The organism is Luteimonas sp. A649, from assembly GCF_054072735.1.
Map to the genome: position 1 here is coordinate 497,149 of NZ_JBSVRQ010000001.1, position 904,027 is coordinate 1,401,175.

Below are 904,027 nucleotides of genomic sequence, written 5' to 3' on the forward strand. Positions count from 1 at the left end.
CCGTGCGATGTCTCCGAACCGGCGCGTGATGGCTTCGGCCAGCACGCCCTGCGGCTCGCCGCCACCGCCACCCGCGGCCGGCTTGAGACAACGCCACTGGAACGCCAGGTTCCAGGCCTGTGCAGCGTGTTGCTGCAGTGCGCCCTGGGCGCCGCGCACGAGGTCTTCGAGGCTGGCCGCGCCCATGCCGGCAGCCGGCGCGAGCGCGTTGACCGCCTCCACGTGTGCGCGGTGATGGCGGCCATGTTGAAGATCGAGGGTGTCACCCGAGATATGGGGTTCGAGCGCGGTGCGGTCCCAGGGCAGGGCGGCAAGTTCGATGGCCATGGACGCTACAATAGCGCGATCCCCATCGTGCGCTGCCGGCTCCCGGCCACGCGCCCAGAACGTCGGAGCAGACATGCCCATCATCGAACGCATCCAGGCCCAGATTTCAGGCCACCCGATCGTCCTTTTCATGAAGGGCACGCCGCAGTTCCCGATGTGCGGTTTCTCCAGCCGCACCGTGGGTGCCCTGCGCGAAGCCGGCGCCGACATGGCGACCCTGCACAGCGTCAACGTGCTCGAGGACCCCGAGGTCCGCGCCAACCTGCCGCGCATCTCCAACTGGCCGACGTTCCCGCAGCTGTTCATCCATGGTGAGCTGATCGGCGGTTGCGACATCACGATGGAGCTGTTCGAGTCCGGTGAGCTGGCACGCATGGTCGCGGAGACGCAGAAGGCGTGAGCACGCCCGCGGCCGCCGCGGGCGCGCCGGCCGCGTTGGCCGGGCGCGTGGTCCTGGTGACCGGTGCCCACGGCGGGCTGGGTGCGGCCGCCGCCCACGCCTGCGCGCGCGCGGGCGCGACCACCGTGCTGCTGGGGCGCAAGGTGCCCAAGCTCAACCGGGTCTACGACGCGATCGCGCGCGACCCGGCGGGCCTGCCGGAGCCGGTCAACTATCCCTTCGACCTTGCCGGCGCGGAGTACGGCGATCATGTGGAGCTGGCGGAGCGCATCGGCGCCCAGCTCGGGCGCCTCGATGGCCTGCTGCACTGTGCCGCCGACTTCGCCGGGCTCACCCCGCTGGAACATACCGATCCGGGCAGCTTCGCCCGGACCCTGCATGTCGACCTTACCGCGCGCTGGTGGCTGACCCAGGCCTGCCTGCCGCTGCTGCGCCGGGCGTCGGATGCCTCGGTGGTGTTTGTGCTCGACGACGACGTACCCGCCGCCTACCGCGGTGCCTATGGGATTGCCCAGCACGGGCAACGCGCGCTGCTCGACACCCTGCACGCCGAGCACGCCAGCGGCCCGGTCCGCTTCCACGGCCTGCGCCCGGGGCCGCTGCGCACGCCGCTGCGCGCGCGCTCGCATGTCGCCGACGAGGACCGGCGCGCCCGTGATCCCGCCGTGGCGGCCGAGGCCTGCGTCACCCTGCTGTCTGCCGCGGGTGCGGCCCACCGCGGCGAGGCCTGGGCGCTGCCGCGATGACCATCGCCTCCGCGGCGCTGCTGCTGTTCCTGATCCTGGATCCGCTGGGCAACATCCCGGTCTTCCTCAGCATCCTGCGCCACCTGCCGCCGAAGCGGCAGCGAATCGTGCTGGCCCGGGAACTCCTGATCGCGCTGGGCGTGCTGATGGTCTTCCTCTGGGTCGGCAAGCACGCGCTCGAGGTCATGCACCTGCGCCAGGAGTCGGTGTCGATCGCGGGCGGCATCGTCCTGTTCCTGATCGGCATCCGCATGATCTTCCCGCCCCCGGAGGGCCTGATGGGCGAAATCCCGGGCGGCGAGCCGTTCATCGTTCCGCTGGCGGTGCCGCTGGTTGCGGGCCCCTCGGGCATGGCCGCCGTCATGCTCATGGGGACCCGGGAGCCGGACCGCCTCTGGGAATGGAGCCTGGCGCTGATGATCGCCTGGGGTGCCACCGCTGCGATCCTGTTCTGCGCCCCCTACCTGTACCGTTTGCTGGGCGCCCGCGCCCTGACCGCCGTGGAGCGCCTGATGGGCATGCTGCTGGTGGCGATTTCAGTGCAGATGCTGCTCGACGGCCTGTCCTCCTACCTGGGCGGCCTGGGGTCGGTTTGAAACAGTCATCCCGCTGTCATACAGACGGGCTACCGTGTTAATCTGTCGTTAACCGCTGCCGCTCTGGCGGTCGCGGCGTGAGTGGGAACCCACCCGAAGTCATCCTCCCGTGCCGCCTGGCGCGATCCGTTTTCCTTGCCAAGAGTCCAGCCATGACCCGTCGCAACGCCCTCCGTGTGTCGAAACTTTCGCTCGGCCTCATCGCCGCGCTTGCCGCCGCACCCGTCCTCGCCCAGAGCGCCACGTCCGCAGGCGTGGGCGGCGTCGTACTGGGTAGCGACGGCCAGCCGGTCACGAACGCAGAAGTCACGATCGTCCACGTTGAATCCGGCACCACCAGCCGCGTGACCACCGACGCCAGCGGCCGCTACAGCGCCCGCGGCCTGCGCGTGGGCGGCCCGTACGAAATCGTCATCACCAAGGCCGGCGCCGGCACGAGGACCGAGGACAACGTGTACCTTGGCCTGAATCAGGCCAACACCGTCAACGCCCAGCTCACCGGCGACGTGACCACGCTCGGCACCGTGACCGCGGTCGGCGTGGCTGGCGGCTCCGAGATCTTCAGCGCCACCAAGATGGGCACCGGCACCAACCTCAACAACGATGCCATCGAAGCGCTGCCTTCGGCCAGCCGCAACATCCAGGACTACATCCGCCTGGATCCGCGCATCTCGCAGGTCAGCAAGGCCGACGGCTCGATCTCGGCCGGTGGCCAGAACTCGCGCTTCAACGTGATCCGCATCGACGGCGTCAGCAACTCCGATCCCTTCGGCCTCGAAGCCAACAACATGCCGACCGAGCGCCAGCCGGTCTCCATGGACGCGATCGAGGAAATCCAGATCGACCTGGCCAACTACGACACCACGATCTCCGGCGGTACCGGCGCGGTGGTCAACGCCGTGACCAAGTCGGGTACCAACGAATTCCACGGCAGCATGTACTACGCGCTGCGCGACGGCGACTGGGTCCGCAGCGAGCTGCGTGGCGTCGAGTTCAACGGCTTCGACAAGGAAGAGACCTACGGCCTGACCTTCGGCGGCCCGATCGTCAAGGATCGCCTCTTCTTCTTCGCCAACTACGAGCAGTTCAAGCGCGCGCGCCCGGGCACCAGCCTGTCGGGCACCCCGTACGGCGATGGCGACATTGACGACGGGCACATCGCACGCGTGGTGGCAGCGGCCCAGGGCTTCGGTTTCGACCCCGGCAGCCTGAACCCGCCGAGCGTTTCCGAGACGGACATCGAGGAATACGCGGTCAAGCTCGACTGGAACATCAACGACAACCACCGCGCGGCCCTGCGCTACAGCAAGACCGAGGAAATCGTGCCCAAGCTGGTGGGCTTCGGCGGCAGCAGCGTCTCCCTGTCGAGCTACTGGTACGACCAGAACAAGACCTTCGAAAGCACCGTCGCCGAGCTGTTCAGCGACTGGAGCGACAATTTCTCGACCGAGTTCAAGGTCTCGCAGCGCGACTACTCGTCGATCGCCGAGACCTACGCCAACCTGCCGACCATCTTCATCGACAACGTCGGCCCGGGCCAGGACAGCATCAACCTCGGCACCGAGCGCAACCGCCACGCCAACGTCGTGGACACCGAGCAGCTGACCGTGTTCGGCGCCGGTACCTGGTACGTCGGCGACCACACGCTGAAGTTCGGCTTCGACTACGAAGACAACGACATCCTCAACTTCTACGGCCGTGACGTGAACGGCGTCTGGACCTTCGACAGCCTCGAGGACTTCGAGGCCGGCAACGCCCTCAACTACCAGCTGCGGGCCCCGCGTCAGGGCGGCAGCATGGCGGACATCCCGGCGGCCTACTCGTTCCAGAACACCGGCCTGTTCGTGCAGGACACCTGGGCGGTCAACTACAACCTGAGCCTGATGTTCGGCCTGCGCGTGGACATGCCGGACTTCGGCAACTCGCCGATCTACAACCAGCGCATCGAGGACATCTACGGCCTGGACAACACCGTCACCGTCGACAAGGAGCTGTGGCAGCCGCGCTTCGGCTTCAACTACACCTTCGACAGCGAGCGCCCGACCCAGCTGCGCGGCGGCATCGGCCTGTTCCAGGGCGGCAACCCGAACGTGTGGCTCGCCGGTCCGTTCCAGAACACCGGCCTGAACTTCGATTCGTACAACATCACCGGCGACGATGTTCCCGACTTCGATCCGACCGTCCCGCCGACGATCCCGGCCGGTGGCGGCGCCTCGGCACCGCGCATCACCGCCGACATCATGGAGCCGGGCCTGGCCCTGCCGTCGATCTGGAAGGCCAACCTGGCGTTCGACCACGAGCTGCCGTGGTACGGCCTGGTGGCGTCTGCCGAGCTGCTGGTCACCAAGAACAAGAACGCGCTGTGGTTCGACCGCATCGACATCGGTGACGCGACCCGCTATGGCCAGGACGGCCGCGCGATGTTCTGGAATGCCGCCGGCTACGATCCGGAAAGCATCTCGGGCAACGGCATCAGCAACGGCCGCAACGGGGCGGGCAACCGTGCCAACCGGCACCCGGAAGTCGACCAGGCGATCGTGATCCGCAACACCGACAAGGGCTCGGCCCGCCAGCTCACCCTGGCGCTGTCCAAGCCGGTCGTCGACCAGTGGGGCTGGACCGTGGGCTACACCCACACGTCCGCCACGGAGTTCAGCCCGGCGACGAGCTCGCAGAACTCGTCGAACTGGAACAACACCCTGGTGATGAACTCCAACAGCCCGGTGGGTTACAACTCCCGCTATGCCATCAAGGATCGCTTCACCGCGGCCCTGACCTGGCAGAAGGCGTTCTTCGGCGACAACATGACCACCGCCGGCCTGTTCTATGAAGGTCGCTCGGGTCGTCCGTTCAGCTACATCTACTACAACGACTTCAACGGCGACAGCGCCGGCACGAACGACCTGTTCTACGTGCCCGCCGGCCCCGGCGACGTCGAGTGGGTGGGCGGCACCGCGATGGAACAGCGCTTCTTCGACTGGATGGCTACCAACGCTCCGGAGCTTGAGCGCTACCGCGGCCAGGTGGCCCCGGCCAACGCCTTCCGCGCCGGCTGGACCAACAGCTTCGACGTCCGCGTGAGCCAGGAAATCCCGATGTTCTTCGAAGGCCACAAGGCCGAGATCGCCCTGGACATCATGAACGTCGGCAACCTGATCGATAAGGACTGGGGCCTGATCGACGACTACGGCTTCTTCTCCACCCGCCGCGTGGCCAACTACGCGGGCATCAACCCGGAGACCGGCAAGTACGTCTACAACTTCAGCGGTTCCACCGACAACTCCGGCATCCAGGAGAACAACGGCGACGGCATCAACACCGCCGTCTCCCGCTGGTCGGTCATGCTGAGCGTGAAGTACAAGTTCTGATCCCACGCGCGAAGCAGTAAACGGAACGGCCGGGCATGTCCCGGCCGTTCCCGTTTCCAGGGCTGGAGGCATTCCCGCAGGCAAGCCGGGGTGCGCTAGAGTCGTTGCCCGAAAACGACGATGACAACAAGAAGAAGAGAAGACAGATGACCCACGCAACAAGCCCCGAAGCCACCACCCTGCCCACCGTCGACGCCCGCATCTATCCCCGGGGCGGACTTGACGTGCTTTCGCGCGAGGAAGTGGCCCGCCTCAAGGACGCCTCGTCCGGTGGCCTGCATGACCTGCTGCGCCGCTGCGCGCTCGCCGTGCTGACCAGCGGCAGCGCCAACGACGACCCGCGCGCCGCGCAGGAGATGTACCCGGATTTCGACATCCAGGTGCTGCAGCAGGACCGCGGCCTGCGCATTGAACTCAAGGCCGCCCCGGCCATGGCCTTCGTCGACGGCGAGATCATCCGCGGCGTCGCCGAGCTGCTGTTCGCCACCGTGCGCGACCTCGCCTACATGTCGATCGAGCTCGGCCCGGAATGCGCGGCCGACCTGGAGTCGTCCGCCGGCATTACCGATGCCGTGTTCGGCCTGCTGCGTAACGCCCGCCTGCTGTACCCGTCCGACCCCAACCTGGTGGTCTGCTGGGGCGGCCACTCCATCAACCGCGTCGAATACGAGTACACCAAGCTCGTCGGCTACGAACTCGGCCTGCGCGGCCTGGACATCTGCACCGGCTGTGGACCGGGCGCCATGAAGGGTCCGATGAAGGGCGCCAACATCGCCCACGCCAAGCAGCGCCAGCGTCGGCCGCGCTACATCGGCATCACCGAGCCGGGGATCATCGCGGCCGAATCGCCGAACCCGATCGTCAACCAGCTGGTGATCATGCCGGACATCGAGAAGCGCCTTGAGGCCTTTGTCCGCGTCGGCCACGGCATCATCGTGTTCCCCGGCGGCGTCGGCACCGCCGAAGAGATCCTCTACCTGCTCGGCCTGCTGCTGCGCGAGGAGAACGCCGAGCTGCCGTTCCCGCTGATCCTGACCGGTCCCGTGGCGTCCGCGCCGTACTTCGAGCAGATCGACAAGTTCATCCGCCTGACCCTGGGCGAAGCCGCCACCGAGCGCTACGAGATCATCATCGGCGACCCTCAGGCGGTAGCCCGCCGGATGTCGGTCGGCGTGAAGCGCGTGCGCGAAGCGCGGATCGCGCACAAGGACTCGTTCTATTTCAACTGGGGGCTCGACATCCCGCTGACGTTCCAACAGCCGTTCGTGCCGACGCACGAGGCGATGGCGGGGCTGGACCTGCACCATGGGCGGAAGCCGCATGAGCTGGCGGCGGATCTCCGGCGGGCGTTTTCCGGGATCGTGGCGGGGAACGTGAAGGAGGACGGCATGCGCCGGATCGAGGCGTATGGGCCGTTCCAGATCCATGGCGACAAGGACATGATGGAGTCGTTGGATGCGCTGTTGCGGGCGTTTGTGGAGCAGCGGCGGATGAAGATCAGTGGGGAGTACAAGCCGTGCTATGAGGTGGTGACCTGAGGGAGCTCAGGCCGGCTGCTTCCGGATGCGGAGCGTCGCGACGAACTCGTCGGGTCTGGACGAGGTTTCCAGCGAATCCCCATCGCCGGTCATCGCCTCGAGCCGTGCGCGCACCGCCGCCAGTCCGATCCTGTGCCCGTGGGGAGAGGGTTGGCCGCCCGAAGGCACGGAGTTGCGTACGGTGACCGTGATGAAACCGCCCGTGGATTCGACGTTGATCCCGATGCGTCCGCCCGAGCCGCCGGACTCGACACCATGCCGGATCGCATTCTCGACCAGCGGCTGGACCGAGAGCGCGGGCAAAGTGGCGGCCTGCAGCTCGGCATCGGTCGCGGAGATCTGCCAGCGCAGGTCCAGGCGTTCGCCGAAGCGAAGCGCCTCGATTTCCAGATAGCGCTGGGCCAGCGACAGCTCTTCACCCAGTGACACCTCGCTACGCCCGGACAGTGCCGCCCTGAAGAGGTCGGATAGATCCAGCAGCAGCCGCTCGGCCTCCTGCGGCCTGCTGTGGACCAGCGCGATACCGGTGTTGAGCGTGTTGAAGAGGAAGTGCGGACGGACCCTGGCCTGCAGGGCCTCCAGTTCCGCCTGCTTCGCGCGCACCGCCATCTGCCGCACGTGCCAGTGGCCGCGGAAGGCGGCCAGCGCGAGCATGCCCACGGTCAGCGCCATGATGGTGAGCTTCAGCGCAATCGCCAGCCAGCCACCCTTGGGCGCCGGCCAGATGTCGTGGAGCACCAGCCAGCCCAGGCCGGTGACCAGCCACGTGCTCAGCAACAATGAACCCAGCGCGATCCGGGCCACCTGCACCGGGCTTGCGCGGGCGAGTCCCCGGCGCCCCAGGAAAAGCAGGCCCATGGCCATCAGCGCGATCCACTGGATCGCGAACGAGGCCATGCCGAAGTAGGCAAGGCGATCGCCCCCCACTCCGGGTGCAAGGGCGAGCACTACCGCCAGGGCCTCGCCTGCGAGCACGATGCGGATGACCGTGCCTGCCTGCCACAAGGTGTCCAGAGGACGGATAGGCGGTGCGTTCGCGGCGGGGCGGGGCGGGTGCATCCGTCGAGTTTAGCCACCCGTGGCCCGGATCGCGCCGCTCGTCCTGAAGTGCTGGAGCCAAGACCCGTCGCGGACTAGCGTATTGCGTCCAGAGGGGGAGCTGCATGTCGAACACTGCAACAATCGCCGCCGGCTCCGTCGCTGGCCCTGGCCGCCAGTGGCGGCAGTCAGGCTTCACGCTGGTGGAGTTGATGGTCACGCTGGCGGTGGTGGGCATCCTGGCAGCCGTGGCAGTTCCGGCGATGACCTCGATGATCAATGGCAGCCGGCTCACCGGCAACGCCAGCGAGCTGACGGCATCGCTGCAGCTGGCGCGCTCGGAAGCCCTGCGCAGGAGCTCGAGCGTGACGATCTGCGGCACCAGCGACGGCACCACCTGCGGCGGCGACTGGAGCCGCTGGATCGTGACCGGCACCGAGAACGTCACCGGGGCCACCGTCGTCGTCCAGGACGCCGGCGTGACTTCGGATTCGGTGCAGGTCGACGGCCCGGTAAACGGCCTGGTCTTCCGTTCGTCAGGCCTGTTGGCGCCGAACCCCGTCCCGAACCAGAACCGGCTGACGGTCTGCGTGCCCACGGATTCGCCCGCGGACAACCAGCGGCGCATCACAGTGATGATCAGCGGCACCGTCATCAGCGAAAAAATGAACGGAGGAGGCGCGTGCCCATGAGTCGAAATGCCAGGACGGGCTGCATCCAGCGCCCGCGGCCGCAGCCCGTGGCGTGTGGCGCCAGGCGCATGCGCGGCGTCAGCCTGATCGAAGTGCTGGTCTCTGTGGTGATCATCGCCATCGGCCTGCTCGGCATCGCGGCCATGCAGTCGATGGCGCTGCGCGGCGCGCAGAGCTCGCTGGAAAGCAGCCAGGCGGTGATGCAGACCAACTCCATCATGGAGGCCATGCGCGCCAACCGGTTCAACGCGGCCCAGTACAACACCGCCGGCATGGAGTGCGACGTTCCGGCCGGCGGAACGCTGGCGCAGAACGACCAGCGCGACTGGATCAGCGCGCTCAAGGATTCGATCGGGCAGGGCGCCGCCGCCGACACCACCACGTGCGGCCAGATCACCGATTGCCCGGATGACTGCGTGGTGACCGTTCAGTGGGATGACGCCCGCGCCGGCGGCGCCCAAACCCGGCAGGTCGTGACGGAGTCGCGCATATGAGGACGGCCACGCACAAGCGGATGGCGGGCCTGAGCCTGATCGAGCTGATGATCGCGATGGTGCTGGGCCTGATAGTGATGGGCGCTGCGTTCGCGGTCTTCATGTCCAACCAGAGAACCTTTGGTGCGAACGAAGGCATCAATCGCATCCAGGAAAGCGCGCGGGTGGCGTTCGAACTCATGTCGCGCGACATCCGCGCGGCCGGCGGATCGGCCTGCTCGAACATGTCGGTGGTGGAAACCGCGACTACGGAGTCGGTGGCGTTCCGGGACACGCCGGTCAGCGGTGGCGCGGACAGCCTGACCGTGGTTTCCGGCGACGACACTGCCTATCGGATCACCGCGTCCAGCGCCACCTCGGTGACGCTGGATCCGCAGCAGGTCGACGATGCGACCGAGGTCTTCAGCACTGACGACCTGCTGCTGCTGTGCAATGCCCGAAAGACGTTCCTGGTCGAAGCCACGGGCGTCAGCACGACCACGGTGACGTTCGCGGAGCTGCCGGGCAGCTACGACCCGATGGACGACGAGTTCGCACCGCCGGCCGCGGTTGTCCTTGCACGGTTCCGCGACGTCAACTGGTCGGTCGGCGCCAACACGCGCGGCGGCAGCTCGCTCTGGGTGAGCCGCGGCGGCGCTGCGGCCGAAGAGGTCGCCGAAGGCATCACGGACCTGGATTTCGAGTACCTGGAGCAGGGCGGCGGCGCCTATACCACCGCCCCCGACTGGGCCAACGTCGTCGCCGTTCGCATCACCATGACCCTGCAGGGCGCGGACATCGACGGCCAGCAGCTGACGCGCACGGCGTCGAACGTGGTCGCCATGAGGAGCCGGACCCTATGAATCCTGTCCTGCGGAAGAACGGGCGCCTGCCCGCAAGGCGCGAGCGCGGCGTTTCGCTGGTTATCGTGTTGGTGTTGCTGGTGGCCACGTCCCTGCTGGGGATCGCGGTCCTGCGTAGCACGGCCATGCAGGAGCGCATGAGCGCGAACCTGCGTGATCGCAGCCTGGCCTTCCAGGCAGCCGAGTCCGCGCTGCGCTATGCGCAGGAAGTGGTGCTGGCCGGCAGCACCTGGGACACGCAGATCCCCACGGATGAGGACTGCACGAACTTCAGCGTCTGCACCCTTGATCCGGACGATCCGGCCACTGTCGATTTCGTGCCGCCGTGGGTGGCCGTCCCGGCCGACCAGTACGATTCCGTGCGTCTGGCGGCTGCTCCGGAATACTGGATCGAGTATCTGGGTACCGGACCCGGACGCAAGGGCAGCTGCGACACGCTGCCGCCCTCTCTGGACTGCCAGAGCCCGATGTTTCGAGTCATTGCGCGCAGCCGCGCCGAAGGCCGTGCCGACGTCATGCTGCAGGCCAACATCATCAGCCGTATCCCGGACCCGGGGACTTGAACATGAAGAACATGCGTACGAACCCTCGTGGAACACGTGCAGCCTCGTCGCAGCGCAAGTGGTGGGCCGCGCCCGCGGGCTTCCTTGCGGCCATGCTGGCCATGCCGGCAACGGCAGGCATCGACATTCCGGATGATCCGCTGACGACGGGCGCGCGGGTACCGCCGAACATCCTGTTCGTCCTCGATGACTCGGGGTCGATGGCCTTCGATGCGATGCCTGCCAGTAGCGTTAGTTCGACCTGGACGACCAGGACGTATGTACACAACGCCGTCTACTACAACCCGGCCAAGACCTACCTTCCGTGGGTCGGCGGTAATGGCAACCTGTTGACCGGAGGCACGTCCTACAACGCGGTGTACGGCAGCTTCAACCTGGTGGGGGGCGGGACGATCGACCTCGGCGATCCTGATAGTTGCCGGAGCTACAACCGTAATCAAAGCCCCAGGAATACCGACAGTGGGACGCAGGTATGTGGCGGTGCGCAGACTTTCTACGTGCCGCGGAATCTCGCAGGCAATCTGTCCAGCCAGTCGAACTATTACCGATACCAGATCGCTGAAGGCGGTACGGATGTCGTGCGCGCCGAATACGGTGCGGTTTCTGGATCCAATCAACAGACCGTACTGGTGGAGGGGCAATCGCAATTTACGGGAGATCTGCAGAATAACAACACGGTCACGCGTAGCCTTGCTTCAGTCTCTGCTGAAGTTTCACTGGATGTGCTCATTCGGAATATTGAAGATGGAAACCAGACGCGTAACTTGCGGTACTGGGTCAACTCTCCGTCTGGGAGAACCATTTGCGATGGTTCACTTTCCAAGAATCAAAGCACAACTTGCACCGTCGCTCCCACCGAGGCCGGCCAGTACACGGTTGTGCTCGAGCGGAGTAACGACAGAAGTACAGAGTATCGTTTGTCAGCCCAAAGGTACGTGAGTACCAGCTGTGACGGGGGGCAGAGCGGCAACGGCTGGATTAACTGCACTCCAGCCACCACGCCGACGGGGCGTTCGGTTGCCGCCGAAAAGATCAACTTCGCAACGTGGTTCTCGTACCACCGCACGCGTATGAAGGCGGCGAAGGCGGGCGCGAGCGCGGCGTTCAACGAGCTTGGTTCGAATGTCCGCGTCGGGTTCCGCACGATCTGGCAGCAAAACGGCACTACTACCTCGGGCAACTGGCCGAGGCAGGACGTGCCGATTCCGGTCCAGTACAACGATGGCCTGTTCGACGATGTGACCGTCGCTGGCGTGACGTACGACAACAGGAGCAAGTGGTACAGCCGGCTGCACGGGTCGATCGGCCAGGACGGCACTCCCCTGCACGGTGCCCTGTACCAGGCGGGAACTTACTACCAGAGTTCCGGCATCAATTCGCCGTATGGTCCGCTGACTGGCAGTGACCAGCTTGCCTGTCGCCAGAACTTCACGATCATGACGACAGATGGTTACTGGAACAACGAAACCCAGAACTATCCTTCGGGAGGTCGAGTGGGGAATGCCGATGGCACGGCCGGCCCTACGCTCACCGAACCGACCACCGGGGCCTCCTTCACGTATGTGGTCGAGGCGCCGTACGCCGACACGCATGGCGGGACGAACGGCACCTTGGCCGACGTCGCGATGCGCTTCTGGAAGAACGACCTTCGTCCGGATCTGCGCAACATCGTGCCGACCACGACGGCCAATCCGGCGTTCTGGCAGCACATGGTCACGTTTGGCCTGAGTATCGGCCTGAGCGGCAACACGGGATACGGGAGTGTCAGCGAAGTTCCCGCCAACTTCGCCAGCTGGCCCAACCCGATGCCGTCGGAGAACGCCTCGCGCATCGATGACCTGCTGCATGCCGCCGTGAACTCGCGTGGCACCTTCGTGGCCGCTTCCGATCCGGACGAGTTCACCGAAGGCCTCAAGTCGGCGCTGGCGGCAATCGTGGAGCGGACCGGGTCGTTCTCGAACGTGGCCGCCAACTCGACCGCGATCGACAGCGAAACGCGCGTATTCCAAGCCAACTATGTTTCGGGTCCGTGGACCGGCGAGCTGAGGTCGCAGCCCATCACCCTCGAAGGAGGCGTGGACGAGGTCAACTGTGCGGGAACCGGCCAGCCCGGTAACGGCTGGTGCGCATCGAAGGGAATCCCGACGGTGGCCAACCGGAACATCTTCACCTCGAACGGCCACAACAACGGTAATCCGCTCAGCCCCGTCGTGACGGGCGGTATCACTGGCCTCGCGTTTCCCTCGCAGGCGACTGCCGACCAGCTCGCCAGCCTGAACCGCCCGGGTCCGTCGATGCATTTCCCGGTGAGCGGGGCGCAAAATGCCGCCTATATCGCCGGCGAGCGCAGCCTGGAGCTGATCCAAGGCGGACACCTCCGTAACCGCATCCATCTGCTGGGCGACATCGTGGGTTCGTCGCCAGCGCATGTCGAAGACACAGACACTATCTACGTCGGGGCCAACGACGGCATGCTGCATGCGATTGATGCAACCAACGGCGACGAGCTGTTCACTTTCATCCCGGGAATCATCAACTGGGCGCATCTCGGGATGCTGAGCCGCCCGGACTACGCGCACCGCTATTTCGTCGATGGATCCATCGTGGTCACCACGCGGCAGCAGACGCCGGATACGAACATCCTGGTGGGTGCACTGGGCAAGGGCGGCAAGGGATTGTTCGCCCTTGACGTCACCACTCCTGGTTCATTCGGAACCACCGACTTCCTGTGGGAGCGCGCCGAAACCCCCGAAGGCAACATGGGGCTGGTACAGGGCCGCCCGATCCTCGGCAAGGTCAAGGATGGCGCGGCGCTGAAGAACGCCGTGATCCTCGGCAACGGCATGAACAGCGCGAGCGACGAGGCTGTGCTGATCGTGCTCGACCTCGATGACGGCAGCGTCATCGGGGAGATCAGCACAGGGGCGGGATCGGCTGCGCTTCCGAATGGGTTGTCATCCCCCACCGGTGTATTCGGTCCCGATGGCAGGACGCTGGCGTACATCTACGCCGGTGACATGCTCGGCAACGTGTGGAAGTTCGACCTGTCGTCCACGAACCCTGCGTCGTGGAGCGTGAGCTTGCTGTTCACCGCGACCAATGCTGGTGGCACCGCGCAGCCGATCAGCGGCGGCGTGACCATTGCGACGCATCCGACGACCAACAAGCGCTGGGTGTTCTTCGGGACGGGGCGCTACATGACCACGGGCGACGTGGCCAACACGGCGGTGCAGGGCATGTACGGTTTCATCGAAGAGGCAGATACGCTTTCGCGGACGGATCTCACGCAGCGCACCGTGGCGGCCACCGGCATAGGCCCGGAACCGCATCTCTACCCGACCAGGGCGTTCGAGGCGAGCGCTGCGCTTCCAGTGGGATCCAAGGGCTGGTTCATTGACCTTCCCGCGTCGGGCGAGCGCATCGTGCAGGATCCGCAGGTCGTGTCCACGTTCCTGATCACGGCCAGCATGATTCCCAGCGGCGACGCCTGTGAGTCGGACGGGTCCGGATTCATCAACGCGCTGAATGCGTTCACCGGGACCAGTGCGGGCGGTTCCTACTTCGACCTGGATGAGGATGGCAGCACCACGGATGAGTATGTGGGGGACATCCCCGTGGGCTCGGTGAACCTTGGCGTCGGCATGCCGACCCTGCCCAACCTGCTGCGCGGAAGGCTGGTGACGGGTGGTACCGGCGGTTCGAGTCCCGGTTCGCCACTGACCTTGCAACCACGCTGGGACCGCGCATCCTGGCGCGAAATCAGGGGGGACTGATCGGTGAATCCGGATATCAAGCGTTTCCAGTCGGCGCGCGGCGCCTCGGGCTTCACCCTGATCGAGGTGATGGTGGTGGTGGCCATCATCGGCATCATCGCCTCGATCGCGCTGCCCAGTTACAACGAGCACGTGCGCAAAACACGGCGTGCAGCGGGCGGGGCGTGTGCTCTGGCGGTGGCGCAGCAGATGGAGCGGTTCTACACGGCGAACATGACCTACACGGGCGTCGTGGCCAACACGGCGATCTGCCAGGACAGCGCGCTGGACTACTACAACATCGTGGTGGTCGCGAACGGCAGGACGTACACGATCAGCGCGAACCCGACGGGGACCCACTCCGGCGATGCCTGCGGCACGCTAGGCGTCAACCAGGCCGGGACCCGCGACGCCGACGGGACCAACTGCTGGTAGCCGGACTGCAGGTACGAAGACGGTGAACAGGAGGCCCGCAACGATCGCGGGCCTTCTGCTCTATGCCCTTCCCATGGAAGGCAGTCGTGCGCCGGTCATCCGGGACAGGGCGTATCGCTCGCCGAGCGCTCGGTGCGTGGGCGACCGGCATTGTTGACCACCACGGCCCCCAGCTGAGCGCCCTTCCTGTTGCAGATACGGATGCTGAGGTTGCTGCCCGCGCTGCGCCCATCCGGCAGGTAGCGGAGGTAGCTGCGTCCCGTGGAACTCTGGATGTGAAGGTGCGTGCTTCTTGGCAACAGGTCGAGCTGCAGCAGGTCAGCAGCCCGCGTCGGCCTGCGCCGGTTTTCACGGTCGACGAACACCATCCAGCCGTTCGACCAGTCGCCGCCGGTGTCGCAGCGCAGGCCATCCGTGGACGGGCAGAGGACGACGGGATGGCGATGTTTAACCGCGGCCAGGCGGGCGTGGCTCATCTGGCTGACCAGCGACGCCATCGCAGCGGAGGTGCGCTGGTGTTCAAGCAGGGCGGAAAAGGCGGGCAGTGCAACGGCGAGGAGGATGGAAAGGACCGACAGCGACGTGACGACCTCGATCAGTGTGAAACCCACGGGGCTGCGTGGCATGGCTGTCTCCATGGCCGGCGTCCATGCCGGGAGGGACAGCTTCGATCGTCGCAGCGGCGGAACCCATCAGTACGGGAAGGCAGCGTAGGTCGGAAAACCCGTGCTCAAGCCCTCGGACTCCGCTCCTCCCGCACCTTCGGCCGCCGATCGCTGAGCAGCACGCTCACCACGATCCCCAGCCCCAGCGCCGAGGCGATCAGGAACATGCCCATCGCCACCGCCGGATAGCCGAACAGTTTCGGTCCGGTGACGTCGCCGCGCATCAGCATGGCACTTGCCAGGATCAAAGCGGCCACGATCACACCGGCGGCGACGCGGTTCGCGATCTTCTGCAGGTTCTCCGTCAGCCGGGATTCCTGCAGACCCACCATCCGCACCTGCAGCCTGTTCTCCGACAGCAGCGACAGGATCGTCGACACCTTCCGCGGCGCTTCCTGCAGCAACGCCTGCAGCTCCATCGCATCGCCTGCCAGCCGCGTCGGCGAAAACGCCTGCCGCACGCGCTGGCGCATCAGCGCCTGCAGGTGGCCTTCCACCACGCGCTTCATGTCCAGCTCCGGGTCCAGCGCGCGGCTGACGCCTTCGAGGTTCAGCAGCGTCTTGCCCAGCAGGTGCATTTCCGGCGGCGAGCGCAGGCCGCAGGCCATTCCCAATCGCGCCAGTTCCATCATCAGGGCGCCTTCGGACAGGGCGTGCGAGCTGCCGTGCGCGGCGTAGCGGGCAACCAGGTGCCCGACTTCGCGCATGTAGCGGACTTCGTCGAAATCTTCCAGAGCAATCGACATCGCGATGGTTTCGGCGGCTACTTCTTCGCCACGTCCGTCAACGGCGGACAGCAGGAGCTTGAGTAGATGCTCGCGCTGGCGTGGCGGTACGTGGGCGACCATGCCGAGGTCGAAGATCGCCAAGCGCTCGTCCGGTGTCACCAGCATGTTGCCGGGGTGCGGGTCGGCATGGATATCGCCATGCACGAACACCTGGTCAAGGTAGCCGCGCACCAGGGCCGTGGCCAGCGGTTCGTAGTCGTGCTCGGTGCGACGCAGGCCACCCAGTGCGGTGACCTTGCTGCCGCGGACCAGCTCCATCGTGAGGACGCGGCGGGTCACCAGGTCGCGCAACGGGGCCGGCACGATCAGCTCGGGATAGCCGGCCAGCCGCTCGCGAAAGCGCTCCAGGTTGTCGGCTTCCAGGCGGTAGTCGAGTTCGGCAAGCAGGGACTTGCGGAATTCGTGGATCCAGTCGGAAAAGCGCAGGCGGCGGCCGATGCGCGTTCCGGCGTCGGCGCGGCGGGCGATGCTGGCCAGGCTGTCCAGGTCGGTGCGCACGACTTCTTCCACGTCCGGCCGCTGCACTTTGACCGCCACTTCGCGACCGTCATTGAGCACGGCGCGATGCACCTGGGCCAGTGAGGCCGAACCCAGCGGGACGTCGTCGAACTCGCGGAAGAGTTTGCCAAGGCGTACGCCCAGTTCGGCCTCGACGATGGCGCGGATGTCGGCGGCCGGCACCGGCAGCACGTCGTCCTGCATGCGTTCCAGGGCAGCGAGATAGGGCGGGGGCACCATGTCATGACGGGTGGACAGCGACTGCCCGACCTTGATGAAGGTCGGCCCGAGGGCTTCCAGGTCGCGGACGAAGGCTTCCGGTCCGCGCTCCCCATCGTCGCTCACGGCAGGGCTCCGCCGCTCATCACTGGCGTCGAAATCCGGGCCGCTGAACAGACCGGCGCCCCGATGCTTCAATGCGAACCGCAATACCTGGGCGCTGCGCGCCATGCTGCTGTTTCCGGCCATGGGTCCTCCTTGTGGCGCCAAGGTAGCCGGGGCGATGTCAAGACGGCGCCGCGGCCACCGCGCCCGCGCGATCCGCTTCCCGCCTGTCGCGGCTTGGTCGCCGCTTCCGCCCGCTCCCGCCTGCCGCGGCTTCGTCGCCGCATCCGCGCTTCCGTCGCAAACCGCTCCAGCCCCGCGGTGGCGCCGGATATGCTCCGTCGCACTCCCACCCGAAACCGACGTCCGTGATCAAGAGCCTCTTCTTCGTCCTCCGCCTCGCCGCCGCATGGTTCCTCGCGGTGCTGCTGGTGGCCATGATGTGGTCCGAGCTGCCGCTGCTGGGGCGCCTGGAGTGGCCGATCGTGCTCCTGGGAATGGCGACAATGGCGCTGGTCGTCGCCGGGGCGCTGTCGCATCTGGGCCGCGTGCGCCTGATCGCGGGGCGGGTGGACAAGGCGGTGCTGTCCAATCGGCAGCGTCGGCAGGTGGAGATCCCCTTCGAGGCCGGGGAGGCCTTCGACCTGCTGGAAGCCGCGGTACGCGAACTCCCGCGGGTGGAGCATGTAGAGGCCGCGCGCGACAGCCTGCAGCTGCGCGCCAAGGTCGGTCGCCCGAAGACCTACGGCGAGCATCCGCTGGGCCGCTGGAACCCGCTGTTGTGGTTCGGCATCCCCCGCAACCAGATCCTGGCCACCGTGACGCCAAGCGACGACAGTGGCAGCGTCACGCTGATCTGCGAGCCCGAGTCGCCGGCATGGAGCGACTGGTTCCTGGTCGACGACGGCACCAACTACGAGAACGCCGAGGCGATCACGCGCGCGATCAGCCGCCGCGTCGCCGGGCATCGTCGCGGCGAGAAAGCCGCTGCAGCACAAACCGCCACCGAGAAGGAACTAGCCGTCGCGCGCCTGAGCCTGCTGCACGCCCAGGTGGAGCCGCACTTCCTCTACAACACGCTGGCCAGCGCACAGCTGCTGGCGGGCAGCGATCCGCCGCGCGCCGAGGAGATGCTCGGCCACCTGATCCAGTACCTGCGCCACTCGCTGCCGCGTACCGAAGAGGAGCTGTCGACGCTGGGCCAGGAACTTGAGCGCGCGGTCGCGTACCTCGAAATCCTCAAGATCCGCATGGGTCCGCGTCTTGCGGTGCAGTTGGACGTGCCGGAGAACCTGCGCGCGACCCCGCTACCGCCGATGATGCTGCAGACCTTGGTCGAGAATGCGATCAAGCACGGCCTGGAACCGCGCACCGCCGGCGGCACAGTGTGGATCCGCGCCCGCCGCAGCGAGGGCGTGGTCGCGGTCACCGTGGCCGATGACGGCGAAGGCTTCAACGCCAAGACCAGCGGGACCGGCATCGGCCTGAAGAACGTGCGCGAGCGCCTGCGCCTGGTCTTCGGTGGCGATGCGGCGCTCGCGGTAGTCGCCAACTTCCCCAACGGCGTCGCGGCGACCATCACCGTGCCCGCGGTCAATGAAGGAGTCCGCAGCCATGTCTGACATCGCGTGGACCTGCGTGGTCGCCGAGGACGAGGCGCTGCTGCGGCGCTCGCTGCTCGACCAGTTGCACCGCGCCTGGCCGGAGCTGCGCGTGGTAGCGGAGTGCGACGACGGCGCCAGCGCACTGGAGGCCATCGCCGAACACCGGCCGCAGGTTGCCTTCCTCGACATCCGCATGCCGGGTCTCAGCGGCCTGGAGGTTGCGTCCGCAACTGCCGAGGCCAGTCCCGGCACGCGCATCGTGTTCGTCACCGCCTATGACCAGTACGCCATCGATGCGTTCGAACGCGGCGCGATCGACTACCTGCTGAAGCCGATCTCGGCCGAGCGCCTGGCAGCCACGGTGCAGCGCCTGCAGGTGCGCGGGGGCAGCGACGCCATGGCGCTCGCGGCACTGCTCGAGCATCTCGGTCCGCTGCGTCCACGCGAGGATGCGCCGCCGCCGTTGACCTGGATCACCGCCAGCGCGGGCCGCGAAACCCGGCTGGTGCTGGTGGACGAGGTCGCCTACTTCCGCGCCGACAACAAATACACGACGGTGATGACCGCCGACGGGGAATCGCTGCTGCGCACGCCGATCCGGGAGCTGCTCGAGGTGCTGGACCCGACGATGTTCAAGCAGATCCACCGCTCGACAATCGTGAACCTCAAGGCCATCGCCGGTATCACCCGCGATGACAGCGGCCGCGGCACCGTCCGCCTCAAATCACGGCCCGAAACGCTAGCCGTCAGCCAGACCTTCATGCCGCTGTTCCGTCACATGTAGCGCGCGTTCGACGTCCAGAACGTATTGCCGCATCACTGCAACCGAGGTGTCCCGTGAACAAGCTCCTTGCCCTGTGCTATTTCGTGCTTTCGCTGTTCGGCTTCGACGGCGGCGGGGCGACGTTCGTGCATCGCGTCGGTGCGGACGGTGGAGACGTGCTCTACAGCAAGGCGCAGGTGCAGGCCGGGGTCGGGCGTTTCGAGTGCCTGCGCAGCGAAAGCGGGCAGTGCCACTACACCGTCTATCCGCGCGACTGCACGCCAGCGACAGCGACAGCGGCGACGGCGCAGGCCACCGGATGCCGCGCGGCCTCCGCGCAACGCTTCGTCATCGCGCGCGGCGACAGCCGCCAGATCAGCGGCCTGCACGACATCCGCCTGTGCGTAAGCACCGACGGCGGCACGCGGGGGCCGGATTGCGAGCCCGGGGCGTCGATCGCGGTGCGCTGACGGCGCCATTCACGCACCTCCGACGGGCGGCACTCTAGTGTCAAACCGGCTCCTTCTCGAGGTGATGCCCATGAACCGCTCCAAGACGATGCTGGCACTGGGTTTCGGCGGCGCGATCCTGCTGTCGGCGTGTGATCGCAGCGATCGGCAGACCGACGCAGGGGACGCCCGCAGCCAGGCGGAAGCCGGCGAGGATCGCGCGCGTGCCGACATGCCGCCGCAACGGCCGACCGGCACCGTGGCTCCCGAGCAGGGAACAGGCGTGCTGGGTAGCGAGAACGCGACGCTTGCGATGTCCGGCACGGCGTCATCGCACTTGGTCGATGGCGCCGGAAGCGCGGTCTACGTGCTGGCCGGAAATACCGACGGCGGCAAATGCGATGCGGCCTGCGAAGAAGCCTGGCCGCCGGTGCTTGCGCTTGAGACGCAGCCTACTGCCGGCACTGGTGTCGAGGGTGCGCACATCGGCACCCTCGTACGTGGTGACCGCACTTATGTCACCTACGCAGGGCAGCCGCTGTATCGCTATGCGGGCGACGCCGGTGCCGAGCGCACAGCCGGCGCCGGCGTCGAGGACCAGTGGGGGAAGTGGTCGCTGGTGGGCCTGGACGGGCAGCCGCAGGCCGATCCGCGGTAGTTCCGGCGGACCGCTGGATCAGTCCTTGGCGGTGTCGCTTTCGGCACCGTCTTCCTTCCAGCGGTCGCTGCGCGCCTCCGGGTCGTCGTCACGCCAGCGGCTGCGTTCGGAGGGTTCGCGCTCCTCCGGGGCATTGCGCGGGTGCGACCCAGTGCTCTCGCCGCGGCCGCGTCCAGCGTGGTCGCCCCTGCCGGGTCCGCGCTCGGCGTAACCACCCTGGTTGTCGTGGGGGAAGTTGTTGTCCTGCTTGCCCATGTCGGCGCCTTCCTGTCGTGCTGCCGCGCCCGGTGCGCGTGGCTCGATAGTCGCAGCGCAGGCGCACACTGGCCGTGAAGCCAATGCGCGGGCAAAGAAAAAGGGCCTGCGGATTGCTCCACAAGCCCTTGAATTCTTGGCGCCCGAAGTTGGACTCGAACCAACGACCCCCTGATTAACAGTCAAGTGCTCTAACCGGCTGAGCTATTCGGGCGGGGACGCACATTTTAGTGACTGTGGCCGTCTGGTCAAGGTCGACGCACCTGTGAGAGTCAGGGACACGCTGTTTCGCGGGTCGGGCGCTCGGTCCGCACCCGCCCCAGGCGGTTCACCACCACCTTTCCGCGCAGCTGGCCGCGGGCGCATGCGTTCACTGTCAGGTTGCTGTGCGCGGCCATGCCGTTGGCCTGGTAGCGCAGCCAGGGGCGGGTCGAGGTCAGGCGAAGGCGGTCAGCGCCGCCGGCGGGGGCCTGGCTGACGCGCAGCAGGTCGTCGGCAGCATCCGGCTGGCGATTGCCGTCCGGGTCCCGGAACACCAGCCAGCCGCGGCTCCAGTCGTGGTCGTTGCTGCAGCCGGCGCCTGGCTGGCCGGGGCAGACCACGACCTGTTCGCGGCGCATGATCGCGCTGCTGCGGGCCATGGCCAAGTCGGCCGAGACCAGGTGCAGGCTGGTGGCCAGTCGCTGCCGCTCAAGCGTTCCGCTGAGCGCGGGCACGCCAAAGGTCAGGCTGATGGCCAGGATCGCCGCCACCGCCATCGCTTCGATCAGGGTAAAGCCGGCGTCCTTGCTGGCCATCGCTGCTCTCCGCTTCCGGCGTCCGTGCCGGTTGCCCCAGAGACTGGACCCGCCATGCAGCCATCGGAATCGGCGGGAACGCGAGGCCGCTGTAGGGGAAGCCGGCAGTGATGTGAAGGGGAGTACAGGAGTGCGCCCGCGCGCACTCCTACAATGGGGGGATGAATCGTCCGGATTACCCGCAGTTCCAGCTTGTCTCCCCCTACCAGCCCGCCGGCGACCAGCCGCAGGCGATCGAACGCCTGATCGCAGGCTTCGAAAGCGGCCTGGCGCAGCAGACACTGCTCGGCGTCACCGGCTCCGGCAAGACCTACACCATCGCCAACGTGGTCGAGGCGGTGCAGAAGCCGACGATCGTGATGGCGCCGAACAAGACGCTCGCCGCGCAGCTCTACGGCGAGTTCAAGTCCTTCTTCCCGCACAACGCGGTCGAGTACTTCGTCAGCTACTACGACTACTACCAGCCCGAGGCCTACGTGCCCTCGTCGGACACCTTCATCGAGAAGGACAGTTCGATGAACGAGCACATCGAACAGATGCGGCTGTCGGCGACAAAGGCGCTGCTGTCGCGGCCGGACGCGCTGATCGTGGCGACGGTCTCGGCGATCTACGGTCTCGGCGATCCGGAGGATTACCTCAAGCTGCGCCTGATCCTCGCCCGCGGCGAGCTGATCGACCAGCGCCAGCTGATCCGGCACCTCACCGAGCTGCAGTACACGCGCAACGACACCGAGTTGCGCCGCGGCACCTACCGCGTGCGCGGCGAGGTGATCGACGTACATCCGGCGGAGTCGGAAGCGGAAGCGCTGCGCATCGAGCTGTTTGATGGCGAGGTCGAAAACCTCAGCCTCTTCGACCCGCTCACCGGCGAGGTGCAGCGCAAGGTGCCGCGCTACACGGTCTATCCCAAGACCCATTACGCCAGCACCCGCGAAAGCGTGCTCAACGCGATCGAGACCATCAAGGTGGAGCTCAAGGCGCATCTGGAGAAGCTGTACGCCGAGAACAAGCTGGTCGAAGCGCAGCGGCTTGCCCAGCGCACCCAGTTCGACATCGAGATGATGGCCGAGGTCGGCTACTGCAACGGCATCGAGAACTATTCGCGCCACCTCACGCGGCGCCCGGACGGCGCGCCACCGCCGACGCTGTTCGACTACCTGCCGCCCGACGCCCTGCTGGTGGTCGACGAGTCGCACGTCACCGTGCCGCAGATCGGCGGCATGTATCGCGGCGACCGTGCACGCAAGGAGACGCTGGTGGAGTTCGGCTTCCGCCTGCCGTCGGCGCTCGACAACCGTCCGCTGCGCTTCGAGGAGTGGGAGGAGCGGGCACCGCGCAAGATCTTCGTCTCGGCCACGCCTGGCAAGTACGAGCTTGAACACTCGGGCGACGAAGTCGTGGAACTGGTGGTCCGGCCGACCGGTTTGATCGATCCCGAGGTCGAGATCCGCCCCGTGGCGACCCAGGTCGACGACGTCCTGGGTGAGATCAACCTGCGCGTCGCCATGGGCGACCGCGTGCTCATCACCACGCTCACCAAGCGCATGGCCGAGAACCTCACCGAGTACCTCGGCGAACACGACGTGCGCGTGCGCTACCTGCACTCCGACATCGACACCGTCGAGCGGGTGGAGATCATCCGCGACCTGCGACTGGGCAAGTTCGACGTGCTGGTGGGCATCAACCTGCTGCGCGAGGGCCTGGACATGCCGGAGGTCTCGCTGGTGGCGATCCTCGATGCCGACAAGGAAGGCTTCCTGCGCTCGACCGGCTCGCTGATCCAGACCATCGGCCGCGCGGCGCGCAACCTGCGCGGCAAGGCGATCCTGTATGCCGACCGGGTCACCGACTCGATGAGGCGCGCGATCGACGAGACCGACCGCCGCCGGGCGAAGCAGGTCGAATACAACCTCGAGCACGGCATCACCCCGCGGTCGGTGGCGCGGCCGGTCATGGACATCATGGAAGGCGCCCGCAGCGACGCCGCCGAGGCCCGCGCCAGCGGGCGGGGCAAGGGCCGCAAGGTCGCCGAACCGGCCGACGATTACGCGCGGATGGACCCCGCGCGGGCCGCCGCCCGGCTCAAGGAGCTGGAGCAGCAGATGTACCAGCACGCCCGGGACCTGGAGTTCGAGGAGGCCGCGGCCGTCCGCGACCGCATCCACCAGCTGAAGGAGGCCATGCTGGCCTTCCGCTGAGACTTGCCGGGACCCCGTCGAGCAGCTAGAATTCGCGTCCCTTCGGGGCGGTTAGCTCAGTGGTAGAGCACTACCTTGACATGGTAGGGGTCGGGGGTTCGAAACCCTCACCGCCCACCACTTTCGTGGACAACAAACCTCCGGCTCCGGGGGTTTTTTGTTGCCCGGCCGGGTCATTACCCGCCCGGCCTGGCGCTTTCGGCCAGGTGCCCGTGCAGGATCCGCCGGATCTCCAGGATCGCCTGCGCGCTCTCCTGGACGCTGTGGCCCGAGATGATCACCTTCTCCGACAGCGCGCCCGGCAGGTGGGCGCTGCGGTAGGGCACGAGGCCGTCATCGGAGGCCTCCAGCGGCAGGGCCGGGTCCGCCTGGGCAATGATGCTGTGGTAGCGCACGCGCGGCGATATCGGCAGGTCCGCGGCGGCCCGCACGAACGGGTCGTTCTCGCTCAGGTTGTCGATGCTGTTGGGCAACACGAAATCACCGGGGGATGCGCCCTCGTCGCCCGTGAAGACTTCGCCCACCTCTTCGAGCACGGTCAGGGGCAGCCGGACCAGCTTCGCGATGAAGCGCCCCAGGCGGTTGCCGGCCACGGCGGTGCCTCGGTGCGGGGCGGCGATGAAGATCACCCGGTCGACGCCCGAAAGCGGTTCGAAGCGCAGCATCCGCTCCAGTCGCGGGCCTGCGCGCTCCAGGCGGCCGTCGTCGAGCTCGTAGTTCTCCAGCATCCAGTTCCACAGCTGGTCGTCGGCCGATGACACCAGCAGGCGCGACAGCACGCCGCCCATGCTGTGGCCGATGAGCACGGTGTCGCGCGAGGCCTGCGCCGTGCCCTGCGGATCGAAGTGCCGCAGCGTGTCGGTATAGATCCGGCGGATCGCGGCCTGGTTCAGCACCAGCGGCATGTTGGTGGGGTAGTAGACCTGCCAGATCTGGAATTCCCGGCGCAGCGTCTCGTCGCCCATCACTTCGTTGGCCACGTTCACCCAGGCTTCCGGGCTGCTGGCGAGGCCGTGGATCATCAGCAGGATCCGGCGGTCCGGATCGTAGGGCTGCATCATGTACAGGTGCGGACGGGTGATGCCGCTTTCGCGGCCGAAGAGGGTCTGCAGCGACTGCCGCGCGAATCCAGACCGCGCCAGCCACAGGCCGTAGCCGGCGGTGTAGTTGGCGGCCAGCGGCACCTGCAGGCCGTGCAGCTCGATGGTGTCCTCGTCGTAGGGGTCGTGCGCGCTGACGATCAGTTCCCGCGTCGCGAGCACCCCGGCGAGGTCTTCGCCGGGGAAGCGGATCAGCAGAGTCAGGGCAGGCGAGGGCATCTCGCTCCAGGCGCGGGGCCGTTCTCCCCTGCGCGGGCGTTCGCCTGCATCCTCGGCGCCGGCCTCCAGGTCATGCAGCGGTGGCGGTGCCGCCGACGTCACCGGGTCGTCGCCCATCACCGCCACCACCTCGGCGCCAAAGCCGTCGCGGCGATAGATGCTGCGCAGGCCGGCGAAGTTCAGCGCGGACGCAGGCACCAGCTCCGCCGGCAGGTCTACTCCCTGGGGCATGCGGATGCCGGACATGTCGCTGTGGATGGTCCATCCGGCGATGTCGAGCGAGGCGCCGCCGTCGGGGACGTCGGCCGCCGATGAGCCTTCGTGGACACCGGCGTCGCCGATGCGTTCCTGCCAGCGCGCGAACATGCCGCTCGCGGCCTGTTGGACGGCGTAGTTGTAGTAATCGCGGACCTGGGTCTGCCGATCTTCGAAGGCGCGCTCGCCCGGCGCGCGTTCGCTGAAGAAGAGGTAGGCATAAGCGTGGCGCGCGGCTTCGAGCCACGCATCAAGCTGTGCATCCGCGGCAGGCACGGTGCCGCTGGGCGTCAGCGCCATCGCCTGCTGTGTCCACAGTTCGGCCAAGCTGGCCAGGCGTCGCTCCCCGGCGATGCCTTCCACCGCGGCCAGCGCCGGCATGCAGCCTGGTGCCGGCGGCGTGGCGCAGGGTCCATCGTCGAGACCTGCCACGCGCAGGGTCGCCTGGGTGGACGCGCTGAGCTCGTTCGCGGTGAGGATGTCGCCGCGCTTGATGGCGATGTATTCGCCGGGACCCAGCGCCTCCGCCTCCACCCGCGGTGCGAACTCCTTGAGGATCGCGCAGCCACCCAGCAGCAGGAGCAGCAACCCCGAGGACAGGAGCCGGACCGGCATCCGCACCTCGGTCATGGCGCAGTCCCGGGTGCCGGGACGCCGGGCACCTGCCGGCGGATCGCGCGGGAGAACGCGGCTGCATCGGGGTCGTCGGCAGGGACCGCCAGCGCGCGCGGGTTGATGTAGCCACGCTCCTGCAGCTCGTCGAAGCTGTAACCGGCCGTCAGTCCGCCCTGGTCATGGGCGTACTCGGCGAAGTGGCCCGACAGCAGCAGGCGATAGTCCATGGGCAACCCCGGTGCGACGTGGCGGGCGATGTCGAAGATGACAGTGGTGCAGTTGCCGGTCAGCGAATTGTAGAAGGCTGGCCGCAGCCGCAGGGCATTGGCGCTGTCCACGAAGCCGAGGAACATCCCGCGCAGCGCCTCCGGCGGCGCATCCAGGCGGTAGAGGAACACGTCTTCGCCGCGGGCGTTGCTGCGGGTGCGGATGATGTCGCGCTCATCCGCGGCCACCAGCACCTGTTCGTAATTGCGGAAGAAGCCGGCCAGCGCCGAGAAGCTTTCCTGCCGCTCCTTGCGGATCTCCGCCGAGAACACCACCTGGCTGCCGTCCTCGAAGCCGAACGACACCAGGGTGTGTGCGATATGCGGTCCCATCCAGTAGGACAGCACCAGGTCGGCCGTGGCCAGCCGGTCGAGGTCGTACTCGCGCGTTTCCCAGCGCTGCGTGTAGTCGGTTTCGCTGCGCCATTCGAAATTGCGGACGTTGCGCAGCACCACCCGGTTGTCCCGCACCTCCGCGTCCAGCAGGCGGGCGACATCGTCCGCCCACTCGCGGTCGTGCGAGGGGGAGAGGGTGAACCACCAGGCGAGCAATGCGGCGAATCCGGCCACGAACGAGACCAGCAGCGGGCGCTGGCGGACGCGAAGGGCGTGCCAGGCGGGAGCCAGGCAGGCGGCGGTGCCAAGCAGGCACCAGGCGACGACCGGCAGCATGCGCAACGGGGCAGATCCCGGGCCATGGAAGTGGAGCAGGAGTCCACCCCACACGGTGGCAGCGGCGATCAGCAGCGACAGCACGCAGCTTGCTGCGATCCGCAAAGCGCGGCAGCCACCCGCTTCTGGCGCGGCACTCTCCTGGTCGGACTCGTACTTGGACACCGCTGCTCCTGCTGCCTGTGACGCGGGAGGCATTGTGGCGCAGCCATTCACATGGGTCACACCGCGGCCCGCATAGCGTTGCCTGCATTGCATCCGCCGCCACAGGAATCGACATGATCAAGTGGGCCATCATCTTCGCCGTCATCGGACTCATCGCCGGCGCGCTCGGATTCACCGGCGCCGCGGGCGCTGCCATGGGTATCGCCAAGTTCCTGTTCTTCGCGGCGATCATCATCGCCGTGATCCTGTTCGTGCTTGGCGTGACCATCTACAAGAAGGTCACCTAGCCCGGGCGCAGGGCTGGCGTCCGGCCGGCGCGCGTGTTTGACTGACCGGTCAATCACAGGCCGGGCGCCGGAATTCCATGAAAACACCTAGCGGCCTGCAGCCGCTGATCGATGACGGCGTGATCGACGAAGTCATGCGTCCGCTCAAGAGCGGCAAGGAGGCCGCGGTCTACGTGGTGCGCGCCGGCGGCGACATCCGCTGCGCCAAGGTCTACAAGGACATGGCGCAGCGCAGCTTCCAGCAACGCGTGCAGTACCAGGAAGGCCGCAAGGTCCGCGGCAGCCGCGAGGCGCGCGCGATCGGCAAGGCCACGCGCTACGGCCGCAAGCAGCAGGAAGCGGAGTGGAAGAACACCGAGGTAGATGCGCTGTACCAGCTGCGCGACGCCGGCGTGCGCGTGCCGGAGCCCTACGGCTATTTCCACGGCGTGCTGGTGATGGAGCTGGTGGTCGACGCCGACGGCCACTCGGCACCGAGGCTGGCCGAGGTCGAGCTGTCGCCGGAGCAGGCACGTGGCTTCCACCGCGTGCTGGTGCGCCAGGTGGTGCGGATGCTCTGCAGCGGGCTGATCCATGGCGACCTGTCGGAGTACAACGTGCTGGTGGCGCCGGACGGCCCGGTGGTGATCGACTTCCCCCAGGTGGTCAGCGCCGCGGGCAACAACGCCGCGCGCACGATGCTGCTGCGCGACGTCAACAATCTCACGGCCAGCCTCGGCGCCTGGGCGCCCGACTTGTTGGACACCTGGTACGGAGAGGAGATGTGGGCGCTGTTCGAGGCGGGCGAGCTGCAGCCGGACAGCGAACTGACGGGTGTGTTCGTCCATGATGAATCCGCGCCGGACATCGACGGCGTGCGCGAAGCGATCAACGACGCGCGCGAGGAAGCACTGATCCGCCAGCAGGGCCGCGAGGCCGCGGCGGAAGAGGACTGAACCCGCGGGCCGGCCGTGCCGGCAGGGCGGCTCAGGCCGGCGAGTGGCGGAGGATGGCCGGATCCCGCATCACTTCCGATGCCACGACTTCGCGCACGAAGCAGGCGCGGTAGGCGGCAAGGTCCGGCAGGCCGATGCCGTAGGGATCGCCCGCGACGTACAGCGTGACGTGCGGCACCCCGCAGTCGAGCGTCAGTCCGCTCTCCTGCGCCAGGCGATAGCGGAACTCGGCGTAGCCGGGCGCCTGCATGTGTTCGATCAGCGACCAGGCTTGCAGCGGGCCGTCCCATTGCTCCTTGGCCTTGTGCAGCAGCGCGTGTCGCCCGGTCCCCCGTGGTACCCACTCGACCGACTCGAACAGGGCGCGCATGCGCGCTTCGCCCAGTTGCGCGCGCAGGGCGATGCCGGCATCGCGGTTGAGCAGGGTCATGTGCAGTTCGCGCTTGCGTTCCAGCACATGGCCGTCCAGGCGCAGGCGCAAGGGCATGCCTGGCGGCAGCAGCGGCTGCGGATCGAGCGGCAGGATGAGGCCGCCATCATCTCGGAATCCAGGCCAGCGCATCGGCAGGCTCCTCCCGTGGGACTCGTCCGCAGCTTACCCTGTGCGCCGCGGGAAAATCCGCTGCTGCGCCGAGCGCCGCCATCGTGCGCGGCTGCTGCCGGCGGCACCGGTCCCCACGCTGTCGACAAGCCTGACGATGTCGTGAACGCAGGTTTGCTGGCGCCTGCGCGCACGCGAGGTCCGGCGTATCGTTGGAGGCTGCTCCCCCACAGCACCCCACGAGGTGACCCCATGAAGCATGTCTTCATCACCGCCGCACTGGCCGCGATGGCGTTCGCCGCCGCCCCGGTCCTGGTCCATGCGCAGGACGAGCCCGAAGAGGCCGCGCGCAGCCGTGCCAAGGACGCGCGCAAGGCCGACGACCGGTTCTGCATCGAGCAGACCGGCTCGCGCATCGTGGCCGCGCGCAACGCACGCTCGAAGTCCGAGCAGAAGGACTGCGTGGCCACCGGTGGCCGCGTCTATACGCGCGAGGACATCGAGCGGACCGGCTCGGTCGATCTGCAGGACGCGCTGCGCCGACTCGATCCGTCGCTGCGCTGATCCCCCGACGCAACTTGTGACGCCCGGTCCAGGCAGGGCGTCCGCGGTTCGGAGGCCCAGCGTTGGCCTCCACAGCGCCCGGCCCCGTGCCGGGCGTCTTCTTTTCAGGCGATGCGATAATCCGGCGTCCAGTCCTGTGTTGATGACGCGCCCATGTCGACCCGCCACGACCCCTCCCGTACCGTCCGCGCGCCCCGCGGCACCACGCTCAGCTGCCGCTCGTGGTTGACCGAAGCGCCGTTCCGCATGCTCCAGAACAATCTGGATCCCGACGTGGCCGAGCGACCGGAGGACCTGGTGGTCTACGGCGGCATCGGCCGCGCCGCGCGCGACTGGGAAAGCTACGACGCCATCCTCGAATCCCTGCGCAACTTGGGCGACGACGAAACCCTGCTGGTGCAGTCCGGCAAGCCGGTCGGCATCTTCCCGACCCACGCCGACGCGCCGCGGGTGCTGATCGCCAACTCCAACCTGGTGCCGGCCTGGGCCAACTGGGAGCACTTCAACGAGCTCGATCGCAAGGGTCTGATGATGTACGGCCAGATGACGGCCGGATCGTGGATCTACATCGGCAGCCAGGGCATCGTGCAGGGCACCTACGAAACCTTCGTTGAGATGGGCCGCCAGCACTACGGCGGCAGCCTCAAGGGCCGCTGGATCCTGACCGCGGGCCTGGGCGGCATGGGCGGCGCGCAGCCGCTGGCGGCGTCGCTTGCCGGCGCAAGTTCGCTGACCATCGAATGCCGCCAGGCCAGCATCGATTTCCGCCTGCGCACCCGCTATGTCGACGAACAGGCGAGCGATATCGACGACGCCCTGGCGCGGATCGCGAAGTACACCGGCACGGGCGAAGCGAAGTCGATCGCGCTCCTGGGCAACGCCGCCGAAATCCTGCCGGAGCTGGTGAAGCGCGGCGTGCGTCCGGACTGCGTCACCGACCAGACCAGCGCCCACGATCCCGTGCATGGCTACCTGCCGGTTGGCTGGACCGTCGAGCAGTGGATGGCGGAGCAGCAAGCCAATCCTGAAAAAGTGCGCGACGCCGCCAAGCAGTCGATGCGCGTGCACGTGGAGGCGATGCTGGCCTTCCACGCCCGCGGCATCCCGACCGTCGACTACGGCAACAACATCCGGCAGATGGCCAAGGACGAAGGCTGTGCGAACGCGTTCGACTTCCCGGGCTTCGTGCCGGCCTACGTGCGGCCGCTGTTCTGCCGCGGCATCGGCCCGTTCCGATGGGTGGCGCTCTCCGGTGATCCCGAGGACATCTACAAGACTGACGCCAAGGTCAAGGAGCTGATCCCCGACGACGAGCACCTGCACAGCTGGCTGGACATGGCGCGCGAGCGCATCGCCTTCCAAGGCCTGCCGGCGCGCATCTGCTGGGTCGGCCTGGGGCAGCGCCATCGCCTGGGCCTGGCGTTCAATGAAATGGTCCGCAACGGCGAGCTGAAGGCGCCGGTGGTGATTGGCCGCGATCATCTCGATTCGGGCAGCGTGGCTTCACCCAACCGCGAGACCGAAGCCATGAAGGACGGCAGCGACGCGGTCAGCGACTGGCCGCTGCTCAACGCCATGCTCAACGTCGCCGGCGGCGCGACCTGGGTCTCCCTGCACCATGGCGGCGGGGTGGGCATGGGCTATTCCCAGCACAGCGGCGTGGTGATCGTCTGCGACGGCAGCGAAGAGGCCGACAGGCGCCTGGCGCGGGTGCTGTGGAACGACCCGGGCACCGGGGTGATGCGCCACGCGGACGCGGGATACGAGATCGCGAAGGAGTGCGCGAAAGAGCAGGGCCTCAAACTGCCGATGGCCTGAGCGTCTTCACGACCGGATGAATGCGGACGCCGCATGATCCGCGACCGCTTACCGATTCACCTGGAGCACCCCTGATGAGCAACGGACAAGGTTCCACCGGCAACGTCATCGCCGCCATCTGCAGCCTTTTCATTCCCGGCCTGGGCCAGCTGGTGCAGGGGCGCGTGCTGTCGGCGATCCTGTGGTTCGTCGCCGGCTGCATCGCCGGCGGGCTGACCTGGATCATCACCCTGTCGCTGTTCCCGTTCGGGTGGTTCGTGGTCAGCGTGTTCTCGTGCATCAGCGCCGCGCTCTACCGGCAGCCGGTGCAGCGCTGAGCGTGACTGCCCTCCAGCGCAGGGCTGGAGGGCGCGTACTGGCCGCGAGTACCTACGAAGCGGCTTCGGCAGCGGGATCGTTGAACAGCTGCTCGTAGTTGTCGATCGTCGCTTCCATGTCGACCACCGGAGTGGTGTCGGCGGGATCCGCGTGTAGGGCCTGGGTGCCGGCCATCAGCCGCGCCAGGATGGCGTGCAGGGCGATGTCGGGCTCGGTATCCAGGCTGCAGTTGGCGAACATGTACTCGATCGCGGCGTCGACGTCGGCGGCGCGCGCCACCACGGTGGCCTCATCCGGATGTTGCGCGGCACCGGCGTGCTCCAGGCCGGCGAGCGCAGTGCGGACGCGCGACATGCCTTCGATCAAGGGTGCATCGGGCTGCCAGCGCTCGTGGTTGTCGGGAACGGGGAAGTCCACGCCCGAGGCCTCGGCGACTGCGTGGGCATGGTCTGCGTCATGCGAGTCGGCGTGCGCGTCGGCTTCAGGGTAGGCGTCGTGGGCGGCGGTCGCGAAGTCCACCGACGGGGCCGGCTGGATATCGTCCTGGGCGCAGCCCGACGCCATCGTGCCGAGCACGAGCGTGAGGGCCAACGCCAAGGGGAGTTGCTTGAGTGTCATGGAAAGCTCCAGGGAGCAGTGGGTCTGCCAACCATGCTAAGGGTGGCCAGGCGCCTTCCCCAATGACCCGGGTCAAGCCACGGGTTATTGCAGCGAAACCTCGGTTCCCTATTCATAAAAGTCAGGATTGTGCTATAATTGGCGCGTTAACTCGTTGTAAACATTGAATTTAATTCTTGGAGGATCAAAATCACCAGTCAAATCAAACACTCAATCCTGTCCCTTTTCTTCCCTCGCCGCCCTTCCCGGACCACGCGCTCCCGCGCCAGGTCGAAGCCGGCCACCAGCCTCACGCGCATCCAGGCCGGCCTGCCGCAGGCGCGCTCCGCGCCCGGCCATCACGTGCCCCGCCGCCGCAGCAGCCCGCACGTCGCCTATATCCACGGCAGCTATCGCTTGCGGCCGCGCCGCGACTCCCACATCGGCCAGCCGATGTTCCGCATCAGCTGACCCGCACCATCCTGTCCATCAGGTGCTCGACGATGGCGTCCATGTCGCCGCAACGGCCCATGTGCACCTGCGAGGTCTGGATGACGGCACTCCGTTTTGCGGTCAGCCAATGAAAGCGTGCGCGCTGAGGGAGCAGGCCGATCGGACCGCCCCCGGGGCCGCCTTCGCAGATGCGCCGGATGGCGTCGAGGTGCGGCCGCAGGGTGGGCAGGTCGATCCGCGGATCCAGTGACCGCAGGCGCACCTCGTCCAGTTCGATGACCGCCTTGAGGTAGCCCGTCTTCTCGCAGGAAGCGATCACGCCGACGTTGATGAACTCGCCGCGCTCCACGCGTGGCACCACCCGGATCACGGCGTAGTCGTAGCTGTCATGCGCGCGCACGGATGGCCTCCTGCACGAAGGCGCGGGGCAGCACGAGACGCTGCTGCAGGTAACTTGCGTAGGCGTCGCGCTGCTGCTGCGGGCTGCCGAAGGCGTCGCCGCCCTGGAGCCATGCATCGGGAACCAGCGCCACGATCTCCGCCAGCCGCTCTGGCGGCAGCAGCGCGCTGAGGCGCGCGTCCGCCTGCCCCAGTTCGCTGGCCCAGGAAAGCAGCACGTGCTCGCGGATGAGCGGGAAGGGCTTCCCGGCGCCCGAGGTGTCGCCGTCCCAGCCGTGGTGGAAGTACAGCGACGCGCCGTGGTCGATCAGGGTCAGCTGCCCGTGCCAGACCAGCAGGTTGGGGTTGCGAACGGTGCGATCGACGTTGCTGGTGAACGCATCGAACCAGACGATCGCCGAAGCGAGCCCGGCCGAGGGCTGTTCCGCCACCGGATCGAAGTTGACCGCGCCCGGAAGATAGTCGAGCGCGATGTTGAGGCCCGCGCTCGCCTTGATCAGCTCCTGGATCTCCGGGTCGCCTTCGGTGCGGGCCAGCTCGGCATCGAGCTCCATGAACACCAGTTCGGGAAACGGAAGCCCGAGCGCCCGCGCGATACCGCCGGAGACCAGCTCCGCCACCAGCGCACGCGGGCCTTGGCCGGCGCCGCGGAACTTCAGCACGTACATGCCGTCGTCGTCGGCTTCGACGATCGCCGGCATCGAGCCGCCTTCGCGCAGCGGCGTGACATAGCGGGTGGCGGAGACGGTTCGCATCGGACAAGCATAGCGCCGGCGGTCGCGAGGGCGCTGTGTCCGGCCCTTTCGGCATTGTCTGGCGCTCGCCGGGCGGCGTAGTCTGCGGATCAACCCGACCGCAACACGAGCCGCGTCCGAATGAGCGAAGCAACGCCCCGGCCCCGCCCCTCGCGAAGCCTCTTCCGCACCAAGTCCATCGAGCAGACCATCGCCGACAGCCGCGAGCCCGGCCGCGAGCTCAAGCGCACGCTCACCGCTTGGGACCTGATGATCCTGGGCGTTGCGGTGGCGGTTGGCGCGGGCATTTTTTCGGTCGGCGCGCGCGCGGCGGGCAGCTTCGCGGGGCCGGCGGTCACGGTGTCGTTCATGCTCGCGGCGCTGGCCTGCGCGCTGGCGATCATGTGCTACGCGGAGTTCGCGTCCAGCATCCCGGTCGCCGGCAGTGCCTACACCTATACGTATGCCACGCTGGGCGAGTTCCTGGCCTGGATCATCGGCTGGGACCTGATCCTGGAACTGCTCACCGCGGGCGCGGTGATCGCCAAGTACTGGGGCATCTACCTGGCGATGGTGTTCGAGCTGATGGATGTCCACATACCCACCACCATCGCCGTGCTGGGCATCGCCGTGGACTGGGGCCCGCTGTTCATCGTGAGCGTGTTCACGGGCCTGCTGATCCTGGGCACCAAGCTGTCGGCGCGGGTCAACAACGTGTTCACCGTGATCAAGGTCGGCGTGGTGGTGTTCGTGATCGTGGTGGGCTTCACCTATCTCGATCCGGCCAACTTCACGCCCTTCGTCCCGCCCTCCGAACCCGCCACGGGTGGCGACGCGGATGTCTGGTCGCAGTCGCTGTTCGCCTGGGCGACGGGTGCGGAGCCGGCGAAGTACGGGCTGGCCGGCGTGCTGTCGGGCGCGGCGCTGGTGTTCTTCGCCTTCATCGGCTTCGACGTGGTCGCGACCTCGGCCGAGGAGGTCAAGGATCCGCAGCGCACGCTGCCGCTGGGCATCTTCGGCGGCCTGGCACTGGTGACGGTGCTTTACATCGGCGTCGCGCTGGCCCTGACCGGCATGGTGCCGTACACGCTGCTGGCCGAGGCGGAGAACCCGTCGCTGGCGACGGCCTTCGTGGCCGTCGGCGCGGGCTGGGCGGCGCAGGTGATCTCGATCGGCATCCTGCTGGGCCTGACCACGGTGATCATGGTGCTGCTGATGGGGCTGTCGCGCGTGCTGCTCGCGATGAGCCGCGACGGCCTGCTGCCGCGCTGGCTCAGCGTCACGTCGAAGACCCGCAAGACGCCGGTGCGCCTGCAGCTGATCACCGGCGCCGCGGTGGCGCTGCTGGCCGGCTTCACCCAGGTCGAGATCCTGGAGGAGATGATCAACATCGGCACGCTGTCGGCCTTCGTGCTGGTGAGCATCGCGGTGGTGGTGCTGCGCAGGAAGCGGCCGGACCTGCCGCGCGCCTACCGCGTGCCGTTTTCTCCGGTGCTGCCGATCGTGTCCGCCGTGCTGTGCTTCTACCTGATGCTCAACCTGACCACGCTGACCTGGGTGCGCTTCGCGGTGTGGCTGGTGATCGGCGCGGCCATCTACTTCGCCTACGGGCGCAGGCACGCGCGCGTGGGCCTGGCGATGCCGGACTAGGGACCGTGGCCCGCGCACCGGGGCCGTGGTCCGTTCGCCGGCGCGGCGGGGTGCTTCAGCGTCGTTCGCGTGCTTCGTCGTCGCCGAGCGTGTCGCTGCGCTTGTCGTCGGCGAAGGAGCGGCCGTCTGCGTCGACATCGCCAAGCTGGTCGTCAAGCGCCACGTCCAGGAGATCGGCGCCGGTGTCGACGCCGATATTGTCGATCGCCGAGACCGCGCGCGGATCCTTCAGCTTCGGCCCGCGGGTTTCGGGCAGGTCGGCGCCGTCGTCGAGGCTGGATTCCTCGGCCGGTGCGTCGGGGATGGTGGGGTTGGACTTGGCCATGGGGGGCTCCAGAGCGTGGAGGGCCCAGTGTTGGCCACGCGGCGTCATGACAGTGGCAACGGAGGAACCGGTATGAACCAGATCGCGATCCTGACCCCGGATCCCGCCGACGACAGCTACCACGGGCTCTGGCAGACCGTGCTGGCCCGGCTGCAGGATGCGCTCGCGGCGCAGGGCATTCCGGTGGTGGCGACCCCTTGGACCGCGCACGTGGACGACGCCGACGGCCTGCGTGGCCATGCGCAGGTCCTGCCCCTGCTGGTGTGGGGCTATCACCGCGACCACGTCCGCTGGCTGCGCGCGTGCGAGACCTGGCGTCAGGCGGGGGTGCCGATGTCCAACCCGGCCGACGTGCTGGCATGGAACTCCGACAAGCGCTACCTGCTGGAACTGTCGGCGCGCGGCGTGCCGGTGCCACCCACGGTGCTGACGCGCCAGCTGACGCCGGAGCAGCTGGAAGAGGCGTTCGCGGATACCGGCGCCGGGGAGCTGATCGTCAAGCCATCGGTGTCGGGCGGTGCCTGGAACACGCGCCGCGTGCGTCGCGGCGAGCCCTTCGCCAATGCGCTGCCCGACGAACCGCGAGCGGATGGCGAAGTCATGGACATGCTGATCCAGCCCTACCTCCCGACCATTGCCACCGAGGGCGAAACTTCGCTGCTGTTCTTCGGCGGTACGTTGAGCCATGCGGTGAACAAGCGGCCACCGGAGGGTGAGTTCCGCGTCCAGGAGCAGTTCGGAGGCTTGTACACCCCGCTGCCGTCGCCGCCAGCCGGCGCGCTGGCCCTCGCCGAGCGCACCCTGGCCGCCATCGGGAAGCCGCTGTTGTATGCCCGTATCGACACCGTGCGCGATGCGGCAGGCCACTGGCTGCTGATGGAAGCCGAGCTGATCGAACCGGATTTCTACCTTGGCGCGGATCCGCGGCGTGGTGCGGGATTCGCCGAAGCACTGCGACGCCTGCTGTAGTCCCTCCACAAGCGAGGAGCGGCGGGCGAGTCGCAGGAGATGAGACCGCTCCGGCCCAGCCTGCGGGTCCCACGCGCCGGAGCCCGCAGTCCTTTGAACGCCATCCTGAAGCCCACCCACGACCTCGCAACTACCGCGGGCGGCACCACGCTGGCCGCGAAGCTGGAGGCCAAGTACCCGGGCCGCGTCACCGGCAGCCTGATGCTGCCGGGGCAGGGGGGCGAGTACGCGCCGTTCCCCGACGACCTGCCGGAACCCTTGGCACGGGCGCTGCGCGCGCGCGGGATCGAGCGGCTGTACAGCCACCAGGCCCGCGCCTGGGCCGCCACGCAGGCCGGCCGCCACCTGGTGGTCGCCACGCCCACGGCTTCTGGCAAGTCGCTCTGCTACACGTTGCCCGTCGTCGCCAACGCGCTGCGCGAGCGCGGCAAGGCGCTGTACCTGTTCCCGACCAAGGCGCTGGCGCAGGACCAGGTGTCCGAACTGCTGGAGCTCAACGCCGCCGGCGACCTCGGCCTGCGTGCTGCCACCTTCGACGGCGATACCCCGGGTGATGCGCGACGCGCGATCCGGGTCAGCGGCGACATCGTGGTCAGCAATCCCGACATGCTCCACCAGGGCATCCTGCCGCACCACACCAAGTGGGCGCAGTTCTTCGAGAACCTGCGCTACGTGGTGATCGATGAAGTGCACACCTACCGCGGCGTGTTCGGCAGCCATGTCGCCAATGTCATCCGCCGGCTGAAGCGGGTGTGCGCGTTCTATGGCACGTCGCCGACCTTCATCCTGTGCTCGGCGACCATCGGCAATGCCGGCGAGCACGGGCGCGCGCTGATCGAAGCCGCGCTCGACGAGGTCGAAGTCATCGAGCACAGCGGCGCGCCGCGCGGCGACAAGCACGTGCTGCTGTGGAACCCGCCGGTCATCAATCCGGATCTCGGCATCCGCGCGTCGGCGCGCTCGCAGTCCAACCGCATCGCGCGGCTGGCGATCAGGGCCGGGCTGAAGACGCTGGTGTTCTGCCAGTCGCGGTCGATGGTCGAAGTGCTGACGAAATACCTCAAGGAAGTCTTCGATCACGATCCGCGCAAGCCGCGACGCATCCGTGCCTACCGCGGCGGCTACCTGCCGACCGAACGCCGCGCGGTGGAGCAGGACATGCGCGCCGGGCGCATCGACGGCATCGTCAGCACCTCGGCGCTGGAACTGGGCGTCGATATCGGCAACCTCGACGTGGTGGTGCTGAACGGCTATCCCGGCAGCATCTCCGCCACCTGGCAGCGCTTCGGTCGTGCCGGGCGCCGGCAGCAGCCGGCGCTGGGCGTGCTGGTGGCGAGCTCCGAAGCGCTGGACCAGTACGTGGTGCGGCATCCGGAGTTCTTCGCCGCGGCCAGCCCCGAGCAGGCGCGCATCGAACCCGACCAGCCGCTGATCCTGCTTGATCACATCCGCTGCGCTGCATTCGAACTGCCGTTCCGCGACGGCGACGGTTTCGGCCCCGTGGACCCGGGTCCGTGGCTGGAGGTGCTGGCCGAAAGCGGCGTGCTGCACCACGAAGGCGAGCGCTGGGAATGGATCGCCGACAGCTATCCCGCGCAGGCGGTGAACCTGCGCTCCGTGGCCGACGGCAACTTCGTGGTGGTCGACCGCACCGACGGGCGCCAGAAGATCATCGCCGAGGTCGACTACTCCGCCGCGGCGCTGACGCTGTACGAGGGCGCGATCCACATGGTGCAGTCCGAGCCCTTCCAGGTGGAGCGGCTGGACTGGGAGGGCCGCAAGGCCTACGTGCAGCGCACCCACGTCGACTACTACACCGACGCCATCGACTACACCAAGCTCAAGGTGCTCGACGATGCCGAGCAGGCGCCAGCGGGGCAGGGCTCCGCGCACCTGGGCGAAGTGCACGTGGTGCGCCGCGTGTCGGGCTACAAGAAGATCCGCTTCCATACCCACGAGAACATCGGCTACGGCCCGGTGACGCTGCCCGATCAGGAGCTGCACACCAGCGCCGTGTGGTGGCAGCTGCCGCAGCGCGTGCTCGAGGATGCGTTCGCGATGCGCCACGAGGCGCTCGACGGCTTCCTCGGTGCCGCGCACGCGCTGCACCTGGTGGCGCAGGTGGCGGTGATGGCGGAGTCGCGCGACCTGCTGAAGGCCGTGGGCAGTGGCGATGGGGCGTGGTTCGCGAGCCGCGATGCACGTGGGCGGGGTCAGCTGCGCGGCCCGGAAGGCGCGCCCTTCAGCGATGGCGACGGCGTGCCTGTGCCGGGTGGCGACGGGGCGATGCTGCTGCCAGCGGCTGGAAGCTTCACTCCGACGCTGTACCTCTACGACAACTATCCCGGCGGCGTCGGCCTGTCGTCGCCGCTCTACGAACGCCGCATCGAACTGCTGGCGCAGGCGCGCGCGGTGGTGGCGGACTGCGACTGCCACGGCGGCTGTCCCGCCTGCGTCGGGCCGATCCTGGCCGTGGACGAGGATGCGGCGCAGACGCCGCGGCAGCTGGCGCTGCGCGTGCTGGACCTGCTGGTGGCCGGATGAGCGCGCTGGCGAAAAGGCTCGCCGGACTGCGCAGACAGGCGGGTTCGACGCCGGCGGCGGCCCCGGCGGCCCCCCCGTCCACAAGCGTTGTTTCGGGCGTTGGGCCGGATCCGGCCCGCGCGCTGCGCGACACGGGGGCCCCGTATCGCGCCGACGCCATCGCCGCGAAGGCGTCGCGCGAAGCCACGATCGCCCAGCTCCGCAGCCTGTTGAAGATCCGCACCGCGGCACCCCCGCCGGCACCGCGCAGTCTCGACCGCGCACTCCCCGGCGAAGAAGTCGCCCCCGGACTGCGTTACCACGAGCAATGGACGCCGTGGCCTGCAGGCGAGGACACCCTGCCACTCCACGGCATAGGCCAGGACGACATCCCGCGCGCGCACCTGCTCGCCTTCGACACTGAAACCACCGGCCTCGCCGGAGGCACCGGCACGCGCGCTTTCATGATCGGCGCCGCCGACTGGCGCGACGGCGGCCTTCGCATCCGCCAGCTGTGCATCACGAAGCTGGCGGCGGAGGAGGCGATGCTCGCGACCTTCGCCGCCTGGATCGACCCGGAGACGGTGCTGGTCAGCTACAACGGCAAGAGCTACGACCGCCCGCTGCTGTCCACGCGCTACCGCCTCGCACGGCAGCCGGATCCGCTGCCCGAGCTGCGCCATGTCGACTTGCTGCATCCGGTGCGGCGCCGCTATCGGGGCGTCTGGGCCAATTGCCGCCTGGCCACCGTCGAACGCGAGCTGCTGGGCGTTCTGCGCGAGGACGACCTGCCCGGGTCGGAGGCCCCCGGCGCATGGCTGGGATACCTGCGCGGCGGCAGCGCTTCCAAGCTGCGCCGCGTCGGCCTGCACAACGCACAGGACCTGCGCAGCCTGTGCGGGCTGCTGGAGGCCATGCAGGACGTGGCCGAAGGCGATTCGACGGTTTGCCCGCTGCCCGTGATCGCTTGAGCAGCCGGCCGGGTCAGTCCGCGCTGGCGGCTTGCCGGCGGCGCAGCAGGAGTCCTGCTTCCCCGACGATTGCCGTCAGCAGGATCAGCGCGTTGGTGACGATGAACACCCAGTTGTCGAGCAGCCAGCTGTAGACCACGAAGCCCGTCGACGCCGCGATCTGCCCCACGAACAGCCAGCGTGAGACGCCCTTGGCGTCCTTGTCCTTCCATTGCGTGACGATCTGGCGGCTGAGGGTGGCGAGCAGGATGGCCGAGGCGGCCCACCCGATGAGGTCCGGATTCATGGATGGGTCTGCCTTCTGAGGTCGCTGGTGGCAGCGATCATCCGGCAGTGACGGTCCGCGGCAGGTGAACCGGCCGGGCGCGACTGCCGGCGTGCGCGCGACGCCAACGTGGCTGTCACCGGGCGGGTGCTTGAATCCAGACCTCCCCCCAATCCGGAGTCCACGATGACCGACCCACGCGATCTTGAAGAGAAGTTCTGGAAGGCGCTGGAAAGCGACCGCACGGTCATGCTCGGCCTGGACGGCATGGAAGACGGACATGCACGCCCCATGACCGCGCAGGCGGAAGACCGCCGCTCTCCGATCTGGTTCTTCACCTCCGTCGACAACGCCTTGGTGCGCACCCTCGCCGAGGGCGGCAGCGGGCGCGCGATTGCCGGCTTCGCCTCCAAGGGCCACGACCTGTTCGCGAGCATCCGCGGCACGCTGCGCGTTGACACCGACCGCGCGGTGGTCGAACGACTGTGGAACCCCTTCGTCGGCGCCTGGTACGAAGGCAAGGACGATCCGAAGCTCCGCCTGCTGCGCCTGGATGCCGAAGATGCCGAAGTGTGGATCGACGCCTCAAGCATGCTTGCCGGCGTGAAGATGCTGCTCGGCATCGATCCGAAGAAGGACTACACCGACAAGGTTGGCGCCGTCGACCTGCGCTGAGTACGCCCCGGCATGCCGCGCGGCGACCTGGTGGTGTCCACGCCGGACGGGCTGTACTGCCCGCCCGGCGATTTCCATATCGATCCCTCGCGCCCCGTACCGCGCGCGGTGATCACCCATGGCCATGGCGACCATGCGCGCACCGGCATGGGCTGCTACCACGTGGCCGAGGAAGGATTGCCGATCCTGCGCTGGCGCCTGGGCGACCAGGACTACCACGTGCATGCACTGGGCGAGCGCGTGCGCATCGGCGGCGCGCTGGCGTCCTTCCATCCGGCGGGCCACGTGCTGGGTTCGACACAGGTGCGGATCGAAGCCGGCGGCGAGGTCTGGGTCGCATCCGGTGACTACAAGCGCGACCACGATCCGACCTGCCTGCCGTTCGAGGTCGTGCCCTGCGACGTCTTCATCACCGAGGCGACCTTCGCGCTGCCGATCTACCGCTGGCAACCGGTCTCGGAGGTCGCGCGCGACATCGTCGCCTGGCGCGAGGAGTGCGAGGCCAACGGCGAGGCGGCGATCCTGTATTGCTACGCGCTGGGCAAGGCGCAGCGGGTGCTGGCCGAACTTGCGGCGCATACCGACCGGCCGGCGTATCTGCACGGCGCGATCGACGCCGGCGTGCAGGTGTATCGCGAGGTCGGCGTACCGATGCTGGATACCCGCCGCGTCGCCGACGAGGCGCGCGGAACCGCCTTCGCGGGCGAACTGGTCATCGCACCGCCGTCGGCCGCGGGCAGTCCGTGGATCCGCCGCTTCCGGCGCGCCCAGCAGGGCTTTGCCTCGGGCTGGATGCGCATCCGCGGCAACCGGCGCCGGCGCAACCTCGACCGTGGCTTCGTGGTCTCCGACCACGCCGACTGGCCCGCGCTGCTGCGTACCGCGCACGAGACCGGGGCGCGGCGCGTGATCGCCACCCACGGCGACACCGATGCGCTGGTGCGGGTGCTCAACGACCGAGGCATCGACACCGGCGTGTTCGCCACCGGCTATGGCGAGGACGACTGATGCGCCGCTTCGCCGCCCTGTATGAGCGGCTCGACCGCCTTGCTGGCACCCTCGACCGTCGCCGTGCGCTGGTCGACTACTTCCGGGATGCGCCGCCGCGCGATGCGGCCTGGGCGCTGTGGCTGCTGTCCGGCGGCAAGGTCGGTGGCGCGCGCGCGAAGATCGCCGGTACCGGTGAACTGCGGGCCTGGATCGGCGAGGAGAGCGGCACGCCGGACTGGCTGGTCGAGGCCTGCCATCACCAAGTGGGTGACCTGGCGGAGACGCTGGCGCTGCTGCTGGACGATCCGCCCCGGGCTGCATGTGATGCAGGTGAGGTAGACCAGGCGGCGGTGGCGGAATATGGCTTGGCCGACTGGATCGAGCTTCGCCTCGCCCCTGTCGCCAATGGCGACCCGGAGGACCGGCGCGCGGTGGTCGTGGCCGCGTGGCGCAGCCTGTGCTTCCGCGAGCGCCTGGTATTCAACAAGCTGCTGACCGGCGCGCTGCGCGTGGGCGTGTCGCAGGGGCTGGTGCAGCAGGCGTTGGCCGAAATGTCCGGCGTCGACATTGCGCTCATCGCCCAGCGCATGCTCGGGCGCTGGACGCCGACCGCGGCCTTCCTCGAAGGCCTGCTGTCACCGGACGCGCAACCGGGCGACGCCGAGCTGCCGTATCCCTTCTTCCTCGCATCGCCGCTGGAAGCAGATCCGGAAACGCTGGGCCCGGTGGGCGACTGGGTGCTCGAGTGGAAGTGGGACGGCATCCGCCTGCAGCTCATCCGGCGGGCCGGTGGCATTGCGCTGTGGTCGCGCGGCGAGGAGCGCATGGATGGCCGCTTCCCGGAGATCGAGACCGCCGCCGCCGCGCTGCGCCGCGCCTGCGTGATCGACGGCGAGTTGCTCGCGTGGGAGCCCGGAGCCGACGAACCCATGCCCTTCAGCGCGCTGCAGACGCGCATCCAACGGCTGAAGCCCGGACCGAAGGCGCTGGCCACGGCGCCGGCACGCGTGGTCGCCTACGACCTGCTTGAACTGGAGGGGGAAGACCTGCGTGCGTGGCCGCTTGAAGCGCGCCGCACGCGCCTTGCCGAGCTGCTTGTGGACGCCGATCCCGATCGGCTCGTGCTGTCCTCGCGCGTGCAGGCCGGCGACTGGGCGCAGGCCGCCGCGCTTCGCGAACAATCGCGTGAACGCGGCGTCGAAGGCCTGATGCTCAAGCGCGCGGACTCGCCCTACCGCCACGGGCGCAAGCGAGGCGATTGGTGGAAGTGGAAGGTCGACCCGCTGAGCATCGATGCGGTGCTGATGTACGCCCAGGGCGGCCACGGCCGGCGCAGCACCCTGTTCACCGACTACACCTTCGGGCTCTGGGACGGCGACGCGCTGGTGCCGGTGGCCAAGGCGTATTCCGGTCTGGACGACGCCGAGATCTTGCGCCTGGACCGCTGGATCCGCGCGCACACGCTCGAACGGTTCGGACCGGTGCGATCAGTGGAAGCAGTGCACGTGTTCGAACTCGGCTTCGAGGGCGTGAACCGGTCTGCGCGGCACAAATCCGGCATCGCGGTGCGCTTCCCCCGCATCCTGCGCTGGCGCGAGGACAAGCTCGCGCGCGAGGCGGACAGCCTCGATGCACTGAAGGCGCTGGCGCGATGAGCGTTCGGGCGCGGAGCCGCCTTGATGCCCCGCTCAGCGCCTGGTTCGCGGCGCAGGGCTGGCGACCGGCCACGTTCCAGCGCGAGGCCTGGCGCCGCTACCTTGCGGGCGAGTCCGGGCTGCTGGTCACGCCGACGGGCAGCGGCAAGACCCTCGCCGCGCTCGGTGGGCCACTGCTGGAAGCGTTGAGCCTGGGCGACGCACCCGCATCCACGCGTCGGGGTGCCTTCGCCACGCCGCGGCTACGCGTGCTGTGGATCACGCCGCTGCGCGCACTCGCGGTCGATACCGTGCGCGCCGCGCGCGGGCCGATCGAAGCGCTCGGCGTGCCGTGGACGGTCGCCATGCGCACCGGCGATGCCGGCGCGCGAGACCGGCGCCTGGCGCGCAAGGGCCTGGCCGACCTGCTGGTCACGACCCCGGAGTCATTCGCGCTGTCGCTGTCGTATCCGGATGCCGGTGCGTTGTTCGCCGGCGTGCGCGCCGTGGTGGTCGACGAGTGGCATGAGCTGCTGGGCAACAAGCGCGGCGTGCTGCTGCAGCTGTGCCTGGCGCGGCTGCGCACGCTGGCGCCCGGCGCGCGCACCTGGGGACTGTCGGCGACGCTGGGCAACCTCGACGAGGCGCGAGACGTCCTGCTGCCGCACGTCCCGGACGCGCCGATCCTCGCGGCGCCACGGCCACGGAAGATGACGCTGGAGACGCTGATCCCGGGTGAGGGCGAACGTTTCCCCTGGGCCGGGCACCTCGGCCTGTCGCAGCTCGAACGTGTTGCTGCCGTGCTGCAGCGCGCACGCAGCAGCCTGCTGTTCACCAACACGCGTTCGCAGGCCGAACTCTGGCACCGCGCGCTGCAGTCGGTCTGGCTGGATGATCCGTCCACGCTGGCCCTTCACCACGGTTCACTGGATGCATCGCTGCGCGCCATCGCCGAAGCCGGCCTGCGCGACGGCAGCGTGCGCTGCGTGGTCGCGACCTCCAGCCTCGACCTGGGCGTGGACTTCCCCGCAGTCGACCAGGTGCTGCAGGTCGGCAGCCCGAAGGGCATGGCGCGGCTGCTGCAGCGCGGCGGGCGGGCGCGTCACCGCCCGGGGGAGGCCGGCCATGTGGTGTGCGTACCGACCCACGCGTTCGAACTGGCCGAATACGCTGCGGCGCGTGCTGCCATCGCAGCCGGCCGCATCGAAGCGCGTCCACCGCCGCGGCTGTCGCTGGACGTACTGGCCCAGCATTGCGTCACCCTGGCCCTTGGTGGTGGCTTCGACGCCGACGCGCTGCTCGGAGAGGTGCGCGGCACCCATGCCTTCGCCGCGCTTTCGGACGAGGCCTGGACGGCCGTACTCGACTTCATCGTGCGCGGCGGCAGCGCGCTCGAGCACTACCCCGATTTCCGCCGCGTGGTGCGCGACGAGGACGGCATTCATCGCGTGCACGACCGCCGCGTCGCCTTCCGTCACCGCCTCTCCATCGGCACCATTACCAGCGACGGCAGCGTGCAGGTGCGCTATCTCAAGGGCGGAGGCCTCGGCGCGGTGGAGGAGGCCTTCGTGTCGCGGCTGCGCCTGCGCGATCGCTTCCAGTTTGCAGGGCGCACGCTGGAGCTCGTGCAGCTGCGCGACATGACCGCCTACGTACGCGTCGCCAAGCGCAACGACGGCATGGTGCCGCGCTGGCAGGGCGGGCGCATGCCGCTGTCGAGCGAGCTCGCATCGGAAGTGGAGGCGATCCTGTCGCAGCCCGCCGACAGTCCGGAGATGCGCGCGCTGGCGCCGCTGCTTGCACTGCAGTCGCGCTTGTCCGCATTGCCTGCGCCGGGCACGCTGCTGGCCGAAGCCGTGAAGACGCGACAAGGCTGGCACCTGTTCCTGTTTCCGTTCGCCGGGCGCGCGGTGCACGAAGGCCTGGCACCGCTGCTGGCCCTGCGCTGGGCGCGCGAGGCGCCGAACACCTTCGCCTGGGCGATGAACGATTACGGGCTGGTGCTGACAGCCCAGGCCGAAGCCGTTCCGGACGAAGTGCTGCTCACATGCATGCTGTCCGTCGAGGGCCTGATGGACGACCTGCGCGCCAGCCTCAACCTGGCCGAGCTCGCGCGGCGGCAGTTCCGCGAGATCGCGCGCGTCGCCGGCCTGCTGGCGCCGTCGCTGCCGGGGCGTGCGATCAAGTCACTGCGCCAGCTACAGGCTTCGAGCAGCCTCCTGTTCGACGTGCTCACCCGCCATGATCCGGAACACGTGTTGCTGGCGCAGGCCGAGCGCGAAGTGCTGGAGGCGCAGCTGGAAGTGCGGCGCCTGCGCGAGGCGCTGGAGCGCTGCGGTGCGCGCACGCTGCTCCTGCATCGCCCGCGCGGACTGACACCGCTGGCCTTCCCGCTGTGGGCGGAGTCGATGCGCGGCCAGCTGAGCACCGAGGACTGGCGTACGCGCGTGACGCGCGCCGCCCTGCAGCTGGAGCAGCGCCATGCCCGGCGCGATTGACCTGCTGCTGGCCGGTGAGCCGATGCGGCTGCTCGCCGATCGTGCGCTGTACTGGCCCGCGCGCGGGCGCCTGCTGATCGCCGACCTGCACCTGGGCAAGGGCGACATCATGCGCGCGGCCGGAATCCCGGTGCCCAGCGGCGGCACCGGGCACGACCTTGCCCGCCTGGACGCGCTGCTGCACGCCACCGGGGCGCGTGAACTGTGGGTGCTGGGCGACTTCCTGCACGGCCGCCGGCACGCGCGCGTCGAAACGGCATGGCGGGCGCTGCTCGCCGCGCATCCGGACTGCGTGGCGAGCGTGGTGGCCGGCAACCACGACCGCGCCCTGGTGGCGGATGCCGCCGGCGTCGTGTACCTGCCCGACGACGTCCGCGACGGCCCGTTCCGCTTCCGCCATTTCCCGCTCCAAGCGCCTGATCCCCCCCGCGGGTACGTGCTTTGCGGCCATGTGCATCCGGTCGTGCGCTTGCCGGGGCTGCCCGGCAGGCACCCCGCACTGGCGCTGGATGCGCACCAGGCGATCCTGCCCGCGTTCTCGGCCTTCACCGGGGGATGGCTGCTTCCGGACGACCAGGCCTGGATCGCGTGCGCCGGCGGTGAGCTGGTGGGTCATGGCGACACGGCGTGGCGCATGGCCACCGCGTCCTGATCCATCCACTGTGTCGGACCCCGGCCGGGCGCACAGGCATACTTCAAGGCTGCCAATGTGCGAAGCGCCTTCGGCCCGCGCAGTCATCCATCACCTCGGAGAGCCCCCGCATGTCCCCAACAGGCCGCTTCCGCCTGCGTTTTTCCACGATCTGCTTCCTGGCGCTGGCGTGCGCGACCACAGGTGTCGCGCTGGCGCAGGCCGGCGCCACGCCGCAGGCCGCCGTGCCTGCCAATGACGCAGCCACGCGTCTGCACGCGCTGTTCGAAGCCGACAGCACATGGCGCCAGCAGGAATACGGCTATACCGAAGTCGATGGCCGCTGGCGGCAGTCGGCGCGCTTGCCATCGAACACGCCCGAAGCCTGGGAGCGCCGCGCGGCGCACTGGTCCGCGACCCTGGCAAAGCTGGACGCAATCCCTGTCGACGCGCTTGCGCGCGAGGACCAGGTCAACCTGGCGGTGTTCCGCACCGCGATGCAGGCCGACCACGAGAACGCCACGCGCCGCACCTGGGAGGCGCCGTTCAACAGCGACACCTTCTTCTGGACCGGCTTCGCGCCGCGCCAGCCCTACCAGAGCGAGCAGGAATGGCGCGATTACATCGGCCGCCTGGGCGAGCTGCCGCGTGCCTTCGGTGAGCACATCGCCAACATGGAGCGCGGCCTGGCGCGCGGCTGGAGCGTCCCGCGCGCGTCGCTCGACAACCGCGACAACACCATCGTGCCGTACACGCTGGATGACGCGGCCAACCCGCTGCTCGCCGCCTTCGACACGATCCCGGCGACGCTGCCCGAAGCGGTGCGCGCGCAGCTGCGCGCGGACGGGCGCAAGGTGGTGCTGGAGCAGGCCGTGCCGGCCTACCGGCGGCTGCTGTCCTATATGCGCGAGGACTACCTGCCGGGCACCCGCACTTCGATTTCGGCCGCCGACCTGCCCGACGGCGCAGCGTTCTATCGCGGCCAGATCCGCGAGTACGTGACCCGTGACATGGATCCGCGCGAGATCCACGAACTCGGCCTGGCGGAAGTCGCCCGCATCTCCGCGGAGATGCGCGAGGTAATGGCGCGTGCCGGTTTCGAAGGCTCATTTGAAGAGTTCCTGGCCTACCTGCGCAGCGACCCGAAGTTCTACGCGAAGACGCCGCGCGAACTGCTGGCCACCGCCGCGTACGTCGCCAAGAAGGTCGACGGCCAGCTCAAGCACGTGCTCGGCACGCTGCCGCGCTACCGCTTCACCATCCTGCCGGTGGCCGACGACATTGCGCCCAACTACACCGCGGGCCGCGGCGGACTGGATGCCTGCTGGTTCAACACCTGGGACCTGCCGTCACGACCGCTGTACAACCTGCCGGCGCTGACCCTGCACGAATGCTCGCCCGGCCACAGCCTGCAGGCCGCGCTGGCGCTCGAAGCGCCGGAGCGCCCGGACTTCCGCCAGCGCACCTACTTCTCCGGCTACGGCGAGGGCTGGGCGCTGTACACCGAATGGCTGGGCACACTGATGGGCATCTACGAGACGCCCTACGAGGACTTCGGCCGCCTGAGCTTCGAGATGTGGCGCGCCGCGCGCCTGGTGATCGACACCGGTATCCACGAGTACGGCTGGAGCCGCGAGCAGGCGATCGAATACCTCGCCAGCCACGCCGCGCTCTCGCGCCCGGACATCGTCAACGAGGTCGACCGTTACATCTCGTGGCCGGGCCAGGCCCTGTCGTACTACATCGGCTACAAGACCATCCGCGACCTGCGCGTGGAGGCCGAGCAGGCACTGGGTTCGGACTTCGACCAGAAGGCCTTCCACGACACGATCCTGCGCCTGGGATCGGTGCCGCTGCCGGTGCTGGAAGAAGAGGTGCGCCGCTTCATCGCGGAGCGCAAGGCCGCCGCCGCCACGTGATGGCAGCGACCCCCGCACCTCGGCTCCGTTTCCTGCGAGGTTCAGGGCGCCGCGTCGAACGGCGGCGCGCCGGGAACAACGCCCGATGGCGGAATCCCCACGCGCAGCGCGTTCTCCACGTCGCGCACGCCCTTGCACCCGTCGGCGAGGTCTTCGGCCAGGCGCTTCATCATGCGGTGCGGCACAGAGCCCGCGAGTCGCACCACGCCTTCCGTCACCTCCACGCTGATGTCGCCGGCGTCGAGCGCATCGTTCTCGGCCAGCACATCGCAGACATCGTCATGGATCCGCGTGTCGTCGCGGCGGTAGCCGCGGGGACCGACGCCGCGATAGCCGTGGACGGACACGTCGGACGTGCCGGCCGCGCGGCCAAGGTTGAACTCTTCGCGCTTTTCGCCCAGCCAGTCGCGCGCGGCGCTGGCACAGCGACCGCCGAGCTTCATCGCATCACGCGCCACATCGCGGAACTCGCCGCTGGCGCTGCCGGTCGTGGATCGGGTCATCGTCTGGCCTCCGTGGGGTTGGCGGGCGTGTGTGCCGCCTGGAGCCAGTGTGGGGCGGGGCGTGTTCAAGCCGCGTCATGCCGGGATGACGCGTGGATCAATCCACCTCCATGGGATACACCGCGCGGATCGGGCATCCGGACTTCGCACCCAGGATCTGCATGCGGTCGGAGCCGGTCATGAGGAATTCCGTCGACCTGCCGTCCGCCAGCGCCAAAGGCTCCCCCAGGCCGCCGCCGATGGTTCCGGTTCCACGGGTGCCGGTGCGGATATCGTCGCCCGGGTTGCCGCAGATCAGGCCGATGCCCACGCCCGAACGGAAGGCGATCTGGACGGGTCCGGCAAGATGCGGACAGGAGCGCACCAGTTCCACGCGGTAGTAGCGGTTGCCACCGGAGCGGCGCGGGTTCACCTCCACCACGACGCCCTTCGGGTCCTCCGACCAGCCGCGCACATGCCTTGGGTTGAAGCAGTAGTTGGGGGACGCCGCGAAGCCGTGCCGGCGCTCACCCTTCACCACCACCGTCGCCAGCGTGGTGCTGCCGTCCGCGCTGGTCTGGCTGGCGCGCGCGTGCTGTGCGTACTCGGCCGAGGTGATCGGGGCGACGGCGGCGACCGGGCACAGCTGCGAGTCCACCGACACGTATTCGTTGCCGGTGCCGCACATCCAGCCGTTGGCGGCCAACATGCGGGTGTTGCTGGCGGCGGTGACCTCGGGGCACTCGGCGCCCAGTTCCACGCGGAAGCGCCTGCCATCCGACTGCACCATGGCCAGCGTGCGCGCGTCGGACTGGAACACCTCGCTGACCTCGCGTGCGTCCAGGCACTGCGGTGCCGGGGGCGTGCGGGACTCCGCGGCCGCATGCCCAGGCATGGCCAGGCCAAGGGCGGTCGCAGCGAAAAGAGTGCGCAATACAGTGGAAAACATGTTGTCACCAGGGTGGCGGTGGGGCCTGCCGGAGTTTACGGTATCGATATGTCCGTCCGGCGCCAGCGTGCGCCAAAGCTGGAGAACTCGATGAAAGTGCCCTTGATGGCAATGCTCGCAGCCTGCGCGGCTTGCGCCTGCAGCTCACCGCCCGCCGCGGTGGACCCGTCTCCGCCGGATATGCGTGAGGTCGCCTTCAGCTGCGACAACGGGGAGTCCCTGTCCGTGCGCTTCCATGCCGCGCAGGAGCGCGCGGTCCTGCTGCGCAATGGCGACGCGATCGAACTCGCGCAGCAGCCGAGCGCTTCGGGTTTCGTCTACAGCAACGGCCCCAACACCATCCGCGGCAAGGGCGACGACCTCACGGTGGAAATCGGCCGTATGGTTCCCATCCAGTGCAAGGCCGGGTGAGTGAACATGCAGCAGACCATTTCCGTTCCCGTGTCGGTCGGCGAGCTGGCCGACAAGATCTCGATCCTGCACATCAAGCACGAGCGCATCGCCGATGCCGACAAGCGCGCGCACGTCGCGGTCGAACTCGAGGGCCTGCGCCCGATCTGGCAGGCGCTGGTGGACGCCAAACCGGAGCTCGACGGGTTCTACGACCGCCTGAAGGCGGTCAATGAACTGATGTGGGACGTGCAGGACGGCCTGCGCGCGAGGGAAGCCGCCAAGGACTTCGACGACGGATTCATCCAGCTCGCGCGCGCGGTGGCCATGCGCAACGGCGAGCGGATCGCGATCAAGAACGACATCAATCGCCTGGCGGGCTCCGAATTCATCGAGGAGAAGCAGTACCAGGGAGGTGCGTGATGCCGGACCTGATGACGGCCATCGCGATCCGGGGCGGCGCGGGTCCGGCGGACGCACTGCACGCGATAGGTCGGCAACCAGGTGGGCAGCGGAAGCGGACGCAAGGTCGCGACGGTGGCCGGTGCCGTGGCGGGCGGCGCCATCGGCCGCAACGTGGACTCGTTGAATCCCGGGACCGCCGGATGTCGCGGTGGTTCCCGGACCGGGACGTGGCGTCAGGATGCCTCGCCCACGTGATAGCCGTTGCGCCCCGCCTTCTTGGCCGCATACAGCGCCGCGTCCGCCGCTTCCATCAGCGTCGCGGCATCGGTGGGCCGCTGCGCGTAGGCGATGCCGATACTGGTGGTCACGATCAGCGGCGTGCCGCCAGCTTCGATGGTCGCGGCGGTGGATTCCAGCACCTTGCGCGCGATCGCCTCGGCCGCTCCGGCTTGCGCATCCTCGACCAGGATCGTGAACTCGTCGCCGCCCAGGCGCGCGACCAGGTCGGTCTCACGCACGCTGTCGCACAGGCGCCCGGCAAAGGCCTGCAGCACGGCGTCGCCGGCGGCATGGCCATGGCCGTCGTTGATGGCCTTGAAGTGGTCGATGTCCAGGCACAGCAGCGCGATCGGGGTGTCGTGGCGGTGCAGCCGCTTCAGCGCCAGCGCTAGGCGCTCGTCGAACTGGCGGCGGTTGGCCAGCTCGGTCAGGGTGTCGACGCGCGTCAGCCGCTCCAGCTCGCGCCGGCTCTCCTCGAGCGCCTGCTCGGCGGCCACGCGGCGGCTGATGTTGCGCGCGGTCAGCATGAGATCGTCCGCATCGCTGCCGTCGTCGGCGGGAATGCAGCGCGACACCGCTTCCACCCAGACGTAGTGGCCGTCCTTGTGCCGCACGCGGTAGATGTCGGTGCGCGGGTTGCCCGTGGCGAGCACGTCGGCCATCGCCTGCTGCTGGGTCGCGCGGTCGTCCGGGTGCACGCTGTCCCACCGCGAACCGAGCATCTCGTCCGGCGTCCATCCCAGCATCTCCAGCGCCGAGGGAGAGACATACAGCCGTTCACCGTCCCCCCGGATGCGGGAAATAACGTCATGCGAATGGTCGGCGAGCATGCGGTAGCGGCGCTCACTGTCGCCCAGGCGCATGGCAAGGCGCTTGCGTTCGGCCATGGCCAGGCAGACAGGGATGGTCATCACGCAGCCGCCAGCCAGGTAGAGCTGCAGGAGCGCGATCCTGCCGCCGTCCCCCAGGTCATGCTGCAGCCACAGCGGACCGTATCCCAGCGTGGTGGCGATGGCGGCGATCAGGGCCAACGCGATCACGCCCAGCGCCACGCCCGCGAACTGGTGGCGCATCGCGGCGAGCAGCAGGGCGGGATAGGTCAGGAACATCACCGGGTAGGCGCTGATGAACACCCCGATGCCCACCGCCACCAGCAAGGTCATGCTGGCCGCGAGCGACCAGCCCCGGCCGCGCGCAATGAACAGGCCCAGCCCTTCGCGCTGCACGACGAGGGTGGTGGTGGCCAGGATCACCATGCCCACGACGTGGGCGGCATACCAGCCTGCAAAGGACCGCACGAATGCCTGGCCGTGCATGGCGTATGCCACGCCCGCGGCCAGCAGTCCGGACAAGGCACAGGCCAGCAGCGTGGCTCCGGTCGCGATGCCGCCCAGGCGCACCCAGTCCCGCGGCTGGCGGATGTCCGGGACGCGGCTGCGCACGAATCCGGCCACCACCAGCACTTCCACGATGTTGCATGCCGCGATCGCGAACGCGTAGACGGGGGTATCGCCGGCGAGCATCCGGGCCGGCAGTTCGCACGCGAACGCGATCGCGATGTAGCCCGGCCACGTCGCGCTGCGCCTGGACAGCAGCCAGCCGGTGAGGATGCCGTTGCCGACCCAGATCGCGGCGAGTTCGCCGGGGCCGCGCGCGAACGTCAGCGAGAGCCAGGCCGTGGTGGCGATCAGGAGGGCCAGGACGGACCGGTCGGCCCAATAGGTCCGGGGCAATCGAAAGCGGTCGAACATGACGGTCTCGAGGTGGGGAACCGGCACTTTAGCCCAGGCAGTGCAAAGGCGAATGACCGCTGCGGTGCGGTGGGCGTCCGGCATTCGCTTCCGCGGCAGCCGGAATCTCCCCGACGTCTTGTCACAACATTTTGCGTTGACGGTTCCTTGGCGCCACGATATGTTGTGGTCGTCGGTTCGCGCGCCGCAGGGCGCGGGATGAAAAGGGAAGCCGGTGCGGTGGGGCGGAGAAACATCCAGTCCCACTCATTCCGGCGCTGCCCCGCAGCGGTAGGTGGAAACGAGGTCGCACTCGCACTGGAACGGTGGTTCCGGGAAGCGGCGACCGAGGCGCGGAGCCCAGCTCCCGGATCCACGAGCCCGAAGACCTGCCGACAGCCGCGCGCAAGCACATCGCGCGGTGCCGGCTGCGGAATCTCCGGGGGGAGATGGCTGGTGAAGCGCGCATGCGCCCGCGATTCGTTGTCGGATCGGGCGTGTCCGTTGCGACGCCGCTTGCCGACCCTGTGATGACGCCGCCCGCCTCCTGCCGCGGGACAGGTGGCCGTGCGTCCCTCATCCAGGAACACACATGGACAAGCACGACGGCATCGCCGCCGTTCCAGCCCCGGCTGCCTTCCCGCGCGACGGCGAAAGCGGATGCGTTGCCACATGGATCACCAAGGAAGCCGGCAACCGCCGCATGCCCTACGACCGCGCACGGCTCGTGCGCAGCATCGATCGCATCCACGCCGAGTTTCCGCAGCTCGATGTCGCCGACTACACGCGCAGCGTGTGCGGGTTCGTCGAACGCAAGGACGTGGTGGACGCGGACGACCTCGTCGACCACCTGGTGCGCGAAGCCGAAGCGCGCGTGGACGTGGCCGCGCCCGAGTGGGAGATGTTCGCCGCACGCCTGTACCTGCAGCGCCTGTACAAGCGCGCCAGTCGCAACCGCTTCTACGACGTCGGCGAACGCTACGGCTCCTACGTCGGACTCCAGGAAAGCCTGGCCGACCGCAACGTGTATTCCAACGACATCCTGCGCGCCTACTCCAAGGAGGAACTCGTTGAAGCCGGGAAGATGATCGATCCGGAGCGCGACAGGCTGTTCGCCTACAACGGCCTGTACCTGCTCGCCACCCGCTACCTGGCGACGGACACCAGCCGCGCGGTGTACGAACTGCCGCAGGAGCGGTGGCTGACGATCGCCCTGTACCTGATGCAGCGCGAAGCCCCGCGCGAGCGCCGCATGCAGCTGGTGGGCGAGGCTTACTGGGCGCTGTCCAACCTGTACATGACGGTCGCCACGCCGACGCTGCAGAACGCCGGCAAGACCGGGGGGCAGCTGTCGTCGTGCTTCATCGACACCGTCGACGATTCGCTGCAGGGCATCTACGACTCCAACACCGACATCGCCCGCGTGTCCAAGGGCGGAGGCGGCGTGGGCGCCTACATGGGCTACGTCCGCGCCTCGGGGGCGGCGATCCGCGGCGTGCCGAACTCTTCGGGTGGCGTGGTGCCGTGGATCAAGCAGCTCAACAACACCGCGGTCTCGGTCGACCAGCTCGGCCAGCGCAAGGGGGCGGTGGCGGTGTACCTGGACGTCTGGCACCGCGACATCGAGGCCTTCCTCGACCTGCGCCTCAACAACGGCGACCAGCGCCTGCGCGCACACGACGTGTTCACCTCGGTCTGCATCCCGGACATCTTCATGGAGGCGGTCGAGCGCCGCGGCGACTGGTACCTGTTCGATCCACATGAAGTGAAGCGGCTCAAGGGCTGGTACCTGCAGGACTTCTTCGACGAATCCCGCGGTGCGGGCAGCTTCCGCGAGAAGTACGCGGAGGTCGTGGGCGACGAACGCGTGAGCCGCAGGACGGTCAAGGCGATCGACATCTTCAAGCGGATCATGGTCAGCCAGCTGGAGACCGGCAACCCGTTCATGTTCTACAGGGACGAAGTGAACCGGAAGAACCCGAACAAGCACGCCGGCATGGTGTATTCGTCAAACCTGTGCACGGAGATCCTGCAGAACATGAGCCCGACGCGGCTCATGCAGGAGATCATCTCCGGCAACCAGATCGTGACCACGCGCCAGGCCGGCGATTTCGTGGTCTGCAACCTGTCGTCGATCAACCTCGGCCGCGCCGTCGTGCCACCGGACGGGCAGGGCGACCTCATCACCGACGTGCTCGAGCGCCTGGTGCCGATCCAGGTGCGGATGCTCGACAACGTCATCGACCTCAACCAGCTGCCGGTGCCGCAGGCCACGATCACCAACCAGAAGTACCGCGCCATCGGCCTGGGCACGTTCGGCTGGCACCACCTGCTGGCGCTGAAGGGCATCGAGTGGAACGCGCCCGGGGCCGAGGATTGCAGCGACGCGCTGTACGAGCGCATCAACCAGCTCGCGGTGCGGGCCAGCATGGCGCTGGCGGAGGAGAAGGGCGCTTATCCGGCGTTCGAGGGCAGCGATTGGCACACCGGCGCCTACTTCCGCGACCGCGGCTACGACAGCCCGGAGTGGCGGGAGCTGTCTACCCGGGTGGCCGCGGGCGGCATGCGCAACGGTTGGCTGATGGCCGTGGCACCCAACATGAGCACCGCGCAGATCGCGGGCTCCACCGCATCCATCGACCCGATCTACTCCGCGTTCTACTACGAAGAGAAGAAGGATTATCGGCGACCGGTCGCGGCCCCGGGTCTGTCGCTCGATACCTGGCCCTACTACGAGAAAGGCGCCTACCGCGTCGACCAGTTCGCAAGCGTCCGCCAGAACGCGCGCCGCCAGCGCCACGTCGACCAGTCGATCAGCTTCAACTTCTACGTCCCCAGCACCATCCGCGCCAGCACCCTGCTTGAGCTGCACATGACGGCATGGCGCGAAGGCCTGAAGACCACCTACTACGTGCGCTCGAACGACATCGACATCGCCGAGTGCGAGTGGTGCAGTAGCTGAAGCGCATTCGCGCTTTCGCTTCCACGGTTCGCGTGGCGAACCGTGGACCCTGCATCACCAGCACCCAGACCCCCGCGCCTTCGGCGCGCCCCCCTGACTCAGGGGGGGCTTTCCTCCAGATCGATTCGTCCCGCGACGCCCGAAACACGAGAAGACCACATGTCCGCCACCGCACCGCTTACTTCCACGCCGCTCGACCGCATTCGCATCCTCGAGCCGCGCCATCCCAACCGCTCGACCGGGATCATCAACGGCCGCACCAGCGGCATCCTCAACTGGAACGACATCCCGTATCCGTCGTTCTACCGCGCCTACAAGGAGCTCTCGACCAACTTCTGGATCCCGGACGAGGTCGACATGAAGAGCGACGCCAAGCAGTACGGCGAGCTGTCGGCACGGGAGAAGAACGCCTATGACTCGATCATCGGGCTGTTGGCCACGCTGGACTCGCCGCAGACGCGCTTCATCTACAACGTCGCCGAATACATCACCGACCCGGCCGCGCACGCGAACGCGGCGATCATCGGGCAGCAGGAAGTCATCCACAACGAAAGCTACAGCTACGTGCTGGCCTCGATCACCGACCTGCAGAACCAGAACCGGATCTTCGAGATCGCGCGCACGCACCCGACGATCCAGAAGCGCAACGCGCCGATCATGAACTCGTATGACGATTTCATGCGCGAAAAGACCGCCGAGACCCTGCTGCGCTCGCTGATCCAGTCCTCGATCCTGGAGGGAATCAACTTCTATTCCGGCTTCGCCTACTTCTATAACCTGGTGCGCCAGAACCGGATGGCCGGCACCGGAAAGATCATCAGCTTCATCAACCGCGACGAGCTTGCGCACACCAAGTTCATCAGCGAGCTGATCCGCGCCATCGTCGGCGAGAACCCGGAGCTGCAGACCGATGAGCTGACCGCCTACGTGCACAGCGCCTTCGAGCACGCCATCGAGCTGGAAGTGCAGTGGACCGGCGAAGTACTGGACGGCATCGACGGCATCGATGTCGACGAAATGGTCCGCTACGTAAAGTACCGCGCCAACAAGATGGCCGGGATGCTGGGCATCGAGAGGCTGTATTCCGAGGCCACCGAGAACGTGATGCCCTGGATCAAGGCCTACGCCGACAACTTCACCGAGACCAAGACCGACTTCTTCGAGATGCGAAATGCCAGCTACAAGAAGACGAATTCCGACAATGGCTTCGACGATCTTTGAGCCGATGCGGATCCTGCTCGCCATCGCATCGCTGAGCGGCAATACCCGCGAGGTCGCGCGCCAAGTCGGCGCGCGCTGCGAGGCGCTGGGCCACGCCGTGACCTGGATCGAGGTGGACATGGATGGCCTGGCTGCCGCGGGGACCGGCCCGCGGCACGATCTGTACCTGCTCGGCTCCTGGACCGACAACGCAGGTCGCACGCCTGCCGAGATGAAGCGATTCATCGCCGAGCTGATGGGTGCGGTCGGCAAGCCCGACCGGCTGGCGGTGTTCGGCACCGGCGAGACGCAGTGGGGCGAGGAGTACTACTGCGGTGCGGTCCGGCGCATGGCGAAGTTCTTCGGTAGCCGCTATCCGCCCCTGGAAATCGAGCAGATGCCGCATGGCGCCGGCGACGCCCTGGCGATCGAACGCTGGACCGACCTGGTCCTGTCCGCCACCACGACACATGAAGGAATCACTGCGCATGCGGATCCTGCACGCCACTTCGCCTGATCACTACGCCGCCATGCTGGCAGCGCATCCACGCCTGCTGGTCGATTACTGCAAGGACGACTGTCCCGGCTGCCGGATGCTCGATGCCTCGCTGCAGAAGGCTGCCGCCTCCGGCCTGATCCAGGACATACCCGTGCTCAAGGTGCAGCTGGAGGTCGTCGGCGAAGCGCTGTTCCGCGGCCTCGGCCTGCGGCAGACGCCGACGCTCTCGCTGTTCGCGGATGGCGTGGAGATCGCGCGCCTGCCCGGATTCCAGGCCCCGGCGCAGATCATGCGCGCCCTCGCCGAGGGTTTCGCGCAGGTTTCGGCATGACGGCATCGCCGGACGGGCGGCCAACCGAGGCCAGGCTGATGGAGATGGTCTTTCCGGACCATGCCAACCACCTCGGCACCCTGTTCGGAGGCCAGGCGCTTGCATGGATGGACAAGGCTGCCTTCATCGCGGCATCCCGCTATGCACGCCGTACCGTGGTGACCGCACGCTCCGAGCAGGTCGACTTCAAGCTGCCGATCCAGCAGGGGCAGCTGGTCGAGGTGCTGGCCCGTGTGAATGGCGTCGGCCGCAGCTCGATCCGGGTGGGGGTGGATCTGGTCGCGGAGGATCTGCTGACGGGCGAACGGCGACTGTGCACGCGCGGGACCTTCGTCATGATCGCGCTCGACGTCGACAGGCACCCTGTCGCGGTGGGTGACGGTGGCGCCTAGCGGGTTCCGGCGCCGCCGGGTTGCGCAGGCCGACCATTCGTCGCCACGTCAATATTTCTCTTGCGCACGTGCATCCCTGCGCGTAAGGTGCGCTCCCGTTGCGGGATATCCGCAGCCCCTTTCCTGACTTCAAGCCGCACTTCGACCATGTCCACGCAGAACCGCATAGCCGACCGCCTGCTGCCATCGCTGCCCAAGCGCGATGCGGGCCTGCGTGCGTGGTTCGCGCATGAAGGCGCACTCCTGAACTGACCGGCTCCTCCACGGGAGATCGGTCACCCCGATCTTCCGAGGCACGGCGAATGCCCTCGGACTCCATGCCGGGGGCATTTTCTTTTACGCGTTCGCAAAGGACGACCAAGCACACGCGTGCACCGTGTTGCCAGCGCATCGGCAGCGGTGGGGCGCGAATTAATTGCCGCTTGGAAAGAAGCGGCAATACGCAGTCGAATCTCGATCGGTGACAGCGGTACGGGCTTGCGTTCCGTCCGGTGCGCGCGGCATTGCCGTGGCGTATGCCGATGCCGTTTCGAAGCGGCTGCGACAACGTTGGCTCAACTGGGAGAGCAACAGCCATGTGCTGTCGATTGCGGGTTCGAGTCCCGCACGTTGACCTCTGGATAGCTCAGACGGGTAGAGCAATGGACTTGTAGTCCATGTGTCGCGGGTTCGAATCCCGCTCCAACGATCGCTGATTGTCATCAGCACAACAGGGCGCAAGCCCGAATCGGGAACGTCCCGTGCCTGTTCCGCCAGGCGTCGCAGTGGATCGCGATGCGCAACGAAGCACGCAGCGGGTACCGCGCCGGCACCGCGTCCTGGCGGTGGCAGACAACGTGGGAAGGCGGTTGCGCGCCGATGCGGGTGCGACCGGGGATCCACGGCAGACGCCACCACCAGCACCGGTCGCCCGCCCGCTACCTGTCAGGGGCGTTCCCACTTCTTCAGTCGGCCGCATCGCGCGTCCGGCACAAGGCGGCAACCGGCTCTCCGCACCCAGCGAGCCGGATCACCAGAGCCATTCACAAGGAGAAAACCCATGATGTTCTGGACCCGAAGGGTCGTGATCGGCGACGCCGAACGCGGCCTGGTGTATCGCAACCGCCGTTTCGAGCGCGTCCTCGCGCCGGGCGTGCATCGCCTGTTCGCGTGGCGCGACCAGCTGGACGTGGTCGTGCACGACATCCGCAAGGCGGAGTACGCCGGCGACGACGTCGAGGCGCTGATCGCCGCGCTCGGCGCCCGGCTGGGCGAGACCTTCGTGCTGGCCGACATCGGCATGGACGAAGTCGGACTGGTGTCGAAGAACGGCCGCCTTGAGGATGTGCTGCCGCCGGGCCTGCGCAAGCTGTACTGGCGTGGCCTGGTGCAGGTCGAAGTCGAGAAGGCTTCGCTTGCCGAAGGCCTGCGCGTCGCGCCGGACGTGACGCGTCGCCTGCGCCAGCTCGGCATGCTGGGCCGCGTGGCCGTGGTGCTCGATGTGCCGGTGGAGTCGGCGGGCCTGGTGTTCGTCGACAACACGCTGGAGCAGGTGGTCGGCGCCGGCAGCTACGCCTTCTGGAACTTCCAGAAGAACGTAGCGGTGGAGACCATCGAGCTGCGCGTGCAGTCCATGGAGGTTTCGGGCCAGGAGCTTCTGACCCGTGACAAGGTCAGCCTGCGCGTGAACCTGGCTGCTTCGCTGCGCGTGACCGACCCGGTCGCCGCGCGTACGCAGGTGGCCAAGTACAGCGACTACGTGTACCGCGAGCTGCAGTACGGTCTGCGCAAGGCCGTGGCCGCCAAGACGCTCGATGAGCTGCTTGGCGACAAGGCCACGCTGGACGCGGAGATCTTCGGCCATGTGCGTGGTCGCGTGGAGGCGCTCGGCATCGAGGTGCTGGGTGTCGGCGTCAAGGACGTGATCCTGCCGGGCGAGATGCGCGAGATCCTCAACGGGGTGGTACAGGCGGAGAAGCTGGCCCAGGCCAACGTGATCCGCCGCCGCGAGGAGGCGAACGCCACGCGATCGCTGCTCAACACCGCGAAACTGATCGAGGAAAGCCCGGTCCTGATGCGTTTGAAGGAGCTGGAAGCCCTGGAAAAGGTGACGGAGAAGATCGACAGGCTGACCGTGTTCGGCGGCCTGGATGGCGTCATCAAGCAACTGGTGACGCTGAAGTAGCAACACCCCGCGCGTCGAATGGACGCGGCGCGTGGGCCCTTCAAGGAATGGAACGCGTGAACACTTCGAACTACGAATGGCTGCACCGGGAAGGCGAGACCCCGATCAAGGGGTGGGTCCGTGGCGTGCAGCTGGAAGACAAGGCGCATGCACAGCTGCGCAACATCGCGAGCCTGCCCTTCGTGGGGCCGTGGGTGGCGGTGATGCCGGACGTGCACCTGGGCATCGGTGCCACCGTGGGCTCGGTGGTGCCGACGCGTGGCGCGATCATTCCGGCCGCGGTCGGCGTCGACATCGGCTGCGGCATGGCCGCGGTGCGTACCACGCTCAACGCGCGCGACCTGCCGGACTCGCTGGCGCGGCTGCGTTCGGCGATCGAGCGCGCGATTCCCGTCGGCAACGGCCCGGGCGGCAACCACCGCAAGACGCCCGACAGCGTCGAGTCGGCCCTGGCCGGCTCCGGCCTGTGGCAGCGGCTCGAACGCATCAAGGCGAAGCATCCGCGGATCCGGCTCGACAAGGTGGAGCAGCAGCTGGGCACGCTCGGCGGCGGCAACCACTTCATCGAGGTCTGCCTGGACGAGAGCGAAGCCGCGTGGGTGATGCTGCATTCGGGCTCGCGCGGCACCGGCAACCTGATCGGCACGTACTTCATCCAACCGGCCCGCGATGAGCTGGGCAAGCGCGTGCTCGGCTACCACGTGCCCGACAGGGACCTCGCCTTCTTCATGGAAGGCGAGGCGCTGTTCGACGACTACGTCGAGGCCGTGGGCTGGGCGCAGGACTACGCACGCGCCAACCGCGAGGCGATGATGCAGCGCGTGCTGCACGCCATGCGCGCGGAGCTGCCGAAGTTCAAGCTGCAGGCCATGGCCGTCAACTGCCACCACAACTACGTGCAGAAGGAAGTGCACGGCGGACAGGAGATGTTCGTGACCCGCAAGGGCGCGGTGCGGGCGGGCAGGGACGAGCTCGGCATCATTCCCGGCAGCATGGGCGCGAAGAGCTTCATCGTCCGCGGTCTGGGTAATGACGACAGCTTCCACAGCTGCAGCCACGGGGCCGGGCGGGTGATGAGCCGGACTGCGGCGCGCAACAGCATCACGCTGAAGCAGCACCGTGAGGCCACGGCGCATGTTGAATGCCGGAAGGACCAGGGCGTGATCGACGAGTCGCCTGCGGCCTACAAGGACATCGAGGCGGTGATGGCGGCGCAGCAGGACCTGGTGGAGGTGATGCATACCTTGCGGCAGGTGGTGTGCGTCAAGGGATGAGGGGTGGTCCCGCGGAGGCGGGGCCATTTCTTTCTCCGGGCACGGCAGAGGCTTTTCTTGGGGGCGTCGCCCGCTGCTGTTGTTGGCGAGCCCAGCGATGGCTAGTCTGGCCTTGCAGGGACAGACAAGGGGGACGACATGCATGAGGATCATCGCAAGTACGCGAAGTTCACGACGCGGGCTCGCCTGGATAAATCAGTGAACTCCCTGTTGGGGATCATTGAAGGCATCTCGATCGACGGGGAGATCAATGAACTGGAGGTGGGGTATCTAGAGCTCTGGCTTTCCGAGCACGAGGAGCTCCGAGATCTCCACCCGTACAACGAGTTCGTCCCAGTCGTCACGGCTGCTGTCGCAGATCACGTCCTCAGCCAAGATGAGCGGGACGACATCGTGTGGCTGTGCGAACGCCTCCGATCGGAAGAGTTCTACGATCGCACCACCGCTGACCTGCAGCGCCTGCACGCAATCCTTGGCGGAATCGTTGCTGACACGCGCATTTCGGAGACGGAGCTCCGTGGTCTATCCGACTGGCTGGGCGAGCACGATCACCTGAAACTTGCTGGCCTTACGACGAGATCGGCAGTCTCATCACATCTGTGCTTCTCGACAAGAAGATTGACGAGCAAGAGCACGAGATGCTCCACGCGTACTTTTCTGAGTTCACCGCCTTGCTAGGTGGACGGACGATCACCAGCGCACCTCTAGCCGAGGCTGGGTCAGTGGTGGGTCTCTGTGCAGTCGACCCCGAGATCACTTTCACTGACAGGGGATTCTGCTTCACGGGTGCGTCGTCTCGATTCGTGCGCACGGAGTTCGCAGGGATTGTCGAGAGACTTGGCGGAACAGCCCATGGGAGCCCCTCGAAGAAGGTGCACTACCTCGTGATTGGAGCCGAGGGAAATCCGTGCTGGGCATTCGCGTGCTACGGCCGAAAGGTGGAGAAGGCGGTCCAGCTTCGCAAGGCAGGATCCCGGGTCGTCATCGTGCACGAGTTCGATTTCCATGACGCGGTAGCCGACTACGGATAAGGGGCGGCAGGTCGGGCAGTCGCCGCCATTCAACCGCAGACTTCCGGAGCGGCGTGGCAACGCGTCTCTTTGCGTGTACCGAAACCTGATGTCCGCTGCTGGCCGCCAGGTGTCCATTCTCACGGATTGGATACGCGGCCGACGATCCATTCGACGATCGCGTCGAACCTCTCCTGATCGAGCGCATGTCCTCGGTCGACGCGGAGCTCGGTGACGAAGTCGCCGGCGACCTTGGCCACGACCTGGTCCGCATCCCGCGAGTACTTGTCCCCGGTACCCGATACGACCAGCGTTGGTCGAGGTCCGATGGCTGAAAGAACATCGTGCGTGTCCATCTGGCGAGCGAGCCCGGGCACGGCCTCGAACAGAGTGATCCCGGTGTTCTCCCGACGTCGCGTCTCGAAGCTGCACACCGCACCGCTGACGCATGCGAACCGGCATCGCGAATCGACTGCCGCGTGGTAGAGCGCCGTGTAGCCACCGTACGAGTGTCCCGCCACGCCCACGAGCCGCTCGTCCAGGTCAGCGGCCTGGAGCAGGACGCTCAGGGCGCGCTGGGCGTCATCCAGGCACTTCCTCATCAGCAGGTCGCCATCCAGCAGCCGGTAGCTCATGGCGCTGTAGTGTTGGAGCCAATCGTAGTAGTCCGGCTCCACCCCCTGGACCGCTCCCCGTCGATCCTCGAACGTGATGGAGTCCGGGGCCAGGACCGCGACGCCCCTGCGGGCGAGCGCCGGCCCAAAGGCCTGGAAGGCGTCGCCCACATCGCCCGCGACCTCGCTCTTGCCGAAGTGGAACTCGCCGTTGTGCTGGTGGAAGACAACCACTCCGCCGAGCGTGTCGCGCCCTCTGGGCGTGAACAGGAAGGCGGGAATGAGATCACCTTCGAGTCCGCGGTACCCGATCCTTTCACGGGCGAATCCGTCGGTCTCTTCGGCCTTGCCTCGCTGGAATTCCATCGGGACAGGGTCCGCCAGGCCAAGGCGCTCGCGAAGCGTCGTAGTGAGGTCGTCCTTCATCGGTGGATGGTAGCCCGCAACGACGATGGGTCGCGGGCCTGGTCTGGAGATCGAATTCACCGGTTCTTCTCGCCCGGCCGTGCAGTCATATGCGCCACCGTATCCCGACTGGAATCGACACCTCGATGGACCTGAAAAGCGGCTACCCCTGGTGGGCGGTCAAGAACGGCCTGATGCACGCCTTCCCGGCGCTGCAGGCGGACCATCGCTGCGACGTGGCGGTGATCGGTGGCGGCATCACCGGGGCGCTGATCGCCGACGAGCTGGCCACGCATGGGCATGACGTCGCGGTGTTCGAGCAGCGCGACGTGGGATGGGGCAGCAGCGCCGCCAGCACGGCGCTGCTGCAGTACGAGATCGACACGCATATGGTCGACCTGGCCAAGCGTTACGGCGAGGACAATGCGGTGCTCGCCTACCGCGCCTGCGCCGAGGCCATTCCGCTGCTGCAGGCGAAGGCGGCGGACGTGCGCGACGTGGACTTCGCACGCGCCGGGAGCCTCTATTACGCCAGCCGGCGCCGCGACGTCCGCGCGCTGCGCGCGGAGTTCGCGCTGCGCCAGCGCCACGGCTTCGACATGGCGTGGCTGGAGGCGGAGGCGGTGCGCGAGCAGTTCGGCTTCGATTCGCCGGCGGCGATCCTCAGCCGGCTGGCCGCGCGCGTGGACCCGTATCGCATGGCCTACCGACTGTTCGCGCGGCTGCGCAAGCGCGGCGGTGCGGTGTTCGACCGCACGACCATCGACACCATCCAGCCGCGTTCGCGCGATGTGCTCCTCACCACCGCCGACGGCCACGCGGTGCGCGCCGGCCACGTCGTGATCGCCGCGGGCTACGCCAGCCAGAAGTGGCTGCGCAAGCGCGTCGCCGCCGATCGCAGCAGCTACGCCATGATCACCGACCCGCTCGGCAAGGACGCCCTGGGCCCGCTGGTCGACACCATGGTCTGGGAGACGGCGCGTCCCTATCTGTACATGCGCACGACCGGTGACGGGCGCCTGCTGGTTGGCGGCGAGGACGACAACGTCGACGTGCCTGCGCGACGCGACGCCCGCGTGGAGAAGAAGTCGCGCAAGCTGCTGGACAAGGCCGCGGCCCTGTTCCCGCACCTGCCGCTGCGGCCGGCGTTCTCATGGGCGGGCACCTTCGCTGAGACCCGCGACGGCCTGCCGTTCTTCGGCCCGCACGCGCAGCACGGACCGCGCGTGCATTTCGCGATGGCCTACGGTGGCAACGGCATCACTTATTCGATGATCGGCGCCGGACTGGTGCGGGCGCTGATCGAGCGGCGCAAGCATCCGTTGGCGGCGCTGTTCTCGTTCGATCGCGGGGAAGGCTGAGCCGTCAGTCCAAGCCGGGCGACCGTGCCCGCGCCATCGGTGTCGAAGCGCAGGGCGATGCCGTGGCGCTCGCCCAGGCGGCGCACGATGGCCAGCCCCAGCCCGAAGCCGGCGCTGGCCTCGCCTTTGACGAAGGGCTGGAATGCACCTGCCGCGATGCCGCCGCCCGGGTTGGCGATGCGCAGCCAGTCGCCGTCCACGTCGATCGCGACCTCGCCGGCAGGGGTGTGGGCGAAGGCGTTGCCCACCAGGTTCGACAGCACGATGTGCAGCACGGTCGCCGGCAGGTGCGCCCGCGTGCCGGCGGCCACGTCGAACCGGACCTCGACCGCACGCCCGTCCAGCAGCGGTGCCTGGTCGACGATCACGCGCTCCAGCAGCGGCAGCACGGCGACCTCGCTGACGGCCTCGGCGCTGTGCTCCTCGCGCGCCAGGGCCAGCAGCGTGGCGACGGTCTGCTCGAGTTGGTATGCGGACTGGCGGACATGGTCGAGCTGCAGCCGCGATTCGACATCGAGGTCATCGCGCGCGGCCAGGCGTTCGCAGGCACTGCGGATCACCGCCAGCGGCGTGCGCAGCTCGTGGCTGGCGTCACGGCTGAACTCCCGTTCGCGTGCAACGAAGTCGTCGATGCGCGCGATCAGGCGCTCCAGCCCGCGCGCCAACGTTCCGACCTCGTCGTCCGGAAACGCATCCGAGAATCCCGCGGGCAGCCGTGACGGCGTGGCCTCGTCCACCAGCGCCGCCAGGCGCGACAGCGGCGCGGTCATCCGCCGGGCCAGCCAGGCGCCGAGCAGCAGCGCCAGCGCCAGCACCGCCAGGCTGGACCAGGCCAGCCACTGCAGGATGCCGCTGCGCATCGGGCGCACCGCCAGCTGCTGGCTGACCTCGGCCACCAGCCACGCCGGTGCGGCCGGCGCCGGTGGCTGCAGCGCCTGCAGGTGGTAGTGGCGGCCGCCGTGGCCGGGGAACTCGCGGCGCAAGGGCTCTTCGGCCAGCCAGGCGTCGAGCCCGTCAGGCAGGGCGGCCGGATCGGCATGCACGGCGACGAAGTGCAGCTGCGGACGCGTCCAGTCGCCGTGCGCGGCGTGGTGTGCCAGCTGCGCCTGTGCTTCCTGCTGCAGCAGGCCATGGAAGAAGCGGTCTTCGACCAGGTAGACGAACAGCACCACGTAGAAGCCGTACAGCGCGGCCACCAACAGGGCGAAGCCGCCAAAGGCCAGCATCAGCCGGTGCTGCAGGCGGCGGCGTGGACGCGTCGTGGTGCTCACGCGTCGGCCTCCAGCCGGAAGCCGACGCCATGCACGGTCTTCAGCATCGGCACTGCGAACGGGCGATCCAGCGCCTGCCGCAGCATGTACAGGTGCGTGCGCAGCGGATCCGAGTCGGGTGGGGCATCGCCCCAGATGTGTTCGACCAGTTCGCTGCGGGTCAGGGTGCGCGGCCAGGCTTCGGCGAGCGCGAGCAGCAGCAGCTGCGCGGTGTGCTGCAGCTGCAGGGTATGGCCCTCACGCTGCACCACGCCGCTGCGCCGGTCGATGCTCAGGCTGCCGATGCGCAGCAGGTGCGGCGTGCCGGCGCGGTGGCGCTGCGACAGCGCCAGGCAGCGCGCCAGCAGCTCGGCGCCGGCGAACGGTTTGACCAGGTAGTCGTCGGCGCCGCTGGCAAAGCCCAGCAGCCTGTCGTCCAGCGCGTCGCGCGCGGTGAGCATCAGCACCGGGATGTGGCGATCGGCCTGCGCGCGCAGGCGCTCGCAGACGCGCAGGCCGTCGAGCCCGGGCAGGCCCAGATCGAGCACCAGCACGTCGGGCGGATCCGCCAGCGCCGCCTGCAGCCCGCTCAGGCCATCGGCGGCGAAGCTGGCGGCGATGCCGTGGCCGGCGAACATCGCCGCCAGGTTGTCGCGCAGCACCGGGTTGTCCTCGATCACCAGGATGCGCAGCGCGGGCAGGTGCATGGCTCAGCCGTCGATCCGCTTCAGGAGGGTGACAGCCTCTTCCATCTGCGGCGCCGCTTCCAGTACCTGGAGGACCAGGGCGCGCGCCTGCACGCGCTGGCCCAGGCGAAGGTGGGCTTCGGCGGCACCGAGCTTCAGCTGCGGCTCGCCCATGTGCGGCAGGGCCAGTTCCATCGTCTGCAGCGCGGGCCGAAGCTGGGCGGCATCGTCGCCGGCGACCTGCGCCTGGTAATAGCCGAGCAGACCGATCAGTTCGACGTGATAGCGCGTGGGGTCCTGTTCCAGCGCCGCGGTCGCGCCGGCGATGTCGCCGCTGCGCAGGCGTTCCACCAGGGCCATGCTCAGCTCGTCGCGCCACGGCGTACGCGCGACCGGGGTGCGGCCCAGGGCACGCACGATCGCTTCGGCCACCGCGGTGGTGGAGTAGGGGTTCTGGCCGGTGACCAGGCGTCCATCCACCACCACCTTGGGCATCATCAGTGGCGCTTCGTCCCACATCGCACCGCGCGCCAGCAGCGCATCCTCCAGCAGCCACGGGAACTGCGACGCCCACTTCTTTCCGAACACCGCCTCCTCCTCGTTGCTGAAGCCGGTCATGCGGCGGCCGGCCACCAGCGCGTTGCCGTCGGCCAGGCGGACGTCGGCGAGGGCGGCCGGGCCATGGCAGACCGCGGCAACGACCGCTCCGTTGTCCCATGCCCGGGCGAGCAGGCCTTGCAGTGCGGCATTCCGCGGCAGGTCGAACATCGCGCCCTTGCCGCCGACCACGTAGACGGCGGCGTAGTCCTCGGCGCGCAGCGCGTCGATACGGCGCGTGTCGGCCAGCTGGCGCATCGCCCCGGCGTCGGCCAGCAGCGCAGCGTTGAAGGGCTCGTCGGGGTTGTACTTGTCGGCCTCGATCGCACCGCCCTGCGGGCTTGCGACTTCCACGGACAGGCCGTTGGCCTTGAAGATCAGCCAGGCCTGGGACAGTTCGTCGAACTCGTAGCCGGGGCGGGTCTTGCCGGCGTCGCGGCCTTCGCCGCTGAGCACGACCAGGACGGTGTCGCGTGCGAACGCGGACGGGAGATACAGCAGCACGACGGCGGCGAGCAGGCAGGTAAGGGGCAGGCGGCGCATGGCGGTTCCAGTGGCATCCAGGGGAGGACAGGATCGCGCCGCCATATCAAGCGGATTTCAAACTTCCTGATTGCCGGGGCTTGGGGATCCAGGAGCAAGTTCGCAGCGCAGCGCCGCGACGTGGGCGCGGCCCACGGGCAGTTCCGCACCGTCGGTCAGTACCAGCCAGTAACGGCTGCCAGATCCGGCATGCAGGGTGCGGATATGGCGCAGGTTGACCAGGTAGGACCGGTGGCAGCGCACGAAATCTGGCGGCAATACGGCGCCCAGGCTGGCCAGGGATTTGTCGTGCAGTTCGCTGCGGCCGTCGCGCATGCGCAACTGGCTGTAGTCGCCGTCGGCGCGGATCCACAGCACATCCGCCAGTTCGACGAGTGCCGTGCCTTGCGCACGCCAGACGCCGAGGTAGCGGGCGCGGCCGGAACGGTAGCGGCCGACATCGAGCAGGCGCTCGAGTGCCTGGCCGAGGCGCTCGCGGGAAAACGGCTTGGGGACGAAATCCAGTACGCCGTGCTCGAAGGCCTGCAGCGCACGCTCGCGATGGGCCGAGACCACGACGCAGTGGTAGCGGCCCGCCACCGCGTTCCGCAGCAGTTCGAAGCCGTCCTCGCCACCCAGGTTCAGGTCCAGCAGCAGCCCGTCGTAGACGCTGCGCTGGAGGCGGTCGCCCGCTGATTCCAGGTCGGCGACGGCGTCGAAGCGTGCACGTGCGCCGGCCAGCTCGGTGCATAGACGCAACAGACGCTGGCGTACCAGCGGCTCGTCCTCGACGATCAGGATGCGCATGCCAGCTCGATCCGGCCGCACCAGTCCGCGCCATCCACGCCCTGGACGAAGCGCCAGCCGCCGGGACAGCTGGCCGCCAGGCTGGCCTCGATGTAGCGCGTGCCGGTTCCATGGCCGCGGTGCGGTGCGGACCCGCGTGCGCTGCGGAGTTCCAGGACCCAGTGGTCGTTCTCGCGACGCACGCGCAGGCGGAACGGATGCTGCGCGCAGGCGGCGGCTCCGGCATGGGTCAGCGCGTTTTCGACCTGGGCGTGGAGAACGCCGGGTGGCAGTGACAGTCCAGTGTCGTCGGCGTCGATCTCGAAGCTGATGGGGCGATTCTGGGCCAGGCCAACGATGTCGAGGTGGCTGCGGCACAGGGCCAGCTCGTCCTCCAGCGGAACGCTTTGGCGGCTGCTGCTCTCGCGCAGGCGATCGAACTGCTCCGCCAGCGACTCGACCAGACGGCTGGCGCGCGGCGGGGCCTGTTCGATCAGTTCCTGCAGGCAGGTCAAGGTGTTCATGAGCCAGTGCGGCTGGATGCCCCGCTGCAGCAACTGCAGCGAAAGGCGGGCGCGCTCTTCGCGCAACAAGGCGTTATGCCGGTCCAGTGCACGCAGCTGCGCCGCGTGGCGCAGAAGCAGGAAACCCATCAACACCGCCAGGAACAGGAAGTACGGGCCGTCGAGGAAGGCGCTGCCAGCGAAGGGCATCGTCAACGCGCCAGCCAGTACCAGCGTCAGGATGGGCCAGCGCTCCTCTTGCTCACGCCGGGCGCGCAGCAACAGCCAGGCCGAAGCGAACAGGCTCAGCAGCAGTACGGCCGCGCCGCGGCCATCGAAGCTCGGCACGAATGCGGTCACCCCCGCGAGCGCTGCGAGGTAGCCGATGCGTGTGTGAAGTGGCACCGCAGCGTCGAAGCGACGCGCGATGTAGGCCGGCAGCAGGACCGCGGCCGCCAGGTGCAGCACCTGCAGTGTGAGCAGGCGTGGACCGTGCCAGGGATAGGCATAGCCCAGCAACGGGCGCCAGGCCTCGATGACCGGCAATGCAAGGCCGACCGCGCCAAGCGCGAGCAGCAGGCGAGCACCGGGCACGCGCAGCCGGCCGCGTTGCACTGCCAGGAAATACAGGAATGCCGCCGCGAGCGCACCCGTGGCGAACGCCGCGATCAGCCACGGCTGGAGGCGATGGCTGTAGATCGCTTCGACCGGCGCCACCTCGACGGCGGCGTCCGCACTATGTGGGCGAAACCACTGGTGGTGACTGGAAGCGAGCACGACCAACTCGTCCGTGCCGCTGGGAGAGGATGGCGGCAGCACGCGGACGATGTCGATGCGGCCGGCTCGTTCCTCCTCTGCTGTACGCCCCACGATGCCGTTGCCTGCCAATGGTTCTCCATTCCAGAAAGGCTGGCTGGCGGCGCGTAGCGACAGGCGCAGTGCACGGTCGGCACTGTGCTGCTCCCTGGGCGCAGGCAATCGCCAGCGCAGCCAGTAGGGATCGCGCCAGCCGGCCAGTTCCCGCTGGTCGAGCGGGCGCCAGTCGAGGTCGTCCGGCGGCGTCTGCGGCACGGTCCCCGAAACGTCGAAGGCGGGAGCCATTTCCGCGGCCAGCACATGCAACGTTGCCGGGTGGCGCGCCGAAACTGACAGCCAGGCCGCGATGGCGGCCAGCAACATGGCGAGTGCGATCAGGGTGCGCGGAAGCTGCATGCGTTCATCGTATCTGCTGCGCGGAGACGCTGGTCCCCCGGCTGGAGCTGTTGGGCGGACGGGGCGGCCTGGACCACAACGCCGGAGGAGATGCTGGCGGCTGTGACCTGTGCCGTGGAGTCCGTCATGTCCGCCGTATCGCTTTCCGTTTCCCGCCTTCGTGGTCGCTGCCTGCACTCTCGGGCAGCGGCCAGGCTGCTGGCGGCGATGTGCCTGTGGCTTGCCGGTGCGATGCCCGTACTGGCGGGCGATGTGCACGCACCGCTGGCGTTCACGCCCTATGCGTTCGAAACCGCACAACACGGCACCATCGCGGCCGAGGTCGCTTTCCTGGATGTGCCGCGTCGGCATGGTGAGCCAGAGGGACCGCGCATGCGCTTGCGGGTGGTGCGCCTGCCGGCCACGGGCGGCGATGGCCGCGCTGCGCCCGTGGTCTATCTGGCCGGCGGCCCTGGGGGATCCGGTGTCGGGACGGCGCGCGGTCCGCGCTGGCCGGTGTTCGACCGGGTCCGGCGCGAGACCGATGTATTGCTGCTCGACCAGCGTGGCACGGGCCTCTCGGAACCGCCGCCGCCATGCCCGCATGTGCATCGTTTCGACGACGCCCAGCCAGTGGTGCGGGACGCCGCGCTGGCGGCGCTGCGCTCCACGGCCGCGCGCTGCATCGCTTACTGGCAACAGGAGGGCATCGATCTGGCTGCCTACACCACCGCCGAGAGTGCCGGCGACATCGAGCACCTGAGACGCGCGCTGGGTGTGCAGCGGATCAGTCTGTGGGGCATGAGTTACGGCACCCACCTGGCCCTGGCCAGTGTCCGCCTGCACGGGGCGGGCATTGACCGCATCGTGTTGATCGGCGCCGAGGGGCCCGACGATACGCTCAAGCTGCCGCTGGCGGCCGATGCCTTGCTGGCCGAGCTGGCCGTCGTCGCCGAAGGTGACGGATTCGATGACCTGGCCGGATCGGCACGGCGCGTGCTTGAGGCGTTGCGCCACCAGCCAGGCCAGGGCCGCAGCCTCATGCATGGCGGCAGGATGGTGACGATCGGCGAGTACGACGCGCAGATGGCAATCGCGGCCACGCTCGGGCGACGCTCTACCCAGCAGTTGTTGCCGTTGGCGCTACGCGACGCCGAGCGCGGCGACTACGGCCTGATGGCGGACATCGTGCTGGCAGTGCGCGAGCAGCTCGGCGAGTTCCGCGCCATGCCGCTGGCGATGGAAGTGGCGTCCGGCCAGAGCCCGCACCGCAGGGCCTTGGTCGAGGCGCAGGCGCGCGACAGCCTGTTCGGCGACGCGATCAACTTTCCCTTCCCGATGCTCGGTGACGGCCTCGGACTCGTCGACCTCGGCGAGGTATTCCGTGCACCGTTGCGAAGCGCCGTGCCGGTGCTGTTCGTCAGCGGCACGCTGGACGGGCGCACGCCGCCGGCAAATGCGCAGGCGCTACTGCCCGGCTTCAGTGACGGCAGGCACCTGCTGGTGCGCGGTGCCAGCCATGACGATGAACTCTGGCTGGGTCAGTCGGAGATTGCCGGACGCATCGCCGACTTTCTCGCCGGCCGCCCGGTACACGACGCCGTGCTGGAGGTGCCGCCGCCAGCGTTTGCCACAAGCAAGTTCGAGCTGCTGCTGCTCGCGCTCGGTATCGGCCGGGGGGAGGCGTTGGCGGCGCTCGCGACCGTGATGGGATTGCCGCTGGCGGTGTGGATGCTCTGGCGGCGGTGGCGTCGCAAGTCTCGGGTTCGCGGTGGTCGGCCTAAGCCGTTGATCTGAAACCGCTCTCACTGTCTGAGACCGCCCGGCGCTGGAATCTTCCGACCGCCGGGCTTGCTTATGTCCGACAAGGTAAATAGATTTTTACCCATGACCGACGACCTCACCCCCCGACAGCGCGACGTGCTCGCCTTCATCCAGACCCATGCCGAGGCCGAGGGCGCGCCGCCCACGCTGCAGCAGATCGCCGACGCCTTCGGCTTCCGCCAGGCCTGCGCGGCGCACAAGCACGTGCGCCGGCTCGAGGCCGCCGGTTACCTGGAAGTGCGGCCGAACGAGGCGCGCGGCATCCGCGTGGTCGGCGGCATGGCGCAGGCCGGTGCGGCGGGACGGGCAGGGCGCGCGCGCCACGTGCCCGGCACGCGGTTGAAGGTCCGCGACGACCGCCTCGAACTGCCGGTGCTCGGCCGCGTGGCCGCGGGCGCGCCGGTCGGCGCCGATGCGGGCGTGGAGCGCATGCTGCTGCTCGACCGCGCGCTGTTTTCCAGCAAGCCCGATTACCTGCTGCGGGTGAAGGGCGACTCGATGCGCGATGACGGCATCTTCGACGGCGACCTGGTGGCGGTGCAGCGCGCCAGCGACGCGCGCAACGGGCAGGTGGTGGTGGCGCGCGTGGAGGGCGAGATCACCATCAAGCGCCTGGAGCGCACGCACAGCCGGATCCGCCTGCTGCCGCGCAATCCCGACTACGCGCCGATCGAGGTGCCGGCGGGCGCGGACTTCGCGATCGAAGGCCTGTACTGCGGCCTGGTGCGCACGGCGTGAGGGCATGGCGATGACTTTGGCGCCCGCGCTTGCTTCGCTGCCCAGCCTCGACGCCATGCTGTCGGCGCGCACCGTGTGGCGCGCAGGCCGTACGCCGGTGCTGGAAGCCGATGGCGAGCCCACCGGTCATGCCGGGCTTGACGCGCTGCTGCCGCAGGGCGGCTGGCCGCGCGCCGCGCTGACCGAGCTGCTGCTGCCGGCCGACGGCGTCGGCGAGCTGGCGCTGCTGCTGCCCACGCTGGCGCGGCTGACGCAGGCGGGCGATGTGGTCGCGGTGGTGGCGCCGCCGTACCTGCCCTACGCGCCAGCCTGGCAGGCGGCGGGTGTGGACCTGCGCCATCTCGAGATCATCGAGGCCGACGCGCGTGGTGCGCTGTGGGCCTTCGAACAGTGCCTGCGCAGCGCGGCCTGCGCCGCGGTAATGGGCTGGCCGCTGCAGGCCGATGCGCAGGCGCTGCGCCGGCTGCAGGTGGCTGCGGACAGCGGCGACTGCCTGGGGTTCGCGTTCCGCGATGCCAAGCACGCGGTCAATCCCTCGCCGGCGGCGCTGCGGCTGGAGTACGCCTGCGGCCGCGAAGGCAAAGGCGCCTGGCACGTGCGCAAGTGCCGAGGCGCCAATCCGCCCACCCGCCCGTTCGCCATCCCCTTGCCTGTGGAAGCAGCTTCTGTGGGAGCAGCCTCCGGGGGAGCAAGCTTTGTGGGGTCGGCGGCTTTTGTGGGAGCGGCTATAGCCCCGATTCCAACATGCAAGGCAGTCGCCTCCATCCCTGACCGTGCAGACAGACGCTCCATCGCGGCTGTAGCCGCTCCCACAGTGTGCCCCTGAGGCCGCCATGCTCTGGGCCTGCATTGCGCTGCCGCGGCTGGCGCTGGACGCTGTCCTCCGCCGTGCGCCGGATCCATCCCGCCCGCTGGCGCTGGTGTCGGGCCCGGCGCAGCTGCGCCATCTGCACGCGGTCAACGCATCGGCGGCAGCCGCCGGCCTGAAATCGGGCATGCGGCTGTCGGCCGCGCATGCGCTGCTGTCCGACGTCGCCATGGTCGAGCACGACCCGGCGTCTGAAGTGCGCTGGCAGTGCTTCCTCGCCGCCTGGGCGTATCGCCACAGCTCGCAGGTCAGCGCGCAGTGGCCGGGTGCGATCGTGCTGGAAGTGCGCGCCAGCTTCCGCCTGTTCGGGCCGTGGCCGCGTTTCGAGGCGCGGCTGCGCGAGGAATTGGACGGCCTCGGCTTCAGCCACCGCATCGCGCTGGCACCGACGCCGCGCGCGGCGTGGGTGTTCGCAGGCCTGCGCGATGGCTTCGCGGTCACCAATGCTGAGGCGATGCGCGAGACGCTGGCGCGGGTGCCGGTGCGCCGCGCGGCGCTGCCCGACGACGCCGGCGAACGCCTGCACCGCATGGGCGTGCGCACGCTCGCTGCGCTTCGGGCGATGCCGCGCGATGGTTTGCGTCGACGCTTTGGCGTCGCGCTGCTCGACCACATCGACCGCCTCCACGGCGACGCCGATGATCCGCTGGATTGCTATGCGCCGCCGGACCACTTCGATGGCCGCATCGAACTCGGCTTCGAGGTCGAAAGCCACCAGGCGCTGCTGTTTCCGCTGCGGCGGCTGATCGCCGACCTCGCCACGTATCTGTCGGCGCGCGATGGTGGCGTGCAGCGCTTCACCCTGCGCCTGGAGCACGAGGCGCGGCATGCGCTGCCTTCGCACGAAGCCGACCAGATGCAGGTGGCGGGGGCTTTGCATACCGACGTCCCGGTCGGCCTGCTGGCCGCCGAGCGCGACGCGACCGTGCTGTTCGACCTCACCCGCAATCGCCTGGAGCAGGCGGCGTTGCCGGCACCGGTGATCGCCGTGCGCCTGCTGGCGCGCGAGCTGCCGCCCTTCGTACCCGCCGCGCGCGACCTGTTCGATACCCGCCCGGCGCAGGCGGTGCCGTGGCCGCAGCTGCGCGAGCGCCTGCGTGCGCGACTGGGCGACGAAGCGGTGCATCGCGTGGCACCGTCGGGCGATCCGCGGCCGGAGCGTGCCTGGCGCCGTGCCGGCGTCGATGACGATGCGGCGTGTGCCGCTCCGGCGCCGCCGCGCCCGCCACGTCCGGCCTGGCTGCTGCCGCGCCCGGTGCCCCTGCGCGATCCGCGGCTGCGCATCGTGTCCGGCCCCGAACGCCTGGAAAGCGGCTGGTGGGACGGCGACGACGCGCGCCGCGACTACTACGTGCTGGAGACCTCGCGCGGGCAGCGCGCCTGGGCCTTCGCGCCACCGGGCGTGCAGGGCGACTGGATGCTGCACGGCTGGTTCGCATGAGCCACGACGACGACCATGGCCTGCCGCCCGGCGTCGCGCCCGATACCCCCGGCGCGCGCGAGCCACGCATCGTGCGCATGCAACGGCGGATGCAGCTGCAGATGCCGCCCGGGGCGGCCAACGATCCCGCCCCCGCCCCGATGCCTCCCTGTGGGAGCGGCTACAGCCGCGATGGCCGTCTGTCCCGGATCGCGGCTGTAGCCGCTCCCACAGGGGCGGGATTGCCGGCCTACGCCGAACTCCACTGCCTCTCCGACTTCAGCTTCCTGCGCGGTGCCGCCAGTGCCGAGGAACTGTTCACCCGCGCCGCCCAGTGCGGTTACGAAGCCCTGGCGATCACCGACGAGTGCTCGCTGTCGGGCATCGTGCGCGCGCACGAGGCGGCGAAGATCACCGGGGTGAAGCTGATCGTGGGTGCCGAGTTCCGGCTCGAGGACGGCCTGCGCCTGGTGCTGCTGGTGGAAAACGCCATGGGTTACACGCAGCTGTGCCGGCTGATCACCACCGCACGCCGCGCGGCGCCCAAGGGCGACTACCGTCTGTCCCGCACCGATGTGGAAACCCTCTGTGGGAGCGGCTATAGCCGCGATAAAAGCACCACCACCCTGGATGGCTCGCCAATCGCGGCTGTAGCCGCTCCCACGGAAGCCAGGGCCATCGCGGCTGTAGCCGCTCCCACGGAAGTCGCGGGGTGCGGACTGTTTGCGCTCTGGCTGCCCGGCCGCGAGCCGGACGTGGAGGAGGGCGCCTGGCTGCGCAACGTGTTCGATGATCGCGCATACCTCGCGGTCGAACTGCAGCGCGAACAGGACGACGATGCGCGCCTCCACCACCTGCTGGCGCTGGCCGCGAACCTCGGGCTCACGCCCTTGGCCAGCGGCGACGTGCACATGGCCACCCGGCGCCAGCGCGTGCTGCAGGACACCGTCACCGCGATCCGCCACGGCCTGCCGCTGGCCGAAGCCGGCGCGCATCTTTTCCGAAACGGCGAACGCCACCTGCGCACGCGGCGCGCGCTGGGCAACATCCATCCACACGGGCTGCTGGCCAATGCGGTGGAGCTCGCCAGGCGCTGCAACTTCTCGATGTCGGAGGTGAAATACACCTACCCGGTGGAGCTGGTGCCCGAAGGCGAGACTCCGGCCAGCCAGTTGCGCAAGCTGACCGAAACCGGCATGCGCAAGCGCTGGCCGGACGGAACGCCGCCTCAGGTCGTCAAGCAGATCGAAGGCGAGCTGGCGCTGATCGCAGAGCTCAAGTACGAGGCGTTCTTCCTCACCGTCGAGGACATCGTCCGCTTCGCCCGCAGCCGCGACATCCTCTGCCAGGGCCGCGGCTCCTCGGCCAACTCCGCGGTCTGCTATGCGCTGGGCATCACCGCGGTCAATCCGACGGAAAGCCGGCTGCTGATGGCGCGCTTCCTGTCGAAGGAACGCAAGGAGCCGCCCGACATCGACGTCGACTTCGAGCACGAGCGGCGCGAAGAGGTCATGCAATACGTCTACGCCAAGTACGGCCGAGAACGCGCCGCGCTGGCCGCCACCGTGATCCGCTACCGGGGAAAAAGCGCGGTGCGCGACGTGGCCAAGGCCTTCGGCCTGCCGCCGGACCAGGTCACCCTGCTCGCGGAGTGCTTCGGCTGGGGCAACGGCGAAACGCCGATGGAGCAGCGCTTGGCCGATGCCGGCTTCGACATCGACAACCCGCTGGTCTCGCGCATCCTTGCCGTCACCACGATGCTGCGCGGCAAGCCGCGGCACCTGTCGCAGCACGTCGGCGGCTTCGTGATCTCCGATGCGCCGCTGTGGCAGATGGTGCCGGTGGAGAACGCGGCGATGGACGATCGCACCATCATCCAGTGGGAGAAGGACGACCTCGAATCGCTGGGCCTGCTCAAGGTCGACTGCCTGGCGCTGGGCATGCTTACCTGCATCCGCAAGGCGCTGGACCTGGTGAAGGCGCACCGCGGCCGCGAACTGGAGCTTGCGACCATCCCGGTCGAAGACAAGCCCACGTACGACATGATCCAGCTCGCCGACACCGTCGGCGTATTCCAGATCGAGTCGCGCGCGCAGATGGCGATGCTGCCGCGGCTGAAGCCGAAGACGTTCTACGACCTGGTGGTCGAGGTCGCGATCGTGCGGCCCGGGCCGATCCAGGGCGACATGGTGCATCCCTACCTCCGCCGGCGCATGCAGAAGGAGGCGGTGACGTATCCATCCCCCGGGATCGAGGAGATCCTCGGCCCCACGCTTGGCGTGCCGCTGTTCCAGGAGCAGGTGATGGAGCTGGTGATCCATGCGGGCTATACGCCCGAAGAGGCCGACCACCTGCGCCGCTCGATGGCCGCCTGGCGCCACGGCGGCGACATGGAGCCGCACCGCCAGCGCATCCGCGCGCTGATGGAGGCGAAGCACTACGCGTCGGAGTTCATCGACCAGATCTTCGAACAGATCAAGGGTTTCGGTTCCTATGGTTTCCCGCAAAGCCACGCGGCCTCGTTCGCCAAGCTGGTGTACGCGAGCTGCTGGCTGAAGCGCCACGAGCCGGCGGCGTTCGCCTGCGCGCTGCTGAACTCGCAGCCGATGGGCTTCTATTCGCCGAGCCAGATCGTGCAGGACGCTCGGCGGGGGAAGGCGGCGCGGGTGGGCGTGGAGGTGCTGCCCGTGGACGTGGCGATCAGCGAGTGGGACTGCACGCTGGAACCCTGCAGGAGCAGCCATGGCTGCGACCCGCACGGGCGACCGTCTCTGCAAGCCCATTCGCAGCCATGGCTGCTCCCACAAAAGCAGTTGGCTATCCGGCTGGGGCTGCGCATGATCCACGGCCTCTCCGAAGCCGTCGCGGACGCCATCGTGGCGGCGCGCGCGCAGCGTCCCTTCCGCGACATCGCCGACCTCTGCCGCCGCGCTAGGCTCGAGGAAAAAGCCCGCACTGCGCTCGCCGAAGCCGGCGCCTTGCAGTCGCTCGCCGGCCATCGCCACGACGCGCGCTGGGTGGTGGCCGGCATCGAACGCCAGCGGCCATTGCTGCCGGGCAGTCCCGACGAAGACGCGGTGGCCTTGCCGGCACCCGGCGCAGGCGAGGACGTGCTGTCGGACTACCGCGCGCTGGGCCTGAGCCTGCGCCAGCACCCGCTCGCACTGCTGCGCGACCAGCTGCGCGCGCGCCGGCTGCTGGCCTCGCACGAGCTGCGCGACCGCCGCCACGGCAGCCACGTGGCCGTGGCCGGCATCGTCACCCAGCGCCAGCGTCCGCAGACCGCCAGCGGCACCATCTTCGTGACCCTGGAAGACGAGGGGGGCATGGTCAACGTGATCGTCTGGCCGCGGGTGGCCGAGCGCCGGCGCAAGGCGCTGCTGGGCGCGACGCTGCTGGTGGTGCGGGGCCGCTGGGAGCGGGTGGATGGCGTGGAGCACCTGGTGGCCGGCGACCTCGAGGACCTGTCGCCGCTGCTCGGCGGCCTGCGCACCGAATCCCGCGATTTTCATTGAAGTTCACCCGGCGTTCCTTTCGCGGGGCCGGGCAGGCCATAGACTGTGGAGCCATGCCCATGCAACCCGCGTCCATGCCGACCCTGCTCCGTGCGCTCGCCCTGTGTGTCCTGCTCGCCGGCTGCGGCGCGCAGTCACCCGCGGCGCCACCCGAGCCAGAGCCCGCGGCGATCGCCGAGGCCAACGGTACGGGCGAATTCATCAGTACGCCCGTCGAAGCGCCGCCCAAGCCCTATGACGTGCGCAAGGGCACCGACTGGCCCGACGCGGCACTGGCCGACGGCACCGCCTCGGTCAGCTGCGAACTCGACTACGCCAACCTGGGCGACGGCACGCCGCTGGCCAACCTCTCATTCCTCGGTGTGGTCGATGCACTGACCCCCTGCAAGGACGTCGGCCTGGTGCGCCTGCGCTACCAGGGCAAGATCAACGCCGGCTTCCACGCCCTGGTCGAGCGCGTGGCCGCGATCGCCGATCGCATGGAGATCGGCAAGCGCGTGCTCGACATCGACTCCAGCGGTGGCCAGGTGGAAGACGCGATCAAGGCCGGCGACGCCATCGGCGCCTCCGGCTGGACGATCTGGGTGCGCGAGGGCGCGAGCTGTCACAGCGCCTGCGTGCTGATCCTCGGCGCCGGCGACGTGCGCATGATCTCGGGCCCCGTCGGCATCCACCGCATCATCCGCATGAGCTCCACCGCCACCTCCCGTGCGCAGCTCAACGAAGAACTGCAGGCGGTCTACGGACGCGTCAAGGAATTCCTGGCGCGCAACGGCGTGGCGGTGGCCGTGGCCGACATGATGATGGCGGTGCCCAACCGCAACCTCCGCCTGCTGACCGCCGACGAGCTGCTGGAATACGGCCTGGACGGCACCAATCCGGCCCAGGACGATCTCGACCGGCTGCAGCTGATGCGCAAGTGCGGCGAAGACTTCGTGCGCCGCCGCGATGCGTTCCAGCGCAACTTCGACCACCAGTGCAAGATGCCCGACCGGGAGCTCGAGGAGCTTACCGACTGCGGTCTGGCGATGCGCGAGCAGTACGGTTTCCCGGACCAGACCTGTCCGGACGACAGTCCGATGAGCGAGTTCGACGTGGTGCGCAGTGCGTTCTTCCAGCGCCGCGCGCCGGCGCGTGAACCGCGCGAGGACGAGGACAGCCGCGGTGGCGATTCGGCTGCTGCACGGGTCGAGTCCACGCCCGCCAATGGCGCGAGTGGTTCTCCCTAGGAAGACCGCGGGGCTGTGGGGCGGCGTGCGGGACGGCGTGTTGGTGGGTACTCCGTGGGCTGACCACGTGGTGGTCTTTATGCCCACTACGTACCCCCCAACCCGCCTCGCAACGCCTTCCCGCGGGCCGCCGGAAACAGCAAAAGCGCGACGCTCTCCCTCCACCCCGCCAACTCAGGCCCGGCGAACTCAGCCCCCGGATTCGGCGAGGAAGCCGCCGGACTGCCGCCGCCAAAGCTGCGCGTAGATGCCGCCGCGGGCCACGAGTTCCTCGTGCGTGCCTTCCTCGACGATCGCGCCGCGATCCATCACCACCAGCCGGTCCATCGCCGCGATCGTCGAGAGGCGGTGGGCGATCGCGATCACCGTCTTGCCTTCCATCAGCCGGTACAGGTTGCCCTGGATCGCGGCTTCGACCTCGGAATCCAGCGCGGACGTCGCCTCGTCCAGCACCAGGATCGGCGCGTCCTTGAGCAGCACGCGCGCGATGGCGACGCGCTGGCGCTGGCCGCCCGAGAGCTTCACGCCGCGCTCGCCGACGTGGGCGTCGTAACCGCGGCGGCCGGCGGAATCGGAGAGCTCGAGGATGAAGTCGTGGGCCTCGGCCTGGCGCGCGGCCTCGATCATCTCGGCCTCGGTGGCGTCCGGACGGCCGTAGAGGATGTTGTCGCGCACCGAGCGGTGCAGCAGCGAGGTGTCCTGGGTGACCACGCCCACGCGCGCGCGCAGGCTGTCCTGCTGCACGCTGGCGATGTCGATGCCGTCGACCCGGATCCGGCCGGACTCGACGTCGTGGAAGCGCAGCAGCAGGTTCACCAGCGTCGACTTGCCGGCGCCCGAGCGGCCGATCACGCCGATGCGCTCGCCCGGGCGTACGTGTAGGTCGAGGTGCTCGATCACGCCCGAGCCCTTGCCGTAGTGGAAGCCGACGGACTCGAAGCGGATGTCGCCGGTGATCGCCGGCAGCTCCGGTGCGTCGGGCGCATCGTCGACCGTCGGCGGCAGCGAGATCGAATTGATGCCGTCCTGCACGGTGCCGATATTTTCGAACAGCGCCGACAGCTCCCACATCACCCACTGGCTCATGCCGACCAGGCGCAGCGCGAGCGCGATGCCGACCGCCAGCGCGCCGGCGCTGATCGCGCCGCCCATCCACAGCCACAGCCCGATCGCGGCTACCGCGAATACCAGGCCCATGTTGAGCGTGTAGTTGCCGGCGCCCACGCGCGTGGCCAGGCGCATCTGCCGGTACACGGTGCCGAGGAAGCCGTCCATCGCTTCGCGCGCATAGGCCTGCTCGCGCCGCGAGTGCGAGAACAGCTTCACGGTGGCGATGTTGGTGTAGCTGTCGACGATGCGCCCGGTCATGTCCGACCTGGCGTCGGCCTGCTCGCGCGAGACGCGCTCCATGCGCGGTACGAAGTACGCCATCAGCAGGATGTAGCCGATCAGCCAGCCGGCGAAGGGCAGCATCAACCGCCAGTCCGCGGCCGCCGCGGCCAGCATCGCGCCGAACACGTACACGAGGATGTATACGCCGACGTCGAGCAGCTTGACCACGGTCTCGCGCACGGCCAACGAGGTCTGCATCAGCTTGGTGGCGATGCGCCCGGCGAACTCGTCCTGGAAATAGCCCATCGACTGCCGCAGCAGGTAGCGGTGCACGTTCCAGCGGATGCGCATCGGGAAGTTGCCGAGCAGCACTTGCAGCTGGACCAGGTTGTCCAGGAACACCAGCAGCGGCAGGCCGATCGCCACCAGCGCCGCCATCCAGACCAGGCGCGGGCCCTCCGCGGCGAGGAAGGTGGCCGGCGTGTGCTCGCCGAGGCGATCCACCAGCGCGCCCAGATAGACATACATGCCCAGCTCGGCCACGGCGATCAGTGCGCCGAGCACGGCCATGAGCGCCAGCCAGCCACCGGTGCCGCGCGTGTAATGCAGGCAGAAGGCGACCAGGCCGCGCGGGGGCTGTCGGGGCGCTGCTTCCGGAAAGGGATCCAGGCGCGATTCGAACCAGCCGAACAGGCCGCGCTGCGGCCGATCTTCAGCGCCCACCGCCACCTCCACCACCGCCACCACCGCCGGAGAAGCCGCCGCCGCCGGCACCCGAGCCGCTGCCCGGCGTCGCGGACGAGGTCGTGATCTGGCTGCTGAGCGCGCTGCCGATCGAGCCGGCAAACCTGCCGATGTCGCCGACGTTCCCGCTGCCGTGGTACCAGGCGATGCCGGCCGTGGCCGCGGCCGCTGCGGCCGAGCCCACGGCGACGGTAAACTTCTTCGTCCAGGCCTCTTCGACGTCAAGGGCGACGGCGTAAGGCAGCAATGCCTCAAAGCGCGTCGCGTCGAGCGGCGGCGGGCGGTCGCCAGTGGGACCCTCGAGGCGCGCGAGGTCGTCCTGCTCGGCGACCTCCAGGTAGCGCTTGAAGCCTTCGATCTCGTCGAGCAGCCGGCGTCCGTCCGGTGTCGGCGCGCCCACGGTGAACGCAAACAGCAGCGCGACCGCCAGCCCGAGCGCGAGCGGCACCAGCGCCCAGGGCATGCCGCCGCCGTTGCTGGCGGCGGTCAGCAGCAGGGTCATCACGGTGGTGGCGGTGAAGATCAGGAAGGCGATCGCGATGCTGCCGCCGTTGTGTCGGAACATCGCGGGCTGGAAGCGCTTGGCCAGCGCCTTGGAGTGCTTGCCGATCGCGGCCTGGATGTGGGCGGCGTTCTCCTTGTCCAGCTCCAGGCGCGGCAGCGAAGGTGGCAGCAGGGCCTCCAGCAGGCGGCGTTCGTCGTCATTGGCAATGGCGGAGGCCGGAACGCCGCTGCGGCGCAGCGTCCATCGATCGCCCAGCAGCCGGTCCTCGTGTTCGATGGACAGCGCGCCCTTCACCGCGCAGGCCAGCAGGTCGGCGGACATGCAGGTGGTGTCGTAGGCGCGGCGCAGCATGTAGCGCAGCGCCGCCGGCGATTCGCCGCGCGGCGGCTCGTACAGGGCGATGACGACGCCGGGCTTCGGGTCGCGACCAACGCGGTGCCAGCGCCTTGCGCAGAAGCCCAGGAGCACCAGCAGGCCCGACAGCGCCGCCACCAGCGACAGGTTGTCGCGCAGCAGCCACAGCACGTTTGCGGCGCGCGAAGGCGCTTCGACGATGCCCTTGGGGAAGGACAGCACGATGGTCAGCCCTTCGCGCGCCTGCAGCGGGTTGGTGAGCGTCCAGCGCACCACGCCGGGGGCCGTGACCGTGGCCTGGTAGTCGCTTCCGCGCACGCCGTAGCGGCCCGAATAGCCTTCGGCGGAGAGCTGGGCCTCGGGCACGGGCTCGGGGAGGCGGACCTCGACGCTGCCCGAATCGATGGTGAAATCCCAGAACTGCCCGATGGCGTTCCAGTACAGCTCGTCGTGGTCGTCGAAGAAGCGCAGCTGGCGCGTGGTCCGGTAGCGCAGGGTGTAGGTGGTGTCGAGCGGCACCGGCAGCATGTCGTCGTTCCCGGTGTTCACGCGCACGGCGTTGTGCAGGCCCTCGGTGAACCAGGGCTCGGGCCGCCCATCGCGTTCGACGCCAAGAACCTCGAATCCGACGACGATGTTGTTGCCCTGCGCGTTCTTGTAGCGGACCGGGAAATCGCGATAGATGCCGCGGCGGATGTTCCGGCCTTCGGCGCGCACGCGGATGCGTTCGGTCACGTCGAGGCTGCCATCGGCCTGGACGTCGACGGTGATGTCGTAGGCCAGGATGCGTTCGGACGCGGCCGCCCAGGCCGGCAGCAGCAGCGCGGCCGCCAGCAGCCAGGCCAGCAGCGCCGCGCGCCGGGGGTTCATTCCTCGAATTCCACCGCGGGCGCCGCGCGGCTGTCGGCGGCGGCCTGGAAGAACGCGGCCTGGCCAAAGCCGAAGGTGCGTGCGACCAGCACGTCGGGCACGCGCTGCACGGCATCGTTGAGGTCGCGCACGGCGCCGTTGTAGTAGCGACGGGCGTACTGCAGCTGTTCTTCGACGTCGACCAGGTCGTCCTGCAGGCGCATGAAATTCTCGCTGGCCCTCAGGTCCGGATAGGCCTCGCGAAGGGCCAGCAGGCGGCCCAGCGCCTGCTCGAGTTCGGTTTCCACCTGGCCCAGTTCGGCCGGGTCGCGCAGGCCGAGCGCGCGGGTGCGCAGCGCGGTGACCGCTTCCAGTACCGCGCCTTCGTGCGTGGCGTAACCCTGTACCGATGCCACCAGCTGCGGCACCAGGTCGTGGCGGCGCTGCAGCTGCACGTCGATGTCCGACCAGGCGGTGGCGGCCTGGTTGCGCAGGCGCACCAGGCGGTTGTAGGCGATCACCGCCCAGGCCACGAACGCGGCGGTGACCACTCCGGCGAGGATCGGTGCGATCACGCGGGCGCCTCCGCGCGGACGTGGACGGCGATGTCGCCCAGCGTCACCACCTGGCCGGCGCGGATCTTGGCGGTCTTGCGCGACTCCACCGCGCCGTCCACCCGCACCGCGCCCGAGGCCACGAGTGCCTTGCCGGCGCCGCCACTGTCGCACAGGCCTGACAGCTTCAGCAGCTGGTTGAGCTCCACGTGTTCACCTTCGAGCTCGAAATCGATCTGTTGCATGGGGGTTCCGTCATCCATCGGTACAGGAGCGTAACCCAGCGCCACGGACCGCGTTAACCTCGGCGCGAGCGTCCCGCCGGGACGCGCAGGGAGACGACCGCGTGAGTACCGAACTGCAGATGCTGGCCTGGGCGATCGCACTGGGCCTGTTCCACCTGATGCTCGACGCCACTCTCAAGACCTCGCAGCGGGGCCTGGCCTGGAACGCCAGCGCCCGGGACGGCGAGCCGAAACCGCTGGACGGGGTCGCGGGGCGGGTCAACCGCGGGTTCCAGAACTTCCTCGAAACGTTCCCGCTGTTCGCCGCGGCGGTGCTGGCGGTGGTGGCCACGGGGCGCGGCGATGCGCAGACGGTGCTCGGCGCGCAGCTCTATTTCTGGGCGCGCCTGGCCTACATCCCGGCCTATGCCTCCGGCGTGCCCTACGTGCGCAGCGCGATCTGGGCGGTGTCGCTGATCGGCGTGGTGATGGTGCTGCTCGCGCTGTTCTGAGTCAGGGGAGCGGGACGCGCACCTGGCGGCCGTCGAGATCCAGCACGACGCCGTCGCGGTCGATGGCGGCGATCGTGGCCTCGCCGACGCGGTCACCTTCGACCTTGCGCTGGCCGTCGATGACCACGAAGCGGCGTGCGGGATCCTCGTTCCACATGTGCATGCTGAGCTTCATCGCCGGCAGGCGCTGGCGCTGCGCGGAGGCGAGCTCGGTGATGCGCGGGATGTCGGCGTCGGGGCGTGTGTCGGGTCGCGGCGCTGCAGCAGTGGAAGCGTCCGTGGTCACGGATCCGGCAGCGGCCCGGGAAGGCGGAGCCGCGGGGGTTGCGGGCAAAGGATCCGCAGCCGCTGCAGCCACGGGTGCAGCGGGCGGGTTGGATGCGGACCCTTCGGAAGGCGCGGGTTCGTCCATGGCAACCGTTCCGGCAGGAGGCGGCGTGGTCGGCGCGATACGTTCGACCCTGGGAAAGGCGTCTCTGACCCCGATTGCGTCAGTGCCGGTGCCCACACGCTCCGCAGGTCCGTCGGCTGGCGGCACTACGGCCAGCATGGGGGCGGCTGGTGTCGTGTCCGCGCGGTCGTCGGCATCAGAGCCGCCATCGCGCGGCCAGAGCGCATACAGCATGGCGGACAACACGACTACCACGCCGGCGATCCACGTCCACGCGGGCACGGCGGGGCGCCTGGACGCCGCCACGGGCGGCAGCTCCACGCGCAGCCCGGGCGCTTCGCCGCGGCGGCGTTCGGCTTCCGACTTGCGCAGGGCTTCGAGGATCAGGGACATGCGCGCGCCTCAGTCCAGGGTCCGGGCCAGGCGTGGTCCGGCATCACCGGCGGCCAGCGCGAACAGGGTTTCCGGGCCGACCACGCCGTCGACCGCGAGGCCGCGCGCGCGCTGGAAGCGGCGCACCGAATCCGTCAGCGCGGGGTCGTAGGGCGCGCCCACGGCGGCTTCGGCAGCCACGCCTTCGCGCACCAGGCGTTCGCGCAGCCAGTCCACCGCTGCGCCACTGTCGCCGCGTGCGGGTGCGGGCACGAGATCCACGGTCGCGCGCCACACGGCTGCATAGCGCCCCGGCCAAGCGCGCTGGAGGGCGCTGCGATCGACATCGACCGTGGCATCGCCAAGCAGCAGGCGCGCGCGATGGCCGTCCGAACCGAGCAGCAGCGCCCAGGTGCGGCCGCCGTCGGCTTCGAGCTGGAGCAGCGCCGGCCGTCCGATGGCGGCCAGGCGGTCGAGGTGCGCGGTGGCGCCCACGCAATAGGTGCCCGACGCAAGCATCGGCGCGCAGCCGCTTGCCGCGCGTGCGTCCTCCGCGGTGTGCGGCAGCGACCAGGCGGCCAGCAATGCCTGCCAGGCGGCATCGCGCGCGGTCGTGCTGGATGCGGCGTCGATGCGTGCGGCGAGGCCGGCTTCGTCCACCGTGATCGCAGGCGACGGGCGCGCATCGCTTCCGTCCGCCGTCGTCGCATCGTCGACGATGCCGTGGCCGTCGCCGTCGCCGTCGCCGCCGCCGATTCCCAGCCTGGTCGCGCTGTCGTGAGCCCCGGATGCGGCCGTGCCATCCGTGGTGCTCCCGCCCGTAAGCGCCACTGCATCGGCCGGCCTGTCCGCACGCGGCCAGAGCGCCGCCGCTGCGATCACGACCACCGCCGTGGCCGCGATGCCGGCGCCCGCCAGCAGCCAGGGCCGCGGCCGGCTGTGCGTGGATGCCAGCGGCTGCAGCGTTTCACGCGCGGCTTCCTCCACCAGCACGGCGTCGATCGTCGCGCGGTCGCGCGCGTAGCCGGCAAGCAGCGCGCGCTCGGCGATCACGTTGACCAGGCGCGGGATGCCGCCGCTGCGCAGGTGGATGCGCTGCACCGCGCCGGCATCGAAGGGGAAGTGCTGGCCACCGGCGATGCGGAACCGGTGGCGCAGGTAGTCGGCGGTGCCGGCGGCTTCGAGCGGGGTGAGGTGGAAGCGGGCGGTGATGCGCTGGGCCAGCTGCCGCAGGTCCGGGCGCGCGAGCATGTCGCGCAGCTCGGGCTGGCCGATCAGGATCACCTGCAGCAGCTTCTGGGTATCGGTTTCGAGGTTGGTGAGCAGGCGCACCTGTTCCAGCGTTTCCACCGGCAGCGCCTGCGCCTCGTCGACCAGCAGCACCACGCGCAGCCCCTGTGCATAGGCTTCAAGCAGGTGGACGTTGAGCGCGTCGACCAGGGCCTTGGCGTTGCCGCGGCGGTCGTCGAGGTCGATGCGCAGCTCCTCGCACACCGTTTCCAGCAGCTGCACCGGATCCTGCCGCGGGTTGAGCACCAGCGCCACGCGGGCGTTGTCCGGAAGCTGCCCCAGCAGCAGCCGGCTGAGGGTGGTCTTGCCGGTGCCGACTTCGCCGGTGAGCTGCACGAAGCCGCCGCCGCCGCCCTGGGTGATACCGAACAGCAGGTGTGCGAGCGCGTCGCGGTGGCGCTCGCCAAGGAAGACGAAGCGCGGATCCGGCGTGATCGAGAACGGTGGCTCGGTGAGGCCGTAGTGCTCGAGGTACATGCGCTCAGTCTGTCACGTCGCGCGCTTCGCCCACCGCCAGGGCCTCGGGATGGGTGATGCGCCGCGGCCGCGCCAGCACCGGGTGCACGAGCACGGCGGCGAGGATGATCGCCACCCCCAGGTAGAACGGCAGGCTCAGCTCCTGCTGCTCGGACAGCAGCACGATGGCCAGCACGATGGCGTAGACCGGCTCCAGGTTGACCGCGAGCTGCGCCGAGAACGCGCTCATGTGGCGCAGCGCCACCAGCGAGAGCGCAAACGGGAACAGCGTGCAGGCGAAGGCCAGCAGCAGCAGGTAGCTGGCGTCCGCCGCGCCCGGCAGGGTGAACAGCGGGCCGGCCAGGGCCGGGAACACGAAGGGCATCAGCGGTGCGAGCAGGGTCAACGCGAGCGTGCCGGCGCCGAGTTCAACGGCGGTCACGACCAGCGGATCGGCATGGTCGACCAGGCGCTTGTTGAGCGAACCGAACAGGGCCACGAACAGCGCCGATACCGCCCCCACCGCCACGCCGATGCGCATGCCGTCGGGAATGCCACCCACGACCAGGGCCACGCCTGGCAGTACCGAAATGCCCAGTGCGAGCTCGGCGCGCGAGAAGCGCCGCTTCGCGAGCCGCGGTTCGATCATCGCCACGAACACCGTGGCCAGCGCCATGCAGGTGGCCGCCACCGAGGCGTTGGCGAGCTTCACCGCGCCGTAGAAGGTCAGCCAGTGCAGGGCCACCAGCACGCCGATGCCGGCGTAGGACAGCAGCAATCGCCGCGGCAGGGCGCGCAGCCCGCGCCAGACCCGCGGCAGCAGCGCCAGCGCTGCGACCACCAGCAGCATGCGCCACCACACCAGCGGCAGCGCCTGCAGCGTGATCAGCTTGCCGAGGATCGCGGTGAAGCCCCAGAGCACCACGCACAGGTGGATCTGCAGCTGGGCCCTGGTTGTCGGGGTCATGGGGTATCGCCAGGAATGGTGAGGCGATTATCGGCGGGGAACGGGCCCGGCGGCGAGGTGGCGTTGGGCCCTTGCAAGCCAGGCGCCGTTGACCGCCCAGACCAGGGCGATGCCGGACCCGATCACCATGGCCACCGCCGGCTGCTGGGCCACCATGTCGATGCCCGTCTTGACCCAGCCGCTGACCGCGTCGGCGCCGCGGTAGACCACGGTGTCGTTGAAGTTCTTGGCCTTGTACTTGGCTTCCGGCGCGACCACGGTATAGAGCATTTCCCGGCCCGGTCGCACGAAGGCGTACTCGCCGGCGCGGCGCACCACCATCACCACCGCAAGCACCGCGAACACCGGCGCGAACGCCAGCCACAGGAAACCCGCGGCCACCACCAGCGGCACCGCCACCAGCAGTACGCCCACGCCCAGCGACTTCGCCACCCGCCCGGTGATGAACAGCTGCGACAGGATGGCCAGCGTCTGCACGAGGGTGTCGATGATCCCGAACACGCGGGTCTGGTCCTTCGGGTCCGGGAACCGCGCTTCCACCAGCGCCGCCTGCTCGAAGTAGAGGAAGGTGGTGACGCTGGCCAGCAGCAGCACGAAGGTGGCGATACCGAGCAGGTAGGGCGAGCGCAGCACGTCGATGGCGCCGGCCAGCGGACTGCCGCCGAGCGGCTGCTGGCGCGGCATGTCGGCGTCGCCGGTCAGGGGGCGCGCGTCGCGCCAGCGGTGCACGCGCCAGGCCGCCATCGCGGCCGCGGCCAGCAGCGCCGCCGACAGCAGCGACAGCCCCGCATAGCCCAGCGGTCCGACCAGGAACACGCCAAGCAGCGGCCCCACCAGGCCGCCGAGGCTGGCGCCGGCCGCCATCAGCGCGAACAGGCGGCGGGACTGCGCAGTGGTGAACACGTCCACCAGCACGCTCCAGGCCACCGAGATCGCGATCATGTTGAACACCGACAGCCAGATGTAGAACGCGCGCGCGATCCAGGGGTCGCCCGGCATCGCCACGAAGCAGGCGGCGAACGCCAGCAGGTTGCTGACGAAGAATCCGTAGACCCAGTACAGGATGTTCCGCCGGCGCACCCGGCCGGCGATCCAGCCGAACAGCGGCATCGCCGCCAGCGTCGCGACGAAGGTGCCGGTGAACAGCCACTGCAGGTTGCGCACGCCACCGGCGATGCCCATCGTTTCGCGCACCGGCCGCAGCATGAAATAGCCCGCGAACAGCAGGAAGAACATGGCGAAGCCGGCCATCACGGCGCCGGCTTCGTCGTCTTCCACGTTGAAGGCGCGCTGCAGCCAGCGCGTGGCGGCGGTGGCCATCGATCAGCTGAACATGGCGATGAGTTCGTCCTGCTGGGACGGCGTCAGCAACTCGCCGTGCCCCGCGCGCAGCTGGTCGGCCTGGCGGTCCGGCTTGCCGGTGGCCGGGATCACCACGGTCACCGCGGGATGGCTGATCGCGAACTTGAGGAACATCTGCGACCACGAGCCGATGCCGGCTTCCACCGCCCAGCCGGGAAGCGCGCGCCCGCCCACGCGGCCGAACAGCCGGCCGTCCTCGAAGGCGCGGTTGACCATCACCGCGACGCCCTGGTCGCGTGCGGCGGGGAACAGGCGCGAGGCGGCGGAGGGCGATGCCACCGAATAGTTGATCTGGATGAAGTCCGGCTGTTCCGCCTGCATCGCTTGCAGCAGCTCGCCGTGCGCGCTGGCCTGGTAGTGGGTGAGGCCGATGTACTTCACCAGGCCCTGTTCCTTGAGTTCGCGGGCGAAGGGCAGGGCCTCGGCCATGTTGCGCAGGTTGTGCACGGCCAGCAGTTCGACGTGGTCGGTGCGGAGGCGGCGCAGCGAGTCCGCCCACTGTGCTTCGAGTTCAGCGCGGCTGTCGGCGGCGAGCTTGGTGGCGAGGAAGCAGCGGTCGCGCCAGCCGCCGCCGTCGAGCAGTGCCCCGACCACGTCTTCGGCGTTGGAGTAGTTGGGCGAGGTGTCGATGACGCTGCCCCCGCCTTCGAAGAAGGTGCGCACCACGTCCTTCAGTGCGTTGAACTCGGGCGAGTCCATCGCGACTTCGTAGCTGCCCGAGGTGCCGGCGCCGATCACCGGCAGCTGCTCGCCGGTGGACGGGATCGCGCGGGTCAGCATCGGGCCGTGGGAGGCTGGCGAAGCGGGAGCGGGGCCGGCGGCCGAGCCGGTGGGCGTCGCGTCGCGACTGCACGCGGCCAGCGGTGAGAGCACGATCCCGGTGGCGGCGAGCGAGGCGACGGACAGGAACTCACGTCGTGACGTCATGGCGAATCCTCCTGCTGGAACGGGCTCGCCACGGGACGCTTGGCGAGCATGGGCCGAAGCATGCGTGAGGGTCGGATCAGCTTCGCACAAGCAGGGCGTGCAGCGCCATGGCGGCGGCCGGATTGCGCTCCTTGGCGGCGGAAATGAAGAAGATGAACACCTCGCGTGGTCCGGCCGGCGAGGCGTCGGGCGGCGTGATGCGGGGCAGGTCGCCGGGTTCTCTGCCGCTGGCCCAGGCGCGGGCCCGTTCAGCCCAGCGCGCAAGCTCCGGCTCTGGATAGCCGGTCGCGATCCCGGCGCGCGAGCGCATCAGGCGCGCATAAACGAAGTCGGCGGTGACATCGGCGAAGGACGGATGCTCGTCGGAGTCCGTGAACACGGTGGCCATGCCGTATTCACGCGCAAGTGCGATGTAGCCGGCATCGACGAACGCGGGATCGCGCACGTCCAGCACGTGCCTGAGCCTGCGTCCGCCGGACTCGCGCGGCAGCAGCGCGAGGAAGGCGGTGAAGTCGTCCCGGTCGATGCGTGTGCCGCGGTCGAACTGCCACACCAGCGGACCGAGGCGGTCGCCGAGCTCGACGATGCCGCCGATGAAATCCTCGACCTGCGGCCCGGTCCTCGCCAGCGTGCGCGACTGCATGATCCGCTTCGGCGCCTTCGCGGAGAACACGAAGTCGGCCGGTGTCTCATCGCGCCACTTGGCGTAGGTCGCCGGTTTCTGGGTGCCGTAATAGGTGCCGTTGACCTCGATCGCGGACAGGTGGCGGCTGGCGAACTCCAGCTCCCGCCGCTGCACCAGGCCCTTGGGATAGAAGTTGTCGCGCCAGGGCGCGAAGGTCCAGCCACCGATGCCGGTGCGGATGCCGTCGACCGGCGGCACTGCGTTGTCGAAGAGGCTGTCCATGGTGCCGATGCCTGCCGCCGGCGGGCCGGCTGGAGGCCGATCATAGCTGCGTGTTCCGATGCGTCGCGTCGTGGCCGATACTGCGCGGCAGTCCAGACAGGTGCCTTGCCCATGCGCAGACCGACCCTTGCCCTTGCCGTTTCGCTGCTGCTGTTCCCGATCGCACGCGGCTCACATGCCGCGGATGCCTTGTCTCCCGCGCCGCTCGCCGGCCTGGATGCGCAGGTCGAGTCGGTCCGCGAAGCATTCAAGGTGCCGGGCATCGCGGTGGCGGTGGTGAAGGATGGCGAGCTGGTGTTCGCCGGCGGCTGGGGCGAGCGCGAGGTCGGCAAGCCGGACCCCGTCGACGCCGACACGCTGTTCTCGATCGCCTCGATCACCAAGGCCTTCACCTCGGCCGCGCTGTCGATCCTGGCCGACGAGGGCAAGCTCGACATGGATGACCGGGTGATCGACCACCTGCCCTGGTTCCGCATGGACGACGCCTACGTCACCCGCGAGATGCGCATCCGCGACCTGCTGGTGCACCGCAGCGGACTCGGCCTGGGCGCGGGCGACCTGCTGTTCTGGCCGCCGAGCGACTACAGCACGCGCGACGTGGTCGAGCGCCTGGCGCGCGTGCCCATCGCCGGCGGCTTCCGCGACCGCTACGCCTACGACAACGTGCTCTACGCCGTGGCCCAGCTGGTGATCGAAGATGCCTCGGGGCAGCCGTATGCCGACTTCGTGCGCGAGCGCCTGTTCCAGCCAGTGGGCATGGGCGACACCCGCATCGACAGCAACGCGCTGCGTCCCACCGACACCAACGTCGCCACCGGCCACGCACGCGCCGGCTTCACCGGTGATCCCGAGCCGGTGCCGGCGATGTCCTGGTCGAACAACACCGCGGCCGGCGGCATCTATTCCAGCGTCAACGACATGGCGAAGTGGATGCGCGTGCAGCTGGACAGCGGTGTGCTGGAGGGTGAGGGCGAGGATGCGAAGCGACTGTTCAGCGAGAAGCGGCACGAGGCGATGTGGTCGCTGGTGACGCCGATCCCGATCCGCGAGCCCGTGGTGCCGGAGCTTGCCGCCACGAAGCCGAACTTCGCCGGCTACGGCGAGGCCTGGAGCCTCAGCGACTACCGCGGCCGCCGGCTGGTCTGGCACACCGGCGGCTGGCCGGGCATGGTCTCGCGCCTGACGCTCGTGCCAGAGCTCGACCTGGGCATCGTGGTTCTGACCAACCAGGAAACCGGCGCGGCCTTCAACGCCATCACCATGCACGTGCTCGACGCCTACATGGAGGCGCCGGCCACCGACTGGGTCGCGGCCTATGCCGCGGCCATCGCCAAGGGTGGCGACAGGGCGGACGAAGACTGGAAGAAGCACGTCGCGGCGCGGGATACGCGGTCGAAGCCTGCGCTGCCGCTGAGTGGCTACGCGGCCACCTACCGCGACCCGTGGTACGGCGACGTGGTCGTGGCCCAGGGCAGCAAGGGCCTGGAGATGCGCTTCACGCGCACCCCGCAGCTGGTCGGCGATCTCGAGCACTGGCAGCACGACAGCTTCATCGTGCGGTGGCGCGACCGCACGCTGAACGCCGACGCCTTCGTCGACTTCAGCCTCGACCACGACGGCAAGGTGCGCGAGGCCAGGATGGAGGCGGTGTCGCCGCTGACCGATTTCAGCTTCGACTTCCACGACCTGCGCCTGGCACCGGTCCCCGCAAAGGACCTGTAGGAGCAGCTATAGCTGCGATGCGCCCTCCGGGGCGCGCGGTGGCAGCAGTCTTCAGCGAGGCTGGATCGCAGCTATAGCTGCTCCCACAGGGGCGTAGCTGTGCTGCACCTACGGGGCTGCTTCTACAGGATGGGTTCGTCGAGGAGCAGCTGGCGGGCGAAGCGGACCGGCGGCGCGCCCGTCGCCAGCACGCTGTCGTGGTAGCGCTTCATGTCGAAGTCCGCGCCTTCCTTCTCTTCCACCGCGCGGCGCATGTCCATGTGCTCCTGCGCGCCAACGAAGTAGGTCGCAAGCTGCGTCGACGAGAGCTGCGCGCGGATCCACTTGCCCTCCGCTTCGCTCTCCTGCTGGAAGGTCTGGCGGACCATGAGGTCCATGGCCTGTTCCTTCGTCCAGTTGTCGACGTGGATGCCCTGGTCGAGGATCGCGTTGCCGACCGAGCGTGCGTAGAACTTCAGCTGCATCAGGCGGAACAGCGGGTCGTTGTCGAGGTAGCCGGCATCGGCGATCACGCGCTCGGTGTAGACCGCCCAGCCTTCAGCGAACGGGCCCGAGCGCAGCGCCGCACGCAGCGTCGAAGGATGCTGTGCCGAATGCGCGCCTTCCAGGTAGTGTCCCGGCATGGCTTCGTGGATGCTGAGGACGTGGATCATGCGCTTGTTGTACTCGCGCAGGAACGAAGTCACCTGGGCCTCGTCCCAACCGTCGGGAATCGGCGAGATCGCGTAGTAGGTGTCCAGGCCCTTGTCGAGCGGCCCCGGCGAATCGCAGTAGGCGACCGAGAAGCCGCGCTGGAACTCGGGCATCAGGATGATCTTCACCGGGTCGTCGGGCACGGTGACGATGTCGTGCTCGCGCACGAAGTCGGTGGCCACCTCGAGCGTGTACTTGGCGAAGTCGACCACCTCGTCGCGGCCGGGTCGGTCCTCGTTGGCCAGCTCCATCGCCGCCTCGATCGCGGCCTGGCGCTGGTCCTCGCTGGGCTGGTCGGGCGTGGCCGGCGCGCCTTCACGGTCCTTCAGCACGACCTTCGCGACGTCATACATCTCGTCACGCACGCGCGCCAGTTCGGCCTCGGCGCGGCGGCGGATCTCTTCGCGACCCAGGGATGAGTTCAGCGAGAAGCGCAGCTTCTGGTCGTAGCGCTCGGCGCCAATGCGGAACTCCCCCTTCGCGTTCGGCACCAGCGTGCCGTCAAGCCAGGCCTGGTGCTCCTCCACTGCGGGGCGCAGCGCGGCGATGGCGGCGTCAAGGCGCTCGCGGTCGGCTCCTTCGAGCTGGTCGGCGTTCGGGGTGATGAAGGTGTCGATCAGGGTGAAGATGCCCTTGTTCTGGCGGGCGACCGTCTCGGCGTGGGTCTTGGGCACGCGCGCCGGATCGAGGTTCTCGCGGGCCTGCGCGAGCAGTGCCGGGATCTTCTCCATGCGCGCGGCGGCGGACTTCATGCGCTCGGGGAGCGGCGCGAACTCGCGCGCCATCAGGCTGTAGATGGCGCCGCCCGCCAGGCCACTGTAGACCTGCGGATCCCAGGCCCAGCTCTGCATGGTTTCCAGATCCCACAGCGAGCCTTCCAGGGCGTTGCGCAGGATCAGCGCATCGACCTGGTTTTCGCGCGAGAGGACGGAGGCGTCGATGGCCTCAAGTTCAGCCAGCATGCCGCGCGTCCAGTCGGCGGACTTCTGCCGCCCCGCTGCGCTGAGGTCGTCGAGCTTGGCGTCGAAGCGGTGGTCGCCGATCTGGGTGGCCGATACCGGTGACAGCGCCAGGCCCTCGTCGAGGAAGCGCGCGGAGAGCGCGGCGAATGCGCGGTCCTGCTCGCTTGCAGCGACGGCGTCGGTCGACGTTGCCGCAGCCGCCGGTGACGTGGGGGCCGTCTGCCCCTGGCAGGCGGCGAGGGCGAGGGTGAGCAGGGATGCGGCGAGCAGCGGACGGGACATGCGGATCTCGGCTTGGTGGGGACGCGGCAGCATATGCCGGACGTCCGCGCCGCGCACGGGTCGATGGGTTACCTTTCGCTGGACTGGGGAGAAGGGGGATCGAAACCATGAATGGACAATCATGTTCCAGACCGCTTGGAGGCGCTGCGCGCACGCTGTGGCTTGCAGCCTGCCTGACCCTGCTCGCTGCATGCAGTGACAAAGTGCAGTTGGACACCGGGTCCGCGCGCGAGGCTGCGGTGGCCGCGGCCGACGCGGGCAAGGCCGGTGGCAACGACCTGGCAGCCTACCTGGCCTATGAGCACACCGTCGGCATCTCGCTGCCGGCGGCCGGCATTTCCCCGCGCGTGGCAGCGCTGCAGTCTGCGTGCGGAGAAGCGCGCTTCGGGCAGTGCGTGGTGCTCAACGTCTGGCAGCAGGGCGGCGACCATCCCGGCGGCAGCATCGGCATGCGCATCGTGCCCGCGGGCGTGGAGCCGATGATCGCGCTGGCCAGTGAAGGCGCTGAAACCGGCAGCCGCTCCACCCGTGCCGAGGACCTGGCCGTGGTCGTCCGCGACAACGCGCTCGCGCAGGAGCGCCTGCGCAAGGAGCTGGAACGCCTGAACGGCTTCCAGGCGCGGCGCGACCTTGCAGTGGCGGACATGATCGCGCTGTCCGAGCGCATGGCCGCCACCGAAGCGCAGCTGGAGTCCGCCGAACGCGACGCCGCCCAGCACCGCCGCCGCATCGATACCCAGCTGCTGACGTTCAACTTCAGCGCCACCCGGACCCAGGAGGCGCAGGGCGAGGTCACCCGCGCGTTCCGTGACTTCGGCGGCATCCTCGCCACGGGCACCGCCTGGATGATCCGGGCCACCGCGTTCCTGCTGCCGCTGCTGGTGGTGCTGGGCGTGCTGGTGGCGCTGGTCCGCCGCTGGCGCAGGCGCCGCCGCGGCTGAGTAGTCGAGCCGACGCGTGGTCGGGGTGACGCGGCTTCAGCCTTCGTCGTCCTCGTCGAACTCGACCAATGCATCCAGGTCGAAGGCCAGCGCCTCCACCGCTTCGCGCACCTTGCGCGCGGTGGAGGCGTTCGGTGCGTCGATCTCGATGGTGTGGCCCTGCGGGCCGCTCACGTCACTGAGGCCGGCGGAGCTGGAGTCGGCGTCGTCGAGCTGCGGCATGAGGTCGTCGACCTCTTCCACGTGCTCGATCCCTTCCAGGCTCTGCAGCAGGTTGATGACGGCGCGCGCGGTGTCGTCGCTGCCGGTGAGTCGGATGCGGAGCATGACCATCGTGGGGTCCTCTGGAAGGTCTGCGGGTCGGCGGGTCGGCGGGGGAGGGGCGAACCCCGCTTGCAGGCTAGGAAGCCGCCGGCAAAGACCGCGTGACGGTTCCGGCGTTCATTCCGCGATGCGCACCGGCACGCTGATGTTGCACAGGTCGATGTGGCCGGCAGGCTGCAGGTACCAGTCGTCGCGACGGTTGCGGCGCGACTCGACCACGGCGTCGAACAGTGGCGTGTCGGTGCGCAGCACGCGGACGTCGCTGCGTTCGCCTTCCGGCACTTCGGATGCCAGGCGCACGGCCTTGATCGGCACGCGCTGCGCCGCTTCTTCATGGAAGCCCAGCGGGCCGGTGCCGCGCGGCACCACGCTCAGCAGCTCCATGCCCTGGAGCACCCGGCCGACCTGGGTGATGTTGCGGTCGAGCTGGCGCGGTGCCTGGCCGATGACCACGTAGAGCTCGGTGCCGTTGCTGGAATCGGCGGCCATGTCGCGGCCGGCGCCGAGGGTGCCGTAGCAGTGCGCCATCCAGGCCTGGCCCGCGCCCGGGTCGCGCGCGGCAGGGAAACCCTCGGCGAAACCGGTCTCCGGCGCCCAGCCGTCGCGATCCGGAAGTGCGTGGAAGGCGAGACCTTCCGTGGGACGTGCGAACTCGGCCGGCAGCGTTGCTTTCGCACTGCCGATCGGCTTCGGCGCCCCGCCCTCGTCGGTGATGTCGCCGAACTGGACCACGAAATTGTCCTGCGAGCGGTAGATCGTCAGCCCGTCCCAGAAGCCTTCCTTCGCCAGGGTCTGGATGTTGGCGACGTGTTCGGGGGCGAAGGCAGGGGCCAGCTCGATCACCACGCGGCCGCCGGCCAGCTCCATGTAGAGCGTGTTGGCCGGGTCGGGGCTGCGCCAGTCGGTGGGGAGCGAGGCGTCGAGCAGCTCCTGCGTGGTCTTCGGGCGTTCGGCTTCGGCCGTGGTGGCGTGGTCCTGGGTCGCGGTCGCCGTGGCGGTGGCGCAGAGCATGGAAATGAACAGGGACAGGCGGCGAAAGCGGTGGTCTGGGCGCACGTCGGAACTCCGGTCGGGTTCCCACGATTGTTGCCGATCCGGTGGGTGGGCTGACTATCGGCACATTCACTATATGCAGGTTCGCAATAGCATCCGTTCCATGAGCGATCGACCGCCCCCGCCGGACACCGAAGCCGCCCTGCGCAAGTTCCAGCGCGAGCTGAGCACGGGCACCGTGGCGCTGGCACTGCTTGCGGTGCTGTCGCGCGCGCAGGAGCCGATGTACGGCTACCAGATCGCCAAGACCCTGGAGCGCTTCGGCGACGGTGTGCTCAGCGGCAAGCAGAGCGCGCTGTACCCGGTGCTGCGCAACCTGGAGGGCACGGGGCTGCTGGCCAGCCACGTCGGACCGTCCGATGCCGGCCCGCCGCGGCGCTATTACGAGATCACCGACGCAGGGCAGGCCACCCTGCGCGAATGGGCCGCCGCCTGGCGCGCCACCCGCGATTCCGTCGACACCGTTCTGGAGGGAACCCCGTGATGAACACACTGCCGCGCACCATCCCCGAGTACCTGGAGCAGCTGCGGCGCTCCCTGGCCGGCGCCGACCCGGCGATGATCCAGGACGCGCTGTACGACGCCGAGGAATACCTGCGCTCCGAGCTTGCGGAGAACCCCGGCAAGTCCGAGGCCGAGGTCATCGCCGCGGTCGCGTCGAGCTACGGCGCGCCGGACGAAGTGGCCGACATCTACCGCGACACCGAGGTGACGGTGCAGACCGCGCTGCGATCCCCGGCACCGCCGCGGCGCAAGTCGGCGCTTGGCCGGTTCTTCGGCGTGGTGGCGGATCCGCGCACGTATGCGTCGCTGTTCTACATGGTGCTGGCGCTGGCCACCGGCATCTTCTACTTCACCTGGGTGGTGGCCGGCTTTTCAACGACGGCCGGCCTGTCGATCACGATCGTGGGCATCCCGCTGCTGATCCTGTTCTTCGGCTCGGTGCGGGTGCTGTCCCTGGTGGAAGGACGGATCGTGGAAGTGATGCTCGGCGAACGCATGCCGCGGCGCCCCCTGTACACCGTGCGCGGGCGCAGCATCTGGCAGCGCATCGGCGACATGTTCACCGACCCGCGCACCTGGAGCACGATGCTGTACTTCCTGCTGATGCTGCCGCTGGGTATCGTCTACTTCACGCTGGCCACGACCCTGCTGGTGACCGGAATCACCCTCGTGCTCGCGCCGATCGCGACCTGGACCGGCGTGGGCGAAACCTGGCTGGAAGCCAATGATGTCGTCCTGGTGGGCATCAACAACGTGCCGATCGACGGCTGGGGGCTGGTGCTGATGCTGGTCATCGGCGTGCTGCTGCTGTTCGCCACCCTGCACCTGGCGCGCGTCATCGGCCGCGGCCATGGGCTGCTGGCCAAGCACCTGCTGGTGAAGACGGCGCAATATTCATGATGGTCAGGGCGGTGCGCGCATGTTTATTCCTCGGCTTGGCACTGGCATGCGGCATCGCGCTGGCATCGGGGCCGCGGTTCGCGTTCACGCTGCCGCCGGATGTCGACGATGCCGGCATCGGGAGGGCGGTTGCCAAGCTGTCGAAAGACGTCCTGTCGGCCCGCGAGGAAGGAAGGCTGCAGGTGTCTGCGACCGGTCTCGCGCACCTGCGCATCGCAGCCGGTCAGGACCACGAGGCGGTAGATGCCATCCGGGACGTGATGGCTGGCCTCGTTTCGCAGGGCGAACACGAGCGCCCGCGACGCTGGGTGCCCTATCTGCTCCATGCACAGGCGCGGGCGGACCGGCGGCAAGGGCTCGACAAGGCGTATTCCACGGCGTTCGAGAGCTACTTCGGGAAGCTGGACGATCTTGAAGCGCAGCGCACCCAGTACTGGTTTGGTGGCTCCCTCGAGCGTGCGAGGGCCGATCTCCGAGAGTCCGCGTCGCAGCTGGGGGATATGGCGGAGGTCACGCTGGACGATGCCCTCGGCCTCGCACGCCGGCAGGCCTTCGTGGACGCACTTGCCGCGGCTGCGACGGCCGGTGCCTTGATCGCCGCGGATGAAGAGGCGCGCTATCTCGTAGACGAGGACGTGCTGATCCATGCGCCGGACGGCGCCACCCTGTCCGCAGTGGTGGTGCGGAGCCGCAAAGCCACGTCGCCACTGCCGGCCGCAATGGTGTTCACGATCTACACCGAGCCCGAATCCAACCGTGCGACGGCCTTGCAGGCGGCCGCGCACGGATACGCAGGCGTGGTGGTGGATGCGCGTGGAAAGCGGTTGAGCGACGACGCGATCCGTCCATACGAGACAGAAGCCGACGATGCCGCCGCAGCGGTCGAATGGATCGCAGGGCAGCCATGGAGCGACGGCCGCGTGGCGATGTATGGGGGCAGCTATTCCGGGTTTGCCGCGTGGGCGGCTGCCAAGCGCATGCCCCGGGCGCTGAAGACCATCGTGCCGTACGCGGCGGCGATACCGGGCCTCGGCCTGCCGATGGAGAACAACGTCTTCCTGCTTGCGAACTATGGATGGCCGTTCCATGTCGCCAACAACCGGCTCCTGGACGATGACACCTACTTCGACCGCGAGCGCTGGCAACGCTTGCCGCTGGCCTGGTACGGGAGCGGGCGGCCATACCGCGAAATCGACCGGGTGGACGGCACGCCGAACCCGTGGCTGCAGCGGTGGCTCTCGCATCCGGCCTATGACGCCTACTGGCAGGCGATGGTGCCCTATGGCGATGAGTTCGCGCGCATCGACATCCCGGTGCTGTCGATCACCGGCTACTACGATGACGGCCAGATCTCGGCGCTGCAGTACTTCAAGGAACACCTGCGGCACCGTCCGGGCGCAGAGCACTACCTGCTGATCGGGCCCTACGACCATTTTGGCGCGCAGGCGCCGATGAAGCCACGCAGCGTGGGTGGCTACGGGATCGATCCCGTCGCGCAGTTCGACACGCACGAAATCACGTTCCAGTGGCTGGACCATGTGCTCCGCGGCGGGCCGCGCCCGGCCCTGCTGCGCGACAGGGTCAACTACCAGCTGATGGGCGCCGACGAGTGGCACAGCGCGCCGTCGCTGGAGGCTGCGGCAAGGGTGAGCGTGTTTCACCTTTCCGGTGCGGCATGCGGACCATACCGGTGCCTGTCGCGCACGGCCGGAGCAACGCTACCGCTGGCGCAGGTCGTCGACTTTTCCGACCGCACGACACAGAACCATGGCTACTACCCGGATCCCGTGGTGCGCGACCAGCTGGAACTCGGCAGCGGCTTCGCCTTCGCCAGCGCACCGTTCGCACGGCCGACCTCGGTGGTCGGCACGTTCTCGGGCGCGCTCAAGGTGCGCATCGACAAGCGCGACTTCGATTTCAGCGTGTCGCTCTATGAGCTGAAACCCGATGGCGCCACCATGCAGTTGTCCTACTACGTCGGTCGGGCGAGCCATGCCCGTGACATGACGCACCGCGAACTGCTGGTTCCCGGCGAATGGACCACGGTTCCGTTTGAACGCACCCGCATGACGGGGCGCAGGATGGAGGTTGGCAGCCGCCTGCTGGTGGTCGTGGATGTGTTGAAGGATGCATGGCACCAGGTGAACCTGGGCACCGGAAAGGACGTCAGTGACGAATCCATCGCCGACGCGGGCAAGCCGCTGACAATCGAATGGCACCCGGACAGCCTCGTCCGCGTGCCGTTGCACGAGCAGCCCGGCGGGTAACGCCGCCCTCCCCGGGGACCGAGTGGCTCGGCGGGATGCGTCAGTGCTTCGAGGACTGCTTGCGTGCCGTCTTGCGCACGACGGGCTTTCCTGCCGGCACTGCATCGTGCTTCGCGATGAAGTCGCGCACCTGCGGATACACCTGCGTGCGCCAGCGGCGGCCGCTGAAGATGCCGTAATGGCCGGCGCCATCGACGGTCAGGTGTTCGCGGTCGCGTTCGGCAACGCCGGTGCACAACACGTGCGCGGCACGGGTCTGGCCGAGGCCGGAGATGTCGTCGAGCTCGCCCTCGATGGTCATCAGCGCGCAGCCCGTGATCGCCGCCGGGTCGACGCACTCGCCGGCCACGTCCCAGGCGCCGCGCGGCAGCAGCTGCTCCTGGAACACCACGCGGATGGTGTCGAGGTAATAGTCGGCGGGCATGTCGAGCACGGCGTTGTATTCGTCGTAGAAGCGGCGGTGCGACGCGGCGTCTTCGAGGTCGCCCTTCACCAGGTCCTGGTAGAAGTCCCAGTGCGACATGAAGTGGCGCTCGGGGTTCATGGCCATGAACCCGGTGTGCTGCAGGAATCCGGGGTACACGCGGCGGCCGCGGCCGGGATAGTTCTGCGGCACCACCTGGATGACGTTGTTCTCGAACCACGACAGCGGCTTCGTGGTGGCGAGGTTGTTGACCGCGGTCGGCGACTCGCGGGTGTCGATCGGCCCGCCCATCATCACCATCGAGCGCGGCACGGATTCGCCGCGCGCGGCCATCAGCGAGATCGCCGCCAGCACCGGCACGGTCGGCTGGCAGACGCTCATCACGTGCAGGCGTTCGGCGCCGATGTGGCGGATGAACTCCTGGATGTAGGCGATGTAGTCGTCGAGCGTGAACGCGCCCGCTTCCTTCGGCACCATGCGCGCGTCGATCCAGTCGGTGATGTAGACCTTGTGGTCGGGCAGCAGGGTGCGCACGGTGTCGCGCAGCAGGGTGGAGTGATGGCCTGAGAGCGGCGCCACCACCAGCACCGTGGGCTGGTCCTTCATGCCGAGGATGTTCTGCGCATCGTCGGTATAGCGCTTGAAGCGCAGCAGGCGGCAGAAGGGCTTGTCGAGCGCCACCTTCTCCACCACCGGCACGTCGTGGCCGTCCTTGACCACCTGGTGGATGGCAAAGGGCGGCTTCTCGTAATCCTTGCCGATGCGGTGCAGGAGTTCGTTGGTGGCGGCCACGCGGGCCGCGCCCGGAAGCGAGGACAGCCAGGTGCCCTCGATGCCGAAGATCTTCGCGTTCGCCTGCGCCAGCTCGGTGAAGGGCGCAAGCAGGTTGCGATTGAATTCGTGCAGTTGGTACATCATCGGCGGAGGTGGCCCCTGTTCCTGACGCGCTGCAGCATAACGCAGCGGGCCGTGAGCAACAGGTGGCCATTGGTCATAGCCTCACGGCCACGTTCAGGCGGGGCCCGCCCCGCCGTGTCAGGCCAGTTCAAGGGCCGTCGCCCCGGCCGCCAGCCCGGGCGAGAGCCAGCAGTGGGACCCGAGGACCCGGAAGCCCACGGCCTCGAAGCGCTTGCGATAGAAGCTGCCCGGGCGGCCGATGAACCCGTGCTCGTCGCCCTCGGCCGCGTCCTCGCGGGCGAAGGTCTCGAGGAAGGCGACGCCGCCGCACAGCTCCGCCAGGCCCGGCAGGCCGCGATCGATCTCGCGCGCCTGCAGGTAGTGCAGGACGTCGCTGCACACCACCAGGTCGGCCGGCGGGCAGGGGCGCAGCTCGGCGAAGTCGGCGAAGCGCGCGTGGTGCAGGTTGCGGCGCGCACCGTGGCGCTCGATCGCGTACTGGCTGCTGTCGAACCCGATGTACTGCGCCTTGGGCCGCAGTTTCAGCAGCGGAGCGCGCCAGGCGCCTTCGCCACAGCCGATGTCGAGCACGGTCCGGATCGGGCGTTCAAGGTGGTACTCCGCGGTGGCCACCGCCAGCGCCACCTTGCGCGCCAGCCGCTGCCGCCCGCCGATGCCGCCGCCGCGGTACCAGCGGTCGAAATAGTCCTGGTCGTAGGTCTTGTCCATGGGCGGGCACGATACCGGCTGCGGCGCCCGCCGTGCGATCCTGTAGACAACTACATAGGGGCGGGAAGCAATGCAGAGCTATATCTGGATCAAGTCGTTGCACATCGTGTTCGTGATGGCCTGGGTGGCCGCGGCGTTCTACCTGCCGCGCATCCTGATCAACATCGTCGAGGACGGCGGCAACGCCGCGGTGCGCGACCGCCTGGTGCTGATGGGCCGGCGGCTGTACCGCTTCGGCCATGTGATGTTCGGGCTCGCGGTGGTCGCGGGCCTGGTGCTGTGGATGGGCTACCGGGTGATTCCCGACTTCCCGACCATGGTCGGCAGCGGCACCGGCTGGCTGCACGCCAAGCTGCTGCTGGTGGCGGTGATGTTCGCGATGTACATCGTCGAGGGTCGCCAGCTCAAGGTCGCCGCACGTGGCGGCGCGATGCCGTCCACGAAGATGCTGCGCATCCGCAACGAGATCCCGGTGCTGATCCTGCTGGTGGTGGTGTGGCTGGTGCTTGCGAAGCCGTTCTGACCCGCTCGGTCGGTGGAGTCACTTTGATGTGATTGTGGTTGTGGGGGCGGCTACAGCCGCGATCGGCCCGGTATCGCGGCTGTAGCCGCTCCCACAGGGTTCCCGCGGATGGATCAGTGGGCGGGGGGCTGCACCTTCGGGAGTTCCACCGGCACGCCTGATGCGTCGCAAACGCCATTCGCGCACAGCTGCCCGCGCAGCGTCGGCGTGGCCTGCACGATCACGTGGTAAATCACGTTCTGCTCCAGCGTGCCGCGGAACGCGGCGCTGCCAGGGCCGCGCGCCCAGATGCCGACGTCTTCGCCGCCGTGGGTTTCCGACGCCAGCGGCACCATCGCTTCCTGCATGTAGTCGGGATCGGTGGTGTCGACGTCGGTGAGGTCGGGGCGGCCGGTGGATGGCCGGGTGTCACGGGCGGCGTGGAAGTGGCGCTTCGGGCCCTGGGGCTGGCTGGCGCTGGCGCCGGGATAGCCGGGGCCGTTGGCATAGCTGAGGGTGGTGTAGGGCAGGCCAAGGGCGTCGCGCGCGGGGCCTTCGCCGCCCTCGTGCACCTTGCCCAGGATCGGGTTGCCGCGCTGCGGATAGCCGACGAAGTTGAGCACGTGCGAGTGGTCGGCGGTGACCACGATCAGCGTGTCGTCGGCCGAGGTCATGTCGACCGCGGCCTGCACGGCGCGTGACATCGCCACGGTCTCGTCCAGGGCGCGGTAGGCGTTGCCTTCGTGGTTGGCGTGGTCGATGCGGCCGCCTTCCACCAGCAACACGTAGCCCTGGTCGTTCCCCGCCAGCGATTCGATCGCGAAGCGGGTCAGGGCTTCGAGATCGGGCTCGCCTTCGGGGCCGCGGTCGCGGTCGTGCTCGTACTGCATGTGGCTCAGCTCGAAGAGGCCCAGCACGGGCGACGTGCCGCGCGCGGCCTCGAACTGCTCGCTGGTGTGGACGAACGCACCCCCGGGATGCAGCTCCAGCCACTCCGCGACCAGGTTGCGGCCGTCCTTGCGCTTGCCGCGCACGCCGGGCATCACTTCTTCGTTGGGCAGGAACTCGCGGGCGCCGCCGGCGAGCACGATCTGCGGACCGCCGCGTTCGCGGGCGAAGTCGAGGAACTGGCTGGCGATGTCGCTGCAGCCGGCCTCGCGCGCGGCGTCGGGCAGCGAGGCGTCGCTCTCCCAGTTGCGGTTGGGCACGTGGGCATAGGTCGCGGCGGGCGTGGCGTGGGTCAGGCGCGCGGTCGTGACGATGCCGGTGCCCATGCCGGCGTCGGCGGCCAGCGCCAGCCAGCCCTGCAGGCGGTTGCCGCGCGACTGGGCGCAGTCGTTGTGGCCGCCGGCGCTGACGCCGATCGCACCGATGTGGGTTTTCACGCCGGTGGCGATGGCGGTCATGGTGCCGGCCGAATCCGGGGTCTGGGCATCGGTGTTGTAGGTCTTGGAAAACGCCGTGGCCGGGAACTGCTCCCAGGCCAGCAGGTGTTCTTCGCCCGGGTTGCCGGCGCGCTGGCCGGCGAAGATCCGCGCCGCGGCCACCGTGGTCAGGCTCATGCCATCGCCCAGGAACACGATCACGTTCTTCGCGCGCCCGTCCATGGCGCCGTTGCCGGCCGCACGCGCGGCGCCGCTGCGGTACCACCAGGCGGGGGTCTCTCCCTCGGGGTGCGCGACCGCCGGGACTTCGACGTGGATCGCGCCCATGGCGGTGGAAGCGGCTGGCGCGGGAGCGCGGGTGGCGGGGACGGCACAGGCTGCGGCAAGGCAGGCGCACAGGACGGGAAGGGACAAGCGGAGCGTGCGGGTCATGGGTCTGTCGAGCGTCCTGCGGCCGGATGAGGTATTCATTATGACCGGCGCACAGCGTCCCGAAGATGACACGTCGGCGTTCCGCCACGGCGGTCGTCGCCACAGCGGCCATCGGCTAAGGTGCGTCATTGCCCCTCCCCTGGACGCCGATGAAGCTCGTCTCCGCGTGGTTGAAGATCCCGTTCTGGCAGCGCGTCGCCGCGGGCTTCGTGCTGGGTGCGCTGGCCGGCTGGGCGTTCGGGCCCGCCGCCGGCGTGTGGTTCAAGCCCCTGGGCGACGTCTACGTCAACCTGATCCGGATGATCGCGACGCCGCTGGTGTTCTTCGCCGTGGCCAGCGCGATTTCGAGCCTGCACGGGCAGAAGTCGATGGCCTCGCTGGGCGGGCGCACCTTCGCCTGGTTCGCGATCACCGCCGTGCTTGCGGTCTGCGTCGGGCTGGGCGTCGGCCTGGTGCTGCAGCCCGGCATCGGCGTGAGCGGCCTGGTGGTGGCGCCGGACTACGTGGTCCGCGACGTGCCCGGCCCGGTGCAGGTGCTGGTGGACGTGGTGCCGACCAACCCGTTCCGCGCCCTGACCGAGGGCAGGATCCTGCAGGTGATCTTCTTCGCGGCGCTGCTCGGCTTCGCGCTGGTCAAGCTGGGCGAGCGCACGCAGCGCCTGCGCGCGCTGATGGCCGAAGGCAGCGAGGCGATGATCCAGGTCACCCGCTTCGTGCTCGAGATGACCCCGCTGGGTACCTTCGGCCTGATCGCCGCGCTTGTGGGCACCTACGGCTTCGAGAAGCTGCTGCCGCTGGGCAGCTACATCGGCGCGCTGTACCTGGCCTGCGCGATCCACATCGTGTTCGTCTACAGCAGCCTGCTGCTGGCGCACGGGCTCAGCCCGCTGAAGTTCTTCCGCGGCGCGGCGCCGGCGATGCAGGTGGCGTTCGCGGCCTCGTCGAGCTTCGCCGCGCTGCCGGCCAGCCTGCGCAGCGCCACCCACAACCTCGGCGTCGACAAGGACTATGCGGCCTTCGCGGTGCCGCTGGGCGCGAGCGTGAAGATGGACGGCTGCGGCGCGATCTATCCGGCGCTGACCGCGGTGTTCGTGGCGCAGTACTTCGGCATCGAACTGGACATGTCGCAGTACTTCATCATCCTGCTGGCTTCGGTGCTGGGCAGCTTCGGCACCGCCGGCGTACCCGGCACCGCGATCGTGATGGTCACCCTGGTGCTGAGCGCCGCGGGCCTGCCCCTGGAAGGCATCGGCTACCTGGTCGCCATCGACCGCATCCTCGACATGATGCGCACGATGACCAACGTCACCGGGCAGGTGCTGGTGCCGGTGCTCGTGGCGAAGCAGACAGGGATCCTCGACGAAGAGGTGTACGCGGCCGCATCAAGCAACGTCGGGCTGGAGTCTCAGACGGAGCGGTAGGGCCGCTGCCTGGCAGCGGAGCGTTGTCGTGTGGGAGCAGCCATGGCTGCGATCGCCGATCGGGATCGCAGCCATGGCTGATCCTGCAGGGGCGGGTTACCGAAGGGCTTCGCGCTCGGCCTGGAGCTGGGCGTCGAAGCTGCGTTCGGCCTGGTCGGCATACCCGGCGCAGTCCATCGGCTTCGATGCCGCGGGATTCACGTAGTCGCGGCCACTTGAGCCCGGGTGCGGCGTCAGCAGCACGTCGCAGGGCAGGGCCCGGACCACGTCGAAGCTGCGGCGATAGTCGTCGACGATGCGCGGGTATCGCGGGTTGTCCACCAGCTGGTAATCCGGCGCGCTCAGGCTGTCGGCATAGGCGATGCGCACGGGGCTGGCGCCCTCGCGGTCGGTCCAGGTCCAGGCCATGCTGCCCGGCGTATGCCCGGGCATGAAGTGCACGGTGAAGCGCATGCCGCCGAGTTCGACGACTTCGCCGTCCAGCAGCAGGCGGTCGACCTGCACCGGCGGGTAGACGATGGCGTCGCCGAAGTGGATGTCGTCGCTGCCACCGCGCGCCAGCAGCACCGCGGACTCCGCGTTGGCGGCCACGCGCGCACCGGTGCGCCGGCGCAGCTCGGCGAGCGGGCCGACGTGGTCGGCGTGGGCCTGGCTGAGGAGGATCAGCTTCAGGTCGGCCGGTGCCACGCCCAGGTCGGCCATGTGCTGCAGCAGCATGTCGGCCGCCTGCGGCATGCCGCCGTCGATCAGCACTGCGCCGTCCGTGGTTTTCACCAGGAGCGCGCTGAGGTTGGCCGTACCGATGTGCCAGGTGTTGTCTGCGATCTTCACCGGCGCGATCGGCTGCCGCCAGCTGTCATGGACGGTATAGGCCTTCAGCTGCGGCAGCGGCGGCTCGGCGGCCGTGGCGCACATCGTGGGCAGGATCCCCAGGGCGAGCGCCAAAGCGGAGACGGTGGGGGCGGACAGGCTGCTTGGGGACATGTGTCTGGATGCTCCGGCGGGGCGTCGAGTATCGCCGATGATCCCTGGCGTGTTCGGCCGCTCCCGGACATGACTTCTGGCCGGCACTGCGCGGAACGGCCCGGGGTAAGGTGATGCGTTGTCCACACGGGAGAGGGCCTCATGAAGCTGTACTGGCACACGGCAGGGCTGTGCGCGCTGCTGTTCGCGGCGCCGTCGTTCGCCGCTGACACCGACCGCTGGGACATCCCGGTGGCGACGAAGGTCCTCGACAACGGCCTGACCGTGGTCGTGTCCGAAGACCGCAGCGCGCCGGTGGTTGGCGTGAGCGTGGTCTACGGCATCGGCATGCGGCTCGAGCCGCGCGACCGCACCGGCTTCGCGCACCTGTTCGAGCACCTGATGTTCGAAGGCTCCGCCAACGCGCCCGAGGGCGTGTTCGACCGCGTGATCACCGGCGGCGGCGGCCGCAACAACGGCTCCACCCGCGCCGACTTCACCAACTACATCGAGATCGCGCCCTCGTCGGCGATCGAGCCCATCCTGTGGCTCGAGGCCGACCGCATGCGCATGCTGGACTTCAGCGAGAGCACGCTGAAAAACCAGCAGGACGTGGTGAAGGAAGAGATCCGCAACAACGTGCAGAACCAGCCCTACGGCGGTTTCATGTGGATCGACATCGGCCAGCACGCGTTCCAGAAGTGGGAGAACAACCACGACGGCTACGGCAGCTTCGAGGACCTGGAAAACGCCGACCTCGATGACGTCAAGGCGTTCCACCGCGACTTCTACGGCCCCAACAACGCGATCCTGTCGCTGGCCGGCGACATCTCTCCGGAAGAGGGCTTCGCGCTGGCCGAGAAGTACTTCGGCGACATCGCCTCGCGTCCCACGCCGCCGGCGCCGGACTTCAGCGAAGGCCTCAACACCAAGGAAACGCGCCTGCAGCAGGGCGACAAGCTGGCGCAGGTGCCTGCCATCGCCGTGGCCTGGAAGATGCCCGACCGCGGCAGCGCCGACCAGGCGCCGATGGCGGTGCTCGGCGCGCTGCTCGCCAACGGCGACGCTTCGCGGCTGTACCAGGGTCTGGTAAAGGGACGCGAGCTGGCGCTCAACGTCGACTCGCTCTACGGCCTGACCAGCGAGTGGGAATATGACGGCCCGACGCTGTTCACCGTGTTCGCGCTGTACAAGCCGACCACCGACGCCGACGCCATGCTGGCCGCGATCGACGAGGAGATCGCGCAGGTCGTCGCCGAAGGCGTCGACGACGCCACGCTCGCACGCGTCAAGACCCGCATGCTCGCCGACTGGTACAACGGCCTGGAGTCCTTCATCTCCCGCGCCGACGCCCTGGCCAAGCTGCAGCTGATGTGGGACGACGCCGAAGTGGTCAATCGTATCCCCGGCTGGATCGACGCCGTGACCTCGGCCGACGTGCAGCGCGCCGCGCGCACCTACCTGACGCGCGACAACCGCACCGTCATCGACCGCAAGCCGGAGGCCATGCTGCAGGCCGCTGCCGCCACAGACGCCACCACTGACGCGACCACGGATTGAAGGAGACGACCATGACCCACTTCAAGCACACGCTGCTCGCCCTGGCCGTTTCCGCGCTCGCCTGCGGTGCCGCCGTCGCCGGCCCGTCGGCCGACCTCCCCAAGGACCTGCCGCCCTACGCGGCCGACAAGCCGCTGCCGGTGCCCGGGATCGAAAAGAAGACCCTGGCCAACGGCCTCGAGGTCTGGGTGGTGCCGCGCGACGGCATCCCGCGCGTGGATTACGTGCTCGCGGTGCGCAATGCCGGCTACGTCGCCGATGCGCCCGATGCGCCCGGCTTCGCATCGCTGATGGCGGGGCTGCTGACCGAAGGCACCGCTCAGCGCGATTCGCGCGAGATCGCCGAGTTCGCCCAAGCCCAGGGCGGCGGCGTCGGTGCCTCGGTCAGCAGCGACGGCGCGCTGGTCTATGGCAATGCCCTGGCCGCCAACGCCGGCCCGATGCTGTCCCTGCTCGCCGAGGTGGTCCGCACGCCGGCCTTCCCCGACAGCGAGGTCAAGCTCGCGCAGGCCAACGCCCTGCAGGCACTGAAGGCGGCCGAAGCGCAGCCGGGCTTCCGCGCCAATCGCGCGCTGCTGTCGGCGGTCTACGGCGACCACCCGTATGCACGCACCCAGCAGACCGAAGCCTCGATCATGGCGGTCACGCCTGCGGCACTGCGCAGCGAGCACCAGCGTCGCTTCCATCCCGACCGCAGCCTGTTGGTGGTGACCGGCCGGATCGACGCCGACGACGCCTTCCGCCTGGCGGAGCAGGCCTTTGGCGATTGGGATGCCTCCGGCGTGGCCGATGTCCCCGCCACGCCGGCCGCGCCGCGCGATGCCAAGGCGCAGCGGCTGCTGCTGCAGCGCGACGGCAGCGTGCAGTCGACGCTGCGCCTGGCGAGCCCCGCGGTCGCGGCCACCGATCCCGACGCGATCCCGCTGCAGCTGGCGGGCACCGTGCTGGGCGGCAGCTTCTCCAGCCGCGTGATGCAGAACCTGCGCGAAGATAAGGGCTACACCTACGGTGCCCGCGCCGGCCTTGCGACCTCGGCCGAGGGCGGCCTCGTCAGCGGATCCGCCGACGTGCGCAACGAAGTCACCGGCGCATCGCTGACCGAGTTCTTCAAGGAATACGCGCGCATCGGCAGCGAACCGGTGCCCGCCACCGAGCTCGACGACACCAAGCGCTACGTGGCCGGCGGCTATCTGATCGGCAACCAGATGCAGGCTTCGGTGGCGGCCACGCTGGCGTCGAACTGGCTGGTCGGGCTGCCGTCGGAATACCTCGGCGAGTTCGTGCCCAAGGTCCGCGCGGTGGGCGCGGACCAGGTGCAGGCGATGGCGGCGAAGTACTTCGCACCGGAGCGCCAGAGCATCATCGTGGTGGGCGATGGTGGGGCGATTGCGGAGCAGCTGGCCGAGTGGGGCGAGTTCCAGAACGTCGAATAGACCCGACCCTCTTCCCTCGCTCCGCGGGGCACCTTCCCCCGCAAGCGGGGGAAGGGAGTCGTGGTGGGCTTACGCGGGCACCGGCACTCCGCGGGGCCGGTTGAGCCAGTACGCGAACGCGCCCGCCGTAAAGAACATCAGCAGGCTGTAGACCGCCGCGGGAATCGACATCGCCGGGTTGCCGAGTACGTTGAGGCCGATGAAGATCGCCAGGGTGCCGTTGTGGATGCCGATCTCCATCGAGATGGCGATCGCCTGCGGCCGCGGCAGCCGCAGGGCCAGCGGCGCGGCGTAGCCGGTGCCCAGGCTGGCGAGGTTGAACAGCAGGCAGGCCAACCCGACCGTGGCGATCGAGGCCAGCAGCACCTCGTAGGACTGCGCCACCGCCACCGCCACCAGCAGCGCCAGCACCAGCACCGAGAGCAGCCGCAGCGGCTTGGTCGAGGCCGCCGCGAACGCCGGCGCGAAATGCCGCACCGTCATGCCCGCGGCCACCGGCAGCAGGATGATCACCGCGACCTCGAGCACCTTCGACACCGGCGGCTGCACGTATTGCCCGGCGCCCATGAAGAATTCCAGCGAGAGGTTGAGGATCACCGGCAGGGTCAGCAGGCAGAGCAGGCTGTTGATCGCCGTGAGCGTGATGTTGAGCGCGACGTCGCCGCGCGCGAGGTGGCTGTAGATGTTGGCCGTGGCACCGCCCGGCGAGGCCGCCAGCAGCATCAGTCCCACCGCGAGTTCCGCTCGCAGGCCCAGGCCCAGCGCCAGGCCGAACGCCACCCAGGGCAGCAGCAGGGTCTGGAGGCCGAGGCCGACGAGGACGGCTTTCGGGTAGCGCCCGACGCGCCTGAAGTCCTCGATCGTGAGGCCCATGCCAAGCCCGAGCATGATCACGCCCAGCGCCAGAGGCAGGAGCAGGTTGGTCAGTAAAGAAGCCTGCATCGGTATCCCTTCCGTCCCGGTATCGAATCTGGTCGAGCTTCGCCTGCCGTCCCCGTGTCGTGCACGCCGCGCTGCAGCGCGGCCGGGCCGGACACGAAAAAGGCCGCCCGGGGGCGGCCTTCGATGCAGCGGCGTGCGAGGGCGTGCCTCAGCTGTCGAGGCCTTCGACCCGGCGCGCCTGCAGGAACCTGCCGGCCCAGTAGCCGGTGTCCAGGCGCGACACGGTGACGTCACGGCCGGTGCGCGGGGCGTGCACGAACTGGCCGTCGCCGACGTAGATGCCGACGTGGTCGACGCGCTTGCCGCGGCGGCCGAAGAACACCAGGTCGCCTGCGATCAACGCCGCGCGATCAACCTTCTCGCCGTTGCTCGCCATCTCGCGCGACACGCGCGGCAGTTCGATGCCCAGGGCGGTGCGGAACACGTAGTTCACCAGGCCACTGCAGTCGAAGCCGGAGTCCGGCGAGGTGCCGCCCCAGCGGTAGGGCGTGCCAAGCAAGCCCTTGGCGCGGCGGAGCAGGGCCTGGATGCGGCTGGGGGGCTCGGTGGCGTCAGACGCGGGGGCCCCGGCCTCGATCAGCTGGTTGACGTCGGCCGCGCTCAGCATGTCGCGGTCGGGCGCCAGCAGGCTGCCCACCAGGGCCAGGCTGGTGGAGCCGCCCAGCATCTGGTCGGCCGAATCCGCTGCCAGCGGGGCCGCCAGTACAGGCGCCGCGGCAAACGACAGCAGGATCGTGAAAAGGATGGAATGCGCCCGTGGTGCGGTGCGGCGGCGATGAGATTCGATGGGTGCGGAAAAAGTCACGCAGTCTTCACAAGTCAGAGCAGCAGCGCAGGATGGTGACCGACCGGGTTGCCTGATTTGTTAACTTTTCGTAAGTTCGACGTGAATCGGCCGTGATCGGTGTCCCCGATTCAGCGCAGGATCCGTTTCGCGCCGCTGTAGTTGCGCCGCCAGTAGCTTCCGTCCAGGTGATCCAGTCGCACGGTGCCACCGGTGCTGGGGGCGTGGACGAAGCGGCCCTCGCCGACGTAGATCCCGACGTGGGACACGTTGCCACCGCTGCCGAAGAACACCAGGTCGGCCGTCGCCAGCTTCTGCGGCTCGATCCGCGGCCCCTGATAGGCGGCGAGGTCGCGGGAAGTGCGCGGCAGCTTCAGGTCGAGCATGTCGCTGTAGACGTAATTGACCAGGCCGGAGCAATCGAAGCCGCCTTCGGGCGTGTTGCCACCGTAGCGATAGGGCGTGCCGACCAGGCTGATGGCGCGCATCAGCACCGCGTTCGCGGCCGCGGGGTCGACCGGCGTGACCTGCGGCCACTCACGCTCGCCGACGACAACGGGCCGGGGCTGGGCGGGGCGGACATCGTCCCGGCCGCAACCCGCTGCAAACAGCATGGCCGCAAGCCCCGCGATCGCGATTGGCGCACGGCGGCCCGTGTCTGGATAATGCGTGGTCTTGCCCATCGGCCGGCATCTTGGCCGACCACCCGCCTTCCTTACAAGCGGCCGCGTGCCGCGCCATCGGATCCACAGCCCATGAAGATCGAGAAAGACCGCGTCGTCCGCTTCCACTACACCGTGTCCGAACAGGGCGGCGAGCCGGTGGAAAGCTCCAAGGACAACGGCCAGCCGCTGGCCATCCTGCACGGCCACGGCAACATCATCCCGGGCCTGGAGAAGGCGATGGAAGGCCACGTCGCCGGCGACAGCTTCAGCGCCGACGTGCCGGCCGCCGAGGCCTATGGCGAGCGCCGCGACGGTCTGACCCAGCGCGTGCCGAAGAAGCACTTCGGCGGCCAGAAGCTGTCCGTTGGCGACCAGGTGGTGCTGAACACCAACTTCGGTCCGCGTGCGGTCACGATCGAGAAGATCGGCATGAGCGTGGTCGATGTCGACCTGAACCACCCGATGGCCGGGAAGGCCCTGCACTTCGACGTCGAGATCGTCGACGTGCGCGAGGCCCAGCAGGTCGAGATCGAGCACGGCCACGTGCACGGCGAGGGCGGCCACGACCACGGCGACGCCGGCCACGGCGAGCCCGCCGCCGACGCGGGCGAAGACGCCGCCAAGGCCGACTGACGGCCAGCGCGCCGCTACACTTTCGCCATGGACGAACGCGTCGATGTAGTGGTGGTGGGTGGCGGCGTCATCGGGCTGTGCACGGCGCTGTGCCTGGTCGAAGCCGGGCGCAGCGTGCGCGTGCTGGAGGCGAAGACCGTCGGCAGCGGCAGTTCGCACGGCAACTGCGGCACGCTGACGCCCAGCCACGCCGCGCCGCTGGCCGCGCCCGGCGCGATCAGCCAGGCGCTGCGCTGGATGCTGACGCCGGACGCCCCGTTCTACGTTGCGCCGCGGCTGGACCCGGGCCTGTGGCGCTGGCTGTTCGGCTTTGCCCGCCGCTGCAATGCCCGCGACTGGCGCACGGCGCTGGTCGCGCGCGCGGCCATCCTCAACGATTCGATCGCCGCCTATCCCGACTGGGTGGCGCGCCATGCCCCGAACGCGGAATACGCATCCGACGGCGTGGACTACCTCTACCAGACCGCGTCCGGGTTCGATGCGGGCGCGCGCGACCTCCCGCACCTGGCCGAAGTCGGCATCGCCGCCGAAGTGATCGACGGCGGCGAATACGAGCGCTCGGATCCCGCCCTGAAGGCGGGCCTGCATGCCGTGATCCGCTTCCCTGGCGACGCCAGCCTGCGGCCCGACCGCTATGTCGAGGGCCTGGCCAGTTCCCTGCGCGCGTCAGGCGGCGTGATCGAAGACGGTTGGGAAGTGCAGCGCATCGACGAGGACACGGACGGCGTGGTGGTGCACGGCAGCCGCGGCACGGTGCGCGCGCGCGACGTGGTCCTCGCCACCGGTGCCTGGTCGCCCACGCTGATGCGTTCGGCGGGCCTGGGCGCGCTGCCGGTGCAGCCGGGCAAGGGCTATTCGATCACCTACGACCGGCCGGCGCTGGTGCCGCGGCGCGCGCTGTCGCTGCACGAACCCGGCGTCTGCGTCACCGCGTGGGGCAGCGGGTACCGGCTGGGCAGCACGATGGAATTCTCCGGCTACAGCACCAGCCTCAACCGCCGCCGGCTCGATGCGCTCGAGCGCGGCGCCGCCAGCTTCCTGCACGAGCCCGTGGGCGCGGTGAAGCACGAGGAGTGGTACGGCTGGCGCCCGCTGAGCATCGACGACGTGCCGATCATCGGCCGCGTGCCGGGGCGTCGTCACGCCTGGATAGCGACAGGGCACGGCATGCTCGGCGTCAGCATGAGCCCCGGCACCGGACAACTCGTCTCCGACCTGATCTGCGGTCGCGAACCGCGGATCGATCCCGCCCCGTACTCCCCGGCGCGCTTCCGGTGAGCGCCGCGCGCCGCCTGCACGTCGACCTGGTCGTGGTGGGTGGCGGCTCCGGAGGGCTGGCCGCGGCTTTCCGCGCCGCCAACCATGGCGCGCGCGTGGTGCTGCTCGAACCGGGCGAACTCGGCGGCACCTGCGTCAACGTCGGCTGCGTGCCGAAGAAAGCAATGTGGCTGGCCGCCGACCTGGGTGCGCGCATCGCGCTGGCGCCGGCGCTGGGGTTTCCGGTACAGCCGGCCTGCCCGGACTGGAAGACGCTGGTCGCAAGCCGCCAAGGCTACATCGCCAACATCCACGCCAGCTACCGCAAGCGCCTGGACGAGGCCGGCATCGCGCTGCTGCCCACGCGCGGCCGCCTGGCCGGCGACGGCCTGGTGGAGTGCGATGACGGCACCCAGGTGCAGGCGGAGCACATCCTGCTGGCGACCGGCGGCCGGCCGGTCAGGCCCGACATCCCCGGCGCCGGGCTGGGCATCGACTCCGACGGCTTCTTCGCCCTGTCGGCGGCCCCAAAGCGGGTGGCGATCATCGGCGGCGGCTACATCGGCGTCGAGCTGGCCGGGGTGATGCAGGGACTTGGCAGCCAGGTGGAGCTGTTCGTGCGCGGGGACGGCCTGCTCAAGGGCTTCGATCCCGACGTGCTCGAACGCCTGCAGGGCAACATGCACCAGTCCGGCATCGCGCTGCATTTCGGCTATTCGCTGGCGGCGCTCGAAGCCGCAGGCAGCGACGACGGCGTGCGCCTGCGCGAACAGGATGGCGACGCGGGCGAGCCCTTCGACGCCGTGGTCTTCGCCACCGGGCGCCGCCCGAATACCGATGGCCTCGGCCTTGATGCCGCCGGCGTGCGCGTCACCGCGGATGCCCGTGTCGAGGTCGACGACTTCCAGTCCACCAGCGCCGAGCGGATCTACGCCGTCGGCGACGTCACCGGTCGCCTGGCGCTGACGCCCGTGGCGATCGCCGAGGGCCGGCGGTTGATGGACCGCGTGTTCGGTGGCGACCCCGATGCCCGCGTCGACCATGTCAACGTCCCCACGGTGGTGTTCTCGCATCCGCCGCTGGGCAAGGTCGGGCTGACCGAGGCGGAGGCGCGGGAGCGCTTCGGAGGCGATGCCGTGAGCTGCCACCGCACCACTTTCCGCCCGATGCTGCACGCGCTGGCCGACGTGCAGCAGCACAGCATGTTCAAGGCCGTCTGCGTGGGCGAAGAGAAGCGCGTGGTCGGCCTGCACCTGGTGGGCGAGGCCGCCGACGAGATCCTGCAGGGGTTCGCGGTGGCGGTGAAGATGGGCGCGACGCTTGCGGACTTCCACGCCACCGTCGCCATCCATCCCACCAGCGCCGAAGAGATCGTGCTGCTGCGCTGAGCGGTTAGGATCGGGGGATGGAGACCTTCACCCTGCACCGCGGCAGCACGCCGCTGCTCGTCAGCCTGCCGCACGACGGCACCCATGTCCCGGATGCGATCGCACAGCGCCTGACCGCCAGCGCGCGCGGCGTGCCCGACACCGACTGGCACGTGGCGCGGCTGTACGACTTCGCGCGCGATCTCGGCGCCTCGATCCTGGTGCCGACGCATTCGCGCTACGTGGTCGACCTCAACCGCGGCGAAGACGACACCTCGCTCTATCCCGGGCAGAACACCACCGGCCTGTGCCCGGTGCGGCAGTTCAATGGCAGCGCGGTCTACCTTGAAGGCCAGGAACCCGCGCCCGGGGATGTCCTGCAGCGCGTCGACGCGTACTGGCGGCCCTACCACGCGGCGCTGCGCGAGGAGATCGATCGCCTGAAGCAGGCGCACGGCCGCGTGGTGCTGTGGGAAGCGCACTCGATCCGCGGCGAGCTGCCCTGGCTGTTCCCGGGCCGCCTGCCGGACCTCAACCTCGGCACCGCTGGAGGCGCCAGCTGCTCACCGGAGCTGGCACAGCGCCTGGCGCTGGTGCTGGCGAAGCAGGACGGCTACGACTGGGTCGCCAACGGCCGCTTCAAGGGCGGCCATATCACGCGCCATTACGGCCGGCCCGAACAGGGCGTGGAGGCGGTGCAGCTCGAGATCGCGCAGCGTGCCTATATGGACGAGGCAACGTTCGAGTGGCTGCCGGAGCGGGCCGCTGCCCTGCAGCCGGTGCTGCGCGCGCTGCTGGAAGCCGCGCTGCGGGCCTGAACCTGGCGCCTTGCCGCCGTCCTTGTGGAAGCTGCTCCCACAGAGTCACGTTTGCTCCTGCGGGGGCCGTGCGCGCGGCGTCAGACCTCCAGCGAAGCCAGGTCGCCCTTTTCCTCCAGCCAGGACTTGCGATCCGACGCACGTTTCTTGGCCAGCAGCATGTCCATCAGCGAGCGCGTCTGGTCGGCGTCGTCGATGGTCAGCTGCACCAGGCGGCGGGTGTCGGGGTGGATCGTGGATTCGCGCAGCTGCGGCGGGTTCATCTCGCCCAGGCCCTTGAAGCGGGTCACGTTGACCTGGCCCTTGATCTTTTCTCGCGCGATCTTCTCCAGCAGCAGGCGCTTTTCTTCCTCGTCCAGGGCGTAGAACACCTGCTTGCCGATGTCGACGCGGTACAGCGGCGGCATCGCCACGAAGATGTGGCCGGCGCGCACCAGCGCGGGGAAGTGGCGCAGGAACAGCGCCGCCAGCAGGGTGGCGATGTGCAGGCCGTCGGAGTCGGCGTCGGCCAGGATCACGACCTTGCCGTAGCGCAGGCCGGAGATGTCGTCCTTGCCCGGATCGCAGCCAATGGCGATGGCGAGGTTATGCACTTCCTCCGACGCCAGCACGCTGGTGGACGCGACCTCCCAGGTGTTCAGGATCTTGCCGCGCAGCGGCAGGATCGCCTGGAAATCCTTGTCGCGCGCCTGCTTGGCGGAGCCGCCGGCGGAATCGCCCTCGACCAGGAACAGCTCGGTACGCGACAGGTCCTGGCTGATGCAGTCGGCCAGCTTGCCGGGCAGGGCCGGGCCCTGGGTGACCTTCTTGCGGGTGATCTGCTTCTCGGTCTTCAGGCGCGCGCTGGCGCGGTCGATCGCGAGCTGCGCGATCTTCTCGCCCAGCTCCACGTGGCTGTTGAGCCAGAGGGTGAACGCATCCTCGGCGGCGCCCTCGATGAAGCCCGCGGCCTGGCGCGAGCTCAGCCGCTCCTTGGTCTGGCCGCTGAACTGCGGGTCGCTCATCTTCAGGCTGAGGACGAAGGACACGCGGTCCCAGACGTCCTCGGGGGCCAGCTTCACGCCGCGCGGCAACAGGCTGCGGAACTCGCAGAACTTGCGCAGCGCGTCGGTGAAGCCCGACCTCAGGCCGTTGACGTGGGTGCCGTGCTGGGGCGTGGGGATCAGGTTGACGTAGCTTTCCTGCACCAGCTCGCCCTCGGGGATCCAGGCCGCGGCCCAGTCCACGATCTCGGTGTCCTTCTTCAGCCTGCCCATGAACAGGTCGGGCGGCAGCGACTCGCGCCCGGTGAGTTCGCCGGCCAGGTAGTCGCGCAGGCCATCGGCGTAGTGCCACTCGTCGCGCTCGCCGCTGGCCTCGTCATGCAGGGTCACGGTCAGGCCGGGGCAGAGCACCGCCTTGGCGCGCAGCAGGTGGCGCAGCGCGCGCAGGCTGAACTTCGGGGTGTCGAAATACTTCGGGTCGGGCCAGAAGCGCAGCCGGGTGCCGGTATTGCGCTTGCCGACCACGCCCACGATCTCGAGCCCGCTGGCCGGGTCGCCGTCGCGGAAGGCCATGCGGTACTCGTTGCCGTCGCGCTTGATGTGGATCTCGACCAGGGTCGACAGCGCATTGACCACGCTCACGCCCACGCCGTGCAGGCCGCCGGAGAACGCGTAGTTGCGGTTGCTGAACTTTCCGCCCGCGTGCAGGCGGGTCAGGATCAGCTCGACCCCCGGCACCTTTTCCTCGGGATGGATGTCGACCGGCATGCCGCGGCCGTCGTCGGAGACCTCGCAGCTGCCGTCCTTGAACATCGTCACCGCGATCGCGCGCGCGTGGCCGGCCAAGGCCTCGTCCACCGCGTTGTCGATGACCTCCTGCGCCAGGTGGTTGGGGCGGGTGGTGTCGGTGTACATGCCGGGCCGGCGCTTGACCGGATCCAGGCCGGACAGGACTTCGATGTCGGCGGCGTCGTAGCGTGAACTCATCGGGCGCGGGGCAGGGACTGCGTGGGGAGGGAAGCCGACCAGAATGGCGGCCTGCCGGAGGCCGGTCAAGGCAGGTGTCACGAGTCAAGGGCATCGCGGCTATAGCCGCTCCCACCGGCCCGCTCCCAGGGGCCAACGGGGCCGGCCGCCTGTGGGAGCGGCTATAGCCGCGATACCCCGCCCGGTGCCCTGTCAAGGTCGCCCCTGCAACCGCCAGCCGCTAGACTATGGCTTTCCTGCGGCAGCATGACCATGACTCCCCTTATTTTCGTCACCGGCGGCGTGGTGTCCTCGCTGGGCAAGGGCATTTCCGCGGCGTCGCTGGCGGCCGTCCTCGAAGCCCGCGGCCTGCGGGTGACGATGATGAAGCTCGACCCCTACATCAACGTCGACCCCGGCACCATGAGCCCGTTCCAGCACGGCGAGGTCTACGTGACCGACGACGGCGCCGAAACCGACCTCGACCTGGGCCACTACGAGCGCTTCGTCAACGTGCGCCTGTCGGGCAAGAACTCGATCACCACCGGCAAGATCTACGAGAGCGTGATCCGCAAGGAGCGCCGCGGCGACTACCTGGGCGCCACCGTGCAGGTGATCCCGCACATCACCGACGAGATCAAGCGCTGCATCGACACCGCCACCCAGGGCTTCGACGTCGCCCTGGTGGAGATCGGTGGCACCGTGGGCGACATCGAGTCGCTGCCGTTCCTCGAGGCGATCCGCCAGATCCGCACCGAGCGCGGCCCGGACAAGGCCCTGTTCCTGCACCTGACCCTGGTGCCGTACATCGCCGCCGCCGGCGAGCTCAAGACCAAGCCCACCCAGCACTCGGTGAAGGAGCTGCGCTCGATCGGCATCCAGCCCGACGTGCTGCTGTGCCGCAGCGAGCAGCCGCTGCCCGACAGCGAGCGCCGCAAGATCGCCCTGTTCACCAACGTCTCCGAGAAGGCCGTGATCTCGGTGGTGGACCTCGACAACATATACAAGATCCCGATGTGGCAGCACCTGCAGGGCCTGGACGCGATCGTGCTCGAGCGCCTGCGCCTGGAAGGCAAGGCCACGGCGGTGGCGGACCTGTCCGAGTGGGAAGCCGTGGTCGATGCCACCGAGCATCCGATCGACGAGGTGAACATCGCGGTGGTCGGCAAGTACGTCGACCACAAGGACGCCTACAAGTCGGTGGCCGAGGCCCTGCGCCACGGCGGCATCCGCCAGCGCACCCGCGTGAACCTGAAGTGGGTGGAGTCGCAGGACATCGAGCGCGACGGCGCGGTGGCCGTGCTGGCCGGCGCCGACGGCGTGCTGGTGCCGGGCGGTTTCGGCGACCGCGGCTTCGAGGGCAAGGTGCTGACCTCGCAGCATGCGCGCGAGACCGGGCTGCCGTACTTCGGCATCTGCTACGGCATGCAGGCCGCCGTGGTCGACGTGGCCCGCAACATGGCCGGGCTCAAGGGCGCGAACAGCACCGAGAACGACCGCAAGACCCCGCACCCCGTGATCGGCCTGATCACGGAATGGCGCACCCAGGCCGGCGAAGTGCAGCGCCGCAGCGAAGAGAGCGACCTCGGCGGCACCATGCGCCTGGGCCTGCAGGAGCAGCGCCTGAAGCCGGGCACCAAGGCGCGCGCGCTCTACGGCAAGGACGTGGTGGCCGAGCGCCACCGCCACCGCTACGAGTTCAACAACCGCTACCGCACCCAGCTGGAAGACGCGGGCCTGGTGATCAGTGCCAAGTCCATGGACGACCTGCTGGTCGAAATGGTGGAGCTGGCCGACCACCCCTGGTTCATCGCCTGCCAGGCGCACCCCGAGTTCCTGTCGACCCCGCGCGGCGGCCACCCCCTCTTCATCGGCTTCGTCCGCGCCGCGCGCGAGCGCAGGGCTGGCGGGAAGCTTCTGAAAGAAGCAACGGCATGAGCGTTTTTGGCCACGGATTGACGCGGATAAACGCGGATCAAGCGAAAACCCGTAGGAGCAGCTATAGCTGCGACCCGGGAGCTAGGTCGTGGGTCGGTGACAGTAGCTATCGCAGCTATAGCTGCTCCTACAAAATCATGGCTTTTGCTCTATCCGCGTTTATCCGCGTAAATCCGTGGCAAAAAAAGGCTTGTCAATGAACCTCTGTGGATTCGAAGTTGGCCTCGACCAGCCGTTCTTCCTGATCGCCGGCCCCTGCGTCATCGAGAGCGAGCAGCTGCAGCTTGATGTCGCGGGTCGGCTCAAGGAGATCACTTCAGCGCTCGGCATCAACTTCATCTTCAAGTCGAGCTTCGACAAGGCCAACCGCACCTCGGGCACGGCCTTCCGCGGTCCCGGCATGGAGGAAGGCCTTCGCGTGCTGGCCGAGGTGAAGCGGCAGATCGGCGTGCCGGTGCTCACCGACGTCCACGAGTACACGCCGATGGACGAAGTGGCGAGCGTGGTGGATGTGCTGCAGACGCCGGCCTTCCTGGTGCGCCAGACCGATTTCATCAAGAAGGTCTGCGCCGCCGGCAAGCCGGTGAACATCAAGAAGGGCCAGTTCCTGTCGCCCTGGGACATGAAGCCCGTGGTCGAGAAGGCCAAGTCGACCGGCAACGACCAGATCATGGTCTGCGAGCGCGGCGCCAGCTTCGGCTACAACAACCTGGTCAGCGACATGCGCTCGCTTGCGGTGATGCGCGACACCGGTTGCCCCGTCGTGTTTGACGCCACCCATTCCGTGCAGCTCCCGGGCGGGCAGGGCACCTCCAGCGGCGGCCAGCGTGAGTTCGTGCCGGTGCTCGCACGTGCCGCGATCGCCGTCGGCGTCGCCGGCGTCTTCATGGAAACCCACCCCGATCCCGCCAAGGCGCTGAGCGACGGACCCAACGCCTGGCCGCTGGACAAGATGCGCGCCCTGCTGGAAACGATGCTCGAACTGGATGCGGTCACCAAGCGTGGCGGCTTCCTGGAAAGTCAGATCTAGAAGCTTTGCCACGGATTTACGCGGATAAGGGCGGATTTACACGGATAGATCAAGAACTGAATCTTCCTTGCTGTAGGAGCAGCTATAGCTGCGACCGCACATGGACCCCAGCTCGGGAACGCAGCTATAGCTGCTCCTACATTCGCAAGATGTTTGCTCTATCCGTGTAAATCCGCCTTATCCGCGTAAATCCGTGGCAAAAAATGCTCTTCCCGTAATCCCACATAAAGCGACAAAGCGAGCCCATGACCAATATCGCCAAGATCCATGCCCGTGAAATCCTCGACAGCCGTGGAAATCCCACGCTGGAAGCCGAGGTGACCCTCGCCGATGGCGGATTCGGCCGCGCGATGGTGCCCTCGGGCGCATCGACCGGTACGCGCGAGGCGGTGGAGCTGCGCGACGGCGACAAGACGCGCTACCTCGGCAAGGGCGTCACGCAGGCGGTGGCCAACGTCAACGGCGCGATCGCGGATGCGCTGAAGGGCTTCGATGCCGCCGACCAGGCGGGCCTCGACAAGCGGCTGATCGATCTGGACGGCACCGACAACAAGGGCCGGCTGGGCGCGAATGCGCTGCTGGGTGTTTCGATGGCGGCGGCGCACGCGGTGGCGGCCTCGCGTCGGATCCCGCTGTGGCAGCTGCTCGCGGGCGACCGCGCGCCCGTGCTGCCGGTGCCGATGATGAACATCATCAACGGCGGCGCGCATGCCGACAACAACGTCGACCTGCAGGAATTCATGGTGCTGCCCGTAGGCTTCGACTCCTTCTCCGAGAGCCTGCGCGCGGGCACCGAGATCTTCCACGCGCTGAAGTCGGTGCTGAAGGGCCATGGCCTGAGCACGGCGGTCGGCGACGAGGGCGGCTTCGCCCCCGACCTGCGCAGCAACGTGGAGGCGCTCGACACCATCCTCGAAGCCATCGGCAAGGCCGGCTACCGCGCCGGCGACGACGTGCTGCTGGGCCTGGACGTGGCTTCGAGCGAGTTCTACGACAACGGGAAGTACCACCTGGTAGGCGAGGGCAAGCGCCTGTCGGCGGAGCAGTTCACCGACTTCCTGGCCTCGTGGAGCGACCAGTACCCGATCGTCACCATCGAGGACGGCATGGCCGAGGCCGACTGGGACGGCTGGAAGCTGCTCACGCAGCGCCTGGGCAACCGCGTGCAGCTTGTCGGCGACGACCTGTTCGTGACCAACCCCTCGATCTTCCGCGAGGGCATCGACACCGGCACCGCGAATGCGATCCTGATCAAGGTCAACCAGATCGGCACCCTGACCGAAACGCTGGAGGCCATCACCATGGCCGACGCCGCCGGTTACGCCGCCGTCATCTCGCACCGCTCCGGCGAGACCGAGGACACCACCATCGCCGACATCGCGGTGGCGACCACGGCCACCCAGATCAAGACCGGCTCGCTGTGCCGCAGCGACCGCGTGGCCAAGTACAACCAGCTGCTGCGTATCGAGGAGTCGTTGGGCGCGGGCGCGCGCTTTGCCGGCCGCGACGCCTTCGTCTCGCTGAAGCGCTGACGGAACCGCCATGCGCACGCTGCGGATCGTGCTGGTGGTGCTGGTCGCGCTGCTGGCGTGGCTGCAGTACCGCCTGTGGTTTGGCAGCGGCGGCAACAACGAGGTTGCCCAGCTGCAGGCGCAGGTCGAGCAGCAGGCGCGGCAGAACGATGGCCTGCGCGAGCGCAACGCCGCGCTCGCCGCCGAGGTCGCCGACCTCAAGTCCGGCGAGGCGGCGATCGAGGAGCGCGCGCGCGCGGAACTGGGGATGATCAAGCCCGGCGAGGTGTTCTATCGGGTGGTCGACCACGCGCAGCCGGCGGCGGACGCGGAGGAAGAGTCGCAATGAACCGGACCGTTATTTCTGGCAACGACGGAGATGCCCAGTGACCTGGGTCGTGGTCCCGGCCGCTGGCCGCGGCGCGCGCTTCGGCGGCGCCGTGCCCAAGCAGTACCTGGAGGTCGCTGGCGAGCCGCTGATCGCGCACAGCTTGCGCGCGTTGTTCGCACACCCCGGCGTCAAGGGCGCGGTGGTGGCGCTGACCGAGGGCGACACCCGCTGGCAGGGCTGGAGCGACGGCAGTGGTCGTCCGGTGATCGCCTGCACCGGTGGCGACACGCGCGCGGAATCGGTGCTGGCCGGCCTCGCCGCACTCCCCGACGACGTGCGCCCCGATGCCTTCGTGCTGGTGCACGATGCCGCCCGCCCGAACCTGCGCCTGCTGGACCTTGCGGCCCTGCTCGAGCGCGGCCGCGAGGATCCGGTGGGCGCCATCCTCGCCAGCCCGGTGCGGGACACGCTCAAGCGCGCGGGCGACGATGGCGGCATTGACCGCACCGAGCCCCGCGACCGCCTGTGGCGCGCGTTGACGCCGCAGCTGTTCCGGCGCCTGCAGCTGGGTCGTGCGCTGGAGGCCGCCGCTGCCGATGGCGTCGAAGTCACCGACGAAGCCATGGCCATGGAGCGCCAGAGTGCGCGGCCGCTGCTGGTCGAAGGCGCCGCGGACAACATCAAGATCACGACGCCAGACGACCTGGCCTATTTCGAATTCCTGCTGGCGAGAAGGTGCGAAGCGCCCGATGAGTGGGCTTCGTCTCGGCGCTAGGCTTGGCCATATAAAACAGATGACGAGAGCCCGGCTGCCAACGTAAGAAGAAACCAAGCCATAGATATATATAGTCGGCGGCGAGTCTTCGTGGCCATGGCTACAATTTCAGCTGGCAGCTTGATGCCATAGAGTTCGTCGCCCTTTACGTTCTGCATGGCTTGATAAGCACCATGAGCCCAACCAAGCCCTGTCCGGGTGCGCAATTTGTTGGCGAGCAGATCGTTGAACTCAATAAATGATGTTCGCAGTGAATGCAACGAAATGAAGTAGATCGGGGCAGTCACAAGCATGCCAAGCCAGCCTAAAACGAGCAGAAAATTCAGCAGAGTATTCAAAGTTCCTTCTCCCAGCCGAGCGTTGCTGGTGGCCGTACAATTAATTCGCCCCCGAGCCCACCGCCTGTGGAGACGTACAAGCTCCCACCACCATGGTCGTTAAATTTGACTACTATTCCGACGGCAAGTCCACCGCCGATCTTTAGTTTTGCGTATCCCATGGGGTTACCCTTCATAGTGATATCCGTTGTTCCCTCTGCATCCCCCCACGAGAACAGCCTGAAGTTTGCGTTGGCACCAACGAATGCTCCAAGTCCGATGACTTTATAGACTCCAACCCGATCGCTTTGCCACGGTCGAGTGGTCTTGATCGCTATCGCTTCAAAACCAACCCCTACTGCGCCTGCGCCACTTGCGGAGAATGAGGTGCGCCTGGCTCCGCGCTCAGTGATGTTGCTCGCAAGTTCCATGACGTTGTTTGCCAGCGGGATCTGCGGCTGGGTCCCCGTTTGACTTCTGGAGACGCTTGTTACTCCCCCCTGTGCACTCATAGCGCCATGCGACAGCATTCCTTTCGCAACCTCACTTCCTCGTAAGTGCGAGCCCGTGGTCTTTTGATCATCCCCATCTACAGCTTGTCGGCCGTCGGGGTCGATCAAGCCGTACGGATTGTTGTTCGCGTACCGATATCGGTGGAACTGCCCAACTGGATTTAAGTGCGCGGACACGGGATCCGTGGACAAGAATAGTCCAACTTCGGGGTCGTAATAGCGCTGAACACTCTGACCCGACGCGGATTCCGCCTGTTGCTGCGATCAACCCCCGACGCCATGCGGCCTGCCGCCGCCAACTGCCCTTGAAGCACCCCTGCCGTTCTCGCCAAAGCTCTTGAAGCGACTTTCGGCTGCCAGCGTCGCAGCGTCAAGGACGCTATCCACCCGTTGCCCCCCCCACGCAAGCCCAACTGTGGGGATGCAATGAGCATCGCCGCCGTTGGTTGCGGGCGCGCAAAAGGCGTGAAGCTGACCCGGTTAGTTGGTCCTCGGTAATCACTTCAATTGTTCGCAGCGAGAATTATAGGAACCAACGGGCTCGATATTTTTCCGGAGAAGTAGCCGCCACCTTCAAGAAAGACGCAAGGCTTCTCATAGCGTTGAAAGCTATTGATAGGCATGGTGCCGTAGACCGTGGTAGGTCTCGCGCTCGGGAAATTGCCGCCCTCAATCCTCTTGCCATCCAAGAATGGCTGCAAGGGAAACTTCTTAGAGTTGTCCGCACACTCAACCACAACAATCGAAAAGTATAACTCCCGTTCTTTGATCACTTGGACATCACGCTGGTCAAGCATAACTTCAACAATTACATTCGCGTCGATAATGCGTGCGCTAGTCGAAGTCGGGTCTGCGCTATGTGTGCACGCGGTCAAAATCAATGCGAACGCGCAAACTGTGATTGTATAATTCGGTCGCATGATTAGGGGTTCCGCTTTTCTTGATAAGAGGCGTCGATGGTCTCCGTGGCTTTGGCCTCGTTCATCATCGTATTGAAATAACCGTGATGTGCGTTGGATGTCTGGGACGTGGTGGCTCCTGACGTGTTAGTCGCTCCGAAAACCGCATGACCAACACTTGCGACCTTGTCTGAGCGATCGCCGGTTCCAGGATCTGCTGCGATGTTCACCCAGTTCTCAGTGTTGGCGGGTTTTACGCCATTGCCGGCTTGCTCACCCACTGGATCAATCGTAACCAGGTTGGTTATCGTCGCACCGGAATCATTGGCGTGCTTAATCGCTTGACTACCACCCAAGCTGTGTCCAATCACATTGAGAGGCTCGCCGTCGGCCAACCCCTTGGACATGGCTTCCGAAATACTTCCAGACTCTCTCCAGCTGAAGTATTGAATGTCGCGGTCTGGGTGCAACTGTTGTTGAGCTGCAGCATACGACTGAACAATCTGCGAACCGTTCTTGTCTCCACCGCCACCGATGTAAATGTCACGACGCCCATCCGGATCAACTCGGGTGTATGGATTGTTGCTGGCGTACCGATATCGATGGAACTGCCCTACCGGGTTTGAATACGCCGTCACCGGATCAGCGGATAGGAACACGCCCAGCATCGGATCGTAATAGCGCTGCTGCATATACACGAGCCCGGTCGCCGCGTCTTCCAAGTGCCCCGTATATCCGGGCCCATCGCGCAACGCCCGGTTGATCACCTGCCCATACGGTTCGTACTCGCTTTCCTCCGCCCTTGAGCGGTCCTGCCGCGTCACCACCACCGGACTGCCCAATGCGTCGGTGTGCTGGTACTTCACCGGTTCCGGGCCTGCGCCGAGCGAAGGCTTCTCGTGGATGGCAACCAGGGTGCCGCCAAGAAAGACGTGATCGGTCTGTAGCGCGGTCTTCTCGCTCTTCTGGTACAGCAGCCTGCCGTCCAGCCCGTACTGCGAGAACACTGTTCCCGCATCGATCTGCATGGCCAACACACGACGGCCATGGCCGTCGTATCGATAGCGTTCCACACCATCGACTTCCCGCAGCCGGTTGCCGAAGTCGAAGCGGTAGGTTTGCGCGGTGCCGCCGGTGGGTTCGCGTGACTGCAGGTTGCCCTGCGCGTCGAACTGCAGCGTGAAGAGTGACGTGCCGCTGCAGCCTCCCGCCCTGATGCCACCAAGCTGGCGCTTGGCGTTGTAGCAGTAATGGTGGTTGCGGCCCGTGGGGCCGCCCACGTTCACCTGCGTGAGGTCGTCAAGCACGTTGTAGACGTAGTTCGCGCCGGTCGGCCCGTACATCTCCGAGGCGACGGACGTCAGCCGGTCCAGTCCGTCGTACGTCATCGTGCGCGACCGGGCGCCGCCCTTGGCCAGGCGCAGGTCGGCGATGGCAGTGACGTTGGCGTTCCGGTCGTAGGCATAGCCGTCGTGCAGAAACTCCTCGGCCCCGTACACCGACGACACCGTGCCCGGCAGCTGGCGCGCGTTCGGCGCCATCGCATGCACGATGCCGTTGCCATAGGTGAAGCCTGCGACCGCGCCGTTGGGGTGGTAGCCGATGCCGCTGGCGTAGGTCGCGCCGGCGCTGGTGATCGCCGTGGGCTGGCCCAGGGCGTTGACCGCGGTCGTGACCACGCGGCCGCTTGGATACGTCAGCTTGATCTCGTGCCCATTGGCGTCGTATGCGTGCCCGACCAGGAACATGTACCAGGCCGGTACCGCGATGGCTTCGGTAGTCAGCAGGCCACGCCGGTGGTAGCCGTACAGGTTGCGGGTTTCCTTGGGATCGCCGCCCTCGACGCCGATGTTCCAGGTACTTATCTGGTGCGGCTTGCCGTCCCGGAAGTAGGTCCACGCCTGGTCGCCATTGCCGTTGCCGTTGCTGTCCTTGGGGAAGGACAGGGTCTTCAGCCGACTGCGCGCGTCGTAGGTGCGGTCCACCCGGCGGGCGCTGATGGTGGGCGTGGTGCCGGCCAGGTGACAGGCCGTGGCCGCCGGCAGGCCCGCGGCCGACCACGCCAGGTTGCCGGTGCCGTCATAGCCCATCAGGGTGGCGCCCGTCTCTGGTTCCACGCTGCGGCACAGCTCCTGATGCGGGTTGTAGGCATAGGTCCGGTCGACCGCCAGCGTTCCGCCGGCAGGATTGGTGTGGTTGCTGCGCCGGAGCAGCGTCGGCTTGCCGAACACGTCTCGGGCGATGTGGGTGAAGGCGCCCTCCGGATGGGTGATATGCACCGGGAGGTCGGTGGTCGGTTGGTCCCAGGCCAGATAGCGGGTCAGCGTCTGCTGGTTCTCCGCATTGGTGACGTGCGTCTGGAAGCCGGACTCGTAGAGCGTGGTGGTGGTCAGCAGGCCCTGCTCACTATCCTGCGAGACCGAGGTCGCGCGGCCCAGCGCGTCGTACTCCGTCCAGGAACCGGAAGTGGGGTTGTGCACGGTGGCCGGGTAGGAGGCGAAGGTGGTGCGCCCCTCGTGGTCGTAGGCGAAGCGCTGGAAGCGCTGGGTCCCCGCCGCGTTGGCCGTGTCGTACTCGCGCGTCACCAGCGGGCGCCACAGGGCGTCGAAGTAGGAGACCCGGCGGCCATTGCCGGTCGCCACCGTTTGCCGCCAATGGCCGGCCGGGATCCCGTATTCGGTGCTGTCGACTTGCTGGAAAGCCTGGGTGGTGGCCGCCCACGTGCTGGTGTTGCAAGTATGGGCCGCAGCTTCGGAGGGGTAGGTGACCTGGCTGATCCGGCCCATGGCGTCGTAGAGATAACAGGTGCGCGAGCCGTTCTCGTCGTCGATCCAGTCGATCCAGCCGCGGTCGTTCACATGCGCGGCGTGCATCGCGCCGGACGGCGCTTCGGGCGTGGCCGGATAGGTGATCAGCTGCGGGATGCCGTGCTTCCAGTCGGCCAGGGTGGTGGCATGACCATTGCCGTCGGCCACGCTCGCGGCGGTGCCGCGCTGGCCGCCGGGTAGCGGTGCGGCCGTGTTCCAGCCCAACGTCTGCTCGATCTTGCCGAAGCGTTCGGTGACCAGGGGCAGGGCGTAGGTGGGGTCGTAGCTGCGCTTGAACATCTCCGTGCCGCCGCCGCAGCCGGCCGGCAGCGCAGTGAACGGACCAATGCAGACCGCGCGGTGGACCTGCCCCAGGACCCACTTGACCATGTTGTCCCAGTAGAACGTCTCCTCCTGGCGAGTCGGGTTGCCCGGAAGGGTACTCGATCTGGTTACGCTCTTCGGCCGGGCGAAGGTGTCGAAGGTGTTGGCCTGCCAGATGAAGTTGATGTCATCCTGCTGGATGGTCCGGTTGGTCACCGGCCGCTGGCGGACGCTGGCGGGGTCGCCGACTCCGCCGAGGTTCGACCCTTGCAACCCATGGAACGGCTGCGCTGCGGCCTGTGCTTCGGTCATGTATGTGCTGGTCTCGCTCCGCGCCACCGTGGTGTTGGCGCGCGCAACGTTTCCACTTTCAGCTGGCGCCCATCGTTGTCGTGGTAGCGCATGCCGAAGGTGTAGCGCGTGGCGCTGGCGTCAGGATGGGTGACGGTCACCGTCTTGCTCGCGGTGCAGGTGGTGCAGGGATACGACGGGGGCTCGGTCGGCAGGCCCCAGAGGCTCTGCAGGTGGGCGGCATAGCTGTACGTCCATTCCTGCGCCTGCAGCCCAGGGCCGCTCAGGGTCTTGCTGTCGATGCTCATCACGTCGAAGAAGTGCGGTACCCGGAGACGGTAGCTGGGATCGTAAAGATCTCCGGTGCGCTCGCATTCGGTGACATGGACGCCGCTGCGGGAGTGCCTGCGGTTGTTGAATTCGAACGTACCCACGGCTCCCGATGGGTGCGTGGAGGTCAGAACCAGGGAGTCTTCCTGCAGCAGAGGGAAGCCGGCGCACCAGGGCAGCGTCGGCACCCCGACGGAGTCGGGCGGCGGCATCAGGTCGTTTGAGTAGGTGTATTTCCAGGTGCTGTGGTCGGGTCGTTCGACTTCTGAAAGACGGGCATTCAGCCCGCTGCCAGTGTGGGTATACCTGTAGTGCCACGTCCGGCCCTGGCTCGCGGCCGTCGCCAAGCGTCCGCCGGTGTAGGTCAGCGTGATCTCGCGGTCGTCGTTGGACCAGATCCGGGTCGGGTGTCCATTCGCGTTGTACTGGAGCTCCACGGTATTGCCGAACCGGTCCTCGATCTTGCTGGCCAGGAGGTACAGCCGGTTGCGCGGTGCGTAGACGGTCAACGGCATCTGGCCGGACCGCTTGACCAGTCCTTCCAGCGTGGCTGCAGTACGCGTGGTCGGAGTATCGAAGTGGTAGCGAAGTCCCGACACGGTGGTCATCCGGAAACCCTGGCCCGTGAAGCCCGGCTTCATCGGAATGCACTCGAAGACGTCGCGGTCGGGTGTGGTCAGCTTGTACGTCGCGCCCCCGGTGGGGCGCGGAAGTTCGGCCAGCATGCCCAGGGCGTTCATGCTGCCCCGGCCCGGGACGTTGACGGTCACGCCCTGCCAGATGTCGCCACGATGGAAACCCTGTGGGGCTCCGCTGGGCACGTATCCGCCATCGCAGCGCAACGCGGCTCCGGCGGAAACCAGATAGGTTGCGGCCATGTGCGGCACGTCCACGTCCCAGTTGCCCATGCCACGGAGCAGGGCGTCGTAGCTGCGAATCAGGTTTTGCGGCTGAAGCTCGACCGAGAAACGTCGGGTCAGCTGCACCGGCAGAGCGTTGTTGCCCGGGACGTCGATGTCGGTGACCGCGAAGGCGGTACTGCCGTTGTATAGGCTGACCTGCTCGCCGAACAGGCCGTGCTCGAGCGGCGAAATGTTCTGGGCAGTCTCGACGCGTTTGCGGTACTCGACGTAGGGCTCGATGGCGTCTTGGGCAAAGAGGCCGGGTGACGCGACCAGCAGAGCCAGCGGGAAGAGCAGTCGGGATGCGACGTTCATGGTCCCCTCCATCTGCCGGCCGCAGTGCACGCCGACCGTGGATGTGGCCCCGATCAACCGGCCAAGCGTTGAGCGGGACGGCGGCGCTCCAATGCAACTCCCCGGGCGCCAACGGTTTCCCTGTAGCACGGTTCGCGGCGAGGAAGAAAATCGCGGCGACGGCGGCGCCTTTGCTACCGGTAGGAGGTGTGCGCTTACTGTGGGAGCGGCCATGGCCGCGATCGCGGCTGTAGCCGCTCCCACAGGGTCTCGGGGGCGGATTGGGCAGGTTCGCTTCATACTTGCCGGCCCCAGTCCCGATCTTCAGGAATCCAGCCCAATGACCATCCGCATCGGCCACGGCTACGACGTCCACGCGTTTGGCGAGGGCGATCACGTGATGCTCGGCGGCGTGCGCGTGCCGCACGACCGCGGCCTGGTCGCGCACAGCGACGGCGACGTGATCCTGCACGCACTTTGCGACGCCATGCTCGGCGCGCTGGCGCTGGGCGACATCGGCGTGCATTTCCCGCCGTCCGACGAGCGCTGGAAGGGTGCCGACAGTCGCGTGCTGCTGCGCCACTGCGCGGCGCTGGCCGCCGAGCGCGGCTGGAAGGCCGGCAACGTCGATGCCACCGTGATCTGCGAACGCCCGAAGGTCGGTCCGCACGCGCAGGCGATGCGCGAGGCGATCGCGGCGGACCTCGGCATCGCGCTGGACGCGGTCAGCGTCAAGGCCACCACCAGCGAGCGCCTGGGCTTCATCGGCCGCGAAGAGGGCATCGCCGCGCAGGCCGTGTGCCTGCTCGTGGCGGCGTGAGCGAAGCGACGCGTCGCATGGAGCTTCCGCGCGCCCACGGCGCGCCGGTGCTGGCCGCGCGGATGCGGGTCACTCCGGAAGATTTCGACGTCACCGAGATTGCCGGCTTCGACGCCAGCGGTGCCGGCGAACACCTGCTGCTGACGGTCGAGAAGCGAGGCATGAACACCGCCTTCGTCGCGCGCCTGCTGGCCGAGTGGGCCGGCGTGGACGAGCGCACGGTCGGCTACGCGGGGCTGAAGGACCGCCACGCGGTTACGCGGCAGCGCTTCAGCGTGCAGCTGCCGGGGCGGGAGGCGCCGGACATCGCGACGCTCGAGCGCAGTGACCCGGCCACCGGGCAGGCGCTGCGGGTGCTCGACCATGCCCGGCATGCACGCAAGCTGCCGCGCGGTGCACTGGTAGGGAACCGCTTCGTGTTGGTGCTGCGCGATGTCGAAGGCGATGCCGCCACCATCGAGGCGCGGCTGCAGGCCATCGCCGCCCGCGGCGTGCCCAACTACTTCGGCGTGCAGCGCTTCGGCCGCGGCGGCGGCAACGTCGACAAGGTGCGACGTATGTTTGCGGGGATGCGCGTGCGCCGCGACGAACGCGCGCTGCTGCTGTCGGCCGCGCGCTCGGAGCTGTTCAACCGGGTGCTGGCCGCGCGCGTGGAATCAGGCCGCTGGGATCGCGGCCTCGAAGGCGAGGCGTGGATGCTCGACGGCAGCCGCAGCGTGTTCGGACCCGAGCCGTGGAGCGACGCGCTGGCGGTGCGGCTTGCCGCGTTCGACATCCACCCCAGCGCGCCGCTGTGGGGCCGCGGCGAGCTGCGCAGCGTGGACGACGCACGGGCGCTGGAACTGGCCACGTTGGCGGACGACGACAGCATGGCGCTGCGTGCCGGACTGGAAGGCGTCGGCCTGAAGCAGGAGCGCCGCGCGACCCGCCTGCGGCCCGACGGACTGGCCTGGCGCTGGCTGGCGGGCGATGTCCTGGAGCTCGGGTTCGCGCTGCCCGCCGGCACCTACGCCACCTCCGTCCTGGCCGAGCTGGGCGCCGTGGCCGATCCGCACGCAGCCTGAGCCGCCGCCTGTCGGAAACCGCTCCCAGGCACTGGCCCGGCGGCACTGCCGGGTATAGAGCTGGGCTGCGCGCCGCGTTGGCGCGCAATGACGGGAGACGATCATGAGAACGCATCTCCGTATGGTCCTGATGGCGATGGCGGCCGTGATGCTGGCAGCCTGCGCCACGGATGGCAGCCAATTGTCGAAAGCCACGCCCCAGCACCAGGGCAGGCTCGTCACCGACACCGAATACGTCGCCTACGTAGAGCGAAAGGCGCTCAGCCGCGGCGTCGAGGTGTACTGGGTGCAGCCGCCGACACGGGCCGTCGCCAGCACCGACACCGACGAATAGTCAGCGCCGGGCCAGCAGCACCAGCACCGCGCCGGTCCCGCCCTGGGCGGGCGGCGCGGAATGGAAGGCCAGCACGTCCGCGCGATGGCGCAGGACACGGTCGACCACGTTCTTCAGCACCGGCAGGCTGTCTGGTGAATTGAGTCCCTTGCCGTGGACCACGCGCACGCAGCCGTGGCCGGCGTCGCGAGCCTCGGCCAGGAAGCGGCGCAGCAGGATTTCGGCAGTGCCGGCATCGGTGTGGTGCAGGTCGAGCTCGTCCTGGGCGGCGTAGAGCCCCTGTGACAAGCGCTTGAGGGTGCGTGGCGGCACCTGGTCGCGGCGGTGCGAGAGCACGTCGCCGCGTTCGATCACGAAGGCCTCGCCGCGGCCCAGCCGGAAATCCTCGCGCGCCTGCGCTTCGTCGCGCTCGGCCATGCGGGCCCGCGGCCGTGGGCGCGGGCGCCCGGGCGGGGCGGGAGCTGCGGGCAGTTCGCGCACCGGGCCGACCGCGGCGCGGAACAGGGCCGCATCGTCCTCGTCGTCGTCGTGTTTTCCGCCCGGTCCAGACATGGTGCAAGCCTAGCGCGAGGGACCCCGGGCGTCGCGTTCCGTTATCATCGACGCAATGAAAATCCTCGTTAGCAACGACGACGGCGTCGACGCCCCCGGCATCAGCGCACTCGCCGAAGGCCTGCGTGCCGCCGGCCACGAGGTCACCGTCGTCGCCCCCGATCGCGATCGCTCCGGCGCCAGCAATTCCCTCACCCTCGACCTGCCGCTGCAGGCGGTGCAGCTCGATGCGTCGACCTGGCGCGTCCACGGCACGCCGACCGACTGCGTCCACGTCGCCATTACCGGCATGCTCGACCACGATCCCGACATCGTGGTCTCGGGCATCAACAACACCGCCAACCTGGGCGATGACGTCATCTATTCGGGCACCGTTGCCGCGGCGATGGAAGGCCGGTTCCTGGGCCTGCCCGCGGTGGCGGTGTCGCTGGTGACGCGCGACCATGTTGGCCGGCATTACGAATCCGCCGCGCGCGCCGCGGTCGAGATCGTCGCCCGCTTGAAGGCTGATCCACTGCCCGCCGACACCATCCTCAATGTCAACGTGCCCGACCTGCCCTGGTCGGAAATCGAGGGCTTCGAGGTCACGCGCCTGGGCAACCGCCATCGCGCGGAAGCCTGCATTCCGGCGAAGGACCCGCGCGGCCGCCACTTCTGGTGGATCGGCGGCGCCGGCGCCGAGGCCGACTCGGGCCCGGGCACCGATTTCCACGCCGTGCGCACGAAGCACATCGCGATCACGCCGATCCAGGTCGACCTGACGCGCTACCAGGCGCTCGAGCAGGTCGCCGCCTGGGTCGGCGGGCTCGAAGAAGCCCTGCGCAACGGAGGCCCGGCGTGACGCCGCGGCTGCGGCTGCAGCCCGAAGCGCTCGGTGTCGGCATGACCTCGCAGCGCGTGCGCGACCGCCTGATCGAACGCCTGCGCGGCAACGGCATCACCGACGAGCGCGTGCTCAACGCCATCCGCGTGGTGCCGCGGCACCTGTTCATCGACGAGGCGCTGGCCACCCGCGCCTACGAGGACACCGCGCTGCCGATCGGCCACGGCCAGACCATCTCCCAGCCCTGGGTGGTGGCGCGGATGACCGAAGCCCTGTTCGACGGCGCCCAGCCCAAGCGCGTGCTCGAGGTCGGCACCGGCTCCGGCTACCAGGCGGCGATCCTTGGCGCGCTCGGGCTGGAGGTGTTCACCGTCGAGCGCATCGGCGACCTGCTGCGGGTCGCGCGCAAGCGCTTCCGCTCGCTCGGGCTCAACGTGCGCAGCAAGCACGACGACGGCCGCATCGGCTGGCCGGAGGAAGCGCCTTTCGACGGCATCCTGGTCACCGCGGGTGCGCCGGCCCTGGTCGAGGCGCTGACCTCGCAGTTGGCTCCGGGCGGCGTGCTGGTGGCACCGGTCGGCGCGGGCGGCGCGCAGTCGCTGCTGCGCCTGCGCAAGGACGCCGAAGGCCACATCACCCAGGACACGCTGGCCAGCGTTGCCTTCGTGCCCCTGCTCTCCGGACTGGTGGACTAGGCATGACCGCATCCGTGCCCCCGTCCGGCCCCGCTGGCGACGCCTCGCTGCGTACCCAGCTCGAAGCGGTCATCGCGCGCCTGCCAACGGGTTCGATGAGCCTGGGCGAACTGCTCGGCGTCATCGGCGACGAAGGCCTGCTGGTGCTGTCGATCCTGCTGACCCTGGTGTTCCTGATCCCGGTATCGATCCCGGGCGTGAGCACGGTGTTCGGCGCGGCGATCCTGCTGGTCGGGATCAGCCGCCTGTCCGGACGCCCGCTGTGGGTGCCGAAGCGGCTGGCGGAACGGCAGCTGCCCGCCGATCGCCTGCGCCCCGCACTCACCGCGGGCATGTCCTGGGTGCGCCGGCTGGAGCGCATCAGCCGTCCGCACCGCATGGCCGCCGTGGTCGACGGCCGCCCGCAGCGGGTGTTCAACAACCTCGCTTTCATTTTCGCCGCGCTGCTGCTGATGGCGCCGTTCGGACTCATTCCGTTCAGCAACACCATCCCCGCGATCGCGCTGCTGCTTTACGCTGTGGGCTTCATCCAGCGTGATGGCGGTGCGGTGCTGCTCGGCCATCTCGCCACGATCTGCACCGTGATCTATTTCAGCGTGCTGATCGGAAGCAGCGGACTGGCCCTGACGCACCTGTGGCAGCATTTCGCAGGTTGAATCCACACACCATGCCCAGCCTGGAGGTTCCCTCGCGCATGCTCCCGATCCGTCGCACCGCCCGCATCGCCCTGGTTCCCGCCGTCGCACTGATGCTGGCACTTGCCGGCTGCGGCACGAGCAAGGTGGTCCGCGAAGGTGGCGCTTCGGCGACGCGCGCGTCGGCGCCGAAGCCGGGGCAGACGGTCACCGTGCGCAAGGGCGACAACCTCTACCGCTTGGCGGTCAACAACGGCATCAGTCCGCTCGACCTGGCGATGTGGAACGGCATCCAGGCCCCGTACACGATCTATCCCGGACAGCGGCTGCGCCTGTATCCGTCGTCGGGCATGGGCGGCAACACGCGCACGGCCGGCACGTCCACCGCGTCGGGTGGCGGCACGAGCGGCACTTCGCGCCCGGTCACCGACAGCCGCGGCAGGGCCGTGCAGCCCACGCAGGCCCCGCCGCAGCCCACGGGCTCGGCGCCTGCGAGCAGCGCCGTGTCCTGGCGCTGGCCTGCCGACGGGTCTCTCGTCAGCCGGTATGTCGATGGCGATCCGACCCGTCAGGGCATCGGCGTGGCGGGTTCGGCGGGGCAGGCGGTGCGTGCCGCCGGCGACGGCGTGGTGGTGTACTCGGGTTCCGGCCTGGTCGGCTACGGTGAACTGGTGATCATCAAGCACGACGAGCAATGGCTGTCGGCCTATGGCCACAACCGCAAGCGCCTGGTGGGCGAGGGCGACCGGGTGAAGGCCGGCCAGCAGATCGCGGAAATGGGCCGCACCGGCGCAGACCGCGACATGCTGCACTTCGAGATCCGCTACAACGGCAAGCCGGTCGATCCGCTGCGCTACCTGCCGCGCCGCTGAGCGCGCGCGACCGCGACGTTCCGGTGCTCAGCTGCCGGAGAGGATGAATCCAGCCACCACGCGCCGGCCTTCGCTGGCCAGCACGTTGAAGGTGCGCGCGGCAGCGGCGTTGGTCATTGCTTCCAGGCCCACGCCGCGCGCAAGGCAGGCGGCCATCGTGCGCGGCGGCGGGAAACCCTGCGTGTCGCCGGTGCCGATCACGAGCACTTCGGGATCCAGTGCGAGCAGCGGCTCGAGCTGTTCCGGCGTGAGTCCGGCGATGGGCGCGGCCGCCCAGTCCTCGACCAGGCGATCGGGCGAGATGATGAAACTGGCGGAGAGCTGGCGATCATTCACCCGCGCCGAACGGCCGTCGGCGGCGCGCAGCACGTAGTCGTAATCCGGGCGTTCCTGGACGAGATCCATCGCGCGGCCTCCCGGGCTCAGCCTCGCGGCAGGACGATCTGGCGCTTCTCGCTGTTGGGGCGGTAGAGCACGGCGACGTGGCCGATGCGGTGGACCAGCACGGCACCGCTGCGCTTGGCCAGCTCGGCCATCAGGGCGTCGCGCGCCTCGCGGTCGGCCGCGGCCACCTTCACCTTGATCAGCTCGTGGTGCCCAAGTGCGCCTTCGACCTCGGCCACCACGGCGTCGGTCAGGCCTTTTCCGCCAAGCTGCAGCATCGCCTTGAGCCCGTGGGCCTGGCCGCGCAGGAAGCGGATCTGGGCGGCGGTAAGGTCGGCGGTCATGTGGGCTGCAGTCAGGTGCGGAGGGCCACGCAGGGTATCATGGCGGCCCGCAATTGCTCCGTCCGCAGGCGATGGCCACCCGCAGTAAAAGCAGCCAGCGCTGGCTCCAGGAGCACTTCGCCGACCCCTTCGTGAAGAAGGCGCAGGCCGAGGGCATGCGTTCGCGCGCGGCGTACAAGCTCGAGGAACTGGTCGCCCGCGACCGCCTGCTGAAGCCGGGCATGACGGTGGTCGACCTTGGCGCCGCCCCCGGGGGCTGGTCGCAATGGGTCCGCCAGGCCCTGGGCGACAGCGGCCGGGTGATCGCCCTGGACATCCTGGACATGCCGCCGCTCGCCGGCGTCGAGTTCCTTCATGGCGATTTCAGGGACGATGTGGTGCTCTCGCAGCTCGAATCGATGCTTGGCGGGGCGCCCGTGGACCTTGTCTTGTCCGACATGGCCCCCAACAAGAGTGGTGTAGCAGCCGTCGACCAGCCCCGGGCCATGCACCTGTCCGAGCTTGCGATGGATTTCGCCGACCGGCACCTGCGTCCGGGTGGCGCCTTCCTGATCAAGCTGTTCCACGGGACCGGGTTCGACGATTACGTGCGCGAGCTGCGCCGGCGGTACGCGAAGGTCGCGGTCCGCAAGCCGGCGGCCTCGCGCCAGCGTTCGCCGGAAGTCTATGCCTTGGCGCAGGGCAAGCTGGAACGGATCAAGTAACCTAGCGGCGTTGCCGCGGAGCGGAATCGAGAATGAACGACCTGGTCAAGAATCTGATGCTTTGGGTGGTGGTCGCCGTCGTATTGATGGTGGTCTTCAACAGCTTCAGCCCCACCGTGCCCGGCAGCCAGGAGGTCATGTACTCGCAGTTCATGACCGAGGTCCGCACCGACCGCATCCAGTCCGTGGACATCGCGAGCGACGAGCGCTCGGTCCAGTTCCAGCGCAAGGACGGCACCAGCGGCATCACCACCGCGCCGCGCCGCGACGAGCGCATGGTCGATGACCTGATGAACCACAACGTCGAGATCAAGCAGGCGCCGCCGGAGTCGGGCATCACGCTGTGGTCGCTGCTGCTCAACTTCCTGCCGGTGCTGCTGATCATCGGCTTCTGGTTCTTCATGATGCGGCAGATGCAGCAGGGTGGCAGCAAGGGCGCGATGTCCTTCGGCCGCTCGCGCGCCAAGCTGCTGAGCGACGACCAGGTCAAGGTCACCTTCGCCGACGTCGCCGGCTGCGACGAGGCCAAGGAAGAAGTGTCGGAGCTGGTCGAGTTCCTGCGCGATCCCTCGCGCTTCCAGAAGCTCGGCGGCAAGATCCCGCGCGGCGTGCTGATGGTCGGCCCGCCCGGCACCGGCAAGACGCTGCTGGCCAAGGCGATCGCCGGCGAGGCCAAGGTGCCGTTCTTCTCGATCTCGGGCTCGGACTTCGTCGAGATGTTCGTCGGCGTCGGCGCCAGCCGCGTGCGCGACATGTTCGAGCAGGCCAAGAAGCACGCGCCGTGCATCATCTTCATCGACGAGATCGACGCCGTCGGCCGCCACCGCGGTGCCGGCCTGGGCGGCGGGCATGACGAGCGCGAGCAGACGCTGAACCAGCTGCTGGTCGAGATGGACGGTTTCGAGGGCGGCGAGGGCGTGATCGTGGTCGCCGCCACCAACCGCCCCGACGTGCTCGACCCCGCGCTGCTGCGCCCGGGCCGCTTCGACCGCCAGGTCGTGGTGGGCCTGCCCGACGTGCGCGGCCGCGAGCAGATCCTGCAGGTGCACATGCGCAAGGTGCCGTTGGCCGACGACGTCGAGCCGATGGTGGTCGCGCGTGGCACGCCTGGCTTCTCCGGCGCGGACCTTGCCAACCTCGTCAACGAGGCGGCGCTGTTCGCCGCGCGCGAGAACGCGAAGGACGTCCGCATGGACCACTTCGACAAGGCGCGCGACAAGATCCTGATGGGCGCCGAGCGCCGCTCGATGGCCATGAGCGAGGAAGAAAAGACCAACACCGCGTACCACGAGGCCGGCCACGCCATCGTCGGCCGCCTGGTGCCCGACCACGACCCGGTCTACAAGGTCACCATCATCCCGCGCGGCCGCGCGTTGGGTGTGACCCAGTTCCTGCCCGAAGGCGATCGCTACAGCTCCACCCGTGAAAGCCTGCACAGCCGCCTGGCGACGCTGTACGGCGGCCGCGTGGCGGAAGAGCTGATCTTCGGCACCGACAAGGTCACCACCGGTGCCTCCAACGACATCGAGCGCGCCACCAAGATGGCCCGCGCCATGGTCACCAAGTGGGGCCTGTCGGAACAACTCGGCCCGATCGCCTACGGCGAGGAAGAGGACGAGGTGTTCCTGGGTCGCTCGGTCACGCAGCACAAGAGCGTGTCCGACGAGACCGCGCGCAGGATCGACGAGGAAGTGCGCGACATCCTCGACAGCGCCTACAACCGCACCAAGGCCATCCTCACCGAGAACATCGAGAAGCTGCACGCGATGGCAAAGCTCCTGCTGGAGTACGAGACCATCGACGTGCCGCAGATCGACGCCATCATGGAAGGCCGCGACCCGCCGCCGCCGATCGGCTGGATCAAGCCGGAGCCGAAGGGTGACGACGATGACAGCGGCAGCAAGCGCCCGCTGCCGCCGATCACCGATCCCGCGCCCCAAGCCTGACCGACATCCACTCCTCCTCGACCACCACCGTAGGAGCAGCTATAGCTGCGACCGGGGCCCGCTCATGCGGGCCCCGTTTCGTTTGCGCCGGGTGATAATCGTTATCTGTCGCCAAGGAGTTCCTGGATGTTCGACACCGTCGCCACCCTCGACTGCGCCGGCCGCCCCCTGCGCCTGGACCGCCCGCGCGTGATGGGCATCGTCAACGTCACCCCGGATTCCTTCTCCGATGGCGGCGATCACTTCGACTTCGACGCCGCGGTCGCGCACGGCCTGCAGCTCGCAGGCGAAGGCGCCGACATCCTGGACGTCGGCGGCGAATCCACCCGTCCCGGATCCGACAGCGTGGGCGTGGAGGAGGAGATCCGCCGCGTGGTGCCGGTGATCGAACGCCTGGCGCGCGAGACACCGGTTCCGATCAGCATCGACACCTGGCGCCCGGAGGTGATGCGCGCCGCGGTCGACGCCGGTGCCGGGATGATCAACGACATCCGCGCGCTGCGCGCCGAGGGCGCACTGGACGTGGCCGCCGCGGCCGGCGTGCCGGTGGTGCTGATGCACATGCTCGGCGAGCCGCGCTCGATGCAGGAGGCGCCGGCGTACGACGACGTGGTCGCCGAGGTGCACCGCTTCCTCGCCGAGCGCATCTTCGCCGCCGAGATGGCCGGCATCCCGCGCAAGCACATCGTGGCCGACCCGGGCTTCGGCTTCGGCAAGACCACCGCGCACAACATCACCCTGCTGGCGCGCTTCGAACGCTTCATCCAACTCGGCGTGCCGGTGCTCGCCGGCCTGTCGCGCAAGCGCAGCATCGGCGAGGTCACCGGGCGCGACGAACCGCGGCAGCGCGTGCACGGCTCGGTGGCCGCGCACCTCATCGCCGCGCAGCGCGGCGCAATGCTGCTGCGCGTGCACGACGTGGCCGCTACCGTCGACGCGCTCAAGGTCTGGGCGGCGGTGGATGCGGTGCCGGTCCCGCGCATCGCGACGCCCGCGCCAGCCATCGCCTGGCCGGACGACGCCTGAGCGCCTGCCGCGGCGCACTGCCGCGGCCCGGTGTGCATCGGCCTGCAGGCCTGCGTTAGGCTGCCCCCGCTGGCGCCGGTGGGGCGGTGGCGTCGACCCGGGGGATTCCAGCACTCATGTTCCAGACCAGCACGCCGCTCATCATCACCTTCCTTGTCTATCTCGCCGGAATGGTGCTGATCGGCGTGTTCGCCTGGCGCTCGACCAAGAACTTCGACGACTACATCCTGGGCGGCCGCAAGCTCGGACCGGTCGTGACCGCGCTGTCGGCCGGCGCGTCCGACATGAGCGGCTGGCTGATGATGGGCCTGCCCGGTGCGCTGTACGCCAGCGGCCTGGCCGAAGCCTGGATCGCGATCGGCCTGACGCTGGGTGCCTGGCTCAACTGGCGCTACGTCGCCGGCCCGCTGCGCGTCTACACCGAGCGCACCGGCAACGCGCTGACCCTGCCGGACTACCTCACCAACCGCTTCAGCGACCGCAACCGCGTGCTGCGGGTGCTGGCGGCGCTGGTGATCCTGGTGTTCTTCGCGGTGTACTGCGCCTCGGGCGTCGTGGCGGGCGCACGGCTGTTCGAGAGCGTCTTCGGCATGTCCTACGCGCAGGCGATCTGGTGGGGGGCGGCGGTGACCATCCTCTACACGATGGTGGGCGGCTTCCTCGCGGTGAGCTGGACCGACGTCGCGCAGGGCACGCTGATGCTGTTCGCGCTGATCGTCACGCCCGTGATGGTGGTGGTGGCCAGCGGTGGCTTCGACGGTAGCGTCGAGCTGATCCGCGAGATCGATCCCGCGCGGCTGGAGTGGGTGGGCGCCGGCGGCATGCTCGCGATCGTGTCTGCGATTGCCTGGGGCCTGGGCTATTTCGGCCAGCCACACATCCTGGCCAGGTTCATGGCCGCCGAGAGCGTGCACGCGATTCCCAAGGCGCGGAAGATCGGCATGACCTGGATGATCCTGTGCCTGCTCGGCTCGCTGATGGTGGGCTTCTTCGGCATCGCCTTCTTCCACCTCCACCCCGATGCCGCCGGTCCGGTGGAGGCCAACCCCGAGCGGGTGTTCATCGCCGCGGTCGAGCTGCTGTTCAACCCCTGGATCGCCGGCGTGATCCTGTCCGCGATCCTGGCGGCGGTGATGAGCACGCTGTCGAGCCAGCTGCTGGTGTGCTCCAGCGTGCTGTCGGAAGATTTCTATCGCGGATTCCTGCGCAAGCAGGCCAGCCAGCGCGAGCTGGTCTGGGTCGGGCGCGCCAGCGTGCTGGCGGTGTCGCTGGTGGCGCTGTGGCTGGCGCGCGATCCGGACAGCCGGGTGCTGGGCCTCGTGTCCTACGCCTGGGCCGGCTTCGGCGCCGCCTTCGGGCCGGTGCTGGTGCTGTCGCTGTTCTGGGGCCGGATGACGCGCGACGGCGCGCTGGCCGGCATGGTGACCGGCGCGGTGGTGGTGATCGCCTGGAAGCAGATCGCGGTCGAGCGGATGGATTTCCAGTTGTACGAGATCGTGCCCGGCTTCGCCGCCGCGACCCTTGCGATCGTCTCCGTGAGTCTGCTGGGGCGCGCGCCGGCGCAGGACATCCGCAGCACCCATGACGAAGTGCGGGCCTCGCTTCGCGAAACCGGTTACTGAGCGCGGGGCCGGAGATGCCGATCGACAGGCGTCCCTGTGCCGTCGCACTGATGGGCCCGACCGCGTCGGGCAAGACCGCGTTCGCGATCGACTGCGCGCGGCGCCTGGGCGGGGAGATCGTCAGCGTCGATTCGGCGCTGGTGTACCGCGGCCTCGACATCGGCGCGGCCAAGCCCACGGCCGATGAACGCGCCGGGGTTCCGCACCACCTGGTCGACATCCGCAAACCCTGGGAGCCGTACTCGGCCGCCGAGTTCGCCGCCGACGCCCGGGTCGCGATGGACGCCATCGCCGCGCGCGGCCGGCTGCCGATCCTGGCCGGCGGCACCGGACTGTATTTCCGCGCGCTGCTGCAGGGCTTGTCGTCGATGCCATCCGCGGATGCGTCGGTGCGCGCGCAGCTGGCAGGGGAGGCGGACGAACGCGGCTGGGCGGCGCTGCACGCAGAGCTCGCGCAGGTGGATCCCGCGGCCGCGCAGCGCATCCATGCCACCGACGCACAGCGGATCCAGCGCGCGCTGGAAGTCCATCGCCTGAGCGGGCGCGCGATCAGCGACTGGCGCGCGGACCCGGCACCGGTGCGTCTGCCGTACCGGGTGCTCAAGCTGGTGCTGGCCCCGCGCGACCGGGCGGTGCTGCACGAACGCATCGTCGGCCGGCTCGACGCGATGCTCGAAGCCGGCTTCCTGGCCGAGGTCGAAGTGCTGCGCGCCTTGCCGGAGCTGCGCGACCATCCCGCACCGCTGGACCTGCCGGCGCTGCGCGCGGTTGGCTACCGCCAGGCCTGGGAATTCCTCGACGGTGCCACCGACGCCCGGGGCTTCCGCGAGCGGGCGATCGCCGCCACCCGCCAGCTGGCGAAGCGCCAGTTCACCTGGCTGCGCGGGGAATTCGACGCGCTCAGGTTCGACCCCACCGTGGACGCCCGCGCCCCCGCCCGCGCGGTCGACGCCTTCCTCCGCTGAGGCGCCCGGGGCCGGATCCGGGCGTGCGCATGGTCACGGCGTCATGCCTTCAACCGTCGGCAGCAGCGCAGGTCGTATAAGATCGGAGCGTTGCCACCGGGGAGCGGTCGGGCAACGTGGCGCGAAGCCGTATTCATCCATAACAACAAGAAACCAGTTGGGGAACACCGAATGTCCAAGGGACAGTCTTTGCAGGATCCTTTCCTGAACGCCCTGCGCCGCGAGCGGGTGCCGGTATCGATCTACCTCGTCAACGGCATCAAGCTGCAGGGCACGATCGAATCCTTCGATCAGTTCGTGGTGCTGCTGCGCAATACCGTCAGCCAGATGGTCTACAAGCACGCGATCTCGACCGTCGTGCCGGCGCGCAACGTGCGCGTGGGCCCGGGCGGCGGCGTCGTGCAGGCCTCCGACGATGCCACTGGCGGCGAAGCGGGCGACGACGAGTCCGAATGACGGTTGCGTCGGCGCCATCCGGCCCCATCTCAGGGCCATGACAACACGCCGCCGACCGCATGCCCACCCAGCTGTTTGAACGTTCCCGCAAGGGCGAGCACGCGCTGCTGGTCCAGCCCCATTCCGGCGGTCCGCCGGACGAGGGCGCGCTGGAAGAGTTCGCCGAGCTTGCCCGCTCGGCAGGCGCGACCGTGGCCCACGTCATGCCCGCGCGCATCGGCCGCCCGAACCCCGCCACCCTGCTGGGCAGCGGCAAGCTCGATGAGATCAAGGCCGCGGCCGACGCCACCGGCGCCGACCTGGTGCTGGTCAACCATCCCCTGTCCCCGGGTCAGGAACGCAACCTCGAGAAGTTACTCGAGCGCCGCGTGGTCGACCGCACCGGCCTGATCCTCGACATCTTCGCCCAGCGTGCGCGCAGCCACGAGGGCAAGCTGCAGGTCGAACTTGCGCAGCTGCGGCACATGGCCACGCGCCTGGTGCGCGGCTGGAGCCACCTGGACAGCCAGCGCGGCGGCTCGATCGGCCTGCGCGGCCCTGGCGAGACCCAGCTCGAGACCGACCGCCGGCTGCTGCAGAAGCGCGTCGAACAGCTGCAGGCGCGTCTGGCCAAGGTCGAAGTGCAGCGCACGCAGATGCGCCGCGCCCGCGTGCGCAGCGAACTGCCGCGCGTGGCCCTGGTCGGCTATACCAACGCCGGCAAGTCCACGCTCTTCAACGCCCTGACCGGCGCCGACGCCTACGCCGCCGACCAGCTGTTCGCCACGCTGGACCCCACCGTGCGCAAGATCACCCTGCCGGGCGGCTACGTGGTGCTGGCCGATACCGTCGGCTTCGTGCGCGACCTGCCGCATGAGCTGGTGGCCGCCTTCCGCTCGACCCTCAGCGAGGCCCGCGAGGCCGACCTGCTGATCCACGTCATCGATGCCTCGGATCCGCTGCGCGACGAGCGCGTGGCGCAGGTGGACGAGGTGCTGGGCGAGATCGGCGCCGGCGACCTCCCGCAGCTGCTGGTCTACAACAAGGTCGACCGCTTGGGCGTGCCCGCGCGCCATGACCAGCCGCATGCCAGCGACCATCCCGACGAAGCCGCCGTGCGCGAGCGGGTGTGGGTCTCCGCGCGCGACCACGACGGCATCGACCTGCTGCGCAGCGCGCTGGGCCGCCGCCTGGGCCTGCGCCGCCTGCAGGGCGAGCTGCGCCTGCCGCCGGATGCCGGCCGCCTGCGCGCGCGCCTGCACGAAGTCGACGCCATCCGCGGCGAGTCGCATGACGAGCACGGCTGGACGCTCGCCATCGACCTGCCGCTGAGCGACGCCCGGCGCCTGGCGGCGCAGGATGACGGCGAGCCCCTGCGGCCGCTGCTGCCCGCGGCCTGAGTTTCCCGGTGTGGGCGGGCAGGACCTGCCGCGCCCGCACCTTGTAGAATGTCCTTATTCGTCGCCGGGCCCCGGCGGCGGGATCCCCAGACTGGAGCCAGCATGGCCTGGAACATCCCCGGCAAGAACAACGACGACCGCGGTTCGGGCGGCGACAGCGGCAATGGCCGCCGTCAGAATCCCTGGCCGCCGCGCCGCAGCGGCGGTGGCCGCGGCCGTGGTCCCTTCGACGGCATCCTCGACCAGCTCCGCGGCCTCTTCGGCGGCGGCGGCGGTGGTGGCAACCCGCTGCGCTGGATCGGCATCGCGCTGGTGCTGTGGCTGGCCTTCAACTGCTTCGTGCTGGTCGGCGAGCAGGATCGCGGCGTGGTGCTGCGCTTCGGCAAGTTCGCCCGCGTCATGCAGCCCGGCCCGAACTTCAAGCTGCCGTGGCCGATCGAAACGGTCACCAAGCTCAACACCACCGGCGTGCGCACCTTCAGCAACAGCCTGCCGGTGCTGACCCGCGACGAGAACATCGTCACCGTGTCGTTCAACGTCCAGTACCGGGTCAGCGATCCGCAGATGTACCTGTTCGGCTCGCGTGATGCCGACCGGGTGCTCGAGCAGATCTCGCAGAGCGCGGTGCGCGAGCAGATCGGCCGCTCGAACCTCGACTCCGCGCTCAACGCGCGCGGCCCGCTGTCGGCCGCCGCGGCGACGTCGCTGCAGGCCTCGCTCGACACCTATCGCACCGGCCTGATCGTGACCGAGCTCAGCCTGCAGGACGCCCGCCCGCCGGAGGCCGTCAAGCCGGCCTTCGACGAGGTCAACAGCGCCCAGCAGATGAACGAGCGCCTGGTGAACGAGGCCCGTGCCTACGCCGCGCGCATCGTGCCCGAGGCCCGCGGCCAGGCGCAGCGCGTGCGCACCACGGCCGAGGGTTACAAGACCGCGTCCGTGGCCCGTGCCACCGGTGACGCCGAACGGTTCACCCTGCTGGTCAACGAGTACGCCAAGGCGCCCGAAGTCACCCGCAAGCGCCTGTGGCTGGAGACGGTCGAAGACGTCCTGGCCGACAACCGCACGGTCGTCGGTGGCGACGGCCAGCAGCTGATCTACGTGCCGATGGCAGGGCAGGGCGCATCGCAGCCGCCCCTGCTGACGCCCGACATCGTCACGCCGCCGCTCGATCCCAGGCCGCAAGCCGAGGCCACCGTGCCCGCCGCCACCAGCAACCTGCCGCGCCCCTCGCGCGATGGAGGCACCCGATGAAGCCGCAGCTGATCGTTCCCATCGTGCTGGTCGTGATCCTCGGCCTGCTCGGCTCGATGTTCGTGGTCCGCGAGGGCCAGGTCGGCCTGGTGCTGAACCTCGGCCGCGTGGCGCGCACGGACCTCGGTCCGGGCCTGCACTTCAAGATCCCGCTGGTGGAAAGCGCGCGCGTGTTCGACCGCCGCTTCCAGGCCAACGAGTTCCCGCCCGAGCGCTCGCTGACGTCCGAGCGCAAGGACATCAGCGTCGACTTCGTCGCCATCGGCTTCATCGTCGACGCCGCTGATTTCTACCGCGCCACCGGCGGCAATGAAGAGCTGGTCACCGCGCGCCTGGCGCCGATCATCAAGGAATCGCTGCGCAACGAGATCAACTCGCAGACCCTGACCCAGCTGGTGTCGGGCAACCGCGCCGAGCTGATCGACCGCCAGCTGCCCGGCATCAACGAGGGTGCCCGCACCCTGGGCATGCAGGTGGTCGACATCCGCTTCAAGCAGATCGACCTGCCCACCGACAGCGAAGTGATCGGCCAGGTCTACGACCGCATGCGCGCCGAGCGCCGCCAGGTGGCCGCCGCGCTGCGCGCCGAGGGCGAGGAGCAGGCGCGCATCGTCCGCGCCGAGGCCGACCGCGAACAGACCGTGCTGCTGGCCGAGGCCGAGCGCGACGCGCAGGTGCTGCGAGGCGAGGGCGATGCCGAGGCCGCGGGCATCTATGCGCTCGCTGCGAACCGCGACCCCGCGTTTTTCGCCTTCCAGCGCAGCCTGGACGCCTATCGCCGCGCCTTCTCTTCCGGCGAGGCGGTGATGGTGCTGGAGCGCAACGACCCGTTCCTGCAGTACATGCGCAGCGACCGCTGAGCAGGCGGGCGCCCCGGTGAAGGATCTCTGGGCCGCGCTGTGCCTGGTGGCGGTGCTTGAAGGCCTGGTGCTGTTCGCAGCACCCGGCGCGTGGAAGCGGGCGATGGCGCAGATGCTGGCCACGCCCGAGCGCCAGCTGCGGACCATCGGGGCCGTGGTGCTGGCGGCGGGCCTGCTGTCGCTGTGGTGGTTGCGGCAGGGCTGAACCTTTCTATTCAGGAGTAGTGGCCATGGGCCAGTCGGTAGTGGTGCTGGGCGCCCAGTGGGGCGACGAAGGCAAGGGCAAGATCGTCGACCTGCTGACGCAGGACATCGGCGGCGTGGTCCGCTTCCAGGGCGGACACAACGCCGGCCACACGCTCGTGATCGGCGGCAAGAAGACCGTGCTGCACCTGATCCCCTCCGGCATCCTGCGCGACGACGCGCTGTGCCTGATCGGCAACGGCGTGGTGCTTTCGCCCGCCGCGCTGATGAAGGAGATCGCCGAGCTGGAAGAAGCCGGCGTGGAAGTGCGCAGCCGCCTGAAGATCAGCCCGGCCACGCCCCTGATCATGCCGTACCACATCGCCCTGGATCAGGCCCGCGAGAAGGCCGCCGGCGGCAAGGCCATCGGCACCACCGGGCGCGGCATCGGCCCGGCGTACGAAGACAAGGTGGCGCGCCGCGGCATCCGCGTGGCCGACCTGCACTATCCCGCGCAGCTGGAAGAATTGCTGCGCACGGCGCTGGATTACCACAACTTCGTCCTGACCCGTTACCTGGGCGTGGACGCGGTCGACTTCCAGCAGACCTATGACGAGGCACTGGAATTCGGCGAGTACGTCGAGCCGATGAAGTCCGACGTCGCCGGCATCCTCCATGACCTGCGCAAGCAGGGGAAAAAGGTGCTGTTCGAAGGCGCGCAGGGCTCGCTGCTCGACATCGACCACGGCACCTATCCCTACGTCACCAGCTCCAATACCACCGTTGGCGGCGCGCTCGCCGGCACCGGCGTCGGCGCGGACGCGATCGACTACGTGCTGGGCATCTGCAAGGCCTACGCCACGCGCGTGGGCGGCGGTCCGTTCCCGACCGAGCTCGACGACGAAGACGGCCAGCGCCTGCGCGACCGGGGCCAGGAATACGGCGCCACCACCGGCCGCCCGCGCCGCTGCGGCTGGATCGACATCGTGGCGCTGAAGCGCGCGGTGGCGATCAACGGCATCAGCGGCCTGTGCATCACCAAGCTCGACGTGCTCGACGGCCTGGACAAGCTGAAGATGTGCATCGGCTACCAGTACCGCGGCAAGCAGACCGAGTACGCGCCGCTCGACGCCCAGGGCTGGGCCGAGTGCGAGCCGGTGTACCTGGAGTTCCCGGGCTGGACGGAAGACACCCACGGCATCACCGAGTGGGACAAGCTGCCGCCGGCCGCGCGTGCCTACCTGCGCGCGCTGGAGGAGCTGGCGGGGTGCCCGCTGTCGATCGTGAGCACCGGGCCGGACCGGAAGCACACGATGGTGCTGCAGGATCCGTTTGCCTGAGGCTTCTTCAGGCGCCGGGTGCCATGGCCCTTGAGGGCTCATGTCCCCCGGCGACGGCCTGCGGCCATCGCCTCCTCCTTGACTTCCCCCTCAAGGGCCATGGCACCCGGTGCGTAGCGGTACGCGGCGTCCCGGGAGCGGCCCGGGATCCCTCGCATCTGCGGGCCGGGAGGGCCGGCGCCGTCATCGCGCAATGATCTGCAGGCTGCTAGCGTGCCGCATCCCTGAATAGGCTCCCGACGCGATGCACCCATTCCTGCGTGCCCTCACCCTCCTGGCCCTCGTTTTGGCCCTGGCCGCCTGCGGGGACGATGCGCCGCCCGAGTCGACGCCCAGCCTGACGGTCAGCCTCGCCACGCCGCAGATGCGCGAGGTTGCGCGCGAGGTCGTGGCCTCCGGGGCGGTGGCGGCGTGGGAAGAGGTGTCGGTGGGCGTGGAGCTCTCCGGGCTGCGCGTGGCGAGCGTGGAGGTGGAGGTCGGCAGCGTGGTGGCCGCGGGCGACGTGCTGCTGCGCGTGGACGACCGCACGCTGGCCTCGCAGCTGGCGCAGTCGGATGCCCAGGTGCGCGAGGCGCAGACCAACCTGGAGACCGCGCGCCGCAAGGCCGCGCGCATCCGCGAGCTTGCCGACTCGCAGATGGTGGCGCTGCAAGATGCCGAGGAGGCCGAGGCCGCACGCGCCAATGCCGAAGCGCGCCTCAACACCGCTATTGCCAGCCGCGATGCCGCGCGCGTGCAGCGGGACTTCACCGTGGTGCGCGCGCCGGTGGCGGGCGTGGTGTCGGCGCGCAGCGTGCAGCCGGGGCAGGTGGTGGGCGCGGGCGCGGAGCTGCTGCGCCTGATCCGCGACGGCCGCCTGGAATGGCGCGCTGAACTTGCCGAGGGCGACCTGCTGCGCGTGGACGTGGGCACGCCGGTGCGCGTGGAGTCGCCGGCCGGGTTCATCGAAGGCAGCGTGCGCACCGTGTCGCCGGGGCTGGATGCGCAGAGCCGCACCGGCACGGTGTACGTGGACCTGCCGGAGCCGGGTGGACTGCGCGCCGGCATGTTCGCGCAGGGGCGGCTGGTGCTTGGTCGCGCGCAGGCGCTGCTGGTGCCGCGTGAGGCGCTGGTGCGGCGCGACGGCCGCGCCTATGTGTTCACGGTGGCCGAGGACAACCGCGTGCGCGAGCTCGGCGTGGTGACGGGCGGGGCGCATGGCGACATGGTCGAAGTGAGCGATGGGCTGACGCAGGGCGATCGCGTGGTTGCGCGTGGCGCGGGCTTCCTCGGCGATGGCGATCTGGTGCGCGTGGTCGATGGCGCTGACGCCGCGACCGGGACCGTCGCCGAATGAACTTCTCCGCCTTTTCGATCCACCGGCCTTTGCCGGCGATCCTGGTCTTCATCCTGCTCACGGCCGCCGGCCTCTTGGCGTTCAACCGGCTGGCCGTCTCCCAGTTCCCCGACCTCACCGTGCCCGTGGTCAACGTCACCGTGCTGCTTCCGGGCGCCAGCCCCAGCACGCTGGAAACCCAGGTCACGCGCAAGGTCGAGGACGCCACCGCCAGCATCCCCGCGCTGCGCAACACGGCATCGATCGTCAACGAGGGCGTGTCGACCACCATCCTCACCTTCGAGATCGAGAAGGACGGCACCCTCGCCAAGGACGAGGTGCGCGACGCTATCGACCGCGTGCGCATCGACCTGCCGGCCGAAGTGGAGCCGCCGATCGTCTCCCTGGTCAACGTCACCGGCGGCGACATGCTCACCTATGCCGTCACCGCCGACGGCTGGAGCGACGAGGAGCTCAGCTGGTTCATCGACGACACCGTGTCCAAGCGCCTGTTCGCCGTGCCTGGCGTGGGCGCGGTGCGGCGCATCGGCGGCGTGGACCGCGAGATCCGCGTCGCCCTGCGGCCGGAAGCAGTGCAGGGCTTCGGCGTCAGCCCGGCGCTGATCAGCCAGCAGCTGGCGCGCATCCAGCAGGAGCAGCCGGGTGGCCGCACCACGGTGGGCGGCAGCGAGCAGGCCGTGCGCACGCTGGGCACCGTCGACACTGCCGCCGACCTCGCCAACTTCCCGATCTCGATGCCCGACGGCCGCAGCGTGCGGCTGTCGACGCTGGCCACCGTGAGCGACGGCAACGCCACCGTCAGCCAGCGCACCACGCTCGATGGCCGTCCCGTGATCGGCTTCGCCGTGCAGCGCACCACCGGCACCAGCGAGGTGGACGTCGGCAACGCCGTGCGCGACAGCGTGGCGACGCTGCAGCAGGAGCAGCCGCGCGTGCGCGTGGTGGAGGTGGCATCCACCACCCAGGTGGCCGAGAACTCGTTCGAATCCTCGATGCACATGCTCTACGAGGGCTCGGCGCTCGCGGTGCTGGTGGTGTTCCTGTTCCTGCGCGACTTCCGCGCCACCTTCATCAGCGCCATCGCGCTGCCGCTGTCGATCATCCCGACCTTCGCGGTGATGCATTGGCTGGGCTTCAGCCTCAACATGATCACCCTGCTGGCGCTGGCCGTGGTGGTGGGCATCCTGGTGGACGATGCCATCGTCGAGGTCGAGAACATCGACCGGCATCTGCGCATGGGCAAGACGCCGAAGCAGGCCGCGCTCGAGGCCGCCGACGAGATCGGCCTGGCGGTGATCGCCACCTCGTGCACGCTGGCCGCGGTGTTCATCCCAGTGGCCTTCATGCCCGGCATCCCCGGCAAGTTCTTCCGCGAGTTCGGCTGGACCGCCGCCGCCGCGGTGATGTTCTCGCTGCTGGTGGCGCGCCTGATCACGCCGATGATGGCGGCCTACATGCTCAAGCCCCTGCCCGAGCACAAGGGCGACTCGAAGCTGATGCAGTGGTACCTGCGCTTCGTCGACAACTCGCTGAAGCACCGCAACCGCACGCTGCTGATCGCGCTGGCGATCTTCATCGGCTCGCTGGCGCTGCTGCCGCTGCTCAAGGTCACCTTCATCCCGCCGACCGACGGCATCCAGAGCAACGTGCTGATCGAACTGCCGCCCGGCACCGCGCTCGCCACCACCGAAGCCGTGGCCGAGACCGCGCGCCAGCGCATCGCCGACATCCCCGAGATCGAGCACGTGTTCGTGACCGCCGGCAGCAACTCCGGCGCGAATGGTCCGGCCGGCGACCTCACCAGCGCCGAGCTGCGCAAGGCCACGCTCACCATCCGCTGGACCGACGACCGCGACCTCACCCAGTACGAGCTGGAAACGGTGGTGCGCGAGCGTCTGGCCGATCTTCCCGGCGTGCGCCTGAGCTTCCAGGGCGGTGAACCCGGCCGCGCGCTGCAACTGGTGCTGGCCGGCGACGACCCGGTGAAGCTCGCCGCCACCGCGCGCGACGTGGAGCGCGAGATCCGCCAGCTGCCGGGCCTCGGCACCGTGGGCTCATCGGCCTCGCTGGTGCGCCCGGAAGTGATCGTGCGCCCGGACCCCGCGCGCGCCGCGGACCTGGGCGTCTCCACCGCTGACATCGCCGCCGCCACGCGCGTCGCCACCCGCGGCGACTACGAACAGTTCCTCGCCAAGCTCAACCTGCCCGAGCGCCAGGTACCGATCCGCGTGCAGCTGGACGAACGCGCGCTGTCGGACCCGTCACTGCTCGGCCAACTGCGCGTGCCCACCGCCACCGGCGGCAGCGTGCCGCTGTCGTCCGTGGCCGAGATCACCACCGCCAGCGGCCCCTCGCAGATCGACCGCTTCGACCGCCGCCGCAACGTCACCATCACCGTCGACTTGAACGGCATGGCCATGGGCGAAGTGGAGAAGCAGATCGACGCGCTGCCGTCGCTGATCAACCTGCCCGTGGGCGTGGACCGCCAGGCCGCCGGCGACAGCGAGATCTTCGCCGAGATGTTCGGCGGATTCGCCATGGCCATGGTGGCCGGCATCTTCTGCGTCTACGGCGTGCTGCTGCTGCTGTTCAACCACGCCAGCCAGCCGATCACGATCCTGGTGGCGGTACCGCTGGCCGCGGGAGGCGCATTTGGCGCGCTGCTGATCACCGGGCTGGATATCTCGCTGTCGGTGCTCATCGGATTGATTTTGCTGATCGGGATTGCGGTGAAGAACTCGATCTTGCTGGTGGACTACGCGGTCATGGCCGAAGAGAAAGGCATGGGCCGCCACGAGGCGCTGATGGACGCCTGCCACAAGCGCGCGCGGCCGGTGATCATGACGACGATGGCGATGGGCGCGGGCATGATGCCGATCGCGCTCGGGCTGACGGCGGATGCGAGTTTCAGGATGCCGATGGCGGTGGCAGTGATCGGCGGGCTGATCACCTCGACGGTGTTGAGCCTGATCGTGGTGCCGGCGGCGTTTACGTTGGTGGATGATGTGGAGGAGTGGGTGGTTTCGAAGGTGCGGCGGGGGAGGGCAGGAAGCATCGCCGAGGCTTAGCGTGATCGTGCGCTGAAGACTCCTTCCGGCCAGAAGCGGACAATCGCATGAGTAGCCACAAACGGCCGCAAGATAGGACCCTTTCGAGTCGCCCTCAGAGAAGTGCATGTCGCTAACCCGAACATCGTTCACCTGGACCCCAGCTACCCGATCACACTCGCCTGACCGCCTGTCGATAGCTCCGGTTCTCTGAGCCCGGGGCCAGAAATCTGCTGCGCCCTAAGCTCGAACGTGATCTGGCATGCCTGGCCTGAATTTGGCAACAGCGGTGGAGGCGGGGCGTACCGGTAGACACTCGATTCAGAACTCAGACCTCGGATCAGCTGATCAACCAGCTGCTGGCCGTGGGCATGCATAAATCCCACCACCAAACGGAAGCGACGATACTTGCTCAAGAACTGCCCAATAACATTGATGCAATGGTCGCATGGCAGTCGTTCGCTAAAAAGATAGATTGCACCAGCTCGACGAAATGCATGTTTTCCCGCGAAATCCAGAACATTTCTAAAGTAGGAGTCTATCGCGTTTATAAGAAGGTATTCAGAATCACTGAATAGATCGCTGCGTCCTCGTCCTCTCGGCCAGTACCGAGCACGAAACTCCAGGTCAGTCTCCCCATATTCTTGGGCCGCAGACGTAATCCCAAAATCGCGCAGACCTTTCATCGACCGCACAAAGTAAGGCGTATTACCGTCGTAGTTCAGGTTGGCCGATGCGTTTTCCACACCATTGTGGCTGGCTGCAACAAAATGCGGCGTCACAGGGATTATTTCGTTCGTTCGAGCACTTTGAAGAGTAGCCGCTGCAACAGCGATATTGCCAGGCAATATGCACTGATCGACTTTGCCGTTAGCTTTGGGTGCAGTTACAGCAGCGGCAATCGATTCAAACTCGCCCCTGTACCGCATCGCCGCTTGGAGGCACTGGCTGAGCATGGATTCATCACTGCCATTCCAATGCGGATTTGGTCGCCTTATCAATCGCATTGACTTCCCCGTGTGGTCTGCTTGACGAACTTCTGATTGCGCCGACCCCATCAAGCGCCTCCCCCAGACACCTTGCAACTTCACCCCGCCGCCTCGGCGCGTCCCTAAAGGGAATCATAGGTCCATTCGCGTCTTTGGTCGCCAGAAGTATTCTTGATCCAATCGATACCCGCCCACCCTGCAGTGACAGGATCACGCAGAGGGTCAGTAAAAGTTATGTCTGCTATGGGTCGGAAGCAGACTTTGCGAATGACGCCTATCTCACGATATGGATGTAACACCCCTTCATCCCCCGGCTCATCAACGTCTTGTAGGTATTGCGCACGATGAGCTCCAACCGGTCGCGCGTGGCGTCCGGGTCTTCCTTGAGTGCTTTCTTGTACCCGCGAACCGTGCGATCCATCGATGACCGCGCCTCAGGGAACATGCTTGGCACACCATCGACCCACTGCAGGTCTGGTCCGATGATTACGCCGACATAGTCCAGTTCCAGCCCTTGGCAGGTATGGATACAGCCAACCTCCTCCACGGAGTCCGGTGCCACGATCCAGAGGCTTCCATCCTTGTCCAGGTTCCATCTCGCCCTGTAGCCGAACTCCGGGAACTCGATATCCCAAGCGTCCGGGTTCCTCTTGCTCTTCCAGTCCCAGCAATACCCCGCGACCACGCGCGCCTTGTTGTTGAGCTTGTTCTTCTCCCGGATCAGGTCATGCAGCTCGACGGGTGAATCAACAATGCGGAAGTCGAACGCGTCGCGGTCGAAGTCGGTGTTGGCGCTCTCGCGGATGCCCAGGAAGTTGTCCAGCCAGGCGATGTATCCGTCCGAGCCTCCGCAGCGAAACTGCGATGCCAGCTCCAGCCGGGTGACCTCCGCGCCCATCTCCAGCGCCCAGCGCTCCAGCTCGGCGATGCGGCCAATGTCCGAAAGCGTCACGATCTGGTCGTCGTCGGCAAAGAACACCGTGCAGCGGGCGCTCCGGATCAGCTCCATGATTTGGTTCTGGCCGAGGTTGCCGTACAGGCCGCTCTTCTCGTTGAGGCGGTGCGCCTCGTCCACAACCAAGGTGTCGAAGGTGTTGGCTTGCGCTTCGTGGAAGGCGCCCGAGCCTCCGAACAGGTTGCCGATCTCGACGCGGCGCAGCGTTCCTGCCAGCTTCTGCGCATAGACCGCCCGCGGCGCGGCGTTCTTGGACACGTACTTGGCCAGCTGCCCGCGCTTGGTCAGCTCGACCAGCAGGTTCACCGCCACCACCGACTTGCCGGTGCCCGGACCACCCTGGACGATCACCACCTGCTTGCGCGCGTCGTTGGCCTGTTGGGCCTTGGCGAGGCAGGTCTCGTAGACCACCTTCTGGTCGTCCACCAGCACGAACTCGCGGTTGCCCTTGAGCATCTTCGCGAGGCTGTCGGCCAGCATCTTCGACGGGCGGATGCGGCCTTCGGCGATCTCGTACAGCAGCTTGCCGCGGTCGCCCTTGCGCACGTGCTGCTTGATGAAGGCGCGGAGCTTGTCCAGCTCGTCCGCGCCATCGAGGAAGACCGGCGCCTTCTCCAGATAGGGCGCGTAGTGCGGATGGCGGATGACGCCGTCATCCCGGTAGTTGTGCAGGTAGGCGCAGGGATTGAGCTCGGTGCCTGACTCGTACACGGCCTCGTTGAAGCCGTTGAGCAGCGCGGCGTACAACCACGCCTGGTAGCTGGGGTGCGGGCCTTCGATCTCGGCCTTACCGCCACGGTTGGCGATGATGATCCCGTCCTTCTCGCTGATGCGCGAGTTGGACCACTGCTTCAGCTCGACGATGACCAGGTGCGGCGTGTCGTCATCGGCGGCGCCTGAGATCACGAAGTCGATTCGCTTGGCGGTCTGGGCGATGCCGAACTCGATGCCCACGCCGATGTCGTCCGGAATGTCGCGGTCGCGCAGCACGCGGGCCATGGCCGCCAGCGAGTGGCGCCAAGACTTGAACTCGCCCTGCGACACGTAATGCCCGACCTTCTTGACGAACGCGCGCTGCACCTCGTCCTCGATCTGCGCGTGATCGTTGTCGTGCAGGAATCGTTGCTTGGTTGCCTGGTAGACGATCACGACAGCCTCCCTCCGTCGTTCGCGGGGTTCAGAGCTCGGTGTACTTCCGGCTCGTGCCCCTGGCCTTGTCGGCGGGGTAGCGCTCGGCATTCAGCGCGAGCTTCTGGCGGGCGGCGTCCAGCGGGTCGATGCCAAGCCTGTCAGACAGCTGCAGCAGGTACAGCAGCACGTCGGCGATCTCGTGGGCGACGGCCTGGCGACGCGCATCGTCGAGGGTCCGGCTCTGTTCTTCGGTCAGCCACTGGAAGTGCTCCAGCACTTCCGCGGCTTCAAGGGAGAGCGACACGGCAAGGTTCTTGGGCGAATGGAACTGGCCCCAGTCGCGCTCGTCGGCGAAGCGGCGCAGCGCGGCCTGCAGTTCCTCGATGTCCTGGCTCACCCGTCTCCCCCGGAGCTGACGTGGGCCGAGTATAGGCGGCGGGTGAGGGTGGAGCCTCGCCAAACCGGCGCGGATTGCAAAACGCGAATCATTCGCATTTAATACGTCCAGTCGCCCCGGTCCACGCCGCCGCGAACCGCCAACCCGATTCGTCCCGCCAGCTGCGGTCGCCAGCGGACACAGGGCTTCATCCCTACGTCCGACAACCAGCGACCCTCAATGCACCCCACCTGCCAGATCCCTTCGCGGCCCTCCCGCGATCGCATCACCGATCCCGCGTTCCGCGCCAGCCCGCTCCGCACCGCCATCGCGCTCGCCCTGCCGCTGATGCTCGCCACAGCTCCCGGCCTGGCCGCGGCCCAGTCCGCCGAGCCCGCCGCGCAACCTGCCGCCGAGGCCCCCGTTACTACCGGCACCCTCGCCGCCACCGACCTCGACACCATCCGCGTCGTCGGCCAGCGCGCCAACCGGGTCAGCAACGGCGCCACCAACCTTGACCTCTCGATCCGCGAGACCCCGCAGTCCATCTCCGTGGTCACCGCCGAACAGATGCGCCAGTTCGGCGCCAACAGCGTCAACGCCGCGCTGCGCCTGGCCACGGGCGTGCGCGTGGACGAGTGGGAGACCAACCGCACCAGCTACAGCGCGCGCGGCTTCGACATCCTCAACACGCAGGTCGACGGCATTGGCCTGCCCAACGGCTGGGGCGTGACCACCGGCGCGGTCGATGCCGCCGGCTACGAGAAGGTGGAGGTGATCCGCGGCGCCAACGGGCTGCTGACGGGCGTGGGCAATGCGGCGGGCACCATCAACTACGTGCGCAAGCGCCCCACCAATGAACGCGAGGGCAGGGTGGGGCTGGCCTATGGCTCCTGGAACACGCTGCGCGCGGAGGTGGACTACTCCACGCCGTTCACCGCCGACGGTACCTGGGCCGGGCGCGTGGTGGCCGCGCACGAGCACGGCGATTCCTGGCTGCGCGCCAACGAGAACAGCCGCGACTTCTTCTACGGCGTGGTCGATGGCCAGGTCGGCGATCGCGGCACGCTGACGCTGGGCTACTCGTACCAGCGCGCGGAATCCGACGGGATCATGTGGGGCGCGCTGCCCTTCACCAACAGCGATGGCACGCAGCGGGTGTGGCCGCGCAGTACCAGCACCACCCAGGACTGGACCTACTGGGACACCACCGCGCACACGGCGTTCGCCGAGTACACGCACGACGTGGCCGACGACTGGCAGTTGAAGCTGTCGTACAACTACCGCCGCAACACCGGTGACGAGCGCATGTTCTACGCCTTCGACGGGATGGGCACGGGCCTGGACCCGGAGACCGGCCTGGGCCTGTCCGGCTATCCCTGGGGCGGCGACGACGAGGCCACGGCGCACCTCGGCACGGCCACGCTCAACGGCACGTTCCAGATGTTCGGGCGCGAGCACGAGGCGATGGTGGGCCTGGCCCGCGCGCGCAGCACCACCGACAACCGCGAGCGCACGGCGGACTTCTCGTCGCCGGCCTGGGGCCCGCTGCCGCCGTTCCCGTATCCGACCAACGCCATCCCCGAGCCCGCCTGGAGCGAGCCCAACCTCTACTCCGAACTCGACCAGGAGCTCACGCGCACCTTCGCCGCGACGCGCATCGCGCTCACAGACCGCTTCAAGGCCATCGTCGGCGCCAACCACGCGCGCTACCGCCGCAGCGGAAATTCCTATGACCTGACCTTCGACCAGACCACGAAGCACACCAGTCCTTACGGCGGCCTGACCTTCGACTTCACCGACCGCGTGCTCGGCTATGTCAGCTACTCCGACATCTACCAGCCGCAGGACCAGGTGAACGCGAACGACCGCTACCTCGATGCCAGCCAGGGCGTGAACTACGAGGCCGGCATCAAGGCCGACTGGTTGGACGCGCGGCTGCTGACCACGGTGGCGGTGTTCAAGGCCGACCAGGAAGGCCTGGCCACGCCGACGGGCCAGTACAACGAGTTCGGCATGGCGATCTATGCGCCGGTGGATGTGCGATCGAAGGGCGTGGAGCTGGAGGCGGTGGGGCGGATCACCGACAGCCTCGATCTCGTGGCCGGCTACACCGCGCTGCGCCTGGACGGCCTCGACGGCCGCGACACCTATCCCTGGGTGCCACGCCGCACGGCCAACCTGCTGTTGAGCGGGCGCTTCCCGGCCTACGAGGCGCTGTCCTGGGGCATCGGCGGGCGGTGGCAGAGCGGGATCTTCAACACCGAGGCCAGCGGCTTCCGGGTGCAGCAGGACAGCTACGCGGTGGCGAACGCGTTCGTCGCCTGGGACTTCGCGCCCGACGCCACGCTGCGGCTCAACGCCAACAACATCACCGACGAGAAGTACATCAACACCCTGCGCTACAGCGGCTACTACGGTGCGCCCGCCAACTACACGCTCAGCCTCGACTGGAGGTTCTGATGTCCGTCACGCCCGCCCTGCATGCCACTTCGCCGCGCCTTGCCCTGGTGGCGCAGATCGCCGCCGCCGTACTCGGCGGCTACGGCTTCGCCTGGGGCCTGGTGGCCGCGTGCACCAGCCTGGCGGTCGCGGCCGGCATGGGCTTCCACGATGCGGAGTTCCTGTCGAGCCTCGTCGGGGTGCTGGCCTTCCTCGCCGCGCTGCTGTGGGCGATCGCGGCGCGGCGGCTGTGGCGCGTGTGGGCGGTGCTGTTGGTCGGCGGCGCGGTGCTGGCCGGCGTGGGCTCGCTGGTGCAGGCGGCCCTGGTCTGAGGAGGATGCAGCCGATGTTCGCCACATTCCGCCAGGCGATGGCCTGGCTCCATACCTGGTTCGGCCTGGTGCTGGGCTTCGTGCTGATGGCCGCGTTCTTCTTCGGCGCGCTGTCGGTGTTCGACCGCGAGTTCGACCGCTGGGCGATCCCGGCAACGCGCATCGAGCCGCAGCCGATGCCGTCCTATGAGGCGGTGCTGCGCCCGGCCTTCGAGCGCATGCAGCCGACGCCCGAGGCCATCGACGCGATGCGCCCACGCGCGAACGGTGAGCTGCCGGACCGCTTCGACACCATCGCCTACTGGAGCGCCTACACCACCCACCGCGACCCGGTGGTGGCGCTGTTCGCCGGTTTCGATGTGCCCAACGCCAAGCATCCCGGCGAGCAGATCTATGCCGAAGCCACCGTCGACCCGCGCGACGGCCACGTGCTGCCCGACGACCGGCTCAAGGTCGGCAGCGGCTTCTTCTATCCCATGCACTACGGCCTGACGCTGGACTGGAAGAACCTCGGCATCTGGATCGTCGGCTTCTCGGCGCTGGTGATGCTGGCGGCGCTGGTGAGCGGCGTGGTGATGCACCGGAAGCTCTTCCGCGAGTTCTTCACCTTCCGTCCGGGCAAGCAGCGGCTGCGCAGCGTGCTCGACCTGCACAACCTGACCGGCGTGGTCGCGCTGCCGTTCCACTTCTTCTTCGCGCTCACGGGCCTGCTGATCTTCGCGGCGACCTACTTCTTCCCGCTCGGCCACACCCAGCTGCATGAGCTGCACGACCGCGCCGCCGCACTTGAAGCGCAACAGACCGGGCTGCCGCACGAGCGCGCCGGCGTGCCGGCCGACCTCGCCAACGTCGACGCGATGGTGGCCGACGCGCGCGCGCGCTGGGAGGCGGCGGGCAAGGCGGGTGACGTCGGCTTCCTGGTGCTGATGCATGTGGGCGACGCCAACGGCTACGTGAGTGTGTACCGCGCCGGCACCGACCGCATCGCGCTGGTCGGCGACGGCATCCACTTCAAGGCCGCGACGGGCGAACTGATCCGCGTCGATCCGCCGCCCACCGCCGTGGGCCGCGTGGCCGAGTTCCTCACCGGCCTGCACCTGCAGCATTTCCGCCACTGGCTGCTGCGCTGGCTGTACGTGTTTGGCGGGCTGGCGGGCGCGGTGTGCATCGCGACGGGCTTCGTGTTCTTCGTCGAGAAGCGCAAGCGGCAGCACGCGGCGCGCGGCGTGCAGGGCGCGCGCGTGGTCGATGCGCTGGCGGTGACCACGGTGACCGGCATGGTGCTGGCGGCACTCGGGATCCTGATCGCCAACCGCCTGCTGCCCGTGGACCTGCCCGCGCGCGGCGACTGGGAGCAGCGCGCGTTCTGGCTGACCTGGGTGCTGGCGCTGCTCCACGCCGGCTGGCGCAGCGCGCCGGTGGCGCGCGGGCTGTCGAACCCGGCGTGGCGCGAACAGGCGTGGGCGATCGCCGTACTCGCGGTCGCGGCCGCGGTGCTCAACTGGGTGACGACCGGCGACCACCTGCTGCGCACGCTGGCCAATGGCTACTGGCCGGTGGCCGGCGTGGACCTGGCGTTGCTGGCAGTGGCCGCAACTGCGGGCGTGGTCGCGCACAGGCTGGGCCATCGCGCGCTCGTGCGGCAGGCGGCTGTCACCGCCACGGAGCCACGCCATGCATGAGCCCGGCGCCACGCTCTGGCTGGTTGCGGCGGCCCTGTGCGCCTTCGTCGGCATGGGCTGGCTGGCGCTGGCGATGCCGGTGCACGCGCTGCAGGCGTGGGGTCGACTGCAGCCGCCCGTGCAACTGACGCGGCTGCGACGCCTGGGCATGGTCGCGGTGCTGCTTGCGCTGTCCTGCTGCCTGGGTAGCGACCACGCGACCATGGCGGTGCTGGTGTGGTTGATGCTGTTGGCTGCCGCGGCCGCCGCAACGGCACTCATCCTTTCAAGTCGACCCCGTCGCCTGCGGCTGCTCGCGCCGTGGGTGCGGCGCCATCCAGCCAGGTGAGATACAGCCGCATGTCGAACTCGAGCCGGTGGTAGTCGGGCTCCATGTGCATGCACAGCTGGTAGAACGCCTTGTTGTGGTCGGACTCCTTCAGGTGCGCGAGTTCGTGCACCACGATCGCCTTGAGCAGGGCAGCGGGCGCGTCCCTGAACACGCTGGCGATCCGGATCTCGCGGCTGGCCTTGAGCCGGCTGCCCTGGATCCGCGAGATGGTGGTGTGGGTGCCGAGCGCGTGCTTCAGCACCTGCAGCCTGCCGTCGTAGAGCACCTTGCCCAGCGGAGCGGACTTCCGCAGGTAGCGGCTTTTGAGCGCCTGCACGTACTCGTACAGCTGGCTGTCGGTGCGCACGGCGTGGGCGTCGGGATACCGGCCGCTCAGGAACGGGCCAAGCCGGTCCTGGTCGATCAGCCCCCGCACCTGCGCCTGGAGGTGCTGCGGGTAGCCGGCGAGGTATTTCAAGGCGTGCATCGCGTGCTGCGGCAGGGATGGGTGCGGGAGCTCCAGTGTATGGCGTACCGCCGCATCGCCGAGAACTTCAAGATCGGCGCCGGCTACAACTTCACCTCGTTCAGCGACGACCTGACCGACCTCGAGTACGACCACCGCGGCTGGTTCATCAACATCGCGGGCTACTACTGGGGCAGGGGCCAGGGCGCAGCGCGGCGCGGACGGTCGCATACTGGCCGCATCCCCGGATGATCGAGGTCGCCATGGCCCTGCCGCCCCTGATGCCCGCCGCCTTCCTCGGCCACGGCAGTCCCATGAACGCGCTGGAGCGCAATCGTTACACCGAAGCCTGGCGCGCGTTCGGTGCATCGGTGCCGCGCCCGCGCGCGATCCTGGCGGTGTCGGCGCACTGGTATGTCAACGCCACCGCGGTCACCGCGATGTCGCGCCCGAAGACCATCCACGACTTCTTCGGTTTCCCGCAGGCGCTGTTCGACGTGCAGTACCCGGCGCCGGGCCTGCCCGAGCTCGCGGAAGAGGTGGCCGATGTCGCGAAGCCGGACTTCGTCGGCGCCGACCATGACGGCTGGGGACTCGACCACGGCACCTGGTCGGTGCTGGTGCATGCGTTCCCGGACGCGGACATACCGGTGGTGCAGCTTTCCATCAATGCGAGAAAGCCGCCCGAGTTCCACATCGAACTCGGCGCGCGCCTGGCTGCGCTGCGCGAGCACGGCATCCTGGTGGTGGGCAGCGGCAACGTCGTGCACAACCTGCACGCGATCGACTGGAAGCAGCCCGACTCTGCGTTCGACTGGAACGAGCGCTTCGACACCGCGGCGAAGCAGGTGCTGGCCGAGCGGCCGGGTGACGCGGCCGCGCTGATGCGGCACGCGGACTTTGCCGCCGCAGCGCCGACCGACGAACACTTCCTGCCGCTGCTGTACTTGGCGGGGATTGCGGCGGCGAGCGGCAAGGGCGCCGACGTGCTGGTGGAAGGCCCGGCCTACGGCTCGCTGTCGATGACGTCGTACACCGTGGGCGCGCAGTGCCCGCCCGACAGCGACGTCACCGCGGGCGCGGCGCCACTGGCGGCCAACGTCCCGGCGGACGAATCCAACCTGTAGCGCGGCGGTGTCACCGCAGGCAGCGGGCCTGACCCGCACGGCCATCGCCCGTCAGGCGTGGCCGATCATCCTCGCCAACGCCGCGGTGCCCAGCCTCGGTCTGGTCGACACCGCCGTCATCGGCCACTACGGCAGCGCGGTGGAGCTGGGCGCACTGGCGCTGGGCGCGCTGCTCTTCAACTTTGTGTACTGGAGCTTCGGCTTCCTGCGCATGGGCACCACCGGCTTCGTCGCGCAGGCATCCGGCGCCGGCGACGAGCCCGAGGTGCGCGCCACGCTTGCGCGCGCGGTGCTGCTGGCCATTGGCCTGGGCATCGCATTGCTGCTGCTGCAGTGGCCGGTCACCTGGCTGTACTTCTCGCTGATGGACGGCAGTGACGCGGTGGAAGCGGTCGCTGGCGAATACTTCCGCGCCCGGATCTGGGGCGCGCCGGCGGCGCTGGCCCTGTTCGCGATCAGCGGCCTGTTGATCGGCTTGGGCCGCAGTCGTGAACTGCTGCTGGTGCAACTGCTGCTCAACGGCCTCAACGCCGGGCTGGACATCTGGTTTGCCGGCGCGCTTGGCATGGGCGCGCGCGGCATCGGCCTGGGCACGGCGATCGCGGAATGGAGCACGTTCGCCGTCGCCATCATCGTGGTGCTGCGCGTGCTGCGTGCGCGCCACGGCGATGCGGCGCCGTTCCTGCCCTGGGCGCGCATCGCCGACTGGCAGCGCATCCGCGCGTCGCTGGCCGCCAACCGCGACATCCTCGTACGCACGCTGTGCCTGCTGCTCGCGTTCGGCTGGTTCGCCAACGCCGGCGCACGCTTCGGCGACGTGACCCTTGCGGCGAACCACATCCTGCTGCAGCTGGTGTCGTTCAGTGCGTTCTTCCTGGACGGCTTCGCGTTCGTGGCCGAAGCCCACGTGGGCGCGGCCTGGGGTGCGCGCGACAGCGGCAGGTTCAAGCGCGCGGTACGGCTGACCAGCGAGCTGGCCGGAGGCACTGCGCTGGGGCTGGCGGTGCTGGTCCTGGTGCTGGGCGAAGCCGCGGTGATGGCCTTGACCAGCCTGCCCGCGGTGCGCGAAGCCGCTGCGACGCACCTGCCATGGGCCGCGCTGTACGTACTGCTCTCGGTGGCGGCGTTCCAGCTGGACGGCGTGTTCATCGGCGCCACCCGCACGCGGGAGATGCGGCAGGCCGGCCTGGTGTCGTTGGGGGTGTTCCTGCTGGCCGCATGGCCGCTGGCGGCCCTCTGGGGCAACCACGGGTTGTGGGCGGCGTTCGTGGTGTACGTGGTGGCGCGAGCCGCGGCGCTGTTGGCCTGGTACGGGGGCCTTGTCAGGCCCGGGGCAGGTGCATCCTGAAGGTGGTCGTGTCCGCGGCGGATTCCGCGCGGATCGTGCCGTCATGCGCTTTCACGATCTGGCTCACAATGAACAGTCCCAGCCCGAGGCTGGCATGTTCCAGGTCGCCTCCAGACACGCCGCCACGCCTGAGGGGTTCGAACATCAGGTCCAGCGCTTCCGGGGGGATGGTGTCGCCCTCGTTGCTGATGGAGAGTTCCACCGCGGAGTTGCCGTCACGCAGCTCCACCCGGATTTCGCCGCCGGAGTCGCCGTACTTGTGCGCGTTCACCACCAGGTTCGCGAGCACTTCGCGCATGGCCCTGGCGTCGAACATGCCGTGCACGGCGTCCGGGCCATGCAGACGGATGCGGGCCCCGGGGATGGACGCCTGCAGCTGCTCGATCTCGTCGCGGCAGGCCTGTGCCAGGTCGACGTTCGCCCGGTCGACCTCGAAGCCCAGGCCCATCTGCGAGCGGTTGTAGACCAGCAGCTTGTCCAGCAGTTCGCGCATGCTTTCGCCACTGCGGAGGAGCCGTTCCGCTGCCCGTGCCAGTGGCACGTCGACCGCGCTTGCCGCAATGAGCTCGGACGTCAGAGCGTGCCGCCGCCGATGGCGTCGAAGCCGAGGGTAGCGCCGGTCGCGGCGACGAAGGCACGATGGCGAAGACCACCAAAGCAACGCTGTCCGCCGATGGCGTGGACGATGGCGACGCGCCAGCACGCAAGCGCTGAACCAGGGTGTGATCAAGCGAGCGCCCGGGATTCCCGGGCGTTTCGTGTTCCTGACCGGGCGCGCCTAGCTTTCCAGTACGCCGAGCAGCTGGTGCAGCCGGTAGGGCTTGGGCAGGAATTGCGCGCCCTCCGGTATCGGTGGCAATTGGGAGCGCTGGTACCCGGACACCAGCACGATCCTGGCCTGGGGCTGCAGCCGGGCCGCTTCCTCCGCAACCTGGAGGCCGGTCACGCCCTTGGGCATGCTGACGTCGGTGACGACGTGGTCGAAGACGGCATCACCCTGCAGCTTCTCGATCGCTTCCTTGCCGTTGCTGGCCATGGTGACGTCATAACCCAGGTCGGAGAGCGCCTCGAAGATGAGGAACCTGAGGTCGTCTTCGTCTTCGACGAACAGGAGGCGGGTCTGGGACATCAGCAGTCCTCGCTTGCGGGGAGGTGGATGGACACGGTGGTGCCGTGGCCCGGCGTGCTGTCGAGTTCGGCGAAGCCACCGGACTGCGCGGCGAAGCCGAACACCTGGCTGAGCCCGAGGCCGCTGCCGCGTCCCACCTCCTTGGTCGTGAAAAATGGCTCGAACACACGGCTCTGGTGCTCGACTGGAATGCCGGGGCCGTCGTCGGTGACGGACGCGCGGATGAACAGCCGGGGTTCGTCCTGCGGAGCGGCCGGAAGCCGCGTCCGGCGCATGGACGTGGACACGGTGATGCGCCCGCCGTCGGGCATCGCGTCCCTGCTGTTGATGACCAGGTTGAGCAGGGCGGCTTCGAACTGGCCGCGGTCGATCTCCGCGGGCGCCGTCCCCGGTACGAGCGCGAGGCCCAGGTCGACGAGGTCGGCGGCCGCGCGGCGCAGCAGGTCTTCGGATTCGCGGACCAGCGCGTTGACGTCGACGCATTCCGTCGCCAGCACCTGGCCGCGGCCGAAGGTCAGCAGCTGCCGCGTGAGCAGCACGCCGCGGTCCGTCGCCCGCATGGCGGTTTCGAGCACCTTGGCGGTCCTCTCGTCCGCGTTCCTGCGTCCGATGAGATCCAGGCTGTTCACCACCACGGTCAGCAGGTTGTTGAAGTCGTGGGCGAGCCCCAGCGTCAGCAGCCCGATGGCTTCCATCTTCTGGGCCTGGAACAGGGCCTGCTGCGCTTCCTGGAGGCGCCGGGCGGCCTCATCGCGCTCGGTGATGTCGCGGGTCACCTTTGCGTAGCCCAGCAGCGAACCGTCGTCTCCCCAGATCGGGTCGATGACCACGCTGGCCAGGAACTGCGTGCCGTCGCGTCGCACCCGCCAGCCTTCGGCGGAGAAGCGGCCGTCGGCTTCGGCGGTCCTCAGGTTGCGCAGCGGAAGGCCGGCCTCGACGTCGGGGGGCGTGTAGAAGCGCGAGAAGTGCGTGCCGATGACCTCGTCCGCGCTGTAGCCCTTGATCCGCACGCCACCGGGGTTCCACGAGCGCACGAATCCGCCCGCGTCCAGCATGTAGATGGCGTAGTCGGTGACCGAATTGAGGAGCAGGGCGAACTGGCGAGTCTCGTCTTCCAGCTCGCTCGCCGGTCGTGTCTGAATAGGATGCATCGATCCCCCTGAGCGGGCACGGTATGGGTTCACCCGTTAATCCTTCGTCAACCGGGGACGGCTGGACCCCACGGTAGGTCACGCGTTGTTGATGGGGCGTCATTGAAGGTGGTTCCCATCGCAACGAACGGAGTTTCACATGACGATTGTTCCTTCCGACGCCTTGGTCGTTGTTGCCGATGGCACAGGTGCCCGCGTGTTCCGCAACCGTGGGGACGAGCGCGCGCCCCTGTTGCACCAGGTCGACCTGCTGGAGCTGATGAACATGGACGACGACGGACCGTCGGGCAGCATGCCGCAGGAGTCCACTGGCCATGACATCGACGAAGCCACCTTCGCCAAGCAGCTGGCGCACGGCCTCAACCAGGGGGCGCTGAAACAGCAGTACGAACATCTGGTGCTGATCGCCGACCCGGCAACGCTGGGCCGCATCCGCCCGCAGCTCCACAAGGAAGTCCAGGCGCGCATCGTGTCGGAGATCGCCAAGACGCTGACCAATGCGCCGCTGGGCGACATCGAACAGGCGCTGCGCGGCTCCGCGGCGTGAGCTACCAGGCGGCCTATGCGGGAGCGGAGCCTGAGCGCGCATCAGTCGACGCCGAATCCAAGCCCGTGCTGCTCGAGTTCGGCGCGCCATGGTGCGGACACTGCATGGCGGCGCAGCCAGCGATCGAATCCCTGCTGTCGGAACTGTCGGGGGTGGGGCACGTCAAGATCGAGGATGGTCGCGGCAAGCCGCTGGGGCGCTCGTTCGGCGTGAAGCTGTGGCCGACGCTGGTGCTGCTGCAGTCGGGTGCCGAACTTGCCCGGGTGGTGCGTCCTGTCTCCGCCGCGGACCTCGCGCCGCTGCGGGCGGCGCTGCCGTCTGCTTGAGCGCCATGTTGCGCCGCAATATACTGGCAGGCCTGCCCGCAGCCATGCCGCGATGACTGCGCCCTGACGGGCCGGGCGTGCGGTCCGCGCGCCTCCGGAGTCCTCCTGATGTCTGTCACCTATCCGCTGCGCGAGCAGTGGTTCGGCAATGTGCGCGGCGACCTGTTGTCTGGCCTGCTCGTGGCCCTGGCGCTGATTCCCGAGGCGATCGCGTTTTCCATCATCGCCGGGGTCGATCCCAAGGTCGGCCTGTACGCCTCGTTCTGCATCGCGGTGGTCACGGCCTTTGCCGGTGGGCGGCCCGGCATGATCTCCGCCGCCACCGGCGCGATGGCGCTGGTGATGGTCGTCCTGGTCCGCGACCACGGCCTGCAGTATCTGTTCGCGGCCACGATCCTCGCCGGGCTGCTGCAGATGCTCGCGGCGGCGTTGCGGCTCAACACGCTGATGCGCTTCGTGTCGCGCTCGGTGGTGGTGGGCTTCGTCAATGCCCTGGCGATACTGATCTTCCTGGCGCAGCTGCCGGAGTTGATCGGCATGCCGTGGACCGTGTACGCGGTCTGCGCGGCCGGTCTGGCCATCATCTACCTGCTGCCGCTCGTCACGCGCGCGGTGCCGTCGCCGCTGGTCGCGATCGTGGTGCTCACCATCGCCTGCATCTGGATGGGCCTGGACATCCGCACCGTGGGCGACATGGGCGAACTGCCCGACAGCCTGCCGGTGTTCCTGCTGCCCGATATCCCGTGGACGCTGGAGACGCTGCGCATCCTGCTGCCCGTGTCCGCGACCCTGGCCGTGGTCGGCCTGCTGGAGTCGCTCATGACGGCGCAGATCGTCGAGGACATGACCGATACGCCCACCGACCGCCGCCGCGAATGCGCGGGGCAGGGTGCGGCGAACATCGTCACTGGCTTCTTCGGCGGCATGGCCGGCTGCGCGATGATCGGACAGTCGGTGATCAACGTGTCTTCAGGCGGCCGCGGACGGCTGTCGTGCTGCGTGGCGGGCGTGGTGCTGTTGCTGCTGGTGGTCTATGCCTCGGAGTGGGTGTCGCGCATCCCGATGGCGGCGCTGGTGGCGGTGATGATCATGGTGAGCATCGGCACCTTCCACTGGAAAAGCTTCATCGAGCTCAAGACCCATCCGAAGACGGCCAACCTGATCATGATCGGCACCGTGGTGGTGACCGTGGCCACCCACGACCTGGCCAAGGGCGTGCTGACGGGCGTGCTGCTGACCGCGCTGTCGTTTACCCGCCGGGTAAGCGCGCTACTCGCGGTGGACGCCCGGGATGCGGACGACGGCAGCCGCGTGTATGCGGTACGTGGACAGGTGTTCTTCGCCTCCGCGGTGCAGTTCGGCAACAGCTTCGACTACCTGCACGCACCGGCGAAGGTGGTGATCGACCTGCGCCACGCGCACTTCTGGGACACCAGCGCCGTGGCCGCGCTGGATCGCGTGGTGCTGAAGCTCCGCAGGCACGGCGCCGAGGTGGACGTGGTGGGCCTCAACCAGGCCAGCGAGTCATTGGTGGCACGGTTGGAGACGCACCGCGCCGCTGGCCCCTGACGGGCAGGCGTCAGGCTGTGCCGCCACTGAGCGCGAGGAAGGTATCGATCTCTGCTGCCACACAGCCGGACTCGCGCGCGGGCAGCTCTGTCTGCGAGCGCCACTCGGGAAGCTCGCGGCCGTCATCGGCGATGCCGAGCCCTCGTGTCCAGTGCGCCAGGTAGCTCAGGCCCTCGTTGCCGGCCTGGCGTGGACCATCGCCGGCCGCGGCATCCTGCGCTCGTTCCCAGTGCCCACGCTGGTCCGCTGACCCGGGCGACGTCGAGGGGCGCGGAAGCGCGAGCAGCATCCTGAGGGCATGTCCGTCGAGTGGACGATAGGCGGCCAGGCGCAGGCGTCCGTCATCGCGCGGGGTGATCGCGGCCAGTAGCAGCTCACCACGCTGCAGGGTGACGACGTCCGCACCCAGGTCGATCGGCCCGATCTCAAGCCACGTTCCGCCACCCGCAGTGACGATTCCAGGCGTGCCTTCCGGTGCCAGGAGTTCCGCCAGCCGCGCCATCGCCGGCGCCATGCGCTGCCAGTCCGCGGCCGGGGCGGCGGCACGCAGCTGCAGTCCGTGCAGCATGTCGGCCAGCGGCAGTTCGCCGTCGTTGGCCACGGCGGCCTGGAAGGCGGGCAGGGCGACGGGATAGGGGATGGCGGGAAGGCCGAGGCCGTGGAGGGCGTCGGGTTTCGGATGGAGTTCGATCATCGATTGCATGGCGCGTATTGTCCCCGCCTTCGTCTCACCCGGCGTGACTGCGGCATGACCCTTTCGTAGCAATCGATGCCGCGCGGGACTTGACACCGGCGTTCAGGCGCGCAAAAGAAACGGCCCCCGAGGGGGCCGTTCCGTGTCATGCCAGCCTGGATCCGGTCAGTGGCCGGAGGCGGCGTCGATCGGCTCGTCGCTGTTGAAGATCGTCGGGTCCGCCGTGCCGTGCACCGTGAGGATGCCGGTCAGGCCCTTCTCGGCGCGGGACAGGGCGTGGTCGACCAGGATGTACTTGCCCGGGTAGTCGACCTTGAACTCGACCATGGTCGCGCCGCCCGGCGGCACCAGCGTGGTCTGCACGTCCAGCAGCGGCGGGCTGGTGAACGAGGCCAGGTTGTAGACCCGGTCGAAGACCTCGCCGATCAGGTGGAAGCTCGAGGTCATGTTCGGGCCGCCGACGCCGAAGAAGATGCGCACCTCCTCGCCGACGTTCGCGTTCATGTCGAAGGTCTTGGTCAGCGCGTCCATCGAGCCGTTGAACATCAGGTGCTCGGGCTTCTCGTCGAGCAGCTTGTCGACCGAGAACTCCTGCAGGCCGCGCGAGCCGTGCTTCTGCGCCGTGTACAGCTCGCCCTGCATGACGTAGTACTCCTTGTCGACCGCGGGCAGGCCGCCTTCGGGTTCGACCAGGATCATTCCGTACATGCCGTTGGAGATGTGGTGGGCGATCATCGGCGTGGCGCAGTGGTACACGAACAGGCCGGGGTGCAGGGCCTTGAAGGTGAAGCTCTTGGTCTCGCCCGGGCGCACCTGGGTCACCGCCGCGCCGCCGCCGGGGCCGGTCACGGAGTGGAAGTCGACCGAGTGGATGTTGATGCTGTCTTCGGCGTTCTTCAGGTTGATGGTCACCGTGTCGCCCTGGCGGATGCGCAGGAGCGGGCCCGGCACGGTGTTGTCGAAGGTCCAGTAGCGGTAGCTGCTGCCATCGGACAGGCGGCCCTCGACCTCGGTGGTCAGCAGGTCGTAGGTAACGTGCTGCGGGGCGCGGTCGCCAACCGGCGTGCCGACCTCGGCCGGGTTCTTGGCCACGTCGAGCGCCGTGCTCACTTCTTCCTTCACGTCACCGACGATCAGGTTGCCGGCCATGCCCGCCAGTTTGTGGCCGGGGATGGTGCAGATGTACTCGAAGTTGCCGCTCTTGGTGGCGCGGAACACGATGGTGGTCGCCGAGCCGACGCCGACCAGCTGGTCGGACTGGGCGCCGAACTCCGGCACCGCGATGTCGTGCATGGCGCCGTCGTTGTTGGTGATGGTGATCGCGACCACCGCGCCCTCGGCCACGCGCAGGTCGGGGTTGACCACGTCCTTGATCGCACCGGCGTTGCCGATGAAGACCATCTGGCCGTTGGTGATCTCGGTGCGCATGCTGAAGGTGACGTCGGCCACCATATCGACCGAGGCCGAGCCCTGCGCAGCAACATCGTGCGGGACGAAGCCGCCGGCGGCGGCCAGTGCGAACAGCAGTACAAGGTTCCTCATTGCGGATTTCCTTAGCGGTTAAAAGAAACTGTGGGGCCGTGGGGCTGTGGAGCGGGCTCCTTCGCCGTTGGGAGGAAAGTTATCCCGCTGCCCGCGTCGCCACCATGATCTGGGTCAAGCGCATACGTTCGCGTATGGAAATCGGATCGGCTTGACCTGGGTCACGGCGGCCGTGCCGGGCGGCGCGGATCATCGACCTCGAAATGAAACGCCCCGCGCCCAGTAGATGGTTCAGCCGGATCGGCTTGACGGCAGTGATGCTCCTGCTGGTGCTGCCGACCGCGGGGCGGATGCTGCAGGCGCCTGGCGCGGCGGCGTCGGTGATTGTTTCAGGGCACGCCGGAAGCGATCACGTCGCCCCGGGGGCCGCCCACGCGCACCACGGCCACCACGCCACGCAGGTTGCGGGCGACGGCGAGCGGCCGGTGCTTCCGCCGGGGCCGGTCGACGGTCCCGACTGCGACTACTGCCCGCTGCTCGCTTCGCTGGTGGCGGTCGCGCAGCCGGGGTTCGTGCTGCCGCGGGGCAGTACGGCATGGGCAGTGTTCCCGGCGTACGCCGCGCCGCGGCTTCCCTGGTTCCACCCGAGCGGGCTTGGCTCCCGCGGTCCGCCACTCCACGGCTGAAGACCGCCCACGCGCGCGGCATCCGCCGCGCGCACATCCCAAGCCTTGCCCGTGGAGTCCCCTGCCATGTCGATCCCGTATTGCCCGGCGATCCGCTCGTCCTGCCTGTTCGTGGCGATTGCCGCCGCGCTTGCCGTCCCATCCGCCTTCGCCGTCGAAAGCGCGAACACCGACACCGCTGCCGATGCCACGCGCACGGTCGACTTCGACACGCTCGTCGTCACCGCTGCGGCACCGGTTTCGGCGCTCACCTGGGAAACCAGCCCGAAGCTGCCGCGCCAGCCGGTACCCGCCAGCGATGGCGCCGATTACCTGAAGACGATTCCCGGCTTCACCGCGGTACGCAACGGCGGCAGCAACGGCGATCCCGTGCTGCGCGGCATGTTCGGTTCGCGCCTGAACCTGCTCACCAACGATGGCGCGATGCCGGGCGCCTGCCCGTCGCGCATGGACAACGCCATGTCCTACATCGCGCCGGAAACCTACGACGCGCTGGTGGTCATCAAGGGGCCGCAGACGGTGCTCTGGGGGCCGGGCGCATCGGCGGGCACGGTGCGCTTCGAGCGCGACCGCGAGTACTACGCGGACCCCACCTGGAAGGTCGCCGGCAGCGCGCTGGGCGGCAGCTGGGGCCGCAACGACCAGGTGATCGATGCGACCTGGGGCGCGCCGCTGGGCTATGCCCGCATCAGCGCCAACCGCTCCGAGTCCGGCGACTACGACGACGGCAATGGCGACCGCGTGGGCTCGGCCTGGAAGAAGTGGAACGCGGACTTCGCACTCGGCTGGACGCCCGACGAGGACACGCTGCTTGAACTCGGCGTCGGCGTCGGCGACGGCCAGGCGCGCTACGCCACGCGCGGCATGGACGGCAGCCGGTTCGATCGTACGAACACCAGCCTGCGCTTCGAGAAGGACAACATCGGCGAGCGCCTGCAGGCCTTCGAAGCCAGCGTGTTCCACAACGTCGCCGACCACGTGATGGACAACTACAGCCTGCGCGATCCGAACCCGGCTGGTCCGATGCCGATGCCGATGGCGTCGAATGTCGAACGCAGCACGAGCGGAGGGCGCGCGGCGGCGACCTGGCGCGGCGCGGAGTTCGAGATGGTGACGGGCATCGATGCGCAGGACAGCCGCCACCGCCGCCGCAGCGCGATGGGGCGCGGCGCGTATCTTGCGGCGCCGTGGGTGGTGGATGCGCGCTTCGACAACCTCGGTGTGTTCGGCGAGGGCACCTGGTTCCAGGGCGACGACACGCGCTGGATCGCCGGTGCGCGCGTGGACCGCGCGGGCGTCGATGATGGACGCGCCACGGTCTCGGGCGGCCATGGCCACGGCGGCCATGCGATGCCCAATCCCACCGCCGGGCAAGGGCGTGATGAAACGCTCAAGGCCGGCTTCGTCCGCTTCGAACGCGACATCGACCGCAAGCTGAGCGGGTACGCCGGCATCGGCCACACCGAGCGCATGCCCGACTACTGGGAGCTGTTCTCCGCCGACTTGGGGCCGATGGGCGCGCCCAACGCCTTCGCGGGCCTGGACACCGAGAAGACCACGCAGCTCGACGTCGGCCTGCAGTACCGCGGCGAGCGCTTCGACGCCTGGATCTCGGCCTACGCCGGTCGCGTGGACGACTTCATCCAGTTCCGCTACATCGACGGAATGATGGGCCCGATGTCGATGGTGACCAACATCGATGCCCAGACCGCCGGGGCCGAACTGGGCGTGGACTACCGCGCCTCGGATGACTGGAAGTTCGGTGGCAGCCTGGCGTATGCGCGCGGCAAGGACCGCGACAGCGGCCGTCCGCTGCCGCAGATGCCGCCGCTTGAAGGTCGCTTCAGCGCCGACTGGGACAACGGCACCTGGTCGGCCGGCGCGCTGTTGCGCGTGGTCGCCGGCCAGGACCGCGTGGCCGAGGGCTACGGCAACGTGGTCGGCCAGGACATCGGCCCCAGTGCCGGCTTCGCCACCATCGCACTGAACGGTGGCTACCGGTTCGCCAGCGGCGTGCAGCTCACGGCCGGCGTCGACAATCTGTTCGACCGTGCGTACAGCGAGCACCTGAACCTGGCCGGCAATGCCGACTTCGGCTATCCGGCGGACGCGGTGCGGATCAACGAGCCGGGCCGCACGTTCTGGCTGCGGGTGGGCTACGCGTACTGATGCGTGCGAGGCGGGGCAGGGTGGCGCAGTTACTTCGGCGCCACCATGCCGCCATCCTCCTTGGTGAACGGCGCGGGGAGCGGCGGCAGGATGTCGAGCACCGCTTCCGACGGCCGTGCCAGCCGAACGCCCTTGTCGGTGCGCACGAAGGGGCGGTTGATCAGGATCGGCTCGGCGAGCATGGCGTCGAGCAGGGCGTCGTCGGACAGCGTGGGATCGGCGAGGCCGAGTTCGGCGTACTTCGCTTCCTTGGCGCGGATCGCATCGCGCACGCCGATGCCGGCGTCGCGGATCAGCGCGGCCAGCTGTTCGCGCGTGGGCGTGTCCTTCAGGTATTCAACGATGTCGGGCTCAATGCCGGCGTGGCGGATGAGCGCCAGCGTGTTGCGCGACGTGCCGCAGCGGGGGTTGTGATAGATCATGGCGTGCATGGGGGTGCTCCTCGGGTGCGTCAGGACTGGGTTTCGATCGCGGCGCTCGCGGCCGCCAGCTGCCGGGCGACCAGGTCGCCCTTGCGCTCACTGTAGCGGTCGGTGAGGTAGTCGCTGCGGCCGCGCACCAGCAGCGTGAACTTGAGCAGCTCCTCGATCACGTCGACCACGCGGTCGTAATACGGCGAGGGCTTCATGCGGCCGTCGTCGTTGAACTCCTGCCAGGCCTTGGGCACGGACGACTGGTTCGGGATCGTCACCATGCGCATCCAGCGCCCGAGCACGCGCAGCGCGTTGACCACGTTGAACGACTGCGAGCCGCCGCAGACCTGCATCACCGCCAGCGTGCGGCCCTGGGTCGGGCGCACGCCGCCTTCCTCCAGCGGCAGCCAGTCGATCTGGTTCTTGAACACGGCGCTCACGGCACCGTGGCGCTCCGGACTCACCCAGACCTGGCCTTCGGACCACAGTGACAGCGCGCGCAGTTCCTGCACTTTCGGATGCTCCGTTTCGACGCTGCCCTGCACCGGCAGGCCGCGTGGGTCGAACACGCGGGTCTCGGCGCCGAAGTGACGCAGCAGGCGCTCGGCCTCCAGCGCGAGCTTGCGGCTGTAGGACTCCGGGCGCAGCGAGCCGTAGAGGATCAGGATCCGCGGCGCGTGCGCGCTGCCGGCTTCCATCGCGAGTGTGTCGCGGCTGGGCGCGTGCATGGCTGCGGGAGCCAGGTTGGGCAGGTCGAGGGGCGTGGTCATGGTTGCTTCGCGCAAAACGTTTCGACTATTCTAGAAAAATGGAAATAGAAAGCGCAACCATCGCCTTGGCCGCCCTCGGGCATTCCACGCGGCTGGCCGTGTTCCGCCTGCTGGTCGAGGCCGGTCCCGAAGGCCGCACTCCCGGGGACATGGCCGAGGCGCTGTCCCTGCCTGGCGCCACCCTGTCGTTCCACCTCAAGGAACTCGCGGCGGCCGGCCTCATCGCAGGCGAGGCGCAGGGCCGATCCATTTCCTATCGCGCCGAATTCGATGCGATGAACGGCCTGGTCGAATTCCTGACCCGCAACTGCTGCGGTGGCGACCGTGGCCGTTGCGCCCCGGCGTCGCGTCCATCGGCCAAGGCCGCCCGCAAAGTGCGCGGAGCCTGAGACGTGCTGCTCGCGCTGCTGATCTTCATCGCCACCATCGTCCTGGTCATCTGGCAGCCGAAGGGGCTGGGGGTCGGGTGGAGTGCCTCGTTCGGCGCGGTGCTGGCCCTGGCCACGGGCGTGGTCGGGCTCTCTGACATCCCGGTTGTCTGGGGCTTCGTCTGGAACGCCACCTTCACGTTCGTCGCGGTGATCCTGATCAGCCTGGTGCTCGACGAGGCCGGCTTCTTCGAATGGGCCGCGCTGCACGTCGCGCGCTGGGGCCGAGGCAGCGGACGCAGGCTGTTCGTCTACCTCGTGCTGCTCGGCGCGGCCGTCGCGGCCCTGTTCGCCAACGACGGCGCGGCGCTGATCCTGACGCCGATCGTGATCGCCATGCTGCTGGCGCTGAAGTTCAGTCCCGCCGCGACCCTGGCCTTCGTGATGGGCGCCGGATTCATCGCCGATACCGCGAGCCTGCCTCTAGTCGTCTCCAACCTGGTCAACATCGTTTCGGCGGATTATTTCGACATCGGCTTTGCCGAATACGCGTCGGTGATGTTCCCGGTCAACCTGGTGTCCGTGGCCGCGACGCTGGCCGTCCTGCTCTGGTTTTTCCGCCGTGACATCCCCGGCAGCTACGACGTCAGCCAGCTCGAAGATCCCGCGTCGGCGATTGTCGATCGCACCACGTTCAACGCAGGCTGGATCGTGCTGGCACTGCTGCTGGTCGGGTTCTTCGCGCTCGAGAGGCTGGGCGTGCCGATCAGCGCGGTGGCCGGCGCCGGCGCGCTGGCGCTGCTCGGCGTGGCGGCGAAGGGGCACAGGATCTCGACCCGCAAGGTGGTGCGCGAAGCCCCCTGGCAGATCGTGGTGTTCTCGCTGGGCATGTACCTCGTGGTCTACGGCCTGCGGAACAATGGATTGACCGACCATCTGGCGACGCTGCTCGACTGGTTCGCCGGCCACGGCCTGTGGGCCGCCACGTTCGGCACGGGCCTGCTGACGGCCTTCCTGTCATCGGTCATGAACAACCTGCCCACCGTGCTCGTGGGTGCGCTGTCGATCGACGCCAGCCAGGCCGAAGGCGCGGTGCGCGAAGCGATGGTGTACGCCAATGTCATCGGCAGCGACCTGGGACCGAAGTTCACCCCGATCGGCAGCCTGGCCACGCTGCTGTGGCTGCACGTGCTGGCACGCAAGGGCATCCGCATCACCTGGGGCTACTATTTCAGGGTCGGCTTTGTACTCACCTTGCCCGTGCTGCTCGCGACGCTCGCGGCGCTCGCCGTGAGGCTGGCGATCAGCTGACAGCCGGCACCACTTCCGCCGGCTCGCGGATCAGGCACTCGCGCAGGCTGCGCACCTCCACTTCAAGCACATGGGGCAGCGGTCCCGGATCGGGCGGGATGCTGTCGTTGCCGACCGCATCCGCAAGTGCGGCCAGGGCGGCCTGCAAGCGCCTGGCGCCGCCATCGGCGAACATCGCCCGGGCCGATTCCATCGCGCTGCGCCCGCCCAGGCCTTCCAGCGCCCAGCAGGCCGACAGTGCGCGATAGGCCAGCCGGTCGGCCGACACGATCGCCGGCCAGGCTTCTTCCGCGGCGCGGGTTTCACTGCGCGAACCGGCCAGCCCGGCTTCGTGCGCGGCGACGAGGGCCATGGCCGCCTGCTGCACCGTGCCGCGGAGGGCGCGTGCCTCCGGCGCGGTGACGTTGCCGCTGGCCAGCGTCGGCACGAGTGCGGCGACGGCAGCGATGGTCCGCCTGAGCTGCTCGGGCAGGGTCACGGTGGCGGGTCGCGGCGGCAGCGCCCGGTACACCAGCAGCGCCACCACCACGCCGAGCAGGGTGTCCACGCCCCGCGCCAGTACGTACTGCGGCACGTCAGGCACCGGATGGCCGCCGCTGGCGAGGGTCAGCGCGGCGCTGGTGATGAAGATCACGGCGATGGCGTAGTTGCGCATCACCAGCATCTCCACCGTGAACTGCAGGGCCACGATCACCAGCACCAGCCACAGGCCCTGCGGATGCCAGGCCAGGATGGCGCCGCCCAGCAGCAGGCCCACCCAGGTGCCGATCAGGCGCTCCGTGCTCCGCTGCACCATGCGCACCCAGTCGAAGCCCTGGAACAGCAGCAGCACCGCCGCCGCCACCGCCCAGTAGGCGCGCTCCAGGTGCAGCAGCGATGCCAGCCCACCGGCGAGCAGCGCCGCGATGGCCACGCGCACAAGGATCCGGCGGGCGCTGGATCCCGGTCGCAGCGCATCCAGCAGCGCCTCGCGTGCGCGGGGATGGCCGGGCGGGACCTCGTCGTGGCCGGTGACCTCCACGTCGTCGGTGGTGTCGATCGCCGAAAGCAGCTGTTGCAGATGCTGTGCGAGCGCGGGGTCGGGCGCGGCGCCCCTGCTGGCGGTGCCCATGGCGTCGGCGAAGGCCAGGTGCAGCCCGCGCACCAGGGTCCGCAGGCGGCCGACCGGGACGCTGCCGCGAACCCGGGGCGGTTGCTGGTTGACCAGCACGTCCCATGCGTTTTGCAGGGCGTATGCGGCCTGGCGCCTTGCGGCCCCTTCACCAGGCGCACCGATCGCGGCAGCGTAGGCGATCACCGCGTTGCCCGCGCCCCGCGCGGCCTTGCGCTCGGGTCCGCGGACGTCGATCAGGGCGCCGGACATGTGCACCAGCCACGAAAAGCCGCCGCCGGCGGCCACCAGCAGCGCGGCAAGCGTCGGTGACAGGGGGCCGGCGGGCATGGCCGTGGCCGCGGCGCAGGCCAGCATGAACATGTAGGCGCCGGGAGGGCCGATGCGCAGCGCGTTGCCGATCCACGTGGCCACCACGGCGACCAGCGCGATCACCGGAAGCGCTACCGACCAGCCACCGGCCGAGCTCCACATTCCAAGCGCGGTGGCCAGCGCGAAGGCGAATGCGATCACGGCCAGCTGCAGCGCGCGGTGCGCGTAGGCCCGCCCGCCGCCGTACAGCGCGGTGAAGCCGCCGATCGCGACCATCATTCCGGCGGAGATGTCGCCGGCCAGCCAGCCCGCCAGCACCGGCGCGCCGATGCAGGCGCCCGCGCGCAGCGAGAAACGCACCCGGTCGGGCGGTGCGGGCTTGAACTGGAACATGCCTTGGAAGGCGGAGGCTGGACGGCTCACTCAGGAATGGTACGCCGCTGGGCGCGCCACTCCCGACGTGCGCGGGAAGCTGCAAGGCCGCCCGGACCCGCATGCGTGCCCCGGTCCGGCCGCCGCGTTGCGCCGCCGGCGGCGCTTGCGCCATGATCGAAGGCCATCCAGGGAGGAGAGCGAACGATGGTGTTGGTCGAGAATGGCAGCGGGGCAGGCGAGTGAGCATGGACATCGTGCCCGTCTGGAAGAACGTGACCCCGGAGCTGGGTTCGCAGCTGATCGCGATGTGGGCGCGCAACAACGCGCTGCCCGACCCGACCAGGGCGGCCGAGCGCGCGCAGCAGGCAGTGGCCGTGGGCCGGGATGACACCGGCGCGCTGTGGGGTGTCGGTACCGCGGTGCTGGGCATCGTGCCGTCGTTCGGCCAGCCGACCTACCTCTATCGCCAGTTCTTCGACGTCGGCGCGCGCGGGCTGAAGCAGACCATGCCCTTCCTCAACTGCATCCGCGACACGCTGGAGGCCTGGAACGCCTCGCTGCCCAAGCCGGAATCGGTGGGCGTGATGATCGAGCTGCAGAACGACGAGATGGCCGTGCGCTACCAGGACATGTTCGAGGAAGAGGCCAGGGCGCATTTCATCGGCTGGTCGCCGCGTGGACGCCAGCTGCGGATGATGTACTTCAAGGGCGCGAAGATCATGCTGCCGCCGAACGCCGTGCCCCGGCAGCGGCCGCAGCAGGCGTCCGCCTGACGCCGCCTGCGCCTGCTCCGCCTCATGCGGGGCGGAGCAGGCGCAGGCCGAACCAGTCGAGCGGGTCGTTCCATCGGGCGGCCACGCGCAGACCCGCGCCCGCGGCCAGCGCGGTGATGCGCGCATCGGTGTACTTCTGGCTCTGCTCGACGTGCATCTGCTCGCCCGTGGTGAAGTGGAAGCCGCGATCTTCCACCGTGACGGTCTGCTCCCGAAGGCTTTCCAGCGTGGTCACGACGCGGCCCTCTTCAGGCACGTAGCGCGCGCGGTGGGCGAACGCCGCCGGATCGAAATCGCTGCCGACATCGCGGTTGAGCCGGTGCAGCAGGTTCAGGGTGAACTCGGCGGTGACGCCGGCGGCATCGTTGTACGCGGCCTCGATGACCGCGGGATCCTTTTCCAGGTCGATGCCGACCAGCGCGGCACCGTTGCCGCCCATCGTGTCGTGCATCGCCTGCAGCAGCCGCACCGATTCGTCGCGGCCGAAGTTGCCCAGCGTCGAGCCCGGGAAGAACACCAGTACCGACGCCGCAGGGCGCGACGGCTGCGGCAGCCGGACCGGGCGGGTGAAGTCGGCCAGCACCGGCAGCACCTCGACATCGCCGAATTCGCGGTCCAGGCGTTCGGCGCTCGCGGTCAGCGCGGAGCGTGAGATCTCGATGGGGGTATAGGCCACCGGATCTTCCAGCGCGTCGAGCAGCAGCCGTGTCTTGCGGCCGCTGCCACTGCCGTATTCCACCACGTGGGCGCAGGGACCGACGGCGGCGGCGATCTCGTGGCCGAGGTCGGCCAGCAGGGCCAGTTCGACGCGGGTCGGGTAGTACTCGGGCTGGCGGGTGATGGCCTCGAACAGCTCCGAGCCACGGCGGTCGTAGAAATATTTCGACGGCAGGCGCTTGGGCGTCGACGCGAGGCCGCGCAGCACGTCGCCGCTGATGTCGTCCGCGCTGGGATGGAGGTCGGTCAACCTGAGATGGGGGCTCAATCGATGTCCTTGGCGAGGCGCAGGCCGGAAAACTGCCAGCGCGCGTGCGGGGGGAAGAAGTTGCGGTAGCTGGCGCGCGCGTGGCCCCGCGGCGTGGCGCAGCTGCCTCCACGCAGCACCAGCTGGCCGCTCATGAACTTGCCGTTGTATTCGCCCAGCGTACCGGCGAGCGGACGGAAGCCGGGGTAGGGCCCGTAGGCGCTGCGGGTCCATTCCCAGGCGTCGCCGAACAGGCCCAGCGGGGGAAGCGGCGTGACGGCGGGGCGCAGGCCGGCGTGGGCCTCCGTGTCAGGGCGCGCGACGGGGTGCAGCGGCGCATCGGCATCGCTGAAATTCCCTTCCACGGGCAGCCCGGCCGCGGCCGCCTCCCATTCGGCCTCGGTGGGCAGGCGCGCCCCGGCCCAGCGCGCATAGGCATCGGCCTCGTAGAGGCTGAGGTGGCACGCCGGTGCGTGCGGGTCGCGCTCGCGCCAGCCGCCGAGGGTGAATTCGCGCGCGCCGTCCTCGTGCCAGTAGAGCGGCCGCGACCAGCCTTCGTGCTGCACGGTGTCCCAGCCGTCGCTCAGCCACAGGCCCGGCGTCGCGTAGCCCCCGTCGGCGACGAAGGCGGCGAAGCCGGCATTCGATACGGGGCGTTCGGCCAGTGCATGCGCGGGCAGCAGCACGCGATGGCGCGGGGTTTCGTTGTCGTACGCGAAGGGCGCAGCGGCGGCCGGCCAGGGCGGCGCGCCGATCTCGATGATGGCCTCGTCGCGTCGCAGCCAGCGCGGATCGCCATCGGCCGTGGGCGTTCCCGTGCGCGCCCGCGGCGTGGGCAGGTCGCTGCGGTATGCGGGCTGCAGCGGATTGCACCACAGCGCGTGCTTGATGTCGGTCAGCAGCAGTTCCTGGTGCTGCTGCTCGTGGTGGGTGCCGAGCAGCAGCACGTCGCGCGTGGCGGCGTCGAGGCGGCCGTCGTCGAGGCCGCGCAGGATCCGTGCATCGATGGCGTCGCGCCAGGCGAGTACTTCGTGCAGCGAGGGTCTCGAGACCAGGCCACGCTGCGATCGCGCATGGCGTTCGCCGGCACCGACGTAATAGCTGTTGAAGAGGTAGTCCCAGCCTTCGGGGATCGCGGCGGGGTCGTCCAGCACGAAGCGTGCGAAGAACCAGGTGGTGTGCGCCAGGTGCCACTTCGCCGGACTGGTGTCGGGCATGGACTGGAGCTGGGCGTCCTCGGGCGACAGCGGCGCGGCCAACGCGCACGTGCGCGTACGGACGTCCGCATAGCGACGGCGGAGGTCGGATATCGCGTCCGCCGTGGGGGGCGCGAGGGCGTCGGCTGCCGGGAGGGCTGGCATGGGCGCAGGGTAGCGCTGCGCGTGTGAAGCGGGCTTTACGGCAGGGGAGTTCCCGAAGCAAATGGGGGCGGCCTCGCGGCCGCCCCCATCGGTTCCTTATGCGACGTCCGGTTCGCTGAACGCTTCCGGCTCATCCTCGGCCGAGCCGATCGGGATGCAGCTGCAGAACACGTTCTTGTCGCCGTGCACGTTGTCCACGCGCGCCACCGGCGGCCAGTACTTCTGGCGGCGCAGCGAGGGCAGCGGGAACACCGCCAGTTCGCGCGGGTAGGCGTGCGTCCACTCGCTGGCGCTGGCCTGCTCCGCGGTGTGCGGAGCGTGCTTGAGCGGGTTGTCCTCGCGGTCCAGCTTGCCGTCCTCGATCGCGCGGATCTCTTCGCGGATCTGGATCATCGCGTCGATGAAGCGGTCGAGTTCGTGCATCGACTCGCTCTCCGTCGGCTCCACCATCAGCGTGCCCGAGACCGGGAAGCTGAGCGTGGGCGCGTGGAAGCCGAAGTCGATCAAGCGCTTGGCGACGTCCTCGGCACCGACGCCGGTGGCGTCCTTCAACGGGCGCAGGTCGAGGATGCACTCGTGCGCCACCAGACCGTTGCGGCCGGTGTACAGGGTCTTGTAGTGCGACTCGAGGCGCGTGGCGATGTAGTTGGCGTTGAGCAGTGCCACCTGGGTGGCGCGGCGCAGGCCTTCGGCGCCCATCAGCGTGATGTACATCCAGCTGATCGGCAGGATGCTGGCCGAACCGTGGGTGGCCGCGGACACCATGCCCACCTCGCCCGTGCCGCCCAAGGCGCGCGGCAGGAACGGCGCGAGGTGCGACTTCACCGCGCACGGTCCGACACCGGGACCGCCGCCGCCGTGCGGGATGCAGAAGGTCTTGTGCAGGTTGAGGTGGCTGACGTCCGAACCCCACTTGCCGGGGCGGGCGACGCCGCACAGCGCGTTCATGTTCGCGCCGTCGGTGTACACCTGGCCGCCGTGGGCGTGGACGATCTCGCAGATCTCGACCACGTCTTCCTCGAACACGCCGTGCGTGGACGGGTAGGTGATCATGATCGCGGCCAGGCGGTCGCTGTACTTCTCCGCCTTGGCGCGGATGTCCTCGACGTCGACGTTGCCGCTGGCATCGCAGCGCGTCACCACCACCGTCATGCCGCACATCTGCGCCGACGCCGGGTTGGTGCCGTGCGCGGATTCGGGGATCAGGCAGATGTCGCGGTGGCCTTCGCCGCGTGACTCCTGCCAGGCGCGGATCGCGAGCAGGCCGGCGAACTCGCCCTGGGCGCCCGAGTTGGGCTGGAAGCTGACCGCGTCGTAGCCGGTGATCTCCGCAAGCATGTGTTCCAGGCCGTCGATCAGCTCCTTGTAGCCCTCGGTCTGGTCGGCCGGCGCCAGCGGATGGATGTCGGCGAACTCGGGCCAGGTGATCGGGATCATCTCGGCGGTGGCATTGAGCTTCATGGTGCACGAGCCCAGCGGGATCATCGTGCGGTCCATGGCCAGGTCCTTGTCGGCCAGGGCGCGCATGTAGCGCAGCAGCTCGTGCTCGCTGTGGTGGGTGTTGAACACCGGGTGGGTCAGGAACTTCGAGCTGCGCGGCAGCCCCGCCGGCAGCGCGTCGGGCGTCGCGGCGTCGAGCGTGTCGATGTCGTCGATGATGGCGTCGAACAGCTGTGCCAGCGCGACCACTTCGTCGCGCGTGGTGGTCTCGTCCAGGCTGATGCCCACCGACGTGGCATCGATCCGGCGCAGGTTGATTCCGGCCTTCGCCGCCTTGACGTGGATGTCCGCGGCGTCGACGCCGGTGACGTGCAGGGTGTCGAAGAAATCGCCGCCGACCTCGATCCCGCACTTGCGCAGCGAGGCGGCCAGCATCGCGGTCAGGCGGTGCACGCGGCGCGCGATGCGCACCAGGCCGTCGGGGCCATGGTAGACCACGTACATGCTGGCCATCACCGCCAGCAGCACCTGCGCGGTGCAGATGTTGGACGTGGCCTTCTCGCGGCGGATGTGCTGCTCGCGGGTCTGCAGGGTCAGGCGGTAGGCGGGGTTGCCCTCGACGTCGACCGAGACGCCGATCAGGCGGCCCGGCATCTGCCGCTTGAACGCGTCGCGGCAGGCCATGTAGCCCGCATGCGGTCCGCCGAAGCCGAAGGGCACGCCGAAGCGCTGGGTGTTGCCGATGACGATGTCCGCACCCCATTCGCCGGGCGCGGCGATCAGGGTCAGCGCCAGCAGGTCGGCGGCCACGGTCACCACGCCGCCGCGCGCATGCACGGCCTCGGCCACGGCGCGGTAGTCGTGGATGCGGCCGAATGTGTCGGGGTACTGCAGCAGCACGCCGTAGCTGTCGACGGTGGCGGCATCGGCGTCGTCGCCGACGTGCAGCTCGATGTCGAGGCCGCCGGCGCGGGTGCGCAGCACTTCGAGCGTCTGCGGATGCACGTTCTTCGACACGAAGAAGACGTTGGACCTGGACTTCGCCGAGCGCTTGGCCAGGGTCATCGCTTCGGCCGCGGCGGTCGCCTCGTCGAGCAGCGAGGCGTTGGCGATCTCCATGCCGGTCAGGTCGGCCAGCATGGTCTGGAAGTTGATCAGCGCCTCCATGCGGCCCTGCGAGATCTCCGCCTGGTAGGGCGTGTAGGCCGTGTACCAGGCCGGGTTCTCGAGGATGTTGCGCAGGATGACGTTGGGCACGTGGGTGCCGTAGTAGCCTTGGCCGATGAAGCTGCGATGGACGGTGTTGCGCTCGGCGATGCCGCGGATCTTCGCCAGCGCGTCGACCTCGGTCATCGGCGGCGGCAGGGCGAGGGCATCGCCGGAACGGATCGAGCCGGGGACGATGGCGTCGGTCATCGCATCGAGCGATTCGTGGCCGACCACGCGCAGCATCTGCGCGATCTCGTCTTCGTTGGGGCCGATGTGGCGTGAAACGAACGCGTCGTGGTGTTCGAGCGAGCGGAGTGAAGGGGACTTGGACATGGCAGGGACCTCGCGGGCGCGGATGGGCCGCGTGCACGCACGCGGGGCGCCCCTCTGTCCTTTTGCCTGAGAGTTCGGGATGGGGCGCGAGCCCCCATCCATGCACCTTCGGCGCCGGGTTTGACCGGTCTCTCCAGAGTTGTCCCCGTCGGCGGTACGTGGGCCTGAGCGATTACGGGCGTTGCGCCTTCGGCAGCCGGTCCGGTGGACTGGGACGGCTTCTCCCGCTGGAGGGTCTTGCCCGGGGATTATAGCCTGTGGGAGCGGCTACAGCCGCGATTGGCCCGTCGCGGCTATAGCCGCTCCCACGCAGGGTAGCGAGGCAGCCGGTATCCTTGGCGGCCGCCTACCTGCGCCTGCCCATGCCCCCGCATCTGCCCAAATCCACCGGCCGGCTGGCCCTGCTGCTGGCGGGGCTGTCGATGTTCGGCCCGTTCTCGATCGACGCCATCTTCCCGGCCTTCCCGGTGATGGGCGAGGCGCTGGGCGCCGACAAGCTGGCGATGCAGCAGACCATCAGCGTCTACCTGGTGGCCTATGCGCTGATGAGCCTGGTGCACGGCCCGATGTCGGATGCCTTGGGCCGCCGCCGCGTGATCCTGGGCGGCCTGATCGTGTTCATCGGCGCCTCGGTGGGCTGCGCGCTGGCTGACGACCTGTTCACCATGCTCGCGTTCCGCGCGCTGCAGGGCCTGTCCGCGGGCGTGGGCCTGATCGTGGGCCGCGCGGTGATCCGCGACGTGCTCCACGGCGACGACGCCCAGCGCCTGATGAGCCAGGTGTCGATGATCTTCGGCATCGCCCCGGCGATCGCGCCGGTGATCGGCGGCTGGATCCTGGGCTGGGGCCACTGGCACGACATCTTCTGGTTCCTGGTCGGCTTCGGCGTGCTGCTGCTGGCGGCGACCTGGGCCTGGCTGCCCGAAACCCATCCGGTGGAGAATCGCAGCGCGCCGGTGCCGCGGCGGATGCTGCGCGACTACGTGCTGATCCTCGCCAACCGGCGTTTCCAGCGCCTGGCGGTGGCGGGCGCGCTCAACTTTGCGGCGCTGTTCCTGTACATCGCCTCCGCCCCCGCGTTCGTGCTCGACCTGCTGCGGCTCGACGAGCGCAGCTTCGCCTGGTTCTTCGCGCCGATGATCGGCGGGATGATGCTCGGTGCCTTCACCTCCGGGCGCGTGGCCGGGCGGATGTCGCACGTGCTGCAGGTCAACCTGGGCTTCGCCTGCTGCGGCCTGGCGGCGGTGGCCAATGTTGCCTACGGCCTGCTGGTGGACGTGCCCACGGTGCCGTGGGCGGTGCTGCCGGTGGCGCTCAACGCCTTCGGCGTGGCCCTGGTGTTCCCGGTGCTGACGCTCGCCATCCTCGACATGTATCCGCGCCAACGCGGCGCGGCCTCGTCGCTGCAGGCCTTCACCAGCCTGGCGCTCAACGCGGTGGTGGCTGGATTGCTGTCGCCGATGGTCAGCGGATCGACCGCCACGCTCGCGGTGGCCGCCGCGGTGTTCACGTTGGCCGGCTGGCTGGTGTGGCGCCTGGAGCGGTATCGGACCAAGCGCCTGCCTGAGGGGCAGTGCGAGCCGGGAATGCCGGACCCTACCGAACACGTGTAGGTTCCCCGCGTGGCTGCCCCATCCCCCGCTGCGCGGGCAGACGGGGCAGGCCTTGCCTTACTCCGCGGCCGCGACCGGCACGGCGGACGCCTGCCAGCCGCAGGTCTTGCCTTCGTTCTGCTCGACCAGCCACTCCTTCAGCGGCGCGAAGTATTCCAGCACCGCCGAGGCGTCCATGGTCTCGCCGCCGGTGAGCTCCTTCATCGTCTGCTGCCAAGGCTGGCTGTTGCCCTTGGACAGCATCGCCCAGAACTTCTCGCCCGCCGCCTGGTTGCCGGCGAAGGTGCATTCGTTGAGCGGGCCGACGTGGCCGGCGGCGTCGCACAGCGCCTTGTAGAACTGGAACTGGAGCACGTGCGAGAGGAAGTAGCGCGTGTACGGGGTGTTGCCCGGCACGTGGTACTTGGCGCCGGCGTCGAAGAATTCCTCGCCGCGCGCGGTGGCGGGGGCGACGCCCTGGTAGCGCGCCTTCAGGTCCCACCAGGCCTTGTTGTAGTTGTCCGGGGTGATCGTCCCGTCGAACACGCCCCAGCGCCAGCGGTCGATCATCAGGCCGAAGGGCAGGAAGGCGACCTTGGACAGCGCCATGCGCATCTGCGAATTGATCAGCGCCTCCTCGCCGGGCACCTGGCCTTCGACCAGTCCGATCGACTGCAGGTACTGCGGGGTCATCGCCAGCTCGATGGTGTCGCCGATGGCCTCGTGGAAGCCGTCGTGCGCGCCGTTCTGGAACAGCGGCGGCAGCTTGCCGTAGGCCAGGTAGTAATAGACGTGGCCGAGCTCGTGGTAGATGGTGGTGAAGTCTTCCTCGTTGGGCTTGATGCACATCTTGGTGCGCACGTCGCTGGCATCGGGGTTCATCTGCCAGGCGCTGGCATGGCAGACCACGTCGCGGTCGCGGGGCTTGATGAACTGGGTCTTCTCCCAATAGCCCTCGGGCAGCGCCGGCATGCCCAGCGAGGTGTAGAACTCCTCGGCCTGGCGGGTCATGGCCTTCGCGTGCTCGAGCTGCGCTCCGCGCGCGACTTCAACCCGGCCGTCGGTTTCAAGCAGCGCGCTTTCGCGCATCAGCCGCTCGTTGAGCGAAGCCTGGTACTGCCGCTCCAGCGCGCCGGTCACGTCCATCTGGCTGGCGTTGGGGTAGGGCGCCACCAGCGACCAGAGGTTGCTCCAGTCCTGCTGCCACATGTTGCCCATCAGGTGCGCGGGCAGCATGCCGTTGATCGAACCCTTGCCCGGATACTCCGCTTCCAGGCGGGTGCGGGTGTAGCAGTGCAGCTGTTCGTAGAGCGGCTCGACCTGGCTCCAGAGGCGGTCGGTTTCGGCGGACAGTTCGGCCGGGGTCATGTCGTAGCCGGCACGCCAGAGCTCGCCGGCATCGGCGAAGCCGAGGTCGCGCGCGCCTTCGTTGACCAGGGTGGCGAAGCGCTCGTAGTCCGCGCGCATCGGCTGCGCGATGGTGTGCCAGCCCTGCCACGCGTCGAGCTGGGCGTCGTAGTCGCGGTCGTTGCGCAGCACGTCCTCGAGCTCGCCGAGCTGGCGGCAGGAGCGCGCGTCGCCTTCGCCGGTGCAGTACTCGCCGCGCGCGTAGATGCCTTCCATCTTCGTGGCCAGGGTGGTGAGCTCCGACAGCTTCGCGGGATCGCGCGGCGGCGGCATCGCGGTGCCGAGCTTCAGCAGGCTGATCGCGCGCTCGGTGGCCGGCGACATCTCCTTGCCCTCGAAGCGGCGCGACTGCTCCACCCACTGCTGGGTACGCGCGAGGAAGCGTTCGTTGCCCTTGGACGCCAGCAGTTCGCTGTCGCCGTTGCTGTAAGTGGCGGCGATCCACTGCGACGCCGTCATCTCCGGCATCAGCTGTGCGAACTCCTCGTTCACGCGGGCGATGAACTCGTCCGCGGTTTCCTTCTCGAGCTGCGCCTGCGACGGCGTGCCGTCGGGGCCGGGCGCGGTGGACGGGCGCGAGCAGGCGGCGAGCAACAGGCTGGCGGCAATGGCGATGGCGATGCGGGTGCGTGGCTTCACTGGTGGATCTCCGGTGGCGCCCGCTCGGGCGCGAAACCCACGCAGGCTAGTAGGCGGGTGGCGCGGCCGCAAGTGGCGGCCGCGTCAGGCCGGGAGCAGGGCGCGCGCCTGCAGCCAGGCGCGGGCGTCCTCGGCGTCGCGTTCGAACCAGGCGCGGGTGGAGCCGAGCCGGAAGCTGTAGCCCCAGGCATCCATGTCGGCCATCAGGCGGTCGCACCCGACGCCGGGCAGGGCATCGGCGAGCACGATCTGCAGGTAGCAGGTGGCGTCTTCTTCAGGTACGGAGTCGGTGGCATCGGTGTGCACGAGCGCGCGGCGCTCGGGCGGCAGCACGATCAGGTGGCAGGCTTCGTGCAGCATGGAATGCACGGGCGTATCGCCGCGCGCGTACACGTGGTTGCCGATGATCCCGGCCTCGGGCTCGCCCCAGTAGCTGCCGGGAATCGGTGCGCCGTCGTCGACGCGTAGCAGTTCGAGCCCGTGCCGCGCAAGCAGCGCGGCGGCATCGCGGAAACCGATGTCGCGCAGCCGCAGCACCTCCGCGGAGGTGCTTTCCCCTGTGGGAGCGGCTATAGCCGCGATGGGGCCACCGGCAATCGCGGCTATAGCCGCTCCCACAGGCCCTGCTTCAACAGGCCCTGCTTCAACGGGCGCGGCCTCCGCTTCCACGGCAGGCTCAGTTGGCCGCGGCCGCGCGCTCGTCGGTCAGGGCCACGCTGATGTCGAGCACGTCGTGGTCGCCATCCTTGATCAGGTCGACCTTGACCGCGTCGACGTCGACGCTGACGTACTTGCGGATGACCTCGAGCAGTTCGCGCTGCAGCAGCGGCAGGTAGTCCGGCGCGCCGCGCGAGCTGCGCTCCTGCGCGACGATGATCCGCAGCCGCTCCTTGGCGATCGATGCGGTGTTCTTCTTCGGCTTCAGGAAATCGAACATGCCCATGCCTCAACCTCCAAACAGCTTGCTGAAGAAACCCTTCTTCTCCAGCTGGATGAAGCGCATCGGTCGCTCCTCGCCCATGATCCGGGCCACGGCGTCGTCATAGGCCTGGCCGGCCTCGGATTCCATGTCCAGGATCACCGGTTCGCCCTTGTTCGAGGCGTTGAGCACGTCGCCCGATTCCGGGATCACGCCCACGGTCTTCAGGCCAAGCACGTCCTCGACGTCGGTGATCGACAGCATTTCGCCATCGCCCACGCGCTGCGGGTTGTAGCGGGTGACCAGCAGGTGCGACTTGATCGGCTCGCCGGCCTCGGCCCTGCGGGTCTTGGAATCGAGCAGGCCGATGATGCGGTCGGAGTCGCGCACCGAGGACACTTCCGGGTTGACCACGACCACCGCCTGGTCGGCGAAGTACATCGCCAGGAACGCGCCCTTCTCGATGCCGGCGGGGGAATCGCAGACGATGTAGTCGAAGCCGTCGGCGTCGAGTTCCTTCAGCACCTTCTCCACGCCGTCGCGGTTGAGCGCGTCCTTGTCGCGCGTCTGCGACGCGGCGAGCACGTACAGGGTCTCGAAACGCTTGTCCTTGATCATGGCCTGCTTGAGCGTGGCCTCGCCCTGGGTGACGTTGACGAAGTCGTACACCACGCGGCGCTCGCAGCCCATGATCAGGTCGAGGTTGCGCAGGCCGACGTCGAAATCGATGACCGCGACCTTCTTGCCGCGCCGCGCCAGGCCGCAGGCCAGGCTCGCGCTGGTGGTTGTCTTGCCGACGCCGCCCTTGCCGGACGTGACTACGATGATCTCGGCCAAAGTCTGTCTCCTGTATGCGCGCTTCAGTCGAGCGCTGCGATTTTCAGCTGGTCGCCATCCAGCCAGACCTGCACGGCCTTGCCGCGGAGGTCCGCGGGGATGTCTTCCAGCACCTTGTAGTGTCCCGCGACGGCCACGAGTTCGGCATGGAACTCGCGGCAGAAGATACGCGCCCGGGTGTTGCCCTGCGCGCCCGCGAGCGCACGCCCGCGCAGCGCGCCGTAAATGTGGATGGAGCCGTCGGCGATGACCTCGGCACCGGCGCCCACGGCGGCCAGCACGGTGAGGTCGCGGTTGTCGGCATAGACCTGCTGGCCCGAGCGCACCGCGGTGGCCTGCATCAGGCCGGGGTCACCGCTGCGCGCGGCAGGCTCGGACGACGCCGAGGTGGCCGGCTTGGCCGAGCGGGGGCGCTCCGCCGCCGACGGCGCGGCCACGGGCGCTTCGGGCGTGGGCGCTGCCTCGGCGGTGGTGCCACCGACGGGTTCGTACTGGGCGCGGAACTTGGCCAGCAGCGGCAGGCCGAGCTCGATCGCCAGCTGTTCGTTATCGCTGTTGCCCCAGGCCAGCGCCACCGGCAGGGCGCCGGCCTCGCGCAGGGCGTCGAGCAGCGCGCGCGCGGTCGCGACGTCGGGCAGCGCGGACAGGCCGCCGAAATCGACCACCACCGCACCGCGGCCGAACAGCTTGGGCGCGCGCTGTACGCGCTCGCGCATCTCGGCTGCGAGGCGCTCGACGTCGAGGCTGCGGATGCGCAGGTTGGCGATGCCGACCTGGCCGATCTTGAGTTCACCGGCGGGCTCGAAGCTCACGACGGGCGCGCCCTGGGCCTTCGCCATCATCGGGTCCCCGTCGCCAGGCGGGCTTCGTCGGCCGGACGCGGCTGCGTGAGCCAGGGTGCGTCGGGCAGGTCCTCGCCGTAGGTATCGCGGACCCAGCCGTAGCTGCACATTTCCTTGGTCAGCATCGAGGCGCGGATCCCGGTGCCCGGCATCACGTGCTGGCCGACCTCGCGGAAGCCGAAGCTGCCGTGGAAGATGCGCGCGGTGTCGCTGTCGTGCTCGACGAACACCTCGCAGGCCAGGACCGGGTAGCGGAGCTCGGCATAACCCTGCACGTCGGCATAGATCGTGCGGCCCACGCCACCGCCGCGGCGGCGGCTGGCGACGACCACGCGGTCGATGTACATGAAGTCCGGGTGGCGCGCGGCGAACCAGTCGAAATTGCTGCTGTCATGGCCGCGGCGCGAGCCGAAGCCGACCAGGAAGCCGGCCAGGGTGCCGTCGCGCTCGGCGACGCGGAAATAATCGGCAGTGTCGAAGAACTGGCGCAGTCGGGCCGAATCCAGCGGCAGGATGGAAGGACCGGCGGCATTGTTCAGGGCAAGGACGGAATCCAGCTCGTGCTCGCGCACGTCGCGGACAACAATCGACATTCCAGACTCCGTGGTGTGGCCAATGACGCCAACGTGGCGCGCGCGGGGCCGGGGCCAGCGCGTCGCGGTCGTCGACTGCGAGCCATTATCGCATGGCCCCGTCGTGGCCGGCGACTGCATGCATGACTTCCGGACCGTAGTCCGGGCGCCGCTTGCGCCTACCATGCAGGCATGCTCCAGCGCTTCGACCACAACCGTCTGCTGCGTTACGCGGGACTGTTCACCTGGGCGGTGATCGGCCTGCCGTTGCTGCTGCTGACCCTGCCCCAGCCCGACCGCGACGGCGTGCCCTCCGCGGTCGCACCAGGGGCGGTCCAGGCCTGGGTGGCGTGGGCGGTCTTCGGGGCCAGCTATGCCTGGCTCACCCGCGGGCTGGGCCGGCAGCGGGTCGGGGCCTTGGACCGGGCCCTGCTGGCGGGGCTGGCCGGCGGCGCGATCGCGATCAGCTACTACAGCCAGAGCGGCCTGGGCAGCATCCTGCTGATGGTGGTGGCCAGCGTGCTGCCCTGGCTGCTGCCGGTCTGGCAGGGCGTGGCCCTGCTGGTGCTGTGCGAATTCGTGATCGTGCCGGTGTACGTGCGCGGATTCGACTTTTCCTGGGCCGAAGCGGTGCTGCAGGCCAGCCTGTACGTGGGCTTCACCGGCTTCGCCTTCGTCACCGGCCTCGTCGCGCGCCAGCAGGCCCAGGCCCGGGACGAGCAGCGCCGCCTGAACGCGGAGCTCCGCGCCACCCGCGCCCTGCTGGCCGAGAGCGTGCGCGTGAACGAGCGCACCCGGATCTCCCGAGAGCTGCACGACCTGCTCGGCCACCACTTGACCGCGCTGAGCCTGAACCTGGAGGTGGCCAACCACCTGACCGAGGGCAAGGCCCAGGAACACGTCGGGCAGGCGCACACGCTGGCCCGGCTGCTGCTGTCCGACGTGCGCGACGCGGTCAGCCAGATCCGCGGCAACGAGACCATCGACATGGCCGCGACCCTGGAACCGCTGGCCGGCAACGTCCCGGGACTGTCGGTGGAGATGCGCCTGCCGCGGCCGTTCCCGATGGAAGACCCCGAGCGCGCCCACGTCCTGCTGCGTTGCACCCAGGAAATCATCACCAACGCCGTGCGCCACGCCCAGGCCAGCGTGCTGCACCTGCAGTACGCGCTGGAGCGCGGCGCGGTGCGGCTGGTGGCCCGCGACGACGGCCGCGGCGCCGACGGCTTCACCGCCGGCAACGGCCTGCGCGGCATGCGCGAGCGGCTGTCGGCGTATGGTGGCGAGGTCGAGGCGGAAACCGCGCCGGGACAGGGCTTCACCCTGCGGCTGCGACTGCCGCTGGACGACATCGCGGACATCGCGGTACCCGTGGCGGAGCCGTCCGGCCCGCCGCAAACCACAACGGAGGCGACATGACGACCCCCGCAACTCCCGCGGATCCCGGCCGCGTGATCCGCGTCTGCCTGGTCGACGACCAGACCCTGGTGCGCCAGGGCATCCGCTCGTTGCTGGCGCTGGACGGCGGCATTGAAGTGGTGGCCGAGGCCGTGGACGGCCGCCAGGCGGTAGAGATGATCCCCGGCATCGCCCCGGACGTGGTGCTGATGGACATGCGCATGCCGGCGATGTCCGGGCTGGAGGCGCTGCAGGCGCTGTCCCAGGCCGGCACGCTGCCGCCCACGATCATCCTCACCACCTTCGACGACGACCAACTGGTGCTGGCCGGGCTCAAGGCCGGGGCCAAGGGCTACCTGCTCAAGGACGTGTCGCTGGAGCAGTTGGTCGGGGCCATTCGCACGGTGGCCGGCGGCGGCTCGCTGGTGCAGCCGGCGGTCACCCAGCGCCTGCTGTCGGGCCTGGAGCACATGCGCAACGATTTCGTCAGCCTCGACCGCCCGGACCCGCTCACCGACCGCGAAACCGAGATCCTGCGACTGATGGCCTCGGGCTTCTCCAACAAGGAGATCGCCAATTCGCTGGGCGTGGCCGAGGGCACGATCAAGAACCACGTGTCCAATATCCTGAGCAAACTCGGGGTGCGCGACCGCACCCGCGCGGTGCTCAAGGCGTTCGAGCTGCAGCTGGTCTGATCGCTGGCGCGCCGCCGGCCCCCGGGCCCGGCCGTCACGCGATGTGGAAAAATGCATGCCGCGGAGGTCGCGGCGACGCCGGCAATCTTGCTAGGATTGCGCGTCTGCGCCCCGGCCTCGGCCGGTCCTGGTCCCGGAGAACCCTGAATGACCCGTTTGCTTGAGCTCCTGATTTCCATGGCGATCGTCGCCGTGCTGTTCTTGATCGTCGGCGTGCTGCTGCCGTCCAGCCGTTACCTGACCGAAAGCGTCGAGACCAATCGCAGGATGGCGATCGTGTTCGACACGATCAACAGCTTCAAGCGGTTCGACGACTGGCACCCCTTTGCGCTGGGCAACGTGAAGCTGAACCGCTCGGGTCCCGACGAGGGCGTCGGTGCGCGCATCGACTACGACTCCGAAGTGTCGGGCGTGGGCAAGGGCAGCTGGGAGATCGTCGAGTCCGACCAGGATTCGCGCGTGGTCTACAAGATCGAGGACAACAAGCGCGGCTCGGACAAGTCGAGCACGTTCACCCTGAAGCCGACCGGTCGCGGTGGCCGCAACATCGAGATCACCCAGGATTTCAAGGTCGACTACGGCTGGAACCTGCTGGGCCGCTACGCCGGCCTGTATGTCAGCCGCAACGTCGGCGACACCATGAAGTTCGGCCTGGGCCGCCTGAGCAGCATGCTGGCCTCGGTGCCCAACTTCGACTACCGCGTGGAGGGCTCGAACCTGACGGGCCTGGAGATCGTGGAGCTTCCCGCCGAGAACCTGCTGGTCGTCAACGCCGGCGCGATCGAGCGCAGCAACGAAGTCATCAAGAAGGCGATGAAGGACAACATCGAGTGGATCAAGCGCACGATGGAGGCGAACGACCTCGAGGCGATCGGCCCGCTGCGCATCGTGACCACCGAGTTCGCGCGTGAGACCTACACCTTCGACGTGGTCCAGGCCGTGCGCCCGAAGGGCACCGGCGCCGCCGAGGCCGGCACCGATGCCGTTGCCGACGCGGACGAGGCAACGGGCGATGCGGCCGAGGGCGAGCAGGCCCCCGTCGTACCCGGCTTCGTGGTGGCAGAGTCGGAGGCGCTGGACGAGGCGTCCATCGAGCTGCTGGGTCCGGTCACCTACGTGCGCAGCGAGCCGACGCGCGTGGTCCGCGCCAACTACAAGGGCTTCATGGCCGAACTCGACGTGGCCCGCAACGCCACCCGCGCCTGGGCCATGACCCAGGGCGAAGAGGCCATCGGTCGCCCGTACGAGTACTACCTCAACGGCGTCGACACCGCGTTCACCGCGGACGGCCAGTTCCAGGTGTTCTGGAACCTCAAGCGCTGAGCCCCGGCCCGCGCGTGTGACATCCCGGAACGCCGCATCGAAAGGTGCGGCGTTTCGCGTTCTGGAGGAGGCGTTTCCGATGGCATCGCAGGTGGGCATCCGATCCGTGGCGGGCCGCCGCCTGCTGGCATCCGCCGGCGCCGTGCTGTCCGCGGCGGCGGTTGCGCTGGCGGCCTACGCCTCGCACGCCGCGGGGCCCGATGCTGGCGCGCGGCTTGGCCTCGCGGCGGCCTTCGCCTTCGGCCACGGCCTCGCCCTGGCGGCGCTGGCACCGCGCGCGGCCGGACGCTTGGCGAAGGCGGCACTGTGGGCACTGCTGCTGGGCGTGCTGCTGTTCGCCGGCTCGCTGGTCGGCGCCCATTTCCTGGATCTTCCGACCCGGCTTGCGCCCACGGGCGGGAGCCTGATGATCCTCGGCTGGCTGCTGCATGCTGCCGCCGCGCTACGGGACTGAGGCCATGCCACGCTACAGCCGCGGGTACGACACGCTTGAAGCCGAGGCCTGGCTGGCCCGCCGGGACCGCCGCCTGGGCACCTGGATCCGCCGCCTGGGCCCGATCGAACCCGACCCGCGCTGGCGCCGCTCCTTCGACCCTGCGGACGCCCTGGCCCGGGCCATCCTCTACCAGCAGCTGAGCGGCAAGGCCGCGGCGACGATCGTGTCGCGGGTCGAGGCCGCCATTGGTGCCGCCCGCTTGCATTGCGACACCCTGGCGCGCGTCGACGACCCCACGCTGCGCGCCTGCGGTGTCTCCGGCAACAAGACGCTGGCGCTGCGCGACCTGGCCGCACGCGAGGCGCGCGGCGAGATTCCGGACCTGCGGCGGATGTCGGTGATGGACCAGGACGCGATCGTGGCGGCGCTGGTGCCGGTCCGGGGCATCGGGCGCTGGACGGTGGAAATGATGCTGATGTTCCGCCTGGGGCGGCCGGACGTGCTGCCGGTGGACGATCTGGGCATCCGCAAAGGTGTGCAGGTGCTGGACCGCGCGGAGGCGATGCCGACGCCGCGGGAACTCGCTGCGCGCGGCGAACGCTGGGGGCCGTTCCGGACGCATGCGGGGCTGTACCTGTGGCGGATCGCGGACTCGCTCAACGTGGGGAAGGCGGCGACGAAACGCTCGCAGGAGTGAAGGCGGGAGGGCTGCGTGGGGCAGGCCAGCGGCACATCACTCCGTGGCCAGCCAGTGGGAAGCCACTGCGTGATGCGCCGCTGGCCTGCCCTTCATCTTTCCCGCGAGGGTGGGAGGAAAAGCTGGCCAGATTGGAGGCGCGGGCGCTTATGGGGTGGTGCGGCTGGGCCGTTGGGGTGCGTGGGCTTGCGAACCCAACCTCGCCGCGAAGGTGGAAGCGGTGGGCAGGCGCGTCACGCAGCGGCTTCCCACTGGCTGGCCGCGGAGTGGCGTGCCTGCCCGCCGCCTCCGCGAAGCCCCCCATTGGCTGGCCGCGGAGTGACGCGCCTGCCCGCCGCCTTCGCAGAGCCCAACACCAACGAAAATGGCCGCCCGGAGGCGGCCATGCGGAGCAGTCCTGGCCGGGGGCTCAGAACCGGAATTCGCCTCCGAGGGCGATGGTGTCGATGTCGAGGTCGATACCGTCGAAGTCCGCCTGGCGGCGGTCCCAGTGCAGGGACAGGCCGAAGCGGCGGTTGAAGTCGTAACCCACGCTTGCGCCGAAGTAGGGCTTGGTGGAGTGCTCGTCGTCGATCACGTCCCAATCGTCCTCGCGCAGCTGCGCGGTGATGCGTGCGATGCCGGCGCGGCCACCGATGAAGAAGCCGAGGCCGTCGGCGCCGAAGTTGTGCTTGGCGGCCACGCCGATGCCGAAGCTGACGAGGTCGAGGTCGGTGTCGTAACCCAGGTACTCGGTGTACAGGGTGCCGACATGGCCTTCGATGGCGAAGTTGCGGTTGAACCAGTAGCCGCCCGACAGCACGGCGGAGGTGTCGTCCTCGCTGGCGGAGATGCCGTCATACGACAGGTCGATGTCGCTCTGGCCGATCTCGGCGCGCAGGAAGCCGGCTCCGCCGTCGACGGCGAGGGCGGCAGGGGCGATGGCGGCAAGCGCGAGGCCGCAGGCGAGAGCGAGGTGGTGGGTCTTCATGTGGTGCGTTCTCCTTGAACGTCGATGCGCCCATTCGTGGGCGCGCGAAGCTTGGAGAGGGGAGGAGTGGGTGTCAATGGCGGGGGCAGGCCAGTGGCACATCACTCCGCGGCCAGCCTGACGCGCGAAGTGGCGTGCATGCCCGCCGCCTCCGCGCGATAAATCAGCCCTTCCCGGGCGCCAGCAAGGCCAGCAGTCCGCGGACGGCCTGCAGGCGTTCTTCCGGCGTCGGCAGTTCGAGCGTGAGGCGCAGGGTGTCGGGGCCGTCCATGCGGTAGCTCTTCGGCTGGGACTGCACGAGCTGGATGATGGCCATGGGATCGACCGAGGGCTTCTCGACGAATTTGACCCGGCCGCCGCTGGCGCCGACGTCGATCTTGCCGATGCCCAGCGTGTTGGCGCGCAGCTTCAGTTCGGCGATGGCAAAGAGCAGCTTGGCCGGGTCGGGCAGCAGCCCGAAGCGGTCGATCATCTCGACCTGCAGCTCGCGCAGTGCGTCCGTGTCGCGCGCCGAGCTGATGCGCTTGTAGAGCGTCAGGCGCGTGTGCACGTCGGGCAGGTAGTCGTCGGGGATCAGGGCCGGTGCGTGCAGCTCGACTTCTGCACCGCGCGCGGCGGTGCCGTCGACGTCGGGGAGTTCGCCGCGCTTGATCGAGCGCACCGCGCGCTCCAGCAGCTCGGTGTACAGGCTGAAGCCGACCTCGGCCATCTGGCCGCTCTGGTCTTCGCCCAGCAGCTCGCCGGCGCCGCGGATCTCGAGGTCGTGGGTGGCCAGTGTGAAGCCGGCGCCGAGTTCGTCCATCGAGGCGATCACGTCCAGGCGCTTCTTTGCATCGGCGGTGATCGAGCGCTTGTCCGGCACCACCAGGTAGGCATAGGCGCGATGGTGCGAGCGGCCGACACGGCCGCGCAGCTGGTGCAGCTGCGCCAGGCCGAAGCGGTCGGCGCGGTTGATGATGATGGTGTTGGCGTTGGGGATGTCGATGCCGGACTCGATGATGGTCGAGGCCAGCAGGACGTTGAAGCGCTGCTTCTGGAAGTCGAGCATCACCCGTTCCAGCTCGCGCTCGGGCATCTGCCCGTGGGCCACGCCGATGCGCGCGTCGGGCACCAGCTCCTGCAGCTGGCGCTGCATGCGGCCGATCGACTCGACGTCGTTGTGCAGGAAGTAGAGCTGGCCGCCGCGCGCGAGTTCGCGGTCGAAGGCCTCGTGCAGCTGGTCGTCGTCCCAGGGCACGACGAAGGTCTGCACCGCCAGGCGGTTGGCCGGGGCGGTGGCGATGATCGACAGGTCGCGCAGGCCGGCCATGGCCATGTTGAGCGTGCGCGGGATCGGGGTCGCGGTAAGGGTGAGCAGGTGCACGTTGGCGCGCAGGGCCTTCAGCGCCTCCTTCTGGCGCACGCCGAAGCGCTGCTCCTCGTCCACGATCACCAGGCCCAGGTCCTTGAAGCGCACGTCCTTCTGCAGCAGGCGGTGGGTGCCGACGATGACGTCGATGGTGCCTTCGGCGACCTTCTCCAGTTCGGCCTTGATCTCTTTCGTGCTCTTGAAGCGCGACAGCACTTCGACCCGCAGCGGCCAGTCGGCGAAGCGGTCGCTGAAGTTGCGGAAGTGCTGTTCGGCCAGCAGCGTGGTTGGCACCAGCACCGCGACCTGCTTGCCGGCGGCCGCGGTGGCAAAGGCCGCGCGCACCGCGACTTCGGTCTTGCCGAAACCCACGTCGCCACAGACCACGCGGTCCATCGGCTGCGAGGACTGCAGGTCGCGCAGCACGGCCTCGATCGCGGAATGCTGGTCGGGGGTTTCCTCGAACGGGAAGGTGGCGGCGAACGGCTCGTACATGCCGCGGTCGATGTCGATGGCCAGGCCGGCGCGGGCCTGGCGCTTGGCCTGGATCTCGAGCAGCTCGGCGGCGACGTCGCGGACCTTCTCGGCCGCCTTGCGCTTGGCCTTCGTCCACTGTTCACCGCCCAGCGAGTGCAGCGGCGCGGTTTCCGGCGAGGCGCCCGAGTAGCGGCTGATCAGGTGCAGCTGCGCAACCGGGACGTATAGGCGGTCGCCCTTGGCGTACTCGATCTCGAGGTACTCGGCGGGCATGCCGCCGGCCTCGAGCTTCACCAGTCCGCGGTAGCGGCCAACGCCGTGGTCCTCGTGCACGATCGGCGAGCCGTCGGACAGCTCGCCCAGGTCGCGGATGATTGCTTCCGGCTCGCGGCCAACGCGCTTGCGCCTGCGCGGCTGCGCGGCGCGTTCCGGGAACAGCTGGCGTTCGGTGAGCACCGCCAGCGGGAGTGCGCCGGCGACGCCGCCGTCCAACGCGAAGCCGTCTTCCAGCGGCGCCACCGAGATCGCGAAGCGCACGTCGCCGGCGGCGAACGCGCGGAAGTCCGGCACGACCTGCGGATGCAGCGCGGCGGCGTCGAGCACTTCCAGCAGCGCCTCGCGGCGACCGGGGCTGTCGGCGGACACCAGGACGCGGCCCGGATAACTGCCCAGGAAGTCCTTGAGCGGCGCGGCGGTGGCGTCGTGGCGGGCGGAGACCGGCAGCTGGGGCGCGGGCTGTTCGCCCAGGCGCGCGGCTTCGGCATGGCGCGGGTGGTCGGCGCCCGCGATCTCGATCCGAGGTGCCTCGTTGAAGCGCGAACGCAGCGCGTCGGGCGCCAGCCACAGCGCATCCGGCGGCAGCACCGGGTGCTCGACGTCGTGTCGGCGCTGCTCGTGGCGCTGTCCCGCCTGGATCCAGAAGTGGTCGGCCGCGGCCGGCGTGCCGTCATCCACCAGCGGCAGCGCGTCGTTGCCGAGGTAGTCGAACAGGGTGGCGGTGGCGCCGTCGGGGAAGAACAGCGGCAGGTAGTACTCGATGCCCGCGGGCGCGGCGCCGGCCTTCAGGTCCTGGAACAGCGCGCTGCGACGGGTGTCGATGTCGAAGCGCTCGCGCAGCGCGTCCAATGCGCGGCCGCGCGAGGCTTCGTCCAGCGGCACTTCGCGGCCGGGCATCAGCTGCACGGCCTGGACCTTGTCCAGCGAGCGCTGGCTCTCCGGATCGAACACGCGGATGGTGTCGATCTCGTCGTCGAGCAGCTCGACCCGGAACGGCGCGGCTTCGCCCATCGGATAGACATCGAGCAAGGCGCCGCGCACGGCGAAGTCGCCGGGATCGTAGACCTGCGGCACGTTGCGGTAGCCGGCGGATTGCAGGCGGCGCTTCTCGGCGTCCAGGTCCAGGCGCTGGCCCACGCACAGGTCGAAGCTGTTGCCGATGACGTACGACAGCGGCGGCAGGCGCTGCATCAGCGTCTGCACCGGCACCGCCAGCACGCCGCGCTTCAGCGATGGCAGCCGGCGCAGGGTGGCCAGGCGCTGGGAGACGATCTCCGGGTGCGGGCTGAAACGGTCGTAGGGCAGGGTCTCCCAGTCGGGGAAGGCCAGCACCGGCAGTGTCGGGTCGGCGCCGACCAGGGTCTGCAGGTCCGCTTCCAGCTGGGCGGCCGCGTGGTTGTCGCGCGTGACCGCCAGCAGCATGCCCTCATGCGCACGCGCGGCCGCGGCCACGAACCAGGCCAGCGCCGAACGGGAGGCGGGCGCACGCCACCAGGCACGCGGCCGGCCGGGACCGGGCAGCGGCGGAGGGGAGGACGGCAGGAGGACGGGGGAAGCTGGGGTCTTGTCGGTCATCGGCACGCAGACAACGGAAGCGCCGGATGCGGTCACGCACCCGGCGCAGGGACGCGCAGTTTAACGCGGGCGCATTGTCGCCACCGCCGCGCAGGGGGACCGTGGTTCAGGCCCCGCCTTCAGCGTCGGCCACCGGCGTCGTCGCGGCCAGCGGCAGCAGGATACGCGTGAAGCCCGGATCCGCGCCGTCCACCTGGCCAAAGCCCATGGACAGTGCGAGATCGAGCAGCGGCCCGTTCGCCTCGGGGATATCGCCCTGCAGCGCATCGAGGCGCTTGCCGCGGGCCCACTTCGCGAGCCGGCGCATCAGATGCCGGCCCAGGCCCATGCTGGCGACGTTGCGGCTGACGAGGATGGAGAACGCCGCGTTGCGACTGTCGGCCGCGACGGCGGCGCGGGCCACGCCCAGGATCATGGCCTCGCCGGGCGGCAGCTGCTCGGCGACCACCAGCGTGAACTCGCTGCGGGTGTCGGGCTGTGACAGCTGGCGGGAGATGTCGGCGTTCATCGCATGGACGCCGCCCAGCATGTGGCTGCGGATCTCATCCGGTTGCAGCAGTTCGAAGCTGGCGCGCAGGACCGGCGCATCCTCCGGACGGATGGGACGGATCAGCACATCACGGCCGTTGCCGAGGCGGATCTCCTCGTGCCACGGGGGAAGGCGGTTTCTGGCGACCATGGGGCGGATGCTGGCACGGTCGAAGTGAAGCCGGCCTCTACATCCTCGGACCCGCTGACCCGGGCAGGCTCAGGGCGGGCTGCGGAGCCAGTGCAGGCGGGATGACGCACCGCGTTCGCCGAGTGCCGTGGCCAGCGCCGCCAGCGCCGGCTTCAGCGCCAGGTCGAACTGCCAGGGCGCGTTGACCACCAGCAGGCCACTGCCGTTCATGCGCAGGGGCGAGTCGTCGGGGCGGACCAGCAGCTCGGCCACCAGCACCGACTTCGCCGGCAGGTCGGCGGCACGGCGCTGGAAGGGGCCCAGCGTGCGCCGCAGCTTGATCGGATACCAGAGCGCGAACACGCCCTGCGGGAAGCGGCGCAGCCCCTCGCGGATCGCGGCCAGCGAGGTGTCGAACTCCGCCATCTGGGTTTCGTAGGGCGGATCGATCAGCACCAGGCCGCGGCCGATGCGTGCTTCGCCGTCGCGCGGCGGCAGCAGGGAGCGAACGGCGGCATAGCCGTCGCTTTCGTGCACGCGCACGCGGCGGTCGGTGGCGAGGGTCGCCGCCAGCACCTTCGCTTCTTCCGGCTGCACCTCGCAGCAAGCGATGCGGTCGACGTCGCGCAATGCGTGCGCGAGCAGCCAGGGCGAACCGGGATAGGCATCGGCGCCGTGCTGCTTGCGGCAGGCCGACACCGCATCGAGGTAGCGGCGCAGCAGCGGGTCGCGCGGCGTTTCCGCGATCAGGCGGGCGATGCCGTCGTCGGCCTCGTTGGTGCGCTGCGCGCTGGCGCCGCCCAAGTGGTAGAGGCCGCGGCCGGCATGGGTGTCGAGCGCGAACAGCGGCGCCGGCTTGGCCACCAGCGCATCGCACAGCGCAAGCAGGACGACGTGCTTGAGGACGTCGGCATGGTTGCCGGCGTGGAAGGCGTGGCGGTAATTCATCGCTGCAGGATACCGGTCCGCCGCCGGCCTGCGGCGCCCGGTATGCTTCCCGCGATGCCTCCCGACGCCGCGCCGACGCCGTCCACCCTGCTGCTGGTCGAGGACGACCCGGCGATCGCCGAGGCCGTGCTCTACGCACTGCGCGCCGACGGCTACGTGGTCGAGCACCGGATGCTGGGCACCGGCGTGGCCGAACGCGTGCGTGCCGGAGGCGTCGACCTGGTGCTGCTGGACGTGGGCCTGCCCGACATCGGCGGCTTCGAGGTCTGCCGCCAGCTGCGCAGCTTCAGCGCGCTGCCGGTGGTGTTCCTGACCGCGCGCGGCGACGAGGTCGATCGCGTGCTCGGGCTGGAGCTGGGTGCCGACGACTACATCGCCAAGCCCTTCTCGCCGCGCGAGTTGGTGGCGCGCGTGCGCGCGCGGCTGCGGCGGCACCCGGCCGCCGACAACGGCGTGCGGCGGCACGGGCGCTTCGAACATGACGCCCAGGCGCGGCGGATCCGCTTCGACGACCAGCTGCTGGACCTCACGCGCAACGAGTACGCGCTGCTGGTCGAGCTGCTGCGGCGCCCGGGCGCGATCCTGGGCCGCGGGCAGCTGCTCGACCGCGCCTGGGCGGATGCGCCCGACAGCGGCGAACGCACCGTCGACACCCACGTCAAGACGCTGCGCGCCAAGCTGCGCCAGCTCGATCCCGCCGCCGACCCGATCCGCACCCACCGCGGCATCGGCTATTCGCTGGACACGGACTGACCCATGCGCATCGGGCTGCGCATCCTGCTCGGCTACTTCCTGATCGTGGCGCTGGCGGCGCTGCTGCTGGGCCAGGTGTTCCTGCGCGAGGTGAAGCCCGGGGTGCGCCAGGCGATGGAAGACACGCTGGTGGACACCGCCAACGTGCTCGCCGAGCTCGCCACCGACGACCTGCTCGCGGGACGGATCGCGGACGGCCAGTTCGCCACCCGCATTAGGGCGCTGGCCGGACGCGACATCGGCGCCGGCATCTGGGGCTTCGAGAAGCGCGAGGCCAGCTATCGCGTCACCGTCACCGATGCCCACGGGATCGTGCTCTTCGATTCCGCCGGGCGCGACGTCGGTGCCGACTACTCGCGGTGGAACGACGTCCACCTGACCCTGCGCGGCCGCTACGGCGCGCGCTCCACGCGCAGCGATCCCGATGACGACGCCAGCTCCGTGATGCACGTGGCGGCGCCGATCCGCGACGGCGCACGCATCGCCGGCGTGCTGACGGTGTCCAAGCCCAACCGCGCGATGGCGCCGTTCATCGCCCGCAGCGAGGGCGTGATCCTGCGCTGGGGCCTGGTGCTGCTGGGCGCCGCGCTGCTGGTCGGCCTGTTTGCCGCCTGGTGGCTGTCGCGGCAGCTGGGCGGGCTGCGCGGCTATGCCGACGCGGTCACCGCCGGGCGTCGCGCGGTGCTGCCCGATTCCGCCGGCGAGTTCGCCGACCTCGGGCGCGCCTTGGAGACCATGCGCGACCGGCTCGAGGACCGCCGCTACGTCGAGCGCTACGTGCACACGCTCACCCACGAGCTGAAGTCGCCGCTGGCGGCCATCCGCGGCTCGGCCGAACTGCTGGAGTCGCCGCTGCCCGAGGCCGACCGCCAGCGGTTCGCCGCCAACATCGGCGCGCAGAGCGAGCGCATGGCGGCCATGATCGACAAGCTGCTGGCACTGGCCGCGGTCGAGCATCGCCAGCGGCTGGAGGATCCCGCACCGGTGGACCTGGCGGCCGTCGCGCGCGAGGTCGCCGAGGCGGTGGCGCCGCGGCTGCGCGCCGGCGGCGTCACCCTGGCGCTGGAGGCCGACGAGCCGCTGCCGTCGCCTGCGGGCGATGCCTTCCTGCTGCGGCAGGCGCTGGAGAACCTGGTCGACAATGCGATCGCGCATTCGCCCGGGGGCGGCACGGTCTCGGTCGCGCTGCGGGCGCAGGATGGCGGCGTGCTGATCGAAGTGGCCGACGGTGGGCCTGGCGTGCCGGACTTCGCCCTCGACCAGGTCTTCGAGCGCTTCTATTCACTGCCGCGTCCCGGCGGCGGTGGCCGCAGCAGCGGCATCGGCCTGACCTTCGTTGCCGAGGTGGCGCAGCTCCATGGTGGCCGCGCCTGGCTGCGCAACCGCGACGGCGGCGGTGCGCTCGCCGGCATCGAGCTGCCGACGGCCTGAGGGCCCGCCACTTCACACCCGCCTCACCCCCGCCCCGCGGTGGCCACACTGGGCGCCCGCAACCTGCCTGCAATTTCCAAGGGAGGTGCGGTCATGCGTCTGTGGGTAAAAATATTGATGGTGGCGGCGATGACGATCGCGATCCTGGTGCCGTTGACGATGGTGCGCGGGGTGATCGACGAGCGCCAGGCGCGGCGCGCCGAAGCGGTGTCGAACATCGCTGCGAGCTACGGCGGGCGCCAGACGGTGTCGGGTCCGGTGCTGGTCGTGCCCTACACCGAGAACGTGCGCGAACAGGCGGCCGACGCGGCCGGCATCATGCGCACCACGGAGCGGCGGCGCACGCGGCACTGGACCTTCTTCCCCGAGACCCTGGTGGTCGACGGCGCGATGGCGCCGGATACCCGCAAGCGTGGCCTGCACGAGGTCCGCGTCTACGAGTGGCAGGGCACGGTGCAGGCGCGCTTCGACGCGCAGATTCCGGACGACGCGCCCGAAGGTGCCGACCGCAGCATCGGGGAGCCCTGGCTGGCCTTCGGCATCGCCGACGTGCGCGGCCTGCGCGAACTGCCGCGCATGCAGGTCGACGGACGCGCGGTCGAGCTGGCGCAGGGCATCGGCCACGACGACGGCCCCGGCGTGCACGCGCGGCTCCGGGCCCCGGCATCGGGCGCGCGGCTGGCCTTCGCGAGTCGCGTCGACCTGCAGTTGCGCGGCACCGAGTCCTTCGCGATGATGCCGCTGGCGCGCGACAACGACCTGCGCCTGCGCTCGAGCTGGCCGCACCCGCGCTTCGAAGGCCTGTCGCCGGTGCACGATCTCGACGTCGCCGGTTTCAGCGCGCAGTGGAAGGTGGCTTCGTTGTCCACCGATGCCCAGCGCCGCTATCGCAGGCAGGCCTCCCTGGCGCGGGACGTGAACCCGTACCAGATGTGGAGTCCCGACCCCGATGCGGCCGGCCTCACCCTGGTCGACCCCGTGAACGCCTACCTGCAGGCGGAGCGCGCGACCAAATACGGGCTGCTGTTCGTGCTGCTGACCTTCGTCGCGTTCTTCATGTTCGAACTGATGCGGCAGAAGCCGATCCACCCCATCCAGTACGGGCTGGTGGGCCTGGCGATCGCGGTCTTCTTCCTGCTGCTGGTCAGCCTTGGCGAACACATTCCCTTCGGCCTGGCCTACCTGTCGGCCGCCACGGCCTGTATCGGACTGATCGGGTTCTACCTGGCGGCGGTGCTCGGCGGCGCGCTGCGGGGCGCGGCCTTCGCGGGGATGCTGGCGACGCTGTACGCGGCGCTGTACGGCCTGCTGGTGTCCGAGGACAACGCCCTGGTGCTCGGCGCCGGGCTGCTGTTCGTGGTGCTGGCCGCGATCATGGTGGTGACGCGCAGGGTCGACTGGTACCAGACGTCGATGCGCCCCGATGCACGCTAGTGGCTCGCCCTCAGGCCTGGAAGGGCAGCGCGGCGCCGAGCCACAGCGACAGCGCCGCAAGGCCGCTGCCGATCAGCGTCGCGGCCAGCACATCGCTGGGCCAGTGCAGTCCGAGCACCACCCGCGACAGCGCCACCATCGCGGTGAACGGCAGCAGCACCCAAGCCAGCTGCGGGTAGTACGCAAGGGCCACGATGGTGAATGAGACCGCATGCAGTGTGTGGCCGGACGGGAAGCTGAACTCGTCCAGCGGCGCGATCCAGGCGCGGATGCGGACGTCGGCGGCGAAGGGCCGCGGGCGCCGCGTCCAGCGCTTGAGGCCCTTGTACAGCAGCAGTGCGATGGCGCCGGTGGCCGCCATGTGGGCGGAGGCCCGCAGGCCGTCGACGCCGTCGAACAGCACCATGGCCGCCATCAGCGCATACCAGGCAAGGCCATCACCAAGGCGGCTGGTGGCGGCGAACATGCGCAGCACGCCGGCGTGCGCGCACCAGTCGTTGGTGCGCAGGCAGAGGAAGCGGTCGGCGCGGTGGCGCTCAGGCGAGTGCAGCGTGGACATCGGCATGGCTCCTGTTGTGGGCAATGCCCTGGAGGATGGCGTCGAAGTCGGCCGCGACCTGCGCCGGGCGCAGCGGCTGCACCGCGCGACGCGCGTTGCAGCCCATGTCGCGGCGCGAGGTGTCCTCGAGCGACAGGCGGCAGGCGGCGTCGATGAAGGCGGCTTCGTCGTGCAGCGCGATGGCGGCGCCATGCAGGCCATGCTTCAGGTGCTCGGCGGCGGCGCCGTAGCGGTAGGCGACGGTGGCCACGCCGCTGGCCATGGCCTCGATGGTGACGTTGCCGAAGGTCTCCGACAGGCTCGGGAACAGGAACAGGTCGGCGCTGGCGAAGTGGCGCGCGAGGGCGTCGCCGCGCTGCATGCCGCAGTAGATGAAGTCGGGGTTGGCATCGCGGATGGCGCCCAGTTCGGGCCCTTCGCCGACCCAGATGAAGCGTGCATCCGGACGCAGCGCCTGCAGGGCGCGAAAGGCATGGATCGCGAGGTCGAGGTTCTTTTCAACGGCCATGCGCCCGACGCAGGCCACGGCCAGGTCGCCCGGCTTCAGGCCCCAGCGGGCGCGCAGGGCCTCGTCGCGGTGCGCGGGATCGAAGCGCCGCGTGTCCACGGCGCGAGGCAGGTGCACCACGTTCTCGAAGCCCAGGCTGTTGAGTTCGCCCTGCAGCTCCCGGGTCGGCACCAGGGTGGCTGCGGAGCGGTTGTGGAAGCGCCGCATCCACGCCAGCGCGACCGGCTGCATCCAGGCCGCGGCGTAGTCACGCATGTACCGGTCGAAGCGGGTGTGGAAGCCGGACGCGACGGGAATGCCGAGCGCCGTCGCGGCGCGCATCGCCGACCAGCCCAGCGGGCCCTCGGTGGCGATGTAGATCGCATCGGGGCGCTGGCGCTGCCACCGGCGTTGCAGCCGCGAGGCGGAGGGCAGGCCGAAGCGCAGGCCGGCGTAGAACGGCAACCGGCCGGCGGCGGTGAGCATCTCGTGGTCGGCGGCGCGGTCGCGGCGGTGCTGGCGCGGCCGCACCACGTCCACCTCATGGCCGCGGCCACGGAGCCCGTGCTCCAGATCCTGCACGGTGAGCGCGACGCCGTTGACTTCCGGCGGATAGGTCTCGGTGACGATCGTGTAGCGCATGCGGGGCTCCGGTTTGACCCAAGCCTGACCGGATGCGGTGTCGCGCCTATTACACTTGTTTGACCGCTGCGTGACGCGCCTACCAGTGCAGCTGGACGCGCGCCTCGACGATCGACGGGTCGTCGTGGACCACCGGCCCGCCGGCCACGGCGCGCCGGCTGGCGACGTCGACGTAGTTCAGCATCAGCTTGGCGTTGTCGCGCCAGTACCAGTTCACGCCCACCGTCCAGGCCTCCATGCGGCCGCCGCGGACGGCACCGTCGTCGAGGTCGAGCGAGTCGTAACGGAGCCCGAACTGCCAAAGGCCGGCGCCTTCGACCGTGGTGCGCGGCAGGCCGCCGCGATAGCCCCAGCTGGTCCCGCCCGGCGTCCAGAGCGCGCTGGCGTAGCCGCCCTCGGTGTCGTAGTTGCCGCTGCCGATGCGGTCGCCGCTGGCGATGAAGTACTCGCCCTGCAGCTTGAGCGGGCCGCGGATCCACATCGCTTCCAGGCCGGTGGTGGCAAGGCGGTCGACGTCGGACAGGGCGCCGCTGTCGACCAGGCGCACGGCGGCCATGTCGGCGTTGGGCCGCGAACGCAGGCGCAGCTGGTCGCTGTCGGTGTCGCGGTCGACGTGGCTCAGGCCCAGGTGCAGCACCTGTCCGTCGTCGCGGATCGGTGCCCACCAGGTGCGCGCGACATAGCCGGGGCCGCCGGCGTCATCGTCGAGGTTGCGTCCGAACCAGCCCAGGGAGGCGCCGTGGCTGCTGGCGTCGTAGCTCCAGGACGCGCCCAGGCGGCGGCCGGTGGCGAAGGTGCCGGTGGCCGAGGCCTTGGCGATGAAATCGTTGGTGCGCGCGGACGAGAGTTCTTCGAGTCCGCTGGCCTGCTTGGACTGGCCCAGCAGCAGCGTGTGCTTGGGCGAACCGTCGCCGCCGAAGCTCCACGACACGTTGTTGTCGAGATAGTTCTCGCCTTCCACGTCATATCCCAGCGCCCATGCGAAACCGCCGGGGCCGCTGCCCTTGAGCGCGAGCTCGAAGCGGCGGATGCCGGTGGCGCGGTCGCGGCCGTCGGGGCGGCCATCGAGGTCCATGACGTCGTTGTCGAACCAGTAGCCGTCAACCTGGAACATGCCTTCGAACGACACGTCGGAACCGGCCACGGTGCCCAGGGGAACCTCGGCGTGGGCGGGGACGAGGCAGGCGGCGGCAAGCGCTATCGGCAGCAACAGAAATTTCATGGATTCGACGCGATCCGGTCATCTTTTCGGGGGAGGCCCAGTCTAGCCCGGGGGGCGTGAGCGGCCCCGCCACATGCGGGGCCGCCCGCGGCACGATGTGTTCCGGGGCCCCGCTTCGACGTTCAGCCTTCGAGCCGGCCCGCGTCGACGCGGCTGAGCCCGCCGGGGGCGGCCTGGAAGCCGGCGGCGAGCAGCACTGCGCGGATACCGGGGTCGTCGCTGCGGGCCAGGGTCTGCAGCCTGTAGCTGCCGTCGGCGTCCAAGGTGAAAGTGGCTTCCAGCACCAGCGGCCCGCCGGTGTCTTCGGAGAGTAGCGCGAGCGTTCCGCTGCGGCCGTCGCAGGCGGGCGTGCCGGCGAGGATCACCGGTGGCAGTGCGTCGCCGGGCAGGCTGACCTCGATCCGCACGCGGCCGCCGGCGCTGCTACAGCCATCGCCGTCGAACAGCATGCGTGCGCCGTCCAGCGACGCGCGCAGCGCCAGGCCCGCCAGCGGCGGCAGCGGCACCACGCCGTGGGCATCGCCGATGCCGCTGGCGCGGCCGCCCTGCAGCGCCAGCCTTGCATCCGGACCGTGCAGCCAGAGCTTCTGTCGGCCTGCAAGAAGTGGCAGCGGCGAGAGCCCCATGCGCAGGTCGCCCAGTGCGGCGCCGCGCCACTGCGCCTGGCGCAGGGTTCCGCGCCAGAGGCTGCCCTCGACGCGGATGGCCGAGAGTCCGGACGGCAGGGACAGCCGGGGCAGCACGAGCTGCAGGGGGAGCGACAGGAGCAGGCCCAGTACGAGACTCCCCGAGAACCACCAGGCCAGGCGTCGAGGGCTCATGGCGCCGCTCCGCCGCCGAAGCCGACTTCGACCCGCAGCCAGCCGTCGGCGCGCTCGACGCGCAGGGACGCGGGTGCGAGGCCGTCTTCGTCGGCCAGGCGGCCGAGCCAGCCGAACAGCGCGGGCGACGCCACGCGCTCGAACTCGAGCAGGAACGCCCCGTCGGCGGCGGTGCGCTGGCGGCTGGGGGCGAGGCCGGCATCGCGCAGGCTGTCCAGGATCACGCGCTGCAGGGCATCACCGGTCGCCGCGTCCGGCAGCGTGGCGCCGGCCGTGGCAAGCGCCGCGACGTCGGCCTGTGCGGCCTGCAGGGCCACGACCGCGCGGTGGTGATGCGCCTGGGCGCCATCGCGCATCGCACGCAGCGGCCACAGCAGGCCGTACCACCAGGCGAAGGCGGCGAGCAGCACGGCCATCGCGGCGAGCATTGCGTGTTCGCGCGGTTCGCGGCGGCGCCACCAGGCTTGGATACGAGTGTTCATGGTCATGGCGCGGGCTCCAGTACCAGACCGGTGTGCAGGCCGCCGGGCACTGCGCTGCTGCCGCCTTCCACCAGCTGCCAGCCGTCCGTGGCGAGCGCGCCGCGAATGGCTTCGATGTCTTCGGGGCCGGGATGGAACAGCACCGCGCGCAGCCGGTCGCCGCGCTGGTAGTCGAGCCCGGCGAGGTGGCTGCCGGCGCGGGCCGCCACGGCGGAAAACAGCGCGCCGCTGGCGGCCGCGAACAGGCGGGGTGCGCGCGCGGCCTGCAGCTGCAAGCGGAGGGCATCCGGGGCGCCATCGCCGGCGGCCGGCAGGACCCCGCGCACGACGGTTGCCGCACGGGATTCGAGCGCGCGCGCGGCAAGCTCCAGGCGCAGGGCCTGGGCTGCGACCAGCACCAGCGGCGAGGCCAGCAACGCTGCGGCAAGCCACGCCAGGCGCCGCCGGTTGGCCGGCTTCGCGCGCGCCGCGGCCGGGGTGAAGACCCCCTGCAACAAGTCGAGTTCCGGACGCAGCGCGCGTCCTGCCAAGCTCTCGATGTCGCCCTCGATGCGTGCGAGCGGGCGGTCCCCGAGCACCTGTGCGGCCAGCGTGGACGGGGCGCTGAACGCCAGGCCGTCGCCGCGTGCCAGCCAGCGGTCCGCGGCGACGAGCAGGTGCACGGTTCCGGCGTCGGCCGGCTCCGGCAGCAGCAGCTGCTCCGGCACCGCGGCGTCGGGATGCAGTCCCAAGGTCGCCGCCTGCGCCACCCATGCGCGCAGCAGGCCGGGCTCCACCGCCGCGACTGTGCGGACGGTCGCGGTGGCGTCAGCATCCAGCACGACATGCGGCTCGCCGGGCATCGCCAGCCGTGTGGCAAGCAGGGCGCGCGCCGCGGCCTGCGCCTGCGCAGGGCTGTGGGCCCGCAATTCCAGGCGGTCGATGCGAATGGCGCCGCCGGGCACGACCATCACGGTGCGCGCAGCGGGTGGCATGCGCGCAGGCGCATCAGGCTGCAGTGTGGAGCGCGACAGCACCTGGCCGAAGTCGTCCACGTCCAGGCAGATGGCCTCGGCGGCGGGGTCGGTGGGCAGGAACAGGATGCGGTTGGTCATTCGTCGTGTGTCCATCGTCTCGCCACCAGGCGCACGGGGCCGTAGGGGTCGCTGTCGAGCAGCGCGCTGAGCAGCACCTCGGCACCGTCGTACTCGACCTCGGTGCGCAGGTTGAAATAGCGCGTGCGCAGCCGGAGCTGTTGCAGCGCGTGATCGGGCAGGATCGCGGCCACGACGGCCGGCTGCGCCGCGAATTCGGTGACGTCGAGCCAGCCAGCGGCCGGCCGCGAGGCGATGATCCGACGCGCGGCGTCGCGGTCGAGCACGTTGTCGCTGAGCATGGCGAGGATCACCGCGTCGTCTTCCTCGAGGGTGTTGATGTTCACCGGCGACAGCGCGTTGTCCGGCTGCGCGCAGACGTGCGGGCGCAGGCGCGCATAGCGCGCGGCGTCGTGGCCGGCGATGGCGCGCAGTTCGCTGGTTTCCGCGAGCAGTGCGCCGGAGGTGCGGTAACCGGGGCCGCGCGTCGCATAGGCCGCGTCTTCGGCGCCGGCCGGCCCGGGCACCTGGTCGCTGTCCATCCAGTCCACCAGGGCGTCGGCCATGGTCGCTGCCTGCGCCGGGGTGAAGTCCAGCGCACGCAGCAGAGCGCGGTACTGGCCCGCGCCGGCCTCGCGCCGCGACCATTGCCCAACGGCGCCCTCGACCACGCTGTTGAGGTTGAAGCACGCGGTGGCGTCGTCGATGCGCACGCGCATCGCGCCGCCGTCGATGGGGAACACGAACGGCTTGCCGTTCCAGCCACCCTGGAGCGTGGTGCGGCCATCGTTGCCATCGAGCTGGTGGATGCGCGCGCGCGCCAGCTCCTCGCTGCCCAGGGCGTACCACTGCGCCTGCGCCAGCGCTTGGGCATTGCCGGTGCGGCGCAGGCCGAAGCGGATGTCGTCGAGCACCACGACCAGCAGCACCGTCATCACCGCGACCAGCAGCAGCACGGTGAGCAGGGCCGCGCCGCGTTCGGTCTTCGGGCGATTCCCGGCGCCGATGCGCGGGCGGTTCACCGCTCGACTCCCGGGAGCAGGAAGCGCTGGCGCACGGTGCCGATGCCGTCGAGGTCGAGCTCGAGTTCGACCGCCGCCGGCAACGAGGTGGCGCCGCCGTGCCAGCCGTCGTTCCAGGTGTCGCCGGACAGGTAGGCGACGCGCGCAAGGCCGATGCCATCGATCAGCACACGCGCCGGCGGCGGTGCCGCGCCATCGACGGCGGCGCGCGCGCTGCGTTCCAGGCGCCCGTCGACGATGCGGTACTCGACGTACTCGAGCGACGCGCGGGCTTCGCCGCCGGGGTTCTCACGGCCGCGGCGGACGAAGGCGAACAGCGGCCCGGAGACATCCGGCCGGCCACCGGTGAAGGCGTCGCGGGTGCTGCTGCCGTCGCTGCGCCGCACCAGCCGCACGGCGGCCTGCGACAGGTCGGCGCGCAGCAGGGCGCGGGTGCGCTGGAACTCGCCTAGCCGCGCCATGCGTTCACGCAGCACCGCCTGGCTGTCGGCGGTATAGGCCATCACGGCAACGCCTGCGGCGGCGATCAGGCCAAAGATGGCCAGCGAAGCCATCACTTCCAGCAGGGTGAAGCCGCGGGCGTTGCGCCGTGGATGCGGGGTGCTCATCGCGGCAGGCTCCGGAACAGCGCGACGTCGGCAGCCACGCGTTCCTCGCCAGGTGGCGACACGCGGATGTCCACGCGCAGCAGCGACGGATCGGCCGTGGGCGTGGTGCGGCGCGTCCAGCGCCAGGTGATGCCGCCGGCGTCCTCGGTGCCGCTCGCTTCGTCGGCCAGCGCGCGGACGTCGAGCGTCGCCGCGTCCACGGCCACGTTGTCGGCGACCACGGCCGCCAGCACCCGCTCCTCGATCGCGACCGCGGTGCGCGTGCTTTCGCCAGCGAGGTTGAGCAGGCCAAGCACGGCCAGCGCGAACACCGCCAGCGCGACCAGCGTTTCGATCAGGGAGAAGCCCGCGTCCGCGTCGCGTGGCCGGCGGACGGCCGCTGTGTCAGCGCGCGATGCCATCGATAGTCACCTCGCCGCCGCCGTCGACCGACACGCGCATGCGCTGGCCCTCGCGCAGCAGCGCGAGGCTGCGCGGCTCCGTGGCGCCGGTCGGGTCGAAGCGGATCGCGATGCGCGCGTCGCCACCCGGAAGCTGCGGCCTGGTGCCCGGTGCCCAGTCGACGGGAGCGAAGGCGCGACCTTCCAGCGGCTGCCAGCCCCCGAAGCGACGCCGCGAAAACGCATAGCCAACCGATGTCACGTCGACTTCAATCGTGCGCATGCCGAGGATGGCCTCGTCGCGCGCGTGGGCGAGGCGCGCCGCAAAGGTCTCCGTCTCCTTGGCCAGCACGTCGTCGGCGGGCGGCAGGGTCAGCGCCACGGCGGCACCAGCCAGCCCGATGACGGCCAGCGCCACCATCAGCTCGACCAGGGTGAATCCGCGCGCGCGCCGCATGGCCGCTGTCAGCGCCAGTTGCCGATGTCGGCGCCGTCGCCGTCGCCGTCACCACCTTCGGTGCCGTCCGCGCCCAGGGAGAACACGTCGAAGCCGCCGCTGCGGCCCGGCTGGCGGTACTGATAGGCGTTGCCCCAGGGATCCTCGGGCAGGCGGCGGATATAGCCGCCCTTGCGGTAGCGCTCGGGGCGCGCAAGGCCGGAAGGCGCATCGAGCAGGGCGCCCAGGCCCTGCGTCGCGGTCGGGTAGGCCATGTTGTCGAGGCGATAGGTTTCCAGCGCTTGCTCCAGCACCGAGATGTCGGCGCGGGCCTTCTCGGCCATGGCGCGGTCCTGGCTGGGCATGACGTTGATCATCACCACTGTCGACAGCAGGCCGATGATCACGATCGCGACCATCAACTCGACGAGCGTGAAGCCGGCGGATCGCCCGCGCGTGCCGTTGCGGCCCGCTACGGATCCCTGCATGCGGGGGCGTGAGGTGGATGTGTGGATGGTGCGGTGGTGCATGGAGGCCTCCGGTCAGCCGGCCACGAGGGCGTTGAATTGCAGGATCGGCAGCAGGATGGCGAGCACGATCACCGCCACCGCCGCGCCGAGCACGATGATGATCAGGGGTTCGAGCAGGCTCATCGCCGCCGTGGTGAAGGTGTTGAACTCGCGTTCCAGGTAGTCGGCCGCGCGGTCGAGCATCGGCGCCAGGCGGCCGCTGTCCTCGCCGCTGGTGGCCATGTAGAGCAGGGTTGGCGGGAACACCGCGGCGCGCTTCATCGCGCCCGACAGGCTGCCGCCCTCGCGGATGACCTCGACCATCGCCTCGGTGGCTTCGCGCAGCACCGTGTTGCCGACCGTGCGCGCGGTGATCGCCAGGCCTTCGATCAGCGGCAGGCCGCTATCGGACATCGTGGCGAGCGTGCGTGCCATGCGTGCGGCGTGGACGTCGCGCAGGATGCGTCCGAGCAGAGGCAGGCGCAGCAGGGCGGCGTCGAAGCGGCGGCGCAGGGCGGGGCGTCGGAGCAGCCGCGTCGCCGTGATCGCGGCGGTGGCCAGCAGCACGGCCATCGGCAGCCACCACGTGGAGAGCAGCTCGGAGATGCCGATCACGATCCGGGTCAGCAGCGGCAGCTCGCGGCCCATGGACTCGAACTGCTCGACCACCTTCGGCACCACGAAGACCATCAGCGCGATCACCACCAGCACCGCGGTCACCGCCAGCGCCGCCGGGTACACGAGCGCCGAGACCAGCTTGCCGCGCACCTGCTGCTCGCGCTCGTTAAGGTCGGCCAGGCGTTCGAGGATGGCGGGAAGCGCCCCGGTGCCCTCGCCGGCGGCGACCATTGCCCGGTACAGCGGCGGGAACGCGCGGGGTTCGCGCGCCATGGCGTCGGACAGGCGGAAGCCCTCGACCACGCGGGCGTGGGTGGCCATCAACACGCGCCGTACGGCCGGGCGCTCGGACTGGCTGCCGATGGTGCGCATCGCCTCCTCCAGCGGCGCCACCGCCACCAGCGTCGCGAGCTGACGCGTGAGCAGGGCCAGGTCCTTGGCGCGGAAGCGGCCGCCCCCGCGCGAGGCCTGCCCGGCGCGCACGGTGGCCGGCTCCACGCGCACGGGCAGCAGCTTGCGGGCTTCGAGCAGACGCCGCGCCTCCGCGGCGTTGCCGGCGTCGATCACGCCGTCGCGGCTGCGCCCCTGCACGTCGAGTGCGGAATACTCAAACGCGGCCATGGTCCTGCAGCTCCTGGCGGGTGACGCGCATGGCTTCCTCGAGCGTGGTCTCGCCGCGCAGCACGGCCGCACGGGCGGCATCACCCAGGCGCTGGCCGCCGGCGAAGGCCGCGGCGGCCAGCGCGTCCTCGTCGGCATTGGCGCCGATCAGCTGGCGCATGCGTTCGTCGATTTCCAGCGCTTCGTGGATGCCCAGGCGGCCGGCGTAGCCGGTGTGGCTGCACAGCGCGCAGCCGGCGGCGCGGTAGAGCGTGGCTTGGGGGTCGACCTCGGTGTCGCTATTGGCGTGGGTGTCGGCACAGGCGCCGGCATCCACTCGGGAGCCGGCCCCGAGCAGTCGCAGCGCGGATGCGCGGGTCTCCCCGGCGACGGGTTCGCGGCACGCGGCGCACAGGCGCCGCAGCAGACGCTGCGCAAGCACCAGCCGCAGGCTCGACGCCAGCAGGAAGGGTTCGATGCCCATGTCGCGCAGCCGCGTCACCGCGCCAGGCGCGTCGTTGGTGTGCACGGTCGACAGCACCAGGTGGCCGGTCAGGCTTGCCTGCACCGCGATCTGCGCGGTTTCCGGATCGCGCACCTCGCCGACCATCACCACGTCCGGATCCTGCCGCAGGATCGCCCGCAGCCCGGTGGCGAAGCTCATGCCCACGCGCGCGTTGACCTGGGTCTGGCCGACGCCGTCGATGGCGTACTCCACCGGGTCCTCGACGGTGAGGATGTTGCGGCGGCCGTCGTTGAGCGAGGCCAGCGCCGAATACAGGGTGGTGGTCTTGCCGGCGCCGGTGGGGCCGGTCACCAGCACGATGCCGTTGGGCTGCCGCAGCGCGCGCTGGAGCGCTTCGAGCACGTGCGGTTGCATGCCCAGGCCCTCCAGCGTGAGCGTGCCCTGGTCCTTGTCGAGGATGCGCATCACCACGCGCTCGCCTCCGCGCGCGGGCAGGGTGGACACGCGCACGTCCAGCGCCTTGCTGCCCATGGCCAGGCCGATGCGGCCGTCCTGCGGCAGGCGCTTCTCGGCGATGTCCAGGCGCGCCATCACCTTCACGCGCGACACCAGCAGCGGCGCGATGCGTCCGGGCAGGCGCAGCGCCTCGCGCATCACGCCGTCCACGCGCATGCGCACGACCAGGCCGGACTCGAAGGGTTCGATGTGGACGTCGGAGGCGCCGATGCGCGCGGCTTCGGCGATCAGGCCGTTGATGAGGCGGATGACCGGCGCGTCGTCCTGGGCGTCGAGCAGGTCGGCGGTGGCGGGGATGTCGCCCGCCAGCGCGTCGAGGTCACCTGGAAGTTCGAGTTCGCCAGCGCCGCCGGCCATCGCGGCATCCGCGTAGAGCTCGGACAGGCGGCGGTCGAAGACGCTGCGCGGCAGGACTTCTACGTCGAGCTCCACCCCCAGGCTGCGCCGCGCTTCCAGCAGCGCGGCCGGGTCGGCGTCTTCGCGCAGGCCCACGCGCGCGCGTTCGCCCAGCGCCAGCAGCAACACGCCCTGGTGCTTGGCGAAGCCGTAAGCAAAGGCAGGCAGGGGCTCGCTCACCGTGCGTCGTCGGCCGTGGCAGGGGCTTCCGCCGGGGCGGCCGGCGGAATCGTGGATATCGGTGCGGATTGCGCGGCGGCCCCCGGTGAACCCGTGGCCGACGGAGCGACGGGCATCACCGGTGGTGTCGTGCGCAGGTACTCGCGCACCAGCTGGTCCAGTGCCGCCTCCTGCTCGCCGGCCACCGGCGCCTGGCTGCGGCGGATGTGGTCCCAGCGCGGCGCGGTCATGGCCTGCGCATCGGCGGCGCTGCGCACGATGGTCGGCCGGATGAAGATCATCAGGTTGGTCTTGTCCCTGGAGCGCGACTTGTGGCGGAACAGGTTGCCGACGATCGGGATGTCGCCCAGCAGCGGCACCTTGTCGACGGTGTTGCGGTCGCTCTGGTCCAGCAGGCCCCCGAGCGCAACGATCGCGCCGTCGTCCACCAGTACGCGGGTTTCGAGCTCGCGCTTGTTGAGCACCAGCTCCGCGAAGTCATCGCTGACGGGGCCGGCGATCGACGACACTTCCTGGCGCAGGGTGAGCGTGATGCCGCCACCGGCGTTGATCTGCGGCGTGACCTCGAGCTGGATGCCGACGTCCTGGCGCTGGATGGTGCGGAAGGGATTGCTGTTGCTGTCGCCCAGCACCTCGCCGGTGGTGGTCGGGACTTCCTGGCCGACCAGGATCCGCGCCTCTTCGTTGTCGAGGGTGAGGATCGATGGCGTCGACAGCAGGTTCGATGCGGTGTCGCTCTTCACTGCGTCGATGATCAGGCCGAAGGTGGCGTTGTCGTTGCTGCCGACGATGCCGCCAAGCGCGCCGTTGAGGCCCAGCAGCGACTGCACCGCGGCGTTGCGCGCGAGGTCGAGCACGCTGTCGTCGTCGCCGGCATCGCGCTCGCGCTGCGCGTAGTAGCCGCCTGCCAGAGGCATGATGCCCGGACGGCTGTTGGGGTACTGGGTGGCGAGGAAGGGCACGTTGCTGCCCTCCTTGCCGGCGATGAGCAGTTGCGTGCCGAGGCGCCGTGCGGCGTTGTCCGAGATCTCGACCACGATCGCCTCCACCAGCACCTGCTCGCGGCGGGTGTCGAGCTGGGTGATGACGTCGGCCAGCAGGCGCTGCGTTTCCGGATCGGCGTTGATGATCAGCGCGTTGGAACCGGGATAGCGCACGATCGTCGGGCGCTTGCCGGGGACGGCAGTGATCACTTGGGCAGTGTCCGCCTCCGGGTTCACGGTGCTCGCGGCTACCGTGCCGGAGGCGTCGCTGCCTTCGGGCGTCTGCCCCACCAGCTGCTGCAGCACCGGCAGCAGTTGCTCGGCGCTGGCGTGCTGCAGGCGGATCACGTGCACGCCATCGGTGCGCTCGGCGCGACGGTCGAGTTCAAGGATGGTCTGCACCACGCGCTGCACGGCCTGCGGCGCGCCGCGCACCACGATCGAGTTGCTGCCCTCCACCGGCAGGATCGACAGCTGCCCGCCGCGGCCGTCCGCGCCGCCGCCGAACAGCTGGTTGACGGTGCCGGCGATCTCGCGCGCCGAGGTGTTGCGCAGGGTCACGGTGTCGATGCCCGCGGTGTCGCTGTCGATCTGCGCCACCAGGCCGCGGATGCGGCGGATGTTGTCGGCGTAGTCGGCGATCAGCAGCGCGTTGCCCTGCGGCGTCGGCACCACCACGCCGCCGCGGCCGATGAGGGGTTTGAGCGTCTCGGCGGCGATGCGCGCGTCCACCGTCGCCAGCGGCAGCACCTGGGTGGTGAACGCGGAACCGCCGCGGCCACCGCCGGGCAGCTGCGCGGCGCTGGTGTCGGGCACCACGCGGTAGGCACCCGGACCGGCGCTGACCGCGACCAGGCCGTTCGCGCGCAATACCGCGAGGAGGACGCCGAGCAGCTCGGCCTCGTCCATCGCGACGTCGCGCGTGATGCTGACGCTGCCCTGCACGGCGGGGTCGATGATGAAGGTGGTACCGGTCGCGCGTGCCACGTCCTGGATGAAGGCGCGGATGTCGGCGTCCTGCGCGGTGACGCTGCTGCCGGCCGCCGCCTGGGCGTGGGCGTAGGGAATCGGCTGGGCGACCAGCGCGAGGACGAGGGCGGCGGCGATGAGTCGCTGTTTCACGGAGTCTTGGCCTGCAGGGTCGCGCTGCGGGTCTGGCCGTCGCGCAGGTAGGTGAGGGTGATGGCGGGTGCGCCGGCGAGGTCGTCCGCCAGCGCGGCGTAGCGTTCCGGCGTGAGCTCCTGGCCGTTGACCGAGAGCAGCACGTCGCCGGCCTGGAGCCCGGCCCGGCGCAGCACGGCGCCGTCGCCGCGCGGGATGACGGTGTAGCCGGTGACGCGGCCGCCGGTTTCAACCGGGCTGAGGCCGGCCTGTGCAAGCAGTTGCGCCGGATCGATGGCGGATTCGCCTGCCTCCGTGGCTGTGGCTGTGGCCGTGCGCGGCGATGCCGCAGGCCGCGACGGAGCGCGCCCTTCCATGGAGGCGAAGCGCAGTTCGCTGCGGCGGCCGTTGGCATCCAGGACGACGTGGTCGGCATGGACCTCGGCCAGGCGCAGGCCGGGTGCGACTTCGCTGCCGACCGCGTGTGCGCGCTGCTGACCCTCGCGGCTGGCGAGGATCGCGCTGCCGCCGGCCTGTGCGGGACGCACCGCGAACAGGCGCAGGCCCGAAACGTCCGCGCCCGCGGGAGCGGGGCCGCTGGAAGGATAGAAGGCGTCGACCAGAAGACGGTCGGGGCGCGGGGGGGCGAGAGCCGCCGCCGTCGCCGGCAGCGTGCCCAGCGGGGCCGGCGGCAACAGCAGCCAGGCCAGGCGCGCGACCTGGACGGCCAGCAGGACGACGATGCAGACCTCCACGGCACCGCGCAGCCCATCGGCGCCGCCAAGCCTGGCAAGCGCAGCACGGGGGGCGCGAATGATCGGGAATGCAGGCACGGGCAGTGGTGTCGTGGCGCGGGGTGTTTCGCCGTTGCGACAGGATGCGAATGTTTCGTGACACCCGTGTTTCAACTGACACATTTCCGTCGCGAAGCGCGCCTGCCGTCGTCATCCGCCCCGGTGGAAAGCAGAAGGCCGCCGGGATGCGGCGGCCTTCCGGATCCGATGTCCCCTTCGATCAGAACTCGGTGGAGATGCTCACCGAGTACGACACGCCGGGGTCGTAGCGGTGCACGTGCACCTTCTGGCCGGCGCGTTCCTGGTACTCGTGGAATTCGGTCTCCAGGATGTTGCGGGCCGCGAATCCGAAGGTCACCGGGCGTTCGCCGAACGTCATCGTCTTGCGCAGCACGAAGTCCATCGTCACGCCCGGCTCTTCCATGTAGTCGGGCTGGCCGGGACGGCCGCGGGCCGAGACGCGCTCGCTGACGTAGTTGGTGATGAGCGTGGCCTGCAGGCCCTTGTCTTCGTTCTCGACGCCGAACTGCAGGTTGGCGATGTGGTCCGACTGGCCCTGCATCCGGCTGCCGTCGCGCACGAACAGGCGGGCCTCGACGGGCGTGGCGAAGCCGTAGGGCTGCACCGTGTCGCCGGCGCCGGCATTCACTTCGGACTCGGTCCAGGTGTAGTTGGTGGCGAGGTAGAGCCGGTTTCCGGTCCACCAGTCGGCGGCGATGCCGGCGTCGAAGTACTTCTTGAACTCGAGCTCCGCGCCATAGACCGTGGCCTCGGGCGCGTTGAGGTAGCTCTGGAAGGTGGTGCCGCCGGCGAAGTTGACGTTCGACTCGATCGGCTTGTCGATCATCTTGTAGAACAGGCCGGCGGTGAAGTACTCGCCGGAGCCGAAGAACCACTCGTAGCGCGCGTCGAGGTTGGTCAGCTCGCTGTCGACCAGGTACGGGTTGCCGGAGAACAGGCGGTCGCTGTCGGGGTCGGTGTACTGCTGCGGCGCCATCTCGCGGAACTGCGGACGGGCGATGGTCTGCGACGCGCCGAAGCGCAGCTGCCGGTTCTCGCCCACGTTCCAGGTCAGGGTCAGTGCCGGCAGGATGTAGTCATTGCGCAGCGGCTCCGGGCTGGCCTGGCGGGCGCCGGTGAAGATGTCATGGGGGTGGACGGCCTGGGTGGCGTCCTCGTAGCGGAGACCGAAGGTGCCGCGCAGGTTGGACGTGAGCTCGGTCTCGACCTCGGCGTACACCCCCAGCACCTTGAGCGTGGCGTCGTAGGCGGCCGCACCGAAGCCGCCGGTGGTCTCGCGCAGCGTCAGCAGGTCCTGGCTCAGGTTGTAGTCCGAGAACAGGTAGTCCGGGCGCTGGTAGCGGTTGTAGTGGGGCAGGGGGCCGTCGAGCGCGAGGAACTTGAACTCGCGCGACCATGCGCTGCGGTCGTTGTCCATGTAGGACGCACCGGCGCTCAGGGTCATGTCGCGTTCGACCGGCAGGCGCCAGGTGAGGTCCACGCCGCCGCTGGCAACCTCGTCCTCGACCGCGCTGAAGCGGGTGTAGTTCTGCACGCGCGAGGCGTCGTGGGCCCAGTAGCCGTCGACGTTCTCGTAGCGGATGCCCTTCTCGTAGGGCACGTCGCGCGTGGCCCGGGCCCATGCGGCCCGCCATTCCACCTTCAGGTCGTCGTATTCGCCGAACGCGTGCGAGCCGCGGAGCTGGTGGTTGATCATCTCGCGCTCGAACCACTCGGTGTAGTCGTCGCGCACCTCGAAGCCGGCGAGGTTGTCGAGGCCCGAGCGGCTGCGCGCTTCCTTGATGGTGTCGTGCACGTACAGCGTGGTCAGGCCGATGCTGTTGCGGCCCCATTCGTAGCCCACGCCGAGCAGGGCGTTGGTGCGAGCGTTGTTCTGGGTGGACAGGAACTCGTAGTCGGAGTCGTACTCGAGCACGTCGCCGACGAAGAAGCCCTGCTCCTGGTCGCCATGGCGGGTGCGCCACTCGTTCTCGAAGCCGGCCACCGCGACGAAGCCAATGCGGGCGTCGTCGCCCATGTCGGCGGAGTAACCGGCGCTGAAGCTGACGTTGCTGTCCGGGTCGATGCTGTCGTTTTCCTGCAGCAGGTTGAGGTTGGCGTTCTGGAAGCTGCGTCCGATCCTGCGGATCTCCTCGCGGCCGAAGTTGCCCAGGTCCACGCGCTTGCCGGTGGCGATGGCGTCGCGGAGCTCGCGCGGCATCTTGCGGGTGCCGTCGTCGTAGCCGGACCAGTCGTCCTCGGAGCCGTAGTAGGTCAGGCCCTTCTCGCCGGTGGTGACGCTGTTGGCGCCACCGCCGAGGGTGATCTTGAAGAAGGGCTCGTCGGGGATGGTGAGCGACTCCAGGTCGACGATGCCGCCGCCGAACTCGCCGGGGTATTTCGCGGAATAGGTCTTCTGCACGGTCATGCCTTGCAGGACTTCCGCGGGGAACAGGTCCAGTGGCACCACGCGCTGCATGGGCTCGGGACTGGGCAGCGGCGAGCCGTTGAGCAGCGCCGATGAGTAGCGTTCGCCCAGGCCGCGCACGTAGACGAACCTGTCGCCCACGATGCTGACGCCCGAGACGCGCTGCAGCGCGGACGCCGCATCGGAATCCCCCGTGCGTTCGAAGTCCTCGCGGCTGATGAACGATGCGACCTGGGCGGTCTGCAGCATGGGTTCGGGGATGTGTTCGCCACGCACTTCGACCGCATCGAGCTGCGCTGGCTGGTCGTCGCCGGCCGGCGATGCCGCGGCGGCCGCGGGTGCCGACTGGGCGACGGTGGCGTGCACGATCGTGGCCTGGGACGGGATCGCGGCCTGGCCGCCCGGGGAATCGGGCTGCTGGGCCCACGCGCCCTGGCAGGCGAGGAGGGTGGTGATCGCGACGGCCAGGCCGCTGCGTGTCGGAATGCGCTTCATTGTTTGACCTTGGGCTGTGCGGGTGCGGGGCTGTGCTTCATGCAAGGCGGGGGCGGCCACGTGGGCCGCCCCCGGTCTGGAGCGCCAGCCGGTCAGCAGGGGGTGTCGGCGCTCAGGCCGCAGGTCCAGCCCTGCCACCAGGTGTCGGAGGCGTTGCGCACGCCGCCGATGTAGTCGACCTGCTGGAAGAAGCTGTCGACCGACTGCAGGCCCTGGAACGCGGCCACCGCGGTCTCGTTCGCACCGTTGACGAAGAGGCCGGTCAACGTCGACTCGCCGACCACGTTGCCGGTGCCGGCGTTGAACGCGGCTTCGGCGCGCGCGTCGGCGAAGGCCGTGGGGCAGGAGAAATGCACCGAGCCGAAGGTGCCGGTGGTGTTTTCATCCGAGATGCTCAGGCACTGGGCGCCCGCGCCGGTACCGCCGGTGGGACGGGTGACGACCGTGTTGTAGAACTCGCCCTGCGTGCCCTGGTTGAGGGTGATGGCGGCGCCGCCACCGGCACGGCCGACGAAGGTGAAGTTCGCGACCTTCGGGTTCGACCAGGGCTCGCGGCGGATGCTGGACCACTCGTTCATGCGGTCGCCGCCGCCAGCGCGCTGGACCACGATGCCGAACTGCAGCGAACCGTTCCAGCCGGTGTCGGTGTCGAGGCTGTCGTCGTCGGCGCCGGTGACCACGATGTAGCGGCCGTTGGCCGTGCCGCCGAACCACTCGATGCCGTCGTCGGAGCTGTTGTGCACCTGCACGTATTCGAACAGCGTGCCGTCGCCGACGCCGCCCAGGGTGATGCCGTTGAGTTCGTTGTTGGGCGTGACTTCGAAACCGGAGTGCTTCACGCGCAGGTACTTCACGATGCCGGAGTTGTCGCGCGGGGCGTTGCCGCCGTAGAAGCCGTCGGTGCCCTCGATCTGCTCCTGGCACTCGGGGGTGCCGGACACGGTCTCACCCGGGCAGGCGTTGATCGGCGCGCGGCCGAGCAGCACCAGGCCACCCCACAGGCCGATCGAATCGGCGCCGGTCTGGCCTTCCAGGTCGGCGCGGGCGGTGAGCGTGATCGGGCTGGTGGCGGTGCCCTCGGCATAGATCTGCGAGCCGCGGTTGACGACCAGCAGGTCGGCACCGGCGGAGCCGTACAGCGTCACGCCGGGCTCGATGGTGAGGATGCCCTGCTGGGCGCCGGCGATCGGCGTGTTGGCGTCGCCGCCGCGGTCGTCGCCGACCTCGACGCGGCCGCTGATCGCGTACGCGGTGCCGCTGCGGGCGGGAATCACGAAGTTGCCAACGATCTGCTCGGGCAGGCGGCAGGCGCGGAGGCTGCCATCGGCGATGGTGCCGATGTTGGAGAAGCCGTCGGGGCAATCCGCGGCGGCCTCGCCACCCGGCGGCGGAGGAGGAGGCGTAGTCGGCGGCGGCGGGGGCGGAGTGGTCGGCGGAGGCGGGAACGCGCCTTCGCCGGGCGATGCGACGCGATCGGCGCCACCGCCACAGGCGCTGAGCGCGAGCACGGCACCGAACGTCATGAGAAGGGCCTTGGAACTGTGGCGCATGGACATCTGGTTGGTCTCCGGAGGAATGGACTGCGGACGCAGCAAAGGAACCGCGGCCTTGGGCGCCTGGCTGGGCGGCTCCGCTGCGTTCCGTATGAATCGACGCTGACGATAGGGACCGTCGGTGACAGCTTTCTTGCAGCCGTGCTACGGCTGTGCGTTCCGTCGCTCATGGCGGGTCGATGACATCCGCGCGACGCCTGTCATCCATTTGTCATGTCCGCGGGGCTTGCTGGCGCACTGACACACAGGGTTCGAAGGTGCGTGCATGGACAAGTCCGGTATCGATGACGCCACGTTGCAGTGGTTGCTCGGACAGGTGCAGGCGGGCGCGTCGCCCGAAGACGTGGTCGGGGCCATGGTCGGTCGCGGCTGGTCGGAGGACGGGGCCGTGGCTGCGCTGGAAGATGCGATGCGCGCGCACCTCGCAGCGCATGCGCGTGACCATGGCCTGCCGCCGCCCGAGAAGGTGCCGTCACCCCTGGTGATGAACGGGCCTTCGGTGATCGACGCCGGTGACCGCGAGGTCGTGGTGCTGGCGAACATGCTGCACCCGCGCGTGGTCGTGTTCGGCAGCGTGCTGTCGGACGACGAGTGCGATGCGCTGGTGGCGATGGGGCGGGAGCGCCTCCGGCCTTCGGCGGTGTTCAATCCCGATACCGGCGCCGATGAGGCGCACGAGGCGCGCAGCAGCGAAGGCACGTTCTTCCGCCGCGGCGAGAACGCGCTGTGTGCACGGATCGAGCGCCGCCTGGCGGCGCTGGTCGACTGGCCGCTCGAGAACGGCGAAGGACTTCAGTTGCTGCGTTACGGTCCCGGTGCCCAGTACAAGCCGCACTACGACTATTTCGATCCCGACCGGCCCGGTGCGCATGTCGCGCTGTCGCGCGGTGGCCAGCGCGTGGCCTCGATCGTGATGTACCTCAACACGCCGGTCCGGGGCGGCGCGACGACGTTCCCGGATGCGCGCTTCGAGGTCGCGGCGGTGAAGGGCAATGCCGTGTTCTTCGCCTACGACCGGCCGCATCCCATGACCGGGAGCCTGCACGGTGGCGCGCCCGTGGGCGAGGGTGAGAAGTGGGTGGCCACCAAGTGGCTGCGGGTTGGGAGGCACGCCTGATCGACCGCTTGTCGGCACATTGATACCGTTGGTCAATACCGAAGGTCTTTGTCATGGAGGTGTAACCCACGACATCTGCGGGCGTAGTGTGATCGGTGCATCACCTCTATGCGCCAGCGCGCGGAGCACCACCATGCAGCGGATCGCCCTTCCCGTTTTCCTCTTCCTGGCACTGCCGTTCGCGGCCGTGGCGTCGGACGTCGCGCCGGCGTCCACGCAGCAGGTCTACACCTTCGCCATCGAACTCGGTGCCGATGGCCAGATCGCGGGCCTGTCGCCATACGGCTCTGCCCCGGGCGCCGCCGGCGATGCCCTGGCGTCGGAAATCCGCGGCTGGGTGTTCAACTCCGGCACGCCCGACGACGGCATCGCCAGCACCTACCTGCGCGTGGTGGTCGACGAGACGGCCGGAGGCGCCTATGACGTCGTCTCGGCCACGACCGGTCCGGCCTTGGCGGCCATGACTCCGCCCGACTATCCGATGCGCGACCAGCTGGCCGGCCACGAGGGCATGGTGGTATTGCGGCTCGAAGTCGGCGCCGATGGCGCGGTGCGTGCATCCGACGTCCACGCCGCCACCGGATCGGTCTCGCGTGCGATGGCGGCGGCCGCCGCGGACGTATCGCGGCAGTGGCGCTTCTCGCCGGAGCACGTCGCCGGAAAGGCGGTGCCGTCGACCCTGCTGTGGCCGGTGTGCTACCTCGGCCCGACGTCCGACACCGCGGCCTGCAGCTGGACCGGCCCGGACGCGCTGCGCTTCTCCAGCAAGACCGTGCTGCCGCTGGATCCCAACGTCACGGTGACGTACACCGCGGCGCGCTGAGCCCCGCGAACCGTCCGCCGTTTCAGGCGGCGGGCGGCGTCTTGTCCGGATACGTGCACAGGTCGCGGATCACGCAGGGCCCGCACTCCGGCCGCCGTGCCTTGCAGACGTAGCGGCCGTGCAGGATCAGCCAGTGGTGGGCGTCGTGCAGGTAGTCCGCCGGCACCCGCTTCAGCAGCCGGTCCTCCACCGCGCGCACGTCCTTGCCCTGTGCCAGGCCGGTGCGGTTGGAGACGCGGAAGATGTGCGTATCCACCGCCATGGCCGGCTCGCCGAACGCGGTGTTGAGCACTACGTTGGCGGTCTTGCGCCCCACGCCCGGCAGCGCCTCCAGCTCCGCGCGCGTGCGCGGCACCTCGCCGCCATGCCGCTCGAGCAGCAGCTTGGCCATCGCCACCACGTTGGCGGCCTTGGCGTTGTAGAGGCCGATGGTGCTGATGTAGCGCTTCAGTCCGTCCTCGCCCAGCGCGGCGATGGCGGCCGGCGTGTTGGCCACCGGGAACAGGCGCCGCGTGGCCTTGTTGACGCCCACGTCGGTGGATTGCGCCGACAGCGTTACCGCCACCAGCAATTCGTAGGGCGACGAATACTCGAGTTCGGTGGTCGGCTTCGGGTTGAGCTCCGAGAGGCGCGCGAACATCTCGCGCACGTGTGCATTGGGCATGACCCGGCCGCGGCGTTCACGCACGACGCTCACGATTCGCGCCCCGATGCCCGAGCCTTCGCGCGGGCGAGTGCGGCGGCCGCCGCGGGAGGCAGGGACGGGCTGGGTGCTCGGGTCGGAGCGGCAACGTCCGCGGTCACTCCCTCGTCGACCGCGACCGGGCCGGGCGAAGGCAATCGTGCCCGCCTGCGCTCGTCCGCGATCCGCTCCAGGCGCATCGCGCGCGCGCGGTGGCGTTCGCGCGCAGCCCAGGCCGCGAGCAGGCGATCACGCGCCGCGACCAGCGCGCCGTTGGAGAGGTCGTCGAGCTCGCCCAGGGGCACGAAGCCGGCGAGGCCGGCCGCGATCGCCGCATCGACGTCGTCGCCGCGGAGCAGCGCGAGGATGCGCTGCGCCTGTGCCGCGTCCGGCGCCAACGCGGCATTGGCGGCCGAAAGATCGGGCCCGCTGCGTGGATGGTCCACCACCATGCCCCGGCTCAGCGGTTGTTGAACGCCGGCTTGCGGCGTTCGAGGAAGGCGCTCATGCCTTCGCGCGCATCCTGCGTGGAGAACGCGAGGCCGAACTGCGCGCTTTCGTACTCGAGGCCGTCGTCGATCGCGCACTCGCCGCCGACGTGGATGGCATCGAGGATCCCGCGCATCGCCAGCGGCGCGTTGCCGGCGAGCTTCGTGGCCAGGGCCATGGTCTCCGCCTCCAGTCCGTCGGCGGGCACCACGCGATTGACGAGGCCAAGCGCAAGCGCACGCGCGGCGTCCACCGGCGCACCGGTGAGCGTCAGCTCCAGTGCGAAGGCACGGCCGACCAGGCGCAGCAGGCGCTGGCTGCCGCCGAAGCCCGGCAGCAGGCCCAGGGTGACTTCGGGCAGGCCCAGCTTCGCGGTGTCGGCGGCGATGCGCAGGTGGCAGCACATCGCCAGCTCCAGGCCACCGCCCAGGGCGAAGCCGTTGACCATCGCCACCACCGGCTTGGGCATGCGCTCCATGCGGCGCATCAGGCGCTGGCCGACCAGGGAGAAGTCCCGGGCCTGGACCGCGCTCAGTTCCGACATCTCGGCGATGTCGGCACCGGCGACGAAGGCCTTGTTGCCGCTGCCGGTGAGGACCAGCGCACGCACCGCGTCGTCGGCCGCGGCGGCGTCGAAGGCGGCGTGCAGGGCTTCAAGCGTGGCCCGGTTGAGCGCATTCAGCTTGTCGGGGCGGTTCACGGCGAGGACGCGGACGGCCCCGCGGTCGGTGGTCAGGACGAGTTCGGACATGGGATTCCCGTGGTCGGGCCCGGGGCGGGAACTTCCCGTGCCGGGCGGGGTCGGATGCTGCGGTGTCAGTGGCGGTTAAGCGCTGGGGCCAGTATCCTAACGTGTCCAGACGGGGCGGCCAGACCGCCCCGCCGCGTCTTGGACCCACCCAATCTGCAATTCCGGAGAGTCCCACGAATGAAGTTGCGCCTGCTCGCCGCCGCCCTTGCGGCCACCACCCTGGTCGCCGGTACCGCCGCCGCCCAGGACACCACTTCCGAGAAAGGGAAGCTCAGCTACGCGATCGGCTACAACACCGGCGCGGAGCTTGCGGAGCTGACCGAGCGCGGTGAAGCCATCGACGTCAACACGGTCGTCAAGGCCCTGCAGGACGCCTACGGCAAGAAGGAGCCCACGGTCGCCGTGGACGACCTGCGCACCGCCGTCGAGAACATGCAGAAGCGCCAGCAGGCCAAGATGGAGGCCGAGTTCAAGCGCGTCTCCGACGCCAACAAGGCGGCCAGCGACACCTACCTTGCGCAGAACCGCGCCAAGTCGGGCGTGCAGACCCTGCCCAGCGGCGTGCAGTACCGCGTGATCGAAGTCGGCAACGGCGCCAAGCCGACCCAGGCCAGCGATGTCGCGCTGAGCTACAAGGGCTCGCTGCCCGACGGCACCGTGCTGATCGACACCAACCAGGTGCCGCAGGGCCAGACCCCGGGTCCGATCGAGCTGAAGGTCAGCCAGATCCCGCTGGAAGGCCTGCGTGAGGCGCTGCTGCAGATGCCGGCCGGCTCGCGCTGGGAAGTCGTGCTGCCGGGCAACAAGGCCTATGGCACGGACATCCGCGCCGGCCGCATGGCCAACCAGGCCGTGGTGTTCGACGTCAAGCTGGTCAGCGTCAAGTGACCCCGGGGCGCCGCCGGCGCCCCTTGCACCACCGCGCGGCCACCGCCGCGCACGCGACTGCTCCACGGACGCGCCGGCCCAGTGCCGGCGCGTTCGCGTTTCAAGCCCCCGCAATCATCCGGTGGATGCGATGAGCACCGATTTCCGCGCCGTGCAGAGTCCCTGCATCGGCGTGTGCACGATCAACGACGACGGCCTCTGCGACGGCTGCCTGCGCACCGGCGACGAAATCGCCGGCTGGCTGGCGATGGACGATGCCCAGCGCGAGGCGATGATGGATTCGGAACTCCCCGCGCGCGAGGCCCGTCGCGGCTGATGGTCCCCCGGCCTGCCGACGCTGCGCTGCAAGCCGCGCTGGAACCGCTCAACGCCGTGCCCGCTGGTCCGGCCTGGAACCTGGACGAGCTGCGCGACCTGCTGCCAGGACGCGCCGCGCTGGCCGATGCCGCGGTGCTGGTGCCGCTGGTCGGCCTTCGCGAAACCCGCGTCATCCTGACCCGCCGCGACGACGGGCTGCGCCACCACGGCGGACAGGTGAGCTTTCCGGGTGGACGCGTGGATCCGGGGGATGCCGGCCCGCTGGCCGCGGCCCTGCGCGAAGCGGAAGAGGAGATCGGCCTGCGCCCGGTCGATGCGCATGTGCTCGGCTACCTCGATCCGCTGGCCACGATCACGGGCTTCCAGGTGCTGCCGGTGGTTGCGCGGGTCCCGTCGGGATTCGTACCGCGGCCACGGGCCGGCGAAGTGGCCGAGGTCTTCAGCCTGCCGCTGCGCTGGCTGATGGCGCCGGAGAACCTGGAGCGGATCGCGGTGCGCTACCAGGGCCGCGACCGCGAGGTGTTCGAGTACCGTCGCCATGAGGCCGCTCCCGGGCAGCGCGTCTGGGGTGCGACCGCCTCGATCCTCTACAACCTGCGCCAGCGCCTGCTGGCCGCCGGAGGCCTGCCGTGAACACATTCCCCGACTGGACCACCCTGGTCCCGCCCTCCGACCTTGCCGCGCGCCTGGGCGACCCCTTGCTGGTGGTGCTCGACGCGCGCTTCTCGCTCGCAGATCCGTCCGCCGGCGAAGCTGCCTGGCGTGCCGGCCATGTGCCCGGCGCGCACTACGTGCATCTCGACCGCGAGCTGTCGGGCACGCACGTGCCCGGCGCCGGGCGCCATCCGTGGCCGGACGCCTTGGACTTCGGACGCGTGCTCGGCACGCGCGGCATCACTCCGGCACACCAGGTCGTCGCCTACGACGCAGCCGATGGCGCCTTCGCGGCACGGGCCTGGTGCCTGCTGCGGCTGGCCGGGCACGCAAGGGTGGCGGTGCTGGACGGTGGCTTCGACGGCTGGCGCGAACAGGGCTTGCCCGTCGAGGTGGACGTCCCCGTGGCGGAGCCGGCCGCACCGTATCCGGTGGCATTCGACCACGCGCGGCTATACGACGGCGCACGCGTGCAGGCGCATCTTGACGCCGGCGGCCTGCTGCTCGACGCACGCGGGCGCGAACGCTTCATCGGCGATGTCGAGCCGATCGATGCGCGCGCGGGCCATGTGCCGGGTGCGGTGTCGCGCCCATACGCGCTCAATATCGCCGATGGCCGCTTCAAGTCGCGCGAGGCGCTGGCGCACGAATTCGCGGGGGTGCTGGACGCGCGCTCCCCATCCGACGCGGTCGCCATGTGCGGCTCGGGCGTGACCGCCTGCCACCACCTGCTGGCGATGGCGCACGCCGGGCTCGAAGGCGCCGGGCTTTACACCGGCTCGTGGAGCGGCTGGATCGAGGATCCGGCGCGCCCGGTGGCCACCGGTCCCGGCTGAGCCCCGTCTATTTGCCCAGTCGCGCCACCAGTGCGCGCAGCCCGGCCTGGGTGTCCGGGTCATTCCAGGCATCGACGAAGGTGTCGATGTCGATGCGCTCCGGCGCCAGCGCCGCGTGCAGGTCGGCGCGCGCGATCGCGCGGGTGCGCAGCACGGGCTTCCGCGGCAGCGCCAGCAGCGCTTCAAGCCAGGCGACCGCGCGCGCCACCACCGCGGCGTGCGGCGCGAGTTCATCGACGAGGCCGATCTCGAACGCGCGCGCGCTTTCCACGAGCTCGCCGCCGACCAGCAGGCGCTCGGCGCGGTGGATGCCGACGGTCCGCCGCATCAGGTGCTGGATGCCGTCCGGCGCGACCAGTCCGACCTGGGTTTCGTTGAGGCCGATGCGGAACGGCCCCTCGGCCATCACCCGGTAGTCGCAGCACAGTGCGAGCACGCAGCCGCCGGCGGGCGAGTGGCCGGTGATCGCCGCCACCACGGGGACCGTGGATGCCGCCAGCGCGCGCGCTGCCGAGAAGAAGTCGGACCACGCCGCGCCGATCCCATCGCGCGACTGCAGCGACAGCAGGTGCGGCACGTCCAGCCCGGCGGAAAAGGCTTTCTCGCCGCCCGACAGCACGATGCCTTCCGCACCCGCCACGATGGCCGCCGGCACCGCCTCTGCCAGCGCCCTGCAAAGCTCCGGGTTGAGCGCGTTGACCGGCGCGCGCGCGAGCCTGAGTTCGGTAATCGCGCCATGCGCGATGGTGTCGATGAGTGCAGTCATGCGTCGTCGCGTCCGCGCCTGGGTGGACGGTTATCATAGGTGCATGGGCATCTTTCTTCGCGTCGTCCTTCCCGCCGTGGCGCTGTGTGCAGCGACTGCGGGGGCGTCCGCTTCGGAACCGGCGAGCGCCGGCGCCGATGCCACCTGCATGCCGCGGGTGATCGACGGCTGGCTGCGTTCGCCGCCGATGCCGATGCCGATGATGGCGGGCTTCGCCCGCATCGATAACCCCTGCGCGGCGGAGGCCATCGTCACCGGCGCGCGCAGCGATGCATTCGCCAGCGTCGAACTGCACGAAACGCGGGTGGGGGACGGCGTGAGCCGGATGCGCGAGGTGGCGGAGCTGCCGGTGGTCGCCGGCGGCGATGTCGTGCTGCGTCCTGGCGGACTGCACCTGATGCTGATGCGGCCGGTCTCGCCGCTGGCGGCGGGCGACATCGCGCGCATCGAATTCACCCTGGCCGACGGCCGCAGCGTCGGCGCTGACTTCGAGGTGCGCGCCGCCGACGCGCGCTGAGGGCTCCCGGGACGGCCGCGCGCAGCGGCCGGGGGCTCGATTCCCAGGAATGAAACATCGTGGCAGGGCGCCTCGTGGGCGCGCTGCGCCACGTTTCGTGCGGATCCGGCGCCGCTGCCACGCGGTTCCTGCGCCCCGGCGTGCGGGCGCATGTATCAGCGCTGCAACACTTTCGGCGTCGACGGTGCCGGTGAATACGGGGTGCCCGGTTCGTCGCTCGATCGGCGCTGAAAAAATTCTGCGCGATCAAGCACATGCGCCCGCCTTCCCGGTCTGGCACCAAACCTGCGATAGACAGGTTCGCGCCGGCGTGCCGTACCTCCCCCTTGTGCGCTGGCGCGACATCCCCCTAGGAGAATGACAATGCGCATCCACAAGAGCATGTTGGCCGCGGCAGTGCTGCTCGGCATCGGCCTGTCCGCCCCGGCATGGGCACAGGACCAGACTGAAACCGGTGACGGCGACAACAACGCCAGCAATACCGAAGACAACAGCAGCGGCGACAGCCGCGACAACGCCGGCAGCGCGGCCGGCATCGGACTGTCGAACGCATCCGCGAACAACGGCAGCAGCGCCAGCACGAGCATCGCGAGTTCGTTCAACACCTCCACGGCGGTCGCCGAGACCAACCTCCTCGGCGCGGTCACCGGCAACAGCGTGCTGGTGCTGGGCAACGTCGCGCTCAACGGCGGCAGCGCCGATGGCGGTGACGGTGGTGCTGGCCTGGGTGGCCTTGCCCTGGCCGGTGGTGGAGACGGTGGAGACGGTGGCGACGGCGGCGATGCCGGTGCGATCAGCGCGCGCGACGGCGATGCCGCTGCAGCGGGCCTCGCAGGTGCGCTGGGTGCTGCCGGCTCGGACTCCGGTGACGCAGACGCATACGTCGAGGGCATCGGGGATGCGATCGCGACGTCGGGCGACAGCAGCGCGGCAGCTGATGCCAGCGCCACCGGCGGCGACAGCAGCGCCGACAACTCCGGCAGCAGCGGTGACGCGACGGCCACGGCCGGGACCGGCGGCGACGGCGGCGACGGCTCGGGCGGCAGCGCGACCGGCGGCGACGGGATGGGCGGTGCTGGCGGCGCGGGCGGAACCAGTTGGGCCCACGGCGGCGCCTTCGACATGTCCAACTCGATGGACGGTTCGGCGAACGCGGCGGCGGGCATCATGGTGCTTGCGCAGAACAGCGGCGCATCCTCGCTGATCCAGCAGGGCGTGACCGTGCAGGCCAACCTGAACCTGGGTACCAGCGGTCCGTAGTCCGGGCATGGGCGCGCACCGCGGCATGCTCGCGGTGCGTCGCTTCATCCTGTCAAGGAGGGCGCCATGCCTGCCATTGCGATTCCTGTCCTCGCCAGCGTGCTCGCGCTGGCATCCCCGCCCGTTGAACCGGCAGCCGTCGAAGGCTTCGGACCGGCGGTGGCCGTCCCGGCGCTGGAGGCCATGCGGGGTGGCGAATCCACGGCCATCACCGTGGTCGACGTCGACAACCAGGGCCAGGTCGACGGCAACACCGCCGTCGGGACCGTCGGCGGCCCCAACACCATCACCGGCGGCGCCTTCGGCAACGCCGCGGGCATCAACACCGTCATCCAGAACAGCGGTGCCAACGTGCTGATCCAGAACGGCACCGCGGTCAACGTGCAGTTCGGCGGACCGGGCCCGTGACCCGCGCCCGCGCCGCGCTCGGGACCTGCCTGGCGGCCGCCTGCATGGCGGGGCTGGCGGCGGTTCCCGCCGTGGCGCTGGCAGGGCGGACCGAAGTGCACGTGCCCTACGGTGGCAGCTACTCGCTGCAGGTCACCAGCCTGAAGGCGGCGCGCTACCGCACCACGATCCCGCAGCAGTACGACTACAGCTGCGGCTCCGCCGCGGTGGCCACGCTGCTGACATTCCAGTACGGGCAAGCGGTCAGCGAGGCGGACGTGTTCCAGCACATGTACCTGCGCGGTGACCAGGCCCGCATCCGCCGCGAGGGCTTCTCGCTGCTGGACATGCGTGCGTATCTCGAAGCGCAGGGCTACGCGGCCGATGGTTTCGAAGTGCCGCTCGACCGCCTGCTCGCCGAAGGGCTTCCGGCGATCGTCCTGCTCAACGATCGCGGCTACCGGCACTTCGTCGTGGTGAAAGGCATGCGCCACGGGCGCGTGCTCATCGGCGATCCGGCGCGCGGGACGCGGCTGCTGACACGGCGCGACTTCGATCGCCTGTGGGACAACCGGGTGCTGTTCGTCGTCCACAACCGCCGTGCACTGGCGGCCTTCAATCATCCGCGCGACTGGCGCCTGGCACCTCTGGCGCCACTGGCCAGCGCGGTCCAGCGGCAGGGACTGCAGGACGTGGTCATGCGCCGTCGCGGGCCCGGGGACATCTGACATGAAGAGTCCAACCACGATCCGGATCGGGTGGCAGGTCATCGTCACCGCGCTGCTGGCACTGGCGGCCGTGGGCTGGCCGTCGCACGGCCGGGCCGCTGAAAGCGGGCCGCCGGCAGGATGGACGCCGCTGGATGCGGCCACGCTCGACGCGATGCGCGGTGGTTTCGCGCTGCCGTCGGGGCTGGTGGTCTCGTTCGGCTTCGAACGCATGGCCTGGGTTGACGGCCAACTGGTCGCATCGCTGCGGATCGACATTCCCGACATCGCGCGCATCACGCCCGCGCAGGCGCGCGAACTCGAGCAGCTGCGCCAGCTGCAGGTCGTGCAGGTGGGGCCCGGCAATGCCTTCGATGCCGCCGGCGGCGGCGCGGGGCTGGTCCTCCAGAACACCCTCGACGGCGTGCATATCCGCGTCTCCACCACGATCGATGCGGCCAGCAATACCCTGGGCCTGCTGCAGGCCATCAACTTCAGCGACGCCCTCGGCCGTTCGGGCCTGTCTGCGACCGGGACGCCATGATGCGTGCCGGGGGATGGAAGGGGATCGCACTCGTCGCCGCGGCCCTGGCCGTGCCCCTGCCCGCGTGGTCGCAGGCGGCGCCAGCGGCGGACACGGAAGGCCGCATCAGCGCACTGGAGGCGCGCCTGGATGCGCAGGCGCGCGAGATCGAAGCCCTGCGCAGTTACCTCGAGGGCCAACAGGCCGATTGGGACGGCGGCGACGCGGGCGTCGATGCCTGGCGCCTCGATGGGCTGCGTGCGCGGGGCGGGGTCGCGGGCGCGCTGCCCGCCGCTGCGCCCGCCGCGGTGGCCGTGGCCGTGGCGCAGCAGGCCGGCGAGGCGGTGCCGGTCGGGCAGGCACCGGAGGAATCGACGCGGCCTCCGGAGGTGGCGCAGATCTTCGACCAGCCCGGCGTGCTGACGCCGCGCGGCACGTTCATCCTGGAGCCGTCGCTGCAGACCGGCTACTACTCCAACGACCGTGTGGCACTGATCGGCTACACCGTGATCCCGGCGATCCTGATCGGCCTGATCGACGTCCGCCAGGTCAAGATCACCAGCGCGACCGCGGGGCTGGCCGCGCGCTATGGCGTCGGCAACCGGTTTGAACTCGAGCTCAGGGTGCCGTACATGTACATCCGCAGCGACACGGTGAGTCGCGAGATTTTCACCGGGTCGGCGCAGGACAGCGTGTTCAGCGCCGACGGCAGCGGCGTGGGCGACCTCGAGCTGACCGCGCGCTGGCAGCTGCCGAACAAGGGCGCGGACCGGCCGTTCTACGTGGCCTGGCTGCGCTACAAGACGCGCACCGGCAAGGACCTGTTCGAGGTCGTCACCGACTGCGTCACGCGCTGCGTCGCCAACGCCACCGGCACGGGGCTGCCGCTGGAGTTGCCCACCGGCAGCGGCTTCGCCTCGCTGCAGCCGGGGGTCACCTGGATGTACGCATCCGACCCGGTGGTGTTCTTCGGCAGCCTGAGCTATCTGCACAATTTCGCCCGCGAGGACGTCTCGCGCACCACGCTCAGCGGGGCACCCGAAGGCTTCCCGCAGACCACCACCGAGTTCATAGGCGAAATCGACGCCGGCGACATCCTCGGCTTCAATCTCGGTGTCGGCCTGTCGCTCAACGACCGCGCCGCGATCAGCATCGGCTACGACCACAGCATGGTCCAGCGCTCGCGGCAGAACGGCAGCGACCTGCCGGGCTCGGTGCGCTTGGTGCTGGGCACGCTGATGCTTGGCGGCACCTATCGCATCAGCGATCGCACCAGCATCAACATCGCACTGGGGGCGGGCATGACCCGCGATACCCCGGACGTCACCCTGGTGGCGCGGCTTCCGATCCGCTTCTAAGCGCCTGAGCCCTGTTCAGGCACGCCGGTGTCCGGCCGCTTCGCGGCCCCGCGTTGCTTGGGGTGGACACGGGACGGAGGCCATCCGCAGGGGGCGGGTGCAGCGCAGGCGAATGCCGGGATGCAGCGGAGTGCGCGATTTCATCCACTGGGTGGTGGCGGGTGATCGCACGGATGCGACCCTGCCATCGAGCCTCGGCCAGCGCGGCTGGCAGCCCCTGATGATCTCGGGCGCGCAGGCGGTGCCGCAGCTCTTCGCCGATGGCGGCCGCCACTGCTGTGCCGGATTGGTCGACTTGCGGGGCTGCCATGAGCCGGCGCCGGCGGCGCTGCAGTGCATCCGCGAGGTGCTGGGCCGCGGCGAGCGCGCCTGGGTCGCGGGACTGTCGCCAGGCCAGGTGCGGCTGGACGTCGTGCGCAACCTGGTCCGCGATCTCTGCCACGATTACGTCGTCCTGCCCTGCGAGGATGGCCTGCTGGCCACGGTGCTCGGCCACGCCCACGGCATGGCGCGCCTGGGCAGGCACGAGGACGTCCTTGTGCCACCACCGCCTTCGCTGGACGGGATGATCGGGGACAGCCCCGCGATGCGCCTGCTGTACCGGCAGCTGCGGCGCGTGGCCCTGACCGGCGCGCCGGTTTGCATCGGTGGGGAAACCGGCACCGGCAAGGAACTGGCGGCCGCGGCGATCCATCGCCACTCCACGCGCCGGAACGGAGCGCTGGTGGTGATCAACTGCGGCGCGATCCCCGGCAGCCTGCTGCAGTCAGAGCTGTTCGGTTTCGAACGCGGGGCCTTCACCGGCGCGATCCAGCGCAAGCGCGGCCGCTTCGAGCATGCCGACGGCGGCACCCTGTTCCTCGACGAAATCGGCGACCTGCCCTTGGAATCGCAGGCCTCGCTGCTGCGATTCCTCGAGCAGGGCACGATCCAGCGCCTGGGCGGCCACGATGACATCGCCGTGGATGCGCGCATCATCTGCGCGACCCACGTCGACCTGGGGGAGGCGATGGAACGCGGCCGCTTCCGCGAGGATCTCTACCACCGGCTGCGGGTGATCGAGCTGTGGATGCCGCCGCTGCGCGAGCGCGACGGCGACATCGCGCTGCTGGCCGACTGGGCGCTGGCGCGGCATGCTGGCGAGGGCGGTGGCCGCGTGCGCGGATTCACCCCCGAAGCCCGGCGGGCACTGCATGACCATCCATGGCCGGGAAACGTCCGCGAGGTGGTCAATCGCGTGCGCCAGGCGCTGGTGATGGCCGAGGGATCCCGCATCACCGCCCGCGACCTGCGGCTCGAGGATGCTCCGCCCGTGACGCAGACACTGGTCGAAGCACGGTTGGAGGGTGAGCGCGTGGCCATCGAGCGCGCCCTGGCCCGCAACGGCCGCCGACTGCAGGCTGCGGCGCGGGAGCTCGGCATCTCGCGGGTCACGCTGTACAGGCTGATGAACCGCCATGGCCTGCGTGGCCAGGCCGACGGGGTGGGGACGGGCTGAGCCGCGCGCCTTCAGTCGCCGGCGATCCTGCGGACGGCGTCGGGCAGCGGGGTCGGGCGGCCGCTGCGGCGGTCGATCCAGACCATGACCACGTGGCCGTCGGCGTGCAGCACGGTGCCGTCGGCGCTGGTGATGCGGTGGCCGATGGTGACGCTGCTGGTGCCCACGCGGTCGGCGGTGAGCTCCACCACGATCGCGCCGGGGTAGGGGATCGGATGCCGGTAGTTCATCTGCACCGCCGCAAGCAGCGGAGCGGTTTCATCGGTCACCCAAGGCTCGTCCAGCGACTCGAACCAGCGGATCCGCGCCTCCTCGAGGTAAGTCATGAAGTTGGAGTTGTTGACGTGGTTGAAGGCATCGAGGTCGCGCCAGCGCAGCGCGATGGGCATGCGGTGGAGCAGCTTGCCGTGCTCGGCGGGCTCACGGTTCATGAGGAGATGTCCCTGGCCTTGCGGCGGCGGGTGGGGGTGCCGGTCTTGCCGCGCGAGCGCGGGCGTGGTGCGTCGGCCACCGGAGTCGTGGTCGTGCGCGCCGTCTGTTCCGCGAGCAGTTTCGCGAGGAAGCGCCCGGTATGCGACTGCGGCATCGCCGCGACCTCTTCGGGCGTGCCCTGGGCGATGATCTCGCCGCCGCGGTGGCCGCCGTCGGGACCGAGGTCGATGACCCGGTCGGCGGTCTTGATGACGTCGAGGTTGTGTTCGATCACCACCACGGTGTTGCCGTCGTCGCGCAGCTTGTGCAATACGCCCAGCAGATGGTCGATGTCGTGGAAGTGCAAGCCGGTGGTGGGTTCGTCGAGGATGTACAGCGTACGGCCGGTGTCGCGGCGCGACAGCTCCTTCGACAGCTTCACGCGCTGCGCCTCGCCGCCCGAGAGCGTGGTCGCCGACTGCCCGAGGCGGATGTAGCCCAGGCCGACATCGGCCAGGGTCTCGAGCTTGCGCGCCAGCGCCGGCACCGCGTGGAACAGGTTGAGCGCGGCCTCGACCGTCATGTCCAGCACCTCGTGCACGTTCAGGCCCTTGTAGCGGATCTCCAGCGTCTCGCGGTTGTAGCGCTTGCCGCCACAGACGTCGCAGGGCACGTAGATGTCGGGCAGGAAGTGCATCTCGACCTTGATCAGGCCGTCACCCTGGCAGGCCTCGCAGCGGCCGCCGCGGACGTTGAAGCTGAAGCGTCCCGGCCCGTAGCCGCGGGCGCGCGACTCCGGCACCTGCGCGAATAGCTCGCGCAGCGGCGTGAACAGCCCGGTGTAGGTCGCCGGGTTGGAGCGCGGCGTGCGCCCGATCGGCGACTGGTCGATGTCGACCACCTTGTCGAACAGGTCCAGGCCTTCGACCGAACGGAACGGCGCCGGCTTGTGCGAGGCGCCATTGATCTCGTTGGCGGCCAGCGCATACAGGGTGTCGTTGATCAGCGTCGATTTGCCGGATCCGGAAACGCCGGTGACCACGGTGAACAGCCCGTTGGGGATGACCAGGTCGACATCCTTCAGGTTGTTGCCGGTGGCGCCGAGCAGGCGCAGTTCCAGCTTCGGGTTCGGCGCGTGGCGCGTCGCCGGGATGGCGATGCTGCGCTGGCCCGACAGGTACTGGCCGGTCAGCGATCGCGGTGCGGCCAGGATGTCCTCGTAGCTGCCCTGGGCGACGACTTCGCCGCCGTGCACGCCGGCTCCCGGCCCGATGTCGATGATGTGGTCGGCCAGGCGGATCGCGTCCTCGTCGTGCTCGACGACGATCACGGTGTTGCCGAGGTCGCGCAGCCGGGTGAGCGTACCCAGCAGGCGCTCGTTGTCGCGCTGGTGCAGGCCGATCGAGGGTTCGTCGAGCACGTACATCACGCCAACCAGGCCGGCGCCGATCTGGCTTGCGAGGCGGATGCGCTGGGCCTCGCCACCGGACAGCGAGTCGGCCTTGCGTTCCAGCGTCAGGTAATCGAGGCCGACGTCGACCAGGAAGCCCAGGCGCTCGCGGATCTCCTTCACGATGCGCTCGGCTACCTCGCCGCGCCAGCCGGGAAGCACGAGCTCGCTGAAGAAGCGCAGCGCCTCGCCGATCGGCAGCACCACGATCGACGGCATCGCGCGCTCGGCCACGAACACGTTGCGCGCGGAGCGGTTCAGGCGCGCGCCGCCGCAGTCGGGGCAGGGTTGCTCGCTGATGTACTTGGCCAGTTCCTCGCGCACGGCCGCGGATTCGGTCTCGCGGTAGCGGCGCTCGAGGTTGGGCACGATGCCTTCGAAGCGGTGCCGGCGCTTGCTGCGCACGCCGCTTTCGGTCACGTAGGTGAAGGCGATCATCTCGTCGCCGCTGCCGTAGAGCACGGCTTGGCGGACGTCCTCGCCGAGCTCCTGCCAGCGGGTGTCGACGTCGAAGCCGAAGTGGCGCGCCAGCGATGCGATGAGCTGGAAGTAGTAGTGGTTCCGTCGGTCCCAGCCGCGCACCGCGCCCGCGGCCAGTGACAGCTCCGGGTGGACCACCACCCGTGTCGGGTCGAAGAACTGGCTGACGCCCAGGCCGTCGCAGGTCGGGCAGGCGCCGGCCGGGGCGTTGAACGAGAACAGGCGCGGCTCGAGTTCGGGCAGCGCGTAATCGCAGACCGGGCAGCTGTAGCGCGACGAGAACAGCAGCGGCTCGGCCGCGTCGCCGTCGAGCGCGCGCACCTCGGCCATGCCGTCGCCCAGCTTGAGGGCGGTCTCGAAGGATTCCGCCAGGCGCTGCTGCATGTCCTCGCGCACGCGGAAGCGGTCGATCACGGCTTCGATGGTGTGCTTCTGGCGCAGCGCCAGCGGCGGCACGGCGTCGATTTCATGCACCTCGCCGTCCACGCGCACGCGCACGTAGCCCTGCGCACGCAGCTGTTCGAACACCTGGGCGTGCTCGCCCTTGCGCTCGCGCACCACCGGCGCCAGCAGCATCCAGCGGCGTTCGGCGTTCGCGGGATCGCCGGCGAGCGCCATCACCTGGTCGACCATCTGGCTGACGGTCTGCGCTTCAAGCGGGTACTGGTGGTCGGGGCAGCGCGGCTGGCCGACGCGGGCGTACAGCAGGCGCAGGTAGTCGTAGATCTCGGTGATCGTGCCCACGGTCGAGCGCGGGTTGTGCGAGGTCGATTTCTGCTCGATCGCGATCGCCGGCGACAGGCCTTCGATCTGGTCGACGTCGGGCTTGTCCATCACGCTCAGGAACTGCCGTGCGTACGCCGACAGCGACTCGACATAGCGACGCTGGCCTTCGGCATAGATGGTGTCGAAGGCGAGCGAGGACTTGCCGGAGCCCGACAGGCCGGTAACCACGATCAGGCGGTCGCGGGGCAGGTCGAGGCTGATGTTCTTGAGGTTGTGGGTGCGCGCTCCGCGGATGCGGATGAGGTCCAACGCCATCGGGTGGGGTCCGGAGGAAGGGGAGGGGAGGGTGGACGATCAACCAGCCTACCCAGCCCCATGGATGGGGGCAATCCACCGGATTTACACCACGCCGCGGGCAAAGAAAAGGGGCCCGGCGAACCGGGCCCCTCGTCAGACACCTGCGCCCTGGATCAGCGACGCGCGGAGTAGTTCACCGTGATGGTCTCCGAGCACTCGGTGGTACCCGCGTTGCAGACCTGGTAGGTCGCGCTGCCGGCACCGGTCGAGGCGGCGGTGAAGGTGTGGGTGAACAAGCCGCTGTTCACCGCGGTCGCCGCGACCTCACCGTTGAACTTCACGTCGACCTGTTCACCCTCGCCACCGACCCACTCGAGCTGCGTACGGATGCGCTGGCCCTTGAGCGGGAACACGTGGCGGGCAGCCAGGTCCTGCGGAGCAACGCCGCCGCCCACATCCACGAAGCTGGCGGTCAGCGTGACGCCGGTCGCAGCCTCGTAGCCGTAGATGCGGGCGTACCAGCGGCCGGCATCCGGCGTTGGGTACGAGCACGTTTCCTCGTTGCCGACATCCCACGGGCGGCAATTCCAGTTGGTGTCGGTCGGCTCCTGGCCCATCAGCACGTAGAGGTCGGCATCGCCGGTACCACCGGACATGTCGAAGCTCAGATCGGTCGCGCCCTCGGGCACGTCGATGTAGAACATCGCCTGTTCGGTCGTGCCGACGTCGATGCCGGTCACCGTGACGCCGTTCTCGAGTTCGACGGCGCCCGGCGGCGGCGGCGGCGGCGGGTCGTCACCGTAGGTGCCGGTCAGGCTGTAGCCGCTCGAGGCGCTGTACGCGACGATGCGGACATGCCATTCACCCGCTGCGGGGCTGGTGAAGTTGCAGTCCTCGGCAACCACACCGCCCGTCCAGGGACGGCAGTCATAATCGCTGTCCGTGGGGGCCGAGCCGAAACGCACGTACAGGTCGGAGTCACCCGTCGCGTCGGTGCCCGGAGCCATGGCGAAGGTCAGCGGGGACGCACCCTCCGGCACGTTGAGGACGTAGAACTTCTCGCTGGTGGCGGTCATCGAACCGAGCTCGACCGTGACGCCGTTCTCGAGTTCGACCGGCGGCGGCGGCGGCGGCGGGCCCGGCGGGGTCGGCGGCAGGTCCTCGTTACCCGCAGCGACTGCGGCCGCGTAGCGGGCGTCGATCAGCCAAGCGCACCAGCGCGAGCTCGTATCGCAGTTGGTGACCGTGCCGTTGGACGCATAGCCCGTGTTCTGCAGGATCGTCTCGATCTCGGTCGGGCCGAGGTCGCCTTCGGCGGCTTCCAACATCAGCGCGATGGTGCCGGCCACGTGCGGGGCCGCCATCGAGGTGCCCGCATACCAGGCATACCCGTCACCCGCCTGGACCGTGGTGCCGAGGTTGATCGTCGAAAGCACCTGCGACGTTTCCGGGAAACCGCTGCCGGCGCCCGCGGGAGCGGCGACGCTGATGCCCAGGCCGTAGTTGGACGCGCTGTACTTGGTGTTGTCGGGGCCGGTGCCCGCGATCGCCATCGCGCCGTTGCAGCTCGCGGGGCTGAAGTTGCCCACGTCCGAGTTGGAGTTGCCCGCGGCGATGACCACCGTGGTGCCGTTGCCAACGGCGATGTCGATCGCATCCTGCATGAAGGTCTGGCAGGCAACGCCGCCACCCAGGCTCAGGTTGATGACGTCGGCCGGGGTCGCGTTGTCGGGCACGCCGTCGACGGTGCCGCCGGACGCCCAGATGATCGCATCGCTGACGTCGGTCCAGGCGCCGCCCAGGTTGCCGAGCACGCGGACGTGCTGGACCTTGGCGCCGTGAGCCACGCCTGCACCGCCGATGTTGTTGTCGGTCAGTGCAGCGATGGTGCCGGCCACGTGCGTGCCGTGCCAGGAGCTGTCGTACTTGCTGTCCCAGTCGCCTTCGTCGTTCGGGTCCGCGTCGCGGCCGTCGCCGTCGCGGGCGTTTTCCGGGTCGGTGATGAAGTCGTAGCCGGCGATGAACTGGCCGGTCAGGTCTTCGTGTTCGACCTGTCCCGTATCGAGCACGGCGACGATGGAGCCCGTGCCGTCATAGGTGTCCCAGGCTTCGACGGCGTTCATGCCCATCGGGCCGGGCTGGTAGTGCCACTGCTGCGGGAAGAGCGGATCGTTGGGCTCGAACAGGCGATGTGCGAAGCCGTTGGGCTCGACGGCGCGGATGTCCGAACGCTGCATCAGCACGCCTTCGAGCTGCTTGCGGGCGACGACGTCGATCTCGCGGTCCAGGCGGATGAGCTGCGCGCCCGTGCCCAGGGTGCGCTCGATGTTGATGCGGGCACCGATCAGCTTGCCGACGGCGTCGAGCTGGCGCTGCAGGTCCGCGGCGGGCTTCGCGCCCTTCTGGAAGCTGACGATGAATTCCCGGTAGCTGTCGTCGGCAGGGGCCTTGAGGTTCGCGCCGTAGGCCTGGGCAGGCTTGCCGAACACGGGCTTCTTCACAGCCGCCCTCTGCGGCGGTGCGACCCGGCTGGCCGAGATCCTGCTTGCGTCGACGCTGTCACTTGCGGGCGACTTCAATGCCGCATATGACGGCGCCGCGAAGAGCGCGGCGGTGATCGCCACGGCGAGCGCGGTTGTAGTGGTGTTCCGGATATTGCTTGTCATTTCGGTCCTCTCTCCTTTCGTCGATCCGAACGCCCTAGGGCGTCGGCCCCATCCACGCAGTGGCTGTCGCTACTTCAGTGGAACCTGCACGCGCGTTCGCGGCGCGACCTGGGTCGGCGACCGGCGAACGGGCGAAATGCGATGCGGCGGCGCGATGCGCCAAGCCGGCAGCCGGGCCGCGACGGGCCCGGAAATCAAGATGGGAAGCAGGTGCGCGACCGCACGGCGTGGTGCCAGCCCCGGGGGCTGTCGTGGCCTTGCGCGATGTACCTGGTGCCAGGCAATGCACGTACAGAGGCGCTCCGTAAGAGACCGTCAACGACCCTCCCGGCGCGGTAGCGGCGCCGATGCGGGTAGCTCAACTGCTGTCCTTGCAGCGGACGGTCCCCTGTGACCCGTCCGACCAGGCCGAACCTACCGGATACCGGGTGCGGTGCGCAACAGTAAAGCTCCCATTCAGCCTTGTTTGACCCGAAACCACTGATCCAATTACAATTCCGCTCCTGTCCGCCCTCGATGGCGGCAGGCGACCACAATAACTACAGAGGAAGCTTGGTCATGTACGCAGTCCTGGTAACAGGCGGAAAGCAATACCGCGTGATGCAAGGCGAGACGCTCCGCGTCGAGCTGCTTGACGTCGAGGCGGGCAAGGAGATCACGTTCGACAACGTGCTCATGCTCGGCGACGGCGAAGGCATCAAGATCGGCGACGCCCTCGCCGGCGCCACCGTCACCGCCACCGTCAAGGCCCACGGCCGCGCCGACAAGGTGCGCATCGTGAAGTTCCGCCGCCGCAAGCACCATCGCAAGCAGATGGGCCACCGGCAGCACTACACCGAAATCGAGATCACCGGCATCGCCGGTGGCGACAAGAAGTAAGGAGCAGCAGCCATGGCACATAAAAAAGGCGTAGGTTCCTCGCGCAACGGCCGCGACTCCAACCCGAAGTACCTCGGCGTGAAGATCTATGGTGGCCAGGCGATCGATGCCGGCAACATCATCGTCCGCCAGCGCGGTACCCAGTTCCACCCGGGTTCGGGCGTCGGCCTTGGCCGCGACCACACCCTGTTCGCGCTGATCGACGGCAAGGTCGAGTTCACGACCAAGGGTCCGAAGAAGCGCCGCACCGTGAACGTGGTCGCCGAGGCCTGAGCCCCGCGCCACGCTCCACGAAGGGCCCCGCTCCGGCGGGGCTTTTCTTTGCCGGGGCATCGATCCCGGCACCCGCTACACTGCCCGGGCTCCGGGTGGCGGCGTTCCGGACCAGCTTCGGAGCCCGTGTCCGCATCGCCCAAAACCGCCCCAGACTCCAGGCCACCAACCAATGAAACTCGTAGATGAAGCCGAAATCACCGTGATCGCCGGCAACGGCGGCAACGGCTGCGTGGGCTTCCGGCGCGAGAAGTACATTCCGCTGGGCGGTCCCGACGGCGGCGATGGCGGCAACGGCGGCGACGTCTGGCTGGAAGCCACCCGCAACCTCAATACCCTGGTCGACTTCCGCCACCAGCGCATGTTCCGCGCCCAGCGCGGCCAGGACGGCATGGGCCAGCAGCGCTACGGCAAGGGCGGCGAGGACACGGTGATCATGGTGCCGGTGGGCACCCAGGTGCTGAACATCGATACCGACGAGGTGATCGGCGACCTGGTCGGCGACGGCGACCGCCTGCTGGTGGCCCGCGGTGGCCAGGGTGGCCTGGGCAACATGCACTTCAAGACATCGGTGAACCGCGCGCCCCGCAGGGCCACGCCGGGCAGCGACGGCGAGGAGCGCGCGCTGCGCCTGGAGCTGAAGCTGCTGGCTGATGTCGGCTTGCTGGGCTTTCCCAACGCGGGCAAGTCGACGCTCATCCGCGCGGTCTCCGCGGCCACGCCGAAGGTCGCGGACTATCCGTTCACCACGCTGTATCCGAACCTGGGCGTGGTCAGCGTGGAGCCTGCGCGCAGCTTCGTGATCGCCGATATCCCGGGCCTGATCGAGGGCGCCGCCGACGGTGCCGGCCTGGGCGCGCTGTTCCTGCGCCACATCCAGCGCACCCACCTGCTGCTGCACCTGGTGGAGGTCGAGCCGCTGGACGGCTCCGACGCCGCCGACCAGGTGCGCGCGATCGAGCACGAGCTCGAGAAGTTCGACGCCGGCCTGATGGACAAGCCGCGCTGGCTGCTGTTCAACAAGGCCGACCTGCTGCCGCGCGAAGACGCCCTCGCCCATGCCGAGCGCGTGGTGGCGGCATTGGGCTGGACCGCGCCATGGTTCGTCGTCTCTGGCCTCGCCAGCGACGGCACCCGCGAAGTCATGCTCCGCGTCCAGGCCTTCATCGACGAGCAGGCCCGCGACGCCGCCGATGCCGCTGACGCCGCCCTGGGCTGAGGCGGGCGGGGTGGAAAGGGCAGGAGCGATCTTTTGCCACGGATTTGCGCGAATGGACGCGGATCAGGGGCAAAAGCCAAACCAGAAGAAAAAGCAGGTCCGGAGGCGTGGTCCCTTCGCTTGCCTGGAACCAATCCGCGTGTATCCGCGCAAATCCGTGGCAAAGAAAGCTCTTGCCCTATCCGCGCCCATCCGTAGAGATCAGCGAGAATCCGTGGCTGGAGCTTCTGGTCCCGCCCACGCGAAAAGCCCGGCCAGGGCCGGGCTTTCAGGTCACGCGCTGCGGCTTGCCTCAGGCGGCGGTGGCGAGCGCCTTGATGCGCGCGGCCAGGCGGCTCTTGTGGCGGGCGGCCTTGTTCTTGTGGATCAGGCCGCGGGCGCTGAAACGGTCGAGCAGCGGCTGTGCGGAGGTGAAGGCCTCCTGGGCACCGGTGGCGTCGTTGGCGTCGAGCGCCTTCAGCACTTTCTTGACGGCGGTGCGCAGCTGCGAGCGCTGGCTGTTGTTGCGCAGGTTGCGCACGACAGCCTGCTTGGCGCGCTTCTTGGAAGACTTGATGTTGGCCACAATGGGATCCTGGGAGCGGGTGTAAAGACGGAATTCGGGTCGAGCGAGCAGGAAAGTATGGGGGAATCAGGAGCTTGGGTCAAGAATCACCCGCTCGTGGAGCGGGGCCCGTGAGCGGGGCACAAGGAGGCCGTCGCGGCGGGCTGCTGCGCTCCACCGCGGTCTTCAGCTCCATGACCCTGCTGTCGCGGATCGCCGGCTTCCTGCGCGACGCCCTGCAGTCACGCGTGTTCGGCGTTTCGGTGGCGATGGACGCCTTCGTCATTGCCTACCGGATTCCGAATTACCTGCGCCGGATCTTCGCCGAGGGCTCGGTGCAGATGGCCTTCGTGCCGGTGTTCAACGAACTGCGCGAGCGCGGCGACGAGCGCGCACTGAAGGACTTCCTCGATGCCATGGCCGGCGCGCTGCTGGCGGTGGTGCTCGTGTTCGCCGCGGTGGGAATGCTGGCCGCACCGCTGCTGGCGCGGATGTTCGCGCCAGGGGCCATCGACGAGCCGGAGAAGCTGGCGCTCATCGTCGACATGCTGCGCATCACCTTTCCCTACCTGGTGGCCATTTCGCTGATGGCGCTGGTGGCTTCGGTGCTCAACAGCTTCGGCCGCTTCGCACTGCCGGCGGTGACGCCGGTGCTGCACAACGTGGTGATGATCGTCGCCATCGTCTGGGTCTCGCGCTGGTTCGCCGAGCCGGTCAAGGCGCTGGCCTGGGGCGTGCTGGTGGCGGGCGTGCTGCAGCTGGCGGTGCTGTGGCCGGCGCTCGGGCGGCTCGGGCTGCGGCCGAGCTTCAAGCCGGATTTCCGACATCCCGATGTGCGCCGGGTCGCGAAGCTGATGGTGCCGACCCTGTTCTCGTCTTCGGTGGCGCAGCTCAACCTGCTGGTGGGCACGGTGTTCGCATCGCTGCTGGTCACCGGCAGCCAGACCTGGCTGTATCTGTCCGACCGCCTGGTGGAGTTCCCGCTGGGTCTCTTCGGCGTCGCCATCGGCACGGTCATCCTCCCGCACCTGTCGCGCCGGCATGCGGCCGCGGACAGCGAGGGCTACGGCGCGACGCTGGACTGGGCGCTGCGAATGGCGCTGCTGGCGGGCGTGCCGGCGGCGATCGGGCTGCTCCTGCTGGCCGAGCCGCTGACCGCCGTGGTCTACCAGGGCGGACGGTTCACGCCGCACGACACGCGCATGGCCTCGATCAGCCTGGCGGCGATGAGCATCGGCATCCCGGCCTTCATGCTGACCAAGGTGCTGGCACCGGCCTTCTACGCCCGCCAGGACACGAAGACGCCGATGCGCGCGGCGATCATCACCGTGGTCGCGAACGTGGTGATGACCGTCGCCTTCACCACCCCGCTGTGGCTATGGGACGTGCAGGGCGCGCACGGCGGCATCGCCCTGGCGACCGGGCTGGCGGGGATCATCAACGCGTGGTTGCTGTGGCGGTACTTGAGACGTGCCGGGCTGATGCGGCCGCAGCCGGGCTGGGGCCGGTTCTGGCTGCGCCTGCTCGTGGCCTGCGCGGTGATGGCTGCTGCGGTGCTGGCGCTGCGCGTCTGGATCGGCGACTGGACGGTGATGGAAAGCCTGCTGTGGCGCGCGGCCCTGTTGCTGGTGGTCGTGGCCGCCGGTGCGCTGGCCTACGGCGCCGCGCTGCTGGTGCTGGGGCTGCGTCCGCGCGACCTGCGCCACTGAGCCTGGGCCAGCGGGCCTGGGGCCGCGGCGCGCCGTTATACTGGCCGGCCGTACCCTGTATGGGCGCGCTGCCGCCGGCGGCGCCACACCAACTGGATCCCATGAAGCAGCTGTTCCGCGATGTCGACGGCGGGCCCCTGTGCCCCGAAGGCAGCGTGGCCTGCATCGGCGCCTTCGATGGCCTGCACCTGGGCCATCGCGCGCTTGTGCGCCACGCGGCGGAGCGCGCGCGCCTGCTCGGCCTGCCGCTGGCGGCGCTCAGCTTCGAGCCGCTGCCGCGAGAATTCTTCGCCCATGGCACGCCGCCCCCGCGCCTGATGCTGCCGCGTGCCCGCGCCGAAGGCCTGTGTGCGCTGGGCGCGGATGTGGTGGGCCTGCTGCGCTTCGATGCCGGCTTCACGGCCATGGCGCCGGAAGCGTTCGCGGTGCGCGTGCTGTCCGCGCGCCTGCGGGTGCGCGAGGTCTGGGTGGGCCCCGGCTTCCGGTATGGCCATCGCCGTGCGGGCGACCTGGACACCCTTCGCGAATCCGGCGAGGCCATGGGCTTCCAGGCCGGCGAGATCGCGCCCGTGCTGCTCGACGGTGAGCGCGTGTCCAGCACCCGCATCCGCGCGGCCCTCGGGGCGGGGGATTTCGACGTCGCCGCGCGCCTGCTCGGGCGTCCCTATGCGATCGGCGGGCGCGTGGTGCGCGGCCGCCAGCTCGGGCGCACGCTCGGCTATCCCACGGCGAACCTGCGCTTCGGCGGCAAGACGCCGGCGCTGCGCGGTATCTACGCCACGCGCGTGCACGGCGTGGGCGCCGCGCCATGGCCCTCGGTGTCGAGCTTCGGCACCCGGCCGACGGTGGACGGCGTCGAGCCGCTGCTCGAAGCCCACCTGTTCGATTTCTCCGGCGACCTGTACGGTCGCCGCATCGAAGTGGAGTTCGTCGCGCGCCTGCGCGACGAAGAGAAGTACCCCGACCTGCCGACCCTGGTCGCGCAGATGGACCGCGACGCCGCCCAGGCGCGCCACATTCTGATGCACACCCCGCAGCGAGCGACCGCGTGACCGACGACAGCCAGCGTTACAAGCCGACGATCCTCTTGCCCGAAACCGCGTTCCCGATGCGCGGCGACCTGCCGAAGCGGGAGCCGGACACGCTTGCGCGCTGGGAGGCCGGCGGCCTGTACCAGCAACTGCGCACGCACGCCGCGGGGCGCCCGCGCTTCGTGCTGCACGACGGTCCGCCGTACGCCAACGGCGCCATCCACCTCGGCCACGCGGTCAACAAGATCCTCAAGGACATCATCGTCCGCTCGAAGACGGTCGCCGGCTTCGACGCGCCCTATATCCCGGGCTGGGACTGCCACGGCCTGCCGATCGAGATCGCGATCGAGAAGAAGCACGGCAAGGTCGGCGTGAAGCTCGACGCCGCGGCATTCCGCCAGGCCTGCCGCGAGTACGCGCTGGCGCAGGTCGAGCTGCAGAAGGCGGACTTCAAGCGCCTGGGCGTGCTCGGCGACTGGGACGATCCCTATCTCTCGCTGGACCCGCGCTTCGAGGCCGACGAGATGCGCGCGCTGGCCAAGGTGATCGACAACGGCCACCTGGTGCGCGGCGCGAAGCCGGTGTACTGGTGCTTCGACTGCGGCTCGGCGCTGGCCGAGGCCGAGATCGAATACCAGGACAAGGTGTCGCCGGCGGTGGACGTGGCCTATCCCGCGCGCGATCCGGCGGCGCTGGCGCGCGCCTTTGGCGCGGTGCTGCCCGAGGGCGTCGAGGTCGCGGTGCCGATCTGGACCACCACGCCCTGGACCTTGCCGGCGTCGCTCGCGGTATCGCTGGGCCCCGACATCGAGTATTCGCTGGTCGAGGGCCCGGAACACGACGGGCGCTCGCGCTGGCTGGTGCTTGCCGCGTCGCTGGTAGAGAAGGTGCTGGCGCGCTACGGCGTCGAAGCAGTGGTGGTGCACGGCCATGCCAAGGGCTCGGCGCTTGCGCACATGCTGCTTGCGCATCCCTTCTACGCCGAACGCGACATCCCGCTGATCCTGGGCGGCCACGTCACCGATGACGACGGCACCGGCGCCGTGCACACCGCGCCCGGCCACGGCCAGGAGGATTTCGCGGCCGCCCAGCAGTACGGCATCAACGACCGCTACACCGCCGGCCAGCTCAACCCGGTCGACGGACGCGGCGTCTACCTGCCGTCCACGCCGGCGGCCAATGGCGTCGAACTCGCCGGCACGCACATCTGGAAGGCCAACGACGCCCTCATCGAGGTGCTGCAGGCCAGCGGTGCGCTGCTGGCGCAGGCGAAGCTCGAACACAGCTATCCGCACTGCTGGCGGCACCGCACGCCGGTGGCCTTCCGCGCCACGCCGCAGTGGTTCATCTCGATGGACAAGGCCGGGCTGCGCCGCGACGCGCTGGCCGCGATCGAGGGCGTGGAGTGGTTCCCGGGCTGGGGCGAGGCGCGCATCGCCGGCATGGTCGAGGGCCGCCCGGACTGGACGATCTCGCGCCAACGCACCTGGGGCGTCCCGATCGCACTGTTCATCCACCGCGAGACCGGCGAGCCGCACCCGCGCTCCAGCGAGCTGATGCGCGCCGTGGCCGACCGGGTCGAACAGGACGGCATCGACGCCTGGCAAGCGCTGGATGCCGCCGAGCTCTTGGGTGATGACGCGTCGCAGTACGAGAAAGTCACCGACATCCTCGACGTCTGGTTCGACTCCGGCGTCACCCACGAATGCGTGCTGGCCGCGCGTGGCATCGGCAAGCCGGCCGACCTGTACCTGGAAGGCTCCGACCAGCACCGCGGCTGGTTCCAGTCGTCGCTGCTGACCGGCATCGCGATCGACAAGGCCGCGCCGTACCGGCAGTGCCTGACCCACGGGTTCACCGTGGACGAGCACGGCCGCAAGATGTCGAAGTCGCTGGGCAACGGCATCGAGCCGCAGGAAATCATGAAGACGCTCGGCGCCGACATCCTGCGCCTGTGGATCGCCTCGGCCGATTACAGCAACGAGATGTCGCTGTCGAAGGAGATCCTGAAACGCAACGCCGACGCATACCGCCGCATCCGCAACACCGCGCGTTTCCTGCTCGGCAACCTGCACGGCTTCGATCCCGCCGTGCACCTGCCGGCGCTCGACGACATGCTCGCGCTCGACCGCTGGATCGTGCATCGCGCCTGGGAAACCCAGGAGAAGATCGTCGCTGCCTATGCGCGCTACGACTTCGCCGAGATCGTGCAGCTGCTGCTGAATTTCTGCAGCGTCGACCTGGGTTCGCTGTACCTCGACGTCACCAAGGACCGGCTGTACACGATGCCCGAGGACTCGCGCGGCCGCCGCAGCGCGCAGGGCGCCATGTACCGCATCAGCGAAGCCTTCGTGCGCTGGATCGCGCCGATCCTGGCGTTCACGGCCGACGAGATGTGGGGATTCGTGCCTGGCAAGCGCGAAGGCAACGTCCTGTTCGCCACCTGGTACGAGGGCCTGGCGCCGCTTGCCGACGGTGCACCTTTGTCGACGCGCGAGTTCGACGACCTGCTGCGCCTGCGTGAGCAGGTGTCCAAGGTGCTGGAGCCGATGCGCGCCAGCGGCGAGATCGGCGCTGCGCTGGATGCGGAGATCACCCTCACCTGCGGCGTGGCCGACCAGAACTGGTTGTCGGGCCTGGTCGATGAACTGCGCTTCTTCTTCATCAGCGGCGACGTGGCACTGGTGGCCGACGATGACGCCGAGGCGATCACGGTCACGGCCGCGGCCACGGACAAGCCCAAGTGCGTGCGCTGCTGGCAGCGCCGGGGTGACATCGGCGCGGTGGCGGAGCACCCGGGGCTGTGCACGCGCTGCGTGTCCAACGTCGATGGCCCCGGGGAGGACCGCGAATGGTTCTGAGGCCCAGCCCCAACGCCTTGTCCTGGCTGCTGCTGTCGCTGCTGGTGCTGGTGCTCGACCAGCTGAGCAAGCAATGGGTGCTCACCAGCCTTCCGGAATACACCGCGATCCCGGTGATCGAGGGCTTCTGGAACTGGTACCGCACCTACAACACCGGCGCTGCGTTCAGCTTCCTGGCCGACGCCGGCGGCTGGCAGAAGTGGTTCTTCACCGCGCTGGCCTTCGGCATCAGCGGCCTGCTCGCGGCCTGGCTGTCTCGCACCCCGCGCAGCGACTGGCGCACCGCGCTGCCCTTCGCGCTGGTGATCGGCGGCGCCATCGGCAACGTGATCGACCGCCTGCTGCACGGCCACGTGATCGACTTCATCCAGTGGCACTGGCGCGACCACTACTGGCCGGCGTTCAACATCGCCGACGCCGCGATTGTCGGCGGCGCGATCGGCATCGCCCTGTTCGGCATCCTGGCGCCGAAGAAGCCGCAGGGCTGATCCCTGGCCCGGGAGCCGGCTTGTCCGCGCCTTCCCCCGTGGGAGCGGCTATAGCCGCGATCGGGCAACAGCCATCGCGGCTATAGCCGCTCCCACAACGCCAGGGCCGGCTGGCGCGGATGGCCACTCCCACGAGCGAGGCCCGTCCGGCTGCCGTTCCCCCGGGCGGGGGTAGAATGGCCGGCATGGATATCGTCCTCGCCAATCCCCGTGGTTTCTGCGCCGGCGTCGACCGCGCGATCGAGATCGTCAAGCGCGCCATCGAGACCCTGGGTGCGCCGATCTACGTCCGCCACGAGGTGGTGCACAACCGCTACGTGGTCGACGACCTCAAGCAGCGCGGCGCGATTTTCGTCGAGGAACTCGACGAGGTGCCTGACGGCAACACGGTGATCTTCAGCGCGCATGGCGTCTCGCAGGCGGTGCGCAGCGAAGCCGACCGCCGCGGCCTGAAGGTCTTCGACGCGACCTGTCCGCTGGTGACCAAGGTGCACTTCGAGGTCGCGCGCCATTGCCGCGCCGGCCGTGACGTGGTGCTGATCGGCCACGCCGGGCATCCGGAGGTCGAAGGCACGATGGGGCAGTGGAACCGCGAGCGCGGCAGGGGCACGATCTACCTGGTGGAAGACGTCGAGGACGTCGCGACGCTCGTGGTCGGACAGCCCGACAACTTCGCCTACACCACCCAGACCACGCTGTCCGTCGATGACACCCGCGGCGTGATCCAGGCGCTGCGCGAGCGGTTCCCCGCGGTCCAGGGGCCGAAGAACGACGACATCTGCTACGCCACCCAGAACCGCCAGGATGCGGTGCGCGAACTCGCCGCCGAGTGCGACCTGGTGCTGGTGGTGGGATCGCCCAACAGTTCCAACTCCAACCGTTTGCGCGAACTTGCCGAACGCGAGGGGGTGGAAGCCTACCTGATCGACGGCGCCGAAGAGATCGATCCGGCCTGGGTCGCGGGCCGACGCCATGTTGGCGTGACCGCGGGCGCTTCGGCCCCGGACGTGCTGGTGGAGGGCGTGCTGGCACGCCTGCGCGAACTCGGGGCCGACGGCGTGCGCGAGCTGTCGGGCGAGCCGGAAAGCATGGTCTTCGCGCTGCCCAAGGAGCTGCGGCTGCAGCTGGTGGAGTAGGGGCCGCCGCCAGCCATCCGCGTCGTCGGGCCGGTCGTGGGCTGCGGGCTGCTGAAAACCTGATCCCGTGCTCAAAGCGGGCGGTCCGGGATGGCCTATCCTCGGACGCCGGGTGCGTCGGCCCGGCGGCGTACCCCGAAACAGGAGCAGGACATATGGAAGTGGCCAAACGAATCCCCGTGGCAGGCGTGCTGCTGCTTGCCTTGATCGCGGGCGGCTGTTCGCAGTCCGCGGCGCAGCGGACCGCGGACACCGAAACACCCCGCGACGCCTCCACGGCCTTGGCGACCCTTGCGGCGACACCGGCCCCGGCGGATCTCGGCGGCAACTGGTCCGTCGAGTGGTGCGACCGGTCGCAGCCGGACCTGGACTGTGGCGGCTTCAACGTCACCCTTGTCCAGGACGGCGAAAAGCTCTGCGGTGACTACGGTGGCGCGCTGGTCAACCAGAGACAGGTCGATGAAGGCGATATCGTCGGCACCGTCGTGGGCAACACCGCCGTCCTGGCGGTGGAGAGCGGACGCAACGGCATGATCGCCCTGGTTCGCGCCGAACTGCATGGCGGCGCGCTCCATTGGCGCGAAGTGGACAACATCAGGCGGGGCGATACCGATACCGCGGTCATTGCGACCGACGACACGCTGGCGAAGGTCCAGTCCGAGCGCTTGGACCTGCCCCGCAGGTGCGGCGGCCAGGCCGATGCGACGCGGGGGGGCTGAATGGATTTCAGGGAGCTGACCCAGGACGAGTACGACGCCCGGCTGCGCACCGTGATCGTGGGTACCGAGGGCCTCCACGAGCGTGCGATGGACGTCGGGGACAACCGCGCCACCATCGGCTGGGGATACACCCTCAACCGGAACAACAACGTCGAGATCTGGGAGCGGTCGGGCATCGAGTTGAGCGACGCTGAGTGGGACACGCTCCGGCGTGTCGACGCCGAGCCGACCTTGTCAGGGAAGACGCGCATCGGCCTGACCCTGACTCGCGAGCTGGACGAAGGCGAGGCCGACAGCCTGTTCCGGGCTTCGGTCCAGGAGTACGAAGGCCATGCGATCGCGGCGGGCATGCCGCTGTCGGACGAGCGGATCGCGCTTGTTTCGGTGACCTACAACCGAGGGGTGGGTGCCATGCAGGGCCATGCCGTCCTCGATGCGATCGCCGAGGGCGACCGAGCGGAAGCCTGGTACCAGATGCGCTACAACTGCTGGGGAAGCCGGGAGGACATGGAGGGCGGCCTGCGCAAGCGCCGCTTCGCCGAGTCGGAGGTGTTCGGCCTCTACGATGACCGCGACAGCGTCGGGCTCGAGGAAGCCGCCGACGTATACCGCATGTACCAGTCCAACCGCGAGGAGATCACGCGCGTGGAAGCGGCCTTCGGGGTCACGCTTGACGGCGACGAGGCGCGGTCCAACCGCATTGCCCATGCCAATCGCGACTATCCGGCGATCGTGGCCGACTATGGTTCCGTCAAGACCCTCTCGGAATCGCTGGAGCCTGCGCGTACCGTGCTGCTGGAGCACCTGCAGCAGCAGTACCCGGAGCATGCCGGCGAGTTCACCGAGGCACGCTTCAATGCCGGAAGCATCGATCTCGAGCGCTTCCCGGTGCAGGACGCCCCCGAGCGCGCTGACGCGGCGGGCACGCCCGGACCTCCGGGTCTGGACACGCTGAACGCGGCGCTGAGGGACGGGAATAGCGACCTGCTCGACCGGATCGCCATGACCTTCGCCCGTTCCGAGGAGGGGCAGGAGATGGCGCGTGAGGGCGACCGGCTTGCGCAGCGGGCCGCGGAGCCGGAGCAGCAGGAGCAGGCACTTGCCCAGGCGCGCTGAGGCGAAGGGGGCGGGGCGATGACGCAAGCGGACCTGCAGGAGGCGGTGAAGGCCATCCTCATGCTGCGCTCGGAGATGACGCAGCGCGAGGCGCGGATGAGCGCCGCGCTGGACCGGCACATCCAGGCGCTGCAGCAGGAGGCGCGGGATTTCCGCAGCGACATCGAGGGTCTCGTCGGCGGCGCGGGCAACCGCATCACGGAGGAGGCCAAGGGGGCGCTGGGCCCGCTCGTGGCCGGGTACGACGGTGCCGTCTCCGCGACATCGGCGCGCCTGCGCGGAGCCGGCCAGATGATCTGGCTGTGGTTTGGCGCCTTGGCCGCCACCTTGTTGTTGGTGCTGGTCACCGCCTGGGCGGTGCTGGGCTACCACCGGCGCGAGCTGGCCGGCATCGAAGCCGAGCTCAGGCGCTACGAACAGGCGGTTCCCGTCGTCCAGGCGTTCTACGCGTCGGATGCGGTGATCTGTGGCGGCCGGGTGTGCGTGAACGTCGATCCCGATGGACAGCCGGCCGGCGAGGGGCGCCAGTACAAGCCCGCAAGGGCGAGATCCCCGCGCTGAAGGGCAGGCGCGTTCGCTGGACACCGGAGGCCAGGACGGAAAAAGCCCCGGGAAGCTGGGCTTCCCGGGGCTGGATTACCTTGGTGCCGGAAATAGGAATCGAACCTACGACCTACGCATTACGAATGCGCCGCTCTACCAACTGAGCTATTCCGGCATGGCCGCGCATTGTAGGGCCGTGCCCGCTCTGCGGTCAAAACATCAGATGCCCACCATCTCGAGCTGCGTGCGCAGGCGATCGGCGAGGCGCAGGGCCAGCGCGACGATGGTGAAGGTGGGGAAGGCCCAGCCACCGGTGGGGAACACGGAACTGCCCGCCACGTGCATGTTGTCGATCCCATGCACCTTGCAGTCGCGATCGACCACGCCATCCTCCGGGCGCGCGGACATGCGCGTGGTGCCGATGTGGTGGGCGGTGCCCATCAGCGCGGGGCGCAGCGCCGGGTCGCCGAGCCAGGGTTCGGGCTCGAAGCGGCCACGGGAGCAGCGGGCCGCTTCGTCGCCAAGGATGGTCGCGGCAGCGCGGTAGGACGCGTAGTCGAGCTGGGTGAAGCGCCAGTCCACGCGGACCTTGCGCATGCCCATCGCATCGACCGAGTCGGACAGGGTGATCCTGCTGGCGGGATTGGGCGACTGCTCGAAGAAGGCCATCAAGTCCAGGTGCCGGCAAGTGTCCACCGGGCGGTGGCGAAGCTTGCGTACGACCGCACCAGCGACATGGCCGGCGTTCATGCCCACGCGCAGCGCGAGGCGGGCGCGGCGTACGCCCCCCTGGGGCGTGGGATGGAACACTTTCGGCAGGCCAGTGGCCAGGGCGCGCTCCACCCTGTCCTCGACGCCGTCGTCGTCACCGGTGGCGGCGGGACGGAAGGTGTCGCGCAGGTCGCGCAGCGCCTGCAGCCCGGATGGAGTCGCGCCGGCGACCGGGACCGGCCGCGCGCGCGCATTGAGCAGGCCGAGCTTGCGCTGCGCGGCATCGGCCAGTGCGAACTCACGGTACAGCGAGCGGTTCCTGCGCTGGTCGCCGCTGTCGTACGGGCGCAGCAGCGTATTGAAGTCGCCGTCCACGACCCGGCCCGCGACGCAGCGCGGATGGTCCATGAAGTAGCGCCCGACCTGGTCGTGTCGATTGCCCAGGCCCTGCGGCTCGACGCGGTCGGACTGCAGCAGCAGGCGCGCGTTCTCGATGCCGCCCGTGGCGAGCACGTAGTGGCGCGCATGCACCGTTCCGCGGCGGCCGGCCAGGCTGCCGATCTCCGCGGCCTCCACGTGGTCGGCGCCGGATGCCGCCACCAGCTCCGTGAGGTTGGCGTGGAACAGCAGGGTGATGTTGGCGGCATCCTCGAGCAGCGTCCGGTACCGCGACTGGAACAGCACCGGGCTCAGGAAACAGACGCGCTGGACCGTGTGCTCTTCCCGGAGGGACAGCGACTTGACGAAATCCGCGTTGCTGAAACCGCCATCGCCGGCCTCGTGCCGCGGGTCGATCCCGAACACGTTCCCGGCGTGGTCGCCCCACGCCGCGAGCTCGTCGAAGTCGATCGGCCAGCCGCTTCCAGGCACCCAGTCGCGAGGTTCCAGGTCAAGGCGTGTCAGCGGCACGCAGCCACCGCCCCACAGCCTGGAACTGCCGCCCAGCGCGCGCAGGCGGCACAGGCCGGGATCGATGTCGACCGGGCCGATGGATTCGCCGTCGTTGAGTGCCTGGGTCTCGCGTTCGCTCTCCAGCCCACCGCTTTCCACCACGCACACGCTGAAGCGGCTGTTGGCGAAGGCGCTTGCGATCGCGATGCCCGCGGGCCCGGCACCAATGACGCAGAGATGGCACTGGTAGTCGTTGGGCGCCGATGGATCGAGGTAGTCGAGGATCAAGGCGGCTCCTTCGCGACGGTGCCCCGCCGAAGGTGGCGAGGGCACCGATCAGTGAAACGGAGAGCCCTGCCGGCAACGGACATGTGCATGCGCGCCGCCGACGGGTCTCGCCCCGCGCGACGGGCGGCCGGTATCCTGAGTTTCTTCCTTCCGGGACTCTTTCATGGCCAAAGCACGCACCGCCTACGTCTGCACTGAATGCGGGGCCGACTCCGGCAAATGGCAGGGCCAGTGCGGCGCGTGCGGGGCCTGGGACACGCTGTCGGAAATCGTGCTCGAGTCCGCCGCTTCCGTGAAGGCGGCCTCGCCAGCGCGCCGCGGCGGCTGGGCCGGAAAGGTCGGAGCACCCAAGGTCACGCCGCTGAAGGACGTGCGCCAGGCCGACGACATGCGCGTGTCCACCGGCATCGGCGAGTTCGACCGCGTGCTCGGCGGCGGCCTGGTCGAGGGCGCGGTGGTGCTGGTGGGTGGCGACCCCGGCATCGGCAAGTCCACCCTGTTGCTCCAGGCCATGGCCAGCATGGCGCCGACCCTGCCGGGACTGTACGTGACCGGCGAGGAATCGCTGGCGCAGGTGGCCGGCCGCGGCAACCGCCTGGGACTTCCGCTGGACGGACTCAACGCGCTGGCCGAAACCGGCGTCGAGAACATCCTCGGCCATGCCGCCAAGCTCCGGCCCAAGCTGATCGTGGCCGACTCCGTGCAGACGCTGTGGACGGAAACCCTGACCGCGGCGCCGGGCTCGGTCAGCCAGGTGCGTGAATCCGCCGCGCGGCTGGTGCGCTACGCCAAGGAAACCGGCACCGCGGTGTTCCTGGTCGGACATGTCACCAAGGAGGGCGGCATCGCAGGTCCGCGCGTGCTCGAGCACATGGTCGACGCGGTGCTGTATTTCGAAGGGGACAGCGGCAGCCGGTTCCGCGTGCTGCGCGCGTTCAAGAACCGCTTCGGCGCCGTCAACGAGCTCGGCGTGTTCGCGATGGGCGACAAGGGCCTGAAGGAAGTGCCCAATCCCTCGGCGATCTTCCTGTCCGGCGGTTCGCGCCAGCCTGGCAGCTGCGTGATGGTGACCCGCGAGGGCACGCGGCCGCTGCTGGTCGAGGTGCAGGCGCTGGTGGACTCCTCCCCGCTGTCGAACCCGCGCCGCGTGGCGGTGGGGATGGAACAGAACCGGCTGGCGATGCTGCTGGCGGTGCTGCATCGCCATGGTGGCATCGCGGTGGGCGACCAGGACGTGTTCGTGAACGTGGTCGGCGGCATCCGCGTGCAGGAAACCGCTGCCGACCTGCCGGTGCTGCTGGCGGTGCTGTCGTCGCTGCAGGACCGGGCGCTGGCCGAGAAGACGGTGGCCTTCGGCGAGGTCGGCCTGTCGGGCGAGATCCGGCCGGTGCCCAACGGCGAGGAGCGGCTGAAGGAAGCCGCGACCCACGGTTTCCGGCGGGCGATCGTGCCCAAGGCGAACGCGCCCAAGTCCGGGTCCTACAAGGGGCTTGAAGTGGTCCCGGTGGAGCGCCTGGCCGACGCCATCGAAGCCGCGGGCTAGTACGCAGCCCCTGTGGGAGCGGCTACAGCCGCGATTGCGAGGTGTTGCCGGATCGCGGCTATAGCCGCTCCCACGATTGGAGCGGTCAGACCCGCTGCAGCAACAGCTCCAGCACGAACTTGCTGCCGAAGAACGCGAGCACCAGCAGCGCCATCGCCGCCAGCGTCCAGTGCACGGCGGCGCGCCCGCGCCAGCCGCGGCCCCAGCGGCCGATGAGCAGCACGCCGAACACCAGCCACGACAGCACGCTGAGCACGGTCTTGTGCAGCAGGTGCTGGGCCAGCAGGTCCTCGACGAACAGGGCGCCGGTCAGCAGGGTGGCGGTGAGCAGCACGAAGCCGGTGGCGATGGTGCGGAACAGCAGCGTTTCCAGCTCGACCAGCGGCGGCAGCGCGCGCAGCCAGCCGTGGATCTCGCGCCGGCTCAGGGCGCGTTCCTGCAGCCACAGCATCACCGCCAGCAGGGCGGCCACGGCGAGGGTGGCGTAGGCGAGCAGGGCCATCCAGGCGTGCAGCTGCAGGCGCCAGTCGAGCGGCTCGGGCGGGAGGTGGCCGCGCAGGTGGTTGGCCAGCAGGGCCAATCCGGCGAGCGGGAACACCAGCACGCCGAGCGAAGCCATTCGTCCGCGCGCGCCGACGATCGTGGTCAGGGCCGCCATGCCCAGGATGACCAGGGACAGCGCGGCGTAGAAGTGCATGTCCGCGCCGCCCAGTTCGCGCCAGGCGAGGGCGTGCTCCAGGGCATGCAGCAGCATGGCGACCGTCGCGGCCGCAAGCCAGGCGCGACCGCCGCCACCACGCCGGATCCCGGCCACGAGCAGGCCGCTGGCGACGAGGTAAAGCGCGATCGAAACGAGGACGGGAATCATCCGCGCAGTGTCGCATAGCGCGTGATCGACCTGAACGGGTGGGCGACGTCACGCCCATCGAGCCGCTATGCTGGCGGCAAGCGGGGCTCCGGCGCCCCGTGAACCTCCAAGCCCGGTCGCCTGTGTCCTAGTGATATGGCAACCGGGCCGTGGCTTTCGGGCCACCGGGTCGGACCGGAAACGGGTCGGCCTCCCTGTATCGGAATGGAGCACAACATGGCGTCCCTGGTCGACCGTTTCGGGCGGTCGTTCCCGTACCTGCGCCTCTCCCTGACGGAGGCGTGCAACTACCGTTGCAGCTACTGCCTGCCGGACGGCTATCTTGCCGAGGGGCGCGCGCGCTTCCTCGAACTCGACGAGATCCGGCGCCTGGTCCGCGGCTTCGCCGCCCTGGGCATGAGCAAGATCCGCCTGACCGGTGGCGAGCCCAGCCTGCGCAAGGACCTGGTGCCGATCATCGCCGCGGTGTCGGCGGTGCCCGGCGTGCGACGCATTGCGATCACTACCAACGGCACGCTGCTGCCGCGCCACATCGGGGCCTGGCGCGAGGCCGGGCTGACCGCGCTCAATGTCAGCCTCGATACCCTGGATCCCGTGCGTTTCCATGCCATCACCGGCCACGACCGCTTCGCCGAGGTCACCGAAGGCGTGGAGATGGCGCTGGGCATGGGCTTCGATTCCGTGAAGCTCAACGCCGTGCTGCTGCGCGGCCGCAACGACGACGAGCTGCCGGCGTGGTTCGACTACCTGCGCGAGCGCGACATCGCCATCCGCTTCATCGAGCTGATGCGCACCGGCGACAACCTTGAGTTCTTCGAACGGCACCATGTGCGCGCCGAAGCCTTGGAAGAGCAGTTGGTGGACGGTGGCTGGACCCTGCGGCAGCGCGCACCGGAGGCGGGTCCCGCGCGCGAATATTCGCACCCTGGCTTCCGCGGCCGCATCGGCATCATCGCCCCGTATTCGAAGGACTTCTGCGCCGGCTGCAATCGCCTGCGGGTGACCGCACGCGGGGACCTGCGGCTGTGCCTGTTCGGCGACTTCGGCATCGGGCTGCGCCCGCTGCTGCAGTCCGACGACGATTTCGATGCGCTGGTCGCTCGCATCAGTACCCAGCTTGGACTCAAGGCTGCCGGCCACGGCCTGCACCAGGGCGAGACCGGGCTCACCCCGCACCTGGCATCCATCGGAGGATGAACGACACGATGACGCACGAGCGCGCAGCGGCCTTCCACATGGCCGACATCCGCAACAAGCGACCCACCCGCCGGCGCGCAGTGGCGGTGGGCGAACTGCTGGCGGGGGCCGACGCGTTCCCGCTGATCGTCGAACGCCGCCTGCCCAAGGGCGATGCGCTGGTGATGGCCGAAGTGGCCGGGCTGCAGGGCGCGAAGATGGCTTCGGCCTTGATGCCGCTGTGCCATCCGCTGCCGCTGGAGCTGGTGCAGGTGCGCTGCGTGCCGGTGCCGGAGCGCAACGCGATCCGCGTGTACTGCGAATGCGCCACGGAAGCCCGCACCGGCGTGGAGATGGAGGCGCTGGCCGGCGCCAACGCGGCGCTGCTGACGCTGTACGACCTGACCAAGCCGGTTGAGCCGGCGCTGGGCATTGGTGGCATCCGCCTGCTGTTCAAGGAGGGCGGCAAGAGCGGGCTTTGGCTGCATCCCGAAGGCATGGACGAGAGCGAACTCGCCCACTACCGGCCACGCGATCTTGCGCGCCTGGACAAGGTCGACTGCGCCGTGCTCACGCTCAGCGACCGCGCCAGCCGCGGCGAGTACGAAGACCGCTCCGGACCCGTGCTGGTGGACGGCCTGAGACGCCTTGGCGCGCGTGTGCCGGATGCCGAAGTGTTGCCTGACGGGATCGAACCGCTGGCCGGCCGTCTGCGCGTGCTGGCCGCCGAAGGCGTGCGCATCTGCCTGTGCACCGGAGGCACCGGTCTTGGCGCGGACGACGTCACGCCCGAGGCGCTGCGCTCGGTCGCCGACCGCAGCGTCGACGGCCTCGCCGAGATGTTCCGCAGCGAAAGCGCGAAGCACACGCCGCTGGCCTGGCTCAGCCGCGCCGAAGTGGTGCAGGTCGAACGCATGCTGGTGTTCGCGTTGCCGGGCAGCCGTCGCGCTGCGCAGCAGGGGATGGACATTCTCGCGCCGCTGCTGGCGCACGCCCTGGCGATGGTCGACGGCGAGGGCCATCCGTGACGGCTTACGCGGACGCGCTGGCGGCGATCCTGCGCGAGGCTGCGCCGTTCGCGATCGAACGCCGCACGCTGCCGGATGCGACCGGGCTGGTGCTGGCGGAAACGGTGGTAGCCGATGCCGACCTGCCGCCTTTCGACAATTCGGCCATGGACGGGTTCGCGCTGCGTGCCGCGGGTGAATCGATCGCGGCGGGCACCGAGTTCGACGTCGCCGGGCTGCAGGTCGCGGGCGACGACGGCACGACCGCGGGCGTCGGCGCCTGGGAAATCATGACCGGTGCGCGCATGCCCGAGGGCCTGGACAGCGTGGTGCCGGTGGAGCGCGTGGAGGTGCTGGCGCAGGACGCCGAAGGCCGTCCGCGTCGGATTCGCCTGGCGTTTGAGGTCGGGCCCGGCGACAACGTGCGCCTGGCCGGCGAGGACGTCGCCCACGGTACGGAAGTGCTGCAGCCGGGCACGCGCGTCGGTGCGGCGCAGGTGATGGTGCTGGCCTCGCTGGGCGCCGGCACCGTGGCCGTGCGGCGCCGTCCGCGCGTGGCCGTGCTCAACACCGGCCGCGAACTGGTCGACGATCCGCGCCAGCCGCTGGGCTCGGGCGAGATCCGCAACAGCAATGGGCCGTTCCTGGCCGCTCGCGTCGCGGCCGCGGGCGCGGAGCTGGTGCTGAGGGAAACCGTCAGCGACGAGCCCGAGGTCTTCCTCGCGGCGCTGGGCCGTGCGCTGCAGGCCGGCGCCGACATCGTGCTCAGCACAGGCGCGGTGTCGATGGGCCGCCACGACTTCGTGCCCGACGCGCTGCGCGGGATCGGTGCCGACATCCGTTTCCACAAGGTCGCGATCCGTCCGGGCCGGCCGCTGCTGTTCGCGCGCCTGGCGGGCGGGCAGCTGTATTTCGGATTGCCGGGAAACCCGGTCTCGGCCGCGGTAGGCCTGCGCTTCTTCGCCGAGCCGGCGATGCGCGCGCTCACGGGCATGGCGCCGGAGCGTCCGCTGCGCCTGCCGCTGGCCGCTGCGTACCGCAAGCGCGCGCCGCTGCGCTTCCACCTCAAGGGTCGCGTTGAGCTGGACGGCGATCGCCTGCAGGCGCGCGTGCTGACGGGCCAGGAGTCGTTCAAGGTGCTGCCGCTGCTGCAGGCGAACGCCTGGATCGTGGTGCCTGCGGAGACGATGGAACTCGATGCCGGCGGCATGGTGGATGTCTACACACTGGGGCACGCCGAGGCCCTGCAGATCGACGAGGTGAGGCAGTGAAGGTGGAGTTGAGCCTGTTCGGCGCGTTCCGCAGCCATGATTCCGCCGCGCAGGTGGTACTTGAAGTGCCCGAGGGCGCGCGTGTCGCCGACCTGCGCGAGGCGCTGGACCGCTACGCCCGCGAACACTGGCCGGCCTACCGACCGGAGCTGCTCAAGGCCTCGGCCTTCGCCAGCGAAACCACGGTCCTGCGCGACGCCGAGACGTTGCCCGAGGGCGTGCCGATGGCGGTGCTGCCGCCGGTCAGCGGAGGCTGAGCATGGACCGTTTCCACTGCGCGGTGACCGACATCGCCGATGGCCCGCTCGATCCGGCCGCCGCCATCGACTTCGTCTCCGATCCCGGCTTTGGCGGCATGGCGATGTTCGCGGGCCGCGTGCGCGACCTCAACCATGGCCGCGTAGTCACCGGCGTCAGCTACGACATGTTCGAACCGCTGGCGCTGAACGGCTTCCGCGCGATTTGCGAGGACATGGACACCCGCTTCGGCCCGAAGGTGAAGCTCTACGTGGCACACGCCAAGGGCCGCCTGGCCGTGGGCGACCTGGCGGTGGTGATCGCCGCCGGCACGCCGCACCGCGACGAGGCCTTTCGCGCCTGCCGCGAGCTGATCGAACGGGTCAAGCACACCAGCCCGATCTGGAAGCAGGAGCACTACGAGGACGGTGACAGCGTCTGGAGCGAAGGCTGCTCGCTGTGCGGCGACGACCACGCGCACGCGGACGCAACGCGGTGAAAGTCCAACTGCAGGGCCAATCGCTGCGCCTGCGTATCGGCGAGGACGAACTGGCGCGCCTGCTGGACGGCGAAACCATCGCGAACGAAACGCGGGCCGCAGGCGTGGCGCTGCGGCAGCTGCTGCGGATCGCGCCTGGCGAAGAAGCCCCCACGCTGTCCAGCGATGGCGGTGACTGGATCTTCGCCCTTCCCGAGGGGCCGGTGCGCGACTATGTCGGCCGCTTGCCCTGCCGCGACGCCCTGGAATTCGAGCTTCCGGGCGCGGACGCGACGCTGCAGCTGGCCTTTGAGGTGGACGTGCGCGACAGCGTGCGCCGGCGCGGCCCGCCAGCGCGCCGCGTGCCCCGCGCCGGCTGAACGACCCGCCCCACGTGCGCCGCCGACGTTGGCGCGGCGCGGATGTACCCTTCCGCCCAGCCTCGCCATCCCGGTCCCGTGGGCCCGAAAGCTATACTTGCCGGTCCGCAGTCCCGTCGTTCCCAGGCTCCCGAATGTTCGAATCACTGACCCAGCGACTCTCCGGCACCATCGAGCGCCTGCGCGGCCGCGGCCGGCTCACCGAGGAAAACATCCGCGAGGCCACCCGCGAGGTCCGCATCGCGCTGCTCGAGGCCGACGTCGCGCTGCCCGTGGTGCAGGCCCTGATCGAGCGCATCAAGGTGCGTGCGGTCGGGCAGGAAGTACTGAAGTCGCTGACGCCGGGCCAGGCGCTCATCAAGGTCGTGCGCGACGAGCTGACCGCGGTCATGGGCGCCGCCGCCGCGGACCTCAATCTCAACGTGCCTGCGCCCGCCGTCATCCTGATGGCCGGCCTGCAGGGCGCGGGCAAGACCACGACCGTCGGCAAGCTCGCGAAGCTGCTGAAGGAAAAGCGCAAGAAGAAGGTGATGGTGGTCAGCGCCGACGTTTACCGGCCGGCCGCCATCGAACAGCTGAAGACGCTGGCCGAACAGGTCGACGTGCGCTTCTTCGCATCCGACGCCTCGCAGAAGCCGGTGGACATCGTCCGCGCCGCGGTTGCCGACGCGCGCAAGTCGTTCATCGACGTGCTGCTGGTCGACACCGCCGGCCGCCTCGCCATCGATGAAGCGATGATGGCCGAGATCAAGGCGCTGCACGCCGCGGTCAATCCGGTCGAGACCCTGTTCGTGGTCGACGCCATGACCGGCCAGGACGCGGCCAACACCGCCAAGGCCTTCAGCGAAGCGCTGCCGCTGACCGGCGTGGTGCTGACCAAGACCGACGGCGACGCCCGCGGTGGCGCGGCGCTCAGCGTGCGCTACATCACCGGCCGCCCGATCAAGTTCATCGGCACCGGCGAGAAGGTCGACGGGCTCGACGTCTTCCACCCCGACCGCATCGCCAGCCGCATCCTCGACATGGGCGACGTGCTGTCGCTGGTCGAGCAGGTCGAGGGCCAGGTCGACAAGGAGAAGGCGCAGAAGCTTGCCGAAAAGGTCGCCAAGGGCAAGAAGTTCGACCTGAACGACATGCGAGACCAGCTCGAGCAGATGCAGGGCATGGGCGGCATCCATGGCCTGATGGACAAGCTGCCGGGCATGGGCCAGATCCCCGATGCGGTGAAGAACCAGGTCACCGGCAAGGAAGTGCCGCGCATGGTCGCGATCATCAATTCGATGACGAAGAAAGAGCGACGCAACCCGGCCCTGCTCAACGGTTCGCGGCGCAAGCGCATCGCCGCCGGCTCCGGCGTCACGCCGGCCGACGTCAACAAGATGATGAAGCAGTACCAGCAGATGGAAAAAATGATGGGCAAGCTGGGCCGCGGCGGCATGAAAGGCATGATGCGCGGCCTGCAGGGCATGATGGGCGGCCGCGGCGCGATGCCGTTCCGCTGAGCACGATGGTGGCCGCAATGGACGTGGGCGATCCCGCGGCCGCAGGCCACTTCACCACGATGCAGGTGCGCCACGGCGCGGTGCAGGGCCTTGCCCTGCACCTGGCCCGGCTGCGCGATGCGACCCTCGACATGTATGGCATCGCCCTTGATGGCGACGCGCTGCGTTCGCGCATGCGGGCGGCGCTGGCGGGCAGCGGTGATGCGTGCACGCTGCGTGTGGTGGTCCGGGGTGACGTGGTCGACGGCAAGGCCGGCATCGATGTCGACGTGGAGATTGAACCTTCGCGCGAACCCCGCTCCAGCTCCCTGCGCCTGCGCGCCCATCGCGGACTTCGCGTGCGCCCGGGGCTCAAGCACCTCGCCATCGGTGCCCAGCTCGACGCACGCCGCGCCGCCCAGGCCGCGGGCTTCGACGACGCGCTGCTGGTGGCTGCCGATGGCTGCATCGCCGAAGGCACGTTCTGGAATGTCGCGTTCTGGGACGGTAACGTGGTGACGTGGCCGGACGCGCCAAGCCTGGACGGCGTCACCCGACGCCTGCTGCAGGGTGCGCTGACGGCGGCAGGCGTGCCGCAGCATCATCGACCCTTGGCACTGGATGCGATCTCCGGGATGCGCGCTGCGGTGGCGCTCAACTCCCGTGGCGTACAGGACATCGCGTCGATCGACCGCCATGCACTCGTCGGCGACGCGCACTTCGTTTCCACGCTGCGCACGCTGCTTGCGGACATCCCCCGACACGCGCCCTGAGTGCGACCGCGGGAGCCGGCTCGCAAGCAGGGCGGGTCCCGGCTAGGATGGCCCCGGTTTTAGGGGGAAACCAACATGCTCGAAATCATTCCGACCGCGCCGGAAGACGGCGCGGAGACGACGCACTTGCCTGAAACGGTCTGCCATCGTCCTCAGTTCTCCGGCACCGCCGGTGAGTACTTCGGCATCTGGATCGTCAATGTCGTACTGACCATCCTCACGCTCGGCATCTACTCGGCCTGGGCCAAGGTGCGCACCGAGCGCTACTTCTACGCGAATACCCGCATCGACGGCTCCTCGTTCGAGTACCTCGCCGATCCGATCCGCATCCTCAAGGGGCGGTTGGTCGCGTACGCGGTGGTGGCGGCGCTGGTGGTGAGCTCACAGTCGATGCCGGTGCTGTACATGGTGCTGATCCTTCTGCTGTGGCTGTGCGCGCCGTTGATCGTTTGCCTCGCCGTCCGCTTCCGCGCGCGCTACTCGGCCTGGCGCGGGGTCCGCTTCGGTTTCGATGCCACGGTCGGCAGCGCATACGGACCGTTCCTGGGCTGGGTGGTGCTGGCCGGCGTCACCCTGGGCGTGCTGTCTCCGATCGCCAAGCGCAAGCAGCACGCGTGGCTGGCTCGCGGCCACCGATTCGGCTCCGCACGCTTCGCCTACGACGGGCGCGATGAGTCCTATTACCGGCCGTGGCTGGTGGCGGTGGGCCTGGGCTTCGTGCTGGCCGTGGTGGTGGCGGTGGTCTTTGGAGTCGTGTTCGCAGGCTTGGGGGCCGAGGAAGGCAGTGAACCCGATGTGGCGGCAGTCCAGGCCGCGGTCATGATTCCCATGGCGGTGTTCTACCTCGGGTTGTTCGGACTGCTGACCTACCTGCGCACCCGTCAGGTCAACCTGCTCTGGAACCACAGCACGCTGTCGGGGGTGCGATTCACTTCGACCCTGCGCGTACGCGACGTGGCTTGGCTCTACTTCAGCAACCTGGTCGCGATCCTGTGCACGCTCGGCCTGGCGACGCCGTGGGCGATGATCCGCCTGGCCCGCTACCGGGCCGACCATCTGATGCTGGAAAGCGATGGCGGACTTGCGGCGTTCAGCGCCGCGGTTGGTGGCGAGCGCGGGGCGGTGGGCGCGGAGATGGTGGACGCGCTCGACATGGGTCTCGACATCGGCCTGTGACCGCGATCCCTGCGCAGTGGCATGACGGTCGGAGCACCGCGTCGCAAGCGGTGCGCATCGAGCGCGTGGGTGCGGGGCTGCTGCGCCTGCATGTCGACGGCGGCGGCAGCGTGGACTGGCCGCTGGTCGAGGTGGCACTCGCGCCGCGGCTGGGCTCGACGCCGCGCGTGCTGCGCCGCCCAGGACACGGGCAGCTGGAGTGCGCGCACTCCCCCTTGCTGGAAGCGTGGTTCCCGAGACCGTCCAGTCGGATCGAAGCCATGGCGGACTGGCTTGAGCGCCGGCGCGCGGCGATCGCGGTGGCTGCCCTGGTTGCGGTCGCGTTCGTGGCAGTGTTCTTCAACATCGGCGTGCCGTGGATGGCGAAGCTTGCGGCCGAGCGCGTGCCGGTGGCCGTCGAGCGCGCCGCCAGCGACCAGGCCGACGCGCTGCTCGGGCGCCTGTACTTCGACGACAGCCGGCTGCCGGCGGCCCGGCGCGAGGGGCTGCTGCGGGGCTTCGAGGCGCTGGTCGACGGCGAGCCGCGCAGCGAGCAGATGCGGGTCGCGTTCGTGCATGCGCCGGTGATCGGTGCCAACGCCTTCGCACTGCCGGATGGACGCTTGTACGTGACCGACGCCTTGGTCGAAGTGGCCGGGAGCGATGACGAAGTGCTCGCGGTGCTCGCGCATGAGGCCGGCCACCATGTGCACAGGCACGGCATGCGGCGCGCGCTGGAAGGGGCCTCGGCGATGCTGATGGTGGGCCTGGCCTTCGGCGACGCGTCCGGATCCTCGCTCGCGGTGTCGATCCCGGCCACGGTGATGGGCAGCGCATTCTCGCGTGGACACGAGACGGAGGCCGACGATTACGCGCTTGAGCTGCTGGCGCGGCGCGGTATCGACCCCGGCGCGTTCGCGACGATCCTGGGCCGCATCGCCGGCGAGGCCGGCACCGACGATGGCGTGCTGGGCTATGTCGCCTCGCATCCGTCGACGGCGCGGCGAATCGAGGCGGCACGGCGCGCCGGCCAGGCCGCAGGCCGGGATCCAGGCGTGCCGCCGCCGGGTCGCGGCGGGGAGGGAGGCACGGACGAGAGCCGGTGAATGCCCCGCCGATCCCGGGAGGGTATCGCGCTGCGCCATGGCTTCCGCTACAATTCGCGGCTTACCTCGCCACCCTGGCGACTGGGCAATACGGAAAAACACCATGGTCAAGATCCGCCTCACCCGCGGCGGCGCCAAGAAGCGCCCCTTCTACCACATCATCGTCACCGACTCGCGCAGCGCGCGGGACGGCCGCAACATCGAGCGCGTGGGTTACTACAACCCGGTCGCGCAGGGCGGCGAGCAGCGCGTGGTGCTGGACACCGCCCGCGTCGACCATTGGGTCGGGCAGGGCGCGCAGCTGACCGACAAGGTCCGCGACCTGTACAAGGACGCGGTCAAGGCCTCGGCGGCGGCCGCCGCCTGACGGCCCGGCCGCGCCTCCGGGCGCGGCCATCTCCTTCATGGACACCTCCGGGCGCCGCATCCTGCTGGGCAGGGTCCACGGCGCCTTTGGCGTGCGTGGCGAACTGAAGCTGGAATCGTTCACCGATCCGGCGCGGGCCATCTTCCGCTACCAGCCCTGGATCCTGCGCGACGCACAGGGTCGTGAGCGCGCGCTGTCCGACGTGAACGGACGCGAGGGCGCGAAGGGCCTGGTGGCGACGGTGCCCGGCATCGAGGACCGCGACGCCGCCGAGGCGATGCGCGGCAGCGAGATCTGGGTGCCGCGTTCAGCGCTGCCGCCGCCCGCACCGGGAGAGTATTACTGGGTCGACCTCGAGGGCCTGCGCGTGGTCAACGTGGAGGGTGTCGAATTCGGCACCGTCTCGCACCTGTTCTCCACCGGTGCCAATGACGTGTTGGTGGCGCGTGGCGACCGCGAGCGCATGATTCCTTTCGTGACGCCCGACTACGTGGTGTCGGTCGATTTCGAGGCTGGCCTGGTCACCGTCGACTGGGACCCGGACTTCTAGGCATGGCCGCGGAAGGCGTCACGCAGCCTGCGATGCGCATCGACGTCGTCAGCCTGTTCCCGGACTTCGTGGCCCAGGTCGCCGGACACGGCGTGGTCGGGCGGGCCGGCGAGCGCGGCCTGCTGGCCCTGCACGGCTGGAACCCGCGCGATTACGCCGAAGGCAACTACCGCAGGGTCGACGACCGCCCCTTCGGTGGCGGCCCCGGCATGGTGATGCTGATCGATCCGCTGCGCGCGGCCCTGGCCGCCGCCCGCGAAGCCGATCCGGCCCCGGCGCGCGTGGTCTACATGAGCCCGCAGGGGCGGCCGCTCGACCAGGCCAAGGCCCGCGAGCTGGCCGCGTTGCCGCGCCTGGTGCTGCTCTGCGGACGCTATGAAGGCGTGGACGAGCGATTGCTGGTCGCTGAAGTCGACGAGGAGCTGTCGATCGGCGACTACGTGCTGTCAGGTGGCGAACTGGCTGCGGCGGTGGTGGTCGATGCCGTCGCCCGGCTGCTCCCGGGGGCGTTGAATGATGCGGAGTCCGCGGCCCAGGACAGCTTCGAGCCGCCCGCCGACGGCGAGGACGGGCCGCTGCTGCTGGATTGCCCGCACTACACGCGACCGGTCGAGCACGCGCTCGGGGCCGTGCCGCCGGTGCTCCTGTCGGGCAACCACGCCGGGATCGCCCGCTGGCGCCGGCAGCAGGCGCTCGGGAGGACCTGGCTGCGTCGCCCGGACCTGATCGACCTGGAGGCCCTGTCGCCCGCCGACCGGCGCCTGCTCGATGCCTGGCTGGCCGAAGCCGGCTTGCCGCCCGCCGGGCAGGCCTAAGCCTCTAGCGCGCAAGGGAAAAAGCGCGCTACAATGCGCGGCTAGCTACAACCACGCCAAGACGCGGGTCCACGTGCACTCGCGCTACAACAGCCCACAGGGCACTACCAACAGGCATCCACCATCATGAACAAGCCCTCGCTCAATACGCTGCTGCAGAACTTCGAGACCGAGCAGGTCACGCGCCAGCTCCCCGTCTTCGGTCCCGGCGACACCGTGATCGTCAACGTCAAGGTCAAGGAAGGCACGCGCGAGCGCGTCCAGGCCTACGAGGGCGTGGTCATCGCGAAGAAGAACGCCGGCCTGAACTCGTCGTTCACCGTGCGCAAGATTTCCCACGGCTTCGGCGTCGAGCGCGTGTTCCAGAGCCACAGCGCCGCGATCGACTCGGTCGAGGTCAAGCGCCGCGGCGCCGTGCGCGCGGGCAAGCTGTACTACCTGCGTGAGCTCGAAGGCCGCAAGGCGCGCATCAAGGAAGACCTCGCCGGCAACGCCAAGGCCCGCGCGAAGGCGGCTGCCGAAGCCGCTGCCGCCGCCGCCGAACCGGCTGCGTCTGCCGAGTAAGCGGCACGCGCGCATCACGCGCGCAATGTGTTTCGCCGGACGGCCGCCCCAGGGCGGCCGTCCGCGTTTGCGAGCCTTGGAAGTCCCGCGCCGGCGCTAGAATCCGCGCATGGCAGAGCGATCAGGCGAACCGGGCGCGCTCGACAGCGTCCGCATCGATGTGTGGCTATGGGCCGCACGCTTTTTCAGGACGCGCACGCTGGCACGCCAGGCGGTCGATACCGGCAAGGTCGAGGTCGGCGGGCAGCGGCCCAAGGCCTCGCGAACGGTGCGCGTGGGCGATGCGCTGCGCGTGGTCCGCGCGGACGAGGTGTTCGAAGTCGAGGTGCTTGGCCTGTCGGACGATCGTGGACCGGCACCGGTTGCACGCGGGCTCTACCGCGAGTCGGACGCCTCGCGAAGCACGCGCGAAGAGGCGGCGCTGGCCCGGCGCGCGGCGCGTGACGGCTATCGCGCGCCCGAACATCGTCCGGACAAGCGGGCGCGGCGGTTGATCCGCGCGCTGGGGGATATCGACGCCAGCTGAAGCGTCCAAAAGAAAAGCCGCATCCCTTCGTGAAGGGACGCGGCCGTACTTGGGTGCACGCTGGAACCGTCCTTCCCCGGTCGGCCGGGGAAGGACGCTGGAGCGTTATTCCTGGCCGAGGCTGTTCGGCGACTGCTCCGCGGCGAAGGCGCCCAGCTTGCGCAGCGCGGCAGCGACGCCTGCACCGTAGGCCGGGTCGGCCTTCGTGCAGTTGCCGACGTGGCGCTGCTTGATGAAGTCCGGTGCATCGCCCATGGCGCGCGCGGTGTTGTCGAACAAGACCTGCTGCTGCTCCGGCGTCATCAACCGGAACAGGTCGCCGGGCTGCTTGTAATAGTCGGCGTCGTCTTCGCGGAAGTTGAACCAGTCGGCCACGTTGCCGCTGATCTTCAGCGGCGGCTCGCGGAACTGCGGCTGCTCCTGCCACTGGTTGAAGCTGTTGGGCTCGTAGTGGGGCAGGCTGCCGTAGTTGCCGTCCATGCGCCCGGCGCCGTCGCGGTGGTTGCTGTTGACCGGGCAGCGCGCGGCGTTCACCGGGATCTGGTGGTAGTTCACGCCCAGTCGATAGCGCTGCGCGTCGGCGTAGTTGAACAGGCGCGACTGCAGCATCTTGTCCGGCGAAGGGGCGATGCCCGGCACCAGATTGCCCGGTGCGAACGCGGCCTGCTCGACGTCGGCGAAGAAGTTCTCCGGATTGCGGTTGAGCTCGAACTCGCCGACCTCGATCAGCGGGTAGTCGCCCTTGGGCCACACCTTGGTCAGGTCGAAGGGGTGGTACGGGACGGTGTCGGCCTCGGTTTCCGGCATGATCTGGACATACAGCTTCCACTTCGGGAAGTCGCCGCGCTCGATGGCGTCATACAGGTCGCGCTGGTGGCTTTCGCGATCATTGCCGACGATCTCGGCGGCCTCGGCATCGGTCAGGTTCTTGATGCCCTGCTGGGTGCGGAAGTGGAACTTCACCCAGTAGCGCTCGCCCTGCGTGTTCCAGAAGCTGTAGGTGTGCGAGCCGAAGCCGTGCATGTGGCGGTAGCTGGCCGGGATGCCGCGGTCGCTCATCACCACCGTGACCTGGTGAAGGGCCTCGGGCAGCAGCGTCCACCAGTCCCAGTTGTTGGTGGCCGAGCGCATGTTGGTGCGCGGGTCGCGTTTCACCGCCTTGTTGAGGTCGGGGAACTTGCGCGGGTCGCGGATGAAGAACACGGGGGTGTTGTTGCCCACCATGTCCCAGTTGCCTTCCTCGGTGTAGAACTTCAGCGCGAAGCCGCGGATGTCGCGCTCGGCGTCGGCCGCGCCGCGCTCGCCGGCGACGGTGGTGAAGCGGGCGAACATCTCCGTCTTCTTGCCCACCTGCGAGAAGATCGCGGCGCGGGTGTACTTCGTGATGTCGTTGGTGACGGTGAAGGTGCCGAAGGCACCCGAGCCCTTGGCGTGCATGCGCCGCTCCGGGATCACCTCGCGCACGAAGTTGGCCAGCTTCTCGTGCAGCCACACGTCCTGCGAAAGCAGCGGACCGCGGGGGCCGGCGGTGAGGCTGTTCTGGTTGTCGGGCACCGGGGCGCCGAACTGCGTGGTGAGATGGGTGACGGGGCACTTCTTGCCGGTGTCGGACGGATTGCTCATGGTGCTGGTTCCCCTTTGCTTGGAGGTGGACGGAGCCTGGAATCGACTCTACGTCCCCCTGATAGAAATATGAAATCGAATTAAGGAACTCGATTGATAGCGCAAGGCTATCGTCTTATTTCTTGCCGAAGAGTCCGCCGAGCTTCATCAGGTCGCCGATGCCGAGCTGGCCGTCGCCGTCCTGGTCCAGGACCGCGCCGAGGAGGCCGCCGCCGAGCCCGCCCTGCTGGCGGATCTCTTGCTGTTCCTGGCCAAGGAGGCCACCCAGTGCCTGGGCACCGTTCGCGTCCCGGGCACCACCACCGGCCATCGCGCGCTTGGCGAGGTAGGCCATGACGATGGGCGCCAGCATCTTCAGCAGTTGGCCCGCCTGGCCCTCGCCAAGTCCCGTCGCCTGCGCCACGCCGGTTTCGGCCCGCGCCTGGTTGCCTCCGAAGATGTGGCCGAGGATGGCGCCGCCCTGGCCGCCGCCGCCGAGCACCGCGCCCAGCACGTTGCCGATGTCGGCGCCGGCGTGGTCCTTCTGCAGCGCGCCGAACAGCGACTGCGCGCCCTGCGGCTGGCTGGCGTTCCTGCCGAGCGCGCCCATGATCAGGGGCAGCGCGGCGCTGATCGCCGCGGACGATTGTTCCTGGCTGATGCCGAGTTGCTGGGCGAGCTGGCTGGCGGGCGCGCCGCGAAGCTGGGCGGCGAGGTCGTCGGTGAGGGTGGCCATGGCGGACTCCTGCAGATGGCCCCTGATAGTAGCGCCGGCGCGAGGCGGCGTGGCGCGGCTCAGTCCTGCGGCGGGCCGTCGATGCGTCGCCCCCAGTCCTCGACCTGGCGGGAAGCGAGGCGGTGTTCGAGCAGCTTCCGCCACGACGGCACCAGCGGCAGGTCGAGTGCCTCGCCCAGCTGCGCAGGATCCAGCACGCGCCCGGCAAGGAGATGCGTGAGTCGTCGCAGCGGCCAGCCGGCCCAGGGCCGTTCGACCAGCGTCAGCACATCCCCGGCCTGCGCGTGGCCCGTTTGCAGCACGCGGTAGTACCAGCCGGTGCGTCCGGTGTCCTGGACGCGACGCGCCATGTCCGGCACGCCGAAGCGATCGTTGAGCTTCCAGCACGGTTGCCGGCCCTGGCTGACTTCCAGCATCGCGGTGCCCAGCGCGTAGCGGTCACCGATGCAGACGGTGCCCTCATCGAGACCACGGCTGCTGATGTTCTCGCCGAAGGCGCCGGACGTGGCGAGCAGGGGCAGGTCACCCAGTTCGGCGCGCCAGGCGGCGTAGTGTTCGAAGGGATAGTGGTGCACCGCCTTGTCGATGCCGCCGTGCACGCGCAGGTCGCCCTGTTCGTCGCCATCGAGGCCGAGTTCGCCGATGCGCACAGCCCCGCTGCGCGGTGTCTTGGCGATGCCGCTGCGGCTGCCGGGGCGCGTGTAGGGCACGGCGACGCCCGTCAGCAGGGCGTCCACGCGAACGCTGGCGCCGGGGTCGCTCATGACAGTGCTTTCAGGCGGTACAGCGCTTCCAGTGCCTGCTTCGGCGTGAGTTCGTCTGGATCGATGCCGGCCAGTGCCTCCAGCGCCGCGGACGACGGCGCGAACAGGCCGAACTGCTGCGGCGCATCCAGCATCTCCGCCGACATCGGCGGCGACGCCGCGGGTCCCTGCTGCTCGAGCTCCGCGAGGCGTGCGCGGGCCTGGCCGAGCACGGGTTTCGGCAAACCGGCCAGGGCCGCCACCTGCAGGCCGAAGCTGCGGTTGGCGGGGCCGTCCTTCACCGCGTGCATGAACACCAGCGCGTCGCCGTGCTCCACCGCGTCGAGGTGCACGTTGGCGATGCCGCTGCCCGGCGTCGCCAGCGCGGTGAGTTCGAAATAATGCGTGGCGAACAACGTGTAGCAGCGGTTGTGCGCAGCGAGGTGGCGGGCGCAGGCCTCGGCCAGGGCCAGGCCGTCGTAGGTCGACGTGCCGCGGCCGATCTCGTCCATCAGTACCAGCGACTGCGCCGTGGCGTGATGCAGGATGTGGCTGGTCTCGCTCATCTCGACCATGAAGGTGGACTGCCCGCGGGCGAGGTCGTCGCCGGCGCCGATCCGGGTGAGGATGCGGTCGATCGGGCCCATGCGTGCGCGCGACGCCGGCACGAAGCTGCCGATGTGGGCGAGCAGCACGATCAGCGCGTTCTGGCGCATGTAGGTGCTCTTGCCGCCCATGTTCGGGCCGGTGATCACCAGCATGCGGCGGTCGTCGTCGAGCATCAGGTCGTTGGGCTCGAAGGGCTCGTCGCGCACCGCTTCGACCACCGGGTGGCGGCCGCGTTCGATCTCGAGGCAGGGCGCGTCGACCAGTTCCGGGCGCGACCAGTCCAACGCCTGCGCGCGCTCGGCCAGGCCGGCGAAAACGTCGAGTTCGGCCAGCGCACCGGCGCAGCGCCTGAGTGATTCCAGGTGCAGGTTGAGCTCGTCCAGCAGCTGTTCGTAGAGCAGGCGTTCGCGGGCGAGTGCGCGTTCGCGGGCGGACAGCACCTTGTCCTCGAAGCCCTTCAACTCCTCGGTGATGTAGCGCTCGGCGTTGGTCAGCGTCTGGCGGCGCGTGTAGTGCGTCGGCGCCTTCGCCACGTGCGCCTTGCTGATCTCCAGGTAGTAGCCATGCACGCGGTTGTAGCCGACCTTGAGCGTGGCGATGCCGCTGGCTTCGCGCTCGCGCGCCTCGAGGTCGACGAGGAACTGGTCGGCGTGGGTGGAGAGCGTGCGCAGCTCGGCGAGCTCGGCGTCGTAGTCGTCGGCGAACACGCCGCCATCGCGGGCCAGCACTGGCGGCTGCCCGACGAGCGCATCGGCGAGCAGCCGGGCCTGGGCCTCGTGTTCGCCCAGACCGGCAACCAGCGCCTGCAGCCGCGGTGAATCCACTGGCGCCAGCAGCCGGCGCAGCGCCGGCAGCAGGCCCAGCGCGTCGCGCAGGGTGGACAGGTCGCGCGGCCGCGCCGAACGCAGCGCGATCCGCGAGAGGATGCGCTCGACGTCGCCCAGCGCACGGAACTGCTCGCGCAGGTCGCGCTCGACGCGATCGTCGATCAGCGCGCCCACGGCATGGTGGCGCTGGGCCACCACGGTGCGATCGCGCAACGGGCGGTGCAGCCAGCGGCGCAGCAGGCGTCCGCCCATCGGCGTCACGGTGCTGTCGAGCACGCCAAGCAGTGTGTGCTTCTGCTCACCGTCCACGCGCGTATCGAGCTCGAGGTGGCGTCGCGTGGCGGCGTTCATGGCGATGGCGCCGTCGCTCGCCTCCACGGCGATCGAGGTCAGATGCGGCAGGCGCTGCTTCTGCGTCTCCTCGACGTAGCCCAGGAGCGCGCCGGCCGCGGCGATGGCCAGCGGGCGGTCGTCGATGCCGAAGGCGGTGAGGTCGTGCAGGCCGAAGAAGCGCAGCAGCTGGCGGCGGCCGCTGTCGGCGTCGAACAGCCAGGGCGCGCGCCGGCGCAGGCCACCGCGTGTGGTCGCGAACACCGGCCAGCCTTCCTCGTCGGGCAGCAGCAGCTCCGCGGGATCCAGGCGCGCCAGCTCGGCTTCCAGGGCATCGTCGCTGGTGACTTCGTTGGCCAGGAACCGGCCTCCGGCCAGGTCGGCCCAGGCGAGGCCGTAGCCGGACTTTCCGCGGCTGACGGCCAGCAGCAGGGTGTCGCGGCGCTCGCTCAGCAGCGCCTCGTCGGTGACCGTGCCGGGGGTGACGATGCGCACCACTTTGCGCTCAACCAGGCCCTTGCTCGTGGCCGGGTCGCCGACCTGCTCGCAGATCGCCACCGACTCGCCCAGGGCCACCAGCCGCGCCAGATAGCCCTCCGCCGCGTGGTGCGGCACGCCCGCCATCGGGATCGGCGCCCCGCCCGAGGCGCCGCGCTGGGTCAGGGTGATGTCGAGCAGCTTCGCCGCGCGTCGCGCGTCGTCATGGAACAGCTCGTAGAAGTCGCCCATGCGGAAGAACAGCAGCACGTCGGGGTGCTCCGCCTTGGCGGCGAAGTACTGCTTCATCAGAGGGGTGTGTTCGGGCGTCTTGTCCAGCGTCATCTGTCCGGCGGGCGGGGCGCGCAACGGACGCGCCCGACCCGGGATTGTAGCCGGGCAGGCAGCGCGTTCAGCGCTGCAGTGCGCGGGCGCCCGGCGTCTCCGGCGTGGCTTCGCCGGCCACGCTGACACGGTCGCGACCGCCGCGCTTGGCCTGGTACATGGCCGCGTCCGCACGGACCAGCACACGCTCGTAGTCGGGATGGCCGTCCTGCAGGGCGACGCCGATGCTGGCGCTGAGCGGCAGCTTGCGGCCATCCGACAGGGACACGGGTGAACCCGAGATCGCCTTGCGCAGGCCGTCGGCGATGGTGATCGCCTCGGCTTCGCCCACCGAGCCGAGCACCACCACGAACTCCTCGCCGCCGTAGCGGAACAGGTAGTCGCTGCCACGGGTGTTTTCGACCAGCAGCGCAGCGACGTGCTGCAGGGCGCGGTCGCCGGCCTCGTGGCCGTGGCTGTCGTTGATCGCCTTGAAGTGGTCCAGGTCGATCATCAGCAGCGCGAACTGGCGGCCGGTATTGGCCTGCAGCGCGATTTCGCGGCGCAGGATCGTGGGCAGGAAGCGGCGATTGAGCAGGCGGGTCAGGGTGTCCCGACCGGACTCCAGGTCGCCGATGCCGTCGAACATCATCGAGATCAGGTTGCGGATCGAATCCGCGGCCGCGCGCAGGTCGTCGAGCAGTGCGCGGCGCTCGGCGGCGCTGGCGGCCTGCGGCAGGCGCTCGCGCAGGGCGGTGTCGATGCGTTCGGCGAGCAGGTTCACTTCGCGGGTCTCGGCGCCATCACCGAAGCTGGCCATGCCCTTGTGCAGGAACCACAGTCCAAATTCCGATCGCGAGACCAGCAACGTCCGCGCCGGGCCGGGGTTCTCGTCGGTCAGCGCGTAGATCAGCGCGTTTTCCCAGGCCAGCAGCAGCGCACGCTGGCGTTCGCGCTCGGTACCGATGTTCTGGATCAGCGAGAACAGCCGGAAGGATCCGTCCAGCGCGCCTGCGGCGTCGCGGGAGCGGACGTAGGCCCGGGTCATGGTTTCCAGCGCGATGTCGATCAGGCTGTCGGCGCAGATGACGGCCTCCAGTGCCTGGGCATCGCTGGCGGCGCGGGCGCGGATTCTGGCGCGGAGATCGTCCTTGAGCATGCGTGCGCCACGGCTCACCAGGTCGACCGGGATGTCGATGCGCGCATGCACGTGGCCCACGTGTTCCTGCGTGGCCTGGAGGGTGGCGACGTCGGTGGATCGTGCGGCGAGCAGCTCGCGCAGCCAGCGCTGGAGCGAAGGCTTGAGGCGTTCGGCGACCTGGCCGGGACTGAGGAAGCGCGATGCCCGCGCGTCTTCAAGCATGTGTCCGTAGAAGTGGTCTGCCAGGATGGGGCCCGTGTCGGCGGCCACGGCGACCAGTAGGGTGCGCACGTCCTCGGTCACGGCCTCGAGGCGGCGGACCCAGTCGGCGCTCAGGCGGGGGTCAAGTGGGGCGGTGGGGCCCGGGAGGGCGCTACCCGTGGTTGGGGATGAGGTCATCCCGCTATTGTCTTACGCCGGTCAATGCGAATGCTGAACGTGCCCCGGAAGGGGGCTCCAGCGGCGCACATACGCATGCGTCCGGAATTGTGCTAGCGTCGCCTCAAGGCAGCGGAATCGCCGCCCGGGCCAGTCCCCCCACGCAGGCCCGGTGCGTGCCGCCATGGTGTTCCATGGCGGCGTCCGTGCCGATATCGACGACTGCGCAATCAACATCAGTAGGGGGACACCCATGGTCTCAGGCCATCTGCAACGCCACGCGCTCGCAACCGCACTCCTTGCCATCCTCGCAAGCCCCGCCTTGGTGTCGACGGCGCATGCCCAGGACGCTCCAGCCGCCGAAGAACGCCCGACCACGCTCGCCGGGATCACGGTCACGGCCCAGAAACGCGAAGAAGCGCTGCAGGACGTGCCGGTCTCGGTCACCGTGCTCGACGAGCAGCTGCTCCAGGACACCGGCGTCCGCGACATCAAGGACATGCAGATCCTGGTGCCCGGCCTGACCGTGACCAGCACCCAGAACGAAGCCATCACCACCGCGCGCATCCGCGGCATCGGCACCGTGGGCGACAACGTCGGCCTCGAGTCGTCGGTGGGCGTGGTGATCGACGGTGTCTACCGTCCGCGCAACAGCGTCGGCTTCGGCGACCTCGGCCAGCTGGAGCGCATCGAGGTGCTGAAGGGCCCCCAGGGCACGGTGTTCGGCAAGAACACCTCCGCAGGCGTGATCAACATCGTGACCCGCCGGCCGAGCTACACCCAGAGTGCCGAAGGAGAGATCTCCGCGGGCAACTACGGCGCGCTCGGCATCGCCGGCAGCTACAACGACGCGCTCAGTGAAACGGCCGCCTTCAGCGTCTACGCAGCCAAGCGCAAGCGTGACGGCTGGATGGACGTGGAGACCGGCAACGGCCCGCGCACCGAAGACCAGGACTACGACCAGGACTTCCACACCTTGCGCGGCAAGCTGCTGTTCGAGCCGACGGAGAACCTCGACATCCTGTTCTCCGGTGACTTCACCAGCCGCGACGAGAACTGCTGTACCGCGGTGCAGACGGTGGTCGGCCAGAGCGCCCTGGTGCTCAACGCCGTGGCTGGCCACCAGGCGGTCGCCGCGCCTGGCGACGATCCGTTCGACCGGGTCGCCTACAGCAATCGCCCCACGACGCAGAAGATCAAGGACAGCGGCGTGAGTGCCGAGGTCAACTGGGATCCGGGCTGGTTCGGTGGCGCGACCCTGACCTCGATCACCGCCTCGCGCGAGTGGGAGAGCGTCAACGGCCTCGATTACGACTTCAGCACGGCCGACATCCTCTACCGCAACCCCAACGAGGACGAGTCGTTCACCGGCTTCAAGACCTTCAGCCAGGAGTTCCGCCTGACCGGGTCGACCGACAGCGTCGACTGGATGTTCGGCCTGTTCTATTCGGACGAGGACCTCGACCGCACCGAGACCTACCGCCTCGGCCCCCACTACGAGCCCTACGTGTCCTCGCTGATCAGCACCCTGGTGCTTGGCGCGCTGGCACAGCAGCTCGGGCCGCTGGGCATCCCGGTCGACATGACGAATCCCGCGCTGTTCCTGTCGCAGGTCAGCGGCCAGCCCTTCGGCACGAACTTCGCCGGGCTGGGCGCGAATGACCGCTACGAGCAGAACGCGGAGAGCCTGGCGCTGTTCACGAACAACACCTGGCACGCGACCGACGCGCTCGATCTCACCCTCGGGCTTCGCTACACGCGTGAAAAGAAGGAGCTGAGTTCCGACTACAGCAACCCCAACGGCAGCATCGGCTGCGGTTCGATGCTGGCCAATCCGGCGGCGCGCGTCGGCGGCGCGCTCTACCAGCGCATCCCGGGGCTGGCGCTGCTGCCGCCGGAGCTGCAGGCGCAGATCATCGGCGGCGCGGCCTCCCAGATCATCGGGTACTCCTGCCTGCCGTGGGCCAACGCGCTGCACAACGGGCGTTCGACGCTGCAGGAAAGCGACGAGAAGGAGTGGTCGGGCACGCTGAAGGCCGCGTATCGCTGGAACGAGAACGTGATGACCTACGGCTCGTTCGCGCGTGGCCACAAGGGCGGCGGCTTCAACCTCGACCGCGTGCAGTCCTCTGACGGCCTCTCCGAAAGCGGCGCCGGTATCATTCCGGTCAACGACACCTCGTTCGGCGGTGAGTTCGTCGACAGCTTCGAGCTCGGCGCCAAGACCACATGGGCCGGCGGCACGCTGCTGCTGAACGCCACGCTGTTCCACCAGGAGTACGAGGATTTCCAGCTCAACAGCTTCCTGGGGACCAGCTTCGTGGTGCGCTCGATCCCGGAAGTCACCTCGACGGGCCTGGACGCCGAGATCCTCTGGCAGCCGACCGCGGTGCCGGGACTGATGCTGCAGGGCGGCCTGATGTACGCGAAGACCGAATTCGGGGACAACATCCCCGGTCCGGACTTCGAGGAGCGCACGCCGGCGAGCACCTCCGGGGCCCTGTACAAGCTGACCGGTGCCACGATGCCGTTCGCGCCGGAATGGTCGGGTTCGCTGTCGGCGACCTACGAGTGGGACTTCTCCAGCAACCTGGTTGGCCGCTTCAATATCGGCGCCAAGTACATGGGCGACTACAACACCGGTTCCGACCTGGACGTGGAGAAGCACCAGGACTCGTACACGGTGGTCAACGCGCGCTTCGGCATCGGTCGCGCCGACAATCGCTGGATGGTGGAGTTCTGGAGCACCAACCTCACCGACACCGACTACGTGCAAGTCGGTTTCGACGGTCCGCTGCAGGCCCTGTTCCCCGATCCGGGTAATCCGTTCAACACCTACAACGCGTTCCCCGCCGCGCCCCGTATGTACGGCGTGACCCTGCGCGTACGCTACTGATCCACGCGGCACCCGAAGCCCGCGCATCCCCGGATGCGCGGGCTTTTCAGTGCGTGCCGGCGCGACAGGCCGGAGCGATTGCGGTACAACGGCGGCTTTCCCCCCAGCTGCTCCCGATGCCCACACCGATTCCCTCCGATGACGAGCTGCACGAGCTCGCTGTCCTTGCCGGCGCGCAGCTGCGCGAGAGCCACCACATGCTGGTCACGGCCGAGAGCTGCACCGGCGGCTGGATCGCGAAGGTCGTTACCGACATCGCGGGGTCGTCGGAATGGTTCGACTGCGGCATGGCGGTCTACAGCTACGAGGCCAAGCAGGCGCTGCTTGGCGTGCGCCCGCAGACCCTGGAGGAGCACGGCGCCGTCAGCCGGGAAACGGTGATCGAGATGGTGTCCGGCGCGCTGGTGCACTCCGGCGCCACGTTGGCGGTGGCGGTGACCGGCATCGCCGGTCCCGGTGGCGGTACCGAGGACAAGCCGGTGGGCACGGTGTGGATCGCGTGGAAGCGGCGCGGCGGCTATCCGCGGGCGCAGGCATTCGCGTTCGGCGGTGACCGCGATGCGGTACGCCGGCAGACGGTGGTGGAAGCGCTGCGCGGCCTGGAACAGCTGCTGTGAGCGACACGCGATGAGCATGCTCGACGCCCTGGCCAGCGTCAGGGATCTCGGCCGGCTCCAGGAAATCGCCAGCGTGTTCGTGCGCCACGGCTTCGGCGACCTGGTGCGCCGCAGCGGCATGGCGGGCGTGCTGGAGCGCGCCGGCCGGCTGCTGCATTGGGAGCAGGCCGTGGAGCGGCGTGAGCTGAAGCCGCCGCAGCGCCTGCGCCGCGCGCTGCAGGAGCTCGGACCGACCTTCGTCAAGCTCGGCCAAGTCCTGGCCACACGCGTGGACCTGTTGCCACCCGAGTGGATCGCCGAGCTGAGCCTGCTTCAGAACGCCGTGCCCGCGCTGCCGTGGGAGGACGTGCGGCCGCAGCTGGTGGAGGATCTCGGCGTCGACCCGGAAATCGCCTTCGCCCGGGTGGTGACGGTGCCGGTGGCGGCGGCGTCGCTGGCGCAGGCCCACCGCGCCTGGCTGCATGACGGCACGCCGGTCATCCTGAAGGTACGGCGACCCGGGATCGTCGACGTGGTCGAAGCCGACCTGCGGCTGATGGCGCGGCTGGCGGAAGTGGTGGAGTCGCAGCTGGCCGACCTGCGCCGCTATCGCCTGGTGGAGGTGGTGCGCCAGTTCCGCACGTCGCTGCGGCGCGAACTCGACTTCGCGGCGGAGTGTCGCAGCGCCGAACGCATCGGGGCCAACTTCGCCGACGACGACCGGGTGGTGGTGCCGCAGGTGCATTGGCAGTGGACCTCGGAGCGGCTCAACGTGCAGGACTTCGTCGACGGCATCCCCGCCGGCGATCTGGCCGCGGTCGACGCAGCGGGGCTGGACCGCTCCGCACTGGCGCGCGCGGGTACCGGCATCGTGCTCAAGATGGTGCTCGAAGACGGCCTGTTCCACGCCGACCCGCATCCCGGCAACGTCTTCTTCCTCCGCGACGGGCGCATCGCGCTGATCGACTTCGGCATGGTCGGCCACCTGGGCGAGCGCCGGCGGATCGAGATGGCGCGCCTGCTGCACGGCATGGTGATGCAGGACGCCGAGGCGGTCGCCGACATCCTGCTGGACTGGAGCATCGGCGGCGACGTCGACGAAGAGCGTCTGGAGGCCGACACGGCGGGGGTGGTCGACCGCTACCGCGGCGTGCCGCTGAAGGACCTGCGCATGGGCACGATGCTGTCCGATGCCGCCGGCCTGCTGCGCAGCCACGGCCTGGTGCTGCCGCCGGACCTGGCGCTGGTGATCAAGGCCTTCCTGACGCTGGAAGGGTTCGGCCGCCAGCTCGATCCCGGCTTCGACATGGCCACCGAGGCGCGGCCGTGGCTGGAGCGGGTGATGCGACGCCGGTTCGCGCCGTCCGCGCTGGCCCGCCGCGGGCGCCGCGGACTGGCCGGGATGCTCGAATTCGGGGCGGAACTGCCGCGCGACCTGCGCCGGCTGATACGCGCGGCACGCGGCGGCCGATTGGGCGCGCGCATCGAAATCCCCACGCTGCAGGCGTTTGGCGACCAGGTCGATCGCGCGGCCAGCCGGCTGACCATGGGCGTGATCACCGCGGCGCTGATCATCGGTTCGTCGATCGTGATGAACAGCGTGGGCGGCGGCGCCCGCAATACCTGGTTGATGGCGCTGGGCGTGGCTGGCTTCATCGGGGCCGCGGCCCTGGGCGTGTGGATCGTGTACTCGATCTGGAAGGGCGCACACAGGCGTTGATTCCCGGTGCCGTTAGTAGTATTACTACTAACCATGGATCTCACCGACACCCAGCAGGCCGTCCTTGCCTTGATCGCCGAGCGCATCGCGGAGGAGGGCATGCCCCCTTCACAGGCGGAAATCGCCCGCGCCTTCGGTTTCAGCAGCGTACGGGCCGCGCAATACCACTTGGAGGCGCTGGAAGCCGCGGGCGCCATCGAGCGGGTTCCGGGGCGCGCGCGAGGGATCCGAGTACTGCGGGCACCGGAGCCGCCACAGGGAGCATTCGCTCTTGTGGGAGCAGCTGCAGCTGCGAATGTCCCGGCCGCGCCGGCACCCCCACACGACATCCTCGAGCTCCCCGTCCTCGGCCAGGTGGCCGCCGGCGTCCCCATCGGTGCCGACATCGGCAGCGACCAGATGGTGCTGATGGACCGCGCGTTCTTTTCTCCGGCGCCGGACTACCTGCTGCGCGTGCGCGGTGACTCCATGCGCGACGAGGGCATCTTCGACGGCGACCTGATCGGCGTGCACCGCACTGCCGATGCGCGCTCGGGCCAGATCGTCATCGCCCGCATCGACGACGAGGTCACCGTCAAGCTGCTGAAGCTCGGCAAGGACCGCATCCGCCTGCTGCCCCGTAATCCCGACTACGCACCGATCGAGGTCGCGCCCGGGCAGGACTTCGCCATCGAAGGCCTGTACTGCGGGCTGGTGAGGCCGAACCGGTGAGGGCGGGATGTTCGCCTGTTGCGGCAGGCCTGGCCGCCTTCCCCGGATGGCCCGCGGGCCGAACCCGGTGCGCGGGAATTCCCCACCGGCACCTGCGGCGTCAACCGCTGCCGTGGGCGCGCCGGCAGCACTAGTTTCAAGTGCCCGCCGCGGAGTCGCAGCCCCTGCGACCCCCGACGGACACACTGCACACATTCCCGGATACACGAGCTGAGGACACAACGATGGACGAGAACAAGAAGCGCGCGCTTGCAGCGGCCCTGGGCCAGATCGAGAAGCAGTACGGCAAAGGCTCGGTGATGCGCATGGGCGACCGCGTCGCCGAAGTGGTGCCGGTGATCCCCACCGGCTCGCTGCAGCTCGACATCGCGCTGGGCATCGGCGGCCTGCCGCGTGGCCGCGTGATCGAGATCTACGGTCCGGAGTCCTCGGGCAAGACCACGCTCACCCTGCAGACGATCGCCGAGTGCCAGAAGCTTGGCGGCGTGGCGGCGTTCATCGACGCTGAGCACGCGCTCGACCCCACCTACGCGCAGAAACTTGGCGTCAACGTCGACGACCTGCTGGTGTCGCAGCCCGATACCGGCGAGCAGGCGCTGGAGATCGCCGACATGCTGGTGCGCTCCAACGCGGTCGACATGGTGGTGATCGACTCGGTCGCCGCGCTCACCCCGCGCGCCGAGATCGAGGGCGAGATGGGCGACCAGCTGCCCGGCCTGCAGGCGCGGCTCATGAGCCAGGCCCTGCGCAAGCTGACCGGCAACATCAAGCGCAGCAACTGCATGGTGTTCTTCATCAACCAGCTGCGCCACAAGATCGGCATCATGATGCCGGGCCAGAGCCCGGAGACCACCACCGGCGGCAACGCGCTCAAGTTCTACGCCTCCGTGCGCCTGGACATCCGCCGCATCGGCGCGATCAAGAAGGGCGACGAGATCATCGGCAACCAGACCCGCATCAAGGTGGTCAAGAACAAGATGGCGCCGCCGTTCAAGCAGGTCATCACCGAGATCCTCTACGGCGAGGGCATCAGCCGCGAGGGCGAGGTGATCGACATGGCGGTGGAGGCCAAGATCATCGAGAAGGCCGGCGCCTGGTACAGCTACGGCGAGGAACGCATCGGCCAGGGCAAGGAAAACGCCCGCCAGTACCTCAAGGAGAACGTCGCGGTGGCGCAGCGCATCGAAGCCGAACTGCGCGCGAAGATGGCGCCGGTGGTGGTTGCCAAGGCCAAGGCCGAGGACGCGCCCGAGGCCGATGAAGCCCCGGCCAAGGGCGGCAAGGCCGCGAAGGACGCCAAGGCCTGAGCATGGCGCGGCGGCGTGCCGGCGGCGCCGGGCATGACGAGGGGTCCCGCGAGGGAGCCGCGGATCCGGGCGGGCAGGGCGCTGAGAAGCAGCGCAGGCGGCGGCCGGAGCTGACGCCTGCGCAGCGCGCGATGGGCCTGCTGGTGCGGCGCGAGCATTCGCGCAAGGAGCTCGCACGAAAGCTCGAGGCGCGCGGAGTCGATGGGGACGAGGCCGAGGCCACGGTCGAACGCCTGGCCGAGGCCGGCTGGCAGGACGATGGTCGTTTCTCCGTCGGCCTTGCCCGCATGCGTTCGCAGGCCGGCTACGGCCCGCTGCGCATCCGCGCGGAGCTGTCCACACACGGGCTTGGCGACGACGCCATCCGGGCCGCTTTCGAGTCACTGGCCGAGGCCGGTGACGACGATTGGCGGGCCGTGGCCCGTGACCTGGTCCGGCGGCGCTACGGTCCGGGCGTGGCCGACGACATGGCGCTGCGCCGCAAGGCCGCGGATTTCCTGTTCCGGCGCGGCTTTGGCGGTGACACCGTCCGGGCGGCCACCGCCTTCGATATCGACGAGGACTGACCGCCGGGGGCAGGGTGCTTCCAGCCTGCCGCGTCCTGCTAACCTAGTGGAATCCGAGCGTAGCGCCCGGCACCCATCGCCCGCCCCGGGCGTCTGGATGCCGGTGCATCGCCGCCTCCCACTCTCCAGCAAGCCCCCAGATGCCAGCCCCCGAACAGACCTCCACCCGGCCCACCACGGCCGACATCCGCCGCGATTTCCTCGACTTCTTCAGCAGCCGCGGCCACACCATCGTGCCCTCGGCGTCGCTTGTGCCGGGCAACGACCCGACCCTGCTGTTCACCAACTCGGGGATGGTCCAGTTCAAGGACGTGTTCCTTGGCGCCGAAAAGCCCGGCTACGTGCGCGCGGCCGACGTGCAGCGCTGCCTGCGGGCGGGCGGCAAGCACAACGACCTCGACCAGGTCGGCTACACCGCGCGCCACCACACCTTCTTCGAGATGCTGGGCAACTGGTCGTTCGGCGACTACTTCAAGCGCGACGCCATCGCCTGGGCCTGGGAACTGCTGACCGGCGTGTGGAAGATTCCCGCCGAGCGCCTGGTGGTCACCGTCTACCACACCGATGACGAGGCCCACGCCATCTGGCGTGACGTCATCGGTGTGCCGGAAGACCGTATCATCCGCATCGGCGACAACAAGGGCGCGCCCTTCGCCTCCGACAACTTCTGGCAGATGGCCGACACCGGCCCCTGCGGTCCCTGCACCGAGATCTTCTACGACCACGGCGCCCATATCCCCGGCGGTCCCCCGGGTTCGCCCGACGAAGACGGCGATCGCTTCATCGAGATCTGGAACCTGGTGTTCATGCAGTTCGACCGCCAGCCCGATGGTCGCCTCGACCCGCTGCCTGCGCCCTGCGTGGACACCGGCATGGGCCTGGAGCGCCTGGCAGCGGTGCTGCAGGGCGTGCACGGCAATTACGAGATCGACCTGTTCCAGGCGCTGATCCGCGAAGCGGCCGCGCTGACCGGCACCGCGGATACCGGCAACAAGTCGCTGCGCGTGATTGCCGACCACATCCGTGCCTGCAGCTTCCTCATCGTCGACGGCGTGCTGCCCTCGAACGAGGGACGTGGCTACGTGCTGCGCCGGATCATCCGCCGCGCATTGCGCCATGGCTGGATGCTGGGCGTGCGCAAGCCGTTCTTCCACCGCCTGGTGCCGACCCTGGACGCACTGATGGGCGATGCCTATCCGGAGCTGCGCGCACAGCGCGCCCTGGTCGAGCGCGCGCTGCTCGCGGAAGAGGAGCGCTTTGCCGAAACCCTCGACAGCGGCATGCGCATCTTCGACGACGTGGCCGCGCGCAGCACCGGCACGATCCCCGGCGCCGACGCCTTCCGGCTGTACGACACCTATGGCTTCCCGCTGGACCTGACCGCCGACATGGCGCGCGAGCGCGGCATGGACGTTGACACCGCCGGCTTCGATGCCGCCATGGAGCAACAGCGCGAAACCGCGCGCGCAGCCGGCAAGTTTGGCGGCGGCACCACGCTGCCCGCCGAACTCGTCGCGCGCATGGCACCGACGGACTTCCTCGGTTACGACAGCCTGCAGGCCGGTGGCCTCGAGGTAATCGCGCTGCTGAGCCAAGGCCGTCCGGTGCAGCGCATCGAGGCGGGCGAGGACGCCATCGTGTTCCTCGATCGCACGCCGTTCTACGCCGAATCCGGCGGGCAGGTGGGCGATACGGGCGAACTCGACGAGAAGGACGTGTCATTCACCGTCGAGGACACGCGCAAGTTCGCCGGCCAGTTCCACGGCCACATCGGCCACCTGCGCGCCGGCGTGTTGGCGGTGGGCGACCGCGTGCTCGCCAGCGTCGACGGCAGGCGTCGCACGTCCACCGTGCTCAACCACAGCGCCACCCATCTCCTGCACGGCGCGCTGCGCGGGCAGCTGGGCACGCACGTGGCGCAGAAGGGTTCGCTGGTGGCGCCCGACCGCCTGCGCTTCGATTTCTCCCACTTCGAACCGATCACCGCCGACGCGTTGCGCGCCATCGAACTCCAGGTCAATGACGAAGTCCGCGCCGACCACGGCGTCGAGACCCGTGAGATGGCGATGCAGGAGGCGATCGACGCCGGCGCCATCGCGCTGTTCGGCGAGAAGTACGGCGAGCGCGTGCGGGTGGTGAAGATGGGCGACTCGGTCGAGCTCTGCGGTGGCACCCACGTGGGTCGCACGGGTGAGATCGGCCTGTTCAAACTGGTGTCCGAAGGCGGCGTCTCTTCCGGAGTGCGCCGTGTCGAAGCGCTGACCGGCCGGGCCGCGCTCGATCATGTCGCGGCGGAGGAAGCGCGCCTGTCCGAAGCCGCGCGCCTGCTGGGTGGCACCACGGCGGAAGTCACCGACAAGCTGCGGGCGCTGCTGGACCGCCAGAAGAAGCTCGAGCGCGAGCTCGAGGCCATGAAGGCCCGTGCCGCCAGCAGTGCCACGGCCGACCTCTCCTCGGGCGCGGTGGACGTGGGCGGGATCAAGGTGCTCGCGGCCCGCATCGAAGGCCTCGATGCCCGTGCGCTGCGCGATGCCCTGGACCGCTTCAAGCAGCAGCTCGGCGACGCCGTGGTGCTGCTGGCCGGGGCCAACGACGGGCGTGCGGCCCTGGTGGCTGGCGTCAGCGGTTCGGCGCTGGGGCGGGTCAAGGCCGGCGAACTGCTGTCCCATGTCGCCTCCCAGGTGGGCGGAAAGGGCGGCGGGCGACCAGACATGGCGCAGGGTGGCGGCGACGACGGTCCCGCGCTTGAGGCCGCGCTGGCGGCCGTACCGGCCTGGGTCGCCGCACGCCTGTCCTGAAGCCGGGTGGCTTCCGTTACTTTCTGCATACACACCGCGGGCCAGTGGATCGCTATCATGGTTCACTTGTGTGAACCATCACGAAAAGCCGCCGGCCGGGGCCTTTCACGCGAGACCGGGCGCAAGACCCGGCCCCAGGAGTTCCTTAAATGTTGATTTTGACCAGGCGGGTTGGCGAGACGCTCATGATCGGAGACTCGGTCACCGTGACCGTGCTCGGCGTCAAGGGAAACCAGGTGCGTGTCGGTATCACCGCGCCGAAGGATGTCTCGGTCCACCGCGAGGAGATCTACCAGCGCATCCAGCGCAACGAACCGGCGGCACCTGCCGGTGAACGCGAAGGGGAGTAGCACGCGGGGTTTGCCGGCTGCGGGTCGAGCCGGTATTCTTACGCACCGCGCCGGCCCACAAGTCTCGCGGTAACCGCATCACCCGGAGAGTTGCCCGAGTGGCTGAAGGGGCTCCCCTGCTAAGGGAGTATAGGGTTTATAGCTCTATCGAGGGTTCGAATCCCTCACTCTCCGCCAGTTCCAAGGCGGAACAGGATTGACGGGGCAAAGCAGCCCCTGCATAATTCCGCTTCTGCGCAAACGCGCCCGTAGCTCAGCTGGATAGAGCACCAGGCTACGAACTTGGGGGTCGGAGGTTCGAATCCTTCCGGGCGCACCATCTGTAAAGCAAATGGGTCAACGGGTGAATGCCCGTTGGCCTTTTTTGTTTGCGGACGCATAGGCCCGGCAGGTCCACGCCCACGCCCGGCTTCTGACCGGGTTCCATCCGATGGCGGCGGCTCCCGCAGGCGCCGAGCCAGCTCCCGACGTGCGTGCCCTCGCGGTTCCCCGGTGATCCAAGGCTGCATTTTTGCACTTGGTGGATCAAGGGGACTAGCATGCGCCTTCGGGTTAAGTCAGGCCGTGCAATAGTTGCCCGGCTTGGGCCACGTCGATGCCCTGGTCCATCGCGGCCAGGTATCCATGGTGTCGAGAGGGGACAGGGGGTCGCCTAGAACAACCGCTTCCTGGAGCCGAACGATGCACCGATTATCCACCGCCCTCGCCCTGGCTTGCGCCGGATTGGTATTGCCGTCCGTGGCGCTTGCCGCGACCTACAACGTCGGACCGGGGCGGCAATACACGCAGTTGTCCACCTTGGTCGACAGCGTGGATCTCGGGCCCGGCGACATCGTCCTGGTCGACGGCGGTACGACCTACAACGGCAACATCGTGGTCCGCAGCGCGGATCGTGGCGCGCAGGGCAACCCGGTGACATTCCGCTGGAACCGGTCGGTTGGGGCGACGCGCCCGGTGCTGCAAGGCGGCAGCCACACCATCAAGTTCCAGCAGTCCAACCATGTCGTCTTCGAAGGGTTCGACGTCAGGGGCGGTACGTCCTCATGCCTGTTCAGCGAAGCCCACGACGTGGTCGTCCGCGACACCATCATCCGCGACTGCCCATCCCACGGCATCCTTGGTGCCGACACCAATTCGGGCTCGTTCACGCTGGAATACAGCGAGGTCTTCAATTCGGGCGCGGGCACGCACCGGCACCCGATCTACATGCAGTCCGACCAGGTGGCCTACCCCGGTTCGGTGTTCACGATGCGCTTCAACCATGTCCACAGCGGCAACGGCGGCAGCCTGCTGAAGAACCGGCACGAACGCGCGTTGATCTATTACAACTGGTTCGAAGGTTCGGCCTACCAGGAGCTCGAGCTGATCGGTCCGGACTGCGAGACGCAACAGGCCGGATGGTCACCGGGGCTGCGCCGCGAGGATGTCGACCTGGTCGGCAACGTCATCATCCATACGTCGTCCTGGCGCAATGCCATCCGCACTGGCGGCGACCTCAACGGCCGCAGCTCCGGCCGGCTGCGGATGGTCAACAACACGATCCTGTTCACCCGCCCGGGCATCGCCAATGCGGTCCTGGTGCAGCTGGGGCAGGAATCGCTGGAAATGCACAACAACGTGATCTTCCAGACGGGCGCGGGGGCCGCACCGAACGTCCTGCGCGTGCATGAGGCGTCGGAAGTCGAGACGCCTTACTGTGCGCCGACCAGCCGGGAACCATGGTCGAGCGGCCGCAAGGTTGCGGGATCGAACAACTGGGTCCAGTCGTCGGCGACCCTGGTGCCGGCCGAGTTGAGCAGCACGCTCCGCGGTGCGGATCCCCTGCTGGCGAATATCGCCCAGTTCCAGCTGCGTCCTGCGGCCAACAGCCCGTTGGTCTCTGCAGGTAATGCATCGCCGGCGACGCCTCCCGGGTTCCCCTTCCCGTCACCGCTGACCCTGCCGCTGTTCGACCCGCCCGTGCGCGCCAAGATGGCCATCGGTGCGGAAGTGGCGCGTCTGCCTGGTACCCGGATCGATATCGGTGCGCTGGAGAATGCGAACAGTGCCCCGATGCTCACGCCTCGCAACGGCTCGGCCCCGTTGATACCGCCCCCGCTGAACGGCGCCTCGGCTCCCGTCCGCGCGCCGATGGAGCGGAGTTCCAGCGTGCAGCTGTCGCCAGCCAATGCGGCTGGAGTTGCCAGGGCTGACGCCAGTGCCGCAGCCGGCGCACGGATTGCGAGGAACCCCGCCGTGCGCAACGGGGCAGTCAGGATCACCCCGCCCATCGTGAAGCTGTGGCGAAGGTTCAGCCGCTGGATCCACGATCTGTCCGAAGCGGATGCCACGGCAGCACGCTGAGCCCGTGCTGCTGCTCCGGGATGGTGGTGGGCGCCTCAGTCCCCGCGCTGCGCGAGGAACAGCGGGTAGGGCGCGACGTCCACGATGTCCAGCGCCCTGCCGGCCACTTCGAACACGCCATTGACCAGGTCGGCGATGTTCCTGCGGGCTTCGAACGGCGGGTCGTAGAAGGCGCCCCGCTGCAGGATCGCGAAACCATGGCGCTCAAGCAGTGCGGCGGCGTCAGCGGCGTCGTGATGGCGGATCCCCGGGGCAGGGTGGCGGTCGAGTTCGCGCCGTCCGCTCATGCGCTTCCACAGGCGCGGCAGGAACTGCGAGGTCTTGGTGGCCAGGATCAGCTGGCCGCCCGGCCGGAGCACGCGACGGATCTCGGCCATGTACGCCGCGTCGTCGGGCACGAAGGGCAGCACCACGATCGACAGCACGATGTCGAAGCTGGCGTCGGGGAAGTCGAGGCCATCGGGACGACACAGGTCGAATGGGATCGGGGCGTATTGCCCACGCGCGAAGTCGACGCGACGAGACTCGACGTCGACAGCGTGGATGTCGGGGTGCGTTTTCGCTGCCTGCCAGGCGATGTCGCCCCAGCCAAAGCCGTAGTCGAGCACGCGCCCGGGCGGGAGTTCGCGGAGCAGGGCCAGCACGGCGTCATGGCGCCTGCGCTGGTGCGGGTCCAGTGGCGCGTCGCGGTGGAAGTGCGCCGGGACGTCGGCCAATCCGCCGCAGGCGTAGTCGGGTGTCATGGGTGATCCTTTCCAAGGCCGGGTGGGGGCCATCTACATGCACGCGATCGGCGGGGAAATGCGGCCGTCGAGCGATGAAGGCGGGCCGGTCCCGGCACCGCTTCGCGTTCGATCAGGGTGTGACCTGCCAAGCCGGAATTTCGCGCGTGAACGAATCGAGAAGACAAGGCGGCTTCGCCCCTGTATGAGCTGCGCTTCATTCCGATCCCCCGCAAACCCCATCCTCCCTGCGCCCTCCCTGGCGGATGGACGCTGCCGGCGGTCGCCGCGATGAATGTCCTGCACCTGACCCTGTCCTACAACAACGGCGGCAGGCGCGAGGCGATCGCGGCGCTGGCGCGGGGGCTCCAGGAACTGGGCGTCAGCAGCCATCTTGGATGCCTGGACGAGTTCGGCTCCGGACCGTCCGAGCGCGCCCTGTTCAAGAACAGCTTCAGCCTGGATCGAAAGGGCGTGTTCGACATCGCTGCGCTCCGCCGCCTGGCGGACTATTGCCGCGAGCACGCCATCGACGTGGTGCATGCGCACGACGCTGCCAGCGAGGCGATGGCCGCGCTGGCGATGCCGTGTCGTGGTCCCGTGCTGCTGATGACCTTCCATCGGACCCGCGGATTCGAGTCGGCGCGCCTGCGGGACCGCCTGCGCAATGCCTTCGTGGGCCTGCGCGTGGGCGCCGTGGTCGCGGCATCCCGGGAACGGCGGCAGCACTACATCGACAACAACTATTTCGGTGCAGGCAAGGTGTCGTGCATCCCGCTCGGCATCGATCTCGCCCGGTTCAAGCCCGATCCCGCCCTGCGCGAGCGCACCCGCCGGCTGGCGGGCGCGACGGAGGACACGCTGCTGCTCGGCGCCGTGGGGCATTTCGGCGCCGACAAGGGCGTCGATCTCGCGATTGGCGCGTTCCAGGAGTTCCTGCGGCGCAATCCCGGGCGCGATGCGCGGCTGGCGGTGCTGGGCAGCGGCGACGCCGCCCAGGAATCGCACATCCGTTCGCTGGTCGCGCCGGAGTTCGCCGGGCGCATCGCCTTCTTCGGCTTCCAGACCGATCCCGAATGCTGGTTCCCGGGATTCGACGTGCTGATTCACGGTGCGCGCCGCGAAGCCTTCGGCCTGGTGCTTGCCGAAGCCCAGGCCTGCGGGGTGCCGGTCGTGGCGGCGCGGGTCGGTGGCATTCCGGAAGTGGTGGTGGACTACCGGACCGGAGTGCTGGCGCCGACCGCAACGCTGGAAGCGCTGACCGATGCGCTCGAGGAACTGGCGGCCGACGAGCCACGGCGGCAGGCGTTCGCCCGCGAGGCGATCGAGCACGCGCATCGTCAGTTCAGCCAGCGGCGCTACGCACAGGATTACCTGCAGACCTACGTGCGGCTCTCAGGCGTCCCCTGTCCCGAGCCCCGGGGGGCTGTTCCGCCGGCTGTCTGACGCCAGCGTGTCGGGGTCGCGCTGCGCCCCTTCATCTGCCCCGCCTGTCGAATTCCTGACTTCCAACTGTGATCCCCATCACGGGATGGGGATTGCATTTGCTTGCGGCAGCCGTTGCATTCATATACTGGCCGCTTGGGGAACTGGTTCCATCACCGTACTGCCGTGGGCCGTGAGGCACGCGACGGCTGGAGACACCTACCCACATGCGGTCGTTCCACCATAGCCATGGCATCAGTCGCGCAGTCATCCGCGCACTCTGGCTGTGCGCGCTCGTGGCGCTGCCAGCGCTTGCGAGCTGTCAGGTCACGGAGTCCACGACCATCAGGGCCGGCGCGGCGACGTCCGTGGCCGGGTCACCGCAGGCCTTGCCACGCACGATCGAGCTGACGCCCAACGCGAAGGTTCTCGACCGCGAACTGGTGAGCCTTGGAATTCCGTTCGCGCCCGGCGAGCTGGGTGACGCTGCGCTGGTGCGCATCATCGACGCCGACGGCGCGGAAGTCCCGGCGTTCGTGAAGCCGACGCTGCGCTGGTATTGGCTGGACGACAGCATCCGCGCGGTCAAGGTGCAGTTCTTCGCCGACCCGCGGCGGAACTACGCGTTCCGCACCGACCAGCGGCGCACGGCGTCGATCGACGAGGAGCCGTATGACCGGGGCACGCGGCCCGGCAAGATGGGCGCGCCCGTTCCGCGCGTGATCGCCACGCTGGACCCGCAGTGGCTGGTGCGCTCGCGTATCGCCGGGCATCAGCTGGCGTACGACCGCAAGCAGCCCTATGACCGCTACATCGACCGCCAATGGCAGTGGGCGAAGGATGTCGCCTATACCGGGACCCACGGATTTTTGTTCGATCGCGCGTCGGTGATCGGCTTGCAGTACGTGCGCAACGGGCGTCCGGAGGTCTTCGCCGAGTTCTACAACTCGGCGACGTTCTACCTGTCCGGGATCAAGACCGCAGGGCGCGGTGGCGGCTGGCCCGACTGCACGGGTGGCTGGGAGCTGGACGGCGTCAACGCCTGCGACACCAAGTACAGCTACATCACCCCCCACCTGCTGCTGGTGGCGCTGGCGGGCGACGATACCCGGCTCGGCGCCGCCACCGTGCAGCACATGGTCGACAACCAGGTGAAGGGCGGATGGGGGCAGCCGCTGGGCCCCTACAAGGGCGCCGGCCAGCCATGGACCGAGCGGAACACCGGCCTGGCGCTGGAGCATCTGGTGTCGGCCTACGAGCTCACGGGCTCGCCGGCGACGAAGCAGCACATCGTCGACGTGCTGGACTGGCTGCACGACCACCAGCAGGCGCCGCCCGAAGGCGATCCGGTCACCGGCGCCTGGACCCATTCCTGGCAGGCGCATGAAGGCAGCACCTACGACCCGGCGACGGATGTCCGCGGGGCTTCGCCCTGGATGAGCGCGAACATCGTTGGCGGACTGTGGCGCGCCTGGCTGGTGACGCAGGACGAGCGCATCCCGGTGATGCTGCGCGATTTCGGCCGCTACCTTGACCGCCATGGCTTCGCGCCTGACACGCTGGCCGGCAACTGGCGTTCGACGTGCAACGTCGGCGGCATCGTCGGCTGGTACTTCTCGTCGGGCACCGCGCCGGAAGAGACGATCGTCCGGATCCAGGACAGCGAAGGCTATGGATCCGATGCACACAATCCCGAGCTTCTGATGGCGATCGCCGCGGCGCGCCACTTCGAGACGGACCCGGAGTGGCAGCGCGCGCTGTCGCTGCGGGCCGAACAGCTTTCCCGATATCTCAACCCCGCTTGCGCATCGGTCTCGCACACCGCACGCGCATTCAATTGGCAAAATCGAAACCCGGAGTCCACATGGTTGCTAGTGCATTGAATCAACGCCACCTCTTACCGATCGCGGCTTCGCTGCTGTTTGGCGTCATCGGCGCCAGTACGGATGCGAGGGCCGCGGGACCACTGACATTCACCAATGAAGCGTCGCAGCGGATCGACACGCTGCACGATTCGAACTACCGCTTCGACGCGCTGTTCGTCGACTTCAACAGCGATGGCTGTCCTGATGCGTTCATCGTGTCGCACAGCGACTGGGGCGCGACCACCCGGCTCTGGAACAATCGCTGCGACGGCAGCGGCACCTTCCAGTACGTCCAGAACAGCGACGCCAGGTACTACATCGAAGGCCAGCCCCTCATCTCGGGCTGGGTCACGCGACTCGACTTCAACGGCGACGGCAAGCAGGATTTCTGGGGCCGCCATGGCGGCGCGATGGGCGCCCGCTACCGGAACGGTTCGACGGCCGGCGCCTTCCTGCCGCGCTTCGCCGCGAAGGAGAACGGCTGCGAAGGCTACTGCGCGTTCGCGGACATCACCGGGAGCGGCAACCTCGAACTGATCACCGACAAACGGCACGTGTCGAACATCGCGACGGGCGCCCAACTGCGGCCGGCGACGGGCAACAGCGCCTACCAGGTCGTCGGTGACGTCACCGGCAATGGCTGGCCGGACATCGTGCAGCCGGCGAACGGCGGCTACTGGCGCAACGACGGCGGCGTGCTGAGCTGGGTGGCCGTACCGGCGTTCTCCGGCGGCCAGAACATGCAGATCCTGCTGGCCGACTTCAACAATGACGGACACCTCGACCTGTTCTACCTGGACGGTCCGCAGTTCAGCAACAGCACCCGCGGCGTTCTTTTCCGCAACAACGGCTCCGGCGGCTTCGCCGACGTGTCGGCAGGGTCGGGCCTGGCCAGCGTGTCGGCAAGCGACTACGGCAACATCGTCGCCGCCGACTTCGACAACGATGGCCACCAGGACCTGATGGTCGCCGGCGTGGGCGACTCGGTCAGGCTGTATCGCAACAACGGCAACATGACGTTCACTGCGTCCACCACCACCAACTTCGGGACCTCGTCCGGCGATGGCCCCGGGGGCTGGCAGTCCGGCAAGCCGCGTGCCGACGTCGCCGATTTCGACAACGATGGCCGCCTGGACATCATCAAGACGCAGTTCCAGAGCAACATCGGGCTGTGGAGGAACGGCACCAGCACGGACGGCAACCGCTGGATGAAGGTGCGCGTGCGTGGCGGCGGCGGCAACAGCGACGGCGTCGGCGCGAGCGTGCGCTGGTATCGGCCGGGGACCACCCAGCTGCTGTCGCACCTGCATGTGGTGGCCGCGGAGCAGAATCCGCAGACCCACCTGCATACGGGCCTCGGCGCACTGCAGGCCGCCGACCTGGAGGTCCGCTTCCCGAACGGCGGGCCGGTCCATCGCTTCCCCAATGTCGCCAGCAACCAGGAAGTCATCGTCTACCGCAACGGCTGCATGCTCACCGGATGGCAGCCGGGACATGGCTGGCCGCTGCAGGCGCCGCAGAACTGCAGCCTCGCTCCACCCCCTCCGCCGCCGCCTGCACTGAAGCCGCTGCACGGCTCGGCGCCGCTCATCCCGGGGATTGCGCCGCAAGGCACCATGGGGCCCGGCCCCGCACCGGCGTCTGCGACGGCTCCAGCCATCGTCGACACCGCTACGGGTACTGCGGCGCCGTCGGGTGCCGTGCAGGATGGCGCGGCGATGGCCGGTCGCGTGCTGTGGATCACGCCGAGGGCGCTTGTCTGGTGGCGGGGCTTCCAGCTCTGGCTGCGCAACGTCCTGACCGAACTGCAGTAGCCGGACGGCGTTCCCGCGCACTTGGCACCGTGGCCCGGGATTGAACCCGGGTCCGCATTCCCGGGCGGTTTCCGTTTGTAGCAGGTACGGGGCGGATCCCGGTCGTCATCACCGATCCGCCTGCGTCCAACCTCAGCGGGTGCCGCGCGGGATGCCATGATCGCCACCATCGTGTTCTGGGTTGCCGCGCTGCTGCTCGGCTACACCTATGTCGGTTATCCCGCCCTGGTCCTTGTGCTGGCCCGCGTGCGCCCCAGGCCGGTGGTGCGCGGCAGTGCACTGCCGACCGTGACGGTGGTGATGACGGTGCACAACGGCGCTGCCGATCTCGGCATCAAGCTCGCGAACCTGGAAGCGCTCGACTACCTGGCCGATCGGCTGGATATCGTGGTGGCATGCGATGGCTGCAGCGATGCGTCGGCGGCGATCGCCCGCGCCCATGTCGGACGCGCGGTGACGGTGCTCGAGTTCGCCGAACGGCGCGGCAAGGCGGCCTGCCTCAACGATGCGGTCGTGGCGGCCACCGGCGAGCTGCTGTTGATGGTGGACGTCCGCCAGCGCCTGGAGATCGACGTGCTGCGGCGGCTGGTGGCCTGCCTCGGCGACCCGGCCGTCGGTGTGGCGGCGGGCGAGCTGCGCTTCGAGGAGGCGGCGACGGGCTTCGCCGCCAGCGTGGACGCGTACTGGCGGTACGAGAAGGCGATCCGCCTGGCCGAAAGCGCTTCCGGGTCGGCGATCGGGGTCAGCGGCGCGCTGTACGCGGTGCGCCGCGGGCTCTTCCCGGTGGTGCCGCCGGGCACCGTGCTCGATGATGTCTTCGTGCCCATGCAGGTCCTGCGCGCGGGTCATCGCGTGGTGCTCGAGGCCGGCGCCGTGGCCTGGGACCGGCCTTCGCAAAGCAGCGCCCAGGAACGCGGACGGAAGCTGCGCACGCTGGCCGGCAACTTCCAGCTGGTGTCGCTGGCGCCGTGGCTGCTGGTGCCCGGCGTCAATCCGGCGTGGCTGCGATTCGTCAGCCACAAGCTGCTGCGCCTGCTGTCGCCATGGCTGTTGCTGGCATCGGCGGTCGCCAGTGTTTCGCTGGCCGGCCTCCACGGCGTCTACCTGCTGGCGGCCGCGGGTCTCGCACTGTTCGCCACGCTGGTGGTGCTGGCGCGCGCCGTTCCTTCGATGGCGGCCCTGCTGCCGGTGCGGGTCGCGTCCGCGTTCGCGCACATGAACCTCTATGCCGCACAGGCGTTCTTCACCTGGATCGGGAACCGTAGGCTGCACCTGTGGTGAGGCGCGCCCCGGCGTGCCGCGGCGCCCGGAGTTCAGTGCAGGTCGTGGCTGCGCTGGAGCGGGACGCCGGTGACAAGCAACGGACGTGAGGCGGCATCGGGATCGGGCAGCGGATCCCAGTCCTTGCAGAACAGCTTCTTTGCGACCTGGGTGGCGCGGTTGGCGATGCCGATCGGCGCGCCCAGCCAGCGCGCGACCAGGAAGGCCTTGCGCCGCACGACCCAGTTGTACATCGACTGCTCGGAATAGAAGTTGTAGCCCCAGCGCCGCTCGAACAGGCGCGACGACGGGCTGGTCAGCTTCCGGCCCCAGCGGTAGAAGAAGAAGCGCATGTCCGACAGCGCCATGCGCGTGCCGAGGTTGTCGAAGTGGATCACCGACTTCGGTTCGACCACCATGCTCCGATCCATCGCCGCGACCTGCAGCGAAATGTCGAGGTGCTCGCGGATCACCATCGACGGCAGCTCGATGCGCTTGAAGACGTCGCCTTCGAACAGCACGCAATGCAGCTCGAAGGTGCCGGTCCCCGTACGTTCGTCCGGCAGGTCGGGTACCTCGGTGCGGCGGAAGTGCTTGTGCTCGATGAGGTAGGGCGTGCCCTCGACGTCGACCACGCGCAGTTCGCCGGTATAGAGGTGGTTGCGCAGCGGGGCGCCGCGGTCGACGCCTTCGCGTTCGAGGATCAGTGGCGTGACCACGGCATGGCCGTCGGCCATGGCGTCGAGCAGCGGCGGCAGCCAGCCCTCGGTGACGCGCGAATCGTTGTCGAGCAGGACCACGGCAGGGGTATCGATCAGCGGCTGAGCCTCGCGCAGCGCGTCCATCGGCGTGCGCAGCCCGAGCGCGAAGAAGCGTACTTCCGGTCGCCCCTGCAGCCGCTTGCGCACCGGATCCATGATCGAGGCGGGGTAGTCGAGGTCCATGATCCACAGCCGGAACGGCTGCGGCGTGTGGCGGTAGACCGCATCGACGCACTCGTCGAGCCCCGAGTAGCGGTCGCGGGGCGTGATGATGATGGTGACGTCCTGGTTCATCCGTTTGCTTCCTGTGTGAGTCAGGGCGTCAGGCTCCCCCGAAGTTGCGTCGCCTCAGCCAACGGTACGCGGGCCCGGCCCAGCGCTTCGCAGGCTTCTTCATGTTCCACAGCAGCCACTGCCGCTGTCGTGCGGTACCGGCGCCCTGCGCGAGCGCAGCGACGGTTTCCGCGTCCATGCCGCGCTGGAGCGCATAGCGGCCAATGAGCAGCCCCTGTCCCCGTTTGGCCACGACAGTGGTGGGTTCCGATGTGAAGAGATAACGGATTCCGCAGGCAAGGGCGGACGCCGCGACCGCCGGCGAATAGAAGCCGCCGGGAATCGATGCGACTTCAATGGGCACGCCAAGGACATCGGCGAGGCGATCCACGCTGTCACGCCACTCGGCCGACATCGCCGCGGCGGGAAGGCGCGAGATGTCGGCCGGATGGGTGTGCGAATGGCTGCCGACCACGTGCCCGGCCGCGGCCAGGGCGCGCAGGTCGGCTTCACTGACGAAGCCGGGCGTGCCGATGCGCGTGCTGGTGATGAGGAAGTGCCCGGTCATCGCGTGTGCGTCGAGCAGCCGCGCCGCGGCCAGGCTGCTGGCGCCGCCGTCGTCGAAGGTCAGCAGGCAGGCGCCCGGCTCGAACGCGTCGGCGGCGTCCACGCGCGGGAAGGCGAGTCCGCTGGCGGCGAGGCGAGCGACCTGTGCTTCGAACTCGGGCCACGGCAGCTTGTACGAGGCCGCGGAAGGACCCGGGAAACCGCTTGCGTCGTCCGCGCCCGCGTCGACCACGTCGTGGTACATGAGGCTCGCGACCCTCAAGGCGAGTGTCTTCCGTGGTTCGCCAACGAGGACGGGCGCGTGCTCATGGGGCGTCCGGACCGGCCGCCGCGGACACGCGCCGGTTGGGCGGAGGCGGCAGGATGAAGTCGCGCCAATCGTTCGGGTTGCCGCCATGGCCGGCTTCCGCCGCCTTGACGATATTGAACACCTCGCGGGCGTTGACGTAGTGCAGGACGAAACGTTCACCGTCGTTGTAGTGCTTCCCGAGGTGGCTGAACATCGCGTCCACCGCCGGACCGAGCACGACGTCCGCCTCTTTCTCGGGCGCGCCATGGGTGTGGATCTTGATGAAGATCCACTCGGGACGGCCTTCGACGTGGATGCCGGTCTCGACCCAACCGTCGACGCGCGCCGGCGTGGGCGGGTAGTTGGCGCGGATGTCCGCGTTCTCGACCCGCGGCACGACGCCGTGCCGGCGGTCGCGCCAGTTCAGTCCGACCGGGCCCTGCACCAACAGCAGGTCGCCCGAGGGGGTTCCTCCGGCGCGCACGGGCACGCCACGATCGTGCGACTTCGGCCGCAGCGGATCGTCGGTGGCGTAGTAGATCGAGTTGATCGTGCTGGTCTGCGTGTCGCTGGGCGCCGAGGGCATGGTGAAGTCGGCGTAGCAGCCCAGCTCGCGCAGCAGGATCAGTTCGTTGTCGATCCCGCACCAGCGGCCGTCGGGGCGCGAGTTGTCCAGGCACCAGTTGCCGTGGATGAACCCGAACATGAGTTCACCGGTGCCGGGATGCCGGGGCAGGGCACCGTGGCGATCGTGCAGGAGCTGCTTGAAGCGCGTGATCGACTCGCGGAAGTTGGCTTCGGTGTCGTTGTCGTGGTGCAGGTGCACCTCGAGCTCGCCATAGCCGTCGCGGCACAGCGCTTCCAGCTTGGCCAGGTGTTCCTCGAGGTACTCCTCTTCCGGGTAGAAGAAGCCGTGCTGCGGAGGGCGGCCATCGGCGTCGCGGTGGCGGTCGGCGAGCGTGCGGTAGTCGCGGCACCAGCGGTCGACCCGCGCGCGCTGGGTCTCGAGGTCGGGATTGCCGTGCATCGGTTCGTAATGGTCGACGAAGCAGAACATCACGTGGGTCGGGCCGGCGTGCGCTGGCCGCGCCCTGCGGCGCAGATAGGCCGGCAGCCAGATCTGCATGTTGCGCGCGCGGATGAAGCGCGCCACCACCAGCCCGGCCACCAGGACAGCGACCAGCACGGTGGCAAGCAACGCCGCGGCCATCCAGGACAACGGGGTCATGTCCATCACCGTCCGGCTCCCGGTACCAGCGACAACAGCTGCGTGGCGTTGTTGCGCCAACGTCGCTCATGCTCGATATAGGCGCGCGCCGCTGCGCCCACGCGCCACCGTTCGTCCGCGCGGTCGCACAGATCGATTACCTGGTCGACGCAGGCCTGCACGTCCTTGCGGGGAAACAGCCAGCCGGTTGCGCCGGAGTCGATGACTTCGCCGATGGGCTCGTAGTCGGGCGCGACCACGGCCACGCCCATCGCCATCAGTTCGAACAGCTTCATCGGCGATCCGTACTCGTTGGAGTCGGGCAGGAAGGCGTAGTCCATGCAGGCAATCCATTCGGGGATCTGGTGGTGCGGCACACGGCCGGGCAGGCGAACGCGGTCGCCGAGTCCGCGTGCTTCCACTTCGCGGCGCACGGCCGGCAGGTCGGCGCCGTCGCCGATGATGAGCAGGGTCAGCGCGGGCGCCTCGTGCAGCCGGTCGATGATCGCCTCGACGAACGCCGGCACGCCGTGCCAGCGGGCGAACACGCCCATGTGGCCGCAGACGACGCGATCCTCGAGGCCGTGCCGGCGGCGCAGCGCGTCGCGGTCGTGGCACGCAGGGTCGAAACGGGCATCGACCGCGTTGGGCGACACCACCGACGGCGGCAGCTGCCCGTATTGCGTGGTGAGCAGATCCTTGAAATAGGTGGAGATGAAGACGATGCCCGTGGCGCGGGTCATGCACCAGGCTTCGATGCGCCGGGCCAGCGGCTTCAGCCATAGCGGACGCAGGCGCTGGACCACGGCCGAGTCATTGATCTCGAGGATGACCGGGATGCCGCGCCGTCGCGCGATCCACACCGTCATGAAGAGGAACAGGGAGTAGCGCTCGTAGATGAAGTCGGGCGGATCACGCGAAACCTCCCTGCGGATGCGCCACCAGGTGACGAGGTTGTAGCCGAGCTCGGCGAACTCGAACAGCACGCCCGGAAGGCGGCTGACCAGGCCGGCGAGGCGGCCCTTGTCCTCTGCCGGCGCCGCGGTGGCTCCGGCCGCCGTGGCTGGAACCGTTTCGCTTCCCGGCGCGACCTCCGGATCGGCACCGGGGAACGACAGCACGCTGACCTCGCAGCCCAGCTCGCGCAGCGCGTTGGCCACGCCGCGGATGTGGACGCCTTCGACCCGCCGGCCCTGGGTGCGGTGGTGGTAGAGGACCTTCATCCGCGGCCCTCCGGCATGGCGCGGACCGCGAAACCGTCTGCGTGCCACTGTGGCAGGAGATCGGCCAGCAGCTCCACCGTCGCGGCGGTGTCGTCATGCATCAGCACGGTGTCGCCCGGCCGTGGCGGATCGCTGCGGATCTGCGCCAGCAGGGTCGGCGCTGGCAGCAGCCGGTAGTCGAGGCTGTCGTAGGACCAGAACGCGATGGTGCGGCCGACGCGGGCGAAGTGGAGCAGCAGGTTCGCCGGCAGCGCGCCGCAGGGGGGGCGGAAAGGATGCGTCGGACGACCGTCGAATGCGGACAGTGCGGCGTCGGTGCGTGCGATCTCGTCGATCTGGGCGGACAGCTGCAGCTCGCCCATCCGCGGGTGGCTCCAGGAGTGGTTGCCCAGGGCGTGGCCCTCGTCGAGGATCCGGCGCACGAGCTCGGGATGCCGGTCGATGCGTTCGCCGATCAGGAAGAAGGTTGCGGTCGCGCCGTGTGCCTTGAGCAGGTCGAGCACGGGCGGTGTGAACTCCGGATGCGGGCCGTCGTCGAAGGTCAGGTGGAGCGTCCTGCCACGGGCCGGCGCGCGCGTGGTCACCAGGCGCGCGGGCAGGAGGCCGAGCAGGCGTGTCTTGCGGGATCGGGGCTGCACGGGTGGGCTCATCCGGGGAGGGGGGCGCTGGCCGCATCGCGCAGGATGCGGTCGAGGCGTTGGACATTGTCGTCCCAGCGGAACGTGCCGGCATGTTCGATGATCGCGTCGCGCTGCCAGTCGCGCTGCAGCGCATCGGCGAGGGCAAGGGCGAGTGCCGCCGGGTCGTGCGCGGGCACCAGCACGCCGGCATGCGCGGGCAGCACTTCCGGGATGCCACCCACGTCGCTCGCGACCACGGGCAGGCCGCAGGCCATCGCTTCAAGCACGACGTTGGGCACGCCTTCGTTGTGGCTGGGCAGGCTGAGCAGGTCCGCCGCCTGCATCCAGGCCGGCAGCTCTTCGTGCGGGCGTGCGCCCGCAAGCTGCACCCGGTCGGCGACGCCAAGCTGGCGCGCGCGCCGTTCGAGCACCGGGCCGGCCGGACCGCTCCCGACGAAGGCGAGTCGCGCCCGGGGGTGCCGCGCAAGGACCGCGGGGAACGCTTCGAGCAGGTCGAGGCAGCCCTTGCTCTGCTTGAGGTTGCCGACGTAGAGGACGAGCCGCGCGTCGGACTGGAGGCCCAGCGCATCGCGTGCCGTGGCCTGGTCCCCGGGGCGGAAGCACGCACCGTCGACGCCGTTGTAGAGCAGGTGGACGCGATCCTTCGCGGCGCCCAGGGCGCGCGCCTTGTCGGCAAGCGCGCTGCTGACCGTCACCACCGCCCGCGCGCCACGCAGCGCAGCTGCGATCTGCGGCCGACGCAGGCGATAGTTGGCCTGCACGTTGAGGTCGCTGCCATGCACCTTCACGACGTACGGCAGCCCCAGCGTCCCGGCCAGCCGCGCCGTGCCCACCGCGTCGGGGTAGCCCCAGCTGGCGAAGAGCAGGTCGTAGCGCTCGCGTCGCAGCCTTGCGCCATGCTGCGCCATCAGCGAGGCATACCAGGCCATCCCGTGCAGGCAGCGGCCGATGCGCGGCGGATACCAGAACGTGAAGTCCGAGGTCCGCGCGTGCTCCAGCACGGGCGCCACGCCGCGCGGACCCCGTCGGCGCTCGCGGAAGTCGACCGCGACCATGACCTCGAGGCTGTGCAACCGGGCAAGCCTGTCGAACTGCTGGCGGTTGAAGCTGGCGCGCAGCGGATCCCACGCGCTGGGGAACAGGTTGGTCAGCGCAAGGATCTTCATGCGCGCCCGTTCGCGTACACATCGAGGTAGCGCGACGCCATCACGTCGAAGGTCGCATTCGACAGCAGCCAGTCGCGGCCCGCGCGGCCCATCTCCGCGGCGCGCTCCGGATCGCCCAGGAGGCTGTCGATCGCGTTGGCCAGCGCTCCCGGGTCGCGTGCGGGCACGAGCAGGCCGTTGACGCCGTCGGTGACGATCTCGCCGTTGCCCCCGACCCGCGTCGCCACGATGGGCAGCGCGCAGGCACAGGCTTCAAGCAGCGCGATCGAGTAGCCCTCCGAGATCGACGACATCGCGAACATCGAAAACGCCGGAAGCAGTTCGGGCACGTCGTTGCGGTCGCCCAGCAGGAAGACGCGGTCGCCGATGCCGGCCTGGGCGATCGCGGCTTCCACGAGGGCCCGGTCGTCGCCTTCCCCGACCAGCACCAGGGCCACGTCGCGGTGCCTGGCATGGACCTGGGCGAAGGCGGCGACCATGGTCCCCAGGTCCTTGGCCCAGTTGAGGCGGCCCACGAAGCCCACCAGCTGCGTGTCGGGGGCCAGCCCCAGGCGTGCGGCCAGCTGCGCGCGCAGCCCGGCATCGCGCTCGTGGAAGGCGTGGGCGTGGATGCCGTTGGGCAACACGTGCAGCTTGTGCGGCGGGACCAGACCATTGTCGGCAAGCCGCTGCCCGGCCGCATGCGACACCGCGACCGCGACGTCGGTCCTGCGCATCGACTGCCGGAACAGCCACTCCCTGCGACTGGCCGCGCTGGCATCGCCCATGCCGTGGCGCGTGTTCACCACACGGTGCAGGCCGAGGCCGAGCGCGGCGACCATCGCGTAGTAGTGCGGGACACCGTTGTGGCTGTGCAGGACTTCGGTGCGCTGCGACGCCAGTGCCCGCCGCAGTCGCCAGAGTGCGCGCGGGTCGGCGCCCTTGCGCTTTCCGCATGCGATCACCGGTATGCCGTGCGGGGCGAGTTCCCCTGCCAGCGAACCCGCCTCGAACAGGCAGACGACCTGACAGTCATGCCCCGCGGCCGCCTGCGAGCGCGCGAGATCGATGACGACGCGCTCGAGGCCACCGCGATTCAGGTTGTCGACGATATGGCTGATCCTCACGGCAGCCTCGACACGGTCACGCGGAACTTGCCGGTGGCGGTGAGCGGGATGTCGTCGACGCGCTGGAGGTCGAGGCTGGCATCGTTGCCAAGCACCTTCGAGACCTCGCGCCTCACATAGGCTTCCTGCTCCGCGCCGAATTCGGGGCCGGGCACCACGCTGAGCGTGAAGCGCTCGAGGCTTTCCTGCACGACCTGGAAGCGGCGCACGCCGGCGACATCCTTGAGCATGTGCGGAAAGAATTCGCCCGGCAGCACGCGGCCGTCGGTGGTGCGGATGGCATCCAGGCGCCGTCCGTCGATCCGGCTCAGGCGCGGCAGTCCGCGCCGTCCGGTCGCGTGCCAGGGATCCTTGCGGCTGGCGATGTCGCCGTTGACGTAGCGGATGAAGGGCATGCCCATGTTGTGCAGGTCGGTAATGGCGAGTTCCCCGGTCTCGTTGCCGTCGTCGCCCCGTGCCGCGTTCACCAGCTCGACCACCAGGTGGTCGGCGTTGACCAGCAGCCCGTCGCGATCCTCCGCTTCGCAGGCGATCAGCATGAATTCCCGGCACCCGTAGGTGTTGTAGGCCTTCGCGCCTGGAAACGCGGCTTCGATGACCTGTCGCTGGTAGTCGTGCAGCGCCTCCGCGGCGCCCAGCACCGAAACCACCCCCGGGATGCTGCGGCCCTGCGCAAGCAGCCACTTTGAAAGACGGAAAATCGGATCGACATAGGCCACGATCACGTCCGGTCGCCAGGCCGCGATCGCGTCCGCATAGGCCGCCATGTTGTCCTCGCGCATCAGGAAGCTGTTGAGCATGCGGCGATGGAAGGCGGCGTGGTACAGCCGTTCCTTCAGCTGCGTGGCACGGCCTGGATCGCCGACCGCGCCGCCCCACAGGTAAAGCGTGCGCCGGCCCATCCGCGCGCCTGCCCATCGATAGCCGCGCCACATCACCGCGGTGCGGCGGTCGTTGCTTTCGCGGGTGAAGCCAAAGCGCAGCGGCTCGCCGGTGGAGCCGCCGGTGGCCTTGTACAGCAGACCATCGCGGAACCGGCGCGCCTTCAGGTCGTCGTTGTGGGTGCGGATGTCGGCCTTGGTGAGCACCGGCAGGCGTGCGAAATCATCCATCGACCCGAGGTCGCCCGGCTCGAACCCCTCCGCGCGCCAGCGCTCGCGGTAGAAGGGCACGTCGTCCCAGCAGTGCGCGACCAGTGCCTTGAGCTTGGTCCACTGGATGGCCGCGATCTCTTCCGGGGAGCGCCACTGGTTGGCCTCGTACTCGCCCAGGTAGCGCAGCGTGTGGCGTCCCCGCACCGCCTCGTACGAGGGAAGGAGGGCATGGCGGAACGCGTGTTCGTAAAGGCTCATGCGGCGGTCTCCGCGCGGCGCACGGCCCAGCCCAGGAGGCGGCCGACGAACGCCGGCCGGCCCTTGCCCAGGCGCGCGTGCAGGTGTTGGAAATGATGCAGGTCCGCCGCGCTCCAGAAACCGAGCAATACGGTCCCGGCTGCGTACAGCGCGGAAACCATAGCGCCGCCGATCAACAGCGTAGGCAGGTCCGCAAGGTGGCCCCGTAGGGTCCAGGCCGCGCCGCCCGCGATCGCGGCCGCGGCCACGACCCGTGCGATGCGCCCCCATTGCAGGGTTGCGCCGCTGTAACGCAGCGCAAGGATGACCAGCAGCGCGCCCATCAGCGTGCTGGTCGCGGCGAAGGCGGCCACCGCGCCCGCCAGGCCGAACTGGCGGATCAGGGCCACGTCGAGCCCGACCTTGACCATCGAACAGGCGATGACGGCGATCATGAGCGTGCGTTGCCGGTCCGCGCCCAGGAGGTAGCTGGACGCGCCCTGGCACACCACGCCCACCGCGCCTCCGAGGAGGCAGACGGCGAACATGGGGGCGGCGGGCGAGAACGCGGGGCCGTACAGCAGGCCGATGATCTCGTGCGCGAAGACCATGCCGTAGGCGACCAGCGGCGCCGCCAGCGCAGTGAGGTAGGTGGTCGACATCGACAGGCGCCGGCCCGCGATCTCGCGACCCTGGGCCAAGGCCTTGGCCATCATCGGCAGCAGCAGCGCGCCGAACACGCCGGGGACCAGCAGCAGCGCGCCGTTCGACAGCTGGAACGCGACCTTGAACTGGCCGGCCGAGGCCGTGGAATCGAACAGGGTCAGGAACAGGACTTCGACTTCGCTGGCGGTGATGAAACTGACCGCCACGGTGACCGCGACCAGCGACGTGTAGCTCCGCAAGCGCTTGCGGGTCGCTGCGTCGAGCGGCTCCCGCGCCCCGGGAGGCGGGAGCAGGGGCGCGACCTGTCGGCGCGAGATCCACCAGAACAGGAAGCTCGACGCGGTGAACGACCCCAGAAACCATTCCATCGGTCCGTCCAGCCACCAGACCACGAGGATCATCAGCAGGTTGAGCGGCGCCACGATGACCGCGATCGCGGCGGTTACGCGGAAGTTCTCGTAACCCTTCGCGGTGCTGATGTTGAACATGTACATCGCGCGCAACACGGTCGTTGCGAGCAGGATCGCGAGCAGCACGCCATGGCTGAAGCCGGGCATCAGCCGCTGGCCCTGCAGCATGAACAGCGCCGCTCCGGTCACCAGCACCACCGCCAGGAAGCCCGCCTGCACGCGCCTGGCCCAAGACAGCAGTGCGCGGATCTCTCCATCGCGGCCGGCGCCGCGCAACTCGGCGACGAACTTGATGACCGCGCTGGACACCCCCGAGTTGGTGACCACCACGCCGGTGGCCACCAGCCAGATCACCAGGCTGTAGGCGCCGAAGTCCGCGGGCCCCAGGTGCCGCGCGATGATGATCGATGTCAGCATGCCGAGGAAGTACTCGGTATAGATGCCTACCGACGAATACAGGGTGTTGCGGATGACCTGGCTGCGCGTGCTCATGACGCCGCCATGACGAACAGGACCTTGACCAGCACCCACAGTGCGACCGCGCTGGCAACCGACAACACGCACCACTTCACCCAGTCGCGTTTCACGTCGAAGACCGGCAGGCCGGCCCAGCGCTCCTGCGCGCCGCCATACCAGCCCGTCACCAGGCCCAGCAGGATGTAGAGCAGGATCACGTAGCTGCGGCTCAGGAAGAAGGCGCAGGCGAAGAAGCCGACCATTGCGATCAGCATCGTCATCGCCATGCGCCGCTCTTCCGTCCACAGGCGCTGGTGTTCGGGATCGGCCATGGTCGCGGGCAGCCGCAGCACCATGACCGGCATCAGGAAGCAGTAGCCCACCATCGCCAGCCAGATCGTGTAGCCGATGATCCCGGTTTCAGCGAGCACCAGCACGAACGAGTTGTGCGCCGTCAGCAAGGTGTGCTCGGTGAAGTTGCCGACGCCGACGCCAAACAGCGGGTTGGCGGTGAACATCTGGATGCCGTCGTACCAGCTTTCGATGCGGCCGTAGGCGGACGATTCCCCGGCGTCGAGTTCCTGCATGCGGGTGGGCAGCATCATCAGGCCCGCCATGCCCGCCGCACCCAGGGTGCCGGCGACGACCAGGCCGCGACGCAGCCACAGCCACACGCCCGCCATGGCCATCACGGCGAGGAACGAGCCGCGCGAGTCGGTGAGGTACACGCCGTACAGCAGCAGCAGCGCCACCGACCACCAGAACAGGCGTCGCATTCCGAGTGCCCCGCCGCGACCGGCCATCAGCAGCGCCATCGGGATTGCGATGATGAACAACATGGCCAGGTCGTTGGGATCGCTGAAGATGCCGACGTACTGGATGCGCCCGTCCTGCACGGTCGGCATGCCGGTCCACCCCTGGCCGAGCTTCACCTGTTCGATGCCGTGGATCGTCAACACGACCGCGCACAGCGCGATGACCCACATGATCCGGAAGCAGTTCTTCTGCAGGTAGCTGGCCTGCGCTATCAGCACCAGGGCAAGCAGGGTCGGTAGGAACTGGAAGAAGCGGACCACGGCGCCGCCGGCCCAGCCATTGACAACCACCGTGAACAGGGCCACGACGATGAACGCCGCGAACAGCAGGTAGGTCGGCTGGTTGAACCTCCTCCGCTCGTTGCTGATCACCCAGGTGCCGAGCGCGCCCAGCATCGCGATCGGCAGGATCGGGATCCCGAGATCGACCAGCGCGGGGTACTCTTGGGGGCGGATCAGCACCAGGCCAAGCCAGGTCAACAGGAACAGCATCACCTCGGGTACTTCCTCAGCTTGGACGAATGCGAAAACAGCTCTGGCGCGGCGAGAATGCCTTCGAACCAGGCCGGGTCGATATGGGTTTCCACGGCCGTGCGCAGCAGCTGGTAGCGGTTGCCGGCCTGCGGCACGCTGACGCCGTTGACGTAGCTGAAGGCGACCCGGAACCCCTGCGCGCGGACCGCGTCGATGACCCGCGCATCGAAGGTGTCGGGACCGCCGACCGGATAGGAAATCGCGATCGCAGGCACGCCCAGCTCGGCGGTCAGCCGGGCCTGGCATTCGGCCACCTCGTCGCGCAGCGCTGCGTCGGGCAGCTTCGCGAGCATGCGGTGGTGCACGCCGTGGCCACCGATCTCCATGCCGCCCGCCTGCATTTCGCGCAGCTGGTCCCAGGTCATCGGGCGGCAGTCGAGGTGCCCGGATGTCCGCGGACGACCGCAGTCGCGCTCGAGCCCGCCGATCACGGCCTGCTGGCCGGCATCGTCGAGATACTTCAGCCGGTCGAGCAGCGTGCCGGCGGCCGCGCGCCGCGCGTCGAGGTCCGGCGGCAGCGGAAGATCGATTCCCAGTCCCGGCAGGCGCAGCCGGTCGGCCTCCATCGTCACCACCAGGTGCGCCAGCCAGTCATAGGCGTAGGGCAGGCCGGTGTCGATGTGGCCGGTGGCGACGAAGAACGTCGCGGGGACGCCGAGTTCGCGCAGGATCGGGAAGGCGATCGCATGGTTGTCGTCGTAGCCGTCGTCGAACGTCACCAGCACCGCATCGCGCGGCAGTGCCGGACCACCGTCGAGCGCGGCGACCACGTCGCGGCAGGTGACCGGGTGGAACCGGTCGCGCACGTGCCGCATCTGCTTGCGGAAGTCGACTGGCGATGCGCTGACCAGGGCGGGGTCGAATGCGAAGCCGTGGTCGATGTCGCGGACACGATGGTAGGCAAGCACCCGCAGGTCACGCCGGAACAGGCGGCGCACCGTCTGCAGGGCGGGCAGCAGCCGCCAGGCGCGGACGCGGGCCGCAAGCCGCTGGCGTTGGCCCGTTGCCGCGTGCGGATCGGGTACCGCGGCGGTGGCGGGATCACTCGACATGGGTCGACGGGCGAACCCGGACGCTGGCAAGCCGCTGCCCGCGCCGGGCGCGGCGCACGTGGCTCCCTCTGGTGGCGATTGCGGACAGGATCCGGATCATCGTGCGAGCGTCCGTTCCCCCGCCGTCGTGGCGCGAACGCTGCGTGGGAATATAGGCTGTCGGCGGAAGTGCCGCCATCGCGCGACGTGGTGCCGGGTGGCCGGCAGGCGGCTGCTTTCGCGTACGCTGCCAAGAATCAATCGCCCCTTGAGCCATGCGATGACCGACCAGACAGACTTCATCGTCCTGTACCGCGAGCTGGGCATCGGACCCGACTGCTCGCTGGACGGTCTGAGGCTGGCCTACAGGCGCAGGGTTGCCGACCTGCATCCCGATAGAAGCGGTGATTCGGGCGAGGACGAACTCAAGGCCCTGAACCACGGCTACGCCGCCGCACTCGATTTCCATCGCCATTACGGGCGCCTGCCCGGTGCGCCGCCGGCGCCTTCAACGCAGCGCCGCCGCGATCCTGTCGGGCCGCAGCAATGGATGGAAGAGGATGTGGTGCAGCCGGAGCCGGAGACGCGCAGGCCGCCGAGGATGGTCGTGTACGGCATCTTGTTGCTGGCGGCGTTGCTCGTCTGGTGGCTTTCGCGCACCGACGCTCCACTGCCGGGATTTCCTGATGGTGTTGCCGTAGACAAACGGAAAATGACGCACCCCACGGCCATGGCCTTGCGACTGGGAATGCCCGCGCATGACGTGGTCGCGATCCTGGGCGATCCGGTCAGCCGCGAACTCGGAGACACCCACTGGCACTACGGGTCGTCGTGGGTGCGCTTCGAATGTGCGGAGGTCGTTGACTGGTACAGTTCGCCGCTGCGTCCGCTGAAAGCGTCCCGGTCCCGCCCCTCCGACGCGACGGCCTCGGGGACGAACGCCGGCACGCGCCGTTGCCCGCAGGTCGTCGGCGCGTCGAGCAGCCAGTGGTGAGTCACATGAACCGGTTCAACGCGAAGCTGAGGAAGGCCGTCCGCCGCACGTGGATGAAATACGCGATGCGCGGCGTCGGTGGCGCCGACGATTACGGGCGCCTCGACCTGGCCTACCGGCTCGGCGATCCCTGGGGCATGGAATCCGAGTTGGAGCAGGCGCGGTTCGCCGCGACCAATGCCCTGGCCATGCGCACGTTCGGACGCGTGCGGACGCTGCTGGAAGTGGGCTGCGGCGAGGGCCACCAGACGCTGGCCCTGCGCGAACTGGCCGACGAGGTGCACGGCATCGACGTCAGCCCGATCGCGATCGAGCGCGCGCGCGTGCGCGCCCCGGACGCGCAGTTCGCGGTGGCCGACATCCACCACCAGCCCTGGGGCGAACAGCCGGGGCGCTTCGACCTCGTGGTCGCCTGCGAAGTGCTGTACTACATCAAGGACATCCCGGCGACGCTGGCGCGCATGAACCACCTTGGCCGCGCTTGCCTGGTCACCTTCTTCGCCCCCGCGCTGGCGCGTGTCGGCCCGCACCTGGAAGAGATTCCGGGGCTGCACAAGGACTGGGTGCAGCACCGCGGCGAGACCTGGCTGGTGTGCTGGTGGCGAAACCCGGAATGACTGCTCCGTTGCCACGCGCGGGCCTCGCGCGCAGGAGGGGCTGACGCATGTGCGGGCTGGCGGGTTACCTGGGCCAACCGGTGCGGGGCGGCGACGAACGCGAGTTGCTGCAGCGGATGATCCACACCCTCGCGCACCGGGGGCCGGACGGCTACGGCTTCCATGTCGCGCCCGGCGTGGGCCTTGCGCATGCGCGTCTGTCGATCATCGACCTGGCCACCGGCGACCAGCCGATCCACAACCCGGCGCGCACGGTGTGGACGGTCTTCAACGGCGAGATATTCAATTACGTCGAGCTGCGGGCCGACCTCGAGGCCCGCGGGCACGTGTTCTACACGCGCTCGGACACCGAGGTGATCGTGCACCTGTACGACCGCTACGGTGACCGCTTCGTGGAACACCTCAACGGCCAGTTCGCGATCGCACTGTGGGATGGCGCGCGCCGGCGGCTGGTGCTGGCGCGCGATCGTGCGGGCATCCGGCCGCTGTACTGGACCAGGGCGGATGGCGCACTGTGGTTCGCGTCGGAGGCGAAGGCCCTGTTCGCGGCCGTGCCGGAGCGCGCGCGGCTGTCGGTGCGCGGACTGCTGCAGGCGTTTACATATTGGGCGCCGCTGGATCCCGATACCGCATGGGAGGACGTCCAGAGCCTGCCGCCCGGCCACGTGCTGGCCGTCGAGTCCGACGGTCGCGAAACCCTGAGCCGCTATTGGGACTGGACCTTCCCGGATGCATCTGCCACGCGGCCGGAACGCTTCGTCAGCGTGGAGCAGGCGGCTGGCGAGCTGCGCGAACGGCTCATCGACGCGGTGCGGCTGCAGCTGCGCTCCGACGTGCCGGTCGGGGCTTACCTCAGCGGTGGACTGGACTCCTCGGGCATCGTCGCGCTGGCCCGGGGCTTCACGACAACCCCGGTGCGCACCTTCTCGGTCGCGTTCGACCAGCCGGAGTTCGACGAGAGCGAGCACCAGCTGGCCATGGTCCGGCACCTGGGCACCGACCACTCCATGCTGCGCATCTCGACCAGGGACATCGGCGAGGCCTTCCCCCGCCTGGTCGCGCACGCGGAGACGCCCGTGCTGCGCACTGCGGCCGTGCCACTGATGCTGCTGGCCGATTCCGTGCGCGCCCACGGCTACACCGTGGTCCTGACCGGCGAGGGTGCCGACGAGGTATTCGGCGGCTACGACCTGTTCAAGGAAGCCAAGGTCCGGCGCTTCTGGGCGCGCCAGCCGGACTCGACGCTGCGCCCGAAGCTGCTGTCGCGGCTGTATGGCTACCTGGAGAACTCGCCGGCGGCGAATCCGGCGTTCGCCGCCTCGTTCTTCGGCCAGGGCAGGGAGCACATCGACCGCGCGATTTTTGCGCACGTGCCGCGCTGGACCACGTCGCAGCGCGCCTTCGCCTTCCTGTCGCCGGAGCTGCGCGCGCAGGCCGCGGGCTGGGACGCGCTGGCGTTCGCCGAGTCGCGCCTGCCGGCGAACATCCTCGACTGGTCGCCGCTGGCGCGCGACCAGTACGTCGAAGCCAAGACACTGATGGCTGGCTACCTGCTTGCCGCGCAGGGTGATCGGGCCGCCATGGCCGGTTCCATCGAGGGACGCTATCCCTATCTGGACCACACCCTGATCGAGTTCGCCAACACGCTGCCGCCTTCGTGGAAGATCCGTGGCCTGACGGAGAAGCACATCCTGCGCCTTGCGCTCGCGGACCTGCTGCCCGACGACATCGCGCGGCGCACCAAGCAGCCCTACCGCGCGCCGGACAGCGCCAGCTTCTTCGTCGATGGAAAGCCGCTGGACTACGTGGCGGACCTGTTCGCCGAGGACAACCTGCGCTCCAGCGGCCTGTTCGACGTCAAGGCGACTACGCGGCTGTTCGCCAAGGCGCGCGCGGGCAAGGTCGTGGGGTTCGCCGACAACCAGGCCTTCGTCGGCGTGCTGTCGACGCTGCTGTTGCTGCGCAACTGCCCGCGAGCCGTGTAGGAGCAGCTACAGCTGCGATCGGGACTGCCGGCCATCGCGGCTATAGCCGCTCCTACAAAATCGGGAAAGGCTCGACGGGCTCCAGCCGCAGCAGCTTGCCGTCGGTGCCGTCGGTCAGCAGGTAGATGAAGCCGTCCGGCCCGGTGCGCACGTCGCGGATGCGGTGGCGGCCCTGCAGCAGGCGTTCCTCGTGCACCACGCGGTCGCCGTCGAGCTCCAGGCGGATCAGCGCCTGTCCGGCCAGCGCGCCGACGAAGAGGTTGCCCTGCCACTGCGGGAACGCGTCACCGCTGTAGAACGCCATGCCGCTGATCGCCGGCGAGACCTGCCAGTAGTGAAGTGGCGGCTCGGTGCCTTCGGCGGTGGCGCCGATCGCCCCGTCCACCGGTTGGCCCGAATAGTCGAGGCCATGGGTCGCCAGCGGCCAGCCGTAGTTGTGGCCCGGCAGCGGAACGTTGATCTCGTCGCCGCCCATGGGGCCGTGCTCGTGGATCCACAGCGCGCGCGTGACCGGGTGCAGGGCCATGCCCTGGATGTTGCGGTGGCCGTAGCTCCAGATTTCCGGCCGCGCGCCTGGCTGCCCGGCGAAGGGGTTGTCGTCCGGGATGCCGCCGTCCGGGCGCAGCCGCACCACCTTGCCCTGCAGGTGGTCAAGCAGCTGCGCGGTGCTGCTGGAGCGATGGTCGCCGGTGCCGACGTACATGAAACCCTGGTCGTCGAACACGATCCGCGAGCCCAGGTGGCTTCCGCTCGACAGCTTCGGTTCCTGCCGGAACACGACGTCCAGGCCCTCGAGTCCGCGCTCGCCAAGCCGCCCGCGCGCGACCGTGGTGCCGCCCTTGTTGCCGCGCCAGTTCGGCTCCCCGTAGCTCAGGTAGACGAGGCGGTCCTCGGCAAAGCCGGGCGAGGGCACCACGTCGAGCAGGCCGCTCTGGCCCTGCAGGAACACGCCGGGCACGCCCGCCAGCGGGGCGGAGATCACGCCGTCCGGGCTGATCCGGCGCAGCCGGCCGGGGCGTTCGGTCACCAGCATGTCGCCATCGGGCAGGAAGGCAAGCGACCACGGATGCACGAAACCTTCGGCCAGCACGCGCACGGAAAAGCTGCCGTGCTCGCCTTCCAGGACCTCGGTTTTCGCATCGCCGAGGCTGCGCGGCGCGGACACGATGTCCTCACCACTCTGCGGATCCCGTTCAATTCCACATGCGGCAAGAGCAAGCAGGAGGCAAGCGCCTCCGACGGCGATGCCGGCACGCAGGGCGCGCGTGGAGCCAAGATGCTTGGCGCGCGGATCTGGAAGCTTCATCAATCTGCTCGAACGAGGGAATCGATACACATGGGCCGGCGGCAAAAGATCAAGCAGTTCATCCTCGGTAATTTCCTTTTCACCGACGACGAATCCGCGTTCAGCGATGATACCTCCCTGATCCGGGAGGGCATCGTCGACTCCACCGGCATCCTCGAGCTGATCGGCTTCATCGAGGAGAGCTGGCCGGTGCGGGTTCCTCCGGAGGACATGACTCCGTCCAACTTCGACAGCCTCGGGGCCATCGATCGCTATCTCGACGGCCAGTTGGCTGCCTGAGCGGGCCACGATGCAGGTCCTGGTCGCACGCCTGGAGGACACCGCGGCGGCAATGCCGGCGCGCACGGCGATCCAGCACGGCCCGCGCCGGATCGACTACCGCGAGCTGCACGCCAAGGCGCTGCGGTTCGCCGGTGCGCTGCGCGCGCGTGGCGTGCGGCCGGGTGATCGCGTCGCGCTGGCCCTCCCCAACGGGATCGAGGCCGTCATTGCGTGGTACGGCATCTGGCGCGCGGGCGCAGCGGTCGTGCCCCTGAACCTCCAGGCGCGCGAACGCGACTTCGCGTCCTGGCTCCGGCACAGCGGCGCGGAACTGCTGGTGCACGCACAGGGACATGCCGACGCGGAGCACGCGGCGCGCGACGCCGGCGTCGCCACGCTGGTCCCCGCGTCGGCTGCGGCGCCGGCGGCCGACGCGTTTGCCGCCGCGGAAAGCGGCGCGGGCGTGGATGTCCCCATGCCCGACGCCGACATGCTTGCTGCGATCCTCTACACCTCCGGCACCAGCGGCGCACCCAAGGGCGTGGCGCTGAGCCATCGCAACCTCGCCGCCAACACGGCCGCGATCATCGACTACCTGCAGCTGGCCGCGCACGACAGCACGGTCAGCGCGCTGCCGTTCCATTACGCCTATGGCGCGTCGGTGCTGCATACGCACCTCGCGGTCGGCGCCAGGGTGGTGCTCGAGGACAACCTCGTGTTCCCGCATCTCATCGTCGAAGCGCTCGCGCGCGAACGTGCCACCGGCTTCGCCGGCGTGCCCTCGACGTTCGCGCTGCTGCTCGATCGCGGCCGCATGGATGAGCATGACCTGTCGTCGCTGCGCTACCTGACCCAGGCCGGAGGCGCCATGGCGCCGGCTCTCACCCGGCAGGTGCGTGCGGCCTTCCCGCAGGCGCGGCTGTTCGTGATGTATGGGCAGACCGAGGCCAGTGCGCGGTTGACCCGGCTCGCGCCCGAGCGGCTGGATGACAAGCTGGGCTCCGTTGGCACGCCGATCGCCGGCGTCGAAATCCGGGTCCGGCGCGAGGATGGCAGCGACGCCGCGTCGGGCGAAGGCGGCGAGGTCTGGGCCCGCGGCGACAACGTCATGACCGGCTACTGGAACGCCCCCGAGGCAAGCGCCGCCGTCCTGGTCGACGGCTGGCTGCGCACCGGCGACCTCGGGCACCTCGATGCCGAGGGCTTCCTCTGGCTTGCCGGCCGCCGCAGCGACATGATCAAGACCGGTGCCCACCGCGTGCATCCGCAAGACGTGGAGGAGGTGATCGCCGAACTCCCGGGCGTGCGCGAGGTGGCGGTCACCGGGCTCGACGATGCGCTGCTGGGCCAGGTGGTCGCCGCGTTCCTCGTCAGGGACGGGGATGCGCCCAACGAGATGGCGGTCAAGGCGCACTGCCGGAAGCGGCTGGCAGGCTACAAGATCCCCAGGCAGGTCGCCTTCGTGGCGGAGCTGCCGAAGACCGCGTCCGGAAAGATCCGGCGCACGGCATTGACACAGGGAACATGATGACCACGCTTGATTCGACCGTGCTGGACCTCGACTACGCGACCGAGGCCGATCGCATCGCGCAGCGCCTGCGCCACATCGTCGCGCGCGACCTGCACCGGCGGGGACTGGTGGTGGCCATCTCCGGCGGCATCGACAGCACCACCTGCGCGGCGCTGGCGGTGCGTGCGCTCGGGCCCGAGCGGGTCTTCTGCCTGATCCTGCCCGAGCGCGATTCCAGCGATGACAGTGCCGTGCGCGCGAACCTGCTGGCGCAGCACCTCGGCGTGCGGGTGCAGACCCATGACATCGCGCCGGCGCTGGCCGCGATCGGCTGCTACGAAGCGCGCGACGCCGCCGTGCGCGCGGTGCTGCCGGCCTATGGCGAGGGATGGAAGTTCAAGATCGCCATCGCCGGAGGCACGCAGGGCCTCATCAACCGCTTCCGCATCGTCGCCGAGGATCCGGCCGGCACTCGCCACGAGCAGGACCTGCCGCTCGATGCCTACCTGACCATCGTGGCCGCCACCAACTTCAAGCAGCGCATCCGCAAGACCCTCGAGTACTTCCATGCCGACCGGCTCAACTACGCGGTGACCGGTACGCCCAACCGGCTCGAGTACGACCAGGGGTTCTTCGTCAAGAATGGCGACGGTGCGGCCGACGTCAAGCCGATCGCGCACCTCTACAAAAGCCAGGTGTATGGCATGGCACGGTTCCTCGGCCTGCCGGAGCGCGTGACCTCGGCCACGCCCACCACCGATACCTACTCGCTGGCGCAGGGGCAGGACGAGTTTTACTTCGCGCTGCCCTATGCGCAGATGGACCTAGCGCTGTGGGCGCTCAACCACGACCGCCCCGCGGCGGAACTCGCTGAGGCGCTTGGCCTGGGCGAAGCGCAGGCGCAGGCGATCTACGACGATATCCGCGCCAAGCGCCGGACCACCGCGTACCTGCACCGGCCACCGGTGCTGGTCGACCCGGTGCCCGAACCCCACGGGCACTGATGCATGGCCACGGAGCCTGCCTACAGCGTCCACGAAGCCGACGTCGAGCGCGATCGCGAGCTCATCCTCGGCCTGTGGCGCGGCAACCTCGGCGACGAGGCGCGGATGGCACGCAAGTACGACTGGTTCTATCGCCATTGTCCCTACGGCGCGCCCTTGACGCTCTTGCTGCGCCACGAGCAGAGCGGCGCATGGGTCGGCGTTGCCAGCGCCGCGCCGAGACACCTGCTGCTGGGCGGCCGCGAGGTGCGCGCGGGCGTGTTGGTCGACCTCACCGTGCTGCCCGCGCACCGTTCCCTGTGGCCGGCACTGTCGCTGCAGATGGCGCTGATGGAGGCGGGCGCGAAGCGCTTCGAGCTGCTCTATGGATTCCCCAATCCCAAGGCTGCCGCCGTGTTCAAGCGCGTCGGCTATATACCGCTTTGCAAACTGGTGCGGCACGCGCGCATGCTGCGCCATGGCGACTATGCGCGCCGGCGGGTGCCGGCGCTGCTTGCTGCGCCCGTGGGATGGATGCTGGATGCCTTCGATCGCCTGCGCTTGCGGGCGCGTGGCGCAGGGTTGCGCGCGCAGTGGCAGGAGCGTGCGGACGCCGAGCTGGCCGCGCTGTGGTCTCCCGACCATGCCGGCGACGGTCCGGTGGCGATACGCGACCTGACGTTCCTGAGCTGGCGTTTCGACCAGTCGCCCTTGATCGATGTGCGTTATCTGGTGTTGCGCGATGCCGATGGAGCTGTATTGGCCTGGTTCGCCTGCGAGTCGCGCGGGAACGTCCTGTATGTGCAGGACTTCTGGTCGCGCCGCGGCGTGGCCGGCCCGTCCACGGCGGAAGTCGCAACGCTGCTGCGCAGCGCACGCACGGCGGGCCACGCGTCGGTTTCGATCGAGCTCGGTGCCGCGGCCGCCGGCGGCGGCTGGCATGCGGAGGGGTTTGCCGCACGCGAGGCGCGACCGGTGTTCTGGCGCCCGTCCGGAGCGTCGCTGGAGACGGTCACGGCGGACCAGCTGTGGCTGACCGCGGCCGACGAAGACGAGTAGCGGCCAGGTTGGCACCCACATGATGCAATGATGGAGCGGCTATCCGCAGTGCCGCACGGAGAGGACCCATGGACGCGAGACTTGCCGCCTTGCTTGTGTTCACCGCGCTGTCGCCCGGCTGCGCCGAATCCGCCCCGCCGCCGACGACCGTAACGGCCACGGGCCACGCGGCCATCGGGGCCACAGTCGGTGGCGGTGGAGGCGGCATCCGGATCGAACAGGTCGTCAGGGAAGGCCTGCGGTTTCCCACTGCGGTGGCCAGCCCGCGCGACGGCAGCGGGCGCATGTTCGTGCTCGAGCGCGAAGGCCGCATCCGCGTGCTCGACCGCGACGGCACTCTCCTGCCGGATCCGTACTACACGCGTGCCGTGAGAACCGAAGACATCGAGGAGGGGCTGCTCGGGCTCGCCTTCGATCCGGCGTTCCGCGATAACGGCCGGATGTACATCGCCTACAGCGGCGCGATCGAGGGTGAACGCTACGGCCTGGTGCTGCACAGGCTGCAGGCATCCGATCCGTCCGCCAACCGCTTCGACGGCAAGGAGCATCTGCTGATGCGGGTGGGGGGGCTGGTCGGCAACCACAATGGCGGCGACATCCACTTTGGCCCCGACGGCATGCTGTACTGGGCGATCGGCGCCGGTACCGGCGAACCGGCGGATCATGTCCACGCATCGAAGACCGACAACCTGCTCGGCAAGATCCTGCGGATCGACGTGCGCGATGGCGCTGCCGGGGCAGGGAACGCCTGCGGCGAGAAGGGCCGCGCGCCTTATGCGGTGCCCGCTGACAATCCGTTTGCCGGACAGCGGGGCGAGTGCGGGGAAATCCTGGTCCATGGCCTGCGCAACCCGTGGCGCTTCGGCATAGACGCATCCAACGGCAACCTGTGGATCGGCGATGTCGGCAAGGATCGCGAAGAGATCAGCCTGGTCCCCGCGGCCGCCGGCGGGAACCTGGGCTATCCCGCGTGCCAGGGCAGTCATGCCTATCCCTCAACGGGCGCATCCGACTGTCCGGAGAAAACAGGGACCATCGCGCCGGTGTACGACTACGATCGCGGCGTCAACGACCGCTGTGCGGTCACGGGCGGCCTCGTGTACCGCGGCGCGCTTCCGGGTCTCAAGGGGGCGTACGTGTTCTCGGATTCGTGCTCGAGCGAACTCCTGGTCGGCAGGATGTCCGAGGGCGGCACGCTCGAGGTTGAATCCATCGCCAGCGGCATCGCGCCCGGTTACGGCACCGTGGCGTCGTTTGGCGAGGGCGAGGACAACGAGGTGTGGTTCGTCAACCACGAGAACGGGGGGTTGTACCGCATCCGCGGCGCGGACTGAACGTCGCGGCCGGACTCAGGCGGCGAGCCGTCGTCGCGGCGCGCGGAACAGGTGCAGCGCCAGCCAGTCCGGACGGAAGCGCCCCAGGCGATCGATGATGCCCGACTGCTCGAAGCCGAGGCGGCCGAGCAGCCATGACGGCCTGTCGTCGATGGCGTTCATCACCGGGTTGCTGGTGAAGGCGAGTTCATAGCCGGCGGCCTGCGTTCGCGCCAGCACGGCGTCGTCGTAGCGGCCGTGTGGATAGGACATCGTCACCGGTGCCCCGGTGCCGAGGTGATCGCCGACCATGCGGCGCGCGGTCGCGAGTTCGGCATCGAGGTCCTCGGCGCGCGGCATGGGCGTGTGGGTCTTGCCGTGCACGCCGATGGCGACGCCACCGGCCGCCAGCTCGCGCAACTCGTCAGCCGTCACCATCTGGCGCACGCCGTCATCCATGGCATCGGCGAACGGTGCGAGCACCTGCGTCCGCTCCGACGGCGACAGCGCTTCAAGGGCGGCGATGACTTTGCGCAGGCCGTCGATCGAATCCACGGGAGCCGGAGACAGACGATGTCCGGCATCGGCCAGCGCCGACAGCAGGGCCGGCACGCGGACGCGCCCGAGTCGGAAGGCGGCGACCAGCCGCTCCTGGAAGAAGGGTTCGTTGCGGTCGATGACGTCGGCCACCGCGAACAGCAGCGCCGGCAGGCCGGCCGCGCGGAGGCGGGGCAGGGCGTGCGCGTGGTTGTCGGCCCAGCCGTCGTCGAAGGTGATCAGCAGGGCGCGGTCGGGCAGCGGCGTGCCGTCGCGCCGCGACGCCAGCACCTCGTCTGCGGAGACCACGTTGTAGTGCCGGCCGAAGAAGGCCAGGCAGCGCTCGAGCAGGCCGGCTTCCAGGGTGTAGTCGGGGTCGCAGGATGCCCAGCGCGGATCCTGCTCGGTCAGCACGCGATGGAACATGATCACCGTCAGCGCACGGCGGTTGCGCAGCCGGTGGTACAGCCCCAGCAGGCCGCTGCGATAGAGTGCACGCTTGACCAGATCCGTCGCCATGGCCGACATCCCCGAAACCTCCGTCATCATACCGACCTGGAACCGGCGCGACCTGATCGCACGGGCCATCGATTCGGTGCTTGCGCAGACGCGTGCGGTCGAGGAGATCATCGTCGTCGACGACGGCTCCAGCGACGGCACGCGCGAATACCTCGCCGATCGCTACGGGAAACGCATCGTCTACGTGTACCAGGACAACGCAGGGGTCTCGGCGGCCCGCAACCGCGGCCTCGCACTTGCACGCGGACGCTACCTGGCACTGCTCGACAGCGACGACGAATGGCTGCCGGAAAAGACGCAGCGCCAGGTTGAATTCCTCGAGGCCCATCCGGACATCGGCATGGTGCTGTGCAATGTCCTCCGCGTGAATCCGGACGGCTCGCTCATCGACGTGTTCGACCGGCGACGGCAGATTCCCGACGACGGACCGGCGCTGCGCTGGGTGCTGCGCGACCCTGCGCTGGCTCCGCTCTCGGTGTTGATGAGGCGCGAGGTGTACGACACCGTCGGCGGCTTCGACGAGGGCCTGCGTACCGCCGAAGACCTGGACTTCCACCTGCGCGTCGCCGCGCGGTGGCCGATCGGTGTTGTCGCCGCGCCGCTGGCCCGGGCACTGCGAGGACATGATGGACTCTCTTCGCTGCCGTCCACGGAAGTCGACTACATCCGGGTGATGGAGCGTGCGGCCGAGGCCGCCATCGGTCGGGTTCCCGAAGATCTGCGCAGGCAGGCGCTGGCGACCGCCTACATCAAGAACGCGGAGAGCTGCGTCTGGCGCGGGTGCTATCGTGATGGCTGGTCGCTTGTACGCAAGGCGTGGGCGCTGGGGCCGGACGGCGCGCTGCGGCGACGACTGTTCCGCCTGTTGCCGAGCGCCGGCAAGCGGACCCTGCGCTCGCTGCTACCGCGGTGACCACGCCGCGGGCCCCTGGTCCGCCTCAGCGCACTCCTCGCCCGAAGATCACCACTTCAAACGTCTGCACGAGGATCAGCAGATCGAACAGCAGGTTGTGGTTCTTGACGTAGAACAGGTCGTACTTCAGCTTCTCTTCCGCATCCTGCTTCGACGCCCCGTAGGCGTAGCGCAGCTGCGCCCAGCCCGCGAGCCCGGGACGCACGCAGTGGCGCAGGCGGTAGTAGCGCACCGAGTCGTCGAGCTCCGACACGAACTCGGGCCGCTCGGGCCGCGGGCCGACGATGCTCATGTCGCCCCTGAGGATGTTCCACAGCTGCGGCAGCTCATCCAGCCGCGTGCGCCGGATGAACCGTCCAACGCGCGTGATGCGATTGTCGCCCTTGCCCGCCCACCGGGCGACGCCGTCCTTCTCCGCGTCGGTGCGCATGCTGCGGAACTTGACCAGCTGGAACGCGGTGCCGAGCAGGCCCACCCGCTCCTGGCGGTACAGGATCGGCTGTCCCGGGCCGGAGTCGATCCAGATGGCGGCCGCCGTGAGGAGCAGGAGCGGCCAGATCACCGCGAACATCGCGACCGCGACGAAGATGTCGAACGCGCGCTTGCTGAGCATGCGTAACGGGGAGCCGTTGAAACCACCTGAAAATACCAGCCAGGACGGATCCGCGAGGGCGAGCTTGATCTTGCCCGCTTCGCGTTCGAAGAATGACACCAGGTCGATGATCTTGATGCCGACCTGCCTGCATTGCAGCAGGTCTTCCATGGGCAGGGAGCCGCGCCGGTCATCCGGGCCGAACACGATTTCGTCGATCTGGTGGGCCACCGCCCATTGCGACAGGGGGACGCCGATCGTGAGTATCTTGTCGGCATCCACTGCAGGGCTTTCGGGTCCGTAGGGCACGTAGCCGATGAGACTGAAGCCACGGCGGTCGGCGCGGCGGCGCAAGCGCTGCTCGATCAGCGCGGCCCGCTGTCCTGCACCGATCACCAGCACGCGCTGTTTCAGCGTCTCGACATCGACCAGGCGTGCGGACAGGAAGCGGAATGCGGTGATCAGCAGGAAGCCGAGGGTCAGTGCCAGCGCCAGGACACCGCGGCCTATCTGCACCGTCGGGACGATGTAGTAGAGCACCAGCAGGGCCAGCGTACCCAGCAGGAATGCGACCGCCTGGCGTGCGACCGCACCGAACCAGGTGTCCCGCAGATGGGTCTGGTACATGCCCATGGCGGTCATGCCGAGCATCATCATTGCGGCGAACACGCCTGCCCGCACGGCCTGCAGGGAGAGCGTGGCGTAGGTCTGCAATGGATCGGGGTGCGCGATGTAGCGCAGGTACACGGCCAGGAAGACCGCACAGATGAGCAGCGTCGCTTCGGACAGCACGATCAGCGTGCGCAAGCGTGCGGCGGTGCCGCGCATCAGCCGCGGCATGCGGCCAGCCTGGGCACCCTCTGCCAGCGGCATGGTGTGCGGCAGACTCTTGGATTCTCCCCTGGCCATTTCCCCCCCTGCGTCGAACCGGAACCGGATGAACGGGGACGCTCGGCCTGCACTGCGTGTGCAGCCCATTTCGTCCCTCGTCCATATCGAACGCGAACTGCTGTCCAATCCGGACCGGCCCCGCCGGGATTCCGGAAGGCGGAGGCGTGGCACGGACAAGAAAGCCCAGGCGTGGTGGCCCGGGCTGGTTGCGTGAGCCCCTAGGTCGGGGGAGGAAGGAGCGGCCTTGATCCGTGGCGGATGTCGGGCCCGTTGCCATGGGTCTGCTTCCAGTGGCGCATGAGCGCGTGCAGGGCCTGCGGCTGGTTGACCGGGGCCGGCTCGCCGGCCTGGTTGCGGCTGTTCTCCCCGTGGCAGCCGGCACAGGTCCGGATCTCGCCAGGTTGCATGGTGAGCCACACGCGCTCGCGCACGACCGGCTCTCCATCGGGATCGACCGTCTGCCAGCTCAGTGCGCGCCGTGCGGGCACGAAGGCGGCGGTGGACCCGTCGGCGGCGATCCTGACGCTGCCCGCCGGGCCTCCGGGATTCGCCAGGTTGCCCGGCACCGACATCGGCTGCGCGACCGGGCGGCGCCCGTTGATGTTGTTGCCGTAGGCGCGCACCAGGTTCGCCTGCACGATCTGGTAGTGCGCGATGTCGTAGACCCGGCCGCTGCCGCGGGTCGTGCTTTCACCCCCGGGGACCCGCAGGTTGTATGGCTGCTGGGTATCAGCGCGGTCGCGGCTGGTCTGGTTGCGGGTCACGATCAGGGCCAGGTCGTTGTTCAGCAGCCAGGCGCGCAAGGCTTCCACGTTGATGCCCTCGGCGGCGAGGACCGCGCGCTCGGGCGCGGGGATCTCGGGGAGGGCCGTCGCCGGCGGAGGCGTCCGCGCCACCACCTCTACGGCCTCGATCTCCCAGAGGTGGCCGCTGTACACGCGTGGCGACGCACTGTCCGTCCACCACGAGACCGTCTTGTTGATCCCGGGCGTCAGCGCGGTGCCGGCGACGAACATGCCCGCTGCGTTGGCCTGGAGCTGGTGCAGCCGCAGCGACGAGGAGCCGCCGAACGTCGCGTCCGGCGTGTAGCTGGCCACCATGTCCCCCGAGGTCAGCGGCAAGGGGTTGCGGAAGCGGCCTCCCGGCAGGCCGCCGGTGACGGGCGCGGGGCTGGCGTTGGTGATCACCATCTGCTCGGCGTTGAGCGTCGGTGCGCCGTTGAAGCGCACGATCTGGTTGGTGCTGCCCTCCGCGAATTCACGGGCGTAGATGCCGTAGTAGGTGCCGGGCGAAAGCGGGTCTTCGCGGATGTGATAGATGCCGCCGTCCATGCGGATGTGCTTGCGGTTGGCGAAGTTGGCGAGGTTGACGTTGTCCGACAGCGCGCTGTCGTCCATGAATGCGCGCGGCAGGTAGGTGTAGTCACCCACCAGCTCGTGGCGACCGATGTGGTTGAGCGTCAGCTCGTGAGTGCCGTCCTGCATCATCTGCCAGGGCGTGAAAAGGTTGTAGGTATGCCCCGTGACCCGCCCGTATGGGCCGTTGTTCTGCTGCCTGCGTTCCGGGAACGTGTCGCGGAACAGGCCGAGCCTGGTGGCGTTGGATGCCTCGCTGGAATAGTTGAACGGGTCGAAGGTGTAGCCGAGGTCGATCGAGCCATCCTGCTGCTGGTCATGCTGCAGGTGGTCCCAGCGCGTGGAGATGACGCGGCCGTAGCTGTCGATGGTCGGGCTGAAGACCCCGCTGGGGGCGTGGTTGAGGATGGTCAGGCTGCCCGTGGACGGATCGAGGCGGAAGATGCCGGTGATGGTCGGCGTGCTTTCGTATTCGTCCAGGTTCGGATAAAGGTGGGCTTCCCCGAGGCGTGGGCGGTCCGACGTGAACAGGATGGCGCCGTCGCTCGTATAGAGCGGCGAAACGTTGTTGTAGTTGGCCGGCTGCCCGGCGACCTTGGTAACGCTGGCCGTCTGGTTCTGCCCGAGGCCGGTGACCTCGTACAGCTGCCACTTCCCGCTGGTCGACCCGTAGCGCTGCGTGGGCGCGCCGATCACCATGCTGAAGATGGCGCGGGTGCCGCTCCAGTGGACCGTCGGCTCGCGCACTGCGATGGCGTTCGCACCCTGCAGGCCTTCCATGCCGTAGCCGGCATCCCGGGTCAGGTTGCGCAGCGTGCCGTTGGCGTAGCGGATCATCAGGTCGCCGCCGCGCAGCGTCGAGTTCATGGTCGGCAGGTGGTTCGCAAACGTGGACAGTCGGCTGGCGAACGGGTCGCCGCCCAGCGTGGGAACCTGGGTGACGAACAGGATGGGGTTCGTGACGGCACTGGTGATGACGGGGGCGCCTGCCATCGAAGGTGGAGGTGGCGCGGGAGCCGTGGCTCGGGTCACGCCGGCTTGCGGCGGTTCATCGGATGATGCGGTGTCTGGTTGGAGTTGGGCCGAACAGCCGGCCAGGGTTAAGAGCAGGCCGGCCAGTGCCGGCAGGCATAAAACGCGGAAAACGGGTGTCATGGGGAAGTCCTTCCGGAACGCCTGGGGCCGCCTGCGCGGAGATAAGTCGGCGGCGTCCCTGTCTTCCTCCCGATCGAAAGTGGCCGGCCCGGGCCGTGGTCGCGGCGCGGGTGGACTCCCTCGAACGTGTCGTCTTTCCCCTGACAAGACGGCGCGGAGCATGGGCGACAGGAGCGTCGTCCCGCGAACTACACGCTGAATGCGGCCCGGGAGTCAAGCGCTGGGTGGGAATATCGTGATGTGGCCTCGGGAAACACCGTGTCGAGCGGGGTGGGTTCGGACACGCCACGACCCGGTCCGGGCGGTCGCATCATCCCGTGGGCGACGATGACGCCGGCGTGCCTCAGCGGTTGCGATAGGTCACGGTCAGGTACCACACGTTCTGGCGGCTGTTCCCGACCGGCCCGTCATCGCGCCGCGCGTAGTGCACATAGTCCAGTGCACTGCTCCAGTGGCGCGACCACGTCTTGCCCACGCCGAGGCCGAAGCGCCTGTCTTCCGTCCGCTGGCCCAGGTCCGGGAATTCCGTACGCGCGGCATCCGCGAACGTGCGCAGGTCCCAGGTCGGCGCGAGTCGGTAAGTCAGCTGCATCACCACGCCGCGACGGGTCTCGTCGACGGAAGGCGCATCGATGAAATCGACGCGCTCGTAATAGGGTCCTACGGTGAATCCGACCCGGTCGTGGCGGTAGGCCCACGTGAGCTCGATCCGGTCTTCCTCATAGATCGATGGATCGACCACGAAGGATCCGCCGGACAGGCTGTCTGGCACGGTCGAGGCAACGGAGATACCTCCGATCGCCGAATCCGACGCATCCGTCAGCTGGTGTTCGGCGCTGAGCGACAGGGCGGTACGCGCGCTGATCGCCCACTCGGCATGGGCGCGGAAGAGCGGATGCGAGGTGGAATCGCCGTCTGCGTAATCGACCCATGTGTAGCCCGCGATCAAGCCGAAACCCAGGCGCGAGAGCTGCCTGTCGTAGCGCATGTAGCCGTCATAACGACGATAGTCGCGGGCCATCGTGTCGTTCCTGAAGTCGACGTCCTGGCCGCGCAGGCTCAGCGTCAGGCTGCTGGTCGGATCCAGGGTGCGGATGGCGTGCAGTGCGGCGCTGACCCGCTGCGACTCGAGCGCATCGGCTTCCTCGGCCTGGCTGTCGATCCAGCGCAGCTCGGCCCGCCCGCGAACCGCCTGGTTCCAGTTGAAATCCACGTTGGGCCCAAGCGCCAGCACGTTCACCCGCTGGCGGTTGTCGACCGTGTCGGCCGCGAACCGGTCGATCGGCCGCATCTCGAGGCTGTTCTCGACCGTGAAGCTGAGCGTTTCAGGAAGGATGGACCAGTTCAGGCGGCCGGAGAGAGTGGATTCGAAGGCGTTGGACTGGGGGCCGTCGATGTAGTTCCAGTATTCGAGGCGGCCACCGAAATTGGCCTGGACGGTCGAGCTCTCCTGCGTGACCACGAATCCGAAGCCCGCGCGCAGTGCGCTCGATTCCTCGGGGTCGGTGGATGACATGAGGATATTGTCATTGCGCTCGACGCCGGCATCGAGCGAATAGTCGATGCGGACCGCGTGCGCATGGAAGGACGCCGTGGCAAGGATCGCCGCGCACAAGGCTGAAAGGCGGGTCCTGCGGGTTCTCATGGTGTCGCCTCCGTCACGCGGGACCGGTCAGTAGATGTTGTTGAACACGACGCCCGCGAGCTTGTCGGGATCGAAGTTCGAGGCGGCGTCCTCGATGCGGTCCACCGTGACCTGCCCGTACCCGGCCACCACGATGATCAGGTCGGCGAGGTCGGACAGGATCCTGGCATCGGGCGAGTCCAGCGTCGGCGGGCCGTCCAGGATCACATACCGGTTGGACTGGGTGCCGCGCAGGGAGTCGATCATCATGCGCATGTTGCCGGAGCTGAAATACTCGCCTGTCGTTTCGCGCGGCGTGCCGCTCGGAACCAGGCACAGCCTCGGCAGCCTCGTGTCGTACTGGATGGCGCCGAGGTCGGTGATGCTGCCATCGAGGTAGTCCATCATCCCGCCGCTGGCGACATCGACGCCCAGCGCCGTGTGTTGCGTCGGATGCAGGGCGTCGCAGTCGACGAGCAGCGCGGACTTGGTGTCGTCGAAGGCGAACGCCGCCGCGAGGTTGCGCGCGACGAAGCTGCCGCCGCAGCCGGGCTGCACGGGTGCGACCAGGGTGATGAAGTTGCGATCCTGGCCGAGCGCGAGCAGCTTGGTGCGCAGGCCGCGGAAGGCGTCCGCCTGCGAGCGCACGGAATCGTTGCGGTGGATCAGCTTGCGATCCTCGAGCGCGCGCGATGTCAGCGGCTGAAGGCCCGAGTCGGTGCGGATGATGGAGCGGGAGCCCGCTTCATCCGGCGCCGGAGTGTCCAGCGCATCACGACGTGCATTCACGATCTGCTCCATGGCATTGGGTGTGGTGGCTCTGGTGTCGCTCATCCGTGGGACATCTTCTGGACATAGGTCAGCAGGTACAGCAGCAGTACCGACAGCACCAGCATGGTGCCGATGCCGACGTTGAGCAGCTGCCTGCGGCGCTCGCGCGGCGACGGGTAGGCCGGAATAGTCGCCAGCAGCGGGTAGCGGATCTTCGATTCAAGCAGCCGGGGGTTGCGCACGCGCGGATCGAAGCGCACCAGCAGCCAGAGCAGGCCCAGCGGCACGGCGATCGCCATCAGCAACCCGGCGCCGGCGATATGCATGAAGCGCAGGCCGGTCGGCAGCAGCGGCATCGTCGCCGGATCCTGCACGCGCAGCGTCAGGCCGCGGTTCGCCTGGTCGAGCCCCATCGAGACGCGGGCGTTCTCGCGGCGGCGCAGCAGGTCCTGGTAGATCTCGCGATTGACCTCGTAGTCCCGGGTCAGCTCCGCGAGCGCGCTTTCCGATGCGGCGATCCGGCGGCTGCGGTCGAGCTCGCCGCTGAGCAGGCTTTCCGCGACGGCCATCCGCGAGCGCGTCGCCACCACGTCGCGCTGTGCCTGCGCGAGCTGGCTGCGCAGCTCCTGGTACAGCGGGTTTGCACGGGAGTCCTCGCTGGCGGAGCTGGCCACCCCCGACGCGGCGCGACGGCGCTCCTGCTCGAGCTGGCGCTGCACGTCTTCCATCTGGTGCCGCACACGGACGACGTCGGGGTGGCGGTCGGTGAAGGTCAGCAGCAGCCGATCGAGTTCGGCCTGGAGTTCGATGAGGCGGCTCCGATGCAGGGTCTCGCGCGTCTGTACCGAGGTGACCGCGGATTCACCCGACAGCTGCGAGGTGATGGAGGATTCGCGCGACTCCTGCTCGAGCAGCGCCATGCGCGTCTGTTCCACTTGCGTGCGCAGGGCGGAAATCCGCGAGTTGGCGTCGACCGCACTGCCGGGCTGCGCATCGATGTCGTTGGCCCGGTACTCCTGCAGGTTGTCTTCGGCATCGGTGAGCTTGCGGTGGTATGCCTGCACCTGCTTGTCGATGAACTCGTAGGCCTCCCGGCTCTCGCGTTCCTTGGTGGCCAGTGTTTCCCTCATGAACAGCGAACCCATGGCATCGGCTACTTGATACGCGCGCTCCGGTTCGTTGTCGCGATAGGTGATCTGGACCAGGTCGGGGCGCGGGCTGGTGACCAGGGTGCGTCCGCGGATTTCTTCCAACAGGCGGTCCCTCTGCACCGGGCTCAGCTCGCCCTCGCTGTCCCAGCCGCCGATCGCGACGACTTCCGACAGGACCTTCCGGCTGTAGATGATCTGGCGCGCCATGCCGACGCGATCGGTCACGCCGGTCGGGACGGCACGGCCTTCGAGCAGCGGCCCGATGATGTCGCTTTCCTGCGCGAGGATCGTGACCGAGACCTGGTACTGGCTCCGGATGACGAACATGCCCAGCAGGAACGTCAGCACCGCGATCACGGTGAAAATGAGCGACAGGGGAATGACGCGCCGGCGTCCTTCCTTGAACAGGAGCCTGGCATAGTCGATCGGAAGGACATCCGGGGTGGCGGCCCCCTGGCTGGGGGACCGCTGTGGAACGGGCAGTGTGTTCGGCTGCATCAGAACGCGCGCTCCGGCACGGTGATGACGTCGCCGGGTGCGACCGTGAAGTTGGTCGACAGGTCACCGCGGTTGATGATCCGGTCCAGGCGGATGGCATAGCTCCGGGTTTCGCCGCCGGTCTTCCGGTACAGGCTGGAGCGGTCCGACGCTGCGAACTCGTTGACGCCGCCCGCCGCCAGGACCGCGTCGAGCACGGTCATGCCCTGCCGGTGGGGGATCGAGACCGGCTGGCGCACGGCCCCCGTCACCCGCACCCGCGAGAGGTACTCGTGGCTGCGAAGGTCGGTGAGGATGACCGCGACCTGGGGATCACGGACGAAGGTGCCCAGCTTCTCCTGGATGTCGGTCGCCACCTGGCTCGGCGTGAGTCCGCCCGCCATCACGTCGCCGACCAGCGGGACTGAGATCTTGCCGTCCGGTCGCACCGGCACGACGATCCCGAGTTCCGGGTTGCGCCAGACGGTGACCTGCACCACATCGTCGACGCCGATCGCGTAGTCCTGTACCGAGGCCTGCTGCGGCGCCGGTGGCGCCTCGGCCAGCCCGCCACCGCTGGCGCATGCGGCCAGCGCGACAAAAAGCAGCACCGCGATCACTTGCCTGAACATGCGCATCTGGGGTCCCCGTTTGTTGACGATGCCATGTACAACGTAGAACGGTCGTCGCATGGGTCACGCGGAACGCGATCATCGATGTCCGCGGCAGTGGCCTCGGGTGATGGATAATGGTGCCCTCATCCGGGGACGGGACTCGCATGCGCATTCTGGTCTTCGGCGGTACCGGCTACATCGGCAGCCATACCTGCGTGGTGCTGGCCGGGCGCGGGCACGAGCTGGTGGTTGCCGACAACTTCAGCAACAGTTCGCCGGGTGTGCTTGGACGGCTGCAGCGCATCATCGGCGCGCCGGTGGAATTCCAGCAGGTGGACCTGCGCAGTCGCGAGGACGTGCACAGGCTGCTGGCCGGGGGGCGCTTCGACGCGGTCGTGCACTTCGCGGCGCTGAAGGCCGTGGGCGAATCCTGCGAGCGGCCGCTGGACTACTTCGACAACAACATCGCCGGCACCATCCACCTGCTGCAGGCGATGCAGGCGGCTGGTGTGAACAGGCTGGTGTTCAGTTCATCCGCCACGGTCTATGGCGATCCCGAGCAGGTCCCGGTACGCGAAGACGCCGCGCTCGACGTCACCAACCCCTACGGGCGCACGAAGCTGGTGATGGAGCAGCTGATCGGGGACCTGTGCACGGCCGAGCCCGCATTCAGGGCCGCGCTCCTGCGCTACTTCAATCCCGTTGGTTCCCATGAGTCCGGGCTGATCGGCGAGGACCCGCGTGGCGTCCCCAACAACCTGATGCCCTACATCTGCCAAGTGGCGGTGGGGCTGCGCCCGAAGCTCAGCGTGTTCGGCGGCGACTGGCCGACGGTGGACGGCACCGGCGTGCGCGACTACATCCATGTCATGGACCTGGCGCGTGCGCACGCCGACGCGATCGACGCGCTGGAGCGCCGGGAGCACGGCTTCACCGTCAACCTCGGCACGGGGCGGGGCGTGAGCGTGCTGCAGCTGGTGCAGGCATTCGAGCGCGCGTCCGGGCGCTCCGTGCCCTGCGACATCGTCGCGCGCCGGACCGGCGACGTGGCCGAGGTCTACGCCGATCCGTCGCTGGCGCAAGAGCTGCTGGGCTGGCGGGCGGAGCATGATATCGATGCCATGTGCCGCGATGCGTGGCGCTGGCAGTCGCGCAACCCGCGCGGTTACGAGGACGACACTCCGGCGCCTCCCGCCGTTTAGAGCAGGCTGCCCTGCGTCGGACCGTAGTCCAGGCGCCCGTCGACCACCCGCGCCGCGGAGGAGTACGGGTGCGGCGACGCCTTGCCGGCCGCGAGGATGTGCAACACCTCCAGGCCGCGCAGTTTCAGCACGTCCGAGATCAGCGCGCGGTGGCAGCGCCACCAGACCGCTTCGGCGCACATCAGGGCCGTGCGCTTCCGGGCGGCCAGGGCCAGGGCGATGCCCAGGCCTTCGGCGAATTCCGGACTCTCGAGATGATCGGCATAGCCCTGGAAGGACGCATTGCGCCAGCCGGTGTTGATCGAACCCGGCACGACGCGGCGGCGTCCGCCAAGCTGCGGGATCCATGCGTACTCGATGCCGGCGGCAGGCAGGCTGGTGGCCAGCGCTTCGCTGGCGAACCAGGGATGGCGACGTGAGCCGGGGAAGCGGCGCACGTCGGCGATCGCCCCGACGCGATGCTCCGCAAGCAGGGCAAGGAATTCTTCGAAGGGGCGCGTGGAGTGGCCGATCGTCCAGATCGCCTGCGCGCTGTCGCCTTCAGCGGCCACGGCGCCCGCTTCTCCCCGCAGTTCCCCGCAGGCGATCGAGACAGATGACGATCCGGGTATCCATGCCGGCGCAGGGTAGGGCCGAGGTGGTCGCGCGCCCGTGAGGGCGGAGCGCGTGGCGTCGCGGCGCTACTGGCTGAGCCAGTCGGCCACGCTTGCGGGTGACTTCATCCATTCGAAGTGATCGGCGGGCACGCCCAGCGCGTCGCTGCCCAGGGTCACGACGTCGGCGCCGGCACGTGGAAGCTTCGACAGCAGCTGGTCGAACGAGGAGGCCGGCGCGAACCAGTCATGCTCGAGCAGCGCCGCGCGCACATGTGCATCGGTCTCCGCCATCCCGGGCTCCAGGTCGCCCAGGCCCACCGCGGCGTAGCGACCGCTGGTGGCGGTGCCGGCCCAGTCGCGCATCACGCCGCGTGCTTCGTTGCCGCCAAAGCCGAGGCGTCGGCCGGGCAGGCTGCCGGCGCGTTCGGCCAGCCACGGCAGCAGGCGGTAGACCAGCGGTAGCCACAGCCTGTGCCGCAAAGGGAACGCACGCCAGTACGGCGCGCCACTGCCGACGAGCCACAGTGCTTCGAAGGCATCGGGATCCAGGCCAAGGCGGCAGCACGCGAGCTGCCCGCCCAGGCTGTGCCCGCCGGCGATGCGGGGTAGCCCGGGCGTTGCGGCGGCGACTGCGGCTTCACTGGCGGGAATGTCGCGCGTGAGCAGCTCGCGATAGCCCCAGTCGCACGTGCGGCCGGCACGCAGGCTGCTGCTGCCGTGGCCGCGCCACTCATGCAGGAACACGGCCACGCCGCGCCGTGCCAGCGCCTGCGCGAACGGTTGGTAGTGGCGCGCGGCAACGCCCAGTGCCGGCAGCCAGAGCAGGCTGCGCTGCGGGGCGTCGGGAATGCAGGCCAGCAGTTCGTAGTGGTGGCCGTCGCTGGTCTCCAGCGCGATGGTGGTGTCGGCCAGGCCCGTCGCGTCTTCGGCGCGCGCCTCGGTGCCGGACGTCATGCCGGTCGGCGCGCGGCGAAGTGCCCGAGCACGAGCACGTCGCTGCGCCCCGGGCGCACGCCTTGGCGCAGTGCGTCGCGGATGTAGTCCACGCCTTCGCTGCAGGCCTCGCGCATGCCGCGGCCGCGGCAGAGGTTGGCGGCAATGGCCGACGCCAGGGTGCAGCCGGTGCCGTGTCCGTCCACCCGCATGCGCGGGCCGCGGAAGGCGGTGCGCGTGCCCGCATCGGCATAGCGGTCGACCACCTCGGCGCCCTCGTCCAGGTGACCGCCCTTGAGCAGCACCGCGCCGGCGCCCAGTGCGAGCAGCGCGTCCAGCGCCGCGTCCGCGTCCGCGGCATCGGTGATGCGACAGCCAAGCAGTAGTTCGGCCTCGGGGATATTGGGGGTGAGGATGCCCGCCATCGGCAACAGGCGCGTGCGGAGTGCCTCGAGGGCGTCTTCTTCCAGGAGCCGCGCACCGGAGGTCGCCACCATCACCGGGTCGACCACCAGCTGTGCGGGACGATGTACCTCGAGCGCGTCGGCAACCGCGTGGATCACCTCGGCCGAGGCCAGCATGCCGAGCTTGACCGCGCCGATCGCGAAGTCGTCGAAACAGGCGTCGATCTGCGCGCGCAGGAACCGCACCGGCGGCACGTGCACCGCGGTCACGCCGCGGGTGTGTTGTGCGGTGAGCGCGGTGATCGCCGACAGGCCGTGGACGCCGTGGGCGGCGAAGGTCTTGAGGTCCGCCTGGATGCCGGCGCCGCCGCCGGAGTCGGAGCCGGCGATGGCGAGTGCGGAAATGGGCTGGGTCATGGTGATGGGAGCGGTGTCCTGGAACGTCGTGGGCAAGGATACGGGGGCGCACGCAGCGGTGGGGAGCTGCCAGGGCCTGTGAACCAAGGCTGCAGTACAATATAGCTCAGTTGATATCGTAGATATCATTAAGCATGTTCCAGATTGGAGTCAGCCGATGATCACCTCTGCCCAGATGCGGGCCGCACGGGCCCTGCTCGGCATCGACCAGCGCACCCTGGCGGGCCTGGCCGGCGTGTCCGTGCCCACCATCCAGCGCATGGAGGCGAGCAGCGGCGATGTGCGCGGCGTCATCGGTTCGCTGACGAAAGTGGTCGGGGCGCTCGAGAGCGCCGGTGTCGAGCTGATCGGTGATAACAGCCCGAGCCCCGCCGGCGGCCGCGGGGTGCGCCTGAAGGCGGAGGGCGACGCGTGATCGCCCTGTTGGAAGCCAGGCGCGCCGGCCTGCTGCGTCCCGGCAACTGGCCGCGCAACATCGTCGCCGGCCTGATCGTCGGCGTGGTCGCGCTGCCGCTGGCAATGGCCTTCGCGATCGCTTCGGGCGTGAAGCCGGAGCAGGGGCTGTACACGGCGATCATCGCCGGCATCGCGGTGTCGCTGTTCGGGGGCTCGCGGGTGCAGATCGCTGGCCCGACCGGCGCCTTCATCGTCATCCTCGCCGGCGTGGTCGCCCAGTTCGGCGTCAGCGGCCTGCTGGTGGCGACGCTGATGGCCGGCGTCATCCTGGTCGTGATGGGCCTTGCGCGCCTGGGCGCGGTGATCCGCTTCATCCCGGATCCCGTCATCGTCGGCTTCACCGCCGGCATCGCAATGATCATCTGGGTGGGGCAGTGGCAGTACTTCTTCGGCCTGCCGCTGCCGGGCGAGGGCCCGTTCTACCTCAAGGCCTGGCAGCTGCTGCGCTCGTTCACGCAACTGCACCTGGCGACCACCCTGCTTGGACTCGGGAGCCTGGCGCTCGCGCTCTACGGACCGCGCATTCGCGGCCTGTCACGGGTGCCGGGGCCGCTGCTGGCGATGATCGCGGCGACCCTGGTGGTGTCGGCATTCGACCTGCCCGGCGTCGCCACCATCGAATCGACCTTCGGCGCCATCCCGCGCGCGCTGCCGACCTTCGCGGTGCCATCGATGAGCTTCGATACCGTGATGCTGCTGCTGCCATCCGCGTTCACCATCGCCATGCTCGGCGCGATTGAATCGCTGCTGTCGGCGGTGGTGGCCGACGGCATGGCCGGCACGAAGCACGACTCCAACCAGGAGCTGATCGGCCAGGGCATCGCCAACATCGTCTCGCCGCTGTTCGGCGGCATCGCCGCCACCGGCGCGATCGCGCGCACCGCGACCAACATCCGCAATGGCGGCAACGCGCCGATCGCCGGCGTCGTGCACGCGCTGCTGCTGGTGCTGATCCTGCTCGTGATCGCGCCCTACGCCGGCAGGGTTCCACTGAGCGCACTGGCCGCGATCCTGTTCGTCGTCGCCTGGAACATGAGCGAGGCGCCACGCTTCCTGCGCATGGTGCGCCGCGCGCCACGGGCAGACGTTGCGATCCTGCTGATCACCTTCGGCCTGACGATCCTCACCGACCTGGTGGTGGCGGTGAACATCGGCGTGATCCTGGCGATGATGCAGTTCATGCGCCGGATGAGCCTGGCGGTGGAGGTGGTCGAGCATCACCAGGCCAGCCTGCGGCAGGAACTCGAGGAGGCCGGGCTATCCGCCCTGCCGAAGGACGTGGCGGTGTATTCCATCGACGGGCCGTTCTTCTTCGGCTCGGTCGATTCGCTCGAACGCGCGCTGTCATGGTCACGCGAGGCGCCGCCGCGCTACGTGGCGCTGCGCCTGGAGCGGGTTCCGTTCATCGATGCAACGGGCCTCAAGCGCCTGGAGTCGACGATCGCGAGCCTGCGCGCGCGGGGCGTGACGGTGCTGCTCAACGGCGCCAGCATGGGAGTGTTGCGCAAGCTGGTACGTGCCGACATCGTGGGTCGGGATGATCCGGGCAGTTACTTCAAGACGCTGTCGGAGGCGTTGCTCTACATCGAGGCCCAGCGTGACGCGGTGGAGCCTGCAGTCGACGATTGATTGTCCGGCCTTCGGGGCAGGGACCGTCGCAGAGGCGGCTGTTGTGGGAGCCGCTATAGCGGCGAATGCTTCGGTTCGCGGTTCACGCTCGGCGCGTGACTCACTGCCGCGGCTCGTCTATCGCGGCTATAGCCGCTCCTACAAAAGCATCAGGCGAGGCATGCAGTTGCTCTTGCTGTGGCTTCTGCCTTTGCGTCTGCTTCTGCCTTTGCTGCTGCTCTTGCCTTTGCCCTTCCCCTCCAGCCCGCAGTGTCGATGGCAGCGGAGGGTGTGTGGGTACGCAGCCGGCATAAAGAGCACCACGTGCTCAGCCGGCGGAGTACCCACGCACTCTCCGCCCCCGCCAACCCACGCTCCCAGCCGCAAGGGCTCCTACAGGACTTCGGACGCGTAATCGGCCAGGCGCGAGCGTTCGCCCCGCCGCAAGGTCACGTGCGCGCTGTGCGCCCAGTGCTTGAAGCGGTCGACGGCGTAGGTCAGGCCCGAGGTGGTCTCGGTCAGGTAGGGCGTGTCGATCTGTTCGACGTTGCCCAGGCAGACGATCTTGGTACCGGGGCCCGCGCGCGTGATCAGGGTCTTCATCTGCTTGGGCGTCAGGTTCTGCGCTTCGTCCAGGATCAGCCAGCGGTCGAGCAGGGTGCGGCCGCGCATGAAGTTGAGCGAACGGATCTTGATGCGCGATGCCAGCAGGTCGTTCGTGGCGGCGCGTCCCCAGCTGCCGCCTTCCTTGTTGTGCGGCAGCAGTACTTCGAGGTTGTCGGTCAGCGCGCCCATCCAGGGCGTCATCTTTTCTTCTTCCGTGCCGGGCAGGAAGCCGATGTCCTCGCCCACGCTGATCGTGGCGCGGGTCATGATGATCTCGCGGTAGCGCTGCGCGTCCATGGTCTGCGCAAGGCCCGCGGCCAAGGCGAGCAGGGTCTTTCCGGTGCCCGCGGTGCCGAGCAGGGTGACGAAATCGATCTCGGGATCCATCAGCGCGTTGAGCGCGAAGTTCTGCTCGCGGTTGCGGGCAACGATGCCCCAGACCGCGTGCTGGTGGCTGCGGTAGTCGTCGACGATCTGCAGCACCGCGCGGTCGCCTTCCACCGAGGCCACGCGGAACTCGGCTTCCTCGTCACCCGGCAGGTAGAGGTACTGGTTGGGGTGCCAGTCGTCGTCTTCCTCGTGGCGCAGTTCGTAATAGGTGCGGCCCTTGTCGGTCCAGGACTTGAGGTCCTTGCCGTGGCGCTGCCAGAAATCCTCCGGCAGCGCGGTGGCGCCGGTGTAGAGCAGGCTGAAATCGTCGAGCGCGCGGTCGTTCTCGTAGTCCTCGCTGGGGATGCCGGCAATCGCGGCCTTGATGCGGAGGTTGATGTCCTTGGAGACGAACACCACCGGGTCGTTGGAGTCATCGCGGCTCAGGTCCAGGATCGCGCCGAGGATCCGGTTGTCGGGCGCGACCGCGCCGAACGAGGTCTTGTCCTCCTTGGGCACCGTGGTCTGGAAGCGGAGCACTCCGCTGGCACCGGCACCACGCAGCTGCAGGCCGCCCGGGCGTTCCAGCCTCAGTCCCGAGGCGATGCGGTCGGCGCCCTGGGACTCGATCAGTTCGTTGATGAAGCGGCTGACCTGGCGTGCATTTCGGCTCGCCTCCGTGGTGCCCTTCTTGCCGTTGTCGAGCTCTTCGATCACCTGCATCGGCAGGTAGACGGTGTGCTCCTCGAACTTGAACAGCGCCGTGGGGTCGTGCATCAGCACGTTGGTGTCGAGCACGTAGATCCGCTTGCCGTGGTTCATCGTGGTGTCGGTCCGTCCGGGATGGCGTGGCAGGGGATCACCGGGCGCGGATGTCCTTCAGCGCCTCGAGCACGGCCGCGGCATGCCCCGGGACGCGCACCTTGCGCCATGCGCGCGCGATGCGTCCGTCGGGGTCGATGAGGAAGGTGCTGCGTTCGATCCCCAGCACCTTGCGGCCGTACATGTTCTTCTCGCGGATGACGTCGAAGGCGCGGCAGAGGGCTTCGTCGGTATCGCTCACCAGCGGGAACGCGAAGCCCTGCTTCGCGCAGAAGTTGTCGTGCGACTTCACCGAGTCACGCGACACGCCCAGCACCCCGGCGTCGAGCGATTCGAACTCCGGGAGCAGGGCGTTGAAGTCCAGGCCCTCGGTAGTGCAGCCGGGCGTGGAATCCTTGGGATAGAAGTAGAGGACCAGCCAGCGGCCGGCGTGGTCGGCCAGCGCGGCGGTAGCGCCGCCGGAGAGCTGCAGCGGAAGCTTGAGGATATTGCGGTCGAGCGTGTCGCCTTCGTTCATGTCCATCCCTGCGCGCTCAGAACTTCATCGGGTCCATGATCGCGTCGAGGTTGAGGTGGTCGCAGAACTCGAGGAAATCGTCGCGCAGCGCGGCGATGTGCATGTCTGCCGGCACGCCGATCGTGACCTGGGCCGAGAACATGTCGGCGCCTGTCTGCATCGCGCGGTAGCGCGAGCAGTGCAGGCTTTCGATGGTGATGCCCTGGCGGTCGAAGAAATCGGCCAGCTGGTAGAGGATGCCGGGCTTGTCCGACGCCACCACTTCCACGATGTAGGGCAGCAGGTTTGACTGCACGGGCTTGGCGCCGGTGCGGTACCAGACCAGCTTCAGGCCCTCTTCGCGCTCCAGGCGCGAGAGCATGGCTTCGAGCTTCGCGACCGCATCCCAGGAGCCGGTGGCCAGCGCGGTGACCGAAACATCGCGGCCGACGGTGGACAGGCGGGTGTCGACCAGGTTGCAGCCGCTGTCGGCGATGCGCCGCGACACCGCCAGCAGGGGCGAGCGCGGATGCGTCGTATAGGCGTTGATCAGGAGGTGGTTCTCGGTCGGCGAGGGCCGGGTTGTATCGGTGTCGGTCAAAGCGGGGTCCACGGAGGTGCTGCGATGGCGGGGGAGCCGGGTCCGGCTGCCGTGCGGGCCCTGGACGCGGGTGCTGTGGCCGCCCTGAGGCTGCAGCCAGCATACTTGCCCGTGCTTCGAGGCCGCAAGTAAGATCATGGCGCTGCGCGGACCTCGCGCGGCCTCCCACACGGCTCCCCCAAGCAGGCCCAGATTGCACCTTTCCGGCAGCATCACCGCGCTGGCGACGCCGTTCACGGCCGCCGGCGCACCCGATACCGACGCATGGCTGCGCCTGGTCGACGCCCAGCTTGCGGGCGGCACCCAGGCCCTGGTCGTGGCCGGCTCCACGGGAGAGGCCGCCGCGCTGACCGTGGCCGAATATGAAGCCCTGCTGCGCGCTGCCGTCGAGCACGTTGCCGGTCGCGTGCCCGTGATCGCGGGCACCGGGCAGTCGGGGACCGCCCACACCATCGAGCGCAGCCGCCTGGCCGCCGCCTGCGGTGCCGACGCCGCCCTGGTGGTCACGCCGCCCTACGTGCGCCCGACGCAGGCCGGTCTGCTCGCGCACTACCGTGCGGTGGCCGACGATGGCGCCCTTCCGGTGATCCTTTACAACGTGCCGCCGCGGACCGGCTGCGACATGCAGCCCGACACGGTGGGGGAACTGGCGGGCCACGCCGCCATCGTCGGCATCAAGGAGGCAGTCGCCGACGAAGCGCGCGTGCGCGCGCTCCTGCCGCTGGGCGGGCCGGGCTTCTCGATTCTCAGCGGCGACGACGGCACCGCGGCGCGCTCGATGCTGGCCGGGGCCGACGGCCTGGTGTCGGTGGCTTCGAACGCGGCGCCGGTCGCATTCCGGCGCCTGTGCGATCTCGCCCGGGCCGGCGACGCCGTGGGTTGCGATGCGCTTGTCGCTCGGCTTGCCGACCTGATCGACTTCTGCGGCATCCAATCCAATCCGATCCCGGTCAAGGCACTGCTGGCGCGGCGCGGCTTCGGCCACCGTGACGGCATCCGCCTGCCCCTGCTGCCGCTGTCGGCGGCCCACGTGGCGGCGGCGGACGCGATCGCCGCCGGCCTCGAATCACTCGAACAGACCTGTCGCGACGCGCTTGCGGCCTGAACCGTTTTCCCAGGAGACATCCATGCAGCCTTCCCGTTCCATGCTCCGCCCGGCCATCGCGGTCGCCATCGTCACCGCCCTGATCGCCACCGCCGGCTGCAGCTGGTTCCGCAAGGACAGCGCGCTGTACGCGCCTGCCCCGCAGGACCGCCCGCTCGAGGTCCCGCCCGACCTCGACCGCCCCGACACCAGCTCGGCCATGGCCGTGCCGGAGGCGGGCACGTCCAGCGTGACCCGCTCGACCATGGGGGCAGCGGCGCCCGCGGCGCAGGCCTCGAACAGCGGCTTCAACGTGGCGGCCCCGCGCGACGACGTGTTCCAGCGCGTCGAGCCGCTGCTGGCCGGGATCGAGGGCGTCACCGTGGTCAGCAAGGCGCAGCTGCTGGGCACCTACGACATCGACGCCGGCGACAGCCGGTTCCTGGTGCGGGTGTCACAGTCGGGGGAGGGCGCCTACGTGTCCGCGGTCGATCCGCGCGGTGTGCCCGCGACCAGCGCGGACGCGGTGCGCGTGATCGCAACGCTGCGCGCAGGGCTGGCGCAGTAACGCGCGTCGCGGGCGCAGGACCCCGGAGCGCGGCCCGGACACGGCCGCGTTCCTTTTTTGCGGGCGGGCAACCTGCGCGCAGACGCGCTCCGGCGGCTCAGCGTTCGAGCAGTGGCAGCTTGTTCGGCTTGCCTTCCCACTCCACGGCGTCGGGCGGTCCGTCCTTGCGGGTGGTGATCACCGGCCATTCCTTCGACAGCTCGGCGTTGAGCGCGACGAAGCCCTCTTGGCCGGCGGGGACGTCATCCTCCGCGTAGATCGCGCCGATCGGGCACTCCGGTTCGCACAGCGTGCAGTCGATGCACTCGTCGGGGTCGATCACCAGGAAGTTCGGGCCTTCGTGGAAACAGTCGACCGGACACACCTCGACGCAGTCGGTGTATTTGCACTTGATGCAGTTCTCGGTGACGACGAAGGGCATGGTTCGCGGCGCTGGCTGTGTGAAGGCCGCATATTGTAGCGCCCGCGGGCGCCGCCAAAGCCGCGCGCCGGGGTTCACTGCGTCCCGTGGGCGCCGCAAACGAGCAGGGCCCGCAACCGTTGCCGGTGCGGGCCCTGGGGATATGGCGCTCCCTACGGGATTCGAACCCGTGTTTTAGCCTTGAGAGGGCCACGTCCTGGGCCTCTAGACGAAGGGAGCGGTGTTGCTTTGCCGCCTTCGTGGGGCGACACCGGCTGGACGACCGGACCCGCTGCAGCCAGGCTGCGATGCGGCTTGCTAGTATAGCAACCACAGGCTGCCACTGGGCAACCAGAGCAGGTACTTTTTTGCAGATGCGCAACGACACACCATCCGACACACCGCTGCTGCGGACGATCCCGCGCGAGCAGCACTCCATTTCCCGCAAGGACATCAGCCCCAACGCGCTGCGGGTGCTCTATCGCCTGCGCGAAGGCGGGCATGAGGCCTACCTGGTCGGCGGCGCCGTGCGCGACCTGCTGGTCGACGGGAGCCCCAAGGACTTCGACATCGCCACCGGCGCCACGCCCGAGGAGGTCAAGGCGCTGTTCCGCAACTGCCGCCTGATCGGGCGCCGGTTCCGGCTGGCGCACGTGGTCTTCGGCCGCGAGATCATTGAAGTGGCGACCTTCCGCGCCAATGTCGACGACGGCAGCGGGGACCGCCAGACCCACGAGGACGGCCGCCTGCTGCGCGACAACGTCTACGGCACGGTCGAGGACGACGCGGTCCGCCGCGACTTCACCGCCAATGCCCTGTACTACACGATCGAGGACTTCTCGGTCCGCGATTACACCGGTGGCTTCGAGGACGTGAGCAACCGCGTGCTCAGGCTCATCGGCGATCCGGAGACCCGCTACCGCGAGGATCCGGTGCGCATGCTGCGCGCGGCGCGCCTGGCGGCAAAGCTCGACTTCAGCATCGAGCCGGCCACCGCGGCGCCGATCCGCGAACTGGCACCGCTGCTGTCCGAAGCCGCGCCCGCGCGCCTGTTCGAGGAGTGCCTGAAAATGTTCCTGTCCGGGCATGCCGTGGCCAGCTTCGAGAGCCTCGAGCGCCACGGCCTGCTGGACGTGATGCTGCCCGAGGCGGCCGCGGCGATGAAGGCCAACCGCAGCGGCGCGCTGCGCACGGTGGTGCTGGAAGGCCTGCGCGGGACCGACAAGCGCGTGTCCGAGGACGAACCGGTATCGCCGGCGTTCCTGTTCGCGCTCCTGCTGTGGCCGGCCTACTGCCGCACGCTGATGGCGCTGCAGGCACAGAACATGCCGGCGGCCGAGGCGCAGCGGCGCGCCGCGGACCGGGTCACGGTGCACGAGCTGGCGACGATCGCCGTGCCACGGCGGTTCTCGATCCCGATGCAGGAGATCTGGCTGCTGCAATCGCGCTTCGGCCTGCGCCAGCGCAAGCGCGTGATGCGCATGCTGGCGCACCCGCGCTTCCGTGCCGCCTTCGACTTCCTGCAGGTGCGGCAGGCGGGTTCGAACGAGCATGCCGAGGACATCGCGTTCTGGCGCGAGGCCCAGCTCGATCCCGACATGGCCATCGCCCACACCCCGCACGACGAGGACGACGGCAGCGCGCCCGCCCCGCGTCGCCGCCGGCGCCGGTCCACGGCGACGGGATGAGCGCGCCCGTCCGGGCCTGCGTCGGGCTTGGCGGCAACATCGGCGACGTTGCCGCGGTGCTTCGCGAGGCGCTGGCCGCGCTCGATGCGCTGCCAGGCACGCGCCTGCTGAGCGCTTCGGGCTTCTACCGCACGCCCGCCTGGGGCCTGGAAGCGCAGCCGGACTTCGTGAACGCCGCGGCCGTGCTGGACACCGCGCTGTCGCCGCACGCGCTGCTTGAAGCACTGCTGGGTATCGAGCGCGCCCACGGCCGCGAGCGCGCCGCCGACGGCCGCCGCTGGGGGCCGCGCACGCTCGACCTCGACCTGCTGCTGTATGGCGACGCGGTGATCGACGAGCCCGGCCTGGTCGTTCCGCATCCACACCTGCATGCGCGCGCGTTCGTGCTTGTGCCGCTGGCAGAGGTCATGCCGGACGCTGAGGTACCTGGACATGGCCGCGTCGATGCGCTGCTCGCGACCGTCGACGCCGGCGGGATCCACCCGGCCTGAAGCCTCGACGTCACCGCTGCGGCGTAAGATTGCACGGTCCATCCCCACATTCCGGACGCGAAACCCCATGAGCAAGAACACGCCTGCAGCGCGGGACGACCGCCGGCCGATGACCGTGCCCGGCCTGGCCGAGGCGCGCGCCGCAGGGCGCAAACTTTCGATGCTGACCGCCTACGATTCCGGCTTCGCGCGGGTGTTCGACGCCGCGGGCGTGGAGCTGATCCTGATCGGCGATTCGCTGGGCATGGTGGTGCAGGGCCGCGATTCGACGCTGCCCGTGACCGTCGACGACATCGCCTACCACACCGCCTGCGTCGCCCGCGGCCTCACGAACGCGCTGCTGGTGGCTGACCTGCCGTTCCAGGCCGACGCCACGTCCGAGCGTGCCCTGGATGCGTCCACCCGCTTCCTGCAGGCGGGCGCGAAAATGGTGAAGCTCGAAGGCGCCGGCCCGAAGCTCGACGTCATCCGCTTCCTGGCCGAGCGCGAGATCCCGGTGTGCGCGCACCTCGGCCTGACGCCGCAGTCGGTACTGCGCTTCGGCGGCTTCAAGGTGCAGGGGCGCGAGGAGGCCGCGGCCGAACGCCTGCGCGCCGAAGCGCGCGACGTCGCCGAGGCGGGCGCGGCGCTGATCGTGCTTGAGGGCGTGCCGGCGCCGCTGGCCACCACCATCACCCGCGACAGCACGGTGCCGACCATCGGCATCGGCGCCGGTGCCGGTTGCGACGGCCAGGTGCTGGTGATGCACGACATGCTCGGACTCGACTCCGGTCATCGGCGCCCGAAGTTCGTGAAGGATTTCCTCGCCCAAGGCGGCTCGGTCGAAGGCGCCGCACGCGCCTTCGTGGCCGCAGTACGCGACGGCAGCTTCCCCGACGCGGCCCACTCCTACGCATGAGCGCCGCGATCGAAGTCGCGCACGACATCGCAGCGCTTCGCGCCCGCATCGACACCTGGAAGCGCGACGGCTTGCGCATCGGCTTCGTGCCCACCATGGGCAACCTGCACGAAGGGCACTTCAGCCTGGTCCGGCAGGCGCGTGCGAACGCCGACTGCGTGGTCGCCAGCATCTTCGTCAATCCCACCCAGTTCGGCCCGGGCGAGGACTACGACAGCTACCCCCGCACACCCGAGGCCGACGTGGCCGGCCTCGAGGGCGCGGGATGCGACCTCGCCTGGATGCCCACGCCCGAGCAGATGTATCCCCTGGGCACCGCGCGCGCGGTGCGCGTGCAGGTGCCTGGCATCACCGACGTGCTCGACGGCGCCTACCGCCCCGGCCACTTCGACGGCGTATGCACCGTGGTGGCGCGCCTGTTCAACCAGGTCCGCCCCGACCTGGCCGTGTTCGGCCGCAAGGACTACCAGCAGCTCGCCGTGATCCGCCACATGGTCCTCGACCTCGCGTTCCCGCTGGACGTGCTCGGCGCGGACATCGTGCGCGAGCCCGACGGCCTGGCACGCAGCTCGCGCAACCAGTACCTGTCCCCGGACGAGCGCGCGCTCGCACCGGAGATCCACCGCACGCTGCTCGCCATGCGCGATGCCCTGCAAAGCGGGCAGGACTGGCAGCGCGCCGAGGCCAACGCCACGGCCCGGCTGCAGGCAGCCGGCTTCGCCGTCGATTACGCAGTGATCCGCACGCCGCTACTGGCAGAGCCTTCCGGCGCGCCCACGCCCGGCGCCGACGGCGAGCGCGTCGCACTTGTCGCCGCCCGCCTTGGGCGCACGCGGCTGATCGACAACCTCGAGTTCTCCACCGCAGGTTGATCTTCGTACGGGAGGTGGGCGGCAGCCGGCGGCTAGACGGCGGGCTGGTGGGTATTCCGTGGGCTGTCCCGCTGCGCGGGCCTTTATGCCCACTGCGTACCCCCCAACCCGCCTCGCAGCGCCTCCCCGCGACCCGCCGGGAAAGACAAAAGCACGACGCGTTCCCCTCACGCCTCCGCAGCCACGCTGAACAGTCTTCAAGTGCGGCGCCCCACGGCAAAGCCTCCCGGACGCCATCTTGTAGAATCCCGATTGACGCCGGTTCCCACGGCCCCACGCGGTTCCCCACGATGCTCCTGACCCTGCTCAAAGCCAAGATCCACCGCGCCACCGTCACCCACGCAGAGCTCCATTACGAAGGCTCCTGCGCGATCGACGGCCGCCTGCTCGACCTGTCGGGCATCCGCGAGTACGAACGCATCGAGATCTACAACATCAACAACGGCAAGCGCTTCGCGACCTACGCGATCCGCGGCGAAGACGGCAGCGGGATCATCTCGGTCAATGGTGCCGCCGCCCACCAGGCCGAACCCGGCGACCTCGTGATCATCTGCGCCTATGGCGCCTGCGACGAAGCCGAGGCGGCGAAGTTCAAGCCGAGCCTGGTCTACGTCGACCGCCAGAACCGGATGACCCACACCAACGACGCCATCCCGGCACAGGCCGCCTGAGGCGTGGCCGGCGAAGCGCTCGTCCGGCAGTTCCTCGACCACGCAGAGCGCCTCGCCGGCGCCCGCATTCCCGACCTCGTGGCGGAGGACCCCGCGCGAGCGGGAACCATGGCGCTGCGCGTCGGGCCGGTGTACGCGAGCTTCGCGCGGCAGCGCATCGATGCGCCCACCCTGGCCACGCTCGGCGAGCTGGCCGGACACGTGCGCCTGTCGCTGGCGCTGCGCGCGCTGGTCGATGGCGCCGAGGTCAACGCGTCCGAAGGCCGTCCCGCGCTGCATACCGCGCTGCGCTCAGGCATTGGTCGAGGCGACATCGCGCACGCGGCGCACGCCGCCGCCCTGGCTGCGCGTGAGCGCATGGCCGGACTCGTCGCCTCGCTGCGGGAATCGGGCGTCACCGACATCATCAACATCGGCATCGGCGGCTCCGACCTCGGCCCGCGGCTGGTGGTCGATGCGCTGAAGGACTTCAACGACGGCCGATTCCGCCTGCATTTCGTCAGCAACGTCGATGGCAGCGAGGTGCAGCACGCACTGCGTGGGCTGGATCCGGCGCGCACCGCGGCGATCCTGGTGTCCAAGAGCTTCGGTACCCAGGAAACTTTGCTCAACGGTGCCCTGGTCCGCGACTGGCTGGGTGGCGGCGAGCGTCTGTACGCGGTCAGTGCCAACGTGGCCGCGGCCCAGGCCTTTGGCGTCGAGGCCGGCCGCGTGCTGCCGATGTGGGACTGGGTCGGCGGACGCTATTCGCTGTGGTCGGCGGTGGGTTTCGCGATCGCGCTGGCGGTCGGCATGGATGGCTTCGAGGCGCTGCTGGCCGGCGCGGCGGAGATGGATGCGCATGCGGTCGAGGCGCCGCTGGAGGCGAACCTTCCGATCCGCCACGCGCTGGTGGCGGTGTGGAACCGCAACGCGTTGGGCCTGCCCACGCAGGCGGTGCTGCCCTACGACCAGCGCCTCGCGCACCTGCCGGCCTACCTGCAGCAGCTGGTGATGGAGAGCCTCGGCAAGTCGGTGCGCAGCGACGGCCGTGCACCCGGCGTGGCGACGGTGCCCGTGGTCTGGGGCGGCGCCGGCACGGGGGCCCAGCACAGCTTCTTCCAGGCGCTGCACCAGGGCACCGACGTCGTGCCCGCGGACTTCATCGGTGTCGTGCGACCGGCCCATGGCTATCGCGGCAACCACGACGCGCTGCTGGCGAACCTGCTGGCGCAGGCCGAGTCCCTGGGCAACGGCCACGCTGCGGACGATCCGCAGAAGGCGTATCCGGGCAACCGTCCATCCACGCTCTTCCTGCTGGACGAACTCACGCCGCATTCGCTGGGTGCGCTGCTGGCGATGTACGAGCACAGCGTCTACGCGCAGTCGGTGCTGTGGGGCGTCAATGCCTTCGACCAGTGGGGCGTGGAGCTTGGAAAGCGCATTGCCGGCGAGCTGCTGCCCGCGCTGCGCGGCGAGGGCGAGGCGGGCGACGTGGTGACCCGGGCCCTGCTTGAAGAGATCCGCTCGCGCCGCTGACCGCCGGTTGCTGGCCCGTCACAGTCGACTAAGCATGCGGATCGGACTGGCCCATTCCATGTCCTTCGCCGCACCCCGGTAGGAGCAGCCACGGCTGCTCCTACAGGAGATGCCAGGGGCGCGGAGCTGTGGGAGACGCCGCCGCAGTGCCCAGCAGCGCCGTCGTGCCCAGCCGTCAGCCGGTTCCGTGCTGCGCGATCGCCCAGGCCACGTGCTCGCGGATGACCGGATCGGAATGGTCCCGGCGCGTCTCCAGCGCCTGCAGCACCTCCGCCGTGGTCGGCGCATTGCCCAGCGCGATCGCGATGTTGCGCAGCCAGCGCGCGTGTCCGCTGCGGCGCAGGGCGGTGCCTTCGGTGCGGCGCAGGAACTCGTCCTCTTCCCACGCGAACAGTTCGGCCAGGGTCGCGGTGTCGAGATCGTTGCGCGCGCGGAAGTCCGGCTCATCGCTGCGCCGTGCGAACTTGTTCCAGGGACAGACCAGCTGGCAGTCGTCGCAGCCGAAGATGCGGTTGCCCATCAGCGACCGCAGTTCCTCGTCGATCGCGCCTTCGTGTTCGATGGTGAGGTAGCTGATGCAGCGGCGCGCATCGAGCACATTCGGGCCAAGGATCGCCTGGGTCGGGCAGATGTCGATGCAGCGCGTGCAGCTGCCGCAGTGCGGCGTTGCCGGCGGGTCGGGCGGCAGCGGGACGTCGAGGTAGATCTCGCCGAGGAAGAACCAGGAGCCGCCGTCGCGGTCGATCAGGCAGGTGTGCTTGCCGATCCAGCCCAGCCCGGCGTTGCGCGCCAGTGCCCGCTCCAGCACCGGCGCCGAGTCGACGAAGACGCGGTGGCCGAACGGGCCGATCTCGGCGGCGATGCGGTCGGCCAGCTTCTGCAGGCGGTTGCGCATCAGCTTGTGGTAATCGCGGCCCAGGGCATAGCGGGCGACATAGGCGCGCTCGCCGTCGGCCAGCGTCTCCCAGGCCTCGGTGTCGTCGCGACGGCCGTAGTCGAGGCCCACCGACAGCACGCTGATCGTGCCCGGCACCAGTTCCTGCGGGCGGGAGCGCTTGTCGCCGTGGCGCGCCATCCAGTCCATCGATCCGTGGAAGCCACGCGCGAGCCAGTCGCGCAGGTGTCCTTCGTCGTCGCCCAGGTCGATGCCGGTGATGCCGCAGCGCTGGAAGCCGGCTTCGCGCACCAGGGCACGGATCCGCGCCGCGAGTGCGGTCGGGTCGGGCGGGTTGGCGTGGGCCTGTGGAGGCACCGCGCCGCTGGCGTCGGCGGTGCGCGTGGGCATGGTGGCGCGAGTATAGAATCAGCGCGATGCACGCAACCGGGACCGATGCCGCCACGCCGCTGTACGACGTCGCCGCGATGCGCCGCGTGGAGACGCAGGCGATCGCGCTGCTTGGCGGCGATGCGTCGATCCTGATGGAGCGCGCGGGCCTGGCCGCCTGGCGCTGCCTGCTCGAACACTGGCCGGACGCGCAGCGCATCGTGGTCGCCTGCGGCCCCGGCAACAACGGCGGCGACGGCTACGTGCTGGCCTGCCACGCGCTCGCGGGTGGACGCGACGTGCAGGTGCTGCACGCGCAAGGCCACGCCCCGCGCACGGCGCTGGCGCGGCGGGCGGCCGCGGCCTTCAGCGACGCCGGGGGCAGGGTGGCGATCGCGGATGCGCAGCTGCCGGAGTGCGATGTCCTGGTCGATGCCGTCTTCGGCCTGGGCTTCGACAATCGGGCGGACGATGAAGGCAAGGTACTGCTTGCAGCCATTACGGCCAGCAGCGCCGCGGTGCTGGCGCTCGACCTGCCTTCGGGCGTCGACGCCACCTGCGGCGACGTGCCCGGCAGCGCGGTGCGGGCCACCCGCACGCTGCAATTCATCGGCGACCACGCGGGTCTTGCGACGGGTGCCGCGCTCGACCATGTCGGCGCGCTGCACGTGGCCTCGCTCGATCTGCCGCCCGAAGCGTTCGCCGGGGTGGACCCGGTGGCCTGGCGCCTGCGCGGCCCTGCGCTGGAATCGCTGCTGCCGCGGCGGACGCGCACCGCACACAAGGGCACAGCCGGCCATGTGCTGGTGGCCGGTGGCAACCACGGCATGGGTGGCGCGGTGCTGCTGGCGGCGGGCGCAGCGCTGCGGGCGGGCGCAGGACTGGTCAGCGTCGCCACCCGCACGGCGCACGTGGCGCCCCTGCTGGCCCGCACGCCGGAAGTGATGGCGCACGCGCTCGAGGATCCCGCAGGCATGACGCCACTGCTGGAGGCGGCCGAGGTCTGCGCCGTGGGGCCGGGACTGGGCCGCGACGCGTGGGCGAGTGACGTGTTCGATGCGGCGATGGCCAAGGCCAGGGCCCTGGTGGTGGACGCGGACGCGCTGAACCTCCTCGCTGCCAGCCCCGGGAAGATGCCCGCGACCGCGATCCTGACCCCGCACCCGGGGGAAGCCGCGCGCCTGCTCGGGCGCAGCGTGGCCGACGTCCAGCGTGACCGCATCGCCGCCGCACGCGCGCTGGCCGAGCGCTACGCCTGCGTGGTGGTGCTCAAGGGCGCGGGGACGGTCGTTGTGGCGCCCGGCGCCGGCACCTGGATCATCGATGCGGGAAACCCAGGCATGGCCGTCGGCGGCATGGGCGATGCGCTCACCGGCATCATCGCGGCGCTGCGCGCACAGGGGCTGCCAGCGGCGGACGCGGCCGTGGCCGGTGCGCTGCAGCATGCAGTCGCCGGTGATCGCGCGGCGGCGGACGGGGGTGCCCGCGGCATGCTGCCCAGTGACCTGATCGCGGCGCTGCGCCAGCGGGAGCGGGACTGATGGCCGCGGTACGCAGTGCGGTCCTTCCCGATGCGGAGGCCACGGCCGCCCTGGCTGCAGCCCTCGCGGCCACGGCTCCGGCCGGTGCCGTCGTGCACCTCGAGGGCGATCTCGGGGCCGGAAAGTCGACCCTGGCCCGCGCTTGGCTGCGCGCCCTGGGCGTGACCGGCCCGGTGCGCAGCCCGACCTACACCCTGGTCGAGCGGTATCCGCTCGCGACCGGCGGGGAAGCGCTGCACCTGGACCTGTACCGCATCGGCGACGCCGGCGAACTGGAATTCCTCGGCCTGGACGACGCCGATCCCCGGCTCTGGCTGGTCGAGTGGCCCGAACGGGGCCTGGGTGCGTTGCCGGCACCCGACCTGGAGGTCGGCCTCGTGGTGCTGGGGCAGGGTCGGGCATGCCGCCTGCGCTTCCGGAGCGCCGCGGGCGACGCGTGGGTGGCCGCACTGGACGAGCAGCGACGTTTGCAGGGGCTTCCTGAACCGTAACCACAGGAAGGGCGGGCAGGTGCCGGATTCATAAGGGAAAAACCTGTTGCAAAGAACGCGACTTGGTGCTTGACTAGCGGCCATGCGCGTCCGGGCCATCCATCTCCAGCAAATCCTGCTCGGTGCGGCCCTGCTGGCCGCACTGGTCTGGAACGTGGCCAAGTCGGCTGAGATCAATGACTTGCGATTGAGTGCAGGTCCAACGGGGACCCGGGCAGAACTCGGGCTCGACGCGCAAGCCGAGTACACGCTCATTCCGCTGTCCAACCCCGACCGCCTCGTGGTCGACTTCCCGGGCAGCCGGGTCGCGCCGAAGCTGACGGTCCCGGCCGCCGCCGGCGTCATCAAGGCCGTGCGCACGGGCCAGCCGACGCCCGGAACGACCCGCGTGGTCTTCGACCTGGCGATGCCGGTGGTCGCGCTTGCGCCCCGCTTCGAGACCGGCAGCGGCGGCGTGCGCCTGGTGCTGGAATGGCCGGGTGACCACGGCGCAGCGACGACGGCCGCGGTACCTGCCGCAGCCACGCCATCGCCCGCGTCCACGTCGACGGCCGACCCGATCGCGCAGATCGCAGCCGCCAACCAGGCCGGCGCCGCACAGGCGTCCAACGACGCCACCTCGCGTCTGATCGCAAACCTTCCCGCCGCCGGCGCACGTTCGCCCGCGGCCCCGTCCACGGCATCGCCGCAGCGGCCGCAGCCATCGAGCGACCCGTCGCCGCGGCAGGCGGTGCCGACCACCATCGCCACTGGTGTACCCACGCCGGTGCAGCGCGCGCCCGCCGCGCAGCCGCCCACCCCCGCCAACGCAGTGCAGTCGGCCGCCAGCGGCGCCACGCGTCCGCTGGTGATCGCCATCGACGCCGGCCACGGCGGCCAGGACCCGGGCGCCGTCGGACCCACCGGCAAGCGCGAGAAGGACATCACCCTGGCCATCGCCCGCGAACTCGCGCGTCAGGTCAACGCCACGCCGGGCCTGCAGGCCCACCTGGTGCGGGATGCCGACGTCTTCATCCCGCTCAACCGCCGCGCCCAGCTGGCGCGCGCGGCGGGCGCGGACATGTTCATCTCGATCCACGCCGACGCCGCGGAAAACCGCAATGCCAAGGGCTCTTCGGTCTATGTGCTGTCGCTGAAGGGCGCGTCCTCGCAGCGCGCGCGCTGGCTGGCCGACAAGGAAAACGCGGCCGACCTGATCGGTGGCGGCAAGATCGCCACCTCCGACAGCATGCTCACCAACGTCCTGCTCGACCTCACCCAGAGCGGCCAGATGAAGGCGTCCGAGGACGCGGGCAACCACATCCTCGAAGGCCTCAAGCGCATCGGCAACAACCACAAGCCGCACATCGAACGCGCCAACTTCGCGGTGCTGCGCACGTCCGACATGCCGGCGATGCTGGTCGAGACCGCCTTCCTGTCCAATCCCGAGGAAGAGCGTCGGCTGATCGACCCGGCGTTCCAGTCCAAGGTGGCGCGCGCGGTGCTGGACGGGGTCAACACCTACTTCACCAGCCAGCCGCCCCCGGGCACGCTGTTCGCGACGCGGGCCGCAACCGGCGGCGCATCCTCGGTGGCGGCGAGCGGCGGCAGCCGCTGAGGGCGGCAAGCTCGCTTATCATCGTGGCTGGCCCATACCAGGCCGGCGCACCGCGCCGGACCCCCGCAGCTTCTTGAGCATCCGGCAGCTTCCCGACACCCTCGTCAACCAGATCGCCGCAGGCGAGGTCATCGAACGCCCGGCGTCGGTGGTCAAGGAACTGGTCGAGAACGCGCTTGACGCAGGCGCCCGCCGCGTCGACATCGACCTCGAGGAAGGCGGCGTGCGCCTGGTGCGCGTGCGCGACGACGGCCTTGGCATCACGCCCGATGAACTGACGTTGGCGGTATCGCGGCATGCGACCAGCAAGATCGCATCGCTCGATGACTTGGAAGTGGTGGCCACGCTCGGCTTCCGCGGGGAGGCGCTGCCTTCCATCGCATCGGTGAGCCGTTTCACGATCAGCTCGCGCCGCGTGGATGCCGACCATGGGGCCGCGCTGTCCGTGGATGGCGGGCGGGTGGGCGAGGTCGCGCCCAGGGCGCATCCACAGGGCACGACGGTGGAAGTCCGCGACCTGTTCTACAACGTGCCCGCGCGGCGCAAGTTCCTGCGTGCCGAGCGTACCGAGCTGGGCCATATCGAAGAGTGGCTGCGCTCGCTGGCGCTGGCCCGCCCCGACGTCGAGCTGCGGGTGTCGCACAACGGCCGCGCCTCGCGCCGCTATCGCGGGGGCGAAGGCGTAGGCCTGGCGTTGGACGATGGCGCCGCGCGCCTGGTCGAGACCCTGGGCGAGGGCTTTGCGCAGGCCGCGCTGCGGGTCGAGCACGCGACCCTGCCACGCCCTGTGGACGAAGGCCGCGACGCCGCCCCCGCGCTGCGCCTGCACGGTTGGATCGCGCAGCCGACGTACTCGCGTGCCAGCGCCGACCAGCAGTACCTCTACGTCAACGGCCGCGCCGTGCGCGACCGAAGCGTCGCGCACGCGGTGAAGCAAGCCTATGCCGACGTGCTGTTCCACGGTCGCCAGCCCGCCTACGTGCTGTTCCTCGAACTCGACCCCGCACGGGTGGACGTGAACGTGCACCCGGCCAAGCACGAGGTTCGCTTCCGCGACGCGCGCATGGTCCACGACTTCGTCTATCGCGCCCTGCATGAGGCCCTGGCCGGCACGCGCGCCGGCAACGCGCCGCTGGTGGCCGCGGTCACCACCCAGGCCCAGGTCTCGCGCGAACTGGCCGCGCGCGTGGCCGAGCAGTCGAACCTGTCGCTGCGCGGCGATGGCGTGCGCGATGCCTACGCGCTGCTCTACGGTGCCGCAGGCAGCGTCGTGGACGGCGCCGGTGCGGCGATCGGCGAGGGCGGAACCGCCGTGCCCGGCGCGACGCACGCCGCGTGGGCGCAGATGCCCGCCACGCAGGTGCCCATGCCGGACACCGGCGACGACGGCATCCCGCCGCTCGGCTTCGCGATCGCGCAGCTGCACGGCATCTTCATCCTGGCCGAGGCCGCCGACGGCATGGTCGTGGTCGACATGCACGCCGCCCACGAGCGCATCGGCTACGAGAAGCTGAAGGCCGCGCACGACGGCGCCGGCCTGCGCGTGCAGCCGCTGCTGGTGCCGCAGGCGGTGGCGGTGAGCGAGCGCGAGGCCGACATCGCCGAGCGCGAGACGGCCACGCTTGCCGAACTCGGCTTCGAAGTTTCGCGCACCGGCCCGCAGTCGCTGCTGCTGCGCGGCGTGCCCGCGCTGCTGGCGCAGGGCGACACCGAATCACTGCTGCGCGACGTGCTCGCCGACCTGCGCGAACACGGCGAGAGCCGTCGCGTCCGCGCCGCCCGCGATGAGCTGCTGTCGACCATGGCCTGCCACGGTTCGGTGCGCGCCAACCGGCGGCTGACCATTGCCGAGATGAACGCATTGCTGCGCGACATGGAAGCAACCGAACGCTCCGGGCAGTGCAACCACGGCCGTCCCACCTGGACGCGCATTCCGTTAGCCGACATCGATCGCTGGTTCATGAGGGGACGTTGATGACCAGATCCACGCTGCGCGCGGCCACCGCCGCGACTTGTCTCGTTCTTGCCGCCGTACTCGCCGCCTGCGGCTCCGGTGCCCCATCCCTCGAGGCGGACGACGATGCCGCCCCCGTGCCGGAGGCCAGCCCCGAGCTGCGCGCTGCCGAGCAGCAGTGGCGCGACGAACGCCGCGAAGGCCTGCTGGCCGAAGACGGCTGGGCCAGCGTGGTCGGCCTGCACTGGCTGGAGCTGAGGGCGCACTACATCGGCAGCAGCCAGACCAGCGGCATCCGCCTGGCACACGGGCCGGAGAAGCTCGGCCTGGTACAGCAGGACGCGGGGCGCGTGTACTTCACGCCCGAGCGCGACGTGGCGGTCACCGTTGACGAAGCGCCGGTCAAAGGGCGCATCGAACTGCGGGACGAACCCGATACCGGTCCGGTCGAACTGGTGTTCGACGAAGGCCGCGGCAGGCTGTCGATGATCAGCCGCGCCGGCCGCCGCGCACTTCGCGTGAAGCACGCCGATGCGCCTGCGCGTACCGGCTTCGGCACGATCGCCTACTGGCCCGTCGATGCCGGCTGGGTGCTGGACGCACGCTTCGTCCCGCATCCCGCAGGCCGCACGATCGAGATAGCCAACATCGTCGGCGGCACGGATCCGATGCCCAACCCGGGCGTGGTCGAGTTCAGCCGGGACGGCGTGGACTACCGGCTCGAAGCGCTGGAAGGCAGCGATGGCGGACTGTTCCTGATCCTCGCCGACCGCACCAGCGGCCACGACAGCTACGGTGCCGGCCGCTATCTCGATACCGCGGCCCCCGACGCGCAGGGCCGCGTCACGCTCAATTTCAACCGTGCCTACAATCCACCGTGCGCGTTCACCGACTTCGCCACTTGCCCGTTGCCGCCGCCGGACAACCGCCTCGACCTCGCCGTGACCGCGGGCGAACAGGCCTATGCCAGGCCCGCATCCGCGGCATCCGGCAGCTGACACAACACCACCAAGGACTTCCATGACCAAGACAGGGAATCGGGCGCGTTCGCCCATGTTGATCGTGGCCCTGGCCGCAAGCGTCGCCATTGGCGCCACTGCCGCGGCCGTGGCCGCCCCGCAGGCCGGATCAAAGCCGGTCCCGGCCGCCACCGCCACCGCCAAGGCGCCGCCGGTGCCCCTGCTGTGGAAGGTGTCCGACGACAACAACTCGCTGTACCTGCTGGGCTCGTTCCACCTCCTGCTGCCCGACGACTACCCGCTGTCGCGCGACGTCGACATGGCCTTTGCCGACGCCGAGAAGCTGCTGTTCGAGATATCCCCCGACGAACTGGCCTCGCCGCAGCTCGGCCTGCAGATGGCGCAGGCGGCGTTGCGCACCGACGGCCGCACGCTCAACGATGAACTCGGTCCGGAGCTTGCCGCCAAGCTCGCGAGCTGGGGCAGGGAGAACGCGGCGCAGCTGGCCGCGACCGGCATGAACGTCGAGGTCCTGCAGCGCTTCGAGCCGTGGTTCGTCGGCACGATGATCACGGTGTCGCAGATGATGGCGCTCGGCTTCGATCCCTCGATCGGTCTGGACGCGCACATGGGCGGACTCGCGCAGAACGCGCAGAAGCCGACCGCCGGACTGGAAACCGGTGCCCAGCAGATCACCTTCCTGGACGGCATGGATCCGGCCGAGCAGCTGCAGATGCTGGAGCAGGCGCTCGACCAGGCCGAAGCCGGCGCGGACCTGATGCTTGAACTCCACGGCGCGTGGCGCGCGGGCGACACACAGGCGATCCTCGACGGCACCGTGACCGAGATGCGGCGCGACTTCCCGGCGCTGTACCAGGCGATCAACGTCGGCCGCAACGACGCCTGGCTGCCGAAGCTCGAGGCGCGCCTGCGCGAGGACGGCGAGGACGACACCCTGGTGGTCGTGGGCGCCATGCACCTGCTGGGCGAGGACGGCGTGGTCGAAAAGCTGCGCGCGAAGGGGTATGCGGTCGAGCGCGTGTGCTCGGCCTGCGCGTCGCCCTAGGGCCGGGGCGGCACCATGACGATGCAGTCCACCGGGCAGGCCGGCAGGCACAGCCGGCACCCGGTGCACAGCGGTTCCAGCACCACGTGCATGCGCTTGCTGCCGCCGATGATGGCGTCAACCGGGCAGGCCTGGATGCACTTGGTGCAGCCGATGCAGTCGGCCTCGACCACCAGCGCGAGTTCCGGCGGGCGATGCTCGCCGAGTCCGCGATCGTAGGGCAGGGCCGGCACCGCCAGCAGCTTCGCCAGGGCGCGGGCGCCGGCGTCGCCACCGGGCGGACACCGGTCGGTATCCGCCTGGCCCGCGGCCATGGCTTCGGCATAGGGACGGCAGCCGGCATAGCCGCACTGCCCGCACTGGGTCTGCGGCAGCAGCCGGTCGAGGCGTTCGATCAGGGCGTCGTGGCCGCCCACTGGCCTCAGCGCACCGGCATCCCGGGCGCGGCCGCGGGATCGGCGCCCAGCAGGGCCAGCTCGCCGGCATCGAAGCCCGCCGACAGGATCATCCCCTCGCTCAGGCCAAAGCGCATCTTGCGCGGCGCGAGGTTGGCGATGAAGACGACGTTGCGGCCAACCAGCGCAGCAGGTTCCCCGTAGCTGGCGCGGATGCCGGAGAAGATCTGCCGCGTGCCGAGTTCGCCAGCGTCGAGTTCGAAGCGCAGCAGCTTGTCGGAGCCTTCGACGAACTCGCAGGCGAGCACCTTGCCGATGCGCAGGTCGAGTTTGGTGAAGTCGTCGATGGTGATGGTTGGGGCAGCGGCGTCGGTACCCGTGCCAGTGGCGGGTTTCGCGGCAGGGGTCGCGGCGGCGTTGGATTTCGCGGTTGCAATTCCGGGGGGCGCGATCGCAGCTATAGCCGCTCCCCCCGGGGTAGCGGTGGGAGCGGTCGGCTTGAGGTCTTCCTTGCTGGCTTCGGTCATGGCGGCGATCTGCTTCGGGTCGATGCGGGTGAACAGCGGCTGGTAGGCCTGGATGCGATGGCCGGTCAGCGGTGCGTCGAGGTCCTGCCACCGGGCGAGCGGCGCGTCGAGGAAGGCCTCGATCTGTGCGCTCATTGCCGGCAGCACCGGACGCAGGGCGCCGGCCAGCACGCGGAACAGGTTCAGGCCCTGCGTGCACACGGCCTGCAGTTCGGCGTCGGCGCCGTCCTGCTTCGCGATCACCCACGGTTTGCGCTCGTCGATGTAGCGGTTGGCCTCGTCGGCCAGCGCCATCACCTGGCGCAGCACGCTGGCCGGCTCGTTGCGCTCGTAGGCTTCACGCAACGGCGCCAACGCCTCCACGAAGCGCACGTACATCGCCGGCTCCGGCAGCGCGTCCGCCAGCATGCCGTCGAAGCGCTTGCCGATGAAGCCGGCGCAGCGGCTGGCGAGGTTGACGAACTTGCCGACGATGTCGGAGTTCACGCGTGCCACGAAGTCGGCGAGGTTGAGGTCGATGTCGTCGACGCCGCCGGCCGACTTGGCGGCGAAGTAGTAGCGCAGCGCTTCGGGCGGCAGGCCCGCGTCGAGGTAGCTGCGGGCCATCACGAAGGTACCGCGCGACTTCGACATTTTGGCGCCGTCGACGGTCAGGTAGCCGTTGACGTGCAGCCGCGTCGGCGCGCGGTGACCACTGCCGTGCAGCACCGCCGGCCAGAACAGGCCGTGGAAATTGATGATGTCCTTGCCGATGAAGTGATGCATCTCGGCCTGGCTGTCGGCGCCGGTGAACGCGTCGTAGTCCAGGCCGTCGCGCTCGCACAGCGCCTGGAAGCTGGCCAGGTAGCCGATCGGCGCGTCGATCCAGACGTAAAGGTACTTGCCCGGGTGGCCGGGGATCTCGAAGCCGAAGTAGGGCGCGTCGCGCGAGATGTCCCAGGCGCGCAGGCCGCCCTCGCCGTCGAGCCATTCCTGCAGCTTTGCCTTGACTCCGGGCACGGCCACATCGCCGGCCAGCCATTCGCGCAGGAAGGACTCGAACCGGCCCAGTTCGAAGAAGAAATGTTCGCTTTCGCGCAACTCGGGCGCGGCGCCGCTGACCACCGAGGTCGGGTCGATCAGCTCGGTGGGCGAATAGGTCGCGCCGCAGTGCTCGCAGTTGTCGCCGTACTGGTCGGCGGTGCCGCAGCGCGGGCAGGTGCCCTTGACGTAGCGGTCGGGCAGGAACATGCCCTTGACCGGGTCATAGAGCTGCGCGACCGAGCGCCTGGCGATGTGGCCGGCTTCGTCCAGGCGCGTGTAGATCGCCTCGGTCAGGGCGCGGTTGCGCTCGGAATGGGTCGAGTCGTAGTGGTCGAAGGCGACGCCGAAGTCGGCGAAATCACGTTCATGCCCGGTCTGGATCCCGGCGACGAAAGCCTCCGGTGTGGTCCCGGCCTTTTCCGCGGCCAGCATGATCGGCGTGCCGTGGGTGTCGTCGGCGCAGACGTAGTGCACCGTGCCGCCGGCCATTCGCCGCGCGCGCACCCAGATATCGGCCTGCACGTAACCGACCAGATGGCCGATGTGCAGGGGACCGTTGGCGTAGGGCAGGGCGTTGGTGACGAGCGCGGGGCGGGGCATGTGGGCAGTCGGTGACGGACGGCCGGTGATTATCGCACGCGGTCCCAAGAGTACCTGGGACGCCCGGGAACAGAAAAGGCCCGGCGATTGCCGGGCCCTTGAAGGCGACTCAGCGCGGAGGCCGTGTCACTCGCGGATCCACACCTGCTCGCGGCAGATGAAGGCCACGCAGCCCGAAACGCCGAGCTTGTCGTCGTCGATGAGCTTGAGCTTGGACTTGTAGGTCTTGCCCTTGGCCGGGTCGAGGATGGTGCCGCCCTCCCAGCCGTCACCACCCGGGGCCAGGCCCCAGAGGATGGTCATGCCCTTGATCGGCTTGTCCTTGTTCGCACCCTTGCACTTGTCGCAGGTCGGATTGGGGCCGCGGTCCGACTGCAGGATGTCCACCACCTGGCCCCGCAACGTGCCGCCGGACTCGGTGATCTCCACGATCGACTTCACCTTGCCGGTCTCGTCGTCGATGGTCTTCCAGCGTCCGGTGGGGGCGGTGGTCTGCGCGTTGGCGCCAGTGGCGAAGAGCGCCGCCAGTGCGAACACAAGGCAGGAAAGGTGGGGGGTACGCATTGTTGCCTCCAGTGGGTGCGGCGCCGCCGTGGCGGCTACGCCCGTTATACCCGCTGCGTGGACCGAAGAGAACGGCCTTGAAACAGCTGGCTCGAGGGAATTGCATTTCGCGCTGCGGCGCGCACGCCACGCCGTCGATTGCCACAAAAAAGAAGGGCGACGTTGCCGTCGCCCTTCCGGTCTTGCCGTGTTGCTTGGATCAGAAGCGGTAGGTCACGCGTGCGAACGCGGTGCGGCCGAAGTAGTCGTACTGCGTCGCGAACGCCGGCACGTTGCCATAGCGCGTGGCGGTACCGGTCGACACCTGCGGCGGCTGCTTGTCGAACACGTTGCGGATGCCAACCAGCAGGCTCCAGTCGGTCTGGTCGTAACGCACCGAGGCCGAATGGTAGAACGCGTCTTCCGCGGTGATGTCACGGAAGCTGTTCGGACGGCCCAGGTAGATGAACTCCTCGTTGATGTCGAGGTTCTTGGTCGAGCCGACGTACTCGGTACCCCAGGTGTAGGTCATGTCGCCACGCACCAGCTGCGCGGAGAGCGAGCCCACGAGGCGCGGACGACCGATGTAGCCGAGGTTGTCCGACTTCGACTGGCCGCTCGCGGCAGCGGAGTCGAACAGCTGGGAGACGTCTTCCTTGGTGTAGGTCAGCTGGCTCTCGAAACGCAGCTTGCCGAACGAGAAGTCGTCGTCGTAGTTCACGATCAGGTCGTAGCCACGGGTGCGCTGGCGGTTGACGTTGACGTACTGGCTGTCGATGGTCGTGATCTTGTTCGGCTCGGAAGCGTGGTTGGCCGGGTTGCGCTCGAACAGGTCGCAGAAGTTGTTCGGGTAAACAGGCGAACCGTAGCAGCCGAACAGGATGTCATAGGCGCCCAGCTGCGCGATCTGATCCCGGACATCGATGTCGAAATAGTCGACGGCGATGCTGATGTTCGCGAACTCGGGCGTGAACACCACGCCGACGGTCTTCGCCATCGACGTTTCCGGCTTCAGGATGCCGACACCACCACCCGAGACGACCGTCGCCGAAGACGTACCCAGGCCGGTGTAGGTCGGGGCAATGCCCGCGGCCTGGCAGTTGGCGCGGATGAAGTCGTTGGTGCTGTCACCCCACTCCACGCAGGGATCGACCGCGGTCTGCGCGAGGAAGCCGGTCTGGTTGCCCAGGTACAGCTCGTACAGGCCCGGTGCGCGGAACGAGGTGCCACGAGTGGCGCGCGCCCGCAGCGACGGGATGATCTGCCAGTTGAGGCCCATCTTCCAGACGTTGTCGGTGCCGTCGACCGTGTCGTACTGGAATACGCGGGTCGAACCGTTGAACGTCAGCGACTCGAAGCCCGGGACGCCCTTGAGCACCGGAACCTCGAACTCGAGGACCGCTTCCTTCACCGAGTCCTTGCCCTTCGTGACCTGGGCGGAGCTCTGGCCCCACAGGTCGCCGTTGCGCGACAGGGCGCTCGGCTGGTCGTCGATGCTGTACCGGCGGTACTCGAAGCCGACGGCGGCCGCTACCGGGCCGGCCGGCAGCTCGAACACCTCGCCGGTGACCAGGCCGTTGACGGTGTACTGGTCATAGACGGTGTTGCCGGTGTGCCACTCGCCGATGACGGAAGCCAGCTCGTCCATCCGCTCGCCGCTCAGGAAGCCGGGATCGAAGTAGTCGAGGGTGGGGGCATCGTCGCTCCACTGCCAGTCACCGGTGCGCGAGCCGACGATCGAGAAGGCGCTGTAGTCGCCGTCCGAACGCGAACCCGTGGCGTTGGCTTCCCACGCCCAGGTGTCGGTGAACGACAGCAGGCCGTCGAGCTTGGTGGCGAGGTACATGTAATCGATCGAGATGTCCTGGTCGGACCGGAACGGCATGATGACCTGCGCGAGGCCGCCGGCGAGCGGGTTCACGAAGCCGGGCGAATTCGCATACTGGTACGGGCCGTTCTGACCGCCGACGTAGGGGAAGAACTGGCGGAAGCCACGTGCTTCGGTCTCGCGGTGGTTGTACAGGAACGTCGTCTTCCAGTTGAACGAGTCAAAGCCGAAGTCGGACGACGCGAAGAGGTTGAAGCGCTCCTGGCGGTTGATGATGTCCGCGGTGTTGAGGAAGTCGAAGTTGGTGACGTCCTCGTAGTACGCCTGCGGATTGGTGGCCGTGAAGTTCTGGTTCGTGCGCGGGCGGTAGCCCGGGAACGGACCGATGGTCACGCCGTCGGGCGACGGGATGTAGCGCACGCCCGTGATGGCGTCGTTGATCGAGTTGGCATAGAGGCGCGTGGTGGTGCAGCCGCCGAGCGAGGTGCCGGCGAGGATCGAGCGGTCTTCGCGGTCGATGCGATTGCCGTCCGCGTCCCACACCAGTTCCTGCGGGCAGCGGAAGAAGTCGCGGTCGCCATCCTTGAGGGCTTCGGCCAGGTAGTACTCACCGGCCAACACGATGCTGCCACTGTCGAAGTTCCAGCCGGTGGCGCCGGACACGGTGAAAATCTCGCCGCCGGTTTCGAAGGGAACGCGGGCGTTGACGGTGATTTCCGGACGATCCACCGTCTTGCGGGTGATCACGTTGACCACGCCGGCGACGGCATCCGAACCGTAGATCGAGGACGAGCCGTCCTTCACGATCTCGGCGCGCTGGATGATCGAGGAGGGAATCACGTTGAGGTCGAATGCGCCGACCTGGCCGCGCGTACCGGCAGGACCGGGGCGCTGGCCGTCCAGCAGGACCAGGGTGCGGTTGGCACCCAGGCCACGCAGGGACAGGGACTGCACGCCGGTGCCGCCTTCGACCACGAAGCCGGAGAACTGCTGGCTGATCTGCATGGAGCCCGCCGCAATGCTCGACTTCTGCAGGAATTCCGCGGTGTCAACCTGACCCAGGGCGATGCTCGTATCCGCAGTGATCACCTGAATAGGCGAGGTCGATTCGTACTCGGTGCGGCGAAGCAACGAGCCGGTGACCGTGATCGTGTCGAGCTGGGTGGCATTGGCCCTGGTTTCTTGCGGCTGCTCTTCCTCGGCCGGAGCGGGCTGCTGCTCTTGGGCCTGTGCAGCGGTGATGCTCAGGCCGGCGACAATGGCGACGACCAGCGGAAGGCGACGGAACGCCTGACGGGAACTACGCATGCTTGATGACTCCCCTAGGTGGTTTTAACTGGAACTTAATGACTATATGAGGCAATTAACGGTTACGCAACACACCCCCTGTAACATCGCGCGGGCTTCTTGACCCGCGCCGGCTGGCCTCTCCTCACAGGCCACCTTCCCCGCAATCCTCGCGCAAGAACGAGTCGATCAGCCCCAGCGAGGTCACCTGGTGCCGCGGGTACCAGGGCATCGAGTGGGGCATGTCGGCGATCAGTTCGAACTTGGCATCCACGTTGCCCTTCACGCCGTTGTAGAAATCCTTTGCGTGGAACGCGGGCGTGCGCACGTCACGGTCGCCTACGAACAGGAGGACCGGGATTGCCGCCTGCGTCGTCTGCCGTATCGGATCCATGCCCGTCACCGTGCGGCCTTGCAGGATGCGCTGGATGCGATTTTCGCTCCAGGTCGTGCCGAGCCGGCCGAGATTGGTTACCGGAGCGCCAGAGATGGCGCACTGATACGGAGAGTTCGGCCGGACCACCGCGGCGGCGGCGGCAAAGCCACCATACGAATAGCCGAAGATCGCGATCCGGTCCCGGGCCGCGATGCCCTCCGCTACCATCCATGCGGCCCCGTCGTCTTTGTCGTCCTGCATCCGCAGGCCCCACTGGTTGTCTCCTGCCAGCCAGAGGTCGCGGCCCAAACCCATCGACCCGCGGTACTGCGGACGCAACACGGCGTAACCGCGCGATGTCAGGAAGGGCACCCAGCCCGAGACATCCCAGCCGCCGTAGTCTCGCGCCCATGGGCCACCGTGCGGGTGCACGATCGCCGGAAGAGGCGCGTCGCCCTTCTTCCAACCCGCAGGAAGGTCAAGAATGGCCGGGATGGTGCGACCGTCGCGTGCCTTGTACTTCACCAGGCGCTGCTCGCCCACGCCGCTGGTGTCGAGCCCGGGGCGCTCTTCGCCCAGCGGCATGACCTGCTTGCGGTCGACCAGCAGGTGATGCGAGGGCGGCTTGCGGTTGCTCGACGTCGTGAACAGGACCCTGGAGCGGTCGTCGTTGTAACCGCCAATGCTGACCCGCTGGCCCGGGTAGGCCTGAACGAGGCCGTCGTGGATCGCCTTCATCTCCGGGTCCACGAACACCTGTTCGCGGCTCAGTCCATCGACGACGAACCCCAGGACCTTGTTGAAGTTGCTTGGGGTGTCCCCGAAGATCAGGCCGCCAATCGAGAACTCGGGATGGGCCGCGAGCGGTTCCGGGTCGAAGCGGCGGGATTCCGGGTCGTACATCCGGGCCTGGACCAGGTTTGAGTACTTGTCGGTAAGCACATAGAGCTTTCCAGACGTCTCGTCGATGCCGACGACATCGACCGTGTAGCGTTCGCTCAGGCGCTGGCTCAGCTCCGGATGTGCCACGAACTCGCTGGTCCCGGGCTTGCGGACCGAGACCTTCTGCTCGTACTCGTCCGTGCCGGCCGAGACGAGTTCCACCCGGGTGACCGCCTCGCCGGTGCGCGGATGGAAGAGCCCCGGGCTGGTCCGGCCGCCGGCGCGCAGCAGCAGTTCCGTGGCCCCGGTGCGGAGGTTGTACTTGTAGTAGTTGGCCGACAGCGTCATCTCGTTGGTCTGCGCCACGACCACATGCTCGGGATCCAGCGGCAGCAAGTGCACCAGCGAGGCGGTGCCTGCGATCTCGAGGCAACGCTGCGTCTGTTCGCTCACGCCGATCCGGCGGGTGTTGTCCGCGAAGGCGTCGGCGAACTTGGCGTGCGTGGCGTCGGTCAGGTAGGCCTTGGAAACGAAGGTCCGGGTCGCCCCCGAGACGCTGCCTTCCCCGCAGCCGCCCAGCTGGCCGGTCCATTCCTGCCGTCCCAGGACCAGCAGGCGGTCAGCCTTGAGGGCGCTGGCATAGATGAACTTCATGCGGTCTCCCGAAGGAGTGACTGTTGCGCCCTTGGACATGTCGTCCAGGTTCCAGGTGGCCAAGGCCGTGTCCTGGCGGTCGCTGCCGGGCAGCGCGACGATCGCCACCAGCTGCTTGCCGTCGGCACTCATGGAGGGCGACTGGATCATGGGAACCTGCGCGAGGTCCTGGATCGGAATCGGCTTGGCGGCCTCTGCCGCGCCCGCGAACAGGGTGGCGCAGGCGAGGATGAGGAGTGGCTTCTTTGTCATCTGGCAGTGTCCTGTTGCGTGCGTACGTCGAATGGCGCTGTTCACCCGACGTTAACAGAACTCAAAAGCCCGCAATAGGCCCACTCGTCTCGCCTGCATGCGCGCTTTGGCGCAAGCTAGCCGTCTGTCAAAAAGCGAAGCGGAGAAGGTCGAGTGGCATTTTTCAGGAAGGAGCCGGACACGGCGGCAACGCCCGGCCGCATGCCGGCGCACGCGGTGCAGGGGGACCTCAGGCCCTTGCCGAGGGTGCGCAACATCATCGCGGTGGGTTCGGGGAAGGGCGGGGTGGGCAAGTCGACCACCACCGTCAACCTCGCGCTGGCGCTCGCCGCCGATGGCGCACGGGTCGGCATCCTGGACGCCGACGTCTACGGCCCCAGCATCCCGACCATGCTCGGCCTGTCGGGCCGGCCGGACAGCCCCGACAACAAGTCGATCACCCCGATGCGCGCGCACGGCGTGGAGGCGATGTCGATCGGCCTGCTGGTGGAGGAGGACACGCCGATGATCTGGCGCGGCCCCATGGCCACCTCGGCGCTGACCCAGCTGCTCAACGACACCCGCTGGGGTGGGGACGACAGCCTGGACTACCTGTTGATCGACCTTCCGCCCGGCACCGGCGACATCCAGCTGACCCTGGCGCAGAAGATCCCGGTGGCCGGGGCCATCATCGTCACCACGCCACAGGACGTGGCCACCCTCGACGCGCGCAAGGCGCTGAAGATGTTCGAGAAGGTCGAGGTGCCGGTGCTGGGCCTGGTCGAGAACATGGCGGTGCACGTGTGCTCGAACTGCGGCCACGCCGAACACATCTTCGGTGATGGCGGCGGGACGCGGATGGCCGCGCAGTACGGGCTGCCGCTGCTGGGATCGCTGCCGCTGGAACGCACGATCCGCGAGCAGGGCGACGCCGGTACGCCGGTGGTCATCTCGGCGCCGGACTCGGCTGCCGCCGATGCCTATCGGGAACTGGCGCGCAACGTCGCCGCCGAGCTCGCCAAGCGGCCGCGCGCGCCCGCGACGATCTCGGCATCGCTGCTGTAGCCCGGCGGCAGGCGTTCCCGGTGCGCGGCGGGGTGCCGTGGCGGCGGCGAGTCCCTACAATCGCGGGTCTTGCCCCGGGGCGCCGCGCCGCCGGGACGCCGCATCCGGGAACCGTATGAGCATCAAGTCCGACCGCTGGATCCGCCGCATGTCCGAAACTCCAGGGGGCATGATCGAGCCCTTCGAGCCCGGCCAGGTCAAGCACGCCGGAAACGGCGAGCGTATCGTCAGCTACGGCACATCGAGCTACGGCTACGATGTGCGCTGCTCGCGCGAGTTCAAGGTGTTCACCAACATCAACTCGACCATCGTCGATCCCAAGCACTTCGATCCGAAGAGCTTCGTGGACATCGAGGCGGACGAATGCATCATCCCGCCGAACTCCTTCGCGCTGGCGCGCACGGTGGAGTATTTCCGCATCCCGCGCGACACCCTGGTGGTGTGCCTGGGCAAGAGCACGTACGCGCGCTGCGGGATCATCGTCAACGTCACGCCGCTGGAACCGGAGTGGGAAGGACATGTGACGCTGGAGTTCAGCAACACCACGCCGCTGCCGGCGCGCATCTACGCCAACGAGGGCGTGGCGCAGATGCTGTTCTTCCAGGCCGCGGCCGACGATGTCTGCGAGACCTCGTACAAGGACCGTGGTGGCAAATACCAGGGACAGACCGGGGTCACGCTGCCCCGCACCTGAGCGGGCTCAGGCGACGAGCGCGGCCTGCAGGTCGCGCACGCGGTCGACCAGGGCCTCGGGTGGATAGGGCCGCGAGGCCACCCGGCCCCAGACCGGCGCCGGCCAGGCCGGGTCGCTCTCGAAGCGGGCGATGACGTGCACGTGCAGCTGCGGCACCAGGTTGCCCAGCGCGGCCACGTTGAGCTTGTGCGGCTGGAACACATCGACCAGCAGCTGTTCGCAACGGAGGACCTCCTCCATGAGCGCCGCGCGCTGGGCGGCGTCCAGGTCGAGGAGCTCGCGGGCGCCCGGCACGCGCGGCACCAGCACCAGCCACGGATAGTTGCTGTCGTCCATCAGCTGCAGGTCGCACAGCTCGAACGCGGCGAGCGGGTGGCTGTCCGCGGCGAGCTGTGGGTGCAGGGCATAGGGTTCGGGCTGGGTGTTGCGGTGCCGGGACATGGCGGGTTCCTTTCAGGCGCGGCCTGCGGGCGCGAGTGCACGGTGCAGGAAGTCCAGTGTGCGGGTGTGGGCCAGGCGGGCGCTGGCCTCGTCGAAGTGGCGGGGGTCGACGTCGCGGTTGAAGCCATGGCCGGCGTCATAGACATGCAGCTCGGCCTCGGGCCGGGCGCGGCGATGCGCCTGGACGTCGGCCTCGGGGATGCTGTGGTCGCGGGCGCCGAAGTGGAACAGCATCGGCGCGCGCAGCGGTTCGTCGAGGAAGGGCACGGTGCGGGCACCGTAATAGCTCACCGCCGGAAGGCCCAGGCGCGCGTTGGCGAGGTAGGCCACGCTGCCGCCCCAGCAGAAGCCGACCACCCCGATCCCGGCGTTCCGGTCGAGCGCCTCTTCGGACAGCAGGGTCCGAAGCTGCGCCGCGGCGGCATCCACGATGGCCACCGCGCGGTCGAAGCCCAGGGCCGCGGCAAGCGCGCGGCCACCTTCAAAGCCGGCTTCGTCATAGGCGAGTTCGGCATCGCGCTGGACGGGGTCGAACAGGGCCGGCGCCAGCGCCAGGAACCCGTCGCGGGCATAGCATTCGGTGACCGCGCGCATGTGCGCGTTGACGCCGAAGATCTCCTGGACCACGACCAGTCCGCCGCGAGGCGCCGCTTCGGGGCGCGCCAACCAGCCGCCGACCTCGCCGACTTCCGCGCTGTCCAGCCTGACTCGCGTCCCCATCGTCGCCTCCGGGTGGGCGGCCGGTTCAGGTTCCGGCCCTCGGGTTGATTCTAGCGCCCCGGTATAATCGCGGCGCGAAAACCGCCAGACCCCTCCGCCGCCGCGCGGACCCACGCCGAGCCCGCTGCAGCGCATGAACGATATCGCCACCCCGACCGCCCCCCGCGTGGGCTTCGTCAGCCTCGGCTGCCCGAAAGCCCTCGTCGACTCCGAACGCATCCTCACCCAGCTCCGGGTGGAGGGCTATGCGCTGTCGCCCAACTATGACGACGCCGACGTGGTGGTGGTCAACACCTGCGGCTTCATCGACTCGGCCGTTGCGGAATCGCTGGACGCGATCGGGGAGGCGATGGCCGAGAACGGCAAGGTGATCGTGACCGGCTGCCTGGGCAAGCGCGCAGACGTGATCCGCGAAGCGCATCCGGGCGTGCTGTCGATCAGCGGCCCTCAGGACTATGCCAGCGTCATGGCCGCGGTCCACGCCGCGCTGCCGCCGCGCCACGACCCCTTCGTCGACCTCATGCCGGCCCCGCGGCTGGGCGGCGAGGACTACGCGGACGGCGTGAAGCTGACGCCGAAGCACTATGCCTACCTGAAGATTTCCGAGGGCTGCAACCACCGCTGCAGCTTCTGCATCATCCCCTCGATGCGCGGCGACCTCGTGTCGCGCCCGGTCGACGACGTGCTGCGCGAGGCCGAGCGCCTGGTGCGCGGCGGCGTGCGCGAACTGCTGGTGGTGTCGCAGGACACTTCGGCCTACGGCGTCGACGTGCGCTACGCGGAGCGCGAGTGGCGCGGGAAGGCCTACCAGACGCGCATGAAGTCACTGTGCGAAGGCCTGTCCGAGCTCGACGCCTGGGTGCGCCTGCACTACGTCTACCCGTACCCGCACGTGGACGGCATCATCGAGCTGATGACCGCGCGCCGCGCCGACGGCCAGCCGCGGCTGCTGCCCTACCTCGACATCCCGTTCCAGCATGCCAGCCCGCGCATCCTGAAGCTGATGAAGCGGCCGGGCGCCGTGGAGCGCACGCTTGAGCGCGTGCAGTCCTGGCGCGCCGCTTGCCCGGAGCTGACCGTGCGCTCGACCTTCATCGTCGGTTTCCCGGGCGAGACCGAGGCCGAGTTCGAATCCCTGCTCGATTTCCTGGACGAGGCGCAGCTCGACCGCGTCGGCGCCTTCGCGTATTCGCCGGTGCAGGGCGCGGCCGCGAACGCGCTGCCCGACCCGGTGCCCGAGGAGATCAAGCAGGAGCGCCTGGCGCGCTTCATGGCGCGGCAGGCGGATATCTCGGCCGCGCGCCTTGAAGCCAAGGTCGGCACGGTGCAGCGCTGCATCGTCGATGCCATCGACGGCGACCTCGCGATCGCCCGGTCGATGGCCGACGCGCCTGAGATCGACGGCCTGGTGCAGGTGCAGGACGGCCGCGAAGCAGGGCTGCGCCCCGGCGAGTTCGCCGACATCCGCATCATGGGCAGCGACGAGCACGATCTTTACGGCGAGGTTGAATACAGCGCTTGAGGCGGAGGGTGCGTGGGGTGAGGGGAGAGCATCGCGCTTCTGTTTTTTTCTCTCGGCCTGCAGGGACGCGCTGCAAGGCGGGTTGGTGGGTACGCAGTGGGCATAAAGACCACCACGTGGTCAGCCCACGGAGTACCCACCAACCCGCCGTACCGCGAGCCCACCCGCGACGCTCTCAACCTGCGGGATAGTCCACTGCGACCACGGCGAAAGCGTGGCGCCCGCCGGGCAGTTCGGCTTCGAACTCGTCGTCCACCCGCTTCTTCAGCAGCGCGCGCGCCAGCGGCGAGTCGATGCTGATCCAGCCGCGTACGGCGTCGGTTTCGTCGGGTCCGACGATGCGGTAGCGCGCGATCTCCCCGCTGTCGATGTCTTCCACCTCCACCAGCGCGCCGAAGTAGACCGCCGCGGGATCGCTGGGCACGGTGTCGACCACCCGCAGCGCCTGCAGGCGCTTGCTGAGGTAGCGCACGCGGCGGTCGATCTCGCCGAGCTGCTTCTTGCGGTAGGTGTACTCGGCGTTCTCGGAGCGGTCGCCCTCGGCGGCGGCCGCCGACAGCGCGCGCACCACCTCCGGGCGTCGCACGCGCCAGAGATCGTCGAGCTCGGCCTTCAGGCGCGCGTGGCCCTCCGGAGTGACCAGCGCGGTGGATTTCTCGGGCGGGGGGCGCCAGCGAGACATCGCCGCCTCAGCGCCCGCCAGCATTGCGGGACGGGCTCACTTCTTGCCCGTGATGCCGCCGAAGATCCCGCGCAGGATCTGCCGGCCGATCTGGTTGCCCACCGTGCGCGCGGACTGCTTGGCCATGGTTTCGATCATGCCTTGCCGGCGCTTGGTGCCAAACACCGCGTCCTTGACCGACTGGGCGAAGCCGCCGCCCGATTCCTCTTCGTCCTGCTTCGCGGTACGCGCCTTTGGCGCATCGGCATGTGCGGACAGGTCTTCCGCCTTCTTCGCCAGGATCTCGAAGGCGGATTCACGGTCGACCGCGGTGTCGTACTTCGCGCCCACCGGGCTGCCGGAGCGCACGCGCGCGCGCTCGGCATCGGTGATCGCGCCCATGCGGCAGCGTGGCGGCGCGACCAGGGTCTGTTCCACGGGCATCGGCGCGCCCTTGCCCTGCAGTGTCGACACCAGGGCCTCGCCGGTGCCGAGCTGGCCGATGGCCTTGGCCACGTCCAGCCCAGGATTGGACACGAAGGTCTCGGCCGCGGTGCGCACCGCCTTCTGGTCGCGCGGCGTGTAGGCGCGCAGGGCGTGCTGCACGCGGTTGCCGAGCTGGCCCAGCACGTTGTCGGGCACGTCATCGGGGAACTGGGAGCAGAAGTACACGCCCACGCCCTTGGAGCGGATCAGCCGCACCACCTGCTCGATGCGCTGCAGCAGCGCGGACGGCGCATCACTGAACAGCAGGTGCGCTTCGTCGAACACGAACACCAGCTTCGGCTTGTCGAGGTCGCCGACTTCCGGCAGCGTCTCGAACAGCTCCGACAGCAGCCACAGCAGGAAGCTCGAGTACAGGCGCGGTTTCAGGATCAGGCGGTCGGCGGCCATGATGCTGACCACGCCGCGGCCGTCGGTGGTGGTCCGCATGATGTCGGCCAGCTCCAGCGCGGGTTCACCGAAGAAGGCCTCGCCGCCGTCCGATTCCAGGCGCAGCAGGGCGCGCTGGATGGCGCCGATCGATGGCGTGCTGACCAGGCCGTACTGCGTCGACACTGCCTTGCGTTCCTCGGCCACCAGGCCGAGCAGCGCGCGCAGGTCGGCGAGGTCGAGCAGCAGCAGGCCGCGGTCATCGGCGAGCTTGAACACGATGTCGAGCACGCCCGACTGGGTATCGTTGAGTTCGAGCATGCGCGCCAGCAGGGTCGGGCCGATCTCGCTGACCGTGGTCCGCACCGGGTGGCCGGACTTGCCGTAGATGTCCCAGAACACCACCGGGCTGGCTTCGGGCCCGTAGGCGTCGACCCCGATCATCTCCGCGCGCTCGCGCAGCTTGTCGCCGATCTCGCCGGGCACCGCGAGGCCGGCCACGTCGCCCTTCACGTCGGCAAGGAACACCGGCACGCCGATCCGCGAGAAGCCCTCGGCCAGCGTCATCAGGGTCACCGTCTTGCCGGTGCCGGTGGCGCCGGCAACCAGCCCGTGGCGGTTGCCGAACTTCGGCTGCAGGAAGACGCGGCCGCCGGTTTCGGGGAGCGCGTCTGGCTGGGTGACGGCCTTGCCGACGAGGATCGGGTCCATGGAAGCTCCTGTGCGTGAAGAGCGGATTCTAGCGACAAGGGGCCACGGTGCGGTTGCGGACAAGGGCTTTGCGCTGGCTGCGGGCGGTCGTTACCCTGCCTGCTCGCAGTCGCAGTCCCCGGTCCAAGAATGCCCCCACTTTCCGCTGTCCTGCCGAGGCTGGCGCTCGCCGCGGCCGTCGCGGTGCTCGCCCTCCACGTTCCCGATGCGTCCGCGCAGTCCAGGCGCGACCGCGCCGCCGCCACCGAGCTGACCGAGCGCATGGCTGCCGCCGAGGCCCGCTATCGCGAGTCGCTGGTGAAGGCGGCCAACGCCGACCCCGAAGCCATTGCCCAGGGCGATGCCGCGCTCGAGGACATGGAAGACGTGATGCTGGACTGCGAGAAGCAGCGCGGCTGCCAGGTCTCGACGCTGATGCCGGCGTTCAAGCGCCTGCTGAAGGCGCAGGCGGACGAGGCTTCAGGCGCGGAAGGCGAGGATCTCGATGCCGAGCTCCTTGCCGAAGGCGAGCTGCCCACCGGCGACGTGCCCGAGGGCGCCAACGCCGCGGCCCTGCTCAGCGAGGACGGCCAGCGCTTCGTGCGCATGGTGCAGTTCAATCCCGCGGTGCAGGAAGGCATCCGCCGCTGGCTGACCGACATGCGCGTGTCGCTCATCACCAGCCACGAGAATTATCAGTACATGCGCCATCTGATGGCGCCCGCGTTCGAGGAGCGTGGCCTGCCCGAGGCGCTGCTGTTCGGGATCATGGCCAAGGAATCGACGGGTCGCGTGCATGTGGGCTCGCGCGCCGGTGCCGTCGGCCCGCTGCAGTTCATGCCGGCCACCGGGCGCCGCTTCGGGCTCGGGCCCGATGCCAGCGGCTTCGACACCCGCTACGACCCGGCGCAGTCCGCGGATGCCGCTGCCATGTATCTCAGCGAGCGTTTCGCGGAGTTCGGCGACGAGGTCGAGAAGTGGCTGGCTGCCTACAACGGCGGCGAGGGCCGGGCCAGGCGCATCCACGATGCCAGCGGCGGGCGGCAGTTCTGGGACGCCGACGTCTACAACCAGTTCCCCGCGGAGACCCGCGACTACGTGCCGATGGTGATCGCCGCGGCCTGGCTGTACCTGCATCCCAGGGAGTACGGCCTGAGCTTTCCCAAGGTCGACGCGCGGCCGGCGAACTTCGTGCTGGCGCGCCCGGCCTCGATCTACGAACTCACCGTGTGCATGGGCGACAGCGGCAGCCGGCATGGCTACATGCGCCAGCTGCGCAACCTCAACCCGCGCTTCGAAGCCGACCAGGTGATCCCCGCGGGTGCCGTGCTCCAAGGCACCACGCGCATGGCCGCGCTGTACAAGCGCTGGTGCGCCCAGGGCCGCCGTGCGGACCTCGCCAGGCAGCTGGTGGGCAGCCGCGTCGACGCCGCGCTGGTGCGCACCGGGCCGATCGAGGTGGTGCGGCCCACCGCGACGACGGGCACGCCCGCGCCCGCAGCGGCACGGTCCCCGCGCGAGCACCGCGTGGCGCGCGGTGACACCCTGGTCGCGATCGCGCGGCGTTACGGTTGCGAGGCGCGCCAGCTGGCCCAGGCCAACGGGCTCAAGGCGCCGTCGTATGCGATCCGCGCTGGCCAGCGCCTGCGCCTGGAGGGTTGCGGCGGCTGACCGGCACGGTGCCATCGCGCGGTGCCTGCCACACTGCCCGCATGCACCTGGACTTCGACAACGCGTTCCTCCGCGAGCTGCCCGGCGATCCGGACTCCGGCGCGGACGTACGCCAGGTGCACGGTGCGGCCTGGTCGCGTGTCGTGCCCACTCCGGTGGCAGCGCCCCGGCTGGTGGCACATTCCACTGAGGTGGCGGCGCAACTGGGGCTGGACCAGGCAGCGCTTGCCGCGCCCGCGTTTGCGCAGGTGTTCGGCGGCAACCGCCTGCTGGAGGGCATGGATCCCTGGGCGGCGAACTATGGAGGCCACCAGTTCGGGCACTGGGCCGGCCAGCTTGGTGACGGCCGCGCGATCAGCCTGGGCGAGGCGATAGCAGCCGACGGCACGCGACACGAGCTGCAGCTCAAGGGCGCTGGACGGACGCCATATTCCCGCGGCGCCGACGGGCGCGCGGTGCTGCGGTCCTCGGTCCGCGAGTTCATCTGCAGCGAGGCCATGCACCATCTCGGCGTGCCGACCACGCGTGCGCTCTCGCTGGTGGCCACCGGCGATGCGGTGGTGCGGGACATGTTCTACGACGGCCACGCCGGGCCGGAACCCGGTGCCATCGTCTGCCGGGTGGCGCCGTCGTTCATCCGCTTCGGCAGCTTCGAGCTGCCGGCGTCGCGGGGCGACATCGACCTGCTGCGCGCGCTGGCCGAATTCTGCGTGTGGCGTGACTTTCCCTGGCTGCTGGGCGACCGCGCCGCGCAACCTCTGGCGCGGCTGCGCGCGGACGGCGCTTTTGACGAGACGCTGTTCACGGCCTGGTTCCGCGAGGTCTGCATGCGCACCGCGACGCTGGTCGGCCACTGGATGCGAATCGGCTTCGTCCACGGCGTGCTCAACACCGACAACATGTCGATCCTCGGGCTCACGATCGACTACGGCCCGTACGGCTGGATCGACGACTACGATCCCGACTGGACACCCAACACCACCGATGCCCAAGGCCGTCGCTACCGCTTCGGCTGGCAGCCGCGGGTGGCGCACTGGAACCTGGGGCGGCTGGCCGGCGCGTTGTCGCCGCTGTTTGCCGACGCGGCGCCGCTGCAGGCAGGTCTGGATGCCTACGCCGCGACCTGGGCCGAGTGCGAGCGCGACAACGCCTGCGCAAAGCTTGGGCTCGAGCAGTGCGACGACAGCGACCTGGCGCTGATGCGGGAGCTGCAGGCCTTGATGCAGCGCTCGGGTGCCGACATGACGCGCTTCTTTCGCGCGCTGGCCGATATCGACGTGGACGCCATCGAGCCGTCGCTGGAACCCCTGGAGGGTGCCTTCTACGAGTCGGCACGCCTGGCCGCCAACGCCGATGCCATGGGCGACTGGCTGGCTCGCTACGCCGCCCGCTGCCGCGCCGACGGCCTGCCGCGGGAGGCGAGGGTGGCCCATATGCACGCCGCCAACCCCCGCTACGTGCCGCGCAACTACCTGGCGCAACAGGCGATCGAGCGCGCGGAGTCAGGCGACGAGGCCGGCATCGGCGAACTGCTGGATGTCCTGCGCGATCCCTATGCAGAGCAGCCCGGCCGCGAGGCGTTCGCGGCGCTGCGCCCGGACTGGGCGCTTAACCGCCCCGGCTGCTCGATGCTGTCCTGCAGCTCCTGAACGCGGATCGGGGCGTCCCGCACCGGTAGAATATGCGGATGCCCCTGATGACCCTCAATGCCGTCGACTACAGCGTCGGCGGCCCGCTCCTGCTCGAACGCGTCGACCTCGCGATCGACGCCGGCGAGCGTATCGCTCTGATCGGCCGCAATGGCGCCGGCAAATCCACCCTGTTGCGCCTGCTCGACGGCGAACTCAAACCCGACGACGGCGAGGTCCGCCGCGAAGGCGCGGTGCGCGTGGCGCGGCTGGAGCAGGAAGTCCCGGCTTCGGCCGACGGCAGCGTGTTCGACGTCGTGGCCGAGGGCCTTGGCGGCATCGGTGCGGACCTGGCCGAGTACCACCACCTGATCCACGCCGATGACGTCGACATGGACCGCCTGGCCGCGGTGCAGGAGCGCATCGAGGCCGCCGACGGCTGGAGCCTGGACCAGCGCGTGGTCGAAACCCTCGCGCGGCTGGACCTCGACGGCGATGCTGCCTTCGCTCGCCTGTCCGGCGGCATGAAGCGCCGCGTGCTGCTGGCGCGCGCGCTGGTGTCGGCGCCCGATGTCCTGCTGCTCGACGAGCCGACCAACCACCTCGACATCGCCGCGATCGACTGGCTGGAAGGCTTCCTCAAGGGCTGGAGCGGCGCCTTGGTGTTCATCACCCATGACCGGCGCTTCCTGCGCCAGCTGGCCACGCGGATCGTCGAGATCGACCGTGGGCAGGTGACCAGCTGGCCCGGCGACTGGGACAACTACCTGCGCCGCAAGGAAGAGCGGCTCAACGCCGAGGCGCAGGAAAACGCGCGCTTCGACAAGCTGCTGGCCCAGGAGGAGGTGTGGATCCGCCAGGGCATCAAGGCGCGTCGCACCCGCGACGAAGGCCGCGTGCGCCGGCTCGAGGCGATGCGCAATGAGCGCGCCGCGCGCCGCGAGCAGACGGGCAACGTGCGCATGGACACCGCGCAGGCCGGCTCCTCGGGCAAGAAGGTGATCGAGGCGAAAGAGGTGTCGTTCGCGTTCGATGGCCGCCCGCTGGTGCGCGACTTCTCCACCACCATCATGCGCGGCGACCGCATCGGCCTCATCGGCGCCAACGGCAGCGGCAAGACCACGCTGCTGAAGCTGCTGCTCGGCCAGCTGCAGCCGCAGGCCGGCGAGATCCGCATCGGCACGCAGCTGCAGGTGGCCTATTTCGACCAGTACCGCGCCACCCTGCGCGAGGACTGGAACGCGCTTGAGAACGTGGCCGAGGGCCAGGATTTCGTCGAGGTCGGGGGCAAGCGCAAGCACGTCATCGGCTACCTGCAGGACTTCCTGTTCACCCCCGAACGCGCGCGCGCGCCGATCACCCGCCTGTCCGGCGGCGAGCGCAACCGCCTGCTGCTGGCCAAACTGTTCGCGCAGCCGTCCAACCTCCTGGTGATGGACGAACCGACCAACGACCTCGACGTCGAGACCCTGGAGCTGCTTGAAGAGCTGCTGGGCGAGTATCCGGGCACGCTGCTGCTGGTCAGCCACGACCGCGACTTCCTCGACAACGTGGTGACTTCCACGATCGTGATGCAGGACGGTGGCGAAGGCCGCATCGGCGAATACGTTGGCGGCTACAGCGACTGGCTGCGGCAGAAGCCGCAGGGCGGTCAGGCGACAGGTGCCGGTGCCGGAGCGCCAGCGCGTGTCGACGCCGCCAGCCCCCCCGCCAGCGTTGCGCCCCCGGTCGCGGCGGAGCCGGCGCGACGCAAGCTCGGCTTCAAGGAGGCGCGGGAACTCGAGCAGCTGCCTGCGCGGATCGAGGCCTTGGAAACGCGGCTGGCTGAAATGACCGCGAAGCTGGCCGATCCGGCGTTCTTCCGCGGGGAAGGCGCCGCCATCACCGCACACAACGCGGCGATGGCGGACGTGCAGGCGGAACTCGACGGCGCGTACGCACGCTGGGAAGCGCTCGACGCGTCGTCCGCCTGACGCCGCGGGTCGCAAGGCGAGCAGGGATGGACGGCATCGACCGCAGCAGGAGCGTGACGCAGTTCAGGATTGCGTTCGCGCCTTGGCGCGCGCACTTGCTGGCGGCGCGGATAGCGGCCACCCTGAGATGATGCAATTGTCCGACCCAGCCAACGTGCGCGAGCGTGAACTGCGTTTCGCTGGACGCGTCCACCAGATGCGTACGCTCGGGGGAGCGTTGTCGGCACTGCTGGTGGCCTCCGTGCTTGCATCCAATGACGCAACGCCGTGGATCTGGGCCTTTTGGGCATTCAACGGCTTCGCCTGGCCACTGCTGGCACGCTGGCTGATGCTGCGCTCGGCGGACCCCGCGCATGCCGCGCATCGCCACCTGGTGTTTGATTCCGCGGCCGCGGGCGCCTGGATCGCGATCATGGAGGTCAACCTGGTGCCGAGCGCGGTGCTGCTGGCGATGGTGACCACGGACAAGGTCGCCGTGGGCGGCTGGCGCTTCCTGGGCCGCACCGCGCCCGCGCTGGTGGCGGCCTGCGTACTGGTCTCCGCTGCGCTTGGGTTCCCGGTGCAGCTTCACAGCAGCATGCCGGTGGTCTTGGCCACGCTTCCGTTCCTGTTCGTCTACCCGGTGGCGCTGGCCACGATCGCCTATGCGCTTGGGGGCAGCGTGGCCGCCAAGAACCGCCAGCTCGAACGCCTCAACCGCATCGACGTGCTCACCGGGCTTCGCAACCGCCGTGGCTGGAACGAAGCGCTGATCGCGGAGCTCGCACGCCACGCGCGCACGCGCAGGCCCGCCGTGCTGATGCTGGTGGACGTCGACAACTTGAAGGCGGTCAACGACAACCACGGTCACGTCGTCGGTGACGAGGTCCTGCGCAGCGTCGCCGGCGTGCTGGCCGCCTGCACCCGCGACATCGACACCCCGGCGCGCTACGGCGGCGACGAATTCGGGGTGCTGCTGGCCGAGACCAGCCTGGTGGGCGCGATGCGCGTGGCCGAGCGCGTGCGCATCGCCTTCCTCGACCAGCGGCCGGCCGAAGCAGCGGCGCTGGAGTGCACGCTCAGCATCGGCCTGGCGGAGGTCGACCTCTCAGTCATCACCGCCGACGAGTGGCTCCAGCGCGCGGATGCGGCGATGTACCGGGCGAAGGCCGGTGGCCGGAACCGGGTCGAGCCGGACTGCCCTCAGCGCGGCGCGCTGGCGGTGCGGAAGACGGGGTAGAGGCCGAAGCGCTCGTCCCAGCTGGCGTGGCGGCGGTAGAACCAGTCCAGTCGCGCCCCCGGGCTGGCGGCAAACGCGGGATCCTCCGCGAGCCGGGCCTCGAAGGCGTCGCGTACGGCGCGGTCGCGCAACATCTCGGCGGCGACCGCTTCGGCGACGTACGCCTCCATGTATTCCTTGCGCTCGAACGCGTTGTTGAACCTGCCCCAGGCTGCCATCGAGTCCGGTGCCTGCGGTTCGAGGATCGCCATCGCCAGGCGTGCGCGCGGCTGGGCAATGGGAACGAACAGCGCCCCCGCCGCGAGGTCGCGGGTCTCGGGCCGCCATTCGCCGTCCAGCTCAAGCCGCTGGTGGCCCTCCGTGGAAGCGGCGGCCAGGCGGGTGGCGTCGGCGCGGAATGTTTCCAGTGCCGCGCCGGTGAGCGGTGACTCCAGCCGGCGGTACTGCACCCCGTGCACGTCCAGCCAGCGCGAGGCCAGGTCGGCATGCCGCGCCGGCACGATGTAACCGGCGGCCGGTGCGGTCACGCTGCGGCCGGGCACGATCTCGTCGCGCAGGGGCATCTTCCAGACCTGGGGCGTGGCTTCGTCGTAGCGCGTGGCCGGTGCGCCGGAGATCTCGGACGGCGTCCGCGTCCAGGCGTAGCCCCGGAAGTCGACGGTGCGCACGCGGTCGGTGGCGACGTAGTCCAGCGGCACGTCCTGGCCGGCGAGCGCGCTCGCGCGCGCATCCGCGGCGGCGGCGATATCCAGCCATTCCCGGCCGTGCGCGGCGGTCTGCTCCAGCATCCCGATGACAAGGTTGCGGGTGATGCCCACCCGGACCGGGTACTCCTTCCAGGAATGGGTCTCGACCAGGATCCCGAAGCGGTTGCGCAGCGGGAAATAGCCGTGCGAGAACCGGGGCGGCGAGACGCCGTCGACGATGCCCGAGGCGGGGTCGTCATAGGTTTCGAACGAGGGGTAGAAAGGCAGCGGCAGCGAGCCCTGTGCGGCGAGATCGGCGAGCAGCGCGTCGCGCAGTGCCAGGCCGGCGCCGGCCAGCTCCGCGTCTCCGGAGTGCAGGGGCTCGATCTGGACCGAGATGTCGTGCTCGAACTGGGCGCCGTTGGTGGCGTGCAGGTCGACGGTCGCGATCGGATCCCAGGCCTCCACCAGGGCGAGCATTGCCCGCATCTCCGGTGCGTCGGCCTTCAGGTAGTCGCGGTTGAGGTTGTAGTTCTGCGCCGTGGTGCGCCAGCCCATCTCCTCGGGGCCGCGCTGGTTGGGGCGGTTCCAGGCCCCGAAGCGCTCGTGGCCGTCGACGTTGAACACCGGCACGAAGACCAGCACCAGCTTCTCCAGCGTGCCGGCGGCGGCCTCGCCATCGAGCGCCTGGCGCAGGGCCAGGAAGCCGGCGTCCTTGCCGTCCACCTCGCCGGCATGGATGCCGCCCTGGACCAGCAGCACCGGCAGCCCCGCCGCGCGCGCGGCTTCGGGCGTCAGCGCGCCGCTGCGCGAAGCCACCAGGGCCTTCATCGGTCGCCCCTCGGGGGTGGTGCCGAAGTCGATGCAGCGGACCGCATCGGGGTAGCGCTGCGCGAACGTGGTGCAGAGGTTGGCGACCTCCTCGTAGCGGCCGGTGCGTAGGAATCCCGAGCGTTCCGCGATCGTGGACAACGGCGGCGGGCTCTTGGCGGACGGGGCGGGTGCCTGATGGGCAGCGGCCAGGGGTGCGACCGCGACGGCCAGCAGCAGGACCAGGGGCAGGGCGGCAACGAGGGATCGCGACATGGCGTGGGCATCGGAGGGCGGCAAGGTCGCCCATGATGCCCGGCCCATGGCTTCCGGCCAAAGCGCGGGGGCCATGGATACGCTAGCCTTCACGCTTTCGACCGCAAGACAGCCGACCCGCATGAGCACAGCACCCGTTGCCCCCGACGCCGGCAGGATGCCGCGCCAGATCGCCTACATCATCGGCAACGAAGCCTGCGAGCGCTTCAGCTTCTACGGCATGAGGAACATCCTCATCCCGTTCCTGATCAGCTCGATGCTGCTGGCCTACCTGCCCGCGGGCCCGGAGCGCGAGGGCGCCGCCAAGGACATCTTCCACAGCTTCGTCATCGGCGTGTATTTCTTCCCGCTGCTCGGCGGCTGGCTGTCGGATCGCTACTTCGGCAAGTACAACACCGTGCTGTGGTTCTCGCTGATCTACGTCGCGGGCCACGCCTGCCTGGCGCTGTTCGAGGACAGCCGCAACGGCTTCTACACCGGCCTGTTCCTGATCGCGCTGGGCTCGGGCGGCATCAAGCCGCTGGTGGTCTCGTTCTGCGGCGACCAGTTCGACCAGACCAACAAGTCGAAGGCGAAGGTGGTCTTCGACGCCTTCTACTGGATCATCAACTTCGGCTCGTTCTTCGCCTCGCTGCTGGCGCCGCTGCTGCTGCGCAGCTACGGGCCGGCGGTGGCCTTCGGCGTGCCGGGCGTTCTGATGCTCATTGCCACCGTCGTGTTCTGGCTGGGCCGCAAGGAGTACGTCAACGTGCCGCCGTCTGGGCGCGATCCCGATTCCTTCCTCAACGTCGTGCGCACCGCGCTGCGGGGCAGCGCAGGGCAGGGCGGCTCCGGCACGCTGATCGCGCGCGCGGGCATCACGCTCGCGGTGCTGATGCTGGCCCTGTGGGCGCTGGACGCGATTGGCGTGCCGCTGCCCTGGCCGGACTCCTTCGGCTTCGTCATCACCGCGTGCCTGGCGCTGGGCGTGGTGATCGCTTGCGTCGGCTGGGGCGCGTCGCTCCAGCTCGAGCGCGCGCGGGGCCTGCACCCCGACGCGGCGGTCGACGGCGTGCGAGCGGTGCTGCGGATCCTGATCGTGTTCGCGCTGGTGACGCCGTTCTGGTCGCTGTTCGACCAGAAGGCATCGACCTGGATCATCCAGGGCAACGCGATGCTGATCCCGCACGCCGCCTGGTGGTGGCCGAGCTGGCTGGTGAAGGAAGCGGCGCAGATGCAGGCGCTGAACCCGCTGCTGGTCATGCTGCTGATCCCGTTCAACAACCTGGTGCTGTACCCGCTGCTGCGCCGGATGGGCTTTACCGTCACCGCGCTGCGCCGGATGGGCTGGGGCATCGTGTTCTCGGGCGTCGCCTGGATCGCCGCCGGCGTGCTGCAGCTGTGGCTCGACGGCGGCGCCGAGGTCTCGCTGGCATGGCAGAGCCTGCCCTACCTGCTGCTGACCTTCGGCGAGGTGCTGGTCTCGGCCACCGCGCTGGAGTTCGCCTATAGCCAGGCGCCGCACGCGATGAAGGGCGTGATCATGGCGTTCTGGTACCTCACCAGCACCTTCGGCAGCCTCTGGGTGCTGCTGACCAATGCCGGTGTGCGCAACGATGCGGTGACGTCGGCTATCGCCTCCACGGGGCTCAGCGAGAACGCGTTCCTGATGTTCTTCTTCGCACTGTTCGCGTTCGTGGCGGCGCTGGCGTTCGCGGCCTATGCGCGCAGATACCCGATGCAGGACAACTACCGCGTCTCCGGCGGAGTGGCGGCATGAGCGGCGGGGGCATGGTCACCCTGGCGATCCTGGCGCTGACTGTGCTGGTCTCGTGGCAGGCCTTTGGCAACCGGCGCCTGCTCGACCGGCTGCTGTTGTGGCCGCCGGCGATCGAACGGCATCGCCAGTACGACCGCCTGGTCACGCACGGCTTCGTGCACGCCGACTGGCAGCACCTGTTGTTCAACATGATCACGCTGTACTTCTTCGGGCGCCACGTCGAACGGATGTTCGCGCCCTATATCGGCCCGATCGGCTTCGCGTTGTTCTACCTGTCGGCGATCGTCGTGGCGATCCTGCCGACGTACCTGCGCCACCGCCGCGATCCGAACTACCGCAGCCTGGGCGCGTCGGGCGCGGTATCGGCGGTGCTGTTCGCCTTCATCCTGGTGCAGCCCTGGGCACTGATCTTCGTGTTCTTCATCCCGGTGCCGGCGATCGTCTATGCCGTGCTGTACGTCGGCTACTCGATCTGGATGGATCGCCGGGGCGGCGACAACATCAACCACAGCGCCCATCTCTGGGGCGCGGGCTACGGCCTGCTTTTCACGGTGATGATGGAGCCGCGCGTGGTCAGTGTCTTCCTCGCGCGGCTCATGTCCCCGATGTCCTGACTCAGGAGATCGACTCGCCGCCGCAGCCCAGCCCGCCCTGGTCGCAGGCGTAGGTCTCGAGCAGGCGCGAATAGACCAGTGAGTCGAGCTGGTTGAATTCGACGTTGTCCACGTCCCCGGAACGGACGAGGTCGAACAGGCGGGTGACGGCCTCGTGTCCGGCGCTGGTGTCGGCGATGGGCGGCATGGTGGTCTCCATACGTTGGGTGCGTGCCCGTAGTGCATGCATCAAGCGTGCCAACCGCTCCGGGGCCGTCGGTCCAAGGGCGGCGGGTGACGCGTTTGGTCAGTCGCGCGCACCGTCCGGCGGCAATCGACGCGGGTTGGCGCCGCTCACCGCGCCTGAATCCCTGCCGTGATACCCATTGGCACATCCCCAATATGGAGAGTGCAGATGGCCTTCACCCGTGCCCAAGCGAGCGCCCTGCTCAACAAGTCGGAGATGGCGTTGTTCGACGACAGCCGCGCCAACGCCCTGCGCCGCCTGGATCGCCCTGCGCTGGCCGGGCGGGTCGAACGCACGCGGGCCGCGCGCGACCGGGCGCGCGACCTGCTGAAGCGCCAGCGGCTGGCGGCGCGCAAGCGTGGCGAGGGCAAGGCCGACGGCATCGCCGCGCGCACGGCCCGCAAGGAGGCGCTGCTGGTCGAACTGCTGCAGCGATTCGTCGAGGCGCGCCGCGACGCACCGGCGGTGATGGCGAAGAAGGCGGCGAAGAAGGCGACGAAGGCACCCGCAAAGAAGGCGCCCGCGAAGGTGGCCGGGAAGGCCGCGACAGGAACCGGGGCCGCCACGAAGAAGGCCGCTGCAAAGAACGCGCCTGCAAAGAAGGCGACGGTGGCTGCGAAGGCTGCGAAAGCTGCGTCCGGCAAGTCCGCGTCGAAGAAGGTGGTGGCCAGGAAGGCCGCGACCGGGGCCGGGGCCGCCACGAAGGAGGCCACCACCAGAAAGCCCGCCGTGAAAAAGATACCGGCGAAAAAGCGCGCCTCGCGCCGCGCCCTGACCCCGGAGCGGGCGCTCGAGAACACCCGCAGCCTGCTCGAGGCCAAGCATGAGCGCGACCGCACGCCGCAGCCGTGGCAGTCGCTGGACCCCGTCGCCGACCACACCCCGGAACCCGGCTACCAGTCGCCGCAGGCCGCCAGCAAGGCCAAGGAACTGCACGCGGGCGAGGCGCGGCTGGTCCCGATCCATGGCAGCATCTCCACGCGAGATCGCCGCAACCAGGGCAAGCGCGACCATCGCAATGGCGGCAGCGAGTAAGGAGACACGCAGATGAGCGGACCCGATATCACCCACCACGGCATCCCGGGTCGCTTCGTGACCGAGGTCGAGGGCCACGTCGCCAACCTCGATTACGAGATGGCCGACGGCATCATGCACATCACCCACACCCATGTGCCCGAGGCGATCGGCGGGCGCGGGATTGCCGGAAAGCTGGTCGAGGCGGCCTTCCACCACGCCAGGGCGGAGGGCTGGAAGGTCCGGCCGCTGTGCAACTATGCCGAGGCCTGGGTGAAGCGGCACGCGGAGTACGCCGACCTGCTGGAGTGAACGGCCGGGCGCGCAATCTGGCAGACTTGCGCCCCTTTTCGAGGTCTATCTGCCACCCATGCGCCTGAACAAGCACATCAGCGAGACCGGCGCATGCTCGCGTCGCGAGGCCGACCGCCTCATCGGCGAGGGCCGGGTGACGGTCAACGGCCAGCGCGCCGGGATCGGCGCCGAGGTGGGCGAGGGCGACGAGGTCCTCCTCGACGGCCGTCCCCTGCGCGCGCGAAGCGCCGCGCCCGGCAAGCGCCGCCACGTCTATATCGCGCTGTACAAGCCGGTCGGCATCACCTGCACCACCGACACCGGTGTCGCGGGGAACATCACCGACTTCGTCGACCACCAGGAGCGGATCTTCCCGATCGGCCGCCTGGACAAGGATTCCGAAGGCCTGATCCTGCTGACCAGCAACGGCGACATCGTCAACGCCATCCTGCGCGCGGAAAACAAGCTCGAGAAGGAGTACCTGGTGGCGGTGAACAACCCCGTCACCGACGAGTTCGTGCGCGGCATGGCCCGCGGGGTGCCGGTGCACGGCGAGCTCACCCTGCCATGCCGGACCGGCAAGCTCGGCCGCTATGGAGTCCGGGTCACCCTGGTGCAGGGGCTCAACCGCCAGGTCCGCCTGATGGCCGCGCATTTCGGCTATCGGGTGAAGCGGCTGGTCCGGGTCCGCATCGGTCCGGTCAAGCTGGGGCACCTCAAGCCGGGGGGCTGGCGCAACTTGGGCGACGCCGAACTGGCCGCCCTGCTGCCACGCCACGAGGGGTGGTAGGGGACTGAATGGCCCGGGCTGCCGATGAACGGCCGGCGGCAATTCACATTTGCAATGGAAAGTAGGGTATGGTTCGCCCACTGTTCAAAGCGGGATCACGGTACATCGTGGCTCCGGTGCGGTAGATCAAAGGTTTCAAGGCCGGCAACGGCTGCGTCCGACGATCCGCTCCATCGTTCCTGTGTTACCCCTTGCTTCGCAGTCTCGGATCCGCCGGGCGGACCGTGCCATTTCAAAAACTGTTCCAAGGAGTAACACCATGTCCGATCGTCAGACCGGCACCGTCAAGTGGTTCAACGACGCCAAGGGCTTCGGCTTCATCACCCCCGAGAGCGGCCAGGACCTCTTCGTCCACTTCCGTTCGATCCAGGGCACCGGCTTCAAGTCGCTGCAGGAAGGCCAGAAGGTTTCGTTCAAGGTTGTGCAGGGCCAGAAGGGCCTGCAGGCCGACGAAGTGCAGCCCGAGTAAGGCTCGCACCGCTGGACCAAGAGCCCCGGACGGCAACGTCCGGGGCTTTTTCGTGTGCGGCGCGCGGGCCGTTGCGTGAGCGTCGGCATCACGCGCGGGCCGCTAGCCTGTGCGCCTCGTGCACTGGACAGGGGGAGTTCCCGGATGAGCCGTATCCGCTATCGCATCGTGCCGCTGGCGCTGCTGGTGGCGCTCGCGCTTGCCGGCTGCCGCCGCGAGGCCGAGGTGCCCGGCGATGCCGTCGACGGCAGCGCGCAAGCGCCGCCTTCCGCGGATTCGAAGGCGGACTCCCCCGTGGTGCTTGACGACGTGATGGAGTCCGACCCGCGCTACATCATCGGCATCAGCTATCCGCCGGGGATCAACCGCTATCCGGAACTGGCCGCTGAACTCCAGCGGTATGCCGACGCCGCACGCACCGACCTCATGGAGGCGGTGGAAGCGCGGGAACCCACGTCGACCGATGCCGCCGCTGCCCCCTATGACCTCGCGCTGCCCTTCGACATGGTGATGGAGACGCCCGAGATCGTGGCCGTGCAGGCCACCGGCACCAGCTACACCGGTGGTGCGCATGGCAACCCCCTGGTGGCGCGCTTCACCTGGCTGCCCACCCGCGGAGAGATGCTCCGGGCCGAGGCCTTGTTCCAAGGGCAGGGGGGCTGGGACGACATTTCCGCCTTCGTGCGCGAATCGCTGCACGCGGCGTTGTCCCAACGCCTGGACGCGGACGACATCGACCCGCAGGATCGCGTCCGCCTGATGCGTACCGGTGCCCGGATGATCGACGAGGGCACCGCGCCCGAGGCCGGGAACTTCGCGCACTTCGAGCCGGTGCCGAGCACCGGTGGCCGCCTGCGTGGGCTGCGCTTCGTGTTCCCGCCCTACCAGGTGGGGCCGTACTCGGACGGCGTGCAGACGGTCGAAGTGCCGGCGGCCGTGCTGCTGCCGCATCTGGCGCCGGAATACCGGGCCCTGTTCACCAGCAGCTGAAGCCGGCCCCGCGGCAGGCTGATGACTGCAGGCCCCGAAAAACTTCCCCCGCCGGAGCGGGGGAAGGATATGTGGCTCGTTGTTACTCGGACTGGGTGGCCCCGGCCGGGGGCGCGCCGTCCTCGACGGCGCCGTCCAGGCCCCGCTTCACCAGCAGCGGCTGGATGTCCGGATCCTTGCCCGAGAAGTCCGTGAACAGCTGCAGCGCGTCCTTGCTGCCGCCCTGCGACAGCAGCGTGGCGCGGAAGCGGTCGCCGTTGGCGCGCGTCAGGCCGCCGTTCTCCTCGATCCAGGCCACGGTGTTGGCGTCCAGCACCTCGGACCAGATGTAGGCGTAATAGCCGGCCGCGTAGCCGCCCATGATGTGGCTGAAGTACGTGGTGCGGTAGCGCGGCGGCACCGCGGCGAAGTCCAGGCCAGCGGCCTCGAGCGCCGCGGCTTCGGTCGCCAGCACGTCCTTTGCGGCGGGCAGCTTGTCGGCCGGCAGCTGGTGCAGGTACTGGTCGAGCATCGCCGCGCCCAGGTACTCGGTGGTGGCGAAGCCCTGGTTGAACTTGGCGGTCGCGACCACCTTGTCCAGCAGCGCCTGCGGCATCGGTTCGCCGGTCTCGTGGTGCTTGGCGTAGTTGGCCAGGATCGACGGCCAGTCAGCCCACATCTCGTTGACCTGCGACGGGAACTCGACGAAGTCGCGCGGCACGCTGGTGCCGCTGAAGTACGGGTACTTCACGTCGGAGAACATGCCGTGCAGCGCATGGCCGAACTCGTGGAACATCGTGGTGACCTCGTCCCAGGTCAGCAGGGTCGGGCCAGCCTGCGGCTTCGGGATGTTCTGGTGGTTGGCCACCACCGGCAGGGTGTCCTCGAGGCCCGACTGCGACACGTAGGAGTTCATCCAGGCGCCGCCGCGCTTGGAGTCGCGCGCGTAGGGATCGAAGATGAAGATCGACAGCGGGCTCCCGTCGGCGTTGAACACGTCGTACACCCAGGTGTCGGCGTGGTACTTCGGCAGGTCGGTGCGTTCCTTGAAGGTGATGCCGTACAGCTGGGTGGCGGCGAAGAACACGCCGTTCTCCAGCACGTTCCTCATCTCCAGGTAGGGCTTGAGCTGCGATTCGTCGAAGTCGTACTCGGCCTTGCGCACCTTCTCGGTGTAGTAGGCCCAGTCCCAGGCTTCGAGCTGGAAGGTCGGCTTGCCCTTGGCGGCCTGCTCGGCGTCGATCATCGCCTGCAGCTTGGCGGCCTCGCTGCGGGCGTTGGCCACCGCGGCCGGGGCCAGCTGGCCGAGCATGGCGTTCACGGCGTCCGTGGTCTTGGCGGTTTCACCGTCGAGCACGTAATCGGCGTAGGTGTCGAAGCCCAGCATCTTCGCGCGCTCGGCGCGCAGCTTCAGCACGGTGGCCACGATCTCGCGGTTGTCCCACTGGTTGCCGCGCGCGCCGCGCACGACCGAGGCCTCGTGGATGCGCTGGCGCAGCTCGCGGTTGTTCAGCTGCGGCAGCGGCGGCTGGCCGGTGGTGTTGAGCAGGGTGATGACGTACTTGCCCTCGTGGCCACGGGCCTTGGCGGCATTGGCCGCGACTTCGATCTGCTCGGGCGTCAGGCCGTCGAGTTCGGCCGCGGTATCGACCACCACGGCGGAATCGTTGACCTCGGCCAGCACGTTCTGGCTGAAGGTCGTGCCGAGCTGCGCGAGCTCGCCGTTGATCTCCTTCAGGCGCGCCTTTTGGGTTTCGTCCAGCGCGGCGCCGGCACGCACCAGGTCCTTGTAGTACTCCTCGACCAGGCGCACGCCTTCGGCGTCCAGGCCCAGGTCGGCACGGTTGTCATGCAGCGTCTTGATGCGCGCGAACAGCTTCGGGTCCAGCGAGATCGCGTCGCGGTGGGCGGCGAACTTCGCCGAATAGTCGGCCTGCAGCTTCTTGCGCGCGTCGTTGGTGTCGGTGCCCACCAGGTTGAAGAACACGCGCATCGCGCGGCCCAGCGTCTTGCCGTTGGTTTCCAGCGGCAGGATGGTGTTCTCGAAGGTCGGCGGCTCGGGGTTGTCGGCAATCGCACGCACTTCGGCCAGCTGCTCCGCCATGCCGGCGTCGAAGGCCGGGGCGAAGTGTTCGTCGCGGATGCGGTCGAAATGGGGGTACTGCAGCGGCAGCGTGCTTTCGACCGCGAACGGATTGCCCTTGAGGGCGTCGGCACTGGCGGACATGGCCGGCTCCGCATCGGGGGTGGACTGGGCAAGGGCGGGCGACATGGCGCCGGCGAGGGCGACGGCCAGGGCGAGCGTCAGCGGATGCTTCATCGGGTGGTTCCTAGCAGGACTGAGTCCCCTAGGGTACCCCGCCCGGGCGGAGGCCTCCCGTGACGAATGGCATGGGCGTGTTTCTTCAGCGGACGATGGTGACCGGCAGTTCGGTCTGGGCGATGACCTTGCTCGACACCGAGCCCAGGAGGAGACCCTTCACCGAGCCTCGGCCGTGGGAACCCATCACCACGATGTCCGCCTTGTTGTCGCGTGCGGCGGCGAGGATGGCTTCGGCCGGTTCGCCGACCACGGCCAGTTCGCGCACGTCGGCCTTGCTGCGGGCGAGCGCCTTGCGCACCGGCGCCAGCATGCGCTGGTGGTTCTCGGCGTGGATCCTGTCCATCGTTTCCTTGCCGATCTTGCTCACCACGCCCGGGAACGGTGCCGCGTCCACCGCGACCAGGAAGATCTTCGCCGGCTTGGCGAGACTCCTGGCGAGTACGTTGGCGTGCTTGGCGGCGCGGACGCTGATCTCACTGCCGTCGACGGCGACCAGGATCTTCATGCAGGTGTCCTCAACTCGGTGCGTAAACACGGGATTCTACGCGGTGGCCGGCCCGCGGGCGCGGCGCGCGCGGGCTTACTTCTCGACGAAGGCGCGCTCGAAGACATAGTCGCCGACCACGCCGATGCGCATCGACGGGGTGAAACCGCGGCCGTCGAGCAGGGTGCGGAAGTCGGCGAGCATGGCCGGGCTGCCGCAGACCATGGCGCGGTCGCGGGCCGGATCCAGCGGTTCCAGGCCGAGGTCGGCCATCATCTGGCCGCTGGCCATCAGGTCGGTGAGGCGGCCGCGGTGCGGGCGGCCGTCGAACACGAAGTCCTCGCGGGTCACTGCCGGGTAGTACAGCAGGCGCTCGCCGAGGATGTCGCCAAGCAGTTCGTGGCGCGGCAGTTCGTTGACGATGTAGTCGCGGTAGCAGAGGTCGGCCTCGCGGCGCACGCCATGGCAGAGCACCACGCGCTCGAAGCGTTCGTAGGTCTCCGGGTCCTTGATGATCGACATCCACGGCGCCAGGCCGGTCCCGGTGCCCAGCAGGTACAGGTTGCGGCCGGGATGGAGGTCGCTGATCAGCAGGGTGCCGGTGGGCTTGCGGCCGATCAGCACTTCGTCGCCCGGTTTGACATGCTGCAGGCGCGAGGTCAGGGCGCCTTCGGCGACCTTGATGCTGAAGAACTCGAGCTGCTCTTCCCAGTTCGCGGAGGCGATCGAGTACGCGCGCATCAGCGGTTTGCTGCCGCCCTCGGGGCGCGGCAGGTCCAGTCCGATCATGACGAACTGGCCGTTGTCGAAACGGAAACCGTCGTCACGGGTGGTGGTGAAGCTGAAGTAGTCGTCCGTCCAGTGACGGACGTCCAGCACCGTCTCGGTGCCAAACGCGGAGGACATGCGGCGATCTTGGTCGGGGAGGGAAACCTGCCTATTGTACGCCGCGGGAGCTACCGGTAGCCGGCGGCCTGGAGTTCGAAGAGTTCGGCGTAGCGGCCGCTGGCGGCCATCAGCTCGGTGTGGGTGCCGCTGGCCTCGATCCGGCCGTCGGCCATCACCAGGATGCGGTCGGCCATGCGCACGCTCGAGAAGCGGTGGGAAATCAGGATCGCGGTGCGGTTGTCGGAGAGCTCGCGGAAGCGCTGGAACACTTCGTACTCGCTGCGCGCGTCCAGCGCGGCGGTGGGTTCGTCGAGGATCATCACCTGGGCCTCGCGCATGTAGGCGCGGGCGATGGCGATCTTCTGCCACTGGCCGCCGGAGAGGTCCACGCCGGTCTTGAAGCGGCGGCCGATCACTTGGTCGTAGCCGGCGGGCAGGCCGGCGATGACTTCTTCGGCCATGGCGCGGCGGGCGGCGGCCTGGATGCGGGCGCGGTCGTCCATGGCTTCGATCTGGCCGACACCGATGTTCTCGGCGGCAGTCATGTGGAAGCGCACGAAGTCCTGGAAGATCACGCCGATGTTGGCGCGCAGGTCGTCGAGGTCGTAGTCGCGCAGGTCGCGGCCGTCGAGCAGGATCCGGCCTTCGTCGGGGTCGTACAGGCGCGCCAGCAGCTTCACCAGCGTGGTCTTGCCGGCGCCGTTCTCGCCGACCAGGGCCAACACCTCGCCCGCGCGCAGCTCGAGGTCGACACCGCGCAGCGCCCAGCGCGTGGCCTCGGGATAGCGGAAGCCGACGTTTTCGAACACGAAGCCGGTGGCGATCGGGCGCGGGATCGCCGCGGCGCCCGGTTTCGACACGATTTCAGGCTGGATCTCGAAGAACGAGTACAGGTCGTCCAAGAACATCGCTTGGCCGGCGACTTGCGACAGGCCCACCAGCAGGCCTTCCAGCAGCTGGCGCAGGCGCCGGAAGCTGCCGGCCAGGAAGGTCAGGTCGCCGATGCTGAAATCGCCGTGCACGGTGCGCCAGGCGATATAGGCATAGGCCACGTAATAGCCCGCCGTGCCCAGCGCAGCGAGCAGGGTGCCCCAGAAGGCGCGCTTGCGCGCCAGCTTGCGGTTCGCGACCAGGAAGGCCTGTGACAGCGTGCGGAAACGCTCCACCAGGAAGTGGTGCAGGCCGAAGATCTTCACTTCCTTGGCGGTGTCGACGCTGGCGCCGGTCTGGCGCAGGTATTCGAGCTGGCGCCGCTCCGCCGTCCACTGGAAGTTGAGCGAGTAGTTCAGGGCGTTGAAGTGCGACTCGCCGATGAAGGCGGGGATCAGCGCGATGGCAAGCAGCAGGATCAGCCATGGCGCATAGACCAGCAGGCCGGCCGAGAAGCTGATGATGGTGACGATGTCCTGGGCCTGGCCGAACAGCTGCCCCATCAGGTTCATGCGCCCCATGGTCTGGCGGCGGGCCCGGTCGAGCTTGTCCTGCAGCTCGGGATCCTCGAAGTCCTCGAGGTCGAGCGTGGCCGCGTGTTCCATCAGGCGCACGCTGGCGGCGTTGGTGAACATCTCCGACAGCACCTGGTCGCAATAGGCCACCACGCGGCCGAGCAGGTCGGACAGGATCGCCAGCCCGAACTCGGCCGCCAGCAGCCACGCCAGGTGGTCGAGCTGGCCGCTGGCCCATGCCTGGGCGAAGCCGTCGCCGATCACGCCGGTGCCGACCAGGCGGATCGCTTCGTCGATGATCAGCTTGCCCAGGTACAGCATCGCCACCGGCAGCAGCGCCCGGATCAGGCGGAGGCCCAGGGTGGCGACCGTGAGCGGGCGGCTGGTGCGCCAGATCTCACGCAGGAACGGGGGCAGGTTGCGAAGGGCGTTCAGGCGCTCTCGGAACGAGGGGCGTCCTGCCTGCGGATCGGGGGCGGCTGCAGCGCGGGTGGCGGTCGACATCGGGCCATCATGCCGCGACTGTCGTGCAGGACGCGACTACCCGGCCCGCGGCGCCTGGCCGCGGGCCTCGCGGAGCTCAGTCAAGCAGCAGCTTCACGCTGCCGGAAAAGGTCTCGATGGCGATCGAGCCGCTGCCGGTGCCGTAGCTGTGCTCGAGGCTGGCACCCGGCCCGTAGCGCTTGCGCACCACGTTGGCACCGGGGGCGTCGATGTCGCCGCTGAAGGTGGTGGCTTCCACGCGTGCGGAGGCGTCGGCGGGGAGTGCCAGGCGGATGTCGCCGCTCACGGATTCAAAGCTGAAGCGGGCGCCATCGGCGATGCCGCCGCGGACACCGGTGTCGCCGGACACGGTGCTGACCTCCAGCCGCGCCAGGCGCTCGCCACGGGTATCGATGTCCATGTTCCCGGACACGGTCTCCGCCTGGATGCTGCCGGCGATGCGCCCGCGCAGCGACACCGTGCCACTGACGCTCTCGATGTCGACGTCGCGGCTGTTGAGCGTCAGCTTCAGGTCGCCGCTGACGCTGTCGATGCTGGCCTTGTGCGGCGCCCCGACCGCGACCACGTCGCCGCTGACGCTTTCGATCTCCAGCTCGGCACCGGCCACGCCCTGCACGTCGACGTTGGCCGCGACCGAATCGACGTCAAGGCTTGCGTGGCGGGGGATCTCGAGGATCAGCGAGGTCGGTTCACTGTTGCGGCTGTTTCGCGGGTAGCGCGCGCGGACCACCAGCTTGGCTCCACCGTCCCCGATCTCCAGGCGCTCGACGCCCTCGCCCAGGCTGCCGGTGATGCGCACCTCGTTGCGGTCCCATGTGCGGACTTCGATGTGGCCCTTGAGGTTGGAAACCTCGACTTCGCCGCGGGCGTCGAGCGGGCGGGTTTCGTTGATCGGCGTCGCGGCCAATGCGGGGAAGGCGAGGCCGGCAAGGGCAAGGCCGATGAGATGGCGGTTCATGGATGACTCCTCGGGTCAGGCCTGGCGCAGGCTGAGCGCCAGGCGGTGGGCATAGATGCGCTGCAGCCGGTGGAACAGGTGCAGCGCATCGGGATCGCGGGCGAGCGCGGCGCGGACTTCGACGGCGCTGCGTTCAAGTTCGGCGTCGAGCCCGTCGGGCATCGTCGCGGCGGTCGCGTGGTCATCGCTGGCGCGCGCCGTGCTGCTGCCCGTCGTGGCCTGGACCTCGCGCAGGGCGCCCTGGTATTCGCGGGCCAGGGCATCGGCGGCGCGCAGCAGCGGCGCTTCCCCGGCAGCCGTGGCGGCGGTGGCGACCACGTTGGTGGGGTCGGCGGCGGGGTCGACCGCGGTCTTCACGGGCAGCAACTGCCAGGTGCCGGCGACGGCCAGGACTACCGTCGCCGCAGCGGCATAGCCGGCATTGCGGCGGCGGAAATAACGGCGCCAGTCGCGACGCGCGGCAATCGGGCGTGCCGGGCCGGCCGACGCCGCGATCGTGGATCCGGGCCCGGTTCCAGTCCCCTTTCCGGGCCGGGGCGTGGACCTGGATGTTGACGCGTCCGCCCGCGGCGCTATGCGGGCGGCAATCCGCGGCCACAGGTCGTGGGTGGGCTGGACCTCGCCACGAAGGGCGCGGAGATCGGCAGCCAGGTCCGGGGGCAGGGGCGTGTCGTCGTGGTCGGGGCGGGGGGAGCCGCTGGTCATGGGGTCTCTCCAAGTCGCGCGCGAAGCAGCCCGCGCGCGCGGTGCAGCTGGGCCTTCGAGCTGCCGACCGCCATGTCCAGCGCGGCGGCGATCTCGCCGTGGGTCCAGCCTTCGATGTCGTGCAGCACCAGTACGGCGCGCGCGCGGGGCGGCAGGGTGGCGACGGCCTTGCCGAGGTCCATGGCCGTGGCGGTGCCGTGGCCGGAGACATCGGTAGAGGGCAGGGCGTCCAGCGCTGCGTCGTCATCGCCATCGAGCGTCGGCCGCACGCGCCGCGCACGCAGGTCCATCAGCGCGGTGTTCACCGCCAGCCGATGCAGCCAGGTGCCGAAGGCCGCTTCGCCGCGCCACTGCGGCAGCGCCTGCCAGGCGCGCAGGAAGGCCTCCTGCACCAGGTCCTCGGCGCGGGCACGCTGCCAGCCCGCCAGGCGCAACACCACGCCGTGAACGCGGCCGGCATGGCGGCGGTAGAGCGCCTCGAAGGCATCGGTATCACCGGCGGCTGCCGCCAGCGCCAGGGCGTGGTCGCCGTCCCCGGCATCGGAGGCCGGGGCTTGCGGGCTATCGGTCATGGCGGCATCGAGCATACCCAGTCGGATGCAGCGTCGCGGCAAAAGGTTTAAGCACCCGGGCCGGCGCGGCTTAAAATGGGCGCCTACGCCCGCACTCCGAGCCCGCCGTGACCGAGATCCGCCAGCAGGACTTCATCCAGAGCGTCGCCGACGCCCTGCAGTACATCAGCTACTACCACCCGGTGGACTACATCCGGAACCTCGCGGCCGCGTACGAACGCGAGGAATCCCCGGCCGCGAAGGATGCGATGGCGCAGATCCTGATCAACTCGCGCATGTGCGCCGAGGGCCACCGCCCGATCTGCCAGGACACCGGCATCGTCACCGTCTTCCTCGAGATCGGCATGGACGTGCGCTGGTCGGATGCCACCATGGGCGTCGAAGACATGGTCAACGAGGGCGTGCGTCGCGCCTACAACCTGCCCGAGAACAAGCTGCGCGCCTCGGTGCTGGCGGACCCCGCCGGCAAGCGCCGCAACACCGGCGACAACACCCCGGCGATCGTCAACGTGAAGGTAGTGCCCGGCGCCAAGGTCGACGTGATCGTGGCCGCCAAGGGCGGCGGCTCGGAGGCGAAGTCCAAGTTCGCCATGCTCAACCCTTCCGACTCCGTCGTCGACTGGGTGTTGAAGACGGTGCCGACCATGGGCGCCGGCTGGTGCCCGCCGGGCATGCTCGGAATCGGCATCGGCGGCACCGCCGAGAAAGCGATGCTGCTGGCAAAGGAGTCGCTGATGGAGCCGATCGACATCGTCGACCTCAAGGCGCGCGGCCCGTCGAACCGGCTGGAAGAAATGCGCCTGGAGATCTTCGAGGGTGTCAACGCGCTCGGCATCGGAGCCCAGGGCCTGGGCGGCCTGACCACGGTGCTCGACATCAAGATCAAGGACTACCCGACCCACGCCGCCAACTTGCCGGTGGCGATGATCCCCAACTGCGCCGCAACCCGCCACGCACACTTCACCCTGGACGGCAGCGGCCCGGTGATGCTGGACCCGCCCTCGCTGGAAGACTGGCCGCAGATCACATACGACGCTTCCAAGGGCCGCCGCGTCGACCTCGACACGGTCACCCGCGAGGAGGTCGCCTCGTGGAAACCGGGCGAGACCCTGCTCCTCAACGGCCGGCTCCTGACCGGCCGCGACGCCGCCCACAAGCGCATGGTCGAGATGCTCGACAAGGGCGAGGCGCTGCCGGTGGATCTGGCCGGCCGCTTCATCTACTACGTTGGTCCGGTCGACCCGGTCGCCGGTGAGGTCGTCGGCCCCGCCGGCCCGACCACGGCCACGCGCATGGACAAGTTCACCGAGCAGATCCTGTCGGAAACCGGTCTGTTCGGCATGGTCGGCAAGGCCGAACGCGGCCCGGCGGCGATCGAGGCGATCCGCAAGCACAGGTCGGCCTACCTGATGGCGGTGGGCGGTTCGGCCTACCTGGTGTCCAAGGCGATCAAGGCGGCAAAGGTGCTCGCATTCGAAGACCTGGGGATGGAGGCCATCTACGAATTCACGGTGCAGGACATGCCGGTGACGGTGGCGGTGGATTCCACGGGCGAGTCCGTGCACGAGACCGGGCCGCGGGAGTGGCAGTCGCGCATCGGGATGATTCCTTTGACGGTGGTCGAAACCGCCTGAGCCGCCTGGCTACGGCGGCGGAGGCTATTACGGCTGGGGCTTCGGGCGGCGGAGAGTGCGTGGGGTACTCCGCCGGCTGACCACAGTGGTGGTCCTTATGCCGGTTGCGCACCCCACGCCCCCCCGCTGCGGCCGTTGGGCGGGTTGGCGACGCTTCGCGTCGCAGTCGCGGCCCCGACGCACGCCACAGCGCCAAGCCCAACTACAGTTGGGAGCGAAGCGGCCGAACGAACTTCTCGGCGAGTTTCTCGCGCAACGGACGCTGTTCCCACATCTCGTACGAATACTGCTTTGCGTGCTCGAGGTCGGCCTCGAAGACCTCGGTCATGCGCGCCGCGAAGTCGCGGTTGTAGACGTTGAGGCTGGCTTCGTCGTTGAGACGGAAGGAGCGGATGTCGAAGTTGGTGGAGCCGAGGGAGACCAGTTCACCATCCACGATCAGCAACTTCACGTGCAGCATCGTCGGCTCGTACTCGTGGATCTCGATGCCCGCCTGCAGCAGCGGACCCCAGCTGGCCTTCGACGACAGGCGCACCGTCTCGGAGTCGATGTGCTCGCCCGGTAGCACCACCCGTACCTTGACGCCGCGCTGGCGTGCTGCGATCAGCGCCTTGGTGATCAATTCGTCGGGGACGAAGTACGAAGCAGCGAGGTCGATCGTGTGGTCGGCAGCGGCGATCGCGCTCAGGTACATGAGATGCATGCTCTCGCTGCCGCCCGCGGGCGATGCAATGAAGAGGTGCGCATCCATGTCGCCGGCGGGTTCCAGCGGCGGAAAATAGGCTGGGCCGTTGAGCAGGGTGCCGGTGGTCTTGATCCAGTTGTCGTTGAAGGCCGACTGCATCTGCGCCACGGCCGGCCCCTCGATGCGGAAGTGCGCCTCGCGCCAGTGATCGGGATCCTGGGCGTGGCCGGTCCACTGGTCGGCGATGCCGACGCCGCCGGTGAAGCCGACGCGGCCGTCGATGACCAGCAGCTTGCGGTGGGTGCGGTTGTTCATGCGGCCGAGGTTGTACCAGTGCAGCGGGCGATAACGCTCGACCAGCACGCCGGCGTCCTTCATCTCGTCCAGCATCTCGTCGTCCATCTTGATGCTGCCCACCCAGTCGATCATCAGATGCACGGCCACGCCGGCGCGCGCGCGCTCGGACAGCGCATCGGCGAAGCGCTGGCCGATGTCGCCCGACCAGTAGATATAGGTTTCGAAGGTGATCGTCTGCTGCGCCGAGGCGATGGCTTCGAGCATCGCCGGGAAGATTTCGTCGCCGTTCTCATAGTCGACGACGTGGTTGCCGGGCAGGATGGCCGGGCCGAGCAGCACCGACATCTCGCGCCGGAACTGCGGGTCCGCGATCGCGTGCCGGTGCGCGATCTTGCGCTCGATCTTCTTCTCGGGCGTGGAGAAGTTCATCGCCAGCACCACGGCCAGCGCCGTGATGGCGGCAGTCAGCACGATCGTCCACGCCATGCGCTTTCGGCTCCAGGTTCTGCGGCTCATCGGGATCCTCGGCGTCGAGGCGCCGGAGGTCGCACTGTGCCGCAGGCGCATTCAGCGGCGCGTGAAGCCGGACCGGTCAGAACCAGTCGAGGACCGAGATGCCGAAGCCGACGTAGGTCGCCTTGTGGTCGTAGTCGAGCATGCTCTCGCCGTAACCGCTGAACAGCTGCAGGTGGCCGTGGAGGTGGCTGCTGAGCGGGAAGCCCCAGTCGAACTGCAGGGCGCCGTGGGAGCGGTCGCCGCTGCGCAGGGAGTGCCGCGCCATCAGGGCGAAGGTCTGGTCGCCGCGGGTGTGCACCAGGGTGACGTCGCCACGGCCCAGGTAGTCCTCGATGCCGGGGTTGTCGTCATCGCTGCCGTCGGAGAGGCGGATCCAGGGCCGGAACGTGATCGCCCAGTCCTCGCGGTCGAGGCCGACGTTGAACATCACCCGGTTCCAGCTGCGTGACAGCGGATCGCCGCGGCCGTTGGACTGGTGGTTGATGCCCACTGCGGCCATGCGCCCCTTCCAGCCGCCGATGCTGTAGTTGTTGCGGAATACCAGCAACACCTCGGGCTCGTAATTCGTTTCCCGGAACGGCCGCGAATCCTCGGTGTTGTAGACCTGCCAGCGCGAGCTCTGGGTGTAGCCCAGCCAGATGTCGCCGTTGTCGCCGAACAGGTTCTCCACCGCCTTGGTCTTGAAGCTGAGCTGGAACTTGGTCTCGACGTCGTCCACGCCCTGCAGCTGCAACTCCTGGCCGTCCGCCGAGGACGTCGGCGTGGTGTTCGGGCTGCTGCTCCAGAACGCCGGCAGCAGGTACACGGGCTTGTACGCACGCATGTTGAACGTGCCCAGTTTCGAGTCGCGCGCCAGCTCCCAGCGGCTGTCGAGCAGCGAACCGCGGCCGGCATTGGCCAGCGCGCGGCGCGGGTCGTTGTCGTGGGGAAACACGTCACTGCTGGTGTCGCCGCGGGAACGGGTGGCGTCGCGCACCTCAACCCGGGCCTGGGCGGCCGCCGCATCCGCGTCCTCGGGCGACGGTCCGACGCGCTGCATGGCCTTGTCGTAGCAGGCCAGGCGCTCGGCGGCGGTCTCTATGGCGACGCAGGCTTCGGGCGATGTGGGCGACGCCACCTCATCCACGGCCTGGGCCTGCACGGCCAATGGCAGTGCGCAGAGCAGCGGCAGCAGCGCCTGCTTCAGATGACCTCGGTGCATTCGGTGGCCCTCGTGATCGCGGAGTCGCGGAGTCTAGCGGGTGGCGTGTGGATGCATGGCGGGAACGCACGGCGGGATGGTCGGGTACTCCGCACGCTGAGCAGCTGCGCTGCTCTTTATGCGTGCTGCGTACCCGATCATCCCGCCGTCCCATCGTCATCGCGGGTTGAGGGATGGCAAGACCGGAGATCGCGCTGCGGTTGCGATCGTGGCGCCGGGCGCCGTCAACCTCGCTGCAGCGGTGGCAGCGGAGGGTGCGTGGGGTACGCAGCCGGCATAAAGACCACCACTGTGGTCAGCCGGCGGAGTACCCCACGCGCCCTCCGCCTCCGCCAACCCTCTCCGCCAACCCCTAAAAAATCCAGGCGAGCACAAACAGCCCGATCATCGTGAACGCAAGCGCCAGCTTCAGCACCGTGCCGAACACGATCCCGAGCCAGGTGCCGAAGCCCACGCGCGTCGCCTTGGCCACGTCGCGGCCATGCAGCAATTCACCGGCAAGCGCCCCGATGAATGGGCCCGCGAACAGGCCGAGCGGCCCGAAGAAAATGCCTGCGAAGGTGCCGATCACCGCACCGGCCACCGCCTTGCCGCTGGCGCCGACCCGGCGCGCGCCCAGGGCCGTGGCCCAGAAGTCGATCACCAGCGACAGCAGCGTCAGCAGCCCCAGCACCACCAGGACCGGGATGCCGATGTGCTCGAAGTCGCCCGCCCAGGCGCCCAGCACCATGCCCGCGAACACCAGCGGCAGGCCCGGCAGCGCCGGCAGGATGGTGCCGGCCATGCCGATGACGACCAGCACGGCGGCCACGATGTAATAGATGAGCTGCAGGTCCATGGCGCGAGTCTTCCACAGAAAGACGGCCCGCAGTGCGGGCCGTAAAGAGAGAGATGACGCGGGGCCGAGGGGATCAGCGGATATGGGCGCGGCCGTTGGCGACGTTGACGTAGGAGCCTTCGCGGATGCCGCCAAGGTCGTTCTGTGAGACGACCGTCGTGCGACCGTTGTCCAGGCGCACGTGCACGTCGTAGGTCGACTGGTTCTGCACCCGGTTCTGGATGGCGTTGCCCGCGACCGCGCCGCCCACGGCGCCGGCCACGGTGGCGGTATTGGCGCGGCCGTCGCTGTCGGTGTTGCGCTCGGCGATCTCGCGCGCGGCCACCGCGCCGACGATGCCGCCGATCACCGCACCGGTCGCGTTCGGGGTGTTCGAGGCACGACCACGCTGCTCGATTCGGGTCACCACGCCACAGGTGTCGCAGTACGCGCCCTGCGAACCGCCGTACCCGCTGCCGTAGCCACCGGAGGAATAGCCGGGCGAGGTGCTGGCACAGCCGACCAGGGCGGTGGCGGCGATCATCGCGGCGGCGCTCATCATGCGGATTTTCATGGTTTGGCTCCAGACGACAGGGGGAATGCCTGTGGATGCCGACGTTAGGGCGCGGGCCGTGAACAGCCGATCAATCGCACGCGCCCGCGGCGCCATCACGGCGCCGCGTGCAGGAAGCATTCATCCGCCGGCGCAGGACGCGCCGGCGTGCGCGCTCAGCCCCGGAAGTCGGTGTGGCAGGCTTTGCAGTCCTTGCCGATGTCGTCGAGCGTGCTCTTGAGGCCGGCGCAGTTCATCGGCGGCGCCGTCAGTGCCTTGTCGAGCGTGGCGCGGAAGCTGCCGGTATGCGCGGCGAAGCGCGTGTTGTCGCGCAGGTCGGCGAACGCCGGGTCGAGGTCGTTGCCGAGCGTCCGCAGCGCCTGCAGGTGGGGCAGCACGTCGGTGGCCGCGCAGCGGTTCGCATCGAGCTTCTGCCGCAGCTGGGCGGTGTGCGCCGACATCAGCTGCATGGCCGCCACGGGGTAGTGGTCCTGCCAGCCCTTCCGGTTCTCCAGGGCGCGCAGCAGCATCACCACCGCGACCACGCCGATCACCAGGCCGAGCAGGAACAGGAACAGGTAACGCCCCGCGGCCGACGGCGGCTTGCGCGGCGGACGCGGCGCGGACGGGTCAATCGGCGTGGCTTGGGGCTTGGGCGTCGACATGCTCTGGCTTCCGGTGGATTGGCGAAAGTAGGGATTGTATGCGGCGCCACCGCTAAAATGGTCGGATGGACAGTGCTTGGAACGAACGCTTCGCGGGCATCGACCGCCTCTATGGCCGCGGCGCGGTGGAGCGCTTTGCCGCCTGCCACGTCGCCGTGGTCGGGCTGGGCGGCGTGGGCTCCTGGGTGGCCGAGGCCTTGGCGCGCAGCGCCGTCGGCACCCTGACCCTGATCGACGCCGACGACCTGTGCGTGTCCAACACCAACCGCCAGTTGCCGGCCCTTGACGGCCAGTACGGCCGCGCCAAGGTCGAGGCCATGGCGGAGCGCTGCCGTGCCATCAATCCGGCGATGGTGGTGCACGCAGTGCCCAGCTTCCTGACGCCGTCCAACCTGGGCGAACTGCTTGATCGCGGCTACGACCTGGTGGTCGATGCCTGCGACAGCTTCCGCAGCAAGGTCGAGATGATCGCGTGGTGCCGGCGCCGCAAGCTGCCGCTGGTGGCGGTGGGGTCTGCCGGCGGGCGCGTCGATCCGACGCTGGTGCGCATACGTGACCTGTCGAAGACCGAGCACGATGCCATGCTGGCCCTGGTGCGGAAGAAGCTGCGCGGCGAGTTCAACTTCCCGAAGGGTCCAAAGCGCTACTTCGGCGTGCCTGCGGTGTATTCGCTGGAGAACGTCCGCTACCCGCAGGCGGACGGCAGCGTTTGCGGCCTGCGCCCACAGGTCGGCGGCGAGGACGGCTTCAAGCTCGACTGCGGTGGCGGCTTGGGCGCGGCCACGCATATCACCGGTGCATTCGCGTTCGCCGCCGCGGGCAAGGCGTTGGAGATGCTGCTGGCACGCGCCCCCGTACGCGAGGCCTCCCCGGTGGACCCCGCCGGGGAATCCGCCGGCTGATTGCGCACGCGGCGTAGCCGGCTCAGGCGGGCGTGTCGACGGGGGCAGGCAGCGCGGGCAGGGCGAACAGGCGTCGCGCGTTGGCCGCTGTCGCTGCGGCGACTTCCGCCACGGGCACGTCGCGCAGGGCGGCAATCGTTTCGCAGACCACGGCCAGCCTCGCCGGCTCGTTGCGCTGGCCGCGGATGCCCGAGTCGGGCTGGTCCGGGGCGTCGGTCTCGAGCAGCAGGAACTCCAGCGGCATGGTCGCGGCAAGGGTGCGCAGGCGGTTCGCGCGCTCGTAGGTCACCGGTCCGCCGAGCCCGACCAGGAAGCCCAGCTTCCACAGCGTTTCCGCCTGCTGCCGGCTGCCGGAGAAGCTGTGCACCACGCCGCGAAGGCCGCCGATCCGCCGGATCGCCGCGGTGACCTGGTCCACGGCACGCCGCGCATGGACGATCACCGGCAGGTCGGCGTCGCGCGCGATGCGCAGCTGGGCTTCGAAGAAGTGCGCCTGGGCGTCACCATCCAGGCCCTCGACGAAGAAGTCGAGGCCACATTCGCCGACGGCGACCGGGCATTCGCGTTCGATCCAGTCGCGCAGCTGCGCCAGGTGCGCTTCACGGTGGTGTTCGAGGAAGGTCGGGTGCAGTCCGTAGGCGGGGTACAGGCCGTCATCGACGCAGGCGGCTTCACGCAGCCCTGGCCACTCATCGGCGTGGGTGGCAGGCAGGACCTGCGCATGCACGCCCGCGGCGCGCGCACGCGCCACGACTGCGGCGCGGTCATGCGCGAACTCCCCGGCATCGAGATGGCAGTGCGAATCGACCAGCATTGCGCTCAGCCGCGGCGGGCCTCGCCGTCGATCACCTGGTCGCCAAGCGGCTCCGGCTTGCGCTTGCGTCGGGCGATCATCATGGCGCCGATGCCCAGCAGCACTTCGTCGACGAAGGGCAGGGGATCGGGAATGAACAGATTGACCGTGAACAGCGCCACGGCCACCAGGAACAGCTTTGGATAGCTCAGCCGGCCGAGCCAGCGGAACAGGGGAGCGAGGATGGGATTGGGCACCGCCGGACTCCGTGGATCGCGTTTGCCGGCACGCTATCACGCGGGCAATCGCGACGGGGTTCACGTTCCACTCAGTCCCGCGACCAGTGATCGGGGCGCGTTCAGGCGGCAAGTGTTCGAATCCCGTTACCCCCGAATTTCCAGCAACCGGCGTCCCGCCCCCAGGAGCTCCCCATGAAAAACAACACGCTCGCCATCGCCCTTGCCTCGCTGCTGGTCGGCGGCGTCGCGGTCGCTGCGTTCCAGGGCAACCGTGACGATGCGCCGCGCTCCGACATCGCCAATCCTGCGGCGGTTGCCGGCGATGGCGCGCTCGGATTTGCCGACGATGCCGCGGTTCCTGCCGAGGGCCGCCTCGAGTACGCGCGCGTGCTGGCCATCGAGCCCATCACCGAGCGTGAGCCGCAGTTCGCCACCGTGATCGGCAGCGAAGCCATCCGTGAAACCAGCACCACCAGCTCCCCGCGCGAGGTCTGCAACGACGTTGTGGTGCAGGAGCGCCTGCCCGAGCGCGACGGCAACGTCGGTGGCACCGTGGCTGGCGCGGTCATCGGCGGCCTGGTCGGCAACCAGGTCGGCGGCGGCAACGGTCGCAAGCTGGCCACGGTGGCCGGCGCGGTCGGCGGCGGTTTCGCCGGGCGTGAGGTCGATCGCCGCCACGTTGGTGGCCGCGTGGTCGAGCGCGTCGATCGCCAGTGCCACACCGTCCAGGACAGCTCGCAGTCCTCGCGCGTGGTGGCCTACAACGTGACCTACCGCAACCCCGATGGCACCACCGGGACGATGCGCACCGACAGTAAGCCCGCCAACCGCATCGCCCTGGGCGACGCCGAGGTCACCGTTGGCTATGACGTCACCTACAGCTATGACGGCGTTGAGCGCAGCATCCGCATGGACGAGCGCCCGGGCGACCGTCTCCCCGTGATCGACGGGCAGGTCGTCACCCAGGTCGCCGCGGTCGACGGCTCCACCCAGCGCGGCTGATCGCGCCCGGCCGCCCGGCCGGTCCCTCGCGCTGTCGATATCCCACGGCCGCCCCGGCTCCCCGGTGGCGGCCGTGGCCGTTCCGGGGCCAGGATCATCGACCTGCCCGGAGGCCGCAGGCGCCGCTACAATGCGGGGTTTCCCGCCCACCGGTAGCGAGTCCATGGCCCTGAACCCCTACGATCTTTACGACGTCCGCTCCCTGCTCAGCGAAGAGGAGCGCGCGGTCCAGGACACGGTGGCCCGCTTCACCGACGAACGCGTGCTGCCGATCATCGGCGAGTGCTTCGACGAAGGCCGCTTCCCGAAGGAGCTGATCCCCGAGATCGCAGGCCTTGGCCTGCTCGGCGCGACGCTGCCGGCGGAGTACGGCGGGTCCGAACTCAACTACGTCAGCTACGGCCTGATCTGCCAGGAGCTGGAGCGCGGCGACAGCGGCATCCGCAGCTTCGCGAGCGTGCAGTCGTCGCTGTGCATGCATCCGATCTTCGCCTACGGCACCGAAGAGCAGAAAATGCGCTGGCTGCCCGACATGGCCGCCGGCAAGGTCATCGGCTGCTTCGGCCTGACCGAAGCGCACGGCGGCTCCGACCCCGCCAACATGAAGACCCACGCCAAGCGCGACGGCGACGACTGGATCCTCAACGGCTCCAAGATGTGGATCACCAACGGCAACCTGGCCGACATCGCCATCGTCTGGGCGCAGACCGAGGACGGGATCCAGGGCTTCGTCGTGGAGAAGGATTTCGCCGGCTTCAAGGCCCAGGAGGTCAAGCACAAGATGAGCCTGCGCGCTTCGGTGACCAGCGCGCTGTTCTTCGACGGCGTCCGCGTGCCCGAGGCCAACCGGCTGCCGAACGTGAAGGGGCTGAAGGGTCCGCTGGGCTGCCTGACGCAGGCGCGCTACGGCATCACTTGGGGCCCGATCGGCGCCGCCATCGCCTGCCTTGACGAGGCGCTGGAATATTCCAAGGAACGCATCCTGTTCGGCCGCCCGGTGGCCGCCACGCAGAGCGCGCAGATCAAGATGGCCGACTGGGCGCGCCGCATCACCAGCGCGCAGCTGCTGTCGCTGCAGCTGGGGCGCCTGAAGGACGCCGACAAGATGCAGCCGACCCAGGTGTCGCTGGCGAAGTGGAACAACTGCCGCATGGCCATCGACATCGCCCGCGAAGCGCGTGACCTGCTCGGCGGCGCGGGCATCACCACCGAGCACTGCCCGATCCGCCACGCGCTGAACCTGGAATCGGTGATCACCTATGAGGGCACCGAGACCGTCCACCAGCTGGTGGTGGGCCGCGAGCTGACGGGCATCAACGCCTTCGGCGGCTGACAACACGCGGGGCCGCGCTCGCGGCCCGCGTTCCACGAGATCGAGGTGCGTCCCGATGTCCCTGGCCGGCCCCCGCATTGAAACGAAACGCCTGCTCCTGCGCCTGCCGGAGATCGGCGATTTCGAACGCTTTGCCGAGCTGCTGGGTGACGAAGAGGCGGCGCGCCACATCGGCGGCCAGCAGCCCCGCGCCGCGGCGTGGCGCAAGTTCCTGCAGCAGCCCGGCGCTTGGGCACTGCAGGGCTTCGGCATGTTTTCGATCATCGAAAAGGACAGTGGTCGCTGGCTTGGCCAGGCGGGCCCTTGGAAGCCCGACGGGTGGCCGGGCAACGAGATCGGCTATTCGCTGCATCCCGATGCCTGGCACAAGGGCTATGTGAGCGAGGCCGTGCCGGCGACCATCGACTGGGCGCTGGCCAACTTGGGCTGGGACGACTTCATCCATTGCATCGCGCCGACGAATCTCGCATCGCAACAGGTGGCGAAGCGCCTGGGTTCGACCCTGCGGGGGGCCGGGAAGATCCCGCCGCCCTACGAGGACGCGGCCGTCGACATCTGGGGGCAGACGCGTGGGCAATGGCTGGCCCGGCGTTCGGGAGCCGGCGCGTGATCGCGGTCCACGGCTTCTCGCCGTCGGGCAACTGCCACAAGGTGAAGCTGCTGCTCGAGCAGCTGGGCCGTCCTTACCGCTGGATCGAAACCGACAGCAGCCGCGGCGAGACGCGCACGCCGGCGTTCCTGGCGCTCAATCCCAACGGCCGGGTGCCGCTGATCGAGCTCGAGGACGGGCGCCGCATGGCCGAGTCCAACGCCATCCTGTGCTGGCTGGCGGAGGGTACGCCGTACTTCGCCGGTGATGCGTGGCAGCGGGCCCAAGCCTTGTCGTGGATGTTCTTCGAGCAGTACAGCCACGAACCGTATGTGGCCGTGGCCCGCTTCATCCGCGGCTGGACGCCTGCAGATTCGCCGCGACGGGCCGCCGAGCTTGCGCGCTGCCTCGAGCGCGGCCACCAGGCGCTGGCGGTGATGGAGCAGCACCTGGCCGCGCATGACTGGTTCAGCGGCGAGGGCTACGGCATCGCCGACATCGCATTGTTCGCCTACACCGACGTCGCCGGCGATGGCGGCTTCGATCTCACTTCCTATCCGGCGCTCGGCCGTTGGCTCGCGCGCGTACGCCAGACGCCGGGCTTCGTGTCGCTCCCGCCTCCCACGCCCGACGTCGCCGCGCTGCTGGCGATGCCCTGACCACGGAAACCGAAACACCATGCCGCAGGTAGTTCCCCAGCCCATTCCCGCGCGCATGCGCGGCCTCAACCGCGCCGAGATCTGCGACGTCAATTTCAGCGAGTTCATTCGCGGCTGGAATGGCCACGCGGGCATGCGTCCCGCGGTCGATGACGCCATCCTGCCGGGCAGCGCGCTCGACGCCCGCGGCTTCCGCGAGCTGTTCGAGTCGCAGCTGATCAGCCGCCACCTCGATCTGATGGCGCGCGTGCTGCGTGTGCAGAACAAGGTCTTCTACACCATCGGTTCCAGCGGCCACGAGGGCAATGCGATGGTCGCGCGGCTCACGCGCCATACCGATCCCGCCTTCCTGCACTACCGCTCGGGCGGTTTCATGGCCGAGCGCTTCCGCAAGCTGCCGGGCATGGACCCGGTGATGGATTCGGCGCTCTCGTTCGCGGCCAGCAAGGATGATCCGGCCTCCGGCGGCCGCCACAAGGTCTGGGGCAGCAAGCCGCTGTGGGTGCTGCCGCAAACGTCCACCATCGCCTCGCACCTGCCCAAGGCTTTCGGTACGGCGGTCGCGATCGAGCAGGCGCGTCGCATCGGCCATGCGTTGCCGATCCCCGCCGACAGCATCGCCATCTGTTCCTTCGGCGATGCGTCGAGCAACCACGCCACCGCGCAGACCGCGTTCAACGTCGCCGGCTGGACGGCCTACCAGAAGCTGCCAGCGCCGGTGCTGTTCGTCTGCGAGGACAACGGCATCGGCATCTCGGTGAAGACGCCGGATGGCTGGATCGCGCGCAACTTCGCGCAGCGCCCGGACCTCGACTACTTCGCTGCCGACGGGCTAGACCTCGCCACCGGCTATGGCGACGTGCAGCGCGCGGTCGAACACTGCCGCCGCACCCGTCGCCCGACCTTCCTGCACCTGCGCACCACCCGGATCATGGGCCACGCCGGCACCGACTTCGAGATCGAATGGCGTTCGCTGGAAGAGCTTTGCGCGGTCGAGGCCACCGACCCGCTGCTGCGCTCGGCGGCGATCGCGCTGGAATCGGGACTGATGTCGAAGGACGACGTCCTCGACCTGTACGAATCCACCCGCGTCCAGTGCTTCGCCGCGGCGGAAGACGCCGACCGCCGTCCACGCCTGGACAATCTCGAAGACGTGATGGCGCCGCTGGCGCCGTACACGCCCGACGCGGTGCAGGCCGAAGCCGCGCGCGCCGACTACGCCGAGCGCCGCCTCGAGGTGTTCGGCGGCGAGGCCAAGCTGCCCGAGAACCAGCCGCCAAAGCATCTCGCGGTCCAGATCAACCAGGCCCTGCACGACCTGTTCGCGAAATACCCCGAAGCGCTGCTGTTCGGCGAGGACGTGGCCCAGAAGGGCGGTGTCTACACCGTCACCAAGGGCCTGCAGAAGGCCTTCGGCGCGCGGCGCGTGTTCAACACGCTGCTCGACGAGACCGTGATCCTTGGCCTGGCGCAGGGCTACGCCAACATGGGCCTGCTGCCAATGCCGGAGATCCAGTACCTGGCCTATTTCCACAACGCCTGCGACCAGATCCGCGGCGAGGCGGCCAGCCTGCAGTTCTTCTCCAACGGGCAGTACCGCAACCCGATGGTGATGCGCGTCGCGTCGCTGGGCTACCAGCGCGGCTTCGGCGGGCATTTCCACAACGACAACTCGATCACCGCGCTGCGCGACATCCCGGGTCTGGTGGTCGGTTGTCCCAGCCGAGGCGACGACGCGGTCACCATGCTGCGCACGCTGATGGCGCTGGCGAAGGTCGATGGTCGCGTCTGCGCCTTCCTCGAGCCGATCGCGCTGTACATGGCCAAGGACCTGTACGAAGCCGGTGACGGCGGCTGGCAGACCACCTTCCCGGCGCCGGGCGAGGCGATGCCGCTCGGCGAAGGCCGGGTCTATGGCGAGGGCAGTGACGACTTGGTGGTGTACAGCTACGGCAACGGCGTGCCGATGAGCCTGCGCGCGGCGCGGGCCATCGAGGCCGCACACGGCTGGAAGGTGCGCGTGGTCGACCTGCGCTGGCTGGTGCCGCTCAACGACGATTTCATCCGCGCCCAGGCCGCAGGCGCCAAGCGCATCCTGGTCGTCGACGAGGGCCGCCGCAGCGCGGGCGTAGGCGAGGGCATCATCACGGCGCTGGTGGAAGGCGGCTTCGGCACGACGCCCTTGCTTCGCGTGACGGGCGCGGACACCTTCACCCCGCTGGCGGGTGCCGCCTTCCTGGTGATTCCGTCGGAAGAAGAAATCGTGGCGGCTGCGGGTCGGCTGGCTGCGAATTGAGGTCACAGTAACCGCGGGCGACTGGTGGCCTCCGGGTCGCGGAGTGGCAGGCGGATGGGTACACCTTCGCGGCCGTTGGGAAAAGCGGGGGGCTAGCCGCAGCGGCTCTTGTGGGGGGCCGGCTCTTGTGGGAGCGGCTATAGCCGCGAATGCTTCTTCGGTTAGCGGTTAGCGGTTGAGCGATCGCGGCTATAGCCGCTCCCACAAAAGCTTATGGTCCGGGCGCGGCGCACGGCCGCTGGTGCTGGTGCCTTTGCCTTTGCTTTTAGCCCTCCCCCTCCAGCCCACAGTGCGGATGGCAGCGGAGGGTGTGTGGGTACGCAGCCGGCATAAAGAGCACCACGTGCTCAGCCGGCGGAGTACCCACACACCCTCCGCCCCCACCATCACGCCCTCAAAGCGCCATCACCCTCACTTCAACCCGCCGATTCGGCGCCAGGCAATCGATCAGCGCCTGGCTGCGTTCGCCGTCGCAGCTCGTGATCGGCTCGACGCTGCCCCGGCCCACTGCGGTGACCTTCTCTGCCGGAACCCCGGCGGCAACCAGATGGTCGCGCACGGCCGCCGCGCGCTTGCGCGAGAGTTCGACGTTGGCCGCGTCCTTGCCGATGCGGTCGCTGTGGCCGATCACCCGCACCGCCTCGATGTCCGGCGTGGCGAGCACGCGTGCGGCGAGCGCATCGAGTTCGGCGCGGCCCGCATCGCTCAGGTTCTCGACGCTGGCCTTGCCGAAAGCGAACAGCGCGTCACCCGACAGCGTGTGGTTGAACGAGGCCGGTGGCGGCGGTGCCGGCTCGGGCGCGGGTTCGGGTGCAGGTGCAGTGGCACAGGCCGCAACCAGGCAGGCGGCCGCGAACGCGGCCAGGATCGGCTTCGACTGGCGATACATTGATTTCCCCTTGCGTTGCAGCGGCGCCTGGCCCGATGCCTGGCATCCCCTCCGGATCCCCGCACCGAGCATAGCCAAGGATTGTGTCCGTGCTGCAACCGCGGTCGCGTTTCGGGGCTTCCGCCGGGGACTCAGCGGGCCAAGCCGTCAAGCAGGGGCAGGGGGGTGAGGACTGTCCCGTCGATCCGCAGGTCCGGGGCGTCGTCGGCCCGCTCCAAGGGCAGCACCGCCAGCGCCAGGGCAGGGTGGGTCGCGGACTCGCCCGCCGAGGTGGCTGCGGCCACCACTGTGCCGATGGCGCGGTCCGCTTCCATGACCTGTGCGCCCGGCGCGGGGGCGTCGCTGCAGCCGAACAGCGCCAGGCCGCGCTTGGCCTGGCCGAGGAAGTGGGTGCGGGCCACGATCTCCTGGCCCGGGTAGCAGCCCTTGCGCACGCTGTAGGCGCGCAGGCGATCAAGCGACAGCTGCTGCGGGGTGAAGGCGTCGAGCGTCGCGGTTCCAGGACGGGGCAGCCCGTGGGCGATGTCGTATGCACGCCAGCGGGCGAGGGCATCGGCATCGGTCGGGGCGGTGCAGCCGTGGCACACGCGCAGCGTGCGCGGCTGCGCGCCGTCGCCGAAGTCGAACTCGACCCGGCCCTTCGCGTCAGTGGATGTGGTCGCGTCGGAGGCCTCGGCCGGCGCCGTGAAGGATCCGCATACCGACGCCTCTTCAGGCACCCGAAGCTTGACCTTGCTGCGGAACACGAAGCGTTCCATGGCCGCCTTCAGCGCTTCGGCGTCACCATCGGGCAGCAGCAGCCAGATCGTTTCCGGGCCAACGCGCAGCAGCGCGAACAGCGCCTGCACGCGCCCTTTCGGCGACAGCCAGCCGCTCCACTGCCACTGGCCGTCGGCGAGCGTGGCGATGTCGCTCATGCATTGCGCCTGCGCGAAAGCGATCGCATCGCGCCCTTCAAGCGCAAGCAGGGCATGGTCGGAAAGGGCGAAAAACGGGGCCTTGGGGGCCGTTGGCTTGTCCAAACAGTGCTCCGGGACGTAAACTTCGGCTCGTGCCAGATCCCGCAATCATAGGCGAAACGCCGCCCGACACGGCCCCGGAGACATCCCCGGCCACGCCGGTGGTGCCACCGCCAGCGCCCGAATACGGTGGGCGCGACGGCCCGGATCCCACCCGCTACGGAGACTGGGAGAAGAACGGACGCTGCATCGATTTTTGATGCGCCCGGCTGCAGCTCGCAGCCACCACCTGTCAATGAAGCCAACGCGGCCACACGGCCGCCCAGCGAGAGATGCCCGCCGCGATGACCCACCCCAACCGTCCCCTGTCGCCACACCTCCAGGTGTACCGCTGGCAGATCACCATGCTCACGTCCATCCTGCACCGCGCCACGGGCATCGCCCTGGTCGTGGGCGCGTTCGGACTTGCGTGGTGGCTGCTCGCCGTCGCCGCCGGTGGTGAGGCCTATGCCTCCGCCGCCGCCTGCCTGGCTTCGCCGTTCGGACGGATCGCGCTCTTCGGCTTTTCGCTGGCGCTGGTCTACCACCTGCTCAACGGCATCCGCCACCTGTTGTGGGACATCGGCTGGGGCTTCGAGATCCCGGAGCTCTACCGTTCCGGCTATGCCGTGTTCGTGCTCACCGTGGTGTTCACCGCGCTGATCTGGTTCGTGGCACTGGGAGGTGCGGCATGAGCGAGGCCAAGGCACGTCCTGATTACCGCACGCCGCTGTCGCGCGCGCGCCGCCTGGGTTCGGCCAAGTCCGGCACCGGCCACTTCTGGTGGCAGCGCGTCACCGCCGTGGTGCTGGGGCTGCTGGTGCCGTGGCTGGTGGGCACGCTGGTGTCGCTGGTCGGCGCCGACCTCGGCCGCGTCTACGAGGTCTTTTCCCGTCCGTACAACGCCATCCTGATGGCCCTGTTCGTGATCGCCCTGTTCTGGCACGCCAAGCTCGGCGTCCAGGTGGTGATCGAGGACTACGTCCACAACCGCGCGGTCGAGCTCACCCTGCTGGTGCTCAACCTCCTCCTTTGCGTCCTCGGCGCGCTGGCGTCGCTGTATGCGATCGCCCGCATTGCGCTGCTGGCCTGACGAAGACGCCTGAAATGACCAACGCCTACAAGATCACCGAACACAAATACGACATGATCGTGGTGGGAGCCGGCGGCGCCGGCCTCCGCGCGACCTTCGGCCTCGCCCACAAGGGCCTGCGCACCGCCTGCATCACCAAGGTCTTCCCGACCCGCTCGCACACGGTCGCGGCGCAGGGCGGTATCTCGGCCGCGCTGGGCAACATGGGCGAGGACGACTGGCGCTTCCATTACTACGACACCATCAAGGGTTCCGACTGGCTCGGCGACCAGGACGCCATCCAGTACATGTGCCGCGAGGCCATCCCGGCGGTGATCGAGCTCGAGCACCAGGGCGTGCCCTTCTCGCGCACCGAGGACGGCAAGATCTACCAGCGTCCCTTCGGCGGCATGACCACGCATTACGGCAAGGGCACCGCGCAGCGCACCTGCGCCGCCGCCGACCGCACCGGCCACGCGATGCTGCACACGCTGTACCAGCAGTCGCTCGCGCACCAGGCCGAGTTCTTCATCGAGTACTTCGCGCTCGACCTGATCATGGACGATGAGGGCGTCTGCCGCGGCGTGCTCGCCATCGACATGGCCGAGGGCACCCTGCACCTCTTTCGCGCGCAGGGCACGGTGCTGGCGACGGGCGGCTACGGCCGCGCCTATTTCTCCGCGACCTCCGCCCATACCTGCACCGGCGACGGCGGCGGCATGGCGCTGCGCGCGGGGCTGGGCCTGCAGGACATGGAGTTCGTGCAGTTCCACCCGACCGGCATCTATGGCGCTGGCTGCCTGATCACCGAGGGCGTGCGCGGCGAAGGCGGCATCCTGCGCAATTCGCAGGGCGAGCGCTTCATGGAGCGTTATGCGCCCAACGCCAAGGACCTCGCATCGCGCGACGTCGTCAGCCGCTCGATGACCATCGAGATCCGCGAAGGCCGCGGCGTTGGCGAGCACAAGGACCACATCCACCTCGACCTGACCCATCTCGATCCGGCCGACATCCACGAGAAGCTGCCCGGCATTGCCGAGAGCGCGCGGATCTTCGCCGGCGTCGACGTCGAGAAGCAGCCGATCCCGGTCATTCCCACCGTCCACTACAACATGGGCGGCGTGCCCACCAACTACCACGGCGAAGTGGTGCAGCTGAAGGACGGCAACCCGGACCACGTGATCCCGGGCCTGTACGCCATCGGCGAAGCGGCCTGCGTGTCGGTGCACGGCGCCAACCGCCTGGGCTCGAACTCGCTGCTGGATCTGGTCGTGTTCGGGCGCGCGGTCGCCAACCGCTGTGCCGACACCATCAAGCCCGGCATGCCGCACAAGCAGCTCGCCGGCGACGCCTGCGACGCCTCGCTGTCCAACCTCGACAGGCTGCGCCATGCCAACGGCAGCACGCCGACGGCGGTGATCCGCGACAACATGCAGCGCACCATGCAGGCCGATGCCGCGGTGTTCCGCACCGGCAGCACCCTGGCCGAGGGCGTGGCGAAGATCCGCGAGATCAACGCCTCGTTCGCCGACGTCAAGGTCAGCGACCGTTCGCTGATCTGGAACTCGGACCTGATCGAGACCTTCGAGCTGCAGAACCTGCTGGGCCTGTCGCTGGCCACGATCGTGGCCGCCGAGAACCGCAAGGAATCGCGCGGCGCCCACGCCCGCGAGGACTTCCCCGACCGCAACGACGCCGAGTGGCAGAAGCACTCGCTGACCTGGGTGGACGATGCCGGCAACACCCGCATCGACTACCGCCCGGTGCACATGTACACGCTCGACGACGAGGTCGAAGTCGTCCCGCCCGTTGCGCGCGTCTACTAGGATCGAAGACAGATGGCCGAATTCTCACTTCCCCGGAACTCCAAGGTCCACAAGGGCAAGCACTTCGCCGCGCCGGCGGGGTCCACCCGCGTGCGCGAGTTCAAGGTCTACCGCTGGAGCCCGGACGACAACGAGAACCCGCGCACCGACACCTACGAGGTCGACCTCGACAAGTGCGGCCCGATGGTTCTCGACGCGCTGATCAAGATCAAGAACGAGATCGACCCCACGCTGACCTTCCGCCGGTCGTGCCGCGAAGGCATCTGCGGGTCCTGCGCGATGAACATCGACGGCACCAACACGCTGGCCTGCACCAAGGCCATCGATGACTGCGGCAAGGGCGAGGTGCCGATCTACCCGCTGCCGCACATGGAGGTGGTCAAGGACCTGGTCCCGGACCTGACCCACTTCTATGCGCAGTACGCCTCGATCCAGCCCTGGATCCGCACCCAGAGCGCGCCGCCGCCGGACCGCGAGCGCCTGCAGTCGAAGGAAGACCGCGCCAAGCTCGACGGCCTGTACGAGTGCATCCTGTGCGCCTGCTGCAGCACCGCGTGCCCCAGCTACTGGTGGAACGGCGACCGTTACCTTGGTCCGGCGATCCTGCTCCAGGCCTACCGCTGGATCGTCGACTCGCGCGACGAAGACACCGGCGCGCGCCTGGACGACCTCGAGGATCCGTTCAAGCTCTACCGCTGCCACACCATCATGAACTGCACGCGGACCTGCCCGAAGGGGCTGAATCCCGCGAAGGCGATCGGCGAGATCAAGCAGTTGATGCTGGCGCGCCAGGTCTGATCCACACCGCGCCGGCAGTTGCCGGCGCGATCGTTTCCGGGGATACGTGATGTCAAGCAACCTGATCCTGTGGCCGGGCGTGGCGATGGTCGTCCTGACCTGCCTGGTGGCGGTGGTGATGTACCGCCGGCGCGTGGCCACGATGAAGCGTGAGCGCATCCACCCGCAGTCGGTGGCGCTGTCGGCGCAGATCGCGCAGCGGCTCACCGATACCCGCGCCTCCGACAACTACCGCAACCTGTTCGAACTGCCGGTGCTGTTCTATTTCGCCATCGCGCTCGCGGTGGCGGCCCGCGTGCAGGATCCCTGGGTGCTCGCCCTGGCCTGGGGCTTCGTGGCCCTGCGGATCGCCCACAGCGCCATCCAGTGCAGCTACAACAAGGTCATGCACCGTTTCCAGGTGTTCATCGCGGGCTTCCTGGTGCTGGCGCTGCTCTGGATCCGCCTGGCCTGGTACCTCTTCATCGCATGAGCGCGCACGACGCCGACGAGGCCGAGTTCCGCCGCCTGCGCTGGCGCTGCCGGCGCGGCATGCGCGAACTCGACCAGCTGCTCGAGCGCTGGCTGGAGCGCGAATGGCGGAGTTCCCCGACGGCCGAGCGCGAAGCGTTCCTGCGGCTGCTCGACAGCGAGGACGATAGGCTGTGGAAATGGTTCCTCGGCCACGAAGCTTCCGATGACGCCGGGCTCCAAGCCCTGGTCGAACGCATCCGCGCCCTGCCGCATTGAGTGGCGGCCCTCGCGCTGCCTGACGGCGGCGCTGCTGTTGCTGGCGCTGCTGACCCCCGTTGCGGTGTTGGCGAGCGAGCTGCCGCGCGCCGTGGCCTGGCCGCTGGCGGCGGCCGCGCTGCTGCACGGCCTGTACCTGGCGCGGCGTGAAGGGCGTCGCGCGCGGCGGAGCCTGCTGTTCACCGCCGATGGCCGCCTGCTGGTCGACGATGTCGAGGCGTCCGGCGTGCAGTTGGGGTGGCGCGGACCGCTGGCCTTCCTCACCTGGCACGATCCCGACGGCCGCCGTCACCGGCTCGCGTGGTGGCCCGACACCCTGCCGTCGCGCTGGCGGCGTGAACTCAGGCTGGCCGTCGACAGGCTGCCCGCTGCGCTCGCGGGGCCATCGGTGGCACCATAGCGGCCTTCGAGCCGGCGAGACCCGATGTTCAAACCCCTCCCAGTCGCCATCGGCCTGCGCTACCTGCGCGCCAAGCGCCGCAACGGCTTCATCTCCTTCATCTCGCTGGCCTCGATCCTGGGCATCGCCATCGGCGTGACCGCGCTGATCACCACGCTCGCGGTGATGAGCGGCTTCCAGCGCGAGATCCGCGACCGCATGCTGCAGATGACCCAGCACGCCACGGTCAGCGCCCACGGCGAGCCGATGCAGAACTGGCAGCAGGCGATCGAGGTCGCGAACCGTGATCCGCGCGTGGCCGGCGCCGCGGCCTACATCTCCACCGAGGCGCTGCTGTCGGGCAAGCGCCGCGAACCGGCGATGGTCCGCGGCATCGTGCCCGCCGACGAGGCCAAGGTGTCGATCCTGGGCGAGCGCATGGTCGAGGGCAGCCTCGATACGCTCGCGCCGCGCAGCTACAACATCGTGCTCGGCCGTGAACTGGCGCTGTGGCTGGGCGTGGGCGTAGGTGACAGCGTCGTCGCCACCACCGATTTCCAGGCAACGCCCATGGGCGCGGTGCCGCAGCTCAAGCGCTTCACCGTCAGCGGCATCTTCGAGGCCGGCTACCAGGAGTTCGACAAGGGCCTGGCCGTCGTCAACATCCAGGACCTGCAACGCCTGCTGCGCATGGGCGAGGGCGTCACCGGCGTGCGCCTGCAGATGCACGACATGGACCAGGCCTTCATGGTCGCGCGCGACCTCGCGCTGGCGCTGGAAGGGCCGTACATGGTCAGCGACTGGACCAGCGAGAACGCGCACCTGTTCCGCGCGCTGAAGCTCGAAAAGACCATGATCGCGATCCTGCTGTCGCTGATCATCGCCATGGGTGCGTTCAACCTGGTGTCCTCGCAGGTGATGCTGGTCACCGACAAGCAATCCGACATCGCCATCCTGCGCACGCTCGGACTCACTCCGCGCGGGGTGATGCAGGTGTTCATGGTGCAGGGCACGCTGATCGGCGTGTTCGGCACCGTGCTGGGCGTGATCGGCGGCCTCGTGCTGACGCTGAACCTCGAACGCATCCTGCGCGTGATCGAAGCGGTCACCGGCGCCGAGCTGATGCCGGCCGACGTCTACTACATCACCGGGCTGCCGACCGAGCTCAGCGGCCAGGACATCGCCATCGTGGCCGCGGTCGCGCTGGTGATGGCCTTCCTGGCCACCATCTACCCGGCGCGCCGCGCGGCGCGGACGGCTCCGGCGGAGGCGCTGCGCTATGAGTGAGCAGATCGCGAGCCGCGAGGCCGGGCGCGTGGCCGACGAGGTCGTGGGTGCCGACGGCCTGGGCAAGACCTATGCCGAGGGCGGGATGCGCACGCCGGTGTTCGACGGCCTGGACCTGAGCGTGCTCGCCGGCGAGACGGTGGCCATCCTTGGCGCCTCCGGGGCGGGCAAGAGCACCCTGCTGCACCTGCTGGGCGGTCTCGACACGCCCACCGCGGGCGAAGTGTTCGTCGCCGGCCAGCGCATGGGCTCGCTGTCGGATGCCGAGCGCGGTCGGCTGCGCAACCGCGCGCTGGGGTTCGTCTACCAGTTCCATCATCTGTTGCCCGAGTTCACCGCGCTTGAAAACGTGATGCTGCCGGTGCTGCTGTCGGGCGCGGGCGTACCGGATGCCGCGCAGCGCGCGCGCAGCCTGCTGGAGAACGTGGGCCTCGGCCACCGCCTCGAGCACAAGCCGGGTGAACTCTCCGGCGGCGAGCGCCAGCGCGCGGCGGTCGCGCGGGCCCTCGTCAACCGGCCCGCCTGCGTGCTGGGCGATGAGCCCACCGGCAACCTTGACGAGAAGACGGCCGCCACCGTGTTCGAACTGATGCTCGAGCTCAACCGCGCCGAGCGCACCAGTCTGGTGCTGGTGACGCATGACCGGAGCCTGGCCCGCCGCCTGGACCGCGTCCTCGAACTCCACGAAGGCAAGCTGCGCGAGATCCCCCCCGCGACCGCCTGACCGCCTTTTTTGCGGGAGCGGTGATGCTTTTGTGGGAGCGGCTATAGCCGCGATTCCGGGACATCAATCGCGGCTATAGCCGCTCCCACAATAGAAAGGGTCGCTCCCTAAGCAGGCTGCTGCGTTCTTTTGCGCACAACCCCGACACGGAATCAGGAGCGGGCGCAACTGCCGCCGCGGCCTTGCCCCGTCAGCCTAGTCGCATGCCCAGGCCACGCTCCCGAACCCTTCGCACCGGACGCTGGTCCGAGGCCGGAAACATTTACCTCCTGACCCTCGTCACAGACCGCCGTCGTCCGTGGTTCAACGCCTGGGATCCCGCGTCCCGCGTATCCCGCGCCCTGGCGGATCCTGCCGTCTGGCACGGCTCCAGCCTCCTGTGCTGGGTGTTGATGCCCGATCACTGGCACGGCGTGGTCCAGCTTGGCGGGAATCCGCCCCTATCCCGCAGCGTCGGTCGTGCGAAGGCCCATGCAACGCGGACCTGGAAGCCCGACGATGGCAGCCGGTTGTGGCAGCCCGGCTTCCATGACCGGGCACTGCGAGCCGAGGACGACCTGCTGGCCGTCGCACGTTACATCGTCGCCAATCCCATCCGCGCCGGTCTCTCGCGCAGCTTCGGCGGCTATCCGTTCCGGGATGCCATATGGATCGACGCTGACGCTGGCCGTGCATCGTGAATCGCGACGACGAGCAGGCTTCAATCCTTGTGGGATCGGCGGCACCCGCGGGGCCAGCAGCGCCTGTGGGAGCGGCTATAGCCGCTCCCACAGAAGGGTCTGGGGCTGGAGCTGGAGCTGGGGCTGGAGCTGGAGCTGGGGCTGGAAGTGGGGCTGGGAGTGGGGTTGGGAGTGGGGTTGGGATTAGGGTTGGGATCGGGGCTTCACCGCTGGGGGTCGGGGCGGCGGCTGCGCTTGTAGTCGGGGCTTGGGGCTGCCTGCGGCTGCCGGCACTGCCGTCGATAGCGCTGTTCGCAGTGGTCCTGGTCATCGGACTTGCGGCGTGGTGGCGCATCCGTGGTCGGTGGCGATGGGCGGGGGCGATGCTGGCGGGCTTCGCGCTGTGCGGTCTGCACGCGGCGGCGTCGCTGGGCGCGCAGTTGCCCGCGGAGCACGAACGCGGCGATTTCACCGTGACCGGCCACGTCATCGGTCTGCCGGAGGACGAACCGCGGCGCACGCGCTTCCAGCTCCGCGTCGACGACGATCCGGCGCTGCCTGCATTCCTGCGCGGGAAAAAGCTGCGCCTGTCCTGGTACGAGAACGAGTGGTCGGACGAACCCACGCGGCGCCACGAACTCAAGCCCGGGGCGGCGTGGCGCATGCAGTTGCGGCTGCGCGCGCCACGCGGACTGCGCAACCCCGGCGGCTTCGACAGCGAGCGCAACGCGATGGCCGCGCGCATTGCCGCGACCGGCTACGTGCGTGAGCAGGCCACGGCGGAGCAGCTGCGGCCGGCACGCGGCATCGATGCCTGGCGCGACCGCATCGCCACGCGCATCGCCGCGGCCGTGCCGGGTGCGTCATCGCGCTACGTGCGTGCGCTTGCGCTTGGCGACACCCGCGCGCTGGCCGATGCCGACTGGGAGCTCTTGCGTGCCACCGGCCTCACCCACCTGATCGCGATCTCCGGATTCCATGTCGGCCTGGTGGCCGGCTTCTTCGCGCTGCTGGGTGCGGCCTTGTGGCGGCTGTTCCCGGGGCTGTGCACGGTCGTCCCGCGACCGCAGGCCGCCGCCGCCGCGGCCTTCCTTGGTGCGCTGGGCTATGCCGCGGTCGCAGGCTTCGCGCTGCCCACCGTGCGTACCGTGCTGATGATCGCCGTGGTCGTCGCCGCGCGGCTGTGGCGGCGCCCGCTGCGGATCCCTGAATCGCTGGCGCTGGCGGCGATCGCGATCGTGCTGGTCGACCCATTGGCGCTGCTGTCCGCAGGCTTCTGGCTCAGCTTCGGCGGCGTGGCCTGGCTGCTGTGGTGCCTTCCGCAGGCCGGCGGGCGCCCGCTGCGCGACTTCCTGTCGGCGCAGTGGGTGGCCACCCTCGGACTGTTGCCACTGACCGCCATCCTCTTCGGCCAGGCGTCGCTGGCCGGTCCGTTGGCCAATCTGGTGGCGATCCCCTGGTGGAGTCTGGTCGTGGTGCCGCTGTCGCTGCTCGGCACGGCGCTCGAGGGCCTGCACGCGGGCTGGGGTGGCGGCGCCTGGCGTCTGGCGGCCGCCGCGTTCGACTTGTCCTGGCCGCTCTTTGATCGCCTGGGCGGCAGTCCGCTGTCTCTCGTGTGGCTGCCCCAAGCGGCCGGGTTTGCCTTGCCGATGGCGTTGCTCGCCGCCTTCTGGCTCTTGCTGCCACGTGGAGTGCCGGGCAAGTCGCTGGCGCTGCTGCTGTGGCTGCCGCTGCTGTGGCCCGACCGCCAGCTGCCAGGGCACGGTGAGGTCGAGCTGGTGGTGCTGGACGTGGGGCAGGGCAGCTCGGTGCTGGTCCGGACGGCGAGCCACGCCATGCTCTACGACATGGGGCCGGCGGTCCGCGATGGCTACGACGCCGGCGAGCGCGCCGTGGTCCCGGCGCTGCACGCGCTTGGCGTGCGCCGCGTCGATGCCCTGGTGGTCAGTCACGATGATGCCGATCACGCTGGAGGCCTCGACGCGGTGCGCCGGCGCTTCCCCGGAAAACGCCTGCTGGCGCCGGATGGCGCGGACATCGACGACGCTGCGGACTGCCTGGCGGGCAGCGGCTGGCAGCGCGACGGCGTCACCTTCCGTTTCCTGCATCCGCCGCTGCACTTTCCCTACCTGCGCAACGAATCCAGCTGCGTGCTGCGCATCGAGACCGCGCACGGCGCGATCCTCCTGCCGGGCGATATCGGCGAGGCCATCGAGCAGCGCCTGGTCGGCCGCGTACCCGAAGACCTGCCGGCACACGTGGTGCTGGTGCCGCACCATGGCTCACGGCATTCATCGACAGGCGAATTCGTGGCCGCCACCTCGCCGCGGCTGGCGCTGGTGTCGGCGGGCCACGGCAACCGCTTCGGCCATCCCGATGCCGGCGCGGTCGCGCGCTGGGAGCGATCCGGGGCCGCGGTCGTGGCCACGCCCGAGGACGGCGCGGTGCGGGTGCGACTGACCGGGGAAGGGCTGCGGCACCAGACCGAGCGCCAGCGCCGGCCGCGATTCTGGGACGCTGGTCGCATCAGGTAGCCGCCCTTTTGCTTTTGTTTTTGTGGGAGCGGCTATAGCCGCTCCCACAGAGGCCATGGTGCGGCTCTAGCCGCTCCCACAAATCGCCGCTCCCACAAATAGCGACTCCCACAGACCACGGGCCGCTCCCACAGTATCCTAGGGGTCCTGTTTTCCCGGCGGGCCCCACGGCCCCAGGAGTCGATACGTGCTGGAACTGGTCAAGGCGGGCGGCTGGCCGATGCTGCCGCTGCTGCTGCTGTCGGCGGTGGCGCTGGCAATCATCGTCGAGCGGTTCTGGACGCTGCGCCGCAGCCAGGTGCTGCCTCCGGACCTGGGCCGCGAGGTGCGCGACTGGGTTGGTCGCGGCGGGCAGCTCGATCCTTCCCATGTCGAATCCCTGCGCGGCAACTCGCCGCTGGGCGCGCTGCTGGCCAGCGTGCTCGACATGCGCAACCACCCGCGCGAGGAAATGCGCGAGCGCGTCGAAGACGTCGGACGCCACCTCGCGCATCGCATGGAGCGCCATCTCAACGCGCTCGGCACCATCGCCGGCGTCGGCCCGCTGCTGGGCTTGTTCGGCACGGTGGTCGGCATGATCCAGATGTTCCTGGGCATCATGGACGTCGGCATGGGCGAAATGAACGAGCTTGCCGGCGGCATCGGCAAGGCCCTGGTCTGCGCCGCCGCGGGCATGGTGGTGGCGGTGCCGGCGCTGATGTTCCACCGCTACTTCCGCGGCCGCATCGACGGCTACATCGTGCAGATGGAGCACGAGGCGATCGCGCTGATGGACGCGCTCGATCCGCGCAACCGCCGCGCCGCCGCGCCCGTGCACGGCGGACAGGCCAGCCACGCCCCCGCCACCATCCCCGCCGAGGCCTGAGCCCCGCATGCGCATCCGCGACCGCCGCGCCGAGGACATCCCCGAGATCAACCTCGTGCCGCTGATCGACGTGATCCTGGTGCTGATCATCTTCTTCGTGGTCACCACCACCTTCGACACGCGATCGATGCTCAAGCTCGAGCTGCCGCGTGCCGATGCACGCGCGGCTGACAGCGAAGAGCCCGCGCTGACCGTGCTGGTCAACGCCGAGGGCCGCTATTTCATCGACGACCGCGAGGCCCTGCGCACCGACGTCGAAGCGATCAAGTCCACGATCCTCGAAGTGGCGGGTGAGGATCGCGAGCGCCCCGTGCTGCTGCGCGCCGATGCCCGCACCCCGCATCAGGCCGTGGTCACCGCGATGGACGCGCTCGGCCAGCTCGGCTTCCGCCGCATCTCGATCGCGACCGCGCCCGAAGCCAGCGCGCCGGTCGTGCAGGATCCGGCGCGATGAGTTCCAGCGTCGCGGAACAGCCGCCGCCCAGCCCCTGGCAGACCTACCGCCGCCTGCTCGGCCATGCCGGCCGCTACTGGCCGCTGCTGACCATCGCCATGGTCGGCATGGTGATCGAGGCCGCCGCCGGCGCCGGATTCGTGTGGCTGATGGAGCCGCTGACCAACGACGGCTTCGTCGATCCCAAGCCGGAGATGGCGGTGATCCTGCCGCTGGCGATCATCGGCCTGTTCCTGCTGCGCGGCGCCGCCACCTTCTGCACCGACTACGGCATCGCCCGCGCCGGCCGCAGCGTGGTGCGCGACCTGCGCGAACTGGTGCTCGGCAAGTACCTGCGCCTGCCCAGCAGCCGCTTCGATACCGAAGCCGTGCCGCAGATGGTCAGCCGCCTGAACTTCGACACCGAGCAGGTCACCCAGGCCAGCGCCGACGCGCTGAAGATGATCATCTCCGACGGCCTGACCATCGCCTTCCTGCTCGGCATGATGCTGTACACCAGCGTCAAGGTGACGATGGCGATGATCCTGATCGCGCCGCTGATCGGCGTCCTGGTCTGGTACGTGGGCGGCCGCTATCGGCGCATCAGCCGCGGCATCCAGAGCGGCATGGGCGATCTTGCACACAGCGCCGAGCAGTCGCTGGTCGCGCAGCAGGACGTCAAGGTGCACGGCGCGCAGGGCTTCGAGCAGACGCGCTACTCCGCGCTGGCCAACCGCGTGCTGCGCCTGAACATGAAGGTCGAGGCCACGCGCGCGATGTCCTCGGCGCTGGTGCAGGTGCTCGCGGCGCTGGCGCTGGCGGCGATCGTTTGGGTCGCCATCCACGAAGCGCTCGACGGCCGCCTGGATCCCGGCGAGTTCATGAAGTTGATGACCGCGATGATGGGCATCATCCCGTCGTTGCGCCGCATCACCAACGTGCAGAGCGTGATCGGCCGCGGCGTGGCCGCCGCCGAGCGCCTGTTCTCCATCCTCGACGATGTCGAGGAAGACGATCGCGGCCGCCACGCCGTCGAGCGCGTGCGCGGCGAACTCGTGTTCGACAACGTTGGCCTGCGCTACCAGCGCGGCGACGGCAGCGCGCTGGAGCAGGTCAGCTTCCGCGCCGCGCCCGGCACCGTCACCGCCATCGTCGGCCGCTCGGGCAGCGGCAAGACCAGCCTGGTGCGCCTGGTGCCGCGCTTCTACGAGCCCAGCTCCGGCAGCATCACCCTCGATGGCGTGCCGCTGGGCGACTACCCGCTGGCCGACCTGCGCCGGCAGATCGCACTCGTCGGCCAGCGCGTGGCGCTGTTCGACGACACCGTGGCCGCCAACATCGCCTACGGCGTCGACGCCCCGCGCGAATCCATCCGCGCCGCGGCGGAAGCGGCCAACGCCTGGGAGTTCATTGAACGCCTGCCGCAGGGCCTGGACACGCCGATCGGCGAGAACGGCTCGCTGCTCTCCGGAGGACAGCGCCAGCGCCTGGCGATCGCCCGCGCGATCCTGCGCGACGCGCCGATCCTGATCCTCGACGAAGCCACCGCCGCGCTCGACACCGAGTCCGAGCGCCTGGTGCAGGACGCGCTGCAGCGGCTGATGCCCGACCGCACCACGCTGGTGGTTGCGCACCGCCTGTCGACCATCGAACACGCCGACCAGGTGCTGGTGTTCGACCGCGGCCGGATGGTGGAGCAGGGCACCCACGCCGAGCTGCTGGCGCAGGGTGGCCTGTACGCACACCTGCACGCGATGCAGTTCCGCGAAGGCGGCGCGGCATGAGCCGGCGCCAGGCACCGCGCTGGTGGTACGAGCCCGGGGCGCGCGTGCCGCTGTGGGCGCGCGGGGTATCGCAGCTGTACGCGGCGCTGGTCGCGCTGCGCGTGCGCCTGTACGGCATCGGCCTGCTGCGCAGGCACAAGGTTGGCGTGCCGGTCGTGGTGGTCGGCAACCTGGTGGCCGGCGGCAGCGGCAAGACGCCGCTGACCATCGCCATCGTCGAGCGCCTGCGCGCCGAAGGCTGGACGCCCGGCGTCGCCAGTCGCGGCTATGGCCGCGCCGACGAATCCAGGGCGCTATGGGTCGAATCGACCACGCCCGCGAGCCAGGGCGGCGACGAACCCGTACTGATCGCGCGCCAGGCCGAAGCCCGGGTGCGCGTCGACCGCAACCGCGCCGCCGCCGCCCGCGCCTTGGCCGCCGCCGGCTGCGACATCGTGGTCTGCGACGACGGCCTGCAGCACTACGCACTGGCACGTGACATCGAGATCGAAGTCATCGACGGCCGCCGCCGCCACGGCAACGGCCTGCCGCAGCCCGCCGGGCCGATGCGCGAACCCGCCGAGCGCGGCGCGGGCTGCGATTTCCGCGTGCTCAACGCCGGCAGCGATCCGGACATCGCCGCGGGCTTCGGCGAATGGCCGATGTGGCTCGCGCCCGGCGACGCGGTGCCGCTGCTTGGCGGCCGCAATCGTCCGCTGTCCGCCTTCGCCGGCCAGCGCGTGCACGCGGTCGCGGGCATCGGCGATCCGGAACGTTTCTTCAGCATGCTGCGCGCGCTCGATATCGCGGTGGTGCCGCATGCCTTCGCCGACCACCACGCCTATGTCGCCGACGACCTGCGCTTCGGCAGCGACCTGCCGGTGCTGATGACCGCCAAGGACGCAGTGAAGTGCGCCGCGTTCGTGACCGAGCGGCATTACGCCGTGCCGGTGCGCGCGGAGCTGCCGGAGGCGTTCTGGGTAGCGTTCCTGGCGAAGCTGCCCCAGAAGCAGCTGTTGTAGGAGCAGCTATAGCTGCGATCGCAATCCCTGAGCGGAGCGATGGCTGGCGAGGTCTCAGCGGACCCGGATCGCAGCTATAGCTGCTCCCACAAAGGCTATGGCTGCTCCCACAAAAACAGGGGGATGGCACAATCCGGCGATGACCGCCCCCTTCGTCGTCGCCATCCCCGCCCGCTATGCCGCTTCGCGCCTGCCGGGCAAACCGCTGCGCCTCCTCGCCGGTGAACCGCTCGTGCTCCACGTCGCCCGCCGCGCGCTGGCCGCCGGCGCCGAGGCGGTCTGGGTGGCCGCCGATGATCCGCGCATCGCCGAGGCCCTGGCCGGCAGTGGTGTGCGCATCGCCATGACCTCGCCCGACCATGCATCGGGCAGTGACCGCCTGGCGGAATGCGCATCGATCGCCGGCTGGTCCGACGACACCGTGGTCGTGAACCTGCAGGGGGACGAACCCTTCGCCCCGGCGGCCGGCATCCGCGCCGTTGCCACCGCCCTGGTCGACTCCGGTGCCGACATGGCCACCCTCGCCACGCCGGTGGAGGACGCCGCCACCCTGGCCGATCCCAACGCCGTGAAGCTGGTCCGCGCCGCCAGCGGCGACGCCCTGTATTTCAGCCGCGCCCCGATTCCGTGGCCGCGCGATGCGTGGGTCACGCCGGCCGGCCGCGACGGACTGCCATCGGGCCAGCACTGGCTGCGCCACATCGGCATCTACGCCTACCGCGCCGGTTTCCTGAAGCGCTTCGCCGCGCTCCCGCCGACGCCGCTGGAGCGGACCGAATCGCTGGAGCAGCTGCGGGCGCTGGAACATGGGCACCGGATCGCGGTGGCCCTGTCACCGGAGCCGTTCCCGCCGGGCGTCGACACACTCGGAGACCTTGCCCGTGCCGAGCGCCGGCTGACCGACCAGCGCGGCGAATCCCCTATTCATTGAACGCGCCGGAGCCGGCGTCCGCGTCGACGCACGGCGCGGCCTGTCCGCGCGGCTGCCGGTTTCGCGGAGGTGCAGTAAGATCGCCGCTCATCACCAAACAATGCAGGGGAAGGGAATGGGGAAGGGACTGATTCTGTTGGCGGCATTGCTTTTCGCCGGCCCGGCCTTGGCCAGCAAGGGTGCGTCGATCGACATTGCCGGCAAGGCCAGCTTCGCCGAACAGCGTGAACAGGTGATGGCCGATCTCGCCGATGGTGAGACCTACGCCGAACTCGCGCCGGAGGACCGCGAGAAAGTCGTCGCCGGCCTGGGCCGCATGCAGAGGCTGCTGGGTACGCATGCCTCGGCGAGCGAGCTGCACCCCAACGACCGCGCCACGCTGATGAACGAGCAGGAGCAGGTGAACAACATCCTCACCCAGGCCAGCAAGGACAGTCGCCTGGTCTGCAACCGCGAGACGCCGGTCGGCACCCGCATGCCCACCACGGTGTGCCGCACGGTCGCCGAACGCCGCCGCCTGCAGGACGACTCGCGCCGCAACCTGGAAGCTGCGGGCCGTTCCAGGGCCAAGCTCGGCTTCTGAGCGGATGGAGGCCGTGCCCGCGCCCGAATTCCCGCCAGGCATCGACTGGCTGAACATCACCGAGCCGCTGCGCATGTCGCAGCTGCTTGGCCGTGTCACGGCGCTGGCCTTCGTGAGCTCGGGTTCGGCCTGGTGCACCCAGACCCTGGTCGACCTCGGCCACCTGCGCAACCGTCACCCCGACCGCCTCAACGTGGTCGCGGTGAACGTGCCGCGCTTCGACCATGAGCGCGAGCCGCGGCGCGTGGTCAAGCGCTTCGCCCGCAACAGGTTCGAGTTCCCGATCGGCCACGATGCGGACTGGGCGCTGTGGCAGCACTACGGCATCGAAGCCTGGCCGACCGTGGTCCTGATCGACGCCACCGGCAAGGTGCGCGACCGCTTCGTCGGCGACGGCCAGCTGCGCGACATCGACGCCGCGGTTAGCCGCCTGCAGGCCGAAGCCACCCCGCGCTCCCTCAACGTCGAGCGCGTCGAGCTCCGCCGCGGCGGCGAGCCCATCCTGCCGCTGCGCTTCCCGATCGGCCTGGCGCTGTCGGGCAACTATCTCTATGTCGCCGACAGCGGCCACCACCGGGTGCTCGAGTGCGACCTGAGCGGCCGCGTGCTGCGCCAGTTCGGCAGCGGCGGCGCGGGCTTCATCGATGGCCCGATGGAGCTTGCCGCGTTCAACCGCCCGCAGGGGCTGTGCATCGAGCGCGACACGCTCTACATCGCCGACACCGGCAACCACGCGGTGCGCCGCATCCAGCTGCGCGGCGGCGACATCGAAACCGTGATCGGCGCCGGCCGTCCCGGCACGCCAACCGAAGGCCCGGTGGGCGACCCGCGGATGGTCGCGCTCGACCAGCCGCGCGCGGTCTCGCTGGCCGCCGGCAACCTGTACATCGCCACCGCCGGCGACAACCGCGTCTGGCACTTCGACCTCGGCGCGCCGGCGCTGTCGCTGGTGGCCGGGTCGGGCGAGCTGGCGGTGGTCGACGGCGTCCGCGGCAAGGCGGCCTTCGCTGAACCTTCCTCGCTGGCTTCGGTGCAGCAGGTGGTCTATGTCTGCGATTCCGCCGGCTCCGCGATCCGCTCGGCCAACGCGCGCAGCGGCCAGGTCACCACCGTCATCGGCCAGGATGCCTGGAGCCACGGCAATGCCGACGGCGCCCGCGGCGACGCCCGCCTGCAGCAGCCGCAGGCCATCGCGCTCGATCCCGCGGCGCCGGTGCTGTGGATCGCCGACAGCGGCAACGACTGCCTGCGCTCGCTGCGCCTGGGCGGCGGCGAACTGACCACCATCGAACTGCCGCAGCGCCTGCACGCACCCTGCGGCATGGCCGTGGCCGGTGGCGCGGTGTGGATCGCCGACACCGACGCCCATGCCGTGCTCCGCTACGACATCGGGAACGGCAGCCTGAAGCACGTTCCCATCGGCGAATGACCACGGCCGGCGATGCAGCGGGCCAACCCGCCGCGTCCATCGCGCCCGCCTTCGACGGCAAGGATTTCGTCCGCGGCCTGAGCACCGCGCCCGGCGTCTACCGCATGTACGCGGCCGACGACAGCGTGCTCTACGTCGGCAAGGCCGGGGCGCTGAAGAAGCGCGTGGCCAGTTACTTCAGCGCGAGCCCCAAGAGCGCCCGCATCGCATCGATGCTGGGCCAGGTCGCGCGCATGGAGGTCACGGTCACCCGCACCGAGGCCGAGGCGCTGCTGCTGGAAAACCAGCTGATCAAGTCGCTCAAGCCGCGCTACAACGTGCTGCTGCGCGATGACAAGAGCTACCCGCACCTGCTCATGACGCGCGAGGAGTGGCCGCGCATCGCGCTGCACCGCGGCCCGCAGTCGGTGCCCGGGCGCTACTACGGCCCGTACTCCAGCGTCGTCGCCGTGCGCGAAACGCTCAACCTGCTGCACAAGCTGTTCAAGCTGCGCAGCTGCGAAGACAGTGTTTTCAAGAACCGCAGCCGGCCTTGCCTGCAGTACCAGATCGGCCGCTGCAGCGCGCCCTGCGTGGGCCTGGTGGAGGCCGACGACTACGCCGCCGCCGTGCGCCGCGTGCGCCTGTTCCTGGAAGGCCACAGCGACGAACTGCTCGACGAACTCGGCAACGCGATGGAAGCCGCCAGCGTGCGCCTGGACTTCGAGGAGGCCGCCCGCCTGCGCGACATCCTTGCCAGCCTGCGCGGCATGCAGGCCCGCCAGTACGTCGACGGCCGCGCCGCCGACCTCGACGTGCTCGCCATCGCCATGCAGGGCGTCCATGCCTGCGTGCTGCTGCTGGCCTTCCGCGACGGCCGCAACTTCGGCACCCGCGCCTTCTTCCCGAAGACCAACGGTGCCGATGATCCGGCCGAAGTGCTGGCCGCCTTCGTCGCCCAGTACTACACCGGCCAGCAACCCCCGCGCGAGATCGTGCTCGACCGCGTGATCGAAGACGTCCCACTGCTGGAGGAAGCCTTCGCGCTGACCGCCGGCCACAAGGTCGTCATCAAGACCAGCGTCCGCAGCGAGCGCGCCGGCTACGTGGACCTCGCGCGCCGCAACGCCGAGAATTCGCTGGCCACCATGCTCGGCAGCCAGGCCGCCCAGGCCGCGCGCGTCGAATCCCTGCGCGAGCTGCTGGGCCTGGCCGAACCCGCGAAGCGCATCGAGTGCTTCGACATCAGCCACACCATGGGAGAAGCCACCGTCGCGTCCCAGGTGGTGTTCGATGTCGAAGGCCCGGTGCGCGGCCAGTACCGCCGCTACAACATCACCGGCATCGAGCCCGGCGACGACTATGCCGCCATGCACCAGGCGCTGATGCGCCGCTTCAAGCGCGCCGCCGGCAACGACGACGCCGTGCTCCCCGACCTGCTGCTGATCGATGGCGGGGCAGGGCAGGTGGCCCAGGCACACGCCGTGCTCGACGAGCTCGGCATCCCCGGCATCGTCGTGGTGGGTGTCGCCAAGGGCGAGGCGCGCAAGGCCGGCGACGAAACCCTGCTGCTGCCGGGCGTTGACGGACAGCCCGGCCGCGAACTCAAGCCCGGCGCCGCGTCTCCCGGCCTGCAGCTGGTGCAGCAGGTGCGCGACGAAGCCCACCGCTTCGCCATCACCGGCCATCGCGGCCGCAGGCAGAAGGTGCGCAGCACCAGCCGGCTGGAAGACATCCCCGGCATCGGCCCGCGCCGCCGCGCCGCGCTGCTCAAGCATTTCGGGGGCCTGGGCGGCCTGCGCGCGGCCGGCGTCGAGGAAATCGCGCGCGTCGAAGGCGTCAGCGACGCGCTCGCCGAACGGATTTACGCCACACTGCACGGCCTCGACGCCCCCGCGCCGGGTGCAACGCGACTCCAGAAGGACCCATGAAGCTCACCCTTCCCACATGGCTCACGCTGCTGCGCATGCTGCTGATCCCCATCATGGTGGCGACGTTCTACATGCCCTGGCAGTGGAGCAACTTCGTCACCGCGGGCGTGTTCGGCCTGGCCGCCCTGACCGACTGGCTGGACGGCTGGATCGCCCGCCGCTTCCAGATGTCCTCGGCCTTCGGCGCCTTCCTCGATCCCGTGGCCGACAAGCTGATGGTCGCCACCGCCCTGTTCCTGATCGTGCAGGGGCATCCCACGCCGTGGATGGCGTTCTGGGCCGCGGTGATCGTGGGCCGCGAGATCGCCGTGTCCGCGCTGCGCGAGTGGATGGCCGAGCTCGGCCAGCGCGCCACCGTCAAGGTCGCCGCCATCGGCAAGTTCAAGACCGTGGTGCAGATGGTCGCGCTGCTGTGCCTGCTGTACGCCGTGACCCCCGACAAGAACCCGCCGCGGCCCGAGCCCTGGCTGGGCGGCCCGATCTTCCACATCGGCGACTGGATGCTGGCCGTTGCCGCGCTGCTGACCCTGTGGTCCGCGTTCCTGTACCTGCGCGCCGCCTGGCCGGCCCTGCGCGAAGGCGAACGCGGGTGACACAAGGTGTTGACACTTTCCCTTTAAGCCCTAAAATAGCCGGCTCAACGCGGGAATAGCTCAGTTGGTAGAGCACGACCTTGCCAAGGTCGGGGTCGCGAGTTCGAGTCTCGTTTCCCGCTCCAGATTTTGACAAGGCCCCGGAAACGGGGTCTTGTTGTATCAGCCCATCGGCCTGATGGCAGAGTGGTCATGCAGCGGACTGCAAATCCGCGTACGCCGGTTCGATTCCGACTCAGGCCTCCAGCACAGACCCCGGTCCCACCTGCCATGGCAGGCATGCGGCCGGGGTTTTTGTTTCTGTGGGAGCAGCGATCGCTGCTCACGCAACGGCGAGGTTGGGAACTGTAAAATCTCGGGCTGCCCGGAACCCACCCAGGGAATCACGGCTTTGTATGACCTCCACTGCCACCTGCTTCCCGCCATCGACGACGGCGCCACCGATCTGGCGATGTCGCTGCAGATGGCGCGCATGGCCGTGGCCGATGGCATCACGCTGACCGCCTGCACGCCGCATATCTATCCCGGCCTGTACGAAAACACCGGCCCCGCCATCCGCGAGGCCATCGCCCGCCTGCAGGGCGAGCTCGATCGCGAGGGCATCGCGCTGAAGCTGGTGGAAGGCGCCGACGTGCACCTCGACCAGAACCTGGTCGCCGGCATCCGCAGCGGCCGCATCCCGACCATCGCCGGCTCGCGCTATCTCCTGTTCGAACCGCCGCACCACGTCGCCCCGCCGCGGTTGGAAGAGACGCTGTTCGAACTGCTCGCCTCAGGTTATGTGCCGGTGATCACACATCCGGAACGTCTCACCTGGGTGGAGCAGCACTACGACACATTCGTCCGCGTGGCCCACCGCGGCGCCTGGATCCAGGTCACCGCCGGCGCGCTCACCGGCCGCCACGGCCGCCGTGCGAAGCACTGGGGCGAGCGTTTCGTGGGCGAAGGGCACTGCCACATCCTTGCCACGGACGCCCATCATCCTGAGCGCCGGCCCCCGTTCCTGGCGGAAGCGCGCGAGGCCGCGACCGCCCTGGTGGGCGCCGACGAGGCCAATCACATGGTGAATACGCGCCCTGCAGGCATCGTGGCGGACGCAGCACCCGGTACACTGCCGCCCCTGAAGGCGCCGGAGCCCACGTCCCGTCGCCGTGGCCTGTTGGCGCGGTTCCTGCGCACTGCCTGAGCGCCGTCACGATTTTCCGAGGTACCCCCATGAAAAAAGCCAGCCGATTCCTGATCGCGGCCGTGTTTGCTTTGCTGCTGGGCGCGTGTGCGTCGCCCAACCGCGCCGCCCATCGCGCGCACATGGGCGTGACCTTGCCGCCGCCCGACACCACCTCCGCCTCGGGCGCCTATGAGGGTGCGACCGATTACCGCGTCGGGGCCCAGGACCTGCTCGAGATCAGCGTCTTCGGCGTGACCGAACTCAACCACCAGGCACGCGTGAATTCCAACGGCATGATCAACGTGCCCCTGGTGGGCGGCGTCATGGCCGGTGGCCGCACCGTGCCGGAGCTGGAGAAGGAACTGGCGGCGAAATACGCCGACGGCTACCTGCAGAACCCGCAGGTCAGCATCTTCGTCAAGGAATACACCAGCCAGCGGGTGACGCTGGAGGGCGCGGTCAAGAAGCCCGGCATCTATCCGCTCACCGGCAAGACCACGCTGCTGCAGGCGGTGGCGATGGCCGAAGGCCTGGACGAATTCGCCGACCTCGAGGGCGTGGTGCTGTTCCGGCACGTCAACGGCGAGCGCATGGCGGCCGCCTTCGACCTGGCCGCGGTGCGTCGCGGCGACATGGACGATCCGCAGGTGTATGGCGACGACATCATCGTGATCGAACGTTCCGGCAGCAAGTCGGCCTTCCGCGAGTTCCTGCGGACGGTGCCGGCGCTGGGCCTGTTCTTCGCGCTTTGAACGGAATGACGACGGGGTACCGAACGGATGCATGACGACCAGCTGCCGGTGGCACGAGGCGGAGATGCCGGCGATGACAGGCTGCCTGCACGGCGCGACCAGGCGCTGCAGCCGGCCGGCCAGCGCGCGCTTGCGCTGGAAATGTTCGACGACAAGCGCAGTGGCGACGAGGACGAGATCGACCTGCTCGCCTACTGGCGCATCCTGGTCAAGCGCAAGTGGCTGGTGCTGGGCGTGCTCGGCACGGTGGTCGCGCTGGCGCTGATCGCCACGCTGATGATGCCGCCGGTGTACCGCGCCACCGCCGTGCTGCAGATCGACCGCGAGTCGGTGCAGATCCTGCAGGCGGAAGGCATGGGCAATGCCGAAGCCGCCGCGCCCGACTTCCTCACCACCCAGTACGAGCTGCTGAAAAGCCGCGCCCTGGCCGAGCGCGTCGCCAACGAACTCAATATCGACGGCACCACCGTCGAACGCCTCGACTCCACAGGATGGTGGCAGCGGGCCACCGGCGCCCTGCGGCCGCAGGTGCAGGACACGGCGGACGCGGCGATGGACGGGAGCGAAGGCGAAGTCGGCGATGAGCTCGTCGCGCTGGGCCAGGCGGTCGGCATCGTGCGCAACGGCCTGACCGTTGAGCCGATCCGCAACTCGCGCCTGGTGCGCGTGCACTTCGATTCCACGCTGCCGGCGTTCTCGGCGCGGGTGGTCAACGCCGTGGCCGACGGTTTCATCGCCCACGCCATCGAGCGCAAGTTCGATGCGTCGTCCTACGCCAGCAAGTACATCGAAGAGCAGCTCGCGCTGGCCAAGGGCCGGCTGGAAGAATCCGAGCGTTCGCTGGTCGCCTTCGCCACGAAGGAAAACATCGTCACCAGCGGCGAGGGCAGCCAGAGCCTGGAAAGCCAGAACCTCGGCGCGCTCAACGCTGCGCTGGCCTCGGCCCAGAACGACCGCATCACCGCGCAGGCGGCATGGAGCCAGGTGTCGGGCGGCGGCGCGCTGCCGGCGGGTGCGATCGGCAACTCCATCCTCAACACCCTGCAGCAGCAGCGCGCCACGCTCAATGCGCAGTACCAGCAGCAGCTCAAGACCTTCAAGCCCGACTACCCGAGCATGCAGGCGCTGAAGGGCCAGATCGACGAAGTCGACCGCCAGATCGGCCAGGAGCGCGCCTCTGTACGCGCGTCCATCAAGGCCGAATACGACGCCGCGCAGACCCGCGAGAACATGCTCGTGGCCCAGATCGACGGCCTGCGCACCCGGACGCTCGATGTCGACAGCCGCTCGATCGACTACAACATCCTGCGTCGCGAGGTCGATACCAACCGCCAGCTCTACGACAGCCTGCTGCAGCGCTACAAGGAAGTCGGCGTGGCTGCCGGTGCGGGCGTGGGCACCAACAACATCTCCATCGTCGACCGCGCCATCGCGCCGACCGGGCGCTTCAAGCCAAACCTGCCGCTCAACCTCGCCATCGGCCTGATGCTGGGCCTGATGCTGGGCGTGCTGATCGCCTTCGTGCTCGAGTTCCTGGACGACACCCTGAAGGGCCCGGAAGACATCGAGCAGCATCTGCGGCTGGCGGTGCTCGGCATCATCCCGCACCTGAAGAAGCAGAGCGTCGCCGCCGCCATGGCGGATCCGCGCTCGGCCTTTGCCGAGGCCTACCGCTCGGTGCGCACTGCGCTGCAGTTCTCCACCGACCAGGGCGTGCCCAAGGTCCTGCTGGTCACGAGCCCCAGCGCATCGGAAGGCAAGTCCACCACCGCGCACACGCTGGCGCGCAACTTCGCGCAGCTCGGCAAGCGCGTGCTGCTGATCGAAGCCGACCTGCGCAATCCGTCGCTGCACCGCGTGCTGGGCGTGCGATCCGACACCGGCCTGTCCAGCCTGCTGGCCGGCGCCGCCAGCGCCAACCAGGTGATCATGGACACCGACGACGAGCGCCTGAAGGTGGTGCTGGCCGGCCCGCTGCCGCCCAATCCCGCCGAGCTGCTCTCGGGCAGCAGGCTGCTGTCGATGCTGACCGTGGCCGCCGAGAAGTACGACCAGGTGATCATCGACGGCCCACCGGTGCTCGGTATCGCCGATGCGCCGATCCTCTCGAACGTCGCCGGCGGCACCTTGTTGGTCATCCAGGCCGGCAACACGCGCATCAAGACCGCCCAGGCCGCGATCAAGCGCCTGGCCGCCGCGCGCGCGCGGGTGATCGGCGCGCTCATGACCCACTACGATGCAAAGGTGGCCGGCTATGGCTACGACTACGCTTCGTACTACTCCTACGGGACCCAGCCGAAGCTGGCCGGGAAGTAGCGCGATGGGGTGGGGGCCCGCGGAGGAATGAGGGGAGAGGGCGGCGAAGCACTCGATGTCGCACTGGGCCTGCTGCGCGCGCCCGCGCTGCGGACGGCCCTGCGCGAACGCCCGCTGCCGCCCGGCGTAGGTGAAGTGCTCGCGATTGCGTCCGGTTCCGCCGGAGGCGCCCACAGCGCCGCCGGGCGCACCGGCTACCACGAAGCCGAACTGGTCGAGGCCGCCCGCTTCTACGTGCAGCAGATCCTGCTGACCGAAGACGCCGACGCCTACCGCATGCTCGGCACCGACCGCGGCGCCGACCACGCCACCCTGCGCGACCACCACCGCCTGCTGCTGCGCTGGCTGCATCCCGACCGGAGCCCGGGTGCCCAGTGGGATTCCGCCCTCAGCAGCCGCGTCAACCAGGCCTGGAACCAGCTCCGCACCGACGCCGCGCGCGCCCAGTACGACCAGAGCCTTCCCCCCATTCCTGCCCCCGCTCCTGCCCTTGTGGGAGCAGCTACAGCTGCGACCCCCACACCCCGACCAAAGCGCGCAGCCCACAACGCAGCGCACATCGCAGCCATCGCTGCTCCCACAGGCAGCGGCGCCGCGCTGGCCGAACCCACGCCCCCCTGGCGCGCACACGCCGCACCCGCCTTCGTGGCCGTCCTCGGAATCTTCTGCCTCGTCCTCGCCTGGCTGGCCATCACCCGCCAGGACAGCCTCGAAGACCCCGCCATGGCGCCCCGCGCACAGGCTGCACCGACGCCGGCCCCCACGGCCCACGCCGCGCCCGCTGCGCCGACCCCTGTGGGAGCAGCTATAGATGCGATTCCAACCCCGCTGATTGCACCGGACAGGCCTGTGGAAATGACGGCGATGGAAATGTTGGGAGAGGTCGCAGCTGTAGCTGCTCCTACAAGAGCAGTGGGGCCGAGGGAGTCGGTGCTGGTTGAAGAGATAGGAATCGCAGCCATGGCTGCTCCTGCAAGGGCAGTGGTGCCGGCTGAAGCGGTTCTGTTTGAAGAGAGAGAAATCGCAGCTATAGCTGCTCCCACAAGAGCTGCTCCCACAAGAGTTGCTCCTACAAAGGCAGAGGCGGCCCCGGAAGATCCGATGCAGCTGTTCCTCGAAGCCGAGGACACCATCCGCGGCATCACCGACTACCTGCTCACCACCAGCAGCACCGAGCCCGCCTGGATCGACATGCCCACCCGCCTGGAAGCCGCCGGGCTTCGCAGCCGGCTGCATACGCGCCACGAGGGCAGGGCACCCAGGCGCATGGAGCTCGACGCTCCCAACTGGACGCTCGACAGCGGCGCCGCCTCGATGTCCGCCGCCTACCGCCTCGATGCCCGCCGCGGCACCGTGGAAACCGGCGTGCTGCGCATCGACCTCACCCGTCGCGACCGCCAGTGGCGCGTTGTCGACCTGCACCTGGAGTCGGCACGATGAGCCCCGCCCGCTGGTTTGCCTTCGCGGCCCTGGTCGCTGCATTGATCGCCACCGGCGTGGCCCTGCTCACCACGCGCGGCGAACAGCAGCAGCTTCAAGACGATCTCGTCTCCGCCGACGCCGCGCTTCAACAAGGCGATACCGCGCGCGCCGCCACCATCGCCCGCGACGTACTCGCGCGCGAACCGGCCCTTGGCCGCGCCTTCGGCCTGATCGCCCGCGCCGAGGACGGGCAGGGCGGAGACGCCGCCACCCGCGCCCGCTACGAAACCGCCGCCCGCCGCGCCCCGCGCGATCCCAACGTCCGCGGCTGGCTGGCCACCGACGCCCTGCAGTCGGGCGATTTCCCCGCGGCCGCCGACCATCTCGATGCACTCCTGACCGTCACCCCCGCGCAGCGCAGCGAATTGCTCAAGCTCATCGCCCAGCTGACACAGGATCCGGCCTTCGCCGATGCGCTCGCCACGCATCTCGTGCAGCGCCCCCGTTGGCGCGGCCCGATCCTCCGCGCCGCCACCGCCAGCGGACTGCCCGAGGCCGCCGACAACCTGCACGGCGCGCTCCGTGCGCAGGGCGGCCTGGACGCGGATGAAACCGCGCGCTGGATCGACGGCATGCTCCGCGGCGGTCGCTGGGGTAGCGCATACGCACGCTGGGTCAGCGGGCTCGACCAGACGCCGGACCGCCTGCCTGTCCCGTGGAACGGCGATTTCCGACGCCCACCGTCATCGTCCGGATTCGACTGGCGCGTGCGCCGCACGCCCGGCGTGCTGTTCGACCGCATCGAAACCGGCAACGGCCGCCATGCCGCGCGCCTGCGCTTCCTCGGGCGTTCCGTGGCCCAGCCCGGCTTCGAAGTTCCGATGCTTCTGGCGCCGGGCGAGCACGTGCTCCGCCTGCGTGCCCGCACCTCCGGCCTGCGCTCCGACCAGGGCCTGGAATGGCGCCTGGTCTGCAGCGACGGCCGCACCCGCATCGCCAGCGGCGCCCGCGTGCGCGAGGCGCGCGACTGGGTGGATCTGGAGCTGCCGTTCACCGTTCCAGCGGCGCCGGGCTGCGAAGGCCAATGGCTCCGGCTGGCAAATCCGGCGCCCCGCGGCGTGGCGCAGATCCTCCGCGGAGAGCTTCACATCGCGGACGTCCGCATCGAAAGGTGATTTGGCACGGTTTATGCGTTATAATTGACTGCTGTGCCGGACTGGCACTGCATCCACATCACCCAGGGAAGGAACCGCCTTGCGTACGTTGTCCCGTTTCATCGTTTCAAGCGCCCTGGCGCTCGCCGCGTTCGTGGTCCAGGCGCAAGACACCACCCCGATAGTCGAAGTGGAGCCTGCAGCTGATCCGGGCATCGCGCTCGGCATCGACAGCGGCTCCGTGCTGGTCAGCACCGGTGGCGAGTTCACCCAGGCCGCTCCCGGCCAGGTCCTGGCCGCAGGCGACCGCGTGCTGGTGTCGGAAGGCAGCTCGGCCACGCTCAGCTACAGCGGCGGCTGCCAGAAGGCGCTGGCCACGGCCGGGGTGTACACCGTTGAAGCCGACTGCAGCCTTCCCGGCACCCGCTCCGGTGGTCCCAGTGCTGGCGTGATCGCGGGCGTGGTGGGCGGCGTGGCGGTGATCGCGGCCGCGGCGGGCGGTGGTGGTGGGGGCGGCGGTGGTGGGACGAGCCCTCCGGTTCCACCGATCAGCCCGTAAGCTGAATAGCAGGGCTTCACAAAGCCGTCGCATGCTGCTGATAAAACAGACAAATCCGGCCGAGTACCTGTTGCACCCGAGCACCCTCCTGCGTAGTCTCTATTGCGGTGCAACATTTGCCGGACTTACCCGATATCACTGGAAGGATTCCATGAACAAGCCCCGCACCCTGATCGCCGCTGCCCTGGCCACCGTGCTGTTCGCAGCCCCCGCGTTCGCCCAGCAGGGCGGCGCCACGCTTCGCGTCGACATCGGCAGCGCCATGGTCAGCAATGGCGGCGAGTTCGTGACCGCAACCTCGGGCAGCCAACTCGCCCCCGGCAGCCGCGTCATGCTGACCGAAGGCAGCCAGGCCACCCTGGTCTATCCCAACGGCTGCACCCAGCCGCTGACCGCCGCCGGCGTGCATGGCGTGCCGGCCACCTGCGTCGCCGCTGCTTCGGCCTCCGCGGGTGGCACCGCCACCGGCGTGGACATGGGTGGTGCGGCCATCATCAGCGGCATTGCCGTGGCCGGCGCCGCCGCGCTCAACGCCATGGACGAGACCCCCTACGTGGAGCCGCCGCCGGTCAGCCGCTGATCGCGCCCAAGGCGTAAACTCGGAATCAACGGCGGGACGGGGTAACCCGTCCCGCTTTCGTTTGCAGGGGCAGGACACAGCATGCGCGGCGCAGACGCCGGGGCACACCAACACGACAGCACGCTCGATCTCCAGGCCCGCATGGGCCTGGCGGCCGCATGCGTGCTGGTCGCGCTGTGCGTGATGACCGGGGGCAGCTCGCAGGAGTCCTCGGGCGGCGACTTCGTTGCCCAGCTTCTGGCCCTGCCGCTGCTGGCCTGGGCTGGCTGGCGCCTGCTGCGGCGGCCGGGCAGTCCTGTCCATGGTGCCTGGCTGGCATTTGCCGTGGCCCTGGTCGCCATCCCGCTGCTGCAGGCCGTGCTGCCGGCCTCCGTGGCCGGCGGAGCGGGCAGGGCGGCCCTGGCTGGGGATCTCGCGCAGTTCGGCGCCCAGGCGCCCGCACACTGGTCGCTGGCGCCCGCCGCCACGCGCGCGGCGCTGTTCCACCTGCTGCCTGCACTCGCGGTTTTCGCGATGGTCCTGTCGCTGCCGCACGCCGCCCAGCGACGCGTGGTGCAGCTGGTGGTGGTGCTGGCCATGGCCAGCCTGCTGCTGGGCATCGCGCAGCTCGGCGCGCCGCCGGAAAGCGCGCTCAATCCCTACCCGCAGTGGAAGCCGGCAATGAACGGCTTCTTCGCCAACCCCAACCACCAGGCCACCCTGCTGGTGGTCGCGGCCACGCTGGCCTGTTCGCGCCTGGCGATGGCCATCGGTGCCTGGCCGCAGGACCGCCCGCATCGCGTGGTGCACGCCGTCGTGGCCGCGTTGGTGATGCTGCTGGCGGCCGTGGCCTTGCCGCTGACCGGCTCGCGCGCGGGCGTGATCCTGATCATCCTGGCCAGCGCCCTGGTCGTGGCCGCGCACTGGCCGGCCTGGCGCGGCGGGACCCGCAGCCGCATGGCCCTGGCCGCCACGCTCGGCGTCGCCGCGCTGGCCCTGTTCCTCGCACTGCGCTGGATGCAGGTGGATGCCGTCGACGAGCTGCGCGCCCCGCTGCGCGCCGTCACCGGCGACATCGCCGCACGCTTCGCCCCCATGGGCGCCGGCGTGGGCAGCTACGTGCCGGTGTTCGAGCAGGAAGCACCGCGCGACCTGCTGATGGGGAACTACGTCAACCACGCCCACAACGAGTACTCGCAGTGGTGGCTCGAGGCCGGCGTGCCTGCGATCCTGGCCATGCTGCTGGGCGCCGCGGCATTGGCACTGACCTTGCATGGGCTGCTCAAGCAGTCCGCGCACGCGCGTGGCCTGGGCATGACCGCGCTGGTGGCACTGGGCGCGGTGCTGGCGCACTCGGTGGTGGACTATCCGCTACGCACCCCTGCGCTGTTGGCGGTGGCTGCGGCACTGGCCGCCATCGCCGCGTCGCAGGCCGCAACCGGTGGTAACCGACGTTCGATAGCGAAGCCTTCCGACACGCCGGAAGCATCGCTGACCTTGCATGGGGACAATATTCGATGAACCAGTTTCCTTCACCTCAGGACACCCGCATCGCCGTGGTGGGCCTGGGCTACGTGGGCCTGCCGCTGGCCGTGGAGTTCGGCAAGCAGTACGCCACCGTGGGCTTCGACATCAACGCCGCGCGCGTTGAAGAGCTGCGCGCCGGCCGCGACAGCACGCTCGAGGTCGAGCCAGATCTCCTGGCCAGCGCCACGCGGCTGGGCTTTACCAGCGATCCCGAAGGCATCCGCGACTGCAACGTGTACGTGGTCACCGTGCCCACGCCCATCGACAGCGCCCGCCGCCCGGATCTCACCCCGTTGCGCAAGGCCAGCGAATCGCTGGGCAGGGTGCTGAAGGCCGGCGACACCGTGGTGTACGAATCCACCGTGTACCCCGGCTGCACCGAGGAAGTGTGCGTACCGATCCTGGAGCGCGAGAGCGGGCTGAAGTTCAACGTCGATTTCTTCTGCGGCTACAGCCCCGAGCGCATCAATCCCGGCGACAAGCAGCACCGCGTCACCACCATCATGAAGGTGACCTCCGGCTCCACGCCGGCCGCCGCGGACTTCGTGGACGCGCTGTACGCCAGCATCATCACCGCCGGCACCCACAAGGCCAGCAGCATCAAGGTGGCGGAGGCCGCCAAGGTGATCGAGAACACGCAGCGCGACCTCAATATCGCTCTGGTCAACGACCTGGCGATCCTGTTCAACAAGCTCGGCATCGACACGCTGGAAGTGCTGGAGGCCGCCGGTACCAAGTGGAACTTCCTGCCGTTCCGCCCGGGCCTGGTGGGCGGGCACTGTATCAGCGTGGATCCGTACTACCTGACGCACAAGGCGCAGGAAGTGGGGCACCACCCGGACGTGATCCTGGCCGGGCGCCGCACCAACGATGGCATGGGTGCGTACGTGGCGGGCGAAGTGATCCGGCTGATGGTGCGCAACGGCATCAACCCGGTGCGCGCGCGGATCCTGATCTTGGGTCTGGCGTTCAAGGAGAACTGCCCGGACCTGCGGAATACGCGGGTGGTGGACATCATCGGCGCGCTGCAGGGTTACAACGCGCGCGTCGACGTGTGCGACCCGTGGGTGGATGCGGGCGAGGCGAAGCACGAGTACGGGCTGTCGCTGTGCAAGCCGGGCGAGGGTGAGTACGACGCCATCATCGTGGCGGTGGGGCACGAGGAGTTCCGGAAGCTGGGTGCGGCGGGGATTCGCGCGCACGGCAAGCCGGGGGCGGTGCTGTATGACGTGAAGTATGTGTTGCCGCGGGAAGCGGTGGACGGGCGGCTTTGACAAGGCCGCCATACTTCGTCTCGAACAACAAGACTTGAGAAATAAATGAAGAACTTTGCACTGATCGGCGCAGCCGGTTACATCGCGCCGCGTCACATGCAGGCCATCAAGACGACGGGCAACAACCTCGTCGCTGCCTACGACCCGAACGATTCTGTTGGCGTCATCGATAGCCACTTTCCAGAGGCCGACTTCTTTACCGAGTTCGAGCGGTTCGATCGCCACGTCGACAAGATGCACCGGAGCAAGGGCGACAAGCGCATCGACTATGTGTCGATCTGCTCGCCGAACTACCTCCACGATTCGCATATGCGCTTTGCCCTGCGTGCGGGCGCCGATGCCATCTGCGAGAAGCCACTGGTGTTGAACCCGTGGAATATCGATGGCCTGGTCGAGATGGAGCGTGACACCGGGCACAGGGTCAACACGATCCTGCAGCTGCGCGTGCACCCGGCGATCATGGCGCTGCGGGAGCGCGTGCAATCGGAGCGGCGCGACACGAAGCATGAGGTCGACCTGACCTATATCACTTCGCGCGGCAATTGGTACCTGCAGAGCTGGAAGGGTGACGTCAAGAAGTCCGGCGGTATTGCGACAAACATTGGCGTGCACTTCTTCGACATGCTGCATTTCATCTTTGGCGCACTGCAGGACAACGTCGTGCACCTGGACGAAGACACCAAGGCGGCTGGATACCTCGAATACGAACACGCCCGTGTGCGCTGGTTCCTGTCGGTGGATGTCGAAGACGTCCCGGAAGGTCCGCGGGGCGCCGGCCAGCGGACCTACCGATCGATCACGGTGGATGGCGAGGAGATCGAGTTCTCCGGCGGCTTCACCGACCTGCACGTCCGCAGCTACGAAGAAATACTTGCAGGACGAGGGTTCGGGCTGGAGGAAAACAGAACCGCCATCGCAACTGTGGCTGCTATCCGTGGCGCCACACCGGCGGCATTGACCGGCGACTACCACCCTTTCGTAAGGAGGTAACTAGCATGGGCTTTTACCAGCATCCCAGCGCGATCGTCGACGAAGGCGCTCAGATTGGCGAAGGTTCCCGTGTGTGGCATTTCGCGCACATCTGCGCGGGCGCCAGGATCGGTCAGGGCGTATCGCTGGGACAGAACGTGTTTGTCGGCAACAAGGTCACCATTGCGGACAAGTGCAAGATCCAGAACAACGTGTCGGTCTACGACAACGTGCATCTGGAGGAGGGCGTGTTCTGTGGTCCCAGCATGGTGTTCACCAACGTCTACAACCCGCGGTCACTTATCGAACGCAAGGACGAGTACCGCGACACGCTGGTGAAGAAAGGGGCCACCCTGGGCGCGAACTGCACGATCATTTGCGGCGTCACCATCGGGGAGTATGCCTTCGTGGGGGCCGGCGCAGTGGTCAACAAGGACGTCCCCGCCTATGCATTGATGGTGGGGGTTCCCGCACGCCAGATCGGCTGGATGAGCGAGTTCGGCGAGCAGCTCGATCTGCCTCTGTCGGGGGACGGCGAAGCGGTCTGTAGCCACACGGGCGGCCGCTACCATCTGCGAGGCGGCCAATTGATGAGACAGGAGGCCGCTTGATGGACTTCATCGACCTCAAGTCGCAGCAGGCTCGGATCAAGGACCAGATCGACGCCGGCATAGCCCGCGTGCTGGCCCATGGCCAGTACATCCTCGGCCCAGAAGTGGCGGAACTGGAAGAGAAGCTGGCCGCCTACACCGGCGCGAAGTACTGCATCGGCGTCGCCAACGGGACCGACGCGCTGCAGATCGCCCTCATGGCCCTTGGCGTCGGGCCGGGGGATGAAGTAATTACCCCGGGCTTCACCTATATCGCCACGGCCGAGGCGGCCGCAGTGCTGGGCGCCAGGCCGGTTTATGTGGACATCGACCCGCGGACGTACAACCTCGACCCAGCATTGCTGGAAGCGGCGATCACGCCGCGCACCAAGGCCATCATTCCGGTGTCCCTCTATGGACAGTGCGCCGATTACGATGCGATCAATGCCATTGCCGCCAAGCATGGCCTGCCCGTGATCGAGGATGCCGCGCAGAGTTTCGGTGCGACCTACAAGGGCCGCAAGAGTTGCAACCTGACCACGATCGCCACTACCAGCTTCTTTCCCAGCAAGCCGCTGGGCTGCTACGGCGACGGCGGCGCGGTCTTCACCAGCGACGACGAACTGGCGAAAATCATGCGGCAGGTCGCGAGGCATGGCCAGGAAAAGCGCTATCACCACGTTCGCGTTGGCATGAACAGCCGCCTGGATACGCTGCAGGCGGCGATCCTGCTGCCCAAGCTGGAGATCCTGGATGATGAACTAGCAGCGCGCCAACGCGTGGCGGACGAGTATGCGCGAATGCTGTGCGAAGCCGGTATCGAGACGCCGCATGTCGCGCCGAGCAACACCAGCGCGTGGGCGCAGTTCACCGTGCGGGTAAGGGATAGGCCGAACGTGAAGCAGAGGTTGCAGGATGCCGGCATTCCCACTGCCATCCATTATCCGCTTCCGTTGAACAAGCAGCCCGCGGTAACGGACGACTCGGTCAAGCTTCCGCATGGGGACCTGGCGGCAGAGCAGGTGATCAGCTTGCCGATGCATCCATACCTTGCTGCAGCCGACCTGGCCAGGATCGCCAGGGCCATCGCCTAGGCCTTGGAATGTCGCCGAGTTCTGCATTGAAAGCCATCCGGGCCAAGTTGGGTGCACGGCATGGGTTCGTGCACTCAGTTGGAACTCTGGTCGGAGGGACGGCATTCGCCCAAGCGCTTGCATTACTGGCATTGCCGATCCTGACGAGGCTTTACACGCCGGCCGAGTTTAGTGTGCTGGCGGTCTATGCGTCATTGCTGGCGATTCTGACCGTCGTGGCCTGCCTGCGGCTGGAAATCGCGATCCCGATACCGGCCCGCGATGAGGCTGCTGCCAGCCTGTTGGTGGTGGCGCTTTGCAGTTCGTTCGGCTTTGCGCTCATCGTGGTGCTGGCGCTTGCCTGCTTCCCGGGATGGATCGCCGGCCGCCTCGGGGTGCCCGCGTTCGCGCCCTACCTGTGGATGGTGCCGCTCGGGGTCTGGATTGCGAGTTCCTATGCAGCGGTCCAGTACTGGTCGACGCGGAAGAAAAAGTTCACACGCATCGCGCGCACGCGCATGGTGCAGGCGCTTGGCGGCGTGGGGACGCAGGCTGGGGCAGGCTGGCTGGGTGCAGGACCGTTCGGATTGTTGTTGGGCCACATGATCAGCGGAGGTGCCGGTCTGTTCGGTCTGGCGCGCGATGCTTGGCGCGAGGACCGCACGGCTTTGCGGTCGGTCACGCGCGCGTCTATGACCACCGCATTGCGTGAATACTCGCGGTTCCCCAAATACTCCGCGCTGGAGGCGCTTGCCAACACGGCGGGCAGCCAGTTGCCAGTCATCATCATCGCCGCCTTGGCGATCGGGCCGGAAGCCGGTTATCTGATGCTGGCGACCAGGGTGATGGCGGCTCCGATGGCGCTCATCGGGGCATCGGTTGCACAGGTGTACCTTTCACGGGCCCCTGAGGAATTGCGGCAGGGATCGCTTCCAGCATTCACCGCACGCATTTTCGGTGGATTGGTGAAGACGGGTGTCGGGCCGCTCCTGTTTGCGGGTATCGTCGCGTCTCCGGTATTCGCACTGGTCTTCGGCGAAGAATGGCGAAGGGCCGGAGATTTGCTTGCCTGGATGACCCCATGGTCTGTACTGCAGTTCCTGTCGTCCCCGGTTTCGATGGTGATGCATGTGCGAATGCAGCAGGCAAGAATGCTGCTCCTCGCAATATTCGGCCTTGTCCTGCGTGTTGGCGTAATTCTGCTCGTGGTGAAGTTCACGCCGGATCACATAGTTGAAAGCTACGCTGTCTCGGCGGCGGCTTACTATCTGGTCTTGAGCGTCGTGTTCTACAAGCTATCCGGCTGCGGAGTGCGATCGTTGCTACAACAAGCCCGTAAGACTCTCGTCACCTTGGTCGGATGGGTTGGCTTTGGAGTATTGGTGCGGCTAGGCATGGAGTGGGTTGATTATGCAAAATGAAGTCATCGGCAAGCATCGTCTGGAGGCAACGCAATCCATCTTGCGTCGCATTGTGACGTCGGAATCCAATGTTGTGGAGGTGGGTTCAAATGACGCTTCCTTCAGAAACGACTTCTCCGCGCGGAGTTGGACGACGGTGGACAAATTTGGCGAACCCGACATACGAATCGATATCAACGACCCCCAGGTGCGTCTCCCGTTCGATGACGAAAGCTGCGATGTCGTTATCTGCACAGAAGTACTGGAGCACCTGACCATGGGCGGTCCATTCGTCAGAGAGATGGCGCGTGTGCTCAAGCCGACCGGAGCGGCGGTGATCAGCGTACCTAACATCGCTTCGCTGAAGTCGCGGTTCAAGGTCTTGCTTGGTGGTCTGCCGAACATGGCGGCATCCGGTGATTGCGGGCCGCCGCTCGGCGGGTCGGGTGTTCTTTCGGAAGACGGCAATTGGGTCGCAGGCCACGTTGTCGATTTCAACCGTTCGCGCTTGCGTGGTTATTTGCAGAGAGCGGGGTTCCGCAGTTTCACGTGGCATGTAGTGCCAGTCAGGTTTTCATTGGCTGGTTTCAATTTCGCTTTGCCTCAGTGGCTTCTGTCGGCATCGGTCTCTGATTTCCTTTTAATAGAGGCGAGAGCGGAAGAGGCCTGAAGATCGTCACGATAGTCCGCGCAAGGCCGTAGTCATCAAGGCCGTTGCCGTCTCTCGGGCAATCCGCGTTCATGAAGGTGTGGCGGATGTCATCGTGCATTGTGGGAAGAAACGCGACGCCAATATGCCAGAAGTGCGCAAAGTCCAGGCGCAAGACGTTACGAGAGCAATGTGTTGCGCTTGGATCTTGAGCCTGCCCGCTCAGCTCAGGCGAAGGTCATTCCACACGGATTGCGACTGATTCCAGAAGCGATCTAAGTATCAACTGCAACCATATATGGCGTTATGCCTGCTCTGATTGGGCAGTTGGTAGGTGGTCGTCTCGGCACTTCAAGCGGTAAAAGTATCTGTTTCCACTATGAATCAACCAAGAATCTGCATCGTTACATTTGCTTGGCCGCCGCGCAACTCGATCGCGGCTCACAGGCCGTATAGTTGGGCAAAATACTGGAGTTTGGCCGGCGCCGACGTTCTGGTCGTTACGGCGCGAAAGTATGCATACGATGCTCCACTTGATTTGCAGTTGCCTGACTTGCCAGGGGTTCAGGTAATCGAAATTGATTATGCTTCCAAGGCCAAGAGGGTGGGTGGGTGGCTCCTTGGCGGGTGGTTGCGGCCGTTAGCCAAAAAGGCTCTTAGATCGATTTTTGCGCGAGGCGTCAATGCAGGGAGTCCACGAGAGGGGTGGGTAGCGGCTTGTGCCCCATACATTGCTGAGTGGGCAGACCGAAGCGACTTCGTCGTAAGTACATATGATCCGCGCGGCGTGCATCAGATAGCCGCAGCCATGAAGGCGAAGTGCCCCCGGTTGATGTGGATCGCTGACTATCGCGACTTGTGGAGCTTCAACCATGCCGTTCATTGGTCGGAGGCGCAGCGCCACGCTGAGCGTGATGTTGAGCTGGCCACGGTGGGCGAGCATGCTGATTTCATCACTAGCGTCTCGGATGAGCTTGCCGAGCAGCAGGGGGCCTGGCTTCAGAAGCCATATGCCACGATCACGAATGGCTTTGACGTAGATCCTGACGCGCTGCGCGCCACGCTCAAGCGAAGTCTTGCTCAGCCGACCCTGCCGCTGCGAATCGTCTACACAGGCAAAATCTACCCTGGACTTCAGGATATCTCGCCCCTTCTAGATACGATTGTCGACCTAGAAAGCGCTGGTGACATACCTCGAGGTGTCATTGAAGTTCACGTGTACGGGGGGCAAACAGACGGCCTTGACTCAGTTCGGCGGACCGAACGATTTCGTCATCTTCTTCGAGTTCACGGTCATGTAAGGCGGGACGAAGCATTGGCTGCACAGTCAGGTGCAGATCTCTTGCTTCTGATGGAAAGCCCGCTGCCACAAGCCTCGGGCGTTTTGACAGGCAAGGTGTTTGAGTATATTTCGACCGGCGTGCCCATTCTCAGTCTCGGGAGTCGTCGTTCTTCTGCAATTGGTGCGCTACTGAGAGAGACTCGTACGGGCATTTGCACCGAAGACTCACGTGAGACAATTTCTGTTGCATTGAAAGCGCGCTTGGCTGGCGAAGACTTGGCCTGGTTCTCGCCGTCAGAAGCTGCGATCTTGACGTACACGCGAGAACGGCAGGCCATGGCTCTGTATGACGTGATGCTTGCTGGATCCCGGCGCAAAGATTGGGATCACAAATGAAGCATTTGCTCGTTGTCGCCCTTGTGCTGACATACATTGCCCTCTCTGCATTCCTGGAGGTGGATGACAGTCAGCGTGTAGTGATTTCGGACTTGGTTCTTGTTGGGTTGATGTGCATTGCTGCCTTCAATGCAATCGCAACGAAACGGTTGCTGCTCCCAAGAGTCCATTTAGCGGCTTTTCCGATGGTCGTGGTGTTCTTGTTGGCGACCGTTCTTGCAGTTAACAAAGATCGGGCATTGATGGAGTTGGTTGTCCTGGTCTTTTGCTTGGTTGGGTCGATCGTGATTGTGAACCTGTTGGCGGGATTGCCGGAGGGATGGCTGAGTCGACTCCTGCGATGGTATGTGCTCGTCATTGGTGCACTTGCCTTGGTTTGCGTGACCGATTTTCTGCTATTGCCGGGCTTAATATCGAGCAGAAGTCTAGGCGGTTTACAGGGCCCCTTCAGAAACACGGGGCAGGCAGGGGCGTACTTTGGCCTGCATGTGTTTGTAATCACAGCACTGATAATGTCCGGAATCGTTCCGCGCAGGTTTCTGTACGTGGCGTCCGGCATTGTGACTTTCTTAGCGCTCGTTTTCACGCTAAAGCGCGCCTCTATTCTGGCATTTGCTGTAGGAGTAGTTGTACTAGTCCTGGTTCTGCTTTTTGGCTCGGCCTCGCGACGTGACAAAAGGGCCGCGATCAGTTTTGTCGTTGCCAGTGCGCTTATCGGGACTATCGGCCTTGCGCTCTTTCAGTGGGCGCTGGGTGAGGTCTCAGGTTTAAGATGGCGACTTGAGACAAAGTTCGCAATGTCGGCTCTAGACTCTTTCCAAGATGGTTTTTTGGCGGAGAATATTCAATCAACGATGTCAGCGTTCTCTGATTCCCCTATTATTGGGGTTGGGCTTGACAATGTTAGAGATGTTTATCAGAGCCATGAGATTCATTCGACATACTTAGCCATTGCCGCTTATGGCGGCGCATCGGGGGTTGTTGCTTATAGCTGGTTTATGGTGTCATTTCTAATGGGGATGTATAGGGAATCAAAGTTCCATCTTTCGAATATGTGGGCAAGGCTCCTCTATCTTCTCCTTCCGCTGACTATTGGCTTGATGGTGGGGTGGGGCTATACGTACCATCTCAGAAAGCGCGAGTTCTGGCTGATGGTGGCATTTGTTGCGTTGGCGATCAGGATGAGTCAGAAGCAACGGAATCCATTTCGAGATTCAGTGGAGGCGGATGCAGCCCATGAAGTGCGGGAGGCGGAGGGTGCTCGGGGTCTCATTGATGGACATGCCGATTCACACTACTGATCTTTTGTTTTGCCGACTAGGAGGCTTGGTCGGCCGGCATCATGATTTTGTGTATGCAGCGATGGGCTGCGGGTGCTTACTTTTACTTTCTACGGGATTGGTCGCCAAACCTGCTATACAACATGAATTTTGTTGACTGGAGAGTGCGCCTGTGAGTGGCGTGAAAGATTTAGGTCTCCAATATGCGCCCTACTGGCTTCAGGATGCTGCTGTTGGTTGGTACAACACTCGCCTCTATCGTCAACGCCACGCGGGTCGCTATGGAGAGATGCGAAAGTACTTCTCGCATTGGGAGCGTGCGTCTGCAGGGGACTTGGTCGTTGAGTCCAACAAGCGATTGGATGGATTTTTGGCTCACGCGCGCACCAATTCAGCTTGGTACTCGGGGGCAGGGGGAGGTCTTTCGGAGTTTCCGCTACTTGAAAAGGTCAGCTTGCTCCAAGAGCTGCCTCGGATCTTAACGATCTCGGAGCGGGAAGGGCTGGTCAGCCTAACCGGAGGTACGACTGGCGCTTCAATGAAGGTGATCTACACGCATGAAGACATGCAAGAGCGGTTCGCGCTGCTTGATCACTTCCGGGAATCGCACGGGTACCGTCTAGGTGAGAAGGCGGCGTGGTTCAGCGGGAAATCACTTGCCACGCAGCGCGATGTTGATAACGGTCGATGCTATCGTGATGATCGACGCAACAACATTCGATTTTTCTCTACCTTCCTGATCAATCAGCGCAATTTCGATAGTTACTGGAGTGCGCTTCAAGCGTTCCGGCCTCGCTTCATCGTGGGCTTTCCGTCCAGCGTTCTCGATATCGCAATGGTCGCGCGCGAGCGGGGCCTTGTTGCTGATTGGAAGGTTGAAGTCATGTTTCCAACTGCGGAAACTGTTCTGCCCATCCATCGCGAGGTCATTGGTGAGGTGTTCGGCTGCCGGTTGGTCGATCAGTATGCTTCTTCGGAAGGGGCACCATTCATCCTGGAATGCGCAAAAGGCCGCCTGCATATCCATCCATTAACTGGTGTGTTCGAGGTGCTGGACGGCAGCGGCAACGCTGCGCGCGAAGGAGAGATGGTGGTGACATCGTTTACCACGCACGGCACACCGCTTGTGCGCTACCGCGTGGGCGACAGGTTGCGGCTTGCTTCACGCGATGACAGTTGCGATTGCGGTTGGAATTTTCCTCTCGTGGACTGGATTGATGGGCGGACAAGCGACTTTGTCTACTCGCGCGAGACGGGACGCATCAATCTTGGCAACTTGAGCAACTGCACAAAGGATGTGGATGGGATCCTCAGTTTTCAGGTCGTGCAGGACGTCGAGGATGAGATCACGGTCCGGGTAGTCGGCGACAGGCGTTTTGATTCGAATCAAGCGGATAGATTCCTGGAGGCACTACGTCAACGAACGGGGCAGGGGATGCGCATTCGACTTGAACAGGTCGACGAGATCCCACGCGAGCGAAGCGGCAAATTTCGCTTTGTAAAGAACAGCATCGCGTCGCGGGTGGGTTGATGCAGCCGGACTCAATCGGGATCAATCGGGCTTTGGTCGTCGCGAGCTATCCGGATTCTATCCTCAAGTTCCGAGGTCCTTTGTTGGAGGCGATGGTGGCTGCCGGCTGGGACGTGCACATTGCGGCGCCGGGCGTCGATTCCATGCCTGGACCGCGTGAAGCGCTCGCGTCGATGGGCGTTGCCTTGCATGAAATTCCACTGAGCCGCACTGGAACAAATCCAGTCGCGGATATCGGGCTGGTTCTTGCGCTCCGAGAGCTGATGCGGGAGCTGCGGCCCACGGTGGTGCTGCCGTACACGATCAAACCGGTGATCTACGGCACCATCGCAGCCTGGATGGCAGGAGTGCCCAGGCGCTTCGCACTTGTGACCGGACTCGGTTATGCGTTCACGGGCAATCGCCAGGGCATCGTCAAGCGGGTGGTCAGCGGGCTGTACCGGTTCGCACTCGGCCGCACCCACAAGGTGTTCTTCCAGAATCCCGACGATGAGCGCTTGTTCCGTGATCTTGGTATCGCGCCTCCTGGGATTCCCTCAGTGGTCGTCAACGGTTCTGGCGTGGACGTCGGGGCGTTCCCGGTCACGCCGCTGCCTGACAGTTTCCCCGTCTTCCTGTTGATCGGCCGACTGTTGGGCGACAAGGGTGTGCGTGAGTTTGCCGAGGCGGCGCGGAGGGTCAAGGCCTTGCACCCCGAGGTTCGATTCCACGCCGTGGGCTGGATCGACAGCAACCCGGATGCCATTGACCAGTCGGAACTGGATGAATGGGTCGCCAACGGCACCCTTGAGTTCCTCGGCAAGCTGGACGACGTGCGCCCGGCCATCGCAGCCAGCACGGTCTACGTGCTTCCCTCGTACCGGGAGGGCACGCCACGTACGGTCCTAGAAGCCATGGCCATGGGCCGCCCCATCATCACCACTGACGCCCCGGGTTGTCGCGAGACGGTCATCGACGGCGACAATGGTTTCCTGGTCCCGGTGCAGTCGGTAGATGCACTGGTGGAAGCCATGCTGAAGTTCATCGAAGACCCGACGCTCGCCCATCGCATGGGACGACGCTCACGGCAGATTGCAGAGGACAAGTACGACGTGCACAAGGTCAATGCAGTGATGCTGCGGGAGATGGGAATTACGGTAGCTCCGGAAGCCCGGCGGGGTGTGGCATGAAGGTCGGGAACTTGGACATCCAGGTTTTGGTAGACCACGTGCGAGGCCAGTACGGTGAAGGCTTCATTCCGCTGCACCGTCCCGTCTTCGAAGGCAGCGAGAAGCAGTACCTCGTCGACTGCATCGACTCGAACTTCGTCTCCTCCGTGGGCGCGAAGGTCGTGGAGTTCGAACAGCACATCGCGTCATTCACCGGCGCGAAGTTTGCCGTCGCCACGGTCAACGGCACCGCTGCCTTGCATGTCGCCATGCAGCTGGCGGGTGTCCAGCGCGACGAAGAAGTCATCACCCAGGCCCTGACCTTCATCGCCACCTGCAACGCGCTCAGCTACGCCGGCGCCCATCCCGTCTTCGTGGACGTGGACCGCGACACCCAGGGACTGAGCCCCGAGGCCCTGCGCCGCTGGCTCTCCGAACACGCAGAGCAGCGCGCCGGCCAGGCCTGGAACCGCAGCACCGGCCGCCGCATCGCCGCGTGTGTGCCCATGCACACCTTCGGCATCCCGCTGCGTATCGTCGAAATCGCCGCCATCTGCGCTGAGTGGGGCATCCCCTTGGTGGAAGACGCCGCCGAGTCCCTCGGCAGCTACATGGGCGACCGCCACACCGGCACCTTCGGCCAGTCGGCCACGCTCAGCTTTAACGGCAACAAGGTCATCACCACCGGTGGCGGCGGGATGATCATCACTGATGACGAGGCGCTGGCGAAACGTGCCAAGCACCTCACCACCACCGCCAAGGTCCCGCACCCCTACGAGTTCGTCCACGACGAGATCGGCTACAACTATCGCCTGCCCAACCTCAACGCGGCCCTGGGTTGTGCGCAGATGGAACTGCTGCCGAAGATGCTGCAGATCAAGAGCGAGGTGGCGCAAGGCTACCGCGAGTTCTTCGCCGATACCGATATCCGCTTCGTCGACCCCGTGCCGGGCACCACGGCCAACTACTGGTTGAATGCCATCGTGCTCGGATCGGAGGAGGAGCGCGACGCCTTCCTGCAGTACACCAACAGCCGCGACGTGATGACCCGCCCGGTCTGGCGGCTGATGTCGCGCCTGCCTATGTTCCAGCACTGCCAGCACGACGGGCTGGAGAACTCCCGTTGGCTGGAAGCGCGGGTGGTGAACCTGCCGTCCAGCGTTCCTGAAAGCGAATTCCCGAGGTTGTGTGCTTGAACATTCTTGAATTGATCGGCCGCACCGCGCCGCTCTTCGACACTGACATCCAGCACCACGAAACCGAGCTTTCCGGCCTGGTGCAGTCCAGCCGCTTCCTCGTGATCGGCGGCGCCGGCTCCATCGGTCAGGCCGTCACGCGCGAGATCTTCAAGCGCAAGCCGCGGGCGCTGCACGTGGTCGACATCAGCGAAAACAACATGGTCGAGCTGGTGCGGGACATCCGCAGCACGCTGGGCTACATCGACGGCGATTTCCGCACTTTCGCCATCGACTGCGGCAGCCGTGAGTTCGCCGCGCTGATGGCGGCCGGGCAGGGCTACGACTACGTGCTCAACCTCTCCGCGCTCAAGCACGTGCGCAGCGAGAAGGACCCGTTCACCCTGATGCGGCTGATCGAGGTGAACGTGCTCAACACCATCAGCACCATCGCCCAGGCGAAGGCGGGCGGGGCGCGCAAGTACTTCTGTGTGTCCACCGACAAGGCCGCCAACCCGGTGAACATGATGGGCGCCAGCAAGCGGATCATGGAGATGTTCCTGATGCGCGCCAGCTTGGAGCTGCCGATCTCCACGGCGCGGTTTGCGAACGTGGCGTTTTCCGACGGCTCGCTGCTGCACGGGTTCAACCAGCGGTTTGCCAAGCGGCAGCCGATTTCGGCGCCCAATGACGTGCGGCGCTACTTTGTGACGCCGCAGGAGTCGGGCGAGCTGTGCCTGAGCTCGTGCCTGTTGGGCGGCAACCGGGACATCTTCTTCCCGAAGCTGAGCGAGGAGTTGGACCTGACCCGGTTCTCGGACATCGCTGTGCGCTACCTGCAGTCGCTGGGCTTCGAGCCCTACGAGTGCGCGAGCGAGGACGAGGCGCGCGACCGGGCGGACGAGCTGATCGCCGCTAAGCGCTGGCCGGTGTACTTCTTTGCCAGCGACACCACGGGCGAGAAGGACTTCGAAGAGTTCTTCACCGATGCCGAGACGTTGGACATGGAGCGCTTCGAGAACATTGGCGTGATCCTCAACGTGCCGGAGTTCGATGACGAGCGTTTGGAGTATTTCCTGACCACGATCGAGGCGATCCGCGGGGGCAAGACCTGGGACAAGCCCGAAATCGTCGACCTCTTCAACCACATGATCCCGGACTTTGCCCACAAGGAAACGGGCAAGTATCTCGACGGCAGGATGTGACATGCAGCGATTGCTCGACATTGTGTTTTCTGGCCTGGCCCTGCTGGTGCTTTCCCCCCTGCTGGTGCCGATCGCCATCGCCCTGCGCCTGACCGGCGAAGGCGAAGTGTTCTACGTGCAGCAACGCATCGGCCTCGGCGGCCGCATGTTCGGCCTGTACAAGTTCGCCACCATGCTGAAGAACAGCCCGAGCCTTGGCACCGGCACCGTGACTGTGAAGCACGACCCGCGCGTGCTGCCGCTGGGTCGCTGGCTGCGCAAGACCAAGATCAACGAACTGCCGCAGCTGCTGAACATCTTCAAGGGCGACATGAGCATCATCGGCCCGCGCCCGCAGACGCAGCGCTGCTTCGACGCCTTCCCGGCGCGGTCGCAGGCCGAGATCGTGAAGGTGCGCCCGGGGCTGTCCGGCATCGGCTCCATCGTCTTCCGCGACGAGGAGGACCTGATGCATGCCAGCGCCGAACCCGAGCGTTTCTACGACGACGTGATCATGCCGTACAAGGGCGCGCTGGAAGAGTGGTACGTCGCCAACCAGGGCTTGTGGACCTACTTGTGCAGCATCGCCGTAACGGCGTGGGTGGTGCTGGTACCTGGTTCCGGGATTGCTTGGCGGGTGTTCCATGAATTGCCGGAACCGCCCGCAGAACTGGTGGCTGCGGGTGGGGCAGTGGGCGCGGTGGAAGCTTCGCCGCAATGAGCCCGGCCGAGCGCTACCGACAGGTTGCGCGGCTGCATGTGCGATGCCTGGATCAGGGCTTCCTGGCGACCTTGGGCGAAGGGTTTCTCGCATTGATGTACGAGGCGATCGACGGCGCCGACGAAGCCACGCTGCTGGTTGAGGAAGACGGCGGGCAGGTGCAGGGCTTTGTCACCGGTGGCACCGGCATGGGCGCCATCTACAAGCGGATGCTGCGCAGCCCTGTGCGGCTCGCGCTGGCGATCGCCCCTGCACTCGTCCGTCCCTCCAAGGTGCGACGCATCCTCGAGATCCTGCGCTACTCCGGCGCTGGCGTGCTGCCCGGAGGCCTGCCGGAGGCCGAGCTGCTGAGCATCGCGGTGGCGCCCGAATGGCGTGGGAAAGCGGTTGCCGATCGGCTGTATGGCCGGCTGGTGGAGGATTTCCGGAACCGTCAGGTCGATGCGTTCCGCATCACGGTAGGTGAGGCCCTGGCACCCGCGCATCGGTTCTACCGGCGTATGGGCGCGGAAGTGGCGGGCCAGGTTGAAGTTCACGGCGGCCAGCCGTCGAAAGTCTATGTCCATCGGGTCTGATGCCACGGGTGGGCTCGGCTGATGGGTGCATCCGATCTGTTGCTTGGCGCAATGGCCCTGGCTGTTGGGCTACTGCTGGCGTGGCGTAGCGGCCCCGTCGCGCGCTTGCTCTTGTTCGGGTCCGCGATGGCGGTATCGGCGCTGCTGTTCCTGCCGGGCGAGCAGATCACGGGGTTCCTCGGGAAGGATGGAGTCGGCGCCTTGCGGCAGATGGCTGCCAGTACGCCGTGGGACGTGTCCGAATGGACGCACTTCGTGATCTTCGTCTGGCTGGGGTTGCTGGTGTGGCTGTGCCGCCGGGACCTTCGCGGTTGGCAGGCTTGGGGATTGGTCGCGGTGCTTGCGGTTTCAGCCGAACTTGCACAGGGGTTGGCGCCAGGCAGGGAGCCCCGGCTCGACGATGTGCTGCTGAATATTGCTGGGGGAATGGCCGGCTTGTTGATTGGCCTGGTGATCATTGCGCTGTGTGGCGTCCGGCAGCGAAGGCGGATCTGAGCGACGCACGGCGCGGCGATCCTGGCTATGGGGCGCACCTGGATCGCGACAACGATGGGGTTGGTGCGAGCCGTACCGGGGAAGGTAGTCGAGATCTCTGGTGGAACGATTCGTGACGATTTCGTTACTTCGTTCCATGCGTTGGGACTCCATGTTCTTGGGCGTGACTCACACAACACAGGAGCTCCACTCATGAACAAGACCCACCTTCTTGCCGGTACCGTCCTCGCCGCCGCCCTCGGCGCGCTGTCCTTTGGTGCACAGGCCGCGGAGCCCGTCGGCTTCTATGCCGGCGCCGGCGTCGGCCAGTCGATGATCGACGAGGGCGTGCTGGACGAAGAGGAGACCGGCTTCCAGGTCTACGGTGGCTACCAGCTGCACCCGAATTGGGGCTTCGAACTGGCTTACACCGACTTCGGCAAGATCGAGTACGGCAACGTGGCCTCGCTGGAAGCCGACACGGTGTCCCTGGTCGCGGTCGGCACGCTGCCCTTCACCGAGAACTTCTCGGGCTACGCGAAGGCTGGCGTGCACAGCTGGGACGCGGACGCCCGCGCGGCCGGCATAGGCAGCGCCTCCGACGACGGTATGGATCCGACCTACGGCCTTGGTCTGCAGTACCGCTTCACCGATACCTTCGCGCTGCGCGGCGAGTACAGCCGCTTCGAGATGGACGACGTGGACGTGGACCTGGCACAGGTGCAGGTGCGCTTCGATTTCTGATCCCCACGGGGCATCGCTGCAGGAAAACAGGCCGGGAATTCCCGGCCTGTTTGATTCTGGGCGCCGAGGTGGAAACACGCCCTCGAGAGCGATCTCCATGTGCTAGTCGGCATTGGTCTAGGCGAAGAGCGATTGACGCGCATGGCTGATCTGGTCAATTCACGACCATCGCATCCATCCAGATCGGATAGATCGCCGAGTACGGGACGGGCGTCGTGTAATGCGACATTGGGTCATTGATGTGGAGAAACGCTTCGACCCCCCAGGGTCCTGCTTCAAAATGCATGCCGACGAGCAGGACGACGTGCGTCGTCGACAGACCCGTTGCCAACTGCAGTAGCACCGGCCTCTGTGATAGCAACGTGTGATAGAGCGCCATCGGGTGAGACCAATGCGCATTGGCGCGGTGTGCCGTTGGGTCCAACGCGCCAATGAATGACCTGTTGGGCCACTGCTGCCCAGCACCAAACAGCAGTTTCCTGACGAAGATTAATGATCGGAAGACTGACTGGGGGAGGCAGCGAGGGCAGTGCCTGGGAGTGCCAGAACGGAGCAGGTTGAGCGAAGGCAGAAGGGGCCAGAACGGCTAGAAGGGTGAGGAGAATGGCCAGGATCTTCACTTTAGACCTCCATGAGAGAGCCTCAGGTGGCAGTGCTTATATGGGGAAGAATCTGATTTTCGATAATGAGATCGCACCATCAGTTCTTTCCGCGACGCCGAGGACCAACAAGTTCGCTCCCGGGGTGACTCCGCAAACGCCGTAAACATCGTTCATGGTGGCATGTGTCTGGTTCGATACGACTTCGACATCGCAGGTTGTCGTGCTTGCATCGGAAGCTGTGGGCGGCGCTACTGTCTGCACCTTCCATCCAGCCGGAGGGATTACAGCAGTGCTGCCTGCGGAAGAGATCGAAAAGAGATCTAGAGTTCCTTCAGCGTAGGAGAGATTGATTTCGCTCCAGTCTCGCGGAGCAATGTTGAACCCGCTCAGTCTCCAGGCACCTTCAATAGCATGAAGCTCAACCCGTTCACGCCAGACCATTCCGCTTTCGGTTTCGGCGTCAAAAATGACAAGAGCCGCCGATGGCGTTACGTCAACGCTTACACGCTTTCTTTGGACCGGAGCCTCAACTAGCTGCGTTCTAACCTGGTCTGCTGCTTTCCTAAAGGCCTTTAGGGAGCCGTATTGGGATCTATAAACCTCCAGCCACATGTCGTAGATGTGGCTGTCGTCTCCTCTTCCATAGAACGTGGATAGCGTTCTACTAGCCACAGCTTCGGGGTCCGGCAGCTCTACGATCTCCTTGTCCGGAGATGTGGTGAGAATTGCAAGGAACGCACCCAGAAGAACCAGCGCAAGGAAGCCGATCAGAACAAATTTGTGCACCTGATGCGTTATCCATTGCTTCGCAGAGATATCGGCGGGCAATGGCTGATTCATCTCTATTTCGAGAGTTCGTCGGCGATCTGACTCCGGAAGGTCGCGTAGGCTCCTGCTTAGGATGGCCAGTCGGCGAGTCCGAAGACCGAGCGTGAGTATCGTCGCAAGCAAGGCTACGAACGCCACGAGTCCGAGCGGCGTACGTGCTGCCTCTGGAATTGCAGCAACTAGATTTTCGAGAAGTTTCACAACGCTGTTCTCCTTCATCTGGTCTGCATGCCATCGTGAGGTCGTGTATAGGGGTGGCTATGCGTGCGGGTGCTCATGAAGCTGAGGGGTGCTTTCATGGCTCTGTCTTGCAGGTCTTCACAACGCGCTGTAATCGATAAACCCCTTGTTGACCCCCGCGATCTTCCGCGCGTCCCGCTGGAACACGCCGATGCCCTCACGCGAGCCGCCGTCGTTGGTATTGCCCTCGATCGTCGTCAGCCGACCGTTCGCGACTTCCAGCACCAGTCCGGTGTGTCCCTTCCCGCCGCCGTAATCCATCACGAACAGCTGGCCCGGCTGCACCAGGCCGGGGTCGTTGACTGCGGCCGTGTGGGTGATTCGCTTCGCCGCGCGGTTGTCCCGGGCGCGGTTCCAGTGATCGAGCACGCCAGCCGTACGCACGTGGGGATTCGCACAGCCAAGCCGCCGCGCGGCGGTGTCGAAGCAGAAGTACGTAAACGCCACGCACCAGGCGTAACTGCTGCGGCCGGGTCTCAGGCCCACAGCCTGCAGGTAGAGGTCGACCTCGGGGCCGCGGTTCGAACCCAGCGGCTTCTCGAGCACGCCGATCTGCCGGCGTGCCACGTCCAGGACGTCCCCCAGGAGGCGCGACGGCGGGCCGGCGCTTGCGGGCGTCGTGTCTTCGCCGAACATCGCGCCCCAGCTGAGGCTGCCGATCTTGCCGTCGACCACCAGCGGTTGGCCGGTGACATCGGTGTAACGGGCCTGGAACAGCTTGGCCGCGCGCTCGGTGTGGTCGCGGTCGAATGTTCCGCTGACGCGCAGTGGGCCGCAGCCGGTGAAGTTGAGCCGCTCCTGCACCAGTTTGACGATGGCGCTGTCGGCTTCGCCGAGTTTGATCACGCGTCCCGGGAAGGCCGGACGCGAGGTCCATCCCGGGGGAGGGGAGTTGAAGGACATGGTGGCTACCTCGCTTGTGTGGCCGCAGGCCCGGGCGATGCCACGGTGCGCGGGGGAATCCAGAGTTCGAAGGTATCGGGCGTGCCGAAGCCGATCGGCTGCATGCGGACGGCGTCGCCCATGGCGGCCCGGGCACGCGCCACGCAGGCCGGGCTGGAGTTGGCGGGATAGACCACGGCCGTGCGCGTCCAGACGAAGGGTGGGGCGGTGCCCCTGCGGCTGGCGGTCTCGACCACGTTGTCCACCGGCCGCGGCGGCGCGCCCAGCTCCCAGGCCAGGCGTGCGCCCTCTGCCTGCGCATAGGGAATGCTCCCGGCGTCGTAGGCGTGCAGGAACAGCCGGACGCCGTCGGCGCAGGGGGCAGGTGGTGCGGCGAGTGTGTCTGCCGGTGCGGGCGGCGGGGGCGCGGGGTCGGCCGCCGCGCCAGCCGCTGCGTCTGCTGCCCCCTGCGCCGCGGCCGCAGCGGCGTCCTCGGCATCGCGTGCGGACACCGCATCGTCGTAGGCGAAGCGCTTGTCCGCGAACCAGTAGTCGTAATACGGCTGGGGCCTGTACTTCACCAGCGGCGCCACCTTGCGGTGCAGGGCCACGCATTGCGAAGCGTCATCGGCATCCGCCAGCGAATCGCAGCGTGCAGCGAGCCGGTCGAGCACGACCTGGAAGCGGCCGTCCTCGCGCAGCGCGGAACCGTTTGCGACCTGGGCGAACTCCTCCTCCAGCAGGGCTTCCACCGGTTCGCCCTGGATCCTCTGGCTGAGCACGAGTGCCTGCTCCTCATACAGTCCTTGGGCGTCCCGCCTGGCCTCGCGGTATTGCTCGATGCCCTGCCACGCCGCTACCAGCAAGCTGAGCGACAGGCCGGCGCCCAGGGTGGCGCGTGCGGTCAGGCCGGCGCGCTTGCTGCGGTCGCTCTTGGCCACCGCCAGCGCCGACGCGGCCGACTGCTTTTCGGCGTCTTCCAGGCTCGACGTGGCGAGCTTGTCGGAGCGCACCACGGCCAGCGCGTCGGCGATCAAAGCCGGGGTGACCGCTTCGCCCATGAGCAGGCCCAACTGGTGATAGCTCTCCCACTGCGCTTCGTCGAAGAACTGGTCGCCGGTGGTCTGCTGCGGGAAGTCGGGGGCGCGGTCGGCGTAGGCGACCATGTCGAAGGGCATCGCATCCATGCGGCGCGGCTTCACCACCAGCAGGGCGCCGGTGCCGCCATCGTCGTAGCTGATCCGGCCAAGCACGAGCCACTGCTTGCCAAGCCCGGGCTGGATGGTCTCGGGCGTGCCCAGTATCTGGTCCAGCGGTTCGGGCAGGACGCCGCTGCCGGGCCTGATGAACTCGATCCTGGCGCAGTAGTCGATCTTGGCCTTGCGCACCAGGGATTCGAGGTCGGCGAACAGGTACTTCGGGTCGGCGCCGCAGTCGGCGGCCACGATGACCGGCGCGCGGCGTTTCAGCAGCGCGTGGATGCCGGTGTTGTCGAAATGCCCGCCGTCGGAGAGGTACCAGACCGGGGAGGCCAGGCCGGGGAAGCGGGCGAGCGATTCGGCTACGACCGCGGCCGGCTTGGGCGCCTTGGCGAGCAGCCAGTCCATGGGCCCCTTGGCGGCCTGTTTCACCAGCGAGGGCATCCAGTAGCCGAGGCGGATTCCCGACATGAACAACAGCGCCGCGAATCCCGTGGAGGTGCGCGAGCCCATGCCGGTGCTCGCTGCAGCGCCCGAGATGGCGATCCATTGCGACAGCTTCGCGCGTCGCGCCGTGCCGGTGTCGCCGTCCGGGAAGTTCGTTCCCAGTTCCACGCCCAGGGAACTGACCGCGATGGCCACGCCTTTGCGGTCGGCGTTGTAGAGCCCGGTGCGATCGTCCACTGACTGGTTGATGCAGCAGTTCACCAGATGGATGGGGCCGCCGTATTCGTGCGGACGGTACTCGCCGAGATCGATGTCGTCGCCCGGCACGGCTTCGGTGAGCGGCGCGATGCGGCTGGTGCGCTCGGGGCTGACCGGATCCAGCGCGCAACCGCCGAAGCGCCCGCCGCCGTCCGGACCGCAGTTGCCCGACGACACGTAGGCGCGCTCGATGCGGGCGCGGTAGAAGTTGTGCAGCGAGGCAAGGTTGAGCAGGTCGTAGCTGCGCAGGGTCGCCAGGATGTAGAGCGCGCAGACCGCGCAGACCAGGACGAAGAAGGGAAGCGGCGACCCGTCCCAGAGCTTGCTCCATTCCGCACCCGGCCCCCAGTAGGCCAGCCGTGTGGCCTCCGGGAAGATGAGCACGCTCAGCAGGGCGGTCCACAGCACGGCGAGCAGCAGACCCAGTGCGATGCCGATGATGTTGAGGATGCGCTCGAGGTTGAGACTCGGCCCCTTGCTGGTCGCCATCCAGCGTTGGAGTTCCGGCAGCACCAGCCGGCCGACCGCCGCGACCACCAGGATGGTGCCGCCGAGCCGGGTGACCGCGTGCTGGACGTCGCCGCTCCAGAACAGCCGCGTCAGTTGCCAGGTGGTCCAGTCCAACAGCAGCAGCAGGAATGCGATCGCGAGCGCCCAAAGGCCGTAGGAAAGGCGCTTGGTCCGCACCAGGCGTTGCGTCGAGGGCGGGATGCCGCGCAGTTGCTGCCTGGCGTGCGAGATGGCGGCGGTGACCGGCGCGAGCACCAGGAAGGCAAAGATGAGCTTCACCACGGCGTGCGCATCGCTTGTGGCATCCGCTTGACCCATGGTCTTCGCGGCCTCGGCGGCATCCATGCCCGCCTTGCCCGAGAAAGCGATGCATGCAGCCACGACGACGCCGATGAGCCCGGCGCTGGTCACGGTGTGCGGGTCGCGCGTGTACCAGTAGGCACAGACCTGGTGCACGCAGGCGAACAGCGGCAGGAGCAGCAGCCAGCCCCAGACGCTGGGCATGGTGCTGGCGAGCTCATGGTTCCAGAAGGTGCCGGCGTGGAAGGGCGGGAAGAGCGAGACCAGAAAGTGCGGCAGCAGCACGAGCGCTGCCATCGCAAGGACCAGGATGCCGATCTCCAGATGGGTCGATATCACGCCGCGGACGATGGACGCGGTGGCGAAGCCCAGGTCTTTCGCACCGGCGGGCGTCAGGTAGCGGCCGTTGTTGCGCAGCCACCACAGCCACATCGAATGGTCGCTGGCGACGCCTTCCTCGACCTGCGCCGCATCGGTCTGGCCGCTGTACAGGCGCCCCAGGCTGGCGCCGAGATAGCCGCCGCCGGACACCGTCGAGAGATAGTCGAAGTGCCTGAGCAGGCCCGTGCGCGCGAGGCCTCGGACCAGGCCCAGGCAGAAGGTGGCGCTGCGGATGCCACCACCCGACAGCGCCAGACCCCACGGCCCGGGCGGGTCGTTGCTGACGCCGGCCTTCTGCCTGCGTGCGTCCACATGCGCGTCAAACTCGCGGTGTGCATCTCTGCGCGCTCCGATGCCGAAGACGCGGGGATCCTGTCCTGGTTGCATGCTGGCTGGCTCAGGGTTTCACGGCATGGCGCTTCCGCGCCGGGAGGGCGGTCCGCACTGCATGGTTGAAGCGCGTGGCGAGGGCCTCGAATTGGCCTGGATCGTCTGCAGGCGGTCGAGCACGCGCACGTAGGCGTCGACCACGCGATCGAGCAGCCTCGCGTCGCGGAAGATGTCGAAGGCCGCGGCGGCGTCGATCTTCGGCGGCTTCGTGCCCGGCGCGGTGGTCCACTCGCGGAAGGCCGCGGTGAGGCGGTCGGAGAGGCAGTCGTTGCCGCCGGCACTCAGGCACACCAGGTCGAAGGGGTTGTTGGCCACGCGGTCGCCGATGCGATCGACTTCGCGTGCGCTGAAGAGGTTGGCGGCCAGCGCGCCGGGCTTGCCGATGATCATGCTGAAGCCGTTGATCCGGCGTGCGCTCTGCCGCGCAAGGTTGAGGTAGAGCGGGGTGCTGAACCAGGAATCGCCCCAGTAGAGGATGGCCGGGTGCGTCTCGAGGAATTTCTCGACGTTCCGCCGCTGCCTGCTGCCTTGGGGGCCGATCGCCTTGCGCCAGAGTTCCCAGCTGGTGACCCATGACATGTGGTCGCTCATCGCTGCCCCTCCTGGACCTCAGCCCCGGGTCCGGTATCGGGTCAACGGGCGCGCGGAAGCGGATCGGCCAGATTGCAACGAAGCTCGCCGGAACCGGGCATGCGCGGGGGGCGCCGTTGCAGACCGCCGGTATGATGGGCGGCAGACCCGACGGCGAACCCCACCATGGCCAAGGCCAACCCCCTCCAGGAACAACTTCTCAAGGCCGGACTCGTGAAGAAGTCCAAGGTCGCCGAAGTCGCGCGGCAGCAGAACAAGGCGCGCCACGGGAAGGCGCCGGTCGAGGCCAACGAGATCCAGCTGGAGGCCGAGCGCGCGCGCATCGAGAAGGCCGAGCGCGACCGTGCGCTCGAGGCGGAGCGCAAGGCGCAGGCGCGCGTCGCCGAGCTCCATGCGCAGGCGCGGCAAATCATCAAGGACAAGAAGCTGCCGATCCTTGGCGAGAGCGAGTACCGCTTCACCGCTGACGGCGCCATCCGCACGCTGCTGGTCAACGAGGAGTTGCGCAAGATGCTGGCGTCGGGGGCGGTGGTGATCGTGCGGCTGGGCCAGCGCTATGAGCTGCTGCCGCGCGCGGCGGCGGAGAAGGTGCGCGAGCGGGATGCGGACATGATCGTGCTGGATCATGGGCAGGCGGCGGGGAGTGCGCCTGAAGCGGCCACGTCCGAGGACGATGCGTACTACGCGCAGTTCCAGGTGCCGGATGATCTGGTTTGGTAAGGGGCGCCAGCTGCGATCGCATTCCTTGGAAACTCTCCAGCGCTTCCAGCCGGCTTGCGGGCAGGTCGATGATCGGGCGCTGCGGATAGTCCCCCATCCCCGTTCGATCAGCCGCCGATGCCTCTGGCTGGTCCCGCAACCGGAGGCCGTTGCGGAACCAGACCAGGGCGGTCGGAATGGCCAAGTCGAAGCCGTGCCTCAGCGGCGGTTCCGTACAACTTGCGGGTGTACAGATCAGGTGGATGTGTTCGACCGCGACCTGTCGGTGGCGATCGCCACGCTGCCGGTGCCGGTGCTGGTAGCGCGCGTGGTGGCGCCGCTGCTGCGCGAAGTGGGCGTGCGCTGGGCCGATGGCCGCCTGGCGAACGCGCGCTATCTCGTCGAGGCCTTGGGCGTTGATCGCGTGCGGGCGGTGACCGACCCGGAAGCGCTCGCGCGCATGCGACAGCGCCCACGGGCCCATCGCGTCGGAATCACGAACCCGACGCTAGCGTGAAGCCCCCGAAGGAGATCGGCATGACCGAATGGTTGTTGTCCGGGCTTGGCGAGCGCTTTCCCCGTGCGTTCTACCGCCGCCACCCGGTTGAAGTCGCCCCCGAACTGTTGAACGCGATCCTGGTGCGCGCTGATGGCCGTGCCGGTCGCATCGTCGAGGTCGAGGCCTACGCGGGCAGCGAGGACCCGGCGGCGCACTCCTTCCGCGGACGCACCGCGCGCAACGCGACGATGTTCGGCGAGCCCGGTCATCTGTACGTCTACTTCACCTATGGCCTGCACTGGGGCAGCAATGCGGTGTGTGGCGAAGTGGGCGAGGGCACCGGCGTGCTGCTGCGCGCGCTGGAGCCGCTGCACGGCCTGGACATCATGCGTCCGCTGCGCCCGAAAGCACGCCGCGATCGCGACCTGGCCAGCGGGCCCGGAAAACTGTCACAGGCGATGGGCATCACCGGCGAACTCGACGGCGCGGACCTGGTGAGCGGGGATCGCGGCATCGCCATTGTCTCGGATGGCACGCCGCCGCCCACGGCGCCTGTCATCGGGCCGCGCGTCGGCATCACGCGCGCGGTCGAGCTGCCCTGGCGCTGGCATGTGCCGGGGCATGCGCACGTCTCGGGTCCGCGGCGACGGGGCTGACCTGACCGGCGCACGACGCGAAGCTCACCGGTCCGGGCGCAGGGTGGGCGCTCCCCACTTCCCCAGGAGTCGCCGATGCGAGCACTCACCTACCAGGGCGCGCGCGATGTGCGCGTCGAGACCATGCCCGATCCTTCGCTGGTGGCCGCGGACGACATCATCCTGCGCGTCACCGCCACCGCGATCTGCGGCTCGGACCTGCACATCTACCGCGGCAAGATCCCGGCGATGGAGGATGGCGACATCCTGGGCCACGAGTTCATGGGCGTGGTGGAGGAGGCGGGACCGGCGGTCACGCGGGTGAAGGTGGGCGACCGGGTGGTGATCCCCTTCGTCATCGCCTGCGGCACGTGCTTCCACTGCCTGCTCAGCGAGTACGCCTGCTGCGAGACCACCAACACGGGGCGCGGCGCGATCATGAATGCGAAGTCGATCAAGCCGCCGGCGGCGCTGTTCGGCTACAGCCATCTGTACGGCGGCATTCCGGGTGGGCAGGCGGAGCTGGTGCGCGTGCCGCAGGGCAACGTCGGCCCGCTGGTGGTGCCCGATGTGCTGTCCGATGACCAAGTGCTGTTCCTGTCCGACATCCTGCCCACCGGTTACCAGGCCGCGATCAATGCGGGGGTGGAGCCGGGCTCTACGCTGGCGATCTTCGGCGCTGGTCCGGTCGGGCTGATGACGGCGGCCTGCGCACGCATGCTGGGCGCGGAGACGATTTTCATGATCGACGAAAACGCGCATCGCCTGGACTTCGCGCGGGCGACCTACGGGGTCATCCCGATCAACTTCGACGAGGTCGACGATCCGGCGGAGGCGATCATCGAGGCCACCGCCGGGCGCGGCGTGGATGCCACCGTCGAGGCCGTGGGATTCGAGGCCAAGGGCAGCGTCACCGAGACGGTGCTCACCAATCTCAAGCTGGAAGGCTCCAGCGGCAAGGCCATCCGCCAGTGCATCGCAGCCACGCGCCGCGGCGGCACGGTGAGCGTGCCGGGGGTGTATGCGGGCTTCATCCACGGCTTCCTGTTCGGCGACGCCTTCGACAAGGGCCTGACATTCAAGATGGGCCAGACGCACGTTCAGCGCTTCATGCCTGAGCTGCTGGAGGCGATCGGCGAAGGCCGGCTGGCGCCGGAGGTGATCATTTCGCACCGCATGAAGCTGGCCGACGCGGCCAAGGGCTACGAGATGTTCAACGCCCAGGAAGATGACTGCAGGAAGATCGTCCTGACGCCCTGACGGGCCCGGAAAATTCACGTGCGGTAGACGGATTTCGCGCGATTTTTCACCCGGGCCTATCGCCCTGCGGCGTAGCGTCCACCGCTCCCCCAACCACCGAGGCAATCCCCCATGGCTGTCAAAACGATGGAAGAACTTTTCGTCCACGAGCTTTCGGACATCTACAGTGCCGAGAAGCAGATGAGCAAGGCGCTGCCGCGACTGGCGAAGAACTCCGAGTCCGAGAAGCTCGCTGGTGCATTCGAGGCCCATCTGGAGGAAACGCTGGGCCAGATCGAGCGGATCGACCAGGTCGCCGAGATGCTGGGCATCAAGCTCAAGCGCATCAAGTGCGCGGCCATGGAGGGCCTGGTCGAAGAGAGCAAGGAGACCATCGACGAAGTCGAAGCCGGCCCCGTGCGCGATGCCGCGCTGATCGGCGGCGCGCAGAAGGCCGAGCACTACGAGATCGCCGCCTACGGCACGCTGTGCGCGTTGGCGAAGCAGCTGGGCTACACGGACGCGATCCCGCTGCTGCAGGCGACGCTGGAGGAAGAGAAGGCGACCGACGAGAAGCTCACGATGATCGCCGAAGGTGGTGGCAACCAGAAGGCCGCGAAACAGGCGGCCTGAGCTGGCGCTGTTGCAGGAGCAGCTATGGCTGCTCCTGCAGGGTCAGTCCTTCGCCCAGCGCGCCAGGTTTTGCTTGATGCGTCCGATGTCGGCCCACGGATCCTTGCGCCGGCGCTTCAGCGTGGCGGGGACGTCGCGGATGGTGAAGGCGTCCGCGCGCTTGAGCTTGCCCAGGCTCTCCCACGTGATCGGCATCGCCACAGGCGCGCCATCGCGCGCGCGCAGCGAATACGAGGCCACCGCGGTCGCGCCGCGGCCGTTGCGCAGGTAGTCGATGAAGATGCGCTTGTTGCGGCGGCTCTTGGTGGCGGTCGCGACGAAGCGGTCTGGCTGCGAGTTCGCCAGCGTGTCGGCGAAGCCGTGCGCGAAGCGTTTGGTCAGGTCCCAGTCGCAGCCGGGGTTCAAGGGCACCACCACGTGCAGGCCCTTGCCGCCGGTGACGCGCAGGAATGACTCCAGCTCCATCTGCTGCAGCAGCTTGCGGATGTCGCGCGCTGCCTGCTTCACCTCGGCGAAGGGCACATCGGGGCCGGGATCTAGGTCGAACACGACGCGGTCGGCGACGTCCGGATTGGCCGCATGCGAACCCCAGGGATGGAATTCCAGCGAGTTGAACTGCACCAGTTCGAGGAGGCTGGCTTCGTCTTCGACCACCAGGTAGTACGCGTTGGTGCCGCTTTCCTCCTTCAGCCGCACCGACGACACCAGTTCGAGGCCGGCGGTGTGGTGCTTCTGGAAGAAGCAGGCCTTCGCCGTGCCGGAGGGGCAGCGGATGATCGACAGCGGGCGGCCGATGATTTCCGGCAGCAGGTGGTCCATGACGGCGGTGTAGTAGTCGAAGACGTCCTGCTTGGTGGCGCGGATGTCGGGGAAGAGGATCTTGGTGGGGCTGGTGAGGGTGGGGGGGTCGCGCTTGGCGGCTGTCTTGGGGGTGTTCTTGCTGCTCGTGTCCTTGGTGGTCTTGCCTGGCTTGGCGGTGGCTTTGGTGGTCGATCTGGATTTGGGCATTTTGGCGGTACCAATCGCAGCTATAGCTGCTCCCACAGGAATGGTTGCTCCCACAGGGGAGGGGGTAGTGGGGGAGGAATCGCTGTCGGCGAGGTCGGCGATGTCCTTGTCGCGGCGGACGGCCTTGAGGGAGGGCTGGCGCAGGAGCTGCTGGCGGCCGATGCCGCGGTAGAAGACTTCGACCACGAAACGCGGTGCGAACCAGGTGGCGCTGCGCAGGTCGGTGTCCTGCGTGGGGACGTAGGCGCTGGGGGTCTTGCTGCCGCCCTTGCCGAGCATCTTCGTGACTTCGGCCATCAGCGCGTCGGTGAAGCCGCTGCCCACGCGACCGACATAGAGCCAGCCGTGCTTGGGATCGGGCTTCGCCAGCAGCAGCGAACCGAATCCAGCGCGGCTGCCCTTGGGCGCGGTGTAGCCGACCACCGCGAACTCGTCGCTGGCCAGCAGTTTGGTCTTGCGCCAGTCGTCGCTGCGGCCGCCGTGGTAGGGGCGGTCCATCCGCTTGGAGATGATGCCTTCGAAACGGGTGTCTCCGGCGAGCTTGAACGCGGCGTCGCCATCGCCTGCGATGTGCGAGCTGTAGGCGAGGTGGCCGGGCACGCCTGCAAGCAGCTCCTGCAGCAGGGCCTTGCGTTCGATCAGCGGTGCGGCGGCCACGTCGACGCCATCGATATGCAGCAGGTCGAACAGCGCCAGTGCGAGCGTGCCCTGGCGCTCGCCGGACAGGGTGGCCTGCAGGAGGTTGAAGTCCTCCTTGCTGCCGCTGCCGGCGATGAGTTCACCGTCCAGCGCGCCGGACTCCAGGCCCAGCGCCGCGATGGCGTCGCGGATTTCAGGAATCCTGTCTGTCCACTCGAGCGCGTTGCGCGACCACAGCTGCACCTGGCCGCCGGCAATCGTGGCGAGGATGCGGTAGCCGTCCCACTTCAGTTCGTGCAGCCACTGCTCGCCCTTGGGCGGGGATTTGCCGAGCTTGGCCAGCTGCGGTTCGAAGGGGCCGGTGGGTGCCTTGCCGCGACGGGCGCCGGTCAGGGCCATCGCTTTCTTCGCCCAGTCCTTGCGCCGGCGGCGGCCGGGTGCGGGGGCGGTGGTGAGCTTCTTCTTGACCGACTTGCCGGCGCCGGCACGCTTGAGGTCGGCCGCGGGCGGCGCGGCGACGTCGGCCAGCAGGTCATCGGCCTCGAGCGTGCCCGCATAGGCGTCCTTGTCCTTGAACAGCAGCCACTGCGGCTGGCGCGCGGGCTTGCCGGAGCGCACCAGGTGCCAGCCACCCTTGAGCTTGCCGCCGAACAGTTCGAAGCGCAGGTGTCCCTTCGCCAGCTGCGCTTCCGGGTCGCCGTCGGTGGACCAGACGCCGTGGTCGAAGCGCGCGACGTGGCCGCCGCCGTATTGGCCTTTGGGGATCTCGCCCTCGAAGGCGGCGTAGTCGACCGGGTGGTCTTCGACCTCGACCGCCATCCGCTTTACCGACGGGTCGTAGCTCGGTCCCTTCGGTACCGCCCAGCTCTTGAGGGCGTCACCGACCTGGAGGCGGAAATCGTAGTGGCGGCGGCTGGCGTGGTGCAACTGCACGACGAAGATCGCGCGACGGCCGCGTGGCAGCGGTTTGCCCGGCTCCGGTTCGCGGGTCCGGTCGAAGCTGCGCTTGCGCCGGTAGTCGACGAGGCTCATGCGCGCAATGTGTGGCTGCCGCCGTGGTGCCGCCGTGATCGCGCCCGGGGCAGGCTGTGTGGCGCGGTATCATTCCAGCTTTCCCCGGAGCCACGCACATGAAAGTCCTCGTCACCGGCACTGCCGGATTCATCGGCAGCCACGTCGCGCTCAAGCTGCTGGCGCGCGGCGACGAGGTCATCGGCTTCGACAGCCTCAACGACTACTACGACGTCAACCTGAAGAAGGCGCGCCTGGCCCGCTTCATGGACCAGCCGGGCTACACGCACGTTCAGGCCGACCTGTCCGACCGTGCGGCGGTGGAAGCCGTGTTCGCGCGCCACAAGCCTGACCGGGTAGTGCACTTGGCGGCGCAGGCAGGCGTGCGCTACGCGGCCGAGAACCCGCATGTGTACGTATCGAGCAACGTCACCGGCACGCTGCACATCCTGGAAGGCTGCCGCCACCACGGCGTGCAGCACCTGGTGTTCGCGTCGACCAGCTCCGTGTACGGCGCCAACCTGGCGATGCCGTTCAACGAGCATCAGGGCACCGAGCACCCGCTGACCCTGTACGCGGCCACCAAGAAGGCCAACGAGATGATGGCGCACAGCTACGCGCACCTCTATGGCATCCCGTGCACCGGCCTGCGTTTCTTCACCGTCTACGGCCCGTGGGGACGGCCGGACATGGCGCTGTTCCTGTTCACGAAGGCGATCCTGGCCGGCGAACCGATCAAGGTCTTCAACCACGGCCACCACCGCCGCAGCTTCACCTATGTCGACGACATCGTGGAAGGCGTGGTGCGGGCGCTCGATCGCGTGCCGGCCGCCGACCCGGCCTGGGACGGCCAGGCCCCCGATCCGGGCACCAGCGGCGTGGCGCCGTACCGGATCTACAACATCGGCAACGAAGAGCCGGTGGAGCTGCTGCGCTACATCGAAGTGCTGGAGCAGTGCCTGGGCAAGAAGGCGGTCATGGAACTGCTGCCCCTGCAGGCCGGCGACGTGCCCGATACCGAGGCCGATGTGTCGGCCCTGGTCCAGGACGTCGGTTACCGGCCGTCGGTGGGAGTGGAAGAGGGCGTCGCCAACTTCGTCCAGTGGTATCGCGACTACTACCGGTAAGTCGCTTCTGACGCGTGGCGGTAATTGCTCCCGCGCGCTGCGTCAGCAGGCTGCATCAGCGAGCTCGCTGCATTGCAGCAAAAGCACAGAATAACGCCTGTGCCGCCGCTGTCACCTTGCGTATGCACGTAGCGTGGCAGGGTGTGCCCTCACGGCGCGCGCCGTCCGGTTTGCCAGACGGTCACAAACAGTTGGTACGTTGTTTGCTTGGAAGACTCGCGACCGGTCGCGCGCGTCCCGCCGACTGCCGCGGGAACGAATGGAGTCGTATGGAGTTGTTGCTGGAAATAGGTGTGTTTCATGCGGTGCTCGCGGCCGGACTGGCGTGGGCCGTGCTGAAGCTCCTGCATCCGTGGGCGCCGCGCCTGAACCTGCTCGACTTCCCCCAGGGCCGCAAGGACCACGCGCATCCGACGCCGATCATCGGTGGCCTGGCGATGGTGGTCGGCTTCCTGGTGGTGATGGGCCTGGCCGTGCCGGGACACGCGCCTGCAACGATGCTGTCGTTCACCGTCGCTTCGTTGCTGCTGGTGGGCGTGGGCCTGTACGACGACCGCTATGACCTGCGCTGGTACTGGCGCGTGGTGGCCCAGGTAGTCGCCGCACTGATCATGATCTACGGCGCCGACGTGCGCATCGAGAACCTCGGCGGCGCGTTTGGTATGGGCGACCTGGGCTGGATCTCGGTGCCGTTCACCGTGTTCGCCACGGTGGGCATCATCAACGCCATCAACATGGTCGACGGCGCCGATGGCCTTGCGGGTTCGCTGGTTGCAGCCTGTCTTGCGATGCTGGCCGCTGCCGCGCTGTACGCCGGCAACCCGTCGCTGGCCCGCATCTCGCTGGTGGTCGCCGGCGTGGTGTTCGCCTTCCTGCTCTACAACATGCGCTTCCCGTGGCAGCAGCGGGCCAAGACCTTCATGGGCAATGCCGGCAGCGCCTGGCTTGGCCTGGTGGTGGCGTGGGTGGTGTTCCGCCTGACCCAGAACTCCGGACACCCCGTGAATCCCGTGCTCGCGCTGTGGCTGATCCCGATCCCCGTCATGGATTGCCTGGTGCTGACCGTGCGTCGCACCCGCGAAGGCCGCTCACCGTTCTCGGCCGGTCGCGACCATATCCACCACTTCATGCAGGACGCGGGTTTCGGCCCCACGCAGTGCGCCGTCGCGCTGGCGATCTTCAGCCTGTGCACCGGCCTGGTCACCGGCCAGCTGATGCGCATGGACGTGCCCAACAGCCTGATCCTCGTGGGCTTCCTGGCGCTGTGCGTGGGCTGGTATGCGCTCAGCTCCAATCGCGCGCGCACCCTGCGTTTCTTCGCGGCCATCCGCGCGCTGCCCGTGTTCCCCGCCGTGCGGACACCCGCCCCGCGCGCTGCTGCGGCCCAAGGCGGCGGCGATGCCGCCGATGCCGCCCCGCAGGAGGGCCCGTCCACCGGATCCGGCAGCGGGTCGGCCGACGACGACGAAGAGCGCCCGCGTTTACGCGACGTCGCCTGAGCGTACGAGCGGGGCTTGAAGCCCCGACGCACATGCCCGGGTGGCGGAATCGGTAGACGCAGGGGACTTAAAATCCCCGGGCCGCAAGGCCATCGTGGGTTCGAATCCCACCCCGGGCACCACAGCTTTGCATCCAACCCGTGTGGCGGCCCGATACCGAGGCCGCTGCAACCCGCTTCGTGCGTTTGACCGGGATGCGTGCCTGCAACCAGGCCGCACCACCGGCCCGGGTGGCGAAACCAGGTATACGCAGGAGACTTAAAATCTTCCGGCCGCAAGGCCATGTGGGTTCGATTCCCACCCCGGGCACCACTCGCATTCGCGGCGCGACTGGCTGCCTGGATGCGGTGTGTGTGTGATCATTGGCTCCGCGCCGCCCGGGCGCGTGACCGCCTGTTGTGATCGATGACCTACCGCCATTCCGCCTGGTTTGCCTGCATCGTCGCCACGCTCGCTGGCATCGCGCTCGCGCTCACGGTGTCGTGGCACTGGTGGTGGCTTGCGGTTGTGGCCGGGGCGCTTTCGCTGCTGGGCCTGGCCGATGTCATGCAGCGCACCAGCACGCTGCGGCAGCTGTATCCGGTGCTGGCGCACTTCCGCTACGGGCTGGAGTCGGTGGGGCCTGAAATCCGCCAGTACTTCCTCGAGCGCGATACCGAGGAGGTGCCGTTCTCGCGCGAGCAGCGGGCGCTTGTGTACCAGCGCGCCAAGCGCGAGCAGGACACGGTGCCGTTCGGCACGATCCACGATGTCTACGGCAAGGACTACGAGTGGATCAACCACTCGCTGGTGCCCACGCACCTGGCCGACCATGACTTCCGGATCCGCATAGGCGAGGAGGGCAGTGCGCCCTATGACGCCAGCGTGTTCAATATTTCGGCGATGAGCTTCGGCTCGCTCTCGGCCAACGCCATCCGGGCGCTCAACCTGGGCGCGAAGCGCGGTGGCTTTTATCACGACACGGGCGAGGGCTCGATCTCGAGCTACCACCGCGAACACGGCGGCGACCTGGTGTGGGAGGTCGGTTCGGGCTACTTCGGTTGCCGCGATGCGGAAGGGCGCTTCGATCCGGAGCGCTTCGCGGCCAATACCGCCGACCCACAGGTGAAGATGATCGAGATCAAGCTGTCGCAGGGCGCCAAGCCCGGGCACGGCGGCATGCTCCCGGCGGCAAAGGTGACGGCGGAGATCGCGCTGGCGCGCGGGGTGCCGGTGGGCGTGGACTGCGTGTCGCCGGCGCAGCACTCGGCGTTCGGATCACCGATCGGGCTGCTTGAGTTCGTGGCCGCGCTGCGCCAGCTGGCCGGCGGCAAGCCGGTGGGCTTCAAACTGGCGATCGGCCATCCCTGGGAGTGGTTCGGCGTGGCGAAGGCCATGCGCGAGACCGGGATCCTGCCGGACTTCATCGTGGTCGACGGGGCCGAAGGCGGAACGGGCGCGTCACCGGTGGAGTTCATGAACCACATCGGCGTGCCCATGAACGAGGCGCTGATGCTGGTCCACAACACCCTGGTGGGCGTGGACCTGCGCGACCGCGTTCGCGTGGCCGCGGCGGGCAAGATCACCAGCGCATTCGACCTCGCGCGCACCATGGCGATGGGCGCGGACTTCTGCAACGCGGGCCGCGCCTTCATGTTCGCGCTGGGCTGCATCCAGGCGCGCAGCTGCCACAACGACCTGTGTCCGACCGGCATCGCCACCCAGGATCCGCGCCGCTGGAAGCACCTGGACGTGGAGGCCAAGGCCGACCGCGTGGCCCACTACCACCGCAACACGCTGGTGGCGTTCCGCGACCTGCTGTGCGCGGCGGGCCTGTCGTCGCCGGCCGAGCTGGGTCCCGAGCACATCGTGCGCCGGATATCCGAGATGCACGTGAGCTCGCTGGCCAATGTCTACCAGTTCCTGCAGAAGGGCGAGCTCCTGGCCGGCGTGCCGGAACGGCATGCGGTGTTCAAGAACTACTGGGAAATGTCGCGCCCCGACACCTTCGCGCCACCGCCGAGCGTGCTTGAGATGCGGATGTCAAAGAGCCACTGAGCCGCGCCGCTCTTGTGGGAGCCGCTATAGCGGCGATCAACGCCGCAGCAGCGCCGATAACAACAGGCCACGCAACACCTCGCCATCGCAGCTATAGCTGCTCCTACAACGGCGTGCCGGAATCTTCCATCCGGTTGACGATTGCCGTGGCGGTGAGGTCGGCGCTGACGTTGCCGACCGTCGAGAACATGTCGGGGATGTTGTCCACCGCCAGCAGCAGCCCGAGCGGCTCCACCGGCAGTCCCATCGCCTGTGTCACGGGCAGGTTGTTGGTCATGAAGCTGACCTGCCCGGGCAGGCCCACCGAACCCATGCTGATCAGCGCCGAGAGCACGATGGCGGTGGCGATCAGCACGCCGCCCAGCTCGATGCCGTACATCCAGGAAATGAAGCTCACCACGCCGATGTACTGGACGGGGCTGGTGATGCGGAACAGCGACACCGCCATCGGCAGCACCAGCGCGGTCACGTGCAGCGGGTAGCCCAGGCGGGTGCGCGCGCAGTCGATCATGGCGGGCAGCGAGGCCAGCGAGGACTGGGTGCTGCCGGCGATCACCTGCGCCGGGAAGATGCCGACCATGAAGCGGCGCACGGGCTCCTTCGCGGCAAGCCGCGCCACGCCGTACAGCAACACGGTGACCATGATGTACAGGGTGCACAGCAGCAGCACGTACCAGCCCAGGGCACCGAGCACCGCGAGTCCCACGCGCGCGCAGACCGCGAGCACCAGGGCGAACACGCCCAGCGGCGCCGCCCACAGCACCCAGCGCACGACCACGATCATGGTGTCGGCGATGCCCTGCACGAGTTCCAGCAGGCGCGTGCGGCGTTCGGCATCGATGCGCGTGACGGCGAAGCCGAAGAACAGCGAGAACACCACCAGCGGGAGCATGGCGTTCGCTGCCGCCGCCGCCAGCGCATTGCTGGGAATCACGGTGGTGATCCATTCGCCAAACGAGGGCGCGCGGCCGATGACGGTCACGTCGGCGCCAATGGCGAGGCGGAAGCCGTCGACCAGCGCCTGGTCGCGCGGCACCAGCGACAGCAGGCCCGGCGCCATGAAGGCGGTGAACGTGCCCGACGCGATCAACAGCACCGCGAACACAGCCATTGCCCGGCGCGCGGTGCGGCCCGAGGCCGCGGCGTCGGTGGCGGCGTTGACGCCCAGCACCACCAGCGCCGCCACCAACGGCACCACGGTCATCTGCAGCGCGTTGAGCCAGAGCCGGCCGATCGGCTGCACGAGGTCGGCGGCGCGGGCACCGAGCACCGGATCGTTGTATGAGAGCAGGAGGCCGACGATGGCGCCAAGCGCGAGGGCGATCAGCACGCGGGCGGCGTTGGAGATGCGGGGCATGCTCAGTGGTTCCCGCCGGGCGATGCGGCAATCGCCGCTATAGCGGCTCCCACAAAAGCATGGGCTCCCACAAAAGCCGGGGTTCCTGCAGTTGCGTGGTTTGTGGGAGCGGCTACAGCCGCGATCAACCTTGCGGGGACATAACGTTGGTATTCGCTCATGCCCGCATCATCACTCGATCGGCGCCGCATTTTCCACCAGCATCCGCAGGTGGGCCTCGTCCTCGCACAGCAGCAGGAACACCAGGTCCAGCAGGTGCTGCAGTGCGGCCTGGTAGAGCAGCAGCTCCACCTGCGGCCGCGGGTCGTGGGCGCTCACCAGCAGCGCGATGTCGGCATGCGCGCGCAGGGCGTTCGCGGTGTGGCGGGTAATCGTGACCACGTGGCCGCCACGCTTCCGGAACAGGCGCGCGGTGTGGCACAGCGCTGCCTCCTGCCCGTGCTCGCACAGCACCAGCAGCACGTCGCCGGGCGCGGTGGACGAGGTGCCCACGGCCATCAGCGCCGGGTCGAAGAGATGGATGGCGGTGCGGCCGATCAGCGCCAGCTTGATCGCGATCGCGCGCGCGTAGAGGCCGTCGTGGGCGACGCCGATGGCGTAGACCTTGCCCGCGGCGCGGATCGCCTCGGCCACCGCGGCGATGTCGGTATGTGCGTTGAGCGCCCGGGTGACCATGACCGCCTCGCCCTTGGCCCGCCACAGGGACTCCGCGAGCAGGGCGCCCGGGTCGTCGCCGCGATCGGCTTCGGTGGTTTCGGCGTCGTCGCCGTTGGCGGATTCGCTCCGCGCCAGCGATTCGCCGATGGAGAACTTCAGGTCCGGATAGCCCTTGAAGCCGAGCTTCTGGCTGAACTTCACCACGCTCGACTGGCTGATCCCGAGCGCATTGGCCAGCTGCTGCGAGGAGTAGTCGCGCAGCAGGTGGGCGTTCTCGATCATGAAGTCGGCGATGCGCCGCTCGATGGCGGACATCCGGTCGCGCTCCCCTCTGATCTTCGCCAGCGGCGGCATGGCGCGGTCAGCCTGCCGCCAGCGGCTCGAGTCCGCGGACGGAGCGGATGCCCAGCCCCGGCGCATCGGAGATCGCAATCTCGGACTCGTTGAATTCCACGCCGCCCTCGACCGGATCGAAGGTGCACAGCGAAGGTCCGTCAAGATCGACCTTCGTGATGATGCCGGCCTTGGCCACCGCCAGGTGCACCGCGGCGGCGACGCTGATCGCGGACTCGATCATGCAGCCGATCATGCACTCCACGCCGTGCACGGCGGCGATGTCGGCGATGCGCACGGCGTTGGAAATGCCGCCGGTCTTCATCAGCTTGATGTTGATGATGTCGGCGGCGCGGCGCTGGATCAGGTCGATCACTTCGGCCGGGCCGAACACGCTCTCATCTGCCATCACCGGCGTGTGCACGCGCTCGGTGACGTACTTCAGGCCTTCGATGTCGCGCGCGGGCACCGGCTGCTCGAGCAGTTCGAGGTGGATGCCGGCATCTTCCAGCGCGTGGATGGCGAATACGGCCTGCTTCGGCGTCCAGCCCTGGTTGGCGTCGAGGCGGAGCAGGGCGCGGCCGTCGACCGCGGCGTGGATCGCCTTGACGCGCTCGATGTCCAGGCCGATGTCCTTGCCGACCTTGATCTTCAGCGATTCGAAGCCGCGGTCCACCGCCGCCAGCGAGTCGGCCACCATCTTGTCGATGTAGTCGACGCTGATGGTGAGGTCGGTGGTGACCACGGGATCGCCGCCGCCGCCGAGCATGCGGTAGAGCGGGGCGCCATAGAGCTGTGCCCACAGGTCGTACAGCGCGATCTCGACCGCGGCCTTGGCGCTGGTGTTGCGCTCCATCGCGCCCTGCACCAGCTGCACGTTGCGGTTGAGGTCGGCGATGTCGCGCCCGATCAGCCGCGGGCCGATGACCTTGCCGATGGCTTCGATGATCGAGCCGTGCGTATCGCCGGTGATGACTGCGGTGGGCGCGGCCTCGCCGTAGCCGATGCGGCCGTCGTCGGTGCGGATCATCACCACGATATCTTCGACGGTATCGACGGTGCGCAGCGCGGTCTTGAACGGCGTTTTCAGCGGGACCCGCAGCATGCCGAGCCGGATGTCGGTGATTTTCATGGACGTGTGGGCTCGCTCAGGGGCGGATGCGCTGGATGCTGGTGAGGCGGTCGATCGTGGGCGTGGTCGCGTTGCTCATCATCGGCACGACCGGCGTCACCACCACGCCGTTGAGATGCAGGCGTACGAGCTCGTCGGCGCCTTCGGGCTTCCAGCTCATGCCGCTGGTGTCGTGGATGACGAAGGGCTCGCCGTCGACGTGGCCGATCACCATCATCACGTGGCCCGGCATGTAGACCAGATCGCCGGGGCGCGCTTCACGCAGTGCGTGCAGGCGGGATTCGTGACTGTCGCCAGCAGCGAAGGGCAGCCGGTTGAGCGCCGGACTGACCGCCTGCGCGCTGGTATTGCGCGGAATCAGCACGCCAAAGCTGCGGTAGATCTCGGACGCGAAGCCGCTGCAGTCGCGGGCGTTGTACGAATGCCCCCAGCCATAGCGCTCGCCGAGGAACTTGAAGGCCTGGCGGATGATATTGGCTTCGGTCAGCGGCAGGTAGTTACTGGCGACGTCGGCCGAGCGCGGCAGCAGCGCGGGTGCGAACGACAGCGCGCCGTCCTCGCCGCGCACCGGCAGCTCGATCACGTGCGCGGCCGCGGCCAGCTGGCCGTTGACCTCGTCCATCGCCGGCCAGTCGGCCAGCACGGGCACGCGCACGCCCATTTCCAGCTGCACGTCGGAAACGCCGGGATTCTCGGGCGTGTAGGCGGTGCGCGCGGTGGCGCCGGTCACCACCAGGAAGGGCGCGCGCCGGCCCCATTCGAAGATCGCGTCTTTGTCGCCCTCGGCCACGTACTGCTTTTCGATCCACGCCGCATAGCGCTGGCTGACGACGAAGTACCAAGCGCCGTCGCGGCTTTCGTGCACGACCACCACCGGGTCGCCGGGGAACAGCGCGCTTTCCTGGAAGCGGTCGATGTCGGTGTCGCCGGCGGAGTGGAACACGCGCAGGCGGGTGGGGAAGGCGCGCAGGTCGGCGCGGCGGACGACCATGCCGTAACGCGCCGCTTGGCTGTCAGGCACAGCGTCGAGCGCGAGGTTCGCCTGGATGCGTTCGAGGTCGCCCTGGGTGACGGGCTTGCCGTGCACGTCGAAACGCTCGCGCTCCGACAGCGCGGACAGTGATTCGATCCAGTCGCGCACCCGTGCGCCATCGATCCGGGCAGGCAGCGCCTCGAGGCCATGGATGGACGCATCTTCGGCATGCATGCGCGCGTTCTGCGCCGCGATCTGCGCGGGCGTGAGGATTACCCGGTCAGGCTCAGCGAGCGCGGCGATCCAGTGATCGGGCGTGAGGTGGGCTTCCGCAAGACCGGGAACGGCAAGCGGTGGCGGCGTTGGAGCGGGCTCGCGCGCGGCCGCGGAGGCCGGCAGTGCAAGCAACAGGCTGAAGAGCAGAGCCGTGAATCGCATGGATCGTCCCCTTCCCGGCAGTTCGATGCGGGAAACCATCATGGAATACATCATTCAAGGAAATCAATCGAAAAGAATAAATTATTGACGCTCCATGAAGGCCATGTTACACAGCCCTCAGCAGCACCCCCGGGGCGAGGAGAGACGCTTCTGTGATCGCCGCACGCAAATCCGACCTGAAGGCGCAAAGCGCTGGCCCACGCCGAACGCCACCCGCGTTCGCACGCGCCATCGCCCGCGTTCTTGCAGGAGCCGCTTTTGTTGGAACCGCTTTTGTGGGAGCCGCTATAGCGGCGACATCTCCCACGCCGGTCATGGCTGTTCCGGCATCCGGAGAAAAGCTCGCGGCTATAGCGGCTCCCACAGGAGATGTAGCGGCTCCCACAGAAGGGGATATCGGCGCGGCCGCCATCGACATCGGCGCGCGCCTGGCTGCGCCGGAGGCGATCGTGCAGCTGGTGGATGCCGGTGACTTCAAGGCTGCGGATGCGGCGATCACTGCGGCGCTCGAGGATGCATCGCTGTCGTCGGACCAGCGCATGGGACTGGAGTTCCAGCGCGAGCGCATGCGCCGGATCCTGATGGATTTCCGACTTGACGAAGCGGGCGCCAAGGCGCGCCTGCGCCGCGATATCCCGGACATGACCGACGCCGAGTTCGCGCGCTGGGATGCCGCGGGCCTGGTCGAGGCGCGCGTGATCGATGGCGAGCGCCGCTGGTTCAACCGCGGGCCGTCCAACCTCTATCGGCTGAGCGAGGAGGCGCGTGGGCGCCGGTCCACGCCGCTGAAGTTTTACGACAGTCCGCTGGAAGCCGCGCACCCGCACCATGTCGAGGTGCGCGAGGCCGCGCTGGCCACCGGCGAGCACGCGGTGGCGCCGCGACGGGTGCGGGTGACACAGTCGCTGACGGTGAAGCCCGACGCGGTGCCGGCCGGGGAGACCGTGCGCGCATGGCTGCCGTTCCCGCGCGCGATCCCCGGGCAGCAGGAAGACATCCAGCTACAGGCGACGGTGCCCGCGAGCCACCAGCTCGCGCCCGCATCCACGCTGCAGCGCACCGTCCACATGGAAGCGCCCGCGGTGGCGGGCGAGCCCACCGAGTTTTCGGTCACCTACGAACTCACGATCAAGGCGCAGTACGTCGATATCGATCCCGAGCGCGTGGTGCCTGCAGGGATCACCCCGGAGCTTGCGCCCTACGTGGCCGAGCGCGCGCCGCATGTGTTGTTCAGCGATGCGATGCGCCTGAAGTCGGCGCAGGTCGTTGGGGACGAAACCAATCCTTATCGGATCGCGCAAAAGCTGTTCGCCGCCGTCGACTCGATTCCCTGGGCCGGCGCCCGCGAGTACTCGACCATCACCAACATCGGCGAGCACGCGCTCGAGCAGGGCCACGCCGACTGCGGGCAGCAGACCCTGCTGCTGATCACCCTGCTGCGCATGAACGGGATTCCCGCGCGCTGGCAGTCCGGATGGATCTTCTCCGACGGCGAATACAACAACATGCACGACTGGGGCTGGATGTACCTGGCCCCGTACGGCTGGGTGCCGATGGACGTCACCTTCGGGCGCCTGCCTGGCGCGGACGCCGGGATCGCCGGGTTCTACCTCGGCGGCATGGATGCCTACCGCATCGCCTTCAACGACGATTACTCACGCGAGTTCGTGCCGGCCAAGCGGCATTCGCGTTCGGAGACCGTCGACCTGCAGCGCGGCGAAGCGGAGTGGGAGGGAGGGAACCTGTACTTCGATCAATGGAGTTACGACTTCGAGTGGCAACTGCTGCCACCGGTCACGGATGAGAACGCCTGAGCCAACCATCAGCCAACACCTGTTCCGGGGAGAAATCGCAATGAAGGGCAGCCATACCAAGTTCCGCCGAGCCGCACTGTGTATCGCGTTGGGGGCGTGCCTGTCGGCGATGACGCCGGTGGTGATGGCGCAGAGCGCCACGGGTTCGGTGGCGGGCTATGCCAACGCCGGTGACCAGATCATGATCACGAACACCAGCACCGGACTGACCCGCACCGTGACGGCGGGATCGGATGGCAGCTACCGCCTCGGCCAGCTCCAGGTCGGTGATTACGACCTGCAGGTGATGCGGGGCAGCCAGGCGGTGGGTGATCCGATCAAGGTCAGCGTGTCGCTGGGCGGCACCACCACGGTCAACGTCGGCAGCGAAGGCGGCGTGGCCAACCTGGCCGCGGTGACCGTGATCGGCGAGCGCGTGGTGAACCGCGTGGACGTGCGCTCCACCGAAACCGCCACCAACGTGACCCGCGAGGAGATCCTGCGGCTCCCCGTCGACCAGAGCCTCAGCTCGGTCGCACTGCTCGCGCCGGGCGTCATGGGCGGCAACTCGTCGTTCGGCGGCATTTCCTTCGGGGGCTCGTCGATCGCCGAGAACTCGATCTTCATCAACGGCCTCAACGTCACGGATTTCTATCGCCGCCATGGCTACTCGACGGCGCCGTTCGCGTTCTACCGGGAGTTCCAGGTCAAGACCGGCGGCTACTCGGTGGAGTTCGGACGCAGCACCGGTGGCGTGATCAACGCCGTGACGCGCTCCGGCGGCAATGAGTTCCAGAGCGGCATGGAACTCACCTTCGAGCCCAGCGCGTGGCAGAGCAGCGGCGACGACCATTTCTACGCCGACGGCAGCGTGAACGTGCGCTCGAGCCACGACCGCAGCAGCTTCACCAAGGCCAACGTCTGGGCGTCCGGCCCGATCGTGAAGGACAGGCTCTTCATGTTCGCGATGTACGAGCAGCGCGAAAGCACCTCCGGCTTCACCAATGCGAGCGGCAGCAGCTGGAGCGAGCGCGATGGCAGTAACGGCTTCTGGGGCGCGAAGGTCGACTGGAACCTGTCCAACGACCACCTGCTGGAGCTCCTCGCGTTCTCCGACGAGGGCGATTCGGACACGCTGCTCTACAACTACGACTTCGACACGCGCGAGGTCGACGACGCCGCGCCCACCCTGTCCAACACGTCGAACGGCGGCAAGAGCGGATCGCTCACCTACACCGGGCACTTCGGCGAGAACTTCACCGCCAAGGCCATGTACGGCATCAATCGCAGCACGAGCTTCCTGCGTTCCCCCCAGGACGCGCTCTGCAGCTGGGTCTCCTACAACAATGCCTCCTACGGCGAAGTCTTCCGGGGCATGGGCAGTCCACCGCTCGGCTGCCATCCCGGCTCCAACGTGGTCTCGCACGAGGACGAGCGCAAGGCCATGCGCCTGGACTTCGAGTGGACGCTGGGCGACCACCTGCTGCGCTTCGGCTGGGATGACGAGCTGATGACCACCGACCGGGTGACCTTCTACCCGGGCGACGGCGTGCAGTACGTCGCGTACGGCCGGACCAGTCCCACCCAGGTGCTCGACAACGGCACCCCCCTTCCGGTGGGCGTGGACGCCTTCCTGATGGCGCGCGAACGCGCGGACGGCGGCGTCTTCGACATCGAGGCCAGCGCCTACTACCTGGAGGATGTCTGGAGCATCACGCCGAACCTGCTGATCAACCTCGGCCTGCGCGTGGACACCTTCGACAACAAGACCGCGGCCGGCGACAGCTTCATCAAGATGGATGACCTGGTCTCGCCGCGGTTCGGTTTCTCCTGGGACGTGAAGGGCGACGGCACCACCAAGTTCTTCGGCAACCTCGGCCGGTACTACATGCCGGTCACCAGCATCATCAGCTACAACTTCGCCGGTGGCCTGCTCGACGAGCGTACGTTCTACGAGCTGCAAGGCTGGAGCCCCGCGATCAACCCGGTGACGGGTGCCGACTACATGGCGCCGATCATCGGGCCGCAGATCGGCCCGGTGGACGACCAGTTCAACATCAGTGTCCGCGACTACCGCCAGAGCGTGGACCGCGACATCGACGCGGTGTACCAGGACGAGGCCATCCTGGGCTTCCAGTCCATGATCAACCAGGCCTGGTCGTGGGGCGTCAACGCCACCTACCGGCGCATGCCCAACGCGCTCGACGACGTCCGCATCAACGCGTTGTGCGGCGTGCGGCACGGCACCTTGTGGCCGATCGCGAACCCGGGCGACCAGCTGACGCTCTGGGGCACCACCGACATGGGCTGCGCCCAGGATGGCTGGGTGACGATCGACACCTCGAAGGAGGGTTACATCACCGTCGGCAGCGACCGCGTTATCGGCTACTCCAAGCCGAAGCGTACCTACCAGGCGGTCGAGTTCCAGATCGACCGCGCCTGGGACGACAAGTGGGGCTTCAACGCGTCCTACACCTGGTCGAGGTCCGAGGGCAACCACGAAGGCCCAGTGAACTCCGACACCAACTACGGCGACACCGGCATGGTCCAGCACTGGGACCATCCGGCGAACAACGACCGTTATGGCGACCTGTTCAACGACCGCCGCCACCAGATCAAGATGCGCGGCAGCTACAAGTTCAACGAGATGTGGAGCGTGGGCGGCACGCTGACCGCCATGTCGGGCGGTCCGATCACGGCGTTCGGCGTCACCTGGCCCGACGAGGACTTCGCGGCGGCGAGCTTCACCAGCGAGGGCAGCGGCGGCGGTACCGGCTGGCTGTGCGTGGCCCGCTGCTCCGGCGAGGACGAGAACGGGGTTCCCTATACCTGGCGGGACCGCGTGTTCGAGCGCACCGAGCGCGGTGCCTTCGGCCGCATGCCGTGGACCTACAACGTCGGCGCGAACGTCACCTGGACCCTGCCGGTCGACAACATCGACCTGAAGGCCCGGCTGTCGGTGTTCAACCTGCTCAACGACCAGGAAGTGGTGAACGTGCGGGCCCGCTACGAGGGCAACCCGGGCGAGCGCCGCGACACCTTCGGCACCGGGACGCGCTGGCAGTCCCCGCGCTACACGCAACTGGTGGTCACGTGGAACTTCTGATGCCTGCGTCCGGGCATCGGTGATGATCGGGCGGACCGTCGCCGGCGCAGGCCGGCGGCGGTTTCGTCCGCTGCGGTGGAGTGGTGCAACGTGAATCCCAGGTCGGTCCCCTTCGCGGCCACGCTGTTGGCCGCTTTCTTTTGGCTCCCGGCAGCGGCGCCGGCCGCTCATCCGGCGTCGCCTGCGATCACCGCGGCGGTGGATGATGCGGTCGAGCGTTACGGTTTGCCGGGGATTGCCGTCGGCGTGGTGGGCGGCGGCGAAGTGCGGCAGGTGGAACTGCGCGGCGAGGCGGCCGCCGGGAGCGGCCAGCCGATCACCGGCGACGCGCTGTTCAAGGTGGCGTCCAACACCAAGGCGATGACCGCGGCGCTGCTCGCACGCCAGGTCGATGCCGGCCTGCTGGCCTGGGACGATCCGGTGGTGAAGCACCTGCCCGGCTTCCGCATGCACGAGGATTGGGTCACGCGCGAAATACAGGTGCGCGACTTGCTGGTCCACAACAGCGGCCTGGGCCCCGGTGCCGGCGACCTCATGCTGTGGCCCGAGCCCAACGCGTTCACCCGCGACGAAGTCATCGCGGGACTGGCGCACCTGAAGCCACTCTGGAGCTTCCGGTCGCGCTACGCCTACGACAACACCCTGTACATCGTGGCCGGCGAGGTGGCGGCCGCCGCGGGCGGCGCACCGTTCGACGTCCTGCTGCGGCGCGAAGTGTTCGAGCCGCTGGGGATGGTGGGCTGCCGCATCGGCGAGTGGCGCGTGGCGGAGGCCGGCCCCGTCGCGGCGCCGCACGCATGGCGCGACGGCGCCTGGGTGGCGCGCCCGGACGGCGACGTGGTCGCGGACATGCCGATGGCCGCAGCCGGCGGTGTGCGCTGCGGGCTCGGCGACATGCTGCGCTGGATGCAGGCTTGGCTTGACCCGGACACCCTCGGCGCCGACGGCAAGCCGTGGCTGTCACAGGCGCAGCGCGAGGCCGCCTGGACCGCGCACATGCCGATGCCGCTGTCGCGGCGCATGCGCGAGTGGAACCGCAGCCACTACTCGGCGTACGGCCTGGGCTGGCGCCTGAGCGATGTCGACGGCACCCAGAAGGTGGCCCACACGGGCACGCTGTCCGGGATGTATTCGGCGGTCACCCTGCTGCCGGAGCTGGGCGTCGGGTTCGTGATCCTCATCAATGCCGAGGCCGGCGACGCGCGCACGGTGCTCGAGCAGGCGCTGTCGAAGCAGTTCACCGCCGATGGCATTGGAAGAGATGGGGACACGCCTGGCGCAGCGTCGTCGGGCCTGGTGGAGCACTACGCCGGCCTGCTGGCCGCCGAGCGGGCCAGGGCCGCCGCTGCCACGGCCGACGCGGACGATGTGCCGGCCACGGATCCCGTTCGCCGTCCTGCGACGGCCGTTGAAGCCGCAACCTGGCTCGGCCGCTATCGCGATCCCTGGTTCGGCGAGGCAACGGTCTGCATGGCCGGGGAGGGCGTGCGCTTCGAGTCCATGAAGTCGCCGCGCCTGTCCGGCCCCGTCCTCTTCGCTGGCGAGCGCCTGGTGGTGGATTTCGACACGCTCGGCAGCGATGCCGACGCCTGGATGGACTTCGCCGCCGGGACGGACGGGCGGGCGGTGCGGCTGGCCATGGCCAAGGTGGACCCGGACGCGGACTTCAGCTACGACTACGAAGACCTCGCGTTCGAGCGCATCGGCGACTGCGACTAAGGTCCATACCCGCCTGCGCACCGGTATGTGACAGGCCGCACGGGGTGCCGGAAGGCGCTCCGTTACCATGCTGCATGGCAGCATTACGGATCCGCTGCTTCCATGGAGAGGGAGCATGACGGATATTTCCGAGAGGGGCCGGTACAGCGTGGACGTCGAGGACGCTGCCACACGGCGCGCCGTGACGCTCGACCCGGGCGCCGAACCGGCGAATCCCCTTCCTTTCGACGTGGAAGCGCTCTGCGCCATCGTCGGCGACGAGCCGGCCGTGCTGCTGGAGATCGTCGCGTGCTTCGACACGGTGGCCACCGGCATGCGCGCGGAACTGCTGCGGGCGGCCGCGGATGCCGATGCCGCTGCGGCCGCCATGCTGGCGCACCGCTTGAAATCGTCTTCGCGTTCGGTCGGGGCCCTGCCGCTGGGTGCCCTGTGCGAGACGCTGGATGAGCACGGCGAGGCAGGGCGCAGCGACATGGTCGCGCCGCTGGTGGCGGAGGTTGTTGACGCAATGGACGCGGCGCTGGCCGCGATGCGCTGCTGGCGCGGGGCACAGACCCCCGCAGCGGTGCAGATGACGAGGTACGCGCTTTGAAGATCCTGGTAGTCGACGACGATGATTTCACCACCCGGCTGCTGCATATCCAGCTGCGGGCGATGGGCCTGAGGGACAGCGGCTTTTCAACCATCGAGCTCTGCTCGTGCGGCGAGGACGCGATCGGGCGCCTGTCCGCTGATCCGGGCGGATTCGGCCTGGTGTTCTGCGACCTGCGCATGCCGGGGATGGACGGCGTGGAGTTCGTGCGGCACCTCGCCGCGATGGGCTTCCGCGGCGCCCTGGTGCTGATCAGCGGGGCCGACCCGCGCGTGCTGCAGGCGGTCGAGCAGCTGGCGCGAGGTCAGGGCCTCGACGTGCTGGGCAGGCTGACCAAGCCGGTGCAGCCCGCCGAGCTGCGCGCCCTGCTGCAGGCGCGCGGAGCGGCGGTTGTTCCGGCGCTGGAGGCCGGCGCGCCCGCGCCTCCGTTCTCCGCCTCCGACGCCGCGGCGCTCCAGGCCGCGATCACCGCCGGCGAGCTGTTCAACCTTTACCAACCCAAGGTCGACCTGCGCAGCGGCGAAGTGGTGGGCATCGAGGCGCTTGCCCGCTGGCAGCACCGCGCGCGCGGCATCGTCATGCCCGCCGAGTTCGTGCCCTTGGCCGAGGGCGTCGCGCTGGCGCTCCCACTTGCGCGCGTCGTGCTGGCCAACGCGCTGCACGATGCGCGCCGCTGGAGCGCCTCCGGACGATCGCTGGACGTCGCAGTGAACGTGTCCATGGCCAGCCTGGGCACGCTGGACTTCCCGGACCGCGTGGCCACGCTGGCGGCTGCCGCGGGGTTCCCGCTGGAGCGGCTGGTGCTGGAGCTCTCTGAAACCCGCCTGCCGGCGGAGGCGCACGCGCAGCTCGACATCATGACCAGGCTGCGGCTCAAGGGCGTGCGCCTTGCGATCGACGAATTCGGCACCGGCTTCTCCAACCTGGCGCAACTGCGCGACATGCCGTTCTCGGAACTGAAGATCGACCGTGGCTTCGTGCGCGGGGCGGCGGGGGATCCGTCGCGCCGCGCCATCGTGCAGGCCGCGCTCGCGCTCGCGCGCGAGCTGGACGTACAGGCGGTGGCGGAAGGCCTCGACGCCATCGAAGATCTTGCCTGCCTGCGCGCGCTGGGCTGCCACCTGGGCCAGGGCGCGTTGGTGGGGGAGCCGATGCCGGCTTCGGACATCGCCGCGTGGCTGGAAGCGTGGCCGGGCAGGCGGGACGGGCTGCTCGCCGCGTAGCAACGAAAAAGGCCACCCGCGAAGGTGGCCTTTTTCGTTGGATCTGGTGGGCGGTGCAGGGATCGAACCTGCGACCCTTGCCGTGTGAAGGCAATGCTCTACCGCTGAGCTAACCGCCCGGATTGGCCGCGCAGTATACAGCAGCCAGGCCGGGTCCCCGCAAGCCCCGGAACGCGTTTTTGCAGGCACCGGGCAGGCTTCCGGGCGCTTCACCCCCGTCTCACCGGGCGCCGCTTAGCGTCGGGAATCAGCTCCCCGACGCGAGGCGACCATGGCAAGACCGATCTGGACCGGGACCCTCAGCTTCGGGCTGCTGAACGTGCCGGTATCCCTGATGTCCGGCGAGCGCCGGACGGACATCAGCTTCCGCATGCTCGACTCTCGCGACAACAGCCCGGTGCGCTACGAGCGGGTCAATGCCGAGACCGGCGAGGAAGTGCCCTGGAAGGACATCGTCAAGGCCTTCGAGTACGACAAGGGCAGCTACGTCGTACTCGAACAGGACGACATCAAATCGGCGGCGCCCGAGAGCCACGAGACCGTTGAAGTGGAGGCCTTCGTCGATGCCGACGATATCCCCGCGCAGTATTACGAGAAGCCCTACATCCTGGTGCCGGCCAAGAAGGCGGAGAAGGGCTACGTACTGCTGCGCGAGACGCTGCGCGACACCGGGCGTGCAGGCATCGCGCGCGTGGTGGTGCGTACCCGCGAGTACCTGTGCGCGGTGCTGCCGCAGGGCGACGCCCTGGTGCTGATGCTGCTGCGCTATCCGCAGGAGCTGGTGGATCCCGCCGAGCATCGCCTGCCCGAGGGCGCGACCGGCGAGTACCGCATCAGCGAAAAGGAGCGCGAGATGGCGAAGCAGCTCATCGAGTCGATGAGCGGCGAGTGGGATCCGTCGGGCTACAAGGACGAGTTCCGCGAGCGACTGGAGAAGGTGATCCGCGAACGGATGAAGTCCCAGGGCGTGGTCGCCAAGCCCGATGACGACGACCACGACACCCCGGCGGATGCCGCCACCAACGTGGTCGACTTCATGGCGCTGCTGCAGGAGAGCATCAGCAGCAAGCGCCGCACGCCGGCGAAGAAGGGCGGCAAGCAGGCAGAGACGGCCGCGAAGAAAGTGGTGAAAAAGGTCGTGAAGAAGGCGGCGAAGAAGACTGCCGCGAAGGCCACGAAGAAAAAGACCGCCAAGGCGGCGAAGAGCGCATCTCGCAAGGCGGGTTGACGCGGGGGCGCGGAGCGCGCCGCGTCGGGTCATGCGCGCCCCCGGGTGGCGACGCGACGCCACCCGCACACCGTACGACGGTGCGCCAACGCGGCCGCGGGTAGCGTCGCGGTGAACCTTGTAATGGAGACGTTCGATGGCAACCAAGAAGGCGGGCAAGAGCGATGGCGCGAAGAAGACCGTCGAACGCCAGCGGGACATCCAGAAGAAGTCAGAGGCTGACGCGAAGCGGGCGAAGAAGAACGCTCCCGCCAAGAAGAAGCCCGCCCAGGCCGGATCCCGGCGCCAGCCGACCATCATGCCTGCGCAGCACCTGCCCAAGCCTGGCAACGAGCACGCGCTTGAGCTGGAGCCGCGCTTCCAGGCCCCGGATTACGCGGGCAGCGGCAAGCTGGAAGGCATGGCTGCCATCGTCACCGGCGGCGACTCGGGCATCGGCCGGGCCGTGGCCGTGCTGTTCGCGCGCGAAGGCGCGGATGTCGCCGTGCTGCACCTCGCCGAAGACGCCGACGCCGAGGAGACGCGTCGCCATGTCGAAGCCGAAGGCCGCCGCTGCCTGGTGATCGCCGGTGACGTGCGCGATCCGGAGTTCTGCAAGAAGGCCGTGGGCCAGGTCGCCAAGGCATTCGGGCGCCTGGACGTGCTGGTCAACAACGCCGCCTTCCAGCAGCACGTCGAGCGCCTGGAGGACCTGGACGACCGCCACCTGCAGGAGACGCTGCAGACCAACATCGCCGGCTATTTCCACATGGCGCGCGCCGCGCTGCCGCACATGGAGGAGGGCGCCAGCATCATCAACACCGGCTCCGAGACCGGGATCTTCGGCAACCCGAAGCTGCTCGACTACTCGGCGACCAAGGGCGCGATCCATGCCTTCACGAAGTCGCTGGCGAGCAACCTGCTCGGGCGCGGCATACGCGTGAACTGCGTGGCGCCCGGACCGGTGTGGACGCCGCTCAATCCGGCCGACAAGGCGGCGCCGGACGTTGCGGAGTTCGGCAAGGACAGCGACATGGGCCGGCCGGCGCAGCCGGAGGAGATCTCCCCCGCCTTTGTGTTCCTGGCGTCGCCGGTGATGTCGTCGTACGTGAATGGCGCGATCCTGCCCGTCATGGGCGGGCCACGCGGATAAGCCGCGAAGGGTTCAGACCACGCGCTGGATCAGGTGCACGAGGCCGTACAGGATGCCGCCGATCAGCGCGCCCACCGCGGTGCCGTTGTAGCGGATGAACTGCAGGTCCGAACCCACGGCCAGCTCCAGTTCGCGGGTGAGTTCGTCCGCGCTCCACTGGTGCACGCGCTCGACGATGAAGTCGCGGATGCCTTCCCGGTAGCGCTCGACCTCCGGCAGCACCAGGTCGATGACGCCATCGTTGATCCAGGCGCGCATGTCGTCGTCGGCCGCGAGCCGGCTGCCGAGCTCGGCACCCACGCTTGCGATGCGCACGGAGATGGCTGAATCCTCACGTTCCACGTCCTCGCGGATCCAGGTGGCCAGATCGCGCCACAGGCTGCGCAGGTAGCGCGAGAGGTCCGAGTCATCGATCAGCTGGTCGCGGAAGGCGTTCACGCGTTCGCGCAGCGCCGGGTCGTCTTCGAAGCGCAGGATCAGGCGCTCGAATTCGGCGCCGATGCGCTGGCGCATCTCGTGGTCCCGGTCAGCGGCCATGTCGTTGACCATGCCGGTCATGCCCGCCACCAGCTTGCCGGCCACCTTGTCGGCCACGACACCCTCGAGCTTCAGGTAGCGCAGCACCTTCCACAGTTCGCGCGACGCCATTTCCGATACGCGTTCGTGGGTGCCCGGTGAGGCCAGCACTTCGCCGGCATAGGTCAGGCCGGCATCGACCAGGGCCTGGTGCCGGCCTTCGTCGGTGAGCTGCCGCAGCACCACCGCGACCACGCCCGACAGATCCACCTGGCGCAGCCGGGTGTCGGCCAGGCGATGCAGGAAGCGGTGCAGTTCCTCGCTTTCAAGCGCGTCGAGGATGCGGGGCAGGGCGTTCGCCAGCGCCCGCCCCATGGTCTGCGAGAACGCGGAGTCGGCCAGCTTGCCCGCGATCGAGCCCGCGATGTCCATCGTGCGCAGCTTGTCGGCGACCTGCCGGGTGCCGAGGAAGTGGTCGCAGATGAAGTCGGCAAGGCTCGCCCCGAGCGCGTCCTTCTTCGACGGGATGATCGCGGTGTGCGGGATCCAGCGCATGCCCAGGGGGTGGCGGAACAGCGCCACCACCGCGAACCAGTCCGCGAGGCCGCCGACCAGGGCCGCTTCGAACACCGCGGCCAGGAAGCTGAAGGCCCAGTGCGGATGCGTGGCCTCGAAAACGGAAACCACCGCCAGGCCCAGGCCCGCAAGCCCCAGGAGCCCGAGTGCGATGGCTTTGCGGCGCCGGAGCGCTGCTTCGCGTGGGTCGGGGAAGGGCGGCATCGGGACAGGGTAGCGCGGGCGCAGCAGCGGGCGCGCGATGGCGCCGACACGGGGATTGAAAATCCCCGGGCACAAAAAACCCGCAGCAGGTGCGGGTTCCGTATCGCCTTGAAATCAATGGTGGCCGGGGAGGGAATCGAACCCCCGACACGGGGATTTTCAATCCCCTGCTCTACCAACTGAGCTACCCGGCCACTGGCGAGCCCGCAATGATACGGGAGCCTGCGGCGGCGAGGCAAGACCAACCATTGCCTGAACGGGCATTGCCGGTCCGCCGCGTTTCCAGTTGGACCTGGGCAATGATCGGGACGGGCAATCGAGCCGCCATGCGGCTAAAGGAGGGAGTCATGCAGCACTACAGGATGTTCGTTGTCGCCGCGGCGCTGGCCGGTTCGATCGGACTGTCGGCATGTGCCAGCAGTGGCATGAGCCCGGACCAGAAGCTGGCGACCTATCAGGCAGCCGCGGGCGAGCCCGTCAAGAGCTTCCGCTACTTCGGACGCATCAGCGGCTGGACGTCGCTGGACGATCGCAACATCGCGGTCTGGACCCGGGCCCAGGAGGCATGGCTGCTCTCGTTCAACGGAAGCTGCCGCGACGTGGAGTGGGCATCAGCCATCACCGTGACCCACCAGGGCAACAGCGTGTACGCCGGCTTCGACAAGGTGGTGGCGCTCAACAGCGGATCATCGGGCTTCCCCTGCCGGATCGATGAGATCCGGCCGCTCGACACCGCGAAGATCAAGTCGGCGGAGAAGACCGCCCGCGAAGAGGCTCAGGCCTCGTCTGCGGGCACGTAACCGGCGGGTTTATCGGCCCCACCGCCGAACAGGAACTTTTCCATCTCGCGTTCCAGGAACGCACGGTGCTCGCGGTCCATCGGTGACAGCCGGTTCTCGTTGATCAACATCGTCTGGTGCGCGAGCCACGCGCCCCAGGCGGTTTTTCCGATGCCGGCGAACACGCGCTTGCCGAGTTCGCCCGGCCAGGGGATGAAGTCGAGGCCTTCGGTCTCGCGCTTCTCGTATTCGCAATGGACGATGCGGCTCACGGCTGGTTCTCCTGGGGCGGTCCGAACTGCGCCTGGATGAGCGTCCTCACGGGCGCGGGAATGCCGAGGCCGGCAAGCGCGCCGCGCGGGACCCAGCGCAGGTCTTCATTGTCGCGCACCGTGGCCGCAGTGGCGACCGCGTGCCAGCGCCTCGGGTGCATCTTGAAGCGGTAGTGGCTGAAGGCGTGGGCGATGGTGTCAAGCACCTCCCCTTGCGCGTAGTCGCCATCGATGTGGGCCTTGAACCACGCCCGCGCCGCGTCGCAGTCGTCCGCCTGCGGCAGCGACCAGAGCTGCGCCCAGACGCCGGTGGGTGGTCGGCGCTGCAGGAGGACGCGGCCTTCGGCGTCGCGCAGCAGCAGCAGCGTCGCTTCCTTCGTGGGGAGCGGTTTGCCGGGCTTCGGCGTGGGCAGGTCTTCCGTGCGTCCCTGCGCATACGCCGTGCAGCCGCCCTGCAGCGGGCAGTCCGTGCAGGCAGGCGAATGGCGCGTGCACAGGGTGGCGCCGAGGTCCATCTGCGCCTGGGTGTAATCGGCCAGTCGCGTGGACGGAAGATGTTGTTGCGCCAGCTGCCACAGCTGCTTCTCGACCGTCGCCTGCCCCGGCCAGCCTTCGATCCCGTGGTAGCGCGAGAGCACGCGCTTGACGTTGCCGTCGAGGATCGCGAAGCGCTCGCCCCAGGCCTGGGAGAGGATGGCGCCTGCGGTGCTGCGGCCGATGCCGGGCAGGGCGACCAGGGCAGCAAAGTCACGCGGGAGTTCGCCACCGTGCAGTTCGGCGCAGGTTCGGGCGGCGGCATGCAGGTTGCGGGCGCGGGCGTAGTAGCCAAGCCCGGACCAGAGGCCGAGCACGTCGTCCAGCGGCGCCGCGGCAAGCGCCGCCACGTCGGGCAGGGCGGCAACGAAACGTTGGAAGTAGGGCGCAGCCACGCGCACCTGGGTCTGCTGCAGCATGATCTCCGACAGCCATACGCGGTATGGCGTGCGCGGGTGCTGCCAGGGCAGGTCATGACGGCCGTGGACGTCGAACCAGGCGAAGAGCGGCGCTGCGAAGGTATCGGCCGGTGCCGCAGTCACGGCGCATCCTCCGGTTCGATGGTGATCTCGACGCCTTCCAGCACGCCGCCGGGGATCTCGATGCGCGGCGCGGTGGCACGGGCGCGCAAGGGCGGCAGCGGGGAGCCCGTGGCGCTGGCGTCCATCCAGTCGAGGATCTCGAAGATGCGTGCCTCGGCCTGGGCGCTGACGCTGTCACGCTCCATGCGGAGGACAAGGGGAGTGGACAGGTCGGATGCGCCCGCGTAGGCGAGTTCGATGGCGATGGGTGAAGTGGATGCACCAAGCGGCGACGGAAGCGCGGGCCAGGCTCGCGGCCAGTCCGGCAACGTCCCTTCGAGCTCCAGCAGCAACGCGCGGCCCAGCGCCGCGCGGCCGTGCGCATCGAACATCGGCACGATGCCTTCACCGCGCAGCACCACGGTGGCCGGTACGAGCGTCCATATGCTGTCGCGAAGCCGCAGTGGGCCGTGCGCGCCCAGGGTGAATTGCAGGGGTGTGCCTTCGCCGCGGTACTCGGCCGACGCCCCGAAGCGCAGCGGGGCGACGTGCCAGGCCGCATCGTCGGCACGCAGCGATCCCGAGGCGGTGACGAAGGCGGGAAGCTCCCAGTCATCGTGTTCCACCCGCATGTGGCCGCGGACGCCGACGCCGGCACCGTTGGCCGGATGCGTTGCCGCGAGATGCAGGTCGAAGTGGACCAGCGTGGGCGGTGCCATCGCCAGGGTGCCGCGGATGTCGGCGGCCAGCGGCGCGTCGGGTGCGAAACCGGGGAGTCGCAATGCAAGGCCACGCAGTTCCCAGCCCTCGGCCAGTACGCGACCGTCGCTCACGGTGATGCCGTCGGAGAGGGTCGGCAGGCTGCCGTCGCCCGGCGGGCGGGAGGCCAGCCACGCCTGCAGTCGCGGCAGGTCGAGCACGGGGGCGTCAAGCTGGATGTGCTGCAGTACCAGCGGGGCACGACGGTCGCGCACCGTGGACCAGGGAAGTGACACCAGCACGCGTGCGGCACGGAGCAGTGGCTCGCCGTCTCCCCGATCACGTACGACGACATCGTGCACTTCAAGCATCGGCGTCCCGCGCAGCCGGTACCGGGTGTCGCCTTCGAAATCGATCTCGAGTCCCAAGCCGTTGCCTACGCCGTCCAGCACCAGGCGGGCGAGGCGCTGCGGCTGCATCAGCATTGCCGCCGCCAGCATGGCGAGCAGCAGGACGACAGCGGCGACGCCCGCGGCGAGCGCGAGCCCGCGGCGGAGCTTCACGCCCCCAGCGCCTCCGGCAGCAGGGCGTCGACGAAGGCCTCGGCATCGAATACGCGCAGGTCCTCGGGGCGCTCGCCGATGCCGGCGAAGCGGATCGGGATGCCGAACTCGCGTGCCAGCGCGAACACCACGCCGCCCTTGGCGGTGCCGTCGAGCTTGGTGACCACCAGCCCCGTGACGGCCGCGGCCGCATGGAAGTGGCGCAGCTGGCTGAGCGCGTTCTGGCCGGTGGTGCCGTCGATCACCATCAGCACTTCGTGCGGGGCGCTGCCATCAAGCTTGCCGAGCACGCGCTTGATCTTGGCAAGCTCGGCCATCAGCCCCTGCTGGGTATGCAGGCGGCCGGCGGTGTCCGCGATCAGCACGTCGGTGCCGCGCGCGCGGGCGGCCTGCAGGGCGTCGAACGCCACCGAGGCGGCGTCGGCGTCCTGGCCCTGGGCGATCACGGCCACGCCGTTGCGCTCGCCCCAGGCCTGCAGCTGGGCCACGGCGGCGGCGCGGAAGGTGTCGCCGGCGGCCAGCATCAGGGCGTGGCCTTCGTCCTTGTAACGCTTGGCGAGCTTGCCGATGGTCGTGGTCTTGCCGACGCCGTTGACGCCGACGGTCAGGATCACGAAGGGCTTCACGGCGGCATCGATCGACAGCGGGCGCGCGACTGGCTCGAGCATCGCCACCAGGTCGGCGCGCAAGGCGCTGCGCAGCGCGGGCACGTCGGCGAACTCGCGCGCCTTCATGCGCTTGCGCAGCGAATCCACCAGCGCGGTGGTGGCGCTGATGCCGACGTCGGCGATGAGCAGCGCGGTTTCGATCTCGTCGAGGAGGTCGTCGTCCAGCCGCGGGTTGCGGGAGAACAGGCCGCCGAGGCCGCGGGCGATGCCGCTGCCCTTGAGGCGGTCGCGCCAGCCGGACTTGCCGGGCGGGGCGGGCGGCTTGTCCTGCGTGGTGGTGGCGGTCGTGCTTGTCGCCTGGGTTACTTCCGGCGGTGGCGGAGCGGGCGGCGGCAGCGGCACGGGGGTCGCCGGGAGCGGAGCCGCCATCGGGGGCGGGACGATGGTTTCAGGCGCTGGAGCAGGTGCATCAAGCACTTCGGCCGCTTCAACGGCGTCAACGGCTTCAACCGTTTCAACCGTTTCAACCGCCCCAACGACATCCACATAGGCGACATCAACCGATTTCGCCGCGGCGCCCATCGCCCGTGCCGCCTCGATGGCTTCGGCGGCCGCGCTCAACGAAGTGGTGTCGTCCTTCCCATGCTTGGCCTTGTCGGCGTCGGGTTTCCAGCGGCGGAAGAAGCTGACCATCGCGAACGGACCGGGGATAGGAAAGGGGAGGGTGCGCAGCGTCGCGCAAGCGCGGACAATGCGGCGTCATGGTACCACCGGCCCCAAGCGCGCCTTCCCGATCCACGCCCCCCGGGAGCGTGCGCATCATCGGTGGACGCTGGCGCGGTTCGAAGCTTCCAGTGGCCTCGGTGCCGGGCCTGCGGCCGACGTCCGATCGTGCCCGCGAGACCCTCTTCAACTGGCTGCAGCCGATGCTTGCCGGGTCGCGCGTGCTCGACCTGTTCGCCGGCAGCGGAGCACTGGGCCTGGAGGCGCTGTCGCGCGGTGCAAGCGAGGCGCTGCTGGTCGAGCGCGATCCCGCACTGGCGCAGTCCCTGCGCGACACCTGCGAGCGGCTGGGCGCGGGCGCCGCCGCCAGCGTGCTGCGGGCCGACGCGCTGGAATTGCTTCGCACGCCCCTGCATGGACGCTTCGACCTGGTGTTCCTCGATCCGCCGTTCCTTGCCGGACTGTGGGACGACGCGCTGGCGCGACTTGCACCGTGGCTTGCCGACGACGCCTGGCTCTACCTCGAATCAGCACCCGACGCCCACGTCGCTCCGGGCCCGGGCTGGCGGCTGCACCGCGAAGCCGCCACCCGCGACGCCCGGCACGCGCTGTTCCGGCGCGCGGCCGCGACCTGAAACGGCGCGGCGCGGCGCTGCTACACTCGCGCTGGCTACAGCACCCAAACTACGGCGCAGCCAAGGCATGAGCACAGCTCGAAACAGGATCGCGGTCTATCCAGGCACCTTTGATCCGATCACCAACGGCCATGTCGACCTGGTCGATCGCGCCGCGCCGCTCTTCGAGAAACTCATCGTCGGCGTCGCCGAAAGCCCGGGCAAGAGTCCGGCACTGCCACTTGCGCTGCGGGTGGAGCTGGCGCGCGAGGCGCTGGCCGCCCACGACAACGTCGAGGTCATGGGCTTCGACTCGCTGCTGGCGCATTTCGTGTCCGAAGTGGGGGGCGGCGTCCTGCTGCGCGGCCTGCGCGCGGTCTCGGACTTCGAGTACGAATTCCAGCTGGCCAGCATGAACCGGCACCTCATTCCCGAGGTGGAAACCCTGTTCCTGACGCCAGCGGAACAGTACGGATTCATTTCTTCGTCGCTGGTGCGCGAGATCTCCCGCCTTGGCGGCGACGTTTCGGGGTTCGTGCCGGCTGCGGTGGCCGAAGCGCTGCAGGCCGAATGGCGGCGCGAGCTAGACTGACATCCATCACAACGCAACACTTGGGGAACCACGAATGAAGACGATCTCCCGCCTGATGCTGACCGCCTGCCTGGCGCTGCCGCTGCTAGCGGCCTGCAACAAGGAGGAAGCGCCGGTTGCCGTTGTCGCGGCGCCGCTGACCGCTCCCACCACGGCCGACGACGGCGCCTGGCGCGCCTACGTGTCCGACGTGGTGACCCGCAACATGGAGGGCATCGCCAACCAGCCCTTCGTGTACTACCTGCCCGCGCCCACCGGTGACGAGGCCGCCGACACCGGCAACTACGAGCGCCTCCAGGACAAGGCCGGGCTCGACGTCGCGCGCGGCATCGTGCGCGGCAACATGCTGGCCTACGCCTCGTCGGATTCCGCCAAGATGGCCGACATCGTCGTCGAGTCGTTCGCCGCGGTGGCACCCGACACCATGAAGGGCGTGCGCGTCGTGTTCATCGGCAGCGCCGCCGACCAGGAGCGCGTGGCCACCGCCGTGGCGCCGGCCGGCGTCGAGTTCGTGTTCGTCGAAGCCAAGTAAGCCGCTTCCCCGCCGCCGGCTTCCGGGCCGGCGGCGGACCGCGCGGGCAAGGTCTACAATGGCCGCATGGCCCTGCGCATCAACGAACTCTGCATCAACTGCGACGTTTGCGAGCCTGCCTGCCCGAACGACGCGATCTCGCAGGGCGAAACCATCTACGTGATTGAACCCGCGCGCTGCACCGAGTGCGTGGGGCATTTCGACGAGCCACAGTGCGTGGTGGTGTGTCCGGTCGAATGCATCGATCCCGACCCCGACATCCCCGAAACCCATGACCAGCTGCTGGTGAAGCTCCTGCGGCTCAAGGAGCAGGCTGCTTGAACATCACAAGCCCGTTGCGCCGCCTGGCGCTGCCGCTGCTGATCGCGCTCGTCCCTTTCAGCGCGGCACTCGCTGCCGATGGCCAGGCGGCCACGGAGCCTGCAGCCGCGGTGCAGCCGCTGAAGCCACCGGGCGCGGCGATCGCATCCGCGCACGCCCTGGCCACCGACGCCGGCATGGAGGTCCTGGCCGACGGCGGCAACGCCTTCGACGCCGCGATCGCGGTGTCCGCGGTGCTTTCGGTGGTGGAGCCGATCAGCTCCGGCATCGGCGGCGGCGGCTTCTTCCTGCTGCACGACGCCGCCACCGGTCGCGACGTGTTCCTCGACGCCCGCGAGACCTCGCCGGCCGCGGCCACGCCCGAACGCTATCTCGACGCCGATGGCGAATTCGACCGCGATCGCGCCACCAATGGCGCCTGGTCGGCGGGCATCCCGGGACTGCCGGCCGCCTTCGTCCACCTCCAGGAGAAGTACGGCAAGCTGCCGCTGTCGCGTACCCTGGCGCCGGCGATCCGCGTCGCGCGCGAAGGCTTCCCGGTGTACGCGCGCATGGCCCGCGGCTATGCGGCGCGCAGCGCGGTGATGGAGCGCTATCCCGGCACCCGCGAGGTCTACCTGGCCGCCGGCCGGCCGATCGAGATCGGTGACGTGTTCCGCCAGCCCGATCTCGCCCGGACGCTCGAACGCCTTGCCGAACACGGCTTCGACGGCTTCTACCGCGGTGACGTCGGCGCGAAGCTGGTGGCCGGCGTCAACGCCGAGGGCGGCGCGTGGACCGCGGAAGAACTCGCCGCCTACCGCGTGCGCGAACGCGAGCCGGTCCGCTTCGGCTACCACGACTGGGAAATCGTGACCGCGCCGCCGCCGTCGTCGGGCGGCATCGCGCTGGCGCAGATGCTGCAGATCCTGGCCCCGTACGACCTGGAAGCGATGACGGAGGCCGAAAGCACCCACCTGGTGGTGGAATCCATGCGTCGCGCCTTCCGCGACCGCACCTTCTATCTTGGCGATCCCGACTTCGTGGAGGTGCCGCAGCGCCTGCTGTCCAGCGCCGATTACGCCGCCGGCCTGCGCGCCACGATCCACCCCGGCAAGGCCACGCCCAGCGACCTGCTGTCAGGCGCGCCGACGCCGCTCGAGGATGAAGAGACCACACACTTCTCCATCATCGACGCCGAAGGCAACCGCGTCGGCGCCACGCAGACGGTGAACCTGCTCTACGGTTCGGGCCTGGTGGCACCGGGCACCGGCGTGTTGCTCAACAACGAGATGGACGATTTCGCGCTCAAGCCGGGCACCCCGAACGCCTTCGGCGTGATGGGCTTCGCCGCCAATGCGCCGGAGCCCGGCAAGCGCATGCTGAGCTCGATGGTGCCGACCTTCATGGTCTCCGACGACAAGGTCGCGGTGCTGGGCACCCCGGGCGGCAGCCGCATCATCACCATGGTGCTGCTGGGCGTGCTCGGCTACGACGCCGGACTGTCCGCGGCCGACGTGGCGGCGCTGCCGCGCTACCACCACCAGTGGATGCCGGACGTGGTCCAGGCCGAGACCGGGACCTTCGAGCCGGCCACGGTGCAGGCGCTGCGTGCGATGGGGCACACGCTGCAGCTGCCCGAAGAAGAGGCGAGCCAGGGCCGCCGCTCCAGCGACGTCTGGGGCAACTTCCAGACCGTGGCCTGGGATATCACCGGCAACCGGCTCGAGGCCGGTACCGATCCGCGCAATCCCGTGGGCAAGGGTGAGGTCCGGGCATCGCCGGAGCCGTAAGCGCAGGATCCTGTGCGGGTGCGCGCGCATTTGTGGGAGCGGCTATAGCCGCGATCAACCGGAGCGGGATTCCAATCGCGGCTATAGCCGCTCCCACAGGGGCAGGGGCCTGACGGGTAGCCGCTCCCATAGTCCAAGTGGCGCAGAGAGGAGACGACATGAAGCTCTGGTCGATCGAAGGCAATACCCAGCGGCTTGACGGCGGTTCGATGTTCGGCAATGCGCCGCGCGCGCTGTGGTCGCGCTGGATGGAGCCCGACGAACTCAACCGCATTCCGCTGGCCACGCGCGCACTGCTGGCGACGCCGCTCAACGGCCGCACGGTGCTGTTCGAGGCCGGCATCGGCGCATTCTTCGAGCCGAAGCTGCGCGAGCGCTATGCCATCGGCGGCGGCGGCCACGTGCTGCTGGACTCGCTGCGCGAGGCCGGCTTCGGCCACGAGGACATCGACGTGGTGGTCCTCAGCCACCTGCACTTCGACCACGCCGGTGGCCTGCTGTCGGCATGGAAAGAGGGCAAGGCGCCGGAACTGCTGTTCCCGAACGCGACCTTCGTCATTGGCCGCGAGCAGTGGGAACGCGCGCAGGATCCGCATCTGCGCGACCGCGCCAGTTACATCCCCGAGCTCACCGGGCTGCTCCAGGCCAGCGGGCGCCTGGAGCTGGTCGACGGCGACCGCACACCGGCGCTGGGCGATGAGGTGCGCTTCCACTGGAGCCACGGCCATACGCCGGGAATGATGCTGGCCGAGGTGCTTGGCCCCGAGCTGCGCGACGATGGCCACCATGGTGGCGTGGTGTTCTGCGCCGACCTCGTGCCCGGACTGCCCTGGGTGCACGTGCCGATCACCATGGGCTACGACCGCTGCGCCGAAACCCTGATCGACGAGAAGCAGGCCTTCCTCGACGACAAGCTCGCGCGCGGGGTGCATCTGTTCTTCACCCACGACCCCGGCTGCGCGCTGGCGCAGGTGGGGCGCGGCGAGCGCGGCCGCTTCGAGGGCGTCCACCAGGTCGAGCGCCTGCAGGCGCGCGGCCTGGGCGCATAAACCCCTTTCAGCCGGTGCCTGGTGGGCGCGTCAACAGCAGCCAGGCCAGTGCCGTGGCCGCCAGGGTTGCCAGGGCCGCGATCGCCCAAGGTAGCCACAGCGGCCAGCCGCCCGGCGATGCCCGGGCCAGCCGATGCGGCGTGGGGGAGGGGGGTGCGTTGGCCGTGGGCGGAACAGGCACCGGATCCGGGATGGTCGTGGCCTGCGGCGACGCGTCGTCTCCGGTCCCTGTCCCTGGCGCGGGAGGCAACAGCACCGCCGGCAGCGCCAGCCGGTAGCCCTCGCCGTACACGGTCTGCAGCACGTGTCCGGAATGGTCGCCCAGCGCGGTGCGCAGCCGGCGCATCACCTTGGATACCGCGCTGTCGAACACAGTTTCGGCGCCGGGCCAGGCTTCGGCGATCAGCGTGGCCCGCGGAACCACTTCCTCGGCGTGGTCGAGCAGGCACAGCAGGACCGCGCAGGCACGGGCATCGAGATCCCGCGTCCGGTCATCGGCGTGAAGGCGCTGCTTTGAGGGATCCAGCCGGTAGCGGCCGAACAGCCATTGGCCTTCACACGGCGGGTTGCACGCGGGCGTGCTGCGGCCTGTGGCGGCCGGCGTTGTCGGCGGGAGCGGAGCAGTGGCCACATAGCCGCCAACGCGGGGTGCGGCAACCGCAGGCCAGCGCCGCGTGGATTCAGGCGCGGGTGCCGAAGATCTTGTCGCCGGCGTCGCCCAGCCCCGGAAGGATGTAGCCGAGTTCGTTGAGGCGTTCGTCGATGGACGCGACGTAGACCTCCACGTCCGGATGCCTGGCCTCGAGCACGCGCAGGCCCTCGGGCGCGGCGACCAGGAACAGCCCCTTGATCCGGGTGCAGCCGGCCTTCTTCAGCATGTCGACCGTGGCCACGAGGGTGCCGCCGGTCGCCAGCATCGGATCGAGGACCAGGGCGGTGCGGTCGGCCATGTCGCCGACCAGGTTCTCGTAATACGCCATGGCCTCGAGCGTGGACTCGTCGCGCTTGATGCCCACCACGCCGACCTTGGCCGCGGGGATCAGCTCCAGCACGCCGGGAAGCATGCCCAGGCCGGCGCGCAGGATCGGCACCAGGGTGATCTTGCGCCCCTTGATCCGGCGCACGCGGACCGTGCCGGCCCAGCCCTCGACCTCCGAGTCCTCGCATTCCAGGTCGGCGGTGGCCTCGTAGGTCAGGAGCGCGGCGACCTCGCCGGCCAGCTCGCGGAAGGTCTTGGTGCTGTTGTCGGCGCGGCGCATGAGGCCGAGCTTGTGCTGCACCAGCGGATGGCGGACTTCGACGATCTTCATGCCGCAAGTCTAGCGTGGCCGCAGCGTTCATGACGTCGGTAACCTGCCTGAAACACAACGGAAATATCGTGTGCGGCGTCGACCACACCGAGTCCTGCCGTGTCCAAGCACCATCCGCTGCATCTCGCCATCCTCGCCGGCCTTGCCTTCGGCGCCATCGCGCAAGCCCACGCCCAGGAACCGGCCGCGCCGGCGACCGCGGCCGAAACGGCTTCCGCGCCTCCGACCGGGCCGGTGCAGGCGGTCGATACCACCGAACCCGTCAACTTCGGCGCCATCGAGGTCCGAGGCCAGTTCGAATCGCAGATGCGCGCCATCGACTTCAAGCGGGCCTCGGATGCCATCCAGGACACCGTGTCCGCGGACTCCATGGGCCAGTACCCGGACCAGAACGTGGGTGAGTCGCTGTCCCGCCTGCCGGGCATCAGCGTCACCCGCGACCAGGGCGAAGGGCGCTACGTGGTGATCCGCGGCCTGGACGCCGCGCAGAACTCGGTCACCGTGGACGGCATCGCCATGGGCACGCCGGAAGACAGCAGCCGCGCCGCGCCGCTGGACGTCATTCCCTCCGAATCCACCGAGCGCCTGACGGTCATCAAGGCGCCGACGCCGGACATGCCCGGCGATTCGCTGGGCGGGACGATCATGGTCGAATCCGCGTCGGCCTTCGACCGCGAGGGCCGCAACATGCGCTTCAAGGCCGAAGCCAGCCACCAGAACCTCAGCGGCGAGACCAGCCCCAAGGCCGCCTTCAACTTCAGCGATGTCTACAACGACACCTTCGGCGTGGCCTTCGGCCTGAGCTGGCAGGACCGCGACTACGAGTCGGACAACATCGAGGTCGAGTACGACCTCACCCCGGTCGAGATCCAGCAGCGCAAGTACACGATCAACCGCGAGCGCACCGGCGTGAACCTCAACCTCGACTGGCGCCCCGACAACGACAACCAGTACTACCTGCGCACGCTCTACACCGACTTCACCGACGCCGAGACCCGCCAGAACCACATCATCCCGGTGGGCGAGGGCGACATCGCCGGCTATGACGGCAACAGCTGGACGGTGGAGAACATCTCCGCCGACGACTTCGGCCGCCGGCTGCGCTACCGCACCAAGGAAGAGGACACCTTCACCGTCAGCGCCGGCGGCATGAACCGCATGGGCCACGCGAAGTTCGACTACCAGCTCGGCTACACCAAGGTCCGCGAGCGTGTGGACGATGAGGTCGAGATGCGCTTCGAGTACCTCGGCGACGAGGACATGGCGATCCGCGTCGGTCCTGGCCGCGTGCCCTCGTTCGACGTGATCGATCCCGCGGGCGGCGATGCCTGGCTGCGCAATGCCAACTACGGCCTGGACCGACTGGTGGTGGGTCCGAAGCAGGTCGACGACGAGGCCTGGAGCGCGAAGTTCGACTTCACCTACGCCGGTGAAGCGGTGACCTGGAAGACCGGCCTGCTCGGCCGCTGGCGCGACCGCGACGTCAACGTGGACGAGGCCGAGTTCCGCATCGGGCCCGATATCGACCTTTCGGGCTGGACCACCGGCTCGCCGTCCTACCGCCACGGCAACATGGGTGACGGCCTGTCTTCGAGCGCGATGCGTCGCTACCTGCGCGAGAACCGCCAGCTGTTCTCCGAGCGTCCGGGCGACGTGGCGGAAAACGCCATGGTCTCGCTGGTGGAGGACTACACCGCAAGCGAAGACGTGCTCGCCGCCTACCTCATGGGTACGATGGACTTCGGCAACCTGCGCGTGGTCGCCGGTGCCCGCGTGGAGCGCACTGACTTCGACGCCACCGGCTGGATGGTCGACCTGGACGAGGACGGCGTGCTCACCGCCGCGCCGTCGTCGGCCTCCAAGTCCTACACCAGCGTGCTGCCCGGCCTGCACCTGCGCTACGACACCGACGGCGACTGGGTGCTGCGCGGCGCGGTCACCAAGACCATCGCGCGCCCGAGCTTCGGCGACATCACGCCGCGCGCCAGCATCAACCGCGACGACGAAGAGGTCGACCTGGGCAACCCGCAGCTCGATCCCTACGAGTCGCTCAACTTCGACCTGTCGTTCGAGCGTTACATCGGCGACTCGGGCATCTTCTCCGCCGGCATCTTCCACAAGTCGATCGACGGCTACATCGTCGACACCTGGACCAACAACGATCCCGCCTTCCCGGGCTATGACGTGACCCGCCCGGTCAACGGCGAGGACGCGAGTGTCCTGGGTGTCGAGCTCAACTGGCAGCAGAAGCTCGACTTCCTGCCCGGTGCGTGGAGCGGCCTGCTCGTGGGCCTGGGCGGCACCTGGCTCGATACCGAGTTCGTGGCCGGCACCGAGGACCGCGCGGGTGAGAAGTTCATGCTCCCGCTGTCGTCCGAGCGCCTGTACAGCGCGCACATCGGTTGGGAGAACGACCGCGTCAGCACGCGCCTGGCCGCGGTGTATCGCAGCGAGTACCTGGACGAGATCGGCAGCGACAGCCGCTACGACCTCTGGGTCGCGCCCAATACCCAGCTCGACTTCAGCCTGGACTACAAGGTGACCGACAGCTGGGGCCTGTATTTCGAGGCCTCCAACCTGCTCGACGAGCCGCTGGAGCTCTACCAGGGCACGCCGGCGACCACGCTGCAGAACGAACTCTATGGCCGCGGCTACACGCTTGGCGTCAAGGTCAATTTCTGAGGATGCACATGATGAAGAACCGGACCATCCCGCGCGCAGCCTGGCGCGCGCTTGCCACCAGCGGACTGGCACTGGCGCTCGCCGCCTGCGGCGGGGCCCCGGCACCTGGTGCCGGCAACGCGACGGTTGAAGACGCCGAGGACCGTGCAGACCGCGCCCGCGAGGCGGTACGTGCAGAGGCCGCGGAGGCCGTGACCGTTCCCGAGGCCTTCGCCACCCAGATGACCCCGGAGGACAACATCGACTCGGTCGCCAGTTGGACCGCGCCCGACGGCCAGGTGCTGCTGCTCGCCACCGCCAAGTCCACCCATCGCCTGGTGGTGTACGACGGTGCCACGGGTGCGTTCGTGCGCCATGTCGGCGAGCGCGGCGCGGGTGCGGGGCAGTTCGACCGGCCCAACGGCATCGCCGTCGCCGACGATCTCGCCTTCGTGGTCGAGCGCGACAACCGCCGCGTGCAGGTGCTGCGCCTGCCGGGCATGCAGACCGTCGCCGAGTTCGGCGCCGACGTGCTGAAGCTACCCTACGGCCTGTGGGTGAACGAGGTCGACGGCGGCTACGAGATCTACGTGACCGACGCCTACATGGTGGGGGAAGACGCCGAGGGCGAAGACATCCTGCCGCCGCTGGAACAGCTCGACCGCCGCGTGCACCGTTTCGCCTTCGCGCCGCAGGGCAGCGGCTTCGCGGCCCGCCATGTCGGCGCGTTCGGCGACACCACGCCCGACGGGGCGCTGCGCGTAGTCGAATCGCTCTGGGGCGATCCGGACAACGACCAGTTGCTGATCGCCGAGGAAGACGAAACCTATGCCAACGAGTTCAAGGTCTACGACCTCGCCGGCACCTACAGCGGGCGCACCATCGGCGCGGAGTTCCTGCAGGCGCAGGCCGAGGGCATCGTGCTCAAGACCTGCGCCGATGGCAGCGGCTGGTGGATCACCACCGAGCAGGGCAAGGGCCGCACGGCCTTCCACCTGTTCGAGCGCGGCTCGCTGGAGCACGTCGGCGCGGTGGCCGGTCCCACGGTCGCAAACACTGACGGCATCTGGCTGCACGACGCGCCCGCCAGCGGCTTCCCCGACGGCGTGCTGTACGCGGTGCACGACGACCAGGGCGCGGTGGCCATCGACTGGCGCGAGATCGCGTCGGCGCTGGAGCTGCCTGCATGCGCGCGCTGACCCGCGTCGGCGGGTCGATGGCGCCACTCCACGGCACGACTGCAGCCGTCAGCAAGTCCAGGCCCTGGGCAAGGCCTTGCGGCGCGAGACTGTTGACTGCGGTGCTGCCCGCCCTGCTGCTGGCCGGCACTGCCTTCGCCGATGAAACGTTTGGCCCCGGCATCATCGTGCTGGAGCCCAACACGCTGGTCCCGGCAGGCAATCTCCACTACGCATCTGCGGCGCGCCCGGACCGCATCATCGCCTCGCCCGCGGCAGATCCGGCCCGCGGCTTCCAGGTTTCCTGGCGAACCGCCGATGGCATCGAGGCACCGCGGCTGGAACTCGTGGTGGCGGGTGATTCGCCGGCCGTGGGTCAGCCGCGCAGCCTGCCCGCGCGCAGCATCGTCTTCGCCACCGAAAACGGCACCGGCAGCCAGCACCAGGTAGACGTTGACGGCCTGGAACCCGACACGCTCTACGCCTTCCGCGTGCAGGGCGGCACCGGCTGGTGGAGCCCGTGGCGACAGCTGCGCACCGCCGCCGCACCCGGCACCGCGCTCGAGTTCCTGTACTTCGGCGACACCCAGAACAAGAACGCCAGCCACGGCAGCCGCGTCCTCCTCGAAGCCCTGCGCCACGCCCCGCGCGCGCGCCTCGCCCTGTTCGCCGGCGACCTGGTCAGCGGTGGCGACGGCGAAGACGACAACGAATGGGGCGAATGGACCGACATCACCGCGCCCATCGCCGCGACCATGCTGGTCGCCCCGGTGACCGGCAACCATGAGTACTTCGAAGAGTTCGAGGACACCCCCCAGGAGCGTCGCGTACTTGGCCTGCACTGGGCCCACATGTTCGCGCTGCCCGACAACGGCGCGCCCGGCACCGCCGCCACTACCTATTGGTTCGACATGCACGACGCCCGCTTCGTCGTGCTCGACGGCACCTCGGCCCTGGACCTCGGCACCGCCGCCGCCCAGGCGCAATGGCTGGACGATGTCCTGCGCGACAACCCGCGTGCCTGGAGCATCGTCGCCATCCACCAGCCCATGTACTCCCCCCGCGAAGGGCGCGACAACGCCCTGCTGCGCGAGCACCTGATGCCCGTGCTCGAACGCCACGCCGTCGACCTGGTCCTCCAGGGCCACGACCACACCTACGGCCGCCGCGCCGGCGACGCCGGAGCAGCCACGCCCCAGTACGTCGTCTCGGTGGCCGGCGCCAAGCAGTACCTGCTGTCCCGGGAAGCACGCGACACCATGGCGCCGGTCGCCGAAGACACCCAGCTCTTCCAGGTGGTGCGCATCGACGGCGACACCTTGAGCTACGAAGCGCGCACCGTGACCGGCCGTCTGTACGACGCCTTCTCGCTGGTGGGAGAGAGCCGGGGTGGGCGGAGGATCGTGGAACATCCGGAAGACCGGATCGCCCCCCGCGACTGCGGGCGCACGGCAACGCTCAAGGGCCGCATCGACCGCTGCTGGGAGTAGGGCAGAGCGCCCGTCGCGCACGCCGAGACGACTGGCGACGTCGCCGGATCATCTTTCGGGCCGCGAGGGCGGAGGGTGCGTGGGGTACTCCGCCGGCTGAGCACGTGGTGCTCTTTATGCCGGCTGCGTACCCCACGCACCCTCCGCGCTGCAGCCAAATGAGGCTCAGGCTGCTGCCTTGACCCGCGGGCCTTCCTGCAAGGCGCGCTTGACCATGGATACGACCAGGTCCAGTTCGTCCTCGCCCATTTCGAAGCGCGGAGTGAAGCGCAGCGAGTTCTCGCCGCCGTGGATCACCCCCAGGCCTTGCTCGCGCAGCCACTCCTCGGTGGAGCCCGCGCCGTAACCCTTGAAGCCCGGCGCGAGTTCGCAGGAGAACAGCAGCCCCGTGCCCTGGACCTTCGTGATCAGCCCCCCCAGCTCGGCCTTCAGCGTCTCGAGCTTGTCGAGCGCCTGCTGGCCGCGCGCGCGGATGTTGGCGCGCACCTCCGGCGTCACCATGCCCAGCACCGCCGTGCCGACGTCGGCCGCGCGCGGGTTGGCGGTCATCGTGTTGCCGTAGGTGCCGCGCTTGTACATGGCGGCGGCGCGCGCGTTCATCGCCAGCACCGAGAGCGGGTACTGGCCGGCGTTGAGCGCCTTCGAGTAGGTCTCCATGTCGGGCGCCTCCTGGCCTTCGAAGCCGGGGTAGTCAACGATCGACAGGGTGCCGGTGGCGCGCAGGCCGGCCTGGATCGAGTCGACCAGCAGCAGCGAACCGTGCGCCTTGGTGAGTTCGCGCGCGGCGGCGTAGTAATCGACCGGCACGCTGCGGCCGGGGTCGCCTTCGCCCATCACCGGCTCGAGGAACATCGCCTCGATGAACCAGCCCTTCGCATCGGCGTCGGCGAAGACCTGCTTCAGCGCATCGATGTCGTACGGCGCCACCACCAGCACGCTGTCCTCGTGGCGGTAGCTGGCCAGCGCGCCCTCGTAGGCCTTGCGGGTGGAGTTGGAGTACAGCGCCGGCGCCTCGGTGCGGCCGTGGAAGGCGCCCTTGACCACCAGGCGCTTGACGGTGCGACCGGCGTGGCGGCCGCCGGCGTCGGTCATGGTCTTGGCGTTGGTGTCGGCGATGCGTGCGGCCAGCGACACCGACTCGGAGCCGGAGTTGAGGCACATGAAGGCGGCGAACGGGCAGTCGCGGCCCTGGCCGATCTCGGCGCGCAGGGCGCGGTCCAGGCGCAGCTGCGACAGGCTCGGGGTCATGATGTTGGCCATCGCCTGCGGCCTGGCCATGGCGTCGATCACCGGCTGCGGGGCGTGGCCGAAGCCGAGCATGCCGTAGCCGCCGGTGTCGTACAGCACCGCGCCCTTGAGGGTGATCATCCAGGGGCCGCGGGCGGCGAGGGCGACGTAGGGGTTCACGCCGTCCTGGGGATAGAAGTTGACGTAGCCGGCCTGCACGGCCTGGACCTGGGCGTCTTCGTCGAGGTCGAGCAGCTCGGCGATCTCGGACTCGATGCGCGCGAACTCGTCGGCGGCGGCGTCGATGGCGGCGACCAGCTCGGGATGGGTGGCGGCAAAGCGCGCGATCGTGGCGTCATCGAGGCCGGGGCTGCGGCGCTGGCCCTTGCGTGCGCGGAGCGGGGCGAGGCGGGCGGTCACGTGGTCGGTCATGTCGGTTCTCCTGGTGCGATCCCCTATTATCGGCATGCGTTCGTCGCTTGGTAGGTGCGATCTGCGCTGAAACCCTGCAGTTTTCGGCGGATCGACGATAGAATTGCCGGATGAAGCTGAGCCCCGCCGACGAAGCCCTGCTGTCGCTGCTGCGCGAGGATGCGCGCGCCCCCACCGCGGCGATCGCGCGCCGCCTGCAGCTGTCGCGCACCACGGTGCAGAGCCGCATCGAACGCCTGGAGCGGATGGGCGTGATCTCCGGGTACACCGTGCGCGTCAGCGACGATCACGAGCGCGAACGCGTGCGCGCGCTGATCATGATCACGGTGTTTCCGAAGCAGGCGCCATCGGTGGTCGAAGCCCTGCGGCAGATGCCCGGGGTGCGCGCCCTGCATTCGGTCAACGGCGCCTGGGACCTGGTGGCCATGGTGGTGGTGCAGACCATCGGCGACATGGACGAGCTCACCGACCGCATCGGCGCCCTGGATGGCGTCGAACGCACCACCTCGACCCTGCTGCTGTCGACCAAGTTCCAACGCTGAGGCCGCGCGTGAAGAAGTCCGATTTCCGTTTCGAGCTCCCGCAGGAGCTGATCGCGCAGACGCCGCTGGCCGAGCGTTCCGCCAGCCGGATGCTGGTGGTGCCGCCGGGCGACGGCGGCCTCCATGACCACCACGTGCACGCGCTGCCGGATTTCCTGCGCGCCGGCGACCTGCTGGTCTTCAACGACACGCGCGTGATTCCCGCGCGCCTGTTCGGCCACAAGCAGGGCAGCGGTGGCCGCGTCGAGATCCTGATCGAGCGCCTGCTGCCGGGCAACGAGGCCCGCGCCCAGGTCGGCGCCAGCAAGACGCCCAAGCCGGGCAACCTGATCGAACTCGATGCCGGTGGCGTGGCCGAGGTGGTCTCGCGCGATGAAAGCTTCCACCGCCTGCGCTTCCACGTCGATGGCGAGCTGCAGCCCTGGCTGGAGAAAGCGGGGCGCATGCCGCTGCCGCCCTATATCCAGCGCGAGCCCGGCGCCGACGATGCCGAGCGCTACCAGACCCTGTTCGCGCGGGAGTCCGGGGCGGTGGCGGCGCCGACCGCGGGCCTGCACTTCGACCAGCCCTTGCTCGATGCCCTGCGCGCGCGGGGCGTCGATTCCGCGCACGTGACCCTGCACGTCGGCGCCGGGACCTTCCAGCCGATGCGCGTGGACGACATCCGCGAGCACCGCATGCACAGCGAGTGGATCAACGTCGGCGCCGCCCTGGTCGCCCAGGTGCGGCGCACGCGCGCTGCCGGCGGGCGGGTGGTGGCAGTCGGCACCACGGTGCTGCGCGCGATGGAGTCGGCGACGGTGGAGGGCGAGCTGCATCCCTTCGCCGGCGAAACCTCGATCTTCATCGTGCCGGGCTACCGGATCACCTCGGCCGACCTGCTGCTGACCAATTTCCACCTGCCCGAGTCGACCCTGCTGATGCTGGTCTCGGCCTTCGCGGGGCGCGAGCGGGTGTTGGCCGCGTATGCGCACGCGGTGCGCGAGCGCTACCGGTTCTTCTCCTACGGCGACGCGATGTTGCTGTCGCGGAACGACTGAAACGGAAGTTGTCGAGTATCATTCTCATTTGCGCCAGGCCGCCGGTCTGGCCCCTGGACCAGGAGTTGCACGTGAACATCCGCTTCCGCGCCCCCCGCGCCGCCCTTGCCGCCGCCTGCGCGGCGCTGCTGCTTGCCGCCTGCGGTGGCGAGCGCGCCGAAACCGGCACCGCCGGCACCACCCCCGGCACCGAAACCGCCCCGGCCGCCGCCGGGGAGGTCAATCTCTACACCACCCGTGAGCCCGGCCTGATCCAGCCGCTGCTCGACGCCTTCACCGCAAGCTCGGGCATCGAGGTCAACACCGTGCTGCTGAAGGACGGCCTGCTCGAGCGCCTGGGCGCCGAAGGCGCGCGCTCCACGGCCGACGTGCTGATGGTGGTCGACACCGGCAACATGCTCGACCTGGTCGAGGCCGGCCACACCCAGCCGCTGCAGTCCGACGTGCTGGAATCGGCGATTCCCGCGCACCTGCGCGGCGAGGACGACCAGTGGTTCGCGATGTCGTTGCGCGACCGCGTGCTGTACGCGCACAAGGACCTGGAACTCGAGTCCTTCCACTACGAGGACCTCGCCGATCCGAAGTGGAAGGGCAAGGTCTGCATCCGCTCCGGCCAGCACCCTTACAACACCAGCCTGTTCGCGGCGATGATCGCGCACCACGGCACCGAAGCCACCGAACAGTGGCTGGGCGGCGTCAAGGCCAACCTCGCACGCAAGGCTGCCGGCGGCGACCGTGACGTCGCCCGCGACATCCTTGCCGGCATCTGCGACATCGGCATCGCCAATGCCTACTACGTCGGCCGCATGAAGAACGCCGAGCCCGGCTCCGAGCAGCACCAGTGGGGCGAGGCGATCAAGGTGATCCGCCCGACCTTCAACGTCGACGGCGGCGGCACCCACGTCAACATCAGCGGCGCGGCGCTGGCCCGCCACGCGCCCAACCGCGACAACGCGGTGGCGCTGATGGAGTACCTGGTGTCGGACGAAGCGCAGAGCCTGTACGCGCGCGCCAACTACGAGTATCCGGTGAAGGCCGACGTCGAACTCGATCCGGTGGTCGCGAGCTTTGGCGAACTCACCGTGGATCCGCTGCCGCTCACCGAGGTGGTCGCGAACCGCCGCGAAGCCAGCGCGCTGGTCGACAGGGTCGGCTTCGACAACTGATCCATGACGGTGGCGGCGACTGGAATGGCTGCGGCTGCGCTGCATCCGGCAGCCCGCGGCGGTCCGGGCCGCGGGCTGCGGCGGCTGCTGCCCGAAGGTCCCTGGCAGTGGGCCGCGGTGGCGATCGCGGCCGTGGTGGTGCTGCCGCTGGCCGCGCTGTTCTGGACCGCCCTGCAGGGCGGGCAGGAAGGGCTGTGGAGCCACGTCGCCCGCTACGTGCTGCCCAACGCGGCGCGCAACACGCTGCTGCTGCTCCTCGGCGTCGGGGCGCTGGTGGTCGCGATCGGCACCGGCGCGGCCTGGCTGGTCACGGCCTGGGATTTCCCGGGCCGGCGCACCCTGGCCTGGGCGCTGCTGTTGCCGCTGGCGGTGCCGACCTACATCGTCGCCTTCGCCTACCTCGACCTGCTGCATCCGCTCGGGCCGGTGCAGGGCCTGGTGCGCGACGTGCTGGGCTACGACAGCCCGCGTGACTTCCGCCTGCCCGACATCCGCGGGCTGGCCGGCTGCATCGTGCTGCTGGGCTTCGTGCTCTATCCCTACGTCTACCTGACCACGCGCGCGATGTTCATGACCCAGGCGGCGGGCCTGGTGGAAGCGGCGCGTTCGCTGGGCGCCACGCCCGTGCAGGTGTTCCGGCGCGTGGCCCTGCCGCTGGCGCGGCCCGCAATCGCCATCGGTACCGCGCTCGCGCTGATGGAGGTGCTCAACGATATCGGCGCCTCGGAGTTCCTGGGCGTGCAGACGATGACGGTGGCCGTCTACACCACTTGGGTGACGCGCGCCGACCTCCCGGGCGCGGCGCAGATCGCGTTGGCGATGCTGGCCATCGTGATCGCGCTGCTGGCGCTCGAGCGCCATGCGCGGCGGCGCCAGCGCTACGCCGTCGGCGACCGTCCGCGACCGATGCGCCCGCACCGCCTGCGTGGCGGCAAGGCGGCACTGGCTTTGACGCTGGGGCTGCTGCCGGTGGTGATCGGCTTCGTGCTCCCGGCCGGCTACCTGGCCTGGGAGGCCGTGGCGCGCCTGAGCCACGATGGGGTGTCGCCGCAGCTGCTGGCGAGCGTCCGCAACACCGTGCTCATCGCCCTGGCCGCCACGGTGGTGACCCTGGCCGCCGGCCTGGTGTTGGGCTGGGCGCTGCGACTGGCGCAGGGGCGGCGGCGGTCGGCCGGCGCGCTCTTCGCGATGCGCAGCGGCAGCCTGGGCTACGCGGTGCCGGGCACGGTGCTGGCGATCGGCCTGCTGCTGCCCCTGGCCTGGTTCGACGACGGCGCCAACCTGGTGCTGGGCGCCTTCGGCATGGAACCGCGGATGCTGCTGATGGGTTCGGCGGCGGCGCTGGTGCTGGCCTACGTGGCGCGCTTCCTGGCGATCGCATCGGGCGGCGTCGAGGCCGGACTGGCGCGCATCCCGCCGAGCCTGGACCAGGCCGCGGCCAGCCTCGGCCACGCCCCGGGGGAGGCGCTGCGGCGCGTGCACCTGCCGCTGCTGCGCCCCGCGCTGGCGGCGGCCGCGCTGCTGGTGTTCGTGGATGCGATGAAGGAGCTGCCAGCCACGCTGCTGCTGCGGCCGCTGAATTTCGAGACCCTGGCGACTTGGCTGTACGCCGAGGCATCGCGCGGGACCTATGAAGAGGGCGCCGTGGCGGCGCTGCTGATCGTCGCCGTCGGCCTGCTGCCGGTGGTGTTGCTGGCGCGCGCGGGCGTGCGCTATGGACGGGAGAGGATGTCGTGACGGATGCACTGCTGGACATCGCGGGCATCCGCGTCGGCTATCCGGAACCGCGCGGTGGCAGCCGGGTCGTGGTGGACGAACTGTCGCTGTCGCTCCCCGCAGGGCACATCGGCTGCCTGCTGGGCGCCTCGGGCTGCGGCAAGACCACGGTGCTGCGCGCGGTGGCCGGCTTCGAACCGGTCCTGGCCGGCAGCATCGAGGTGCGGGGCCGCCGCGTGGCTGCGCCCGGGCTGATGCTGCCGCCAGAGCAGCGCAGCGTGGGCATGATGTTCCAGGACTACGCGCTGTTCCCGCACCTGGACGCGGCCACCAACGTCGCCTTCGGGCTGCGCGCGCTGTCGCGCGATGCCCGGCGCGCGCGGGTGGAGGAGATGCTGGAACTCGTCGGCCTGGCCGATCGCGGCGGCGCGTATCCGCACGAACTGTCCGGCGGCCAGCAGCAGCGCGTCGCCCTGGCCCGCGCGCTTGCGCCCGGCCCGGCCTTGCTGCTGCTCGACGAACCCTTCTCCAACCTCGACACCGATACCCGCCAGCACCTCGCCGCCGAGCTGCGCGACCTGCTCAAGGCCTCGGGCGCGACCGTGCTGATGGTGACGCACGACCAGGGCGAGGCCTTCGCCATGGCCGACCAGATCGGCGTCATGGATGGCGGCCGCATCCTGCAGTGGGACGGTGCCGAGGCGCTGTACCGGCGGCCGCAGGACCGTTTCGTGGCTGGCTTCATCGGTCGCGGCACCCTGGTGCCGGCGGCCGCGCTGGGACTGGCCCGCGGCGGCGATGTGCTGCTGCGTCCGCACGCGCTGCAGCCCGATCCGGAAGGCGCGGTGCGGGCCGAACTGGTTGCGCTGGCCTTCCGCGGGCCGGGGCACGTGGCCAGCCTGCGCCTGTCCGGCGGCACCGTGGTCGAGGTCGACCTGGAGGATGTGGCGGGCGTGCAGGGGCTGGTCGCGGGCGCTCCCGTGCGCCTGCGCCTGGCTGACGACGGAATGGTGGCGTTCGACTGAGGAGAGCAGGAGCTTTCTTGCCGCGGATTTGCGCGGATAAACGCGGATCAGGCCGGAGCAAGACTTGAAGATGCTTTGAGGTGTGTTTCTACGCGAACGGCAGCCGGCTCGCAGGAAGCCGCCCTCCATCGCTTCTGCTCTATCCGCGTTTATCCGCGCAAATCCGTGGCAAAAGCTTTTCCCGTCGCGACCCCGTCCGGTCCGCAGGCGCGCGGGCGGAGCGCGGTTCCGCGACAATGGGCGGCCCCGTTCGATGCCAGGATCACGATGTCCCGCATGAAGTTCGAATTGCTCGCCAGCGACGGCGCCGCCCGCCGCGGGCGGCTGACGTTCCCCCGCGGCACGGTGGAAACGCCGGCCTTCATGCCCGTGGGCACCTACGGCACGGTCAAGGGCATGCTGCCCGGCCAGGTGCGCGACCTCGGCGCCGAGATCATCCTCGGCAACACCTTCCACCTCTACCTGCGGCCGGGACTCGAAGTGATCGAAGCCCACGGCGGGCTGCACGGCTTCACCCGCTGGGACGGGCCGATCCTGACCGACTCGGGCGGCTTCCAGGTGTTCTCGCTGGCGCACCGGCGGAAGATCACCGAGCAGGGCGTGACCTTCTCCGCGCCGATCGACGGCTCGAAGGTGTTCCTCGGGCCCGAGGAATCGATGCACATCCAGAAGGTGCTGGGCTCGGACATCGTGATGATCTTCGACGAGTGCCCGCCGGTGCAGGTGGACGGCAGGCCCGTGGACAAGCGCGTGGTCGAGCGCTCGATGCAGCTCTCGCTGCGCTGGGCCGAGCGTTCGAAGCGCGCCCACGAAGGCAATGATGCGGCGCTGTTCGGCATCGTGCAGGGGGGGGTGCACCAGGACCTGCGCAGCCTGTCGGCGGACGGGTTGAAGGCCATCGGCTTCGACGGCTACGCCATCGGCGGCCTGGCGGTGGGCGAAACCGAGGCCGAGCGCAATGCGATGCTCGAGCACACCTGCCCGCAGCTTCCCGACGACCGCCCGCGCTACCTGATGGGCGTGGGCCGGCCGGAGGACCTGGTCGACGGCGTCGCCCGCGGCGTCGACATGTTCGATTGCGTGATGCCGACCCGGAACGCCCGCAACGGCCATTACTTCACCTCCACCGGCACGGTCCGCATCCGCAACGCGAAGTACGAGCGCGACCTGCGGCCGATCGAGGAGGGCTGCGGCTGCGCGGCCTGCAGCGGCGGCTACACCCGCGCCTACCTGCGCCACCTGGATCGCTGCAACGAGATGCTCGGGCCGATCCTCGGCACCCTGCACAACCTCTGGTACTACCAGAAGCTCATGGCCGACATGCGCGCCGCGATCGCCGCGGGAACCTTTGATGCCTTCCGGCGGTCTTTCATCGCAGCACGCACGCCCTGAGCCCCGACGCCATTGCCTTTGTAGGAGCAGCTATAGCTGCGACCACGCCACCGCCGCATGGTTGTTCCCACAGGACCCGGGGGAGTCCCGGGCCGGGATCCGGGGTCCGGGGTCCGGCCCCGGCCACCGTGGAGTTGCCGTGGCATACTATCCAGCTGATTTCCGCCTTGGACCGACCTGATGAACCTGCTCGACTTCCTGATCGCCCCAGCGTATGCCCAGGCCGCCGCACCCGCAGCGCCCAACCCCTGGCAGTTCCCGATCATGATGGTCGTGTTGTTCGCGATCATGTACTTCCTGATGATCCGGCCGCAGATGAAGCGCCAGAAGGAACATCGCGCCATGGTCGAGAAGCTCGCCGTTGGCGACGAGGTGATCACCAGCAGCGGCATCGCCGGCGTGGTGCGCAAGCTTGGCGACAGCTTCGTCACCGTCGAGATCGCCGACAACGTCGAGATCCGCGTGCAGAAGAACGCCGTGGGCAACGTGCTGCCCAAGGGCTCGCTGAAGTCCGCCTGACGCCCGCCGGAGGGATTGCCGCCGGCGCCTGCGCCGGCCGGCCGCCGGCGCCTGCTGCAAAACCCGTCTCTCCCGCCCGCGGGACGACCTCGCGCAAGACCTGACCATGCTCGAATTTCCCCGCTGGAAGTACATCCTGATCCTCATGGTGGTGTTGTTGGCGACGCTGTACGCGCTGCCCAACATCTATCCCCAGGATCCGTCGGTACAGATCACCTCCAACCGCGGCGCCGCCACCGGCGTCGAGCTCGATGCCCGCATCGAGGCCGCGCTGGCGGCGGCTGGAGTGACCCCGAAGTCGGTCGACACCGACGGCGAGGGCGAGCGCATGGTCCGGCTGCACAGCCTCGAAGACCAGACCCGCGCCGCGGACGCCCTGCGCCCGGAACTGGGCGACGAATACGTGGTGGCGCTCAATCTCGCCTCCACCGTGCCGGACTGGCTGACGTGGTTCGGCGCCAAGCCGATGCTGCTTGGGCTGGACCTGCAGGGCGGCGTGCACTTCGTGCTCCAGGTCGACCAGCAGGCGGCGCTGGACAAGCGCCTTGATGCCTACGCCGACGAAGTCCGCGCCGTGCTGCGCGACAACCGCATCCGCTACGACTCGGTCGAGCGCACCGCCGGCGGTACGACCGTGGCCCAGCTCGTCGACGCCGAAGACGCCGACCGCGCCATGTCGCTGCTGGCCGTCGCGCAGCCGACCCTGCTGCGCCAGGCCGTACGCAACCGCATCACCATCCGCGTGCCCGAGACCGAGCTCAACCAGATCTCGGCCGACGCCATCGACCAGAACATCACCACGCTGCGCAACCGCGTCGACGAAGTCGGCGTGGGCGAGCCGGTGATCACCCGCCAGGGCAACGACCGCGTGGTCGTGCAGCTGCCCGGCGTGCAGGACACCGCCGAAGCCAAGCGCATGATCGGCGCCACGGCGACCCTGGAATACCGCGCGGTGATCGACGGCGATCCCTACGATGCCGTCGCCTCGGGCAACGTGCCGCCGGAAGCACGGGTCTATTACGAGCGCCGCACCGGCATCGACGGGAGGCCGATCCCGGTGCTGCTGTCCAAGCGCGTGATCGCGTCCGGCGAACAGATGGTCACGGCGCAGTCGGCGCTCGACGAGAACGGCATGCCGGCGGTGAGCGTGACGCTCAACAACGTCGGCGGCCAGCGCATGTTCGATTTCACCTCGGTGAGCGTCGGCAAGCCGATGGCCGTGGTCTACATCGAGCGCGTGCCGCAGGTCAGCACGAACGCGGCCGGCGAGGAAGTGCGCAGCTTCCGCGTCAGCGAAGAGGTGATCTCGGTCGCCAACATCAACGGCGTGTTCGGCAAGCAGTTCCAGACCACCGGGCTCGAGAAGGCCGAGGCCGACGGCCTCGCGCGCCTGCTGCGTTCGGGTTCGCTGGCTGCGCCGATGGACTTCATCGAGGAGCGCATCGTCGGCCCCAGCCTCGGCGCGGAAAACGTCGCGCGCGGTACCACGGCGGTCCTGTACGCATTCGTGTTCACGCTGATCTTCTTCGGCGTCTATTACCGGATGTTCGGCCTGTTCACCTGCGTCGCGCTGCTGCTCAACCTGTTGATGGTGGTGGCGATCATGAGCCTGTTCAACGCGACGATGTCGCTGCCGGGCTTCGCGGGACTTGCACTGTCGATCGGCATGTCGGTGGACGCCAACGTGCTGATCAACGAACGCATACGCGAGGAGCTCCGGGCCGGCATGCCGGCACGGGGGGCGATCGCCAACGGCTACGACAAGGCCTCGGGCACGATCTTCGACTCCAACATGACCGCGCTGCTGGCGGGCGTGGCGCTGTTCGCCTTCGGCACCGGCCCCCTCAAGGGCTTCGCGGTGACGATGGTGATCGGCATCCTGACCTCGGTATTCACCGCGGTGACCGTCTCGCGCGGCATCGCCACCCTGGTCTACGGCGGCAAGCGCAAGCTCAAGACCCTGGCCATCTGACGCGGGCACACGACACATGAACATTTTTCCCCTGCGCCTCATCCCGGCCACCCCGAACATCGACTTCATGCGCCTGCGCTGGGTGTGGGTGGCGGCGTTCGTGCTCCTGACGATCGCCTCGATCGCAGCGATCGCCGGCAAGGGCTTCAACTACGCGCTCGACTTCACCGGCGGCACCGTGGTCGAGCTGCGCTTCGAGTCCCCCGCCGACGTCGACGGCGTGCGCGAGCGCCTGGAGGATGCCGGCTACGGCAGCGCCCAGGTGCAGACCTTCGGCAGCGGTAGCGACCTGCTGGTGCGCCTGCAGCCGCGCGACGGCGAGACCAGCGCCGATGCCACCACGCGCACCGCGGAAGAAGTGCGCGAGGCGGCTTCGCTCGAGGGCAACCAGGCCACGATCATGGGCAATGCGTTCGTCGGCCCGCAGGTCGGGCGCGACCTCGCCTGGAACGGCCTGTACGCGATCCTGTTCGTGGTCGTGGGCTTCCTGATCTACATCGGCTTCCGCTTCGAGTGGAAGTTCGCGGTCGCGGCCATCGTGACCACGCTCAACGACGTGCTGATCGTGGCCGGCTGGTTCGCGATCAGCGGCAAGGAGTTCGATCTCACCGTGCTCGCCGGCCTGCTGTCGGTGATGGGCTTCTCGATCAACGACACCATCGTGGTCTTCGACCGCGTGCGCGAGAACTTCCGCGCCATGCGTGCGCCGCCGATGGAAGTGCTGAACGCCTCGATCAACCAGACCCTGTCGCGCACGATCATCACCTCCGTGGTGGCGTTCCTGACCGTGCTGGCGCTGTTCATGTACGGCGGCGGTTCGCTGGAAGGCATGTCGCTGGCGATGATGATGGGCATCGTGATCGGAACGCTGTCGTCGATCTTCGTCGCCTGTCCGCTCCTGACCATGGCCTTCCTGAAGGTCACCAAGCAGGACCTGCTGCCGAAGGCCCGCGACGACGCGGAGCTCGCGCGCCGACCCTGAGCGCCGCGCTGTGGCCGCGATACTGTGGCCGGAATGCTGTGGGCGCGGCTATAGCCGCGATCGTGGTCGCGATGATGCCGCAGCCCGGCAAGCGAAATCGCGGCTATAGCCGCTCCCACAGGTGCCAGCGCAGTCGCGGCCGTAGCCGCTCCGACAAAAAACCCCGCAGCGATGCGGGGTTTTTCGTGGTGCCGGGATGGCCCCGGGCTTCAGAACGCCGCGGCGTAGCCGGACGCGACGATGGTCTTCTGCAGCGCCTCGGCGACGCGGATGTTGCCGGCCACGACCTGGCGGCTGTTCATCGCCACGTGCACCGGGCCCATCGGCGCGCCGCGGTAGTCGGTGACCTTGCCACCGGCTTCGCGCACCATCAGCATGCCGGCGGCGATGTCCCAGGCCTGCACGCCGGCCTCGAAGTAGCCGTCGCTGCGGCCCGCGGCGACATAGGCCAGGTCCAGCGCAGCGGAGCCGCTGCGGCGCACGTCCTCGGCCACCGACAGCACTTGGCGCATGCAGTCGAACTGCGCGGCCATGCGCGCGCGCTCGCGCGGGTGGAAGCCGGTGGAAATGGTGGTCCCGGCGAGGTCCTTGCGCTCGGCCACGCGGATGCGCTTCTCGTTGAGCTGGGCGCCACCGCCGCGGCTGGCGGTGAACAGCTCGTTGCGCAGCGGATCGAAGATCACGCCATGCAGCGGCTCGGGACCCTCGCACAGCGCGATCGAGACGCACCAGTGCGGGAAGCCGCGGAGATAGTTGCTGGTGCCATCCAGCGGATCGATGACCCAGGTGTAGCGGCTGGCGCCCTTGCTGCCCTTCTGCTCGCCGCCTTCCTCGCCAAGCACGGCGTATTCCGGATAGGCGCGGCGGAGCTCCTTGACCACCGTGACCTCGGCCAGGCGGTCGACTTCGCTGGCGTAGTCCATGCGGTCCTTCTCGACCACGTTGAGCGCGTCGAGCTTGTGCATGTGCCGAAGCAGGATGTTGCCTCCGGCGCGGGCCGCCTTGACCATGATGTTGACGGCAGGTTGTTGCATCGCAGGGGGCTCCGACGTGGGGAAAGGCAGCAGGGGGAAAGAGCAGTCGGCTCGAGGCCGTCGCGCAGTTTACCATTCGCTTCCATGAACACTGCGCACCCAGCGGGCGAAGTCCGCATCGTCCTCGTCGGCACCCAGCATCCCGGCAACATCGGCTCGGCCGCCCGTGCCATCAAGACCATGGGCCTTGAGCGCCTGGTGCTGGTGGCCCCCGAGCGGTTCCCGCACGCCGACGCGGTGGCGATGGCGGCGGGGGCCGACGATGTCATGGAGGCCGCGACCATCGTCGGCAGCCTGGCCGAAGCGGTGGCCGACTGCGCCCTGGTGCTGGGCTGCACGGCGCGCAGCCGGCGCATCGCGCTCGAGGAGCTGGCGCCACGCGCCGGGGCCGCGCGCCTGCTGGATGCCGCCGGTCCGAAGGCGCCGGTGGCGCTGGTATTCGGCCGCGAGCGCACCGGGCTGGACAACGACGAGCTGCAGCTGTGCCACGCGGCGATCCACATCCCGGCCAATCCCGATTACAGCTCGCTCAACCTCGCGTCCGCCGTGCAGGTGCTGGCCTATGAGCTGCGGATCGCGTTGCTTGAGCGCGCCAGCCTGCCCACCGGCGGGGGCGACGGCCATCGCGAACCGCCGGCCAGCCACGCCCACCTCGAGGGCTTCTTCGCCCAGCTTGCCGACACCCTGGACGCCATCGATTTCCACAAGGGCAGGGCGCCCGATTCGGCGCTGCGCAAACTGCGCCGGATCTTCCTGCGCAGCGCCCTGGACGAACGCGAGGTCCGCCTGCTGCGCGGCGTGCTCGCCGACGCCCAGCGCATGGCGCGCCTGGCCGCGAACCCGGGCACGGACGGAGCGTGACCGTGTGCCCACCTCGGGGTTTTCGGCTACCCTGTGCCGTCATCCGCGCCCAGAGTCCAGACCGAAGCCCGATGTTCCGCCGCCTCCGCCAGCTGCTGGCCGCGATGGCCGCGTCGTTGCTCCTCTGTGGCCAGGTCGCCGCCAGTGAACCTGGCGTGCTGGTGCTCGGCAGGATCAGCGACGACCCGGCAGCGCACTACGACCAGCTCAAGCCGCTGCTGGACTATGTCGTCCCTCGGATGCGCGACGTGGGCATCCGCGAGGGCCGCGTGCTGATGGCGCGCGACGCCAAACAGATGGAGAGCTACCTGCGTCGGGGTCGCGTCGACTGGGTCACCGAAACCTCGGCCGGCGCGATGGCGCTGGAAGCCCGCGCGCACGCGCGTCCGCTGCTGCTGACCGAGCGCAGCGGCGTGGAGGCCTACCACACTGTTTTCATCGCCCGTCGCGACAGCGGCATCAACAGCCTTTCCGACCTGCGCGGGCGCAGCATCGCGTTCCAGAACCCGAGTTCCACCAGTGCGTATTTCGTGCCGGCGATGGAGCTGATCGCGCTCGACCTGCCGATGGAGATCCTGCTGTCGCCCTTCGACCGCCCGGTCGCGGGTTCGGTGGGATACCTGTTCGCGCGCTCGGAATTCAACATTTCCACGTGGGTGCACAAGGGCCTGGTCGACGCCGGCGCCTTCAGCAACCTCGACTGGGAAAGCATGCTGCGCATGCCCGAGAGCTACCGCCGCGACCTGGTCGCCTTCCATGCCACCGATGAGTACCCGCGGGGGCTGGAGATGGTGCGCGGCGACCTCTCGCCGGCGGTCGTGGAGCGCCTGCGCGAAGTGCTGGCCGGGGCCGCCAACGATCCCGCCGCCAGCGAGGCGCTGCAGCGCTTCTTCGGCACGACGCGCTTCCTGCCGATCGACGGCGACACGCGCAGGTCGCTGGACGCGCTCAGCTCGGGCGTGGCGCGTGTCGCCTCGGTGCTCGAATGAAGCCCGGCAACGGCCTCTATGTCCGCTTCCTGGCCGCGCTGGTGGCGGCGGTGCTGGCGGTGCTGGCGGTGGTGGTGGTGGTGCTGCACCGGCAGGAGGTGATGCGCAACGAGGTGCTGGCGCTGGGGCAGGAGTCCATGCATGCGCTGGCCTTCGACCGCCTCGCCGAGCGTTCCGAGGCCGCGGGCGTCGAGCTCGCCACCAGCCTGGTCAATCCGCTCTATTACTTCGACCTTGAACAGATCGGCGTGCTGCTGCGGGCGATGCTCAAGCAGCCCGATGTCGCCTACGCGGTGGTCTACGACAACGACGGCGCCGTGATCCACGACGGATCGCGCGACATCCGCAGCTACGGCCAGGTGATGGACGACGCGATGGCGTTCGAGGTCGTGACCGCGCGCGCGCCGCATATCCAGGCCAGCGACGAGGTGCTCGACGTGGCCGTGCCGCTGTACATCGGCGACGCGCGCCTGGGCGGGCTGCGGGTCGGCTATTCGCTGGCTTCGGTCATGGCGGACGAGCAGCGCGCCGCCAACAGCATGGGCCAGCGCCTGGCGGTCATCGGCCAGCGCCACGCTGGCTGGATCGCGACCCTGATGGCCGGGCTGGTGCTGCTGGCGGTGGGCCTGGGCGTTCTGGTGCAGCGCAGCCTGGTGCGGCCCGTGCGCCAGCTGGCCGACGCCGCGCGCGAGATCGAGTCGGGCAATTTCGTGGCCGGGCTCCCGGCGAGCAAGCGCGCAGACGAAGTCGGCGACCTCATGCGCGCCTTCAGCCGCATGCGCGAGAGCATCGCCCGCCACGACCGCGAGATGCGGCGGATGGCCTATACCGACGCACTGACCGGTCTCGCCAACCGGCTCGCGTTCCGCGAATCACTCGACCGCAGGCTGATGGAGCTGCATGGCGCCAGCCGGCAGCTTGCGCTGCTGTTCGCCGACATCGACGATTTCAAGCGCGTCAACGACACCCTCGGCCACGACGCCGGCGACGAGGTGCTGGTGCAGTTCGCCAACCGCATCCGCGAAACCGTCGACCGCCTGGGGGGCGAGGGCTCGGTGCTGGCGCGCTTCGGCGGCGACGAGTTCGTGATCCTGGTCGAAGCCGTCGGCAGCGACTCGGCCGACATGCGCGAGCAGGCCAGCCACCTTGCCCAGACGCTGGTAGCCGAGCTCAGCAGGCCGATCGTGGTCGGCGGGCGGCAGGTGTTCCTGGGCACCTCGATCGGCGTCACCCTGTTCCCCGACGATGCCGCCGGCGCCACCATGCTGATGAAGAACGGCGACATCGCGATGTACCAGGCCAAGGTCGCGGGCAAGAACTGCCACCGTTTCTACAGCCGGGCGATGGACCAGGCCGTGGAGCGCAGGGTGAGCATGGAGCAGGACCTGCGCGGCGCCTGGGAGCGCGGCGAGCTCAGCCTGGCCTACCAGCCGGTCTACCGCCTTGAGGACCGCAGCCTGGTCGGCGCCGAAGCGCTGCTGCGCTGGCACCATCCCGAGCACGGCATGATCGCGCCGTCAGTGTTCATCGACGTCGCCGAGCAGAGCGGCCTGATCGAAACCATCGGGCCGCAGGTGCTGCGCGCGGCCTGCACGGACGCGGTGGCGTGGCGACGCGACTTCCCGGGTAGCAGCCTGTTCGTCTCGGTGAACGTCTCGCCGCGGCAGCTGCGCAACGGCGACCTGGCCGCGCTGGTGGACCACACCCTTGCCCAGACCGGCCTCCCCGCCGACGGCCTGCACATCGAACTGACCGAAACCGCGGTGATCGGCGACGAGCTGCGCGTGAGCAGCCTGCTCGCGCGCCTGCGCGACGCCGGGGTCAAGGTCTGGCTGGACGACTTCGGCACCGGCTTCTCTGGCCTGAGCCACCTGCGCCGGGTGCCGGTGGACGGGGTCAAGATCGATCGCAGCTTCGTCGCCGACGTGCTGCGAGACCCCGACGACCTGGCGCTGACCACGGCGATCATCGCCATGGCGCACTCGCTGGGCATCACCGTGGTTGCCGAGGGCGTGGAGAAGGAAGGGCAGTACGACGTGCTGCGCGAGCGCGGCTGCGACCTGGCCCAGGGCTACTGGCTCGGCTATCCCATGAACGTGCACGACTTCCGCGGCCTGCTGGGCTGACGGAAGCTGGCCTCAGGCGTCTGGCGTACCGCAGCGTTCGCCCAGCGCCTGCGCGAGCCGGGCGTTGGCGTCCTCGAGGGCACGCGCGAGCGCGGCATAGGCTTCGTCCTCCGTGCCGTTCCAGTTCATCGACGGAAGCTGGGAGCGCACGATGATGGACTCGCCGGCCATACGCGTGCGGTAGACGACCACGGGAACCTTGCTGCCCAGGTTGCGCGCGATGTAGAGGCGCAGCAGCTCGACGTCCACGGCGCGGGCCCGGGCCGCATCGCCTGCGGAAATGCCTGCGCGCGCAAGCGATGCGCGAACCAGCGGCAGCGGATCCTCGAGCGCGAAGCGCTGCCCGTGCAGGCCACCGGCTTCTGCACCGGCCTGGCGGGCGTCGACCAGCGATGCCAGGCGGTACGAGCAGCCGGGGTCGTGGCGCGCGGCCGGCACGAGGCGGCTGGCATCCACGGGGATGTCGCGGGTGGGGCCGACGCAGGCTGCCAGGGGCAGTAGGGCCAGCAGCGTGGCTCGACGCAGGGCGCGCACGTCAGTTCCCGCTGGCTTCAGTCGTATCGTTCCCGGTCGTGGGCACGCTGTCGCCGGGGCCGGCGTCGTCGTGTGCGGATTGGCCGTCGTGCGTGGCGGCAACGGCAGGCACGGTGTCGTCACCGGTTTCGCCCTGCACCACGGTGTCGACCGTGGCGTCGACGATCCTGGAGGCGTCAGGGCTACCGGGCGGGCTCTCGATCGGATCCGCCGACCCGGCATCGCCTACCGCGAGCCCGGCGCCAGGCCCATCCTCGGCCACCGCGCCCACCGCTGACACGTCCGCCTGCACCTCGGTGTCCACGGCCTCGGCCGGTTGCGAGCGCGCCGCGATCAAGGTGGCCTCCGTCGCCGATGGCACGTTGCCGATCGGCTCGAAGCCCGAGAGGCTCTGTGCAATGCCGTTGCCGCTGCGCACCCAGGCCCAGCCGTCGCCTTCGCGCAGGCCGCGGCCGTTGAACTCGAGGCCGCGCGCGCGGGCGGATTCACGCTTGACCTTGGCTTCCGCCTCGGCGCGGCCTTCGGCGGACAGATCGTAGACGAGCATGTCGACCACGTGGTCGATGCCGCGGTCGAGCATGGCCTCCAGTCTCGGGGCGCCCATTTCAAGCCAGCGGCCGGCATCGCCGTCGGCGTCCAGGCCGATGTCGTCGAGCGGGAAATGGAAGGCATAGCGCCGGAAGAACGGTGTCCGGACCTTGATCTTGCCGTTGGCCCTGGGCTCGCGGACAGCGAAGCTTGCCGTCAGGGCGACCGACATCAGTTCGAAATCGTTGCGCATCGCGTAGCGCGGCATCAGCACCAGGCGCTCCACGGGCTCGGAAAGCGTGCCCGTCGCATCCGCCGCCAGCCACGGCGTCGCGCGCAGTTCGAACACCGGCGACGGCGAAATCCCTTCGGACGGCAGCCGTTCGCGCAGCGCCGCTTCCATCCGCGCCTGGAAGGGATAGTCGACCAGGAGGTTGCGCAGCTCGGCCACGCGGCGCTCCGCGTTCTTGACCTGAGTGCTCTCGATCGCGGAGCCGATCAGGGCGCCGAGGAGCCCGAACTGCATGGCCGCGCCGGAACTGTCGGGCACGTCGACCGCCAGCTCCTGCTGCTCCTGCACCAGTTCGACCCCGAGTTCGCCGGCAAGCGGCAGGGGCAACGGCTGTTTCGCGGCCAGGGCCGGCATGGAAATGCACAGCAGGCCGATCCCGATGATCAGGCGAAGATTCATGGATGTGTCCCCCGGTGAAGCGTCCCCGCGGTCCGGCATCCTGCGCCGGGCCGCCCCGTCGCGAGTGTCACCGTGGCGGCTGTGCCTGTAAAGCCCGGACGAGGCTCAGAACAGGCGGTCCATCCATTCCGCGGCCAGTGCGGCCAGGGTGCCGCCGGTGATCCCGAAGACCGTGATCGCGGCCAGGCCTGCACCCCAGGCCACCAGCATCAGCGCACCGTCGCGCTCCACCAGGGCCAGTGCGTAGGCGAGCAGCAGCAGGCCGAACACGTAGTTGGTGAACGGGATCGGCAGCGCAAGCAGGATGCCGAGCAGCACCAGGAGCAGGCCGGTGACCATGGTCGCGGCGGGGTGGTAGATCATCCGCGGCAGGCGCGGCCGCACCACCCGTTCCAGGCGCTTCAGCCACGGCGCAATCCGGTGCTCGAAGCGCGCAAGGGTGCCGCGACGGGGTCCTCGGTCGGCGACCATGCGCGGCAGCCACGGGCGGCGCATGCACACCAGGAGTTGCAGGCCGATCACGCTTACCAGCGGGCCGCTGAGCGCGCCCGCCACGCCGGGGATCGGCAGGAAGGCGGGCAGGGTGGCGATGAACAGCAGCATGCCGAACAGGCTGCCGCCCAGCCCCTCCATCACCGAGCGCAGGGTGACGACGTCATCGGCGGGTCCCGCGGCCAGCGCGGCGAGCACGGCCCGCACGCTGGCCTGCGCGGGCGGGCCGTGGGTGTCTTCAGCCATCGCCCGGCGGGTTGCCGCCCACCCGCTGCAGCAGCAGCTTGTCGATGCGCGGACCGTCGAGGTCGACCACTTCGATGCGCCAGCCGGCCCATTCGAAGTGTTCGCCAACGCTCGGGATGCGGCCGAAGTGGGCGATGGTCATGCCTGCGGCCGTGTTGTAGTCGCGATCGTCGCCGTCGGGCAGGGGCTTGCCGTCGAGCAGCTCGCGCAGCGAGTCGGCATCGAGCACGCCGTCGACCAGCAGCGAGCCGTCGTCGCGCATGACCACCAGCGGGTGGGCGTCGGCGCCTTCGCCGCTTGAGGTGCGGCCGATGACCGCCTCGAGCACGTCGTTGACGCTGATCAGGCCAGTGACGCCGCCGTACTCGTCGACCACCAGGGCCAGCGACTGCTGCTCCTCGCGCACGATCTCCAGAAGCTTCAAAGCGGGCGTCGACTCGGATACGAACAGCGGTTCGCGCAGGTGCTCGAACAGGTCGAACTCGCCCGCCTGGAAGCGTTCGATCAGCGACTTGACCTCGAGGATGCCGACGACCTCGTCATCGTTGCCGCGGTACACCGGGTAGCGCGAGAACGGGGTTTCGCGCATGGTCGCCAGGTTTTCCTCGAAGCTCTCCGCCGCATCCAGCCATGCGATGCGTGTGCGCGGCGTCATCAGGCTCTCCGCGTCGCGGTCGCCCAGCGCGAGCACCCGGTTCATCATGTTGCGTTCGTCGGCGTCGATCACGCCCTGCTCGTGGCTCTCGCTGACCAGCAGGCGGATCTCTTCTTCGGTGACGTGCGCGGCCTGGGTGTCGTTGAGCCGCAGCAGGCGCAGCATGCCGCGCACCGAGGCGCTGAGCACCCACACCGCCGGCGTGGCGATCCTCGACAGCCAGTGCATCGGCAGCGCCACCACGCTCGCCAGCCGCTCGGGCGCGAGCAGCGCCAGGCGCTTGGGGAGCAGTTCGCCGAAGACGATGGTGAAGTACGTGATCAGCCCGACCGCCAGCGTCTTGCCGACGGCACCGGCATGGCCGCCGAGCACCGGCAGCTGCGCAGCCAGCCAGGCTTCGATGATGGCGCCCAGGGCGTCGCCGCCGAACATGCCGGCGAGGATGCCGATCAGCGTGATGCCCACCTGCACGGTGGAGAGGAAGCGCTCGGGATGCTCCGCCAGCTCGAGTGCCTTGGCGGCGCTGCGCTGGTCCACCGCCATCTGCTTCAGGCGGGGCTTGCGCGAGGTCACCACCGACATCTCGGAGAGCGCGAAGAAGGCGTTGCACGCGATCAGCGCGGCAATGATCAGGATCAGTTCGATCATGGCCGGGACCTCCCCGCCATGGCCGGGAGCAGGGGATCGGATTCGGGCTGGTCCCCGCGCTGGCGGGGGGGCGGTCTAGAGTCGTCGTCCATGGGATATGGCAGCGCGTCGGGCGCGGCAAGCGATCATATCAGGTCGTCTTTCCGTCCTGGACGATCGCGATGTCCCCCTACCGGGGCCGGGCCGGAGGTCCGCGGATGGCGACAACGGTCATTAAGCCGTCATAATTCCCCATCTTGGGCCGTCCACTCCACGACGGCGGGGCCTCCCGATGTTCTCGTTGCAAACCATGTTCGGTCAGGGCAAGCAGTTCTACACCCTGTTGGAAGATTCCGCCCAGGCCGCCCTGGATGCCGCCGTCGCACTCCACCAGATGCTGCGCGAAGCCGATCGCCAGCCGGCGCTGGACGCCTTCAAGCTCGCGCGCCTGCGCGAGCGCGAAGCCTCCAACAAGATCAGCCAGGCCCTGGTCGACAGCTTCATCACCCCGATCGAGCGCGAGGACATCGAGGCCCTGGGTTCGGCGCTGTACAAGATCCCCAAGCAGATCGAGAAGTTCGCCGACCGCTATTCGCTGGCAACGGCGCACCTGGAGCACATCGACTTCGCGCCGCGTGCGGCGATGCTGGAGCAGGCCGCCGGCGTGGTGCTGAAGATGGTCAAGCAGCTGCGCCAGCTGAAGCTCGAGCCCATGAAGGCGCTCAACGACGAGCTGCGCGCGGTGGAAAACGAAGCCGACCGGCTGATGCTCGAACTCTACCGCGACATCTATTCGGGCCGGCTCGACGCCCGCGAGATGTTCCTGCTCAAGGAATTCTTCGAGATCCTCGAGAAGGCCATCGACCGCTGCCGCGAGGCGGGCGTGGTGGCCTACGAAATCGTGCTCAAGAACAGCTGAGGCCAGGTCCATGCTCACCCTGGTGCTGGCGGTCATCCTGGTCGCGCTGACCTTCGAGTACATCAACGGGTTCCACGACACGGCGAACTCCATCGCCACCGTGGTCGCGACCAAGGTGCTGACGCCGATGCAGGCGGTGGGCCTCGCGGCAAGCATGAACCTGATCGGCGCGCTGGCCGGCACGGCGGTGGCGAAGACGATCGCGTCCGGCCTGATCGATGCCGGCGTGGTCGAGGTCGGTTCGCAGCTGCTGCTGTGCGCACTGATGGGCGGCATCACCTGGAACCTGATCACCTGGTGGTTCGGGCTGCCGTCGTCGTCTTCGCACGCGCTGATCGGCGGGTTGATCGGCGCCGCACTCGCCGCGACCTCCAACAACTGGGATTCGATCATCTGGTCCGAGCCGGCCGAGCCGGTCTACAACAGCGCCGGCGTGCTGTGGAAGGTGATCGTGCCGATGGTGTCGTCGCCCGTGCTGGGCTTCGTCGCCGGCTTCCTGATGATGGGCGTGCTGTTCTTCGTGATCTCGATGATGGCGCGCGCCGGCGGCTGGCTGGCGCGCATCGCGCGGCCGCGCTGGGTCAACGGCTTCTTCGGGAAGGCGCAGATCGTCAGCGCCGCCGGCATGGGCTTCGCCCACGGCATGAACGATGCGCAGAAGACGATGGGCATCATCGCCCTGGCACTGGTGAGCGCGCAGTCGGTGGGCACGCTGGACGCGCTGCCCGGCTGGCTGGCCTTCCTGCATCCTTCGGAAGGCGCGCTGGCCGACGGTGACATCGACCTGTGGATCAAGATCACCTGCGCGCTGGTGATGGCGGCGGGCACCGCCGCGGGCGGCTGGCGGATCATCAAGACCCTGGGCCACAAGCTGGTGAAGCTGCATCCGATCCACGGCTTTGCCGCGGAGACCAGCGCGGCTACGGTGATCCTCGCGGCGTCGTCGCTGGGCATCCCGGTGTCCACCACGCACAACATCTCGTCGGCGATCATGGGCGTGGGCACGGCCAAGCGGCTCAACGCCATCAAGTGGACGGTGGTCGAAAAGATGATCGGCGCCTGGATCCTGACGATCCCGATGTCGGGCGGGATCGCCTACGCCCTGTACCGGCTGCTGGGCTGGCTCGGCCTGCTCTGAAGCTCCTACAGCAGGTCGCCCTCGGCGTTGAGCATGCGTTCCAGGCGATCGCCCATGCCGCCGATCTCCAGCACCAGGCGGCCGAGTTCGGCCGGGTCCAGGCTGTCGTAGGGGCGGTTCTCGCACAGCTGCAGATACGGCACCTGGTCGAGTTCGCCGATGGCGAGGTAGCCCACGCGGCTGTCCCAGTTGTAGGCCAGCGCGCGGCGCGCATCGATGCCTGTGATCGGCGCCACCGCGGTGCTCACGCGGAGGTAGCAGCGGTGGTCGTCGTCCTGGAGTTCGGAGAGGAAGATCGACTGGTGGCGACGCCCGCCGTCGAGGCTGAGCTCGACGCCGATCACGAAGGCTTCGTTGACGATCGTCTTGAAGCCGTTGGTCGCGACGTGGCGGCGGACCTGTTCGAAGTTCTGCATGGCATACCCGCTGGAGTGGACGGGGTGGCTATCCTAGCGCAATGGCGCATACCGACCCGGCAGCCCGCATCCTCGACGCCGTGCGCGCGATTCCGCGCGGCGAAGTTGCGGGCTATGGGGAAGTCGCGCGCCGGGCGGGGCTGCCGGGACGCGCGCGCTGGGTGGCGCGGCTGCTGGCCGGCAGCGACGACCCGGGGCTGCCCTGGCACCGCGTGCTCCGCAGCGACGGGCGGATCGCGTTCCCGGCCGGCTCTGCAGCCTGCGAAGAACAGGCACGGCGGCTGCGCGCCGACGGCGTTGAGGTGGTCGACGGCCGCGTCCGCATGGTCGCGGTCGTGCGCTCGCTCGATGCCGAGGTCTGGGGACCTGGGTGACGGCGGCGTGCAGCCGATGGCGATGTAAACGCTATCATTGGCGCTGACCGCGCAAGGACCCGGAATGCTGACGAATCTGCCGCCCGCCACCAAGGCCCTGTTGATCGCCAACGTCGCCGTGTTCCTGCTGCAGTGGCTGCTGGGCGGGACCACGCTGGACCCGCTGATGCTGTGGCCGATCGGCGTGGACGCGTTCACGGTGATGGCCGGCGCGCAGCAGTTCGGGCCCTGGCAGCTGCTCACCTACGGCTTCCTGCATGGCGACCTGGCGCACCTGCTGTTCAACATGCTGGCACTGGTGATGTTCGGTTCGCAGCTGGAATACACCTGGGGCCAGAAGCGCTTCCTGACCTACTTCCTGGTGTGCGTGGTGGGAGCCGGCCTGTGCCAGCTGGCGATCGCGAGCTGGGCGGTGGCGCAGGGAAGCCTTCCGTACGCGACGCTGGGCGCCTCGGGCGGCGTGTTCGGCCTGCTGCTGGCCTACGGCATGCTGTTCCCGCACCAGCGGGTGATGCTGCTGATCCCGCCGATCCCGATGAAGGCGCGCACGCTGGCCATCGTGTTCGGCGCGATCACGCTGATCATGGGCCTGACCGGCACGCAGGCGGGCGTGGCCCATTTCGCGCATCTGGGCGGCATGCTGTTCGGCTGGCTGCTCATCCGCTACTGGCGTGGCCAGCCGCCGTTCCGCCGCGGCGGCCCGCGCGCGCGGCGCTTCTGAGTCGACCGCGCCCGGTCGGGCGCGGCCTTGTCGCCGGGGATGGCCCGTGGCGGGTCAGCGCCAGATGCCGATGCGCTCTTCGTCCTTGCGGACCATGGCATCGGCCGCCTTGCAGCCCCAGGTTTCGCTGAAGGCCGGCAGGTTGGACAGCGGGCCGTTGATACGCCACTGCCCCGGTGCCTGCAGCGCGGTGCCGGCACGCTGCTCGGCAACCGCCGGTGCCACCTGCTCGCGCCACAGCCCGGCCCAGGCCTTGAAGAACGACTCCTTCGCGGCCTTTTCGGCCCCGGGCAGGGCCTGGCCAAGGGCGTCCCAGGCGATCTCGACCGCGGCGAGGTCGGCCGCGTTCTCTTCACGCGTCAGGCTGCCGTTGACCTTGCGCCCGGTGATGCCGGGATAGTCGTAATTGCCGAACTGCACGGTCAGTGCGTTGAGGCGGTCGGTCCAGGCGGCGTCGGTGCCCGGCGTCCACCAGTCGCGGATCTCGCCCCGGGCATCGACGTGGCGGCCCTTGCCGTCGATTGCATGGCTGAGTTCGTGCGCCACCAAGGCGCCGAACGCGCCGTAGTGCGCGGCGCTGTCTTGTGACATGTCGAGTACCGGCGCCTGCAACACCGCGGCCGAGACCAGCAGGCGGTTGTGGGCGGGGTCGTAGGCGAGCGCCGGTTCCTGCGGCTGCACGGGCCAGCGTCGCTGGGCATTGCCGCGGCCGATGCGCTTCATTTCCTCGCGGTGGTGCCAGGTGGACGCGATGAGCATGTTGCCGCCGAAGCTGCCGCGACCCATCGGCTGCACCGTGTAATCGACGTTGCGCACTGGTGCACCGACCTCGATCTTCAGCGCCGCGAGCTTGGCGACGGCTTCGGCACGGGTGGCGTCGTCCAGCCAGGGGGCACGCTCGACCGCGCGGCGCAGGGCGTCGCGCACCTCGCCGGCCACGGCTTCGGCGCGGCTGCGGCTGGCCGCCGGCAGGTAGCGGGCGACGTATTCGCGCGCCACCATCTGCCCCGCGGCATGGTTGATGGCATGCAGGACCAGGCGCTCGCGCGAGGGCTGCTCGACCTCGCCCCGCAACACGCGGCCGCGGAAGTCGAAGGCGGCGTCGCGGAAGCTCTTCGAGAGATACGGCGCCATGGCATCGCCGACGTGGAAGCGCAGGTAGGTCTTCCACTGCGCGGGCTTCAGGCTGCCGACCATGCCGTCGAGGGCCGCGAACAGCTCGGGGTTCGAGATCGACACGCTGTCGTCGCTGACGCCCTGGGCCGCCAGGAACTCCGGCAGCTGCAGGCGCTTCCAGGTCTTGCCCAGGCCTTCGGTGGGCACCAGCGCATAGTTCTGGCGCGGGTCGCGCAGCGACGCCACGGGACGCGAAGCGCGCGCGATGCGGGTCTCCAGGTCGATGACCAGCTGTGACTCGGCCGCGAGATCAGCCTCGGCGGTGCCGGTCAGCGCCAGGATCTTCTGCACGTAGCCGTTGTACAGGCCGAGCAGGGCCCGGGCTTCCTCGTCCTCGCGGGTGTAGTAGGCGGGGTCGGGCAGGCCGGTGCCGCCCTGGGCGAAGTAACCGATATGGCGGTCGAGGTCGGCGAGGTCGAGGTCGGCGCTGAAGTTGAACAGCACCGGGATGCCGACCTGGTGCAGGGCGGCCACGGCCGGCGGGATGTCCTTCGCACGCTTGATGCCGTTGATCCGGTCGAGCAGGGGCGCGATCGGATTGGCGCCGTCGGCTTCGACGGCGGCCTCGTCCAGGCCGCTGGCCCAGAAGTCGCCGAGCAGGGTCTGCACGTTGCCCTGCGGCGCATTCATCGCCGTGGACAACAGTTCGCGCTGTTGTTCGAGCACGCGTGCCTGCAGATCGCCCAGGGCGGAGGTCGACCCGGCGGCTGGCACCGGAGTCGCCGCCAGCCAGTCCTTGTTCGCGAAGGCGTGGAAATCGCCGCAGGCGGTGGGGCCGGGCGGTGCCTTCGCGGCGGCGCGGCGCTGGGCGCCGGCGTCGGGAGCGGCAACGACGAGGGCAAGGGTCAACGCAAGGGCGAGCGGGGTGGTCCTGGGCATTGTCGGGTCCAGCGAAAAGTCCGGCGGAGTCTATCAAGGGCGACCGCAGGGAACGGTCGCGACGATGAACGGGGCAGCGAACCGGGACGGCGGTCGCGCAACGAAAAAGGCCCGGCGCGAGCCGGGCCTTTTCGGGGTGCCAGGGCGGGAACTACCAGATCACGACCTGTGCATCGCCCTCGCGGACCATGGCGTCGTCCGGAGTGCACTTGAACGCGGCGGCGAAGGCCGGCAGGTTCGACGGTGCACCCATCGCGCGGAAGTTCGCCGGCGCGTGCGGGTCGGTGGCGATGCGCACCTTGAGCTCCTCGTCGGTGAAGTTCCGGCGCCACACGGTGGCCCAGTTGGCGAAGAAGCGCTGGTCGCGGCTCAGGCCTTCGACCATCGGGTCCTCGCTGCCCTCGGTGGCCTTCTTCATCGCGTCGTAGGCCGTGGCCAGGCCGCCGAGGTCGGCGATGTTCTCGCCCAGCGTCAGCTTGCCGTTGACGTGCAGGCCCGGCGCCGCCTCGTAGCCATTGAACTGGGCGATGAGCTTGTCGGTGCGGCCGAGGAAGCCCTTGGCATCGGCCTCGGTCCACCAGTTCTGGAACTTGCCGGTGGCGTCGAAGCGGCTGCCCTGGTCGTCGTAGCCATGCGTCATTTCGTGGCCGATCACCGCGCCGATGCCGCCGTAGTTGAGCGGATCGTCGGCGTTGGCGTCGAAGAACGGCGGCTGCAGGATGGCGGCCGGGAACACGATCTCGTTGGCCAGCGGGTTGTAGTAGGCGTTGACCATCTGCGGCGGCATGCCCCACTCGGTCTTGTCGACCGGCTTGCCGATCTTGGACAGGCCCCACTTGTAGTTGAATTCGTTGGCGGCCAGCACGTTGGCCAGGTAGCTGTCGCGGGCGGTCTCGAGGCCCGACCAGTCGCGCCACTTGTCCGGGTAGCCGATCTTGGGCGTGAAGCTGGCCCACTTCTCCATCGCCTTGGCCTTGGTCTCGTCGGACATCCAGTCGAGGTTCTGGATGCGCTCCTTCAGCGCCTCGCTGAGGTTGGCAACGAGGGTTTCCATGCGCTCCTTGGACTCCTCGGAGAACGCCACCTTGACGTACATCTGGCCCAGCGCCTCGCCGGTCTGCTGGCCGATGGTCTCGAGCACGCGCTTGCCGCGCTCCTTCATTTCCTTCTGGCCGCGCATTTCGCGCGAATAGAAATTGAAGTGTTCCTCGGCGAAGGCGTCGGCAAGGTACGGCGCGGCGCCATCGACCGTGTGGAAGCGCAGGTAGGACTGCCAGGTCGCCGGCGCAACGTCGGCGAGCATGGTGCTGACCTCGGCGTGGAAGGCCGGGATCGCCAACGAGAACTTCGCCGGTACTTCAAGGCCCTGGGATTCGAAGAACGCGGTCCACGGGAAGTTCGGGGCCAGCGCGTCGGCGTCAGCCGGGCTGACCGGGTTGTAGAACAGGCTGACGTCGCGCGACATCTCCTCGCTGGACTTCGACACATTCGCCAGGCGGGTCTCGAACGCGACCACGTCGGCGGCCTGCGTCGCGGCGTCCGCCGCGGGGACGCCCGAGAGCTCCAGCACCTTCGCCACGTGCAGCTGGTAGGCCGCGAGCTTGTCCTTCTTGTCGGCGTCGAAGTAGTAGGTCTTGTCAGGCAGGCCCAGTCCGCCCGGGAAGGCGTAGGCGATGTTCATGGACGACTCCATGAAGTCGGCCTCGGGGCCGAAGCCGAACACGGTGAACTGGCCCTTGGCGGCGCTGGCACGCAGGTAGTCGGCGATCTTTTCCGGTGCTTCGAGCGCGGCGATCGCGGCCAGCTCGGACTCCAGCGGCGCGATGCCCTGGGCGTTGATGGCCTCGGCGTCGAGGCCGGTCGCCCAGATGTCGCCGACGATCTTGTCGACGCCGGTGGCGCCCTCGATCGCCGCGGCCTGGTCGGCCAGCTGGCGCTGGATGGCCTGCGAGCGCTCGGCGAGCATCTCGAAGGCACCCCAGGAAGTCTGGTCGCCGGGCACCGGGTTGGCGGCCAGCCACGTGCCATTGACGTAGGCGCCGAAGTCGGTGCAGGCGTTGCCGTTGGCGTTGAAGTCGCTGGCCTTGAAGCTGTTGACGCCGGGCAGCGAGGTCTCGTCAAGGGTGAAGGCGGGCGCGGCGGCGGGCGCGGCGGCATCGGCCACGGGCGTCGCGGCATCGCGCTGGCAGCCTGCGACTGCGACGGTGACGGCCAGCGAAAGCAGCAGGAACTTGGGTGCGGACTTGGAAGGATGGCTCACGGCGAACTCCGCCCGGAAGGGCATGGTCGATGGGAAGGGGCCAGCCGCGTTGACGGCCGAAGTGTGGAATCTACGCCTGGCCGCGGCAGGCCGGGGGTGCAGAAGGTCATGCAGCGGGCTTCCCGGAGGCGGGGTCGGTGTCGGCCGGCGCGGCGGCACCGTCGGGTCCGAGCGCGCGTGACTGGCGCCGGGGCGTGGTCAGCGGAGTCGGCTTCGGACCGGTGTTGGTGCGCATCATCCTCGCGCCTGCACCGATGCCCGCCGAGCGCTCCAGCTCGAAGCGTTCGGCCTCGAGCTTGCGCACTTCGGCGGTGATCCGGGCGGCTTCCTCGGGGTCGACGTCGAGCTGGCGCAGCGCGGCCTCGCCGAACATCAGGGCTGCGCCGAAGGTCTCGCGGATGGCGACATCGACCCCGGCGGCCACCAGCTTGAGCTTGTGCGCACGGTCGTAGGCGCGCACCAGCAGCCGCGCCTGCGGGAAGGCGGACCTGGCGAGTTCGACGATGCGGTCGGCCGCGGCGCGGTCGTCGACGCAGACGGCGATCGCGCGCGCGCTGCCGGCACCCGAGGCATGCAGCACGTCCAGGCGGGTACCGTCGCCGTAGTAGACCTTGAAGCCGAAGCCCGCGGCGCTGCGGATCATGTCGACGTCGCTGTCGATGATGGTGACGTCGACATCGCGCGCCAGCAGCGACTGGCTCATTACCTGCCCGAAGCGGCCGAAGCCGATGATCAGCACGCTGCCCGACTGGCCCGACGCCGCCTCCACGCTGTCATCGAGCGCGGCCTCCCGGCGGCGCGTGGCGCGTCGGACCGCCAGCATGGCCAGCGGCGTCAGTGCCATCGACAGCACCACGACCGCAGTCATCACGTTGTTGACCGCGCCGGGGATGACGCCTGCCGACTGGGCCGCGGAGTACAGCACGAAGGCGAACTCGCCGCCCTGGGCCATCAGCACCGCCCGGTCGAGGGCGTCGACGTGGCTGGCGCGCAGCAGGCGTGCGATCAGATAGATGCACGCCGCCTTGGCGAACATCATCAGCGGCACGGCGAGCAACACGAAGCGCCAGTCGGCCGCGACCACGGCCAGGTCGAGCGACATGCCCACGGCAAGGAAGAACAGGCCGAGCAGCAGCCCGCGGAAGGGCTCGATGTCGGCCTCGATCTGGTGCCGGAAGGTGGACTCCGACAGCAGCACGCCGGCAATGAACGCGCCCATCGCCATCGACAGACCGGCCATCTCCATCATCAGCGCCGCGCCCAGCACCACCAGCAGGGCGGCCGCGGCCATCACCTCGCGCGCGCGCGCGGCGGCCAGCAGCCGGAACAGCGGGTTGAGCAGGAACAGGCCCGCGGCGACCAGCGCCGCCAGGGTCGCCGCAGCGGTGCCGATCGCCAGCAGGCGTGAGCCGCCATCACCGGTTTCGTGCGCCGGCGACATGAACGCCACCAGCGCCAGCAGCGGCACGATCAGCAGGTCTTCGAACAAGAGGATCGACACCATCCTCTGGCCGCGCGGGGTCGCGATGTCGCCACGCTCGGCCAGCATCTGCATCACGATCGCGGTGGAGGTGAGCACGAAGCCGAAGGCGGCGATGAAGGCCACCGGCGGCGGCATGCCCAGCAGCAGCGCGATGCCGGTGAGGACCAGGCCACAGGCGCCGATCTGCAGGGGCCCGAGGCCGAAGATCTGCCGACGCAGCGCCCACAGGTGCGAGGGCCGCATCTCCATGCCGACCAGGAACAGGAACAGCACCACGCCCAGTTCGGCGACGTGGAGGATCGCCTGCGGCTGCGAAAACAGGGCAAGGCCGAAGGGGCCGATGGCCACGCCGCCGGCGAGGTAGCCCAGCACCGAACCCAGGCCCAGGCGCCTGAACAGCGGCACAGCGACCACCGCCGCGGCCAGCAGGACGACGACATGGGTGAGCTGCGAGGTATCGGCGATGCCCATTTATCCGTATGATGCACCGGTTGGCGCACGGCAGTCCGTTATCCGGTCATTGCCCAGCCGCGGCCCCGCAAGGCGCCCCGGCCCTTTAACTCCCGCACGTCTCTCGTCGCGCAGACACGGCCCCGGAACGTCCGGCCGCCGTTAAAAAACCATTGCCCGCCGCGCGGATCACGGAAAGCGCCGGGCAAGCTGCGAACCAGGAGTTCCATCCATGTCCGATATCCGGACCTTCGAGGCCCTCGGGCTCTCGTCCGCGCTGCTGCGCACGCTTGAAACGAGCGGCTACACCGTACCCACCCCGATCCAGGAGCAGGCGATCCCGCTGATCCTGGCTGGCCATGACGTGCTGGGCGCCGCCCAGACCGGCACCGGCAAGACCGCCGCCTTCGGCCTGCCGATGCTGCAGCGGCTGGCCAAGGAAACGCCGCCCAAGGGCCCGCGCAAGCCGCGTGCACTCATCCTCGTGCCGACCCGCGAACTCGCGGTGCAGGTCGCCGAGAGCATCAAGGACTACAGCCGCCACCTGCGCCTGAACGTCACGACCGTCTTCGGTGGTGCCGGGATGCAGCCGCAGATCGAGAACCTCCGCCGCGGCGTCGACGTGCTCGTCGCCTGCCCGGGCCGCCTGCTCGACCATATGGACAGCGGCCACGCCAAGCTCGACGCCGTCGAGGTGCTGGTGCTCGACGAGGCCGACCGCATGCTCGACATGGGCTTCATGCCGTCCATCAAGCGGATCCTCTCCCGCGTGCCCAAGGAGCGCCAGACGCTGCTGTTCTCGGCCACCTTCGAGGACCGCATCAAGGCGCTGGCGATCGAGCACATGCGCAAGCCGCGCCTGGTCGAAGTGGCCGCGCAGAACACCATTGCCGAGACCATCGTGCATCGCGCGCATCCCGTGGACGCGGCGCGCAAGCGCGACCTGCTGGTGGACCTGCTGTCCGCGCGCCACAAGGACCAGGTGCTGATCTTCGGCAAGACCAAGCACGGCTGCAATCGGCTGGCCGAGCAGCTCGAGACGTCCGGCCTGCCGGCGGTGGCGATCCACGGCAACAAGAGCCAGGCGCAGCGGCAGAAGGCGCTGGATGCGTTCAAGGCCGGGCGTGCCCGGATCCTGGTCGCGACCGACGTCGCCGCGCGCGGTCTCGACATCCCGAACCTGCCGCTGGTGATCAACCACGACCTGCCGATGGTGGCCGAGGACTACATCCACCGCATCGGTCGCACCGGTCGCGCCGGCGCGACCGGCGAGGCGCTGTCGCTGGTGTCGCCGGAAGAGGGCGGGCTGCTCAACCAGATCCAGAAGATGCTCAAGGCGGCGATCGTGATGGACGTGGTGCCGGGCTATGAGCCCAGTCGCCAGATCCGGCTGGATACGCCGATCCCGCCGCAGGGCGGTCGCGGCCAGCGTCCGGCCGGCCAGCGGCCCGGCGGCCAGCGCCCGGGCGGGCAGCGTGCCGGCGGCCAGCGCTCCGGTGCGGACGGCGCCGGTGAGCAGCGTCCGTCGCGTTCCGCCGGCAAGCCCGGCCACCGCCAGGGCGGGCACGGCAAGGCGCAGCCGGCGGCAGCGCATGCCCATGCCGGGCCGAAGGCCCCGGGTTCGCGTGGACGCGGCGGTCGTGGCCGCGGCGGCAGCAGGAGCGGTGCGAGCGCCTGAGGGCGCTCAGTTTCCGCCGTTGATGTCGCGGACCAGGCGGAAGCCGAGGTCGTCGAAGCCGCGGCTTGATTCGCGCGGCTCCGGTGCGGCGGTGTCGTCGCGCCAGCTCGCGCCGCTCGACACCCGCTGCTCGCAGCTGCCGCTGCAGTCGATGTTCCATTCCGCCAGGCGGCGTTCGCCGCCGGTGCCGGGCAGGCGCGCCCATTCGGATGCGGTGGCCAGGCGGTAGGCCAGGCCATCGCGCGCGCCCAGCCACTTCGCGTACGCGCTGGCGTCCTCCCATGACACGCACACCACCGGCTCGCCTTCGCGCTGTTCGAAGCCCGGCGAGCGCCAGGTACGCGGGGCGATGACCCGCAGCAGCGATGCACGCTCGCGGCATCGCGCGGGCTCGCGCCCGGTGGCCTCGGCGAAGGCCGCGTATTCGTCGCGGCTGACCAGGCGACGCATGGCTCCCAGGCGGATGCCGCCCTGCTGCACCAGCACCATGTCCACCCCCGGGCCGCCCAGGCGCTCGCCGGCAATGGGGATCGTGCGTGCGCGCTGCTCCAATCCTGAAAGCGCGGCGCCATCCAGGCCCATGCGCCGCGCGGCTTCGACGGCTGCAAGTGCCGCTGCGCGATCGAACTCCGTCGCTGCGTGCTCCACGCGGCTGCTGACCGCCTTGGCCATGCGCTTCCTGAGCGCATCCAGTGCGTCGCCGTCCGCGCGCGACGTGCGCGAGGCGAGCTGGTTGGCCTGCATGACGCCGGTGCGCGCCGCGTCGACCCGTCCGGAAGCGAAATCGCGTTCCGCCTTCTCGCCCAGGGCGGCGATCAGCGCATCGATGGCCGGTCCCAGGCGCAGGTGGTTGCGGTCGGCCTGCCAGGCGTCCAGCAAGCTGGTGTACGCGTTGTCACCCGCCGGGGTGGTCAGCCTGCCGGCGCGCAGCTGGCGCTCGGCGGCCACCAGCGAGCGTTCGGCATCCGATGCGGGCGCCGCGCGCAGCAGGGCGTCGTCCGGGTTGCCGAGGGCCGTCGCCGGGCGCGTGGCCAGGGTCGGGGTGGCGGGGGTCGTGGAGCCGTCGGCGGCGGAGGCGCGGTAGAACCCGGGGGCGTCGTCGCGGCGGTCGAGATACAGGCCGCCGGCGATGGAACCCGCGGCCACCACGACCACCATCAGCCAGGCGGCCGCGGGCAGCGTGCGCAGCCGGTCGCCGAGGTCGCGGAGCAGGCCCCCGGCACCGGCCCGGCCGCCGGCGGGGATGCGCTCGAGCGCGGAGAGCATCTGCCCTGCGTCCGCGAAGCGGCGTCCGGCGGACTTGGCCAGCGCGCGGTCGATGAAGGGCTGCCAGTGGCGGAGCCTGCCCGGCAGGCGCGGAATCGGGTCCTGCACGTGCATGACCGCCATCGACAGGGCGTCAGCGGCGTTGTAGGGCAGGCTGCCGACCAGCATTTCCCAGGCCAGCACGCCGACGCTGTAGAGGTCGGCGCGCGCGTCGACGCCTTCACCGCGCGCCTGCTCGGGCGGCATGTATGCGGTGCTGCCGACGGCGAGTCCCGCCGTGGTTACGCGCGCGCCGTAGCCGCGGCGGAGCGCGATGCCGAAGTCGGCCAGCAGCGGCCGGCCGCTGTCGTCGAACAGCACGTTCTCGGCCTTCACGTCCCGGTGCACGATGCCGCGCGAGTGCGCGTACTGCAGGGCCGACAGCAGCCCGCGCAGGATCTCGCGGACCGCGGGCTCGTCGCCCTGGAGGTCGCGCTGGCCGAGGTGGCCGCGCGCCAGGTAGGGCATCGAGTAATACGGGAGGCCGTCGCGCGTGCGGCCGACGTCGTGGATGCCGACGATGTTGGGGTGGTCCAGGCGGGCGACCGTGCGCGCTTCGTTCTCGAAGCGGCGGCGGCTGACCTCGTCGCCCAGGGCCTCGGGGAGCATGACCTTGATTGCCACCTCGCGTCCGAGCGACAGCTGCTCGCCGAGGTAGATGGTGGACATGCCACCCGCGCCCACGGCGTGCGTGAGCCGGTAGCCGGGAATTTCCGGCAACGGATGGTCGGCATCGCGTGAGCTGTACTGCGTCATCCCGGGCCCCCCTCAGGCGCGGATGAGGATAGCCGGACCGCGTTCGAATGGGATGAACGCCAGCGCGACTCCCGTCACGCCGCGGCAATCCCGTCCTGGCGGTCGGGCTTGCGACGCACGTAGACCTGCTTGCGGACGGATGCGACGACGTCGCCGGCCGCATCGTGGATATCGGTGTCGAACCAGTGCAGGTACTTGCCGCCCTCGGCGGTGCCCGCCCGCATGGCGCCGAGCACGTCGTCGCCGAGGTCGAAGCGCGCACGCACGGTGCCGCGTCCCGGCTTGAGGAAGCGGATTTCGCCAGCCTGGTCCCAGACGAAGTAGTCACGCCCCAGGGAGCGCATGGTCAGGAGCATCCAGAACGGATCGGTCATCGCGAACAGGCTGCCGCCGAAGTGGGTGCCGACGTAGTTGCGGTTGTACCAGCGCTGCCGCAGCTCGACGCTGGCATGCCGGAAATCCTCCTCGAGGGCGGTGATGCGGATGCCCGCGAACAGGAAGGGCGGCCACGTGTTCATGCCGCGGCGCAGGATCGAAGCCCGCATGGCTCAGGACAGCAGCAGTGACGACATCTGCCGGCGGTAGCGCGACACGAGCTCGCCGTCGTCGATCACGCGGAAGGCTTCGATCAGGGCCTTGCGCGGCAGACCGTCGTCGAAGCCGCGGTCGCGGCGCAGCATGTCCATGAATTCCTTCAACGCCGCCTCGTGGCGTCCGGCGACCATGTGGTGTGCGCCAAGCAGGTGGCGGGCGCGCAGGTCACCGGGATCGGCGGCGATCGCCGCTTCGAGCACGGGCGCCTGCGGAGCGTCGCGGAGCACGGCGGCGAAGGCCAGTGCGGCGCGGGCGCGCAGGGCGCGGTCGTCGGTCGCGAGGTTGGCGGGGAGGGCATCGAGCAGGCGGCCGGCTTCGTCAGTGACGCCGGTGGCGAGCAGGGCCACGGCAAGGTCGAGCTTCAGTCCGTCGTCATCGGGCGCGGCCTCGCTTTCGCGACGCAGGCGCTGCACTTCGGCATGGGGATCGGGCGGCGGCGCGGCCTCGCTGGCGGGCTCGGCGTCCGCCGGCGCGTCGGCAGGCACGATGCCGTGGCCGGCGAGGAACTCGCGAAGCTGGCCTTCGGGCATGGCGCCGGGAAAGCCGTCCACCGGCTGCCCGTCCTTGACCAGGATGACGGTGGGGATCGAACGGATCTGGAACGCGCCGGCAAGCTGCTGCTCGCGGTCGACGTCGATCTTCGCCAGCACGAAGGCGCCGTTGTAGTCGGCGGCCAGCTTCTCCAGCACCGGGCCCAGGGTCTTGCAGGGCCCGCACCACTCGGCCCAGAAATCCACCAGGACCGGGACCTGCAGCGAGCGCTCGAGGACCTGCGCCTCGAAATTGTCGGCGGTGGCGTCGAAAACGTGCGGCGATGCGTGTTCGGGGGACATTGCTCGATCCGGTATGCGATGGAACCCGAGATTGTGCCAGCGCTTGCCGTTTGCAAGTCCGCGGGGCGAGGATGCGACGTTCCACGGGAGCAACGGGCGCATGGCTGAAGCGGGCGGACATCGACGTACAGGGTGGGTGCGCGTCGCCGGCATCGCGGCCGGCGCATGCTTCGCGCTTGCGCTGTGGGGTTTCGGCGCAGCACTGGATGGCTACAGCCAGATGGCGTACCCGGTGGCGCTGCTCGGTGCGGCGGGTGTGCCGCGCGCGACGCAGTTCAACCTGCTTGCGTTCCTCGTGCCGGGCCTGTTGGCGGCATGCGTTGCCATGGGGCGTCGTGGCGAACTGTCGGCATCGTCGCTGCTGTCGGCGCGCCTGGGCTGGACCCTGGTGCTGCTGTCGGCCCTGGCTTTCGCGACCCAGGGCCTGTTGCCGCTCGATCCCGTCGAACCCGACGCGGGCAGGGGGCGGTTGCACGGCGTTGCCTGGGGGCTGTGGGCGATCGCCTTCGTTGCTGCCGCGCTCGCACTCGCGACTGCGGCGTTTTTGGCAAGGCGCCCCGGGGCGGCCGCTGGCCATCTTGTTGCCGGCGCGCTGGTGTTCACGCTGGCCTGGCTGGTCGGCGACGCCGTTCCCGTCGCGCTGGCCCAGCGCGCCGCCTTTGCGTGCTGGTTCGCGTGGCTGGCCTGCTGCGGATGGGGACGCAGCCGATAACCGCGGACGGTGATCCACGCGTCGCGTGGCGGCGGCAGCGTCCACTACGGTAGGCTTGACGGCCCCCTGTCTGCTGGCCAAACCGACGTGCCCGAACCTATTTCCCCTGCGTCCGATCCGATCTCCTACAGCCCCGCCAAGGCCGAGCGCGCGGCCCAGGGTTACTGGGACCGGACTCGCGCCTGGGAAGTCAGCGAGGACCCGTCGCGGCCGAAGTACTTCTGCCTGGCGATGCTGCCGTACCCGTCGGGTGCGCTGCACATGGGGCATGTGCGCAACTACACCATCGGCGACGTCATCAGCCGCCACAAGCGCATGAGCGGCTACAACGTGCTGCAGCCCATGGGCTGGGACGCCTTCGGCCTGCCGGCCGAGAACGCGGCGATCAAGAACCGCACCGCGCCGGCGAAGTGGACATACGCCAACATCGACCACATGCGCGAGCAGCTGAAGATGCTCGGCTACGGCATCGACTGGTCGCGCGAATTCGCCACCTGCAGCCCGGACTACTACGTGCACGAACAGCGCATGTTCACCCGGTTGATGAAGAAGGGCATGGCTTACCGCCGCAACGCGGTGGTGAACTGGGACCCGCTCGACCAGACCGTGCTTGCCAACGAGCAGGTGATCGACGGCCGCGGCTGGAGATCCGGCGCGCTGGTTGAAAAGCGCGAGATCCCGCAGTGGTTCCTGAAGATCACCGACTACGCGCAGGAGCTGCTCGACGGCCTGGACACGCTCGACGGCTGGCCGGACCCGGTCAAGACCATGCAGCGCAACTGGATCGGGCGCAGCGAGGGCCTGGAGTTCGGTTTCAGGGTCGACGGCGAAGACGAGCCGCTGCGGGTGTACACCACGCGCCCCGACACGCTGATGGGCGTGACCTTCATCTCGATTGCCGCCGAGCACCCGCTGGCGGTCAAGGCCGCGCGCGACAACCTGGAGCTGGCCGTGTTCCTCGACGAGCTCAGGCGCGGCGGCGTGTCCGAGGCGGAGCTTGAAGCGCAGGAAAAGCGCGGCATGGCGACCGGGCAGTGGGCCATCCATCCGGTCACCGGCGAGGACGTGCCGATCTACGTCGCCAATTTCGTGCTGATGGGCTACGGCACCGGCGCGGTGATGGCGGTACCTGCGCATGACCAGCGCGACTGGGAGTTCGCCAAGGCCTACGGCCTGCCGGTGCGCCCGGTGATCGTGCCGGCCGCGGTGCGCGACGCGCTCGACGAACTCGTGCACGACGTCGGGGCGGACACCGACCCCTTCCAGGCGGCGCTGGCCGGCGGCTCGGTCGATGCCTACGATGCCTCGGCGGCGGTTGCCGTGGTGCGCCAGTACCTCGACGGCGTCGAGCGGCAGGGCGCGTATGTCGAGCGCGGCACCCTGATCAATTCGGGCGAGTACAACGGCATGGACTTCGATGCCGCCTTCGCCGCGCTGGCCGCGCGCTTCGAGGCCGAGGGCATCGGCCGCCGCCGCGTCAATTTCCGCCTGCGCGACTGGGGCGTGAGCCGCCAGCGCTACTGGGGCTGCCCGATCCCGGTGGTGTATTGCGACGCCTGCGGCGCGGTGCCGGTGCCCGAGGGCCAGCTGCCGGTGGTGCTGCCCGAGGACGTGGCCGACGCATTCTCGGCCGGCGTGGTGCAGTCGCCGATCAAGGCCGATCCCGAGTGGCGGAAGACCACCTGCCCGACCTGCGGCGGTGCCGCCGAACGCGAAACCGACACCTTCGACACCTTCATGGAGTCGAGCTGGTACTACGCGCGCTACACCTCGCCGGGCGCGGCCGACATGGTCGACGGACGCGCGAAGTACTGGGCGCCGGTCGACCAGTACATCGGCGGCATCGAGCACGCGATCCTGCACCTGCTGTATTTCCGCTTCTACCACAAGCTCCTGCGCGACCAGGGCTTCGTGGACAGCGACGAGCCCGCGGTGAACCTGCTCACCCAGGGCATGGTTGTGGCCGACACCTACTACCGCGAGGACGCCAACGGCGCCAGGGAGTGGTTCAACCCGGCCGACGTCGAGGTCGAGCGCGACGAGCGCGGGCGCATCACCGGGGCCCACCTGGCATCCGATGGCCAGCCGGTGAAGGTGGGCGGCATCGAGAAGATGTCGAAGTCGAAGAACAACGGCGTCGACCCCCAGGCCATGGTCGACCGGTACGGCGCCGACACCGTGCGCCTGTTCTCGATGTTCGCCTCGCCCCCGACCCTGTCGCTGGAGTGGAACGAGGCCGGCGTCGAAGGCATGTCGCGCTTCCTGCGTCGCGTCTGGCGCCTGGTCCACGACCATGCCGCCGCGCTCGCCAATGGCGGCGGAGCGGTCCCGGCCATGCCGCCGCCCGCGTCCCTGTCCCCGGAACAGAAGACCCTGCGGCGCCAGCTGCACGCGGCCATCCAGAAGGTCGATGACGACTACGGTCGCCGCCACAGCTTCAATACCGCCATTGCCGCGCTGATGGAGCTGCTGAACCACGTCGTGAAGTTCAACGATGACGGGGAAGCCGGGCGTGCAGTCCGCCACGAGGCGCTGGAAGCGATGGTGTTGATGCTCAACCCCGTGACGCCGCATGCCTCGCACGCGCTGTGGCAGATGCTGGGCCATGCCGAAGGGGTCGTGGACGACGTGCCGTTCCCGGTCGCCGACCCGGCGGCGCTGGTGCGCGACGCGGTCACCCTGGCGGTGCAGGTGAACGGCAAGCTCCGCGGCACCATCGAGGTCGCCGCCGACGCCGCGCGCGAGGCGATCGAGGCCCAGGCCCTGGCGGAGCCGGGCGTGGCCCGGATGCTCGAGGGATTGACGGTGCGCAAGGTGATCGTGGTGCCGGGCAAGATCGTGAACGTGGTGGCCGCGTGAAGGCCGCCGCGCGCCTTGCCGCGGGTTCCGGCCTCGTCCAGACTCCTCCGATGGACCGCCGCCGCCTCCGCCTCGCCTTGCCCGCGCTGTTCGCGTTGCTCCTGTCCGCGTGCGGCTTCCACCTGCGCGAACCGCTGACGCTGCCGCCCGACCTGACCGGCGTCCAGATCGTGGCCCGTGATCCTTACAGCCCGCTGGCGCAGGCGCTGACGCGTTCGATCGAGCGCGCGGGTGTCGAGGTCCCGGAGCGCCGTGGCCCGGGCGTGGCGCTGCTGCGGATCCTGTCCGAGCGCTGGGACTCGCAGGCGATCAGCGTCGACCAGTTCGGCCGTGCCCAGGAATTCACCCTGCGCTATGCGGCGGTGTTCACGCTGGAGGGCATCAATGGCGAGGAGCTCGTGCCGGAGCAGGTCATCGAGCTGTCGCGGGACTACGTCTCGCTGCCCGAAAACTCCACCGGTTCGGAAAGCGAGCGCGAGATGCTGTCGCGCGAGCTGCAGCGGGAGATGGCCGCGGCCGTGCTCCGTCGCATCGATGCGGTGAACCGCGCCTCGGCGCCGGAAGCCGCGACCACGCCGGCGGCCGGCGGCTGAGCCGCCGCGTCACTTCGCGATGGCCCGTGAACTGAGTCCCGAGCAGCTGGCTGCAGGCGTGGCGCGCGGTGCACTGGCGCCCGCCTACCTGGTGGCCGGTGCCGAGGCGCTGCGCGTGCTCGAATGCGCGGATGCGATCCGCGCGGCGGCCCGCGAACAGGGCTATGCCGAGCGCGAGGTCTTTGAAGTCGAAGGCCGCGACATCGACTGGGACGGCCTCGAGGCCAGCCTGCGCGCGCCCGGCCTGTTCGCAGCGCGGCGACTGATCGAGGTGCGCCTGCCGACGACGAAGCCCGGCAAGCAGGGCGGTGAGGTGATCACCGGCTTCTGCGCGCACCCGCCCCCGGACATCTGCCTGCTGGTGACCGGCGGCGAATGGAGCAAGCGCCACGGCGGCAAGTGGAGCGAAGCGATCGCCTCGGTCGGGTCCATCGCCGCGGCCTGGCCGATCAAGGCGCACGAACTGGAAGGGTGGCTCGAGGCGCGCCTGCGCAAGCATGGCGTGCGTGCCGACCGCGATGCCGTGCGCCTGCTGGTCGAGCGCGTGGAGGGCAACCTGCTCGCCGCGGCGCAGGAAATCGACAAGCTGGCCCTGCTCGCCGGCGACGGCATGCTGGACGCGGCGCGGATGCAGGCGCTGGTCGCCGACGCCGCCCGCTATGACGTATTCCGCCTGGTCGATTCGGCACTCAACGGCCAGGGCGCGCAGGCCGTGCGCATGCTCGCCGGGCTGCGGGCCGAAGGACAGGCCGTGCCCGCGCTGATGGGCATGGTGGTGATGGAACTGCAGCGCACCGCCGCGCTGGCGCGGGTCAAGGCGCGCGGCGGCAACCTCGGCGCGGAGTTCAAGGCGCAGCGGATATGGGATGCCAAGGAGGCCGCCTATCGGCGCGCGCTGGAGCGCCATCCGGTCGCGCGCTGGGAGCGCTTCGTGGCGGTGGCGGGCGAGGTCGATCGCGTTGCCAAGGGCCGCGGCGCCGGCGACGAATGGCTGATGCTCGAACGCCTGCTGCTCGCGGTCGCGGTCGCGGACGCACGCGCCGTACCGCTGCTGGCGGCATGAACCTGCTGGCCTGCTACGGAGGCAGCTTCGACCCGGTCCATCTTGGCCACCTTGCGATCGCCCGCGGCGTTCGCGACGCGCTGGACGCGGACGTTGCCCTGGTGCCGGCCGCCGACCCGCCGCACAAGGATGCGACCCACGTCGCCGCCGGCCTCCGCGCACGGATGCTCGAACTGGCGCTCGCAGGCGAGCCGGGCCTGCGCGTGGACCGGCGGGAGCTGGATCGCAAGGGGCCCTCCTACACCATCGACACCCTGCGCCTGGTGCGCGCGGGGCAGGGCCCACACCGGCCCATTGCGTGGGTGGTGGGCGGCGACTCCCTGCAGCAGCTTGACCGCTGGTACCGCTGGCGGGAGCTTTTCGCGCATGGCCATGTGCTGGCGGTGGCGCGGCCGGGTGCGCTGCTCGACGCCGCCGCCATCGCAGCGTGTGCGCCGGAGCTCCAGGACCAGCTTGATTCCCGGCGGAGGCCCGCGCAGGCGCTGGCGGAGACCGCGGCCGGAGGCTTCGCCGTGCTGGACCTGGGGCAGCTGCGCCAGGAATCGTCGACCGCGGTCCGCGCCCTGATCGCCGCCGGCGGCGACTGGGAGGCGATGCTCCCGCCAGCGGTGGCCGGATTCATCCGCGATCACCGCCTGTATGGATACGGGGCGGACACGGCCCCTTCGCTATAATCCCCCGCCACGCCCACGAGCCCGCACCCCTTGACCAGCCAAGCCCAAGTCATCAAGACCAGCCACCCCGATCCGTCGCCGTCGGTCGACGTGCTGCTGTCCACCGTGCTGGAGGCCGTGGCCGAGCTCAAGGCGGTCGACGTCGCCGAGATCGACGTCCGCGGCAAGACCAGCGTCTGCGACTACATGGTGGTCGCTTCGGGAACGTCGTCGCGCCACGTGAAATCCATCGCCGACGAGGTGGTGAAGTTCGCCAAGCGCCTTGGCTTCCAGCCGCTCGGCGTCGAAGGCGAGCGCGAGGCGGAGTGGGTCCTGGTGGACCTGGGCGACGTCGTCGCCCACATCATGCTGCCGCGCGTGCGCGAGTTCTATGCCCTGGAACGCTTGTGGACGGTCGGCGACGAGCCGCCGGGCGCCGGCGGCGCGGACGGCTTCCACGACCCGACCCGCGACGCGGGCTGAGTCGGGCCACGCGGTGAAGGCACGCCTGGTGGCCGTGGGCGAACGCCCGCCGGGCTGGGTCGCGGAAGGCTTCGCCGAATACCGCAAGCGGCTGTCGCACTGGCTGCCGCTGGAACTTGTCGAAGTCACTCCCGGCCTGCGCGGCAAGGGCCGCGATGCCGTGCGTGCCACTTTCGATGAAGGCCAGCGCGTGCTGGCCGCGCTGCCGCGCGACGTGCACGTGGTGGCGCTGGACGGCCGCGGCCGCGCCTGGGATTCCGAGGCGTTGTCCGGGCGGCTGGAGCACTGGCGCGGTCAGGGCCGGGACCTGGCCTTCCTCGTCGGCGGGCCCGAAGGCCACGCCGACGAGGTACTGGCCCGCGCCGACGAAACCTGGTCGCTGGGCCCGCTCACCCTCCCGCACATGCTGGTGCGGCTGGTGCTGGCCGAGCAGCTCTACCGCGCCGCGGCGCTGCTCGCCAACCATCCCTACCACCGCGCCTGAGCGCGGGGTTCAGCCCCGCTCGAGCGTGAACTCGATCGGGACCAGGCCGATGGCCTGCACCGCGCGGCCATCGCGCATCGCCGGCTGGAAGGTCCAGTTGCGCAGCACGTGCCGGCGCGCGGCCTCGTCGAGCCGGCGATAGCCGCTGCCGGTCTCGACATCGACCTGCAGCGGGCGGCCGTCGACGTCGACCAGCACGCGCAGGGTCACCGTGCCCTGGTGGCCTGCGCGCAGTTCGGTGCTCGGGTAGGGCGGCGCGCTCGCCCGGGCATAGGCCAGGCGCATGCCGACGGCCGGACCCGATCCGGCCGGGGCGATGTCGTCGCCGCCGCTCGCGGGTGGTGGCGACGGATCGGCGGCGATGGTGCCGCCGTCCACAAGCGGCGGCGCAGCCACGGCGGGTTCGGGCGTGACGCTGCGCCGTGCCGGTGCGGTGGGCGCAGCCGGCGTGACCGGCTGCTGCACCGGCACGATCACCGGCGGCGCGGGCGGGGGAACCGGGCGGGGCTCGAACCACTCCGCCTCGATGCCCTTGGGCGCTGCCGGCTCCGTGGCCGGGCGGCTCAAGGGCACCAGCATCAACAGCAACACCGCGCCATTGAACAGAAGGGCACCGGTGATTCCGGTGATGCGTACCGGGTCGGGCCGGTCGGCGCCATGCGGCTCGTGGCGCGCATGCAGGACGGGGAACGGACTGCGGTTTTCGGGCTGCAGGACCATGGACCACCTCCTCGTTGTACCGGCACGGTGCCGGGTGCATCGACGCCAACGCGCGACCGGCGGCCGCGGGGTTTCAGCGTCCCAGTTCGAACACTACCTCAAGGTTCGCTTCCAGGGTGTTCTCACCGGCGGCCACCGGGGTCGAGGCCTGAGCATCCATGGCCATCGCGCGCATGGCGAACATCGGTCGCGGCTGCTGCATGCCGCCGCCTTCGCTGATGCTCACGATCCGGCGCACGCGCAGGTCCAGGGCCTTCGCGTACATGTCGGCGCGTGCGCGCGCCTGGTCAAGCGCCTTGCGTCGGGCTTCGTCGTAGACGGCGTCGGGCTGGTCGATGCCGAAGCTCGGGCCGTTGACGTTGTTGGCGCCGCTGGCGACCAGCGCGTCGAGTACTTCGCCCAGCTTCGCGATGTCGCGCACCTTCAGGTTGACCGTGTTGCTGGCGCTGTAGCCCGAGATCCGCGGCTCCTCGTTGTCGACGTGGCGGTAGGTGGGATGGATGTTGATGCCGGTGGTCTGGATGTCCCGCTCGGCGACGCCGGCGGCACGGATCGCGGCCAGCACCCGCGTCATCTGCGCGGCGTTTTCGCGCATCGCGGCGTTGGCGTCGGCTGCCTGTGTGACCACGCCCGCCGACGCGGTCGCGATGTCGGGCGCGCGGCTCGATTCACCCCGGGCGGACACCGAGAGCAGGGTGCCGTCACTGCTGGCCTGGGGGGCGGGATTCTGCGCGGCTGCGGGCATGGCAAGGCTTCCGAGGGCAAGTGCGAACGCGAGGGCAAGGGACTGGGTGGCGTGGGGCATGGTGGTCTCCGGAAAGGGACAGGGGCAAGGGTTGGTCCGGGGGAGTGAACGGGTCGTGAGCCGGAACGGGGTTGCGACCGGTCGCGCGGATCGGGGCAGCGCCGGCACGGTATCCTTCCGCCATGCTCCACCTTGCCTCCAAATCACCGCGCCGGCGAGAGCTGCTGGCGCGCCTCGGGCTCGACTTCGGCGTTCTCGAAGTCGACGTTCCCGAACAGCGCGCGCCCGGAGAAGCGCCGGAGGACTACGTTGCCCGCGTGGCCCGCGAGAAGGCCGGCGCCGGGCTGCTGCACGTGGTCGCGGTCCCCGGCGCGGTGGTGCTGGGTTCCGACACCGAGGTGGTGCTCGATAACGAGGTCTTCGGCAAGCCCGCCGACGCCGCCGAGGCCGAGGCGATGCTGCGCCGCCTGTCCGGTCGCACGCACCGCGTGCTGACCTCCGTGTCGCTGGTGTCCGCGGGGCGCGAAGTGCGTGCGCTGGTCGCCAGTGAAGTCGCCTTCGCCGCGCTGTCGGATGCCGATATCGCGGACTACGTCGGCAGCGGCGAGCCGATGGGCCGCGCCGGCGCCTATGCCATCCAGGGCGGCGCGGAACGTTTCGTCACCCGCCTTGCGGGCAGCTATTCGGGCGTGATGGGCCTGCCCCTGCACGAGACCGCATCGCTGCTGCGCGAGTTCGGCATCCACGCGCGCACGCCGCGCGCGGATGGCGGCGCATGAGCGAGGAGATCCTGGTCAACGTCACCCCGCGCGAGACCCGCGTGGCCGTGGTCGAGAACGGCATGCTGCAGGAGCTGCACATCGAGCGCGGCTGGCGCCGTGGCGTGGTCGGCAACATCTACAAGGGACGCGTGCAGCGGGTGATGCCGGGCATGCAGGCCGCCTTCGTCGACATCGGGCTGGAGCGCGCGGCGTTCCTGCATGCCAACGACGTGCTGCGCCCCGGGCGCGCCGAGGATCTTGGCGTCGAGGACTCCGCTGGCGCGCCCGGTCCTGCGCAGGGCGCAGCGCAGCCGACGCCGCCGATCAGCGAGCTGCTGCGTGACGGCCAGGAAGTCGTGGTGCAGGTGGTGAAGGACCCGATCGGCGGCAAGGGCGCGCGACTCACCACCCAGATCAGCATTCCCTCGCGCTACCTGGTGCTGCTGCCGCAGTCGCGGGTGATCGGCGTCTCGGCGCGGATCGAGGACGACGCCGAACGCGCGCGGCTGAAGGCACGTGTCGGCGATCTTGCGCAGGCCGGCGGCCATGGCTACATCGTGCGCACGAACGCGGAGGGCCAGCCGGAAGAGGCCCTGGCCGAAGACGTCGCCTACCTGGCGCGCGCTTGGGCGCTGGTCGAACGCAGCGTTTCCGACGCACGCGTGGGCGCCTGCGTCTACGAGGACCTGACGCTGCCGATGCGCGCGGTGCGCGACCTGATCCGCCGCGACGTGGAGAAGGTCAAGGTCGATTCGCGCGAGACCTGCGACCGCCTGAAGGTCTTCGCCGCGCAGTACATGCCGGGGCTGGCCGAGAAGATCGAGCACTACAGCGGCGCGCGTCCGGTGTTCGACCTCTACGGCGTGGAGGACGAGATCGGCCGCGCGCTCGAGAAGGAAGTGCCGCTGAAGTCCGGCGGCTACCTGGTCATCGACCAGACCGAGGCGATGACCACGGTCGACGTCAACACCGGCTCCTTCCTCGGCCAGCGCAACCTTGAAGAGACGGTGTACCGCACGAACCTGGAGGCCGCGCAGGCGGTGGCGCGCCAGCTCCGGCTGCGCAACCTTGGCGGCATCATCATCATCGACTTCATCGACATGACCGATCCGGAGCACCGCCGCCAGGTGCTTCGAACGTTGGAGAAGTCGCTCGCGCGCGACCACGCCAAGACCACGGTCTACGACTTCTCGCCGCTGGGCCTGGTGGAGATGACGCGCAAGCGCACCGTGGAGAGCCTGGAGCGCCAGCTCAGCGAAACCTGCCACGAATGCGGCGGCCGCGGCATGCTCAAGACCACCGAAACGGTGACCTACGAGGTGTTCCGCGAGATCGTGCGCGCCGTGCGCCAGTTCGACGCAGAGCGCCTGCTGGTGATCGCCTCGCCCAAGGTGGTGGCGCGGATCACGGAAGAAGAATCGGCGGCGGTGGCCGAGCTGGAGGAATTCCTCGGCAAGAGCATCCGCTTCCAGGCCGACGAGCAATACCTGCAGGAGCAGTTCGATGTCGTCCTGCTCTGAGCGCTGCGCACGGCGCGCGGGTCGCTGATGTCGGGTCCGCTCCGCCGCGGCCTGCGTCGCGCGCGGCGCGGCGCCTGGTACGTGTTCGCCATCGGCCTGGTGGTGATGGCGCTGGGCGCGGGCATCACCAGCCAGCTGCTGCCCTTGGCCGAGCGCCACCCAGAGCGCATCGCCGAATGGCTGGGCGCCCGTGCGGGGCGGCCGGTGTCGTTCGACAGCCTGGAGACCGAATGGACGCGGCGCGGCCCGCTGCTGCGCCTGGACGGCCTGCGCATCGGCAGTGGTGCCGACGCCATCCCGATCGGCGAAGCCGAGGTGCTGGTCGCGCAGTACGCGGGGCTGCTCCCGGGGCGCTCCTTCACCGAGCTGCGCCTGCGCGGCCTCGAGCTGACGCTCGAGCGCAGCGACGATGGCCGCTGGCAGGTGCGCGGCCTTCCGGGCGAAGCGCAGGCCGACGGCGACCCCTTCGCCGCGCTGGAAGGCCTGGGCGAACTGCAGGTGGTCGATGGCGTGCTGCTGGTGGATGCGCCGGCGCTTGGCATCCAGGCGCGACTCGACGAGGTCGACGTGCGCCTGCGCGTGGACGGCAATCGCGTGCGCGCCGCCGCGCGGGCCTGGATGGTGCCGGGGGTTTCACCGCTGGACATCACTGCGGAGCTGGATCGCGCCAGCGGCGACGCCCGCGCCTGGCTGGCGCTGCGTCGCGCCGATCTTTCCGCCTGGTCGGACCTGCAGGCGGGTGGCATCGGGCCGGTGGCGGGTTCGGGGCGGCTCCAGGCCTGGGCGGACCTGCGCGGCTATCGCATCGATTCGCTGGTCATGCGCGGCGAGCTGGAAGGCCTGCGCCTGCGGGGAAGCGGCGGCGAAGCCGATCTCGGCCAACTTGATCTGGATGCGCGCTGGACCGCACTGGAAGGCGGCTGGCGCATCGACGCGCCACGCCTGCGCCTGGGCGCTGGCGCTACCGCGCAGTCGCTGGATGGCCTGCTCGTGGCGGGCGGGGCGCGGCGCGCGCTGGTCGCCGAACGCATCGATGCCGGGGCGCTGCTTGCACTGGCGTCGCTGGCGCCCGCCATGCCCGAAGGACTCGCCGGCTGGCTGCGCGAAGCGCGTCCCACCGGCTTGCTCCACGACGTGGACATCGCCGGTGCCGCCGGAGGTGCGCTGCGCGCAAGCGCGCGGATCGAAGGCCTGGGCTTCAAAGTGCAGGGCGAAGCGCCCGGACTCTCGGGACTGTCGGGCAGCCTCCGCGGTGATGCAGCCGCGCTGGTGTTCACGCCCGATCCCGATGCGGTGGCCAGCGTCGATTGGCCCATGGGATTCGGTCCGTCGGCGCACGACGTGCGGCTTCGCGGCGAGCTGGTGGCCTGGCACGCCGCCGACGGCTGGCAGGTGCGCACCCCGGCCTTGCGCATCGATGGCGAGGGTTACGGCGCTGCTCTCCGCGGCGGCATGGTGTTCCAGGGCGATGGTACGCGGCCGGGGATCGACCTGGTGGCCGAGGTCGATGAAGCGCGCGTGCCGGTGGCGAAGCGCTTCTGGATCCGTCACCTGATGCCCGGGGCCGCGGTGGAATGGCTGGATTCAGCGCTGGTCGATGGCCGCGTGCTGGAGGGGCGCGCGGTGGTTTCCGGGGACCTCGACGACTGGCCTTTCGAATCCGATGGCGACAGGGCCGGTGCCGGGCGGTTCCATGCCAGCGCCAGGCTCGAGGACGCCGAGGTGCGCTTCGATCCCGACTGGCCGGCCGCCGAAGCGCTCGATGGCCATATCGACTTCATCGCCAACGGCTTCAGCGTCGAGGGCACTGCGCGCCTGGGCGACGTACCCGTGCGTTCGCTGCGTGCCGCGATCACCGACTTCGGCGACGCCCCGCTGCGGGTCGATGCTGTGTTCGCAAGCGACGCCGCGCCCGTGTTGGCGCTGCTAAGGGACAGTCCGCTGCGCGAGGGGCGCGAGGAGATGCTTGACGCGCTGTCGGCCTCGGGTCCGATGCGCGCCACGTTCGGGATGGTGCTGCCGCTGGGTGATGACGATGGCGCCCGCGGCCTGCGCGTGTCCGGCGGCATCGCGCTTGCAGGCGCGCGCCTGGAAGAGAAGCGCTGGGATGTGGCGTTCGACGATGTCCATGGCGACGCCCGCTACGACCAGGACGGCTTCAACACCCAAGGCCTGCGCGTGCGCCGGGATGGACAGCCCGGGCGGCTGTCGCTGCGCGCCGGTGTTGGGCACGTGCGCGGACGCGGCACGGCGTTCGAGGCCGAACTCGAAGCCAGCCTGGCATCTTCGGAACTCGCCGCTCGCGCACCGGAGCTGGCCTGGCTGGGGGCGCGCCTGCACGGTCGCTCGGCGTGGACCCTGGCACTGGCGCTGCCGGAGGACGCCGGTGGCGACGGCGCCGGTGGACGCCTGCAACTGCGATCGGACCTGGTCGGCACCCGCCTGTCGCTGCCGGCGCCATTGGGCAAGACGGCCGCGGAGCCCCTGGCAGCACGTATCGACCTGACGCTACCCATGGGCGAGGACGACATCGACGTGGTGCTGGGCAAGCGCGTCGCGCTGCGCGCGCGCAGCCACGGCGGTCGCACCGGGGTACTTGCGGTGCTGGGCAGCGACCGCGTCGATGCGGCGCCGCCGGATTCGGGCATCCGCATCACCGGTCGCACGCCGGTGCTTGACGCGATGGAGTGGGCGGGGATGTTTGCCGGCGACGCGCAGGACGGCGCCGACGGCCTGGCGCTGCGCGGCATCGATCTCGTCGCGGGCAGGCTGCAGCTGCTGGGCGCCGCGTTTCCGGAGACGCGGGTGGTCGCCCGACAGGAGCGCGGCGCCACGCGCGTTCGCCTGGACGGCGAAGCGCTGGCCGGCAGCGTCGACATCCCGCGCGGCGAGGGAGCGACGCTCTCGGCGGAGCTGCAGCGCCTGTACTGGCGCAGTGCGCGCGCCGGCACGGGCACCGCGGATGCCGGAGCGGCGGGCGTCCCCAGTGTGGAGTCGGCCGCAGGGGCCCACGCGACCGCGGGCGACGCTGCCGCCGATGCAGACATCGATCCGGCGGGCCTTCCCCCGCTGGCGATCGTGGTGGACGACCTGCGCGTGGCCGCGGCGCCGCTGGGGCGGATGGAACTGCGGACGCGGCCCACGGCGGAAGGCCTGCAGGTGGAGTCCTTGCAGCTGCGTTCGAAGGGGCAGGCGATCGATGTCGACGGCGCCTGGACCGGGCGCGGCGCGCAGGCGCGCACGCGGATGCAGGTCGCGGTGCAGAGCGAAGACTTTGGTGCCTTGCTGGCTGGTCTGGGAATGGTCGGGCGCATCGACGGCGGTGAGGGCACGGCGCGCTTCGATGGCGCGTGGCCCGGCTCGCCCGCCGGCTTCACGCTGGGTGCGCTGGAAGGCAGCCTGTCGCTCACGGTCAAGGATGGCCGTTTGGTCGAAGTGGATCCCGGTGCCGGCCGCGTGCTCGGCCTGCTCAGTGTTGCCGAGCTGCCGCGGCGACTGATGCTGGATTTCCGCGATCTTTTCTCGCGCGGCTTCGCGTTCAACCGCGTCGGCGGCACGGTCCGCTTCGCCGACGGTCTCGCGCACGGCGAGGACCTGGTGATCGACGGCGCGGCGGCCGAAATCCATATCCGCGGCAGCGCCGACATGCGCGCGCAGACCTACGACCAGGTGATCGAGGTCTTCCCGCGGACCGGCGGACTGCTCACTGCGGTGGGCGCCATCACTGCCGGGCCGGTGGGCGCGGCGGTCGGCGCGGTGGCCAATGCGGTGTTCGAGAAGCCGCTGGGCCGCATGGGCGCGCGCACCTACCACGTCACCGGGCCCTGGAAGGATCCGAAGGTGGTGGTCGAAGGACGCGAGCTGCCGGCCACGCCCGCAGCCGCGCCGGACCCCGCGGCCGGAGCGGCCAGCGATCGCGATCCCGCGCCCCGACCTTGATCGCCGCGTTGCCGCCCGCACCTTGTAGAACAACGACGTCCACCAGCCGGAACTCTCCATGACCCAAGCCCTCGAGATCGCCGAATCACGCCTGCTGCTGCCCGCGGGCCTCGACGGTGCCGGCCTGGAACGCACGTTCGGAACGCTGCTCGGGCCCGGCATCGACTTCGGCGATATCTATTTCCAGCACGCGCGGCGCGAGAGCTGGACGGTCGAGGACGGCATCGTCAAGGACGGCGCGCATTCGATCGAGCAGGGCGTGGGCGTGCGCGCGATCAGCGGCGAGAAGACCGGCTTTGCCTATGCCGACGACATCGATGCGCAATCGCTGCTGGCCGCGGCCGGTTCCGCGCGGGCGATCGCGCGCAGCGGCACCGAGCACCGCGTGCAGGCGCTGGTGCCGGCCGGCGCGCGCACGCTGTACCCGGCCGAGGATCCGATCGACGGCATGGCCAACGACGCCAAGGTCGAAGCCCTGCGGCGCGTCGACCGCCTGCTGCGCGCCGCCGATCCGCGGGTGAAGCAGGTAATGGTGAGCCTGTCCGGCGGCGTCGACACCATCTTCGTGGCGCGCTCGGACGGCGTGGTTGCCGGCGACGTGCGGCCGCTGGTGCGTCTCAATATCCAGGTGATCGTGGAGCAGGGCGGGCGGCGCGAGACCGGCTATGCCGGCTACGGCGGCCGCTACGCGTATGCCGAGCTGCTTGGCGACGGCCGGCCGGAGCACTTCGCGCGCGAGGCGCTGCGCCAGGCGCTGGTCAACCTCGAGGCCATCGATGCGCCCGCCGGCGTGATGCCGGTCGTGCTTGGCAGCGGCTGGCCCGGCGTGCTGCTGCATGAAGCGGTCGGCCATGGCCTCGAGGGCGACTTCAACCGCAAGGGCACCAGCACCTATGCCGGCCGCATGGGCCAGCGCGTCGCCGCGCCCGGCGTCACCATCGTCGACGACGGCACGCTCGACAACCGTCGCGGATCGCTCAACGTCGACGACGAGGGCACGCCGACGCAGTGCACCACGCTGATCGAGGACGGCGTGCTCACCGGCTACATGCAGGACACGCTCAACGCGCGCCTGATGGGCGTGAAGCCGACCGGCAACGGCCGCCGTGAATCCTTCGCCCACCTGGTGATGCCGCGCATGACCAACACCTACATGCGCGCCGGCCAGGACGATCCCGCCGACATGATCCGTTCGGTGAAGAAGGGCCTGTACGCGGTCAATTTCGGCGGCGGCCAGGTCGACATCACCAGCGGCAAGTATGTGTTCTCGGCCACCGAGGCCTACCTGATCGAGGACGGCAAGGTGACCGCGCCGGTGAAGGGCGCGACCCTGATCGGCAGCGGTCCGGAGACGATGCAGAAGGTGCGCATGGTCGGCCACGACATGGCGCTCGACGACGGCGTCGGCACCTGCGGCAAGGACGGCCAGAGCGTGCCGGTCGGCGTGGGCCAGCCGTCGCTCCTGATCGACGGCATTACCGTTGGCGGCACGCGCGCGTGAACCCGCGACGCGCTGTGGGAGCGGCTACAGCCGCGATTCCGGTGGTGCGGCAATGCGATCGCGGCTATAGCCGCTCCCACAGGGGGCGGTCTTCGCTTTCGATGCGGCGGTGCAATCGCGGCTGTAGCCGCTCCTACAAGGGACTGTCTTCGCTTTCGTCGCTGGCGGGCTGGGCGTTCTCGCCGGCGCCGTCCGCATCCAGCAGGGCGCGGACTTCGCGGTACAGCTCGCGGAAGGCGCGCGGCGGCTTCGCGGCCTTGCGTTCGGCCAGCGCGTTGCGCACCAGCTGGCGGAGGCGCTGGCGGTCGGCGCCGGGGAATTCGTCGAGCAGCGCCGACAGCGCGGCATCGGCGTCGTCGCCCACCAGGCGCTCGCGCCAGGCCTCGGCCCGGTGCAGGCGCGCGGTGTCCAGGCGCGCGGCCTCGCCGTCGACGTCGAGCGCGTCACGCAGCGCATCGAGCGCTTCGTCCTCTTCGCGACGCAGCTGCTTGGCCAGGAAGGCGATCTCGCGCTTGCGCGCGATGTGCGAGCTGATGCGGCGGACCTGGGCGATGTGCGGCAGCAGGTGTTCGCCCAGCGGCAGCTTCGCCAGCCGGCCAGGGTCGAGTTCCACCAGCTGCTTTGCAAGCTCCAGCACGTCCAGCGCCTCGCGACGCTGCGCGCTGCGGCTGGGGCCGAGGAAATCGCCGGTGTCTTCGTCCTTGCCGCGCATGTCGTTCCAGCCGCCTGTTGAACCGTTCAAGAACCCTGAAGGATAAGGCATTGACCACCGCCATCACCGACACGAACCCCATCCACGACGACAGCCGCGAGCGTCTGGCGCGCCTGGAGGGCATCGCCGGCCAGCTGCTTGACCGCTGTCGCGCCGCTGGCGCCAGCCAGGCCGAGGTGTCCTGCAGCGAGGACCGGGGCCTGGAGGTGAACGTGCGCATGGGCGAGGTGGAATCGGTGGAGTCCACCCGCGACCGCGGGATCGCGGTGACCGTGTATTTCGGCCAGCGCAAGGGCAGCGCCAGCACCGCCGACCTGCGCGAGGAGAGCCTGGCGGCCACGGTGGAGCAGGCTTGCGCGATCGCGCGCCACACCGAGGACGATGCCGCCGCCGGCCTGGCCGATGGGGAGCTGATGGCGCGCGACTTGCGCGAGTTCGATGCCTGGCACCCGTGGGCGCTGGATGCGCAGGATGCGGTGGCGCTGGCCCTGGCGGCCGAACAGGCCGGGCGCGACGCCGACGCCCGCATCACCAATTCCGACGGCGCCGGCGTGGGCACAGGCACCTCGCTTGGCGTCTATGCGAACTCGCACGGCTTTATCGGCGCCGAGCGCGCCAGCCACCACAGCCTGTCCTGCGCGCTGATCGCCGGCCGTGGCGAGGACATGCAGCGCGAAGGTTGGTACAGCTACGCGCTGGCGCCCGAAGACCTGGATCCCGCCGCCGACATCGGCCGCATGGCCGCGCAGCGCGCGGTGTCGCGCCTGGCGCCGTCGCCGGTCGCGACCGGCCGCTATCAAGTGTTGTTCTCCGCAGAGGTCGCGCGGTCGCTGATCGGCCACCTGCTCGGCGCCGTGTCCGGTGGCGCGCTGTACCGCGGCGCCAGTTTCCTGGTCGATGCCGCGGGCCAGCAGCTGTTCCCGGACTGGTTTGCGATCCACGAGCGGCCGTTCCTGCCGCGCGGCCTGCGCTCGGCGTCATTCGATGCCGAAGGCGTGGCCACGCGCGAGTCATCGCTGGTCGAAGCCGGCGTGCTGCAGCGCTACGTGCTCGGCAGCTATTCCGCGCGCCGGCTGGGACTTGCGACCACGGCCAATGCCGGCGGCGTGCACAACCTCGACGTGGTGGCGAATGCCGGTGGCTTCGACGACCTGGTGCGCGGCATGGGCGACGGCCTGCTCATCACCAGCCTGATGGGGCAGGGCGTGAACACCGTCACCGGCGACTATTCGCGCGGTGCCGCCGGATTCCGTGTCGAGGGCGGTGCCATCACCCACCCGGTCGATGGCATCACCGTGGCCGGGAACCTGCGCGACATGTTCATGGCGATCGAGGCCGTGGGCAACGATGTCGATCCGCGCTCGCACATCCGCACGGGCTCGATCCTGCTGGGCGGGATGACGGTTGCCGGCGCGGACTGACATGTTACCGTTCGAGCCGGCAAGTCCGCCGGGGAGAGACGCGATGATCGACGAAGACAACAACGACCAGGCGGGGCAGACCGTGTCCGGCGCGGGCGTCATCGATCCACAGCAGCGGCAGTGGGGGATGTTCGCGCATCTGTCCGCACTGCTTGGCGGCCTGCTGACCGCGGCCTGGGGCGGCAGCCTCGGCTGCTTCATCGGTCCCCTGGTGATCTGGCTGGTCAAGAAGGACACGATGCCCTTCGTCGACGACCAGGCCAAGGAAGCGCTGAACTTCAACATCACCGTGGCCATCATCTTCCTGGTGCTGTTCCTGATGACCATCTTCACGCTGGGCATCGGGATCATCATCACCGGGCCGCTGTTCTTCATCGTCGGCATCGCCTGGCTGGTGCTCACCATCGTCGCGGCGATCAAGGCCAACGACGGCGTGGCCTACCGCTATCCGCTGACCCTGCGCCTGATCAAGTAAGGCGTGCCCGGCCGCGGGCTGCTCAGCGCCCGCGGCCTTTGCGCGCCATCGCGTCGTCCAAACGGTCCATGCGGTCCTCCAGCGGCGGGTGCGTGCGGTAGAGCTGCGCCAGCCGTGCCGGCCGCGTGCCGAGCGACGCCATCTTCTGCAGCACCGAATAGAACGCGAGCGGCTCGAAGCCGGCGCGCTGCAGGTAGATGCCAGCCGCGGCGTCCGCGCGGTATTCCGCCTCCCGGTCGAGTCCTGTGAGCAGGACGGCGGCACCGTGGCGGTCGACGTAGTCGCGGGCATAGGCCGCCGCGCCCGGCGTGGCCACCTGCGACAGCACCGCGTCCTTGCCGGCTTCGCGCACCTGCTGCTTGCGGATGACCTCGAAGTGGTCGCGCTGGACCACGTGGCCGAGTTCGTGGGCGAGCACCGCCGCGAGTTCGGCATCGTCGCCGAGCAGTTCGTACAGTCCGCGCGTCAGCATCACGTAGCCGCCGGGTGCGGCATAGGCGTTGACCTCGCCGTCGTCGAGTACGCCGAAGGTCCAGGGCAGGTCGGGACGCGAGGTCTGCGAAGCCAGCCAGCGGCCCACGAGGTTCACGCGGCGCTGCGCGGCGGCGTCGGCCCACAGCGGAGCGACGCCAAGCACGCGGCCGGTCACGGCGGGGCCGAGCGCGCGCTCCTCTTCGGCGACCTCCTTGTCGGACTTGCCCATCGCCCGGTCGGCGACGCGCGTGGCCTGCGAACCTCCCAGTGCCCCGCCGCCGATCTTCGACAGGAGCCCGCGCGCGGAGGCGAGCCCGCGACGCTTGTCGGCCTGGGTGGCCTGCTGTCCCGAGGTGTCGAGCTCCCGGGCTTCGCCGGGCCAGGGCACGCTGCGCGCCTGCCAGCCCTGCGCGTGTGCATGCGCCGATGCGGCGGCGGCATCGACGCGGTGGCCTTCCATGCGTGCCAGGGCGGCAGCGTCGTGGCGGCCGCCGGTGAGATCGCTGGCATCGATGCCGCGGACGGTCGCGGTCTCGGTCACGCGCCCGCGGCCGGCCTGGCCCTGCAGGAGCGCCTGCCGGCTGGTGTCCGGTGTTTCCGCGCCGGCGCTGGCCATGCGGACCTCGTTGACGCGGACGTAGCCGCTGCGCCCGTCGCCCAGCGCAAGCTGATACCAAAGGCCCTGCTGGGCGCTGATATCCACGCGCGCGTCGCGTGCGAGCGTGGTGATGGCCGGCGCCGCGGGATCGGGAGCGTTGCGCACCTCGACCGAGCGCTTGTGCACCACGGCCGGCATCGCGGCCGAGAGGGCAGCCAAAGCGAGGCCGCTGGCGGCGAGGGTGGCGAGCATCGCCAGGCTCAGGGAGCGGATGGTGTTTCGCATGGGGTGTCCTCGAATACCTGTGACAAGGGGAGCAGGGTGTTGCTGGCAGCCAGTGGCCGATGTTCAAGCAGGTCCAGGTCCTGGCCGAGCAGCGCGCGCAGGCGCAGCCGGCGGCCGGCAGTGCCGGTTCCGGCGCCGTCGTCGATCCGCGCGGTGGCCACGCACACCATGACCCGGCCGCGCCCATCCAGGCGTTCGGCGGTGGCGTTGAGCGCGGCATGCAGGGCGTCGAGGTCGCGCGTGGCCTGTGCGCGCACGGCGTCTTCGCTGTCGGCCTTCCAGGTAAGCAGCACGAGGTCATCCAGGATCGGCTGCATCCAGTGCTTGCGCTCGACCAGGCCTTCGATGATCACGATGTCGTCGCTGGTGTAGACGAGCTTGCGCAGCACGCGGCGATATTCGCGCCGCCGGCGTTTGACCTGCGGCATCGGCAACCCTGCGTCGGGCTCCATGCGCAGGCGTGCCAGCAGCAGCCAGGGATGTGCCGCCGGGTCGTACTCGGGCAGGTAATCGGAGTTGCCCGAGGCGCGCCCGCGCTGCACCGCTGCGTAGCCGCGGCACAGCGCGAAGCACAGGGCGCCGTAGCCGAGGCTGGCGAAGATGTCGACGAACCAGCCGAAGAAGGTCAGGCCGGCAAAGGCGGCTGCGAGCAGCGTGAGGTTGGTGGCGACGAAGACCGGGTCGACGTCCTTGTGGGGCTCGCCGCGCCAGAACACGAAGCACGTCAGCAGCACGAGCACGCTGGCCAGCGCGTATTTGAGCCAGCCGGGCGGCATCCTGATCCAGGTGTCGGCGATCAGTGCCTCGGTGGCCTCGGCGAGGATCGCGACGCCGGGCATGGCCATGTCCACGGGCGTCGGCTTGGCGTCGTTGATGCCGGCGGCGGTGTGGCCCACCACGGCCACGGCCCCGTCCAGCGGCGGCAGCCCCTGCCCGCAGACCGGCCTGCCTTCGATGAGATCCGCGGCGCTGGCATAGGGCAGCTGCGAGTGTTCGCGCCAGTTGATGCGCAGGTCGCCGCCGCGCGCGGCCACCGCGGCCCGGGAGTCCGCGCCGGCGGCGTGCGCAAGCCGCAGCGCCAGGGCCGGCATTGCCCATCCACCCGCAGCCTCGTACAGGCGCACGTCGCGCAGCACGCCGTCGCGGCCGCGCTGGATGTTGACCAGGCCGGAGTGGCGCGCCATCGCCGCGCCGTAGGGTTGGAGCAGGGCCACGCGCGGGCCCGGGATCGCGGCATCGGGGACCAGGCGGAACGCGCCCGGGACCGCGTCCACGCGCGTGGACGCCGTGGCGTCGAAATCGGAATGCAGGCGCGTGGCGGCGAAGACGAAGCGGCCTTCGCCTCCCCCGGCCATGGCCTCGAGCAGGGCATCGCCACCGGGATCCGCGGGCGCGCGGTCAGCAAACAGGATATCGATGCCGACCGCACGCACCCCGGCACGGTCGAGCGCATCGAGGAGGTCGGCGTGGCGTTCGCGGCTCCAGGGCCAGCCGCCTTCGCCGAGGGCCCGGTAATACTCGATCGAGCACTCGTCGATCTCGACCACCACGGTGCGCCCGCTCGGCACCGGTTCAAGCGGTCGCAGGCCGATGATCCGGTCGAAGACCGCGTCCTCGGCGGCATCCAGCGAACGCCCGTGCTGCCAGTCCCACGCCAGCCCGCCGAGCATGGCCAGCGCCAGCAGCGGGTAGAACGCGAAGCGCAGCCGCTGCGAGCACCAGGACAGCGGACGCCGATAGCCGCGCTCGAGCACGGCCCACGCGTCCATGAAGCGGACGCTGGCGCCTGCCATGGCCGAATCGATCGCACTGCGCACCCGGTAACCCAGACTGCCCGACACGTTTCCCCCCGGGCTTCGCCCTGTCAGGAGGTAAACGTCCAACCGGGGCGAAAAGCGACAGCCTCAGTGCGAGCGGTGTATCGCCAGCTTGCCCAATGCGGCCAGCGCCGCCGCGCGCGCGCCGAAGGGCGCGAGTGATCCGGCCATGGCGGTGCCGAGCCCGGCCAGTCGCGTGCGCGACGCGTCGATGCCGATCAGGGCGGGGAAGGTCGCTTTGTCCTGCGCGGCGTCCTTGCCCGCGGTCTTGCCAAGGGTGGCGCTTTCGCCCTCGACGTCGAGCAGGTCGTCGCGGATCTGGAAGGCGAGGCCAAGCGCGTCGGCGTAGGCATCCAGGCGCATGCGCTCGCCGCTGTCGGCGTCGGCCGCGATGGCTCCCATGCGCACGGCGGCGCGGATCAGGGCGCCGGTCTTGAGCGCGTGCAGGTGTTCGAGTTCGTCGATGCCCGACGAAGCGCTCCGACCGGTGGCGGCAAGGTCCAGGGCCTGGCCACCGCACATGCCGCCTGCGCCCGCGGCGACTGCCAGCTCGCGCAGCATCGCCACGCGCGCCGCGTCGCTTCCGGCGGCATCGGCCAGCACGGCGAAGGCCAGTGACTGCAACGCATCCCCGGCCAGGATCGCGGTCGACTCGTCGAAGGCGACGTGGACGGTGGGCTGGCCGCGGCGCAGGGCGTCGTCGTCCATGGCCGGCAGGTCGTCGTGGACCAGGGAATAGGCGTGGATCAGTTCGATCGCCGCGGCGGGTGCGTCGAGCAGGGATTCATCGGCGCCGAAGGCCGTGCCGGTCGCGTAGACCAGCAGCGGACGCATGCGCTTTCCGCCAAGCAGGACGGCGTGCCGCATGGCGTCCCCCAGGCGGTGCTCGGCCGCGGGATGGGCCGCGAGGGCGGCTTCGAGGACCTTGTCGATCCGGTGCCTCCAGGCCTCGAGGCGAGCCGCCGTTTCGGCCCCGCCAAGCGCCTCAGGCATCGTCGCCGCTGGCCGGGAACGGCGTGGCCGAGTCGGGCTGCTGCGGGTCGGTGAGCAGGCGGACGCGCAGCTCGGCCTGTTCAAGCGCCTGCTGGCAGCGGCGGTAGAGGCCGACGCCGCGCTCGTAGGCGGCGAGCGAGTCCTCAAGGCTCATGTCGCCGTGCTCCATCTTCTCGACCAGCTGCTCGAGCGAATCGAGCGAGGCTTCGAAGTCGGCGACCGGGGACGTGCTGTTGTCGGATTCGGGCTTGCGTGGCATGCCCTCGAGTTTACGCCAAGTCCCGCCAGTGCAGGCGTGCATCCCGGGCGTCGAGCCAGTCGTCGAGCGGGGCCGCGAGCAGGCGGTCGCCGGCCGCCAGGAGCTGGCCGTGGGCGTCGGACAGCAGTGGCATGCGCGCGCGCAGCCAGGGCGGAAGGCCTGCGTCCTGGAGCAGGTGCTTGAGCGCGTGCGAGTGCTCGCGTCCGCGCAGATGCAGGCGTTCACCGCCGCGGCGGGAATGCGCGTGCATCGGCTGGTCGAAGGCGTCCACGCCTTCCAGCGACAGGCTGCCGCCACCCGGCAGCATCAGGGGCTGGTGGCCGTCCCACTCGACCATCCAGTCCGCAGGGAGCGGCGGTGCCGGTCGCACGGCGTGGAGATGGCCGCGCCATGCGCGGATCAGTGCGCCGGCCCAGCGATACGCGGCATCGCCATCGCCGCGCGCATCGAGCAGCTGGTCGATGGCGGGAAATGCGGGCGCAGGCAGGGGTGGCAAGCACAGGCTTGCGGTCCAGGCGCGGAGCGCGCGTGCGCGTTCGGCTGAAGACAGCGCGCGCAGCGGCTGCATCGGAAGCGGCTGCGTGCACAGGTCCGGCGAAGCACCGTCACCACGGCCGTTTCGATCATCGCTGGCACCGCTGCGGGGGAATAGTGCGTCGAGCAGCTCGGCGTCACGCGTGGCGAGCAGCTCGGAGGCCTCGGCGCACAGCGCGGCGCTGCGCGCGAACGCGGCATCCGCCGTCGGCCAGCGTTCGCGCAGCAGCGGCAGGACGCGCTCGCGGAGCAGGGTACGGTCGTGCGCGGGATCGGTGTTCGCAGGATCCTCGATCCATGACAGGCCTTCGGCTTGGGCCCAGGCATGGATGCGTGCGCGCGGCTGGCCGAGCAGCGGCCGCCACATCCAGCCCGCTGCGAAGCGTCGCCAGGGCCGCATCGCCGCGAGGCCTTCGGGTCCCGAGGCGCGCAGTGCGCGCAGGAGGAAGGTTTCGGCCTGGTCGTCCTGGTGGTGGGCGAGGGCCAGCACGTCGCCTTCGCCGAGCACCGTGGCGAACGCGGCGTGGCGTGCCGTCCGTGCCGCGGCTTCGAGGCCAAGGCCACTGTCGCGGGCGACCGTGACTTCGCGCACCACCAGCGGAACCTCGAGGCGTGCGCAGACGGCAGCGCAGTGGGCGGCCCAGTCGCCTGCGCCGGGATGCAGGCCGTGATGCACGTGGATGGCGCGCAGTCCGCGCGCGCGGACCGGAGGCAGCGCCGCGAGCCGGTGCAGCAGCACGGTGGAGTCGAGCCCGCCGCTCAGCGCAACCGTGACCGCGGTGCCGGCGTCATCCGGAAGGGTGAAGAGACCGTCGGGCAGGTACGGGTCCATGGCGTTGCGCAAGGTGCGGCGCGCGGCGTTGCAGGCCGCCGCGCGCCGCCGGATGCTTACTCCGTTTCGATGCGGATGCCGCCGATGAAGCCAGCTGCCAGGTTGTAGATGAACGCCTGGATCGCGCCGCCGATGAAGCCGAAGATGCCGTACATGATCGGCAGCAGGATGACCGCCATGAAGCCCCCGAACATGGCGAATCCACCACCGTTGCCGGTGCCGGCAATGCTGCCGATCAGCCCGCCGAACAGGAAGATGATGAGGCCCGCAAGGAGGCCGAAGGCCGCGGTGATGATGCCGGCGATCTTCGCGGCGGAAAGGATATCGATACGCTTGATGATCATGCAGTAGTGCTCCCCATGCCGGCGGATTGCCGGCAGGGAGAGTCTATTCGATACGCCGGCGCGCGCTGCGCCGCGGGCGCCTCAGGCGGCTTCGTACGCGCCGTAACCGCGCAGGCGCCGGTAGCGTTTTTCCAGCAGCGTGTCGACGGGCAGGTCCACGAGGGCGTCGATCTCGTTGACCAGTACCGCCTTCAGCCGCAGCGCCATCTGCTTCGGATTGCGGTGCGCGCCGCCGATGGGTTCGCGCACCAGCTTGTCGACCAGGCCCAGGCCGAGCAGGCGCTTGGCGGTGAGCCCGAGCTGCTCGGCGGCATCCTTGGCCTTGCCGGCGTCCTTCCACAGGATCGAGGCGCAGCCTTCGGGCGAGATCACCGAGTACGTGCTGTATTCGAGCATCACCGTGCGATCGCCGACGCCAACGGCCAGCGCGCCGCCGGAGCCGCCTTCGCCGATCACCGTGCACACGATCGGCGTCTTCAGCTCGGCCATTTCCATCAGGTTGCGTGCGATGGCTTCGGACTGGCCGCGTTCCTCGGCGCCGATGCCGGGATAGGCACCGGGGGTGTCGATGAAGGTCAGCAGCGGCAGCTTGAAGCGCTCGGCCATCTTCATCAGGCGCAGTGCCTTGCGGTAGCCCTCGGGGCGCGGCATGCCGAAGTTGCGACGCACCTTGGTCTTGGTGTCGCGGCCCTTCTGGTGGCCGATGATCATCACGCTGCGGCCGTTGATGCGGCCGATGCCGCCCACGATGGCGGCATCGTCGGCATACGCGCGGTCGCCGGCGAGTTCCTGGAACTCGTCGCAGATGATCCGGATGTAATCGTTGGTGTACGGGCGCGCCGGGTGGCGGGCGAGCTGGGACACCTGCCACGGGCTGAGGTCGCGGAAGATCTGCGCGGTGCGCAGGCGCAGCTTGTTCTGCAGGGTGCGCAGCTCGGCGTCGATGTTGACGCCGGGCCCGGAGCTGGCCTGGCGCAGGTCCTGGATCTTCGCCTCAAGGTCGGCGATGGGCTGTTCGAAATCGAGGTAGTTGGGATTCATCGACGGACTACGGTCGGGAAAGCGGCCAGTCTAGCGGAGACGGTCACGGGGGACCGTACGTCCCGGTGTGGGCTCAGCTTGCCCACGGGCGCGCACCCATGGCGACGTGCACGGTGCGGACGCCGGGTTCGACGCGCAGCTGGCCGAGGAGGTCGGGGTCGACGCGGACCGAATGGCTGCCGTCGAGGTCGAGGCTGCCGGCCGCGCCCGAGGGCAGCAGCAGGTCCAGGCGCAGCGGCGTGGCGCCGGGGCGATTCGTGGAGAGCAGTGCCTGGACGCGGTCGAGGACCGCAGCCTGCGCCAGGTCCAGGCGCAGCGACAGGCGTCGCGCCGATTGGCTGCAGACCTCGTGGAAATCCCAGGCGCGGCGCGCGCGCAGCGAAAAGCCGCCGCTGAACTCGTCCTCGCGCAGCCCGCCTTCGACGATCACGATGCGGTTGCCGGCGAGCAGTGGCGCGTGCTCCAGCCAGGCTTCGGAGAAAAAGGCGCATTCGATGCGGCCGCGGCCGTCCTCGAGCACGACGAAGGCCTGGCTCTCGCCGCGCTTGCGCACGGCGCCTACCTGGCCGGCGACGATCGCCGTGACTTCCTGGCGCCAGCCGCCGCGACCGCCTTCGCCGCTGCCGTTCCCGCCCTTGCGCGCCGAACTCCCGGACTCCCACAGGGCATCGAGCTGGCCGAGGTCGGAGCCGACGAGGGCCTTGAGCTCATTGCGGTAGGGGTCGAGCGGATGGCCGCTCAGGTAGTGGCCCAGGGTGTCGCGTTCGCCGGCGAGCTTCTGCGCCAGCGGCCATTCCGGAACCTCGGGCAGGGTGATCTGCGCCGCGGCGGCCGCCGGCTCCGCGAAGCCGCCGAACAGCGATGTCTGTCCGGCCTCGCGCTCGCGCGCCAGCTGATCGGTCGCCTTCAGCACTTCCGGCAGCTGCAGCATCAGCGAGGCGCGGTTCAGGCCGAGGGCATCGAGCGCGCCGGCGTTGACCAGGGCCTCGAGGGTGCGCCGGTTCAGGCGCGCGGCCTCGTTGCGGCGACAGAAGTCGAGCAGGTCGACGTAGGGACCGTTGCGCCCGCGCTCGTCCGCGATCGCGTCGCAGGCGCCATGGCCCACGCCCTTCACCGCGCCCAGGCCGTAGCGCAGCGTGCGCGCGTCGATGGCCTCGAACATGTAGCCCGAATGGTTCACGTCCGGCAGCAGCATCTCGAGTCCGAGCTCGCGCGCCTCGGCGAGGAAGCCGACCACCTTGTCGGTGCTGTCCATGTCGCTCGACAGCACCGCGGCCATGAACTCGGCCGGGTAGTGCGCCTTCAGCCAGGCGGTCTGGTAGGACACCAGCGCATAGGCGGCCGCGTGCGATTTGTTGAAGCCGTAGCCGGCGAATTTTTCCAGCAGGTCGAAGATCGGCCCGGCGACCTTCGGCTCGATGCCGTGCGTCGCGAGCGCGCCGGCCTCGAACTTGGCGCGCTCGAGCGCCATCTCCTCGACCTTTTTCTTGCCCATCGCGCGGCGCAGCAGGTCGGCGCCGCCCAGCGAGTAGCCGCCCAGGATCTGCGCGGTCTGCATGACCTGTTCCTGGTACACCACCACTCCGTAGGTGGGGGCCAGCACCGGCTCCAGGAGCTTGTGGGGGTACTGGACCTCGGCGCGGCCGTGCTTGCGCTCGATGAAGTCCGGGATCAGGTCCATCGGCCCCGGCCGGTACAGCGACACGAGTGCGATCAGGTCGTCGAAGCGGTCGGGTTTCGCGCGCTTGAGCAGCTCGCGCATGCCGCGCGATTCGAACTGGAAGACCGCGACGGTGCTGCCGCGGGCGAAGAGTTCGTAGGTGACGGCGTCGTCCAGCGGCAGCTTGGTGATGTCCACCGGCTGCGTCCCGCCTTCCCCGGCCAGGCGCTTGTTGATCGCCTTCACCGCCCAGTCGATGATCGTCAGCGTGCGCAGGCCCAGGAAGTCGAACTTCACCAGGCCGACCGCTTCGACGTCGTCCTTGTCGAACTGGGTGACCGGGTTGCGGCCGGCGCCGTCGCCGTCGTGCTCGGCGAACAGCGGGCAGAAGTCGGACAGCGGCGTCGGCGCGATCACCACGCCGCCGGCGTGCTTGCCGGCGTTGCGGGTCAGGTCCTCGAGCTGCAGCGCGAGGTCGATCAGGTCGCGGACGTCGTCTTCGTCGTGGTAGCGCGCGATCAGCTCGTCCGAACGCCAGGCGTCGTCCTTGCGCGCCTTCTCGGTGCGGCCCAGCGCGTCCTCGAGCGACACGCCCAGCGTCATCGGCACCAGCTTGGCGATGCCGTCGACAAGGCCGAAGGGATAGCCCAGCGCGCGACCGGCGTCGCGCAGCACGGCCTTCGCGGCCATGGTGCCGTAGGTGATGATCTGGCTGACGCGGTCGCGGCCGTACTTGGCGGCGACGTAGTCGATCACCTCGTCGCGGCGGTCCATGCAGAAGTCGATGTCGAAGTCGGGCATCGACACGCGTTCGGGATTGAGGAAGCGTTCGAACAGCAGGTCGTAGGGCAGGGGATCGAGGTCGGTGATGCCCAGCGCCCAGGCCACCAGCGAACCGGCGCCGGAGCCGCGGCCCGGGCCGACCGGGATGCCGTGCTCCTTCGCCCAGTTGATGAAGTCGGCCACGATCAGGAAGTAGCCGGGGAAGCCCATCCGGATGATGACGTCGAGTTCGGTGTCCAGGCGCGCCGCGTAGCTGGCGCGGTCGTGGCCATCGGCCATCGGCGCCTGTTCGAGCCGGTGCGCGAGCCCGTCGCGGGCCTCGCTGCGGATCCACGAATCCAGGGTGTGGTCGGACGGCACCGGGAACGCCGGCAGGTGGTAGGTGCCCAGGCGCATCTCGAGATTGCAGCGCTGCGCGAGCGCGACCGCATTGTCGAGCGCGTCGGGCACGTCGGCGAACAGCTCCGCCATCTCCTGGCCGGATTTCAGGTACTGCTCGGCGGTGTAGTCGCGCGGGCGGCGTGGATCGTCGAGCACGCGGCCCGAGGCGATGCAGACCCGCGCCTCATGCGCCTCGAAGCCTTCGCGGTCGATGAAGCGCACTTCGTTGCCGGCGACTACGGGGATCGAGTGCAGCGAGGACGCCTGCAGCGCGAAGTCGTTGAATGCCGCCTCGTCGCTGAAGCCGCAGCGGGCCAGGGCCAGGTGCAGGCCGTCATCGAACACGCCGCGCCAGTCCTTCACCCAGGCCTCGGCCAGGTCGTGGCGGCCGGCGGTGACCAGCCGGCCGGCCGGCGACTGGCGCCCGGCCAGGGCGAACAACCCGCCGTGCACTTCACGCAGCCACTGCGGACGCACCACCACGCCGTCGTGCCGCTGGCCTTCCATCCAGGCGCGCGTCAGCAGCCGTGACAGCGACAGGTAGCCGGCATGGTCGCGGCAGAGCAGGGTGAGCGTGGCGGGCGGCTCGTCGCCTTCGGCCACGCTGATATCCGCGCCGGCGATCGGCTTGATGCCGGCGCCTTCGGCTGCGCGGAAGAACTTCACCAGCGAAAACAGGTTGTTGCGGTCGGTCACCGCTACCGAAGGCTGGCCCAGGGCCACGCAGCGATTGACGAGGTCCGGGATGCGGATCGTCGAATCGGCGAGCGAGTACTCGCTGTGGAGGGTCAGGTGGACGAAGCGTCGGGACATTGCGGGACCGCGGGTGCAGCCACGCAGGTTAGGTCCCAGCCCCCGTGCGGACAAGGCTTGACAGCCCGGCCCGCGCGGGGCGGCGTTCAGTGGACGCGGAACAGCGCGGCTTCTGCGGCGGGAACGTAGCTTTCCGCGCCGCGCCTGGCGATGTGTGCGTACAGCGCGATCTCCGCGCTGCGCGCTTCCAGCCAGTCTTCGCGACCGAACGCGAAATGGTCCCGGCGCTCGCCGCGCAGGATGGCTTCCTCCGTGCGCAGGCGGCGGAAGTCGAAGTAGGCCTCGGCGTCGGCGGCCAGTGACGGCCATGCGATGTCGAACAGCACCGCGGTGTCGAGCCCGCCCAGCAGGGGCACGGCGTCGGGCACCAGGCGTTCCTCGCCCTGGGCGTAGTCGGCCAGCAGTGCGATGCGCTGCAGCTGTTCGGGCGCCAGGTGCCAGCCGGGCTCGCGCACCAGCATGCGCAGCGCCTGCAGGCAGCGCCGGCGCTGGCGGATGCATGGCGCCCAGGCATGGCCCGCGTAGCGCTGCGAGAGGCTGCGTGCGGCGCAGGCGATGCCGTCCAGCGCCGGGACCTCGCCGCGTGCGGACAGCGCACGGGCGACCGACTGGAAGCGGTCGAGGCTTCGCGCCTCGGGCTCGCGGCCGGCAATGCGATGACGACGTCCGCCGGCTTGCGCAACCGCTGGCAGGGGCAATGTGTCGAGGATGGCGTACATGGCTGTCTCCGGATCGGGGGCGCCGGACTGGCGCGACTGCAGGATCACGCCGCCGTGGCCGCGATGCTTGAGGGAAAGCGGCGGAACGGGTGATGGATTCGCGATGGAAGCCGGTTTTTCCTGATTCATGCGTTCAACCCGTAGCTCGCTGCTGGGCGGACCCGTCGAAGGGGCTCGAATGCCGGATCAAGCGCGCATCTATCGCTTCGGTGACGTCGAGGTCGACACCGCCGCGCACCGCGTTGCGCGCAACGGGGAGCCGCTTGCCCTTGAGCCGAAGGCCTATGGGGTGCTGCTGGCGCTGCTCGCGCATCCCGGCCACGCGATCGAGCGCGACCATCTGCTCGACCAGGTCTGGGGGCACCGCCACGTCACGCCCGGCGTGCTGAACCGGGTGGTGGCACAGCTGCGCAAGGCGCTGGGCGACGAGGCCGAGCATCCACGCTACATCCAGACCCTGCACGCGGTCGGCTATCGCTTCATGTGCATCCCCGAGGTTTCGATCGTGGAGGACGCGGCGGAGGCGGAAATTTCCAGCCTGCCGACGGCGGAAATTTCACTGCAACCCGGTTCCGTCGCAGAGTCCGGGGATCTCCGTGGCGAACCCGCCGCAGCGGCCATTGGCTTGCCGGCACGCGCCGGGCTGCGACCGGCCGCCATCGTGCTGGTCCTCGGCGTGCTCGCCTTCGCCGCACTCGCCTTCGCCGCGTGGTGGCAGTGGGCGCCGCGCGGGACATTGGCGGCCCCGCAGGTGGCGATCGCCCTGCGCCCCTTCACGACCCTGGGCAGGCCCGGTGACGACGAGTGGTTCGCCGAGGGGCTGGCGGTCGAGATGCACGATGCGCTCGCATCGGTCCCGGGCCTCAAGGTCGCGGCGCTGATGGCAGCCGACGATCCGCGTCGCGACGCGGATGTGCGCGAGATCGGGCGCGAGCTCGGCGTCGACGCGATCCTCGACGCCAGCATCCGGCGTGAAGGCGACCGCGTGCGCATCCACGCCCGACTCAGCGACACCCGCACAGGCTACGTGCTGTGGAGCGAGCGCTACGAACACGCAATGGCCGAGCTCTTCGCCACCCAGGGCGCGATTGCCGGCGAAGTGGTGGAATCGATGCTCGGTGCCATGCCCGACGCGCGGGAGACGCTGCGCCAGCGTCTGGCACCGACCCGGAATGTCGCTGCTTTCGACGCCTACCTGCGCGGGCGGCACCTGGTGCGTTCGTCGCCTGACCGCAAGCGCAACTGGGAGGCCGCGGAGGCCTTCCGGGCTGCGCTCGCCGAGGACGCCGACTTCGGGTTGGCGCAGGCGGCGCTGTGCACCACCGAGACGCGCCGCTTCGAATACTGGAACGACGCCGAGGCGCACGCCCGCGCGCGGCTGGCCTGCAGGCGCGCGGCCGAGCTTGAACCCTCGCCCCCGGAAGCGGCCCTGGCGCTGGGTAACCTGTATCGCGTCGACGGCGCGCTGGAGCAGGCGCAGGCCCAGTTCGAACGCGCGGCGCGCCATCCGGGGACCGCCGCCCTCGCCGCGATCGGCATCGGCAAGGTCGAGGCCGCGCGCGGCGAAGTCGATCGCGCCCGCGAGCAGTTCCGCATCGCGCTGGAACAGGCGCCCCTGGATGCGCTGGTGCGAGCTGAAGTCGGCTTCCAGGCCTATCGCGGCGGCCGCGTGGACGAGGCGATCACGCACTACCGCAGGGCGCTGGAACTGGAGCCGCGGAACGCCGGGACCTGGAACACCTACGGCTTCCTGCAGCTGCTCGTCGGCGACATCGGCGAGGCTGAGCGCGCCTTCGAGCGTTCACTGGCCATCGAACCCACCGCCGACGTACTGGCCAACCTCGGCAACCTCCGGGCGCAGGCGGGCCAGCACGCAGCCGCGGCGGCGCTGTACGGCCGCGCGCTCGAGCTCGACCCGGACGACTACATCAACTGGGGCAACTTGGGCGACGGTCTTCTTGCCAGCGGCGCGGCGCCCGAGCGCGTGCGCGAAGCCTACGGCGAGGCGGCTCGAAGGGTCAGCGACTATCTGCGGCTGGAGGACGGCGACGGCTACGCGCTGGCCGCGCTGGGCTGGTACAGCGCCAACCTGGGCCACCGGTCGAAGGCGCTGGACCTGGTGCGCCGCTCCAGGGCGGCCGTGCGTGGAGATCCCGCCGAGATCGCGCTCTGCAACGCCGAAACGCTCGCCGTGCTCGGCGAGCGTGAGGCTTCACAACGAGAACTGGCACGCGCGCGTGCAGCCGGCATGGGCGAGCCCCGCATCCGCGCCAGCGTGGTGCTGTGACGGACAGGTGTCGCCGCGCAGGGATGTGCGACGGAGCGCCCCGCGACGGGGTAGGCGGAATCGCGACGGAGTCGTCAGGGACCGCAGACGGAGAACGATGATGATGATGACCAAGCAGGGCGGTTTCGGCACGGGTGGAGACGCACCGGTGAAGCAGCCCACACCGCCAGGCGGCGCGCAGAAGACGCAACCGGTACGGCCGGCGCAGGCGCAGCCGCAGCACAAGACGAAGCCCGGAGGACCGGAGAAGATCTAGCGCCAGTGGGCGGGCGCGGTGCCGCGTCGCGGACTCAGGCCGGTCCGAACAGGTCCGCCATCGCGGCGCCGCGCACCGGGGCAAAGCTCCTGCGGTGCTGCGGGCAGGGCCCGTGCGTGCGCAGCGCGGACAGGTGCCCGGGCGTGCTGTAGCCCTTGTGCCCGTCGAACCCGTAGCGCGGGTATTCGTCGTGCATCAGGATCATCGCCCGGTCGCGCGTGACCTTGGCGAGGATCGAGGCGGCCATGATGCTGCGGTCGCGCGCGTCGCCACCGATCCAGGCCTCGGCCGCGCAGGGCAGGTCGGCGGGGATGGCGTTGCCGTCGATGCGCGCGATCCCGGCGACATGGGCGACGGCCTGGATCGCCTGGCGCATGCCGAGCATCGTCGCGTGGTAGATGTTGATGCGGTCGATCTCGTCCACGCTGATCACGGCTACGTGCCAGGCCAGCGCCCGGTCGACGATGCGTTCGTAGAGTTCGGCGCGGCGCGCTGGGGTGAGCGCCTTGGAGTCGTCCAGGCCGTTGATGCGCGGCCGGGTGGGGTCGAAAACCACGGCCGCCGCGACCACGGGGCCGGCCAGCGGCCCGCGCCCGGCTTCGTCGACGCCGGCCACCAGGCCCGACGGCATCACGGACGCGTCGGCAGGCGCCGCGCGGACGCGGACCCGGGGCGGTGGAGGCCGCTGCCTCATGGCCTGGCTCCGGTGACGGTGGCTGCCGCTGCGTGCCGGGGATCGAGCAGCTCGGAGATCGCGGTCGCCGCCTCGCGCGAGGCGTCGCGGCGCAGCAGGATGTGCAGGTCGCGGTACCGCGGCTCCAGCGCCTTCACCGCAGCGGGGTCGGCGAACCACGCCAGGACCGCCTGGGAGAGATTGATCGGCGTGCAGTCGTCCTGCATCAGCTCCGGCGCGATGGTCTCACCCGCGAGCACGTTGGGCAGGGCGTAGCGCTCGACCTTGAGCATGCCCAGGCCCTTGACGATGGCGTGGGTGGTCGGGGAAATCCGGTAGCCGACCACCATCGGGCGCTTGGCCAGCATCGCTTCCAGCGTGGCCGTGCCCGAAGCCAGCAGCACCACGTCCGACGCCACCATCGCCGCCCGCGCCGAACCGTCGAGCAGCCGGATTGCAGGCGCCACCGCGCCGGCCGCCGGCAGCATCGCCGCCAGCGCGTCGCGGCAGGCGGCATTGGCCGCGGGGACCAGGATCTGGAGCCCGGGGATGCGCTCGGCGACCAGGGACGCGGCCTGCAGGAACGCCGGCCCCAGGCGCTCGATCTCGCCCAGGCGGGAACCGGGGAGTACCGCCAGCACCGGCTCATCCTGGTCGACGTCGAGCGCTGCGCGGGCGCCGCGTCGGTCGGGGTTGAGCGGCATGGCATCGGCCATGGGGTGGCCGACGAAGCGCGCGTCGACGCCATGGCGGGCGTAGATCGGCGGCTCCATCGGGAACAGGCAGAGCACGCGGTCGGCGCTGCGTCCGATCTTCGCCGCGCGTCCCTGTCGCCAGGCCCAGACCGACGGGCTGACGTAATGCACGGTGCAGGTGCCGCGCGCCTTGAGCTGGCGCTCGAGGCCGAGGTTGAAGTCGGGCGCGTCGATGCCGATGAAGACATCGGGCTTCCATTCGAGGATGCGGCGGCGCAGGCCGCGACGCAGGCGCAGCAGGCGCGGCAGGTGGGACAGCACTTCGGACAGGCCCATGACCGCCAGTTCGCTGGCGTCGTGCCAGGTCTCCATGCCGGCCGCGCGCATCGTGTCGCCGCCGACACCCGCGAACTCCGCGTCGGGATAGCGTTCCCGCAGGCGCTCGACGAGGTCGCCGCCCAGCAGGTCGCCGGAGGCTTCACCGGCGACCAGCGCGAAGCGCGGCCCGGCGGCCGTCACCGCAGCAGCGGCCGGTCGCCGCCCTCGATGAAATCGAGCATCCGCCGCACGTCTTCGCTGTCCGAAGCCAGGTCCACCAGCTTCGTGCGCGCGTCATCCAGCGTGCCGCCGGACATGTACACCGTGCGGTAGGCGCGCCGGATCGCCGCGATCCGGTCGGCGTCGAAGCCGCGGCGCTTCAGGCCTTCGGCGTTGATGCCACGGGGCCGGCCGTAGCCGTCCTGCGCCACCATCAGGAAGGGCGGCACGTCGCCGTTCACGAACGCGCCCATGCCGATGAAGGCGTGGTCGCCGATGCGGCAGAACTGGTGGATCCCGGCGAAGCCGCTCAGGATCACGTGGTCGCCCACGACGACATGCCCGGCAAGGGTCGCGTTGTTGGAGAAGATGCAGTGGTCGCCGATGACGCAGTCGTGGGCCACGTGGGTGTAGGCCAGCAGCCAGTTGTCGTTGCCGATGCGGGTCACGCCGCCGCCGTCGCCGGTGCCGCGGTTGACGGTGGTGAACTCGCGGATGACGTTGCGGTCGCCGATCTCCAGGTGCACCGTCTCGCCGCGGAACTTCTTGTCCTGCGGCTCGCCGCCGATCGCGGCGTGGCCGTGGACGTGGTTGTCGCGGCCGATGCGGGTCGGGCCCAGGACGCTGCAGTGCGGGCCGATGCGCGTGCCCGCGCCGATCTCGACCCCGGGACCGATGACCGTGAAGGCACCGATGCAGGCGCCTTCGCCGATGCTCGCGGTCGGGTCGACGGCCGCGGTGGCGTGGATCGCCGCGGCAGCCACGTCAGGCATCGACCTCGGCGCAGAGGATGTCGGCGCTGGCGACCTTCGCGCCATCCACGCTGGCGATGCCGCAGTACAGCGTCATGTTGCGGATCTCGCGCTTGATCGTGACCTCGATGTCGAGACGGTCGCCGGGCACCACCATGTTCGCGAAGCGCGCGTTGTCGACCTTCACCAGGTAGGACAGGCGGCCATCGGGACTGGCACCGCCGCGCAGCAGCTGGGTGAGCACGCCGCCGGCCTGGGCCATGGCCTCGATCACGAGCACGCCGGGCATCACCGGGAGGTCCGGGAAGTGGCCCTGGAAATAGGCTTCGTTCGCGGTCACGTTCTTGTAGGCGAGCACGCGCTTGCCGTGGCCGTCGTACTCGACCACGCGGTCGAGCAGGAGGAACGGATAGCGGTGCGGCAGCATCCTGCGGATTCCATCCACGCCGATGGGGAACGTCAGCTTGCCGGCGGTCATTTCTTCTCCTTGTCGAGCGCCTGCACCTGGCGGGCGAGCGCATCGAGTTGCCTGAACCGGGCCGCGCTCCTGCGCCAGCTCCGGGCGTCCATCAACGGCGTGCCAGAAGAGTACTCCCCGGGAACATCGATCGAACTGGTGACCAGCGACATCGCCTGGATGATGACGCGGTCGCAGATGGTGATGTGGCCGACGATGCCCGCGGCGCCGCCGACCAGACAATAGCGGCCGATCACGGCGCTGCCGGCGACGGCGACGCAGCCGGCCATCGCCGTATGCGCGCCGATGCGGACGTTGTGGCCGACCTGGATCTGGTTGTCCAGGCGGACGTCCTCCTCGAGCACGGTGTCCTCGATGGCGCCACGGTCGATGGTGGTGTTGGCGCCGATCTCGCAGTCGTCGCCGATCGACACGCCGCCCTGCTGCGGGACCTTGATCCAGCGTCCGGCATCCATCGCCAGGCCGAAGCCGTCGGCGCCGAGCACCGCGCCCGGGTGGATGAGCACCCGCTCGCCCAGGCGCACGCGGCGCACGAGGGTGACGCGCGCGACCAGGCGGCTGCCGACACCGACCACGCAGTCATCGCCGATGACGCAGCCGGCGCCGACGATGGCGCCGGCCGCGACGCGCGAGCGCGCGCCGATCACCGCGAGGGGTCCGACTTCGGCCGCGGGGTCGATCGTGGCGCTGGCGTCGATCACGGCCGAGGGATGCACGCCGGGGCTGGCCACCGGCGGGGGATCGAACAGCGCGGCGATCCTCGCGAATGCGACGTAGGGGTCGCGCGCCACCAGCAGGGTGCGGTCGAGCCCTTCGGCGTCGTCCTCGTGCACCACGACGATGCCTGCCCCGGAACCGGCCAGCTGGCTGCGATAGCGCGGGTTGGACAGGAACGAAAGCTGCCTCGGGCCGGCGCCGGCGAGCGTGGCGACGGCGTCGATCACGACGCCGCCATCGCCGCGCAACGCAAGGCCGAAGCGTTCGGCCAAGGCCGCCGCTGTCTGCGTGCTGGACTCCATCGCCCGTCCCCGCGGCGGCTAGAACGCGCCGCCGAAGGTGAACTGCAGGCGCTCGAGCTCGTCGCCTTCCTGCTCGCGCAGCGGCATCGCGTAGCTGATCGAGATCGGACCCACCGGTGCCCGCCACATCAGCGCCACGCCGGCCGAGGCGCGGAGTTCACCGGCATCGAACGCGTCGAGGTCCTTGAACACGTTGCCGAAGTCGACGAAAGCCGAAATGCGCGCGGCCGGTGAGTCGAACAGGGTGGGGAAGAACATCTCCAGCGAACCCACGGTCTTCACCGCGCCGCCGATGACCTGCAGGAAGGGACTGTTCCAGGCCGCCTCGCGCGGGCCCAGGGTGTTGTCACGGAAACCGCGCACCGAGCGCGCACCGCCGGCGTAGAAGTTCTCGAAGAACGGCAGGCCGTCGGCAACCGCCTCGCGGGCCTCCGGCAGGTCGTCCGTGTCTTCGGGCGAGTCGGGGTCGTAGACGGTGCCGTAGCGCGCGTCGCCGTAGCTGTCGCCATAGCCGAGCTCGAGCCGGGTGTTGAGCACCAGGGCACGGGAGATCGGCCAGTACTTGGAGAACTCGTAGTTGAGCTTGTAGTACTCGGCGGTCGAGCCGGGCAGGGAGACTTCCGCCGTCACCCGCTGCAGGGTGCCGCGGGTCGGCTGCAGGAAGTCGTTGCGGGTATCGCGCGCCCAGCCCACCTCGGCGCGCCAGGCGTGGAAGGTGCGCTGGCCGATGACGTCGATGTAATCGACAATCGACTGCGGCGAGGCGCCGCGCCAGGCGAAGATCTGGTTGCTGTCGACGCCGACCATCGCCGAGACGGTGTCGTGCTCGGTGATCGGGATGCCGAGCATCACCTGCGCGGCACGGCTGGTCGAGGAGTACTGGGCAGTATTGAATTCGGAGTTGTCGAACTCGCGCCACCAGATGTTGTAGCCCAGCGACAGGCCATTGTCGCTGAAGTACGGATTCATGTACGAGAACGAGTAGCGCTGCAGGTAGACGTTGCGCTGGGCCTCGACCGAGACCCGGTTGCCGCTGCCCAGGAAGTTGTTCTGCGACAGCTGCACCGAGGTCGTCATGCCGGTGAGCTGCGAGTAGCCCACGCCGAACATGAAGCTGCCCGAGGTGGTTTCGGTGACGCTGAACTCGACGTCGACCATGTCGTTGCTGCCGGGCACGGGCTTGCTTTCGACGTTGACGCTGCCGGACTCGAAGAAACCCAGGCGCTGCAGGCGCACCTTCGAGCGGTCGATGGCGGCCTGCGAATACCAGGCGCCTTCGAACTGGCGCATCTCGCGGCGCAGGACTTCGTCGGCGGTGCGCGCATTGCCCTTGAACACCACGCGGCGCACGGTCACGCGCGGGCCCGGCTCGACCTGCAGCTTGATCGCCACCGTGCGGTTTTCGCGGTCGACCTCCGGGATCACGTTGACCTGCGCGAAGGCGAAGCCGATGTTGCTGAGCGTGGCCACGATCTGGTCGGAGCTGAATTCAAGCAGCGCGCGCGAGAAGGTCATCCCGGGCTTGATGAACACCAGGCGCTCGATGTCCTCCTTGGGCAGCACCGTGTCGCCGGTGACATCGACGCTGGACACCGTGTACACCACGCCCTCGACGAGGCCGGCGGTGATGAACATGTCGCGCTTGTCGGGGCTGATCGCCACCTGGATGTTGTCTTCGGTGAAATCGATGTAGCCGCGGTCGAGGTAGAAGTTGCGCAGCTTCTCGCGGTCGCCCTCGAGCTTCTCGCGCGAGTACTGGTCGTCGCGGCGGTACCAGCTGAGCCAGTTGCTCTCGCCGGACTCCCACGAATCGGTCAGGGTCTCGTCGTCGAAGTCGTCGTTGCCGACCAGGTTGATATGGCGGATGCGCGCCGCCTTGCCCTCGTCGACCTTGATGGTGACGTCCACGCGGTTGCGGTCGAGCGGCGACACCGTGGGCGCGATGGTGACGTTGTACTTGCCGCGGTTGTTGTACTGCCGGGTGAGTTCCTGGGTGACGCGGTCCAGCGCCAGGCGGTCGAAGGTCTCGCCTTCGGCCAGCCCGATGTCGGACAGGCCCTTGAGCAGGTCGTCGGTCTTGATGTCCTTGTTGCCGGTCAGCGTGAGCTTGTTGATCGCCGGGCGCTCGGTCACCTGGACCACGAGGATGTCGCCCTGGCGGCCGACGCGGACGTCCTCGAAGAAGCCGGTGTCGTACAGGGCGCGGATGGCGTCGGCCACGCGACCGCCGTCGACGGTGTCACCGCGCTCGATCGGCAGGTAGGTGAACACCGTGCCGGCGCCGATGCGCTGCAGGCCGTCCACGCGGATGTCGGAGACGGTGAAGGCGCTGGCTGTTGGCGTCGGCGCCGGTGCAGGTGCAGGTGCATCGGCAGGCGGGGCCGGGAAGCCGAAGGCGGCCTGGGGGTCGACCGGCTGCTGGGCCCAGGCCGGCGCGGCAAGCGTCGAGGCAAGGGCGATGGCGAGCAGGCGGCGGTTGGGGAATCGCGTCATCAATGGCGTCCGGGTCTGGCGTTGCGTGGGGTTGGGGCGATGGGCTCGGCGGTCGTGCATGCAGGCATCAGCGCACCAGTTGCAGGATGTCGTTGTAGAACGCCAGGCCCATCAGGCCCGCAAGCATGGCCAGGCCGACATATTGCCCGGCGACCATTGCCCGCTCGCTCAAGGGGCTGCCCTTGATCAACTCGATAAGGTAATACAACAGGTGACCGCCGTCCAAGATCGGGATCGGCAGCAGGTTGATGATCGCCAGGCTCAAGGACAGCAGGGCGAGGAAGCTGAGGAACCAGGCGGGGCCCATGCCGGCCGAGGCATTGGCGTAGCGGGCGATGGTGATCGGTCCGGAAACATGCTCCATCGACGCGCGGCCGCTGAGCATGCGGCCAACCATGCCCACGGTATCGCGGGCCAGGCGCCAGGTTTCGGCGCCGGCGGCGGGAATCGCCGCCAGCGGGCCATGGCGCAGCGTGGCGTCGTGCTCCGCGGCCCGGGACGTGTCGGGTTCGATGCCCAGGGCCCAGAACGGCTCGCGGCCCGCGTCTTCGGTCATCCGCGGCGTGATCTCCAGGGCCAGGCGCTCGCCGTCGCGCTCCACCTCGATCATGCCGACGCCGCCCTGGGCGCCGAGTTCCTGCACCAGCGGCCCGATATCGGCGAAGGCATGCACCTGGGCGCCGTCCACGGCGGTGATGCGGTCACCCTCGGCCAGGATTCCCCAGGCGGCGCTGTCTTCGCGCACGACACCGACCTCGGGCGGTAGCAGGAAGGCCTTGGGCACCATGCCGATGGCGGCGATCAGGCGGCGCTGGTCGACGTTGGCCGGCAGCGCGGACAGCCGCAGCGTCCGCGAGGCGTCGTCACCCTGGGCGGTGCGCAGGCGCACTTCCACGTCGTTGCGGTCCAGGGCGGCAGTGGTCAGTGCCATCGCGGCCTCGCTCCAGGTCGGCGTGGAGCGGTCGCCAATCGCAAGCACGGTGTCACCACGGGCAAGGCCGGACTCCGCCGCGATGCCCTGCACCTGGCCCAGCACCGGCTGGTAGTCGGGGCGGCCGATGACGAACATCGCCCACAGCAGGGCCAGGCACAGCAGCAGGTTGGCGATGGGCCCGGCGGCCACGATGGCGATGCGCTGCCACACCGACTTGCGGTTGAAGGCCGCGTCGCGTTCAGCCTCGGGCACGTCGCCCTCGCGCTCGTCGAGCATGCGCACATAGCCGCCCAGCGGAAGCGCGGCGATGACGTATTCAGTCCCGTCGCGGCCGATGCGCGTCCACAGCGGCCTGCCGAAGCCAATGGAGAAGCGCAGCACTTTGACGCCGTTGCGGCGCGCCACCCAGTAATGGCCGAACTCGTGGAAGGTCACCAGCACGCCCAGGCTGACGATCATCCACCACACCGAACCGAGGAACGTAGTCATTGCATGCTGCTCAGTGGACGTGGCGGGCGAGGGCGCGGCGGGTGGCGTCGCGGGCGAGCGCGTCCGCTTCCAGCAGCGTCCCGAGGGACGTGGCGGGGCGCGCCGGCAGGGCGGCCAGCGCATCTTCGACCAGCGCGGGAATGGACAGGAAGCCGATCCGGCCCTGAAGGAAGGCTGAAACCGCTTCTTCGTTGGCAGCGTTGAGCACCGCCGGCGCCGTGCCGCCGGCATCCAGCGCGCCGAAGGCCAGCGCCAGGCAGGGGAAGGCTTCGGTGTCGGGGGACTCGAAATCCAGCCGTCCCTGGGCAAGCAGGTCCAGGCCGCCGACGCCGGATTCGATGCGTCGCGGCCAGCCCAGGCCAACGGCCAGCGCCGTGCGCATGTCGGGCAGGCCAAGCTGCGCCAGCGTGGAACCGTCGATGAACTCGACCAGCGAATGCACCAGGCTCTGCGGATGCACCAGCACGTCGATGCGGTTCGAGGGCAGGCCGAACAGGTGGTGCGCCTCGATCACCTCCAGGCCCTTGTTCATCAGGGTGGCGGAATCGACCGAAATCTTCGGGCCCATCGACCACTTCGGGTGCGCAACCGCCTGGGCGGGAGTCACCGAGGCCAGGGATTCGCGGCTGCGCCCGCGGAAGGGGCCGCCCGAGGCGGTGAGCACCAGCCGGCGCACGTCGCTGCAGGAACCATCGGCGGGCAGGCACTGGAAAATCGCGTTGTGCTCGCTGTCGATGGGGATGATCCGGGCACCGTGGTCGCGCGCGGCGGCCATCACCAGCTCGCCGGCCAGCACCAGGGATTCCTTGTTGGCGAGCAGCAGGTGCTTGCCCGCGCGTGCGGCGGCCAGCGTCGAATCCAGGCCCGCGGCGCCGACGATGGCCGCGACCACGGTGTCGGTGCCGGCGTCGCCTGCGAGTGCCGTGACGGCGTCGGAGCCGGCATGCGCGCGCGTCGGAAGGCCGGCGTCGCGCAGCCCGTCGCGGAGCGCAGGCCATGCGGCTTCGTCGGCGATCGCGGCATCGTCGGGGCGGTGGCGCCGGCAGGCATCCAGCAGTGCGTGGACGTTGCTGCCGGCAGCGAGCACGGCGGCGCGCATCTCGGCGGGATGACGGGCGATGACGTCGAGCGCCGAGGTGCCGATCGACCCCGTGGCGCCGAGGACGGCGACGCGGCGCATCAGAAGCCCAGCCAGATCTTGCCCAGGGCGAACACGGGCAGGGCGGCGAGCACGCTGTCGGCGCGGTCCATGATGCCGCCGTGGCCGGGGATGAGGTTGCCGGAATCCTTCACGCCGACGTGGCGCTTGAGCAGGCTTTCGAACAGGTCGCCGACCACGGAGAACAGCACCGCGAGCAGGGCGACCAGGGCCACCAGCGGCAGCTGCGAGGCCGTGGCGCCGAGGATCCAGGCGCCGACGAGGGCCACCAGCACGCCCAGCACGGCGCCACCGACAAGGCCGGCGACGGTCTTGTTGGGGCTGATCCGCGGCGCGAGCTTGCGCTTGCCGAAGGCGCGGCCGGCGAAGTAGGCGCCGGTATCGGTCGCCCAGACGATCAGCAGCGCCAGCAGCAGCCAGCCGGGACCATCGTTGTGGAGCAGCGCCAGCGCGCACCAGGCCGGGACCACGGCGAAGGTGCCGGCCGCCAGCTTGAACACGCGCGCGTTGGTGTCATGGTCCGACGCGAAGTCGTAATGCACCAGCCACAGCATGGCCAGCAGCCACCAGACCACGCCCAGCACCACCGCGAGCTTGAACAGCACCAGGGTGGCCGCCGTGCCGCCGGTGCCCCAGACCAGGGCCACCATCAGCATCAGGTTGAGCACCAGCAGCGCGCTGCGCGCCAGCGAATCCTCGACCTCGGCCAGCGCGAACCACTCCCACAGCGCGCCGAGGAACAGAATCGCGACGACCAGCATCAGCCAGGGCGTGGGCAGCAGCAGGACGGCGGCGATGGCCGCGGGGGCCATGCAAAGGGCGGCAAGGATGCGGATGCGAGTCATGGCGCCATGGTATCCGTGGAGGACGCCGGGGCGACCTGCTCACCGGTGAGGCCGAAGCGGCGTTCACGGGCGGCAAAGTCGTCCAGCGCCTGCTGAAGGGTGGCCGCGTCCAGGTCCGGCCAGAGGCGTTCGGTGAACCAGAGCTCGGTGTAGGCGAGCTGCCAGAGCAGGAAGTTGCTGATCCGGAGGTCGCCCCCGGTACGGATGAACAGGTCGGGCGGGGGCAGGTCGCCCAGTGCGACACGGCGCGCGATCGCGGCTTCGTCGATGTCCGCGGGATCCAGGCGGCCCTCGGCGACTTCAACCGCAAGCGCGCGCGCCGCGGCGGCGATGTCCTGGCGGCCGCCATAGCTGGCCGCGATCGACAGCGCCAGGCGGGCATTGGCGGCGGTGAGGCGTTCGGCGGCATCCATGCGCGCGGTGATCGCGGCGTCGAAGCGGCTGCGGTCACCGATGAAACGCACGCGCACGCCGCGGCGGTGGAGTTCACCGACCTCGCGGTCGAGGGCGTTCAGGAACAGCTTCATCAGCGCGCCCACCTCGTCGGCGGGGCGGCCCCAGTTCTCGCTGGAGAACGCGAACAGGGTCAGCGCGCCGATGCCGCGCTCGAGGCAGAAGTCGATGCACAGGTTCACCGCGCGCGCGCCGGCGCGATGGCCGATCACGCGCGGCCTGCGGCGACGCGCGGCCCAGCGTCCATTGCCATCCATGATGATGGCGACGTGGCGGGGGATGCTCGAAGTGGCGGACGGGGCGTTCATGCCGACGCCATCAGACCGCCATCAGCTCCTGCTCCTTGGCCTTGACCACCTCGTCGACGTCCTTGATGGCATCGTCGGTGAGCTTCTGCACCTCGCCTTCGAAGCGGCGCTCGTCGTCCTCGCTGATCGCCTTGTCCTTCAGCAGATCCTTGGCCTGCTGGTTGGCGTCGCGGCGGATGTTCCGGATCGCGACCTTCGCCGACTCGCCTTCGGAATGGACCAGCTTGCTCAGCTCGCGGCGGCGCTCTTCGGTGAGCGACGGCAGGTTGATGCGGATGGTGGTGCCCGAGGTGTTGGGCGTCAGGCCGAGGTCGGAGGCGAGGATCGCCTTCTCGACCGCGGCGACCATGGGCTTTTCCCATGGCGTGATGGTAAGCGTGCGCGCATCGCTGACGGTCACCGATGCCACCTGGGTCAGGGGCATGTCGGAGCCGTAGTAGTTGACCTTGAGGTGGTCGACCAGCGCGGTGGATGCGCGGCCGGTCCGGACCTTGGTCAGGTCGTGGCGCAGCGACTCCACGCTCTTGGCCATGCGTGCCTGCGTGTCCTTCTTGATCTCGTTGAGCATCGGCTGCCGGTTCCTGTTCGCAATCGCCGGATTATAGGCGAAGCCGGCCCGCGGCGAGGCGTCCCCGGACCGCTAGTCGTGCGCGTGGCCGCTGCAGGCGTCGCTGCCGCGCTCCACCTGCAGCGTGGCGTGGTTGATGCCGAACTTCGCCTGCAGGGCTTCACCGGTGGCATGCATGAAGGCGTCGTCGTCATCGCCACCAGGCCGCACCAGGTGGGCCGTCATCGCCACGTTGCCGGCCCCCAGCGACCAGATGTGCAGGTGGTGGACCGAGGCCACGCCCGGCTGTCCGGCGATGAAGTCGCGGACCTCGGCGGTATCGATGCCCGGAGGCACCGCATCCATCGCCGCGTTGAAACTGTCGCGCAGCAGGCTGGTCGCGCCCACCGCCACCACCACGCCGACCAGCAGTGCGGTCACCGGATCGAGCCAGGCCCAACCCCAGGCCAGCATGCCCGCGCCCGCCACCACCGTGGCCAGGGAAATTCCGGCGTCGGCCATCAGGTGGAGGTAGGCGCCACGGCGGTTGAGGTCGTGGGCGTGGCCGTGGCCGCCGCCGCGGACCATCAGCGCGGTCCCGAGGTTGACGGCGATCCCGATCGAGGCGACCACGATGACGGTCATGCCGGGGACCTCGGGCGGCGCGCCCATCCGCCGCAGGGCCTCCCAGGCCAGGGCGCCCGAAAGCCCGACCAGCAATACCGCGTTGGCCAGCGGCGAGAGCAGGGTGGCGCGGCGCCAGCCGTAGGTGTGGCGTTCCGTGGGCGGCCACTGCGCGATGACGGCCGCCCCCCAGGCCATCGCCAGGCCGAGCACGTCGCCGAGGTTGTGCAGGGCGTCGGACAGCAGGGCCAGCGAATTGATCATGAAACCGTAGGTCGCCTCGAGCACCGTGTACCCGAGGTTGACCAGGGTGATGATGGCGAAGGTGCGCGTGGCGTTGCCGGCGGCCGGCACGGGAGGGTGGCCGTGGCCATGGTCGTGGCTGTGATGATCGTGCTTGCCGTGGTGCGCGTGCATGTGCAGAGGCTGCCATGCGGGTCGGCCGGACACTATTGCAGTGCCTGCCCCGCCACGAAGACCCTGTGGGAGCCGCTATAGCGGCTCCAACAAGAGCGGATCGGCCAGCTCCCACAAGGGTGGCTCCCGCCATCGCCGCTATGGCGGCTCCCACAAGAGCAGTGCTGCGGCTCAGCTGCGGCCCTGGACCAGGGTGCCGATGGGTTCACCCTGCAGGATGCGCAGCAGCTGGCCGGGATGTTCCATGTCGAAGATGCGCAACGGCATGTCGCTGTCGCGGCACAGCGCGAAGGCGGCGGTGTCCATCACCTGCAGGTTGCGGCCGATGACCTCGTCGTAGGTCAGGCGTTCGAAGCGGGTGGCGTCTGGATTCTTCTTCGGGTCCGAGTCGTAGACGCCGTCGACCTTGGTGGCCTTGAGCAGCAGGTCGGCGCCGATCTCGATCGCGCGCAGGGCGGCGCCGGAGTCGGTGGTGAAGAACGGATTGCCGGTGCCGGCGGCGAAGATGGTGAGGCGGCCTTTTTCGAGATGCCGGATCGCCCTGCGACGGATGTAGTCCTCGCACACGTCGTTGATCTTGATCGCACTCATCACGCGCACTTTTGCGCCGAGCTTTTCCAGCGCGTCCTGCATCGCCAGCGCGTTGATCACCGTGGCCAGCATGCCCATCTGGTCGCCGGTGACGCGGTCCATTCCGCCCGCGGCCAGTCCCGCGCCGCGGAAGATGTTGCCGCCCCCGATCACCAGCGCGATCTCGGCGCCAGCGGCCTGCGCCTCGATGATCTCGGCGGCCAGGCGGTGGATCACCTTGGGGTCGATGCCGTAGTCCTCGTCGCCCATCAGTGCTTCGCCGGACAGCTTGAGCAGGACGCGGCGATAGGCGAGTTGCGACATGGTGGTGACTCCGGCGGAAACGCGTGGAATTCTAGCGGAAAGCGAAGGGCCGCGGATTGCTCCGCGGCCCTTCGTGTTGTTTCAGGTGGCCGCGACGGTCGTCGCGGCTACCGTCATCAGGCCAGGCCGGCCTGCTTCATCACTTCGGCGGCGTAGTCTTCCACCACCTTCTCGATGCCCTCGCCGACGGCCAGGCGCTCGAAGCGCAGGACCTCGGCGCCGGCGGCCTTCAGTACCTGCTCGACGTTCTTGTCGGTGTCGAGCACGTAGGGCTGGCCGTACAGGGTGACCTCGTTGACGATCTTGGCGATCTTGCCGCCGATGATCTTCTCGAGGATGTCGGCCGGCTTGGCCTTGTCCTTCTCGGACATCTTCGCCAGCTCGATTTCCTTTTCCTTGGCAACGAAGTCGGCCGGTACATCAGCCGCCTTGTTGTAGGGCGGGTTCATCGCCGCCACGTGCATGGCCAGGCCGCGGGCGAGATCGGCGTCGCCCCCCTTGAGCTCGATCAGCACGCCGATGCGGCCGCCGTGGACGTAGCCGGCGACGGTGTCGCCGCTTTCGATCGCGACCATGCGGCGGACCTGCACGTTCTCGCCGACCTTGGCGATCAGCGCGGCGCGCGCCTCTTCGACCGTCTGGCCACCGACGGTCGCGGCCTTCAGGGCCTCGACGTCGTCAACGGCCACCGCGGCGTTGGCCACGGTTTCGCAGAAGGCCAGGAAGTTCTCGTCCTTGGCGACGAAGTCGGTCTCGGAGTTGATCTCGACGATGGCGGCGCGGTTGCCCTGCTGGGCGAACGCGACGCGACCTTCGGCGGTGACGCGATCGGCCTTCTTGTCGGCCTTGGCCAGGCCCGACTTGCGCAGCGCCTCGGCGGCGGCGTCGATGTTGCCGCCGGCCTCGGTGAGCGCCTTCTTGCACTCCATCATGCCGGCGCCGGTGCGCTCGCGCAGTTCCTTGACCATGGAAGCGGTGATTTCCATTGCTACCTCTAGAAGATGTGGGGATGCGTGTGCCGGAGGATTACTCGGCGGCTTCGGGCTTCGCGTCGACAACGGCCTCGGGCTTCGCGTCGGCGCTGGCTTCGGCCTTGGCTTCGGCGGGCTTGGCGTCCGCGGCTTCAGGCTTGGCATCGGCCTTTTTGCGGGCCGGGCCGCGGCGCGGCTTGTCGCCGTCGGCGCCGTCGGCGAACTCTTCCTCGCGCACGGTCGCGGCGCTCGGCGCGGCGGCCTTGCCCTCGAGCACGGCGTCGGCGGCGGCGCGGGCATACAGCTGCACGGCGCGGATGGCGTCGTCGTTGCCGGGGATGGCGTAGTCGACCAGGTTGGGGTCGTAGTTGGTGTCGACCACCGCGATTACCGGGATGCCGAGCTTCTTGGCTTCCTTGATGGCGATGTCTTCATGGCCGATGTCGATCACGAACAGTGCGTCGGGCAGGCGGTTCATTTCCTTGATGCCGCCCAGCGAAGCCAGCAGCTTGTCGCGCTCGCGGCGCAGGCCCAGCACTTCGTGCTTGACGAGCTTCTCGAAGCTGCCGTCGGTCTCGCCGGCTTCAAGCGTCTTCAGGCGCGACACCGAACCCTTCACGGTGCGGAAGTTGGTCAGCGTGCCGCCGAGCCAGCGCTGGGTCATGTACGGCATGCCGCAACGCTCGGCCTCTTCCTTGATCGCGTCGCGCGCGCTGCGCTTGGTGCCGACGAATAGGATCATGCCGCGCTTCTGGGCGATGCCGGAGATGAAGTTCATCGCGTCCGAGAACAGCGGGACGGTCTTTTCAAGGTTGATGATGTGGATCTTGCCGCGGGCGCCGAAGATGTACGGCGACATCTTGGGATTCCAGTAGCGCGTCTGGTGGCCGAAGTGGACGCCGGCTTCCAGCATCTGGCGCATGGTGACCTGGGACATTGATGTGACTCCTGGTGTGGAACCCGGCCGCCGGAAGGGTAGGGGCGGCTTGCCTGCGCGGGGGCAGGCGATGGATTCCGGGGTTGGGCCTCCCTGCTGCTTCCGTCTCCGAATCCGGCGTGGCGGGGCTTTCGGCCCCTGCCTTGCTGGACACCCCGGGACGGGCTGTTGCGGCAGGTGTGTATTCGACAGTGACGCCCGTCGTGGGCGGTCCTGGCCGGAATCCGGCTGGGGAACCGGCGAATTCTAGCCCGGGAGCCGCCCAGGGGCAAGGAGCGGACCAGGCGGAGCCAGGATCGGCGATAATGGCCCGATGACCATCACACCCAAAACCCAAGACCAGATCGAGAAGATGCGCGTCGCCGGCCACCTGGCCGCCGAGGTCCTGCAGATGGTGGCCCCGCACGTGGTGCCGGGCGTGACCACCGAGGAACTCGACCGCATCTGCCACGAGCACATCGTCAACGTGCAGCAGGCCACGCCGGCCAACGTCGGCTACAGGGGCTATCCCAAGGCCACCTGCATCTCGGTCAACAACGTCATCTGCCATGGCATCCCGAACGAGGCCAAGGTGCTGAAGGATGGCGACATCATCAATATCGACGTCACCGTCATCAAGGACGGCTGGCACGGCGATACCAGCCGCATGTACTTCGTCGGCACGCCGTCGGTGATGGCCAGGCGCCTGGTCGAGGTGACGCGCGAGGCGATGTTCCGCGGCATCCGCGCGGTGAAGCCGGGCGCGACCCTGGGCGATGTCGGCCATGCGATCCAGAGCTACGCCGAGGCCGAGCGCTTCAGCGTCGTGCGCGAGTACTGCGGCCACGGCATCGGGCTCGTCTACCACGAGGAGCCGCAGGTGCTGCACTACGGGCGCCCGGGCGAGGGCCTGGTCCTTGAAGAAGGCATGACCTTCACCATCGAGCCGATGATCAACGAAGGCGCGCGCCATACCCGGCTGCTGCCCGACGGCTGGACCGTGGTCACCAAGGACCGCAAGCTTTCGGCGCAGTGGGAACACATGGTCGCAGTGACCGCGGACGGCGTGGACATCCTTACGCGTCTGCCCGGCGACGACAACGACTTCTGACGTGGACGCGGCCGCGCCTTCCGACGCGCCCGGCCGCGGGGACGATGCCGGAGACGCGGCCTGGGCACAGGCCGCCCGCGACGCCCTGGCGGCGGCGGATACCGCGTTTGCCGCGCGTTTCGACGCCGGCGCCGATGCCATCCGGCTCGCGGCCGAGCGCGCGGCCGCGGTGGACGCGGCGGTCGCCGGCGCATGGGCGCGCTGCATCGAGGATGGCACCGGCCTGGCGCTGTTTGCCGTCGGCGGCTATGGCCGCGGCGAGCTCTTCCCGCAGTCCGACATCGACCTCCTGGTGCTCGCCGACGATGCGCCCGACGCCGCCGCCGGGGCCGCGCTGGCGCGGCTGTTCGCGCTGCTCTGGGATTGCGGCCTGCCGGCCAGCCATTCGGTGCGCAGCGCGGAGCAGTGCACGGAGGCCGCGGCAGAGGACCTGACCGTCATGACCGCGCTGCTCGATGCCCGGCCGATTGCGGCCGGCAAGCGCGCGGGCGCGGCGCTGGCGCGGGCGATCGCACCCGACCGGGCCTGGCCGGCGCGCGACTTCTTCGTGGCCAAGGCGCAGGAGCAGGAACGCCGCCACGCCCGCTTTGGCGACACCTCCGACAACCTGGAACCGAACCTCAAGGACGGGCCGGGCGGCCTGCGCGACCTGCAGACCCTGGGCTGGATGGCGCGCCGCGCTTTCGGCACCCACCAAATGGAGCCGCTGGTCGCGCTCGGCCACGTCGGCGCCGACGAAGCCGCCGCGCTTGACCGCGAACACCGGGCGCTGGGCCGGCTGCGCTATGGCCTGCACCTGGTGGCGGGCCGTGCGGAGGAGCGCCTGCGCTTCGACCACCAGAAGCCGCTGGCCGCGCGCCTGGGCTTCGCCGATGACGCGCGCAACCTCGGCGTCGAGCAGATGATGCAGGGCTTCTACCGCAGCGCCGCGGTGGTGCGCCGGATCGGCGACCGCCTGCAGCAGCGCTTCGAGGAGCATTTCGACGGCGCGGCCGTGCCGGAGCCGGTGGACGAACGTTTCGAACTCCGTCGCGGTTACCTCGCCGCGCGCGATCACGGCTGGCCCCATGGGGACGTCGGCGAGGTGTTCGCGCTGTTCGCGGCCTGGGCCGGGCTGGGTGAACTGCGCGGCCTGCACACGCATACCGCACGCGCGCTGGCGGAGGCCCTCGATGCGTTGCCCTCGTACAGCGCGGCCACCGAAGCGCAGCGGGCCGCGTTCCTCGGACTGCTGCGCGGGCCCTCTCCGGTGCGCGGCCTGGAGCGTATGGCTCGGCTGGGCGTGCTCGGACGCTGGATCCCGGCGTTCGCGCAGGTCTCGGGACGGATGCAGTTCGATCTGTTCCATGTCTATACCGTCGACCAGCACACGCTGGCGGTGCTGCGCAACCTCGCGTCCTTTGCCACCGGCGAGCCCGACGAGCGCTTTTCACGGGCGCACGAGGTGTGGCAGGGACTGCGCAAGCCCGAGTTGTTGCTACTGGCCGGCCTGTTCCACGACATCGCCAAGGGACGCGGTGGCGACCATTCCGAACTCGGCGCAGTGGATGCGCGCGCGTTCTGCGAGGCGCACGGACTCGGCGAGGCCGACACCGCGCTGGTGGAGTGGTTGGTGCTGCGCCACCTCTTCATGTCGGTGACCGCGCAGAAGCAGGACATCGCGGACCCGGCCGTGATCCACCGCTTCGCCAGTGAAATCGCGGACCGCGAACGCCTGGACTATCTCTACCTGCTGACCTGCGCCGACATCGCAGGCACGTCGCCCAAGCTGTGGAACGCATGGAAGGATCGCCTGCTGGCCGACCTCCGCAACGCAACCCGCCTGGCGCTGCGTCGCGGGCTCGAGCATCCGGTGGCCGCGACCGAGCGTATCGCCGAAACCCGCGATGCGGCGGCGCTTCTGCTCGCGGGGCAGGGCATCGATGCCGCCAGTGCCCGCGCGCTGCTCGACCGCTTTCCCCCGCACAGCTTCCTGCGCGCGCGTGCCGAGCAGATCGCGTGGCAGGCCGGGGCGCTGCACGAGGCCGAAGGGGGAGACCCCGCGCGCACGGTGGTCAAGGCGCGGCTGGTGGCCGCCGGCAGCCAGGCGATGGAAGTGTTCGTGCACGGCGCCGACCGCGACGGCCTGTTCGCGGCGATCGTGGTCACGCTGGACCGTCTTGGACTGGCGATCCAGCAGGCGCGCGTACTGGATGGCCCGGGCGGCATGGTGTTCGACAGCTTCCAGGTGATGCCCGACGACACCCGCGCCGATTGTGATCCGCAGGCGGTGGCGCGCAAGCTTGCCGCGGTGCTGGCCGGTCCGCTGGACCGGGTCCGCCCGGCGCAGCGCACGCAGCCGCGGCACCTGCGCCATTTCCGGATCGTCCCGGACGTGGAGTTCACGACCAGCGGCGACGGCGCGGCCACGATCCTGAGCCTGGTCAGTACCGACCGGCCGGGACTGCTGGCCGACGTCGCGCACGTGTTGCGCAGCCAGGGGTTGCGCGTGCACGACGCACGCATCGCGACCTTCGGCGCGCGCGCCGAAGACGTGTTCCGGGTGACCGGAGATGACAAACAACCGCTCGGCGAGGCGGCGTGCGCGGGCTTGCGCGACGCCTTGCTGGCAAGGATCGACGGAGAAGGACGCAGATGAGTACCGGGAAGAAGTCCGCCGCAAAGAAGGCGGCGGCGAAGAAGGTCGTGGCCTCGAAGGGGGCCGCGAAGAAGGCCCCCGGCAAGAAGGCTGTCACCGCGGAGGGCGCCGCCACGAAGGTTGCCGCGAAGAAGGTCGTCGTCAAGAAGCTTGCCGCGAAGAAGTCCGCCGCGACGAAGCCAGGCATCAGGAAGACCGCCGTGAAGAAGGTCGCTGCCACGAAGGTAGCCACCACGAAGCCCGCCGCAAAAAAGGCCGCGGCGAAGCAGATCGTGCCCGGGGCTCCGGAGGCGAAGCATTCACTGCAGGCCGGGGAGACGCTCCCGGCATCGGTCCCTTCGAACGGCCCCGACGACGAACTGGCCTTCATGATCCACAGCGCCTGGGAACGCCGCTCGATGCTGACGCCCGAAGAGATCGAAGGGTCGACGCGGATGCTGGTCGACCAGGCGATCGAGGGCCTCGAGGAAGGCCGCCTGCGCGTGGCCGAGCCCGACGGCGCCGGGGGCTGGAAGGTCAACGAATGGCTGAAGAAGGCCGTGCTGCTGTACTTCCGCGTGCAGGAGATGGAGACGGGCGAACAGTACCCGGCGCCGTACTGGGACAAGATCCCCATGCGCTTCGCCGATTTCGACGAAGCCGCGTTCCGCAAGCTGGGTGCGCGCGTGCTGCCTGGCGCGATCGCACGCCGCGGCGCCCATGTCGGCCGCGACGTGGTGCTGATGCCGTCCTTCGTCAACATCGGCGCGTACATCGGCGCCGGCACGATGGTCGACACCTGGGCCACGGTCGGGTCCTGCGCGCAGGTCGGCAAGCACTGCCACATCTCCGGTGGCGCCGGCATCGGCGGCGTGCTCGAGCCGCTGCAGGCCGCGCCGACGATCATCGAGGACCACTGCTTCATCGGCGCGCGCTCGGAGGTGGTGGAAGGCGTCATCGTCGGCCACCACAGCGTGATCGGCATGGGGGTGTTCCTGGGCCAGTCCACGCGCATCCACAACCGCATGACCGGCGAAACCAGCTATGGCGTGGTGCCGCCGGGCAGCGTGGTGGTGGCGGGTTCGCTGCCGGCCGCCGACGGCTCGCATTCGCTGTACTGCGCGGTGATCGTCAAGCAGGTCGATGCGAGGACGCGCTCCAAGACCTCGGTCAACGAGCTGCTGCGCGGGCACGCGCTCTGATGCGGGGAGGCATGCAATGACTACTACGCTTCATGGACTCGACAACTGCGACACCTGCCGCAAGGCACGCAAGTGGCTGGACCGGTTCGGCGTCGCGCACGACTTCATCGACTACCGCAAGGACACGCCGGAGCCGGGCACCTTCGCGGAGTGGGCGCGGCAGGCCGGTGGCTTCGAGGCGCTCGTCAACAAGTCGTCCACCACCTGGCGCCAGCTGCCTGACCAGCGCAAGGCCGCCGGCTCCGACGCCGAGTGGAGCCTGCTGCTGCGCGAGTACCCGCAGCTCGTGCGCCGGCCGGTGGTGGTGACCGCTGACGGCGCCATGAGCCAGGGCTTCAGTGACAACGGCTTCAAGAAGCGCTTCGGGATCGGCGGGTGAGCGAGGTGCTTGCCCTGGCCCGCGAGCTGATCGCGCGGCCATCGGTCACGCCCGACGACGCCGGCTGCCAAGCGCTGCTCGCCGCACGCCTGCGCCGCGCCGGCTTCGCCTGCGAGCACCTGCGCTTCGGCGCGGTCGACAACCTGTGGGCGACGCACGGCGAAGGCGGGCCGGTGCTGGTGCTGCTGGGCCACACCGACGTCGTGCCTCCCGGCCCGCGCGAAGCCTGGGCCAGCGACCCCTTCATCCCGGAAATCCGCGATGGCCTGCTTTACGGGCGCGGCGCGGCGGACATGAAGGGCAGCGTGGCCGCGTTCGTGGTGGCGCTGGCGCAGTTCGTGGCAGCGCATCCGGACCATCCCGGCACCGTGGCGCTGCTGCTGACCTCCGACGAGGAAGGCGACGCCATCGACGGCGTGCGCCGCGTGGCCGATGAATTCCGCCGTCGCGGGCAGCGCATCGACTGGTGCATCACCGGCGAACCCTCCTCCACGCATAAGCTGGGTGACCTGCTCCGCGTCGGTCGCCGCGGCTCGCTGTCGGCCGCGCTGACCGTGCGCGGCGTGCAGGGCCACGTGGCCTATCCGGAAAAGGCGCGCAATCCCGTGCACCAGGCCTTGCCCGCACTGGGCGAACTGACTGCGCGGCGCTGGGACGAAGGCTATGACACCTTCCCGTCGACCAGCTTCCAGGTCAGCAACATCAGCGCCGGCACCGGCGCCAGCAACGTCATTCCGGGCGGGCTGCGCGTGGACTTCAACCTGCGCTACAACCCGCACTGGGACGCGCCGCGGCTGGAAGCCGAGATCGAGGCCGTGCTCACGCGCCATGGCCTGGACTTCGAGCTGCGCTGGCACCGCAGCGGCGAACCGTTCTTCACGCCGGAGGGTCCGCTCCGCGCCGCGGCGCGCGAGGTGCTGGCCGATGTCGCCGGCACGGCGCCGGAGGAAAGCACCGGGGGCGGCACATCCGATGCCCGCTTCATCGCACCGCTGGGTGCGCAGTGCATCGAGGTCGGCCCGGTCAACGCCAGCATCCACAAGGTCGACGAACATGTGTCCGTCGCCGACCTGGACGCGCTGCCCGGTCTGTATCTCTCGCTGATCCGGCGCCTGCTCGGCGACTGAGAAGCGCGGGCGAGCCGAAAGCAGTCTCCTTCAGCGCGCCTCCAGCACCAGCGCGTGCACGGCCTCGCCAGGCAGGAACGGCGAGGCGCGCCCCTGCACCCAGTCGTCGTGCCCTGCGCCCCAGAACGGCGACAGCGGATGTCCGCTCTGGCCGCCGGGCTGGTGGATGATGCCCTCGGCCTCGCGACCCGGCGCCACCACCATGCGCTGCGACGCGCCCATCGACGGCGCCTGCACGCGCGGCACGAGGCCATCCCCGGGCAGGGGGTCGGCAGCCATGCACAGCTGTCCACGCAGGAAGGACGGCAGCGCGCCCGCCAACGGGTGGCAGATGCGTGCGGTGTTGGCTTCGCCCCAGCTGCGCTCCGCCAGCGGCCCCAGTGGTGCAAGCGCGTCGCGGACGTCCACTGCCGCGTCTTCGAACAGCGCGTCCCAGGACGCAAAGCGGCGAGGCAGCAGATGCGCGGGCTGCGCGGTCACCATCGGCCAGGCCACGCCCTCGAGCTGCGACAGCGCGGGCATCACGAAGTCATCGCCCAGCGCGACCTGCGCCGGCGCAAGCAATCCCCTGGCGATGCGCTCGTTGACGGCCGTGCGCCACGCGCGTGCCAACCGATAGCCGGTGGAGTCCGTGGAGGCGTGGCCGCTCCAGTCCGCGGCGGCGCCGGCCAGGGCAAGCAGGGCAGGCGCTTGTTGCTCCCGGGCACGTTCCAGCAGGAGCGCATGCCAGCGTTCCAGCAGCACCGCACGGTCGTCGAGCTGGATGGCCAGCAGATCGCGTTCGTCGAAGCGTTCGCCAGCGCGCAGCGTGTCGCGGATCTGCGCGCCGCGGATGCCCAGCGCATAGCCGCCATCGCCAATGAGTCCGAGCGCCGCGCCGTCCACCACCCGGGCGTTCGCGGTCCAGATGCGGTCGGCGGTGGGGGAGGCGATGGTCGGGCCCTGGCGCGTGCTCATCGCCCATGGCGCGCAAGCGTCCGGACCCGTGGTGGCGACCGGCTGGACCGGATCGCAGCCTGCGCCGCGCAGCGGAACCGGGCCGAGCAACCGCCACGCGATGCGTCCGCTGGCATCGCCAACCACCAGGTTCTGGCTGGGCAGGGCCACCGTGCGCGCCATCAGCAGCGCCTGCTCGACATCAGGCGCGCGGGCAAAACCCGCCAGGCCAAGGTTGATCGCACCGGGCAGGTGTGCCGTCCATCTCAGGCTGAGCACGTGGCCATCGTCGCTGCGGTGGAGCACCGGACCCCAGTCGGATTCCTCGACCTCGAGGATGACCGGTTTGCCCCCGGCAACCTCGATGACCTCGCGATGGCGCACCAGGCGCACGCAGGCCCCGGCAGCATCGCCCCCGTCGGCACCCCCGGTGCAGGGACGCTCCAGCGCCCAGTCAAGGTAGTCGCCATAGCTGTTGGTGAAGCCCCAGGCCACGCGGCCGTTGCTGCCCACGATCACCGCCGGCAGTCCGGGCAGGGTGAAGCCGGAGACGTCCACCCGCCCGTTCGCGGCGCGCTCGTCGGCATGGCGCAGGCGCGCGCGGTACCAGATGCCCGGCGCGCGCAGGCCCAGGTGCATGTCGTTGGCGACCAGGGCCGATCCGTGCGCGGTCAGCGTGCCGGCGACCGCGAAGTTGTTGCTCCCGACCGTCTCCGGCTCGATGGCCGCAATCGCTGAGTCCAGCGCAGGTGAGGGCAGCGTGCGCAGGTCGACAAGGTCCGGTCCCGGAAGGACGGCGTCGCCGATCTCCACCCCCACCAGCGGCGCATCCCAGCTCGAGCCGGCGTGGGTGAGCAGTTCGAACAGCGCTGCCGGCAGGTGGGGGCGCGCTCTCCACAGCGCGAGTTCGCGGGCGTTGCTGCCGTCCTGGAGGTCGAAGTACATAGCCAGGCCGACCAGTACCGAATCCTCCGGTGTCCAGGGTTCTGGCGTCGTGCGCAGCAGCAGGTAGGGCCAGGGCCGCACGCGCAGCGCATCGCGTCCGGCATTCACGCCTTCGGCATAGGCATCGAGGAGCCTGCGCTGGTCGGCCGGGGCGGCCTCGACGGTCGCCCGTGCACGCGAGCGCATCCTGTGCACGCGGTGGCTGCGGTCGATGTCCACGGCCGCGGAGCCGAACAGCGCGGCTAGCTCACCCGCGGGCGAACGCCGCATCAGGTCCATTTCGAACCAGCGTTCCTGCGCGTGCACGTAGCCCAGCGCACGCATGGCGTCGGACTCGTTCGCGGCGTCGATGGTGGCCACGCCCAGCGCATCGCGGGTGACCGTGGCCTTGGTGGAGAGCCCGGCCACGTCCACGCGGCCATCGAGCAGCGGCAGGCTACCGCGGAGGGCCCACCAGGCAGCCAGGCAGGCCAGCAGCGCCAGCACCACCAGCAGCGCGGTGATGCGCAAGGTCCATCGAAGCATTGGCAACCCTACCCCCAGGGAGCCGCGCTCAGGCGGCCTTATTCGACAAGTAGCGTATCCACCTTTTGCCAGCCGCGCGGCAGCAGGCCACCGCGGCTGCCGCGGGCACCAATGTAAGCCTCCAGGTCGCGCCAGGACAGCGTCATCGTGCGCGCGCCGGACTGCACCAACAGGCTGCCGCCGTCGGGGACCGAGGCCACGGCAACCACGCGCTCGGTGCCGCGCTTGGCCTTCGGGATCTCGATGACCTTGTTGCCCTTGCCACGGTCGAGCTCGGGCAGTTCGGAGACCGGGAACGCGAGCAGGTGGCCAGCGCTGGTCACGGCAACGATGCGGTCGCTGTCCATGCTCGACACCACGGAGGGCTGCAGCACGCGCGCGCCCTCGGGCAAGGTGAGCATCGACTTGCCTGCCTTTTGCCGGCCGACCAGATTGTCGAAGCGGGTCACGAAGCCGTAGCCGGCCGAGCTCGCCAGCGCGAAGCGCGCCTCGGCATCACCCGTGGCCATCGCGACGAAGGTCGCACCGGCCCCCGGAGAGAAGCGCCCGGTAAGGGGCTCGCCGTTGCCGCGCGCCGAGGGCAGCCCGTGCGCGAGCGTTGAATAGGCGCGGCCGGTGGAGTCGAGGAAGGCCACCTGCTGCGTGCTGCGTCCGCGCACCGCGGCCAGCAGGCCATCGCCGTCGCGGTAGGACATCGTGGAGGCGTCGACGTCATGGCCCTTGGCCGCGCGCACCCAGCCCTTCTGGCTGAGCACGATGGTGACCGGCTCGGCCGCGACGAGATCGGTTTCGGCCAGCGCCTGGGCGGCGCCGCGGGCGACCAGCGGCGAGCGGCGGGCGTCGCCGAATTTCTTTGCGTCCGCCAGCAGCTCGTCCTTGACCATCTTGCGCAGCTTCGCCTTGCTGCCCAGCGTGGCGATCAGGTGGTCGCGCTCGGTGGCGAGCTCTTCCTGCTCGCCGCGGATCTTCATCTCCTCGAGCCGCGCGAGCTGGCGCAGGCGGGTCTCGAGGATGTAGTCGACCTGGTCGTCACTGAGCGCGAAGCGCGCCTGCAGCACGGCCTTCGGCTCGTCCTCGGTGCGGATGATGCGGATCACTTCGTCCAGGTTGAGGAAGGCGACCAGCAGGCCTTCGAGCAGGTGCAGGCGGCGCTCGACCTTGTCCAGCCGGTGCTGCAGGCGGCGGGTGACCGTGTCGGCGCGGAAGGTGAGCCATTCCAGTAGCAGCGTGCGCAGGTTCTTGACCTGCGGCCGGCCGTCCAGCCCGATGATGTTGAGGTTGACCCGGAAGCTCTTCTCGAGATCCGTGGTCGCGAACAGGTGGCCCATCAGCTGGTCCACGTCGATGCGGTTGGAGCGCGGGATCAGCACCACGCGCACCGGATTGGCATGGTCGGACTCGTCGCGGATGTCTTCCAGCCAGGGCAGCTTCTTGGCGCGCATCTGCGCGGCGATCTGCTCGATCACCTTCGACGGCGACACCTGGTAGGGCAGCGCATTGACGACGATGTTCTGGCCTTCCTTCTGGAAGGTGGCGCGCGCGCGCACGCTGCCGTGGCCGGTTTCGTAGATCGCGCGCAGGTCGGCGACGGACGTGATGATCTCGGCTTCGGTGGGATAGTCCGGCCCGCGCACGTGCTCGCAAAGATCCGCCACCGTGGCCTCGGGGTCGTCAAGCAAGCGCACGCAGGCGCTGACGATCTCGTTGAGGTTGTGCGGCGGCACGTCGGTGGCCATGCCCACGGCGATGCCGGTGGTGCCGTTGAGCAGCAGGTGCGGCAGGCGCGCCGGCAGCCAGGTCGGTTCCTCGAGCGTGCCGTCGAAGTTGGGCGTCCAGTCCACTGTGCCGTGGGCCAGCTCGCCCAGCAGCACCTCGGCGATCGGCGTCAGCTTCGACTCGGTGTAGCGCATGGCCGCGAAGGACTTGGGATCGTCCGGCGAGCCGAAGTTGCCCTGGCCTTCGATCAGCGGATAGCGGTAGCTGAAGGGCTGGGCCATCAGCACCAGGGCCTCGTAGCAGGCGCTGTCGCCATGCGGGTGGAACTTGCCGATCACGTCGCCGACCGTGCGCGCGGATTTCTTGGGCTTGGCCGAGGCCTGGAGCCCCAGCTCGCTCATCGCATAGACGATCCGCCGCTGCACGGGCTTGAGCCCGTCGCCGATGAAGGGCAGGGCGCGGTCGAGCACCACGTACATCGAGTAGTCGAGGTAGGCGCGCTCGGCGTACTCACGCAGGGGAATCTGTTCGAAACCGTGGAAGACGGGGCGGATCGGATCGTTCATCGGGACTGCTGTGCCATGGGAACCGATGATTCTACCGGGGCAGGGCGGTCGCCGCCCCGCCCGCGCTCAGTTGATGCCGATGCTGTACAGGCCGGTATCCTCGATGCGGCCCACGGCGGCGATCGCGTCGCGCACTTGGGGGCGTGCAAGCAGGGCGCGCCGGGCTTCGACCAGCGCAAGGCGACCGGGAAGCGGCTCCGACCGCCGCAGGTTCGCGCACCAGTCGAGCGCGTCCACGCGCTGGTCGGCATCGGCGAGCATGCTGACGAGCCAGTCGGCGGCTTCGTCGTCGCGACCGGTCCACAGCAGGGCTTCGAGATAGTGCCCCGGGCTCTCGTCGCGGTTGGCGCGGATGCGATCGAACCACACCGCGGCGTCGTCGGCCTGTCCGAGCTGGCGGTGCGCGCGCAGGCGCGTGGTGGACTGCACCATCTCACCGTAGGGGCTCATGTCCTTCACGCGGGCAACCGCGGCCAGGGCGTCCAGCGGGCGCTCCATGTCGGCCAGCAGGGTGCCCAGGTTGAGCGTCTGGCTGACGTTGGGCTCGCCGGACTCGTCCATCGCCGCGGCCTCGGTGAGGGCCGCCAGCGCCTCGTCCGTGCGGCCTTGGCGACGCAGGGCCACGGCGCGTACGTGCTGCATCCAGTGGAGATCGTCCGTGTCGTCGAAGCGGCCGGGATCGGCCAGCGCCTGGTCCGCCACCGCCAGCGCCTCGCCGGCGTGCCCGCTCCTCAGCAGCGCGTAACCGAGCTCGCGCAGCGGCGGCAGCGTCGCCGGCGAGGCCGCCGCCGTGGCGCGCACCCGCGTGATCCAGGCTTCGGATGCAAGCGCCGGGTCGAAGCGCGGGTCCTTGCGATCGAACAGTCGGTCGAAGCGGCGGTCGCTGCGCATCCAGGCGATGATCCCAGGCTCGGTGATACCGGCAAGTGCGACGCGCGCGCCTTGGGCATCGCCGCGATCGGCGCGCATCAGCGCAAGCTGGGCCCAGGCGTGGTCGACCGGAATGCCATGCGCCGTCCAGTCGGCGGCGAACAGCGCCTCGAGCAGCTCCAGGCGGGCGGGCGACCCGACGTCCAGCCCGTGGACGACAGGATTCACGGACTCGGGCGCCAGGTGCTGGACCAGTTCCGGCCAGCCGCGGGCCAGGCGCGCGAAGGCCGCTGCGGCGTCCTCATCCCGGCCCTGGTTGGCCGAGAGCTGCGCGAACACGTACCAGGCGTCCGGATCACCGTCGCTGGCGTGCACCGAGGCCTCTGCCAAGCGGTGCGCGCGCCCGGGCTCGCCGGCATCGATGGCCAGCTGCGCCGCGCGCAGCAGGATGGCGGCACGACGGGGTCCGTCCAGACGTGCGAAGTCGGCATGGGACGCCACGGCTTCGAACGCCATCGCCGAGGTCGCAGGGTCGCCGCGCGCGGCGACGGCCTCCGCTGCGTTCAGCGCACTGCGCAGCTCGCCCGTCAGCGGCGAAACGTTCTTCTCCGCAGCGGCGGCGGTCGCGATCGCCATCGCCATCGCCATCGCCATCGCCAGCACTGCTGCCGGCGCGGCCTTCAGTACACCCATGTCCTGCTCCGTCTCCCCCAGTGACGACAGCCTAGCCGCGGCGCCGGGCCAAGGCCAAGGTCGCGGACAGGGCGGCAGGCCGACGGGTCAGCGCGTGGCGCGTCCGCACCAGGCGATCACGCGGCTGGCATCGATCACGGCCGTGGCCTTCGCGCCTTCGAGCACCTTGAAGGTGGCTGCCCGCAGGGCGGGCCTGCCGGCCACGGACACGGTCAGTCGCGGACCTTTGCGGGCACGAAGGGGGAGGTGGGGTCGCTGGCGGGGAAGGTTTCTTCCAGCGCCTCGTCCTGGTTCTCGCTTTCCTTGCCCTTGCGACGTTCGCGCTGGCCCGCGCTTTCTGGTGGCTGCTGCGGATCGTGGTCCTTGGGCAGGTCTTTGCGGTCGCGGCTCATGGCGTCTCTCTATAGTGGGGTGCTGGTTTCTTAGCCTTGCCTGCGTTGTCGCGGCGTGACCGGCGTCCGGGGCTGGCGGCGGCACGGCGTGCGCGGGACAGGAAGCGCCGCGCGGCGGATTCCCACTGTCGCGCACCGCTGGCGCGCGCCGCTGCGCGTTCCAGGCTGCCGTCCTGCCAGCCTTCGAACACGCAGGGATCGATGTAGGACTTGCGGCAGACCGACACCGTGTTGCCCAGCATCGCCGCCACCTCGGCGATCACCTGCTGCTGCAAACCAGCCAGGGCGCGCTCGCTGGCGTCTTCCGGCGGCGGCGTCGCGGCCAGCAGGCGGAAGGCCGCCAGCGTCGCGCCCCAGGTGCGGAAGTCCTTGGCGGTGAACGGCGCGCCCATGCGGTCCTGCAGGTAGCCGTTGACCATGCTCGAGTCCACGGGCTGCAGTTCGCCGGCGTCGTCGCGGTACTGGAACAGGCGCTGGCCCGGCAGCTGGTGCATCGACCGCAGCATCCGCGCAAGCCGCCGGTCGTCGATGCCGATGTCGTGCTGCTTGCCGCCCTTGCCGGTGAACTTCAGGCGCAGCGCGCCGCCGGAGGAGCGCGCGTGGCGGCTGCGCAGGGTGGTCAGGCCGTAGGAACCGTTGTCGCGTGCATAGGCATCGTTGCCCACGCGCAGCAGGGTCGTCGACAGGGTCAGGACCACGAGCGCCAAGACCTTGTCGCGTGGGAAGCCCGGCTGCGCGAGGTCGGTGCGCAGCCGACGCCGCAGCCGCGGCAGCGAATCGGCGAAGGCGGGGAGGCGGTCGAACTTGCCGGCATCGCGGCAGCTGCGCCAGCCGGCGTGGTAGCGGTACTGCTTGCGGCCGCGCGCATCGCGCCCGGTGGCCTGCAGGTGTCCGCGGGGCGACCGGCATATCCAGACATCTTGGTAGGCGGGCGGGATGGCGAGTGCGCGGATCCGCTCCAGCGTTGCCGCGTCGCGCACCGCGCTGCCGTCCGGATCGCGGTAGCGGAATCCGCTGCCGCAGCGCAGGCGGTGGATGCCCGGGTCGCGGTCGTTCACGTACAGCAGGCCGGCCTCGGCTGCCTCCACGGCTTCGGCCGGCTGCAGCGCGTCCTTCTGCCGGCGTCCCTTGCTGCGTGCATTGCCCATGGCGGCACGCTACGGACGGGCGGTGATCGCGCGATGAACCCCGCGTCCCCGTCGTGACCGTCCATTGGTTACTGACGTGGGGTGCTCACGCCGCCTTGCCGCGTCCGGTTGCACGGTGCCCGTTCCGAACTCGACCCCGGTCCGATGGGAGCTTCCATGCCGCAGCGCAAGCAACCCGACAGCGACAAGCCCGACCGCGAACAGCGGCCCTATCCGCATGGCAGCGGCGACCGCAACGCGTGGTCGCCCACCCGCAAGGATCCGATGCCCAAGCACGAAGGCGGCACGCAGCGTAAAGCGCCGCCGGAACCCGATCCTCGCGGATGATCGACGTCATCATCGTCGGCGGCGGGCCGGCGGGTCTTACGGCCGCGTCCTACCTGCGCCGTTTCCACCGCTCCTGCGTCGTGCTCGATGCGGGGCAAAGCAGGGCGCGCTGGATCCCGGAGAGCAACAACTGCCCGGGTTTTCCGCAGGGCGTGTCCGGCGAGGCGCTCCTGCAGCGCCTGCGCAAACAGGCGGCCGCCGTCGATGTCCCCATCGAGCAGGCGACCGTGGACCGGATCGCGCGCAGCGGGGAGGGCTTCCAGGTCCATGCGGGTGGGCGCCGCTGGGAGGCGCGCAGGCTCATCCTCGCCACCGGCGTCAGCGACCGCCTGCCGCGCGATGACTGGGTCGAGCCCGCGGTCGCGTGCGGCGCGCTCAGGCTGTGCGCGATTTGCGACGCCTATGAAGCGAGCGACCTGGCCATCGGCGTCTACGGGCCCAGCGACGCGATCGGTGCCCACGCCCTGTTCCTGCGCGCGTATTCCAGTGCCGTCCATGCACTCCCGACCGATGCCGGCGAGGGCGGCGGCGCCGGAGCGGACGCGCGGGCGGCCGGCGTGGCGTGGATGCCCGGCGCCGGGCGCCTGGATTTCGACGGCCGGCGATGCAGCTATGCACCGCCAGGGCAACCCCCGGTCGCGTTCGACACGGTCTATGCCTATCTGGGAAGCGACACGAGCGCGGCCATCGCGGCAGACGCCGGCGCGGAGCTTACGGAGGAGGGCGAGATCATCGTCGACGCCGACCAGCAGACGCGGCTGCCGGGGATGTACGCCATCGGCGACATCGTCAGCGGGCTCAACCAGATCTCGGTGGCGGTTGGGCATGCGGCGATCGCGGCGACGCATGCGCACAACGCGCTGCCATTCGTCGCACGCGCGCCGGGTGAGCGGCCGCGCGGGCAACAAAAAACCCCGCTTGCGCGGGGTTTCGTGTCATCCCTCGGGTCTCAGTGATACCTGCTGAAACCTAATGATGGTGCCCAGAAGAGGACTCGAACCTCCACGGAGTTGCCCCCGCTAGCACCTGAAGCTAGTGCGTCTACCAATTCCGCCACCTGGGCAGGTGGGCGCGTATGGTGCAATGCGGCGGCAGCGCTGTCAACGGTTGACACGCACGGAGCATCGACGGCGCGCGCGTACAATTGCCGGATGACAAAAACCACCGACACGCGCGGCACAGGCCGCGGCAAGACCCCTGCAAAGCCAGGGACAGCCAAGGGTGCATCCGGCCAGCCCGCGAAGGGCACGACGGCTGCGGCGAAACCTGCCGCGAAGCGTGCGCCTGCAGGCAAGGCGAAGGCCGGCGCACTGCCCGCATGGATGCCCGATCCCGGCCTGTTGCGGGCAATGAAGCCGCGTGGCCAGGACGTGCCGGCGGTTGAAGCCGCGGCGCCGCGCAAGGCTGCCGGAAAGAAAGAGTCGCCACAGGGCCCGGGCACTGGTGGACGGAAGCGGCGCGGTGCAGTGGACGATCCGCAGGCCGCGCGCGAGGCCGACCGCTACGAGAATCCGATCGCCAGCCGCGAAGCCATCCTGCAGGTGCTTGCCGATGCCGACGGCCCGCTTGACGCCGAGGCACTGCAGCAGGTCCTCGGCCTGGCCGATCCCGACCGTGCGATGGCGCTGGACAAGCGCCTGGGGGCGATGGTCCGCGACGGCCAGATCCTGAAGAACCGCCGCGGCGGCTTCGTGCCCGCTGCGAAGGCCGACCTGGTGCCCGGCACCGTGATCGCCAACCCCGAGGGCTTCGGCTTCCTGCGTCCGGAAAGTGGCGTCGGCGACGACCTGTTCCTGCCCCCCTTCGAGATGCGCAAGGTCATGCACGGCGACCGCGTGCTTGGCAGCGTGACCGGCGTCGACCGCCGCGGCCGCCGCGAGGGCGCGATCGTGGAGGTGCTTGAGCGCCGGGTCAGCCGCCTGATCGGCCGTTTCGCGATCGAGTCCGGGATCAGCTTCGTGGTCCCCGACGACCGCCGCATCCAGCGCAACGTGCAGATCCCCACCGATGCGCGCGAGGATGCGCGCGACGGCCAGCTGGTGGTGTGCGAAATCGTCGCGCCGCCGGACAACCACCGGCCGCCGATCGGTCGCGTGCTCGCGGTGCTGGGCGACAAGCTGACCGCATCGATCGCGGTCGAGGCCGCGATCCATGGCCACGACATTCCGCACGAATTCCCGGCCGAGGTGCTCGACGCCGCCGCAGCGGTTCCGGTCGATGTCGAGGCCCGCGAGGTGCAGGGCCGGCTCGATCTCCGCAAGCTCGCCCTGGTCACCATCGACGGCGAGGACGCCAAGGACTTCGACGACGCGGTGTACTGCGAGCCCAACCGCGACGGCTTCCGCCTGATCGTGGCGATCGCCGACGTGTCCCACTACGTGCGCCCGGACGAACCGCTGGACGTCGAGGCGCAGAAGCGCGCGACCTCGGTGTACTTCCCGGGCTATGTCGTGCCGATGCTCCCGGAGACGCTGTCCAACGGCATCTGCTCGCTGAAACCGAAGGTCGACCGCCTGTGCTTCGCCTGCGACATGCAGGTCGACCGCCGCGGCAACGTGGTCTCGTATTCCTTCCACGAGGCGGTGATGCACTCGCACGCGCGCCTGACCTACAACCAGGTCTGGAACGCCGTGGGCGATGGCGTGCCCGATGCCGACCGCGAGGCCGCGCTGGCCTTCATCGGCGCACAGATGCCGCAGGTGCTGCAGCTGCACCAGTTGTTCAAGGTGCTGGAGAAGGCGCGCCAGCAGCGAGGTGCCATCGACTTCGAGAGCTCCGAGGTGCGCTTCGTGCTCGGCCCGCAGGGTGAGGTCACCCAGGCCGGCATGATCCAGCGCAACGACGCCCACAAGCTGATCGAGGAATGCATGATCTCGGCCAACGTCGCCGCTGCGCACGCGTTGCTCGCGTCCGCGATCCCGGCGCCGTTCCGCGACCACGACCGCCCACCGGAGGGCAAGTACGCCGACCTGCTCGAATTCCTGAAGGAGTTCCAGCTGCGCCTGCCGACCTGGGCAAAGGTGCGTCCGCGCGATTTCCGCAAGCTGCTCGAGACCGTGCGCGAGCGCCCGGACGCGGCGCTGCTGGAATCGGTGCTGCTGCGCAGCCAGTCGCTGGCGGTGTATTCGCCCGACAACATCGGCCACTTCGGCCTGGCGCTGGAGGCCTACGCGCACTTCACGTCGCCGATCCGCCGCTACGCCGACCTGCTGGTGCACCGCGCGATCAAGCACGCGCTCGTGGGCGGCAACGCCGCGCAGTACAAGTACTCGTCGCACGAGATGGCGGCGCTGTCGCTGCAGTGCTCGGAACGTTCGCGCCGCGCCGACGAGGCCCAGCGTGAAGTCGACGAGCGCTACCGTGCGGCCTGGATGGAAGAGCACGTCGGCCGCGAGTTCGACGGCGTGGTCAGCGGGGTGACGAGCTTCGGCCTCTTCATCGAGCTCACGGAGTCCAAGGTCAACGGCCTGGTGCACGTGACCCAGCTGCCGAACGACTTCTACCACTTCGACCCGATCCGCAAGACCCTGACCGGTCAGCGTTCGGAGCGCGAGTACCGGCTGGGCGACCCCGCGCGCATCGTCGTGCTCAAGGCCAGCGTGGAAGACCTGAAGATCGACTTCCGCCTCGTCGAGGAAGGCCAGCGGCAGAAGGGGGGGGCGACTCCTCCCGCGCCCCGTGGGCAGCCTGCGAAGCGGACGAAGAAGAAGTACTGAGGAACCCGAACGCGATGAGCAACAAGCAGAACCAGTGGATCGTCGGCATCAACGCCGTGGCATCGGCGGTGGAGAACGATGCCGACAACGTGCGCGAAGTGCTGGTCGAGGCGGGCGCGAAGAACCCGCGCATCGGTTCGATCGAAGAGGAAGCGCGGCGCCGCGGCATCGATGTGCGCCGAGTCGCGCAGCAGGCGTTGGACGGCGTCGCCGGCGGGCTGCGCCACCAGGGTGCGGTCGCGCGCTACGCGGCCGCGAAGACGCACGACGAAGACGACCTGCCGGGCCTGGTGGAGGCCGCGGAAGGGCGCGCCCTGCTGCTGGTGCTCGACGGCGTGCAGGACCCGCACAACCTCGGCGCCTGCCTGCGCAGCGCCGCGGCCGCGGGCGTGACCGCGGTGGTGATTCCCAAGGACAAGGCGGTGCAGGTCAACGCCACGGTGCGCAAGACGTCGGCCGGCGCGGCGGACAGCATCCCCGTGGTGCGCGTGACCAACCTCTCGCGCAGCCTGCGCGACCTGCAGAAGCAGGGCGTGTGGATCTACGGCCTGGCGGGAGACGCCGTCGCGTCGCTGTACGGCATCGACCTGCGCGGCAACGTGGCGCTGGTGCTGGGTGGCGAAGGCGAGGGCCTGCGCCGGCTGACGCGCGAGCATTGCGACCAGTTGGTGGCGTTGCCGATGCCGGGTGCGGCCGAGTCCGGCGTCGAGAGCCTGAACGTCTCGGTGGCCGCGGGCGTGTGCCTGTTCGAAGTCGTCAGGCAACGACTCGGCTGATATGGCACGGATTCGCAGGACCGTCCGCTGGCGCGGTCGCCTGCTGCGCCATCACCGCCAGGGACGGCGGTCTTCGCTCCACGATGAATCGCGGGACGGGGCCATCTCCCACGGACCGCCGAGCCCCTTCACCCCGTGCGGCCCGGTGCCGTAGTAGCCGGGGCCATGGAAGTAGCCGGGACCGTCGTACTGTCCGACATGGATGCGCATGTTCAGCGTGTTCACGTTGCCGGCGCTGCCGGCGTATTCCTTGCAGAAATTGATGTCGGCCGCATTCCAGTGGCTGTTGCCGCCGCGCGAGGAATGGCCGATGCCGGTGCTGAAGCTGCCTGTGACGCTACGTTCGCTGCCGTCCGGCGCCGGCGGGCAGTGGGAAGCCGCCGCGACGTCACCGCGGCGCGCCAGTTCGCGTTCGCGCAGCACCCTGTCGTAATCGGTGTCGGGCACACCCGGCGCAGCGGACGCCGCGGCACTTGTGAACAGCGGCGCCCGGGGCAGGTCGAGATCGAGTGCGGTCCCGTCGCCGGACGCCACCGCGACAGCGGACGACAGCAGCAGCGCCAGAGTGGCCGAAGCCGCGGTGAACCGGCTGGAGCGAGTGCGTATCTTCATCATCCGAAGATAGCAGGGAGGGTTTGAACGCACGCTGCGCCGGATTCCGCAACTGTGGAGCCGCGCCTGCGTACTAGGCCGGGAGACTGCCCTGGGGGCCGACGTCGCGCGCGGCCGATGCGCTGCCGCCGTCTGGTCCATGCCCGCTGGTATCCGTTGTGCCGGGTGCCGGTGTCGCATGCCGCCCCCAGCTGTTGGCGATGGTGCAGAACAGCTGTGCCGTGCGCTCGGTGTCGTAGACGGCGGAGTGCGCTTCGTCGCTGTTCCACTCCAGGCCCGCCGCCTGCACCGCGCGTGCCAGCACCGTCTGCCCGTAGGCGAGGCCGGCCATGGTCACGGTGTCGAACACGCTGAACGGATGGAAGGGATTGCGCTTGTGCTCGCTGCGGGCGACCGCGGCGTTGACGAAATTGAGGTCGAAATGGGCGTTGTGCCCGACCAGGATCGCGCGCTGGCAACCGTGCTTGCGCACGGCGGTGCGCACGGCGGCGAAGACGTGGTCCAGCGCTTCGCGTTCGGGCTTCGCAAACCGGAACGGGTGGTCCAGGTCGATGCCGGTGATCTGCAGCGACTTTGGATCGATCTCGGTGCCCGGCGCGGGAATCAGGTGCGCGCTCGCGCCTTCGCCCAGGATGTAGCGCCCGGCATCGTCGAGATCGATCGGCAGCACCGCGATCTCCAGCAGCGCGTGGCGATTCCAGTCGAAGCCCCCGGTTTCCACGTCCACCACCACGGGAAGGTAGCCGCGGAAGCGAGCGGACATGGGGGCGAAGGCGGGCGGGGCCGCGTCGGCCTGGGTCGGGGTCGGGGTAGTCACCGGCGCTAGTCTAGCCGAGTGCTGACACCGGCCTCAGCGGCGTAAGCCGGGAACGATGCCTTCCCGGTGCCAGCGCAGCAGCATGGCCACGCCTTGCTCGACGAAACCCGCATCGGGGACAGCCCCGGCCTCGGTCGCCAGGGCTTCGAGCTGCGCTCGGCCGCTGAGCTCCGGCGCTTCGTCCAGGCGCTGCAGCAGGCGCCAGGCCAAGGGGCTGGGCGCGTGGAAGTGCACCCGGCCATCCTCCCCGCGATGCAGGAGCAGCAGCGTGGGCGAGGCCGGCAGCGTGTCGGGCAGGCAGTCGGGGCCGATGCAGTGCACTGGCCAGGCGTAGGCCAGCGGCCAGGCAAGGGGTGACAGCAGGGGCCGCCCGGCGAGCAGCTTCGTGATGGCGTCGCGGCCGTCGTTGACGTCGGTTGCGGGCAACGGGTCGTGCGCGATGTCGTCCACCCGCGCCTCGCTGACCTGCAAGGCCAGCTCGATCCATTCGTAGTGCGCCAGCTCCGGGAGCCAGGGCTCATGGCCGCCGCTGTCTTCCAGCCAGCGCAGGAACTCGCGCGGCAGCTCCGGAAACAGCGGCGTGCGGCAGCCGTGGTCGCGGTAGAACTCGCGGACCAGGGCTGGCCACCCATCGCCGCGGATGCGCCGGATCACCGGGAAGTTGCCAGCCAGCAGGCGCGAGACGTTGTTGAAGAACAGGTCGCGGTAGACCTGCATCCGGCGCGGGTCGATGCCCGGCGGCGGCGGATGGCGGGCCGGATCGCGGATGTGGGCGCTGAACGCGTCCTGCTGCAGGGACAGCGCATTGGCGGCAGCGAGTCCTTCGGGTGGGGAAGCCTGCACGGGCACGGCGCCACGTACGTGCCCGCCGCCTGGGCCGACCGGGCCGGGAAAATCAGGCGGCACGGCTACGGGCCGGGGCGTCGGCGAGGTGCCCGCGCACGACGCCAAGTTCTCCCAGCAGCTCCTCGAACGGCGGGAAATCGAAGTCGCGTTCGAGCAGCGTCGGCCGCGGGCCGAACAGCGCATAGGCCTCGGCGAGCAGCGCCCAGACCGGGTCGGCCACCGCGGCGCCGTGGGTGTCGATCTTCAGGCCCGGCGCTTCGTCGCGATGGCCGGCCACATGGATGTAGGCGATGCGCGCGCCCGGCAGTCCGCGCAGGAAGTCCCCGGTGTCATAGCCGTGGTTGGTCGCGTTGACCACGATGTTGTTGACGTCCAGCAGCAGGTCACAGTCGGCTTCGTCGAGCACCGCGTTCACGAACTCGAGCTCGCTCAGCGGGCGCGCGCCGGCTGCGGGCGGGAAGCTTGCGTAGTACGAGATGTTTTCGACCGCGATGCGCCGGCCCAGGATGTCCTGCGCGCGGCGGATGCGCGCGGACACATGCCTTACCGCCTCATCGCTGAAGGGGAGCGGCAGCAGGTCGTAGAGATGGCCCAGGCTGTCGCCGCAGGCGCTGAGATGTTCGCTGTAGACCGGCGCGCGGTGCGCGTCGAGGAAGCGGCGGAGCTTGTGCAGGAAGGTCTCGTCCAGCGGCGCCGGGCCACCCAGCGACAGCGACAGGCCATGGCAGGCCAAGGGGTGGCGCGCGGCGAGCTCGGCGAAGGCCTCGCCCGGTGCACCGCCCACGCCGATCCAGTTCTCGGGCGCCGCTTCGAGGAAATCGAAGCTTCCCGCCGGCGCGGCGCGCAGTTCTGCAAGCAGCGCGCGGCGCAGCCCGAGGCCGACCGCGCGCGCGTGCAGCGGGATGTCGATCATCGTGAAACGCCACGCGGCTGCCCGCACGGCCGGTTCAAGCCGCGATCAGGCTGCGCCACCGCAGGCACCGGAACCGCCGCACTTGCCCTCACCACATTTGCCCTCCTGCGCGGCCTTGTCGGCGTCCTTGTCTCCGGACGCGGCCTTCTTCTCCGCGTGGTGGGCGTCGTGCTCGTCCTTGTCGACGAAGCCGTCGCCATTGCCGTCCATGGTCGCGAAGTAGGACGGATCCTTCTCCGGGTGCGCGGCGCTGAACTCGTCCGCCGACATGCGGCCGTCGCCATCGGTGTCCACGCGGGACATGCCGCAGCGGCCTTCGGCGTCCTTGGTCGCGACGGCCGGGTCGGCGGCTTCCTGTGCAGCGACCATGTAGCCGCTGGCGAGTGGAGCCATTGAGAACGCAGCGCCGGACAGCGCGATGCCGCCCAGGGCGGCGGCGACCGCAAGGGCGACGGGCTTGGCATGGGACTTGGACATGCTGGCGATCCTCATCTGCGGCAGGAGGCCGCTCGGGGCACCAGTATGCCGCAGCCCCGTTCACTCAGTGTCGACGGGCCGTGCGGCGGTTTCAGACCGCGGTATTGGTGTCGTCGGCCTTTGCGCGCGGGGGAAGGTTGTCTTCGCCGCGCACCGTGAACCAGATGTTCTCGGCGATGTTGGTGGCGTGGTCGCCGATGCGCTCGAGGTTCTTGGCCATGAACAGCAGGTGGGTGCAGCCGGTGATCGCGCGCGCATCTTCCATCATGTAGGTCAGGAGTTCGCGGAACAGGCGGGTGTACTCGGCGTCGAGCGCAGCGTCGCGGTCGCGCACGGCCTGGGCGGCTTCCGCGTCGTGGTTTCGGTAGGCCTCGAGCACGTCCTGCACCTGGCGCACGGCAAGGGCACCGACGTGGGCGAGACCACCGGCCACCGGCAGCGCCGGCGCCTGGTTGAGCGCGATCGAGCGCTTGGCGATGTTGGCGGCGTAGTCGCCGATGCGCTCGATGTCGGACACGATGCGCAGTGCCGCCAGGATCTCGCGGAGGTCGCGTGCCATCGGGCCGCGCAGCGAAAGTTGCATCACGTCGTGGCTGACCACGCGCTCGATTTCGTCGATGGCCTCGTCGTTGGCGACGATGTGGCCGGCGGCGCGATCGTCGCGGCGCTCCACCACGTCCAGCGCGGCCTGCAGCTGGGCGATGGCGAGTTCGCCCATGCGCACGATCTCGCCGATCAGGCGCTCGCGCTCTTCGTCGTGGCTGCGGACGATGTGCTCATGCGGGGGGGTGTTCATCCGAACCGTCCAGTGATGTAGTCCTCGGTCTGTCGCTTCGAGGGATTGGAGAAGATGGTCGCGGTCGTATCGTGCTCGATCAGGTCGCCGAGGTACATGAAGGCGGTGTAGTCGGACACGCGCGCCGCCTGCTGCATGTTGTGGGTCACGATCACGATCGTGTAGTCGAGCTTCAGCTCTTCGATCAGCTGCTCGATGCGGCTGGTCGAGATCGGGTCCAGCGCCGAAGTCGGCTCGTCGAGCAGCAGCACTTCGGGGCGAAGGGCCACGGCGCGGGCGATGCACAGGCGCTGCTGCTGGCCGCCGGAAAGTCCAAGCGCGCTCTGTCCGAGCTTGTCCTTGACCTCGTCCCACAGCGCGCCCTGCCGGAGCGCCGCCTCCACGCGGTCGTCCATCTCCGCCTTCGACAGCTTCTCGTGGTGGCGGATCGCGTAGGCGATGTTCTCGTAGATGGTCATCGGGAACGGCACCGGCTTCTGGAACACCATGCCGACCTTCGAGCGCAGGCGGTTCATCGGGTACTTCGGCGACAGGATGTCTTCGCCGTCGAGCAGGATGCTGCCGCTCGCCACCTGCCCCGGGTAGAGGGCATAGATGCGGTTGAACACGCGCAACAGGGTGGACTTGCCGCAGCCGGAGGGACCGATCAGCGCGGTGACGCGCTTTTCGGGGATCTCCATCGCCACGCCCTTGATGGCGTGGAATTTGCCGTAGTGGAAGTCGAGGCCACGCACCGAGATCTTCACCGGCGCAGGCTCCACGACCGGTCGGCGCGGGGTGGCGGTGGACAGCGTGGCGCGTCCGTAGTCGATGTGGGCGGGGGCGTCGTTCATCGGCGGGGTCCGGAGGAGGGTAGTCGAGTCAGTCATGGCTGATGCGGTTGCGCAGCAGGAGCGCGCGCGCGCCGAGGCTGATCAAGAGGACGAAGGTGGTGAGCACCAGCGCGCCGGCCCAGGCCAGGTCCTGCCAGCTCTCGTAGGGACTGCCGGCGAACTGGTACATCACGGCCGGCACGCTGGCCATCGGCTGCATGACGTTGCTGTTCCAGTACAGGTTGCCGAAGGCGGTGAACAGCAGCGGCGCGGTCTCGCCGCTGATGCGCGCCAGCGACAGCAGGATACCGGTGACGATGCCTGCCGACGCGCTGCGATACAGCACCTGCACGATCACCTTCCACTGCGGCACGCCGAGTGACAGCGCCGCTTCGCGCATCTGCGTGGGGACCAGGCGCAGCATCTCGTCGGTGGTGCGCAGCACCACGGGCAGCACGATGAAGGCCAGGGCCACGGCGCCCGCGAGCGCAGAGAAGTTGCCGCCGGCATGCATCACGAAGAGCGTATAGACGAACAGGCCCAGCACGATCGACGGCGCCGACAGCAGGATGTCGTTGACGAAGCGCACCACGGTCGCGGTTCGGCTGCCTGCGCCATATTCAGCGAGCCATGTGCCCGCGGCGACGCCGAGCGGGGCGCCGATCAGGATCGCCAGCCCGCACATCACCGCCGAGCCGAACAGCGCGTTGCGCAGGCCGCCCTCGGTCATTGGCGGCGGCGTGTCCTTGGTGAACAGGTCCCAGTTGATGCCGGCAATGCCCTTGGACACCAGGGTCCACAGGATCCAGGCCAGGAACAGCAGTCCGATCACCGCGGCCACGCACGACAGCGACAGCGCGATGGCATTGGTGATGCGGCGACGGACATAAAGGTGCCTGCCGGCGACGGGGTGGGAGGCCGACATCAGTTGCCCTCCCGGCGCGCCAGCCGCGCCAGCATCAGTCGCGCCAGCGCCAGCACCACGAAGGTGACGATGAACAGTACGAAGCCGAGCAGCAGCAGGGCCGAACGGTAGGTATCGGTCGCTTCGCCGAAGTCGTTGGCGATCAGCGCGGCGATCGTGGTGCCGGGTTCGAGCAGCGAGGGCGTCAGGCGCACGCTGTTCCCGACCACGAAGGCGACCGCCATGGTTTCGCCGAGCGCACGGCCGAGGCCGAGGAAGATGCCGCCGATCACGGCCGAGCGGGTATAGGGCAGGACGACGTCCCAGCACACTTCCCAGCGGGTGGCGCCGAGTGCGTAGGCCGATTCCTTCAGCCGCGTCGGCACGGTGAGGAAGACTTCGCGCATCACCGATGAAATGAACGGCACCACCATGATCGCCAGCACCAGGCCGGCGGTGAGCACGCCGATGCCCAGCGGCGGGCCGCGGAACAGCATGCCCAGTCCGGGCACGGTGCCGAGGTGTTCGTTGAGCCAGGGCGTGACATGGGTGGTCATCACCGGCACGAGCACGAACAGGCCCCACATGCCGTAGATGATCGACGGGATGCCGGCGAGCAGCTCGATCGCCGCGCTCACCGGGCCGCGCATCCAGCGCGGCGCCACCTCGGTCAGGAACACGGCGATGCCGAAGCTGACGGGCACCGCCAGCATCATGGCGATGATCGCGGTGACCACGGTGCCGTAGATCGGTGCCAGCGCGCCGTAGCGGTTTTCGACCGGGTTCCACTCGGCCGACAGGAAGAACGACAGGCCTTGGGATTGCAGCGCGTCGCGGCCGCCCCAGAGCATCGAAAGCGCCGCGCTGGCGAGGGCGAGCAACACGAAGGCGACCGTGCCCACGAGGGCATAGCGGAACCAGCGGTCCGCGCGTGCGTCGCGCAGGTCGCGGCTGCTGGGGGCGGTGGCGGTTGCGGGCAGGGCGGTGGCGTTCATCGGTGTCCCGGGGTTCCTTGGCCGCCCGCCGCGCGTGCGGCGGGCATGCGTGCCTTAGTTGAACTCGGCGGCCCAGTAGGCCTCGACCTGCGCCACCAGTTCCTCGGGCAGCGGCACGTAGTGGAGTTCGCTGGCCTGCGTCTGGCCACTCTCGAAGGCCCACTTGAAGAAGTCCAGGGCGGCCCTGCTGCGTGCCGGGTCCTTGGGCTGCTTGGGCATCAGCATGAAGTTGGTGGCGGTGATCGGCCACGAGTCGGCGCCCGGGGCGTCGGTGATCACCAGGTTGAAGTCGGTGGCCGAGGCCCAGTCCGCGGTACGTGCGGCGGCCGCGAAGCTCTCGGCGCTGGGTTCGACGAAGTTGCCCGCGGCGTTCTGCATCGACGCGTAGGGCATGGTGTTCTGCAGCGCATAGGCGAGCTCGACGTAGCCGATCGCGCCCTTGATCTGCTGCACGTACGAAGCCACGCCCTCGTTGCCCTTGCCGCCGACGCCCAGCGGCCAGGAGACCGAGGTACCTTCGCCGACCTGGTCCTTCCACGCCGGGCTGGTCTTGGACAGGTAGTTGGTGAAGTTGAAGCTGGTGCCCGAGCCGTCGGAGCGGTGGACGATGCTGATCTTGCCGTCGGGCAGGGCGAGGCCGGGGTTGAGCGCGGTGATGGCCGGCGCGTTCCAGGTTTCGATCTTGCCGAGGAAGATGTCGGCCAGCACCGGGCCGGTCAGCTTCAGCGCGCCCGGCGCCAGGCCTTCGATGTTGACCACCGGCACCACGCCGCCGATCGCCGACGGGAACTGGCCCAGATTGGCCTCGGCCAGCTCTTCGCTCGACAGCGGCATGTCGCTGGAGCCGAAGTCGACGGTGCCCTGCTTGACCTGGGCGATGCCGCCGCCCGAGCCGATGGACTGGTAGTTCACCTGGCGGCCGGTCGCGGCGTTGTAGTCGGCCGACCACTTCGACACCAGCGGATAGATGAAGGAGGCGCCGGCGCCGGACACCTGGTTGGCGATGGCCTCGCCACCGGCGTCAGTGGCCGGGGCGTTGCCGGAGGGCTGACAGGCGACGGCGAACAGCGCCGACGCGAGCGCGAGCGAGACGAGACGCAGCTTGGGGAGGGTCATGGCGGGGTTCCAATGTGGCGGGGGCCGGGTTGCGGCGTACGCTCATTGGATGATGTTTTTGTGACAGCTTCATGACGGTCATCGCTCCGCGCCCGCCGCGGGTGCCGGAAACCGGGAAAAAGCCGGGCCCGTGCGGGCCCGGAAATGAAGCAGGAATACCAGGAGACGAGGAGGTTCGCGGCTGGCGCAGGACAGCGTCGATCGATGCCTTGTCCAGCCTCGGCGCCATTCAAGCGCTCGCTGGTGACCCGCGGATGTCGGATTGGTGACGCTCAGGTGACAGCGTGCCGTGGCGCCTCAGTAGCTGCGGCACTGCCGGAAACGGACCTGCCTGCCGCTGTCCGCGGGCGGGGTCAGCTGGATGCGCGACGAGGCCAGTGCCGGATAGCGCTCCACGAGCGGGCAGATGTCGGCGAAGGGATCCGCATTGGTGGCGAGCACGAACACCTGAAGCGTCGATGTGCTGGTCCACAGGGCCCTCGACACATCCGGCAGGGTCGACACGCTGCTGGCCAGTTCGCGGCGCTGTGCCTGGAGCGTGGCGGCGTCGGGATCGGCGACGGGTGCGGCCGCATCGCTGGCCGTCTGGCCGGGAGCGGGCGTTGCCATCGGGCCGGGGTTGCCCGCGGCGGAGGCGGGCGGTCGCGGTGCAGGCACCATCGCGAACACGCCCAGCCCGGCGATCAGCGCAAGCAGCCCGCCGGCGAGGACGCGCTCGCGCGCGCGATGCATGGCCGCGTCCAGGATCGGCTGCACCGCTGCGGCGGGCAGCAGTGGCCGCAGTTCGGGCCAGAGCGTGGCGCCGTCGAGAAGCTCGACCGGCTGGCCGCGCGCGGCCTTGCGCGCCTCATCGTCGATCCGTCCCTGGGTGACCAGCAGTCCGCCAGCGGCGCCGGCGACGCCCATCGCGGCGGTCAGTCCCTTCACCGCGGCGCGGCCGAGGACGAAGGCGCTGCCGTGCTTCGCCGACAGCAACCAGTGCTCGCCATCGCGCACCAGCGTGTAATCGCTGTCGCCGGCGTCGGATTCGTGGTCGACCAGGCGGTGGTAGCCGCGTCGCGAGAGGGCCTCGAGCACCACCCGGATGAACGCGCGCCACGACATCGCCGACAGCGCCGCGATGCCGGCGGCGGTTTCGTCACGCCGGCGCAGCGGCCCGCGCGCCAGCCAGGCGACAGTGCCGCCGACGGCGAGCGCGACCACGATTGCAAGCAGCCACTGCAGCATGGATATCGGTTCCCTGTTTCCTGGATGGTTGAAGCATAGACGCATGCCGACGTGCGCCGGCCGCGTCGATCAGGCGAAGCGTTCGTCCAGCACGCGCCGGATCCCGGATTCGATCGGGCCCTGCATCGCCGCCAGCAGGAAGCCCAGTTCGGCGGTGACGTGCACCTCGCCGGGCAGCAGCGCAATGCGGCCGTCGACGCCATGGCGGCTGAACTGCAGCACGTCGCCCTGCCACAGGCAGTCGACGCCGAATTTTTCGACGAGCTTGTCCGCGACCTGTTGCACGGCGTCGCGCGCGCGCTCCGGCGACAGCTGGTGCGGGTGATGGATGTCGATGCCTGCCATGGACTGGTCCGCTTGGTGGGGGCGCTATTCTGGCTGCGTGGCGCGCGCGATCCAAGCGCTGCTGCATGCTAGATTCCCTCGCCAATGGACAAGCTCAGACTCCGCTTCGACCCGGGTGGCGAAGATCATCCCCTTGCCGTGGGCGTGCATGGCGTGGGCCGGACCGCCAATGGCGGCGGCCTCGGGCTGGTCGAAGCGTCGCCGATCGTGAACTTCTGCGTCGACCGCCGCGGTGTCTGGCTGACCGTGCCCGAAGGCACGCGCGGCGTGCACGTCAACGGCCGTCCCGTGCTGCGCATGGCCATGTTGCGCCTGGGCGACGCGGTATTCGTGGATGGCTGCGGCATCCGCCTGGTGTCGGCGCAGCCGCCGCGCCAGCCCGCGGCCGGTTTCGGCGACAGCACCGGCGAGGCCGGTGACGTGCGCGTGGTGCTGCGCGGCGTCGGCGGCCACTACCACGGGCGCAGCTTCACGCTTGAACGCCCACGCCTGGTCGGGCGCGCGCCAGAGGCGGACATCCGCATCGACGAGGCCGCCTTCGCCGAGCGCCACGCGCGGCTGGAGGTGCTGCGCGGTGAAGTCGTGCTGCGCGACCTCGGTTCTGCCGAAGGCAGCCAGGTCAACGGCGAAACCGTGCGCGACGCGGTGCTCCAGCCCGGCGACCAGGTCGTGTTCGATGCCCACCATCGCTTCGTGCTCGAGGCACCGTCGGGTGCGCCGTCGCGTGCCGTTGCCACTGCGCCGGCCCCGGTGTCTGCGCAGCCGCGGGCCGGCGGAGGCGCGATGCGCCTGCCGTGGCTGCTGGTCGCGGCGGCCCTGCTGGCCGGCCTGCTGGCGCTGCTACTGCTGTTTGGCGCCGGTTGAGGGCGGCGCGCGCTTCACGGTTGCCGCCGTGCGACGCCGCCATCGCACGAGGCGCCACCCCAGCAGCGTCGCGAGGATGACCGCATACAGCAGCGGCTCGCGGAGATCGGACTTCACCACCCACCAGAAATGCAGCACTGCCAGCGCCGCGATGGCGTACACGAGGCGGTGCAGGCGGCCCCAGTTGCGGCCCAGCCGCCGCATCCAGCCGCGGGTGGATGTCACGGCCAGGGGCAACAGCAACAGCCAGGCCGCGAAGCCCACGGTGATGTAGGGCCGCTCGACGATCTCGACCAGCACCTGCGTCCACCAGCCGCGCAGGTCGAGCACGAGGTAGGCCGTGAAGTGCAGGCTGGCATAGGCGAAGGCCCAGAGGCCGAGCATGCGCCGGAAGCGCAGCAGCAACGGCTGGTCCAGCATCTGCCGCAGTGGTGACACCGCCAGCGTGATGAGCAGCAGGCGCAGCGCCCACAGCCCGAGTTCGTGTTCGATCGCCGCCACGGCGTCAGCGCCGAGCGCGTCGATGTCGGAGCCGCTGCCGACCTGCCAGGCCTTCCAGCCCAGCAGGGCGAGCGGCGCCAGGGCCAGCGCGTGCACCGCGGCCTTGGCCGCGACGACGCCGCGCCCGCTACGCATGCTCAGTACCAGCGGGCAAGATCCATGCCCTGGTACAGCCCTGCGACCTGATCGGCATAGCCGTTGAAGGGCTGCGTCGGAATGCGATCGGCAAACAGGCGGTTGCCGCTGCCGGCGATGCGACGCTCGGAGGCCTGGCTCCAGCGCGGATGGTCGACCGCGGGGTTCACGTTGGCGAAGAAGCCGTACTCGCGCGGCTGCATGTCGTTCCAGGCCGTGCGTGGCGCCTTGGTGGTGAACTCGATCGCGACGATCGATTTGATGCCCTTGAAGCCGTACTTCCACGGCACCACCAGCCGCAGCGGCGCGCCGTTCTGCTGCGGCAGCGCGTTGCCATACATGCCGGTGGCCAGCAGGGTGAGTGGATGCATAGCCTCGTCAATGCGCAGGCCCTCGCGGTAGGGCCAGTCGATGATCGGCGCGCGCACGCCGGGCATCTGGCGCGGGTCGGCAAGGCTGGTGAAGGCGACGAATTTCGCGTCGGACGTCGGCTGCAGGCGCTTGAGCACGTCGCCCAAGGGGACGCCCAGCCAGGGGATCACCATCGACCAGCCTTCGACGCAGCGCATGCGATAGACGCGCTCCTCGGGCACCAGGCCTTTGAGCAGCGTTTCAAGCGGGATGGTGCCGGGCCTGGCGCACTCGCCGGACACGGTCACCGACCAGGGCGAGGTCACCAGCGTCTTCGCCGCGCGCGAGGGGGCGGCCTTGTCGCTGCCGAACTCGTAGAAATTGTTGTAGCTGGTGGCGTCCTCGTAGCGGGTCAGCGGCTCGTCGGTCGTGAAGCCGCTGGCGCCGGCGGCACGGGGAGCAGCGGCCCTGGCTGCGTCGGCCGCGGGCGGCGGTTCGGCGCCGCGGCAGCCGGCCATGGCCAGGGCCGGCAGGGCCGCAAGCGTGCCAAGCAGGCGGCGGCGCCCGCGGTAGACGGTCTCATCGGTGATGGCGGAGCCGCGTGGGAAGGGAGGTTGGCCGGGGGGCATGCACGTTCTCTTTGCGATCTGCAGTTTGATCCTACGCCGGGTGCGTGCCTGCGCAGGTGCTGCATTGCGGCATACTGGCTTGTCACTGTTGAACGAGATGTCACGATGTCGCGCGCATACAACTTCAGCCCGGGGCCGTCCACGCTTCCCGAGTCCGTACTGCGCCAGGCGCGCGAGACCATGCTCGAGTACGGCGACGCCGGCGCCTCGATCGTCGAGATCAGCCACCGGGGCCCGGAATTCATCGACATCGCGGCCCGCGCCGAGGCCGACCTGCGCAGCCTGCTGTCGATTCCCGACGACTACGCCGTGCTGTTCCTGCCCGGCGGCGCAACCACGCAGCAGGCGCTGCTGCCGCTGAACTTCGCCGCGCACGGGCAGCGTGCCGACTACGTGCTGACCGGCCATTGGGGCCAGGTGGCGACGAAGCAGGCCCGGCCCTATGTCGATCTGCACATCGCTGCCAGCAGCGAAGCCGGGGGTTACCGCAGCATTCCGCCCGCGTCGGAGTGGCGTTTGTCGGCCGATGCGGCCTATGTCCACGTCACCGCCAGCGAGACCATCCATGGGGTGGAGTTCCGCCCCGATGCGCCCGGCGGCCATCCGTTCCCGGATACCGGCTATGTGCCGCTGTTCGCTGATTTCAGCTCCAGCATCGCGTCCGAGCCGATCGATGTTTCACGCTTCGGCGCGATCTACGCCGGTGCGCAGAAGAACCTGGGTCCCGTGGGCATCGGCGTGGTCATCGTGCGCCGCGACCTGCTTGAGCGCGCAGGGCAGCCGCGGGCCGACATCTTCGATTACCGCCGGCAGCTTGCGGCGGACTCGATGCTCAACACGCCGCCGACATGGAACTGGTACGTGGCCGGCCTGACCTTCCGCTGGATGCTCGACGAGGGCGGGGTGGAGGTGTTCGCGCGGCGCAACGCGGCCAAGGCGAAGGCGCTGTACGCGGCCATCGATGCCTCCGGCGGCTTCTACCGCAACAACATCGATCCGGCGGTGCGCTCGCGCATGAACGTGCCCTTCCTGCTGTCTGAGCAGGCGCTCGACGCGGCCTTCCTCGCCGAGGCGCACGATGCGGGACTGATCGGACTCAAGGGCCACCGCGTGGTGGGCGGCATGCGCGCGTCGATCTACAACGCCATGCCCGTGGAAGGCGTCGAGGCGCTGGTCGCGTTCATGCAGGACTTCCAGCGCCGCCATGGCTGAAGGCGAGGGCGCGGGGCAGTCGCAGCCGACGGCACGGTCGCCCCGATGCGGGCGCGACGGTTGGGTGGCGGCGCGAGGTCGTTCGTTGTCAGGCGAGTTCACGCTACCCGGCGACAAGTCGGTTTCGCACCGTGCGGTGATGCTTGCCGCGCTGGCCGACGGCGATTCGCGGATCGACGGCTTCCTGGAGGGTGAGGATACGCGTGCCACGGCGGCGATCTTCGCGGCGATGGGCGTCGGCATCGAGGCCGCGTCACCCTCGTGCCGCATCGTTCGCGGCGTCGGCATCGATGGCCTGCGTGCGCCGGCGGGTCCACTGGATTGCGGCAATTCCGGCACCGCGATGCGCCTGCTCGCCGGACTGCTTGCCGGCCAGCGCTTCGACAGCGTGCTGCTTGGCGACGCTTCGCTGTCGCAGCGACCGATGCAGCGGGTGGCAGCGCCGGTGCGCGCGATGGGCGCGGTGATCGACTCGGATGACGGCGGCCGTCCGCCACTGCGAATCACCGGCAGGCAGGCGCTGCGCGGCCTGGATTACGCGACGCCCGTGGCGAGCGCGCAGGTCAAGTCCGCGCTGCTGCTGGCCGGGCTGTACGCGGAAGGCGAGACCCGGGTGAGCGAACCTCGTCCGACGCGTGACTACACCGAACGCATGCTGTCGGCCTTTGGCTGGCCGGTGGACTTCGCCCCGGGGATGGCCCGTCTGGAAGGCGGCCATCGCCTGCATGCCCGTGATATTGAAGTGCCTGTCGATTTCTCTTCGGCAGCCTTCTTCATCGTGGCCGCGACCCTGGTGCCGGGTTCGTCCCTGGTGCTGCGCTCGGTTGGCGTCGATCCACGTCGGACCGGGTTGATCGATGCCCTGCGCGCGATGGGCGCGGACATCCGTGAGCTTGGTCGGCGTGACGGCATCTGCGGTCCGGTGGCCGACATCGCCGTGCGCCACGCGCCGCTACGCGGCATCGACCTGCCGGTGGCGCTGGTGGCGGACATGATCGACGAGTTCCCGGTCTTTGCCGTGGCCGCGGCCTGTGCGAGCGGCCGCACGCGCATCACCGGCGCGGCGGAGCTGAGGGTGAAGGAATCCGACCGCATCAGCGCCATGGCCTCGGGGCTGCAGGCGCTGGGCGTGGATGTGCGCGAATCCCCGGACGGCATGTTGGTGCAAGGCGGCCCGATGCGCGGCGGTGCCGTCGACAGCCTTGGCGACCACCGCATCGCCATGGCGTTCGCGGTGGCGGCACAGCGGGCCGAAGGCGAGGTGACCATCGGCGATGTCGCCAACGTCGCGACCTCGTTCCCCGGCTTCGAGACGCTGGCGCAGGCCGCCGGCTTCGGCCTGCGCCGCGCCTGAGTCCGCGCGCTACTGCGCGTCGAGGCGGAAGGTCACCGGGACCTCGACCCGCGCTTCGACCTTCTTGCCGTCGCGCATGGCCGGCTGGAAGGTCCACTGGCGCACCGCGTCGACGGCGGCCCGATCGAGCTCGCGGTTGCCGCTGCGGCGCACGACCTCGACTTCGACGGGGCGGCCATTGGCATTGACCAGGATGCCGACCAGCACCGTGCCTTCCGCGCGCTCGCGATAGGCGGTCGCCGGGTATTCCGGCTGGACGCGATTGGTGAGTTCGGGCTCGCTGTCGGGGGCGGCGGTGGCGCGGGGCTGGGCTGGGCGCTCGCGGGACTCGCGGCGTGCGTCATCAGCGGCACGCTCGCGCTCCGCGGCGGCGTCGCGGGCATCACCCATGTCCGCGGCGGGCGGCGGCAGGGGTTCGGGCACGTCGGATACGCCTGCGCGCTGGTTGTAGATGAACCAGCCGAATGCGAGCAGGGCCAGCAGCAGGACGATCCACAGCAGGGGCGAGGAGGACTTGCGTTCAGGGTCCCGGGGCGGTTGCCCGCGCTGGTGGTCGGGGATGTTCGGGTTCGGATCGGACATCGTCGGCTCCTTGTCTGCACGTGCAGTCCGGGGAGCGTTCCACAGGCCGGGTTGAGACCGTGTGTGCGCGTGGGGCCCGCTCAGCCGCCGCTGTCGAAGTTGATCGGTACTGTCACCACGCCCGCGACCGGCGTGCCGTCGCGCATGGCCGGACGGAAGCGCCAGCGCTGCACCGCCCGCTGTGCGGCGCGGTCGAGGTCGCGTGAGCCGCTGCTGGCGGCGATTTCGACCCGGTCCGGCACGCCGCGGGCGTCCACGTGGATCCGCAGCATGACCTCACCGGACTCGCCGCGGCGCAGGGCGCGTGCGGGGTAAGTCGGGCCGGGTGACCTGATGGGGACCGGTGAGCTGGCGGACAGCTCCAGCGGAGGCGCCGCAGTACCGGCGTCGTCCGGGGTGGCCGGTGCTTGGGCCGATGGCACTCCGGGGGCCGCCGGCTCCCACGGCTGCTCGAGCCGGGCGCCGGATGCGGGCCCCGCGGGAATGGCCTCGTCGCTCGCAGCCCCGGACGCAGGCGGCGCGGGCAGTGGCTTGAAGGCCGGGGCGGACGCCGCCGGTGGCTGCTGGTCGGGGCGATACAGGTCCGCGCTGTCGCGCTGGGCGAGCCAGAGAACGAGGAACACGGCCAGTCCGAGCACGACGCCGGCGGCGACGATCCACCAGCCGCGGCCGCTGGGAAGGGGGAGGGTGCTGCGTCTGTGCTCTGCGCTCATGCTCGCCGGTTCAAGTCGCGTGGCCCCGATTCTGCCACGCGCCGTCCGGCAAACGCGTCCGTGACACGCGATAATCAACGGCCCGACACTCCCGTGAAGCGACGCAATGCTCGATCCCAACCTCCTGCGCCATGATCCCGCCGCGCTTGCCCTGCGCCTGCGCCAGACCCGCGGCTTCGAACTCGATGCCGCTGCGCTCGAGCGCCTGGAGTCCGAACGCAAGGCGCTGCAGGTGCGTACCCAGGAGTTGCAGAACCTCCGCAACACGCGCAGCAAGGCCATTGGCCAGGCCAAGGCGCGGGGTGAGGACGCCGCGCCGCTGCTGGCGGAGGTCGCCGGACTGGGCGAGGAGCTGAAGACGTCCGAGGCGCGGCTGGAATGGATCAAGGCCGAACTCGAGGCGATCGCCCTCGGGCTGCCCAACCTGCCCGACGACAGCGTGCCGGCCGGCAGCGACGAGTCGGGCAACGTCGAACAGCATCGCTGGGGCAGGCCGCGCAGTTTTGATTTCGAAGTCCGCGACCATGTCGACCTCGGCGCCCGCCACGGCTGGCTCGATGGCGAAGCCGCGGCACGACTGTCGGGTGCGCGCTTCACCGTGCTCCGCGGCCAGCTGGCGCGCCTGCACCGCGCGCTCGCCCAGTTCATGCTCGACCTGCACGTGGACGAACACGGCTACGCGGAAACCAGCGTCCCGGTGCTGGTGAATGCCGACGCCATGCGTGGCACCGGCCAGTTGCCGAAGTTCGAGGACGACCTGTTCGCGACCATGGTGGGCGAGGGCGAGGCGGCGTCGAAGCGCTACCTGATCCCGACCGCCGAGGTGCCGCTGACCAACCTCGTCGCCGACACCATCGTCGATGCGGATCGCCTGCCGCTGCGCATGGCGGCGCACTCGATGTGCTTCCGCGCCGAAGCCGGTGCCTACGGCCGCGACACCCGCGGCATGATCCGGCAGCACCAGTTCGAGAAGGTGGAGCTGGTCTCGGTCACCGCGCCTGACGCCAGCGACGACGAACACGAGCGCATGACGCGCTGCGCCGAGGTCGTGCTGGAGCGGCTCGGCCTGCCGTACCGCCGCATGCTGCTGTGCTCGGGCGACATGGGGTTTGCGGCACGCAAGACCTACGACCTCGAGGTCTGGTTGCCCTCGCAGCAGACGTACCGCGAGATCTCCTCGTGTTCGAACTGCGGCGATTTCCAGGCCCGTCGCATGCTGGCGCGCTGGCGCGGCGAGGGCGGCAAGCCCGAACCCGTGCACACCCTCAACGGCTCCGGCGTGGCCGTGGGACGCGCCCTGGTGGCGGTGATGGAGAACGGCCAGCAGGCCGATGGTTCGATCACCGTGCCGGAGGCGTTGCGGCCGTACATGGGTGGCCTGGCGGCGATTTCCTGACGCGCGCGGCGAAACGCGCCCCTCGGATTCCCTCTCGCGGATCCTCCCCGGTTCCGCGGCTTCCCGCTGCATTTCGCGGCTGGGCGCCGTTTTGCCGTCTGGCCCGAGGCCGCGCCCTTCGTGCCGACGCTACGCCACATTGGCGGTTTGGCGGTGCGATCCGTGCCGGCTCCGATCCTGGCTCCATCGTTGCATTTGTGCCACTTGCGTGATCAAATACTGCTCCATTGTTCCACTGGAGCCGCAAAGATGCAGGATCTGAACGATCTCTATTACTTCGCGATGGTCGTCGACCACGGTGGCTTCGCCGCCGCCGAGCGCGCTCTGGGCATTCCGAAGTCGAGGCTCTCGCGCCGTATCAGCCAGCTTGAAACCGAGCTCGGCGTCCGGCTCCTGCAGCGTTCCACGCGTCGCTTCGCCGTCACCGACGTCGGCCAGAGCGTGTATCGCCACACGCAGTCCATGCTTGCCGAAGCCACGGCCGCGCGCGAGGTGGTTGACCGCCTCAGCGCCGAACCCCGCGGCGTGGTGCGCGTCAGCGTGCCGGTAGGCCTTGCGCAGCAGCAGATGCCGCAGCTCCTGCCCGAATTCCTCGCCCGCTACCCGCAGGTCCGGGTGCAGATGCACGTCAACAACCGCCGCGTCGACGTCATCAACGAGGGCTTCGACGTGGCCATCCGCGTGCGCAACAAGCTCGATGACGACGGCAGCCTGGTGATGCGCAGCTTCGGGCAGATCCAGGAGCTGCTGGTCGCGAGTCCGACCTACCTCGACCGCGCCGGCCGCCCGACCACGCCGGAGGAGCTCAACGACCACACCACCATGACCATGAACGAGGACGAGGTCCGGCAGCGGTGGGACCTGCAGGGCACCGATGGCGAAGTCCGCCGCGTCGAACTCAAGCCGCGCGTGGCTGGCGGCGACTTCCCGATGCTGATGGCGCTGGCGCGCCAGGGCCTGGGCATCACCATGCTTCCGGAAACGCTGTGCGCCGAAGCGGTGCGCAACGGCGAGCTCGAAGTGGTGCTGCCGCAGTGGCGACTTCCACAGGGCATCGCGCACCTGGTGTTCGCGTCACGCCGTGGCCTGCTGCCGGCGGTGCGTGTATTCATCGATTTCCTGGCGGAGAAGCTGCCGCCGCTGATCGAGGCCTCGCGGCTGGACTGTGAGAACCGCAGCCGCGGGGGCGCCGACGGCCGGTCTGCCGCTGCCTGAGCAGGCGCGACGCGGTGTCGCGTCATGCGACAATCGACGCCGCGGCATCTGCAGGCGTCGGTCCGATCGCAAGTACGCTATAGGACGATGCCGCGCAAAGTCCCCGGAAGAGTGGCCGAGCGGTTGAAGGCACCGGTCTTGAAAACCGGCAATGGGCAACCATTCGTGGGTTCGAATCCCACCTCTTCCGCCATGGATCGGCTGATTTCCTGACTTTCGATCACGGGTTGTTAGCATGGTCACATTGCATCCGGGACTGTGTCGCTACTTCGCTTGCGGCTCCCTTGCGCCGCGGTTAGCCTCCCTCGCAGGGGTTAACGAACGCGTCATGAGGGGACAAGGATGACCATCAGGGTCTACGTGGTGGATGACCACGCACTGGTACGCGCCGGGATGCGCATGATCCTGTCGGCAGAGGCCGACATCGAAGTGGTGGGCGAAGCCGAGTGCGGCGAAGACGCCCTGCCGCAGATCCGTGCGCTCAAGCCGGACATCGTGCTCTGCGACCTGCACCTGCCCGGAGTCAGCGGGCTGGAAGTCACCGAGCGCATCGTGCGCGGCGAATACGGGCCGAAAGTGATCGTGGTATCCGTGCTCGAGGACGGACCAATGCCCAAGCGCATGATCGCCGCGGGTGCCGCCGGCTACGTCGGCAAGGGTGGCGATGCCAGCGAACTGCTGCGCGCGGTGCGCGAGGTGGCTTCGGGACGCCGGTTCCTGGCGAGCAAGGTCGCGCAGTCATTGGCCTTGTCGGGACTGGATGCGACGGAGTCGCCGTTCGATGCGCTGTCGCCCCGGGAAACCGAGGTTGCGATGCTGCTGATCCAGGGCATGCGTCAGGAAGAGATCGCGCGACGCCTGAGCCTCAGCGCCAAGACCATCAATACGCACAAGACGCGGCTGTTCGACAAGCTGCAGGTGCACGACAGCATCGCGCTCGCGCGCCTGGCCAGCCAGTACGGCATGGCCGACCCCGCGCACGCCATCATCTAGCGTACGCGGGGCAGGGCCAGCGATCAGGCGCCGGAGGGCGCCTGGTCGTCGTGCTTTGCTTCTTCTTCCACTTCGGCTTCGGCAGCTGCGTCTGCCGCGGCTTCCGCCGCGTCGGCGATCTCGGCAACGGCCACCTCAGTGACGTCCGCCACGTCAGTGACGGCCGCCGCGTCGTGCGCAGGCGCATCGACCGCCGCTTCCGGCAGGGCCGGCTCGACGACGTCGAACAGGCCGCGCGGCACCTCGGCTGCAGGCGTGGGCTCGGCGGCTACCGGGGGCGGGTCCACGGCTTCCACAGCGCTGCTTGCTCGCATATCGTTCGCCACGGTGGCCGAGGCCGCCGCAGGTTCGGGACGGGTGACTTCGATCTTCTCCACCGCTTCCGGCGCCTCGACCACGGGCTCCACCCGGGGGGGCGGATCCATCGCCACTGCGGCATCAGCTGCCACCACAGCGGGCTCAACCTGCGTAGCGCTCTCCGGCGCTGGTGCAGGCGCCATCGCTGCGGCCGCTGTCTCGGCCGGGTTGGTTCCGGCGGGAATGGACTCACTGGCTGCAGCCGGCGCGCCCTCCGATGGCGGAGCTGCTTCGGGAGCCGGCGACGCGAACGCCGCAGGCACGCTTGCGGGTGCGGCGACAACTGCGGCGGCCGGGGCGGCAACCGGGACGACAGCCGGGGCAGGGCGCGCAGGCGGTGCGTCGTCGGCGAAGTCGAACTCCGGCTGTGAACTGCGTGCGACAGACACCTCGGAAGCGTCTTCGGAGGTCTCGCCGTCGACCGACGATGCGCCTTCGGTAGCGCTGCCTTCGCCGTTGCCACGGCGACGACGACGGCCACCGCGGCGACCGCGGCGACGCTTCTGCGTGCCGTCACCGGCATCCTCGTCGGCAGTGGCGTCCGGGTCGCCGGCGTCAACGCCGGCCGGCCGGGCCTGCTCGGTGCCGTCGGCCGGGGACTGCGCGGGCCTGCTGTCGTGCTGGTTGCCTTCAGCGGCCTGCGGCGCCTGGGCTTCCTGCGTCGCGGTGCTGTCAAGCGCCACAGCTGCGGCGGCCAGGGCTGCGTCTGCTGCCTTGTCTGCCACGTCCTGGGTACCGACTCCGCTGTTGGACGAGGACGCCTGCGGCGACTCGCCGCGGCGCTGGCGGCCCAGCGGGTTGCGCTCGCCTTCCGGGCGTTCCGGACGCTTTTCACGCGCGGGCTTCTCGCGCGGCGGCTTCTGCGCCGCGGCCTCGCCGTTCTGGCCGGCGGGCTTCGGCTGCTTGCCGGCCCCCTGGGCCTGCGCCTGTTCACTGCTGCCGCTGCCACGACGGCCATCGCGACGGCCTCCGTCGCGACCGCCGTTCCGGCCGCCACGCCCCTCACGCTCCTGGCGCGGGCCGCGGTCGCCGCGGTCAGTGCGCTCACCGCGGCGCTGGTCGCTGGAGGATTTCTCCGTCGCCGGCTTCTTCGGCGCATCTGTATCTGGCTGGCCCACGAACAGGCCCTTCAGCCAGCCGACGATGCCGCCACTGGCTGCAAGCGGCGCAGCGACGGGCGCCGGTGCGGGCGCCGGAGCGGGCTCGGGACGCGGCTCGCGCACGGGAGCAGGGCGCGCGTGCTGGACCTTGGTGACCGCGGCTGCGGGCACGTTGAGGTTGGCCTTGGTCAGCGCGATGGTGGCGACCTTGCGTGGTGTGCCGCGGCGGTAGCTCGGCTTCGAGGAGTCGTCGTCCAGCTCGTTGGAGCGCAGGCGGGTGACTTCGTAGTGCGGGGTGTGCAGCTGCTCGTCGGCGACGATCACGATCGGCGCGTCGTGGCGCGCTTCGATCTCGCGCAGGGCGCTGCGCTTCTCGTTGAGCAGGTAATTGGCGATATCCACCGGGGCCTGCACCAGCACCTGTCCGGTGTTGTCCTTCATCGCGTGCTCTTCGGCCAGCCGGATGATGGCCAGCGCCAGCGACTCGACGCTGCGCATGCGGCCGTGGCCTTCGCAGCGCGGGCAGACGATCTGGGTGGATTCACCGAGGCTGGCGCGCAGCCGCTGACGGCTCATTTCCAGCAGGCCGAAGCGCGAGATGCGGCCCAGCTGCACGCGTGCGCGGTCGTACTTGAGCGCGCCCTGCAGGCGGTTCTCGACCTCGCGCTGGTGCTTGTTCGACGACATGTCGATGAAGTCGATCACCACCAGGCCGCCGAGGTCGCGCAGCCGCAGCTGGCGGGCCACTTCGTCGGCAGCCTCGAGGTTGGTGTGGAACGCGGTCTCCTCGATGTCGCCGCCCTTGGTAGCGCGGGCCGAGTTGACGTCGACCGCGGTCAGGGCCTCGGTCTGGTCGATCACCAGCGCGCCGCCCGACGGCAGGCGGATGGTGCGCTCGTAGGCGTTCTCGATCTGCGACTCGATCTGGAAGCGGTTGAACAGCGGCACGTCGTCGGTGTAGTGCTTGAGCTTGCGCAGGTTGTGCGGCATCACCTGCTCGACGAATTCCTTTGCCTCCTCGTACATCTCGGGCGTGTCGACCAGGATCTCGCCGACGTCGGCGCGCATGTAGTCGCGCAGGGCGCGGATGATCAGCCGCGATTCCTGGTAGATCAGGAACGGCGCGGGCTTGCTCAGCGCGGCGTTGGCGACCGCCTTCCAGATCGACAGCAGGTAGTCGAGGTCCCACTGCAGCTCTTCGGCGTCACGGCCGACGCCGGCGGTGCGGATGATCACGCCCATGTCGTCGGGGATCGCGAGCGCATCCATCGCCTTCTTCAGCTCGGCGCGGTCGTCGCCCTCGATCCGGCGCGAGACGCCGCCGGCGGTGGGCGAGTTCGGCATCAGCACCATGTAACGGCCGGCCAGCGAGATGAACGTGGTAAGCGCCGCCCCCTTGTTGCCGCGCTCGTCCTTGTCCACCTGGACCACCACTTCCTGGCCTTCGCGCAGGAGTTCCTTGATGCCGGCCTTGTTGTGGTCGACGCCGGAGGCGAAGTAGTCGCGGGAGATTTCCTTCAGCGGCAGGAAGCCGTGGCGCTCACCGCCGTACTCGACAAAGGCGGCCTCGAGCGAGGGCTCGATGCGGATGATCCGGCCCTTGTAGATGTTGGACTTCTTCTGCTCTTTCGAGGGTTGCTCGATGTCGATGTCGTAAAGGTTCTGGCCATCGACGATGGCGACGCGCAGTTCCTCTGCCTGCGTCGCGTTGATCAGCATGCGCTTCATTGTTGCGTTCCTCGCGCGCTCTCGCACACGGAACGCCGGGGCGTTTCGCCTGGATGTGGCCTGCCGCCGGCGCGTGAGCGCCTGGCGACCGTGGTTGCTTCCAGCGCTGCACACCACGGCGGGCCGCGGGAGCGCTTGTTTCCATATCAAACCGTTTTGGGCCGGCGGCTGCGCAGAACCCTTGTAGGGAGACCTGCGCGCCGCACGGGACATGTTCAGCGCCGGTGCCGTGGCACCGGGCGATCACAGGACCTGCCGCCCAACCGCTAACATGTCTACCCCGAGGGCAGTGGCCGCGCGCTGGAGGGACTCGCGGAAGACCGGCTTTTGGCCGGGGAACTTCCAGCGAAATCAGGGCCTTATCTCGCCGGGCGAGTGTAGCAGAAAAGAATTCAGCCAGGACGTCCCCGGAAGGCGTCCGATCACTGTCCCAGGAAGACCCAGATGACCGAACCAGGCAAGACCGCGGCAACCGGTGGCGTACGCACCGTGCGCATTTCAGACGACCGCGACGGGCAGCGCCTGGACAACTTCCTGCTGGGCTACCTGAAGGGAGCGCCGCGATCGCTGGTCTACAAGATCGTGCGCAGTGGCCAGGTGCGCGTGAACGGGGGCCGGGTCCGCGCCGACCGTCGCCTGGAAGGCGGCGACGAGGTCCGGATTCCGCCGGTGCGGCTCGAGGATCCGGCGGAGAAGGGCAGCCCCGCGCCGGGCCTGCTCGAAGCGATGGCGGCGAGCATCGTGTTCGAGGACGCGCGCCTGCTGGCGATCAACAAGCCCTCGGGCGTCGCCAGCCACGGCGGCAGCGGGATCAGTTTCGGGGTCATCGAGACCCTCCGTGCGCTGCGTCCGAACCAGGAGCTGGAACTCGTCCACAGGCTCGACCGGGACACCTCCGGCCTGATGGTGATCGCCAAGAAGCGCTCTGCCCTGACCGAACTGCAGGCGTTGATGCGCGAGGACGCGGGTGCCGGCCTGCGCAAGCGCTACCTTGCGCTGTTGCTGGGGCGAATGCCCGATGGCGTCATGAGCGTCGATGCGCCCTTGCACGTGGGGCTGCGCCAGGGCGGCGAGCGCCACGTCCAGGTGGATCCCGCGGGCAAGCCGTCGCTCAGCCATTTCCGCGTGCTTGAGCGCCGCGGCGGACAGTCGTACTGCGAGATCCGGATCGAGACCGGACGCACCCACCAGATCCGCGTCCACGCCAGGCATATCGGCCACGCCGTGGCCGGCGACGACAAGTACGGTGATGCCGAGGCGAACCGCCGCCTGCGCGACAAGATCGGGCTGCGCCGGCTGTTCCTGCACGCCACATCGCTGGAGTTCGCGCTCGATGGCGGCCGCGTGCCCTACGTGCTCAACGCGCCGCTGGCGCCGGAGCTGACCGAGGCCCTGGACCGGCTGGGCTGACTCAGGACGCCAGTTCGTCGGTGCGCGCCGCGCAGATGAAGTCGTTTTCGCTCAGGCCGCCGACATCATGGGTGGACCAGCGCACCTCGCAGCGGTCGTAGTGCACGCCGAGGTCGGGGTGGTGGTCTTCGCGATTGGCCATGTGCGCCAGGGCATTCACGAACGACATCGTGTGCCGGTAGTCGGGGAAGCGGAAGGTGCGAACCAGCGCCTTGCCTTCCTCGGCCAGCGTCCATTCCGGGATCTCCGGCAGCAGTTCGCGGACGCGGGCGTCGGCCAGACGGTGCTCGGAACCGCGGCGCGGGAGGCAGTGGGCGCGGGCGAGGGGGATGAGGTCGGACATGGTCGGCTCCTGGTGGATCGCTCCCGGCGGCTGAACGCTGCGTGTCGCGCGGCGCGGAGCCGGCGACCGTTGCCGGCAAACCGGGGCGGGGCGGCTAGAATACCCGGATGATCCAGATCTCGAGTTCCGCCCAGACCCATTTCCGCAAGCTGGTCGAGCGCGAGGCCGTGCCCGGCATGGGCGTGCGCCTGGCCGCGATGCGACCGGGCACGCCGCAGGCCGACGTGCGCCTGGAGTTCGCTGCGCCCGATGAGCTGCATGGCGACGAGTGGGCGGTGGATTGCGAAGGCTTCACTCTGTGGCTTGACGCCGAGAGCGTTCCCTTCCTCGAGGGCGCCGAGATCGACTACACCGCGCTTGCCACCGGCGGCCAGCTGCAGATCCGCGCGCCGCGGATCAAGGGCGTGCAGCCGGACACCGAAGCGTCGCTGGTGGAGCGCGTCCGCTGGACGATCGAGCACGTGGTCAATCCGCAGCTCGCTTCGCACGGCGGCCATGTGTCCGTGAAGGAAGTCAGCGCCGAGGGCGTGGTGGTGCTGAGCTTCGGCGGCGGCTGCCACGGCTGCGGCATGGCGGACGTGACCCTGAAGCAGGGCATCGAGAAGACCCTGCTCGAACAGGTCCCGGGCGTGACCGCGGTGCGCGATGCCACCGACCACGACACCGGCGCGGCGCCGTACATCCCGCGCGCGTCGGCCTGATCCCCAGACGCGCTTCGACTGCGACGGATGTTCACCTCCGCCGAACTGATCGAAGCGCTGCGCCGCCGGATGCGGCGCTCGCTGCGTCCGCCCCCGCCCCCGGGTGAGTTCCCGCCCGCCTGGCGCGACTGGTTCGCCGCGATGGCGGCCCGGCCGGGGCACGTCTCCGGTGCCGCCGCCAGCGATATCGTCGCCGTCGTCGCTGCGCGCGAGTCCGCGGTATCGGCGGACATGGTCCAGGTGCTGGGCCGCTGGCGGGCCTTCACTTCCCTCTGGCGACAGGACTGGCAGCCGGCCAGTCGCGACGAGCGCTGGACCCGCATCGCGTCGATGTCGGCGAGCCTGTTGCTGCACCTGCTGTTCGTGGTCGCGCTGGCGTGGTTGATGTTCACCACCTTCCATTTTCCGGGAGCGGTCGAGGATGCCCGCGATGGCGAGCAGCACGTGCTGCAGGTGGAATACATCGGCGAGGGCACGCCGGCCGAGAGCGGCGGCGGTGCACCGGAGGCGCCGCTGGAGTCGCCCGAGGCGCCTGCGCCCGCCGCTGTGCAGGCTTCGACCGCGAGCGCTGCGCCGGTCGTGCCCAAAGCCGCGCCGGACCCCGTGCAGTCACCGGCAGACGCGCAACCGGACGCAACGACCGACGTCCTGCCTCCGCCCCTGCCCGAACGCACCCTGGCCATCGAGCTGCCGCAGCTCGCGCCGCCGTCGGTCCCTGCGCCGCAGGATTTGCAGGTCACCGAGGTCGATGTTCCCGACAGCCGCTTCGTGGTGCCGCCGCCGCGTGAACTTACGGTCGAAACCCCCGAGGCCGCCGCGCCCGACGTCACCGTGCGCCGCCGCGACATCGACGTCGAAGCGACGACGCGCGTGCAGGTCAGGGCCGCGACGTTGCCGCGCGAACTGGAAACCTCGGTGCGTGATTCCACGCCGCAGGGCGTGGCCGTGGCCGAACGCAGGGTCGAACTGTCAGAAGTCGCCGATGTCTCGGTGGAATCGTCCCGCAACGTGCCGGTCACCGGCATCCGCGAGGCGGTGGTGACGGCGCCGGCCGTGCGCACGCGCGAGGTGCCCATGCCGTCCGCAAGGCCGGCGGCGGCGCCCCGGGATGCTGCGGCCGCTGCCGGGACCCCGGCGTCCGGGCAGGCACCCTTGGCCGCCACGCGCCCGGCGGCCGGCGAGGGCACTGCGGCCAGTCCCGCGGTCCCGCCCGGCGGCCGCCCGGACGCCGGCAGTGGCGCGCGCAGCGCGGGCATCGCGCCCGGCGCTGGGCAACGGCCGGACCAGCCGCCCGGCGCGCAGCCGTCGGCCCGGGCCGCCGACGACTGGGGTGACTCGACGCACAACCTGCCCGGACGCCAGGCAGGCACGCCGGGCGCATCGGGCCTGTTCAACGCCGACGGCAGCCCGCGCCTGGCCGACGGCGGGCGCGTGGGCGGTGGCCTGCCTCCGGGCACCATCACCGAGGACTTCGAGAACATCGATCGCCATGGCACCTGGCTCAAGCGGCCGCCCTACGACTACGAACCGACCGCGTTCGATCGCTTCTGGATGCCGAACGAGAGCCTGCTCGAGGAATGGGTGCGCAAGAGCGTGACCGAGGTGCGGATCCCGATCCCGGGTACGAGCAAGACGATCCGCTGCGTCACCGTGATGCTGGCGCTGGGTGGTGCCTGCGACATCGTGGATCCCAACCTGCAGGAACAGCCTGCGGCTGCGCGCAAGCCACCGGAGGTGCCGTTCAAGCGCGACCTGCAGGAAGACCAGGAGAGCCTGGGTCCGCCCGGATCCTGAGGCCGGACGGCACGAAGCCCGCGCAGGCGGGCTTCGTGAAGGGGTGTCGCCTTGCGTGGCGTGACTCAGTTGATGCTGTGCACGCCGTGCAGGTCGCGGATCTGGGACGGCCGCGAAGCGAAAAACGCGGCGAGGTCTGCGATCTGCTGGTCGTCGAGGTCGCGGGCCTGGTTCGACATCAGCGCATGGTCACGCTCGCCGCTGCGATAGCCCTGCAGCGACTGCGCGAGGTAGTCGCGGTACTGGCCACCGAGCTTCGGATAGCTCGGGTCGAGCGGCGTGTTGCCGTCCGCGCCGTGGCAGTCGACGCAGGACTGGCCGGTGGCGGCACCCTTTTCGTTGGCCTTGAGTTCGCCTTCGGCGATGCGGCCTTCGGGCAGGGCGGACGCGATCGTGGCGCGCGCGAAGCCCGGCTCCGCCGGCGCGGAACCGCCGCAGGCGACGAGGACAAGGCTGGCGCCAAGCGCTACGGCCAGGCTGAGTGCGGACGTCTTCATGGAGCGGCTCATTGCGTCAGGCCCGAGAGGAAGGCGGCGATGTCGGCGATGTCCTGGTCGGAGAAGCTCTGCGCCTGGACCTCCATCGTGGGATGCTTGCGCGTGCCCCTGCGGTACTCGGTGAGCGCATTGACCAGGTATTCGCTGGACTGGCCCCCGATCTTCGGCACGTGGTAGTGCGGATAGGCGTTCTTGTAACCCTCGATGCCATGGCAGCCAACGCAGGTGTAGGTCAGCCCGCGGCCGCTGTCGGCATTGCCGACGGCGGTCTGCTGCGCAAGGGCGGCGGGTGCCTGCACGGCGAAGGCAAGGGCAAGGCAGGCGGCGATCGGCAACGGTCGCATCATGTCGGGTATCCGCGTCCTGTTTCTGGTGGGAGTGGGCTGGTGCCGGCGACTGTTCCCCATCGCAGGCCATCGCCGCAGTATAGCGACGGAGCGAAGCCCTGTTAAAGCTGTGGGTCATCGGGCGCCGGTGCCCGCACCTGTTTCCCGTGCCGTTGGCAGGCATGACCTTCGGCTGATTCATCATCGGTACTGGTGATGTACCTTGCTACCACACCATTCTGGCTCCGCTCCCATGCACTCCAATCCTCGCCTTTCCCGACGTCCCGTCGCTGCAACCGCGGCCGCGATCGTGGCCACCCTGTTCGTGCTTGCAGGCTGTGGCAGCCGTGCCCAGGACGAGGCCGGAAAAGATGACGAGGCACCGCCCGCGGTCACCGTCGAAGCGGTGGCCGCCGAGCCGCGGGCGATGGCCGCGAGCTACAGCGGCAGCGCATCGCTGGAGGCGCGGGCCGAGGCGCAGGTGGTGGCCAAGACGTCGGGCGTGGCGCTCGAAGTGCTCGTGGAAGAAGGCGACGTGGTGCGTGCCGGACAGGTCCTGGTGCGGATCGATGCTGATCGCGCGCGGCTCAATCTCGCCCAGGTCGATGCGCAGGTGAAGAAGCTCGAGGCCAACTTCCGCCGCGCCAGCGAACTGGTGAAACAGCAGATGGTCAGCGTCGGCGACCACGACCAGCTCCGCTACGACCTCGAGAACGCCCGCGCCACCTGGCGCCTGGCGCAGCTCGAGCTGTCGTACACCAACGTGACCGCGCCGATCTCCGGCGTCGTCGCTTCGCGTTCGATCAAGCCGGGCAACTTCGTGCAGATCAACACGCCGATCATCCGCATCGTCGACAACTCCCGCCTGGAAGCCACGCTCAACGTGCCCGAGCGCGACCTCACCACGCTGCGCGAGGGCCTGCCGGTCCGCATGCAGGTCGATGCGTTATCGGGGCGCCAGTTCGTCGGCGTGGTCGACCGCATCGCCCCGGTGGTCGATGCCGGCAGCGGCACCTTCCGCGTGGTCTGCGCCTTCGATCCACACGATGGCGCATTGCAGCCGGGCATGTTCGCGCGCATCGGCATCGACTACGACACCCGCGCCGCGGCGCTGGCGATCCCGCGCGGCGCGCTGCTCGAGGACGATGGCGAGCCGGCGGTGTTCGTGGTCCGCGACGGCAAGGCGGTGCGCACCGCGATCACCACCGGTTACGTGGATGGCGGCTTCATCGAGGTCCGTGACGGGCTCGCGGAAGGCGATCGCGTCGTGACCGCGGGCAAGATCGCGCTGCGCGACGGCAGCACGGTGCAGGTGCTCGGCGACGCACCGGTGGCGGTTGCCGACACGGGCGCCGACGCCGAAGCCGCCGGCGACGAAACGACCGACGGAACGCCCTGATGAGCGACCCGGGGAGGGAACACGACGGCGTGGACGGCACGCTGCGCGCCGACGGCCTGGTCGGCTTCTCGGTGCGCCGCCGGGTGACGGTGGCGATGGTGACGGTCAGCCTGCTGCTGTTCGGCCTGATCGCGCTGGGCAACCTCAAGGTCAACCTGCTGCCCGATATCAGCTACCCGACGCTGACGGTGCGCACCGAGTACACCGGTGCCGCACCACAGGAGATCGAGACCCTGGTCAGCGAACCGGTCGAGGAAGCGCTGGGTGTGGTCAAGGGCGTGCGCAAGCTGCGCTCGGTGTCGCGCACCGGCCAGAGCGACGTGGTGCTCGAGTTCGCCTGGGGCACGGACATGGACCAGGCCAGCCTGGAGGTGCGCGACAAGCTCGACACCCTGGCGCTGCCGCTGGAGGTCGAGCCGCCCGTGCTCCTGCGCTTCAACCCCTCCACCGAGCCGATCCTGCGCCTGGCGCTCAGCGCCGACGACGGCGAGGGCGATGCCATCCGCCAGCTCACCCTGCTGCGCCGCTACGCCGACGACGACCTGAAGAAGAAGATCGAGCCGGTGTCGGGCGTGGCCGCGGTCAAGGTCGGCGGCGGACTCGAGGACGAAATCCAGGTTGAACTCGACCTGCAGGCGCTCGCGCGCATCGGCCTGTCGGTCGACGCGGTGGTGCAGCGCCTGCGCGAGGAGAACATCAACCTGTCGGGCGGCCGCCTGGAGCAGGGCACGCAGCGCTACCTGGTGCGCACGGTCAATCAGTTCGCGAGCGTCGACGAGATCCGCGGCATGCTGGTGGCGACGCAGTCGGCCGGTTCCGGCGGCGGCGGTGCCGACGAGGTCGCGCGCCTTGCGGCCGCGTCCGGCGACGCCTCGGTGCTGGCCGCGGCAATGTCGGCGCAGAGTGCGGCGGCGGCCTCCAATCGCGCGGTGGCCGACGGTCGCGCCGTGCGCCTGGGCGACGTCGCGGAGGTCCGCCAGGGCTACAAGGAGCGCGAGGCGATCATCCGCCTCGACGGTCGCGAAGCGGTGGAGCTCGCGATCTACAAGGAGGGCGACGCCAATACCGTCGCCACCGCCGCGGCGGTGGAAGCGCGGCTGCAGCGCATCCGCAAAGAGCTGCCCGACGCCGTGCGCCTTGATGTGGTGGACGACCAGGCACGCTTCATCCGCGCCGCGATCTCCGACGTGCGCAACGACGCCATCATTGGCGGCACGCTGGCGATCCTGATCATCTTCCTGTTCCTGCGCAGCGGCTGGAGCACCTTCGTGATCGGCGTGTCGCTGCCGGTCTCGATCATCACCACCTTCTTCTTCATGGACCAGATGGGGCTCAGCCTCAACGTGATGTCGCTGGGCGGCTTGGCGCTGGCCACCGGGCTGGTGGTCGACGACTCGATCGTGGTGCTGGAGAGCATCGCCAAGGCGCGCGAGCGCGGACTGGGGATCCTCGACGCGGCCATCGCGGGCACCCGTGAAGTGAGCATGGCCGTGGTGGCTTCGACGCTGACGATCATCGCGGTGTTCCTGCCGCTGGTGTTCGTGGAAGGCATCGCCGGCCAGCTGTTCCGCGACCAGGCGCTGACCATCGCGCTGGCCGTGGGCATCTCGCTGGTGGTGGCGATGACCCTGATCCCGATGCTGAGCGCGCTGAAGTCGGAGGCGCCGATGGCGTTCCCCGAAGAGGCACCGCATCCGGAATGGCGCCCGACTTCGCCCTGGCAGCGGCCGTTCGCGTTCGTGGCGCGCTGGATCGGCACGGCCTTCCGGGCGGTGGCCTTTGGCGTCGCATGGGTGGCTATCCGCACGGGGCGCCTTCTGTCAGTGGTCGTGGGACGTCCCATGGGCGTGGCGAGCCGCATGGCCATGGCGCCCTACGACGGGGCCGAGCGCAGCTACCTGCGCCTGCTGCCTGGCGCACTGGCACGTCCCGGCCTGGTGCTGGGCGTGGCCGCGGCGGCCTTCATCGCGAGCATGGCGATCGTGCCGACGCTGGGCACCGACCTGATCCCGCAGCTCGCGCAGGACCGCTTCGAGATGACCATGCGGCTGCCGCCCGGCACGCCGCTGCGCGAGACCGATGCCCTGATGCGCCGCGTGCAGCAGGCGCATGCGGACGACGAAGGCACGTCCGTGCTGTTCGGCGTCAGCGGCACCGGCACCCGCCTGGATGCGAATCCCACCGACAGCGGCGAGAACATCGGGCGCCTGTCGATCGTGATGGAGGGTGGCGGCAGCGCCGAGGTCGAAGCGCGGCTGACCGAAGGGCTGCGCGGCACCATGGCGGGCGAGCCCGGCGTGCAGGTCGACTTCAGCCGCCCGGCGCTTTTCAGCTTCTCCAGTCCGCTGGAGATCGAACTGCGCGGCCACGACCTCGACGAGCTGGCGAACGCCGGCAGCCGCCTGGCGGCGCTGCTGCGCAAGAGCCCGCACTACGCCGACGTGAAGTCGACGGTGGAGCAGGGCGCGCCAGAGATCCGTATCGTCTTCGACCAGGAGCGCGCCGGGGCCATGGGCCTGACCACCCGCCAGGTGGCGGACGCGGTTGTGAATTCGGTGCGCGGCGAAGTGGCCACGCGCTACGACTTCCGCGACCGCAAGATCGACGTGCTGGTGCGCGCCCGCGAGTCCGAGCGCGATTCGGTGCGCGCGATCCGCGACCTGATCGTGAACCCGGGTTCGGCGCGGCCTGTGCGCCTGTCCGCGGTGGCCGAGGTCGTCGCCACCACCGGCCCGAGCGAGATCCATCGCGCGGATCTCGGGCGCGTGGCGGTGGTGTCGGCGAACCTGCGTGACATCGACCTCGGTGCCGCGGTGGAGGAGGTGCGCACGCTGGTCGCCGCCAACCCGCTGGGCGCCGGCATCGGCATGCACATCGGCGGCCAGGGCGAGGAACTGGCGGAATCGCTGTCGTCGCTGCTGTTCGCCTTCGCGCTGGCGATTTTCATGGTCTACCTGGTGATGGCGTCGCAGTTCGAATCGCTGCTGCATCCGTTCGTGATCCTCTTCACGATCCCGTTGGCAATGGTGGGCGCGATCCTGGCGTTGCTGGCGACCGGCAACACGATCTCGGTCGTGGTGTTCATCGGGCTGATCCTGATGGTCGGCCTGGTGGTCAAGAACGCGATCATCCTGATTGACAAGGTGAACCAGCTGCGCGAGGCCGGCCTGGCCAAGCGCGAGGCGCTGGTCGAAGGTGCGCGCTCGCGCCTGCGGCCGATCGTGATGACCACGCTGTCCACGTTGTTCGGCTTCATGCCGCTGGCGCTGGCCTTTGGCGAGGGTGCGGAAGTGCGCTCGCCGATGGCGATCACGGTGATCGGCGGCCTGCTGGTATCGACTCTGCTCACCCTGCTGGTGATCCCGGTGGTCTACGACCTGCTCGACCGCCGCGGTGACGCGTACTACCTCGAGCGTGGGCGCCGGGCGCGCCTGGCCTCCGGCGAAGACGGCAACGGAGAGGGTGGGGGCCTGCCGGCATGAGCGTCGCCGAGTTCAGCCTGCGGCGTCCGGTCACCACGGTGATGCTGTTCATTTCGCTGGTGGTGATCGGGCTGATCGCGGCGTTCCGTTTGCCACTGGAAGCGCTGCCGGACGTGTCGGCGCCGTTCCTGTTTGTGCAGCTGCCCTATGAGGGCTCGAGCCCCGAGGAAGTCGAGCGGAACCTGTTGCGCCCGGCCGAGGAAGCGCTGGCCACGATGACCGGCATCAAGCGCATGCGTGGCAACGCGAGTGCCAACGGCGCCGGAATATTCCTGGAGTTCCGAGACTGGGAGCGCGACATCGCGATCACCGCATCCGAGGCGCGCGAGCGCTTGGATGCGATTCGTGACGAGCTGCCCGACGACTTCCGCCGCTACTTCGTGTTCAAGTGGTCCAGTGGCGACCAGGCGATCCTGCGGGTACGCCTGGCCGGCGACGTCGACCTGTCCTCGTCCTACGACCTGCTCGATCGCCTGCTCAAGCGCAGGCTCGAGCGGGTGCCGGGCGTGGCGCGGGTGGAGATCAATGGCGCACCGGCGAACGAGGTGGAGATCGCGATCGATCCCGATCGCCTCAACGCCCACGGCGTGGCCCTGAACACACTGGCCCAGCGCCTGCGCACCGTGAACTTCTCGGTGTCGGCGGGGATGATCGAGGATGGCGGCATGCGCCTGCGCGTGCAGCCGCAGGGCGAGATCACGACGCTCGACCAGCTGCGTGAACTGGTCATCGACCCCAGCGGCCTGCGCCTGGGCGACATCGCCGAGGTGCATCTGAAGGCCGAGCGCATGGATTACGCGCGCCGGCTGGACGGCCGCAAGGCGGTGGGCCTTGAGGTCTTCAAGGAGCGGGACGCGAACCTGGTGGAAGTCTCGCGCACGGCGCTGGCCGAGATGCGCGCCGCCGCCGGCGAGTCGGGGCTGGAGGGGATCGACTTCAAGGTCATGCATGACATGGGCGAGGAGGTGACCAGCTCGCTGGTCGAGCTTGCCGAAGCCGGCGCGATCGGCCTGCTGCTGTCGATCGCGGTGCTGTTCTTCTTCCTGCGCCACTGGCCGTCCACGCTGATGGTGACGCTGGCGATCCCGATCTGCTTCGTGATGACGCTGGGCTTCATGCATTTCTTCGGCGTGACTCTGAACGTCCTGAGCCTGATGGGCCTGCTGCTGGCGGTGGGCATGCTGGTGGACAACGCCGTGGTGGTCGTGGAAAGCATCTACCAGGAGCGCGAGCGCGATCCGGGCAATCCGGTGCGGGCGTCGCTCAACGGCACGAAGCATGTTGCGATCGCGCTCTCGGCCGGCACGCTTTGCCACTGCATCGTATTCCTGCCCAACCTGCTGGGCGAGGTCAACGACATCAGCATCTTCATGGCCCAGATCGCGATCACGATCTCGGTCTCGCTGCTGGCCTCGTGGCTGGTGGCGGTGAGCCTGATCCCGATGCTGTCGGCGCGCATGCGCACCCCGCCGGCGCTGGTGGAGAAGGGCGGCATGATCCGTCGCATGCAGGAGCGCTACGCACGCCTGCTGCGCTGGAGCCTGTCGCACCGCGGCTGGAGCGTGTTCGGGATCATCCTGGTCGTGCTGGCGAGCATGGTGCCGGCGACGCAGACCACATTCGACATGTTCGGTGGCGGCGAACAGGGCGAAATCCAGCTGTACTACAAATGGAATGGTGGCTACACGCTGCCGCAGATGTCCGATGAAGTGCAGCGCGTGGAGACCTTCCTGGAGCAGAATCGGAAGGAGTTCCGCATCACGCAGATCTACTCGTATTTCAGCGAGGGCAACGACGCCGGGACGATGATCACCTTCGAAGACGGCATTGCCGACGTCAAGCCGCTTTCGGAGGCGATCAGCAAGGCGCTGCCGAAATCGGCGCGCGCCGAAATCGGTGTGTCCAGCCCCGGAGGGCAGGGTGGCGGCGGTGGTGGCCTGGGCCAGAACGTCAGCGTGCAGCTCGTGGGCGACAGCGCCGCGGTGCTGCGCGAGATCGCCGAGGATGTCGTGCCAATGCTGGAGGCGCGTCCGGAGCTGCGCGACGTCCGCGTGGACGATGGCAACCGCACCGACGAGCTGGCCATCCGGGTCGACCGCGAGCGCGCGGCGGCGTTCGGTTTCAGCGCCGAACAGGTCTCGTCCTTCGTGTCGATGGCGCTGCGTGGCACCCAGCTGCGCGAGTACCGTCGCGGCGACAGCGAGGTCCCGGTCTGGGTCCGCTTCAGCGGCGCCCAGGAGTACGGTCCCGCCAACGTCGCGTCCTTCATGGTGCGCTCGCCCGACGGACGCCAGGTGCCGCTGTCGGCCATGGTCGACATGGAGGTTTCGGCGTCCGCGACGCAGATCTCGCGCCACGACCGCCAGACCGCACTCGGCGTCCAGGCCAACCTCGAGGGCGAGGCGACCATGGAAGCCGCACGCAAGGCAATGGAAGACGTGCTGGACTCGGTGTCGCTGCCCGCGGGCTACGGCCACACCTTCTCCGGCAGCGGCTTCGAGGAGGGCCAGCAGGCGATGAACCAGATGCTGTTCAACTTCGTGCTGGCGCTGGTGATGATCTACGTGGTGATGGCGGCGGTGTTCGAATCGCTGCTGTTCCCCTCGGCGATCATGAGCTGCGTGCTGTTCTCGATCCTTGGCGTGTTCTGGCTGTTCTGGCTCACCGGAACCTCGTTCACCATCATGGCCTTCATCGGCATCCTGGTGCTGATGGGCGTGGTGGTGAACAACGGCATCGTCATGGTCGAGCACATCAACAACCTGCGCCGTCGCGGCATGACCCGCACCGACGCCTTGGTCGAGGGCAGCCGCGAACGCCTGCGCCCGATCCTGATGACGATGGGCACGGCGATCCTGGCGATGGTGCCGATCTCGCTGAGCGAGACGGTGGTTCTGGGTGGCCTGGCGTATTCGCCGATGGCGCGCGCGGTCGCCGGCGGCCTGGCGTTCTCGACCGTGGTCAGCCTGCTGTTCCTGCCGACGATCTACGCGATCCTCGACGACCTTGCCGGCGGGACGTCGCGGTTGCTGCGCAGGGCGCGGCAGCCGCGGGGCGGGGCGGTGGTTGCCACGGCCTGAAGCTCCTGAAGCTATGGAAGCCGGCTGTGGGAGCGGCTATAGCCGCGATGGCCGCTCCGTGCTGGCGCGATCGCGGCTATAGCCGCTCCCACAACTGCTCCCAACGCAGTTCCCAAAGCTGCTCCCAAAACCGCGTCCACACAGGGCGCCTCAGGCGAAAACCTGCCCCAGCATCCTCAGCCCGCCCGTCCACACGCCGATGGCGGTGCCGAGGCTTGTCAGGAAAAAGTTCAGCAGCACGCGTGCGACGCGGTTGCGCCACCAGCCGCGCGCGGTGTTGACGTCCTCGCGCAGGGCCATGAAGTCGTCGTAGGTCGGCTTGCGCAGCGCGGCCTCGACCACGGCGCTCACCGTGCCCGAGGCCAGCGCCGGGTGCAGCGGCGTAAACGGCGAAGCCACGAAGGCGGACAGGATGCTCAGCGGATGGCCGCCGGCGATCGCGCAGCCCAGCGCGCCGAGGCCGCCGGTCACCAGCACCCACTGCAGCATCAGGTCGGCGCCTACGTCGAAGCCGCCACGCCAGAAGCCCCAGGCGAAGCCGCCCACCACCACCGTGCCGATGATGATCTCCATCCATGGCACCCGCGATTTCGGCTTCACGCGCTCGAGTGACTCGCGGACCTCGACCGGGGCCGCGGTGTCTTCGCGCAGATGCGCGGCCAGGCCCTTGAGGTGCCCGGCGCCGACAACCGCCAGCACGTTGCGCGCGCCTTCGGGCAGCTCGCGCAGCTTCGCGGCCATGTAGCGATCGCGTTCGCTGATGATCGCTTCGTAGAGCTCCGGGGTCTGGCCGGCGAACTCGGTGAAGCTCGATTCCAGCACGTCGCCCTGCTTGAGCCGCTCGATCTCGTCCTCGCCGACCTCGTCGCTCGACAGCAGCCCCATCAAGAGGCTGGCACTGACCTTGGCGCGGCCCCACCATCCCAGCCGCTGCATCGCGCGCTTGAAGGTGAGGCCGACGTCGCGGTCGATGAGCTGCAGCGACAGGCCCCGCGTGGTGGCGTCTGCGGCCGCGGCCTTCAGCTCCGCGCCGGGCTCGACGCCCATCTGCTCGGCCAGGCGCCGCTGGTAGGCGGCAAGCGCCAGGTTGGCGGCGAACAGCGGCGTCTTGCCCTCTCGCAGCACCTTGACCAGGTCCAGACGCCCGAGTGCGGCGGGGTCGGTCATCGCCGCGAGGCGCTGCTCGTCGAGCTCCACCGCGATGGTGTCGTAATCACCGGTGGCGATCGCCGCGCGCACGGCGTCCACGCTCGCGCGCGAGACGTGGGCGGTGCCCAGAAGCGTGTAACGCACACCGTCGCGTTCGACGATGGCGTGCGGCTGGGTGGAGAGGTCGAAACCGGTCTCCACCACTGCGGCAAGGTCGGGTGCCGCGGCAGGCGGGGCGGGAGTCTCGGTCATGGGCATCCGGGATGTCGGGCGGCGGGCAGGGCGTCAGTCGCGGTAGCGGCGCAGCAGGTCGCCGTAGGCGTCGATGCGACGGTCGCGCAGGAAGGGCCAGATGCGGCGCACGTGTTCGCTGCGGCCGAGGTCGACCTCGCAGGTGAGGATGGTGGTGTCGCCGCCGGCTTCAGCGATGAACTCGCCCTGCGGCCCCAGCACGTGGCTGTTGCCCCAGAAATCGATCCCCGAAGCGCCGACCGGCGAGGCTTCGTGGCCGACGCGGTTGCAGGACAGTACCGGCAGCCCGTTGGCCACGGCGTGGCCGCGGTGGCTGAGGATCCAGGCATCGCGCTGGCGCTGCTTCTCGGCCTGGTCGTCGTCGGGATCCCAGCCGATGGCGGTCGGGTAGAGCAGCAGCTCCGCGCCGGCGAGCGCCATCAGGCGCGCGGCTTCCGGGTACCACTGGTCCCAGCACACGAGCACGCCCAGGCGACCGACCGAGGTGTCGATCGGCTCGAAGCCCAGGTCGCCCGGCGTGAAGTAGAACTTCTCGTAGAAGCCCGGGTCGTCCGGGATGTGCATCTTCCGGTACTTGCCAGCGGTGGAGCCGTCGGCATCGAAGACCACCGCGGTGTTGTGGTACAGCCCGGTGGCGCGCTTTTCGAACAGCGAGCTGACCAGCACCACGCCATGCTGCTTCGCCAGCGCCGACAGGCGCTCCGTGCTCGGGCCCGGGATGGTCTCGGCGAGGTCGAACTCGTCGACGCTCTCGTGCTGGCAGAAATAGGGCCCGTTGTGCAGCTCCTGCAGCAGCACCAGCTTCGCGCCCTGGCGCGCGGCTTCGGCGACGCGCTGCTCGACGACTTCGAGGTTTTCCGCGGCGCCGCCGTGGTTGCGCTCCTGGACGAGCGCGACGGGAAGCGTGTTGGTTTTCATGGCAGGACCCTGTGGCGGTGATGCGCGTGAGCCGGACATTGTAGGCCGGCCGCGCTGTCCCTCAGATGAGTCCGGCGGGCAGCTGCATCGAGATGCAGTGCAGGCTGCCGTTCTGCCAGATCAGCGAGCGGCATGGCACCTGCACCACTTCGCGGCCGGGGTGGGCTTCGGCCAGCACCGCCGCGGCGACGTCGTCGGCCGGATCGCCATAGGCGGGCATCAGCACGGCGCCGTTGATCACCAGGTAGTTGGCATAGCTCGCGGCAAGCCGGCGCCCATCGTGGATCACAGGCTTCGGCCAGGGCAGCGGGAACAGGCGGTACGGTCGGCCGTCGGTCGTACGCAGGGCGGCGATGTCGTCGCCCATCGCGGCCAGCTCGGCGTGGTGCGGGTCGGCGGGGTCGTGGCAGGCCTGGAAGACGATGGCATCGCCAGGGGCGAAGCGGGCGAGGGTGTCGACATGGGCGTCGGTGTCGTCGCCCTGCAGGTAGCCGTGGTCGAGCCAGAGCACGCGATCCTGGCGCAGCCAGCCGCGGAGTCGGGCATCGAGCTCGTCCCGGGTGGCCTGCGGGTGGCGCTCGTGCAGGCAGCGCCAAGTGGTCAGCAGGCTGCCCTGGCCATCAGTCTCGATGGCGCCACCTTCCATTGCGAAATCAATGGATTGCGTCGAACTGTTCAAGAAGATTCCAGCATCGTGCAGGCGCTGCACTAGCAGGTCGTCCTCGCCGGCCTCGAACTTGCCGCCCCAGCCGGTGAACCGGAAATCGAGCAGCCTGAAGCCGCCGCCCCCCGTCAGCGTGATCGGCCCCGTGTCGCGCAGCCAGGTGTCGTTGTAGGGCAGGGTGATGAAACCCACCCGTGCCATGTCGATGCGGTTGGAGGCCAGGCGGGCGCGCGCGTAGGCCTCGACGTCGTCGTCGGCCACGCAGATGAGCACGCGCTGGAAGCGGGCGATCGCCGCCACGTGCGCGATGTAGGTGTCCTCGACTTCGCCCAGGCGCTCGGCCCAGTCGGTGTCGGCGTGCGGCCACGCCAGGAGGATCGCGGATTGGGGCTCCCACTCCGCGGGGAAACGCAGGGTCTTCTCGGTCATCGTCTCAGCGGATCGGTGGCTTGGGCCCGGTCTCGCCCGGCGCGGCCTGGTTGGCAACGGCGTCGATCACGCGGCTCTTCTCGAAATACACGGTGAAGCCGGGATACACCCAGCGGTTGATGGTCGGCCACTGGCTCTTCTGGCCTCCGCGCGGATCCAGGCGTTGGCTCGGTGCGCCGAAACGCGCCTCGACGTCGGGCATGCTCATGCCGCGGCTCGGCATTGGCGCCGTTGCCTGCTGCTGCACGCGGTCGATGAGCAGGGTGTCGGCGGCGGCACCGCCGGCGGTGGCGAGCAGGGCGGCGGTGGTCAGTGCAAGGAACAGGCGCATGGTGGATTTCCCCGTGGACGCTGCATCGGCTGCAGCCGCAGCGTTTTTAACAGATCGCGCGGGGCACCGGCGCGGGTGGGGCAGCGAACCGGGCGATCGGTCACGCCCACTCGGCCGCCGGAAACGCGGAAGGCCGCATTTCTGCGGCCTTCCGGACGTCCCTCGGCTGCCACCGCGTGCAGGGCACGCGGGACCGCCGCGGTGCGTAACTCAGCGCTGGCGCGCCTTGAAACGCGGGTTGGACTTGCAGATCACGAAGACCTTGCCACGGCGACGAACGACCTTGCAGTCGCGGTGACGGGCCTTCGCCGACTTCAGGGAGGACAGGACCTTCATGACGAACCTCGGAAAATGGTTGGGGCAAACAAGCCGGCAATTCTAGCGGGCACGGGCATCCCGGATCAAGTACCTGCGGGGCGACGTCGTTCGACCGGTCTAGAATGGCGCCCCCTCACGGAGTCCGCCATGACCGAAGCCGCCATTCCCGTCCTGACCATCGATGGCCCCTCGGGCTCGGGCAAGGGCACGATCAGTCGCCTGGTGGCCGGACGCCTGGGTTGGCATTACCTCGACTCCGGCGCCCTCTATCGCGCAGTGGGGGTGGCCGCGGGTTGGGCCGACCTGGACCTCGGCGACGCCGGGACCCTGGTGCGCTGTGCCTTCGACACCGAGATCGGCTTCCGTGACGACGATGCGGGCGAGCTGCGGGTGCTGGTCAACGGCCACGATGCCACCGATGAGCTGCGTACGGAGACGGCCGGCGCGGCGGCTTCGGCCATTGCCGCCATTCCCGAGGTGCGTTCGGCGCTCAAGGAGCGCCAGCGGCTCTTCCGCCGCGCCCCTGGCCTGGTCGCGGACGGCCGTGACATGGGCACCGTGATCTTCCCTGATGCCTGGCCGAAGGTGTTCCTGACCGCAAGTGCCGAGGAACGCGCCGAAAGGCGCTATAAACAGTTGAAGGACAAGGGGGTTTCCGTTACATTGGATGGTCTGCTGCGGGAGATTCTGGCCCGCGACGCGCGCGATGCCAGCCGCGCGGTGGCACCGCTGCGACCGGCCGAAGACGCCGTCCGCATCGATACCACCGGCCTGGGCATCGGCGCCGTGGTCGAACGCGTCCTGGCCCTCCTGCCCGGCCGCGCGGCCTGAAGCCCCTGCAGCAGACTGCCCCGTGCGACATCCGTCGTGCGGATTTTCCTTTCCAACCAGCACTCACGGCAAGGCGCAATCCCGCGCACGCCGACAACGGGTGGACCGGCCACACGCGCTTCCTGGCGCTGCCCGGTCTGTTTCATCAACAGAGTAATTTTCCAATGACCGAATCATTCGCAGAACTGTTCGAAGCCAGCCAGGCGAACCTCGCCAAGCTGAAGCCGGGCTCGATCGTCACCGGCACCGTGATCCAGGTGCGCACCGACGTCGTCGTCATCAACGCCGGCCTCAAGTCCGAAGGCATCGTGCCGATCGAACAGTTCCGTAACGACGCCGGCGAGATCGACGTCGCCGAGGGCGACATCGTCAAGGTCGCGCTCGATTCCCTCGAGAACGGCTTCGGCGAGACCGTGCTGTCGCGCGAGAAGGCCAAGCGCGCCATGGTGTGGGACGAGCTCGAGGAAGCCCTCGAGAAGAACGAGACCGTCACCGGCAAGATCAGCGGCAAGGTCAAGGGCGGCTTCACCGTCGACATCAAGGACGTCCGCGCGTTCCTGCCCGGTTCGCTGGTCGATGTGCGCCCCGTGCGCGACCCGGTGTACCTGGAAGGCAAGGAACTCGAGTTCAAGCTCATCAAGCTCGACCGCAAGCGCAACAACGTGGTCGTCTCCCGCCGTGCGGTGGTCGAGAGCGAGCATTCGGAAGAGCGCGAGCAGCTGATGGAGAAGCTGGTCGAGGGCGCCGTGCTGAAGGGCGTCGTCAAGAACCTGACCGACTACGGTGCGTTCGTCGACCTCGGCGGCATCGACGGCCTGCTGCATATCACCGACATGGCCTGGAAGCGCGTGCGCCATCCGTCCGAAGTCGTGGAAGTGGGCGCAGAGCTGGATGTGCGCGTGCTCAAGTACGACAAGGAGCGCAACCGCGTCAGCCTGGGCCTCAAGCAGCTGGGCGAGGATCCGTGGGACAACATCGCCCGCCGCTACCCGTCCAACACCCGCGTGTTCGGCAAGGTCTCCAACGTCACCGATTACGGCGCGTTCGTCGAGATCGAGCCGGGCGTCGAGGGCCTGGTGCACGTGTCCGAGATGGACTGGACCAACAAGAACGTCAACCCGCAGAAGGTCGTGCAGGTCGGTGACGACATCGAGGTCATGGTGCTCGACGTCGACGAAGAGCGTCGCCGCATCTCTCTGGGCATCAAGCAGGTCACGTCCAACCCGTGGGAGACCTTCGCGGCCATCCACAAGAAGGGCGACAAGGTCGACGGCCAGATCAAGTCGATCACCGACTTCGGCATCTTCATCGGCCTGGACGGCGGCATCGACGGCCTGATCCACCTGTCCGACATGAGCTGGAACACCAGCGGCGAAGACGTGGCGCGCGAGCTGAAGAAGGGCGACACGCTGGAGGCCGTGGTGCTGGCGGTGGACCCGGAGCGCGAGCGCATCAGCCTGGGCGTCAAGCAGCTCGAGCAGGATCCGTTCGGCCAGTTCATGGCGGCGCACCCGCGCGGCACCAAGGTCACCGGCACCGTCAAGGAAGTCGATGCCAAGGGCGCGGTTGTCGAGATCGCCGACGGCGTGGAAGGCTACGTGGCCGCGCGCGACATCTCGGACGAGCGCATCGACGACGCCAGCCAGCACCTGAAGGTGGGCGACACGATCGAAGCCAAGTTCACCGGCATGGATCGCAAGGGCCGCACGCTGCAGCTCTCGATCCGCGCCAAGGACGAAGCCGAAGTGGCCGACACCCTGGCCGAGTACAACCGTGCGGCGGCGGAAGCCTCCAGCGGTACCACCAAGCTGGGCGCGCTGCTGCGCGAGCAGCTGGGCGGCAAGTCCGAGTAAGGACCGCGGCATCCGGGCGGCCTGGCGCAAGCCAGGCCGCTCCGGCTGTCCGGAGCCAGCCACTGCACCATGACCAAGTCCGAACTCATCGAAATCCTCGCCCAGCGCCAGGGGCACCTCAAGGCCGACGACGTCGACCTCGCGGTGAAAACGCTGCTGGAGATGATGGGTGGCGCGCTCGCCGACGGCGATCGCATCGAAGTCCGCGGTTTTGGCAGTTTTTCGCTGCATTACCGTCCGCCCCGCACGGGGCGCAACCCGAAGACCGGCGAGGCCGTTGCGCTGCCGGGCAAGCACGTTCCCCATTTCAAGCCGGGCAAGGAACTGCGCGAACGCGTCAGCGACGTCATGCCGCTGCCCGTCGACGACTGAACGCTCCAGCTGACTGCGGGGCCCGGGCCGGCTAAGCTAGCCGCCCATGCGCCCCATCCGCATTCTCATCGCCATGCTGTGCCTCGTTGCCGGGGTCGCGGTGGGTGCTCTCAATCCCCAGGTGGTCGAAGTCGATCTCGGCCTGGCAATCCTGCGGCCGACGCTTGGCCTGGCATTGCTGGCGAGCCTCCTGCTTGGCGCCATCGCCGGCGGGATGGCGATCATGGCCTCGGTCCTGTTGCCGCTGCGCCAGCGCCGGCGCAGCGAGGCGGCCCGCCCACGCGCCACGGACGCGAACTGACATGGCCTTCATCACCGAGTGGTTCTGGTTCTTCCTGCTCCTGCCAATCGCGGCGCTCAGCGGCTGGGTCATCGGCCGCCGCGGTGGCGAGCGCCACAGCGACAGCCAGGTCAGCAAGCTCTCCACCACCTACTTCCGCGGCCTGAACTACCTGCTCAACGAGCAGCCGGACAAGGCCATCGAACTCTTCCTGCATATCGCGGAGCTCGACAAGGAAACCTTCGAGACCCAGGTTGCGCTCGGCCACCTGTTCCGTCGCCGCGGTGAAGTCGACCGCGCGATCCGCCTGCACCAGGGCCTGGTGCAGCGCCCCGACCTCAACGACCAGCAGAAGGTGCAGGCACTGCTGGCGCTGGGCGAAGACTATATGCGTTCGGGCCTGCTCGACCGTGCTGAAACGGTGTTCACCGAGCTGGCCGCCATCGACCAGCGCGCGCCGCAGGCGCTCAAGCATCTGATCGGCATCTACCAGGCCGAGCGCGACTGGCCCAAGGCGATCGAGAACGCCACCCGTTACGAGCAGGTGACCGGCGAGCCGATGGGCAAGCTGGTGGGCCAGTTCGAATGCGAGCTCGCCGAACGCCTGCGCGCGGCCGGTGATCGCGAGGCCGCGCGCGCCGCGGTGGCGCGCGCCTATGCCGCGGATTCCGGCTCGGTGCGCGCCGGCATGCTCGAGGGCCGCCTGGAACTCGACGCCGGCAACGATGCCGCAGCGATCCGCGCCTACGAACGCGCGGCGCGCCACGATCCCGACTTCCTCCCCGAGATCCTGCCGCCGCTGCGCTCGGCCTACGACCGCGTCGGCGATTCGCCTGGCGCCCGCGCCTTCCTGACCGAGATGAGCGAGCACTACCGCGGTGTCGCGCCGGTGCTTGCGCTGACGCGCCTGGTGGAAGCGGAGGAGGGGGTGTCGGCGGCCCGACGCTTCCTGGCCCAGCAGCTCAAGGACCGGCCCTCGGTCCGCGGCGAGGCGGCGCTCATCGACCTGACGCTCGCCGAAGGCGGCAACGAGGCCGCGACCCTGCACGAACTGCGGCACATCACCGACCAGCTGCTGGTCCGCAACCCCGCCTATCGCTGCAACCGCTGCGGTTTCGGCGCGCGCAGCCACCACTGGCAGTGCCCCTCCTGCAAGGAATGGGGCAGCATCAAGCCGCTGCTGAACTACGCAGTGGTCTGAGCCCCGTGGCCGGCATCGACTGGATCCGTGCGCTGCCCTGGCTGGCGGGCGTGGTGGGTGTGGCTGGGGCAGGGGCCTGGCTGGCCCGCTGGCACGCACTCCGCCTCGGCCTGCTCGACCAGCCGGGCGAGCGTCGCAGCCACGACGTGCCCACGCCGCGTGGTGGCGGGATCGGGATCGCCGTGGCATGGGCGCTGGCCTGCGGCGCGTTCTTCCTTGGCGGAATCCTGCCCGGCACCCTCGCCCTGGCGGCCGTGCTTGGCGTCGCGCTGGTGGGTACTGCAGGTTACGTCGATGACCACCGCCCGCTCTCCGCCTGGTGGCGCATGGTGGCGCATGTGGCCGCGGGCGTTGTGCTGGCGGCGGGACTCCTCGGCGCCGGCGCCGCGCCGTGGTTGGCGCTGCTGGCGCTGGCCGGCGTGCCGGTCATGGTCAACGTCTGGAACTTCATGGACGGCATCAACGGGCTGGCCGCCAGCCAGGCGGCACTGGCCGCCCTGGGCTTCGCGCTGCTGTCGGGGTTGTCCCCGGCAGCGCTGCCAGCACTCGCCTTGGCCGCTGCATGCCTGGGCTTCCTGCCGTTCAACTTCCCGCGCGCGAGGATCTTCCTTGGCGACGTGGGCAGCGGCGTGCTGGGCTTCGCGCTGACCGTGCTCGGGGCCCTGCTACTGCTTCAGGATCCGCCGGAAGGCGGCACCGGCCTGCTCCCGCTGCTCTTCCTGCCGGTCTCCGCATTCCTCATTGACGCGGCCTTGACGCTGGCTGGGCGCATCGTCCGCCGCGAGCGCTGGTGGACCGCCCATGTGGGGCACGCCTACCAGCGCTTGGCCGCGGGGTTCGGGTCGCACGTGCCGGTGACGCTTGCCTATGGAGGGTGGACCCTGGCAGCCATCGCCTTGGCCTGTGCGGTCAACGGGCAGGGTCTAACGGCTAGAATGGCCGCCGCCGGGAGCTGCGGCGCCGTTGGAACATTGGCTTGGCGCATCATCACGAGCAACTGGCCCCCACCAGACAGGAAGTGCGAGTAGATGATCAGCCTGAGTGACCGGATCCGGAACGGCCTGCCGCGCGCGGCAGTGATCGTGCACGATCTGTTCATGGTGTGGGCGGCGTGGGCCGGGCTCAACTATTTCCGGCATTCGACCCTGGATACCACGGCCAGCGCGGCGCTGCTGTCGCCGGAGATGCTGCTGATCCTGATCGTGCAGGGCCTGATCTTCTGGCAGGTCGGTCTGTACCGCGGCGTCTGGCGCTTCGCCAGCATCCCCGACCTCGTGAACATCGTGAAGGCCAGCCTGTTCGGGCTGCTCGCCATCCTGCCCCTGCTGTTCTTCGTGTTCGACCGCGCCGGGCAGGTGCCACGCACGGTGATGCTGGCCTATCCGGTCGTGCTGTCCGCGTTGCTGGGCATGCCGCGCCTGCTGTACCGCGCATGGAAGGACCACGGCAACGAGCGGACCGACAAGTCCGCGCTGCGGGTGCTGATCCTGGGTGCCGGGCAGGCGGGCGAAGCCCTGGTCCGCGACCTGCGACGGGTCGGCGCCTACCAGCCCGTCGGCTTCCTCGACGATGCAGCGAAGCTGCGTGGCAGCTACCTGCAGGGCCTGCCGGTGCTGGGCCGGATCGAGGACGTCAGCCGCATCGCACCGGAAACCGCCGCCAAGCTGCTGGTGATCGCGATGCCCTCGCTGGATGCGACGGAGATGCGGCGCGTGGTCGCGGCCTGCGAGCGCACCGGCCTGCCGTTCCGCACGGTGCCCCGGCTCAACGATCTGCTCGAAGGCCGATCGCTGCCCGGCGAATTGAAGGAAGTCGCGATCGAGGATCTGCTTGGCCGCAAGCCGGTCACCCCCGACTGGAAGGCCATCCGCGGCTGGCTGGGCGGACGCAGCGTGCTGGTTACCGGCGCGGGCGGTTCGATCGGTGCGGAGCTGTGCCGCCAGTGCGCGCGCCACGGTGCCCAGCAGATCACCCTGATCGAGATCGATGAGCTGGCCCTGGCCACGACCCAGGGCGAGCTGCGTCGCGACTTCCCGCAGATCGAATGCGTGCCGGTGCTCGGCGACTGTGGCGATCCGGCGGTCATCCGGCACGCGCTATCGCTGTCGCAGCCCGAAGCGATCTTCCACGCGGCGGCGTACAAGCAGGTGCCGGTGCTCGAATCCCAGCTGCGCGAGGCCGTACGCAACAACGTGCTGGCCACCGCCACCGTGGCCCGCGAGGCACGCGCCGCGGGCGTCGGCACCTTCGTGCTGATTTCCACCGACAAGGCCGTCGATCCGGTGAACGTGCTCGGAGCGACCAAGCGCCTGGCGGAGATGATCTGCCAGGCGATGACGGGGCCCGAGGACACCCGGTTCGTGACGGTGCGCTTTGGCAACGTGCTCGACTCCGCCGGAAGCGTGGTGCCCCTGTTCCGTGCCCAGATCCGCCAGGGCGGGCCGGTGACGGTCACCGACCCGGAGGTCACCCGCTACTTCATGACCATCCCGGAGGCCTGCCAGCTGATCCTGCAGGCGGTCGCGATAGGCTCGCTGCAGGCCGTCTATACCCTCGACATGGGCGAGCCGGTGTCGATCCGACTCCTCGCGGAGCAGATGATCACGCTGGCCGGAAAGCAGCCCGGCCGCGACATCGCCATCGTCTACACCGGCCTGCGTCCCGGCGAGAAGCTGCACGAGACCCTCTTCCACGCCGACGAGCGCTACCGGCCCACGTCGCACCCGAAGATCCTGCAGGCCGATGCGCGCAGCGTGTCAGCGGAGCGGATCGAATTCGCGATCGCCCGGATGCGCGAGGCGGTCGCCGGCTACGACCTGGACACCCTGGGACTGGTGCTCCGGGAATCGGTGCCCGAGTTCGCGCCCCTGGAGGCGTACAAGACCCCCGAGGCCGCCACCGTGGTCGCCTTCCCAGCGAGGAACGCACGCAGGACATGACACGCATCCGCAAGGCCGTATTTCCCGTCGCCGGACTCGGCACCCGTTTCCTGCCGGTCACCAAGAGCGTTCCCAAGGAGATGCTGCCGATCGTCGACCGGCCGCTCATCCAGTACGCCGTCGACGAGGCGATCGATGCCGGCTGCGACACCCTGGTCTTCATCACCAACCGCTACAAGCACGCGGTGGCCGACTACTTCGACAAGGCCTACGAACTCGAGCAGAAGCTCGAGGCGGCGGGCAAGGATGAACTGCTCGAGGTGGTGCGCAACGTGCTGCCGCGGGGCGTGCGCGCAGTCTTCGTGACCCAGGCCGAGGCGCTGGGTCTGGGGCACGCAGTGCTGTGTGCGAAACCGGTCGTGGGCAACGAGCCCTTCGCGGTGATCCTCCCCGACGACCTGATCTGGAACAAGGGCCCCGGCGCGCTGCGGCAGATGGCCGACGTGGCCGAGTCCACGGGTGCCAGCGTGATCGCCACCCAGGCGGTCCCGCATGAACAGGTGTCGAGCTACGGCATCGTGGCCACCGACGCATTCAGCGACCGCCGTGGCCGTATCACGGCGATGGTCGAGAAGCCGGCGCCTGCCGATGCCCCCAGCAACCTGGCCGTGGTCGGGCGCTACGTGCTCTCGCCGCGGATCTTCGACCTGCTCGAGACCACGCGACCCGGCGCGGGTGGCGAGATCCAGCTCACCGACGCGATCTCGGCACTGCTGGCCGAGGAGCCGGTGCTCGCATACCGATTCCAGGGCACGCGCTTCGACTGCGGCACCCATATCGGCCTCATCGAGGCCACGATCCGCTACGCCCTGGACCACGAGAAGCTGAGCGAAGCGGCCCAGGGCTTCATGCGCGAGGCCCTGGCCGAGCTCGGTGTGGTGGATTCATGACCGCCTCCTGCCAGATGGGTGACATCAGCCGGAAGGCAGGGGTATATTCGTTCGGTCAGGAGGGGGACGGTAAGTGTGCCCCGCATCGCTTGACACACATCACCTAGGGAGAGACCGCTTCATGAAGCTTGCAACAACTATTGCGGGCCTGACGCTCGCCGTCGCAGCCGCTTACAGCATCCCCGCCACTGCGCAGGAATACCACGCGAACTCGTCGCAGCCGGCTGCACGCTGCCAGAGCGCGCTGCCCGTGTTCGACACCCTGATCCGCAAGCGTCCGCTCGCGGTCCAGAACGAGGGCGACGCAGCCACCTTCATCACCTGCGCCTTCGCATTCGACGGTGCTGCGGCTCTCAACAATTCGGCGATCCTGCTGGATACGTATTTCTCCAACTTCAGCGGCGCCGACGCCGAGGTCTCCTGCACCGCAGTGACCGGCTACGCCGGCGGCGAAAACGAGTACGTTTCGTTCTCGGTCGTGGTCCCCAACGAAAGCGCCGATCCGGAAGAGGGCAACCTGTTCTGGTACGACACGGACTTCGAAGCTGGTGGCATGGAATACAGCCTGATCGCGATCAGCTGCAACCTCCCGGCGGGCGTCGGCATCAACGACACCTACATCTGGTGGGAAGGTGCCGGCCCGGTCTGATCATCGACCGTCGCGGCTTTAGTTGCATCAAGGGTGCCGGGAGACCGGCACCCTTTTTTTGGCCTCCGGGAAATGCACCGTTGCCGTGCCCGAGCATGCGGTTGCATGATGTGGCGGTGCGCATGGCGCACCTGCCCCTCGCCGGCGGGCCGACGGACAGACACGACTGAACCAGGTAATCCCAGAACATGAAACCAAGCAACAGGATCCCCCTCGTCGTCGCGACGGTCGTGGTGCTGGCCGTGGTGGCAGGCACCTTCGTCCTTCGCGGCCGCGACAAGGCCACGCTGGACGATGCCAACGTGGCCGCGCAGGACGCCCCGGCAGACGCGGCCATCGCGCCGCCACCGGCCCCTCCCGTCTCCCCCGGCGACGCCGGCCGCGGCCAGTCGGCCGAGGACCTGCGCGGTGACCACGTCGCGCGCCGCGCGCAGATGCGGCGCGACCACGAGGCGCGTATCAGCGAGCTGCGCGAACAGTCGGCGCAGCGCTATGCAAGCGAGCAGGTGGACCCGGCCTGGGCGCCGCAGAAGGAAAGCGAACTCAAGGACGTGGCCAACCAGCCGGGATTCGAAGTCGCCGGGGCCCAGCCCAGGAGCCTCAGCATCGACTGCCGCAGCAGCATGTGCCGGATCAACGGCGAGTTTGAAAGCAATGGCAAGGCCGAGGACTGGATCCTCGTCTACATGTCGAGCGTGGGCAGTTCGATGCCCAACTCCGTGGTGTCGCGTAAACGCAATCCCGACGGCAGCATGGGCGTGGAGATCTACGGCCGCGCACGCTGAGCGTGGCGAAAGACGCGACTGCCGCAGTGCGCCGCGGCAGGCAGGGAAGGGGACGCCGTGGCGTCCCCTTCGCCGTTACAGGGCTTCGAATATCCCGGCGGCGCCCATGCCGGTACCGATGCACATGGTGACCATGCCGTACTTCTGCTGGCGACGGCGCATGCCATGGACGATGGTCGCGGTGCGCACCGCGCCGGTTGCGCCCAGTGGATGGCCCAGAGCGATCGCGCCGCCCAGCGGATTGACCTTGTCGGGATCCAGGCCCGAGTCACGGATGACGGCCAGGGCCTGGGCCGCGAAGGCCTCGTTGAGCTCGATCCAGTCAAGCTGGTCCTTCGTGAGTCCGGCCTGCTTGAGCGCCTTCGGGATCGCGGCGATCGGGCCGATGCCCATCACTTCCGGACGCACGCCGGCGACCGAGAACGAGACGAAGCGCGCCAGCGGCGTCAGGCCGTAGTCCTTGATCGCCTGCTCGGAAGCCACCAGCACGGCACCCGCGCCGTCGCTCATCTGCGATGAGTTGCCCGCGGTGACCGAACCTCCGAACTGCCCGTTGCGGAACACCGTGCGCAGCTTCGCCAGGCCTTCGATCGAAGTGTCGGCACGCGGGCCTTCATCGTGCTCGACCAGCAGCTTCTTCAGGCGCACGGCGTTGCCGCCCAGGTCGGGCTGGCGGGAGACCACTTCCAGCGCCGAGATCTCGTCGCGGAACTCGCCGGCCTTCTGCGCGGCCAGCGCCTTCTGGTGCGAGGCGAGGGCGAAGGCGTCCTGGTCCTCGCGCGAGACCTTCCACTCCTCGGCCACCTTCTCCGCGGTGATGCCCATGCCGTAGGCGATGGCGACGTGGTCGTCGCGGAACACGGCCGGGGACAGCGCGACCTTGTTGCCCATCATCGGCACCATGCTCATGCTCTCGGTGCCGCCGGCCAGCACCAGGTCGGCATTGCCCAGGCGGATCTGGTCCGCGGCCAGGGCCACGGCCTGCAGGCCGGAGGAGCAGAACCGGTTGATGGTCTGTGCGGCCACCGTGTCGGGCAGGCCGGCCAGCAGCACGCCGATGCGCGCCACGTTCATGCCCTGCTCGCCCTCGGGCATGGCGCAGCCGATGATTGCATCGTCGATGCGGTTGACGTCGATGCCCGGTGCCTGCGCGACCACGGCCTTCAGCACGTGGGCCAGCATGTCATCGGGCCGGGTGTTGCGGAACACGCCCTTGGGCGCCTTGCCCACCGGGGTGCGGGTGGCGGCGACGATGTAGGCGTCCTGGATCTGCTTGCTCATTGGGTTGTCCTCTTGTCGTCGGTCGCGTCAGTTGCGCAGCGGCTTGCCGGTCTTGAGCATGTGCGCGATACGCGCCTGCGTCTTCTCCTGCTGCGCGAGCTCCACGAAGTGCTGGCGCTCCAGGCGCAGCAGCCACTCCTCGTCGACCAGGGCATTGCGGTCGACGTCGCCGCCGCTGACGACGGTGGCGATGCGGGTGGCGATCTCGTAGTCGTATTCGCTGATGAAGCGGCCTTCGAGCATGTTCTCCAGCAGCATGCGGAAGGTGGCGATGCCCACGTCGCCGACCACGCGCACGCGTCGCGCCGGCATCGGCGGGCGGTAGCCGGCATCGGCCAGTGCGCGCGCCTGGACACGGGCCACGTGCAGCATCTCGTGGGCGTTGAACACCACCTGGTCGCCGGCGCGCAGCAGGCCGAGCTCCTTCGCCTCCATCGCGGAGGCGGAGACCTTGGCCATCGCCACCGTTTCGAACACGCCCTTCAGCTCGGCGAACACGTCACCGTTCGCGCCCGCGGCGTCGGAGGCGCGTACCGCCAGCTCCTTCAGCCCGCCGCCGGCCGGCAGCAGGCCCACGCCAGCCTCGACCAGGCCGATGTAGCTCTCGAGATGCGCGACCGTTCGCGCCGAGTGCATCTGGAACTCGCAGCCGCCGCCCAGCGCCAGGCCGCGCACCGCGGACACCACCGGCACCAGCGAGTACTTGATCCGCTGGCTGGTCGCCTGGAAGTTGGCGACCATCGCCTCGAACGCGTCCGCCTTCCCGGCCTGTAGCAGGCCCAGGGCGCCGGCGAGATCGGCACCGGCGGAGAAGGGCTCCTTCGGCTGCCAGATCACCAGGCCGGCAAAGTCGCGTTCGGCGCGTGCAACCGCTTCCTGCAGGCCGTCCAGCACATGGTCGGAGACGGTGTGCATCTTGGTCTTGAACGAGGCCACGGCGATGTCGTCGCCGTCGGTCCACATGCGGATGCCGTCGTTCTCGAATACCGTCTCACCCTTGGAGAACGTCTCTCCAAGCAGCGGGTCCGGGAAGCGCTGGCGCTTGTAGACGGGCAGGGCGGAGCGGGGCAGGCGGGCGTTCTTGCCGGGGCTGTAGCTGCCTTCGGCCGAGTGCACGCCGTCGCGGCCGTCGAACACCCAGTCGGGCAGCGGCGCGTTGCTCATGGCGCGACCGGCGACGATGTCGTCGGCGATCCATTGCGCCACCTGCTTCCAGCCGGCGGCCTGCCAGGTCTCGAACGGTCCGAGCGACCAGCCGTAGCCCCAGCGGATGGCGAGGTCGACGTCGCGCGCGGTCTCGGCGATGTCGGCCAGGTGGTAGGCGGAGTAGTGGAACAGGTCGCGGAACACCGCCCACAGGAATTTCGCCTGCGGGTGGTCGCTTGCGCGCAGGGCCGCGAACTTCGCCACCGGATCCTTCGTCTTCAGGATCTCGACGACCTCGTCGGCGGCCTTGCGGTCGGCGGGGCGATAGTCCTGCTTCTCCAGGTCCAGGACCATGATGTCCTTGCCGACTTTGCGGAAGATGCCGGCGCCGGCCTTCTGGCCCAGCGCGCCCTTCTCCACCAGGCCCGCAAGCCACTTCGGCGATTTGAAGTACTTGTGCCAGGGGTCGTCGGGCAGGGTGTCGGCCATGGTCTTGATGACGTGGGCCATGGTGTCCAGGCCGACCACGTCGGACGTGCGGTAGGTCGCCGACTTCGGCCGCCCGGCGAGGGGGCCGGTCAGCGCATCGACCTCGTCGAAGCCCAGGCCGGTTTCGGCCGTGTGGTGGATGGTGGCCAGGATCGAGAACACGCCGATGCGGTTGCCGATGAAGTTCGGCGTGTCGCGGGCATAGACCACGCCCTTGCCCAGCGTCGTGGTCAGGAAGGTCTCGAGCCCCTTCAGCACCGCCTTGTCGGTGGTGCGCGCCGGGATCAGTTCGGCAAGGTGCATGTAACGCGGCGGATTGAAGAAGTGCACGCCGCAGAAGCGCGAGCGCAGCTTTTCCGGCAGCACCTCGGCCAGCTTGTTGATGCCCAGGCCCGAGGTGTTGCTCGCCAGCACGGCGTGGTCGGCCACGAAGGGCGCGATCTTCTCATAGAGGTCCTGCTTCCAGTCCATGCGCTCGGCGATGGCCTCGATCACGAGGTCGCAGTCCTTGAGCCGCTTCAGTCCCAGCTCGTAGTTGGCGGGCGTGATGGCCGCGGCCAGCGACTTCGAGGCCAGCGGCGCGGGGCTGAGCTTGCCGAGGTTGGCGATCGCGCGATTGACGATGCCGTTGGGCTCGCCCTCCTTGGCCGGGAGGTCGAACAGCACGGTGTCGACGCCGGCATTGGTGAGTTGGGCAGCGATCTGGGCTCCCATCACACCGGCGCCGAGGACTGCGGCGCGGCGCACAAGCAGTTTCTCAGACATGTTTTGTAACTCCTTGGTACATAAAGTTATTCAGCTCTTGATCCCGGCGGACGTGAAGCGGATCAGCTCTTCCGCCGCGCGCTTGCGGTGGGCGATCTCGCTGACCCCGGCGGGTCGCTTGATCAGTCCGAAATCGGACATGGCATAGGTCAGGGCGCCGGAAAGGAAGTCCAGCCGCCAATACAGCTGCTCCTTGTCCAGGTGGGGCACGCATTCGCCGATGGCACGCGCGAACTCGCGCGGCACGTGGCCGTATTGCTCCGACAGGAACTTGCGCAGCCCGTCATTCTTCTCGGCATAGGCGCGGGCGATCACCCGGATGAAGGCCACGCCGCCCTGGCGGTCGCGGGCCAGCGCCAGGGCCGGCTCGACGAAGGCGGACAACACCGACTCCAGCTCCCCCGGATGGTTCCTGCGGGCCTGTTCCAGCATCGTCAGCCGCTGCCCGCTCATCTCGTCCATGCGCCGGCGGAAGACCTCGTTGATGAGGTTCTCCTTGCTTCCGAAGTGGTAGTTGACCGCAGCGATATTGACGTCGGCGCGGCCGGTCACCTGGCGCAGGGATGTGCCGCCGAAGCCGTGCTGGGCGAACAGCTCTTCGGCGGCGCCGAGGATCCGGTCCTTGGTCGAAAACTGGTTGCTTGCCATGGGGCGGTGCGGCCTGCCTGAATCAAACGCTTGTTTGGATACTAGGGGCAGGCGCGGTCGCCGGTCAACGACGAGTCATTGCAAAAACCCGTGCAGGCAGCGTGTTCGATCCGTTAGAATTACTCCAGCCTTGTCGGCTAAACCCGCGCCCCGGCGTGGGTTTTTCTGTTACCTTGGGCGCCGTGCCCTGGATGGCCGGCCCCGCAATCCGGAGAATCCCATGGCGCTGGAGCGCACCCTGTCCATCATCAAGCCCGATGCCGTCGCCAAGAACGTCATCGGCGAAATCTATTCCCGTTTCGAAAAGGCCGGCCTGAAAATCGCCGCCTCGAAGATGAAGCACCTGTCGCGCGCCGAGGCCGAAGGCTTCTACGCCGTGCACCGCGAGCGTCCGTTCTTCAACGCCCTGGTCGAGTTCATGATCAGCGGTCCGGTGATGATCCAGGTCCTCGAGGGCGAGGGCGCTGTCCTCAAGCACCGCGACCTGATGGGTGCGACCAACCCGAAGGACGCCGCGCCGGGCACGATCCGCGCCGACTTCGCCGACTCGATCGACGCCAACGCCGTGCATGGCTCCGACGCCGCCGAGACCGCCGCCGTCGAAATCGCGTACTTCTTCCCCTCGACCGACGTCTACACGCGTTGATTTTTTTGCCACGGATTGACGCGGATAAACGCGCTCTTGATCCGCGTCATCCGTGGCAAATGCTCTTGACCTTCTGAAGGCCCGTGACCGAAGCAACCCCCAAGCAGAACCTCCTTGACCTCGATCGCGCGGGGCTGGAACAGTTTTTCGCCGACCAGCTCGGCGAGAAGCGTTTCCGTGCGCACCAGGTGATGAAGTGGATCCACCATCGCCACGTCACGGATTTCGACGAGATGACGGACCTCGGCAAGGCGCTGCGCGCCAAGCTGCAGGAGCGCGCGGAAGTGATCGTGCCGCAGGTGCATTTCGACAAACCTTCGACCGACGGCACCCACAAGTGGCTGCTGGGCATGGATGGCAAGAACGCCATCGAGACCGTCTACATCCCCGACAAGGGGCGCGGCACGCTGTGCGTCTCCTCGCAGGTGGGCTGCGCGCTCAACTGCACCTTCTGCTCCACCGCGACCCAGGGCTTCAACCGCAACCTGTCGACCGCCGAGATCATCGGCCAGGTCTGGGTGGCGGCGAAGCACCTCGGCAATATCCCCCACAAGCAGCGCCGCCTGACCAACGTGGTGATGATGGGAATGGGCGAGCCGCTGGCGAATTTCGACAACGTCGTGCGCGCCATGAGCGTGATGCGCGACGACCTGGGCTACGGACTGGCCAACAAGCGCGTGACGCTGTCGACCGCCGGCATGGTGCCGATGATCGACCGCCTGGCGGAAGAGAGCGACGTGTCGCTGGCGGTCTCGCTGCATGCACCCAACGATGCGCTGCGTACCACGTTGGTGCCGCTCAACAAGAAGTACCCGATTGCCGAACTCATGGCCGCCTGCGTGCGCTATGCGCTGCGCAAGAAGGGCGAGTCGGTGACGTTCGAATACACCTTGATGAAGGACGTCAACGACCAGCCGGAGCACGCGCTCGAACTGGTCCAGCTGCTGCGCGCCTTCGATCGCGCGGTACAGATGAAGGACGCCGCCAAGATCAACCTGATCCCGTTCAACCCGTTCCCGGGCACGCGCTACGCGCGCCCCGACGAGGCGGTGATCCGGACCTTTCAGAAACTGCTCAACAGCGCCGGCATGATCGCGCCGGTGCGCCGCACCCGCGGCGACGATATCGATGCCGCCTGCGGGCAATTGAAGGGCCAGGTCGCCGACCGCACCCGGCGCCAGGCCGACTTCCGCCGGACCCTCGAGGCGGGCGGGGAGGGGAGCAATGCGCGGGCGTGACCTCATGGTGGTGTCGATGGTGGCGTCCGCGGTCTTCGCCACGGGCTGTTCGCGGATGACGTTCATCAAGCCCAGCGCCGCGCGTGGTGATTCGGAACAGGTCGCTGCGACCTATGACTTCAGCGGCGGCGACAGCCGCGCCGGTAGCGTGCATGTCCACCTGCTGCGCGGCGAGCAGGCCCTGAACCAGGGCCGAGCGGCGGACGCCGAGGCCGAGGCCCGCAAGGCGCTGAAGATCGACGATCGCAGCGAACTCGCCCACACCCTGCTGGCCCTGGCGCTCGAACGGCAAGGTCGCGCGGGGACCGCCGGGGAGCACTACCGGAAGGCTGCCGAGCTGGCGCCGGCGTCCGGTCCCGCGCTCAACAACTACGGCGGCTGGCTCTGCCTCAACGGTCGCGCGGACGAATCGTTGGCGTGGTTCGACCGCGCGCTGGCCGACCGCAGCTACGCCCACCCGGCCTCGGCGCTGGCCAATGCCGGCGCCTGCGCCGCGGACGGAGGGCAGCCGGGCCGGGCCGAACGCGACCTGCGTGCCGCGCTCGGGCTGGACCCGGTGAATACCGTTGCACTTGAAGCGCTGGCGCGGCATCTTTACGGGCAAGGGGAGTACTTCGAGGCGCGCGCGTTTTCCCAGCGCCGCCTCGATGCGGGTCGGTCCACGCCCGCCGCGTTACTACTTGCGTCACAGATCGAGGAAAAGCTCGGCGACAAGGCTGCCGCCGCTCGTTATGTTCAGCGTTTGCGGACGGAATTTCCGCAAACGCAGGCAGTGCTGCCCGGGGACAGCAGTTCACGATGATGCCGCCAGACCAGAATACGACCGATGCCAACCAAGGCTGCGGCCAACGCCTTCGCGCGGCACGTGAAGCCGCGGGCCTGTCCGTGCAGGACGTCGCCACGCGCCTGAAAATGCCGGTGCGCGTGGTGGAATCGCTGGAAGCCGAGGACTGGAGTCGCCTGGGCGCACCGGTCTTCATCCGGGGCCAGCTGCGCAGCTACGGGCGCCTGCTGGGCCTGGTCACCGACACGGTGCACATCGCATCCGGGATCGCTCCGATCCGCCCGGCCGAGCTCACCCCGCGTACCTATGTTCCGCGGATGCGGATCATTGCCGAACAGTCGGCTCGCCGGCTGGTCTACGTGGTGATCACCGCCGCCATTGCCCTGCCGGTCTGGTTCGGTACCCAGCCGCACCTGACGCAGCAGGACACCGTATCGGGCTCGCTCGACGTGCCCGCGGACATTCCCGGTGCGGCGGTCGTACAAGGCCCCCGCGCGCCCACGCCGCTGGTGGCCTCGATGGCTCCGGTCGCGCAGCGGCCCGCACTCGTCGTTCCGCCGCCGGCCTCCGGGCTGGAGTTGCGGCTTGGCGACGACAGCTGGATCGAGATCACCGCCCCGGACGGCAGCGTGGTGGAGCAGACCCTGCTGCGCGCCGGCACCGTGCGCGCCTTCGGCTCGGGCGAGGTGGGCGGCGTCGTGCTGGGCAACGCCGGCTCCGTGGAAGTGCGCCGCAACGGCGTCGAACTGGACATTTCCCCATACCTGCGGGCGAACGTCGCCCGCTTTACGGTATCCTCTGACGGTTCGCTGGCGCCCCCAGGGCACTGAGCCCGGCGCAGCGGCTGCGGCGGCCCGGACCGGGCCCGGCGCATGAAACCGGCGGCCCGTTCGCGGGCCGTTCCCATTCCGGTGTCCGCCCGCCCCACGGCGGCGCGGCGCCCAGCATGATCGGAAGAACATGGCAGTAGACGAGTTGCTCGACGAGCACGAACAGGGCGAACGCGTACGCGAATGGATCCGCCAGAACGCCGTCGGGGTCATTGCAGGCATCGCCATCGCGCTGGCCCTGGTCTATGGCTACGGAAAGTGGCAGGACCACCTCCAGGCCAAGCGCGTCGCCACCGGCGAAACCTACGCGGCAATCAACGAAAGCATCGCCGCAGGCGAGCTTGACCAGGCGCGGGCGCTGGCCGAAAGCGCCGGGCTCGACGACGGCATCTACGGCACCCTGGTCGCGCTCGATCTCGCGTCCGCCCAGGTCACGGCCGGTGACACCGACGCCGCCATCGCCACGCTGTCCGCGATCGGCGCCGGCGAGTCGACGCTGTCGGCCGTGGTTGCGCGCCGGCTTGCCGTGCTGCTGGTCGATGCCGGCAGGACCGACGAGGCCTTGGCCGCGCTTGGCGACGCCGACGACGCCGGCAGTCTCGAGGTCCGTGGTGATGCGGAACACGCCGCGGGACGCCTGGAGCAGGCGCGCGACGCCTATGCCAGGGCCCTTGCCGTACTCGACGAGGCCGCCGTGACCCAGCGCCACCTGCTCGAGATCAAGCTCATCGACGCCGGCGGCACGCCCGACCGCAGCGAGGAACAGGCCCCATGACCGTTGCACAGCCCATCCGTCAGCCCCGCCACGCACGTATTGCGGGGAGGGCGCTGCTGGTCCTCGCCTGCATTGCCATGGCCACAGGCTGCAGCACCATGCGCGGCTGGTTCGGGAACGACGACGACAAGGCCGACACCGAGCCAGCCAAGCTCGTCGATTTCCAGTCCTCGGCCACGCCCGCGCGCGCGTGGACGGCGAGCGCCGGCAAGGGCGACGGCAATACCGGCGTCGCCCAGGCGCCATACATCGCCGATGGCCAGGTCTACGCCGCCTCGGTGAAGGGCGGTGTCCGCGCCTTCGACCTGCAGAGCGGACGCAGCCTGTGGCACCACGCCTCCGATCTCCGCCTGTCCGGCGGACCGGGCGCCGGCGACGGCCTCGTGGTCGCGGGTTCGCTCGATGGCGATGTCGTCGCGCTTGATGCCGCCACCGGCGCCCAGCGCTGGACGGCCAAGGTCACCAACGAAGTGATCGCCCGCCCGGCGGTGGGCCAGGGCCTGGTGGTCGTACGCTCCAACGACGGCCGGGTCACCGCCCTCGATGCCGCCAGCGGCGAGCGCCGCTGGTTCTGGGTGCGCGACCTGCCGTCACTGACCGTGCGCGGCAACGCCGCGGTCACCCTCGCACCGGGCTTGGCGTTCGTCGGTACCGACGAGGGCAACCTGGTCGCCCTGTCGTTGACCGACGGACGCGTGCTGTGGGAACAGCCGGTCGGCATGGCTGACGGCCGCACCGAGCTCGAGCGCATGGCCGATGTCGACGGCGCACCCGTGGTCGATGGTGGCGTGGTGATCGCCAGCAGCTACAAGGGCAGCACGGTGGCCTTCGAAGGCCCATCCGGGCGACCGCTGTGGGCCGCCGAAAGCGGCGGCGTCGGTGGCGTCGGCGTGGCCAGCGACCGCGTGGTGGTCAGTGACGCCGCGGGCACGGTCTGGAGCATCGACAAGTACGTGGGTACCTCCTATTGGCAGCAGCCGGCGCTCGCGCGTCGCGGCCTGGCCCCGGCCGCCGTCCACGGCGACTATGCGGTGGTCGGTGATCTCGACGGCTACCTGCACTGGATGCGCCTGTCGGATGGCGAGTTTGCAGCGCGCACCCGTGCCAGCCGTTCGGCGATCGCCGGACGACCGGCGGTGGCCGACGGCATCCTCGTGGTCCAGGATGTCGACGGTGACCTGAGCGCCTGGCGCATCGACTGACCTGGCCCAACGCATGCTTCCCCTGGTCGCCCTGGTCGGCCGCCCCAACGTGGGCAAGTCGACCCTCTTCAACGCGCTGACGCGGACGCGCGACGCCCTGGTCCACGACCAGCCCGGCGTCACGCGCGATCGCCATTACGGCGTGTGCCGCATCGACGACGGGCGCCCGTTCGCGCTGGTGGATACCGGCGGCATCGCCGACGGCGGCGTGCACCTGGTCACGGGCGACCTGGCCGGCGCCACCGCGCGCCAGGCCCGCGCCGGCGCCGACGAGGCCGACCTCGTACTGTTCGTGGTCGATGGCCGCGAAGGGCCGTCGGCGGTCGATGACGAGATCCTGGCGTGGCTGCGCAAGGCAGCCCGCCCGACGTTCCTGGTGGTCAACAAGACCGACGGGATCGACGCGCGCGAAGCGCTCGCGGAATTCGCGCGCTATGGCCTCAAGGACGTCATCGCGGTGTCGTCCGCGCACCGGCAGGGCATCGACGACCTGGTCGACGAGATCCGCGCGCAGCTGCCGGAGCAGGGCAGCACCGAGGCGCTCGACAACGACCCGGACCGCATCCGGGTGGCGTTCGTCGGCCGGCCCAACGTCGGCAAGTCGACGCTGGTCAACCGCATCCTCGGCGAGGAGCGGATGATCGCATCCGAAGTCGCGGGCACCACCCGCGATTCGATCTCCGCCGACCTCGAGCGCGACGGCCGCCTGTACCGGCTGGTCGATACCGCCGGCATCCGCCGCAAGTCACGGGTCGACGAAGCGGTGGAGACGTTCTCGATCATCAAGACCCTGCAGTCGATCGAGCAGTGCCAGGTCGCTGTGGTCATGATCGACGCCCAGGAGGGCGTGACCGACCAGGACGCGAGCGTGCTCGGCGCCGTGCTCGACGCCGGTCGCGCACTGGTGATCTCGGTCAACAAATGGGACGGGCTGGACACCTACCAGCGCGAACAGGTGGAAGCCCTGCTGTCGCGCAAGCTGGCCTTCGTGCCCTGGGCCGAGGCCGTGCGCATCAGTGCGCTGCACGGTTCCGGCCTGCGCGAGCTGTTCCGCGCGATCCATCGTGCCCACGGCTCGGCCACCAAGAGCTTCAGCACGGCCGAAGTGACCCGCGCCATCGAGATCGCGGTGGAAACCAATCCGCCGCCGGTGGTGCGCGGCCACGCCGCCAAGCTGCGCTTCGCGCATCCCGGTGGCGAAAGCCCGCCGACGATCATCGTCCACGGCACGCGCCTGCGCACGCTCACCGACAGCTACCGCCGCTATCTCGAGAATTTCTTCCGGAAGCGCTTCAAGCTGGTCGGCACGCCCGTGCGCTTCGTGTTCAAGGAAGGCGACAACCCGTACAAGGACAAGAAAAACGTCCTCAGCGAGCGCCAGGTCGCCAAGAAGAAACGCTTGATCCGGCACTCCAAGCGCGGCAGGTGAACGCCGCGGCGACCACCCTCGGTCTGCTGGCCGGGGGACGCGCCATCCGTCTGGGAGGCCTGGACAAGGCCTGGATGGAGAAGGGTGGTGAGCCGCAGGTGCTGCGCCTGGCTGCGCGCGTACGGGGCGAAGTCGACGCCGTGCTGGTATCGGCCAACCGCGACCTTGAACGCTACGCCAGCCACGGGCTGACCGCGGTGGCGGATCGCCGGCCGGGCCTCGGCCCGCTGGGTGGGCTCGATGCCTTGGCGTGGGCCTGCACGACGCCGTGGCTGCTGACGCTGCCGGTCGACCTGGTCTCGATCAACGACTGCCTGTTGCGCAGCCTGCGTGCCGCTGGCGGCAACGGTGCCTGGGCCGAGGACGACGACGGCCGGCAGCCGCTGGTGGCGCTGTGGCGGACATCGGCGCTGCGCGCGGTCCTGCCGGCCGCGCTGGATTCCGGCGACCTGTCCGTGCAGGCGCTGCAGGCGCGGCTGGATATGGTGGGGGTCCGCTTCGCGGGGCTGCGCTTCGGCAATCTCAATACGCCGGGCGATCTCGCTGCCGCGGGCCTCGATCCGGGCTGAACACTGCTTTCCCGGGCCGTCGCCGCGCAGGCGCCTGCCATGGCGTAACGTAGACCGCAATCGGGGCAAGCCGCAGTCGGCAGGAGTCTTGCGGTGCAAGATAATCGTGGCATGGCGATCATCGAAATCACGCCGCGCGAAGCACAGCGCCGCATGGAGACCTCCGGGGCCGTGCTCGTCGACGTGCGCGAAGAACACGAGCGCGAACTCGGCATGGCGGAAGGCGCGCGCGGCATCGCCCGCGACGAGCTGGAGGGGGACGCGGAGTTCCACTTCCACGACCGCGGCGCCGAGCTGATGCTCATCTGCCAGAGCGGTGGCCGCTCGATGCTGGCCGCCGAGGTGCTGCAGCGCCAGGGCTACCGCAATGTGTGTTCGATCCGCGGCGGCACCCTGCGCTGGGCGGCGGAGGGCCTGCCGATGGCGCGGCCGGAACCGCCAGTGCAGCCGCGCGACCAGGACTTCCACGAACGCTACTCGCGCCACCTGCTGTTGCCCGAGATCGGCATGCGCGGGCAGAAGCGGCTGGCCATGGCGCGGATCCTCATGCTCGGTGCCGGCGGCCTGGGCTCGCCGGCGGCGTTCTACCTCGCCGCGGCCGGGGTGGGCGAACTGCGCATCGCCGACGACGACGTGGTCGAACGCAGCAACCTGCAGCGCCAGATCCTGCACACCGACGCCGACATCGGCATGCGCAAGGTGGACTCCGCCGAGGTGCGCCTGTCCGCGCTCAACCCGCGGATGAAGATCGACGCGGTCGCGGAGCGGGTGACCTCGGCCAACGTCGAGCGCCTGCTCGAGGGCGTGGACGTCGTGGTCGACGGTGCCGACAACTTCCCCGTGCGCTACCTGCTCAACGATGCCTGCGTGCATCTCGGCATCCCGCTGGTCTACGGCGCGGTGCACCGGTTCGACGGCCAGGTCAGCGTGTTCGACGCCGGACGCCACCGCGGCGTGGCGCCGTGCTACCGCTGCCTGTTCCCGGAGCCGCCGCCGGCGGAGGCCGCGCCCAACTGCAGCGAGGCCGGGGTGCTGGGCGTGCTCCCGGGCGTGGTCGGCATGCTGCAGGCCACCGAGGCGCTGAAGCTGCTGTTGCACGTGGGCGAGCCGCTGCGCGGGCGGCTGCTGCACTACGACGCGATGGGCATGCGTTTCCGCGAAACACGGCTGACGCCGGACCCGGACTGCGCGGTGTGCGCGCCGGGCACCGCATTCCCGGGATATATCGACTACGAGGCGTTCTGCGCCGGTTGATCCGCTCCAGCGGCCGCGTGATCGCGGCTTCCACCGGGCTGCGATACGCTCGCCGGCACGACCGGGGAGCAATGCCATGGCGAATCCACTGCACGTGCGGGCCTGTCTTGTCGTTTGCCTGCTGGGCTCCTGGCTTGCGCCGGGAGCGCCCGCGATGGCCGCGGATTCCTGTCCGCTGCTGCGCGCGCAGCAGTCGGCACCGGAGGCGGCCACCCGGATAGCCGCTGCCGCCTGCGAAGAACACCAGGCCTGGTTCCGGCCCTTCATCGGTGGCGACGGTGGCCTTGCGGGTTCGGTCGTGCGCGAGGCTGAAAGCGCGCGCCTGGCCAACGGCCAGCCGGCCTGGCTGCGGGTCACCGACTACTGGAAAGGCAGCGGCCTGCTGTGGCAGGTGATGCAGCGCCCGGGCGCGTCCGACTGCGTGCACGCCGGCGAGCAACTGGCGGCGCCAGCCTGCCGCGCCTTCGTGGTCGACACGCCCTGGTCGGCCGCCTTCGTGTCGTGGGTGATGCGCCGCGCCGCGGTTCCGGGCTTCCGCGCCTCGGCCAGCCATGTCGACTACGTGCGCGACGCCTACCGCAACCCGGAAGGCAGCCCCTACCGCATCGCCGATCCGCGCGCGGCGCGCCCATCCCTGGGGGACCTGCTTTGCTACGTGCGGGTGCCCGGGCGCAGCTACGGCTTCGGTGGCCTGGCGACCCTGCTCAGCTCGGACAGCGGCGGGCTGGGCATGCATTGCGACATCGTGGTGTCGGCCGGGGAGGGCGGTGACCGCGTGGCACGGCTGGTTGGCGGCAACGTGCTCGACGGCGTGACCATGCGCATCCTCCCGCTGACCGCCGGAGGCCATTTCGAGGATCTCCCGCTGCGGCAACCGGAAGGGCTGCAGTGCAGTCCCGATGCCCCGCAGGCCTGCAATGCCAATCGCCAGGACTGGGCGGCGCTGCTGCAGCTGCGGCCCCAGGCTGAACTGGCCCGACTGGCGCCGGCGCCGCCGTTGCAGGGGCCCGCAACGGCGCCCGCCGCGCCCCGATGCTGCGTCTACTGCGTGCTCGGTTCGGGAATTCCCCGCTGCCCGGCAGGGGCGTCGCAACCGCAGGCGGACGGGTCGCAGCCGGTGCGATGAGGCGTGGCGGCAGCGCCGTCGGCTCGCGCGGGCAGGGCGCGATCGGCGACAATGCCGCTTTCCGCGCGCACGATACAGGCATGTCCGAGACACGTTCCACGGCCCGCATCCTCGACGGCAGGCGCATCGCCGACGAGCTCCTGCACTCGCTCAGGCTGCGGGTCGAGGCGCGCACGGCCGCCGCCCATGCACCGCCCGGCCTGGCGGTGGTCCTGGTGGGAGACGATCCCGCATCGCGCTCCTACGTGCGCAACAAACGCCGGGCCGCGGGCATCGTCGGCATCCGCGCGCTCGACTTCGACCTGCCCGAAGGCACCACGGAAGCCGAGCTGCTGGCGCTGATCGACCGCCTCAACGCCGATCCCACGGTCCACGGCATCCTGGTGCAGCTGCCGCTTCCGGGCATCCCCGACGCCACCCGCCTGATCCACCGCATCGACCCGCGCAAGGACGTCGACGGCTTCCATCCGGAGAACGTCGGCCACCTGGCGCTGCGCCAGTTCGGCCTGCGTCCCTGCACGCCGCGCGGCATCACCACGCTGCTGGCCTGGACCGACCGCCCGGTGCGCGGGCAGAGCGCCACCATCGTGGGCGTGAGCAACCATGTCGGCCGGCCGATGGCGCTGGAGCTGATGATTGCCGGCTGCACGGTGACGAGCTGCCACAAGTTCACGCCGCCCGAGGTCGTGCGCCGCCACGTCGGCGAGGCCGACATCCTGGTGGTGGCCGTCGGCAAGCCCGGCCTGATCCCGGGCGACTGGGTGAAGCCGGGCGCGGTGGTGATCGATGTCGGCATCAACCGCCTTGACGATGGCCGACTGGTCGGCGATGTCGGTTTTTCCGCGGCGGCCGAGCGTGCCAGCTGGATCACGCCGGTCCCCGGTGGCGTCGGGCCAATGACGGTGGCGACCCTGATGCAGAACACCCTGGAAGCCGCCGAAGCCCTCGAGGCCTCCGGCACCGACGCCTGAGCGGGACGCCGCATCCCGCCGCCGGGGCGCGCCGGCGCCACTGCGGCCGGGTACAATGTCGTGCTTCACCACCACTGGCACGGCCATGCTGCGCATCCAGGCTGAAGCACTGACCTACGACGACGTTTCGCTCGTTCCGGCGCATTCCATCGTGCTGCCCAAGGACGTTTCGCTCGCCACCCGTTTCACGCGCGACCTGCGCCTGAACATCCCGATCGTGTCCGCCGCCATGGACACCGTGACCGAAGCGCGCCTCGCCATCGCCATGGCCCAGCTCGGCGGCATCGGCATCGTGCACAAGAACATGAGCCCGGAGCGCCAGGCCGCGCACGTGCTGCAGGTCAAGAATTTCGAGGCCGGGGTGATCCGCGAACCCTTCACCGTCAGCCCGCAGACCTCCATCGGCGAAGTGCTGCGCCTCACCCGCGCGCGCAACATCTCCGGTGTTCCGGTGGTCGACGGCGACCAGCTGGTCGGCATCGTCACCGGGCGCGACATGCGCTTCGAGAAGAAGCTCGACGACCCGGTGCGCAACATCATGACCCGCAAGGAAAAGCTGGTCACGGTGAAGGAAGGCGCCAGCGACGACGAGGTCATCCAGCTGCTGCACAAGCACCGCATCGAAAAGGTGCTGGTGGTCAACGACGACTTCCAGCTGCGCGGCCTGATCACGGTGAAGGACATCCAGAAGGCGCAGGACAATCCGGATTCGGCGAAGGATGCCTCCGAGAGCCTGCTGGTCGGCGCCGCGGTCGGTGTCGGTGGCGACACCGAAGAGCGCATCGAGCGCCTCGCAGCGGCGGGCGTGGACGTCATCATCGTCGACACCGCGCACGGCCATTCGCAGGGCGTGCTCGACCGCGTGGCCTGGGCCAAGAAGAGCTACCCGAAGCTGCAGGTGGTCGGCGGCAACATCGTCACCGGCGACGCCGCGCTGGCGCTGATGGATGCCGGCGCCGACGCGGTCAAGGTCGGCGTGGGCCCGGGCTCGATCTGCACCACGCGCGTGGTCGCGGGCGTGGGCGTGCCGCAGATCACCGCGGTCGACATGGTTGCCGAGGCACTGCAAGACCGCATCCCGCTGATCGCCGACGGCGGCATCCGCTACTCGGGCGACATCGGCAAGGCGCTGGCCGCCGGTGCGTCCACGGTGATGATCGGCGGCCTGTTCGCCGGCACCGAGGAAACCCCGGGCGAGACCGAGCTCTACCAGGGCCGCAGCTACAAGAGCTATCGCGGCATGGGCAGCCTGGCGGCGATGGAGAAGGGCTCCAGCGACCGCTATTTCCAGGACGCCGCCTCGGCCGACAAGCTGGTGCCCGAGGGCATCGAAGGCAGGGTGCCGTACCGCGGCCCGCTGAGCGGCGTGATCCACCAGTTGCTCGGCGGCCTGCGCGCGACCATGGGCTACGTCGGCTGCGCCACGGTCGAAGACATGCGCAGCAAGCCGCAGTTCGTGAAGATCACGGGCGCGGGCCAGCGCGAAAGCCACGTCCACGACGTGCAGATCACCAAGGAACCGCCGAACTACAGGGCCGGCTGATGCGCCGCTCGCGATCCTCCCGCACGCAGTCGCCGGCGCGCCGCATCCTGCTGCGAGGCCTCGCGCTGGCCGTGCTGGTCGCGGTGGTGCTCTACGGCTACGGCTTCTACCGCGACTGGCAGCTGCGCGACTCCTGCACCGGCAATGGCGGTGAGTGGAATGCCGAGCTCGAGCAGTGCACGTTCCGCCTCACGCTCCCCGAACAGACGCCCCCGAATCCGACCCCATGACCGACCTGCACCGCGACAAGATCCTGATCCTCGACTTCGGCGCGCAGTACACGCAGCTGATCGCGCGCCGCGTGCGCGAACTGGGCGTGTACTGCGAGATCTGGGCCTGGGACCACGATCCCTCGGAGATCGCCGCCTTCGGCGCCAAGGGAATCATCCTGTCCGGTGGCCCGGAGTCCACAACGGTCGAGAATGCCCCGCGCGCGCCGCAGGAAGCCTTCGACAGCGGCCTGCCGCTGCTGGGCATTTGCTATGGCATGCAGACCATGGCCAAGCAGCTGGGCGGCGAGACCGAGTCCGCCGACGCGCGCGAGTACGGCCACGCCGAGGTCACCCTGGTCGCGGCCGATACCCTGTTCGGTGACCTCAACGACCACGGAAGCCAGCCTGCGCGCCTGGACGTGTGGATGAGCCACGGCGACCACGTCGCCAAGGCGCCCCCGGGCTTCACCGTCACCGCCAGCACACCGCGCGTGCCGGTCGCCGCATTTGCCAACGAAGACAAGCGCTGGTACGGCGTCCAGTTCCACCCTGAAGTCACGCATACGAAGTCTGGCCAGGCGCTGCTGCGCCGCTTCGTGGTCGACGTCTGCGGCTGCGACACGCTGTGGACTGCAGAGCACATCATCGAAGACCAGGTCGCGCGCGTGCGCGAGACCGTTGGCTCGGACGAGGTGATCCTGGGCCTGTCGGGCGGCGTTGATTCGTCGGTGGTCGCGGCGCTGCTGCACCGTGCGATCGGCGACCAGCTCACCTGCGTCTTCGTCGACACCGGCCTGCTCCGCTGGCAGGAAGGCGACCAGGTCATGACGACTTTTGCCGACGCTTCCGACGCGCATGGACTTGGCATCCGCGTGATCCGCGTGGATGCGCGCGAGCGCTACTTCAGCGCACTGGCCGGCGTGACCGATCCGGAGGCCAAGCGCAAGATCATCGGCAACCTGTTCGTCGAGATCTTCGAAGAGCAGGCCGGCAAGCTCGCGAACGCGAAGTGGCTGGCGCAGGGCACGATCTATCCGGATGTGATCGAGTCGGCCGGCAGCAAGACCGGCAAGGCGCACGTCATCAAGAGCCACCACAACGTCGGCGGCCTGCCCGAGCACATGAAGATGGGCCTGGTCGAGCCGCTGCGCGAACTCTTCAAGGACGAGGTGCGTCGCATCGGCGTCGCGCTGGGCCTCCCGCACGAGATGGTCTACCGCCATCCGTTCCCCGGCCCCGGCCTGGGCGTCCGCATCCTCGGCGAGGTCAAGCCCGAGTACGCGGACATCCTCGCGCGGGCGGACGCGGTCTTCATCGAAGAACTGCGCAAGGCGGGGCTGTACGACAAGACCAGCCAGGCCTTCGCCGTGTTCCTGCCGGTGAAGTCGGTCGGCGTGGTCGGCGACGCGCGCGCCTACGAATGGGTGATCGCGCTGCGTGCGGTGGAAACCATCGACTTCATGACCGCGCACTGGGCGCACCTGCCGTACGACTTCCTCGGCCGGGTGTCGAACCGGATCATCAACGAGGTGCGGGGTGTTTCCCGCGTCGTCTACGACATCAGCGGGAAGCCACCGGCCACCATCGAGTGGGAGTGAGCCGGGTCAGAAGGCCCAGGTAAGGAGCAGCGCGGCGCGCCCGTCGGCCAGGCCGGCGTCGCCCACGGAGTCGGACAGGATTTCGCCGTAGCTCGAGGTGTCGCTGTACTGCAGCTTGGCGTTGATCGGGCCGAAGTCGCGGTCAAGCGATACCAGCCAGTCGCTGTAGCTGTCGCCGGCGGCATCATCGAGGTCGTAGTGGCCGGCCTGCGCGCCCAGGGTGAAGCCGCTGTCGCCCAGCGGGAACGCGGCGCCCGCGTAGTAGTACCAGCCCTTGCCGCCAAGGTTGAAGATGTCGGGCGAGTACGCGACGCCGACGTTGTAGTGGTCGGCGAAGCCCAGCACGGCCTGGATCTCGGTGTAGTCGATGTCGTAGTCCGCACCGTTGTGGCCGGGGTAGGCCACCCGGGAGACGAACACGTCCAGCGCGGTGCCTGCGCCCAGTTCACCGCTCCAGCCCACGTAGAGCTCGCGCTCGTAGTCGATGCCGTCCTCCGGGTCGCCGAAGTCGACCGTGGAGGCAAAGGCGCCCACGTAGAAGCCGCTCTGGTGCTCCACCATGGCCTCGATCTGCAGCGCGGGATCCTCCTGGGTCTGGGACACGCCGCGCCAGACGTAATCGCTGGCAGCGACCACCTCGCCACTGAACGACCACGCGGCCTCGGCCTCCTGCGCATGGGCGGGCAGGGCGGTCGAAACCAGGGCCGCGAGCGCGACGCACAGTGGCAACTTGGGCATGTCTTTTCTCCGTGCCCGGGCCCGGGCGAGGCGCGGGACGATACACCCCCGCGGCCTGCGGGTAAATTCGCGTTGACACCGCCCGGACGCACTCCGAACATGCCTGCCTTGCCACCGTTCCGGAGAACCGCCGTGTCCCTGCGCCTCGCCCCGCTTGCCTGCGCCTTGTTCCTCGTCGCCTGCGGAGGCAGCCAGCCCGGATCCGCCGACCCCGACGCTCCCGCGGGCGCCGAGGAAAAGGTGCTGAATGTGTACAACTGGTCCGACTACGTCGCGCCCGACACCATCGCCAACTTCGAAGCGGCGACCGGCATCAAGGTCAACTACGACGTCTATGCCGAGAACGAAACGCTGGAAACCAAATTGACCGCCGGCGGCTCGGGCTATGACGTGGTGTTCCCCTCCGCGCGTCCGTTCGCGCAGCGCCAGATCAGGGCCGGCCTGTTCGCGCCGCTGGACAAGGCGAAGCTCCCGAACCTGGCGCACCTGGATCCGGCGATCATGGACGGCCTGGCCGACATCGATGCGGGCAACGCGCACGTCTTGCCGTACATGTGGGGCACGACCGGCCTGGGCGTGAACGTGGACAAGGTCAAGGCCGTGCTCGGCGAAGACGCGCCGCTGGATTCCTGGGGGCTGCTGTTCGACCCCGCCAACGCCGCCAAGCTGGCGTCCTGCGGCATCAACGTGCTCGACGACGACCAGGAAGCCTTCGGCGCCGCGCTGCTGTGGCTGGGCCGCGATCCGAACGCGGGCGCCGCCGACGAGATCGACGCGGTCAAGCAGGTCTACGCCGCGATCCGCCCCTACGTGCGCACCTTCAACAACGCCGAGTACAAGGACGCGCTGGCCAATGGCGATGTCTGCGTGGCGATGGGCTATTCCGGCGACATCGGCCAGGCGCGCGATGTCGCGGTGGAAGCGGCCGAAGCAACCGGGCGCCAGGCGCCGGACATCCGCTACGTGATCCCGAAGGAGGGCGCGATCCGCTGGACCGACGTGATCGCGATCCCGAAGGATGCCCGCCATCCCGGCAATGCCCACGCCTTCGTCAATTACCTGATGGAGCCGGAGGTGATCGCGGCGATCACCGACAACGTCGCCTACGCCAACGCCAACCTGGCCGCCACCGGCCTCATCGACCCGGAGATCGCCGGCGACGAAGGCGTGTATCCGCCCGAAGCGGTGCGCGCCAAGCTGGTCGATCCCACATCGCTGCCTGAAGACATGCAGCGCCTGCGCGTGCGCGCCTGGACCGCGATCAAGAGCGGTCGCTAGGCGATGTCCGTTCCCGCGCGCAGCGTCGCGTCGGAGCCGTGGCGGGATCCCGCCACGCAGCCCTTCGTGCGCATCGAAGGCGTGACCCGGGCCTTCGGCAAGGTCTACGCCTGCGATGACGTGTCGCTGGACATCTACCGCGGCGAGTTCTTCGCGCTGCTGGGCGGCTCGGGTTCGGGCAAGAGCACGTTGCTGCGCATCCTTGCAGGGCTGGAGGCGCCGGACCAGGGCCGGATCCTGATCGACGGGATCGACGTTACCCACCTGCCGCCCTACCAGCGGCCGGTGAACATGATGTTCCAGAGCTATGCGTTGTTCCCGCACATGACGGTCGAGCAGAACATCGCCTTCGGGCTGCGCCAGGACCGGCTGCCCGCGGGTGAGATCCGCGACCGCGTGCAGGCGATGCTGGAGCTGGTGCGCATGCCGCAGCTGGGCAAGCGCAAGCCGCACCAGCTCTCGGGCGGCCAGCGGCAGCGCGTGGCCCTGGCGCGTGCACTGGCGAAACAGCCCAAGCTGCTGCTGCTCGACGAGCCGCTGGGCGCACTCGACCGGCGCCTGCGCGAGCACACCCAGTTCGAGCTGGTGAACATCCAGGAGCGCGTCGGCACCACCTTCATCATGGTCACCCATGACCAGGAAGAAGCGATGACGATGTCGTCGCGCATCGCGGTGATGGACACCGGCCGCATCGTCCAGGTGTCGACGCCGGCGGTGCTGTACGAGTATCCGGCCACGCGCTTCGTGGCCGAGTTCATCGGCGGCATCAACATCTTCGAAGGCCGGGTGCTCGGCACCGACGAGGCCTCGGGCCAGGCCAGGATCCAGTGCGATGCGCTGGACGCCGAGCTGCTGGCCCGCCACGCCGACCCGCTGCCCGAAGGCACCGCGGTGAGCGTCGCCGTGCGCCCGGAGAAGATCGACGTCCACGAGGCGCCGCCGGCACGCGGCACCGCCGCCACCGAGAACGTGGTGGTGGGGAAGGTGCGTGACATCGCCTATCTCGGCGACGTGTCGATCTACCAGGTGGAGACCGAGGCCGGCGCCATCGTGCGCGTGCAGGAAACGCACGTGGCGCGCAGCTCCGAGCCGCACTACGACTGGGACGACACGCTCTGGCTGTCGTGGGAGGCCGCCAGCGCGGTGCTGCTGACCGCATGAACAGTGTGCGTAACGTAGGGCTCTGGGATTTCTGGTTCGATGTCGTGCGGAACCTGTTCGGCTGGTTCCGCGCGGTCGGCCACGAGTTCCGCACGCGCCGCGGCCGCTTCCTGGTGACCTCGTTGCCGATGCTGTGGCTGGGCCTGTTCTTCCTGGTCCCGTTCCTGATCGTGCTGAAGATCAGCTTCTCGCAGGCGGTGTTTGGCCAGGCACCGCCGTACACCGCGCTGATCGAACACACCGCCGATGGCGCCGCCTCGCTGCGCCTGCACGTGTCGAACTACGCGATGCTGCTCAGCGACCCGCTGTACGTCGCGGCCTACCTGAAGTCGCTGCTGTTCGCCTCGGTGTCGACGGTGTTCTGCCTGCTGCTGGGCTACCCGATCGCCTACGGCATCGCGCGCGCGACGCCGGTGCGGCGCCTGCTGCTGCTGGTGCTGGTGATCCTGCCGTTCTGGACCAGCTCGCTGCTGCGCACCTACGCGCTGATCGGCATCCTCAAGGCCAACGGCCTGCTGGCGCAGGCACTCTCGGCCGTCGGGCTGGTTGATCCCGGGTTCGCGCTGCTGCATACCGACATCGCCGTCTACATCGGCATCGTCTACAACTATCTTCCCTTCATGATCCTGCCGCTGACCGCGACCCTGATGCGGCTGGACTTCACCCTGCTGGAGGCCGCCGAGGACCTCGGCGCCAAGCCCTGGCACGCGTTCCTGCGGGTCACGCTGCCGCTGTCGATGCCGGGCATCATCGCCGGCGCGCTGCTGGTGTTCATCCCTGCGGTCGGCGAGTTCGTGATCCCGGACATCCTTGGCGGCCCCGATGCGCTGACCATCGGCCGCGTGCTGTGGATCGAGTTCTTCACCAACCGCGACTGGCCGCTGGCCGCCGCGGTGACCATCGCGATGCTGGTGATGATCGTGCTGCCGACGCTGGTGTTCGAGTACTTCGAGAACCGGCGCGTGGAGCAGGAGGCCGAGGGGTGAAGCGCACGCCGTTCTTCCTGTACACGGCGATGGCCCTGGGCTACGCCTTCCTGTACCTGCCGCTCCTGTCGGTGATGGTGTACTCGTTCAACGCATCGCGCGTGGCCACGGTCTGGGGCGGCTTCTCCACACGCTGGTACACCGCGCTGCTTGCCAACGACCAGCTGCTGGACGCGGTGCAGCGCAGCTTCACCATTGCCGCCATCACGGCCACCGCGGCGGTCTGCCTCGGCACCGCCTGCGGCCTGGCACTGTCGCGCTTCGGGCGCTTCCCGGGGCGTGGCCTGCTCAGCCTGATGAACTCGGCGCCGATGGTGATGCCCGACGTGATGATGGGCCTGTCCTCGTTGCTGCTGTTCGTCACCCTGCAGCAGGCCTTCGGCTGGCCCGACCGCGGCATGCTGACGATCACGCTCGCGCACATCACCCTGACCGCCTGCTACGTCACCGTCATCGTGCGTTCGCGCATGGCGGGCATGGATGACAGCCTGGAAGAAGCGGCAATGGACCTCGGTGCGCGCCCCTGGCGGGTGTTCTTCGTGATCACCCTGCCGCTGATCGCGCCGGCGCTGCTGGCGGGATGGCTGCTGGCATTCACCCTGTCGCTGGACGACCTGGTGATCGCGAGCTTCACCTCCGGCCCGGGTTCGAGCACCTTGCCGATGGTGGTGTATTCCAAGGTCAAGTTGGGCGTGACGCCGGAAATCAACGCCCTGGCCACGATCATCGTGGTGCTGGTGGCACTGGGCGTGAGCGTCGCGGGGATAGTGATGCACCGCCGGCGCCCCGCAGCCTGAGCCGGAGTCAGGCGACGGGATCGGGGTCGGGGAACACCAGCATCTCGGCGCTCCCGGCGATGTGCGAGGTCGTCAGCACGTCGAGCACGCGGTCGCAGGCGGCACGCACCGCGTCCTCGAGTCCGGCGCCGGCCAGCAGGCGGCCGGCAAGCGTCGCGCTGAAGAGATCGCCCGTGCCCTTGGGCGTGGTGTCCAGGCGCGCATGCTCGATGATCCCGGCGCCGGCGCCATCCACCGCGGCCACCCGCATCGTGCCGCTGCGCCAGCCCGCCGGCGCCGCGCTCGTGGCCACGACCCAGCGCGTGCGTCCGACCAGCAGTGCGCGGGCGGCCTCCACCACCTGGTCGATATCGGCCACGGGCCGACCCGTCAGCAGGCCGAGTTCGAAGGCATTGGGGACCAGGCCGTCGGCCAGCGGCAGCAGGTGGCGACGGTAGGCCTCGACCATGCCGGGGTCGACATAGACGCCGACGTCCTCGTCGCCGATCACCGGGTCGATGAATACCTGGATCTCCGGGCGCGAGCGGAGCAGGCCCTCGATCCAGCGCGCCAGCACCTCGGCCTGGGCCGGGCCGCCGAGATAGCCGACCACCACCGCACGCAGCTCGCGCAGCGCATCGCGTGCCAGCAGATCGTCCAGGTAGCCCCGGAACCAGTCCAGCGGAATGGGGCCGCCGTGCATGGTGGCGTGGTGGGGCGTATTGCTCAGCACCACCGTCGGCACCGCAGCCACGCGCAGGCCCATGGCCTGCAGCGCCGGCACCGCGATGGTGTTGCCGACCTGGCCATAGACGACCTGCGACTGCACCGAGACGACCTCGATCTGCATCGGCTGGAGGGAAGGCGAACCGGATCCCACGATGGATGACCTCGCTGCGTGGCGGCGACCGGCCCGGCACGGTTGCAGGCGGATCGATCCGGGCATTTTACGCCGCGGGTAGCCACTAGAATGGCCGCCATGCCGGAACACACTCCGCCCACCGCCGAGGACGAGCGCGATCAGGCCTGGATGCGCCAGGCGCTCGCGCTGGCCGATCGGGCGGCACGGGACTTCGACGAAATTCCGGTGGGCGCGCTGCTGGTCGACGCTGCCGGCCAGGTGCTGGGCGAGGGCTGGAACCGCAACATCGGCGACCACGACCCCAGCGCTCACGCCGAGATCGTGGCGATGCGCGTGGCGGGCAGGGCGCTTGGCAACCACCGGCTGCTCGGCTGCACGCTGTACGTGACGCTGGAGCCCTGTGCGATGTGCGCCATGGCGATGGTGCATGCCCGCATCGCGCGGGTGGTCTACGGCGCCAGCGATCCCAAGACCGGGGCCGCGGGCAGCGTGTTCGACCTGCTTGCCGACCCGCGCCACAACCACCGCCTGGAGGTCGTTGGCGGCGTCCTGGGCGACGAGGCCGGCAGCCGCCTCCGCAACTATTTCCGCGCCAAACGGGGCCTGGCGCCGGACTGAGGCGCGTTATCATGCGCGTCCTGACAGGCAACGAGGAGCGAGGGTGGGCAACGAAGACCGGCTGGTGTGGATCGACCTTGAAATGACCGGGCTCGACACCGACCACGACACCATCCTCGAGATCGCGACCGTGGTCACCGACGCCGACCTCAACGTGCTGGCGGAAGGCCCCGAGCTGGCCATCGCCCAACCGCTGGCGACGCTGGAAGCGATGGACGAATGGAACCGCAACCAGCACGGCGGCTCCGGGCTGTGGCGGCGCGTGCTGGAGGAAGGCGTGCCGATGGCCGAAGCCGAGGCGCGCACGCTGGAGTTCCTGGAACAGTGGCTGCCCGCGGGCAAGTCGCCGATCTGCGGCAACTCGATCTGCCAGGACCGGCGCTTCCTGCACCGGCGCATGCCAGCCCTGGAGCGATGGTTCCACTACCGCAACCTCGACGTCAGCACGCTCAAGGAACTGGCCCGGCGCTGGGCGCCCCAGGTGCACGCCGGCCTCCGCAAGCAGGCCGCCCACACCGCACTCAGCGACGTCCACGACTCCATCGCCGAACTGCGCCACTACCGCAACGCCATGGGCGCCTTCGCCCCCCACGACTGACCGCCAGCCATCTGCTGGTGTGGGAGCAGCTATAGCTGCGATGGACGCACCTGTACAAGCTCGATCGCGGCCATGGCCGCTCCCACAGAAGATTCGGTGCAAAAAAAGAAGGCCGGGCTACGAAGCCCGGCCTTCCTTGTTTGCGACAGACGGACCCGCCTCAGCCAGCCGACTTCGCCTTCGACTTCGCCAGCTTCAGCCACGTGTCCACCACCGTGTCCGGATTCAGCGACACCGACTCGATGCCTTCCTGCATCAACCACTCGGCCAGGTCCGGATGGTCGCTGGGGCCCTGGCCGCAGATGCCGATGTACTTGCCCTTGGCCTTCGCCGTCTGGATCGCCATCGACAGCAGCTTCTTCACCGCCGGGTCGCGCTCGTCGAACAGGTGCGCGACCACCGCGGAGTCGCGGTCCAGTCCGAGCGTCAGCTGGGTCAGGTCGTTGGAGCCGATCGAGAAGCCGTCGAACATGTCCAGGAACTCGTCGGCCATCAGCGCGTTGGAAGGCACTTCGCACATCATGATCACCTTGAGCCCGTTGACGCCGCGGCGCAGGCCGTTGGCGGCGAGCACCTCGAGCACGCGGCGGCCTTCGTCGAGCGTGCGCACGAACGGGATCATCACCCAGAGGTTGTCCAGGCCCATGGTCTCGCGGACCTTGAGCACGGCGCGGCACTCGAGCGCGAAGGCCTCCGCGAAGGCCTTGTCGACGTAACGGCTGGCGCCGCGGAAGCCGATCATCGGGTTCTCTTCCTCGGGCTCATAGCGCTGGCCGCCGATGAGGTTGGCGTACTCGTTGGACTTGAAGTCCGACATGCGCACGATCACCGGGTTCGGCGCCACCGAGGCGGTGAGGGTGGCGATGCCTTCGGCCAGGCGGTCGACATAGAACGACACCGGATCGGCGTAGCCGGCGGCGCGGGCGTCGATCTTCTTCTTCGTTTCGGCGTCCTGCCGGTCGTATTCCAGAAGCGCATTGGGATGCACGCCGATATGCGCGGCGATGATCATCTCCAGGCGCGCCAGGCCGATGCCGGCGTTGGGCAGCTGGCCGAAGTCGAATGCCCGCTCGGGGTTGGCGACGTTCATCATGATCTTCAGCGGCGCCTCGGGCATCGAGGTGAGATCCGTGGTGATGCGCTCGAAGGGCAGGGTGCCGGCGTAGATGAAGCCGGTGTCGCCCTCGGCGCAGCTCACCGTGACCTCCTTGCCGTCCTCGATCATGTCGAGCGCATTGCCGGTGCCGACAACCGCCGGCACGCCCAGCTCGCGCGCGATGATCGCGGCGTGGCAGGTGCGGCCACCGCGGTTGGTGACGATGGCGGCGGCACGCTTCATCACCGGCTCCCAGTCGGGATCGGTCATGTCGGCGACCAGCACGTCGCCGGGCTGCACGCGGGCCATGTCGTCGAGCGAGCGCACCACGCGCGCCACGCCGGAACCGATCTTCTGGCCGATGGCACGGCCCTCGCAGACCACGTCACCGCGCGCACCGAGAATGAAGCGTTCGATCTGCGTGGCCTTGGCGCGCGACTTCACCGTTTCCGGGCGCGCCTGGACGATGAAGAGCTTGCCGGTGTTGCCGTCCTTCGCCCACTCGATGTCCATCGGGCGGCCGTAGTGTTCTTCGATCGTCAGCGCCTGGCGCGCGAGCTCGTGCACGTCCTCGTCGTTGATCGAGAAGCGGTTGCTCAGTTCGTCGGGCGTGTCCTCGTTGCGGACGCGCTCGCCGGGCTGGTCGGAATAGACCATGCGGATCTGCTTGGAGCCCAGCGAGCGGCGCAGGATGGCCGGGCGATCCTTGCGCAGCGTGGGCTTGTAGACGTAGAACTCGTCCGGGTTCACTGCGCCCTGCACGACGTTCTCGCCCAGGCCGTAGCTGGAGGTGATGAACACCACGTCGCGGAAGCCGGACTCGGTGTCGAGCGTGAACAGCACGCCCGAAGCGCCGACGTCGGAGCGCACCATCAGCTGCACGCCCGCGGACAGGAACACGTCCTCGTGCTTGAAGCCGTGGTGCACGCGGTAGGCGATGGCGCGGTCGTTGTAGAGGCTGGCGAAGACTTCCTTCACCTTCACCACGACGTCGTCGGCGCCCGTGACGTTGAGATAGGTCTCCTGCTGGCCGGCGAAGCTCGCATCCGGCAGGTCTTCGGCGGTGGCCGAGGAGCGCACCGCGACAGCCACATCCTGGCCGCCATTGTCCGCGCACAGCTTGGCGTAGGCGGTGCGGATGTCGGCCTCGAGCGCGGGCTGCAGCGGCGCGTCGATCACCCAGCCGCGGATCTCGCCGCCGGCGCGGGTGAGCGCGGCCACGTCCTCGACGTCGAGCGTGGCCAGCCTGTCGAAGATCCGCTGCTCCAGGGTGTTGTGGGCGACGAAGTCCTTGAACGCGTCGGCGGTGGTGGCAAAGCCGCCGGGCACGGAGACGCCGAGCCGGGCCAGGTTGCCGATCATCTCGCCAAGCGAGGAATTCTTGCCGCCGACCTGGGCCAGGTCGGTGAGGCGAAGGTCGTCAAGCCACAGGATGTTGGCGCTCAAGGCGGACTCCAGGGGAATTTCGGTGTAACGGTGGGGAAGGCTGCACGGGCCTGCGGCGCCGGGCGTCGAGTTTGGCTATTTTAGCAAGCCAACCCGCCGCGGCGCCCGCGGCCCCCAAGGAAAACACGCATGTCGAGCCCGCGTCCGGTCTTCTACGTCTCCGATGGCACCGGAATCACCGCCGAAACCGTCGGCCACAGCCTCCTGACCCAGTTCCGGAGCTCGGCCTTCGCCACCGAGCGGATCCCGTTCGTCGACAGCGTCGAGCGCGCGCACGAGATCGCCGGCCGGATCCGCGATGCAGGCGCGGCCAGCGGCACGCGCCCGATCGTGGTCAACTCCTGCGTCAACGCCGACTTCACCGCCGCCATACAGGGCAGCGGCGCGCTGGTGCTGGACGTGTTCGAGCCCTTCATGAGCCTGCTGGAGGCGGAGCTGGGGGAGACCCGGCAGCCGCGCGTGGGCCAGGCCCACGGCATGGTCGACTTCGACGCGTACCACAAGCGCATCAACGCCATGAACTACGCGCTCACCCACGACGATGGCATGTCGATCAACTACGACAACGCCGACGTGATCCTGGTGGCGGTCTCGAGGGCAGGGAAGACGCCGACCTGCGTGTACCTGGCGCTGCACCACGGGATCGCCGCCGCCAACTACCCGCTGACCGAGGAAGACCTCGAGCACGACCGCCTGCCGCCGCGGCTGCGCGCCCACCGCGCCAAGCTGTTCGGGCTGACCATCGATCCGGTGCGGCTGCAGCAGATCCGCCAGGAGCGCCGGCCGAACTCGCGCTATGCCGAGCTCGAGACCTGTAAGCGGGAAGTGGCGGCGGCCGAGGCGCTGTTCCGCGCCGAGCGCATCCCGGTGCTCAGCACCACGCACACGTCGATCGAGGAAATCTCCAGCAAGGTGATGAGCACCTTGGGCATCCGCCGCGGCATGTTCTAGCGGCCGGGAGACTTCACAGACTGGGCCGCGTGCAGCAGGGCGTCAAGCTGCCCCGTCACGCGCGCGGCGTGTAGCATCGAGGCATGTCGCAACTCGTCGCACGCCGCCTGAAATTCCCCACCCTCAGCCGTTTCGGCTGGTTGATGGCGCTGTACGCCGAGAACCACACACGCCTGGTGCGGCTGCTCGAACCCGGCGACCTGGCCGAGGGCGCCTACGTCTCCAGCATCGGCGACGGGCTCGACCTGCGCCTGGACGTGATCGAACGCCATGCCTACACCAGCCAGCTGCGCCTGGCCTACGTCGGCCTGCCCGACCCGGTGACCGGCGAGCCCGATCCCTCCGCCTACCTGCGCCTGTACCGCGACGCGCGCCAGGTGGAGGCCACCCATTGCTACGTCGGCCGCCGCTGGCAGGACGCGATCGGCATGTTTCCGCCGCCGGCCGAAGTACTCGGCCACCGGCTGCGGATGAACACCTTCCTGGGCAAGTGGCTGCAGTACCTGGCCGAGCGGGGCCACGGCGTGGCCACCCTGCGGCCGCTGCCGCTGTGTCCTCCAGGACCGCCGGTGCTATCGTCGGCGGGCAGTTCCCCCGACAGCACAAAGGTGAACCCATGACGACGAAGCTCGACAAACCACTGAAGCGCGAAGTGCAGATCGGCGACAAGGCCTACACCCTCACCATCGACCCGTCCGGGCTGAAGCTGGTGGAGAAGGGCCATCGAAAGGGCATCGAGGTCGACTGGGCCGAGATCGCCGCGCGCGACAGCAGCGGCTGAACGACCGGAAAGCACGCTGGACGCGCAAAGAAAAAGCCCGCCATCAAGGCGGGCTTTTTCATGTATGGCGTCCCCACGGGGATTCGAACCCCGGTGTCCACCGTGAAAGGGTGGTGTCCTAGGCCTCTAGACGATGGGGACTTGAAACTGTCCGCACTCACGACCGGCCTGGGTCGATGAGTGGTGGAGCCAGGCGGGATCGAACCGCCGACCTCCTGCATGCCATGCAGGCGCTCTCCCAGCTGAGCTATGGCCCCACGTTGGTGAGCTCGAAATTGTAGGGGGCGGCGTAGGTGCCGTCAACACATCGCCGCGAAAGATTTTCGATGGCGGTCGTGGCGGCGATACTGCGCGGCTTCCAACATCCACATGGAGCACCGAATGTCAGATCCCGTAGCCCTGCGCACCGCACTGGTCACCGGCGGCACCAGCGGCATTGGCGAAGCCATCGCCCTGGCCCTGCACGACGCCGGCCACCGCGTGGTCGTGACCTGTTTCGCCGGCGTCGAAGAGCCGTCGACCTGGCGTGATGCGCAGGCCGCCGCCGGCCGCACGTTCCAGGTCGAACCGGTGGACGTGGCCGACTACGACAGCTGCCAGGCCCTGGGCGCGCGGCTGCAGGACGCGGGCATCGCCGTCGACATCCTGGTCAACGATGCGGGCATCACCCGCGACGCCACTTTCCGCAAGATGGACAAGGCGAAGTGGGACGCGGTGCTGCACACGGACCTTGATTCGATGTTCAACGTCAGCAAGCCCTTCGTCGACGGCATGGCCGATCGCGGCTGGGGGCGGATCGTCAACATCTCGTCGGTCAACGGCACCAAGGGCCAGTTCGGGCAGACCAACTACTCGGCGGCCAAGGCCGGCGTGCAGGGCTTCACCAAGGCGCTCGCGCAGGAGCTCGCGCGCAAGGGCGTGACGGTCAACAGCGTGTCGCCGGGCTACGTGGGCACCGCGCTGGTGAAGGCGATGAAGCCGGAGATCGTGGAATCCATCGTTGCCCAGGTGCCGATGGGGCGCCTGGGCAAGCCTGAGGAGATCGCCGCCGTGGTGGCGTTCCTGTGCAGCGAAGGCGCGGCCTACGTCACCGGCGCCAACATCGCCGTCAACGGCGGCCAGCACATGGGCTGACCGCCGGGGCGCTCACTCGCCGTGGCGCGCGTACACCGTAGTGCTGCCGTCGTGCCCCACCAGCTCGACCGCGTAGGGATGCACGGTGCCATCGGGCAGTTCCATCCCGGGCGAGCCCGCGGGCATGCCGGGCACCGTCAGGCCGCGGGCATCCGGGCGCTCGGCGAGCAGGCGCTTCACGTCTTCGGCCGGAACGTGGCCCTCGACGAAATAGCCATCGATCTCGGCGGTGTGGCAGGAGCCAATGGCATAGGGCACGCCGGCACGCTGCTTGATCGGGCCCATGTCCTCGTGGTCGTGCACCTGCACGGCGAAGCCGGCCTCGCGCATGTGGTCGATCCAGAGCACGCAGCAGCCGCAGCTGGCGTTTTTGTGCACGACCAGCAGCGATGCTTCGTCCTGCGCCGCGGGCACCGGGCTGTGGGCCGGGGCCTGGGTCGCGATGGCGGTAGAGGTCGCGGCTGGCGCGCCGTTGCTGGCCGAGCAGGCCGTGACCACGGCGAAGCAGCTGAGCAGAAGCAGGGCAGGCTTATTATTAAGAAACTGCATCATATATTTCCTGTAATAGATTGATTCAAAACCATATCCGTGCGCCAATAACGACGTGCGTGTCGCGTCCCGATTGACCGGACGCCCGTTGCAGCGCGGCGGTGTCACCGAAAGCACGTTCGTGAACCACGCCGACATAGGGCGCGAAGCGCCGGCTGATTTCGTAGCGCAGGCGCAGGCCGGCTTCCACCGTGGACAGGCCGGAACCGACACCGCGCGCCAAGTCATCCTTGCCGTGCAGTGTGGCTTCGAGCACAGGCTGCAGGATGAGCCGGTTGGTCAACAGCAGCTCGCGTTCGACTTCGATACCCAGCATCGTCCGACCGGACGCGCCGACGTAGCCGGTCACCGCGACCTCGACCATCCACGGTGCCAGGCCCTGGACGCCGATGGCGCCCCAGTCCTGCGAACGCCCGGGTGCAAAGTCGTGGCGCAGTCCGGCAACCACGTCCCACCAGGGCGAGACGGCGCGTCCGTACAGCAGCTCCACGTTGGCTGCTTCGGTGCGGCTGGCGCTGCGTTCGCCCTCGGAGCGCAGCCACAGGCGGTGGATGTCGCTGCCGATCCAGCCCTCCGCCTCCCAGGCCTGGCCACTGCCGGGGTCCGTGTCCCAGGCTTCCAGCCGGTTGAAGAGCAGGTAGGTGTTGAGTTCGCGCGCATGCTGCATGTGCGTCTGCAGTTCGGGGAAGGCTGCGGCGCGGTCGGCGTCGGTCAGCGGTGGTGCGTGCGCCCCTGTTTCATGGCGCATGCCGGGCGCGTGCGTTGCGTGCGCCCCGTGCCCTTCGTGCGCGTCGCGGGCGGGAAGTGGTTCGTGCGCGGCATGCGCGTCAGCGGGGTTCGCATCGGGGGCTCCGTGGCTCGTGTGCGCTGCACGGGTCGTGTCTGCCGTATGGGCGCGGTGTCCCGCGTGGTCCTGGGCGACGGCCTGGCCTGTCACGACTGCCGCTATCGCAAGCGCCAGCAGTCCTCGTGTCGTGCCGCTCATGCCGGCTCCTCCACGCGGACTTCCCGCATCATTCCCGCCTCCATGTGGTAGAGCAGGTGGCAGTGGAACGCCCAGCGCCCCAGCGCGTCCGCACGCACGCGGAAGCTGCGCCTGGTGCCCGGCGGCATGTCCACGGTGTGCTTGCGGAGCTGGAAGGCGCCACCCCCGTCCTCGACGTCGCTCCACATCCCGTGCAGGTGGATGGGGTGCGACATCATCGTGTCGTTGACCAGCACGATGCGCAGGCGCTCGCCGTAGGTCATGCGCAAGGGCGCGGCGTCCATGAACTTCTGGCCGTCGAATGACCAGGCGAACTTCTCCATGTGACCGGTGAGATGGAGCTCCACGTCGCGCCCGGGTTCGCGGCCGTCGGGGTCGTCGAACAGGCTGCGCATCGCACCGTAGGTGAGCACCGTGCGTCCGTTGCCGCGCAGGCCGACGCCCGGATCGTCGAGCTTCGGCGCCAACGACATCGCCTGCATGTCGACCAGCGGGTTGCCGGCTTCGGTCGGTGGGTGGCGTTGCATGCCATCGGCCATGGGCGCCATCGGATCCATGCCGTGCGCCGCATGCCCGGCCTGGCCGCCGACACTGCCGTGCCCGGTGCCGTGCTGCATGTTCGAGTGATCCATGCCTGCGTGCCCCATGCCGCCGTGATCCATGTTTCCGTGATCCATACCGCCATGCTCCATGCCGCCATGCCCCATGTCGTCCATGGTCAGCAGCGGGCGCGGGTCCAGCGCGGGCACCGGTGGGGCCAGGCCGTGTCGCGCGGCCAGCGTGCCGCGTGCGTATCCGGTGCGCCCCATGTCCTGGGCGAAGATCGCGAAGGCGTCCGCGCCGGCCGGTTCGACCAGCACGTCGAAGGTCTCCGCCACCGCGATCCGGAACTCGTCCACCGTCACCGGATGGATGTACTGGCCGTCGGCGGCCACCACGGTCATCTTCAGGCCGGGGATGCGCACGTCGAAGTAGGTCATCGCCGAGCCGTTGATGAAGCGCAGTAGCACCTTCTCGCCGGGACGGAACAGGCCGGTCCAGTTCCCGGCCGGCGCCGTGCCGTTCATCAGGTAGGTGTAGGTGTGGCCGTTGATGTCGGAGATGTCGGTGGGCGTCATCCGCATCCGGTTCCACATCGCACGGTCGCGCAGCGTGGCTCCGAAGCCGTCGGCGCGCGCATCGCGGACGAAGTCGCCGACGGTGCGCTGGTAGTAGTTGTCGTACGCGGAATCCTTCTTCATCCGGCGGAACAGCGCGGCCGGATCCATGTCGGTCCAGTCAGACAGCAGCACCACGTGCTCGCGGTCGTGGTGGTACGGCGGCGGCTCGGCGGGGTCGATGATCAGCGCGCCGTACAGGCCGGCCTGCTCCTGGAACATGGAATGGCTGTGGTACCAGTACGTGCCCGACTGCCGGACCTGGAAGCGATACAGCCAGGACTCGCCCGGCGCGATACCGTCGAAGCTCAGCCCGGGCACGCCGTCCATGTTCGCGGGCAACAACAGCCCGTGCCAGTGGATCGAGGACTGCGCATCGCGCAGGCGGTTGGTCACGCGCAGGGTGACGTTGTCGCCTTCGCGGAAGCGCAGGATCGGACCCGGCAGGCTGCCGTTGACCGTGGTGGCCAGGCGCGGACGGCCCGTGAAATCGACGGCGGAGCGGCCGATGGCGAGATCGAAATGACTGCCGGTGAGGACCGGGACCGGCAGCGCAGGCGCCGCGTGGCTGGCGCGGGCACCAAGGCCGAACGCGGTGACAGCGCCGCCTGCCGCAAGGCCCTGCACGAAGCGGCGTCGGGGAAGGCTCGCGCCGGGGCGCGGAGGAGGGTGATGCATGGAATCTCCGGATCACGCAGCGATGCCGGCAGGTCGTGCCGCGGCATCGAGGTTCGGTGGGATCGCCGCCCTGCAATGCGGGCGACAGCCGGGAACAAGCGCGCGAACGCGCTGCGGTCAGGCGATGGGAGGCCGGATCGCGCTCGGCAGCATCGGTGCCGGATGGCCGGAGTCGAGGCGATGCAGGACCGCATCCACCGCCGGCTGGATGACGCCCACCAGCAGGAGCGGTGCCATCGCGACCGACGCATGCATGCAGGCCTGCCGGCACTGAGGGCTGTCGCCGCAATCGGACCCGGTGACGGAATGGCAGTCCGACGCAGGCAGTTCAATCTCTGCGGCGGCAACGCCGCGATCCTGATCGGCGCAATCGGCGTGCTGTCCCGGCTCGACGGGGGCACGATCTACCGCAGCGTGCTGCAGCGACGCCGGCGTCGGCAGCGCGGCGAGCACGCCCGCCATCGCGCCCCCGATCCCGTTCAGGACCAGGGCGAGGGCCAGCAGGATCTGCAGGGGCAGGGCGTGGGTGCGCACGGTCGCCAGTTTAGCGGTTCCCGTCATCCGGTGGCTGCGCGCCACGCGCCATCGGCAGTTGCCAGCCCCAACGCAGCGCCGCCATCCGCAGGCCGAAGCAGACCAGGCCGCCAAGGATGGCGGTCAGCAGCACCGGTGCTTCCAGCATCGTGCCGACCACCACGATTCCGGCCCCTGCAAGCGCCGCCACCGCGTACAGCTCGGCGCGCAGCACCGCCGGCACCTCCGCCAGCAGGATGTCCCGCGCCATGCCGCCACCGATGCCGGTGAGCATGCCCATCAGCGCGGCCATCACCGGACTGAGCCCGAACACCAGCGCCTTCTGCGTGCCGGCGACGGCGAAGAACGCGAGCCCGACGGCATCCAGCATCCGCACGGGATTGCGCAGCCGTTCGACCGCACTCGACCAGTAGAAGGCGATCACGCCCGCCGCCAAGGCGACTGCGAGGTAGCGCCAGTCCTGGAACACCGCTGGCGGCGTGGCGCCGATCAGCACGTCGCGGCTGATGCCGCCGAAGGTGGAGGCCGCGAAGGCGACCACGAGTACACCGAACAGATCCAGGCGCTGGCGCGCCGCGGCCGTCGCGCCGCTGACCGCGAACGCGAACGTGCCGCAGAGGTCCAGGACCAGGACTAGGCTGCGGTGGAACTCGAGCGTACCCTGCAGTTCAAGCGCGATCATGCAGTGGAGTATGCACGGGGCTGGTCGCGCCCGGCATCGCGATCAGTCGCGAACCGGCAGCTTCAGGAACCGCGCCGCGTTGTCGTGGAAGATCGCCCGCTTCTGCTCTGGCGTCAGGAAGCTCGCGCTGTCAACGCCGTCAACAGCAAGGCCGATCGCCTCCGGCCACACCATCTGGTCGGACCCGAACATCAGGCGATCGCCCAGGCCTGCGGTCATCAATGCCTGCAGATAGTCGTGGAACTCCTGCCGCGGAATGATCCAGTTGATCACCGACACATCTGCATGCAACTGCGGATAGACGTACATCAGCGCCTTGGTTTCCTGCAGGTAGGGCCAGCCGGCGTGCATCAGCCACACACGTAATTTGGGATGGCGCTTCAGCATCGGCTCCAGCAGCTTCGGGTTGCCGAGCTCCACGCTGAAGTCCGGGCAGCAGCCGTACGGCGTTGCGGGCGGTCCGAGCCCGGTGTGGATGCCGACGGGAATGTCGAACTCCTCGGCCAGCGCAAGGTAAGGCTCGAACCACGGATCGCTCGGGTTGAGCCCGTGATACTGCGCGCCTATCTCGCCCAGCACCTTCAGATCGCCGCTGGCGAATGCAGCCCGCACGACCTCGGACGAGGGCAGGGGAGTGCGACCGTCATCGAGGAAGGCCCCGGCCCAGATCGCATCGCCGCCTACCTGGCGGAGGGCGGCCATGTGGGGATCGGGTCCACTGGCGAGACCGAGCACGATGTTGTGCTCGCGCATGGCTTCGAGCGTGAGGCGCTGCCGATCGGCATCGGTGTTCGCGGTTGTCGGTTTGCCGGTCGCGGGGTTCGGCGCACCGGGAGCGGCTGGGCCGGCGTGCAGGTGCACGTCGATGATCGGCCCCTGATAGGACTGGGCCAGCACGGGTGGTGGCAGCAACAGCGCGAGCAGAAAGAGTGAGAAGCGCATGGCATTGTTCCCCGCGGTTTCCCGGATAGACGCGGGCGAATCGCACAAGCGGCCAGTTGGCTGGCACGCCCCTGATCCAAGGCTCGCCGCAGCCTGGGCCCAGTGGCCTGACGACGGTCGGCATGTCCCTTGCACGCACCCTTCGGCGTATTCACTCCCAGGCCCATCAACCCGGCAACATGACCCATGAATGCCGAATAGCTCCACTTTTTGCGACTGCTGAAAATGGGGGGGGATTACCGCCGAAGGGGCTGAGGATCGGCAGGATGCATGAAAAAGGCCGATGTGCTGTAGCCAGCCCAATCAATGGCAGTGCAGTTGCGATAGTTCCGCATTCGTCAGAGGAGGCACTTCGGACATAAAAAGCTCCGAAGCAGCAAGGCTCGTACACTGGATTCAGTGGTAACCGACGGTCATCACATAGTCTCGAAGCAGCGATTCCTCGTACTCGACTTCCTGCATGAGCGCTTGCAGCGCATCGCGGGCATTGAGCACTCCCATTGGCCGGGAATCCTCGTCTGTCACCGGAACGTTCTTCAAGCCACGCGTTTTCATCTTCGACCACACTTCGTCCATCCGATCTCCTGGCTGACAAGCAAGAACATCGCGCACCATTACAGATGAAACCGCAGTGGTGCAGCCGCATCCTTGGCATCGGCTGATCTGGTCGACGACGTTGGTCTTGGTCACGACGCCCGCCAGCACACCATTCACGTCGCAAATCACCACAAGGTCGGTCCCGGTATTGCGCAAGAGTTTGGCGGCCTCAATGAGTTGCGCGTCGTCGGCAAGCATGACGAGCCGCTCGCGCGCTACAGGCAGCGATGCTTCAATGAATATCATGGTGCTCCTCCGGGTTCACGCTCGCGTTCATTTGAAGACTATTTGCAGGGTGGCCATGGCACCGGCAACGGCCAATGCGAGACAGGTCAGACGCATCGCTACCAGCACTGCGAACCTGGCACGTGAGTGCATGTAGTCCTCAATGACCACCTGCAGACCGAGTGCAGTGTGATGGAACAACGCCAGCAGCAACAGGATCATTGCAACGGCATTCAATGGTGCCCTCAACCACGCCAGGAAGGTGGCGTGGTCACTGTGGGTATGCGCGATGAGCGACGCGACGAACCAGAGCGTGAGCGGGATGAGCGCCACGGCTGAAACGCGCTGGGCCCACCAGTGCTCGACGCCCGCCTTCGCCGATCCTAGCCCGACCGCACGGGCCACGGGGGATCGCATGTCGTGACTGCCCATGTCCTAGCTCCCTCTCAAGAGCATGGCGAGCACCCAGGCCAACAGCGTCAACACCACACTCGCCACCACCACGGCCCAGCCGGACAGATAGATGAAACGCAGCTCGAATCCCTGCACGGCATCGAAAAGCAGATGGCGGATGCTTCCGCAAAGATGCAAGAAGAACGCCAGGGTGGCTGCCACCAACAGGGCTTGGCCGACCCAGGAGTCGATAACGCTTTGTACGAGGCTATAGGGGCCCGGTCCTGATGCGGCAGCGAGCAACCAGAGCACCAACACGATGGCACACACGCTCAGCATGACGCCGGTGATGCGATTGACGATCGACAGGACCGAAGTCAGCTGCGGGCGATAGATCTGGATATTGGGAGATCGGGGCATCGGTCGTTTCCGCACAGGATTTGACGGTTTTTCCATGAGGTCCGCCGTCAGCCCCTGCGCTCGATCATCTGCCGCTTGATCTCCGCGATGGCCTTGCCCGGGTTCAGGCCCTTCGGACACGTCCGGGTGCAGTTGAGGATGGTGTGGCAACGGTAAAGACGGAAGGGGTCATCGAGTGCGTCGAGCCGTTCATCCGCTGCGTCGTCACGACTGTCGGCAAGCCAACGCCAAGCTTGGAGCAGTACCGCAGGGCCCAGGAAACGGTCGCCATTCCACCAATGACTGGGGCAGCCCGACGTGCAGCAGAAACACAGAATGCACTCGTAAAAGCCATCGAGTTTGCGACGTTCCTCCACCGATTGAAGTCGTTCGCGCTCGGGTTCTGGCGTTCGGGACTTGAGCCATGGCTCGATCGCGGTGTATTGCGCGAACACATGCGTGAGATCCGGAACAAGATCTTTGACGACCGGCATGTTCGCCAGTGGATAGATGGTTGCTGGCGAAGCCAGGTCGGTGATGAATCGCATGCAGGCGAGCCAGTTCGTGCCATCCATGGTCATGGCGCAGGAGCCGCAGATGCCCTCGCGGCATGAGCGCCGGAACGTAAGGGTTGGATCGACCTTGTTCTTGATCCAGAAAAGTGCGTCCAACGTCATTGGGCCGCAGTCGTCGAGATCGACTTCAAACGTATCCAGGCGCGGATTGGCGGTGGAATCTGGATCGTAGCGGTAGATCTGGAACCGTTTGGTTCGCGTCGCGCCGACAGGCACCGGCCACGTCTTGCCGTTCTCGATACGCGATTCGGGGGCTACCCCCATATTGCGGGGTACTGGAAAACGCTTGAGCAGGGTTGCGCGCGGAACCTGATCCGATCCCTCGATGATCATCAGTCGATCCGGGTCACGGGTGGGGGGCACCAGCTGGGTGGCGCGCGGCAAGTCATTGATCGGTTCGCGGGACATGATTTTTGGTTCGTGCCCGGAGTCACCGAGAAAGGTCATGCAAAAGTAGTCCCGCAAGCGGGAGATATCCGTGAAGGTCCTTCAAATGTGCACGATCTGCGTCGCGTTTATTGAAGGTGCTGACCATGTTGAACTCCCAGCGGTCGCAACTTGCGTGCCCGCGGCCAAGCGGGAGAACTCCGAGCAGCACGCCATCTGCCAAGGTTCCCGACCATGCCGCATACCGCGTCGGTCTGTGACGAGCGCTCTGTGACCGCTGACCCTCGGGTGGCGCCTGGCGGGCGGAAAGTACGGGTTCTGACCGAATTGTTCATCGAGTGCTTTGAACAGTCGTCGCTGGTGCCTGAAGCCGCCCCTGTCTGAACGGTGCGATGCACCAGGCCGACTGCGTCGGTGCCGGAGTTGACCTTGGCCGAACTCTGGTGCATGAGGCTGCGGCGCTGGGCGGGCGCCCCGGCGATGACCCGGCATTAACCCGGGGCCCAGTAGCATGGCGGGCGCACCGCACCCAGGACAGGAGTCCGCTTGACTTCCGTTTCCGACGCATTCGTGCTTTTCGGCGCCACCGGTGACCTTGCCTACAAGAAGATCTTTCCGGCATTGCAGGCGCTGGTCGCGCGCGGCCGCTTCGACATGCCGGTGATCGGCGTGGCCCGCGCCGGCTGGACGGTCGACCAGCTGCGCGAACGTGCTCGCGAGAGCCTGGTGCACAACGGCGGTGTGGATGAAGCCGCCTTCGCCCGGCTTGCCGCACAGCTGCGCTACATCGACGGCGACTACACCGACGCCGGCACCTTCGAGCGCCTGCGCAGGGAACTCGGGGCCGCGCAGCGGCCGCTGCACTACCTGGCCATCCCGCCGAGCCTGTTCGGGACCGTGGTCCGCGCGCTGGGCGCCAGCGGTTGCGCACGGGGCGCGCGGGTGGTGGTCGAGAAGCCCTTCGGCCGCGACCTGGCCTCGTCCCGGGTGCTCAACGCCACCCTGCACGAGGTGTTCCCGGAATCCTCGCTCTTCCGCATCGACCACTACCTGGGCAAGGAAGCAGTACAGAACCTGCTGTACTTCCGCTTCGCCAACGCCTTTCTCGAACCGCTGTGGAACCGGGAGTACGTCGACAACGTGCAGATCACCATGGCCGAGGCCTTTGGCGTGCAGGGCCGCGGCGGCTTCTACGACGGCGTAGGCGCGATCCGCGACGTGGTCCAGAACCACCTCCTGCAAGTGGTCGCGCTGCTGGCGATGGACGCGCCGATCGGCGGCGATCCCGAGTCGATCCGGGCGGAGAAGCTGCGCCTGTTCCGCGCCATGCGCCCGCTGGAGCCCGGCGAGCTGGTGCGCGGCCAGTTCCGCGGCTATCGCGACGAGCCGGGGGCGGCGAAGGATTCGGACGTGGAGACCTTTGCCGCGCTGCGCCTGTACATCGACACCTGGCGCTGGGCGGGGGTGCCGTTCTATATCCGCGCAGGCAAGTGCCTGCCGATCACCTCGACCCAGGTGATGGTGGACCTCAAGTGCCCGCCGCTGTCGATCTTCGACGAGAGCCAGCCGGCGCATTCAAACTATTTCCGCCTGCGCCTGAGCCCGGAAGTGGTGATCTCGACCGGTGTGCGGGTCAAACGCGCCGGGGACCTGATGCGCGGCGAGGCCGTCGAGCTGACCGCGCGCCACCAGCACGTCGACGAGAAATCGCCCTACGAGCGCCTGCTGGGCGATGCGGTGCGCGGCGACGCGGGCCTGTTCACCAGCGACGAAGCGGTGGAGGCGGCATGGCGAGTCGTGGATCCGGTGCTGCAGGAGCACGCGCCGGTCGAGTCTTACGAGCCGGGCAGCTGGGGGCCGGCGTCGGCGACCGGAATCGTAGTCAACGACGAAGGCTGGCACGACCCGCAGCCCGAGACGAGCGAGCCGTGCTAGACCGCGAGCCCGCCACCCCTGAACCCGCTACCGCTGAATCCGTATCGACACGACAGGAGTCGTCATGAACCACCTGCAATCCCTGCGCGAGCTCGGCCAGAGCCTGTGGCTGGACAACATCACCCGCGAGATCCTCGATGACGGCACGCTGCAGCGCTACATCGACGAGTACGCGATCACCGGCCTGACTTCGAATCCAACGATCTTCGACCAGGCGATCGGCGACAGCGACGCCTACGATGCCGGCATCGGCAAGAAATCCGCCGCCGGCAAGCGCGACGCCGAGCTGTTCGTCGAGCTGGCGCTGGAGGACCTGCGCCGGGCGGCGGACCTGTTCCGCCCCGTGTTCGATGCCACCGGCGGCGTCGACGGCTGGGTGTCGATGGAGCTCTCGCCGCTGCTGGCCGCAGACACCACCGGCAGCATCGAGGCCGCCAGGCGCATCCACGCGCAGGCCGGGCGCGACAACCTGTATGTAAAGATCCCGGGCACGCCGGAAGGCGTGTCGGCAATCGAGGAATCGATCTTCGCCGGCGTGCCGATCAACGTGACCCTGCTGTTCTCCATGCAGCAGTACGTCGCGGCGGCAGACGCGTACATGCGCGGCATCGAGCGGCGCATCGAGGCCAGCCTGGACCCGGTGGTGGGCTCGGTCGCTTCGCTGTTCATCAGTCGCTGGGACAGGGCCAGCGCGGAGCAACTGCCGGACGAACTGCACAACCGCCTGGGCATTGCGGTGGGGCAGCAGACCTATCGCGCCTATCGCGATCTGCTGGCTTCGGATCGCTGGGAAAAGCTCGCCGCGGCGGGCGCGCGGCCCCAGCGCCTGCTGTGGGCAAGCACCGGCACCAAGGACCCGAAGTCGTCCGACACGCTCTACGTCGAAGCGCTGGCCGCACCCGACACGATCAACACGGTGCCCGAGAAGACGCTGCATGCCTTCGCCGACCACGGCAAGGTGCGCGGCGCGCTGGCCGACGATGGCGGCGACTTCGCCACCACGCTTGCGAAGATCGCCGCGGCCGGAGTCGACATCGATGCGCTGGCCGCGCAGCTGCAGCGCGACGGCGCCGACGCCTTCGTCAAGTCCTGGAACCAGCTGCTGCAGCGCATCGCCGACAAGGCGCGGTCGCTGGCCGGCGGTCGCTGAGCAAGGTGGCCATGGACACGAATGTCAGCCCGATGGCCGGCAGGCCGGCGCAGCCCGCGCAGCTCGTCGACATCGACAAGCTGCTTGCCGCCTATTTCGACGTGAAGCCGGATCCGTCGGTCGCCGCGCAGCGCGTGGCGTTTGGCACCTCCGGCCACCGCGGCAGTTCGCTGGACGGCAGTTTCAACGAGCACCATGTGCTCGCCATCACCCAGGCGATCTGCGACTACCGCAAGGCGCAGGGCGTCGACGGGCCGCTGTTCCTCGGCATCGACACCCACGCGCTGTCCGCACCCGCGCGCGACAGCGCGCTGGAGGTACTGGCCGCGAACGGCGTGGAGTTGCGGATCGCGCAGGGCTACGAGTACACGCCCACGCCCGCCGTGTCGCATGCGATCCTCGTCCACAACCGCGGTCGTGACTCGCGCCTGGCCGACGGCATCGTCGTCACGCCCTCGCACAACCCGCCTGGCGACGGCGGCTTCAAGTACAACCCGGCCAACGGCGGGCCGGCCGACACCGCGATCACCCGTCAGGTGCAGGACCGCGCCAACGCGCTGCTAGAAGCGAGCCTCAAGGGCGTGGCGCGCGTGCCGCTGGCGCAGGCGCACGCCGCGAATACCACGCGCGAACACGATTTCCTCAATCACTACGTCGCCGACCTCGCCAAGGTGCTCGACTTCGACCTGATCCGCGGCTCGGGCATCCGCATGGGCGTCGATCCGCTGGGCGGTGCCGGCGTGCACTACTGGGCGCGCATCGCCGAGCGCTATCGGCTGGATCTCGATGTCGTCAGCGAGCAGGTCGACCCGACGTTCGCCTTCATGACCCTCGACTGGGACGGGCGGATCCGCATGGACCCGTCATCGTCGTACGCGATGCAGCGGCTGATCGGGATGAAGGACCGCTATGACGTCGCCTTCGCCTGCGATACCGACCATGATCGCCACGGCGTGGTGACGAAGGCGGGCCTGCTGCCGTCGAACCACTACATGGCCGCGATGGTCGACGACCTGTTCCACCACCGCCCGCAGTGGGACGCGAACGCCGCCGTGGGCAAGACCGTGGTCAGCAGCAGCATGATCGACCGCGTCGCCAAGCGACTCGGGCGCAGGCTGTACGAAACGCCGGTGGGCTTCAAATGGTTCGCCGACGGCCTGTTCGACGGTTCGCTGGGTCTGGGCGGCGAGGAAAGCGCGGGCGCCAGTTTCCTGCGCCGCGACGGCACGGTCTGGACCACCGACAAGGACGGCATCGCACCGGCGCTGTTCGCCGCCGAACTCACCGCGCGCCACGGGCACGACCCGGCCGAACACTACCGGGGGCTGTGCGAGGCCCTCGGCGAGGTCTTCTCTGACCGCGTTGAGGCGCCGGCCAGCGCACAGCAGAAGGAGCTGCTGGGCAAGCTCTCGCCCGCGCAGCTGAAGGCCGACAAGCTCGCGGGCGCCGACATCCGCCAGGTACTGGACAAGGCGCCTGGCAACGGCGCGCCGATCGGCGGCATCAAGGTCGTCGCCGACAATGGCTGGTTCGCCGCACGGCCGTCGGGCACCGAGGACATCTACAAGATCTACGGCGAGAGCTTCGAGAGCCCCGATCACCTGCAAGCGATCCTCGCCGAGGCGCAGGGCATCGTCGATGCGGCGCTCGCCGAAAGCTGAAGACACCCGCATCCCCCTGTGGGAGCGGCCATGGCCGCGATGCAGTTCGCAAGGCAGGCCATCGCGGCCATGGCCGCTCCCACCCAGTCACCGGAGCAGGATCATGGCACCAGACAAGGCATCCGCATCCCTCGACCAGCGCTGCATCGACACGCTGCGCTTCCTTTCCGTCGACATGGTGCAGAAGGCCGACAGCGGCCATCCCGGCCTGCCGCTTGGCGCCGCGCCGATGGCCTACGTGCTGTGGCAGCGATTCCTGAAGCACAACCCGGCCAATCCGCTGTGGTCGGACCGGGACCGATTCGTGCTCTCCGCCGGCCACGGGTCGGCGCTGCTATACAGCCTGCTGCACGTCACCGGCTACGACCTGACGCTCGACGACATCAAGCAGTTCCGGCAGTGGGGCAGCAAGGCGCCGGGGCACCCCGAGCGCGGCCACACGCCGGGCGTGGAAGTCACCACCGGGCCGCTGGGGCAGGGCTTCGCCAACGCCGTGGGCATGGCGATGGCCGAGGCGCAGCTGGCGGCGCGCTACAACCGCCCGGGCCACGTCGTCGTCGACCACCGCACCTGGGTCATCGCCAGCGACGGCGACCTGATGGAAGGCGTCGCCTCCGAGGCCGCATCGCTTGCCGGGCACCTGAAGCTGGGCAAGCTCAACGTGCTCTACGACGACAACAGCGTGACCCTGGCCGCCGGCACCGACATCACCTTCACCGAGGATCGCGCCGCGCGCTTCGCCGCCTACAACTGGCACGTGGAAAGCGTGGACGACGGCAACGACGTGGCCGCGATCGAACGGGCCCTGCAGCGGGCACACGACGAGATCACGCGGCCGTCGCTGGTGCTGGTGCGCACCCACATCGGCTATGGCTCGCCGGAGCAGGACAGCTACAAGGCGCACGGCTCGCCGCTGGGCGAGGAGGGCGTGGCGGCGACCAAGCGCAAGCTCGGCTGGCCCGAGCAGCCGGCGTTCCTGCTGCCCGACGACGCGATGGCGCACTTCCGCTCCGCACTCGACCGCGGCAAGCGCGGGCAGGACGCGTGGCAGCAACGTTTAGATACCTACGCCGATGCCTATGCCGATGACGCGCGCGAGCTCCGCACCAGCCTCGAAGCGACATTGCCCGACGGCTGGGACGCGGACATCCCGGTGTTCCCCGCGGACGCCAAGGGCATGGCCACGCGCGAAGCCGGCGGCAAGGTGCTGTCAGCGATCGCGCCGAAGCTGCCGGCGCTGACCGGCGGCTCCGCGGACCTCGATCCCTCGACCTACACCGCGGTGAAGGGCCTGGGCGACTTCGACCCGCGCGCCACGCCGGGCGAGGACGAGCAGGGCTCGGCCGGCGGCGGCTGGAGTTATTCGGGCCGCAACCTGCACTTCGGCGTTCGCGAGCACGCGATGGGCACCATCTGCAACGGACTGGCCGCGCACGGCGGCATCATTCCCTACGACGCGACCTTCCTGATCTTCTCCGACTACATGCGCCCGCCGATGCGCCTGGCCGCGTTGATGCGCCTGCATGTGCTGCACGTGTTCACCCACGACAGCATCGCGCTGGGCGAAGACGGGCCGACGCACCAGCCGGTGGAGCAACTTGCAGGCCTGCGTTCGGTGCCGGGGCTGCTGGTGATCCGGCCCGCGGATGCGAACGAAACGGCCGTAGCCTGGCGCGTGGCCATCGAAGCACGCGACCGGCCGGTCACGCTGGCGCTTTCGCGGCAGAAAGTGCCCACGCTTGATCGCGACAAGTACGCATCGGCCGATGGCCTGCGCAAGGGCGCCTATGTATTGCTCGATGCGGAAGGCGGCAAACCCGACGTCATCGTGATCGGCACCGGCGCGGAAACCGGTCTCGCGCTGGCCGCCGTGGAAAAACTGCAGGGCGAAGGCGTCGCCGCGCGCGCGGTGTCGATGCCGTGCTGGGAGCTGTTCGACGAACAGCCGCAGGAATTCCGTGAATCCGTGTTGCCGTCGTCCGTGCCTGCGCGACTGGCGGTGGAAGCGGGGTCGCCGCAGGGCTGGCACCGCTACGTCGGCGACCACGGCGACGTGCTGGGCGTCGACCGCTTCGGTGCTTCGGCGCCAGGAAGCGAGATGCTGGAACGCTACGGGTTCACCGTGGATAACGTCTGCGCACGCGCCGGTGCGCTGCTCGGAAATGAGAAAGTCTGATGGCACACGACTTCATGGTTGGCGACCACGTCACGTGGAACTCCGAGGCCGGTCATGTCAGCGGCAAGATCACCAAGGTGCACGTCAAGGACTTCAACTGGCATGGCTATACCCGGCATTGCAGCGAAGACGATCCGCAGTACGAGATCAAGAGCGACAAGACCGACCACGTCGCGGTGCACAAGGGCGGAGCGTTGAAGAAGAAATCGTGAGGCGTCGCAGGGCGGGGCGGGTGCGCCTATTCCTTCTTCATCGCATGCCCGCCGAACTCGTTGCGCATCGCCGACAGCAGCCGGTCGGCGAACGATTCGCCGTCGCGCGAGCGCAGGCGGGCGATCAGGGACTGGGTGATCACCGGCGACGGCACGTTGAGGTCGATCGCCTCGGCCACGGTCCAGCGGCCTTCGCCCGAGTCGGGCACGAACGGCGCGATGCCGTCCATCGTCGGGTTCTTGCCCAGCGCGTCAGCGGTCAGGTCCAGCAGCCAGGAGCGCACGACGCTGCCAGTGCGCCAGATCTCGGCCACCTGGTGCAGGTCGAGGCCGAATTCCTGCTTGTGCCCGAGGATCGAGAAGCCTTCCGCATAGGCCTGCATCAGTCCGTACTCGATGCCGTTGTGGACCATCTTGGTGAAGTGCCCCGACCCGGACGGCCCGACGTGGCCCCAGCCCTGGTCCTTGCCCGGCGCCAGCGTCTCGAACACCGGCCGCAGTCGCTCAACCGCATCGGCTTCGCCGCCGACCATCATGCTGTAGCCCTCGGCCAGGCCCCACACGCCGCCGCTGGTGCCGCAATCGACGTAGTGCAGGCCTTTGCCGGCGACGGCCCTCGCGCGATCCACGGTGTCCTTGTAGTTGGAATTGCCGCCGTCGACGATGGTGTCCCCTGCCGCCAGCAGCTCGACGAGCGCATCCACCGTGCTGCCGGTGATGGCCCCGGCCGGCACCATCATCCAGGCCACGCGTGGCGACGACAGCTTGCCGACGAGCTCCTCCAGCGAGGTGGCCGACTCCGCGCCGAAGCCCTCGGCCAGTGAGCGCGCCTCGGGTTTCGGGTCGAAACCGACCACGCGGTGGCCGCCGCGCACCAGGCGCTGCGCCATGTTCGCGCCCATCTTGCCCAAGCCGATCATGCCAAGTTCCATGTCTTCCTCCTCGTTGTGCAACCGCGCTGCTCGTCACGCCCCTGGCGACACAGGATGCTCGAGGCACCAGGCCCGCGCCGCCGCGCCGATCGCGGACGACTCGGTGGGGTAAGGGTGGATGACCCGCGCCAGCCCGCGCACGCCGGTGCCGTTGACCATCGCCTGGGTAACTTGCCCGATCAGCTCGCCGGCGCGGCGGGACACGATCGTCGCCCCCAGGATGCGGTCGGAGCCGTCGGCGACGTGCAGCTTGACGAAGCCGATCTCGTCGCCGTCGAGCACCGCCCGGTCCACCGCGTGCAGCGGGATCGTGCTGGTGGAGATGGGGATTCCGCGCAGCATGGCCTCGCGCACGTACAGGCCCACATGTGCGATCTCCGGATCGGTGTACGTACACCACGGAATCACCAGATCGCCCAGGCGCTGCCGTTCACCGCGCAGGGCATTGGCCACCGCCATGCGCGCAGTGGCCACGGCGACATGGGTGAAACGGTGGGCCATGCAGGCATCGCCGGCCGCGTAGATCGCGGGGTTTGCCGTGCACAGGTGATCGTCCACCCGGATGCCCTCGACCGCATCATGTCCAACACCTGCCGCCTCCAGGCCCATGTCGTCGATGCGCGGCAGCCGCCCGGTGCCGACCAGCACGGCATCGGCAACCACGCTTGTCACGTAGTCGTCGGTGCGCAGGTCGGCGTGGATCCCGTCGCCGGCACGGCGCACGGCGGTCACCTCGGTATTCAGGCGCACCTCGATCCCGTCGCGAGCGAACGCCACCGACAGGATCTGCGCCGCATCGCGCTCTTCGTGGGGCAGGAACAGCGGCATGTTCTGGACGATGATCACGCGGCTGCCGAAGCGGCGAAACACCTGCGCCAGTTCGCAACCCAGGGGGCCGCCGCCGATGACCAGCAGCCGCCGGGGCAGGGCGGCGATGCCGAAGATCGTTTCGTTGGTCAGGTAGCCCACGTCGCGCAGGCCGGGAATGTCGGGCACGTCGGGCTCGGCACCGGTCGCGATCAACGCCTTGTCGAACCGCAGCTGCACGCCGTCCAGTTCCAACCGGTCCGGGGCCTTGAACATGGCATGGCCGAAGAACAGGTCGATGCCGGCTTCGCGCAACATCCGCGGCGAGGTGGCGCGGCTCAGGCGCGCGCGCAGCCGCAGCACGCGTTCCATCGCGGCGTGGAAGTCCACCTCGACCCGTGGCGGTGCGATGGCGCCGTACTTCCGGGCATCGCGCATTTCCGCGTACACACGGGCGGTGCGCACCAGGGCCTTGGAGGGCTCGCAGCCGAAGCTGAGGCGGTCACCGCCGAGCAGGTCGCGCTCCACCAGCGCAACACGCGCGCCGGTGGCGGCAGCGTCCTGCGCGGCCGCCAGGCCGGCGGCGCCGGCGCCGACGACGACCAGCCCGTAGCGTTCGGCTGGCCTGGGATTGCGCCATCGGGTCGGGCGCAGATTGTCGCGCAGTTCGTCACGGACGAACGGGTCGACCACGGTGCCGATGCCGGAGTCGCGGTGGTGCATCAGCCTTGCTCCCCGTCGCGCGCGGCGGTATCGAGCCAGCCGCCTTCGAAGCCAGCGCGGCGCAGCCCGTCGACGACGCACCGGCAGCGACGCATCAGCGCCCAGGGCAGGCCGGACCGATGGTTTTCCAGCATCAACACGATGATGCCCTGGTCGAGCCCGAACAGGCCGGGCGATACCCACGCCTTTCCGTCCGTGTCGCGCAGGTCGGCGTTGAAGCCGCTGGTGAAGCCGTGTTCGTGGACGATCTCCGGATGGCGTCGGCACATCGTGCCGATGGCCTCGAGCGCAAGTTCCGGTTCGAACGGCACGCTCGCCAGCACCGCCGGCGGCGACAGGGTGCCGTCGTCCGGCCCGTAGGGCACGCCGCGCGCGGCATAGCCGAACAGGTGCCGCGGCTCCGCATCCACTCCCTGTACTTCGTCGGTCGGTCCCTCGCAGGCGCTCAGGCCCCAGCAATCCTGCCCGTAGCCCCGGTGGCCGCGCGGGTTGATGCAGGCATAGGCGCGCTGCACATGGATGGCGCGACGGCTGTTCTCGAAATAGTCGCAGGCCTTCCCGCGCATGAAGCTGTCGCGGATGCCGCGGAAGTCGATCCACGCGTGCGAGAACTGGTGGATGAACAGCGGGCCGGCGTACAGGAAGCCGTGGCCATAGAGATTCTCCCACTGGTAGGTGCTGGTCCAGGCCCGGTAGCAGTCCTCGCCGATCGGGTAGGTGGGCGAACCCAGGGCAAGCACGTACAGCACGATCGCCTCGCTGTAGCCTTCCCAGCCGTAGTGAAGGAAGCCGCACTCGGGCTTCCAGCCCTGCATGATCGTTTCGCCGCCGTTTTGCGCCCAGCGCCAATCGATGCGGCGGTACAGTCCATCGGCAATGGCGCGCAGCTCCGCCTCGTCGGGCGTGTCGGCATCGAAGTAGCGGCTGGCCATGAGCGCCCCGACGATCAGCAGTGCCGTGTCGATCATCGACAGCTCGCAGCGCCAGACGCGGGTGCCGGTGTCGCGGTCGAGGAAGTGGAAGTAGAAGCCCTTGTGTCCCGTGGAACCTGGACTGCCGTCCTGGTTGCTGTCGCGGAAGAAGCGCAGCGCGGCGGCGCAATGTTCGACCGCTTCGGCCCGCCCGATCCAGCCGCGTTCGACCGCGACCGGGTAGGTCGACAGCGCGAACCCGACGACCGCGATGCTGACCGGCGACCATTCGCGCGAGGTGTCGGCGTACAGGCCGTTGACCGGGTTGCGGTGCCGCAGGAAGTAGCCGAAGGCGGCGCGCTGGTAGTGGTCCAGCAAGGGGTCGCCGGCCTCCGCGATGCTGTTTTGTATCGTCTTCGGCACGTTGGCTGCAGTCTAGGGTCCGCGGTGTTAGCAGGTCATGACGTTGACCCCACCGTGACCGCCAACGTGCAATAAGGGGACGACACCTTCCGGAGTCCTCGTTCCATGCAAGACCAGGCATCCGGAAGCACGCCGCCCGGCCTCCTCCTTCAGGCGCCCCGACTGCAGCTGCTATCTAACGGGTGCTACACCGTGATGCTGACCGCCGCGGGCTCCGGCTACAGCCATCTCGGAAACTGCGCGATCACCCGATGGCGCGCCGATCCGACAGGCGACGACCACGGCTGCTGGCTCTACCTGCGTGACGTCGACAGCGGCGCGACCTGGTCGGCCGGGTTGCAGCCCACCGGGGCCGTGCCCGATACCTATGCGCTGGAATTCACCGATGGCCGCGCGGGCATCCGCCGCCGTGACGGCGACATCGAAACCACCACCGAGGTCGTCGTCGCCGGCAATGCCGATGCGGAGGTCCGGTGCGTCCGCCTGCGCAACAGCGGCGACCGCGAGCGCATCATCGAACTGACCAGCCACGCCGAACTGGTGCTTGCGCCGCAGCAGGGCGATGCCGCGCACCCCGCGTTTTCTAAAATGTTCGTGCGCACCGAGTGGTTGGCCGACCGACGCGTGCTGCTTGCCACGCGTCGCGTGCGCACGCCAGGCGATCCGTCGATCTGTGCCGCGCAGTGGCTGCAGGTCGAAGGCGACGACGGCGGCGAACCGCAGTGGGAGACCGACCGGGCGCGCTTCATCGGCCGCGGCCGCGACGTGCGCGCCCCGGCGGCGCTCGAATCGGAGACGCTTTCGGGTACGGTCGGCACCGTGCTTGATCCGGTGTTCAGCCTGCGGCGCCGGGTGCGCATCGCGCCCGGGGACACCGCCACGCTGCAGCTGTGGACGGTGGCGGCCGCTGGCCGCGACGAGGCGCTCACGCTGGTCGATCGGTTCCGCGGCGCGGATGCCTTCGCGCAGGCGTCCGGGGACGCGTCGAAGCGAGCGCACGCGCTGCTGTCGCGCCTGGGCCTGGATGCGGCGCAGGCGCGGCGCTTCCAGCGTCTCGCGGCCGCGCTGCTGTACCCGGATCCGACGCTGCGCACCGCACCCGCGGCGCTGGGGAAGGGGGAGGGCGGCGCGCCCACGCTCTGGGCCGGCGGCATTTCGGGCGATCGCCCGATCGTTCTGCTGCGCATCAACGACGATACCGGCCTGGCGCTCGCGGATGACGTCCTGCGCGCCGAAGCGTACTGGCGCGCACACGGTCTCGAGGCCGACCTTGTGGCCGTCGCCGGGTCGGCGGCGGCGTACGACGCGCTGCAGGATCGCTTCACGGGGCACGCGACGCGGAATCCGCCGCCGGGCGGCAGGCAGAACCTGTTCGTACTCCGCGCCGACGAGGCGCCAGATGCACTGCAGGCCGGGCTGGCGACGGCGGCCGCGATTGCCCTCGACCAGCGCGACGGTGGCTTCGCGGCACAGGTGGATGCGCTGCCGGCCGCGACAGGGACAGACCTGCCGCACAATGCCGCCCGCCAGCCGACTGCGGCCGCCGGGTCGCCGTCGCGGGGATCGGGCGGCGGCATCGAGGCGACCCTGGAGTTCTTCAACGGCCACGGCGGCTTCGCCGAAGACGGGCGCGAGTACGTCACGATCATCCGCAACGGCGCGCTGCCGCCGATGCCATGGCTCAACGTCGTCGCCAATCCGGACTTCGGCTTCACCGCCACCGAGGCCGGCGGTGGCTACGCGTGGTCGCGCAACAGCCAGCGCAACCCGATCACGCCGTGGACAAATGATCCGGTCTCCGATCCGCCGCAGGACGTGCTCTACGTGCGTGACGACGAGGATGGCCGGCTGTTCACCGCCACCGCGCTGCCGCGCTGCGGCGACGATGGCGAGTACGTCGCGCGCCACGGCCACGGCTACAGCCGCTTCGAGCACGCCGAACATGGCATCGAGCTCGACCTGCTGCAGTACGTGCCGGTCGACGATGGCCTGAAGATCTCGCGCCTGCGGCTGCGCAACCGCTCGGGGCGCACGCGCAGGCTGTCGGTGACCGCCTTCGTACAGTGGGCGCTGGGGCCGAACGGCTCGCAGCCGGCGCCGTTCGTCGCGACCTCTCTGGACCGGGACACCGGCGCGCTGTTCGCCGCCAACGCCTGGCGCGCGGAGTTTGGCGAACGCGTGGCGTTCATGGACCTGCGTGGCCGCCAGCACGCGCACAGCGGCGATCGCCTCGAATTCCTCGGCCGGCGGGGAAACCTGGCCGCGCCGGCGGCACTCCAGGGAGGCGAAGCGCTGTCCGGACGCAACGGTGCCGGGCTGGATCCTTGCGGCGCGCTGCAAACCCGCTTCGAACTGTCCGCCGATGGCGAAGAGGAGATCGTGCTCCTGCTCGGCGACGCGATCAACGCCGGCGCCGCGCGCGAGCTGGTGCGCCGCTACCGCGAGGCGGACCTCGACGCCGTCCTGCAGGCAGCCGTCGCGCAGTGGGACGACATCCTCGGCACCGTGCAGGTGCGCACGCCCGACCGGGCGATGGACCTGCTGCTCAACCGCTGGCTGCTGTACCAGGCGCTGTGCTGCAGGGTCTGGGCGCGCACCGGGTATTACCAGGCCAGCGGCGCCTACGGCTTCCGCGACCAGCTGCAGGACGTGATGGCCACCTGCATCGCACGCCCCGGGGAAGCGCGCGCGCAGCTGCTGCGTGCCGCGGGCCGCCAGTTCGAGCAAGGCGACGTGCAGCACTGGTGGCTGCCGCCGAGCGGCGAGGGCATTCGCACGCGCATGACCGACGACCGCCTGTGGCTGCCGTTCGTCGCCTGTCACTACATGGATGCCACCGGCGACACCGACGTGCTCGATACGCGCCAGTCCTTCATCGAAGGCCCGCAGCTCGAGCCCGGGCAAGACGAAGCCTACTTCCGGCCCACGACCGCGGACAGCGATGCCAGCCTGTACGAACACTGCGCACGCGCCATCGACGTGAGCCTCACGCTTGGCGCGCACGACCTGCCGCTGTTCGGCACCGGCGACTGGAACGACGGCATGAACCGCGTTGGCGAGGAGGGCAGGGGCGAGAGTTCCTGGCTGGGCTGGTTCCTGTGCGCCACCATCGATGCGTTCGCGCCATACGCGAAGGCGCGCGGCGAGCACGAGCGCGCAGCGCGCTGGGAAGATGTCGCGAGCACGGTGCGCAAGGGCCTGGACGACGGCGGCTGGGACGGCCAGTGGTACCGTCGCGGCTACTACGACGACGGCACGCCGCTGGGCTCGCACGAAAGCGACGAATGCCGCATCGACACCATCGCCCAGTCGTGGAGCGTGATCGCCGGTGGCGGCGATCCGGCGCATGCGAAGTCGGCGATGGAGCAGGTCCACCGGCAGCTGATCCTGCGCGACGAGAAGGTCGCGCTGCTGTTCACCCCGCCGTTCCAGCACACCGAGCACGACCCCGGCTACATCAAGGCCTATCCACCGGGCCTACGCGAAAATGGCGGCCAGTACACGCACGGCGCGCAGTGGTCGATCTTCGCCTTCGCGAAGATGGGCGACGGCGACCGCGCGTTCGAACTGTTCTCGCTGATCAATCCCGTCCACCATGCATCCACGCCCGAAGGCGTGGACCGCTACAAGGTCGAGCCCTATGTCGCGGTCGCCGACGTGTATTCGGTCGAGCCGCACGTCGGCCGCGGCGGCTGGACCTGGTACACCGGGTCCGGCGCCTGGCTGTACCGGGCCGGGCTGGAAGCGGTCCTGGGCTTCCACCTGCAGGGCGCGCATCTGCGCCTGGATCCCTGCATTCCACGGGTGTGGCCGGGCTTCTCGATCGAGTACCGCCACGGCGGCAGCCGCTATCTGATCGAAGTCGCCAACCCGAACGGTGCATGCCGCGGCATCACACGTTGCGAACTCGACGGCGGGATCCTGGACGTTGATCCCTGCCTGATCCCGCTGCGCGACGACGGCCAATCGCACCGCGTGGCCATCGAGTTGGGCCGTTGATCGCGGTGCACGAGCAACCCCTGCGCGCCCAACTGTTCAGCGCCGAACAGATGGAGCGGCACGGCCGCGTGCTGGCACAGGCGCACCGGCTGAGCGGACACCGCAGCGCCGACCTGCTGCTGGCGCGGCTGAGCGCCAACGAGGCGGTGATCGAACGCGCCAGCAAGCTGCTCGGCGAGGCCGCGCACGCCAAGCGCAGGCTGACCCCTGCCGGCGACTGGCTGCTCGACAACCTGTATCTGGTCCAGGAACAGGTCCGCATCGCCCGCCGCCACCTGCCCAAGGGTTACAGCCGCGAATTGCCGCGGCTGGAAGGCGGCCCGTCCGATCAGCTCCCGCGGGTCTACGACATCGCCCTCAACGTGATTTCGCACGGTGATGGTCGCGTCGACGTCGAGAGCCTGGACCGCTTCATCGCCGCCTACCAGTCGGTCACGCCGCTCACGCTTGGCGAGCTGTGGGCGATCCCGATCATGCTGCGGCTGGCGTTGATCGAGAATTTGCGCCGGGTCAGCGCGCAGGTCATTGCCGGCCGAATCGACCGCGACCTTGCCGACTTCTGGGCCGACCGCTTCTCGGCGATGGCAGAGTCCGATCCCAAGAGCGTGGTGCTGGTGATCGCCGACATGGCGCGTTCGCGGCCGCCGCCGAGCAGCGCGTTCGTCGCTGAGATCGTGCGCCGCCTGCAGGGGCAAGGCGCGGCGTTGGGCCTGCCACTGACCTGGATCGAACAGTGGCTGGCCGACCACGAGCAGGGCATCGCACAACTGGTGCAGGCCGAAAGCCAGCAGCAGGCCGCCGACCAGGTGTCGATCAGCAACAGCATCGGCAGCCTGCGTCTGCTGGCGATGACCGACTGGCGCAAGTTCGTCGAAACACTGAGCATGGTCGAGGCCACGTTGCGCGACGACCCCGGCGGCACCTACAGGCGGATGGACTTCGCCACGCGCGACCGCTACCGCCATGTGGTCGAGTACATCGCCCGTCGCGGCAAACTGCCCGAGACCGAAGTCGCATCGGCCGTGCTGGAACTGGCGCGCGCAGGCGCGGAGCAAACGGGTAGAGACGACTGCAGCGCGCACGTGGGTTACTACCTGATCGATGCCGGGCGCACGCAGCTGGAACGGGCGCTGTCCCTGCAGGGCAGGCCGTTTGCTTCGCTGCGTCGCGGAACCCGACACGTGCCGCTGCCGGCCTATCTGGTGCCGATCATCGCGATCGTCGCGCTGTTCACCTCCGGGCTGGTACATGACGCTCAGGCGATCCTTGGCGCGCGCGACGTGCTGTGGCTGGTGGGCGTGCTGTGCGTGATTGCCTTCAGCGAGCTGGGCGTGGTCCTGGTCAACTGGTTCGCGACGCTGCTGGTGTTGCCACGGGCGCTGCCGCGACTGGACTTCTCCGCCGGCATTCCGAACGATGCGCGCACGCTGGTGGCGGTGCCGACCATGATCGGGGACGCGTCGACGGTGGGCCCGCTGGTGGACGCCCTGGAGGTGAGGTTCCTCGCCAACCGCGACCGCAACCTGCACTTCGCCCTGCTGACGGACTTCCTCGATGCCGACGAGCAGGCACTGCCACAAGATGCCGAAGCGCTGGCGACGGCGCGCAACGACATCGAAGCGCTCAACCGGCGCCACGCCAGCGGCGGCGACGACATCTTCTTCATCCTGCACAGGCCGCGCACCTGGAACCCGCGTGAATACAGATGGATGGGCCACGAACGCAAGCGCGGCAAGCTTGCCGCGCTCAACTCGCTGTTGCACGAAGGCGATGCCAGCGCGTTCTCGATGATCGCCGGCGAGCCGGGCGTGCTGCGTGGCGTGCGCTACGTGATCACGCTCGACACCGACACCCACCTGCCGCGCGACGCCGCGCGCGAACTGGTCGGCACGCTCGCGCATCCGCTCAACCGGGCGCGGCTGGATCCGCGGCGGCGCGTGGTGGAAGGGGGTTACGGCATCCTGCAGCCGCGCGTCGGCACCCGCATGGGCGGTGAACGCCGTTCGTGGTACGTGCGCCTGTATGGCAGCGAGCCGGGAATCGACCCGTACACGCGCACCGTTTCGGACGTGTACCAGGACCTGTTCGGCGAGGGTTCGTTCGTCGGCAAGGGCATCTACGACGTGGCGGCGTTCGGGCAGGCGCTGGACGCGCGCTTCCCCGACAACCGGATCCTCAGCCACGACCTGCTCGAAGGCTGCTACGCGCGTGCCGGACTGGTCAGCGACGTGCAGCTGTACGAGGACTATCCGTCGCGCTACGCACTCGACGTCAAGCGCCGGCACCGCTGGGTCCGCGGCGACTGGCAGCTGTTGCCGTGGCTGCTGCCGTGGGTGCCTGGCGGCGAAGGCCGCCGCGAACGCAACCCGCTGTCGATGCTCTCGCGCGGCAAGCTGCTCGACAACCTGCGCCGCAGCCTCGTGCCCGCGGCGACGGTGTCGCTGTTCGTGCTTGGCTGGCTGCTCGCGCCTCACCCGCTGCGCTGGACGCTGTGGGTGCTGTCGACGCTGCTGCTGGCGCCGCTGGTGACGGCCATGACCGCGCTGCTCGACAAGCCGGACGAGCTGCCGCTGCGCGCGCACCTGCTGCATCGCGTGCAGGCGGCGGGGCACGATCTTGCGAGGGTCGTCCTGGGCGCGGCGTTCCTGCCGTACGAAGCGTTCTACAGCCTCGACGCCATCGTGCGGACACTGTGGCGGGTGCTGGTGTCGCGCCGGCGCATGCTGCAGTGGAGTCCCTCCAGCGAAGTCGAGAAGACACTGGGCGACGGCCTGGCGGCGTCACTGCGTTCGATGTGGTTCGCGCCCGCGTTCGCGCTTGTGGTGGCGGCCGCGCTCTTCCGCCTGCAGCCGATGGCGTTGCCCGTGGCCGCGCCGCTGCTCGGGCTGTGGCTGCTGTCGCCCTGGCTGGCCTGGTGGACCGGGCGGCCGCGCGCGCGCGCGGCGCACGGACTGTCGGTGGAGCAGGGCAGGTTCCTCGGCCGGTTGTCGCGGCGCACGTGGGCGTACTTCGAGGACTTCGTCACCGCCGCCGACCATTGGCTGCCGCCCGACAACATCCAGGAGCATCGCTCGCCGCCGGTTGCGCGGCGCACGTCCCCGACCAACATCGGCCTGTCGCTGCTCGCCAACCTGTCCGCGCACGACTTCGGCTACCAGCAGGCCGATGCCATGGCCAAACGCGTCGGCAACACCCTTGCGACACTGGAGCTGCTGCCGCGGCATCGCGGCCATTACTACAACTGGTACGACACCGAAACGCTGCGCCCGCTGCCGCCGCTGTACGTGTCCACCGTCGACAGCGGCAACCTCTCCGGACATCTGCTGACCCTGCGCCAGGGACTGCTGGCACAGCCCGATTCGGCGGTGCTGGCACCCGCTACCTGGCAGGGCTTGCGCGATGCCGCGGGGGTATTGGAGGAAGCCGGCGTCGGCGTAGCCGAGGCCTTCCGCGTGAGGATCGATGCGCTGCTCGCCGCATCGCCGGTCACCTGCGGCGAAGCCGTGCTGGCGCTTGCCGAACTCACGGTGCTGGCTGAACCACTGGCCGCGCACGACGCACCGGCCGGCGTGGATTCCGATGCGGATGTGCCGACGGAGGCCACGTACTGGGGGCGGAAACTGCTGGCACAGTGCCGTGCCGCGAGCGCCGCGCTGGCGTGGCTGCCGCCCACGCTGTCGACGTCGGCGATCCCGACCTTGCGCGAACTGTCGCGCACCTCGCCGGACGCGCAGGTGCAGGCCACCGCAAGGGCCCGCATCGTGGAGTTCGAGCGCCTGGCCCACGTCGCCGGCCAGTGCGCGCAGAGCGAACTCGATTTCCTCTACGACCGCAGCCGCCATCTGCTCACCATCGGCTACAACGTCGACGAGCACCGCAGCGACCCCGGCTACTACGACCTGCTGGCGTCCGAAGCGCGCCTGGCCAGCTTCATCGGCATTGCCCGGGGCCAGCTGCCGCAGGAGGCGTGGTTCGCGCTGAGTCGGTTGCTGACCGACATCGACGGCGACCCGGCGCTGCTGTCGTGGAGCGGCTCGATGTTCGAATACCTCATGCCGCAGCTGGTGATGCCCAGCTACGAGGGCTCGCTGCTCGACCAGACCGCGCAGGTGAGCGTGGCCAGGCAGGTCGAGTACGGACGCCAGCGCGACGTGCCTTGGGGCATTTCCGAATCCGGCTACAACGCCGTCGACGCGCGCATGAACTACCAGTACCGCGCCTTCGGCGTGCCGGGACTCGGCCTGCGGCGCGGGTTGGCGCAGGACCTGGTGATCGCGCCCTACGCCAGCATGATGGCGTTGATGGTCGCGCCCGGGGAGGCCTGCCGGAACCTGCAGCAGATGGCCGCCGCCGGCTTCGCAGGACGCTACGGCATGTACGAGGCGATCGACTACACACCTGCGCGCTTGCCGCGCGGACAGCCGCACGCGCTGGTGCGCTCGTTCATGGCCCACCACCAGGGCATGGGGCTGCTGGCGCTGGACTACCTGCTCCACGACCAGCCGATGCAGCGCCGGTTCGTGGCCGACCCCGAATTCAGGGCCACGCTGCTGCTGCTGCAGGAGCGCATCCCGCGCACCGGCGCCTTCCATCCGCACACGACCGAAGTCGCCGGCGCGGCCGTGATGTCCGACACCCCTGAAACCCGCCTGCGCATCTTCCGCAACGCCTCTTCGCCGCGGCCGGCGATCCAGATGCTGTCCAACGGCCGCTACCACGTGATGTTGACCACCGCCGGCGGCGGCTACAGCCGCCTGCACGACATGGCGGTGACGCGCTGGCGCGAGGACGGCACGCGTGATCCCTGGGGGAACTGGTGCTATCTGCGCGACGTGGACAGCGGCGAGTTCTGGTCGGCCTCGTACCAGCCCACGGCCGTGGAGGTGTCCGGCTACGAGGCGATCTTCTCCGACGCCAAGGCCGAGTTCCGCGGCCGCAAGCAGGGCTTCGAAACCCACCTTGAGATCGCCGTGTCGCCCGAGGACGACATCGAACTGCGCCGGCTGCACGTGACCAACCAGTCGCGCACGGCGCGCACGATCGAAGTCACCACCTACGCCGAGGTGGTACTGGCGCCGGCGATCTCGGACGAACTGCATCCGGCCTTCAGCAATCTGTTCGTGCAGACCGAACTGGTGCCCGAGCGGCAGGCGATCCTGTGCACACGACGCCCGCGCGCGCACGACGAGGTGCCGTCGTGGATGTTCCATCTGGTCGCGGTGCACGACGCGGACATCGTGGAAATCTCCTACGAGACCGACCGCTCGCGGTTCATCGGTCGCGGCCACGACGCGCGCGCGCCGCGCGCCATGCTCGAGCCGGCGCCGTTGTCGAACAGCCAGGGCTCGGTGCTCGACCCGGTGGTCGCGATCCGCTTCCGGATCAACTTGGCGCCGGACCAGACCGCGACCATCGACATGGTGAGCGGCGTGGCGGCGGCGCGCGACGATTGCCGGGTGCTGGTCGACAAATACCGGGACCGCCGGCTGGCCGACCGCGTGTTCGACCTGGCTTGGACCCACAGCCAGGTGGTGCGTCGCCAGATCAACGCCTCGCAGGCCGACGCGCAGCTGTACGAGCACCTGGCCGGGCTGGTGCTGCACGGGAACCCGGCGCTGCGCGCAGAGCCATCCTTGCTGCTGCAGAACCGCCGCGGCCAGTCGGGGCTGTGGGGGCAGGCGATCTCCGGTGACCACCCGATCGTGCTGGTACAGATCGAGGACGCGGAAAACATCGAACTGGTGCGGCAGATGGTGCAGGCCTACGCGTACTGGCGACTCAAGGGCCTGACCGTCGACCTGGTGATCTGGAACGACGAGCAGGGCGGCTATCGCCAGCAGTTGCACGACCAGATCATGGGCCTGATATCGGCCGGCGTGGAAGCCCACGTGATCGACCGCCCCGGCGGCATCTTCGTCCGACCCGCACACCAGCTGCCGCAGGAGGACCGCATCCTGCTGCAATCGGTGGCACGCGTGATCGTGAGCGACGCGCACGGCACGCTGGCCGAACAGATCGCGCATCGGCGGCCGCCGGAGGCGGTGATGCCGCCGCTGCAGCCGCAGCCCACCCAGTACGAGCTGATGCCGATGCCCACCGCCGACGAGCACGCCAGCGCCGGCCGCGGCGGCGACGCGGCCTTCGACCCGTGGCCCTTTGACCCGGGCACCGGACCGCTGCGCGATGGCAACGGCATCGGAGCCTTCTCGGCCGACGGTCGCGAATACGTGATCGACCTGCAGCCGGGCGACAACACGCCCGCGCCGTGGTCGAACGTGCTCGCCAACCCGCAGTTCGGCTGCGTGGTGAGCGAATCCGGCACCGGCTACACCTGGGCGGAGAACGCGCACGAGTTCCGCCTCACGCCGTGGCACAACGATCCGGTGGGAGACAGCAACGGTGAGGCGTTCTACCTGCGCGACGAGCAGACCGGGCGGTTCTGGTCGCCGACGCCGCTGCCCTGCCGCGGCGAGGGTGTGTACCGGGTGCGGCATGGCTTCGGCTACAGCGTCTACGAGCACGAGCAGGACGATGTCGCCAGCGAGCTGTGGGTCTACGTGGCGCGCGACGCGGCCGTCAAGTTCAGCGTGCTGCGCGTGCGCAACACCGGCGACCGCACGCGCCGGCTCAGTGCCACCGGCTACGTGGAATGGATCCTCGGCGACCTGCACGCGCGCACGCACATGCACGTGGTGACCGAGCCCGCCACGGAACACGCTGCGGTGCTGGCGCGCAATGCCTACAACACCGAATTCAGCGGCCGGGCCGCGTTCTTCGCCGCCGACGTCGCAACCGGGGGATGGCACGGCGAGGAGGCGCGCCGCAGCGCCAGCGGCGATCGCAACGAGTTCATCGGCCGCAACGGCAGCCTGCGCTCGCCGGCGGCGATGACGCGCGAACGCCTGTCCGGGCGACTTGGCGCTGGACTCGATCCCTGCGCCGCGATCCAGGTGCCGCTGGACCTGGCGCCCGGTCAGTCGCGCGACGTGATATTCCGCCTCGGCGCAGGGCGTACGCGCGCCGAGGCGCTGGCGACGCTGCAGGAGACGCGCGGGCGCGACGCGGCCTGGGACGCCCTCGACGAGGTCCGCGTCGGCTGGCTGCGCACGCTCGGCGCGGTACAGGTGGAAACACCCGAGCCAGCCGTCGACCTGCTCGCCAACGGCTGGTTGCTCTACCAGACCATCGGCTGCCGTTACTTCGCCCGCAGCGGCTACTACCAGTCCGGCGGCGCGTTCGGCTTCCGCGACCAGCTGCAGGACATCATGGCGATGCTGCACGCCGATCCGAAGCTCGCGCGCGACCACCTGTTGCTGTGCGCCGAACACCAGTTCCTGGAAGGCGACGTGCAGCACTGGTGGCACCCGCCGCTGGACCGCGGCGTGCGCACGCGGTGTTCCGACGACTACCTGTGGTTGCCGCTGGCCACCTGCCGCTACGTCGAGGCCACCGGTGACCGTGACGTGCTCAACGAACGCATGACCTACGTCGAAGGTCGCCAGGTCGACCCGGACGAGGAGTCCTACTACGACCTGCCTTCGCGCTCCGGCCTGCGTGAAACGCTGTACCAGCACTGCGTGCGCGGCCTGCAGCGCGCGCTCGACCTGTTCGGCGAACGTGGCCTCCCGCTGATCGGCACCGGTGACTGGAACGACGGCATGAACCGGGTGGGGGAGGGCGGCCGCGGCGAGAGCGTGTGGCTGGGGTTCTTCCTGTACGACGTGCTCAACCGCTTCAACGGACTGGCGCGCGACCGCGGCGACCTGCTGTTCGCCGAACGCTGCCTCGAACGCGCGACGCAGCTGCGCCAGGCGCTGGAAGACCATGCCTGGGATGGCGCGTGGTACCGGCGCGCGTGGTTCGACAACGGGATGCCGCTGGGCTCCGCGCAGAGCGACGAGTGCAGGATCGATTCGATCTCGCAGAGCTGGTCGGTGCTGTCGGGCGCCGCCGATCCGGTGCGCGCAAGGCAGGCGATGGAGTCGCTGGACCAGCGCCTGGTGCGGCGCGATGCAGGCCTGGTGCAGCTGCTCGATCCACCATTCGACAAGACCGGGCAGGACCCCGGCTACATCCGCGGTTACGTGCCCGGCGTGCGCGAGAACGGCGGCCAGTACACCCACGCGGCGGTGTGGGCGACGATGGCCTTCGCCGAGCTGGGCGACCATGCACGCGCGTGGGAACTGTTCCGCATGATCAACCCGATCCACCACGGCGACACCGCAGAACGCATCGCGACCTACAAGGTGGAACCCTACGTGGTCGCCGCCGACGTGTACGCGGTCGAACCGCACGTCGGCCGCGGCGGCTGGACCTGGTACACCGGCTCGGCCGGCTGGATGTACCGGCTGGTCGTCGAATCCTTGCTGGGCCTGCGGCTCGAGGGTGACACCCTGCGGCTGTCGCCCTGCATCCCGCCCGACTGGCCCGGTTACCGCGTGCGCTATCGCTACCGCGACACGGTCTACTGCATCCACGTGCGCCAGGAAGCCGGGAAAGGCATGCCGCCGCGACTGCTGGTCGACGGCATGGAGCAGCCCGGGCTGGTCGTTCCACTGCGCGACGACCATGCGCAGCACGCCGTGGAGCTGTGGCTTCCGCAGCCGGCCCCTTGACAGGCTACAGGGTCATGTCTTCGTAGCTGCGGGGATCGGAGACCGGTTCCAGGTGCCCGGTCACGCGCATGGCCGGGAACTCCGCCACGATCTTCTCCACCAGGTCTTCCATGGCGTCATGCCCGCGCAGCACCGTCCAGTCACCGGGCACCAGCATGTGCATCTCCATGAACTGGCGGGCGCCGGACTCGCGCGTGCGCACGGCATGGAATTCGATCCGACCCGGTTCGGCGTGCGCGTTCAGGATGGCATGGATCCTGGCGTTGTCTTCCGCGGACAGGGTCGCGTCCATCAGGCCGGAGGCGGATTCGGACATCAGCCGGTAGCCGGTGACCAGGATGTTCACGCCCACCAGGATCGCGATCACCGGATCCAGCCAGTTCCAGCCCGTCAGCCACGCCAGCCCCAGGCCCACCACGACCCCGACCGAGGTGTACACGTCGGTCATCAGGTGCTTGCCGTCGGCGCGCAGAGTGATGGAGCGGTGTCGGGTGCCGACCTTGATCAGGATCCGCCCGACGACGCCGTTGAGGACAGCGGCCACGATCGAAATGGCGAGGCCGATGCCGAGTGATCCCAGCGGCCGCGGGTTGAACAGGCGATCGATGCCCAGGTAGATGATCGAGGCCGCGGCGACGAAGATCATGATGCCTTCCAGCGCGGCCGAGAAGTACTCCGCCTTGCTGTGGCCGAAGTGGTGGTCGTCGTCGGCCGGCCGGGCGGCGATCGTCAGCGAGACCAGGGCGACGATCGCGGCCACCAGGTTGACCATCGACTCGGCGGCGTCCGACAGCAGGCCCACCGAACCGGTGATGGCCCAGGCGCTGCCCTTGAGCAGGACCGTCAGCACAGCGGTCACGATGGCCAGCCAGGCGTATTTCCTCAGGTCCGGCGTGGCTTCGGCCGGTCTGTCGTGGGGTTTCATGGTGACTATTGTCCGCTGCGCGCATCGGCGGGGCCAGTCGGAAGCCTGCCGGTGCACGATCGCCAGGAGGCTCGGAACTATGACGTCGCCTGCGCGGGTATACATCGTCGTTCCAGCGCGGTGGGCGGCGCTTGCGCGCAGGTCGATCAAAGAGGAGTCGCATAGCCTGGCAGGCGTCAGGGCCACAGGACGAGAAGGGCGGAGCGCTCCTCTGGCCAGCCGTCCTGAGCCGAGCGAGGTGGGCTGTTCGCTCTTTGCCGGTAGTGGATGTCTGCCCGGGCAGTGGATTAGGGTTGGTTATGGGGGTACGGGACGGCTGTTCCGACCCGCGGCCAACGTTCACTGGTCGAGCAGACGGCGCAGAGATCATCGCGGCCGCAAAGCCGGAGGAGCAGCCGGGACCGACCAAGAACCCGCTGCAGCCCCAGCGATCAAGCCTCAGCCATGGCCAAATGACACCGTTGCCCAGGTGCGCGCCGTGGCCGATATCCTCGCTGCCAGTCCAGTGGCGCTCTCAATCGATGAGATCGCGGCCAAGTGCACTGCACGCGGCCCGCGGAAGAAGCGGCTGCCGAATTGGTGGCGCTGGGGAGAGCGCAGGAGCAGGAGGGTGGCTATGTTGCGGGGGTAGGCCGTTGCCCGGCTTTCCGCAACCCGGGCGTCCATCTATGCTGCCCACCAGCGCAGCTGGGTGCATCTGAGCGACAGCATTGAGAACATCGAGCAGCACAACTAAAACAGGGGGCTTCAAATGCAGGACCAGGAACTGGAGTACGTAGGCTTTTTGGCACGCGTTGGCGCAACCATCATCGACTGGATCATCATCCTGCTGGTGACTCTTCCGCTTACCGTGATGATTTACGGATGGGAGTACTTCACGAACGACGAAGCCCCATTTTTTGCTGGTCCTGCGGATTTCCTGATCTCATGGGTCCTGCCATTCGTCGCAGTGGTCCTGTTCTGGGTCTACAAGCAGGCGACGCCCGGGAAGATGGCGGTTTCGGCGCGCGTAGTAGATGCGCGAACCGGAAATCCGATGAGCGTCGGCCAGGCGATTGGCCGTTACATCGCCTACTTCGTGTCCACGATCCCGCTGTTCCTCGGCATCATCTGGGTCGCTTTTGACCCGAAGAAGCAGGGCTGGCACGACAAGCTGGCCGGCACCGTCGTGGTCCGCGCGCAGAACCGCGGACCCGAGCCAGTTCGTTTCGACCGGGCGTGACGCAGCGTCCGGCATTTTCGGGAACAGGAGTAGCCCGTGGCAAAGTTCCTCAATACCAGCGCGACCAACTACTTCCTTGAAGAGCTCATCAAGGACGCCAAGGATCGCCTGATCCTCATCAGCCCCTACCTGAAGCTCAACGACCGGGTAAAGGAGCTGCTAGCCGACAAGAACCGGCTGAAGATCGACGTGCGGATCGTCTACGGCAAGAGCGAGCTGCAGCCGGCAGAGATCAGCTGGTTGCGCGAGCAGACCTACATCCGCACGAGCTTCTGCAAGAACCTGCATGCCAAGTGCTATCTCAACGAGGAGCTGTGCATCGTCACCAGCCTCAACCTCTACGAGTTCAGCCAGGTCAACAACAACGAGATGGGCATCTTGATCCGCCGTCAGGATGATGCCGAGCTGTATCGCGACGGCTACGAAGAGGCGCAGCGCATCATCCGCATCAGCGATGAGGTGCGAATCTCGATGGAGCGGGTGACGGTCGATGAGCCTGGTGAGGCGGAGCAGGATGGAGGACAGGAGGAGGCCGGCGACACGGGCAAGCTGACCTCATCCAAGCTTGCAAGGAAGCTCGGCATGAAGACGGCTGAGTTGCTCGACAAGCTGGTCGCTCGCGGCTATCTGGAAATCAGGGGCGAGAAGCATTACCTCACCGAGGCTGGAAAGGCCGCCGGCGGGGAGTTCCGGATGGGGCAGCGTTACGGGGCCTATTTCCTCTGGCCTGATTCGTTGGAAGCCTGAACAGACCTCGACACCATGGCCGAGAACAAGACCAAGCCGATCCATCCGCCGGCTCTCCGGTATCGATGCCGATGTATTGGAGCAGTTGGTCTTGGGCTCTGTCGCTGAGCTCGGGCGCCTTCAGGAGCAGGAGAAAACATGAAGATCATTCCGCTCGTGCTTGTCGGGCTGATCTCGGCCCATTCCAGCGCGCTGGCGCAGACCCGCTGCTCCACCGACGCGTATGGCAACACCACGTGCCGCAACAGCGATGGGACCGCGACCCGCGCTTCGTCCAATGCCTTCGGCAACACGACCTATCGCAACAGCGTCGGTACTACCAGGCGCTGCAGCACCGACGCCTAGGCGACACCACCTGCCGCTGAGGGAGGCCTGTCCGGTTCGCGCTGCCTTAGCAGGTGCCGTTTTGCGTCCAGGTGCTTCCGCTGACGCGGAAGCGGGTTCCTCCGATGCACTTCTCGTCTCCGGACAGCGGCTTTGCCTGGTCGGTTGGGCGGCGTTGTACGGGTGCAGCCGGCGTCGGGGTAGGGTAGGCGCTCGGTCCTGCCAGCTCTTGGCCATCAGGCGTCTGGTAGATGACTCGCTCGGTCCTGATCGGCGCTGCTGCGGGCGTAACGGCCGCGGCCTCGGCACGCGCGACGCGCACGTTGTAGAACCACGCTGCATTGGTCAGCGCCAGCAATCCGAGCAGCACGAACGCGAGCGCTTGCCAAGCGGTGGCAGAGAATCCCCACGGCGCGGGATCCGATTGACGGCGTGCCATGCTGCTTTCCCCCAATGAATCACCAGCTGCGACCATAGCGCAGGCCTGAATGTCGCCGCGGTTGCATGCAGCACGGCTTTTCAGCGGTAGGGATGCAAGCGGCTGTGTTGGTACAGCCAACGGTCGAGCAGGTGCGGTGCGACCCAATCGCCGCTTGGGCTGACGAGTCGCTGCCCAGCCATGTGCCATCCGCGCCACGGTCCATGCAGCGCGGTCTGGTTATAGACCACGCGCGCATGGTGGTCGTTGCTTGACTCGGCTTTACAGTGCCAGCAGATGGCCATCCCAGCCTCCGAGAATGAAGCGGGCAAGTCACTGTGCCACCCGCGCCGTCCGTTCTAACACTTCGCATAATGCACATTATGTCAGCCTGTTCATGGCCCTGATCGTTGCAGCAATCGGCCTTGCCGCTTCCCGCCCTCGCCTGCAAATGGATTGAGATCAATCACTTGCAGGGGGAAATGCGACATGGAAACGCTGATCATCGACCCGACGAAGCAACGCATCGAACTCGCCGGCCCCTGGGCCGGTTCGGGCCAAGGTGATCGGCAGCCACATGGAAGCCGTCAATCACGCCATGCAGACGCGCCAGGACCTGCACGACCACATCAAGGCAACGGGCATGGATCCCGAGCGCGTACTGGTTCCGGAAGACGGCGAGTCCTATACCTTTTGAAGAGGTAACGCCTATCTGGCTTGATTGCCGGGATTTGGCGCGCATGTCTGTTATCGACGCGGCAACTCGTGGCAACTGCGGCGAAACATCACAGCGAAGAGGAACCCATCATGCGAAAGGTCTTCATCATCGGCGGCTCGGGCAAAGTCGCCCGCCGCCTCGCCCAACAGCTCGCGGCGCGCGGGCATGAGCCGCGTTCGCTGTACCGCAAGCCGGAGCAGGCCGGCGAACTCGAAGCCCTGGGCGCCGTCCCGGTCCAAGGCAACCTGCTGGAACTCGACGCCGACGGACTGGCGCAGCGCATGGCCGGCAGCGACGTGGTCGTCTTCTCGGCCGGCGCCGGCGGCAAGGGCGGAGCGGAGATGATCGACGCCATCGACGGCCGCGGGCTGGAACTGGCGGTCGCGGCGGCGCAGCAGGCGGGCATCCAGCGCTTCCTGCTGGTCTCGGCCTTCCCCGAGGCCGCCCGCGGCAAGGCGGTGTCGGAGACGTTCGAGCACTACATGGCGGTGAAGAAACTCGCCGACGTGCATCTGGCCGAGTCCGACTTGGACTGGGTGATCCTGCGCCCCGGCACGCTGCTGGACGCGCCCGGCACCGGCAAGGTGCGCACGGGCCTGGCCATTCCCTACGGCGACGTGCCGCGCGACGACGTGGCCGCGACGCTGTTGGGGATCATCGAACAGCCAGCGGTGAGCCGCATCATCATCGAACTGACCGAAGGCGACACGCCGGTTGCAGAGTCCGTGGCGCGGCTGGTGCACGCCTGAGTCGCAGGCTTTCCTCGGCTACCTGAGTTGCCGAAGCAGGCAGAGCGCGTCCTCACGCTTGGCGTCCATCAGGCGGATCTCAGGTGGCAGGTGGAAACCCGCGCCGGCAACGGCAGCCTCGATGTTCTCCCAGGTCCGCGCATCCAGCGCGATGGCGCGGAGCACGTGGACGAGCGCAGCAAGTTCGCCGGCTCCCAATCCGCTCGACCAAAGGCCGGCCACCACGTTGATCAGCGGCACCGTGAGCGGCCTGAACTCCAACCCGTCGCGCGCAAACAGTGTCTGGACCAGATCCTCCCGGTCGCCACCCAGCGTCCGCAGTATCTGGAACACCTGCCCTGCACCTTTCATGCCCAGGGGTTCCAGCCGCGCCGCCAACACCGCGCCCATGCTCGCGGCCCCGTGGAGGTCGAGGCCGCGAGCGAGCGCCCTGGCGGCTTCTTCGGGGTCCAGCCGCAGGTCAGGGTCAAGCAGGCCGTCGACGATCACGACCTGCGCCGGTTCAGCGATGGCATCCAGGTCGCCGCGGACGATGGGCGCGCGGTACTCCGCATCCAGGACCGCGCGCGCCTCCGGTCCGGTGAGGCTCAGGCCCAGGAATACGATTGGCCTCACGCGCTCCCTCGTGGCGCGGGATCGCTGCTCAATTCCGCTGATCAGTTCGGCCAGGCGGAACCGCGGATGATGGAACAGAAGTCGGTCCGCCGGTATCCCGGCACCTTCAGCGCCAGCACGTCCGCCTTCACGTTGCCGAACGCGGTGTCCGGCTTCTTCCTGATGCCATCGGCGAAGTGGTCGATGATGCCTTCCTTGAAGTTCGCCTCGCGGGGATGACAGGCACAGACCTCGTGGCGCTGCTCCTGGCTGAACTCGTCGTAGGCGATGCCGAGCACATCCATCTCGACGCCAGCGGTCACCAAGGCCACGGTCGGCCGCATGTGCCCAGGGATGCCGGGCGTCGTATGCAGTGCGATGGCCGTCCAGACGTCTTCGACGTCGCGCTCGGGCACGTCATAGCCGTTCATGAAGTCGCGCGCCGCGTTGGCGCCGTCGACCTCGAAGCGCAAGTCGGCGCTCGAGTACCGCTGCGTCAGGCCCATGTCGTGGAACATGGCACCCAGGTAAAGCAGCTCCGGATCGTATTCGAGGCCGCGCCGGTTGCCGGAAAGCGCCCCCCATAAAAATACGCGCCGGCTGTGGTTGTAGAGCAGGTCGTCTTCGGTGTCGCGCACAAGCTGGGTGGCGGCGCGCACCAGCGGGCTGTCGGGCACGCGGATGCCGGCGATGGTCTCGGTCATGGAAATCCACTCCTGGAAAATACTGACCTCAAGTGTCGGCAGTTATCCGCCTGGCAACAATCAAACCCTTGCGCCGGATCGTGACAGAACAGCGCGATTTCATGACGCCGGGGATGTTTCTTGGTGCCGGAACCGGGCGCGGTATTGCGCGGGAGTCACGCCGAGGCGTTCCCTGAAGACGATCCGCATGCGGTCCGCGGTTCCGAAACCGCAGTCGTATGCCACGGTCTTCAATGGCAGGTCGCTGCTTTCCAGGACCTTTCGGGCCGCGTCGATCCGTGCCCGCAGGACGAACTCGTGCGGGGTGATTCCGGTTTCCTGGACGAAATGGCGGATCAGGTTGCGCGGACTCATGTCCGCCACGCCGGCAAGCGACTTGAGCGCGTGCCGCTGGGCGGGATGCGCCGCGATGTGTTGCTGGACGAGCGCCACCGACGACGTGGGATCGACGGGAGGCGTGAGATAGGGGCTGAACTGGGATTGGCCGCCCTGGCGCTGCGCCACCACGACGAGCCGCTTGGCGACGGCCACGGCCACCTCCGGCCCATGACGCTGACCGACCAGCGCCAAGGCAAGGTCGATCCCGGCCGTGACACCGGCAGACGTTATGAGTCGGCCGTCGCGGACATAAATCGAATCGGCTTCGACTTTCGCTTCGGGGAACATGCGTGCCAGCTGGGCGGCACTCTGCCAGTGGGTCGTGACCCTCCGGCCATCGAGCAGGCCGGCATGGCCGAGCACGAACGCGCCCGTGCAGATCGAACCGTAGGTCGTCGACCTGCGCGGCGCTTCCCCCACCCACTCCAGCAGTTCGGCATCGGGCAACGTGTCCGGCAGCTCCGGCCCGCCTGCCACCAGGATGATGTCGAAGTCGCGTCGCGCCTCCTCGAACGTCATGTCGGCCACCACCAGCATGCCGCCGGATGTCCGCAGCGGCTTGCGATCCGCTGCAACCAGGACCGTCTTGTAATGATCCCCGGCCGGAACATGACCGTTTGCCTCGGCAAACACGTCGACCGGCCCCGCGACGTCCAGCGCCTGCACATGTTCGTGTATTGCAATCGCGATCGTAAGTATCGCCACGTGACCCCTTTACACCTGCAAGGACGGGTTGATCAGATACTTCTCGCCGGTCGACTTGCGCTCGTACGCAGCCAAAATTTCTGGCTGGAGCGCATCCGTGAGGCTGATGGTCTTCGTGTAGTGGCTGGCGAAAGTCGTTGTCAGCTCATCCACGACACGTTGGCGCATCCGCGCCGCGACCTCCTGGCCCGCCTTCTGCATGAACGGGAAAAGCAGCCATCCGCCGACGTTCCAGGCAAAGCCGAACGTCCGATCGATCACGGTCGGCCCGGTGTCCAGGGCGCCGTAGATATAGACCTGCTTGAACGCATCCGAGCCGTAGCGGTTGTAGGTGGTGACGCCGCGGCTGGCGACCGTTTCCATCGCCTGCAGGATCTGGCCGGCCAGCTTGCCGCCACCAATGGCGTCGAAGCCGATGGTGGCGCGGGTTTCAGCAATCGCTTCCGTCAGCTCGGCCTGGAAGTCGGGCGACGTGCTGTCGACGATGTGGCGTGCGCCGATCTCGCGGAGAATCGCCGCCTGCGCGCTGCTGCGCACGATATTGACCAGCCCGATCCCGTCCGCAAGGCAGATCCTGTTGAGCATCTGGCCCAGGTTCGAAGCGGCGGCGGTCTGCACGATGGCGCTGTGCCCCTCGGCCTTCATCGTCTCGGTGAAGCCAAGCGACGTCAGCGGATTGACGAACATCGACGCGCCGTCCGCGACGTCCACGTCATCGGGCAGCAGGATGCAGTCCTGCGCCCGCAGTTTGCGCAGCTGCGTATACATCCCGCCGCCCAGCATCCCGACTTTTTTGCCAAGGAAATGCTGCACATCGCGACCCGCCTTGACGACGGTGCCCGCGCCTTCGTTGCCGACCGGCAGCGATTGATCCAGCCGACTGCGAATGGCCGCCAGGCGCTGCTGCGGAATGTCGGCGACCAGCACCGGCCGTTCCGGCGCGCCTTCGGCCCGGACGGTCGATACATCGGCAGGGCCGAGCAGGAGCCCAAGGTCGGATGGATTGATGGGCGTGGCCTCGACCCGCACCACCAGCTCATCCGGGCCGGGCTCATCCAGCACGACCATCTCCAGGCTCAGGCGAAGCTGTCCATCGGACGTCGCCAGCGATCGCAGTTCCAGTCCTTTCATCGTCTTGTCCATCTCAGTTGCCTCATGGGAATTCTCGAACGGGAGGAGCGCACGGAATGCGATCGCTCAGCGCTCGATATCGAATACCAGCAGCGTCGACGTGGCCGTCGCACACAAGCGACCCTCGCCGTCATGCAGCGTCGCCTCGGCGAACGCGACGCGCCGTCCCATCGAGACGACGCGGCCGGCCGCGCGCACCGTGCCGCTGCTGTCGGTGAGCGGGCGCAGGTACGACACCTTCAGTTCGAGGGTGGTGTGCCCGCGCCCGGCGTCGAGCTGGCTGTGCACGGCAATGCCGCAGGCGCTGTCGAGCAGGGTCGCCGCATAGCCGCCGTGCACCGAGCCAAGCGGGTTGTAGACGGTCCGGTCGGGCGTGCCTTCGAACACGGCATGGCCGCGATCGACCTCGACCAGCGTGAAGCCGAGCGTTTCGCCCATCGGCGGCTGGTTGGCTCCGGCCACCATCAGGGCGCGAAGCTGCTCGAGGCCGTTGAGCGCGTCGTCTCCCCACGTGTCCACGGCGCTCACCACGGCTCGTGGAAGGGCCGGACTTCGGCGAGGAACGACCAGGCGTCGCGCGGCTGGTGCGCGAGGTGCCAGACCTCGCCCGCGATCGAGGCGGGCGAGATGAAGAAGTCGTCCGCCGCTTCGGGCAGCCGCTCGCGCTGCCAGGGCACGTCGATCACCGCGTCGATGATCAGATAGGCGACATGCACGCCCTTCGGTCCCAGGTCGCGGGCCAGTGATTCGGCCAGGATCCGCTGCGCCGCTTTCGTCGGCGCGAACCCGGCAAAGCCCTCCCTGCCGCGCTGGGCAGAGGTATTGCCGGTCACGATCAACGCGCCCTCGCCGGCCTCCACCATCGCCGGGGCGGTCAGCCGCGCGAGGTTGAACAGCGCCATCGTGTTGATGTCGAAGTTCTTCTGCAGCGTCTCCGCCTCGATCTCCATGAACGTGCCGAACGCACCGCCCACGGCGTTGTGGACGACCACCTTCGGCATGCCGACCTCGGCGATGGCCTGCTCGAGCGCGGCCACGTCAGTCACGTCGCAGGGCACCGCGATGGTGTCGGGGATCTCTGCTTCCAGCGCCGCGAGGCGATCGGCGTTGCGCGCCAGCATCGCCACGCGGTAGCCACCCTCGGCGAAGCGCCGCACCAGGGCAGTGCCGGTGCCGGGGCCGACCCCGGTCACGAGGGCGAGCGGTTTGGTGGTCTTGTCGGTCATGCAGCTTGCTCCAGGTGCGCGAGATGTTCGCGCACGAAATCGAGACGGTCGTTGCCGAAGAACATCGCGTCGCCGACGAACATGGTCGGTGAGCCGAACACGCCGCGCTCGATGGCTTCGCGGGTGTTGGCCTCCAGCTGCGCAATCGTTTCGGGCGCATCGATCCGCGCGGCGATCGCGTCGGCGTCGACATTGATCCCGGTTGCGGCCGCGGCGATGACGGCAAGGATGTCGTCCTTCGTGGCCAGCGCCTTGCCTTCGCTCCAGCACGCGCGGTACAGCGCCAGCGTGATCGTCGCGGCATCCGCGGGCGAGCCCGCCGCCAGCACCGCGCGCGAACAGGCATCGCCATCGTTCGCGCGCATGTCCGACGGGTTCAGAGCGAAGCCGTAGCGCTGCGCCCACCGCGCCAGGTCGTCGCGGGCGTAACGCCTCTTGGCGGCGCAGGTGAGCGTGGTCGGCACGTTGCCGACCGCCTCCATCACCTTCAGCACCATCATCGGCCTGAGCACGAGGTCGACGCCCATCTCGCGTAGCTGCGTGAAGGCAAGGTAGCTGTATGGGCTGCGGAAATCGTAGAAGAGTTCGAGCGGTTGCGTCATCGGGCTGCTCCTGTGGCGAGGTTGTTCAGAAGATGGCGAACGCCGTCGTCGGCACCGGGTCCGGGGCGAAGCTGGATGCGGTTCGTGGGCACGGCCGTGCCGGTCTCGGGGTCGACCAGCGCCAGGCGCAGCGGTCGCCCGGTCTCGCAATCGATCGTCTCCACGGTCGGCGCGCCAACGCCGCTCGCATCCCAGCGGTCGCCCCATTCGCGCAGTGCGACGCTGACCTTCCACAGGTCGCGGCCCTTGGCCGTCAGCTGGTATTCGACCCGTGGTGGTCGCTCCTGGTACCGCGACTGCTCGACGATGCCGTGCTGCGTCAGATGCTTCAGGCGCGCAGCCAGCGTGGCGGTGGGAATGCCCGTGCTCTCGCGCAGCGCGTCATGGCGGCGGAGCCCGAGCGACAGGTCGCGGATCAGCAGCAGCGTCCAGCGATCCCCGATCAGCTCGAGCGCGCCCGCGATGGAACACCGCATTCCTGCGAAAGACTTCACTTTCAATTTGCCGGTACCTATTACTTCAATTATTGAAGTATAGGTGTTTCAGCGCTTTTGTCGACATCCGCCAGGATGACTTCACCGACGTGCGCGTGTTGACCCGCAACATCGTCTTCAACGGTACGCAGCTGAGCATCACCGGTGGACAGCATGGCGATGAATGGAAGCCGTCAATCACGCCATGCAGACGCGCCAGGACCTGCACGACCACATCAAGGCAACGGGCATGGATCCCGAACGCGTGCTGGTTCCGGCGGACGGCGAGTCCTATACCTTCTGAAGTCCGGTGCCAGACTGCGGCCGCGCTCGGCCAGGCTGTACTCCACCTTGCGGATACACCTTCGACACTTGGATGATTCATGTGCATTCTTGCGAAGAACATGCCCATCCATCACATTGATGCGCCCCGCCTTGAAGGACTTCGTCATGCGTGCCGTCGGCTACCAGACCTCGCGACCCATCAACGACGTCGCTGCCCTGGTCGACATCGAACTGCCGCGACCGGTCGCGTCCGGATGCGATCTGCTGGTCCAGGTACGCGCGGTGTCGGTCAATCCGGTCGACACCAAGGTCCGTCGCAACGCGCAACCCGAGGCCGGCACGTGGAAGGTGCTGGGCTTCGACGCCGCCGGCGTGGTGGTCGAGGCCGGCCCCGACGCCAGCCTGTTCAAGCCCGGCGATGAGGTGTTCTACGCCGGCTCGCTCACCCGGCCCGGCACCAACGCCGAGTTCCACGTGGTCGACGAGCGCATTGTCGGCCACAAGCCGCGCAGCCTCGATTGGGCCGAGTCAGCGGCCCTGCCGCTGACCTCGATCACCGCCTGGGAAGCGTTGTTCGAGCGTCTGCAAGTCCGCGATCACCAGGTGCCGGGCGCGGCACCGGCCATCCTGATCGTCGGCGCCGCGGGCGGCGTCGGCTCGATGGCGACCCAGCTTGCACGTCGGCTGACCGACCTGACCGTCATCGCCACCGCGTCACGGCCGCAAACCCACGCCTGGGTCAAGGACCTCGGCGCCCACCATGTCATCGACCACCGCCAGCCACTGGCTGACCAGGTCGCCGCGCTCGGGCTCGGTGCCCCCGCGTTCGTTTTCTCGACGACGCACACCGACGAGCACCTGGCGCAGATCGCCGCGCTGATCGCGCCCCAGGGCCGGCTGGCGCTGATCGATGACCCGGTGACGTTCGAACTCGGCCTGTTGAAGCGCAAGAGCGTGTCGGTGCACTGGGAATACATGTTCACCCGCTCGATGTTCGATACCCCCGACATCGCCGCCCAGGGCGCGGTGCTCGAGGAGGTCTCGCGCCTGGTCGACGCCGGTACGCTGCGCACCACGCTGGCCGAACGCCTCGGCCCCATCGACGCGGCCACGCTGAAACAGGCCCACGGCCTGATCGAAAGCGGCAAGGCGCGCGGCAAGATCGTCCTGGAAGGGTTCGCGGCCCGGTGATTGCCCCAATGACGCGACACCAAGCGCATACGGCCGCTGTGATCTGATCCGGACTCCACACATCGAAGAGGCATTCATCATGCTCAAGGTCTTCATCATCGGCGGCTCGGGCAAGGGTGGCGTGGAGATCGAACACCCGGCGGTGAGCCACATCATCATCGAGCTGCCCGAAGGCGAGGCGCCGGTCGCTGAGTCCGTGGCGCGCCTGGTGCGCACCTGAGTCGCCCACCCCGCTCTATCGACAGGCCGCCCAGACCTCGTCATCGAGCTTCCGCAACAGATCGAATGTCCGCTTCAGGCCCACGCGCCGGAGTGTCTGCTCGCGCCGGTCGCGGGCAGCCTGGCAACGGTCTGATTTGCCGCGCGTCGTCGTCCGGGCCGGACGCGTGGTCCGCGAGCCGGTTCGGGCAGTCGTAGCGGATCGCGACGAAGCGCCGGTCTGTCGCTGCTGTGGGACGGGTCTCGCAGCCGCGGCGTTCGCGGCCGGCTCCGGCACGGCGTCATACGTGTTCGCGAGCAGATGACCGTCCGCACACGCACCGCTGGTGAACGTGACGTGGCCATCCGCGCCCACGCACTTCTGCACGGTCTGCGCAGCGGCTGGAGCGATCGATCCCGGCATCGCCACGCCCACGACCAGCAACAGCGCCAGCCACCCACCCTCCCTGGATGCTTCCCGCATACGGCCTCCTGCCAAACGGGTGAATGCCGGTTCCCCGCGCCAGCGAGGGCGCGGGAACGTATCCGCTAGTGCACCTCCACCGGCGCAAGCGACACCGCCAAACCTTCGCGGAAGCGCACGCGCAGCAGGTCGCCGACCGTGATCTTCCTGACCGCTTCCCGATGCTCGGGCGTCTCGGCCTGCAGGGTGCGCACATTGCCCGTCGGACCCTGGACGGTGAATGCGCCCGCCCCGCCATCGACCTCCACCACAGTTGCCAGCACCGTGACTTCCTGTTCGCCGACGCGCGCGGGTGCGCCGTCAGGGCCGTCGCCCGCGCGACCGTCTTCGGCGATCCAGGCGCCCGGCTCCGCCGTGCCGCCGGGCTGGATGTCGAACAGGATCGAACGGTGGTAACGCACGTCCACGACGTCGCCCACGCGGAGCTTGTCGAGGTCGGCGACGCGCGGGTCGACGGGCAGGACGCGGGAGCCGGTGCCGGTATCCAGGGTCACCAGCCGCTGTTCGAGATCGATGGCGGAGACGGCTCCGCGCACCGCGACCTCTGCCTGCACGATGGTTTCAACCTGGTCTCCGGTGCCCTGTTCCACCTGGTCCGCGTCTGTGGCGACGGCAGCGCTGCAGCCGGTAGCGGCCAGGGCGAGCGCGAGCGCTGCGGCGAAAGGAAACAGGCAAACGGACGGCTTCGCGTTCATCGTTGGCTCCATGTGTGCGTGCATGCCCGGAGGGCGGGTGTGCGCGGATACTAGCCGAAGCGCTACGTGCGGTGCTTGAGGCAGCTCAAGCCGATCGTGTCGGATTAGCCCGCGACCGCCCTGCCCCATGCTTGACCGGAATCAAGGCGTGCCCGCCGCGGCTGCGGCACGATCCCTTCCCATGGACGCTTCCCTCCCCTTCAGCGCCGAGCTCCTGCGCCGCTACGACCGGCCCGGTCCGCGCTACACCTCCTACCCCACCGCACCGCAGTTCAACAATGCGTTCGGCGAGGACCATCTGCGCGACGCCGCTGCCGCCAGCAACGGCGATCCGATCCCGCGCCGGCTGTCGCTGTACGTCCACGTTCCGTTCTGCGTCAGCCCCTGCTTCTACTGCGGCTGCAACCGCATCATCACCCGCGACAAGTCGCGCGCCGAGACCTATCTGGCGCGCCTGTACCGCGAGATCGACATGACCGCTGCGCTCTTCGACCGCGACCGCGAAGTGGTGCAGCTGCACCTTGGCGGCGGCACTCCGAACTTCATGCATCCAGGCCAGATCGGCGAACTGGTCGACGCGCTGCGCCGCCAGTTCCATTTCGGGCGCCCGGAAGAAAGCGACATCTCCATCGAACTCGACCCGCGCTTCGTGTCGCCCGCCGACATCGCCGAGCTGGGCCGGATCGGATTCACCCGTGCCAGCTTCGGCGTGCAGGATTTCGATCCCGTCGTGCAGGAAGCGGTGAACCGCATCCAGTCGGTCGAGGAAACGCGTGCGGTGGTCGATGCCTGCCGTGGCAACGGCTTCCGCTCGGTCAACGTGGACTTGATCTACGGCCTGCCGAAGCAGAATCCGGAAGGTTTCGCGCGCACGCTCGACACCGTGGTGGAGATGCGTCCCGATCGCCTGGCGGTCTACGGCTATGCGCACCTGCCGGAGGTCTTCCGCCCCCAGAACCAGATCAGGGCCGAAGACCTCCCCAGCCCGGAGGAGAAGCTCGCGCTGCTGGAACTGGCGATCACCAAGCTGTCGGGTGCCGGCTACCAGTACATCGGCATGGACCACTTCGCCCTGCCCGACGACGACCTGGCCATGGCCCAGGCGCGTGGCAGCCTGCACCGCAACTTCATGGGCTACACCACCCACGCCGACAGCGACCTGGTCGGCCTGGGGGTGAGCGCGATCAGCCACATCGGCGACACCTTCAGCCAGAACCCGCGCGACCTGCCGTCCTGGCAGTTCGCGATCGACGAAGGCCGCCTGCCGGTGTTCCGCGGCATGCGCCTGGAGGAAGACGACGTGATCCGCGCCGACCTGATCCAGCAGCTGATGTGCCAGGCGGAAGTGCCGATGGACGCGCTGGAGCGCCGGCATGCCATTGTTTTCCGGGAATATTTCGCCGAGGCTCTGGAAAAGATGAAGCCGCTGGAGGACGACGGCCTGGTGCGGATCGAGCCCGGCCGGATCAAGGTGACCGCGCGCGGACGGCTGCTCTTGCGTAACATTGCCATGTGCTTCGATCGCTACCTCACCCCTGCCCCCGCCGACCCCGATACACGGCCCCGCTTCTCTCGCGCGATCTGACGCAAGGGGAGGCGCCGGCGTGGTGAATGACAAGGTCGCGTTCCCACGCGTCGATCCCAGCGTGCTGGCCGACGACGGCGATGCCTTCCACTTCTGCTCCACCTGCGCCTTCTCGCAGGCGTGCATGGCGCAGGGCATGGACAAGGGGTCGCTGGGCGAACTGCACATGCTGGTCGAGCACGTCGGCCCGCTGCATGCCGGCGACCACGTCTTCCGCGTCGGCGACCCGTTCGAGGCCATCGCCGCGGTGCGTGCAGGCACGGTCAAGACCTACATCATCGATCCCAATGGCCGCGAGCACGTGCTCGGCTTCCATTTCCCGGGCGAGGTGATCGGCCTGGACGGCATCGACGGCGACACCTACCCGGTCAACGCGGTCGCGCTCGACACGGTGATGCTGTGCCGCTTCTCGTTCCCGAAGATCTCGGTGCTCGCCGGGCGCCTGCCCGGCCTGCAACAGCACCTGTTCCGCCTGCTCAGTCGCGACATCGGCCGTGCCGCCCTGCTCGCCGGCGACTGGACGGCCGACGAACGCCTGGCGGCCTTCCTGGTGATGATGTCGCGCCGCCTGGCCGCGCGCGGCTTCTCGCCCGATCGCTTCCAGCTGACCATGGCCCGCACCGACATCGCCAACTACCTGCGCCTGGCGCCGGAGACCGTCAGCCGCGTGCTCAAACGCTTCCAGGCCGACGCGCTGCTGCACGTCGACCGCCGCGAGCTCGAGATCCTCGACCAGGCGCGGCTGGGCGCACTCGCTGCACCGGTGCTCTGGAAGCAGTAGCGTCCCGCGGCTTCCGGGCTGGAAGCGCACTCCTGGACTGAGTCGCACGCACTCTTGACCTGCGTCATGGCGGGGTCCCGGCTGCATCCGGAGCATTGCGGCATCCGTCAAACGAGTGCGTCATGAGCAACTATCGCAAGCTCTGGATCGGCCTGGCCGTCCTCCTCGTCTCATCGTTCTCCGTCCTGCTCTGGGCAGGCGGCGAGATCTTCCGCGCAGCGCCACCGGTCCCCGAGCAGGTGGTCTCGGAAGACGGCAGCGTCATCTACACCCGTGCCGACATCGAACGCGGCCGCCAGGTCTGGCAGTCGATCGGCGGCATGCAACTGGGCTCGATCTGGGGACACGGCGGCTACGTGGCTCCCGACTGGAGCGCCGACTGGTTGCACCGCGAAGCGGTGGCCGTGCTCGACGGCTGGGCCAGCGAAGGCGGCACCGCGGCTGCCTGGGCGGACCTGCCGGCGGCCGAGCGCGCCAACCTGCAGGGTCGCCTGCAGGAAATGATGCGCCGGAACACCTACGACCCGGCCACCGGCACCGTCACCCTGGACGCCGACCGGGCCGCCGCGATTTCCCGGGTCGCCGCGCACTACGTGAGCCTGTTCGGCAACGACCCGGCCACGGCGGAGCTGCGCGAAGCCTACGCAATGAAGAACGACACCATCCACGATGCCGAGTACCGGCAGGCGATGACGGCGTTCTTCTGGTGGACGGCCTGGGCGGCGACCACCGAGCGTCCGCTCGAAAGCGGCGACAACATGGTGTCCGACAGGACCGGCGTCGTGCCCAAGCAGGTCACCTACACCAACAACTGGCCGTCCGAGCCGCTGGTCGGCAACACGCCCGCCGCACCGCTGTGGGTCTGGTCGGCGTTCAGCGTGCTGTTCCTGATCCTGGGCATCGCGCTCCTCGGCTGGCACCACGCGGTCACCCACGACAAGGAAGAGCGCGGCCACGCCATTCCGGCGAGCGATCCCTTCGCCGCGGTGCGCATCACTCCATCGATGCGGGCAGTGGCCAAGTACTTCTGGCTGGTGCTGGGCCTGTTCCTGGTGCAGATCCTGCTGGGCGCGATCACCGCGCACTACCAGGTGGAGGGCCAGGACGCCTACGGTTTCGCGCTGTCCGAGGTCCTGCCCTACTCGCTGTCGCGCACCTGGCACACGCAGCTGTCGGTGCTGTGGATCGCGGTGGCATGGCTCGGCACCGGGCTGTACATCGCGCCGCTGCTGTCGGGACACGAGCCGAAGTTCCAGCGCTTCGGAGTGAACTTCCTGTTCTTCTCGCTGATCATCATCGTGGTGGGCTCGTTCGCCGGGCAGTGGTTCGCGGTGATGCAGAAGCTCGGCCTTGAACACAACTTCTGGTTCGGCCACCAGGGCTGGGAATACGCCGACATGGGCCGCTTCTGGCAGTGGTACCTGTTCGTCGGACTGCTGCTGTGGGTGGCGCTGGTCGGGCGCGGGCTGTGGCCGGTACTGAGGAACCGAGACAACGAAACTCGGCACATCGTCGGCCTGCTGTTCATGGCCACTGCCGCGATCGGCCTGTTCTTCGCGTCGGCGCTGATGTGGGGTGAGCACACGCACATCTCCGAGGTCGAGTACTGGCGCTGGTGGCTGGTGCACCTGTGGGTCGAAGGCTTCTTCGAAGTATTCGCGACCGCGGTGATGGCGCTGATCTTCACCAAGCTCGGCCTGTTGAAGACGTCCACGGCCACGGTCGCGGTACTGTTCGCCACGATCATCTTCATGGCCGGCGGCGTGCTGGGCACCCTGCACCACCTGTACTTCGTCGGCACGCCGACGGCGGTGGTCGCCCTGGGCGCCAGCTTCTCCGCGCTTGAAGTAGTGCCGCTGGCCTATATCGGCTTCGAGGGCTACCAGACCTGGAAATACGGCAAGGCGACGCCTTGGATGGCCCGCTACCGCTGGCCGGTGATGTTCTTCATCGCGGTGTCGTTCTGGAACCTGGTGGGCGCAGGCCTGTTCGGCTTCCTCATCAACCCGCCGCTGTCGCTGTACTACATGCAGGGCCTGAACCTGACGCCGCTCCACGGCCACACCGCCTTGTTTGGTGTGTATGGCATGCTCGGCATCGCCCTGATGCTGTTCTGCCTACGCGGCCTGCGCGGGCAGATGGTCTGGGATACGGGAGCGCTGAAGGTGTCGTTCTGGTGCCTCAACATCGGCCTCGCCCTCATGGCCCTGCTCACACTGCTGCCGCTGGGCACGATGCAGCTGCTGGCGGCGATCGAGCATGGCTATGCCTACGCACGTTCGGCCGAGTTCATGCAGCAGCCGATCGTCGACCTGCTGGTATGGATGCGGGTGCCGGGCGACACGATCTTCAGCATCGGTGCCTTCGCGCTGACCTGGTTCGTGCTGCGGCTGTGGATCGCTCCGCGTCGCGAGCCGGTGCCGGGCGCGGAAGGCCGGGAACAGGCCTGAGGCATGGCGGGCAACGACACCCGGCACGGCGGCGCTTCGGCGCCGTTCGTGCAGCTCGCAGCGGCGCCGCACAGGCTGATGTTCTTCGTCGGCGCCGGCAACGTGCTGCTGGCGATGGCGTGGTGGACGGCCTGGCTGGTCGCCGCGCGTTGGCCCGGGCTGCTGCAGATGCCGCAACCCGATCCCTATGCCGGCTGGCTGCATGCGCTCGTCATGCAGTACCAGATGCTGCCGAGCTTCATCTTCGGCTTCCTGCTGACCACCTTCCCGAAGTGGATGGGCCTGCCGGACGCGGCGCGATGGCACTACGTGCCGGTGGGCATCGGCATGTTCGGCGGACAGGTGGCGACCCTGATGGGTGCGCTGGGTGCGCCTGCCGGCATCGAGGTCGGCGTCGCGATGACGCTCGCGGGCTGGACCGCGGGCCTGTGCTTCCTCGGCGACCTGGTGCTGCGCGACCGCAACCGCACATGGCATGCGCGCTCCTGTTTCGCCGCGCTGGCGCTGGGCTGGCTGGGCTTGGCCGCGTTCGGGGGCGCCCTGCTGACCGGGAGCCCGCAGTGGATCTTCGCCAGCATCAAGATCGGCACCTTCGGACTGCTGCTGCCGGTCTACCTCACGGTGGCGCACCGCATGTTCCCGTTCTTCGCCGCCAACGTGGTCCCGGGCTATGTGGCATGGCGTCCGATGTGGCTGCTGGCCACGGCCTGGGCGCTCTGCCTGCTTCATCTGGGACTGGAGCTGGCGCACGCCTACGCCTGGCTGTGGCTGGCCGACCTGCCGCTGCTGGCGCTGTCTCTGCTGGCGCTCGGGCGCTGGTGGCCGCGTGGGCCCAAGCCCGGAATCCTTGCAGTGCTGTTCCTGGGGCTGGCCTGGCTGCCGGTGACCTTCGCGCTCTACGCCGTGCAAAGCCTGGTCTACCTCGCCGGCGACGGATTCATCCTTGGCCGGGCGCCTGCGCACGCGCTGTTCGTGGGCTTCTTCGGCAGCGTGCTGGTGGCCATGGTGACGCGGGTCACCCATGGCCATTCGGGTCGGAAGATCGAGATGACTGGCGTGGCCTGGTTCGCCTTCGCTGCGATCCAGGTGGTGGCCGTGGCGCGCATCCTGGCGGATGTCTCGACGGATGCCGGCGCCTGGTGGGCGGTGGCGGCGCTGGGCTGGCTGCTGGCACTGGCCCCCTGGGTTGCGAGGATCGGCGGGATCTACCTGTCGCCGCGCAAGGATGGGCGCCCGGGGTGAGCCGATGATCGAGTTCTACCCCCAGATCAAATGGGTGCACGTGGCCACGGTACTGGCCAGCGGGCTGCTGTTCGCGCTGCGCGGGCTGCTGGTGCAGGCGGGACGGCCGCGCTTGGCGACGGCGGCGCCGGTGCGCTACCTGAGCTACGCCATCGACACCACGCTGCTGACCGCGGCGCTGATGCTGCTCACCATCCTTCCCGGGGCGATGTTCGCCAACGGCTGGCTGACGGCCAAGCTCGCGCTGCTCGTGGTCTACGTGGTGCTGGGCACGTTCGCGCTCAAGCGCGGGCGGACGCCGCGCGTGCGCGTGGCCTGCTATTTCGCGGCGCTGGCGGTGTTCGGCTTCATGTACACGATTGCCAGGACGCACCACCCGGGCGGGCTGGCATGGCTGCTGACTGCCGCTTGACCCATGTCATGGCCGCGGGCACCCCGCGGCCGGATAATGCACCCATGCACCGGACCACTGCGCCGGCGCACGCAATCAAACCCCCAAGGAGATGCACCATGAAGCGTTTCATCATCGCCACACTCGGCCTCGGACTGCTCGCCTTCGGCGGCGCCGCGGCGGCGTCCAACTGCACGATCAAGCTCAACGGCGACGACCGCATGCAGTTCGACCAGAAGGAGGTCACGGTGTCGGCGTCCTGCAAGACGATCAACATCGAGCTCGCGCACACCGGCCAGCTGCCGGTGGTGGCGATGGGACACAACGTTGTGGTTTCCGCAACGGCCGACGTGTCCGCGGTCAACGCGGCCGGCGCCAAGGCGGGTGCGGCCGCGGGTTACCTGCCCGAGAATGACGCCAAGGTGCTGGGCGCCACCGACATGATCGGCGGCGGTGCAAGCACCAAGGCATCGTTCCCGGGCAGCAAGCTCACTGCCGGCGGCGACTACACCTTCTTCTGTTCCTTCCCCGGCCACGCCGCGCTGATGAAGGGCAAACTGGTCGTCATTCCGTAATAAAAAGCAAGGGTCGCGGCCGGGTGCCGCGGACCTGCATGCCCCAAGGGGCGCGCCCTGGCGCGCCCCTTTCGCATGGCGGCGGCCTATAATGTGCGGATGCAACATCCGCCGGCAGCGTGCTGCCGGCCCGTGCCCGGCAGCACGCTGCCGGCGGGTGGATCCGACGTCCACATTGATCACGATCAATCCCGGGCCGCGCGCCGCGCCGCAGAATACATACCAAGCAACCAAGGTCTCCCGCCCATGTCATCGACCCCCGCCACCGCTTCGGCCCTGGCCGCCAGCGGCCAAGACGCAGCCAGGTCCGGCTACTACAACGACAAGGTGGTACGCCAGTTCACGATCGCGACCGTGGTCTGGGGCATCGTCGGCATGGCCGTCGGCGTGTTCATCGCCGCACAGCTCTACTGGCCGACCATCGCCGAAGGCATCCCGTGGCTGAGCTACGGCCGCCTGCGTCCGCTGCACACCAACGGCGTGATCTTCGCCTTCGGGGTCTGCGCGCTGTTCGCCACCAGCCTGCACGTGGTCCAACGCACCTGCCATGTCCGCCTCATCTCCGACAGGCTGGCGTCATTCGTATTCTGGGGCTGGCAGGCAGTGCTTGTGGCGGCGGTCATCACGCTTCCGATGGGCATGAGCCAGAGCAAGGAGTACGCCGAACTCGAATGGCCGATCGACTGGCTGATCGCCGTGGTCTGGATCGCGTATGCGGTGCTGTTCTTCGGCACGATCGCCAAGCGACGCGTGCAGCACATCTATGTCGCGAACTGGTTCTTCGGCGCGTACATCATCACCATCGCCCTGCTGCACATCGTCAACAACATCGCGATCCCCTCTGGCTGGACCAAGTCCTACCCGGTCTACAGCGGCGCGGTCGATGCGATGGTGCAGTGGTGGTACGGCCACAACGCGGTCGGCTTCCTGCTGACCACCGGCTTCCTCGGCATGATGTATTACTTCGTGCCCAAGCAGGCCGGGCGCCCGATCTATTCCTATCGCCTGTCGATCGTCCACTTCTGGGCGCTGATCGCGGTCTACATGTGGGCCGGCCCGCACCACCTGCACTACACCGCCCTGCCCGACTGGGTGCAGTCGGTGGGGATGGTGTTCTCGCTGATCCTGCTGGCGCCCAGCTGGGGCGGCGCGATCAACGGAATCATGACCCTGTCGGGTGTCTGGTACAAACTGCGCACCGACCCGATCCTGAAGTTCCTGATCGTCGCGCTGTCGTTCTACATGATCGCCACCTTCGAGGGGCCGATGATGTCGATCAAGACGGTCAACTCGCTGTCGCACTACACCGACTGGACCGTCGGCCACGTGCACGCCGGCGCCCTGGGCTGGGTGGCCATGATCACCATCGGCTCGATCTATTCGCTGATGCCGCGCGTGCTCGGCCTCAAGGAGATGTATTCGATCAAGTGGATCGACGCGCACTTCTGGCTGCACACCATCGGCGTGGTGTTCTACATCGTCGCGATGTGGATCGCTGGCGTGATGCAGGGCCTGATGTGGCGCGCGACCAACGCCGACGGCACGCTGACCTACAGCTTCGTCGAGTCCCTCAACGCCACCTATCCCTACTACCTCGTGCGCTTCGGCGGCGGCCTGCTGATCCTTGTCGGCATGCTCCTGATGGCGGTCAACACCTGGAAGACATTCCAGATGGCCAGGAATCCGGCCCCGCAGCCGCTGCTGCCGCCCGACCCGTCCGACGCCCGCGTTCCAGTCCAGGCAGCCTGACATGAGCGAACAGAACAAGATTCCCCCGCCGCCCAACGCGCACGAGAAGATCGAGAAGAACGTCGGCCTGCTGATCGGCCTGGTGGCGATTGCCGTGTCCTTCGGCGGGCTGGCCGAGATCGTGCCCCTGATGTACCAGGCCGAGGCGATCGAGCCCCTGCCCGGCGTCGAGCCCTATCCGGCGCTCGAGCTCGCAGGCCGCGACATCTACGTGCGCGAGGGCTGCGCCAACTGCCACACGCAGATGATCCGTACCCTGCGCTTCGAATCCGAGCGCTACGGCCATTACTCGCTGGCCGGCGAGTCGGTCTACGATCGCCCGCACCTGTGGGGCTCCAAGCGCACCGGGCCGGACCTGGCCCGCGTCGGCGGCCGCTACTCCGACGACTGGCATCGCGTGCACCTGATCGACCCGCGTGCAGTCGTGCCGGAATCGAACATGCCGTCCTTCCCGTGGCTCGCGGACACGCCGGTCGACGGCCGGGCGGTCAGCCGCAACATGCGGCAGCTGCAGCGGCTTGGCGATCCCTACTCCGACGAAGAGATCGCCGATGCCGCCGGGATCGTTGCCGGCAGGACCGAGCTCGACGCGGTGGTCGCCTACCTGCAGGGCCTGGGCCTGCACGCGCCGACGGCCGGCGCCGCCGCCACGGCATCCACGGAGGCCGCGCAATGATGGGCGGGATCATCACCGTGGCCCTGCTGTTGCTGTTCGTCGGCGGCTGGATCTGGATCTGGCGGCCCATGCACCAGGCCGAGTTCGACGCAGCCGCGCAGCTGCCCCTTGAGGACGATTCCGAGGAGCCCCGGGAATGACCACCGGTTGGAGCATCTATGTCATCGTGCTGGTGGTGCTGAACATCGCCGGCCTCTGGGCCCTGCTGGCGTGGACCGCCCGGCGCCGCCCGGGCGATCCCAAGCCCGACGACACCAGCCACGTCTGGGACGGCGACATCACCGAGTACAACAAGCCGCTGCCGCGCTGGTGGATCATCGGCTTCTACCTGACCATGGTGTACGCCGTCGGCTACCTGATCTGGTATCCGGGCCTGGGCAACTTCAAGGGCATCAGCGGCTGGACCTCGGCCGGCGAACACGACGCCGACAAGGCCCGCCAGGACGCCGTCCTCGCCGAGACCTTCCGTCCCTATGACGGCCAGCCGATCTCCGCGCTTGCGGGCGATCCGCGTGCGGTCGAGCTCGGGCACGCGATCTTCGCCAACACCTGCGCGACCTGCCACGGATCCTCCGCGCAGGGCGCGGTCGGCTACCCCAACCTGACCGACGACATCTGGCACTGGGGCAGCTCCGAGGAGCGCATCCTCGAAAGCATCCTCGACGGCCGCCAGGGCGTGATGCCGGAATGGGGCACGGTCCTCACCGGCATGGGCGGCAACAACGCCGTGCTCTCCGTCGCCACCTACGTGCGCGCGCTGGCCGGTGAAGTGCCGGAGAACGACTTCTTCGCCGCCCAGGGCAAGGGCCTGTACGAAGGCGTCTGCGTGGCCTGCCACGGCATCGACGGCGCGGGCAACCAGGACCTCGGCGCGCCCGACCTGACCGACGATTACACCATGTACGGCAACTCCGTCGAGTCGATCATGGAGACCATCAACAAGGGCCGCCACGGCGTCATGCCGGCGCACCGCGACCTGCTTGGCGAGACCCGGTCCCGGCTGGTGGCGTCCTATGTTTGGTCGCTGTCCCGCGGTGAGGGCGACCAGGCGCAGAGCGCGGACACCCAGTGAGCCACGTCCCGGGCCCCGGCTTCGACCACCCGCCGCGCCCCATGGCGCAGCGGGTCGGTGCCATCCTGTGGCCCAGCTTCTTCGCCGCCGGCGTCGCGACGATGGTGTTCTCGGCCTTCGTCGACCCGCTGATGCTGCGCGACATCACCTTCCCGGACGTCGAGATCAGCCGCAGCCTCGGCTATTCGATCGCCTTCTTCATGTTCTGGGTCGCCACGGCGGCCTCGAGCCTTTTCACATGGATCCTGCTGCGCCCGGCAAGCCGGTACAACAAGGCGCTTCCCCCCGACAGATGAACCGTCGTATTCCCCTGGAGCTCGCCGAGGACACCGGCGGCTCGATGTACGTCAGCGAGCGCAAGGTCTATCCGCGCGAAGTCTCCGGACGCCTGAACACCTTGCGCGTGGCCGCCGTGTTCTGGCTGCTGGGCATGTTCTATGTCTTTCCGTGGCTGCGCTGGGACGACCGCCAGGCGGTGCTGTTCGACCTGCCGGCGCGCAAGTTCCACGTCTTCAGCCTGACCTTCTGGCCTCAGGACTTCCTGTTCCTGGCGCTGCTGCTGATCATCGCCGCGCTGGCGCTGTTCTTCTTCACCGCGCTGGCCGGGCGCCTGTTCTGCGGTTATGCCTGCCCGCAGACGGTGTGGACGGAAGTGTTTCTGTGGATGGAGCGCTGGACCGAGGGCGAGCGCAACAAGCGCATCAAGCTCGACGCCGGCCCCTGGACCCGCGAGAAGGTCCTGCGCAAGGGTGCCAAGCACACGCTGTGGCTGGTGTTCGCACTCTGGACCGGCTTCACCTTCGTCGGCTTCTTCACGCCCATCGGCGACCTGGCCGCGCGCCTGCCGCGCCTGGAATGGGGCGGCTGGGAAGTGTTCTGGGTGGTGTTCTACGCACTGGCCACCTGGGGCAACGCCGGCTTCCTGCGCGAGCAGGTGTGCAAGTACATGTGTCCCTACGCGCGCTTCCAGAGCGCGATGTTCGACCGCAATACCCTGATCATCGCCTACGACCCGATGCGCGGCGAGCCGCGCGGGCCACGCAAGCGCGGCCTGGGCAGCGTTGTCCAGCGTGCGCGCGGCCTGCTCGACCAGATCACCGCCTACGACTACGTGTTCCGCGCGGCACTGCACCCGACCGCGGCCGACAACCGCGTGCAGGCCGCGGGCACGATCACGCTTGGCGGCATCGGCGAGGTGGCCGAGCCGCTGCCGAAGTTCGCCACCGACGAGCTCGGCGACTGCATCGACTGCACCCTGTGCGTGCAGGTCTGCCCGACCGGCATCGATATCCGCAACGGCCTGCAGTACGAGTGCATCGCCTGCGGCGCGTGCATCGACGCCTGTGACGACGTGATGGACAAGATGGGCTTCGAGCGCGGGCTGATCCGTTACAGCACCCAGAACGCGATCGACAGCAAGCCCACCCGCGTCATGCGTCCTCGCGTGCTGGTCTACGGCGCCCTGCTGCTGGCGCTGAGCGTGGCCTGGGTGGCGGGCGTGCAGATGCGCAGCCCGCTGATCGTCGAGGTGCTGCGCGATCGCAACGCGCTCTACCGCGTGGTCGCCGATGGCCAAGTGGAAAACGACTACACCATCAAGGTGGTCAACAAGAGCGACGGCGCCAGCACCTATCGCATCGCCATCGAAGGCGGCGCGGCCGGCATCGAGCTGCGCGGCACGGGCCTCGACGCCGTACGCGCGGATGCCCAGCAGGTGATCAGCGTGCCCGTGATCATCGCCGCCCCCGACTCCCTCAAGGGCCGCCACTCCCTGACCTTCCGCGTCGAGACCATCGACGGCGAGGCCAGCGAGACGGTCGACAGCAGCTTCTTCGGACCCATGTGATGACAGACGAGAAAAAGCGCCCCTTCTGGCGCGAACCCATGATGTGGCTGGTGATCGCGCTGCCGCTGGCGTCCGTGATTGCCGGGGTGAGCCTGCTCAGCCTTGCGCTCCGCGATTCGAGCGATTCAGTGGGCGACGTGGTCCAGCGCACCGCGCAGATCCAGGTCTCCGACCTGAGCCCCGACGCCCGGGCGCGCGAACTGGGCCTGAGCGCGATCATCCGCATCGACGAAGGCTATGTCGAAGTGCTTCCCGTGACCGGCGAGTTCAGGCGCGACCAGCCGCTGCGGGTGGTGCTGCGCCATCCCATCGCGGCCGCCTCCGACGTCGAGCTGCGCGCCGAACCCAGCGACAACGGCTGGCGCGCCGAGGCCACAGTGGGTCAGGACAACGACTGGAACGTCGAGCTGATGCCCGAGGGCACGCCCTGGCGCTTGAAGGGCCGCCTGCCCAGGAATCTGCGCGCGGCGCACCTGCCGGTGTCCTCCGGCGAGCAGGAGTGAGGTGAACGCGGGCGCGGTCGTCACGGCCACCGCCGTGCGCGACGCGCAGGGCGTGGGCGAAGGCTGCTTTCACTGCAGTGACGCCCTGCCCCCGGACCCGGCCAGCGCGCGCATCGACGGCGAACAGCGCCGCTTCTGCTGTGACGGCTGCGCCGCCGCCGCGCAGTGGATCCGCGACGCCAACCTCGTCGACTACTACCGCCTGCGCACCGAGCGGGGCGGCCGCGCCGCCACCGACCTCGACGCCCAGCTCGCCGCCTTCGACCGCGACGACGTCCAGGCCGGGCATGTGCGCGACGTCGATGGCGGCCGCGAGATCACGGTGCTGACCGACGGCATGCGCTGCGCGGCCTGCGCCTGGCTGGTCGACCGCGCGGTGGCCCGCGAACCCGGCGTACTCGAAGTCGTCGCCAATGCCGTGACCGGCCGCATCCGCATCGCGTGGGATCCGGCGCGCACCGCGCTCTCCGCCCCTCTGCGGCGCCTGGCCGGCCTGGGCTACGTGCCCTATCTCGCCTCGGGAACCGCGCGCGAGCGCGAGCGCCGCGCGCAGCGCAACCGCGACCTCGTGCGCATCGGCATCGCGGGCCTGGTCTCGATCCAGGCGATGATGTTCGCCGAGGCGCTGTATCTCGACATCTACCAGCAGATGCCGATCGCCACGCGCGATTTCTTCCGCTGGATCACCCTGCTGGTATCGACGCCGGTGGTGTTCTGGTGCGGCTGGCCGTTCATCGCCGGCATGCTGCGCGAGCTGCGCAACCGCCAGCTGGGCATGGACACGCTGATCGCCAGCTCCACCCTGCTGGCCTACTTCGCCAGCGTGTTCGAAACCCTCCGCGGCGGCACCCATGTCTGGTACGACGCCGCGGTGATGTTCGTCTTCCTGCTGCTGGGCGCGCGCATGCTCGAGCAGCGGGCGCGGCGCATCGCCGTGGCCCAGGTCGACACGCTGGCGCGGGCGCGGCCCGAGCTTGCGACGCGCGAGCTGGCCGACGGCAGCCGCGAGGTCGTGCCGACCGCGGCCCTGGTCGCTGGCGACATCGCCTGCATCGCCGCCGGCGACACCGTGCCCGCCGACGGCATCCTGCTCGAGGCCAGCGCACGCTTCGAGGAAGCGCTGCTGACCGGCGAAGCGCATCCGGTGCTGCATGTTCCCGGCGACACCATCTTCGCCGGCACCGTCTGCCGCGAAGCGCCGGCGCGGATTCGCGTCGAGCAGGTTGGCCCCGGCACCCGCCTGTCGGAGCTGGAATCCCTGGTCGAGCGCGCGCAGTCGCACCGCCCCCGCGCGGCTCAGCTGGCGGACGCCTTCTCCAGCCGCTTCGTGGCCGGCATCCTGCTGACCGCGGTCGTGGTCTATCTCGGCTGGCGGGTGTACGACCCGTCGCGCGCGCTCGAGGTCGCCATCGCCCTGCTGGTGATCAGCTGCCCCTGCGCGCTGTCGCTGGCGGTGCCCACGGCGCTCACGGTCGCCAACGGGGCGCTGGCGAAGCTCGGGGTGTTGTCGACCAACCCGGACGCGCTGGGGTCGCTGGCGGCGGCCACCGACATCGTATTCGACAAGACCGGCACCCTTGGCAGCGGACAGCCCACGCTCGCGCGCGTGGAGGCCTTCAGCGGCCTCGATATCGAAGACGCGCTGGGCATCGCCGCGGCGCTGGAACGCGACAGCCTGCATCCGATCGCGCGTGCGTTCACAGGGCAGGACGCCGGCCTGGCCGTCGAGGCGGTGGAGGAGCACCCGGGGCTCGGCATCGCCGGCACGGTCGAGGGTCGCGCCTGGCGGATGGGCCGCGCCGACTTCGCGGCCGGTCGCGCCGATGACGGTGCGCTGTGGCTGGGCGATGGCTGCGAGGCGGTCGCGCGCTTCGTGCTGGAAGAACCGCCGCGCGCCGATGCCGCCGCGGCCGTGACCGCGCTGCGCGAGCTGGGCATCGAGGTGCACCTGTCCAGCGGTGACGCCGCGGCACCGGTGAACGCGTTCGCCGACCAGCTCGGCATCGACCGTGCAGCATCGCGCCAGTCTCCCGAGGACAAGCTGCGCGGCGTGCGCGCCCTCCAGGCCGGGGGCAGGACAGTGGCGATGGTCGGCGACGGCCTCAACGACGCCCCTGTGCTGGCCGGGGCCGACGTGTCAATCGCGATCGGCAGCGGGGCCGCCCTCGCCCACCGCGCAGCGAGCCTGGTGCTGACGGGGCCGTCGCTGCTGCGCGTTCCCGCCGCCATCGGCCTGGCGCGGCGCACGCGTGCCATCGTGCGGCAGAACCTGGCCTGGGCGCTGGGCTACAACGTGGTGGCCATTCCGCTGGCCGCCGCCGGCCTGGTAACGCCCTGGGTGGCGGCCTTGGGCATGGCGCTGTCATCGCTCATCGTCACCGTCAATGCGCTGCGCCTGGCGCGGAGTCCGGCCGCATGACCATCCTGCTGTTCCTCATCCCCATGAGCCTGGTGCTGCTGCTGCTGGCGGTCTGGGCGTTCCGCTGGGCGGTGCGCAAGGGACAGTTCGAGAACCTGGACGCCGCGGCGATCGACATCCTGCGCGATGACGCCGCGGATCTCCCGCCCACCGCCGCTCCGCCAGCCGCATCGGTGCCAACGGACGAGTCGGCAAGGCGACCGCGGGGCGACCGGACCCATGCCGACTGACTGGCTCGCAATCGGCGCGGCGCTGCTGGCCGGCCTGATGGGCGGCGTGCACTGCGCAGCGATGTGCGGCGGCATCGCCACCGGCTTCTCGGCGATGGGCGGACACCGCGGCTGGTGGCCGGCGCTGCAGCCCAACCTCGGGCGCGTGGGTGGCTACGTGCTGGCCGGCGCGGTCGCCGGCGGCATCGGCGGCGGCATCCTCGCCGCGGCGCGCAGCCCCTGGCTCGCTTTCGGCGCGCGCATGCTGGTGGGCGCAGTGCTGGTGCTGGTGGCGCTGCGGCTGCTCGACCGCTCCGGCCGCCTGTCCTTCCTCGGCCGCCCCGGTGCCGCGCTCTGGCAGCACCTGCGCGTGCTGCAGCGGCCCTTGTTGCCTGCCAACACCGCCGCCAAGCGGCTCGCGCTCGGCGTGCTCTGGGGCTGGATGCCCTGCGGCCTCAGCACCACGCTGCTCGCGGCCGCCTGGCTGCAGGCCGATGCCCGCAACGGCGCGCTGACGATGGCCGCCTTCGGCCTCGGCACCTTGCCGCTGATGGTGTCGCTGACCTGGTCGGGCGCGCGCCTGGGGCAGTGGCTTCAACGCGGACCCTGGCGCATGGCCATTGGCGGGCTCGTGCTCGCGGCGGGCGTGCTGACCCTTGCCGCGCCGTGGTTGATGCATATCCCCGCGCTTGCCGGACCGTTGGCGGCACTGGGCTGCCTGCCGCCGCCCTGAGCAGCATGCTTCACCGCACGTCGCACCCGGGCGTGCAGGTGCCGGGCGCTACCCGCCGCCCTTGCGCGCCGCCCGCAGCCGCTCCAGTTTCTCGCGCAGCTTGATCTCCAGACCACGCTCCACCGGGCGGTAGTAGACGCGTTCGCCCATCGCGTCGGGGAAGCCGGTCTGGCCCAGCGCCACGCCGCCCTTCGCGTCGTGGTCGTACTGGTAGCCCGCGCCGTGGCCGAGCTGCTTCATCAGCTTCGTGGGCGCGTTGCGCAGGTGCATGGGCACCTCGGCGCTGCCATATTCGGATACGTCGCGCTTCGCCTCGCCCATCGCCACGTAGGCGGCGTTCGACTTTGCGGTGCTGGCCAGGTAGATCGCAAGCTGGCCCAGCGCGAGGTCGCCCTCCGGACTGCCCAGGCGGTCGTAGGCATCCCAGGCCTCAAGGGCCATGGTGAGCGCGCGCGGATCGGCCAGGCCGATGTCTTCCACCGCCATGCGCGTCAGCCGGCGCGCCAGGTAGCTCGCATCCGCGCCACCGTCGAGCATCCGCGCCAGCCAGTACAGCGCCGCGTCGGGGTTCGAACTGCGCACGGATTTGTGCAGCGCGGAGATCTGGTCGTAGAACTGGTCGCCGCCCTTGTCGAAGCGTCGGCTGCGGTCGGCCAGCACCTGGGCCAGGGTTTCGTCGGTGATGGTGCCGCCCTCGCCCACCAGCTCCACCGCGATCTCGAGCAGGGTCAGCGCGCGGCGCACATCGCCGTCGGCGGCGCTGGCGATGAGCCGCAGCTGTTCGTCGCCGATGGCGATGCCGCGCCCGCCGAGGCCGCGCGCATCGTCGTCGAGCGCACGCTGCATGGCGATGCCGATGTCTTCGGGCGAGACCGCTTCCATCACGTGCACGCGGCAGCGCGACAGCAGCGCCGAGTTCAGTTCGAACGAGGGGTTCTCGGTGGTGGCGCCGACGAAGATGATCGTGCCGCGTTCGATATGCGGCAGGAACGCGTCCTGCTGCACCTTGTTGAAGCGATGCACCTCGTCGACGAACAGCACCGTCCGGTGGCCGCCCGCGAACGTGTGCTCGGCCTCCGCAAGCACCTTGCGGACATCGGGCAGCCCGGTGAGCACCGCCGAGATCGCCCGGTACTCGGCGTCGGAGTACTCGGCCAGCAGCAGCGCCAGCGTGGTCTTGCCGCAGCCCGGCGGCCCCCACAGCACCATCGAGTGCACGCGGCCGGATTCGACGGCGCGACGCAGCGCGGAGCCGGGTGCCAGCAGGCGGCGCTGGCCGACCATCTCGTCGAGCGTGCGCGGACGCATGCGCTCGGCCAGCGGGCGCAGCGCCAGCGCGTCGGTGGCAGGGGGAAGGAGGCCGGGCGTGCCGGCATCCATTGCGTGCTTGCGGGACACGTCGCATCCAAGAGGGAAATGCAGGAGGCAACGATACCAAGGTCGCCGCCGCGGCGATCGAAGTCAGCGGATGGCGGCGGCGAAATCCGGGTTGGCGACGATGTTCGGGCCGAGCGCGTGGTCGACGCTCAGCCAGGCAGAGGCGTGCAGATCGTAGAGGGCGTCGATGCGCGCCGTCGTGCTGCCGCCGGGGCCGAAGTCGGCCAGGCCATGGGCTTCGATGCGGACGAAACGCTGGCCCGACTGCATGCTCGAGATGTCATCCAGCTGCAGGAACACGCGCCCCGCGCCCGGATACGCCTCGAGCTCGGCCCCCACGCGCGCCTCGAGTTCGGCCATCAGGCCGGCGTCGTTGGGGACGAAGTGTTCGCCATCACCCGCGCCATCACCCCCCAGCATGATCTCGGGGTAGCCCGCCGTTGCGAACACGGGGTCGTAGCGGGTGCGGTAGCGGAAGGCGAGCCAGTCATCGCTGCCGGCATCGCCGGTTAAACGCAGCTGGCCGGCGCCATGCACGACGTGGTCGCGGGGGCCGATGATCTCGACATCGGCCTCGCCGAGCCTCAGCTCCAGCACGGCCTCGCCGAATTCACCGCCCAGCGTGGGGACCAGCACCGCGGCGACCGCCGCCTGCACCTGCTCGTCGGCCGGCAACCATGTGGAGTCGGGTTCGGGCGAAGCTGCGGTGGTGGCCGCATCGTCCCAGGCCTGCGCGAATGCCCACGGCGCCGCCGAGGCCAGCAACACGGCCAGGCACAGGATCTTGGCGCGGCGGAGTGCCGGCATGGAACGTTTCCCTGATGCGGGGTACGTCCGGGGTAACGCGTAAACGGCGACCGCGGGGACACCGCGGCCGCCTGACGGCTCGAGCCCTGCGAACCTCAGCCCTCGCCGACCACGTCGACGCCGGCGGGCGGCACGAACTGGAACGTGCCGCGATCAAAGGCCGGGTTCCGCTTCCAGTCGCTGAATACGACGTTCGTGCGCTGGCCCAAGGTATCGACGACCTCCATCCGCACCAGCGCACTGCCCTTGAATCCAAGGCGGGCGCTGCTGAAGCTGGCCTGGTCGGACTGGCGCGGCGACAGCAGCAGCCACGAAAGGCCATCGGCTTCGCCGCCCTCGCGCACGTTGAAGTCGCGCTCGAGCTTCGCGGGGTCGATCAGCGCCGCGAGCGGGCTGTTCTGCTCTTCCACGCCCTGCGGGCGCACGGTCACCTGCTCCAGGTCGGGATCGAACACCCAGACCTTTTCGCCGTCGGCGACGATCAGCTGTTCGTAGGGCGTGGCGTACTCCCAGCGGAACATGCGCGGTGCCGACAGCGCCACGCGGCCGGTGGAGGTTTCCTTCAGGCGGCCGTCCAGGTCGTAGAGCTTCTGTTCGAAGCGACCGTCGAGCCCTTTCAGGCCGCTGCTGAAAGCGGCGAGGTGGTCGCGTGCGCCGGCGGCGAACGCGGTGCCGGCAATCATCGAAAGTGCGGCCAGCGCGGCCAGCCAGTAGCGCTTGCGGATCATCGGTGGGTCTCCTCGGAATGCGTCGCGAGTGTGCGGCCTGGCGGCTGAATGCGGGATCACGCGAAGTGCGGGTTTATCGCCGCTATAGCGGCTTCCCACAAAGGCGGGGGGTGCGAGCGACTCGGGTGTGTGGGAGCGGCTATAGCCGCGATCGCCGCCATGGCGGCTCCCACAGGGGGGGGCTACTGCGGCGGCGGCGGCGCCAGCACGCTGCGGTCGCCGTTGTGCTCCGGCGGAGTCACCACGCCCGCGGCCTCCATGGCCTCGACCAGGCGCGCGGCGCGGTTGTAGCCGATCTTCAGGCGGCGCTGCACGCCGGAAATCGACGCGCGGCGGGTCTCGGTCACGACGCGGACCGCCTCGTCGTACAGCGGGTCGCTCTCGTCGCCGCTGCTGCTGGATTCCGGCAGGCCGGTGGCACCGACCACCACGCCGTCGCCCATGGTCTGCACTTCCTCGAGCACGCCCTCGATGTAGTCCGGGCCGCCGCCCGACTGCTTGAGGTTTTCGACCACGCGGTGCACTTCCTCGTCGGAAACGAAGGCACCGTGCACGCGCTCGGGCATCGCCGTGCCCGGCGGCAGGTAGAGCATGTCGCCATGGCCCAGCAGCGTCTCGGCGCCTGACTGGTCGAGGATGGTGCGCGAGTCGATCTTGCTCGACACCTGGAACGCGATGCGCGTGGGGATGTTGGCCTTGATCAGGCCGGTGATCACGTCCACCGACGGCCGCTGCGTAGCCAGGATCAGATGGATGCCGGCGGCGCGCGACTTTTGCGCCAGGCGGGCGATCAGCTCCTCCACCTTCTTGCCGACGATCATCATCATGTCGGCGAATTCGTCGATGAAGATGACGATGAACGGCAGCGGCTCGAGCGGCTGTGGCACTTCGTTCAATTCCGGATTCGGCTTGAACAGCGGGTCGAGCAGCGGCTGCCCGCTGTCCTGCGCGTCCTTCACCTTCTTGTTGAAGCCGGCGAGGTTGCGCACGCCCACCGCGCTCATCAGCTTGTAGCGGCGCTCCATCTCCGCCACGCACCAGCGCAGGCCGTTGGCGGCCTCCTTCATGTCGGTGACCACCGGCGCAAGCAGGTGCGGGATGCCCTGGTAGACGCTGAGCTCCAGCATCTTCGGGTCGATCATCAGCATGCGCACGTCCTTGGCGGACGCCTTGTACAGCAGGCTCAGCACCATGGCGTTGACCGCCACCGACTTGCCCGAGCCGGTGGTCCCGGCCACCAGCAGGTGCGGCATGCGCGCGAGGTCGGCGACCGTCGGCCGGCCGGCGATATCCTTGCCCAGCGCAAGGGTCAGCGGGCTGGGGGACTTGTCGTACTCCTTCGACCGCAGCAGCTCGCTGAGGTAGATCATCTCGCGGTGCGTGTTCGGCGTTTCCAGTCCGACCACCGACTTGCCCGGGATCACGTCGACCACGCGCACCGACTTCACCGACAGCCCGCGCGCGATGTCCTTGTCCAGCGAACTGATCTGGCTGACCTTGATGCCGGGTGCCGGCTCGATCTCGAAGCGGGTGATCACGGGGCCCGGATAGGCGCCGACCACCTGGGCATCGATGCGGAAGTCCTTGAGCTTGAACTCGATCTGCCGGGACAGTGTTTCGAGCGTGTCCTCGTCGTAGCCCTTGGGCTGCGGCTTGGGATCGTCGAGCAGCGCCAGCGGCGGGATGCCGGTGCCGTCGCCGACGTTGAACAGTGGGATCTGCTGCTCGCGCTTGGCGCGTTCGCTCTTCTCCACCACCGGGGCCGACGGCGGCTCGATGCGCACCGGTGCACGCGTCTTGCGCAGCTCGCTGTCGATCTTGCGCACCTCGGTGCGCTCCTCGCGCTTGGCGCGGGCTTCCTGCCACTCGCTGGCCTGCTTGCTGCCGCGGCGGAAGAACTCGGGCAGCCGCAGCACCCACCGGCCGATCGTGTCCATGACGCCGAACCAGGACAGCCCGGTGGCAAGCGTCACCGACACCAGCAGCAGCGCCAGCAGGAACAGGTTGCCACCGATGCCGCCGAAGCCGGCGTACAGCGAATTGCCCACCAGCCGCCCGAGGATGCCGCCGCCGCCTTCCGGCAGCCCTTCCACGGCGCTGAACCGGAGGAACAGCAGGCCCGTGGCGGAGATGATGAAGCCGACGATGCCGACCAGGCGCAGCGCCGGACCCAGGTCGGCCTGGCCGTCGCCATCGGTGTCCATGCCGAACAGCGCGATCCAGGCCACCGCCCCCAGGATCAGCGGCAGCACGAAGGCGACGTAACCGAACAGGCCCAGCAGCATGCCGGCCGTCCAGGCGCCGACCTTGCCGCCAGCGTTGTGCAGCGGTGCGGTCAGGTTGCCGGAGTTGCTCCAGCCCGGATCCTGGGACGAATACGTCACCAGGCACACCAGCAGGTAGACCAGCAGCGGCGCGATCGCGATCAGTGCGATGTCGCGCAGCAGTTTCTGCCGCCTGGGATTGGGGGCCGAGACAGCCGCGCGCGGCGCTGCTTTGCGCTGGCGCCGGGTGCCGCGTTCGGATGCCGGGCGTGCTGCCACGTGTGATCAGACCTTAAGAAGTTCCCGCAATGGGATGATTCTAAACATATTGCGCGTCAAACAGCCATGCCAAGCAGTGCCGGATGCACCAGCTTGCCATCGGCGACGTTGATGCCGCGGGCCAGCGCCGGATCGGCCTGCCAGTCGCCCCCGGCCGCAAGCCTGTTCGCCCAGGGCAGGATCGCCGCGCAGATGGCCTGCGACGAAGTCTGCGGCACGGCGCCCGGCATGTTGGTCACGCAGAAGTGGGTCGCGCCCTCCTCCACGTAGGTCGGATCCTTCCAGGTAGTCGGACGCGAGGTTTCGAAGCAGCCGCCCTGGTCGATGGCGATGTCCACCAGTACGCTGCCGGGCTCCATCGCCTTGAGCATGTCGCGGGTCAGCACCTTGGGTGCCTTGGCACCGGTCACCAGCACCGCACCGATCACGAGGTCGGCCGCGGCCACCTCGCGCACGACAACGTCGTGGTACGGGTACAACGCAGTGACGTTGTCGCCCAGGCGCATCATCTCGTCCATGCGGTCGGTGCGCATCTCGAACACGGTGACGTTGGCGCCGCCGGCCGCGGCCAGCGCGGCGGATGCACCGCCGGCCTTGCCTGCGCCGAACACCACCACCTTGCCGCGCTCGGTCGAAGGCAGCCCGCCAAGCAGCTTGCCCTTGCCGCCTTCGGGCTGGTGCAGCAGGTGCGTGCCGACCTGCACCGCGATGCGGCCGGCGATGATCGACATCGGCGCCAGCAGCGGCAGGTCGCCGTTGGGCAGCTCGACGGTCTCGAAGGCGATGGCGGTCAGGCCGATGTCGAGCAGGCTGCGCGTCAGCGCAGGCTCGGCGGCCAGGTGCAGGTAGCAGAACAGCAGATGGTCGCGGCGCAGGTGCTGCAGGTCGCCGGCGATCGGCTCCTTGACCTTGACGATCAGTTCGCCCTTTCCGTAAAGCGCGGCGGCGTCGGGGGCGATGTTCACGCCCAGGGCCGCGTAGTCGGCGTCGGTGAATCCGGACTTCAGCCCGGCGTCCGCTTCCAGCCACACCTCATGGCCGTGCTTCACCAGGTCGCCGGCGGCTGCGGGCACGAGGGCAACGCGCCCTTCGAGGGTCTTGGTTTCCCTGGCAACACCGATGCGCATCCGTCGAGTCCTCTTCAGGTCCTGCACAAAAAACGCCGCATGTGCGGCGAGTCATCGTATTGCCAACGGGAACCCTGCGTTGCGGCCGAAGACACTCCCCGCGCCTTGTCATGCCGCGCCGGCGCCGCCAAGCTATGGGCTTCCCAACGCCGTGATTCCATGGCCCGCGAGTATACATGAGCACTTCCAAGCACTGCCGCCTGCTGATCCTCGGTTCCGGTCCCGCCGGCTGGACCGCCGCCGTCTACGCCGCACGCGCCAATCTCAAGCCGGTGGTCGTCACCGGGCTGCAGATGGGCGGCCAGCTGATGACCACGACCGAGGTCGACAACTGGCCCGGTGATGCCCATGGCCTCATGGGCCCGGACCTGATGAACCGCATGCAGGCGCATGCCGAGCGCTTCGAGACCGAGACGATCTTCGACCACATCCACAGCGCCGACCTGTCGCAGCGCCCGTTCCGCCTGAAGGGCGACAACGGCGACTACACCGCCGACGCCCTGGTCATCGCGACCGGCGCCACCGCGAAGTACCTGGGGCTGCCTTCGGAGGAAGCGTTCAAGGGCCGCGGCGTGTCCGCCTGCGCCACCTGCGACGGCTTCTTCTACAAGGACCAGGACGTGGCCGTGGTCGGTGGCGGCAACACCGCCGTCGAAGAGGCGCTGTACCTGTCCAACATCGCCCGCAAGGTCTACCTCGTGCACCGCCGCGACACCCTGCGCGCCGAGAAGATCATGCAGGACAAGCTGCAGGCGAAGATCGACGCCGGCAAGATCGTGCCGGTGTGGCACCACGTCGTCGACGAGGTGCTGGGCAACGAGGCCGGCGTCACCGGGCTGCGCCTGAAGTCGGTGCAGGACGACAGCACCCGCGAGATCGAGGTGCACGGCTTTTTCGTCGCCATCGGCCACACGCCCAACACCTCGCTGTTCGAAGGCCAGTTGGCGATGAACAACGGCTACCTCGAGATCCGCTCCGGGCTGTCGGGTGGGGCGACGGAAACCTCGGTCCAGGGCGTGTTCGCCGCCGGCGACGTCGCCGACCAGCACTATCGCCAGGCGATCACCTCGGCCGGCTTCGGCTGCATGGCCGCGCTCGATGCCGAGCGCTTCCTCGACAAGGATGCCTGAGCCGCGTCGCGCGGCGGGTCGGGCCGGCTGAGTCCGCGCATGCCCGTCGCGCGCATCCACGCTTCGCTGTCCGAAGTCCCCGCCGCCGCCTGGGATGCACTCCATGACGGCGGCAACCCTTTCGTCACGCACGCCTTCCTCGAAGGCCTCGAGTCCAGCGGCTGCCTGCGCGCGGGCTGGGGTTGGACGCCGCGGCACATCACGCTGTGGGTAGGCGACGAACTGGTGGCCGCGGCACCGGGCTACCTGAAGGACAACTCGCACGGCGAGTTCGTGTTCGACCACGCCTGGGCGCATGCCTATGCGCGCTACGGACGCGACTACTTCCCCAAGTGGCTGGGCGCGGTGCCCTACTCGCCGGTGACCGGGCCGCGGCTGCTGGCACGCGACGATGCCGCACGACGCGCACTGCTCGAGGCCATCGTGGCGCACGCCGGCGAACTGGGCCTGTCGTCGGCACACGTCAACTTCCATGAGGCCGGCGAGGACGCCGCATTCGGCGCCGACTGGATGCGCCGCAGCGACATCCAGTACCACTGGCGCAACGACGCCGGATGGCCGGACTTCGCCGCCTTCCTCGGCGACATGGACCATCGCCACCGCAAGAACATCCGCCAGGAGCGGGCCAAGGTCGTACGTGCGGGCGTGAGCTTCCGCGTGCTGCATGGCGACGAGGCCAGCGATACCGACCTTGCGCATATGCATGCCTTCTACCTGGAGACCTTTGCCGATTACGGCAACGCGCCGGCACTGACCTTCGAGTTCGTCCGCCACCTGGCACGCACCCTGCCCCGCGCGCTGGTGCTGGTGCTCGCCGACCTCGACGGCGAAGCCATCGCCGGCGCGCTGTGCCTGCGCGGGCGCGACACCCTGTACGGACGCTACTGGGGCGCCGTGCGCCAGGTGCCCGGCCTGCACTTCGAGACCTGCTACTACCAGGGCATCGAGTACTGCCTGCGCGAGGGGCTCACGCACTTCGAACCCGGCGCGCAGGGCGAGCACAAGATCGCGCGCGGCTTCCTGCCGACGCCGGTGCGCAGCCGCCACTGGATCGCCGACCCCGAGTTCCGCCGCGCACTGGGTGACTGGTGCCGCGAGGAAGAGACGGCGGTCGACGGCATGGCCCGTGCACTGATGCAACGCTCGCCGTTTCGCGACGCGGGACCAGCGACGTGACCCGCAGGCTGCCCGCCCTGCTGGGCGCCGACCCCGGTGCGCCGTTCCCGGATCCGGAGACCGCGCTGCGCGAACCCGACGGCCTGCTGGCGATCGGCGGCGACCTGAGCGCGCAACGCCTGCTCAATGCCTACGCCACCGGCATCTTTCCCTGGTACTCGCAGGGGCAGCCGCTGCTGTGGTGGTCGCCGGACCCGCGCACGGTCTTCGCCACCGACAGCGTGCACCTGTCCTCGCGTTTCCGCCGCCAGCTGCGTCGTTCCGACTGGAACGTGACCGCCGACTGTGCCTTCGACCAGGTGATGCTGGCCTGCGCCACCGCGCCGGGGCGCGGCGGGCACGGGACCTGGATCACCGATGCGATGCGGGCCGCCTACTCCGCCCTGCACGCCCTGGGCCATGCGCACTCGATCGAGGTGCGTGACCGCGAGGGACGCCTGGTCGGTGGGCTGTACGGCGTGGCAGTCGGCCGGATGTTCTTCGGCGAAAGCATGTTCAGCGGCGAGAGCGGCGGCTCAAAGGTCGCGCTTGCGGCGCTGGCCAGGGTCCTGCACGCGTGGGGCTGGCCGCTGCTCGACGCCCAGGTCGGGAACGCGCATTTGCAGCGGATGGGGGCCCAGGCGTGGCCGCGCCCCCGCTTCCTGGCCGAGGTGCGACGGCAGGCCGCGTTGCCGGGACGCGTCGGCCGCTGGGACATGGACTTCGCCCTGCCTGCCGCCAGCCTCGCGACGGCAACCGCGGTGGACGGGCGGTCCGCGCCCGCTTAACGGGAATTTTGCACGGCGCCCCCGTCCATGCGACAATTGCCGTCTTTCGGGCCCCGGCCCGGTCCCTTGAATTGGTCAGACAGTACGCATGGCGAAAGATGATGTCATTGAATTCGAAGGCTCGATCTCCGAGACGCTTCCCAACACGATGTTCCGTGTGAAGCTGGAGAACGGGCACGAGATCATCGCGCACATCTCCGGGCGCATGCGCAAGAACTACATCCGCATCCTCACCGGTGACCGCGTCAAGGTTGAAATGACGCCCTACGACCTGACCAAGGGCCGCATCACCTATCGCATGAAGTAAGGCGCCATTCGCGCCCGAAGAAGAAAGGCGGCCCGCAGGCCGCCTTTTCCGTTTCTGTGGAGCGGGCCTCTTTTTGTGGGAGCGGCCATGGCCGCGATCGCCGCTATAGCGGCTCCCACAAGAGAGCCCACAAGCCCGCTCAGTCGACCGTCGCGGGCAGCAGCTTCTCCGGCTCCGCCTGCACGTCGAGCACCAGCTCGCCGTCCACGGCGTCGATCGACACCCTGCCGCCAGCGACCAGCTTCCCGAACAGCAGCTCGTCGGCCAGGGGCCGCTTCACCTTGTCCTGGATCACCCGCGCCATGGGGCGCGCGCCCATCAGCGGGTCGAAGCCGTGCTGGGCCAGCCAGTCGCGCGCCGCCGGCGTCGCCGCCAGGCTCACGTGCTTCTCGTGCAGCTGCTCCTCGAGCTCGATGATGAACTTGTCGACCACCCGCAGGATGTGCTCGAAGCCCAGCGCCTGGAACTGCACGATCGCGTCCAGGCGGTTGCGGAACTCCGGCGTGAAGCCCTTGCGGATCACCTCCATCGCGTCCGTGCTGTGGTCCTGCTGCATGAAGCCGATCGTGCGCCGTGCCGCCTGCGCCGCGCCCGCGTTCGTGGTCATCACCAGCACCACGTTGCGGAAGTTGGCCTCGCGACCGTTGGTATCGGTCAGGATGCCGCGGTCCATCACCTGCAGCAGGATGTTGAAGATATCCGGGTGCGCCTTCTCGACCTCGTCGAGCAGCAGCACGCAGTGCGGCGTCTTGACGATCTTCTCGGTCAGGAGCCCGCCCTGGTCGAACCCGACATAGCCCGGGGGCGCGCCGATCAGGCGGCTGACCGAGTGCGGCTCCATGTACTCCGACATGTCGAAGCGCACCAGTTCGATACCCAGCTGCAGCGCGAGCTGGCGGGTGACCTCGGTCTTGCCGACACCGGTGGGTCCGGCGAACAGGAAGTTGCCGATCGGCTTGTCCGGACTCGCCAGGCCGGAGCGCGCAAGCTTGATCGCCGAGGTCAGGGTGGCGATCGCCGGATCCTGCCCGAAGATCACCATCTTGAGGTTGCGCTCCAGGTGCTCAAGCACATCCTTGTCCGAAGCACTGACCTGCTTGGTCGGGATGCGCGCCATCCGCGCGACGATCATCTCGACCTCTTCCACGTCGATCAGCGACTTGCGCTTGTCGTCGGGCAGCAGCCGCTGGCGCGCGCCCGCCTCGTCGATCACATCGATCGCCTTGTCGGGGAGCAGCCGGTCGCCGATGTGCTTCACCGACAGGTCCACCGCGGCCTGCAGCGCATCGTCGGCATAGGTGACGTTGTGGTGGGCCTCGTACTTCGGCTTCAGCCCCTGAAGGATCTCGTAGGTCTCGCCGACGGTGGGCTCGACGATGTCGATCTTCTGGAAGCGGCGCGCGAGCGCACGGTCCTTCTCGAAGATGCCGCGGTATTCCTGGAACGTGGTCGAGCCAATGCAGCGCAGCTCGCCGGACGCCAGCGCGGGCTTGATCAGGTTCGACGCATCCATCGTGCCGCCTGACGCCGAGCCCGCACCGATGATGGTGTGGATCTCGTCGATGAACAGGATCGCGCCTTCGTGCTGGCCGACCGCGGCCAGTACCGCCTTCAGGCGCTTCTCGAAATCACCGCGGTACTTGGTGCCCGCCACCAGCGCGCCCAGGTCAAGCGAATAGATGGTCGCGTCCGCCAGCACTTCGGGCACTTCGCCGTCGACGATGCGCTTGGCCAGGCCTTCGGCGATCGCGGTCTTGCCGACGCCGGCCTCGCCCACGTACAGCGGGTTGTTCTTGCGGCGGCGGCAGAGCACCTGGATGGTGCGCTCGATTTCGTCGGCGCGACCGACCAGCGGATCGATCTTCCCTTGGCGGGCGAGCGCGTTGAGGTCGGTGGCGAACTCGGTCAGGGCATCGCCCTTGCCGTCGCCCTCGCCGCCTTCGACCTTGCCCTCGGCCTCGTCCCCGGGGCCGGACTGCGGCTCGTCACCGGTGCGCGCGATGCCGTGGGACAGGTAATTCACCACGTCCAGCCGGGTGACGTCCTGCTGGTTGAGGAAGTAGACCGCGTGCGAGTCCTTCTCGCCGAAGATCGCCACCAGCACGTTGGCGCCGCTGACCTCCTTCTTGCCCGAGGACTGCACGTGGTAGACCGCGCGCTGCAGCACGCGCTGGAAGCCCAGCGTCGGCTGGGTGTCGCGGCCGTCGTCTTCGGCCAGGCGCGAGACGGAGCTGGCGATGGCCTGTTCGAGGTCCGAGCGCAGGCGATGGAAATCGGCGCCGCAGGCCTTCAGGACGGTCTCCGCGGACGGGTTGTCGAGCAGCGCCAGCAGCAGGTGTTCGACCGTCATGTACTCGTCGCGCGCCTCGCGGGCGCGCTTGTAGCACTGGCCGATGCTGTACTCGAGATCCTTGCTGAACATGGGGGGTGTGCCTCCTGGATTCACTGCTTACCAGATGGGGGTGCCCGAGCCACTTTTCCATCCGGCGACTGGTTCCTTGTAGGCCCTTGCCCGCGTCGTTGGCAAGCACCATCCACGGGTTCCAGTATCCCGCCGGGAGCTGTCATCGGGGAGTGAGGCGCCGCGCCACCGGCGGCGCGCGGCTCAGGCTTTTTCGATCGTCGCCAGGAGCGGATGCTGGTTCAGCCGCGCGTATTCGTTGACCTGGGCGGTCTTGGATTCGGCCACGTCGCGGCTGAACACCCCGCACACGCCGCGGCCGCGGGTGTGGACGTGGAGCATCACCTGGGTGGCGTGCTCGATGTCCATGCCGAAGAAGCGCAGCAGCACCTCGACCACGAAGTCCATGGGCGTGTAATCGTCGTTCAGCAGCAGGACGGAGTACAGCGGCGGCCGCGCCACTTCGGGGCGGCCGACTTCGACGGCGACACCATGGTCGCGCTCGTGTCCGGGGTTGTGGCTCATGGCCGTGATTATAGCGACGTGCCCGGTGGACGGCCCCCGCCGCGCAGGGGAAAATGCCGCACTCGCCCAAGGTTTCCACATGCAGCCTGCCAGCCCCGCGATGATCGACTGCGTCCACGCCCCGGTGCGTGCGGGCAGGCGTGGGCGGTGCAGGCCGTGACATATCGACAGGGGCGGTTCTGGCAACCCGACGTGACCGTGGCCACCGTGGTGGTCGACGACGGACGGCTGCTCTGCGTCGAGGAGCATTCCGGCGGGCGCCTGGTGCTGAACCAGCCTGCCGGCCACCTCGAGCCCGACGAAGACCTGATCGAAGCTGCGGTCCGCGAGACGCTCGAGGAATCCGGCTGGACCGTGGAGCCCACGGCCTTCATCGGTGCCTACCAGTGGACCTCCCCCGCCCTGCCCGACGGCAGCCCCGGCCGCCACTACCTGCGTTTCGCCTTCGCCGCGCGGCCGCTGTCGCATGATCCGGCGCGGACGCTGGACCAGGGCATCGTGCGCGCCCTGTGGCTGACACCGGCCGAACTCCAGGCCCAGGCCGACCGCCACCGCAGTCCTCTGGTCTGGCAGGTCGTGGCCGACCACCTCGGCGGCAGCCGGCAGCCGCTGTCGCTGCTGCGCTCGGTGCGCTGATGGCCACCCCCGGGGTCATCGCCGGCATGTCCGGCGGCGTGGATTCATCGGTCGCCGCGCTGCTCCTGCGCGATGCCGGCGAGGCCGTCGCCGGGCTGTTCATGGACAACTGGGCCGACGACGGCAGCGGCCACTGCCGTGCCGACGAGGACCGGCGCGATGCCGTGGCGGTCTGCGGGCGGCTCGGCATACCGATCCATTTCCGCGACTTTTCGCGCGAATACTGGGCCGGCGTGTTCGAACACTTCCTGGCCGAGTACGCCGCCGGGCGCACGCCCAATCCGGACGTGCTGTGCAACCGCGAGATCAAGTTCAAGCATTTCCTGGATGCCGCCCGCGACCTGGGCGCCGCGCGCATCGCGACCGGACACTACGCGCGCGTCGACCACGACGGACGCGACTGGCGCCTGCTGCGCGCGGCCGACCGCGGCAAGGACCAGAGCTACTTCCTGCACCAGCTCGGCCAGGAGCAGCTGGCCGCCACCCTGTTCCCGCTCGGCGGGCTGCAAAAGGACCAGGTGCGTGCGATGGCCTCGGCCGCCGGCTTGCCGACCGCGGCCAAGAAAGACTCCACCGGTATCTGTTTCGTCGGCGAGCGCGACTTCCGCGAGTTCCTCGGCCAGTACCTGCCGGCGCGCCCCGGCGAGATACGCACGCCTGGCGGACAGGTCGTGGGCGCGCATCAGGGCGTGTTCTACTACACGCTTGGCCAGCGTGAAGGCCTCAACATCGGCGGGCGCCGCGGCTTCGACGACAAGCCCTGGTACGTGGTCGGAAAGGACGTGGCCACCAACGTGCTCACGGTTGACCAGGGCCACGACAGCCCCTACCTGATGTCACGGAGCCTGCGCAGCGAATCCGCACACTGGATCGCCGGCGCACCACCATCCACCCGTTTCAGCTGCACGGTGCAGACGCGCTACCGCCAGCAAGAGGAGCCATGCGAAGTGACCGTTGATGATTCCGGGACCCTGCGGGTCGCCTTTGACCGACCGCAGCGCGCCGTGACCCCCGGCCAGTCCGTGGTCCTGTACGCCGGCGACGCCTGCCTGGGCGGTGCCGTGATCGCAGCCACCGACGCGCCTGCGGACCCGAGGGGAGTGCCGGCATGAGCGAGATCCACGACCGCATGCTCGCCCTCGCCGGCCTGGCGCAGGCGCTGCGCCAGGTGCGCCGCGTCGCGGAGACCGGGCAGGCCGAAGGCACCGTGCTCGAGACCGCGCTCGGAAGCGTGTTCCGGATCGATGCCGATTCCACTGCCGAGATCTACGGCGGCGTGCCCAACGTGCGCCCGGGCCTGATGCTGGTGCGCGATTACCTGGCCAACCGTGGCCAGGATCCCCTGCTCCCGAAGCTGGCTCTGGCCGTGACCCAGTTGGAACGCCGCTTCGTGCAGGACGACGACATCGCAGGCCGCGTGCACGAGGGCATTCTTGCGGCACGGATCGACGCCGAGCGCCTGGGCAACGCGCACCCTGACGTACTCGCGAAGCTCGGCACGCTGTACGCCGACACAGTCAGCCAGCTGCGTCCGCGCGTGCTGGTGCAGGGCAATCCGCATTACCTGGGGCAGGCTCCGATCGTCGCCGAGATCCGCGCGATGCTGCTGGCCGCCCTGCGATCGGCCGTGCTGTGGCGGCAGTTCGGCGGCAGCCCCTGGGATTTCCTGCTGCGGCGCGGAGCGATGGCGCAGGCGGTGGAGGACCTGCTGGGCTGAGTGCGGCCGGAACGGGTTGGTACTACTCTGGAGGCGCCGGCCGCACCCTCCTCCAGGAGCCTCCATGTCGACGCAGAACATCCTGTCCGGCCTCGATTCCAACCGGGATACCCGGGAGGCGCTGTACAAGCATTTTCACCGGCACCCCGAGCTGTCGCTGCAGGAATACAGGACCGCCGAAAGGATCGAGGAAGAGCTCAAGGCCTACGGCATCGAAGACGTGCTGCGGATCGGCAAGACCGGGATCGTGGCAATCCTGAGGAACGGCGAGGGCCCGGTCGTCGCGATGCGCGGCGACACCGACGGCCTTCCCATGGCGGAGCGCTCCGGACGTGATTACGCCGCCGAGGGCGTGACCCAGGTCGACGAGGCCACGGGCAAGGAAACACCGGTTGCCCACTCCTGCGGGCATGACGTGCACATCGTGTCCCTGCTGGGCGCGGCGCAGGCGCTGCATGACCACCGCGATGACTGGTCCGGCACCTTCCTGGCGGTATTCCAGCCCGGCGAGGAAAACGCCGCAGGTGCCCGTGCCATGGTCGATGCCGGGATCGTCGACAAGCTGCCGAAGCCCGATGTCTACCTGGGCCAGCACGTGCTGGGCTCGCTGCCAGGCGGCGCCGTGGGCATCCGCAGCGGCCCGCTGTTCTCGGCTGCGGCCTCGATCGAGATCACCCTCTACGGAAAAGGCTCGCACGGCTCGATGCCGAACCTCGGCGTCGATCCGATCGTGCTGGGCGCCGCGATCGTGACCCGGCTGCAGACCATCGTCGCGCGCGAGGTCGCGCCGCGGGAGACCGCCGTCATCACCGTCGGCAGCTTCCACGCCGGCACCAAGTCCAACATCATCCCCGACTCCGCCGTGCTGCAGCTCAACACCCGCGCCTTCAACAAGGACGTCGAGAAGCACCTGCACGAGGCGATCGAGCGCATCGTGCGCGCGGAGTGCGAGGCGGCCAGGTCTCCGACGGAGCCGGAGTTCCGCTATTACGACCAGTACCCGCTGACCGACAACCACGAGGCGCCCACCGTCCGGGTCCGCGCCGCGTTCGACGCGTACTTCGGCGAGGACTCCGTCGACATGTCCCCGGTGCCGGCGTCGGAGGACTTTTCGATCATTCCCGATGCCTTCGGCTGTCCGTACACCTACTGGGGGCTGGGGGGCTTCGCCGACTGGAAGAATGCACCGGGCAACCACTCGCCCTTCTTCGCGCCCGACATCCATCCCACCCTGGACCGCGGCATCGAAGCGATCGTCGTCGCCGCGTCCCCCTGGCTGCTGAAGGACCGCTGATGGCCACCGCGACCGCTTCCCAGCCACAGGCGAACAGCTTCAAGGGCAACGACTCCGCGCTGCTGGGCATCGTCCTGGCGGTGCTGACCTTCTGGCTGTTCGCCCAGACCACCATGAACATCGGCCCGTTGATGGCCGAGGACGTCGGCATGCCGATGCCGGTGATGAACATCGCCATCTCGCTGTCGGCGCTGTTCTCCGGCATGTTCATCGTGGTGCTCGGCGGCCTGGGCGACAGGTACGGCCGGGTGCGCATCGTCTTCCTCGGCAACCTCCTGAACATTGCGGGCTCCCTGCTGATCGCCTTCGCAGTCGATGCCGCCGCGACGCCGATGATCCTCCTCGGCCGCATCCTGCAAGGTCTGGCCGCGGGCGCGATCATGCCCTCGACGATGGCACTGCTGAAGGTCTACTGGGACGGAAAGGACCGCCAGCGGGCGGTGTCGATGTGGTCGATCGGTTCCTGGGGCGGCTCCGGACTGACCGCCATCTTCGGCGGCTTCATGGCCTCCACGGTGCTCGGCTGGCGCGCGATCTTCATCATCTGCGCGCTGGTCTCGGTGGCCTCGATCGTGCTGATGCGACAGATCCCCGAGTCCGCGCCGCTGGCCGGGCGTCCCGGAAAGACCGACTGGACGGGCATCGTCTCGATGGCCGTGGGCCTCGCGGCGCTCCTGATCGTGGTCACCCAGGGCTCCAGCATCGGCTGGGCCAGCCTGCTGACGTGGGCGCTGTTCGCGGTCTTCCTGGTGGCCTTCGGGATCTTCGTCAACGCCGAGCTCAAGGCGGACTACCCCCTGGTGGACTTCAAGCTCTTCAGGAACCCGGTGTTCACCGGCGCGACGATCTCGAACTTCCTGATCAACGGCACCGCCGGCGCGCTGACGGTCTCACTTTGGGTGCTGCAGGGCGCGGCCGGCATGTCCGCGGCCACGGCCGGATACCTCACGGTGGGCTACGCCATCTTCATCATCGCCTTCATCCGCGTGGGCGAGAAGTTGCTGCAGCGCTTCGGCCCGCGCAAGCCCATGCTATGGGGCTCGCTGATCGTGCTCGGCTCGATCCTGCTGCTGATGGCCACCCACACCATGCAGTGGCAGTACGCCATCCTGGCGGTCGTCGCCTACTCCCTGTTCGGCCTCGGCCTGGCGTTCTATGCCACGCCGTCTACGGATGCCGCGCTGACCAATCTCCCGGGCGACCAGGCGGGCGCGGGATCGGGTATCTACAAGATGGCGTCTTCGCTGGGCGCCGCGTTCGGCGTCGCGGCCTCGGCTGCCATCTTCACCGCGCTGTCGGAAACCGGCCTCGATGTCGTGGGCACGGTGATCGAATTCTCCGGCCGGCAGGACAACGTCGCGGTGCGCGAGGCCGGCATGGTGGGACTGGCGTTCAATGCGTTGATGGCGATCGCAGCCTTGATCTCCATCACCATCTTCATTCCGAAGCAGAAGAAGGGTGACGCAACGCCCGGGGCGTGACTGCCGAAAGCAGTCCCCGGCGACGGAACCAGTATTCGAGCGGCAGCGTCACCAGCGGCGGTATCGCGGCGAGCACCGCCATCAGCAAGGCCCACATCGGCCAGCGCAGCCTTGTGCCTGCGACGAACGCGACGACCACGTAAAGCAGGAATGCGCCGCCATGGAGGCGACCGAACAGCCAGACGCCGAGCTCGGTCGTGCCGCTGACGTACTTGAGGTACATGCCGACCAACAGCCCCGCCCAGGTGAAGGCTTCGATCAGGGCGACGACGGAGAAGAGCCTGCCGGTGGGTGACAGGGGGTGCTGTGCTGGATGCATGGGTGGGTCCGGGTTGGGTGAGTCGATCGCGGCTGTAGCCGCTCCCACAAGAACAGGGGCTTGAAAAGGAAGCACCCGGCGATGCCGGGCGCTTCCTGTGCTGCAACGGCCGTCTGGATCAGCCGGCAGAAACAGCCTCCGCGACCTCCCGATACTCCTCGATCTGGTCGAAGTTCATGTACCGGTAGATCTCGGCGCCCTTGTCGCTGATGACGCCGACGCCTGCCATGTATTCCTCGCGGGTCGGGATGCGGCCCAGGCGCGAGCAGATCGCCGCCAGCTCCGCCGAACCAAGGTAGACATTGGAGTTGCGCCCCAGGCGGTTGGGGAAGTTGCGGGTCGATGTCGACATGACCGTGGCGCCCTCGCGCACCTGCGCCTGGTTACCCATGCACAGCGAGCAGCCTGGCATCTCCATGCGCGCGCCGGCCGCGCCAAAGGTGCCGTAGTGGCCTTCCTTGGTCAGCTCGGCGGCGTCCATCTTGGTCGGCGGCGCGACCCACAGGCGCGTGGGGATGTCGCGCTTGCCTTCCAGCAGCTTCGCCGCCGCGCGGAAATGGCCGATGTTGGTCATGCACGAGCCGATGAACACTTCATCGATGGTATTGCCGGCGACGTCGGACAGGGTCTTGGCATCGTCCGGGTCGTTCGGGCAGCACACGATCGGCTCGACGATCTCGGCCAGGTCGATCTCGATCACCGCGGCGTACTCGGCGTCGGCGTCGGGCTCGAGCAGCTGCGGGTCCGCGAGCCACTGTTCCATCTTGGCGATGCGGCGCTGCAGGGTGCGGGCGTCGGCGTAGCCTTCGGCAATCATCCACTTCAGCAGCGTGATGTTGCTGGTGAGGTATTCGATGATCGGAGCCTGGTCCAGGCGCACGGTGCAGCCGGCGGCGGAGCGCTCTGCGGACGCGTCTGCCAACTCGAAGGCCTGTTCGATCTTCAGCTCCGGCAGGCCCTCGATCTCGAGGATGCGGCCGGAGAAGATGTTCTTCTTGCCCTGCTTGGCGACCGTCAACAGGCCGGCCTTGATCGCGTACAGCGGGATCGCGTGCACGAGGTCGCGCAGCGTGACGCCGGGCCGCATCTGGCCCTTGAAGCGCACCAGCACAGATTCCGGCATGTCCAGCGGCATGACGCCGGTGGCGGCGGCGAACGCCACCAGGCCGGAGCCTGCGGGGAACGAGATGCCGATCGGGAAGCGCGTGTGCGAGTCGCCGCCGGTGCCGACGGTGTCGGGCAGCAGCATGCGGTTGAGCCAGCTGTGGATGATGCCGTCGCCCGGGCGCAGCGACACGCCGCCGCGGGTGGAGATGAACTCCGGCAGGGTGTGGTGCGTCTTCACGTCCACCGGCTTCGGGTAGGCCGCGGTGTGGCAGAACGACTGCATCACCAGGTCCGAGGAGAAGCCCAGGCAGGCCAGGTCCTTCAGCTCGTCGCGGGTCATCGGACCGGTGGTGTCCTGCGAGCCCACGGTGGTCATCTTCGGCTCGCAGTAGGTGCCCGGGCGCACGCCCTGCCCCTCGGCCAGGCCGCAGGCGCGGCCAACCATCTTCTGCGCAAGCGTGAAGCCGCGACCGGTGTCGGCGGGCGTCGCCGGCTGGCGGAACAGCGTGACGGCCGGCAGGCCCAGCGCCTCGCGCGCCTTCGCGGTCAAGCCACGGCCGATGATCAGCGGGATGCGGCCACCGGCGCGCACTTCGTCGAACAGCACGTCGGACTTCACCTGGAACTCGGCGATCACGTCGCCGTTCTTCAGCGCCGTGCCGTCATACGGACGCAGCTCGACGACATCGCCGTGCTCCATCTTCGACACGTCGAGTTCGATCGGCAGCGCGCCGGCGTCTTCCATCGTGTTGTAGAAGATCGGGGCGATCTTCGAGCCGAGGCAGACACCGCCGAAGCGCTTGTTCGGAATGAAGGGGATGTCCTCGCCCGTCCACCACAGCACGCTGTTGGTGGCCGACTTGCGGCTGGAGCCGGTGCCGACCACGTCGCCGACGTAGGCGACCAGGTGGCCCTTGTCCTTCAGGTCGAGGATGGCCTGGATCGGGCCGCGCTTGCCGTCCTCTTCAGGAACGAAAGGCGCGTCGGGACGCTTGTTCTTCAGCATCGCCAGCGCATGCATCGGGATGTCGGGACGCGTGGTGGCGTCGGGGGCCGGCGACAGGTCGTCGGTATTGGTCTCGCCGGGCACCTTGAACACGGTGATGGTCAGCGACTCCGGGACCTCCGGCTTGCTGGTGAACCACTCGGCATCGGCCCAGCTCTGCATCACGGCCTTCGCATTCGCGTTGCCGGCCTTCGCCTTCTCTTCCACGTCGTGGAAGGCATCGAACACCAGCAGCGTGTGCTTGAGGCCGTCGGCAGCCGCGGCGCCCAGCGTGGCGTCATCCAGCAGCTCCACCAGCGGCGCGACGTTGTATCCGCCCAACATGGTGCCCAGCAGCTGCGTGGCGCGCTCGCGCGTGATCAGCGCGTTCATCTCGGTGCCGAAGGCGATGGCGGCCAGCCAGCTGGCCTTGACCTTGGCCGCATCGTCCACGCCGGCGGGCACGCGGTGGGTGATGAGGTCGAGCAGGAACGCGTCCTCGCCCGCCGGCGGGTCCTTCAGCAGCTCGATGACGTCGGCGGTCTGCTGCGGCGTGAGCGGCAGCGCGGGGATGCCGAGCGCAGCGCGTTCGGCCACGTGGTGGCGATAGGCTTCCAACATGGTGGGGGTACTCCAGGAATGTCGCGGTGGATATGAAGCGTGGGGTCGATCAGGGGACCTTGGGAACGATGATCTTCAGGCCCTTGAAGTAGTCGCGGAAAAAACCGGCGTCGCGCGTGATCAGTGCCGTGCACTGCAGCAAGGCATGGGCGCCGACGACGAAGTCCGGCACGGTGCGCGGTGATGCCTGCCCGCCCTGTGCGCCCTGCCCGGCGGCACGGCGGCGCTGGTTGAAGCGGCGCTGCATCTCCCCCGCGCGGATGGCCGAGCGGCGTTCGACGGGCACGTAGCGCATGCCCATCTCCTCCACCACGTCCATGATGTCGGTGCCGTGGCCGAGGCCGGCGGTGATCTCGCTGACCACCACGTCGCACAGCACCACCGGACCCTGCGCGAGCGCGTCGCGCACGCACTGCTCGGCGGCGTCGGCCATGCCGCTGTCGTCGCCCAGGAGGTCGATCAGGACGGAGGTGTCGATCGCGATCATCGGCGGGTCAGGGGTCGACCGGGTCGCTCGGCGCTCGCCCGCGCAGCTCGCGCATGACGTCGTCGGTGCTCACGCCTTCGGGCAGCTTGAAGCGGCCGCGGGCGCGGGAGATCGCATCGTCCACGTTCTTGCGCAGGATGATGCGGCCGCCCTCCAGTTCGACCTTCAGCAGCGTGCCCTTGGTCAGCCCGAGGGCATCGCGCACCGCCTTGGGCAGGGTGATCTGGCCGCGTTCGGCAACGGTGGCTTCCATGGGACCTCCTGCGCGGTCGGGTCTGGGTGGAACGGTATGCTGGAATTATACATACTTGCCGATGCATACCCAAGGCCGCATACCGGAACACAGCGGTAACTCATTCATTCGTACACTGGCGGCCTGCCTGACCGCCACGCCATTCGCACAAGGAGCCCAGCCATGGCCGATTCCTTCTCTACCCGCGCCCGCCTCGACGTCAACGGACGGTCCTATACCTATGCCAGCCTGGCGAAGCTGGGGGAGCGGTTCGACCTCGCGCGCCTGCCCTACGCCATGAAGATCCTGCTGGAGAACCTGCTCCGGCACGAAGACGGCGGGGTCACGGTCGGCAAGGAGCACATCGAAGCCGTGGCGCGCTGGGACGCAGCCGCGGAGCCCGACACCGAGATCGCCTTCATGCCCGCGCGCGTGGTGCTGCAGGACTTCACCGGCGTGCCCTGCGTGGTCGACCTGGCCGCGATGCGCGACGCCGTCGCGCGCCTGGGCGGCAGCCCGGAGCAGATCAACCCGCTGATTCCGTCGGAGCTGGTGATCGACCACTCGGTGCAGGTCGACGTCTTCGGCCGTGCCGACGCGCTGGACCTCAACGGCAAGATCGAGTTCCAGCGCAACAAGGAGCGCTACGGCTTCCTGCGCTGGGGCCAGAACGCGTTCAAGGACTTCAAGGTGGTGCCGCCCAACACCGGCATCGTCCACCAGGTCAACCTTGAGCACCTCGCCCGCGTGGTGATGGAGCGAGAAGTTGAAGGCGAGACCTGGGCCTTCCCGGACACCGTCTTCGGCACTGACAGCCACACCACCATGATCAACGGCATCGGCGTGCTCGGCTGGGGCGTGGGCGGCATCGAGGCCGAAGCGGCGATGCTCGGCCAGCCCTCGTCGATGCTGATCCCGCAGGTGGTCGGCTTCAAGCTGACCGGCAAGATGCCCGAGGGCGCAACCGCCACCGACCTGGTGCTCACGGTCACCGAGATGCTGCGCAAGCACGGCGTGGTGGGCAAGTTCGTCGAGTTCTTCGGCGAGGGCCTGCAGCATCTGCCGCTGGCCGACCGCGCGACGATTGGCAACATGTCGCCGGAATACGGCGCCACCTGCGGCATCTTCCCGATCGATTCCGAGGCTACGCGCTACATGCGCCTGTCCGGGCGCAGCGAAGAGCAGATCGCGCTGGTGGAAGCCTATGCGCGCGCGCAGGGCCTGTGGCATGAAGCCGGCCAGGCGGAAGCGACGTATTCGTCGGTCGTCGAGCTCGACATGGGCACGGTCAAGCCCTCGCTGGCCGGCCCGCGACGCCCGCAGGACCGCGTGCTGCTCGAGGACGTGAAGCAGAACTTCCACGACAACCTCGGCCCGCTGGTCGCGCGCCGCAACGGCACCACCGATCGCCAGATCAACCGCTTCGACAAGGACGGCGGCGACCAGCCACAGGCCGAACGCCTGGCTGCGAAGCCGGTATCGAAGATCACCATCGACGATGGCGAACACCATCTCGCCGACGGCTCGGTCGTCATCGCTGCGATCACGTCCTGCACCAACACCTCCAACCCGGCGGTGATGCTGGGCGCCGGCCTGCTCGCGCGCAACGCGGTGGCCAAGGGGCTGAAGCCGGCGCCGTGGGTCAAGACCTCGCTGGGCCCGGGCTCGCTGGTCGTGACCGACTACCTGAAGAAGGCCGGGCTGATGGACGAACTGGAGAAGCTCGGCTTCTTCGTCGTCGGCTATGGCTGCACCACCTGCATCGGCAACTCCGGACCGCTGCCCGAAGCGGTGTCGAAGGGCATCGCCGACAACGATCTCGCGGTCGCCGCGGTGCTGTCCGGCAACCGCAACTTCGAGGGCCGCATCCACGCCGAGGTGAAGATGAACTACCTCGCGTCGCCGCCGCTGGTGGTGGCGTATGCGATCGCCGGCACGGTCGATATCGACCTGACCAACGACCCGCTGGGCCAGGACCTCGACGGCAACGATGTCTACCTGCGCGACATCTGGCCGAGCAACAGGGAGATCGGCGACACCATCGCCGCCGCCGTGGGTCCGGAAATGTTCGCCAGGAACTACGCCGACGTGTTCAAGGGCGACGCGCGCTGGAACTCGATGGCGTCGCCTGAAAGCGAGCTCTATCCCTGGGACGAAGACTCGACCTACATCAAGAACCCGCCCTACTTCGACGGCATGACCATGGAGGTCGGCAACATCGAAGACATCCACGGCGCGCGCGTGCTGGGGCTGTTCGGCGACTCGATCACCACCGACCACATCTCGCCGGCCGGCTCGATCAAGCAGGACTCGCCCGCGGGACTGTTCCTGCAGTCGCGCGGCGTGCAGCCGGCGGATTTCAACAGCTACGGTTCGCGCCGCGGCAACGACGACGTGATGGTGCGCGGCACCTTCGCCAACATCCGCATCAAGAACAAATTCTTCGGGGGCGAGGAAGGCGGCAATACGCTGTATTTCGGCAGCAATCCTCCGGAAAAGATGTCGATCTACGACGCCGCGATGAAGTACAAGGCCGACGGCACGCCGCTGGTCGTTATCGTCGGCAAGGAGTACGGCACCGGCTCCTCGCGCGACTGGGCGGCCAAGGGCACCAACCTGCTGGGCGTGAAGGCGGTGATCGCGGAGAGCTTCGAACGCATCCACCGTTCCAACCTGGTGGGCATGGGCGTGCTGCCGCTGCAGTTCATCGAAGGCGAAAGCTCGGATTCGCTGGGCCTGGACGGCACCGAGACCTTCGCGATCACCGGCCTCGAGAACGGTGCTGCGCGGCGCGCGACGGTGACCGCGACCGCGACCGACGGCCGCAGCAAGGCCTTCGAGGCCGAGGTCATGCTGCTGACGCCCAAGGAAGTGGAGTACTTCCGCAACGGCGGTCTGCTGCACTACGTTCTGCGTCAGCTCGCCAGCGGGCACGGGGCCTGATCCGCGATGCGGCGGGTCACGGGGCCCGCCGCCCGTTCAGCTCAACGCAGCGCCGGCGTCCAGTCGGCGCTGGTCATCAGCCAGTCCCCGTCCACCAGGCGCCAACCGGTATCGACCTGCCAGGCACGGGCGTTTTCGGGGAGCAAGCGCCCGCTCCCGCCCGACAGCACGGCGCTGAAGCGCACGCGGGCATGGGCGTCCTGCAGTTCGAGGTCGAGCGGACCGGGCAATACGCCAACATCGCCATGGCGCATGAAGTGGATTGCGGCCAGGCGCCGCGCACCCTCGCGGTCGAGGCCACCGGGACCGATGAAATCCTCGGCCAGGAAGTCGGCGACATCGCCTGCGTCGCGCGATTCGATCGCCACCTGCAGGCCGTCGAAAGCGTTGCGCAGGGCCTGCTCGGGCGGCGTGCGTGCGCAGCCCGCCGCGATCGCGCACAGCAACACCAATACGCCCGCCAGTCGGAACCACCGCGCTGGGTTTACTTGCCCAACTCCCCGCATGCCGCTTCCCCGCTGCGTATCCGTCCCTGCGCCAGCATAGCTGCACTGCGCCTTGCCGCATGGCGGAGGCCTGTGATCCAATCCAGACGATACGCCACGGCATGGATCGTGGCGGCACACAGCCCGAGGGGGAATGAATGAGCAGTACCGAACGGCCATGGCTGGCGAACTATCCCGACGGAATTCCGGCTGAAATCGACGCGGACGAGTATCCGTCGATCCCCGCCCTCCTGCAGGAAGCCATCGACAAGTACCGCGACCAGCCTGCGTTCTCCAACATGGGTGTTTCGATCACCTATGGCGAACTCGACGAGCTCAGCAACCGCTTCGCGTCCTACCTCCTCGGCGTCCTGCAGCTGAAGAAAGGCGATCGCATCGCGATCATGATGCCCAACTGCCTGCAGTACCCGATCGCCACCTTCGGCGCGCTGCGCGCCGGGCTTGCGGTGGTCAACACCAATCCGATGTACACCGCCCGCGAGCTGCGCCACCAGTTGGTCGACTCCGGCGCGCGCGTCATCCTGGTGATGGACAACTTCGGCGACGTGGTGCAGAAGGTCCTGGCCGACAGCAAGATCGAAAAGGTCATCACCACCGGCCTGGGCGACATGCTCGGCTTCCCCAAGGGCGCCATCGTCAACTTCGTCGTCCGCAACGTGAAGAAGATGGTGCCGGACTATTCCATCCCGGGCGCGACCCGCTTCCGCGACGCCCTCAAGGCCGGCGCGGCGCACCCGGTGCCGCCCGTCGACATCGACCGCGAGGACATTGCCTTCCTGCAGTACACCGGCGGCACGACCGGCGTCGCCAAGGGCGCGATGCTCACCCACCGCAACCTGGTGGCCAACATGCAGCAGGCCTCGGCCTGGGTCAGCAAGCAGGCGACCCCGGGCCAGGAGGTCATCGTCACCGCGCTGCCGCTGTACCACATCTTCGCGCTGACGGCGAACGGCCTGGTGTTCACCAAGTTCGGCGCCAAGAACATCCTGATCACCAACCCGCGCGACATGAAGGGCTTCGTGAAGGAGCTCAAGCGCGAGCCCTTCACCGCGATCACCGGCGTCAACACGCTGTTCAACGGCCTGCTGAACACGCCAGGCTTCGACGAAGTGGATTTCTCGCGCCTGAAGCTGACGCTGGGCGGCGGCATGGCCGTGCAGCGCTCGGTGGCCGAGCGCTGGAAGAAGGTCACCGGTGTCACCTTGGTCGAGGCCTACGGCCTGACCGAGACCTCGCCCGCGGCCTGCATCAACCCGATGGACCTGGCCGACTACAACGGCGCCATCGGGCTGCCGGTGCCCTCCACCGACGCCTGCGTGAAGGACGAAGACGGCCGCATGCTTCCCGTCGGCGAGGTCGGCGAACTGTGCATCAAGGGTCCGCAGGTGATGCGCGGGTACTGGAACCGACCCGAGGACACCGCGGCTGCGATCGATGCCGATGGCTGGCTGCACACCGGCGACATGGCGCGCATGGATGAAGGCGGCTTCTTCTACATCGTCGACCGCAAGAAGGACATGATCCTGGTCTCGGGCTTCAACGTGTATCCGAACGAGATCGAGGACGTGATCGCGATGATGCCGGGCGTGCTCGAGGTTGCCGCGGTGGGCGTGCCCGACGAAAAATCCGGCGAGGCGGTAAAGCTGGTGATCGTGAAGAAGGATCCGTCGCTGACCGCCGACCAGGTCAAGGCCCACGCCCGCACCGAGCTCACCGGCTACAAGCAGCCCCGCTATATCGAGTTCCGTGACGAGCTGCCCAAGACGAATGTGGGCAAGATCCTGCGCCGGGAACTTCGGGATGAGCCGTCCGCCTGACATGTGACCGGGTTCACACTTTTGCCCGCGAGGGGGAGTCCGACTCCCCTTCCTTGGCGCCTCCTGCTTGCCCCGGCGCGGTAAACGGCGCATAGATGCCCGGTATCGGGCATTCATCATTTTTCCAAGGACTCCGCCGGCGGGCCCGGCCGGAGGCGTCCTGCTCGTCAGGGGACCTCCACATGAACGTTGAATTGCTGCACGGCACCACCGCCACCGACCTGGCCACGATCCGCATCTCCCACGATCCGTCAAACGCCTCGCACTGGTGCCATATGCATGCCAGTGAGGCCTTCCGCGACGCCTCCTACCGCCCCTGTTTCTCGCCCCGGCTGCTCCGTGAGCTGCGCCTGTTCGCCCGCGAGGCGATCGAGGGCTGCGAAGCCACGGTTGCCGACGCGACCGGCCCTGCCCCGCCCCTGTCGCACATCGTGATCGGCTCCGACGCGCACGTCTTCAACCTCGGCGGTGACCTGGATCTGTTCGCCCGGCTGATCCGTGAGCGGGATCGCGACGGCCTGCTGCGCTACGCCACCGAATGCGTGGACAGCATCCACCTGCTGCATACCCGCCTGCACCCGACCGCGCACACCATCGCGCTCGTGGAAGGCGACGCGCTGGGCGGCGGCTTCGAACTCGCGCTCGCCTGCCAGACCATCGTCGCCGAACGCGGCGTGCAGATGGGCTTCCCCGAAGTGCTGTTCGGCCTGTTCCCGGGCATGGGCGCCTATTCACTGCTGTCGCCGCGGGTCGGTCCCAAGCGCGCCGAGGCAATGATGCTCGACGGCCTGATGTACAGCAGCGAGCAGCTGCATGAGATGGGCATCGTCGACGTGCTCGTCGAGCGCGGCGAAGGCGTCCGCGCGGTCAACGAGGTGATCCGGCAGAACCGGCGCATTGCCGCCGCCCGGCTCGCCCTGCACCGCGTGCGTGACACGGTCAATCCGGTATCGCACGACGAACTGATGGAAGTCACCCGGATCTGGGTGGACACCGCGCTGCAGCTTGGCGACCGCCAGCTGCGCATGATGGAGCGACTGGTCCGCGCGCAGCTGCAACGCCCCGAGGCGGCAGGAGCGACGGTCGCCCGCGGCGGCCGCTGACCCCGGAATTCCTCAGGCGCTTTCGGGACCGGTCGCGGCCTCACGGACGAGGTCGCCGCGCGCGCGCAGTGCGGTCAGCGCCTGCTCCAGCTGCTGGCGGAGCAGGCGCACCACGCCGGGCCATTCGCGGCCCAGTTCATCACTGTGCATGCGCATCCCCTGGGTTGCGCTTTCCGAAAGCCGCACCGCGCCCATGTTGCCGGCCGCGCCCTTGAGCGCGTGGCAGGCATCGCGGAAAGCGTCCCACTGCCCCCCCGTTCCGGCGGCCTCGAGTTCGGCCAGGCACTTGCGCGCATCGCGCGCGCACTCGCCGAGGAAGCGGTGCACGAACTCCTCGCCCAGCCCCATCTCCCGGAGTTCCTCCAGGATGTGCTGCGAGATCACGCTGCCGTCGCCTTTGTCCGTGCTCGCAGGTTGCAGTTCGGCCATCCCGGCCTGCGGAGCCTCGCCCTCGGCAACCGCCGCAAGACGTTCGAGCAGGCGATCGACGACCACCGGCTTGGTCATGAAGGCGAATGCGCCTGCGCGTTCGCACTCGGCACGGGCCTCTGGCGTGGCATCGGCGGTGAGGACGATGAAGGGCGTGCGCCTGCGGCCGGCTTCCATGAAGTGGGCCTGCTTGAGCACTTCCACGCCGCTGCCGCCGGGCATGTGCAGGTCGATGATCACCGCGTCGAAGGATTGGGCCTCGAGCGCGGCCAGCACGTCCTCGCCGTCGTCGACCACCTGCGCGCGGTGACCCGCCTTTTCCAGCAGGCGCCGCATGACCATGAGGTTGGCGCTCTGGTCATCGGCGACCAGGATGCGCATCGGCCGCACGCGCGCGCGATGGCGGACGAAGGGATCGCTGAAGGCGATGACGTTGCCGTTGTCGACCGCCGGCTCGGCCAGCGCGAAGGGCAGCTCCACCCAGAAGTGCGAGCCGGCGCCGGGCTGGCTCTCCAGCCCGATGCTGCCGCCGAGCTGCTCGACCAACGCCTTGGCGATCGTCGTGCCGAGCCCGGTTCCGCCGAAGCGGCGCTCGCGGCCGCTGTCGGCCTGTTCGAAGGCCTCGAAGATCCGCTGCTGGGCGGACTCGGCGATGCCGATGCCGGTATCGCGCACCGAGAAGCGAAGCCAGGCGAAGCCGTCGTCGCGCGGCATCCGCTCGACCACCAGCGAGACGCGACCGGCGTCGGTGAACTTGATCGCGTTCGACATCAGGTTCACCAGCACGTGGCGCAGGTGGTTGCCGTCGCCGTGCAGGTACGCGGGCACGTTGTCGCCAAGGCGCGTTTCGAACGCCAGCCCCTTCGCCTGGGCACTGGGCTGCAGCATCAGCTGGATACCGCGCGTCAGCTCGGGAAGCGAGAAGTCGGCGTCGGTGCGCCTGAACTTGCCGGCCTCCAGGCTGGAGAGGTCCAGCACTTCGTCCACCACCATCTGCAAGGCGCGGGCCGAGGTGCGGATGACTTCCGCGCTGTCGCGCTGCTCGGCGGAAAGCTGCGTCGCCGACAGCAGTTCGGACATGCCGAGGATGCCGTTGAGCGGCGTGCGCAGCTCATGGCTGATATTGGCCAGGAACCGGCTCTTGGCCCGGTTGGCCGCCTGCGCCGCCTCCGTGGCCTGCACCAGCTTGCGCAGCAGCGAGCTGAGGTACAGCGGCACCGCGGCCAGTCCAAGCAGCAGGCCGTAACCCAGCGGCAGGTTCTCCTGCCAGTACGGCGTGGTGGCCAGCGCCGCGCCGAAGGACACCGCGGCAAAGCCGATCGCGAGGTACAGCCAGCGCGGGCCGTAGCGCAGGCCGTTGCCGACGGTAACCCACAGGATCACCACGTACATCCAGGCCAGCAGGTCGCCCAGCAGGTAGAGCCCGATGCCCATCAGGCTGTAGTCGGCGATCATGCCCAGCACGCGGCGCGGGTACGACACGCCTGGGCGCGCCAGCAGCCAGCCCAGGATCAGGAAGCAGACGCCGAATTCGACTGCCAGCAGTTGCAGCGAAAGCCGCAGCTCCTGCGCGACGTCCGGGCGTCCGCTGACCACCACCTGCAGGTAGAGCACCACCAGCACCAGCATCGCCAGGCGCACCAGCGCCTGTCCGTGCTCGGTGTCGGGGCGGTTCGCCAGGCGTTGCCTGGCCCAGTGCAGGGCGGCGAACACTGCGGTCAGGCCCCGCTGGCCTCGACGGTGGCCACGCCTGCCGCGTAGTGCGCGCAGATCTCCTCCACGCGCGTGCGGCCGGCCACCAGCGCATCGACGCAGCGCGGATCGAACAGACGCCCGCTTTCCCCGGCGATGTAGGCGAAGGTTTCGTCCATGGTCCAGGCGCGCTTGTAGGGGCGCTCGGACAGGAGGGCATCGAAGACGTCGGCCACCGCCACCACGCGCGCCTCCAGCGGGATGGCGTCGCCCACCAGCCCCCCGGGATAGCCGCTGCCGTCGTAGCGCTCCTGGTGGCGCAGGGCGATGCTGGCGCCCATCTGGACGAAACGGTTCTGGCTGTCCTTGAGCAGTTCGTGCCCGATCTCGGGGTGCTTGCGCATGACCTCGAGCTCGTCCTCGGTCAGTGGACCGGGCTTGAGCAGGACGGCGTCGGGGATGGCGATCTTGCCGATGTCGTGCAGCGGCGCCGCCAGTTCGATCGTGCGGACTTCGTCCTCGTTCAGTCCAAGGCCCTCGGCGACGACGCCGGCCACCGCGGCCAGGCGCGCGAGGTTGGCGCTGGTGCCGGCGTCACGGTAGGCGATGGCACGCGCCAGGCGGGTCAGGGTCTCGCGTTCGCGCTCTTCCACCTCGTGCATGCTCGACAGCAGCCGCTGCTCGAGCGACAGCGCACGCTGCTTGACCGACTCCGCCTGCTGGCGCAGTTGCAGCAGGTTGCGGCAACGCGCGCGAAGCTCGCGCGGGCGCACCGGCTTGACGAGGAAGTCGATCACGCCGGCGTCCAGTGCCGCCTGGCGGATGGGCTCGTCGCCGACCACGGTCACCAGCACGATCGGCACGTCGCGGTGCAGCAGCGGGCGCCGGAAGCGGCGCGCGAACTCGAGGCCGTCCATCACCGGCATGCGGTAGTCCAGCAGCAGCAGGTCCGGGCGGTTGGCCTCGCACCAGCGCAGCGCTTCCTGCGGCTCGCTGAAGTCGAGCACTTCGAGCTCGGGACTGATGTCCTCGAGGATGTGCCGCAGCATCGTGCGCGCTGAGGTCTGGTCGTCGACGATGACGATGTTCACCTGATCCTGTCCCCAAGCCCGGTCGGTCGCGGCGCGGCACGCAGGTGCCGCCCGATATGGAGGCACGCATATTCCGTGCCCGACGTGGCCACCGACTGGCGGCCCTTGTATCCGGAGAATACGTCAGAACCGGGACGGATCGGGCAAAGCCTGCCCTTGTGCGTCACTCCTGGACAGCGCCCTGCGGGCGCATGTAAGGAAACAGCAGCACGTCGCGGATCGAGGCCGAGCCGGTCAGCAGCATCACCAGTCGGTCGATGCCGACCCCCAGGCCACCGGTCGGCGGCATGCCCACTTCGAGCGCGCGGATGTAATCGGCGTCGTAGTGCATGGCTTCGTCGTCGCCCCCGGCCTTGGCTTCCACCTGCGCGCGGAAGCGCGCGGCCTGGTCCTCGGGATCATTGAGTTCGGAGAAGCCGTTGGCCATCTCCTTGCCGCCGATGAAGAGCTCGAAGCGGTCGGTGATGCCGGGATCGGTGTCCGACTCCCGCGCCAGCGGCGACACTTCCACCGGGTAATGGGTGATGAAGGTCGGTTGCACCAGCCCCTCTTCCACCGTCGCCTCGAACAGCTCGAGCAGCAGCTTGCCCCAGCCCCAGGACGGCTTCACCGACACCTTCAGGCGCGCGCAATGCCCAGCCAGCGCCTCGCGGTCGCGGCAGTCGGCGGCGCTGATTTCCGGGTTGAGCTCGCGCACGGCATCTTCCATCTTCCAGCGGCGGAAGTCCGGCGCAAGGTCGATCGCGTGGCCGTCCCATTCGAAGCGGGTGCCACCGGTGGCTTCCAGGGCGACGTCGCGGATCATGCGCTCCGTGAGGTCCATGATCTCGGTATACGAGGCGTAGGCCTCGTACAGCTCGAGCATCGTGAACTCGGGGTTGTGGCGGGTGCTCACCCCTTCGTTGCGGAAGTTCCGGTTGATCTCGTAGACGCGCTCGAAGCCGCCGACCACCAGGCGCTTGAGGTAGAGCTCGGGCGCCACGCGCAGGTAGAGCTCGAGGTCGAGTGCGTTGTGGTGGGTGGTGAACGGGCGCGCGGTGGCGCCGCCGGCGATGTAATGCATCATCGGCGTCTCCACTTCCAGGAAGCGGCGCGCGTCGAGCCAGCGGCGCATGGCCGCGACCACTTTCGAGCGCACCACGAACACGTCGCGCGCTTCCGGGTTCACGATCAGGTCGACGTAGCGCTGGCGATAGCGCTGCTCGACGTCGGCCAGGCCATGCCACTTGTCCGGCAGCGGGCGCAGCGACTTGGTCAGCAGCCGCAGCGTCGCGGCCTTGACCGACAGCTCGCCGGTGCGGGTGCGCGTGAGTCCGCCCTCGGCGGCGATGATGTCGCCGACGTCCCAGGACTTGAACGCATCGTAGATGTCGCCCAGCGCATTGGCCTGCAGGAACAGCTGGATGCGCCCGCTGACGTCCTGCAGTTCGACGAACGCCGCCTTGCCCATCACGCGCTTGGCGAGCATGCGCCCGGCGACGGCCACGCTGCGACCCGTGGCCTCGAGCGCCGCGGCGTCCCAGGCGTCCGCATCGGCGTACTCGCCCTGAAGGTCGCCGGCATGGTCGCTGCGCCGGAAATCATTGGGGAACGCGATGCCCTGCCCGCGCAGCGTGGCCAGCTTGCCGCGGCGCTCCGCGACCAGGCTGTTCTCGTCCGCGGGCGCTGCGGGTGCGGGGGTTGGGTCGGTCTTCGTCACGTTCGCCTCGAAAGTACAAACCATCTGTGGAAGCAGCCGGAGCTGCGAACACCGGACCGTGGAACGTCCACGGCCGGTCATGACCCGACGTCAGATCGCGTCAAGCCGCTTCGAACCCGCCTCGAGCCCGGACTTCAGGCTGGCTTCGATGAATTCATCCAGGTCGCCGTCCAGCACGTTCTGCGTGTCCGAGCGCTCGATGCCGGTGCGCAGGTCCTTGATCCGGCTCTGGTCGAGCACGTAGTTGCGGATCTGGCTGCCCCAGCCGATGTCGGACTTGGTGGCTTCCAGCGCGTCCTTCTCGACGTTGCGCTTCTGCACTTCAAGTTCGTAGAGCTTCGCCGCCAGCATCTTCATCGCGGTATCGCGGTTCTGGTGCTGGCTGCGCCCATTCTGGCAGGCGACCACGGTATTGGTCGGGATGTGCGTGATGCGCACCGCCGACTCGGTCTTGTTGACGTGCTGGCCGCCGGCACCGGAAGAGCGGTACACGTCGGTGCGCAGGTCCGCCGGGTTGATCTGGATGTCGATGTCGTCATCGACTTCCGGCGACACGAACACCGAGGTGAAGCTGGTATGGCGGCGGTTGTCGGAGTCGAACGGCGACTTGCGCACCAGGCGATGGACGCCGATCTCGGTCTTCAGCCAGCCGTAGGCGTACTCGCCCTCGACGCGCACCGTGGCCGACTTGATGCCGGCGACGTCGCCCCCGCTGGCCTCCATGATCTCGGTCTTCCAGCCGCGGTCTTCCGCCCAGCGCAGGTACATGCGCAGCAGGATCTCGGCCCAGTCCTGGGCTTCGGTGCCACCGGCGCCGGCCTGGATGTCCAGGAAGGCATTGGCCGAATCCATCTTGCCGGAGAACATGCGCTGGAACTCGAGCTTCTCCACCCGGGAGGTGAAGCCGTCGAGGTCGGCTTCGACCGCCTGGGCCGTCTCTTCGTCATCCTCGGCATCGGCCAGGTCAAGCAACTCGGCCGCGCCCACGAGGCCGTCGGTCAGGTCGCGAATGCCGTTGACGGTCTTGTCGAGCAGCGAGCGCTCGCGGCCCAGGGCCTGCGCCCGCTCGGGATCGTTCCAGATGTCGGGATTCTCGAGCTCGCGCTCTACTTCCTCGAGCCGCTCGCGCTTGGTGTCGTAGTCAAAGAAACCCCCTCAGCGCATCCAGCCGACCCTTCAGGTCGGCGATGCGCTGGCGGACGGGATTGAGCTCCATCATGTGCTGGTAGATCCGCGTGGAAAGAGGCGGATTCTAGCAATTTCCGGCTGCCAGCCGGTTTCCTGCGCTCCGGCTATCCGGAGCGCAAGGCCTCGCCTCAGCGGCGCCGTACCTGCACCTGGTAGCGGCCACCCTCGCCGCCCACCGCAGATGACGCCTCGAGCACGTAGTCACCCGGCTGCAGGGTGTCCTCGATGCGAGCGTCCAAACCACCACCGCTATCGTCGTCCTCGGCAAGCAGTTCGTTGTCGCGGTACAGCCTGAGGTGGGCATCCACGCCGTCGTTCGACCCCATCGTGATCGCGTAGCTGCCTGCGCGCGCGATGCGGAAGGTGTAGCGGTCGGTCACGCCCGGGAGCAGCCTGGCCTCGCGCTGCTGGCCCACCTGGAGGACGCCGCCGCCGGCATCGTGAGGCACCGGGGACAGGCGCGCCGCCAGCGTGAACACGCCTGCGCCACCTTCGGCATCGAATGCCGACGCCTGCACGGTGTATTCGCCGGGTTCGATCACCGAGGCGATGCGGGCGTCCAGGCGCTCGCCGGAGTCGTCGTCTTCAAGCACCACGCCCGCGCCAGCGAGCCGCAGGCGCGAATCAAGCTCGGGGCTGCGCATGTCGAGCTCGAGCAGTTGCCGCTCGTTCACGCTCAGACGATAGGACACCGGCCGACCCTGGTAGAGCGCGGTGATGTCGCTGCCCGGCTCCAGTTCGCCGTCGGCGGCGATCTCGACGCCGGGCGGCAGTTCGCGTTCGGCCACGGAAAGCTCGTACTGCCCTTCCGCCATGCCGCCGAAGCCGGAGGCGACCAGCGTGTACGCGCCCGGCGCCAGCCACGCGGTCAGCTGCGAATTGCTGCCTTCGGCATCGTCGTTGCTGAGCGAGACACCGTTGCCTTCCAGGCCCAGCACCGTGTCGAAGCCGTCGGCGGCCATGCGTAGCGCGTACACGCCTTCGCGTTCGATGCGCAGCGGGATGCGCTTGCTGCCGTCCAGCCAGTCGCTGATCGACGCGCCGGCCGCCAGTTCGCCTCCTGCGTACACCTGCAGTTCGGTCGCGCCGAGGGTGAAAGGTCCGTACGCGGAGCCGTCATGGCCGCTGACCGCCAGCACGTAGCGGCCCGCACGCGGGGCGCGGATCGAAAGGTTCGTGGCCTCCCCGTCACCGGACGAGGCGCGCACCAGCTGGCCATCGAGGAACACCGAGAGCTGCGCGCGCAGCGGGCCTTCGACTGCGAACTGGACGGCCTGTCCGGCGTCGAGCGCGAAGGAGAAGAGTTCGCTGCGGGAGCCGTCACGCCAGTTGATCACGTCCGCGCTGGTGATCTCCCCGCGGACCTGCTGTCCCGGGGTGATGCGCGTTGCCGCGGGCTCGGTGGCCAGTGCCGTATGTGCTCCGCCCAGAAGGCCGAGGGAAACGGCCAGTGCCGCCAGTCGCTTGTGTTCCATGCTGAAGAGGTCCCGAAATGCGGCAGGGCCTGATTGCCCGACCAAGCCGCGGGATTATCCGGGGCTATCGTATTCAGCGATAGCCCTGGACCGGCGTCAGCAGGCTTCGAGGTGTTCCACCACCAGCTGGATGGCATCGCCGCCGCGGTAATCGTCGGGCGTGAGCCGATAGGCGAGTCGGGCGCGGGGCGGTGGCGGCTCCCCCTTCCAGGCGCCGAAGTGGATGCCGGCCAGCGTTGCACGCAGTCCATCCACGCCCAGCGTCAGCCGCAGATGTCGCTCGGCGACCACGCGCCAGTCGCGCACCTCGAACTCGCCATCGAACAGGGGCTCTGGAAACCCCTGCCCCCAGGGACCACCATCGCGCAGCGCCTGGGCGTGGGCACGATCGAACTCGGACGGTGCCAGGGCGCCATCGCTTTCGACGGTGGCCTGCAAGGCAGCGGGATCGAGCGTGGCTTCGGCATGGGCGTGGAAGGCGGCTTCGAACGCCTGCAGCCGCTCGGCGTCGAGGCTCAGGCCGGCCGCCATCGCATGGCCACCGAAGCGCTCGATCAGGCCGGGGTGGCGGGCGTCGACAGCAGCGAGCGCATCACGGATGTGGAAGCCCGGGATCGAGCGCGCCGAGCCCCGCAGGCTGGTGCTGCCCGGTTCGGAGGGCGCGAAGGCCACCACTGGCCGATGCAGGCGTTCCTTCAGCTTGGAGGCCACCAGGCCCACCACACCCGGGTGCCAGCCCGGGTCGAAGGTGCAGACCGCGGCAGGCAGTGCCCCGGTCCGCCCCAGCGCGTCCAGGGCCTGCGTCGACAGCGCACGTTCTGCTTCGTCGAGCATTGATTGCTGCACGTTGCGGCGTTCGCGATTGATGGCGTCGAGCTGGCGGGCCAGCTCGTAGGCGCGCGCGGGTTCGTCGCAAAGCAGGCACTCGATGCCCAGCGCCATGTCTTCCAGGCGCCCGGCGGCGTTCAACCGCGGCCCCACGGCGAAGCCGATATCCGCGGCCACCAGCGACTCCGCACGGCGCCCGGCCACCTCGATCAGTGCCTTGAGCCCGGGGCAGCCCTGCCCCGCCCGCAGCCGGCGCAGGCCTGCGGCGACCAGCGCACGGTTGTTCGCGTCCAGCGGCACCAGGTCGGCCACCGTCCCGACCGCGACGAGGTCCAGCAGCTGCCCGAGGTCCGGACCCTTGCCTTCCAGCCGTCCATCGGCGCGCAGCCGCGCCCGCAGCGCGAGCAGCACGTAGAACATCACGCCCACGCCCGCGAGGACCTTGCTGGGAAAGCCATCGCCGTGCCGGTTCGGGTTCACGATCGCATCCGCCGCCGGCAGGCGTTCGCCGGGCAGGTGGTGGTCGGTGACCAGGACCCGCCATCCCAGCGCCTTGGCCGCGTCGATGCCGGCGTGGCAGGCGATGCCGTGGTCGACCGTGACCAGGAGGTCGGGGCGCGTCGGCGCCAGTTCGCCGACCAGCGCCGGGGACAGCCCGTAGCCATGGATCATGCGGTTGGGTACCGCGTGCAGGACCTCGCGCGCGCCGAGCATGCGCAGGCCCCGCACCGCGACGGCGCAGGCGGTGGCCCCATCGCAGTCGAAGTCGCCGACCACGAGGATGCGCTGGCCCTCGGCGATGGCCGTGGCCAGCAGCTTCGTGGCGCGGTCGAGGTCGAGCAAGCCGTCGGGCGGCAGCAGGCCGGCCAGGCGCGGGCGCGCGGCATCGATGTCCGCGGCGCCGCGCGCGGCGTAGATCCGGCGCAGCAGTGGCGGCACGTCCGCCGGCCACTCGGCGCCAGGCTGCACGCCGGGGACCTGCCGGCGGCGGATGGTACGTGGTGGCGTCACTGCGCGGGCCAGGACGTGGCGCGACGCCAGAACCGCAGCAGGTGCCTGCGGCGGAGCGAAAGCCGCCAGCCGTCGCCGTCGTCGAGCCGCAGCTCAGCGATTTGCCCCCCACGCAGCGCCTCGAGCGCCGGGAGCAGCCACTCGCGCTCGATCCACTCGAGATCGCGCGTGCCCTCGATGTCGTACACGCCGGGCGCGCCGGTGAACCGGTCCGGCAGCGCTTCGCCCAAGCCGCCGACCGCTGCCAGTGCGCGCGCAGTGTCGTCGTCGCTGTAGCCGGTCTCGCCCCCGCCGCCGGCCACCGCCGGGAGGCGACCGCCACCCCAGAACCACAGCGCGTTCACGGGCGCCTGCCCGCGCGCGGCGCGACGCGCGTTGAGCGGATGGTTGTGCAGGGTCACCTGGGCCTCGCTGGCGAGGCTGCGCCAGCGCCGGCCCTCGGGACTGGTGTCGAGATGGTCGAAGAGGTCCTCGCCCAGCGCATCGCCCGGATCGGAGAACGCAGGCACCGTCGTGCCGCCGGGCAGGCGCAGGTACCAGCGCGCCGGGTGCGGCGCGTCGAGCGCGAAGCCGGCATCGCCAAACAGCGGCCGCAGCGCGGGCAGCAGTTCGTCGCAGTCCTCGCGCGTGAGCGCGAGCGCCTCGCCATGCGCGAGCAGCCGCACGCCGTTGATGTCCGGACGCAGCCACACTGGATCGGCGCGCAGCCAGGCCGCGCCTTCGGCATCGCCGACCTCGGCCTGTCGCGACAGCGCCGCGATCGGCCAGCCTTCGCCGCGCAGCGGGAAGTACCGGAGCAGCTGCGCGCGTCGCCCGGGCTCGCCGTCGGGCTGCCGCGTGCCGCGCCCGAGCGCTGTCGCGTTCGCGACGGACAGGCGCTGCCGCCCGAGCCGCGTGGCAGCCGGGAGCAGCAGGGTGATGGTGCTGGGGGCCGGCATCGCCGGATCAGCCGTAGCTGACCTCGACGATCTCGTACTCGCTGGTGCCGCCGGGCGCCTCGATGGTGACGACGTCGCCAGCGTGCTTGCCGATCAGCGCACGCGCCACCGGCGACGAGATCGCGATCTGGCCGTTCTTGATGTCGGCCTCGAGGTCGCCCACGATCTGGTAGCGCTTTTCCGCACCGCTTTCTTCGTCGGCCAGCAGCACGGTGGCGCCGAACACCACCTTGTCGCCCACCTTGAGCGTGGACACGTCGATCACCTGCGCGTGCGAGAGCTCGCCCTCGAGCTGCTTGATGCGGCCCTCGATGAAGCCCTGCTGCTCGCGCGCGGCGTGGTACTCCGCGTTCTCCTTCAGATCGCCGTGCTCGCGTGCCTCGGCGATCGCATTGATGACGGCAGGCCGCTGGACGCTCTTCAGCTCATCCAGCTCCGCGCGAAGCCGCTGCGCGCCCTGTGCCGTGATCGGTGGTCTCATGTCTTCTTCAACTCCTCATGCAGTTCGTGCAGTGCCCACACCGGGCCGCTGCCGCGATAATCCAGAGAATGCAGCAAGGCCTTCGCACCGGCAATGGTGGTCGAATAGGTCACCCGCTGCTGCAGCGCCTCGCGACGGATCGAGAACGAGTCCGCGATCGCCTGGCGCCCTTCGGTGGTGTTGACGATATAGGCGATCTCGCCGTTCTTGATCAGGTCGACGATATGCGGCCGGCCCTCGGCCACCTTGTTGACCTGCTCGCAGGCCACGCCGTTCTCGCCCAGCCAGCGTGCGGTGCCCGAGGTCGCGATCAGGGAGAAGCCGCGTTCAAGCAGCGCATGCGCCACCGGCAGCAGCCGCTTCTTGTCGGGGTCGCGCACGGACACGAAGGCCTTGCCCGGCGTCGGCGCGCGGATGCCGGCCGCTTCCTGTGCCCGCGCGAACGCGGCGCCGAAGTTCTGGCCCACGCCCATGACCTCGCCGGTCGAGCGCATCTCCGGGCCGAGGATCGGATCCACGCCCTGGAACTTGGCGAAGGGGAAGATCGCCTCCTTGACCGAGTAGTAGCCGGGCACGACTTCCTCGGTCACGCCCTGCTCGGCCAGCGTGCGGCCCGCCATGCAGCGCGCCGCGATCTTGGCCAGCGGCACGCCGGTGGCCTTGGACACGAAGGGCACGGTGCGCGAGGCGCGCGGGTTGACCTCGAGCAGGAAGATCGTGTCCTCGCCTTCGTCGTCGGTCTGCACGGCGAACTGGGTGTTCATCAGGCCGACCACGTTGAGCGCGCGCGCCATCGCCGCGACCTGCTCGCGCAGGCGGGCCTTGGTGGACTCCGACAGCGAATACGGCGGCAGCGAGCAGGACGAGTCGCCCGAATGCACGCCGGCCTCCTCGATGTGCTCCATCAGGCCGCCGATCAGCACCTGGCCGTCGGCATCGGCGATGACGTCGATGTCGACCTCGACCGCGTTGTCGAGGAAACGGTCGAGCAGCACCGGCGAATCGTTCGACACCTTCACCGCTTCGCGCATGTAGCGTTCGAGGTCGGCGTCGGCATGCACCACTTCCATCGCGCGGCCGCCGAGCACGTAGCTCGGGCGCACCACCAGCGGGTAGCCGATTTCCCCGGCCAGCGCCAGCGCCTGCTCGGCGCTGCGCGCGGTGCGGTTGGGCGGCTGCTTCAGGCCCAGCTCGTCGACCAGCTTCTGGAAGCGCTCGCGATCCTCGGCGAGGTCGATCGAGTCCGGCGAGGTGCCGATGATCGGCACGCCGTTCGCTTCCAGCGCGCGCGCGAGCTTGAGCGGCGTCTGGCCGCCGTAGTGCACGATCACGCCCTTGGGCTTCTCCAGCTCGACGATCTCCAGCACGTCTTCCAGCGTCACCGGCTCGAAGTACAGGCGGTCGGAGGTGTCGTAGTCGGTGGACACGGTTTCCGGGTTGCAGTTGACCATGATGGTCTCGTACCCGTCCTCGCGCAGGGCGAGCGCCGCGTGCACGCAGCAGTAATCGAACTCGATGCCCTGGCCGATGCGGTTGGGGCCGCCGCCGAGCACCATGATCTTGTCGCGGCCGGTGGGTTCGGCCTCGCACTCTTCCTCGTAGGTCGAGTAGAGATAGGCGGTGGTGGTCGCGAACTCGGCGGCGCAGGAATCCACGCGCTTGTAGACCGGCTTGATGCCGAAGGCGCGGCGCAGCGCACGCACGGCCTTTTCCTCGACGCCGACAAGCTGCGCCAGGCGGGCATCCGAGAAGCCCATGCGCTTGAGCTCGCGCAGGCGCACGGCGTCCAGTGCATCGACGCCCGCGACCTCGGCTTCGCGCTCGGCCGCGACGATGTCTTCGATCTGGTCGAGGAACCAGGGGTCGATCCACGACAGTGCGAACACGTCGTCCACCGTCATGCCGGCGCGGAAGGCGTCGGCGACGTGGAACAGGCGGTCGGGCTTGGGTTCGCGCAGCTCGCGCCGAAGCGCCGCCAGCCCGTCCTCGGAGCCCAGGTCCAGCCCGGTGGGATCCAGTCCGACCTTGCCGGTCTCGAGGCCACGCAGCGCTTTCTGCAGCGATTCCTGGAAGGTGCGGCCGATCGCCATCACCTCGCCCACCGACTTCATCTGGGTGGTCAGGCGCGAATCGGCCTGCGGGAATTTCTCGAAGGCGAAGCGCGGGATCTTGGTGACGACGTAGTCGATCGAGGGCTCGAAGGACGCCGGCGTCAGGCCACCGGTGATGTCGTTCTTCAACTCATCAAGCGTGTAGCCCACCGCCAGCTTGGCCGCGACCTTGGCGATCGGGAAGCCGGTCGCCTTCGACGCCAGGGCCGACGAGCGCGACACGCGCGGGTTCATCTCGATCACCACCACGCGCCCGGTCTCGGCGTTGATGCCGAACTGGACGTTGGAACCGCCGGTATCGACGCCGATCTTGCGCAGCACGTCGATGGACGCCTGGCGCAGGCGCTGGTATTCGCGGTCGGTCAGCGTCTGCGCCGGCGCGACGGTGATCGAGTCACCGGTATGCACGCCCATCGCGTCGAGGTTCTCGATCGAGCAGACGATGATGCAGTTGTCCGCGGTGTCGCGGACGACTTCCATCTCGAACTCCTTCCAGCCCAGCACCGACTCCTCGACCAGGATCTCGCCCACCGGCGAGAGCTCCAGGCCGCGCTTGGCGATCTCCTCGAACTCCTCGCGGTTGTAGGCGATGCCGCCGCCGCTGCCACCGAGCGTGAAGCTGGGGCGGATGATGGTCGGATAGCCGACGCGCGTCTGGATGTCGACCGCCTGCTCGAAGGTCTTCGCGACCTCCGCCTTCGGGCACTCCAGGCCGATCTCGGCCATTGCCACGCGGAACAGCTCGCGGTCCTCGGCCATCATGATGGCCTCGCGCTTGGCGCCGATCAGCTCGACGCCGTACTTCTCCAGCACGCCGTGGTCGGCGAGATCCAGCGCGCAGTTGAGCGCGGTCTGGCCGCCCATGGTCGGCAGCAGCGCGTCGGGGCGCTCCTTCTCGATGATCTTCTCGACCATCTGCCAGGTGATCGGCTCGATGTAGACCGCGTCCGCCGTGTCCGGGTCGGTCATGATCGTGGCCGGGTTGGAGTTCACCAGCACCACGCGGTAGCCCTCTTCGCGCAGCGCCTTGCAGGCCTGCGCGCCGGAGTAGTCGAACTCGCAGGCCTGGCCGATGACGATCGGGCCAGCGCCGATGATGAGGATGGTCTTGAGATCAGTGCGCCTGGGCATCAGTGCGCCTCCATCAGCGCGATGAAGCGGTCGAAGAGCGGGGTCACGTCCTGCGGGCCGGGCGCGGCTTCCGGGTGGCCCTGGAAGCTGAAGGCCGGCGCGTCGGTGAGCGCGATGCCCTGGTTGGTGCCATCGAAGAGCGAGCGGTGGGTCACGCGCACGGTGTCCGGCAGCGTGGCCTCGTCGATCGCGAAGCCATGGTTCTGCGAGGTGATCATCACCCTGCCCGTTTCCAGGTCCTGCACCGGATGGTTGGCGCCGTGGTGGCCGTTGGCCATCTTCATCGTGCGCGCGCCCACCGCCAGGCCCAGCAGCTGGTGGCCGAGGCAGATGCCGAAGGTCGGGACCTTCGCGGCCAGCACTTCGCGGATCGCCTCGATCGCGTAATCGCAGGGCTCCGGATCGCCGGGACCGTTGGACAGGAACACCCCGTCGGGCTTCAGCGCCAGCACCTCGGCGGCGCTGGTGTGCGCGGGAACCACGGTGACGTCGCAGCCGCGGTCGGCCAGCATGCGCAGGATGTTGCGCTTGACGCCGTAGTCCCAGGCCACCACGCGGAAGCGCGGCGCGACGGTGCGGAACGTGCCGGCGTCGAGGTCGAGGTCGCCCTCGCTCCACTGGTAGCGGCTGTCAGTGCTGACCATCTGCGCCAGGTCCATGCCCTTGAGGCCGGGGAACTTGCGGGCGGCCTCGAGGGCGCGGTCGACGTCGATGTCGCCGGCCATCACCGCGCCGTTCAGCGAGCCGCGCTCGCGCAGCAGGCGGGTCAGGCGGCGGGTGTCGATGCCGGCGATGGCAACCACGCCGCGATCGGCCAGCCACTCGGGAAGCGCGGCGCGGCTGCGCCAGCTGCTGGGGCGGCGCGGCACGTCGCGCACCACCAGGCCCGCCGACCAGACCCGGCCGGACTCGTCGTCCTCGCCGGTGCAGCCGGTGTTGCCGATGTGGGGATAGGTCAGGGTGACGATCTGGCGCGCGTACGAGGGGTCGGTCAGGACCTCCTGGTAGCCGGTCATCGCGGTGTTGAACACGACTTCGCCGACGGAGAGGCCGGGCGCGCCGATGGATACGCCTTCGAAGACAGTGCCGTCTTCGAGCACGAGGATTGCAGGTGGGGTCACTGGCGGTCGCCTAGGTGGGGTTGCAAGACACCGCCGGCCCGGCATCGGCCGGCCCGGAGGCAAGTGGTTCAGGCGAGCGGGAATGATACCGGCGCGGCCCCGGCCGCGCCAGCTTGGGACGTGAACCGATGCTGTTAAAGCAGGTCGCGGAGCCGCCAGGCGCCCGCTTCGCGACCGCGCAGGCGCATGGCGGCGTGCAGGGCCCCGCGTGCGAACACATCGCGGCTGGTGGCACGGTGGATCAGCTCGATCCGCTCACCCGCACCGGTGAACTGGACCAGGTGCTCGCCGACCACGTCGCCGGCGCGGAGGCTGGCGTAGCGCGCCTCCGCCCCACCCCGCCCGGCCGCGGCGCCAAAGGCCAGCGCGGTCCCCGAGGGCGCATCCTTCTTGTGCACGTGGTGGGTCTCGACGATATCGCAGTCCCAGCCGGCCAGGCTTGCGGCCGCGCGCTCCACCAGCTCCTCGAGCACGGCCACGCCGAGGCTGAAGTTGGCCGCCCAGAGCACGGGAATCGCCTCCGCGGCGTCGGCGAGGGCCTGACGCTGTCCGTCGGACAGCCCCGTGGTGCCAGACACCAGGGCTGCGCCGCGCTGCCGGCAGAGCGCGAGCAGCGGATCGAAACCCTCGGGCAGGCTGAAGTCCACCGCGACGTCGAACGCGGGTACGCCCGCAAGCTCGCTGGCGGCGAAGTGCGGCACGCCGTCGACCACGCGCTGGGCGGGCCGGCGGGAGACGGCCGCGACCACGGTGCAGTCGCCGGCCGCGCCTTCCGCGCACAGGCGCAGCAGTGCATGGCCCATGCGACCGCTGGCACCGTGGATCAGGATTCGCGTGGATTCGCCCATGCGCGCAAGGCTAGCCGCGCGCACCGGTCCCGACAAGGAAGATCGCGCGCATCTCCGCGCCCGCTCAGGACGTCATACGCTCCCAGAACCCTCTCACGCCGTCGACGAAGGTGCTGGATTTCGGCGAATGGCGGCGCGCGTTGTCGCCCACGAAGGTCGCCTCCAGCTGGTCCAGCAGCTCGCGCTGCTCGTTGGTCAGGTTGACCGGCGTCTCCACCACCACCTTGCAATAGAGATCGCCCGGGGCGCGGCTGCGCACCGACTTCACGCCCTTGTCGCGCAGGCGGAAGACCTTGCCGGTCTGGGTCTCGGCGGGCACGCGGATCTCCGCTTCGCCGCCGAGCGTGGGTACGCGCACGGTGTCCCCCAGGGCAGCCTGTGAAATCCGGATCGGGACCTCGCAGTGCAGGTCGTCGCCGTCGCGCTGGAAGATGTCGTGGTCGCGGACGCGGACCTCGACGTACAGGTCACCGGGCTGGGTACCGGACGGGCCGGCCTCGCCCTCGCCGGAGAGGCGGATGCGGTCGCCGTTGTCGACGCCCGCAGGCACCTTCACCGACAGCACCTTCTCCTCCTCCACGCGGCCGTTGCCGCGGCAGGCCGGGCATGGCGACTTGAAGGTCTTGCCGCGGCCATGGCACGACGGGCACGGCTGCTGCATCGAGAAGATGCCGCGCTGGAAGCGCACCTGGCCGTGGCCGTGGCAGGTATCGCAGGTCTCGAGCACGCTGTCTTCGGAACCCGTGCCCTTGCAGGGCTCGCATTCCACCAGGCTGGGCAGCTCGATCCTGCGTTCGACGCCGGCCACGGCGTCCTCGAGGTCGAGTTCCATCACATAGCCGATATCGGCCCCGCGGCGCGGGCCACGGGGCCCGCCGCCACCGCCGAAGATGTTGCCGAAGATGTCGCCGAAGATGTCGCCCATGTCGGCGCCGCCAAAGCCCGGGCCGGCGTTGCCGCCGCCCATGCCGTGCTCGAACGCCGCATGGCCGTGCTGGTCGTACATGCGGCGCTTGCCGCCGTCGGACAGCACCTCGTAGGCCTCCTTGCACTCCTTGAACGCGGCCTCGGCGGCACCGTCGCCGGGGTTGCGGTCAGGGTGGTGCTTCATCGCGCAGCGGCGATAGGCCTTCTTCAACTCGTCCTCGGTGGCGGTACGGCCGACACCGAGGACGTCGTAGTAGTCGCGCTTGCTCAAGGTCAGGCCTTCTTGTCGTCGTCCTTGACCTCGGTGAACTCGGCGTCGACGACGTCGTCGGCCTGACCGCCTTCGGCCTGGCCCGCGTCACCGGCACCGGCACCGGCCTCGCCCTGGCCGGCGGCTGCGACAGCGGCGAACAGCGCCTGCGCAACCTCTTCCAGCGCCTTGGTCTTCGCTTCGATCTGGCCCTTGTCGTCGCCCTTCATCGCGGTCTCGACCTCGGCGATGGCGGACTCCACGCGGCCGATCACATCGCCCGGGACCTTGTCGCCGTTGTCCTTGATCGCGCTGCGCGTGCCGTGCACCAGCGCGTCGGCCTGGTTGCGGGCACCGACCAGTTCATGGAACTTCTTGTCGTCCTCGCGGTGCGCCTCGGCGTCGGCGACCATCCGCTGGATCTCGTCGTCCGACAGGCCTGAGCCGGCCTTGATCTCGACCTTCTGCTCCTTGCCGGTCTTCTTGTCCTTGGCGGTGACGTGCACGATGCCGTTGGCGTCGATGTCGAACGACACTTCCACCTGCGGCATGCCGCGCGGCGCGGCGTCGATGCCGCTGAGGTCGAACTTGGCCAGCGACTTGTTGTAGCGGGCCTGCTCGCGCTCGCCCTGCAGCACGTGCACGGTGACCGCGGACTGGTTGTCCTCGGCGGTGGAGAAGGTCTGCGAGGCCTTGGTCGGGATGGTGGTGTTCTTCTCGATGATCTTGGTGAACACGCCACCCAGGGTCTCGATGCCCAGCGACAGCGGGGTCACGTCGAGCAGCAGCACGTCCTTGACGTCGCCGGCGAGCACGCCGCCCTGCACCGCGGCGCCGATGGCGACCGCCTCGTCGGGGTTGACGTCCTTGCGCGGGTCCTTGCCGAAGAACTCGGCCACGGCCTGCTGCACCTTGGGCATGCGGGTCTGGCCGCCAACCAGGATCACCTCGTTGATGTCGCTGGCGCGCAAGCCGGCGTCGTTGAGCGCCACGCGGCAGGGCTCGATCGTCTTCTTGACCAGGTCCTCCACCAGCGCCTCGAGCTTGGCCCGGGTCAGCTTGATGTTGAGGTGCTTCGGGCCCGAGGCGTCGGCGGTCACGTAGGGCAGGTTCACTTCCGTCTGCTGCGCGGTCGAGAGCTCGATCTTCGCGCGTTCGGCGGCATCCTTCAGGCGCTGCAGGGCGAGCGGATCCTTGCGCAGGTCGATGCCCTGGTCCTTCTGGAACTCTTCGACCAGGTAGTCGATGACGCGCTTGTCGAAGTCCTCGCCGCCAAGGAAGGTGTCGCCGTTGGTGGCCAGCACCTCGAACTGCTTCTCGCCGTCGACTTCGGCGATCTCGATGATCGACATGTCGAAGGTGCCGCCGCCGAGGTCGTACACGGCGATCTTGCGGTCGCCGCCGTCCTTGTCCAGGCCATAGGCCAGCGCGGCCGCGGTGGGCTCGTTGATGATGCGCTTGACGTCGAGGCCGGCGATGCGGCCGGCGTCCTTGGTCGCCTGGCGCTGCGAGTCGTTGAAGTACGCCGGCACCGTGATGACTGCTTCGGTGACCTTCTCGCCCAGGTAGTCCTCGGCGGTCTTCTTCATCTTTTCCAGGATGCGCGCGGAGACTTCCTGCGCCGACAGCTTCTTGCCGTCGCTGGTCTCGACCCAGGCGTCACCATTGTCGTGCGCGACGATGGAATATGGCACCAGCTCGAGGTCCTTCTTGACTTCGGCATCGGTGAACTTGCGGCCAATCAGGCGCTTCACCGCGTAGAAGGTGTTCTTGGGGTTGGTGACGGCCTGGCGCTTGGCGGACGCGCCGACCAGCACTTCGCCGTCCTTGGTGTAGGCGACGACGGACGGGGTGGTGCGATCGCCTTCGCTGTTCTCGATGACGCGGGCCTTGCCGCCGTCCATGATCGCCACGCACGAATTGGTCGTGCCGAGATCGATGCCGATGATCTTTGCCATGGGTTTGCCTCTGGGTTCGTGTCTGGGGCGGCGGCGCCGCCGATGACTGCTATCTGGGGATGGTCGCCGGCGCCTTCAAGCGCCGGTGGCCGTGGGTTCAGTCGGCTTGGGCGACGGCCACCATGGCCGGGCGCAGCAGCTGTTCGTTGAGCCGGTAGCCCTTCTGGAACAGCTGGGCCACGGCACCCGGACCAACGTCCGGGGCTTCGACCACGCTCATCGCCTGGTGCAGGTCGGGGTTGAAGGCGTCGCCGGCAGCCGGTGCGATCTCGAACAGGCCGTGGTTGCCGGCCACCCGGCGCAGCTCGCGCAGGGTCAGCTCGACGCCGTCGTGCAGCGGGCCGGCGGCCCCGGCGACCAGCGCCGCGTCCAGGCTGTCGAACACCGGCAGCAGGTCGCCGAGGATCTGCTTGTTGGCGAAACGGCAGGCGTTCTGGACGTCACGCTCCATGCGGCGGCGCTGGTTGTCCAGGTCGGCGCGGTCGACCAACGACTGCGCGCGCACCTGCTCCAGTTCGGCGCGGAGGGATTCGATCACGTCTTCCAGGGGACGGTCTTCTGCGGGCGCCTCGGCGGCGTGGTCGGGCGTGGGTTCGGTGGTCATCGCTCTCGTGGGTCCGGAGTGTCTCGGTCCGGACTGAGTGGGGATGCGGGCTCGGGTTTCAAGGCGGCGCCCAGCACTTCGGCCGTCGCCTGCACCACCGGGATCACCCGGTCGTAGGCCATGCGGGTCGGGCCGATGACCCCGAGCACGCCCAGCACCCGGCCGTTGGCACCGTAGGGCGCGGTCACCAGCGACATCCCGGCCAGCGGCGCGATCCCGGTTTCCTCGCCGAAGAACACCCGCACGCCCTGGGCCTTCACCGTGCGTTCGAGCAGCTGCAGGATCTCGCGCTTCTCGGTGAAGGCGTCGAACAGCTCGCGCAGGCGGTCGAGGTCGGCCAGGTCCTGCAGGCCCAGCAGGCGCGCCTGGCCTGCGACCACCATGTCCTCGCCCCCGGGCACCAGCACCTGCTCGGCGATCTCGGTGGTGGCGCGCAGCAGGCCTTCCATCTCGCTGCGCGCGCTCTTCAGCTCGCGCAGCAGGGTGGCGCGGATGCCCGCCAGCGGCTGCCCGGAAAAATGGGCATTGAGGTAGTTGGCCACGCGCTCCAGCTCGGCGGCGTCGTAGGCACGCCGGGTCTGGACGATGCGGTTCTGCACCTCGTTGTCGGCGAACACCACGATCGCCATCACCCGCTGCCCGTCCAGGGGCACGAAGTCGATCTGGCGGAACGCGAACTGCTCACGGCCCGGCACGCTGACCACGCCGACGAAGCGGGTCATGGCCGAGACCAGCTCCGAGGCGCTGCCCAGCAGCGACTGCGTGCCGCCGCCGGGCGCGAGGCTCCCGCGCAGGCGCTCGAACTCGCCCTCGCCCAGCGGGCTGAGCTGCAGCAGCGAGTCGACGAACACGCGGTAGCCGCGGGCCGTGGGCACGCGCCCCGCCGAAGCGTGGGGCGCCGACAGCAGCCCCACCTCCTCCAGGTCGGACAGGATGTTGCGGATGGTCGCCGCGCTCACGTCCAGCCCTGCGTGGCGCACCAGGGTCTGCGATCCGACCGGCTCGCCGTCGCGGATATGGCGGCCGATCAGGGTCCGCAACAGCTGGCGCGCGCGCGGGTCGAGGGGATCGGAAGGGTGTCGGGACATGCCGCGGGTATACGTCCGCGCGGCACTTGTCGCAAGCGACGAGATCCGTCGATGACAGACTTCGCGTCCACGCGTCACAATTCGCAGACCATGCTCAAGCGCCTGTCGATCAAGGATTTCGCCGTCGTCTCCGCCACCGAACTCGAGTTCGGACCGGGGCTGACCGTCGTTTCGGGTGAAACCGGCGCCGGCAAGTCGCTGATCGTCGACGCCCTGGGCTTCCTGTCCGGGCTGCGCGCCGACAGCGGAGTGGTCCGCCATGGCGCCCAGCGTGCCGAGCTCGACGCCGAGTTCGACCTCGCCGACTCGCCCGCCGCGCTCGGCTGGCTGCGCGAACAGGAGTTCGACGACGGCCAGGCTTGCCAGCTGCGGCGCACCCTGCGCGCGGACGGCGGCTCGCGGACCTGGATCAACGGGCGTCCGGCCACGCTGTCGCAGCTCAGCGCACTGGCCGCGCTGCTGGTCGAGATCCACGGCCAGCACGAGCACCAGGCGCTGCTGTCACGCGGCAGCCAGCTCGCCCTGCTCGACGCCTTCGGCCGCCACGAGGCCGAGCTGGCGGCCGTGGCCGCGGCGGCACGCGCCTGGGCCGCGCTGCTGCACGAGCGCGAGCGGCTGAACGCGGCCGGCGACGTCTCCGACCGCATCGATTTCCTGACCCACCAGCATGCCGAGCTCGAGCGCGAGGCACTGGAGCCCGAGGCGATCGAGGAGCTGGTGGCCGGACACCGCCGCCAGGCCCACGCCACCGACCTGGTCGAGGCCTGCGACACCGCGCTCGAGCGCCTGGGCGGCGACGCCGATGCGCTGCCGGGGGCCGTGCAGCAGTTGCGCGGCCTGCTGGCGCGCATGCAGGCGCATGAGCCCCGCCTGGGCGAGGTCGACAGCATGCTCGAGGGCGCGGCGATCCAGCTGGACGAGGCCGCCGTGCTGCTCGACCGCGTCCGCGCCGACCTGGATATCGACCCGGACCAGCTCCAGGAGCAGGAACGCCGGCTCTCGCGCCTGCACGAGCTCTCGCGCAAGCACCGGGTTGCGCCCGAGGAGCTGGCGACACATCGCGACGCGCTGGCCGCCGAGCTGGAGACACTGGTCGGTTCGGCGGCACGGCTGTCGGGCCTGGAAGGCGAAATCGATGTCGCCGCCGCCACGTGGCGCACCGCCGCGACGCGCCTGGGCAAGGCCCGCGCCAAGGCCGCCGCCGCACTCGGCAAGGCCACGACCGCGCTGATCGCGGAACTCGGCATGGGCGGCGGCCGCTTCGAGATCGCGCTGGAGCCCACTGGCGCCGATGCTCCGGATGCACAGGGCGCCGAGCGCGCCGAGTTCCTGGTCACGGCCAACGCCGGTCAGCCGCCGCGGCCGCTGCGCAAGGTGGCATCGGGCGGCGAGCTCTCGCGCATCTCGCTGGCGATCGAAGTCGCCGCGCTCGGCCTGGACGCCGTGCAGACCATGGTCTTCGACGAGGTCGATTCCGGCATCGGCGGCGGCGTGGCGGGGATCGTGGGGCGGAAGCTGCGCGACCTGGGCAGCCGGCGCCAGGTGCTGTGCGTGACCCACCTGCCGCAGGTCGCGGCGCAGGGCCATGCCCACTACCGCGTCAGCAAGGCCGAAAGCGCGGGGATGACGCAGAGCTCGGTGCGCCTGCTCGACGCCGCCGGCCGCCAGGAAGAACTGGCGCGGATGCTGGGCGGGATCGAGGTCAGTCGCGAAGCGCGTGCCGCGGCGCGACGGCTGCTGCGCGAGGCCGATGAAGCGCCAGCCGGCTGAAGAACGCGCGGTCGAGCGCGGGCTCAGCGCTTCTTGCGCACGTAGAGCACCAGCGAGTGCTCTTCCAGGATATAGCCGTACCTGTCCGCGATCTGGTGCTGCAGCTCCTCGATCTCCGGGCTTTCGAACTCGATGATCTTGCCGGTGTCGACGTCGACCATGTGGTCGTGGTGGCCGCCCCGGTCGATCTCGTAGACGGCAGTGCCGCCCTCGAAATTGTGCTTCAGCACGAGGCCGGCGGCTTCGAACTGGGTGAGCACCCGGTAGACCGTGGCGAGGCCGATTTCGTCACCGCCGTCGAGCAGCTGGCGGTAGATGTCCTCGGCGGTCATGTGGTGGTGCGCGGTCTTCTGCTCGAGCAACTGCAGGATGCGCATGCGCGGGTGCGTGACCTTCAGCCCGGCCTTGCGCAGCTCATTGGTTTCCATGCGTATTCCGTTCATTGGCGGTTGCGGCGCCAGCTGCCGTGGTTCGGTCGCGGCGGCCCGGCGAGTGTATCATCGCGTCATGTCCGCCCTGCCCTGGCTCCCGATGCGCAAACTGATCGTTCCCGTCCTCACCGCCTGCCTCGTCACCGGCTGCGGCGTCATCTACAAGCAGCCGATCTACCAGGGCACCCTGGTGACGCAGGAGCATGTCGAACAGCTGCAGGCCGGCATGAACCGCCAGCAGGTGTCGGCGCTGCTCGGCACGCCGTCGATCCAGGATCCGTTCCACCACGAGCGTTGGGACTACACCGCCACCGAGCGCGTCGGCCGTGCCGGCAAGACCGAGGTCCACAACCTCGTGCTGTTCTTCGAGGGCGACTCGCTCGCTCGCTGGGAGGGGGATTATTTCCCCGACCGCGACAAGGAGCTGATCGGCAACGTGCGCCGGCAATTCGGCCCCAACCTGCCCCGCGACAAGGGCAAGCGCGGCCGCTGAGCACCCGCGAGCCTCAGCCGCCCGCGCGTGCGGCGCGGCGCCTCCGCGCTTCTTTGGGATCGAGCAACAGCGGACGCAGCAGCTCCACCCGGTCGCCATCGCGCAGCCCCTGACCCGCCGCGGCGCGCACGCCGTGGATCGCGTACCCGTCGATGCCCTCCAGCGGCAGTCCGCTCGCGGCCACGGCATCATCGACGGTCGCCGGCGCCGCCAGTTCGACGACCACCGCGCGATGGTCGCGGGGCAGCGCCAGCACCACCTCCACCCGCACCGCTCAGCCCCCGGCGTCGGCGACGCGCACGAAGTCGTCGACCATGCGGTCGGCCAGGCCCTGCAGCCCGAGCTTCAGGGCCGGCACCAGCAGGCGGCTGCGCGGCTCGAAATCGAGGCTCAGCGTGACCTTGCAGGCCGATTCGTCGAGGGCGCGGAATTCCCAGCGCCCCTGCAGCCTGCGGAACGGACCGTCGCGGAGGTTCATGTCGATGTGGTGCGGCGGTGACAGCTGGTTCTCGGTGGTGAACCAGGTGCTGATGCCGCCGATGCCGAGCTCCAGGCGCCCCAGCATCCGGCTGTCGTCGGACTCGATCACCTCGGCACCGCTGCACCACGCGAAGCGCCGTGGATAGGCTTCGACGTCGTTGACCAGGAAAAACATGCGTGCTGCCGAGTGCGCGACCAGCGCGGACCGTGTGATGGTGGGCATGAGGGACGTGCTTCCATTACCTGTCGCGCCCGGCGCCGTGGGACAATGGCGCAATGGGCAAGAGCGCAAAGGATAAGGGAAAGGCCAAGGCCGGGGGCACGATCGCGCTCAACAAGCGCGCGCGCCACGAGTACGAGCTCGGGGACCGCTTCGAAGCCGGACTCGCCCTCCAGGGCTGGGAGCTGAAGTCGATCCGCGCCGGCCGCGCCAACATCGGCGAGAGCTATGCCGTGGTGCGCGGCGGCGAGCTGTTCCTGTTCGGCGCCCAGGTCACGCCACTGACCCAGGCCTCGAGCCACGTCGTCGCCGACGAGCGGCGCACGCGCAAACTGCTGCTGCACCGCCACGAGATCGACAAGCTGGTCGGGCTGGTGCAGCGCGACGGCTACACGGTCGTGCCCACCGCGCTGTACTGGAAGGGCAACAAGGTCAAGGCCGAACTGGCGCTGGCCAAGGGCAAGCAGGCGCATGACAAGCGCGAGGCCGCCAAAGACCGCGACTGGCAGCGCGACAAGCAGCGCCTGATGCGTCGCCACAACCCCAACGCCTGAACACCTGATAGCGCGATCGCTGCGCCTGGGGGAGCCGCTATAGCGGCGATCGCGGCCATGGCCGCTCCCACAAACTCAGGCTGGCTCGTCGGGCAGCGTGAAGCGGAACCGCGCACCCGCGCCTGGCGCGCCCTCGCCGCTGATCACGCCGCCGTGGCGCTCCACGATCCGCTTCACCGAAGCCAGGCCCACGCCTTCGCCTGCGAACTCGTCGGCGGCGTGCAGGCGCTGGAACGGACGGAACAGTTTCGAGGCATAGGCCTGCTCGAAGCCGATGCCGTTGTCGGCGACCTCGAACCACGCTTCGCCCGCATGCTCGACGTGCCGGAACGTGATCCGCGCCGGGTCGGTGTCGCGGGTGAACTTCCATGCGTTGCCCAGCAGGTTGCCTAGCATGTTGCGCACCAGGGTGCTGTCGCCCGAGGCCTCGAGGCCCGGCTCGATATCCAGCTCGACCTTCCGCGCGGAGTCGCCCTGCTGCAGCTCGGCGATGATGTCCTCGGCCATCGCCGAAAGGTCCAGCGATTCGCGCCTGAGTTCACCGCGCGACACGCGCGACATCTTCAGCAGCGCGTCGATCAGCTCGCCCATGCGCGCGGTCGCTGCGCGGACCCGGGCCAGGTAACCGGTACCGACATCGTCGAAGGCGTCGGCATGCCGCTCGGCGACCATCCGGCTGAAACCGTCGATCGCGCGCAGCGGCGCGCGCAGGTCATGGGAGATGGTGTAGGCGAAGGATTCAAGCTCTTCGTTGGCGCGCGTGAGCTCGCGCGTGCGCAGCGCCACGCGTGCTTCCAGGGTGCGGTTGAGCGCCAGCACCTGGGCCTCGGCGCGCAGCCGGTCGGTGATGTCCTCGACCTGCACCAGGCTGGCCAGGTGATGCCCGTGTTCGCCCGGCACCTGGGCGTAGGTCAGGTGCACGTGGCGGATGTCGCCATCGTCGCGATGCAGTTCACGGGTGACGCGATACACGCTCCCCGACGCCGCCCGTGCACGTGCTTCGGCCTCGTCGCCGCCGCCGGTGACCAGGCTGCCGAAGAACCGGCCCATCAGCTCTTCCGGTGAAGCACGCAGGATGTCGGCCAGGGCCAGGTTGGCGTCGATGATGCGGCCGTCGCGGTCGAGCAGCGCCTTGCCGATCGCCGAGAAGCGGATCGCGCTCCGGAAACGCAGCTCGCTGCGACGGAAGGAGTCGCTCATCCGCGCCGCGATGCTCTGTGCGCGCGACTGCGTGCGCGCCAGGATCATCGCCAGCGCGAACAGCAGCAGCGACGCCAGCACACCGACGTAGATCGTGCCTGCCGGGCCGAGAAGCCCGGCACCCCCGCCCTGCGCCGGTGCCTGGTGGAAGTCGAGCCGCCAGCGCCTGCCGTACACGTGCTCCACCCTGCTGTGGCGCACGCCTTCGACCTCGGCGCCGGGAAACGTCGCGGGATCGATCGGGAACATCGGCAGTTCGGCGCCTGCACCTTCACCTTCGCCGATGTCGACGATGCGCAGCGACAGGTCTCCGCCCGGGAGCGCCCTGGCAACGAACAGGTCGAGGCGGAACGGCGCGCAGACCCAACCCGCCAGCGCCGCCGTGCGAGCCATCGGGTTACTGGGCACGATCCCGTTGCGATACACGGGCGCATAGATCACCAGCCCCGGCCCTGCGCCCTCCCGCATCCGCGACAGGGGCGCGGTGATGCGTGCGGACGCGTTGGCACGCGCGGCCTCCATCGCCGCGGCCTGCGCCGGCACGGTCAGCATGTCGAAGCCGATGAAGTCGATGGTGTCCAAGGTCTGTGGCTCGAGCAGGACCACCGGTCCGTACTCGGGTCGCGCGCCGGGGGGATCGATCCGGAACAGCGTGCCCGTGGCCTGGCGCTGCTCGAGCTGGAAGTCCTGCAGCTGGGCCGGTGACAGCGCCGCCGCGTAGCAGAGCCCCAGCATGGCCGGGAACCGCGTCGACAGGTCCAGGCCGTCCGCATAATTGCGCCACTGCCGGGCGCTGGGCCGGTCGACGGCGGCAAGCAAGGACACGCCACCACGGGTGATCAGCTCGTACGTCAGCAGTTGCTGGCGCAGCCGCGCGGCCACCTGGTCGGCCTCCGCGGCCAGCCGCGCCTCCGCCAGCGCGAGCTCGCGGTTGCCGGCACCGGTTGCATAGACCGCCACCAGGGTCAGCGACGCCACCAGGACCAGGACAGCCAGCGCGTAGCCCTGGCGCGCGGGCAGCGGTTCGCCCGAAGGCATGTCGTGGTCAGGCGTGGCCATGGGGGCGGAGCATAACGCGTGCCCGCCGGCGGGCTGCGCTCAGCCAGCTGAACCCTTGTGCAGCCAACGCGACCGGATCGCTTGCAGGGGCTGCCGCCACGCCTATACTGGTCCGGTCGCGCGTGTTCACTGCCACCCGGCAGGCGCCAGGTTTCCCGATCAACGGGGGTGTACTGGCTTCGACGGGGGTTGCGAAATCGCCTGGCGCATGCCGAGGGGGTAGCTTTCCTCGTAAATCCAGCTGCAAACTTTTAGTTGCCAACGACGACAACTACGCTCTCGCCGCTTAAGGCGTAAGCCCCGAACCCACTTGTGCCCGTACTCGTGGATGTAGGGTCATCATTACGGGAATCCAGCCGCGGCGGCCGCCTGTCTGCCACGGTTGAACTCACAGGCTGGTTCCCTGGTGCGCTTCGCACGCCGTGCTGTCGGGGAACGAGATCCAACGGCGAGCTAAGCATGTAGTGCCGGGGATGGAGTGCCTTCGGACGCGGGTTCAACTCCCGCCACCTCCACCAAACAAGTTCCACGCAAGTCAGGACAGGCCGGAATCCACTTGGATCCCGGCCTTTTCCTTATGGTCCGCCGGTGCGCGGCGCCGAGGTGATGCAGGATGCGGCATCCTATGCGCATGACGCGGCGCCTCGCCTCCACTGCTGACCGCCCCACCGCCACCGGCAACGTCCTGCGCCCGGTCGAGCGCTGGCGCGACGGCGCCGTGCAGCTGCTCGACGACCACGTCGCCGAAGAAGTGCCGGTGGCCTTCGTCTACAACGACGAACCCTTCGCCGTGATGATGGCCACGCCCGTGGACCTGGCCGATTTCGCCACCGGCTTCGCGCTCAGCGAGGGCATCGTGGAGCGCGCCGACGACGTGGCCATCGAGCACATCCGGGAGTTCATCGAAGGCATCGAGATCCGGCTGCGGATCCCGGCCGGACGCGCCGAAGCGCTGGCCCTGCGCCGGCGCAGCATGAGTGGGCGCAGCGGCTGCGGAGTCTGCGGCAGCGAGCTGCTGGAGGCGGCGCTGCGCTATCCGCTGCCGGTGGCGTCCGAAGTGGAGGTCACGACCGCGGCACTGCGACGGGCGCTGGGTGGACTGCGCGCGGCACAGGAGATCACGGCGCTCACCGGCGCGGCGCACGCGGCCGGCTGGGCCGCGCTGGACGGCGAGCTGCTGCTGGCGCGCGAGGACGTGGGCCGGCACAACGCGCTCGACAAGCTGATCGGGGCGATGCATGCGGCAGGCCACGATTCGGCGAATGGCTTCCTGGTCGTCACCAGCCGGGCGAGCTATGAGATGGCGATGAAGGCGGCCAGCGCGGGCATCGGCTTCATGGCCGCGATTTCGGCGCCGACGGCACTGGCGATCTCGCTGGCGGAGCGGGCAAACCTGACGCTCATCGCCTTCGCGCGCGACGATGGGCAGGCGGTGTACGCGCATGGGCGGCGGCTGCTGGCGGCGACCGATGGCGACGGGACCGGCGCGGCATGAGCAAGGGCCCCATTCGCAGCTACGACGGCCCCGCCGGCGGTTGGGACGCGCTGAAGAGCGTCGCACGGCAGCTGGTGAAGGAAGGCGTGGGCGTTGGCGGCGCGAAGACGCTGCTGCGCACCAACCAGCCCGACGGCTTCGACTGCCCCGGCTGCGCCTGGCCCGACCGCGACCACAGCTCGACCTTCGAGTTCTGCGAGAACGGCGCGAAGGCCGTCGCCGCCGAAGCCACCCGGCATCGTGCGGGTCCGGAGCTGTTCGCCCGATACAGCGTCACGCAGCTGGCGGAGTACAGCGACCACTGGCTCGAGAGCCAGGGCCGCCTGACCACGCCGCTGCGCTATGACGCGGCCACCGACCACTACGTGCCGGCCACCTGGGACGAGGTTTTCGCGCTGGTCGCCAGGCACCTCAATGCCCTGCCCTCGCCGGACGAGGCGGTCTTCTACACCTCGGGACGCACCTCGAACGAAGCCGCGTTCCTGTATCAGCTGTTCGTGCGCGAATACGGCACCAACAACTTCCCCGACTGCTCGAACATGTGCCACGAGTCGTCGGGCACGGCCTTGAGCAAGCAGGTCGGCGTCGGCAAGGGCACGGTGTCGCTGCAGGACTTCGAGCAGGCCGACTGCATCCTGGTCTTCGGCCAGAACCCGGGCACCAACCATCCGCGCATGCTCGGAGAACTGCGCGACGCGGCGAAGCGCGGCTGCAGGATCGTGGCCTTCAACCCGCTGCGCGAGCGCGGGTTGCAGCGCTTCGCCGATCCCAAGGACACGCTGGAGATGGCGCGCGGCGGCTCGACGAAGATCGCCTCGGACTATTTCCAGCTGAAGATCGGCGGCGACCTGGCCTTGCTCAAGGGCATGGCCAAGCACCTGCTCGGGCGCGATGCGGAGGCGGTCGCGCGCGGCGACGCGTCGCTGCTGGACCACGACTTCATCACCGGGCACACCACCGGATTCGACGCCTTCGCCGCCGACGTGCACGCCGAGACCTGGGACACGATCATCGCCGAGTCCGGCCTCGACGAAGCCCAGCTGCGCCACGCCGGCGAGATCTACCTGCGGTCCGAGCGCGTCATCGCCTGCTGGGGCATGGGCATCACCCAGCACAAGCACTCGGTGGCGACCATCCACATGATCGCCAACCTGATGCTGCTGCGCGGGAACATTGGCCGCGCGGGCGCGGGCCTGTGCCCGGTGCGCGGACACAGCAACGTGCAGGGCGACCGCACGATGATGATCTGGGAGCGGCCGCCCGCGGCGTTCCTCGACCGGCTGCAGCAGGTGTTCGGATTCGAGCCGCCGCGCGCGGACGGCTACGACACCATCGGCGCCATCGAGGCGATGGTCGACGGCCGCGCGAAGGTGTTCTTCGCCATGGGCGGCAACTTCGCCGCGGCGACGCCCGACACCGACGCCACCGCGCGCGGGTTGCGCAACTGCGCGCTTACCGTGCATGTCGCCACCAAGCTCAACCGCAGCCATCTGGTGCATGGCCGCGAAACGCTGGTCCTGCCCTGCCTGGGCCGCACCGAGATCGACATCCAGGCCGCCGGGCCGCAGGGCGTGACGGTCGAGGATTCGATGAGCATGGTGCACATGTCCGCGGGCCTCCGGCCGCCGGCATCGGACACGTTGCTGTCGGAACCCGCGATCGTTGCCGGGCTGGCGCAGGCGACGCTGGGCGCACGCTCGAAGGTCGACTGGGCGTGGCTGGTGGAGGACTACGACCGCATCCGTGACCTGATCGCGCAGGTGTTCGACGACTTCCACGACTTCAACAACCGCGTGCGCGTGCCCGGGGGCTTCCGCCTGTCCAATGGCGCGCGCGACCGCGTCTGGAAAACGGACAGCGGCAAGGCCCGCTTCATCGCCGCCGGCGTGCCGGTCGACAATCCGATCCACCGCGCCCGGCGCATGGGCGGCACCCGCCCGGTATTCACGCTCACCACCCTGCGTTCGCACGACCAGTACAACACCACCGTCTACGGACTCGATGACCGCTACCGCGGCGTGTTCGGCGAGCGTCGCGTGCTCTTCATCCATGCGGACGACATCGCCGCGCTGGGCATGCGTGCCGGCGACCGGGTGGACCTTGAAAGTCTGTGCGACGACGGCGTGCGCCGGCAAGCCATGGGCTTCCTGCTGGTGGACTACGACATCCCGCGCGGCTGCCTGGCGGCGTACTACCCGGAGACCAATCCGCTGGTGCCGCTGTCGAGCTTCGCAGACGAGTCACGCACGCCGACCTCGAAGTCGGTCCCAGTGGTGATCGTTCCGCACCTCGCCGATGGCACCGCGCCGCGCCATCGCGACATCCCGGCCAGCGTCGTTGGTTGACGAGGCTCTCGTCCGCGCCCTGCTCGCCGAACTCGAAGGCGAGCCCGGAGGCGTGTCCCTGCCCCGCCTGTGCAAGCGCCTGGACGTGCGCATGAGCGTGCTGCTGCGCACGCTCGCGTGGATCGGCGAGGACGACGTCGGTGGCGTCACCGGCACCGGCTGGGTGCGGACGGTGGAGGACGGTGCGCGGACGCTCGCGGTCCTGACCGATGCCGGACGCGCGCTCCCGTAACCACGCCATCCGGCATCCGCCTCCCGCGGTCGCGTATGCGATCCTGTGCCGCCCCGCTCCGTCCGCGAACGCCGCCCCTGCATGGCCCACGACTCCACCGCTTCCCTCTCCGCAGCTTCGTCCCGCCCCAAGGTGCTGGTGGTTGACGATGACGTCGACATCGTCGCCCTGATCGAGCGCTACCTTGGTGCCCACGGCTTCGACGTCGACGCGGCGCACAGCGGCGCCGCAATGCAGGCGGCGCTCACCAGCGGGGTCCCCGACCTGGTCCTGCTCGATCTCGGCCTGCCCGACGCCGACGGCCTGTCGCTGCTGCAACAGCTGCGCACGCACTGGCACGGTCCGGTGATCGTGGTCAGCGGACGCGGCGAAGCGGTCGAGCGCGTGGTCGGGCTGGAGCTCGGCGCCGACGACTACGTCGCCAAGCCCTTCGACTTCCGCGAGCTGCTGGCCCGGATCCGCTCGGTCATGCGGCGCGCCGCGCCCGTGGAGCCTCCGTCCGCTCCCGAGCCGCCCCGCCGCCTGGCCTTCGCCCACCTGGTCCTCGACCTGGCCGCACGCCGGCTGCACGGTGCCGATGGCGAGGAGATCCTGCTCACCACCGGTGAATTCGACCTGCTGCGCGCGCTGCTCGAGCGGCCCAACGAAGTACGCAGCCGGGACGACCTGATGAGCGCGCTCTATGGCCGCGAAGCGGGCCCCTTCGACCGCGCCATCGACGTCGGCATCGCACGCCTGCGGCGCAAGGTCGAACCCGATCCTTCGGCGCCCGGGCTGATCCGCTCGGTACGCGGCACCGGCTACCTGCTCGCCACCGAGGTGCGGCCGGCATGAGTGGCCATCATGCCGATGGCGAGCACGCACTGCCGCCGCTGGGCATCCCCGGCCTGTTCGAGGCCGTGCCCGACGCCCTGGTGGTGATCGACAAGGACGGCCGCATCGTCCACGCCAACGCCCATACCGAGGCCCTGTTCGGCTACGCCCGCGGCAGCCTGGAAGGGCTTGAAATCGAGGAGCTGGTGCCGACCGCGGCACGCGCGCGCCACCGCGACTACCGCGACCGCTACATGGAACACCCGCACGTACGGCCCATGGGGGCGACCGGGCAGACCCTGGTCGGGCTGCGCAGCGATGGCAACGAGTTCCCGATCGAAATCGCGCTCAGCCCGCTGCAGTCCGATCACGGGCCGCGCTACCTGGCCTCGGTCCGCGACATTTCCGGCACCCAGCGCGTACGCCAGGCGCTGGCCCGCGCGCGCTACGACGCGATCGCCGCCCACATCGGACAGCTCGCGCTGCAGGCCCCCACCGGACCCGAGTTCATCGACACCCTGCCGCCGCTTCTCGTCGAGGCGCTCGGGGTCGAATCGGTGGCCGTGCTCGCGCCCGCGCATGGCCACCAGCGCGCGGAGGTCCGTGCGACCGCGGGGCCGGCCTGGCAGGTCGGCGCGACCACGCCGCGCCCCTTCGCCGGCGAACACCGCGACGCCTGGAACATCGACGACATCGCCGCCGACCCCGCCGCGTCCGCACTGTTTCCCCTGCCGCTGCCCAATGCCGGCAGCGCGGTGATGGTGCCGGTCCTCGAGCGCCACCAGGCGTCCGGCGCGCTCATCGCCGTGGCCCGCGAACTGCAGCGCTTCGACCACGACGCGCGACACCTGCTGCAATCGGCCGCGGCCACGCTGTCGGCGTTCGTGCAGCAGCGTCGTGCCGAGGAACAGCTCGCGCATGCGCACCGCCTTGATGCCATCGGGCAGCTCACCGGCGGCGTCGCGCACGATTTCAACAACCTGCTGACGGTGATGTCAGGCAGCCTGCAGCTGCTCGAAACCGAGGTCGACAGCGCGTCCGGCCGCGAACTGCTGGGCAGCGCCCTGCGCTCGGTGGGTCGCGGCGCCGAGCTCACCGCAAAGCTCCTGGCGTTTGCACGCCGCCAGCGCCTGGTACCGCGGGAAACCGACGTGCCGGCATTGCTGCAGGACGTCGAGCAGGTGCTGCGCCGCACGCTGGGCGATTCGGTGCATCTGCGCCTGGAGCTGGCTCCGGACCTCTCGACCGCGCATGTCGACGCCGGCCAGCTTGAAGCCGCGCTGCTCAACCTGGCGCTCAACGCCCGCGACGCCATGCTCCAAGGCGGCGAGATCGTGGTCGCCGCCGCGATCGCCGAGATCGGGGGCGACCGCTCCGGCACCGGACTCGCAGCCGGTCGCTACCTGCGCCTGGCCGTGCGCGACAGCGGCAGCGGCATGCCGCCCGAGATCCTGGCGCGTGCCATGGAGCCGTTCTACACCACCAAGGGCCGCGAGCGCGGCAGCGGGCTCGGCCTGAGCATGGTCTACGGCTTCGCGCTGCAGAGCGGCGGCAACCTCGAGATCGACAGCGCCCCGGGCGCCGGCACCGAGGTGACGCTGTACCTGCCCGTGGAGCGCCCGCCGGCGCCGATGTCCGCCAGGACCATCGCTCCGGACAAGCCTCCGCAGGGATCCGGCGGCCGGGGCGAACGCGTACTCGTCGTCGAGGACGACGGCGCCGTGCGCGCGATCGCCGTGGCCTTCCTCAGCGCCGCGGGCTACGCGATCGAGGCCGTCTCCGACGCCGAAGCGGCGCTCGAGCGGCTGCTGGCCGACGCCGGCTTCGCCCTGCTGTTCACCGACGTCATGCTCGGCCCGGGCATGGACGGCAAGACCCTGGCGCGGCAGGCGCGCGAACTGCGCCCGGGCCTCGCGGTGCTGCTGACGTCCGGCGACGAAGAGCACGCTGCCGGGGCCGAAGGCGATCCCGACCTGCGCCTGCTGCGCAAGCCATGGCGGCGGGAGGAACTGCTCGACGCGGTGCGTGGGGAGCTTGCGGCGCGAGCCTGAGCTGCACCTGCGCGATCAGCTCAGTAGGAGCGTTCCTCGTCACCGGCAAGCACTGCGCGCAGGCCGGCTTCGTCGACGATACGGATGCGGCGGCCGTTGACCTCGATCATCCCGCGGGCCTGCATGCGCGACAGCGCGCGGGTCACGGTTTCCAGGGTGAGGGCAAGGAAGTTGCCGAGTTCGGCGCGCGTCATGCGCAGTTGCAGCAGCTGCGGGTCCAGGCCCATCGCCGCAAAGCGCGCCGACAGGTCGAGCAGGAAGGCCACCACGCGCTGGTCGGCGCCCAGGGTCCCCAGCGCCAGCATCCAGCGCCAGTCGCGACGGATCTCGCCGGCAAGCATGGCGGTCACGCGCTCCTGGAGCTCGGGCAGCATGTCGTGCAGCTTCACGCAGGGCAGCTCCCAGACCTCGGCGGCGTCGAGCGCCACCGCGTCGCAGGCGTGCGCCGGCATGTCGACCGAGTCGAGCCCCAGCAGGTCGCCGCGCATGCGGAAGCCGGTGATCTTCTCCCGCCCGTCCTCGCTCAGCACGCTGGTCTTGAAACAGCCGGCGCGGACATAGAACAGCGAGTGCCTCGGCTGTCCCGCATGGAACAGCGATTGCCGCGGCTCCAGCCGATGCACCCGCGGCGGCCAGCGCAGCAGCAGTGACTCCAGCGCCGGCGCCGCGCGCTGGCGCTGGTCGGCCGACCAGTCACCGGCTGGGCCGCGATGCACGAGCGGGTTGGACAGGGCGTTCTGGAACATGGTGGCACTCCGTTGACACGATGCCGACCACTGTATGGATGCGCGTCTCCCGAACGGGCAGCGCACGGTAACCGTTGGTAACGGTATGTAACGACACGCCACGCGGGGTCGCCTGAAAGAAGAAGGGCCGCTTTCGCGGCCCTTCTTTTGTATCCACGATTTGCGCCGTTCAGCTGCGCAGCGGCACCACGCGAACCTCGACGCGACGGTTCTGGGCACGGCCCTGCTCGGTCGAGTTGTCGGCGATCGGCATGGTCTTGCCGAAGCCCACCACCTCGAAGCGTTCGCGCATCAGGCCCTGGCCGACCAGGTAGTTGGCGACCGACGAGGCGCGCTGCTCGGAGATGCGCTGGTTGACCGCATCACCGCCGACGTTGTCGGTGTGGCCGGCCACTTCCACGATGGTCTGGTCGAACTCGGCCAGCGTGCGCGCGACGTTGTTCAGCGCCGGATAGAACTGCGGCTTGAGCTCGGTCTTGTTGAAATCGAAAGTCACGCCGTCGGGCAGGTTGAGCTTGATGACGTCGCCTTCGCGGTCGACGACGATGCCCGTGCCGGCGGTCTGGCGACGGAGCTCGGCTTCCTGGCGGTCCTGGTACACGCCAACCGCACCGCCGGCCAGGCCACCCACGCCGGCACCGACCAGCGCGCGCTGGCGGCGCTCGGTGGCGTCGGAGCCGCTCAGCAGGCCGGCGACCGCACCGATACCGGCGCCGATCAGCGCGTTGTTGCGGGTGCGATTGGGATCATTCGGGTCGCTGGTCTGGCCGGTATAGGTGGCGCAGCTGGTGAGCATGACAGCACCCGCGACCGCGGTGGCAAGAAGGATTCGGGGCGAATTGCGCATCGTGGGGACTCCTGTGGGGCGGCGTGCGCCCGGTTAATGAACGCCGCCAAGCTACCCGCGATTGCGTCCCTGCAGGGTGACGGCGCCGCGCCCTATTCAGGCTCCAGATAGCCGGCCCCGCGATATTCGCGCGGGATCCTCTCGTTGAGACCCACCAGCACTTCGTAGGGAATCATTCCCGCGGCATGCGCCACGTCTTCCGCACGCAGCCGGCGATCGCCCTGGCGCCCGACCAGCACCACCTCATCCTCGTTCCACGCGCTGTCGTGGCCGATGTCGACCATGAACTGGTCCATGCACACCCGGCCCACGATCGGGTACTCGCGTCCACGGATAAGCACCGTGCCGCGCGAGGAGAGCGCGCGCGGATAGCCGTCGCCGTAACCGGCGGGCACGGTGACCACGCGGGTGTCGTCCCCGGGCGCCCAGGTGCCGCCATAGCTCACGGCGTGGCCGGCCTCCACCACCTTGAAGTAGACCACCCGCGAGACCAGCGACAGCGCCGGCTGCACGGCCACCGTCGACCGCGACTGCGCGCCCGGAAGCACGCCATAGAGCAGGATGCCCGGCCGCACCATGTCCAGCCGCGCCTGCGGGAAGTGCAGGATGCCGCCGGAGTTGGCGATGTGCCGCGGCGGCACCGGCGCGCCGATGCGCCCGAAGTGCGCGCAGGCGGCTTCGAAGCGTTCCAGCTGCAACGCCGTCACCGGTGAATCGGGCTCGTCCGCGCAGGCCAGGTGGGAGTAGATCCCGGCCAGCTGGATCCATCGTGAGGCCACTGCGGCCTCGATGAAGGGACCGGCCGTCCAGGCATGCACGCCGATGCGCTCCATCCCGGTGTCGACCTTGAGGTGCACGGTGGCACGGCGGCCCAGTGCCTCGGCCGCAGCTTCGACCTGGCGCAGTTTTTCCAACGATGAGACCGTGACCTGCAGGTCGTGGACGATGTACTGCGCCACCTGCGGGCCGTAGATGCCGCCAAGCACCAGGATCGGCACGGTGATGCCGGCGCGGCGCAGCGCGATGCCCTCTTCCGGAAACGCGACGCCGAGGTGCTCCACGCCCTGCGCCTGCAGGTGGCGCGCCACCTGCACCAGGCCGTGGCCGTAGGCGTTGGCCTTGACGATGGCCATCACCGGTACGCCGACGTGGGCGCGGATGGCACCCAGGTTGCCGGCGATGCGGTCGAGATCGACCAGGATCCGCGTGGGGCGCTCGGCGGCGTGCAGGCTCACGCCGCGCTACTCGAAGCTGCCGACCGAATCGTGGGCGAGGTTGTCGAAGCGCGTGTACTCGCCGAAGAACTTGAGCTTCACCGAGCCGGTCGGGCCGTTACGCTGCTTGCCGATGATCACCTCGGCCAGGCCCTTGTCCGGCGAGTTTTCCTTGTTGTAGTAGTCATCGCGGTAGATGAAGACGATCACGTCGGCGTCCTGCTCGATGGCGCCCGACTCGCGCAGGTCGGCCATCACCGGGCGCTTGTCGGTGCGCGTTTCCAGCGAGCGGTTGAGCTGCGACAGCGCGACCACCGGCACGTTGAGCTCCTTGGCCAGGCCCTTGAGCGAGCGCGAGATCTCCGAGATCTCGGTGGCGCGGTTCTCGCTGTTGCCCGGCACCGCCATCAGCTGCAGGTAGTCGATCACGATCATGCCCAGGCCGTGCTCGCGCTTCAGGCGCCGCGCCTTGGCGCGCAGCACGTCGGGCGACAGCGCCGGAGTGTCGTCGATGAAGATCTTGGTTTCCTTCAGCAGCCGGATGGCGCTCGAGATCCGGCTCCAGTCCTCGTCTTCGAGCTGTCCGGTGCGCAAGCGGGTGGCGTTGACCCGGCCCACGGACGAGATCAGGCGCAGCGCCAACTGGCTGGCCGACATTTCCATCGAGAACACGGCCACCGGCTTCTTGGTCTTCATGGCCGCGTACTCGGCCATGTTGAGCGCCAGCGTGGTCTTGCCCATGGCCGGACGTGCCGCGAGGATGATCAGGTCGGTCGGCTGCAAGCCGGCGGTCATCTCGTCGAATTCCGTGTAGCCCGTCGGCAGGCCGGTGATGCCGCCGCCGTTGGCGTAGCGGGTCTGCAGCACGTCGAAGGCTTCGGCCATGGCCTGGTTGACCGCGGTGAAGTCGGTGCGCCCGCGGCTGCCGGCCTCGGCAATCGCGAACACCTCCTGCTCGGCCTTGGCCAGCAGCTCCGCGCTCTCGCGCCCCTCGGGCTGGAAACCGTCATTGACGATCCCGGTGCCGACCTCGATCAGCTGCCGCAGCACCGCCTTGTCACGCACGATCTCGGCATAGGCGACGATGTTCGCGGCCGAAGGCGTCGTGCTGGCCAGCTCCACCAGGTAGGCACCGCCCGCGACCAGCTCCGACTGGCCCAGCGACTCGAACCATTCGCCCAGCGTCACCGCGTCGAAGGGGCGGTTGCGTTCGGCCAACTCCTTGATGGCGCGGAAGATCAGCTGGTGGTCGCGGCGGTAGAAATCGCCCTCCACGAGCTGGTCGCCCACGCGATCGTAGGACTCCGGCGACAGCATCAGGCCACCGAGCACGGCCTGCTCCGCCTCCACCGACTGCGGCGGCACCCGCAGCTGCTCGACCCGGGCCTCGCCGCGCTCCTGGAAATCGCGGCCTTTTTTCTGGAAGCCCGGTCGTAGGCTCATCGGTATCGGAACTCCCCTGGCAGGACCGTCGCGGCGGCCCCTGATGATGTGTCGGACTGTCATCCTAATGGCCTCCGGGGGGGAAGCGTTGCAGACAACCCTGTGGATAACCGGTGGGCATCTCAGGAATCGAGACGGGCCACCGGAAACGAAGACGGGCGCCCCGAGGCGCCCGTCAGAAGCCCTGCCTGGATGGATCAGGCTTCGGCTTCAACCACCACCTTGACCGTGGTCTCGACGTCGGCATGCAGGTGCACGAGGACGTCGTACTCGCCGACGGTGCGGAACGCACCCTCGCCCATCACCACCTCGGACTTCTCGACCGGGGTGCCGGCCTTGGTCAGCGCTTCGGCGATGTCGCGCGGGCCGACCGAGCCGTACAGCTTGCCCTCGGTGGAGGCGTTGGCGTAGATGGTGACGCTGGCGTCGGCAAGCGCGGCGAGGCGCTTGTTGGCGTTGTCCAGCGAACCCTGGGCCTTGGCCTCGTACTCGGCGCGACGCGCCTCGAAATCGGCCAGGTTGGCAGCGGTGGCCGGAACGGCCTTGCCCTGCGGCACCAGGAAATTGCGGCCGTAGCCCGGCTTCACGCTGACCTTGTCGCCAAGGTTGCCGAGGTTCACGACTTTCTGCAGGAGGATCAGATCCATGGGTTTGCTCCGTGTTCGTTAGCGGCGCACGTGCGCGCCGCAACTTGTGGCTGTCCGAACGGACGATGCCGCGCCGCCCGCTGGGGCGGCCGCGGGATCAGACGTTGTGGTTGTCGGTGTACGGGATCAGGGCCAGGAAGCGCGCGCGCTTGACGGCGGTCGCGAGCTGGCGCTGGTACTTCGACTTGGTGCCGGTGATGCGGCTGGGAACGATCTTGCCGTTCTCGGTGACGTTCTGGCGCAGGGTGTTGAGATCCTTGTAATCGATCTCCTTCACACCCTCGGCGGTGAACTTGCAGAACTTGCGGCGGCGGAAGAACTTGGACATGTCGGTGATCCTCAGGCGGCTTCGGAGTTGTCGTCGGACTCGGTGGCGGCGGGCTTCTCGCCCTCGCCCTCGGCCTCGTCGTCACGGCGGCGGCGCTCGCCACGCTCCGGACGGTCGGTCTTCTCCGGCTTCTCGTCCTTGTTCTTCATGATCAGCGACTGCTCGGTCTCGGCCTCTTCGCGACGGATCACGATGTGGCGCAGGACGGCGTCGTTGAAGCGGAAGCCCTCGACCAGCTCGTCGAGCACCGGCTGGCCGACCTCGATGTTGAGCAGCACGTAGTGGGCCTTGACCAGGTTGTCGATCGGGTAGGCCAGCTGGCGGCGGCCCCAGTCCTCGAGGCGGTGGATCTTGCCCTCGGCACCTTCGATCAGGGTCTTGTAGCGCTCGACCATGGCCGGCACCTGTTCGCTCTGGTCCGGATGGACCAGGAACACGATCTCGTAATGACGCATGTGTTGTTCCTTCTGGATATCGGCCGCGGCAGCGCGCCGGGGCCCGGATAGCCCCCGGCAGGTCCGTGGCGGACGCCGTGGGGCAAGGTCTCCCGCAAAACGGGAGCCGCACAGTATTGCACTGGCACGGGGCTCCGGCAAGGCGCATGGCTGGCTGAAGGCCGGGCATGGCCGGCGCTGGCGCGGCGGACTGGTGGGGCTGCTTACGCTGGCGCGCGGAACGGCGGGCTGGTGGGTACTCCGTGGGCTGTCCCGCTGCGCGGGCCTTCATGCCCACTCCGTACCCCCCAACCCGCCTCGCAGCGGTTTCCCGCGGCCCGCCGGGAAAAGCGGAAGCCCGACGCCCTTCCCCCACCCCGCCTCAGCGCTGGCAGCCAACGCAATCCCTCAGACCTTGTCGGCGTCCGTCGTGAAGCTCTCGCCGCAGCCGCAGGCGGCGGCGGCCTTGGGGTTGCTGAAGGTGAACTGCTCGTTCAGGCCCTGCTTGAGGAAGTCCATCTCGGTGCCGTCGACCAGGGGCAGGCTGTCGGCGTCGACGAAGATGCGGACGCCGTCCTGCTCGAACACCGTGTCGTCGGCGCGCTCGTCGCGCGCGAGGTCGACGGCGTAGCCCCAACCGGAGCAGCCGGTGCGGTTGACGCCGAAGCGCAGACCGAGGGCCGCGGGAGAGGATGCGAGATAGCCCTTCACGCGTTCGAGGGCGGCGGGTGCAAGGGTGATGGCCATGGCGTCATTCTACTCCGTGGGGGCGCCGCGTCCGGCGGCGTCCGGTAAACTGCCCTCCTTCTATCTGTCCCTTCCCCTGAGGATTCAAGGCATGACGGTGGTCAGCGTCGAACACGCGCTCGCGGGCAGGATCCCCGCCGGCGGCGAAGTCACGGTCCGCGGCTGGGTGCGCACCCGCCGCGACTCCAAGGCCGGGCTGAGCTTCGTCAATGTCAGCGACGGCTCGTGCTTCGCGCCGATCCAGGTGGTCGCGCCCAGCAGTCTCTCGAACTATGACGACGAGGTGAAGCGCCTCACCGCCGGCTGCTCGGTGGTCGCCACCGGCACCCTCGTACCCTCCCAGGGCCAGGGCCAGGGCTTCGAGATCCAGGCCTCGACGATCGAAGTGGTCGGCTGGGTGGACGATCCGGAGACCTATCCGATCCAGCCCAAGGCGCATTCGCTCGAGTTCCTGCGCGAGGTTGCCCACCTGCGGCCGCGCACCAACCTGTTCGGTGCCGTCACCCGCATCCGCCACTGCCTGGCACAGGCCGCGCACCGGTACTTCCACGAGAACGGCTACTACTGGGTCAACACGCCGATCATCACCACCTCCGACGCCGAAGGCGCGGGGCAGATGTTCCGCGTGTCCACGCTCGACCTCGCCAACCTGCCGCGCGGCAAGGACGGCAGCGTGGACTTCGACCGCGACTTCTTCGGCAAGGAAGCCTTCCTGACCGTGTCGGGCCAGCTCAACGTCGAGGCCTTCTGCCTGGCGATGAGCAAGGTCTACACCTTCGGTCCGACCTTCCGCGCCGAGAACAGCCACACCACGCGCCACCTGGCCGAGTTCTGGATGATCGAGCCGGAGATCGCCTTCGCCGACCTGGCCGAAACCGCGCGCATCTCCGAAGAGTTCCTCAAGTACCTGTTCAAGGCGGTGCTCGACGAGCGCGGCGACGACATGGCCTTCATTGCCGAGCGCGTGCAGAAGGACGCGATCACGCGCCTGGAATCCTTCATCAACGCGCCGTTCGAACGCATCGAGTACACCGACGCGGTGGAGCTGCTGCAGAAGTCCGGCCACAAGTTCGACTTCCCGGTCGAATGGGGCCTGGACCTGCAGACCGAGCACGAGCGCTGGCTGACCGAGCAGCACGTCGGCCGCCCGGTGGTGGTGACCAACTATCCCGAGCACATCAAGGCCTTCTACATGCGCCTCAACGACGACGGCAAGACCGTTGCCGCGATGGACGTGCTGGCCCCGGGCATCGGCGAGATCATCGGCGGCTCGCAGCGCGAGGAGCGCCTGCACGTGCTCGATGCGCGCATGGACCAGTTCGGGCTGGATCGCGAGCTCTACGACTGGTACCGCGACTTCCGCCGCTACGGCACGGTGCCGCACGCCGGCTTCGGCCTGGGCTTCGAGCGCCTGATCGTCTACATCTGCGGGCTGTCCAACATCCGCGACGCCATCCCCTACCCGCGTGCGCCGGGCACGGCGGAGTACTGAGGCCGTGCCGCTGTTCTTTGCCCTGTGCTTCGTCGGCGTCGCCATTGCCGGCGCCTGCGCGTACATCATCTTCTGGCCGCTGTCGCTGGTGCAGCTGCGCGACCTGCATCCGGCCGTGCGCGAGCGCCTGGGCGAAGGCGCGTTCCTCAAGCCTCGGGTGATGTGGTGGCTGCTGTCGGGCGGCTATCGCGAGACCGCCGATCCCGCGTTCACCGGCCTGGCGACGCCGGCCCGCGTGGCGCTGTCGACGGTGATTTTCGGGCTGTCCGGCGCCGCGATCATGTGGCTCTGGTCGGTGGCGCTGTCATGACCTTCGACGACGGTCGCCAGCGCGACGAATGGTGGCTGGCCACGCTTGGACGCATGGTCATCTGGGCGCGGTTGCGCGTGCGCGAGGGCGGCACCGCCGAGGTGCTCGACAGCGATGGCAACACCCTGGGCTACGACAGCGAGGACACCGCGCGCGCCATGCTGATGGACGCCGAGTTCGTGGCCTTCGACGGCCTGGACGACGCGGATGCCGCCGAGCGCGGCTTCCTCCCCGGCGAACTCACCCCGCCCCAGGGCGACGACGACGGCGTGCTGCAGGCCGGCATGGTCCAGACCTTCGGCGGCAACGCCTGACGGGGCCACGCCCCACCCCAGCAAGGAGACAGCCATGGACCTCGACCTCACAGGACGCCACGCACTGGTCTGCGGTGCGTCCGAAGGCATCGGCCGCGCCACGGCGATCGAGCTGGCCGCGCTTGGCGCCAGCGTCACGGTGCTCTCCCGCCGCGAGGATGCGCTGCGCGAGGTGGTGTCGGCGCTGGCGGGCGGTGGCTCCCGCGAGCATGCGTTCGTGGCGGCCGACAGCGCAGACACCGACGGCCTGGCCAAGGCCGTGGCCTCGGTGGTCGCGCAGCACCCCGTGCACATCCTGGTCAACAACACCGGCGGTCCGCCCGGTGGCCCCGCGGCCGACGCGCCGCTGGACGCTTTCGAAGCCGCCTTCCGCCGCCACCTGCTCGCCAACCAGGTGCTGCTGCAGGCCGTGCTGCCGGGCATGCGCGAAGCGCGCTGGGGCCGGGTGGTGAACGTGGTCTCGACCTCGGTGCGCGAGCCGATCGCGGGCCTGGGCGTGTCCAACACCATCCGCGGCGCAGTGGCGGCCTGGGCCAAGACGCTGTCGCGCGAGCTGGCGCCCGAAGGCATCACCGTCAACAACGTCCTGCCAGGCTTCACCGAGACCGGGCGCATCCGCCAGATCATCGGCGACCGTGCGAAGAAGGAACGCCGCAGCGAGGACGACGTCCGCCGCGAGATGGAGGCCGCGATCCCGGCCCGCCGCTTCGCCACCGCGGACGAGACCGGCGGCGTGATCGCCTTCCTGTGTTCGCCGGCCGGGTCCTACGTCAACGGCGTCAGCCTCGCGGTCGACGGCGGGCGCATGGCCTCGATCTGAGGCCGTGCCCGAAGGCCCGGAGATCCGCCGCGCCGCCGACCGCCTTGTCGAGGCGGTGGCGGGCGAGCCACTGGTCCGCGCCTGGTTCGCATTCCCCGCACTGAAGCGCTTCGAAGCCGGCCTTGCAGGCCGCCGCATCGAATCGATCACCTCGCGGGGCAAGGCGATGCTGGTCCGCTTCGAACACGGCTGGACGATGTACAGCCACAACCAGCTGTACGGCGTCTGGAAGGTGGCCGCGCCCGGTGAACGACCTGGGACGAAGCGATCGCTGCGCGTTGCGCTCGAGACCGCACACGGTGCGATCCTGCTGTACTCCGCATCGGATGTGTCGATGTGGCGCAGCGACGAGGTCGAGTCGCACCCGTTCCTGCAGGGTCTCGGGCCCGATGTGCTCGACCCGGCGCTGGACGCCGCCGCGGTCGCCGCGCGACTGCAGTCCGCACCCTTCCGCGGCCGTGCGCTGGGCGGCCTGCTGCTCGACCAGGGCTTTCTTGCGGGCATGGGCAACTACCTGCGCTCGGAAGTGCTGTTCGCCGCGGGGCTGCGGCCGGCACGGCGACCGAAGGACCTGGAGCCGGAGGCGACGGCGCGGCTGGCACGGGCGCTGCTCGACATCCCGCGCCTGAGCTACGCCACCCGCGGCATCGCGCCGGCCGACCGCATGCGCGACGACTACCTCACCGATACGCCCGACGCCTTCCGCTTCCAGGTCTTCGGCCGCGAAGGCCAGCCCTGCCCCGCCTGCGGCACCACGATCGAGCGCATGAGCGTCGGATCACGCCGGCTCTACGTCTGCCCGGCCTGCCAGTCCTGACGGCTCGGGCCGGCGCGGGTAAGCTTGCGGGATGCGACGCTACGCACACGTCATCGGCAGCGCCAGCCGCGAAGCCGCCAGCGGTCGCTGGCGCGATGTCTTCGAGCCGGCGACGGCCAAGGCGTACGCCGAGGTCGCCGATGGCGATGCCGGCGACGTCGAGGCCGCGGTCGCAGCCGCCAGCGACGCCTTCCCGGCCTGGGCCGGCCTGCGCAACAGCGAACGTTCGCGGCATCTGGAACGGTTCGCAGCCGCGTTGGAAGCGCGCATCGACGACTTCGCCCACGCCGAGGCCCGCGACGGCGGCAAGCCCTTCGCCCTCGCCCGCGACGCCGAGATCCCGCGCGCGGTGTCCAACCTGCGTTTCTTCGCCCACGCCGCCACCCAGTTCTCCAGCGAATCGCACCACGGCGAGGCCGGGCTGAACTACACCCTGCGCCAGCCGCTGGGCGTGGTCGGCACGATCTCGCCCTGGAACCTGCCGCTGTACCTGTTCACCTGGAAGATCGCGCCGGCGCTCGCCGCGGGCAACACCGTGGTGGCCAAGCCTTCCGAGGTGACGCCGGCAACCGCGACGATGCTGGGCGCACTGGCGCTTGAAGCCGGGCTGCCGGCGGGCGTGCTCAACGTGGTGCACGGCGGCGGCCCCGAAGTCGGCGAAGCCATCGTGCGCCACGACGCGATCAAGGCGATCTCGTTCACCGGCAGCACCGCGGTCGGCAAGCGCATCGCCGGCATCGCCGGGCCACTGCTGAAGAAGGTCTCGCTGGAACTGGGCGGCAAGAACCCCACCCTGGTATTCGCCGATGGCGACTGGCGGGACCACCTCGACACCATCGTCCGCTCCGCGTTCCAGAACAGCGGCCAGATCTGCCTCTGCGGCTCGCGCATCCTGGTCGAACGCAGCGTGCATGCCGAATTCCGCGAGGCCTTCGTCGCACGCACGCTGGCGCTGCGCCCGGGTGATCCGATGGACAGCGACGCCAACTTCGGGCCACTGGTGTCGCAGGCGCACTTCGACAAGGTGGTCGCGGCGATCGCCCGCGCCCGCGACGAGGGCGGCAGCGTGCTTTGCGGCGGCACGGTGCTGGAGCGCCCGGGCTGGTTCGTGGCGCCGACCGTGATCGAAGGCCTCGGCCCCGACTGCGCCAGCAACCGTGAAGAGATCTTCGGCCCCGTCGCCACGCTGCAGGCATTCGACGGCGACGACCACGCGCTGGCGCTGGCCAATGCCGGCGACTACGGCCTGGCCGCTTCGGTCTGGACCCGCGACCTGGCACGCGCGCACCGCTTCGGCGCGCAGCTGCGCACGGGCATCGTCTGGATCAACGCCTGGCTGATGCGCGACCTGCGCACGCCCTTCGGCGGCATGGGCCAGTCCGGCCTTGGTCGCGAGGGCGGACTGGAAGCGATGCGCTTCTTCACCGAACCGCGCAACGTCTGCATCGCGACCTGAACGCCCGACCCCCTTTCCCCCAAGCACGACGGAATCCCATGCACCGAATGCACGACCTCCTCGAACGCAACCGAATCTGGGCCGAACGCGTCGAAGCCGAGGATCCCGGTTTCTTCACGCGCCTGTCGAAGATCCAGAAGCCGAAGTACCTCTGGATCGGCTGCTCCGATTCGCGCGTGCCGGCGAACCAGATCATCGACATGGCCCCGGGCGAAGTCTTCGTGCACCGCAACGTCGCCAACGTGGTGGTGCACACCGACCTCAACTGCCTGTCGGTGATCCAGTACGCGATCGACGTGCTCGAGGTCGAACACATCCTCGTGGTCGGCCACTACGGCTGTGCCGGCGTGGGCGCGGCGCTCGACGGCCAGCGCGTCGGCCTGGCCGACAACTGGATCCGCCACGTCAAGGACGTCAAGCACAAGCATCGCGCGATCATCGAGGAGCTCGACGACGACGCCATCCGCCACGACCGCCTGTGCGAGCTCAACGCGCTGGAGCAGATGATCAACGTCGCCGAGTCGACCGTGGTCCGCGAGGCCTGGGCGCGCGGGCAGAAGGTCGCGTTGCACGCGTGGGTGTATTCGCTGCGCGACGGCCGCGTGCACGACCTGGGCCTGTCGATCGATTCGCCCGCGGCGCTGCCTGCACAGTACGAGCCGGCGGTCGAGCGCATCCGCGACGACCGCGAGGACCGCTGAGATGGACGGCCGCATCGTCCGCACCGACACCGCGCCCAAGCCGGTCGGCGCCTATCCGCACGCACGGCGCGTGGGCGACCTGTTGTTCCTGTCAGGCATCGGACCGCGCGACCCGTCCACCGACGCCATCCCGGGCAACGAGCATGACGGCGGCGGCCGCCTGCGCGCATACGACATCACCGCCCAGGCCCACGCCGTGTTCGCCAACGTCCGCGCGGTGCTCGAAGCCAGCGGCGCGCGCTGGGAGGACCTGGTGGACGTGACCGTCTACCTGACCGACATGGCGCGCGACTTCAAGGCCTACAACGCGGTCTGGGCAGCCCATTTCCCCGACCCCGCCACCGCGCCCTGCCGGACCACGCTCGGCATCACCGCGCTGCCAACGCCGATCGCGATCGAACTCAAGTGCATCGCCGCCTTCCAGGGAGACCCGCCATGATTCCCGCGCCGCTGAACTTCCAGAAGTGGATCGAGGACCACCGGCATCTGCTCAAACCGCCGGTGGGCAACAAGTGCATCTACGACGGCGAGTTCATCGTCATGGTGGTCGGCGGTCCCAACGCGCGCACCGACTACCACTGGGAGGAAGGCCCCGAGTGGTTCCATCAGCTGGAAGGCGAGATGGTCCTGCGCATCCAGGAGGACGGAAAGGTCCGGGACATCCCGATCCGCGCCGGCGAGACCTTCCTGTTGCCGCCGCGCGTGCCGCACTCGCCGCAGCGCGCCGAAGGGTCGATTGGACTGGTGATCGAGCGCCGCCGCCTGCCGCACGAGGACGACGGCCTGATGTGGTTCTGCGACAACTGCAACGAGAAGGTCTACGAGGAGTTCTTCCACCTCGAGGACATCGAGCAGGACTTCTTCCGCGTGTTCGAGAACTTCTACCGCAGCGATGCGCTGCGCACCTGCAAGGCCTGCGGGCATCTCAATCCGCGGCCGACACGCTACGAGATGCAAGCCGACTCGCAAGCCGACATCACCTGAGGGCGACATGCTCAAGATCGACATCCATGCCCACTACCTGCCCCGCGACTGGCCCGACCTCGCGCGCAAGTACGGCGACGACCGCTTCCCGGTGATCCACCACACCGAGGACGGCCGCCACCGCATGTACAAGGACGGCCGATTCTTCCGCGAGATCTGGTCCAAGACCTGGGACCCGCAAGAGCGCATCGACGACTACGCGCGCTTCGGGGTGCAGGTGCAGGTGATCAGCACGGTGCCGGTGATGTTCAGCTACTGGGCCAAGCCCAACCAGGCGCTGGAGCTGCACCAGGCACTCAACGACCACATGGCGGAAACCTGCCGCGCGCATCCGCGCCACTACGCCGGCATCGGCACGGTACCGCTGCAGTCGCCGCGGCTGGCGGTGCAGGAGCTCGAGCGCTGCATGGACGAGCTTGGCCTGCAGGGCGTGCAGATCGGTTCGCACGTGCAGGTATCGGCCGACACGCACTGGAACCTGGACGCGCCCGAACTGTTCCCGTTCTTCGAGGCCGCGGCCGACCTGGGCGCGGCGATCCTCGTGCACCCCTGGGACATGATGGGCACCGACACCATGCCCAAGTACTGGCTGCCCTGGCTGGTCGGCATGCCGGCCGAGCAGTCACGCGCGGCCTGCTCGCTGGTCTTCGGCGGCGTGCTTGAGCGGCTGCCGAAGCTCAAGATCTGCATGGCGCACGGCGGCGGCAGCTTCCCCTACACCATCGGCCGCATCGAACACGGCTTCAACATGCGCCCCGACCTCGTGGCCACCGACAACCCGCGCAATCCCCGCGAGTACCTGTCGCGCCTTTACTTCGACTCCTGGGTCGCCGACTCGAAGGCACTTGAATACCTGATCGACACCTGCGGCATCGACCGCGTGATGCTCGGCACCGACTACCCCTTCCCCCTGGGCGAACAGCAACCTGGCGCCGGCATCGACGCACTGGGCCTGGACGACGCGGGCCAGGCGCGCCTCTACCACGGTACTGCGCTCGAATGGCTGGGCCTGCCGAGGTCGAGGTTCGCGTGAAGAGCATTTGGCCACGGATTTACGTGGATAAACGCGGATCAGAAGCGAAGAGCTTTTGAAGTTGGCCTCTACATCTGTTCGCTTCTGCTTTATCCGCGTCTATCCGCGTCAATCCGTGGCAAAAGAGGCTTCTTCTCCATGACCGAGCTGTACACCGACCAGCACGCTGCAACCCTTGACGCCGCCGATCCGCTGCGCGGACTGCGGGCTGAGTTCCATCTGCCGCGGCATGGCGAGCGGGAGCAGGCGTACTTCTGCGGCAATTCGCTGGGGCTGCAGCCGAAGTCGGCGCGCGCGCACGTGGTCGATGTGCTCGACAAGTGGGCCGCCGAAGCCGTCGAAGCGCACTTCACCGGCACCACGCAGTGGATGCCCTACCACGCGCTGCTGCGTGAGCCGCTGGCACGGGTGGTGGGTGCCGAGCCTTCAGAGGTGGTGGCGATGAACTCGCTGACCGCCAACCTCCACTTCATGATGGTCAGCTTCTACCGGCCCACGCGCGAGCGGCCGGCGATCCTGATGGAGGCCGGGGCGTTTCCGTCGGATCGCTATGCGCTGGAATCCCAGCTGCGCTTCCACGGCTTCGACCCGGCCACCGACCTGATCGAGCTCGAGCCCGACCTGGCCGAAGGCACGTTCTCGATGGAGGCCATCGCACGCGCCATCGAAATGCATGGTCCGCGCCTGGCGCTGGTGCTGTGGCCGGGCGTGCAGTACCGAAGCGGCCAGGCGTTCGACGTCGCGGAGATCACGCGGCTGGGGCACGCCGCAGGTGCGGTGGTGGGTTTCGACCTGGCGCATGCCGCCGGCAACCTGCCGCTGCGGCTGCACGACGACGATCCGGACTTCGCCGTCTGGTGCCATTACAAATACCTGAACTCCGGGCCGGGCGCGGTAGCCGGCTGCTTCGTGCATGCGCGCCATGCGCGCACCGACCGCCCGCGCTTTGCCGGCTGGTGGGGACACGACGAGGCCTCCCGCTTCCGCATGGCGCCGAGCTTCGAGCCAACGCCCGGCGCGGATGGCTGGCAGCTCAGCAATCCGCCGATCCTGGGCCTGGCGCCGCTGCGCGGCGCGCTGGAGCTGTTCGATCGCGTCGGCATGCAGGCATTGCGTACGAAGTCCGAATCGCTCACCGGCTACCTGGAGGCGCTGATCGACGCGCGGCTGTCGGACACGCTGCGCATCGCCACCCCGCGCGACTCCGCGCAGCGCGGCGCGCAGCTTTCGCTGCGGGTGCTCGAGGGCCGCGGCCTGAGCGGTCGTGACGCCGGACGATCTCTGTTCGAGTCGCTGTCGGCGCAGGGCGTGGTCGGCGACTGGCGCGAGCCCGACGTGATCCGGATTTCGCCGGCGCCGATGTACAACAGCCACGCCGACGTGCTGCGCTTCGTGCGCGCCACCGAAGCCTGGCGCGAGGACCAGGCATGAGCTCGGCGGCAACCACGGCGGGAGCGGGCGCCCAACGCGAAGCCACCATCGTCGGCGCGGGCCTGGCCGGCGCACTGATGGCCGCCCTGCTCGCCCAGCGCGGCTGGAAGGTCGAGGTCTATGAAAGCCGGGGCGACCCCCGCATCCACGGATTCGCCGGTGGCCGCTCGATCAATCTCGCGCTGGCCGAACGTGGCCTGCACGCCCTGCGCGCCGCCGACGCCGACCGCGACGTCCTGGCGCAGGCGGTGATGATGCGCGGGCGCATGGTGCATCCCCTCGACGGCGCGCCGCAGCTGCAGCGCTACGGTCGCGACGACAGCGAGGTGATCTGGTCGGTCAGCCGCGGCGAACTCAACATCACCCTGATCAACGCCGCCGAGGCCGCGGGCGCGGTGCTGCACTTCGACCGGCGGCTCGAGGCCGTGGACTTCGCCGCACGGCGGGCGTTCTACCGCGGCGACGGCGAGCTGCACCGTGTCGGCTTCACCACCCTGATCGGCTGCGACGGCGCCGGCTCCACGCTGCGCGCACAGATGGGGCAGCGCGGCGACCTGGGCGAGCGCACCGACTGGCTCGGCCATGGCTACAAGGAGCTGGAGATCCCGCCGGCCACCGACGGCGACTTCCGCATCGAGCCCAACGCCCTGCACATCTGGCCGCGCGGCCGCTACATGTGCATCGCCCTGCCCAATGACGAGCGCACCTTCACCGTGACCCTGTTCATGGCGATGCGTGACGAAGGGGTGGGCGACCCGAGCTTCGAAACGGTACCGACATCCGTGGAGGCGCGCGCGTTGTTCGAGTGCGATTTCCCGGACACGCTGCCGCTGATCCCCGAGCTGGAGCACCATTTCGACTCCAACCCGATCGGCACCCTCGGCACGCTCTACCTCGACCGCTGGCACCTCGACGGCGACGCCGTCCTGATCGGCGACGCCGCGCACGCGATGGTGCCCTTCCACGGCCAGGGCATGAACTGCGCGTTCGAGGACTGCGTGGCGCTTGCGAAGCAGCTGGACGCATCGGTTGACCTGGCGACGGCCTACGCCGCCTTCGAAGCGCAGCGCATGCCCGATGCCGCGGCCATCCAGCGCATGGCCCTGGACAACTACATCGAGATGCGCGACCTCGTCGACGACGCCGACTTCCTTCTCCAGCGCGAACTCGAACTGGCCCTGCAGGCAAGGCACCCCACGCGCTTCATCCCGCACTACGCGATGGTCACCTTCATGCGCATCCCCTACTCGCTCGCGCTGGAACGCAGCGAAGTGCAGCGGCGGATCCTCGAGGACGCGACCCGCGGGCTGTCAACCTTGGAGCAGGTCGACCTCCCCGCCCTGGACCCGGTGGTTGAACAGGCACTCCCCCCGCTGGAGAACACCCCGTGACCCGGTCCACCCCCACCAGCGGGAGCCGCATTTGTAGGAGCGGCTACAGCCGCGATGACGTGCCCTGCCGGGCAATCACGGCTGTAGCCGCTCCCACAATGTGCGCAGCCGCTTCCACAATGTGCGGGGCGGCGCCAACAATGTGCACAGCCGCTCCCACGATATCGGGCGAGGTCGCCAGGGCATGAGCGACAGCTTCCTCTTCTACGACCTCGAGACCTGGGGCATCGATCCGCGGCGCACCCGGGTCGCGCAGTTCGCCGCCATCCGCACCGATACCGAACTCCGCCAGCTCGGAGTTCCGATCGAGTTCATGGTCCGCCCGGCCGACGACCTGCTGCCATCGCCAGGCGCGTCGATGGTGACGGGCCTGGCACCGCAGGCCGCGCTGCAGACGGGGCTCGGCGAGTCCGAGGCATTCGCCCGGATCGTCGACGAAATGGCGCGCCCGGGCACCTGCACGCTGGGCTACAACTCGCTGCGCTTCGACGACGAGTTCGTGCGCCATGGGCTGTTCCGCAACTTCCACGATCCCTATGAGCGCGAGTGGCGCAACGGCAACTGCCGCTGGGACCTGCTCGACGTCATGCGCCTGGCGCATGCGCTGCGGCCCGAGGGCATCGCGTGGCCCATGCGCGAGGACGGTGCCGGCGTTTCGTTCAAGCTCGAGCACCTGGCCGAGGCCAACGGCGTGCGCAGCGGCGACGCGCACGAAGCCCTGTCCGACGTCCTTGCGCTGATCGGGCTCGCGCGGCTGTTCCGCGAAGCGCAGCCACGGCTGTGGGAGTACGCGCTGGCGCTCCGCCACAAACGGCATGTCGGCAGCCTGCTCGACCCCATGGCGATGACCCCCGTGCTGCACGTCTCGCAGCGCTATCCCGCGGCGCGCATGTGCGCCGCCGCCGTGCTGCCGTTGGCGACGCACCCCCAGATCGGCAACCGCGTGATCGTGTACGACCTCGACGCCGAGCCCGACGACCTTCTGGACCTGCCAGCCGAAGAGATCGCCGCCCGCCTCTATGTACGCGCGGCCGACCTGCCCGAAGGCGTATCGCGGGTGCCGCTGAAAGAGGTGCACACCAACCGCTGCCCCGCCCTCGTGCAGTGGAGCCACCTGCGGCCGGCGGACTTCGAGCGGCTCGGAATCGATCCCGCCGTCGCCGAGGCCCGCGCCGCGCGCATCCGCGCCCAGGGGCCGGCGATCGCGGAGAAAGTGCGGCGCGTGTTCGTCCGCGATCGCGATGGCGAACGGGCCCCGCCGGATGTCGACGCCGCGCTGTACGACGGCTTCATCGGCGACGGCGACAAGGCCCGCCTCGCGATGGTGCGCGCCACGCCACCGGCACAGCTGGGTGCGCGCGAGTTCGGTTTCCAGGACCCGCGCCTGCCGGAGCTGCTGTTCCGCTACCGCGCCCGCAACTGGCCCGAAACGCTCGACGCCGGGGAGCGCACCCGTTGGGACGATTACCGCCGCCTGCGCCTGACCGGCGACAGCGGACTGTCCGAACTCACCTTCGACGACTATTTCAACGACATCGCCCGCCTGCGCACGGAACACGCCGGCAACGCGGACCGCCAGGCGCTGCTCCAGCGGCTGGAGCAGTGGGGCCGCGACCTCGCGGCAGGCCTCGCACCCGCCACGCCGCCAATGTTCGACGCACCTGCATGAGCGCTTATTTCTCCGACAAGACCTTCCGCTTCCTGCGCGCGCTGGCCCGGAACAACGAGCGCGCCTGGTTCCACGCCCACAAGCACGACTACGACGCGCACGTGCGCGACCCGCTGCAGCGCCTGGTCACGGACCTCGCGCCCGACCTGGCCGAGGTCAGCCTGCAGTTCCGGGCTGATCCGCGCACGGTCGGGGGATCGCTCTACCGCATCCAGCGCGACACCCGCTTCGCCAACGACAAGCGCCCCTACAAGACCTGGCAGGGCGCGCGCCTGTTCCATGCCCGCCGCAAGGAGCTCGCATCGCCGCTGTACTACCTGCACATCCAGCCCGGCGGCTGCTTCGTCGGCGCCGGCATCTGGCGACCGGAGTCGCCAACGCTGCGCGCGATCCGGCAGTTCATCGTCGACAACCCCGCGGGCTGGAAGGCGGCCGCGCACGCGCCGGCGTTCCAGCGCCGCTATGCGCTGGACGAAGAGGACATGCTGGTGCGTCCGCCGCGCGGGTTCCCGGCCGACTTCGCCTTCATCGACGACCTGCGCCACCGCAGCTTCGTGGCCTGGCGCGCGCTGGACGACGCGACCGTGACCGGCCCGCGCCTGCGGCAGGTGCTGGCGAAGGACCTGCGTGACCTCGCGCCCTTCGTCGACTACCTCTGCGCCGCGTTGGACCTGGAGTTCTGAGCATGGCCGACACCCGCAGGCTGCGGTGGTTGCCCTGGATCGTGGCGGCAGTGCTGGTGGCCTTGCTCGCGTGGGCGGCCACTGGCCCATGGCGCGCCATCGAGGGCATCCGCCAGGCGGTCAAGACCGAGGATGCGCGCGCGCTTGCGCGCCACGTCGATTTCCCGGCCCTGCGCGCGAGCCTGAAGCCCCAGGTGCAGGACCGCCTGGTACGCGCCGCGGGCGTCGATGCGCAGACCGGCCCCTTCGCAGCCTTCGGCCTGACCGTGGCCACCGGCGTCGCCGGCGGCCTGGTGGACGCGATGGTGACGCCCGTCGGCCTGGGTGCGCTGATGGAAGGACGCAAGGCCTGGAACCGGGTGGGCGGCATTCCTCCCCCCACGCGCAGCGACACCGGCGCGCAGCCGGAACCGATCCCGGCCCCGCGGCTGCGCTTCGAATCACTCTCCCGCGCCACGGCCACGGTCACCATGGACGACGGCAGCGAACTCGGCCTGGTGCTGACCCGCACGGGCCTGCGCTGGCGGCTGGCGGAGATGCGATTGCCGCCGCCAGCCGACCTGCCCGGTTGATCAGGCCCGCGCGAGCTCCCTTTCGGGTGCTGGCGCTGGCACCGGTGCAGCTACTGCCCGCTTTGCAGGCACGTCGTCTGGACGCATCTCCGGGGCCGTCGATGCTGCCAGGAACGCATCCAGCGAGTCGACGCGATCGGGCGGCCGAAATGTACGCACGGAAGGCAGCGCGAAGCGACTGCAAAGCCGGCAAACGTCATCGATCGGACGCAAACATGCGGCTATAAGCGTGTAACGACAGCAATACCAACACGCACAGCCTGCCGTTCCGACCCTTCAGCCGTGATTGGCGACCCCGTGCGGCACATGCCCGGTGGTCACGTGCTGGCGCGCGCTGTCGATGTTGTGCTGCGAATCGTCGAAGAAGATGTCCGCGCCGAACACGTCCAGGAACGGGCCCTTGGCGCGGCCGCCGAGGAACAGGGCCTCGTCCAGGCGCACGCCCCATTCGCGCAGGGTGCGGATCACGCGCTCATGCGCCGGCGCCGAACGCGCAGTGACCAGCGCGGTGCGGATGGGCGATGCCTCGCCCGGCGGATAGGCCGCCTGCAGGTGGTGCAGGGCGTCGAGGAAGCCGCGGAACGGGCCACCCGACAGGGGCTCGCGTGCGCGCTCGAGCTCATGGCGGTGGAAGGCTTCGATGCCGCCCTCGCGCGAGACGCGCTCGCCCTCGTCGCCGAAGATCACCGCGTCGCCGTCGAAGGCGATGCGCAACTGGTCGTGCCGGTGCGCCGGGGCCTTGGCCGGCAGGATGGTCGCCGCCGCCACGCCATTTTCCAGCGCCGCGCGCACGGAATCAGGGTTGGCCGACAGGAACAGCTGCGCGCCGAAGGGCCGGATATACGGCCAGGTCGGTTCGCCCGACGTGAACGTGGCGCGCGCGATCGCCAGGCCGTGGTGCTGGATCGAATTGAAGATGCGCAGCCCGGTGTCGGCGGAGTTGCGCGACAGGAGGATCACTTCCACGCGCGGCGCGTCGGCGGCGGCGCCATCGTTGAGTCCCAGTAGCTTCCGCACCAGCGGGAACGCGATGCCGGGCTCGAGGATCTCGTCTTCCTTGGTGCGCTGGTGCTCGGCATAGGCCTCGATGCCGTCGCTTTCGAACAGCGCGTGGCTGTCCTCCAGGTCGAACAGCGCACGGGAGGAGATGGCGACGATCAGCGGTGGCAGGACATCGGAGGGCATGCGGACAGTATGCGCGACCGTCGTCGCAGACAGCGAGACGCGCGGGAGGGCACGTGACTGCAGGCACTGGTTGCGCCGCGCCCGGGATTGCGAGGCTGGGGGCCCGCCAACCCGACAGGCCCTTCATGGAAGCCCGCATCCGCAAGCATCCACGCGCCGCGATCGTCCTTGCCGCCCTGCTCGCCTTCACCGCGACGGCGGCGGCGTCGCCGCCACCTCCGCCCGGCGATGAACCGAACGCCGAAGCCAAGCGCATCCTCGCCGACTTGCAGCGGGTGGTGACGCCCGATGGCGTGCAGACCCTGGAGCAGGTGCGGCTGGGCGGCATCGACCAGTGGATCTCGGTGCGCGGCGCCGACCGCGACAATCCTGTCCTGCTGTACCTGCATGGAGGTCCCGCGCAGCCGATGATGCCGGCCAGCTGGACCTTCCAGCGCGCCTGGGAAGACTATTTCACCGTGGTGCAATGGGACCAGCGCGCCTCCGGCAAGACCCATCGGGCGAACGACCCCGCCGCGGTCGCCGACACGATCCACATCGAGCGCTACGTCGAGGACGCCATCGAGCTGATCGCACTCCTTCGCGCGCGCTTCGGCAAGGACAAGGTCGTGTTGATGGGCCACAGCTGGGGCACGATCGTCGGCATGGAAGTGCTGCTGAAGCGCCCCGACTGGCTGCATGCCTACGTCGGACTGGGACAGATCATCAGCATCGAGGAGAACGAGAGCCTCGGCTACGAATATGCCCTGCGCCGCGCACGCACCGAGGGCAATCGCGAGGCCATCGCCGAACTCGAAGCACTCGCGCCCTACCCCGGATCCGAGCCGCTGCACCGCGACCGCATCGGCATGCAGCGCAAATGGAGCATCCACTACGGAGGTCTCAGCGGCTATCGCAGCAACGCCGACCAGTACTTCGCCTCGCAGCGACTGTCGCCCGATTACAGCGAGTCCGATCGCCGCGCGATCCACGAGGGCAGCATGCTGACGCTGGACCGGATCATGGCGGAGTGGAACGCGGTCGACTTCCGCGCCGTGCGCGAGGTCGGCGCGCCGGTGGTGATGTTCATGGGGCGGCACGACTACACCACGCCTTCGCAACAGGCCGCCGACTGGGTGGCCCGGGTGGACGCGCCGGGCAAGGACGCGGTGTGGTTCGAGCACTCGGCGCACCTGGCGCCGCTGGAGGAGCCCGGGCGGGTGCTGATGGCACTGGTGAATCGGGTGCGGACCTTCGCGGTGGCCAACGGCGACGGGGCGCCGGCGCGCTGAGGCGCTCCGGCCCGACCGCAGCTACGCTCAGGCCTCGAACTGCTCGCTGAGGATCCGCTCTTCGAGATTGTGCTCGGGATCGAACAGCAGGGTCACGGTGCGTTCGCGCGACTCCTGGATGGTGACTTCGACCACGTCGCGCACTTCGTGCGAATCGGCGGTGGCGCTGACCGGGCGCTTGTACGGATCCAGCACGCGGAAGCGCACCACGGTGTCGGCCTTGAGCAGCGCACCACGCCAGCGCCGCGGCCGGAACGGCGCGATCGGCGTGAGCGCGACCACGCTGGAACCCAGCGGCAGGATCGGGCCGTGGGCGGAATAGTTGTAGGCGGTGCTGCCGGCGGGCGTGGCCAGCATCACGCCGTCGCAGACCAGTTCGTCCAGGCGCACCTGGCCGTTGAGTTCGATCGAGATGTGGGCGGCCTGCCGCGTCTGCCGCAGCAGCGAGACCTCGTTGTAGGCCAGGGAGCCGACGCTGGCACCGGACTCGGTGGCCACCACCATTTCCAGCGGCCGCAGCACGGCCGGCTCGGCGGCTTCCAGCCGAGCCATCAGGTCGGGCACGGTGCCGCCCTCGCGCTGGTCGTGGTTCATCAGGAAGCCGACCGTCCCCAGCTTCAGGCCATACACCGGCTTCCCCAGCGCCCCGTGGCGATGGAGCGTCTGCAGCATGAAGCCGTCGCCGCCGAGCGCGCAGATGATGTCGGCGTCCTCGGGCGCGTGCTGGCCGTGGCGCGCGGTGAACTGCGCGAGCGCCGACTGGGCATCCGGGGTGGGGCTTGCGAGGAAGGCGATGCGCGGCGATCCGGTCATGCGTTCAGCATACCGCGCACCGCCGGCCGGTAAAGCCGGGCCACGCACCCCCGACCCTCCCCCGCAATGCGGGGAAGGGCGGGAACCCGGTCAGGCGGCGCTGGCCAGCTGGGCAAGCCTCCGCACCGCCACCGACGCCGTCGGGTAATCCAGCGTCTTCTGCGCCGCCAGCTCCGCGAGCATGCCGAGCGTGAACTTCAGCGCCGCATCCTCGCGGCCGATCCACTGCGCGACCTTGGCGTCGGCATCGCGGCCCGGCATCGACAGCACCTGCCCGACCAGGGCGCGATGCTGTGCGGCCAGCTCGTCGCGCAGCGCGCCGTGGGCGACCGCGTGCCAACGGCCATCCACCTGCAGCGCGTCGATCTGCTTCACGAGCCACGGCAGGTCGAGCGCATCGGCCAGGCGGAAGTGCACGCGCGCCACGTCGACCGGCTTGCGCTTGCGCTCGCGGGCCAGCTCGATGATGTCCGGGCTGGCTTCGAGGTAGGGCAGCGCGGCCAGCTTGCCGGCAAGCTCGGCGGGGACGCCCTTCGCGCGCCAGTCGGCCAGCGACTGCTCGTACGCCGGGCGCTGGGCGGCAGTGAGGATCTCTTCGCCGGCGTGGATCGCCTGGAAGCCGTCGTGGTAGCGCTCCACGGCGCTCGTGATCGTGGGCAGCGTCCCGGGACGTGCCAGCAGCCAGCGGGTGAAGGAGCGCTGCAGCGCCCAGATCACCTGCAGGGCGTCGATCTGCACCGACTCGGCCACCTTGCCGTCGAGCGCGTCGATCTGCGCCCACATCGCACGCGCATCGAGCGTTTCACGGGTGACCGTGAACGCCTTCGCGACCTCGGCCGCCGTGCGCCCGCTGTCCTCCTGCATGCGCAGGAGGAAGGTCGCACCCATGCGGTTGATGGTGGAGTTGGTGACCGCGGTGGCGATGATCTCGCGCTTCAGGCGGTGCTGCTCCATGGCCTTGGCGTACTTCGCCTGCAGTGGCTGCGGGAAGTAGCGCTGCAGTTCGCGCGACAGGTACGGATCTTCCGGGATGTCCGATTCCAGCAGCTGCTCGAACGCCACCAGCTTCGAGTACGACAGCAGCACCGCCAGCTCCGGCCGGGTCAGGCCCAGGTTGCGCGCCTTGCGATCGGCGATCTCGGCATCGCTGGGCAGGAACTCGATCTGGCGGTCGAGCAGGCCCTGCGACTCCAGGGTGCGGATGAAGTGCTGCTTGGAACCCAGGCGCGGCACGCTCATCCGCTCCATCAGGCTCAGCGCCTGGTTCTGGCGGTAGTTGTCGTTGAGCACCAGGCCGGCGACCTCGTCGGTCATGGCCTTCAGCAGCGTGTTGCGGTCGGCGAGCTTGAGCTTTCCGGCCTGCACCTGCGCGTTGAGCAGGATCTTGATGTTCACCTCGTGGTCGGAGGTGTCCACGCCGGCGGAGTTGTCGATGAAGTCGGTGTTGAGGATCACGCCGGCCTGGGCCGCCTCGATGCGCCCGCGCTGGGTCATGCCGAGGTTGCCGCCCTCGCCCACCACGCGGCAGCGCAGTTCGCCGCCGTTGACGCGGATGGCGTTGTTGGCGCGGTCGCCGACGTCGGCGTGGGTTTCACCCGCGCCCTTGACGTAGGTGCCGATGCCGCCGTTCCAGAGCAAGTCGACCGGCGCGCGCAGCACCGCCGACATCAGCTCGTTCGGGGCGATCGCGGTGACGCCGTCTTCGAGGCCCAGCGCCACGCGCATCTCCGGCGACACCGGGATCGACTTCAGGCTGCGCGCGAACACGCCGCCGCCCTTGCTGATCAGGCCCTTGTCGTAGTCGTCCCAACTCGAGCGCGGCACCTTGAACAGGCGCTGGCGCTCCTTGTAGGAGCTCGCCGAATCCGGGTTCGGGTCGACGAAGATGTGGCGATGGTCCATCGCCGCGACCAGGCGGATGTGCTTCGACAGCAGCATGCCGTTGCCGAACACGTCGCCGGACATGTCGCCGATGCCGACCGCGGTGAAGTCCTGCTTCTGGGTGTCGTGGCCAAGCGCGCGGAAGTGGCGCTTGACCGACTCCCACGCGCCGCGCGCGGTGATGCCCATGCCCTTGTGGTCGTAGCCCACCGAGCCGCCGGACGCGAACGCGTCGTCAAGCCAGTAGCCGTAGTCGCGGGCGATGCCGTTGGCGATGTCCGAGAAGGTCGCGGTGCCCTTGTCGGCGGCCACCACCATGTACGGATCGGGATCGTCGTGGCGCACCACGTTCGCCGGCGGCAGCACCTTGCCGTCCACCGTGAGGTTGTCGGTGACGTCGAGCAGGCCGCTGATGAAGCGGCGGTAGCAGGCGATGCCTTCGGCCTGCACGGCGTCGCGGTCGCCGCCCACCGGCGGACGCTTGACGATGAAGCCGCCCTTGGAACCGACCGGCACGATGACGGTGTTCTTCACCATCTGCGCCTTCACCAGGCCCAGCACCTCGGTGCGGAAATCCTCGCGGCGGTCGGACCAGCGCAGGCCGCCGCGCGCCACCGGGCCGAAGCGCAGGTGGGTGCCTTCGACACGCGGGCCGCAGACGAAGATCTCGCGGTACGGACGCGGCTTGGGCAGGTCGGGCACTGCAGCGGAGTCGAACTTGAAGGCGATGTAGTCCTTCGGCGTGCCTTCGCCGTCGACCTGGTAGTAGTTGGTGCGCAGCGTGGCCTCGATCACGCCGACGTAGCCGCGCAGGATGCGGTCCTCGTCAAGGCTCGCGACGCCCTCCAGCATGTCCTTGATCGCGGCGTGCGCTGCGGCCATGCGTGCGGCCCGCGCCTTCTCGGCGGCGGGGTCGAAACGGGCTTCGAACAGCTCGACCAGCTGGCGCGCCAGCTGCGGGTGGCGGACCAGGGTCTCTTCGACGTAGCTCTGCGAGAACGGCACGCCGACCTGCAGCAGGTACTTGCAGTAGCCGCGCAGCATCGATACCTGGCGCCAGTCGAGCGCCGCGGCGGCCACCAGCCGGTTGAAGCCGTCGTTCTCGGCCTCGCCCTGCCAGATGCGGGCGAAGGCCTCCTCGAAGCGGGCGGCGTCGGGCTCGGCGCCGCCGACCACCTCGACTTCGAAGTCCTGGATCCAGGCCACGTGGGGGGCCGTGGCCGCCGACGACTGCCCCTCGAGACGGTGTGGATGCTCCGCGATCACGCGCAGCCCCATGTTCTCCATCATCGGCAGCACGTCCGACAGCGGAACGTCACGGCCGGCGCGGTAGAGCTTGAGCCGCAGGCTGCCCTCGTCGGGCTGGTCGAGCGCGGAGCGGCGCAGGCTCAGGCGCAGGTCGTCCGGACCGGCCAGGGCGTCGAGGTGCGCGACGTCCGCGGCAGCCACGGCCGGTGTCGCGCGCTCGATGTAATGCACAGGCAGCGCGCGTCCCCAGCCCGAGGCCAGCGCAAGGCCGCCGGCCTCGCCGTGGGCGGCGATCAGGGTTTCGCGCAGGTCGTCCTGCCAGTTGCGCACGATCGCGTCCAGCCGCACCTGCAACGCGGCTTCGTCGACGTCCACCGCCTCGCCGGTGCGCGGACGCACGAGCATGTGCAGCTGCGCCAGCGGCGACTCGCCCAGCGCGACGTTGGTGTCGACGTGGTCGGCGCCCAGCACCTCCCTGAGCATCGCTTCCACGCGCAGGCGGACCTCGGTGTTGTAGCGGTCGCGCGGCACGTAGGCCAGCACGGAATAGAAGCGGCCGTAGTGGTCGCGGCGCAGGAACAGGCGGCTGCGCACGCGCTCCTGCAGGCCGAGGATGCCGCTGGCCACGCGCTGCAGCTCGCTGCTCGACGCCTGGAACAGCTCGTCGCGCGGCAGCGTCTCGAGGATGTGCTTGAGCGCCTTGCCGCTGTGCCCGGTGTCGGCCAGGCCTGATGCGCCCATGACCTGCTCGTGGCGGTCGCGCACGATCGGGATGTCCCAGGGACGGCGGTTGTAGGCACCGGAGGTGTACAGCCCGAGGAAGCGCTTCTCGGTGGTCGCCTTGCCGCCCTTGCGGTCGAAGCCGAGCAGGCCGATGTAGTCCATGTAGCCGGGGCGATGGATGGTCGAACGGGCGTTGGTCTTGGTCAGGATCAGCGGCTCCACGGTGCGCTCGGTGCGCTGCGCGCCGACCGTGCTCAGCAGGCGCGGCTTGCCGACGTCGCGTCCGCGCAGCAGGCCCAGGCCGCTGCCGTCGACCGCCTGCAGGACCTCGTCGCGACCGGTCTTCACCACTTCGTATTCGCGGTAGCCGAAGAAGGTGAAATGGTTGTCCGCGGCCCAGCGCAGGAAGGCCTGGATCTCGGCGCGCTCTGCGTCGGACACCGGCAGCGGCTCGTCGTCCAGTCCTTCGGCGACCTGTTCCATGCGGGTCTTCATCGCCCTCCAGTCCTCGACGATGACGCGAACGTCCTCGAGTACGCCTCGCACGGCCGCCTCGATGCGCGCGCAGCCCTCGGGCGACTGGCGATCGATCTCGATGTGGATCAGCGACTCCGACCCGCCCGTGCCGACGCCCTTCAGCTTGCCGCTGCGATCGCGGTCCAGCGCCACCACCGGGTGGCCCAGCACGTGCACGCCCACGCCCAGCTCGGCAAGCGCCATGCTCACCGAATCAACCAGGAAGGGCATGTCGTCGTTGGCGATCTGCAGCACCGTGTGCTGCGTCTCCCAGCCGTGGGTGGCCAGGGTCGGATTGAACAGGCGCACGCTGGCCGTGCCCGGCTTGCGCTTGCCGAGGAAGGCGAGGAAATCGGCGGCCAGCGCCGCCCAGCCGTCGGCTTCGTGCAGGCCGATCTCGTCGTCGCCCATGCGCTGGTAGAACGCGTTCGCGAAGGCGGTGGCATCGTCGCCGCCGGCCTTGCCCACGCGCTTGCGCAGGGCGGCCAGCACGGGGTCGAGCAGCGTGCCGGCGCGCGACCCGGCGCGGCGCTCGGCGGCCTTCACGGTCTTCACGGACTTGCCGGTCTTCGCGGTCGCGGCGGTGGAGGTACGGGCGGAAGCCTTCTTGCTGGGGGTGCTCATGTCGTCATCCGGATGCAATGAGGCCCGCGCACAGGCACGGGCCAAGGGGTCGTTTTCGTCAGGAACCAGGAGCCGCCGTCGCGTCCGCGCCCGGGATCGGGATCGGCACGTGACGCGGGCAATGGCAGGGTCTGGGCACGGGCTGCACGGTCGTTGGATGCGTCAGCGCAGCCCGGTCTCATGCCGGGCGATCACCAGCCTCTGGATCTCGCTGGTGCCTTCGTAGATCTCGGTGATCTTGGCGTCGCGGAAGTAGCGCTCGATCGGCATCTCCTTGGAGTAGCCCATGCCGCCATGGATCTGCAGCGCCTGGTGGGTGATCCACATCGCGGCCTCGGACGCGGTGAGCTTGGCGATCGCGGCCTCGTTGCTGAAGCGCTTGCCTTGCCCCTTCGTCCACGCCGCGCGCAGCGTCAGGAGCAGGGACGCATCGAGCTTGCACTTCATGTCGGCGATCTTGGCCTGGGTCATCTGGAACGCGCCGATCGGCTGGCCGAAGGCCTTGCGCTCCTTCACGTATTCAATGGTGGCCTCATAGGCCGCACGAGCGATGCCGATGGCCTGCGACGCGATGCCGATGCGACCGGCATCGAGCACGCCCATGGCGATCTTGAAGCCCTGGCCCTCTTCGCCCAGCACCTCGTCGGCCTGGACGACGTAGTCGTTGAACTCGATCTCGCAGGTGGCCGAGGCGCGGATGCCGAGCTTGGGCTCGGTCTTGCCGCGGCCGAAGCCCTCGCGGTCGCCGTGGACCAGGAAGGCGGTGATGCCGCGCGCGCCCTTGTCGGGGTCGGTCATCGCGAACAGCACGAAGTACTTCGCCACCGGACCGGACGTGATCCAGCTCTTCTTGCCGTTGATCACGTAGCTGCCGTCGGCCTGTTTCACGGCGCGGCAGCGCATGGCGGTGGCGTCGGAGCCGGACTGCGGCTCGGTCAGTGCGAAGGCGCCGATTTCCTCGCCCTCGGCGATCGCGCGCACGTACTTCTGCTTCTGCGCTTCGGTGCCGTGGGTCAGGATGCCGTTGCAGAACAGCGAATTGTTCACCGACATGATCGTGGAATGCGCGGCGTCGCCAGCGGCGATCTCGATCATGGCCAGCACGTAGGCCACCGGGTCCATGTCGGCGCCGCCGTACTCGGTCGGCACCTCGATCCCCATGAGTCCGTTCTCGCCCAGCAGGCGGATGTTGTCGAGGGGGAATTCACCGGTCTGGTCGTGGTGCTCGGCGCTCGGCGCGATCTTCTCCTGCGCGATGCGGCGGGCCACGTCCTGGATCATCAACTGCTCTTCGGTAAAGCTGAAATCCACGCGCTGCTCCTGGTCGTGCCGCGTATGCGCGCGGCAGCTGTTGGCAAGGCCGCTATTCTAGCCTGCCCGCCGCGGGGCTTCGACAGCCTGCAGCCATCGCGCTTGACCCTGCCCGGATCCCGTCGGACAATGCATCGCTATATCGCGATGGGAAGATATATATGGATCTCGAAGCCTGGTCGAGCCACCTCAAGGTGCTGGCCGACGCCACGCGCGTGCGCCTGCTGGCGCTGCTCGACGGCGAAGAGCTGACGGTCGCCGAACTCTCGGCCATCACCCGCCTGGCGCAGCCGCGGGTGTCCACCCATCTCGCGCGGCTCAAGGAGGCCGGCCTGGTGCGCGACCGGCGCGCCGGTGTCTCCGCCTACTACCGTTTCGACGAGGATCGCCTCGACCCGGCACAGCGTGCACTGTGGCAGACGCTACGCGAAGGCAGCGACGATCCGCTGCTGCGCCAGGATGCCGAGCGCGTGGCCGGCGTCCTCGCGATGCGCGCCGCCGACCAGAACTGGGCCGACTCGGTGGCCGGCGACATGGAGCGCCATTACTCCCCGGGCCGCACCTGGGAGGCCATGGCGCGCTCGGCGCTGCCGCTGCTGGAAACCGGCGATGTGCTCGACATCGCGTCCGGTGACGGCGTGCTCGCCGAACTCCTGGCCCCGCACGCCAAGCGCTATGTCTGCATCGATACCAGTCCGCGGGTGGTCGCGGCGGCGCAGGAGCGACTGAAGCGCTACCGCAACGTCGAGGTGCGCGAGGCCGACATGCATGCCCTGCCCTTCGACGACGCCAGCTTCGACCTGGTAGTGCTGATGCACGCGCTGACCTATGCGGGCAAGCCCGCCGCCGCCGTGTCCGAAGGCGCCCGCGTGCTGCGGCCGGGTGGCCGGCTGCTGATGACCAGCCTCGCGCGCCACGGCCATCGCAGCGCGGTCGAGGCCTTCGGCCACATCAACCTGGGCTTCACCGACAAGGAGCTGCGTCGCTTCGTCGACAAGGCCGGGCTCCAGCTGCAGTCCTGCGAGACGGTCACGCGTGAGAAGCGGCCGCCGCACTTCGAAGTCATTTCCCTGATCGCGGGCAAACCATGAGCACCCTTCCCTGGCTCCATCCCGATCGCGTCGCGCTGCTGGACGCCGCGCTGGCCAACCGCATCCTCGTCATCGACGGCGCCATGGGCACGATGATCCAGGGCTACCGGCTGGACGAGGCCGACTACCGTGGCGAACGCTTCGCCGACGGCTTCGACAGCCTGCATCCCGGCGACGGCGTCGGCCACGACCTCAAGGGCAACAACGACCTCCTGAGCCTGACCCGGCCCGACATCATCTCCGCCGTGCACGCCGCCTACCTGGACGCGGGCGCCGACCTGGTCGAGACCAACACCTTCAACTCCACCGCCGTCAGCCAGTCCGACTATCGCCTGCCGCACCTGGTGCGCGAACTCAACGTCGAAGGCGCGCATCTGGCCCGGGCCTGCTGCGACGCCGCCGAGGCCGCGACGCCCGGCAAGCCACGCTTCGTGATCGGCGTGGTCGGCCCCACCAGCCGCACCGCGTCGATCAGCCCCGACGTCAACGACCCGGGCTTCCGCAACACCAGCTTCGATGCACTGCGCGAGGACTACCGCGTGGCCGTGGACGGACTGATCGATGGCGGCGCCGACGTGCTGATGGTGGAAACGATCTTCGACACGCTCAACGCCAAGGCCGCGCTGTACGCGATCGAGGAAGCCTTCGACGCCCGCGGCGCGCGGGTGCCGGTGATGATCTCGGGCACCATCACCGATGCATCCGGTCGCACGCTGTCGGGGCAGACCGCGGAGGCCTTCCACATCTCGGTGACGCACTCGCGGCCGCTGTCGATCGGCCTGAACTGCGCGCTGGGCGCGAAGGAGCTGCGCCCGCACGTGGAGACCCTCGCCCGCGTGGCCGACTGCCACGTCAGCGCGCATCCCAACGCCGGGTTGCCCAATGCGTTCGCCGAGTACGACGAGACGCCGGAGGAAACCGCCGCCATCCTGGAAGAGTTCGCCCGCGCGGGCCTGCTCAACCTCGTCGGCGGCTGCTGCGGCACCACCCCGGCCCACATCCGCGCCATCGCCGATGCCGTCCGCGGCATTCCCCCGCGGCGGCTGCCGGGGTTGGTGGAGGCTGCGGCGTGAATCCGGAGAGCGTTCTTGCCACGGATTTGCGCGGCTGCGCGCGGATTTTCGCGGTTAGAGCGAACAGCTTTGGCCACGGATTTGCGCGGATAAACGCGGATAGAGCAAGAGCAAGAGCAATTTTTTGCCACGGATTTGCGCGAATTGGCGCGGATTGGGCTGGAGCCTTGTCGGCTGCATCCCCGCGGGCCTGCAACAGCTCGCGGACGATCCCCGGTTCGTCAAAAAGCCCCTGCAAAAAATCTCCCAAGACTTGCCTCGGCCAGATCCGCGCAAACCCGCGCAAATCCGTGGCCAAAAAAAGCTTTTTCTCCTGCTCCCGCCTCTGCTCTATCCGCGTTGATCCGCGCAAATCCGTGGCAAAAAAGGCTTCCGCATGAACACGCCTCGCTATACCCGCCTGTCAGGCCTCGAGCCGCTGGTGATCACCCCGGAGTTGCTGTTCGTCAACGTCGGCGAGCGCACCAACGTCACCGGCAGCGCGAAGTTCAAGAAGCTGATCAAGGACGACCGCTTCGAGGAGGCGGTCGAGGTCGCGCGGCAGCAGGTGGCCAGCGGGGCGCAGATCCTCGACGTGAACATGGACGAGGGGCTGATCGATTCGGCCAAGGCGATGACGCGCTTCCTGACGCTGATCGCGTCGGAGCCGGACATCGCGCGCATCCCGGTGATGGTCGACTCTTCGAAGTGGGAAGTGATCGAGGCCGGGCTGAAGTGCCTGCAGGGCAAGGGCGTGGTGAACTCGATCTCGCTCAAGGAGGGCGAGGAGCAGTTCGTCGCGCAGGCGCGCATGGTGCTGCGCTATGGCGCCGCGGCGGTGGTGATGGCCTTCGACGAGGACGGCCAGGCCGATACCGCCGAACGCAAGGTCGCGATCTGTACCCGCGCCTACCGCATCCTGGTCGACGAGGTCGGGTTCCCGCCCGAAGACATCATCTTCGACCCCAACATCTTCGCCATCGCCACCGGGCTCGACGAGCACAACAACTACGCGGTCGACTTCATCGAGGCCACGCGGATCATCCGGCAGACGCTGCCGCACTGCCACGTCTCCGGCGGCGTTTCCAACGTCTCGTTCTCGTTCCGCGGCAACGAGACCGTGCGCCAGGCGATCCACTCGGTGTTCCTGTACCACGCGATCAGTGCGGGCATGGACATGGGCATCGTCAACGCCGGCGGGATGCCGATCTACGACGACCTCGACCCGGAGCTGCGCGACCACGTCGAGGACGTCATCCTCAACCGCCGCCCGGACGCCACCGAGCGCCTGCTCGCGCTTGCGGAGCGCTACAAGGGCAGCAAGGGACAGAAGACCGAAGAAGACCTGTCCTGGCGCGAGAAGGACGTGCGCGCGCGCCTCAGCCACGCACTCGTGCACGGCATCGACCAGTACGTGGTCGAGGACACCGAAGCGGCGCGCCAGCTGAGCAGCCGCCCGCTGGATGTGATCGAAGGCCCGCTGATGGACGGCATGAACGTGGTCGGCGACCTGTTCGGGGCCGGCAAGATGTTTCTGCCCCAAGTCGTCAAGTCGGCACGGGTGATGAAGAAGGCGGTGGCCTACCTGCTGCCCTTCATCGAAGCCGAGAAGCTGCGCACCGGCGATACCGGGAAGAACAACGGCAAGATCGTGATGGCGACCGTCAAGGGCGACGTCCACGACATCGGGAAGAACATCGTCGCCGTGGTGCTGGCCTGCAACAACTTCGAAGTCATCGACCTCGGCGTGATGGTGCCGGCGCAGAAGATCATCGACACCGCGATCGCCGAGAACGCCGACATCATCGGCGTCTCCGGCCTGATCACGCCGTCGCTGGAGGAGATGGGGCACGTGGCGCGGGAAATGCAGCGCCAGGGCATGACCATCCCGCTCATGATCGGCGGCGCCACCACCTCGCGCGCGCACACCGCGCTGAAGATCGATCCGCACTACAAGTCGCCCACGATCTGGGTGAAGGACGCCTCGCGCGCAGTCGGCGTGGCCCAGTCACTGGTGTCCGCCGAACTGCGCGCGCCGTTTGTCGCAGCCAACGAGTCCGACTACGCCGAGATCCGCCAGCGCCACCGCAACCGCGGCGACGCCAAGCGCCTGGTGCCGCTCGCAAAGGCCCGTGGCCAGCGCTTCGACGGTGGCTGGGACAGCTACGTGCCGCCGCAGCCGGCGAAACCCGGCATCACCGTGTTCGACGACTACCCGCTGGCCGTCCTGGTCGACACCATCGACTGGACGCCCTTCTTCCAGGCATGGGAACTGGCCGGGCGCTATCCCGCGATCCTCACCGACGAAGTCGTCGGCACCGCCGCCCGCGAGCTCTATCGCGACGCGCGCGAGATGCTCGACACCATCATCCGCGAGAAATGGCTGACCGCGAGGGCTGTCTTCGGTCTATGGCCGGCCAACAGCGTCGGCGACGATGTCGAGCTCGAACTCGGCGACGGAGGCAGCGCCGCCGTGCACTTCCTGCGCCAGCAAGTGGACAAGCCAGTCGAGCGCCCCGACTTCTGCCTGGCCGACTTCATCGCACCGAAGGACACCGGCCTGCGCGACTGGATGGGCATGTTCGCCGTCACCGCCGGCATCGGCATCGAGCCGCACCTGGAACGTTTCCGCGCCGACCACGACGACTACCGCAGCATCCTGCTGAAGGCACTCGCCGACCGCCTGGCCGAAGCCCTGGCGGAACACCTGCACCGCCGCGTGCGCACCGACTACTGGGGCTACGCACCCGACGAGGCCCTGGACAACAACGCCCTGATCGCCGAAGCCTACCGAGGCATCCGTCCGGCACCGGGCTATCCGGCCTGTCCGGACCACAGCCCGAAGGAACAGCTGTTCCGCGTGCTCGACGCCACCGGCAACGCCGGCATGGAGCTCACCCACGGCTTCGCGATGCTGCCGACCGCCGCCGTGTCCGGCTATTACTTCAGCCATCCCGGCAGCAAGTACTTCGTGGTCGGACGCGTGGGCAAGGACCAGGTCGCGGACTATGCAAAGCGCCGCGGCGTATCGGTGGCGGACGCCGAACGCTGGCTGGCCTCCAACCTCGATTACGATCCGGACTAGTCCCCAGGGCGACAGCTGATGGTCCAGGTTCCGCACCCTCCAGCGGCGGCCGTCCCGATGGTGCGGCTGTCGAGTTTCTACTTCGCCTACTACGCGGCGCTGGGCGCATTCACGCCCTACTGGGCGCTGTACCTGCAGTCCCGGGGCATGTCCATCACCGCGATCAGCGTGATGATGAGCCTGTGGTACGCGACCCGCGTGGTCGCACCCACGACCTGGGCGACGCTGGCCGGGGCCTCGCCGCGCCCGATCCGCTGGCTGCGCATCGGCAGCGTGCTCACGGTGGCGAGCTTCGCCTGCTTCCTTCCGCAGCAGCCGGAATGGACGCTGTTCGCGGTGATGGTGGCGTTCTGCTTCTTCTACAACGCGGTGATGCCGCAGTTCGAGGCGATCACGCTGGGGCATCTCGGTGCCAACGCCCACCGCTACGGAACCGTGCGGGTCTGGGGCTCGATCGGCTTCATCCTGGTGACCTCGGGCTTCGGCTGGCTGATCGAGCACCGCGGCGCCGCCATCCTGCCGTGGGCGATGCTGCCGCTGTTCGCGCTGATGGCGCTGAGCGCCTTCGCCAACCGCGACGCCGGCCATGTCGGTCCGCGTGGTCCGGCGGGCGCCGGCTTCTGGAAGATCGTGCGGCAGCCGCGCGTGGCGGCGTTCCTGGTCGCGGCGTTCCTGGAGCAGCTTTCCTTCGGGCCTTACTACACCTTCTTCTCCGTCTACATGGACGGCCTGGGGTACTCGACCTCCATGCTCGGGCTGATGTGGACGGTGGGCGTGGTATTCGAGGTCGCGGTGTTTTTCACCATCGCCAGCGTCTTCCGCCGCTGGGACGCGAGCTGGCTGCTGCTGGTCTCGATGGCCAGCGCCGTGCTGCGCTGGTGGGCCACGGCGCTGTGGCCGGAGAGCCTGCCGGTGATGCTGGTCGCGCAGGCCACGCACGCCCTCAGTTTCGCGGCCTTCTTCGCCGCCGCCATGCAGCTGCTGGCACGCCACTTCCCGGGCCGCCTCAACGGCCACGCCCAGGGCCTGTTCTACGGGTTCTCGTCAGGCCTCGGCGGCGTACTCGGCGCCCTGATCGCCGGCCAGCTCTGGCCCTACGGCGACGGCCGCGTGGCCTTCCTCGCTGCGGGCGGCTTCGCCCTGGCCGGCTGTGTGATCGCCTGGATCTGGGTCGTGCCGAGGCGGGTGGGTTCCGGATAGGGCAAGAGCTTTTTCGGCCACGGATTCACGCGGATCACGCGGATCTGGCCGAGGCAAGTTTGGAAGGATTTTCGGAGTGGCTTGCACGTACCAGGCCAGACCCTGCGCAGCGCCCCTTCCAACAGCTTTTGCTTGATCCGCGTGATCCGCGTGAATCCGTGGCAAAAAGGCTCGTCGCCCTACCAGATCAGGTCGTCCGGCACCTGGTACTTCGGATCGGCATACGGGTCGTCGGCGGCCGGCGCGTTCGGGTCGACCCGGAGGGCGACGGCCTGCGGGAACACCGCTTCGGCTTCGGCCAGCGTGTCGAGGGTGACCACGAGGTAGCGGCCGTTGAGCTGCACGACGCCCAGTTCACCGGCGTTGATCGCGCGCAGCTGCGCTTCGGTCACGTGTACGCGCTTGATCTTGCCGCCGTACTCGAAGTGGCGGACGTGTTCGGCCTCGGCCACATTCAGGCCCTTGCCCTGCAGCAGCGTGGCCAGCTTCGCCTGCGCTTCGCGGCGCTGGCGCGCGGCTTCCTGCTTCTCCTGCTCGGCACGGATGCGCTCTTCCTTCTCGCGCTGCGCGCGGATGGCAAACGCCTTGGCAAGATCGATGTCGCCTTCGGCACGAGGCCCGCGCTGGCGACCGCCGCCACCGGGTGTCGACGCGCCCCTGCCCTCCTTCCTGCCCTGGCGGTCGGCCGCTGCCGGCCCCCTGCCCGGACCGCGCTCGTTGCGCGCGCCCTTGCCGCCGCCACGGTCGTTGCGTGCGAACTTCCCGGCGGGCGGCGTTCCGTCATTGCGACGCGGACCCTTGGGGCGCTCGGCAACGGGGGCCGGCTTGAAGCCCAGGCCCAGCAACTGGTCTTTGAGTGAATCGCTCATCGTCATTCAGTAGTGCGGCGGAGGTGGCTCATCGGCCGGGTTTCCGGTCGGGCCGGGGCGATCGGCGCGCAGCTCCTCGAGTGCGCGCCGCAGCAGGACATCGTTGCGCGACAGTTCCATGCGGGCTTCCGCCAGGGCGTCGTTGAGCTCGGCCAGCGCCTGCTCCTGGAAGGCCAGGCGCGTTTCCAGCTCCACCACCCGCGCCTCAATATCCGATGCCATGCTCAGGACACCTGCACCGAACGCCCGCGCCCGATGCCGTAATAGGCCAAGCCGGCGTCCTCGGCATCCCCGGGGGCATAGATGTTGCGGCCGTCGAACACCACGGCGTCGGCCAGCTGCGCGCGGATATGGGCCAGGTCGGCGCTGCGAAACTGCTTCCACTCGGTGACCACGACCAGCGCGTCGGCGCCCTCGAGGGCCTCGCTCGCCGAGCCGCACAGGACAAGGTCCTCGCGCTCGCCGAAGACCCGCCGCGCTTCGCCGGTCGCCTCTGGATCGTAAGCGCGGACGCGGGCGCCCGACGCCCACAGCTGCGCCAGCAGGCGCCGGCTGGAGGCCTCGCGCATGTCGTCCGTATCGGGCTTGAACGCCAGGCCCCAGACCGCGAAGGTCTTGCCGGCGATGCCGTCGTCGCCGTAGTGGCGCTGGATCAGGGCGTGCAGGTGGCCCTTCTGGCGTTCGTTCACCGCCTCCACCGCGTCAAGCAGCAGCGGCTGGTGCCCATGCTGCTGAGCGGTGCGTGCCAGCGCCTGGACGTCCTTCGGGAAGCAGGAGCCGCCGTAGCCGGCACCGGGATAGATGAAGTGCCAGCCGATGCGCGGATCCGAACCGATGCCCTTGCGCACCATCTCCACGTCGGCGCCCACGCGCTCGGCGATGTTGGAGATCTCGTTCATGAAGCTGATCTTGGTCGCGAGCATGGCGTTGGCCGCGTACTTGGTCAGCTCCGCCGAACGCACGTCCATGATCACGAAGCGGTCGTGGTTGCGGTTGAACGGCGCGTACAGGCGCTTGAGCTTTTCCGCGGCGGCGGCGCTGTCGACCCCGAGCACGATGCGGTCGGGACGCATGCAGTCCTCGACCGCCGCGCCCTCCTTCAGGAACTCCGGGTTGGAGACCACGTCGAAGGCGATGTCGACGCCACGCCCGGCCAGCACCGCGGAAATCGCCTCGCCCACGCGGGCGGCGGTACCGACCGGCACCGTCGACTTGTCGACCACGATCACCGGGCGCTCGAGGTGTTCGCCGATGGTGCGCGCCACCTCCAGCACGTACTGGAGGTCGGCGCTGCCGTCCTCGTCGGGCGGCGTGCCCACGGCGATGAACACCACTTCGCCGTGCGCGACCGCGCGCGCCGCATCGGTGGTGAACTCCAGCCGGCCGGCAGCGTGGTTGGCCTTCACCATCGGCTCCAGGCCCGGCTCGTAGATCGGGATGATGCCCCGCTTGAGGCCCTCGACCTTGCCGGCATCCACGTCGACGCAGACGACATCGTGCCCGACCTCTGCCAGGCAGGTGCCGGTGACCAGGCCGACGTAACCGGTGCCGAAGATGCTGACCCGCATGGCTTACTCCGCCGCCGCGTCCACGATGTCGAGCAGCTCGACCTCGAACACCAGCGCGCTGCCCGGCGCGATCGGACCACCCGGCGTGCCCATGTCGCCATAACCGAGGCTGCTCGGCAGCCAGAGCATGTACTTGCTGCCCGCCGACATCAGCTGGAGGCCTTCCTGCCAGCCGGGCACGACGCTCGACAGCGCGAACACAGCGGGCTCGCCGCGATCGTAGGAGCTGTCGAACACGGTGCCGTCGACCAGCGAGCCGCGGTAGTGGACGCTCACGCGGCTGTCGGGACCGGGCTTCGCGCCCTGGCCTTCCTCGAGCACCTTGTACTGCAGGCCGGACGCGGTGACCTGCACGCCTTCCTGCTTCGCGTTTTCCGCGAGGAAGGCCTCGCCGGCCTCGCGATTGGCGGCGGACATCTTGGTCTGCATGCGCTGGCCGAAGGCCTCGAAGGCCTGCCGCGCCTGCGCCTCGTCCATGAGCGGGGTTTCGCCATCCAGCGTGGCGCGCATGCCCTTGACCATGGCATCGACGTCGATCTCGTCCTTGACCTCGTCCAGCGTGCCGCCGATCTGCAGGCCGATGGCGTAGCCGGCCTGCTGCTTGGCGGTGGGCAGGCCAGGGATCCCGAGCGCGTCGGCGCTTGCGTCGGCGTCGGCAGACGCGGGCTTGGCCGCGTCGGGGTCGATCTTCTTGCAGGCGCCCAGGGCGACGAGGAGCGAAGCGGCCAGCAGGCTGGTCGCGATGGTGCGGACGGCAGTGTTCATCGATGTACCTCGGAAAGGGGGGCGGACAGCGGCGATCAGCGCAGCTGCAGGAGTTCGACGTCGAAGACCAGGGTGGCGTTGGGGGGAATGCTGCCGGGCGAGCCGTTACGACCGTAGGCGAGTTCGGAAGGGATCCAGAAGCGGTACTTCGCGCCCACCGGCATCAGCTGCAGGCCTTCGGTCCAGCCGGCAATCACCTGGCCCAGCCCGAAGGTCGCGGGATCGTTGCGTTCATAGGAGCTGTCGAAGACGGTGCCGTCGAGAAGCTTGCCCTCATAGTGCACGCGGACCTGCGAGCTCGCGGTCGGACGCGGGCCCGAGCCCTGGCGCAGCACCATGTACTGAAGTCCCGAGGCGGTGGTCACGACGCCCTTGACGCTGCGGTTGCCGGCAAGGAACGCGGCACCTTCGGTGGCATTGGCCTGGGCTGCGGCTTCGCTCTCGGCACGGGCGCGATCCTGAATGCGCTTGCTCAGCGCTTCCCGCACCGCGATCAGCTCCGCCTCGCCCAACAGCGGCTTGGTGCCGTCGAGCACCGTGGCCACGCCACGACCGAACACGGCCAGGTCGAGCTCGTCCTTGACCGGCGCCAGCGAACGGCCGACATCGGCGCCCACCAGCAGGCCGACCTTGCCGGCGTCCAACGACGGTGGCTGGCTGCCCGGCGCCATGCCCGGGATCTGCTGGCCGCCGCGCACGGCCACGCGCTGCATCAGCACAGGGGCGATCGCGGCCGCCTCTTCTTCGGTGACCAGTGGGTCGCCGCCCTCGAAGGCATGGGCCACCGCGCGCAGGAAGGCCGCGCGGTCGATATCGGGTCCCACGGCCTGGATCGAGTTACCGACGTCCATGCCGATCATGTAGCTGTTCTTTTCGCGCTCGGTGGACGGCACGGCGTTCTCCTGTGCAGATGCGGGGGCCAGCGACAGGGCCGCGGCAAATGACAGCGCGACCAGGCCGCGCAGCAAGGGTTTCATCGGGGATGCTCCTGGATACCGGCCGCTTCCACGCGGCGTCGAAGCGCCTATTGTCACGGCACGGGCCGCCTCGGGCAATCGCGGGCGACCCCTGCCATGAGTTGGGGACATCGGCGCTTGACGGGGTGTGTGGTGGTGTTATAGTTGCATACAACACCAGTCACCCCGAGCAGGACCCAAGCCATGGACCGCAAGCTCAACCACAGCCTGATCGCGCTCTCCGCCACCGGCCTGGTCTTGGCCGCAGCCCTGCTGGTCGGCACCCCCCCCGACAGCAACGGCCTGTCCGGCGGCCCCGCCCAGGACGCATCCCCGGCCAGCGGCCTTGACGATGCGGAGGCCGCGCGCCGCGACCGTCGCAGCGCCCGGGGCGGACGGCGGGGACTGGCCATGCCCTATTTCTCGTTCGCCCGCGGCATGCGCCGTATCGGAGGCTGAGCCATGTCCGGCATCCAGTGGAGCGACAGCGCTCCCATCTACCGCCAGCTGAAGGAGCGCGTCATCGCGATGATGCTCGACGGCCAGCTCAAGCCCGGCGACGCCCTGCCCTCGGTGCGCCAGGTCGCGGCGGAGTACCAGCTCAACCCGATCACCGTGTCGCGCGCCTACCAGGAGCTCGCCGACGAGGCGCTCGTCGAGAAGCGCCGGGGCCTGGGCATGTTCGTGACCGAAGAAGCATCGAAGAAACTGCTCGGCAACGAGCGGGACCGCTTCCTGACCGAGGAATGGCCGCTGGTGCTTGAACGCATCCGGCTGCTGGGCCTCACGCCCGGGGAATTGCTGCGCGAAGGAGACGCCGCATGAACATGCAAGACACCGCCGTCATCGATGCCCGCGGGCTGCAGAAGATCTACAAGAACTCGCGGGCCCTCGACGGGGCCTCGTTCCGCGTCGAGCGCGGCCGCATCGTCGGCCTGATCGGCCCCAACGGCGCCGGCAAGACCACCGCGCTCAAGGCGATCCTCGGGCTGATCCCCTTCCAGGGCGACCTGTCCGTGCTGGGGCGCGATCCGCGCAGCCAGCGCAACCTGCTGATGAACGATGTCTGCTTCATCGCCGACGTCGCCGTGCTTCCCCGGTGGATGAGGGTCCGCGAGGCGATCGCCTTCGTCGAAGGCGTGCATCCGCGCTTCGACCGCGCGCGCTGCGAGCGCTTCCTGGCCAACACCAAGCTCACCCCGAAGATGCGGGTGCGCGAGATGTCCAAGGGCATGATCGTGCAGCTGCACCTGGCCCTGGTGATGGCCATCGACGCCCGCCTGCTGGTGCTCGACGAGCCCACGCTGGGCCTGGACGTCCTCTATCGCAAGGAGTTCTACCAGCGCCTGCTGGAGGACTACTTCGACGAAGAGAAGACCATCGTCATCACCACCCACCAGGTCGAGGAAGTCGAGCACATCCTCACCGATGCCCTGTTCATCCGCGACGGCCGGATCGTGCTCGATGCGCCGATGGACGAGCTCGCCGCGCGCTTCACCGAGGTGCTGGTCGATGCAGGCCAGGCCGACGACGCGCGCGCGCTGTCGCCGATCGACGAGCGCAGCCTGCCGTTCGGCAAGACGGTGATGCTGTTCGACGGCGTCGAGCGCAGCGCCCTGGCCGCCTTCGGCGAAACCCGCACGCCGGGGCTCGCCGACCTCTTCGTCGCCACCATGAAGGGAACCTACTGATGAACGCGACAGTCGACACCCTGCCGGTCGCCAAGGCCCCGGCACACCGGACCCACCGCTTCGCGCTGCTGCTCAGGCGCGAATACTGGGAGCACAGGGGTGGCTTCTTCTGGGCGCCCACGATCGCGGCGGTGATCTCGCTGCTGCTGACCGCGATCCTCTTCGCGATCGCCCTGGTCGGCATGCGCAACGCCGACAGCGACGCGAAGGTGTTCCTCGACGATGGCAGGTCCATGTCCATCAACGGCCTCGACCTCGGCGTCCTGGCCGGGCAGCTCAGTGCGGAGGACAAGCTCCAGCTCGCCACCGGCATCGACCTGACCATGCTGCTGTCGTCGGCCTGGCCGTTCATCGTGATGGTGTTCGTGATGTTCTTCTACTGCCTGGGCGCGCTGTACGACGAACGCAAGGACCGCAGCGTCCTGTTCTGGAAGTCGCTGCCGGTGTCGGACGGCGAGACGGTGCTGTCCAAGATCGTCGCCGCCACGCTCGTCGTGCCCCTGCTGGCGACGCTCATCGCCATCGCCACCATGCTGGTGTTCCTGGTGCTGCTCAGCGGGGTGGTCGCGTACCACGGCGGCAATCCCTTCGAGCTCATCTGGGGTCCGGGCCATGCGCTGACCATTTCGCTGTCCCTGCTGGCAGTGATCCCGGTGTACGCGATCTGGGCACTGCCGACCGTGGGCTGGCTGATGCTCTGCTCGGCGTGGGCGCGCAGCGTGCCCTTCCTGTGGGCAGTGCTGGTGCCGGTGCTTGCCGGTGTATTCGTGACCATGTTCAGCGTGATGCGGCTGTTCGACCTCGGCGCCGAATGGTTCTGGAGCCACATCGTGGCGCGGATGCTGTTGGGCGTGGTCCCGCTGACGCCGTACGACCTGTCGCGCATGGACAGCGCGCACATCGAAAGCGCGGGCCTGGTCCATCTGATCGAGCCCGCGGCGGTCTACGGCAACCTGCTGCAGCCCGCCACCTGGATCGGTGCCGCGGCGGGCGTGGCCATGCTGCTGGTCGCCACCCGCCTGCGCCGCTGGCGCGACGAGGGCTGAACCCAGCCCGCCGCAATCCATGACACGAACACGAGGTGCCACCATGCGAATGACCCCGAACACGTTCTTCATCGCACTCTGCGTGCTGGGCCTGGCCGCTGCGCCGGCGCAGGCCGATGACGACCGCGCCTGCAAGCACAGCACGGCGCAGTCCCTGACGCTCGACATCGGCGACGCCCGCGTCATCGAGTTCGACGTCGGTGCCAGCAAGTTGCGCCTGGACGGCAAGTCCGGCAAGGCCGGCAGCCTGCAGGGCCGCGCCTGCGGTTCGAGCGAAAGCGAGCTCGCGCGCCTGAGCCTCGAGCAGTCACGCGAAGGCGACCGCCTGGTGGTGCGCCTGGCCCGCGAGGAGCGCGTTGGATTGAGTTTCGGCAACCGCTACGCGTACTTCGATCTCTCCGGCACGGTGCCTGACAACATGCCCATCGTGATCGGGGTGGGTTCGGGCGATGCCTGGGCGACCGGTCTCTCCGAACTCGGCCTCACCGTCGGCTCCGGCGATGCCGATGCGCGCCGGATCGCGGGCGAAGTGGATGCACGCGTCGGCTCCGGCGACATCGTACTGGCCGACATCGGCAGCCTGAACGTGGGCTCGATCGGCTCCGGCGACCTCGAAGCGCGCGGCGTCCGCGGCGACGCCCGCGTCGGCAGCATCGGTTCCGGCGACCTGGGCCTGCGTGATGTCCGCGGCAGCGTGGACATCGGTTCGATCGGCTCGGGCGATGCCGACCTCGAGCGCATTGGCGGCAGCGTCGATGTCGGCTCGGTGGGTTCGGGGGACATCGACGTCAGTGGCGTCGCCGGCGACCTGCGCGTGCGCGCGCTGGGCAGCGGCTCGGTCGACCACGATGGCGTCACCGGCAAGGTCGACCTGCCGCGCAAGCGCTGAACCCGTCGCGTGCGGAACCCCGCACGCGGCATCGCGGCTAGACTCGCTGCAGCCACGCCGCAGGACGCGGCGTCGCCCCCGCCAGCCGAGGCCGCCATGCACGACACTGTCTGGGACGCCGGCGCACCACGCGCCATCCTCCTCGCCACCGACCTCGACGGGCGCTGCGACCGCGCGCTCGACCGCGCCGTGGCCGTGGCCCGGCAGTGGCAGGCGAAGCTCGTCGTGCTGACCGTCGTGGAACCCCCGGCGGCGCCACCGCCGCGCATCGGTACCCCCGCCCCGCCACGCGCCAGCGAAGCCGCGTTGCGCGCGGCGGCGCGCCTGCGCCGCGACGTCGGCCCGGCCGCGAGCGGACTGGATTTCGAATTGCTGGTGCGCGAAGGACAGGTCGGCAGCTGCATCGAAGCGGTCGCCGCGGAAACCGGCAGCAGCCTGCTCGTCACCGGCGTGGCCCATGACGCCCTCTTCGGGCGCCACCTGCTCGGCTCGACCGTCACCTGGCTCGCGCGGCAGGGACGGCTTCCACTGCTGATCGTCCGTGACCGGGCGCACGCGCCATACGCGCGCATGGTCGTGTCGAGCGATTTCTCGCCGTCCTCCGCACGCGCGCTGGACGTCGCCCGCGAGCTCTTCCCGGACGCCGGGGCCACGCTGTTCAGCGCATTCGAGGTGCCCTACCTCGGCCTCCGCGACGGCGATCGTGACGAAAGCGTGGCGCAGGTGCATGACGACACGCTACGCGCGGCGGCCGGCTTCCTGGCCGAGCACGGCCATCCCGGCCTGCCCGTGGCCGCGGCACACGGCGACGCCGCCATCCGCCTCGCGGAACATGCCCTCGCCACCGCCGCGGACCTGGTGGTGGTGGCCAGTCACGGCCGCAACGCGCTCTTCCACCTGGTGATCGGCAGCGTGGCGCGCGAAATCCTGGACGCGAGCCCCTGCGACACCCTGCTGGTGCCGCAAGCGAAAGCGCGCAGGGCCGCGTCCGACTGACTCCGCTGCCGCGCGCGCCCGGGCTCAGCCCTGGATCCCGCCCCGCGTCAGCGCCAGCGGATCAAGCAGCGCGCGCAGCCTCGCCTCCGGCATCCCGGTCGCTTCAACCGCGACCTCCAGCACCGGCCGCCCCTCGCGGTAGGCCTGCTTGGCGATCGCCGCCGCCTTCTCGTAGCCGATCACCGGGTTGAGCGCGGTGACAAGGATGGGATTGCGCTCCACCGCCGCGCCGACCACGTCGCGCCGCACCTGCAGTCCGGCGATGACGCGATCGGCCAGCAGCCGCGATACCGCCGACAGCAGCCCGATCGACTCCAGCAGGTTGTTCGCGATCAGCGGCAGCGCGACGTTGAGCTGGAAGTTCCCGCCCTGCCCGGCCACCGTGACCGCGACGTGGTGCCCCATGACCTGGGCACAGGCCATCACCGTGGCTTCGGGGATCACCGGATTGACCTTGCCCGGCATGATCGAGCTGCCCGGCTGCAGCGCAGGCAGTTCCACTTCGCCCAGTCCCGCCAGCGGTCCCGAGTTCATCCAGCGCAGGTCGTTGGCGATCTTGGTCAGCGCCACGGCCAGCACGTTGAGCTGGCCCGACAGCTCCACCGCATCGTCCTGCGACGCGATGCCTTCGAACTTGTCCGCGGCCGACTCGAAGCGCGTGCCCGTCGTCGTCGACAGCCCCCGGCTCACCGCCTTGCCGAAGCGCGGATCGGCATTGATGCCGGTGCCGATGGCGGTGCCCCCGATCGGCAGCCGCCGCAGGCGCTTGAGCGCATCGGCCAGTCGCGCCTCCGCCGACGCAAGCTGTGATGACCAGGCGCCGAACTCCTGGGCGAAGGTCAGCGGCATCGCGTCCATCAGGTGCGTGCGACCGGTCTTGACCACCTTGCCCAGCGAGCGCGCGCGACGGTCGATGGTCCGCCGCAGGTGTTTCAGCGCAGGCAGCAGGTCCTCGACGACCGCCAGCTGCGCCGACACCCGCAGGGCAGTCGGGATGACGTCGTTCGAACTCTGGCCGAGGTTGACGTGGTCGTTCGGATGCACGCGCTTCTTCCCCGCGCGCGTGGCGAGGGTCGCGATGACCTCGTTGGCGTTCATGTTCGACGAGGTGCCCGAGCCGGTCTGGTAGATGTCGATCGGGAAATGGGCATCGTGCTCACCGGCGGCGACGGCGTTGGCCGCCTTGCGGATCGACGCCGCCAGGCCTTTGGGCAGCAGGCCGAAGCCGGCATTGGCATCGGCGGCGGCAGCCTTCACCAACCCCAGCGCACGGATGAACCCGCGCGGCATCGGCCGCCCGCTGACGGGGAAGTTGTCCACCGCGCGCTGGGTCGACGCGCCCCACAGCGCATCGGCGGGCACCTGCAGTTCGCCCATGCTGTCGTGCTCGGTTCGAAAGCCCGTGTTGGCCATGTCGTCCTCCAGTCCGTTTCACTGGAGGATACGCCGCGCCTCGTGTGGGCCTGCGCCTCGTGGGGGTTGGTGCCTCAGGTGGAGCCGGCCTCGGGCAGGTCCGCGCCGCAGGAGACGGCTGGCGGGGGGAGAGGCCGTTCCCTAAGCCACGCGGCCCCCCTGTGCGCCGATGCTCAACGAAAGCAATCTCTCCCGAAGCCGCACAACCGCACACCCGCGAAAGCGTGCCGCTGCGCGGTGGGTATGGACAGCGCACATGGATGTGCGCGGTAGGCGATTCAGCCATGGACGGCTGCTTCGCCGGTCCATACCCACCGCGCAGCGGCACGCTCCCACACGAAGCCGGCACGCCAGGAAGCCTGGAAAGCCCCGCACAACCATCCGGCAACCCCAACACCCGCCGAGTAGAATGTCCGGCCTCACAACGCCGAAGCCCGCCATGCCCGCCCTCGACCCGCTGCTCGCCCTCTCCCCGCTCGACGGCCGTTATGCCGGCAAGGTGGAGGCGCTGAGGCCGGTGTTCTCCGAGTTCGGGCTGATCCACGCCCGCGTGCGCGTGGAAGTGGAGTGGCTGCTGGCGCTGGCCGCCGAACCCGGCATTCCGGAACTGGCCCCGTTCGACGAGGCCGCCACCGCCCGCCTCCACGCCCTGGCCCAGGGTTTCTCGCCCGCAGACGCCGCGCGGGTGAAGGAAATCGAGCGGACCACCAACCACGACGTCAAGGCGGTCGAGTACTTCATCAAGGAGCGCCTGGCCGACGAGGCAGCGCTCGGGCCGGCGCTTGAGTTCGTGCACTTCGCCTGCACCAGCGAAGACATCAACAACCTGTCCTACGGCTTGATGCTCGACGCCGCGCGCCGCGAGGTGATGCTGCCGGCGCTGGACGACGTCACTGCCACCCTGCGCGGCATGGCGCACGAATTCGCCGCGCTGCCGATGCTCTCGCGCACGCACGGCCAGACCGCCTCGCCGACCACCGTGGGCAAGGAGATCGCCAACGTGGTGGCGCGGCTGGAGCGCCAGCGCGCGCAGCTGGTGGCGGTGTCGCTGACCGGCAAGGCCAATGGTGCCGTGGGCAACTACAACGCCCACGTGGCCGCCTACCCTGATGTCGACTGGCCGGCGTTCTCGCGCCGCTTCGTCGAATCGCTGGGCCTGGACTTCAATCCGTACACGACCCAGATCGAGCCGCACGACTGCATCGCCGAGATCGCCGACGTGCAGAAGCGCATCGCCACCATCTGCATCGATCTCTGTCGCGATGTCTGGGGCTATATCTCGCTGGGCTATTTCAAACAGGCCGTGAAGGCCGGCGAAGTCGGCAGCTCGACCATGCCGCACAAGGTCAACCCGATCGACTTCGAGAACGCCGAGGGCAACTTCGGGATCAGCGTGGCCCTGTTCGAGCACTTCGCCACCAAGCTGCCCGTCAGCCGCTGGCAGCGCGACCTCACCGATTCCACCGTGCTGCGTGCCCTGGGCACGGCCTTCGGCCACGCGCTGGTCGGCTTCGACGCGCTCGGGCGCGGGCTTGGCAAGCTCAGCACCAACCCCGAGCGCCTGGCCGCGGACCTCGACGCCGCCTGGGAAGTCCTGGCCGAAGCCGTGCAGACGGTGATGCGCCGCCACGGCCTGCCCAGCCCCTACGAACAACTCAAGGCGCTCACGCGTGGCCAGGGCATCACCGCCGAGTCCATGCGCGCGTTCATCACCGGCCTCGAGCTGCCGGACGACGAACGCCGGCGCCTGCTCGAACTCACTCCGGGTGCGTACACCGGACTCGCTGAAGACCAGGCACGTGCGGTCTGACCGCCGCCGACCGACACAGGAACCGACCATGGCCAAGCGCGCCACCACCCTTCCCTTCGAAGTCCGGGCCAAACCGGGCCAGCCGCTGGGAATGGCATCCCGCGTCTTTCTGCGCGACTACTGGCAGAAGCGCCCGCTGCTCATCCGCGGCGCCTTCCCGGGCTACGTCTCGCCGATCGAACCCGACGACCTCGCCGGCCTGGCCTGCGAGGAGGGCGTGCTCGCCCGCCTGATCCAGCACGACCGCGCCACCGATGCCTGGACCGTGGGTAGCGGGCCCCTTCCCGAAGAGATCTTCGCGGAGTTGGGCGACCGCGACTGGACGCTCCTGGTCCAGGACATGGACAAGTGGGACCCGGACATCGCCGACCTGCTGCCGGCCTTTGCCTTCCTGCCGCGCTGGCGGGTGGACGACGTGATGGTCAGCTTCGCCGCGACCGGCGGTTCGGTTGGCGCGCACGTCGACCAGTACGACGTCTTCCTGCTCCAGGCCATGGGCCACCGGCGCTGGCAGATCGACGCCTCCGACGCGATGGGCCGCGGCAAGCCGCCGCTGGACTTCCGTAACGACGTCGAGATCAAGCTGCTGCGCGAGTTCACGCCCACCCACGACTGGGTGCTGGAACCGGGCGACATGCTCTACCTGCCGCCCGACGTGCCCCACCACGGCGTGGCCGAGGATCCCTGCCTGACCTTCTCGCTGGGCATGCGCGCGCCCTCGGTCGCGGAGCTCATGGGCGACTACGTCGATACCCTGGCCGCCGAAGCCGACGAGGCCCTGCGTTACAAGGATGCGGACCTCGATCCGGCCCGCGACCCGCACGAGATCGACGCTGCCGCAATGGCGCGCGTGGTCGAAGCGCTCAACGCCGTGCGCATGGCCGATGCCGATGCGCTGGGCGACTGGTTCGGGCGTTTCATCACCGTGTATCGCGCGGCCGCCGGCCCTGGACACGGCGACGGCCAGCCGCTGGCGACCGACGAACTGTCCCGTGCACTGGCCGGTGGGCTGCTGCTGCAGCGCTACCCGTGGACCCGCGTCGCCTGGCGCCGTGCCGCGAAGGGCGCCCGCCTCTACGCCGCCGGCCAGGCCTGGCCGCTGCCGGTGGCCGATGCGAAGCGCCTCGCCGCCAACGCATGGCTGGATGCCGGCACCTGGGTCGCGCTCTCCGCGGCCGGGCGCGACTGCGTCGCCGGACTGCTGGCCGAAGGCCACTACCGGCTGGAAAGTCCGGACGACGAAACGCCATGAACACCCGCGGCGCCGCGGGAGACACGCTCGCCATCACCGATCGCGAAGAAGCGGTCGAGGCCACGGTGAGCCTGGTCACCAGCGCCCGCCGCCGCATCCGCATCCTCAGCCGGGTGCTCGACCCGGGCCTGTATGACGACCCGCGGGTGCTGGAGGCCTTGCGCGTCTTCGCCACCTCGACCACCGACGCCGAGGTGCGGCTACTGGTCCTGGACGCCACCGCCATCCAGCGTGCCCATGCCCCGCTGCTGGCGCTGGCCCAGCGCCTGCCCAGCGTGTTCCAGTTCCGCGAGCTGGCCGATCCCGTCGACCGCGCCCGCGCCGATGCCTTCATCGCCACCGACAACGGCGGCTGCTACCACCGCGAATTCGGCCATCGTTTCGACGGCGAGGCGATGCGGTCGGGAGCCGGACGCGCGCGCCAGCTGGTGGAAGCCTTCGACCCGGTCTGGGAGCGTTCCCGGCCCTGCAGCGAGCTGCGCGCCCTCGGCCTCTGAGCCGCGTCCCTACGCCCCGCAGGCGGAACGCTCAATGACCGGTACGTGATGCGTCGCAAGGGCGCGTCCGGCTATAATTGCGCTTTCCCCCCGCCCCCGCGCCGCGGCCGCATTCATCAATGCGGGACTGGCGCGCGCCAATCCTGAAAGAGCCCGCCCAACCGACGTGGACAGTCTTCTGAAGCAGTTTGCGCAGTCCTCCCAGCTCGGCGCCAATGCCGCCTTCATCGAGGACCTGTACGAGCAGTATCTCGTGGACCCCGACAGCGTCGGCGACAAGTGGAAGGCCTGGTTCGACGGATTCAAGGGTCGCGAAGCGGGGGACGTTCCCCACTCCGTGGTCATGGATGCCGTGGCCCGCGCCGGCCGCGAGGCCCGCAATGGCGTGGTGGTCTCCGCCGGCGGCGGTGACCTCGAGGCCCAGCGCAAGCAGGGCTCGGTGCTCAAGCTGATCACCGCCTACCGCTCGCGCGGCCACCTTCGCGCGGCCACCGATCCGCTCGGCATGTCCGAGCTGCCGGAGGCGCCCGATCTCGAGCTGCCCTTCCACGGGCTGTCCGATGCCGACCTCGACGCCGAGTTCGCCACCGGTCCCGGCGGCGGCACCAGCACCTTCGGCGGCGCGCCGCGCATGCGCCTGCGCGAGCTGCTGGGCCTGCTCCAGGCCACCTATGCCGGCCCCATCGGCGCCGAGTTCATGCACATCCCCGAAGCCGCGCAGCGGCGCTGGATGTACGAGCGCATGGAAACCGCCGGTGGCCGCTACAGCCACACCCCGGACGAGCAGCGCCGCATCCTCGAGCGCCTCACCGCGGCCGAGGGCCTGGAGCGCTACCTGCATACCAAGTACGTCGGCCAGAAGCGCTTCTCGCTGGAAGGCGGCGACTCCCTGATCCCGCTGCTCGACACCGTGATCCGCAGCGCCGGCAACGACGGCGTCAAGGACATCGTGATCGGCATGGCCCACCGCGGCCGCCTCAACGTGCTGGTCAACACGCTGGGCAAGAGCCCGCGCAAGCTGTTCGACGAGTTCGAGGGCAAGTTCGAGTACGACCCGCGCGCCCACGCCGGCGACGTGAAGTACCACATGGGCTTCTCCGCCGACGTCGTCACCGACGGCGGCCCGGTGCACCTGGCGCTGGCCTTCAACCCGTCCCACCTCGAGATCGTCGACCCCGTGGTCGCCGGCTCCGTGCGTTCGCGCCAGGAGCGCCGCCACGACGAGGACCGCCGCCAGGTGATGCCGATCCTGATCCACGGCGACGCGGCCTTCGCCGGCCAGGGCGTGGTGATGGAACTGTTCCAGATGTCGCAGGCCCGCGGCTTCGCGGTCGGCGGCACGGTGCACGTCGTGGTCAACAACCAGGTCGGCTTCACCACCAGCAACGTGGCCGATGCCCGCTCCACGCTGTACTGCACCGACGTCGCCAAGATGATCGGCGCGCCGGTGCTGCACGTGAACGCCGACGACCCCGAAGCCGTGGCCTTCGCCGCGCGCCTGGCCTACGACTTCCGCCAGGAATTCCGCAAGGACGTGGTGATCGACCTGGTCTGCTATCGCCGCCACGGCCACAACGAGGCCGACGAGCCGGCGATCACCCAGCCGGTGATGTACCAGGTCATCCGCCAGCACAAGACCACCCGCGAGCTCTACGCGACCACCCTAGAGGAACGCGGCGTGCTGCCGGCCAAGGGCGGCCAGGCACTCGTCGACGCCTTCCGCGACAAGCTTGATTCCGGCGAGGTCACCACGGAGCTTGCAAAGGTCGAGAAGACCCCTCGCGAGAGCCGCCTGTTCGTCGATTGGCCCGGTTTGCTCGAGGGCAACCTCACCGACAAGGTCGACACCACGGTGCCGGCGAAGAAGCTCAAGGCGCTGGCCCAGTCGATCACCACCATCCCCGACGAGGTCCAGCTGCACTCGCGCGTGGCCAAGGTCTATGACGACCGCCGCAAGATGGCCGCCGGTGATGCGGGTGCCGACTGGGGCTTCGCCGAGAACCTCGCCTACGCCACCCTGCTCGACGAAGGCTACGGCCTGCGCCTGGTGGGCCAGGACGTCGGCCGCGGCACCTTCACCCATCGCCACGCGATCCTCCACGACCAGACCACCGACGGCTATTACCTGCCGCTGCGCCAGCTGGTCGACCGTCCGGAGCGCGCCACCGTGATCGACTCGCTGCTCAGCGAGGAGGCGGTGATGGCCTACGAGTACGGTTTCTCCACCACCGACCCGAGCACGCTGTGCATCTGGGAGGGCCAGTTCGGCGACTTCGCCAACGGCGCGCAGGTGGTGATCGACCAGTTCATCGCCTCGGGCGAAGCCAAGTGGGGCCGCCTCAGCGGACTGACCCTGTTGCTGCCGCATGGTTACGAAGGCCAGGGCCCCGAGCACAGCTCGGCCCGCCTGGAGCGCTTCCTGCAGCTGTGCGCGCTCGACAACATGCTGGTCTGCGTGCCGTCCACGCCCGCCCAGGCCTTCCACATGCTGCGCCGGCAGATGCGGATGAGCACCCGCAAGCCGCTGGTGGTGATGTCGCCGAAGTCGCTGCTACGCCACAAGCTGGCGGTCTCGAGCCTGGAAGAACTCGCCAACGGCGAGTTCCGCCACCTGATCGGCGACGCCTCGGCGGATCCGAAGAAGGTCACGCGCGTGGTCCTGTGCTCGGGCAAGGTCTATTACGACCTGCTGGAGGAAAAGGAAAAGCGCGGCCGGGACGATGTCGCCCTGGTGCGCGTCGAGCAGCTCTATCCCTTCCCGCGCGCCGCGCTGGTCGAGGAACTCGGCCGCTACGACAAGGCGACCTCGGTCGTCTGGTGCCAGGAAGAGCCGCAGAACCAGGGCGCGTGGTACCAGATCCGCCACCACCTGCAGGCCTGCGTGCCGGCCAAGCTGGAGCTGCACTATGCCGGCCGCCAGCGCTCGCCCTCGCCCGCCGTCGGCCACTTCGCCGACCATGTCGTCGAGCAGCAGCAGCTGGTCGACGATGCCCTCGCCTCGCCCGTCGGCAGCGTTTTCGCCGCCGACTGACCCCACACACGCTGACAGCCACGACCAGGACGCATCAAGACCATGGCCACCGAGATCAAGGTACCGGTACTCCCCGAATCCGTTTCCGACGCCACCATCGCCACCTGGCACAAGAAGGTGGGCGACGCCGTCGCGCGCGACGAGAACATCGTCGACCTCGAGACCGACAAGGTGGTGCTCGAGGTCCCCTCGACCGTCGAGGGCGTGATCAAGGAACTGAAGTACGCCGAGGGTGACACCGTCACCAGCCAGCAGGTGCTGGCGGTGATCGAGGAAGGCGCCGCCCCGGCGAAGGCTGCCGACGCGCCGAAGGAAGAGCCCGCCGCCGGCGCGCAGGAAGTGCAGCCCAAGGCCGCCGCCGCCAAGGCCGAGGCCAAGGCACCTGCCTCCACGCGTCCAGACCCGGCCTCGGGCACCGACAGCCTTCCCCCGGGCGCGCGCTTCACCGCGGTGAAGGACGGCATCGACCCCGCGCAGGTCGAAGGCACCGGCCGCCGCGGCGCGGTGACCAAGGAAGACCTGGTCAACTACGCCTCGGGCAAGACCGCCGGCGTCTCCGGCGGCGCACGTCCGGAAGAGCGCGTGCCGATGACCCGCATCCGCAAGCGCATCGCCGAGCGCCTGATGCAGTCGAAGGAGTCGACCGCGATGCTGACCTCGTTCAACGAGGTCAACCTGGGCAAGGTCATGGCCATGCGCAAGGAGCTGGGCGAGTCCTTCCAGAAGCAGCACGGCGTCAAGCTCGGCTTCATGAGCTTCTTTGCCAAGGCGGCTGCCAACGCGCTGCAGAAGTACCCGGTGGTCAACGCCTCGGTCGACGGCGACGACATCATCTACCACGGCTATGCCGACATCTCGATCGCGGTGTCGACCGAGAAGGGCCTGGTGACGCCGGTGCTGCGCAACGTCGAGCGCATGGGCTTCGCCGACATCGAGCTGCAGATCGGCGACTACGCGAAGAAGGCGCGCGACGGCAAGCTGTCGCTGGACGACCTGCAGGGCGGCACCTTCACGATCACCAACGGCGGCACCTTCGGCTCGCTGATGTCGACGCCGATCGTCAATCCGCCGCAGTCCGCGATCCTGGGCATGCACACCATCAAGGAGCGCCCGATCGTCGAGAACGGCGCCGTGGTCGCCGCGCCGATGATGTACATCGCGCTCAGCTACGACCACCGCATCATCGACGGCAAGGACGCGGTGCTGTTCCTGGTGGACATCAAGGACCAGCTGGAAAATCCGCACCGCATGCTCCTGGGCATGTAAGAAAAAGGAACCGAAATGGCTGAACAGTTTGATGTTGTCGTGATCGGTGCCGGCCCTGCCGGCTACCACGCCGCGATCCGCGCCGCCCAGCTGGGCATGAAGGTCGCCTGCATCGACGCGGGCCTGGGCAAGGACGGCAAGCCGGCGCTTGGCGGCACCTGCCTGCGCGTGGGCTGCATCCCGTCGAAGGCGCTGCTGGACTCCTCGCGCCAGTTCCACAACCTGCAGCACGTGTTCGGGCAGCACGGCATCACGGCCAAGGATCCGCAGATCGACGTCGAAAAGATGGTCGGCCGCAAGGACGCCATCGTGAAGCAGTTCACCGGCGGCATCGCGCAGTTGTTCAAGGCCAACAAGGTCGCGCCGTACTACGGCTTCGCGACCCTGCACGCCGACCGACTCGTGAAGGTCAAGCAGCACGACGGCAGCGAGGTCGAGCTCACCGGCACCAACGTCATCATCGCCGCGGGCTCGGACTCCATCGAACTGCCGTTCGCGAAGTTCGACGGTGACACCATCGTCGACAACGTCGGCGCGCTGGACTTCCCCGAGGTGCCCAAGCGCCTGGCGGTGATCGGCGCGGGCGTGATCGGCCTGGAACTGGGCAGCGTGTGGAAGCGCCTGGGCGCCGAGGTCACGGTGCTCGAAGCCCTGCCCGACTTCCTGGCCGCGGCCGACGCCGAGGTGTCGAAGCTCGCCGCACGCGAATTCAAGAAGCAGGGCCTGGACATCAAGCTTGGCGCCAAGGTTTCCAAGGCCGAAGTCACCGGCAAGGGCAAGAAGAAGGAAGTCCAGGTCACCTTCGAAGACAAGAAGGGCGAACAGACGATCACCGTGGACAAGCTGCTGGTGGCCGTGGGCCGCAGGGCCGCGAGCAAGGGCCTGCTGGCCGACGACAGCGGCGTGAAGCTCAGCGAACGCGGCCAGATCGAGGTCGACGAGCACTGCCACACCGGTGTCGACGGCGTCTGGGCGGTCGGTGACTGCGTGCGCGGCCCGATGCTGGCGCACAAGGGCTTCGAGGAAGGCATCGCGGTGGCCGAGCTGATCGCTGGCCTCCCCGGCCACGTCAACATGGACACCATCCCCTGGGTCATCTACACCGAGCCGGAGCTGGCCTGGGTCGGCAAGACCGAGCAGCAGCTGAAGGAAGAAGGCATCCCGTACAAGTCGGGCAGCTTCCCCTTCGCCGCCAACGGTCGCGCCGTGGCGATGGTCGAACCGGCGGGCTTCGTGAAAGTGCTGGCGCATGCCGAGACCGATCGCGTGCTCGGCATGCACCTGGTCGGCGCCAACGTGTCCGAACTCGTGCACGAAGGCGTGCTGACGATGGAGTTCAAGGGCTCCGCCGACGATCTCGCCCGCATCTGCCATGCGCATCCGAGCCTGTCGGAAGCGATCCACGACGCCGCCATGGCGGTCGACAAGCGCGCGATCCACAAGGCGAACTGATCGCGCGTGCAGGGCGTCCCTGGCGCCCTGCACCGATCCAGCAACACCCAGCGCCGGGCACTGCCCGGCGCCGTCCTTTCCGGCCCATACCGATGACCTGTCCATGAAAAGCCTGTGCGTCTACTGCGGTTCCAACAGCGGCATCCGTCCCGCCTACGCCGAGCGCGCGATCGCGCTGGGCACGCGCATGGCGCGCGACGGCATCCGCCTGGTCTACGGCGGCGGCAACATCGGCCTCATGGGCACGATCGCCGACGCGGTGCTGGCTGCAGGCGGCGAAGTCACGGGCGTGATCCCCAAGCAGCTGCTCGACATGGAAGTGGCGCACCTGGGCCTCACCGAACTCGAAGTCGTGGGTTCGATGCACGAGCGCAAGTCGCGGATGTTCGACCTGGCCGACGGCTTCGTGGCCCTGCCCGGCGGCTTCGGCACCCTTGAAGAGATCATCGAGATGCTGACCTGGCGCCAGCTCGGCATCGGCGACAAGCCCTGCGGCATCCTCGACATCGAAGGGTATTACCAGCCGCTGGTCGCGATGATGGACCGCATGGTCGAGGAGCGCTTCCTGCACCCCGGCCAGCGCGAGGACCTGTGGACAGGCCAGGACATCGACGCGATGCTCGACTGGATGCGCGACTACCAGCCTGCGTCGGCCTCGAAGTGGCTCGACGAGAAGCGCAGCCGCGAATTGCGCTGAGGCAAGCCGCGCCGCGCCTTTGCCCCTTTTTGTGGGAGCCGGCCATCGCCGATAATGGCGCTGGCCGCAGCCTGCGCGGCGCTTTCGAGAGCACGGCATGACGATCCCCCACAGCTTCCGCGCCTTCCGCATCCACGACGACGACCAGGGCTACCGCTCCGGCATCGAGCAGGTCGGCATCGACCAGCTGGCACCGGGCGAAGTGGTGCTGCGCACCGCGTTCTCCTCGGTCAACTTCAAGGATGCGCTGGCCGGCACCGGCCAGGGCAGGATCCTGCGCCGCTTCCCGCTGGTGGGCGGCATCGACGTCGCCGGCCACGTGGTCGCGTCCACCGATCCTGCCTTCCGCGAGGGCGACGCGGTGCTGGTCACCGGCTGCGGCCTCAGCGAGACCCGTGACGGCGGTTATTCGGAGTACGCGCGCGTGGAGTCGAGGTGGACGATCCCGCTGCCCGCGGGCCTCTCGTTGCGCGAGTCGATGGTGCTCGGCACCGCTGGCTTCACCGCCGCGCTGGCGCTGTTGCGCATGACCGAAAACCGCCAGCATCCCGATCTTGGCCCGCTGGCCGTCACCGGCGCCACGGGCGGCGTCGGTTCGCTGGCCGTGGACATCTTCTCGAGTGCCGGCTACGAGGTCAACGCGGTCAGCGGCAAGCCGGAACAGGCCGCATATCTCAGGGAGATCGGCGCAGCCGAGGTCATCGGCCGCGACGCGCTCACGACCACGCGGCCGATGGAATCGGCTCGCTTCGGCGGTGGCCTCGACAACGTCGGCGGCCCGATGCTGGCCAGCTTGCTGGCGCAGACCACGCCTTACGGCAACGTCGCCAGCGCCGGGCTGGCAGCCACCCATGACCTGCCGGCCACGGTGATGCCTTTCATCATCCGCGGCGTGTCGCTGCTGGGCGTGGCCTCGGCCGGCACCGCGCGCGACATCCGCGACGAGGTCTGGCGCCGCCTGGCCGGCGAGTGGAAGCCCCGCCACCTGGACCGCATCTGCACCCGTGAAGTGGGCCTCGATGAACTGCCCGCGGTATTCGACGGCATGCTGGCGGGCGGGTCGCTGGGCCGCACCCTGGTCAAGCTCTGAAACCCGGGCCGCGCTTGCAGCGCTGCCCGCGACGGCTACAATCGGCCAGAATCCAACGGGGGACACCATGGCGCGCATCCTGATCGTCGACGACTCACCGTCGCAGCTGATGGGCATCCGTCGCATCGTCGAAGGCCTCGGCCACGAGGCGCTGACCGCGGAGGACGGCGCTGCCGGCGTCGAGGCGGCCAAGCGCGAGCTGCCCGACCTGATCCTGATGGACGTGGTGATGCCGAACCTCAACGGCTTCCAGGCCACGCGTGCGATCACGCGCGATCCGGCCACCCGGCACATCCCGGTGATCCTGGTGACCACCAAGGACCAGGAAACCGACCGGGTCTGGGGCATGCGCCAGGGCGCGCGCGCCTACCTCACCAAGCCGTTCAGCGAGACCGAGCTGTCGGAGACCATCACCAAGGCGGTCGCCACCGAGCCCACGCCGCCCACGGCGGCCTGAGCCGGCGCGGCGCTACTCGCGCCGCCACTCCCCGGAGAAGGCATCGCGCAGCGCCTCGTAGGCGGCTTTCTGCGCATCGTCCCGTGGCGCCGGGGCCTGGACCTCGAGCTCCACGATCTGGTCGCCGTCGCCCTGGCCACCGCTACCGGGCAATCCGCGTCCGCGCAGGCGCAGGCGGCGTCCGGCCTCGGAGCCGGCCGGCACCTTGATTTCCACCGTACCGCCCAGCGTCGGCACGCTCACGCTCGCGCCCAGCGCAGCCTCCCAGGGCGCGATCGGCAGCGCGTACAGGATGTTGCGGCCGTCGACCTCGAAGCGCGGATGCGTGCCGTACTCGACCTCGAGCAGCAGGTTCCCGCCGTGCTCGCCCTGCCCCGCCAGCCGGATCACCTGGCCCGGGCGGATCCCGCGCGGCACCTTGACCTCGAGCGTGCGGCCCTTGACCGCGATGCGCATCGCCCCGCCCTGGTGCACGGTTTCCAGCGGCACCACCAGCCGCGCGCGCGTATCGCCGCGCGGCGGCGCGCCGAAGCCCGGTCCGCCACGCTGCTGCGCCTGGCGCCGGAACAGGCTTTCGAAAAAGTCGCTGAAGCCGCCGTTGCCACCGCCGCCGCCGCCGAAGACCTCTTCGTAGTCGAAGCCCGGCCCGCCGCCGTTGCCGCCGAAGCCACCCGGCGGCGGATGGATGTCGTCACCCGGCCGGTAGCCACGGCTGCGCAGCTGGTCGTAGGCCTTGCGGCGCTCCGCATCGCGCAGCGCCTCGTAGGCCTCGTTGACGGACTTGAACTTGTCCTCGGCGCCGGCCTCCTTGCTGACGTCGGGATGGTACTTGCGCGCAAGCCGCCGGTAGGCGGTCTTGATCTCGGCGTCGCCGGCGCTGGGTTCGATACCCAGGATGGCGTAGTAATCCTTGAACTGCATGCGATCTCCACTCGCGCCGCCGCAGGTCGTGCGCGGCGGCGGCAGGTTAGCAATATCGGGGCGGTGCCGGGCAAGGCAAGGCCGCATTTTCCACGGCGCATGGCACCATGGGTACGCTGCGGCCCATCCCGGTCCCGCCCTGCCCACACGGAGCCCCCAATGCCCATCCAGATCGGCGATGCCATCCCGGAAGTCACGCTCAAGCACATCGACGACGGCGTGCAGACCATCGATACCCCGACCCTGTTCGCGCACAAGAACGTGGTGCTGTTCGCGGTGCCCGGCGCCTTCACGCCGACCTGCTCCGAGCGCCACCTACCCGGCTTCGTCGAACGCTTCGGCGAATTCAGGGAGCGTGGCATCGAGGTCGCCTGCATGGCAGTCAACGATCCGTTCGTGATGCAGGCCTGGGGCGAAAGCCAGCACGTTCCCGCGGGGCTGCGCATGCTGTCCGACGGCAACGGCGACTTCGCCCGCGCGCTCGGCCTGGAGATGGACGGCACCGCCTTCGGCATGGGGATGCGCAGCAAGCGTTTCGCGCTCTACGCCGAGGACGGCGTGGTGAAGCAGCTGTTCGTCGAGGCGCCGGGCGAGTTCAAGGTGTCTTCCGCCGAGCACGTGCTCGGCGCCATCTGAGGTTCAGCGCCCGACCTCGAAGGCCAGGCTGGCCCAGGCGCCGCCCTCGGCCAGAGCGGTCAGCTGCTGGCGGCCGGGTTCGCCGAACTCGCGCCACAGCACCTGGCCGCCGCGGGTCCTGCCGACCAGGCGCCCGTTGAGCAGCCACTGCACCTCGCCATCGACCCCGACCGCGCGCAGCGCCAGCCGCGGCGGCCGCGATGATCCCGGCGCGCGCAGCAGCAGCGCGCCCTCGTTGACGCCTTCGATGTGCATGGCGACCGTGGTTCCGCGTCCGTCGTCGGCACAGTCCGGCGCCAATGGCGGCAGGCGCGACGCGCTGCGTTCGGTCGCGCCCAGCCAGGGCGATGCCAGCGCAGGCCAGCGCGCGATGCTGCGCAGCCGCCGCTCGTGCGGTCGCGAACAGTCGGCCGTGAGCCGCTGCCCGGTGGCGGCATCCACCTCGATCCGTTCCAGCCGCGTCGCCCAGCTGCGGATGTCGCGCTCGGGCAGCGTCGGCGGCGCCGCGCCGTCCAGCACCCATGCCTGCATCCGCCGCTGGCAGGCGTCCCCGGGCTGCGCGCTGGCGGCCGTTCCCAAGGGCCAGCACACCTCGGCTTCGCCCACGCTGGCCGGACGCGGCAGGCGCGCGCCGTCGCCCGGGCGCTGCGGCAGGCTGTCCACGACTTCGAACAGCAGCGGCAGCGCGGTGACCGCGCCGTACTGGCCCGGCAGCGGCGTGCCGTCGGGACGTCCCACCCAGACGCCGACGGTGTAGCGCCGGGTGGCACCCAGCGCCCAGGCATCGCGGAAGCCGTAGCTGGTGCCGGTCTTCCACGCCACCCGCGGGCGACGCCCGGTGTCGAAGGTGTCGACGCGCTCGCCGGGCCGCGGATTCGCGGCCAGGATCTCCTGCACGATCCAGGCCGCGCCCGGCGACAGCAGGCGGCGCTCCACCAGCGGATCGTCGGCGGCGTAGCGGACGCGCCCTGCGATGCCCCCACGCACCAGCGCCGCATGCGCGCCGACCAGGTCTTCCAGGCGCGCACCGGTGCCGCCCAGGATCAGCGTGAGGTTCGGCTTGGCACCACGGGGAAAGCGCAGGCCGATCCCCGCGTGGTCCAGGCGCGCCGCGAAGCGCGCCGGCCCGACGCGGTCGAGCAGGTCCACGGCCGGCACGTTGAGCGACAGGCGCAGCGCATCGGCCACCGCCACCGGGCCATTGAAGGCGGCGTCGAAATTGCCCGGGCGGTAGCCGCCGAAGGACTGCGGCGCATCGAGCAGCAGGCTCTGCGAATGCACCAGGCCGTCATCCAGCGCCATGCCATAGACGAAGGGCTTCAGGGTCGAACCCGGCGAACGCCAGGCCTGCACCATGTCGACGTGGCCCAGGCGCGCGGCGTCGCCGAAGGCCGCGGTGCCGAGATAGGCTCGCGCCTGCATGGTCTCGTTGTCGATCACCAGCAACGCCGCCGAGGTCCGCTCGGGCAGGCGGCCGACATAGGCGCCGAGGCGCTCTTCGAGCGTGCGCTGCAACGCGGCGTCGATGGTGGATTCGATGCGCTCGGCGCGCGGTCGCTGCGAGCGCAGGCGCTGTGCCAGCAGCGCCGCCGACAGCGGCGGCTTCAGCGTGCGCGAGACGACCGCTTCGACCCGTGCGTCATCCACCTCGGCGCGGCTCCAGTGGCCACGGTCGACCATGCGCTGCAGCACCTTGTCGCGCGCGCGCCGCGCGGCCTCGGGCGCGCGGTCGGGCCGCAGTCGCGTCGGCGCCTGCGGCAGCACCGCCAGCAGCGCGGCCTCGGCGTGTGACAGTCGTGCCGCCGGCTTGCCGAGATAGGCCCAGCTCGCCCCCTCCACGCCTTCGATGGTGCCGCCGAAGGGCGCGCGCTCCAGGTACAGGGTGAGGATCTCGTCCTTGGACAGGTGCGCCTCGAGCTGCAGCGCGCGCAGCATCTGCCGCAGCTTGCCCGCCGGCGTGCGCGCGTGGGGTTCGAGGATGCGCGCCACCTGCATGGTCAGCGTGGAGCCGCCGGACACGATGCGCCTGCTGGCCGCGGCCTGCCACGCGGCACGCAGCAGCGCCACCGGGTTCACGCCCGGATGGCGGCGGAACCAGCGGTCTTCATAGGCCAGCAGTGCTTCGACGTAGAGCGGCGAGACGGTGCTTTCGGACGCGGGATAGCGCCACACCCCCTCGGCGTCGGCGAAGGCGCGCAGCGGCGTGCCGTCGCGCGCGGTGACCAGGGTGGCGTGGTCACGGGCTTCGGGCAGCGGCGGCGGGAACGCGAGGTCGAGCACGAGCAGCGACAGCAGCAGCGCGACCGCGCCCCAGCGCAGCGTTGGCAGCAGGCGTGCGCGCCACTTCGGACGGTCTACGCCCGACCCCACGCCGCACCGCCCCAGCTCACGGCTGCACCACCGTCATGCGCGCCGGCTGCGCGCGGCCGACGCCGCGCAGCTCCGGGCGGTACATGTCTTCCACCAGCGGCGGCGGCACGGTGTATTCGCCGGGCGTGACCGCGCGCACGAGGTAGAACACGTCGGCGGCACGGCCCGCATCCAGGCGCAGGGCGGCGACGTAGCGGTCGTCGCGGAACTCCTCGTGCAGCAGGTCGGCAGCGTGGCCGCGTTCGTTGAGATGGATACCCCCCACGACCACGTCGGCCCAGGCCGAGGCGTCGCCGAGATTCATGTTCTCGACCTCGAGTCCCGCCGGCAGCAGGTCGGTCAGCAGCGCGTCGGGCATGGCGCGGTCGGCGGTCACCGTGACCCGCACCACCAGAGCCTCGCCCTCGCGCAGCGCACGCGGTGCCCAGGGCTTGCCGTCGGTGGTGTACCAGCTGCGCTCCACCTTCAGCACGCTGTCATCGGGCGTGGGCGCGGTGCGCGGGATGCCGGCGACGTCCATGCTCGCGTACAGCGGCGGCTCGCCCGTCGGTGCAAGGCGGACGCCGGCCGCAAGGGCCTCGTAGCCGTAGCTGCGCGAGAAGCGACGCATCGGCTCCAGCGCCTCTTCCACGCCACCTTCGACCAGGGTGCCGCTGAAGCTGCGGCCGGGCGTGCCCGCAAGCGCGTGGCCCAGGCGCGCGAGCGCGGACTGCTCCTGGGTGCTCAGGTAGAACCAGCGTGCCTTGCGGCGGGCGTCGAGCTCGAGGCCGAGCGTGCGCAGGCCGCTGCTGCGCTGAGGCGTGGCCAGGTCGTGCTCCTGCACCAGGGCCTGCATCAGCGCGGCGTCGCGCAGCGGCGTGCCGAAGTCGCCCAGCCAGCCGGGGCGGTCGCCGCTCCACGCGAAGGCTTCGTCCAGCGCTTTGTTGCCGCGGGTCACGTCGCCCTGCAGCGCCAGCGCCAGGCCCAGGTGGGCCAGCGGCATGGCGCTGCGCGCGGACTTGCGCTCGCCGTCGTACAGCGCGCGCAGCGTGCCCAGCGGCGCGCGATCGAGGCGCGCCAGCACGTAGCCCGCGTGCGCCTTGTACGCCAGGCGCAGGTGGCTGCGGTTGTCGCGGCCGTAGAACTGCTCGCCGTCGGACAGCAGGTCTTCGGACATGCGCGACAGCGCCTTCTGCAACATCGCGTCGGGCACGTCGAAGCCACCGTCGCGCGCATCGAGCAGGAACTCCGCGATATACGGGGTCAGCATCGGCTCGGTGCGGCCGCTGCCGCCCCACATGGCGAAGTGGCCGGAGCCGGCCTGCAGCGCGGCCAGCCGCCCCAGCGCACTTTCCATGCGTCGCAGGCGGTCGTCAGCGGGGAGCGGCGACATGCCGTAGGCCTCGGCGGTGGGCGCGTCCAGCATCAGCGCCGCATAGCCCTTGCTCGCGGTCTGTTCCGCGCAGCCATAGGGATAGCGCAAGACCCCCTCGAGGGCGGCGGCAAAGGCGATCGGCGGCGTGGCGCTCAGGCCCAGGCGCGCGTTCACCGAAGACGGCAGCATGCCCTCGGCCAGCGCGGCTTCGAGCACCACCGGGGCCAGCGGATCCAGCACCAGGCTGCGCGAGCGCAGCACCTGTGGCCACGGCGCGCGCACCGGCAGGTCGTGGCTGCGATCGACCGCGACCCCGGGGCCGTCCACGCGCAAGCGGACCTTGGCGACCTCGTGCCCGTCGAGCGCACGCAGCGGGAAGGACAGGGTCGAACGTCCGTCGGCTGCGAGCTTCACCTCGCGCGTGCCCTCCTCCACCTGCAGCGGCCCGATGCCTTCCACGCGCACGCGGAAGTCGCCGGCCTTGCCGGTGAAGTTGCTCAGGTCGAGCGTCACCGTGGCGCGGTCGCCGGGCGCCATGACCCGCGGCATGCTGGCCTCGGCCACCAGCGGCGCGCGCACCAGCACTTCGGTGTCGCGGTTGCCGTAGCGGGCGTCGCTGAAGACCAGGGCGGACACGCGCAGGGTGCCGTTGAAATCGGGCAACGGGAACTCGACGGTGGCATTGCCCTGGCCGTCGAGCGTCACCGGACCCGAGAACAGATCCACCGTTTGCACGCGGGCGGTCGGCCGCCGCGCCTGCGGCAGCGCTTCGATGCCGGCGTCGCCGCCAAAGCGCAGTCGCGCAGTGCCGCCGTCCAGGCTTTCGATCACGCGCCCGTAGATGTCGTACGCGTCCACGCCCAGCCTGCGCTGGGCAAAGAAGTGGCGGTTGGCATCGGGTACCGGGTAGCGGGTGATGTTGAGGATGCCCACGTCCACCGCGGACACCGTCGCGCGTGCGGTCGTGCCCGCCAGCTCCGGCACCGCCAGGGTCACGCGCAGGGTCTCGGCGGGCTTGGACTGCTTCGGCACCGACAGCCCGACCGCCACGCGCCGGTCGTCGCGCGCCATCGGCACGTGGGCCACGCCCACCGCGCGCGCCGGCGTCACCTTGCTGGCGGCACTGCCGCCGCGGAACACCAGTGCGGTGACGTAGACATCGTGCCGCTCCCAGTCCTCGGTCACCGGGATGCGGAAGCTGCTGCCGGCCCTGGCGTCGATCGCCTGCACGTAGAGCAGCTTGTCGCTCTCCACCAGCAACAGGCCCTTGCCGGGGTGCGGCGGCGTGACCGTGACTTCCAGGGTGTCGCCGGCACGGTAGCCGGTGCGGTCGAGGGCCAGCTTGACCTTGTCGGGCCGCGCATCGAGGCCGCGGTTGTCGTCGTTCCAGCTCCAGCCGGCGTTGAAGGGATAGCGGGTGACGAGCCCGGTCTGCGGATCGCGGACCTCGACCCGGTACCCGCCCCACTCCACCGGGAAGTCCACGCGCAGTGCGGTGGATCCGGCATCCACGGTCCGGGTCTCCACCACTTCGAAGCGGCTGGTGTGGTTGTAGTTCCAGCCGCTGTCCTCGTCGAAGTTCCAGTGGTAGTCGCGGCGCTCGCGCACCAGCTTGAGCTCGAGGCCGGCCAGCGGCGCCGGCGTACCTTCCGCATCCACGCGGAGGATCTCGAAGCCGGCATTGGCGTTGGCGTCGCTGCCGTCCTTGTCGTCGAACAGCGGACGCACGCCGACCAGCGCCTCCGCGGGCCAGAGCACGCGCTGGAGGCTGCGGTTGACGGTGCGACCGCCGGTTTCGTACAGGCTGCCCGCGAGCACCACGGATACCGGCGTGTCTCCGCGCACCTCGGCGGGCAGCGGCAGTGCCTGCATCAGCGTGCCGGCGTCGTCGAGCGTCGCATCGACCACGTCGCTGGCCTCGCGCGGCAGCGACACCGTGGGATCACCGAAGAACCAGCCGGGTAGCGACACCACGGGGTGCTGCTCGACGGTGACCGCGAGCCGCGCCGTGAAGCGGTTGCCCGCCGCCGGTGCGCCGTACAGATAGGCACCCGTGACCTCCACGCGCAGCGGATCGCCCTTGGCCAGGCGGGCCTGGGCGCTGTCGAGTTCGAGCTTCATGCGCTCGGGCAGGAACTCCTCGATCCGCAGCGCCATGCCCTGCACCGCCTCCTTGCTGGCGGGATCGGTGCGGAACTCGACCTGCCAGCGCCCGGTAGGCGCCTCGACCGGAATCTCCTTCTCGAAGCGGTAGTAGCCTTGGGCGTCGGACTCGAGCCGCGATTCCACGAAGGTCTTGCCGTCGGGCTGCTTCAGCCGTGCGAACAGCGGCTGCGCCTTGCCGTCGGCCGCAGCCGGCACCGGCTTGCCGTCGGCGTCGCGCAGCAGCGCCGAGACGCGCACCGTTTCGCCCGGGCGATAGAGGTCGCGCCCGGACCAGGCGAAGACCTCGAACCAGGCCTGCCTGCGACCGGCGACCGCAAATTCCGACAGGTCCAGCGCAGGCTGGTTGAACGGCAGCATCGACACGTCGCTGCCGCGCGTGGCCACCAGCACCTGCGCGGCGTCGAGCCTGTGGTCGAGCACGGCGTTGCCGTTGCCGTCGGTCTCCGCCTTGAACACGGTGCCGCCGTCGTCGCCCAGGACGCGCAGCTCGACACCACCAAGCGCCCCGCCGCCCTGCAGCGATGCGGTATGCACGAACAGTTGGTCGGCATAGGCGCGCACGTGCAGGCCGATGTCGCTGACGGTGAAGAAGGCGGTGTCGTACATGCCATCGAAGCTGCCGGCGCGCTTCATGGTGGCGAAGTACAGCCCCGGCTGCTGCAGCTCGGCGATGTCCTGCAGCGGCAGGTAGGTCACCGCACGCTCGTTGCGCTGGCCACCGAGCACGAAGCGGTTGACGTAGACCGGCTCGGCCATGCGCGCAAGCGTGGGCCTGCCGCGGTAGCGGTTGTCCAGGTCCCAGTTGCTTCGGCGCCCGCCGCGCTGGTACTGGGAGAAGAAGCGGGACAGCTCGGAGTCGCGCACGCGCAGGAACTCGACGTCGACCTCTTCGACGTTCACCGACACCACCGGCAGCCCGCGCGACTCGCGTGCCGGCAGCACGCTGCCCTGCGAGGCGAAGCCGGCGGCGGGCTCGAGCTCGCCGGTGTAGACCTTCTGCTCGATGTCGCGGCCCAGGGTGCTGCCGTCGGCAGCGGTGAGCGCGGCGGAGATGCGCAGCGTGTACTCGCGGTCGGCCTGCGCGAAGGGGAAGCGCAGCACGCGGCCGTCGTCGTCCAGGCTCCAGCCGCTGTCGGCGGCCACCGGCTCGGCAAAGGTCAGGAGCGCGTCGAAGTCCTGGGTGCCGACCAGCGGCTGCGAGAATTCGACTGCCAGCGCGAGCGAGCCCTGCTCCTGGTCGGGCCACGCCCGCACCAGTCCGAATCCCTCGATTTCAGTCCGCTCGGCGACGATTGCTTCGCCGCTGGGCGCGGGCATCTGCCCGCCTTCGTTGCGCTTGCAGCCCACTGCCAGCAGCGCCAGCACCATCATTGCCGCGGCGCAGAGCCGCAGGCCGAGCGGACGCCCGATTCCATTCATTGCGTGCATGCCTTCCCTCCCGAGTCGCCGGCAGTATAAGCAGGGCCGGGCGTCGGGAAGGGCGGCGCCCGCCTTTGTAGGAGCAGCTATAGCTGCGATTGCCAGGTCAGGCCATCGCGGCTTTAGCCGCTCCCACGAAGGGAAGGGGTCGGGGGATCGCGGTGCTGCCGCTTGTGCCGACTCAGTCGGCTGCAGCTTCGCCGCTGCCACCTGCACCGGCATCGACGGCAGCGGTACCGGCCTCGGCATCGCTGTCGCCCTCGTCATCGTCGCTGCCGATCGAGCCGTCCACGCGCTCGATGGCCTGCAGGCGCTCACCCTCGCCGAGGCGGATCAGGGTCACGCCCTGGGTATTGCGGCTGACCACGGAGACCTCGGCGGCGCGCGTACGCACCAAGGTGCCGCCATCGGAGATCAGCAGCACCTCGTCCTCGCGGCTGAGCAGCACCGCGGCCACCAGCGGGCCGTTGCGCTCGGTGGTCTGGATGCCGATCACGCCCTGGGTGCCGCGACCCTTGCGCGGGTATTCCGCCAAGCGCGTGCGCTTGCCGTAGCCGTTGGCGGTGGCGGTCAGGACGTAGGCGTCCGGCTCGCCCTCGCGCTCGTCCTGGACGACCTCGGCGGTGCCGTCGACAACGACATCATCGTCCTCGGACTCGTCCAGGCTTTGCGCGGACTCGGCCACGATGAGGCCCACCACCGACTCGCCGTCGGCCAGGCGGATGCCCCGGACGCCGGTCGCGGTGCGACCCATGGCGCGCACGGCGCTTTCGTCGAAGCGCACGGCCTTGCCGTTGCTGGCGAACAGCATGATGTCGCGCGAACCGTCCGTCAGCTCGGCGCCGACGAGCGCGTCGCCGTCCTCGAGGTTGATCGCGATCTTGCCGCGCGCCAGGCGGTAGGCGAACTCGGTGAGCGGGGTCTTCTTGACGGTGCCGCGGCGCGTGGCGAAGAACACATACTGATCCTCGCGGTACTCGCGCACCGGCTGCACGGCCTGCACCTTCTCGCCCTCTTCCAGCGGCATCCAGTTGACCAGCGGGCGCCCGCGCGCGTTCGCGCCGGCCTCCGGCAGCTGGTGCACCGGCAGCCAGAACACGCGCCCGCGGCTGGTGAAGGCCAGCAGCGTGTCATGTGTATTGACCAGCCACAGCTGGGCGATGAAGTCCTCGTCGCGGGTGGCGGCGGCGTTGCGGCCACGGCCGCCGCGCTTCTGCGCGCGGTAGGCGCTGACCGGCTGGCGCTTGGCATAGCCGGCCTGCGACACGGTGACCACCACGTCCTCGGGCTCGATCAGGTCGAGGATGTCGAGGTCTTCCTCGCTGGCGCGGATCTCGCTGCGGCGCGCATCGCCGAACTCTTCCTTGACGTTGCGCAGCTCGGTGCGGATCACCTCCAGCAGCACGTCCGGATCCTCGAGGATCTCGATCAGGCCGCGGATGACGTCGAGCAGCAGCTTGTACTCCTCGGTCAGCTTCTCCTGCTCCAGCCCGGTCAGGCGGTGCAGGCGCATCTCGAGGATCTGCTGCGCCTGGATGTCGGTGAGCTGGTAGCCCGTGCCGCCATCGGCATGGACCAGCAGGCCGACGCCTTCGGGCAGGTCTTCCGGACGCGATGCCTCGGCGCCGGCGGCACCCAGCAGCGCGCCAACCAGGCCCGGCTGCCACAGGCGCGCGAGCATGCGCTCCTTGGCGACCTGCGGGTTGTCCGAGGTCTTGATCAGCTCGATCATCTCGTCGATGTTGGCGAGCGCGACCGTCAGGCCTTCCAGGATGTGCGCGCGGGCACGCGCCTTGCGCAGCTCGAAGATGGTCCGGCGGGTGACCACTTCGCGGCGGTGGCGCACGAAGGCCTCGAGGAAATCCTTGAGGTTCAGCAGCCTCGGGCGGCCGTCGACCAGCGCCACCATGTTGATGCCGAAGACCGACTCCATCTGGGTCTGCTGGTACAGGTTGTTCAGCACCACATCGGCGGAATCACCCCGCTTGATCTCGATGTAGATGCGCATGCCGTCCTTGTCGGACTCGTCTCGCAGCTCGCTGATGCCCTCGAGCTTCTTCTCCTTCACCAGCTCGGCGATCTTCTCGATCATCCGCGCCTTGTTCACCTGGTAGGGAATTTCGGTGACGATGATCGACTCACGGCCGTTGTCGGCGATCTCGATGTCGGCCTTGGCGCGCATGCGCACGCGGCCACGGCCGGTGCGGTAGCCGAGGTGGATGCCGCCGACGCCGTTGATGATGCCGCCGGTGGGGAAGTCAGGGCCCGGGATGTATTCCATCAGGCCGTCGATGTCGATGTCGGGGTTGTCGATCAGCGCGATCAGCGCGTCGACCACTTCGCCCAGGTTGTGCGGCGGGATGTTGGTCGCCATGCCGACCGCGATGCCGGCCGAGCCGTTGACCAGCAGGTTCGGGAACCGGGTCGGCATGACCGTCGGCTCCAGCTCCTTCTCGTCGTAGTTGGGCTGGAAATCGACCGTGTCCTTGTCGATGTCGGCCATCAGCTCGTGCGCGAGGCGCGACATGCGCGCCTCGGTGTAACGCATGGCCGCGGCGGAGTCGCCGTCGATGGAGCCGAAGTTGCCCTGCCCGTCGACCAGCATGTAGCGCAGCGAGAACGGCTGCGCCATGCGCACCAGGGTGTCGTATACCGACTGGTCGCCGTGCGGGTGGTACTTGCCGATCACGTCACCGACGATACGCGCCGACTTGTAGTAGGGCTTGTTGCTGTGCGCGCCGAGCTCGGTCATGGCGAACAGCACGCGCCGGTGCACCGGCTTGAGTCCGTCGCGGACGTCGGGGAGCGCGCGGCCCACGATCACGCTCATGGCGTAATCGAGGTAACTGCGGCGCATCTCGTCCTCGAGATTGACCGGGATGATTTCCTTGGCGAGCTCGGCCATTGCGACCCTTTGCAGTGATTCGGGAAGCCGCCGGAGGGCGCGCATGGGCAGGCCACGCACACACCTCGGCGGAACCCTAGGATTCTATCACAAAACGCGAGTCTTCAGGCGACCAATCCGACCTGAAATCAATGGCTTGCGTGCGCTCAGACGGTGGCGAACAGCGCCCGCATCGCATCTTCGCCTGGACGTTCCACGATCCCCTTCTCGGTGACGATCGCATCGATCAGTCCGGCAGGGGTCACGTCGAACACCGGGTTCCAGGCCTGCACGCCTTCGGCGACGGTGCGACTGCCCGCGGCGCCCAGCAGTTCGCCCGGATCACGTTCCTCGATCTCGATCAGGTCGCCCGATGCCGTCGCCATGTCGACCGTCGACGATGGCGCCACCACCATGAAGCGCACGCCGTGGTGGCGCGCGGCGATGGCCAGCTGGTAGGTGCCGATCTTGTTGGCGACGTCGCCATTGGCACAGATGCGGTCGGCGCCCACCACCACCCACTGCACATCGCCCCCTTTCATCAGGTGCGAGGCGGCGGCATCGGCGATCAGGGTGGCGTCGATGCCGTCCTGCTGCAGCTCCCACACCGTCAGCCGCGCGCCCTGGTTCCAGGGCCGGGTCTCGCCGGCGAACACACGGCCGACGCGCCCCTGCGCCACGCCGGCGCGGATCACGCCCAGTGCGGTGCCGAAGCCCGCGGTGGCCAGCGAGCCGGTGTTGCAATGGGTGAGCACGCCGCTGCCGGGCGCGATCAGCGAGGCGCCCAGCACGCCCATGGTGCGGTTGGCGGCCAGGTCCTCGGTCTCGATCGCACGTGCCTCGGCCTCGAGCGCGCCACGCCAGTCCACATCGCCATCACCGGCCTGCGCGCGCACGAGCGCGGCACGCATGCGCCCCAGCGCCCAGGCCAGGTTGACGGCCGTCGGACGCGCGGCGTTGAGACGCTGGAACGCGGGCTCCAGGCGTTCCGCGGCGTCGGCGGCGTCGCGCGCCTCGATCGCACGCCCTGCCAGCACCGCCCCCCACGCGGCGGCAATGCCGATCGCGGGCGCCCCGCGCACTGCCAGTCCGTGGATCGCTTCGGCGACGGCGTCGCTGTCGGTGCAGGTCACGTACCCGGTCGCGAACGGCAGCTTGCGCTGGTCGAGGAGTTCAAGCGCGTCGCCGGTCCAGCGGATCGGGCGGATGCGGTCGTAGCGGGCGTAATCGATGGCGGTGTCCATCCGCCAAGTTTACCGCCCCGCGCATCGCGGCCGATTCGCATGACAGCTGTCAGTACGAATGGCGCCGTGCATGCTCGACAATCGCGCCATGGACCTGCCCCGCCCCACCCGCACCCCCTGGATTCCGGCCGTGCTGCGCGTGGCGATACTGCTGTGCGTGATGGCGGCCTGCTGGCGCTTCGGGATGCCGCTCTCGACCGGTCGCGGCACCGGGGGCCACGTACTGCTCGGCTTGGCGCTCTCGGCCGTGGTGCTGGCCACGGTGCTGCTGCTTGCGCGCCGGGAGCGGCTGGCGGCACGCATGCTCGGCCATCACTCGGCGGGCGCGAATGCCCGGGCGTTCTTCCTCGGTATAGCGCTATGGACGCTGCCGGCCGCCATCGGACTGGCGCTGTGCACTGCAGCCGGTTGGACGACGGTCGCCGTGCACGCCTCCCCCACGGAAGTGCTCGCCGCGATCCCGGTTGCGGCGCTCGGCGTGTTCCTGGTCGAAGCGTTTCCCGAAGAACTCGTGTTCCGCGGCTACATCCAGGGACGGGTCGGCCGGACCCGTGCGGCCTGGGTCGCACTGCTGGTGCAGGCCGCACTGTTCATCGCCTTCGCGTGGGCGGTGGGTGCACTGGCGTCTCTCCAGCAGTGGATGTTCCTGCCCGGACTGGCGCTGATCCTGGGCTATGCCCGCGCCGTCGGTGGCAGCGTCTGGCTGGCCATGGGCGTGCATACCGCATGGATGACGGCCACGGCGCTCCTGCTTTCGCCGCAGCACGGCGTGGCCACGGTGGGAGGCGTGGAGACGCTGCAGTTCATCGCGTTCGCGCTGCTGCCGTCGGCCACCATCGGCACGGTGCTGGGCATCCGCGCCCCTGGGTTTTCGTGGCGCGCTCAGGCCTGCGCGAAGTCGTAGGCCAGCACGTCGGCGATGGCGCCGGTGCCGAGCATCGCCATCAGCAGGCGGTCGATGCCGAGGGCGACGCCGGCACTATCGGGCAGGCCCGCAGCCAGCGCCGCCAGCAGTGCTTCGTCGATCGGCGGCAGCACGTCACCGCGTGGTCGACGCACGCCGTGGTCGCGCGCGAAGCGTGCGCGCTGTTCGTCGGCGTCGGTGAGTTCGTGGTACCCGTTGGCCAGCTCCAGCGGGCCGAGGTAGAGCTCGAAGCGCTCGGCGACATCCACGCCATCGCGCCGCACGACCTTGGCCAGCGCGCACTGCGTGGCCGGATAGTCATGCATCGCCAACAGTTGGCCCGGCGGGAACGCCGGCTGGATGCGATGGGTCATCAGCAGGTCCAGCCAGTCGTCGCGGGTGAGGCCCTTCGGGTCGACCTGGCCGGGGAACGCCGCCTGCAGCTCGGCCAGGGACGCCGTCATCGGGTCGATGTCGAGCGCTTCGCGGTAGACCTCGCGGAACGAGACCTTGCGGAAGCCCGCCTCGCGCCCGACCAGCGCGAGGGCTGCGCGCACCAGTTCCGCGGTTTCATCGATCAACGGATCCAGCGTCCAGCCCACGCGATACCACTCGAGCATGGTGAACTCGGGGTTGTGGCGGCCGCCGGCCTCACCGTCGCGGAACACGCGGCCCAGCTCGTAGCAGTCACCGATGCCTTCGGCGAGCAGGCGCTTCATCGGGAATTCCGCGGACGTGCGCAGCCAGCGCGTGCGTGGCGCACCGTGGGTGCGGCCGCCGAACTCGACGGTGAACGAGGCGATGTTGGGATCGGTGTTGCCGCCGCGCGACATCACCGGGGTCTCGACTTCCAGCACGCCGCGGGCGTCGAAGAAGTCACGCACCAGCCGGTTCAGGCGCGCGCGCAGGCGCAGGGCGTCGTGGTTCACGCGTCCACCGGCGCGAGCGCGATGCTGAGGATGTCGCGATCGTCGTCGCGGAAGCCGGCGCGCAGGTACAGCGCCTTCGCACGCGGGTTGTGGCGATTGACTTCCAGGCGCGCGACCTCGGCACCGTGCTGGCGCGCCCAGTCGCACGCGCTTGCCAGCAGCGCTGCGCCCAGCCCGCGACCACGCGCGGCGGGCTCGACGTACAGCTCGTCGACCAGCACGTGGCGGCCGCCCTGCTCGATACTGAAGCACCACCCCAGCACCAGGTAACCCACGCAGGCGCCGTCGGCTTCGGCCAGCAGCACCGCGCCGAGCGAAGCGTCGGCGATCAGCTGCCCGAGCCCGCGGCGCACGCGGGATTCATCCAGCGGGATCCGGTCCTCGGCGTAGAAGCGACGCAGCATGTCGAGCATCCCGGGCAGGTCTTCCGGCCCCGCGGCGCGCAGCGACAGCGGTGCATCCGGCAGTCGGCTCATGCCTGCGCCCCGATGAAGGCCAGCAGTCGCGCCTCGTCCCAGACGTCGACGCCGAGTTCGGTGGCCTTGACCAGCTTCGAGCCGGCCTCGGCACCGGCGACGACGAAGCCGGTCTTCTTCGACACGCTGCCCGACACCTTGGCGCCGAGCGCCTCGAGCTTCTGCTTCGCCTCGTCGCGGCCCATCGATTCCAGCGTGCCCGTCAGCACCACGGTCACGCCTTCCAGCGGCCCCGCCGCCGCGGTGTCCTCGGGCAGCGCGGCCAGCAACTCCGCCTGCATCGCCGCCGCGGCCAGCAGCAGGCGCGCGTTGGCATCGACGGACAGCCACCCGGCCACGGCGGTCGCCGTGTCGTCGGGCAGGCCTGCCATCACGAAGTTGTGGCGCTCCTGGTCGAGCAGCCTCGCGGCATCCGGGAAGGCATCGGCCAGCTGCTTCGCCCGCAGGGGCGTGAGCCTGGGAATGCCCAGGTCGGCCAGCAGCGTCTGCAGGTCGAGACCTTCGCGCAGCTTCGGCGAAGGCGCCCGGGTATCGGTGATGTGCACGCCCGCGGCCAGCAGCCCGTCGATCACCGCCTGGTTCCCGGGCTGGTCCAGGAAGTGGCCGAGCGCGCGTGCGACTTCGTCGCCGATATCGGGCACGCGCTTGAACAGCGGCCACGGCGTCCGCCGGATGCGGTCGAGGTCGCCGAACGAGGCGGCAAGCGCCTTGGCCGTGCTCTCGCCCACGTGTTCGATGCCCAGCGCGAACAGGAAACGCTCGAGCGTGGTCTCCCGGCTGCGCTCGATCGCGGCCACGAGGTTTTCCGCCCACCTGGTCGCGACCTTCCCCGACTTCACCGTCTCCGGCGTGGTGCCATCGCGCTCGTCCGCGCGGCGCCGCATTTCAACGAAGTCGTCCACGCCAAGGCCATAGAGGTCGGCGATGCTCTTCGCGTAGTCGAAGTCCACCAGCGCCTGGATCAGCCGTTCGCCCAGGCCATCGATGTCCATTGCACGGCGCGACGCGAAATGGAACAAGCCCTGCACGCGCTGCGCCGGACACACGAGCTCGCCGCTGCAGCGCGCCACCACCTCACCCTCCTCGCGCACGATCTCGGAGCCGCAGACCGGGCAATGCTCCGGCATGCGCCAGGCGGTGGTGCCCTCCGGCCGACGCTCCGGGATCACCCGCAGCACTTCCGGAATGACGTCGCCCGCGCGGCGCACGATCACCGTGTCGCCCACGCGCACGTCGAGGCGCGCGACCTGGTCGGCGTTGTGCAGCGTCGCCCGGGTGACGGTCACGCCGCCCACGTGCACCGGCCGCATCAGCACCCAGGGCGTGACCGCACCTGTCCGGCCGACATTCACCTCGATCGCCTCGACGACGGTCGCCTCTTCCTGCGCAGGGAACTTGTGCGCGATCGCCCAGCGCGGCGCGCGCGAGACGAAGCCCAGGTCCGCCTGCAGCTCGTGGCTGTCGAGCTTGTAGACCACGCCATCGATGTCGTACGGCAGCCCATCGCGCGCCTCGCCGATGCGACGGTAGTAATCGAGCACGCCCGCCAGGCCCGTGGCGCACTCCACCAGCGGCGACACCGGCAGCCCCAGCCTACGCAGCCACGCGAGCACGCCCGAATGCGTGGCCGGAACGCGGACGCCCTTCACCTCGCCCAGCGAATAGGCGAAAAACGCCAGCGGCCGCTTCGCCGTGATCGCCGGATCGAGCTGCCGCAGCGACCCTGCCGCCCCGTTGCGCGGATTCGCCAAAGGCTTGGCCCCGTGCGCCAGCGCCCACTGGTTGTAAGCCTCGAAGCCCGCGCGCGGCATATAAACCTCCCCACGCACTTCAAGCACCTCCGGGATACCCGGGCCACCCGCTTCGCTGCCATCGTCCCGCAGCCGCAGCGGGATCGCCTTCACCGTGCGCAGATTGGCAGCGACATCCTCCCCCGACGCACCATCCCCACGGGTCGCCCCCCGCACGAACAGCCCATCCTCGTAACGCAGGCTGATCGCCAGCCCGTCGAACTTCGGCTCCACCGAAAACACCGGCATTTCGTCACCGGTCTCGCGCACGATACGGGCAACGAACTCCGCCACCTCCCCATCGCTGAAGGCATTGCCCAGCGACAGCATCGGCACCGTATGCCGGACCGTGGCGAACTTGCCCGAAGGCACGCCGCCCACGCGCAGCGTCGGCGAATCCGGTGTCTGCAGCGACGGATCGGCGGCTTCGAGCGCAACAAGCTCGCGCAGCAGCCGGTCGTACTCCGCATCCGGCAGCGCCGGATCGTCAACCACGTGGTAACGATGGTTGGCGTCGTCAATCAGCCGGCGCAGTTCGGCGGCGCGCTTCGGGGCGTTCTGTGGCATCCGCAGATTGTAAGACGGCCACGCGTTCCCGAGGCACCCGTCCATGCGTTGAGGCCAGTGCTCGCGCCGGCACTGCTCCTCCCGGCGGCCCGCGGCACAGCGCCGCAAGGCGGGTGGGCGGGTACGCAGTGGGCATAAAGACCACCACGTGGTCAGCCCACGGAGTACCCGCCCACCTGCCGTACCGCGCGCCTCCAAGGCACGCCCTTCCGCCTTTGGCGTTATCGCCCTCCGGCTACCAGTCCGGACTGCGCGTAATCGGCACATCCTGCTCGCGATCGTACGTGCGCAATTCCTCACGCAGGTGCGAGATCCGCTGGCGCCCGAGCGCATTGCGGTGCTCGTCCAACAGCACCCCGTCCAGCAGCTCCGCCATGCGCTCCGCCGTCGGCAGCATCGCATCCCACGCATCGAGCGCCGACACCGGCGCCGGCAGCGTCAGGAAGAACGCGATCGCCGGCGTCTCCAACGACTGGATCTCGGCCATCTCGAAGCTCCCGGGACGGCGGATGTTGGCCACGCTGAACACCGGCCCCCGCTCCGGATGTCCGTTGACCAGCCGATGGAACACGCTGAGATGACCATAGGTCAGCCCCGCCTTCTCGGCCGCCACCACGATGTCCGGGCCGCGCAGCACGTTGCCCGCGCGCGCCGCGATGTACAAGGTCACGATCTTGTCGAAGTCGTCGCTGACGCGCTGGCCATACTGGCTGACCGTCGCCCCCGCAGTCCCGCCGACGGCCCCGTCGAGCAGGTCCATCTCGCTCTGCACCGCTTCCTCGGCCGGAAACGCCTCGCCCTCGCCGAGTTCGCGCTCGAGCTGCGCGCCCAGGGTCGGCTCCATGCGCTCCTCGCGCACGGCGGACGCGGCCTTCGCCGGCACGCGGCGGCCCTGCGGGCTCCGCGGACGGGTGCCGAAGTACCAGATCGCCGCGAACAGCAGGACGCCCGCGACCAGGATCCCGATCCGCAGCAGCCAGGTATCGCTCATTCCACTCTCCCGTGTTGGTTCAGGCGGCGCCGGCCAGGCGCGCGGCTTCCGCAAGGTCCACCGACACCAGCCGGCTGACGCCGGGCTCGCGCATGGTAACGCCCGACAGCTGCCTCGCGGCTTCCATCGTCGCCTTGTTGTGGGTCACGAACAGGAACTGCACCTTCTCGCTCATCTCGGTGACCATCGCGCTGAAGCGGCCGACGTTGGCCTCGTCCAGCGGCGCATCGACCTCGTCGAGCAGGCAGAACGGCGCCGGGTTGAGCTGGAAGATCGCGAACACCAGCGCCACCGCGGTCATCGCCTTCTCGCCGCCCGACAGCAGCGAGATGTTGGACACCCGCTTGCCCGGCGGGCGCGCCATGATCGCCACGCCGGTGTCGAGCAGGTCCTCGCCGGTGAGTTCGAGATAGGCGTGGCCGCCGCCGAACAGGCGCGGATAGATTTCCTGCACGCCGGAGTTGACGCGGTCGAAGGTGTCCTTGAAGCGGCCGCGGGTCTCGCGGTCGATCTTGCGGATCGCATCTTCCAGCGTTTCCAGCGCCGAGTTGAGGTCGGCGTCCTGGCTGTCGAGGTACTCCTTGCGCTGCGCGGCCTCGGCATGCTCCTGGATCGCCGCGAGGTTGACCGGCTCCAGCCGGCGCAGCTTCGCGTCGAAGTCGGCGACCATGCGGCCCCAGGCGGTGGCCTCGGCATCGTCGGCCAGGCCCGCGACCACGTCGTCGAGCACGAAACCCGCCTCGACCACGGCCGCGCCCAGCTGCTCGGCGTGGATCACCAGTGCCTGCTGGTCGAGGCGGCGCTGGGCGATGGCCTCGCGCTGGGCGATGGCCTGCTCGTCGCGCTGGTGGCGCACCTGTTCGTATTGCCGCAGGCCGGCGTCGACGCCATCGAGCGCGCTGCGTGCCTGCGCCAGCACCTGCTCGGCGTTCACCCGCTCGGCAAGCGCGGCCTGGCGCTGCTGTTCCAGCGTGTCGACCGGGGTGTCGCCGGCGGCAAGCTGGGTGCTGATCTCGCCGAGGCGGCTGTCGAGCTGGCCGCGCTGGCCACCCATGCGCTGCAGGGCCTGGCGCAGGCCATTGGCCTGGGTGCGCTGGGCTTCCAGCTGCAGCGCCAGCGCATGGGCCTGCTCGCGGGATTCGCGGGCGGCGGTGCGGGCTTCGTCGCGAAGCGCGGACAGGCGCGCGCGCTCGGCGTCCAGCTCGCGGCGGCGGCCTTCGAGTTCGGCCATGCGCGAGACGGCGTCCTCGAGCCGCCCGCGCGACTCGCGCGCCTGTTCACCGCTGCCGGTGATGGATTCGCCAAGCTGCGCGAGTTCGGCGTCGATGCGTTCGATGCGGTTGCGGGCCGCGTCGAGCCGACCCTGCTGGCCTTGCAGCCGGCCGGCAAGCTCCGAAACGCTGCGGTGTGCGTGGTAGAGCTGGCGCTGCGCGTCCTCGCGCGCCTGCTCGGCGGCCAGCAGGCGCTCGCGGCCGTTGGCCAGCGCGGCTTCGAGTTCGGCCTCGCGCGCCTGCAACTGCTCGATGCGTTCGCGCAGGCCCTGGATCTCGCGCTCGCGCAGCAGCGCGCCCTGGCGCGCCGCACCCGAGCGCAGCACCCGCAGCCAGCCGGCGCCAAGGCGCTCGCCATCGCGGGTGATCACCGAATCGCCCGGCTCCAGCCGTGCCTGAAGCGCACGCGCATCGGCCAGCGAATCGGCCACGTGCAGCCGCGCCAGCAGGCGGCGGATGGCCAGCGGGCCGCGCACGCGCGCGGCGAGCGAGGTCGGCGCGAAATCAGCGTCGCCGGCGTCGGCCGACACCAGCGCGATGCGGCCTTCCCCCAGGTCGGCCAAGGCTTCCACCAAGGCTTCCGGGCTCTCGACCAGCACGCCCTCGATCATCTGCCCGAGCGCGCCCTCGACCGCGTTCTCCCAGCCCGGATCGACCTCCAGCGCCTCGCCCACGCGAGTGGCCGAGTCCAGGCCGCGCTGGCGCAGCCAGGCCACCGCCGCGCCCTGCTCCTGGCCGAGCGCCGCATGCTGCAGGGTTTCAAGCGAGGACAGGCGGCCGCGGGCCTCCTGCGCCAGTTTGCGCACCTCGGAAATTTCCTGCTGGGCCGCACGCTGCTGGTCCTGCAGGTCGAGCGCGGCCTGCTTGCGCGCTTCCAGGCCTTCGTTGAGGCCGTCCAGCGCGAGCTTCTGCGTCTCGTGTTCCTCGGCGACGCCGGCAAAGGCTTCGGCCAGCGCATCCAGGTCCAGGCCGGCGCGCTCGGCGGAGAGCGCTTCGCGGCGCCGGTCGGCTTCCAGCGACTGCCGGTCGAGATAGTCGACGCGGGTGCGCTCGACCTCGGCCGCACGCGCCGCCTCGCTGGACTCGCCGCTGTGCGCGTCCCAGCGCTCCTGCCAGTCGGCCAGCGCGCCTTCGGCATCGCGCAGCGCGTCCTGCCGCGTTTCGTCACTTTCACGCAGGGCTTCGAGCGCCGGCTCGGCCTCGGCGATCGATTCCTCGAGGATCGCCAGGCGCTCCTCGTCGCCGCTGATGTGCTGCGCCAGCTCGGCGATCGCGTCCTCGGCCTCCTCGCGGGCACGCAGCAGGCGCTGCGAGAGTTCGCGCTGGTGCGCGATCTGCTGCTCGATGCGCGCCAGGGTGCCGCCGACCTCGTAGCCCGCGGCCTGGGCGCGGTTGAGCGCGTCCATCGCCTCCTCGCGCCTGACGCGGCCTTCCTCGAGTTCGCGCTCGGCTTCGCGCTGCTCGGCGATCAGCTGCTGCAGACGGGTCTCTTCCTGCGCCAGGCCCTCGCGCAGCCTGGACAGCTTCGCGTCGAGCGCACGGTATTCAAGCCCCTTCCACTCGGCGTCGCGCACCCGGCGCTCTGCCTGGATCGCGGTGTACTGCTCAGCCTGCCGCGCCTGGCGCGCGAGATGCCCGAGCTGCTTGCCGACCTCGTCGCGCAGGTCGCCAAGACGATCGAGGTTCTCGCGCGTGTGGCGGATGCGGGTCTCGGTTTCCTTGCGGCGCTCCTTGTACTTGGAGATGCCGGCGGCCTCCTCCAGGTACACGCGCAGTTCCTCGGGCTTGGCTTCGATGATCTGGCTGATCATCCCCTGCTCGATGATCGAGTAGCTGCGCGGCCCCAGGCCCGTGCCAAGGAACAGGTCGGTGATGTCGCGGCGGCGGCACTTGGCGCCGTTGAGGTAGTAGCTGCTCTGGCCGTCGCGCGACACCAGGCGCTTGACCGAAATCTCGTTGAAGGCCGCGAATTCGCCGGTAATGGCGTGGTCGCTGTTGTCGAAGATCAGCTCGACCGTCGCCTGCGACACCGGCTTGCGCGAGTTCGAGCCGGAGAAGATCACGTCGGTCAGCGAGTCGCCGCGCAGGCGGCTGGCCGAACTCTCGCCCATCACCCAGCGCACGGCGTCGATGATGTTCGACTTGCCGCAGCCGTTGGGCCCCACCACGCCGGTCATGTTGGTCGGCAGGTGCAGGGTGGTCGGATCGACGAAGGACTTGAAACCCGAGAGCTTGATCGTGGACAGGCGCATGCGGCGGTCGGTTGCCTCGGCGGCACACGGGCGGGCCGTGGCGGCGGTCGGTTTCGGGGAAATGCAGCGGGAATGCGGCCCGGAGGCAGCAGCACCGCAGTATAGCGGCACCCGGCTGGGCCGGATGCCGCCACCCCCAAGCCTCAGAAGACGACGTACAGGCTGACCCCGGCGAACGCCTGCAGTCCGGTGACACGGATGTAGTGGAGGCCCGGCTCCGGCGCCTGGATGCGCAGGCCACGGCCGCTGGTCGAACCATCGGCGGCGCCATCCTCCGGCACCGCCTGGTGGCGGGACTCGATGCGCAGCTGACCACTGCCACCACCACCGCCCCTGAGCACCGTCAGGTTGCGCACGCCGGCCGGCACCCGGACGGCGAACAGGAACGAATCGCCTTCCGCACCGGACAGGCCCCGCACCGTTTCCCCGGCGCGCAGCAGGCGGGCATCCGGACCCAGCACGTGGACGCCGGTGTCGCCGCCCAGGGCCAGGAGGCGCTGGTCTCCGGTGGCCAGCAGGCGCTGCGGCGCGGCACCGCCCAAGGACGTCAGCTTCCGCAGCTCCGGGCTGGTGGGATCGCTGACGTCAAGCTCGTGCAGGCCTTCCGCGTCCGCGAACCACACCAGTTCGCCGGCCTGGGCCACGCGGGTGTAGTCCCCCAAGCCGCTGCCCGGGGAGTAGCGCCCGATCACCTCGGGCGCCGCCGGATTGGCGATGTCGACCACGCGCAGGCCCTCTCCGCAGGCGAGGTAGGCCAGGTCCATGGCCTCGTCGACGGCGAGATCGAAGGCCGCGCCGCAGCCGTCGTCGACGTGGGCAAGCTGCCGCGGCGCCCCACTGCCGGACACGTCGAAGACGATCATGCCGCCCGGGTATCCGGATTCGATTTGCGCGCCCTGGGCCATGTAGAGGTAGCCATTGCCGGCATGCAGGCGGTACGGCTGGTTGGCGAGCGGGATCTCCGACAGCAGCGCCGGCGCGCCGGGCTTCGCGATGTCGACCGTCGCCAGCCCGCCTTCATTGGTCCAGCGGCCGACCCAGGCACGGGTTCCTTCGATGGCGATGGTCGCGGCGAACTGGTACGGAAGCCGCGAGACCTCCTTCGGCCCACCCTGCGCGCCGAGATCCACCGCCACCAGCCCGTAGCCCCAGGCCGCCATCCAGGCGATGTCGCCCGCCATGGCCATCTGTTCGAAGCTGCGGCCCTCCAGCAGTTTCGGCAGGCCGGCCTCCACGCGCGCCAGCGGCGCCAGCGTATCCGGGTCGTTGACCGTCAGGCCGTAGTTTGCCTGCAGCAGCACCGTCTTTCCGTCATGGATCGCGGCGTCCACGGCGCGGACGCCGCCGGGGAGCCAGCCGGTGGCCACCAGCTGCGGCTTGCCGGGCTGGCCGACGTCCAGCGCATGCATGAGATCGGTGCCGGTCTGCAGCAACATGCCCTGTTCGCCCAGCGGCACGGCCCGCCTGCCGGCGAAGGCATCGATCGTGGACTGTGCCACCGCCTGCGGCGCGTCCGGGTCGGCCACGTTCCAGATCCCCATCCCGGGCCCGTAGCCGAAGCTGTAGACATGGTCGCCCAGGCGGGCGCCGGCGGTGGCGGCGGGAATCTCGATCGAGCCACGCTGGGCCATGCCCGCGGCCGTGTCGAAGACCGACAGGTTGTTGCCGATGCCGACCGTGGTCTCCGGGCCGCTGACGACCCGGAATGTGTCGAGGCCGTCCAGGCCGTGGCTCGACGCCACCACCGGGGCTCCCGGCGCGGACACGTCGTACAGGGTGTAGACCGTATTGCCCAGCCAGCCACGACCGCTGGCGTGGATGGTGTCGCCGTGGACCGCCAGGTCCGTGAATTGGGCCGGAAGGCTGCCCACGGCGCTGGCCGCGAAGACCGGCGCCTCCGGATCGTCAAGCTTGCCGACCAGCAGCCCGTGGCCATCGTCGAACAGATAGAGATGGTCGTTGGCCGTGGTCAGGCCGAGGGCGCGCAGCGTGCGATCGCTGTCGAGGTAGGCCTCGTCATCGCGCACCAGGCGCGGGACCCGCGGGTCGGCCAGTGACCAGGTGGCGACGCCGCTGCGACCGTTGTCGCCGCGCCAGCTGGCGTAAAGGTGGTCGCCCACGCGCACCAGGCCGTTGATGGGGCCACCCACGGCGTCCGAGGTGTCCAGCCGCACCGGTCGATCAGGTCGGGCGTAGTCCCAGGTCGCGATCACGCGGCCGGTCGGGACGTAGGCAAGCGCGCCGGAAACGACCGGGGCAGCCGCGATCCCGCCGCCGCGCAGCAGCTTGAGCTTGAGCGGCTCGGCGGCTTCGACGCCCGCGGCAAGGGTGCAGGCCATGGCAGCCGCAAGCGCGGCAGTGAGAAACGGATTCGGCTTCACGTACGGATCCTCTGTCTTGCTGGGGTGGATCACCGACCTTGGGACCCGACCTGCTGCCGGACACTCCAGACGCATGACTGTTACATGATCATTACGCTTGAAATCAGACACTTGCGGGCGAACTCCACCGTCATCCGGCGATCGCGGCAGCGACCCGCGCCTGCAGCTCCGCGAGCGACGGGACGGCGGGCGCCCAGATCGCCACGCGCCCCGCGAGCGCCGCGGCCTCGGCCTGCCGCCCCTGCTCCAGCAGCCAGCCGGCGTAGGCGAGTACGACGTCGGCGATGTCGGACGGCACGCCCTCGCGCTCGGCCAGTGACAGGGCGTCGGCAAATGCGGCGTCCACCTCGGCTGCTGGCCGTCCCGCCTGTTGGACGCCCAGTGCGCGCCGCAACCGGTCGGGCACGAACGCCCCCAGATCGGCCTCCGCCGCCATGCGCACCGGCCGATCGAGGCGCAGCGCGGCCTGCTCGCGGCGCAGCAGCAGCCAGGCGCGGGCCTCCGGATGCACGCCGACGGGAACGGCGGCGAGGGCCGCATCAGCCAACGCAAGGGCCTCGTCCGGCCGTTCGCGGTCGAGGGCCAGCGCAACCTCGTGCCGCGCCGCCTCGAGCTGCAGCGTGAGACCGGGGCCTGGCGGGCCACGGCTCGCGAGGATGTCCGCCGCCTCGTCCAGCCGGCCGGCGACCCGCAGCGCCCCGGCCCGCGCCTGCAGCAGCGCCCGCGCCTGCGCCGGGTCGGCGACGCGGTCGCGCAGCGCCAGGCCGCGCCCGCTTGCAGCCAGCGCCTGCTCCACCCGCAGCAGGCCGAGTTCGGCGTCGGTGCGCGCTGCCAGCACGGTCGCCAGTTCGTTCACCGCCCCCATTGCCGAAAACGCCTGTTCGGCTTCGTCCAGGAAGGCCAGGGCCTGGGCCGGCCGGCCGCGATCGGCTTCGAGGATGCCCATGTTGGCGTCGACCCTCGCGACCGCCAGGGCATCGCCGGTCCGCTGCAGCGTCACTCGGGCACGGCCGAAGTCGGCCAGGGCCGCGTCGAAGCGTTCGTCCATCGCGTACACCACCGCGCGCCCGCTGAGGGCCTGGCCGAGCTCGGCCGGGTACTCCGCGGCCAGCGCGATCGCGGTGTCATACGCCGCCTCCGCCTCGTCAAGCCGCTCCAGGCGCAGCAGCATCGCGCCGCGCGCGTTGAACACCTGCACGCGGAACACCGGATCGGGCACGGCATCCTCTTCCAGCAGGCGCTCCAGGCGCGCCAGGCCCCGCGCGTGTTCGCCGGCGCGGAAATCCACCCGCGCCAGCTGGTACTGCAGCCGCGGCTGTGCGCGCTGCAGCTCGGGCGCGGCAAGCAGGATGCCGCGTGCGGCCTCGAGCTCGTTGGCCAGCATCGCCGCTCGCGCACGCTGCAGGCGCTCGGCCAGGTCCGTGGCCTCGGCATCCGCCAGCGCCGTTCCGCCGAGCCTCGGGGCCAAGCGGTCGACCGCCAGGCGCGCGGCTTCGAGCAGGTCGCCGGCCTCTCCGGCCGCGGCGTGGGTCATGCCCCCGCCGTCCCCTGCAGTCAGGCGGACACCCCACGCCGCGCCGTTCCGCGCCACCTCGCTTTCCACCCGCCAGCCGCGTCCCAGCATGGCGCGGAACCGGGCGGGCCCGTCGCCCCCCTCGCGTGCGTCCGCCGCCAGCGCCGACTCACTCGACAGCACCACGAGGCCGCTGCGCCGCAGCCGGTCGCCAAGGTAGTCCATCAGGCCAAGCCGCACCCAGGCGACATCGTCGCCGTCCTCCACGCGGGTCGGCAGCACCAGCAGCGCGTCCTGCACCGGCACCGTCGCCCCACTGCCGGCGACAACCGCGTCCAGCGGTCCTGCATGAGGTCGCTGGCGCGTCGCCCACCATGCCGTGGCCGCGAAGACCGCCAACAGGAGGAGCGCGAACGATCCGACAGCCCACCGTTGGCGTAGCCGGCCGGGCCGGCCGGAATCGCCCGGGCGGGGCGGGTCCGGCGGTGGAGGTCGAGGGGGCGGCTCCATGCTGGCCGGAACGGGAACGGGAACGGGAACGGGAACGGGAACGGGAACGGGAACGGGGGCCGGTGTCGGCGTGCCCTGTTCGACGTCCACCTGCATCATCCAGCGGAAACCGTAGCGCGGCACCGTGCGCACGGTGTGCTGGGACTGGCCGTCGTCGCCGACCGCCCGCCGCGTGCGCACCATCACCTGCCCGAGCTGGGCATCGGACACGTCGGCGCGGCGGAACACCGCCCGCACCAGTTCGTCGCGCGACACCGCGCGGTCGCGGTGGGCGATGAGGCACAGCAGGCACTCGTACACGCGCGCCTGCAGCACCACCGGCTCTCCGTCGCGCCGAAGTTCGCGCGTGGCCGTGTCCAGCAAGTGGCGCCCGAAGCGGTAGCGCGGGCTCATGGGTTCGATCGGATCTGCACGCTGCGATGATCGCCGATTCGACGCCCCTTGGCCGGATCCCGGCGCAGTACCCGGCATCGTCGCGGGCAACTCACCGATGCAGGCTTGGCCGTCGCGCCGATAGGCAGGGTGGGCACGAGGCGGGAGGCTGGCCTGCCTTTCCCGAGGATGGACCATACCGATGACCACGGCTCCGGCACTTGGAACAGGCGTGTTCCTTCGCGGCGCGCTCGCCTGCGCATGCATGTCCGCACCGGCCTTCGCCCCCACGGCCATTCACGCGCAGCCAGCCGATCTCATGCACGCCGCGCCCGCGGTGCTTGCGCCCGGCGCGATACCTGCCGGGCCCATTGCGGACTATTGGCTGAGCGAAAAGCTCGACGGCGTCCGCGGGCGCTGGGACGGTCGGCGGCTGTGGACGCGCGGTGGCCTGCCGGTGGACGCGCCGCCCTGGTTCACCGCGGGCTGGCCAGAGGAGCCGATGGACGGCGAACTGTGGCTGGGCCGCGGCCGCTTCGACGAGGCCAGCAGCCTGGTACGCAATCCGCCGGCCGATGACGCGCCGTGGCGCGCGATGCGCTTCCTCGTGTTCGACCTGCCGGCCCACGCCGGTCCCTTCGAGCAGCGGGTCCAGGCCATGCGCGCGCTCGCCGGCCCGGACACTCCCCCTTGGCTGCGGCCGGTGGCGCAGTCAAGGGTCACTGACGACAAGCAGCTGCAGGCCCGCCTGCGCGCTGTGCTCGACGCCGGCGGCGAGGGTCTGATGCTGCAGCACCGTGACGTCCACTACATGCCCGGCCGCAGCGACGGCCTGCTGAAGCTCAAGCCGCACGACGATGCCGAAGCGCGCGTGGTCGCGCATTTGCCAGGTCGCGGCAAGTACGCCGGCATGGTCGGTGCCCTGCTGGTGGAGCGCGAAGACGGCGCGCGTTTCCGCCTCGGCAGTGGCCTCAGCGACGCCGACCGCGACGCGCCGCCGCCGCTCGGCAGCCTGGTGACCTATCGCTACAACGGCCTGACCATCAATGGATTGCCGCGCTTCGCACGCTTCATGCGGCTGCGCGAGCCGCCGCCCGATGCCGGCCCCGAGCGCCAGGCAGGCACCCTTCCTCGACTGGATTAGCGCTGCAATCGGCGTCCGTCGCCGATATCGAAGAAGTGCAGTTGGGCGACTGCGACCCGGAGGGACAGTGACTCGCCCGGACGTGGCAGGTCGCCGGGCGGCAGCCGCGCCACCAGCGCATGCCCGCCCAGGTCCAGGTTCACGAACACCTCGCTGCCCACCGGCTCGACCACTTCCACCAGCGCTTCGAAATTGGCGTCGCCTCTCCCAACGGCTTCCACGCCGGCCGGGGCGTCCGCCCGCAGCAGGTGCTCGGGCCGCAGGCCCATGTCCAGTTCGCGGCCCTCCCAATCGCCGGGCACCCGCAGCCCGGGCAGCGGCACGCGCAGATCGCCATAGGCCACCAGCGCGGGCGCGCCGTCAACCGACACCAGGCGGCCGCGAATCACGTTCATCGCCGGACTGCCCAGGAACGTGGCCACGAACAGGTTCGCCGGCCGCTCGTACAGGGCCATCGGCGTGTCGACCTGCTGGATGCGGCCGCCGTCGAGCACCACGATGCG

At 69.1% G+C, this 904,027-nt stretch carries 792 protein-coding genes, 18 tRNA genes, 1 other RNA gene, 8 pseudogenes and 4 riboswitches (2 of these 823 running past the window's edge); of the genes and pseudogenes, 469 read left to right on the plus strand and 350 right to left on the minus strand.

What is annotated here, in order from left to right; translation table 11 throughout:
- Positions 1-327: the 5' portion of a superoxide dismutase gene (locus tag ACW5E8_RS02390; protein WP_456963903.1), read on the minus strand. 276 nt of this gene lie to the left of the window's left edge; 327 of the gene's 603 nt are visible here — the first part of the coding sequence; it begins with the start codon at positions 325-327; its stop codon lies beyond the left edge, outside the window.
- Positions 328-400: 73 nt separating this feature from the next.
- Here ACW5E8_RS02390 and grxD point away from each other — a divergent pair, with 73 nt between their 5' ends.
- The 5 genes from grxD to ppnN all read left to right on the plus strand — a co-directional run bounded on the left by grxD (position 401) and on the right by ppnN (position 6,975).
- Positions 401-727 carry a Grx4 family monothiol glutaredoxin gene (grxD, locus tag ACW5E8_RS02395; protein WP_456963904.1) on the plus strand — a complete coding sequence of 109 codons (327 nt, stop codon included), beginning with the start codon at positions 401-403 and terminating at the stop codon, positions 725-727.
- The gene (locus ACW5E8_RS02400) at positions 724-1,473 is read left to right on the plus strand and encodes an SDR family NAD(P)-dependent oxidoreductase (RefSeq protein ID WP_456963905.1); all 750 of its coding nucleotides are present in this window, start codon (positions 724-726) and stop codon (positions 1,471-1,473) included. Before grxD ends, ACW5E8_RS02400 begins: the two co-directional genes overlap by 4 nt.
- The gene (locus ACW5E8_RS02405; RefSeq protein WP_456963906.1) at positions 1,470-2,069 is read left to right on the plus strand and encodes a YhgN family NAAT transporter; all 600 of its coding nucleotides are present in this window, start codon (positions 1,470-1,472) and stop codon (positions 2,067-2,069) included. The genes ACW5E8_RS02400 and ACW5E8_RS02405 overlap by 4 nt, the downstream gene beginning before the upstream one ends.
- A gap of 152 nt (positions 2,070-2,221) precedes the next feature.
- Positions 2,222-5,437 (plus strand): TonB-dependent receptor, encoded by a 3,216-nt coding sequence (locus ACW5E8_RS02410; protein ID WP_456963907.1) that lies wholly within the window; start codon positions 2,222-2,224, stop codon positions 5,435-5,437.
- A gap of 146 nt (positions 5,438-5,583) precedes the next feature.
- Positions 5,584-6,975: a nucleotide 5'-monophosphate nucleosidase PpnN gene (ppnN, locus tag ACW5E8_RS02415; protein ID WP_456963908.1), complete on the plus strand. Its 1,392-nt coding sequence runs from the start codon at positions 5,584-5,586 to the stop codon at positions 6,973-6,975.
- A 6-nt stretch (positions 6,976-6,981) separates the two neighbouring features.
- Here the strand turns inward: ppnN and ACW5E8_RS02420 are convergent, their stop codons facing one another.
- Positions 6,982-7,980 (minus strand): sensor histidine kinase, encoded by a 999-nt coding sequence (locus ACW5E8_RS02420; protein WP_456963909.1) that lies wholly within the window; start codon positions 7,978-7,980, stop codon positions 6,982-6,984.
- Positions 7,981-8,138: 158 nt separating this feature from the next.
- On the opposite strand from ACW5E8_RS02420, the gene ACW5E8_RS02425 reads away from it, so the two are divergent.
- From ACW5E8_RS02425 to ACW5E8_RS02450, 6 genes are read left to right on the plus strand one after another with little or no spacing between them, the layout of a single operon-like run.
- A complete protein-coding gene (locus tag ACW5E8_RS02425; RefSeq protein WP_456963910.1) occupies positions 8,139-8,705 on the plus strand; it encodes a GspH/FimT family pseudopilin in 567 nt (188 codons plus the stop codon).
- Positions 8,702-9,199 (plus strand): type IV pilus modification protein PilV, encoded by a 498-nt coding sequence (gene pilV, locus ACW5E8_RS02430; RefSeq protein ID WP_456963911.1) that lies wholly within the window; start codon positions 8,702-8,704, stop codon positions 9,197-9,199. Before ACW5E8_RS02425 ends, pilV begins: the two co-directional genes overlap by 4 nt.
- Entirely contained in the window at positions 9,196-10,041 is an 846-nt protein-coding gene (locus tag ACW5E8_RS02435) for a prepilin-type N-terminal cleavage/methylation domain-containing protein (RefSeq protein WP_456963912.1), read from the plus strand. The genes pilV and ACW5E8_RS02435 overlap by 4 nt, the downstream gene beginning before the upstream one ends.
- The gene (locus ACW5E8_RS02440; RefSeq protein ID WP_456963913.1) at positions 10,038-10,604 is read left to right on the plus strand and encodes a pilus assembly PilX family protein; all 567 of its coding nucleotides are present in this window, start codon (positions 10,038-10,040) and stop codon (positions 10,602-10,604) included. Before ACW5E8_RS02435 ends, ACW5E8_RS02440 begins: the two co-directional genes overlap by 4 nt.
- Before the next feature lie 2 nt (positions 10,605-10,606).
- Positions 10,607-14,377, plus strand: a complete 3,771-nt coding sequence (locus tag ACW5E8_RS02445) for a pilus assembly protein (RefSeq protein ID WP_456963914.1) — start codon at positions 10,607-10,609, stop codon at positions 14,375-14,377.
- Between the two features lie 3 nt (positions 14,378-14,380).
- Positions 14,381-14,791, plus strand: coding sequence for a type IV pilin protein (locus tag ACW5E8_RS02450; RefSeq protein WP_456963915.1), 411 nt, complete (start codon positions 14,381-14,383; stop codon positions 14,789-14,791).
- A gap of 95 nt (positions 14,792-14,886) precedes the next feature.
- On the opposite strand, the gene ACW5E8_RS02455 is transcribed toward ACW5E8_RS02450, so the two are convergent.
- Both ACW5E8_RS02455 and ACW5E8_RS02460 read right to left on the minus strand, forming a co-directional pair.
- The gene (locus ACW5E8_RS02455) at positions 14,887-15,417 is read right to left on the minus strand and encodes a GspH/FimT family pseudopilin (protein WP_456963916.1); all 531 of its coding nucleotides are present in this window, start codon (positions 15,415-15,417) and stop codon (positions 14,887-14,889) included.
- A gap of 104 nt (positions 15,418-15,521) precedes the next feature.
- Entirely contained in the window at positions 15,522-17,210 is a 1,689-nt protein-coding gene (locus ACW5E8_RS02460; RefSeq protein WP_456963917.1) for an ABC1 kinase family protein, read from the minus strand.
- Between the two features lie 224 nt (positions 17,211-17,434).
- Between ACW5E8_RS02460 and ACW5E8_RS02465 the strand changes: the two genes are divergently transcribed.
- The 4 genes from ACW5E8_RS02465 to ACW5E8_RS02480 all read left to right on the plus strand — a co-directional run bounded on the left by ACW5E8_RS02465 (position 17,435) and on the right by ACW5E8_RS02480 (position 20,540).
- On the plus strand, positions 17,435-18,688 hold the full coding sequence (locus tag ACW5E8_RS02465; protein WP_456963918.1) for a sensor histidine kinase: 1,254 nt from the start codon (positions 17,435-17,437) through the stop codon (positions 18,686-18,688).
- On the plus strand, positions 18,681-19,454 hold the full coding sequence (locus tag ACW5E8_RS02470; RefSeq protein WP_456963919.1) for a LytR/AlgR family response regulator transcription factor: 774 nt from the start codon (positions 18,681-18,683) through the stop codon (positions 19,452-19,454). Before ACW5E8_RS02465 ends, ACW5E8_RS02470 begins: the two co-directional genes overlap by 8 nt.
- Positions 19,455-19,507: 53 nt before the next feature.
- The gene (locus tag ACW5E8_RS02475) at positions 19,508-19,903 is read left to right on the plus strand and encodes a hypothetical protein (protein ID WP_456963920.1); all 396 of its coding nucleotides are present in this window, start codon (positions 19,508-19,510) and stop codon (positions 19,901-19,903) included.
- Positions 19,904-19,973: 70 nt separating this feature from the next.
- Positions 19,974-20,540: a hypothetical protein gene (locus ACW5E8_RS02480; protein WP_456963921.1), complete on the plus strand. Its 567-nt coding sequence runs from the start codon at positions 19,974-19,976 to the stop codon at positions 20,538-20,540.
- Between the two features lie 18 nt (positions 20,541-20,558).
- On the opposite strand, the gene ACW5E8_RS02485 is transcribed toward ACW5E8_RS02480, so the two are convergent.
- The 3 genes from ACW5E8_RS02485 to ACW5E8_RS02495 form a co-directional block, all read right to left on the minus strand.
- Positions 20,559-20,795: a hypothetical protein gene (locus tag ACW5E8_RS02485; protein WP_456963922.1), complete on the minus strand. Its 237-nt coding sequence runs from the start codon at positions 20,793-20,795 to the stop codon at positions 20,559-20,561.
- 137 nt (positions 20,796-20,932) lie between these two features.
- Positions 20,933-21,009, minus strand: a tRNA-Asn gene (locus ACW5E8_RS02490).
- A 58-nt stretch (positions 21,010-21,067) separates the two neighbouring features.
- Positions 21,068-21,592: a GspH/FimT family pseudopilin gene (locus tag ACW5E8_RS02495; RefSeq protein ID WP_456963923.1), complete on the minus strand. Its 525-nt coding sequence runs from the start codon at positions 21,590-21,592 to the stop codon at positions 21,068-21,070.
- Positions 21,593-21,753: 161 nt separating this feature from the next.
- On the opposite strand from ACW5E8_RS02495, the gene uvrB reads away from it, so the two are divergent.
- Together uvrB and ACW5E8_RS02505 are read left to right on the plus strand one after the other, a co-directional pair.
- The gene (gene uvrB, locus ACW5E8_RS02500) at positions 21,754-23,790 is read left to right on the plus strand and encodes an excinuclease ABC subunit UvrB (protein ID WP_456963924.1); all 2,037 of its coding nucleotides are present in this window, start codon (positions 21,754-21,756) and stop codon (positions 23,788-23,790) included.
- A 45-nt stretch (positions 23,791-23,835) separates the two neighbouring features.
- Positions 23,836-23,910, plus strand: a tRNA-Val gene (locus ACW5E8_RS02505).
- Positions 23,911-23,966: 56 nt separating this feature from the next.
- Here the strand turns inward: ACW5E8_RS02505 and ACW5E8_RS02510 are convergent.
- On the minus strand, positions 23,967-25,994 hold the full coding sequence (locus tag ACW5E8_RS02510; protein ID WP_456963925.1) for an esterase/lipase family protein: 2,028 nt from the start codon (positions 25,992-25,994) through the stop codon (positions 23,967-23,969).
- The gene (locus ACW5E8_RS02515) at positions 25,991-27,022 is read right to left on the minus strand and encodes an Lnb N-terminal periplasmic domain-containing protein (RefSeq protein ID WP_456965217.1); all 1,032 of its coding nucleotides are present in this window, start codon (positions 27,020-27,022) and stop codon (positions 25,991-25,993) included. Before ACW5E8_RS02515 ends, ACW5E8_RS02510 begins: the two co-directional genes overlap by 4 nt.
- Before the next feature lie 173 nt (positions 27,023-27,195).
- Between ACW5E8_RS02515 and ACW5E8_RS02520 the strand changes: the two genes are divergently transcribed.
- Together ACW5E8_RS02520 and ACW5E8_RS02525 are read left to right on the plus strand one after the other, a co-directional pair.
- Positions 27,196-27,369, plus strand: coding sequence for a DUF1328 family protein (locus ACW5E8_RS02520; protein WP_456963926.1), 174 nt, complete (start codon positions 27,196-27,198; stop codon positions 27,367-27,369).
- A gap of 77 nt (positions 27,370-27,446) precedes the next feature.
- Positions 27,447-28,304, plus strand: coding sequence for a PA4780 family RIO1-like protein kinase (locus ACW5E8_RS02525; RefSeq protein WP_456963927.1), 858 nt, complete (start codon positions 27,447-27,449; stop codon positions 28,302-28,304).
- Positions 28,305-28,335: 31 nt separating this feature from the next.
- On the opposite strand, the gene ACW5E8_RS02530 is transcribed toward ACW5E8_RS02525, so the two are convergent.
- The gene (locus ACW5E8_RS02530) at positions 28,336-28,866 is read right to left on the minus strand and encodes a hypothetical protein (RefSeq protein WP_456963928.1); all 531 of its coding nucleotides are present in this window, start codon (positions 28,864-28,866) and stop codon (positions 28,336-28,338) included.
- A gap of 231 nt (positions 28,867-29,097) precedes the next feature.
- Between ACW5E8_RS02530 and ACW5E8_RS02535 the strand changes: the two genes are divergently transcribed.
- The 3 genes from ACW5E8_RS02535 to ACW5E8_RS02545 all read left to right on the plus strand — a co-directional run bounded on the left by ACW5E8_RS02535 (position 29,098) and on the right by ACW5E8_RS02545 (position 31,544).
- Positions 29,098-29,409 (plus strand): hypothetical protein, encoded by a 312-nt coding sequence (locus tag ACW5E8_RS02535; protein WP_456963929.1) that lies wholly within the window; start codon positions 29,098-29,100, stop codon positions 29,407-29,409.
- Between the two features lie 153 nt (positions 29,410-29,562).
- On the plus strand, positions 29,563-31,227 hold the full coding sequence (gene hutU, locus ACW5E8_RS02540; protein ID WP_456963930.1) for a urocanate hydratase: 1,665 nt from the start codon (positions 29,563-29,565) through the stop codon (positions 31,225-31,227).
- A gap of 74 nt (positions 31,228-31,301) precedes the next feature.
- Positions 31,302-31,544, plus strand: a complete 243-nt coding sequence (locus tag ACW5E8_RS02545; RefSeq protein ID WP_456963931.1) for a hypothetical protein — start codon at positions 31,302-31,304, stop codon at positions 31,542-31,544.
- A 52-nt stretch (positions 31,545-31,596) separates the two neighbouring features.
- Here the strand turns inward: ACW5E8_RS02545 and ACW5E8_RS02550 are convergent, their stop codons facing one another.
- The 3 genes from ACW5E8_RS02550 to ACW5E8_RS02560 form a co-directional block, all read right to left on the minus strand.
- Positions 31,597-32,163 carry a hypothetical protein gene (locus ACW5E8_RS02550; protein ID WP_456963932.1) on the minus strand — a complete coding sequence of 189 codons (567 nt, stop codon included), beginning with the start codon at positions 32,161-32,163 and terminating at the stop codon, positions 31,597-31,599.
- Between the two features lie 442 nt (positions 32,164-32,605).
- Positions 32,606-32,995 carry a DUF3037 domain-containing protein gene (locus tag ACW5E8_RS02555; protein WP_456963933.1) on the minus strand — a complete coding sequence of 130 codons (390 nt, stop codon included), beginning with the start codon at positions 32,993-32,995 and terminating at the stop codon, positions 32,606-32,608.
- Positions 32,982-33,749 (minus strand): HipA family kinase, encoded by a 768-nt coding sequence (locus tag ACW5E8_RS02560; protein WP_456963934.1) that lies wholly within the window; start codon positions 33,747-33,749, stop codon positions 32,982-32,984. Before ACW5E8_RS02560 ends, ACW5E8_RS02555 begins: the two co-directional genes overlap by 14 nt.
- Before the next feature lie 120 nt (positions 33,750-33,869).
- On the opposite strand from ACW5E8_RS02560, the gene ACW5E8_RS02565 reads away from it, so the two are divergent.
- A complete protein-coding gene (locus ACW5E8_RS02565) occupies positions 33,870-35,378 on the plus strand; it encodes an amino acid permease (RefSeq protein WP_456963935.1) in 1,509 nt (502 codons plus the stop codon).
- 55 nt (positions 35,379-35,433) lie between these two features.
- Here ACW5E8_RS02565 and ACW5E8_RS02570 read toward each other — a convergent pair whose 3' ends face one another.
- Entirely contained in the window at positions 35,434-35,703 is a 270-nt protein-coding gene (locus ACW5E8_RS02570) for a hypothetical protein (RefSeq protein ID WP_456963936.1), read from the minus strand.
- Between the two features lie 72 nt (positions 35,704-35,775).
- Between ACW5E8_RS02570 and ACW5E8_RS02575 the strand changes: the two genes are divergently transcribed.
- Genes ACW5E8_RS02575 through ACW5E8_RS02585 form a run of 3 tightly spaced genes read left to right on the plus strand, consistent with a single transcriptional unit; the run spans position 35,776 to position 40,166 of the window.
- Entirely contained in the window at positions 35,776-36,672 is an 897-nt protein-coding gene (locus tag ACW5E8_RS02575; protein WP_456963937.1) for an ATP-grasp domain-containing protein, read from the plus strand.
- 39 nt (positions 36,673-36,711) lie between these two features.
- A complete protein-coding gene (locus tag ACW5E8_RS02580; protein ID WP_456963938.1) occupies positions 36,712-39,216 on the plus strand; it encodes a DEAD/DEAH box helicase in 2,505 nt (834 codons plus the stop codon).
- The gene (locus ACW5E8_RS02585) at positions 39,213-40,166 is read left to right on the plus strand and encodes a ribonuclease H-like domain-containing protein (protein WP_456963939.1); all 954 of its coding nucleotides are present in this window, start codon (positions 39,213-39,215) and stop codon (positions 40,164-40,166) included. Before ACW5E8_RS02580 ends, ACW5E8_RS02585 begins: the two co-directional genes overlap by 4 nt.
- A 13-nt stretch (positions 40,167-40,179) precedes the next feature.
- Here the strand turns inward: ACW5E8_RS02585 and ACW5E8_RS02590 are convergent, their stop codons facing one another.
- Positions 40,180-40,452, minus strand: a complete 273-nt coding sequence (locus ACW5E8_RS02590; RefSeq protein ID WP_456963940.1) for a hypothetical protein — start codon at positions 40,450-40,452, stop codon at positions 40,180-40,182.
- A gap of 165 nt (positions 40,453-40,617) precedes the next feature.
- Between ACW5E8_RS02590 and ACW5E8_RS02595 the strand changes: the two genes are divergently transcribed.
- The 6 genes from ACW5E8_RS02595 to ACW5E8_RS02620 all read left to right on the plus strand — a co-directional run bounded on the left by ACW5E8_RS02595 (position 40,618) and on the right by ACW5E8_RS02620 (position 48,778).
- Positions 40,618-41,106, plus strand: a complete 489-nt coding sequence (locus ACW5E8_RS02595) for a pyridoxamine 5'-phosphate oxidase family protein (protein WP_456963941.1) — start codon at positions 40,618-40,620, stop codon at positions 41,104-41,106.
- A 12-nt stretch (positions 41,107-41,118) separates the two neighbouring features.
- Positions 41,119-42,114, plus strand: coding sequence for a ligase-associated DNA damage response exonuclease (locus ACW5E8_RS02600; RefSeq protein WP_456963942.1), 996 nt, complete (start codon positions 41,119-41,121; stop codon positions 42,112-42,114).
- Entirely contained in the window at positions 42,114-43,751 is a 1,638-nt protein-coding gene (locus ACW5E8_RS02605; RefSeq protein ID WP_456963943.1) for an ATP-dependent DNA ligase, read from the plus strand. Before ACW5E8_RS02600 ends, ACW5E8_RS02605 begins: the two co-directional genes overlap by 1 nt.
- Positions 43,748-46,228, plus strand: a complete 2,481-nt coding sequence (locus tag ACW5E8_RS02610) for a ligase-associated DNA damage response DEXH box helicase (RefSeq protein ID WP_456963944.1) — start codon at positions 43,748-43,750, stop codon at positions 46,226-46,228. The genes ACW5E8_RS02605 and ACW5E8_RS02610 overlap by 4 nt, the downstream gene beginning before the upstream one ends.
- Positions 46,212-46,880, plus strand: a complete 669-nt coding sequence (gene pdeM, locus ACW5E8_RS02615; protein ID WP_456963945.1) for a ligase-associated DNA damage response endonuclease PdeM — start codon at positions 46,212-46,214, stop codon at positions 46,878-46,880. Before ACW5E8_RS02610 ends, pdeM begins: the two co-directional genes overlap by 17 nt.
- A 110-nt stretch (positions 46,881-46,990) precedes the next feature.
- Complete coding sequence (locus ACW5E8_RS02620) at positions 46,991-48,778, plus strand: DUF885 domain-containing protein (RefSeq protein ID WP_456963946.1); 1,788 nt, start codon at positions 46,991-46,993, stop codon at positions 48,776-48,778.
- Between the two features lie 41 nt (positions 48,779-48,819).
- On the opposite strand, the gene ACW5E8_RS02625 is transcribed toward ACW5E8_RS02620, so the two are convergent.
- The gene (locus ACW5E8_RS02625) at positions 48,820-49,281 is read right to left on the minus strand and encodes a BON domain-containing protein (protein ID WP_456963947.1); all 462 of its coding nucleotides are present in this window, start codon (positions 49,279-49,281) and stop codon (positions 48,820-48,822) included.
- A 97-nt stretch (positions 49,282-49,378) separates the two neighbouring features.
- Complete coding sequence (locus ACW5E8_RS02630) at positions 49,379-50,155, minus strand: hypothetical protein (protein WP_456963948.1); 777 nt, start codon at positions 50,153-50,155, stop codon at positions 49,379-49,381.
- 144 nt (positions 50,156-50,299) lie between these two features.
- Here ACW5E8_RS02630 and ACW5E8_RS02635 point away from each other — a divergent pair, with 144 nt between their 5' ends.
- From ACW5E8_RS02635 to ACW5E8_RS02645, 3 genes are all read left to right on the plus strand, one after another.
- Positions 50,300-50,620 (plus strand): MliC family protein, encoded by a 321-nt coding sequence (locus ACW5E8_RS02635; protein WP_456963949.1) that lies wholly within the window; start codon positions 50,300-50,302, stop codon positions 50,618-50,620.
- Between the two features lie 6 nt (positions 50,621-50,626).
- On the plus strand, positions 50,627-51,022 hold the full coding sequence (locus ACW5E8_RS02640) for a DUF6165 family protein (protein ID WP_456963950.1): 396 nt from the start codon (positions 50,627-50,629) through the stop codon (positions 51,020-51,022).
- An 81-nt stretch (positions 51,023-51,103) separates the two neighbouring features.
- Positions 51,104-51,259 (plus strand): hypothetical protein, encoded by a 156-nt coding sequence (locus ACW5E8_RS02645; protein ID WP_456963951.1) that lies wholly within the window; start codon positions 51,104-51,106, stop codon positions 51,257-51,259.
- Here ACW5E8_RS02645 and ACW5E8_RS02650 read toward each other — a convergent pair.
- Positions 51,238-53,034 (minus strand): diguanylate cyclase domain-containing protein, encoded by a 1,797-nt coding sequence (locus ACW5E8_RS02650; protein ID WP_456963952.1) that lies wholly within the window; start codon positions 53,032-53,034, stop codon positions 51,238-51,240. The genes ACW5E8_RS02645 and ACW5E8_RS02650 overlap by 22 nt on opposite strands.
- Before the next feature lie 156 nt (positions 53,035-53,190).
- Positions 53,191-53,424: riboswitch (cobalamin riboswitch) on the plus strand.
- Positions 53,425-53,605: 181 nt separating this feature from the next.
- On the opposite strand from ACW5E8_RS02650, the gene ACW5E8_RS02655 reads away from it, so the two are divergent.
- The 11 genes from ACW5E8_RS02655 to ACW5E8_RS02705 all read left to right on the plus strand — a co-directional run bounded on the left by ACW5E8_RS02655 (position 53,606) and on the right by ACW5E8_RS02705 (position 62,866).
- Positions 53,606-55,975 (plus strand): ribonucleoside-diphosphate reductase subunit alpha, encoded by a 2,370-nt coding sequence (locus tag ACW5E8_RS02655; protein WP_456963953.1) that lies wholly within the window; start codon positions 53,606-53,608, stop codon positions 55,973-55,975.
- A gap of 159 nt (positions 55,976-56,134) precedes the next feature.
- Positions 56,135-57,196 carry a ribonucleotide-diphosphate reductase subunit beta gene (locus tag ACW5E8_RS02660; protein WP_456963954.1) on the plus strand — a complete coding sequence of 354 codons (1,062 nt, stop codon included), beginning with the start codon at positions 56,135-56,137 and terminating at the stop codon, positions 57,194-57,196.
- A gap of 4 nt (positions 57,197-57,200) precedes the next feature.
- Positions 57,201-57,692, plus strand: coding sequence for a flavodoxin (locus ACW5E8_RS02665; RefSeq protein WP_456965218.1), 492 nt, complete (start codon positions 57,201-57,203; stop codon positions 57,690-57,692).
- Entirely contained in the window at positions 57,664-58,005 is a 342-nt protein-coding gene (locus ACW5E8_RS02670) for a thioredoxin family protein (RefSeq protein ID WP_456963955.1), read from the plus strand. Before ACW5E8_RS02665 ends, ACW5E8_RS02670 begins: the two co-directional genes overlap by 29 nt.
- Positions 58,002-58,397, plus strand: a complete 396-nt coding sequence (locus tag ACW5E8_RS02675; protein ID WP_456963956.1) for an acyl-CoA thioesterase — start codon at positions 58,002-58,004, stop codon at positions 58,395-58,397. Before ACW5E8_RS02670 ends, ACW5E8_RS02675 begins: the two co-directional genes overlap by 4 nt.
- 543 nt (positions 58,398-58,940) lie before the next feature.
- Positions 58,941-59,011, plus strand: a tRNA-His gene (locus ACW5E8_RS02680).
- A gap of 3 nt (positions 59,012-59,014) precedes the next feature.
- A tRNA-Thr gene (locus tag ACW5E8_RS02685) sits at positions 59,015-59,082 on the plus strand.
- Positions 59,083-59,439: 357 nt separating this feature from the next.
- The gene (locus ACW5E8_RS02690) at positions 59,440-60,561 is read left to right on the plus strand and encodes a slipin family protein (protein WP_456965219.1); all 1,122 of its coding nucleotides are present in this window, start codon (positions 59,440-59,442) and stop codon (positions 60,559-60,561) included.
- A 47-nt stretch (positions 60,562-60,608) separates the two neighbouring features.
- Positions 60,609-61,835 carry an RtcB family protein gene (locus ACW5E8_RS02695; RefSeq protein ID WP_456963957.1) on the plus strand — a complete coding sequence of 409 codons (1,227 nt, stop codon included), beginning with the start codon at positions 60,609-60,611 and terminating at the stop codon, positions 61,833-61,835.
- 138 nt (positions 61,836-61,973) lie between these two features.
- Positions 61,974-62,513, plus strand: coding sequence for a hypothetical protein (locus ACW5E8_RS02700; RefSeq protein ID WP_456965287.1), 540 nt, complete (start codon positions 61,974-61,976; stop codon positions 62,511-62,513).
- A complete protein-coding gene (locus ACW5E8_RS02705) occupies positions 62,474-62,866 on the plus strand; it encodes a BRCT domain-containing protein (protein WP_456965220.1) in 393 nt (130 codons plus the stop codon). The genes ACW5E8_RS02700 and ACW5E8_RS02705 overlap by 40 nt, the downstream gene beginning before the upstream one ends.
- A gap of 446 nt (positions 62,867-63,312) precedes the next feature.
- On the opposite strand, the pseudogene ACW5E8_RS02710 reads toward ACW5E8_RS02705, so the two are convergent.
- Positions 63,313-63,885: pseudogene (locus ACW5E8_RS02710) on the minus strand (dienelactone hydrolase family protein); the annotation flags it as partial.
- 125 nt (positions 63,886-64,010) lie between these two features.
- Between ACW5E8_RS02710 and ACW5E8_RS02715 the strand changes: the two are divergent.
- Complete coding sequence (locus ACW5E8_RS02715) at positions 64,011-65,225, plus strand: NAD(P)/FAD-dependent oxidoreductase (RefSeq protein WP_456963958.1); 1,215 nt, start codon at positions 64,011-64,013, stop codon at positions 65,223-65,225.
- On the opposite strand, the gene ACW5E8_RS02720 is transcribed toward ACW5E8_RS02715, so the two are convergent.
- Genes ACW5E8_RS02720 through ACW5E8_RS02740 form a run of 5 tightly spaced genes read right to left on the minus strand, consistent with a single transcriptional unit; the run spans position 65,129 to position 70,781 of the window.
- Positions 65,129-66,496: a sensor histidine kinase gene (locus ACW5E8_RS02720; RefSeq protein ID WP_456963959.1), complete on the minus strand. Its 1,368-nt coding sequence runs from the start codon at positions 66,494-66,496 to the stop codon at positions 65,129-65,131. The two genes, ACW5E8_RS02715 and ACW5E8_RS02720, sit on opposite strands and share 97 nt — an antisense overlap.
- Positions 66,493-67,182, minus strand: coding sequence for a response regulator transcription factor (locus ACW5E8_RS02725; protein WP_456963960.1), 690 nt, complete (start codon positions 67,180-67,182; stop codon positions 66,493-66,495). The genes ACW5E8_RS02720 and ACW5E8_RS02725 overlap by 4 nt, the downstream gene beginning before the upstream one ends.
- A gap of 3 nt (positions 67,183-67,185) precedes the next feature.
- On the minus strand, positions 67,186-68,301 hold the full coding sequence (locus ACW5E8_RS02730) for a type 1 glutamine amidotransferase domain-containing protein (protein WP_456963961.1): 1,116 nt from the start codon (positions 68,299-68,301) through the stop codon (positions 67,186-67,188).
- Positions 68,302-68,358: 57 nt separating this feature from the next.
- Positions 68,359-69,087 carry a LytR/AlgR family response regulator transcription factor gene (locus ACW5E8_RS02735; RefSeq protein WP_456963962.1) on the minus strand — a complete coding sequence of 243 codons (729 nt, stop codon included), beginning with the start codon at positions 69,085-69,087 and terminating at the stop codon, positions 68,359-68,361.
- Positions 69,075-70,781, minus strand: coding sequence for a histidine kinase (locus tag ACW5E8_RS02740; protein WP_456963963.1), 1,707 nt, complete (start codon positions 70,779-70,781; stop codon positions 69,075-69,077). The genes ACW5E8_RS02735 and ACW5E8_RS02740 overlap by 13 nt, the downstream gene beginning before the upstream one ends.
- Positions 70,782-70,907: 126 nt before the next feature.
- Here ACW5E8_RS02740 and ACW5E8_RS02745 point away from each other — a divergent pair, with 126 nt between their 5' ends.
- The 6 genes and pseudogenes from ACW5E8_RS02745 to ACW5E8_RS02770 all read left to right on the plus strand — a co-directional run bounded on the left by ACW5E8_RS02745 (position 70,908) and on the right by ACW5E8_RS02770 (position 80,354).
- Positions 70,908-72,557 carry an alpha/beta hydrolase gene (locus ACW5E8_RS02745; RefSeq protein ID WP_456963964.1) on the plus strand — a complete coding sequence of 550 codons (1,650 nt, stop codon included), beginning with the start codon at positions 70,908-70,910 and terminating at the stop codon, positions 72,555-72,557.
- A gap of 90 nt (positions 72,558-72,647) precedes the next feature.
- Positions 72,648-73,322 (plus strand): transcriptional repressor LexA, encoded by a 675-nt coding sequence (lexA, locus tag ACW5E8_RS02750; RefSeq protein WP_456963965.1) that lies wholly within the window; start codon positions 72,648-72,650, stop codon positions 73,320-73,322.
- 4 nt (positions 73,323-73,326) lie between these two features.
- Positions 73,327-73,956: pseudogene (imuA, locus tag ACW5E8_RS02755) on the plus strand (translesion DNA synthesis-associated protein ImuA); the annotation flags it as partial.
- Between the two features lie 199 nt (positions 73,957-74,155).
- On the plus strand, positions 74,156-75,631 hold the full coding sequence (locus ACW5E8_RS02760; RefSeq protein ID WP_456963966.1) for a Y-family DNA polymerase: 1,476 nt from the start codon (positions 74,156-74,158) through the stop codon (positions 75,629-75,631).
- Positions 75,628-79,125 (plus strand): error-prone DNA polymerase, encoded by a 3,498-nt coding sequence (locus ACW5E8_RS02765; protein ID WP_456963967.1) that lies wholly within the window; start codon positions 75,628-75,630, stop codon positions 79,123-79,125. Before ACW5E8_RS02760 ends, ACW5E8_RS02765 begins: the two co-directional genes overlap by 4 nt.
- 59 nt (positions 79,126-79,184) lie before the next feature.
- Complete coding sequence (locus tag ACW5E8_RS02770) at positions 79,185-80,354, plus strand: hypothetical protein (protein ID WP_456963968.1); 1,170 nt, start codon at positions 79,185-79,187, stop codon at positions 80,352-80,354.
- A 189-nt stretch (positions 80,355-80,543) separates the two neighbouring features.
- Here ACW5E8_RS02770 and ACW5E8_RS02775 read toward each other — a convergent pair whose 3' ends face one another.
- From ACW5E8_RS02775 to ACW5E8_RS02790, 4 genes are read right to left on the minus strand one after another with little or no spacing between them, the layout of a single operon-like run.
- On the minus strand, positions 80,544-82,379 hold the full coding sequence (locus ACW5E8_RS02775; protein WP_456965221.1) for an ABC transporter ATP-binding protein: 1,836 nt from the start codon (positions 82,377-82,379) through the stop codon (positions 80,544-80,546).
- A 19-nt stretch (positions 82,380-82,398) separates the two neighbouring features.
- On the minus strand, positions 82,399-84,159 hold the full coding sequence (locus ACW5E8_RS02780) for a DUF2207 domain-containing protein (RefSeq protein WP_456963969.1): 1,761 nt from the start codon (positions 84,157-84,159) through the stop codon (positions 82,399-82,401).
- Entirely contained in the window at positions 84,156-84,713 is a 558-nt protein-coding gene (locus ACW5E8_RS02785) for a LemA family protein (RefSeq protein WP_456963970.1), read from the minus strand. The genes ACW5E8_RS02780 and ACW5E8_RS02785 overlap by 4 nt, the downstream gene beginning before the upstream one ends.
- Positions 84,710-84,937 (minus strand): RNA-binding S4 domain-containing protein, encoded by a 228-nt coding sequence (locus tag ACW5E8_RS02790; RefSeq protein ID WP_456963971.1) that lies wholly within the window; start codon positions 84,935-84,937, stop codon positions 84,710-84,712. The genes ACW5E8_RS02785 and ACW5E8_RS02790 overlap by 4 nt, the downstream gene beginning before the upstream one ends.
- A gap of 119 nt (positions 84,938-85,056) precedes the next feature.
- On the opposite strand from ACW5E8_RS02790, the gene ACW5E8_RS02795 reads away from it, so the two are divergent.
- On the plus strand, positions 85,057-85,428 hold the full coding sequence (locus tag ACW5E8_RS02795) for an MAPEG family protein (RefSeq protein WP_456965222.1): 372 nt from the start codon (positions 85,057-85,059) through the stop codon (positions 85,426-85,428).
- A 1-nt stretch (position 85,429) separates the two neighbouring features.
- Here the strand turns inward: ACW5E8_RS02795 and ACW5E8_RS02800 are convergent, their stop codons facing one another.
- The 6 genes from ACW5E8_RS02800 to ACW5E8_RS02825 form a co-directional block, all read right to left on the minus strand.
- Positions 85,430-86,212, minus strand: coding sequence for a general secretion pathway protein GspB (locus tag ACW5E8_RS02800; RefSeq protein WP_456963972.1), 783 nt, complete (start codon positions 86,210-86,212; stop codon positions 85,430-85,432).
- Positions 86,213-86,221: 9 nt separating this feature from the next.
- Positions 86,222-87,958 carry an AAA family ATPase gene (locus tag ACW5E8_RS02805; protein WP_456963973.1) on the minus strand — a complete coding sequence of 579 codons (1,737 nt, stop codon included), beginning with the start codon at positions 87,956-87,958 and terminating at the stop codon, positions 86,222-86,224.
- 4 nt (positions 87,959-87,962) lie between these two features.
- Complete coding sequence (locus ACW5E8_RS02810) at positions 87,963-88,904, minus strand: EamA family transporter (RefSeq protein ID WP_456963974.1); 942 nt, start codon at positions 88,902-88,904, stop codon at positions 87,963-87,965.
- Positions 88,905-88,931: 27 nt separating this feature from the next.
- Positions 88,932-90,224 carry an NTP/NDP exchange transporter gene (locus ACW5E8_RS02815; RefSeq protein ID WP_456963975.1) on the minus strand — a complete coding sequence of 431 codons (1,293 nt, stop codon included), beginning with the start codon at positions 90,222-90,224 and terminating at the stop codon, positions 88,932-88,934.
- Positions 90,225-90,227: 3 nt separating this feature from the next.
- A complete protein-coding gene (locus ACW5E8_RS02820) occupies positions 90,228-91,193 on the minus strand; it encodes an aldo/keto reductase (RefSeq protein WP_456963976.1) in 966 nt (321 codons plus the stop codon).
- 76 nt (positions 91,194-91,269) lie between these two features.
- On the minus strand, positions 91,270-92,100 hold the full coding sequence (locus ACW5E8_RS02825) for a DUF72 domain-containing protein (protein ID WP_456963977.1): 831 nt from the start codon (positions 92,098-92,100) through the stop codon (positions 91,270-91,272).
- 111 nt (positions 92,101-92,211) lie between these two features.
- Here ACW5E8_RS02825 and ACW5E8_RS02830 point away from each other — a divergent pair, with 111 nt between their 5' ends.
- Positions 92,212-93,822: a serine hydrolase gene (locus ACW5E8_RS02830; protein ID WP_456963978.1), complete on the plus strand. Its 1,611-nt coding sequence runs from the start codon at positions 92,212-92,214 to the stop codon at positions 93,820-93,822.
- Positions 93,823-93,944: 122 nt separating this feature from the next.
- On the opposite strand, the gene ACW5E8_RS02835 is transcribed toward ACW5E8_RS02830, so the two are convergent.
- The gene (locus tag ACW5E8_RS02835; RefSeq protein ID WP_456963979.1) at positions 93,945-95,759 is read right to left on the minus strand and encodes a DUF885 domain-containing protein; all 1,815 of its coding nucleotides are present in this window, start codon (positions 95,757-95,759) and stop codon (positions 93,945-93,947) included.
- A gap of 209 nt (positions 95,760-95,968) precedes the next feature.
- Here ACW5E8_RS02835 and ACW5E8_RS02840 point away from each other — a divergent pair, with 209 nt between their 5' ends.
- Positions 95,969-96,700: a DUF4349 domain-containing protein gene (locus ACW5E8_RS02840; RefSeq protein WP_456963980.1), complete on the plus strand. Its 732-nt coding sequence runs from the start codon at positions 95,969-95,971 to the stop codon at positions 96,698-96,700.
- A gap of 36 nt (positions 96,701-96,736) precedes the next feature.
- Here ACW5E8_RS02840 and ACW5E8_RS02845 read toward each other — a convergent pair whose 3' ends face one another.
- Positions 96,737-97,033 (minus strand): hypothetical protein, encoded by a 297-nt coding sequence (locus ACW5E8_RS02845; RefSeq protein WP_456963981.1) that lies wholly within the window; start codon positions 97,031-97,033, stop codon positions 96,737-96,739.
- A gap of 108 nt (positions 97,034-97,141) precedes the next feature.
- Positions 97,142-98,035: a peptidylprolyl isomerase gene (locus tag ACW5E8_RS02850; protein ID WP_456965223.1), complete on the minus strand. Its 894-nt coding sequence runs from the start codon at positions 98,033-98,035 to the stop codon at positions 97,142-97,144.
- Between the two features lie 145 nt (positions 98,036-98,180).
- Here ACW5E8_RS02850 and ACW5E8_RS02855 point away from each other — a divergent pair, with 145 nt between their 5' ends.
- Genes ACW5E8_RS02855 through ACW5E8_RS02865 form a run of 3 tightly spaced genes read left to right on the plus strand, consistent with a single transcriptional unit; the run spans position 98,181 to position 101,748 of the window.
- Positions 98,181-98,561 carry a PadR family transcriptional regulator gene (locus tag ACW5E8_RS02855; protein WP_456963982.1) on the plus strand — a complete coding sequence of 127 codons (381 nt, stop codon included), beginning with the start codon at positions 98,181-98,183 and terminating at the stop codon, positions 98,559-98,561.
- Positions 98,561-99,481 (plus strand): sensor domain-containing protein, encoded by a 921-nt coding sequence (locus ACW5E8_RS02860; protein WP_456963983.1) that lies wholly within the window; start codon positions 98,561-98,563, stop codon positions 99,479-99,481. The genes ACW5E8_RS02855 and ACW5E8_RS02860 overlap by 1 nt, the downstream gene beginning before the upstream one ends.
- Positions 99,478-101,748 (plus strand): CocE/NonD family hydrolase, encoded by a 2,271-nt coding sequence (locus tag ACW5E8_RS02865; protein WP_456963984.1) that lies wholly within the window; start codon positions 99,478-99,480, stop codon positions 101,746-101,748. Before ACW5E8_RS02860 ends, ACW5E8_RS02865 begins: the two co-directional genes overlap by 4 nt.
- Positions 101,749-101,788: 40 nt before the next feature.
- On the opposite strand, the gene ACW5E8_RS02870 is transcribed toward ACW5E8_RS02865, so the two are convergent.
- Both ACW5E8_RS02870 and ACW5E8_RS02875 read right to left on the minus strand, forming a co-directional pair.
- On the minus strand, positions 101,789-103,090 hold the full coding sequence (locus ACW5E8_RS02870) for a polyhydroxyalkanoate depolymerase (RefSeq protein WP_456963985.1): 1,302 nt from the start codon (positions 103,088-103,090) through the stop codon (positions 101,789-101,791).
- A 117-nt stretch (positions 103,091-103,207) separates the two neighbouring features.
- Entirely contained in the window at positions 103,208-103,798 is a 591-nt protein-coding gene (locus tag ACW5E8_RS02875; protein WP_456963986.1) for a class I SAM-dependent methyltransferase, read from the minus strand.
- Between the two features lie 70 nt (positions 103,799-103,868).
- Between ACW5E8_RS02875 and ACW5E8_RS02880 the strand changes: the two genes are divergently transcribed.
- Complete coding sequence (locus ACW5E8_RS02880) at positions 103,869-104,321, plus strand: CopD family protein (protein ID WP_456963987.1); 453 nt, start codon at positions 103,869-103,871, stop codon at positions 104,319-104,321.
- Between the two features lie 113 nt (positions 104,322-104,434).
- On the opposite strand, the gene ACW5E8_RS02885 is transcribed toward ACW5E8_RS02880, so the two are convergent.
- Entirely contained in the window at positions 104,435-106,117 is a 1,683-nt protein-coding gene (locus tag ACW5E8_RS02885; protein WP_456963988.1) for an alkaline phosphatase, read from the minus strand.
- A gap of 149 nt (positions 106,118-106,266) precedes the next feature.
- On the opposite strand from ACW5E8_RS02885, the gene ACW5E8_RS02890 reads away from it, so the two are divergent.
- On the plus strand, positions 106,267-107,538 hold the full coding sequence (locus ACW5E8_RS02890) for a dicarboxylate/amino acid:cation symporter (RefSeq protein WP_456963989.1): 1,272 nt from the start codon (positions 106,267-106,269) through the stop codon (positions 107,536-107,538).
- Between the two features lie 96 nt (positions 107,539-107,634).
- On the opposite strand, the gene bla is transcribed toward ACW5E8_RS02890, so the two are convergent.
- Positions 107,635-108,522, minus strand: a complete 888-nt coding sequence (bla, locus tag ACW5E8_RS02895; protein WP_456963990.1) for a subclass B3 metallo-beta-lactamase — start codon at positions 108,520-108,522, stop codon at positions 107,635-107,637.
- A gap of 141 nt (positions 108,523-108,663) precedes the next feature.
- Here bla and ACW5E8_RS02900 point away from each other — a divergent pair, with 141 nt between their 5' ends.
- Together ACW5E8_RS02900 and ACW5E8_RS02905 are read left to right on the plus strand one after the other, a co-directional pair.
- A complete protein-coding gene (locus ACW5E8_RS02900) occupies positions 108,664-110,061 on the plus strand; it encodes a M16 family metallopeptidase (protein ID WP_456963991.1) in 1,398 nt (465 codons plus the stop codon).
- An 11-nt stretch (positions 110,062-110,072) separates the two neighbouring features.
- Complete coding sequence (locus ACW5E8_RS02905) at positions 110,073-111,494, plus strand: M16 family metallopeptidase (protein ID WP_456963992.1); 1,422 nt, start codon at positions 110,073-110,075, stop codon at positions 111,492-111,494.
- 69 nt (positions 111,495-111,563) lie between these two features.
- Here the strand turns inward: ACW5E8_RS02905 and ACW5E8_RS02910 are convergent, their stop codons facing one another.
- From ACW5E8_RS02910 to ACW5E8_RS02920, 3 genes are all read right to left on the minus strand, one after another.
- Positions 111,564-112,436: a bile acid:sodium symporter family protein gene (locus ACW5E8_RS02910; protein WP_456963993.1), complete on the minus strand. Its 873-nt coding sequence runs from the start codon at positions 112,434-112,436 to the stop codon at positions 111,564-111,566.
- A gap of 148 nt (positions 112,437-112,584) precedes the next feature.
- The gene (locus ACW5E8_RS02915; RefSeq protein WP_456963994.1) at positions 112,585-113,241 is read right to left on the minus strand and encodes a C40 family peptidase; all 657 of its coding nucleotides are present in this window, start codon (positions 113,239-113,241) and stop codon (positions 112,585-112,587) included.
- A gap of 110 nt (positions 113,242-113,351) precedes the next feature.
- Complete coding sequence (locus tag ACW5E8_RS02920) at positions 113,352-113,834, minus strand: C40 family peptidase (RefSeq protein WP_456963995.1); 483 nt, start codon at positions 113,832-113,834, stop codon at positions 113,352-113,354.
- Positions 113,835-113,975: 141 nt separating this feature from the next.
- Between ACW5E8_RS02920 and ACW5E8_RS02925 the strand changes: the two are divergent.
- From ACW5E8_RS02925 to hutG, 4 genes and pseudogenes are all read left to right on the plus strand, one after another.
- Positions 113,976-114,455: pseudogene (locus ACW5E8_RS02925) on the plus strand (FKBP-type peptidyl-prolyl cis-trans isomerase); the annotation flags it as partial.
- Between the two features lie 90 nt (positions 114,456-114,545).
- On the plus strand, positions 114,546-115,796 hold the full coding sequence (locus ACW5E8_RS02930) for an NAD(P)/FAD-dependent oxidoreductase (RefSeq protein ID WP_456963996.1): 1,251 nt from the start codon (positions 114,546-114,548) through the stop codon (positions 115,794-115,796).
- Positions 115,793-117,163 carry a glutathione-disulfide reductase gene (gorA, locus tag ACW5E8_RS02935; protein ID WP_456963997.1) on the plus strand — a complete coding sequence of 457 codons (1,371 nt, stop codon included), beginning with the start codon at positions 115,793-115,795 and terminating at the stop codon, positions 117,161-117,163. The genes ACW5E8_RS02930 and gorA overlap by 4 nt, the downstream gene beginning before the upstream one ends.
- Before the next feature lie 17 nt (positions 117,164-117,180).
- Positions 117,181-117,960, plus strand: coding sequence for an N-formylglutamate deformylase (gene hutG / locus ACW5E8_RS02940; protein ID WP_456963998.1), 780 nt, complete (start codon positions 117,181-117,183; stop codon positions 117,958-117,960).
- Between the two features lie 80 nt (positions 117,961-118,040).
- Here hutG and parE read toward each other — a convergent pair whose 3' ends face one another.
- Entirely contained in the window at positions 118,041-119,930 is a 1,890-nt protein-coding gene (gene parE / locus ACW5E8_RS02945) for a DNA topoisomerase IV subunit B (protein ID WP_456963999.1), read from the minus strand.
- A gap of 252 nt (positions 119,931-120,182) precedes the next feature.
- Between parE and ACW5E8_RS02950 the strand changes: the two genes are divergently transcribed.
- The 5 genes from ACW5E8_RS02950 to ispD all read left to right on the plus strand — a co-directional run bounded on the left by ACW5E8_RS02950 (position 120,183) and on the right by ispD (position 125,494).
- Positions 120,183-121,847 (plus strand): CTP synthase, encoded by a 1,665-nt coding sequence (locus tag ACW5E8_RS02950; RefSeq protein WP_456964000.1) that lies wholly within the window; start codon positions 120,183-120,185, stop codon positions 121,845-121,847.
- 196 nt (positions 121,848-122,043) lie between these two features.
- A complete protein-coding gene (gene kdsA, locus ACW5E8_RS02955; RefSeq protein WP_456964001.1) occupies positions 122,044-122,877 on the plus strand; it encodes a 3-deoxy-8-phosphooctulonate synthase in 834 nt (277 codons plus the stop codon).
- Between the two features lie 245 nt (positions 122,878-123,122).
- Entirely contained in the window at positions 123,123-124,409 is a 1,287-nt protein-coding gene (gene eno, locus ACW5E8_RS02960; protein ID WP_456964002.1) for a phosphopyruvate hydratase, read from the plus strand.
- Positions 124,410-124,419: 10 nt separating this feature from the next.
- Positions 124,420-124,737, plus strand: coding sequence for a cell division protein FtsB (ftsB, locus tag ACW5E8_RS02965; RefSeq protein WP_456964003.1), 318 nt, complete (start codon positions 124,420-124,422; stop codon positions 124,735-124,737).
- 37 nt (positions 124,738-124,774) lie between these two features.
- Complete coding sequence (ispD, locus tag ACW5E8_RS02970; RefSeq protein WP_456964004.1) at positions 124,775-125,494, plus strand: 2-C-methyl-D-erythritol 4-phosphate cytidylyltransferase; 720 nt, start codon at positions 124,775-124,777, stop codon at positions 125,492-125,494.
- Here the strand turns inward: ispD and ACW5E8_RS02975 are convergent.
- The 4 genes from ACW5E8_RS02975 to ACW5E8_RS02990 all read right to left on the minus strand — a co-directional run bounded on the left by ACW5E8_RS02975 (position 125,491) and on the right by ACW5E8_RS02990 (position 132,191).
- Positions 125,491-125,832 carry a hypothetical protein gene (locus ACW5E8_RS02975; protein WP_456964005.1) on the minus strand — a complete coding sequence of 114 codons (342 nt, stop codon included), beginning with the start codon at positions 125,830-125,832 and terminating at the stop codon, positions 125,491-125,493. The genes ispD and ACW5E8_RS02975 overlap by 4 nt on opposite strands.
- Positions 125,829-126,431 carry a hypothetical protein gene (locus ACW5E8_RS02980; RefSeq protein ID WP_456965288.1) on the minus strand — a complete coding sequence of 201 codons (603 nt, stop codon included), beginning with the start codon at positions 126,429-126,431 and terminating at the stop codon, positions 125,829-125,831. The genes ACW5E8_RS02975 and ACW5E8_RS02980 overlap by 4 nt, the downstream gene beginning before the upstream one ends.
- 814 nt (positions 126,432-127,245) lie before the next feature.
- A complete protein-coding gene (locus ACW5E8_RS02985) occupies positions 127,246-130,665 on the minus strand; it encodes an RHS repeat-associated core domain-containing protein (protein ID WP_456964006.1) in 3,420 nt (1,139 codons plus the stop codon).
- The gene (locus tag ACW5E8_RS02990) at positions 130,662-132,191 is read right to left on the minus strand and encodes a hypothetical protein (RefSeq protein ID WP_456964007.1); all 1,530 of its coding nucleotides are present in this window, start codon (positions 132,189-132,191) and stop codon (positions 130,662-130,664) included. Before ACW5E8_RS02990 ends, ACW5E8_RS02985 begins: the two co-directional genes overlap by 4 nt.
- 319 nt (positions 132,192-132,510) lie before the next feature.
- On the opposite strand from ACW5E8_RS02990, the gene ispF reads away from it, so the two are divergent.
- The 3 genes from ispF (at position 132,511) to ACW5E8_RS03005 (ending at position 134,388) form a co-directional block, all read left to right on the plus strand.
- Positions 132,511-132,990 (plus strand): 2-C-methyl-D-erythritol 2,4-cyclodiphosphate synthase, encoded by a 480-nt coding sequence (gene ispF, locus ACW5E8_RS02995; protein ID WP_456964008.1) that lies wholly within the window; start codon positions 132,511-132,513, stop codon positions 132,988-132,990.
- A 17-nt stretch (positions 132,991-133,007) separates the two neighbouring features.
- Positions 133,008-134,054 (plus strand): tRNA pseudouridine(13) synthase TruD, encoded by a 1,047-nt coding sequence (gene truD / locus ACW5E8_RS03000; RefSeq protein ID WP_456964009.1) that lies wholly within the window; start codon positions 133,008-133,010, stop codon positions 134,052-134,054.
- A gap of 103 nt (positions 134,055-134,157) precedes the next feature.
- Positions 134,158-134,388: a hypothetical protein gene (locus ACW5E8_RS03005; protein ID WP_456964010.1), complete on the plus strand. Its 231-nt coding sequence runs from the start codon at positions 134,158-134,160 to the stop codon at positions 134,386-134,388.
- Here ACW5E8_RS03005 and ACW5E8_RS03010 read toward each other — a convergent pair whose 3' ends face one another.
- Positions 134,389-134,940 carry a Smr/MutS family protein gene (locus ACW5E8_RS03010; RefSeq protein WP_456964011.1) on the minus strand — a complete coding sequence of 184 codons (552 nt, stop codon included), beginning with the start codon at positions 134,938-134,940 and terminating at the stop codon, positions 134,389-134,391. It lies immediately after the preceding gene.
- A gap of 55 nt (positions 134,941-134,995) precedes the next feature.
- Here ACW5E8_RS03010 and surE point away from each other — a divergent pair, with 55 nt between their 5' ends.
- From surE to ACW5E8_RS03030, 4 genes are read left to right on the plus strand one after another with little or no spacing between them, the layout of a single operon-like run.
- On the plus strand, positions 134,996-135,781 hold the full coding sequence (surE, locus tag ACW5E8_RS03015) for a 5'/3'-nucleotidase SurE (protein ID WP_456964012.1): 786 nt from the start codon (positions 134,996-134,998) through the stop codon (positions 135,779-135,781).
- Positions 135,778-136,458, plus strand: a complete 681-nt coding sequence (locus tag ACW5E8_RS03020) for a protein-L-isoaspartate(D-aspartate) O-methyltransferase (protein WP_456964013.1) — start codon at positions 135,778-135,780, stop codon at positions 136,456-136,458. Before surE ends, ACW5E8_RS03020 begins: the two co-directional genes overlap by 4 nt.
- A gap of 2 nt (positions 136,459-136,460) precedes the next feature.
- Positions 136,461-137,114, plus strand: coding sequence for an exopolysaccharide biosynthesis protein (locus ACW5E8_RS03025; protein WP_456964014.1), 654 nt, complete (start codon positions 136,461-136,463; stop codon positions 137,112-137,114).
- Between the two features lie 38 nt (positions 137,115-137,152).
- Positions 137,153-137,965, plus strand: a complete 813-nt coding sequence (locus ACW5E8_RS03030; RefSeq protein WP_456965224.1) for a peptidoglycan DD-metalloendopeptidase family protein — start codon at positions 137,153-137,155, stop codon at positions 137,963-137,965.
- A 27-nt stretch (positions 137,966-137,992) separates the two neighbouring features.
- Here ACW5E8_RS03030 and ACW5E8_RS03035 read toward each other — a convergent pair whose 3' ends face one another.
- Positions 137,993-138,370 (minus strand): Mth938-like domain-containing protein, encoded by a 378-nt coding sequence (locus ACW5E8_RS03035; protein WP_456964015.1) that lies wholly within the window; start codon positions 138,368-138,370, stop codon positions 137,993-137,995.
- Positions 138,371-138,387: 17 nt separating this feature from the next.
- Positions 138,388-138,693: a ribosome assembly RNA-binding protein YhbY gene (gene yhbY, locus ACW5E8_RS03040; protein ID WP_456964016.1), complete on the minus strand. Its 306-nt coding sequence runs from the start codon at positions 138,691-138,693 to the stop codon at positions 138,388-138,390.
- A gap of 71 nt (positions 138,694-138,764) precedes the next feature.
- Here yhbY and rlmE point away from each other — a divergent pair, with 71 nt between their 5' ends.
- The 13 genes from rlmE (at position 138,765) to ACW5E8_RS03105 (ending at position 154,832) form a co-directional block, all read left to right on the plus strand.
- Positions 138,765-139,397, plus strand: a complete 633-nt coding sequence (gene rlmE, locus ACW5E8_RS03045) for a 23S rRNA (uridine(2552)-2'-O)-methyltransferase RlmE (protein ID WP_456964017.1) — start codon at positions 138,765-138,767, stop codon at positions 139,395-139,397.
- A gap of 86 nt (positions 139,398-139,483) precedes the next feature.
- Positions 139,484-141,343, plus strand: a complete 1,860-nt coding sequence (gene ftsH / locus ACW5E8_RS03050) for an ATP-dependent zinc metalloprotease FtsH (RefSeq protein WP_456965225.1) — start codon at positions 139,484-139,486, stop codon at positions 141,341-141,343.
- Positions 141,344-141,469: 126 nt separating this feature from the next.
- Positions 141,470-142,369: a dihydropteroate synthase gene (folP, locus tag ACW5E8_RS03055; protein ID WP_456964018.1), complete on the plus strand. Its 900-nt coding sequence runs from the start codon at positions 141,470-141,472 to the stop codon at positions 142,367-142,369.
- A 116-nt stretch (positions 142,370-142,485) separates the two neighbouring features.
- Positions 142,486-143,991, plus strand: coding sequence for a sodium/proline symporter PutP (gene putP / locus ACW5E8_RS03060; protein WP_456964019.1), 1,506 nt, complete (start codon positions 142,486-142,488; stop codon positions 143,989-143,991).
- A gap of 14 nt (positions 143,992-144,005) precedes the next feature.
- Positions 144,006-144,956 (plus strand): tRNA (adenosine(37)-N6)-dimethylallyltransferase MiaA, encoded by a 951-nt coding sequence (miaA, locus tag ACW5E8_RS03065; protein WP_456964020.1) that lies wholly within the window; start codon positions 144,006-144,008, stop codon positions 144,954-144,956.
- Between the two features lie 171 nt (positions 144,957-145,127).
- Positions 145,128-145,412: an RNA chaperone Hfq gene (gene hfq, locus ACW5E8_RS03070; protein ID WP_456964021.1), complete on the plus strand. Its 285-nt coding sequence runs from the start codon at positions 145,128-145,130 to the stop codon at positions 145,410-145,412.
- A gap of 71 nt (positions 145,413-145,483) precedes the next feature.
- Entirely contained in the window at positions 145,484-146,791 is a 1,308-nt protein-coding gene (gene hflX / locus ACW5E8_RS03075; RefSeq protein ID WP_456965226.1) for a ribosome rescue GTPase HflX, read from the plus strand.
- Positions 146,792-146,893: 102 nt separating this feature from the next.
- Positions 146,894-148,045 carry an FtsH protease activity modulator HflK gene (gene hflK / locus ACW5E8_RS03080; RefSeq protein ID WP_456964022.1) on the plus strand — a complete coding sequence of 384 codons (1,152 nt, stop codon included), beginning with the start codon at positions 146,894-146,896 and terminating at the stop codon, positions 148,043-148,045.
- A complete protein-coding gene (gene hflC / locus ACW5E8_RS03085; RefSeq protein ID WP_456964023.1) occupies positions 148,042-148,905 on the plus strand; it encodes a protease modulator HflC in 864 nt (287 codons plus the stop codon). Before hflK ends, hflC begins: the two co-directional genes overlap by 4 nt.
- A gap of 16 nt (positions 148,906-148,921) precedes the next feature.
- Complete coding sequence (locus tag ACW5E8_RS03090) at positions 148,922-149,110, plus strand: DUF2065 domain-containing protein (protein WP_456964024.1); 189 nt, start codon at positions 148,922-148,924, stop codon at positions 149,108-149,110.
- Positions 149,111-149,135: 25 nt separating this feature from the next.
- Positions 149,136-150,428 (plus strand): adenylosuccinate synthase, encoded by a 1,293-nt coding sequence (locus ACW5E8_RS03095; protein WP_456964025.1) that lies wholly within the window; start codon positions 149,136-149,138, stop codon positions 150,426-150,428.
- A 244-nt stretch (positions 150,429-150,672) separates the two neighbouring features.
- Positions 150,673-151,764, plus strand: coding sequence for an efflux RND transporter periplasmic adaptor subunit (locus ACW5E8_RS03100; RefSeq protein ID WP_456964026.1), 1,092 nt, complete (start codon positions 150,673-150,675; stop codon positions 151,762-151,764).
- A complete protein-coding gene (locus ACW5E8_RS03105) occupies positions 151,761-154,832 on the plus strand; it encodes an efflux RND transporter permease subunit (RefSeq protein ID WP_456964027.1) in 3,072 nt (1,023 codons plus the stop codon). Before ACW5E8_RS03100 ends, ACW5E8_RS03105 begins: the two co-directional genes overlap by 4 nt.
- A 143-nt stretch (positions 154,833-154,975) precedes the next feature.
- Here ACW5E8_RS03105 and ACW5E8_RS03110 read toward each other — a convergent pair whose 3' ends face one another.
- The 3 genes from ACW5E8_RS03110 to ACW5E8_RS03120 all read right to left on the minus strand — a co-directional run bounded on the left by ACW5E8_RS03110 (position 154,976) and on the right by ACW5E8_RS03120 (position 158,283).
- Positions 154,976-155,902, minus strand: a complete 927-nt coding sequence (locus tag ACW5E8_RS03110; RefSeq protein WP_456964028.1) for a hypothetical protein — start codon at positions 155,900-155,902, stop codon at positions 154,976-154,978.
- Positions 155,903-156,074: 172 nt separating this feature from the next.
- Complete coding sequence (locus ACW5E8_RS03115; protein WP_456964029.1) at positions 156,075-157,904, minus strand: DNA/RNA helicase domain-containing protein; 1,830 nt, start codon at positions 157,902-157,904, stop codon at positions 156,075-156,077.
- Between the two features lie 28 nt (positions 157,905-157,932).
- Entirely contained in the window at positions 157,933-158,283 is a 351-nt protein-coding gene (locus ACW5E8_RS03120) for a nucleotide pyrophosphohydrolase (protein ID WP_456964030.1), read from the minus strand.
- Positions 158,284-158,502: 219 nt separating this feature from the next.
- Here ACW5E8_RS03120 and ACW5E8_RS03125 point away from each other — a divergent pair, with 219 nt between their 5' ends.
- The 4 genes from ACW5E8_RS03125 to ACW5E8_RS03140 are packed head-to-tail and all read left to right on the plus strand — an operon-like array spanning position 158,503 to position 163,046.
- Positions 158,503-160,725 carry a TonB-dependent siderophore receptor gene (locus ACW5E8_RS03125; RefSeq protein ID WP_456964031.1) on the plus strand — a complete coding sequence of 741 codons (2,223 nt, stop codon included), beginning with the start codon at positions 158,503-158,505 and terminating at the stop codon, positions 160,723-160,725.
- Positions 160,725-161,036, plus strand: a complete 312-nt coding sequence (locus ACW5E8_RS03130; RefSeq protein WP_456964032.1) for an iron uptake protein — start codon at positions 160,725-160,727, stop codon at positions 161,034-161,036. Before ACW5E8_RS03125 ends, ACW5E8_RS03130 begins: the two co-directional genes overlap by 1 nt.
- Positions 161,037-161,050: 14 nt before the next feature.
- Positions 161,051-162,718, plus strand: coding sequence for a PepSY-associated TM helix domain-containing protein (locus ACW5E8_RS03135; protein ID WP_456964033.1), 1,668 nt, complete (start codon positions 161,051-161,053; stop codon positions 162,716-162,718).
- Positions 162,711-163,046 (plus strand): DUF3325 domain-containing protein, encoded by a 336-nt coding sequence (locus ACW5E8_RS03140; RefSeq protein WP_456964034.1) that lies wholly within the window; start codon positions 162,711-162,713, stop codon positions 163,044-163,046. The genes ACW5E8_RS03135 and ACW5E8_RS03140 overlap by 8 nt, the downstream gene beginning before the upstream one ends.
- On the opposite strand, the gene ACW5E8_RS03145 is transcribed toward ACW5E8_RS03140, so the two are convergent.
- Positions 162,976-163,515: a YgjP-like metallopeptidase domain-containing protein gene (locus tag ACW5E8_RS03145; protein ID WP_456964035.1), complete on the minus strand. Its 540-nt coding sequence runs from the start codon at positions 163,513-163,515 to the stop codon at positions 162,976-162,978. The two genes, ACW5E8_RS03140 and ACW5E8_RS03145, sit on opposite strands and share 71 nt — an antisense overlap.
- A gap of 39 nt (positions 163,516-163,554) precedes the next feature.
- Here ACW5E8_RS03145 and ACW5E8_RS03150 point away from each other — a divergent pair, with 39 nt between their 5' ends.
- From ACW5E8_RS03150 to ACW5E8_RS03160, 3 genes are read left to right on the plus strand one after another with little or no spacing between them, the layout of a single operon-like run.
- On the plus strand, positions 163,555-163,746 hold the full coding sequence (locus tag ACW5E8_RS03150; RefSeq protein WP_456964036.1) for a hypothetical protein: 192 nt from the start codon (positions 163,555-163,557) through the stop codon (positions 163,744-163,746).
- The gene (ygiD, locus tag ACW5E8_RS03155) at positions 163,743-164,621 is read left to right on the plus strand and encodes a 4,5-DOPA-extradiol-dioxygenase (protein WP_456964037.1); all 879 of its coding nucleotides are present in this window, start codon (positions 163,743-163,745) and stop codon (positions 164,619-164,621) included. Before ACW5E8_RS03150 ends, ygiD begins: the two co-directional genes overlap by 4 nt.
- Before the next feature lie 7 nt (positions 164,622-164,628).
- A complete protein-coding gene (locus ACW5E8_RS03160; protein WP_456964038.1) occupies positions 164,629-165,969 on the plus strand; it encodes an MATE family efflux transporter in 1,341 nt (446 codons plus the stop codon).
- Here ACW5E8_RS03160 and ACW5E8_RS03165 read toward each other — a convergent pair.
- From ACW5E8_RS03165 to ACW5E8_RS03175, 3 genes are all read right to left on the minus strand, one after another.
- Positions 165,944-166,462, minus strand: a complete 519-nt coding sequence (locus ACW5E8_RS03165; protein WP_456964039.1) for a sensor histidine kinase — start codon at positions 166,460-166,462, stop codon at positions 165,944-165,946. The genes ACW5E8_RS03160 and ACW5E8_RS03165 overlap by 26 nt on opposite strands.
- 285 nt (positions 166,463-166,747) lie before the next feature.
- Positions 166,748-167,098 carry a response regulator gene (locus ACW5E8_RS03170; RefSeq protein WP_456964040.1) on the minus strand — a complete coding sequence of 117 codons (351 nt, stop codon included), beginning with the start codon at positions 167,096-167,098 and terminating at the stop codon, positions 166,748-166,750.
- The gene (locus tag ACW5E8_RS03175; RefSeq protein ID WP_456964041.1) at positions 167,098-168,249 is read right to left on the minus strand and encodes a two-component system sensor histidine kinase NtrB; all 1,152 of its coding nucleotides are present in this window, start codon (positions 168,247-168,249) and stop codon (positions 167,098-167,100) included. Before ACW5E8_RS03175 ends, ACW5E8_RS03170 begins: the two co-directional genes overlap by 1 nt.
- A gap of 139 nt (positions 168,250-168,388) precedes the next feature.
- Between ACW5E8_RS03175 and ACW5E8_RS03180 the strand changes: the two genes are divergently transcribed.
- The 3 genes from ACW5E8_RS03180 to ACW5E8_RS03190 all read left to right on the plus strand — a co-directional run bounded on the left by ACW5E8_RS03180 (position 168,389) and on the right by ACW5E8_RS03190 (position 170,691).
- On the plus strand, positions 168,389-168,796 hold the full coding sequence (locus ACW5E8_RS03180; RefSeq protein WP_456964042.1) for a host attachment family protein: 408 nt from the start codon (positions 168,389-168,391) through the stop codon (positions 168,794-168,796).
- On the plus strand, positions 168,793-169,122 hold the full coding sequence (locus tag ACW5E8_RS03185) for a thioredoxin family protein (protein WP_456964043.1): 330 nt from the start codon (positions 168,793-168,795) through the stop codon (positions 169,120-169,122). Before ACW5E8_RS03180 ends, ACW5E8_RS03185 begins: the two co-directional genes overlap by 4 nt.
- A 108-nt stretch (positions 169,123-169,230) precedes the next feature.
- On the plus strand, positions 169,231-170,691 hold the full coding sequence (locus ACW5E8_RS03190) for a SulP family inorganic anion transporter (protein ID WP_456964044.1): 1,461 nt from the start codon (positions 169,231-169,233) through the stop codon (positions 170,689-170,691).
- A gap of 10 nt (positions 170,692-170,701) precedes the next feature.
- Here the strand turns inward: ACW5E8_RS03190 and ACW5E8_RS03195 are convergent, their stop codons facing one another.
- Both ACW5E8_RS03195 and nirK read right to left on the minus strand, forming a co-directional pair.
- Positions 170,702-171,394, minus strand: coding sequence for a hypothetical protein (locus tag ACW5E8_RS03195; RefSeq protein WP_456964045.1), 693 nt, complete (start codon positions 171,392-171,394; stop codon positions 170,702-170,704).
- Between the two features lie 156 nt (positions 171,395-171,550).
- Positions 171,551-172,927: a copper-containing nitrite reductase gene (nirK, locus tag ACW5E8_RS03200; RefSeq protein WP_456964046.1), complete on the minus strand. Its 1,377-nt coding sequence runs from the start codon at positions 172,925-172,927 to the stop codon at positions 171,551-171,553.
- A 245-nt stretch (positions 172,928-173,172) separates the two neighbouring features.
- Between nirK and ACW5E8_RS03205 the strand changes: the two genes are divergently transcribed.
- Positions 173,173-173,553, plus strand: a complete 381-nt coding sequence (locus ACW5E8_RS03205) for a DUF2946 family protein (RefSeq protein ID WP_456964047.1) — start codon at positions 173,173-173,175, stop codon at positions 173,551-173,553.
- 66 nt (positions 173,554-173,619) lie between these two features.
- Positions 173,620-175,722 (plus strand): TonB-dependent copper receptor, encoded by a 2,103-nt coding sequence (locus tag ACW5E8_RS03210; RefSeq protein WP_456964048.1) that lies wholly within the window; start codon positions 173,620-173,622, stop codon positions 175,720-175,722.
- Positions 175,723-175,751: 29 nt separating this feature from the next.
- Here the strand turns inward: ACW5E8_RS03210 and arsC are convergent, their stop codons facing one another.
- On the minus strand, positions 175,752-176,153 hold the full coding sequence (gene arsC / locus ACW5E8_RS03215; RefSeq protein ID WP_456964049.1) for an arsenate reductase (glutaredoxin): 402 nt from the start codon (positions 176,151-176,153) through the stop codon (positions 175,752-175,754).
- A 20-nt stretch (positions 176,154-176,173) separates the two neighbouring features.
- Positions 176,174-176,905 carry an arsenical resistance protein ArsH gene (gene arsH, locus ACW5E8_RS03220; protein ID WP_456964050.1) on the minus strand — a complete coding sequence of 244 codons (732 nt, stop codon included), beginning with the start codon at positions 176,903-176,905 and terminating at the stop codon, positions 176,174-176,176.
- A gap of 38 nt (positions 176,906-176,943) precedes the next feature.
- Between arsH and ACW5E8_RS03225 the strand changes: the two genes are divergently transcribed.
- Positions 176,944-177,294 carry an ArsR/SmtB family transcription factor gene (locus ACW5E8_RS03225; protein ID WP_456964051.1) on the plus strand — a complete coding sequence of 117 codons (351 nt, stop codon included), beginning with the start codon at positions 176,944-176,946 and terminating at the stop codon, positions 177,292-177,294.
- A 3-nt stretch (positions 177,295-177,297) separates the two neighbouring features.
- The gene (locus ACW5E8_RS03230; RefSeq protein WP_456964052.1) at positions 177,298-178,584 is read left to right on the plus strand and encodes an arsenic transporter; all 1,287 of its coding nucleotides are present in this window, start codon (positions 177,298-177,300) and stop codon (positions 178,582-178,584) included.
- On the opposite strand, the gene ACW5E8_RS03235 is transcribed toward ACW5E8_RS03230, so the two are convergent.
- The gene (locus ACW5E8_RS03235; RefSeq protein WP_456964053.1) at positions 178,577-180,430 is read right to left on the minus strand and encodes an FUSC family protein; all 1,854 of its coding nucleotides are present in this window, start codon (positions 180,428-180,430) and stop codon (positions 178,577-178,579) included. The two genes, ACW5E8_RS03230 and ACW5E8_RS03235, sit on opposite strands and share 8 nt — an antisense overlap.
- Positions 180,431-180,627: 197 nt before the next feature.
- Here ACW5E8_RS03235 and ACW5E8_RS03240 point away from each other — a divergent pair, with 197 nt between their 5' ends.
- Positions 180,628-181,155, plus strand: coding sequence for a hypothetical protein (locus ACW5E8_RS03240; protein ID WP_456964055.1), 528 nt, complete (start codon positions 180,628-180,630; stop codon positions 181,153-181,155).
- A 22-nt stretch (positions 181,156-181,177) separates the two neighbouring features.
- Here ACW5E8_RS03240 and egtD read toward each other — a convergent pair whose 3' ends face one another.
- From egtD to gcvP, 3 genes are all read right to left on the minus strand, one after another.
- Positions 181,178-182,140 carry an L-histidine N(alpha)-methyltransferase gene (gene egtD / locus ACW5E8_RS03245; RefSeq protein ID WP_456964056.1) on the minus strand — a complete coding sequence of 321 codons (963 nt, stop codon included), beginning with the start codon at positions 182,138-182,140 and terminating at the stop codon, positions 181,178-181,180.
- Positions 182,137-183,480, minus strand: coding sequence for an ergothioneine biosynthesis protein EgtB (gene egtB / locus ACW5E8_RS03250; protein WP_456964057.1), 1,344 nt, complete (start codon positions 183,478-183,480; stop codon positions 182,137-182,139). The genes egtD and egtB overlap by 4 nt, the downstream gene beginning before the upstream one ends.
- Before the next feature lie 96 nt (positions 183,481-183,576).
- Complete coding sequence (gene gcvP, locus ACW5E8_RS03255) at positions 183,577-186,462, minus strand: aminomethyl-transferring glycine dehydrogenase (RefSeq protein WP_456964058.1); 2,886 nt, start codon at positions 186,460-186,462, stop codon at positions 183,577-183,579.
- 49 nt (positions 186,463-186,511) lie between these two features.
- A riboswitch (glycine riboswitch) is annotated at positions 186,512-186,604 on the minus strand.
- A riboswitch (glycine riboswitch) is annotated at positions 186,605-186,699 on the minus strand.
- 125 nt (positions 186,700-186,824) lie between these two features.
- Between gcvP and ACW5E8_RS03260 the strand changes: the two genes are divergently transcribed.
- A complete protein-coding gene (locus ACW5E8_RS03260) occupies positions 186,825-188,075 on the plus strand; it encodes a multidrug effflux MFS transporter (protein WP_456964059.1) in 1,251 nt (416 codons plus the stop codon).
- A gap of 57 nt (positions 188,076-188,132) precedes the next feature.
- Here the strand turns inward: ACW5E8_RS03260 and ACW5E8_RS03265 are convergent, their stop codons facing one another.
- The 6 genes from ACW5E8_RS03265 to ACW5E8_RS03290 form a co-directional block, all read right to left on the minus strand.
- Positions 188,133-190,100 carry a M2 family metallopeptidase gene (locus ACW5E8_RS03265; RefSeq protein ID WP_456964060.1) on the minus strand — a complete coding sequence of 656 codons (1,968 nt, stop codon included), beginning with the start codon at positions 190,098-190,100 and terminating at the stop codon, positions 188,133-188,135.
- A gap of 84 nt (positions 190,101-190,184) precedes the next feature.
- Entirely contained in the window at positions 190,185-190,673 is a 489-nt protein-coding gene (locus ACW5E8_RS03270) for a hypothetical protein (protein WP_456965227.1), read from the minus strand.
- 103 nt (positions 190,674-190,776) lie between these two features.
- Entirely contained in the window at positions 190,777-191,043 is a 267-nt protein-coding gene (gene minE / locus ACW5E8_RS03275) for a cell division topological specificity factor MinE (protein WP_456964061.1), read from the minus strand.
- Positions 191,044-191,046: 3 nt separating this feature from the next.
- Positions 191,047-191,856, minus strand: coding sequence for a septum site-determining protein MinD (gene minD / locus ACW5E8_RS03280; RefSeq protein ID WP_456964062.1), 810 nt, complete (start codon positions 191,854-191,856; stop codon positions 191,047-191,049).
- A 23-nt stretch (positions 191,857-191,879) separates the two neighbouring features.
- On the minus strand, positions 191,880-192,695 hold the full coding sequence (gene minC / locus ACW5E8_RS03285; protein ID WP_456964063.1) for a septum site-determining protein MinC: 816 nt from the start codon (positions 192,693-192,695) through the stop codon (positions 191,880-191,882).
- Positions 192,695-193,291 carry a GNAT family N-acetyltransferase gene (locus tag ACW5E8_RS03290; RefSeq protein WP_456964064.1) on the minus strand — a complete coding sequence of 199 codons (597 nt, stop codon included), beginning with the start codon at positions 193,289-193,291 and terminating at the stop codon, positions 192,695-192,697. The genes minC and ACW5E8_RS03290 overlap by 1 nt, the downstream gene beginning before the upstream one ends.
- Positions 193,292-193,462: 171 nt before the next feature.
- Between ACW5E8_RS03290 and ACW5E8_RS03295 the strand changes: the two genes are divergently transcribed.
- The 5 genes from ACW5E8_RS03295 to ACW5E8_RS03315 all read left to right on the plus strand — a co-directional run bounded on the left by ACW5E8_RS03295 (position 193,463) and on the right by ACW5E8_RS03315 (position 197,819).
- Entirely contained in the window at positions 193,463-194,689 is a 1,227-nt protein-coding gene (locus ACW5E8_RS03295) for a sensor histidine kinase (RefSeq protein ID WP_456964065.1), read from the plus strand.
- 32 nt (positions 194,690-194,721) lie between these two features.
- Positions 194,722-195,363: a response regulator gene (locus ACW5E8_RS03300; protein WP_456965228.1), complete on the plus strand. Its 642-nt coding sequence runs from the start codon at positions 194,722-194,724 to the stop codon at positions 195,361-195,363.
- 147 nt (positions 195,364-195,510) lie between these two features.
- A complete protein-coding gene (locus ACW5E8_RS03305; RefSeq protein WP_456964066.1) occupies positions 195,511-196,686 on the plus strand; it encodes a polyketide cyclase in 1,176 nt (391 codons plus the stop codon).
- 79 nt (positions 196,687-196,765) lie between these two features.
- Positions 196,766-197,140 carry a DUF423 domain-containing protein gene (locus ACW5E8_RS03310; protein ID WP_456964067.1) on the plus strand — a complete coding sequence of 125 codons (375 nt, stop codon included), beginning with the start codon at positions 196,766-196,768 and terminating at the stop codon, positions 197,138-197,140.
- Positions 197,141-197,144: 4 nt separating this feature from the next.
- The gene (locus tag ACW5E8_RS03315; RefSeq protein ID WP_456964068.1) at positions 197,145-197,819 is read left to right on the plus strand and encodes a DNA-3-methyladenine glycosylase family protein; all 675 of its coding nucleotides are present in this window, start codon (positions 197,145-197,147) and stop codon (positions 197,817-197,819) included.
- A gap of 409 nt (positions 197,820-198,228) precedes the next feature.
- Here the strand turns inward: ACW5E8_RS03315 and ACW5E8_RS03320 are convergent, their stop codons facing one another.
- The 4 genes from ACW5E8_RS03320 to ACW5E8_RS03335 form a co-directional block, all read right to left on the minus strand.
- Positions 198,229-198,789, minus strand: a complete 561-nt coding sequence (locus tag ACW5E8_RS03320) for an outer membrane beta-barrel protein (protein ID WP_456964069.1) — start codon at positions 198,787-198,789, stop codon at positions 198,229-198,231.
- A gap of 163 nt (positions 198,790-198,952) precedes the next feature.
- Positions 198,953-202,465, minus strand: a complete 3,513-nt coding sequence (gene mfd, locus ACW5E8_RS03325) for a transcription-repair coupling factor (RefSeq protein ID WP_456964070.1) — start codon at positions 202,463-202,465, stop codon at positions 198,953-198,955.
- Positions 202,466-202,571: 106 nt separating this feature from the next.
- Positions 202,572-203,144, minus strand: coding sequence for an N-acetyltransferase family protein (locus ACW5E8_RS03330; protein ID WP_456964071.1), 573 nt, complete (start codon positions 203,142-203,144; stop codon positions 202,572-202,574).
- Positions 203,145-203,213: 69 nt separating this feature from the next.
- Entirely contained in the window at positions 203,214-204,071 is an 858-nt protein-coding gene (locus tag ACW5E8_RS03335) for a 23S rRNA (adenine(2030)-N(6))-methyltransferase RlmJ (RefSeq protein ID WP_456964072.1), read from the minus strand.
- A gap of 42 nt (positions 204,072-204,113) precedes the next feature.
- On the opposite strand from ACW5E8_RS03335, the gene creB reads away from it, so the two are divergent.
- The 3 genes from creB (at position 204,114) to creD (ending at position 207,689) form a co-directional block, all read left to right on the plus strand.
- On the plus strand, positions 204,114-204,824 hold the full coding sequence (gene creB / locus ACW5E8_RS03340; protein ID WP_456964073.1) for a two-component system response regulator CreB: 711 nt from the start codon (positions 204,114-204,116) through the stop codon (positions 204,822-204,824).
- A 3-nt stretch (positions 204,825-204,827) separates the two neighbouring features.
- On the plus strand, positions 204,828-206,255 hold the full coding sequence (gene creC, locus ACW5E8_RS03345) for a two-component system sensor histidine kinase CreC (protein WP_456964074.1): 1,428 nt from the start codon (positions 204,828-204,830) through the stop codon (positions 206,253-206,255).
- A gap of 93 nt (positions 206,256-206,348) precedes the next feature.
- Positions 206,349-207,689 carry a cell envelope integrity protein CreD gene (creD, locus tag ACW5E8_RS03350; RefSeq protein ID WP_456964075.1) on the plus strand — a complete coding sequence of 447 codons (1,341 nt, stop codon included), beginning with the start codon at positions 206,349-206,351 and terminating at the stop codon, positions 207,687-207,689.
- A gap of 10 nt (positions 207,690-207,699) precedes the next feature.
- Here creD and ACW5E8_RS03355 read toward each other — a convergent pair whose 3' ends face one another.
- The 17 genes from ACW5E8_RS03355 to ACW5E8_RS03435 form a co-directional block, all read right to left on the minus strand.
- Positions 207,700-208,248 carry a phosphatase PAP2 family protein gene (locus ACW5E8_RS03355; RefSeq protein ID WP_456964076.1) on the minus strand — a complete coding sequence of 183 codons (549 nt, stop codon included), beginning with the start codon at positions 208,246-208,248 and terminating at the stop codon, positions 207,700-207,702.
- Entirely contained in the window at positions 208,226-209,377 is a 1,152-nt protein-coding gene (locus ACW5E8_RS03360) for a glycosyltransferase family 4 protein (RefSeq protein ID WP_456964077.1), read from the minus strand. The genes ACW5E8_RS03355 and ACW5E8_RS03360 overlap by 23 nt, the downstream gene beginning before the upstream one ends.
- Before the next feature lie 79 nt (positions 209,378-209,456).
- On the minus strand, positions 209,457-210,599 hold the full coding sequence (locus ACW5E8_RS03365; protein WP_456964078.1) for an OprO/OprP family phosphate-selective porin: 1,143 nt from the start codon (positions 210,597-210,599) through the stop codon (positions 209,457-209,459).
- A 122-nt stretch (positions 210,600-210,721) separates the two neighbouring features.
- Positions 210,722-211,420 (minus strand): type II secretion system protein N, encoded by a 699-nt coding sequence (gene gspN / locus ACW5E8_RS03370; protein ID WP_456964079.1) that lies wholly within the window; start codon positions 211,418-211,420, stop codon positions 210,722-210,724.
- On the minus strand, positions 211,417-211,908 hold the full coding sequence (gene gspM / locus ACW5E8_RS03375; RefSeq protein WP_456964080.1) for a type II secretion system protein GspM: 492 nt from the start codon (positions 211,906-211,908) through the stop codon (positions 211,417-211,419). Before gspM ends, gspN begins: the two co-directional genes overlap by 4 nt.
- Positions 211,905-212,996 (minus strand): type II secretion system protein GspL, encoded by a 1,092-nt coding sequence (gene gspL / locus ACW5E8_RS03380; RefSeq protein WP_456964081.1) that lies wholly within the window; start codon positions 212,994-212,996, stop codon positions 211,905-211,907. The genes gspM and gspL overlap by 4 nt, the downstream gene beginning before the upstream one ends.
- The gene (gene gspK / locus ACW5E8_RS03385; RefSeq protein ID WP_456964082.1) at positions 212,993-213,997 is read right to left on the minus strand and encodes a type II secretion system minor pseudopilin GspK; all 1,005 of its coding nucleotides are present in this window, start codon (positions 213,995-213,997) and stop codon (positions 212,993-212,995) included. The genes gspL and gspK overlap by 4 nt, the downstream gene beginning before the upstream one ends.
- Positions 213,994-214,605, minus strand: coding sequence for a type II secretion system minor pseudopilin GspJ (gene gspJ / locus ACW5E8_RS03390; RefSeq protein WP_456964083.1), 612 nt, complete (start codon positions 214,603-214,605; stop codon positions 213,994-213,996). The genes gspK and gspJ overlap by 4 nt, the downstream gene beginning before the upstream one ends.
- Positions 214,602-215,006 carry a type II secretion system minor pseudopilin GspI gene (gene gspI, locus ACW5E8_RS03395; RefSeq protein WP_456964084.1) on the minus strand — a complete coding sequence of 135 codons (405 nt, stop codon included), beginning with the start codon at positions 215,004-215,006 and terminating at the stop codon, positions 214,602-214,604. The genes gspJ and gspI overlap by 4 nt, the downstream gene beginning before the upstream one ends.
- Positions 214,990-215,442 carry a GspH/FimT family pseudopilin gene (locus tag ACW5E8_RS03400; protein ID WP_456964085.1) on the minus strand — a complete coding sequence of 151 codons (453 nt, stop codon included), beginning with the start codon at positions 215,440-215,442 and terminating at the stop codon, positions 214,990-214,992. The genes gspI and ACW5E8_RS03400 overlap by 17 nt, the downstream gene beginning before the upstream one ends.
- Positions 215,443-215,450: 8 nt before the next feature.
- Complete coding sequence (gene gspG, locus ACW5E8_RS03405) at positions 215,451-215,909, minus strand: type II secretion system major pseudopilin GspG (protein WP_456965229.1); 459 nt, start codon at positions 215,907-215,909, stop codon at positions 215,451-215,453.
- A 54-nt stretch (positions 215,910-215,963) separates the two neighbouring features.
- The gene (gene gspF, locus ACW5E8_RS03410) at positions 215,964-217,169 is read right to left on the minus strand and encodes a type II secretion system inner membrane protein GspF (RefSeq protein WP_456964086.1); all 1,206 of its coding nucleotides are present in this window, start codon (positions 217,167-217,169) and stop codon (positions 215,964-215,966) included.
- Entirely contained in the window at positions 217,156-218,706 is a 1,551-nt protein-coding gene (gspE, locus tag ACW5E8_RS03415; protein ID WP_456964087.1) for a type II secretion system ATPase GspE, read from the minus strand. Before gspE ends, gspF begins: the two co-directional genes overlap by 14 nt.
- Positions 218,703-220,811 carry a type II secretion system secretin GspD gene (gene gspD, locus ACW5E8_RS03420; protein ID WP_456964088.1) on the minus strand — a complete coding sequence of 703 codons (2,109 nt, stop codon included), beginning with the start codon at positions 220,809-220,811 and terminating at the stop codon, positions 218,703-218,705. The genes gspE and gspD overlap by 4 nt, the downstream gene beginning before the upstream one ends.
- Entirely contained in the window at positions 220,808-221,623 is an 816-nt protein-coding gene (locus ACW5E8_RS03425; protein WP_456964089.1) for a type II secretion system protein N, read from the minus strand. Before ACW5E8_RS03425 ends, gspD begins: the two co-directional genes overlap by 4 nt.
- Before the next feature lie 181 nt (positions 221,624-221,804).
- A complete protein-coding gene (locus ACW5E8_RS03430) occupies positions 221,805-224,507 on the minus strand; it encodes a TonB-dependent receptor domain-containing protein (RefSeq protein ID WP_456964090.1) in 2,703 nt (900 codons plus the stop codon).
- A 92-nt stretch (positions 224,508-224,599) separates the two neighbouring features.
- Entirely contained in the window at positions 224,600-226,063 is a 1,464-nt protein-coding gene (locus tag ACW5E8_RS03435) for a hypothetical protein (RefSeq protein WP_456964091.1), read from the minus strand.
- 262 nt (positions 226,064-226,325) lie between these two features.
- Here ACW5E8_RS03435 and ACW5E8_RS03440 point away from each other — a divergent pair, with 262 nt between their 5' ends.
- Both ACW5E8_RS03440 and ACW5E8_RS03445 read left to right on the plus strand, forming a co-directional pair.
- The gene (locus ACW5E8_RS03440) at positions 226,326-227,177 is read left to right on the plus strand and encodes a 2OG-Fe(II) oxygenase (protein WP_456964092.1); all 852 of its coding nucleotides are present in this window, start codon (positions 226,326-226,328) and stop codon (positions 227,175-227,177) included.
- Between the two features lie 133 nt (positions 227,178-227,310).
- On the plus strand, positions 227,311-228,000 hold the full coding sequence (locus ACW5E8_RS03445) for a TonB family protein (protein WP_456964093.1): 690 nt from the start codon (positions 227,311-227,313) through the stop codon (positions 227,998-228,000).
- A 22-nt stretch (positions 228,001-228,022) separates the two neighbouring features.
- On the opposite strand, the gene nth is transcribed toward ACW5E8_RS03445, so the two are convergent.
- The 3 genes from nth to ACW5E8_RS03460 are packed head-to-tail and all read right to left on the minus strand — an operon-like array spanning position 228,023 to position 229,922.
- Complete coding sequence (nth, locus tag ACW5E8_RS03450; protein WP_456965230.1) at positions 228,023-228,664, minus strand: endonuclease III; 642 nt, start codon at positions 228,662-228,664, stop codon at positions 228,023-228,025.
- Between the two features lie 29 nt (positions 228,665-228,693).
- On the minus strand, positions 228,694-229,134 hold the full coding sequence (locus tag ACW5E8_RS03455) for a hypothetical protein (RefSeq protein ID WP_456964094.1): 441 nt from the start codon (positions 229,132-229,134) through the stop codon (positions 228,694-228,696).
- An 8-nt stretch (positions 229,135-229,142) separates the two neighbouring features.
- A complete protein-coding gene (locus ACW5E8_RS03460) occupies positions 229,143-229,922 on the minus strand; it encodes an enoyl-CoA hydratase-related protein (RefSeq protein WP_456964095.1) in 780 nt (259 codons plus the stop codon).
- Between the two features lie 177 nt (positions 229,923-230,099).
- On the opposite strand from ACW5E8_RS03460, the gene ACW5E8_RS03465 reads away from it, so the two are divergent.
- From ACW5E8_RS03465 to ACW5E8_RS03475, 3 genes and pseudogenes are all read left to right on the plus strand, one after another.
- Positions 230,100-230,810, plus strand: a complete 711-nt coding sequence (locus ACW5E8_RS03465; RefSeq protein ID WP_456964096.1) for an FKBP-type peptidyl-prolyl cis-trans isomerase N-terminal domain-containing protein — start codon at positions 230,100-230,102, stop codon at positions 230,808-230,810.
- 130 nt (positions 230,811-230,940) lie between these two features.
- A pseudogene (locus ACW5E8_RS03470) lies at positions 230,941-231,761 on the plus strand (NUDIX hydrolase).
- Entirely contained in the window at positions 231,758-232,618 is an 861-nt protein-coding gene (locus ACW5E8_RS03475; protein WP_456964097.1) for a sulfurtransferase, read from the plus strand. The pseudogene ACW5E8_RS03470 and the gene ACW5E8_RS03475 overlap by 4 nt, the downstream one beginning before the upstream one ends.
- Before the next feature lie 7 nt (positions 232,619-232,625).
- Here the strand turns inward: ACW5E8_RS03475 and ACW5E8_RS03480 are convergent, their stop codons facing one another.
- Positions 232,626-233,384 (minus strand): enoyl-CoA hydratase/isomerase family protein, encoded by a 759-nt coding sequence (locus ACW5E8_RS03480; RefSeq protein WP_456964098.1) that lies wholly within the window; start codon positions 233,382-233,384, stop codon positions 232,626-232,628.
- 43 nt (positions 233,385-233,427) lie between these two features.
- Between ACW5E8_RS03480 and ACW5E8_RS03485 the strand changes: the two genes are divergently transcribed.
- From ACW5E8_RS03485 to ACW5E8_RS03515, 7 genes are all read left to right on the plus strand, one after another.
- On the plus strand, positions 233,428-233,901 hold the full coding sequence (locus tag ACW5E8_RS03485; protein ID WP_456964099.1) for a copper chaperone PCu(A)C: 474 nt from the start codon (positions 233,428-233,430) through the stop codon (positions 233,899-233,901).
- Between the two features lie 363 nt (positions 233,902-234,264).
- Positions 234,265-235,161 carry a hypothetical protein gene (locus ACW5E8_RS03490; RefSeq protein WP_456964100.1) on the plus strand — a complete coding sequence of 299 codons (897 nt, stop codon included), beginning with the start codon at positions 234,265-234,267 and terminating at the stop codon, positions 235,159-235,161.
- A 66-nt stretch (positions 235,162-235,227) separates the two neighbouring features.
- Positions 235,228-235,569 carry a hypothetical protein gene (locus ACW5E8_RS03495; protein ID WP_456964101.1) on the plus strand — a complete coding sequence of 114 codons (342 nt, stop codon included), beginning with the start codon at positions 235,228-235,230 and terminating at the stop codon, positions 235,567-235,569.
- Positions 235,566-236,276: a C39 family peptidase gene (locus ACW5E8_RS03500; RefSeq protein WP_456964102.1), complete on the plus strand. Its 711-nt coding sequence runs from the start codon at positions 235,566-235,568 to the stop codon at positions 236,274-236,276. Before ACW5E8_RS03495 ends, ACW5E8_RS03500 begins: the two co-directional genes overlap by 4 nt.
- Before the next feature lies 1 nt (position 236,277).
- Entirely contained in the window at positions 236,278-236,799 is a 522-nt protein-coding gene (locus ACW5E8_RS03505) for a hypothetical protein (RefSeq protein WP_456964103.1), read from the plus strand.
- Positions 236,799-238,136 (plus strand): acetate kinase, encoded by a 1,338-nt coding sequence (locus ACW5E8_RS03510; RefSeq protein WP_456964104.1) that lies wholly within the window; start codon positions 236,799-236,801, stop codon positions 238,134-238,136. Before ACW5E8_RS03505 ends, ACW5E8_RS03510 begins: the two co-directional genes overlap by 1 nt.
- A 130-nt stretch (positions 238,137-238,266) precedes the next feature.
- Positions 238,267-239,634 (plus strand): sigma 54-interacting transcriptional regulator, encoded by a 1,368-nt coding sequence (locus ACW5E8_RS03515; RefSeq protein WP_456964105.1) that lies wholly within the window; start codon positions 238,267-238,269, stop codon positions 239,632-239,634.
- Positions 239,635-239,645: 11 nt separating this feature from the next.
- Here the strand turns inward: ACW5E8_RS03515 and ACW5E8_RS03520 are convergent, their stop codons facing one another.
- From ACW5E8_RS03520 to ACW5E8_RS03530, 3 genes are all read right to left on the minus strand, one after another.
- The gene (locus tag ACW5E8_RS03520; RefSeq protein ID WP_456964106.1) at positions 239,646-240,065 is read right to left on the minus strand and encodes an acyl-CoA thioesterase; all 420 of its coding nucleotides are present in this window, start codon (positions 240,063-240,065) and stop codon (positions 239,646-239,648) included.
- Positions 240,062-243,016: an excinuclease ABC subunit UvrA gene (gene uvrA, locus ACW5E8_RS03525; RefSeq protein ID WP_456964107.1), complete on the minus strand. Its 2,955-nt coding sequence runs from the start codon at positions 243,014-243,016 to the stop codon at positions 240,062-240,064. The genes ACW5E8_RS03520 and uvrA overlap by 4 nt, the downstream gene beginning before the upstream one ends.
- 155 nt (positions 243,017-243,171) lie before the next feature.
- Positions 243,172-245,664, minus strand: a complete 2,493-nt coding sequence (locus ACW5E8_RS03530) for a S8 family serine peptidase (protein WP_456964108.1) — start codon at positions 245,662-245,664, stop codon at positions 243,172-243,174.
- A 558-nt stretch (positions 245,665-246,222) separates the two neighbouring features.
- Between ACW5E8_RS03530 and rplU the strand changes: the two genes are divergently transcribed.
- The 3 genes from rplU (at position 246,223) to cgtA (ending at position 248,035) form a co-directional block, all read left to right on the plus strand.
- The gene (gene rplU / locus ACW5E8_RS03535) at positions 246,223-246,543 is read left to right on the plus strand and encodes a 50S ribosomal protein L21 (protein ID WP_456964109.1); all 321 of its coding nucleotides are present in this window, start codon (positions 246,223-246,225) and stop codon (positions 246,541-246,543) included.
- 12 nt (positions 246,544-246,555) lie between these two features.
- Positions 246,556-246,816, plus strand: coding sequence for a 50S ribosomal protein L27 (gene rpmA, locus ACW5E8_RS03540; RefSeq protein WP_132984603.1), 261 nt, complete (start codon positions 246,556-246,558; stop codon positions 246,814-246,816).
- Between the two features lie 172 nt (positions 246,817-246,988).
- Positions 246,989-248,035, plus strand: coding sequence for an Obg family GTPase CgtA (gene cgtA / locus ACW5E8_RS03545; protein ID WP_456964110.1), 1,047 nt, complete (start codon positions 246,989-246,991; stop codon positions 248,033-248,035).
- A 292-nt stretch (positions 248,036-248,327) separates the two neighbouring features.
- Here cgtA and rpsT read toward each other — a convergent pair whose 3' ends face one another.
- Entirely contained in the window at positions 248,328-248,600 is a 273-nt protein-coding gene (rpsT, locus tag ACW5E8_RS03550) for a 30S ribosomal protein S20 (RefSeq protein WP_456964111.1), read from the minus strand.
- 110 nt (positions 248,601-248,710) lie between these two features.
- Between rpsT and murJ the strand changes: the two genes are divergently transcribed.
- The 8 genes from murJ (at position 248,711) to ACW5E8_RS03590 (ending at position 258,200) form a co-directional block, all read left to right on the plus strand.
- A complete protein-coding gene (murJ, locus tag ACW5E8_RS03555) occupies positions 248,711-250,288 on the plus strand; it encodes a murein biosynthesis integral membrane protein MurJ (RefSeq protein ID WP_456964112.1) in 1,578 nt (525 codons plus the stop codon).
- A gap of 101 nt (positions 250,289-250,389) precedes the next feature.
- Positions 250,390-251,340, plus strand: coding sequence for a bifunctional riboflavin kinase/FAD synthetase (locus ACW5E8_RS03560; protein ID WP_456964113.1), 951 nt, complete (start codon positions 250,390-250,392; stop codon positions 251,338-251,340).
- 56 nt (positions 251,341-251,396) lie between these two features.
- A complete protein-coding gene (gene ileS / locus ACW5E8_RS03565) occupies positions 251,397-254,180 on the plus strand; it encodes an isoleucine--tRNA ligase (RefSeq protein ID WP_456965231.1) in 2,784 nt (927 codons plus the stop codon).
- Positions 254,171-254,668 (plus strand): signal peptidase II, encoded by a 498-nt coding sequence (lspA, locus tag ACW5E8_RS03570; protein WP_456964114.1) that lies wholly within the window; start codon positions 254,171-254,173, stop codon positions 254,666-254,668. Before ileS ends, lspA begins: the two co-directional genes overlap by 10 nt.
- A 185-nt stretch (positions 254,669-254,853) precedes the next feature.
- Positions 254,854-255,804, plus strand: a complete 951-nt coding sequence (gene ispH, locus ACW5E8_RS03575) for a 4-hydroxy-3-methylbut-2-enyl diphosphate reductase (RefSeq protein ID WP_456964115.1) — start codon at positions 254,854-254,856, stop codon at positions 255,802-255,804.
- A gap of 155 nt (positions 255,805-255,959) precedes the next feature.
- Positions 255,960-256,523: a hypothetical protein gene (locus tag ACW5E8_RS03580; protein ID WP_456964116.1), complete on the plus strand. Its 564-nt coding sequence runs from the start codon at positions 255,960-255,962 to the stop codon at positions 256,521-256,523.
- Complete coding sequence (locus tag ACW5E8_RS03585) at positions 256,524-257,639, plus strand: glycoside hydrolase family protein (RefSeq protein WP_456964117.1); 1,116 nt, start codon at positions 256,524-256,526, stop codon at positions 257,637-257,639.
- Positions 257,640-257,657: 18 nt separating this feature from the next.
- The gene (locus ACW5E8_RS03590; RefSeq protein WP_456964118.1) at positions 257,658-258,200 is read left to right on the plus strand and encodes a hypothetical protein; all 543 of its coding nucleotides are present in this window, start codon (positions 257,658-257,660) and stop codon (positions 258,198-258,200) included.
- Positions 258,201-258,281: 81 nt separating this feature from the next.
- Here ACW5E8_RS03590 and ACW5E8_RS03595 read toward each other — a convergent pair.
- A tRNA-Thr gene (locus ACW5E8_RS03595) sits at positions 258,282-258,357 on the minus strand.
- Between the two features lie 44 nt (positions 258,358-258,401).
- Positions 258,402-260,072: a GMC oxidoreductase gene (locus ACW5E8_RS03600; protein WP_456964119.1), complete on the minus strand. Its 1,671-nt coding sequence runs from the start codon at positions 260,070-260,072 to the stop codon at positions 258,402-258,404.
- A 163-nt stretch (positions 260,073-260,235) separates the two neighbouring features.
- On the opposite strand from ACW5E8_RS03600, the gene radA reads away from it, so the two are divergent.
- Positions 260,236-261,615 (plus strand): DNA repair protein RadA, encoded by a 1,380-nt coding sequence (gene radA / locus ACW5E8_RS03605; protein ID WP_456964120.1) that lies wholly within the window; start codon positions 260,236-260,238, stop codon positions 261,613-261,615.
- An 85-nt stretch (positions 261,616-261,700) separates the two neighbouring features.
- Here radA and ACW5E8_RS03610 read toward each other — a convergent pair whose 3' ends face one another.
- The gene (locus ACW5E8_RS03610) at positions 261,701-262,483 is read right to left on the minus strand and encodes a cytochrome C assembly family protein (RefSeq protein WP_456964121.1); all 783 of its coding nucleotides are present in this window, start codon (positions 262,481-262,483) and stop codon (positions 261,701-261,703) included.
- 92 nt (positions 262,484-262,575) lie between these two features.
- Positions 262,576-262,709: riboswitch (molybdenum cofactor riboswitch) on the plus strand.
- On the opposite strand from ACW5E8_RS03610, the gene moaA reads away from it, so the two are divergent.
- The 15 genes from moaA to ACW5E8_RS03685 all read left to right on the plus strand — a co-directional run bounded on the left by moaA (position 262,700) and on the right by ACW5E8_RS03685 (position 274,369).
- Complete coding sequence (gene moaA, locus ACW5E8_RS03615) at positions 262,700-263,680, plus strand: GTP 3',8-cyclase MoaA (RefSeq protein WP_456964122.1); 981 nt, start codon at positions 262,700-262,702, stop codon at positions 263,678-263,680. Its footprint overlaps the riboswitch before it by 10 nt.
- Positions 263,681-263,688: 8 nt before the next feature.
- On the plus strand, positions 263,689-264,687 hold the full coding sequence (moaCB, locus tag ACW5E8_RS03620; protein ID WP_456964123.1) for a bifunctional molybdenum cofactor biosynthesis protein MoaC/MoaB: 999 nt from the start codon (positions 263,689-263,691) through the stop codon (positions 264,685-264,687).
- Complete coding sequence (locus tag ACW5E8_RS03625; RefSeq protein WP_456964124.1) at positions 264,684-265,937, plus strand: molybdopterin molybdotransferase MoeA; 1,254 nt, start codon at positions 264,684-264,686, stop codon at positions 265,935-265,937. Before moaCB ends, ACW5E8_RS03625 begins: the two co-directional genes overlap by 4 nt.
- Positions 265,934-266,194: a MoaD/ThiS family protein gene (locus ACW5E8_RS03630; RefSeq protein WP_456964125.1), complete on the plus strand. Its 261-nt coding sequence runs from the start codon at positions 265,934-265,936 to the stop codon at positions 266,192-266,194. Before ACW5E8_RS03625 ends, ACW5E8_RS03630 begins: the two co-directional genes overlap by 4 nt.
- A gap of 2 nt (positions 266,195-266,196) precedes the next feature.
- Positions 266,197-266,673, plus strand: coding sequence for a molybdenum cofactor biosynthesis protein MoaE (locus ACW5E8_RS03635; protein ID WP_456964126.1), 477 nt, complete (start codon positions 266,197-266,199; stop codon positions 266,671-266,673).
- Positions 266,670-267,032 (plus strand): hypothetical protein, encoded by a 363-nt coding sequence (locus tag ACW5E8_RS03640; protein ID WP_456964127.1) that lies wholly within the window; start codon positions 266,670-266,672, stop codon positions 267,030-267,032. The genes ACW5E8_RS03635 and ACW5E8_RS03640 overlap by 4 nt, the downstream gene beginning before the upstream one ends.
- A 134-nt stretch (positions 267,033-267,166) precedes the next feature.
- The gene (gene ffh / locus ACW5E8_RS03645) at positions 267,167-268,534 is read left to right on the plus strand and encodes a signal recognition particle protein (protein ID WP_456964128.1); all 1,368 of its coding nucleotides are present in this window, start codon (positions 267,167-267,169) and stop codon (positions 268,532-268,534) included.
- A gap of 5 nt (positions 268,535-268,539) precedes the next feature.
- On the plus strand, positions 268,540-269,286 hold the full coding sequence (locus ACW5E8_RS03650) for an aminotransferase class IV (RefSeq protein WP_456964129.1): 747 nt from the start codon (positions 268,540-268,542) through the stop codon (positions 269,284-269,286).
- A gap of 75 nt (positions 269,287-269,361) precedes the next feature.
- Positions 269,362-270,462 (plus strand): YjgN family protein, encoded by a 1,101-nt coding sequence (locus ACW5E8_RS03655; protein WP_456964130.1) that lies wholly within the window; start codon positions 269,362-269,364, stop codon positions 270,460-270,462.
- Complete coding sequence (locus tag ACW5E8_RS03660) at positions 270,459-271,547, plus strand: M48 family metallopeptidase (RefSeq protein WP_456964131.1); 1,089 nt, start codon at positions 270,459-270,461, stop codon at positions 271,545-271,547. The genes ACW5E8_RS03655 and ACW5E8_RS03660 overlap by 4 nt, the downstream gene beginning before the upstream one ends.
- A gap of 103 nt (positions 271,548-271,650) precedes the next feature.
- Complete coding sequence (gene rpsP, locus ACW5E8_RS03665) at positions 271,651-271,914, plus strand: 30S ribosomal protein S16 (RefSeq protein ID WP_456964132.1); 264 nt, start codon at positions 271,651-271,653, stop codon at positions 271,912-271,914.
- Between the two features lie 37 nt (positions 271,915-271,951).
- Positions 271,952-272,464: a ribosome maturation factor RimM gene (gene rimM / locus ACW5E8_RS03670; protein ID WP_456964133.1), complete on the plus strand. Its 513-nt coding sequence runs from the start codon at positions 271,952-271,954 to the stop codon at positions 272,462-272,464.
- 32 nt (positions 272,465-272,496) lie between these two features.
- Positions 272,497-273,279, plus strand: a complete 783-nt coding sequence (gene trmD, locus ACW5E8_RS03675) for a tRNA (guanosine(37)-N1)-methyltransferase TrmD (RefSeq protein ID WP_456965232.1) — start codon at positions 272,497-272,499, stop codon at positions 273,277-273,279.
- 126 nt (positions 273,280-273,405) lie between these two features.
- A complete protein-coding gene (rplS, locus tag ACW5E8_RS03680; RefSeq protein ID WP_456964134.1) occupies positions 273,406-273,843 on the plus strand; it encodes a 50S ribosomal protein L19 in 438 nt (145 codons plus the stop codon).
- A gap of 109 nt (positions 273,844-273,952) precedes the next feature.
- The gene (locus tag ACW5E8_RS03685) at positions 273,953-274,369 is read left to right on the plus strand and encodes an RNA-binding S4 domain-containing protein (RefSeq protein ID WP_456964135.1); all 417 of its coding nucleotides are present in this window, start codon (positions 273,953-273,955) and stop codon (positions 274,367-274,369) included.
- Between the two features lie 83 nt (positions 274,370-274,452).
- Here the strand turns inward: ACW5E8_RS03685 and ACW5E8_RS03690 are convergent.
- The 5 genes and pseudogenes from ACW5E8_RS03690 to ACW5E8_RS03710 form a co-directional block, all read right to left on the minus strand.
- A pseudogene (locus ACW5E8_RS03690) lies at positions 274,453-275,992 on the minus strand (catalase); the annotation flags it as partial.
- Positions 275,993-276,107: 115 nt separating this feature from the next.
- Positions 276,108-276,707 (minus strand): DUF937 domain-containing protein, encoded by a 600-nt coding sequence (locus ACW5E8_RS03695; RefSeq protein ID WP_456964136.1) that lies wholly within the window; start codon positions 276,705-276,707, stop codon positions 276,108-276,110.
- 59 nt (positions 276,708-276,766) lie between these two features.
- Positions 276,767-277,471 carry an MOSC domain-containing protein gene (locus ACW5E8_RS03700; RefSeq protein ID WP_456964137.1) on the minus strand — a complete coding sequence of 235 codons (705 nt, stop codon included), beginning with the start codon at positions 277,469-277,471 and terminating at the stop codon, positions 276,767-276,769.
- The gene (gene mutS, locus ACW5E8_RS03705; RefSeq protein ID WP_456965233.1) at positions 277,468-280,038 is read right to left on the minus strand and encodes a DNA mismatch repair protein MutS; all 2,571 of its coding nucleotides are present in this window, start codon (positions 280,036-280,038) and stop codon (positions 277,468-277,470) included. The genes ACW5E8_RS03700 and mutS overlap by 4 nt, the downstream gene beginning before the upstream one ends.
- A gap of 67 nt (positions 280,039-280,105) precedes the next feature.
- A complete protein-coding gene (locus ACW5E8_RS03710) occupies positions 280,106-281,557 on the minus strand; it encodes a diguanylate cyclase (protein WP_456964138.1) in 1,452 nt (483 codons plus the stop codon).
- 232 nt (positions 281,558-281,789) lie between these two features.
- Between ACW5E8_RS03710 and ACW5E8_RS03715 the strand changes: the two genes are divergently transcribed.
- From ACW5E8_RS03715 to ACW5E8_RS03765, 11 genes are all read left to right on the plus strand, one after another.
- Positions 281,790-284,432: a TonB-dependent receptor gene (locus ACW5E8_RS03715; protein ID WP_456964139.1), complete on the plus strand. Its 2,643-nt coding sequence runs from the start codon at positions 281,790-281,792 to the stop codon at positions 284,430-284,432.
- Between the two features lie 116 nt (positions 284,433-284,548).
- Positions 284,549-285,049 (plus strand): CinA family protein, encoded by a 501-nt coding sequence (locus tag ACW5E8_RS03720; protein ID WP_456964140.1) that lies wholly within the window; start codon positions 284,549-284,551, stop codon positions 285,047-285,049.
- A 16-nt stretch (positions 285,050-285,065) separates the two neighbouring features.
- A complete protein-coding gene (locus tag ACW5E8_RS03725) occupies positions 285,066-286,748 on the plus strand; it encodes an ABC1 kinase family protein (protein WP_456965234.1) in 1,683 nt (560 codons plus the stop codon).
- A 33-nt stretch (positions 286,749-286,781) separates the two neighbouring features.
- A complete protein-coding gene (lexA, locus tag ACW5E8_RS03730) occupies positions 286,782-287,459 on the plus strand; it encodes a transcriptional repressor LexA (RefSeq protein ID WP_456964141.1) in 678 nt (225 codons plus the stop codon).
- A gap of 224 nt (positions 287,460-287,683) precedes the next feature.
- Positions 287,684-288,766: a recombinase RecA gene (gene recA / locus ACW5E8_RS03735; protein ID WP_456964142.1), complete on the plus strand. Its 1,083-nt coding sequence runs from the start codon at positions 287,684-287,686 to the stop codon at positions 288,764-288,766.
- Positions 288,767-288,897: 131 nt separating this feature from the next.
- Positions 288,898-289,332 (plus strand): regulatory protein RecX, encoded by a 435-nt coding sequence (locus tag ACW5E8_RS03740; protein WP_456965235.1) that lies wholly within the window; start codon positions 288,898-288,900, stop codon positions 289,330-289,332.
- Between the two features lie 140 nt (positions 289,333-289,472).
- Positions 289,473-292,130 carry an alanine--tRNA ligase gene (gene alaS / locus ACW5E8_RS03745; protein WP_456964143.1) on the plus strand — a complete coding sequence of 886 codons (2,658 nt, stop codon included), beginning with the start codon at positions 289,473-289,475 and terminating at the stop codon, positions 292,128-292,130.
- 149 nt (positions 292,131-292,279) lie between these two features.
- Complete coding sequence (gene csrA, locus ACW5E8_RS03750; RefSeq protein ID WP_456964144.1) at positions 292,280-292,480, plus strand: carbon storage regulator CsrA; 201 nt, start codon at positions 292,280-292,282, stop codon at positions 292,478-292,480.
- 84 nt (positions 292,481-292,564) lie between these two features.
- A tRNA-Ser gene (locus ACW5E8_RS03755) sits at positions 292,565-292,657 on the plus strand.
- Between the two features lie 65 nt (positions 292,658-292,722).
- Positions 292,723-292,799: transfer RNA gene (locus ACW5E8_RS03760), tRNA-Arg, on the plus strand.
- Positions 292,800-293,218: 419 nt separating this feature from the next.
- A complete protein-coding gene (locus tag ACW5E8_RS03765; protein WP_456964145.1) occupies positions 293,219-294,823 on the plus strand; it encodes a hypothetical protein in 1,605 nt (534 codons plus the stop codon).
- A 35-nt stretch (positions 294,824-294,858) separates the two neighbouring features.
- On the opposite strand, the gene ACW5E8_RS03770 is transcribed toward ACW5E8_RS03765, so the two are convergent.
- Positions 294,859-295,566: a class I SAM-dependent methyltransferase gene (locus ACW5E8_RS03770; protein WP_456964146.1), complete on the minus strand. Its 708-nt coding sequence runs from the start codon at positions 295,564-295,566 to the stop codon at positions 294,859-294,861.
- 270 nt (positions 295,567-295,836) lie between these two features.
- Here ACW5E8_RS03770 and ACW5E8_RS03775 point away from each other — a divergent pair, with 270 nt between their 5' ends.
- The 4 genes from ACW5E8_RS03775 (at position 295,837) to ACW5E8_RS03790 (ending at position 301,930) form a co-directional block, all read left to right on the plus strand.
- Complete coding sequence (locus ACW5E8_RS03775; protein WP_456964147.1) at positions 295,837-296,991, plus strand: glycosyltransferase family 4 protein; 1,155 nt, start codon at positions 295,837-295,839, stop codon at positions 296,989-296,991.
- Between the two features lie 206 nt (positions 296,992-297,197).
- A complete protein-coding gene (locus ACW5E8_RS03780) occupies positions 297,198-298,853 on the plus strand; it encodes a hypothetical protein (RefSeq protein ID WP_456964148.1) in 1,656 nt (551 codons plus the stop codon).
- Positions 298,850-300,649: an FG-GAP repeat domain-containing protein gene (locus tag ACW5E8_RS03785; protein ID WP_456964149.1), complete on the plus strand. Its 1,800-nt coding sequence runs from the start codon at positions 298,850-298,852 to the stop codon at positions 300,647-300,649. Before ACW5E8_RS03780 ends, ACW5E8_RS03785 begins: the two co-directional genes overlap by 4 nt.
- Before the next feature lie 156 nt (positions 300,650-300,805).
- On the plus strand, positions 300,806-301,930 hold the full coding sequence (locus ACW5E8_RS03790) for a glycosyltransferase family 2 protein (protein WP_456964150.1): 1,125 nt from the start codon (positions 300,806-300,808) through the stop codon (positions 301,928-301,930).
- Positions 301,931-301,962: 32 nt separating this feature from the next.
- On the opposite strand, the gene ACW5E8_RS03795 is transcribed toward ACW5E8_RS03790, so the two are convergent.
- The 11 genes from ACW5E8_RS03795 to ACW5E8_RS03845 are packed head-to-tail and all read right to left on the minus strand — an operon-like array spanning position 301,963 to position 314,406.
- Positions 301,963-302,964: a glycosyltransferase family 2 protein gene (locus tag ACW5E8_RS03795; RefSeq protein ID WP_456964151.1), complete on the minus strand. Its 1,002-nt coding sequence runs from the start codon at positions 302,962-302,964 to the stop codon at positions 301,963-301,965.
- A gap of 28 nt (positions 302,965-302,992) precedes the next feature.
- Positions 302,993-303,772, minus strand: coding sequence for a polysaccharide deacetylase family protein (locus tag ACW5E8_RS03800; protein ID WP_456964152.1), 780 nt, complete (start codon positions 303,770-303,772; stop codon positions 302,993-302,995).
- Positions 303,773-303,815: 43 nt separating this feature from the next.
- Positions 303,816-305,027, minus strand: a complete 1,212-nt coding sequence (locus ACW5E8_RS03805) for a hypothetical protein (protein ID WP_456964153.1) — start codon at positions 305,025-305,027, stop codon at positions 303,816-303,818.
- 5 nt (positions 305,028-305,032) lie between these two features.
- Complete coding sequence (locus ACW5E8_RS03810) at positions 305,033-306,229, minus strand: glycosyltransferase family 4 protein (RefSeq protein ID WP_456964154.1); 1,197 nt, start codon at positions 306,227-306,229, stop codon at positions 305,033-305,035.
- Complete coding sequence (locus ACW5E8_RS03815) at positions 306,226-306,867, minus strand: polysaccharide deacetylase family protein (RefSeq protein WP_456964155.1); 642 nt, start codon at positions 306,865-306,867, stop codon at positions 306,226-306,228. The genes ACW5E8_RS03810 and ACW5E8_RS03815 overlap by 4 nt, the downstream gene beginning before the upstream one ends.
- An 8-nt stretch (positions 306,868-306,875) precedes the next feature.
- The gene (locus tag ACW5E8_RS03820) at positions 306,876-308,036 is read right to left on the minus strand and encodes a glycosyltransferase family 4 protein (protein ID WP_456964156.1); all 1,161 of its coding nucleotides are present in this window, start codon (positions 308,034-308,036) and stop codon (positions 306,876-306,878) included.
- Positions 308,033-309,142, minus strand: coding sequence for a glycosyltransferase (locus ACW5E8_RS03825; RefSeq protein WP_456964157.1), 1,110 nt, complete (start codon positions 309,140-309,142; stop codon positions 308,033-308,035). The genes ACW5E8_RS03820 and ACW5E8_RS03825 overlap by 4 nt, the downstream gene beginning before the upstream one ends.
- On the minus strand, positions 309,139-310,494 hold the full coding sequence (locus ACW5E8_RS03830; protein WP_456964158.1) for a phenylacetate--CoA ligase family protein: 1,356 nt from the start codon (positions 310,492-310,494) through the stop codon (positions 309,139-309,141). The genes ACW5E8_RS03825 and ACW5E8_RS03830 overlap by 4 nt, the downstream gene beginning before the upstream one ends.
- Positions 310,491-312,041, minus strand: a complete 1,551-nt coding sequence (locus ACW5E8_RS03835) for an oligosaccharide flippase family protein (RefSeq protein ID WP_456964159.1) — start codon at positions 312,039-312,041, stop codon at positions 310,491-310,493. Before ACW5E8_RS03835 ends, ACW5E8_RS03830 begins: the two co-directional genes overlap by 4 nt.
- On the minus strand, positions 312,038-313,312 hold the full coding sequence (locus tag ACW5E8_RS03840; RefSeq protein WP_456964160.1) for an O-antigen ligase family protein: 1,275 nt from the start codon (positions 313,310-313,312) through the stop codon (positions 312,038-312,040). Before ACW5E8_RS03840 ends, ACW5E8_RS03835 begins: the two co-directional genes overlap by 4 nt.
- On the minus strand, positions 313,312-314,406 hold the full coding sequence (locus ACW5E8_RS03845) for a polysaccharide deacetylase family protein (RefSeq protein ID WP_456964161.1): 1,095 nt from the start codon (positions 314,404-314,406) through the stop codon (positions 313,312-313,314). The genes ACW5E8_RS03840 and ACW5E8_RS03845 overlap by 1 nt, the downstream gene beginning before the upstream one ends.
- Before the next feature lie 259 nt (positions 314,407-314,665).
- On the opposite strand from ACW5E8_RS03845, the gene ACW5E8_RS03850 reads away from it, so the two are divergent.
- From ACW5E8_RS03850 to asnB, 3 genes are read left to right on the plus strand one after another with little or no spacing between them, the layout of a single operon-like run.
- Positions 314,666-315,379, plus strand: a complete 714-nt coding sequence (locus ACW5E8_RS03850) for a J domain-containing protein (RefSeq protein ID WP_456964162.1) — start codon at positions 314,666-314,668, stop codon at positions 315,377-315,379.
- Positions 315,380-315,384: 5 nt separating this feature from the next.
- Positions 315,385-315,996 carry a class I SAM-dependent methyltransferase gene (locus ACW5E8_RS03855; RefSeq protein WP_456964163.1) on the plus strand — a complete coding sequence of 204 codons (612 nt, stop codon included), beginning with the start codon at positions 315,385-315,387 and terminating at the stop codon, positions 315,994-315,996.
- Between the two features lie 47 nt (positions 315,997-316,043).
- The gene (gene asnB / locus ACW5E8_RS03860; RefSeq protein ID WP_456964164.1) at positions 316,044-317,981 is read left to right on the plus strand and encodes an asparagine synthase (glutamine-hydrolyzing); all 1,938 of its coding nucleotides are present in this window, start codon (positions 316,044-316,046) and stop codon (positions 317,979-317,981) included.
- 52 nt (positions 317,982-318,033) lie between these two features.
- Here asnB and ACW5E8_RS03865 read toward each other — a convergent pair whose 3' ends face one another.
- Positions 318,034-319,146 (minus strand): PQQ-dependent sugar dehydrogenase, encoded by a 1,113-nt coding sequence (locus ACW5E8_RS03865; RefSeq protein WP_456964165.1) that lies wholly within the window; start codon positions 319,144-319,146, stop codon positions 318,034-318,036.
- On the opposite strand from ACW5E8_RS03865, the gene ACW5E8_RS03870 reads away from it, so the two are divergent.
- The 5 genes from ACW5E8_RS03870 to ACW5E8_RS03890 all read left to right on the plus strand — a co-directional run bounded on the left by ACW5E8_RS03870 (position 319,090) and on the right by ACW5E8_RS03890 (position 324,434).
- On the plus strand, positions 319,090-319,566 hold the full coding sequence (locus ACW5E8_RS03870) for an acyl carrier protein (RefSeq protein WP_456964166.1): 477 nt from the start codon (positions 319,090-319,092) through the stop codon (positions 319,564-319,566). The genes ACW5E8_RS03865 and ACW5E8_RS03870 overlap by 57 nt on opposite strands.
- 10 nt (positions 319,567-319,576) lie before the next feature.
- Positions 319,577-321,076 (plus strand): class I adenylate-forming enzyme family protein, encoded by a 1,500-nt coding sequence (locus tag ACW5E8_RS03875; protein ID WP_456964167.1) that lies wholly within the window; start codon positions 319,577-319,579, stop codon positions 321,074-321,076.
- Positions 321,076-322,062 carry an NAD(+) synthase gene (nadE, locus tag ACW5E8_RS03880; RefSeq protein WP_456964168.1) on the plus strand — a complete coding sequence of 329 codons (987 nt, stop codon included), beginning with the start codon at positions 321,076-321,078 and terminating at the stop codon, positions 322,060-322,062. The genes ACW5E8_RS03875 and nadE overlap by 1 nt, the downstream gene beginning before the upstream one ends.
- Before the next feature lie 3 nt (positions 322,063-322,065).
- A complete protein-coding gene (locus ACW5E8_RS03885) occupies positions 322,066-323,100 on the plus strand; it encodes a hypothetical protein (protein ID WP_456964169.1) in 1,035 nt (344 codons plus the stop codon).
- A gap of 68 nt (positions 323,101-323,168) precedes the next feature.
- On the plus strand, positions 323,169-324,434 hold the full coding sequence (locus ACW5E8_RS03890; RefSeq protein WP_456964170.1) for a PQQ-dependent sugar dehydrogenase: 1,266 nt from the start codon (positions 323,169-323,171) through the stop codon (positions 324,432-324,434).
- A gap of 15 nt (positions 324,435-324,449) precedes the next feature.
- Here ACW5E8_RS03890 and ACW5E8_RS03895 read toward each other — a convergent pair whose 3' ends face one another.
- Entirely contained in the window at positions 324,450-325,469 is a 1,020-nt protein-coding gene (locus tag ACW5E8_RS03895) for a polysaccharide deacetylase family protein (RefSeq protein WP_456964171.1), read from the minus strand.
- On the opposite strand from ACW5E8_RS03895, the gene ACW5E8_RS03900 reads away from it, so the two are divergent.
- On the plus strand, positions 325,450-326,382 hold the full coding sequence (locus ACW5E8_RS03900; protein WP_456964172.1) for a glycosyltransferase: 933 nt from the start codon (positions 325,450-325,452) through the stop codon (positions 326,380-326,382). The genes ACW5E8_RS03895 and ACW5E8_RS03900 overlap by 20 nt on opposite strands.
- Before the next feature lie 25 nt (positions 326,383-326,407).
- Here ACW5E8_RS03900 and ACW5E8_RS03905 read toward each other — a convergent pair whose 3' ends face one another.
- The 6 genes from ACW5E8_RS03905 to ACW5E8_RS03930 form a co-directional block, all read right to left on the minus strand.
- Positions 326,408-327,847, minus strand: a complete 1,440-nt coding sequence (locus ACW5E8_RS03905; protein WP_456964173.1) for a TIGR03013 family XrtA/PEP-CTERM system glycosyltransferase — start codon at positions 327,845-327,847, stop codon at positions 326,408-326,410.
- Positions 327,848-328,083: 236 nt separating this feature from the next.
- Entirely contained in the window at positions 328,084-330,213 is a 2,130-nt protein-coding gene (locus ACW5E8_RS03910; RefSeq protein ID WP_456964174.1) for an HzsA-related protein, read from the minus strand.
- A 505-nt stretch (positions 330,214-330,718) separates the two neighbouring features.
- Positions 330,719-332,020 (minus strand): hypothetical protein, encoded by a 1,302-nt coding sequence (locus ACW5E8_RS03915; RefSeq protein ID WP_456964175.1) that lies wholly within the window; start codon positions 332,018-332,020, stop codon positions 330,719-330,721.
- 27 nt (positions 332,021-332,047) lie between these two features.
- Positions 332,048-332,833 carry a polysaccharide biosynthesis protein gene (locus tag ACW5E8_RS03920; protein WP_456964176.1) on the minus strand — a complete coding sequence of 262 codons (786 nt, stop codon included), beginning with the start codon at positions 332,831-332,833 and terminating at the stop codon, positions 332,048-332,050.
- Entirely contained in the window at positions 332,830-334,419 is a 1,590-nt protein-coding gene (locus tag ACW5E8_RS03925) for an XrtA system polysaccharide chain length determinant (RefSeq protein WP_456964177.1), read from the minus strand. Before ACW5E8_RS03925 ends, ACW5E8_RS03920 begins: the two co-directional genes overlap by 4 nt.
- Positions 334,419-335,036, minus strand: coding sequence for an XrtA/PEP-CTERM system exopolysaccharide export protein (locus ACW5E8_RS03930; RefSeq protein ID WP_456964178.1), 618 nt, complete (start codon positions 335,034-335,036; stop codon positions 334,419-334,421). The genes ACW5E8_RS03925 and ACW5E8_RS03930 overlap by 1 nt, the downstream gene beginning before the upstream one ends.
- Before the next feature lie 140 nt (positions 335,037-335,176).
- Here ACW5E8_RS03930 and galE point away from each other — a divergent pair, with 140 nt between their 5' ends.
- A complete protein-coding gene (gene galE, locus ACW5E8_RS03935; RefSeq protein WP_456964179.1) occupies positions 335,177-336,214 on the plus strand; it encodes a UDP-glucose 4-epimerase GalE in 1,038 nt (345 codons plus the stop codon).
- On the opposite strand, the gene ACW5E8_RS03940 is transcribed toward galE, so the two are convergent.
- The 3 genes from ACW5E8_RS03940 to thiD form a co-directional block, all read right to left on the minus strand.
- The gene (locus ACW5E8_RS03940; protein ID WP_456964180.1) at positions 336,211-336,765 is read right to left on the minus strand and encodes a DUF488 domain-containing protein; all 555 of its coding nucleotides are present in this window, start codon (positions 336,763-336,765) and stop codon (positions 336,211-336,213) included. The genes galE and ACW5E8_RS03940 overlap by 4 nt on opposite strands.
- A gap of 129 nt (positions 336,766-336,894) precedes the next feature.
- Positions 336,895-337,764: an alpha/beta hydrolase family protein gene (locus ACW5E8_RS03945; RefSeq protein WP_456964181.1), complete on the minus strand. Its 870-nt coding sequence runs from the start codon at positions 337,762-337,764 to the stop codon at positions 336,895-336,897.
- Positions 337,761-338,570 carry a bifunctional hydroxymethylpyrimidine kinase/phosphomethylpyrimidine kinase gene (gene thiD, locus ACW5E8_RS03950; RefSeq protein ID WP_456965236.1) on the minus strand — a complete coding sequence of 270 codons (810 nt, stop codon included), beginning with the start codon at positions 338,568-338,570 and terminating at the stop codon, positions 337,761-337,763. The genes ACW5E8_RS03945 and thiD overlap by 4 nt, the downstream gene beginning before the upstream one ends.
- Positions 338,571-338,721: 151 nt before the next feature.
- Between thiD and ACW5E8_RS03955 the strand changes: the two genes are divergently transcribed.
- Together ACW5E8_RS03955 and ACW5E8_RS03960 are read left to right on the plus strand one after the other, a co-directional pair.
- On the plus strand, positions 338,722-338,979 hold the full coding sequence (locus ACW5E8_RS03955; RefSeq protein ID WP_456964182.1) for a helix-turn-helix domain-containing protein: 258 nt from the start codon (positions 338,722-338,724) through the stop codon (positions 338,977-338,979).
- Positions 338,976-340,649: a SulP family inorganic anion transporter gene (locus ACW5E8_RS03960; protein ID WP_456964183.1), complete on the plus strand. Its 1,674-nt coding sequence runs from the start codon at positions 338,976-338,978 to the stop codon at positions 340,647-340,649. The genes ACW5E8_RS03955 and ACW5E8_RS03960 overlap by 4 nt, the downstream gene beginning before the upstream one ends.
- A 372-nt stretch (positions 340,650-341,021) precedes the next feature.
- Here the strand turns inward: ACW5E8_RS03960 and ACW5E8_RS03965 are convergent, their stop codons facing one another.
- The 3 genes from ACW5E8_RS03965 to ACW5E8_RS03975 are packed head-to-tail and all read right to left on the minus strand — an operon-like array spanning position 341,022 to position 343,522.
- A complete protein-coding gene (locus tag ACW5E8_RS03965) occupies positions 341,022-342,425 on the minus strand; it encodes a PhoH family protein (RefSeq protein ID WP_456964184.1) in 1,404 nt (467 codons plus the stop codon).
- Between the two features lie 37 nt (positions 342,426-342,462).
- The gene (locus ACW5E8_RS03970) at positions 342,463-342,942 is read right to left on the minus strand and encodes a peroxiredoxin (RefSeq protein WP_456964185.1); all 480 of its coding nucleotides are present in this window, start codon (positions 342,940-342,942) and stop codon (positions 342,463-342,465) included.
- 16 nt (positions 342,943-342,958) lie between these two features.
- Positions 342,959-343,522 carry a glycine cleavage system protein R gene (locus ACW5E8_RS03975; RefSeq protein WP_456964186.1) on the minus strand — a complete coding sequence of 188 codons (564 nt, stop codon included), beginning with the start codon at positions 343,520-343,522 and terminating at the stop codon, positions 342,959-342,961.
- A gap of 193 nt (positions 343,523-343,715) precedes the next feature.
- Here ACW5E8_RS03975 and dapA point away from each other — a divergent pair, with 193 nt between their 5' ends.
- Positions 343,716-344,627 (plus strand): 4-hydroxy-tetrahydrodipicolinate synthase, encoded by a 912-nt coding sequence (dapA, locus tag ACW5E8_RS03980; RefSeq protein WP_456964187.1) that lies wholly within the window; start codon positions 343,716-343,718, stop codon positions 344,625-344,627.
- A gap of 22 nt (positions 344,628-344,649) precedes the next feature.
- Positions 344,650-345,174, plus strand: coding sequence for a hypothetical protein (locus ACW5E8_RS03985; protein WP_456964188.1), 525 nt, complete (start codon positions 344,650-344,652; stop codon positions 345,172-345,174).
- Positions 345,175-345,271: 97 nt separating this feature from the next.
- Here ACW5E8_RS03985 and fdxA read toward each other — a convergent pair whose 3' ends face one another.
- Complete coding sequence (fdxA, locus tag ACW5E8_RS03990) at positions 345,272-345,595, minus strand: ferredoxin FdxA (protein ID WP_456964189.1); 324 nt, start codon at positions 345,593-345,595, stop codon at positions 345,272-345,274.
- 143 nt (positions 345,596-345,738) lie between these two features.
- A tRNA-Glu gene (locus tag ACW5E8_RS03995) sits at positions 345,739-345,814 on the minus strand.
- 134 nt (positions 345,815-345,948) lie between these two features.
- On the opposite strand from ACW5E8_RS03995, the gene pcnB reads away from it, so the two are divergent.
- The 6 genes from pcnB to pgi all read left to right on the plus strand — a co-directional run bounded on the left by pcnB (position 345,949) and on the right by pgi (position 351,712).
- Positions 345,949-347,262: a polynucleotide adenylyltransferase PcnB gene (gene pcnB, locus ACW5E8_RS04000; RefSeq protein WP_456964190.1), complete on the plus strand. Its 1,314-nt coding sequence runs from the start codon at positions 345,949-345,951 to the stop codon at positions 347,260-347,262.
- Complete coding sequence (folK, locus tag ACW5E8_RS04005; protein WP_456964191.1) at positions 347,259-347,753, plus strand: 2-amino-4-hydroxy-6-hydroxymethyldihydropteridine diphosphokinase; 495 nt, start codon at positions 347,259-347,261, stop codon at positions 347,751-347,753. Before pcnB ends, folK begins: the two co-directional genes overlap by 4 nt.
- A gap of 67 nt (positions 347,754-347,820) precedes the next feature.
- Entirely contained in the window at positions 347,821-348,651 is an 831-nt protein-coding gene (gene panB / locus ACW5E8_RS04010; protein WP_456964192.1) for a 3-methyl-2-oxobutanoate hydroxymethyltransferase, read from the plus strand.
- Positions 348,648-349,523, plus strand: a complete 876-nt coding sequence (gene panC, locus ACW5E8_RS04015) for a pantoate--beta-alanine ligase (RefSeq protein WP_456964193.1) — start codon at positions 348,648-348,650, stop codon at positions 349,521-349,523. Before panB ends, panC begins: the two co-directional genes overlap by 4 nt.
- A 290-nt stretch (positions 349,524-349,813) precedes the next feature.
- A complete protein-coding gene (gene panD, locus ACW5E8_RS04020; protein WP_456964194.1) occupies positions 349,814-350,194 on the plus strand; it encodes an aspartate 1-decarboxylase in 381 nt (126 codons plus the stop codon).
- A 3-nt stretch (positions 350,195-350,197) separates the two neighbouring features.
- Complete coding sequence (gene pgi / locus ACW5E8_RS04025; protein ID WP_456964195.1) at positions 350,198-351,712, plus strand: glucose-6-phosphate isomerase; 1,515 nt, start codon at positions 350,198-350,200, stop codon at positions 351,710-351,712.
- Positions 351,713-351,887: 175 nt separating this feature from the next.
- Here the strand turns inward: pgi and queG are convergent, their stop codons facing one another.
- Positions 351,888-352,997 (minus strand): tRNA epoxyqueuosine(34) reductase QueG, encoded by a 1,110-nt coding sequence (gene queG / locus ACW5E8_RS04030; RefSeq protein WP_456964196.1) that lies wholly within the window; start codon positions 352,995-352,997, stop codon positions 351,888-351,890.
- Positions 352,998-353,023: 26 nt separating this feature from the next.
- Between queG and ACW5E8_RS04035 the strand changes: the two genes are divergently transcribed.
- From ACW5E8_RS04035 to ACW5E8_RS04060, 6 genes are all read left to right on the plus strand, one after another.
- Positions 353,024-354,517: an NAD(P)H-hydrate dehydratase gene (locus ACW5E8_RS04035; RefSeq protein WP_456964197.1), complete on the plus strand. Its 1,494-nt coding sequence runs from the start codon at positions 353,024-353,026 to the stop codon at positions 354,515-354,517.
- Positions 354,517-355,008, plus strand: coding sequence for a tRNA (adenosine(37)-N6)-threonylcarbamoyltransferase complex ATPase subunit type 1 TsaE (gene tsaE, locus ACW5E8_RS04040; RefSeq protein ID WP_456964198.1), 492 nt, complete (start codon positions 354,517-354,519; stop codon positions 355,006-355,008). The genes ACW5E8_RS04035 and tsaE overlap by 1 nt, the downstream gene beginning before the upstream one ends.
- An 82-nt stretch (positions 355,009-355,090) precedes the next feature.
- Entirely contained in the window at positions 355,091-356,605 is a 1,515-nt protein-coding gene (locus tag ACW5E8_RS04045) for an N-acetylmuramoyl-L-alanine amidase (protein WP_456964199.1), read from the plus strand.
- Between the two features lie 73 nt (positions 356,606-356,678).
- Positions 356,679-358,580 (plus strand): DNA mismatch repair endonuclease MutL, encoded by a 1,902-nt coding sequence (gene mutL / locus ACW5E8_RS04050; protein WP_456964200.1) that lies wholly within the window; start codon positions 356,679-356,681, stop codon positions 358,578-358,580.
- Positions 358,580-359,557 (plus strand): DUF1684 domain-containing protein, encoded by a 978-nt coding sequence (locus tag ACW5E8_RS04055; protein ID WP_456964201.1) that lies wholly within the window; start codon positions 358,580-358,582, stop codon positions 359,555-359,557. The genes mutL and ACW5E8_RS04055 overlap by 1 nt, the downstream gene beginning before the upstream one ends.
- Positions 359,558-359,579: 22 nt before the next feature.
- Positions 359,580-360,584: a TraB/GumN family protein gene (locus ACW5E8_RS04060; RefSeq protein ID WP_456964202.1), complete on the plus strand. Its 1,005-nt coding sequence runs from the start codon at positions 359,580-359,582 to the stop codon at positions 360,582-360,584.
- On the opposite strand, the gene rnfB is transcribed toward ACW5E8_RS04060, so the two are convergent.
- The 5 genes from rnfB to ACW5E8_RS04085 all read right to left on the minus strand — a co-directional run bounded on the left by rnfB (position 360,581) and on the right by ACW5E8_RS04085 (position 368,951).
- Positions 360,581-361,000 carry an Rnf electron transport complex subunit RnfB gene (gene rnfB / locus ACW5E8_RS04065; RefSeq protein ID WP_456964203.1) on the minus strand — a complete coding sequence of 140 codons (420 nt, stop codon included), beginning with the start codon at positions 360,998-361,000 and terminating at the stop codon, positions 360,581-360,583. The two genes, ACW5E8_RS04060 and rnfB, sit on opposite strands and share 4 nt — an antisense overlap.
- A gap of 5 nt (positions 361,001-361,005) precedes the next feature.
- The gene (gene metG, locus ACW5E8_RS04070) at positions 361,006-363,129 is read right to left on the minus strand and encodes a methionine--tRNA ligase (RefSeq protein ID WP_456964204.1); all 2,124 of its coding nucleotides are present in this window, start codon (positions 363,127-363,129) and stop codon (positions 361,006-361,008) included.
- A gap of 126 nt (positions 363,130-363,255) precedes the next feature.
- The gene (locus ACW5E8_RS04075; protein ID WP_456965237.1) at positions 363,256-363,705 is read right to left on the minus strand and encodes a DUF2147 domain-containing protein; all 450 of its coding nucleotides are present in this window, start codon (positions 363,703-363,705) and stop codon (positions 363,256-363,258) included.
- Positions 363,706-363,892: 187 nt separating this feature from the next.
- Entirely contained in the window at positions 363,893-366,808 is a 2,916-nt protein-coding gene (locus ACW5E8_RS04080; RefSeq protein WP_456964205.1) for a TonB-dependent receptor domain-containing protein, read from the minus strand.
- 124 nt (positions 366,809-366,932) lie between these two features.
- Positions 366,933-368,951, minus strand: a complete 2,019-nt coding sequence (locus tag ACW5E8_RS04085) for an alpha/beta hydrolase family protein (protein ID WP_456964206.1) — start codon at positions 368,949-368,951, stop codon at positions 366,933-366,935.
- Between the two features lie 201 nt (positions 368,952-369,152).
- Between ACW5E8_RS04085 and apbC the strand changes: the two genes are divergently transcribed.
- A complete protein-coding gene (gene apbC, locus ACW5E8_RS04090) occupies positions 369,153-369,995 on the plus strand; it encodes an iron-sulfur cluster carrier protein ApbC (protein ID WP_456965238.1) in 843 nt (280 codons plus the stop codon).
- 115 nt (positions 369,996-370,110) lie between these two features.
- Positions 370,111-370,689, plus strand: coding sequence for a dCTP deaminase (gene dcd, locus ACW5E8_RS04095; RefSeq protein ID WP_456964207.1), 579 nt, complete (start codon positions 370,111-370,113; stop codon positions 370,687-370,689).
- A gap of 6 nt (positions 370,690-370,695) precedes the next feature.
- Here the strand turns inward: dcd and ACW5E8_RS04100 are convergent, their stop codons facing one another.
- Both ACW5E8_RS04100 and ACW5E8_RS04105 read right to left on the minus strand, forming a co-directional pair.
- Positions 370,696-371,130, minus strand: coding sequence for an HIT family protein (locus ACW5E8_RS04100; RefSeq protein WP_456964208.1), 435 nt, complete (start codon positions 371,128-371,130; stop codon positions 370,696-370,698).
- Positions 371,131-371,142: 12 nt separating this feature from the next.
- Positions 371,143-371,850, minus strand: coding sequence for a dienelactone hydrolase family protein (locus tag ACW5E8_RS04105; protein WP_456964209.1), 708 nt, complete (start codon positions 371,848-371,850; stop codon positions 371,143-371,145).
- Positions 371,851-371,983: 133 nt separating this feature from the next.
- Here ACW5E8_RS04105 and rimO point away from each other — a divergent pair, with 133 nt between their 5' ends.
- A complete protein-coding gene (gene rimO / locus ACW5E8_RS04110; protein WP_456964210.1) occupies positions 371,984-373,372 on the plus strand; it encodes a 30S ribosomal protein S12 methylthiotransferase RimO in 1,389 nt (462 codons plus the stop codon).
- A 175-nt stretch (positions 373,373-373,547) separates the two neighbouring features.
- On the opposite strand, the gene greB is transcribed toward rimO, so the two are convergent.
- Positions 373,548-374,054, minus strand: a complete 507-nt coding sequence (gene greB / locus ACW5E8_RS04115; RefSeq protein WP_456964211.1) for a transcription elongation factor GreB — start codon at positions 374,052-374,054, stop codon at positions 373,548-373,550.
- A gap of 36 nt (positions 374,055-374,090) precedes the next feature.
- Complete coding sequence (locus ACW5E8_RS04120) at positions 374,091-375,617, minus strand: helicase HerA-like domain-containing protein (RefSeq protein ID WP_456964212.1); 1,527 nt, start codon at positions 375,615-375,617, stop codon at positions 374,091-374,093.
- 129 nt (positions 375,618-375,746) lie between these two features.
- On the opposite strand from ACW5E8_RS04120, the gene ACW5E8_RS04125 reads away from it, so the two are divergent.
- The 4 genes from ACW5E8_RS04125 (at position 375,747) to ACW5E8_RS04140 (ending at position 382,087) form a co-directional block, all read left to right on the plus strand.
- On the plus strand, positions 375,747-377,267 hold the full coding sequence (locus tag ACW5E8_RS04125; protein ID WP_456964213.1) for a transglycosylase SLT domain-containing protein: 1,521 nt from the start codon (positions 375,747-375,749) through the stop codon (positions 377,265-377,267).
- Between the two features lie 41 nt (positions 377,268-377,308).
- Complete coding sequence (locus ACW5E8_RS04130) at positions 377,309-378,916, plus strand: protein adenylyltransferase SelO (protein ID WP_456964214.1); 1,608 nt, start codon at positions 377,309-377,311, stop codon at positions 378,914-378,916.
- A 38-nt stretch (positions 378,917-378,954) separates the two neighbouring features.
- Positions 378,955-380,868, plus strand: coding sequence for an ATP-binding cassette domain-containing protein (locus ACW5E8_RS04135; RefSeq protein ID WP_456964215.1), 1,914 nt, complete (start codon positions 378,955-378,957; stop codon positions 380,866-380,868).
- 136 nt (positions 380,869-381,004) lie between these two features.
- Complete coding sequence (locus ACW5E8_RS04140) at positions 381,005-382,087, plus strand: diguanylate cyclase (RefSeq protein WP_456964216.1); 1,083 nt, start codon at positions 381,005-381,007, stop codon at positions 382,085-382,087.
- On the opposite strand, the gene ACW5E8_RS04145 is transcribed toward ACW5E8_RS04140, so the two are convergent.
- Entirely contained in the window at positions 382,051-383,859 is a 1,809-nt protein-coding gene (locus ACW5E8_RS04145; protein WP_456964217.1) for a M14 family metallopeptidase, read from the minus strand. The genes ACW5E8_RS04140 and ACW5E8_RS04145 overlap by 37 nt on opposite strands.
- A gap of 121 nt (positions 383,860-383,980) precedes the next feature.
- Here ACW5E8_RS04145 and ACW5E8_RS04150 point away from each other — a divergent pair, with 121 nt between their 5' ends.
- Both ACW5E8_RS04150 and ACW5E8_RS04155 read left to right on the plus strand, forming a co-directional pair.
- Positions 383,981-385,618 (plus strand): POT-type proton-dependent oligopeptide transporter, encoded by a 1,638-nt coding sequence (locus ACW5E8_RS04150; protein WP_456964218.1) that lies wholly within the window; start codon positions 383,981-383,983, stop codon positions 385,616-385,618.
- Positions 385,619-385,629: 11 nt separating this feature from the next.
- On the plus strand, positions 385,630-386,232 hold the full coding sequence (locus ACW5E8_RS04155) for a rhomboid family intramembrane serine protease (RefSeq protein WP_456965239.1): 603 nt from the start codon (positions 385,630-385,632) through the stop codon (positions 386,230-386,232).
- A 1-nt stretch (position 386,233) separates the two neighbouring features.
- Here the strand turns inward: ACW5E8_RS04155 and ACW5E8_RS04160 are convergent, their stop codons facing one another.
- Positions 386,234-386,419, minus strand: a complete 186-nt coding sequence (locus ACW5E8_RS04160; RefSeq protein WP_456964219.1) for a hypothetical protein — start codon at positions 386,417-386,419, stop codon at positions 386,234-386,236.
- Positions 386,420-386,626: 207 nt separating this feature from the next.
- Between ACW5E8_RS04160 and ACW5E8_RS04165 the strand changes: the two genes are divergently transcribed.
- The 5 genes from ACW5E8_RS04165 to ACW5E8_RS04185 all read left to right on the plus strand — a co-directional run bounded on the left by ACW5E8_RS04165 (position 386,627) and on the right by ACW5E8_RS04185 (position 390,015).
- Complete coding sequence (locus tag ACW5E8_RS04165; RefSeq protein WP_456964220.1) at positions 386,627-387,493, plus strand: hypothetical protein; 867 nt, start codon at positions 386,627-386,629, stop codon at positions 387,491-387,493.
- Positions 387,494-387,505: 12 nt separating this feature from the next.
- Positions 387,506-387,784 (plus strand): GNAT family N-acetyltransferase, encoded by a 279-nt coding sequence (locus ACW5E8_RS04170; RefSeq protein ID WP_456964221.1) that lies wholly within the window; start codon positions 387,506-387,508, stop codon positions 387,782-387,784.
- A 58-nt stretch (positions 387,785-387,842) separates the two neighbouring features.
- The gene (locus ACW5E8_RS04175) at positions 387,843-388,556 is read left to right on the plus strand and encodes a pseudouridine synthase (RefSeq protein WP_456964222.1); all 714 of its coding nucleotides are present in this window, start codon (positions 387,843-387,845) and stop codon (positions 388,554-388,556) included.
- Positions 388,557-388,815: 259 nt separating this feature from the next.
- The gene (locus tag ACW5E8_RS04180) at positions 388,816-389,025 is read left to right on the plus strand and encodes a cold-shock protein (protein WP_345295318.1); all 210 of its coding nucleotides are present in this window, start codon (positions 388,816-388,818) and stop codon (positions 389,023-389,025) included.
- A 144-nt stretch (positions 389,026-389,169) separates the two neighbouring features.
- Positions 389,170-390,015 carry a PdaC/SigV domain-containing protein gene (locus tag ACW5E8_RS04185; protein WP_456964223.1) on the plus strand — a complete coding sequence of 282 codons (846 nt, stop codon included), beginning with the start codon at positions 389,170-389,172 and terminating at the stop codon, positions 390,013-390,015.
- An 82-nt stretch (positions 390,016-390,097) separates the two neighbouring features.
- Here the strand turns inward: ACW5E8_RS04185 and ACW5E8_RS04190 are convergent, their stop codons facing one another.
- From ACW5E8_RS04190 to ACW5E8_RS04220, 7 genes are all read right to left on the minus strand, one after another.
- Positions 390,098-392,302, minus strand: coding sequence for a M3 family metallopeptidase (locus ACW5E8_RS04190; protein WP_456965240.1), 2,205 nt, complete (start codon positions 392,300-392,302; stop codon positions 390,098-390,100).
- A 97-nt stretch (positions 392,303-392,399) separates the two neighbouring features.
- A complete protein-coding gene (locus ACW5E8_RS04195) occupies positions 392,400-392,822 on the minus strand; it encodes a universal stress protein (RefSeq protein ID WP_456964224.1) in 423 nt (140 codons plus the stop codon).
- A 75-nt stretch (positions 392,823-392,897) separates the two neighbouring features.
- Positions 392,898-393,707 (minus strand): ferredoxin--NADP reductase, encoded by an 810-nt coding sequence (locus ACW5E8_RS04200; RefSeq protein WP_456964225.1) that lies wholly within the window; start codon positions 393,705-393,707, stop codon positions 392,898-392,900.
- A gap of 50 nt (positions 393,708-393,757) precedes the next feature.
- The gene (locus tag ACW5E8_RS04205) at positions 393,758-395,638 is read right to left on the minus strand and encodes an ABC transporter ATP-binding protein (RefSeq protein ID WP_456964226.1); all 1,881 of its coding nucleotides are present in this window, start codon (positions 395,636-395,638) and stop codon (positions 393,758-393,760) included.
- A 76-nt stretch (positions 395,639-395,714) separates the two neighbouring features.
- Complete coding sequence (locus ACW5E8_RS04210; protein WP_456964227.1) at positions 395,715-396,596, minus strand: DUF4097 family beta strand repeat-containing protein; 882 nt, start codon at positions 396,594-396,596, stop codon at positions 395,715-395,717.
- A 15-nt stretch (positions 396,597-396,611) separates the two neighbouring features.
- On the minus strand, positions 396,612-397,301 hold the full coding sequence (locus tag ACW5E8_RS04215; RefSeq protein ID WP_456964228.1) for a hypothetical protein: 690 nt from the start codon (positions 397,299-397,301) through the stop codon (positions 396,612-396,614).
- Positions 397,298-397,888 carry an RNA polymerase sigma factor gene (locus ACW5E8_RS04220; RefSeq protein WP_456964229.1) on the minus strand — a complete coding sequence of 197 codons (591 nt, stop codon included), beginning with the start codon at positions 397,886-397,888 and terminating at the stop codon, positions 397,298-397,300. Before ACW5E8_RS04220 ends, ACW5E8_RS04215 begins: the two co-directional genes overlap by 4 nt.
- Positions 397,889-397,980: 92 nt before the next feature.
- Here ACW5E8_RS04220 and ACW5E8_RS04225 point away from each other — a divergent pair, with 92 nt between their 5' ends.
- The gene (locus ACW5E8_RS04225) at positions 397,981-399,507 is read left to right on the plus strand and encodes a fumarate hydratase (RefSeq protein WP_456964230.1); all 1,527 of its coding nucleotides are present in this window, start codon (positions 397,981-397,983) and stop codon (positions 399,505-399,507) included.
- A gap of 202 nt (positions 399,508-399,709) precedes the next feature.
- Here the strand turns inward: ACW5E8_RS04225 and ACW5E8_RS04230 are convergent, their stop codons facing one another.
- From ACW5E8_RS04230 to ACW5E8_RS04250, 5 genes are all read right to left on the minus strand, one after another.
- Positions 399,710-400,975 (minus strand): phospholipase D-like domain-containing protein, encoded by a 1,266-nt coding sequence (locus tag ACW5E8_RS04230; RefSeq protein WP_456965241.1) that lies wholly within the window; start codon positions 400,973-400,975, stop codon positions 399,710-399,712.
- A 106-nt stretch (positions 400,976-401,081) separates the two neighbouring features.
- A complete protein-coding gene (locus ACW5E8_RS04235; protein ID WP_456964231.1) occupies positions 401,082-402,206 on the minus strand; it encodes a phospholipase A in 1,125 nt (374 codons plus the stop codon).
- Between the two features lie 352 nt (positions 402,207-402,558).
- On the minus strand, positions 402,559-403,044 hold the full coding sequence (locus ACW5E8_RS04240; RefSeq protein WP_456964232.1) for a DUF456 domain-containing protein: 486 nt from the start codon (positions 403,042-403,044) through the stop codon (positions 402,559-402,561).
- Positions 403,045-403,117: 73 nt separating this feature from the next.
- Positions 403,118-403,597 carry a glycine zipper 2TM domain-containing protein gene (locus tag ACW5E8_RS04245; RefSeq protein WP_456964233.1) on the minus strand — a complete coding sequence of 160 codons (480 nt, stop codon included), beginning with the start codon at positions 403,595-403,597 and terminating at the stop codon, positions 403,118-403,120.
- Between the two features lie 155 nt (positions 403,598-403,752).
- Positions 403,753-404,241: a hypothetical protein gene (locus ACW5E8_RS04250; RefSeq protein WP_456964234.1), complete on the minus strand. Its 489-nt coding sequence runs from the start codon at positions 404,239-404,241 to the stop codon at positions 403,753-403,755.
- 65 nt (positions 404,242-404,306) lie between these two features.
- Between ACW5E8_RS04250 and ACW5E8_RS04255 the strand changes: the two genes are divergently transcribed.
- On the plus strand, positions 404,307-405,143 hold the full coding sequence (locus ACW5E8_RS04255; RefSeq protein ID WP_456964235.1) for a tRNA threonylcarbamoyladenosine dehydratase: 837 nt from the start codon (positions 404,307-404,309) through the stop codon (positions 405,141-405,143).
- A 22-nt stretch (positions 405,144-405,165) separates the two neighbouring features.
- Here the strand turns inward: ACW5E8_RS04255 and ACW5E8_RS04260 are convergent, their stop codons facing one another.
- Positions 405,166-405,957, minus strand: coding sequence for a TatD family hydrolase (locus ACW5E8_RS04260; RefSeq protein WP_456964236.1), 792 nt, complete (start codon positions 405,955-405,957; stop codon positions 405,166-405,168).
- A 5-nt stretch (positions 405,958-405,962) separates the two neighbouring features.
- Positions 405,963-406,193 (minus strand): DUF6116 family protein, encoded by a 231-nt coding sequence (locus tag ACW5E8_RS04265; RefSeq protein WP_456964237.1) that lies wholly within the window; start codon positions 406,191-406,193, stop codon positions 405,963-405,965.
- A 174-nt stretch (positions 406,194-406,367) separates the two neighbouring features.
- Between ACW5E8_RS04265 and ACW5E8_RS04270 the strand changes: the two genes are divergently transcribed.
- The 5 genes from ACW5E8_RS04270 to ACW5E8_RS04290 all read left to right on the plus strand — a co-directional run bounded on the left by ACW5E8_RS04270 (position 406,368) and on the right by ACW5E8_RS04290 (position 412,054).
- The gene (locus ACW5E8_RS04270; RefSeq protein WP_456964238.1) at positions 406,368-407,177 is read left to right on the plus strand and encodes a glycine zipper 2TM domain-containing protein; all 810 of its coding nucleotides are present in this window, start codon (positions 406,368-406,370) and stop codon (positions 407,175-407,177) included.
- A 163-nt stretch (positions 407,178-407,340) separates the two neighbouring features.
- Positions 407,341-408,510, plus strand: coding sequence for an acyl-CoA dehydrogenase family protein (locus tag ACW5E8_RS04275; RefSeq protein ID WP_456964239.1), 1,170 nt, complete (start codon positions 407,341-407,343; stop codon positions 408,508-408,510).
- Between the two features lie 55 nt (positions 408,511-408,565).
- Complete coding sequence (locus ACW5E8_RS04280) at positions 408,566-409,120, plus strand: GNAT family N-acetyltransferase (protein ID WP_456964240.1); 555 nt, start codon at positions 408,566-408,568, stop codon at positions 409,118-409,120.
- A complete protein-coding gene (locus ACW5E8_RS04285; protein WP_456964241.1) occupies positions 409,087-409,758 on the plus strand; it encodes a glutathione S-transferase family protein in 672 nt (223 codons plus the stop codon). The genes ACW5E8_RS04280 and ACW5E8_RS04285 overlap by 34 nt, the downstream gene beginning before the upstream one ends.
- Positions 409,759-409,777: 19 nt before the next feature.
- Complete coding sequence (locus tag ACW5E8_RS04290) at positions 409,778-412,054, plus strand: thiamine pyrophosphate-dependent enzyme (protein ID WP_456964242.1); 2,277 nt, start codon at positions 409,778-409,780, stop codon at positions 412,052-412,054.
- Between the two features lie 394 nt (positions 412,055-412,448).
- Here the strand turns inward: ACW5E8_RS04290 and ACW5E8_RS04295 are convergent, their stop codons facing one another.
- The gene (locus ACW5E8_RS04295) at positions 412,449-412,943 is read right to left on the minus strand and encodes an OmpA family protein (protein WP_456964243.1); all 495 of its coding nucleotides are present in this window, start codon (positions 412,941-412,943) and stop codon (positions 412,449-412,451) included.
- Positions 412,944-413,074: 131 nt separating this feature from the next.
- Positions 413,075-413,860 (minus strand): CAF17-like 4Fe-4S cluster assembly/insertion protein YgfZ, encoded by a 786-nt coding sequence (gene ygfZ / locus ACW5E8_RS04300; RefSeq protein ID WP_456964244.1) that lies wholly within the window; start codon positions 413,858-413,860, stop codon positions 413,075-413,077.
- 134 nt (positions 413,861-413,994) lie between these two features.
- Between ygfZ and ACW5E8_RS04305 the strand changes: the two genes are divergently transcribed.
- From ACW5E8_RS04305 to ACW5E8_RS04540, 48 genes are all read left to right on the plus strand, one after another.
- Entirely contained in the window at positions 413,995-414,162 is a 168-nt protein-coding gene (locus ACW5E8_RS04305) for a DUF1674 domain-containing protein (RefSeq protein ID WP_456964245.1), read from the plus strand.
- A gap of 84 nt (positions 414,163-414,246) precedes the next feature.
- Positions 414,247-414,636, plus strand: a complete 390-nt coding sequence (gene sdhC / locus ACW5E8_RS04310; protein WP_456964246.1) for a succinate dehydrogenase, cytochrome b556 subunit — start codon at positions 414,247-414,249, stop codon at positions 414,634-414,636.
- The gene (sdhD, locus tag ACW5E8_RS04315; RefSeq protein ID WP_456964247.1) at positions 414,633-415,034 is read left to right on the plus strand and encodes a succinate dehydrogenase, hydrophobic membrane anchor protein; all 402 of its coding nucleotides are present in this window, start codon (positions 414,633-414,635) and stop codon (positions 415,032-415,034) included. The genes sdhC (ACW5E8_RS04310) and sdhD (ACW5E8_RS04315) overlap by 4 nt, the downstream gene beginning before the upstream one ends.
- 14 nt (positions 415,035-415,048) lie before the next feature.
- A complete protein-coding gene (gene sdhA, locus ACW5E8_RS04320; protein ID WP_456964248.1) occupies positions 415,049-416,839 on the plus strand; it encodes a succinate dehydrogenase flavoprotein subunit in 1,791 nt (596 codons plus the stop codon).
- Between the two features lie 12 nt (positions 416,840-416,851).
- Complete coding sequence (locus ACW5E8_RS04325) at positions 416,852-417,637, plus strand: succinate dehydrogenase iron-sulfur subunit (protein ID WP_456964249.1); 786 nt, start codon at positions 416,852-416,854, stop codon at positions 417,635-417,637.
- Between the two features lie 49 nt (positions 417,638-417,686).
- Positions 417,687-418,109, plus strand: coding sequence for an MAPEG family protein (locus tag ACW5E8_RS04330; RefSeq protein ID WP_456964250.1), 423 nt, complete (start codon positions 417,687-417,689; stop codon positions 418,107-418,109).
- Positions 418,106-418,366 (plus strand): FAD assembly factor SdhE, encoded by a 261-nt coding sequence (locus ACW5E8_RS04335; RefSeq protein WP_456964251.1) that lies wholly within the window; start codon positions 418,106-418,108, stop codon positions 418,364-418,366. Before ACW5E8_RS04330 ends, ACW5E8_RS04335 begins: the two co-directional genes overlap by 4 nt.
- Positions 418,314-418,766: a hypothetical protein gene (locus ACW5E8_RS04340; protein ID WP_456964252.1), complete on the plus strand. Its 453-nt coding sequence runs from the start codon at positions 418,314-418,316 to the stop codon at positions 418,764-418,766. The genes ACW5E8_RS04335 and ACW5E8_RS04340 overlap by 53 nt, the downstream gene beginning before the upstream one ends.
- A 24-nt stretch (positions 418,767-418,790) precedes the next feature.
- A complete protein-coding gene (locus tag ACW5E8_RS04345) occupies positions 418,791-420,032 on the plus strand; it encodes a lipoprotein-releasing ABC transporter permease subunit (protein ID WP_456964253.1) in 1,242 nt (413 codons plus the stop codon).
- Positions 420,025-420,756: a lipoprotein-releasing ABC transporter ATP-binding protein LolD gene (gene lolD, locus ACW5E8_RS04350; RefSeq protein ID WP_456964254.1), complete on the plus strand. Its 732-nt coding sequence runs from the start codon at positions 420,025-420,027 to the stop codon at positions 420,754-420,756. Before ACW5E8_RS04345 ends, lolD begins: the two co-directional genes overlap by 8 nt.
- Positions 420,757-420,959: 203 nt before the next feature.
- The gene (locus ACW5E8_RS04355; RefSeq protein ID WP_456964255.1) at positions 420,960-421,436 is read left to right on the plus strand and encodes an REP-associated tyrosine transposase; all 477 of its coding nucleotides are present in this window, start codon (positions 420,960-420,962) and stop codon (positions 421,434-421,436) included.
- 272 nt (positions 421,437-421,708) lie between these two features.
- Positions 421,709-423,949, plus strand: coding sequence for a DNA internalization-related competence protein ComEC/Rec2 (locus ACW5E8_RS04360; protein ID WP_456965242.1), 2,241 nt, complete (start codon positions 421,709-421,711; stop codon positions 423,947-423,949).
- 187 nt (positions 423,950-424,136) lie between these two features.
- Positions 424,137-424,814, plus strand: a complete 678-nt coding sequence (locus tag ACW5E8_RS04365) for a MotA/TolQ/ExbB proton channel family protein (protein WP_456964256.1) — start codon at positions 424,137-424,139, stop codon at positions 424,812-424,814.
- 7 nt (positions 424,815-424,821) lie between these two features.
- On the plus strand, positions 424,822-425,268 hold the full coding sequence (locus tag ACW5E8_RS04370) for an ExbD/TolR family protein (protein WP_456964257.1): 447 nt from the start codon (positions 424,822-424,824) through the stop codon (positions 425,266-425,268).
- Entirely contained in the window at positions 425,265-427,031 is a 1,767-nt protein-coding gene (msbA, locus tag ACW5E8_RS04375) for a lipid A export permease/ATP-binding protein MsbA (protein ID WP_456964258.1), read from the plus strand. Before ACW5E8_RS04370 ends, msbA begins: the two co-directional genes overlap by 4 nt.
- On the plus strand, positions 427,028-428,032 hold the full coding sequence (lpxK, locus tag ACW5E8_RS04380) for a tetraacyldisaccharide 4'-kinase (RefSeq protein WP_456964259.1): 1,005 nt from the start codon (positions 427,028-427,030) through the stop codon (positions 428,030-428,032). Before msbA ends, lpxK begins: the two co-directional genes overlap by 4 nt.
- A 139-nt stretch (positions 428,033-428,171) precedes the next feature.
- Entirely contained in the window at positions 428,172-428,963 is a 792-nt protein-coding gene (gene kdsB / locus ACW5E8_RS04385) for a 3-deoxy-manno-octulosonate cytidylyltransferase (protein WP_456964260.1), read from the plus strand.
- A 136-nt stretch (positions 428,964-429,099) separates the two neighbouring features.
- The gene (locus ACW5E8_RS04390) at positions 429,100-429,546 is read left to right on the plus strand and encodes a hypothetical protein (protein WP_456964261.1); all 447 of its coding nucleotides are present in this window, start codon (positions 429,100-429,102) and stop codon (positions 429,544-429,546) included.
- A 4-nt stretch (positions 429,547-429,550) separates the two neighbouring features.
- Positions 429,551-430,975 carry a redoxin family protein gene (locus tag ACW5E8_RS04395; protein WP_456964262.1) on the plus strand — a complete coding sequence of 475 codons (1,425 nt, stop codon included), beginning with the start codon at positions 429,551-429,553 and terminating at the stop codon, positions 430,973-430,975.
- Positions 430,972-432,885 (plus strand): excinuclease ABC subunit UvrC, encoded by a 1,914-nt coding sequence (uvrC, locus tag ACW5E8_RS04400; protein ID WP_456964263.1) that lies wholly within the window; start codon positions 430,972-430,974, stop codon positions 432,883-432,885. The genes ACW5E8_RS04395 and uvrC overlap by 4 nt, the downstream gene beginning before the upstream one ends.
- Positions 432,882-433,478 carry a CDP-diacylglycerol--glycerol-3-phosphate 3-phosphatidyltransferase gene (gene pgsA / locus ACW5E8_RS04405; protein ID WP_456964264.1) on the plus strand — a complete coding sequence of 199 codons (597 nt, stop codon included), beginning with the start codon at positions 432,882-432,884 and terminating at the stop codon, positions 433,476-433,478. The genes uvrC and pgsA overlap by 4 nt, the downstream gene beginning before the upstream one ends.
- A gap of 49 nt (positions 433,479-433,527) precedes the next feature.
- A tRNA-Gly gene (locus ACW5E8_RS04410) sits at positions 433,528-433,603 on the plus strand.
- Positions 433,604-433,650: 47 nt separating this feature from the next.
- Positions 433,651-433,724: transfer RNA gene (locus tag ACW5E8_RS04415), tRNA-Cys, on the plus strand.
- 145 nt (positions 433,725-433,869) lie between these two features.
- Positions 433,870-434,664: a tyrosine-protein phosphatase gene (locus tag ACW5E8_RS04420; RefSeq protein WP_456964265.1), complete on the plus strand. Its 795-nt coding sequence runs from the start codon at positions 433,870-433,872 to the stop codon at positions 434,662-434,664.
- A 29-nt stretch (positions 434,665-434,693) separates the two neighbouring features.
- Positions 434,694-435,398, plus strand: coding sequence for a polysaccharide biosynthesis/export family protein (locus ACW5E8_RS04425; RefSeq protein ID WP_456964266.1), 705 nt, complete (start codon positions 434,694-434,696; stop codon positions 435,396-435,398).
- 27 nt (positions 435,399-435,425) lie between these two features.
- Complete coding sequence (locus ACW5E8_RS04430; RefSeq protein ID WP_456964267.1) at positions 435,426-437,714, plus strand: GumC family protein; 2,289 nt, start codon at positions 435,426-435,428, stop codon at positions 437,712-437,714.
- Positions 437,715-437,741: 27 nt separating this feature from the next.
- A complete protein-coding gene (locus ACW5E8_RS04435) occupies positions 437,742-439,154 on the plus strand; it encodes a J domain-containing protein (RefSeq protein ID WP_456964268.1) in 1,413 nt (470 codons plus the stop codon).
- Positions 439,151-440,311, plus strand: a complete 1,161-nt coding sequence (locus tag ACW5E8_RS04440; RefSeq protein ID WP_456964269.1) for a tetratricopeptide repeat protein — start codon at positions 439,151-439,153, stop codon at positions 440,309-440,311. The genes ACW5E8_RS04435 and ACW5E8_RS04440 overlap by 4 nt, the downstream gene beginning before the upstream one ends.
- Positions 440,312-440,390: 79 nt before the next feature.
- The gene (locus ACW5E8_RS04445) at positions 440,391-440,849 is read left to right on the plus strand and encodes a hypothetical protein (RefSeq protein WP_456964270.1); all 459 of its coding nucleotides are present in this window, start codon (positions 440,391-440,393) and stop codon (positions 440,847-440,849) included.
- Between the two features lie 151 nt (positions 440,850-441,000).
- Positions 441,001-441,429, plus strand: a complete 429-nt coding sequence (locus ACW5E8_RS04450) for a hypothetical protein (RefSeq protein ID WP_456964271.1) — start codon at positions 441,001-441,003, stop codon at positions 441,427-441,429.
- Between the two features lie 81 nt (positions 441,430-441,510).
- The gene (locus ACW5E8_RS04455; protein WP_456964272.1) at positions 441,511-442,929 is read left to right on the plus strand and encodes an O-antigen ligase family protein; all 1,419 of its coding nucleotides are present in this window, start codon (positions 441,511-441,513) and stop codon (positions 442,927-442,929) included.
- On the plus strand, positions 442,926-444,209 hold the full coding sequence (gene tviB, locus ACW5E8_RS04460) for a Vi polysaccharide biosynthesis UDP-N-acetylglucosamine C-6 dehydrogenase TviB (RefSeq protein ID WP_456964273.1): 1,284 nt from the start codon (positions 442,926-442,928) through the stop codon (positions 444,207-444,209). Before ACW5E8_RS04455 ends, tviB begins: the two co-directional genes overlap by 4 nt.
- 45 nt (positions 444,210-444,254) lie before the next feature.
- Positions 444,255-445,199: a Gfo/Idh/MocA family protein gene (locus ACW5E8_RS04465; protein ID WP_456964274.1), complete on the plus strand. Its 945-nt coding sequence runs from the start codon at positions 444,255-444,257 to the stop codon at positions 445,197-445,199.
- A gap of 5 nt (positions 445,200-445,204) precedes the next feature.
- The gene (wbpD, locus tag ACW5E8_RS04470; RefSeq protein ID WP_456964276.1) at positions 445,205-445,789 is read left to right on the plus strand and encodes a UDP-2-acetamido-3-amino-2,3-dideoxy-D-glucuronate N-acetyltransferase; all 585 of its coding nucleotides are present in this window, start codon (positions 445,205-445,207) and stop codon (positions 445,787-445,789) included.
- Positions 445,789-446,862, plus strand: coding sequence for a DegT/DnrJ/EryC1/StrS family aminotransferase (locus ACW5E8_RS04475; RefSeq protein WP_456964277.1), 1,074 nt, complete (start codon positions 445,789-445,791; stop codon positions 446,860-446,862). The genes wbpD and ACW5E8_RS04475 overlap by 1 nt, the downstream gene beginning before the upstream one ends.
- A 26-nt stretch (positions 446,863-446,888) precedes the next feature.
- Positions 446,889-448,262, plus strand: coding sequence for a lipopolysaccharide biosynthesis protein (locus ACW5E8_RS04480; protein WP_456964278.1), 1,374 nt, complete (start codon positions 446,889-446,891; stop codon positions 448,260-448,262).
- Entirely contained in the window at positions 448,252-448,911 is a 660-nt protein-coding gene (locus ACW5E8_RS04485) for a methyltransferase domain-containing protein (RefSeq protein ID WP_456964279.1), read from the plus strand. The genes ACW5E8_RS04480 and ACW5E8_RS04485 overlap by 11 nt, the downstream gene beginning before the upstream one ends.
- A gap of 787 nt (positions 448,912-449,698) precedes the next feature.
- Positions 449,699-450,568: a hypothetical protein gene (locus tag ACW5E8_RS04490; RefSeq protein WP_456964280.1), complete on the plus strand. Its 870-nt coding sequence runs from the start codon at positions 449,699-449,701 to the stop codon at positions 450,566-450,568.
- A complete protein-coding gene (locus tag ACW5E8_RS04495) occupies positions 450,565-451,869 on the plus strand; it encodes an O-antigen ligase family protein (RefSeq protein WP_456964281.1) in 1,305 nt (434 codons plus the stop codon). The genes ACW5E8_RS04490 and ACW5E8_RS04495 overlap by 4 nt, the downstream gene beginning before the upstream one ends.
- 151 nt (positions 451,870-452,020) lie before the next feature.
- On the plus strand, positions 452,021-453,379 hold the full coding sequence (locus ACW5E8_RS04500; protein WP_456964282.1) for a phenylacetate--CoA ligase family protein: 1,359 nt from the start codon (positions 452,021-452,023) through the stop codon (positions 453,377-453,379).
- Positions 453,379-454,548: a glycosyltransferase family 4 protein gene (locus tag ACW5E8_RS04505; RefSeq protein WP_456964283.1), complete on the plus strand. Its 1,170-nt coding sequence runs from the start codon at positions 453,379-453,381 to the stop codon at positions 454,546-454,548. The genes ACW5E8_RS04500 and ACW5E8_RS04505 overlap by 1 nt, the downstream gene beginning before the upstream one ends.
- Positions 454,545-455,723, plus strand: a complete 1,179-nt coding sequence (locus ACW5E8_RS04510; RefSeq protein WP_456964284.1) for a LegC family aminotransferase — start codon at positions 454,545-454,547, stop codon at positions 455,721-455,723. Before ACW5E8_RS04505 ends, ACW5E8_RS04510 begins: the two co-directional genes overlap by 4 nt.
- Positions 455,714-456,907, plus strand: a complete 1,194-nt coding sequence (locus ACW5E8_RS04515; RefSeq protein ID WP_456964285.1) for a UDP-N-acetylglucosamine 4,6-dehydratase — start codon at positions 455,714-455,716, stop codon at positions 456,905-456,907. The genes ACW5E8_RS04510 and ACW5E8_RS04515 overlap by 10 nt, the downstream gene beginning before the upstream one ends.
- A gap of 1 nt (position 456,908) precedes the next feature.
- Positions 456,909-457,607, plus strand: coding sequence for a sugar transferase (locus tag ACW5E8_RS04520; RefSeq protein ID WP_456964286.1), 699 nt, complete (start codon positions 456,909-456,911; stop codon positions 457,605-457,607).
- Positions 457,604-458,182, plus strand: coding sequence for a GNAT family N-acetyltransferase (locus ACW5E8_RS04525; RefSeq protein ID WP_456964287.1), 579 nt, complete (start codon positions 457,604-457,606; stop codon positions 458,180-458,182). The genes ACW5E8_RS04520 and ACW5E8_RS04525 overlap by 4 nt, the downstream gene beginning before the upstream one ends.
- A gap of 21 nt (positions 458,183-458,203) precedes the next feature.
- Entirely contained in the window at positions 458,204-458,677 is a 474-nt protein-coding gene (locus ACW5E8_RS04530) for a VanZ family protein (RefSeq protein ID WP_456964288.1), read from the plus strand.
- Positions 458,647-458,793: an excalibur calcium-binding domain-containing protein gene (locus tag ACW5E8_RS04535; protein ID WP_456964289.1), complete on the plus strand. Its 147-nt coding sequence runs from the start codon at positions 458,647-458,649 to the stop codon at positions 458,791-458,793. The genes ACW5E8_RS04530 and ACW5E8_RS04535 overlap by 31 nt, the downstream gene beginning before the upstream one ends.
- A gap of 76 nt (positions 458,794-458,869) precedes the next feature.
- The gene (locus ACW5E8_RS04540; protein ID WP_456964290.1) at positions 458,870-459,400 is read left to right on the plus strand and encodes an outer membrane beta-barrel protein; all 531 of its coding nucleotides are present in this window, start codon (positions 458,870-458,872) and stop codon (positions 459,398-459,400) included.
- A gap of 154 nt (positions 459,401-459,554) precedes the next feature.
- Here the strand turns inward: ACW5E8_RS04540 and ACW5E8_RS04545 are convergent, their stop codons facing one another.
- The 5 genes from ACW5E8_RS04545 to ACW5E8_RS04565 all read right to left on the minus strand — a co-directional run bounded on the left by ACW5E8_RS04545 (position 459,555) and on the right by ACW5E8_RS04565 (position 466,028).
- On the minus strand, positions 459,555-459,779 hold the full coding sequence (locus ACW5E8_RS04545) for a hypothetical protein (protein ID WP_456964291.1): 225 nt from the start codon (positions 459,777-459,779) through the stop codon (positions 459,555-459,557).
- Positions 459,780-460,056: 277 nt separating this feature from the next.
- Positions 460,057-461,049, minus strand: coding sequence for a hypothetical protein (locus tag ACW5E8_RS04550; protein ID WP_456964292.1), 993 nt, complete (start codon positions 461,047-461,049; stop codon positions 460,057-460,059).
- 99 nt (positions 461,050-461,148) lie between these two features.
- Entirely contained in the window at positions 461,149-461,973 is an 825-nt protein-coding gene (locus ACW5E8_RS04555) for a CHAP domain-containing protein (RefSeq protein ID WP_456964293.1), read from the minus strand.
- Between the two features lie 5 nt (positions 461,974-461,978).
- Positions 461,979-465,359 carry a patatin-like phospholipase family protein gene (locus tag ACW5E8_RS04560; protein WP_456964294.1) on the minus strand — a complete coding sequence of 1,127 codons (3,381 nt, stop codon included), beginning with the start codon at positions 465,357-465,359 and terminating at the stop codon, positions 461,979-461,981.
- Between the two features lie 93 nt (positions 465,360-465,452).
- Positions 465,453-466,028: a hypothetical protein gene (locus ACW5E8_RS04565; RefSeq protein ID WP_456964295.1), complete on the minus strand. Its 576-nt coding sequence runs from the start codon at positions 466,026-466,028 to the stop codon at positions 465,453-465,455.
- Positions 466,029-466,193: 165 nt separating this feature from the next.
- On the opposite strand from ACW5E8_RS04565, the gene ACW5E8_RS04570 reads away from it, so the two are divergent.
- The 5 genes from ACW5E8_RS04570 (at position 466,194) to ACW5E8_RS04590 (ending at position 469,733) form a co-directional block, all read left to right on the plus strand.
- Positions 466,194-466,748, plus strand: coding sequence for a DUF2058 domain-containing protein (locus ACW5E8_RS04570; protein WP_456964296.1), 555 nt, complete (start codon positions 466,194-466,196; stop codon positions 466,746-466,748).
- A 238-nt stretch (positions 466,749-466,986) separates the two neighbouring features.
- Complete coding sequence (locus ACW5E8_RS04575; protein WP_456964297.1) at positions 466,987-467,244, plus strand: hypothetical protein; 258 nt, start codon at positions 466,987-466,989, stop codon at positions 467,242-467,244.
- A 20-nt stretch (positions 467,245-467,264) separates the two neighbouring features.
- Positions 467,265-467,882 (plus strand): DNA-3-methyladenine glycosylase, encoded by a 618-nt coding sequence (locus ACW5E8_RS04580; protein ID WP_456964298.1) that lies wholly within the window; start codon positions 467,265-467,267, stop codon positions 467,880-467,882.
- 75 nt (positions 467,883-467,957) lie between these two features.
- Positions 467,958-469,121 (plus strand): zinc-dependent alcohol dehydrogenase, encoded by a 1,164-nt coding sequence (locus ACW5E8_RS04585; protein WP_456964299.1) that lies wholly within the window; start codon positions 467,958-467,960, stop codon positions 469,119-469,121.
- Positions 469,122-469,232: 111 nt separating this feature from the next.
- Complete coding sequence (locus ACW5E8_RS04590; RefSeq protein ID WP_456964300.1) at positions 469,233-469,733, plus strand: YciE/YciF ferroxidase family protein; 501 nt, start codon at positions 469,233-469,235, stop codon at positions 469,731-469,733.
- A 42-nt stretch (positions 469,734-469,775) separates the two neighbouring features.
- On the opposite strand, the gene ligD is transcribed toward ACW5E8_RS04590, so the two are convergent.
- On the minus strand, positions 469,776-472,412 hold the full coding sequence (ligD, locus tag ACW5E8_RS04595; RefSeq protein WP_456964301.1) for a DNA ligase D: 2,637 nt from the start codon (positions 472,410-472,412) through the stop codon (positions 469,776-469,778).
- A gap of 98 nt (positions 472,413-472,510) precedes the next feature.
- Between ligD and ACW5E8_RS04600 the strand changes: the two genes are divergently transcribed.
- The 5 genes from ACW5E8_RS04600 to ACW5E8_RS04620 all read left to right on the plus strand — a co-directional run bounded on the left by ACW5E8_RS04600 (position 472,511) and on the right by ACW5E8_RS04620 (position 477,054).
- Positions 472,511-473,518: an NAD-dependent epimerase gene (locus tag ACW5E8_RS04600; protein ID WP_456964302.1), complete on the plus strand. Its 1,008-nt coding sequence runs from the start codon at positions 472,511-472,513 to the stop codon at positions 473,516-473,518.
- Positions 473,519-473,811: 293 nt separating this feature from the next.
- The gene (locus ACW5E8_RS04605; RefSeq protein ID WP_456964303.1) at positions 473,812-475,017 is read left to right on the plus strand and encodes an MraY family glycosyltransferase; all 1,206 of its coding nucleotides are present in this window, start codon (positions 473,812-473,814) and stop codon (positions 475,015-475,017) included.
- 34 nt (positions 475,018-475,051) lie between these two features.
- Positions 475,052-475,139, plus strand: a tRNA-Leu gene (locus ACW5E8_RS04610).
- A gap of 102 nt (positions 475,140-475,241) precedes the next feature.
- Positions 475,242-475,329, plus strand: a tRNA-Leu gene (locus ACW5E8_RS04615).
- A gap of 93 nt (positions 475,330-475,422) precedes the next feature.
- On the plus strand, positions 475,423-477,054 hold the full coding sequence (locus ACW5E8_RS04620) for an FMN-binding glutamate synthase family protein (protein WP_456964304.1): 1,632 nt from the start codon (positions 475,423-475,425) through the stop codon (positions 477,052-477,054).
- Positions 477,055-477,157: 103 nt separating this feature from the next.
- On the opposite strand, the gene ACW5E8_RS04625 is transcribed toward ACW5E8_RS04620, so the two are convergent.
- From ACW5E8_RS04625 to ACW5E8_RS04640, 4 genes are all read right to left on the minus strand, one after another.
- On the minus strand, positions 477,158-478,411 hold the full coding sequence (locus ACW5E8_RS04625; RefSeq protein WP_456964305.1) for a dicarboxylate/amino acid:cation symporter: 1,254 nt from the start codon (positions 478,409-478,411) through the stop codon (positions 477,158-477,160).
- Between the two features lie 171 nt (positions 478,412-478,582).
- The gene (locus tag ACW5E8_RS04630; protein WP_456964306.1) at positions 478,583-479,422 is read right to left on the minus strand and encodes a MurR/RpiR family transcriptional regulator; all 840 of its coding nucleotides are present in this window, start codon (positions 479,420-479,422) and stop codon (positions 478,583-478,585) included.
- A 7-nt stretch (positions 479,423-479,429) separates the two neighbouring features.
- Positions 479,430-480,533 carry a dipeptide epimerase gene (locus ACW5E8_RS04635; RefSeq protein WP_456964307.1) on the minus strand — a complete coding sequence of 368 codons (1,104 nt, stop codon included), beginning with the start codon at positions 480,531-480,533 and terminating at the stop codon, positions 479,430-479,432.
- Between the two features lie 16 nt (positions 480,534-480,549).
- Positions 480,550-481,944 (minus strand): C40 family peptidase, encoded by a 1,395-nt coding sequence (locus tag ACW5E8_RS04640; protein WP_456964308.1) that lies wholly within the window; start codon positions 481,942-481,944, stop codon positions 480,550-480,552.
- 314 nt (positions 481,945-482,258) lie between these two features.
- Here ACW5E8_RS04640 and ACW5E8_RS04645 point away from each other — a divergent pair, with 314 nt between their 5' ends.
- The 5 genes from ACW5E8_RS04645 to ACW5E8_RS04665 all read left to right on the plus strand — a co-directional run bounded on the left by ACW5E8_RS04645 (position 482,259) and on the right by ACW5E8_RS04665 (position 490,377).
- Positions 482,259-483,758: a transglutaminase-like domain-containing protein gene (locus ACW5E8_RS04645; RefSeq protein ID WP_456964309.1), complete on the plus strand. Its 1,500-nt coding sequence runs from the start codon at positions 482,259-482,261 to the stop codon at positions 483,756-483,758.
- A 40-nt stretch (positions 483,759-483,798) separates the two neighbouring features.
- Positions 483,799-486,843: a TonB-dependent receptor gene (locus tag ACW5E8_RS04650; protein WP_456964310.1), complete on the plus strand. Its 3,045-nt coding sequence runs from the start codon at positions 483,799-483,801 to the stop codon at positions 486,841-486,843.
- A gap of 90 nt (positions 486,844-486,933) precedes the next feature.
- Positions 486,934-488,562, plus strand: coding sequence for a serine hydrolase (locus ACW5E8_RS04655; protein ID WP_456964311.1), 1,629 nt, complete (start codon positions 486,934-486,936; stop codon positions 488,560-488,562).
- Positions 488,563-488,629: 67 nt separating this feature from the next.
- On the plus strand, positions 488,630-489,154 hold the full coding sequence (locus ACW5E8_RS04660) for an Hpt domain-containing protein (RefSeq protein WP_456964312.1): 525 nt from the start codon (positions 488,630-488,632) through the stop codon (positions 489,152-489,154).
- On the plus strand, positions 489,151-490,377 hold the full coding sequence (locus ACW5E8_RS04665; protein WP_456964313.1) for an EAL domain-containing response regulator: 1,227 nt from the start codon (positions 489,151-489,153) through the stop codon (positions 490,375-490,377). The genes ACW5E8_RS04660 and ACW5E8_RS04665 overlap by 4 nt, the downstream gene beginning before the upstream one ends.
- Before the next feature lie 44 nt (positions 490,378-490,421).
- Here ACW5E8_RS04665 and ACW5E8_RS04670 read toward each other — a convergent pair.
- A tRNA-Val gene (locus ACW5E8_RS04670) sits at positions 490,422-490,496 on the minus strand.
- A 152-nt stretch (positions 490,497-490,648) separates the two neighbouring features.
- Here ACW5E8_RS04670 and ku point away from each other — a divergent pair.
- Positions 490,649-491,605 (plus strand): non-homologous end joining protein Ku, encoded by a 957-nt coding sequence (gene ku / locus ACW5E8_RS04675; protein ID WP_456964314.1) that lies wholly within the window; start codon positions 490,649-490,651, stop codon positions 491,603-491,605.
- A gap of 136 nt (positions 491,606-491,741) precedes the next feature.
- Positions 491,742-492,737 carry an SDR family oxidoreductase gene (locus ACW5E8_RS04680; RefSeq protein WP_456964315.1) on the plus strand — a complete coding sequence of 332 codons (996 nt, stop codon included), beginning with the start codon at positions 491,742-491,744 and terminating at the stop codon, positions 492,735-492,737.
- Positions 492,738-492,749: 12 nt separating this feature from the next.
- Here the strand turns inward: ACW5E8_RS04680 and ACW5E8_RS04685 are convergent, their stop codons facing one another.
- Together ACW5E8_RS04685 and ACW5E8_RS04690 are read right to left on the minus strand one after the other, a co-directional pair.
- Complete coding sequence (locus tag ACW5E8_RS04685) at positions 492,750-494,033, minus strand: DUF445 domain-containing protein (RefSeq protein ID WP_456964316.1); 1,284 nt, start codon at positions 494,031-494,033, stop codon at positions 492,750-492,752.
- Between the two features lie 118 nt (positions 494,034-494,151).
- Positions 494,152-494,227: transfer RNA gene (locus ACW5E8_RS04690), tRNA-Phe, on the minus strand.
- 153 nt (positions 494,228-494,380) lie between these two features.
- Between ACW5E8_RS04690 and ACW5E8_RS04695 the strand changes: the two genes are divergently transcribed.
- Entirely contained in the window at positions 494,381-494,833 is a 453-nt protein-coding gene (locus tag ACW5E8_RS04695) for a DUF6491 family protein (RefSeq protein ID WP_456964317.1), read from the plus strand.
- On the opposite strand, the gene ACW5E8_RS04700 is transcribed toward ACW5E8_RS04695, so the two are convergent.
- Genes ACW5E8_RS04700 through ftsY form a run of 4 tightly spaced genes read right to left on the minus strand, consistent with a single transcriptional unit; the run spans position 494,809 to position 498,702 of the window.
- Positions 494,809-495,084 carry an oxidative damage protection protein gene (locus ACW5E8_RS04700; protein ID WP_456964318.1) on the minus strand — a complete coding sequence of 92 codons (276 nt, stop codon included), beginning with the start codon at positions 495,082-495,084 and terminating at the stop codon, positions 494,809-494,811. The two genes, ACW5E8_RS04695 and ACW5E8_RS04700, sit on opposite strands and share 25 nt — an antisense overlap.
- Positions 495,081-496,160, minus strand: a complete 1,080-nt coding sequence (mutY, locus tag ACW5E8_RS04705) for an A/G-specific adenine glycosylase (RefSeq protein ID WP_456964319.1) — start codon at positions 496,158-496,160, stop codon at positions 495,081-495,083. Before mutY ends, ACW5E8_RS04700 begins: the two co-directional genes overlap by 4 nt.
- Positions 496,157-497,401, minus strand: a complete 1,245-nt coding sequence (locus ACW5E8_RS04710) for a hypothetical protein (protein ID WP_456964320.1) — start codon at positions 497,399-497,401, stop codon at positions 496,157-496,159. The genes mutY and ACW5E8_RS04710 overlap by 4 nt, the downstream gene beginning before the upstream one ends.
- Positions 497,398-498,702: a signal recognition particle-docking protein FtsY gene (gene ftsY, locus ACW5E8_RS04715; RefSeq protein ID WP_456964321.1), complete on the minus strand. Its 1,305-nt coding sequence runs from the start codon at positions 498,700-498,702 to the stop codon at positions 497,398-497,400. The genes ACW5E8_RS04710 and ftsY overlap by 4 nt, the downstream gene beginning before the upstream one ends.
- A gap of 68 nt (positions 498,703-498,770) precedes the next feature.
- On the opposite strand from ftsY, the gene rsmD reads away from it, so the two are divergent.
- From rsmD to ACW5E8_RS04745, 6 genes are all read left to right on the plus strand, one after another.
- Positions 498,771-499,367, plus strand: coding sequence for a 16S rRNA (guanine(966)-N(2))-methyltransferase RsmD (gene rsmD, locus ACW5E8_RS04720; RefSeq protein ID WP_456964322.1), 597 nt, complete (start codon positions 498,771-498,773; stop codon positions 499,365-499,367).
- Positions 499,368-499,434: 67 nt separating this feature from the next.
- Positions 499,435-499,938: a pantetheine-phosphate adenylyltransferase gene (coaD, locus tag ACW5E8_RS04725; protein ID WP_456964323.1), complete on the plus strand. Its 504-nt coding sequence runs from the start codon at positions 499,435-499,437 to the stop codon at positions 499,936-499,938.
- Positions 499,939-499,972: 34 nt separating this feature from the next.
- Positions 499,973-500,470, plus strand: coding sequence for a hypothetical protein (locus tag ACW5E8_RS04730; RefSeq protein ID WP_456964324.1), 498 nt, complete (start codon positions 499,973-499,975; stop codon positions 500,468-500,470).
- A gap of 66 nt (positions 500,471-500,536) precedes the next feature.
- Entirely contained in the window at positions 500,537-500,791 is a 255-nt protein-coding gene (locus ACW5E8_RS04735; protein ID WP_456964325.1) for a YfhL family 4Fe-4S dicluster ferredoxin, read from the plus strand.
- On the plus strand, positions 500,788-502,563 hold the full coding sequence (ggt, locus tag ACW5E8_RS04740) for a gamma-glutamyltransferase (RefSeq protein WP_456964326.1): 1,776 nt from the start codon (positions 500,788-500,790) through the stop codon (positions 502,561-502,563). Before ACW5E8_RS04735 ends, ggt begins: the two co-directional genes overlap by 4 nt.
- A 158-nt stretch (positions 502,564-502,721) precedes the next feature.
- Positions 502,722-503,612, plus strand: coding sequence for an MBL fold metallo-hydrolase (locus tag ACW5E8_RS04745; protein WP_456964327.1), 891 nt, complete (start codon positions 502,722-502,724; stop codon positions 503,610-503,612).
- Positions 503,613-503,619: 7 nt separating this feature from the next.
- On the opposite strand, the gene ACW5E8_RS04750 is transcribed toward ACW5E8_RS04745, so the two are convergent.
- Positions 503,620-504,243 (minus strand): winged helix-turn-helix domain-containing protein, encoded by a 624-nt coding sequence (locus tag ACW5E8_RS04750; RefSeq protein ID WP_456964328.1) that lies wholly within the window; start codon positions 504,241-504,243, stop codon positions 503,620-503,622.
- A 49-nt stretch (positions 504,244-504,292) separates the two neighbouring features.
- The gene (upp, locus tag ACW5E8_RS04755) at positions 504,293-504,922 is read right to left on the minus strand and encodes a uracil phosphoribosyltransferase (RefSeq protein ID WP_456964329.1); all 630 of its coding nucleotides are present in this window, start codon (positions 504,920-504,922) and stop codon (positions 504,293-504,295) included.
- 99 nt (positions 504,923-505,021) lie between these two features.
- Here upp and ACW5E8_RS04760 point away from each other — a divergent pair, with 99 nt between their 5' ends.
- The 3 genes from ACW5E8_RS04760 to ACW5E8_RS04770 are packed head-to-tail and all read left to right on the plus strand — an operon-like array spanning position 505,022 to position 510,251.
- Entirely contained in the window at positions 505,022-507,604 is a 2,583-nt protein-coding gene (locus ACW5E8_RS04760) for a TonB-dependent receptor (protein ID WP_456964330.1), read from the plus strand.
- Positions 507,605-507,615: 11 nt separating this feature from the next.
- A complete protein-coding gene (locus ACW5E8_RS04765) occupies positions 507,616-508,782 on the plus strand; it encodes a phytase (protein WP_456964331.1) in 1,167 nt (388 codons plus the stop codon).
- Positions 508,770-510,251, plus strand: coding sequence for a metallophosphoesterase (locus tag ACW5E8_RS04770; RefSeq protein WP_456964332.1), 1,482 nt, complete (start codon positions 508,770-508,772; stop codon positions 510,249-510,251). Before ACW5E8_RS04765 ends, ACW5E8_RS04770 begins: the two co-directional genes overlap by 13 nt.
- Positions 510,252-510,416: 165 nt before the next feature.
- Here the strand turns inward: ACW5E8_RS04770 and ACW5E8_RS04775 are convergent, their stop codons facing one another.
- Positions 510,417-511,910 (minus strand): aminotransferase class III-fold pyridoxal phosphate-dependent enzyme, encoded by a 1,494-nt coding sequence (locus tag ACW5E8_RS04775; protein WP_456964333.1) that lies wholly within the window; start codon positions 511,908-511,910, stop codon positions 510,417-510,419.
- 110 nt (positions 511,911-512,020) lie between these two features.
- Between ACW5E8_RS04775 and ACW5E8_RS04780 the strand changes: the two genes are divergently transcribed.
- The 9 genes from ACW5E8_RS04780 (at position 512,021) to secF (ending at position 522,264) form a co-directional block, all read left to right on the plus strand.
- On the plus strand, positions 512,021-512,452 hold the full coding sequence (locus ACW5E8_RS04780; RefSeq protein ID WP_456964334.1) for an Lrp/AsnC family transcriptional regulator: 432 nt from the start codon (positions 512,021-512,023) through the stop codon (positions 512,450-512,452).
- A gap of 8 nt (positions 512,453-512,460) precedes the next feature.
- The gene (gene queA / locus ACW5E8_RS04785; RefSeq protein WP_456964335.1) at positions 512,461-513,492 is read left to right on the plus strand and encodes a tRNA preQ1(34) S-adenosylmethionine ribosyltransferase-isomerase QueA; all 1,032 of its coding nucleotides are present in this window, start codon (positions 512,461-512,463) and stop codon (positions 513,490-513,492) included.
- Between the two features lie 71 nt (positions 513,493-513,563).
- Positions 513,564-514,658 carry a Fe(3+) ABC transporter substrate-binding protein gene (locus ACW5E8_RS04790; protein WP_456964336.1) on the plus strand — a complete coding sequence of 365 codons (1,095 nt, stop codon included), beginning with the start codon at positions 513,564-513,566 and terminating at the stop codon, positions 514,656-514,658.
- Positions 514,659-514,682: 24 nt separating this feature from the next.
- Positions 514,683-516,395, plus strand: a complete 1,713-nt coding sequence (locus tag ACW5E8_RS04795) for an ABC transporter permease (protein ID WP_456964337.1) — start codon at positions 514,683-514,685, stop codon at positions 516,393-516,395.
- Positions 516,392-517,399, plus strand: a complete 1,008-nt coding sequence (locus ACW5E8_RS04800; RefSeq protein WP_456964338.1) for an ABC transporter ATP-binding protein — start codon at positions 516,392-516,394, stop codon at positions 517,397-517,399. Before ACW5E8_RS04795 ends, ACW5E8_RS04800 begins: the two co-directional genes overlap by 4 nt.
- Positions 517,400-517,666: 267 nt before the next feature.
- A complete protein-coding gene (gene tgt / locus ACW5E8_RS04805; protein WP_456964339.1) occupies positions 517,667-518,791 on the plus strand; it encodes a tRNA guanosine(34) transglycosylase Tgt in 1,125 nt (374 codons plus the stop codon).
- A 180-nt stretch (positions 518,792-518,971) separates the two neighbouring features.
- A complete protein-coding gene (yajC, locus tag ACW5E8_RS04810) occupies positions 518,972-519,310 on the plus strand; it encodes a preprotein translocase subunit YajC (protein WP_456964340.1) in 339 nt (112 codons plus the stop codon).
- Positions 519,311-519,416: 106 nt separating this feature from the next.
- Complete coding sequence (gene secD / locus ACW5E8_RS04815) at positions 519,417-521,282, plus strand: protein translocase subunit SecD (protein ID WP_456964341.1); 1,866 nt, start codon at positions 519,417-519,419, stop codon at positions 521,280-521,282.
- Positions 521,283-521,298: 16 nt separating this feature from the next.
- Positions 521,299-522,264: a protein translocase subunit SecF gene (gene secF / locus ACW5E8_RS04820; RefSeq protein ID WP_456964342.1), complete on the plus strand. Its 966-nt coding sequence runs from the start codon at positions 521,299-521,301 to the stop codon at positions 522,262-522,264.
- 209 nt (positions 522,265-522,473) lie between these two features.
- Here secF and ACW5E8_RS04825 read toward each other — a convergent pair whose 3' ends face one another.
- Positions 522,474-523,298 (minus strand): inositol monophosphatase family protein, encoded by an 825-nt coding sequence (locus ACW5E8_RS04825; protein ID WP_456964343.1) that lies wholly within the window; start codon positions 523,296-523,298, stop codon positions 522,474-522,476.
- An 84-nt stretch (positions 523,299-523,382) separates the two neighbouring features.
- Here ACW5E8_RS04825 and ACW5E8_RS04830 point away from each other — a divergent pair, with 84 nt between their 5' ends.
- From ACW5E8_RS04830 to ACW5E8_RS04845, 4 genes and pseudogenes are all read left to right on the plus strand, one after another.
- Positions 523,383-524,159: an RNA methyltransferase gene (locus tag ACW5E8_RS04830; protein WP_456964344.1), complete on the plus strand. Its 777-nt coding sequence runs from the start codon at positions 523,383-523,385 to the stop codon at positions 524,157-524,159.
- 71 nt (positions 524,160-524,230) lie between these two features.
- Entirely contained in the window at positions 524,231-525,148 is a 918-nt protein-coding gene (locus ACW5E8_RS04835) for a phosphate/phosphite/phosphonate ABC transporter substrate-binding protein (protein ID WP_456964345.1), read from the plus strand.
- Positions 525,149-525,744: 596 nt separating this feature from the next.
- Positions 525,745-526,458, plus strand: a pseudogene (locus ACW5E8_RS04840) (diguanylate cyclase domain-containing protein); the annotation flags it as partial.
- A gap of 75 nt (positions 526,459-526,533) precedes the next feature.
- Positions 526,534-527,274, plus strand: a pseudogene (locus tag ACW5E8_RS04845) (putative bifunctional diguanylate cyclase/phosphodiesterase); the annotation flags it as partial.
- 12 nt (positions 527,275-527,286) lie between these two features.
- Here the strand turns inward: ACW5E8_RS04845 and ACW5E8_RS04850 are convergent.
- The 4 genes from ACW5E8_RS04850 to ACW5E8_RS04865 form a co-directional block, all read right to left on the minus strand.
- Positions 527,287-527,808: a hypothetical protein gene (locus ACW5E8_RS04850; RefSeq protein ID WP_456964346.1), complete on the minus strand. Its 522-nt coding sequence runs from the start codon at positions 527,806-527,808 to the stop codon at positions 527,287-527,289.
- A gap of 1 nt (position 527,809) precedes the next feature.
- The gene (locus tag ACW5E8_RS04855) at positions 527,810-529,027 is read right to left on the minus strand and encodes a hypothetical protein (RefSeq protein WP_456964347.1); all 1,218 of its coding nucleotides are present in this window, start codon (positions 529,025-529,027) and stop codon (positions 527,810-527,812) included.
- A 105-nt stretch (positions 529,028-529,132) separates the two neighbouring features.
- The gene (locus tag ACW5E8_RS04860) at positions 529,133-529,765 is read right to left on the minus strand and encodes an exopolysaccharide biosynthesis protein (protein ID WP_456964348.1); all 633 of its coding nucleotides are present in this window, start codon (positions 529,763-529,765) and stop codon (positions 529,133-529,135) included.
- Positions 529,758-531,068 carry a hemolysin family protein gene (locus ACW5E8_RS04865; RefSeq protein WP_456964349.1) on the minus strand — a complete coding sequence of 437 codons (1,311 nt, stop codon included), beginning with the start codon at positions 531,066-531,068 and terminating at the stop codon, positions 529,758-529,760. Before ACW5E8_RS04865 ends, ACW5E8_RS04860 begins: the two co-directional genes overlap by 8 nt.
- A gap of 271 nt (positions 531,069-531,339) precedes the next feature.
- Between ACW5E8_RS04865 and ACW5E8_RS04870 the strand changes: the two genes are divergently transcribed.
- Both ACW5E8_RS04870 and ACW5E8_RS04875 read left to right on the plus strand, forming a co-directional pair.
- On the plus strand, positions 531,340-531,966 hold the full coding sequence (locus ACW5E8_RS04870; RefSeq protein ID WP_456964350.1) for a DUF47 domain-containing protein: 627 nt from the start codon (positions 531,340-531,342) through the stop codon (positions 531,964-531,966).
- Between the two features lie 10 nt (positions 531,967-531,976).
- The gene (locus tag ACW5E8_RS04875) at positions 531,977-533,104 is read left to right on the plus strand and encodes an anion permease (RefSeq protein WP_456964351.1); all 1,128 of its coding nucleotides are present in this window, start codon (positions 531,977-531,979) and stop codon (positions 533,102-533,104) included.
- Between the two features lie 5 nt (positions 533,105-533,109).
- Here ACW5E8_RS04875 and ACW5E8_RS04880 read toward each other — a convergent pair whose 3' ends face one another.
- Positions 533,110-533,520, minus strand: coding sequence for a hypothetical protein (locus ACW5E8_RS04880; RefSeq protein WP_456964352.1), 411 nt, complete (start codon positions 533,518-533,520; stop codon positions 533,110-533,112).
- 41 nt (positions 533,521-533,561) lie between these two features.
- Between ACW5E8_RS04880 and ACW5E8_RS04885 the strand changes: the two genes are divergently transcribed.
- Both ACW5E8_RS04885 and ACW5E8_RS04890 read left to right on the plus strand, forming a co-directional pair.
- Positions 533,562-533,894: an MGMT family protein gene (locus ACW5E8_RS04885; RefSeq protein ID WP_456964353.1), complete on the plus strand. Its 333-nt coding sequence runs from the start codon at positions 533,562-533,564 to the stop codon at positions 533,892-533,894.
- A gap of 64 nt (positions 533,895-533,958) precedes the next feature.
- Positions 533,959-534,615, plus strand: a complete 657-nt coding sequence (locus ACW5E8_RS04890; protein ID WP_456964354.1) for a rhomboid family intramembrane serine protease — start codon at positions 533,959-533,961, stop codon at positions 534,613-534,615.
- A gap of 54 nt (positions 534,616-534,669) precedes the next feature.
- Here ACW5E8_RS04890 and ACW5E8_RS04895 read toward each other — a convergent pair whose 3' ends face one another.
- The 3 genes from ACW5E8_RS04895 to ACW5E8_RS04905 form a co-directional block, all read right to left on the minus strand.
- Complete coding sequence (locus tag ACW5E8_RS04895; RefSeq protein WP_456964355.1) at positions 534,670-536,670, minus strand: M13 family metallopeptidase; 2,001 nt, start codon at positions 536,668-536,670, stop codon at positions 534,670-534,672.
- A 151-nt stretch (positions 536,671-536,821) separates the two neighbouring features.
- A complete protein-coding gene (locus ACW5E8_RS04900; RefSeq protein WP_456964356.1) occupies positions 536,822-538,954 on the minus strand; it encodes a M13 family metallopeptidase in 2,133 nt (710 codons plus the stop codon).
- An 82-nt stretch (positions 538,955-539,036) separates the two neighbouring features.
- The gene (locus tag ACW5E8_RS04905) at positions 539,037-540,884 is read right to left on the minus strand and encodes a monovalent cation:proton antiporter-2 (CPA2) family protein (protein ID WP_456964357.1); all 1,848 of its coding nucleotides are present in this window, start codon (positions 540,882-540,884) and stop codon (positions 539,037-539,039) included.
- A 211-nt stretch (positions 540,885-541,095) separates the two neighbouring features.
- Here ACW5E8_RS04905 and ACW5E8_RS04910 point away from each other — a divergent pair, with 211 nt between their 5' ends.
- The gene (locus ACW5E8_RS04910; protein ID WP_456964358.1) at positions 541,096-542,541 is read left to right on the plus strand and encodes a DEAD/DEAH box helicase; all 1,446 of its coding nucleotides are present in this window, start codon (positions 541,096-541,098) and stop codon (positions 542,539-542,541) included.
- A gap of 6 nt (positions 542,542-542,547) precedes the next feature.
- On the opposite strand, the gene ACW5E8_RS04915 is transcribed toward ACW5E8_RS04910, so the two are convergent.
- The 3 genes from ACW5E8_RS04915 to trxA all read right to left on the minus strand — a co-directional run bounded on the left by ACW5E8_RS04915 (position 542,548) and on the right by trxA (position 546,029).
- Positions 542,548-544,602, minus strand: coding sequence for a bifunctional serine/threonine-protein kinase/formylglycine-generating enzyme family protein (locus ACW5E8_RS04915; protein WP_456964359.1), 2,055 nt, complete (start codon positions 544,600-544,602; stop codon positions 542,548-542,550).
- A 74-nt stretch (positions 544,603-544,676) separates the two neighbouring features.
- A complete protein-coding gene (locus ACW5E8_RS04920; protein WP_456964360.1) occupies positions 544,677-545,147 on the minus strand; it encodes a DUF4442 domain-containing protein in 471 nt (156 codons plus the stop codon).
- Positions 545,148-545,150: 3 nt separating this feature from the next.
- Complete coding sequence (gene trxA, locus ACW5E8_RS04925) at positions 545,151-546,029, minus strand: thioredoxin (protein ID WP_456964361.1); 879 nt, start codon at positions 546,027-546,029, stop codon at positions 545,151-545,153.
- Positions 546,030-546,129: 100 nt separating this feature from the next.
- On the opposite strand from trxA, the gene ACW5E8_RS04930 reads away from it, so the two are divergent.
- From ACW5E8_RS04930 to rlmH, 7 genes are all read left to right on the plus strand, one after another.
- A complete protein-coding gene (locus ACW5E8_RS04930; RefSeq protein ID WP_456964362.1) occupies positions 546,130-546,741 on the plus strand; it encodes a DUF998 domain-containing protein in 612 nt (203 codons plus the stop codon).
- Positions 546,742-546,828: 87 nt separating this feature from the next.
- Positions 546,829-549,600, plus strand: coding sequence for a leucine--tRNA ligase (leuS, locus tag ACW5E8_RS04935; protein ID WP_456964363.1), 2,772 nt, complete (start codon positions 546,829-546,831; stop codon positions 549,598-549,600).
- Between the two features lie 50 nt (positions 549,601-549,650).
- Positions 549,651-550,193 (plus strand): LPS-assembly lipoprotein LptE, encoded by a 543-nt coding sequence (locus tag ACW5E8_RS04940; RefSeq protein ID WP_456964364.1) that lies wholly within the window; start codon positions 549,651-549,653, stop codon positions 550,191-550,193.
- 19 nt (positions 550,194-550,212) lie between these two features.
- A complete protein-coding gene (holA, locus tag ACW5E8_RS04945) occupies positions 550,213-551,256 on the plus strand; it encodes a DNA polymerase III subunit delta (protein WP_456964365.1) in 1,044 nt (347 codons plus the stop codon).
- Positions 551,253-551,930 carry a nicotinate-nucleotide adenylyltransferase gene (nadD, locus tag ACW5E8_RS04950; protein WP_456964366.1) on the plus strand — a complete coding sequence of 226 codons (678 nt, stop codon included), beginning with the start codon at positions 551,253-551,255 and terminating at the stop codon, positions 551,928-551,930. The genes holA and nadD overlap by 4 nt, the downstream gene beginning before the upstream one ends.
- A 30-nt stretch (positions 551,931-551,960) precedes the next feature.
- Positions 551,961-552,392 (plus strand): ribosome silencing factor, encoded by a 432-nt coding sequence (rsfS, locus tag ACW5E8_RS04955; RefSeq protein ID WP_456964367.1) that lies wholly within the window; start codon positions 551,961-551,963, stop codon positions 552,390-552,392.
- Positions 552,393-552,405: 13 nt separating this feature from the next.
- Entirely contained in the window at positions 552,406-552,876 is a 471-nt protein-coding gene (gene rlmH, locus ACW5E8_RS04960) for a 23S rRNA (pseudouridine(1915)-N(3))-methyltransferase RlmH (RefSeq protein WP_456964368.1), read from the plus strand.
- 9 nt (positions 552,877-552,885) lie between these two features.
- Here the strand turns inward: rlmH and ACW5E8_RS04965 are convergent, their stop codons facing one another.
- A complete protein-coding gene (locus ACW5E8_RS04965; protein ID WP_456964369.1) occupies positions 552,886-553,596 on the minus strand; it encodes an energy transducer TonB in 711 nt (236 codons plus the stop codon).
- 73 nt (positions 553,597-553,669) lie between these two features.
- Positions 553,670-554,401, minus strand: coding sequence for an SIMPL domain-containing protein (locus tag ACW5E8_RS04970; protein WP_456964370.1), 732 nt, complete (start codon positions 554,399-554,401; stop codon positions 553,670-553,672).
- A 122-nt stretch (positions 554,402-554,523) separates the two neighbouring features.
- Here ACW5E8_RS04970 and ACW5E8_RS04975 point away from each other — a divergent pair, with 122 nt between their 5' ends.
- The 4 genes from ACW5E8_RS04975 to tldD are packed head-to-tail and all read left to right on the plus strand — an operon-like array spanning position 554,524 to position 562,062.
- Entirely contained in the window at positions 554,524-555,120 is a 597-nt protein-coding gene (locus ACW5E8_RS04975; protein WP_456964371.1) for a Maf family protein, read from the plus strand.
- A complete protein-coding gene (rng, locus tag ACW5E8_RS04980; RefSeq protein WP_456964372.1) occupies positions 555,117-556,622 on the plus strand; it encodes a ribonuclease G in 1,506 nt (501 codons plus the stop codon). The genes ACW5E8_RS04975 and rng overlap by 4 nt, the downstream gene beginning before the upstream one ends.
- A gap of 27 nt (positions 556,623-556,649) precedes the next feature.
- Positions 556,650-560,561: a YhdP family protein gene (locus ACW5E8_RS04985; RefSeq protein WP_456964373.1), complete on the plus strand. Its 3,912-nt coding sequence runs from the start codon at positions 556,650-556,652 to the stop codon at positions 560,559-560,561.
- A gap of 58 nt (positions 560,562-560,619) precedes the next feature.
- Positions 560,620-562,062: a metalloprotease TldD gene (tldD, locus tag ACW5E8_RS04990; RefSeq protein WP_456964374.1), complete on the plus strand. Its 1,443-nt coding sequence runs from the start codon at positions 560,620-560,622 to the stop codon at positions 562,060-562,062.
- Between the two features lie 133 nt (positions 562,063-562,195).
- Here the strand turns inward: tldD and yjgA are convergent, their stop codons facing one another.
- Positions 562,196-562,774: a ribosome biogenesis factor YjgA gene (yjgA, locus tag ACW5E8_RS04995; protein ID WP_456965243.1), complete on the minus strand. Its 579-nt coding sequence runs from the start codon at positions 562,772-562,774 to the stop codon at positions 562,196-562,198.
- Positions 562,775-562,836: 62 nt separating this feature from the next.
- Here yjgA and pmbA point away from each other — a divergent pair, with 62 nt between their 5' ends.
- Together pmbA and ACW5E8_RS05005 are read left to right on the plus strand one after the other, a co-directional pair.
- Positions 562,837-564,195, plus strand: coding sequence for a metalloprotease PmbA (gene pmbA, locus ACW5E8_RS05000; protein ID WP_456965244.1), 1,359 nt, complete (start codon positions 562,837-562,839; stop codon positions 564,193-564,195).
- Positions 564,196-564,322: 127 nt separating this feature from the next.
- Positions 564,323-564,670 (plus strand): DUF4870 domain-containing protein, encoded by a 348-nt coding sequence (locus ACW5E8_RS05005; protein ID WP_456965245.1) that lies wholly within the window; start codon positions 564,323-564,325, stop codon positions 564,668-564,670.
- Positions 564,671-564,692: 22 nt separating this feature from the next.
- On the opposite strand, the gene ACW5E8_RS05010 is transcribed toward ACW5E8_RS05005, so the two are convergent.
- From ACW5E8_RS05010 to ACW5E8_RS05050, 9 genes are all read right to left on the minus strand, one after another.
- Positions 564,693-566,027 carry a M48 family metalloprotease gene (locus ACW5E8_RS05010; protein ID WP_456964375.1) on the minus strand — a complete coding sequence of 445 codons (1,335 nt, stop codon included), beginning with the start codon at positions 566,025-566,027 and terminating at the stop codon, positions 564,693-564,695.
- Positions 566,003-567,868, minus strand: a complete 1,866-nt coding sequence (locus ACW5E8_RS05015) for a CHASE2 domain-containing protein (RefSeq protein WP_456964376.1) — start codon at positions 567,866-567,868, stop codon at positions 566,003-566,005. Before ACW5E8_RS05015 ends, ACW5E8_RS05010 begins: the two co-directional genes overlap by 25 nt.
- Before the next feature lie 63 nt (positions 567,869-567,931).
- Positions 567,932-568,837, minus strand: a complete 906-nt coding sequence (locus ACW5E8_RS05020) for a polyprenyl synthetase family protein (RefSeq protein ID WP_456964377.1) — start codon at positions 568,835-568,837, stop codon at positions 567,932-567,934.
- Complete coding sequence (locus ACW5E8_RS05025) at positions 568,830-569,096, minus strand: exodeoxyribonuclease VII small subunit (RefSeq protein WP_456964378.1); 267 nt, start codon at positions 569,094-569,096, stop codon at positions 568,830-568,832. Before ACW5E8_RS05025 ends, ACW5E8_RS05020 begins: the two co-directional genes overlap by 8 nt.
- A 10-nt stretch (positions 569,097-569,106) precedes the next feature.
- The gene (tilS, locus tag ACW5E8_RS05030) at positions 569,107-570,462 is read right to left on the minus strand and encodes a tRNA lysidine(34) synthetase TilS (RefSeq protein WP_456964379.1); all 1,356 of its coding nucleotides are present in this window, start codon (positions 570,460-570,462) and stop codon (positions 569,107-569,109) included.
- A 56-nt stretch (positions 570,463-570,518) separates the two neighbouring features.
- Positions 570,519-570,806 (minus strand): hypothetical protein, encoded by a 288-nt coding sequence (locus ACW5E8_RS05035; protein ID WP_456964380.1) that lies wholly within the window; start codon positions 570,804-570,806, stop codon positions 570,519-570,521.
- Positions 570,807-570,887: 81 nt separating this feature from the next.
- A complete protein-coding gene (locus ACW5E8_RS05040) occupies positions 570,888-571,847 on the minus strand; it encodes an acetyl-CoA carboxylase carboxyltransferase subunit alpha (RefSeq protein WP_456964381.1) in 960 nt (319 codons plus the stop codon).
- 73 nt (positions 571,848-571,920) lie between these two features.
- Positions 571,921-575,484: a DNA polymerase III subunit alpha gene (gene dnaE, locus ACW5E8_RS05045; RefSeq protein ID WP_456964382.1), complete on the minus strand. Its 3,564-nt coding sequence runs from the start codon at positions 575,482-575,484 to the stop codon at positions 571,921-571,923.
- Between the two features lie 86 nt (positions 575,485-575,570).
- Entirely contained in the window at positions 575,571-576,203 is a 633-nt protein-coding gene (locus ACW5E8_RS05050; protein WP_456964383.1) for a hypothetical protein, read from the minus strand.
- 178 nt (positions 576,204-576,381) lie between these two features.
- On the opposite strand from ACW5E8_RS05050, the gene ACW5E8_RS05055 reads away from it, so the two are divergent.
- Together ACW5E8_RS05055 and ACW5E8_RS05060 are read left to right on the plus strand one after the other, a co-directional pair.
- A complete protein-coding gene (locus tag ACW5E8_RS05055) occupies positions 576,382-578,490 on the plus strand; it encodes a winged helix-turn-helix domain-containing protein (protein ID WP_456964384.1) in 2,109 nt (702 codons plus the stop codon).
- A gap of 100 nt (positions 578,491-578,590) precedes the next feature.
- The gene (locus ACW5E8_RS05060) at positions 578,591-578,746 is read left to right on the plus strand and encodes a hypothetical protein (protein ID WP_456964385.1); all 156 of its coding nucleotides are present in this window, start codon (positions 578,591-578,593) and stop codon (positions 578,744-578,746) included.
- A gap of 34 nt (positions 578,747-578,780) precedes the next feature.
- Here the strand turns inward: ACW5E8_RS05060 and ACW5E8_RS05065 are convergent, their stop codons facing one another.
- From ACW5E8_RS05065 to rpsB, 15 genes are all read right to left on the minus strand, one after another.
- Positions 578,781-579,377, minus strand: coding sequence for a ribonuclease HII (locus tag ACW5E8_RS05065; RefSeq protein ID WP_456965246.1), 597 nt, complete (start codon positions 579,375-579,377; stop codon positions 578,781-578,783).
- A 59-nt stretch (positions 579,378-579,436) separates the two neighbouring features.
- On the minus strand, positions 579,437-580,633 hold the full coding sequence (gene lpxB / locus ACW5E8_RS05070) for a lipid-A-disaccharide synthase (RefSeq protein ID WP_456964386.1): 1,197 nt from the start codon (positions 580,631-580,633) through the stop codon (positions 579,437-579,439).
- Positions 580,630-581,424, minus strand: a complete 795-nt coding sequence (gene lpxA / locus ACW5E8_RS05075; RefSeq protein ID WP_456964387.1) for an acyl-ACP--UDP-N-acetylglucosamine O-acyltransferase — start codon at positions 581,422-581,424, stop codon at positions 580,630-580,632. The genes lpxB and lpxA overlap by 4 nt, the downstream gene beginning before the upstream one ends.
- Positions 581,417-581,881 (minus strand): 3-hydroxyacyl-ACP dehydratase FabZ, encoded by a 465-nt coding sequence (fabZ, locus tag ACW5E8_RS05080; RefSeq protein ID WP_456964388.1) that lies wholly within the window; start codon positions 581,879-581,881, stop codon positions 581,417-581,419. The genes lpxA and fabZ overlap by 8 nt, the downstream gene beginning before the upstream one ends.
- A complete protein-coding gene (gene lpxD, locus ACW5E8_RS05085; RefSeq protein WP_456964389.1) occupies positions 581,878-582,900 on the minus strand; it encodes a UDP-3-O-(3-hydroxymyristoyl)glucosamine N-acyltransferase in 1,023 nt (340 codons plus the stop codon). Before lpxD ends, fabZ begins: the two co-directional genes overlap by 4 nt.
- Before the next feature lie 18 nt (positions 582,901-582,918).
- Positions 582,919-585,393 carry an outer membrane protein assembly factor BamA gene (gene bamA / locus ACW5E8_RS05090; protein WP_456964390.1) on the minus strand — a complete coding sequence of 825 codons (2,475 nt, stop codon included), beginning with the start codon at positions 585,391-585,393 and terminating at the stop codon, positions 582,919-582,921.
- A gap of 67 nt (positions 585,394-585,460) precedes the next feature.
- Positions 585,461-586,816 carry an RIP metalloprotease RseP gene (gene rseP / locus ACW5E8_RS05095; protein WP_456964391.1) on the minus strand — a complete coding sequence of 452 codons (1,356 nt, stop codon included), beginning with the start codon at positions 586,814-586,816 and terminating at the stop codon, positions 585,461-585,463.
- A 10-nt stretch (positions 586,817-586,826) separates the two neighbouring features.
- Entirely contained in the window at positions 586,827-588,011 is a 1,185-nt protein-coding gene (locus tag ACW5E8_RS05100) for a 1-deoxy-D-xylulose-5-phosphate reductoisomerase (RefSeq protein WP_456965247.1), read from the minus strand.
- On the minus strand, positions 587,996-588,820 hold the full coding sequence (locus tag ACW5E8_RS05105; protein WP_456964392.1) for a phosphatidate cytidylyltransferase: 825 nt from the start codon (positions 588,818-588,820) through the stop codon (positions 587,996-587,998). Before ACW5E8_RS05105 ends, ACW5E8_RS05100 begins: the two co-directional genes overlap by 16 nt.
- Positions 588,817-589,581 carry a polyprenyl diphosphate synthase gene (gene uppS / locus ACW5E8_RS05110; protein WP_456964393.1) on the minus strand — a complete coding sequence of 255 codons (765 nt, stop codon included), beginning with the start codon at positions 589,579-589,581 and terminating at the stop codon, positions 588,817-588,819. The genes ACW5E8_RS05105 and uppS overlap by 4 nt, the downstream gene beginning before the upstream one ends.
- Before the next feature lie 10 nt (positions 589,582-589,591).
- Positions 589,592-590,149 carry a ribosome recycling factor gene (gene frr, locus ACW5E8_RS05115; RefSeq protein WP_456964394.1) on the minus strand — a complete coding sequence of 186 codons (558 nt, stop codon included), beginning with the start codon at positions 590,147-590,149 and terminating at the stop codon, positions 589,592-589,594.
- Positions 590,150-590,221: 72 nt separating this feature from the next.
- Positions 590,222-591,169, minus strand: a complete 948-nt coding sequence (locus ACW5E8_RS05120; protein ID WP_456964395.1) for a cation diffusion facilitator family transporter — start codon at positions 591,167-591,169, stop codon at positions 590,222-590,224.
- A gap of 171 nt (positions 591,170-591,340) precedes the next feature.
- Positions 591,341-592,063, minus strand: a complete 723-nt coding sequence (gene pyrH / locus ACW5E8_RS05125) for a UMP kinase (RefSeq protein ID WP_456964396.1) — start codon at positions 592,061-592,063, stop codon at positions 591,341-591,343.
- A gap of 116 nt (positions 592,064-592,179) precedes the next feature.
- Entirely contained in the window at positions 592,180-593,049 is an 870-nt protein-coding gene (gene tsf, locus ACW5E8_RS05130; RefSeq protein ID WP_456964397.1) for a translation elongation factor Ts, read from the minus strand.
- Between the two features lie 40 nt (positions 593,050-593,089).
- Complete coding sequence (gene rpsB / locus ACW5E8_RS05135) at positions 593,090-593,971, minus strand: 30S ribosomal protein S2 (RefSeq protein WP_456964398.1); 882 nt, start codon at positions 593,969-593,971, stop codon at positions 593,090-593,092.
- A gap of 313 nt (positions 593,972-594,284) precedes the next feature.
- Between rpsB and map the strand changes: the two genes are divergently transcribed.
- Genes map through dapE form a run of 5 tightly spaced genes read left to right on the plus strand, consistent with a single transcriptional unit; the run spans position 594,285 to position 600,386 of the window.
- On the plus strand, positions 594,285-595,061 hold the full coding sequence (gene map, locus ACW5E8_RS05140) for a type I methionyl aminopeptidase (RefSeq protein ID WP_456964399.1): 777 nt from the start codon (positions 594,285-594,287) through the stop codon (positions 595,059-595,061).
- Between the two features lies 1 nt (position 595,062).
- Positions 595,063-597,699 (plus strand): [protein-PII] uridylyltransferase, encoded by a 2,637-nt coding sequence (glnD, locus tag ACW5E8_RS05145; RefSeq protein ID WP_456964400.1) that lies wholly within the window; start codon positions 595,063-595,065, stop codon positions 597,697-597,699.
- Positions 597,696-598,880 (plus strand): 2,3,4,5-tetrahydropyridine-2,6-dicarboxylate N-succinyltransferase, encoded by a 1,185-nt coding sequence (dapD, locus tag ACW5E8_RS05150; protein WP_456964401.1) that lies wholly within the window; start codon positions 597,696-597,698, stop codon positions 598,878-598,880. The genes glnD and dapD overlap by 4 nt, the downstream gene beginning before the upstream one ends.
- Before the next feature lie 16 nt (positions 598,881-598,896).
- Positions 598,897-599,259, plus strand: coding sequence for a Spx/MgsR family RNA polymerase-binding regulatory protein (locus ACW5E8_RS05155; RefSeq protein ID WP_456964402.1), 363 nt, complete (start codon positions 598,897-598,899; stop codon positions 599,257-599,259).
- The gene (gene dapE / locus ACW5E8_RS05160; protein ID WP_456964403.1) at positions 599,256-600,386 is read left to right on the plus strand and encodes a succinyl-diaminopimelate desuccinylase; all 1,131 of its coding nucleotides are present in this window, start codon (positions 599,256-599,258) and stop codon (positions 600,384-600,386) included. The genes ACW5E8_RS05155 and dapE overlap by 4 nt, the downstream gene beginning before the upstream one ends.
- A 30-nt stretch (positions 600,387-600,416) precedes the next feature.
- On the opposite strand, the gene ACW5E8_RS05165 is transcribed toward dapE, so the two are convergent.
- The 5 genes from ACW5E8_RS05165 to ACW5E8_RS05185 form a co-directional block, all read right to left on the minus strand.
- On the minus strand, positions 600,417-602,792 hold the full coding sequence (locus tag ACW5E8_RS05165; protein ID WP_456964404.1) for a penicillin acylase family protein: 2,376 nt from the start codon (positions 602,790-602,792) through the stop codon (positions 600,417-600,419).
- Positions 602,793-602,830: 38 nt separating this feature from the next.
- Positions 602,831-605,074 (minus strand): DNA topoisomerase IV subunit A, encoded by a 2,244-nt coding sequence (gene parC / locus ACW5E8_RS05170; RefSeq protein WP_456964405.1) that lies wholly within the window; start codon positions 605,072-605,074, stop codon positions 602,831-602,833.
- A 66-nt stretch (positions 605,075-605,140) separates the two neighbouring features.
- The gene (locus ACW5E8_RS05175; RefSeq protein ID WP_456964406.1) at positions 605,141-606,637 is read right to left on the minus strand and encodes a hypothetical protein; all 1,497 of its coding nucleotides are present in this window, start codon (positions 606,635-606,637) and stop codon (positions 605,141-605,143) included.
- 212 nt (positions 606,638-606,849) lie between these two features.
- Complete coding sequence (locus ACW5E8_RS05180) at positions 606,850-607,029, minus strand: hypothetical protein (RefSeq protein WP_456964407.1); 180 nt, start codon at positions 607,027-607,029, stop codon at positions 606,850-606,852.
- Positions 607,026-608,177: a DNA topoisomerase IB gene (locus ACW5E8_RS05185; RefSeq protein ID WP_456964408.1), complete on the minus strand. Its 1,152-nt coding sequence runs from the start codon at positions 608,175-608,177 to the stop codon at positions 607,026-607,028. The genes ACW5E8_RS05180 and ACW5E8_RS05185 overlap by 4 nt, the downstream gene beginning before the upstream one ends.
- 156 nt (positions 608,178-608,333) lie before the next feature.
- On the opposite strand from ACW5E8_RS05185, the gene ACW5E8_RS05190 reads away from it, so the two are divergent.
- Both ACW5E8_RS05190 and ACW5E8_RS05195 read left to right on the plus strand, forming a co-directional pair.
- A complete protein-coding gene (locus tag ACW5E8_RS05190) occupies positions 608,334-608,504 on the plus strand; it encodes a hypothetical protein (RefSeq protein WP_456964409.1) in 171 nt (56 codons plus the stop codon).
- Positions 608,501-609,460, plus strand: coding sequence for an NAD(P)/FAD-dependent oxidoreductase (locus ACW5E8_RS05195; protein ID WP_456964410.1), 960 nt, complete (start codon positions 608,501-608,503; stop codon positions 609,458-609,460). The genes ACW5E8_RS05190 and ACW5E8_RS05195 overlap by 4 nt, the downstream gene beginning before the upstream one ends.
- A gap of 20 nt (positions 609,461-609,480) precedes the next feature.
- Here ACW5E8_RS05195 and ACW5E8_RS05200 read toward each other — a convergent pair.
- Positions 609,481-609,567: transfer RNA gene (locus ACW5E8_RS05200), tRNA-Leu, on the minus strand.
- Between the two features lie 88 nt (positions 609,568-609,655).
- On the opposite strand from ACW5E8_RS05200, the gene rnr reads away from it, so the two are divergent.
- Positions 609,656-612,220, plus strand: coding sequence for a ribonuclease R (gene rnr / locus ACW5E8_RS05205; protein ID WP_456964411.1), 2,565 nt, complete (start codon positions 609,656-609,658; stop codon positions 612,218-612,220).
- Between the two features lie 14 nt (positions 612,221-612,234).
- Positions 612,235-612,996 carry a 23S rRNA (guanosine(2251)-2'-O)-methyltransferase RlmB gene (gene rlmB, locus ACW5E8_RS05210; RefSeq protein WP_456964412.1) on the plus strand — a complete coding sequence of 254 codons (762 nt, stop codon included), beginning with the start codon at positions 612,235-612,237 and terminating at the stop codon, positions 612,994-612,996.
- A gap of 51 nt (positions 612,997-613,047) precedes the next feature.
- On the opposite strand, the gene ACW5E8_RS05215 is transcribed toward rlmB, so the two are convergent.
- The 12 genes and pseudogenes from ACW5E8_RS05215 to ACW5E8_RS05270 form a co-directional block, all read right to left on the minus strand.
- On the minus strand, positions 613,048-613,608 hold the full coding sequence (locus ACW5E8_RS05215) for a hypothetical protein (RefSeq protein WP_456964413.1): 561 nt from the start codon (positions 613,606-613,608) through the stop codon (positions 613,048-613,050).
- A gap of 187 nt (positions 613,609-613,795) precedes the next feature.
- Positions 613,796-614,371: pseudogene (rnt, locus tag ACW5E8_RS05220) on the minus strand (ribonuclease T); the annotation flags it as partial.
- Positions 614,372-614,458: 87 nt separating this feature from the next.
- The gene (locus ACW5E8_RS05225) at positions 614,459-615,268 is read right to left on the minus strand and encodes an HvfC family RiPP maturation protein (RefSeq protein WP_456964414.1); all 810 of its coding nucleotides are present in this window, start codon (positions 615,266-615,268) and stop codon (positions 614,459-614,461) included.
- Positions 615,269-615,320: 52 nt separating this feature from the next.
- Positions 615,321-616,184: an HvfB family MNIO-type RiPP peptide maturase gene (locus ACW5E8_RS05230; protein ID WP_456964415.1), complete on the minus strand. Its 864-nt coding sequence runs from the start codon at positions 616,182-616,184 to the stop codon at positions 615,321-615,323.
- A 45-nt stretch (positions 616,185-616,229) separates the two neighbouring features.
- Complete coding sequence (locus ACW5E8_RS05235; protein WP_456964416.1) at positions 616,230-616,661, minus strand: HvfA family oxazolone/thioamide-modified RiPP metallophore; 432 nt, start codon at positions 616,659-616,661, stop codon at positions 616,230-616,232.
- Positions 616,662-616,752: 91 nt separating this feature from the next.
- Positions 616,753-617,457, minus strand: coding sequence for a phosphate signaling complex protein PhoU (phoU, locus tag ACW5E8_RS05240; protein ID WP_456964417.1), 705 nt, complete (start codon positions 617,455-617,457; stop codon positions 616,753-616,755).
- Positions 617,454-618,326, minus strand: coding sequence for a phosphate ABC transporter ATP-binding protein PstB (pstB, locus tag ACW5E8_RS05245; RefSeq protein ID WP_456964418.1), 873 nt, complete (start codon positions 618,324-618,326; stop codon positions 617,454-617,456). Before pstB ends, phoU begins: the two co-directional genes overlap by 4 nt.
- Entirely contained in the window at positions 618,319-619,194 is an 876-nt protein-coding gene (pstA, locus tag ACW5E8_RS05250; protein ID WP_456964419.1) for a phosphate ABC transporter permease PstA, read from the minus strand. Before pstA ends, pstB begins: the two co-directional genes overlap by 8 nt.
- Positions 619,194-620,168: a phosphate ABC transporter permease subunit PstC gene (gene pstC, locus ACW5E8_RS05255; RefSeq protein ID WP_456964420.1), complete on the minus strand. Its 975-nt coding sequence runs from the start codon at positions 620,166-620,168 to the stop codon at positions 619,194-619,196. Before pstC ends, pstA begins: the two co-directional genes overlap by 1 nt.
- A 54-nt stretch (positions 620,169-620,222) precedes the next feature.
- The gene (pstS, locus tag ACW5E8_RS05260; RefSeq protein WP_456964421.1) at positions 620,223-621,284 is read right to left on the minus strand and encodes a phosphate ABC transporter substrate-binding protein PstS; all 1,062 of its coding nucleotides are present in this window, start codon (positions 621,282-621,284) and stop codon (positions 620,223-620,225) included.
- A 297-nt stretch (positions 621,285-621,581) separates the two neighbouring features.
- Entirely contained in the window at positions 621,582-622,511 is a 930-nt protein-coding gene (locus ACW5E8_RS05265) for a restriction endonuclease (protein WP_456964422.1), read from the minus strand.
- Positions 622,512-622,580: 69 nt separating this feature from the next.
- Positions 622,581-622,856 carry a polyhydroxyalkanoic acid system family protein gene (locus ACW5E8_RS05270; protein WP_456964423.1) on the minus strand — a complete coding sequence of 92 codons (276 nt, stop codon included), beginning with the start codon at positions 622,854-622,856 and terminating at the stop codon, positions 622,581-622,583.
- 84 nt (positions 622,857-622,940) lie between these two features.
- Between ACW5E8_RS05270 and ACW5E8_RS05275 the strand changes: the two genes are divergently transcribed.
- Positions 622,941-623,720 (plus strand): FHA domain-containing protein, encoded by a 780-nt coding sequence (locus ACW5E8_RS05275; RefSeq protein WP_456964424.1) that lies wholly within the window; start codon positions 622,941-622,943, stop codon positions 623,718-623,720.
- Here the strand turns inward: ACW5E8_RS05275 and ACW5E8_RS05280 are convergent.
- Positions 623,697-624,356: a protein-methionine-sulfoxide reductase heme-binding subunit MsrQ gene (locus ACW5E8_RS05280; protein ID WP_456964425.1), complete on the minus strand. Its 660-nt coding sequence runs from the start codon at positions 624,354-624,356 to the stop codon at positions 623,697-623,699. The genes ACW5E8_RS05275 and ACW5E8_RS05280 overlap by 24 nt on opposite strands.
- 2 nt (positions 624,357-624,358) lie before the next feature.
- Positions 624,359-625,336 (minus strand): protein-methionine-sulfoxide reductase catalytic subunit MsrP, encoded by a 978-nt coding sequence (gene msrP, locus ACW5E8_RS05285; RefSeq protein WP_456964426.1) that lies wholly within the window; start codon positions 625,334-625,336, stop codon positions 624,359-624,361.
- Positions 625,337-625,441: 105 nt separating this feature from the next.
- On the opposite strand from msrP, the gene serC reads away from it, so the two are divergent.
- Together serC and aroA are read left to right on the plus strand one after the other, a co-directional pair.
- A complete protein-coding gene (gene serC / locus ACW5E8_RS05290; RefSeq protein WP_456964427.1) occupies positions 625,442-626,548 on the plus strand; it encodes a 3-phosphoserine/phosphohydroxythreonine transaminase in 1,107 nt (368 codons plus the stop codon).
- Entirely contained in the window at positions 626,541-627,902 is a 1,362-nt protein-coding gene (aroA, locus tag ACW5E8_RS05295; RefSeq protein WP_456964428.1) for a 3-phosphoshikimate 1-carboxyvinyltransferase, read from the plus strand. Before serC ends, aroA begins: the two co-directional genes overlap by 8 nt.
- 9 nt (positions 627,903-627,911) lie before the next feature.
- Here the strand turns inward: aroA and ACW5E8_RS05300 are convergent, their stop codons facing one another.
- Positions 627,912-628,484 (minus strand): energy transducer TonB, encoded by a 573-nt coding sequence (locus ACW5E8_RS05300; RefSeq protein ID WP_456964429.1) that lies wholly within the window; start codon positions 628,482-628,484, stop codon positions 627,912-627,914.
- A gap of 80 nt (positions 628,485-628,564) precedes the next feature.
- Positions 628,565-629,197: a TonB family protein gene (locus ACW5E8_RS05305; RefSeq protein WP_456964430.1), complete on the minus strand. Its 633-nt coding sequence runs from the start codon at positions 629,195-629,197 to the stop codon at positions 628,565-628,567.
- Positions 629,198-629,303: 106 nt separating this feature from the next.
- Between ACW5E8_RS05305 and serS the strand changes: the two genes are divergently transcribed.
- The 4 genes from serS (at position 629,304) to ACW5E8_RS05325 (ending at position 632,801) form a co-directional block, all read left to right on the plus strand.
- On the plus strand, positions 629,304-630,593 hold the full coding sequence (serS, locus tag ACW5E8_RS05310; RefSeq protein ID WP_456964431.1) for a serine--tRNA ligase: 1,290 nt from the start codon (positions 629,304-629,306) through the stop codon (positions 630,591-630,593).
- 249 nt (positions 630,594-630,842) lie between these two features.
- Positions 630,843-631,808, plus strand: a complete 966-nt coding sequence (locus tag ACW5E8_RS05315; protein ID WP_456964432.1) for a LysR family transcriptional regulator — start codon at positions 630,843-630,845, stop codon at positions 631,806-631,808.
- A gap of 105 nt (positions 631,809-631,913) precedes the next feature.
- Positions 631,914-632,001, plus strand: a tRNA-Ser gene (locus ACW5E8_RS05320).
- A 149-nt stretch (positions 632,002-632,150) separates the two neighbouring features.
- A complete protein-coding gene (locus ACW5E8_RS05325; RefSeq protein WP_456964433.1) occupies positions 632,151-632,801 on the plus strand; it encodes a response regulator in 651 nt (216 codons plus the stop codon).
- Between the two features lie 23 nt (positions 632,802-632,824).
- On the opposite strand, the gene ACW5E8_RS05330 is transcribed toward ACW5E8_RS05325, so the two are convergent.
- A complete protein-coding gene (locus ACW5E8_RS05330; RefSeq protein WP_456964434.1) occupies positions 632,825-635,986 on the minus strand; it encodes an Rne/Rng family ribonuclease in 3,162 nt (1,053 codons plus the stop codon).
- Between the two features lie 444 nt (positions 635,987-636,430).
- Between ACW5E8_RS05330 and ACW5E8_RS05335 the strand changes: the two genes are divergently transcribed.
- The gene (locus tag ACW5E8_RS05335) at positions 636,431-637,396 is read left to right on the plus strand and encodes an RluA family pseudouridine synthase (RefSeq protein WP_456964435.1); all 966 of its coding nucleotides are present in this window, start codon (positions 636,431-636,433) and stop codon (positions 637,394-637,396) included.
- Between the two features lies 1 nt (position 637,397).
- Here ACW5E8_RS05335 and ACW5E8_RS05340 read toward each other — a convergent pair whose 3' ends face one another.
- Complete coding sequence (locus ACW5E8_RS05340; RefSeq protein ID WP_456964436.1) at positions 637,398-637,739, minus strand: 4a-hydroxytetrahydrobiopterin dehydratase; 342 nt, start codon at positions 637,737-637,739, stop codon at positions 637,398-637,400.
- 107 nt (positions 637,740-637,846) lie between these two features.
- Between ACW5E8_RS05340 and ACW5E8_RS05345 the strand changes: the two genes are divergently transcribed.
- Positions 637,847-638,440 (plus strand): NfuA family Fe-S biogenesis protein, encoded by a 594-nt coding sequence (locus ACW5E8_RS05345; protein ID WP_456964437.1) that lies wholly within the window; start codon positions 637,847-637,849, stop codon positions 638,438-638,440.
- 27 nt (positions 638,441-638,467) lie between these two features.
- Positions 638,468-640,234: a hypothetical protein gene (locus ACW5E8_RS05350; protein WP_456964438.1), complete on the plus strand. Its 1,767-nt coding sequence runs from the start codon at positions 638,468-638,470 to the stop codon at positions 640,232-640,234.
- Positions 640,235-640,299: 65 nt separating this feature from the next.
- On the opposite strand, the gene ACW5E8_RS05355 is transcribed toward ACW5E8_RS05350, so the two are convergent.
- Together ACW5E8_RS05355 and ACW5E8_RS05360 are read right to left on the minus strand one after the other, a co-directional pair.
- Complete coding sequence (locus ACW5E8_RS05355; RefSeq protein WP_456964439.1) at positions 640,300-640,731, minus strand: c-type cytochrome; 432 nt, start codon at positions 640,729-640,731, stop codon at positions 640,300-640,302.
- An 8-nt stretch (positions 640,732-640,739) separates the two neighbouring features.
- Entirely contained in the window at positions 640,740-641,075 is a 336-nt protein-coding gene (locus ACW5E8_RS05360; protein WP_456965248.1) for a c-type cytochrome, read from the minus strand.
- A 235-nt stretch (positions 641,076-641,310) separates the two neighbouring features.
- On the opposite strand from ACW5E8_RS05360, the gene ACW5E8_RS05365 reads away from it, so the two are divergent.
- The 3 genes from ACW5E8_RS05365 to ACW5E8_RS05375 are packed head-to-tail and all read left to right on the plus strand — an operon-like array spanning position 641,311 to position 649,018.
- On the plus strand, positions 641,311-642,456 hold the full coding sequence (locus ACW5E8_RS05365; protein WP_456964440.1) for an efflux RND transporter periplasmic adaptor subunit: 1,146 nt from the start codon (positions 641,311-641,313) through the stop codon (positions 642,454-642,456).
- Positions 642,456-645,938: an efflux RND transporter permease subunit gene (locus ACW5E8_RS05370; RefSeq protein WP_456964441.1), complete on the plus strand. Its 3,483-nt coding sequence runs from the start codon at positions 642,456-642,458 to the stop codon at positions 645,936-645,938. The genes ACW5E8_RS05365 and ACW5E8_RS05370 overlap by 1 nt, the downstream gene beginning before the upstream one ends.
- The gene (locus ACW5E8_RS05375; protein ID WP_456964442.1) at positions 645,935-649,018 is read left to right on the plus strand and encodes an efflux RND transporter permease subunit; all 3,084 of its coding nucleotides are present in this window, start codon (positions 645,935-645,937) and stop codon (positions 649,016-649,018) included. The genes ACW5E8_RS05370 and ACW5E8_RS05375 overlap by 4 nt, the downstream gene beginning before the upstream one ends.
- A 150-nt stretch (positions 649,019-649,168) precedes the next feature.
- On the opposite strand, the gene ACW5E8_RS05380 is transcribed toward ACW5E8_RS05375, so the two are convergent.
- The 5 genes from ACW5E8_RS05380 to ykgO form a co-directional block, all read right to left on the minus strand.
- The gene (locus ACW5E8_RS05380; RefSeq protein WP_456964443.1) at positions 649,169-650,419 is read right to left on the minus strand and encodes a TraB/GumN family protein; all 1,251 of its coding nucleotides are present in this window, start codon (positions 650,417-650,419) and stop codon (positions 649,169-649,171) included.
- A gap of 33 nt (positions 650,420-650,452) precedes the next feature.
- Positions 650,453-651,337: a carbon-nitrogen hydrolase gene (locus tag ACW5E8_RS05385; protein WP_456964444.1), complete on the minus strand. Its 885-nt coding sequence runs from the start codon at positions 651,335-651,337 to the stop codon at positions 650,453-650,455.
- Positions 651,338-651,398: 61 nt separating this feature from the next.
- Positions 651,399-652,430, minus strand: coding sequence for an agmatine deiminase family protein (locus ACW5E8_RS05390; RefSeq protein ID WP_456964445.1), 1,032 nt, complete (start codon positions 652,428-652,430; stop codon positions 651,399-651,401).
- 4 nt (positions 652,431-652,434) lie between these two features.
- Positions 652,435-652,761, minus strand: coding sequence for a hypothetical protein (locus ACW5E8_RS05395; protein ID WP_456964446.1), 327 nt, complete (start codon positions 652,759-652,761; stop codon positions 652,435-652,437).
- 210 nt (positions 652,762-652,971) lie between these two features.
- Positions 652,972-653,097 carry a type B 50S ribosomal protein L36 gene (ykgO, locus tag ACW5E8_RS05400; protein WP_010342887.1) on the minus strand — a complete coding sequence of 42 codons (126 nt, stop codon included), beginning with the start codon at positions 653,095-653,097 and terminating at the stop codon, positions 652,972-652,974.
- 129 nt (positions 653,098-653,226) lie between these two features.
- On the opposite strand from ykgO, the gene cmk reads away from it, so the two are divergent.
- The 10 genes from cmk to ACW5E8_RS05450 all read left to right on the plus strand — a co-directional run bounded on the left by cmk (position 653,227) and on the right by ACW5E8_RS05450 (position 662,879).
- Positions 653,227-653,910, plus strand: coding sequence for a (d)CMP kinase (gene cmk / locus ACW5E8_RS05405; protein ID WP_456964447.1), 684 nt, complete (start codon positions 653,227-653,229; stop codon positions 653,908-653,910).
- 164 nt (positions 653,911-654,074) lie between these two features.
- Positions 654,075-655,763, plus strand: coding sequence for a 30S ribosomal protein S1 (gene rpsA, locus ACW5E8_RS05410; protein WP_456964448.1), 1,689 nt, complete (start codon positions 654,075-654,077; stop codon positions 655,761-655,763).
- A 69-nt stretch (positions 655,764-655,832) separates the two neighbouring features.
- The gene (locus ACW5E8_RS05415) at positions 655,833-656,135 is read left to right on the plus strand and encodes an integration host factor subunit beta (RefSeq protein WP_132986146.1); all 303 of its coding nucleotides are present in this window, start codon (positions 655,833-655,835) and stop codon (positions 656,133-656,135) included.
- Between the two features lie 46 nt (positions 656,136-656,181).
- Positions 656,182-656,436: a lipopolysaccharide assembly protein LapA domain-containing protein gene (locus ACW5E8_RS05420; protein ID WP_456964449.1), complete on the plus strand. Its 255-nt coding sequence runs from the start codon at positions 656,182-656,184 to the stop codon at positions 656,434-656,436.
- Between the two features lies 1 nt (position 656,437).
- Entirely contained in the window at positions 656,438-657,616 is a 1,179-nt protein-coding gene (gene lapB / locus ACW5E8_RS05425) for a lipopolysaccharide assembly protein LapB (RefSeq protein WP_456964450.1), read from the plus strand.
- Positions 657,617-657,621: 5 nt separating this feature from the next.
- Positions 657,622-658,644: an MraY family glycosyltransferase gene (locus tag ACW5E8_RS05430; protein WP_456964451.1), complete on the plus strand. Its 1,023-nt coding sequence runs from the start codon at positions 657,622-657,624 to the stop codon at positions 658,642-658,644.
- Positions 658,645-660,555 carry a polysaccharide biosynthesis protein gene (locus ACW5E8_RS05435; protein ID WP_456964452.1) on the plus strand — a complete coding sequence of 637 codons (1,911 nt, stop codon included), beginning with the start codon at positions 658,645-658,647 and terminating at the stop codon, positions 660,553-660,555.
- Positions 660,552-661,445 (plus strand): UTP--glucose-1-phosphate uridylyltransferase GalU, encoded by an 894-nt coding sequence (galU, locus tag ACW5E8_RS05440; RefSeq protein WP_456964453.1) that lies wholly within the window; start codon positions 660,552-660,554, stop codon positions 661,443-661,445. Before ACW5E8_RS05435 ends, galU begins: the two co-directional genes overlap by 4 nt.
- 121 nt (positions 661,446-661,566) lie before the next feature.
- On the plus strand, positions 661,567-662,094 hold the full coding sequence (locus ACW5E8_RS05445; protein ID WP_456964454.1) for a hypothetical protein: 528 nt from the start codon (positions 661,567-661,569) through the stop codon (positions 662,092-662,094).
- A 188-nt stretch (positions 662,095-662,282) separates the two neighbouring features.
- Positions 662,283-662,879, plus strand: coding sequence for a hypothetical protein (locus tag ACW5E8_RS05450; RefSeq protein WP_456964455.1), 597 nt, complete (start codon positions 662,283-662,285; stop codon positions 662,877-662,879).
- A gap of 75 nt (positions 662,880-662,954) precedes the next feature.
- Here ACW5E8_RS05450 and ACW5E8_RS05455 read toward each other — a convergent pair whose 3' ends face one another.
- The 3 genes from ACW5E8_RS05455 to ACW5E8_RS05465 are packed head-to-tail and all read right to left on the minus strand — an operon-like array spanning position 662,955 to position 667,208.
- Entirely contained in the window at positions 662,955-664,160 is a 1,206-nt protein-coding gene (locus ACW5E8_RS05455; protein WP_456964456.1) for an acetyl-CoA C-acyltransferase, read from the minus strand.
- A 27-nt stretch (positions 664,161-664,187) separates the two neighbouring features.
- Positions 664,188-666,560 carry a 3-hydroxyacyl-CoA dehydrogenase/enoyl-CoA hydratase family protein gene (locus tag ACW5E8_RS05460; protein WP_456964457.1) on the minus strand — a complete coding sequence of 791 codons (2,373 nt, stop codon included), beginning with the start codon at positions 666,558-666,560 and terminating at the stop codon, positions 664,188-664,190.
- Positions 666,561-666,590: 30 nt separating this feature from the next.
- Positions 666,591-667,208, minus strand: a complete 618-nt coding sequence (locus ACW5E8_RS05465; protein WP_456964458.1) for a TetR/AcrR family transcriptional regulator — start codon at positions 667,206-667,208, stop codon at positions 666,591-666,593.
- Between the two features lie 220 nt (positions 667,209-667,428).
- On the opposite strand from ACW5E8_RS05465, the gene ndk reads away from it, so the two are divergent.
- The 14 genes from ndk (at position 667,429) to guaA (ending at position 681,385) form a co-directional block, all read left to right on the plus strand.
- Positions 667,429-667,854 carry a nucleoside-diphosphate kinase gene (gene ndk / locus ACW5E8_RS05470; RefSeq protein WP_456964459.1) on the plus strand — a complete coding sequence of 142 codons (426 nt, stop codon included), beginning with the start codon at positions 667,429-667,431 and terminating at the stop codon, positions 667,852-667,854.
- An 83-nt stretch (positions 667,855-667,937) separates the two neighbouring features.
- Positions 667,938-669,092, plus strand: coding sequence for a 23S rRNA (adenine(2503)-C(2))-methyltransferase RlmN (gene rlmN / locus ACW5E8_RS05475; RefSeq protein WP_456964460.1), 1,155 nt, complete (start codon positions 667,938-667,940; stop codon positions 669,090-669,092).
- Positions 669,093-669,102: 10 nt separating this feature from the next.
- Positions 669,103-669,894 carry a type IV pilus biogenesis/stability protein PilW gene (gene pilW / locus ACW5E8_RS05480; protein WP_456965249.1) on the plus strand — a complete coding sequence of 264 codons (792 nt, stop codon included), beginning with the start codon at positions 669,103-669,105 and terminating at the stop codon, positions 669,892-669,894.
- A complete protein-coding gene (locus ACW5E8_RS05485; RefSeq protein ID WP_456964461.1) occupies positions 669,891-670,706 on the plus strand; it encodes a helix-turn-helix domain-containing protein in 816 nt (271 codons plus the stop codon). The genes pilW and ACW5E8_RS05485 overlap by 4 nt, the downstream gene beginning before the upstream one ends.
- 130 nt (positions 670,707-670,836) lie before the next feature.
- Entirely contained in the window at positions 670,837-671,481 is a 645-nt protein-coding gene (locus ACW5E8_RS05490; protein ID WP_456964462.1) for a YfgM family protein, read from the plus strand.
- Positions 671,478-672,683, plus strand: a complete 1,206-nt coding sequence (bamB, locus tag ACW5E8_RS05495) for an outer membrane protein assembly factor BamB (protein ID WP_456964463.1) — start codon at positions 671,478-671,480, stop codon at positions 672,681-672,683. Before ACW5E8_RS05490 ends, bamB begins: the two co-directional genes overlap by 4 nt.
- Before the next feature lie 13 nt (positions 672,684-672,696).
- A complete protein-coding gene (gene der / locus ACW5E8_RS05500) occupies positions 672,697-674,112 on the plus strand; it encodes a ribosome biogenesis GTPase Der (RefSeq protein WP_456964464.1) in 1,416 nt (471 codons plus the stop codon).
- On the plus strand, positions 674,109-674,681 hold the full coding sequence (mobA, locus tag ACW5E8_RS05505; protein ID WP_456964465.1) for a molybdenum cofactor guanylyltransferase: 573 nt from the start codon (positions 674,109-674,111) through the stop codon (positions 674,679-674,681). The genes der and mobA overlap by 4 nt, the downstream gene beginning before the upstream one ends.
- A 111-nt stretch (positions 674,682-674,792) precedes the next feature.
- Positions 674,793-675,935: a molybdopterin-synthase adenylyltransferase MoeB gene (gene moeB / locus ACW5E8_RS05510; RefSeq protein ID WP_456964466.1), complete on the plus strand. Its 1,143-nt coding sequence runs from the start codon at positions 674,793-674,795 to the stop codon at positions 675,933-675,935.
- Positions 675,936-676,011: 76 nt separating this feature from the next.
- On the plus strand, positions 676,012-677,061 hold the full coding sequence (locus ACW5E8_RS05515; RefSeq protein WP_456964467.1) for a DUF2272 domain-containing protein: 1,050 nt from the start codon (positions 676,012-676,014) through the stop codon (positions 677,059-677,061).
- 80 nt (positions 677,062-677,141) lie between these two features.
- Complete coding sequence (gene folD, locus ACW5E8_RS05520) at positions 677,142-678,032, plus strand: bifunctional methylenetetrahydrofolate dehydrogenase/methenyltetrahydrofolate cyclohydrolase FolD (protein WP_456964468.1); 891 nt, start codon at positions 677,142-677,144, stop codon at positions 678,030-678,032.
- Positions 678,033-678,117: 85 nt separating this feature from the next.
- Positions 678,118-679,575, plus strand: coding sequence for an IMP dehydrogenase (gene guaB, locus ACW5E8_RS05525; protein ID WP_456964469.1), 1,458 nt, complete (start codon positions 678,118-678,120; stop codon positions 679,573-679,575).
- Positions 679,575-679,805 carry a hypothetical protein gene (locus tag ACW5E8_RS05530; protein WP_456964470.1) on the plus strand — a complete coding sequence of 77 codons (231 nt, stop codon included), beginning with the start codon at positions 679,575-679,577 and terminating at the stop codon, positions 679,803-679,805. The genes guaB and ACW5E8_RS05530 overlap by 1 nt, the downstream gene beginning before the upstream one ends.
- Positions 679,802-681,385: a glutamine-hydrolyzing GMP synthase gene (guaA, locus tag ACW5E8_RS05535; RefSeq protein WP_456964471.1), complete on the plus strand. Its 1,584-nt coding sequence runs from the start codon at positions 679,802-679,804 to the stop codon at positions 681,383-681,385. The genes ACW5E8_RS05530 and guaA overlap by 4 nt, the downstream gene beginning before the upstream one ends.
- A 6-nt stretch (positions 681,386-681,391) precedes the next feature.
- Here the strand turns inward: guaA and ACW5E8_RS05540 are convergent, their stop codons facing one another.
- Positions 681,392-682,123 (minus strand): TorF family putative porin, encoded by a 732-nt coding sequence (locus tag ACW5E8_RS05540; protein WP_456964472.1) that lies wholly within the window; start codon positions 682,121-682,123, stop codon positions 681,392-681,394.
- Between the two features lie 132 nt (positions 682,124-682,255).
- Here ACW5E8_RS05540 and ACW5E8_RS05545 point away from each other — a divergent pair, with 132 nt between their 5' ends.
- Genes ACW5E8_RS05545 through ACW5E8_RS05560 form a run of 4 tightly spaced genes read left to right on the plus strand, consistent with a single transcriptional unit; the run spans position 682,256 to position 686,345 of the window.
- Positions 682,256-683,401 (plus strand): polyamine ABC transporter substrate-binding protein, encoded by a 1,146-nt coding sequence (locus tag ACW5E8_RS05545; RefSeq protein ID WP_456964473.1) that lies wholly within the window; start codon positions 682,256-682,258, stop codon positions 683,399-683,401.
- 3 nt (positions 683,402-683,404) lie between these two features.
- On the plus strand, positions 683,405-684,562 hold the full coding sequence (locus tag ACW5E8_RS05550) for an ABC transporter ATP-binding protein (RefSeq protein WP_456964474.1): 1,158 nt from the start codon (positions 683,405-683,407) through the stop codon (positions 684,560-684,562).
- Positions 684,559-685,548, plus strand: a complete 990-nt coding sequence (locus ACW5E8_RS05555) for an ABC transporter permease subunit (RefSeq protein ID WP_456964475.1) — start codon at positions 684,559-684,561, stop codon at positions 685,546-685,548. The genes ACW5E8_RS05550 and ACW5E8_RS05555 overlap by 4 nt, the downstream gene beginning before the upstream one ends.
- Positions 685,545-686,345 carry an ABC transporter permease subunit gene (locus tag ACW5E8_RS05560; protein WP_456964476.1) on the plus strand — a complete coding sequence of 267 codons (801 nt, stop codon included), beginning with the start codon at positions 685,545-685,547 and terminating at the stop codon, positions 686,343-686,345. Before ACW5E8_RS05555 ends, ACW5E8_RS05560 begins: the two co-directional genes overlap by 4 nt.
- Before the next feature lie 7 nt (positions 686,346-686,352).
- On the opposite strand, the gene pdxK is transcribed toward ACW5E8_RS05560, so the two are convergent.
- Entirely contained in the window at positions 686,353-687,174 is an 822-nt protein-coding gene (pdxK, locus tag ACW5E8_RS05565) for a pyridoxine/pyridoxal/pyridoxamine kinase (protein WP_456964477.1), read from the minus strand.
- A 120-nt stretch (positions 687,175-687,294) separates the two neighbouring features.
- Between pdxK and tadA the strand changes: the two genes are divergently transcribed.
- Together tadA and orn are read left to right on the plus strand one after the other, a co-directional pair.
- On the plus strand, positions 687,295-687,804 hold the full coding sequence (gene tadA / locus ACW5E8_RS05570) for a tRNA adenosine(34) deaminase TadA (protein WP_456964478.1): 510 nt from the start codon (positions 687,295-687,297) through the stop codon (positions 687,802-687,804).
- A 43-nt stretch (positions 687,805-687,847) separates the two neighbouring features.
- Positions 687,848-688,402, plus strand: a complete 555-nt coding sequence (orn, locus tag ACW5E8_RS05575) for an oligoribonuclease (RefSeq protein WP_456964479.1) — start codon at positions 687,848-687,850, stop codon at positions 688,400-688,402.
- A 160-nt stretch (positions 688,403-688,562) separates the two neighbouring features.
- On the opposite strand, the gene ppsA is transcribed toward orn, so the two are convergent.
- Positions 688,563-690,944, minus strand: coding sequence for a phosphoenolpyruvate synthase (gene ppsA, locus ACW5E8_RS05580; RefSeq protein ID WP_456964480.1), 2,382 nt, complete (start codon positions 690,942-690,944; stop codon positions 688,563-688,565).
- Positions 690,945-691,073: 129 nt separating this feature from the next.
- Between ppsA and ppsR the strand changes: the two genes are divergently transcribed.
- The 3 genes from ppsR (at position 691,074) to ACW5E8_RS05595 (ending at position 692,676) form a co-directional block, all read left to right on the plus strand.
- Positions 691,074-691,895: a posphoenolpyruvate synthetase regulatory kinase/phosphorylase PpsR gene (gene ppsR, locus ACW5E8_RS05585; RefSeq protein ID WP_456964481.1), complete on the plus strand. Its 822-nt coding sequence runs from the start codon at positions 691,074-691,076 to the stop codon at positions 691,893-691,895.
- Positions 691,896-691,978: 83 nt separating this feature from the next.
- The gene (locus ACW5E8_RS05590; protein WP_456964482.1) at positions 691,979-692,515 is read left to right on the plus strand and encodes a DUF1249 domain-containing protein; all 537 of its coding nucleotides are present in this window, start codon (positions 691,979-691,981) and stop codon (positions 692,513-692,515) included.
- Entirely contained in the window at positions 692,512-692,676 is a 165-nt protein-coding gene (locus ACW5E8_RS05595) for a hypothetical protein (protein ID WP_456964483.1), read from the plus strand. Before ACW5E8_RS05590 ends, ACW5E8_RS05595 begins: the two co-directional genes overlap by 4 nt.
- 65 nt (positions 692,677-692,741) lie before the next feature.
- Here the strand turns inward: ACW5E8_RS05595 and ACW5E8_RS05600 are convergent.
- Positions 692,742-692,817 (minus strand) — tRNA-Glu (locus tag ACW5E8_RS05600).
- A gap of 40 nt (positions 692,818-692,857) precedes the next feature.
- Positions 692,858-692,933: transfer RNA gene (locus ACW5E8_RS05605), tRNA-Ala, on the minus strand.
- Positions 692,934-693,057: 124 nt separating this feature from the next.
- Here ACW5E8_RS05605 and phbB point away from each other — a divergent pair.
- Positions 693,058-693,810, plus strand: coding sequence for an acetoacetyl-CoA reductase (gene phbB / locus ACW5E8_RS05610; protein WP_456964484.1), 753 nt, complete (start codon positions 693,058-693,060; stop codon positions 693,808-693,810).
- 12 nt (positions 693,811-693,822) lie between these two features.
- Here the strand turns inward: phbB and ACW5E8_RS05615 are convergent, their stop codons facing one another.
- From ACW5E8_RS05615 to ACW5E8_RS05660, 10 genes are all read right to left on the minus strand, one after another.
- Positions 693,823-694,362, minus strand: a complete 540-nt coding sequence (locus ACW5E8_RS05615) for a DUF411 domain-containing protein (protein WP_456964485.1) — start codon at positions 694,360-694,362, stop codon at positions 693,823-693,825.
- Positions 694,363-694,384: 22 nt separating this feature from the next.
- Positions 694,385-695,107: a copper resistance protein B gene (locus ACW5E8_RS05620; RefSeq protein WP_456964486.1), complete on the minus strand. Its 723-nt coding sequence runs from the start codon at positions 695,105-695,107 to the stop codon at positions 694,385-694,387.
- Positions 695,108-695,340: 233 nt separating this feature from the next.
- The gene (locus ACW5E8_RS05625) at positions 695,341-697,179 is read right to left on the minus strand and encodes a copper resistance system multicopper oxidase (RefSeq protein WP_456964487.1); all 1,839 of its coding nucleotides are present in this window, start codon (positions 697,177-697,179) and stop codon (positions 695,341-695,343) included.
- 117 nt (positions 697,180-697,296) lie between these two features.
- Positions 697,297-697,740: a CopL family metal-binding regulatory protein gene (locus ACW5E8_RS05630; RefSeq protein ID WP_456964488.1), complete on the minus strand. Its 444-nt coding sequence runs from the start codon at positions 697,738-697,740 to the stop codon at positions 697,297-697,299.
- On the minus strand, positions 697,724-698,395 hold the full coding sequence (locus ACW5E8_RS05635) for a trimeric intracellular cation channel family protein (protein WP_456964489.1): 672 nt from the start codon (positions 698,393-698,395) through the stop codon (positions 697,724-697,726). Before ACW5E8_RS05635 ends, ACW5E8_RS05630 begins: the two co-directional genes overlap by 17 nt.
- Before the next feature lie 42 nt (positions 698,396-698,437).
- Positions 698,438-699,337: an amidohydrolase family protein gene (locus ACW5E8_RS05640; RefSeq protein ID WP_456964490.1), complete on the minus strand. Its 900-nt coding sequence runs from the start codon at positions 699,335-699,337 to the stop codon at positions 698,438-698,440.
- A 396-nt stretch (positions 699,338-699,733) separates the two neighbouring features.
- The gene (locus tag ACW5E8_RS05645) at positions 699,734-700,180 is read right to left on the minus strand and encodes a CBS domain-containing protein (RefSeq protein WP_456964491.1); all 447 of its coding nucleotides are present in this window, start codon (positions 700,178-700,180) and stop codon (positions 699,734-699,736) included.
- Between the two features lie 27 nt (positions 700,181-700,207).
- Positions 700,208-700,591, minus strand: a complete 384-nt coding sequence (gene sdhD / locus ACW5E8_RS05650) for a succinate dehydrogenase, hydrophobic membrane anchor protein (RefSeq protein ID WP_456964492.1) — start codon at positions 700,589-700,591, stop codon at positions 700,208-700,210.
- Positions 700,592-700,594: 3 nt separating this feature from the next.
- Entirely contained in the window at positions 700,595-700,972 is a 378-nt protein-coding gene (sdhC, locus tag ACW5E8_RS05655; RefSeq protein ID WP_456964493.1) for a succinate dehydrogenase, cytochrome b556 subunit, read from the minus strand.
- 47 nt (positions 700,973-701,019) lie between these two features.
- Entirely contained in the window at positions 701,020-701,859 is an 840-nt protein-coding gene (locus tag ACW5E8_RS05660; protein ID WP_456965250.1) for a succinate dehydrogenase iron-sulfur subunit, read from the minus strand.
- 600 nt (positions 701,860-702,459) lie between these two features.
- Here ACW5E8_RS05660 and zwf point away from each other — a divergent pair.
- From zwf to ACW5E8_RS05685, 5 genes are all read left to right on the plus strand, one after another.
- Positions 702,460-703,848 carry a glucose-6-phosphate dehydrogenase gene (zwf, locus tag ACW5E8_RS05665; protein WP_456964494.1) on the plus strand — a complete coding sequence of 463 codons (1,389 nt, stop codon included), beginning with the start codon at positions 702,460-702,462 and terminating at the stop codon, positions 703,846-703,848.
- 64 nt (positions 703,849-703,912) lie between these two features.
- Entirely contained in the window at positions 703,913-704,998 is a 1,086-nt protein-coding gene (gene tal / locus ACW5E8_RS05670) for a transaldolase (RefSeq protein ID WP_456964495.1), read from the plus strand.
- An 11-nt stretch (positions 704,999-705,009) separates the two neighbouring features.
- Entirely contained in the window at positions 705,010-706,659 is a 1,650-nt protein-coding gene (pgm, locus tag ACW5E8_RS05675; RefSeq protein WP_456964496.1) for a phosphoglucomutase (alpha-D-glucose-1,6-bisphosphate-dependent), read from the plus strand.
- 103 nt (positions 706,660-706,762) lie between these two features.
- Positions 706,763-708,835 carry a transketolase gene (tkt, locus tag ACW5E8_RS05680; protein WP_456964497.1) on the plus strand — a complete coding sequence of 691 codons (2,073 nt, stop codon included), beginning with the start codon at positions 706,763-706,765 and terminating at the stop codon, positions 708,833-708,835.
- A complete protein-coding gene (locus ACW5E8_RS05685) occupies positions 708,835-709,047 on the plus strand; it encodes a DUF2945 domain-containing protein (RefSeq protein WP_456964498.1) in 213 nt (70 codons plus the stop codon). Before tkt ends, ACW5E8_RS05685 begins: the two co-directional genes overlap by 1 nt.
- A gap of 26 nt (positions 709,048-709,073) precedes the next feature.
- Here ACW5E8_RS05685 and gnd read toward each other — a convergent pair whose 3' ends face one another.
- From gnd to ACW5E8_RS05700, 3 genes are read right to left on the minus strand one after another with little or no spacing between them, the layout of a single operon-like run.
- Positions 709,074-709,979: a phosphogluconate dehydrogenase (NAD(+)-dependent, decarboxylating) gene (gene gnd, locus ACW5E8_RS05690; protein ID WP_456964499.1), complete on the minus strand. Its 906-nt coding sequence runs from the start codon at positions 709,977-709,979 to the stop codon at positions 709,074-709,076.
- Between the two features lie 33 nt (positions 709,980-710,012).
- Entirely contained in the window at positions 710,013-711,509 is a 1,497-nt protein-coding gene (locus tag ACW5E8_RS05695; protein ID WP_456964500.1) for a mercuric reductase, read from the minus strand.
- Positions 711,509-712,843, minus strand: coding sequence for a glucoamylase family protein (locus ACW5E8_RS05700; protein WP_456964501.1), 1,335 nt, complete (start codon positions 712,841-712,843; stop codon positions 711,509-711,511). The genes ACW5E8_RS05695 and ACW5E8_RS05700 overlap by 1 nt, the downstream gene beginning before the upstream one ends.
- Positions 712,844-712,948: 105 nt before the next feature.
- Here ACW5E8_RS05700 and ACW5E8_RS05705 point away from each other — a divergent pair, with 105 nt between their 5' ends.
- Both ACW5E8_RS05705 and ACW5E8_RS05710 read left to right on the plus strand, forming a co-directional pair.
- Positions 712,949-716,842, plus strand: a complete 3,894-nt coding sequence (locus ACW5E8_RS05705) for a GH36-type glycosyl hydrolase domain-containing protein (protein ID WP_456964502.1) — start codon at positions 712,949-712,951, stop codon at positions 716,840-716,842.
- Between the two features lie 50 nt (positions 716,843-716,892).
- The gene (locus ACW5E8_RS05710) at positions 716,893-725,457 is read left to right on the plus strand and encodes a GH36-type glycosyl hydrolase domain-containing protein (RefSeq protein ID WP_456965251.1); all 8,565 of its coding nucleotides are present in this window, start codon (positions 716,893-716,895) and stop codon (positions 725,455-725,457) included.
- A 4-nt stretch (positions 725,458-725,461) separates the two neighbouring features.
- On the opposite strand, the gene ACW5E8_RS05715 is transcribed toward ACW5E8_RS05710, so the two are convergent.
- A complete protein-coding gene (locus ACW5E8_RS05715) occupies positions 725,462-726,382 on the minus strand; it encodes a cation diffusion facilitator family transporter (RefSeq protein WP_456964503.1) in 921 nt (306 codons plus the stop codon).
- 751 nt (positions 726,383-727,133) lie between these two features.
- Here ACW5E8_RS05715 and ACW5E8_RS05720 point away from each other — a divergent pair.
- The 3 genes from ACW5E8_RS05720 to ACW5E8_RS05730 all read left to right on the plus strand — a co-directional run bounded on the left by ACW5E8_RS05720 (position 727,134) and on the right by ACW5E8_RS05730 (position 728,696).
- Positions 727,134-727,604 carry an RDD family protein gene (locus ACW5E8_RS05720; protein ID WP_456964504.1) on the plus strand — a complete coding sequence of 157 codons (471 nt, stop codon included), beginning with the start codon at positions 727,134-727,136 and terminating at the stop codon, positions 727,602-727,604.
- Positions 727,605-727,640: 36 nt separating this feature from the next.
- The gene (locus tag ACW5E8_RS05725) at positions 727,641-728,351 is read left to right on the plus strand and encodes a phospholipase D family protein (protein ID WP_456964505.1); all 711 of its coding nucleotides are present in this window, start codon (positions 727,641-727,643) and stop codon (positions 728,349-728,351) included.
- A 138-nt stretch (positions 728,352-728,489) separates the two neighbouring features.
- Complete coding sequence (locus tag ACW5E8_RS05730; RefSeq protein WP_456964506.1) at positions 728,490-728,696, plus strand: hypothetical protein; 207 nt, start codon at positions 728,490-728,492, stop codon at positions 728,694-728,696.
- Between the two features lie 46 nt (positions 728,697-728,742).
- Here ACW5E8_RS05730 and ACW5E8_RS05735 read toward each other — a convergent pair whose 3' ends face one another.
- Positions 728,743-729,114 carry a hypothetical protein gene (locus tag ACW5E8_RS05735; protein ID WP_456964507.1) on the minus strand — a complete coding sequence of 124 codons (372 nt, stop codon included), beginning with the start codon at positions 729,112-729,114 and terminating at the stop codon, positions 728,743-728,745.
- A 786-nt stretch (positions 729,115-729,900) separates the two neighbouring features.
- On the opposite strand from ACW5E8_RS05735, the gene ACW5E8_RS05740 reads away from it, so the two are divergent.
- Positions 729,901-730,560: an NAD(P)-binding oxidoreductase gene (locus ACW5E8_RS05740; protein WP_456964508.1), complete on the plus strand. Its 660-nt coding sequence runs from the start codon at positions 729,901-729,903 to the stop codon at positions 730,558-730,560.
- 18 nt (positions 730,561-730,578) lie between these two features.
- Here the strand turns inward: ACW5E8_RS05740 and ACW5E8_RS05745 are convergent, their stop codons facing one another.
- The 8 genes from ACW5E8_RS05745 to ACW5E8_RS05780 all read right to left on the minus strand — a co-directional run bounded on the left by ACW5E8_RS05745 (position 730,579) and on the right by ACW5E8_RS05780 (position 736,376).
- On the minus strand, positions 730,579-731,175 hold the full coding sequence (locus tag ACW5E8_RS05745) for a TfuA-like protein (protein ID WP_456964509.1): 597 nt from the start codon (positions 731,173-731,175) through the stop codon (positions 730,579-730,581).
- A 41-nt stretch (positions 731,176-731,216) separates the two neighbouring features.
- The gene (locus tag ACW5E8_RS05750; protein ID WP_456964510.1) at positions 731,217-731,858 is read right to left on the minus strand and encodes an HD domain-containing protein; all 642 of its coding nucleotides are present in this window, start codon (positions 731,856-731,858) and stop codon (positions 731,217-731,219) included.
- A 99-nt stretch (positions 731,859-731,957) separates the two neighbouring features.
- The gene (locus ACW5E8_RS05755; protein ID WP_456964511.1) at positions 731,958-732,941 is read right to left on the minus strand and encodes a GlxA family transcriptional regulator; all 984 of its coding nucleotides are present in this window, start codon (positions 732,939-732,941) and stop codon (positions 731,958-731,960) included.
- 9 nt (positions 732,942-732,950) lie between these two features.
- Positions 732,951-734,084: a zinc-binding dehydrogenase gene (locus ACW5E8_RS05760; protein WP_456964512.1), complete on the minus strand. Its 1,134-nt coding sequence runs from the start codon at positions 734,082-734,084 to the stop codon at positions 732,951-732,953.
- 54 nt (positions 734,085-734,138) lie between these two features.
- On the minus strand, positions 734,139-734,591 hold the full coding sequence (locus tag ACW5E8_RS05765; RefSeq protein ID WP_456964513.1) for a PaaI family thioesterase: 453 nt from the start codon (positions 734,589-734,591) through the stop codon (positions 734,139-734,141).
- A gap of 5 nt (positions 734,592-734,596) precedes the next feature.
- On the minus strand, positions 734,597-735,298 hold the full coding sequence (locus ACW5E8_RS05770; protein ID WP_456964514.1) for an SDR family NAD(P)-dependent oxidoreductase: 702 nt from the start codon (positions 735,296-735,298) through the stop codon (positions 734,597-734,599).
- Positions 735,295-735,900 carry a DsbA family protein gene (locus ACW5E8_RS05775; protein ID WP_456964515.1) on the minus strand — a complete coding sequence of 202 codons (606 nt, stop codon included), beginning with the start codon at positions 735,898-735,900 and terminating at the stop codon, positions 735,295-735,297. Before ACW5E8_RS05775 ends, ACW5E8_RS05770 begins: the two co-directional genes overlap by 4 nt.
- Complete coding sequence (locus ACW5E8_RS05780; RefSeq protein WP_456964516.1) at positions 735,897-736,376, minus strand: winged helix-turn-helix transcriptional regulator; 480 nt, start codon at positions 736,374-736,376, stop codon at positions 735,897-735,899. The genes ACW5E8_RS05775 and ACW5E8_RS05780 overlap by 4 nt, the downstream gene beginning before the upstream one ends.
- A gap of 447 nt (positions 736,377-736,823) precedes the next feature.
- Between ACW5E8_RS05780 and ACW5E8_RS05785 the strand changes: the two genes are divergently transcribed.
- Together ACW5E8_RS05785 and ACW5E8_RS05790 are read left to right on the plus strand one after the other, a co-directional pair.
- Positions 736,824-737,849, plus strand: coding sequence for a zinc-binding alcohol dehydrogenase family protein (locus tag ACW5E8_RS05785; protein ID WP_456964517.1), 1,026 nt, complete (start codon positions 736,824-736,826; stop codon positions 737,847-737,849).
- 79 nt (positions 737,850-737,928) lie between these two features.
- Positions 737,929-738,069, plus strand: a complete 141-nt coding sequence (locus ACW5E8_RS05790) for a hypothetical protein (protein WP_456964518.1) — start codon at positions 737,929-737,931, stop codon at positions 738,067-738,069.
- A 527-nt stretch (positions 738,070-738,596) separates the two neighbouring features.
- Here the strand turns inward: ACW5E8_RS05790 and ACW5E8_RS05795 are convergent.
- Positions 738,597-739,226, minus strand: coding sequence for a hypothetical protein (locus ACW5E8_RS05795; RefSeq protein ID WP_456964519.1), 630 nt, complete (start codon positions 739,224-739,226; stop codon positions 738,597-738,599).
- Positions 739,227-739,407: 181 nt separating this feature from the next.
- Here ACW5E8_RS05795 and hemN point away from each other — a divergent pair, with 181 nt between their 5' ends.
- The 16 genes from hemN (at position 739,408) to ACW5E8_RS05875 (ending at position 755,457) form a co-directional block, all read left to right on the plus strand.
- Positions 739,408-740,811 carry an oxygen-independent coproporphyrinogen III oxidase gene (gene hemN / locus ACW5E8_RS05800; protein WP_456964520.1) on the plus strand — a complete coding sequence of 468 codons (1,404 nt, stop codon included), beginning with the start codon at positions 739,408-739,410 and terminating at the stop codon, positions 740,809-740,811.
- A 22-nt stretch (positions 740,812-740,833) separates the two neighbouring features.
- Positions 740,834-741,592 carry a helix-turn-helix domain-containing protein gene (locus ACW5E8_RS05805; RefSeq protein WP_456964521.1) on the plus strand — a complete coding sequence of 253 codons (759 nt, stop codon included), beginning with the start codon at positions 740,834-740,836 and terminating at the stop codon, positions 741,590-741,592.
- Between the two features lie 122 nt (positions 741,593-741,714).
- Positions 741,715-744,042, plus strand: coding sequence for a nitric-oxide reductase large subunit (locus ACW5E8_RS05810; RefSeq protein ID WP_456964522.1), 2,328 nt, complete (start codon positions 741,715-741,717; stop codon positions 744,040-744,042).
- A 3-nt stretch (positions 744,043-744,045) separates the two neighbouring features.
- Complete coding sequence (locus tag ACW5E8_RS05815) at positions 744,046-745,284, plus strand: NnrS family protein (protein ID WP_456964523.1); 1,239 nt, start codon at positions 744,046-744,048, stop codon at positions 745,282-745,284.
- A 4-nt stretch (positions 745,285-745,288) separates the two neighbouring features.
- Positions 745,289-745,696, plus strand: a complete 408-nt coding sequence (locus ACW5E8_RS05820) for a SirB2 family protein (protein ID WP_456964524.1) — start codon at positions 745,289-745,291, stop codon at positions 745,694-745,696.
- A 98-nt stretch (positions 745,697-745,794) separates the two neighbouring features.
- Positions 745,795-746,250 carry an azurin gene (gene azu, locus ACW5E8_RS05825; RefSeq protein WP_456964525.1) on the plus strand — a complete coding sequence of 152 codons (456 nt, stop codon included), beginning with the start codon at positions 745,795-745,797 and terminating at the stop codon, positions 746,248-746,250.
- Positions 746,251-746,496: 246 nt separating this feature from the next.
- Positions 746,497-747,999, plus strand: coding sequence for a cytochrome-c oxidase, cbb3-type subunit I (gene ccoN, locus ACW5E8_RS05830; protein WP_456964526.1), 1,503 nt, complete (start codon positions 746,497-746,499; stop codon positions 747,997-747,999).
- A 1-nt stretch (position 748,000) separates the two neighbouring features.
- Positions 748,001-748,675, plus strand: a complete 675-nt coding sequence (gene ccoO / locus ACW5E8_RS05835; RefSeq protein ID WP_456964527.1) for a cytochrome-c oxidase, cbb3-type subunit II — start codon at positions 748,001-748,003, stop codon at positions 748,673-748,675.
- Positions 748,672-748,815: a cbb3-type cytochrome oxidase subunit 3 gene (locus ACW5E8_RS05840; protein WP_456964528.1), complete on the plus strand. Its 144-nt coding sequence runs from the start codon at positions 748,672-748,674 to the stop codon at positions 748,813-748,815. Before ccoO ends, ACW5E8_RS05840 begins: the two co-directional genes overlap by 4 nt.
- Positions 748,812-749,747, plus strand: a complete 936-nt coding sequence (gene ccoP, locus ACW5E8_RS05845) for a cytochrome-c oxidase, cbb3-type subunit III (protein WP_456964529.1) — start codon at positions 748,812-748,814, stop codon at positions 749,745-749,747. Before ACW5E8_RS05840 ends, ccoP begins: the two co-directional genes overlap by 4 nt.
- A gap of 41 nt (positions 749,748-749,788) precedes the next feature.
- On the plus strand, positions 749,789-750,043 hold the full coding sequence (locus tag ACW5E8_RS05850) for a hypothetical protein (RefSeq protein WP_456965252.1): 255 nt from the start codon (positions 749,789-749,791) through the stop codon (positions 750,041-750,043).
- A complete protein-coding gene (locus ACW5E8_RS05855) occupies positions 750,040-751,593 on the plus strand; it encodes a 4Fe-4S dicluster domain-containing protein (protein WP_456964530.1) in 1,554 nt (517 codons plus the stop codon). Before ACW5E8_RS05850 ends, ACW5E8_RS05855 begins: the two co-directional genes overlap by 4 nt.
- A complete protein-coding gene (locus ACW5E8_RS05860) occupies positions 751,593-752,096 on the plus strand; it encodes a FixH family protein (protein ID WP_456964531.1) in 504 nt (167 codons plus the stop codon). Before ACW5E8_RS05855 ends, ACW5E8_RS05860 begins: the two co-directional genes overlap by 1 nt.
- A 1-nt stretch (position 752,097) precedes the next feature.
- Positions 752,098-754,515 carry a heavy metal translocating P-type ATPase gene (locus ACW5E8_RS05865; RefSeq protein ID WP_456964532.1) on the plus strand — a complete coding sequence of 806 codons (2,418 nt, stop codon included), beginning with the start codon at positions 752,098-752,100 and terminating at the stop codon, positions 754,513-754,515.
- The gene (gene ccoS / locus ACW5E8_RS05870) at positions 754,512-754,745 is read left to right on the plus strand and encodes a cbb3-type cytochrome oxidase assembly protein CcoS (RefSeq protein ID WP_456964533.1); all 234 of its coding nucleotides are present in this window, start codon (positions 754,512-754,514) and stop codon (positions 754,743-754,745) included. The genes ACW5E8_RS05865 and ccoS overlap by 4 nt, the downstream gene beginning before the upstream one ends.
- Positions 754,735-755,457 carry a sulfite exporter TauE/SafE family protein gene (locus ACW5E8_RS05875; RefSeq protein WP_456964534.1) on the plus strand — a complete coding sequence of 241 codons (723 nt, stop codon included), beginning with the start codon at positions 754,735-754,737 and terminating at the stop codon, positions 755,455-755,457. Before ccoS ends, ACW5E8_RS05875 begins: the two co-directional genes overlap by 11 nt.
- A gap of 48 nt (positions 755,458-755,505) precedes the next feature.
- Here ACW5E8_RS05875 and ACW5E8_RS05880 read toward each other — a convergent pair whose 3' ends face one another.
- The 5 genes from ACW5E8_RS05880 to ald form a co-directional block, all read right to left on the minus strand.
- The gene (locus ACW5E8_RS05880) at positions 755,506-756,837 is read right to left on the minus strand and encodes a replication-associated recombination protein A (RefSeq protein WP_456965253.1); all 1,332 of its coding nucleotides are present in this window, start codon (positions 756,835-756,837) and stop codon (positions 755,506-755,508) included.
- An 81-nt stretch (positions 756,838-756,918) separates the two neighbouring features.
- Positions 756,919-757,641 carry a hypothetical protein gene (locus ACW5E8_RS05885; protein ID WP_456964535.1) on the minus strand — a complete coding sequence of 241 codons (723 nt, stop codon included), beginning with the start codon at positions 757,639-757,641 and terminating at the stop codon, positions 756,919-756,921.
- Positions 757,642-757,736: 95 nt separating this feature from the next.
- Entirely contained in the window at positions 757,737-758,369 is a 633-nt protein-coding gene (gene lolA, locus ACW5E8_RS05890; protein WP_456964536.1) for an outer membrane lipoprotein chaperone LolA, read from the minus strand.
- Between the two features lie 182 nt (positions 758,370-758,551).
- Entirely contained in the window at positions 758,552-760,912 is a 2,361-nt protein-coding gene (locus ACW5E8_RS05895; RefSeq protein ID WP_456964537.1) for a DNA translocase FtsK, read from the minus strand.
- A 56-nt stretch (positions 760,913-760,968) separates the two neighbouring features.
- Positions 760,969-762,039, minus strand: a complete 1,071-nt coding sequence (ald, locus tag ACW5E8_RS05900) for an alanine dehydrogenase (protein WP_456964538.1) — start codon at positions 762,037-762,039, stop codon at positions 760,969-760,971.
- A 176-nt stretch (positions 762,040-762,215) separates the two neighbouring features.
- On the opposite strand from ald, the gene trxB reads away from it, so the two are divergent.
- The 4 genes from trxB to infA all read left to right on the plus strand — a co-directional run bounded on the left by trxB (position 762,216) and on the right by infA (position 765,419).
- Positions 762,216-763,169: a thioredoxin-disulfide reductase gene (gene trxB, locus ACW5E8_RS05905; protein WP_456964539.1), complete on the plus strand. Its 954-nt coding sequence runs from the start codon at positions 762,216-762,218 to the stop codon at positions 763,167-763,169.
- A 39-nt stretch (positions 763,170-763,208) separates the two neighbouring features.
- Positions 763,209-764,345: a GNAT family N-acetyltransferase gene (locus ACW5E8_RS05910; protein WP_456964540.1), complete on the plus strand. Its 1,137-nt coding sequence runs from the start codon at positions 763,209-763,211 to the stop codon at positions 764,343-764,345.
- Positions 764,342-765,112 carry a leucyl/phenylalanyl-tRNA--protein transferase gene (aat, locus tag ACW5E8_RS05915; protein ID WP_456964541.1) on the plus strand — a complete coding sequence of 257 codons (771 nt, stop codon included), beginning with the start codon at positions 764,342-764,344 and terminating at the stop codon, positions 765,110-765,112. The genes ACW5E8_RS05910 and aat overlap by 4 nt, the downstream gene beginning before the upstream one ends.
- An 88-nt stretch (positions 765,113-765,200) precedes the next feature.
- Positions 765,201-765,419: a translation initiation factor IF-1 gene (gene infA / locus ACW5E8_RS05920; protein WP_456964542.1), complete on the plus strand. Its 219-nt coding sequence runs from the start codon at positions 765,201-765,203 to the stop codon at positions 765,417-765,419.
- Between the two features lie 139 nt (positions 765,420-765,558).
- Here infA and clpA read toward each other — a convergent pair whose 3' ends face one another.
- Complete coding sequence (gene clpA, locus ACW5E8_RS05925) at positions 765,559-767,841, minus strand: ATP-dependent Clp protease ATP-binding subunit ClpA (RefSeq protein WP_456964543.1); 2,283 nt, start codon at positions 767,839-767,841, stop codon at positions 765,559-765,561.
- A 183-nt stretch (positions 767,842-768,024) separates the two neighbouring features.
- Positions 768,025-768,345, minus strand: a complete 321-nt coding sequence (gene clpS / locus ACW5E8_RS05930; RefSeq protein ID WP_456964544.1) for an ATP-dependent Clp protease adapter ClpS — start codon at positions 768,343-768,345, stop codon at positions 768,025-768,027.
- Positions 768,346-768,501: 156 nt separating this feature from the next.
- Between clpS and ACW5E8_RS05935 the strand changes: the two genes are divergently transcribed.
- From ACW5E8_RS05935 to ACW5E8_RS05955, 5 genes are all read left to right on the plus strand, one after another.
- Positions 768,502-768,981 carry an NUDIX hydrolase gene (locus ACW5E8_RS05935; protein WP_456964545.1) on the plus strand — a complete coding sequence of 160 codons (480 nt, stop codon included), beginning with the start codon at positions 768,502-768,504 and terminating at the stop codon, positions 768,979-768,981.
- On the plus strand, positions 768,981-770,093 hold the full coding sequence (gene mnmA / locus ACW5E8_RS05940; RefSeq protein WP_456964546.1) for a tRNA 2-thiouridine(34) synthase MnmA: 1,113 nt from the start codon (positions 768,981-768,983) through the stop codon (positions 770,091-770,093). The genes ACW5E8_RS05935 and mnmA overlap by 1 nt, the downstream gene beginning before the upstream one ends.
- Positions 770,090-770,698 (plus strand): lysogenization protein HflD, encoded by a 609-nt coding sequence (locus ACW5E8_RS05945; RefSeq protein WP_456964547.1) that lies wholly within the window; start codon positions 770,090-770,092, stop codon positions 770,696-770,698. The genes mnmA and ACW5E8_RS05945 overlap by 4 nt, the downstream gene beginning before the upstream one ends.
- A 64-nt stretch (positions 770,699-770,762) precedes the next feature.
- Positions 770,763-771,992 (plus strand): amidohydrolase, encoded by a 1,230-nt coding sequence (locus tag ACW5E8_RS05950; protein ID WP_456964548.1) that lies wholly within the window; start codon positions 770,763-770,765, stop codon positions 771,990-771,992.
- The gene (locus ACW5E8_RS05955) at positions 771,992-773,473 is read left to right on the plus strand and encodes an MFS transporter (protein ID WP_456964549.1); all 1,482 of its coding nucleotides are present in this window, start codon (positions 771,992-771,994) and stop codon (positions 773,471-773,473) included. Before ACW5E8_RS05950 ends, ACW5E8_RS05955 begins: the two co-directional genes overlap by 1 nt.
- Here ACW5E8_RS05955 and ACW5E8_RS05960 read toward each other — a convergent pair.
- The 4 genes from ACW5E8_RS05960 to ACW5E8_RS05975 all read right to left on the minus strand — a co-directional run bounded on the left by ACW5E8_RS05960 (position 773,430) and on the right by ACW5E8_RS05975 (position 777,245).
- Positions 773,430-773,792 carry a DUF3817 domain-containing protein gene (locus ACW5E8_RS05960; RefSeq protein ID WP_456964550.1) on the minus strand — a complete coding sequence of 121 codons (363 nt, stop codon included), beginning with the start codon at positions 773,790-773,792 and terminating at the stop codon, positions 773,430-773,432. The two genes, ACW5E8_RS05955 and ACW5E8_RS05960, sit on opposite strands and share 44 nt — an antisense overlap.
- A 118-nt stretch (positions 773,793-773,910) precedes the next feature.
- The gene (acnB, locus tag ACW5E8_RS05965; RefSeq protein WP_456964551.1) at positions 773,911-776,505 is read right to left on the minus strand and encodes a bifunctional aconitate hydratase 2/2-methylisocitrate dehydratase; all 2,595 of its coding nucleotides are present in this window, start codon (positions 776,503-776,505) and stop codon (positions 773,911-773,913) included.
- 49 nt (positions 776,506-776,554) lie between these two features.
- Complete coding sequence (locus ACW5E8_RS05970) at positions 776,555-776,992, minus strand: type II toxin-antitoxin system VapC family toxin (RefSeq protein ID WP_456964552.1); 438 nt, start codon at positions 776,990-776,992, stop codon at positions 776,555-776,557.
- Positions 776,993-776,999: 7 nt separating this feature from the next.
- Positions 777,000-777,245 (minus strand): AbrB/MazE/SpoVT family DNA-binding domain-containing protein, encoded by a 246-nt coding sequence (locus ACW5E8_RS05975; protein ID WP_456964553.1) that lies wholly within the window; start codon positions 777,243-777,245, stop codon positions 777,000-777,002.
- Between the two features lie 162 nt (positions 777,246-777,407).
- On the opposite strand from ACW5E8_RS05975, the gene acnA reads away from it, so the two are divergent.
- Complete coding sequence (acnA, locus tag ACW5E8_RS05980; RefSeq protein ID WP_456964554.1) at positions 777,408-780,167, plus strand: aconitate hydratase AcnA; 2,760 nt, start codon at positions 777,408-777,410, stop codon at positions 780,165-780,167.
- 41 nt (positions 780,168-780,208) lie between these two features.
- Here acnA and ACW5E8_RS05985 read toward each other — a convergent pair whose 3' ends face one another.
- The gene (locus tag ACW5E8_RS05985; protein ID WP_456964555.1) at positions 780,209-780,619 is read right to left on the minus strand and encodes a nuclear transport factor 2 family protein; all 411 of its coding nucleotides are present in this window, start codon (positions 780,617-780,619) and stop codon (positions 780,209-780,211) included.
- Between the two features lie 191 nt (positions 780,620-780,810).
- Between ACW5E8_RS05985 and ACW5E8_RS05990 the strand changes: the two genes are divergently transcribed.
- Both ACW5E8_RS05990 and ACW5E8_RS05995 read left to right on the plus strand, forming a co-directional pair.
- Positions 780,811-782,490, plus strand: a complete 1,680-nt coding sequence (locus ACW5E8_RS05990; protein WP_456964556.1) for a long-chain fatty acid--CoA ligase — start codon at positions 780,811-780,813, stop codon at positions 782,488-782,490.
- 182 nt (positions 782,491-782,672) lie between these two features.
- The gene (locus tag ACW5E8_RS05995; protein WP_456964557.1) at positions 782,673-783,593 is read left to right on the plus strand and encodes a crotonase/enoyl-CoA hydratase family protein; all 921 of its coding nucleotides are present in this window, start codon (positions 782,673-782,675) and stop codon (positions 783,591-783,593) included.
- 12 nt (positions 783,594-783,605) lie between these two features.
- On the opposite strand, the gene ACW5E8_RS06000 is transcribed toward ACW5E8_RS05995, so the two are convergent.
- The 15 genes from ACW5E8_RS06000 to hrcA form a co-directional block, all read right to left on the minus strand.
- On the minus strand, positions 783,606-785,735 hold the full coding sequence (locus ACW5E8_RS06000; RefSeq protein WP_456964558.1) for an ATP-binding protein: 2,130 nt from the start codon (positions 785,733-785,735) through the stop codon (positions 783,606-783,608).
- Between the two features lie 5 nt (positions 785,736-785,740).
- Positions 785,741-786,805 carry an HD domain-containing phosphohydrolase gene (locus ACW5E8_RS06005; RefSeq protein WP_456964559.1) on the minus strand — a complete coding sequence of 355 codons (1,065 nt, stop codon included), beginning with the start codon at positions 786,803-786,805 and terminating at the stop codon, positions 785,741-785,743.
- 163 nt (positions 786,806-786,968) lie between these two features.
- Positions 786,969-788,504, minus strand: coding sequence for a lysine--tRNA ligase (lysS, locus tag ACW5E8_RS06010; protein WP_456964560.1), 1,536 nt, complete (start codon positions 788,502-788,504; stop codon positions 786,969-786,971).
- Between the two features lie 90 nt (positions 788,505-788,594).
- Positions 788,595-789,723, minus strand: a protein-coding gene (prfB, locus tag ACW5E8_RS06015; protein WP_456964561.1) for a peptide chain release factor 2 whose coding sequence is annotated in 2 segments (ribosomal slippage) — positions 788,595-789,647 and positions 789,649-789,723 — 1,128 coding nt in all. Because the reading frame shifts where the segments join, the coding sequence is not laid out codon by codon here.
- A 97-nt stretch (positions 789,724-789,820) separates the two neighbouring features.
- Positions 789,821-791,167: a hypothetical protein gene (locus ACW5E8_RS06020; protein ID WP_456964562.1), complete on the minus strand. Its 1,347-nt coding sequence runs from the start codon at positions 791,165-791,167 to the stop codon at positions 789,821-789,823.
- A gap of 96 nt (positions 791,168-791,263) precedes the next feature.
- Positions 791,264-793,006, minus strand: a complete 1,743-nt coding sequence (recJ, locus tag ACW5E8_RS06025; RefSeq protein ID WP_456964563.1) for a single-stranded-DNA-specific exonuclease RecJ — start codon at positions 793,004-793,006, stop codon at positions 791,264-791,266.
- Positions 793,003-793,944 (minus strand): phosphoglycerate mutase, encoded by a 942-nt coding sequence (locus ACW5E8_RS06030; protein WP_456964564.1) that lies wholly within the window; start codon positions 793,942-793,944, stop codon positions 793,003-793,005. The genes recJ and ACW5E8_RS06030 overlap by 4 nt, the downstream gene beginning before the upstream one ends.
- A gap of 7 nt (positions 793,945-793,951) precedes the next feature.
- The gene (gene greA, locus ACW5E8_RS06035; protein ID WP_456965254.1) at positions 793,952-794,413 is read right to left on the minus strand and encodes a transcription elongation factor GreA; all 462 of its coding nucleotides are present in this window, start codon (positions 794,411-794,413) and stop codon (positions 793,952-793,954) included.
- Between the two features lie 8 nt (positions 794,414-794,421).
- Entirely contained in the window at positions 794,422-797,667 is a 3,246-nt protein-coding gene (gene carB, locus ACW5E8_RS06040) for a carbamoyl-phosphate synthase large subunit (RefSeq protein WP_456964565.1), read from the minus strand.
- Positions 797,667-798,788, minus strand: coding sequence for a glutamine-hydrolyzing carbamoyl-phosphate synthase small subunit (carA, locus tag ACW5E8_RS06045; RefSeq protein ID WP_456964566.1), 1,122 nt, complete (start codon positions 798,786-798,788; stop codon positions 797,667-797,669). The genes carB and carA overlap by 1 nt, the downstream gene beginning before the upstream one ends.
- Before the next feature lie 134 nt (positions 798,789-798,922).
- The gene (dapB, locus tag ACW5E8_RS06050; RefSeq protein WP_456964567.1) at positions 798,923-799,636 is read right to left on the minus strand and encodes a 4-hydroxy-tetrahydrodipicolinate reductase; all 714 of its coding nucleotides are present in this window, start codon (positions 799,634-799,636) and stop codon (positions 798,923-798,925) included.
- Positions 799,637-799,700: 64 nt separating this feature from the next.
- Positions 799,701-800,834 (minus strand): molecular chaperone DnaJ, encoded by a 1,134-nt coding sequence (dnaJ, locus tag ACW5E8_RS06055; RefSeq protein ID WP_456964569.1) that lies wholly within the window; start codon positions 800,832-800,834, stop codon positions 799,701-799,703.
- Between the two features lie 2 nt (positions 800,835-800,836).
- Entirely contained in the window at positions 800,837-802,771 is a 1,935-nt protein-coding gene (gene dnaK, locus ACW5E8_RS06060) for a molecular chaperone DnaK (protein ID WP_456964570.1), read from the minus strand.
- A gap of 97 nt (positions 802,772-802,868) precedes the next feature.
- A complete protein-coding gene (gene grpE / locus ACW5E8_RS06065; RefSeq protein WP_456964571.1) occupies positions 802,869-803,375 on the minus strand; it encodes a nucleotide exchange factor GrpE in 507 nt (168 codons plus the stop codon).
- Positions 803,372-804,463: a heat-inducible transcriptional repressor HrcA gene (hrcA, locus tag ACW5E8_RS06070; RefSeq protein WP_456964572.1), complete on the minus strand. Its 1,092-nt coding sequence runs from the start codon at positions 804,461-804,463 to the stop codon at positions 803,372-803,374. Before hrcA ends, grpE begins: the two co-directional genes overlap by 4 nt.
- Before the next feature lie 90 nt (positions 804,464-804,553).
- Here hrcA and recN point away from each other — a divergent pair, with 90 nt between their 5' ends.
- A complete protein-coding gene (gene recN / locus ACW5E8_RS06075; protein WP_456965255.1) occupies positions 804,554-806,233 on the plus strand; it encodes a DNA repair protein RecN in 1,680 nt (559 codons plus the stop codon).
- Positions 806,234-806,256: 23 nt separating this feature from the next.
- On the opposite strand, the gene fur is transcribed toward recN, so the two are convergent.
- Positions 806,257-806,661, minus strand: coding sequence for a ferric iron uptake transcriptional regulator (fur, locus tag ACW5E8_RS06080; protein WP_456964573.1), 405 nt, complete (start codon positions 806,659-806,661; stop codon positions 806,257-806,259).
- A 103-nt stretch (positions 806,662-806,764) separates the two neighbouring features.
- Here fur and ACW5E8_RS06085 point away from each other — a divergent pair, with 103 nt between their 5' ends.
- Positions 806,765-807,157, plus strand: coding sequence for an outer membrane protein assembly factor BamE (locus ACW5E8_RS06085; protein ID WP_456965256.1), 393 nt, complete (start codon positions 806,765-806,767; stop codon positions 807,155-807,157).
- A 13-nt stretch (positions 807,158-807,170) separates the two neighbouring features.
- On the opposite strand, the gene ACW5E8_RS06090 is transcribed toward ACW5E8_RS06085, so the two are convergent.
- Complete coding sequence (locus tag ACW5E8_RS06090) at positions 807,171-807,428, minus strand: RnfH family protein (protein ID WP_456964574.1); 258 nt, start codon at positions 807,426-807,428, stop codon at positions 807,171-807,173.
- Positions 807,429-807,431: 3 nt separating this feature from the next.
- The gene (locus tag ACW5E8_RS06095) at positions 807,432-807,860 is read right to left on the minus strand and encodes a type II toxin-antitoxin system RatA family toxin (RefSeq protein WP_456964575.1); all 429 of its coding nucleotides are present in this window, start codon (positions 807,858-807,860) and stop codon (positions 807,432-807,434) included.
- A 53-nt stretch (positions 807,861-807,913) separates the two neighbouring features.
- Between ACW5E8_RS06095 and smpB the strand changes: the two genes are divergently transcribed.
- Positions 807,914-808,411 (plus strand): SsrA-binding protein SmpB, encoded by a 498-nt coding sequence (gene smpB, locus ACW5E8_RS06100; RefSeq protein WP_456964576.1) that lies wholly within the window; start codon positions 807,914-807,916, stop codon positions 808,409-808,411.
- Positions 808,412-808,486: 75 nt separating this feature from the next.
- On the opposite strand, the gene ACW5E8_RS06105 is transcribed toward smpB, so the two are convergent.
- The gene (locus ACW5E8_RS06105; protein ID WP_456964577.1) at positions 808,487-810,670 is read right to left on the minus strand and encodes a CHASE domain-containing protein; all 2,184 of its coding nucleotides are present in this window, start codon (positions 810,668-810,670) and stop codon (positions 808,487-808,489) included.
- A gap of 164 nt (positions 810,671-810,834) precedes the next feature.
- Between ACW5E8_RS06105 and ssrA the strand changes: the two genes are divergently transcribed.
- The 6 genes from ssrA (at position 810,835) to ACW5E8_RS06135 (ending at position 817,606) form a co-directional block, all read left to right on the plus strand.
- Positions 810,835-811,188, plus strand: a transfer-messenger RNA (tmRNA) gene (gene ssrA / locus ACW5E8_RS06110).
- 113 nt (positions 811,189-811,301) lie between these two features.
- Complete coding sequence (gene fdhD / locus ACW5E8_RS06115; protein ID WP_456964578.1) at positions 811,302-812,165, plus strand: formate dehydrogenase accessory sulfurtransferase FdhD; 864 nt, start codon at positions 811,302-811,304, stop codon at positions 812,163-812,165.
- Positions 812,162-814,510 carry an FdhF/YdeP family oxidoreductase gene (locus ACW5E8_RS06120; protein WP_456964579.1) on the plus strand — a complete coding sequence of 783 codons (2,349 nt, stop codon included), beginning with the start codon at positions 812,162-812,164 and terminating at the stop codon, positions 814,508-814,510. Before fdhD ends, ACW5E8_RS06120 begins: the two co-directional genes overlap by 4 nt.
- Positions 814,503-814,742, plus strand: a complete 240-nt coding sequence (locus ACW5E8_RS06125) for a hypothetical protein (RefSeq protein WP_456964580.1) — start codon at positions 814,503-814,505, stop codon at positions 814,740-814,742. Before ACW5E8_RS06120 ends, ACW5E8_RS06125 begins: the two co-directional genes overlap by 8 nt.
- An 81-nt stretch (positions 814,743-814,823) precedes the next feature.
- The gene (locus tag ACW5E8_RS06130) at positions 814,824-815,576 is read left to right on the plus strand and encodes a response regulator (protein ID WP_456964581.1); all 753 of its coding nucleotides are present in this window, start codon (positions 814,824-814,826) and stop codon (positions 815,574-815,576) included.
- Positions 815,573-817,606 (plus strand): PAS domain S-box protein, encoded by a 2,034-nt coding sequence (locus ACW5E8_RS06135; RefSeq protein ID WP_456964582.1) that lies wholly within the window; start codon positions 815,573-815,575, stop codon positions 817,604-817,606. Before ACW5E8_RS06130 ends, ACW5E8_RS06135 begins: the two co-directional genes overlap by 4 nt.
- Positions 817,607-817,626: 20 nt before the next feature.
- Here the strand turns inward: ACW5E8_RS06135 and ACW5E8_RS06140 are convergent, their stop codons facing one another.
- The 8 genes from ACW5E8_RS06140 to ACW5E8_RS06175 form a co-directional block, all read right to left on the minus strand.
- Positions 817,627-818,352 (minus strand): helix-turn-helix domain-containing protein, encoded by a 726-nt coding sequence (locus tag ACW5E8_RS06140; protein ID WP_456964583.1) that lies wholly within the window; start codon positions 818,350-818,352, stop codon positions 817,627-817,629.
- 169 nt (positions 818,353-818,521) lie between these two features.
- Positions 818,522-819,199, minus strand: coding sequence for an OmpA family protein (locus ACW5E8_RS06145; RefSeq protein ID WP_456964584.1), 678 nt, complete (start codon positions 819,197-819,199; stop codon positions 818,522-818,524).
- A 92-nt stretch (positions 819,200-819,291) separates the two neighbouring features.
- The gene (gene alr, locus ACW5E8_RS06150; protein WP_456964585.1) at positions 819,292-820,434 is read right to left on the minus strand and encodes an alanine racemase; all 1,143 of its coding nucleotides are present in this window, start codon (positions 820,432-820,434) and stop codon (positions 819,292-819,294) included.
- Between the two features lie 6 nt (positions 820,435-820,440).
- Complete coding sequence (locus tag ACW5E8_RS06155; protein ID WP_456964586.1) at positions 820,441-821,856, minus strand: replicative DNA helicase; 1,416 nt, start codon at positions 821,854-821,856, stop codon at positions 820,441-820,443.
- Positions 821,857-822,053: 197 nt separating this feature from the next.
- Positions 822,054-822,503: a 50S ribosomal protein L9 gene (gene rplI / locus ACW5E8_RS06160; RefSeq protein WP_456964587.1), complete on the minus strand. Its 450-nt coding sequence runs from the start codon at positions 822,501-822,503 to the stop codon at positions 822,054-822,056.
- A 97-nt stretch (positions 822,504-822,600) separates the two neighbouring features.
- Complete coding sequence (rpsR, locus tag ACW5E8_RS06165; protein ID WP_456964588.1) at positions 822,601-822,831, minus strand: 30S ribosomal protein S18; 231 nt, start codon at positions 822,829-822,831, stop codon at positions 822,601-822,603.
- 11 nt (positions 822,832-822,842) lie between these two features.
- Positions 822,843-823,286, minus strand: a complete 444-nt coding sequence (gene rpsF / locus ACW5E8_RS06170) for a 30S ribosomal protein S6 (RefSeq protein WP_456964590.1) — start codon at positions 823,284-823,286, stop codon at positions 822,843-822,845.
- Between the two features lie 387 nt (positions 823,287-823,673).
- Positions 823,674-824,012, minus strand: a complete 339-nt coding sequence (locus ACW5E8_RS06175; RefSeq protein ID WP_456964591.1) for a HesB/IscA family protein — start codon at positions 824,010-824,012, stop codon at positions 823,674-823,676.
- 91 nt (positions 824,013-824,103) lie between these two features.
- Between ACW5E8_RS06175 and asnS the strand changes: the two genes are divergently transcribed.
- The 15 genes from asnS (at position 824,104) to ACW5E8_RS06250 (ending at position 837,685) form a co-directional block, all read left to right on the plus strand.
- Positions 824,104-825,504 (plus strand): asparagine--tRNA ligase, encoded by a 1,401-nt coding sequence (gene asnS / locus ACW5E8_RS06180; RefSeq protein WP_456964592.1) that lies wholly within the window; start codon positions 824,104-824,106, stop codon positions 825,502-825,504.
- A gap of 4 nt (positions 825,505-825,508) precedes the next feature.
- Entirely contained in the window at positions 825,509-825,814 is a 306-nt protein-coding gene (locus tag ACW5E8_RS06185) for a hypothetical protein (protein WP_456964593.1), read from the plus strand.
- Positions 825,811-826,128 (plus strand): hypothetical protein, encoded by a 318-nt coding sequence (locus ACW5E8_RS06190; protein WP_456964594.1) that lies wholly within the window; start codon positions 825,811-825,813, stop codon positions 826,126-826,128. The genes ACW5E8_RS06185 and ACW5E8_RS06190 overlap by 4 nt, the downstream gene beginning before the upstream one ends.
- Positions 826,129-826,162: 34 nt before the next feature.
- Positions 826,163-826,948, plus strand: coding sequence for an SDR family oxidoreductase (locus ACW5E8_RS06195; RefSeq protein ID WP_456964595.1), 786 nt, complete (start codon positions 826,163-826,165; stop codon positions 826,946-826,948).
- A gap of 4 nt (positions 826,949-826,952) precedes the next feature.
- Positions 826,953-827,765, plus strand: a complete 813-nt coding sequence (nei, locus tag ACW5E8_RS06200) for an endonuclease VIII (RefSeq protein WP_456964596.1) — start codon at positions 826,953-826,955, stop codon at positions 827,763-827,765.
- A gap of 31 nt (positions 827,766-827,796) precedes the next feature.
- Complete coding sequence (locus ACW5E8_RS06205) at positions 827,797-829,221, plus strand: aldehyde dehydrogenase (RefSeq protein ID WP_456964597.1); 1,425 nt, start codon at positions 827,797-827,799, stop codon at positions 829,219-829,221.
- A gap of 38 nt (positions 829,222-829,259) precedes the next feature.
- Positions 829,260-829,922, plus strand: a complete 663-nt coding sequence (can, locus tag ACW5E8_RS06210) for a carbonate dehydratase (RefSeq protein WP_456964598.1) — start codon at positions 829,260-829,262, stop codon at positions 829,920-829,922.
- A 1-nt stretch (position 829,923) separates the two neighbouring features.
- Entirely contained in the window at positions 829,924-830,361 is a 438-nt protein-coding gene (locus ACW5E8_RS06215; protein ID WP_456964599.1) for a RidA family protein, read from the plus strand.
- A complete protein-coding gene (locus ACW5E8_RS06220; protein WP_456964600.1) occupies positions 830,358-830,906 on the plus strand; it encodes a 3-hydroxyanthranilate 3,4-dioxygenase in 549 nt (182 codons plus the stop codon). The genes ACW5E8_RS06215 and ACW5E8_RS06220 overlap by 4 nt, the downstream gene beginning before the upstream one ends.
- Positions 830,907-830,913: 7 nt before the next feature.
- Positions 830,914-831,939, plus strand: coding sequence for an amidohydrolase family protein (locus tag ACW5E8_RS06225; RefSeq protein ID WP_456964601.1), 1,026 nt, complete (start codon positions 830,914-830,916; stop codon positions 831,937-831,939).
- 138 nt (positions 831,940-832,077) lie between these two features.
- Positions 832,078-833,370 carry a kynureninase gene (gene kynU / locus ACW5E8_RS06230; protein WP_456964602.1) on the plus strand — a complete coding sequence of 431 codons (1,293 nt, stop codon included), beginning with the start codon at positions 832,078-832,080 and terminating at the stop codon, positions 833,368-833,370.
- Complete coding sequence (locus ACW5E8_RS06235; RefSeq protein WP_456964603.1) at positions 833,367-834,761, plus strand: FAD-dependent oxidoreductase; 1,395 nt, start codon at positions 833,367-833,369, stop codon at positions 834,759-834,761. Before kynU ends, ACW5E8_RS06235 begins: the two co-directional genes overlap by 4 nt.
- Before the next feature lie 184 nt (positions 834,762-834,945).
- Entirely contained in the window at positions 834,946-836,430 is a 1,485-nt protein-coding gene (sbcB, locus tag ACW5E8_RS06240; RefSeq protein WP_456964604.1) for an exodeoxyribonuclease I, read from the plus strand.
- On the plus strand, positions 836,427-837,113 hold the full coding sequence (locus tag ACW5E8_RS06245) for a DUF2461 domain-containing protein (RefSeq protein WP_456964605.1): 687 nt from the start codon (positions 836,427-836,429) through the stop codon (positions 837,111-837,113). Before sbcB ends, ACW5E8_RS06245 begins: the two co-directional genes overlap by 4 nt.
- Before the next feature lie 2 nt (positions 837,114-837,115).
- Positions 837,116-837,685, plus strand: coding sequence for a DUF2939 domain-containing protein (locus ACW5E8_RS06250; RefSeq protein WP_456964606.1), 570 nt, complete (start codon positions 837,116-837,118; stop codon positions 837,683-837,685).
- A 276-nt stretch (positions 837,686-837,961) separates the two neighbouring features.
- On the opposite strand, the gene ACW5E8_RS06255 is transcribed toward ACW5E8_RS06250, so the two are convergent.
- Positions 837,962-838,870: a 5'-nucleotidase gene (locus ACW5E8_RS06255; protein ID WP_456964607.1), complete on the minus strand. Its 909-nt coding sequence runs from the start codon at positions 838,868-838,870 to the stop codon at positions 837,962-837,964.
- 125 nt (positions 838,871-838,995) lie between these two features.
- Between ACW5E8_RS06255 and ACW5E8_RS06260 the strand changes: the two genes are divergently transcribed.
- Positions 838,996-840,141 (plus strand): alpha/beta fold hydrolase, encoded by a 1,146-nt coding sequence (locus ACW5E8_RS06260; RefSeq protein WP_456964608.1) that lies wholly within the window; start codon positions 838,996-838,998, stop codon positions 840,139-840,141.
- Between the two features lie 27 nt (positions 840,142-840,168).
- On the opposite strand, the gene ACW5E8_RS06265 is transcribed toward ACW5E8_RS06260, so the two are convergent.
- From ACW5E8_RS06265 to ACW5E8_RS06275, 3 genes are all read right to left on the minus strand, one after another.
- Positions 840,169-840,954 (minus strand): NAD kinase, encoded by a 786-nt coding sequence (locus ACW5E8_RS06265; protein WP_456964609.1) that lies wholly within the window; start codon positions 840,952-840,954, stop codon positions 840,169-840,171.
- A gap of 90 nt (positions 840,955-841,044) precedes the next feature.
- Complete coding sequence (locus tag ACW5E8_RS06270; RefSeq protein ID WP_456964610.1) at positions 841,045-845,946, minus strand: NAD-glutamate dehydrogenase; 4,902 nt, start codon at positions 845,944-845,946, stop codon at positions 841,045-841,047.
- Between the two features lie 162 nt (positions 845,947-846,108).
- Positions 846,109-847,257, minus strand: a complete 1,149-nt coding sequence (locus tag ACW5E8_RS06275) for an acyl-CoA dehydrogenase family protein (protein WP_456964611.1) — start codon at positions 847,255-847,257, stop codon at positions 846,109-846,111.
- 161 nt (positions 847,258-847,418) lie between these two features.
- Between ACW5E8_RS06275 and ACW5E8_RS06280 the strand changes: the two genes are divergently transcribed.
- From ACW5E8_RS06280 to ACW5E8_RS06295, 4 genes are all read left to right on the plus strand, one after another.
- Positions 847,419-848,348, plus strand: a complete 930-nt coding sequence (locus tag ACW5E8_RS06280; protein ID WP_456964612.1) for an ArsR/SmtB family transcription factor — start codon at positions 847,419-847,421, stop codon at positions 848,346-848,348.
- A complete protein-coding gene (locus ACW5E8_RS06285; RefSeq protein WP_456964613.1) occupies positions 848,345-849,421 on the plus strand; it encodes a homocysteine S-methyltransferase family protein in 1,077 nt (358 codons plus the stop codon). Before ACW5E8_RS06280 ends, ACW5E8_RS06285 begins: the two co-directional genes overlap by 4 nt.
- A 376-nt stretch (positions 849,422-849,797) precedes the next feature.
- Entirely contained in the window at positions 849,798-852,485 is a 2,688-nt protein-coding gene (gene metH, locus ACW5E8_RS06290) for a methionine synthase (protein WP_456964614.1), read from the plus strand.
- Between the two features lie 18 nt (positions 852,486-852,503).
- On the plus strand, positions 852,504-853,685 hold the full coding sequence (locus tag ACW5E8_RS06295) for an MFS transporter (protein WP_456964615.1): 1,182 nt from the start codon (positions 852,504-852,506) through the stop codon (positions 853,683-853,685).
- Positions 853,686-853,864: 179 nt separating this feature from the next.
- Here the strand turns inward: ACW5E8_RS06295 and ACW5E8_RS06300 are convergent, their stop codons facing one another.
- Genes ACW5E8_RS06300 through ACW5E8_RS06320 form a run of 5 tightly spaced genes read right to left on the minus strand, consistent with a single transcriptional unit; the run spans position 853,865 to position 857,864 of the window.
- A complete protein-coding gene (locus ACW5E8_RS06300; protein WP_456964616.1) occupies positions 853,865-854,554 on the minus strand; it encodes a DUF2058 domain-containing protein in 690 nt (229 codons plus the stop codon).
- A 6-nt stretch (positions 854,555-854,560) separates the two neighbouring features.
- Complete coding sequence (locus ACW5E8_RS06305; RefSeq protein WP_456964617.1) at positions 854,561-854,776, minus strand: SlyX family protein; 216 nt, start codon at positions 854,774-854,776, stop codon at positions 854,561-854,563.
- A gap of 2 nt (positions 854,777-854,778) precedes the next feature.
- Positions 854,779-856,122: a UDP-glucose dehydrogenase family protein gene (locus ACW5E8_RS06310; RefSeq protein ID WP_456964618.1), complete on the minus strand. Its 1,344-nt coding sequence runs from the start codon at positions 856,120-856,122 to the stop codon at positions 854,779-854,781.
- Positions 856,123-856,125: 3 nt separating this feature from the next.
- Positions 856,126-856,887 (minus strand): FKBP-type peptidyl-prolyl cis-trans isomerase N-terminal domain-containing protein, encoded by a 762-nt coding sequence (locus ACW5E8_RS06315; protein ID WP_456964619.1) that lies wholly within the window; start codon positions 856,885-856,887, stop codon positions 856,126-856,128.
- 35 nt (positions 856,888-856,922) lie between these two features.
- Positions 856,923-857,864 carry an FKBP-type peptidyl-prolyl cis-trans isomerase gene (locus ACW5E8_RS06320; RefSeq protein ID WP_456964620.1) on the minus strand — a complete coding sequence of 314 codons (942 nt, stop codon included), beginning with the start codon at positions 857,862-857,864 and terminating at the stop codon, positions 856,923-856,925.
- A gap of 183 nt (positions 857,865-858,047) precedes the next feature.
- On the opposite strand from ACW5E8_RS06320, the gene ACW5E8_RS06325 reads away from it, so the two are divergent.
- The 6 genes from ACW5E8_RS06325 (at position 858,048) to ACW5E8_RS06350 (ending at position 862,465) form a co-directional block, all read left to right on the plus strand.
- A complete protein-coding gene (locus tag ACW5E8_RS06325) occupies positions 858,048-858,302 on the plus strand; it encodes a hypothetical protein (protein ID WP_456964621.1) in 255 nt (84 codons plus the stop codon).
- A 3-nt stretch (positions 858,303-858,305) separates the two neighbouring features.
- Entirely contained in the window at positions 858,306-858,668 is a 363-nt protein-coding gene (locus ACW5E8_RS06330) for a GntR family transcriptional regulator (protein WP_456964622.1), read from the plus strand.
- Positions 858,665-859,534 (plus strand): ABC transporter ATP-binding protein, encoded by an 870-nt coding sequence (locus tag ACW5E8_RS06335; RefSeq protein ID WP_456964623.1) that lies wholly within the window; start codon positions 858,665-858,667, stop codon positions 859,532-859,534. Before ACW5E8_RS06330 ends, ACW5E8_RS06335 begins: the two co-directional genes overlap by 4 nt.
- Positions 859,534-860,580 carry a hypothetical protein gene (locus ACW5E8_RS06340; RefSeq protein WP_456964624.1) on the plus strand — a complete coding sequence of 349 codons (1,047 nt, stop codon included), beginning with the start codon at positions 859,534-859,536 and terminating at the stop codon, positions 860,578-860,580. Before ACW5E8_RS06335 ends, ACW5E8_RS06340 begins: the two co-directional genes overlap by 1 nt.
- A gap of 43 nt (positions 860,581-860,623) precedes the next feature.
- The gene (locus tag ACW5E8_RS06345; RefSeq protein ID WP_456964625.1) at positions 860,624-861,469 is read left to right on the plus strand and encodes a hypothetical protein; all 846 of its coding nucleotides are present in this window, start codon (positions 860,624-860,626) and stop codon (positions 861,467-861,469) included.
- A 96-nt stretch (positions 861,470-861,565) separates the two neighbouring features.
- Entirely contained in the window at positions 861,566-862,465 is a 900-nt protein-coding gene (locus tag ACW5E8_RS06350) for a universal stress protein (protein WP_456964626.1), read from the plus strand.
- A 24-nt stretch (positions 862,466-862,489) separates the two neighbouring features.
- Here the strand turns inward: ACW5E8_RS06350 and ACW5E8_RS06355 are convergent, their stop codons facing one another.
- Positions 862,490-863,878 (minus strand): class II fumarate hydratase, encoded by a 1,389-nt coding sequence (locus ACW5E8_RS06355; protein WP_456964627.1) that lies wholly within the window; start codon positions 863,876-863,878, stop codon positions 862,490-862,492.
- A 439-nt stretch (positions 863,879-864,317) separates the two neighbouring features.
- Between ACW5E8_RS06355 and purB the strand changes: the two genes are divergently transcribed.
- The 9 genes from purB to pilH all read left to right on the plus strand — a co-directional run bounded on the left by purB (position 864,318) and on the right by pilH (position 875,430).
- On the plus strand, positions 864,318-865,688 hold the full coding sequence (purB, locus tag ACW5E8_RS06360; protein WP_456964628.1) for an adenylosuccinate lyase: 1,371 nt from the start codon (positions 864,318-864,320) through the stop codon (positions 865,686-865,688).
- Positions 865,689-865,716: 28 nt separating this feature from the next.
- On the plus strand, positions 865,717-866,940 hold the full coding sequence (locus ACW5E8_RS06365) for a JmjC domain-containing protein (protein WP_456964629.1): 1,224 nt from the start codon (positions 865,717-865,719) through the stop codon (positions 866,938-866,940).
- The gene (locus ACW5E8_RS06370) at positions 866,937-867,437 is read left to right on the plus strand and encodes a DUF7931 domain-containing protein (protein WP_456964631.1); all 501 of its coding nucleotides are present in this window, start codon (positions 866,937-866,939) and stop codon (positions 867,435-867,437) included. The genes ACW5E8_RS06365 and ACW5E8_RS06370 overlap by 4 nt, the downstream gene beginning before the upstream one ends.
- Before the next feature lie 166 nt (positions 867,438-867,603).
- Positions 867,604-870,468 carry a 2-oxoglutarate dehydrogenase E1 component gene (locus ACW5E8_RS06375; RefSeq protein WP_456964632.1) on the plus strand — a complete coding sequence of 955 codons (2,865 nt, stop codon included), beginning with the start codon at positions 867,604-867,606 and terminating at the stop codon, positions 870,466-870,468.
- A 42-nt stretch (positions 870,469-870,510) separates the two neighbouring features.
- Positions 870,511-871,734 (plus strand): dihydrolipoyllysine-residue succinyltransferase, encoded by a 1,224-nt coding sequence (gene sucB, locus ACW5E8_RS06380; protein WP_456964633.1) that lies wholly within the window; start codon positions 870,511-870,513, stop codon positions 871,732-871,734.
- A 15-nt stretch (positions 871,735-871,749) separates the two neighbouring features.
- A complete protein-coding gene (gene lpdA / locus ACW5E8_RS06385; protein WP_456964634.1) occupies positions 871,750-873,186 on the plus strand; it encodes a dihydrolipoyl dehydrogenase in 1,437 nt (478 codons plus the stop codon).
- Between the two features lie 103 nt (positions 873,187-873,289).
- The gene (locus ACW5E8_RS06390) at positions 873,290-873,883 is read left to right on the plus strand and encodes an LOG family protein (protein WP_456964635.1); all 594 of its coding nucleotides are present in this window, start codon (positions 873,290-873,292) and stop codon (positions 873,881-873,883) included.
- Positions 873,884-873,980: 97 nt separating this feature from the next.
- A complete protein-coding gene (locus ACW5E8_RS06395) occupies positions 873,981-874,973 on the plus strand; it encodes a YhdH/YhfP family quinone oxidoreductase (RefSeq protein ID WP_456964636.1) in 993 nt (330 codons plus the stop codon).
- A 67-nt stretch (positions 874,974-875,040) separates the two neighbouring features.
- The gene (gene pilH, locus ACW5E8_RS06400) at positions 875,041-875,430 is read left to right on the plus strand and encodes a twitching motility response regulator PilH (protein WP_456964637.1); all 390 of its coding nucleotides are present in this window, start codon (positions 875,041-875,043) and stop codon (positions 875,428-875,430) included.
- 12 nt (positions 875,431-875,442) lie between these two features.
- Here the strand turns inward: pilH and ACW5E8_RS06405 are convergent, their stop codons facing one another.
- Positions 875,443-876,351, minus strand: coding sequence for a DnaJ C-terminal domain-containing protein (locus ACW5E8_RS06405; RefSeq protein WP_456964638.1), 909 nt, complete (start codon positions 876,349-876,351; stop codon positions 875,443-875,445).
- Positions 876,352-876,510: 159 nt separating this feature from the next.
- Here ACW5E8_RS06405 and ACW5E8_RS06410 point away from each other — a divergent pair, with 159 nt between their 5' ends.
- Positions 876,511-876,987 (plus strand): redoxin family protein, encoded by a 477-nt coding sequence (locus tag ACW5E8_RS06410; RefSeq protein ID WP_456964639.1) that lies wholly within the window; start codon positions 876,511-876,513, stop codon positions 876,985-876,987.
- A 3-nt stretch (positions 876,988-876,990) separates the two neighbouring features.
- Here ACW5E8_RS06410 and pbpC read toward each other — a convergent pair whose 3' ends face one another.
- From pbpC to mtnA, 4 genes are all read right to left on the minus strand, one after another.
- On the minus strand, positions 876,991-879,357 hold the full coding sequence (gene pbpC / locus ACW5E8_RS06415; RefSeq protein WP_456964640.1) for a penicillin-binding protein 1C: 2,367 nt from the start codon (positions 879,355-879,357) through the stop codon (positions 876,991-876,993).
- Positions 879,358-879,373: 16 nt separating this feature from the next.
- Complete coding sequence (locus ACW5E8_RS06420) at positions 879,374-884,305, minus strand: alpha-2-macroglobulin family protein (RefSeq protein WP_456964641.1); 4,932 nt, start codon at positions 884,303-884,305, stop codon at positions 879,374-879,376.
- Positions 884,306-884,477: 172 nt separating this feature from the next.
- The gene (gene gyrA / locus ACW5E8_RS06425) at positions 884,478-887,201 is read right to left on the minus strand and encodes a DNA gyrase subunit A (protein ID WP_456964642.1); all 2,724 of its coding nucleotides are present in this window, start codon (positions 887,199-887,201) and stop codon (positions 884,478-884,480) included.
- 146 nt (positions 887,202-887,347) lie between these two features.
- A complete protein-coding gene (gene mtnA / locus ACW5E8_RS06430; RefSeq protein WP_456964643.1) occupies positions 887,348-888,424 on the minus strand; it encodes an S-methyl-5-thioribose-1-phosphate isomerase in 1,077 nt (358 codons plus the stop codon).
- 70 nt (positions 888,425-888,494) lie between these two features.
- Here mtnA and ACW5E8_RS06435 point away from each other — a divergent pair, with 70 nt between their 5' ends.
- Positions 888,495-889,328: a CPBP family intramembrane glutamic endopeptidase gene (locus ACW5E8_RS06435; RefSeq protein WP_456964644.1), complete on the plus strand. Its 834-nt coding sequence runs from the start codon at positions 888,495-888,497 to the stop codon at positions 889,326-889,328.
- On the opposite strand, the gene epmA is transcribed toward ACW5E8_RS06435, so the two are convergent.
- The 7 genes from epmA to ACW5E8_RS06470 all read right to left on the minus strand — a co-directional run bounded on the left by epmA (position 889,307) and on the right by ACW5E8_RS06470 (position 902,401).
- Positions 889,307-890,257: an EF-P lysine aminoacylase EpmA gene (epmA, locus tag ACW5E8_RS06440; RefSeq protein WP_456964645.1), complete on the minus strand. Its 951-nt coding sequence runs from the start codon at positions 890,255-890,257 to the stop codon at positions 889,307-889,309. The two genes, ACW5E8_RS06435 and epmA, sit on opposite strands and share 22 nt — an antisense overlap.
- Complete coding sequence (locus ACW5E8_RS06445) at positions 890,254-890,733, minus strand: N-acetyltransferase family protein (protein ID WP_456964646.1); 480 nt, start codon at positions 890,731-890,733, stop codon at positions 890,254-890,256. Before ACW5E8_RS06445 ends, epmA begins: the two co-directional genes overlap by 4 nt.
- The gene (gene ligA / locus ACW5E8_RS06450) at positions 890,730-893,096 is read right to left on the minus strand and encodes an NAD-dependent DNA ligase LigA (RefSeq protein WP_456965257.1); all 2,367 of its coding nucleotides are present in this window, start codon (positions 893,094-893,096) and stop codon (positions 890,730-890,732) included. The genes ACW5E8_RS06445 and ligA overlap by 4 nt, the downstream gene beginning before the upstream one ends.
- A 229-nt stretch (positions 893,097-893,325) precedes the next feature.
- Entirely contained in the window at positions 893,326-894,081 is a 756-nt protein-coding gene (gene zipA, locus ACW5E8_RS06455) for a cell division protein ZipA (protein ID WP_456964647.1), read from the minus strand.
- 19 nt (positions 894,082-894,100) lie between these two features.
- Complete coding sequence (gene smc, locus ACW5E8_RS06460) at positions 894,101-897,604, minus strand: chromosome segregation protein SMC (protein ID WP_456964648.1); 3,504 nt, start codon at positions 897,602-897,604, stop codon at positions 894,101-894,103.
- 143 nt (positions 897,605-897,747) lie between these two features.
- Complete coding sequence (locus ACW5E8_RS06465) at positions 897,748-899,985, minus strand: LVIVD repeat-containing protein (protein WP_456964649.1); 2,238 nt, start codon at positions 899,983-899,985, stop codon at positions 897,748-897,750.
- Positions 899,986-900,115: 130 nt separating this feature from the next.
- Positions 900,116-902,401: a winged helix-turn-helix domain-containing protein gene (locus ACW5E8_RS06470; protein WP_456964650.1), complete on the minus strand. Its 2,286-nt coding sequence runs from the start codon at positions 902,399-902,401 to the stop codon at positions 900,116-900,118.
- Between the two features lie 181 nt (positions 902,402-902,582).
- Here ACW5E8_RS06470 and ACW5E8_RS06475 point away from each other — a divergent pair, with 181 nt between their 5' ends.
- Positions 902,583-903,524, plus strand: a complete 942-nt coding sequence (locus tag ACW5E8_RS06475; protein WP_456964651.1) for a DNA ligase — start codon at positions 902,583-902,585, stop codon at positions 903,522-903,524.
- On the opposite strand, the gene ACW5E8_RS06480 is transcribed toward ACW5E8_RS06475, so the two are convergent.
- Positions 903,521-904,027, minus strand: the end of a protein-coding gene (locus ACW5E8_RS06480) for an ABC transporter ATP-binding protein (protein ID WP_456964652.1). 609 nt of this gene lie beyond the right edge of the window; only the last 507 of its 1,116 coding nucleotides appear in the window; its start codon lies off the right edge, out of view; its stop codon occupies positions 903,521-903,523. The two genes, ACW5E8_RS06475 and ACW5E8_RS06480, sit on opposite strands and share 4 nt — an antisense overlap.

What these genes read in the sequence shown, in the direction of transcription:
- grxD (WP_456963904.1), top strand. Translation starts at nt 401, where the DNA reads ATGCCCATCATCGAACGCATCCAGGCCCAGATTTCAGGCCACCCGATC.
- ACW5E8_RS02405 (WP_456963906.1), top strand. Translation starts at nt 1,470, where the DNA reads ATGACCATCGCCTCCGCGGCGCTGCTGCTGTTCCTGATCCTGGATCCG.
- ACW5E8_RS02410 (WP_456963907.1), top strand. Translation starts at nt 2,222, where the DNA reads ATGACCCGTCGCAACGCCCTCCGTGTGTCGAAACTTTCGCTCGGCCTC.
- ppnN (WP_456963908.1), top strand. Translation starts at nt 5,584, where the DNA reads ATGACCCACGCAACAAGCCCCGAAGCCACCACCCTGCCCACCGTCGAC.
- ACW5E8_RS02425 (WP_456963910.1), top strand. Translation starts at nt 8,139, where the DNA reads ATGTCGAACACTGCAACAATCGCCGCCGGCTCCGTCGCTGGCCCTGGC.
- pilV (WP_456963911.1), top strand. Translation starts at nt 8,702, where the DNA reads ATGAGTCGAAATGCCAGGACGGGCTGCATCCAGCGCCCGCGGCCGCAG.
- ACW5E8_RS02435 (WP_456963912.1), top strand. Translation starts at nt 9,196, where the DNA reads ATGAGGACGGCCACGCACAAGCGGATGGCGGGCCTGAGCCTGATCGAG.
- ACW5E8_RS02440 (WP_456963913.1), top strand. Translation starts at nt 10,038, where the DNA reads ATGAATCCTGTCCTGCGGAAGAACGGGCGCCTGCCCGCAAGGCGCGAG.
- ACW5E8_RS02445 (WP_456963914.1), top strand. Translation starts at nt 10,607, where the DNA reads ATGAAGAACATGCGTACGAACCCTCGTGGAACACGTGCAGCCTCGTCG.
- ACW5E8_RS02455 (WP_456963916.1), bottom strand. Translation starts at nt 15,417, where the DNA reads ATGCCACGCAGCCCCGTGGGTTTCACACTGATCGAGGTCGTCACGTCG.
- ACW5E8_RS02460 (WP_456963917.1), bottom strand. Translation starts at nt 17,210, where the DNA reads ATGGCCGGAAACAGCAGCATGGCGCGCAGCGCCCAGGTATTGCGGTTC.
- ACW5E8_RS02470 (WP_456963919.1), top strand. Translation starts at nt 18,681, where the DNA reads ATGTCTGACATCGCGTGGACCTGCGTGGTCGCCGAGGACGAGGCGCTG.
- ACW5E8_RS02480 (WP_456963921.1), top strand. Translation starts at nt 19,974, where the DNA reads ATGAACCGCTCCAAGACGATGCTGGCACTGGGTTTCGGCGGCGCGATC.
- ACW5E8_RS02485 (WP_456963922.1), bottom strand. Translation starts at nt 20,795, where the DNA reads ATGGGCAAGCAGGACAACAACTTCCCCCACGACAACCAGGGTGGTTAC.
- ACW5E8_RS02495 (WP_456963923.1), bottom strand. Translation starts at nt 21,592, where the DNA reads ATGGCCAGCAAGGACGCCGGCTTTACCCTGATCGAAGCGATGGCGGTG.
- uvrB (WP_456963924.1), top strand. Translation starts at nt 21,754, where the DNA reads ATGAATCGTCCGGATTACCCGCAGTTCCAGCTTGTCTCCCCCTACCAG.
- ACW5E8_RS02510 (WP_456963925.1), bottom strand. Translation starts at nt 25,994, where the DNA reads ATGACCGAGGTGCGGATGCCGGTCCGGCTCCTGTCCTCGGGGTTGCTG.
- ACW5E8_RS02520 (WP_456963926.1), top strand. Translation starts at nt 27,196, where the DNA reads ATGATCAAGTGGGCCATCATCTTCGCCGTCATCGGACTCATCGCCGGC.
- ACW5E8_RS02525 (WP_456963927.1), top strand. Translation starts at nt 27,447, where the DNA reads ATGAAAACACCTAGCGGCCTGCAGCCGCTGATCGATGACGGCGTGATC.
- ACW5E8_RS02530 (WP_456963928.1), bottom strand. Translation starts at nt 28,866, where the DNA reads ATGCGCTGGCCTGGATTCCGAGATGATGGCGGCCTCATCCTGCCGCTC.
- ACW5E8_RS02535 (WP_456963929.1), top strand. Translation starts at nt 29,098, where the DNA reads ATGAAGCATGTCTTCATCACCGCCGCACTGGCCGCGATGGCGTTCGCC.
- hutU (WP_456963930.1), top strand. Translation starts at nt 29,563, where the DNA reads ATGTCGACCCGCCACGACCCCTCCCGTACCGTCCGCGCGCCCCGCGGC.
- ACW5E8_RS02545 (WP_456963931.1), top strand. Translation starts at nt 31,302, where the DNA reads ATGAGCAACGGACAAGGTTCCACCGGCAACGTCATCGCCGCCATCTGC.
- ACW5E8_RS02550 (WP_456963932.1), bottom strand. Translation starts at nt 32,163, where the DNA reads ATGACACTCAAGCAACTCCCCTTGGCGTTGGCCCTCACGCTCGTGCTC.
- ACW5E8_RS02560 (WP_456963934.1), bottom strand. Translation starts at nt 33,749, where the DNA reads ATGCGAACCGTCTCCGCCACCCGCTATGTCACGCCGCTGCGCGAAGGC.
- ACW5E8_RS02565 (WP_456963935.1), top strand. Translation starts at nt 33,870, where the DNA reads ATGAGCGAAGCAACGCCCCGGCCCCGCCCCTCGCGAAGCCTCTTCCGC.
- ACW5E8_RS02570 (WP_456963936.1), bottom strand. Translation starts at nt 35,703, where the DNA reads ATGGCCAAGTCCAACCCCACCATCCCCGACGCACCGGCCGAGGAATCC.
- ACW5E8_RS02575 (WP_456963937.1), top strand. Translation starts at nt 35,776, where the DNA reads ATGAACCAGATCGCGATCCTGACCCCGGATCCCGCCGACGACAGCTAC.
- ACW5E8_RS02580 (WP_456963938.1), top strand. Translation starts at nt 36,712, where the DNA reads ATGAGACCGCTCCGGCCCAGCCTGCGGGTCCCACGCGCCGGAGCCCGC.
- ACW5E8_RS02585 (WP_456963939.1), top strand. Translation starts at nt 39,213, where the DNA reads ATGAGCGCGCTGGCGAAAAGGCTCGCCGGACTGCGCAGACAGGCGGGT.
- ACW5E8_RS02590 (WP_456963940.1), bottom strand. Translation starts at nt 40,452, where the DNA reads ATGAATCCGGACCTCATCGGGTGGGCCGCCTCGGCCATCCTGCTCGCC.
- ACW5E8_RS02595 (WP_456963941.1), top strand. Translation starts at nt 40,618, where the DNA reads ATGACCGACCCACGCGATCTTGAAGAGAAGTTCTGGAAGGCGCTGGAA.
- ACW5E8_RS02600 (WP_456963942.1), top strand. Translation starts at nt 41,119, where the DNA reads ATGCCGCGCGGCGACCTGGTGGTGTCCACGCCGGACGGGCTGTACTGC.
- ACW5E8_RS02605 (WP_456963943.1), top strand. Translation starts at nt 42,114, where the DNA reads ATGCGCCGCTTCGCCGCCCTGTATGAGCGGCTCGACCGCCTTGCTGGC.
- ACW5E8_RS02610 (WP_456963944.1), top strand. Translation starts at nt 43,748, where the DNA reads ATGAGCGTTCGGGCGCGGAGCCGCCTTGATGCCCCGCTCAGCGCCTGG.
- pdeM (WP_456963945.1), top strand. Translation starts at nt 46,212, where the DNA reads ATGCCCGGCGCGATTGACCTGCTGCTGGCCGGTGAGCCGATGCGGCTG.
- ACW5E8_RS02620 (WP_456963946.1), top strand. Translation starts at nt 46,991, where the DNA reads ATGTCCCCAACAGGCCGCTTCCGCCTGCGTTTTTCCACGATCTGCTTC.
- ACW5E8_RS02625 (WP_456963947.1), bottom strand. Translation starts at nt 49,281, where the DNA reads ATGACCCGATCCACGACCGGCAGCGCCAGCGGCGAGTTCCGCGATGTG.
- ACW5E8_RS02630 (WP_456963948.1), bottom strand. Translation starts at nt 50,155, where the DNA reads ATGCCTGGGCATGCGGCCGCGGAGTCCCGCACGCCCCCGGCACCGCAG.
- ACW5E8_RS02635 (WP_456963949.1), top strand. Translation starts at nt 50,300, where the DNA reads ATGAAAGTGCCCTTGATGGCAATGCTCGCAGCCTGCGCGGCTTGCGCC.
- ACW5E8_RS02640 (WP_456963950.1), top strand. Translation starts at nt 50,627, where the DNA reads ATGCAGCAGACCATTTCCGTTCCCGTGTCGGTCGGCGAGCTGGCCGAC.
- ACW5E8_RS02650 (WP_456963952.1), bottom strand. Translation starts at nt 53,034, where the DNA reads ATGTTCGACCGCTTTCGATTGCCCCGGACCTATTGGGCCGACCGGTCC.
- ACW5E8_RS02655 (WP_456963953.1), top strand. Translation starts at nt 53,606, where the DNA reads ATGGACAAGCACGACGGCATCGCCGCCGTTCCAGCCCCGGCTGCCTTC.
- ACW5E8_RS02660 (WP_456963954.1), top strand. Translation starts at nt 56,135, where the DNA reads ATGTCCGCCACCGCACCGCTTACTTCCACGCCGCTCGACCGCATTCGC.
- ACW5E8_RS02665 (WP_456965218.1), top strand. Translation starts at nt 57,201, where the DNA reads ATGCGGATCCTGCTCGCCATCGCATCGCTGAGCGGCAATACCCGCGAG.
- ACW5E8_RS02670 (WP_456963955.1), top strand. Translation starts at nt 57,664, where the DNA reads ATGCGGATCCTGCACGCCACTTCGCCTGATCACTACGCCGCCATGCTG.
- ACW5E8_RS02675 (WP_456963956.1), top strand. Translation starts at nt 58,002, where the DNA reads ATGACGGCATCGCCGGACGGGCGGCCAACCGAGGCCAGGCTGATGGAG.
- ACW5E8_RS02690 (WP_456965219.1), top strand. Translation starts at nt 59,440, where the DNA reads ATGTTCTGGACCCGAAGGGTCGTGATCGGCGACGCCGAACGCGGCCTG.
- ACW5E8_RS02695 (WP_456963957.1), top strand. Translation starts at nt 60,609, where the DNA reads ATGGAACGCGTGAACACTTCGAACTACGAATGGCTGCACCGGGAAGGC.
- ACW5E8_RS02700 (WP_456965287.1), top strand. Translation starts at nt 61,974, where the DNA reads ATGCATGAGGATCATCGCAAGTACGCGAAGTTCACGACGCGGGCTCGC.
- ACW5E8_RS02705 (WP_456965220.1), top strand. Translation starts at nt 62,474, where the DNA reads ATGCTCCACGCGTACTTTTCTGAGTTCACCGCCTTGCTAGGTGGACGG.
- ACW5E8_RS02715 (WP_456963958.1), top strand. Translation starts at nt 64,011, where the DNA reads ATGGACCTGAAAAGCGGCTACCCCTGGTGGGCGGTCAAGAACGGCCTG.
- ACW5E8_RS02725 (WP_456963960.1), bottom strand. Translation starts at nt 67,182, where the DNA reads ATGCACCTGCCCGCGCTGCGCATCCTGGTGATCGAGGACAACCCGGTG.
- ACW5E8_RS02730 (WP_456963961.1), bottom strand. Translation starts at nt 68,301, where the DNA reads ATGCGCCGCCTGCCCCTTACCTGCCTGCTCGCCGCCGTCGTGCTGCTG.
- ACW5E8_RS02735 (WP_456963962.1), bottom strand. Translation starts at nt 69,087, where the DNA reads ATGCGCATCCTGATCGTCGAGGACGAGCCGCTGGTACGCCAGCGTCTG.
- ACW5E8_RS02740 (WP_456963963.1), bottom strand. Translation starts at nt 70,781, where the DNA reads ATGCAGCTTCCGCGCACCCTGATCGCACTCGCCATGTTGCTGGCCGCC.
- ACW5E8_RS02745 (WP_456963964.1), top strand. Translation starts at nt 70,908, where the DNA reads ATGTCCGCCGTATCGCTTTCCGTTTCCCGCCTTCGTGGTCGCTGCCTG.
- lexA (WP_456963965.1), top strand. Translation starts at nt 72,648, where the DNA reads ATGACCGACGACCTCACCCCCCGACAGCGCGACGTGCTCGCCTTCATC.
- ACW5E8_RS02760 (WP_456963966.1), top strand. Translation starts at nt 74,156, where the DNA reads ATGCTCTGGGCCTGCATTGCGCTGCCGCGGCTGGCGCTGGACGCTGTC.
- ACW5E8_RS02765 (WP_456963967.1), top strand. Translation starts at nt 75,628, where the DNA reads ATGAGCCACGACGACGACCATGGCCTGCCGCCCGGCGTCGCGCCCGAT.
- ACW5E8_RS02770 (WP_456963968.1), top strand. Translation starts at nt 79,185, where the DNA reads ATGCAACCCGCGTCCATGCCGACCCTGCTCCGTGCGCTCGCCCTGTGT.
- ACW5E8_RS02780 (WP_456963969.1), bottom strand. Translation starts at nt 84,159, where the DNA reads ATGAACCCCCGGCGCGCGGCGCTGCTGGCCTGGCTGCTGGCGGCCGCG.
- ACW5E8_RS02790 (WP_456963971.1), bottom strand. Translation starts at nt 84,937, where the DNA reads ATGCAACAGATCGATTTCGAGCTCGAAGGTGAACACGTGGAGCTCAAC.
- ACW5E8_RS02795 (WP_456965222.1), top strand. Translation starts at nt 85,057, where the DNA reads ATGCTGGCCTGGGCGATCGCACTGGGCCTGTTCCACCTGATGCTCGAC.
- ACW5E8_RS02800 (WP_456963972.1), bottom strand. Translation starts at nt 86,212, where the DNA reads ATGTCCCTGATCCTCGAAGCCCTGCGCAAGTCGGAAGCCGAACGCCGC.
- ACW5E8_RS02805 (WP_456963973.1), bottom strand. Translation starts at nt 87,958, where the DNA reads ATGTACCTCGAGCACTACGGCCTCACCGAGCCACCGTTCTCGATCACG.
- ACW5E8_RS02810 (WP_456963974.1), bottom strand. Translation starts at nt 88,904, where the DNA reads ATGACCCCGACAACCAGGGCCCAGCTGCAGATCCACCTGTGCGTGGTG.
- ACW5E8_RS02815 (WP_456963975.1), bottom strand. Translation starts at nt 90,224, where the DNA reads ATGGCCACCGCCGCCACGCGCTGGCTGCAGCGCGCCTTCAACGTGGAA.
- ACW5E8_RS02820 (WP_456963976.1), bottom strand. Translation starts at nt 91,193, where the DNA reads ATGACGTCACGACGTGAGTTCCTGTCCGTCGCCTCGCTCGCCGCCACC.
- ACW5E8_RS02825 (WP_456963977.1), bottom strand. Translation starts at nt 92,100, where the DNA reads ATGGACAGCCTCTTCGACAACGCAGTGCCGCCGGTCGACGGCATCCGC.
- ACW5E8_RS02830 (WP_456963978.1), top strand. Translation starts at nt 92,212, where the DNA reads ATGCGCAGACCGACCCTTGCCCTTGCCGTTTCGCTGCTGCTGTTCCCG.
- ACW5E8_RS02835 (WP_456963979.1), bottom strand. Translation starts at nt 95,759, where the DNA reads ATGTCCCGTCCGCTGCTCGCCGCATCCCTGCTCACCCTCGCCCTCGCC.
- ACW5E8_RS02845 (WP_456963981.1), bottom strand. Translation starts at nt 97,033, where the DNA reads ATGGTCATGCTCCGCATCCGACTCACCGGCAGCGACGACACCGCGCGC.
- ACW5E8_RS02850 (WP_456965223.1), bottom strand. Translation starts at nt 98,035, where the DNA reads ATGCTCTGCGCCACCGCCACGGCGACCGCGACCCAGGACCACGCCACC.
- ACW5E8_RS02855 (WP_456963982.1), top strand. Translation starts at nt 98,181, where the DNA reads ATGAGCGATCGACCGCCCCCGCCGGACACCGAAGCCGCCCTGCGCAAG.
- ACW5E8_RS02860 (WP_456963983.1), top strand. Translation starts at nt 98,561, where the DNA reads ATGAACACACTGCCGCGCACCATCCCCGAGTACCTGGAGCAGCTGCGG.
- ACW5E8_RS02865 (WP_456963984.1), top strand. Translation starts at nt 99,478, where the DNA reads ATGATGGTCAGGGCGGTGCGCGCATGTTTATTCCTCGGCTTGGCACTG.
- ACW5E8_RS02870 (WP_456963985.1), bottom strand. Translation starts at nt 103,090, where the DNA reads ATGATGTACCAACTGCACGAATTCAATCGCAACCTGCTTGCGCCCTTC.
- ACW5E8_RS02875 (WP_456963986.1), bottom strand. Translation starts at nt 103,798, where the DNA reads ATGGACAAGACCTACGACCAGGACTATTTCGACCGCTGGTACCGCGGC.
- ACW5E8_RS02880 (WP_456963987.1), top strand. Translation starts at nt 103,869, where the DNA reads ATGCAGAGCTATATCTGGATCAAGTCGTTGCACATCGTGTTCGTGATG.
- ACW5E8_RS02885 (WP_456963988.1), bottom strand. Translation starts at nt 106,117, where the DNA reads ATGACCCGCACGCTCCGCTTGTCCCTTCCCGTCCTGTGCGCCTGCCTT.
- ACW5E8_RS02890 (WP_456963989.1), top strand. Translation starts at nt 106,267, where the DNA reads ATGAAGCTCGTCTCCGCGTGGTTGAAGATCCCGTTCTGGCAGCGCGTC.
- bla (WP_456963990.1), bottom strand. Translation starts at nt 108,522, where the DNA reads ATGTCCCCAAGCAGCCTGTCCGCCCCCACCGTCTCCGCTTTGGCGCTC.
- ACW5E8_RS02900 (WP_456963991.1), top strand. Translation starts at nt 108,664, where the DNA reads ATGAAGCTGTACTGGCACACGGCAGGGCTGTGCGCGCTGCTGTTCGCG.
- ACW5E8_RS02905 (WP_456963992.1), top strand. Translation starts at nt 110,073, where the DNA reads ATGACCCACTTCAAGCACACGCTGCTCGCCCTGGCCGTTTCCGCGCTC.
- ACW5E8_RS02910 (WP_456963993.1), bottom strand. Translation starts at nt 112,436, where the DNA reads ATGCAGGCTTCTTTACTGACCAACCTGCTCCTGCCTCTGGCGCTGGGC.
- ACW5E8_RS02920 (WP_456963995.1), bottom strand. Translation starts at nt 113,834, where the DNA reads ATGCTGTTTGCAGCGGGTTGCGGCCGGGACGATGTCCGCCCCGCCCAG.
- ACW5E8_RS02930 (WP_456963996.1), top strand. Translation starts at nt 114,546, where the DNA reads ATGGACGAACGCGTCGATGTAGTGGTGGTGGGTGGCGGCGTCATCGGG.
- hutG (WP_456963998.1), top strand. Translation starts at nt 117,181, where the DNA reads ATGGAGACCTTCACCCTGCACCGCGGCAGCACGCCGCTGCTCGTCAGC.
- parE (WP_456963999.1), bottom strand. Translation starts at nt 119,930, where the DNA reads ATGAGTTCACGCTACGACGCCGCCGACATCGAAGTCCTGTCCGGCCTG.
- ACW5E8_RS02950 (WP_456964000.1), top strand. Translation starts at nt 120,183, where the DNA reads ATGACTCCCCTTATTTTCGTCACCGGCGGCGTGGTGTCCTCGCTGGGC.
- kdsA (WP_456964001.1), top strand. Translation starts at nt 122,044, where the DNA reads ATGAACCTCTGTGGATTCGAAGTTGGCCTCGACCAGCCGTTCTTCCTG.
- eno (WP_456964002.1), top strand. Translation starts at nt 123,123, where the DNA reads ATGACCAATATCGCCAAGATCCATGCCCGTGAAATCCTCGACAGCCGT.
- ftsB (WP_456964003.1), top strand. Translation starts at nt 124,420, where the DNA reads ATGCGCACGCTGCGGATCGTGCTGGTGGTGCTGGTCGCGCTGCTGGCG.
- ACW5E8_RS02985 (WP_456964006.1), bottom strand. Translation starts at nt 130,665, where the DNA reads ATGACCGAAGCACAGGCCGCAGCGCAGCCGTTCCATGGGTTGCAAGGG.
- ACW5E8_RS02990 (WP_456964007.1), bottom strand. Translation starts at nt 132,191, where the DNA reads ATGAACGTCGCATCCCGACTGCTCTTCCCGCTGGCTCTGCTGGTCGCG.
- ispF (WP_456964008.1), top strand. Translation starts at nt 132,511, where the DNA reads ATGACCATCCGCATCGGCCACGGCTACGACGTCCACGCGTTTGGCGAG.
- truD (WP_456964009.1), top strand. Translation starts at nt 133,008, where the DNA reads ATGGAGCTTCCGCGCGCCCACGGCGCGCCGGTGCTGGCCGCGCGGATG.
- ACW5E8_RS03005 (WP_456964010.1), top strand. Translation starts at nt 134,158, where the DNA reads ATGAGAACGCATCTCCGTATGGTCCTGATGGCGATGGCGGCCGTGATG.
- ACW5E8_RS03010 (WP_456964011.1), bottom strand. Translation starts at nt 134,940, where the DNA reads ATGTCTGGACCGGGCGGAAAACACGACGACGACGAGGACGATGCGGCC.
- surE (WP_456964012.1), top strand. Translation starts at nt 134,996, where the DNA reads ATGAAAATCCTCGTTAGCAACGACGACGGCGTCGACGCCCCCGGCATC.
- ACW5E8_RS03025 (WP_456964014.1), top strand. Translation starts at nt 136,461, where the DNA reads ATGACCGCATCCGTGCCCCCGTCCGGCCCCGCTGGCGACGCCTCGCTG.
- ACW5E8_RS03030 (WP_456965224.1), top strand. Translation starts at nt 137,153, where the DNA reads ATGCTCCCGATCCGTCGCACCGCCCGCATCGCCCTGGTTCCCGCCGTC.
- ACW5E8_RS03035 (WP_456964015.1), bottom strand. Translation starts at nt 138,370, where the DNA reads ATGGATCTCGTCCAGGAACGCCCGGATTACGACTACGTGCTGCGCGCC.
- yhbY (WP_456964016.1), bottom strand. Translation starts at nt 138,693, where the DNA reads ATGACCGCCGACCTTACCGCCGCCCAGATCCGCTTCCTGCGCGGCCAG.
- rlmE (WP_456964017.1), top strand. Translation starts at nt 138,765, where the DNA reads ATGGCCACCCGCAGTAAAAGCAGCCAGCGCTGGCTCCAGGAGCACTTC.
- ftsH (WP_456965225.1), top strand. Translation starts at nt 139,484, where the DNA reads ATGGTGGTCTTCAACAGCTTCAGCCCCACCGTGCCCGGCAGCCAGGAG.
- folP (WP_456964018.1), top strand. Translation starts at nt 141,470, where the DNA reads ATGTTCGACACCGTCGCCACCCTCGACTGCGCCGGCCGCCCCCTGCGC.
- putP (WP_456964019.1), top strand. Translation starts at nt 142,486, where the DNA reads ATGTTCCAGACCAGCACGCCGCTCATCATCACCTTCCTTGTCTATCTC.
- miaA (WP_456964020.1), top strand. Translation starts at nt 144,006, where the DNA reads ATGCCGATCGACAGGCGTCCCTGTGCCGTCGCACTGATGGGCCCGACC.
- hfq (WP_456964021.1), top strand. Translation starts at nt 145,128, where the DNA reads ATGTCCAAGGGACAGTCTTTGCAGGATCCTTTCCTGAACGCCCTGCGC.
- hflK (WP_456964022.1), top strand. Translation starts at nt 146,894, where the DNA reads ATGGCCTGGAACATCCCCGGCAAGAACAACGACGACCGCGGTTCGGGC.
- hflC (WP_456964023.1), top strand. Translation starts at nt 148,042, where the DNA reads ATGAAGCCGCAGCTGATCGTTCCCATCGTGCTGGTCGTGATCCTCGGC.
- ACW5E8_RS03095 (WP_456964025.1), top strand. Translation starts at nt 149,136, where the DNA reads ATGGGCCAGTCGGTAGTGGTGCTGGGCGCCCAGTGGGGCGACGAAGGC.
- ACW5E8_RS03100 (WP_456964026.1), top strand. Translation starts at nt 150,673, where the DNA reads ATGCACCCATTCCTGCGTGCCCTCACCCTCCTGGCCCTCGTTTTGGCC.
- ACW5E8_RS03105 (WP_456964027.1), top strand. Translation starts at nt 151,761, where the DNA reads ATGAACTTCTCCGCCTTTTCGATCCACCGGCCTTTGCCGGCGATCCTG.
- ACW5E8_RS03125 (WP_456964031.1), top strand. Translation starts at nt 158,503, where the DNA reads ATGCACCCCACCTGCCAGATCCCTTCGCGGCCCTCCCGCGATCGCATC.
- ACW5E8_RS03130 (WP_456964032.1), top strand. Translation starts at nt 160,725, where the DNA reads ATGTCCGTCACGCCCGCCCTGCATGCCACTTCGCCGCGCCTTGCCCTG.
- ACW5E8_RS03135 (WP_456964033.1), top strand. Translation starts at nt 161,051, where the DNA reads ATGTTCGCCACATTCCGCCAGGCGATGGCCTGGCTCCATACCTGGTTC.
- ACW5E8_RS03140 (WP_456964034.1), top strand. Translation starts at nt 162,711, where the DNA reads ATGCATGAGCCCGGCGCCACGCTCTGGCTGGTTGCGGCGGCCCTGTGC.
- ACW5E8_RS03145 (WP_456964035.1), bottom strand. Translation starts at nt 163,515, where the DNA reads ATGCACGCCTTGAAATACCTCGCCGGCTACCCGCAGCACCTCCAGGCG.
- ACW5E8_RS03150 (WP_456964036.1), top strand. Translation starts at nt 163,555, where the DNA reads ATGGCGTACCGCCGCATCGCCGAGAACTTCAAGATCGGCGCCGGCTAC.
- ygiD (WP_456964037.1), top strand. Translation starts at nt 163,743, where the DNA reads ATGATCGAGGTCGCCATGGCCCTGCCGCCCCTGATGCCCGCCGCCTTC.
- ACW5E8_RS03165 (WP_456964039.1), bottom strand. Translation starts at nt 166,462, where the DNA reads ATGCGCGAACTGCTGGACAAGCTGCTGGTCTACAACCGCTCGCAGATG.
- ACW5E8_RS03170 (WP_456964040.1), bottom strand. Translation starts at nt 167,098, where the DNA reads ATGTCCCAGACCCGCCTCCTGTTCGTCGAAGACGAAGACGACCTCAGG.
- ACW5E8_RS03175 (WP_456964041.1), bottom strand. Translation starts at nt 168,249, where the DNA reads ATGCATCCTATTCAGACACGACCGGCGAGCGAGCTGGAAGACGAGACT.
- ACW5E8_RS03180 (WP_456964042.1), top strand. Translation starts at nt 168,389, where the DNA reads ATGACGATTGTTCCTTCCGACGCCTTGGTCGTTGTTGCCGATGGCACA.
- ACW5E8_RS03190 (WP_456964044.1), top strand. Translation starts at nt 169,231, where the DNA reads ATGTCTGTCACCTATCCGCTGCGCGAGCAGTGGTTCGGCAATGTGCGC.
- ACW5E8_RS03195 (WP_456964045.1), bottom strand. Translation starts at nt 171,394, where the DNA reads ATGCAATCGATGATCGAACTCCATCCGAAACCCGACGCCCTCCACGGC.
- nirK (WP_456964046.1), bottom strand. Translation starts at nt 172,927, where the DNA reads ATGAGGAACCTTGTACTGCTGTTCGCACTGGCCGCCGCCGGCGGCTTC.
- ACW5E8_RS03210 (WP_456964048.1), top strand. Translation starts at nt 173,620, where the DNA reads ATGTCGATCCCGTATTGCCCGGCGATCCGCTCGTCCTGCCTGTTCGTG.
- arsC (WP_456964049.1), bottom strand. Translation starts at nt 176,153, where the DNA reads ATGCACGCCATGATCTATCACAACCCCCGCTGCGGCACGTCGCGCAAC.
- arsH (WP_456964050.1), bottom strand. Translation starts at nt 176,905, where the DNA reads ATGACCACGCCCCTCGACCTGCCCAACCTGGCTCCCGCAGCCATGCAC.
- ACW5E8_RS03225 (WP_456964051.1), top strand. Translation starts at nt 176,944, where the DNA reads ATGGAAATAGAAAGCGCAACCATCGCCTTGGCCGCCCTCGGGCATTCC.
- ACW5E8_RS03240 (WP_456964055.1), top strand. Translation starts at nt 180,628, where the DNA reads ATGGACATCGTGCCCGTCTGGAAGAACGTGACCCCGGAGCTGGGTTCG.
- egtB (WP_456964057.1), bottom strand. Translation starts at nt 183,480, where the DNA reads ATGCCAGCCCTCCCGGCAGCCGACGCCCTCGCGCCCCCCACGGCGGAC.
- gcvP (WP_456964058.1), bottom strand. Translation starts at nt 186,462, where the DNA reads ATGTCCAAGTCCCCTTCACTCCGCTCGCTCGAACACCACGACGCGTTC.
- ACW5E8_RS03260 (WP_456964059.1), top strand. Translation starts at nt 186,825, where the DNA reads ATGCCCCCGCATCTGCCCAAATCCACCGGCCGGCTGGCCCTGCTGCTG.
- minE (WP_456964061.1), bottom strand. Translation starts at nt 191,043, where the DNA reads ATGGGCATGTTCGATTTCCTGAAGCCGAAGAAGAACACCGCATCGATC.
- minC (WP_456964063.1), bottom strand. Translation starts at nt 192,695, where the DNA reads ATGGCGAAGGCCCAGGGCGCGCCCGTCGTGAGCTTCGAGCCCGCCGGT.
- ACW5E8_RS03290 (WP_456964064.1), bottom strand. Translation starts at nt 193,291, where the DNA reads ATGTCGATTGTTGTCCGCGACGTGCGCGAGCACGAGCTGGATTCCGTC.
- ACW5E8_RS03295 (WP_456964065.1), top strand. Translation starts at nt 193,463, where the DNA reads ATGCTCCAGCGCTTCGACCACAACCGTCTGCTGCGTTACGCGGGACTG.
- ACW5E8_RS03305 (WP_456964066.1), top strand. Translation starts at nt 195,511, where the DNA reads ATGACCCGTTTGCTTGAGCTCCTGATTTCCATGGCGATCGTCGCCGTG.
- ACW5E8_RS03310 (WP_456964067.1), top strand. Translation starts at nt 196,766, where the DNA reads ATGGCATCGCAGGTGGGCATCCGATCCGTGGCGGGCCGCCGCCTGCTG.
- ACW5E8_RS03315 (WP_456964068.1), top strand. Translation starts at nt 197,145, where the DNA reads ATGCCACGCTACAGCCGCGGGTACGACACGCTTGAAGCCGAGGCCTGG.
- ACW5E8_RS03320 (WP_456964069.1), bottom strand. Translation starts at nt 198,789, where the DNA reads ATGAAGACCCACCACCTCGCTCTCGCCTGCGGCCTCGCGCTTGCCGCC.
- mfd (WP_456964070.1), bottom strand. Translation starts at nt 202,465, where the DNA reads ATGACCGACAAGACCCCAGCTTCCCCCGTCCTCCTGCCGTCCTCCCCT.
- ACW5E8_RS03330 (WP_456964071.1), bottom strand. Translation starts at nt 203,144, where the DNA reads ATGGTCGCCAGAAACCGCCTTCCCCCGTGGCACGAGGAGATCCGCCTC.
- ACW5E8_RS03335 (WP_456964072.1), bottom strand. Translation starts at nt 204,071, where the DNA reads ATGAATTACCGCCACGCCTTCCACGCCGGCAACCATGCCGACGTCCTC.
- creB (WP_456964073.1), top strand. Translation starts at nt 204,114, where the DNA reads ATGCTTCCCGCGATGCCTCCCGACGCCGCGCCGACGCCGTCCACCCTG.
- creC (WP_456964074.1), top strand. Translation starts at nt 204,828, where the DNA reads ATGCGCATCGGGCTGCGCATCCTGCTCGGCTACTTCCTGATCGTGGCG.
- creD (WP_456964075.1), top strand. Translation starts at nt 206,349, where the DNA reads ATGCGTCTGTGGGTAAAAATATTGATGGTGGCGGCGATGACGATCGCG.
- ACW5E8_RS03355 (WP_456964076.1), bottom strand. Translation starts at nt 208,248, where the DNA reads ATGTCCACGCTGCACTCGCCTGAGCGCCACCGCGCCGACCGCTTCCTC.
- ACW5E8_RS03360 (WP_456964077.1), bottom strand. Translation starts at nt 209,377, where the DNA reads ATGCGCTACACGATCGTCACCGAGACCTATCCGCCGGAAGTCAACGGC.
- ACW5E8_RS03365 (WP_456964078.1), bottom strand. Translation starts at nt 210,599, where the DNA reads ATGAAATTTCTGTTGCTGCCGATAGCGCTTGCCGCCGCCTGCCTCGTC.
- gspN (WP_456964079.1), bottom strand. Translation starts at nt 211,420, where the DNA reads ATGAGCCCTCGACGCCTGGCCTGGTGGTTCTCGGGGAGTCTCGTACTG.
- gspM (WP_456964080.1), bottom strand. Translation starts at nt 211,908, where the DNA reads ATGACCATGAACACTCGTATCCAAGCCTGGTGGCGCCGCCGCGAACCG.
- gspL (WP_456964081.1), bottom strand. Translation starts at nt 212,996, where the DNA reads ATGACCAACCGCATCCTGTTCCTGCCCACCGACCCCGCCGCCGAGGCC.
- gspJ (WP_456964083.1), bottom strand. Translation starts at nt 214,605, where the DNA reads ATGAGCACCCCGCATCCACGGCGCAACGCCCGCGGCTTCACCCTGCTG.
- gspI (WP_456964084.1), bottom strand. Translation starts at nt 215,006, where the DNA reads ATGGCATCGCGCGCTGACACAGCGGCCGTCCGCCGGCCACGCGACGCG.
- ACW5E8_RS03400 (WP_456964085.1), bottom strand. Translation starts at nt 215,442, where the DNA reads ATGCGGCGCGCGCGCGGATTCACCCTGGTCGAGCTGATGGTGGCGCTG.
- gspG (WP_456965229.1), bottom strand. Translation starts at nt 215,909, where the DNA reads ATGCAGGGATCCGTAGCGGGCCGCAACGGCACGCGCGGGCGATCCGCC.
- gspF (WP_456964086.1), bottom strand. Translation starts at nt 217,169, where the DNA reads ATGGCCGCGTTTGAGTATTCCGCACTCGACGTGCAGGGGCGCAGCCGC.
- ACW5E8_RS03430 (WP_456964090.1), bottom strand. Translation starts at nt 224,507, where the DNA reads ATGAAGCGCATTCCGACACGCAGCGGCCTGGCCGTCGCGATCACCACC.
- ACW5E8_RS03435 (WP_456964091.1), bottom strand. Translation starts at nt 226,063, where the DNA reads ATGTCCATGCGCCACAGTTCCAAGGCCCTTCTCATGACGTTCGGTGCC.
- ACW5E8_RS03440 (WP_456964092.1), top strand. Translation starts at nt 226,326, where the DNA reads ATGGACAAGTCCGGTATCGATGACGCCACGTTGCAGTGGTTGCTCGGA.
- ACW5E8_RS03445 (WP_456964093.1), top strand. Translation starts at nt 227,311, where the DNA reads ATGCAGCGGATCGCCCTTCCCGTTTTCCTCTTCCTGGCACTGCCGTTC.
- nth (WP_456965230.1), bottom strand. Translation starts at nt 228,664, where the DNA reads ATGCCCAATGCACACGTGCGCGAGATGTTCGCGCGCCTCTCGGAGCTC.
- ACW5E8_RS03455 (WP_456964094.1), bottom strand. Translation starts at nt 229,134, where the DNA reads ATGGTGGTGGACCATCCACGCAGCGGGCCCGATCTTTCGGCCGCCAAT.
- ACW5E8_RS03460 (WP_456964095.1), bottom strand. Translation starts at nt 229,922, where the DNA reads ATGTCCGAACTCGTCCTGACCACCGACCGCGGGGCCGTCCGCGTCCTC.
- ACW5E8_RS03465 (WP_456964096.1), top strand. Translation starts at nt 230,100, where the DNA reads ATGAAGTTGCGCCTGCTCGCCGCCGCCCTTGCGGCCACCACCCTGGTC.
- ACW5E8_RS03480 (WP_456964098.1), bottom strand. Translation starts at nt 233,384, where the DNA reads ATGACTGCACTCATCGACACCATCGCGCATGGCGCGATTACCGAACTC.
- ACW5E8_RS03485 (WP_456964099.1), top strand. Translation starts at nt 233,428, where the DNA reads ATGGGCATCTTTCTTCGCGTCGTCCTTCCCGCCGTGGCGCTGTGTGCA.
- ACW5E8_RS03490 (WP_456964100.1), top strand. Translation starts at nt 234,265, where the DNA reads ATGCGCATCCACAAGAGCATGTTGGCCGCGGCAGTGCTGCTCGGCATC.
- ACW5E8_RS03495 (WP_456964101.1), top strand. Translation starts at nt 235,228, where the DNA reads ATGCCTGCCATTGCGATTCCTGTCCTCGCCAGCGTGCTCGCGCTGGCA.
- ACW5E8_RS03505 (WP_456964103.1), top strand. Translation starts at nt 236,278, where the DNA reads ATGAAGAGTCCAACCACGATCCGGATCGGGTGGCAGGTCATCGTCACC.
- ACW5E8_RS03510 (WP_456964104.1), top strand. Translation starts at nt 236,799, where the DNA reads ATGCGTGCCGGGGGATGGAAGGGGATCGCACTCGTCGCCGCGGCCCTG.
- ACW5E8_RS03520 (WP_456964106.1), bottom strand. Translation starts at nt 240,065, where the DNA reads ATGAACCGTGAGCCCGCCGAGCACGGCAAGCTGCTCCACCGCATGCCC.
- uvrA (WP_456964107.1), bottom strand. Translation starts at nt 243,016, where the DNA reads ATGGCGTTGGACCTCATCCGCATCCGCGGAGCGCGCACCCACAACCTC.
- ACW5E8_RS03530 (WP_456964108.1), bottom strand. Translation starts at nt 245,664, where the DNA reads ATGACAAGCAATATCCGGAACACCACTACAACCGCGCTCGCCGTGGCG.
- rplU (WP_456964109.1), top strand. Translation starts at nt 246,223, where the DNA reads ATGTACGCAGTCCTGGTAACAGGCGGAAAGCAATACCGCGTGATGCAA.
- rpmA (WP_132984603.1), top strand. Translation starts at nt 246,556, where the DNA reads ATGGCACATAAAAAAGGCGTAGGTTCCTCGCGCAACGGCCGCGACTCC.
- cgtA (WP_456964110.1), top strand. Translation starts at nt 246,989, where the DNA reads ATGAAACTCGTAGATGAAGCCGAAATCACCGTGATCGCCGGCAACGGC.
- ACW5E8_RS03560 (WP_456964113.1), top strand. Translation starts at nt 250,390, where the DNA reads ATGAAGCAGCTGTTCCGCGATGTCGACGGCGGGCCCCTGTGCCCCGAA.
- ileS (WP_456965231.1), top strand. Translation starts at nt 251,397, where the DNA reads ATGCGCGGCGACCTGCCGAAGCGGGAGCCGGACACGCTTGCGCGCTGG.
- lspA (WP_456964114.1), top strand. Translation starts at nt 254,171, where the DNA reads ATGGTTCTGAGGCCCAGCCCCAACGCCTTGTCCTGGCTGCTGCTGTCG.
- ispH (WP_456964115.1), top strand. Translation starts at nt 254,854, where the DNA reads ATGGATATCGTCCTCGCCAATCCCCGTGGTTTCTGCGCCGGCGTCGAC.
- ACW5E8_RS03580 (WP_456964116.1), top strand. Translation starts at nt 255,960, where the DNA reads ATGGAAGTGGCCAAACGAATCCCCGTGGCAGGCGTGCTGCTGCTTGCC.
- ACW5E8_RS03585 (WP_456964117.1), top strand. Translation starts at nt 256,524, where the DNA reads ATGGATTTCAGGGAGCTGACCCAGGACGAGTACGACGCCCGGCTGCGC.
- ACW5E8_RS03590 (WP_456964118.1), top strand. Translation starts at nt 257,658, where the DNA reads ATGACGCAAGCGGACCTGCAGGAGGCGGTGAAGGCCATCCTCATGCTG.
- radA (WP_456964120.1), top strand. Translation starts at nt 260,236, where the DNA reads ATGGCCAAAGCACGCACCGCCTACGTCTGCACTGAATGCGGGGCCGAC.
- ACW5E8_RS03610 (WP_456964121.1), bottom strand. Translation starts at nt 262,483, where the DNA reads ATGATTCCCGTCCTCGTTTCGATCGCGCTTTACCTCGTCGCCAGCGGC.
- moaA (WP_456964122.1), top strand. Translation starts at nt 262,700, where the DNA reads ATGGCGTCCCTGGTCGACCGTTTCGGGCGGTCGTTCCCGTACCTGCGC.
- moaCB (WP_456964123.1), top strand. Translation starts at nt 263,689, where the DNA reads ATGACGCACGAGCGCGCAGCGGCCTTCCACATGGCCGACATCCGCAAC.
- ACW5E8_RS03635 (WP_456964126.1), top strand. Translation starts at nt 266,197, where the DNA reads ATGGACCGTTTCCACTGCGCGGTGACCGACATCGCCGATGGCCCGCTC.
- ffh (WP_456964128.1), top strand. Translation starts at nt 267,167, where the DNA reads ATGTTCGAATCACTGACCCAGCGACTCTCCGGCACCATCGAGCGCCTG.
- ACW5E8_RS03650 (WP_456964129.1), top strand. Translation starts at nt 268,540, where the DNA reads ATGGTGGCCGCAATGGACGTGGGCGATCCCGCGGCCGCAGGCCACTTC.
- ACW5E8_RS03655 (WP_456964130.1), top strand. Translation starts at nt 269,362, where the DNA reads ATGCTCGAAATCATTCCGACCGCGCCGGAAGACGGCGCGGAGACGACG.
- rpsP (WP_456964132.1), top strand. Translation starts at nt 271,651, where the DNA reads ATGGTCAAGATCCGCCTCACCCGCGGCGGCGCCAAGAAGCGCCCCTTC.
- rimM (WP_456964133.1), top strand. Translation starts at nt 271,952, where the DNA reads ATGGACACCTCCGGGCGCCGCATCCTGCTGGGCAGGGTCCACGGCGCC.
- trmD (WP_456965232.1), top strand. Translation starts at nt 272,497, where the DNA reads ATGCGCATCGACGTCGTCAGCCTGTTCCCGGACTTCGTGGCCCAGGTC.
- rplS (WP_456964134.1), top strand. Translation starts at nt 273,406, where the DNA reads ATGAACAAGCCCTCGCTCAATACGCTGCTGCAGAACTTCGAGACCGAG.
- ACW5E8_RS03685 (WP_456964135.1), top strand. Translation starts at nt 273,953, where the DNA reads ATGGCAGAGCGATCAGGCGAACCGGGCGCGCTCGACAGCGTCCGCATC.
- ACW5E8_RS03695 (WP_456964136.1), bottom strand. Translation starts at nt 276,707, where the DNA reads ATGGCCACCCTCACCGACGACCTCGCCGCCCAGCTTCGCGGCGCGCCC.
- ACW5E8_RS03700 (WP_456964137.1), bottom strand. Translation starts at nt 277,471, where the DNA reads ATGAGCGACCCCGGCGCCAGCGTTCGCGTGGACGCCCTGCTGACGGGC.
- mutS (WP_456965233.1), bottom strand. Translation starts at nt 280,038, where the DNA reads ATGACGCTGGACAAGACGCCCGAACACACCCCTCTGATGAAGCAGTAC.
- ACW5E8_RS03710 (WP_456964138.1), bottom strand. Translation starts at nt 281,557, where the DNA reads ATGACCTCATCCCCAACCACGGGTAGCGCCCTCCCGGGCCCCACCGCC.
- ACW5E8_RS03715 (WP_456964139.1), top strand. Translation starts at nt 281,790, where the DNA reads ATGGTCTCAGGCCATCTGCAACGCCACGCGCTCGCAACCGCACTCCTT.
- ACW5E8_RS03720 (WP_456964140.1), top strand. Translation starts at nt 284,549, where the DNA reads ATGCCCACACCGATTCCCTCCGATGACGAGCTGCACGAGCTCGCTGTC.
- ACW5E8_RS03725 (WP_456965234.1), top strand. Translation starts at nt 285,066, where the DNA reads ATGCTCGACGCCCTGGCCAGCGTCAGGGATCTCGGCCGGCTCCAGGAA.
- lexA (WP_456964141.1), top strand. Translation starts at nt 286,782, where the DNA reads ATGGATCTCACCGACACCCAGCAGGCCGTCCTTGCCTTGATCGCCGAG.
- recA (WP_456964142.1), top strand. Translation starts at nt 287,684, where the DNA reads ATGGACGAGAACAAGAAGCGCGCGCTTGCAGCGGCCCTGGGCCAGATC.
- ACW5E8_RS03740 (WP_456965235.1), top strand. Translation starts at nt 288,898, where the DNA reads ATGGGCCTGCTGGTGCGGCGCGAGCATTCGCGCAAGGAGCTCGCACGA.
- alaS (WP_456964143.1), top strand. Translation starts at nt 289,473, where the DNA reads ATGCCAGCCCCCGAACAGACCTCCACCCGGCCCACCACGGCCGACATC.
- csrA (WP_456964144.1), top strand. Translation starts at nt 292,280, where the DNA reads ATGTTGATTTTGACCAGGCGGGTTGGCGAGACGCTCATGATCGGAGAC.
- ACW5E8_RS03770 (WP_456964146.1), bottom strand. Translation starts at nt 295,566, where the DNA reads ATGACACCCGACTACGCCTGCGGCGGATTGGCCGACGTCCCGGCGCAC.
- ACW5E8_RS03775 (WP_456964147.1), top strand. Translation starts at nt 295,837, where the DNA reads ATGAATGTCCTGCACCTGACCCTGTCCTACAACAACGGCGGCAGGCGC.
- ACW5E8_RS03780 (WP_456964148.1), top strand. Translation starts at nt 297,198, where the DNA reads ATGCGGTCGTTCCACCATAGCCATGGCATCAGTCGCGCAGTCATCCGC.
- ACW5E8_RS03790 (WP_456964150.1), top strand. Translation starts at nt 300,806, where the DNA reads ATGATCGCCACCATCGTGTTCTGGGTTGCCGCGCTGCTGCTCGGCTAC.
- ACW5E8_RS03795 (WP_456964151.1), bottom strand. Translation starts at nt 302,964, where the DNA reads ATGAACCAGGACGTCACCATCATCATCACGCCCCGCGACCGCTACTCG.
- ACW5E8_RS03805 (WP_456964153.1), bottom strand. Translation starts at nt 305,027, where the DNA reads ATGACCCCGTTGTCCTGGATGGCCGCGGCGTTGCTTGCCACCGTGCTG.
- ACW5E8_RS03810 (WP_456964154.1), bottom strand. Translation starts at nt 306,229, where the DNA reads ATGAAGGTCCTCTACCACCACCGCACCCAGGGCCGGCGGGTCGAAGGC.
- ACW5E8_RS03820 (WP_456964156.1), bottom strand. Translation starts at nt 308,036, where the DNA reads ATGAAGATCCTTGCGCTGACCAACCTGTTCCCCAGCGCGTGGGATCCG.
- ACW5E8_RS03830 (WP_456964158.1), bottom strand. Translation starts at nt 310,494, where the DNA reads ATGAGCCTTTACGAACACGCGTTCCGCCATGCCCTCCTTCCCTCGTAC.
- ACW5E8_RS03835 (WP_456964159.1), bottom strand. Translation starts at nt 312,041, where the DNA reads ATGAGCACGCGCAGCCAGGTCATCCGCAACACCCTGTATTCGTCGGTA.
- ACW5E8_RS03840 (WP_456964160.1), bottom strand. Translation starts at nt 313,312, where the DNA reads ATGCTGTTCCTGTTGACCTGGCTTGGCCTGGTGCTGATCCGCCCCCAA.
- ACW5E8_RS03845 (WP_456964161.1), bottom strand. Translation starts at nt 314,406, where the DNA reads ATGTCGAGTGATCCCGCCACCGCCGCGGTACCCGATCCGCACGCGGCA.
- ACW5E8_RS03850 (WP_456964162.1), top strand. Translation starts at nt 314,666, where the DNA reads ATGACCGACCAGACAGACTTCATCGTCCTGTACCGCGAGCTGGGCATC.
- ACW5E8_RS03855 (WP_456964163.1), top strand. Translation starts at nt 315,385, where the DNA reads ATGAACCGGTTCAACGCGAAGCTGAGGAAGGCCGTCCGCCGCACGTGG.
- asnB (WP_456964164.1), top strand. Translation starts at nt 316,044, where the DNA reads ATGTGCGGGCTGGCGGGTTACCTGGGCCAACCGGTGCGGGGCGGCGAC.
- ACW5E8_RS03875 (WP_456964167.1), top strand. Translation starts at nt 319,577, where the DNA reads ATGCAGGTCCTGGTCGCACGCCTGGAGGACACCGCGGCGGCAATGCCG.
- nadE (WP_456964168.1), top strand. Translation starts at nt 321,076, where the DNA reads ATGACCACGCTTGATTCGACCGTGCTGGACCTCGACTACGCGACCGAG.
- ACW5E8_RS03885 (WP_456964169.1), top strand. Translation starts at nt 322,066, where the DNA reads ATGGCCACGGAGCCTGCCTACAGCGTCCACGAAGCCGACGTCGAGCGC.
- ACW5E8_RS03890 (WP_456964170.1), top strand. Translation starts at nt 323,169, where the DNA reads ATGGACGCGAGACTTGCCGCCTTGCTTGTGTTCACCGCGCTGTCGCCC.
- ACW5E8_RS03895 (WP_456964171.1), bottom strand. Translation starts at nt 325,469, where the DNA reads ATGGCGACGGATCTGGTCAAGCGTGCACTCTATCGCAGCGGCCTGCTG.
- ACW5E8_RS03905 (WP_456964173.1), bottom strand. Translation starts at nt 327,847, where the DNA reads ATGCCGCTGGCAGAGGGTGCCCAGGCTGGCCGCATGCCGCGGCTGATG.
- ACW5E8_RS03910 (WP_456964174.1), bottom strand. Translation starts at nt 330,213, where the DNA reads ATGGCAGGCGCCCCCGTCATCACCAGTGCCGTCACGAACCCCATCCTG.
- ACW5E8_RS03915 (WP_456964175.1), bottom strand. Translation starts at nt 332,020, where the DNA reads ATGAGAACCCGCAGGACCCGCCTTTCAGCCTTGTGCGCGGCGATCCTT.
- ACW5E8_RS03920 (WP_456964176.1), bottom strand. Translation starts at nt 332,833, where the DNA reads ATGAGCGACACCAGAGCCACCACACCCAATGCCATGGAGCAGATCGTG.
- ACW5E8_RS03925 (WP_456964177.1), bottom strand. Translation starts at nt 334,419, where the DNA reads ATGCAGCCGAACACACTGCCCGTTCCACAGCGGTCCCCCAGCCAGGGG.
- ACW5E8_RS03930 (WP_456964178.1), bottom strand. Translation starts at nt 335,036, where the DNA reads ATGCGCATGTTCAGGCAAGTGATCGCGGTGCTGCTTTTTGTCGCGCTG.
- galE (WP_456964179.1), top strand. Translation starts at nt 335,177, where the DNA reads ATGCGCATTCTGGTCTTCGGCGGTACCGGCTACATCGGCAGCCATACC.
- ACW5E8_RS03945 (WP_456964181.1), bottom strand. Translation starts at nt 337,764, where the DNA reads ATGACGTCCGGCACCGAGGCGCGCGCCGAAGACGCGACGGGCCTGGCC.
- ACW5E8_RS03955 (WP_456964182.1), top strand. Translation starts at nt 338,722, where the DNA reads ATGATCACCTCTGCCCAGATGCGGGCCGCACGGGCCCTGCTCGGCATC.
- ACW5E8_RS03965 (WP_456964184.1), bottom strand. Translation starts at nt 342,425, where the DNA reads ATGAACCACGGCAAGCGGATCTACGTGCTCGACACCAACGTGCTGATG.
- ACW5E8_RS03970 (WP_456964185.1), bottom strand. Translation starts at nt 342,942, where the DNA reads ATGAACGAAGGCGACACGCTCGACCGCAATATCCTCAAGCTTCCGCTG.
- ACW5E8_RS03985 (WP_456964188.1), top strand. Translation starts at nt 344,650, where the DNA reads ATGCAGCCTTCCCGTTCCATGCTCCGCCCGGCCATCGCGGTCGCCATC.
- fdxA (WP_456964189.1), bottom strand. Translation starts at nt 345,595, where the DNA reads ATGCCCTTCGTCGTCACCGAGAACTGCATCAAGTGCAAATACACCGAC.
- pcnB (WP_456964190.1), top strand. Translation starts at nt 345,949, where the DNA reads ATGCGCAACGACACACCATCCGACACACCGCTGCTGCGGACGATCCCG.
- folK (WP_456964191.1), top strand. Translation starts at nt 347,259, where the DNA reads ATGAGCGCGCCCGTCCGGGCCTGCGTCGGGCTTGGCGGCAACATCGGC.
- panB (WP_456964192.1), top strand. Translation starts at nt 347,821, where the DNA reads ATGAGCAAGAACACGCCTGCAGCGCGGGACGACCGCCGGCCGATGACC.
- panC (WP_456964193.1), top strand. Translation starts at nt 348,648, where the DNA reads ATGAGCGCCGCGATCGAAGTCGCGCACGACATCGCAGCGCTTCGCGCC.
- panD (WP_456964194.1), top strand. Translation starts at nt 349,814, where the DNA reads ATGCTCCTGACCCTGCTCAAAGCCAAGATCCACCGCGCCACCGTCACC.
- queG (WP_456964196.1), bottom strand. Translation starts at nt 352,997, where the DNA reads ATGCCCACGCGCACCGCCGACGCCAGCGGCGCGGTGCCTCCACAGGCC.
- ACW5E8_RS04035 (WP_456964197.1), top strand. Translation starts at nt 353,024, where the DNA reads ATGCACGCAACCGGGACCGATGCCGCCACGCCGCTGTACGACGTCGCC.
- tsaE (WP_456964198.1), top strand. Translation starts at nt 354,517, where the DNA reads ATGGCCGCGGTACGCAGTGCGGTCCTTCCCGATGCGGAGGCCACGGCC.
- ACW5E8_RS04045 (WP_456964199.1), top strand. Translation starts at nt 355,091, where the DNA reads ATGCGCGTCCGGGCCATCCATCTCCAGCAAATCCTGCTCGGTGCGGCC.
- ACW5E8_RS04055 (WP_456964201.1), top strand. Translation starts at nt 358,580, where the DNA reads ATGACCAGATCCACGCTGCGCGCGGCCACCGCCGCGACTTGTCTCGTT.
- ACW5E8_RS04060 (WP_456964202.1), top strand. Translation starts at nt 359,580, where the DNA reads ATGACCAAGACAGGGAATCGGGCGCGTTCGCCCATGTTGATCGTGGCC.
- metG (WP_456964204.1), bottom strand. Translation starts at nt 363,129, where the DNA reads ATGCCCCGCCCCGCGCTCGTCACCAACGCCCTGCCCTACGCCAACGGT.
- ACW5E8_RS04080 (WP_456964205.1), bottom strand. Translation starts at nt 366,808, where the DNA reads ATGCGTAGTTCCCGTCAGGCGTTCCGTCGCCTTCCGCTGGTCGTCGCC.
- ACW5E8_RS04085 (WP_456964206.1), bottom strand. Translation starts at nt 368,951, where the DNA reads ATGACAAAGAAGCCACTCCTCATCCTCGCCTGCGCCACCCTGTTCGCG.
- apbC (WP_456965238.1), top strand. Translation starts at nt 369,153, where the DNA reads ATGCCGGCGCACGCGGTGCAGGGGGACCTCAGGCCCTTGCCGAGGGTG.
- dcd (WP_456964207.1), top strand. Translation starts at nt 370,111, where the DNA reads ATGAGCATCAAGTCCGACCGCTGGATCCGCCGCATGTCCGAAACTCCA.
- ACW5E8_RS04100 (WP_456964208.1), bottom strand. Translation starts at nt 371,130, where the DNA reads ATGTCCCGGCACCGCAACACCCAGCCCGAACCCTATGCCCTGCACCCA.
- ACW5E8_RS04105 (WP_456964209.1), bottom strand. Translation starts at nt 371,850, where the DNA reads ATGGGGACGCGAGTCAGGCTGGACAGCGCGGAAGTCGGCGAGGTCGGC.
- rimO (WP_456964210.1), top strand. Translation starts at nt 371,984, where the DNA reads ATGAACGATATCGCCACCCCGACCGCCCCCCGCGTGGGCTTCGTCAGC.
- greB (WP_456964211.1), bottom strand. Translation starts at nt 374,054, where the DNA reads ATGTCTCGCTGGCGCCCCCCGCCCGAGAAATCCACCGCGCTGGTCACT.
- ACW5E8_RS04120 (WP_456964212.1), bottom strand. Translation starts at nt 375,617, where the DNA reads ATGGACCCGATCCTCGTCGGCAAGGCCGTCACCCAGCCAGACGCGCTC.
- ACW5E8_RS04125 (WP_456964213.1), top strand. Translation starts at nt 375,747, where the DNA reads ATGCCCCCACTTTCCGCTGTCCTGCCGAGGCTGGCGCTCGCCGCGGCC.
- ACW5E8_RS04130 (WP_456964214.1), top strand. Translation starts at nt 377,309, where the DNA reads ATGCACCTGGACTTCGACAACGCGTTCCTCCGCGAGCTGCCCGGCGAT.
- ACW5E8_RS04135 (WP_456964215.1), top strand. Translation starts at nt 378,955, where the DNA reads ATGCCCCTGATGACCCTCAATGCCGTCGACTACAGCGTCGGCGGCCCG.
- ACW5E8_RS04145 (WP_456964217.1), bottom strand. Translation starts at nt 383,859, where the DNA reads ATGTCGCGATCCCTCGTTGCCGCCCTGCCCCTGGTCCTGCTGCTGGCC.
- ACW5E8_RS04150 (WP_456964218.1), top strand. Translation starts at nt 383,981, where the DNA reads ATGAGCACAGCACCCGTTGCCCCCGACGCCGGCAGGATGCCGCGCCAG.
- ACW5E8_RS04155 (WP_456965239.1), top strand. Translation starts at nt 385,630, where the DNA reads ATGGTCACCCTGGCGATCCTGGCGCTGACTGTGCTGGTCTCGTGGCAG.
- ACW5E8_RS04160 (WP_456964219.1), bottom strand. Translation starts at nt 386,419, where the DNA reads ATGCCGCCCATCGCCGACACCAGCGCCGGACACGAGGCCGTCACCCGC.
- ACW5E8_RS04165 (WP_456964220.1), top strand. Translation starts at nt 386,627, where the DNA reads ATGGCCTTCACCCGTGCCCAAGCGAGCGCCCTGCTCAACAAGTCGGAG.
- ACW5E8_RS04170 (WP_456964221.1), top strand. Translation starts at nt 387,506, where the DNA reads ATGAGCGGACCCGATATCACCCACCACGGCATCCCGGGTCGCTTCGTG.
- ACW5E8_RS04175 (WP_456964222.1), top strand. Translation starts at nt 387,843, where the DNA reads ATGCGCCTGAACAAGCACATCAGCGAGACCGGCGCATGCTCGCGTCGC.
- ACW5E8_RS04180 (WP_345295318.1), top strand. Translation starts at nt 388,816, where the DNA reads ATGTCCGATCGTCAGACCGGCACCGTCAAGTGGTTCAACGACGCCAAG.
- ACW5E8_RS04185 (WP_456964223.1), top strand. Translation starts at nt 389,170, where the DNA reads ATGAGCCGTATCCGCTATCGCATCGTGCCGCTGGCGCTGCTGGTGGCG.
- ACW5E8_RS04195 (WP_456964224.1), bottom strand. Translation starts at nt 392,822, where the DNA reads ATGAAGATCCTGGTCGCCGTCGACGGCAGTGAGATCAGCGTCCGCGCC.
- ACW5E8_RS04200 (WP_456964225.1), bottom strand. Translation starts at nt 393,707, where the DNA reads ATGTCCTCCGCGTTTGGCACCGAGACGGTGCTGGACGTCCGTCACTGG.
- ACW5E8_RS04205 (WP_456964226.1), bottom strand. Translation starts at nt 395,638, where the DNA reads ATGTCGACCGCCACCCGCGCTGCAGCCGCCCCCGATCCGCAGGCAGGA.
- ACW5E8_RS04210 (WP_456964227.1), bottom strand. Translation starts at nt 396,596, where the DNA reads ATGAACCGCCATCTCATCGGCCTTGCCCTTGCCGGCCTCGCCTTCCCC.
- ACW5E8_RS04215 (WP_456964228.1), bottom strand. Translation starts at nt 397,301, where the DNA reads ATGACCAGCGGCTCCCCCCGCCCCGACCACGACGACACGCCCCTGCCC.
- ACW5E8_RS04220 (WP_456964229.1), bottom strand. Translation starts at nt 397,888, where the DNA reads ATGCTCGATGCCGCCATGACCGATAGCCCGCAAGCCCCGGCCTCCGAT.
- ACW5E8_RS04230 (WP_456965241.1), bottom strand. Translation starts at nt 400,975, where the DNA reads ATGGCGTGGACGATCGTGCTGACTGCCGCCATCACGGCGCTGGCCGTG.
- ACW5E8_RS04235 (WP_456964231.1), bottom strand. Translation starts at nt 402,206, where the DNA reads ATGCACCGAGGTCATCTGAAGCAGGCGCTGCTGCCGCTGCTCTGCGCA.
- ACW5E8_RS04240 (WP_456964232.1), bottom strand. Translation starts at nt 403,044, where the DNA reads ATGGACCTGCAGCTCATCTATTACATCGTGGCCGCCGTGCTGGTCGTC.
- ACW5E8_RS04245 (WP_456964233.1), bottom strand. Translation starts at nt 403,597, where the DNA reads ATGAAAATCCGCATGATGAGCGCCGCCGCGATGATCGCCGCCACCGCC.
- ACW5E8_RS04250 (WP_456964234.1), bottom strand. Translation starts at nt 404,241, where the DNA reads ATGTCGACGCCCAAGCCCCAAGCCACGCCGATTGACCCGTCCGCGCCG.
- ACW5E8_RS04255 (WP_456964235.1), top strand. Translation starts at nt 404,307, where the DNA reads ATGGACAGTGCTTGGAACGAACGCTTCGCGGGCATCGACCGCCTCTAT.
- ACW5E8_RS04260 (WP_456964236.1), bottom strand. Translation starts at nt 405,957, where the DNA reads ATGCTGGTCGATTCGCACTGCCATCTCGATGCCGGGGAGTTCGCGCAT.
- ACW5E8_RS04270 (WP_456964238.1), top strand. Translation starts at nt 406,368, where the DNA reads ATGAAAAACAACACGCTCGCCATCGCCCTTGCCTCGCTGCTGGTCGGC.
- ACW5E8_RS04275 (WP_456964239.1), top strand. Translation starts at nt 407,341, where the DNA reads ATGGCCCTGAACCCCTACGATCTTTACGACGTCCGCTCCCTGCTCAGC.
- ACW5E8_RS04280 (WP_456964240.1), top strand. Translation starts at nt 408,566, where the DNA reads ATGTCCCTGGCCGGCCCCCGCATTGAAACGAAACGCCTGCTCCTGCGC.
- ACW5E8_RS04285 (WP_456964241.1), top strand. Translation starts at nt 409,087, where the DNA reads ATGGCTGGCCCGGCGTTCGGGAGCCGGCGCGTGATCGCGGTCCACGGC.
- ACW5E8_RS04290 (WP_456964242.1), top strand. Translation starts at nt 409,778, where the DNA reads ATGCCGCAGGTAGTTCCCCAGCCCATTCCCGCGCGCATGCGCGGCCTC.
- ACW5E8_RS04295 (WP_456964243.1), bottom strand. Translation starts at nt 412,943, where the DNA reads ATGTATCGCCAGTCGAAGCCGATCCTGGCCGCGTTCGCGGCCGCCTGC.
- ygfZ (WP_456964244.1), bottom strand. Translation starts at nt 413,860, where the DNA reads ATGAGCGACATCGCCACGCTCGCCGACGGCCAGTGGCAGTGGAGCGGC.
- sdhC (WP_456964246.1), top strand. Translation starts at nt 414,247, where the DNA reads ATGACCCACCCCAACCGTCCCCTGTCGCCACACCTCCAGGTGTACCGC.
- sdhD (WP_456964247.1), top strand. Translation starts at nt 414,633, where the DNA reads ATGAGCGAGGCCAAGGCACGTCCTGATTACCGCACGCCGCTGTCGCGC.
- sdhA (WP_456964248.1), top strand. Translation starts at nt 415,049, where the DNA reads ATGACCAACGCCTACAAGATCACCGAACACAAATACGACATGATCGTG.
- ACW5E8_RS04325 (WP_456964249.1), top strand. Translation starts at nt 416,852, where the DNA reads ATGGCCGAATTCTCACTTCCCCGGAACTCCAAGGTCCACAAGGGCAAG.
- ACW5E8_RS04330 (WP_456964250.1), top strand. Translation starts at nt 417,687, where the DNA reads ATGTCAAGCAACCTGATCCTGTGGCCGGGCGTGGCGATGGTCGTCCTG.
- ACW5E8_RS04335 (WP_456964251.1), top strand. Translation starts at nt 418,106, where the DNA reads ATGAGCGCGCACGACGCCGACGAGGCCGAGTTCCGCCGCCTGCGCTGG.
- ACW5E8_RS04340 (WP_456964252.1), top strand. Translation starts at nt 418,314, where the DNA reads ATGACGCCGGGCTCCAAGCCCTGGTCGAACGCATCCGCGCCCTGCCGC.
- ACW5E8_RS04345 (WP_456964253.1), top strand. Translation starts at nt 418,791, where the DNA reads ATGTTCAAACCCCTCCCAGTCGCCATCGGCCTGCGCTACCTGCGCGCC.
- lolD (WP_456964254.1), top strand. Translation starts at nt 420,025, where the DNA reads ATGAGTGAGCAGATCGCGAGCCGCGAGGCCGGGCGCGTGGCCGACGAG.
- ACW5E8_RS04355 (WP_456964255.1), top strand. Translation starts at nt 420,960, where the DNA reads ATGCCCAGGCCACGCTCCCGAACCCTTCGCACCGGACGCTGGTCCGAG.
- ACW5E8_RS04370 (WP_456964257.1), top strand. Translation starts at nt 424,822, where the DNA reads ATGCGCATCCGCGACCGCCGCGCCGAGGACATCCCCGAGATCAACCTC.
- msbA (WP_456964258.1), top strand. Translation starts at nt 425,265, where the DNA reads ATGAGTTCCAGCGTCGCGGAACAGCCGCCGCCCAGCCCCTGGCAGACC.
- lpxK (WP_456964259.1), top strand. Translation starts at nt 427,028, where the DNA reads ATGAGCCGGCGCCAGGCACCGCGCTGGTGGTACGAGCCCGGGGCGCGC.
- kdsB (WP_456964260.1), top strand. Translation starts at nt 428,172, where the DNA reads ATGACCGCCCCCTTCGTCGTCGCCATCCCCGCCCGCTATGCCGCTTCG.
- ACW5E8_RS04395 (WP_456964262.1), top strand. Translation starts at nt 429,551, where the DNA reads ATGGAGGCCGTGCCCGCGCCCGAATTCCCGCCAGGCATCGACTGGCTG.
- uvrC (WP_456964263.1), top strand. Translation starts at nt 430,972, where the DNA reads ATGACCACGGCCGGCGATGCAGCGGGCCAACCCGCCGCGTCCATCGCG.
- pgsA (WP_456964264.1), top strand. Translation starts at nt 432,882, where the DNA reads ATGAAGCTCACCCTTCCCACATGGCTCACGCTGCTGCGCATGCTGCTG.
- ACW5E8_RS04425 (WP_456964266.1), top strand. Translation starts at nt 434,694, where the DNA reads ATGAAAAAAGCCAGCCGATTCCTGATCGCGGCCGTGTTTGCTTTGCTG.
- ACW5E8_RS04430 (WP_456964267.1), top strand. Translation starts at nt 435,426, where the DNA reads ATGCATGACGACCAGCTGCCGGTGGCACGAGGCGGAGATGCCGGCGAT.
- ACW5E8_RS04435 (WP_456964268.1), top strand. Translation starts at nt 437,742, where the DNA reads ATGAGGGGAGAGGGCGGCGAAGCACTCGATGTCGCACTGGGCCTGCTG.
- ACW5E8_RS04440 (WP_456964269.1), top strand. Translation starts at nt 439,151, where the DNA reads ATGAGCCCCGCCCGCTGGTTTGCCTTCGCGGCCCTGGTCGCTGCATTG.
- ACW5E8_RS04450 (WP_456964271.1), top strand. Translation starts at nt 441,001, where the DNA reads ATGAACAAGCCCCGCACCCTGATCGCCGCTGCCCTGGCCACCGTGCTG.
- ACW5E8_RS04455 (WP_456964272.1), top strand. Translation starts at nt 441,511, where the DNA reads ATGCGCGGCGCAGACGCCGGGGCACACCAACACGACAGCACGCTCGAT.
- tviB (WP_456964273.1), top strand. Translation starts at nt 442,926, where the DNA reads ATGAACCAGTTTCCTTCACCTCAGGACACCCGCATCGCCGTGGTGGGC.
- ACW5E8_RS04465 (WP_456964274.1), top strand. Translation starts at nt 444,255, where the DNA reads ATGAAGAACTTTGCACTGATCGGCGCAGCCGGTTACATCGCGCCGCGT.
- wbpD (WP_456964276.1), top strand. Translation starts at nt 445,205, where the DNA reads ATGGGCTTTTACCAGCATCCCAGCGCGATCGTCGACGAAGGCGCTCAG.
- ACW5E8_RS04475 (WP_456964277.1), top strand. Translation starts at nt 445,789, where the DNA reads ATGGACTTCATCGACCTCAAGTCGCAGCAGGCTCGGATCAAGGACCAG.
- ACW5E8_RS04485 (WP_456964279.1), top strand. Translation starts at nt 448,252, where the DNA reads ATGCAAAATGAAGTCATCGGCAAGCATCGTCTGGAGGCAACGCAATCC.
- ACW5E8_RS04490 (WP_456964280.1), top strand. Translation starts at nt 449,699, where the DNA reads ATGAAGGCGAAGTGCCCCCGGTTGATGTGGATCGCTGACTATCGCGAC.
- ACW5E8_RS04495 (WP_456964281.1), top strand. Translation starts at nt 450,565, where the DNA reads ATGAAGCATTTGCTCGTTGTCGCCCTTGTGCTGACATACATTGCCCTC.
- ACW5E8_RS04505 (WP_456964283.1), top strand. Translation starts at nt 453,379, where the DNA reads ATGCAGCCGGACTCAATCGGGATCAATCGGGCTTTGGTCGTCGCGAGC.
- ACW5E8_RS04510 (WP_456964284.1), top strand. Translation starts at nt 454,545, where the DNA reads ATGAAGGTCGGGAACTTGGACATCCAGGTTTTGGTAGACCACGTGCGA.
- ACW5E8_RS04520 (WP_456964286.1), top strand. Translation starts at nt 456,909, where the DNA reads ATGCAGCGATTGCTCGACATTGTGTTTTCTGGCCTGGCCCTGCTGGTG.
- ACW5E8_RS04525 (WP_456964287.1), top strand. Translation starts at nt 457,604, where the DNA reads ATGAGCCCGGCCGAGCGCTACCGACAGGTTGCGCGGCTGCATGTGCGA.
- ACW5E8_RS04530 (WP_456964288.1), top strand. Translation starts at nt 458,204, where the DNA reads ATGGGTGCATCCGATCTGTTGCTTGGCGCAATGGCCCTGGCTGTTGGG.
- ACW5E8_RS04540 (WP_456964290.1), top strand. Translation starts at nt 458,870, where the DNA reads ATGAACAAGACCCACCTTCTTGCCGGTACCGTCCTCGCCGCCGCCCTC.
- ACW5E8_RS04545 (WP_456964291.1), bottom strand. Translation starts at nt 459,779, where the DNA reads ATGGCGCTCTATCACACGTTGCTATCACAGAGGCCGGTGCTACTGCAG.
- ACW5E8_RS04550 (WP_456964292.1), bottom strand. Translation starts at nt 461,049, where the DNA reads ATGAAGGAGAACAGCGTTGTGAAACTTCTCGAAAATCTAGTTGCTGCA.
- ACW5E8_RS04555 (WP_456964293.1), bottom strand. Translation starts at nt 461,973, where the DNA reads ATGTCCTTCAACTCCCCTCCCCCGGGATGGACCTCGCGTCCGGCCTTC.
- ACW5E8_RS04565 (WP_456964295.1), bottom strand. Translation starts at nt 466,028, where the DNA reads ATGAGCGACCACATGTCATGGGTCACCAGCTGGGAACTCTGGCGCAAG.
- ACW5E8_RS04570 (WP_456964296.1), top strand. Translation starts at nt 466,194, where the DNA reads ATGGCCAAGGCCAACCCCCTCCAGGAACAACTTCTCAAGGCCGGACTC.
- ACW5E8_RS04580 (WP_456964298.1), top strand. Translation starts at nt 467,265, where the DNA reads ATGACCGAATGGTTGTTGTCCGGGCTTGGCGAGCGCTTTCCCCGTGCG.
- ACW5E8_RS04585 (WP_456964299.1), top strand. Translation starts at nt 467,958, where the DNA reads ATGCGAGCACTCACCTACCAGGGCGCGCGCGATGTGCGCGTCGAGACC.
- ACW5E8_RS04590 (WP_456964300.1), top strand. Translation starts at nt 469,233, where the DNA reads ATGGCTGTCAAAACGATGGAAGAACTTTTCGTCCACGAGCTTTCGGAC.
- ligD (WP_456964301.1), bottom strand. Translation starts at nt 472,412, where the DNA reads ATGAGCCTCGTCGACTACCGGCGCAAGCGCAGCTTCGACCGGACCCGC.
- ACW5E8_RS04600 (WP_456964302.1), top strand. Translation starts at nt 472,511, where the DNA reads ATGAAAGTCCTCGTCACCGGCACTGCCGGATTCATCGGCAGCCACGTC.
- ACW5E8_RS04620 (WP_456964304.1), top strand. Translation starts at nt 475,423, where the DNA reads ATGACCTACCGCCATTCCGCCTGGTTTGCCTGCATCGTCGCCACGCTC.
- ACW5E8_RS04625 (WP_456964305.1), bottom strand. Translation starts at nt 478,411, where the DNA reads ATGCCCCGCATCTCCAACGCCGCCCGCGTGCTGATCGCCCTCGCGCTT.
- ACW5E8_RS04630 (WP_456964306.1), bottom strand. Translation starts at nt 479,422, where the DNA reads ATGCCGCCGCTGGCGAAGATCAGAGGGGAGCGCGACCGGATGTCCGCC.
- ACW5E8_RS04635 (WP_456964307.1), bottom strand. Translation starts at nt 480,533, where the DNA reads ATGAAAATCACCGACATCCGGCTCGGCATGCTGCGGGTCCCGCTGAAA.
- ACW5E8_RS04640 (WP_456964308.1), bottom strand. Translation starts at nt 481,944, where the DNA reads ATGCGATTCACGGCTCTGCTCTTCAGCCTGTTGCTTGCACTGCCGGCC.
- ACW5E8_RS04645 (WP_456964309.1), top strand. Translation starts at nt 482,259, where the DNA reads ATGGCTGTTCCGGCATCCGGAGAAAAGCTCGCGGCTATAGCGGCTCCC.
- ACW5E8_RS04650 (WP_456964310.1), top strand. Translation starts at nt 483,799, where the DNA reads ATGAAGGGCAGCCATACCAAGTTCCGCCGAGCCGCACTGTGTATCGCG.
- ACW5E8_RS04660 (WP_456964312.1), top strand. Translation starts at nt 488,630, where the DNA reads ATGCTGCATGGCAGCATTACGGATCCGCTGCTTCCATGGAGAGGGAGC.
- ku (WP_456964314.1), top strand. Translation starts at nt 490,649, where the DNA reads ATGGCAAGACCGATCTGGACCGGGACCCTCAGCTTCGGGCTGCTGAAC.
- ACW5E8_RS04680 (WP_456964315.1), top strand. Translation starts at nt 491,742, where the DNA reads ATGGCAACCAAGAAGGCGGGCAAGAGCGATGGCGCGAAGAAGACCGTC.
- ACW5E8_RS04685 (WP_456964316.1), bottom strand. Translation starts at nt 494,033, where the DNA reads ATGCCGCCCTTCCCCGACCCACGCGAAGCAGCGCTCCGGCGCCGCAAA.
- ACW5E8_RS04695 (WP_456964317.1), top strand. Translation starts at nt 494,381, where the DNA reads ATGCAGCACTACAGGATGTTCGTTGTCGCCGCGGCGCTGGCCGGTTCG.
- ftsY (WP_456964321.1), bottom strand. Translation starts at nt 498,702, where the DNA reads ATGGTCAGCTTCTTCCGCCGCTGGAAACCCGACGCCGACAAGGCCAAG.
- rsmD (WP_456964322.1), top strand. Translation starts at nt 498,771, where the DNA reads ATGGTACCACCGGCCCCAAGCGCGCCTTCCCGATCCACGCCCCCCGGG.
- coaD (WP_456964323.1), top strand. Translation starts at nt 499,435, where the DNA reads ATGAGCACAGCTCGAAACAGGATCGCGGTCTATCCAGGCACCTTTGAT.
- ACW5E8_RS04730 (WP_456964324.1), top strand. Translation starts at nt 499,973, where the DNA reads ATGAAGACGATCTCCCGCCTGATGCTGACCGCCTGCCTGGCGCTGCCG.
- ACW5E8_RS04735 (WP_456964325.1), top strand. Translation starts at nt 500,537, where the DNA reads ATGGCCCTGCGCATCAACGAACTCTGCATCAACTGCGACGTTTGCGAG.
- ACW5E8_RS04745 (WP_456964327.1), top strand. Translation starts at nt 502,722, where the DNA reads ATGAAGCTCTGGTCGATCGAAGGCAATACCCAGCGGCTTGACGGCGGT.
- upp (WP_456964329.1), bottom strand. Translation starts at nt 504,922, where the DNA reads ATGAAGATCGTCGAAGTCCGCCATCCGCTGGTGCAGCACAAGCTCGGC.
- ACW5E8_RS04765 (WP_456964331.1), top strand. Translation starts at nt 507,616, where the DNA reads ATGAAGAACCGGACCATCCCGCGCGCAGCCTGGCGCGCGCTTGCCACC.
- ACW5E8_RS04770 (WP_456964332.1), top strand. Translation starts at nt 508,770, where the DNA reads ATGCGCGCGCTGACCCGCGTCGGCGGGTCGATGGCGCCACTCCACGGC.
- ACW5E8_RS04775 (WP_456964333.1), bottom strand. Translation starts at nt 511,910, where the DNA reads ATGACCGACCACGTGACCGCCCGCCTCGCCCCGCTCCGCGCACGCAAG.
- ACW5E8_RS04780 (WP_456964334.1), top strand. Translation starts at nt 512,021, where the DNA reads ATGAAGCTGAGCCCCGCCGACGAAGCCCTGCTGTCGCTGCTGCGCGAG.
- ACW5E8_RS04795 (WP_456964337.1), top strand. Translation starts at nt 514,683, where the DNA reads ATGGCTGCGGCTGCGCTGCATCCGGCAGCCCGCGGCGGTCCGGGCCGC.
- tgt (WP_456964339.1), top strand. Translation starts at nt 517,667, where the DNA reads ATGTCCCGCATGAAGTTCGAATTGCTCGCCAGCGACGGCGCCGCCCGC.
- yajC (WP_456964340.1), top strand. Translation starts at nt 518,972, where the DNA reads ATGAACCTGCTCGACTTCCTGATCGCCCCAGCGTATGCCCAGGCCGCC.
- secD (WP_456964341.1), top strand. Translation starts at nt 519,417, where the DNA reads ATGCTCGAATTTCCCCGCTGGAAGTACATCCTGATCCTCATGGTGGTG.
- secF (WP_456964342.1), top strand. Translation starts at nt 521,299, where the DNA reads ATGAACATTTTTCCCCTGCGCCTCATCCCGGCCACCCCGAACATCGAC.
- ACW5E8_RS04825 (WP_456964343.1), bottom strand. Translation starts at nt 523,298, where the DNA reads ATGCAACAACCTGCCGTCAACATCATGGTCAAGGCGGCCCGCGCCGGA.
- ACW5E8_RS04830 (WP_456964344.1), top strand. Translation starts at nt 523,383, where the DNA reads ATGAACACTGCGCACCCAGCGGGCGAAGTCCGCATCGTCCTCGTCGGC.
- ACW5E8_RS04835 (WP_456964345.1), top strand. Translation starts at nt 524,231, where the DNA reads ATGTTCCGCCGCCTCCGCCAGCTGCTGGCCGCGATGGCCGCGTCGTTG.
- ACW5E8_RS04855 (WP_456964347.1), bottom strand. Translation starts at nt 529,027, where the DNA reads ATGAATCTTCGCCTGATCATCGGGATCGGCCTGCTGTGCATTTCCATG.
- ACW5E8_RS04860 (WP_456964348.1), bottom strand. Translation starts at nt 529,765, where the DNA reads ATGGCTGAAGACACCCACGGCCCGCCCGCGCAGGCCAGCGTGCGGGCC.
- ACW5E8_RS04865 (WP_456964349.1), bottom strand. Translation starts at nt 531,068, where the DNA reads ATGATCGAACTGATCCTGATCATTGCCGCGCTGATCGCGTGCAACGCC.
- ACW5E8_RS04870 (WP_456964350.1), top strand. Translation starts at nt 531,340, where the DNA reads ATGTTCTCGTTGCAAACCATGTTCGGTCAGGGCAAGCAGTTCTACACC.
- ACW5E8_RS04875 (WP_456964351.1), top strand. Translation starts at nt 531,977, where the DNA reads ATGCTCACCCTGGTGCTGGCGGTCATCCTGGTCGCGCTGACCTTCGAG.
- ACW5E8_RS04880 (WP_456964352.1), bottom strand. Translation starts at nt 533,520, where the DNA reads ATGCAGAACTTCGAACAGGTCCGCCGCCACGTCGCGACCAACGGCTTC.
- ACW5E8_RS04885 (WP_456964353.1), top strand. Translation starts at nt 533,562, where the DNA reads ATGGCGCATACCGACCCGGCAGCCCGCATCCTCGACGCCGTGCGCGCG.
- ACW5E8_RS04890 (WP_456964354.1), top strand. Translation starts at nt 533,959, where the DNA reads ATGCTGACGAATCTGCCGCCCGCCACCAAGGCCCTGTTGATCGCCAAC.
- ACW5E8_RS04895 (WP_456964355.1), bottom strand. Translation starts at nt 536,670, where the DNA reads ATGCCCAGGACCACCCCGCTCGCCCTTGCGTTGACCCTTGCCCTCGTC.
- ACW5E8_RS04900 (WP_456964356.1), bottom strand. Translation starts at nt 538,954, where the DNA reads ATGCCCTTCCGGGCGGAGTTCGCCGTGAGCCATCCTTCCAAGTCCGCA.
- ACW5E8_RS04905 (WP_456964357.1), bottom strand. Translation starts at nt 540,884, where the DNA reads ATGGGCATCGCCGATACCTCGCAGCTCACCCATGTCGTCGTCCTGCTG.
- ACW5E8_RS04910 (WP_456964358.1), top strand. Translation starts at nt 541,096, where the DNA reads ATGTCCGATATCCGGACCTTCGAGGCCCTCGGGCTCTCGTCCGCGCTG.
- ACW5E8_RS04915 (WP_456964359.1), bottom strand. Translation starts at nt 544,602, where the DNA reads ATGACGCAGTACAGCTCACGCGATGCCGACCATCCGTTGCCGGAAATT.
- ACW5E8_RS04920 (WP_456964360.1), bottom strand. Translation starts at nt 545,147, where the DNA reads ATGCGGGCTTCGATCCTGCGCCGCGGCATGAACACGTGGCCGCCCTTC.
- trxA (WP_456964361.1), bottom strand. Translation starts at nt 546,029, where the DNA reads ATGTCCCCCGAACACGCATCGCCGCACGTTTTCGACGCCACCGCCGAC.
- ACW5E8_RS04930 (WP_456964362.1), top strand. Translation starts at nt 546,130, where the DNA reads ATGGCTGAAGCGGGCGGACATCGACGTACAGGGTGGGTGCGCGTCGCC.
- ACW5E8_RS04940 (WP_456964364.1), top strand. Translation starts at nt 549,651, where the DNA reads ATGGACCGCCGCCGCCTCCGCCTCGCCTTGCCCGCGCTGTTCGCGTTG.
- holA (WP_456964365.1), top strand. Translation starts at nt 550,213, where the DNA reads ATGGCCCGTGAACTGAGTCCCGAGCAGCTGGCTGCAGGCGTGGCGCGC.
- nadD (WP_456964366.1), top strand. Translation starts at nt 551,253, where the DNA reads ATGAACCTGCTGGCCTGCTACGGAGGCAGCTTCGACCCGGTCCATCTT.
- ACW5E8_RS04965 (WP_456964369.1), bottom strand. Translation starts at nt 553,596, where the DNA reads ATGGTCCTGCAGCCCGAAAACCGCAGTCCGTTCCCCGTCCTGCATGCG.
- ACW5E8_RS04970 (WP_456964370.1), bottom strand. Translation starts at nt 554,401, where the DNA reads ATGCCCCACGCCACCCAGTCCCTTGCCCTCGCGTTCGCACTTGCCCTC.
- ACW5E8_RS04975 (WP_456964371.1), top strand. Translation starts at nt 554,524, where the DNA reads ATGCTCCACCTTGCCTCCAAATCACCGCGCCGGCGAGAGCTGCTGGCG.
- rng (WP_456964372.1), top strand. Translation starts at nt 555,117, where the DNA reads ATGAGCGAGGAGATCCTGGTCAACGTCACCCCGCGCGAGACCCGCGTG.
- ACW5E8_RS04985 (WP_456964373.1), top strand. Translation starts at nt 556,650, where the DNA reads ATGTCGGGTCCGCTCCGCCGCGGCCTGCGTCGCGCGCGGCGCGGCGCC.
- tldD (WP_456964374.1), top strand. Translation starts at nt 560,620, where the DNA reads ATGACCCAAGCCCTCGAGATCGCCGAATCACGCCTGCTGCTGCCCGCG.
- yjgA (WP_456965243.1), bottom strand. Translation starts at nt 562,774, where the DNA reads ATGCGCGGCAAGGACGAAGACACCGGCGATTTCCTCGGCCCCAGCCGC.
- ACW5E8_RS05005 (WP_456965245.1), top strand. Translation starts at nt 564,323, where the DNA reads ATGTTCGCGCATCTGTCCGCACTGCTTGGCGGCCTGCTGACCGCGGCC.
- ACW5E8_RS05010 (WP_456964375.1), bottom strand. Translation starts at nt 566,027, where the DNA reads ATGCGAAACACCATCCGCTCCCTGAGCCTGGCGATGCTCGCCACCCTC.
- ACW5E8_RS05020 (WP_456964377.1), bottom strand. Translation starts at nt 568,837, where the DNA reads ATGCCTGAGGCGCTTGGCGGGGCCGAAACGGCGGCTCGCCTCGAGGCC.
- ACW5E8_RS05025 (WP_456964378.1), bottom strand. Translation starts at nt 569,096, where the DNA reads ATGCCACGCAAGCCCGAATCCGACAACAGCACGTCCCCGGTCGCCGAC.
- tilS (WP_456964379.1), bottom strand. Translation starts at nt 570,462, where the DNA reads ATGGACCCGTACCTGCCCGACGGTCTCTTCACCCTTCCGGATGACGCC.
- ACW5E8_RS05035 (WP_456964380.1), bottom strand. Translation starts at nt 570,806, where the DNA reads ATGATCATCAAGCGTATCGATATCCTTTCCGCCGCGAAGATCGCCGGC.
- ACW5E8_RS05040 (WP_456964381.1), bottom strand. Translation starts at nt 571,847, where the DNA reads ATGAATCCCAACTACCTCGATTTCGAACAGCCCATCGCCGACCTTGAG.
- dnaE (WP_456964382.1), bottom strand. Translation starts at nt 575,484, where the DNA reads ATGTCCCGACGCTTCGTCCACCTGACCCTCCACAGCGAGTACTCGCTC.
- ACW5E8_RS05050 (WP_456964383.1), bottom strand. Translation starts at nt 576,203, where the DNA reads ATGTACGCCATCCTCGACACATTGCCCCTGCCAGCGGTTGCGCAAGCC.
- ACW5E8_RS05055 (WP_456964384.1), top strand. Translation starts at nt 576,382, where the DNA reads ATGCCGGATCAAGCGCGCATCTATCGCTTCGGTGACGTCGAGGTCGAC.
- ACW5E8_RS05060 (WP_456964385.1), top strand. Translation starts at nt 578,591, where the DNA reads ATGATGATGACCAAGCAGGGCGGTTTCGGCACGGGTGGAGACGCACCG.
- ACW5E8_RS05065 (WP_456965246.1), bottom strand. Translation starts at nt 579,377, where the DNA reads ATGCCGTCGGGCCTGGTGGCCGGCGTCGACGAAGCCGGGCGCGGGCCG.
- lpxA (WP_456964387.1), bottom strand. Translation starts at nt 581,424, where the DNA reads ATGCCTGACGTGGCTGCCGCGGCGATCCACGCCACCGCGGCCGTCGAC.
- fabZ (WP_456964388.1), bottom strand. Translation starts at nt 581,881, where the DNA reads ATGACCGCCGGCAAGCTGACGTTCCCCATCGGCGTGGATGGAATCCGC.
- lpxD (WP_456964389.1), bottom strand. Translation starts at nt 582,900, where the DNA reads ATGGAGTCCAGCACGCAGACAGCGGCGGCCTTGGCCGAACGCTTCGGC.
- bamA (WP_456964390.1), bottom strand. Translation starts at nt 585,393, where the DNA reads ATGACGCGATTCCCCAACCGCCGCCTGCTCGCCATCGCCCTTGCCTCG.
- rseP (WP_456964391.1), bottom strand. Translation starts at nt 586,816, where the DNA reads ATGACTACGTTCCTCGGTTCGGTGTGGTGGATGATCGTCAGCCTGGGC.
- ACW5E8_RS05105 (WP_456964392.1), bottom strand. Translation starts at nt 588,820, where the DNA reads ATGACTCGCATCCGCATCCTTGCCGCCCTTTGCATGGCCCCCGCGGCC.
- uppS (WP_456964393.1), bottom strand. Translation starts at nt 589,581, where the DNA reads ATGAACGCCCCGTCCGCCACTTCGAGCATCCCCCGCCACGTCGCCATC.
- frr (WP_456964394.1), bottom strand. Translation starts at nt 590,149, where the DNA reads ATGCTCAACGAGATCAAGAAGGACACGCAGGCACGCATGGCCAAGAGC.
- ACW5E8_RS05120 (WP_456964395.1), bottom strand. Translation starts at nt 591,169, where the DNA reads ATGCACGCGCACCACGGCAAGCACGATCATCACAGCCACGACCATGGC.
- pyrH (WP_456964396.1), bottom strand. Translation starts at nt 592,063, where the DNA reads ATGTCGCAACTCGCCTATCGCCGCGTCCTGCTCAAGCTGTCCGGCGAA.
- tsf (WP_456964397.1), bottom strand. Translation starts at nt 593,049, where the DNA reads ATGGAAATCACCGCTTCCATGGTCAAGGAACTGCGCGAGCGCACCGGC.
- rpsB (WP_456964398.1), bottom strand. Translation starts at nt 593,971, where the DNA reads ATGTCCCAGGTCACCATGCGCCAGATGCTGGAAGCCGGCGTCCACTTC.
- map (WP_456964399.1), top strand. Translation starts at nt 594,285, where the DNA reads ATGACCATCACACCCAAAACCCAAGACCAGATCGAGAAGATGCGCGTC.
- dapD (WP_456964401.1), top strand. Translation starts at nt 597,696, where the DNA reads ATGAGTACCGGGAAGAAGTCCGCCGCAAAGAAGGCGGCGGCGAAGAAG.
- ACW5E8_RS05155 (WP_456964402.1), top strand. Translation starts at nt 598,897, where the DNA reads ATGACTACTACGCTTCATGGACTCGACAACTGCGACACCTGCCGCAAG.
- ACW5E8_RS05165 (WP_456964404.1), bottom strand. Translation starts at nt 602,792, where the DNA reads ATGCTTCGATGGACCTTGCGCATCACCGCGCTGCTGGTGGTGCTGGCG.
- parC (WP_456964405.1), bottom strand. Translation starts at nt 605,074, where the DNA reads ATGAACGATCCGATCCGCCCCGTCTTCCACGGTTTCGAACAGATTCCC.
- ACW5E8_RS05175 (WP_456964406.1), bottom strand. Translation starts at nt 606,637, where the DNA reads ATGGGTGTACTGAAGGCCGCGCCGGCAGCAGTGCTGGCGATGGCGATG.
- ACW5E8_RS05180 (WP_456964407.1), bottom strand. Translation starts at nt 607,029, where the DNA reads ATGAGCCGCGACCGCAAAGACCTGCCCAAGGACCACGATCCGCAGCAG.
- ACW5E8_RS05185 (WP_456964408.1), bottom strand. Translation starts at nt 608,177, where the DNA reads ATGGGCAATGCACGCAGCAAGGGACGCCGGCAGAAGGACGCGCTGCAG.
- ACW5E8_RS05190 (WP_456964409.1), top strand. Translation starts at nt 608,334, where the DNA reads ATGCCGCAGCGCAAGCAACCCGACAGCGACAAGCCCGACCGCGAACAG.
- ACW5E8_RS05195 (WP_456964410.1), top strand. Translation starts at nt 608,501, where the DNA reads ATGATCGACGTCATCATCGTCGGCGGCGGGCCGGCGGGTCTTACGGCC.
- rnr (WP_456964411.1), top strand. Translation starts at nt 609,656, where the DNA reads ATGACAAAAACCACCGACACGCGCGGCACAGGCCGCGGCAAGACCCCT.
- rlmB (WP_456964412.1), top strand. Translation starts at nt 612,235, where the DNA reads ATGAGCAACAAGCAGAACCAGTGGATCGTCGGCATCAACGCCGTGGCA.
- ACW5E8_RS05215 (WP_456964413.1), bottom strand. Translation starts at nt 613,608, where the DNA reads ATGAAGATACGCACTCGCTCCAGCCGGTTCACCGCGGCTTCGGCCACT.
- ACW5E8_RS05230 (WP_456964415.1), bottom strand. Translation starts at nt 616,184, where the DNA reads ATGATCGACATCCCGCTGCACGCGCGCGCGGTCGGCCTCGGGCTGCGC.
- ACW5E8_RS05235 (WP_456964416.1), bottom strand. Translation starts at nt 616,661, where the DNA reads ATGTCCAAGTCCCATGCCAAGCCCGTCGCCCTTGCGGTCGCCGCCGCC.
- phoU (WP_456964417.1), bottom strand. Translation starts at nt 617,457, where the DNA reads ATGAACACCCCCCCGCATGAGCACATCGTCCGCAGCCACGACGAAGAG.
- pstB (WP_456964418.1), bottom strand. Translation starts at nt 618,326, where the DNA reads ATGACTGACTCGACTACCCTCCTCCGGACCCCGCCGATGAACGACGCC.
- pstA (WP_456964419.1), bottom strand. Translation starts at nt 619,194, where the DNA reads ATGTCGGCCTCCCACCCCGTCGCCGGCAGGCACCTTTATGTCCGTCGC.
- pstC (WP_456964420.1), bottom strand. Translation starts at nt 620,168, where the DNA reads ATGAACGCCACCGCCCTGCCCGCAACCGCCACCGCCCCCAGCAGCCGC.
- pstS (WP_456964421.1), bottom strand. Translation starts at nt 621,284, where the DNA reads ATGACCCTCCCCAAGCTGCGTCTCGTCTCGCTCGCGCTCGCGTCGGCG.
- ACW5E8_RS05265 (WP_456964422.1), bottom strand. Translation starts at nt 622,511, where the DNA reads ATGCTGCAGTGGCTGCTTGCAATCGTGGTCGCGCTCGCCGTCGGCGGC.
- ACW5E8_RS05270 (WP_456964423.1), bottom strand. Translation starts at nt 622,856, where the DNA reads ATGGCAGGCATCGACATCCATCACCCGCACCAGCTGTCGCCGGAGCGC.
- ACW5E8_RS05275 (WP_456964424.1), top strand. Translation starts at nt 622,941, where the DNA reads ATGGACAAGCTCAGACTCCGCTTCGACCCGGGTGGCGAAGATCATCCC.
- ACW5E8_RS05280 (WP_456964425.1), bottom strand. Translation starts at nt 624,356, where the DNA reads ATGCGTAGCGGGCGCGGCGTCGTCGCGGCCAAGGCCGCGGTGCACGCG.
- msrP (WP_456964426.1), bottom strand. Translation starts at nt 625,336, where the DNA reads ATGCCCCCCGGCCAACCTCCCTTCCCACGCGGCTCCGCCATCACCGAT.
- serC (WP_456964427.1), top strand. Translation starts at nt 625,442, where the DNA reads ATGTCGCGCGCATACAACTTCAGCCCGGGGCCGTCCACGCTTCCCGAG.
- aroA (WP_456964428.1), top strand. Translation starts at nt 626,541, where the DNA reads ATGGCTGAAGGCGAGGGCGCGGGGCAGTCGCAGCCGACGGCACGGTCG.
- ACW5E8_RS05300 (WP_456964429.1), bottom strand. Translation starts at nt 628,484, where the DNA reads ATGTCCGATCCGAACCCGAACATCCCCGACCACCAGCGCGGGCAACCG.
- ACW5E8_RS05305 (WP_456964430.1), bottom strand. Translation starts at nt 629,197, where the DNA reads ATGAGCGCAGAGCACAGACGCAGCACCCTCCCCCTTCCCAGCGGCCGC.
- serS (WP_456964431.1), top strand. Translation starts at nt 629,304, where the DNA reads ATGCTCGATCCCAACCTCCTGCGCCATGATCCCGCCGCGCTTGCCCTG.
- ACW5E8_RS05315 (WP_456964432.1), top strand. Translation starts at nt 630,843, where the DNA reads ATGCAGGATCTGAACGATCTCTATTACTTCGCGATGGTCGTCGACCAC.
- ACW5E8_RS05325 (WP_456964433.1), top strand. Translation starts at nt 632,151, where the DNA reads ATGACCATCAGGGTCTACGTGGTGGATGACCACGCACTGGTACGCGCC.
- ACW5E8_RS05330 (WP_456964434.1), bottom strand. Translation starts at nt 635,986, where the DNA reads ATGAAGCGCATGCTGATCAACGCGACGCAGGCAGAGGAACTGCGCGTC.
- ACW5E8_RS05335 (WP_456964435.1), top strand. Translation starts at nt 636,431, where the DNA reads ATGACCGAACCAGGCAAGACCGCGGCAACCGGTGGCGTACGCACCGTG.
- ACW5E8_RS05340 (WP_456964436.1), bottom strand. Translation starts at nt 637,739, where the DNA reads ATGTCCGACCTCATCCCCCTCGCCCGCGCCCACTGCCTCCCGCGCCGC.
- ACW5E8_RS05345 (WP_456964437.1), top strand. Translation starts at nt 637,847, where the DNA reads ATGATCCAGATCTCGAGTTCCGCCCAGACCCATTTCCGCAAGCTGGTC.
- ACW5E8_RS05350 (WP_456964438.1), top strand. Translation starts at nt 638,468, where the DNA reads ATGTTCACCTCCGCCGAACTGATCGAAGCGCTGCGCCGCCGGATGCGG.
- ACW5E8_RS05355 (WP_456964439.1), bottom strand. Translation starts at nt 640,731, where the DNA reads ATGAAGACGTCCGCACTCAGCCTGGCCGTAGCGCTTGGCGCCAGCCTT.
- ACW5E8_RS05360 (WP_456965248.1), bottom strand. Translation starts at nt 641,075, where the DNA reads ATGCGACCGTTGCCGATCGCCGCCTGCCTTGCCCTTGCCTTCGCCGTG.
- ACW5E8_RS05365 (WP_456964440.1), top strand. Translation starts at nt 641,311, where the DNA reads ATGCACTCCAATCCTCGCCTTTCCCGACGTCCCGTCGCTGCAACCGCG.
- ACW5E8_RS05370 (WP_456964441.1), top strand. Translation starts at nt 642,456, where the DNA reads ATGAGCGACCCGGGGAGGGAACACGACGGCGTGGACGGCACGCTGCGC.
- ACW5E8_RS05375 (WP_456964442.1), top strand. Translation starts at nt 645,935, where the DNA reads ATGAGCGTCGCCGAGTTCAGCCTGCGGCGTCCGGTCACCACGGTGATG.
- ACW5E8_RS05380 (WP_456964443.1), bottom strand. Translation starts at nt 650,419, where the DNA reads ATGACCGAGACTCCCGCCCCGCCTGCCGCGGCACCCGACCTTGCCGCA.
- ACW5E8_RS05385 (WP_456964444.1), bottom strand. Translation starts at nt 651,337, where the DNA reads ATGAAAACCAACACGCTTCCCGTCGCGCTCGTCCAGGAGCGCAACCAC.
- ACW5E8_RS05390 (WP_456964445.1), bottom strand. Translation starts at nt 652,430, where the DNA reads ATGACCGAGAAGACCCTGCGTTTCCCCGCGGAGTGGGAGCCCCAATCC.
- ACW5E8_RS05395 (WP_456964446.1), bottom strand. Translation starts at nt 652,761, where the DNA reads ATGCGCCTGTTCCTTGCACTGACCACCGCCGCCCTGCTCGCCACCGCC.
- ykgO (WP_010342887.1), bottom strand. Translation starts at nt 653,097, where the DNA reads ATGAAGGTCCTGTCCTCCCTGAAGTCGGCGAAGGCCCGTCACCGCGAC.
- cmk (WP_456964447.1), top strand. Translation starts at nt 653,227, where the DNA reads ATGACCGAAGCCGCCATTCCCGTCCTGACCATCGATGGCCCCTCGGGC.
- rpsA (WP_456964448.1), top strand. Translation starts at nt 654,075, where the DNA reads ATGACCGAATCATTCGCAGAACTGTTCGAAGCCAGCCAGGCGAACCTC.
- ACW5E8_RS05415 (WP_132986146.1), top strand. Translation starts at nt 655,833, where the DNA reads ATGACCAAGTCCGAACTCATCGAAATCCTCGCCCAGCGCCAGGGGCAC.
- ACW5E8_RS05420 (WP_456964449.1), top strand. Translation starts at nt 656,182, where the DNA reads ATGCGCCCCATCCGCATTCTCATCGCCATGCTGTGCCTCGTTGCCGGG.
- lapB (WP_456964450.1), top strand. Translation starts at nt 656,438, where the DNA reads ATGGCCTTCATCACCGAGTGGTTCTGGTTCTTCCTGCTCCTGCCAATC.
- ACW5E8_RS05435 (WP_456964452.1), top strand. Translation starts at nt 658,645, where the DNA reads ATGATCAGCCTGAGTGACCGGATCCGGAACGGCCTGCCGCGCGCGGCA.
- galU (WP_456964453.1), top strand. Translation starts at nt 660,552, where the DNA reads ATGACACGCATCCGCAAGGCCGTATTTCCCGTCGCCGGACTCGGCACC.
- ACW5E8_RS05445 (WP_456964454.1), top strand. Translation starts at nt 661,567, where the DNA reads ATGAAGCTTGCAACAACTATTGCGGGCCTGACGCTCGCCGTCGCAGCC.
- ACW5E8_RS05450 (WP_456964455.1), top strand. Translation starts at nt 662,283, where the DNA reads ATGAAACCAAGCAACAGGATCCCCCTCGTCGTCGCGACGGTCGTGGTG.
- ACW5E8_RS05455 (WP_456964456.1), bottom strand. Translation starts at nt 664,160, where the DNA reads ATGAGCAAGCAGATCCAGGACGCCTACATCGTCGCCGCCACCCGCACC.
- ACW5E8_RS05460 (WP_456964457.1), bottom strand. Translation starts at nt 666,560, where the DNA reads ATGTCTGAGAAACTGCTTGTGCGCCGCGCCGCAGTCCTCGGCGCCGGT.
- ACW5E8_RS05465 (WP_456964458.1), bottom strand. Translation starts at nt 667,208, where the DNA reads ATGGCAAGCAACCAGTTTTCGACCAAGGACCGGATCCTCGGCGCCGCC.
- ndk (WP_456964459.1), top strand. Translation starts at nt 667,429, where the DNA reads ATGGCGCTGGAGCGCACCCTGTCCATCATCAAGCCCGATGCCGTCGCC.
- ACW5E8_RS05485 (WP_456964461.1), top strand. Translation starts at nt 669,891, where the DNA reads ATGATGCCGCCAGACCAGAATACGACCGATGCCAACCAAGGCTGCGGC.
- ACW5E8_RS05490 (WP_456964462.1), top strand. Translation starts at nt 670,837, where the DNA reads ATGGCAGTAGACGAGTTGCTCGACGAGCACGAACAGGGCGAACGCGTA.
- bamB (WP_456964463.1), top strand. Translation starts at nt 671,478, where the DNA reads ATGACCGTTGCACAGCCCATCCGTCAGCCCCGCCACGCACGTATTGCG.
- der (WP_456964464.1), top strand. Translation starts at nt 672,697, where the DNA reads ATGCTTCCCCTGGTCGCCCTGGTCGGCCGCCCCAACGTGGGCAAGTCG.
- moeB (WP_456964466.1), top strand. Translation starts at nt 674,793, where the DNA reads ATGGCGATCATCGAAATCACGCCGCGCGAAGCACAGCGCCGCATGGAG.
- ACW5E8_RS05515 (WP_456964467.1), top strand. Translation starts at nt 676,012, where the DNA reads ATGGCGAATCCACTGCACGTGCGGGCCTGTCTTGTCGTTTGCCTGCTG.
- folD (WP_456964468.1), top strand. Translation starts at nt 677,142, where the DNA reads ATGTCCGAGACACGTTCCACGGCCCGCATCCTCGACGGCAGGCGCATC.
- guaB (WP_456964469.1), top strand. Translation starts at nt 678,118, where the DNA reads ATGCTGCGCATCCAGGCTGAAGCACTGACCTACGACGACGTTTCGCTC.
- ACW5E8_RS05530 (WP_456964470.1), top strand. Translation starts at nt 679,575, where the DNA reads ATGCGCCGCTCGCGATCCTCCCGCACGCAGTCGCCGGCGCGCCGCATC.
- guaA (WP_456964471.1), top strand. Translation starts at nt 679,802, where the DNA reads ATGACCGACCTGCACCGCGACAAGATCCTGATCCTCGACTTCGGCGCG.
- ACW5E8_RS05540 (WP_456964472.1), bottom strand. Translation starts at nt 682,123, where the DNA reads ATGCCCAAGTTGCCACTGTGCGTCGCGCTCGCGGCCCTGGTTTCGACC.
- ACW5E8_RS05550 (WP_456964474.1), top strand. Translation starts at nt 683,405, where the DNA reads ATGTCCGTTCCCGCGCGCAGCGTCGCGTCGGAGCCGTGGCGGGATCCC.
- ACW5E8_RS05555 (WP_456964475.1), top strand. Translation starts at nt 684,559, where the DNA reads ATGAACAGTGTGCGTAACGTAGGGCTCTGGGATTTCTGGTTCGATGTC.
- pdxK (WP_456964477.1), bottom strand. Translation starts at nt 687,174, where the DNA reads ATGCAGATCGAGGTCGTCTCGGTGCAGTCGCAGGTCGTCTATGGCCAG.
- tadA (WP_456964478.1), top strand. Translation starts at nt 687,295, where the DNA reads ATGGCCGCCATGCCGGAACACACTCCGCCCACCGCCGAGGACGAGCGC.
- ppsR (WP_456964481.1), top strand. Translation starts at nt 691,074, where the DNA reads ATGTCGAGCCCGCGTCCGGTCTTCTACGTCTCCGATGGCACCGGAATC.
- ACW5E8_RS05590 (WP_456964482.1), top strand. Translation starts at nt 691,979, where the DNA reads ATGTCGCAACTCGTCGCACGCCGCCTGAAATTCCCCACCCTCAGCCGT.
- ACW5E8_RS05595 (WP_456964483.1), top strand. Translation starts at nt 692,512, where the DNA reads ATGACGACGAAGCTCGACAAACCACTGAAGCGCGAAGTGCAGATCGGC.
- phbB (WP_456964484.1), top strand. Translation starts at nt 693,058, where the DNA reads ATGTCAGATCCCGTAGCCCTGCGCACCGCACTGGTCACCGGCGGCACC.
- ACW5E8_RS05615 (WP_456964485.1), bottom strand. Translation starts at nt 694,362, where the DNA reads ATGATGCAGTTTCTTAATAATAAGCCTGCCCTGCTTCTGCTCAGCTGC.
- ACW5E8_RS05620 (WP_456964486.1), bottom strand. Translation starts at nt 695,107, where the DNA reads ATGCGCCATGAAACAGGGGCGCACGCACCACCGCTGACCGACGCCGAC.
- ACW5E8_RS05625 (WP_456964487.1), bottom strand. Translation starts at nt 697,179, where the DNA reads ATGCATCACCCTCCTCCGCGCCCCGGCGCGAGCCTTCCCCGACGCCGC.
- ACW5E8_RS05630 (WP_456964488.1), bottom strand. Translation starts at nt 697,740, where the DNA reads ATGACGGGAACCGCTAAACTGGCGACCGTGCGCACCCACGCCCTGCCC.
- ACW5E8_RS05635 (WP_456964489.1), bottom strand. Translation starts at nt 698,395, where the DNA reads ATGATCGCGCTTGAACTGCAGGGTACGCTCGAGTTCCACCGCAGCCTA.
- ACW5E8_RS05640 (WP_456964490.1), bottom strand. Translation starts at nt 699,337, where the DNA reads ATGCGCTTCTCACTCTTTCTGCTCGCGCTGTTGCTGCCACCACCCGTG.
- ACW5E8_RS05645 (WP_456964491.1), bottom strand. Translation starts at nt 700,180, where the DNA reads ATGATATTCATTGAAGCATCGCTGCCTGTAGCGCGCGAGCGGCTCGTC.
- sdhD (WP_456964492.1), bottom strand. Translation starts at nt 700,591, where the DNA reads ATGGGCAGTCACGACATGCGATCCCCCGTGGCCCGTGCGGTCGGGCTA.
- sdhC (WP_456964493.1), bottom strand. Translation starts at nt 700,972, where the DNA reads ATGCCCCGATCTCCCAATATCCAGATCTATCGCCCGCAGCTGACTTCG.
- ACW5E8_RS05660 (WP_456965250.1), bottom strand. Translation starts at nt 701,859, where the DNA reads ATGATCATCGAGGGATCGGATCAGGTTCCGCGCGCAACCCTGCTCAAG.
- tal (WP_456964495.1), top strand. Translation starts at nt 703,913, where the DNA reads ATGAACCACCTGCAATCCCTGCGCGAGCTCGGCCAGAGCCTGTGGCTG.
- pgm (WP_456964496.1), top strand. Translation starts at nt 705,010, where the DNA reads ATGGACACGAATGTCAGCCCGATGGCCGGCAGGCCGGCGCAGCCCGCG.
- tkt (WP_456964497.1), top strand. Translation starts at nt 706,763, where the DNA reads ATGGCACCAGACAAGGCATCCGCATCCCTCGACCAGCGCTGCATCGAC.
- ACW5E8_RS05685 (WP_456964498.1), top strand. Translation starts at nt 708,835, where the DNA reads ATGGCACACGACTTCATGGTTGGCGACCACGTCACGTGGAACTCCGAG.
- gnd (WP_456964499.1), bottom strand. Translation starts at nt 709,979, where the DNA reads ATGGAACTTGGCATGATCGGCTTGGGCAAGATGGGCGCGAACATGGCG.
- ACW5E8_RS05695 (WP_456964500.1), bottom strand. Translation starts at nt 711,509, where the DNA reads ATGCACCACCGCGACTCCGGCATCGGCACCGTGGTCGACCCGTTCGTC.
- ACW5E8_RS05705 (WP_456964502.1), top strand. Translation starts at nt 712,949, where the DNA reads ATGCAAGACCAGGCATCCGGAAGCACGCCGCCCGGCCTCCTCCTTCAG.
- ACW5E8_RS05710 (WP_456965251.1), top strand. Translation starts at nt 716,893, where the DNA reads ATGGAGCGGCACGGCCGCGTGCTGGCACAGGCGCACCGGCTGAGCGGA.
- ACW5E8_RS05715 (WP_456964503.1), bottom strand. Translation starts at nt 726,382, where the DNA reads ATGAAACCCCACGACAGACCGGCCGAAGCCACGCCGGACCTGAGGAAA.
- ACW5E8_RS05720 (WP_456964504.1), top strand. Translation starts at nt 727,134, where the DNA reads ATGCAGGACCAGGAACTGGAGTACGTAGGCTTTTTGGCACGCGTTGGC.
- ACW5E8_RS05730 (WP_456964506.1), top strand. Translation starts at nt 728,490, where the DNA reads ATGAAGATCATTCCGCTCGTGCTTGTCGGGCTGATCTCGGCCCATTCC.
- ACW5E8_RS05735 (WP_456964507.1), bottom strand. Translation starts at nt 729,114, where the DNA reads ATGGCACGCCGTCAATCGGATCCCGCGCCGTGGGGATTCTCTGCCACC.
- ACW5E8_RS05740 (WP_456964508.1), top strand. Translation starts at nt 729,901, where the DNA reads ATGCGAAAGGTCTTCATCATCGGCGGCTCGGGCAAAGTCGCCCGCCGC.
- ACW5E8_RS05750 (WP_456964510.1), bottom strand. Translation starts at nt 731,858, where the DNA reads ATGACCGAGACCATCGCCGGCATCCGCGTGCCCGACAGCCCGCTGGTG.
- ACW5E8_RS05760 (WP_456964512.1), bottom strand. Translation starts at nt 734,084, where the DNA reads ATGGACAAGACGATGAAAGGACTGGAACTGCGATCGCTGGCGACGTCC.
- ACW5E8_RS05770 (WP_456964514.1), bottom strand. Translation starts at nt 735,298, where the DNA reads ATGACCGACAAGACCACCAAACCGCTCGCCCTCGTGACCGGGGTCGGC.
- ACW5E8_RS05775 (WP_456964515.1), bottom strand. Translation starts at nt 735,900, where the DNA reads ATGACGCAACCGCTCGAACTCTTCTACGATTTCCGCAGCCCATACAGC.
- ACW5E8_RS05780 (WP_456964516.1), bottom strand. Translation starts at nt 736,376, where the DNA reads ATGCGGTGTTCCATCGCGGGCGCGCTCGAGCTGATCGGGGATCGCTGG.
- ACW5E8_RS05785 (WP_456964517.1), top strand. Translation starts at nt 736,824, where the DNA reads ATGCGTGCCGTCGGCTACCAGACCTCGCGACCCATCAACGACGTCGCT.
- ACW5E8_RS05790 (WP_456964518.1), top strand. Translation starts at nt 737,929, where the DNA reads ATGCTCAAGGTCTTCATCATCGGCGGCTCGGGCAAGGGTGGCGTGGAG.
- ACW5E8_RS05795 (WP_456964519.1), bottom strand. Translation starts at nt 739,226, where the DNA reads ATGAACGCGAAGCCGTCCGTTTGCCTGTTTCCTTTCGCCGCAGCGCTC.
- hemN (WP_456964520.1), top strand. Translation starts at nt 739,408, where the DNA reads ATGGACGCTTCCCTCCCCTTCAGCGCCGAGCTCCTGCGCCGCTACGAC.
- ACW5E8_RS05810 (WP_456964522.1), top strand. Translation starts at nt 741,715, where the DNA reads ATGAGCAACTATCGCAAGCTCTGGATCGGCCTGGCCGTCCTCCTCGTC.
- ACW5E8_RS05815 (WP_456964523.1), top strand. Translation starts at nt 744,046, where the DNA reads ATGGCGGGCAACGACACCCGGCACGGCGGCGCTTCGGCGCCGTTCGTG.
- ACW5E8_RS05820 (WP_456964524.1), top strand. Translation starts at nt 745,289, where the DNA reads ATGATCGAGTTCTACCCCCAGATCAAATGGGTGCACGTGGCCACGGTA.
- azu (WP_456964525.1), top strand. Translation starts at nt 745,795, where the DNA reads ATGAAGCGTTTCATCATCGCCACACTCGGCCTCGGACTGCTCGCCTTC.
- ccoN (WP_456964526.1), top strand. Translation starts at nt 746,497, where the DNA reads ATGTCATCGACCCCCGCCACCGCTTCGGCCCTGGCCGCCAGCGGCCAA.
- ccoO (WP_456964527.1), top strand. Translation starts at nt 748,001, where the DNA reads ATGAGCGAACAGAACAAGATTCCCCCGCCGCCCAACGCGCACGAGAAG.
- ACW5E8_RS05840 (WP_456964528.1), top strand. Translation starts at nt 748,672, where the DNA reads ATGATGGGCGGGATCATCACCGTGGCCCTGCTGTTGCTGTTCGTCGGC.
- ccoP (WP_456964529.1), top strand. Translation starts at nt 748,812, where the DNA reads ATGACCACCGGTTGGAGCATCTATGTCATCGTGCTGGTGGTGCTGAAC.
- ACW5E8_RS05850 (WP_456965252.1), top strand. Translation starts at nt 749,789, where the DNA reads ATGGCGCAGCGGGTCGGTGCCATCCTGTGGCCCAGCTTCTTCGCCGCC.
- ACW5E8_RS05855 (WP_456964530.1), top strand. Translation starts at nt 750,040, where the DNA reads ATGAACCGTCGTATTCCCCTGGAGCTCGCCGAGGACACCGGCGGCTCG.
- ACW5E8_RS05860 (WP_456964531.1), top strand. Translation starts at nt 751,593, where the DNA reads ATGACAGACGAGAAAAAGCGCCCCTTCTGGCGCGAACCCATGATGTGG.
- ccoS (WP_456964533.1), top strand. Translation starts at nt 754,512, where the DNA reads ATGACCATCCTGCTGTTCCTCATCCCCATGAGCCTGGTGCTGCTGCTG.
- ACW5E8_RS05875 (WP_456964534.1), top strand. Translation starts at nt 754,735, where the DNA reads ATGCCGACTGACTGGCTCGCAATCGGCGCGGCGCTGCTGGCCGGCCTG.
- ACW5E8_RS05880 (WP_456965253.1), bottom strand. Translation starts at nt 756,837, where the DNA reads ATGGATGCCGGCACGCCCGGCCTCCTTCCCCCTGCCACCGACGCGCTG.
- ACW5E8_RS05885 (WP_456964535.1), bottom strand. Translation starts at nt 757,641, where the DNA reads ATGCCGGCACTCCGCCGCGCCAAGATCCTGTGCCTGGCCGTGTTGCTG.
- lolA (WP_456964536.1), bottom strand. Translation starts at nt 758,369, where the DNA reads ATGATCCGCAAGCGCTACTGGCTGGCCGCGCTGGCCGCACTTTCGATG.
- ald (WP_456964538.1), bottom strand. Translation starts at nt 762,039, where the DNA reads ATGCGCATCGGTGTTGCCAGGGAAACCAAGACCCTCGAAGGGCGCGTT.
- trxB (WP_456964539.1), top strand. Translation starts at nt 762,216, where the DNA reads ATGAGCACTTCCAAGCACTGCCGCCTGCTGATCCTCGGTTCCGGTCCC.
- ACW5E8_RS05910 (WP_456964540.1), top strand. Translation starts at nt 763,209, where the DNA reads ATGCCCGTCGCGCGCATCCACGCTTCGCTGTCCGAAGTCCCCGCCGCC.
- infA (WP_456964542.1), top strand. Translation starts at nt 765,201, where the DNA reads ATGGCGAAAGATGATGTCATTGAATTCGAAGGCTCGATCTCCGAGACG.
- clpA (WP_456964543.1), bottom strand. Translation starts at nt 767,841, where the DNA reads ATGTTCAGCAAGGATCTCGAGTACAGCATCGGCCAGTGCTACAAGCGC.
- clpS (WP_456964544.1), bottom strand. Translation starts at nt 768,345, where the DNA reads ATGAGCCACAACCCCGGACACGAGCGCGACCATGGTGTCGCCGTCGAA.
- mnmA (WP_456964546.1), top strand. Translation starts at nt 768,981, where the DNA reads ATGGCCACCCCCGGGGTCATCGCCGGCATGTCCGGCGGCGTGGATTCA.
- ACW5E8_RS05945 (WP_456964547.1), top strand. Translation starts at nt 770,090, where the DNA reads ATGAGCGAGATCCACGACCGCATGCTCGCCCTCGCCGGCCTGGCGCAG.
- ACW5E8_RS05950 (WP_456964548.1), top strand. Translation starts at nt 770,763, where the DNA reads ATGTCGACGCAGAACATCCTGTCCGGCCTCGATTCCAACCGGGATACC.
- ACW5E8_RS05955 (WP_456964549.1), top strand. Translation starts at nt 771,992, where the DNA reads ATGGCCACCGCGACCGCTTCCCAGCCACAGGCGAACAGCTTCAAGGGC.
- ACW5E8_RS05960 (WP_456964550.1), bottom strand. Translation starts at nt 773,792, where the DNA reads ATGCATCCAGCACAGCACCCCCTGTCACCCACCGGCAGGCTCTTCTCC.
- acnB (WP_456964551.1), bottom strand. Translation starts at nt 776,505, where the DNA reads ATGTTGGAAGCCTATCGCCACCACGTGGCCGAACGCGCTGCGCTCGGC.
- ACW5E8_RS05970 (WP_456964552.1), bottom strand. Translation starts at nt 776,992, where the DNA reads ATGATCGCGATCGACACCTCCGTCCTGATCGACCTCCTGGGCGACGAC.
- ACW5E8_RS05975 (WP_456964553.1), bottom strand. Translation starts at nt 777,245, where the DNA reads ATGGAAGCCACCGTTGCCGAACGCGGCCAGATCACCCTGCCCAAGGCG.
- acnA (WP_456964554.1), top strand. Translation starts at nt 777,408, where the DNA reads ATGGCCGATTCCTTCTCTACCCGCGCCCGCCTCGACGTCAACGGACGG.
- ACW5E8_RS05990 (WP_456964556.1), top strand. Translation starts at nt 780,811, where the DNA reads ATGAGCAGTACCGAACGGCCATGGCTGGCGAACTATCCCGACGGAATT.
- ACW5E8_RS05995 (WP_456964557.1), top strand. Translation starts at nt 782,673, where the DNA reads ATGAACGTTGAATTGCTGCACGGCACCACCGCCACCGACCTGGCCACG.
- ACW5E8_RS06020 (WP_456964562.1), bottom strand. Translation starts at nt 791,167, where the DNA reads ATGGAACACAAGCGACTGGCGGCACTGGCCGTTTCCCTCGGCCTTCTG.
- ACW5E8_RS06030 (WP_456964564.1), bottom strand. Translation starts at nt 793,944, where the DNA reads ATGCCGGCCCCCAGCACCATCACCCTGCTGCTCCCGGCTGCCACGCGG.
- carB (WP_456964565.1), bottom strand. Translation starts at nt 797,667, where the DNA reads ATGCCCAGGCGCACTGATCTCAAGACCATCCTCATCATCGGCGCTGGC.
- dapB (WP_456964567.1), bottom strand. Translation starts at nt 799,636, where the DNA reads ATGGGCGAATCCACGCGAATCCTGATCCACGGTGCCAGCGGTCGCATG.
- dnaK (WP_456964570.1), bottom strand. Translation starts at nt 802,771, where the DNA reads ATGGCAAAGATCATCGGCATCGATCTCGGCACGACCAATTCGTGCGTG.
- grpE (WP_456964571.1), bottom strand. Translation starts at nt 803,375, where the DNA reads ATGACCACCGAACCCACGCCCGACCACGCCGCCGAGGCGCCCGCAGAA.
- hrcA (WP_456964572.1), bottom strand. Translation starts at nt 804,463, where the DNA reads ATGTCCCGACACCCTTCCGATCCCCTCGACCCGCGCGCGCGCCAGCTG.
- recN (WP_456965255.1), top strand. Translation starts at nt 804,554, where the DNA reads ATGCTCAAGCGCCTGTCGATCAAGGATTTCGCCGTCGTCTCCGCCACC.
- fur (WP_456964573.1), bottom strand. Translation starts at nt 806,661, where the DNA reads ATGGAAACCAATGAGCTGCGCAAGGCCGGGCTGAAGGTCACGCACCCG.
- ACW5E8_RS06085 (WP_456965256.1), top strand. Translation starts at nt 806,765, where the DNA reads ATGCGCAAACTGATCGTTCCCGTCCTCACCGCCTGCCTCGTCACCGGC.
- ACW5E8_RS06095 (WP_456964575.1), bottom strand. Translation starts at nt 807,860, where the DNA reads ATGCCCACCATCACACGGTCCGCGCTGGTCGCGCACTCGGCAGCACGC.
- smpB (WP_456964576.1), top strand. Translation starts at nt 807,914, where the DNA reads ATGGGCAAGAGCGCAAAGGATAAGGGAAAGGCCAAGGCCGGGGGCACG.
- ACW5E8_RS06105 (WP_456964577.1), bottom strand. Translation starts at nt 810,670, where the DNA reads ATGGCCACGCCTGACCACGACATGCCTTCGGGCGAACCGCTGCCCGCG.
- fdhD (WP_456964578.1), top strand. Translation starts at nt 811,302, where the DNA reads ATGACGCGGCGCCTCGCCTCCACTGCTGACCGCCCCACCGCCACCGGC.
- ACW5E8_RS06120 (WP_456964579.1), top strand. Translation starts at nt 812,162, where the DNA reads ATGAGCAAGGGCCCCATTCGCAGCTACGACGGCCCCGCCGGCGGTTGG.
- ACW5E8_RS06130 (WP_456964581.1), top strand. Translation starts at nt 814,824, where the DNA reads ATGGCCCACGACTCCACCGCTTCCCTCTCCGCAGCTTCGTCCCGCCCC.
- ACW5E8_RS06135 (WP_456964582.1), top strand. Translation starts at nt 815,573, where the DNA reads ATGAGTGGCCATCATGCCGATGGCGAGCACGCACTGCCGCCGCTGGGC.
- ACW5E8_RS06140 (WP_456964583.1), bottom strand. Translation starts at nt 818,352, where the DNA reads ATGTTCCAGAACGCCCTGTCCAACCCGCTCGTGCATCGCGGCCCAGCC.
- ACW5E8_RS06145 (WP_456964584.1), bottom strand. Translation starts at nt 819,199, where the DNA reads ATGCGCAATTCGCCCCGAATCCTTCTTGCCACCGCGGTCGCGGGTGCT.
- ACW5E8_RS06155 (WP_456964586.1), bottom strand. Translation starts at nt 821,856, where the DNA reads ATGAGCCTACGACCGGGCTTCCAGAAAAAAGGCCGCGATTTCCAGGAG.
- rplI (WP_456964587.1), bottom strand. Translation starts at nt 822,503, where the DNA reads ATGGATCTGATCCTCCTGCAGAAAGTCGTGAACCTCGGCAACCTTGGC.
- rpsR (WP_456964588.1), bottom strand. Translation starts at nt 822,831, where the DNA reads ATGTCCAAGTTCTTCCGCCGCCGCAAGTTCTGCAAGTTCACCGCCGAG.
- rpsF (WP_456964590.1), bottom strand. Translation starts at nt 823,286, where the DNA reads ATGCGTCATTACGAGATCGTGTTCCTGGTCCATCCGGACCAGAGCGAA.
- ACW5E8_RS06175 (WP_456964591.1), bottom strand. Translation starts at nt 824,012, where the DNA reads ATGGCCATCACCCTTGCACCCGCCGCCCTCGAACGCGTGAAGGGCTAT.
- asnS (WP_456964592.1), top strand. Translation starts at nt 824,104, where the DNA reads ATGACGGTGGTCAGCGTCGAACACGCGCTCGCGGGCAGGATCCCCGCC.
- ACW5E8_RS06190 (WP_456964594.1), top strand. Translation starts at nt 825,811, where the DNA reads ATGACCTTCGACGACGGTCGCCAGCGCGACGAATGGTGGCTGGCCACG.
- ACW5E8_RS06195 (WP_456964595.1), top strand. Translation starts at nt 826,163, where the DNA reads ATGGACCTCGACCTCACAGGACGCCACGCACTGGTCTGCGGTGCGTCC.
- ACW5E8_RS06205 (WP_456964597.1), top strand. Translation starts at nt 827,797, where the DNA reads ATGCGACGCTACGCACACGTCATCGGCAGCGCCAGCCGCGAAGCCGCC.
- can (WP_456964598.1), top strand. Translation starts at nt 829,260, where the DNA reads ATGCACCGAATGCACGACCTCCTCGAACGCAACCGAATCTGGGCCGAA.
- ACW5E8_RS06215 (WP_456964599.1), top strand. Translation starts at nt 829,924, where the DNA reads ATGGACGGCCGCATCGTCCGCACCGACACCGCGCCCAAGCCGGTCGGC.
- ACW5E8_RS06220 (WP_456964600.1), top strand. Translation starts at nt 830,358, where the DNA reads ATGATTCCCGCGCCGCTGAACTTCCAGAAGTGGATCGAGGACCACCGG.
- ACW5E8_RS06225 (WP_456964601.1), top strand. Translation starts at nt 830,914, where the DNA reads ATGCTCAAGATCGACATCCATGCCCACTACCTGCCCCGCGACTGGCCC.
- kynU (WP_456964602.1), top strand. Translation starts at nt 832,078, where the DNA reads ATGACCGAGCTGTACACCGACCAGCACGCTGCAACCCTTGACGCCGCC.
- ACW5E8_RS06235 (WP_456964603.1), top strand. Translation starts at nt 833,367, where the DNA reads ATGAGCTCGGCGGCAACCACGGCGGGAGCGGGCGCCCAACGCGAAGCC.
- sbcB (WP_456964604.1), top strand. Translation starts at nt 834,946, where the DNA reads ATGAGCGACAGCTTCCTCTTCTACGACCTCGAGACCTGGGGCATCGAT.
- ACW5E8_RS06245 (WP_456964605.1), top strand. Translation starts at nt 836,427, where the DNA reads ATGAGCGCTTATTTCTCCGACAAGACCTTCCGCTTCCTGCGCGCGCTG.
- ACW5E8_RS06250 (WP_456964606.1), top strand. Translation starts at nt 837,116, where the DNA reads ATGGCCGACACCCGCAGGCTGCGGTGGTTGCCCTGGATCGTGGCGGCA.
- ACW5E8_RS06255 (WP_456964607.1), bottom strand. Translation starts at nt 838,870, where the DNA reads ATGCCCTCCGATGTCCTGCCACCGCTGATCGTCGCCATCTCCTCCCGT.
- ACW5E8_RS06260 (WP_456964608.1), top strand. Translation starts at nt 838,996, where the DNA reads ATGGAAGCCCGCATCCGCAAGCATCCACGCGCCGCGATCGTCCTTGCC.
- ACW5E8_RS06265 (WP_456964609.1), bottom strand. Translation starts at nt 840,954, where the DNA reads ATGACCGGATCGCCGCGCATCGCCTTCCTCGCAAGCCCCACCCCGGAT.
- ACW5E8_RS06270 (WP_456964610.1), bottom strand. Translation starts at nt 845,946, where the DNA reads ATGAGCACCCCCAGCAAGAAGGCTTCCGCCCGTACCTCCACCGCCGCG.
- ACW5E8_RS06280 (WP_456964612.1), top strand. Translation starts at nt 847,419, where the DNA reads ATGGATCTCGAAGCCTGGTCGAGCCACCTCAAGGTGCTGGCCGACGCC.
- ACW5E8_RS06285 (WP_456964613.1), top strand. Translation starts at nt 848,345, where the DNA reads ATGAGCACCCTTCCCTGGCTCCATCCCGATCGCGTCGCGCTGCTGGAC.
- metH (WP_456964614.1), top strand. Translation starts at nt 849,798, where the DNA reads ATGAACACGCCTCGCTATACCCGCCTGTCAGGCCTCGAGCCGCTGGTG.
- ACW5E8_RS06295 (WP_456964615.1), top strand. Translation starts at nt 852,504, where the DNA reads ATGGTCCAGGTTCCGCACCCTCCAGCGGCGGCCGTCCCGATGGTGCGG.
- ACW5E8_RS06300 (WP_456964616.1), bottom strand. Translation starts at nt 854,554, where the DNA reads ATGAGCGATTCACTCAAAGACCAGTTGCTGGGCCTGGGCTTCAAGCCG.
- ACW5E8_RS06305 (WP_456964617.1), bottom strand. Translation starts at nt 854,776, where the DNA reads ATGGCATCGGATATTGAGGCGCGGGTGGTGGAGCTGGAAACGCGCCTG.
- ACW5E8_RS06310 (WP_456964618.1), bottom strand. Translation starts at nt 856,122, where the DNA reads ATGCGGGTCAGCATCTTCGGCACCGGTTACGTCGGCCTGGTCACCGGC.
- ACW5E8_RS06315 (WP_456964619.1), bottom strand. Translation starts at nt 856,887, where the DNA reads ATGAACACTGCCGTCCGCACCATCGCGACCAGCCTGCTGGCCGCTTCG.
- ACW5E8_RS06320 (WP_456964620.1), bottom strand. Translation starts at nt 857,864, where the DNA reads ATGAAACCCTTGCTGCGCGGCCTGGTCGCGCTGTCATTTGCCGCGGCC.
- ACW5E8_RS06325 (WP_456964621.1), top strand. Translation starts at nt 858,048, where the DNA reads ATGGACCGCAAGCTCAACCACAGCCTGATCGCGCTCTCCGCCACCGGC.
- ACW5E8_RS06330 (WP_456964622.1), top strand. Translation starts at nt 858,306, where the DNA reads ATGTCCGGCATCCAGTGGAGCGACAGCGCTCCCATCTACCGCCAGCTG.
- ACW5E8_RS06335 (WP_456964623.1), top strand. Translation starts at nt 858,665, where the DNA reads ATGAACATGCAAGACACCGCCGTCATCGATGCCCGCGGGCTGCAGAAG.
- ACW5E8_RS06340 (WP_456964624.1), top strand. Translation starts at nt 859,534, where the DNA reads ATGAACGCGACAGTCGACACCCTGCCGGTCGCCAAGGCCCCGGCACAC.
- ACW5E8_RS06345 (WP_456964625.1), top strand. Translation starts at nt 860,624, where the DNA reads ATGCGAATGACCCCGAACACGTTCTTCATCGCACTCTGCGTGCTGGGC.
- ACW5E8_RS06350 (WP_456964626.1), top strand. Translation starts at nt 861,566, where the DNA reads ATGCACGACACTGTCTGGGACGCCGGCGCACCACGCGCCATCCTCCTC.
- ACW5E8_RS06355 (WP_456964627.1), bottom strand. Translation starts at nt 863,878, where the DNA reads ATGGCCAACACGGGCTTTCGAACCGAGCACGACAGCATGGGCGAACTG.
- purB (WP_456964628.1), top strand. Translation starts at nt 864,318, where the DNA reads ATGCCCGCCCTCGACCCGCTGCTCGCCCTCTCCCCGCTCGACGGCCGT.
- ACW5E8_RS06365 (WP_456964629.1), top strand. Translation starts at nt 865,717, where the DNA reads ATGGCCAAGCGCGCCACCACCCTTCCCTTCGAAGTCCGGGCCAAACCG.
- ACW5E8_RS06370 (WP_456964631.1), top strand. Translation starts at nt 866,937, where the DNA reads ATGAACACCCGCGGCGCCGCGGGAGACACGCTCGCCATCACCGATCGC.
- sucB (WP_456964633.1), top strand. Translation starts at nt 870,511, where the DNA reads ATGGCCACCGAGATCAAGGTACCGGTACTCCCCGAATCCGTTTCCGAC.
- lpdA (WP_456964634.1), top strand. Translation starts at nt 871,750, where the DNA reads ATGGCTGAACAGTTTGATGTTGTCGTGATCGGTGCCGGCCCTGCCGGC.
- ACW5E8_RS06390 (WP_456964635.1), top strand. Translation starts at nt 873,290, where the DNA reads ATGAAAAGCCTGTGCGTCTACTGCGGTTCCAACAGCGGCATCCGTCCC.
- ACW5E8_RS06395 (WP_456964636.1), top strand. Translation starts at nt 873,981, where the DNA reads ATGACGATCCCCCACAGCTTCCGCGCCTTCCGCATCCACGACGACGAC.
- pilH (WP_456964637.1), top strand. Translation starts at nt 875,041, where the DNA reads ATGGCGCGCATCCTGATCGTCGACGACTCACCGTCGCAGCTGATGGGC.
- ACW5E8_RS06405 (WP_456964638.1), bottom strand. Translation starts at nt 876,351, where the DNA reads ATGCAGTTCAAGGATTACTACGCCATCCTGGGTATCGAACCCAGCGCC.
- ACW5E8_RS06410 (WP_456964639.1), top strand. Translation starts at nt 876,511, where the DNA reads ATGCCCATCCAGATCGGCGATGCCATCCCGGAAGTCACGCTCAAGCAC.
- ACW5E8_RS06420 (WP_456964641.1), bottom strand. Translation starts at nt 884,305, where the DNA reads ATGCACGCAATGAATGGAATCGGGCGTCCGCTCGGCCTGCGGCTCTGC.
- gyrA (WP_456964642.1), bottom strand. Translation starts at nt 887,201, where the DNA reads ATGGCCGAGCTCGCCAAGGAAATCATCCCGGTCAATCTCGAGGACGAG.
- mtnA (WP_456964643.1), bottom strand. Translation starts at nt 888,424, where the DNA reads ATGGACACCGCCATCGATTACGCCCGCTACGACCGCATCCGCCCGATC.
- ACW5E8_RS06435 (WP_456964644.1), top strand. Translation starts at nt 888,495, where the DNA reads ATGCTCGACAATCGCGCCATGGACCTGCCCCGCCCCACCCGCACCCCC.
- ACW5E8_RS06445 (WP_456964646.1), bottom strand. Translation starts at nt 890,733, where the DNA reads ATGAGCCGACTGCCGGATGCACCGCTGTCGCTGCGCGCCGCGGGGCCG.
- zipA (WP_456964647.1), bottom strand. Translation starts at nt 894,081, where the DNA reads ATGAGCGATACCTGGCTGCTGCGGATCGGGATCCTGGTCGCGGGCGTC.
- smc (WP_456964648.1), bottom strand. Translation starts at nt 897,604, where the DNA reads ATGCGCCTGTCCACGATCAAGCTCTCGGGTTTCAAGTCCTTCGTCGAT.
- ACW5E8_RS06470 (WP_456964650.1), bottom strand. Translation starts at nt 902,401, where the DNA reads ATGAGCCCGCGCTACCGCTTCGGGCGCCACTTGCTGGACACGGCCACG.
- ACW5E8_RS06475 (WP_456964651.1), top strand. Translation starts at nt 902,583, where the DNA reads ATGACCACGGCTCCGGCACTTGGAACAGGCGTGTTCCTTCGCGGCGCG.